At 47.1% G+C, this 922,746-nt stretch carries 776 protein-coding genes, 47 tRNA genes, 21 rRNA genes, 2 other RNA genes, 5 pseudogenes and 9 riboswitches (1 of these 860 running past the window's edge); of the genes and pseudogenes, 229 read left to right on the top strand and 622 right to left on the bottom strand.

The genetic code is table 11. From position 1 onward, the window contains the following. The first annotated feature begins 243 nt into the window (after positions 1–243). On the top strand, positions 244–1,299 hold the full coding sequence (locus tag NZ043_RS13340) for an ankyrin repeat domain-containing protein (protein WP_339312154.1): 1,056 nt from the start codon (positions 244–246) through the stop codon (positions 1,297–1,299). Positions 1,300–1,397: 98 nt separating this feature from the next. On the opposite strand, the gene NZ043_RS13335 is transcribed toward NZ043_RS13340, so the two are convergent. After that, positions 1,398–2,372 carry a tRNA-dihydrouridine synthase gene (locus NZ043_RS13335; RefSeq protein ID WP_076329554.1) on the bottom strand — a complete coding sequence of 325 codons (975 nt, stop codon included), beginning with the start codon at positions 2,370–2,372 and terminating at the stop codon, positions 1,398–1,400. A 380-nt stretch (positions 2,373–2,752) separates the two neighbouring features. Between NZ043_RS13335 and NZ043_RS13330 the strand changes: the two genes are divergently transcribed. From NZ043_RS13330 to NZ043_RS13320, 3 genes are all read left to right on the top strand, one after another. Next, a complete protein-coding gene (locus NZ043_RS13330; protein WP_076215046.1) occupies positions 2,753–2,959 on the top strand; it encodes a DUF2536 family protein in 207 nt (68 codons plus the stop codon). Positions 2,960–3,216: 257 nt separating this feature from the next. Beyond that, entirely contained in the window at positions 3,217–4,098 is an 882-nt protein-coding gene (locus NZ043_RS13325) for a GNAT family N-acetyltransferase (RefSeq protein ID WP_339312151.1), read from the top strand. A gap of 283 nt (positions 4,099–4,381) precedes the next feature. Then, the gene (locus NZ043_RS13320) at positions 4,382–6,148 is read left to right on the top strand and encodes a leucine-rich repeat domain-containing protein (RefSeq protein WP_339312148.1); all 1,767 of its coding nucleotides are present in this window, start codon (positions 4,382–4,384) and stop codon (positions 6,146–6,148) included. Between the two features lie 118 nt (positions 6,149–6,266). Here NZ043_RS13320 and NZ043_RS13315 read toward each other — a convergent pair whose 3' ends face one another. The 6 genes from NZ043_RS13315 to NZ043_RS13290 all read right to left on the bottom strand — a co-directional run bounded on the left by NZ043_RS13315 (position 6,267) and on the right by NZ043_RS13290 (position 13,630). Next, positions 6,267–6,830: an S-layer homology domain-containing protein gene (locus NZ043_RS13315; protein ID WP_240768326.1), complete on the bottom strand. Its 564-nt coding sequence runs from the start codon at positions 6,828–6,830 to the stop codon at positions 6,267–6,269. 101 nt (positions 6,831–6,931) lie between these two features. Continuing rightward, complete coding sequence (locus tag NZ043_RS13310) at positions 6,932–8,605, bottom strand: GTP-binding protein (RefSeq protein ID WP_091038831.1); 1,674 nt, start codon at positions 8,603–8,605, stop codon at positions 6,932–6,934. A gap of 1 nt (position 8,606) precedes the next feature. Then, on the bottom strand, positions 8,607–9,506 hold the full coding sequence (gene cysD / locus NZ043_RS13305; RefSeq protein ID WP_339312144.1) for a sulfate adenylyltransferase subunit CysD: 900 nt from the start codon (positions 9,504–9,506) through the stop codon (positions 8,607–8,609). Positions 9,507–9,796: 290 nt separating this feature from the next. Further along, positions 9,797–10,138 (bottom strand): S-layer homology domain-containing protein, encoded by a 342-nt coding sequence (locus tag NZ043_RS13300; RefSeq protein WP_240768327.1) that lies wholly within the window; start codon positions 10,136–10,138, stop codon positions 9,797–9,799. Positions 10,139–10,596: 458 nt separating this feature from the next. Continuing rightward, positions 10,597–12,354 (bottom strand): 23S rRNA (uracil(1939)-C(5))-methyltransferase RlmD, encoded by a 1,758-nt coding sequence (gene rlmD / locus NZ043_RS13295; RefSeq protein WP_339312141.1) that lies wholly within the window; start codon positions 12,352–12,354, stop codon positions 10,597–10,599. Positions 12,355–12,748: 394 nt separating this feature from the next. Then, positions 12,749–13,630, bottom strand: coding sequence for a diacylglycerol kinase (locus NZ043_RS13290; RefSeq protein ID WP_047840512.1), 882 nt, complete (start codon positions 13,628–13,630; stop codon positions 12,749–12,751). A gap of 525 nt (positions 13,631–14,155) precedes the next feature. Here NZ043_RS13290 and NZ043_RS13285 point away from each other — a divergent pair. Beyond that, entirely contained in the window at positions 14,156–14,872 is a 717-nt protein-coding gene (locus NZ043_RS13285) for an NPP1 family protein (RefSeq protein ID WP_133387371.1), read from the top strand. Positions 14,873–14,975: 103 nt separating this feature from the next. On the opposite strand, the gene NZ043_RS13280 is transcribed toward NZ043_RS13285, so the two are convergent. Further along, on the bottom strand, positions 14,976–15,392 hold the full coding sequence (locus NZ043_RS13280) for a DUF4395 domain-containing protein (protein ID WP_133387372.1): 417 nt from the start codon (positions 15,390–15,392) through the stop codon (positions 14,976–14,978). Between the two features lie 71 nt (positions 15,393–15,463). After that, positions 15,464–16,390, bottom strand: a complete 927-nt coding sequence (locus NZ043_RS13275) for a 2-dehydropantoate 2-reductase N-terminal domain-containing protein (protein WP_339312138.1) — start codon at positions 16,388–16,390, stop codon at positions 15,464–15,466. Between the two features lie 168 nt (positions 16,391–16,558). Here NZ043_RS13275 and NZ043_RS13270 point away from each other — a divergent pair, with 168 nt between their 5' ends. Continuing rightward, positions 16,559–17,128 (top strand): TetR/AcrR family transcriptional regulator C-terminal domain-containing protein, encoded by a 570-nt coding sequence (locus NZ043_RS13270; protein ID WP_091038820.1) that lies wholly within the window; start codon positions 16,559–16,561, stop codon positions 17,126–17,128. Positions 17,129–17,274: 146 nt separating this feature from the next. On the opposite strand, the gene NZ043_RS13265 is transcribed toward NZ043_RS13270, so the two are convergent. Continuing rightward, complete coding sequence (locus NZ043_RS13265; RefSeq protein WP_133387374.1) at positions 17,275–18,060, bottom strand: CbiX/SirB N-terminal domain-containing protein; 786 nt, start codon at positions 18,058–18,060, stop codon at positions 17,275–17,277. A 1-nt stretch (position 18,061) separates the two neighbouring features. Continuing rightward, a complete protein-coding gene (locus NZ043_RS13260; protein ID WP_017690665.1) occupies positions 18,062–18,352 on the bottom strand; it encodes a YerC/YecD family TrpR-related protein in 291 nt (96 codons plus the stop codon). A gap of 452 nt (positions 18,353–18,804) precedes the next feature. On the opposite strand from NZ043_RS13260, the gene NZ043_RS13255 reads away from it, so the two are divergent. Together NZ043_RS13255 and NZ043_RS13250 are read left to right on the top strand one after the other, a co-directional pair. Next, on the top strand, positions 18,805–19,443 hold the full coding sequence (locus tag NZ043_RS13255) for a tyrosine protein kinase (protein WP_133387375.1): 639 nt from the start codon (positions 18,805–18,807) through the stop codon (positions 19,441–19,443). A 132-nt stretch (positions 19,444–19,575) separates the two neighbouring features. After that, positions 19,576–20,664, top strand: coding sequence for a DNA alkylation repair protein (locus NZ043_RS13250; RefSeq protein ID WP_133387376.1), 1,089 nt, complete (start codon positions 19,576–19,578; stop codon positions 20,662–20,664). 281 nt (positions 20,665–20,945) lie between these two features. Here the strand turns inward: NZ043_RS13250 and corA are convergent, their stop codons facing one another. The 4 genes from corA to NZ043_RS13230 all read right to left on the bottom strand — a co-directional run bounded on the left by corA (position 20,946) and on the right by NZ043_RS13230 (position 25,228). Further along, positions 20,946–21,905 (bottom strand): magnesium/cobalt transporter CorA, encoded by a 960-nt coding sequence (gene corA, locus NZ043_RS13245; RefSeq protein ID WP_133387377.1) that lies wholly within the window; start codon positions 21,903–21,905, stop codon positions 20,946–20,948. Between the two features lie 307 nt (positions 21,906–22,212). Next, positions 22,213–23,202 carry an inorganic phosphate transporter gene (locus NZ043_RS13240; RefSeq protein ID WP_062836232.1) on the bottom strand — a complete coding sequence of 330 codons (990 nt, stop codon included), beginning with the start codon at positions 23,200–23,202 and terminating at the stop codon, positions 22,213–22,215. A 14-nt stretch (positions 23,203–23,216) separates the two neighbouring features. Beyond that, positions 23,217–23,834 (bottom strand): DUF47 family protein, encoded by a 618-nt coding sequence (locus NZ043_RS13235; protein ID WP_076215091.1) that lies wholly within the window; start codon positions 23,832–23,834, stop codon positions 23,217–23,219. A 317-nt stretch (positions 23,835–24,151) separates the two neighbouring features. After that, positions 24,152–25,228, bottom strand: a complete 1,077-nt coding sequence (locus NZ043_RS13230; RefSeq protein WP_133387378.1) for a DUF3048 domain-containing protein — start codon at positions 25,226–25,228, stop codon at positions 24,152–24,154. 338 nt (positions 25,229–25,566) lie between these two features. Here NZ043_RS13230 and NZ043_RS13225 point away from each other — a divergent pair, with 338 nt between their 5' ends. Beyond that, complete coding sequence (locus NZ043_RS13225) at positions 25,567–26,109, top strand: DoxX family protein (RefSeq protein WP_091038811.1); 543 nt, start codon at positions 25,567–25,569, stop codon at positions 26,107–26,109. A 156-nt stretch (positions 26,110–26,265) separates the two neighbouring features. Beyond that, positions 26,266–26,478, top strand: a complete 213-nt coding sequence (locus tag NZ043_RS13220; RefSeq protein ID WP_017690673.1) for a hypothetical protein — start codon at positions 26,266–26,268, stop codon at positions 26,476–26,478. Positions 26,479–26,645: 167 nt separating this feature from the next. Here NZ043_RS13220 and NZ043_RS13215 read toward each other — a convergent pair whose 3' ends face one another. The 3 genes from NZ043_RS13215 to NZ043_RS13205 form a co-directional block, all read right to left on the bottom strand. Further along, a complete protein-coding gene (locus NZ043_RS13215) occupies positions 26,646–27,431 on the bottom strand; it encodes a class III extradiol ring-cleavage dioxygenase (RefSeq protein ID WP_133387379.1) in 786 nt (261 codons plus the stop codon). A 103-nt stretch (positions 27,432–27,534) separates the two neighbouring features. Beyond that, positions 27,535–28,365 carry an alpha/beta fold hydrolase gene (locus tag NZ043_RS13210; protein WP_036606057.1) on the bottom strand — a complete coding sequence of 277 codons (831 nt, stop codon included), beginning with the start codon at positions 28,363–28,365 and terminating at the stop codon, positions 27,535–27,537. 253 nt (positions 28,366–28,618) lie between these two features. Continuing rightward, entirely contained in the window at positions 28,619–28,852 is a 234-nt protein-coding gene (locus tag NZ043_RS13205) for a hypothetical protein (RefSeq protein WP_133387380.1), read from the bottom strand. Between the two features lie 412 nt (positions 28,853–29,264). On the opposite strand from NZ043_RS13205, the gene NZ043_RS13200 reads away from it, so the two are divergent. Continuing rightward, positions 29,265–30,077 carry a DUF1129 family protein gene (locus NZ043_RS13200; RefSeq protein WP_133387381.1) on the top strand — a complete coding sequence of 271 codons (813 nt, stop codon included), beginning with the start codon at positions 29,265–29,267 and terminating at the stop codon, positions 30,075–30,077. A 26-nt stretch (positions 30,078–30,103) separates the two neighbouring features. On the opposite strand, the gene NZ043_RS13195 is transcribed toward NZ043_RS13200, so the two are convergent. Together NZ043_RS13195 and NZ043_RS13190 are read right to left on the bottom strand one after the other, a co-directional pair. After that, complete coding sequence (locus NZ043_RS13195) at positions 30,104–31,009, bottom strand: AraC family transcriptional regulator (protein WP_133387382.1); 906 nt, start codon at positions 31,007–31,009, stop codon at positions 30,104–30,106. A gap of 405 nt (positions 31,010–31,414) precedes the next feature. After that, positions 31,415–34,504 (bottom strand): copper amine oxidase N-terminal domain-containing protein, encoded by a 3,090-nt coding sequence (locus tag NZ043_RS13190; protein WP_339312131.1) that lies wholly within the window; start codon positions 34,502–34,504, stop codon positions 31,415–31,417. A gap of 316 nt (positions 34,505–34,820) precedes the next feature. Between NZ043_RS13190 and NZ043_RS13185 the strand changes: the two genes are divergently transcribed. Next, the gene (locus tag NZ043_RS13185; protein ID WP_339312129.1) at positions 34,821–35,789 is read left to right on the top strand and encodes a hypothetical protein; all 969 of its coding nucleotides are present in this window, start codon (positions 34,821–34,823) and stop codon (positions 35,787–35,789) included. A 150-nt stretch (positions 35,790–35,939) separates the two neighbouring features. Here the strand turns inward: NZ043_RS13185 and NZ043_RS13180 are convergent, their stop codons facing one another. From NZ043_RS13180 to NZ043_RS13065, 24 genes are all read right to left on the bottom strand, one after another. Next, positions 35,940–36,554, bottom strand: coding sequence for a GNAT family N-acetyltransferase (locus NZ043_RS13180; RefSeq protein ID WP_339312127.1), 615 nt, complete (start codon positions 36,552–36,554; stop codon positions 35,940–35,942). Then, a complete protein-coding gene (ilvA, locus tag NZ043_RS13175) occupies positions 36,554–37,846 on the bottom strand; it encodes a threonine ammonia-lyase IlvA (protein WP_339312124.1) in 1,293 nt (430 codons plus the stop codon). Before ilvA ends, NZ043_RS13180 begins: the two co-directional genes overlap by 1 nt. Before the next feature lie 63 nt (positions 37,847–37,909). Continuing rightward, entirely contained in the window at positions 37,910–38,800 is an 891-nt protein-coding gene (locus NZ043_RS13170; protein WP_339312122.1) for an alpha/beta hydrolase, read from the bottom strand. A 364-nt stretch (positions 38,801–39,164) separates the two neighbouring features. Beyond that, positions 39,165–41,456, bottom strand: coding sequence for a glycoside hydrolase family 3 C-terminal domain-containing protein (locus NZ043_RS13165; protein WP_339312120.1), 2,292 nt, complete (start codon positions 41,454–41,456; stop codon positions 39,165–39,167). Positions 41,457–41,672: 216 nt separating this feature from the next. After that, a complete protein-coding gene (locus NZ043_RS13160; RefSeq protein WP_133387405.1) occupies positions 41,673–42,278 on the bottom strand; it encodes an alpha/beta hydrolase in 606 nt (201 codons plus the stop codon). A 14-nt stretch (positions 42,279–42,292) separates the two neighbouring features. Next, the gene (locus NZ043_RS13155) at positions 42,293–43,246 is read right to left on the bottom strand and encodes a ring-cleaving dioxygenase (protein ID WP_133387406.1); all 954 of its coding nucleotides are present in this window, start codon (positions 43,244–43,246) and stop codon (positions 42,293–42,295) included. 252 nt (positions 43,247–43,498) lie between these two features. Next, on the bottom strand, positions 43,499–44,581 hold the full coding sequence (locus NZ043_RS13150) for a hemolysin family protein (RefSeq protein WP_133387388.1): 1,083 nt from the start codon (positions 44,579–44,581) through the stop codon (positions 43,499–43,501). Positions 44,582–44,844: 263 nt separating this feature from the next. Further along, entirely contained in the window at positions 44,845–46,182 is a 1,338-nt protein-coding gene (locus NZ043_RS13145; RefSeq protein WP_133387389.1) for a hemolysin family protein, read from the bottom strand. Between the two features lie 718 nt (positions 46,183–46,900). Further along, positions 46,901–48,166 carry a phosphoribosylamine--glycine ligase gene (gene purD, locus NZ043_RS13140; RefSeq protein ID WP_133387390.1) on the bottom strand — a complete coding sequence of 422 codons (1,266 nt, stop codon included), beginning with the start codon at positions 48,164–48,166 and terminating at the stop codon, positions 46,901–46,903. 129 nt (positions 48,167–48,295) lie between these two features. Further along, positions 48,296–49,843: a bifunctional phosphoribosylaminoimidazolecarboxamide formyltransferase/IMP cyclohydrolase gene (purH, locus tag NZ043_RS13135; RefSeq protein ID WP_133387391.1), complete on the bottom strand. Its 1,548-nt coding sequence runs from the start codon at positions 49,841–49,843 to the stop codon at positions 48,296–48,298. 295 nt (positions 49,844–50,138) lie between these two features. After that, complete coding sequence (gene purN / locus NZ043_RS13130) at positions 50,139–50,756, bottom strand: phosphoribosylglycinamide formyltransferase (RefSeq protein ID WP_133387392.1); 618 nt, start codon at positions 50,754–50,756, stop codon at positions 50,139–50,141. Beyond that, entirely contained in the window at positions 50,756–51,796 is a 1,041-nt protein-coding gene (purM, locus tag NZ043_RS13125) for a phosphoribosylformylglycinamidine cyclo-ligase (protein ID WP_133387393.1), read from the bottom strand. Before purM ends, purN begins: the two co-directional genes overlap by 1 nt. A gap of 417 nt (positions 51,797–52,213) precedes the next feature. Beyond that, a complete protein-coding gene (purF, locus tag NZ043_RS13120; RefSeq protein ID WP_091038782.1) occupies positions 52,214–53,692 on the bottom strand; it encodes an amidophosphoribosyltransferase in 1,479 nt (492 codons plus the stop codon). Then, entirely contained in the window at positions 53,677–55,920 is a 2,244-nt protein-coding gene (gene purL / locus NZ043_RS13115) for a phosphoribosylformylglycinamidine synthase subunit PurL (RefSeq protein WP_133387394.1), read from the bottom strand. Before purL ends, purF begins: the two co-directional genes overlap by 16 nt. Continuing rightward, positions 55,898–56,587 (bottom strand): phosphoribosylformylglycinamidine synthase subunit PurQ, encoded by a 690-nt coding sequence (gene purQ, locus NZ043_RS13110; protein WP_133387395.1) that lies wholly within the window; start codon positions 56,585–56,587, stop codon positions 55,898–55,900. Before purQ ends, purL begins: the two co-directional genes overlap by 23 nt. Positions 56,588–56,591: 4 nt before the next feature. Next, on the bottom strand, positions 56,592–56,837 hold the full coding sequence (gene purS, locus NZ043_RS13105; RefSeq protein ID WP_017690695.1) for a phosphoribosylformylglycinamidine synthase subunit PurS: 246 nt from the start codon (positions 56,835–56,837) through the stop codon (positions 56,592–56,594). Positions 56,838–57,398: 561 nt separating this feature from the next. Next, positions 57,399–58,271 carry a phosphoribosylaminoimidazolesuccinocarboxamide synthase gene (locus NZ043_RS13100; RefSeq protein ID WP_339312112.1) on the bottom strand — a complete coding sequence of 291 codons (873 nt, stop codon included), beginning with the start codon at positions 58,269–58,271 and terminating at the stop codon, positions 57,399–57,401. 236 nt (positions 58,272–58,507) lie between these two features. Continuing rightward, positions 58,508–59,806, bottom strand: coding sequence for an adenylosuccinate lyase (gene purB, locus NZ043_RS13095; RefSeq protein WP_339312110.1), 1,299 nt, complete (start codon positions 59,804–59,806; stop codon positions 58,508–58,510). Further along, a complete protein-coding gene (gene purK, locus NZ043_RS13090; protein WP_339312108.1) occupies positions 59,803–61,005 on the bottom strand; it encodes a 5-(carboxyamino)imidazole ribonucleotide synthase in 1,203 nt (400 codons plus the stop codon). Before purK ends, purB begins: the two co-directional genes overlap by 4 nt. Then, entirely contained in the window at positions 61,002–61,487 is a 486-nt protein-coding gene (gene purE, locus NZ043_RS13085) for a 5-(carboxyamino)imidazole ribonucleotide mutase (protein WP_105602018.1), read from the bottom strand. Before purE ends, purK begins: the two co-directional genes overlap by 4 nt. Positions 61,488–61,680: 193 nt before the next feature. Further along, a riboswitch (purine riboswitch) is annotated at positions 61,681–61,782 on the bottom strand. Between the two features lie 270 nt (positions 61,783–62,052). Next, complete coding sequence (locus NZ043_RS13080) at positions 62,053–62,487, bottom strand: universal stress protein (protein ID WP_047840488.1); 435 nt, start codon at positions 62,485–62,487, stop codon at positions 62,053–62,055. Between the two features lie 178 nt (positions 62,488–62,665). Next, the gene (locus NZ043_RS13075; RefSeq protein ID WP_017690702.1) at positions 62,666–62,929 is read right to left on the bottom strand and encodes a DUF1294 domain-containing protein; all 264 of its coding nucleotides are present in this window, start codon (positions 62,927–62,929) and stop codon (positions 62,666–62,668) included. A 125-nt stretch (positions 62,930–63,054) separates the two neighbouring features. Continuing rightward, complete coding sequence (locus tag NZ043_RS13070) at positions 63,055–63,192, bottom strand: hypothetical protein (protein WP_017690703.1); 138 nt, start codon at positions 63,190–63,192, stop codon at positions 63,055–63,057. 166 nt (positions 63,193–63,358) lie between these two features. After that, positions 63,359–65,488 (bottom strand): DNA topoisomerase III, encoded by a 2,130-nt coding sequence (locus tag NZ043_RS13065; RefSeq protein WP_339312106.1) that lies wholly within the window; start codon positions 65,486–65,488, stop codon positions 63,359–63,361. 371 nt (positions 65,489–65,859) lie between these two features. Between NZ043_RS13065 and NZ043_RS13060 the strand changes: the two genes are divergently transcribed. Further along, the gene (locus NZ043_RS13060) at positions 65,860–67,794 is read left to right on the top strand and encodes an amidase family protein (RefSeq protein ID WP_339312104.1); all 1,935 of its coding nucleotides are present in this window, start codon (positions 65,860–65,862) and stop codon (positions 67,792–67,794) included. 174 nt (positions 67,795–67,968) lie between these two features. On the opposite strand, the gene NZ043_RS13055 is transcribed toward NZ043_RS13060, so the two are convergent. The 12 genes from NZ043_RS13055 to NZ043_RS13000 form a co-directional block, all read right to left on the bottom strand. Beyond that, positions 67,969–68,976: a ketoacyl-ACP synthase III gene (locus tag NZ043_RS13055; RefSeq protein WP_339312102.1), complete on the bottom strand. Its 1,008-nt coding sequence runs from the start codon at positions 68,974–68,976 to the stop codon at positions 67,969–67,971. 337 nt (positions 68,977–69,313) lie between these two features. Beyond that, positions 69,314–70,819 carry a dienelactone hydrolase gene (locus NZ043_RS13050; RefSeq protein ID WP_339312100.1) on the bottom strand — a complete coding sequence of 502 codons (1,506 nt, stop codon included), beginning with the start codon at positions 70,817–70,819 and terminating at the stop codon, positions 69,314–69,316. A gap of 220 nt (positions 70,820–71,039) precedes the next feature. Further along, positions 71,040–71,156 (bottom strand): 5S ribosomal RNA (rrf, locus tag NZ043_RS13045). 75 nt (positions 71,157–71,231) lie between these two features. Next, positions 71,232–74,158 (bottom strand): 23S ribosomal RNA (locus NZ043_RS13040). Positions 74,159–74,466: 308 nt separating this feature from the next. Then, positions 74,467–76,019: ribosomal RNA gene (locus NZ043_RS13035) — 16S ribosomal RNA — on the bottom strand. Together the 16S, 23S and 5S rRNA genes form the textbook arrangement of a ribosomal RNA operon. A 775-nt stretch (positions 76,020–76,794) precedes the next feature. Beyond that, positions 76,795–78,171 (bottom strand): NCS2 family permease, encoded by a 1,377-nt coding sequence (locus NZ043_RS13030; protein ID WP_036614057.1) that lies wholly within the window; start codon positions 78,169–78,171, stop codon positions 76,795–76,797. A 171-nt stretch (positions 78,172–78,342) separates the two neighbouring features. Then, a riboswitch (purine riboswitch) is annotated at positions 78,343–78,442 on the bottom strand. A gap of 400 nt (positions 78,443–78,842) precedes the next feature. Continuing rightward, on the bottom strand, positions 78,843–79,094 hold the full coding sequence (locus NZ043_RS13025; RefSeq protein ID WP_133387496.1) for a hypothetical protein: 252 nt from the start codon (positions 79,092–79,094) through the stop codon (positions 78,843–78,845). A gap of 243 nt (positions 79,095–79,337) precedes the next feature. Beyond that, positions 79,338–80,876, bottom strand: a complete 1,539-nt coding sequence (guaA, locus tag NZ043_RS13020; RefSeq protein WP_091039079.1) for a glutamine-hydrolyzing GMP synthase — start codon at positions 80,874–80,876, stop codon at positions 79,338–79,340. 379 nt (positions 80,877–81,255) lie between these two features. Next, positions 81,256–83,619 (bottom strand): transglutaminase domain-containing protein, encoded by a 2,364-nt coding sequence (locus NZ043_RS13015; protein ID WP_339312097.1) that lies wholly within the window; start codon positions 83,617–83,619, stop codon positions 81,256–81,258. Then, entirely contained in the window at positions 83,606–84,871 is a 1,266-nt protein-coding gene (locus NZ043_RS13010; RefSeq protein WP_339312095.1) for a DUF58 domain-containing protein, read from the bottom strand. The genes NZ043_RS13015 and NZ043_RS13010 overlap by 14 nt, the downstream gene beginning before the upstream one ends. After that, positions 84,868–85,857, bottom strand: a complete 990-nt coding sequence (locus NZ043_RS13005; RefSeq protein WP_091039074.1) for a MoxR family ATPase — start codon at positions 85,855–85,857, stop codon at positions 84,868–84,870. Before NZ043_RS13005 ends, NZ043_RS13010 begins: the two co-directional genes overlap by 4 nt. Positions 85,858–85,960: 103 nt before the next feature. Continuing rightward, positions 85,961–87,262 (bottom strand): polysaccharide deacetylase, encoded by a 1,302-nt coding sequence (locus NZ043_RS13000; protein WP_091039072.1) that lies wholly within the window; start codon positions 87,260–87,262, stop codon positions 85,961–85,963. Between the two features lie 240 nt (positions 87,263–87,502). Here NZ043_RS13000 and NZ043_RS12995 point away from each other — a divergent pair, with 240 nt between their 5' ends. The 6 genes from NZ043_RS12995 (at position 87,503) to NZ043_RS12970 (ending at position 93,630) form a co-directional block, all read left to right on the top strand. Next, on the top strand, positions 87,503–88,150 hold the full coding sequence (locus NZ043_RS12995) for a DedA family protein (RefSeq protein WP_091039070.1): 648 nt from the start codon (positions 87,503–87,505) through the stop codon (positions 88,148–88,150). 133 nt (positions 88,151–88,283) lie between these two features. Further along, positions 88,284–89,798: a spore germination protein gene (locus NZ043_RS12990; protein ID WP_091039069.1), complete on the top strand. Its 1,515-nt coding sequence runs from the start codon at positions 88,284–88,286 to the stop codon at positions 89,796–89,798. Positions 89,799–89,818: 20 nt separating this feature from the next. Next, the gene (locus NZ043_RS12985; protein ID WP_091039068.1) at positions 89,819–91,021 is read left to right on the top strand and encodes a Ger(x)C family spore germination protein; all 1,203 of its coding nucleotides are present in this window, start codon (positions 89,819–89,821) and stop codon (positions 91,019–91,021) included. A gap of 6 nt (positions 91,022–91,027) precedes the next feature. After that, on the top strand, positions 91,028–91,264 hold the full coding sequence (locus NZ043_RS12980; RefSeq protein ID WP_091039066.1) for a hypothetical protein: 237 nt from the start codon (positions 91,028–91,030) through the stop codon (positions 91,262–91,264). 18 nt (positions 91,265–91,282) lie between these two features. After that, the gene (locus tag NZ043_RS12975; RefSeq protein ID WP_091039064.1) at positions 91,283–92,407 is read left to right on the top strand and encodes an endospore germination permease; all 1,125 of its coding nucleotides are present in this window, start codon (positions 91,283–91,285) and stop codon (positions 92,405–92,407) included. A 95-nt stretch (positions 92,408–92,502) separates the two neighbouring features. Continuing rightward, positions 92,503–93,630: an endospore germination permease gene (locus NZ043_RS12970; protein WP_091039062.1), complete on the top strand. Its 1,128-nt coding sequence runs from the start codon at positions 92,503–92,505 to the stop codon at positions 93,628–93,630. A 91-nt stretch (positions 93,631–93,721) separates the two neighbouring features. On the opposite strand, the gene bcp is transcribed toward NZ043_RS12970, so the two are convergent. The 4 genes from bcp to NZ043_RS12950 are packed head-to-tail and all read right to left on the bottom strand — an operon-like array spanning position 93,722 to position 96,865. Continuing rightward, positions 93,722–94,186, bottom strand: coding sequence for a thioredoxin-dependent thiol peroxidase (bcp, locus tag NZ043_RS12965; RefSeq protein ID WP_091039060.1), 465 nt, complete (start codon positions 94,184–94,186; stop codon positions 93,722–93,724). Positions 94,187–94,231: 45 nt separating this feature from the next. Next, entirely contained in the window at positions 94,232–95,017 is a 786-nt protein-coding gene (locus tag NZ043_RS12960; protein WP_076333833.1) for an ABC-2 family transporter protein, read from the bottom strand. Positions 95,018–95,022: 5 nt separating this feature from the next. Then, positions 95,023–95,817 (bottom strand): ABC-2 family transporter protein, encoded by a 795-nt coding sequence (locus tag NZ043_RS12955; RefSeq protein WP_062837592.1) that lies wholly within the window; start codon positions 95,815–95,817, stop codon positions 95,023–95,025. 1 nt (position 95,818) lies between these two features. Further along, the gene (locus NZ043_RS12950; RefSeq protein ID WP_036614079.1) at positions 95,819–96,865 is read right to left on the bottom strand and encodes an ABC transporter ATP-binding protein; all 1,047 of its coding nucleotides are present in this window, start codon (positions 96,863–96,865) and stop codon (positions 95,819–95,821) included. A 213-nt stretch (positions 96,866–97,078) separates the two neighbouring features. Here NZ043_RS12950 and NZ043_RS12945 point away from each other — a divergent pair, with 213 nt between their 5' ends. Both NZ043_RS12945 and NZ043_RS12940 read left to right on the top strand, forming a co-directional pair. After that, a complete protein-coding gene (locus tag NZ043_RS12945) occupies positions 97,079–98,122 on the top strand; it encodes an LCP family protein (protein ID WP_047841428.1) in 1,044 nt (347 codons plus the stop codon). A 130-nt stretch (positions 98,123–98,252) separates the two neighbouring features. Then, positions 98,253–99,572, top strand: coding sequence for a glutamate-1-semialdehyde 2,1-aminomutase (locus NZ043_RS12940; protein WP_091039057.1), 1,320 nt, complete (start codon positions 98,253–98,255; stop codon positions 99,570–99,572). Between the two features lie 211 nt (positions 99,573–99,783). Here the strand turns inward: NZ043_RS12940 and NZ043_RS12935 are convergent, their stop codons facing one another. Further along, on the bottom strand, positions 99,784–101,169 hold the full coding sequence (locus NZ043_RS12935; protein WP_133387487.1) for a PLP-dependent aminotransferase family protein: 1,386 nt from the start codon (positions 101,167–101,169) through the stop codon (positions 99,784–99,786). Between the two features lie 167 nt (positions 101,170–101,336). On the opposite strand from NZ043_RS12935, the gene NZ043_RS12930 reads away from it, so the two are divergent. The 4 genes from NZ043_RS12930 (at position 101,337) to NZ043_RS12915 (ending at position 106,202) form a co-directional block, all read left to right on the top strand. Further along, positions 101,337–102,284 (top strand): DMT family transporter, encoded by a 948-nt coding sequence (locus tag NZ043_RS12930; RefSeq protein ID WP_133387486.1) that lies wholly within the window; start codon positions 101,337–101,339, stop codon positions 102,282–102,284. Positions 102,285–102,491: 207 nt separating this feature from the next. After that, positions 102,492–103,598 carry an endospore germination permease gene (locus NZ043_RS12925; RefSeq protein ID WP_133387485.1) on the top strand — a complete coding sequence of 369 codons (1,107 nt, stop codon included), beginning with the start codon at positions 102,492–102,494 and terminating at the stop codon, positions 103,596–103,598. After that, a complete protein-coding gene (locus tag NZ043_RS12920) occupies positions 103,579–105,048 on the top strand; it encodes a spore germination protein (RefSeq protein WP_339312089.1) in 1,470 nt (489 codons plus the stop codon). Before NZ043_RS12925 ends, NZ043_RS12920 begins: the two co-directional genes overlap by 20 nt. Further along, the gene (locus tag NZ043_RS12915; RefSeq protein WP_339312087.1) at positions 105,045–106,202 is read left to right on the top strand and encodes a Ger(x)C family spore germination protein; all 1,158 of its coding nucleotides are present in this window, start codon (positions 105,045–105,047) and stop codon (positions 106,200–106,202) included. The genes NZ043_RS12920 and NZ043_RS12915 overlap by 4 nt, the downstream gene beginning before the upstream one ends. An 86-nt stretch (positions 106,203–106,288) precedes the next feature. On the opposite strand, the gene NZ043_RS12910 is transcribed toward NZ043_RS12915, so the two are convergent. From NZ043_RS12910 to NZ043_RS12845, 14 genes are all read right to left on the bottom strand, one after another. Next, positions 106,289–106,705 carry a sensory rhodopsin transducer gene (locus tag NZ043_RS12910; RefSeq protein ID WP_339312085.1) on the bottom strand — a complete coding sequence of 139 codons (417 nt, stop codon included), beginning with the start codon at positions 106,703–106,705 and terminating at the stop codon, positions 106,289–106,291. 807 nt (positions 106,706–107,512) lie between these two features. Beyond that, a complete protein-coding gene (locus NZ043_RS12905; RefSeq protein WP_339312083.1) occupies positions 107,513–108,754 on the bottom strand; it encodes a rhamnogalacturonan acetylesterase in 1,242 nt (413 codons plus the stop codon). A 72-nt stretch (positions 108,755–108,826) separates the two neighbouring features. Beyond that, entirely contained in the window at positions 108,827–109,666 is an 840-nt protein-coding gene (locus tag NZ043_RS12900) for a carbohydrate ABC transporter permease (RefSeq protein ID WP_091039044.1), read from the bottom strand. Positions 109,667–109,668: 2 nt separating this feature from the next. Further along, on the bottom strand, positions 109,669–110,571 hold the full coding sequence (locus tag NZ043_RS12895) for a sugar ABC transporter permease (protein WP_091039042.1): 903 nt from the start codon (positions 110,569–110,571) through the stop codon (positions 109,669–109,671). 139 nt (positions 110,572–110,710) lie between these two features. After that, complete coding sequence (locus NZ043_RS12890; RefSeq protein ID WP_091039041.1) at positions 110,711–111,994, bottom strand: sugar ABC transporter substrate-binding protein; 1,284 nt, start codon at positions 111,992–111,994, stop codon at positions 110,711–110,713. Positions 111,995–112,214: 220 nt separating this feature from the next. Next, complete coding sequence (locus NZ043_RS12885; protein WP_289391098.1) at positions 112,215–113,768, bottom strand: response regulator; 1,554 nt, start codon at positions 113,766–113,768, stop codon at positions 112,215–112,217. Further along, entirely contained in the window at positions 113,743–115,530 is a 1,788-nt protein-coding gene (locus NZ043_RS12880) for a histidine kinase (RefSeq protein ID WP_339312080.1), read from the bottom strand. Before NZ043_RS12880 ends, NZ043_RS12885 begins: the two co-directional genes overlap by 26 nt. A 250-nt stretch (positions 115,531–115,780) precedes the next feature. After that, positions 115,781–117,103 carry a stalk domain-containing protein gene (locus NZ043_RS12875; protein WP_339312078.1) on the bottom strand — a complete coding sequence of 441 codons (1,323 nt, stop codon included), beginning with the start codon at positions 117,101–117,103 and terminating at the stop codon, positions 115,781–115,783. Positions 117,104–117,493: 390 nt separating this feature from the next. Continuing rightward, positions 117,494–117,784, bottom strand: a complete 291-nt coding sequence (locus NZ043_RS12870) for a hypothetical protein (RefSeq protein ID WP_339312076.1) — start codon at positions 117,782–117,784, stop codon at positions 117,494–117,496. A gap of 137 nt (positions 117,785–117,921) precedes the next feature. After that, the gene (locus NZ043_RS12865; protein ID WP_339312074.1) at positions 117,922–118,794 is read right to left on the bottom strand and encodes an inositol monophosphatase family protein; all 873 of its coding nucleotides are present in this window, start codon (positions 118,792–118,794) and stop codon (positions 117,922–117,924) included. A 98-nt stretch (positions 118,795–118,892) separates the two neighbouring features. Continuing rightward, the gene (gene uvsE, locus NZ043_RS12860; protein ID WP_289391096.1) at positions 118,893–119,894 is read right to left on the bottom strand and encodes a UV DNA damage repair endonuclease UvsE; all 1,002 of its coding nucleotides are present in this window, start codon (positions 119,892–119,894) and stop codon (positions 118,893–118,895) included. A 155-nt stretch (positions 119,895–120,049) separates the two neighbouring features. Further along, positions 120,050–120,373 (bottom strand): hypothetical protein, encoded by a 324-nt coding sequence (locus tag NZ043_RS12855; protein ID WP_036614107.1) that lies wholly within the window; start codon positions 120,371–120,373, stop codon positions 120,050–120,052. 30 nt (positions 120,374–120,403) lie between these two features. Further along, positions 120,404–121,504 (bottom strand): D-alanine--D-alanine ligase, encoded by a 1,101-nt coding sequence (locus tag NZ043_RS12850; RefSeq protein ID WP_339312072.1) that lies wholly within the window; start codon positions 121,502–121,504, stop codon positions 120,404–120,406. Between the two features lie 137 nt (positions 121,505–121,641). Continuing rightward, positions 121,642–122,646: an amidase domain-containing protein gene (locus NZ043_RS12845; protein WP_339312742.1), complete on the bottom strand. Its 1,005-nt coding sequence runs from the start codon at positions 122,644–122,646 to the stop codon at positions 121,642–121,644. A 377-nt stretch (positions 122,647–123,023) separates the two neighbouring features. Between NZ043_RS12845 and acnA the strand changes: the two genes are divergently transcribed. Next, positions 123,024–125,738 carry an aconitate hydratase AcnA gene (gene acnA, locus NZ043_RS12840; RefSeq protein WP_091039027.1) on the top strand — a complete coding sequence of 905 codons (2,715 nt, stop codon included), beginning with the start codon at positions 123,024–123,026 and terminating at the stop codon, positions 125,736–125,738. A 140-nt stretch (positions 125,739–125,878) separates the two neighbouring features. Here acnA and NZ043_RS12835 read toward each other — a convergent pair whose 3' ends face one another. The 5 genes from NZ043_RS12835 to NZ043_RS12815 all read right to left on the bottom strand — a co-directional run bounded on the left by NZ043_RS12835 (position 125,879) and on the right by NZ043_RS12815 (position 129,429). Then, on the bottom strand, positions 125,879–126,088 hold the full coding sequence (locus NZ043_RS12835) for a hypothetical protein (protein WP_074093413.1): 210 nt from the start codon (positions 126,086–126,088) through the stop codon (positions 125,879–125,881). 13 nt (positions 126,089–126,101) lie between these two features. Then, a complete protein-coding gene (locus tag NZ043_RS12830; protein ID WP_339312069.1) occupies positions 126,102–126,662 on the bottom strand; it encodes a VanZ family protein in 561 nt (186 codons plus the stop codon). Between the two features lie 28 nt (positions 126,663–126,690). Continuing rightward, a complete protein-coding gene (locus tag NZ043_RS12825; RefSeq protein ID WP_339312067.1) occupies positions 126,691–127,554 on the bottom strand; it encodes a M15 family metallopeptidase in 864 nt (287 codons plus the stop codon). 98 nt (positions 127,555–127,652) lie between these two features. After that, positions 127,653–128,741 (bottom strand): HAMP domain-containing sensor histidine kinase, encoded by a 1,089-nt coding sequence (locus NZ043_RS12820; protein WP_091039020.1) that lies wholly within the window; start codon positions 128,739–128,741, stop codon positions 127,653–127,655. After that, positions 128,734–129,429, bottom strand: coding sequence for a response regulator transcription factor (locus NZ043_RS12815; RefSeq protein ID WP_091039018.1), 696 nt, complete (start codon positions 129,427–129,429; stop codon positions 128,734–128,736). Before NZ043_RS12815 ends, NZ043_RS12820 begins: the two co-directional genes overlap by 8 nt. Positions 129,430–129,513: 84 nt before the next feature. Between NZ043_RS12815 and NZ043_RS12810 the strand changes: the two genes are divergently transcribed. The 4 genes from NZ043_RS12810 to NZ043_RS12795 all read left to right on the top strand — a co-directional run bounded on the left by NZ043_RS12810 (position 129,514) and on the right by NZ043_RS12795 (position 132,857). Then, a complete protein-coding gene (locus tag NZ043_RS12810; RefSeq protein WP_091039017.1) occupies positions 129,514–130,464 on the top strand; it encodes a YafY family protein in 951 nt (316 codons plus the stop codon). Between the two features lie 73 nt (positions 130,465–130,537). After that, positions 130,538–131,356, top strand: a complete 819-nt coding sequence (locus NZ043_RS12805) for a zinc ribbon domain-containing protein (protein ID WP_091039015.1) — start codon at positions 130,538–130,540, stop codon at positions 131,354–131,356. 469 nt (positions 131,357–131,825) lie between these two features. Continuing rightward, positions 131,826–131,993 carry a hypothetical protein gene (locus tag NZ043_RS12800; RefSeq protein WP_017690769.1) on the top strand — a complete coding sequence of 56 codons (168 nt, stop codon included), beginning with the start codon at positions 131,826–131,828 and terminating at the stop codon, positions 131,991–131,993. Positions 131,994–132,170: 177 nt separating this feature from the next. Next, positions 132,171–132,857, top strand: a complete 687-nt coding sequence (locus tag NZ043_RS12795; protein WP_091039013.1) for a hypothetical protein — start codon at positions 132,171–132,173, stop codon at positions 132,855–132,857. A 534-nt stretch (positions 132,858–133,391) separates the two neighbouring features. Here NZ043_RS12795 and thiC read toward each other — a convergent pair. Further along, positions 133,392–135,176, bottom strand: a complete 1,785-nt coding sequence (gene thiC, locus NZ043_RS12790) for a phosphomethylpyrimidine synthase ThiC (protein WP_143023647.1) — start codon at positions 135,174–135,176, stop codon at positions 133,392–133,394. 420 nt (positions 135,177–135,596) lie between these two features. Beyond that, positions 135,597–135,710, bottom strand: a riboswitch (TPP riboswitch). 150 nt (positions 135,711–135,860) lie between these two features. After that, entirely contained in the window at positions 135,861–136,604 is a 744-nt protein-coding gene (locus tag NZ043_RS12785; RefSeq protein WP_017690772.1) for an IclR family transcriptional regulator, read from the bottom strand. Between the two features lie 359 nt (positions 136,605–136,963). On the opposite strand from NZ043_RS12785, the gene NZ043_RS12780 reads away from it, so the two are divergent. Both NZ043_RS12780 and NZ043_RS12775 read left to right on the top strand, forming a co-directional pair. Beyond that, complete coding sequence (locus NZ043_RS12780) at positions 136,964–137,989, top strand: alpha/beta fold hydrolase (RefSeq protein ID WP_133387469.1); 1,026 nt, start codon at positions 136,964–136,966, stop codon at positions 137,987–137,989. Between the two features lie 157 nt (positions 137,990–138,146). Continuing rightward, the gene (locus NZ043_RS12775; RefSeq protein WP_133387468.1) at positions 138,147–139,427 is read left to right on the top strand and encodes a Fe-Mn family superoxide dismutase; all 1,281 of its coding nucleotides are present in this window, start codon (positions 138,147–138,149) and stop codon (positions 139,425–139,427) included. Between the two features lie 154 nt (positions 139,428–139,581). Here NZ043_RS12775 and NZ043_RS12770 read toward each other — a convergent pair whose 3' ends face one another. From NZ043_RS12770 to NZ043_RS12735, 8 genes are all read right to left on the bottom strand, one after another. Then, entirely contained in the window at positions 139,582–139,806 is a 225-nt protein-coding gene (locus tag NZ043_RS12770) for a hypothetical protein (RefSeq protein ID WP_091039003.1), read from the bottom strand. A 71-nt stretch (positions 139,807–139,877) separates the two neighbouring features. Next, positions 139,878–140,732 carry a lipoate--protein ligase family protein gene (locus tag NZ043_RS12765; protein WP_133387467.1) on the bottom strand — a complete coding sequence of 285 codons (855 nt, stop codon included), beginning with the start codon at positions 140,730–140,732 and terminating at the stop codon, positions 139,878–139,880. Between the two features lie 189 nt (positions 140,733–140,921). Further along, complete coding sequence (gene folE, locus NZ043_RS12760; protein WP_036668229.1) at positions 140,922–141,515, bottom strand: GTP cyclohydrolase I FolE; 594 nt, start codon at positions 141,513–141,515, stop codon at positions 140,922–140,924. 52 nt (positions 141,516–141,567) lie between these two features. Continuing rightward, on the bottom strand, positions 141,568–141,831 hold the full coding sequence (locus NZ043_RS12755; protein ID WP_017690778.1) for a YneF family protein: 264 nt from the start codon (positions 141,829–141,831) through the stop codon (positions 141,568–141,570). Between the two features lie 165 nt (positions 141,832–141,996). Then, entirely contained in the window at positions 141,997–143,028 is a 1,032-nt protein-coding gene (locus NZ043_RS12750; protein WP_091039000.1) for an HD domain-containing phosphohydrolase, read from the bottom strand. 20 nt (positions 143,029–143,048) lie between these two features. Further along, complete coding sequence (queG, locus tag NZ043_RS12745; protein ID WP_339312061.1) at positions 143,049–144,929, bottom strand: tRNA epoxyqueuosine(34) reductase QueG; 1,881 nt, start codon at positions 144,927–144,929, stop codon at positions 143,049–143,051. A 171-nt stretch (positions 144,930–145,100) separates the two neighbouring features. Next, positions 145,101–145,706 carry a signal peptidase I gene (gene lepB / locus NZ043_RS12740; protein WP_240768333.1) on the bottom strand — a complete coding sequence of 202 codons (606 nt, stop codon included), beginning with the start codon at positions 145,704–145,706 and terminating at the stop codon, positions 145,101–145,103. 326 nt (positions 145,707–146,032) lie between these two features. Continuing rightward, entirely contained in the window at positions 146,033–146,458 is a 426-nt protein-coding gene (locus tag NZ043_RS12735; RefSeq protein WP_017690782.1) for a GNAT family N-acetyltransferase, read from the bottom strand. 419 nt (positions 146,459–146,877) lie between these two features. On the opposite strand from NZ043_RS12735, the gene NZ043_RS12730 reads away from it, so the two are divergent. After that, a complete protein-coding gene (locus NZ043_RS12730; RefSeq protein ID WP_036614138.1) occupies positions 146,878–147,489 on the top strand; it encodes a superoxide dismutase in 612 nt (203 codons plus the stop codon). Positions 147,490–147,755: 266 nt separating this feature from the next. On the opposite strand, the gene mutY is transcribed toward NZ043_RS12730, so the two are convergent. Further along, positions 147,756–149,123, bottom strand: a complete 1,368-nt coding sequence (gene mutY / locus NZ043_RS12725; RefSeq protein ID WP_339312739.1) for an A/G-specific adenine glycosylase — start codon at positions 149,121–149,123, stop codon at positions 147,756–147,758. Between the two features lie 29 nt (positions 149,124–149,152). Then, complete coding sequence (gene acpS, locus NZ043_RS12720; protein ID WP_091038994.1) at positions 149,153–149,551, bottom strand: holo-ACP synthase; 399 nt, start codon at positions 149,549–149,551, stop codon at positions 149,153–149,155. A gap of 249 nt (positions 149,552–149,800) precedes the next feature. Between acpS and NZ043_RS12715 the strand changes: the two genes are divergently transcribed. Further along, positions 149,801–150,616 carry an alpha/beta fold hydrolase gene (locus NZ043_RS12715; RefSeq protein ID WP_339312058.1) on the top strand — a complete coding sequence of 272 codons (816 nt, stop codon included), beginning with the start codon at positions 149,801–149,803 and terminating at the stop codon, positions 150,614–150,616. Between the two features lie 126 nt (positions 150,617–150,742). Here NZ043_RS12715 and nadE read toward each other — a convergent pair whose 3' ends face one another. The 3 genes from nadE to NZ043_RS12700 all read right to left on the bottom strand — a co-directional run bounded on the left by nadE (position 150,743) and on the right by NZ043_RS12700 (position 154,041). Continuing rightward, entirely contained in the window at positions 150,743–151,552 is an 810-nt protein-coding gene (gene nadE / locus NZ043_RS12710) for an ammonia-dependent NAD(+) synthetase (RefSeq protein ID WP_047841401.1), read from the bottom strand. Between the two features lie 138 nt (positions 151,553–151,690). Then, positions 151,691–152,125, bottom strand: coding sequence for a BrxA/BrxB family bacilliredoxin (locus NZ043_RS12705; protein ID WP_091038991.1), 435 nt, complete (start codon positions 152,123–152,125; stop codon positions 151,691–151,693). A 221-nt stretch (positions 152,126–152,346) separates the two neighbouring features. Further along, positions 152,347–154,041, bottom strand: a complete 1,695-nt coding sequence (locus NZ043_RS12700) for an ATP-binding protein (protein WP_339312055.1) — start codon at positions 154,039–154,041, stop codon at positions 152,347–152,349. Positions 154,042–154,237: 196 nt separating this feature from the next. Between NZ043_RS12700 and NZ043_RS12695 the strand changes: the two genes are divergently transcribed. Beyond that, positions 154,238–155,506, top strand: coding sequence for an NAD(P)/FAD-dependent oxidoreductase (locus NZ043_RS12695; RefSeq protein ID WP_339312053.1), 1,269 nt, complete (start codon positions 154,238–154,240; stop codon positions 155,504–155,506). 371 nt (positions 155,507–155,877) lie between these two features. Here NZ043_RS12695 and NZ043_RS12690 read toward each other — a convergent pair whose 3' ends face one another. The 3 genes from NZ043_RS12690 to NZ043_RS12680 form a co-directional block, all read right to left on the bottom strand. Next, positions 155,878–156,264, bottom strand: a complete 387-nt coding sequence (locus NZ043_RS12690) for a hypothetical protein (RefSeq protein WP_339312051.1) — start codon at positions 156,262–156,264, stop codon at positions 155,878–155,880. Between the two features lie 109 nt (positions 156,265–156,373). After that, a complete protein-coding gene (locus tag NZ043_RS12685) occupies positions 156,374–157,621 on the bottom strand; it encodes an ABC transporter permease (protein WP_339312049.1) in 1,248 nt (415 codons plus the stop codon). A gap of 21 nt (positions 157,622–157,642) precedes the next feature. Further along, positions 157,643–158,374 (bottom strand): ABC transporter ATP-binding protein, encoded by a 732-nt coding sequence (locus tag NZ043_RS12680; protein ID WP_339312047.1) that lies wholly within the window; start codon positions 158,372–158,374, stop codon positions 157,643–157,645. A gap of 198 nt (positions 158,375–158,572) precedes the next feature. On the opposite strand from NZ043_RS12680, the gene NZ043_RS12675 reads away from it, so the two are divergent. Next, a complete protein-coding gene (locus NZ043_RS12675; RefSeq protein ID WP_176873173.1) occupies positions 158,573–158,866 on the top strand; it encodes an AbrB/MazE/SpoVT family DNA-binding domain-containing protein in 294 nt (97 codons plus the stop codon). Position 158,867: 1 nt separating this feature from the next. Then, complete coding sequence (locus NZ043_RS12670) at positions 158,868–159,260, top strand: type II toxin-antitoxin system death-on-curing family toxin (protein ID WP_091038981.1); 393 nt, start codon at positions 158,868–158,870, stop codon at positions 159,258–159,260. Between the two features lie 79 nt (positions 159,261–159,339). Here NZ043_RS12670 and NZ043_RS12665 read toward each other — a convergent pair whose 3' ends face one another. The 3 genes from NZ043_RS12665 to NZ043_RS12655 form a co-directional block, all read right to left on the bottom strand. Beyond that, entirely contained in the window at positions 159,340–160,641 is a 1,302-nt protein-coding gene (locus NZ043_RS12665) for a hypothetical protein (protein ID WP_339312044.1), read from the bottom strand. Positions 160,642–160,686: 45 nt separating this feature from the next. Beyond that, positions 160,687–162,033, bottom strand: a complete 1,347-nt coding sequence (locus NZ043_RS12660; RefSeq protein ID WP_339312042.1) for a hypothetical protein — start codon at positions 162,031–162,033, stop codon at positions 160,687–160,689. 208 nt (positions 162,034–162,241) lie between these two features. Further along, positions 162,242–163,573 (bottom strand): MFS transporter, encoded by a 1,332-nt coding sequence (locus tag NZ043_RS12655; RefSeq protein WP_339312040.1) that lies wholly within the window; start codon positions 163,571–163,573, stop codon positions 162,242–162,244. A 509-nt stretch (positions 163,574–164,082) separates the two neighbouring features. On the opposite strand from NZ043_RS12655, the gene NZ043_RS12650 reads away from it, so the two are divergent. Beyond that, on the top strand, positions 164,083–164,544 hold the full coding sequence (locus NZ043_RS12650) for a MarR family transcriptional regulator (protein WP_076216696.1): 462 nt from the start codon (positions 164,083–164,085) through the stop codon (positions 164,542–164,544). A gap of 85 nt (positions 164,545–164,629) precedes the next feature. On the opposite strand, the gene NZ043_RS12645 is transcribed toward NZ043_RS12650, so the two are convergent. The 3 genes from NZ043_RS12645 to NZ043_RS12635 all read right to left on the bottom strand — a co-directional run bounded on the left by NZ043_RS12645 (position 164,630) and on the right by NZ043_RS12635 (position 167,476). Next, entirely contained in the window at positions 164,630–166,135 is a 1,506-nt protein-coding gene (locus NZ043_RS12645; RefSeq protein ID WP_339312737.1) for an MDR family MFS transporter, read from the bottom strand. Between the two features lie 272 nt (positions 166,136–166,407). Beyond that, positions 166,408–166,980, bottom strand: a complete 573-nt coding sequence (locus NZ043_RS12640; protein WP_339312038.1) for a GNAT family protein — start codon at positions 166,978–166,980, stop codon at positions 166,408–166,410. Between the two features lie 199 nt (positions 166,981–167,179). Further along, positions 167,180–167,476, bottom strand: coding sequence for a hypothetical protein (locus NZ043_RS12635; RefSeq protein ID WP_036614170.1), 297 nt, complete (start codon positions 167,474–167,476; stop codon positions 167,180–167,182). Positions 167,477–167,661: 185 nt separating this feature from the next. Here NZ043_RS12635 and NZ043_RS12630 point away from each other — a divergent pair, with 185 nt between their 5' ends. Beyond that, complete coding sequence (locus tag NZ043_RS12630; RefSeq protein ID WP_036614172.1) at positions 167,662–168,159, top strand: GAF domain-containing protein; 498 nt, start codon at positions 167,662–167,664, stop codon at positions 168,157–168,159. A gap of 151 nt (positions 168,160–168,310) precedes the next feature. On the opposite strand, the gene NZ043_RS12625 is transcribed toward NZ043_RS12630, so the two are convergent. The 7 genes from NZ043_RS12625 to NZ043_RS12595 all read right to left on the bottom strand — a co-directional run bounded on the left by NZ043_RS12625 (position 168,311) and on the right by NZ043_RS12595 (position 176,615). Beyond that, on the bottom strand, positions 168,311–169,123 hold the full coding sequence (locus tag NZ043_RS12625; protein WP_133387554.1) for a TipAS antibiotic-recognition domain-containing protein: 813 nt from the start codon (positions 169,121–169,123) through the stop codon (positions 168,311–168,313). Positions 169,124–169,491: 368 nt separating this feature from the next. Continuing rightward, on the bottom strand, positions 169,492–170,916 hold the full coding sequence (locus NZ043_RS12620; RefSeq protein WP_339312035.1) for an aldehyde dehydrogenase family protein: 1,425 nt from the start codon (positions 170,914–170,916) through the stop codon (positions 169,492–169,494). Positions 170,917–171,160: 244 nt separating this feature from the next. Next, the gene (locus tag NZ043_RS12615; RefSeq protein ID WP_339312033.1) at positions 171,161–171,583 is read right to left on the bottom strand and encodes a universal stress protein; all 423 of its coding nucleotides are present in this window, start codon (positions 171,581–171,583) and stop codon (positions 171,161–171,163) included. 18 nt (positions 171,584–171,601) lie between these two features. Further along, positions 171,602–172,822, bottom strand: coding sequence for an MFS transporter (locus NZ043_RS12610; RefSeq protein WP_062837652.1), 1,221 nt, complete (start codon positions 172,820–172,822; stop codon positions 171,602–171,604). A gap of 229 nt (positions 172,823–173,051) precedes the next feature. Continuing rightward, positions 173,052–173,504, bottom strand: a complete 453-nt coding sequence (locus NZ043_RS12605; RefSeq protein ID WP_339312031.1) for a MerR family transcriptional regulator — start codon at positions 173,502–173,504, stop codon at positions 173,052–173,054. 191 nt (positions 173,505–173,695) lie between these two features. After that, positions 173,696–174,082 (bottom strand): SdpI family protein, encoded by a 387-nt coding sequence (locus NZ043_RS12600; RefSeq protein ID WP_339312029.1) that lies wholly within the window; start codon positions 174,080–174,082, stop codon positions 173,696–173,698. A 205-nt stretch (positions 174,083–174,287) separates the two neighbouring features. Beyond that, positions 174,288–176,615 carry a heavy metal translocating P-type ATPase gene (locus NZ043_RS12595; protein WP_339312028.1) on the bottom strand — a complete coding sequence of 776 codons (2,328 nt, stop codon included), beginning with the start codon at positions 176,613–176,615 and terminating at the stop codon, positions 174,288–174,290. Positions 176,616–176,925: 310 nt separating this feature from the next. Here NZ043_RS12595 and NZ043_RS12590 point away from each other — a divergent pair, with 310 nt between their 5' ends. Continuing rightward, positions 176,926–177,297, top strand: a complete 372-nt coding sequence (locus tag NZ043_RS12590; RefSeq protein ID WP_100526808.1) for a metalloregulator ArsR/SmtB family transcription factor — start codon at positions 176,926–176,928, stop codon at positions 177,295–177,297. A gap of 153 nt (positions 177,298–177,450) precedes the next feature. On the opposite strand, the gene NZ043_RS12585 is transcribed toward NZ043_RS12590, so the two are convergent. The 10 genes from NZ043_RS12585 to NZ043_RS12540 all read right to left on the bottom strand — a co-directional run bounded on the left by NZ043_RS12585 (position 177,451) and on the right by NZ043_RS12540 (position 186,133). Beyond that, on the bottom strand, positions 177,451–178,611 hold the full coding sequence (locus tag NZ043_RS12585; RefSeq protein WP_036614215.1) for an AI-2E family transporter: 1,161 nt from the start codon (positions 178,609–178,611) through the stop codon (positions 177,451–177,453). 313 nt (positions 178,612–178,924) lie between these two features. Then, positions 178,925–179,959: an LLM class flavin-dependent oxidoreductase gene (locus NZ043_RS12580; protein ID WP_051449565.1), complete on the bottom strand. Its 1,035-nt coding sequence runs from the start codon at positions 179,957–179,959 to the stop codon at positions 178,925–178,927. Between the two features lie 159 nt (positions 179,960–180,118). Next, positions 180,119–180,430, bottom strand: coding sequence for a metalloregulator ArsR/SmtB family transcription factor (locus NZ043_RS12575; protein ID WP_036668255.1), 312 nt, complete (start codon positions 180,428–180,430; stop codon positions 180,119–180,121). Positions 180,431–180,543: 113 nt separating this feature from the next. After that, positions 180,544–181,125: an NAD(P)H-dependent oxidoreductase gene (locus NZ043_RS12570; protein ID WP_339312026.1), complete on the bottom strand. Its 582-nt coding sequence runs from the start codon at positions 181,123–181,125 to the stop codon at positions 180,544–180,546. Between the two features lie 166 nt (positions 181,126–181,291). After that, positions 181,292–181,714 (bottom strand): MarR family transcriptional regulator, encoded by a 423-nt coding sequence (locus NZ043_RS12565; protein WP_091018819.1) that lies wholly within the window; start codon positions 181,712–181,714, stop codon positions 181,292–181,294. 182 nt (positions 181,715–181,896) lie between these two features. Beyond that, positions 181,897–182,574 carry an NAD(P)H-dependent oxidoreductase gene (locus NZ043_RS12560; RefSeq protein ID WP_249913872.1) on the bottom strand — a complete coding sequence of 226 codons (678 nt, stop codon included), beginning with the start codon at positions 182,572–182,574 and terminating at the stop codon, positions 181,897–181,899. Between the two features lie 216 nt (positions 182,575–182,790). Further along, positions 182,791–183,249: a DUF523 domain-containing protein gene (locus NZ043_RS12555; protein WP_339312024.1), complete on the bottom strand. Its 459-nt coding sequence runs from the start codon at positions 183,247–183,249 to the stop codon at positions 182,791–182,793. Positions 183,250–183,307: 58 nt separating this feature from the next. Then, positions 183,308–184,594 carry a hypothetical protein gene (locus tag NZ043_RS12550; protein WP_339312023.1) on the bottom strand — a complete coding sequence of 429 codons (1,287 nt, stop codon included), beginning with the start codon at positions 184,592–184,594 and terminating at the stop codon, positions 183,308–183,310. Beyond that, positions 184,591–185,169 (bottom strand): RNA polymerase sigma factor, encoded by a 579-nt coding sequence (locus NZ043_RS12545; RefSeq protein ID WP_339312021.1) that lies wholly within the window; start codon positions 185,167–185,169, stop codon positions 184,591–184,593. The genes NZ043_RS12550 and NZ043_RS12545 overlap by 4 nt, the downstream gene beginning before the upstream one ends. A 229-nt stretch (positions 185,170–185,398) precedes the next feature. Beyond that, positions 185,399–186,133 (bottom strand): class I SAM-dependent methyltransferase, encoded by a 735-nt coding sequence (locus tag NZ043_RS12540; RefSeq protein WP_339312019.1) that lies wholly within the window; start codon positions 186,131–186,133, stop codon positions 185,399–185,401. A 162-nt stretch (positions 186,134–186,295) separates the two neighbouring features. On the opposite strand from NZ043_RS12540, the gene NZ043_RS12535 reads away from it, so the two are divergent. Continuing rightward, positions 186,296–187,651, top strand: a complete 1,356-nt coding sequence (locus tag NZ043_RS12535) for an MATE family efflux transporter (RefSeq protein WP_339312017.1) — start codon at positions 186,296–186,298, stop codon at positions 187,649–187,651. A gap of 162 nt (positions 187,652–187,813) precedes the next feature. Here NZ043_RS12535 and NZ043_RS12530 read toward each other — a convergent pair whose 3' ends face one another. From NZ043_RS12530 to NZ043_RS12485, 10 genes are all read right to left on the bottom strand, one after another. Further along, a complete protein-coding gene (locus NZ043_RS12530; protein WP_091038950.1) occupies positions 187,814–188,167 on the bottom strand; it encodes a FlxA-like family protein in 354 nt (117 codons plus the stop codon). Positions 188,168–188,451: 284 nt separating this feature from the next. After that, a 5S ribosomal RNA gene (gene rrf / locus NZ043_RS12525) occupies positions 188,452–188,568 on the bottom strand. 75 nt (positions 188,569–188,643) lie between these two features. Beyond that, positions 188,644–191,571: ribosomal RNA gene (locus NZ043_RS12520) — 23S ribosomal RNA — on the bottom strand. 309 nt (positions 191,572–191,880) lie between these two features. Beyond that, a 16S ribosomal RNA gene (locus NZ043_RS12515) occupies positions 191,881–193,433 on the bottom strand. A 538-nt stretch (positions 193,434–193,971) separates the two neighbouring features. Beyond that, complete coding sequence (locus NZ043_RS12510; RefSeq protein WP_339312014.1) at positions 193,972–195,192, bottom strand: TraB/GumN family protein; 1,221 nt, start codon at positions 195,190–195,192, stop codon at positions 193,972–193,974. A gap of 147 nt (positions 195,193–195,339) precedes the next feature. Beyond that, positions 195,340–196,635 carry an ABC transporter permease gene (locus NZ043_RS12505; RefSeq protein ID WP_339312011.1) on the bottom strand — a complete coding sequence of 432 codons (1,296 nt, stop codon included), beginning with the start codon at positions 196,633–196,635 and terminating at the stop codon, positions 195,340–195,342. After that, complete coding sequence (locus NZ043_RS12500; RefSeq protein ID WP_339312735.1) at positions 196,628–197,530, bottom strand: ATP-binding cassette domain-containing protein; 903 nt, start codon at positions 197,528–197,530, stop codon at positions 196,628–196,630. The genes NZ043_RS12505 and NZ043_RS12500 overlap by 8 nt, the downstream gene beginning before the upstream one ends. A gap of 20 nt (positions 197,531–197,550) precedes the next feature. Further along, entirely contained in the window at positions 197,551–198,447 is an 897-nt protein-coding gene (locus NZ043_RS12495; RefSeq protein WP_091038346.1) for an ABC transporter ATP-binding protein, read from the bottom strand. 15 nt (positions 198,448–198,462) lie between these two features. Further along, complete coding sequence (locus tag NZ043_RS12490) at positions 198,463–198,852, bottom strand: GntR family transcriptional regulator (RefSeq protein ID WP_091038380.1); 390 nt, start codon at positions 198,850–198,852, stop codon at positions 198,463–198,465. Between the two features lie 89 nt (positions 198,853–198,941). Further along, positions 198,942–199,655: a hypothetical protein gene (locus NZ043_RS12485; RefSeq protein ID WP_091038344.1), complete on the bottom strand. Its 714-nt coding sequence runs from the start codon at positions 199,653–199,655 to the stop codon at positions 198,942–198,944. A 213-nt stretch (positions 199,656–199,868) separates the two neighbouring features. On the opposite strand from NZ043_RS12485, the gene NZ043_RS12480 reads away from it, so the two are divergent. Continuing rightward, positions 199,869–200,198, top strand: coding sequence for a hypothetical protein (locus NZ043_RS12480; protein WP_339312009.1), 330 nt, complete (start codon positions 199,869–199,871; stop codon positions 200,196–200,198). 121 nt (positions 200,199–200,319) lie between these two features. On the opposite strand, the gene NZ043_RS12475 is transcribed toward NZ043_RS12480, so the two are convergent. The 9 genes from NZ043_RS12475 to NZ043_RS12435 all read right to left on the bottom strand — a co-directional run bounded on the left by NZ043_RS12475 (position 200,320) and on the right by NZ043_RS12435 (position 207,935). Then, on the bottom strand, positions 200,320–200,691 hold the full coding sequence (locus NZ043_RS12475) for a hypothetical protein (RefSeq protein ID WP_036613171.1): 372 nt from the start codon (positions 200,689–200,691) through the stop codon (positions 200,320–200,322). Between the two features lie 142 nt (positions 200,692–200,833). Next, entirely contained in the window at positions 200,834–201,298 is a 465-nt protein-coding gene (locus NZ043_RS12470) for a DUF420 domain-containing protein (protein ID WP_036613174.1), read from the bottom strand. Between the two features lie 35 nt (positions 201,299–201,333). After that, entirely contained in the window at positions 201,334–202,257 is a 924-nt protein-coding gene (gene ctaG / locus NZ043_RS12465; protein WP_339312007.1) for a cytochrome c oxidase assembly factor CtaG, read from the bottom strand. A gap of 108 nt (positions 202,258–202,365) precedes the next feature. Continuing rightward, positions 202,366–202,686 (bottom strand): cytochrome C oxidase subunit IV family protein, encoded by a 321-nt coding sequence (locus tag NZ043_RS12460; protein WP_036613178.1) that lies wholly within the window; start codon positions 202,684–202,686, stop codon positions 202,366–202,368. 3 nt (positions 202,687–202,689) lie between these two features. Next, on the bottom strand, positions 202,690–203,316 hold the full coding sequence (locus NZ043_RS12455) for a cytochrome c oxidase subunit 3 (protein WP_047840264.1): 627 nt from the start codon (positions 203,314–203,316) through the stop codon (positions 202,690–202,692). After that, positions 203,313–205,202 (bottom strand): cytochrome c oxidase subunit I, encoded by a 1,890-nt coding sequence (ctaD, locus tag NZ043_RS12450; RefSeq protein WP_091038336.1) that lies wholly within the window; start codon positions 205,200–205,202, stop codon positions 203,313–203,315. Before ctaD ends, NZ043_RS12455 begins: the two co-directional genes overlap by 4 nt. A gap of 32 nt (positions 205,203–205,234) precedes the next feature. After that, complete coding sequence (gene coxB / locus NZ043_RS12445; RefSeq protein WP_047840266.1) at positions 205,235–206,287, bottom strand: cytochrome c oxidase subunit II; 1,053 nt, start codon at positions 206,285–206,287, stop codon at positions 205,235–205,237. A 564-nt stretch (positions 206,288–206,851) separates the two neighbouring features. Continuing rightward, on the bottom strand, positions 206,852–207,613 hold the full coding sequence (gene map, locus NZ043_RS12440; protein WP_339312005.1) for a type I methionyl aminopeptidase: 762 nt from the start codon (positions 207,611–207,613) through the stop codon (positions 206,852–206,854). 133 nt (positions 207,614–207,746) lie between these two features. Then, positions 207,747–207,935 (bottom strand): hypothetical protein, encoded by a 189-nt coding sequence (locus NZ043_RS12435; RefSeq protein ID WP_017690840.1) that lies wholly within the window; start codon positions 207,933–207,935, stop codon positions 207,747–207,749. 399 nt (positions 207,936–208,334) lie between these two features. Between NZ043_RS12435 and NZ043_RS12430 the strand changes: the two genes are divergently transcribed. Together NZ043_RS12430 and NZ043_RS12425 are read left to right on the top strand one after the other, a co-directional pair. Then, positions 208,335–208,610, top strand: coding sequence for a transposase (locus tag NZ043_RS12430; RefSeq protein WP_091038332.1), 276 nt, complete (start codon positions 208,335–208,337; stop codon positions 208,608–208,610). A gap of 195 nt (positions 208,611–208,805) precedes the next feature. After that, the gene (locus NZ043_RS12425; protein ID WP_076332729.1) at positions 208,806–209,144 is read left to right on the top strand and encodes a hypothetical protein; all 339 of its coding nucleotides are present in this window, start codon (positions 208,806–208,808) and stop codon (positions 209,142–209,144) included. A 264-nt stretch (positions 209,145–209,408) separates the two neighbouring features. Here the strand turns inward: NZ043_RS12425 and NZ043_RS12420 are convergent, their stop codons facing one another. After that, a complete protein-coding gene (locus NZ043_RS12420; RefSeq protein ID WP_339312003.1) occupies positions 209,409–210,770 on the bottom strand; it encodes a nucleobase:cation symporter-2 family protein in 1,362 nt (453 codons plus the stop codon). 1 nt (position 210,771) lies between these two features. Next, positions 210,772–211,359, bottom strand: a complete 588-nt coding sequence (locus tag NZ043_RS12415; protein ID WP_036613196.1) for a xanthine phosphoribosyltransferase — start codon at positions 211,357–211,359, stop codon at positions 210,772–210,774. A gap of 300 nt (positions 211,360–211,659) precedes the next feature. Further along, a riboswitch (purine riboswitch) is annotated at positions 211,660–211,759 on the bottom strand. A 271-nt stretch (positions 211,760–212,030) separates the two neighbouring features. Here NZ043_RS12415 and mscL point away from each other — a divergent pair. Then, complete coding sequence (gene mscL / locus NZ043_RS12410) at positions 212,031–212,525, top strand: large conductance mechanosensitive channel protein MscL (protein WP_289391045.1); 495 nt, start codon at positions 212,031–212,033, stop codon at positions 212,523–212,525. A 241-nt stretch (positions 212,526–212,766) separates the two neighbouring features. Here the strand turns inward: mscL and NZ043_RS12405 are convergent, their stop codons facing one another. Then, positions 212,767–213,069, bottom strand: a complete 303-nt coding sequence (locus NZ043_RS12405; RefSeq protein WP_017690846.1) for a hypothetical protein — start codon at positions 213,067–213,069, stop codon at positions 212,767–212,769. A gap of 79 nt (positions 213,070–213,148) precedes the next feature. Between NZ043_RS12405 and NZ043_RS12400 the strand changes: the two genes are divergently transcribed. Continuing rightward, positions 213,149–213,802, top strand: coding sequence for an NUDIX domain-containing protein (locus NZ043_RS12400; protein ID WP_249913042.1), 654 nt, complete (start codon positions 213,149–213,151; stop codon positions 213,800–213,802). A gap of 254 nt (positions 213,803–214,056) precedes the next feature. On the opposite strand, the gene NZ043_RS12395 is transcribed toward NZ043_RS12400, so the two are convergent. Both NZ043_RS12395 and NZ043_RS12390 read right to left on the bottom strand, forming a co-directional pair. Then, a complete protein-coding gene (locus NZ043_RS12395) occupies positions 214,057–214,863 on the bottom strand; it encodes a TrmB family transcriptional regulator (protein ID WP_091038325.1) in 807 nt (268 codons plus the stop codon). Positions 214,864–214,931: 68 nt separating this feature from the next. Continuing rightward, the gene (locus NZ043_RS12390) at positions 214,932–215,747 is read right to left on the bottom strand and encodes a zinc ribbon domain-containing protein (RefSeq protein WP_133386869.1); all 816 of its coding nucleotides are present in this window, start codon (positions 215,745–215,747) and stop codon (positions 214,932–214,934) included. Positions 215,748–216,278: 531 nt separating this feature from the next. Between NZ043_RS12390 and NZ043_RS12385 the strand changes: the two genes are divergently transcribed. Both NZ043_RS12385 and NZ043_RS12380 read left to right on the top strand, forming a co-directional pair. Further along, on the top strand, positions 216,279–218,858 hold the full coding sequence (locus tag NZ043_RS12385) for a UvrD-helicase domain-containing protein (protein WP_339312000.1): 2,580 nt from the start codon (positions 216,279–216,281) through the stop codon (positions 218,856–218,858). Positions 218,859–218,955: 97 nt separating this feature from the next. Beyond that, positions 218,956–219,324, top strand: a complete 369-nt coding sequence (locus NZ043_RS12380) for a hypothetical protein (RefSeq protein WP_339311998.1) — start codon at positions 218,956–218,958, stop codon at positions 219,322–219,324. Between the two features lie 93 nt (positions 219,325–219,417). On the opposite strand, the gene NZ043_RS12375 is transcribed toward NZ043_RS12380, so the two are convergent. Further along, positions 219,418–220,488, bottom strand: a complete 1,071-nt coding sequence (locus NZ043_RS12375; protein ID WP_339312733.1) for a Gfo/Idh/MocA family oxidoreductase — start codon at positions 220,486–220,488, stop codon at positions 219,418–219,420. Between the two features lie 47 nt (positions 220,489–220,535). Next, the gene (locus NZ043_RS12370) at positions 220,536–221,012 is read right to left on the bottom strand and encodes a GNAT family N-acetyltransferase (RefSeq protein WP_017690853.1); all 477 of its coding nucleotides are present in this window, start codon (positions 221,010–221,012) and stop codon (positions 220,536–220,538) included. Positions 221,013–221,261: 249 nt separating this feature from the next. Here NZ043_RS12370 and NZ043_RS12365 point away from each other — a divergent pair, with 249 nt between their 5' ends. Next, positions 221,262–222,326: a copper amine oxidase N-terminal domain-containing protein gene (locus NZ043_RS12365; protein WP_339311996.1), complete on the top strand. Its 1,065-nt coding sequence runs from the start codon at positions 221,262–221,264 to the stop codon at positions 222,324–222,326. Between the two features lie 622 nt (positions 222,327–222,948). Here the strand turns inward: NZ043_RS12365 and NZ043_RS12360 are convergent. From NZ043_RS12360 to NZ043_RS12310, 11 genes are all read right to left on the bottom strand, one after another. Next, a complete protein-coding gene (locus tag NZ043_RS12360) occupies positions 222,949–223,350 on the bottom strand; it encodes a RidA family protein (protein ID WP_091038316.1) in 402 nt (133 codons plus the stop codon). Between the two features lie 233 nt (positions 223,351–223,583). After that, the gene (locus tag NZ043_RS12355) at positions 223,584–224,558 is read right to left on the bottom strand and encodes a M15 family metallopeptidase (protein ID WP_339311994.1); all 975 of its coding nucleotides are present in this window, start codon (positions 224,556–224,558) and stop codon (positions 223,584–223,586) included. Positions 224,559–224,960: 402 nt separating this feature from the next. After that, the gene (locus NZ043_RS12350) at positions 224,961–225,773 is read right to left on the bottom strand and encodes a hypothetical protein (RefSeq protein WP_339311992.1); all 813 of its coding nucleotides are present in this window, start codon (positions 225,771–225,773) and stop codon (positions 224,961–224,963) included. A 46-nt stretch (positions 225,774–225,819) separates the two neighbouring features. After that, on the bottom strand, positions 225,820–229,023 hold the full coding sequence (locus tag NZ043_RS12345) for a DEAD/DEAH box helicase (protein WP_249913037.1): 3,204 nt from the start codon (positions 229,021–229,023) through the stop codon (positions 225,820–225,822). Between the two features lie 227 nt (positions 229,024–229,250). Beyond that, on the bottom strand, positions 229,251–229,682 hold the full coding sequence (locus NZ043_RS12340; RefSeq protein WP_176873076.1) for a chemotaxis protein CheW: 432 nt from the start codon (positions 229,680–229,682) through the stop codon (positions 229,251–229,253). 705 nt (positions 229,683–230,387) lie between these two features. Beyond that, positions 230,388–231,335 carry an aminopeptidase gene (locus NZ043_RS12335; RefSeq protein ID WP_249913034.1) on the bottom strand — a complete coding sequence of 316 codons (948 nt, stop codon included), beginning with the start codon at positions 231,333–231,335 and terminating at the stop codon, positions 230,388–230,390. Positions 231,336–231,428: 93 nt separating this feature from the next. After that, positions 231,429–233,420, bottom strand: a complete 1,992-nt coding sequence (locus tag NZ043_RS12330; protein WP_339311989.1) for an alpha/beta fold hydrolase — start codon at positions 233,418–233,420, stop codon at positions 231,429–231,431. Positions 233,421–233,480: 60 nt separating this feature from the next. Continuing rightward, a complete protein-coding gene (locus tag NZ043_RS12325) occupies positions 233,481–234,047 on the bottom strand; it encodes a TetR/AcrR family transcriptional regulator (RefSeq protein WP_036607516.1) in 567 nt (188 codons plus the stop codon). A gap of 434 nt (positions 234,048–234,481) precedes the next feature. Then, positions 234,482–235,780: an ABC transporter substrate-binding protein gene (locus tag NZ043_RS12320; protein WP_036607334.1), complete on the bottom strand. Its 1,299-nt coding sequence runs from the start codon at positions 235,778–235,780 to the stop codon at positions 234,482–234,484. Between the two features lie 941 nt (positions 235,781–236,721). Beyond that, entirely contained in the window at positions 236,722–237,558 is an 837-nt protein-coding gene (locus NZ043_RS12315; RefSeq protein WP_036607337.1) for a carbohydrate ABC transporter permease, read from the bottom strand. After that, on the bottom strand, positions 237,558–238,439 hold the full coding sequence (locus tag NZ043_RS12310; protein ID WP_036607341.1) for a sugar ABC transporter permease: 882 nt from the start codon (positions 238,437–238,439) through the stop codon (positions 237,558–237,560). Before NZ043_RS12310 ends, NZ043_RS12315 begins: the two co-directional genes overlap by 1 nt. A gap of 143 nt (positions 238,440–238,582) precedes the next feature. On the opposite strand from NZ043_RS12310, the gene NZ043_RS12305 reads away from it, so the two are divergent. Then, positions 238,583–240,412 carry a sensor histidine kinase gene (locus NZ043_RS12305; RefSeq protein WP_339311987.1) on the top strand — a complete coding sequence of 610 codons (1,830 nt, stop codon included), beginning with the start codon at positions 238,583–238,585 and terminating at the stop codon, positions 240,410–240,412. A gap of 5 nt (positions 240,413–240,417) precedes the next feature. Further along, the gene (locus NZ043_RS12300; RefSeq protein WP_339311985.1) at positions 240,418–242,040 is read left to right on the top strand and encodes a response regulator; all 1,623 of its coding nucleotides are present in this window, start codon (positions 240,418–240,420) and stop codon (positions 242,038–242,040) included. 350 nt (positions 242,041–242,390) lie between these two features. Here NZ043_RS12300 and NZ043_RS12295 read toward each other — a convergent pair whose 3' ends face one another. Continuing rightward, positions 242,391–243,356: an arsenic resistance protein gene (locus NZ043_RS12295; protein WP_339311984.1), complete on the bottom strand. Its 966-nt coding sequence runs from the start codon at positions 243,354–243,356 to the stop codon at positions 242,391–242,393. Positions 243,357–243,580: 224 nt separating this feature from the next. On the opposite strand from NZ043_RS12295, the gene NZ043_RS12290 reads away from it, so the two are divergent. Beyond that, on the top strand, positions 243,581–244,339 hold the full coding sequence (locus NZ043_RS12290) for a tryptophan-rich sensory protein (RefSeq protein WP_289391033.1): 759 nt from the start codon (positions 243,581–243,583) through the stop codon (positions 244,337–244,339). 113 nt (positions 244,340–244,452) lie between these two features. Here the strand turns inward: NZ043_RS12290 and NZ043_RS12285 are convergent, their stop codons facing one another. From NZ043_RS12285 to NZ043_RS12270, 4 genes and pseudogenes are all read right to left on the bottom strand, one after another. Then, a complete protein-coding gene (locus NZ043_RS12285) occupies positions 244,453–244,827 on the bottom strand; it encodes a RidA family protein (RefSeq protein WP_017690870.1) in 375 nt (124 codons plus the stop codon). A gap of 148 nt (positions 244,828–244,975) precedes the next feature. Continuing rightward, positions 244,976–245,661: pseudogene (locus tag NZ043_RS12280) on the bottom strand (oxidoreductase). Between the two features lie 44 nt (positions 245,662–245,705). After that, a complete protein-coding gene (locus tag NZ043_RS12275) occupies positions 245,706–246,863 on the bottom strand; it encodes an MFS transporter (protein ID WP_197997917.1) in 1,158 nt (385 codons plus the stop codon). 208 nt (positions 246,864–247,071) lie between these two features. Next, entirely contained in the window at positions 247,072–248,487 is a 1,416-nt protein-coding gene (locus NZ043_RS12270; RefSeq protein ID WP_091038285.1) for an ATP-binding protein, read from the bottom strand. Between the two features lie 476 nt (positions 248,488–248,963). Between NZ043_RS12270 and NZ043_RS12265 the strand changes: the two genes are divergently transcribed. Then, positions 248,964–249,617 (top strand): phosphatase PAP2 family protein, encoded by a 654-nt coding sequence (locus tag NZ043_RS12265; protein WP_083657323.1) that lies wholly within the window; start codon positions 248,964–248,966, stop codon positions 249,615–249,617. A 4-nt stretch (positions 249,618–249,621) separates the two neighbouring features. Here the strand turns inward: NZ043_RS12265 and NZ043_RS12260 are convergent, their stop codons facing one another. From NZ043_RS12260 to NZ043_RS12235, 6 genes are all read right to left on the bottom strand, one after another. Then, positions 249,622–251,133 carry an HD domain-containing phosphohydrolase gene (locus NZ043_RS12260; RefSeq protein WP_091038281.1) on the bottom strand — a complete coding sequence of 504 codons (1,512 nt, stop codon included), beginning with the start codon at positions 251,131–251,133 and terminating at the stop codon, positions 249,622–249,624. Between the two features lie 191 nt (positions 251,134–251,324). Beyond that, positions 251,325–252,308: an anti-sigma factor gene (locus tag NZ043_RS12255; RefSeq protein ID WP_339311981.1), complete on the bottom strand. Its 984-nt coding sequence runs from the start codon at positions 252,306–252,308 to the stop codon at positions 251,325–251,327. Next, positions 252,305–252,901, bottom strand: a complete 597-nt coding sequence (locus NZ043_RS12250; RefSeq protein WP_133386883.1) for a sigma-70 family RNA polymerase sigma factor — start codon at positions 252,899–252,901, stop codon at positions 252,305–252,307. Before NZ043_RS12250 ends, NZ043_RS12255 begins: the two co-directional genes overlap by 4 nt. Positions 252,902–254,030: 1,129 nt before the next feature. Then, positions 254,031–254,342: a hypothetical protein gene (locus NZ043_RS12245; RefSeq protein WP_017690878.1), complete on the bottom strand. Its 312-nt coding sequence runs from the start codon at positions 254,340–254,342 to the stop codon at positions 254,031–254,033. A 215-nt stretch (positions 254,343–254,557) separates the two neighbouring features. Continuing rightward, on the bottom strand, positions 254,558–254,665 hold the full coding sequence (locus NZ043_RS12240; RefSeq protein WP_017690879.1) for a hypothetical protein: 108 nt from the start codon (positions 254,663–254,665) through the stop codon (positions 254,558–254,560). A gap of 43 nt (positions 254,666–254,708) precedes the next feature. After that, positions 254,709–254,813, bottom strand: coding sequence for a hypothetical protein (locus NZ043_RS12235; protein ID WP_017690880.1), 105 nt, complete (start codon positions 254,811–254,813; stop codon positions 254,709–254,711). Positions 254,814–255,256: 443 nt separating this feature from the next. Here NZ043_RS12235 and NZ043_RS12230 point away from each other — a divergent pair, with 443 nt between their 5' ends. Then, a complete protein-coding gene (locus tag NZ043_RS12230) occupies positions 255,257–256,372 on the top strand; it encodes a PsbP-related protein (protein ID WP_133386884.1) in 1,116 nt (371 codons plus the stop codon). Positions 256,373–256,467: 95 nt separating this feature from the next. Here NZ043_RS12230 and NZ043_RS12225 read toward each other — a convergent pair whose 3' ends face one another. Then, positions 256,468–256,794, bottom strand: a complete 327-nt coding sequence (locus NZ043_RS12225; RefSeq protein ID WP_133386885.1) for an MTH1187 family thiamine-binding protein — start codon at positions 256,792–256,794, stop codon at positions 256,468–256,470. Positions 256,795–257,568: 774 nt separating this feature from the next. On the opposite strand from NZ043_RS12225, the gene NZ043_RS12220 reads away from it, so the two are divergent. Both NZ043_RS12220 and NZ043_RS12215 read left to right on the top strand, forming a co-directional pair. Then, complete coding sequence (locus NZ043_RS12220; protein WP_133386886.1) at positions 257,569–259,902, top strand: ribonucleoside-diphosphate reductase subunit alpha; 2,334 nt, start codon at positions 257,569–257,571, stop codon at positions 259,900–259,902. Between the two features lie 192 nt (positions 259,903–260,094). Continuing rightward, positions 260,095–261,126: a ribonucleotide-diphosphate reductase subunit beta gene (locus NZ043_RS12215; RefSeq protein ID WP_062837278.1), complete on the top strand. Its 1,032-nt coding sequence runs from the start codon at positions 260,095–260,097 to the stop codon at positions 261,124–261,126. A gap of 387 nt (positions 261,127–261,513) precedes the next feature. On the opposite strand, the gene NZ043_RS12210 is transcribed toward NZ043_RS12215, so the two are convergent. Continuing rightward, positions 261,514–262,221: a helix-turn-helix domain-containing protein gene (locus tag NZ043_RS12210; protein WP_133386887.1), complete on the bottom strand. Its 708-nt coding sequence runs from the start codon at positions 262,219–262,221 to the stop codon at positions 261,514–261,516. A gap of 210 nt (positions 262,222–262,431) precedes the next feature. On the opposite strand from NZ043_RS12210, the gene NZ043_RS12205 reads away from it, so the two are divergent. Beyond that, positions 262,432–263,406 carry an SMI1/KNR4 family protein gene (locus NZ043_RS12205; protein ID WP_339311976.1) on the top strand — a complete coding sequence of 325 codons (975 nt, stop codon included), beginning with the start codon at positions 262,432–262,434 and terminating at the stop codon, positions 263,404–263,406. 21 nt (positions 263,407–263,427) lie between these two features. Next, on the top strand, positions 263,428–264,462 hold the full coding sequence (locus NZ043_RS12200) for an aminoglycoside phosphotransferase family protein (protein ID WP_249913025.1): 1,035 nt from the start codon (positions 263,428–263,430) through the stop codon (positions 264,460–264,462). A gap of 127 nt (positions 264,463–264,589) precedes the next feature. On the opposite strand, the gene NZ043_RS12195 is transcribed toward NZ043_RS12200, so the two are convergent. Both NZ043_RS12195 and fosB read right to left on the bottom strand, forming a co-directional pair. After that, positions 264,590–266,401 carry a S9 family peptidase gene (locus NZ043_RS12195; RefSeq protein WP_339311974.1) on the bottom strand — a complete coding sequence of 604 codons (1,812 nt, stop codon included), beginning with the start codon at positions 266,399–266,401 and terminating at the stop codon, positions 264,590–264,592. A 141-nt stretch (positions 266,402–266,542) separates the two neighbouring features. Beyond that, positions 266,543–266,962 carry a metallothiol transferase FosB gene (gene fosB, locus NZ043_RS12190; protein ID WP_091038258.1) on the bottom strand — a complete coding sequence of 140 codons (420 nt, stop codon included), beginning with the start codon at positions 266,960–266,962 and terminating at the stop codon, positions 266,543–266,545. 155 nt (positions 266,963–267,117) lie between these two features. On the opposite strand from fosB, the gene NZ043_RS12185 reads away from it, so the two are divergent. The 4 genes from NZ043_RS12185 to NZ043_RS12170 all read left to right on the top strand — a co-directional run bounded on the left by NZ043_RS12185 (position 267,118) and on the right by NZ043_RS12170 (position 272,812). After that, positions 267,118–268,017: a glucose 1-dehydrogenase gene (locus NZ043_RS12185; protein WP_036607429.1), complete on the top strand. Its 900-nt coding sequence runs from the start codon at positions 267,118–267,120 to the stop codon at positions 268,015–268,017. A gap of 124 nt (positions 268,018–268,141) precedes the next feature. Next, positions 268,142–269,752 carry a gamma-glutamyltransferase family protein gene (locus NZ043_RS12180; protein WP_339312731.1) on the top strand — a complete coding sequence of 537 codons (1,611 nt, stop codon included), beginning with the start codon at positions 268,142–268,144 and terminating at the stop codon, positions 269,750–269,752. A gap of 367 nt (positions 269,753–270,119) precedes the next feature. Then, positions 270,120–271,133 (top strand): BMP family ABC transporter substrate-binding protein, encoded by a 1,014-nt coding sequence (locus tag NZ043_RS12175; RefSeq protein WP_339311971.1) that lies wholly within the window; start codon positions 270,120–270,122, stop codon positions 271,131–271,133. A 26-nt stretch (positions 271,134–271,159) separates the two neighbouring features. Further along, on the top strand, positions 271,160–272,812 hold the full coding sequence (locus tag NZ043_RS12170) for a methyl-accepting chemotaxis protein (protein ID WP_339311969.1): 1,653 nt from the start codon (positions 271,160–271,162) through the stop codon (positions 272,810–272,812). Positions 272,813–273,683: 871 nt separating this feature from the next. Here the strand turns inward: NZ043_RS12170 and NZ043_RS12165 are convergent. The 10 genes from NZ043_RS12165 to NZ043_RS12120 all read right to left on the bottom strand — a co-directional run bounded on the left by NZ043_RS12165 (position 273,684) and on the right by NZ043_RS12120 (position 285,840). Continuing rightward, positions 273,684–275,363 carry an NAD(P)H-hydrate dehydratase gene (locus NZ043_RS12165; protein ID WP_339311968.1) on the bottom strand — a complete coding sequence of 560 codons (1,680 nt, stop codon included), beginning with the start codon at positions 275,361–275,363 and terminating at the stop codon, positions 273,684–273,686. 201 nt (positions 275,364–275,564) lie between these two features. Beyond that, a complete protein-coding gene (locus NZ043_RS12160) occupies positions 275,565–276,197 on the bottom strand; it encodes an NAD(P)H-binding protein (protein ID WP_249913020.1) in 633 nt (210 codons plus the stop codon). Positions 276,198–276,458: 261 nt separating this feature from the next. Continuing rightward, on the bottom strand, positions 276,459–278,210 hold the full coding sequence (locus NZ043_RS12155) for a prolyl oligopeptidase family serine peptidase (protein ID WP_339311965.1): 1,752 nt from the start codon (positions 278,208–278,210) through the stop codon (positions 276,459–276,461). Then, the gene (locus tag NZ043_RS12150) at positions 278,192–279,658 is read right to left on the bottom strand and encodes a hypothetical protein (protein WP_339311963.1); all 1,467 of its coding nucleotides are present in this window, start codon (positions 279,656–279,658) and stop codon (positions 278,192–278,194) included. Before NZ043_RS12150 ends, NZ043_RS12155 begins: the two co-directional genes overlap by 19 nt. Further along, complete coding sequence (locus NZ043_RS12145) at positions 279,655–280,455, bottom strand: hypothetical protein (RefSeq protein WP_339311961.1); 801 nt, start codon at positions 280,453–280,455, stop codon at positions 279,655–279,657. The genes NZ043_RS12150 and NZ043_RS12145 overlap by 4 nt, the downstream gene beginning before the upstream one ends. Further along, positions 280,433–283,177, bottom strand: coding sequence for a lanthionine synthetase LanC family protein (locus NZ043_RS12140; protein WP_339311960.1), 2,745 nt, complete (start codon positions 283,175–283,177; stop codon positions 280,433–280,435). The genes NZ043_RS12145 and NZ043_RS12140 overlap by 23 nt, the downstream gene beginning before the upstream one ends. Positions 283,178–283,295: 118 nt before the next feature. Continuing rightward, entirely contained in the window at positions 283,296–283,433 is a 138-nt protein-coding gene (locus NZ043_RS12135; RefSeq protein WP_161799395.1) for a hypothetical protein, read from the bottom strand. Positions 283,434–283,619: 186 nt separating this feature from the next. Further along, entirely contained in the window at positions 283,620–284,900 is a 1,281-nt protein-coding gene (locus NZ043_RS12130; RefSeq protein WP_256332437.1) for an MFS transporter, read from the bottom strand. Continuing rightward, positions 284,890–285,267 carry a hypothetical protein gene (locus NZ043_RS12125; RefSeq protein ID WP_339311959.1) on the bottom strand — a complete coding sequence of 126 codons (378 nt, stop codon included), beginning with the start codon at positions 285,265–285,267 and terminating at the stop codon, positions 284,890–284,892. The genes NZ043_RS12130 and NZ043_RS12125 overlap by 11 nt, the downstream gene beginning before the upstream one ends. A 159-nt stretch (positions 285,268–285,426) precedes the next feature. Next, positions 285,427–285,840 (bottom strand): GNAT family N-acetyltransferase, encoded by a 414-nt coding sequence (locus NZ043_RS12120; RefSeq protein WP_307415191.1) that lies wholly within the window; start codon positions 285,838–285,840, stop codon positions 285,427–285,429. Between the two features lie 365 nt (positions 285,841–286,205). Between NZ043_RS12120 and NZ043_RS12115 the strand changes: the two genes are divergently transcribed. The 4 genes from NZ043_RS12115 (at position 286,206) to NZ043_RS12100 (ending at position 289,623) form a co-directional block, all read left to right on the top strand. Next, positions 286,206–287,057, top strand: a complete 852-nt coding sequence (locus NZ043_RS12115) for a hypothetical protein (RefSeq protein ID WP_339311956.1) — start codon at positions 286,206–286,208, stop codon at positions 287,055–287,057. Next, positions 287,050–288,186, top strand: a complete 1,137-nt coding sequence (locus NZ043_RS12110) for a hypothetical protein (RefSeq protein WP_339311955.1) — start codon at positions 287,050–287,052, stop codon at positions 288,184–288,186. Before NZ043_RS12115 ends, NZ043_RS12110 begins: the two co-directional genes overlap by 8 nt. A gap of 1 nt (position 288,187) precedes the next feature. Further along, positions 288,188–288,595: a hypothetical protein gene (locus NZ043_RS12105; RefSeq protein WP_339311953.1), complete on the top strand. Its 408-nt coding sequence runs from the start codon at positions 288,188–288,190 to the stop codon at positions 288,593–288,595. Between the two features lie 140 nt (positions 288,596–288,735). Further along, a complete protein-coding gene (locus NZ043_RS12100) occupies positions 288,736–289,623 on the top strand; it encodes a hypothetical protein (RefSeq protein WP_339311952.1) in 888 nt (295 codons plus the stop codon). Between the two features lie 307 nt (positions 289,624–289,930). Here NZ043_RS12100 and NZ043_RS12095 read toward each other — a convergent pair whose 3' ends face one another. Beyond that, a complete protein-coding gene (locus NZ043_RS12095) occupies positions 289,931–292,642 on the bottom strand; it encodes an S-layer homology domain-containing protein (RefSeq protein WP_339311950.1) in 2,712 nt (903 codons plus the stop codon). Positions 292,643–293,001: 359 nt separating this feature from the next. On the opposite strand from NZ043_RS12095, the gene NZ043_RS12090 reads away from it, so the two are divergent. Both NZ043_RS12090 and NZ043_RS12085 read left to right on the top strand, forming a co-directional pair. After that, positions 293,002–295,323 (top strand): helix-turn-helix domain-containing protein, encoded by a 2,322-nt coding sequence (locus NZ043_RS12090; RefSeq protein ID WP_339311948.1) that lies wholly within the window; start codon positions 293,002–293,004, stop codon positions 295,321–295,323. Between the two features lie 313 nt (positions 295,324–295,636). Beyond that, the gene (locus tag NZ043_RS12085) at positions 295,637–297,175 is read left to right on the top strand and encodes an extracellular solute-binding protein (RefSeq protein ID WP_339311946.1); all 1,539 of its coding nucleotides are present in this window, start codon (positions 295,637–295,639) and stop codon (positions 297,173–297,175) included. Positions 297,176–297,268: 93 nt separating this feature from the next. Here NZ043_RS12085 and NZ043_RS12080 read toward each other — a convergent pair whose 3' ends face one another. The 7 genes from NZ043_RS12080 to NZ043_RS12050 all read right to left on the bottom strand — a co-directional run bounded on the left by NZ043_RS12080 (position 297,269) and on the right by NZ043_RS12050 (position 305,929). Next, positions 297,269–297,508 carry a YezD family protein gene (locus NZ043_RS12080; RefSeq protein WP_036607453.1) on the bottom strand — a complete coding sequence of 80 codons (240 nt, stop codon included), beginning with the start codon at positions 297,506–297,508 and terminating at the stop codon, positions 297,269–297,271. Positions 297,509–297,664: 156 nt separating this feature from the next. Continuing rightward, on the bottom strand, positions 297,665–298,540 hold the full coding sequence (gene cysW / locus NZ043_RS12075) for a sulfate ABC transporter permease subunit CysW (RefSeq protein ID WP_133386903.1): 876 nt from the start codon (positions 298,538–298,540) through the stop codon (positions 297,665–297,667). A gap of 67 nt (positions 298,541–298,607) precedes the next feature. After that, positions 298,608–299,444: a sulfate ABC transporter permease subunit CysT gene (gene cysT, locus NZ043_RS12070; RefSeq protein WP_017690928.1), complete on the bottom strand. Its 837-nt coding sequence runs from the start codon at positions 299,442–299,444 to the stop codon at positions 298,608–298,610. A gap of 87 nt (positions 299,445–299,531) precedes the next feature. Next, positions 299,532–300,611, bottom strand: a complete 1,080-nt coding sequence (locus tag NZ043_RS12065) for a sulfate ABC transporter substrate-binding protein (RefSeq protein ID WP_091038234.1) — start codon at positions 300,609–300,611, stop codon at positions 299,532–299,534. Between the two features lie 483 nt (positions 300,612–301,094). After that, entirely contained in the window at positions 301,095–302,972 is a 1,878-nt protein-coding gene (locus NZ043_RS12060; protein ID WP_339311943.1) for a rhamnogalacturonan lyase, read from the bottom strand. Between the two features lie 265 nt (positions 302,973–303,237). Further along, positions 303,238–304,635 (bottom strand): helix-turn-helix transcriptional regulator, encoded by a 1,398-nt coding sequence (locus tag NZ043_RS12055; protein WP_240768284.1) that lies wholly within the window; start codon positions 304,633–304,635, stop codon positions 303,238–303,240. A gap of 238 nt (positions 304,636–304,873) precedes the next feature. Continuing rightward, positions 304,874–305,929, bottom strand: coding sequence for a lactonase family protein (locus NZ043_RS12050; protein ID WP_339311940.1), 1,056 nt, complete (start codon positions 305,927–305,929; stop codon positions 304,874–304,876). 234 nt (positions 305,930–306,163) lie between these two features. On the opposite strand from NZ043_RS12050, the gene NZ043_RS12045 reads away from it, so the two are divergent. Both NZ043_RS12045 and NZ043_RS12040 read left to right on the top strand, forming a co-directional pair. Next, positions 306,164–307,024 (top strand): AraC family transcriptional regulator, encoded by an 861-nt coding sequence (locus NZ043_RS12045; RefSeq protein WP_249913010.1) that lies wholly within the window; start codon positions 306,164–306,166, stop codon positions 307,022–307,024. Between the two features lie 145 nt (positions 307,025–307,169). Further along, positions 307,170–307,853 carry an S-layer homology domain-containing protein gene (locus NZ043_RS12040; RefSeq protein ID WP_091038228.1) on the top strand — a complete coding sequence of 228 codons (684 nt, stop codon included), beginning with the start codon at positions 307,170–307,172 and terminating at the stop codon, positions 307,851–307,853. 186 nt (positions 307,854–308,039) lie between these two features. On the opposite strand, the gene NZ043_RS12035 is transcribed toward NZ043_RS12040, so the two are convergent. Together NZ043_RS12035 and NZ043_RS12030 are read right to left on the bottom strand one after the other, a co-directional pair. Beyond that, positions 308,040–308,666 (bottom strand): nitroreductase family protein, encoded by a 627-nt coding sequence (locus NZ043_RS12035; protein WP_076215923.1) that lies wholly within the window; start codon positions 308,664–308,666, stop codon positions 308,040–308,042. Positions 308,667–308,929: 263 nt separating this feature from the next. Then, positions 308,930–309,394 (bottom strand): Rrf2 family transcriptional regulator, encoded by a 465-nt coding sequence (locus NZ043_RS12030; protein ID WP_091038227.1) that lies wholly within the window; start codon positions 309,392–309,394, stop codon positions 308,930–308,932. Between the two features lie 430 nt (positions 309,395–309,824). Here NZ043_RS12030 and NZ043_RS12025 point away from each other — a divergent pair, with 430 nt between their 5' ends. Beyond that, positions 309,825–310,556, top strand: a complete 732-nt coding sequence (locus NZ043_RS12025; protein WP_339311937.1) for an MBL fold metallo-hydrolase — start codon at positions 309,825–309,827, stop codon at positions 310,554–310,556. Continuing rightward, complete coding sequence (locus tag NZ043_RS12020; RefSeq protein WP_339311935.1) at positions 310,553–311,125, top strand: TetR-like C-terminal domain-containing protein; 573 nt, start codon at positions 310,553–310,555, stop codon at positions 311,123–311,125. The genes NZ043_RS12025 and NZ043_RS12020 overlap by 4 nt, the downstream gene beginning before the upstream one ends. 494 nt (positions 311,126–311,619) lie before the next feature. Here the strand turns inward: NZ043_RS12020 and NZ043_RS12015 are convergent, their stop codons facing one another. The 3 genes from NZ043_RS12015 to NZ043_RS12005 are packed head-to-tail and all read right to left on the bottom strand — an operon-like array spanning position 311,620 to position 315,382. Next, positions 311,620–312,750, bottom strand: a complete 1,131-nt coding sequence (locus NZ043_RS12015; RefSeq protein WP_091038222.1) for a hypothetical protein — start codon at positions 312,748–312,750, stop codon at positions 311,620–311,622. A gap of 54 nt (positions 312,751–312,804) precedes the next feature. Further along, positions 312,805–314,247 carry a glycosyltransferase family 2 protein gene (locus NZ043_RS12010; protein ID WP_339311932.1) on the bottom strand — a complete coding sequence of 481 codons (1,443 nt, stop codon included), beginning with the start codon at positions 314,245–314,247 and terminating at the stop codon, positions 312,805–312,807. Next, complete coding sequence (locus NZ043_RS12005; protein ID WP_339311930.1) at positions 314,228–315,382, bottom strand: HEAT repeat domain-containing protein; 1,155 nt, start codon at positions 315,380–315,382, stop codon at positions 314,228–314,230. Before NZ043_RS12005 ends, NZ043_RS12010 begins: the two co-directional genes overlap by 20 nt. A gap of 217 nt (positions 315,383–315,599) precedes the next feature. Between NZ043_RS12005 and NZ043_RS12000 the strand changes: the two genes are divergently transcribed. Further along, the gene (locus tag NZ043_RS12000; RefSeq protein WP_176873064.1) at positions 315,600–316,085 is read left to right on the top strand and encodes a cytochrome c biogenesis protein CcdC; all 486 of its coding nucleotides are present in this window, start codon (positions 315,600–315,602) and stop codon (positions 316,083–316,085) included. A 120-nt stretch (positions 316,086–316,205) separates the two neighbouring features. Here NZ043_RS12000 and NZ043_RS11995 read toward each other — a convergent pair whose 3' ends face one another. Together NZ043_RS11995 and map (NZ043_RS11990) are read right to left on the bottom strand one after the other, a co-directional pair. Next, positions 316,206–317,219, bottom strand: a complete 1,014-nt coding sequence (locus tag NZ043_RS11995; protein ID WP_091038216.1) for an NADP-dependent oxidoreductase — start codon at positions 317,217–317,219, stop codon at positions 316,206–316,208. A 174-nt stretch (positions 317,220–317,393) separates the two neighbouring features. Continuing rightward, entirely contained in the window at positions 317,394–318,140 is a 747-nt protein-coding gene (map, locus tag NZ043_RS11990) for a type I methionyl aminopeptidase (RefSeq protein WP_339311928.1), read from the bottom strand. A gap of 207 nt (positions 318,141–318,347) precedes the next feature. Here map (NZ043_RS11990) and NZ043_RS11985 point away from each other — a divergent pair, with 207 nt between their 5' ends. After that, on the top strand, positions 318,348–318,557 hold the full coding sequence (locus tag NZ043_RS11985) for a hypothetical protein (protein WP_017690946.1): 210 nt from the start codon (positions 318,348–318,350) through the stop codon (positions 318,555–318,557). Positions 318,558–318,774: 217 nt separating this feature from the next. Here NZ043_RS11985 and NZ043_RS11980 read toward each other — a convergent pair whose 3' ends face one another. Both NZ043_RS11980 and NZ043_RS11975 read right to left on the bottom strand, forming a co-directional pair. Beyond that, positions 318,775–319,596 (bottom strand): protein kinase, encoded by an 822-nt coding sequence (locus NZ043_RS11980; RefSeq protein ID WP_143023636.1) that lies wholly within the window; start codon positions 319,594–319,596, stop codon positions 318,775–318,777. Positions 319,597–319,731: 135 nt separating this feature from the next. Continuing rightward, positions 319,732–320,418, bottom strand: coding sequence for a hypothetical protein (locus tag NZ043_RS11975; protein ID WP_339311925.1), 687 nt, complete (start codon positions 320,416–320,418; stop codon positions 319,732–319,734). Between the two features lie 549 nt (positions 320,419–320,967). Between NZ043_RS11975 and NZ043_RS11970 the strand changes: the two genes are divergently transcribed. Then, a complete protein-coding gene (locus tag NZ043_RS11970; protein ID WP_091038209.1) occupies positions 320,968–321,921 on the top strand; it encodes an L-lactate dehydrogenase in 954 nt (317 codons plus the stop codon). A 260-nt stretch (positions 321,922–322,181) separates the two neighbouring features. On the opposite strand, the gene NZ043_RS11965 is transcribed toward NZ043_RS11970, so the two are convergent. After that, positions 322,182–324,890 carry a PAS domain S-box protein gene (locus NZ043_RS11965; protein WP_091038207.1) on the bottom strand — a complete coding sequence of 903 codons (2,709 nt, stop codon included), beginning with the start codon at positions 324,888–324,890 and terminating at the stop codon, positions 322,182–322,184. 681 nt (positions 324,891–325,571) lie between these two features. Between NZ043_RS11965 and NZ043_RS11960 the strand changes: the two genes are divergently transcribed. Then, on the top strand, positions 325,572–326,132 hold the full coding sequence (locus tag NZ043_RS11960; protein ID WP_133386918.1) for a DapH/DapD/GlmU-related protein: 561 nt from the start codon (positions 325,572–325,574) through the stop codon (positions 326,130–326,132). A gap of 94 nt (positions 326,133–326,226) precedes the next feature. Here the strand turns inward: NZ043_RS11960 and NZ043_RS11955 are convergent, their stop codons facing one another. From NZ043_RS11955 to NZ043_RS11935, 5 genes are all read right to left on the bottom strand, one after another. After that, positions 326,227–326,961, bottom strand: a complete 735-nt coding sequence (locus NZ043_RS11955; RefSeq protein WP_133386919.1) for an ABC transporter permease — start codon at positions 326,959–326,961, stop codon at positions 326,227–326,229. A gap of 1 nt (position 326,962) precedes the next feature. Then, entirely contained in the window at positions 326,963–327,679 is a 717-nt protein-coding gene (locus NZ043_RS11950; RefSeq protein WP_091038202.1) for an ABC transporter permease, read from the bottom strand. Beyond that, positions 327,676–328,590 carry an ABC transporter ATP-binding protein gene (locus tag NZ043_RS11945; RefSeq protein ID WP_124117936.1) on the bottom strand — a complete coding sequence of 305 codons (915 nt, stop codon included), beginning with the start codon at positions 328,588–328,590 and terminating at the stop codon, positions 327,676–327,678. Before NZ043_RS11945 ends, NZ043_RS11950 begins: the two co-directional genes overlap by 4 nt. An 80-nt stretch (positions 328,591–328,670) precedes the next feature. Beyond that, positions 328,671–330,173, bottom strand: coding sequence for a HAMP domain-containing sensor histidine kinase (locus NZ043_RS11940; RefSeq protein WP_240768286.1), 1,503 nt, complete (start codon positions 330,171–330,173; stop codon positions 328,671–328,673). Between the two features lie 44 nt (positions 330,174–330,217). Further along, positions 330,218–330,901: a response regulator transcription factor gene (locus NZ043_RS11935; RefSeq protein ID WP_091038197.1), complete on the bottom strand. Its 684-nt coding sequence runs from the start codon at positions 330,899–330,901 to the stop codon at positions 330,218–330,220. Positions 330,902–331,129: 228 nt separating this feature from the next. Here NZ043_RS11935 and NZ043_RS11930 point away from each other — a divergent pair, with 228 nt between their 5' ends. Further along, positions 331,130–332,890, top strand: coding sequence for an alpha-glycosidase (locus NZ043_RS11930; protein WP_133386921.1), 1,761 nt, complete (start codon positions 331,130–331,132; stop codon positions 332,888–332,890). A 183-nt stretch (positions 332,891–333,073) separates the two neighbouring features. Here NZ043_RS11930 and sdaAA read toward each other — a convergent pair whose 3' ends face one another. The 24 genes from sdaAA to NZ043_RS11810 form a co-directional block, all read right to left on the bottom strand. Beyond that, positions 333,074–334,051 carry an L-serine ammonia-lyase, iron-sulfur-dependent, subunit alpha gene (sdaAA, locus tag NZ043_RS11925; protein WP_076215963.1) on the bottom strand — a complete coding sequence of 326 codons (978 nt, stop codon included), beginning with the start codon at positions 334,049–334,051 and terminating at the stop codon, positions 333,074–333,076. Further along, entirely contained in the window at positions 334,041–334,730 is a 690-nt protein-coding gene (sdaAB, locus tag NZ043_RS11920; RefSeq protein ID WP_133386922.1) for an L-serine ammonia-lyase, iron-sulfur-dependent subunit beta, read from the bottom strand. Before sdaAB ends, sdaAA begins: the two co-directional genes overlap by 11 nt. 252 nt (positions 334,731–334,982) lie before the next feature. Beyond that, positions 334,983–335,107, bottom strand: a riboswitch (glycine riboswitch). A 355-nt stretch (positions 335,108–335,462) separates the two neighbouring features. Continuing rightward, entirely contained in the window at positions 335,463–336,494 is a 1,032-nt protein-coding gene (locus NZ043_RS11915; protein WP_133386923.1) for a phosphotransferase, read from the bottom strand. Between the two features lie 184 nt (positions 336,495–336,678). Further along, positions 336,679–337,434, bottom strand: coding sequence for a phosphate ABC transporter ATP-binding protein PstB (pstB, locus tag NZ043_RS11910; RefSeq protein ID WP_091038190.1), 756 nt, complete (start codon positions 337,432–337,434; stop codon positions 336,679–336,681). 12 nt (positions 337,435–337,446) lie between these two features. Next, positions 337,447–338,334, bottom strand: coding sequence for a phosphate ABC transporter permease PstA (gene pstA, locus NZ043_RS11905; protein WP_091038374.1), 888 nt, complete (start codon positions 338,332–338,334; stop codon positions 337,447–337,449). A gap of 2 nt (positions 338,335–338,336) precedes the next feature. Then, the gene (gene pstC / locus NZ043_RS11900; protein ID WP_100528178.1) at positions 338,337–339,245 is read right to left on the bottom strand and encodes a phosphate ABC transporter permease subunit PstC; all 909 of its coding nucleotides are present in this window, start codon (positions 339,243–339,245) and stop codon (positions 338,337–338,339) included. A gap of 142 nt (positions 339,246–339,387) precedes the next feature. After that, the gene (locus NZ043_RS11895; protein ID WP_091038188.1) at positions 339,388–340,314 is read right to left on the bottom strand and encodes a phosphate ABC transporter substrate-binding protein; all 927 of its coding nucleotides are present in this window, start codon (positions 340,312–340,314) and stop codon (positions 339,388–339,390) included. 566 nt (positions 340,315–340,880) lie between these two features. Continuing rightward, complete coding sequence (locus NZ043_RS11890) at positions 340,881–342,173, bottom strand: arsenic transporter (protein WP_133386924.1); 1,293 nt, start codon at positions 342,171–342,173, stop codon at positions 340,881–340,883. 186 nt (positions 342,174–342,359) lie between these two features. Beyond that, positions 342,360–344,447 (bottom strand): methyl-accepting chemotaxis protein, encoded by a 2,088-nt coding sequence (locus NZ043_RS11885; RefSeq protein WP_091038187.1) that lies wholly within the window; start codon positions 344,445–344,447, stop codon positions 342,360–342,362. A gap of 173 nt (positions 344,448–344,620) precedes the next feature. After that, entirely contained in the window at positions 344,621–345,679 is a 1,059-nt protein-coding gene (locus NZ043_RS11880) for an EAL domain-containing protein (RefSeq protein ID WP_091038185.1), read from the bottom strand. Between the two features lie 213 nt (positions 345,680–345,892). Further along, positions 345,893–348,142 (bottom strand): bifunctional 2',3'-cyclic-nucleotide 2'-phosphodiesterase/3'-nucleotidase, encoded by a 2,250-nt coding sequence (locus NZ043_RS11875; RefSeq protein ID WP_339311917.1) that lies wholly within the window; start codon positions 348,140–348,142, stop codon positions 345,893–345,895. A 477-nt stretch (positions 348,143–348,619) separates the two neighbouring features. Continuing rightward, positions 348,620–349,036, bottom strand: coding sequence for a pyridoxamine 5'-phosphate oxidase family protein (locus tag NZ043_RS11870; RefSeq protein WP_036673192.1), 417 nt, complete (start codon positions 349,034–349,036; stop codon positions 348,620–348,622). Positions 349,037–349,718: 682 nt separating this feature from the next. Continuing rightward, positions 349,719–350,177 (bottom strand): NUDIX domain-containing protein, encoded by a 459-nt coding sequence (locus NZ043_RS11865; protein WP_091038181.1) that lies wholly within the window; start codon positions 350,175–350,177, stop codon positions 349,719–349,721. A gap of 86 nt (positions 350,178–350,263) precedes the next feature. Then, positions 350,264–351,037 carry a 5-oxoprolinase subunit PxpA gene (locus NZ043_RS11860; RefSeq protein ID WP_091038179.1) on the bottom strand — a complete coding sequence of 258 codons (774 nt, stop codon included), beginning with the start codon at positions 351,035–351,037 and terminating at the stop codon, positions 350,264–350,266. Then, the gene (locus NZ043_RS11855) at positions 351,034–352,068 is read right to left on the bottom strand and encodes a biotin-dependent carboxyltransferase family protein (RefSeq protein WP_339311914.1); all 1,035 of its coding nucleotides are present in this window, start codon (positions 352,066–352,068) and stop codon (positions 351,034–351,036) included. Before NZ043_RS11855 ends, NZ043_RS11860 begins: the two co-directional genes overlap by 4 nt. Then, positions 352,065–352,781, bottom strand: a complete 717-nt coding sequence (pxpB, locus tag NZ043_RS11850) for a 5-oxoprolinase subunit PxpB (protein ID WP_289390991.1) — start codon at positions 352,779–352,781, stop codon at positions 352,065–352,067. The genes NZ043_RS11855 and pxpB overlap by 4 nt, the downstream gene beginning before the upstream one ends. 38 nt (positions 352,782–352,819) lie before the next feature. Further along, a complete protein-coding gene (locus NZ043_RS11845; protein ID WP_339311911.1) occupies positions 352,820–353,653 on the bottom strand; it encodes a DUF2785 domain-containing protein in 834 nt (277 codons plus the stop codon). 3 nt (positions 353,654–353,656) lie between these two features. Next, a complete protein-coding gene (locus NZ043_RS11840; protein ID WP_091038172.1) occupies positions 353,657–354,247 on the bottom strand; it encodes a histidine phosphatase family protein in 591 nt (196 codons plus the stop codon). Beyond that, complete coding sequence (locus NZ043_RS11835; RefSeq protein ID WP_339311909.1) at positions 354,244–354,834, bottom strand: DUF1572 family protein; 591 nt, start codon at positions 354,832–354,834, stop codon at positions 354,244–354,246. The genes NZ043_RS11840 and NZ043_RS11835 overlap by 4 nt, the downstream gene beginning before the upstream one ends. Before the next feature lie 68 nt (positions 354,835–354,902). Then, positions 354,903–355,232 (bottom strand): DUF952 domain-containing protein, encoded by a 330-nt coding sequence (locus tag NZ043_RS11830; RefSeq protein WP_091038169.1) that lies wholly within the window; start codon positions 355,230–355,232, stop codon positions 354,903–354,905. A gap of 51 nt (positions 355,233–355,283) precedes the next feature. Continuing rightward, positions 355,284–355,841, bottom strand: a complete 558-nt coding sequence (locus NZ043_RS11825; RefSeq protein ID WP_289390989.1) for a GNAT family N-acetyltransferase — start codon at positions 355,839–355,841, stop codon at positions 355,284–355,286. Between the two features lie 28 nt (positions 355,842–355,869). Then, positions 355,870–356,277, bottom strand: a complete 408-nt coding sequence (locus NZ043_RS11820; protein ID WP_339311905.1) for a DUF2809 domain-containing protein — start codon at positions 356,275–356,277, stop codon at positions 355,870–355,872. Positions 356,278–356,281: 4 nt separating this feature from the next. Next, complete coding sequence (locus NZ043_RS11815) at positions 356,282–356,833, bottom strand: GrpB family protein (protein ID WP_339311903.1); 552 nt, start codon at positions 356,831–356,833, stop codon at positions 356,282–356,284. 375 nt (positions 356,834–357,208) lie between these two features. Continuing rightward, a complete protein-coding gene (locus NZ043_RS11810) occupies positions 357,209–358,315 on the bottom strand; it encodes an Ig-like domain-containing protein (protein WP_133386935.1) in 1,107 nt (368 codons plus the stop codon). Between the two features lie 181 nt (positions 358,316–358,496). Between NZ043_RS11810 and NZ043_RS11805 the strand changes: the two genes are divergently transcribed. Continuing rightward, the gene (locus NZ043_RS11805; protein ID WP_133386936.1) at positions 358,497–358,700 is read left to right on the top strand and encodes a hypothetical protein; all 204 of its coding nucleotides are present in this window, start codon (positions 358,497–358,499) and stop codon (positions 358,698–358,700) included. Between the two features lie 223 nt (positions 358,701–358,923). On the opposite strand, the gene serS (NZ043_RS11800) is transcribed toward NZ043_RS11805, so the two are convergent. Then, positions 358,924–360,222 (bottom strand): serine--tRNA ligase, encoded by a 1,299-nt coding sequence (serS, locus tag NZ043_RS11800; RefSeq protein WP_339311899.1) that lies wholly within the window; start codon positions 360,220–360,222, stop codon positions 358,924–358,926. Between the two features lie 387 nt (positions 360,223–360,609). On the opposite strand from serS (NZ043_RS11800), the gene NZ043_RS11795 reads away from it, so the two are divergent. Beyond that, complete coding sequence (locus tag NZ043_RS11795) at positions 360,610–361,845, top strand: MFS transporter (protein WP_339311897.1); 1,236 nt, start codon at positions 360,610–360,612, stop codon at positions 361,843–361,845. 443 nt (positions 361,846–362,288) lie between these two features. Here the strand turns inward: NZ043_RS11795 and NZ043_RS11790 are convergent, their stop codons facing one another. Further along, positions 362,289–362,789 (bottom strand): hypothetical protein, encoded by a 501-nt coding sequence (locus NZ043_RS11790; protein WP_339311895.1) that lies wholly within the window; start codon positions 362,787–362,789, stop codon positions 362,289–362,291. A 183-nt stretch (positions 362,790–362,972) separates the two neighbouring features. On the opposite strand from NZ043_RS11790, the gene NZ043_RS11785 reads away from it, so the two are divergent. The 7 genes from NZ043_RS11785 to NZ043_RS11755 all read left to right on the top strand — a co-directional run bounded on the left by NZ043_RS11785 (position 362,973) and on the right by NZ043_RS11755 (position 368,808). Further along, on the top strand, positions 362,973–363,359 hold the full coding sequence (locus NZ043_RS11785) for a VOC family protein (protein WP_047840371.1): 387 nt from the start codon (positions 362,973–362,975) through the stop codon (positions 363,357–363,359). Positions 363,360–363,376: 17 nt separating this feature from the next. Next, a complete protein-coding gene (locus NZ043_RS11780) occupies positions 363,377–364,132 on the top strand; it encodes an NAD(P)-dependent oxidoreductase (RefSeq protein WP_249912990.1) in 756 nt (251 codons plus the stop codon). A 145-nt stretch (positions 364,133–364,277) separates the two neighbouring features. Beyond that, a riboswitch (TPP riboswitch) is annotated at positions 364,278–364,390 on the top strand. 221 nt (positions 364,391–364,611) lie between these two features. Beyond that, positions 364,612–365,652, top strand: a complete 1,041-nt coding sequence (locus NZ043_RS11775; protein ID WP_339311892.1) for an ABC transporter substrate-binding protein — start codon at positions 364,612–364,614, stop codon at positions 365,650–365,652. Between the two features lie 254 nt (positions 365,653–365,906). Then, positions 365,907–366,197, top strand: a complete 291-nt coding sequence (locus NZ043_RS11770) for a thiamine-binding protein (RefSeq protein ID WP_017690996.1) — start codon at positions 365,907–365,909, stop codon at positions 366,195–366,197. Next, positions 366,197–366,955: an ABC transporter permease gene (locus NZ043_RS11765; protein ID WP_091038150.1), complete on the top strand. Its 759-nt coding sequence runs from the start codon at positions 366,197–366,199 to the stop codon at positions 366,953–366,955. The genes NZ043_RS11770 and NZ043_RS11765 overlap by 1 nt, the downstream gene beginning before the upstream one ends. Before the next feature lie 37 nt (positions 366,956–366,992). Beyond that, positions 366,993–367,892: an ABC transporter ATP-binding protein gene (locus NZ043_RS11760; RefSeq protein ID WP_339311890.1), complete on the top strand. Its 900-nt coding sequence runs from the start codon at positions 366,993–366,995 to the stop codon at positions 367,890–367,892. Between the two features lie 85 nt (positions 367,893–367,977). Continuing rightward, positions 367,978–368,808: a TatD family hydrolase gene (locus tag NZ043_RS11755; RefSeq protein ID WP_091038148.1), complete on the top strand. Its 831-nt coding sequence runs from the start codon at positions 367,978–367,980 to the stop codon at positions 368,806–368,808. A gap of 336 nt (positions 368,809–369,144) precedes the next feature. On the opposite strand, the gene nfsA is transcribed toward NZ043_RS11755, so the two are convergent. The 9 genes from nfsA to NZ043_RS11710 all read right to left on the bottom strand — a co-directional run bounded on the left by nfsA (position 369,145) and on the right by NZ043_RS11710 (position 376,830). Next, positions 369,145–369,888, bottom strand: coding sequence for an oxygen-insensitive NADPH nitroreductase (nfsA, locus tag NZ043_RS11750; protein ID WP_133386944.1), 744 nt, complete (start codon positions 369,886–369,888; stop codon positions 369,145–369,147). After that, complete coding sequence (locus NZ043_RS11745; protein WP_091038144.1) at positions 369,881–370,480, bottom strand: TetR family transcriptional regulator; 600 nt, start codon at positions 370,478–370,480, stop codon at positions 369,881–369,883. The genes nfsA and NZ043_RS11745 overlap by 8 nt, the downstream gene beginning before the upstream one ends. Before the next feature lie 155 nt (positions 370,481–370,635). Then, positions 370,636–371,796 carry an ABC transporter permease gene (locus NZ043_RS11740; RefSeq protein WP_091038143.1) on the bottom strand — a complete coding sequence of 387 codons (1,161 nt, stop codon included), beginning with the start codon at positions 371,794–371,796 and terminating at the stop codon, positions 370,636–370,638. A gap of 353 nt (positions 371,797–372,149) precedes the next feature. Then, a complete protein-coding gene (locus NZ043_RS11735) occupies positions 372,150–374,639 on the bottom strand; it encodes a heavy metal translocating P-type ATPase (RefSeq protein WP_339312727.1) in 2,490 nt (829 codons plus the stop codon). 219 nt (positions 374,640–374,858) lie between these two features. After that, positions 374,859–375,059: a copper ion binding protein gene (locus NZ043_RS11730; protein WP_253429412.1), complete on the bottom strand. Its 201-nt coding sequence runs from the start codon at positions 375,057–375,059 to the stop codon at positions 374,859–374,861. A 59-nt stretch (positions 375,060–375,118) separates the two neighbouring features. Beyond that, complete coding sequence (locus tag NZ043_RS11725; protein WP_253442342.1) at positions 375,119–375,475, bottom strand: metal-sensitive transcriptional regulator; 357 nt, start codon at positions 375,473–375,475, stop codon at positions 375,119–375,121. Between the two features lie 167 nt (positions 375,476–375,642). Then, positions 375,643–376,137, bottom strand: a complete 495-nt coding sequence (locus NZ043_RS11720; RefSeq protein WP_133386946.1) for a GNAT family N-acetyltransferase — start codon at positions 376,135–376,137, stop codon at positions 375,643–375,645. Positions 376,138–376,254: 117 nt separating this feature from the next. Next, positions 376,255–376,440 carry a hypothetical protein gene (locus NZ043_RS11715; protein WP_253429408.1) on the bottom strand — a complete coding sequence of 62 codons (186 nt, stop codon included), beginning with the start codon at positions 376,438–376,440 and terminating at the stop codon, positions 376,255–376,257. A 102-nt stretch (positions 376,441–376,542) separates the two neighbouring features. Beyond that, entirely contained in the window at positions 376,543–376,830 is a 288-nt protein-coding gene (locus NZ043_RS11710) for a hypothetical protein (RefSeq protein WP_101314873.1), read from the bottom strand. A 135-nt stretch (positions 376,831–376,965) separates the two neighbouring features. Between NZ043_RS11710 and NZ043_RS11705 the strand changes: the two genes are divergently transcribed. The 3 genes from NZ043_RS11705 to NZ043_RS11695 all read left to right on the top strand — a co-directional run bounded on the left by NZ043_RS11705 (position 376,966) and on the right by NZ043_RS11695 (position 378,744). Further along, positions 376,966–377,151 (top strand): Arc family DNA-binding protein, encoded by a 186-nt coding sequence (locus tag NZ043_RS11705; RefSeq protein ID WP_133386948.1) that lies wholly within the window; start codon positions 376,966–376,968, stop codon positions 377,149–377,151. 288 nt (positions 377,152–377,439) lie between these two features. Continuing rightward, a complete protein-coding gene (locus NZ043_RS11700) occupies positions 377,440–377,958 on the top strand; it encodes a hypothetical protein (RefSeq protein WP_105601542.1) in 519 nt (172 codons plus the stop codon). A gap of 108 nt (positions 377,959–378,066) precedes the next feature. Then, entirely contained in the window at positions 378,067–378,744 is a 678-nt protein-coding gene (locus NZ043_RS11695; RefSeq protein WP_133386949.1) for a hypothetical protein, read from the top strand. A 436-nt stretch (positions 378,745–379,180) separates the two neighbouring features. Here NZ043_RS11695 and NZ043_RS11690 read toward each other — a convergent pair whose 3' ends face one another. The 6 genes from NZ043_RS11690 to NZ043_RS11665 all read right to left on the bottom strand — a co-directional run bounded on the left by NZ043_RS11690 (position 379,181) and on the right by NZ043_RS11665 (position 385,454). After that, positions 379,181–379,939, bottom strand: a complete 759-nt coding sequence (locus tag NZ043_RS11690) for a nucleoside phosphorylase (RefSeq protein WP_253429406.1) — start codon at positions 379,937–379,939, stop codon at positions 379,181–379,183. A gap of 1 nt (position 379,940) precedes the next feature. Next, on the bottom strand, positions 379,941–380,612 hold the full coding sequence (locus NZ043_RS11685; RefSeq protein ID WP_253429404.1) for a sulfite oxidase-like oxidoreductase: 672 nt from the start codon (positions 380,610–380,612) through the stop codon (positions 379,941–379,943). A gap of 46 nt (positions 380,613–380,658) precedes the next feature. Beyond that, a complete protein-coding gene (locus tag NZ043_RS11680) occupies positions 380,659–381,582 on the bottom strand; it encodes an ABC transporter permease (protein ID WP_017691011.1) in 924 nt (307 codons plus the stop codon). After that, positions 381,566–382,633 (bottom strand): ABC transporter permease, encoded by a 1,068-nt coding sequence (locus NZ043_RS11675; RefSeq protein WP_062837193.1) that lies wholly within the window; start codon positions 382,631–382,633, stop codon positions 381,566–381,568. The genes NZ043_RS11680 and NZ043_RS11675 overlap by 17 nt, the downstream gene beginning before the upstream one ends. Beyond that, positions 382,630–384,129 carry an ABC transporter ATP-binding protein gene (locus NZ043_RS11670; protein WP_339311882.1) on the bottom strand — a complete coding sequence of 500 codons (1,500 nt, stop codon included), beginning with the start codon at positions 384,127–384,129 and terminating at the stop codon, positions 382,630–382,632. The genes NZ043_RS11675 and NZ043_RS11670 overlap by 4 nt, the downstream gene beginning before the upstream one ends. Positions 384,130–384,422: 293 nt before the next feature. Continuing rightward, entirely contained in the window at positions 384,423–385,454 is a 1,032-nt protein-coding gene (locus tag NZ043_RS11665) for a BMP family protein (RefSeq protein ID WP_017691014.1), read from the bottom strand. Between the two features lie 276 nt (positions 385,455–385,730). Between NZ043_RS11665 and NZ043_RS11660 the strand changes: the two genes are divergently transcribed. The 3 genes from NZ043_RS11660 (at position 385,731) to NZ043_RS11650 (ending at position 390,129) form a co-directional block, all read left to right on the top strand. Beyond that, the gene (locus tag NZ043_RS11660; protein ID WP_339311880.1) at positions 385,731–387,152 is read left to right on the top strand and encodes a hypothetical protein; all 1,422 of its coding nucleotides are present in this window, start codon (positions 385,731–385,733) and stop codon (positions 387,150–387,152) included. A gap of 242 nt (positions 387,153–387,394) precedes the next feature. Further along, a complete protein-coding gene (locus NZ043_RS11655; protein WP_133386952.1) occupies positions 387,395–387,985 on the top strand; it encodes a DUF5317 domain-containing protein in 591 nt (196 codons plus the stop codon). Between the two features lie 311 nt (positions 387,986–388,296). Next, the gene (locus NZ043_RS11650; protein WP_133386953.1) at positions 388,297–390,129 is read left to right on the top strand and encodes a diguanylate cyclase; all 1,833 of its coding nucleotides are present in this window, start codon (positions 388,297–388,299) and stop codon (positions 390,127–390,129) included. 133 nt (positions 390,130–390,262) lie between these two features. Here the strand turns inward: NZ043_RS11650 and NZ043_RS11645 are convergent, their stop codons facing one another. Next, entirely contained in the window at positions 390,263–390,430 is a 168-nt protein-coding gene (locus NZ043_RS11645; RefSeq protein ID WP_017691019.1) for a hypothetical protein, read from the bottom strand. Positions 390,431–390,735: 305 nt separating this feature from the next. On the opposite strand from NZ043_RS11645, the gene NZ043_RS11640 reads away from it, so the two are divergent. The 4 genes from NZ043_RS11640 (at position 390,736) to NZ043_RS11625 (ending at position 395,384) form a co-directional block, all read left to right on the top strand. After that, entirely contained in the window at positions 390,736–391,566 is an 831-nt protein-coding gene (locus tag NZ043_RS11640; RefSeq protein WP_339311877.1) for a histidine kinase, read from the top strand. Position 391,567: 1 nt separating this feature from the next. Continuing rightward, positions 391,568–392,224: a response regulator transcription factor gene (locus tag NZ043_RS11635; protein WP_017691021.1), complete on the top strand. Its 657-nt coding sequence runs from the start codon at positions 391,568–391,570 to the stop codon at positions 392,222–392,224. A gap of 208 nt (positions 392,225–392,432) precedes the next feature. Next, positions 392,433–394,148, top strand: a complete 1,716-nt coding sequence (locus tag NZ043_RS11630) for a copper resistance protein CopC (protein WP_339311875.1) — start codon at positions 392,433–392,435, stop codon at positions 394,146–394,148. Positions 394,149–394,607: 459 nt separating this feature from the next. Beyond that, positions 394,608–395,384 carry a YcnI family protein gene (locus NZ043_RS11625; protein ID WP_240768287.1) on the top strand — a complete coding sequence of 259 codons (777 nt, stop codon included), beginning with the start codon at positions 394,608–394,610 and terminating at the stop codon, positions 395,382–395,384. Positions 395,385–395,611: 227 nt separating this feature from the next. Here the strand turns inward: NZ043_RS11625 and NZ043_RS11620 are convergent, their stop codons facing one another. The 8 genes from NZ043_RS11620 to NZ043_RS11585 form a co-directional block, all read right to left on the bottom strand. After that, positions 395,612–395,884, bottom strand: a complete 273-nt coding sequence (locus NZ043_RS11620) for a hypothetical protein (RefSeq protein ID WP_091018402.1) — start codon at positions 395,882–395,884, stop codon at positions 395,612–395,614. Positions 395,885–395,936: 52 nt separating this feature from the next. Then, positions 395,937–397,271, bottom strand: a complete 1,335-nt coding sequence (locus NZ043_RS11615) for a hypothetical protein (protein WP_240768288.1) — start codon at positions 397,269–397,271, stop codon at positions 395,937–395,939. A gap of 15 nt (positions 397,272–397,286) precedes the next feature. After that, complete coding sequence (locus tag NZ043_RS11610) at positions 397,287–397,568, bottom strand: hypothetical protein (RefSeq protein ID WP_091038121.1); 282 nt, start codon at positions 397,566–397,568, stop codon at positions 397,287–397,289. 381 nt (positions 397,569–397,949) lie between these two features. Then, entirely contained in the window at positions 397,950–400,169 is a 2,220-nt protein-coding gene (locus tag NZ043_RS11605; RefSeq protein ID WP_249912978.1) for a peptidase domain-containing ABC transporter, read from the bottom strand. Beyond that, a complete protein-coding gene (locus tag NZ043_RS11600; protein WP_339311873.1) occupies positions 400,162–403,512 on the bottom strand; it encodes a type 2 lanthipeptide synthetase LanM family protein in 3,351 nt (1,116 codons plus the stop codon). Before NZ043_RS11600 ends, NZ043_RS11605 begins: the two co-directional genes overlap by 8 nt. A 105-nt stretch (positions 403,513–403,617) precedes the next feature. Continuing rightward, positions 403,618–403,800 (bottom strand): type A2 lanthipeptide, encoded by a 183-nt coding sequence (locus NZ043_RS11595; protein WP_074093209.1) that lies wholly within the window; start codon positions 403,798–403,800, stop codon positions 403,618–403,620. Between the two features lie 277 nt (positions 403,801–404,077). Next, complete coding sequence (locus NZ043_RS11590) at positions 404,078–405,460, bottom strand: HAMP domain-containing sensor histidine kinase (RefSeq protein WP_091038116.1); 1,383 nt, start codon at positions 405,458–405,460, stop codon at positions 404,078–404,080. Then, complete coding sequence (locus tag NZ043_RS11585) at positions 405,460–406,173, bottom strand: response regulator transcription factor (RefSeq protein WP_074093207.1); 714 nt, start codon at positions 406,171–406,173, stop codon at positions 405,460–405,462. Before NZ043_RS11585 ends, NZ043_RS11590 begins: the two co-directional genes overlap by 1 nt. 156 nt (positions 406,174–406,329) lie before the next feature. Between NZ043_RS11585 and NZ043_RS11580 the strand changes: the two genes are divergently transcribed. From NZ043_RS11580 to NZ043_RS11565, 4 genes are read left to right on the top strand one after another with little or no spacing between them, the layout of a single operon-like run. Further along, entirely contained in the window at positions 406,330–407,247 is a 918-nt protein-coding gene (locus tag NZ043_RS11580; RefSeq protein ID WP_091038361.1) for an ABC transporter ATP-binding protein, read from the top strand. After that, positions 407,247–407,996 carry an ABC transporter permease gene (locus NZ043_RS11575; protein WP_091038114.1) on the top strand — a complete coding sequence of 250 codons (750 nt, stop codon included), beginning with the start codon at positions 407,247–407,249 and terminating at the stop codon, positions 407,994–407,996. The genes NZ043_RS11580 and NZ043_RS11575 overlap by 1 nt, the downstream gene beginning before the upstream one ends. Before the next feature lie 12 nt (positions 407,997–408,008). Then, positions 408,009–408,740 (top strand): ABC transporter permease, encoded by a 732-nt coding sequence (locus tag NZ043_RS11570; RefSeq protein WP_339311869.1) that lies wholly within the window; start codon positions 408,009–408,011, stop codon positions 408,738–408,740. Positions 408,741–408,769: 29 nt separating this feature from the next. Continuing rightward, positions 408,770–409,123 (top strand): YxeA family protein, encoded by a 354-nt coding sequence (locus tag NZ043_RS11565; protein WP_091038110.1) that lies wholly within the window; start codon positions 408,770–408,772, stop codon positions 409,121–409,123. Between the two features lie 84 nt (positions 409,124–409,207). Here the strand turns inward: NZ043_RS11565 and NZ043_RS11560 are convergent, their stop codons facing one another. Continuing rightward, entirely contained in the window at positions 409,208–410,464 is a 1,257-nt protein-coding gene (locus NZ043_RS11560) for a DUF445 domain-containing protein (RefSeq protein ID WP_339311866.1), read from the bottom strand. Between the two features lie 332 nt (positions 410,465–410,796). Here NZ043_RS11560 and NZ043_RS11555 point away from each other — a divergent pair, with 332 nt between their 5' ends. The 3 genes from NZ043_RS11555 to NZ043_RS11545 all read left to right on the top strand — a co-directional run bounded on the left by NZ043_RS11555 (position 410,797) and on the right by NZ043_RS11545 (position 413,266). Continuing rightward, a complete protein-coding gene (locus NZ043_RS11555) occupies positions 410,797–411,624 on the top strand; it encodes an aldo/keto reductase (protein WP_249912974.1) in 828 nt (275 codons plus the stop codon). A 275-nt stretch (positions 411,625–411,899) separates the two neighbouring features. Continuing rightward, positions 411,900–412,418, top strand: a complete 519-nt coding sequence (locus NZ043_RS11550; protein ID WP_091038104.1) for a sigma-70 family RNA polymerase sigma factor — start codon at positions 411,900–411,902, stop codon at positions 412,416–412,418. Further along, positions 412,415–413,266, top strand: a complete 852-nt coding sequence (locus tag NZ043_RS11545) for a hypothetical protein (protein ID WP_339311863.1) — start codon at positions 412,415–412,417, stop codon at positions 413,264–413,266. Before NZ043_RS11550 ends, NZ043_RS11545 begins: the two co-directional genes overlap by 4 nt. Before the next feature lie 151 nt (positions 413,267–413,417). On the opposite strand, the gene NZ043_RS11540 is transcribed toward NZ043_RS11545, so the two are convergent. Next, positions 413,418–413,879 carry a cupin domain-containing protein gene (locus NZ043_RS11540; protein ID WP_017691032.1) on the bottom strand — a complete coding sequence of 154 codons (462 nt, stop codon included), beginning with the start codon at positions 413,877–413,879 and terminating at the stop codon, positions 413,418–413,420. Between the two features lie 257 nt (positions 413,880–414,136). Here NZ043_RS11540 and NZ043_RS11535 point away from each other — a divergent pair, with 257 nt between their 5' ends. Beyond that, positions 414,137–414,988 (top strand): AraC family transcriptional regulator, encoded by an 852-nt coding sequence (locus NZ043_RS11535; RefSeq protein WP_017691033.1) that lies wholly within the window; start codon positions 414,137–414,139, stop codon positions 414,986–414,988. Between the two features lie 152 nt (positions 414,989–415,140). Here NZ043_RS11535 and NZ043_RS11530 read toward each other — a convergent pair whose 3' ends face one another. Next, a complete protein-coding gene (locus NZ043_RS11530; RefSeq protein ID WP_339311861.1) occupies positions 415,141–416,754 on the bottom strand; it encodes a glycoside hydrolase family 28 protein in 1,614 nt (537 codons plus the stop codon). 480 nt (positions 416,755–417,234) lie between these two features. Between NZ043_RS11530 and NZ043_RS11525 the strand changes: the two genes are divergently transcribed. From NZ043_RS11525 to NZ043_RS11510, 4 genes are all read left to right on the top strand, one after another. Further along, positions 417,235–417,963: an amino acid ABC transporter ATP-binding protein gene (locus NZ043_RS11525; RefSeq protein ID WP_051449904.1), complete on the top strand. Its 729-nt coding sequence runs from the start codon at positions 417,235–417,237 to the stop codon at positions 417,961–417,963. Positions 417,964–418,002: 39 nt separating this feature from the next. Then, entirely contained in the window at positions 418,003–418,833 is an 831-nt protein-coding gene (locus NZ043_RS11520) for a transporter substrate-binding domain-containing protein (RefSeq protein WP_017691036.1), read from the top strand. A 101-nt stretch (positions 418,834–418,934) separates the two neighbouring features. Next, positions 418,935–419,657, top strand: a complete 723-nt coding sequence (locus NZ043_RS11515) for an amino acid ABC transporter permease (protein WP_215074643.1) — start codon at positions 418,935–418,937, stop codon at positions 419,655–419,657. A gap of 224 nt (positions 419,658–419,881) precedes the next feature. Further along, entirely contained in the window at positions 419,882–420,532 is a 651-nt protein-coding gene (locus tag NZ043_RS11510; RefSeq protein ID WP_036673117.1) for an amino acid ABC transporter permease, read from the top strand. A gap of 503 nt (positions 420,533–421,035) precedes the next feature. Here the strand turns inward: NZ043_RS11510 and NZ043_RS11505 are convergent. From NZ043_RS11505 to NZ043_RS11465, 9 genes are all read right to left on the bottom strand, one after another. Next, on the bottom strand, positions 421,036–422,373 hold the full coding sequence (locus NZ043_RS11505) for an FAD-dependent oxidoreductase (RefSeq protein WP_339312724.1): 1,338 nt from the start codon (positions 422,371–422,373) through the stop codon (positions 421,036–421,038). Between the two features lie 59 nt (positions 422,374–422,432). Continuing rightward, complete coding sequence (locus NZ043_RS11500) at positions 422,433–423,287, bottom strand: carbohydrate ABC transporter permease (protein WP_036616638.1); 855 nt, start codon at positions 423,285–423,287, stop codon at positions 422,433–422,435. Further along, entirely contained in the window at positions 423,271–424,185 is a 915-nt protein-coding gene (locus NZ043_RS11495; protein WP_133386961.1) for a sugar ABC transporter permease, read from the bottom strand. Before NZ043_RS11495 ends, NZ043_RS11500 begins: the two co-directional genes overlap by 17 nt. Positions 424,186–424,267: 82 nt before the next feature. Next, the gene (locus NZ043_RS11490; protein WP_133386962.1) at positions 424,268–424,978 is read right to left on the bottom strand and encodes a hypothetical protein; all 711 of its coding nucleotides are present in this window, start codon (positions 424,976–424,978) and stop codon (positions 424,268–424,270) included. Between the two features lie 30 nt (positions 424,979–425,008). Further along, positions 425,009–426,304 carry a sugar ABC transporter substrate-binding protein gene (locus NZ043_RS11485; RefSeq protein WP_339311858.1) on the bottom strand — a complete coding sequence of 432 codons (1,296 nt, stop codon included), beginning with the start codon at positions 426,302–426,304 and terminating at the stop codon, positions 425,009–425,011. Positions 426,305–426,407: 103 nt separating this feature from the next. Beyond that, positions 426,408–427,175 carry a response regulator gene (locus NZ043_RS11480; protein ID WP_289390949.1) on the bottom strand — a complete coding sequence of 256 codons (768 nt, stop codon included), beginning with the start codon at positions 427,173–427,175 and terminating at the stop codon, positions 426,408–426,410. A gap of 5 nt (positions 427,176–427,180) precedes the next feature. Continuing rightward, the gene (locus NZ043_RS11475) at positions 427,181–429,004 is read right to left on the bottom strand and encodes a sensor histidine kinase (protein ID WP_339311854.1); all 1,824 of its coding nucleotides are present in this window, start codon (positions 429,002–429,004) and stop codon (positions 427,181–427,183) included. Between the two features lie 241 nt (positions 429,005–429,245). Further along, the gene (locus NZ043_RS11470) at positions 429,246–429,434 is read right to left on the bottom strand and encodes an aspartyl-phosphate phosphatase Spo0E family protein (RefSeq protein ID WP_036616818.1); all 189 of its coding nucleotides are present in this window, start codon (positions 429,432–429,434) and stop codon (positions 429,246–429,248) included. Between the two features lie 190 nt (positions 429,435–429,624). Further along, positions 429,625–429,894 (bottom strand): hypothetical protein, encoded by a 270-nt coding sequence (locus NZ043_RS11465; protein WP_133386965.1) that lies wholly within the window; start codon positions 429,892–429,894, stop codon positions 429,625–429,627. A gap of 414 nt (positions 429,895–430,308) precedes the next feature. Here NZ043_RS11465 and NZ043_RS11460 point away from each other — a divergent pair, with 414 nt between their 5' ends. The 4 genes from NZ043_RS11460 (at position 430,309) to NZ043_RS11445 (ending at position 432,490) form a co-directional block, all read left to right on the top strand. Next, a complete protein-coding gene (locus NZ043_RS11460; RefSeq protein WP_339311852.1) occupies positions 430,309–430,500 on the top strand; it encodes a hypothetical protein in 192 nt (63 codons plus the stop codon). A gap of 63 nt (positions 430,501–430,563) precedes the next feature. Continuing rightward, positions 430,564–431,094: a hypothetical protein gene (locus tag NZ043_RS11455; protein WP_339311850.1), complete on the top strand. Its 531-nt coding sequence runs from the start codon at positions 430,564–430,566 to the stop codon at positions 431,092–431,094. Positions 431,095–431,268: 174 nt separating this feature from the next. Then, entirely contained in the window at positions 431,269–431,637 is a 369-nt protein-coding gene (locus tag NZ043_RS11450) for a PadR family transcriptional regulator (RefSeq protein WP_240768289.1), read from the top strand. Then, entirely contained in the window at positions 431,603–432,490 is an 888-nt protein-coding gene (locus NZ043_RS11445; RefSeq protein WP_133386968.1) for a permease prefix domain 1-containing protein, read from the top strand. The genes NZ043_RS11450 and NZ043_RS11445 overlap by 35 nt, the downstream gene beginning before the upstream one ends. An 18-nt stretch (positions 432,491–432,508) precedes the next feature. On the opposite strand, the gene NZ043_RS11440 is transcribed toward NZ043_RS11445, so the two are convergent. From NZ043_RS11440 to NZ043_RS11425, 4 genes are all read right to left on the bottom strand, one after another. After that, on the bottom strand, positions 432,509–432,682 hold the full coding sequence (locus NZ043_RS11440) for an aspartyl-phosphate phosphatase Spo0E family protein (protein WP_133386969.1): 174 nt from the start codon (positions 432,680–432,682) through the stop codon (positions 432,509–432,511). 478 nt (positions 432,683–433,160) lie between these two features. Beyond that, on the bottom strand, positions 433,161–434,516 hold the full coding sequence (locus tag NZ043_RS11435) for a helix-turn-helix transcriptional regulator (RefSeq protein WP_339311847.1): 1,356 nt from the start codon (positions 434,514–434,516) through the stop codon (positions 433,161–433,163). A gap of 30 nt (positions 434,517–434,546) precedes the next feature. Then, positions 434,547–435,917 carry a helix-turn-helix transcriptional regulator gene (locus NZ043_RS11430; RefSeq protein ID WP_133386971.1) on the bottom strand — a complete coding sequence of 457 codons (1,371 nt, stop codon included), beginning with the start codon at positions 435,915–435,917 and terminating at the stop codon, positions 434,547–434,549. A gap of 313 nt (positions 435,918–436,230) precedes the next feature. After that, positions 436,231–437,616 (bottom strand): helix-turn-helix transcriptional regulator, encoded by a 1,386-nt coding sequence (locus NZ043_RS11425; protein WP_133386972.1) that lies wholly within the window; start codon positions 437,614–437,616, stop codon positions 436,231–436,233. A 264-nt stretch (positions 437,617–437,880) separates the two neighbouring features. Between NZ043_RS11425 and NZ043_RS11420 the strand changes: the two genes are divergently transcribed. Then, on the top strand, positions 437,881–439,005 hold the full coding sequence (locus NZ043_RS11420) for an LLM class flavin-dependent oxidoreductase (protein ID WP_133386973.1): 1,125 nt from the start codon (positions 437,881–437,883) through the stop codon (positions 439,003–439,005). 98 nt (positions 439,006–439,103) lie between these two features. Here the strand turns inward: NZ043_RS11420 and NZ043_RS11415 are convergent, their stop codons facing one another. After that, positions 439,104–439,682, bottom strand: a complete 579-nt coding sequence (locus tag NZ043_RS11415; RefSeq protein ID WP_133386974.1) for a TetR/AcrR family transcriptional regulator — start codon at positions 439,680–439,682, stop codon at positions 439,104–439,106. Positions 439,683–439,950: 268 nt separating this feature from the next. Here NZ043_RS11415 and NZ043_RS11410 point away from each other — a divergent pair, with 268 nt between their 5' ends. Beyond that, entirely contained in the window at positions 439,951–441,159 is a 1,209-nt protein-coding gene (locus NZ043_RS11410) for an MFS transporter (protein ID WP_133386975.1), read from the top strand. A 142-nt stretch (positions 441,160–441,301) separates the two neighbouring features. On the opposite strand, the gene NZ043_RS11405 is transcribed toward NZ043_RS11410, so the two are convergent. Both NZ043_RS11405 and NZ043_RS11400 read right to left on the bottom strand, forming a co-directional pair. Next, on the bottom strand, positions 441,302–441,670 hold the full coding sequence (locus tag NZ043_RS11405; RefSeq protein WP_091038078.1) for a VOC family protein: 369 nt from the start codon (positions 441,668–441,670) through the stop codon (positions 441,302–441,304). A 132-nt stretch (positions 441,671–441,802) separates the two neighbouring features. Beyond that, positions 441,803–442,864, bottom strand: a complete 1,062-nt coding sequence (locus tag NZ043_RS11400; protein ID WP_339311841.1) for an alkene reductase — start codon at positions 442,862–442,864, stop codon at positions 441,803–441,805. A gap of 156 nt (positions 442,865–443,020) precedes the next feature. On the opposite strand from NZ043_RS11400, the gene NZ043_RS11395 reads away from it, so the two are divergent. Then, entirely contained in the window at positions 443,021–443,884 is an 864-nt protein-coding gene (locus NZ043_RS11395) for a LysR family transcriptional regulator (RefSeq protein ID WP_249912956.1), read from the top strand. A gap of 156 nt (positions 443,885–444,040) precedes the next feature. Here NZ043_RS11395 and NZ043_RS11390 read toward each other — a convergent pair whose 3' ends face one another. From NZ043_RS11390 to NZ043_RS11375, 4 genes and pseudogenes are all read right to left on the bottom strand, one after another. Next, positions 444,041–446,107, bottom strand: a complete 2,067-nt coding sequence (locus NZ043_RS11390; RefSeq protein ID WP_091038072.1) for a methyl-accepting chemotaxis protein — start codon at positions 446,105–446,107, stop codon at positions 444,041–444,043. Between the two features lie 227 nt (positions 446,108–446,334). After that, a pseudogene (locus tag NZ043_RS11385) lies at positions 446,335–447,440 on the bottom strand (Glu/Leu/Phe/Val dehydrogenase). 287 nt (positions 447,441–447,727) lie between these two features. After that, positions 447,728–448,357 carry a sporulation-specific diadenylate cyclase CdaS gene (gene cdaS / locus NZ043_RS11380; protein ID WP_091038069.1) on the bottom strand — a complete coding sequence of 210 codons (630 nt, stop codon included), beginning with the start codon at positions 448,355–448,357 and terminating at the stop codon, positions 447,728–447,730. 213 nt (positions 448,358–448,570) lie between these two features. Further along, positions 448,571–450,085 (bottom strand): DUF6359 domain-containing protein, encoded by a 1,515-nt coding sequence (locus NZ043_RS11375; protein WP_240768295.1) that lies wholly within the window; start codon positions 450,083–450,085, stop codon positions 448,571–448,573. Positions 450,086–450,573: 488 nt separating this feature from the next. Between NZ043_RS11375 and NZ043_RS11370 the strand changes: the two genes are divergently transcribed. Both NZ043_RS11370 and NZ043_RS11365 read left to right on the top strand, forming a co-directional pair. Further along, positions 450,574–450,729: a hypothetical protein gene (locus tag NZ043_RS11370; RefSeq protein ID WP_017691064.1), complete on the top strand. Its 156-nt coding sequence runs from the start codon at positions 450,574–450,576 to the stop codon at positions 450,727–450,729. A gap of 328 nt (positions 450,730–451,057) precedes the next feature. After that, complete coding sequence (locus NZ043_RS11365; protein WP_339311838.1) at positions 451,058–451,612, top strand: GNAT family protein; 555 nt, start codon at positions 451,058–451,060, stop codon at positions 451,610–451,612. A gap of 89 nt (positions 451,613–451,701) precedes the next feature. Here NZ043_RS11365 and NZ043_RS11360 read toward each other — a convergent pair whose 3' ends face one another. After that, on the bottom strand, positions 451,702–452,478 hold the full coding sequence (locus NZ043_RS11360) for a Crp/Fnr family transcriptional regulator (protein WP_339311836.1): 777 nt from the start codon (positions 452,476–452,478) through the stop codon (positions 451,702–451,704). Between the two features lie 378 nt (positions 452,479–452,856). Between NZ043_RS11360 and NZ043_RS11355 the strand changes: the two genes are divergently transcribed. From NZ043_RS11355 to NZ043_RS11320, 8 genes are all read left to right on the top strand, one after another. Next, positions 452,857–453,288: a GAF domain-containing protein gene (locus NZ043_RS11355; protein ID WP_339311834.1), complete on the top strand. Its 432-nt coding sequence runs from the start codon at positions 452,857–452,859 to the stop codon at positions 453,286–453,288. A gap of 214 nt (positions 453,289–453,502) precedes the next feature. Continuing rightward, positions 453,503–455,113 (top strand): AraC family transcriptional regulator, encoded by a 1,611-nt coding sequence (locus tag NZ043_RS11350; RefSeq protein ID WP_339311832.1) that lies wholly within the window; start codon positions 453,503–453,505, stop codon positions 455,111–455,113. A 117-nt stretch (positions 455,114–455,230) separates the two neighbouring features. Further along, positions 455,231–456,229 carry an ABC transporter substrate-binding protein gene (locus tag NZ043_RS11345; RefSeq protein WP_339311830.1) on the top strand — a complete coding sequence of 333 codons (999 nt, stop codon included), beginning with the start codon at positions 455,231–455,233 and terminating at the stop codon, positions 456,227–456,229. 121 nt (positions 456,230–456,350) lie between these two features. Next, a complete protein-coding gene (locus NZ043_RS11340; protein WP_017691068.1) occupies positions 456,351–457,001 on the top strand; it encodes a response regulator transcription factor in 651 nt (216 codons plus the stop codon). Next, positions 456,994–458,109 carry a PAS domain-containing protein gene (locus tag NZ043_RS11335; protein ID WP_249912951.1) on the top strand — a complete coding sequence of 372 codons (1,116 nt, stop codon included), beginning with the start codon at positions 456,994–456,996 and terminating at the stop codon, positions 458,107–458,109. Before NZ043_RS11340 ends, NZ043_RS11335 begins: the two co-directional genes overlap by 8 nt. Positions 458,110–458,379: 270 nt before the next feature. Continuing rightward, complete coding sequence (locus NZ043_RS11330) at positions 458,380–458,874, top strand: Lrp/AsnC family transcriptional regulator (protein WP_062837151.1); 495 nt, start codon at positions 458,380–458,382, stop codon at positions 458,872–458,874. Positions 458,875–458,886: 12 nt separating this feature from the next. Further along, positions 458,887–459,474: a chromate transporter gene (locus tag NZ043_RS11325; protein ID WP_074093159.1), complete on the top strand. Its 588-nt coding sequence runs from the start codon at positions 458,887–458,889 to the stop codon at positions 459,472–459,474. Between the two features lie 2 nt (positions 459,475–459,476). Further along, positions 459,477–460,022: a chromate transporter gene (locus tag NZ043_RS11320; RefSeq protein ID WP_017691072.1), complete on the top strand. Its 546-nt coding sequence runs from the start codon at positions 459,477–459,479 to the stop codon at positions 460,020–460,022. A 412-nt stretch (positions 460,023–460,434) separates the two neighbouring features. Here the strand turns inward: NZ043_RS11320 and NZ043_RS11315 are convergent, their stop codons facing one another. Continuing rightward, entirely contained in the window at positions 460,435–462,810 is a 2,376-nt protein-coding gene (locus NZ043_RS11315; RefSeq protein WP_289390923.1) for an Ig-like domain-containing protein, read from the bottom strand. Positions 462,811–463,018: 208 nt separating this feature from the next. Between NZ043_RS11315 and NZ043_RS11310 the strand changes: the two genes are divergently transcribed. Next, positions 463,019–463,624 carry a class I SAM-dependent methyltransferase gene (locus NZ043_RS11310; protein WP_091019980.1) on the top strand — a complete coding sequence of 202 codons (606 nt, stop codon included), beginning with the start codon at positions 463,019–463,021 and terminating at the stop codon, positions 463,622–463,624. 386 nt (positions 463,625–464,010) lie between these two features. Here NZ043_RS11310 and NZ043_RS11305 read toward each other — a convergent pair whose 3' ends face one another. From NZ043_RS11305 to NZ043_RS11275, 7 genes are all read right to left on the bottom strand, one after another. Next, positions 464,011–465,147 carry a glycoside hydrolase family 88 protein gene (locus NZ043_RS11305; RefSeq protein ID WP_017691075.1) on the bottom strand — a complete coding sequence of 379 codons (1,137 nt, stop codon included), beginning with the start codon at positions 465,145–465,147 and terminating at the stop codon, positions 464,011–464,013. Between the two features lie 182 nt (positions 465,148–465,329). Next, complete coding sequence (locus NZ043_RS11300; RefSeq protein ID WP_339311825.1) at positions 465,330–467,282, bottom strand: glycosyl hydrolase; 1,953 nt, start codon at positions 467,280–467,282, stop codon at positions 465,330–465,332. Continuing rightward, positions 467,279–469,273, bottom strand: a complete 1,995-nt coding sequence (locus NZ043_RS11295) for a heparinase II/III family protein (protein WP_339311823.1) — start codon at positions 469,271–469,273, stop codon at positions 467,279–467,281. The genes NZ043_RS11300 and NZ043_RS11295 overlap by 4 nt, the downstream gene beginning before the upstream one ends. A gap of 299 nt (positions 469,274–469,572) precedes the next feature. Beyond that, a complete protein-coding gene (locus tag NZ043_RS11290; protein ID WP_339311821.1) occupies positions 469,573–470,229 on the bottom strand; it encodes an SGNH/GDSL hydrolase family protein in 657 nt (218 codons plus the stop codon). A 207-nt stretch (positions 470,230–470,436) separates the two neighbouring features. Next, the gene (locus NZ043_RS11285; protein WP_339312721.1) at positions 470,437–471,234 is read right to left on the bottom strand and encodes an NAD(P)-dependent oxidoreductase; all 798 of its coding nucleotides are present in this window, start codon (positions 471,232–471,234) and stop codon (positions 470,437–470,439) included. Positions 471,235–471,601: 367 nt separating this feature from the next. Continuing rightward, positions 471,602–471,931: an AzlD domain-containing protein gene (locus NZ043_RS11280; protein ID WP_062837141.1), complete on the bottom strand. Its 330-nt coding sequence runs from the start codon at positions 471,929–471,931 to the stop codon at positions 471,602–471,604. Then, entirely contained in the window at positions 471,922–472,626 is a 705-nt protein-coding gene (locus NZ043_RS11275) for an AzlC family ABC transporter permease (protein WP_339312719.1), read from the bottom strand. Before NZ043_RS11275 ends, NZ043_RS11280 begins: the two co-directional genes overlap by 10 nt. Positions 472,627–473,066: 440 nt before the next feature. Here NZ043_RS11275 and NZ043_RS11270 point away from each other — a divergent pair, with 440 nt between their 5' ends. Beyond that, positions 473,067–475,067 (top strand): methyl-accepting chemotaxis protein, encoded by a 2,001-nt coding sequence (locus NZ043_RS11270; protein WP_339311819.1) that lies wholly within the window; start codon positions 473,067–473,069, stop codon positions 475,065–475,067. A gap of 475 nt (positions 475,068–475,542) precedes the next feature. On the opposite strand, the gene NZ043_RS11265 is transcribed toward NZ043_RS11270, so the two are convergent. Next, positions 475,543–476,022, bottom strand: coding sequence for a MarR family transcriptional regulator (locus NZ043_RS11265; RefSeq protein WP_235193904.1), 480 nt, complete (start codon positions 476,020–476,022; stop codon positions 475,543–475,545). A 287-nt stretch (positions 476,023–476,309) separates the two neighbouring features. Here NZ043_RS11265 and NZ043_RS11260 point away from each other — a divergent pair, with 287 nt between their 5' ends. Next, on the top strand, positions 476,310–476,711 hold the full coding sequence (locus NZ043_RS11260; protein WP_339311817.1) for a RidA family protein: 402 nt from the start codon (positions 476,310–476,312) through the stop codon (positions 476,709–476,711). 24 nt (positions 476,712–476,735) lie between these two features. Next, complete coding sequence (locus tag NZ043_RS11255) at positions 476,736–478,232, top strand: monooxygenase (protein ID WP_339311815.1); 1,497 nt, start codon at positions 476,736–476,738, stop codon at positions 478,230–478,232. Between the two features lie 188 nt (positions 478,233–478,420). Here the strand turns inward: NZ043_RS11255 and NZ043_RS11250 are convergent, their stop codons facing one another. From NZ043_RS11250 to NZ043_RS11240, 3 genes are all read right to left on the bottom strand, one after another. After that, a complete protein-coding gene (locus NZ043_RS11250; RefSeq protein WP_176873052.1) occupies positions 478,421–478,594 on the bottom strand; it encodes a hypothetical protein in 174 nt (57 codons plus the stop codon). 99 nt (positions 478,595–478,693) lie between these two features. Beyond that, the gene (locus NZ043_RS11245) at positions 478,694–479,887 is read right to left on the bottom strand and encodes a DUF2087 domain-containing protein (RefSeq protein WP_339311814.1); all 1,194 of its coding nucleotides are present in this window, start codon (positions 479,885–479,887) and stop codon (positions 478,694–478,696) included. A 216-nt stretch (positions 479,888–480,103) separates the two neighbouring features. After that, positions 480,104–482,077 (bottom strand): methyl-accepting chemotaxis protein, encoded by a 1,974-nt coding sequence (locus NZ043_RS11240; protein ID WP_091038039.1) that lies wholly within the window; start codon positions 482,075–482,077, stop codon positions 480,104–480,106. A 268-nt stretch (positions 482,078–482,345) separates the two neighbouring features. Between NZ043_RS11240 and NZ043_RS11235 the strand changes: the two genes are divergently transcribed. Beyond that, entirely contained in the window at positions 482,346–483,746 is a 1,401-nt protein-coding gene (locus NZ043_RS11235) for a serine hydrolase (RefSeq protein ID WP_339311811.1), read from the top strand. 169 nt (positions 483,747–483,915) lie between these two features. Here NZ043_RS11235 and nagZ read toward each other — a convergent pair whose 3' ends face one another. The 7 genes from nagZ to NZ043_RS11200 form a co-directional block, all read right to left on the bottom strand. Then, positions 483,916–485,634, bottom strand: a complete 1,719-nt coding sequence (nagZ, locus tag NZ043_RS11230) for a beta-N-acetylhexosaminidase (protein WP_339311809.1) — start codon at positions 485,632–485,634, stop codon at positions 483,916–483,918. 31 nt (positions 485,635–485,665) lie between these two features. Further along, positions 485,666–486,862 (bottom strand): DUF1343 domain-containing protein, encoded by a 1,197-nt coding sequence (locus NZ043_RS11225; protein ID WP_339311807.1) that lies wholly within the window; start codon positions 486,860–486,862, stop codon positions 485,666–485,668. Then, entirely contained in the window at positions 486,862–487,572 is a 711-nt protein-coding gene (locus NZ043_RS11220) for a hypothetical protein (RefSeq protein ID WP_339311805.1), read from the bottom strand. The genes NZ043_RS11225 and NZ043_RS11220 overlap by 1 nt, the downstream gene beginning before the upstream one ends. Before the next feature lie 48 nt (positions 487,573–487,620). Beyond that, positions 487,621–488,730, bottom strand: coding sequence for a sn-glycerol-3-phosphate ABC transporter ATP-binding protein UgpC (gene ugpC, locus NZ043_RS11215; RefSeq protein ID WP_091038031.1), 1,110 nt, complete (start codon positions 488,728–488,730; stop codon positions 487,621–487,623). A gap of 43 nt (positions 488,731–488,773) precedes the next feature. After that, entirely contained in the window at positions 488,774–489,607 is an 834-nt protein-coding gene (locus tag NZ043_RS11210; protein ID WP_017691096.1) for a carbohydrate ABC transporter permease, read from the bottom strand. Positions 489,608–489,671: 64 nt separating this feature from the next. Further along, positions 489,672–490,595, bottom strand: a complete 924-nt coding sequence (locus NZ043_RS11205) for a sugar ABC transporter permease (RefSeq protein WP_133386994.1) — start codon at positions 490,593–490,595, stop codon at positions 489,672–489,674. A gap of 55 nt (positions 490,596–490,650) precedes the next feature. After that, positions 490,651–492,003, bottom strand: coding sequence for an extracellular solute-binding protein (locus tag NZ043_RS11200; RefSeq protein ID WP_133386995.1), 1,353 nt, complete (start codon positions 492,001–492,003; stop codon positions 490,651–490,653). Positions 492,004–492,365: 362 nt separating this feature from the next. Between NZ043_RS11200 and NZ043_RS11195 the strand changes: the two genes are divergently transcribed. Together NZ043_RS11195 and murQ are read left to right on the top strand one after the other, a co-directional pair. Further along, on the top strand, positions 492,366–493,322 hold the full coding sequence (locus NZ043_RS11195) for a BadF/BadG/BcrA/BcrD ATPase family protein (RefSeq protein WP_339312717.1): 957 nt from the start codon (positions 492,366–492,368) through the stop codon (positions 493,320–493,322). Positions 493,323–493,344: 22 nt separating this feature from the next. Then, positions 493,345–494,250 carry an N-acetylmuramic acid 6-phosphate etherase gene (murQ, locus tag NZ043_RS11190; RefSeq protein WP_091038024.1) on the top strand — a complete coding sequence of 302 codons (906 nt, stop codon included), beginning with the start codon at positions 493,345–493,347 and terminating at the stop codon, positions 494,248–494,250. A 148-nt stretch (positions 494,251–494,398) separates the two neighbouring features. Here murQ and NZ043_RS11185 read toward each other — a convergent pair whose 3' ends face one another. Beyond that, positions 494,399–495,238, bottom strand: coding sequence for a MurR/RpiR family transcriptional regulator (locus NZ043_RS11185; protein WP_339312715.1), 840 nt, complete (start codon positions 495,236–495,238; stop codon positions 494,399–494,401). 125 nt (positions 495,239–495,363) lie between these two features. Beyond that, a complete protein-coding gene (locus NZ043_RS11180) occupies positions 495,364–496,593 on the bottom strand; it encodes an anhydro-N-acetylmuramic acid kinase (RefSeq protein ID WP_339311800.1) in 1,230 nt (409 codons plus the stop codon). Positions 496,594–496,875: 282 nt separating this feature from the next. Here NZ043_RS11180 and NZ043_RS11175 point away from each other — a divergent pair, with 282 nt between their 5' ends. Together NZ043_RS11175 and NZ043_RS11170 are read left to right on the top strand one after the other, a co-directional pair. After that, positions 496,876–498,288, top strand: coding sequence for an N-acetylmuramoyl-L-alanine amidase family protein (locus NZ043_RS11175; protein ID WP_133386998.1), 1,413 nt, complete (start codon positions 496,876–496,878; stop codon positions 498,286–498,288). A 34-nt stretch (positions 498,289–498,322) separates the two neighbouring features. Continuing rightward, positions 498,323–498,883, top strand: coding sequence for a GerMN domain-containing protein (locus NZ043_RS11170; protein ID WP_289390900.1), 561 nt, complete (start codon positions 498,323–498,325; stop codon positions 498,881–498,883). 74 nt (positions 498,884–498,957) lie between these two features. Here the strand turns inward: NZ043_RS11170 and NZ043_RS11165 are convergent, their stop codons facing one another. From NZ043_RS11165 to NZ043_RS11150, 4 genes are all read right to left on the bottom strand, one after another. Then, positions 498,958–500,547: an MBL fold metallo-hydrolase gene (locus NZ043_RS11165; RefSeq protein WP_339311797.1), complete on the bottom strand. Its 1,590-nt coding sequence runs from the start codon at positions 500,545–500,547 to the stop codon at positions 498,958–498,960. Continuing rightward, positions 500,544–502,214, bottom strand: a complete 1,671-nt coding sequence (locus tag NZ043_RS11160; protein WP_339312713.1) for an iron ABC transporter permease — start codon at positions 502,212–502,214, stop codon at positions 500,544–500,546. Before NZ043_RS11160 ends, NZ043_RS11165 begins: the two co-directional genes overlap by 4 nt. Positions 502,215–502,295: 81 nt before the next feature. Next, a complete protein-coding gene (locus NZ043_RS11155) occupies positions 502,296–503,369 on the bottom strand; it encodes an ABC transporter substrate-binding protein (RefSeq protein ID WP_339311795.1) in 1,074 nt (357 codons plus the stop codon). Positions 503,370–503,442: 73 nt separating this feature from the next. After that, the gene (locus NZ043_RS11150; RefSeq protein ID WP_047840482.1) at positions 503,443–504,459 is read right to left on the bottom strand and encodes an ABC transporter ATP-binding protein; all 1,017 of its coding nucleotides are present in this window, start codon (positions 504,457–504,459) and stop codon (positions 503,443–503,445) included. A gap of 409 nt (positions 504,460–504,868) precedes the next feature. Between NZ043_RS11150 and NZ043_RS11145 the strand changes: the two genes are divergently transcribed. The 4 genes from NZ043_RS11145 (at position 504,869) to NZ043_RS11130 (ending at position 509,986) form a co-directional block, all read left to right on the top strand. Next, positions 504,869–505,777: a LysR family transcriptional regulator gene (locus NZ043_RS11145; RefSeq protein ID WP_076253950.1), complete on the top strand. Its 909-nt coding sequence runs from the start codon at positions 504,869–504,871 to the stop codon at positions 505,775–505,777. Positions 505,778–505,924: 147 nt separating this feature from the next. Continuing rightward, positions 505,925–506,785 carry a hypothetical protein gene (locus NZ043_RS11140; RefSeq protein WP_091038015.1) on the top strand — a complete coding sequence of 287 codons (861 nt, stop codon included), beginning with the start codon at positions 505,925–505,927 and terminating at the stop codon, positions 506,783–506,785. A gap of 371 nt (positions 506,786–507,156) precedes the next feature. After that, the gene (locus tag NZ043_RS11135; protein WP_339311790.1) at positions 507,157–508,839 is read left to right on the top strand and encodes a helix-turn-helix domain-containing protein; all 1,683 of its coding nucleotides are present in this window, start codon (positions 507,157–507,159) and stop codon (positions 508,837–508,839) included. A gap of 94 nt (positions 508,840–508,933) precedes the next feature. Then, entirely contained in the window at positions 508,934–509,986 is a 1,053-nt protein-coding gene (locus tag NZ043_RS11130) for an ABC transporter substrate-binding protein (RefSeq protein ID WP_091038010.1), read from the top strand. A 138-nt stretch (positions 509,987–510,124) separates the two neighbouring features. Here the strand turns inward: NZ043_RS11130 and NZ043_RS11125 are convergent, their stop codons facing one another. The 25 genes from NZ043_RS11125 to NZ043_RS11005 all read right to left on the bottom strand — a co-directional run bounded on the left by NZ043_RS11125 (position 510,125) and on the right by NZ043_RS11005 (position 522,097). Further along, positions 510,125–510,730 carry a short chain dehydrogenase gene (locus NZ043_RS11125; protein WP_133387007.1) on the bottom strand — a complete coding sequence of 202 codons (606 nt, stop codon included), beginning with the start codon at positions 510,728–510,730 and terminating at the stop codon, positions 510,125–510,127. Positions 510,731–510,915: 185 nt separating this feature from the next. Next, positions 510,916–510,986: transfer RNA gene (locus tag NZ043_RS11120), tRNA-Gly, on the bottom strand. A 12-nt stretch (positions 510,987–510,998) separates the two neighbouring features. After that, a tRNA-Pro gene (locus NZ043_RS11115) sits at positions 510,999–511,072 on the bottom strand. 16 nt (positions 511,073–511,088) lie between these two features. Next, positions 511,089–511,165: transfer RNA gene (locus tag NZ043_RS11110), tRNA-Arg, on the bottom strand. Positions 511,166–511,171: 6 nt separating this feature from the next. Continuing rightward, positions 511,172–511,246, bottom strand: a tRNA-Gly gene (locus tag NZ043_RS11105). Positions 511,247–511,254: 8 nt separating this feature from the next. After that, positions 511,255–511,342 (bottom strand) — tRNA-Leu (locus NZ043_RS11100). Between the two features lie 9 nt (positions 511,343–511,351). Next, a tRNA-Lys gene (locus NZ043_RS11095) sits at positions 511,352–511,427 on the bottom strand. Between the two features lie 9 nt (positions 511,428–511,436). Then, positions 511,437–511,511, bottom strand: a tRNA-Gln gene (locus NZ043_RS11090). An 11-nt stretch (positions 511,512–511,522) separates the two neighbouring features. Further along, a tRNA-His gene (locus tag NZ043_RS11085) sits at positions 511,523–511,598 on the bottom strand. A gap of 97 nt (positions 511,599–511,695) precedes the next feature. Next, a tRNA-Thr gene (locus NZ043_RS11080) sits at positions 511,696–511,771 on the bottom strand. A 22-nt stretch (positions 511,772–511,793) separates the two neighbouring features. Further along, a tRNA-Asp gene (locus NZ043_RS11075) sits at positions 511,794–511,871 on the bottom strand. A 26-nt stretch (positions 511,872–511,897) separates the two neighbouring features. Beyond that, positions 511,898–511,971: transfer RNA gene (locus tag NZ043_RS11070), tRNA-Met, on the bottom strand. Positions 511,972–511,987: 16 nt separating this feature from the next. Beyond that, a tRNA-Val gene (locus tag NZ043_RS11065) sits at positions 511,988–512,063 on the bottom strand. A gap of 122 nt (positions 512,064–512,185) precedes the next feature. Beyond that, a tRNA-Glu gene (locus tag NZ043_RS11060) sits at positions 512,186–512,257 on the bottom strand. Positions 512,258–512,274: 17 nt separating this feature from the next. Then, positions 512,275–512,366: transfer RNA gene (locus NZ043_RS11055), tRNA-Ser, on the bottom strand. 3 nt (positions 512,367–512,369) lie between these two features. Further along, positions 512,370–512,445 (bottom strand) — tRNA-Asn (locus NZ043_RS11050). Between the two features lies 1 nt (position 512,446). Further along, positions 512,447–512,522, bottom strand: a tRNA-Ala gene (locus tag NZ043_RS11045). Positions 512,523–512,556: 34 nt separating this feature from the next. Beyond that, positions 512,557–512,630 (bottom strand) — tRNA-Ile (locus NZ043_RS11040). 57 nt (positions 512,631–512,687) lie between these two features. Then, positions 512,688–512,804, bottom strand: a 5S ribosomal RNA gene (gene rrf / locus NZ043_RS11035). A 74-nt stretch (positions 512,805–512,878) separates the two neighbouring features. Then, positions 512,879–515,800, bottom strand: a 23S ribosomal RNA gene (locus tag NZ043_RS11030). Positions 515,801–516,110: 310 nt separating this feature from the next. Next, positions 516,111–517,662, bottom strand: a 16S ribosomal RNA gene (locus NZ043_RS11025). A 616-nt stretch (positions 517,663–518,278) separates the two neighbouring features. Next, the gene (rocF, locus tag NZ043_RS11020; protein ID WP_339311788.1) at positions 518,279–519,244 is read right to left on the bottom strand and encodes an arginase; all 966 of its coding nucleotides are present in this window, start codon (positions 519,242–519,244) and stop codon (positions 518,279–518,281) included. Next, positions 519,234–520,454, bottom strand: a complete 1,221-nt coding sequence (locus tag NZ043_RS11015) for an ornithine--oxo-acid transaminase (RefSeq protein WP_339311787.1) — start codon at positions 520,452–520,454, stop codon at positions 519,234–519,236. The genes rocF and NZ043_RS11015 overlap by 11 nt, the downstream gene beginning before the upstream one ends. A gap of 141 nt (positions 520,455–520,595) precedes the next feature. Then, positions 520,596–521,252, bottom strand: a complete 657-nt coding sequence (locus NZ043_RS11010) for an amino acid ABC transporter permease (protein ID WP_091039262.1) — start codon at positions 521,250–521,252, stop codon at positions 520,596–520,598. Positions 521,253–521,275: 23 nt separating this feature from the next. Continuing rightward, positions 521,276–522,097 carry a transporter substrate-binding domain-containing protein gene (locus NZ043_RS11005; protein ID WP_091039264.1) on the bottom strand — a complete coding sequence of 274 codons (822 nt, stop codon included), beginning with the start codon at positions 522,095–522,097 and terminating at the stop codon, positions 521,276–521,278. Between the two features lie 322 nt (positions 522,098–522,419). On the opposite strand from NZ043_RS11005, the gene NZ043_RS11000 reads away from it, so the two are divergent. Continuing rightward, positions 522,420–523,064 carry a GntR family transcriptional regulator gene (locus tag NZ043_RS11000; protein ID WP_036671927.1) on the top strand — a complete coding sequence of 215 codons (645 nt, stop codon included), beginning with the start codon at positions 522,420–522,422 and terminating at the stop codon, positions 523,062–523,064. Positions 523,065–523,121: 57 nt separating this feature from the next. On the opposite strand, the gene NZ043_RS10995 is transcribed toward NZ043_RS11000, so the two are convergent. Next, positions 523,122–523,856, bottom strand: coding sequence for a class I SAM-dependent methyltransferase (locus tag NZ043_RS10995; RefSeq protein WP_339311783.1), 735 nt, complete (start codon positions 523,854–523,856; stop codon positions 523,122–523,124). 164 nt (positions 523,857–524,020) lie between these two features. Between NZ043_RS10995 and NZ043_RS10990 the strand changes: the two genes are divergently transcribed. Further along, positions 524,021–524,368 (top strand): hypothetical protein, encoded by a 348-nt coding sequence (locus NZ043_RS10990; RefSeq protein ID WP_249913859.1) that lies wholly within the window; start codon positions 524,021–524,023, stop codon positions 524,366–524,368. A gap of 246 nt (positions 524,369–524,614) precedes the next feature. Here NZ043_RS10990 and NZ043_RS10985 read toward each other — a convergent pair whose 3' ends face one another. The 4 genes from NZ043_RS10985 to NZ043_RS10970 form a co-directional block, all read right to left on the bottom strand. Next, positions 524,615–524,842, bottom strand: coding sequence for a cold-shock protein (locus NZ043_RS10985; protein ID WP_017691121.1), 228 nt, complete (start codon positions 524,840–524,842; stop codon positions 524,615–524,617). Positions 524,843–525,030: 188 nt separating this feature from the next. After that, positions 525,031–525,231 (bottom strand): cold-shock protein, encoded by a 201-nt coding sequence (locus NZ043_RS10980; RefSeq protein WP_024633772.1) that lies wholly within the window; start codon positions 525,229–525,231, stop codon positions 525,031–525,033. Positions 525,232–525,626: 395 nt separating this feature from the next. After that, complete coding sequence (locus tag NZ043_RS10975) at positions 525,627–525,863, bottom strand: hypothetical protein (protein ID WP_339311780.1); 237 nt, start codon at positions 525,861–525,863, stop codon at positions 525,627–525,629. A gap of 150 nt (positions 525,864–526,013) precedes the next feature. Next, entirely contained in the window at positions 526,014–526,802 is a 789-nt protein-coding gene (locus NZ043_RS10970; protein WP_339311778.1) for a CPBP family intramembrane glutamic endopeptidase, read from the bottom strand. Between the two features lie 306 nt (positions 526,803–527,108). Between NZ043_RS10970 and NZ043_RS10965 the strand changes: the two genes are divergently transcribed. Continuing rightward, complete coding sequence (locus NZ043_RS10965; protein WP_339311776.1) at positions 527,109–527,780, top strand: phosphatase PAP2 family protein; 672 nt, start codon at positions 527,109–527,111, stop codon at positions 527,778–527,780. 134 nt (positions 527,781–527,914) lie between these two features. On the opposite strand, the gene NZ043_RS10960 is transcribed toward NZ043_RS10965, so the two are convergent. After that, complete coding sequence (locus NZ043_RS10960; protein WP_133387565.1) at positions 527,915–528,694, bottom strand: AraC family transcriptional regulator; 780 nt, start codon at positions 528,692–528,694, stop codon at positions 527,915–527,917. Between the two features lie 112 nt (positions 528,695–528,806). On the opposite strand from NZ043_RS10960, the gene pyk reads away from it, so the two are divergent. Next, complete coding sequence (gene pyk / locus NZ043_RS10955; protein WP_062838171.1) at positions 528,807–530,222, top strand: pyruvate kinase; 1,416 nt, start codon at positions 528,807–528,809, stop codon at positions 530,220–530,222. A gap of 142 nt (positions 530,223–530,364) precedes the next feature. Here the strand turns inward: pyk and NZ043_RS10950 are convergent, their stop codons facing one another. After that, positions 530,365–531,894, bottom strand: coding sequence for a PAS domain-containing protein (locus NZ043_RS10950; RefSeq protein ID WP_339311774.1), 1,530 nt, complete (start codon positions 531,892–531,894; stop codon positions 530,365–530,367). 176 nt (positions 531,895–532,070) lie between these two features. Beyond that, a complete protein-coding gene (locus NZ043_RS10945; RefSeq protein WP_017691129.1) occupies positions 532,071–532,520 on the bottom strand; it encodes an SRPBCC family protein in 450 nt (149 codons plus the stop codon). Between the two features lie 257 nt (positions 532,521–532,777). Between NZ043_RS10945 and NZ043_RS10940 the strand changes: the two genes are divergently transcribed. Both NZ043_RS10940 and NZ043_RS10935 read left to right on the top strand, forming a co-directional pair. Further along, complete coding sequence (locus NZ043_RS10940; RefSeq protein ID WP_249913854.1) at positions 532,778–533,515, top strand: WecB/TagA/CpsF family glycosyltransferase; 738 nt, start codon at positions 532,778–532,780, stop codon at positions 533,513–533,515. 28 nt (positions 533,516–533,543) lie between these two features. After that, entirely contained in the window at positions 533,544–534,383 is an 840-nt protein-coding gene (locus NZ043_RS10935; RefSeq protein ID WP_133387568.1) for a helix-turn-helix transcriptional regulator, read from the top strand. Between the two features lie 16 nt (positions 534,384–534,399). Here NZ043_RS10935 and NZ043_RS10930 read toward each other — a convergent pair whose 3' ends face one another. Beyond that, positions 534,400–534,933: an MOSC domain-containing protein gene (locus NZ043_RS10930; protein WP_091039280.1), complete on the bottom strand. Its 534-nt coding sequence runs from the start codon at positions 534,931–534,933 to the stop codon at positions 534,400–534,402. A gap of 266 nt (positions 534,934–535,199) precedes the next feature. On the opposite strand from NZ043_RS10930, the gene NZ043_RS10925 reads away from it, so the two are divergent. The 3 genes from NZ043_RS10925 (at position 535,200) to NZ043_RS10915 (ending at position 537,096) form a co-directional block, all read left to right on the top strand. Further along, positions 535,200–535,556 (top strand): DUF1304 domain-containing protein, encoded by a 357-nt coding sequence (locus tag NZ043_RS10925; protein ID WP_036608019.1) that lies wholly within the window; start codon positions 535,200–535,202, stop codon positions 535,554–535,556. Positions 535,557–535,673: 117 nt separating this feature from the next. Then, positions 535,674–536,474: a DUF4261 domain-containing protein gene (locus NZ043_RS10920; protein ID WP_339311771.1), complete on the top strand. Its 801-nt coding sequence runs from the start codon at positions 535,674–535,676 to the stop codon at positions 536,472–536,474. A gap of 262 nt (positions 536,475–536,736) precedes the next feature. Beyond that, a complete protein-coding gene (locus tag NZ043_RS10915; RefSeq protein WP_091039283.1) occupies positions 536,737–537,096 on the top strand; it encodes a hypothetical protein in 360 nt (119 codons plus the stop codon). Between the two features lie 150 nt (positions 537,097–537,246). Here the strand turns inward: NZ043_RS10915 and NZ043_RS10910 are convergent, their stop codons facing one another. From NZ043_RS10910 to NZ043_RS10735, 36 genes and pseudogenes are all read right to left on the bottom strand, one after another. Then, positions 537,247–537,753 carry a GNAT family N-acetyltransferase gene (locus NZ043_RS10910; RefSeq protein WP_289390886.1) on the bottom strand — a complete coding sequence of 169 codons (507 nt, stop codon included), beginning with the start codon at positions 537,751–537,753 and terminating at the stop codon, positions 537,247–537,249. Beyond that, a complete protein-coding gene (locus tag NZ043_RS10905) occupies positions 537,750–538,277 on the bottom strand; it encodes a hypothetical protein (protein ID WP_091039286.1) in 528 nt (175 codons plus the stop codon). The genes NZ043_RS10910 and NZ043_RS10905 overlap by 4 nt, the downstream gene beginning before the upstream one ends. 332 nt (positions 538,278–538,609) lie before the next feature. Next, on the bottom strand, positions 538,610–539,617 hold the full coding sequence (locus NZ043_RS10900) for a LacI family DNA-binding transcriptional regulator (protein ID WP_339311768.1): 1,008 nt from the start codon (positions 539,615–539,617) through the stop codon (positions 538,610–538,612). A 122-nt stretch (positions 539,618–539,739) separates the two neighbouring features. Beyond that, complete coding sequence (gene iolB, locus NZ043_RS10895) at positions 539,740–540,546, bottom strand: 5-deoxy-glucuronate isomerase (protein ID WP_221824325.1); 807 nt, start codon at positions 540,544–540,546, stop codon at positions 539,740–539,742. Positions 540,547–540,658: 112 nt separating this feature from the next. Continuing rightward, positions 540,659–541,711: an inositol 2-dehydrogenase gene (iolG, locus tag NZ043_RS10890; protein WP_339311766.1), complete on the bottom strand. Its 1,053-nt coding sequence runs from the start codon at positions 541,709–541,711 to the stop codon at positions 540,659–540,661. Between the two features lie 68 nt (positions 541,712–541,779). Next, entirely contained in the window at positions 541,780–543,255 is a 1,476-nt protein-coding gene (locus NZ043_RS10885; RefSeq protein ID WP_339311765.1) for a CoA-acylating methylmalonate-semialdehyde dehydrogenase, read from the bottom strand. 99 nt (positions 543,256–543,354) lie between these two features. Continuing rightward, positions 543,355–544,365: a 5-dehydro-2-deoxygluconokinase gene (iolC, locus tag NZ043_RS10880; RefSeq protein ID WP_339311763.1), complete on the bottom strand. Its 1,011-nt coding sequence runs from the start codon at positions 544,363–544,365 to the stop codon at positions 543,355–543,357. Positions 544,366–544,563: 198 nt separating this feature from the next. Next, positions 544,564–545,466, bottom strand: coding sequence for a myo-inosose-2 dehydratase (gene iolE, locus NZ043_RS10875; protein ID WP_339311761.1), 903 nt, complete (start codon positions 545,464–545,466; stop codon positions 544,564–544,566). A gap of 153 nt (positions 545,467–545,619) precedes the next feature. Next, entirely contained in the window at positions 545,620–547,485 is a 1,866-nt protein-coding gene (gene iolD, locus NZ043_RS10870; RefSeq protein ID WP_289390882.1) for a 3D-(3,5/4)-trihydroxycyclohexane-1,2-dione acylhydrolase (decyclizing), read from the bottom strand. A 387-nt stretch (positions 547,486–547,872) separates the two neighbouring features. After that, positions 547,873–547,943: transfer RNA gene (locus NZ043_RS10865), tRNA-Gly, on the bottom strand. Between the two features lie 10 nt (positions 547,944–547,953). Beyond that, positions 547,954–548,027: transfer RNA gene (locus tag NZ043_RS10860), tRNA-Pro, on the bottom strand. 7 nt (positions 548,028–548,034) lie between these two features. After that, positions 548,035–548,113: transfer RNA gene (locus tag NZ043_RS10855), tRNA-Leu, on the bottom strand. 17 nt (positions 548,114–548,130) lie between these two features. Then, positions 548,131–548,207 (bottom strand) — tRNA-Arg (locus NZ043_RS10850). Between the two features lie 7 nt (positions 548,208–548,214). Then, positions 548,215–548,289 (bottom strand) — tRNA-Gly (locus NZ043_RS10845). A 10-nt stretch (positions 548,290–548,299) separates the two neighbouring features. Next, positions 548,300–548,380, bottom strand: a tRNA-Leu gene (locus NZ043_RS10840). A 6-nt stretch (positions 548,381–548,386) separates the two neighbouring features. Then, positions 548,387–548,462: transfer RNA gene (locus NZ043_RS10835), tRNA-Lys, on the bottom strand. Between the two features lie 10 nt (positions 548,463–548,472). Beyond that, positions 548,473–548,558, bottom strand: a tRNA-Tyr gene (locus NZ043_RS10830). A gap of 9 nt (positions 548,559–548,567) precedes the next feature. Beyond that, positions 548,568–548,643: transfer RNA gene (locus NZ043_RS10825), tRNA-Thr, on the bottom strand. 19 nt (positions 548,644–548,662) lie between these two features. After that, positions 548,663–548,738, bottom strand: a tRNA-Phe gene (locus tag NZ043_RS10820). Between the two features lie 16 nt (positions 548,739–548,754). Next, positions 548,755–548,832, bottom strand: a tRNA-Asp gene (locus tag NZ043_RS10815). A gap of 26 nt (positions 548,833–548,858) precedes the next feature. Beyond that, a tRNA-Met gene (locus NZ043_RS10810) sits at positions 548,859–548,932 on the bottom strand. Between the two features lie 16 nt (positions 548,933–548,948). Next, positions 548,949–549,024, bottom strand: a tRNA-Val gene (locus NZ043_RS10805). A gap of 6 nt (positions 549,025–549,030) precedes the next feature. After that, positions 549,031–549,102: transfer RNA gene (locus NZ043_RS10800), tRNA-Glu, on the bottom strand. A gap of 4 nt (positions 549,103–549,106) precedes the next feature. After that, positions 549,107–549,182: transfer RNA gene (locus NZ043_RS10795), tRNA-Asn, on the bottom strand. A 1-nt stretch (position 549,183) separates the two neighbouring features. Continuing rightward, positions 549,184–549,259: transfer RNA gene (locus NZ043_RS10790), tRNA-Ala, on the bottom strand. 35 nt (positions 549,260–549,294) lie between these two features. Continuing rightward, positions 549,295–549,368: transfer RNA gene (locus NZ043_RS10785), tRNA-Ile, on the bottom strand. A gap of 38 nt (positions 549,369–549,406) precedes the next feature. Continuing rightward, positions 549,407–549,523 (bottom strand): 5S ribosomal RNA (gene rrf, locus NZ043_RS10780). 75 nt (positions 549,524–549,598) lie between these two features. Next, positions 549,599–552,526: ribosomal RNA gene (locus NZ043_RS10775) — 23S ribosomal RNA — on the bottom strand. Positions 552,527–552,832: 306 nt separating this feature from the next. Beyond that, a 16S ribosomal RNA gene (locus NZ043_RS10770) occupies positions 552,833–554,385 on the bottom strand. A gap of 631 nt (positions 554,386–555,016) precedes the next feature. After that, a pseudogene (locus NZ043_RS10765) lies at positions 555,017–555,561 on the bottom strand (GNAT family N-acetyltransferase). Positions 555,562–555,613: 52 nt separating this feature from the next. Then, positions 555,614–557,218, bottom strand: a complete 1,605-nt coding sequence (locus tag NZ043_RS10760; protein WP_339311759.1) for a response regulator — start codon at positions 557,216–557,218, stop codon at positions 555,614–555,616. Further along, entirely contained in the window at positions 557,215–559,083 is a 1,869-nt protein-coding gene (locus tag NZ043_RS10755) for a histidine kinase (RefSeq protein ID WP_339311757.1), read from the bottom strand. The genes NZ043_RS10760 and NZ043_RS10755 overlap by 4 nt, the downstream gene beginning before the upstream one ends. A gap of 28 nt (positions 559,084–559,111) precedes the next feature. Continuing rightward, positions 559,112–559,960 (bottom strand): carbohydrate ABC transporter permease, encoded by an 849-nt coding sequence (locus NZ043_RS10750; protein WP_036616400.1) that lies wholly within the window; start codon positions 559,958–559,960, stop codon positions 559,112–559,114. Further along, positions 559,957–560,907 carry a sugar ABC transporter permease gene (locus NZ043_RS10745; RefSeq protein WP_339311755.1) on the bottom strand — a complete coding sequence of 317 codons (951 nt, stop codon included), beginning with the start codon at positions 560,905–560,907 and terminating at the stop codon, positions 559,957–559,959. The genes NZ043_RS10750 and NZ043_RS10745 overlap by 4 nt, the downstream gene beginning before the upstream one ends. A gap of 47 nt (positions 560,908–560,954) precedes the next feature. Then, entirely contained in the window at positions 560,955–562,295 is a 1,341-nt protein-coding gene (locus tag NZ043_RS10740) for an ABC transporter substrate-binding protein (protein WP_339311754.1), read from the bottom strand. Between the two features lie 351 nt (positions 562,296–562,646). Then, entirely contained in the window at positions 562,647–564,890 is a 2,244-nt protein-coding gene (locus NZ043_RS10735; protein ID WP_339312711.1) for a glycoside hydrolase family 88 protein, read from the bottom strand. A gap of 370 nt (positions 564,891–565,260) precedes the next feature. On the opposite strand from NZ043_RS10735, the gene NZ043_RS10730 reads away from it, so the two are divergent. Next, positions 565,261–566,088 (top strand): methyl-accepting chemotaxis protein, encoded by an 828-nt coding sequence (locus NZ043_RS10730; RefSeq protein ID WP_133387228.1) that lies wholly within the window; start codon positions 565,261–565,263, stop codon positions 566,086–566,088. Between the two features lie 162 nt (positions 566,089–566,250). Here the strand turns inward: NZ043_RS10730 and NZ043_RS10725 are convergent, their stop codons facing one another. Continuing rightward, positions 566,251–567,069 carry an endonuclease/exonuclease/phosphatase family protein gene (locus tag NZ043_RS10725; protein WP_133387229.1) on the bottom strand — a complete coding sequence of 273 codons (819 nt, stop codon included), beginning with the start codon at positions 567,067–567,069 and terminating at the stop codon, positions 566,251–566,253. A 280-nt stretch (positions 567,070–567,349) separates the two neighbouring features. On the opposite strand from NZ043_RS10725, the gene NZ043_RS10720 reads away from it, so the two are divergent. Both NZ043_RS10720 and NZ043_RS10715 read left to right on the top strand, forming a co-directional pair. After that, a complete protein-coding gene (locus NZ043_RS10720) occupies positions 567,350–569,128 on the top strand; it encodes a hypothetical protein (RefSeq protein WP_339311751.1) in 1,779 nt (592 codons plus the stop codon). Positions 569,129–569,133: 5 nt separating this feature from the next. After that, entirely contained in the window at positions 569,134–572,154 is a 3,021-nt protein-coding gene (locus NZ043_RS10715) for a DEAD/DEAH box helicase (RefSeq protein WP_091038765.1), read from the top strand. Between the two features lie 139 nt (positions 572,155–572,293). Here NZ043_RS10715 and NZ043_RS10710 read toward each other — a convergent pair whose 3' ends face one another. Further along, complete coding sequence (locus tag NZ043_RS10710; protein WP_133387230.1) at positions 572,294–572,758, bottom strand: hypothetical protein; 465 nt, start codon at positions 572,756–572,758, stop codon at positions 572,294–572,296. A 384-nt stretch (positions 572,759–573,142) separates the two neighbouring features. On the opposite strand from NZ043_RS10710, the gene NZ043_RS10705 reads away from it, so the two are divergent. Beyond that, the gene (locus tag NZ043_RS10705) at positions 573,143–573,826 is read left to right on the top strand and encodes a type 1 glutamine amidotransferase domain-containing protein (protein ID WP_133387231.1); all 684 of its coding nucleotides are present in this window, start codon (positions 573,143–573,145) and stop codon (positions 573,824–573,826) included. Positions 573,827–573,929: 103 nt separating this feature from the next. On the opposite strand, the gene NZ043_RS10700 is transcribed toward NZ043_RS10705, so the two are convergent. From NZ043_RS10700 to NZ043_RS10685, 4 genes are all read right to left on the bottom strand, one after another. Beyond that, positions 573,930–574,889, bottom strand: a complete 960-nt coding sequence (locus NZ043_RS10700) for a 2-keto-3-deoxygluconate permease (RefSeq protein WP_339311748.1) — start codon at positions 574,887–574,889, stop codon at positions 573,930–573,932. 6 nt (positions 574,890–574,895) lie between these two features. Further along, the gene (locus NZ043_RS10695) at positions 574,896–576,353 is read right to left on the bottom strand and encodes a family 1 glycosylhydrolase (protein ID WP_339311746.1); all 1,458 of its coding nucleotides are present in this window, start codon (positions 576,351–576,353) and stop codon (positions 574,896–574,898) included. A 78-nt stretch (positions 576,354–576,431) separates the two neighbouring features. Beyond that, the gene (locus NZ043_RS10690) at positions 576,432–578,360 is read right to left on the bottom strand and encodes a beta-glucoside-specific PTS transporter subunit IIABC (RefSeq protein WP_339311744.1); all 1,929 of its coding nucleotides are present in this window, start codon (positions 578,358–578,360) and stop codon (positions 576,432–576,434) included. Positions 578,361–578,498: 138 nt separating this feature from the next. After that, positions 578,499–579,344, bottom strand: a complete 846-nt coding sequence (locus NZ043_RS10685; RefSeq protein ID WP_235200849.1) for a PRD domain-containing protein — start codon at positions 579,342–579,344, stop codon at positions 578,499–578,501. A 329-nt stretch (positions 579,345–579,673) separates the two neighbouring features. On the opposite strand from NZ043_RS10685, the gene NZ043_RS10680 reads away from it, so the two are divergent. From NZ043_RS10680 to csaA, 5 genes are all read left to right on the top strand, one after another. Further along, positions 579,674–580,210, top strand: coding sequence for a sigma-70 family RNA polymerase sigma factor (locus tag NZ043_RS10680; protein ID WP_091038726.1), 537 nt, complete (start codon positions 579,674–579,676; stop codon positions 580,208–580,210). Beyond that, on the top strand, positions 580,194–581,318 hold the full coding sequence (locus NZ043_RS10675; protein ID WP_339311741.1) for a DUF4179 domain-containing protein: 1,125 nt from the start codon (positions 580,194–580,196) through the stop codon (positions 581,316–581,318). The genes NZ043_RS10680 and NZ043_RS10675 overlap by 17 nt, the downstream gene beginning before the upstream one ends. A 33-nt stretch (positions 581,319–581,351) precedes the next feature. Beyond that, complete coding sequence (locus NZ043_RS10670) at positions 581,352–581,933, top strand: VanZ family protein (protein ID WP_339311739.1); 582 nt, start codon at positions 581,352–581,354, stop codon at positions 581,931–581,933. A gap of 200 nt (positions 581,934–582,133) precedes the next feature. Beyond that, positions 582,134–582,766, top strand: a complete 633-nt coding sequence (udk, locus tag NZ043_RS10665) for a uridine kinase (protein WP_036616377.1) — start codon at positions 582,134–582,136, stop codon at positions 582,764–582,766. A gap of 112 nt (positions 582,767–582,878) precedes the next feature. After that, positions 582,879–583,208 carry a chaperone CsaA gene (csaA, locus tag NZ043_RS10660; RefSeq protein WP_047841512.1) on the top strand — a complete coding sequence of 110 codons (330 nt, stop codon included), beginning with the start codon at positions 582,879–582,881 and terminating at the stop codon, positions 583,206–583,208. A gap of 383 nt (positions 583,209–583,591) precedes the next feature. Next, positions 583,592–583,785, bottom strand: a riboswitch (cobalamin riboswitch). Positions 583,786–583,862: 77 nt separating this feature from the next. Here the strand turns inward: csaA and NZ043_RS10655 are convergent. After that, positions 583,863–584,690, bottom strand: coding sequence for an AraC family transcriptional regulator (locus NZ043_RS10655; RefSeq protein ID WP_339311737.1), 828 nt, complete (start codon positions 584,688–584,690; stop codon positions 583,863–583,865). 203 nt (positions 584,691–584,893) lie between these two features. Between NZ043_RS10655 and NZ043_RS10650 the strand changes: the two genes are divergently transcribed. Further along, entirely contained in the window at positions 584,894–586,195 is a 1,302-nt protein-coding gene (locus tag NZ043_RS10650; RefSeq protein WP_339311735.1) for an alpha-glucosidase/alpha-galactosidase, read from the top strand. A gap of 117 nt (positions 586,196–586,312) precedes the next feature. On the opposite strand, the gene NZ043_RS10645 is transcribed toward NZ043_RS10650, so the two are convergent. The 7 genes from NZ043_RS10645 to ytxJ all read right to left on the bottom strand — a co-directional run bounded on the left by NZ043_RS10645 (position 586,313) and on the right by ytxJ (position 596,520). Further along, complete coding sequence (locus NZ043_RS10645) at positions 586,313–587,014, bottom strand: response regulator (protein WP_339311733.1); 702 nt, start codon at positions 587,012–587,014, stop codon at positions 586,313–586,315. Position 587,015: 1 nt separating this feature from the next. Beyond that, a complete protein-coding gene (locus NZ043_RS10640; RefSeq protein WP_339311731.1) occupies positions 587,016–588,614 on the bottom strand; it encodes an ATP-binding protein in 1,599 nt (532 codons plus the stop codon). 7 nt (positions 588,615–588,621) lie between these two features. After that, positions 588,622–590,961 (bottom strand): histidine kinase, encoded by a 2,340-nt coding sequence (locus tag NZ043_RS10635; RefSeq protein WP_339311729.1) that lies wholly within the window; start codon positions 590,959–590,961, stop codon positions 588,622–588,624. 92 nt (positions 590,962–591,053) lie between these two features. Next, positions 591,054–591,614 (bottom strand): potassium-transporting ATPase subunit KdpC, encoded by a 561-nt coding sequence (gene kdpC / locus NZ043_RS10630; protein ID WP_091038712.1) that lies wholly within the window; start codon positions 591,612–591,614, stop codon positions 591,054–591,056. 61 nt (positions 591,615–591,675) lie between these two features. After that, complete coding sequence (gene kdpB / locus NZ043_RS10625; RefSeq protein WP_289392650.1) at positions 591,676–593,676, bottom strand: potassium-transporting ATPase subunit KdpB; 2,001 nt, start codon at positions 593,674–593,676, stop codon at positions 591,676–591,678. A 208-nt stretch (positions 593,677–593,884) separates the two neighbouring features. Further along, positions 593,885–595,558 carry a potassium-transporting ATPase subunit KdpA gene (gene kdpA / locus NZ043_RS10620; protein ID WP_091038762.1) on the bottom strand — a complete coding sequence of 558 codons (1,674 nt, stop codon included), beginning with the start codon at positions 595,556–595,558 and terminating at the stop codon, positions 593,885–593,887. A gap of 422 nt (positions 595,559–595,980) precedes the next feature. Continuing rightward, positions 595,981–596,520 (bottom strand): bacillithiol system redox-active protein YtxJ, encoded by a 540-nt coding sequence (ytxJ, locus tag NZ043_RS10615; protein ID WP_256332447.1) that lies wholly within the window; start codon positions 596,518–596,520, stop codon positions 595,981–595,983. A 416-nt stretch (positions 596,521–596,936) separates the two neighbouring features. On the opposite strand from ytxJ, the gene NZ043_RS10610 reads away from it, so the two are divergent. After that, positions 596,937–597,791 carry a hypothetical protein gene (locus tag NZ043_RS10610; RefSeq protein ID WP_339311725.1) on the top strand — a complete coding sequence of 285 codons (855 nt, stop codon included), beginning with the start codon at positions 596,937–596,939 and terminating at the stop codon, positions 597,789–597,791. Between the two features lie 117 nt (positions 597,792–597,908). On the opposite strand, the gene NZ043_RS10605 is transcribed toward NZ043_RS10610, so the two are convergent. The 3 genes from NZ043_RS10605 to NZ043_RS10595 all read right to left on the bottom strand — a co-directional run bounded on the left by NZ043_RS10605 (position 597,909) and on the right by NZ043_RS10595 (position 599,371). Next, the gene (locus NZ043_RS10605) at positions 597,909–598,337 is read right to left on the bottom strand and encodes a VOC family protein (RefSeq protein ID WP_091038708.1); all 429 of its coding nucleotides are present in this window, start codon (positions 598,335–598,337) and stop codon (positions 597,909–597,911) included. Between the two features lie 166 nt (positions 598,338–598,503). Continuing rightward, positions 598,504–599,064 (bottom strand): hypothetical protein, encoded by a 561-nt coding sequence (locus NZ043_RS10600; protein WP_339311723.1) that lies wholly within the window; start codon positions 599,062–599,064, stop codon positions 598,504–598,506. 79 nt (positions 599,065–599,143) lie between these two features. After that, positions 599,144–599,371: a hypothetical protein gene (locus tag NZ043_RS10595; RefSeq protein ID WP_062837704.1), complete on the bottom strand. Its 228-nt coding sequence runs from the start codon at positions 599,369–599,371 to the stop codon at positions 599,144–599,146. A 177-nt stretch (positions 599,372–599,548) separates the two neighbouring features. Between NZ043_RS10595 and NZ043_RS10590 the strand changes: the two genes are divergently transcribed. Both NZ043_RS10590 and NZ043_RS10585 read left to right on the top strand, forming a co-directional pair. Continuing rightward, positions 599,549–600,424 carry a CPBP family glutamic-type intramembrane protease gene (locus tag NZ043_RS10590; RefSeq protein ID WP_339311721.1) on the top strand — a complete coding sequence of 292 codons (876 nt, stop codon included), beginning with the start codon at positions 599,549–599,551 and terminating at the stop codon, positions 600,422–600,424. 16 nt (positions 600,425–600,440) lie between these two features. After that, complete coding sequence (locus tag NZ043_RS10585; protein ID WP_339311719.1) at positions 600,441–601,202, top strand: MerR family transcriptional regulator; 762 nt, start codon at positions 600,441–600,443, stop codon at positions 601,200–601,202. 48 nt (positions 601,203–601,250) lie between these two features. Here the strand turns inward: NZ043_RS10585 and NZ043_RS10580 are convergent, their stop codons facing one another. From NZ043_RS10580 to NZ043_RS10460, 25 genes are all read right to left on the bottom strand, one after another. Further along, entirely contained in the window at positions 601,251–602,123 is an 873-nt protein-coding gene (locus tag NZ043_RS10580) for a sugar phosphate isomerase/epimerase (RefSeq protein WP_091038701.1), read from the bottom strand. 12 nt (positions 602,124–602,135) lie between these two features. Beyond that, the gene (locus NZ043_RS10575) at positions 602,136–603,011 is read right to left on the bottom strand and encodes a sugar phosphate isomerase/epimerase family protein (protein ID WP_339311716.1); all 876 of its coding nucleotides are present in this window, start codon (positions 603,009–603,011) and stop codon (positions 602,136–602,138) included. Positions 603,012–603,028: 17 nt separating this feature from the next. Beyond that, positions 603,029–606,136: an alpha-mannosidase gene (locus NZ043_RS10570; RefSeq protein WP_339311714.1), complete on the bottom strand. Its 3,108-nt coding sequence runs from the start codon at positions 606,134–606,136 to the stop codon at positions 603,029–603,031. Next, positions 606,133–608,445 carry a glycoside hydrolase family 3 N-terminal domain-containing protein gene (locus NZ043_RS10565; protein WP_339311712.1) on the bottom strand — a complete coding sequence of 771 codons (2,313 nt, stop codon included), beginning with the start codon at positions 608,443–608,445 and terminating at the stop codon, positions 606,133–606,135. Before NZ043_RS10565 ends, NZ043_RS10570 begins: the two co-directional genes overlap by 4 nt. Before the next feature lie 45 nt (positions 608,446–608,490). Then, a complete protein-coding gene (locus tag NZ043_RS10560) occupies positions 608,491–610,710 on the bottom strand; it encodes a helix-turn-helix domain-containing protein (protein WP_339311710.1) in 2,220 nt (739 codons plus the stop codon). Between the two features lie 176 nt (positions 610,711–610,886). Then, complete coding sequence (locus NZ043_RS10555) at positions 610,887–612,524, bottom strand: extracellular solute-binding protein (RefSeq protein ID WP_083679689.1); 1,638 nt, start codon at positions 612,522–612,524, stop codon at positions 610,887–610,889. A 133-nt stretch (positions 612,525–612,657) separates the two neighbouring features. Then, entirely contained in the window at positions 612,658–613,566 is a 909-nt protein-coding gene (locus tag NZ043_RS10550; RefSeq protein ID WP_082763028.1) for a carbohydrate ABC transporter permease, read from the bottom strand. Positions 613,567–613,581: 15 nt separating this feature from the next. Further along, positions 613,582–614,526, bottom strand: a complete 945-nt coding sequence (locus NZ043_RS10545) for an ABC transporter permease subunit (RefSeq protein ID WP_223868815.1) — start codon at positions 614,524–614,526, stop codon at positions 613,582–613,584. A gap of 347 nt (positions 614,527–614,873) precedes the next feature. After that, complete coding sequence (locus NZ043_RS10540; protein ID WP_289390858.1) at positions 614,874–616,286, bottom strand: alpha-L-fucosidase; 1,413 nt, start codon at positions 616,284–616,286, stop codon at positions 614,874–614,876. A gap of 804 nt (positions 616,287–617,090) precedes the next feature. Further along, the gene (locus tag NZ043_RS10535) at positions 617,091–618,149 is read right to left on the bottom strand and encodes a Gfo/Idh/MocA family oxidoreductase (protein ID WP_339311706.1); all 1,059 of its coding nucleotides are present in this window, start codon (positions 618,147–618,149) and stop codon (positions 617,091–617,093) included. A 253-nt stretch (positions 618,150–618,402) separates the two neighbouring features. Continuing rightward, positions 618,403–619,269, bottom strand: a complete 867-nt coding sequence (locus NZ043_RS10530; protein ID WP_289390856.1) for a sugar phosphate isomerase/epimerase — start codon at positions 619,267–619,269, stop codon at positions 618,403–618,405. A 267-nt stretch (positions 619,270–619,536) separates the two neighbouring features. Continuing rightward, positions 619,537–621,318 (bottom strand): beta-galactosidase, encoded by a 1,782-nt coding sequence (locus NZ043_RS10525; protein WP_339311703.1) that lies wholly within the window; start codon positions 621,316–621,318, stop codon positions 619,537–619,539. Further along, on the bottom strand, positions 621,299–622,780 hold the full coding sequence (locus tag NZ043_RS10520) for an alpha-L-fucosidase (RefSeq protein ID WP_339311701.1): 1,482 nt from the start codon (positions 622,778–622,780) through the stop codon (positions 621,299–621,301). Before NZ043_RS10520 ends, NZ043_RS10525 begins: the two co-directional genes overlap by 20 nt. 30 nt (positions 622,781–622,810) lie before the next feature. Next, on the bottom strand, positions 622,811–623,575 hold the full coding sequence (locus NZ043_RS10515; protein WP_339311699.1) for a copper homeostasis protein CutC: 765 nt from the start codon (positions 623,573–623,575) through the stop codon (positions 622,811–622,813). 455 nt (positions 623,576–624,030) lie between these two features. Further along, positions 624,031–624,222: a hypothetical protein gene (locus NZ043_RS10510; RefSeq protein ID WP_339311697.1), complete on the bottom strand. Its 192-nt coding sequence runs from the start codon at positions 624,220–624,222 to the stop codon at positions 624,031–624,033. Between the two features lie 187 nt (positions 624,223–624,409). Then, positions 624,410–627,193: a glycoside hydrolase family 3 C-terminal domain-containing protein gene (locus NZ043_RS10505; RefSeq protein ID WP_339311695.1), complete on the bottom strand. Its 2,784-nt coding sequence runs from the start codon at positions 627,191–627,193 to the stop codon at positions 624,410–624,412. 494 nt (positions 627,194–627,687) lie between these two features. Further along, positions 627,688–628,776 carry a low temperature requirement protein A gene (locus NZ043_RS10500; RefSeq protein ID WP_339311693.1) on the bottom strand — a complete coding sequence of 363 codons (1,089 nt, stop codon included), beginning with the start codon at positions 628,774–628,776 and terminating at the stop codon, positions 627,688–627,690. 247 nt (positions 628,777–629,023) lie between these two features. Continuing rightward, positions 629,024–629,980: a ring-cleaving dioxygenase gene (locus tag NZ043_RS10495; protein WP_339311691.1), complete on the bottom strand. Its 957-nt coding sequence runs from the start codon at positions 629,978–629,980 to the stop codon at positions 629,024–629,026. Positions 629,981–630,107: 127 nt separating this feature from the next. Beyond that, on the bottom strand, positions 630,108–630,338 hold the full coding sequence (locus tag NZ043_RS10490; RefSeq protein ID WP_176873142.1) for a DUF896 domain-containing protein: 231 nt from the start codon (positions 630,336–630,338) through the stop codon (positions 630,108–630,110). Between the two features lie 245 nt (positions 630,339–630,583). Then, positions 630,584–631,627, bottom strand: coding sequence for an SPFH domain-containing protein (locus tag NZ043_RS10485; RefSeq protein ID WP_076210220.1), 1,044 nt, complete (start codon positions 631,625–631,627; stop codon positions 630,584–630,586). 48 nt (positions 631,628–631,675) lie between these two features. Further along, positions 631,676–632,476: a TPM domain-containing protein gene (locus tag NZ043_RS10480; RefSeq protein WP_133387258.1), complete on the bottom strand. Its 801-nt coding sequence runs from the start codon at positions 632,474–632,476 to the stop codon at positions 631,676–631,678. Next, positions 632,473–633,504, bottom strand: coding sequence for a hypothetical protein (locus NZ043_RS10475; RefSeq protein ID WP_047841485.1), 1,032 nt, complete (start codon positions 633,502–633,504; stop codon positions 632,473–632,475). Before NZ043_RS10475 ends, NZ043_RS10480 begins: the two co-directional genes overlap by 4 nt. 36 nt (positions 633,505–633,540) lie before the next feature. Continuing rightward, a complete protein-coding gene (locus NZ043_RS10470) occupies positions 633,541–634,245 on the bottom strand; it encodes a PspA/IM30 family protein (protein ID WP_289390849.1) in 705 nt (234 codons plus the stop codon). A gap of 204 nt (positions 634,246–634,449) precedes the next feature. After that, entirely contained in the window at positions 634,450–635,403 is a 954-nt protein-coding gene (locus NZ043_RS10465; RefSeq protein ID WP_289390848.1) for an alpha/beta hydrolase, read from the bottom strand. Positions 635,404–635,512: 109 nt separating this feature from the next. Beyond that, positions 635,513–635,731: a hypothetical protein gene (locus NZ043_RS10460; RefSeq protein ID WP_076329625.1), complete on the bottom strand. Its 219-nt coding sequence runs from the start codon at positions 635,729–635,731 to the stop codon at positions 635,513–635,515. 229 nt (positions 635,732–635,960) lie between these two features. Here NZ043_RS10460 and NZ043_RS10455 point away from each other — a divergent pair, with 229 nt between their 5' ends. The 4 genes from NZ043_RS10455 (at position 635,961) to pdxA (ending at position 641,185) form a co-directional block, all read left to right on the top strand. Further along, positions 635,961–637,643, top strand: coding sequence for a PrpR N-terminal domain-containing protein (locus tag NZ043_RS10455; RefSeq protein WP_339311685.1), 1,683 nt, complete (start codon positions 635,961–635,963; stop codon positions 637,641–637,643). Positions 637,644–637,809: 166 nt separating this feature from the next. Beyond that, a complete protein-coding gene (locus NZ043_RS10450) occupies positions 637,810–638,796 on the top strand; it encodes a 2-keto-3-deoxygluconate permease (RefSeq protein WP_339311683.1) in 987 nt (328 codons plus the stop codon). Between the two features lie 95 nt (positions 638,797–638,891). Beyond that, a complete protein-coding gene (locus tag NZ043_RS10445) occupies positions 638,892–640,187 on the top strand; it encodes a four-carbon acid sugar kinase family protein (protein WP_339311681.1) in 1,296 nt (431 codons plus the stop codon). Continuing rightward, entirely contained in the window at positions 640,184–641,185 is a 1,002-nt protein-coding gene (pdxA, locus tag NZ043_RS10440; protein WP_339311679.1) for a 4-hydroxythreonine-4-phosphate dehydrogenase PdxA, read from the top strand. Before NZ043_RS10445 ends, pdxA begins: the two co-directional genes overlap by 4 nt. Before the next feature lie 201 nt (positions 641,186–641,386). On the opposite strand, the gene NZ043_RS10435 is transcribed toward pdxA, so the two are convergent. After that, the gene (locus NZ043_RS10435) at positions 641,387–642,310 is read right to left on the bottom strand and encodes an AraC family transcriptional regulator (protein WP_339311677.1); all 924 of its coding nucleotides are present in this window, start codon (positions 642,308–642,310) and stop codon (positions 641,387–641,389) included. Between the two features lie 198 nt (positions 642,311–642,508). On the opposite strand from NZ043_RS10435, the gene NZ043_RS10430 reads away from it, so the two are divergent. After that, positions 642,509–645,682: an alpha-mannosidase gene (locus tag NZ043_RS10430; protein WP_339311675.1), complete on the top strand. Its 3,174-nt coding sequence runs from the start codon at positions 642,509–642,511 to the stop codon at positions 645,680–645,682. Positions 645,683–645,791: 109 nt separating this feature from the next. Here the strand turns inward: NZ043_RS10430 and NZ043_RS10425 are convergent, their stop codons facing one another. The 3 genes from NZ043_RS10425 to NZ043_RS10415 form a co-directional block, all read right to left on the bottom strand. Continuing rightward, complete coding sequence (locus NZ043_RS10425; protein WP_091038668.1) at positions 645,792–646,646, bottom strand: aldo/keto reductase; 855 nt, start codon at positions 646,644–646,646, stop codon at positions 645,792–645,794. 187 nt (positions 646,647–646,833) lie between these two features. After that, positions 646,834–648,081: a macrolide family glycosyltransferase gene (locus tag NZ043_RS10420; RefSeq protein ID WP_339311672.1), complete on the bottom strand. Its 1,248-nt coding sequence runs from the start codon at positions 648,079–648,081 to the stop codon at positions 646,834–646,836. Between the two features lie 191 nt (positions 648,082–648,272). Next, complete coding sequence (locus NZ043_RS10415; protein ID WP_339311670.1) at positions 648,273–649,526, bottom strand: mechanosensitive ion channel domain-containing protein; 1,254 nt, start codon at positions 649,524–649,526, stop codon at positions 648,273–648,275. A 902-nt stretch (positions 649,527–650,428) separates the two neighbouring features. Here NZ043_RS10415 and NZ043_RS10410 point away from each other — a divergent pair. Both NZ043_RS10410 and NZ043_RS10405 read left to right on the top strand, forming a co-directional pair. Next, positions 650,429–651,127, top strand: coding sequence for a phosphodiester glycosidase family protein (locus tag NZ043_RS10410; protein ID WP_133387268.1), 699 nt, complete (start codon positions 650,429–650,431; stop codon positions 651,125–651,127). Positions 651,128–651,257: 130 nt separating this feature from the next. Continuing rightward, positions 651,258–651,788 (top strand): hypothetical protein, encoded by a 531-nt coding sequence (locus tag NZ043_RS10405; protein WP_133387269.1) that lies wholly within the window; start codon positions 651,258–651,260, stop codon positions 651,786–651,788. A 222-nt stretch (positions 651,789–652,010) separates the two neighbouring features. On the opposite strand, the pseudogene NZ043_RS10400 reads toward NZ043_RS10405, so the two are convergent. From NZ043_RS10400 to NZ043_RS10380, 5 genes and pseudogenes are all read right to left on the bottom strand, one after another. Beyond that, a pseudogene (locus NZ043_RS10400) lies at positions 652,011–652,682 on the bottom strand (transposase); the annotation flags it as partial. 220 nt (positions 652,683–652,902) lie between these two features. After that, positions 652,903–653,625: a phosphodiester glycosidase family protein gene (locus NZ043_RS10395; RefSeq protein ID WP_165980429.1), complete on the bottom strand. Its 723-nt coding sequence runs from the start codon at positions 653,623–653,625 to the stop codon at positions 652,903–652,905. A 103-nt stretch (positions 653,626–653,728) separates the two neighbouring features. Further along, the gene (locus NZ043_RS10390; protein WP_133387271.1) at positions 653,729–654,037 is read right to left on the bottom strand and encodes a hypothetical protein; all 309 of its coding nucleotides are present in this window, start codon (positions 654,035–654,037) and stop codon (positions 653,729–653,731) included. A 606-nt stretch (positions 654,038–654,643) separates the two neighbouring features. Then, positions 654,644–655,177 carry an SOS response-associated peptidase gene (locus NZ043_RS10385; RefSeq protein WP_339311665.1) on the bottom strand — a complete coding sequence of 178 codons (534 nt, stop codon included), beginning with the start codon at positions 655,175–655,177 and terminating at the stop codon, positions 654,644–654,646. A gap of 198 nt (positions 655,178–655,375) precedes the next feature. Continuing rightward, positions 655,376–656,115: pseudogene (locus NZ043_RS10380) on the bottom strand (DNA ligase). A gap of 1,670 nt (positions 656,116–657,785) precedes the next feature. Here NZ043_RS10380 and NZ043_RS10375 point away from each other — a divergent pair. Then, positions 657,786–658,883 (top strand): hypothetical protein, encoded by a 1,098-nt coding sequence (locus NZ043_RS10375; RefSeq protein WP_133387274.1) that lies wholly within the window; start codon positions 657,786–657,788, stop codon positions 658,881–658,883. Between the two features lie 69 nt (positions 658,884–658,952). Here NZ043_RS10375 and NZ043_RS10370 read toward each other — a convergent pair whose 3' ends face one another. The 31 genes from NZ043_RS10370 to NZ043_RS10220 form a co-directional block, all read right to left on the bottom strand. Beyond that, positions 658,953–659,666 (bottom strand): copper amine oxidase N-terminal domain-containing protein, encoded by a 714-nt coding sequence (locus tag NZ043_RS10370; RefSeq protein WP_133387275.1) that lies wholly within the window; start codon positions 659,664–659,666, stop codon positions 658,953–658,955. Positions 659,667–660,251: 585 nt separating this feature from the next. Then, complete coding sequence (locus NZ043_RS10365) at positions 660,252–660,503, bottom strand: hypothetical protein (protein WP_133387276.1); 252 nt, start codon at positions 660,501–660,503, stop codon at positions 660,252–660,254. Between the two features lie 33 nt (positions 660,504–660,536). Next, positions 660,537–660,752: a helix-turn-helix domain-containing protein gene (locus NZ043_RS10360; protein WP_133387277.1), complete on the bottom strand. Its 216-nt coding sequence runs from the start codon at positions 660,750–660,752 to the stop codon at positions 660,537–660,539. Further along, positions 660,704–661,042: a sigma factor-like helix-turn-helix DNA-binding protein gene (locus NZ043_RS10355; protein WP_133387278.1), complete on the bottom strand. Its 339-nt coding sequence runs from the start codon at positions 661,040–661,042 to the stop codon at positions 660,704–660,706. The genes NZ043_RS10360 and NZ043_RS10355 overlap by 49 nt, the downstream gene beginning before the upstream one ends. Before the next feature lie 669 nt (positions 661,043–661,711). Then, the gene (locus NZ043_RS10350) at positions 661,712–661,945 is read right to left on the bottom strand and encodes a hypothetical protein (RefSeq protein ID WP_133387279.1); all 234 of its coding nucleotides are present in this window, start codon (positions 661,943–661,945) and stop codon (positions 661,712–661,714) included. A gap of 47 nt (positions 661,946–661,992) precedes the next feature. Next, complete coding sequence (locus NZ043_RS10345) at positions 661,993–662,244, bottom strand: hypothetical protein (protein WP_133387280.1); 252 nt, start codon at positions 662,242–662,244, stop codon at positions 661,993–661,995. Positions 662,245–662,278: 34 nt separating this feature from the next. Next, positions 662,279–662,839 (bottom strand): hypothetical protein, encoded by a 561-nt coding sequence (locus NZ043_RS10340; RefSeq protein ID WP_133387281.1) that lies wholly within the window; start codon positions 662,837–662,839, stop codon positions 662,279–662,281. Positions 662,840–663,049: 210 nt separating this feature from the next. Then, positions 663,050–663,391, bottom strand: coding sequence for a hypothetical protein (locus NZ043_RS10335; RefSeq protein ID WP_133387282.1), 342 nt, complete (start codon positions 663,389–663,391; stop codon positions 663,050–663,052). Between the two features lie 85 nt (positions 663,392–663,476). Then, a complete protein-coding gene (locus NZ043_RS10330) occupies positions 663,477–663,671 on the bottom strand; it encodes a hypothetical protein (RefSeq protein ID WP_206105825.1) in 195 nt (64 codons plus the stop codon). Then, entirely contained in the window at positions 663,668–664,279 is a 612-nt protein-coding gene (locus NZ043_RS10325) for a polysaccharide deacetylase family protein (RefSeq protein ID WP_339311659.1), read from the bottom strand. Before NZ043_RS10325 ends, NZ043_RS10330 begins: the two co-directional genes overlap by 4 nt. 187 nt (positions 664,280–664,466) lie before the next feature. After that, positions 664,467–665,342, bottom strand: a complete 876-nt coding sequence (locus NZ043_RS10320; protein WP_206105826.1) for a carbohydrate ABC transporter permease — start codon at positions 665,340–665,342, stop codon at positions 664,467–664,469. 15 nt (positions 665,343–665,357) lie between these two features. Further along, a complete protein-coding gene (locus NZ043_RS10315; protein WP_133387284.1) occupies positions 665,358–666,227 on the bottom strand; it encodes a sugar ABC transporter permease in 870 nt (289 codons plus the stop codon). A gap of 214 nt (positions 666,228–666,441) precedes the next feature. After that, positions 666,442–667,755, bottom strand: a complete 1,314-nt coding sequence (locus tag NZ043_RS10310; protein ID WP_339311655.1) for an extracellular solute-binding protein — start codon at positions 667,753–667,755, stop codon at positions 666,442–666,444. A 191-nt stretch (positions 667,756–667,946) separates the two neighbouring features. Next, positions 667,947–669,698: a response regulator gene (locus NZ043_RS10305; protein WP_339311653.1), complete on the bottom strand. Its 1,752-nt coding sequence runs from the start codon at positions 669,696–669,698 to the stop codon at positions 667,947–667,949. After that, positions 669,689–671,737, bottom strand: coding sequence for a sensor histidine kinase (locus tag NZ043_RS10300; RefSeq protein ID WP_339311651.1), 2,049 nt, complete (start codon positions 671,735–671,737; stop codon positions 669,689–669,691). The genes NZ043_RS10305 and NZ043_RS10300 overlap by 10 nt, the downstream gene beginning before the upstream one ends. Positions 671,738–672,372: 635 nt before the next feature. Then, positions 672,373–672,735, bottom strand: coding sequence for a hypothetical protein (locus tag NZ043_RS10295; RefSeq protein WP_133387288.1), 363 nt, complete (start codon positions 672,733–672,735; stop codon positions 672,373–672,375). A 107-nt stretch (positions 672,736–672,842) separates the two neighbouring features. After that, complete coding sequence (locus NZ043_RS10290; RefSeq protein ID WP_133387289.1) at positions 672,843–673,550, bottom strand: uracil-DNA glycosylase; 708 nt, start codon at positions 673,548–673,550, stop codon at positions 672,843–672,845. A gap of 62 nt (positions 673,551–673,612) precedes the next feature. Further along, a complete protein-coding gene (locus NZ043_RS10285; RefSeq protein WP_339311649.1) occupies positions 673,613–673,858 on the bottom strand; it encodes a hypothetical protein in 246 nt (81 codons plus the stop codon). Between the two features lie 146 nt (positions 673,859–674,004). Then, positions 674,005–674,184: a dephospho-CoA kinase gene (locus NZ043_RS10280; RefSeq protein WP_240768319.1), complete on the bottom strand. Its 180-nt coding sequence runs from the start codon at positions 674,182–674,184 to the stop codon at positions 674,005–674,007. Beyond that, positions 674,177–674,374, bottom strand: a complete 198-nt coding sequence (locus NZ043_RS10275) for a hypothetical protein (protein ID WP_133387290.1) — start codon at positions 674,372–674,374, stop codon at positions 674,177–674,179. The genes NZ043_RS10280 and NZ043_RS10275 overlap by 8 nt, the downstream gene beginning before the upstream one ends. A gap of 415 nt (positions 674,375–674,789) precedes the next feature. Further along, on the bottom strand, positions 674,790–675,092 hold the full coding sequence (locus NZ043_RS10270) for an RNHCP domain-containing protein (protein ID WP_082763030.1): 303 nt from the start codon (positions 675,090–675,092) through the stop codon (positions 674,790–674,792). Positions 675,093–675,897: 805 nt separating this feature from the next. Continuing rightward, positions 675,898–676,262, bottom strand: a transfer-messenger RNA (tmRNA) gene (gene ssrA, locus NZ043_RS10265). A 564-nt stretch (positions 676,263–676,826) separates the two neighbouring features. Beyond that, positions 676,827–677,309: an SsrA-binding protein SmpB gene (gene smpB / locus NZ043_RS10260; protein WP_036674736.1), complete on the bottom strand. Its 483-nt coding sequence runs from the start codon at positions 677,307–677,309 to the stop codon at positions 676,827–676,829. Positions 677,310–677,569: 260 nt separating this feature from the next. Continuing rightward, positions 677,570–680,359 carry a ribonuclease R gene (rnr, locus tag NZ043_RS10255; RefSeq protein ID WP_133387291.1) on the bottom strand — a complete coding sequence of 930 codons (2,790 nt, stop codon included), beginning with the start codon at positions 680,357–680,359 and terminating at the stop codon, positions 677,570–677,572. A 562-nt stretch (positions 680,360–680,921) separates the two neighbouring features. Next, complete coding sequence (secG, locus tag NZ043_RS10250; RefSeq protein ID WP_062837740.1) at positions 680,922–681,155, bottom strand: preprotein translocase subunit SecG; 234 nt, start codon at positions 681,153–681,155, stop codon at positions 680,922–680,924. Positions 681,156–681,365: 210 nt separating this feature from the next. Next, positions 681,366–682,652: a phosphopyruvate hydratase gene (eno, locus tag NZ043_RS10245; protein ID WP_076291983.1), complete on the bottom strand. Its 1,287-nt coding sequence runs from the start codon at positions 682,650–682,652 to the stop codon at positions 681,366–681,368. A 241-nt stretch (positions 682,653–682,893) separates the two neighbouring features. Further along, positions 682,894–684,438, bottom strand: a complete 1,545-nt coding sequence (gpmI, locus tag NZ043_RS10240) for a 2,3-bisphosphoglycerate-independent phosphoglycerate mutase (RefSeq protein ID WP_076333468.1) — start codon at positions 684,436–684,438, stop codon at positions 682,894–682,896. A 1-nt stretch (position 684,439) separates the two neighbouring features. After that, positions 684,440–685,192: a triose-phosphate isomerase gene (gene tpiA / locus NZ043_RS10235; protein WP_036616221.1), complete on the bottom strand. Its 753-nt coding sequence runs from the start codon at positions 685,190–685,192 to the stop codon at positions 684,440–684,442. Between the two features lie 36 nt (positions 685,193–685,228). Continuing rightward, a complete protein-coding gene (locus NZ043_RS10230; RefSeq protein WP_062837743.1) occupies positions 685,229–686,410 on the bottom strand; it encodes a phosphoglycerate kinase in 1,182 nt (393 codons plus the stop codon). Positions 686,411–686,561: 151 nt separating this feature from the next. Beyond that, the gene (gene gap, locus NZ043_RS10225) at positions 686,562–687,569 is read right to left on the bottom strand and encodes a type I glyceraldehyde-3-phosphate dehydrogenase (protein ID WP_056695277.1); all 1,008 of its coding nucleotides are present in this window, start codon (positions 687,567–687,569) and stop codon (positions 686,562–686,564) included. Positions 687,570–687,675: 106 nt separating this feature from the next. Next, the gene (locus tag NZ043_RS10220; RefSeq protein ID WP_091038648.1) at positions 687,676–688,701 is read right to left on the bottom strand and encodes a sugar-binding domain-containing protein; all 1,026 of its coding nucleotides are present in this window, start codon (positions 688,699–688,701) and stop codon (positions 687,676–687,678) included. A gap of 426 nt (positions 688,702–689,127) precedes the next feature. Here NZ043_RS10220 and NZ043_RS10215 point away from each other — a divergent pair. After that, positions 689,128–689,202: transfer RNA gene (locus NZ043_RS10215), tRNA-Arg, on the top strand. 176 nt (positions 689,203–689,378) lie between these two features. After that, complete coding sequence (gene clpP, locus NZ043_RS10210) at positions 689,379–689,975, top strand: ATP-dependent Clp endopeptidase proteolytic subunit ClpP (RefSeq protein ID WP_017691245.1); 597 nt, start codon at positions 689,379–689,381, stop codon at positions 689,973–689,975. Positions 689,976–690,142: 167 nt separating this feature from the next. Here clpP and NZ043_RS10205 read toward each other — a convergent pair whose 3' ends face one another. From NZ043_RS10205 to NZ043_RS10160, 10 genes are all read right to left on the bottom strand, one after another. Then, complete coding sequence (locus NZ043_RS10205; RefSeq protein ID WP_339311642.1) at positions 690,143–691,240, bottom strand: DUF4163 domain-containing protein; 1,098 nt, start codon at positions 691,238–691,240, stop codon at positions 690,143–690,145. Between the two features lie 387 nt (positions 691,241–691,627). Next, positions 691,628–692,380 carry an SIMPL domain-containing protein gene (locus NZ043_RS10200; protein ID WP_074092967.1) on the bottom strand — a complete coding sequence of 251 codons (753 nt, stop codon included), beginning with the start codon at positions 692,378–692,380 and terminating at the stop codon, positions 691,628–691,630. A 156-nt stretch (positions 692,381–692,536) separates the two neighbouring features. Continuing rightward, complete coding sequence (locus tag NZ043_RS10195) at positions 692,537–692,806, bottom strand: HPr family phosphocarrier protein (RefSeq protein WP_017691248.1); 270 nt, start codon at positions 692,804–692,806, stop codon at positions 692,537–692,539. Between the two features lie 256 nt (positions 692,807–693,062). Continuing rightward, positions 693,063–694,001 carry a DNA-binding protein WhiA gene (whiA, locus tag NZ043_RS10190; RefSeq protein WP_091038642.1) on the bottom strand — a complete coding sequence of 313 codons (939 nt, stop codon included), beginning with the start codon at positions 693,999–694,001 and terminating at the stop codon, positions 693,063–693,065. Between the two features lie 6 nt (positions 694,002–694,007). After that, positions 694,008–694,994: a YvcK family protein gene (locus tag NZ043_RS10185; protein ID WP_017691250.1), complete on the bottom strand. Its 987-nt coding sequence runs from the start codon at positions 694,992–694,994 to the stop codon at positions 694,008–694,010. Between the two features lie 13 nt (positions 694,995–695,007). Beyond that, positions 695,008–695,907, bottom strand: coding sequence for an RNase adapter RapZ (gene rapZ, locus NZ043_RS10180; protein WP_047841457.1), 900 nt, complete (start codon positions 695,905–695,907; stop codon positions 695,008–695,010). A gap of 51 nt (positions 695,908–695,958) precedes the next feature. Then, entirely contained in the window at positions 695,959–696,909 is a 951-nt protein-coding gene (locus tag NZ043_RS10175; protein WP_062837749.1) for an ROK family glucokinase, read from the bottom strand. Positions 696,910–697,363: 454 nt separating this feature from the next. Further along, entirely contained in the window at positions 697,364–698,395 is a 1,032-nt protein-coding gene (locus NZ043_RS10170) for an AI-2E family transporter (protein WP_091038752.1), read from the bottom strand. 162 nt (positions 698,396–698,557) lie between these two features. Beyond that, positions 698,558–699,517 carry a thioredoxin-disulfide reductase gene (gene trxB / locus NZ043_RS10165; protein ID WP_036674745.1) on the bottom strand — a complete coding sequence of 320 codons (960 nt, stop codon included), beginning with the start codon at positions 699,515–699,517 and terminating at the stop codon, positions 698,558–698,560. A 171-nt stretch (positions 699,518–699,688) separates the two neighbouring features. Then, positions 699,689–701,422, bottom strand: a complete 1,734-nt coding sequence (locus NZ043_RS10160) for a tetratricopeptide repeat protein (protein ID WP_091038638.1) — start codon at positions 701,420–701,422, stop codon at positions 699,689–699,691. 457 nt (positions 701,423–701,879) lie between these two features. On the opposite strand from NZ043_RS10160, the gene NZ043_RS10155 reads away from it, so the two are divergent. After that, positions 701,880–702,329: a hypothetical protein gene (locus NZ043_RS10155; RefSeq protein WP_133387293.1), complete on the top strand. Its 450-nt coding sequence runs from the start codon at positions 701,880–701,882 to the stop codon at positions 702,327–702,329. Positions 702,330–702,476: 147 nt separating this feature from the next. On the opposite strand, the gene NZ043_RS10150 is transcribed toward NZ043_RS10155, so the two are convergent. The 49 genes from NZ043_RS10150 to rpoE form a co-directional block, all read right to left on the bottom strand. After that, positions 702,477–704,228 (bottom strand): hypothetical protein, encoded by a 1,752-nt coding sequence (locus NZ043_RS10150; RefSeq protein WP_133387294.1) that lies wholly within the window; start codon positions 704,226–704,228, stop codon positions 702,477–702,479. A gap of 254 nt (positions 704,229–704,482) precedes the next feature. Next, positions 704,483–705,433 (bottom strand): TIM barrel protein, encoded by a 951-nt coding sequence (locus NZ043_RS10145; protein ID WP_133387295.1) that lies wholly within the window; start codon positions 705,431–705,433, stop codon positions 704,483–704,485. Between the two features lie 49 nt (positions 705,434–705,482). Continuing rightward, positions 705,483–706,355, bottom strand: coding sequence for a carbohydrate ABC transporter permease (locus tag NZ043_RS10140; RefSeq protein ID WP_091038632.1), 873 nt, complete (start codon positions 706,353–706,355; stop codon positions 705,483–705,485). Positions 706,356–706,425: 70 nt separating this feature from the next. Beyond that, on the bottom strand, positions 706,426–707,325 hold the full coding sequence (locus NZ043_RS10135) for an ABC transporter permease subunit (RefSeq protein ID WP_036616191.1): 900 nt from the start codon (positions 707,323–707,325) through the stop codon (positions 706,426–706,428). A gap of 116 nt (positions 707,326–707,441) precedes the next feature. After that, positions 707,442–709,043, bottom strand: a complete 1,602-nt coding sequence (locus tag NZ043_RS10130) for an extracellular solute-binding protein (protein ID WP_091038630.1) — start codon at positions 709,041–709,043, stop codon at positions 707,442–707,444. A 447-nt stretch (positions 709,044–709,490) separates the two neighbouring features. Continuing rightward, a complete protein-coding gene (locus NZ043_RS10125; RefSeq protein WP_339311636.1) occupies positions 709,491–711,752 on the bottom strand; it encodes a helix-turn-helix domain-containing protein in 2,262 nt (753 codons plus the stop codon). A 254-nt stretch (positions 711,753–712,006) separates the two neighbouring features. Continuing rightward, complete coding sequence (locus NZ043_RS10120) at positions 712,007–712,954, bottom strand: ribose-phosphate pyrophosphokinase (RefSeq protein ID WP_036616184.1); 948 nt, start codon at positions 712,952–712,954, stop codon at positions 712,007–712,009. Positions 712,955–713,034: 80 nt separating this feature from the next. Continuing rightward, complete coding sequence (gene hisJ, locus NZ043_RS10115; RefSeq protein ID WP_133387297.1) at positions 713,035–713,859, bottom strand: histidinol-phosphatase HisJ; 825 nt, start codon at positions 713,857–713,859, stop codon at positions 713,035–713,037. Positions 713,860–713,871: 12 nt separating this feature from the next. Beyond that, positions 713,872–714,597: a bifunctional phosphoribosyl-AMP cyclohydrolase/phosphoribosyl-ATP diphosphatase HisIE gene (gene hisIE, locus NZ043_RS10110; RefSeq protein WP_091038626.1), complete on the bottom strand. Its 726-nt coding sequence runs from the start codon at positions 714,595–714,597 to the stop codon at positions 713,872–713,874. Position 714,598: 1 nt separating this feature from the next. Beyond that, positions 714,599–715,360, bottom strand: coding sequence for an imidazole glycerol phosphate synthase subunit HisF (hisF, locus tag NZ043_RS10105; protein WP_017691268.1), 762 nt, complete (start codon positions 715,358–715,360; stop codon positions 714,599–714,601). A gap of 30 nt (positions 715,361–715,390) precedes the next feature. After that, positions 715,391–716,125, bottom strand: a complete 735-nt coding sequence (gene hisA, locus NZ043_RS10100) for a 1-(5-phosphoribosyl)-5-[(5-phosphoribosylamino)methylideneamino]imidazole-4-carboxamide isomerase (RefSeq protein WP_047841450.1) — start codon at positions 716,123–716,125, stop codon at positions 715,391–715,393. 62 nt (positions 716,126–716,187) lie between these two features. Beyond that, positions 716,188–716,814, bottom strand: a complete 627-nt coding sequence (hisH, locus tag NZ043_RS10095) for an imidazole glycerol phosphate synthase subunit HisH (protein ID WP_133387298.1) — start codon at positions 716,812–716,814, stop codon at positions 716,188–716,190. A 3-nt stretch (positions 716,815–716,817) separates the two neighbouring features. Further along, on the bottom strand, positions 716,818–717,447 hold the full coding sequence (hisB, locus tag NZ043_RS10090; RefSeq protein WP_133387299.1) for an imidazoleglycerol-phosphate dehydratase HisB: 630 nt from the start codon (positions 717,445–717,447) through the stop codon (positions 716,818–716,820). Further along, positions 717,440–718,744 carry a histidinol dehydrogenase gene (gene hisD, locus NZ043_RS10085; protein ID WP_339311632.1) on the bottom strand — a complete coding sequence of 435 codons (1,305 nt, stop codon included), beginning with the start codon at positions 718,742–718,744 and terminating at the stop codon, positions 717,440–717,442. Before hisD ends, hisB begins: the two co-directional genes overlap by 8 nt. Positions 718,745–718,871: 127 nt before the next feature. Continuing rightward, positions 718,872–719,531 (bottom strand): ATP phosphoribosyltransferase, encoded by a 660-nt coding sequence (gene hisG, locus NZ043_RS10080; RefSeq protein ID WP_133387301.1) that lies wholly within the window; start codon positions 719,529–719,531, stop codon positions 718,872–718,874. 1 nt (position 719,532) lies between these two features. Next, positions 719,533–720,732, bottom strand: a complete 1,200-nt coding sequence (locus NZ043_RS10075) for an ATP phosphoribosyltransferase regulatory subunit (protein ID WP_133387302.1) — start codon at positions 720,730–720,732, stop codon at positions 719,533–719,535. Positions 720,733–721,121: 389 nt separating this feature from the next. After that, the gene (locus tag NZ043_RS10070) at positions 721,122–721,664 is read right to left on the bottom strand and encodes a DapH/DapD/GlmU-related protein (protein WP_036616162.1); all 543 of its coding nucleotides are present in this window, start codon (positions 721,662–721,664) and stop codon (positions 721,122–721,124) included. Then, positions 721,661–722,317 (bottom strand): pyrophosphatase PpaX, encoded by a 657-nt coding sequence (gene ppaX, locus NZ043_RS10065; protein ID WP_091038612.1) that lies wholly within the window; start codon positions 722,315–722,317, stop codon positions 721,661–721,663. The genes NZ043_RS10070 and ppaX overlap by 4 nt, the downstream gene beginning before the upstream one ends. A 6-nt stretch (positions 722,318–722,323) precedes the next feature. Next, positions 722,324–723,349, bottom strand: a complete 1,026-nt coding sequence (gene lgt / locus NZ043_RS10060; protein WP_091038611.1) for a prolipoprotein diacylglyceryl transferase — start codon at positions 723,347–723,349, stop codon at positions 722,324–722,326. Between the two features lie 121 nt (positions 723,350–723,470). Beyond that, the gene (hprK, locus tag NZ043_RS10055) at positions 723,471–724,409 is read right to left on the bottom strand and encodes an HPr(Ser) kinase/phosphatase (protein WP_017691278.1); all 939 of its coding nucleotides are present in this window, start codon (positions 724,407–724,409) and stop codon (positions 723,471–723,473) included. Positions 724,410–724,830: 421 nt separating this feature from the next. Next, a complete protein-coding gene (gene ugpC, locus NZ043_RS10050; protein ID WP_062837775.1) occupies positions 724,831–725,955 on the bottom strand; it encodes a sn-glycerol-3-phosphate ABC transporter ATP-binding protein UgpC in 1,125 nt (374 codons plus the stop codon). A 103-nt stretch (positions 725,956–726,058) separates the two neighbouring features. Further along, entirely contained in the window at positions 726,059–727,252 is a 1,194-nt protein-coding gene (locus tag NZ043_RS10045; RefSeq protein WP_165980432.1) for a helix-turn-helix domain-containing protein, read from the bottom strand. A gap of 143 nt (positions 727,253–727,395) precedes the next feature. After that, positions 727,396–727,468: transfer RNA gene (locus tag NZ043_RS10040), tRNA-Lys, on the bottom strand. Positions 727,469–727,475: 7 nt separating this feature from the next. Continuing rightward, a tRNA-Tyr gene (locus tag NZ043_RS10035) sits at positions 727,476–727,561 on the bottom strand. A 12-nt stretch (positions 727,562–727,573) separates the two neighbouring features. Next, positions 727,574–727,646, bottom strand: a tRNA-Phe gene (locus NZ043_RS10030). A 21-nt stretch (positions 727,647–727,667) separates the two neighbouring features. After that, positions 727,668–727,745 (bottom strand) — tRNA-Asp (locus tag NZ043_RS10025). 9 nt (positions 727,746–727,754) lie between these two features. Next, a tRNA-Thr gene (locus tag NZ043_RS10020) sits at positions 727,755–727,830 on the bottom strand. Between the two features lie 5 nt (positions 727,831–727,835). Then, a tRNA-Val gene (locus NZ043_RS10015) sits at positions 727,836–727,911 on the bottom strand. A 9-nt stretch (positions 727,912–727,920) separates the two neighbouring features. Beyond that, positions 727,921–727,997 (bottom strand) — tRNA-Met (locus NZ043_RS10010). A gap of 43 nt (positions 727,998–728,040) precedes the next feature. Continuing rightward, positions 728,041–728,132: transfer RNA gene (locus tag NZ043_RS10005), tRNA-Ser, on the bottom strand. An 81-nt stretch (positions 728,133–728,213) separates the two neighbouring features. Continuing rightward, positions 728,214–731,142, bottom strand: a 23S ribosomal RNA gene (locus tag NZ043_RS10000). A 140-nt stretch (positions 731,143–731,282) separates the two neighbouring features. Then, positions 731,283–731,358, bottom strand: a tRNA-Ala gene (locus tag NZ043_RS09995). A 22-nt stretch (positions 731,359–731,380) separates the two neighbouring features. Then, a tRNA-Ile gene (locus NZ043_RS09990) sits at positions 731,381–731,457 on the bottom strand. 36 nt (positions 731,458–731,493) lie between these two features. Then, positions 731,494–731,610, bottom strand: a 5S ribosomal RNA gene (rrf, locus tag NZ043_RS09985). Between the two features lie 106 nt (positions 731,611–731,716). Further along, positions 731,717–733,269: ribosomal RNA gene (locus tag NZ043_RS09980) — 16S ribosomal RNA — on the bottom strand. 348 nt (positions 733,270–733,617) lie between these two features. Continuing rightward, complete coding sequence (locus tag NZ043_RS09975; RefSeq protein ID WP_074092952.1) at positions 733,618–733,887, bottom strand: pro-sigmaK processing inhibitor BofA family protein; 270 nt, start codon at positions 733,885–733,887, stop codon at positions 733,618–733,620. Between the two features lie 32 nt (positions 733,888–733,919). Beyond that, positions 733,920–734,195: a DUF2508 family protein gene (locus NZ043_RS09970; protein ID WP_240768338.1), complete on the bottom strand. Its 276-nt coding sequence runs from the start codon at positions 734,193–734,195 to the stop codon at positions 733,920–733,922. 183 nt (positions 734,196–734,378) lie between these two features. Continuing rightward, on the bottom strand, positions 734,379–734,978 hold the full coding sequence (recR, locus tag NZ043_RS09965) for a recombination mediator RecR (RefSeq protein WP_036607246.1): 600 nt from the start codon (positions 734,976–734,978) through the stop codon (positions 734,379–734,381). A gap of 35 nt (positions 734,979–735,013) precedes the next feature. Beyond that, on the bottom strand, positions 735,014–735,325 hold the full coding sequence (locus NZ043_RS09960; RefSeq protein ID WP_036607248.1) for a YbaB/EbfC family nucleoid-associated protein: 312 nt from the start codon (positions 735,323–735,325) through the stop codon (positions 735,014–735,016). 41 nt (positions 735,326–735,366) lie between these two features. Then, on the bottom strand, positions 735,367–737,112 hold the full coding sequence (dnaX, locus tag NZ043_RS09955) for a DNA polymerase III subunit gamma/tau (RefSeq protein WP_091039188.1): 1,746 nt from the start codon (positions 737,110–737,112) through the stop codon (positions 735,367–735,369). Positions 737,113–737,286: 174 nt separating this feature from the next. Continuing rightward, an RNA gene (ffs, locus tag NZ043_RS09950) (signal recognition particle sRNA large type) lies at positions 737,287–737,554 on the bottom strand. A 159-nt stretch (positions 737,555–737,713) separates the two neighbouring features. Further along, complete coding sequence (gene rpmE, locus NZ043_RS09945) at positions 737,714–737,911, bottom strand: 50S ribosomal protein L31 (RefSeq protein WP_036607255.1); 198 nt, start codon at positions 737,909–737,911, stop codon at positions 737,714–737,716. Between the two features lie 102 nt (positions 737,912–738,013). Beyond that, positions 738,014–739,288, bottom strand: coding sequence for a radical SAM protein (locus NZ043_RS09940; RefSeq protein ID WP_091039190.1), 1,275 nt, complete (start codon positions 739,286–739,288; stop codon positions 738,014–738,016). Between the two features lie 97 nt (positions 739,289–739,385). Further along, the gene (gene rho, locus NZ043_RS09935; RefSeq protein WP_036607258.1) at positions 739,386–740,711 is read right to left on the bottom strand and encodes a transcription termination factor Rho; all 1,326 of its coding nucleotides are present in this window, start codon (positions 740,709–740,711) and stop codon (positions 739,386–739,388) included. Positions 740,712–741,176: 465 nt separating this feature from the next. Next, positions 741,177–742,430, bottom strand: a complete 1,254-nt coding sequence (locus NZ043_RS09930) for a UDP-N-acetylglucosamine 1-carboxyvinyltransferase (RefSeq protein ID WP_017691290.1) — start codon at positions 742,428–742,430, stop codon at positions 741,177–741,179. A 147-nt stretch (positions 742,431–742,577) separates the two neighbouring features. After that, positions 742,578–743,432, bottom strand: a complete 855-nt coding sequence (gene fba / locus NZ043_RS09925) for a class II fructose-1,6-bisphosphate aldolase (protein ID WP_133387525.1) — start codon at positions 743,430–743,432, stop codon at positions 742,578–742,580. A 260-nt stretch (positions 743,433–743,692) separates the two neighbouring features. Then, on the bottom strand, positions 743,693–744,079 hold the full coding sequence (locus NZ043_RS09920) for a response regulator (protein ID WP_017691292.1): 387 nt from the start codon (positions 744,077–744,079) through the stop codon (positions 743,693–743,695). A 229-nt stretch (positions 744,080–744,308) separates the two neighbouring features. Further along, a complete protein-coding gene (locus NZ043_RS09915) occupies positions 744,309–745,913 on the bottom strand; it encodes a CTP synthase (protein WP_076217010.1) in 1,605 nt (534 codons plus the stop codon). 453 nt (positions 745,914–746,366) lie between these two features. After that, positions 746,367–746,936, bottom strand: coding sequence for a DNA-directed RNA polymerase subunit delta (gene rpoE, locus NZ043_RS09910; protein ID WP_091039194.1), 570 nt, complete (start codon positions 746,934–746,936; stop codon positions 746,367–746,369). Between the two features lie 461 nt (positions 746,937–747,397). On the opposite strand from rpoE, the gene NZ043_RS09905 reads away from it, so the two are divergent. Further along, positions 747,398–748,552, top strand: a complete 1,155-nt coding sequence (locus tag NZ043_RS09905; RefSeq protein ID WP_017691297.1) for a S8 family peptidase — start codon at positions 747,398–747,400, stop codon at positions 748,550–748,552. 285 nt (positions 748,553–748,837) lie between these two features. Here NZ043_RS09905 and argS read toward each other — a convergent pair whose 3' ends face one another. From argS to NZ043_RS09880, 5 genes are all read right to left on the bottom strand, one after another. Continuing rightward, on the bottom strand, positions 748,838–750,517 hold the full coding sequence (gene argS / locus NZ043_RS09900) for an arginine--tRNA ligase (protein WP_133387526.1): 1,680 nt from the start codon (positions 750,515–750,517) through the stop codon (positions 748,838–748,840). Then, on the bottom strand, positions 750,514–750,939 hold the full coding sequence (locus tag NZ043_RS09895) for a DUF1934 domain-containing protein (protein ID WP_017691299.1): 426 nt from the start codon (positions 750,937–750,939) through the stop codon (positions 750,514–750,516). The genes argS and NZ043_RS09895 overlap by 4 nt, the downstream gene beginning before the upstream one ends. Before the next feature lie 265 nt (positions 750,940–751,204). Next, positions 751,205–751,474 (bottom strand): DUF6171 family protein, encoded by a 270-nt coding sequence (locus tag NZ043_RS09890; protein WP_339311624.1) that lies wholly within the window; start codon positions 751,472–751,474, stop codon positions 751,205–751,207. Continuing rightward, positions 751,474–752,955, bottom strand: a complete 1,482-nt coding sequence (locus NZ043_RS09885; RefSeq protein ID WP_133387528.1) for an alpha-N-arabinofuranosidase — start codon at positions 752,953–752,955, stop codon at positions 751,474–751,476. Before NZ043_RS09885 ends, NZ043_RS09890 begins: the two co-directional genes overlap by 1 nt. A gap of 218 nt (positions 752,956–753,173) precedes the next feature. Beyond that, the gene (locus NZ043_RS09880; protein WP_133387529.1) at positions 753,174–754,358 is read right to left on the bottom strand and encodes a hypothetical protein; all 1,185 of its coding nucleotides are present in this window, start codon (positions 754,356–754,358) and stop codon (positions 753,174–753,176) included. 621 nt (positions 754,359–754,979) lie between these two features. On the opposite strand from NZ043_RS09880, the gene NZ043_RS09875 reads away from it, so the two are divergent. Then, on the top strand, positions 754,980–755,111 hold the full coding sequence (locus tag NZ043_RS09875) for a hypothetical protein (protein ID WP_256332466.1): 132 nt from the start codon (positions 754,980–754,982) through the stop codon (positions 755,109–755,111). Positions 755,112–755,540: 429 nt separating this feature from the next. Here NZ043_RS09875 and speB read toward each other — a convergent pair whose 3' ends face one another. Both speB and speE read right to left on the bottom strand, forming a co-directional pair. Then, the gene (speB, locus tag NZ043_RS09870; RefSeq protein ID WP_017691305.1) at positions 755,541–756,410 is read right to left on the bottom strand and encodes an agmatinase; all 870 of its coding nucleotides are present in this window, start codon (positions 756,408–756,410) and stop codon (positions 755,541–755,543) included. Positions 756,411–756,425: 15 nt separating this feature from the next. Continuing rightward, on the bottom strand, positions 756,426–757,253 hold the full coding sequence (speE, locus tag NZ043_RS09865) for a polyamine aminopropyltransferase (RefSeq protein ID WP_017691306.1): 828 nt from the start codon (positions 757,251–757,253) through the stop codon (positions 756,426–756,428). A 412-nt stretch (positions 757,254–757,665) separates the two neighbouring features. Here speE and NZ043_RS09860 point away from each other — a divergent pair, with 412 nt between their 5' ends. Further along, entirely contained in the window at positions 757,666–759,744 is a 2,079-nt protein-coding gene (locus NZ043_RS09860) for a PBP1A family penicillin-binding protein (protein WP_133387530.1), read from the top strand. 201 nt (positions 759,745–759,945) lie between these two features. Here NZ043_RS09860 and NZ043_RS09855 read toward each other — a convergent pair whose 3' ends face one another. Beyond that, positions 759,946–760,449 (bottom strand): YwhD family protein, encoded by a 504-nt coding sequence (locus tag NZ043_RS09855; RefSeq protein WP_091039209.1) that lies wholly within the window; start codon positions 760,447–760,449, stop codon positions 759,946–759,948. Between the two features lie 101 nt (positions 760,450–760,550). On the opposite strand from NZ043_RS09855, the gene NZ043_RS09850 reads away from it, so the two are divergent. The 5 genes from NZ043_RS09850 (at position 760,551) to NZ043_RS09830 (ending at position 765,618) form a co-directional block, all read left to right on the top strand. Then, complete coding sequence (locus NZ043_RS09850; protein ID WP_249913821.1) at positions 760,551–762,542, top strand: M1 family metallopeptidase; 1,992 nt, start codon at positions 760,551–760,553, stop codon at positions 762,540–762,542. A 10-nt stretch (positions 762,543–762,552) separates the two neighbouring features. Beyond that, positions 762,553–763,404, top strand: a complete 852-nt coding sequence (locus NZ043_RS09845) for a hypothetical protein (RefSeq protein WP_133387532.1) — start codon at positions 762,553–762,555, stop codon at positions 763,402–763,404. Between the two features lie 245 nt (positions 763,405–763,649). Further along, positions 763,650–763,787, top strand: a riboswitch (cyclic di-AMP (ydaO/yuaA leader). A 39-nt stretch (positions 763,788–763,826) separates the two neighbouring features. Next, the gene (locus tag NZ043_RS09840; RefSeq protein WP_240768339.1) at positions 763,827–764,261 is read left to right on the top strand and encodes a C40 family peptidase; all 435 of its coding nucleotides are present in this window, start codon (positions 763,827–763,829) and stop codon (positions 764,259–764,261) included. A 355-nt stretch (positions 764,262–764,616) separates the two neighbouring features. After that, positions 764,617–765,111 carry a GNAT family protein gene (locus tag NZ043_RS09835; protein WP_091039216.1) on the top strand — a complete coding sequence of 165 codons (495 nt, stop codon included), beginning with the start codon at positions 764,617–764,619 and terminating at the stop codon, positions 765,109–765,111. A 150-nt stretch (positions 765,112–765,261) separates the two neighbouring features. Next, a complete protein-coding gene (locus NZ043_RS09830) occupies positions 765,262–765,618 on the top strand; it encodes a cytochrome c (protein WP_036607288.1) in 357 nt (118 codons plus the stop codon). A 74-nt stretch (positions 765,619–765,692) separates the two neighbouring features. Here NZ043_RS09830 and rbsK read toward each other — a convergent pair whose 3' ends face one another. From rbsK to NZ043_RS09815, 3 genes are all read right to left on the bottom strand, one after another. Continuing rightward, positions 765,693–766,676, bottom strand: a complete 984-nt coding sequence (rbsK, locus tag NZ043_RS09825; RefSeq protein ID WP_339311617.1) for a ribokinase — start codon at positions 766,674–766,676, stop codon at positions 765,693–765,695. Between the two features lie 43 nt (positions 766,677–766,719). Continuing rightward, positions 766,720–767,016: a 4a-hydroxytetrahydrobiopterin dehydratase gene (locus tag NZ043_RS09820; protein ID WP_062838136.1), complete on the bottom strand. Its 297-nt coding sequence runs from the start codon at positions 767,014–767,016 to the stop codon at positions 766,720–766,722. Positions 767,017–767,266: 250 nt separating this feature from the next. Further along, a complete protein-coding gene (locus NZ043_RS09815; RefSeq protein WP_074092938.1) occupies positions 767,267–767,560 on the bottom strand; it encodes a hypothetical protein in 294 nt (97 codons plus the stop codon). Positions 767,561–767,793: 233 nt separating this feature from the next. Between NZ043_RS09815 and motA the strand changes: the two genes are divergently transcribed. After that, a complete protein-coding gene (gene motA, locus NZ043_RS09810) occupies positions 767,794–768,594 on the top strand; it encodes a flagellar motor stator protein MotA (RefSeq protein ID WP_017691317.1) in 801 nt (266 codons plus the stop codon). Further along, positions 768,581–769,399: a flagellar motor protein MotB gene (motB, locus tag NZ043_RS09805; protein WP_249913818.1), complete on the top strand. Its 819-nt coding sequence runs from the start codon at positions 768,581–768,583 to the stop codon at positions 769,397–769,399. The genes motA and motB overlap by 14 nt, the downstream gene beginning before the upstream one ends. 213 nt (positions 769,400–769,612) lie before the next feature. On the opposite strand, the gene rluF is transcribed toward motB, so the two are convergent. After that, positions 769,613–770,314, bottom strand: coding sequence for a 23S rRNA pseudouridine(2604) synthase RluF (gene rluF, locus NZ043_RS09800; RefSeq protein ID WP_091039225.1), 702 nt, complete (start codon positions 770,312–770,314; stop codon positions 769,613–769,615). 18 nt (positions 770,315–770,332) lie between these two features. Then, complete coding sequence (locus tag NZ043_RS09795; protein WP_091039255.1) at positions 770,333–772,672, bottom strand: ATP-binding protein; 2,340 nt, start codon at positions 772,670–772,672, stop codon at positions 770,333–770,335. 332 nt (positions 772,673–773,004) lie between these two features. Between NZ043_RS09795 and tadA the strand changes: the two genes are divergently transcribed. Beyond that, on the top strand, positions 773,005–773,511 hold the full coding sequence (gene tadA / locus NZ043_RS09790; RefSeq protein WP_339311614.1) for a tRNA adenosine(34) deaminase TadA: 507 nt from the start codon (positions 773,005–773,007) through the stop codon (positions 773,509–773,511). 43 nt (positions 773,512–773,554) lie between these two features. Continuing rightward, positions 773,555–774,124 (top strand): GNAT family protein, encoded by a 570-nt coding sequence (locus tag NZ043_RS09785; RefSeq protein ID WP_133387536.1) that lies wholly within the window; start codon positions 773,555–773,557, stop codon positions 774,122–774,124. Between the two features lie 264 nt (positions 774,125–774,388). On the opposite strand, the gene NZ043_RS09780 is transcribed toward NZ043_RS09785, so the two are convergent. The 13 genes from NZ043_RS09780 to NZ043_RS09720 all read right to left on the bottom strand — a co-directional run bounded on the left by NZ043_RS09780 (position 774,389) and on the right by NZ043_RS09720 (position 788,886). Continuing rightward, positions 774,389–775,483 (bottom strand): hypothetical protein, encoded by a 1,095-nt coding sequence (locus NZ043_RS09780; RefSeq protein ID WP_133387537.1) that lies wholly within the window; start codon positions 775,481–775,483, stop codon positions 774,389–774,391. A gap of 234 nt (positions 775,484–775,717) precedes the next feature. Continuing rightward, entirely contained in the window at positions 775,718–775,870 is a 153-nt protein-coding gene (locus NZ043_RS09775; protein ID WP_036607296.1) for a small acid-soluble spore protein P, read from the bottom strand. 21 nt (positions 775,871–775,891) lie between these two features. Next, a complete protein-coding gene (locus NZ043_RS09770; protein WP_017691325.1) occupies positions 775,892–776,068 on the bottom strand; it encodes a hypothetical protein in 177 nt (58 codons plus the stop codon). 29 nt (positions 776,069–776,097) lie between these two features. Further along, positions 776,098–776,436, bottom strand: coding sequence for a hypothetical protein (locus NZ043_RS09765; RefSeq protein WP_036607297.1), 339 nt, complete (start codon positions 776,434–776,436; stop codon positions 776,098–776,100). 194 nt (positions 776,437–776,630) lie between these two features. Continuing rightward, positions 776,631–776,719, bottom strand: a tRNA-Ser gene (locus NZ043_RS09760). A 194-nt stretch (positions 776,720–776,913) separates the two neighbouring features. After that, on the bottom strand, positions 776,914–778,197 hold the full coding sequence (gene serS / locus NZ043_RS09755) for a serine--tRNA ligase (protein ID WP_133387538.1): 1,284 nt from the start codon (positions 778,195–778,197) through the stop codon (positions 776,914–776,916). Between the two features lie 274 nt (positions 778,198–778,471). Further along, positions 778,472–779,062, bottom strand: a complete 591-nt coding sequence (pdxT, locus tag NZ043_RS09750; RefSeq protein ID WP_133387539.1) for a pyridoxal 5'-phosphate synthase glutaminase subunit PdxT — start codon at positions 779,060–779,062, stop codon at positions 778,472–778,474. A 218-nt stretch (positions 779,063–779,280) separates the two neighbouring features. Further along, entirely contained in the window at positions 779,281–780,669 is a 1,389-nt protein-coding gene (locus tag NZ043_RS09745) for a D-alanyl-D-alanine carboxypeptidase family protein (RefSeq protein ID WP_133387540.1), read from the bottom strand. 417 nt (positions 780,670–781,086) lie between these two features. Further along, positions 781,087–782,544 (bottom strand): IMP dehydrogenase, encoded by a 1,458-nt coding sequence (gene guaB / locus NZ043_RS09740; protein WP_062838151.1) that lies wholly within the window; start codon positions 782,542–782,544, stop codon positions 781,087–781,089. A 367-nt stretch (positions 782,545–782,911) separates the two neighbouring features. Next, positions 782,912–783,028: ribosomal RNA gene (gene rrf / locus NZ043_RS09735) — 5S ribosomal RNA — on the bottom strand. 75 nt (positions 783,029–783,103) lie between these two features. Further along, a 23S ribosomal RNA gene (locus NZ043_RS09730) occupies positions 783,104–786,032 on the bottom strand. Positions 786,033–786,342: 310 nt separating this feature from the next. Further along, positions 786,343–787,895, bottom strand: a 16S ribosomal RNA gene (locus tag NZ043_RS09725). 439 nt (positions 787,896–788,334) lie between these two features. After that, positions 788,335–788,886 carry a hypothetical protein gene (locus tag NZ043_RS09720; protein WP_133387500.1) on the bottom strand — a complete coding sequence of 184 codons (552 nt, stop codon included), beginning with the start codon at positions 788,884–788,886 and terminating at the stop codon, positions 788,335–788,337. A gap of 87 nt (positions 788,887–788,973) precedes the next feature. Between NZ043_RS09720 and NZ043_RS09715 the strand changes: the two genes are divergently transcribed. After that, the gene (locus NZ043_RS09715; protein WP_091039141.1) at positions 788,974–789,564 is read left to right on the top strand and encodes a TetR/AcrR family transcriptional regulator; all 591 of its coding nucleotides are present in this window, start codon (positions 788,974–788,976) and stop codon (positions 789,562–789,564) included. Between the two features lie 85 nt (positions 789,565–789,649). Here NZ043_RS09715 and NZ043_RS09710 read toward each other — a convergent pair whose 3' ends face one another. From NZ043_RS09710 to pth, 37 genes are all read right to left on the bottom strand, one after another. After that, positions 789,650–790,987 carry a TrkH family potassium uptake protein gene (locus NZ043_RS09710; protein ID WP_091039139.1) on the bottom strand — a complete coding sequence of 446 codons (1,338 nt, stop codon included), beginning with the start codon at positions 790,985–790,987 and terminating at the stop codon, positions 789,650–789,652. 204 nt (positions 790,988–791,191) lie between these two features. Then, on the bottom strand, positions 791,192–792,703 hold the full coding sequence (gene lysS / locus NZ043_RS09705; protein WP_047844500.1) for a lysine--tRNA ligase: 1,512 nt from the start codon (positions 792,701–792,703) through the stop codon (positions 791,192–791,194). Positions 792,704–792,819: 116 nt separating this feature from the next. Continuing rightward, on the bottom strand, positions 792,820–793,299 hold the full coding sequence (gene greA / locus NZ043_RS09700; RefSeq protein ID WP_076216743.1) for a transcription elongation factor GreA: 480 nt from the start codon (positions 793,297–793,299) through the stop codon (positions 792,820–792,822). Between the two features lie 246 nt (positions 793,300–793,545). Continuing rightward, positions 793,546–794,565 carry a tRNA dihydrouridine synthase DusB gene (gene dusB / locus NZ043_RS09695; RefSeq protein ID WP_091039137.1) on the bottom strand — a complete coding sequence of 340 codons (1,020 nt, stop codon included), beginning with the start codon at positions 794,563–794,565 and terminating at the stop codon, positions 793,546–793,548. 97 nt (positions 794,566–794,662) lie between these two features. After that, the gene (locus NZ043_RS09690; RefSeq protein ID WP_026081371.1) at positions 794,663–794,866 is read right to left on the bottom strand and encodes a helix-turn-helix transcriptional regulator; all 204 of its coding nucleotides are present in this window, start codon (positions 794,864–794,866) and stop codon (positions 794,663–794,665) included. Next, a complete protein-coding gene (gene folK / locus NZ043_RS09685; RefSeq protein WP_091039135.1) occupies positions 794,818–795,366 on the bottom strand; it encodes a 2-amino-4-hydroxy-6-hydroxymethyldihydropteridine diphosphokinase in 549 nt (182 codons plus the stop codon). The genes NZ043_RS09690 and folK overlap by 49 nt, the downstream gene beginning before the upstream one ends. Positions 795,367–795,375: 9 nt before the next feature. Then, entirely contained in the window at positions 795,376–795,738 is a 363-nt protein-coding gene (gene folB / locus NZ043_RS09680; RefSeq protein ID WP_062838071.1) for a dihydroneopterin aldolase, read from the bottom strand. Positions 795,739–795,855: 117 nt separating this feature from the next. Further along, positions 795,856–796,719, bottom strand: coding sequence for a dihydropteroate synthase (folP, locus tag NZ043_RS09675; protein ID WP_133387501.1), 864 nt, complete (start codon positions 796,717–796,719; stop codon positions 795,856–795,858). Further along, on the bottom strand, positions 796,716–797,600 hold the full coding sequence (locus NZ043_RS09670; protein WP_133387502.1) for an aminotransferase class IV: 885 nt from the start codon (positions 797,598–797,600) through the stop codon (positions 796,716–796,718). The genes folP and NZ043_RS09670 overlap by 4 nt, the downstream gene beginning before the upstream one ends. A gap of 1 nt (position 797,601) precedes the next feature. Further along, positions 797,602–798,177, bottom strand: a complete 576-nt coding sequence (gene pabA, locus NZ043_RS09665; protein WP_133387503.1) for an aminodeoxychorismate/anthranilate synthase component II — start codon at positions 798,175–798,177, stop codon at positions 797,602–797,604. Positions 798,178–798,237: 60 nt separating this feature from the next. Continuing rightward, positions 798,238–799,851 carry an anthranilate synthase component I family protein gene (locus tag NZ043_RS09660; protein ID WP_133387504.1) on the bottom strand — a complete coding sequence of 538 codons (1,614 nt, stop codon included), beginning with the start codon at positions 799,849–799,851 and terminating at the stop codon, positions 798,238–798,240. A 140-nt stretch (positions 799,852–799,991) separates the two neighbouring features. Then, the gene (gene cysK / locus NZ043_RS09655) at positions 799,992–800,930 is read right to left on the bottom strand and encodes a cysteine synthase A (protein WP_036668448.1); all 939 of its coding nucleotides are present in this window, start codon (positions 800,928–800,930) and stop codon (positions 799,992–799,994) included. A gap of 345 nt (positions 800,931–801,275) precedes the next feature. After that, positions 801,276–802,226, bottom strand: a complete 951-nt coding sequence (locus NZ043_RS09650) for a peptidyl-prolyl cis-trans isomerase (protein WP_091039127.1) — start codon at positions 802,224–802,226, stop codon at positions 801,276–801,278. A 23-nt stretch (positions 802,227–802,249) separates the two neighbouring features. Next, the gene (hslO, locus tag NZ043_RS09645; RefSeq protein WP_091039125.1) at positions 802,250–803,170 is read right to left on the bottom strand and encodes an Hsp33 family molecular chaperone HslO; all 921 of its coding nucleotides are present in this window, start codon (positions 803,168–803,170) and stop codon (positions 802,250–802,252) included. Positions 803,171–803,243: 73 nt separating this feature from the next. Further along, the gene (locus NZ043_RS09640; RefSeq protein ID WP_026081372.1) at positions 803,244–804,014 is read right to left on the bottom strand and encodes a type III pantothenate kinase; all 771 of its coding nucleotides are present in this window, start codon (positions 804,012–804,014) and stop codon (positions 803,244–803,246) included. 6 nt (positions 804,015–804,020) lie between these two features. Further along, positions 804,021–804,887, bottom strand: coding sequence for a carboxylating nicotinate-nucleotide diphosphorylase (gene nadC / locus NZ043_RS09635; RefSeq protein ID WP_091039124.1), 867 nt, complete (start codon positions 804,885–804,887; stop codon positions 804,021–804,023). Beyond that, positions 804,884–806,518 (bottom strand): L-aspartate oxidase, encoded by a 1,635-nt coding sequence (gene nadB, locus NZ043_RS09630; RefSeq protein ID WP_091039122.1) that lies wholly within the window; start codon positions 806,516–806,518, stop codon positions 804,884–804,886. The genes nadC and nadB overlap by 4 nt, the downstream gene beginning before the upstream one ends. A gap of 35 nt (positions 806,519–806,553) precedes the next feature. Continuing rightward, a complete protein-coding gene (gene nadA / locus NZ043_RS09625) occupies positions 806,554–807,492 on the bottom strand; it encodes a quinolinate synthase NadA (protein WP_289390811.1) in 939 nt (312 codons plus the stop codon). Between the two features lie 299 nt (positions 807,493–807,791). Then, positions 807,792–809,837 (bottom strand): ATP-dependent zinc metalloprotease FtsH, encoded by a 2,046-nt coding sequence (gene ftsH / locus NZ043_RS09620; protein WP_091039119.1) that lies wholly within the window; start codon positions 809,835–809,837, stop codon positions 807,792–807,794. 100 nt (positions 809,838–809,937) lie between these two features. Then, positions 809,938–810,477 (bottom strand): hypoxanthine phosphoribosyltransferase, encoded by a 540-nt coding sequence (gene hpt, locus NZ043_RS09615; protein WP_017691352.1) that lies wholly within the window; start codon positions 810,475–810,477, stop codon positions 809,938–809,940. Positions 810,478–810,529: 52 nt separating this feature from the next. Further along, positions 810,530–811,969, bottom strand: coding sequence for a tRNA lysidine(34) synthetase TilS (gene tilS, locus NZ043_RS09610; protein WP_133387507.1), 1,440 nt, complete (start codon positions 811,967–811,969; stop codon positions 810,530–810,532). 44 nt (positions 811,970–812,013) lie between these two features. After that, on the bottom strand, positions 812,014–812,961 hold the full coding sequence (locus tag NZ043_RS09605) for a protein kinase (RefSeq protein WP_036668459.1): 948 nt from the start codon (positions 812,959–812,961) through the stop codon (positions 812,014–812,016). After that, entirely contained in the window at positions 812,945–813,697 is a 753-nt protein-coding gene (locus NZ043_RS09600; protein WP_091018321.1) for a VWA domain-containing protein, read from the bottom strand. The genes NZ043_RS09605 and NZ043_RS09600 overlap by 17 nt, the downstream gene beginning before the upstream one ends. An 85-nt stretch (positions 813,698–813,782) precedes the next feature. Beyond that, positions 813,783–816,290: a stage II sporulation protein E gene (gene spoIIE, locus NZ043_RS09595; RefSeq protein ID WP_289390810.1), complete on the bottom strand. Its 2,508-nt coding sequence runs from the start codon at positions 816,288–816,290 to the stop codon at positions 813,783–813,785. Positions 816,291–816,763: 473 nt separating this feature from the next. After that, positions 816,764–817,294: a S1 domain-containing RNA-binding protein gene (locus tag NZ043_RS09590; RefSeq protein ID WP_017691357.1), complete on the bottom strand. Its 531-nt coding sequence runs from the start codon at positions 817,292–817,294 to the stop codon at positions 816,764–816,766. Positions 817,295–817,492: 198 nt separating this feature from the next. Then, positions 817,493–817,828: a septum formation initiator family protein gene (locus NZ043_RS09585; protein ID WP_017691358.1), complete on the bottom strand. Its 336-nt coding sequence runs from the start codon at positions 817,826–817,828 to the stop codon at positions 817,493–817,495. An 11-nt stretch (positions 817,829–817,839) separates the two neighbouring features. After that, entirely contained in the window at positions 817,840–818,409 is a 570-nt protein-coding gene (gene yabQ, locus NZ043_RS09580; RefSeq protein ID WP_091039114.1) for a spore cortex biosynthesis protein YabQ, read from the bottom strand. Further along, a complete protein-coding gene (gene yabP, locus NZ043_RS09575; RefSeq protein ID WP_036606119.1) occupies positions 818,406–818,690 on the bottom strand; it encodes a sporulation protein YabP in 285 nt (94 codons plus the stop codon). Before yabP ends, yabQ begins: the two co-directional genes overlap by 4 nt. A gap of 173 nt (positions 818,691–818,863) precedes the next feature. Next, positions 818,864–819,142 (bottom strand): RNA-binding S4 domain-containing protein, encoded by a 279-nt coding sequence (locus tag NZ043_RS09570; protein WP_017691361.1) that lies wholly within the window; start codon positions 819,140–819,142, stop codon positions 818,864–818,866. Continuing rightward, positions 819,142–819,414 carry an HU family DNA-binding protein gene (locus NZ043_RS09565; protein ID WP_017691362.1) on the bottom strand — a complete coding sequence of 91 codons (273 nt, stop codon included), beginning with the start codon at positions 819,412–819,414 and terminating at the stop codon, positions 819,142–819,144. Before NZ043_RS09565 ends, NZ043_RS09570 begins: the two co-directional genes overlap by 1 nt. Before the next feature lie 309 nt (positions 819,415–819,723). Further along, positions 819,724–821,217: a nucleoside triphosphate pyrophosphohydrolase gene (gene mazG / locus NZ043_RS09560; protein WP_339311602.1), complete on the bottom strand. Its 1,494-nt coding sequence runs from the start codon at positions 821,215–821,217 to the stop codon at positions 819,724–819,726. Between the two features lie 150 nt (positions 821,218–821,367). Continuing rightward, complete coding sequence (locus NZ043_RS09555; RefSeq protein ID WP_339311600.1) at positions 821,368–823,125, bottom strand: polysaccharide biosynthesis protein; 1,758 nt, start codon at positions 823,123–823,125, stop codon at positions 821,368–821,370. Positions 823,126–823,285: 160 nt separating this feature from the next. Continuing rightward, a complete protein-coding gene (gene spoVT / locus NZ043_RS09550; RefSeq protein WP_036606123.1) occupies positions 823,286–823,828 on the bottom strand; it encodes a stage V sporulation protein T in 543 nt (180 codons plus the stop codon). A gap of 330 nt (positions 823,829–824,158) precedes the next feature. Beyond that, a complete protein-coding gene (locus NZ043_RS09545) occupies positions 824,159–825,307 on the bottom strand; it encodes a peptidylprolyl isomerase (RefSeq protein WP_091039108.1) in 1,149 nt (382 codons plus the stop codon). Continuing rightward, on the bottom strand, positions 825,291–828,818 hold the full coding sequence (mfd, locus tag NZ043_RS09540) for a transcription-repair coupling factor (protein ID WP_339311598.1): 3,528 nt from the start codon (positions 828,816–828,818) through the stop codon (positions 825,291–825,293). The genes NZ043_RS09545 and mfd overlap by 17 nt, the downstream gene beginning before the upstream one ends. 272 nt (positions 828,819–829,090) lie before the next feature. After that, a complete protein-coding gene (locus tag NZ043_RS09535) occupies positions 829,091–829,321 on the bottom strand; it encodes an anti-sigma-F factor Fin family protein (RefSeq protein WP_017691368.1) in 231 nt (76 codons plus the stop codon). 98 nt (positions 829,322–829,419) lie between these two features. After that, entirely contained in the window at positions 829,420–829,980 is a 561-nt protein-coding gene (gene pth / locus NZ043_RS09530; RefSeq protein ID WP_091039104.1) for an aminoacyl-tRNA hydrolase, read from the bottom strand. Positions 829,981–830,119: 139 nt separating this feature from the next. Here pth and NZ043_RS09525 point away from each other — a divergent pair, with 139 nt between their 5' ends. Beyond that, the gene (locus NZ043_RS09525) at positions 830,120–830,320 is read left to right on the top strand and encodes a hypothetical protein (RefSeq protein WP_024633712.1); all 201 of its coding nucleotides are present in this window, start codon (positions 830,120–830,122) and stop codon (positions 830,318–830,320) included. Between the two features lie 300 nt (positions 830,321–830,620). Here the strand turns inward: NZ043_RS09525 and NZ043_RS09520 are convergent, their stop codons facing one another. The 14 genes from NZ043_RS09520 to NZ043_RS09455 form a co-directional block, all read right to left on the bottom strand. Next, complete coding sequence (locus NZ043_RS09520; protein ID WP_017691370.1) at positions 830,621–831,574, bottom strand: ribose-phosphate diphosphokinase; 954 nt, start codon at positions 831,572–831,574, stop codon at positions 830,621–830,623. 101 nt (positions 831,575–831,675) lie between these two features. Beyond that, positions 831,676–833,076, bottom strand: a complete 1,401-nt coding sequence (gene glmU / locus NZ043_RS09515; protein ID WP_091039102.1) for a bifunctional UDP-N-acetylglucosamine diphosphorylase/glucosamine-1-phosphate N-acetyltransferase GlmU — start codon at positions 833,074–833,076, stop codon at positions 831,676–831,678. Between the two features lie 68 nt (positions 833,077–833,144). Next, on the bottom strand, positions 833,145–833,339 hold the full coding sequence (locus tag NZ043_RS09510) for a hypothetical protein (RefSeq protein WP_133387509.1): 195 nt from the start codon (positions 833,337–833,339) through the stop codon (positions 833,145–833,147). Between the two features lie 83 nt (positions 833,340–833,422). Beyond that, entirely contained in the window at positions 833,423–833,707 is a 285-nt protein-coding gene (spoVG, locus tag NZ043_RS09505; RefSeq protein WP_017691372.1) for a septation regulator SpoVG, read from the bottom strand. A gap of 188 nt (positions 833,708–833,895) precedes the next feature. Then, positions 833,896–834,723: a pur operon repressor gene (purR, locus tag NZ043_RS09500; protein ID WP_017691373.1), complete on the bottom strand. Its 828-nt coding sequence runs from the start codon at positions 834,721–834,723 to the stop codon at positions 833,896–833,898. A 97-nt stretch (positions 834,724–834,820) separates the two neighbouring features. Next, complete coding sequence (ispE, locus tag NZ043_RS09495) at positions 834,821–835,675, bottom strand: 4-(cytidine 5'-diphospho)-2-C-methyl-D-erythritol kinase (protein ID WP_133387510.1); 855 nt, start codon at positions 835,673–835,675, stop codon at positions 834,821–834,823. A gap of 149 nt (positions 835,676–835,824) precedes the next feature. Then, on the bottom strand, positions 835,825–836,001 hold the full coding sequence (locus NZ043_RS09490; RefSeq protein WP_017691375.1) for a small, acid-soluble spore protein, alpha/beta type: 177 nt from the start codon (positions 835,999–836,001) through the stop codon (positions 835,825–835,827). Between the two features lie 260 nt (positions 836,002–836,261). After that, positions 836,262–836,537, bottom strand: a complete 276-nt coding sequence (locus NZ043_RS09485; RefSeq protein WP_017691376.1) for a Veg family protein — start codon at positions 836,535–836,537, stop codon at positions 836,262–836,264. 153 nt (positions 836,538–836,690) lie between these two features. Continuing rightward, positions 836,691–837,587, bottom strand: a complete 897-nt coding sequence (gene yabG, locus NZ043_RS09480; RefSeq protein ID WP_017691377.1) for a sporulation peptidase YabG — start codon at positions 837,585–837,587, stop codon at positions 836,691–836,693. A gap of 59 nt (positions 837,588–837,646) precedes the next feature. After that, complete coding sequence (gene rsmA, locus NZ043_RS09475; RefSeq protein WP_276324014.1) at positions 837,647–838,549, bottom strand: 16S rRNA (adenine(1518)-N(6)/adenine(1519)-N(6))-dimethyltransferase RsmA; 903 nt, start codon at positions 838,547–838,549, stop codon at positions 837,647–837,649. A gap of 4 nt (positions 838,550–838,553) precedes the next feature. Then, the gene (gene rnmV, locus NZ043_RS09470) at positions 838,554–839,099 is read right to left on the bottom strand and encodes a ribonuclease M5 (RefSeq protein WP_017691379.1); all 546 of its coding nucleotides are present in this window, start codon (positions 839,097–839,099) and stop codon (positions 838,554–838,556) included. A 155-nt stretch (positions 839,100–839,254) separates the two neighbouring features. After that, positions 839,255–840,439 (bottom strand): 3D domain-containing protein, encoded by a 1,185-nt coding sequence (locus tag NZ043_RS09465; protein WP_091039099.1) that lies wholly within the window; start codon positions 840,437–840,439, stop codon positions 839,255–839,257. 273 nt (positions 840,440–840,712) lie between these two features. Further along, positions 840,713–840,966: riboswitch (cyclic di-AMP (ydaO/yuaA leader) on the bottom strand. A 241-nt stretch (positions 840,967–841,207) separates the two neighbouring features. Next, complete coding sequence (locus tag NZ043_RS09460; protein WP_174806491.1) at positions 841,208–841,978, bottom strand: TatD family hydrolase; 771 nt, start codon at positions 841,976–841,978, stop codon at positions 841,208–841,210. Between the two features lie 332 nt (positions 841,979–842,310). Beyond that, positions 842,311–843,588, bottom strand: coding sequence for an HD domain-containing protein (locus NZ043_RS09455; protein ID WP_091039097.1), 1,278 nt, complete (start codon positions 843,586–843,588; stop codon positions 842,311–842,313). Positions 843,589–843,905: 317 nt separating this feature from the next. Between NZ043_RS09455 and NZ043_RS09450 the strand changes: the two genes are divergently transcribed. Beyond that, positions 843,906–844,160 carry an AbrB/MazE/SpoVT family DNA-binding domain-containing protein gene (locus NZ043_RS09450; RefSeq protein WP_024633700.1) on the top strand — a complete coding sequence of 85 codons (255 nt, stop codon included), beginning with the start codon at positions 843,906–843,908 and terminating at the stop codon, positions 844,158–844,160. Positions 844,161–844,439: 279 nt separating this feature from the next. Here the strand turns inward: NZ043_RS09450 and rsmI are convergent, their stop codons facing one another. From rsmI to NZ043_RS09390, 12 genes are all read right to left on the bottom strand, one after another. Further along, entirely contained in the window at positions 844,440–845,327 is an 888-nt protein-coding gene (rsmI, locus tag NZ043_RS09445; RefSeq protein WP_133387511.1) for a 16S rRNA (cytidine(1402)-2'-O)-methyltransferase, read from the bottom strand. After that, entirely contained in the window at positions 845,328–846,107 is a 780-nt protein-coding gene (locus NZ043_RS09440) for a tRNA1(Val) (adenine(37)-N6)-methyltransferase (RefSeq protein WP_091039093.1), read from the bottom strand. A 95-nt stretch (positions 846,108–846,202) separates the two neighbouring features. Beyond that, positions 846,203–846,571, bottom strand: a complete 369-nt coding sequence (yabA, locus tag NZ043_RS09435) for a DNA replication initiation control protein YabA (protein WP_017691386.1) — start codon at positions 846,569–846,571, stop codon at positions 846,203–846,205. Positions 846,572–846,599: 28 nt separating this feature from the next. Next, positions 846,600–847,400, bottom strand: a complete 801-nt coding sequence (locus NZ043_RS09430) for a stage 0 sporulation family protein (protein ID WP_053778939.1) — start codon at positions 847,398–847,400, stop codon at positions 846,600–846,602. 117 nt (positions 847,401–847,517) lie between these two features. Beyond that, positions 847,518–848,489 carry a DNA polymerase III subunit delta' gene (holB, locus tag NZ043_RS09425; RefSeq protein WP_076216771.1) on the bottom strand — a complete coding sequence of 324 codons (972 nt, stop codon included), beginning with the start codon at positions 848,487–848,489 and terminating at the stop codon, positions 847,518–847,520. Positions 848,490–848,498: 9 nt separating this feature from the next. Further along, entirely contained in the window at positions 848,499–848,942 is a 444-nt protein-coding gene (locus tag NZ043_RS09420) for a YaaR family protein (RefSeq protein ID WP_017691389.1), read from the bottom strand. Between the two features lie 341 nt (positions 848,943–849,283). Beyond that, a complete protein-coding gene (locus tag NZ043_RS09415) occupies positions 849,284–849,613 on the bottom strand; it encodes a cyclic-di-AMP receptor (RefSeq protein WP_017691391.1) in 330 nt (109 codons plus the stop codon). A gap of 61 nt (positions 849,614–849,674) precedes the next feature. Next, positions 849,675–850,322 (bottom strand): dTMP kinase, encoded by a 648-nt coding sequence (tmk, locus tag NZ043_RS09410; protein ID WP_133387512.1) that lies wholly within the window; start codon positions 850,320–850,322, stop codon positions 849,675–849,677. Between the two features lie 216 nt (positions 850,323–850,538). Next, positions 850,539–851,231, bottom strand: coding sequence for an LrgB family protein (locus NZ043_RS09405; RefSeq protein WP_051449580.1), 693 nt, complete (start codon positions 851,229–851,231; stop codon positions 850,539–850,541). Continuing rightward, complete coding sequence (locus NZ043_RS09400; RefSeq protein WP_249913807.1) at positions 851,201–851,551, bottom strand: CidA/LrgA family protein; 351 nt, start codon at positions 851,549–851,551, stop codon at positions 851,201–851,203. The genes NZ043_RS09405 and NZ043_RS09400 overlap by 31 nt, the downstream gene beginning before the upstream one ends. Before the next feature lie 609 nt (positions 851,552–852,160). Then, positions 852,161–853,987, bottom strand: a complete 1,827-nt coding sequence (locus tag NZ043_RS09395) for an aminotransferase class I/II-fold pyridoxal phosphate-dependent enzyme (RefSeq protein WP_133387514.1) — start codon at positions 853,985–853,987, stop codon at positions 852,161–852,163. Between the two features lie 257 nt (positions 853,988–854,244). Next, complete coding sequence (locus NZ043_RS09390) at positions 854,245–854,430, bottom strand: sigma factor G inhibitor Gin (protein ID WP_017691396.1); 186 nt, start codon at positions 854,428–854,430, stop codon at positions 854,245–854,247. A gap of 500 nt (positions 854,431–854,930) precedes the next feature. Between NZ043_RS09390 and NZ043_RS09385 the strand changes: the two genes are divergently transcribed. Further along, positions 854,931–855,455 carry a hypothetical protein gene (locus NZ043_RS09385; protein ID WP_036606136.1) on the top strand — a complete coding sequence of 175 codons (525 nt, stop codon included), beginning with the start codon at positions 854,931–854,933 and terminating at the stop codon, positions 855,453–855,455. Between the two features lie 655 nt (positions 855,456–856,110). Here NZ043_RS09385 and NZ043_RS09380 read toward each other — a convergent pair. The 6 genes from NZ043_RS09380 to gyrA all read right to left on the bottom strand — a co-directional run bounded on the left by NZ043_RS09380 (position 856,111) and on the right by gyrA (position 866,117). Next, positions 856,111–856,551 carry a hypothetical protein gene (locus NZ043_RS09380; protein ID WP_017691399.1) on the bottom strand — a complete coding sequence of 147 codons (441 nt, stop codon included), beginning with the start codon at positions 856,549–856,551 and terminating at the stop codon, positions 856,111–856,113. A gap of 212 nt (positions 856,552–856,763) precedes the next feature. Next, a 5S ribosomal RNA gene (rrf, locus tag NZ043_RS09375) occupies positions 856,764–856,880 on the bottom strand. A 74-nt stretch (positions 856,881–856,954) separates the two neighbouring features. Then, a 23S ribosomal RNA gene (locus tag NZ043_RS09370) occupies positions 856,955–859,881 on the bottom strand. A gap of 308 nt (positions 859,882–860,189) precedes the next feature. Continuing rightward, a 16S ribosomal RNA gene (locus NZ043_RS09365) occupies positions 860,190–861,742 on the bottom strand. 465 nt (positions 861,743–862,207) lie between these two features. Further along, complete coding sequence (locus NZ043_RS09360; protein ID WP_339311590.1) at positions 862,208–863,329, bottom strand: HD-GYP domain-containing protein; 1,122 nt, start codon at positions 863,327–863,329, stop codon at positions 862,208–862,210. A 223-nt stretch (positions 863,330–863,552) separates the two neighbouring features. After that, a complete protein-coding gene (gene gyrA / locus NZ043_RS09355; protein WP_091035207.1) occupies positions 863,553–866,117 on the bottom strand; it encodes a DNA gyrase subunit A in 2,565 nt (854 codons plus the stop codon). Positions 866,118–866,542: 425 nt separating this feature from the next. On the opposite strand from gyrA, the gene NZ043_RS09350 reads away from it, so the two are divergent. Next, positions 866,543–867,493, top strand: coding sequence for a YheC/YheD family protein (locus tag NZ043_RS09350; protein WP_133386410.1), 951 nt, complete (start codon positions 866,543–866,545; stop codon positions 867,491–867,493). 92 nt (positions 867,494–867,585) lie between these two features. On the opposite strand, the gene gyrB is transcribed toward NZ043_RS09350, so the two are convergent. From gyrB to NZ043_RS09305, 9 genes are all read right to left on the bottom strand, one after another. After that, complete coding sequence (gyrB, locus tag NZ043_RS09345; protein WP_091035212.1) at positions 867,586–869,496, bottom strand: DNA topoisomerase (ATP-hydrolyzing) subunit B; 1,911 nt, start codon at positions 869,494–869,496, stop codon at positions 867,586–867,588. Positions 869,497–869,641: 145 nt separating this feature from the next. Continuing rightward, positions 869,642–869,890, bottom strand: coding sequence for an extracellular matrix/biofilm biosynthesis regulator RemA family protein (locus NZ043_RS09340; protein WP_017691405.1), 249 nt, complete (start codon positions 869,888–869,890; stop codon positions 869,642–869,644). Between the two features lie 13 nt (positions 869,891–869,903). Continuing rightward, positions 869,904–871,016, bottom strand: coding sequence for a DNA replication/repair protein RecF (recF, locus tag NZ043_RS09335; protein WP_076216624.1), 1,113 nt, complete (start codon positions 871,014–871,016; stop codon positions 869,904–869,906). Positions 871,017–871,073: 57 nt separating this feature from the next. Continuing rightward, positions 871,074–871,289: a S4 domain-containing protein YaaA gene (gene yaaA / locus NZ043_RS09330; protein ID WP_036611994.1), complete on the bottom strand. Its 216-nt coding sequence runs from the start codon at positions 871,287–871,289 to the stop codon at positions 871,074–871,076. 16 nt (positions 871,290–871,305) lie between these two features. After that, the gene (gene dnaN, locus NZ043_RS09325; RefSeq protein WP_017691408.1) at positions 871,306–872,448 is read right to left on the bottom strand and encodes a DNA polymerase III subunit beta; all 1,143 of its coding nucleotides are present in this window, start codon (positions 872,446–872,448) and stop codon (positions 871,306–871,308) included. Positions 872,449–872,668: 220 nt separating this feature from the next. After that, positions 872,669–874,015, bottom strand: a complete 1,347-nt coding sequence (dnaA, locus tag NZ043_RS09320) for a chromosomal replication initiator protein DnaA (RefSeq protein ID WP_036611990.1) — start codon at positions 874,013–874,015, stop codon at positions 872,669–872,671. 870 nt (positions 874,016–874,885) lie between these two features. After that, positions 874,886–876,433 (bottom strand): gluconokinase, encoded by a 1,548-nt coding sequence (gntK, locus tag NZ043_RS09315; protein ID WP_091035217.1) that lies wholly within the window; start codon positions 876,431–876,433, stop codon positions 874,886–874,888. Positions 876,434–876,499: 66 nt separating this feature from the next. Further along, the gene (locus NZ043_RS09310; protein ID WP_091035219.1) at positions 876,500–877,861 is read right to left on the bottom strand and encodes a gluconate:H+ symporter; all 1,362 of its coding nucleotides are present in this window, start codon (positions 877,859–877,861) and stop codon (positions 876,500–876,502) included. A 210-nt stretch (positions 877,862–878,071) separates the two neighbouring features. Beyond that, on the bottom strand, positions 878,072–878,746 hold the full coding sequence (locus tag NZ043_RS09305) for a GntR family transcriptional regulator (protein ID WP_133386409.1): 675 nt from the start codon (positions 878,744–878,746) through the stop codon (positions 878,072–878,074). A gap of 612 nt (positions 878,747–879,358) precedes the next feature. Between NZ043_RS09305 and rpmH the strand changes: the two genes are divergently transcribed. From rpmH to NZ043_RS09245, 12 genes are all read left to right on the top strand, one after another. Beyond that, positions 879,359–879,493, top strand: coding sequence for a 50S ribosomal protein L34 (gene rpmH, locus NZ043_RS09300; protein WP_017691413.1), 135 nt, complete (start codon positions 879,359–879,361; stop codon positions 879,491–879,493). A 357-nt stretch (positions 879,494–879,850) separates the two neighbouring features. Beyond that, positions 879,851–880,201, top strand: coding sequence for a ribonuclease P protein component (rnpA, locus tag NZ043_RS09295; RefSeq protein ID WP_036611981.1), 351 nt, complete (start codon positions 879,851–879,853; stop codon positions 880,199–880,201). A 74-nt stretch (positions 880,202–880,275) separates the two neighbouring features. Beyond that, positions 880,276–881,154, top strand: coding sequence for a YidC/Oxa1 family membrane protein insertase (locus NZ043_RS09290; protein ID WP_062836519.1), 879 nt, complete (start codon positions 880,276–880,278; stop codon positions 881,152–881,154). Next, on the top strand, positions 881,151–881,852 hold the full coding sequence (jag, locus tag NZ043_RS09285; protein WP_017691417.1) for an RNA-binding cell elongation regulator Jag/EloR: 702 nt from the start codon (positions 881,151–881,153) through the stop codon (positions 881,850–881,852). Before NZ043_RS09290 ends, jag begins: the two co-directional genes overlap by 4 nt. Before the next feature lie 212 nt (positions 881,853–882,064). Then, positions 882,065–883,441: a tRNA uridine-5-carboxymethylaminomethyl(34) synthesis GTPase MnmE gene (gene mnmE, locus NZ043_RS09280; RefSeq protein ID WP_124118699.1), complete on the top strand. Its 1,377-nt coding sequence runs from the start codon at positions 882,065–882,067 to the stop codon at positions 883,439–883,441. A 222-nt stretch (positions 883,442–883,663) separates the two neighbouring features. Continuing rightward, positions 883,664–885,553, top strand: a complete 1,890-nt coding sequence (gene mnmG, locus NZ043_RS09275) for a tRNA uridine-5-carboxymethylaminomethyl(34) synthesis enzyme MnmG (RefSeq protein ID WP_076332217.1) — start codon at positions 883,664–883,666, stop codon at positions 885,551–885,553. Beyond that, on the top strand, positions 885,553–886,275 hold the full coding sequence (gene rsmG / locus NZ043_RS09270; protein WP_036611970.1) for a 16S rRNA (guanine(527)-N(7))-methyltransferase RsmG: 723 nt from the start codon (positions 885,553–885,555) through the stop codon (positions 886,273–886,275). Before mnmG ends, rsmG begins: the two co-directional genes overlap by 1 nt. A 515-nt stretch (positions 886,276–886,790) precedes the next feature. Beyond that, positions 886,791–887,609: a nucleoid occlusion protein gene (gene noc / locus NZ043_RS09265; RefSeq protein ID WP_062836524.1), complete on the top strand. Its 819-nt coding sequence runs from the start codon at positions 886,791–886,793 to the stop codon at positions 887,607–887,609. Between the two features lie 190 nt (positions 887,610–887,799). Beyond that, the gene (locus tag NZ043_RS09260) at positions 887,800–888,561 is read left to right on the top strand and encodes an AAA family ATPase (protein WP_024629525.1); all 762 of its coding nucleotides are present in this window, start codon (positions 887,800–887,802) and stop codon (positions 888,559–888,561) included. Beyond that, positions 888,554–889,399: a ParB/RepB/Spo0J family partition protein gene (locus NZ043_RS09255; RefSeq protein WP_091035230.1), complete on the top strand. Its 846-nt coding sequence runs from the start codon at positions 888,554–888,556 to the stop codon at positions 889,397–889,399. The genes NZ043_RS09260 and NZ043_RS09255 overlap by 8 nt, the downstream gene beginning before the upstream one ends. Positions 889,400–889,560: 161 nt before the next feature. Continuing rightward, complete coding sequence (locus NZ043_RS09250; RefSeq protein ID WP_133386408.1) at positions 889,561–890,715, top strand: aminotransferase class V-fold PLP-dependent enzyme; 1,155 nt, start codon at positions 889,561–889,563, stop codon at positions 890,713–890,715. Positions 890,716–890,855: 140 nt separating this feature from the next. Further along, entirely contained in the window at positions 890,856–891,356 is a 501-nt protein-coding gene (locus NZ043_RS09245; protein WP_036671879.1) for a DUF4446 family protein, read from the top strand. On the opposite strand, the gene yyaC is transcribed toward NZ043_RS09245, so the two are convergent. Then, a complete protein-coding gene (gene yyaC, locus NZ043_RS09240; protein WP_036611957.1) occupies positions 891,331–891,936 on the bottom strand; it encodes a spore protease YyaC in 606 nt (201 codons plus the stop codon). The two genes, NZ043_RS09245 and yyaC, sit on opposite strands and share 26 nt — an antisense overlap. Positions 891,937–892,053: 117 nt before the next feature. Between yyaC and NZ043_RS09235 the strand changes: the two genes are divergently transcribed. From NZ043_RS09235 to NZ043_RS09220, 4 genes are all read left to right on the top strand, one after another. After that, complete coding sequence (locus NZ043_RS09235; protein ID WP_017691427.1) at positions 892,054–892,317, top strand: DUF3343 domain-containing protein; 264 nt, start codon at positions 892,054–892,056, stop codon at positions 892,315–892,317. 14 nt (positions 892,318–892,331) lie between these two features. Then, positions 892,332–893,270: a mechanosensitive ion channel family protein gene (locus NZ043_RS09230; protein ID WP_133386407.1), complete on the top strand. Its 939-nt coding sequence runs from the start codon at positions 892,332–892,334 to the stop codon at positions 893,268–893,270. After that, positions 893,260–893,469, top strand: coding sequence for a DUF951 domain-containing protein (locus NZ043_RS09225; protein WP_036611950.1), 210 nt, complete (start codon positions 893,260–893,262; stop codon positions 893,467–893,469). Before NZ043_RS09230 ends, NZ043_RS09225 begins: the two co-directional genes overlap by 11 nt. A 103-nt stretch (positions 893,470–893,572) precedes the next feature. Then, a tRNA-Ser gene (locus NZ043_RS09220) sits at positions 893,573–893,663 on the top strand. A 437-nt stretch (positions 893,664–894,100) separates the two neighbouring features. On the opposite strand, the gene NZ043_RS09215 is transcribed toward NZ043_RS09220, so the two are convergent. Then, positions 894,101–894,295, bottom strand: a complete 195-nt coding sequence (locus NZ043_RS09215) for a YjzC family protein (RefSeq protein ID WP_036671877.1) — start codon at positions 894,293–894,295, stop codon at positions 894,101–894,103. A gap of 202 nt (positions 894,296–894,497) precedes the next feature. Here NZ043_RS09215 and rpsF point away from each other — a divergent pair, with 202 nt between their 5' ends. The 25 genes from rpsF to yycH all read left to right on the top strand — a co-directional run. After that, a complete protein-coding gene (rpsF, locus tag NZ043_RS09210) occupies positions 894,498–894,791 on the top strand; it encodes a 30S ribosomal protein S6 (protein WP_036611944.1) in 294 nt (97 codons plus the stop codon). A gap of 48 nt (positions 894,792–894,839) precedes the next feature. Beyond that, positions 894,840–895,325 carry a single-stranded DNA-binding protein gene (gene ssb, locus NZ043_RS09205; protein WP_017691432.1) on the top strand — a complete coding sequence of 162 codons (486 nt, stop codon included), beginning with the start codon at positions 894,840–894,842 and terminating at the stop codon, positions 895,323–895,325. A gap of 56 nt (positions 895,326–895,381) precedes the next feature. Then, entirely contained in the window at positions 895,382–895,654 is a 273-nt protein-coding gene (gene rpsR, locus NZ043_RS09200; protein WP_017691433.1) for a 30S ribosomal protein S18, read from the top strand. Positions 895,655–895,882: 228 nt separating this feature from the next. After that, on the top strand, positions 895,883–896,476 hold the full coding sequence (locus tag NZ043_RS09195) for a M15 family metallopeptidase (RefSeq protein ID WP_133386406.1): 594 nt from the start codon (positions 895,883–895,885) through the stop codon (positions 896,474–896,476). Between the two features lie 728 nt (positions 896,477–897,204). Beyond that, on the top strand, positions 897,205–898,194 hold the full coding sequence (locus NZ043_RS09190; protein WP_091036480.1) for an ABC transporter ATP-binding protein: 990 nt from the start codon (positions 897,205–897,207) through the stop codon (positions 898,192–898,194). 14 nt (positions 898,195–898,208) lie between these two features. Then, positions 898,209–899,141 (top strand): ATP-binding cassette domain-containing protein, encoded by a 933-nt coding sequence (locus NZ043_RS09185; protein ID WP_091035246.1) that lies wholly within the window; start codon positions 898,209–898,211, stop codon positions 899,139–899,141. 7 nt (positions 899,142–899,148) lie between these two features. After that, positions 899,149–900,111: an oligopeptide ABC transporter permease gene (opp4B, locus tag NZ043_RS09180; protein WP_091035248.1), complete on the top strand. Its 963-nt coding sequence runs from the start codon at positions 899,149–899,151 to the stop codon at positions 900,109–900,111. A gap of 29 nt (positions 900,112–900,140) precedes the next feature. Then, positions 900,141–901,046 (top strand): ABC transporter permease, encoded by a 906-nt coding sequence (locus NZ043_RS09175; protein WP_091035253.1) that lies wholly within the window; start codon positions 900,141–900,143, stop codon positions 901,044–901,046. A 19-nt stretch (positions 901,047–901,065) separates the two neighbouring features. Continuing rightward, positions 901,066–902,892: an oligopeptide ABC transporter substrate-binding protein gene (locus NZ043_RS09170; protein ID WP_091035255.1), complete on the top strand. Its 1,827-nt coding sequence runs from the start codon at positions 901,066–901,068 to the stop codon at positions 902,890–902,892. A gap of 252 nt (positions 902,893–903,144) precedes the next feature. After that, positions 903,145–904,035 carry a D-alanyl-D-alanine carboxypeptidase family protein gene (locus NZ043_RS09165; protein ID WP_133386404.1) on the top strand — a complete coding sequence of 297 codons (891 nt, stop codon included), beginning with the start codon at positions 903,145–903,147 and terminating at the stop codon, positions 904,033–904,035. A gap of 337 nt (positions 904,036–904,372) precedes the next feature. Continuing rightward, on the top strand, positions 904,373–905,962 hold the full coding sequence (locus tag NZ043_RS09160) for an MFS transporter (RefSeq protein ID WP_339311577.1): 1,590 nt from the start codon (positions 904,373–904,375) through the stop codon (positions 905,960–905,962). Between the two features lie 431 nt (positions 905,963–906,393). Then, entirely contained in the window at positions 906,394–907,428 is a 1,035-nt protein-coding gene (locus NZ043_RS09155) for an LCP family protein (protein WP_036671869.1), read from the top strand. Positions 907,429–907,612: 184 nt separating this feature from the next. Beyond that, on the top strand, positions 907,613–908,038 hold the full coding sequence (locus NZ043_RS09150) for a CBS domain-containing protein (protein WP_062836539.1): 426 nt from the start codon (positions 907,613–907,615) through the stop codon (positions 908,036–908,038). 264 nt (positions 908,039–908,302) lie between these two features. Further along, on the top strand, positions 908,303–908,605 hold the full coding sequence (locus NZ043_RS09145) for a MazG-like family protein (RefSeq protein ID WP_036611930.1): 303 nt from the start codon (positions 908,303–908,305) through the stop codon (positions 908,603–908,605). Between the two features lie 5 nt (positions 908,606–908,610). Continuing rightward, complete coding sequence (locus tag NZ043_RS09140) at positions 908,611–909,522, top strand: DUF2232 domain-containing protein (protein ID WP_036612044.1); 912 nt, start codon at positions 908,611–908,613, stop codon at positions 909,520–909,522. A gap of 11 nt (positions 909,523–909,533) precedes the next feature. Next, a complete protein-coding gene (locus NZ043_RS09135) occupies positions 909,534–911,525 on the top strand; it encodes a DHH family phosphoesterase (RefSeq protein ID WP_076252179.1) in 1,992 nt (663 codons plus the stop codon). After that, entirely contained in the window at positions 911,522–911,965 is a 444-nt protein-coding gene (gene rplI, locus NZ043_RS09130) for a 50S ribosomal protein L9 (protein ID WP_133386402.1), read from the top strand. The genes NZ043_RS09135 and rplI overlap by 4 nt, the downstream gene beginning before the upstream one ends. A gap of 1 nt (position 911,966) precedes the next feature. Next, positions 911,967–913,328, top strand: coding sequence for a replicative DNA helicase (gene dnaB, locus NZ043_RS09125; protein ID WP_036611922.1), 1,362 nt, complete (start codon positions 911,967–911,969; stop codon positions 913,326–913,328). Between the two features lie 444 nt (positions 913,329–913,772). Continuing rightward, complete coding sequence (locus tag NZ043_RS09120; protein WP_036671866.1) at positions 913,773–915,059, top strand: adenylosuccinate synthase; 1,287 nt, start codon at positions 913,773–913,775, stop codon at positions 915,057–915,059. Between the two features lie 222 nt (positions 915,060–915,281). Next, on the top strand, positions 915,282–916,049 hold the full coding sequence (locus NZ043_RS09115) for a hypothetical protein (RefSeq protein ID WP_339311575.1): 768 nt from the start codon (positions 915,282–915,284) through the stop codon (positions 916,047–916,049). Between the two features lie 284 nt (positions 916,050–916,333). Further along, a complete protein-coding gene (locus NZ043_RS09110) occupies positions 916,334–917,143 on the top strand; it encodes an SAM-dependent methyltransferase (protein ID WP_339311573.1) in 810 nt (269 codons plus the stop codon). 485 nt (positions 917,144–917,628) lie between these two features. Next, positions 917,629–919,161 (top strand): peptidoglycan DD-metalloendopeptidase family protein, encoded by a 1,533-nt coding sequence (locus tag NZ043_RS09105; RefSeq protein ID WP_091035266.1) that lies wholly within the window; start codon positions 917,629–917,631, stop codon positions 919,159–919,161. 438 nt (positions 919,162–919,599) lie between these two features. Beyond that, positions 919,600–920,322: a response regulator YycF gene (gene yycF, locus NZ043_RS09100; protein WP_074092884.1), complete on the top strand. Its 723-nt coding sequence runs from the start codon at positions 919,600–919,602 to the stop codon at positions 920,320–920,322. Next, positions 920,322–922,172: a cell wall metabolism sensor histidine kinase WalK gene (gene walK, locus NZ043_RS09095; protein ID WP_133386401.1), complete on the top strand. Its 1,851-nt coding sequence runs from the start codon at positions 920,322–920,324 to the stop codon at positions 922,170–922,172. Before yycF ends, walK begins: the two co-directional genes overlap by 1 nt. Further along, on the top strand, positions 922,156–922,746 hold the start of the coding sequence (gene yycH / locus NZ043_RS09090; RefSeq protein WP_091035267.1) for a two-component system activity regulator YycH. The gene runs 690 nt beyond the window's last position; 591 of the gene's 1,281 nt are visible here — the first part of the coding sequence; its start codon is at positions 922,156–922,158; the stop codon falls past the right edge of the window. The genes walK and yycH overlap by 17 nt, the downstream gene beginning before the upstream one ends.

Raw genomic sequence — 922,746 nt, 5'->3', positions numbered from 1 at the left:
TATTATCAAAAGCCTACCGCATGAATTGCGGCGATCATTTCAAATATTTTTCAATCCGTCTCCAGTATCAACATTCATTTAAATTATAACATAGCAAACCAAATTGATGATGGAAGAAACCCAGTTATTGGTTTTGAGTTCCCCTATGTGATAAAATTGCAGAAAATTATCTACTTACTATTAAATCATCATAGCCTACCATTGGAACTTACGTTGTTATTCACAAAGGAGAGGAAGAGTGTAATGGCTACGAAGAAAGCAACCTTACCTGCTCATATGGAAAAACTCGTTAAAGATAATGATATCGCAACCGTAAAAGAAGTCTTTGAGCAATGCGAATGGGATGCCCGCGGGGGCTACAGCAAAGGTACGGCCCTCAGCTTTCGGCATATTTCGGATGAATTGGTCCGCTGGCTGATAGAGCAAGGGGCAGATATTAATGCACGTGACAAATATCAACGCACGCCTTTACATGCCCATGCCTCACACTGGTCAGGAAATGTACCCCTGTTCCTTGAATTAGGTGCGTATCTGGACGCTGTGGATTACCAAAATGAAACACCGTTACATGCAGCGGTCAGTGGGTATCGAACCAAAGTGGTTCAAGAGTTGGTAAACCAGGGCGCTACGATTAACGTAGAAAATAAACAGGGTAATACGCCATTAGCTAAGGGCTTAGTCAATTGTAGGAATAGCGATATAGTTAATCTGGCAGAGATTGCCGCAATTCTTCTGGATGCCGGAGCATCGGTCACCCCGGATATGAAAGAATCGGTGAAGCGGATCGGGAAGGATTTTGAATTCGTCCGTGAGAAGTTCAATAAGGACAAGATCGATGAAGTTTCAGACGCGCTGATTAAACTGTACCAGTTATTTGATGTCGAGCCGGTAGCGAATCGGATCATGCACGATGGGACTACCCCCATTCAGGTAAAAGCAACCACTTGGACCAAACAGCACCAAGAGCTGTGGGAATATCTCATTCCGGCCCAAGGCCACGCTCAAACGGTGCAGGGAGAGGTCATTCGCATCACAGGACGTGTGTCTCATGAAGTATTGGATAATGGCGGTGGAAACTGGGATGCGGAGTATCGTAAGATGCTGGATTCTCTGATTCGTTACCTAGGCACTGGTGCGCCACTCGCCCCCGCACTTCTCCAAGAGGCAGCAGACTTGGTCAGCAGGCTTCGCAATGGATACGATTTTGATGCGCCTGCCAGATTATCCGAGTTGGCTGTGTTATGGGTGCTTGCCAATCCTCAACCGGTCGCGATGGAGAAGCCTGAGTATACGCGTTAAACAGCAAAGCAAAAAAAAGAAGCGGTAAATCCTCCGCTTCTTTTTTTTGCTTTTAAATCTATCTGAATCATACTCCGTATCCATGATTACGTCTTACTCTACTCCACCTGTTCATTACTTTCAAACTCATTGAGCAATTCGCGTACTTTAGAAGTGGTTTTGGCGTTCATCAAGCTGTTTCTCAGCTCACTAGCACCGCGGAAGCCACGAACATAGATTTTGAAAAAACGGGCCAGCGGGCTGAACGAACGTGGTTCAAGCTCGGAATATTGATCATGGAGATCCAAATGCAGCCGTAGCAAATCAAGCAATTCCTTACTGCTGTGTTCCTTCGGCTCCTTCTCAAAAGCAAACGGATTCTGGAAGATACCGCGTCCAATCATAATACCATCCACACCATATTGCTCCGCGAGTCTCAGGCCTGTCTCACGGTCAGGAATATCCCCATTAATCGTCAGAAGAGTATTAGGCGCTATCTCGTCACGCAGTTTCTTAATCTCCGGAATAAGTTCCCAGTGAGCGTCTACTTTGCTCATTTCCTCTCTCGTACGCAGGTGAATAGACAGATTCACGATGTCCTGTTGCAAAATATGAGTCAACCAGTCGCGCCATTCATCGACCTCAGTAAATCCGAGACGCGTTTTCACACTGACCGGCAGCCCTCCGGCTTTCGCCGCCTGAATAATCTCCGCCGCAAGGGCTGGCCGGCAGATCAAGCCACTTCCTTTTCCATTCTCCGCAACATTCGCTACAGGACAGCCCATATTAATATCGATGCCTTTAAATCCTTCTTTCGCCATACCGATACTCATCTCACGAAAGAATTCCGGTTTATCTCCCCAGATATGAGCCACAATCGGCTGTTCATCCGCTGTAAACGTCAACCGTCCACGCACACTATGGTGCCCCTCCGGGTGACAATAACTCTCTGTGTTCGCAAACTCCGTAAAAAACACATCCGGTCTGCCCGCTTCACTTACGACATGCCGGAACACAACATCTGTCACATCTTCCATAGGTGCCAGTATAAAAAATGGTCGTGGCAATTCACGCCAAAAGTTTTCCTTTGTCATCTCAAAAGCTCCTCTATACATTCCAGGACAGTCTTTGTCCTCATTAATAATAATAAAACGTAACTCTTTGCATCTGCTTGCCTATCATTTACATGATCATTCGCAGTTTCGTTGCGATTCACATTATGGTGTCCTAGCTTCTTCTTCACTTATACCATGCAAATGTAACTTTGTTCAAACAGCAGTATCTGTTATAACTTCCATTAGATCTTCAGATTAATGAAAGTTCGATGATCTTAAAATTGCCCTTTCCCGATTTTATCACGTCTTTATTAGATTTTCAGCCCGATTGCTCTTGCCGAACTGGAAAAGCTCCTCTAAAATGAAGCTCGACAGGCTTTTAACCTGCAAATCGAGATTTAAGGAGGCCTGAATTATATATGGAAATTTCACTGGATATGATCAAAGACAAAGTCGAATGCTTGCAGGCTTATGACTTCCGTGAACTGGAACGAGCGATCGAAGAACGAATCGGAATGAACAAAGCATTAATGCTACGCGTGAAGCAAGTTCAACATCAAGTAACATTTGACCCTTTTCGCAACAAGATGTTATATAGTGCAATCGTGCATTTTAATGTAGATTGATGGACCAAGATTTGAATAGTGAAAAACAGTTCACTGACGCAATTGCATTTAAGCATATCCTATAAAGCATGCAAAAAAGAAGACGCGAATTCGCTCGCGTCTCTTTCCATATCAAACTCCACTTTCTCTTGTTACAAATCTTGCTTAAACAACAACTTATAAGCAGAATTGTCACCTGTAATCATATTTTACATAGTTAAATGCAGGATCGTACCACTATACAAACAGTCACTTTTGAGGATTAAGGGGAGAATACCATGCAAGAATTAATATTTATGAAGAATTATAAAAACAATGAAGTACTGCGCAAAAGTTTTTTCGAGCTTGCTGTCAACACGTTTGAGATCAATTTTGAAGATTGGTATCAACAAGGGTACTGGGGCGAGCGTTACATCCCTTATTCATATGTCGATGGAGACCAGGTTATTGCCAACGTTTCTGTTAACATCCTTGAGCTCATCATTCACGGTGAGAAGAAAAAAGCGATTCAAATCGGCACGGTGATGACACATCCTGATTATCGGGGGAAAGGACTCTCTACACGTTTAATGAACAAAGTTTTAGCGGAATACGAGAACAAGTACGATTACATGTACCTTTTTGCCAATGAATCAGTCCTTGATTTTTACCCCAAGTTTGGGTTTAAACCTGTGGAAGAACATCTTTTTTCAATAAATTATACGGCAAAGAAATCACCTGAGCCTGCGAACATCCGAAAACTAAATGTAACTAACGCGGAGGATTTACGTCTTATCCATAGATTTGCATCCGAAAGATTACCTGTTTCGCAGCATTTTGCTACCGATCATGCTCAAGGAATACTCATGTTTTATTGCCTGAATGTCTTTAGTGATGATATTTATTACTTGGAAAACGAAAACGTCATTGTTATTTATCAGAAAGAAGACAATCATATTGAGCTCTTCGACGTTGTTAGCTTAAACGAAATGAATATGAAAGATATCTTGGATAAGATTGCAGATGAAGATACAGAGAAAGTAACCTTTCATTTCACGCCAGATGCAACAGATGATATCGTTCTAAAAAGTACAATCAGCAATGACGGCTTATTTGTAAGAACCCATGGTGAACATCTCTACCCTGTGCAAGTTAAACATCCAATAACATCTATTGCTTGATGATTTATTTAACAATTCCTACCACCTGCCATACTTAAAAAAGATCAAAAAGGAGCAGGATTTTCCTGCTCCTTCGTTATGTGAAACTCCTTACTCTCATCAAACGTAAATTTACAAGGTATAATGAAATCAGATGACCGTTCAGCATGATCTTATGACCATCATAATGAAGGAGGGGACATTCGTGGCGTTTATCCCGCTAAACTGCCCCAATTGCAACGGAAGAATTGAATACAAGAAGGATGAGGTTTTAAAGTGTCCCTATTGTGAAACAGAACTTTTATTGAAGCAAAATCATGTCTATTACGTAGACCAGACCATTAATCATTACCACGGAACGCCCCCTAAAGCACCGCTGAAGCAGACTGCCTTCGTAAAGGTAATGCTGATACTGATGTTAGTCCTAGCTGGCGCCATCGGTACATATTTTTATTATAGCAACAGCTCCACCTATCCAAAAACAGAAGCCAATCTGCCTGTGCGAAAGATGCCTGAAAGCGAGGTTTTGCTCTCATTTTTGCGAGATATCTTCGATAAAGGGTCCGCCTTGCCAACAGAGGAGGAATTAGCTCGTATTCGCTATTTAACCGTAGAGCATTCGGAGAATGATCAGTGGAAGTTTACATATAGTCTCTCCGATCCATTCAGCGATGAACAGGCCGAGAAGATCACTTATATTACTCAGGACAAAAAACTGAATAGCCAACGGATTGATCAGCGAGATTTTGAAGCTTTTAAGGGACTGACCGCATTGGACCTGACAAATACCTATGAAATATCCCAGACGGACCAAACCACTTTGGCCCATATGCCGGGATTAAAAAGTTATGGAGGCGCTTTTAACGAATCCTTCAGTACATTTTCGGGCTACTTTGGCGACAAGTCTAAAATTACGGAGCTTTCCACTCAGCTTCGCAGCAATCAGGAGTTGGCCCTACTACTGGAATTCCCCAATCTGAACTCTTTATCCATTACCTATGTGGATGAGTCCGTAACAGATTTTCACTTGTTAAACCAATTGCCAATCAAGTCCCTGTCGCTCACCTTTGTCGATGAACTCGGATGGGTGTCGTCCATGACCGGGCTATCATCCTTATCTATACAGTACAGTGAAACCACAGACCTGCAGCCGCTGTATGCCTTGACCCAGCTTCAGGAGCTTCAGTTGTCCTATTTAACGAACGTAAAGTCCATCGACTTTGTGCAAAATATGCCTGCTTTACAAACGTTAGATATCGAAAATGTAAACTTCTCCAGTCTGGAGCGCTTGGCTGGTAAAAACTCCATTACTACACTGCGCCTGGCTTCTCTAAGTCAGCTTGGTTCGGTAAAAGCAATCAATAGCCTGTCCTCTTTGCGGGAATTAACGTTGTCCGGCTACTACGAGAATGCAGAAGCGCTGACACTGCCTAAAGTAGAGCGAGTGGAAATACCAACCTCCTTTCTCTCGGGCCTGAAGGCGCCCGCTGCAACCAGCCTGACGCTCCGTGGCGGAAGCGGAGAGTTAAATTTGGCGACGCTGGGGAAATTCCCGAAGCTGAAGCAGCTTTCCCTCTGGGAGATCAGTGAAATAACCCGTCTGGCCGCCCTGGACGGCTTGTCCCGCCTGGAGACCTTAAACATTTACGACTCGTCACTGTTCAAGGAAAGCGATGCCTTATTTCGTTTGAAGCAGATCAAATCTCTGATGTGCTCCGAATGCAGGCTGAACTTTGAACAAAAGGTGGCCGCGGAGAACAGCGTGCTTGAACATTTGACCTTAGAGCAGCCATATTTCAGCATCAACAATACCTCTGTTACTGAAGTTGACCAAATGATGCCTTACTTTGCCAACATGTCCGCTCTACGTTCCTTCACTCTGCAAGACAGCAATTTGGCTTCTCTCCAATTCATGAGCAACTGGCAGGCCATAGAAGAGCTTCATCTCGAGAACAATGCCATTTCCAATATAGAGACCCTAAGCCAGCTGCCTAATCTGCAAAAGGTATATCTATCCGGTAATTCCGTGCAAAACAAATCCGTGCTTGGTACGGGTGTGCATGTATATTAATTACCAATTGGGATGATGGGAGTTTTAGACTACTGTAGTTAATGGATGGTATTGAATCAAAGACAAAAAGGGGCTCCCCTTATGCAGTTCTTCCTGCATGGGGAACCCTTTTGGTGCTTTAAATCAAGTCAGAAGCCTTCAATATTCTTTGGACGATAGCTGCAACCTCAGCACGGGTGATGTTGGCTTTCGAAGCCAGTTCATGTGCTCCTCTGCCGCTGATCACACCTGCCTCAATACTTGCAGCAACAGCGGCTTTTGCCCATTCCGACACAGCAATTGCAACTGTATACGGCTTCAGCATCTCATCGCTGTCCTTCGTCGCCAGCTTCTCCTGAAGACCTGTAATTGCCATAGCTTTGGACAAGATCACCATGGCTTGCTCACGAGTAATCTTCTCTTGCGGGCGGAAGTTTCCATCCTCAAAGCCCTCAATCAGCTTGTACTCATAGGCCGTCAGAACAGCGGAATTATACCAATCGGGAGCATCCACATCTGCAAAAGGCGCCTTTCCATCAACTGGATTCAGTCCCAACCCTTTCATCATAATCGCTGCGAATTCAGCACGTGTCATATCCGTATTTGGATTGTATAGATCGTTACCAATGCCATTCACAATGAGGCGAGAGCCCATATCATTGACAGCATCCTTAGCCCAATGATTTTCTACATCTTTGAACATCAACGGGTGCCATACCACTGAATACAGACTGTTCGTTAAGATGTTAGACGAAACAAACAAGCGGCTGCCTGATCGGCAACCGCTTTTATCGGACATGCTTATTATATGTCGTAGTTATTCGAAGGACTGTGATCGATAACGGATTGCACGACTCGTTTAACCACGGATTTCGCGGCATCCTGGGTGGACATTCCGCCGATCTCGTCCGCGTTAACTTCGATAAATCCTTTACCCCCGATGATCTCTCGAGCTGTCTCAAGTTCGCCCGCACTGATAGAATCATGGGATACCAGTGAGATCAGGCCGGCGTCGTTCAACACCTTTGCCATCTCCGCCGTGCCGCGAAGCGTTTCTCCACTGATGCTCTCAAGCAGCATCGTATGGTAACCGGATGACATTAGTCGCTTCTCCACTTCCTTGGCGAGAGCTACCGTATCCGAGCCAGCAAACCAGAGCGTAAGCGGAGATTGTCCTTTCTGCTGGGCGCGAACATCTCTCGTGATCCCCGTATCCAGCGTGGCAAATCGGCTTTCTCCCTTCAGAGCTTGATCGATGACTCCGCAAGCAGACGTCATGTTAGTGACACGATCAATGAGGATAAAACCTCCGATGCTCTTATTGTGCTCAAAGGAATCGAAGACGATCTGATCCGACAGCGTGAATTCACACTTGGCCAATTCGTTCTTAACAATTTGATCGGCCGGAACGGTATGGCCCGTGTTAATGTCAATTTTATGGGTAATCGCCGTTACAGTGCCTGGAAGAGTCTTCGTTCCGACTTTTACCCAATAATGCTTGCCCGGAGTCAGGACGGAATCGTCCATCCACAGGATCGTAGAAGCGAAGCTGTCAGCTTCTTGGACTTGATTGTCTATCGTGAGCACGCAGCCCCGCGAGACATCAACTTCGCGGTCCAGTTGTATCGTAACCGGTTGGCCAGCATAAGCCGAATCCTGAGCTTGGTCCGTCACCAAAATCCGCTTAACCTTGGCTTTCTCCCGACTTGGCAGAGTCATGAGTTCGTCTCCGACCGAAATCTTTCCAGCCTCGATCTGGCCCTGGAACCCACGGAACGTATGGTCCGGTCTGCTTACACGCTGAACCGGCATCATGAAAGGCTTCGTATCATCGGTAGTATGAACATCTATACTTTCCAAATACGGCAATAATGCTAACCCCTCGTACCAGGGAGCATTCGGCGACTGGGTTGTAATGTTGTCCCCTTCCGTAGCGGACACGGGAATGACCTGGATGCTCTTGATTTGGAATTCGGCCGTCGTTTGGATGAACTCTTCCTTGATTGCCTCGAACGTCCTCTGATCGAAGCCGACCAGATCCATCTTGTTCACAGCCAGTACGAGATGCTTGATCCCCATCAGGGCGCAGATCCGGGCATGGCGTTTGGTCTGGGTAATGATGCCTTTGGTAGCGTCCACCAGAATGATGGCTAGATCGGCAAAGGAAGCGCCTACAGCCATGTTGCGCGTATACTCTTCGTGTCCCGGTGTGTCCGCCACGATGAAGGAACGATGAGACGTCGTAAAATAACGATATGCCACATCAATGGTAATCCCTTGTTCGCGTTCGGCCAGCAAACCATCGAGGAGCAGCGAGTAGTCGATTTTGCCGCCTCGGCTTCCCAATCGACTATCGAGCTCAAGCGCGCGTTCTTGATCGGCAAACAGCAGCTTAGCCTCATAGAGCATATGTCCGATCAGCGTGGACTTGCCATCATCCACACTTCCGCAGGTAATGAATTTAAGTAGACTCTTCATGTTAGAAATAGCCCTCCCGTTTGCGTCGTTCCATGCTTCCCGCCGCTTCTTGATCGATAACCCGACTGGTCCGTTCGGAAGATAACGCACCCAATGTCTCCTCAATGATCTCATCCAGCGTAACGGCATCGGACTCGACTCCGCCCGTGAGCGGGTAACAACCCAACGTGCGGAAGCGAATCTTCTTCATCTCTACCTTCTCGCCAGGCTCAAGCTTTATCCGCTCGTCATCCACCATGATGATATGCCCGTCACGATTAATGATCGGTCTTACGTCCGCGGAGTAAAGCGGAACGATATCGATGTTCTCCCGACGAATGTATTGCCAGATATCCTTCTCAGTCCAGTTGGACAGCGGAAAGACTCGAATGCTCTCTCCCTTGTTGATTCGCGTGTTGAACAGCTTCCACATCTCCGGACGTTGGTTTTTCGGGTCCCACGAGTGATTCTTGTTCCGGAACGAGAAAATCCGCTCCTTCGCACGCGACTTCTCCTCATCACGTCTTCCGCCACCGAACGCAACCGTGAATCCGTATTTATCCAATCCCTGCTTCAGGGCTGTGGTTTTCATAATGTCGGTATATGCGGAACCATGGTCGAAGGGGTTAATTCCTTGTTGAATAGCCTCTTCATTAGAGTGCACGATCATTTCGATACCAAATTCCTTCGCCTTTCGGTCGCGGAACTCAATCATTTCCTTGAATTTCCAGGTTGTATCGATATGCATGAATGGGAACGGCGGCTTCTCGGGGTAGAAAGCCTTTAGGGCCAAGTGCAGCATGACCGAGCTGTCCTTGCCGATGGAATACAACATGACCGGTTTCTCGCACTCCGCTGCTACTTCTCTGATAATGTATATCGCTTCAGCCTCAAGTTGATCCAGATGTGTTAATTCTTGCATGGCAAGGCGGCCTCCTTTTTAATCCTCACTAAAACCATCGTATTTATAAACTTATCCTATCAGATTCCATCTTTATTGCAAAGTGGAAAAAAGTAAAATTTATGATGTCTATGTATTGGATCGACAATATTCAGCATTGAGTAGCGGTTCCTCCTGTAATAAAATTGCCTGAACGAATGATTTGTGCTGAGCTGCAAATGGAATCGGTTGGTTAACGATCTCTATTACAATCATGATTGAGGGCCATGGAATTTGAAAAAGCTGCCTCCTGTAAAGTACAGACAGCAGCTTCAATGAGTTGCCCAGATCCGGGACAGAATCACCGCTGCTTCAGCGCGGGTCAATGATTCAGTTGGTGCGATTTTGCCACCTTTTCCGTTGACGATTCCGCTTCCTACAAGGGAAGTTACACTATCCACAGCGTAAGTGGAAATGGTTGCAGCATCGGAATAAGGAGCCAGATTCCCGCTGCCGGCAGATGGCTTACCTGCTGCTTTCAGGGCTTTCGCCGTTAGAACCATCATGTCTTGACGGGAAATGCTGCTGCTGGGTTTGAACGTGTTGTCTTCGAATCCAGCACCACCTGATTGAGTTACCTTGCCTTGGCTATTCTGGAATGTTTCCTGATACACAATTTGTGAATTAGATGCCGATAGGCTATCAAGCCGCCCGGAAGAAGCAGAGCCGCTGCGAGTAACCCGGAAACGACCTGCTTAAATGATTTCCTCATTCGAAGCATTCCCCCCACACCAAATTTTTTATGGAAGAGAATTCTTACTCCAAATTAAAGGGGAATCTTAGTTTTTTACAGCACTATACCAAGTCTGATGCTAGTATGGACATGCTCTTCATCCCGCTGATCAGGCCTCGGCAGATAAATTCAAGAATCGATTTAGAATAGATTAAAAGACAAACTGACAAAAAAGACGCTGGGTAAATTTCTTCCCAGCGTCTTTCATTTCTTTATCATCTGTTAGTCTTCTTCGGTTTAGAGCCTTAAGCATATTTGCGGTAATTCTGCTTCGAGTACTCTGTTATATAAACCAAGGATATTTGCATCAGACGATAATCTCTTAGATATCAATTGTTCTTAGTATCTGTAATTATCCCTCACCAACATCGCTACACTCTCCACATGCACCGTATGCGGGAACATATCCACTGGCGTTACCTCAACCGTGCGATATCCACCATCCTCCAGCACACGTAGATCACGTGCCAAGGTGCTTGGATTACAGCTCACATACACCACTCGCTCCGGCTTCATCTCCAGGATCGTTTCCAGCAAACGTGGATCGCAGCCTTTACGTGGCGGATCGACAACGATCACGTCGGCCTCGATGCCTTGTTCTTTCCAGCGTGGAATAACGTCCTCTGAGGCACCAACTTCGAACTTCACGTTTCGCATCTCGTTCAACAACGCATTGCTACGCGCATCTTCGATGGCCTCAGGCACGATCTCCACTCCGTACACCTGATCCGCATGTTGCGCGAGGAAAAGAGAAATCGTTCCGATGCCGCAATAGGCATCAATTACAGTTTCTTTGCCGCTCAGTCCAGCGTACTCTACCGTTTTGCCATACAGTACTTCCGTTTGCACCGGATTCACCTGATAGAACGAACGCGCTGAGATCGCAAACTGCACATCACCAATATAATCATAGATTACATCCCGGCCCCAGAGGACGCGGGTCTCATCGCCAAAGATGACATTGGTCTGCTTCTTGTTCACGTTCTGGCAGATACTCGCCACATGCGGAATCACTTCACGAATACTGCCAATCCATTCGTCTTTGTACGGAATGTCTCGACCATTCGTAACCAGAACAAGCATCATCTCGCCTGTACGGAATGCCTTCTTCACGACCACGTGACGCAACAAGCCACGACCTGTCTCTTCGTTATAAGCACTGATTCCAAAATGGTTGCCGATCTCCTTCACCTTAGCGACCACTTCGTCATTGTGCTCATGCTGAATGAGGCAACTTTCCATATCGATGATCCGATGGCTTCCTTTGGCGTAAAATCCTCCTACCAGGCCACCCTCGGTCACACCAATTGGCACCTGTGCCTTATTCCGATAGCGCCATGGGTCGTCCATACCCATTGTAGGCAGTACGCGGATGGCGTGTTCCGTATCTTCTTCGTTCATGACACCTTCAAGACGAAGTCGAATACGATTACTTCCAATCATCTGTGCTTCATTCGCCTCACCAACTGAATCGTCATTCTGCACACGTTGTTTTGCACTTTCTTCATTTTCCTGCACGTTGGATGCCACCGTTTCCGCATCCTCCACCATCACGTTCAACTTGCCGATCCGTTGCAAATTATCGACCACCAACTGGCGTTTCCACGCAAGCTGTCCGGCATAGCTCATATGCTGGATCTGGCAGCCGCCGCACTGATCGTAGATCGGGCAAGGCGCGGACACTCGATCCGGGCTTGCTTTCACGATTTCCAGCAGTTTGGCGTAGCCATACTGCTTCTTGGTTTTCATCACGCGCACACGCACGGTTTCACCTGGAAGCGCACCCTGCACAAAGAGCGTGTATCCATTCGCACGACCTACACCCTCACCGTCATGGTTCATTCCAATGATGTCGATGACGGTCTCTTCATTTTTGCTAACGGGCAGTCCTTCGACTGGTGCAGATTCACGCGTTCTTCCCTTTGGACGAACGGCAGAAAGAGATGCGCCTTGTGGCCGCACCTCTTTTCCCTGCTGACGTGTAGATGGACGAGATGATTGACTTGGCTGACGGGACGCTGAAGCGTTCCCTTGCCCCTGAGAGGCAGCCGAATTCCGGCGGTTTTTTCCACGACCGCTGCGGTTCGTATTAGACAACGTACATTCACTTCTTTCTTCTTATATGGTATCACATCAAAAATAACGTTCCGAATTTCTAATGAACTTCAGAAACGTTATATCATCTTCGGATGGTGTTTTCCGATCTTTTTCGGTCATTTTCTCCAAAATAACGACGCTGAGATTCGTTAGATTCGCAGATTCGGCGATTTCGCCACATTAAGGCTTTCTGAGTTCGTTAAGCTCAACGCATGGTGACCACATGAGATTATACGCGATCCCACCGTACACAGCAACTGGAAAATCTACTTCCATCTCCCCTTACCGCAGAGCTGAATCCAACACTCCTCACCACTTGTGCGATGCTCTGCAATCACTACTTAGGCATCGTTGCTTTTCAGCAAGCGACCACATTCTCCGCCAAGTGCCAAGTTTAACGATACAGCATCAAATGATGACGCAAATTTGTAAACGTTGCTGGCAGCGTGCCGCCCAACTCTCCATCGAGGTTCAATTGTACATATCCCGGGGACGTAACTTCCATATGACTCGTCTGGAAATGAACCACTTTCTTGTCGTTCAGATGTTCCCCACGCAGTGCAAGCGTTACGAGGCGGATCATATCAGCCAAATTACATTTCCTCACGCAAATGACATCGAACAGACCATCATCAATGGTTGCACCCGGAGCCAGCTTCTCGAAGCCACCGACCGAATTGGTATTGGCGATGAGGAATAACATGAATTCATCATGAATCTCTTCCTGACCGTCGGCGCGAATAATCAGCTCCTGAGGAGACAGACTCGCCATTTTCTCAATACCCTTCATATAATAGGCCAGTTGCCCAATCATCGTTTTCAGACGACTTGGTACTTCATAGGTCAGTTCAGTCAATGAGCCACCACCAGCGATGTTGATAAAATATTTATCATTTGCTTTGCCCAGATCGAGCGGACGAAGCTGCTGGTTAATGACCAGATCCACGTAATCTTCCCACTGTCTCGGAATGCCGAGTGCACGCGCAAAATCATTCGTCGTTCCCAAAGGAAACACACCCAGCGGAGGACGGTTCTCCCGCTCGGCCATACCGTTAATCACTTCGTACAACGTGCCATCGCCACCAGCAGCAATAATCATGTCATATCCGCGTTCAATCGCAAGTTCAGCTTCCCGGGTTGCGTCACCTTCACCCGTTGTTGCGTGACATGAAGCTTCAATACCACCTTGATCCAAACGCTGCAAAATATCAGCCAGACGTTTCTTCATTTCTTCCCGGCCTGAGGTCGGATTATATATTAAGCGAGCTTTTTTCATCTCATACGCCACCTATTCCACATTATCCATGAGTCTAAACGACCTCATATTCTTACGTTGCATCAGTCCACAAAAGGGCATATTTTTTACACAATAATGAATCTGTGTTCATTCTGCTCTAATCTTTCGTCTTACCTATATCTATGCATCAGGAATTCCGTCTCATTCCAAAGCCTTTAACTCCTATCATATCATCAAATGTAAAGATGTCCTAGCCTGTAATCCATAAGTATATTTTTTCATATAGGTACCTACTAATCCATCCATTACCCAATAAACCTCACGCACCGATCCTGAATCTTCCCCACTACCTTTTATGTAAAATAGTCTCATTAATCAACCATTCTGCCCGCTTGGACAGGAATTAGTCTTCGATTTCGATGATCTTCATATGATTATGACATAGATATGCTACAAATTTACAAATCTTAAGATAAAAAGATAAATAATATAAATCTTTTTCCAATATAGTTTTAGTGCACCCTCTACTTAGCACCACATCATACCCTTGAAGGAGAAGTGTAAATGAAAAAAATCGTGTTAATGCTCATGGTTTCGCTTATGGCCTGTATTCCTTGGGTTACCACTGTTGAAGCGGCAGAAATTAATCATGATCAGGTTGTCGGATTTCAGGAAGTCTCACCAGTCACCGTGACACAACAAGCGGCCAAGCGTTTTCAGCCATTTCTAAAAGTCTATCATGGATGCGTGCCTTTTCCCGCAGTGGATCAACAGGGCAATACCAGCGCTGGCTTGAATACGTCCGGGTCATCGAATGGAAACTGTAGCTCAAGTACAGGCCAGATCTACTCCCGCTCCGCATGGCACAATGGGGTGTGGGCAATCATGTATTCGTGGTATTTCCCAAAAGACTCCCCTTCCTCTGGACTCGGCCATCGTCATGATTGGGAAGGTATCGTCGTGTGGGTAGACAATCCGGCAGCGGCCAATCCCCAAATCCTCTCCATTGCCTATTCCGGTCACGGACAGTTCACCAACGTCACACCGAGCAATACCAATACACAAGGTAACCATCCGTTGATTTCCTATAATAGTACCTGGCCGCTGAACCATGAGCTTGGCGTTACCAACACTGTTGGGGGAACACAACCTTTAATCGGATGGGACGACCTGACTTCTGCCGCACGAAATGCGCTCAATACGACGAACTTTGGCAGTGCCAACGTGCCTTTCAACGATAACAATTTCACCAACAATTTAAATAAAGCCTGGTTCAGATAAGAAAAAAAAGAAAATCCCCTTCAAGTGAACAGCTCATTTGAGGGGGATTTCGTTATGAAGTTATCGTAGTATCCCGGAACCTGTTTCACTTCTTCAGCCAATCTCAAAATCCGATTTTTCTGCCTGCACGCAGCTGTTTGTACCAGAAATACACCGTGCAACCCACACAATAACCCAGCAGAGCCGCGCTTGCAGCCGCGAGAAGCATAATGGAGAATACATAACCTGCGGCTACCCAGCCAAGCGAGAACGAGATGAGTGCCAGAGACAGGAAGAGCACAGCCAGAATATTGTTGAATCGCTGCAGCTCCACCGCCTGCGTCTCTGTCCCTTTACCAGTTAACACAGCTTTCCCAATCTGCACAAACAGATTAAGCTTTCCACCAGAAGCCAGACCAACCACCTGAATGACCCACAACACGCCCAGAACTACAATTGGATTGAACACAAACGAGAGTAAAACAAACAATACAATACCGACCTGATTTGCTTTCACATAGCGCATGGGCACTTCCCGCATCTGTATATCTCCTTATCCCCATTTTATTAGTTGGTTTTATTGTAGTCGGTATGCAGGGAATGAGCAACACTTCATTTAAGGGGAGTAAAATCTCTTTTCAGCACATCCCAATGGGGAGTCGGGGTGCCTGTTGTCTTTTTCCAATCGTTAAATGCATTATTTAACGCCTCAATCTCTCCAAAAGAACCCGCAATCAGCTTATGAATTGGAAGAACACTGTATATCTTCAACAGAAGGTACAACATCCGTTGATGCTTGCGAATCATTTTAGCCTGAATCTCCGGTATAATCGTTATGCCCATAGCCTCAAGAACACTAAAACCTTCATCCATCGCCCCAATCATATGTTGGATTTTCTTTCTGTTCCCGTCCAACTTGATCAACTCACGCTCCTCATTAAAGCTCACCGCATTAAGCATCAGAATGGGGATGATATGGCTTTTCAGCCAGGCATCAATATCACTCAGAACATTCAACTTGTATTTTACATGTTGGAAAGCTTGATCCAGCAAAGGTTTAAATCCTATCTCTCCGTCCAGACTGCCGATTACCATTTGTCCGCTGCCTCCACCGACCGATAACATGCGGTCCTTTTCCCGCTTACCTCCACTCACCTGGAATCCAAATGCGACCTGTTTTGCCACCTTACTGTTTTCCACCAAATAGTTTTGCATGCTTCGTGCATCTGCGTTGTTTCCCACAATCACAATATTGCTGCTCTGATTCTCTGCCAGAATAGGTAACACAGAAGGAAAATCGTTATATTTCATGACAACAAAAATCAGATCATATTGGTCATCCACTTCCAACGTTCTGGCTACCCGAACCTGATCAACTGTCGTTTTGAATTGAAACATATGCCGGATGACGATTCCATCCTTCTCCAGCTCCTCTGCCCGCTTCCCTCTAGCCAGAATAGTAACATCATTGCCGCCGCGTACCAGAATGTGCGCCAGTTGACTGCCCAAAACACCTGCCCCATACACTAATATCTTCATTGTTTATCCCTCTATTTCATATTTTATCAATATTCGTTGCTTTATGAACATTTGTTGATAAAATAAGAGTAACAAAGCACCTACTGTGCTTCAATCGTTAAAATATCCGTTTTTGTTGAATAATCAACGAATGATTCCTTATTGTTGAAAACCATCATAGGAGGGGCCATGGACAGACGAGTACTCAAGACACGAAAGGCGATAATTGAAGCTTTTGTGGGGTTACTGGAGGAACAGGATTTTGAGCAAATTACGATAAACGATATTGCTGATCGGGCTAATGTAAATCGAGGAACCATCTATTTGCATTACGCTGACAAGTTCGACCTGTTGGATCAATGCATTGAGACCTATTTGCAGCAGTTGTTGGATGCCTGTATGATCGAAAGCTCTACTACAACACCCGTTACAGCCAAGGATGCGCTGCTCAGAACTTTCCGTTATCTGGAACAGCATGCCTCTACCTATACTACACTTCTAACCAAAAAAGGTATTCCGGCATTCCGTAGTAAGTTGATGGGATTGTTGGTCCAAGGAGTGGAGGAACAGATGGATGCCTGTGGCATTCAGGAGGGTATGAAAAAAGAGATTACCATACAGTTTCTTGCTTCCGCTGCAGTCGGTCTTCTGGAGTGGTGGATAATGAATTCCATGCCTTATCCGGCCGAGGAGATCGTTGACCAATTAATAAGTTTACTGGAGCTACATCTGCAATTGCACGCACCCATTAATGGATAAACTAATCCTCGCTCAAGTGATCTACAACAAACAAAAACCACGTCCTTCGACGTGGTTTGATTGTTTATGAAGCTATGGAGTTCAAATCAATTGGTGCGACATTACTGCGAGCGATGTGATCACACACCTATGCCAAAGCGATCATTTCAAGAAGAAGCTTTAACCTCATTACATCTCTCCAGCAAAATCTGGATCTGGCGCTCCAGCCACTGCACAAGCAATGGATGTGGCAACAGTGTCTCACCGCTGTACACATAGTTCAGTTCCTGTAGCCGATCCGGAATAACGTTCCTCGTGAAATAACCGGCACTCAAAAACAGCGGCGCCACAATGACTCGGTTCCCCCGCTCTTCGCTCCAGTACTTCACTTTGTTGTACACACTCTCCGGATTCAGCAATGCATAATCCGTATGGGCTACACCACTAACTTCCTGCACACGCTCTGCAAGGGAAGAAATTCCGGCTTCCCAACGCTCGCGAAAACCATCATGAATACTCCCATGGCCTACCAGCAAAATCGTTTCCTTCTCCGGTTGCTGCGACAACAATCGGACTTTGTCCCACACCATCACGGCAATATCCGGATCGTTATCCACTGGATAACCAAAGTGAACCCGAGCCTTCACATCGAACGATTCCAGATCCGTTTCGCGATCAGGTGTTTCCTTTGCACCAATGGCATATTCAATTTCATCCACATGTGTACTCCCGGACGAAACAAATAGAGGTACGACCAGAATATCGGTTACGCCTTGTGCTTCCAGTCGGTCGATACCGTCCTGGATCAGGCGTCCTTCCACAAGTTCAAGAAAACCGGCTTCAACCGGTAATGGAACAGGCAGATTCAACCGGGAGATCGCGTCATCGACGGATTCCACCCAGGTCTGCTCCTGTGAACCGTGACTGATGATGAGTACACCCGGCTTCTTCATGTTAGCGTCCCAGGCGTTCCAGCGTCATTTTATAACCATCATTGCCGTAATTCAGGCAGCGTTTCACACGTGAAATTGTAGCTGTACTCGCACCTGTCTCTGCTTCAATCTGGTTATACGTATTGCCTTTACCCAACATACGAGCCACTTCCAGCCGCTGGGACATGGATTGGATCTCGTTAACTGTGCAGAGGTCATCAAAGAAAACATAACACTCTTCAATATCTTTTAGCGTCAAAATAGCCTCGAATAGTTGTTCAATGCTTTTATCATTTAGCTTTTTCAGCTGCATTTCATCATCATCCCCTAGCGGTTACTGTGTACCTACATTGTACTCACCCTGAGTTGGTATTTCAAGCGTTACCGATTTCACGCACTACAGAATAAAAATACATGTTACCGCTTACAAAAGGTACTATTGTCCTCCCCTCGCGTACATCGGGCGAATTTAACGCGCTATTTCCCAGTTTTCACCTGTATATATCCGATTACTTATGTAGGATTTCAATCCTCCTAAATGTTACAATTTTGTGTCTAAACTTCATTTTACTCTTCGTGAACCTGCCATCATAGATGCGCCCAAATCCGCAAATATCCCGTTTTCCGGGATACCCGCCTACGCCGTCTCTCCGCGAATGACATACAGTATAACAAAAGGGAGTTCCACAAGGGTCTATGATGTACATCTGTCATGCAACTCATGGAACGCAATTCCGAAATCCAATAGAAGGAACGTGATCGTTCATGCCACAGCATTATTATCACCGCCAGCCAGCACCAGGGCAGCGTCCGTCTTCTCATGCTCATCGGCAGGCACATACTTCTGCCTATATGCCGCCCGGTGTGGTTCCGCGGTCTTTAAATGAAACTCAGATTCAACCGATGTATCCTGGCGTAGAACCCCATTACCCGGGCTTCGGTGAAGTCGAAGCTTCTGCAGTCGTACCCTATGGGCAAGGTGTGGCTGGCGGGAACTTTTATGGAGGTGGAGCTCAGGTGGTTCCCCCTGCTCCGGTACAGGCGCCTGCTGCTACAGGCAGTTCCGGGTTTTCGTTAGCCAACATCGGTGAGTTAAAAGGAATGATTGACCGCTTCGGCGGAATTGACGGGATTATGAGTGGAATAGGCAAAATGCAGAAGGTCGTTGGTGGTATCCAGCAGATGGCTCCGATGATGAAACTCGTTATGGGCATTCTGCCTTTTGGAAAAGGAAAATCGAATAACAGCGCAGCTGATGCAGACTATGAAGAATATACGCCGCCCCGGAAACGTAAAAGCAAACGTCGGAACAAAACAACGAATGCTACACGTCGCCGCAATACAACTCCAGTCCGCCGCAAATCCAATACCACCAAGCGCCGTCCCAAAAGTCGCAAAGGTTAAATTCATCCAGGCACCCCCTTACAGAAGGTGGGTGCCTTAACACCGTTCATTAATATATCAAAAATTTCAGGAACTTATGTTCTTATTTCTGCAATTTGAGGTATACTTGATAATAACTAAAGGAGGCGGACCATGGAACTTATCAAAGACAAATACACTCCCGCATTAATCGATCGGACCGGCGAACAGTTGCGTCAATTCTACCCTAAGCTGGATACACAGCAATTTCATGAATTGGTTTTTGCTGAAGGCTGGGAACAGTTGGAATTCAAAGCGCGCATTCGCCGAATCACACTGGCCCTGACTGCAGTACTGCCCGACAATTATGAGGAAGCATTACATATTATTGAACAAGCCGCTCCGAATATGAGAGGCGTTGAATATCTGTTTGTACCGGATTTTATCGAAGTGAACGGACTTGACCCAGAGGATTACGAGTTATCCATGAAGTATCTGACCCTCTTCACACCTTATTCCAGCTCCGAGTTCGCGGTACGCCCGTTTATTAAACATTATCCAATCCAAACGATGAAACATATGATGGCGTGGGCAGAGAGCAACAACGAGCATATCCGCAGACTTGCCAGTGAAGGCAGCCGGCCACGTTTGCCATGGGGTGCCAAACTCCAGAACTTTATCACTGATCCAACACCTGTACTTCCGATTCTGCATGCATTGAAACAGGACGAGTCCCTCTATGTTCGCAAAAGTGTCGCCAATCATCTGAATGACATCTCCAAGGACCACCCTGAACTGGTTATGGATCTGGCCACGACCTGGTACGGACAACATGTACACACCGACTGGATTGTCCGGCATGCCAGCAGGTCATTACTGAAGAAAGGACATAGCAAAGCACTAAGTCTTTTTGGTTATAACGAGCAGGATTCGATTCACATTGAGCAGCTTCAGCTTGTCCAGGATACGATTAGCATTGGCGAGGATCTTCATTTCTCGTTTGATGTCGTTAATGAGAGCGGTGAGTCACAGATGCTGCGAATTGAATATGAGATGGGTTATATGAAAGCAAACGGCAAGCAGGCTCCCAAACGATTCAAATGCTCTGATAAAATGTACCCGACAGGAAGAACCAAGGTAGCCACCAAACAATCTTTCAAAGTCATCACAACGAGAAAATATTATGCCGGTCTGCATACGCTAACAATTGTTGTGAATGGTAAAGCGGCAGCAACGACTTCTTTTGTCCTTGAAATGGAGTAACAGGAAGACATCGTAAGTTATACACAGCTTATTGCTGCGGAATAGTTATTCACATGTGGATACATTTATTTTCAAAACTTCTATAGAAGAATCAGAAAGGCCACCTGGCAAGCATCATCTCCCGACAGTTAATCCTGCTCGAGATCCTTGTCCAGTGGCCTTTTTATATGTAACAAACGTTGCTTCAGCTATGCAATCTTCTTCTGATGATCTGCTCGCAATAGCTTGCGCTTATCACCGAAAGGGTGGAACTGTATACGGAGCAGTAAGGTATAACATTTCTACTTAAACCATCCCCGCTTCACAAACCAAGCCACCATACTCCCGCCAAGCACAAACATTAACAGAAGCACCGCACCATACCCAAACTTCCATTGAAGCTCAGGCATATAGGCAAAGTTCATGCCATATATACCCGCAATCAGTGTGAGCGGCATAAATACGGTCGTAATCACCGTGAGTGTCTTCATGATCTGATTCATCCGGTTCGAGTTCAGGGAAATATAACTGTCGCGCAGGTCAGCGGTCATCTCCCGATCGGCTTCGATCATGTCTGTCAGCTTCAATAAATGGTCATAGATATCGGTAAAATAAGCCGTATGTTCACCTGTTCGCTGCACATGCTGGGAGTTCACCACCCGATAGAGCAGATCCCGCATCGGTACTACGGTTCTTCTAAGCTTCAGCAATCGAGTCCGCAGATCAAACACCTGGTTCATCAAGTCTTCAACCGACTCTTGTCCACCCCGGTTCTCCAGTTCAGCCAGTTCATCCTCAATCGCAAATAAAGACGGAAAATAATGATCCACCAACTTGTCCATCACGGTATAGGCCGCCGCCACTGGACCTCGCGCCCAGATGGTTCGTTCATGTGCATGGTGCAACAAGCGTTCCCACGCTTCATCCACTTCCTCCAATACACCATGATGAAAAGACACTAGGAAGTTAGATCCGAGAAACAAGTCAACCTCCTCGGCTTCCAGTGTGGACGGATTCAGTGCATGCAGCACAAGAAACTGCAGATTATCATAATAATCGAGCTTGGGCCGCTGCAACACATGCAGACAGTCCTCTATGGCTAATGGATGAAAATGAAAATATGTATCCAGCAAACAGCTTTCCTCTTCCGTTGGCTGGTTAAAATCGGCCCATACCCAGGCGTAATCGTTCAGATCCAGCTGTGTAAGTGGTACGTTAACGGAGACTTGATGTTCTCGTGTAATGGCGAGTGTACGAATCATAAATCAGATCACATCCTTGTCCTGTATCTATACGTTATTGTACACAGGTACCTTCAAACTCGACAACAAAAAAAGCCAACCCTGTTGGCTTCTCTCATTTCCCTATCCACAGTTCCCTGTATCCACAGGAATATCTTCTTTTGGTTTATCATTCCACGGATGGCTATCCACATATCCAGCCTGTCCACACGTTCATGCACAGGCGTCTCTTGATTTTGGTTGTATAATTATCCACATATCCCGATATTCACACAGTTATGAACAGATTGTCTGGTAACCCCAAATTCGTTCGGGATAACTTCTCTTTTTAGAAAATAATCCAGTAGAGCAATCCTGCCAGTCCCGCAGTAATCGGAATCGTAATGAACCACGTAATAATGATACGTCCAGCTAGTCCCCATTTCACAGCAGAGAAACGTTTCGCGGAACCTACACCCAGAATAGCTGATGTGATCGCGTGCGTCGTACTAACTGGAAGGTGAAGCAACGTTGCTGTGAAAATAACGGAAGCAGCTGACAGATCGGCGGCGAATCCGTTGATCGGTTCAATTTTAAAGATTTTGGTACCCATCGTTTTGATGATTTTCCAACCACCAATGGATGTACCCAGAGCCATCGCGGTTGCTGCTGAGATTTTAACCCACAGCGGCACTTCCAGATGATCTTGCACACCTGCTGCAACCAAAGCAAACGTAATAATACCCATCGCTTTCTGTGCATCATTCGTACCATGTGTGAATGCTTGCAGTGCAGCCGTGAAAATCTGTACCGTACGGAAACCTTTATTCACGTTATGCGGACTGCGTTTGGCGAAAATATATTTGAGAATCGTCATGACCACATAACCGATGGCAAACGCGATCAGAGGTGATAATAGCAAACCTCCGACGATATCAATGAATCCGCTCCATTTCACTTTATCAGATCCTGCGCCAACAAGCACGGCACCTGCAAGGGCTCCGATAAGTGCATGTGATGAGGAAGACGGAATACCAAACCACCATGTAACCAGGTTCCAGATAATCGCTGCGATCAAGGTGACTATGACGACCTCGATCCCGTTATCCAGCGTGGTGGGGTCGGTCACACTCCCCCCAATCGTCTTCGCAACGCCTGTAAACATCATCGCACCGACAAAGTTCATCACCGCTGCCAAAAGGATCGCGCGACGTGGCGTTAGTGCCCGTGTTGATACCGAAGTGGCAATGGCATTCGCCGTGTCGTGAAAACCGTTGATGAAGTCAAACGCCAGTGCAAGGAAGACGACTATACCTAATACCCAAATCGTTGTTTCCATTATTCTCTGGCTCCTTAAGAATTACGCATAATGATGGATTCGAGCACATTCGCCACGTCTTCACAAGCATCCGTTGTTGTCTCAAGACGTTCGTAAATTTCCTTACGCTTGATCAGTTCAATCGGATCAGACACGGTAGCGAAGAGATGTTTGATACACATGCGCAGCACTTCGTCGCCCTGGTTTTCCAGATCATTCAAACGAATGGTGTATTCACGGATGGCCAGCAATTTTTTCTGTGACAGCAGATGGATTGCCTTCTGAATTTCGTAAGCCGATTGGCGCAAAATTTCAGAGAACTGAACGATAAATTCGTCCGGATCCGTCAGTTGGTACATATAGAAACGGGAAGCCGTTGCTTCAAGTCCGTCCAATACGTCATCAAGTGTTGTTGTCAGCTCCATAATATCATCGCGTTCGATCGGCGTGATAAATGTTTTGTTGAGTTCTGTAATGATCGTATGCACGTAATCATCACATTTCGACTCGTACTTCTTCATTTCATTGGCAAAAAGAGTCACATCCTGAAGGTTGGAAACATGCTGGGAGAAATAATCTGCCGCTTGAACAACCGTATCTGCCATATTCTCCAGTGTCTCAAAAAATATATCCTTCTTCTTCTTAAGCTTCATAGCTCTATCCCCTTTACGAGAAAAATTGCCGATAACCGATGAAACATGAAATGACAACCTTTGATATCTTATCATATTTGTTTCATGGTTTGTACAAAAGGTGTGATCCTTTTTTATATTCTTATCACATTAATCTGAAATGAATCTTAATTATTTGGAATAATGGTAAATTCAAGTCAAGATTTTACACTGCGTTTACAATTCGACATCAAAATTCAAAATCGACACGCTTCTACTTTTCACGCGAAGGTAAAATATACTGCCTTCTCGACGATAAAATGGACACATGTTTCATTGTTTTCTTTCATTACATCCTTTTATTGCTGCACAGCCAGCTTCACATGACTAGAAAATTCCGGTTGATTGGGAACAATGCTGATAAAGGTTTTACCAGGCACAAGAGCAACTTCACTGCCACCCTGAACAAACCGTATAATATCCCCCTGCTTCTTCACCCACTGCCCACGAATCATCTTGCCCTTCTGAAACAACATGGCTTCCCCGCCCTGTTCCAAATTAACGGACAACCGCCCTACACTATCGAGCACCTTGTGATCTGCACCTGCCACAATGATGTTCGCTGCGCCAAGTTGAGTCCCATTATCCAGATCCTGATCTGCCTTGCCATTCACCATTCTCATATATCGTCCGCTAACTTCATCATAATCATACGTCACCCGGTAACTATCCAATAAATAATGGATATCGAAATGCTTCACTGCCTCTCCTGCAGATGTCGCGCCTTCTTCGTTATAGATGTATACGGGAGACTTGAAATCATGGCTATAACCCTTGATATCTGACCCTTCTCTCAGCTTGTCCGCTGAAGTATACAGATTATGTGGGGCTTTACGATCCGAGGAACGCCAGAAGTAAGGTCCACCATTCGAGATTTCATCCATATGCTGTTTCTGCTGCCTTTGCAAAATGGAATACGCCTCCGGACTGCCTCCGGCGTGAACAAGTACCCCATCATAACTCTCGCCGAGCTCAATTAGATATGGACGTATACTGCGAACGGGTCCAACCGTTTCCCCACCGCCTTCACTCTGGAAGATGGCTATGAAACGGGTAATACCTCCCTCAGCGAGAACTTCAAGAATGATATCGGCTGAACTTAGACCCGATTGGGGCCGAGCTGCAGGTGCATTATTAATCATTACGGCGAGTGGTCGTCGCGTAATTGCTTCATCTACAGGCAGACCCGTCAGAGGTGCTGTATAGAGAGACGTGTTGGACTCCTCCACGTTCTGTTCTTCTTGTACAGGTGCAGGTGTCGGTTCTGGCTGAAGTGGCATCTGCGCCACTTCCTGGTTTTGGCAGGCAACAAGACTTAATGAGAGAATAAACAGAGATGCAGCCGATGCTGCTTTGTTCCATTTAAAAAGCTTCAATATAGGACCTCCTGAACGATATGGCCTGGTTCTAAGTTGTGATATATGTCTCATGTAGGCAACCATTTCACGTATTTCTTTCCATTTAATCACACCCCATCCGATTTGTCTGCGCCCAGAAGGCCTTGATACAGCGTGAAATTCACATTTGAAACAGCGAATCGCGAGAAAAATATGTCCTAAATGTGAACTTCTCAAACCTTACTTAAAATTTGAACTAGATTGTGATTTTAATCACAAACAAAACAACTTTTGAACTATACAATAAAGACATCAAAGGTGATCACTTAGAAAAAACAAAAACAACACACACTAAATTCCATGAAGGAGTGGTTCATATGTTCAGCTTCAACCAATGGCTTAGAGAAAACAAAGTAGCAATGTGGATTTTGACAGTACTTCGGGTGTATATCGGTTATGATTGGATGACTCACGGATGGAGCAAATTGACTGGCGGATTCGAAGCCGGCGGGTTCCTTGCAGGGGCATTGGAAAAAACAACAGGTGATCATCCAGCAGTTCAAGCATGGTGGGGAACGTTCCTTGAGAAATTCGCAGTACCAAACGCAGGACTGTTCGACTTCGTTATCCCATTGGGTGAATTCCTTGTAGGTTTGGGTCTCATCCTCGGCTGCTTCACTACACTGGCAGCACTGATGGCTATGGTCATGAACTTCGCGTTCCTCTTCTCGGGAACAGTAAGCACAAATGCTCAACTGGTTGTAATGGAAATCTTCCTTGTCGTTGCTGGTGCAAATGCAGGTAAAATCGGTCTGGATCACTGGGTACTGCCTTACCTTCGCGGATTGTTCACTCGTAACAACAAAGGCAATCAGCCTAAAGACACACCAACGATTAGCCCAACTCACAAAACAGCTTAAGCAATCATTCATAGAATTCTCGGCCCTGCTCCCAATCCCCCTGGAGAGCAGGGCTTTTTACTTTTCAAAAATGGCCTGGATGCTCTGCCTGACTTGCTCAGCCACAGAAAATCGTATTATGATGAAATAAAGTTGAACTTCAAAGGAGTACACGATATGCCGACCCAGCGACGTCTTGAGACCGATGCGGATTTTCAGGAAGCCATGAATATGAAGTATAAGGTTCGAGTTTTTAAAGATAATCACCAGATTGACTCGGGTGGCATCATTATCCGTTTTGACAGCAACACCGTAGTGGTACAATCCAGTGTCAGTGAGCTCGCTTATCATTCGCGTACAGACTGTGAATTGTTCGAAATCCGCAAATAAAGATCTATTGCATGAATAAGTCCTCGTATTGAAAAAAGGTTACTGTATCCCACCAAGGGTGTACAGGAACCTTCTTTTGTTTATATATTGTAATTGTATGCATTAATACACGTTATCCGTACGAAACTGGCTTCAAACACCATAATCAGGCTGTTGTCTGTTCCAAGTTACACGCTGTCTCCAAACTGCCAGCAGTTCAAACTGAGCGTTCCATAAGGATAAGACTGGAATAAACGCTTCGCTGATCGGGACATATCCGCTGTACCCATGGCGTAGAACAAAGGCGCAAGGTGTTCTGTGCCATACGACGGAACTGCCGTGCGTGCGTGAGGGGCTTTTTTCTCATATTGAAACAGCTCTCTCGTGTTCCACTGCTCCAAGCGCTCCCCGATCCAGTTATCAAATTCCACCGCCCACTCTTGCGGTTCATCCGTATTGCCAAGCAATCGTAAATTGTGAACCGTTCCACCACTGCCAATGATCAGCACATCATCATGACGCAGCTGTTCCAGCATTCGGCCAATATCATACTGTTCCTGCGGCGTACGCAGCGAGTCTACCGATACAGCGATCACAGGGATATTAGCCTCAGGATACATATGGAGCAACGGTACCCATACGCCATGATCCAGCCCTCGGCCACGAATCGGCTGATGTGCCAGATTGCTGCGGGTGAACAAAGCACATATCTCGTTGGCTAAATCTGGCTGCCCAGATGCAGGGTATTCCATCGTATACATCGTAGAAGGAAATCCGTAAAAATCATGCAAGGTCTGATGTGTATCATCCATCGTCACGGACGGTTCAGGACAATCCCAATGCGCCGTAAATACAACAATGGCTTTCGGAGCCGGCAGCCTGTCTCCAAGCTGGTTCAAGAAGTGAGTGTAGTCATTGCTCTCCACCGCCAGAGCGGGAGAACCATGCGCAATGAAAAGTGCGGGTAATGTCATTGCTGCCAACCTCCAGACACGGATAGAATGCTTACTCCTCTATTTTACCCTTAAGAAGGCGCTTTTCCAAGCTGACATCCCCAAACAGTTGTAATCCTGCCACTTATATCATCCAGTGCTGCCAATCCTGCTCGATCTTCTGACGTTCGCCCAGCCACTCTCTCGTACGCGTAATGAGCTGTTCCCGCTCTTTACCTGAAGAGAAGGTGTGATCGCCTTGGAAGATGATCTCCTTGTCGCAACGACCTTCCTGACGCATCCAGAATACCTTTTGATACAGGAATGCGTAGTCTACAGGAATAATCTCATCTGATGTACCATGCACGACGAGAACATCACCGCTAAACTTAACTGCTTCCTGGAATGGCTGTTGTTCAGCAAGAGACTCGAAGAATGTCGGTGTGAATTTGTATCCAAGATAATCAGCCGCACCCAGTTTCACGCCTTCATCGTATACTTCCCGTCCCGTAATCTTCACGATATCATTGAATGGATAACCTACGGAGGACCACATAACCAGGTTTTTAACACGTTTGTCGCGCACAGCAGTTAGTAACGCAACGGCCCCACCCAGACTATGACCAATTAGCGTAACACGCGTAGGATCTACATCACTGCAATTCACCGCGTAGTCCAGCACCGAACGGGTCTGCAGCACCATGGACTCCAGTCCCTCCGCTCCGTACTCCCCGCTGCTCTCTCCGCAACCGATATAATCGAAACGCAGGACCAGATAACCGTCTTCAGCCAGCTCCCGTGCAGTCTTTACAAACAAACGATCCACGCCGATCCGACTACCAACGAAGCCGTGGCAGATAACTGCCAGAGGTACTCGCTGCTGACTCTTCTCCTCCTTGATATCTTTCACAACCGGATAATGAATCGTGGCTGTTAATTCTTCTTGCCCATGACGGATACTGATCTGACGTTCCATACCGATTTCCCCTTTCCACGCTTAGCCTGTTGAGTTCCATTTATTAAATATATATAATCCGATAAGTTTAGTGTGTATTAAGATGTTATTCATATATTATCATCCCGTAACCTTCAAGTCAACGTAAGTAAGAACCCTTTCTACGTCGACTGCTATTCTACATTTTATCGGTTAATAAGCAAAAAAAAATGAGCCACGCTGATGACAGCTGGCCCGGATATCATTTGGAATTCAAACAAGTGTTGCAGGATCGTTATTCGTAGCTTCTACGGAACATCTCGTGGGTCTCCACCCGTCCATTCCACTCATGCTCATGACCCGAATCACTATTGTCCCAGAAACTTCTTCCCCTCAAATTGCCATCTGTCAGTTCTTCTGCATACTCCGTGTCCTCCAGATTCTCCTCAAAGGATACAACCTCGTCTACGACTCCACGGGAGTTGCTGTTCAGTAGCAGCTTCCGCGTCAAATCTGTTTGTTTATCCATAACAAGCACACTCCAATCTTGGATTTCTGTTGGAAATGCTACTATTGTGATGGAATCGGCTGCTCTTTATGCATACTTCACACAATCGTTAGATCTGGGAGGCGTGAGGGATTTTTTTCACATGAACGGGGGAAAATAAACGAACAATCATTGGCAGCATATGCCTCGGAGTCCTTCTACCGAAAGGAATGAATTCATGGAACATCTACTGGAATGGATTCAACATCACGGTAAACTGGTGCTGTTATGCACCTGTGTCATACTAGCCTGTGTATGGATATGGGTCCACCATGAGCAGCTTTTTTATAAGGAATGACTTTGCGAAACGAGAGCCCTTCCCGTATACTAAAATACCGTCAGGGTCTTCAGTCAATTGGAAGATCAGAACGTGTGTAGACAGGGGGAGCAATCATTGGGGATTTCCTATAAGAAGCTTAAAGAAATACAGAATCGGCAAATAACTGAGATGAGTCGAATGACACCTGAACATGTGAAACTGTATGACGAGATCAGCACAATTGCACGTCATGCGCCAGCGGACGAGAGAACACAGGAAGAGTGGATACTCTCCGCAGGAAAAGCGATCGTGCAGGCTCAGCGGGATAACAAATCCGCTCGCGATCTATACGGACCTGATCTGGAACAAGACATCCATGCACAACTCAGGATAACAAATACAGCACCGGAGAAGACGGCTGCCATTGAGGTGGGTAAATCCAGCCCAACCCGTGGTAATAGTCCATCAGATCCATCGAAAAAGAAAGCCAACGCTGTAGAACCACAGTCAACGGAGAATCCAGAGCCTGTGAAACGGACTCCAAAGTGGTATGCCATGATCGCTTGGGCGGCTTTGTCTTTTGTCATGTTGATTCAAGGATGTGTGGGATTGTTCGTGGGTTGGACTGGCGGAGATACGGAACCGTTCCAACACATTAGTCTGTTCTCTCTGATCGTTGCGGCAGTTGGCGGTATTGCATTGGTGGAGATGCTTCGCCGTCTTGCTGAGCGACCGGACGATGAAGGAGCGGACAAGAACACCGTACCTAAGGTTAACCTTAAGGGAATCATCATCTACATCGTCATCGTGGTCCTTGTGCTGTTTGTAGGGTATCCACTGCGTGATAAACTTCCAGTATTTGCACTGGCTCCGTGGGTGAGTGCGGTGATCGGCATTGTAGGGCTTGTAACGTTAAGGCCTTTATTTGGACAAAAGAAAACAGCATAACACGTTATATAATCGATTAAGGGACTTCACGAACTCGTGAGGTCTTTTTCCATTGGGAGCTGGTTCCGATGTTTGATTCCTTTGCCCGGTGTCTCTCCAAACTCCCGCTTGAACATCCGGATAAAATAGTTCACTTCCATGCCTACCGTCTCTGCCGCCTCTCGTACACTTGCTCGTGGGTGCTTGTCCAGCCATTCCGAAGCCTTCTGCAAACGCAATCGCTGCATATATTGATGTCCTGTCACGTCATAATGCTGGTGAAATAATCGGTTGAGATGCTGCACCGAATAACCAACTGCGTCAGCGATGTGCTTCAATAACAGGTCATCCTGGTAGTGCGTATGAATCAATGCTACTGCTCGGACGAGTGCATCCTTGCTCGGATCGGGCTCCCGATTAGAGTGTTTTACAGTGCCATCCTGTGCCCTAGATGATACAATACCTCCTATGCCGACATCAGATGGTATTTTCGATTGTGCTATATCCAAAATGAGCTGGTAGATCAGGGTTGATGTGTTCCACATCTCCGTTGCTCCTTGATCCAGCGCGTGCCAGAGATTGGTCATGCGTGACCAGATGACTTCAAAACCGGAGATATGGCACGGTTCGTTCTGAAGCAAACCCGCGCATTGAAGTACCGATCCAGCCGATGCACCGCCAATACCGATATAACCAAGTTCTCCTTTGGATTTGGAATGAGGCACATACTCGTGCGCAATCCCAGGTTCCACGATGAATACCTGCCCTGCTCCCATCGTCCATGTCCCTTTTCCCGGAAGCCTGAACTGCCCTTCACCACCGCGTGACAAAAACAACTGATACACCGGAAATCCATCCGGTCTATGCAGAACTTTCTCTTCCTGCGTGCCCACACAATACAGGTACAGCGGCAACCGGGAATCGGGCAGGCCCGTCAAACGAAATGCAAGCATTCCATCATTCCTTTCGGCTCATAGGCTTTTACATAAGGTGAACTAAAGAAATTTACACTGGCCACTCCGTTTCATGTAAATGTAAGTTCAATCTATATACCCAGCTTCCCTTTATTATCCAATAATTGGTTCAAATGCAACATTGGTCTAAGGGACCGTTCTGGCGACAAATTTTTTATCAAGTGAATTGCCGCGAGGATGTTAAGCGGTGTCTACGTGGGAATATTAAAAACTCCCTTTCCGGTTGGAAAGGGAGTTAATGGCTTTAAATTCCTAAAAATTAATTACCCAGTATGCGTTTCAACCGCATTTGTCTATCTGGATTCATGAACCTGGCGTAGAGGGGTCTGCAGCAGATGATTGAGTGCCATTACCACCTGAAGTTCCCGCGCCCGTATTGTCAGTTCACTGACCATTTCCAGAAGAAGCTGGCGGAATATCAAATGTTCTTTCTGCACTGACAGATGTATATTTCGTCGGCTCACTCACCACTGAGACTACCAAAACTTTGTATTTACCCTCTCCAAAAGCCATATTATTTGAATCATTGGCGGAATTTCCAATATCCACTATTGCTGTTCCTGAAGAAGTACCACCCGTATCAACAGTTTGTAAAGCTTTCCCAGCAGTTCCTGAATTGCTTCCTTCTTTAACAATGTACACATCGTAACGAGTAATCCCTAATTCATTTGGCTTATCGAAACTTACATTGATTAAATTATCAGTTACTTTTGCTTCTAAAGCAGTTACCGTTTGCACTGGTGTTACTGTCTGTTTCTTCGCATTAATAGTGAATGTAGATGAAGCCAAACTTGATTCACGATTATTGTCGTTTGATTCAGATAAAATATACACCGTGTATGATTTGCCTGCTTCAATTTTTTGACCATTGATATCAGACAGTACACCCGGAAGTATGGCATTTCCACCAGATGTTTCCACGTATTTTATTGTAGTGGAATTGTTTTCTTTCGCTATATTCTTCGCTACATTGAGCCCAAATGCGCTTCCTGTCGGAGCAACCATAACAACATAACGTCCAATGCCTGCTTTGGAAGCTGGTTCCGTATATCTCAAAGTCACATCCGTTACATCACCAGCTGCTTGCTCTTCTTTCTTAACTTCAACGTTAGTAATTGTAACTACTCCTACTGCACTAGTTACGGACAATTTAACATCTGCATAGGCCGTTGACAGCACATTGGATGAATTACCTGTATTACTTACCGCAAGTACAAATATGCGATAGTTCTCATCATTGCGAATAGTTGTACTATCTGTTGCCTTGGTATCGTCTAAAGTCACCGTGTAATCTCCGCTTCCTCCAGCTTTATTTACCACCTTAAAGTTGGAGTTCCGATTAGCTTCCGACAAATCAAATCCACTCAAGTTGGAAGTTTTGACTACAAATACACGGTAATGGTACACGTTCGTCTCATTCGACGATCGATTAAATGTCACACGCAAATCACGTCCATCTCCGTTATCCGCGATGTCCTTCGCAGTCACACTGGTCGGAGCGGTAACAGCCGTGTTTGCAGTCAGTGTGATCTGAGAAGAATATGAAGACAACGCATTTTGACTTGAGTTTCCGCTATTGCTTACTGACATAACGAATACACGATAGGAAACGTTATTAGAAATAAGGGAACCGCTTGTGTCGTATGCACTATTCGAAAGAGTTACTGACAAGTTACCACCCGTTTTGTTCACCTGCGTATAGTAGTTCGACGCATTAGCTGCACTTAGTGTGAAGTTGCCCGCATTACCGGAGCGAACAACGTATACTCGATATCCAGAGATTCTGGACTCATCCGCAGCTTTGTTGAACGAAACCCGCAGATCGCGCCCATCACCGTTGTCACCAATATCCGCAACAGCCAGGTTGCTGATGACTCCCGCGTTACCGGTCGTTGTCAGTCTCAGCACAGTGGAGGAAGCTGACAGTGCATTGGTGTATCCATTTTGCTGATTGCCCACCGCCATCACAAAGACGCGATAATCTTGCAGATTCGTTACGTTATAGCCACTTGTGTCCTTCATGGATGAAGGTAATGTCGTTGTAATGTTGTTGCCTGTTTTATTCACCGTATAGTACAGACTGGAGGACAGGTTACTCGCCGTTGTCAGATTAAAGCTGCTGGCAACCGAGTTACGCACCACAAAGACGCGATAATTCGCCACCTTGGACTCATCTGATGAACGGTTGAAACTCACCTGAATGTCACGACCATCTCCATAATCCGAGTTATCCTTCACCTGCGTAATTACTGGAGACGTTGCTGTGTTCACGGACAACGTAAGTGAAGATGATGCTGCGGACAGCTTGCTGTCTGTTGTTGTATTAGTGCTTACCGACAAGATGTAGACCACATACGCTGTGCCACTTTTGATCAATTCGCCGGACGTATCCCGTGTTGAAGAAGTCAGCTGGCTTTTCACTGCGGTACTATTTCCTTTGTATATGATCGTGGAGTTAGCACTGGATACTTTGTTCGCCGCAGCCAGATTGAACGCAGAAGACTCCTTTGCTTTAACAACAAAAGCACGATAATACGTAATGTTGGATGTTGTGCTCGGCTGCGTGAAGTTAATCTCCAGATCGCGGCCATCTCCATAGTCACTAATATCTGCAGCACGCAGACTTGTAACCGCCTGTACTGTGGATTTCACATTATTGAGCTTCAATGCTTGGGAAGACCAGTTCAATGCATTTTTATAATTATTGCTGCTGTTACCAACAGTCAGTACATACAGACGATACGTTTCATTACTATTGAGCAAATCCCCGTTCACGTCACGCGTCTGTGCATTAAGAGTCAGTTTCGGGTTGCTGCCATTCGGTGTAACAGATGTATAGTTCGCAGAAGGTACGGCAGTTGCTGAGGACTCCGTGAAGCTATTCACATCGCGAGTTTTTACCAGCATAATCCGGTAGGCAGATACCGCCTTCTCTGAAGTTGGACGTGTAAAGCTCACGGTCAGGTCACGACCATCTCCGTTGCTTCCGGATACCGAACCATAGATGTTCCATGCAGCATATTGTGTCTCATCCACTGGAGGTGTTACCGTTGTCTTGATATCTACACGTTGATTGCGCGAGTTCCAGAATACTTTCTCTCCAAAAGCTTCACTGACAAAACGAATGGGAACCATTGTGTTGCCCTTAATCGTGTTCGCAGGTACATCCAACGATATCGCTTCCCCGTTGATGTATGCCGTTTTGGAACCAAGTGTCAATTTAACTTCCTGATCGTCGCGAGTTGCAACAATCGTTTTGGTTCTGTTCGTGTACTGTACCTTCGCATCCAATCCTTCAAAAATCGACCGTAGCGGAACCAGTACGCGTCCACCTTTCATGACAGGTGCCTGAGCAGATGATAACTCTGCATCATTAATATATATGCTGATTCTCGCAGCTGCATCCATAACCGATGTTGGAAGTGCGGACATCAGCATGGCCGATACAGCCAGCGCTGACATTACCTTCTTCACTTGTTTTCCTCCCGCTTTCCTCATATCCCATATCCCCATTCTCACATTTAGTTAACATCGAAATAGATTCGCTGTTCTTTTCATTAATTCCTGTATTTTCCTATGCACAACTAAGACGTTCCGATCGGCTCAAAAGTTTCCAGTTGTACAAAAAATATTTTCGCAGAAATCTTCCTCTATCTTCCACCCTCCAAAAGTTAAAAATAACAGAAGAATTTGTCACCATTCCGCAACCACATCCTGCACCAATTGGGTTAATGTATAGTGACTAGTGAACAACACCTATCAATTTCATAACTACGGGAGGTTCATATCTATGCCATCATCGTTCCAATCTGCCAAACGTAAAGGCATGCGCACCTTCATTACAGCCACCGCCATCCTCATGCTGCTCCAAACGGCTGTCGCTCCATTATCCGGAGTCGCTGCTGCCGCATCTTCCAGTACAGATACCAAAGTCACGACTGCCAGTTCAACAACGATATATAAAACATTTCAGTCCATGCTCTACAAAAAGAACGGCTTGCCTGCCGCGGATACTTATCTCGAATCTCATATCGATCAAGTTACGACTCATCATGCAACCCTGATGGTCTTACAGCTGGAGAATGCCCGCAACAAGGCGTTAACAGCCATGACGGACCGCCTGCTTGTTCCTAATGTTCAGGACAAGATGATCAAGGCATACAAGTTGAATAATAGCTTCACTCAACTCATGTCCCGCACCAACGACACCAGTCTGCGTGCACTACTTCAACAGGCACGGGATAGCGGCTATCGTCTGGTTATGCTGGAAGGTTCCCTCTATCCGATCATGAATTATATGGCTTTTCAGAAATATATCTCGTACGTGAAACCAGACATCAAACAATACATTAATATCATGGCAGTTGAAACCAGCAACCTTGCCGCCGATGATGGTGCACTGGTCATTGGCTATCAGGAGATACTCAATCGCGCTTTGAATCAGGAACGATTCCTGAACGAATATCCGAAGTCCAATCGATTACAACAGGTGAAGAACCTGATGAATAACTATACCTTGTATACGTTTTATGGCCTGAATAATACGCCTTTATTTGACTATGAAACGAACAAAATGACTGCCAATGCCCAGAAAGGTTACAAAGCTGTCTTACAACGTAACTCATCCGAAGACGGTGCCTTCCTGACCAAACTCGAAAAGTTCATGGACATCGTAACCGAAGCCAAATTTGAGAAAACGGCCACTGTTGAGAAATGGTTGGAACAGAATGTGCCGGTCAGCGACTATGCGAATTATTGAGTTAATCCGTTTCCTAAGTTAATATCCGGGCCAAAATTCAGGCTAAATCCCAACAGATAACCACAACAAAAACCGCCACAGGATTCACTCCTGTGGCGGTTTTCTTCATGCTTCTATAGTCAAAACTGACTAAACCGTCAGCGCTCTGTACTATTGAATCGGTTTGACCATATGATTATACTCATGTCCTGCGATGACAATCACGTCATCTTTGACATATCCCTGCCGTTCGTACAGCATTAGCGCACGGCCGTTGTCCCGTTCTACAATCAGGGATACCTGCGAGTGACCCAGATCTCTGCCCTGCTGCTCAAAAGCAGCCATCAGTGCCCGGCCGATGCCCTGCCCCTGATATGCTTCACTTACCGAGAGAGTATCCAGATAATACTCCCCCGGACGGGTTTCTTTGACCAATGCATACTTCTCTTCCTGGCTTCGTCCAGGGCGGTTCAAAATCGGCTGGTCCAGACGATCCGCGTCTCCGCCATCATAGGCAACCAGAATCCCCGCAATCAGCCCATCCTGCTCCATCACTGTCACATGACGGTAGCTAATCCGATTGTCTTCCTGTACATAGAACTCCTGCAAAATCTGCATCGCCTTCTCATGATCCGCCTCACCCGCTAGCGCATATGCAATGTCTCCTATCGCCTGGTACAGCAAAGGAATGACCTGATCTGCATCTTCTATGCGCGCAGGTCTTAACCGAGGAGTTGTCTCCATTTTGTCTGACGGCATACCTGACTGCCCTGTCGAATGATTCATCAGATTAACATGTTGAACAGATTCAGATTTTTGTTAAGCTCGGTATAGGCGATACCTTTGCGGTTCATACGTTCAATGAGTGGTTGGTAATCTTCCTTGTACATCAGCTCTATGCCCACCAAGGCAGGACCATTTTCCTTATCATGCTTTTTCGTATATTCAAATCGGGTGATATCATCATTCTTCCCTAGAACTTCCTCCAGGAATTCACGTAAAGCTCCTGCACGCTGCGGGAAATTAACCATGAAATAATACTTCAGACCTTCATAGATGAGGGAACGTTCCTTGATCTCCTGCATCCGATCAATATCATTGTTCCCGCCACTAATGACGCAGACCACCGTCTTGCCCACAATTTGCTCACGATACTGCTCCAGCGCCGCAACAGCCAAGGAACCGGCAGGCTCAACCACGATCGCATTTTCATTATAGAGCTCCAGAATAGTTGTGCAGGCTTTGCCTTCTGGCACTTTCACAATGTCATCAAGTATACTGCTGCAGATATCATAGGTAAGATCACCAACCCGTTTCACCGCTGCGCCATCCACGAATTTATCTATATCATCCAGCGTCACAACCTGTTTGCGGAACATCGCCTCACTCATGGAGGCTGCCCCAAGTGGCTCGACACCGATGATGCGTGTCTCCGGACTCACGGTCTTCATGTAGGTTCCCACGCCGGCTGCCAGCCCTCCGCCACCAATCGTCACGAATACATAGTCGGCATTCTCATCGAGACTTTCCATGATTTCCATCGCTACCGTACCATTACCTGCAATAATTTTCGGTTGATCAAAAGGATGGATGAACGTCATGCCCTGCTCGTCACATGCACGCATCGCTTCTGCGTATGCATCGTCATACGTATCTCCGATCAGCACCACTTCAACGTTGCTGCCGCCAAAACGTCTCACTTGCTTCACCTTCTGGTTCGGCGTTGTACTCGGCATGAAGATTTTGCCGTTAATTCCGAGCGCATTACAGCTAAAAGCAACACCCTGAGCATGGTTGCCCGCACTAGCACAGACAATACCCTTCTCCATCTCGGCTGGTGTCAGACTGCGAATCATATTATAGGCGCCTCGAATTTTGAACGAACGCACCACTTGAAGGTCTTCCCTTTTCAGATACACATTACAGTTATATTTGGCCGACAATACAGCATCCCGCTGCAACGGCGTTCTTACAATGACCTCACGCAGCACATGATGTGCGCGCACGATATCTTCCATGCCAACACTGGCACGACCGGGACTTGTGGTTCCCGTTGGTTCTTGTTCAACTGGTTTCATGTTGTCTCCACACTCCGCTTTTATGGTCTAGCAATGTCGCGCACTGCTTTTCTTTGTATTGTATCACTTTTGATCTGTTCTTGCGCCTGAGCTCACATCATTTATCATTCGTACAATTTCATTGATAATGACCTGAGGGTCTGTATACATAACCATATGTCCCGATTGATCCGCCCCAATCCATCTCGCATTGGATAGCTGGCTCACCGTCTGGCGATGCGCCGTGATGAGGGCAGGTCTGATTTTCCCCTCTCCCTTGCCCGGGTTCGTACCCGAGATCACGCTAACTTCCAGATTACCCAGAGCCGGAGGATGTTCCAGCAGTGCTGCCATGTCATCCAGAAATGTTTTACCTTCCGCAAGCATCGTGCTGGCTGCCCGTACAGTGAAATCCTCCTTGAGGTGATCCGCCGCCACATCAGCAGGCTGAATGCTTCCAGCTTTGCTGCCAAGCAACTTATATAAGCCAGTCCGCGCCATGATTGGAATAATGAAACCATTGATGGCAAAGCTCTTTCTAGTAATCTTGGAAAAATACATTTCGCAATGCTCGTCTGATGGATCTACCAGGATAATGCCACGTAATCGAGATAGATGTGCAGCTGCCGCAGCCCGTACAATCGGACCTCCCCAGCTATGTCCAACCAGAATGAATGGGCCCTGGCCCAGAGCGGTCAGCAGTTCTCCAAGATCCCCTGCAATGCGTTCAAGGCTGCGGGGAGCCGAGTCGACATCACTTCGTCCTGCCCCTGCCCTGTCATACACGACAGCACGTGCATGCTCAACAATGGCTGGTGCAACCAGTCCCCAGTTCGATCTGGAGGCGCCCATACCGGACTCAAATACAACCGTCAACTCTCCTGTTCCCCTGGACATATAATGTAGTTTGCGACCATCGCGGGTCTGAACAAACGCACTTGAACCAAATGTATGTGAGCTAGGGTTAGGATTCATATTCCCCTCCTGATTACAAGCATAGTCATCTTTCACCGAATCTAATTGAAAATGATTATCAATTACTTCATTATAGAATAATCCATGCTTTACGACAACCATGTTGCTTCAGCAAGTTAGAGCAGTCCTGTCACCTCTGTCACGTTACTAGGATCATCCCCCATCCCACCGTTCCTTTCACCCCTTTTTCCTTATGCAAAAAGAAAACCCGATCCATAATCGGATCGGGTAACTGTACCAGCCAATATGCGGCTGGCTATCACATACACCTTCTTGTTGCTTCGTGCGCAGTTCCTGCACGATTGCATAATCGTAATCGCTTAATCCAAGGATGGGCGCATACTCGGGTTAAGGCCGCAGCCCCTTATCCCCGAATACCATGATCCTTGCTGTTCAACTGCTCCAGAAGTTCATTCATCGCTTCTTCCGTCATGGCCCCACCGCTAAAAGCAACAAGTGCACGCAGCGGCATATACTTCATCATCGCATCCATCATATCTGCATGATCCCCGGCATCATCACCGCCGAACCCACTGGCTTCCTGGAATTGTTGCAAAGCCTGGTCCAGCAGCTTTTTATGGGCCGGATCACGCTGGATATCACCCAATGTACTATTACGCGTATAGGTTGGAAGGAATGTCGCTGTAGACTCTACATTCACACGTGTGTGCACATGAATGTCCCGTGAGGAACTACCTACCTGAATATCGAACTCTCCGGTCTCCACATGCCAGTCTTTCATATTTACGTTGTAATAGGCGAATGAACGCTTGTTTAGTGTAAAGCTCACTACTTTTGATTCTCCAGGTTCAAGAGCCACCTTGGCAAAAGCTTTCAATTCTCTCACCGGACGAATAACTGTGCTCTCTACATCGCTGACATACAGCTGTATAATCTCCTTGCCCGCTCTGTCTCCGGTATTGGTGACCCTAACTTGCACGTTCACCTCATCCTGATCTGTCAGTTCTGTGCGATCTACCTTCAGATCAGCATATTCAAATGTCGTATAACTCAGTCCATAGCCAAACGGGAACAGTGGCTCCAGCTCTTTTTTGTCATAATAGCGGTAACCAACAAAGATGCCTTCACGGTAATCGACATGATCCCCTTCACCCGGGAAATTCAGATAAGATGGATTATGACTGAGTTTGGCAGGGAATGTCTCTGCCAGTTTACCGGACGGATTCACCTCTCCGTACAACAGATCAGCTATCGCTCCACCAACAGCCTGTCCACCAAGATAAGCTTCGAGCACGGCTTGCACCTGCGGTAGCCAAGGCATCTCTACTGGAGATCCGTTGCTCAGCACAACGACGACACGTGATTGAACCTTCGCAATCTCTTCGATCAGCCGAATATGATTGTCAGGCAGACGCAGATGGGCACGATCATACCCTTCGGATTCATAACGATCTGGCAATCCAACAAACACAACAGCGGTATCCGCCGACTGCGCTGCCTGAACAGCCTCATGCATTAATGTCTCATCCACATCATCCGCTTCAATCCGATAACCTGGGGCATACGAGAAGGTTACACCTTCGCCAGCCACCTGGGTCATCTCTTCCACAATATCATCCACTTTGGTCGGATTAATATGGGAACTGCCGCCGCCCTGGAAGCGAGGTTTGCGAGCATATGCCCCGATTAACGCCACTTCGCCTTCACGTCCCAGCGGCAGGATACCTTCTTCATTTTTCAGCAAAACCATACTCTCGGCTGCCACCTTGCGCGCAAGTTGGTGATGCTCATCCTTGTTATATGTAGCCCCGTCTTGCTTTTGATCAACAGCATTGAAGATCAGCGTAAGCAGACGCTCCACCGCCCGATCCAGCTTGTCCAGCGACAGTTGTCCGCTCTCTACGGCATCAATCACTTTACGCTCACCAATTCCACCGCTTGTTGGCATCTCCAATTCCAATCCCGCTGCAAGGGCGTCTGCACGTTCATTGACCGCACCCCAGTCTGATACCACAAGGCCTTCGTGACCCCATTCGTCCTTCAGAATATCCGTAAGCAACCATTCATTCTCACCTGCATACGTACCGTTCACCTTGTTGTAGGAACACATTACTGTCCATGGTTGTCCATCCTTCACTGCACCTTCGAAGCTCGCCAGATAGATCTCACGCAGTGTCCGTTCATCTACTACCGCATCAATCGACATGCGCCGTTCTTCCTGATTATTGACTGCAAAGTGTTTGAGAGATGTACCCACACCCTGGCTCTGCACACCCTGAATATGACCGGTAGCCATCTGCGTAGATAACAAAGGATCTTCGGAAAAGTATTCAAAGTTACGTCCGCCCAATGGGGAACGTTTAATATTTACACCCGGACCAAGCAGTACCGCTACATCCTCGGCCTGACATTCCTCACCCAAGGCTACCCCGACCTGACGCGCCAGCTCCTTGTCCCATGAACTAGCCAGTCCTGCCGCAGACGGGAAACAGGTTGCAGGTACGCTCGACGTAAGTCCTAGATGATCTGCACTCCCATCCTGCTTCCGCAGCCCATGAGGTCCGTCCGTCACCATGATGGACGGAATGCCAAGACGCTCCACCCCTTTCAGATGCCAAAAGTCCAGTCCCGAGCACATACCCGCTTTTTCTTCCAGTGTCATCCGCTGTACCAGTTCCTTGATGTTACGTTCCACATTAACCCCTCCAGTTCATGATGTTGATACATAGCTATATCACTAAGCATACAAGGTTATCTACCACACATTCAAATGTTTACCCGGTTAGTAACGGTTACATAACACCAGTCCATCATTTCCTCTTTCTGACGATGACTAAATAAAAAGAAAAAACAGCCCGATCTTCACGATCAGGCTGTCTCTATACGTTTCATAACCGTCTATCCACCCAATTTACGCCTGTGTCTTAAACCAAGCTGCCGCGGCTTCTGCCTCGGTACGAGTCAACTGATGACCTTGACGCTCCCAATGTGTGTTTACATCGGCACCTGCACCGCTCAGCAGCGAAGCGAGTTCCTCCGTTTCACGTCTTGGTACAATCGGATCGTTCTCGCCCGCACCAATGAACACAGGCAGACCTTTCAGATCCGGCAGTTCGAGTCCGCGCAGCGGTACCATTGGGTGATGCAGAATTGCACCTTTGAATACATCTGCTTGATGGAAGATCAAGCTTGCCGCAATGTTGGCACCGTTAGAGTAACCCAGTGCATACACGTTGGACCGATCAAAACCGTATTCCACCGCAGCTGCATCGACAAAAGATCCCAGCTCAGCCGTACGAGCAATCAGATCTTCTTCATCAAAAACACCTTCGGCCAAGCGGCGGAAGAAACGGGGCATCCCGTTCTCCGATACGTTACCCCGCACCCCAAGTATGCCAGCTCCTGGCGCGATCATCTCCGCCAGACCGATCAGATCATTCTCGGTTCCCCCTGTGCCATGAAGCAACAGAATTGTTGGAGCATCCGGCTGAGCACCTGCTTTATAGATATGTTTCATTGTATTGGTTGTGGTCATGATTTGGACTCCCCTTTCCATTCACGTACTTCAATTCGTGGCAACAATTGTTCAATCTGTTCGCGCTGTGGCTCATACCATTCAGGCAACATCAGTTTCTCGCCCATGCTCTCTGCTGGTTCATCCCGTGCAAATCCTGGAGGATCCGTAGCCAATTCGAACAGTATACCTCCCGGCTCCCGGAAATACACAGCGTTGAAGTATTGACGGTCAATGACTGGCGTTGGATGATACCCGGATTGTTCAAGATCCTGCTGAATTTGTTCATGCTCCGCGTAGTCTTTGGCACGCCATGCAATATGGTGAACCGTTCCGGCTCCGCCAATTCCGCGTTGGATGCCTGTAGACTGAATATCGATGACCTGACCGATATCGCCGCTTGCCTGAAGACGAAGAAGTCCGTTCTCTTCACCGACCTGCTCGAGACCCAATTTGCTCACCAATACGTCCATGGTTTTCTCAGGAACATGACTGAACAATACGGCACCGCCGAATCCTTTGATGGCATGCTCTGGTGTCACACCGTTGAACGTCCAGTTGCTTGGCTGACCGCCTTCACGCTCAACCAGTTCAAGCAGCAGACCGCCTTTGTCGAAGAAACGAATGTACTGCTCACCGAATCTCGTTTTATTTTCATATGGAATATCGAAGGAAGCAAGACGTTCTTTCCAGAAAGGCAGGCTGCCTACAGGAACCGCATATACGGTAACTCCAGTCTGACCTGAACCAATGACACCTCTTCTTGAATTCTGCTGTGGGAAAAAGGTGATGATTGTGCCCGGTGCACCCTGCTCATTCCCATAATACAAGTGATACACGTCTGGTGCATCAAAGTTAATTGTTTTTTTCACCAGTCTGAGCGCCAACACACCTGCGTAAAAATCAACATTTTTCTGTGCATCGTCTACAAAAGCTGTAATATGGTGAATTCCTGAAGTTCTGAACATAATCTCCACTCCCTTGGTTTTAGTAGTATCATAGGTTAGTTTTGCTTCTTTTATTTATTGTATTGATTTTTGTTATTTATCTTTAAATTAAGATTCTTTAAATTTATATTAATCCATTGGACCACAATATGCAAGCTTTTATTTTAAAATTAAGATTTAATACAAAAAACAGGCCCCGAGCACATCGGGAACCTGCTTATTGTTAGAAAATTTCGTTGCATCGCTAATCCTGTAATATCTTTGTATCACTGCTTCTTAAACCAATTTCATTCTTTTTGGTGGATTCACCAAATCTTTGTGCTCGTATTCATCCTTGATATCTCCGACAATCTCTTCAAGGATATCCTCCATTGTAACCATACCTACCGTAGCACCTGCCTCGTTTTTCACGGTTGCAATGTGTACGCGGCTTTGCTGCATCTGAATCAGCACATCCTTGATTGGAGAGCGCTCGGAGAAACTCGGCGTATTATGAACAAATGTCTCCATATTGAAGTCTCTGCCTGCAGCCACACTCGTCAGCATTTCTTTTGTGTTAATAAAGCCCACAAAATGCGTCTGATCCCCATTCGCAATAACAGGGTATCTTGTGTATTCGTGTCGATTCAGCGTTTCAATGATCTGATCAAGCGGCATTTCCTTATTCAGAGTAACAATTTTATCTCGTGGAATCATAATCTCCTGAAGCAAACGCTCATCAAAAGCAAAAATGTTTTTGAGATAGTCCAGCTCCGTCTGGTTGATCTCGCCACTCTCGTAGCTCTGTGCCATAATCAGCTTCAGCTCTTCTTCGGAGTGAACGGTATCATGCCCGGCAGGTTTTACACCAAAGATACCAAGCAACAGACGAGCAGCTCCATTCAGCGCATAGATGAACGGATTCATGATTTTACCGAACCAGTACAGTGGTGGTGCCAACAACAGCGTCATTCTCTCTGCAAACTGAATCGCCAGTGTTTTCGGTGCCAATTCACCAATAACCACGTGCAGGAAGGTAATGATCGCCAGAGCAATACCATAGGAAAGCACGGTAGACAATGCCGCCGGCACTTCCATGCGCTCAAAGAGCGGATGAAGCATTTTCTCAACGGTAGGTTCACCCAAGGCTCCCAATACCAGCGCCGTGATGGTAATCCCCAATTGACATGCTGACAGATAATAATCCAGGTTGTGCGCCACTTTTTTGGCCAGTACTGCCTTTTTGTTACCTTCCGAGATCAATTGATCGATTCGGGACATCCGTACTTTAAGAATTGCAAATTCGGCTCCAACGAAAAAGGCTGTCAGACCTATAAATACGGCTACTAAAAATAAATTCAAGGCTATTATTCCGTCCAATGATTTCCCTCAACCTGAGGGATTCACCTCCATTAAAATTTAAAATAAGGTTGCACGAGTGACGTTCAGGTGACGGCTCGTTCTTCCGATCGCCATTGCCTCCAAATTTCCCTGATTGTTGTTTTCAAAGGTATAGAATTGGTTTGCAAACGCGAACGCTACGCTTCTTTAGAATCGATTCCGTCCCCTACACTGTTACGTTGCCAAAACATTTAAATTCTGAGGGCCGTCGACCCTAGATTACAGTTATGATCGAACCAACATTACGCCAGATCGCTAGCAGCTTCCTCAACCTGCGCGCCGTTTACCCGCTCCAGAAGAACTTGCTTGATGTGATAATTTTCGGTATCAACAACGGTCCAGACATAATCGCCGTGTTCTACTGTGTCGCCTTTTTCCACACCTACACCCTTCTGGTACTGAATCCATCCGGCTACGGTATCCATCTCTTCATTTCCTTCAAAGCTAAGCCCGAACTGCCGCTCCACTTCATCCAAAAGTACCCGACCATTAATGAGATATTGATTCTCTCCGGTCTCCTGAATATCAGCCACCTCATCGGCATCGAATTCATCACGAATCTCACCGACCAGCTCCTCCAGAATATCCTCCATCGTAATAATTCCCGAAGTACCGCCGTATTCATCCACGACCACGGCCATGTGTACACGTTCCTGCTGCATTTTAATCATCGCATCCTGGATACGTGTAACTTCGGAAACAAATGGGATCTCACGAACGAACTCGCTTAGTTGATATGATCTTGCGGCTACCATGTCAGGCAAAATCTTCTTCACATTCACAACACCGATAATGCGGTCCTTGTCCCCATCCTCGATGACAGGGTAACGTGAATAGTTATGTTCATCCAATATAGGAATAATATCGTCATAGGTCATATCCTGATCTAATGTCACCAGTTCCGTACGTGGTACCATGATGTCTTTGGCATCACGTTCGTCGAACACAAATACATTTTCCAGATATGAAAGCTTGGTCTTGTTGTTCTCGTCACCTTCATAACTCTGGTTCATGATGATCTTGATCTCGTCCTCCGAGTAGGCTTGATCATGTTTGGCAGGCTTCACACCGAATCCTCGCAGAAGAACACGAGAGGTTCCATTAAGCGCCCATATGAACGGATACATGATTTTACCGAACCAGTATAGTGATGGGGCAAGCATTAATGTCAGTTTTTCTGAAAATTGAATCGCCAGCGTTTTCGGTGCCATCTCACCAACAACCACATGCAAAAACGTGACGAGGATAAAGGCAATCGCATAGGAAGCAATTGATGAGATCGAAGCAGGTACATCTAAATAATTGAATACCGGGTATAACAATCTCTCAACCGTCGGTTTGCCGAGCGCTCCCAGTCCTAGAGCAGTAACCGTAATACCGAGCTGACAGGCTGACAGATAATAATCCAGGTCAGAGACAACTTTTTTGGCAAGTACTGCCTTTTTATTGCCTTCGGCAACCAGTTGATCTACTCTTGATGTACGAATTTTGACTACAGCGAACTCCGATGCTACGAAAAATGCAGTCAATGCAATCAAGATAATAAGTAAAGCGATATTCAATATGGTAATTATGTCCAATGATTTCCCCGGTTCTCAGGGATTCACCTCCAGAGATAGTTACAGCGTGATCCGTTAACTAGGTTAACCATTCATGCGCTGTTTGTCGTTCATCATGGCGTATGCCTTATATGAAATCGAATAATGATCATATTTGTATATGTCGTACGTGTTTGACCTTGTAAAACCAAAACAGGAATTCAAGATGAAGTCAATGACTTGCAGAAACTTCTTCATTCAAATCGGGTTACCCCTCATGCTGTCAATTGTTCCTCGCTTAACTCCACCTAGATTCGCCATTTGGACAATTTACAATATCGCCTACCCAATAGATATCCACCTCCCCTCGTACTCATTCCTGTTTCCGAAAAGTATACCATGTTTCCCGCTCAACCATCCAGTTGCACGTTATGGTTTGCCACAAGCTTACAGTATAATGTTCACAAATTAGTCTCTATGTATGTTACGTACTTTATATAATATGATTGATATTATCTCATAATGTGAACATGTTCACATGTTTAGTATAGTCCCATTTATAAAAATACTACCCTGTACTTTAGGGCATTAAACAACATGCCTAAACACCCAGATTATATCCTGTTTCGTATCTTTCCCATGTCTTTCCCGTATGGACAAGTTCGGCCGTTTGCACAAGGTACATCTATATACGCAGCAAAGAGCCCGCAGGATGCAAATACCTTTCCGGTACACATCTATACGGGCTCTTGTATTCATTCTATACCAGTGCTTTAGCAGCGATATCCGTCCGCTGATGTTTGCCATCAAATCGGATACGCTCCGCCTCTGCATAGGCTTTGTTTCTAGCTTCGGCAATATCTGCACCAAGGCCAACTACGCCCAGGATTCGTCCGCCGTTCGTGACCCAGTCTCCTGCTTCATTACGAGCTGTACCTGCGTGGAATACCACGGCATCGTCTACTTGATCGAGTCCTTCGATGACTACTCCTTTGGCATAAGGACCCGGATAACCTCCTGAAGCAAGCACCACACATACTGCGGCTTCATCGCTCCATTCAATCTCAATGTCAGCCAGTTTGCCATGAACGGATGCCCAGAAGATATCGAACAAGTCACTTTTCAGACGTGGCAAAACAACCTGTGTTTCGGGATCACCGAAACGTGCGTTAAACTCAATCGTTTTGGGTTTGCCATCCGGCGATATCATCAGACCGGCAAACAATACACCTTGGAATGGACGTCCCTCGGACACCATCGCTTTAGCCGTTGGTTTAATGATCGTCTCCACGGCTTCCTCAATAATAGAAGCAGGGATATGTGGCAATGGTGAATATGTACCCATACCGCCTGTGTTTGGCCCCTGGTCATTATCGAATACAGGTTTGTGATCCTGTGCTGCGGCCATCGGACGAACCGTCTCCCCATCGACAAAAGCCAGAATGGACATTTCCTGCCCTGCGAGGAATTCCTCGATGATCACTTTGGCTCCTGCTTCACCAAATACCTTCTCCACCATGATGCTGCGAAGTGCCTGATCAGCCTCTTCACGGGAATAAGCTACCGTCACACCTTTGCCCGCTGCCAGTCCATCTGCCTTGATGACAACCGGAATTGCTTGCTCATTCAGATATGTTTGAGCCTGTTCGTAGTTGTCGAATTTTTCATAGGCTGCGGTTGGAATGTTATATTTGTGCAGCAGGTCCTTCATGAACGTTTTACTTCCTTCGATCTCTGCTGCATTACGACGGGGTCCGAATACCGGAATACCTGTCGAATCAAATGCATCCACGATCCCATCCGCCAGCGGATCATCCGGACCAATAACCACTAATCCCACTTTAAGCTCTACAGAAAGAGCCGTTAGTTTATCAAATTCATTTACCGCAATGGCATGACACTCAGCGAGCTGAGCAATACCTGCATTTCCCGGTGCACAGTGAATCTTGTCTACCTTTGGACTCTTCGCCAGAGCCCAAATGATTGCATGCTCCCGGCCACCGCCGCCTACTACCAGAATATCCATTCGTTCTGTTCCCCCTCCGTGCATAACTGGATTTGTTACGCTATCGCGTGTTGAAAAACCTAAAAAAGAGGGGGTGTACCATAAGTCATAAGTATGACTGGCGACACCCCTTATTAAACCTTTTTCGTTCTAGTGTTTGAAGTGACGAACGCCTGTGAAGACCATGGCAATTCCGTATTCATTGGCTACTTTGATGGATTCTTCGTCTTTGATCGAACCACCAGGTTGAATCACTGCTGTAATTCCGGCTTTTGCTGCCAGTTCCAGCGTATCACCCATTGGGAAGAACGCATCGGATGCCAGAATAGCACCTTTTGCTTGCTCGCCAGCTTGCTCAATCGCAATTTTGGCCGCACCCACACGATTCATTTGTCCAGCGCCCACACCTACCGTCATATCATTTGCAGCAAGTACAATCGCGTTGGATTTCACATGTTTAACTACTTTCCAGCCAAACAACAGCTGTTTCAGTTCTTCTTCCGATGGCGCACGATCCGTTACCACGTTCAGCTCGCTTGCTTCAATGGAATGCACATCCGACTGTTGCACGATCATGCCGCCGTCGATGGACGTTACCACGAATTGGCTTTCCCGTTTACGAGCAGCATTCAGTTCACCCGTTTTGAGCAAACGAATGTTTTTCTTCTTCGTCAGGATATCGAGTGCCTCTTGTGTAAAGTCAGGGGCAAGTATGATTTCCAGGAAAATCTCGCTCAATTTGCCTGCTGTATCACTATCGATAATGCGGTTCGCAGCCACGATGCCACCAAAGATAGACGTTGGATCTGCAGCATATGCCTTGCTGTAAGCTTCATAGATACTTGCACCAATACCTACGCCGCATGGGTTCATATGTTTAACCGCAACAACCGCCGGTTCTTCAAATTCTTTGACAATCTGCAATGCTGCGTTCGCATCGTTGATGTTATTGTAAGACAACTCTTTGCCATGCAATTGCTCGGCTGTTGTCAACGTATCTTGTGCAGCCAGCGGTTTGCGGTAGAATGCCGCCTGCTGGTGTGGATTTTCGCCGTAACGCAAATCCTGGAGTTTTTCGTAAGTAACCGTCAGACGCTCTGGCAACGGATCACCGTTCAGGTTAGAGAGATAGTCAGAAATAACTGCATCGTAAGCCGCTGTATGGCGGAACACTTTTGCCGCAAGCCGTTTGCGTGTTTCGAGTGTGGTATCTCCATTGCTGCGCACTTCTTCAAGCACCTTGCCGTAATCTGCTGTGTCAACAACGACACTGACAAAGGCATGGTTTTTGGCAGCCGAACGAAGCATGGTTGGACCACCGATATCGATGTTCTCGATCGCGTCTTCGTACGTCACATCCGGTTTGGCGATAGTATCTTGGAAGGGATAGAGGTTTACGACAACGAGGTCAATATAACCCAATCCGTTCTCTTCCATCTGGCGCTTATGCTCTTCGCTGTCACGAACAGCCAGCAACCCACCATGAACTGCTGGATGCAATGTTTTAACACGTCCGTCCATGATTTCCGGGAACCCGGTCACATCCGAAATTCCGATGACAGGTACGCCTTCCTTCGACAATAGGCTGCTTGTACCTCCTGTCGAAATAATCTCCACACCCATTTGCGACAGCTCGCGGCAAAAGTCCACGATGCCTGTTTTATCCCATACGCTGACCAGCGCTCTTTTGATACTCACAATATGCTCCTCCTTTAAATGTCCCATGGCTTCGCGTTTCCTGACGAAACACAGCCGATTTATTTCCCGAGAAATATCACAAAATGCGTACCAATATTCGACTTCTGTTATATAAGTGGAACTAAGATGTTTACACGGGACACTCCGATGACAGAACAACCTTCTAATCGCTGTTATCCCCAGATTTTTTGATTCCCTTTTCTTAAAGGGAAAATCCGGTGATAAAGGCGACCGCTTTGCTTTTTCAGGTTTTTTCTGTCCTCTCCGTTAATGTGCAAAAAAATTTCAACTTATATCAAACCGGTTTGTTAACAGTAACGTGACGTCCGTCTAATTGAACCAGACCTTGAGCGAACCAGGATACCACTTCAGGGTAAAGTTGCTGTTCGGCTGCATGGATGGAGCGGCTGATTGACTCAGGCGTATCCTCTGGCAAAATGGGAACGGGATGCTGGGCAATAATCGGCCCTGTATCCATGCCACCGTCCACAAAGTGCACCGTTACGCCTGTAACTTTTACGCCATATTCGAGAGCCTGTCCAATCGCGTCCTTGCCTGCAAATGCCGGTAGCAAGGACGGATGAATGTTAATCAACCGTCCTGCGTAACGATCTACCACAACCGAAGTCAGCAATCTCATATATCCCGCAAGAACGACCAAGTCGATTTTTTTGGATTCAAGCACTTCCAAGATCTCTGCCTCATAGGCTTCACGGGAAGCATAATTTTTTGGAGTAAACAGATGACAATCCACGCCTGCATCCTGTGCCCGCTGCACAACGCGTGCAGCCGGTTTATCACACACGAGCAGATCTACAGATGCATCCAACCCACCGTTCCGTACTGCATCGACCAATGACTGAAAGTTGGTCCCTTCACCCGAGGCAAATACAGCTATGCGGTAGTTCGCCATTAAACATCCGCTCCCGTGAAGGTTACTCGCGCATCTCCTTCAGTAACACGGCCAATGATGTACGCTTCTTCACCAGATGCTTTCAGTTGTTCCAGCGCTTCCGTTGCATCTGCTTCATTAACCACCAGTACAAGCCCAACACCCATGTTAAATGTGGTGAACATGTCACGGTTCGAGACAGCACCTTTTTCCTGTAACAGGTTGAAGATCGGCAGGATCGGCCAAGAGCCGTAGTCAATATCCACATTCACGTTGCTCGGCAACATACGTGGGATATTCTCGATGAAGCCACCACCTGTAATGTGTGCCATGCCTTTTACTTTTACCTTTTCCAGCAGGGACAACAGAGGTTTAACGTAGATCTTCGTAGGTTCCAGCAGGGAATCACCCAGCTTACCGCCCAGTTCCGCTACTTCATCATGCAGATCAAGTCCCGCATCTTCCAACAAAAGTCTGCGTACCAGCGAGAATCCGTTACTATGCACACCGCTGGAGGCCAGTCCAATCACTGTGTCGCCAGGGGCGATGGTTGTACCGTTGATGATCTTAGCTTTGTCTACGATACCCACCGTGAATCCGGCAATATCGTATTCGCCTTCACTGTACATGCCCGGCATCTCCGCCGTCTCGCCACCGATCAGCGCACAACCAGATTGATAACAGCCTTCAGCGATACCCGCAACAATAGCTTCGATCTTCTCAGGAATGACTTTGTCACATGCCAGATAGTCAAGGAAGAAGAGTGGTTCTGCACCCTGTACCACAATGTCGTTCACACACATCGCTACCGCGTCAATTCCGATGGTATCGTGACGGTCCATGGCAAATGCAATTTTCAGCTTGGTGCCTACGCCATCCGTACCGGATACAAGCACAGGCTCATCGTATTTATCTTTGTTCAAACCGAACAGGGCACCGAATCCACCCAGATCTGTCATCACTTCCGGACGGAAGGTACGCTTCACGTGTTTTTTCATCCGTTCAACCGCTTCATTACCTGCCGCGATATCGACGCCGGCATTTTTATATGCTTCAGACAAGTGGAATCAGCTCCTTTTTTTTCGCCCCACCTAAATCCTCCCGCCCGGGAGGACCCCATAGGACCTTGGCAGGCCCTCTGGACACCCGCCAAAAAAGCGGTGCAGAGGTGGCTGGTGTGATCTTGCTATGGTTGATTCGTGCGTGATCCCGCGGGATTGTTCGCCGATTCCGTTGGCTGCAAGCCATCGGTCGGCGAACCCCGCTCAGCTACGCTGCGGGGCAAGCCCGCTGGGCAGCTCCTTCGCTTGGCTGCCCTGGCCCCTGTTGCTCCGCAAAGCGGGGCTTGAGGGCGCGGGCTGCGTCCGGGGGCAGCTGCTTCGCTTGGCTGCCCTGACCCCTGTTGCTCCGCAAGGCGGGGCTTGAGGGCGCGGGCTATGCCTGGGGCGGCGAGATACGTTTGTCTCGCCACATAACAGCTAGCAACTGCAGCCGAATTTTTCTTCCCCGCCAAAGTCGAGGCGGGTTGGGTAATCATTATCAAAACATGCGAGGCAAAGCCCGCCTTTGGGATCATCCTGATTATCTCCCTGAATCGATGCTATCAGTCCATCCGGACTGAGGAACGACAGGGAATCCGCATTAATCTCACGGCAAATTTCTTCCACCGACAGTTGTGAGGCGATCAATTCACGGCTGTCCGGTGTATCGATGCCATAGAAACATGGGTTTTTGAAAGGTGGTGATGTAATGCGTACATGGACTTCGGTAGCTCCTGCATCACGCAGCATGTTAACGATCCGACGGGAGGTTGTTCCCCGTACAATGGAGTCGTCAATCATAACCACACGTTTTCCTTCCACAACGCGACGCACAGCGCTCAGCTTCATCTTCACGCCCTGCTCCCGCAATTCCTGGCTTGGCTGGATAAACGTACGTCCAGTGTATTTATTTTTAATCATACCCATCTCATACGGAATGCCTGTCTGTTCAGCGTATCCAATCGCCGCCGAGATGCTGGAATCTGGTACCCCCGTAACCAAGTCCGCATCCACAAACGACTCAATCGCCATCCGGCTTCCCATCCGTTTACGGGCAGCATGCTGATTCGCACCATTCATATCACTATCCGGACGAGCAAAATAAATATATTCCATCGCACATAATGCCTTGCGGTGTTTGTGATGATCAAAACGATCCTCGTGCAGACCATCTGCATCCAGCACAAGCAATTCACCCGGTTCAATATCACGAATTAACTCTGCGCCAATGGTTTCCAGGGCACACGTCTCAGATGCAAACAGATATGCATCCCCGAGCTTACCCATCGTCAGCGGACGAAGTCCATGCGGATCGGAAGCCACGAGCAGCTTGTCATTGGTCATGATCAGAAATGCATAACCGCCCACAATGCGCTGGAATGCCTCTTTTGCCGCTTCCACAAGCCCTTTGGAAGATCGTGCAATCAGATGCGCAATGACCTCGGTATCACTTGTTGTTTGAAAAATGGACCCACTCTGCTCCAGCTCACGCCGGATCGTTGGTGCATTCACAATGTTTCCGTTGGTTGCTACTGCCAAATCGCCATCACGGTATTTGAATACCAATGGCTGTGCGTTCGTCAGTTTACTGTCACCACTTGTTGAATACCGGACATGTCCAATGGAAATATCCCCGGTTAACGTCTGCATCAGGTCTTTGGTGAACACTTCTTTCACCAGACCCATGCCGCGATGATAGTTAAACTGGCTTCCATCACTCACACACATGCCTGCACTTTCTTCGCCCCGATGTTGCAACGCATGCAGTCCATAATAGGAGAGCGAAGCCGCGTCAGGGTGTCTGAACACCCCGAACACACCGCATTCTTCCTTCAATTTGTCGAGTCCTTCCTTGCCGGACCCTTCATTATAATAATCGCCTGTCCACAACGGTCCTGTCGTCAGTTCATGAGACATGGAATCGCATCCTCCCAGACCTGAGCCAAACCTCCTACAGGTTCGCTCACGGCTGATGTTCCGTTCAATTCAATCGTCAGGTTACTTCCTTCTACACGTCCAATCACAGCTACAGGTACACCGCGCTCACGTACAAATGCTTCAAGTTTACCCGCTTGCTCTGGCGTAGCCGACAACAAGATACGGGATTGACTCTCACTGAACAGGGCGTGATCTGCACGCAGTGCAGTCTCCACATTCACCTGTGCTCCTACGTTACCGCTGATACAAGACTCTGCGAGTGCAACAGCCAAGCCGCCTTCAGACAAGTCATGTGCAGAGCGAACGAGACCGGATTGAATAGCTCCCAGCACCGTGCTGAGCAACGCTTTTTCCGTTTGCAAATTCAGTTCTGGCGGACGACCTTCCGTCTGACCATGAACCGCATATTGCAGCTCGCTGCCACCCAGTTCAGCTTTTGTTTCACCGAGGAGGATGATAACATCACCTTCGGATTTGAATGCTTGTGTCGTGATATGATCCGTATCATGAACGAGACCTACCATACCGACAACTGGCGTTGGATAGATGGAGCCTTTGGCGTTTTCATTATACAGACTTACGTTACCACCGATGACCGGCGTATCCAGCACACGGCAAGCTTCTGCCATACCGTCTACCGCTTTCTCCATTTGCCAGAAAATATCCGGCTTCTCCGGGTTACCAAAGTTCAGGTTGTCCGTGATCGCCAGCGGCTCAGCACCAGAACATACAATGTTACGCGCTGCTTCACTTACGGCAATCCGTCCACCAACTTCAGGATCAAGGTACACATAACGTCCATTACAGTCTGTTGTCATTGCGAGACCTTTGCGTGTGCCACGAATCGTAACTACGGCTGCATCCGAACCTGGACGAACGGCAGTGCTTGTACGCACCATGTAGTCGTATTGGTCATACACCCATTTTTTACTTGCTACTGTTGGTGAAGCCAATACTTGTTTCAACGCTCCGCCGAGATCCGACACTTCGTCGTAACGAAGCGTGTCGATGGAAGCACTTTGCTCGTAGTAGGCAGGTACAGAAGAAGGTTTGTCATACACTGGACATTCGTCAACCAATGCCGTTACTGGCATATCTCCAACCACTTCGCCGTGGTGGATCAATTTCAGACGTCCATCATCCGTTACTTTACCAACTTTGGCACAGATGACGCCCCAACGTTCAAAGATTTCCATCGCCTGCGCCTCATCCTTCGGCTCAACGACGAACAACATCCGTTCTTGGGACTCAGACAACATCATCTCGTAAGGCGTCATGCCTTCTTCACGTTGTGGTACCTGATCCAGATACAATTCAAGACCGTTACCCGCTTTACTTGCCATCTCTGCACTCGAACATGTCAGACCCGCAGCACCCATATCTTGAATTCCGAGCACGATGCCCGTGTCGATCAATTCCAGACAAGATTCCATTACCAGTTTCTCCATAAACGGGTCACCGACCTGAACCGCTGTCCGTTGGGACTCGGATTCTTCCGTCAGTTCAACCGATGCAAAGGTTGCTCCATGAATACCATCTCGGCCTGTTGGTGGCCCTACATAATAAACCGGGTTCCCTACACCTTTAGCTACGCCGCGCTGAATCTTGTCATGATCAATCAGACCCACACACATCGCGTTAACCAGCGGATTGCCTTCATAGCTCTCATCAAACATCACTTCGCCTGCAACGGTAGGAATACCGATACAGTTACCGTATCCAGCAATACCCGCTACAACATGTTCGAACAAATATTTAACGCGATCGCTCTCCAGCTTGCCAAAACGAAGGGAGTTCAGTAATGCAACCGGTCTTGCACCCATGGAGAAAATATCACGGATAATGCCGCCCACGCCTGTTGCCGCACCTTGATAAGGCTCAACCGCGGAAGGATGGTTATGGCTTTCAATTTTGAATACAACGGCCTGGTTATCACCGATATCCACGATACCGGCACCTTCACCAGGTCCCATCAGGACACGTGGTCCAGTGGTTGGGAAACGGCGCAGCAATGGCTTGGAGTTTTTATAAGCACAGTGCTCGGACCACATTACACTGAACACACCAATTTCTGTGTAGTTTGGCTTGCGCCCCATGAACTCACAGATCAGCTCATACTCGCTGTCAGATACGCCCATTTGTGCGTAAAGTTTATGTTCTGCGACCTGTTCTGCTGTCGGTTCCTTAGCGGATAGCTGCTGCGTCATGCCGATCCCTCCATGCTTTCAAAATAGATGTAAACATACGTTTGCCGTCTTCCGAACCAAACAGTGAATCCACTGCACGCTCTGGATGCGGCATCATGCCGACCACGTTTCCAGCCTCGTTACAGACTCCTGCAATATCACCCAGGGAACCGTTCGGGTTGGTACCATACGTAAATACGATCTGGTTGTTCGCTTGCAGACTCGCGAGCGTCTCCTCGTCGCAATAATAGTTGCCTTCACCGTGAGCAATCGGGATGATAATCTCTTCGCCCGGTGCATAGTCACGTGTAAATGGTGTATCTGCATTCGCCACTTTTAATACCGTATCGTGACAACGGAATTTCAGGGAAGTGTTACGGATCAATGCACCTGGAAGCAATCCTGCTTCCGTCAGGATCTGGAATCCGTTGCAAATACCCAAAATAAATTTACCTTGTTCAGCAGCTTTCGCTACCTCATTCATTACCGGTGCAAAGCGGGAAATCGCTCCGCAACGCAAGTAGTCACCATAAGAGAAACCACCTGGAACTAAAATACAATCATAAGCCGAAAGATCTGTAGCCGTGTGCCATACATAATCAACCTCTTGTCCAATCGCATCTTCCACTGCCTTGTAACAGTCGATGTCGCAGTTGGAGCCAGGGAACACAAGAACTGCAAATTTCATGAGATTAACCCTCCAATTCGTAGCGGTAATCTTCAACAACGGTGTTGGCCAGCAGCTTTTCACACATGACTTTCAATCGTTTCTCCGCTTCCGCACGATCTGTTGTATCCAGGTTCAGTTCCATGACTTTACCGATCCGTACACTTTCCACTTCGTTGAATCCCATTGAATGCAGGGCTCCTTGAACAGCTACGCCTTGCGGGTCGAGTACGCTTTGCTTAATAGTGACATATACGGTTGCTTTGATCATGATCCTTATGTTCCTCCTCAGTAATGAACGGGATAAATGCTTTACGCTGTTAAAAAAGTTACTTTTGGTGCTTGCTCCGGGGCGGATTGTTCTTCCGGTCGCTTGTTGTCCCCAGGTTTTTTGATTGTTTTGAACCGCTATGCGGTCAAAACCCGGGGACAAAGGCGAACGCTATCGCTCCTTTAAGAACAATTCCGCCCCTCCGCTAGTCCATGCGACGTTTTTTAAAGGCCTAAACCTTTTACGTTGCACGGGGTGCAATAGTCGAGACTGACCATTACGTAATACAGTGAATGGTCTTTAAGTTACTTTAGTAATCAATGAATTTAATTCTCGTAATCTTTTCAAGCTTTCCTACCTATGGGAAGCCACCGCTCTTAATTGCCTCACCCACCAGTTTGAACACTATCGGAGGGAAAGATTTGAGCTGGAGAAGCGTAGTGTTCGCCTTTGCAACCGGAATGTTTCCTTTTGAAAAAAGGATTCCCATCAAAACATTCCGGGGGCAACAGCGATCGAAAGCCAAACTTTCCCGCAGCCCACCTCAAACGTTAAACTTTATTATTTCGTTAAACGGTTATAAATATCGACGTATCTTGCGGTTGTTGCTTCAACTACCTCTTGTGGGAGTGGATCGGGTTTGCTGTTCTTGTCCCAATCGGTTCCGGCGAGATAGGTGCGCACTGGCTCTTTATCCATGCTGTCGATCTCGATGTCTAGTTCATAATTCTCTTTGGCCCAGAAACGTGAAGCATCTGGAGTGAAGATTTCGTCAATCAGGATGACCTTGCCATCCACGATGCCGAACTCGAATTTGCAGTCTGCCAGAATGATGCCACGTTGATCACAGTAATCACGGGCGAATTCGTACAGGCGTAAGCTTTTTTCTTGAAGCTCCACTGCAAGTGCGTCTCCTACCAGTTCTTTCATGCGATCCATTGGGATGTCTTCATCATGACCAACATCGTTTTTGGCTGCCGGGGTGAAAATGGGAACTTCGAGCTTGGCGTTTTTGCGAAGTCCGTCAGGCAGTTTAATGCCATTCACTTCACCACTCGTCTCGTATTGTCTCCATCCCCCACCAGTGATGTATCCACGCACGACACATTCAATATCAATGCGTTCTGCTTTGCGGGTTACCATGATGCGGTCTTTGAGCAATTCAGGGTCTGTGATCAGGTCACCCAGTTGATTCACATCGGTATGAACCACGTGATTGTCCATCATGCTACCTGTCAGTTCAAACCAGAAGCTGCTGAGTTTGTTCAGTACGTTTCCTTTCTCGGGAACTGCCGGGTCCAGCACATAATCAAATGCCGAGATTCGGTCGGTAACCACGATTAGAAAATGTTCACCCAGATCGTACAATTCACGTACTTTTCCTTTATATAACAGAGGTGCTTTAACGAGATCTGCCGCAGTGGACAGTGCCATGGGCTCACCTTCTTTCAGGAGATGTAAGGCTAAGATCAGAATCCTGATGGTGCGGACTCCACTCCGATGACAGAACAATCTTCCGATCGCTGTTATCCCCAGATTTTTTGATACCACTTTTTCAAAGTGAAAATCCGGGGATAAAGGCGAACGCTTTGCTTCTTCAGCTTATTTCTGTCCTCTGCGTTCAAGCGCTGAACCATCATTCTGTGCTATAGCCTTATGGAAGTTATATATTAGTCGTTCAGACCGAGCTTTTTGAAGATGGTGTCTACGTGCTTCAGATGCCATGACGGGTTGAACGCATCTGCGATTTCCTCTTCGTTCAGTACTTCCGTGATTTCCGGTGTGGATTTCACGATATCCTGGAACTGACGTTGTTCTTCCCATGCTTGCATCGCACGTGGTTGAACCGTATCGTATGCTTGCTCGCGGCTGAAACCTTTGTCGATCAGCTTTGTCATGATGCGACCGGAGAATGGTACCCCGTAGGTACGCTCCATGTTGCGTTTCATGTTCTCAGGGAATACCGTCAGGTTCTTCACGATGTTGCCAAAACGGTTCAGCATGTAGTTCAGCAGCATCGTTGCATCTGGCAGAATGATACGTTCTACAGAAGAATGAGAGATGTCGCGCTCATGCCAGAGCGTTACGTTCTCGTATGCCGATACCATATGTCCGCGAATGACGCGGGACAGACCAGAGATGTTTTCACTACCAATTGGATTACGCTTGTGCGGCATTGCTGAAGATCCTTTTTGACCTTTAGCAAAAGCTTCTTCCACTTCACGGAACTCACTCTTCTGCAGTGCACGTACCTCTGTAGCGAACTTGTCCAGGGATGTTGCGATTAACGCCAGTGTAGCCATATATTCCGCGTGACGGTCACGTTGCAATGTTTGAGTCGAGATTGGCGCAGGTTTCGTGCCCAACTTCTCGCATATAAACTCTTCGACAAACGGATCGATGTTCGCGTACGTTCCTACTGCGCCTGAGATTTTTCCGTATTGTACATTGTCTGCTGCATGACGGAAACGCTCCAGGTTCCGTTTCATCTCTTCATGCCACAATGCCATTTTCAGTCCAAATGTCGTTGGCTCTGCATGCACGCCGTGCGTACGTCCCATCATTGGTGTGTGCTGATAAGCCAGTGCTTTTTCACGAAGAATTTCGATGAAATTTACAATATCCTTTTCCAAAATCTCATTCGCTTGACGCAGTACATAACCCAGAGCCGTATCCACGACATCTGTGGAAGTCAGTCCGTAGTGCACCCATTTCCGCTCCGCACCCAGACTTTCAGATACTGTACGTGTAAATGCGATAACGTCATGACGCGTTTCCTTTTCAATCTCATAGATGCGGTCGATGTCAAAAGATGCGTTCTGACGAAGCAATGCTGCTTCTTCCTTAGGGATAACACCCAGTTCAGCCCACGCCTCACATGCACAAATTTCAACTTCCAGCCACGATTGGAATTTGTTCTCTTCGGTCCAGATGGCTCTCATTTCGGGTCTGCTATAACGTTCAATCATGAATTTGTATTCCTCCAGAGGTTAGTTTGTTCAATCCATTGCAATCCTTCTTCAACATCCTGACAGAGCAGATTCACATGCCCCATCTTACGTCCTGTTTTCGCTTCGGTTTTACCATATATGTGAAGCTTGGGAATCACACCGAGCTCTATCGCTTCTGCATCAGGTTGCCCTGTTCTGGCGATAATGCCTTCCAGATGTTCTCCAAGCACATTGACCATAACAACCGGACTCAATAACGAAGTGTCCCCAAGTGGTAATCCGCAGATCGCACGGATATGTTGTTCGAACTGGGAAGTCGCACAAGCTTCCATCGTATAGTGACCGGAATTATGTGGTCTTGGCGCCAGTTCGTTGACGTACAGTCTTCCATCCGCCGCTACAAACAGTTCCACAGCAAGTAATCCAACAGCCTTCATTGATTCTGCCACCGCTGCTGCCAGCTTTTGCGCTTCAATCTGGATGTCTGCGGCAACTCTAGCCGGTACAATTGAAGCATGCAAAATGTTATTTACATGAATGTTCTCCGCTGGCGGGAACGTTTTGATCTCCCCATTTGTACTACGCGCTACAACGACCGATATCTCGCATGCAAACTTGATGAATTGTTCCAGCACCAGTTCCGCACCTGTAGCTGCAAGCTCTTCATATGCGGCAACCGCCTCACTCGCTTCCCGAATTACACACTGACCTTTGCCATCGTAGCCTCCAGTCACCGTCTTCAGTACACATGGCACTCCAAGTTCGCTTACAGCAACAAGCATCGTATCCGCACTCGTGATCTCACGATAAGGCGCAACTCTTACTCCAGCAGCTTCAATTGCTCGTTTTTCACGCAACCGATGTTGTGTGGTGTACAGTAACACACTTCCTTGCGGAACGTAAGACTCACGCTCGAGCAGCCCAGCGACTTCTGCATCTACATTTTCGAACTCATACGTAATGACATCGCATTGCCGAGCCAGTTCAAGTGCAGCTTTGGCATCGTCATAACCAGCTTCAATCTGACGAGCAACTTGACCACAAGGTGCATCCGCAGCGGGATCAAGAGTAACGAATCGATACCCCATTGCCGTTCCTGCGAGCGTCATCATACGTCCGAGCTGTCCGCCTCCAAGAATGCCGATGGTTGTTTTCCCGGGCAGCAGGACATTTTTCAACTCACCTGCTATACCGGATTGGTTCCCTGTACTACTCATAGTTCTTCACTGCTTTCGAGTACTTCTTGTTTGATGCGCTCTCGGCGAGCTTCAGAGCGACGTTGGACATCCGGGTCAAAAGCACCGATCATTTGAGCTGCCAGCAATCCTGCATTGGTTGCCCCTGCCTTGCCAATCGCCACAGTTGCGACGGGAATTCCGCCAGGCATCTGAACAATGGACAACAAGGAATCAAGGCCATTCAATGCTTTGGATTGAACCGGAACACCAATGACCGGAAGCATCGTTTTGGAAGCGACCATACCTGGTAGATGTGCTGCCCCGCCTGCGCCTGCAATGATCACTTTGAATCCCCGATCAATTGCTTGCTCTGCGTATTCGAACATCAAATCCGGTGTACGATGGGCTGAGACAACTTTTTTCTCATATCCGATTTCCAGTTCATCCAGTACCTCGCACGCATGCTTCATCGTTTCCCAATCCGACTTGCTGCCCATAATTACAGCGACTTGCAGTGACATGAATACATCCAACTCCCGTCTGAGCTTTTTTGATTACATCTGATATTAAGGAACTCTTATTACGTGTGAAATGAAAAAATCCGCTACCCGCGAAAACATCACATTTTCTTCGGACACCGGACTCCAAGAAATACGTATCCCTCATTTGGGCATGCCAAAGGGGGGCTTGCTGTCCGCATCTGGTTGCATGCGACTCTCAGCCGTATCTCCTCGTAGTCCGGAAATTTACGGTTCCCGGGTAGATACTTCCGGGCCCTATTCCCGGCGTTATACGAGCAAATATCTATCAAACTATCTTCGTTCATTTTGGTAATCTCTTATTACACATTTCGTTCCTACTCGACCTTATTCTTACCTGATCGACACATCTAACATTCTAACAATCCCCTACAGCTAATGTCAACTTAAAGACGAACATTTAACATATTGACAAATATAATGTTCGGAAATTGCTTCATTAAATTCGGTTAACCATCCATTTCATCCCATAAAAGAAAGCCGGCTCCTCTTCAATCTCTCGAAGACAACCGGCTTCCTGCTTTTCAGTGAGTACACACTTCATCCATTATTTTACGATCAGTACTGGAACCTGAGCATGCTGCACCACATTGTGACTGACACTACCCAGGACAAATTCCCGAATTCCACCGAGTCCGCGGCTACCAATAATAATGATATCAGAATCATTTTCTTTGGCAAAATCAAGCAACACTTCCGCAGCCGCTCCTTGAATCAGATCCACATTGGCCGTTACACCAGCAGCCTGAATTCGCTCTTTCGCTTCATCTGTTGTCTGCACCGCCAGATTGTAGTAGTCATTATTAAGTGAAGGTGGCAGTGGAGCCAACCCCTCACCGATGAATACACGCGGGAAATCAAAAGCATGAATGACATCCAGTACTGCATTTGGGGACACTTTAGCTAGCTCAATCGCACGATCAAGTGCTTTATTTGAAGCTTTGGAACCATCATAAGCCACTAATATTTTGGAAAATAACATGTGAATCCCGTCCCTTCCTTTATATGTAGAGCACGCGAAGCAAGCTTCGGTCTGACATGTAATTAACTAACAGAACCATATAACTCCTTAAACGTTCCGCAGCCACAATGAACCATTTATACGAATGAATTTACATATGAAACCCTACTATGAACGGTTACGCATGTGTTCCATGTATTCATTGAATAAAGTAACCATAGATTACAGCATTCAGGAACAACAACAACGGAATACCAATGGTGAAGCTGGGATGTTTGGTCTTATGCCTTTTCCGATACATCGCGATCCAGACTCCCAAAGCACCGCCAATAAACGCAAGCAAGAATAACGTCCGTTCGGGTGTACGGTCACGACGCTGTTGTGCACGCCTCTTATCATCCGACATCACCAGATAACCAACTACATTAATAAATAAAAACCACAATATAAGTCCGGTTTGCATATAATTCTAGCGATCCCCCTGTCCCGGGACATCTCCCTGTCTCCATTATAGTCCTCATTAGAGACATGTTCAACGCACCGGGTAGGGAACCGGAAATTGGTGCATAAACGCTACCTCACTCTGACTTAGGACTCCTGTTTTGGAATTCCGTTCAGGCTTGGTGCTCTTTTGGCTGCTTTGTCCGGGCGCACAGCGATACTCTCTTCCCGAATACTGTCTTTGTTTTGCTGGTTATGGATTTTCTCTGGTTTGTTATGCGGCATATAGGTATCACCTCCTTGGCTTACGTTGCCTGAAAACGGAGGATCTTATACGACTTCACATAGATGAGTAGAGAAAAGTTATAATCAGTCCCTTTGGAGTAAATGAGTACATCATTCGCCATAGCTCGTACCGCACGAAGTATTACCTCAACTACCCTCAAGTGTGTTACTCTCCCTTTTTCTCCATAGCCGCCTTCAGCAGTTCACCCAGATTGGAACCGATGGACTCCTGCTTAGCATACTGTTTCACCAGCTTTTGCTGATCGCGTTTGTTCACATGCTGTTTGTCCTTATCCAATGTTTCTGTAATACCACAAGGAAGACATTGTACATATAACCCCGCCTTACCTTCTTTGATTTCCATCTTTTTGTGGCACTGGGCACAACGTCGGTTGGACAGTCTCTTCTCTGCCGAACGACGATATCCACAGTCCTCGGTAGGACATACAAGGAATTTACCGCGCTTGCCCTTCTTCTCCAGTAATCGTGCGTTACAGTCCGGGCAATGGCTATTGGAGACATTATGTGGCTTGTACTCTGCTTTGCTGCCTTTGACCGTAGACACCAGCTCTTTGGCCATTGAACGAATACCGTCCAGGAACGGTCCCGGTTTCCCTTGCCCACGGGCAATTCGCTCCAACTCAGCCTCCCAGCGAGCAGTCAGATCCGGTGTACGAAGCTGCGGGGCAGCCAGTTCAATCAACTGTTTCCCTTTGCCGGTTGGATGCATGCTGTTGCCTTGACGATCTATTGTGTCGGAACTGACCAGCTTCTCGATAATATCCGCCCGTGTAGCCGGAGTGCCAAGACCATGCTTTTCCATCTGGGAAAGCAAAGCGGCTTCGGTATACCGTTTGGGAGGCATCGTCCGTCCACTTTTAATATGGCAACGCTGAACCGTCACGGACTGTCCTTGCTGCACATCTGGCAAAAGCGCACGCTCATGGTCTGCTGCATCATCCACACGGTCATCGTCATCATCGCTGTAATCGCCGCCGTATACTTCACGCCATCCACTTTCTTTTACTGTTGTACCTTTGACATGGAAGGAATCGTCCCCCACTTGAACCGTGATCGCAACCGAATCGTACTTCGCTGCCGGATAAAATAGGCTGATAAAACGACGTACGATCAGATCGTACAATTTGCGTTCCTCCGGGTTCAATTGATTCAGAAGCACCGTTTGCTCCGTAGGGATAATTGCATGGTGATCCGTAACTTTGCTGTCATCCACAATACGTTTGGTGATATTCAGATTTTTGCGCAGCAAAGGACGTGCCAAAGACGCATAAGGTCCAATGGCTACACTGTCCAGACGTTCTTTCAATGTAGCTGTCATATCCGAAGTCAGGTACCTGCTGTCCGTACGTGGGTACGTTACGAGCTTGTGCTGTTCATACAGACGTTGCAGGACATTTGATGTTTGCTTTGCAGAGAAACCATATTTCCGGTTGGCATCCCGTTGCAGTTCCGTCAGGTCATATGCCAGTGGATGTGGCTCCACCTTCTCGCTTTTCTTCACTTGGGCAATCGTGCCCTTGCGCCCGTCTACCCGTTTCTTTAATTCCTGAGTTTCTTGAGGGTTGAAAATTCGCGAATCTCCTCCAGCCGCCCGCCACACAGCCTGAAAACCTCCCAAATCTGCCGTTAACGTCTCATACTCCTGCGAGCGGAAACCATTAATTTCATTTTCTCTATCCATAATCATGCCCAAGGTCGGCGTTTGGACCCGTCCAGCAGACAACTGCGCATTGAAACGAACGGTTAACGCACGGGTCACGTTAAGTCCAATCATCCAGTCGGCCTCCGCCCGGCAACGTGCAGATTCATAGAGACGGTCGAACTGACTGCCTGGCTTCAGCGAAGCAAATCCGTCTTTGATCGCCTTATCTGTTTGGGATGAGATCCACAGGCGTTTAAAAGGTTTTTTCCACCCCGCCATCTGCATGATCCAACGGGCTAGCAATTCTCCCTCACGTGCGGCATCCGTAGCAATGACAAGCTCACCCACATCCTGACGCTTCATCAACTGCTGCACGGCTTTATATTGATGGTTGGTTTCTTTAAGTACCTTCAGTTTCGTACGATCTGGCAGAATGGGCAGGTCCTCCAGATTCCATGTTGCATACTTCTTGTCGTAATCCTCCGGTTCAGCTAATCCAACCAGATGTCCAAGCGCCCAGGTAACGATATATTTCGGGCCTTCCATGTAACTTTTATGTTTATCACGCGCCCCCATGACTCTAGCTATTTCGCGTGCTACAGATGGTTTTTCTGCGAGTACCAATGTCTTCACTTCATATCTCTTCCTCTCTGGTAGAACGTTATGTCTCTTTCATTCCTATCTTTTCATTATATCATTTCACACTAAAGGTATGCTCTGTCATCTCTACTTCTTACTCCACTCGCATCCTGTAACCTCATGTTTAATCAACATATCGAATTCATGTTATATTTCTTCACATTAAAATATGTAATAGTTTTTCTGAGTACATGTAAACAGAAGCATGAATAAGTATTAACACTGTAAAGTATTGATGTATACGTTTTTTTGGATAAATATAAACCTTGTAAGATTACCTAACATAACTATACAATGTGTCAAAAGCATAGAAACAGAATCGCTGCTACACACATCAATGAGACACAGGAAGGGAGCGTGGATGCATGACTTATCATGGATCTGTATTGAAAAAAAGTGGGGCTTTGTTACTGGCGGGAGCTGTTGTTGCCACAACATGGGGAGGAACGGTGCCTTCGGTATCAGCCGCAACTGCAGCGCCTGCGAGTAAAGCAACAGTAGCATCTGTATCCAAAGGAAAAGCGCCAGCTACTCCGGCAGCATTTGTTCAGGCCATGGAAGAAGCGGCTACACTTGCAGGTGTTCCTTTTACCATGGACAAGCTCTCCGGCACAACCGTACAACGTAAAGATGCTGCAGTCGCCCTGCAACAATGGCTCAAGCTGGATTCGACTACCGAATCATTCAAGGATGTCCCGGATGAAGCCACTTTCGCAGGTGCTGTTGGTGCATTGAACACTGCCGGATTGATGAAAGGCTATACGGAATCACTCTTCCTTCCAAACGCTGTACTTACCGAGAATGACCTCTCCATACTGAAAGACCGCATTTATAACTACATAAAACCGTTTGTCCTGGAGGAAGCAACCATTATGGATCTCCAGGCCGCAATGACGCAAGGAAAACTGACATCAAAAGAACTGGTTCAGAAATATCTGGACCGCATTGAAAAATACGATGATCAAGGTGTAAGCATCAACGCGGTATTAACCCTGAACCCGGATGCACTCCAAATTGCGGAGCAATTGGATGAAGAACGTGCAGCTCAAGGTGCTCGTGGACCTCTGCATGGCGTTCCGATTCTGGTGAAAGACAATTTCGATACCAACGATATGCCGACAACCGCAGGCTGTATCTGTCTGAAAGATTCAGTCCCTGCTCACGATGCTGAACAAGTGAAGAAACTCAAAGCAGCTGGCGCTATTATTTTGGGCAAAACAAACCTGCATGAATTCGCATTTGGCATCACAACATCCAGCTCATTGGGCGGACAAACATTGAACCCATACGCTCTGGACCACTATCCAGGTGGCTCAAGCGGCGGAACAGGTGCTGCCATTGCATCTAACTTTGCCGCAGCCGGCATGGGTACAGACACTGGCGGTTCGATCCGAATCCCTTCCAGCTTCAACAGCCTTGTGGGTATCCGCCCAACCATCGGACTGTCCAGCCGTGAAGGCATTATCCCATTGGCTTTGACACAGGATGTCGGTGGACCTATGGCTCGTACCGTAAGTGATGCCGCAATCATGCTCGATGCTACAGCCGGCTATGACAAGAAAGATGTCGCTACAGCTTACGCGGTTGGAAAAATCCCTTCCAGCTACACAGACTTCTTGGATGTAAACGGACTGAAAGGTGCACGCATCGGTGTGGCCACAGAACTCATCCCAAGTACCAAAGCTGAAGAAAAAGCCGTTGCTGATGTCATCAACACCGCTGTGGAAGAACTGAAGTCATTGGGCGCTACCGCAGTTCCAATTTCCATCCCGAACTTGACTGAGATCAACAAATACCCAAGTCTCAGCGGATATGAATTCAAGTTCCAGCTGAATGACTATCTGGACTCATTGGGCGCAGATGCTCCATATCACAGTCTGTCCGAGATCATCGCTTCCGGAGAGTTCGACAAGTCTCAGGAGCAATCCATGAAAACTCGGGATGCACGCCAGACATTGGAGACTACCGAATACAAGGACATCGTTCTGAAACGCACCCAAGTTACACGTGAGTCCCTGCTGAAAGTAATGGCAGATAATAATCTGGATGCCATCATCTATCCTACGTCCACACAAGCCGCTGGTGTTATTGGCGAAGGGCAAAACTCCGGTGGTAACAACCGATTGAGTCCTTTCTCCGGCTTCCCGGCAATTACGGTCCCTGCTGGTTTCACAACTAATGGTTTGCCTGTAGGTATGGAATTCCTGGGTCGTGCCTTTGATGAAGGAACCTTGATCAAGCTGGCTTACAGCTACGAACAAGGAACTCATCACCGCCAAGCGCCTAAGCTTACGCCGTAAAATATTTATGGGATTAAGTAATTCCAGTTAACACAAAAAATAGATGCAATCATATCACTTTTTTTGAAACGAGTTAACCTACTAAAGAGACCACCCTCTTCATGACTGCATGAAGTTTGGGTGGTCTCTTTTTTTTCTCTATTTATTTTTGTGTTGCATACCGTCGTTTGTTACTCATTCCTGAACCTTGTCAGGCACGCCCCATTTCAGCACCAGACCTGCGTACGTCAGACCACCACCAAAGCCAAAGAGAGCTACGCTCTGTCCTTCTTTCAATTTCCCTTCATCCACTGCAAGCTGTAAAGCAAGCGGAATGGAAGCAGCAGATGTGTTCCCACGATACTCCACACTGGTTAAGGTTCGTTCCAAAGGAACCGGACCACGTTCGCAAACAGCCTCAATCATTCTCATATTGGCACTATGCGGGACAAACCAGTCAATCTGGTCAGGGCTTAATTCAGCTTTCGTTATCAGCTTATCCAATTGCTCTGGGATCGTCCGTACAGCCCACTTATAAATCTCTCGCCCATTCTGAACAAGGCATCCCTCACCCTGTAAAGGCACACCATTCATCTCAGAAGACAAGCCACTCTTATAGAGATGTACACCGCCTTCTCCATGTGTACCTGATATGGCTGCCATAAAGTCACCTTCAGCACCCGATGATTTCTCCACCAAGAAGGCCCCCGCTCCATCACCAAACAGGACACAAGTCGTGCGGTCTGTGTAATCTGTAATTTTGGATAATGTCTCTGCTCCAATAACCAGTACTTTGCGGTACATTCCACTGGTCACCAGACTGTCGGCTAGCTGTAGTCCGTAGGTAAAACCTGCGCATGCAGCATTTAAATCCAGTACGCCCGTGTGTGGGATCTTAAGATTAGCCTGTACTCTGGATGCCGTACTTGGGAAAGCATATTCAGGTGTACTTGTAGCCACAAGGATCATATCCACATCTTCTACACTTACATCATAACGACGTATCATATCTTCTACAGCCTTCGTAGCCAGGTCAGATACAAATTGATCTTCAGCTGCAATTCGCCGTTCTCTCATGCCTGTACGTTGCACAATCCATTCGTCACTTGTCTCGACTAATTTCTCCAGATCAGCATTCGTTAATATTCGATCCGGTACATACGTCCCCATTGCCGTGATGGTTGCCTTTGATTGATGCTTCATACCGGTAGTCACCTCACTTGTTTTTTACCATTATAGCACTAAGTCTTAGTACTTGGTACTAATTTTTTTTATAATCTTTACTCGATTTATACTTGGAATCAGCATTACTTTTATCTGCGTGAAGAGATGTTTCTGAACCATTACCCTATTTACGAGCTTTCTATAGACACTTAGTCCTTATATAAGGGTTACATCAGTCGAATTAAGAATTTCAAGTTAAGGTGAACCTCAATAACGGGGACGGCGGATTGACATTTCTGCTAGCTACGTTTGAAGAAACGGATACAAAATCACATAAAAAAACAGGTTGTCGCAATATTGACAACCTGTTCCATAATTATAATAGTGGGGTTATGAACTTCACTTCCGGGAACCGACTATCGGGTCCGTTCATTAAGTTTCCGCTCTTTTCTTTCAGATACATATCAAAGAAATCCAGCATATAGGAATTAATAATGAAATTCGCTCTTTCGGGCGCAATCTTCCCTGTAATACCCAGAATTTTGAAAATTGGAGAAATGAACTGCACGTCTGTAAAATTTAAATGCTCCGCATTATCGATATATAGAACTTGTCCCCCTGCGGCAACTGTTTTACGCATCCGATCAAGCTCCAACTTTTTGTCTTTCCTTTCTTGATCCACCCACTCTCTTGTATTACCCATACGTTCAAGTTCAGCATCCGTGTAGACTCGGTGATCGATCAACATTTTTAATTTTTCGTATACACTTTCCGAGTTCATGAACAAAATCGGCTTCCGCAAGCCCTCTTTGTCATGCAGACCATAAAGTCCTCCATCAAGGTCTATCCCAGCTGTTATTCGTGGATCGTAAGAAGCATCATAGGCCGTCGCTCCTCCAATGGAATGACCGAACACTCCGATATGCCCCAGATCCACCCTCCCTTTTAGCTGACTTGGAATTTTCCCCGATTGGATCAGTTCGAATTGGTCCAGCGCAAACACCACATCATCGGTTAACACTTTTCCCAACTCGTCACGTTGTTCTCTTTCTGTTCTATAATCATGTTCGGGTGAAAACAAATCGCTGGTTGTATTGGTCGTGATTTGACCATCCGGAAACTCGGTTGCAAATGTATTATAGGTGTGGTCGATCACTGCCACGATATATCCATGACTCGCAAGATTTTCGGCTTGTGACGTGTGAAGAAACCTGGAGGAACCAAAGCCGGGATTTGCAAGAATCAATGGGTACGAGGCCTGAGCCGATGAGACTTCAGTCGCCAAGTAAGCATGACTGGATACATACTTCAGGTGTTGAAACGTAAACCCGGGAAGGCCATAACTCTCCGCCATATAAGATAAGATTCGGGGAGTAGGGATAAACGGAGTATACTTTCCAGTACCAGCTTCAGCCGGATACCATACCTGAACCATCAATTCTCTCTTGCCTGTCTCTGATTTCCCGAATGTCTCCTCCCGGTTTGGATCGACGAAATGAAAGACTTGCGTGCCTACTTTTAACTTGCCAGTTGGTGCTGGAAGGTCAAAAACCGGAAACACATAGTGGAAACAGACTGTGGCAATCAGCCCAATTGCAATAAAAAGGGGAGCAAGTACTCTAGGAATTCGGGAGACTGGCCGCACGCCTTTCTGCGTTCGAACAACTTTTATAAGAGAAAACATAAACATCAGGGTCGCAAATCCGTATAAAAATACAAGCTGAATCCTGTATCCTTCAACAAGCAAATGTATCACTAAAAAAATGAATCCGACTCCGCTTGTCAGGAGCAAAGCTGTTCTTCGTATACGTTGATTGGGAATGAACAAAAATGCCAATAAACAAACACTTGAGAAGAATAATAAAATTTCAATAAACCTCACGCCAACTCCCCCTGAAAATCAACCCCATCGATGGATAGGGTTAGTATACAGGAGCCACTAGATTGATTGTATTGATCTAACTTACAATTGCCTTACAACTGTGTAAGTTAAGTGATAAAAAGAAAAAGCCCAACAAATGTGAGCTGTTCCTCTTTCATAGTTCAGATTAGATAAAAATAAAAAAAACACACTCGATATCATTCAAGTGTGTCTTCCTATTGCTTGGCGGCGTCCTACTCTCCCAGGACCCTGCGGTCCAAGTACCATCGGCGCTAGAGGGCTTAACGGTCGTGTTCGGGATGGGTACGTGTGGAACCCCTCCGCCATCGCCACCAAACGCGTAGCTTACATTTCAGAGTGTTGTTCTCTGAAAACTAGATTCGAAACGAAACACGCGAATTACAACTTGCTATTGGATAAGCCCTCGACCGATTAGTACTGGTCAGCTCCATGCATTGCTGCACTTCCACCCCCAGCCTATCTACCTCGTCGTCTTCAAGGGGTCTTACATACTGGGAAATCTCATCTTGAGGGGGCTTCACGCTTAGATGCTTTCAGCGTTTATCCCGTCCGTACATAGCTACCCAGCGGTGCTCCTGGCGGAACAACTGGTACACCAGCGGTACGTCCATCCCGGTCCTCTCGTACTAAGGACAGCTCCTCTCAAATTTCCTACGCCCACGACAGATAGGGACCGAACTGTCTCACGACGTTCTGAACCCAGCTCGCGTACCGCTTTAATGGGCGAACAGCCCAACCCTTGGGACCTACTTCAGCCCCAGGATGCGATGAGCCGACATCGAGGTGCCAAACCTCCCCGTCGATGTGGACTCTTGGGGGAGATAAGCCTGTTATCCCCAGGGTAGCTTTTATCCGTTGAGCGATGGCCCTTCCATGCGGTACCACCGGATCACTAAGCCCGACTTTCGTCCCTGCTCGACTTGTAGGTCTCGCAGTCAAGCTCCCTTATGCCTTTGCACTCTTCGAATGATTTCCAACCATTCTGAGGGAACCTTTGGGCGCCTCCGTTACTCTTTAGGAGGCGACCGCCCCAGTCAAACTGCCCACCTGACACTGTCCCCGCACCGGATTACGGTACCAGGTTAGAACCTAGATACGATCAGGGTGGTATCCCAACGTTGCCTCCATGGAAGCTTGCGCTCCCACTTCAAAGGCTCCCACCTATCCTGTACAGATCGTACCCAAATTCAATATCAAGCTGCAGTAAAGCTCCATGGGGTCTTTCCGTCTTGTCGCGGGTAACCTGCATCTTCACAGGTATTAAAATTTCACCGGATCTCTCGTTGAGACAGCGCCCAAGTCGTTACGCCATTCGTGCGGGTCAGAATTTACCTGACAAGGAATTTCGCTACCTTAGGACCGTTATAGTTACGGCCGCCGTTTACTGGGGCTTCGGTTCACAGCTTCGGGATTACTCCCTAACCACTCCCCTTAACCTTCCAGCACCGGGCAGGCGTCAGCCCGTATACTTCGCCTTACGGCTTCGCACAGACCTGTGTTTTTGCTAAACAGTCGCTTGGGCCTTTTCACTGCGGCCCCCTCGTGCTATTCACACTACCGGGGCACCCCTTCTCCCGAAGTTACGGGGTCATTTTGCCGAGTTCCTTAACGAGAGTTCTTCCGCGCGCCTTAGAATACTCTTCTCGCCTACCTGTGTCGGTTTGCGGTACGGGCACCATCACCTGGCTAGAGGCTTTTCTTGGCAGTGTGAGATCATGACCTTCGCTACTATAATTTTCGCTCCCCATCACAGCTCAGCCTTACAATGTGCGGATTTGCCTACACATCAGCCTTACTGCTTAGACGGACATCCATCAGTCCGCGTCACTACCCTACTGCGTCCCCCCATTGCTCATAACGGCTTACGGTGGTACAGGAATTTCGACCTGTTGTCCTTCGACTACGCCTTTCGGCCTCGCCTTAGGTCCCGACTTACCCTGAGCGGACGAGCCTTCCTCAGGAACCCTTAGGCTTTCGGCGGATCAGATTCTCACTGATCTTTTCGTTACTCATACCGGCATTCTCACTTGTATAATGTCCAGCGCTCCTTACGGTACACCTTCAACCCTTATACAACGCTCCCCTACCCCTGATGCAAAGCATCAAGCCATAGCTTCGGTGGTGTGTTTAGCCCCGTTACATTTTCGGCGCAGAGTCACTCGACCAGTGAGCTATTACGCACTCTTTCAATGGTGGCTGCTTCTAAGCCAACATCCTGGTTGTCTGTGCAACTCCACATCCTTTCCCACTTAACACACACTTGGGGACCTTAGCTGATGGTCTGGGCTGTTTCCCTTTTGACAATGGATCTTAGCACTCACTGTCTGACTCCCGGAAGTAAGTCTATGGCATTCGGAGTTTGACTGAGCTTGGTAACCCTTGCGGGCCCCGCACCCAATCAGTGCTCTACCTCCACGACTCTGTTTTCCGAGGCTAGCCCTAAAGCTATTTCGGGGAGAACCAGCTATCTCCGAGTTCGATTGGAATTTCTCCGCTACCCCCACCTCATCCCCGCATTTTTCAACATGCGTGGGTTCGGGCCTCCAGTGCGTGTTACCGCACCTTCACCCTGGACAGGGGTAGATCACCCGGTTTCGGGTCTACGTCCACGTACTAAGTCGCCCTATTCAGACTCGCTTTCGCTGCGGCTCCGGCTCTTCACCTTAACCTTGCACGGGAACGTAACTCGCCGGTTCATTCTACAAAAGGCACGCCATCACCCCTAAAACGGGCTCTGACTTTTTGTAAGCACACGGTTTCAGGTTCTATTTCACTCCCCTTCCGGGGTGCTTTTCACCTTTCCCTCACGGTACTGCTTCACTATCGGTCGCTAGGAAGTATTTAGCCTTGGCAGATGGTCCTGCCGGATTCATACGGGGTTTCACGTGCCCCGCACTACTCGGGATCCGTCTCGGAGGGAACCAACTTTCAACTACAGGGCTTTTACCTTCTTTGGCGGGCCTTTCCAGACCTCTTCGCTTAACCGGTTCCTTTGTAACTCCATGTGAGACGTCCCACAACCCCAAAGAGCAAGCTCTCTGGTTTGGGCTTCTCCGCGTTCGCTCGCCGCTACTGACGGAATCACTATTGTTTTCTCTTCCTCAGGGTACTTAGATGTTTCAGTTCCCCTGGTATGCCTCTACACAACCTATGTATTCAGTTGTGAGTAACTGGAAATTACCCCAGCTGGGTTTCCCCATTCGGACACCCCCGGATCAAAGCTTGCTTACAGCTCCCCGAGGCAGTTTCGTTGTTCGCCACGTCCTTCATCGGCTCCTAGCGCCTAGGCATCCTCCGTGTGCTCTTAGTAGCTTAACCTCGTGCTCCGGTTTCGACTGCTCGCTTCCCTTGTTTTGCTTGCGCAAAGCCAAAATTCGCTCCCATTCGATACCATCGTACGTGCAATCTACCTTATAAAAACACTTCACTTGTTTACACAAGATCAGCTTAAAGGAATGTTCTAATTCGCGTTTGTTTCGTTTCGATATCTAGTTTTCAAAGAACAAGCTCCATGCAAAAGCAAGCTGTTTGAGAGTTTGAGCTCTCAAAACTGAGCAACGAGTGAGTGTTTTTGCAGCTAAGCTGCGTATTTGAATGTTTCCGTTGCAGGAAACGATTCTCCATAGAAAGGAGGTGATCCAGCCGCACCTTCCGATACGGCTACCTTGTTACGACTTCACCCCAATCATCTATCCCACCTTCGGCGGCTGGCTCCTTGCGGTTACCCCACCGACTTCGGGTGTTATAAACTCTCGTGGTGTGACGGGCGGTGTGTACAAGACCCGGGAACGTATTCACCGCGGCATGCTGATCCGCGATTACTAGCAATTCCGACTTCATGCAGGCGAGTTGCAGCCTGCAATCCGAACTGAGACCGGCTTTGTTGGGATTGGCTCCATCTCGCGATTTCGCAGCCCGTTGTACCGGCCATTGTAGTACGTGTGTAGCCCAGGTCATAAGGGGCATGATGATTTGACGTCATCCCCACCTTCCTCCGGTTTGTCACCGGCAGTCTATCTAGAGTGCCCACCCGAAGTGCTGGCAACTAAATATAAGGGTTGCGCTCGTTGCGGGACTTAACCCAACATCTCACGACACGAGCTGACGACAACCATGCACCACCTGTCTTGAATGTTCCGAAGAAAAGGTACATCTCTGTACCGGTCATTCAGATGTCAAGACCTGGTAAGGTTCTTCGCGTTGCTTCGAATTAAACCACATACTCCACTGCTTGTGCGGGTCCCCGTCAATTCCTTTGAGTTTCAGTCTTGCGACCGTACTCCCCAGGCGGAGTGCTTAATGTGTTAACTTCGGCACCAAGGGTATCGAAACCCCTAACACCTAGCACTCATCGTTTACGGCGTGGACTACCAGGGTATCTAATCCTGTTTGCTCCCCACGCTTTCGCGCCTCAGCGTCAGTTACAGCCCAGAGAGTCGCCTTCGCCACTGGTGTTCCTCCACATATCTACGCATTTCACCGCTACACGTGGAATTCCACTCTCCTCTTCTGCACTCAAGTCACCCAGTTTCCAGTGCGATCCGGGGTTGAGCCCCGGGATTAAACACCAGACTTAAATGACCGCCTGCGCGCGCTTTACGCCCAATAATTCCGGACAACGCTTGCCCCCTACGTATTACCGCGGCTGCTGGCACGTAGTTAGCCGGGGCTTTCTTCTCAGGTACCGTCACCTTGAGAGCAGTTACTCTCCCAAGCGTTCTTCCCTGGCAACAGAGCTTTACGATCCGAAAACCTTCATCACTCACGCGGCATTGCTCCGTCAGGCTTTCGCCCATTGCGGAAGATTCCCTACTGCTGCCTCCCGTAGGAGTCTGGGCCGTGTCTCAGTCCCAGTGTGGCCGATCACCCTCTCAGGTCGGCTACGCATCGTCGCCTTGGTGAGCCGTTACCCCACCAACTAGCTAATGCGCCGCAGGCCCATCCCCAAGTGACAGATTGCTCCGTCTTTCCAGTCTCCTTCAGGCGAAGAAAACAACTATTCGGTATTAGCTACCGTTTCCGGTAGTTGTCCCAAACTTGAGGGCAGGTTGCCTACGTGTTACTCACCCGTCCGCCGCTAACTATCAGAGAAGCAAGCTTCTCATCAAGTCCGCTCGACTTGCATGTATTAGGCATGCCGCCAGCGTTCGTCCTGAGCCAGGATCAAACTCTCCAATAAAGTATTGAAAAGAGCGATAAGCTCATTTTGAATCTGACGAGATTAAAAATCTCATTTGTGCTCCAGTCGATTCAAGCCAAGGCTTGTTTCCAACTTTCGCGTTCATTCTGCAAGCAGAATGTTTACTCACTCGTTGTTCAGTTTTCAAAGATCAAACTTGTTTTGTTACCGAATGTCGTTTTCTTCAGCAACTCTTGTATAATATCATGTCCGAACCAACTTTGCAAGCTCTTTTTTCAAGTTTCTTTCGAAGCTTATTTCATTTGCTTGCCGCACCGTGTATCTTGTGTTTTTTTTGGCCGGAAATAGAATATACCATGTACAGTTATAGAACGCAAGTCTTTTTTCGGTAAACATTAAATTCTTATAAAATGAGTACCCTGTAGACCCTTTAACAAGTATCTCCTTATAGCCGGCTAAATGATACATCTGCGCACTAACTTTAATGATCGGAGTAATGAACTCACAAACGCAATAAGTTTTTTTATATGATCCTTAATCCAATTATAGAGAAACTCATCTTGTATACAGTACAGACTCATCACTTTATAGAAACTTATTAACCGATGACTTCATTGGATAAACAACCAACAGATCATAGAACATTATACTCATTCCTTCTATATAGAAGGAAAACATTTTTGAAATTCATTTTGCTCAAGAAAAGAATACAAAAAAAAAGCGAAAGCTCCGGGTTTGAATCCCGTGGCTTCCGCTCTTTCATATATAAGGTTACATACTTAACGCAGTATTGTTCATCACAACTATTGTACGCTTACTCCCCGCCAATAAATACGTATCGGCAGACTACAATGATCGCCAAGATCCACATGAGCCAGTGAATTTTCACTTTACGCTCTGTAACCAAGTTACTGAACACCGCCAGAATCACATAGGAAACGATACCTGCGGAGATCCCGTTTGCGATTCCACCTGTGAAAGGCATCAATACAATGGTAAGGAACGCAGGGAAAGCTTGCAGGAAATCATCCCACTCAATGCTGCGCACTTGACTCATCATAAGCACACCCACGATGATCAATGCCGGAGCCGTCGCAGCGGATGGAACAACAAGCGCAAGCGGTGCGATAAACAAGGCCAAAATGAACAACAAACCTGTCGTTACCGAAGTCAGTCCTGTACGTCCACCCGCCTCAACGCCTGAAGCACTTTCAACGTATGCCGTAATGGTACTAGTACCCAGTGCAGCACCTGCGCTGACACCAACTGCATCGACGAGCATCGCTTTACCAATCGTTTTCTCGCCTTTTTTCTTATCCTTCATAATCCCCATACGTGTTGCAGTACCTACCATCGTACCAAACGTGTCGAACAATTCAACGAAGGTAAAGATGAAGATGATCTCGAACAATCCCAGACTGATGGCACCTTTCAAATCCAGTTGTCCAACTGCCAGATCACTGAAATTAGGCAACCAGCTTGCGCCTGAAAGACCACTCAGATTCGTAACTCCCATTGGAATACCAATAAGCGTTGTTGCTATGATCCCGATCAGCAGAGCGCCTTTGACGCGCATAACCATCAGTATAGCAATAAGGAGCAAACCAATCAGAGCCAGCAATGCATCGTGATGTGTTACAAAGTTGCCCAATGACAGGTTAAAACTGCTACCTGGAATCGGCTGACTCAGATCTGCGTCTGGTGCAACATTTACTGTTACAGCCACGAGATTAGCAAGTTTGAAACCGATAATGGTAATAAAGAGACCGATACCCACCGTAATGGCCATTTTGATCGACTGCGGAACTGCAACAAGCAGCATTTGCCGAATCTTTGTGACGGTCAAAATAATGAACACGATACCGGAAAGGAACACTGCTCCGAGAGCAGCCTGCCATGTAATCGCCCCATTTGAACTTAGAACGACAGTCATGAAGTACGCATTCAATCCCATACCTGGTGCAAGCGCGATCGGAATATTCACGAACAATCCCATAATAATAGTCATTAATCCGGCGCCGACGGCTGTTGCAAAAAATACTGCATTATCCGACATACCCGCTCCGGCTTGACCCAAGAACAACGTATTTACAAAAAGAATGTAAGCCATTGTCATAAAGGTAGTAAGACCCGCAACAATCTCCGTTCTAACGTTTGTTCCGTTTTCTTTTAATTTAAAGAAACGATCCATAATTACTAACTCCCCCTTAGAGATGTTGAAGCCATATTGAAAAACGACAAATGACCCTGATGAAGATTCTTCACCCAGGGTTCAGCTGACAAGGAGTGGCATGATGCCTTTACTAAGAACAAAAAAAATTCTAATGTGCGTGATGTCCCCGCAATCATGTAGAATTCATGTGCTTAGCCTTCTCCTCTTCGTAGCCAGATCATTAGGGTGATCTCGTAGAGACTCCCGGGCCAATCCCCAGGATTATACGAATAAGTATGCGCTATTTGTTTGTTTCCCATCACTATTTTAGGAGGGCAGTATGTTTTTGTCAATGAGAAAAACGAATATTAATATCACCCTTTTATAATATCGTTCGTATTATTTAACAGATTGAACCAGTTCAGCGGTTTACAACCCAATTGAATACGCTTTTTTCGATGAGATCTCAATGGAATATGTCCATTCTTTCAGGCTGAAAGTTCCGCGGGAAACATAAAAAGCTAGCCTGATCAAAGAGCAGAAGCGCTCTAATCAGGCTAGCCTATGTTTCTCATGCGTTTTAGCAATCAGGTGAATGATGATCTAGGAATAACGATGTCTCGTATTCCGAAGACTTATACTCATTAGGTATATGGAGCAATTTGCGACATGTTCCGGAGCTACTTTTTACCGGATCAGTCCTATGTTAATTATATCTCTGTCTGCGGAGTATCCTGTATATCTTGTTGTTCCTGATTTGTGTTTGTTGTTGTGTCAGAGGATAACTCCTGGTTTCTGGTCTGATCGGAAGAAGCATCCGCTGCCTCTAAGTTCACAAATGGAAAGTCCCCCGAACCGGAAGCCAGGTCTTGCATACCTGAACCGCATCCTGCCAGCATCACCATCAGAAACGCACTTCCAATGCCCATCTTCCATTTGCTCATATAGTCGGTTTTACGCATACATTCAATTCTCCCTTCAGTAGACATATTGCCTTTAGTATGTACTTATTGTACAGGCCGGACCTGAAAGGATCATGAAGTCAACTTTAAAATGGGATTAATTTTGAGAGTGTACTATTTGTAAAAAAGTACCCAAATGAAAATTTTATCACAATATTCACTTTATAAAAAAATGCCCTTTTATTTGCGAAATACCGCAGATAAAAGAGCATTTTTTATAATCTATCGTTAAGAGTCTATACCCTATTCCCACTCGATCGTTGCAGGTGGTTTGGATGTTACGTCATAGACGATACGGTTTACGTTATCAACTTCGTTAACAATCCGTACGGAGATTTTCTCCAGCACATCCCAAGGGATACGTGCCCAGTCCGCAGTCATACCGTCGATGGATGTTACAGCACGGATACCTACAGTGTAGGAATACGTACGCGCATCACCCATAACGCCGACACTCTTCATGTTAGGCAGGGCTGTGAAGTACTGCCAGATTTCACGGTCGAGACCGGCTTTGGCAATCTCTTCACGCAGGATGTAGTCTGAATCACGAACAATTTTAAGTTTCTCTTCAGTAACCTCACCAAGAACACGGATCGCAAGACCCGGACCAGGGAACGGCTGACGATGAACAATTTCGTCCGGCAGGCCACACTCGGTACCCACTTTACGTACTTCATCCTTGAACAGCGTGCTCAGCGGTTCGATCAGTTTGAAGTTCATGTCTTCAGGCAGACCGCCCACGTTGTGGTGAGATTTGATGGTCTGTGCAGTCGCTGTACCACTTTCCACGATGTCCGTGTACAGTGTACCTTGCGCCAGGAATGCAAAATCATCGAACTGCTTGGACTCTTCGTCAAATACGTAAATAAACTCGTTACCGATGATTTTACGTTTTTGTTCTGGATCATCCACGCCAGCCAGTTTGGACATAAAGCGCTCCTGTGCATCAATTTTGACCACTTTCATGTCGAATTTGCCGACAAATGTCTCCATTACACTTTCAGCTTCGCCTTTGCGCAGTAGACCGTGGTCGATAAACATACAAGTCAGTTGATCACCAATGGCTTTGTGAAGCAATGCAGCTACAACGGAAGAATCTACACCGCCGCTAAGCGCACATAGTACTTTACTGTCGCCAACTTTTTCACGAATGTCTTTGATGGTGTCATCGATGAATGTCTCCATCGTCCAGTTGCCTTCGCAACCACAGATTTCGAACAGGAAGTTACGAATCATGTCGTTACCACGAACAGAGTGACGTACCTCCGGATGGAACTGGACAGCATACAATTTACGCTCATCGTTGCTCATGGCAGCGATTGGCGCACTTTCCGTGCCTGCATCCAGTTTGAATCCTGGAGGAAGTGTAACCACGTGGTCACCGTGACTCATCCATACCGTATGTTCGCCTTCAATACCTTTTGCCAGTGTAGATCCAGCAGCAAACTCAAGGTCTGCTTTACCGTACTCTCGCTTCTCGGAACGTTCTACTTTACCTTCGAGCTGTTGGGCCATAAGCTGCATTCCGTAGCAGATACCGAAGATTGGCAAGCCCAGGTCATAAACACCTGGGTCCACGTGTGGAGCATTCTCAGCGTATACGCTGGACGGCCCACCTGAAAATACGATTCCTTTTGGTGCCATTTCTGCGATCTTCTCCGCCGGTGTGTTATACGGCAAAAGCTCGCTGTATACGCCAAGATCCCGGATTCTTCTGGCGATTAACTGGTTGTATTGGCCCCCAAAGTCAAGGACAACCACAATCTCATTCTGCTTATTCATAACCGTGCCTCCCTCAATTCAATGAAACTAATTATACGCAACGACAAAACATACCGTCAAGGAAAGGCGAAACTCCTTTTTTCGACATATCAAAACAGGATTACCAATTGCCTCTAAATATGAAATTTCGAATAGAAAAGCTTGGCAGCAAGATGCTGGTTCAAGTGTATGATCGTGGAAAGACGCCTCGTTCGCAGCACAGCGCGAAAGGCGTCTTATGTATGGCATGCAGCGATAAACCAAATGCTGCATTAAAGAACAATGCGCCAGCCAATGGTGATCTTCATCTGCCTACAAGTGGCCAAGCTCTATTGGAAAGCGATAGCGATTGTATGGCAGCTGCTTCGCATCTTTGGTGTAACGTTGTAACATCCTTGTGTTACAACGTCTGCAACCGCCGGGCCAAACGAAGTGCCCGGCGCAGGAAGTCCAGACTGTCCGCGCGCAGCGGACGGTCTGGCCCGTACAGCAGCCGTTCCCAGTCGGCTGCAAACCGCGCGATGTCCGCGCTGTCCGCGCCTGCGGCCAAAGCCGGTGACGCTGCATATTCACGCAGCGTCATACCCGGCGGCCGCGGGCCGTACTTGCGCGCGAGCGCGGCCCAGACCGGAGCAGCGGCACCCAGCAGCCGCTCGCGGTCCGGAAAGCTGCTGCGTGGCCACGCCAGCAGCAGCCTGATCCGCAGTGCGGGGCGTAGCCGCCGCATGCGGAGGAGAGCAGCGGCGCCCAGAAGGGCCGCTGCCACAAGGGCTGCCGCGAGCCATGGCTCCGCGGCAATGGCCCGTGCGCGGGCGAGCAGCCATGCGCCCGCGTTAGCCAATCCGCCGCTCATATTCGGCGGATTCTCCGCAACAGGCTGCGGCCCGGCGAGTGCTGCGGCATCTTCGCCCGCGCCTTGCGCCATGGTGAAGCCTGGCGTGGCCTCAAACGGCATCCAGCCTGCACCCGGAAAATACACCTCTACCCAGGAATGTGCATCTCCCTGTGAAATCACATACTGACTGGGCACATCCGGGTCAGCCATTCCAGACCCAAAACCTTTAACCCAGCGTGCGGGGATGCCTTCCGAACGAAGTAACACAATCATAGCTGTGGAGAAATGATTGCAATACCCCTGCCGGGTGACGAATAGAAAATCGTCCACAAAATCTGTTCCTCGCGGTGGCATACGGGTATCCAACGTATACTCGGCATGAGCAGCCAGATAAGTCTTTACGGCTTGCACAGCGTCATAACGTGTCTCACTGCCTTGAATGATTTCCTTGGCGAGAGTCTGCACTCGACCAGGGAGTGATGCAGGCAATTGCAGATAGTTCCTCCGAATGGCTGCCGGATCTTTCCCTTTATTCGTTTCCTCAAGCAGACGTAACTGTTCAGCTGTTGCGACAGGAACCATGACGTCTGCCGAATAATTTTTAACTATCTTATCGTCCCCTGAGCTCGCGAGCCACAATGTTGCCGAATCGCGATTAGACAGCAAAGAAAACATGTTTTCCTGATTATCCTTGTTCTTATCCTGGAACGATACGTTGACCGGTATGCCCCCGGTAAAGAGTGGATTTGGTCCTTTCCACTCTCGCTGCATCGTAATGGTTTGGCGAATGCGACTCCAATAGGTTGGATTCTCCCAACCATCAGCACGCAGCATTCCGGATGGACTTGCCGTTTCGAAGCTTTGACCCGGGTCACTCCAAGTACTACCGTTATAATATGAACGGGTCTCCCCTCGCCAATACGTCACTTTTGGACTCTTCGCTATAAAAAAGATGGAATTCCCCTGCACCAACGGTGCTCCCATAGGCGCGTCCGCTGTGCTATATCCCGTGACTGCCGTTGCAGCAGGGATACTACTGTGCTGTGTATAACCTGCCCATCGAGCTATGCGTTCACCCATCTGTTCCAGAGATATGCGTTCCGGTTGAGGAATGGAAGCAAACTGGCCAGGTAACGCGGAGAGAAGCACCATACCTGCGGAAGCAACGATAGTTACTGCACTCCAACGGCCATAGGGGCTGCCGCGATAACTCGGAGTCGTGACTCCTGCATTGAGACGTAATAGCTGGAGCAGAGCCTGAATAAGAAAAGTCCATAGGACAGACCGTATTACAGAAGCATACACATCCAGCCCCGCAAAGGATTCAAGCAAAAGCAAATAGAGCAGTGTTGCACTGCCAAACAGCATAACGCTTCGACGTAACAATACGAGGGATTGCACAGAAGCCATGAGCATGCTCCAGCCGCACATCATGAACAAACCTCTCGTTTCTGTACTAATCGAGTGAAATCGCCAGTTATTTATAAAAGTGTCCATATCCGCTGAAAATATTCCCGGATAAGCGACCGCCCAACGGACAGGTTCACTTCCTCCGTACATCAGACATAGCGCAGCGAGTGCAATGAATAATCGGATTAGTACTCCGGTGATCCATCCTGTACGAATTAACCCCGCGAGCAACAATGCTCCCGTTAATCCCGCCATTACGGACAAGAACCGTTCACTGCCCTGCTGATCTGATGATGTAACAGGATATATCCACTCCAGAGACAGTATAAGTAAAATGGCCGAAATAACAATTTTGTACAGGATAGGTACGCTCACATAACCCTCATCCTTTATATCCGTCACAGAATTCTGGTTCACAGCTTTATATATGGAATGAGCCGATTCTATTCTCGTACGGTCCGTTGACTCTAAGTCGGCCACAGTGGAATTGGGTTGCTGGTTACCATTACGCTCCCACATCCGTTACCTCCACCTTTCCCAATGAAGATAACGCAACGTCTGTAACCGCATGGATCGGCACCCCGCTGTGACGAAGCCGCTCCAAACTTAAGCTGTCATATCTCAATCCATTCATCCATCTATCCGTTGATCCTAATTGGTTCTGGTTCGCTTCAGTCAGTTGCACCTCGACACGATAACCCGACCCGATTGCAGTTATGATCCATTCGGCCAGAACCGGGTCCATCTTGCCTGTGAGAACTACAATTCGCGACCCGCTCGCCAGTCCATCCAGCATCTCCGTTCGAAGCGAAACAGAGCCTGATTGTGTTTTGGATATTCGTGCCCCCGCTAACTTGTCTAGTCCATGATTCTCATCATCTGCATGGAACGGCCCATGTTGCCATTGATCTTGTGCATCATAGCTCTTATCGCCGCCTTCCATCCACAGATGATAAGGAATGTCATCCCGCTCAGCGGTATGAATCCAGCGGGCAGCTGCACGAACCACTCGTTCAAAAGCAGGTACATCCATGTTCTCCCGCTGAATTACGTCATAACCCGACGCGCCTTCATACACAAGGATGCCGAGCGAGGCAAGATCCGTGGTATCAGGCAGAAAGGTCTGAAGTTTACCCGTTTTGGCTGTACTTTTCCAATGAACTCGTCCCAGTGGGTCACCCTGTTGATATTCACGGAACTCAGGGCTACGGTTTCCCTGGCTATTTCTTCGCTCCGACAGAGTCCCTTCGATCATCGCTGCGAATTCTACCGAATCAGCCTTCCCCCAAGCCGTTGCTTGAGGAACAACAATCAGGGGTGTACCTCCTTCGGTCTCTGCGGAGAGGGTATTCCAGCCAAACATATCCCCCCAGTACAATCTGCCCGTATCCCATCTGTAGACTCCTCTGCGTAACCCAGAACATTCATATTGATAGGAAAATTGTCGCCGTGTTCCCGGGAAAATCAATTTGCGATGAACACCTGCAGGTGTGTTCTCACACAGAACGATCCATAACAATGGAATACGGCAATTGAATTCCAGTTCCACCAGAACCCGTACCTGCTCGCCCGCCTCAATCCGGTTCGTGTGTATTTTCCGACGGATGTGAATACGCCGTGGTCTGAACCAATGGAGAAGCAGGCCTCCTGTGAACATCAAGAAAGCCATAACGGATAGAAACAACGCCGCTTTCCCTCCATGCCACTGATACAAGGAAGCAAAAGCCACCACCAAGACAGCACTCACAATCCGTTGTCCCAGCGCAGTCATTGCCTCCGTCCCCTTCCCTGTGATGCCATCTGTACAGGTACCGGGACCGATGATAAGGCTTCTTCAATGACTTGAACTTGCCCCCAAACCTCCGCTCTGTTCTGGGCCTTCAATTGAATACGGTGGGAAAGGACAGGCACAGCCACCTCTTTCACATCATCCGGAATGACATAACTGCGTCCTTGAAGATAGGCAAATGACTGTGCCGCAGCCATCCAGGCCAGTGTTCCACGCGGACTGATGCCCAATCTGACCGCCGGAAGGCTGCGAGAGGCTACAGCAACAGCCACCAGATACTGTTTGACGACCGGATCAACATGTACCTGTTTGACTTCACGCTGCATGGCTACGACTTCTTCAGCAAGCAGGACAGGGCGAAGTTCATCAAGCGCTTCTCTACCTTGCATGCGGGTTAACAATTCCAATTCCTGTTCCGGATCGGGATACCCCAGTCCAATTCTCATCATAAATCGATCCAGCTGCGCTTCAGGCAGACGGTACGTACCCTCGAACTGTAACGGATTCTGTGTCGCCAGCAGAAAGAACGGGCGTGGCAAGGCATAGGTTGTGCCATCAACCGTAATACGTCGTTCCTCCATTGCCTCCAGCAGGGCAGACTGAGTGCGTGGTGAAGCGCGATTTATTTCATCAGCCAGGACAATGTTGGACATGACAGGTCCGGGCCGAAACTTGAATTCAGCTGTATGTGGATGATAGATTGAAGTGCCCGTAACATCTGCCGGCATGACATCGGACGTGAATTGAATCCGACCCATGGAGCAGTCCAGTGCAGAAGCCACGGTACGAACCAGCATCGTTTTCCCGGTACCCGGCACATCTTCCAGAAGTACATGACCTCCACTGAGCATTGCAGTGAGGACATAACGAATCTCTGTTTTTTTGCCAATAATCACACTCTCAACACGCTTCATGACCCTGTTTAACAATTCAACAGCATGTTCATGTTCCATTCGAATATAAGACATTTCTTCTGATCTCCTTCCGTTCATCAGCATTCCTGAACCATAGTAATCTATGATTCAGTGTTGCCCGGAAGTAGAGAGAATAGTCCTGCAAGAATGACTTTCTTCAGATCATTTTATACTTAAATATACTGTTCATTGCCGAAATGGATCTGGAAGTGCCCGCCTTTACCGTCCACTCTGCTTCATTACTGGTTAAGGAATTCACCCTCAACCCCATCTGCTCCAGTAACTCACGTAACGGAACCCAGATGGTTCCACCTTGACTCTGTACTGCTCCCGTTTCAATTGCCCCGGTTGTTGTCAGTGTTCCGCTCACACTGTCTGCATGAATCGTTCTTTCCTTCCATACTGCTATGGCTGTCCTTGTTTCAGAGTCCCAACGAGTGCTACCCCCGAATTTTTTCATGAAAGTACGCAAAGGTACCATGATTCGCTGCCCCTCCAAGCGGAACTCACCCGGTTGCAAGGTAGCTGCAGCCAATCCCACCTCTACCTTCAGCTTCTTGCTTGCAAGCCATAACGTCGCGTTCGCTTCTACATGCTCTGCGATCCAGGCCTTTCCTGGCGCCTTGCGGGCCTTATACTTACCATCTGGATGAACACGGAATTGAACTGGTTGATCCGTACTCTTTATGGTGTCAAAACGATATCCATGATCACGATAATATTTGATAATACCCGGAAGTGCTTTTACCGTTTCAGCATGTGCACCACCGTCATGCATCAGGACAATGACCGAACGTGCTCCCGCAGGTACTTTGGTCGAATTGCTGAGGATCTCTTTGGCTGGAACACCTTTACGCTTGGAGTCCCCACTGTCGACGTTCCAGTCCATAACCGTGTAGCCACCCAATTGCAGCAAATCAAAATAACTTTGATCAAAATGCCCGTATGTACCGCCTGGTGCTCGCACCAGATTCGGACGGAAACCGGTTATACGCTCCAGCACTTCCTCTGTCTGCTTGATCTGTTTCCAGAACACTTTAAAATCACTGTATAGCTGTTCGTATTGATGATTAAACGTATGATTGCCCAATGCATGTCCATCCTCCACAAGCCCCCGGATTAACTCGGGATAACGCTCTGCCTGCTCACCCAGCACAAAAAATGTAGCCAAAACCTTCTCCTTGCGCAAAATATCCAATACTTCACGGGTATGGTTACCCGGTCCATCGTCAAAACTCAGATAGACTACCTTGTCTTGAGTATTCTGATCTTCCGAAATTGGGTCACCTGAGCCGGAAGCAGAAGATGCATAAGCCGTGCCTGCATATACAGCGAATGCACATAGCAATATCGCAATTCGCACGAGAATGACAGACCATTGTCCAGATATAAACATATGTAGAGTTGTTGCAGAGTTTCCCCCATTTTCCTTGCTTCTCAATTCCGGTCTCTGTACCATTTACGAATCGACCTCCACCGTCTCTAGTAATTTGCTGATAGACTTCAGCAGATTTGTTAGAATTATATGGAGGCTTCATTGAAAAAAGACGTGATTTTGTTTAATATATTTTCACAATTTGCTATGTAGCCTGATTGATTCTTCGCTTCAGATTAGGTAGCATAATGGACAGGCAGAACACATTAAAACACCTTGGAGAGTATTCATGCTCCCACCCCGTATTCAGGAGAGTGAAATCTATTGGAATTGCTTGAGAAGATCCAACATCTGTTTGGGTCCTACGGATACAGCGTATTGTTTTTTGGCTTGTTGCTTGAATTCATCGCACTTCCCTTTCCTGGTGAAACAACGATGGCTTACGCAGGGTTTCTCTCCTACAAGGGGCATCTCGACTTCGGAATCCTCACCATACTGGCTTTTCTGGGAACAACGATTGGCATGACAATCACTTATTTTATTGGAGCCAAAGCAGGACTGCCCTTTATAACACGATACGGAAAATGGTTTCTGCTGAAGCAGGACAAGCTCGATAAAACGCAAAAGTGGTTCGCCAAGTATGGTAATGCCTTAATCTTCATCGGTTATTTCATTCCGGGTGTAAGGCATTTCACCGGATATTTTGCGGGCATAGCCGCTGTTCCCTTTCGCAAATTCGCTCTCTACGCCTATTCAGGCGCACTGTTCTGGGTTGTACTGTTTCTGGGCATTGGCAAAATATTTGGTCCTCAGTGGAACGCCGTATTCCATCTGGCTCATCAATATGCAGCATATATCGTGGGAGGAATCGGCCTATTGCTCATCGTAGCCGTGCTCTATCGTTACCGCAAAGCATGGGCAGCAAGATCCACCGTATCCAAGCCAGCCCCTGTTCGACAAAGACAAAAGTAAATTCGGACAAAAGTCCATCTATAATAAGCAGGCAAGGAGTCGCGAATAATCGCGGCTCCTTTTTTTTGTGATAATCCGAATTCATCCAGGTCATACTAACTTGAAAATATAGGGTGTATAGGGAGGTGAAGGCATGAGTGAATCGTCGCTGGAACGCCAAGATCAGAGGCAAATCTCTCCGGATCTAAGCGAAAATATGGAATACTGCAAGCAAGTGATGGGGAACAGCAACGACTTGATGATGCGCCCTCTCCAGTGTTTACATAAATGGCCTGCAGTCATGTTGTACATTGATGGATTAGTGGATGTGCAGATTCTGAATCACTCCATCATGGAATCATTATTGCAAAAGCGTGATCTCCCTGAATTCTCTGCAGACGATGAACATCTCAGCTACCTCCAGAATGATATCCTGATCGCCAGTGATGTATTGCTGGTCGATAATATGGATGAAGTAATGAATGCACTTCTTTCGGGATCAGCTATCTTACTGCTTGAAGGATCTGAACGAGGAATGAAGATTGGCGCAGCAGGCTGGGAAGATCGATCCGTTGGAGAACCTGTCTCCCAAACCGTCGTTCGGGGACCTATGGAAGGCTTCAACGAAAACCTGCGTACCAACACATCATTGATCCGCAAACGAATCCGTAATCCTCATCTTTGGATCGAAGAAAGAGAAATAGGTCGGGTTACCAAAACCCGAGTTGCTGTGCTCTATCTGGAACATATCGTGGATCAGGAGACTGTAAAAGAACTGCGTCGAAGACTCGATGAGATCGATATCGACAGTATCCTTGAGAGTGGATATATCGAGGAACTTGTACAAGACGAAACCAGAACGTTATTCCCCACGGTTTACAATAGTGAACGTCCAGATACGGTTTGTGCTGCTTTGCTTGAGGGCAGAGTAGCCATCATCGTGGACGGTACGCCTTTTGTGCTGCTGGTTCCAGCTTTGTTCGTGCATTTCTTCCAATCGCCGGAGGATTACTATCAACGGGCCGATATCAGCACATTGATTCGCTTGATTCGTTATCTGTCCTTTTTTATCGCTTTACTAGCTCCATCCTTCTATATTGCCATTACCACCTTTCACCAGGAAATGTTGCCCACCAATATGCTCATTAGTCTGGCAGCTCAACGTGAAGGCGTTCCTTTTCCCGCATTCATTGAAGCCATACTGATGGAACTGACCTATGAAATTTTGCGAGAAGCAGGTATACGTATTCCGAAAACGGTCGGTCAGGCCGTTTCCATTGTCGGAACACTGGTGATTGGCCAAGCAGCCGTAGATGCAGGAGTTGTCTCCGCCGCAATGGTTATTATCGTTTCCATAACGGCCATATCCAGTTATGTCATTCCAGAGAATGGACTTTCTATCTCTGTCCGAATTTTGCGATTTGTATTGATGATACTCGCGGCAGCTTTTGGTTTCTACGGTATTCTAATTGTTCTGCTCATTACGGTTACACACCTGTGCAGCTTGCGTTCTTTTGGCGTACCGTATATGTCCCCCTTTGCACCTCTAATTCAGAAAGATCTGAAAGATACGCTGTTTCGTGTACCCTGGTCCCATATGAAAACACGTCCATTCTCTACGGGTACCCCGAACAAAATCCGACAAGCCAGCAAAAAAATGAAGCGTTAATTCGGTAAGGAGAACAACGTATGAACAAGTGCTTCCGATTAATTGTATGCATTGTATTCCTGTTCCCTCTCCTTACCGGATGCTGGGACCGCCAGGAATTGAATGAACTTGGCATTATGCTGGGTCTTGGTGTAGACAAGGATGGCGATTTGATTAAAGTGAGTGCTCAGGTCGTCGTGCCGAATGAAGTATCCTCCAAATCAGGGGGAGGCAATGGTACTCCTGTCACGCTGTACGAAGCGTCCGCGTCCACGCTGTTTGAAGCGATTCAAAAGCTGACCGAGACAAGCCCACGCCGCATATTCATGGCACATATCCGTGTACTGGTGTTCGGAGAAGAATATGCACGCAAAGAGGGCATCTATGATGTTATGGAAGCGTTAATGCGAGAACCTACTGTCCGTCCCGATTATTACGTCATGGTTGCACGAAATACAACGGCTTCCAAAGTACTGAACGTGCTTACCCCACTTGAGAATATCCCTGCGGAGAAGATGTTTAATTCTCTGGACGTATCTGCCAAAACCTGGTCTCCCACTACTACGGTAACTGGTGATCAGTTAATGGAATACATGCTAACTCCCGGAATACAGCCTGTCATCACCGGAGTAGAGGTTGTTGGCAGTTCAGCGATAAGCGGAAGCAAAGATAATATAGCGACAATCAAATCTCCGGCCAATCTGAATTCTACGGGATTAAGCATCTTCAAAAAGGACAAACTGATCGGCTGGTTAACGGAAGATGAATCGAAAGGATACAACTACATCCGTGACAATGTGGTGTCTACTATCAGTCACCTGCCTTGCCGAAAGGGAGGAAAAGTGACTTTCAAAGCTCTCCGCACCAAGACCCAACGAAAAGCAAAGGTCATTAACGACCAGCCTGTGATTCACATCAAACTCAAAAATGTGTCTTCCATTGGTGCAGTAGAGTGCGGAATCAGAATTGGTTCGATGAAAACGCTCAAAGAGTTGGAAAAGGACAGTGAGGAGCGACTGATAGAACTGATGGAAAAATCGGTGAATTCAGTGCGGCGAAAGTTCCATATTGACATTTTTGGATTCGGTCAGGAAGTGTATCATGCCGATCCTAAATTTTTCAAAAAGATTGAAAAGGATTGGGATCAATATTTTGAGAATCTGGATGTTAAGTATGAAGCCAATGTACAGATCAAACGTGTAGGTACACTGGATGATTCATTCAAGGAGGATTTGAAGGAGTGAGACCGGATGTTGATTACAATTACTGTCATTGTCATAGGGGGCCTCGTAGGCTTGGTTGATCTTCCAGGTCTCATCCGCCGCAAGGAATGGAGGGAAACAGCTGTGTGCAGCGGAATGCTCGTCATAGCCACAGGGTTCAGTGTGATTGCAGCCAACCTGTGGGACTTCCCCAGTCCGCTCTATATCATCATGTGGATCTATGAACCTGTTAATCAATTCTTGGCACATCTGACGGGAACCTAGAAAAAGGAGAGGACCATTATGCTGGAACAGGGGCGCCTTGGAACAAGACAATTGACCACTCTCATCTTTATGATGGTGGTCGGGGATATGATGCTGATCTACCCCTCGGTCATCACGTCCTATGCCAAACAAGACTCCTGGATTTGTGCTTTTATAGGCGTTCCTCTGGGGATGGCACTGATGGCCATGATCCTGAAGCTATGTAGCATGCACCCAGAAAAAAATCTGGTGCAGATGACACGAAGCATTCTAGGGTTCTGGCCAGGTACTTTCTTTTCCTGCCTCTACCTGTTCTTTTTCATTATCGGTGCTTCCACGCATACGAGAGAAGTCGGCGATTTCATGACCACTCAAATCTTCCCGTACACTCCCATTCGCATCATCATTCTGATGTTCGTCATCGTGATCGCCTGGGGAGTGTCTCACGGATTAGAGGCGATGGGGCGAAGTAGTGAACTACTGATGCCCGTCGTTATTGTGTTTATTGTCGTCCTTGCAGTCTGCCTGCTTCCTCAGATTGATACTAGAAATTTGAAGCCAGTAAGTGATACGGGTGTTGTCTCTATCTCGCAAGGCATTCTGGTAAGCATTATATATCCGATCGGTGAAGTCGTTCCCATCATGATGATACTGCCCTATGTTGCCAAGCAGGCTCATCGAACACGGGACGTAATTATTGCAGCTGGTTTAGGCAGCTTGGTATTGGCAACGCTCGTTACCATATCGCTGCTGGTCTTGGGTGCCTTTCTTACGCAACATAACATATATGCTTCTTTTGTTTTGTCCCAGAAAATCAGTATTGGGAGCTTTTTTGAACGTATTGAAGCTATTATGGCTTCTTCTTGGCTGATCTCGACGTACTTCAAAGCGATGATATACTTATACGCTTTTATTGTTGGTTGTGCAGAACTGTTCAAGCTTAAGCAGTATCAGATACTGGTACTCCCTGCGTCCATACTTGTGTTCGGATTAGCGAATCTGATCTCACCAAACATTACTTTTATCGTGATCACCATTGTTCCATATTGGGTAGACTGGGATACCACACTGGGGATCATTCTGCCAGGCTGTCTTCTGCTGATACAATTGCTCAAGTCTTACAGAAAATCATCGGTTACTCCAAACAATGCCTCTCAGGAATGAGTGCTTTTTTTGGGGGAAGGAGCCTGGTGTGGATGGAAAAATGGTTCATTCATGAATATCATCCATGCCTAATATAGAGAAGGAGAACGGTGTCTATGTTAATTAAGGAGAAAATCACCATTAGGCAATTTACAGTCCTTACCTTTCTCGTCATGATTGGGGACATGATTCTACTCTATCCCTCCGTGGTTACTGCTTCGGGTCAACAGGATGCGTGGATCTGTTCTCTTATCGGTCAACCGATCGGCATACTCATCATGTGGGTGCTATATAAACTTCATCAGACGTATCCTGATCTTTCCCTTATTGAAATCTGCCAAAAAATACTTGGCCGGTGGGCAGGGTCTGTTTTGGCAGCTGCATATCTATTTTATTTCGCCATAGGCGCTGTCATATGTATCCGTGAAGTCGGTGACTTTATGACCACACAGATCTACCTTCAGACCCCCATCCGGGTCATCCTAATTATCCTTATGTGCGCTCTGGTCTGGGGGCTTATGCATGGCTTGCATACAATAGGAAGTAGCAGTGAACTGCTGACCCCCATCGTTATTGCCTTTATGATTTTGTTGTTTCTGGGGCTGATGCCCAAAGTAAACAGTTCACATCTGCAACCTTACTTGAACATCCCTTGGCTCCATCTGGTTCATTCCATCATTCGGGGAGCATTTACTTCCTTTGGTGAACTCATCGTAATCACCATGGTTCTTCCTTATGTGATGTCCGGGCCTCATATCAAACGTGACATGTTACTCGCCACCTTATGTGGAGGGTTACTGCTAACTACACTTTTGCTCATTTCGCTCATGGTTTTTGGACCCTTTCTTACCCAACATGAGATCTATATCTCCTATACCCTGTCCCAGAAAATTAATATCGGCAACTTTTTCGAACGAATTGAGGCGTTCATGGCGACTGCTTGGTTAATTGCTACCTATTTCAAAAGCCTGCTGTATATGTTCTCGTTTGTCGTTGGAACAGCTCAGCTATTTCGGTTAAAGACATACAAACCGCTCATCCTGCCATCAGCGATGTTATTATTCGCGTTAGCTGTACTGATTTCTCCCAATGTCATTTTCTACACCAATACGATCATGCCCGCTTGGGTGGATTGGGATATCACGGTAAGTTTTATTATTCCGCTATTCCTTCTGCTCGTGCATCGGCTTCGTTCTGGCAAGAGCAAGAACAATTCATCCAATCAAAAACGATTGCCCACCTAAAAAGGCTGTGTTCACGGTTAATTCCGCGAAACACAGCCTTTAATGATGAAACGGTTAAGATGTATTTATTCACACATGTCTAAATCATTAATTACAATGTGTTCAAAGCCTCAAGCGCAGACTCGATATGTCCTTTGACCCGAACTTTGGACCAGTCCTTGATCAATTTCCCCTCTTCATCAATCAGAAAAGTGGAGCGAACCATACCCATGTACTCCTTGCCATACATTTTCTTCAGCTGCCATACCCCGTATTGCTCAGCTACGACATGCTCTTCATCCGATAACAATGTGAACGGCAGACCATACTTGGCAATAAACTTGTCATGTTGTTTCATCGGATCGGTGCTGATTCCGAGAATGACTGTGTTCAGCCCTTCAAATTCAGCATGTCGATCCCGGAAATCACAAGCCTGTTGCGTACAGGACGAAGTCATATCCTTGGGGTAAAAATAAAGCAGTACCCGCTGTCCGCGGTAATCCGAAAGCTTTACCGATTCTCCCGTACTGGACGGAAGTTCAAAATCCGGTGCCAATTCGCCTACATTTAACGTCATGTCAGTTCCTCCCTAATCTCCCCCATGAATTGCTATAGGGCGTTATTATGAACCTGCTCCGCGATACCGCTTCACACCATAATTCCAAAGAAGCAAGCCCATGGAACCAAACACCAGTCCCATCACAGGTGTGAGGAGCGCCATACGATGCATCTCGGACCTTTCCAGGAACAATGCTGCGGGATAGATCCCCACGAAGGCAAACGGAATGATCCAGGTTAACAGCACCTGAATGGCACGGTTATAGATCGTTACCGGGTAGCGTCCATATCCTTGAATGTTATACATCAACGGCAGGATACCTGTTGGCGCGTCCGAATAAAAGGATAGTGAAGTCAATGTGGTATAGATGCCTGCATAGATCATGACTGAGCTGAGTGCCAATATAATTAAGGCAGGGATATGCCACCACTCCAGCATCAGACCCATCTCTGCTCCGCTGAAGATCATGATGATCAAGCCGATAAACGAGCCCACGAGTGCAGGCGGGTCCACATTTTCAAGCAATATCTGGAACAGGTTATGTGCAGGGCGTGTCAGGATCCGATCCATCTCACCTTTGACGATGTACCGCTCGCTGAATCCCCACAGATTGATAAAACAACTGAAGATGCCATAGGGCACCATAAAATATCCATAAACAAAGAGCACTTCACTCTCACTCCAACCGCCCAGGTTATCCGTGTGGCGGAAGACCACAAAGATAAAGATCAGGTTGGTTGCCTGGAACAGCAGATCCGATAGGATCTCCACCCAGAAATCGGCACGGTACGTGAGTCGTGTTTTCATGTAATTCTTCAAATATTCCCAGATCAGACCCATATAGTACATATCTGTTATCCCCCTTGCACGAACAGACGCTTGCGCGCCTTACGCCAGATCAATACCATCGGAAGCAGCAGTACGGCAAACCAGAACACCTGAATACCGAGTACATTCCAGATGGCGGTACCTTCCACTCTTCCAGTGAACACGGAACCAGGCAGATACGTAATGGCCTGAAAAGGCAATACCTTCATCACCGCGGACATCCAGCCTGGATACAGGCTGATCGGGATGATTAGACCGGAGAACAAATCAACTACGACACGTTTCATACGCATCATGCCTTCGTTGTTTTCCACAAAGAATGCCGCCAGTCCCGTTATCACATTAATCTGGGAATTAATGAGGAAACTGAAGAACAGCATGACAAGAAAGCCAATCCAAGCGGATGGCGCCGTAGGCAGTTCAACCGGGAACAGCAGAATGGCAATGAGCATCCCCGGAATCATGAGCAGCAGGAAGCGGAAAATGCCTTCGCCAAGCCCTTGCATCATTTTGACCATAACGTAATTGATCGGCCTGATGAATTGAATCGCAATGGAGCCATCCCGTATGTCTGCGGCAATCTCCCGGTCCAGGTTGTTAAAGTAAAAGGCACGTGCCATCCAGGATACAGCGATGTAAGTGGTCATCTGCGCTGCAGTGAAGCCGCCGAGTTCACCACTGCTACCGTAAATGGCTTGCCAGGTAAAGTAATACACGCCGATATTCAGCGTATATATCAAAATGCCGGAGTAATAATTCACCCGGTATGCCAGCATCGTTAAAAAACGGATGCGCATAAAATCAATAAATGCACTATTCATCTCAGGATACACCCACCGCTTCTTTCCCTGCTCCCACAATCTCGGGACGCTCGGCGGAACCGGATTGGTAAATACTGCGCACAATCTCATCCGTGTTGATCTCAATAATCTGAATATCGGTAATATCGGCTTGTCCAACGACACGTCCGAGTACATCCGAAACGTTCAGTTCCAGCGGAATCCATACGGATGCGGACAATTCATTCTCAACCGTCCAACGTACAGGCAAAGCAGCAGTCCATTCCTGCATCTGACTAATATTGTGAGCTGAACCAAACTTGAAGCGGATCTCCCGCTCCTTACCCCACTGGGACTTGAGATGATCCAGACCTCCATCATAAATGATGTTGCCTGCATCAAGCATGATGACCCGGGAACACAGTGCCTCAATGTCCTGCAAATCGTGGGTTGTGAGCAGAATGGTCGTTCCATGCTCCTTGTTCATGTCTTTCAAGAAATCCCGAATTTCCGACTTCACCACAATATCCAAACCAATAGTTGGCTCGTCCAGGAAAACAATACTCGGGTTGTGCAACAATGCTGCCACTAACTCGCAGCGCATACGCTGACCAAGACTGAGCTTCCGCACCGGACGGCTTAACAGGTCCTGCAGCTGCAATCGCTCAACCAGTTCATCCAGCCGTTTACGGAAATCGACCTCTCCTACACGATATACTTTACGCAATAAATGGAAGGATTCGATAACGCCAATGTCCCACCACAATTGACTGCGCTGACCAAAAACAACACCAATATTCTGTACAAACTTCTCACGTTCCTGATACGGAACATATCCACCAACCGATATTTGCCCTGAAGTAGGCACCAAAATGCCGGTCAACATCTTGATCGTTGTTGATTTACCGGCACCGTTCTCCCCAATATATCCGCATATTTCGCCCTGCGGAATCTGAAATGAAATATCATTTACAGCCAATACCTCCTGGTATTGACGTGCAAACAGGTCCTGGAACGCGCCCTTCAGCCCACCTCGGCTTTTCTGGACGCTAAACGACTTGCGCAAATCTTTGACATCAATCGCCAGCATGATTATACCTCACTTGGATTTTGTTGAAATTGCTTGTAGCCCAAAAAGAAATTATAATGGTATCAGTCAAAATTCAGCAAGCTTTAAAATAGTCTGGAGCTGCGTCCTGCCCTGTATGTTGGGAAAAGACGTGTACGGAAAGCTTCGACTACATCTTACTTGAATACTCGAACTCGTTTTTTTATTTCATCTCAAATACAAAGGAGAGCTAGCATGACCAGAAAGACGAAGAGAACCATATGGATATCTCTTGCCGCCTTCGTGTTAATTATTGGAGGAGCAGCGGCATATTATTTCGGTTCTATTCTCAATCAGTTGGACGGTTTGGCAAAGGACGGCGACGATTCACCATTTGCAGGCATCGAAAATGTGGAGAAAGTAAATACTCCTGACCCACCCAAATGGGAAGGCACAGAAACGGTAAATATTCTCGTTATGGGTGTCGATGCACGTGGATTGAAAAAAGGTGAAGTTCCTCGCTCCGACAGCATGATGGTTGTATCGCTCGACCCACTTACCAAAAAAATCAATCTGTTCTCCATTCTGCGCGACACTTACGTCAATATTGACGGATATGGCAAGGAGCGGATCAACACCGCTATCACCCATGGTCCTAATGCAGCGATGCAAGCTGCCGGCGACCTGCTCGGCATTCCTGTACAGTATTATGTGTATACGGATTTCCAGGGATTCATCAAATTGGTGGATGCCGTTGGCGGTGTTGATTTTGATGTGGAGAAAGACATGCACTATACAAGTAAAGCAGACAATAACGAATACGATATTGATCTCAAAAAAGGATATCAGCATTTGGATGGCGAGACAGCGCTCATGTACGTTCGTTTCCGTCATGATGCGATGTCGGATTTCGCTCGGTCCGAGCGTCAGCGTGAGTTGCTGAAAGCTGTAACAGCGAAAATGCAGTCAACCACTACCATTGCCAAACTGCCTGCCATTCTGGAACAGGTTAATCCTTACGTAGATACAAATCTGACACTCTCCGACATGTGGAAGCTGGGTGGACTTGGATACCAGAGCAGCATGAACGGCAGTGAGCAAATTCCGCCAATGAACCTGCTGAAAGAAGAACGTACAGCAGGCGGTGCGCAAGTATTGACGGTTACCAACGAAGAGAAATTGAAGCAGCATATTCAGGATATTATTCACCCGCCTGCTACAACGGATGATAGTACGACCAGCACCGAAGATAAAACAGCCAGTGGTGACGATCAGAAGTCAGAGCAACCGGCTCAGTAATCTAAACATGCAGAGGGCAGCCATTCGCTGCCCTCTCGTTGTGCCCGGCTATACTATTATGAGAAAATCATCATATCTTTCTGTGGCTTGTACCTTTATCATATTATGCATTACGAAAGGAAGTTATCTTATGAATACATCACGTTCCCGATCCGAACTTTTATACGCAGAAGCACTTGAACATATTGTAGGAGGTGTTAACAGCCCTTCACGGTCGTTTAAAGCCGTTGGTGGCGGTGCACCTGTATTTATGAAAAAAGCCCAAGGGGCCCACTTCTGGGATGTCGATGACAACCGTTATATTGATTATCTGGCCGCTTACGGTCCGATTGTTACAGGACATGCCCACCCTCATATTACGCAGGCCATTACAGAAGCGGCAGCAAATGGTGTACTTTACGGTACCCCAACAGAGCTTGAGATCAAGCTTGCCAAAATGCTGAAGGAAGCCATTCCTTCCATGGATAAAGTGCGCTTTGTAAACTCCGGTACGGAGGCGGTCATGACTACGATTCGGGTCGCTCGTGCCTACACCAAACGCAATAAGATTGTAAAATTCGCCGGATGTTACCACGGTCACTCGGATCTGGTGCTTGTGGCTGCCGGTTCTGGCCCTTCTACGCTCGGAATTCCTGACAGTGCGGGAGTTCCAGCCAGTATTGCACAAGAAGTCATTACTGTGCCTTACAATGATCTGGAAGCCCTGAAGGATGCTTTGGAGCGCTGGGGTGATGATGTTGCCGCAGTCATGGTTGAGCCGATCGTTGGGAACTTCGGTATGGTTATGCCGGAGCCTGGCTTCCTGGAAGGCCTCTGTGCCATGACACGGGCTAACGGCTCATTGGTGATCTATGACGAAGTCATTACGGCTTTCCGTTTCCATTACGGTTCTACTCAGACGTATGTCGGACTCGATAATCATGCGGAGATTGAACCGGATCTGACGGCTCTTGGTAAAATTATTGGTGGGGGCCTGCCAATCGGTGCTTACGGTGGACGCAAACACGTTATGGAGCAGGTTGCCCCACTCGGACCGGCTTATCAGGCGGGAACGATGGCTGGTAACCCTGCATCCATCTCAGCTGGTATCGCATGTCTGGAGGTCCTGCAAGGCGAGGGTGTATACGAAGAGATGGAACGTCTTGCTATCGACCTGACGGCAGGTCTGCAAGCTTCTGCTGACCGTCATGGAATTGCACTGACGATCAACCGGATCCGCGGTGCGTTCTCCACCCATTTCTGTGACCATCCGGTTACGAATTATGATCATGCTCAAGACACGGATGGAGAGCTGTTTGCTTCCTTCTTCCGTCACATGCTGAACCGTGGCATTAACCTGGCTCCATCCAAATATGAGGCTTGGTTCCTGACCACGGCCCATACAGACGAGGATGTTCAGGCTACATTGGAAGCCGCAGAAGCTTCCTTCAAGGCGATGGCTCAGGAATAAATCGGATTATTCCCATTCACAATATAGCGTACAAGCTGTATGGTCGATGGATTAACAACTCATGGAAAAGGCGTCCAACAAGTGATCAACTTGTGTGGACGCCTTTTGTTATATACGGACAGTGGTGAGTGGTCACATACGGCTAGATAGATGCTATGTGCAACATCTATATGCATTTTATTGTAATGGCCTAGCTGTTATAGGTTTGTCTTTATCTCTGACTAATCTGAAGTTTCAAAATTTCCTCCCGGATCTTCTGTATCCCTTCCTCGATTCGCTGCTTCGGCACATTGGAGATGTTCAAGCGCAGCATCTGATCCTGATGCGCCTGATATGTTCCCTCCGGATAATACCGTTCTGTCGTATCAACGATGACTCCGTGCTTTTGAAGCCGGGACAGCAGAACACGAAGCGGCATATCACCCGCCAAAGGCAATACGGTATGCTCCCCACCTGTTCGAGGAGCGTCCATAAACGGAGCAAAGTCTGGATATGTGTCCAGTTGCTCATGCACCGTGTGCATCCGGGCAGCATAGCGGTTACGAATCACTTTCCTGTGATGAGCAAACATTCCGCTGTGGACATAGATCTCCAGCGCAGCTTGAGACAGAACGGAAGTGTCGATATCGAGCATTTTTTTGTAAGCCCCAAAAGATTGAATTAGTGGTGAGGGCAGAACAGCTACACCAATGCGCAGACCTGGAAACAAAATTTTGGAGTAACTCTTCAGATAGATGACCCGGCCTTCGGTATCATAGGACCATAACGGGTCCTGTTTCGTATTGTCCTCCAGATCAGCCAGATAATCGTCCTCCACCAGATAGACATCGTACCGCTGTGCAAGCCGGATCAGTTTCTTTTTCTCAGCAACAGTCAACGATGTGCCAATCGGATTGTGAAAGCGCGGCATGACATAGAAAAACTTGATATCTTCCTCAGCGAACTGACGTTCAAGCGATGCCCAGTCCAGCCCATCCAGGGCACGTCTCACACCGGCAATCGGCACATTTAATCCACTCAGTAGCGAGGGCATATTGTGATAGGTCGGTAGTTCAAGCAGTACTTTTCTCTTTCCATTAGGAAAAGGCATCAATGCAAGAACAGCCAGTGCCTGTTGCACACCTGATGTGATAAAGAACTGCTCCGTTCTCGCAAACACCTGATAATCCGCAAACTGCTTCTGCAACAGCATGATAAGCGAAGGTAATCCCTGATCCGTGCCATACATAAATAACTCTGCCTGTTTCTTCTCCATCGCCTGATCCACACAATGACGAAAGTCTGCATAAGGGAACACCCTTGGATCGGGAGCAGCTGAAGCAAAGTCCAACGCTCCCTGCCAGTCCATGTCCTGAGCACCTGTCCCGTTCTGAACGGCATAATAGCCAGATTGAGGTATGGCGTACACCAAATGCCGTTGCTCCAGCCACTCATATGCACGAATCGCTGTACTTATACTGCATTGATATTGTTCTGCTACAACTCGAACGGCTGGAAGACGGATGCCCTTATCTGCCCACTGGCGACGATCCTGCTGCTGCATCTGTTCCTGAATCCATTGCTTTAATGCTTCGGCAATCACTTCGTATTTTTTCACGCACCCATCCCTCTCCCACAATTGTACCGATACAGTTAAACCTTTTATCTATTGTAGCACGATGCACCCGGCAGTATATTGAATAAGTCCAGCACATGCCTCAAACCTGACATAATTCAGGATAATGAAAGATAAAGCGCTATGACTACTGTATTGGAGGAGCATTTATGAACACAACACACACTCGGGGATACGCTTATATCGCAGCTGTATTGTACGCAGCTATTATCGGTCTATCTTTTTTATTTGTTAAAATGACCGTCACTGTTGCACATCCAATTGATGTCCTTGCCCACCGATTCGCCCTGTCGCTGATCGTTGTTAGCATTCCTGTCATTTTTGGCTGGATCAAAATCCGACTGAGCCTTCGTGATCTGTGGCGAATCATTCCACTGGGGCTGTTATCTCCCGTCTTATTTTTTGCCTTTCAAGCCTTTGGGCTTGTATCTTCCAACTCATCGGAAGCCGGTATTATTCAGGCCATGGCCCCTGTATTCACACTCGTTCTCGCTTCAGTCTTCCTGAAGGAACGCACATCCACGATGCAGAAGCTGTTCCTGCTTCTGTCTGTTGCTGGAGTGGTCTTTATTTTCATAATGCAAGGAAGCGGCATGTCTATAGGTAACCTGAAGGGCATTGCATTATTGCTGTTATCCACGGTCTGTTTTGCAGGGTATGGTGTGCTTGCAAGACCATTAACCCAGAAGTACAAACCAATGGAATTAACATGGGTCACACTGATGGTTGGCTGTATTGTATTCAACGCCGCTTCCCTGATCCGACATGCGTCCAGCGGTTCCATGATGGACTACATCAAACCGCTTGGAGATACATCCTATCTGGGTGCGCTCGCTTATCTGGCGATCCTCTCCACCATGATCTCTACCCTGCTTGCGAGCTATGCCCTGACCCATCTGGAGGCTTCGCAAATGAGTGTATTCAGCAATCTGTCCACGCTCATCTCCATCGTAGGAGGTGCATGGATACTGCATGAACCAGTGGGTAGCTACCACTATATTGGTGCATTGTTGATTATTGCTGGTGTGCTTGGCACCAATATGAGCGGTCGCAAACATAGGCTGGTCACTGGGATCAAGTCAGATTCCCCATATTGAGACAGCGATGAAGTTGGTTCGCCGGTTCAACGAGTTATACGCTGCCATCCTCCCCGAACCCCGCATTTTGACTGGAGAGCGGCCCTGGAAACGATGTTAGAGGTAAGAGAAGCCATGGGTATTCGTTATTTTGACTGACAGTATGAAGCGCTCCAATCCCGTTAACACTGCTGAGGACAGTCTATCGGGAAAAGGAGACCCCTCAGCATGAAACGAACACAACCTTCTTTTTTACAAGCTATGATGTTGATCATGTTGTCCGTTGGCTTGATCAGCCATGTTCTGATTATTCCTGCCCTTTTGGCTGCGGCCAAAAGGGATTCTTGGATTTCCGTCCTGCTATCAGCCGGACCATTTCTGATATTTGCGCTAATGCTCGCTTATGTCTCTCGTTTCCTCCAGCATCAAACCCTGCATGAATGGTTAACATCCCGTCTCGGCAAGCCCATTGGCATGTTATTTCGAGTTGGGAACAGTCTCTTTTTTCTGAGCGTAATCTATTTCACCCTGCACGATACCACGACTTGGGCCAAAACAAATTACCTGACAGAAACGCCAATTCTGGTAACCAGTATTGCCCTCATGTCTCTCTGTGCCTATGGGGCATATAAAGGCATCCGCTCACTGGCATTTACGGCAGGATTGATCCTTCCACTGGTGGTACTGCTGGGCTTCTATGTTGCAATTGTGAACACTCAATACAAGGATTACAGTCGTCTCCTGCCTGTGTTAGAACATGGCTGGCATCCGGTGCTGAATGGCATGATTTACAGTCTTGCAGGCATGTTTGAACTGCTGTTCATCTGGTATATCCAGCCTCATCTCACTAAACGTATACGTGTATGGCAGTATCTGATGCTCGCACTCATTCTTGTGGGACTAACAGTCGGCCCACTCATCGGGGCGATTGTGGAATTCGATCCTTTTGAGGCTGCCAAAATGCGATATCCCGCCTTTGAAGAATGGCGAATTGCCTCCTTGGGCAAGTACATCGCCCAGACCGACTTCTTTTCCATCTACCAGTGGCTCGCAGGCTCGTTCACCCGGATTAGTCTCGCCATGTATATTGTAGTAGAAATATGGAATATTAAGAGCTCTACCAGAAGGCTTATCAGTTGTATCTCGTTAGGTGTCTTCTTTATTCTAACCATGTTGTATCCTCTGGATGATATGACCTTCGAAAAGCTTCTGGTCGAATACATATTTCCGTTCAATCTCGTGTATCTGAGCGGACTTGCGATTATCGCGACGACGGTTGCCTTTATCCATTCACGCCATCAGAGGAGGAAACATCATGGAGCATCAAGCGATTGACACCACGTCCCATGAAACACTGCTTGCCTCTTTGAAAGAGCAGTTCAATCCATGTGCAGATGTCGTTATTCAGACCTTTCCTGTTAAAGACGAATCTGATCAACCCGTAATTCTGCTTTATTGCGACGGTCTCGTCGACGGTAAACAAATTAACCAATTTATTATTCCCCGTCTGGAACAGCACTCCCTGATCATAGAGGAATCACATCCTAAAGAACTGGGATTAACATTGAATCCGTTGGATGACCTCACAGATACTAACAAGCTTAATATGTTGATTTTTAGTGGACAACTACTGATCATTTTTGGTAATGGTGTGCAGGCCTGCAGTCTGGATATCGCTGATATCCCGGGACGCAGTCCAGAAGAATCAGCCATTGAAACATCAGTTAAAGGCCCGCGCGATGGATTCACCGAAGAACTCACTACCAACGTGGCCCTTATTCGCAAACGAATGAAAACATCTTCGATGTGTTATGAGAAATATGTCAAAGGTGGTCGTACCCAAACTGCCATTGGACTTCTATATGTAAAAGATATTATTAATCCAGACATTCTGAAAGAAGCACAACACAATCTGGATCAGATTGAGATTGACGGCATTCTGGGTACCTCAATCATGGAGCGAGCTGTCATGGGAGGGATTCGGAGTATTTTTCCACTCACAGATAATACTGAACGTCCTGATTTTGTCGTCGATTCCCTGTTAAATGGACGTTTTGCCGTTCTCATTGAAGGTTCTCCTGTGGCGGTCATCGCACCAACTACACTTTTCAATCAGTTGAAGTCCCCGGAAGACAAAAGCACACCTTTTTTCATAGTTACCTTCGAACGGATTTTGCGTATTTCCGGTCTGCTGATTGCCTGTTTCTTCCCAGCCTTCTACATCGGCCTGACCAGTTTCAATGTGGAACAGATTCCGCTACCTCTCTTGGCTACAATTGCTGGTACTAGAATGGGCCTGCCCATGCCGGTGACGCTGGAAGCCTTTTTAATGATTTTTATGTTCGAGCTATTTAACGAAGCCGGTCGGCGGTTACCACGTGCGTTAGGGCAGACGGTCAGCGTGGTCGGCGGACTTATCATCGGGGATGCAGCCATTCGTGCCGGGATTACATCGCCCACCATCATAGTTACGGTAGCGATCTCAGTCATCTCCAGCTATATTCTCGTGAATACCGTGCTCAGCGGGGCTACTGCACAAATTCGTATCGGAATGCTCATTATTTCTTCGATCCTTGGATTATTTGGATTTATGATCGGACTGTTCGCTCTGTTGGTACACCTCGTATCGTTGGAGTGTTATGGCGTATCCTATCTGTCACCCGTATCTCCCTACATTCCAGGAGACTTCACTCAGGCCGTATCCATGCCCCCTTCCATGAAAAAAAACAAGCGTCCAGAAGCACTTCACACCCAAGATTCCACTCGCTGGAGAAAACGGTCATGACCAGATGGATGTCCATGAGTGGCCTACTTGCGGGGTGCTTGATCCTGCTAACGGGATGCTGGGATTCCAAAGAGGTGCAAAGTATTAACTTCATCACGGCCATTGGAATAGACTATGTGGACAACCAATATATTGCGTATGCCCAGTTGATTGACTTCTCCAGTATTGCAAAACAGGAAACGCCAACTTCCCGGGAAACAAGGGATATCTGGATTGGACGGGGCGAAGGTTCAACACTGAGCATGGCTATTAACGACTTGTATGAAACGTCACAGCAGCAAACGCTCTGGACTCATGTTAAAGCCATTGTTTTATCGAAAAATGCTCTGGAAGGGAAGCTGGAGGATATATTTAATACGTTGCTGCATTCAGGTCAACTGAGATATACACCCTGGATTTACGCGACAGAGCAGAACATTCCGGATGTGCTCTCCCCATCTGCGCTGCTGAACCAATCTGCCCAGACGATTGAGTTATTCGAGCCCATGAGGCTATACAAACAGCATTCCGGTTTCGAACCTATCCGGCTCCATCAGCTTCTCGATGGACTACGGGAGCCGGCTTCCGTCGTTCTTTTACCCTCGGTATCAACGAGAAACGAGACCTGGTTCAACGGCGATAAAACACCCCCCCTTGTTAGAATGGATGGGTTTTATGTCATTTCCAATGGCAAAAGTCAGGGTAGAGTTGCAGGAGCAGACACAGATGGTACAAGATACGTAAAATATGAGCGTGTTCATCAATATCCATTGTACGTGTATGGAAATGGTGGGAAGACTCCTGATCTAACCCTGATGCTTCGTCATCCCAAGACTAGAATCAAGGCAAGGAAACAAGGAGACGGCGTCACATTCGATCTGGTTACCTCGGTCAAAAGCTCCATCACCGAAGATCATGGGGCTCCTCGGTCTCCACATGCCATGGAACAGGAAGCGGAGAAACAAATCGAATCCCAAATCCGAGATACGTTCGAAAAAACCAAGTCACGCAAGATTGATTCCTATGGTCTTGTGGAACACTTATATCGCCACAACCTTCCCTTATGGAAACAGGAAGTCTACAACCGGGCGGATCCACTCAAACGTTTTAAGCTTGGAAAAGTGGAGGTTCACGTCGATATCCTAAATGCGAGTACGTATAAATACAGCGAATAAATGAAGCAAAAGAAGCCCCGTACCAGCATTGGATGAAAGGTTACGGGGCTTCTTACCATCTCCAACTATGCTGTCGATTGGGGAAGTTATCCTAATGGATACGCCATGACACTCATCAAAGCCAATTCAGGCTGGGTCGTGTCCAAACGACTGTACTGGACGATAACGGGGATGTTGCTTGAAACCGTAATCGCATAAGGTACGCCCGGTAGAATAGACTGCTCCCCGGATCGTAGCGATGCAGTGCGAATATGCTTTGTCCTTCTCGCTGGCACTTCAGCGACCATACCTTCGAGTGGTTCTCTGTCTTCAAAATAAATCGTGATGTGCAGCTCCGCATCCGTGGCACTGGTGTTCAGTACACAGATGCTCTCATGACTCTCCAATGTGCCCCGGCTCTCCGGGGGAATGTAACCATCTGGAATGACCCAGTAGGTGTGACCTGTAGCTGCTGAAACATTCTTACGGGCAGATGTGCCTGATTCTGTCTGGTCAGGTGTCATTGAAATACATCCTCCTTTTTTGCGATTGCAATTTAGGTTAAAAATCCGTGGGCTCGCGCGGCAGTCGCTTCGAAGGGCGGATCGGGCTACAGGCCGCTGTTGAATCGGGATTTCTATTCATTCCCCCTCAGCAGGGGAAATCCCGCTCCAAAGGCGGACGCTTCGCTCCCTCTACCCGATTCCGCCCTCCTCCGCTGCTACGCTCGCCTGTTTTTTAAAAGATTATTGCCTTCGCTATTCGCTGGGCAACTTTTGCTGGCTCGTTACTTTGTTTAACTCGCTACAGCTTTTAAACCCTGAATAGCTCGCAGGGCAGTCGCTTCGGCGGGCGGATCGGGCTGTGGGCCGCTGTTGGCTCGGGATTTCTATTCATTTCCCCTCAGCAGGGGAAATCCCGCTCCAAAGGCGGACGCTTCGCTCCCTCTACCCGATTCCGCCCTCCTCCGCTGCTACGCTCGCCTGTTTTTTAAAAGATTATTGCCTTCGCTCTTTCGCTGGGCAACTTTTGCTGGCTCGTTACTTTGTTTAACTCGCTACAGCTTTTAAACCCTGAATAGCTCGCGGGGCAGCCGCTTTGGCGGGCGGATCGGGCTACAGGCCGCTGTTGGCTCGGGATTTCTATTCATTCCCCCTCAGCAGGGGAAATCCCGCTCCAAAGGCGGACGCTTCGCTCCCTCTACCCGATTCCGCCCTCCTCCGCTGCTACGCTCGCCTGTTTTTTAAAAGATTATTGCCTTCGCTCTTTCGCTGGGCAACTTTTGCTGGCTCGTTATTTAATTAACTCGCTTAATTATTAAGGGCATGAACCTACCGCAGATACATCTGCAGCGGCTGCAATTGCAACTCGCGGATGGCTTCTGCCACCTGCTGGGCAAGGCGGCGGGCGCCGCGTTCCTGAAAATGCGTGTTATCCTCCACGCCTGAGGGGAAGTTCACATACTCGCCTGGCAGCACCCACATAAAGTCGTCCTTGGTGCCTTCTACGCCTGCCTGCTCAAACAGAAGACGGCTGCGCTCAGCCAGATCGATCAGCGGAACATCTTCCTCTTCCGCCAACTCACGCACGGCGATGATATAATCGCCATGTGTATCGGTCAATGTGCCATCTTCCGCAAAATAGCGACGATGCACCGGGGTGATGAGCACCGGACGAGCCTTGGCTTCGCGTGCAACGTCGATATACTTTTTCAAATATTCCTTATATGTTGTGAATGGGTCCGTCCCTCGTTCAGGGTCCGGCTTCTCATCGTTATGTCCAAATTGAATAAACAGAAAATCTTCAGGCTTGATTCGCTCCAGAATGGAGCTGAGTCTGCCTTCATTAATAAAACTGCGGGAACTTCGGCCTGACTTGGCGTGATTATCCACTGCCACATCATGTTTGAACTGTGCTGGAAATAATTGACCCCAACCACAATACGGATATCCACTTTCCGGCTGATCCGTTACGGTAGAATCCCCAGCAAGAAATACAGTCATGGTCTGATTCGCAAGAGTAATCTCCAAAGCATTAATTCTTGGTGCAGGACCGGAGAATGACAGACGAAGTCTGCCGCCGCGAACAACAACAGAGAATCTAACCTCTGCGTATTGTCCGGGAAGTGTGCGAATGGTTGGCAGTACAAGTCTACCCTCACCAGCTTTCACGCGGGTCACTGTCTCAGCCAATTCATCACCTGCAACGAGTAATACTTGGTAGGTTCCGTCGGGAACATCCACGATGAACGATGCTTTGAGCGGAATACAGAAGCCTGAACGCAATCGGGCAGACATGGTTGTCTGCCCCGGATTGATATGATGTTGTTTCGTGGGATCCGACACATCGTCATCACGAATGCGTTGTTTCTCATACACCAGAGATCCTGCCTCGAATCCGTATCCTCCGCGTTCCTCATATGCGGTTGTTGCAGTTACTTTCAGATAATCCCCTGTCTCATCTACTCTTCCCGAGTCCGGTCCAAAGTTAAACTTCCAGCTGGTCACGGACACTGCCTGGCCCTCTGCCGCTGCCTCCATGGCAACGGCCTGACTACCCTGAGCTTTATTCAAAAGCGATAACCTCCTTGGTTAACTTTCGTAAACGTTCATTCGGGCGAAGATACGAAGATACAGTAATCTGGCTTATCCTTTCAATCCGCTGGTGCTCATCCCTTGAACAATTTGTTTCTGGAAGATGAAGAACACAGCTACAACCGGAACCAGACTGACGATGGACATGGCAAACATTGCGCCCCAGTTGGAAGCAGATTCACTATCGAGGAACATTTTCAGTGCCATCGACACGGTGTATTTATCAGGCGAGTTCAGGTACAATACCGGACCGAGCAGATCCTCCCATCTCCAGTAGAAGGAGAAGATGGCTGCAGTCGCCAGAGAAGACTTGATCAGCGGCATAATAATCTGGATATACAATCTAAACTTGTTACATCCATCGATGGTTGCAGCCTCATCCAGTTCCTTCGGAATCGTTCGAATGAACTGTACCATCAGGAAGATGAAGAATGGCATTCCGAAGAATGTAGGTACAACGATTGGCAAGATAGTATTCAGCCAGCCGAGCTTCGTGAAAATGATGTACTGAGGAACCAATACCACGTCATGTGGCAACATCAGTGTTAACATCATCAAGGAGAACCAGAACGTGCGTCCCTTGAAATTCAGTCTGGCAAAACCAAAAGCGATCAGCGATGACGATATTACGGCACCGATCGTGGAAATAACCACGATTACAAGTGAGTTGGTGATGTAATCCATAAACGGTCTTCCAGCTGTGCCTTTCCAGCCATCCACATAGTTGCTCCAGATCCACTCCGCAGGAAACAGGGTATCCGCAGTGACGAATATCGTACGGCTTTCCTTGAATGAACTGAATAGCATCCATAGGACGGGATAGAGCATCAGGAGGGCAAGAGCTGCAACGAACAGGTGATAAACGGGCCATTTTACATTTCTCCAAACCATCGTTACTTCCCTCCTTCAGATTCGTAGAACACCCAATACTTGGATGTCAGGAAGACAGCTACCGTGAGTATACCAATCATGATGAGCATGACCCAAGCCATTGCCGAAGCATAACCCATGTTGTTAAACATAAACGCCTGACGGAACAGATACAGGGAATACAACATCGTACCGTCCATTGGACCACCTTCGCCTTTGGAGATAATATAGGCAGGTACAAACGTCATGAATGCTCCAATCGTCTGCATAATCATATTGAACAGGACGATCGGGCTAAGCAGTGGCAAGGTGATGCTGAAAAATTTCCGTATAGGATTCGCCCCATCCACACCTGCTGCCTCGTACATCTCAGTAGGGATATTTTTGAGACCAGCCAGGAAGATCAGCATGGACGAACCAAACTGCCACACAGACAGTGAGATGAGCATAACCAGAGACGCATTTGGGTCACCAAACCAGCTTATAGGCCCGATCCCAATTGCCGTTAGAGCACTGTTGATAACACCCTCATTACTGAAGAGGTTACGCCACATAATGGATACGGCCACACTACCACCGATAATGGATGGCAGGTAATACAGCGTCCGGTACGTTCCAATCATACGAGAGCCAGTGTTTAGGACCATCGCTACGAAGAGGGCAAAGATCAACCTTAACGGTACCCCAATGAATACATACAGAAACGTCACTTTGACCGAGTTCCAATATTTCGGGTCATCAAAAAACATTTTGGTGTAGTTATCAAGCCCAATCCACCGCGGAGAAGTGAACAAGTTATAACTCGTGAACGACATATATAAGGACACAAACATGGGGATGAGTGTGAAGCCCAGGAATCCAATAATAAACGGGCTTATGAACGCATATCCAGTTAAGTTTCTACGTAACGACGAATACTGCCTCAATGGAACGAACCTCCTTCATGGATCAGCTTGCTCCCTCATCCTGGCTTCGGTCATCTGGACGGGGAAAGGCCCTCGCATTTGCGAGTAGCCGCATTCCCGACCATCCCTGAAGTGGGACGAGCAAGCCATCATTCAACTGTTATTTATTGTTCGCAAGTACAGATTCGGCGTTCTTGCGGAATGTTTCTGCTGCCTGTTCAGGTGTAATTTTGCCAAAGTTCAACTCTTCAACCACATCTGCCAGAGCAGAGATTACTTCAGGTGAACCAACCGGTGGCGGAGAACTCATCGGTGAAGCTTTTGGCTCCATGGCTGCTACGAATTCAAAGACTTGTTTCGTTGCGTCACTCAGCTCAGGTGCGATAGCTTCTTTGATTGCTCCTGAGATTGGCACACCACGCTCACCTTTGATCAGTTTGTTGGCTTCCACGTCATTCACCCAGAAATCAATGAATTTAGCCGCTTCTTCCTTCACTTTGGAGTTGGACGTTACACCCCAATACATACTTGGTTGCATATATAGCCCTTTTTCCATATCCGGTCCTGGCATTGGAGCGATTTCGAGTGGACGGTTCGCTACCTGTTGCAAGGCTACGAACTGGTTGGACCATTGCCATACGCCGATTCCTTTTTCCTTCACGAGATCTGATTCCTCAATAATGCCTTTGGTTTGGTTGGCTACATCCGGCGTAGGTGCTGCACCTTGCTCGATCATGCGGCGCATAAGTCCGAAGAACTCCACAAACAATTGGTCATCATCATAACCAAGGCCAGTTCCTTCTGCATTGTAAAGCGAATGTCCTTTGGTACGCAGGAAGTAATGGAAGAAGATATCCGGAGCTACCCCTCCATCCAAATACAGGCCTTTCTCTGCGGCTTGTTTACCCAGTGCTTCGTATGATTCCCATGTCATATTTTCAGGCATAGCTTCCGCTCCCGCTTTTTTAAGCAAAGCAGGGTCATATTGGAAGCCCAGAACGTTAACACCGGCAGGTACACCGTATTGTTTACCGTTAATTACACCTGTGCTAATAACGTTCTCGGACACATCGTCCACTTTGATCTGATTGCCCAGATAAGGCGCTAGATCCTCAAGCTGACCATTCTGTGCATATTGGCTGATGTAGGAAATATCCATCTGAACGATGTCAGGCAACTGATTTGCAGCTGCTTGTGGCGCGAGCTTTTTCCAGTAGTCATCAAATGAAGCATATTCCACGTCGATTTTGACATTCGGGTTTTTCGATTTGTACAGGTCGATGACCTTCTGTGTATATTCATGCCGTGCATCCGAACCCCACCAAGCGATCCGCAGGGTAACCGATCCATCCGATGATCCCTGTTCGCTACCTCCACCTGAACTACACGCCGCTGTAAAAACGAGCAATGCAGCCATCATCAGGAATATTGCCTTTTTCACCATGCCAATCTCCCCTTTTATGTTGATATGGTTGTGTGAACGAGTTATCTTTTTATTTCTGATAACGCTTTCACAAACTTGTTAATGTCATTTTCGCAAATGTACGACCAGAGTTGAATACACAAAACCGTCTTGTTGGTTCAAAAAACAGAGGAGGACAACAGCCTCCTCTCGGCGCTGTTCGTCCTCCCCAGACATGAATTACACGATTGATAGTCCATTGTTATATGCCGATCCTGCGGAATTCCGTAGGTGTCATACCGGTCCACTTTTTGAACACCTGACTGAAATATTGTGAATTCCCGCCGAATCCGAACAATTCAGCAAGCTCGAACACTTTCACATCCCCGCCTCTGCGAATATGGTCACATGCGCGTTCAATGCGCAGACGATTTACGTAGTTGGAGAAATTCTCGCCTGTGACTTTTTTGAAAATCTTGCCCAGATAATCCGGGTTCATATACAACATCTGATGGGCGACTCCATTGAGCGAGAGATCTGCCTCTCCATAATGACGATCCACGATATCCATCATCTTCTCCACGGCAGAAGACTGTCGACTGATATGGTTTTTGTAATAACCGGAAGTTAATCGGGCGGCACTGCTTGCAACAAAAGACTTCAAACCAGATAACGTATCGATATGCGGCAGTTCTGCCATACGCTGGGTGAATTCCGTTGCCTCCTCAGGCGGACAGACATGGACCATCGCCGAGTACAGCTGCACTACGTAAGAGCGAGTCACTTCAATTTCCAGCTGCTGGCGTGATAATAGATCAAACAGACGATCCACCTCTACCGCTGTTTCTTCGGTATTGCCCGATTTGATCAACTGACACAGTTGCTCGGCATCCTGTTCTACATGCAATCCGTCGCATTCTCCGGCCAGTACCAGATCATTCTTCGTAATCAGCTTGCCTTCACCGATGAAAAAACGATGGTTCAGATACTGCAACGCCTCACGAAACAACCGCCGGGACTGAATCATTCGATCTGCTTCACTCAGCGCAGCGGTCACTTCCAATTTATATAGTCTGGTGAATGCAGCACGAACCTCTTCAATACTTTCTTTCAGTCCGGCCGAATCGGCTGAATCCGCAAGCAGGATGAGGAGTTTGCCTTCAATGGTTGTGCTTAACAGGACATGCGGGAGCAGGTCACTGGCTATGTTTTTGATCGCAAATAAGTGACTGTAATCATGTTCATCTACAATTCGGAACAGCAGTAACCGAACTGCGTTCTCTTCAAGCTCCAGATCAAACAGCTCCTGATAATACTCCAGATCAACCGGCCCATAGGTGCGGTTGGTCATGAACTCCAGCAGAAATTGCTCCTTCACATGTGGAAGGACACGCTGCAATCGCTGTTTCATCTCACCGGCAACATGCTCCCTCACCTGAGCATCCTGATGTTCCTGCAACAGTTCAGTTAACGCATCATGGATCTGATTCTCGTTGCAGGGTTTGAGCAAATAATGCTTCACGCCATATTGCATCGCTCTGCGAGCATATTCGAACTCCTTGTAGCCGGATAACATAATGAAACGTACTCCCGGGTATGCTTCAGATGCCTTCTCTATGAGTCCGAGACCATCCAGACCTGGCATGGAAATATCCGTAATGATAATATCGGGTCTCGACTGCCCAATTTTGTCCAATGCTTCGATCCCGTTCCTCGCCGTACCCACTAATTCCGTACCTGCCGCGGCCCAATCGACCACTTGGGAAATCCCCTCCAGAATGACACGTTCATCATCTACGAGCATCACTTTGTACATCGTCATCGTCCTCTCTGATCCAAGGTATGCTGATCGATACTACAGTTCCTGATCCGGGCTTGCTGCTCATCACCATTCCACCTTCATCGCCGAAGGTCAGTCTGATTCGTTCCTGGATGTTAGATAACCCAATGCCCTGTCCTCTTGTCTGAATACGTCCTTCGTGTAGTTCTTCCAGGAATTCCGGTGTCATCCCCGGACCGTCGTCCTCGACTTCAATAATCACCTTATCTCCATCTGCTCTCGCCCGAATACGAATCCGGCAAGGGTCAATGCTTGGTTCGAGTGCATAATGTATGGCGTTCTCCACCAAAGGCTGTAATGTTAACTTCGGTATCCGCGCCGTTCCTACCTCCGGTGCAATTTCCATGTCGAAATCCAGTCTTTCCTCAAAACGCGTGCGCTGAATCGTCACGTAACTGCGGACAATGTCCAGCTCTCTTTCCAGCGTGATCCACTTCTCGGACATATTCACAGAGCTACGCAGCAGAAATCCGAGAGCCTCAACCATTTCCGAGATCTGTCGTTGCTTCTGTACTTTAGCCAGCCAGTTAATGGATTCCAGCGTGTTGTATAGAAAATGTGGATTAATCTGCGCCTGAAGCGCTTTCAACTCAGTCTCACGAATCACCAGTTGCTTGGCATAATTCTCATCAATCAATTCACGTATTCTTTGAAGCATCATCTTGAATGTGCGATGTAGCAGCCCAACCTCGTTCTGTGGAGATATCGGAATATTGCCGAGGGCAGCCTCCTCCAGTTTATCCAGATCGCCTTTTTCGATATTACGCATCTTTTTGATCAACTGCGCAATCGGATGGGTAATACTGCGAGAGAATCTCGCTCCAATAATAAGCGCCGCCAGAAAAATCATAATGAAGATCACCGTGACCAACTGTTTGACAAACTGGATCTTTTTAAACATCTGGTCAAACGGGGTTGTGTACAAATAGGTCCAATCCGTATAGGAAGAATGAGCACGAGCTACAAAGTGCCTCCCCTGCTCCAACATGGTAATTCCATAGGGCTGGGTGCGCTTCAGCTCAGACTCAATCTCGGCTTCACTGACCGACGATTCTGTTGGATAGATCACTTCTTTTCCATCGGTAATGAGTAATTGGGAGTCCTCAGCCGGTTCTTGCATCTGATCCTGTACAATTCGGTCCAGCCGTACCCGGATGATCAGTGTGCCGAGGTCCTCCAATGTAAATGCTCCGCCAATAAAGGATTTCACCTGTCGGACCGACAAGAGTCGGGACTGTTTATCCCCACTGGTATGCCAGGCATTGGAGCCGGAATATTGCTGTCCCAGTGCAACCAGTTCCTTTTGCTTCGACTCCGAAATTCCCTCCCGATTGCCTGCGGCCATAACGTTATTATCATTATCGATAAATAGCATGGAATAGACGTATTTTTCGGAACCGGCATAAGCGACTAACCTGTTGGTAATTTTTTTGCGTAATCCATTTTTCTCATAACCCGTTTCTACCTTTTTCAGTTGGAGCAGATATTGCTGTAGCGGCTCGTCCGACATCACCTTGAAGGAGAGATTGGAAATTTCACGAAGTTGATTTTCAATACCTACCGAAGACATATTGAGGACCTGCGAGGATTTCTCATAGATCTGACGGTCATAGATACTGAACACATATCGGAGTACGGACGCATAAAACGTAAAGCTGATTAACATCAAAAGTCCGATGAGAAGAATCGTTTTGTGATGAATCGGCAGTGTTGTGAAAGCGTTCTTAATTTTGTTCATCCTAAGCGCTCCTTTGGCTTGCGAGGGGTGCCTGTCATGCTATAGGTTAGTGGTTTTATTGTAAGTTATTTTCATATTTACACATCCATTGGTCATCTGACAAGATATATTTATGCAACATTTTAAGTCATCAGAGAAGGTATACATCTGTGTCAGTAACTCAAAAAGCACACAAAACAGCCAGAATACCTTGAACAGATCAAGGCATTCTGGCTGTTGAATAACACCATGCTAAAGCATGAGATGCAATTTACGGATTAACAAAAACCGTTTTCAGCTTCGCTACATATTGCACATCAAAGCCAAGACCTTCAGCTACCATGGCAAGGGGTACATATGTTTTGGACTCTTTGCCTACCTTATTCAGGAATGCAGGTGTATCCACGGTAACCGATGCTCCATTGACCTTCACAGCATTGGCACCAATCTTCACAGCAACCTTCCGCTCTCCATATGTAATGGTTGCAGTTGAAGTTTTGTTATCCCATACCGTAGTAGCACCGACCGCATTCACGATGTCTTGAATCGCCACAAAGTTTTTGCCGTTACGGATAATCGGTTTGTACGGTGTATTTAATGTTTTGCCACTCACGATAATATTCATTGGTTCACCTGTGGCAGGTGCAGTCAACTTGGTGTAATCTCCCCAGATCGTTTTGGCAAATACTTCGGCAATGGCCGCATATCCAAATTGGTTCGGGTGGAAATCACGATCTTTGATCATATGTGTCATCGTGCCTTCACCACCAACAAACTCCTTGGCCACGTGTGCGACTTTGACATCGGTACCCTGAGCAGTGAATTGTGCTGCAATGCCATCAATGGTCTGTGTGAAACCTTGGGATGCCTCCATCAGTTTGGCATACAGTGCCTTGCCTGCTACTTCTGGCATCGGTTGATACTGGTCGGCGATGACAATTGTAGCTGTCGGATTAATTTCATGGATATCATTAATCGTTGCACTAACATTAGCTGTGTATGTTGCGAGTAATTCTTTTACCTTGGCTTGCAGTTCCTGATCACTCAGTTTGTCTGCTGTACCGAGAAGCTCAGATACATCATTTCCCCCAATGGTAATTGCAACCAGATTGGCCTGTGCTACACTCTCACGGATTGCAGCAGTATTGGCTCCGATCTGTCCCGCTCTTGGATCAGGAAGACTTGGTTGAATGGCTTCAGAAGTCAGCGTTTTGCCATCCTTAATTGCAGTTGTGAAGTTTTTCAAGCCACTGGTTTTCAATCCGGCAATCCCGTAGTTGTCCACCTGTGTGCGTCCATGCAGCAACCCCTGCTCATGCAAACGTTCTACATAACCATAAGGCAATTCTTTTGTGTTGGGCTCATAACCTACCGTTATGGAATCTCCCAATGTGACGATGCGGAACTCCTTGGTTACGGCTACTGCATCTTTCTTCGCAGTCAGCGAAGCCTCGTTGGTACCGACAGGCAATACAGCGGTCTTGGTGTCAGCAGCATGTGCAGGCAGTGCAGAAGATGTGAAGAGCAGCATTCCTGCCAACATGCTTACCGTTAAACCGGCAGCAGTATTTTCCCATATACGTTTACGCTTCATTCGGGGTAACACTCCTTTTCGTGAATCTATAATTACACTTAATGTACGTGTTCAAAAAGGACGGTTTTCAGTACCGAGAAGATGGGATGAAGCTAGAAATGGAGTAGCGGAGCGTAGGGAAAACTACGTGAGCAACGGACATTTCGGCTGAATTCCATATTCGATGCTGATGATGCCTATTAGGCATCCTTGGTAATCAAAAGCGGACTTTTTGAACTACCTCACTAATGTATAGTACATTGGTCATTCCAATGACATTGAGTCGTGTTACTCTATTCTATCATTTTAAAGTAGTCGCTGTCCTCTCTGCTGGAAGCGCGCATGAAATAACAGACTCCCTGATGGGGAGTCTGTTATTGGTGAAGCACAGCTATAACGTTCAGTGAATAGTTAAGATTGCGGCTTATTCGAGTCCTCAGCATTCGAATCACCCGTGTCGCTCTCCGGTTTATTCCCGGTAGCTCGCTCCAGATATCGATCATAACGATCATCCAATTCGCGTGCCATCTTCCGGTACTTTAACGTTTCCTCGACAATTGGATCACGTTCCGTCTGGATTCGCACTTCATACTTGGGAGGAATCAGCTGGCGTTCACGCTGATCGGTGTCGCCGGACTCTTCCATGTCCCCTTCCGTCAGCATATCACTGAGCCGTCGTTCCAGTTCTTTGGATTCATCCATTGTTTTCGCTCCTTTAATTAAAGTCATACATGCGTTAACCATACTATTGGACGTCCACTTCGTTTCTTCTGATGCTTTCTATCCCCTCCGTTAATGTACAATTAAAAGTAATTAAAGCATCGATAAGTTGAATAGACTCACTCCAGACCAGTAGCTTTCGCTTCCTTCAGCACATCCGTCAGTGCATCATGGATTTTGCCATTGCTGGCAACGACATGATTCACAGACAGTTGATAAGGTGTTCCGATGGTATCCGTCACCTTGCCGCCTGATTCTTCAACCAGCAGCGCACCTGCGGCAATATCCCACGGTTTCAATCCAACTTCGGTGTAGGCGCTGAGACGTCCTGCTGCAACATACGCCAGATGAAGGGCGGCAGATCCGCCTGCACGCAAGTTACGAACTTGCGGAGCAAGAGCCTGCACAGCTGCCATATTCAGTGGCAACGCAAACGTTGTGTCTGCCGGGAATCCAACCGCAATCAGGCTTTGAGCCAATTCCTGTTCACCAGATACAAGCATCCGGTTTCCGTGAACGTAAGCCCCTTTCCCCTTTTCCGCAACAAACATTTCATCACGGGAAGGGTCGTAGATCACGCCGACAATGACTTCACCATTGTGAGCCAATGCAATGGACACCGAATAAAACGGGAATCCGTGTACAAAGTTCGTCGTTCCATCCACAGGATCAACAATCCACAAGAACTCTTCTTCCTCGGCCTCTTTCAGTGCTTTTGCCGAAGCTTCCGGTCCCGGTTCGACGCCTTCTTCACCCAGAATGGCATGGTGGGGAAAATGCGTGAGAATCAGGCGGCGGATCATCTGCTCCGCTCCTTTATCCACTTCGGTCACCAGATCCTGGGGTGAATATTTCGTTCCAGGTTCGGTTACCGTCCCAAGACGGCTTTTGATCCATTCGCCAGCTTTGGAAGCGGCATTAATGGCAACGGCAGTATAGCTTTTGCTTGTCACGACATAAGGTATCTTTTCCTTCTCATTCAAAGCGTTCACTCTACTTTCTATATCAATCTACGAAAAGTTGAAATACTTGTTAAAAGTATACGCCCCACAGGTCGTAAAGTTTCTCGTTGCCCAGGCCCCTTTTGGCACTACGGATGAATGATGACGGTAGACTCGTCCACCCATTCCACACCTTCTTCGTGATAGAATGCTAGCTTCTGCATCAGTTGCACAAGTGCCTCATCTTTGCGTTTGGCTTCAATCATCACGTCAAGCCTCGGGGTGTCTGCCGCGATGTGACGCAAGAAGTCGAGCACAGGCTCTACCTCCACACCATCGGCATGACCTCGCAGATCCTTCTCACTCTTTGGACTGGAGACATGGATTTTGGGTGGCAATGGCTGATCAGCCGGTGAATCTGCCTGCGCGAGCGGTGAATCCCAGGTTTTCAGGATATCAGGCCACAGATCCCATGGCTGTTCTCCTTCGTTGTTCACCCACTGGTGATGAATATCCAGCACCATGGGCAATCCCAAGCGCTGGCACACGGCTAGTGTCTCAGGCGCATTGAACGTTTTGTCATCATTTTCGAGTGTGAGCCGCTCCTGAATGTCCCGATCCAGCTTCAAAAAGTTTTCTTCAAAACGAAGCGCCGCCGAAGGCTTGTCCCCGTATGCACCACCAATATGTATATTGTTCTTGGCAGTGGCATTCAGTCCCATGGCATCCAGCATCCGAACATGATGACGAAGGTCGCGAATCGAGTTGTGCAGAACTTGCTCGCGGGGGGTACTAAGTACGGTAAAATGATCCGGATGAAAGGACACACGCATATGATTTTCCTTCACAAAATCACCAATGGCCGCAAAGTCCTGCTTCAGTGCCGGGAACGGGTCCCAGTCATTCAGGTCCTCGTGTGTTGCCAGTGGAATCAATTTGGAAGAGAAGCGATATACATGAATATGGCTACCCTTGTTGTGCCTGAGCAAACGTAATGTATTGTGCAGGTTCTCGGCTGCAATCCGTTCAAGCTTGCGGATCGCTGCTTCCCTGTCATCGATTTTGTTAAAACTCGACATGGTCATGGTCCGGGAAGGCGAGGCGTTCTCTATAAGCACGGACATTGCCACGTAACCAAAGCGTACGAGCATGAATCTCTTCCTCTCTATTAGGGCGGAGAACCCGCACGGCATCTTCAGCCGTCAGGATGTACCGTCACTGTATATAACCAAGTTTTACCCTAAAAGAGTGACCATAATCGTATTCTGGCAAATCCGTCCTTCCGACCCGCACTTACAGTCAACAACTACTCCTGTGCTTGCTCCCCAAAGAACATCTCATCCGCAAGGGCAGTCTGAATGCGTGATTCTTCCTCAGTCAACTTGCGGATGAGTTGCATCTCCACCTCAGTTACCTCTTGCCCCTGGAAGTTGATCTCTGCAATGGAAACCACGATCTTGACGATGGCTACAGCCACGTTATCCGGTGTGTATGCAATCACTTTCTGGCCGGTAGGAAATACCCGGAAGCCCTGTTTGACCATTTTGCCGCGTCCGTATTCAAGCAATTCGAACAGCTCCTGCTCATTCTTGAACTTGCATACGGAATTGAATTCAGTCTGAAATCCCATGCATACCCCTCCTGATCTTGTCGTCTCAGGCTACGCCTGTACGCCGTTCTCGTAATTCAGTGCCTGCTTGCGGTTGTAACGCTCCAGTGCCAGCTCAATCATGCGATCCAGTAGCTCAGCATACGAAACACCGGTCTCACGCCACAAAAGTGGATACATGCTGTACGGTGTGAACCCAGGCATGGTGTTGACTTCATTAATAAGTAATGCGCCGTCCGTTTTTCGAATGAAGAAGTCCGCACGGGAAATGCCGTTACCTTCAATCGCACGGAACGCCTGCAATGCGGCTTCGCGAATGCGATCTGCTGCTTCGGGATCCAGTGGTGCCGGAATCAGCATCTGTGATTGACCATCAATATACTTGGCTGCATAGTCATAATACTCACCGGAGGATACGATCTCGCCTGGAACGGAAGCCATTGGCTCGTCATTGCCGAGGACGCTGACTTCAACTTCGCGTGCTTCAACGAACTCCTCAATGACAACCTTCGTATCATACCGAAGTGCGAACTCGACAGCTGTCTTCAGCTCATCGCGGTTACGCGCTTTGGAGATGCCTACACTGGAGCCCAGATTTGCCGGTTTGATAAAACAAGGATACCCCAGCTGATCTTCGACCTGTACGATCATTTCGTGCTCTGTCTGCTTCCATTGTGTAGCGTTAAAATACGTAAAGGCACATTGGTCGATGCCAGCCTGTGCAAACAGCTTTTTCATGACCACTTTGTCCATGCCGCCAGCCGAAGCCAGTACTCCTGCACCTACATATGGCATATCCGCCATCTCGAACATGCCCTGAATGGTGCCATCCTCTCCAAACGTACCGTGCAGCAGAGGGAACATCACGTCCAGCGCTTCTGCTCCGCCATACAAACGGCCAAACAGGGCGTTCAGCGCATCCTGCGTTCCACACGCCGATTGCTCCAGCTTCAGATCTTCAATCTGCGCGAACGGCGCATGCATGACAGGTCCTTTTTTCCACGTCCCCTGCTTGGAGATATAAAAAGGAACCAGTTCATACTTTTCATAATCAAATGCGTTTGTTACAGCAAACGCCGTTTGCAGCGACACCTCATGCTCGCCTGATTTTCCGCCGTACACGACGCCTACTTTTAATTTATCCATACTCATGTGTACCCTCCGATTATCTGTGCCTGATGCTGTCATGTTTGCATGCTCAACACCCTTGTTATTCTGCTTGCGTTATCTGATCTTATTTTACACGGAACTGAATGTCTGCGTCACCGCATCCCGAAAATCTTTCGTCATCAAAACTCATCTGCAATATGAAAAAGCCGGTATACCGTTCGCTCCGTCCAAGCGTAAGAATCCCGGTAATCCCAAAATCGGTGACGGCTACTAACCGTATGTGCGTTAACAAGCGGCATACCGCCCGCATCAAACGCGGTCACAACCGTGCTGTGCTGAAATCGTCCATCTCCATCCCAATCGTAGAGAATAACATCGCCGAGCATCAGCTGCTCAGGACGCTCCACTTCTGTCGCGGTCAGACCCCAGCTGCTGCCTGACAAATAACGCTCCAGACTGTTGGAAACTGCCCAACTGTAACTCCACATTTCGGAGCCGTTCACATACCCTTTATACCACCAGCCGGCTTCTCTTCTACCAGTATAGTGGATGGGTGCGCCCCCTGCAAAGAGACATTGGGACACGTAATTGGTACAATCCACATCAAATTCCTCAAATGCCGGATTCCCCGCATTCCACCACCGATCTGCATAGGCAACCGCCAGATCTCTGCGATATGACTGTTGCCGTGAGCTTCTTCCTTGACCCAACACTTCCCGATTCAGCAACGGCCGATTCATCGCCTGTACAAAATCAGCTTGTTGAAACGGACGTCCTTCCCCAGCAGGGCGACGCTCCGGCACTTCTCGCTCGACCCGTCCAATGATCCATCCACCACTCTGCCGCAGAAAGGTTAACCGCTCCCGCTCAATCCGGTCCTCCCGGTGGGTGATCCCGCTCTTCTCGTAGAACAGTCTGCTGTACAATTGTACATCCACCACCGCTTCTTCCTGGCCATCCATAAGCGTGCGCACAAGCTTGGCGCTGGTCTCGCTGCGTAGAGGCACGGCGCGCCGCTTACGATACCATCCGTCCAGCCTTGCCATACGCTCTCCCCGTTCCACCACGAAGTCAGGATCGGTAACGATCCGTTCGCTGGTCTGTGGACGGTAGTCGATCTCACAGCGATTGTACTGGTTCACGTAAGTATATAAGGCACTCTTCCATTCCCGTTCCAAGCCTATGTCCCCCTTTGGCATGAGTTCTGTCTGGAATATTTCATTGCGTATATAAACTCCTACTATTCATATGAAAGGGTCCTCGGTTGTATGTACACGGCTCAAGAGGGAGGTCCGAAATTCGGCAAATACAGGTACATGATATATCTTATTCCTGCCCGCTTCACGAAAACGCCTTCATTGGTTCAAAAGCTTGCTTGATCAGGCAAAAAGACCTTTACGTACGGAGGTGAAAACGGTATACTTAAAACTAAAGTCATGATTATGAAATTACGTTTCATCTGATGAAACTAACGAACAAGAACACGGAACGATGAAGGCCTGTTCTTCACCTAAATGAACGTTTTCTTCATCTCACCGACACATCCCAAGGAGGTACATGTATGTCAGCAAAGAATCATTTCTCCGCCGCTCGCAGTCTTGAGGTTGGAGGCAAGTCTTACCGCTACTACAGTCTCGATGCTCTTCAGGAAAACGGCCACGGCGATCTTTCCAGGCTTCCTTTCTCCATTAAAGTGTTGCTTGAAGCAGCAATTCGTCAATTCGACGGACGTGCCATTACCGAAGAACACGTAAAACAACTGACCGGCTGGGCAGATGGCCGTGACAATAACAAGGAAATTCCATTCATCCCTGCACGTATCGTTCTGCAGGATTTCACCGGTGTACCGGTTGTCGTTGACCTCGCTGCAATGCGTGATACTGTGAAAAAAGCAGGCGGCGATCCAAAACAGATCAACCCGCTCGTACCGGTCGATCTCGTTATCGACCACTCCGTTATGGTTGATGCTTTTGGTACCAACGATGCACTTGATTACAATATCAAAGTTGAGTTCGAGCGTAATGAAGAGCGTTACCGCTTCTTGCGTTGGGCGCAAACGGCATTCAACAACTTCCGTGCAGTTCCACCATCCACAGGGATCGTTCACCAGGTTAACCTGGAGTATCTGGCTTCCGTGGCAGCAACAAAAACTGTTGACGGCGAGACCGTTGTATTCCCGGATTCCCTCGTAGGCACAGACTCCCACACCACCATGATCAACGGACTTGGCGTTGTTGGTTGGGGTGTTGGTGGAATCGAGGCCGAAGCAGGTATGCTGGGCCAACCGCTTTATTTTGTTACACCGGACGTTATCGGTTTCAAACTGACAGGCAGCCTGAGTGAAGGCGCAACAGCAACGGATCTGGCACTGACCGTTACCCAATTGCTTCGTAAAAAAGGCGTTGTTGGTAAATTCGTAGAGTTCTACGGACCAGGTCTTGCCAACATCGGTCTGGCTGACCGTGCAACAGTAGCCAACATGGCACCAGAATATGGCGCTACCATCGGTTTCTTCCCTGTTGATAGTGAAACGTTGAACTATCTGCGTAACACTGGCCGTCCTGACGAGCAAGTAGAGTTGGTTGAAGCTTATTACAAAGCTCAAGGCATGTTCCGTACTTCCAGCACCGTTGACCCTGAATTCACAGATGTGATTGAACTGGATCTCGGCTCTGTTGTACCAAGTCTTGCCGGACCAAAACGTCCACAGGATCGCATCGAGCTGACACAAATGAAAGAAAGCTTCAACAGCATCATTCGCACACCTGTAGATAAAGGCGGCTACGGTCTGAGCGATGAGAAAATTGAACAATCCGTACCTGTGAAGCACCCGAACGGTTCCACCAGTGAACTGAAAGCAGGCGCTGTTGTGATCGCGGCGATCACAAGTTGTACGAACACTTCGAATCCAAGTGTTATGGTTGGAGCGGGACTACTGGCGAAAAAAGCAGTTGAACGCGGCCTGACCAAACCAGGATATGTGAAAAGCAGTCTGACACCAGGTTCCCTTGTTGTTACCGAGTACCTGGAAAAAGCAGGCCTGATCACGTACCTCGACCAACTCGGATTCAACGTTGCCGGCTACGGTTGTGCAACATGCATCGGTAACTCCGGCCCACTGCCGGACGAAGTGAGCGAAGCTATTGCTGAGAACGATATGACCGTAGCGGCTGTATTGTCCGGTAACCGTAACTTCGAAGGCCGTGTACACGCACAGGTTAAAGCCAACTACCTGGCATCGCCACCACTCGTTGTGGCATATGCACTTGCAGGTACTGTGAATATTGACTTTGAAACCGATCCAATCGGTTATGATACGAACAATGAGCCTGTATTCCTGAAAGACCTCTGGCCTAGCTCCGAGGAAATCAAGGATACCATCGCTAGTTCCCTGAACGCTCAGATGTTCCGCAACAAGTATGAGAACGTATTTACAGCCAACGAGCGTTGGAATGCGATCTCTGTACCGGAAGGCGAATTGTACGAGTGGGACCCGAACTCCACGTACATTCAGAATCCTCCGTTCTTCCAGGAGCTTGGCGACAAGTTGAACGATATCGCAGATATCCGTTCTGCACGCGTTATGGCATTGCTTGCGGATTCCGTAACAACGGATCACATCTCGCCAGCAGGTAATATTGCACCATCCAGCCCGGCTGGACTGTACTTGAAAGAGCATGGCGTAGAGCGCAAAGACTTCAACTCCTACGGTTCACGTCGTGGTAACCATGAAGTCATGATGCGTGGTACGTTTGCCAACATTCGTATTCGTAACCAGGTAGCTCCGGGTACTGAGGGCGGTATCACGAAGTACCTGCCAACGGACGAAGAAATGTCCATCTACGATGCTTCCATGAAGTATCAGGATGAAGGACAGAACCTGATCGTTATCGCTGGTAAAGAGTATGGTACAGGAAGCTCCCGTGACTGGGCGGCAAAAGGAACATTCTTGCTCGGCGTCAAAGCCGTTATCGCAGAAAGCTTCGAGCGTATCCACCGCAGTAACCTGGTGGGCATGGGCGTAATGCCACTGCAATTCCAGGAAGGTCATGGCTGGTCCAGCCTTGGTCTGAACGGACGTGAAACGTATGACATTACTGGCCTCAGCAATGACGTGAAGCCAGGACAAGAGTTGAAAGTTACCGTAACTCGTGAAGACGGTACACAGTTCGACTTCCCTGTTATCGCTCGTCTGGACAGCATGGTTGACGTGGATTACTACCATAACGGCGGTATCCTGCAAACTGTATTGCGTCAAATGATGAAAAAAGCTTAATGATATAAATCATTAATGTGATGAAGTTATACCAAAAAGCTCCCCATCACGTGCGATCTGCACGTGGTGGGGAGCTTTTTTGGCTTTGCTTTTTATAATCGGTATACTTTTAAAAATCAATTTTCAAGGCCAACTGCCTTCTAATGCCCAATGTGATGTGAGGCTTGATCTAACAGTTGAATCGTGCCCATGATCAGAAACAAACACGACAGAGCAATTAACGAGCCTCCGACCCATCTAGACATGATCACTCGCTCCGTAATCTGTTTTTCCGAAGCATCCGTTACCTTGTGTGGATACACGAGAAACATTAGCCCTGCGCTAATGAACAGTACAGCCATTATAATCAAGTTCTTCTCCTCCTTACACGTGACTTTCCTTAGAATTTAACTTTTTCGTCGTCACGCGTGATTCTCCTCCCACCAACACCTTTTTCAGACCCATAGCCATGGTATAAATGATATATCCAATCAAGCCGCCGAGTGTATTAAGCATCAGATCATCCACATCAAATATGCCCATGCCAGTCACTAACTGTGTCACTTCATAACCCAGACTGAGCAGCAGTGACAGCAGGAGCACCTTTATTCCAGAGAATAACTTGTTGCCCGTCAACACAGGAATGAAGATGCCCAGCGGGATAAAGGCCAGTATATTACCTGCCAGATGGATTGCGGTACCCGGACGATGTAACGACAGACTGTTCCAGTCTCGTGAGATTTCCTGAAATGGTGTCAGGTTGACGGTTCGCGTATGGACCAGATCCGGTTGTTGTAAGAACGCCATCAGTCGATCCTTCACGATGCCAAAATCGACCGGGCTTCCTTTGAACAGGATCAGCTTAGTCAGCAGATATAAATAGATAATGAAAACGGCAATCCAAAGGATGTAATGTTTGCTTTTCTTCTGGTTGTTGTGCTTCATGTTGTTTCGCCTCCCTTGTGTTGCCCTGTTATTTCTTCACGGTGACAATGACGCCATCCTTGTTATCACCCGATATTTCAGTTTGGCCTTGCTCAGGTATGTAAACGGTTGTGTCTCGGGCGGCTCGATAATAGCGGATATGGTACTCCTTACCCTCTACTTCCACAGTAATGTTCTCTTTCTCTTTAAGCATATCGAGATACTCTTCCAGCACCAGATTATTCTTATACATGACAGCACTGTGCGGTAGCCCTACATATCGAAAGTGCCATGGTTCATACTGAATACCGGTGATGCGCACTTTATCCTTTGGGTAACGTAAAATAAATCCGTATTTCCATGCATTCTTCTCCAGCCATGCACCCTCTGGTGCTTCATTCATGGCACCCAGGCTGGAGCCAATATCCAGGGATAACCCGAGATTGTGCTCACTGTGACCCGCAGGAAGTGCATAGTCTGAACCCTTTTCCCGATATAACTCGTCCTGCTTCGTAAAATCCCTGTACCCGCTGCTGACGAGAAAATATCTGACTCCCTCTTCGCCTGCTGCTTCAACCATCCTCTGAAATTCCTGCGCTACCTGTCGTGATAACATGATTTTCTGATCCAGTATTCCATATCCACGAAGCAGATCATCCTCATGTGCCACATATACAATATCGGATTTAACTCCTTCCGGGTGAACGGGGTATTGCTTATCAACTAGTAACAAGTTGCCCTTATGTACCTGGTCCTGAATGTTTCCGGTGACGGATACGGTATAACCTGCGGGATTTTCACGCGTATTCTGGATCTCGATGGGCAATTCATCCTTCTGCTGAATCCATCCCGGTGATTGCGTAACGATATATCCGATCAAAATGATACATATCAAAAAGCCCCACTTTTTCATGCTTGTTCCTCCTTTTACCTCATACATCAAGGATAGACAACACAAGTTAAAGAAAAAGCAGGGCAATTTTAAAGTTTTTCTTAAATTTGACGTCAACCTTATTGGAATACGGGCAAACGAACTTCGAATAACGTCCGTACCACGTCGCTCTGGGCCGAGATCGTACCATCATGCTGCTCCACAATATTGCGAGCGATAAACAGTCCGAGGCCTGTCCCACCCTCCTGAGGTGTCCTGGCACGATCTCCGGTGTAATACATATCGAAGATATGTGGCAACTCCTCCGGACGGATATGTCCACCATAGTTAATCACCTGAATGATGACCTGTTCTGCATCCCGATATCCATTAATATCTACGTACATGCCATCCTTGCCATGCCGTGCAGCGTTAATCAGCAGATTCTCGAACACACGAGCCAGCAGCTCGCCATCACCGGAGACCGTAAGATCAGTGTCTATTTTTAGTCGGACGACTAGTTGGTTCTTTTCAAATACAGGATAGAGCTCTTCGTTCATCTGTTTTAGCAGTTCGCTAAGATCCAGCTGTGTCTTGTTTATAGGCAACATGCCATAGTTCATACGAGTAATTTCGAACAAATCATCAATCAGCTTCTCCAGACGCTGTGATTTGGTGAATGCAATCGACGTAAAGTGCCGCACCTGCTCCTCCGTCAACTGATCATCCTTCATGAGCAGATCCAAATATCCAAGCACAGACGTCAGCGGTGTTCGCAGATCATGCGCCAGATTGACGACAAGCTGGTCCTTACTATTTTCAGCAAAATCCCCTCGTTCTACCGCTTCCTTTAACTTCTCACTTGCCAGGTTCACATCCTCCGCAATCGTACCTAACTCGTCCTTCGAGGAGATCTGCACACGATGCTGAAAGTCTCCATTGGCCAAATGTCTGATCCCTGTAGAAATGTCCTTGAAATACGTCGCGTAGGGCTTGGTAAACCAGAAGAAAAATAGAATGGCCAATGGGATAAATAAGATCATGAAGAAATAGATATCCCCGATACTTCTCATAAAATGACGATATTCAGCAAGCTGATCTTCTGCACGAACACCCGAATAATAGGCTTGTAAAAGCTTATAAATCCCATAGGTAATTGCGCCAGAGGCAAGCATGCTTAACCCCAACAACATAATCATGGTTGTGCGAAAACTTCTTCTTTTAGTCATTAAACGTGTACCCCACACCCCAGATCGTTTTGATAAACTTGTTCTTGTTCACATCTTCTCCCAGCTTTTTGCGCAGGGTTCGAATGTGGACCATCACGGTATTCCCACTCTCATAATAGGCTTCTCCCCATACCTGTTCAAAAATGTTTTCTGCACTGAACACCTGCTTGGGGTGGCTCGCGAGCAGATACAAGATGTCGAATTCCTTCGGTGTTAGTTCCACTGATTTGCCGTAGAGTGTAACGCGATGTTGATCTGGCGTGATGATGAGCCCACCCTTCTCCAGAATGGACCTCTGAACAGGCGCAGACTGGCTGAATTGCAGCGAACGACGCAACTGGGAGTTGACCCTGGCAACAAGCTCCATCGGATTGAATGGTTTGGTCATATAATCGTCCGCACCCATCACGAGTCCCGTAATTTTGTCCATATCTGACGTTTTGGCACTCAGGAAAATGATTGGTAAATGATGCTGCTCCCGAATTTTACGGGTCACCTCATACCCATCCATACCAGGCATCATAATGTCCAGAATCGCCAAATCTATCGCTTGGGTCTGAACAGCTTGAACCGCCGCCTTCCCGTCAAAGGCCTTGATGGTGTGATATCCTTCTTTTTGTAAATGTAAAGCAACCAGATCAGCGATCTCAACTTCATCGTCTGCGATCAGAATCGTAATTCGCTTCATTGCTTATTCCACTCCTATGTGTGATGCTGGGCATTATAACATATTTGAATCCAACAGATAAACCAATGAAAGGAATACATACATATGAAACTGGAGCGTTTATTAGCCATCGTGGTGCTGTTAATCAATCGTGGACGGGTACAAGCCAAAGACTTGGCAGATATGTTCGAAGTATCGATTCGGACCATCTATCGGGATATCGATACATTGGGTCAAGCAGGCATCCCGGTGGTGACGTATCAGGGGGCAAGCGGCGGGATTGGTCTGGCAGAAGGCTACCGGCTGGATCGAAACGTGTTAACAGATAAGGACCTTGCTTCCATCGTCACTGCACTGCGCAGTGTATCCACTTCCCATGCCAATGCGGCGCGTGAGCTTCTGGTGGAAAAACTCAGCAGTATCGTACCTGAATCCAAAAATGACGATTTTCAGGCCAATACCAATCGATTCATCGTGGATTATTCAACCTGGACGCATCCCGAAGCGCTGAAAATCAAGCTTGAACTTATCGAACAGGGTATGGATCAATTACGACCCGTAACCTTTACCTACTGCAGTGCGGAAGGTATCCAGACTCACCGCACTGCCGATCCTCATACCATCGTACTTAAGAAACATTCCTGGTACCTGTATGCTTTTTGCCACGAGCGGAATCAATTTCGCATGTTCAAGCTTGTGCGCATGCAGGATGTCACGCTTGCTAATGAGCACTTCGAGCGTAAAGTCATTAACCCCCAGGACAGACCCTGGCAGCAGGAATGGACCCGCCCGGACAATCAAGCTAGGTTAACCTTGAAATTCCATCCTCGCGTCCGTCATATTGCGGAAGAATGGTTCGGGATCGAGAACGTCATCCCTGATGGGACTGGGTATTACATCAGCCAGGTTGCTTTTCCCGAGGATGGCTGGTTATATGGATTCATTCTGGGCTTCGGCGCGGACGTTGAAGTATTGGAACCTCAGCATATTCGGGATGAAATCTGCCGTATCGCGGAGCAAATTGTACAAAATTATATACCTCCGCCTCAAACCTGACAGACAGCTGTCCAGTTCCTCCTCGTATACTTCAGATATATTCAATCTGTACATATATGAGGAGGAACTGATCATGAACGTCACTGTATGTCAAAGCTGCGGCATGCCGCTCACAACCCCTGCCCAATTCGGAACGGAAGCAGATGGAAGCACAACCCGTGAGTACTGTATCTATTGTTACAAAGAGGGCAAGTTTGAGCAGCCCGGTATGTCACTTGAAGGCATGACGGAGATGTGCACTGCCATTCTGAAGGACGAAGGCATGGATGAGGAATCCGCTCGTTCGATGCTGCGTAACCAGCTTCCTTTTTTGAAACGTTGGCGCACAAATACAACGGATCAACATACAGAATCTCTCGCTGAAAACCCTACTGCTTCCGCTAATCTTGGTCAGGTAACAACAGATCATTCGTTCTCTGCCCAGCCCGTTCGTTATGTCACGCTCCCCGGCAAACGTCTTGCCGGCGTATCCGCCCGCACAACCAATGCCATTGAGATCAGTGGCAAAGGCTGTATTCAGGGACTCTGGAACAATTATTTTTCCTCAGAGCACCTTCCTGCACCTGAAGCCGTCCGCTATGGCTCTTACACGGATTACACCGATGGCATAACCGGTGAATACACCATACTGGTAGGGCATGAGGTCAGTCCGAACGAATCATTGCCTGAAGGATTGGACGACATTTTACTCCCTCCTGCAACTTACGCCGTATTCACTTCCAGAAAAGGACCGATGGCAGAGGTTGTTGGCGAAGCTTGGGGAGCCGTGTGGGCATGGGAGAAGCAAAGTGATCGTACGTTCACCGGGGATTTTGAGTTGTATGATGAACGCAGCCTGAATCCCGAAAGTGTACAAGTGGATATATACATCGCTGTTCACCAAAGTAGATAAAACCAACACGATACCACCTCAGACCGGATCAAAGTTTCCTCGCATCCTTCTTCATATCACGCAAGCTGCCGAGTACACTCGGCAGTTTTTTTTGTTATATCCGGAACTACATTACCACCTAAACAACCCGACCATGGTACCAAGTTAGTTAGCATGCTTTGCATCATTTAACCAGACAATATGCCTCATATGCGGGTACCATTGACTTCCTTAAAATTGGGACTATTCACATAACAACCGATTCGATCCTCCCATATCAAACCTTTCATATCAGGTCCTTTACTCCTGAATTTCCCTAAAAACGTTTACATCTCCTTAAAACCGGGTAAAATCACTACAATCCAATTGGAATTACGTCTTAAAATCTTCTATTTCGTCTAACAAGTCACATGTACCTATATGCGAACCTGGCATGGTAACCAGTCGAAATACATAATTCACAAAAAAACGCATCAAAGGAGGAACCAAGATGATCCGCATGCCTATTCAGCAAATGATCCCGTACCATCACCAATATCCGCGCAACACGGCGACCACTGCTCCTAAAAAGGAGAATGAGAACACTCAAGGTCTATCCTTTCATGAAATTTTACAGCAAAAAATGGCGAAGAAAAATGCTTCTCCTTCTCTTAGATAAAATGAAAGCCGGACGATTGCCTGTCCGATTATGAACCGTCTTTCCGCTACTTGGCGGAAGGGCGGTTATTGGCGTTGAGCCATAAATGACTGTACAGTTCTTAGGCATGTTTCCTATAATGATTTAAATATCTAAGAGATCCATGACATATACGAACTGTAAAAGGGGACTTAGCACATGATCACCATTGGTTGTTTTCACGCTCATTATTCCAACATCGCCTTAATTGAAGAGACGCTTGCTCCTTATGAAGTTGAATTGGTCCATTACGTCGATCCAGGTCTGGATCGTCTTAAACATGACGCTGACTTTTCCGATGTCGTCATTCGCGAGAAGGTAGCCCAGACGCTCCAATGGATCGCTGAGTGTCATGCCGATGCCATTCTGGTCACGTGTACCCTGTTTGCGACAGTACTGGAGCAGGAAGCCACACAGGTCCCTGTGCCTGTGATCGGCATAGATGATCCGTTATTGCAGGAGATGCGGCGAATACCGGGAGATTACATAATAGCATTCACCAACCCGGCAACCATTGAAGGAACGATGGCACGGGTGAATCAGGCATTACAGCAAGAGGATGAGAATGGGCAACTACACGTTGCCAAGACATCTCAGACGGAAGCGGTGTGCATCCCGGGGACATTTGAGTTGATTATGCGTGGAGATCAGCAAGGGTATCTCGAAGCGGTACGTGAAGGATTACAGCAGATTGCTGAGCAGTATCCGGGTAAAACGGTAGTGGCAGCCCAACTATCTATGGCTCCCGCTGCTGCACAGGTTACAGTAGATCGAAGTATTCCGATCCATAGCCCGCTGGCATTGCTTGCGGCGTATTTGGAGAATAATTTGGGTGTGGCTCGATAGTAGTAGCGGGTTTGGAGTGAAATATTACAATCGCTAAAATCATGTGAAAACTACTATATTGCTTCCTTTTGCAAAATAAAAATGCTCTCGAACAAGAGCATTTCAAATGGTATAATCACTTTGTACAGCCAATTTGTGGTGGGAAATAGGCTTGCCTCCAGTGGGAGGTGATCCTATGAACTTCTCTTTTAACGACGTAATCGTGTTCGCGATGTTAATTATTGCGCTCCTGACATACATCGATCGTAAAAAGAAGTGACCCGCCACAGGTTGACGGCCTGACGGGTCACTTCATCTGAACTTGCTGCACTCGGAGGAATACCCACCGCAAATGCTGTGCAGGAGTAGCCATTGGCCTGGCTACTCTTATTGGTGTTTACTTACATTCATTTTATTAAACATCTGCTAGACAATCAACCATAATGCTGATAAAAAGTATCAGGAAGCTGATCAGTAAGATGAAGCAGACGACATAATAGCAGTATTCTCACCTACAAACGATGTCAGACTGCCCAGCTTGCGCTGTACCGGCGCTTAGGAACGTGTCCGATATTCCTCGGCCTTTTCCTGCATGCCCGCTGCTACAGCCTCATTCTCGGACAATCCTTTATCCGCGGCAAAGGCACGAATGTCCTGCGTGATGCGCATGCTACAGAACTTCGGTCCGCACATGGAGCAGAAATGAGCTTCTTTGGCCCCTTCTGCTGGCAGCGTCTCATCATGGTAGGACAGCGCACGTTCAGGGTCCAGTGACAGGTTAAACTGGTCACGCCAGCGGAATTCGAAGCGCGCCTTGGACAATGCATCATCCCGGCGTTGAGCACGTGGATGGCCTTTTGCCAGATCGGCGGCGTGGGCTGCAATCTTGTAGGCGATGACCCCTTCCCGCACATCATCCTTGTTGGGCAGGCCCAAATGTTCTTTTGGTGTAACATAACAGAGCATGGACGTGCCGAACCAGCCAATCATGGCCGCACCAATGGCGGATGTGATGTGGTCGTATCCCGGAGCAATGTCGGTCGTCAGCGGCCCCAGCGTATAGAACGGTGCCTCTTTACATATCTCCATCTGCAAGTCCACATTCTCTTTGATCTTATGCATCGGCACGTGACCCGGCCCTTCGATCATCACCTGCACATCATGCTTCCATGCGATCTGCGTCAGTTCCCCGAGCGTAGCCAGTTCCGCCATCTGAGCTTCGTCATTGGCATCGTAGATACTGCCTGGACGAAGTCCATCTCCCAACGAAAACGCCACATCATACCTTTTCATAATCTCGCAGATTTCTTCAAAATGGGTGTACAAAAAATTCTCCTGATGATGCGCAAGGCACCATGCTGCCATAATGGACCCACCGCGAGACACAATGCCTGTCATCCGCTTGGCGGTCATGGGGATATAACGCAGCAGTACACCTGCGTGGATCGTAAAGTAGTCCACTCCCTGCTCTGCCTGCTCAATGAGCGTATCACGGTACAACTCCCAGGTCAGAGCTTCCGCTTCGCCATTCACCTTCTCCAGCGCTTGATACAGCGGCACCGTACCAATCGGCACAGGTGAATTACGGATGATCCATTCCCGGGTGGTATGAATGTTTTTGCCTGTGGACAGATCCATCACCGTATCCGATCCCCAACGTACCGCCCAGGTCATCTTCTCCACCTCTTCCTCGATGGAGGAAGATACGGCAGAGTTACCTATGTTGGCATTGATCTTCACGTGAAAATGACGACCGATTAACATCGGTTCACTCTCCGGGTGATTGATGTTGGATGGCAGAATCGCACGTCCACTCGCCAGCTCCTGCCTTACAAATTCCGGTTCTACGCCCTCACGAATGGCGGCAAACTCCATCTCTGCCGTAATGACTCCCTGCCTCGCATAATGCATCTGAGTCACACAGCGTCCTGTCTGTGCTCGCAGCGGTTTGCCACGCAATCCAGGGTACTCTTCGGCTCCAGCTCTCTTCCCTCCGGGCTTTAGTCCGTTATCCTCCGGTTTAACCGTACGACCCTGATAAGCTTCAACATCGCCACGCTCTGTGATCCAGCGGGTACGCAGGGCTGGTAGACCTGCACGGATATCGGCATGAAATCCGGGATCGGTCATCGGCCCGCTCGTATCGTAGACACGTAGCGGTTCGTTATGCTCCACCCCTTGGGGAGTATTCGTGTCATGAAGGGCTATCTCACGCTCAGGTACAGCAATGTCCGGCCGTGAGCCCTGAATGTAGACTTTGCGGCTGCCCGGAAAGGGCTGAATCCGTCCGGCCGCTCCTGTTTCTTTTTCCACCTGCTGACCGTTATGTTCCTGCTCCATCGCTTGTTGTCCCGTTTGATTTCCTGTACTCATGTTCGCTTGTCTCCTCCTCAGTGTTCGTCGCTTGTTTGGTTGGTATCGTCATTAGCTTACTTACGTACCTGTCCCAAATCATGCGCAATGCAGAGAAGAAAGAGCGATCCTACGCCAGACCAGGGGAGACACTTTTCATGTACAGTTAACAACAGACGGAGGCTGCCACAGATCATGAATCTATGGTGACTTCTCTCTCATCATACAAGCCCACTTTCGCAGGTTATTGAAAAAAGAAGTCAATGGAGTACGCGCTATATCGCCCGTTCACTGTATATAAAAAAGCCGGTCCCCGAAGGAACCGACTTTTATGTCCATCACCAATAATGCACCTTCAATCAGCTCCTTAACGGAGACTACAAGGGTCACATCATGAGGTGGTTGAGGTCATATCGCCGATTACTTCCCTACGCTGGTATGATCCAGATCAGGTGCAAAGGGTCCGGAATCTCATGCGATTCCGTCTCAGTCCGGACAATTCGGACTCCCCCAGTAACGTTAGTAAGTTGCGGCTTACATAAGCCGCCGTTCATATTCAATGAAGCTGGCCCCGTAGGGCCGTCCATTACAGAGTAGCGCAACCGGAACATAAAAACAACCTTTATATTCCAAATGATCAAACTCCATTGGAGAAAAAAACTTACATAAACATCAGGATAACATGAGCCCCATCTGCGTAGCAGCATCCTTCAATACAGGTGCGTATTCATGCAATGTCTCCTGCGAGAGTCGACTGACAGGCCCTGAGACCGAGAGCGCAGCTGCAATATTGCCTCTGCGATCCATAATCGGTACAGATACCGCGGCAGCTCCCGGCTCACGTTCCTCATAACTCGTCGCATATCCGTTATCCCGGATATCTCCCATTTGCGCCAAATACACCGCGGGATCAATAAACACCGGCCATTCCGGGCCGTTCATCAGTTCTTCACGATCCTCGTCCGTGGCAAACGCCATCAAAACTTTGCTGGAAGCGCCCACAGACAGCGGGAGTCTAACACCAACGGGGGCGACTCGGCGAATCGCCTGATCACTTTGCACAGCCTGAATCCGTATCCGTTCACTCCCATCACGCAGGTACAGACTCACGGTCTCCCCCAATCGATCTCTCAGTCGCTCCATCGCAGGCAACAGCAGAATAGCAGGATCGTCACTGCGGGACATATGAGCTGACAGCTCCCAGATTCGGATGCCAAGTCGGTACTTCTCTGTTGCTGCATCACGGATCACGAACCCTCGATCCTCCAGCGTAGCCATCAAACGGTGCACTGTACTTTTGTGCAGGCCGATCTGGCTGGCAATTTCGGTGAGTCCTAGATCACTGCGTGTGGTAAAACATAATAATATATCCAGCGCCCGTTCCACAGCCCGGACGGTTAACTTGCGATCTTCCATGGCATAATGCCCTCCTCATGTTTCATCACATGAAACTTGGTTACATAAATTATATGAGAAACGGTCTCATCTGTAAACCAAAAAGAGCCAAAATCGAAATAGGCCAACCTGTAAATTTTTCCTTTTTATAAGACTTAATCCCCTGTAATTTACACACTAAGGTAATGTTACCCATATATCTTAAGAACTATATAACAATTGCGTAACAAATGCCCTCAATCAATTGACTTTGACTATACTGGAACATACGATAAAGATATATTACATTAAGATATCGCTCTGAAGCAGGCTCTGAAATCGACGCAATTCTCTTTTCATGTCGTTGTTATCTTCAACTGAACTTCAAAGGAGGGGCATTCATGTATCCAACATCCCAGAGCGAAGCCCCGCTGCAAACAAAAGTGTCCGATCTGCCCTCTTCCCTATCACCGAGGCTGATTCGGTTCAAACATATTATCGTAGCGTTGCTGCTCTCCGTTGTATTTTTTCTACTGTTTTGTTTTATTGCACTGCATGGTTACATCGCATGGGTATTATCCAATCCAACGGTAGCGCCGGTCTTCTCCAATCCGATGCAGGCCAAGAACATGAAGTACGAAGACATCACGTTCCCGGCAGCAGATGGCAGCCGGACGATGCAGGGATGGTATATACCTGCTGACAATGCTGCAAGCAAAACGATTATTTTCAGTCACGGCTATGGTGCCAATCGTGAAGAAACATGGGTACCCATGTATGACCTGGCACATTATGCCCATCAACTTGGGTTCAACGTGGTCATGTTCGATTATGGCTTCGCCTCACAGGTGAACAAAGCTGTAGCCACAGGTGGCAAAGCTGAGTCACAGCAATTGTTGGGTGCCATCCAGTTCGCCAAGCAGCGCGGTGCGCAGGAACTGGTTGTGTGGGGTTTCTCCATGGGTGCCGGTACGGCGCTTCAGACTGGGCTGATTACACAGGAAGTGGATGCGATGATTCTGGACAGTACGTTCCTGCTTGAGCCGGATACACTGTACCACAACATTCATAACCAGATCGATCTGCCGCGTCAGCCTACACTGGAGATCATGAAGCTGTTGTTCCCTGTTCTGAACGGTACCGGATTGCAACAGATTCCATACCAGGAAGTGAAAAAGGAAGATTATCCGTTCCCGATTTTCTTCATTCATGGTACGGAAGACGAGAAAGCGCCTTACCCGATTGCAGAGCAGCTCGCCGCCAACCAGACCAATCCGTACTCGGATGTATGGATTGTCCAGGATGCGCACCATGAGTTGATCTTCCGGGAGCATCCAAAGGAATATCTGCGCCGTGTCTCAACGTTCCTGAGTCATGTAACGAAGACAAGCAGTGACGATGTGCAGAACACGAATAATGGAGAATAATTAAATTTCAATCATCGAATTTTCCGTTGATTTTTGAGCCCCTCAGGGGCTCTTTTTTTTGCACTCATAGGACAACAGGCTCGCGGAATATACTCTTGGGACGCATGAATAGACAGTCTGCATGTAATGAATTTCATCTGAAGGAGGTTCAATATAGATGAATTGGTATGGATATGGTCACCTGCTGCCTCTGCGGACATTGGAGGAAATCCGTTTCTGGAAAGAGCAGGAGAAAGAACATACACTCGTCATTCGTGCCCTGGTTCCTGATCTGGAGCCCCCATACGTCAAGCTACTGGAGGAATGGGAGGCTACCTTTGCAAACAGCGAGCGAGTAGCCAATCAGCTTTTAAAACAACTATTGCCCGCAACCCATCCGCCTGCTCCCTACATCGTTCGTTGTATCGATCAACTTGTGTTGGCAGCTCGGCAGCAATCGAGAGAGTTCATCAAACAGCTGTATGTTCTTCTGGAACAAAGTGCTGCTGTGCAAGCTGTTCCGCTTGCCAAAGTACTTATTCTACATTTTATCCGCGAATCGGAGTATTTTCTGGGCGTATTGGATACGCTTGGCCAACCTGGCATCTTGCGCGAAACGGATTCGGAGCCGTCACTTTTTCTGGAAAATGCGCTGCATACGTCAGAGTCAGGAAGCATCCATCGCCAAGCTTCAGAAGCTCCAACTTCTCCAGAGGGAAATGTAAATGCACCTGCCGCTTCAGCTCAGATCCAATCCGCAACCATTCAACCGCCTTCTACCGGAACAACACAAGCCACACCCAGCTCTACAGCACCTCCCGTAAAAGAGAAGCCGGTTCCCATCGGAGGACACACACTGCCGCCTCTCCCCTATGCGTACAATGCGCTGGAGCCACATATTGATGAGCTGACGATGCGTATCCATCATGACAAACACCATCAATCTTATGTGGACGGACTAAATGTAGCAGAGAAAAAGCTGGCGGAATCGCGAAAAAAGAACAACTTTGAACTCATCAAACATTGGGAACGCGAACTCGCCTTTAACGGGGCAGGCCACTACCTGCATACGATCTTCTGGACCATTATGAATCCTGCTGGAGGCGGCAAACCTTCCGGTATGCTGGCGGAGCAGATCAAGCGGGATTTCGGAAGTTATGAGGCGTTTAAAAATCAATTCACAGAAGCTGCGAACAAAGTGGAAGGCAGTGGTTGGGCGATGCTTGTCTGGAGCCCGAGAGCACACCGTTTGGAGATTTTGCAGGCGGAAAAACACCAGAACCTGTCCCAGTCCGATATCGTACCGCTCCTGCCACTGGATGTGTGGGAACATGCCTACTATCTGAAACATCAAAACGAACGCAAAAAGTATATCGAGGATTGGTGGAATGTCGTCTACTGGCCGGCTGTAGCTGAACGGTACGAAACAGCACGCAAGTTGTTGTGGCCGCCTTATTAAGCTTGAGCTTAGATGGATGAGAGAAAAAAAGAGATATCTCCAGCCGAATGACTGAAAGATATCTCTTATGGTGTAGACAAAAAAGCAAGCCTCTTTTAAAAAGAGACTTGCTTATATTTTGAGAGACTTCCTATTTCAAAATGCTCATGCTCCCTTAAGAAGCACAGCCCTCGCACGCTACATAGTTGTCGCCAACCTGTTTGCTAATTGCGATCAGGTCGCCCAGCTTGATATCTGCCTCATCTGTAAACTCCAGATCTGCAATACGAGCAACGATCAGTGCAGCAGCCTCTTCCTTGCTTGTTGCCATTTGGCTGAACTCAGACTTTTCGCCTGTAGATACAACCTCATATAAGTACGTATATCTCAACGTTTCCATCCTAACACTCTCCTTCCGAAATCACATCATATCATCTCTATTACCCAATTCCAAGTCCGATTATCAAGAACTCAATCATAGCGCAGTTTCATCTGCTCAGCTGTGAGACGTACTTCTTCAGAGCCAACACTAAGCACCCTGCTGGCTTCCGCCTGCGGATAGCGATCACGCAGAGTTCGAACCAAAGCCGCAGTATATGCCGCAGCTGAAGGTACACCTGCCAATTCTTTCAGACTTGCCATCGTGCCAGGCTGAACATCAGGATATCCTTCACTCGCCCCGCCTGCTGCATGCTGATAAAATTGACGCACGTCCGCTGCCAGTTGATCTCCCTGACCTTCCACGATGATAAAAGCAGTAATAATATACGCCTTAGCCTGCCTGCGCTGGGCAATCCCACAGAATTTCAGCCCACCTACACTGACATCATAGTCTCCCGGGCAAAAAGCACCCTGAACCTCACCAGTTTGCGCCTGATTCGACCACGGCGTTAGCGACTCGGCAATAATCGAAGCCATCTCCCGGAAATCATCATGAATATTGATGGCATGTCCGGGATTAGGCAGAATCAGTGACACATTAACTACCCCTGGATTCAAGGGCACTGCCGCTCCACCGGAAGGCCGAACACAGACCGCTGTCCCTTGGCTTCTTATCCGTTCCATCGCTTCTACAGCCTGTGGCAACCTGCGGTCACGCAAACCCGCTACAAAGGCATCTGGGTGTCTCCATATATGTGCAACAGGCAGATGCCCTGCCCCAACCCGCCTGCACATGACTTCTTCCCAAGCAAAAGCTTCGAGTACACTACTACCTTGTCGCATGAGTGGTGTCTCCCAGATTTGTAGACGCAATGTAGCCTGTTTATCTGCCTGTAGTCCCTTTTCCGGCTGAACCGGTTGATCTGAATGGGAAGGTACACTCATCGTTCCATTACCTCCGGCTTAACGAATTCATATGTATCCAGTATATAGGAATGACAACGCATATATAAATAAGCCGGTTCCCAAGGAACACGGCTTATTTATATCGCATCCTATGGCTTAGAAACTGCTACTTCCAAAACCAAAGAAACTTACTCATCCGGCTTGTCCAGCAAGTGGACATACCTGATTTTAATCTTTCACCAAAGACAAGAACTCCGCACGTTGTGCCGGATTCTCACGGAAAGAACCACGTACAGCAGACGTCACCGTCTTGCTTCCCGGTTTCTTCACGCCGCGGGAACACATGCACAAGTGCTCGCCTTCCACAACGACCATAACTCCATGAGGCTCAACGGCCTCTGTCAGAATGTCAGCGATCTGTGAAGTAATACGTTCCTGAACTTGCAGGCGACGTGTTACCGCTTCGACCAGACGAGCCATTTTGCTCAGACCAACGATCTTGCCGCTTGGTACATACCCAATGTGTACCTTGCCAAAAAACGGCGCCATATGGTGCTCGCATTGACTGTAGTAGACAATATCCTTGACGATAACCAGTTCTTCGTGATTCTCGTCAAACGTGACACCGAGCACATCGCGCGGGTCTACTTCATATCCACCAAAAATTTCTTCATACATTCGGGTCACACGTGCAGGCGTTTCAAGCAGCCCTTCACGTGTACTATCTTCTCCGATCAATTTCAGGATCTGCTCTACATGATACTCGATCTTCTCCCGATTGTCGGATACTTTTGAATTCAAATAATCTTTAACGCCAGCCACTGCCGAACGCCTCCTTTCGAACCACAATAAGGTAAGCAGTTATTCCCTGCTATTATTTTCGGCGGCCCGAACTTTTACGCGCAGGATGCTGTTGCGGCTGAGGCATTTTCGCTCCTGGCTGCTGATTCTTCATCATCTGCTGGGCACGCTGCATTTGCTTGCCATTCAGGTTGTAGCCCATTTGCTTCGCCATTTTCTGAAGCATGTCCGGATTGCTTTGCATTTTCTCAAGTTGTTTACGCAAGTAGAACACCCCGATGAAAAATCCCCCGACCAGACCAACAATCAATGTGATAATCGGTATAACAATATCCATCTCTTAGACACCTCTGTATGCATTCTAAAAAGCCTGATAATCCGTGTCACTTCATGATGTTCAACACACATGTTGCAAACCTGACACAGACCGGATTTCCTGAAAGTATCATAGCATTTCCGCACGCCTTGAGCAAACGGATTTTCCAGTTGAACCGCACACAAGCTACGTCATGACAGCTTCAATGAAAACGGTTGTATGCTGAGCCAGATCGATTTCAACCACATCCAGAGAATAACGCGTACTTCCGCGCGCCACCCTGATTACAGGTCTGCCGGGCAATCCCCGATGTTGACGCACAATGACTCCAGTCTCTTTGGTGGACAGTCGTACCGCTGTACCATTGGGATACACGGATACACTCTTGTTGAACTCAATCAGAATGTCCCGATCCAGCTTTGTACCAGACAACGCCATCATCTCTTCACAGGCCTCATGTGGCATCAAACTGTCCTTGGATAAACCATTAATGAGATTATCATAGATATTAGCCACACTAACGATTCTCGCAAACAGATGAATGTCACTCCCCTTGATCCCTCTCGGCATGCCTGTACCATCTACATGCTCATGATGTTGCAGGGCTGTATGGGCGACCAACAGACTGAACTCCCGTTTGTTCTTAATCACTTCGAATCCACGCCATGTATGGTGCAGCGAAGAATTCGCAGCAGAGCCACTGCCCGGAGGTTCCCCCACTTTGCCTATATCATGCAATAATGCCCCCACAGCAAGGTCCTTCAGTTGATTATAATTGAGTCCCATATTCAGTCCGATGACCGAAGACAACAAACATACATTCATCGCATGAACATATTGTGCATTGTCTTTGGTACGAATATCGGTGAGCTGCACTAACAGTTCACGCCCGTTCAGTACATCATTCAGCAACTTCTCTATACTGAGGGCAACCTTTCTCGGACTCCAGTCTTTCCCCGAGCGAATGGATTCGAGTGTGACACTCATTTCGTTAATTATTGCCCGTTTCGTGGTTTCATCCAGAATGTCCTCTGGTTCCACATCTTTATACGCTTCATCCTGGATGTATAACATGGTCACGCCAATACGCTTCAACGTATTGACCATGTATACGGTGAGCTGGACTCCGGCAGACAGCAGTACCGTACCGTTACTGGAATATACCGTCTTGCCCAGAAGCTCCCCCGCTTCCACGCTCTCCACGTTTACATATTTCATGAACGTCCCCCGCTCTTACGTTACGATCGCTGCTCCAATGTGAGCAATTGCTCCTTGGTTTGCAGACCGCCTACATAACCCACCAGGGTACCGTCTCTACCGCTGATACGGTGACAGGGAATAATAATCGGAATCGGATTTTTGCTAATGGCGTCCAGAACTGCACGAACAGCCTTGGGTCTGCCGATGATTTCCGCAACCTGTTGGTGTGATGAGGCCTCTCCATAAGATATATCGGACAGAACTTGCCATACTTGTAGCTGGAATGGTGTTCCAAGCCGATCAAGCTGCAAGTCGAACGTTTTTCTCTCCCCTGCAAAATACTGCTTTAACTGCTTAGCAGCTTCGCTAAGCTTCTCTTCATTCTTCTCATATCGATACTCGCCAATCCAGGTGCGGGCCCATTGTTGCAGATGAGCTTCGCGTACGTGAAAGGCGCCAAAATCAATGTGACACAGTCCTTCATCCGTCGCGCATAACGTAAGAGTACCAATCGGTGTCAGTATCTCATCGTAGTATACGGGCTTGCCATGAAGACCCGTAACGGCTGAAGGTTTCCACGCTGCGGCTTCCGGTTTGGCAGGCTGTGCAGACTGCTCACTACCCGGTTCAATCCCCGCTTCCATTTTCAAATCCTGTTGTAACGCACGCAAGGCATTGTTCTCGTTGTTCCGTTCCTCTTGCTGCTTCTCACTCACTTGCCCAGCCTGTGGCTGTTTGGGTAAGGTCTCGGACGAACTCAGTCGCTCCTCGGCCTTCTGCAGCATGCTTAGTACGTTCCCATCTTGTTCGTTAGCGGCAGCTTCCCCAATTGCTCTCATGGCGTCTTCTCCTCCAATTCTGCTTAACGCCCAAGCTGCGGTTCCCCGCAACTCGGGGCGCGGATCACGTTTTAGTACTTCTGTAAGTTTGGGTACAGCACTTTTGTCTTTGAAATTGCCCAGGGCAATAACGGCGTTGCGTTGAATCGGCTTCTTGCCCCGCCAAGCGGCGGAACTCTGACCGAAACGTTCCTTGAATTCCCGGTTACCGATGTCCAGCAGCGGCAGCAGGAGTGGCTTCACAATCTCCGGATCGGGGTGAAACTCGGGATGGTGATCCCAATTCTTGCCCCGATTCTTCGGACAGACAATCTGACACGTGTCACAACCGTACAGACGGTTGCCTATTTTCAGCATAAATTCTTCATCCACGAACCCTTTTGTCTGGGTTACAAAAGAAATACAACGCTGTGAATTCAACTGCCCCGGGCCCACCAATGCTCCTGTAGGACAGGCATCAATACATTTTGTACATTCACCGCAGTCTTCGGTCACAGGTGTGTCTGGTTGAAAAGGAATATTCGTTACCAGTTCTCCGAGAAAAATCCATGAACCGAATTTGGGTGATATAATCGCACAGTTTTTGGCGCTAAAACCAATCCCCGCACGCTGGGACACCGCACGATCCACCAATGCTCCGGTGTCTACCATACTTTCGATCATGGCCTCAGGTACACGTTCACGTATAAAGTTTACCAGCTTGTCCATCGCTGCACGCAGGACCTGATGATAATCCTGGCCCCAAGCCGAACGGGCAAAAATGCCTCGATACGCACCAGGCTCCGATTTCGGCGGATTCACCATTTTGGATGGGTATGCCACGGCTATTGCGATCAGTGAAGCGGGCTCGCCATCTTTTAAGGCGGGGTGCACCCTTTTTTCAATATCCGGCTCTTCAAATCCTGAAGCATACCCCTTATCCCGCGACTGCTCCAGCAGCAACTTCAGGGAAACAAAGGGATCAGCCGAAGCAAATCCGATATCATCAATGCCCAGTCCGGGGCCAGCTGCCTTGATCTCCTGTTTTAACTTCTCCCATACGGAGGCATCCTGTGCTGCCCCGGTCTGTACGCTCGTCATTTCTCTTCCCTCTCTTCTTCCGACACTTATTCCGTAAATAGTGAACGCCCGCCTCACGGTAAGAGGACAGGCGTTCATTTCTATATATGCCTTGCATACTTGAATTCAAACGGAACGAGTCTATATGGTTTAACGCAAAATGCAGTCTGAAGTTGTTGTCCTGTCAGCATTTTACAATTTCTTCAATTCAGAAAACGGCCAGAAAATAAATTCAGCCTTGCCTACAATCTGGTCGGATGTAATACTGCCAAACACTCGGCTATCCTTACTTTTGCCTTCATGACGATTATCCCCCATCACGAAGAAATGATCCGGCTCCAATGTGATTGGGCCAAAATCAGGGTCTTGCACCTCAATATCAGTGTACGTTTCCGCTTGTTGCTCGCCGTTCACATATAGATGGTGATCCCTGACCTCAATTGTATCTCCCGGAAGTCCAACGATCCGTTTCACCAGAAAATCCTTCTTCTCCACGCCTTCGCTTGGATCACGAAGTACGATCACATCTGATCGGGAAGGAGTACCCAGATGGTATACGATTTTGTTGACGAAAAGGCGATCTCGCTCAACCAGTGTCGGCTGCATGGACTGTCCCTTGACCATTGACAGATTAAACACAAACAGGTTCAGCAGCATCATGATTACAAAAGCAACAACAATCGTTTTGACCCAGTCCCACAGCTCGACAACCCAGGATTTCCCCGGTTGTTCAGGCTTTGACGGTTCATTACGTTGCTCGGAAGTCACATGTTCCATTGAATGATTATTGGAATTCAAAGGGACACCTCATTTATTAAATAGTTGAATTAAACTTGTAACATGGTGACCATACTCCCTTTCAGTCTACTTCATTTGGGAGAGTGAAACAATTGGTTATGAGCACCAATACCTTCGTTATCGTGAATACAGCCGGGATAGTCACGTTAATTTAAATAGAATTCGGAGACTCCGAAGCATGTTCATAAAATGAGGGAACCAGAGGAATATGACGTGAAGAACACTCATATAAATAGAAAGGCACATCTCTCACGTTCTTACACGTTAAAGAGATATGCCTAATATGAAATGAAAATCTTTTTTTATTTCTTTTTTAAACATGCAAACTAAGCTTTGGACAAAATACTAAGAGTCTGGAAAGCGCTCATAATCTGATTGGCACCGTAACCCATTGCTTCATATAGAGGCATGGCTACTTTGTTGTGCTCATCACCCGCCACCCATACCTGGCTGACTTTACGCTGCTGGAACCGCTGTTCCATAGCCTCGACAAGTGTTTTGCCGACTCCACGGCGACGATAGTCTGGATGTACCGCAATACGGTAGATACAACCCTGGTTGTGATCAATCGTACCGATCAAAGCGCCTACGAGGTCTCCCTCTTCTTCCGCAACCATGATCAGGTCAGAATCCCATGACAATTGACGGGCAAACGGGCCCATCGTGTTCTCATAACACTCTTCCGATAGTGCAACCTGGAGAAGCTCCGTCATCTGGCTTGCATCACTCAACTGAAAGGAACGAACGTGCATGTCTTAAATCTCCCTTTTCGTTAGCTTAGATGAGGTTTTTTACAAAAAGGGAATCCCTTTTTACCAAAAACCCAATGTTCATATAATGACAAAAAACGAGAAAATACCGCTTCTTCGTCAATTAAACCATACTTTTCTCCATAAAACACGCATTTTCTTTTGAAAGCGCTTAATTGTAACCGTTTACATACGAATATTAAACTTTTCATCCATTTAAACGCCTGAAAACACATAAATAGTTGCATAATGGGTAAAATATGTTTGTTATCTCTGGCCCATCATTAGATCAACGCTTCGGGGGACTTAATAAACAAAAATGTTGCTTAATTAGCTCGAATGCGGTTTAATATTAGTGGCAAGGGTATTATTACATATGTACCTGTTCTCAAAAAAACTAAAATCTCAGGAGGTATTTCATTATGACTTTTCAATTACCAGCACTTCCTTACGCTAACGACGCACTGGAACCACATATCGATGCAAAAACGATGGAAATCCACCACGATCGCCATCACAATACTTATGTAACTAACTTGAACGCAGCTCTGGAAAGCGCTCCTGAACTGCAAGAAAAAAGCTTGGAAGATCTGATTGCTAACCTTGACAGCGTACCTGAAGGCATCCGCACAGCGGTTCGCAACAATGGTGGTGGACATGCTAACCACAGCTTGTTCTGGGAAATCATTGGACCTAACGGCGGCGGCGCTCCTACAGGTGATATCGCAGCAGCTATCGATAGCGAACTGGGTGGTTTTGATAAATTCAAAGAAGATTTCGCTAAAGCAGCTACAACTCGTTTCGGTTCCGGCTGGGCTTGGCTAGTAGTTGGCAAAGATGGCAAGTTGTCCATCACTAGCACACCTAACCAAGACAGCCCTCTCTTCGAAGGTCTGACTCCGGTTCTGGGTCTGGATGTATGGGAGCACGCTTACTACCTGAACTACCAAAACAAACGTCCTGACTACATCGCCGCTTTCTGGAATGTAATCAACTGGGATGAAGTGAACAAACGTTACGCTTCTGCAAAATAAGACTGTTATCATGCAACAGTTAACATAAAAGAGAGCCTGATTCGGTCGTTGTGACCGTGATCAGGCTCTCTTTTTGCTATCGCTATAGTTATAGTTAATGGGTGTTTTGTTTCTAACGAACTCAGGACACGCTATTGCTCCATATTTCATCGTATCGCGAACCTAACGAATCTCAGAGTAGCTATTTCCCCAAATACGAGCTTTAATGCGCACTTTTGGGTTGATTTGGCTATGATAACGTCACTCAGGTTCGTTAGCTCCCCCATTTAATCATTCACTTGATCATACGCACCGGCAAAATAACTGCTGATTAGCTTCAGAAATATGTTGGGGAATGCCATCTTGTCCATATCTTCCGGACCGATCCAGCGGTAGGTCAAGCCATCACCTTTACCTGTCAGTGTCAGCGTGCTCAGGGCAGGATCACTAACGTCAGATGATGACATCAACATCTCTCCATCGTTAAGCGATGTTGAGATGTTCTGCGCATTAGGCGTGCTTGGCTCCGATGAATGCGTTGTGTCTGACTCAGGTGACACAGCTGATGATGAGGCTGTGCCCTCCCTTGTTGCCGCCTGTGCATCGTAGGCGGCTCTGGCTTCCGCTGCGATCAGCGGAAGCTCACTGCTCTGGTCCTGCTCGGTACACTTGTACACCTGCAGGCTCCAGACAATGTGGCTGAACACATGCTCCGCATGGGTAGCCAGCCCTTCCGGGCGGGCAGCGAAGCCTTCCGCCCATAGACTGCCGGCCAGCAATGCCATGGCCGGCTCATCCGCCAGCGGCGCTGCCTTCTTGCTCGCTGCGGCGGGCGCCGCGAGCACATGCGGCAGCTCCCACATGCGGGCCAATAGGCCCGTGTCTGGGCGCTGGCGCACAAGCACTTGGCCGCGATGAGCACCGCGGCCCTCCACAATCGCGACCAGCCGCTGCTCAGGGCGCGGCGGCTTCGCCTTGGTCTTGACCGGCAGTGTAAGCTCTCTTCCGGCGATGCGGCCGGAACATTGCTCCATGACCGGGCAAGTCAGGCAGTGCGGCGCTTTGGGTGTACACACCAGCGCACCAAGCTCCATCAGCGCCTGATTGAAATCACTCGCCCGCCCTTCCGGAATGAGCTCTCCTGCGAGCTCTTCCATCAAAACCCGGGTGCTGCCCTTCATAATGTCCTCATCAATGAGGAAGTATCGGGACAGTACCCGCATGACATTGCCATCTACCGCAGGCTGCGGCTGGTTGAAGGCAATGCTGAGAATGGCCCCGGCAGTATACGGGCCCACCCCTTTTAATGCAAAGACAGCCTGTTTCTCCTGAGGCATCTCTCCTCCGTGCAGCTCCATGACTTGTCTCGCGGCTGCCTGAAGATTACGTGCACGGGAGTAATACCCGAGTCCCTCCCAATTTTTCAACACATCCTCTTCGGGTGCTTCCGCCAACGCCTGCACGGTCGGGAAATTCCCGATAAAACGATTGAAATACGGAATTACCGTATCGACCCGAGTCTGCTGAAGCATAATCTCCGATACCCATGTGAAATACGGATTGTTGTGGCGACGCCACGGCAAATCCCGTCGGTTGACCATATACCAGTCCAGCAAATTCACGCTGAAATGTTGTTTCTGTTCCTGTAAACCCATAGTTCCGTCCTCTCCTATTGCCAAGCTAGCTACTTTTCCATCTGTTCTACGATCGCAAAGGCCGCTGCCAATTCCGTCTGATGCGTAATGCTCAAATGAATATCATATTGCTTATCGTATGGCAGCTGCAGACGTTCCCAGGCTTGACTGGACAGCGAGGCCACTGGACGTCCTGTCCCATCAGGCAACACCTCAATGTCAGTAAAACCCATGACACCACCAATACCGCAGCCAAATGCCTTAGACACCGCTTCTTTCGCTGCAAATCGACCGGATACAAACTCCGTCATCCGCTTCCCTCGACGAACCGCGATCTCCCACTCTGCTGGCGTTAAAATTCGTTTCAGAAATGCTTCCGCATGGCGACCGGACAGCAGCTTCCGCATACGTCCAATCTCCAGCACATCATTACCAATGCCATATATCATCAACGCTTCACCCGCTTAATCTTTTATACTGTAAGAGGTTGTTCAAAAGTTCCATCTTCTTGGTACTGAAAACCGCTCTTTTTGAACATGCATTGTAAAAGATCTCCATTCAATCACATGATCCGTAACTCTCCGAACACGTATTCTATTGTAGCAGGAGGGGCGATCAGAAGCGAGTACCTATCCGCATTCCCATATATGCTAAAATATGAATCAGGAATCGTCTGAAATTCTTAGGAGGTCTGAATAATGCCCATAACTTTTGAATTGCCCACTGACGTAGATGCGATCATTCGCGGAGACTTTTTCCCTGCACAACAATCCGCTCAAGGCGTCATCATTCTGGCTCACGGATACAAAGGCTTCAAAGACTGGGGCATGTTCCCCTACGTAGCTTCACAGCTAAGCCAGACACATCATGTGCTGACCTTTAATTTCTCTCACAACGGTATCGGCGAATATCTGGAGCAATTCTCTGAACTTGAAAAGTTCGCAGTGAATACCTACAGCCGGGAGCTTGCCGATCTGGCCCTGGTACTGGAACATGTGGCTACACAACCTGAACTCACTCGACTTCCTGTATACCTGGTTGGCCACAGCCGCGGTGCGGGCGTAAGTCTCGTCTATGCACTGGATCATCCCGAGCAGGTGGCAGGTGTCATCTCCTGGAATGGCGTAACCAATCTGGATCTCTTCACAGCAGAGCAAAAAGAAGAAATGCGTACGCATGGCCGCAGCCATGTCGTTAACGGACGAACAGGCCAGCAGATGCCACTGGACGTGGCTATTCTGGAAGACCTGGATAAGCATAGCGAACGTTACGCTATCATTGATCGCTTGGCTTCTTCACCTGTGCGAGTCGCACTCATTCAGGGAACAGAAGATCCCCAACGTCTGCGTGACGGTTCTGCCGCACTTGTGCAAGCACGCCCTGATATCCCATGGCACCAGATACCCGAAGGGAACCACACCTTTAATACAGTACATCCATTTAAAGAAACCACTCCGCAACTGGAGCAAGCCATCACCCAAACCCTGCAACAGATCAAAGAATGGAATAGCTAACTCATCTTTAATATAGTAGTCACCTGGATTTTTGCGATTTCTCGTTCCACATAACAAAAAGAGTCACTGCGTGAGCAGTGACTCTTTTTGCATTCCTTATATAACGATCATGCTCATCCATCCGTATTAGATCCCAGGAATGGCATTGCGTTTGTGATGTGTGCGCGTATAGAACGCTTCGAGGCGCTCTTGTGCAGCCGGATCGATCTGTTTGCCTTCGAGATAGTCGCTGTTCGCTTCATACGAAATTCCCAGCTCATCTTCGTCCGTCTGACCTTCCCACAGTCCTGCCGATGGTGCTTTGTCCAAAATAGCCTGTGGCACGTTCAGATATGCTGCCAGCTGGCGTACCTGACGTTTGTTCAGGGTGCTCAGTGGTGTAATATCCACAGCACCGTCGCCCCATTTGGTATAGAAGCCTGTAATGGCTTCGGACGCATGATCCGTACCTACAACGAGCAGGTTTTCTTCAAACGAAAGCGCATATTGCATAACCATACGAGTTCTCGCCTTAACATTACCTTTGCCTTGGTGAGTCATATGGCGTGGGCTGCCCAAAGATTTGAAACCTTGCTCCACTTCCAGCGCAATCTCGTTAACTGCATCTTCGATATTGGTTTCCACGACATGCTTCAGATCGTATGCTTTGGCTACCGCGTAGCTGTGATCGATATCGGATTGTTCACCATAAGGTTGGAACACACCAAGCGTTTTGTACTCTTGGTTGTTCTCTTGCGTGAGCTCGTCCGTCGCTTTTTTGCAAAGCGCCGTAGCCACTGCACTGTCAATACCGCCACTGATCGCAATCAGCAAACCCTTGGCACCCGCATTTTTCACATACGTCTTCAGAAAATCAACACGCTTGCGTACTTCCTCTTCCTCATTAATGCTTGGTTTAACCTTCAATTCAGCGATGATCTGTTGTTGCAAACTCATCGTTCACACACCCCGTTTCTAAATGAATGAAATTTGATGTCCAGCTTGAAAGGTCCGAATGGTTCAATAACCTTATCTATCCAAAATGAAACGCCCCGGCATCGGTGATCCGAAGGGCGGGGCGTTCTATGGAGCGAATTAACGGCAGTAACGGTCAAATGCACTTTTGAGATCAGCCGCAATATCCTCTGCAGAACGGTCTTCCACTTGATGACGCTCGATAAAGTGAACGAGTTCTCCGTCTTTCATCAGAGCGATGGACGGTGAAGATGGAGGATACGGTGCAAAGAATTCACGTGCTTTTGCAGTTGCTTCTTTGTCCTGACCAGCAAATACAGTGTACAGGTGATCCGGTGTAATATCGTGCTGAAGTGCTTGGGACACACCTGGGCGACATTGACCTGCGGCACATCCGCAGACAGAGTTAATGACAACCAGCGCTGTTCCTTTTGCATCCGGAAGACTTGCTTCCACTTCTTCAGGAGTACGCAACTCCTGGATTCCTAGACGAGTTAACTCATCCCGCATGGGTTGAACCATATCTTTCATGTATTGATCAAATGACATCGACATTCGGTTTCACTCCTTATAAATGGTTGTTCTATGATCTCGATAGAATTAAAGGCGAATAACTCTCCAAAACAACGTTACATTCATATCGAACATTATGGATGTAATGATGTGCTATTCCTATTATACATCCATAAGCAATGAAAGCAAGATTCAGAAACCGCCTGCGGAAAGGCCTCTTCCATAATATTATGTCTCAATGTCTGGCAAAATATGCTGAATGACTAACGTTCAAATGCCACCTTGAAGGTCGTGCCCTGGCCTTCCTCCGATTCCACAGTAATGGTTCCGTTATGTCGTTCCACAATACTTAGGCACATGGACAATCCAAGTCCGGTTCCTTTGGCCTTTGTCGTATAGAAAGGTTCAAACAGCTTTTCCTTCTTCACTCTGGGTAGACCAGGTCCTGTGTCACGTACACACAGTTCCACTTTATCATCCACTATCCGTGTCTCCAGCGTAAGCACACCCTTCTCATTCATGGCTTCCATCCCGTTACGGGCCAGGTTCAACACCACCTGTTTGATTTCCTTAGAATTGAGATGCAGCTTCGGCACATTATGGGCCAACATGAGTTCAATACTCTGACCACGCAGGTTCGCATCCGCCCATAACAATGGACTCAGTTCATGTATGATATCGTGCAACTGGGATTCTTCTTTCTCGGCAATACGATTCTGAGCCAAAGACAAGAAATCATTAATGATACTGTTGGCCCGGTCCAGCTCTTCCAGAACGATCCGGTAATAGTGATCGAGGGAGTCAGGACTCTTTTCCTGCATAAGTTGAAGAAAACCCCGCACAACCGCCATTGGATTACGCACCTCATGCGTAATGCTTGCAGCCATCTGCCCCACCAGACTGAGACGATCCACATTATCCAGTTCACTTCGCAACATCTCAAGCTCCGTGATATCCTGAATGATCAGCATGGCTCCTGTAACTTCTCTCGCAGACTCTGTTGAAAAGGCATAGATCGGTACGGTTCGGGACTGAAATACGTATGCACCGTAACGAACGGTCAACCCACTAATCTCACCATGAACGATGGCTCTGCGAATGCTTTTATCCATCTTATCCGCCTGACCTTGTTCAACAAATTGACTGGCAGGCTGTCCAATGAGATCAGGCGTGGAGGTACAAGGTAGCTGCTCCCTTGCGGTTTGCTCCATCATCTCATTGACAAACATGACTGTGCCTTGTTTATCTACGGTAGCAATAGAGAGAGGCACTGCATTCAGAATCTGATGAAGTTTCTCCGTTTCGGCTATGTATCGGTGGTGGACTTCCGAGAGATGCTGCTCCAGCCCGCGATAGTGCTTCATCCGTTCCAGCCATAGCAGACTCAGACTGCCCGCAACAATGGCTCCAGCGGTATATCCAAGTGCTGTAAGTATCATGTAGGTCGCAGAGTATGTGGATTCATTCTGGAGGGATGCGATCCATAACAGACTCGTTACAATCAGTTCCATTGTAATCAGGATGATGAGGATCGCCATTTTGCGTGAAGGTGTATTATGCTTGAATCGTTTGGCAGACAACCATACAATAGGATAGAGAAGAATGCCCGTATGAAGGAGAAATCCGTACAGATCATAGGAATGCGCAAAAAGAAAATAGAAGAGAATATGTAGAATGGACAGCGTTGCGCCTATAGCGGACTTACAATACAAAATAACAAGTATCACAGGTACGATGCTTAATGAGATGGGCACAGCCACCGGGCTTGCATCGAGCGCAAACAGCAGACACAATAACATGCTAGCGACACTTGTCACAGCAAAACTGGTATGAACGATTCCGGCATGTTCCATTCTGGCAATAGCCCGCTTGGAAAGTAACAGACGGAATAAGGGAATCAGATATACCGCCGACCCTGCCAGCAGTACTTGTAAAAGCATGTCCTTTAACGCAACCACAATGCCATCTCCTCCTCTGCCTGCACATTCCCTCATGTATTTCTGATTAAAACATAGGCGACAGTATATTACAATATATCCCTTAAGACTGCACAATAGAACTGCTCATAACTCCATTATATTTCAGAAAAAGCCAGGAGTAGACACATTTTTACGTAAAACAGACAAAATCAATGAAAAAAGAGGGTAATAACATATGTATGATGTCATTGTAATTGGTGGTGGATCTGCGGGCCTGATGGCTTGCGTTGCTGCTGCCGAGCATGGAGCCTCCGTGCTTCTGCTGGATAAAGGAGATCAACTGGGTCGTAAACTCGGCATCTCTGGCGGAGGTCGATGCAATGTAACCAATGCCAAGGAAACGGATGAACTCATCCGACATATTCCGGGTAATGGACGCTTTTTATATAGTTCGTTTCAAAATCTGGACAACCAGGGAATCATGCGTTTCTTCGAGAATCTCGGAATTGCCCTGAAAGAAGAAGACAACGGCAGAATGTTCCCTGTAACCGATAAAGCAAAAACCGTTGTGGATGCGCTGGTAGGCAAAATTGTCTCCCTCGGCGTTGAGATTCGTACCAAAGAACCGGTTAAGGAACTCATTCAGAACGGTCAGCACGTACAGGGTGTTAAATTGCTCTCAGGTAAAACGATCCTTGGACGCTCTGTCATTATCGCTACTGGTGGCAAATCCGTACCCCAAACCGGATCAACCGGAGATGGTTACCCCTGGGCTGAGGCTGCGGGGCACACGATTACGGAGTTATATCCAACCGAAGTGCCTATTGTGTCTGGGGAGAGTTGGATTCAATCCAAAGAACTGCAAGGTTTGTCTTTGAGGGATATCGGCTTATCTGTATTGGACGCCAAAGGAAAAACCGTCATCTCCCATCGGGGGGATATGATCTTCACGCATTTTGGAGTGTCTGGACCGGTTGCACTGCGTTGTAGCCAATTTATCCGCAAGGTTCAGATGAAGTCTGGAAACCCACAGGTCATCATGAGCATTGATCTGTTCCCGGAGCTGTCCCCAGGTGCATTGGAAGCAAAGGTTCAGCAGGTATTGGAACAAGAGTCCCGCAAGGCTGTCAAAAACATACTGAAAACATGGGTTCCAGAGCGCATGATTCCATTAATGATGAAACGGGCAGAGATCAGCGATGACCTCACGTTCCACCATTTTCCTAAAGGTATGTTAAGCAACTTGTGCGGGCTAATGAAAGCTTTTACCTTCCGTGCAGACGGAACAAGATCGCTCAAAGAAGCCTTTGTCACTGGGGGAGGAATCCACTTAAAGGAGATATACCCAAAAACGATGGAATCCAAGCTGCTGCCTGGACTATTCTTTTGCGGTGAAGTTCTGGATATTCACGGCTACACCGGAGGGTATAATATCACCGCTGCATTCTCAACGGGATATACGGCTGGCATGCATGCAGCTGAATATAAACACGCTAAACTATAAATAGAGGTTGTTCAAAAAGTCCGCTTTTGATTACGAATCATGCCTAATGGCATCATCAGCATCGAATATGAAATTCAGCCGAAATAGGTTGATGCCTACGAAGTATGTTTCCTTCAGAAACATTGTAGTTGCTCACGTAGTTTTCCCTACACTCCGCTACTCCATTTCTAGCTTCATTCCATCTTCTCGGTCCTGAAAACCGAACTTTTTGAACTCTCAATACTAGGTATTACACACTTTAAGCGCATGATGAATTGCTTCAGATGTCAAAAACCCCGAGATCCACTATCTGTGGAGTATCGGGGTTTTTGGGCATTATGCCATTTTAGAAAGACGGAACGAACCACTCTTAACTTGTGATCTTTTCCCTTCTATGCTTTGACACTGCCTGAGAATCCATCAGCCGAATCATCGTATGTCGGGTCCTCGCTATAGTTATGTCTGCCTTGCTCCGTCTGGCTTCGCTGGTTTCCGTTCGCATAACCCTCATTCCAGTCTTCATTCACGAGATGAGCCGGAATCGATATATTCTGAAACTGATCCAACTCTTCCGTTTGCGAGGCAAATACGGCACTTCCTCCATGAGATTGTACAATCTCTACGGCAGACTGAGGATCTTGGCGATCTGTAGGGATGTACAATTCCAGCGGGCCGGACTGATACGGCTTATATCCCAACTCCTCCAAGGTTGCCCTGGCGGCATTCAATGCTGAATCGTCTGAAAAATGCACCTGTAGTTCGCTATTATCCATCATCATCTCTTCCTCCTTGCTACAGCTAATCTCTCATCATCCATAGATGAGATTCTTCTTCTATAGCATGGGCAGATATAGCGTGTGATATGCTCCGAATTAAAAAGGAATTCCTTTAGGCCCGGGTCAGCCGAACCCATCCGGCAATAGATAAGACACAGAGTCCAAAAGCCACCGCACCTGCCGCTGTTAGAATACCCACGATCCAGCCGAGCCAGGCCAATCCCAGCGTGAATCCCATAAGAATACCAATCGGGACAAACAACATCCGAACCATTATTGAACCTGCAAGATGCAGCGCCTCCGAGTCATACGTTATAAGCTGAACATAGTCGGACGTGGCAAAAACATCCCAGGAACGATAAAACATCACCGTCAACATGATGATTAATAACGCACACACAATGACATTGACCGGAAAAGGTGGCAATGCCACCGCTGCGATGGATAGTCCTCCAAGCTGCAGATACAATTTCATCGTGGCCGAGTTCCGGAAAAATGCCTTGAATGCAATCTCCGCTGTCCGATTCGCGATGGAACGATTGCGTAACAGTTTACGCGGTTTGCGGAAGATGATGGACCGTGTTCGTGGGGCTTTCGGCTTGCTCACCGCCCGACTTAACATTAGAGCTGTAAGCTGTAGCCTGCTCCGCAGATCCTCCCGCACATCCCCTTCAAACGTTCCCTTCATCAACAGCCTCATCTGTCCAACTGTAATCAGAAGAAGCATGATAATTACGATTCCAAATATGATTTTCCACGTCTGTCCATACATCCATGATGTCGCATGAATGGTCATATAACCTATGCCAATGACGAGAGGGATCATCTGAATCCAGCGTCGCCATCCTGTATGTCGAACCTTCGTCATATGTAGTGTTATGGCTTGAAATGACGCTACTGCACCAAACCAGACAGCCATAAGTGCAATCTGGAGATTCGACATCTCATAGACACGGGACCACAGGGGAGCAGTCAGCGCTGTAATCAACAACATTTTGCCCAGATGTTGCAGACAGGACCGGTAGAGCCCTTGCCTCATTAACGTGCGCATCCACAACGGCCTTGACTTCAGAAACAATACATCCGCTTCCTCCACAAATATCAACACACCACCGGTAAGCATAACGACGTCGATCAACCCGGTCAGTACGGGTAGTGGTAATCCTGTCGCCCATGCAGGCAGCGGTTTGGTCCACAGACTCGTGTACCACCCAATCAGATAGAGTAGGCCCGGAACAAGCAGATATACCCACACCGTCCAATCCACGACGAGTCTGAGATTTTTCATCTGTTCCCTGAAATGCTCTTTGCGTCTTCGCCTGTATAAACGAAGTGGTGTATAACGCTGGGAAGTTTCCATTCTCTCTCACCCTCTCTCTATCTATGACGTCAGTACATCGAAACAGTCAAACAAAGATGCTTCCGGCAATCCTGCCGCTTCACGGATCTCATCCAATGTTCCCTCGGCAGCAGATCTGCCCGAAGCAATCAGAATAAACCGGTCGCAGATTCGTTCAGCGGTATCCAGCACATGCGTAGACATGAGCACACCCGCACCACGGCGACGTTCATCATCTAGTAATTTTAGAAAATCCTTGGTTGCACGAGGGTCCAGTCCAATGAACGGCTCGTCCACAATATAGATATCCGGTGAAGACAGAAATCCGATCATCAGCATCATTTTCTGCCGCATGCCCTTCGAAAAACTGGCTGGAAGATCATTCCGAACATGGTCCATACCGAAACGAACCAACAGCTCCTCCGCTCTGGCAACAAAACCTTCTTCCTCCATTTCATACGCCGCTGCAGCCAGATCAAGATGTTCCCATAGCGTCATATATTCATAAAAAACCGGTTGCTCCGGGATATAGGCATAACGACCATCTCCTCCAATCGTCACTTCATAGTTCGCATGTTCCAGCAGACCAAGAAGTGTTTTGATTGTGGTACTTTTGCCCGCACCATTTGGTCCGATAATACCCACCAGTTCTCCTCGCGCCACATTCATTCGAATATTGCGTATGGTCGATTGTCCCGGCTCGTATCCTGCCTCTGTAATATGTACGTCCAATATGGACTCCTGTACTTCCGTACTGTTATATTCCGTTCCCATATCATTCACTCCCTGTTCTGATCAGGCGTTTATTTCATTCTTTATGTTTTATTGTAATCGAGTTGCGGGTTGTATGTTTGATCATTATTTTGAGCATTTTGAAGTACAAACCATGTTATAATGTTATTACATACTAACATTATTACATACAAATGTATTACTTTCATAAGTTAGATCATACTATAGGAGGAATATATCATGAATGGTGGGGCTCAGATGAAAGAGGAGCATTCCAAAAGAAAAATTCTTTCTCGCAAAATAGGCAAGATGGGAAACAGCTTGGGCATTAGCTTGCCTAAGGTTTTGATTGATAAGCTCCATGTTTCTCAGGGCGATGAGATTGAATTTATTGAAAACAGTCAGGGAGAAATTGTACTAAAAAAGGTTAAACAAATGAAAATACCCGAACATGTAAGACCCGAAGTACTGGAAGCTTTCTTCGACGTTTTCGAAGAAGATGAGGATATCCTAAATGATTTAAGGGATCGTTAAGATGACCATATTCCTTTCCATTGAAGAAGTAGTAGCCGCTCACCATTTTATGATGAAGAAGATGAATGATACAGCACAAGCTGGGGTTAAGGATTCTGCTTTGTTGGATTCTGCGATAAATAGACCTCTCCAAAGTTTGTTTGGAGAGGATGCCTACCCTTCCATATTTGATAAAGCTACTGCCTTATTAGAGTCATTGGTTAAAAACCACTGTTTCTATAACGGAAATAAACGTACAGCTTATCTTGTAACCAAGTCCTTTCTGCGAGTGAATGGCTACCATTTGCAGATGGAACGTAAATATGCCGTAGAATTTATGGTCAACATTGCCGAAGGCGAGTATACATTTGAAAAGATAGTACACTTATTAGAAGAACATTCAGAAGAACGCTAACTCATATGTCTTATAAATGCAAAAAAGAAGCAGGGGTTCCGGAGCCCCTGCTTCTTCATATTACAGTGAAAATCTCATATTACCGATTTGTCTCCACCACAGATGTAGTTTCACTCTCTGCATCCGCATCCACGTTCAGACCCAGATCCAGTGCGCCGCGGCTTTCGCTCGCGTAGTTGCTGTTTACGTTACGCTCGGTGTCTTTCACGCTGTTGCTGCGTTCAAATTGAGCCGTCGTTGCACTCTCTCCTTCTGCTTTCGCGTTCAGACCCAGATCCAGTGCGCCGCGGCTTTCGCTCGCATAGCTGCTGCTGTCGGTACGCTCACGGTCATTCACGCTGTTATTGCGCTCGGATTGAGCCATCGTTACACTCTCTCCTTCGGCTTTTGCGTTCAGACCCAGATCCAGTGCTCCGCGGCTTTCGTTTGCATAGTTACTGCTCACGGTACGCTCGGTGTCTTTCACGCTGTTGTTGCGTTCAGTTTGAGCTACTGTAGCACTCTCACCTTCTGCTTTCGCGTTCAGACCCAGATCCAGTGCTCCGCGGCTTTCGCTTGCATAGCTGCTGTTCACGGTACGCTCATTGTCTTTCACGCTACTGTTGCGTTCAGATTGAGTCCATGTTGCACTCTCTCCTTCGGCATTCACGTTCAGACCCAGATCCAGTGCGCCACGGCTTTCGTTTGCGTAGTTGCTGTTCACGTTACGCTCGCTGTCTTTCACGCTGTTGTTGCGTTCAGATTGAGTCCATGTCGCACTCTCTCCTTCCGCATTCACGTTCAGACCCAGATCCAGTGCGCCACGGCTTTCGCTTGCAGTGCTACTGTTTACGTTACGCTCACGGTCATTCACGCTATTGTTGCGTTCAGATTGAGTCCATGTCGCACTCTCACTTTCGGCATTCACGTTCAGACCCAGATCTAGCGCTCCACGACTTTCGCTCGTAGTGCTACTGTTTACGTTCCGATCATCGCCGCCTCGTGAATAGTCGCTCATCGTTGTACCTTCTCCCGACACATTGGCATTCAGGCCAAGGCCCAGCTTGCCAGAACTGCTACGTTCAGCTGTGTGGTCGGAAGAACGATCATTGTATCGGTTTGTGCTCTCTGAGGATAAGCCGGCATTAAGGCCAAGATCCAGATTCAATGCTCCGCTTGCACTGGATGAACCTCCGTAGCTACCAAGGTTTCCGTAACCCGTGTCACGGTGTCCAGACAGAAGAGATCCCAGTTCCAGGCGCAAACCTGCATTTAGATCCAGATTTCCACTGCTGTTATTGCTATAGCTATCTGCGTAAGTTGCCTGCGAAGCTCCCAGCAATCCAGCCACCAACGTACCCGACAATACCGACAATTTTACCCAACGATTCACTTTTTTCATGATTATATACACTCCTTCTCAATTTTGGTTGAATTAACGCCATTGTTATTGAGAGAAAGAGGTATATTGCGGCGGCCGCCCAGGCGGTGCCTGTGACCATTGACTGAATCCATCGAGCCGTTCCATTCGGAAAGCAAAATCGTAATCTGGCGTAACCAGACCCGTTGTTGCTCCCGGAAGTGCAGCGGCTGGAGCGGTTGCTCCACCTCCAGTTACACCGGACGAACCGGAGCTTGTCCCGGCGGAAGCATTAGCTGCTCCGGGAGAAGTTGCCGCAACAGACCAACTTGTTGGTCGTTCTGTACGAGGCTGCAATGGAGATGCTGCATCAGCATCATCTTGTTTCAGATTGGCTTTCTGGTTACTCCACACTTGTTCAGTGACAGAAGGTTTAGCAGATGTCTGATCTACGAGGAATAACTCGTTATCGGGCAAACCTGCATTGACATCGGAATCCTGCGTCAGATCGGTTCCTTTCACAGGCAATGCCTGCGGGACAGAAGATTGTTCTGGACGTACTCCTGGTTCCGGGGTGACCTTAATCACTTTGCCCGTAACCTGTACTGGGTCCTGTCCTTCCTCGTTGTTCTGTGATGAAACAGGATCTGCGAGTGCACTCGTATTGGAAGTTTCAACATTTGGTGTTTTGACGACCGCCTGTTGTTCCGGAGTGACTACAGGCGGTTCCGGCTTCACACTTGGAATCTCCACCTTTTCCTGGTCAGGATTGAGTTCAGCGGATACGTCTGCAACTGGAACTTCTGCTCTCACAGAAGGGAGCTGGACATTTCCCTTACTCAGATCCACTCGGGATGAAGAAATATTGACCGAAGTAACCTCGGGTACATCCACCTTAACGGAAGGTAATTCAACCTTACCCTGCCGAAGGTCCGTTTTCACAGCAGACGTCTCTGCCTTGATCACCTCGGGTACCTCGGCGGTAACCCCCGGCAAGGAAGCCGTACCTTCGTTCAGGTTCACCTGACTGCTTGATACATCGGCTTTGATCACCGGTGTATTCGCCTGTACAGACGGCAGTTCGACGGTTCCCTTCTTCGCATCAATACCCATCTCTGATGTTCCGGCCGATCCAAGCGGTGTATCTACTTTCAGCTCAGATACACTCAGCTTACCTGTGGATTCATTCGCTTTGATCGACGGAACTTCAACATCCAGTAGTGGTGTAGATACCGATACCGACGGAGTCAGGTTCAACTCTCCATCCGAATCGCGTGAAAACAAAGACAATCCGCTGGATGGTTTTGCAGAAGATACCTGAGCATCATCCGCGTATACATGTGACGATCCAATCCCCAGAAGCAAAGTCCCAGCGAGTATAGCCAGTGGTATGCTTCCAAGACGCACAATCGATTTTGGTAACTTTACATTCAAGTCGCTTCACCCCCTTTCCGCGAATGCGTTGGTGGGACAAGGCATATGAGTTTTCCCCTAGGATTAATTAGAATACAGGGATTTCTGCCTGTTCCTCATTAAACGTGAAGGCGTTTACTCAAACGCTTTTTTATCAAAAAACTTAAAATTTGAAGTACATTCAAACCTTCATTTCAACTGTTCTAACCTGAGCAGGTCCGGCATGTTTTCAGTCGCCTGCAATCATGGTCTTGGCTGCAATGGAGCCATTCAGATCGGCTTTTTCCCCGTTGCGTTTCATCAAATAAATCAAACCAAGCAGGGTCAGCAGAATGCCTGAACAGACAAAAGCCGGCACTACACCAAATGAGGTGACCATGAATCCACCTACCACCGGGCCCATAATATTACTGGCTGTCATCACGCTGCCTACCGTTCCAAATACCCTGCCTGTCATTGCCTCAGGTGTCTGTTCCTGCAACAGGATCTGAAAAGGTACAATCGCAAACCCAATTCCGACACCTGCCAGGGCAAAGAGGGATACTAGCAACAGATTGGCACCTAACCCAGCGTGCGGCCAAATCCCAACAATAACTCCGGCTCCACCTATAACCAGACCCATGAGTATGGTACCCAGACCCATTTTCAAAACATGCCCTGCATGCTTCCACTTCCGCACACTCATCGCTGCAATTAATGTACCTACACCACTGGCCGCCACACACCATCCCAGCAGATCACTTGAAATTCCGGGAAGCTGTCTGAATAACACCACCGTCTGTGAATCGGCAAATTGTAGAAAAAGTATGGCTGAAGCAAGCAAGATCAGAGACGTTCCTACATGAGGGAGAGATGCGAGCATGCGGATGCCCTCCTGTGTTTCCTTCCAAAAAGAGTCTTTTGGGCGGTTGCGAACACCACCAGCTATCTCATCCTCTACTTCTGTTACGTTATGAATTGCAGATTGGATCACCCGAGCTCCAGGAATCCACAATAAAATGATGCCCGAGATCAGAAAAGAAGCTGAATCGAGAACAAAACACCAGGTGATGCCAAAAGCGGCTACCAGCAGTCCACCAAGCGCTGGACCGATAATTTTGGACATCTGTTCAATGATCGAGCTGATGGATACAGCTTGGGCAAGCTGCTCATGAGGTACAATTTCTTTCAGCTTTCCGTTTTTGGCAGGAGAAAAAATTACATCGAACAGGGATTTGAGGACAAGCAGTATGTAGACGTGCCAGATCTGGTCAGCAAAAATCAACGCACCCACGATGATGATCCGTGCACCATCGGCTACAATCATCAGCCATTTTCGGTTCAGGCGATCTGCAAGCGTGCCTGCGAATGGCCCTGTCAACAGAATGGGTAGTGCTGCAGATAGTGTGACAAATGTTATCTCCCATGGCGTTGCATTCCAGCGGATACCTACGAGGGTCAGGATTGCGAGCAGATGCAGCCAATCACCCAGATTGGAAATGGCCTGTGCCACCATCAATGTTACAAAAGATCGGTTATTTTTCAGCGGTCGTTGTCCTGCAAACGTTAAATCACTTCTCATCCTTCTTCTCCTCCATTACCTTCCGAATTCATGATATGAACTCATTATAAGAGAGTAGAGCTTGACTCAACCTCCTGCCAGAGGCGGAGAAGAAGCGACATCTGAAGGATGATTTTTTTAGCATGATGAATGATCAAATTTTAAATGCTAAAAATGCAAATCTTGTGACATATCGCATGTTTTTCGTAGAAATAGAAGTTTACAATTAAACCATGGCGACAACCTAAATTGTCAAACATATCTAACCAACTCATATAAGTTGAAATAATTTTTTACATGAACAGCATAACGAAGAGGACAGAAAAAACCTGAAAAAGCGAAGCGTTCACCTAAAAGCTTTCTGAAAGAAAGCTCCATCGGAAGCATACGCTATCACCGGATTTTACCTTTGAAGAATATTCAAAAAATCTGGGGGTAACAGTGATTGGAAGGTTGTTCTGTCCTCGTAGTGGTAGGTTGTAACTTTATGATTTCAACTTATAAAACTAATCTGAAAAGGCGGGATCAGCATGCTGGAATTACAAGAAATCGGAACCGAACGTTCACTTCATCTGTACCGCACCTTGGCCCAGACATTCAAGAGCGTGAATGAACACGCTGTATCCGGAAGCAAAGTGCATGGCTTCAACCCCACCGCATACGGGGTGCTCGAAGTGTTATATATGAAAGGAGCACAGCCGATTCAACAGGTGGGCGCACAACTTCTGCTGCAAAGTGGAAATGTGACCTATGTGATTGATAAGCTGGAGCAAAAAGGATTGTTGCACCGCAAACATTGTCCGCAAGACAGACGTATTATCTTTGTGGAACTGACGGAAGAAGGCCAGCGCACCATGGATGACATCTATCCAGGCTATGCGTTGAAGATTGATCGGGCGGTAAGTGGACTAAGTGAGGAAGACAAGGAATTGCTGTCCGAACTTTTGGGAAGGCTTGCACATTCTGCAGACCGTTTATCAGCGAACAGCTAGACCATTCATTGCATGTGTGCCATCAACAAAAATAACCGGATTTGCCTGACATCGGCGAATCCGGTTTTTCGTATACATCCACTTTTTACTTCGAGCCTTGAGGTTGCTGTGGAGCATCTGCATCTTCGGGTACAATTAAACGTTTGCGTAGAGCAAGCGTCGTTACCCACGAGACCAGTGCAATGACAAACATAATGACAAACAGGGAATGCAAGCTTCCTTCCAGCACGTTACGCAGCAGCGCCCATTTATCATCCGATAGCGCTGCATCCGTATGTGGTGCGAGCAGTTCGTTCAGATCACTCTCCGATATTCCGGCCTCAGCCAGATTCTGCTCACTCGATAACGTGGAGATCCGATAATTCAACCATGTACCAAAAGCCGCTGCACCAATCGTCTGGCCCAATGTACGCATGAACGTATGCAGTGCCGTAGAGGAACCACGTTCCTTATACCCTACGGAAGACTGCGAAATAATCGTAAAGATTGTAAACGCAAATCCGAAGCCGAGACCATAAATAAAGGTCAATATGAATAGCACAGCCTGCGGGGATGTCCCGCCCACCAGAAAGAGTCCACCCGATCCGATCGCAATTCCCGTTAATCCAATCAATGCGGTCAACCGTGATCCAATTTTCATCAACAGGCGGCCTGCCAACACACTACCAATGAGCCAACCTACCGACATCGGCGCGAGCAGCAACCCGGATTCCGTAGCATTACCTCCCCGAACACCCTGCACCCAAAGCGGCAAATAACTGGTCAGGCCGATCATCAAAGTACTGGTCAACAGTCCGGCGATATTCGCCACACGGATGTCCCGAATTCGGAACAGATGTAGTGGAACCATTGGGGCCTGAGCTCTTTTTTCCACCACGAAAAATAAAATAATAAACAGAGCGGCGACCACACTCAGTCCTACAATCAACGGAGAACTCCAGGCATAATACTGCCCACCCGCTGACAGGACGAACAACAACGCGGTAATACCCACCGTGAAGGTCAGTGCACCGACATAGTCAATTTTGGCTGTACGCGGAGAGATATCTTCCTTCAAATAACGAAATACAAACCACATCGCGAGCAGACCAAACGGCACATTAAAACCAAAGATCCACTGCCAGCCCAGATTATCTACAAAATAACCGCCAAGCAGCGGTCCCGCGAGAGAGGAAATGCCCCATACGGAGCTAATCCAGCCCTGGATTTTGCCACGTTCTTCAATGGCGTAGATGTCCCCGATAATCGTAAATGTAACAGGAACTACCGCACCCGCACCAATCCCCTGAATAGCACGGAAAATAATCAATTGTTCCATATTCTGCGACAGACAGCACAAGAGTGAACCCAGTAAAAATAAGGCACAGCCAATCAGAAATACAGGCTTTCGTCCATACAAGTCACTGATTTTACCGAAAATGGGCGTACTCACAGCCATCGTCAACAGGTATGCGGTGAAAATCCAGCTCAGCAGCTGTACACTCCCCAGCTCACTGACAATGGTCGGCCCTGCTGGACCAATTACGGTGCCTTCAATCGCTGACAGAAATGTCGCGAGCAACAGCCCGGTTAAGATGAAACTGCGCTTCAAACCTCCAGTTGCATTCACACAAACCCTTCTCTCTTTGTTCTCTATATAATTGGTACGTTAAATTACACATCTACTACGAACCAGAACAAGCTTCCGATCGCTGTTATCCCCAGATTTTTTCTTCTCCTCTCTAAAGGAGAAATCCGGTGATAGCGTATGCTTCCGATGTAGCTTTCTTTCAGAAAGCTTTAAAGGCGACCGCTTCGCTTCTCCAGCTTTGTTCTGTTTCTCCGTTTACCTGTAAATTAAAAAACAATTATATATTTTTTCTTTTATTTACTTTTCTTACGAAGAAACTCATCATACAGCATCGAATACATCACCATATCCTTGTATCCGGTGGACGTATGCTGCACCTGTCGCAGCAACCCTTCTCGTGTGAAGCCGCGGTTAGTCAGGAACTCGCCGGAAGCCAGATTGCGTGGGTCAACCAGCGCTTCAATTCGATTAAGACCCATGGTCTCATACCCAAAAGGCAGCAATGCCGAGAAAGCCTCCGTCATATAACCGTGGCGCCAATAATCACGTCCCAGCTCATAACCGATCTCACCCCGGAATGCGCCTTCAAGCTGCCATGTATTGAAGCCACAGCTGCCGATGAGTTTACCTGTTTCTTTGAGTTCGATCCCCCAGCGGATCGCATCCTCTTCCCCTGCCATTTGGTTGAGCAGTGCGATCATGTCCGCCGCTTCGCTTGTCCCAATCATGGGTGCAAGATTCATGTAACGGGTCACCTCGCGATCTGACCAGCATGCGAACATCTGGGCCGCATCCCGGCGACGCATTTTACGCAGACGAAGCCGCACAGTCTCCATTTCGGGAATTCTTCCTTTGCATTTATACATATAAAGACACTCCGATCCGATCTATCTCCGCAGACCATAATATTCAATAGTCATCTAATCATAACCTGCGCCGAATGGCAACTATTCAGTCATGCACACATGTCAAAAAACCGGGCCAATTTCGCTCCCGGTCTTGTTGTACGTATGGATCCATTCAAGTTTGAGTGAATTACGGAATCATGGCTTGTCCAAATGAATTTTAAGCTTTGGACGTTTTCTTGCCCTTCCCCAGTAATTCATCGCTAACCCGGCCAAACACAGCCGTGATTTCCTTGAATTCTTCGATGCCAGTCCCGGTTAGGCTCCATTGGTCCCCGTGGGCAGTCAGGAAGTTCTCCTGTGTCAGGTGTTCAAGCTCCTGCTTGATCTCCCGCTCTCCAACGCGATATCCCCGTTCTTCCAATAGGGGCAGTGCCTCGCTAACGTTCAAATCCTGATTTTGCGCGAAATATAGTAGATGAATCCGTACAAAAAGATTCTGTACCTCTGCATGCATAAGCCAAGCTCCTTCCCGGGTTGTAGCCCTCCGTGGTTGCTAAGTAATTACCCCACGTAAGAAGCTGAGAAACAGGAGGATTCTTCTGGTATTCCCTTCCCTTTCCGAAATCCTCCGCTTGACTAACCGCATCCTCTGCACTATCTTGAAAATAAGTACCATTTTGCTCGGGAGGGTGATTTACCATGTTTCAAGCTGTTTCCTATGAAGGAACACGAAGTGAGCAGCACACCGCCGTCCTGGGACAGTTAAGTGCTCTGATCCGCGATGAACCTAGTGCGATTGCCAATCTGGCGAACGCTGCTGCGCTGCTCAATGTATTTATGACCGACACCAATTGGGTCGGCTTCTATCTGTATGATGGAAAAGAACTGGTCCTCGGGCCATTCCAAGGACTGCCTGCCTGTATCCGAATTCCATTGGGACGTGGTGTATGCGGCACATCTGCTGCGGAAAAACGTACCTTGGTCGTTGATGATGTTCATGCCTTCCCAGGCCACATTGCCTGTGATGCAGCATCAAACAGTGAGATTGTCGTACCTATTATCAAAAACGGCGAACTGTACGGGGTGCTGGATATCGACAGCCCGATCAAAAACCGTTTTGACGACGAAGACCGCGTCTTCCTGGAGAAAGCCGTAAGCCTGCTCACAGAGCAGTTGGAGGCAACCATCCCCCTCTAGGAAATGATGAATAAGGTGATCGGAGTCTCATCACACACGATGATGAAGAACCCGTAATAACAAAGAGCGCAGTCCTCTCAAAGGTCTGCGCTCTTTGTTATCCATTATGATTTACACCCATGTTCTTGCTCGCCCATGTTACTTTATGCATCTAGGATAAATCATGTTCCGCTTTAATCATCATCCCATCCCGCAGGAATTCAGCCAGCCTCGGGTGGTAACCATCGTACATCTGACGGAAATTTTTATGCTCTACATACAGATTGGCCAAATCCCGATAGATCTCAGCGGTGGGTGTATAATAACCTTTGATCCATTCAAGATGCCTGCCAATAATCCGTTGTACTTTCGCACTACCGGGTTCCAATCCATCCTCAATGGCCTGTTGTAAGTCGAGATGGACCTGATCAATTTTCGCCTGGGAATCCAGATAGTCTTCTTTTGACTTCAACTCCTGATTTTCAGGCAATGTGGATGAATTGGAAGATTGGATGTCGGACCTCTGAACACCCTCTGTCTGCACATGGTTCATATCTTTATTGATTACAGGGTCAAAACCCGATTCATTCAGCAACTGGTGACGCCCCTTATTTACAAAACCGTTATACAGTTCATGTTCATCAAGTTCCTGTTCACCTTGCAAATGAGAGATCGTTTTGTCCAGTGTCTGAATCAATCCATGCAGACGGAGTGCCTTCTCCAGAATATCAATGCGATGCTGCTTCATGATGCGTATGACATCCTGAGGATTATCCCGGAGCATCGGGGCAATCTCATTCTCCTTCATACCTACTTCCTTACAGAAAAGAATTTGCTGGAGTCTCAGCAATTCCTGCTTTTCATAATAGATGTCCTCATCTACATCCCCAAAGGCCGGATTCAGAAGACCTGTCTCTGCATACTGGCTCAGTTCGTTCAGACTTACGCCTGACATTCCCGATACGTCAACCATGGAATACGCCATTTGAATACACCTCCTGCCTGTCCTGCAACTCCAGAGTTCAGGCTTAATTCATACTGCATTTTATTTGAATAATGAGAGAATATAAGACTTTCGGCAGTGCTGTACCGCTTCATTCCGCTCGTTCTCTGGATGGGTACATCAATGCTTCGGTAATATGAGGGCGTTTGGTCAGTTATGTTGCGGTATGTTAACTATGTTATACCCGTCTCATCAGATGTGAACCCGCAGTCAGCGAAGAATCCATATGTATTTTTGAAACTTTTTCCATGATCTTCATATAAAAAAACCTGTGCCATTATTCTGGCACAGGAGTGTGTGGTTATGTTTTCATTGGCATACGGTATATTGAGTAAAAGAATGGAAGAGAATCACCCTTTGTTAAACATAACAAACTTCAATTCCGTCATTTCCTCTACAGCATATTTTACACCTTCACGCCCAATCCCACTTTGTTTCACCCCACCATAGGGCATGTGATCCACTCGGAACGTCGGAATATCATTAATCATAACTCCACCTGCTTCGATCTGATCGACAGCACGGAGGGCGGTATGAATATCATTTGTAAATACGCCTGCCTGAAGCCCGTATATCGAGTCGTTAACATGTTCAATACCCTCTTCAACGGAATCTACCGTATTGATCACAACGATGGGTGCAAACACTTCCTGACAGGATACCTTGGCATCACGCGGAACGTTAATCAGTACCGTTGGACGCAGAACGCCTCCTTCAGCTTGACCGCCTGCTGCCACTTCAGCCCCTGCCTGTTTAGCTTCTTCAATCCAGTCGAGTGTACGCTGTACATCCTTGGAGGTAATCAACGCAGAGACCACCGTATCCGGGCTCAGCGGGTCTCCGACCACCACTTGTTTGGCCACTTCAGCAAAACGCCGGATGAATTCTTCCGAGATGTCACGATGTACGTAGATTCGCTGTAGTGAGATACATACCTGTCCCTGATACGTGAAAGCACCAGTCACACATCGAGGAACCACTTTGTCCAGGTCTGCGTCCTTATCCACAATCACCGCTGCATTCGACCCAAGCTCCAGTGTCACGCGTTTGAGTCCTGCTTTGCTACGAATGCTCGTGCCTACCGCTGGACTGCCTGTAAACGTAATGTGAGCAACATGGGGGTGCTCCACAAGCACATCACCAATGGTTTTGCCATCACCGCTCACCACATTCAGTGCACCATCCGGCAGTCCGGCTTCCTGCAGCAAATTAGCGATGTAATAGGAAGACAGCGGCGTCTGCTCCGCAGGTTTGAGTACGATCGTATTGCCTGCTGCGAGCGCTGGACCTACCTTGTGAGCTACCAGGTTCATTGGAAAATTAAACGGTGTAATCGCACCGATGACACCTAGAGGTTGCCGCATCGTATAGCCGATACGCCCTTCTCCACCTTTGGCTGCATCCATCGGAACCGTCTCTCCGGTCAGTCGCTTGGCTTCTTCAGCGGCAAAACGATACGTTTCCACCGTCCGGTCAACCTCGGCCAGTGCTGCCGTAATTGGCTTCGCCGCTTCAAGCGCTATGATTCGCGCTGCTTCTTCTTTGCGTTCTTCAAGCATGGAGGACAACTTGTACAGAATATCTGCACGCTGATGTGCAGGCATCTGGCGCATTGCCTTCCCGGCTTGAACCGCAGCTACAACAGCAGCCTCCGCTTCCTCGGCTGAAGCCGAAGAGACTTCTGCCAGCGTTTCCCCGGAGTATGGTGCTTGAAGTTCTTTATAATCTACGGATTCGGTCAGTTTGCCACCGATAAACAGATGTTGTTTTTTCATATGCTGCATCCTCCATCCTTTTAGAACCTATCGAACTAAAGAATGTTACACTGCCACTTCGATGACAGAACAACAACCATACAATCGCTGTCTCATGTAAAAGTTCAGTTCAATTTATATAATCTATTTATACACTATTTCCGTGCCATCAACCCACTACGGTATTTGGCAATCATAGCTTGTAACGTACCTGATGAGCCATTGTGGCGATCTTGAGCTATTGCATTATAAAGGATTTCACAACCTATTTAACCGTCAGGACGGGGCAATCTGCATGTTTTAACACACCATGGCTGACACTGCCCACGATCATCTCTGCGAGCATGCCTTTTCCACCTGTTCCCATCACGATCATTCGACAATCTCGTTCTCGCGCTACACGGCAGATCTCATTAACGGGATCACCCGCAATCAGCAGTGTCTCATATGCTACGTCTCGTCCGGACAACTGTCTGGTCACCGGTTCTATAATATGCTGCCCTTCTTCGGCAATCCGAGCTTCCAGATCAACACCCAATGCAGGTTCATTAATGGAGATGGCAGGATTAACATGCACAATCAACAGACTTGCAGGTTGTTTCATATCTTCAGCCAGGATCAGAGCTTGTTCCAAAGCCTTATGCGCATGTTCCGAACCATCAACAGCAACCAATATATGTTTCAGCATTGCAATCCCTCCTGTGAATTAATGAGATGTAATAGCGGAATCGATATCCCGCAGATGATGACGGCGTACCAGCAGTACCACGACACCAATCAGAACCATTAATGCGCCAAAATAAAACGGCGTTTCCGGCAGGAACCACTCGGACAATTTACCTGCAAGCCACGGAGCAAGTGCACCACCCAGGAAACGAACGAAGCTGTATGCAGCAGAAGCAACAGAACGCTCCACAGGTGCAGCTTCCATAACAGCCGTTGTAATCAACGTGTTGTTAATTCCAAGGAAAATCCCGGCTACAATGACTGCAACAATAACGGTAGTTGGTGAACCCATCACCGTACCTACTGCCATAACAACCAGATCAATCGCGAACAATGTAAGCATGACACTCATTGACGGAACCGATCCGAATCGGCGTTGTAATCTTGGTGCAACAAATACCGACGTAATCGCCAGCATCAAGCCCCAGCCAAAGAATACGTAACCCAGGCCGTGCTCATCCAGATTCATGACATATGGTGAATAAGCCATCAAGGTAAAGAAACCAAAGTTATACAGGAAGGCGGTAATCGCCAATGTTTTCAATGAAGGATAACTTAATGCTTTGAATGGATCGGACAAAGAACTTCGTGTTTTCGGTTTAGCCATTTTGGGCAGCATAAATGTAATGCTTATAAAGGCAATCGCCATCAGAACAGCCACCCCATAGAACGGGCCGCGCCAAGAGATGGAACCCAGCTCACCACCAAGCAGCGGACCAACCGCAATCCCGAGACCAAGCGCTGCTTCGTACAAAATAATTGCCTTGGCTGTCCCCGACGTGGACAGTCCAACAATGGCAGATAACGCCGTTGCGATGAACAAGGCATTACCCAGTCCCCAACCGCCACGGTAACCAACCAGTGCACCTACGGTGTCTGAGGTACCGCCGAGGAACGAGAAGATAATAATCAGCAATATACCGCTGAGCAACGTCCACTTCACACCAATCCGGCTGGATACGACACCTGTAATCAGCATCGCTACCCCGGTTACAGCGTTATAACTGGTAAATAGCAGCGACACCTGGCTTTTCGAAGCATGCAGCTGATCTGCAATCGCGGGCAGGATCGGGTCAACCAGCCCCAGACCCATAAAGGATATGATACATGCAAAGGCAACCGCCCATACCGCTCGCGGTTGGGATAACAAGCCCCCACGTGATGACGGCAATTCGTCCGGTAATGATGGCTCTCTTTTCATACGTAATTCCTCCTGTGAATAATTTATGTGATGAAACTTTTATTTGAAAATGACTATGAAAATAATGAAAACATTCTATACATTTTCAGAATTAGAGGTAACAAAACGGCACAAATGACACCGAAACATCCAGTGTTTGTACAGGATCGCCACAGGTACTATGGTGCTCACTCCATGTAGCGATTATGTGTATACAGTTTTGTTTATTAAATATTAGATGCTAATTGGGTTAGCCGTCTTCATCACCCTGCGGATCATGTGCCTGTAACTTCTGAATACCGCTCCGAACGCGTTCACGCAGCTCTTCCAGTTCAGTCTGTACGGCATGTATGCTCTGAAGTTTCTGCTCAATCAGTTGCAGCTGACCATCCAGCGTTGTTTCCATCGTGGTGAGCTTCTCGATCCGTTCTCTCACTTCAATCGTCTGTTGGTAGTCAAAACGTTGTTCGTTCAAGGCATCTGCTGTTGCCACATAGGTATGTAGCTCCTGAAGGGAGAATCCAAGTACCTCTTTGGCGCGAACCACCTTTTTCAGATAATCGATATCCTCCCGAGTGTACAACCGCGTACCGCCATCTGTCCGCTGAGGTGAAGGCATGACACCAATCTCTTCATAATACCGAATGGTTCGCTTGGTCAAACCACATTCCTTGGCTACGTCGTCGATTTTATATAAACTCATTTCCCTCACCTCTTCCATATGTCTGTAATGTTATGTACATAATTATATATAATTTTAACGTTAACGTCAACGTTAGATTTCAAACATAAAGCCTTAGCGAGTTCAACATCGCCTTCCATTCTCTATCTTCAACAAAAAAAGACCCGCTTCACACGCGAGTCTTCCTCTGTAAACTATTCATTCACTTTACCTTAAACGTTCTGCTCATTCTGTTGCTGTTGCTGTTGCTGTTGCTGTTGCTGTTGCTGTTGAGCACGTTGCATTTGCTTCAACCGGCCTTCAACTCTGGTAAATAGTCTGATCGTATAAAATCCTGTAGCAACCAGACTCAGCACCAAAGCTCGTACATCTGTAAGCCAGAAACCGATAATGCCAAATATCGTGATAATTACACCAAATTGCATCATCAGATTGGCACTATAACTTTGCGCTTCGTCCCACAACTCGGGATTACTCATTGCACGCGGGGTCCGATATCCATATATTCCGTTAATCATTTTCGGTGGTTTTTTGAACACCATTAACCCCAGAATGAAATAACACACTCCGATAATTATCCCTACTACTGCTCCTGTCAAAACGTTCTCCCCTTCACTGTTGTCTTCCATAGACCTGCTTACACTGACACTCCGGTGACAGAATAACCTGCTGATGCAGCTTCGCTTCTTCAGGTTATTTCTATCCTCTCCGTTCTCGTATAAATGTCTAGTTAGACTTTTCTACATAAAAATATAAAAACGGCTCTACGTATATACGAAGAGCCGCCTGGATCGTTTCGTAAACTTAGATATTCTTCACTCGGAGTACACGCATGGCGTTCAGAACAGCCAGCACCGTGACACCGACATCCGAGAATACCGCTTCCCACATGGTAGCTATGCCGAACACACCCAGTAGCAGGAAGATCGCTTTAACCCCCAGAGCAAACGCGATATTTTGCCATACAATCATTCGTGTACGCTTAGCAATGCGGATTGCACTCGCTAGTTTCGAAGGTTCATCTGTCATGATGACCACATCTGCCGCTTCAATGGCAGCATCTGAACCGAGTCCACCCATCGCCACGCCCACATCGGCGCGCGCTAGGACAGGTGTATCGTTGATGCCATCACCGACAAACACCATTTTTTCCTTCGGAGATTTGGCAGCTTCCAGTTGCTCCAGTCGTTCGACTTTATCCTGTGGCAACAATTCAGCATAGACCTCATCCACACCCAGTTCACGTCCTACTGCTTCACCTACGGCTTTGGCATCACCTGTCAGCATGACCGTTTTGCGAATGCCAAGCTTCTTCAGTGCCTGAATAGCAGCGGCTGCATCATCCTTCACTTCATCAGCAATAATTAGATGACCAACATACGTGCCAGCTTCAGCCACGTGGACTATCGTTCCTGACGTCCCTGGTGTGCTATACGATATACCCGCCTGCTCCATTAATTTGACGTTGCCTGCCAGCACTTCCCGACCATCCACACTCACCTTGATCCCATGTCCGGCAACTTCATCATAACCTTCCACACCTTGCGTGGGAATGGCCTTGGCCCAAGCTGCGCGAATGGATTCGGCAATCGGATGATTGGAATTCGCTTCAGCAATGGCTGCCAGCTTCATCAGTTCATCTTCCGTACGTCCACCTTCGGGACGAATGGCTGTTACTTTGAATACACCTTTGGTTAGTGTGCCCGTTTTATCAAAAACAACAACTTTCACATCGTTCAACGCTTCAAGGTAGTTACTGCCTTTGACAAGAATCCCGTTACGTGAAGCCGCTCCGATACCACCAAAGAATCCAAGTGGAATAGAGACCACCAACGCACAAGGGCAAGAGATAACCAGGAAGACCAATGCACGATAGATCCAGTCAGCAAATGTTGCACCACTAAGTATCAACGGTGGAACAAATGCAATCACGGCTGCAAGGATAACAACAACCGGTGTGTAATAACGAGCAAATTTACTGATAAAATGTTCTGTTTTCGCTTTCCGGCTGCTCGCGTTCTGTACCAGGTCCAAAATTTTGGATACCGTTGATTCACCAAACGTTTTGGTCACTTCAATCGTCAACATACCATTTTTGTTCACAAATCCACTCAGTACGTCACTTCCGGACTCCAGCTCACGAGGTACGGATTCACCTGTCAGAGCAGAAGTGTCCACCATGGAACGCCCAGCTCTAACGATACCATCCAGCGGTACTCGCTCTCCTGCTTTCACGACAATACGATCACCAATCCGTACGTCTTCCGGAGATACACGACGGGTCTCGTCACCCGAACCTGTCAGGATATTCGCGTAGTCCGGGCGAATGTCCATCAGTGACTGAATCGACTTGCGTGACCGATTAACCGCCATGCCCTGAAACAGCTCCCCGAGCTGATAAAAGAGCATGACGGCTACCCCTTCCGGATACTCTCCAATAGCAAAGGCACCCAAGGTAGCGACGGACATCAGGAAGTATTCATCGAACACCTGACCGCGGATGATGTTTTTGGACGCCTGGAGCACGATGTCTCCCCCGGCAATCAGATAAGCGAGCGCATATAGAGTAAACTGTGCCCAGCCCTCCAGCGGCGACCAGATTGCAGTTGCGAGCAACACAGAACCTGCAGCAAGACGAGCAAGCAACACTTTTGTCTGTCCTGCACCATGTTCATGCGAGTGGCCTGCATGGGCATCATCATGGGTATGGCTGTGATCATGTCCAGCATGACTTCCGTGCTCATGCACATGACCATGTGCGTGGCCCTGCGAATGTCCATGATCATGAGTATGCGAGTGTTTGCCATGTGAATGTGAATGGTCATGACTGTGGTTATTTGCACTACCTGCACTCCCTGTATGGGTGTGCACATGACCGTTCACCTGTTTTCCTTTTTCCGAAATGCGAATATGCGGCTCCAGCCGAAGCACTTTGCGCTTTGCTTCTTCCACTACCTGTTCATCCATATCAGAAGTGGTGTGCAGCGATAATGTTTTGGTAACAAAATTGACAGAGCATTCGTTAATGCCCTTAATTTTTTTGACCCCATTCTCGATCTTCAATGCGCAGTTCGCACAATCCAGTCCATCAAGCAGCAGTTCCCTTTTCACCTGTTCCTGTCCGGTTCCCATGTGAATTCTCCCCTTTGCAGTACAAAAACGATGTTATATTTCAATTGCATTCAATATATGAGCACTCATTCATATGTTTGGTTACCCCTATTATATGCACGCCTAAACATGAGTGTCAACAATCGTTGTTGATTTTTCATACAGATTATGCTAATAGTAATCATTTCGCTTTAGGCGGGTTTTGGATATAATAGAGCTATAGTTAAACTTTTGCATAAATCAGAACCAGTGAATTCCAATCAACAATGTACTTACACATGGTTAAATCGAATTATGCAAAATGTTGAGTTAACATAGGCGGTGATAGGAAATGGAACAACCGGTTAAAGCACCAAGCGAATGTGATGCAGCCTGCTCAGGTACTGAAGCCGACGTGCAGACGATTCGCACTTCACTCATAGATCGGGAGACGTCTTCCGAGATGGCAGATTGGTTCAAGGCATTCAGCGACCCCACACGTCTACGTATTATTGATGCACTGTTACAGAAGGAATTATGTGTTCATGACCTGACGGTTCTGCTCGACATGGGGCAGTCGGCCATTTCACATCAGCTGCGTTCTCTCCGCAACATGCGGATCGTCAAGCGGCGCAAGGAAGGCAAGACGGTGTACTACTCTCTGGATGATACTCATATTGAGCAGATTTTCCTGCAAACGCTCCAACATATTAAACACAGCTAGGCAGCAGCCAAGCTTGTTCATGCAGAAGAACCCCCGCCTCTCGGCTATTTGCCGATGGACGGGGGTTCTTCTTGGTAAGGGTACCGTTTTGTACAAAAAATAAAAAGTGACTAAATCTTCTGATTAACTATCCATTGGAACTTGCCACTTTGGTTATAAAAGATTGTTCTTGTTTGGATCGTACAGGCCGGATCTGTCCTTGAACCAGTTGAAGATATGCGATACACATACTTTCAGCACCGCGTATCCTGGAACAGCGAGCAGAATGCCCACGACTCCAAACAGATTACCCGAAGTCAAAATGACAAAGATAATCGTGATGGGATGAATCTTCAGCGTTTTGCCCATGATCTGTGGTGAGATGAATTTACCTTCGATTAACTGTACGATCGTCCATACGGCGACCATCTTCAGCAGCATCACCGGCGAAGTGACAAGTGCCACGATTAATGCTGGTGTAATCGCAATTGCAGGTCCCAGATACGGAACAACACTTGTGAACGATGCAATAATTGCAAGAATCAATGCATAATCCAGACCAATGACCATATAACCGATGTAGAGCAGAATACCGATGCAGAAGCTGACGATAATCTGTCCACGAATGAATGAACTGATCTGGTGATTGATGTCTTCCAGTACATGCATTGCACCCGTACGACTCTTGATTGGCAGGAAAGACAGAATCTTCGCTGGTAGCTTTTTGCCGTCTTTCAGCAGATAGAACAGAATGAACGGAACCGTTACGATGGACAGCACGGTCTCCGTGAAAGCTCCGAGGAATCCGCCCAATTTGGTCCAGGTCGAGTTCAGAATTTCAGTAGCCTTTTGGGAGATTGTTCCCCACCAGTCCTGCGAATTCAGATTCACCGTTTCCTGGAACTGACCGAACAATTTACTGCCCGTAAGCTCCTCAAACTGCTGTTTTACCGTCTCACTGTACGTTGGGAAATTTTCAATCAGCCCCACAATCTGGTTACGCACAACTGGAATGACCGCCAATACTACGACTGTCAGAATGCCTCCAATCGCAAGATACAGGATCAGAATGGACCAGCCACGCTTGATTTTCCACCTTTCCATCACATCCACAATCGGATTCAGCAGATAATAGAGTATTCCTGACAGAATAATAGGAAGTACAATGGTTTTGATGAGTACTGCTAGCGGATGAAGAACAAAGGATACTTTGGTCAGAACCATCACGTTCAGTCCCACCAACAGCAGAATTAGCAGAAATAGCACAAACTTGTTGTTAAGAAAAAATCGCTTGAACCGCTCCGGCCAAACGCGGGGTTGCTCAGGTTGCTCCATAGGCGTGTCGTCCTCTCTTATGACCCTTAATCAAAACTTAACTATTAAGCTAGATAAATGCCCTACACACGAATAAAAAAGTACCTTGTACAAGCCAACATATGTATAACACTCTGGATTTATACGTATGGTGCTGATTAACCGTTTCAAATTAAACCGGTAAAGTCATTTTACCCCAAAATGAGTCTTCTGCCCCACACGAAACATTTGCAAATTCTCCCTATTCAAAAACGGCTCGCCTCACTGGGAGACGAACCGTAAATTTATATCTATACCCTACCATTAAGCCAGCTTTTACGCTAAAAAATGAAGATTAAGCTTTTCCCGCCAATTGTGCGATTAACTCATAGGAATGCAGACGTGCCTTATGATCATAGATCATCGACGTAATAATCAGCTCATCTGCCTGCGTCTGCCGAATGAAGGATTCCAACTGTCCACGTACGGTTTCTGGCGAACCATTAACAGCTGCCTTCAGCGTCTGCTCAACACCAGCTTTCTCACGATCCGTCCATTTGCCTTCCATCTCTGCCGGAGGCTGTACCAATCCCGTTGTGCCGCGAATAATGTTCAGGAACTGCTGTTGCATCGTTGTACCCAGCCATGCTGCTTCCTCGTCTGTATCCGCAACAACAGCGTTAACACCAACAATCACATGTGGCTCCTTCAAGCTATCAGATGGTTGGAAATTGTTTCGATACGTCTCCAGTGCAATACGGGTGTAATCGGGCGAGAAGTGGCTGGCAAAAGCAAACGGCAATCCCAGCTGACCTGCCAGACGTGCACTGAAATCACTGGACCCCAAGAGATAAATTGGAATATTCAATCCTTCTCCAGGAACTGCGCGAACAGGTGCATGATAAGATGTCGCCGAAGCATCAAAGTATGCTCTAAGTTCTGCCAAAAGCTCAGGGAAATCTTCCCCACTGTTCAGATCTTTGCGTAGTGCAAGCGATGTACGGCGGTCACTCCCTGGTGCGCGACCCAGTCCCAGGTCAATTCTGCCAGGATACAAGGATTCCAGTGTGCCGAACTGCTCAGCGATGACAAGCGGTGCATGGTTAGGCAACATGATGCCTCCTGAACCCAGACGAATCGTTTTGGTTCCACCAGCCAGATATCCAATAACGACCGAAGTTGCGGAAGAAGCAATACCCGGCATGTTGTGATGTTCAGCTACCCAGTAACGGTGATATCCCCAACGCTCAGCATGCTGTGCCAGATCCAGGCTGTTGCGCAAAGCATCAGCAGGTGTTGCGCCCACTACAACAGGAGCCAAATCCAGGATGGAAAGCTTAACGTCATTAATATGTTCTTTATGGGATGAAGCTGTATTTTCTGTAGTCATTATCGTTTAATCTCCTCGATGATTATATTTTTGTATATCCAGATATATAGATTAATTAAATCACAACTGGATATGGTGATGTGATGATAAACTAGCCGTTTACATCCGGACGGAATCCCTGCCTACATGTGCATCCTAGCTTCCGTTCCGGCATCCGGCTTATAACTCGTTCTGCACGTATTCAGCAAACTGACGGATTGTCTCCTCGTTGCGCCGATAATACGTCCATTGTCCTCTTCGCTCGGAGAGCAGCAACCCTGCCTTGAGCATGGTCAGCAGATAACTGGAGATAACCGACTGAGCCAGTCCAGCCTTCACTTGAATCGTGCCAACACAGATTCCGTTCTTGCCACCATCCGGATGCTGAGATAGTTCCAGCGGTGGAAAGTGTTGCTCCGGGTTTTTGAGCCACAACAGGATTTGTCTACGTGTCTCGTTCGATAACGCTTTGAATATAAGTATAGGTTCCATGGGTACGATTATACCCCCTTTCATCCATTTTGCAAACACATGAACAAACAAACCGACTCATGATCGAGTCGGTCTGGTATCATATGGAATCCTATAGGGAAACAACATCTATATTAGAATTTGGTTGTAACCGTTTGTTTAACCTGATCCAACATGGCTTGATATGCGGGTGCATCCAGGTATCCAATACTTCCAAAGAGCAGATGATCTACGGCTTCAATGCCTACAAAATCGAAGATACCTACGTCTGAAGTTAATTTCAGTCCAGCAGTCATGCCAATTTGATCATAAATTTCACTTGGTGTACCATGTGTGTTGATGATGAGGCCTTTTTTGCCTGTCAGCAATTTCTCGATTCCCGCTTCACCTGCTGCATACGCAAAACCATAGGCGAATACACGGTCAACATATCCTTTGATAATGGCAGGAAGACCTGTCCACCAGATCGGATAGATGAATGTAATGGCTTCTGCATCTGTAACAAACTGTTGCTCTGTAGCGATATCCTGTGGTGTCTGTCCTGCACGCATAGAAGCTGTGTCAGCTTCAGTCAGTACGGGTTGGAATCCAAGCTTGTACAAGTCACGAACGACTACTTCATGGCCTTGAGCTTCGAGAGCTTCTACAGCAGTATTGAGGATTGCGTTATTCAAGCTGTCTGTGTGTGGGTGAGCATATACGATAAGATGTTTCATAGTGTGAATCCCTCCAGGTTTGGTTTGAGTTAGGTTGCGAAAATGGGTTACATTGATACGTTCCCGCATACATAGATATCTATGTATATGGGCAAAAAAATATTTTGGCTCCTCTGCCTCCACCCCAGTCAAATCTGGAAGGGTTGCAGACAGAAGAGTTCATTCATTATAACTTTCGGACAATAATGGACAGCAAGCTCTCCAATTGCTCCGACTGTTCATCGGACAGGCCACTATAGATGATGTCATTAATCTGCTCTGATACCTGATGGAAGATCGGTTCGAGTCGCTTCCCCTGTTCGGTTAGGCGAATCATCGTCACTCGGCTATCTTCGGCACTCTTGCTACGTTCAACATAGCCAAGCTTCTCAAGCTTGTTGACCAGTACCGTTACCGTTGGTTGCGTGCGTTGAACACGTTCAGCCAACATCTTGATCGACAGCGTCTCTTCCCGGTACAAGAACATTAATACATCCCCATGAGAAGGAACAATCCCTGTTACCTCATGCTGTTCCAATTCGTGTACAATCCGTTTGTTGACATGGTCCCTGATTCTTGCAATCAGTGCAATTGCGTTATATTTTGGCATGACCTCATTATACATAGACATCTATGTAATTTCAAGTTCTTTTTTATAAAAAAGAAAAACAGCCCTTTCCATCCTTCTAACATATGGAAAATATCGGGCTGTTCCGATACTACTTTGATCCTGATCTATAATGTTAGATCTTAGCTAATTGTTTTTGAATTCAAGTTGAATCCATGCTGAATTCAGTTAATCCATTGCGTGATTTTCTCAACGGATTGTCGGGACTTCTCACGTTGGGGCTCCTCTACCCGATAACCGAAGGCTGCCATCATAGAGACGCCCCATGCGCCATTTTCCAGCAAGCCCTCTTCTTCCATAATACGGTGGACGTCCTCACGGCTGAAACCTTCGATTGGACAAGAATCAATCTCGATCTGAGCTGCCGCCGTCATCATGTTGCCGAGTGCAATATACGTCTGTTTGGATGCCCAGTCAAATAATGATCGTGGATTATCCAGAATTTTCTGGTTATTTTGGAACTTTCCATAAGCCTCACTTGTTAGCTCAAATACGTTATTTGGCATTCCCTTTGTTTCCTTCAACATGTACTCCGCATAAGGAGAATTATAACTGGCATCTGATCGGGCCAAAATAACAACAAAATGGCTTGCTGTAGCCAATTGCTTTTGAGCGCCGGAAGAGACTTCGGACAGACGCTTACGCAGGTTTGGATTTTGTACAATCAGAAACTTCCACGGTTCAAGACCAATGGAACTTGGAGATAATCTGCCTGTTTCCAATATAAATTGGAAATCCTCATCCGAGATTTTGCGGGTATCATCAAATATCTTTGTTGCATGCCGGAAATGATAAGCTTTTAAGATGTCTTCCTTTGTCTTTGACTTTGCTGTAACTTCCATGAAACTCCACGTCCTTTTTATAGATTTTTTATGTTGAATCGTCAGTCTCTAGTTTTTGATTTACTTAAGTATTAGTTTAGAATCTATATCCGAAAATGAAAAGTACGCACATTATTGTTTCTCAGTTTCTAAAAGTAAGTATTGTATCCTAACAAGAAAAATAGCCGCTGCAGGACATAAATCTTCTCCTAGACGGCATAATCTCACACATGAAGTTTACAATTGATTCATCCATTCATTTTCAGAAATGACGGTATATCCTTCTTCTCTCAGCAATGCTGAGGTGACACCTTCTCCAGTTACCTTGTGATTGGCAAAATTCCCATCATAGATCATCTTTGTACCACAGGACGGACTAAACTCCTTCAGTACCACACACGATACATTCAATTTTTTGGCCCATTCGAGCGTCTGAAAGGCTCCCTTGATATACAGCTCTGTGACGTCCTTGCCACTTTTCTCGATCACTTTTGCTGTACCTGCCAGTACGTCCTTGCCCGTGCCACCGATAATTTCAGCCGGTTCCCGTGGAGTGGAGAATCCGCCAAGCAGCTCCGGACATACCATCTTAGCCTGCCCCTGCTCCACAAGCTCCTGAATCTTCTCATCCAGGCTCGCTGTTCCATTGTAACGGCAAGCTACCCCTGCCAGACATGAACTCACCAAATATTTCATCGTTATCTCCTTATACCCATTCCATCTATGAAGTAAATTGTAACATATAAGATCAGCCCTATAACTCGCCTCTGGTGATCATCTTGATCCGTCCATCTTCCCTGTATTCAACCTGAAAAACATCGGTGCTCGACTCCAGTTCAAATGTGACGACTCCCAATTGCTCAGCATTTCTGTGTAGTTTATAGGCGTCAAAATCAATGTTAAATATCTTCTTAACTATTGGCCCCACTTTTTCTCTAAGAAGAGACTCATCAATATTATATAATTTTTCATGATAAGCCTCCATCTCTTCGATGTTGCCTATTTCTTGTTGCTCATAATAATTAGCATCCCCTACGGTATAGCCCAAGCCCTCTTTTCCTTCGGTCATCTGCACAAAGTAGTTATCTTTAAAGGAAAAAAAGACTGTATCCTTGCCAAGTTCATCATCTTTACTTCGGCTTACTCTTACCAGATCAAGATTGGCTTTACCAGACAGAGCCTCAATCGCGTTTCTGGCATCCGTCAGCGCTGCCTGGGATACTTGATCAGGTCTAAGGTCGCCTGTGATCGAGACAGCCTTGTCCTGCTGCCATACAATCTCCCCATAACCATCGCCAGTCTCATTTTCTAACCATAATGTCGTATGTGATATCGGCTCCAATTCCCCTTGCTTCATACTCACAAAACGTTGGACTGATGCAGGTTTAAGCGTTGGAGTACTACCTATACTTTGCAAAAGCGATGGAACTTGACGCAAATAACGGTGCTCCAACTCGCTTGGCTGCATCTCACGTCTCATCTGTACTTCACGCAGATTTCCTGTTGTCGCATCGAGCCATATCTGCGCATACTCCTTCTCGCTTTCATTTCCAGCCTCTACATATATTCTGCCGGACACAGGCAAGTCTTCCACTTTCATAATCTTCAGCTGTTTACCCAGATCATCTCGCATCGTAGTCGCAACATTTCTTTTCATTTTGTCGGTTAGCAGATTCATGCTCAAACCATCGGATAACTGTAACGCTGCTGTCGGATAGACCTGCTCGATTACGGGTTTCACCAGCTGTCCATCATCCCAGATCCATAGGAACAATCCAGCAACAATAACTAACGCACCCGTGCCGGCAACAAGAGGTCCTCTTCTAGGGCGACGCTTGTGTGACACGTTGCCTACTTGCGGTCTAAACGGTCTGGATGACCTGGAACTGTCCTCTGGCCTATCTCCCTTGCTCCCCTCTTCCGACTTCTTCATCCACTCCACCTGTTGAAGCACCTTTCGCTTGTGATCCTCTGTAAAAGGAGACGACGCAAACGGTCCCTTCTGGATTTCCTTTTCCCATTGCTCATCCTTGTGTCTCATTTGCTTCGCTCCTCCCATTGTTTCCGTACCTTATCCTTACCTCGGGATAGTCTCGACTTTACTGTGCCTGAGCTGATTTTCAACATCTCAGCAATCTCACTCGTCGTAAGCTCATACTTCAGATTTAGCAAAAGAATCTCCCGGAACTTCTTCGGCAACGCCAGAACAATATCCCAGATTTCATGGATATGCTCCTTACGCATCACTTCCATCTCCGCCGAAGGATGTGAAGTTTTCTCATGGATCATTACTCGTTGTCCTGAATACTCCCGCTCTGTCTCTATAGGAAGTGTCTCTCCCCACAGACTGCTACGAAAAAATCTGGATTTCCGATATGTAAAAGTGGTGTTCCTAGTAATCGTCAACAGCCATGTTTTCAGTGAGCAATCTCCACGATAATGAGCAATCCCTGAGTACGCCCGAATAAATACCTCCTGTGACAATTCATCAGCCTGTTCGGCACTTTTGGTCAGAAAATAAGCGTAATTCCATACGTCATTTCCGTAGTCATTCATCATACTGCTAAGTGTGTAATTGTCTATGGTCTGAGCCTGTGCCAGTAATTGATCATCCAACTGTTGTTCACCTCACTTAATATGACTGAGTCTAGTGTGATTTGGTTCCCTGTTTTGGACATTACTTCTTATTATTGTAGCAAAATAAAAAAACAGCATGTTCAACATCGCTGAACACGCTGTTCCCTTCAAGATTGCTTAGTTAGAAATCTCTATCAGAAAGCTTTTAAACGAACGCTCCACTCCTCAGTTTCTTTCTGCCCTCTAGTCTAACGTATCATTTTCATCGTTATACTTTCACCGCAGCAATCATCAGAAACATCGGTCTCCGATTCTCGTCTCGCATGCCTGGAACCTGTTCAATCATCTCTGGTGATGGTTTGGATTCAGCCACCTTTTGAATAGCAAACCCTGCCTTAATCAGTTCATTGAGATGCGTTGCCAGTGTGCGATGGATTTTGACTACATCCTGATTCAGAAAGTTCGCCACACGTTTCCCTTCATCGTGGTAATCATCCACGGGCCAGTGTAGGATCTCACCTTCGGGTCCGTAATGCCAATCCTGCGCAGCGCGAGCGGTGAAGATGGGATGTTCCGAGGATAGTACAAATGTGCCCCCTTCAATGAGACAATCATTGATCTTAGCGTACACCGTGTCTAACCATTCAATATAATGCAAAGCCAGTGAACTGATCACAACGTCGAATTGTCCCGGTGCAAAATCAATATCTTCAATCGCCAGCTGCTTGTACTGGATCTGTGGATCGTCCGTCATTTCACGAGCACGCTGAAGCATATTTTCAGACAGATCTACACCAATCACTGAACTCGCTTTTTGTTCACGCGCATACCGGCAATGCCACCCAAAACCACATCCCAAATCCAGCACACGCTTGTCCTTCAAATCAGGCAAAAGAGTCTGCAGTTCATGCCACTCCCCCGCTGCATCCAGCCCTTGAACGGAACGAGCCATCTTACTGTAGTTATTGAAAAATTCAGCTTCATCGTATTTATTTTGTTTCATCAAGAGATTCCTCCCGCCTTATAAATATCCACCTACTCTACCACATAAACGATATTTAAACGCAAAAGTTGCCAAGAGAATTCAAGCCGTGTTATCATACAGAACGAACGTTCAGTATTATTTAATACAGAATGAACATTCAGTTTACTAACGGAGGTTAATATGAATACGAAATGGACGCATCCACTGGAAGGGCAATCTGTAGGTAAAGCTTTTATAAGTTACCTTGTGCCTTCCGTATTGGGGATGCTGGTAGTTGCTTTTAATTTTATTATCGACGGCATTATGGTTGGACACAAACTGGGCTCTACCGCGATGGCCGGGATCGGCATTGCCTCTCCTGTCTACACGCTTTTTGTTGCCATGTCACTGTGGATTGGTATGGGCGGGGCAACCTTGTACTCCAACGCGATGGGTAGAAAAGATATCACATCAGCCAAACAAATTTTCACCAAATCTATTATGCTCATTATGTTAGTTACGATAGCCATTGGATATACTGCATTTACGTTCAAAGACAAGCTGGTATACTCCCTCGGTGCTAACGCCGAGACCTTCCCGTTTGCTTCGGACTATATGAATATCATGTTATTGTTCGGGTTTGTTTTCACCATTGAGAATGCACTCTCTGTCTTTGTACGAAACGATGGGAACCCCAACACGTCCATGTACGCTCAAATTACGTTTGCTGTAGCCAATATCATCATCAATTATATAACATTGTATGTACTCGAATGGGCTGTACGCGGTGTGGCCCTCGGTACAATTGTATCGGCGTCTCTTGCGCTACTTGTCCTGTTCACTCATTTTTTCAAAAAAACAAATAATCTCACGTTCACCCGGTTCAAATGGAACAACAAACTGCTGGCTTCCCTTCTACTCATTGGTTTCCCCAGCTTTCTGGCTGAACTTGGCATGTCGGTCTTCTCTGTCTCCCATAACATCTCGATGGACCGCATTGCGGGCACGGATGGTGTAGCATCCTTTACCGTGTTGAACTATATTCATGGTGTTGTATTGTTGGCTTTCCTGGGTTTGGCATCCGCTGCCCAACCTCTGATTAGCTATTATCACGGTGGGAAAAAGATTAAACGGGTACAACAAACGATACGTTTAGCCACCAAAACGGCTCTGGCATGCGGTCTACTATTATTACTTGTTGTTCAAATCGGTGCACCTTATTTCGTGCAAATCTTTGGAAACTTCAGCAGCGACGTAACGGATAATGCCGTATACGGATTACGCACATTTACATTTGCCTATGTATTCATGGGTGTTAACTTTGTCATGAGCACCTACTTCCAATCTGTAGGTAATGCCAAAATGGCCATCTGGATTACAGCTGCGCGTGAAATGATTATCATGATAGCATTGATTGCGATTCTGCCTTCATTCTTTGGTGTCACGGGTGTATGGCTTGCCGTACCGCTGTCCGAAATGCTGGTTCTTGCAACCATAGCCCTGTACTATAGAAAACGATCCCTTACGGATCGAATAAACGCGTTGCGTCCTGAGTAACGGTAGTAACCAGATAATTACGGCAACAGATAGCAGATAAATGGAACGTAGATAGAATGTAGGTAGACCTCATAAATAATCTAATAAACAAATTAATAAAGCCCTGCACGATCAATATAGATCGGTCAGGGCTTTGTTTTATCCTACATTAGATGTAAGCAACTAGATACGTATATCAAATCGGCCATTACTATCTGTTGTTGCATTAGCAATTTCCTTTGGGGTAGCTACACCCTTTCCATTGGATGGAGGTTGGGCAGGTGGCGCCTCCTTAGCAACTGTTGTACCGGCTCCTTGAGAGCTTTGCTGTGCAATCTGTGCCTCAATCTGTTTGATCTGTTGTTCAAGCTGTTTGGTCTTTGTATCCTTCGTCTTCTCATCGTCCTTGCTGGATTGTACTTTCTCCAGTTGAGCCTCAAGCTTCGACTTTTGTTTCTCCAAGCTACTTGAATTGTCGGAGCTCGAAGATGTCGATATGTATGATGTTGTGGAGCTGGCTGTAGAAGATATATTCATTATGGTTCTCCTCCTCTTTACTTGGCTTCACTATACCCTATTCCATTGAAACGTACGTTAAATTAAACTGAAAGGTTGCTGAAGGAGCTAAGAAACAGAAGTTGATTATTTTTATTGGAAGTATGTATATCAGCATTAATCCGTAGTCCAATTATTAATACTGAGAGTCTTCATATAAATGATTATATTGATGCTGTCTTATCTATATAGTTAGTTTGTTTCTCGGCAGAAAAATAGTAACAAAAAAAGACACACTCGATATCATCAAGTGTGTCTTCCTTATTGCTTGGCGGCGTCCTACTCTCCCAGGACCCTGCGGTCCAAGTACCATCGGCGCTAGAGGGCTTAACGGTCGTGTTCGGGATGGGTACGTGTGGAACCCCTCCGCCATCGCCACCAAACGCGTAGCTTACATTTCAGAGTGTTGTTCTCTGAAAACTAGATTCGAAACGAAACACGCGAATTACAACTTGCTATTGGATAAGCCCTCGACCGATTAGTACTGGTCAGCTCCATGCATTGCTGCACTTCCACCCCCAGCCTATCTACCTCGTCGTCTTCAAGGGGTCTTACATACTGGGAAATCTCATCTTGAGGGGGGCTTCACGCTTAGATGCTTTCAGCGTTTATCCCGTCCGTACATAGCTACCCAGCGGTGCTCCTGGCGGAACAACTGGTACACCAGCGGTACGTCCATCCCGGTCCTCTCGTACTAAGGACAGCTCCTCTCAAATTTCCTACGCCCACGACAGATAGGGACCGAACTGTCTCACGACGTTCTGAACCCAGCTCGCGTACCGCTTTAATGGGCGAACAGCCCAACCCTTGGGACCTACTTCAGCCCCAGGATGCGATGAGCCGACATCGAGGTGCCAAACCTCCCCGTCGATGTGGACTCTTGGGGGAGATAAGCCTGTTATCCCCAGGGTAGCTTTTATCCGTTGAGCGATGGCCCTTCCATGCGGTACCACCGGATCACTAAGCCCGACTTTCGTCCCTGCTCGACTTGTAGGTCTCGCAGTCAAGCTCCCTTATGCCTTTGCACTCTTCGAATGATTTCCAACCATTCTGAGGGAACCTTTGGGCGCCTCCGTTACTCTTTAGGAGGCGACCGCCCCAGTCAAACTGCCCACCTGACACTGTCCCCGCACCGGATTACGGTACCAGGTTAGAACCTAGATACGATCAGGGTGGTATCCCAACGTTGCCTCCACAGAAGCTTGCGCTCCTGCTTCAAAGGCTCCCACCTATCCTGTACAGATCGTACCCAAATTCAATATCAAGCTGCAGTAAAGCTCCATGGGGTCTTTCCGTCTTGTCGCGGGTAACCTGCATCTTCACAGGTATTAAAATTTCACCGGATCTCTCGTTGAGACAGCGCCCAAGTCGTTACGCCATTCGTGCGGGTCAGAATTTACCTGACAAGGAATTTCGCTACCTTAGGACCGTTATAGTTACGGCCGCCGTTTACTGGGGCTTCGGTTCACAGCTTCGGGATTACTCCCTAACCACTCCCCTTAACCTTCCAGCACCGGGCAGGCGTCAGCCCGTATACTTCGCCTTACGGCTTCGCACAGACCTGTGTTTTTGCTAAACAGTCGCTTGGGCCTTTTCACTGCGGCCCCCTCGTGCTATTCACACTACCGGGGCACCCCTTCTCCCGAAGTTACGGGGTCATTTTGCCGAGTTCCTTAACGAGAGTTCTTCCGCGCGCCTTAGAATACTCTTCTCGCCTACCTGTGTCGGTTTGCGGTACGGGCACCTTCACCTGGCTAGAGGCTTTTCTTGGCAGTGTGAGATCATGACCTTCGCTACTATAATTTTCGCTCCCCATCACAGCTCAGCCTTACAATGTGCGGATTTGCCTACACATCAGCCTTACTGCTTAGACGGACATCCATCAGTCCGCGTCACTACCCTACTGCGTCCCCCCATTGCTCATAACGGCTTACGGTGGTACAGGAATTTCGACCTGTTGTCCTTCGACTACGCCTTTCGGCCTCGCCTTAGGTCCCGACTTACCCTGAGCGGACGAGCCTTCCTCAGGAACCCTTAGGCTTTCGGCGGATCAGATTCTCACTGATCTTTTCGTTACTCATACCGGCATTCTCACTTGTATAATGTCCAGCGCTCCTTACGGTACACCTTCAACCCTTATACAACGCTCCCCTACCCCTGATGCAAAGCATCAAGCCATAGCTTCGGTGGTGTGTTTAGCCCCGTTACATTTTCGGCGCAGAGTCACTCGACCAGTGAGCTATTACGCACTCTTTCAATGGTGGCTGCTTCTAAGCCAACATCCTGGTTGTCTGTGCAACTCCACATCCTTTCCCACTTAACACACACTTGGGGACCTTAGCTGATGGTCTGGGCTGTTTCCCTTTTGACAATGGATCTTAGCACTCACTGTCTGACTCCCGGAAGTAAGTCTATGGCATTCGGAGTTTGACTGAGCTTGGTAACCCTTGCGGGCCCCGCACCCAATCAGTGCTCTACCTCCACGACTCTGTTTTCCGAGGCTAGCCCTAAAGCTATTTCGGGGAGAACCAGCTATCTCCGAGTTCGATTGGAATTTCTCCGCTACCCCCACCTCATCCCCGCATTTTTCAACATGCGTGGGTTCGGGCCTCCAGTGCGTGTTACCGCACCTTCACCCTGGACAGGGGTAGATCACCCGGTTTCGGGTCTACGTCCACGTACTAATTCGCCCTATTCAGACTCGCTTTCGCTGCGGCTCCGGCTCTTCACCTTAACCTTGCACGGGAACGTAACTCGCCGGTTCATTCTACAAAAGGCACGCCATCACCCCTAAAACGGGCTCTGACTTTTTGTAAGCACACGGTTTCAGGTTCTATTTCACTCCCCTTCCGGGGTGCTTTTCACCTTTCCCTCACGGTACTGCTTCACTATCGGTCGCTAGGAAGTATTTAGCCTTGGCAGATGGTCCTGCCGGATTCATACGGGGTTTCACGTGCCCCGCACTACTCGGGATCCGTCTCGGAGGGAACAGACTTTCAACTACAGGGCTTTTACCTTCTTTGGCGGGCCTTTCCAGACCTCTTCGCTTAACCGGTTCCTTTGTAACTCCATGTGAGACGTCCCACAACCCCAAAGAGCAAGCTCTCTGGTTTGGGCTTCTCCGCGTTCGCTCGCCGCTACTGACGGAATCACTATTGTTTTCTCTTCCTCAGGGTACTTAGATGTTTCAGTTCCCCTGGTATGCCTCTACATAACCTATGTATTCAGTTATGAGTAACTGGAAATTACCCCAGCTGGGTTTCCCCATTCGGACACCCCCGGATCAAAGCTTGCTTACAGCTCCCCGAGGCAGTTTCGTTGTTCGCCACGTCCTTCATCGGCTCCTAGCGCCTAGGCATCCTCCGTGTGCTCTTAGTAGCTTAACCTCGTGCTCCGGTTTCGACTGCTCGCTTCCCTTGTTTTGCTTGCGCAAAGCCAAAAGTCGCTCCCATTCGATACCATCGTACGTGCAATCTACCTTATAAAAACACTTCACTTGTTTACACAAGATCAGCTTAAAGGAATGTTCTAATTCGCGTTTGTTTCGTTTCGATATCTAGTTTTCAAAGAACAAGCTCCATGCAAAAGCAAGCTGTTTGAGAGTTTGAGCTCTCAAAACTGAGCAACGAGTGAGTAGTTTGTGCAGCTAAGCTGCGTATTTGAATGTTTCCGTTGCAGGAAACGATTCTCCATAGAAAGGAGGTGATCCAGCCGCACCTTCCGATACGGCTACCTTGTTACGACTTCACCCCAATCATCTATCCCACCTTCGGCGGCTGGCTCCTTGCGGTTACCCCACCGACTTCGGGTGTTATAAACTCTCGTGGTGTGACGGGCGGTGTGTACAAGACCCGGGAACGTATTCACCGCGGCATGCTGATCCGCGATTACTAGCAATTCCGACTTCATGCAGGCGAGTTGCAGCCTGCAATCCGAACTGAGACCGGCTTTGTTGGGATTGGCTCCATCTCGCGATTTCGCAGCCCGTTGTACCGGCCATTGTAGTACGTGTGTAGCCCAGGTCATAAGGGGCATGATGATTTGACGTCATCCCCACCTTCCTCCGGTTTGTCACCGGCAGTCTATCTAGAGTGCCCACCCGAAGTGCTGGCAACTAAATATAAGGGTTGCGCTCGTTGCGGGACTTAACCCAACATCTCACGACACGAGCTGACGACAACCATGCACCACCTGTCTTGAATGTTCCGAAGAAAAGGTACATCTCTGTACCGGTCATTCAGATGTCAAGACCTGGTAAGGTTCTTCGCGTTGCTTCGAATTAAACCACATACTCCACTGCTTGTGCGGGTCCCCGTCAATTCCTTTGAGTTTCAGTCTTGCGACCGTACTCCCCAGGCGGAGTGCTTAATGTGTTAACTTCGGCACCAAGGGTATCGAAACCCCTAACACCTAGCACTCATCGTTTACGGCGTGGACTACCAGGGTATCTAATCCTGTTTGCTCCCCACGCTTTCGCGCCTCAGCGTCAGTTACAGCCCAGAGAGTCGCCTTCGCCACTGGTGTTCCTCCACATATCTACGCATTTCACCGCTACACGTGGAATTCCACTCTCCTCTTCTGCACTCAAGTCACCCAGTTTCCAGTGCGATCCGGGGTTGAGCCCCGGGATTAAACACCAGACTTAAATGACCGCCTGCGCGCGCTTTACGCCCAATAATTCCGGACAACGCTTGCCCCCTACGTATTACCGCGGCTGCTGGCACGTAGTTAGCCGGGGCTTTCTTCTCAGGTACCGTCACCTTGAGAGCAGTTACTCTCCCAAGCGTTCTTCCCTGGCAACAGAGCTTTACGATCCGAAAACCTTCATCACTCACGCGGCATTGCTCCGTCAGGCTTTCGCCCATTGCGGAAGATTCCCTACTGCTGCCTCCCGTAGGAGTCTGGGCCGTGTCTCAGTCCCAGTGTGGCCGATCACCCTCTCAGGTCGGCTACGCATCGTCGCCTTGGTGAGCCGTTACCCCACCAACTAGCTAATGCGCCGCAGGCCCATCCCCAAGTGACAGATTGCTCCGTCTTTCCAGTTTCCTTCAGGCGAAGAAAACAACTATTCGGTATTAGCTACCGTTTCCGGTAGTTGTCCCAAACTTGAGGGCAGGTTGCCTACGTGTTACTCACCCGTCCGCCGCTAACCATCAGAGAAGCAAGCTTCTCTTCAAGTCCGCTCGACTTGCATGTATTAGGCATGCCGCCAGCGTTCGTCCTGAGCCAGGATCAAACTCTCCAATAAAGTATTGAAAAGAGCGATAAGCTCATTTTGAATCTGACGAGATTAAAAATCTCATTTGTGCTTCAGCCGATTCAAGCCAAGGCTTGTCTCAAACTTTCGCGTTCATTCTGCAAGCAGAATGTTTACTCACTCGTTGTTCAGTTTTCAAAGATCAAACTTATTTCGTTGCCGAATGTCGTTCTCTTCAGCAACTCTTATATAATATCATGTCCGAACCGACTTTGCAAGCTCTTTTTTTAAGTTTCTTTCGAAGCTTATTTCATTCGCTTGCCGCACCGTGTATCTTGTGTTTTTTTGGGCCGGAAATAGAATATACCATGCGACACACACACTTGTAAAGAGTTAATTTCAAAACATATCAAATCCACAATCTAACCATATTAAGGGCCATGAATCTACATTGAACTCCTAGGTTCAATTCTATTATCCTACAGCTTGATCTTCTTTATTTAATCTGTCTTTCTTCTATATATAAGAAGGTAGCCCTCTCAACTCTTATATTCGAGACGAAAGGGTTACCTTCTATAGTAATCTATATTTATTTACGTTCTACTTTATATCCTTTATCCTCAAGCAGTTTCACGATGCCGTGATCGCCCAAGTAGTGTGCCGCACCAACAACAATGAAATATTCCTCACCTTTGCCGTTTTTCAAGTAACCATCGATTTTGTCCGCCATACCAATGTTACGATCAACTAACATTGCTTTGTTATATTCCTCGTTAGTGGAGAAGCTGTTTGTCAGTTCAAGCAGTTGCTCGTCATTACCCGTTTTCCACATCTCTGCCATTTCTTTCACACTGTTATCCAACACGTCGAAGTTTTCGATTGTCGCTTTCAGTGTTTCCTCTTGTGTTTCTTTGGAAAAGTCGTTAAACATGCCAAGTTGAGATTGATAACTCTCCAATTCAATAACTGGAAGTTTGCGCTCGATCGCTTTCTGGATGAAATACAGATCCACTCCTGCTGACGCTTCGTATCCTGCCGTTGTGGACTTCAAACTTGCAAGTGTGCTCTCTACTACCCAAGGCTTAAATGCATCCAAAGCGTTAGACTCCAGACCATTTTTCTTCAATACATCGCCCAGCTTAGTATACGTTTCACTGGAGATGTGATCTTTCAGTGTTGTGCCATCCTGATACGAACCCAGACTTAGAACCAGCTTTTGCTGCTCTTCATCAGCGGCTTTGCTAATATCAATCTCTACCCCGAGATAGTCGGCTTCCGCAAAGGCTTCTTCGAACTCCGGACGTAATGGATAGAAGCTCTCATCAGCAATATGCATTGACCCTACTAGATAGACCGTATTGCCATTGCTTTCAACTTCCCACATGAAGCCGCGTCCACCGGTTTGAGCAGTTTCCGTTGCTCCACCTTTGGATACCAACAACACGGTGCGCGTTGCAGCATCCCAGCGTACTTCATAACCCGCAGCATCACCGACGATGCGGATTGGCGCATACGTTACACCGTTGATACGTGTAAGCTTGCTTTTGAGTGTAATCGTTTTGCCATTTACCACAGCCGTGATCGTATCATCTGTCGCAGTTGTTAACTTCACATCCATAGCATCCAGCGTAGTCCGCAGTGGAACCAATGTTGTACCTTTATCCAGGATTGGTGCTCCTGTAGCATATTTCACAGCTTGGTCATTAACCTTGACGGAAGTTCCTTGTGGAGCAGCCATAGCTGGTACTGCAGATACGAGCAAACCTACCGAGATGGTAAGAGATAAGAGCATGCGTTTCCAATTTTTCATATTATGTAATCTCCTTTATTGAATATAGTTGCCAATCCAATTTTTAATAGAATAGACACACTTAGATACTACGGATCAAAGTGGGAATTGGTGCCACTCCACAAACGGAGCAGCACTTATCCAATCCCTCCCCTTCAAACACTCAATTTAGATCTTATATGCCTTCATGGCCTTAAATAATTCCTTGAAAGTTGGACGTTTACCGTACATCAACACACCTGTGCGATAGATTTTCGCTGCAAGCCATCCGAAGATGATAATGGATACGATCAGAATCGCTAATGAAGTTAGAATCTCCCAGGTTGGCGCAACCCCTGCACCAATCCGTACCAGAATCGCGGTCGGCGATGTGAATGGAATGAAGCTTGCGATTTTCAACAACAGAATGTTCGGCGTAGAAATACTGAAGATCGCAATATAGAAGGATACAAGTGACAACATCGTAATCGGCAGAACAGCCTGACCGAGTTCCTCAGTACGGCTTACCATTGAACCAATGGCAGCGAACAACACGGCATACAGGAAGTAACCCAGAATGTAGAATATAAGTCCGTACACAATAACTGCACTATTCACATCACTCAGACTCATATTGAAGTCACCTAATACTGCACGGTTATGCGGCAGCAAGATATTTCCGGCAACCACCGCTCCGAAGATCCCGATTTGCAGCATCCCCACCATGAAGATCCCGATGATTTTACCAAACATCTGACTGAGCGGTGATACACTCGTAATCAAAATCTCCATAATACGTGAGCTCTTCTCCGCCGTGATCTCGGAGGCAATCATGTTACCTGTCATCATGGTCGAGGTGAACAACAGGATGATCAACAAGTACACCACAATATAGTTAATTGGACTCATCGCACCTTCTGACTCTGCACCCGCCCCATTTTCATCTGTGCTCAGGCTTTGCTCGGTGAGCTTCACAGGTGTTGTAATCAGTTCCTTCTGCTCCGCTGTGAGTACATCCTTCACAACCACATCCAGCTTCACACTCTGTAATGCCGCTTCAATGGATGCAATGATCTGAGGTGATACGTCTTCTGCTGAATATAGAATGGGCTGCGGGAACTCTTGCCCGGAAACAGCCTCAAACTTCAGATAACCATCGGTAAGCCCTGTTTCCACATCCGCCGCAAGAGCAGCCTCATCTTTGTCACCACTGGCAATGAATCGATAGGCCTGATCTCCTTGAGCCGCAGAGAAGCTCTCCAGTTTCTCCGAAACTTCAGGCTGCCCTGTACTCAGAAGACCGATATTTACAGGATTGCTGCTAGAAGCTCCACCAATGGAACCCCCATTAAATAAGGTAATGAAATACGGGACATTGAGTCCGATTGAAATTAAAAGTGCAAGTACAATGGTCGTCACCATGAATGATTTCGTTTTAACTTTGTTTTTAAATGTAAAACCCGTAATCGTTCCCATTTTATTCATTCGACTCACCTACCTCACGAATAAAGATTTGGTTAAGCGTTGGTTCCTTCAGTTCAAAGTGTTCCACTGTCGTCTGGGTCATGGCTGTTCTCAGAATCTCTTGAGCCGCTTCCACCTGACTAATATGTATCAGGTAACCACGCTCATTCCGCTCGACTTTCTTCACACCAGGCAACTGTTCAAGTCCTTCCACACTACCAATCGTACCCAGGAATACCTGTTCACGCGGATACCGGCTCTTGATCTCCTTGATCTCTCCTTGTACCACCGTGTTGGAACGATGCAGAATAGTGATCTGACGACACAACTCTTCAACATGCTCCATGCGGTGTGTCGAGAACAGAATAGCTGTGCCTTCATCACGCAACTCCTTGACGGTGGACTTGAGTAATTCTACATTCACAGGATCCAGTCCACTGAACGCTTCATCCAGGATGAGAATCTGCGGTCTATGCACTACGGCTGCGATAAAGCCCATTTTCTGCTGATTACCTTTGGATAACTCCTCGATCTTTTTCTCGTAATACTCAGGTACCTCAAACCGATTCAGCCAGTACTTGAGGCTCTGATCTGCGTCCTTACCATTCATGCCACGAAGTCGTGCCAGGTAATTAATCTGTTCGCTGACTTTCACCTTCGGGTACAATCCGCGCTCTTCCGGAAGATAACCCATAATCTGTTGCAGCTCCGTATTATAGGGCTTGCCGTTGTAAAGGATGTTCCCTCCGTCAGGATGAATCAGTCCAAGCACCATGCGCATTGTTGTCGTTTTACCTGCACCATTGGCTCCGAGCAGTCCGTAAATCTCTCCCTCTTTTACATTGAGCGTGACTCCATTAACGGCTGTTTTGTCTGCATATTGCTTGACGACTTGCTTCAATTCCAATCGGTTCATCATTTATCGTCTCCCTTCGGTTATTTCCACTGTACGGGTGCATACCCGGCAATCCAGAATGCCAGCACTTCATCCAATTCCAAGTTACGGATTTTCAATACCCGGTTATTGGACAGCTCCAGCCTCTCCTGCGCCTCGCTGACCCGGGTTGTAATTACGCGAACCAGACCTCCCTCTTCCAAAGAAGATTCCACAACACCAGGAATACTTTCTGGCCTTAAATCTCCTTCATACCAGACTTCTTTCCACTGATCGAGCACCATATCTTTCTCGGCCATCCCCAGCGACTGACCACGGTGCATCAATACGATGTAATCCGCAAGCCTTTTGACTTCGTCCGCAATATGTGTGGCAATCAGAATCGTGGTGTCTCCCCCCGCCATGAAGGTACGGAACTGCTCAACCATCACTTTCCAGGCAAAGGGGTCCAGTCCTGATGAAGGCTCATCCAAAAGCAATAGTCTTGGGCGAGCTGCAATTGCAGCTGCAATCTCAAATTTTCGCCGTTCTCCCTTGGACATCTTGTTCAGCTTCACATCAACAGGTACTTCCATATCATGAATCAGTTGGTCGAACAACTTCATATCCCAACGTGGGTACCAGTACGCCCGGAAATGGGCTGCTTCCTGTGCTGTTATCCGGTTCTCTTCTGAACCAGCGTTATCTGCCACAAAACCAATCTGTTGTCTCAGTTCAATGGGAAGTGGCCCATCATGTTCCTGACCAAACCATATAATCTGCCCAGCATCTGGCAGCACCACTTGCTGCAGCATGTTAAGAAGGGTGCTTTTGCCTGAACCGTTGTGACCGAGAATAGCGACTATATACCCTTCCGGGATGGTCAGATCAATTGGGCCAATAACTCTGCGTTTTCGCATTTTGGATACGCCGTTCAACTGGATTGCTATCGGTTCCACGTATGAATCACTCCCTTACTTCGCGTAAATAGCCTTCAGGACTTCCCGGAACAGGCTCTCCATCTCTTCTTCCGTACAGCCTACCGATTTCCCGGACTGCACCGCTGCTTGCATCGCTTCCTGTGCGGCCTTTAATCTATAATTCTCTCTGTCGCCGGCTTCTACCTGGGCCACAAATGTACCTGTCCCCTGCTTCGTACGAAGCAAGCCTTCATTCTCCAGATCCTGATAGACCCGTCTAACCGTAATAACACTGCAATTCAGTGCTCCGGCGAACTCACGAATGGACGGCAAATGTGTTCCCTCCCCCAACTGACCCGTAATAATTAACGATCTTAACTGATTTTCAATTTGGTGGTATAAAGGTTCAGCGCTATTTTCATTAATTTGAATGGGTATTTTCACATCTTGCACCTCGCCCTCCGGTACACTCCAGTCTGTTACCTGACCGTGCCGGTTTCATCCTGTATTCGTACATAAGCTCAATTCTCATTTTAATTCAAATCCCGTTGAACCAGCTTCTTCAGCGTCAAGCGACTAAACAGCCATAGTCCCGCTACGCCAGCCACCAGAGCAATCCACATGATCGGGGAAAGTAGCCCCCATGATTTACTTTCATCCAGTACAAGCCGTAATCCGTAACTGCCTGACATTCGAATCAGTAAGGACATGCCAATGGCGATTGGTACAAAAAGCGTACTGAGAAGCAAATATTTCTTGCCACTGTTCAGAAACTCTCCGTAAATATACAATCCTGTTACCACAAGTCCATAACCTGTACAGGTAAGGCTAAAGGCCAGATATTGATCCCATCGGAATCCTTCGGAATGAAGGTTAACCACATATAACGATCCGTAGAAAAAGATACCGTTGTAAGCAAACGCCATTAGAGACTGCTGTAACCTGGACCACATCACCGCTTGTTCAGGGATAGGAATTCTGCGATAGTAGGCCAGCATCTGCGTATAGGAATCCTCATGTATGTAACGGAAGGAGCGCCTGCAGAACATAAACCCTTGAAATGGCAACATAAGTAAAAAGAAGGCATCCACCACCGGATTAATGAAATCTGTCTGTTGTTGTCCTACTAACATCACACCGCTCATGCTGCCAGTGTATATCATGAATATTGCAGACCATAGCCATTGGAGCTTATCCTTACTCATCTGGCTGCGGGTCAGCCACCACGCCTGCTTCCATTCGTTCATATGCCTGCCTGCCTTTCACCTGTCATTCACTCACTCATCTTGCTTACTGTGTTCACTGTGTTTACTGTATATATCAATATACACAGTATACAGACCGAATTCTCATCCCGTCAACCCTTAAATTTCCTGAATCAGGAAGACGGGATGGGACACAGTACGAATTTACGTTAAAATAAATTAAAGTCACGATTCAAAGAAAGGAAGGTTACAGCTATGGATTGGCTGGTAGAGATCGGATTTGTCCTCCTTTTCCTCATTGTCGTTATCTGGTTGGTCCTCCGGGATGAGCCTCATCGTCATTCTGCCAAAAAAGGGAGACATCGCATCCGTCGTAACAACGGTTATACCGACTCTGCTTCGGGATATCCGGTCATTACAGGAGATGACTCCTACGATCGACATTCCAGACACACACCGGATCACAAACATCATGAGTCGGATTATTCATCAGACACACATTCTCATCACAACAGCGATAGTGGTAGCAGCAGCGACAGTGGTGGGGATAGTGGCGGCGGCGACAGTGGGGGCGGCGGGGATTAGGGGAATATACGAAATTCCCCAAGCACAAAAGAAGGGCTGTACCCGTTATTGTGTACACACACAATAACGGATACAGCCCTTTGCCGTTCTCTAGCACCTGTTTACAGAAGAGGTCTTACGATTAAACGAGGTTGTAGCCACTAGGCAGACTGCGATCCCTGCGGATTGCGCGAATCTGAGCCAGCGTTAACCGTTGATTGGTGGAGATCAGGGATTCCACATCATTGCCACGGATCAGATCATCCAAATCTCTCAAGTTGGTGTTGCCACGGAAGACACGGAATCCACCTTGAAAGTTAGGACGCGTAAACACAACCAGCGTTGCATTCGAACTTGTTGAGAAAAAGCGTAGGCTCTCCACCCCATCCAAAATATTGTCCAGGTTGCGGAGCCCCGTATTGCCACGATAAATGCGGCTTCTCCCTCTGTAGTTCTCTTCAGAATACACCGTGAGACGTGGATACGTTTGACTGACATTGACTGTTTTTTTCATTTACTTTCCCCCTCTCAAACTCATTCTATGAATGAATGAGAGAGGGAGCGTGGACGAATCGTCTACTAGATTCGTCTATTTTCATAGTTTCAGAAGGTCATAGTGACACACGCCCAAGTAGCCGGAGGTTATATCTATACTTTTATACGCCGAGGATAACTTCCCATACGGGACGTGTATGACCACCAGGATATAAGAGATATAGAAGAACATACACGACAACACCTGTTAGCGCTGATCCGAACCAGATCATGGACGTGAACTTGCCCCAGCGGCGATGTGTTCCGAACTTCTTTTTGAACCCCAGGACCAGTGTGGAGATGCCGAATATCGCTGCCACGGTAGCGAGGATAATATGAAAGATCAGAAATATCCGATAAAAGATCTCCAGATCCGGGTCCCCGCCCCAAGCCGTATTACCCACGAACACCGTTCGCGACATATAGATCACAAAGAAAATTAGAGCTGCAATCGCACCTGCTACCATGGCGGACTGATGAGCCTCACGTTTACCTCGAATAATCAGTACCCATCCAATCCCCACCAGTACTGCACTAATCACAATGAAAGAAGTACTGATCGTGGGTAGCCAAAAATACATATCCATCGTGTGTTCCCCCTCTTGTCAGAACATTGACTTAATTATTTGGCAGCCGGATTGAGTGGCCCCCCTGCGCCCCCTGCAGGATACGAATCATCGTCGTCTTCCTGCTTCTCTTTTCGATACCATTGGAAAAAGACATAAGCCAGCATGGAGGCGAAGATCCCTTCCTGAATAAACTTCATTACAATGCCACCAACCTGCTGATCTTCCTTCGCGGAAGACAGAAAGTTGAAGAAGGCTGGCCCACCGAATGAGCGAAGTAAAGCCGTAGAATCTCCAGACACACAATACCGCATGGCTTCAGCCCATACTGCCGGGTTGCTGTACGTCTGATACAACGGCTCGGCCGCAAAAATAATCAATCCACACGCAGGCGTGAGCAGTACCATATTCAGAAAAATAAAACCGATCTTGGATAACCCCGACGCTTGTCTACCCTCTGGCAACGGATTCAGCATTGTCCACCACATGAGCATCGAGGTGATGAACAGTGCAATATAATACAACCGGTGAACGGTAAAATTCAGCATGACATAATCATGTACAATCGGTAGGTGATACAGCGAGAAAAGCCCGTTAAAGATCACAGCTGCAACGATCGGATGAGCCAGGAACGATAGCTGGCGCGTTGGCAACCAGCGTACGATTCTGCGCCATACCCAGATCGGCAAACCTTTCATCATCAGCGGCGGCGCTACCAGATAGGATAACGCCATACTCACCATGTGGAAGCTAAACATTACGTGGCCAAGCAGATTAAATGGGCCAGCTTGAGCCAGATACAGGACAAACAGTCCTGTAATAAACATGATTTTCTGTGCAGCAGTCGCAGGTTCTGCATCCTTTATTTGCTCGCTTAACGGTCCCACAAGCACCAGATAAGCGGCAGCAATGATCAGAAATAAAGCCAATATAAGCGGACTCCATAAGTCGTTGAAGCTAAAATATTGCAACCCGAGCATACGGGAAACCTCCCCGTGACCTGATTTGGTTGTTGCCTTCATTACTTTGTGAAGATTCATTCGCCAAAAAGGGGAAAAGACGGCGGCAATGCGCCGCCGCCATCTCTTTTACCACCAGACCCAATAGAGTGCCATAATGATGCACGTAAAGGCTACGAAAAAGCCAAAGGCCATGAACAGAATCGGCATCAAGTGCCCTTTGTCCTTCAAGTGCATCCAATAACCCAATTGAACGAATACTTGAAGAATAGCCATGACGAGCAAAATAATAATGATAAAGGTTGTGTTGACCCCTCCGGCAGAAGCAGCCGCAAACGCAATCAGCGTGAGAATAATGGAGAAGATAAACACCACGACGTGTTTCTGTGGCCCTTCCGTCCGGTGACGGTGTTTCACAGGCTGTTGATCTGTCTTATCCTGTGCCGACATGTGCTACCCCACCTTTCCGAGCAGGTACACGACCGTAAAGATGAACACCCAGACCACGTCAATAAAGTGCCAGTACATTGCGGAGACGTATACCTTAGGTGCAGTTACGACCGTCAATCCTTTTTTGAACAGCTGACCGATAATGATTCCGATCCACACAATACCAAAAGCAACGTGGGCTCCGTGGAACCCGACCAGTGTATAGAATGCTGAACTGAATGCACTCGTGGTCATGCCAAATTCTTTATGTTTCACATACTCGTAGAACTCGTAAATTTCCAGTGCGAGAAATCCCATACCCAGTACTACCGTGATGCCAAGCCACAACGCCAGTGCATCTCGCTTGCCCTTATGCATGGCCTGAATCGCAAATACACTCGTCAAACTACTGACCAGGAGAATGAACGTTGCAGCGGCCACAAGTGGCAGGTGGAACAGTTCATTCGCCGTAGGTCCATCATTGGTTTGGCCACGAAGAGCCAGGAAGGTAGCAAAGAGTGTACCGAACAGTACCGTCTCGCCGCCAAGGAACAACCAGAAGGCGATAAGCTTGTTACGGCCTTCCAGCGTTGCTTTCTCCGGTTCATGCGGCAATTTGTCGTTCACCGGTTCGGCATGTGAGGTTGTCATGTTCTAGCCCCCTTCTCATCCTGATCCTCCGGTTCAATATGCCAGCCATGATCATCATAAAGTGAACGAAGTGCCATTGCGCCAAATGTGATTACGAGACCAATAATAACTACAATATAATTGTTGAAAATGACATTCATAAATGCATTACCAAATTCATCCTTGCTGAACATCAAGCCAAGTCCGGCGATAAAGATACCTACTGACATTACAAACGGCAACGGCGTTGCTGAAGGCATATGAATCGAACCTACAGGTTCTGCCGGTGTCATCTCCGTATGTCCTGCCATTTTTTCCTTCCAGTATGCATCAATTCCGCGTACCAGCGGCGTCTGCTTGAAATTATATTCCGGCGGCGGAGATGGAATAGACCATTCCAGTGTACGGCCGTCTTCCCACGGATCGTTTGGCGCGCCAGCCGGTTTTCTCATTGTGATTACGATGTTCACGAGGAACATGATAACCCCAACACCCATTAGAAACGCACCGACGGAGCTGACCAGATTAAGCAGGTCAAAGTCCTGATTCGGCAAGTATGTAACGATCCGGCGCTGCATCCCCATCAGACCGAGGAAATGCTGTACAAAGAACGTTAATTGGAAACCGATCATAAACGTCCAGAACGTCCATTTGCCCAGTGTTTCACTCAGAATACGTCCGAACATCTTCGGCCACCAGTAATGCAGTCCCGAGAACAAGCCGAGCACCAGTCCCCCTACAATAACGTAGTGAAAGTGGGCTACAACAAAATACGTATCATGGAACTGGAAATCCGCTGGAGCAGATGCCAGCATGACGCCTGTAACGCCACCCATAACGAAGGTTGGAACGAATCCAACAGCAAACAGATTTGCCGCTGTAAAGCGGATCTGTCCACCCCACATCGTAAAGAGCCAGTTAAAGATTTTGATCCCGGTAGGTACGGCAATCAACATCGTGGAGATGGAGAAAAGCGCGTTGGCTACATTACCCAGACCTGTTGTAAACATGTGATGCGCCCATACCATGAAGCCCAGGAAGGCAATCAGGATGGTGGCAAATACCATGGAGCTGTATCCAAACAACCGTTTACGCGAGAAGGTCGGAATAACCTCCGAGATAATCCCAAATGCGGGCAAAATCAGAATGTATACTTCCGGGTGCCCGAAGATCCAGAAGATGTGCTGCCAGAGTACGGGGTTACCGCCACCTGCGACATCGAAGAAATTGGCTCCCAGTATACGGTCAAACGTCAAAAGTACAAGCCCTACCGTGATGGCAGGAAAAGCAAAAAGGATAATGGCAGATGTAATAAATGTCGTCCATGTAAACATCGGCATCCGCATGTAGGACATGCCTGGAGCACGCATTGTAATAATCGTTGCGAGAAAGTTAATGCCCCCGATGAGCGTTCCCAGACCCGCGATCTGAAGGCCGATGGTGTAGAAATCCACACCATGCGTTCCACTGTACTCACTGCCCGAAAGCGGCGTATATGAGGTCCAGCCCGCATCCGGTGCTCCGCCCATAACCCAGCTCAGGTTCAGCAACAATCCACCAAACAGGAATGTCCAGAAACCCAGCGCGTTAAGAAACGGGAAAGCAACGTCCCGTGCCCCGATCTGCAAAGGCACGACAGCATTCATAATGGCAAAAATAAGCGGCATGACACCAAGGAAAATCATCGTTGTTCCATGCATTGTAATCAATTCGTTGAAGACCTGTGCCGATACAAAATCATTCATAGGCTTCATCAGTTGAATCCGAATCAAAATGGCTTCAATGCCGCCGATTCCAAAGAAAAATCCACCCGCAACCAAATAGAGAATGGCGATTTTTTTGTGATCGACGGTGGTGATCCAATCCATCAAGCCCCTGTACCTCTTGACGCTATGCGCATGAGCCAAGGTTGTGTACCCCCTTCTTCGTCCTTGCTGTTCTATTCATAGTCCAATTTGTAGTTGGCCAGATATTCGGCAATTCCGTCGATTTCTTCATCCGTCAACCCAAGATCTTTGGGATTCGGCATGGTATTGCCCGGCTTCACGGATTGTGGATCATGGAGCCATTCTTTCATGTTATCCAGTACCGGACTACCTTCTTCCTGTCCCTCGCGAGAATTCAGCAAAATGCCTGCGACAGATTCCTTGCCGCCGATTCCCGTCAGGTTAGGTGCAACCGGTCCACCTTGATCACCAACAGCGTGGCAAGAAAGGCAGTTTGTTTTGAACTTTTCGGCCAATTGAGTGTCTTCAGGAAGGACTGCGGGTGCTTTCATCTGGTTCACCCATCTGTCAAACGATTCCTGACTCACTGCTTTTACCTTAAACTCCATGAAAGCATGCGATCTGCCACATAATTCGGCACATTTACCGCGGTAAACGCCTTCATTCGGTGCAGAGAAACTGAACTTGTTAAGTGTTCCATCCGGGTTTGTGTCCATTTTGCCCGCAAGTGACGGCACCCAGAAGGAGTGAAGCACGTCAGCGGTTTTTAATTCGAATGCGATTTTTGTTCCGGTCGGGATGATGAGATCTTGAGCGGTGGTTACGTCATATTGAGGATAAGTGAATTCCCACCAGTACTGATGTGAGGTGACTTGGACCTTAAGTGCGTTTTTGTCATTGGACAGATCTTCGCCTTGGGCAAAAATCGTTTGGACCGTCGGTACTGCCAAAACAATAACCAGCAATAACGGAATGGCTGTCCATATTACTTCCAGCTTGAAATTACCTTCAACCTGTTCGGGCATCTCAGTCTGCCCGGCTCGTCTACGAAACCGGATCAGAACATAGGCCGCTATGGCAAATACAATGATGAGCACCACGATCATAATCGCGATGGATAACTTCATCAGATCATATTGGCCTTGCGCTACAGGACCCTGAGGTTTCATTACCGACAAGTCTTCCCGCCCGCATGCGGATAGCAGCAAAGAGAACACCGCCAGCAAGGGGAGAATTCGCTTTGCAACCTGCCACTGTTTCATCATTGATCTACCCCACTTTTTTACGTTTTCGTAGATTACCGTTGTCGTTCGGTAGAAAGGCAACAAAAGGTACGTTTCAGCACGATACGCATAATCCTCTTCATCATACAGAACGCTTACAAAAATAACGCTTCCAGTACTCCCGTGATTTCCTGCTCAGGGCATGTCTGCGCATTCTTCCAATTCATTCTATATGCTTCAATCACTTATTAAATATAAGTTGAGGGTATGATTTTGTCAATCTTTGGACACATGTTCACAAATTGTTCACTTTATGTAAAAAACCGCTCTACAACTTGATTTGCAAACGATTTCAGTTAAAAGTATTACACTCTACATTTGAAAATTTTTGCCAAATTTCGGTGGTAAAACTCGATTTATTGGTGATTTTTCTCACATTGAAAACATGTGCTATTATGCAAAAGAAAGATCAGAATTTATGGAAAAGATCTCCATATCCATTCAGAAGACATGCCTATCGCTCCATACCGCTATCTTCAAGCTCAAAACAGCATGGAGCATTTCGGAGAAAGTTCAACTCAAGTCCTCTTCTTCACTGACTTCATCTCACGTGCCATCGGTCAGAATCAAGGGGCCATTCCCAGTAATCGCAACCGTATGCTCATACTGGACCCCCCAGCTGCCATCTACCGTCCTTACCGTCCATCCATCTTCATCCCACACAACGGCCCCGGAACTGCCCTTTGTAAAGATTGGTTCAATCGTAATAACCATGCCCTCGGTGAGCATCGTGCCCGTTCTGCGTTTGCCATAAGGCAGAACATTTGGGGGTTCATGAATATATTGACCAATCCCATGACCAATGAGAGGCTTCACAATTCCGTACCGATACAACCTGGCTGTTCGTTCAATGGCACTTCCAATATCTCCGAGTGTATTCCCTGGAACTGCCTGGGCAATCGCCCGCTCAAGTGCCTTCTCCGTTCGTCTCATCAGCTTGCGAATGGATCTGCTTGTTTCACCAATTCCATACGTCCAGGCCGAGTCAGCAAGCCAGCCGTCTTTGTTCACCACCATATCGATGGTCACTACATCCCCGCTCGCCAGCTCCTCTTCCCCCGGAAATCCGTGGCAGACCACTTCATTAACAGAGGCACACGTCGCGTACGGATATCCTTTGTACCCTTTTTGCTCCGGTGTGGCTCCTCGTGCTGCCAGAAACTCTTCCACCCGCTCATTAATCTCTGCTGTCGTGATACCGGGGACCATCCACTGCTCAATATGCTGGTGACAACTTCGCAAAATTCGTCCAGCTTCCCGCATGTAGCCAATCTCTTCTTTGGTTTTCAAAATAGGGTCCACATGCATTCATCCTTCCCGCTGTAGGTGTACTCCCATATATATGCAGCAGGAACGCAAAAAAAACCGCCTGCCGGAGCTTATCGCCCGGGAGACGGTTCTATTCATTATCGGAACAGTATAATCAGAGTTGTGTGTTGTTTCAGGACACGGAAGAATCCATCTTGACAAGCTCATGCTCAACCACAGAAGTCAATTCTTCCTCGTATCCACCCGTAATCCGGTATTTTCTCACGTACTCCTTCACGAATTTTTTTGGATCTTTAGGACGGAAAATCCGAGTCATTTCCCTCAAACTTTCTTTGACCTCATTGTGACCTTTCGTTGCCATTGTAATTCCCTCCCAAAACGTTGAAAGTGAATGCTCCGTTTAGAGAATGCCGAATAAGTCTTAAATGCCATCCATGAAGTTGTGTGCGCGGCTTAAAGCAAGCTTTAGGTCGGGAACCTCGCTAGAAAGCAAGTACCTGACACTATAAATACCCGATATGATTCGGAATGAATCATAATCTTATTGTAGCATATTCGGAAGTATCTTACGACTTGACGATTTCCTCTAATAAATATAACGGTTTTCATGCCCAAAAAGTTTAATTCCGAATCATATGTTATGAATGCCACCATTCTATACGGAATTAATATATCCAGCATAACACTGAACTATTCGGGGGATATTATCACGGACAACCCATACAGTTAAATTACTGGTATCCAAAGGAGGCGTCGTCTCATGGACCGCAAAGAACAAGATATGCTGCCCCTTTCGCATGAAAAGGTGGAAGTAGACGGAGTTTACATCAATGAAGCCGGACGTGAGGAACATCTGCACCGGGGGCAACATTTCCCGGCCGATCCCGTTCTTGGCAAGTCGGAATGGAAACTGACCGAATATGCATATGATAATCACCACGAAGGACGAACCGATGAGCGGTTGGTTCCCAAAGAAAACGACACCGATAAAATTGGCAAGATTACAAACCCTCGCAGACAGATCGAGGGCGGATAACGATTTCGTTCGTGTAACGTATTAATCGTAAACGACAATAGGGGCAGAGCAAGCTGTACAATGGCTTGCTCTGCCCCTGTTTGCTTTTTCCCATGTGTTGCATCCCCATCCGTTCACAGGCAAATAAATTCATCGGTTCAGTTCTGTCCACCTCCCTCATAACCTAATTAAAAAGGTCAAAGGAGGCTGGACCGGATGTCCCCCATGAAATCATCTAGCGGTCTGGATGAAAATATTGCTGGCATGCTCTGTTATCTGTTTACCTTTGTAGGGGGAATTGTCTTTCTCGCTGTGGAGAAGCGGAGTCGGTTTGTGCTATTCCATGCGCTGCAATCTGTAACGGTCTTTGGCATCATTATGGTCGGGCATGTCTTATCGACTTTTCTTCCATTGTTTGGACCACTGGTGGCATCGCTGTTATCCTTGCTTGGTGTAGTGGTCTGGCTTATTATGGTCGTTACCAGCCTGCAGGGGAAATGGCTAAAACTGCCGTGGGTTGGCGATTTTGCAGAGAAACAGATGCGTCATCTGTAATCCCCGCTCATCATAGTTAAATAAAACAAAAAACACCGAAAACGCGACTCTGTTGAGCCTGTTTTCGGTGTTTCGCATCTAAAGGTGTCTCTTTCATTCGTTCATGTGGTTGAACATTCACAGCATAAATGATGTATGTCATAAACCATTCATACTGTATATCATCATGATTAACCTGATTCATTATTCATCTTGTGAATCGTCTATTCATAACAGTTAACATAACAATACTGCTGGATAATAATCCTAGCCTATTTCGGCTAATTAAGCTGACTTGCCCGTCTCTCCAAGGATGGCATCTGCCTGTTGTTCAGCCATCTTGGCGGCTGTTTCCTTGGTACCCAGACCATTAAACAGCAGGTTCATGAAGATCGCCGTGAAACTGCCTGCAATGATACCATTACCGAGCATAATCTGAGCCCAGGCCGGTGCACCTGCGAACAACTCAGGCACAACGGTAACACCCAGGCCCATACCTACAGAACAAGCGATGACAAACAGATTCTCATGTCGGTTCAGATCAACCTGACTGCCGATAATCCGAATGCCTGATGATACCACCATGCCAAACAAGGCCACCATGGCTCCGCCAAGTACTGCCCCTGGAACGAGCTGTGCGAGGGCTGCAATTTTTGGTACAAATCCAATGACCACCAGGATTCCACCAGCCACAACAATGACATCACGTGTCTTCACACGTGTCATCTGTACCAGTCCTACATTTTGCGAATACGTTGTATACGGGAACGAGTTGAAAATACCACCCAACACAATGGCCAGACCCTCTGCGCGATAACCGCGCGCCAGATCCTTGGACGACAGGTCCTTGTCCAGGATTTTGCCCAGAGCCATAAATACACCTGTGGACTCGGCCACGCTGACAATCGCCACCAGAATCATCGTCAGAATCGGTACAATCTCAAATGTCGGTGTACCGAAGTAAAACGGCTGAACAACGTGGAACCAACTTGCATCACGAATAGGAGCAAAATTAACCTCACCCATGAACCCTGCTGCCACCGTACCTACCAGCAGACCAATCAGTACCGAGATGGAACGGATAAATCCAGTTGTGAAACGAGTCATCAGAATGATAAACAGAAGCACGCCGAAACCGAGTAACAAGTTCACTCCGCTGCCAAAATCTTCTGACCCCTGACCGCCGCCCAGATCGTGGAAAGCAACCGGAATCAAGGTCAAACCGATGATCGTAACCACCGAACCCGTAACCACGGGTGGAAAGAGCCGAATAAGCTTCCCAAAGATTCCGGAGAAGATCAATACGAACAGCCCTGAGGCAATAATTGCTCCGTAAATGGCAGATACCCCACTGTTCATCCCGATTAGGATCATCGGAGACACGGCCTGGAATGCACAACCGAGCATGACAGGCAGCCCTACGCCGAAATATTTATTTCCCCATACCTGAAGCAGTGTAGCCACACCACATGCGAGCAAGTCAATGGCAATGAGATAGGTTAGTTGTTCCTGTGTAAAGCCCAATGCGTTACTGACGATCAATGGGACAACGACGGCTCCTGCATACATAGCAAGCACGTGCTGTAGTCCGAGGGAGAACGTTTTGATTGGATGCCGATGCCGTTGAAAGATACGTTCGCGTGCCATATTAGTTCGTGCCCTCCTCGTCCGCAAATGTAACCTGTCCATCCGACAGTGCCCCGATGCGAACCAGCGATTCCACACGGTATCCTGCTTCTTTCAGCAAGCGACCTCCCGGCTGGAATGCTTTTTCAATAACAATACCGATACCCACCACTTCGGCTCCAACCTGCTCCACTATGCGAGCCAGACCAAATGCTGCTTCACCATTCGCCAGAAAATCATCAATAATCAGCACGCGATCACCAGGCTTCATGAACTTCTTGGCAACAGTAATTTCATTGGTCTCCTGCTTCGTGAAGGAGTAGACCTTCTCTACCAGAATGTCTTCCGTCAGTGTGAGCGACTTCTGCTTCCGTGCAAAGATCAGCGGCACGTTCAGCTCCAAAGCGGTCATGATGCCTGGTGCAATCCCTGACGACTCAATTGTCAGCACACGTGTGATATTCTCACCTTCAAAGCGGCGAATGAATTCCTTGCCCACTTCCTTCATCAGAACCGGGTCCATCTGGTGGTTCAGGAATGAATCCACTTTGAGTACTTGCTCGGACAGGACGATACCTTCCTGTCTTACCTTGTCTTTTAACAATTGCATTGTAATTCTTCCCCCTGAATGCCCTCCGCACAGAAGCTCACACGCTCTTCCAATTGCATGGTAAAAAAGCAAAAAGCCCGCCTTTTCACACGCTGCGGAATAACCGGAGACGGGAAAGACGGACTTGTACGTATATGGACAAGCCGTATGGATGCTGCAAGTGTACTGGATGGACAGAATGACAGGATATAACTCCTGACGTGAGAAACTCCAAACAGTGTGATCAGAAACAGATAGAAATTACTTGAACCTGCTCTTCAGTCAAACTGCCTGAGAATAATCTCATGCCAACCATACAAAACATTGCAACATCTTTCCCGTAGTCCGATCATTCCGGTGATCGGGTAGAGACATGCAGGCCTATTCCTGCACATATACGAGTAACGGCATATTTAATTTTTTGGCTCCATGATTCGTTACAATGTATGATCGCGAACCTGAATGTAAAAGGTTAAACATAACTGACAATGTTAGAAGTATACCGAATCGGCGGCGTGAAATAAAGAAGTATTTTCATGGAAGTTGCGGAAACTTGTCTTAATTTGCAAACAGGGGGTGATTGGAATCTATTTTTTATGTACAATATGAGAACGGAAGCGCGGATCTGAACGGAGAATGGATGGAAACGCGACCTATATTTTGAATTGAATGATCAAAGGAGATATGCAAACATGAAAGGCGTACTTAAAGAATTCAAAGAATTTGCCGTCCGCGGCAACGTCATCGATCTGGCGGTCGGTGTCATTATTGGGGCTGCTTTTGGTAAAATCGTCACGTCCCTTGTGAATGATATCATCATGCCTCCAGTTGGAAAACTGCTGGGTGGAATTGACTTCAGTCAGAAAATCATCAACCTGGATAGAGACATGAAAACAGCAAACGGACAGGACATCACCACCCTCGCTCAAGCCAACGAAGCTGGGGCTACCGTGATTGCTTATGGTCAGTTCATCAACGTCATGATTGATTTTCTTATCGTTGCGTTCTGTATCTTCATGCTTGTGAAGGGCATCAACTATCTCAAAAGCAAAGAACACAAAAAGCCCGAGCCGCAAAAAACGACCAAGGCTTGCAAGTATTGCCTATCGGAAATTCCAGCCGCGGCTACCCGCTGCTCGCACTGTACTTCAGAACTGGAAGCAGAAGGAACCGGCGCTCTAGCATAATCACAATGAACGTATAAAGACGCACCGAGTTGAATTACGGATATAAATCCTGATGCGGGGGACAACCTCTTACTTGCTAGGGTGTATGTATGAAAAGCTAGCCATATGGGCTTCATTAAAAATGGTTGCGTAGCTTAAAGGTTTGAAGGTTCCACCGTAAAGGTGGGGCCTTTTTTTGTGCCTAACATACATGTGTTACACGTGCTCCCCCATGAATGTCATTTGCGGCCATGCTCATGAATTAGAAGCGGCGTGGCAGCAAATGCTCCAGGATCGACTTCAGATCCTTATCTTCTTTGTAAACTTCTTCTCCAGTATCAAGCTCTGTCACACGAATATATTCAAAGTTTGCCGAAGCATCCACTGGCTTGAACAACAACTGGGCCTCATCTTCCAAACGTACATTAAATCCCATATCCTTAAACATGCTGCTTAACTGACTGTTAGCCGGTTCCTGACCTTGCCCTACAAATATAAGTCCTCTAAGACTTTTACGTTCCTGAGGTTGCGGATAAATCACCTGAAAGTGTACAATGCATTCCATACGATCGTTCCCCTTTCGTTTAAAACATACTTTGTGAAATTTTGAACTTTAAAATCTGCTATATAAGGAGATACGTTTCATGACCCCAGAACGTTTCGACATTTATGACGATCAGCAAAATTGGATCGGCACTTCACTACGCAGCGAGGTCCATGCCAAAGGATATTGGCACCGTTCATTCCACTGCTGGATCGTGCGTGACAAAGACGAGCAGCGACAGGTCCTTTTTCAGCGGCGGCGTGATATTAAGGATACCTTTCCCGGATGTTACGACATTACAGCAGCAGGCCATCTTACCGCAGGTGAACAACTGCAAGACGCCAGTCGTGAGCTGGAGGAAGAACTGGGTGTGAATACTCCATTCGAGGCATTAACCTATCTACTCACGGCTACACAGCAGCTCCAAGGAGAGGTGCGTGGTGTCCCATTCATAGATCGGGAATTCAGCGCCGTCTATGGATTATGTCTGAACCAGCCGCTCGAAGCCTACGTTCTGCAGCCCAGCGAGGTGGATAGCCTGTATGAAGTACCGCTGGATGATCTACTCGCTATGTTCCGTGGCGAGATCGACGTCATCCAAGCTACTGGAGTTCAGACCCACCCGTCTAGTGATCATGCAGCTGATGAGCCGGGACGTATCGTTCGCGAGATTCGGGCAACGGAATTTGTACCCCATGGTACAGCTTATTATACGGATGTGCTCGAAGCTCTATATCACGTGCCAAAAGAATGATCATGTAGTATCCTGTTCAATCGAATGTTCATAGCTTCATTTTCTCAAAAATAGCATAACTTCATACCTTTACTATCGACTTGACTGGAAACAGATGCTGTGACGAACATCACTGTCATCTCTCAAAGCAGCACAAACAGGCGTCTGCCTTCGGGCAGCGCCTGCTTTATGTACACACGTATTCGTTTCGTCAAGATAGATACCTTTGTGCTGGCATGTTCACTCCATCAGAGGTGAATTAGTCGCCGATCTGTCTAGCTCTGGTCACCTTCTCCTGAAGGAGAAGACCAATAACGCGCAGAGAGTTCTTCGTACCGGTGCCCATAGCGGGACTCCAGTTCCTCCCCCATATCCTGTTCCAGTTCGTACAACACCAGCTCTTGAGCAAAATGATTCAGCAGCAGTCCAGTCATCACCGGATGCTCCGTCACCACTGCCTGTGTGGCGCATGATTCACCGCGCATGCCTAACATGCACCAGCGGCGATCCACCACCAGGGAAAATTTCCGACCATTACCTGTGCCATACAAAGGTAGTCCCGGCCAAGGGACAGGCTGATCAAGCATACCTTCGCCACCATCACACGACCATAACAGCCGCACACCCCGAGCTTCAGCCTGCTGTAAGTCATTACGTAGCAACTCTGCCTCTTCACGCCAAACGTCTACAACAATCTCATGCTGAGCCTCGGCCAATTCACGGCTCAGATTCTCAAACACATTTTTGTCCCCTTCGACGTTATAGAAGACCGGCTTCTCCGGTTCACTCTTGGGCATGCTGCTCTGGACATAATCCAGCGAGGTACGCATTTGATCGGAGATCATACGTGTCATCTCCTCTGGCTTCAGCACACTATACTTCGCCGGCTCCCCCGGACTACACCGCAAGAACCCACGCTGTTCCAGCCGTTGCAGGGTCGCATATACATTGGAACGGGACACGCCCAGCCGCTTCGCAACCTCATATCCTGAGGCTGATCCCTGACGGGCGAGTTCCACCATAATTTTAGATTCCATCTCGGTAAACCCGAGATGACGCAAATGATGCAGCAGTTGGTCCATATTCCCGTCCCCCCATGCTGTCAGCAACCCGCACTGCCTCACAATGATGCAGCAGTGCTTCTACTGCATCAGATCTGTTCGGCACCACAACGCGGGCACCACTTCGAACCTTTGGGCAGCTCGGCTGCACAAATCTGACAATTCACCATTTCACGTGATACTTCGGTCTGTACGTCCACCGTGTTCACGATCGGGTTGTTTTCTTTCCAGTAGCGGATGCGTTCGTCCAGTTCTTGCTGACGCTCACGTTCCCGTTGCATCTCTTCATCTCTGCGACGTTCCCACTCTGCATCGAACGCTTCCTTTTCTTCCTGGGTAAATTCCGTACTGTTATATTCCGATTCTGTCTCCAGATCCGCTATGGACGGAATGACCGTGTGATACGGCTCATCTTCCTCCAGTTCCAATTCAGGTGGCGCATCGTAGAAGTCCGGCTCTGGAGTTTGGGTCTGAGCTACAGCTGCCTCCTGTCTCGCGGCTGTGGTGGCTCCTGCGACTCCTACTGCTCCTACTTTAGGCGCTGCTGTCTTGAGTTCACCCAACTTGCGTCCGCATTTAGGACAGAAGTTGGCATCCAGGGAAGCGACGTGTCCACATTCGCACAACCGTTCGTTCTTAAGCTGAGCAATCTTGTTGCGCAGACCATCGATCTCGTCCTGCAATTCGTCGCAGAGCTGCGACAGATCCACCATTTCTTTTTCTGCACGCGTCATATCCTGTGCCCGATAACCCTCATAGAAGATGCGACCCATATCTGTAAAATGGACTTCCTGTTCCTGTTGCAAGCCCACAATCTGGTTGTTCAGTTTCCCAATCTCAACGGCGTGCTGGGCACGCTCTGTTGCTTTGTTCGCTCCGTCTTTGATGCGCTGAAGCAGTTTCATGACCATTCCTCCTCTGTCCCGTCAAAACCAATATTATCATTTCAAATTTTAGAGGTTATTCTAAAAGTCCGCTTTTGATTACGAAGGATGCCAGTGGCATCCTCAGCATCGAATATGGGATTCAGCCGAAATGTCCGTTGCTCACGTAGTTCTCCCTACGCTCCGCTACTCCATTTCTAGCTTCATTCCATCTTCTCGGTACTGAAAACCAGACTTTTTGAACACATACTTGTAGTAAATTAGCATATTACATCTTTCATGCAAAATGCTCAGGCATATAACTTATACGATATCATGCCAAAAAGTTGCGTAATCTCGTGCAGGTGCCCGTTTTATACCGATACTGGATGAAATCGGGGGCTTTCGTCAAGACCATATGTTCGGGTATAATGAAGCTTTGACCATACTTAACCGCCTGATTAGGCAACTAACTCTATCATACCAATTTACAATGCGATTGTGAAAAGGGCAAATGGTTTACTTTTAACCGGGATATTCCTATCCCTGAATGCATACAGAGGTGGATGAAACATGTTAAGTCCGAACTCAACGTTCTACCCCCGTCCGCTCGGGGTTACCCCGGCGGCGTCCCTGCCCCAGTCCCCGTCTGCTCCGCTGGAGACCAGTCGGCAACTCGTGGGTAATGAGCAACAGGATGCCTTTTATTTTCGTTCTCTGGAAGAGGCAGGCATCAAGTTAAACGCACCACAAATCTCGGCAGTCCGTCACGGCAGAGGACCGATTCTGACGCTCGCCGGAGCCGGTTGTGGCAAAACAACTGTACTGGCTGCAAGAGCTGGCTACCTCATAGAGGTCAGCGGCGTACATGCGGGCAGTATCCTGCTGGTGACGTTCACGAACAAGGCCGCCACCGAGATGAAAGACCGGATCGCCGCATTGCCAGGTATACGTCCGGCAGCTGCGAGAGCCGTACAGGCTCGCACCTTCCACTCTTTTGCGCTGACATTGCTGCGTCATTACGGTGTGCAGGAAGAGATCTTTGGCGAGTCGCGGGCTCAGCACACGGTGCTGAAGATGCTTCTTCGCCAAAATGGCATGAGTGAAGCCTTCCAGCCTGAAAGTCTGCTGGCCATGCTGTCTGCATGGAAGATGCAAGGATCGGAAACAACCGACCTGCCTGAAAAGTCACAGGAAGAACGCGACGCCAAGCGTGTTCTGCTAGGTTACGAAGCCTGGAAACAGGATCGGGGCAAAATGGATTTTGATGATATTTTACTGCGGGCAGCCGCCCTGCTTCGTGACCCTGCTGTTCTGGGGCCGCTTCAGAAGCGTTTTCAGTACATTATGGTCGATGAGTTTCAGGATACCAACCACCTACAGTATGAAATTGTGCAAAAACTGGCTTCCGCTCACCGCAACCTGATGGTTGTGGGAGACGATGACCAGACGATCTATACCTTTAATGGCGCACGCCAGGAATCGATTTTGGAATTCGATAAAGTATACCCCGGTGCACGCATTGTGACGCTGGATATCAATTATCGTAGTGATGCACGCATTCTGGGACTCGGAAGTGAACTGGTCGCCCGCAATAAACGCAGACGTGACAAACGGCTGCGTGCCGCCGGAAACCGCGGCGATGCGCCCCGTTTCGCCACACCATCCAATGCGGAGGAAGAAGCGGCATGGGTCGTAAACCAGCTGTGCCAACAGGTTGAAGAAGGACAGCATACCTATCGTGATATTGCAATTCTTCACCGGACAGCAAGCAGCAGCCGGGCTGTATTCGAGCAGCTTGTTTTGAAAGATGTACCTTTTGTACAGCATGGTGCTTCCCCGGTGTTCTATGACCAGTCTCTCATCAGACCCCTGATGGATCATCTGCGTCTGTCCCTTGATCCACGTGCCATGGATGCTCTCCCCAGTGCATTGGGACCGCTCTATGTGTCACGGGATGCTGGCCTGGAGTGGATTCAGCGCTGTGAACAACAACAGGCGAAGAAATATCCGCTCATTCATCTGGTGAAATGGGACAAGCTGAAACCGTTCCAGCAGGAACAGGTCAAAGAACGCATCAAGCTGATCAAATCACTGCACAAACTAAAACCCATCATCGCCATTCAGGAGATGCGCAGGCAGTTCTACGACAAGTATATGGAAAGTGGTGATCCCAGCATCTTCACCCATTATAAGGAAACGATGCTGGAAACCCTGGATGAATTTGAAGCTGCCGTCAAAAAATTCGAAACCGTGGAAGAGTTCATCCAATTCGCGGATGAGCTCTCCCGCAGACACCGTGAGATGGAATCTCTGCGCCGTGCACAGGACAGTGACGCAGTGCAGCTGATGACCATTCACCGGGCCAAAGGACTGGAGTTCCCTTGTGTATACTGGATCGGAGCCAGTGAAGGTATTGTGCCCCACAGTACCGCACTACGCCAGGATATCCCCGAGGATCAGAAAGCTGCGCTTGCTGTGCAACAGACAGACGCCGAACTGGACATGGCACTGGAGGAAGAACGCAGGCTCGCCTATGTTGCCATCACACGGGCCAAGCAGTACTTGTACGTTACCTCACCGGCGAGCCATCACGGAAAGCCAGCGGATGTGTCCCGCTTCCTGCTTGAAGCCTTCGGCATGGAAGTTCCGGACAAACGTAAACCTCGTGAGGAGAGCCGGACGAGCAGTCAGGCTTCATATGGTAAAGGTAATGGACAGTATGCCCGCTCGGGCTCAGGTGCCCGTTCCGAAGGTCGGGATGTGGCACAGCGTCGTGCCATCAGTCACAGTGACCGTCGTGACTACGAGGTCCACAACGAACGTGATGAGGATCGCTTCGGTGAACGGCGTGGCAGTGGTGAAATTCGCAACCATAAGGCGTTCAGCACCACTGGTGTGAGACCGACAGCTGCGAGTTCCTCCAGTTCTAAGTCGCACACTTCAGGTTCAGGAAATGCTGTGCGTACGGAGACCGTTGCGGTCTGGAAGTGCAGTTCATCCACCTGTAAAGCGTGGCTAAGACAGAAGCCAGCTGTGCCTTCAAAAGCAACCAAGAAGGCATCATCAGGCCCTCCCGCCTGTCCCCTGTGTTCAGGATCGATGGAGGCCGGTACCCGCCAGGTGCCCGTAACGGGGAGATTTGGGAAATAAACGAAACGGGATACCGTTATAGCTCGTTTCAGGGCGCTTTTTGCTGTTTATTAACAGTAGAAGCGTCTTTTTTCCATTTCAGAATGGGGGTTGGATTATGAAGGACGGCAAACAACAGCTGTATGTATCGGTAACACATAATCTTATTGAGCAAACAAAGAACGAATCTACACCCTTTGAGGTGTTGGTGGATGACGAACAGTTGGGCCGATTAAAAGATCTGATGAAGGTGCTGGAGGATGACGATGCCTATACCTTGCAACGGGCGCCGGTACCCTACAAATCAGCAGACCACGATGAGGCAACAGAGCAATTTTCAGATGGTATGACCTTGCTGTATACCTTTCTGTATGACCATGGCACGCCGGATACCCGGCAGGCAATTGAGAGCATGAACGTTCTTCCAAGGCTGCAGGATACGGATTATGATGACCCTGGGTACGAGAATTCACCACTGAATAAATGACCTGATGCCAAAAAGCATGCGTAACCGCAGATCACGCGGAAGACGCATGCTTTTTAAATATGATGAAGGACAACTGCCATGTGTAAAATGAACTCAATCCAGACGAATCTCCTGCCCTTTCTCAGCGGATTCGTAGATTCCGCACAACATGCGCGTGGAGGCCACACCATCCGCAATTGGGCTGATCGGCTCTGTACCGTTCAGACAACAATCCACAAAGTGGTCAATCTGGTTCTGGAATGCACTATGAATATGGAGACCCGTATTGTCCGTCTGGGGTTCAATATTCAGGATGGTATTATTTTTCTCCGTGACGATCAGTGTCTCTGGCTCCAGTTCGAACCCACCACGCTCGCCGTATAATTTCACAGAAGATTCATCTCCGCGTGCATGCAGGGTAAAGCTCACATCCACCGCCAGCGAAGCCCCGTTTTCAAACCGAATAAGTGCATTCGCCATATCTTCCACGTCATTCACAGCTGCGCTGTAGTCGGCTGCTTTGTAAAAAGAAAGATGTTCGATATGGGCACGATTGCCCAACTTCCGATACGTATTACCACTGACCGAAACAGGTTTCGGCCTGCCCATGAGGTACCAACATTGGTCGATAATATGTACGCCGAGATCAATCAGGGGACCGCCGCCGGAACGGCTTTTGTCAGCAAACCAACCGCCTGGATTGCCATGACGCCGCAGAATGGAAGCTTTGGCATAATACAGTTCACCAAACTCCCCGGCATCAATGAATCTGCGCATCATCTGCATATTGTTATCATATCGACGCACAAATCCAACGATAAAGGTACGTCCACTCTTCTTAACCGCTTCTTCAATCCGTAGCGCATCTTCCACATTGGTTGCCACCGGTTTCTCAAGCAATACATGCTTGCCTGCCTCCAGTGCAGCAATGGCAAATTCCGCATGTGTATTATTCCAGGTACAGATACTGACAGCATCCACATGCGGGTCCTCCAGCATCTCCCGATAATCAGTGTATACGGAATGAGCATCATACTTCTGCGCAGCAGCTTTAGCCCGCTCTTCGTTCAGATCACAGATGGCATAGATGACGGCATCCTCGTTTTTGGCATAACACCTCATATGAAGATCCGAAATTGATCCTGTACCGATCATTCCGATGTGTAACATTTGTTTCGTGCTCATCATCGTCCTCCCTTCCTTTTCCACAACTTCCACAACATCATTATCGTCTAGTCTGCCCGCAGCATGCCTTCGTAAATACCCGGCGTTGAATTTTCAATCTTCACGGCACCCAGCGTCCGGGCATAGAAATCCACAGGTCCCGCTGATCCGATAATCGCATACCCGTAACCGTCCGCCTTCATCGCATGCATACAGGCCAGTAACAGGGCTGTGCCTACACCTTTGCCCCGTGCATCCTGGCTCACACCTGTCGGTCCGAAGAAGTTGCGACACGTCGCTTCGTAACAGGCAAATCCAATCATTTTCCCATGTTCAACCGCAATATAACAGGACACCGGCTGACGCGCAAAAGCGACCTCACATTCATCCACCCAAGCCTGACTAAAATGTGACCTCACCCAATCCAGTACAAGCTGTTTCTCTGGGGCAATGGCTCTTCGAATCACAATGGAGGATTCCTCCAACGCTCTCAGTCCACTCTCTTGCTCCGGTAAACGATAGAGCGCTACCAACATATCACTCATCTAATCCGTTCCTCCTCGTACTTGAATGTGAAATAGGACAAAGGTTTGGCCACTTACCTGAAATTAACCTGATCCTGCTGCGGATAACCTGCAATACAAGCGATATTTCTAATTTAAAATAATCTACCGCTTACATTCATTGCATTTCAACTGCAACACTTAGACGATTTGTCCCGTCTATTAACTTGAAGCGCGGCCCTAAGGAAGATTTTACCGCGTCAGTACACAGATTAGAAGGGATGAATATTGATGAACAACAACATGAAAAAAGTAAGTGCACTGATGGCCCTATCCATGGCATTGGGTGGTGGAGCCGCTTATGCAGCAACACTGGACAACACACAACCAGTCCATCAAACATCCGTTTCAGCAGATAGTAACGCAGTGAGTGTAGTAAACGTATCCGTGAATGGTGCAACCATTTCTGATGGTTATTGGAACAAAGATGGCAAAGTAGCCATGATCCCGCTGCGTGATCTTACCGACGCACTGGGTATTGAACTGGAATGGAATAAAGAAACTAAAACTGCAGAGCTGACTCGTGGTGCTCTCTGGACACAGGTAATCACAGGCAAGGATCAATATTCCGTGAATAAAATGCTGCTCACGCTGGGTACAGCGCCCGAAATCACAGGCGGCAAATTGTATGTACCGGTTTCTTTTGCAGAAAAAGCACTGCATGGAGAAGTGAACACAACAGGAAATCAGGTGACGATCACCAGTGAAGAGGACGTGAAGACGGTTACTGAACGTGGTGTAATTACCAGAATCTCGAACCAAGATAAATATAAGTCCATCCAGATTGGCGGTGCAGGTACGGATGGTATTGTGCTCAATCTGAGCGATGAGACGAAATTCATCTCAGTTGAAGGGAAAGAGATTGCACTGACTGATCTGGCCATTGGCATGAACGTGGAAGCTGAACATTCCCTGATCACCACCCGCAGTCTGCCACCACAAACGCCGACTTACAAAGTCACTGTACTGGATGACGCTGCGGAATCACAATTGAAAGACGTTCTGGGGACAGCGGGTACGATTGAAAATGTAACAACAGCTGAAGGCAGCATCTCACAGATTGAGATTACAGGTACACGCTTAACAGAAACAGCTCCTGACCATGTCGTGCTGAACTTTGCTAAAGACACAATGATCGTGAACCACGAAGGTGAAACAGTGAAAGCTGAAGAACTGACCAAAGGAACTAAAGTCATTGGGTTCTACAGCCCTGTGTTGACACGCAGCCTGCCTCCGATCGGAACAGCTTGGAAAGTGGTTGTTGAAACACCTGCAGCAGAGCTGGAAGCGAAATAATACAATTGGAAAAACGTCTGGCTGAAACACATGTTACATGTTGTTGCAGACGACCGTGTGCATCGCTTAGCACGGGGTTATGAGTGTGGAGCATCATAAAGACCAGCCATCCGCATGTAGCTCCTGGCGCGCGGTGTAATGAGTTTGGCGCATCAAGAACTCAGCCGTGCGGCCAGGCGGCGAAGTCAATTCATAATAACCTTACCCGCTTGTCTTCTGACAAGCACGGGTAAGGTTATTTTTTTTGGGTTTGTTGGTTTTTAGTTTTTAGTTTTTAGTTTTTGAAGACACGATCTAAAAAACTAAAAACTAGAGCAGACATGCGCGACATGAGTTGCATACGACATGAGTTGCATACGACATGTGGTTGCATACTGAATGTAAGAGCAAGCGGAGTTAACGCTAACGAATCTGAGTCGTCTTATTCAAGGATTTGAAGCACCCGCAGGAATCTAAGGAATCTCAGGCACGCTATGTTTGAATAAACAGCTGTTTATAGCATTTTTATCAGAGGAATTTGGGAAATAACGTGTCTGATGTTCCTTACATTTTAGAAAGAGGGACCTGATGGCCAAATAAGACGTCCTCTGTTCCTTAGATATCTTCCGGATAACGGTCAGAATCAATCGGCTTGGACTTCATCTTCAACAATCGCTTCCACTTCAATCTCAACCATCAACAAGGGATCAATGAGTGCACTAACTTCAACCATGGTGGCTACAGGCTGGATCTGTCCAAAAAATTCACCGTGCGCCTTGCCAACTTCCTCCCATCTGGAGATATCGGTCACAAACATCCGGGTTCTCACCACATGCGACATGTCAGCCCCCAGTTCTTTCAGTGCATTCTCGATCGTCTGCAAAACGAACCTTGTCTGTGCATACGGATCACCCGCCCCAACAACTACACCATCTTGCATCGCGGTTGTACCCGCCACTTCAATTCGGTTCCCTACACGGATGGCACGGCAATATCCCACCAATGGTTCCCATGGGGAGCCCGTAAATACCTGCTGTCTGCTCATTCTCTCGTCCCTCGCTTTGGTTGTATTTGTCTCTTCGGATTAAACATGAATTATATCAGTCTATCATCATCCAAAACAATGGAATGAGGTCTAATTCTATCTTAACTCCATTAACATTTTTGCACAGAAAAAATCCCCTGAATGACTACCCATTGGTTAGATCAAGGACGGTTCATTCGGGGATTTATGAGAATTAGTATTAGTATCTTTTCTTTAAGGATGCAACATCCAAATTACAACTTGATATTAGCCTCATCGAAGTATTCTTCCAGAGTTAACCCACTCTTCGCCACATCCGGTGCCAAATCTGTACCGATGTACCGGATATGCCAAGGCTCATAGACGTAACCTGTGGTATCTTCTTCACCTTGCAGATAACGGATGACATATCCGTATTCTGCAGCGTGTTCAGCCAACCACTGGCCTTCCTTCGATGTGCCAAATACCTCTTCCAACACATTGTCCACACTCGGGCTGGATACATCAATGGCAAGACCCGTCTGATGTTCGCTTCGGCCCGGCACAGAGCTCACGCGATCTGTGTATTCTTGACCTTTGGTTTTGACATTATTGTTATAGATGGATACCTGACGCTGATATGAACGATAACCGGACACCGCACGAAGCTCAATGCCATCCGCTTTTGCACCTGCAAACAACTTCTCCAGTGCCTCCGCAGCTTCCTTGCGCATATGCCGCTTCTCGTGAGGTTCGTCGAAGGAGAACGGTACATTCGGCTCTACCAGATCGTCCGGCTCGTACCCGTCAGGCAGACTCCGTTGCTTGTTCACAATGACAGTCATAGACTCCGCATTGGTTACCACGGATTGTGCATCAATCGTCGTTTGCAGTGCGCTGATACTGCGTTTCTCCAGCAATGGATCTTCCGCTGTCGCGCCATTCCCATTGTCCGAAGAGCCCTGCCCTTCGTCCGCTGAAGCATTCCCAGACTCGCTATCCGTGCCTTCACCGCTGTTGCCAGAAGATGATGTGTCATCCCCGCCAGCATTGTCGCCATCCGTTCCTTTATCCTCCGTAAAATGAACCGTTGTGCCGTCCGTCTCCTGTTGTGTGTTACCTGTTCCATTTGGATTCTGGCTCTCCTCTGTGCCTGAACCGTTCTGGCACGCGGCAAGCAATGCTCCGCATATCATCAATGAGGACAGCATAACCACCATACGGCGCTGTCTTCCTGTAGTTGATTTCATGTAAAAACTCCTATCGCAATAATATAAATGTTATATAGTCCTCTGCGTGCAGTGTTCCCTGCGACAGTATACCTTAATTGGGAGCGAAGCTCCACCGGTAAAGACGTCCTTTAGAAGAGATCCGAATGAACATATACAGGCTGTACAGCCTGTATGATCGTTTTTTGGACTTTTAGAGCAACATCCCCGTGCTGTACACAAATAGAAGTGAAGTGGGAATATGCCTTCATATATCCAATATGCAAAAAAGCGATTATACCGAGATGCAATTTACTAATGAGCATTGTTGGATAAAGACAAAAATCATCTTGTACCTGGAAATGAATTAAATCGAATAATGCAACATGCTGCAATAAAAACAAGCAGGGGTGATCTGAGATCTCCCCCGCTCTGATGGGTGCATCATTTGGTTGCCGGGCTGTCCGTCTTCTTCTGGACAGCCTGCCACATCCGCGCGGCTACACGCTCGCGGATCAAATCCAGCCCTGCGGTGGCCGGCACGCCCGGCAGCAGCGCCGTCAGCTCCGGCAACGCCGGCGGCTTGCCTGGCTGCGCGAGGCGCACCTCAACGGCGCCAAAACCCGGCCCTGGCTGGTGCATGGCGCCGTCCGCGGCTGCCTCGGCGATCCACTCGCCGACGGCCGCGCCGCCTTCGCCGCCCCGCACTTGCGGGCGGCCCGCCGTTTCCGCTGCGCGGCCGGTGCCGCTGGGATCATGGGCGAGTTCCTCCGCCCATGCCCCCAGCACGCCGGCGAGCAGCGCTTCGCGCGGCAGGCCGGCGTGCGCCAGCTGCAGCAGCGGCTCGGCCGCGAGGCGCGTAGCTACGGCGCGCTCAGCGGCCGCGGCATGAGCGCAGCTCGGGCGGCCGCAGGTGCACGCCACGGCCGCGCTGGCCGTTGCTGCGCCTGGCGAGCCCTCGGGCGCTTGCGCAGCCGGCAGCAGCCCGGCAAGCTCCTCGGACGCCGGGCCGCCGCGCAGCAGGGCGTACAGCGTCAGCGGGCGCTTGCGCAGCTGAGCCAGTACAGCCTCGCGCTGGGCTTCGCTCAGTCGCAGCGGCGTTCCCGTGACCGTGAACATGCCTGCAGCTGATCCGGTCTTGCCCTCAGCAGTGGAAGCGGAAACGGAAACTTCCTGGTCCGCTTCCGCTGCTGTATTTACTTCTGCTGTCCATCCACCGGGGGACATATGCAGCTCGATCTTCCATTTTTCGCTCACAATAATCCCCCTTTCTCAACATCTATATTCCTCTGAATGTTCAAGGTCACAGCCACGTCTCACCCTGAAGTGAGATTAGACCACGCAGCTCATCATCCGACATCTCTGTCAGCCAGTTCTCACCTGAACCGACGACCTGCTCGGAGAGTGCCTTCTTGCTTTCGATCAGCTCATCAATCCGTTCTTCCAGTGTTCCCTGACAGATCAACTTATGCACCTGCACGTTGCGATTCTGTCCAATTCGGAATACACGGTCCGTCGCCTGATTCTCAACCGCAGGATTCCACCACCGATCATAGTGAACGACATGACTCGCCCGTGTCAGATTCAGACCCACACCTCCGGCACGAAGAGATAGAACAAACATGGACGGCCCCTCTCCTTTTTGGAAAGTCTCCACCATATCATCTCTTTGCGCCTTCGACACACCACCATGCAGGAAATAAGGTTCTTCCTCATATCGTTGTTTCAACCTCGATACCAGCAGATCTCCCATAGCGACATACTGCGTGAAGATCAGGGCCGATTCCCCGTTATCACGGATGGCGTCCAGCAGCTCAAGCAATCGTTCCATCTTACCGGATGCCTCTGCCTTACCGTGGTCTTTCCGATTACTGTCCGCCAGCACCGGATGATCACAGATCTGCTTGAGCTTGGTCAGGGAGGACAGAACAATCCCCTTCCGGGCAATGCCATTTCTGCCGTCCAGACCACCCATCAGATCATCCACCACACGCTGGTACAACACCGTCTGCTCCGGTGTTAGGGAACAATAGGATTTCAGTTCAAGCTTCTCTGGCAGATCCTTGCGAATATCCGGATCACTTTTCAGCCTGCGCAGCATGAATGGAGATACCAGTCGATGAAGCTCACGCAAGGATGCTGCATTTTCTTCGGATGGACCCAGTCCCGTATACCGCTGGCGGAACGATGAAGCTGTGCCCAGGTACCCCGGATTGAGAAACTGGAAAATCGACCAAAGTTCGCTCAGCCGGTTCTCTACAGGCGTTCCCGTCATCGCAATACGATGAAGTGTAGACAAGCGCATGACGCTTTGCGCTTGTTTGGTACGGTAATTCTTAATATATTGTGCCTCATCCAGCACAATGGTGGACCAGTGCAATGAAGCCAGATCCGGGCCATCTCTGCCTGCCAGATGATAGGTCGTCAGTACAATGTCATGCGTCTGCGCTTCTGCCTGAAAATCATTCCCGTGCAACCGTTGTCCGCCATGATGAATATATAGCGACAGATCCGGGGCAAACCGCTTCAGCTCTCGCTGCCAGTTTCCAAGCAGCGAGGTAGGACACACAATAAGTGCAGGCAGATGAACAGGCTGTTCATTCGTGTGCTGATCCGCCGGGAAAGAATCATCTGATCCATTCAGCAGCTCATTCTCGCGGGCTTCCTCTTCAGCCGCCTGGCGTTCCTCGTGTTTGCGGTCCAGCAGACAGGTAATTACCTGAATCGTCTTCCCAAGTCCCATATCGTCCGCGAGACATACGCCAAAGCCCAACTCGCGCATGGCGGATAACCATTGGTAGCCTCGTTCCTGATAAGGTCTTAGTTCACCATGCAATTCTGCCGGAACCTGACGAGGCTCAATGCTGCGAAGCACCTGTCCATCGAGCAGGAAAGCAAGCATCCCATCAGATTCGGCACCAAAGACGGAAAGACCCTTCCATGCGGAATCCTCCCCTTCATCCGCTGCCAGATGCAGCCATTCGGAGAGAGGCATGTATTGTTCTTCTTCTTTTTTCATATAACGCAGGACTTGGCGAATCTCTTTTGTATCCACTTCAATCCATTCACCACGGAACATGACATACGGAACTGTGGATTCAGCCAATGCTGCCAGTTCCTCCGCCGTGACCGGTTTACCATCCAGCATAGGCTCCGCTTTGAAAGCAACCAATTGTTCCATGCCCAGTGCCGATGTGGCTCCAGGCAACCGTTCTGTTCCCCTATTCAACATCTGCAGACGCAGTCCCGCACGACGTTTCCCGGCACGACTCCACCTTGAAGGCATGAGGACGGTTATCCCAGCCTTCTGCAAACGTGGAACTGCATGCGTGAGAAATTCGAAGAAACCCTGCTGCTCCAGCTTAATTTCCTCTGGGCGAGCAGTAAGCAGCGCCGTCTCCAATTCAGGTGCCAGTTCTGCTGCTTGCCCGAGTGCCATCAATAATTGCTCTGCCGCCGAGGTATATAACACCTTACCTCGGTCCAGATCTCGCTCCGGATGTGCCCAGATGGTCCGTGCAGGCAACCTCAGGCTTGGTTCCTGCTCACTGTCCACCCAAAAGCTTATTCCCCATATCGTTTCATGTTCGCCCAGTGGAGGCTCCAAGCGGAGCACCAGCTTCAATTGGCCTTCAGCAGGCGCCATCTCTTCTGCTCCCACGATTGGCATTGACGTTCCACCAACTTCTTGCAGCGTATGAATAAACGCTGTCATATCGTCCGTCGGCCCTTGCACCGTCACAGGACGGAACATTGAGATCAGACTGTTCCACCAGAGTTCGGCTACTGGCGAAGATCCGCGTCGATATGGGGTGCGATAACGGGACAGTTCACTGTCCATGCCCTCCAGTTCACTTGTCACTACAGCATGAATCATGCCACTCATGAATGAAAATAATACCGCAGCCCCTGCTTCTTCACGCGTTTCCGGTTCCAATGAAGCATAAGCTCCAGGAGCAGCCAATCCAATTGGAGGCATCGCTTCTGCAAGATCGCGGAAGCGTTCGATGTCCTCCTCCTGCTGCAAGCGTGGCCGCCATACACCTGTTAATGTCTCTTGCCCGGTCCGTCGCCGTGCTCCGGTCTTTGCTGCGAATTCAGCCGATGGAGCAATTGCTCCCCGCAACAGCAGCTCCTGTGTGAACTGCGCTGCTTTGATCCAGTAACGCATCTCTTCTCCAACCTGAATTCCGGCTGCATTTAACAAACGGTCATCCCATTGCAGCAGCAACCTGAAGGCATCCTTAGGCGAGACTGCCAATCCTTCCAATGTGCGCCCCAGCAGCTGACGCCGCTTCGTGTTCTTGGCTTCAGCCGTGTTCCTCAGCGGATTCGGCCAGCGCAGCTCCGCAAGACGCAGAGCGGCAGGCTGAAACAGACGACCCCCGTCGCCAAAATTCAACCTTCTTACCACGTGGCTCCATGCATCCACACGTGGTTCCGATGTTTCACCGGAAAAACAAAAAAATACGTCACCAAGCCATACTCCATACAGCGATTGCATCATTAAAGTCTCCCGTCATCCCTTCGCATTGTTACTCTCCATCATATACGAAAATGACCGGATTTAAAAACCTTTGCCCATAAAAAGTGGTTATTTCGATGGTTAGGGCGTGTCTGAAAACGCCCTAGCGGCACAAAAAAATGTCCCTTCTCCCGAAAAGCGGATGAGGAACATTTGGGTAAACCGAAGGATAATACTGAATATTGAAAGAATTACGGATCGTTATACTACTATGATCTGATCAAGCTGCCCAGTAATACATCCAGGTTCAAAATGCCTGCACGGTGATCTGCACAGAACCCGATTTTGTCAAAAACGCCAAGCATGAAACGGCGGTGTTCCTCAGCTGGTTCCTCGAAACGATCGTAACTTACGACAGAATCGACCATATCGACGATCAGCGGTACAAATCCACCTTTGTAAGGCACCACAATAATACGTGTAGAAGAAGTATCCTCCTGGTCTGGCATGCCTAACAATACACGAAGACTCACCACTGAAACGACCTTACCATACAACGAAGCAAAACCTCGGATCTCCGGGCTTCCAAATGGGACTGTTGTTACCTGCACCATTCTGATGATCTCATGAACTTCATCAATTCGTAGTGCAAAGATCTGGTCTCCTACCGAAAAATTAATATATTGCATTCCCTCGTCCATAGTTATCCCCATATCCTCTCATTCCGTATAATCAGATCATTATAAAATATAAAAACAAAACCATAAGAAGAGCACTTTATTTTGGCTAAGTGACCTGCTTGTGGTTCGCATTCACCAAGTCACCACAGGTTACTTTCGTCCCATTAGATGTTACTTTGGTGTATCGGTTATTTTTGATCAAATGTTTAGGCTTCAGAGCAATTTTGCCAACTTCAACAGACGTTGCATTACGGTTGCTGTCTCCGCTCTGCTCATTTGCCCTATTATGGAGGGTGGTGGAAGTCAGTCGTTTTAGTATTGAGCGTAAGTAACCTGACATTGGATTGAAAAATTATATTCAAAAAAAGACCAAAGATCAGCTTTATGCCGATTTTTGGTCTTTTTTATCCCCATATATTATGGATCTGTTTCTATGTTTTCAAATACTTGGAACAAAAAAGCGATATTCCTGTGGATAACTTGTTTTATTACTCCAAAACAACTGTTTTATCGGATGAAAACACGAGTTATACCTGATTTGTGGATAAGTTGTGCACATATTGCACACATGTTGTGGATATCTTTAGCGTTTCATGTGGATATTCATTAATTTAATGTGGACATGTTGTGTATTTGTTTGTAAATCTGACGTAAAATCTGAATTTTCGCTTCAGTTATCCATTACTGTGGACACGTTGTGGACATGCCCAATTTCCTTCGCTGTAGTTATTCGACCAATTCACCCTGACGCATGATCAGCCTGTCATCGATGTACACGTCCGGCTTTTGTACAACTGCATCAATATGAACACCCGCGGCAATCGTTCCACCAAATGTGTTATTGCTGCCAAAGGCCACATGAATTGTGCCGTACACCTTCTCATCTTCCAGCACCACACCCGTGATTCGTGCCTTATTATTGGTACCGATTCCGAATTCGCCGAGAAAACGACCATCGCCCTCACCAAGCGTTTCCAGTAACTGAGCCCCATCTGGTCCTTCAGCTGACACCAACCGTCCTTCACTAACGGTTAATAACATCGGTTCACGGAGTGCCCCAATTCCAGCAACGGAACCATCTACAACAATACTGCCCTCGCCCTTGCCCTCAACGGGAGCAATATAGGCTTCTCCTGACGGCAAGTTGCCCGATTCACCAGGGTTCAAATACATACCTGTGCTTGGTACACCGTTACGATCTTCAATGGAAAAGGAAAGACTATGGCCCTGCTTCTCTATTCGCACATGGCGACCTGCGGTTAATAGAGCCGTTACCTTCTCAGTCAACGCCTTTACTTGCGAATATTCAGCTGTAATGGCTCCGTTCACAAACATATCCTCTGTAATGCCAGGCATTGTTGCCACTCGGGTCCCTGAAGCAGCGGCTTTTTTGCGTGCCTGGGTATGTGTTAATGAATATCGCGTTACACACACGGCTACATCTGCTCGAATCATGGCCTCTGCAATTGGCGCAGGTGGCTCTTCGCCGGATCTGCTGCGTTCCTCCATGATTAACAGGACTGATTCTGCACCAAGTGCTTTGCCTGCCTCATAGATGGATTCAGCCAGATCCCGTTTCATATCGTCTGCGACAACTACCAGATTCTCTCCGCTGCGCAGTCCGAGACATTCCGTTAGCACATTTTTACTGATTTCCACACGTTGCTTGCTCATACATTCATCTCTCCTGTCTTTGGTTCAGCTCTCAAGAGTCGACTTGACCCTTTCGACAATTGGCACGGGATTCCTGCATGTCCAAACCTGAACTCACCTCAAGGTATCGGCCCATTCGGCGAGGATTGCAGCTGTTTCCTTATACTGAAACGTCGGAAAGTAATGTCCATAGGGTACATCTATTCGTTTGACCTGTGAGTTCATATCCTGGGGATAGTGATATTCCCGATCTTGATTGGCCCATACAACTAATGAATTCTTGGCATAATGCTGACTTTCCATTTTCGCCCACAACGTTGATCTGGCGCCTTTCCTCTGACCCGAGTGGATCCACCGCAACAATTCCGCATTCGCTCCCGCAATTCGAGGGGATTGGAGACTGGAACGTATTCTCTTGCCCATGGTATGGGCCATAACACTGCTGTCGCCTACACCGCTATGTGAACTGAACATTTGATTCCAACTTTTCTCCGATCGTCCACGCAGCAGGGAGCGCATCACCCCTCTTGGCAAATGGGAAACCCATCTTAGCACATTCGGATTCGAATTGTTGGCAACTGGCTGAAGCAAACCTAACCGAATGTCTGTCCGCCCGCTACGCATCTGTGCCGCAGCTGCAATAGCAGCCCCTATTGAATGGCCCACCAGCTTCACCGGACCTTCAAACTCACCAAGAACCGTAAGCAGTGCATCCAACTGACCTTCAAATGCTTCATCCCCCTGATGCACCGGGGACCGTCCGAATCCAGCGAGATCGATTAACCATACCGGGTTCCCGGTCCGGTCCCTAAGCTGTTTTCCTAACGGTAACATCTCATCCGCAGATTGAAGCAGACCATGTACAATAATCCAAGGCTCTCCCTCACCCTCCCAACCAAGCATAGCCATATTTCCGCTCCGTGACCGAATATAATCTGTCGGAAAACCCTCAGGTAACGGCGTATACTGCAGACGATAGTCCAGATCAGCTGTAACCAGCGGAAGCTGTTCCCGGATGTCCGGCCAGGATTGCCCCATACGTGTGAACAGAGCCTCCGTCTCTTCAACCGGGAATGACCTGTTGGTAATAAAAGCAACCGACTCCGCTGGAACACCACTGATGCGTGAACCACCTGATTTCATGATCCATTGAATCCATGGTAGTGGCACAGCCCCTTTGGGCTTGGGTACGTCCAATTGCTGCGCCAAGAGTTGCAGCAGTTCCTTCATATTGGGACTGTCTTCCCTCCGCGCCAATAGTGGATAAGTTCCTCCGACTGGAGCAGCTTCCCTGGATAGAAAAACAAGCGTCTGTGCAACAATGTCATTCTCCACAAGCGGTAACCAATAGGATGAACCTCCCGGCACTACCGGCATAAGCCCTTTCTGAATCGCCTGAATGAGCAGCCCAATCCCACCCGTTTGCTCAGTTTCACCTGTGGGACGTGGCCCAACCACTGTACTCGGATTTACAACGGATAAGGGATAGTGATGCTGTTCTGCATGCTCGCGAATAAGCAGATCGGCATGAAACTTCATCTCTTCATATGCACTTTCATTGTTATCCACATGCTCAACCTGTAGATAATTTCCCTGTTCATTCCGCTCTCCATAAGGACTCATATAACCAACAACGTGGATAAAGTGTCTCAATCCATGAGTACGGTGGATTTCCTGTGCAAGCTGCGCCACTTCTCTGGCCCCGTTCATAAATATCTGCTCGGCTACTGTTCGTCCCAAAGTGACGTCCATCGTTCCACCCGCATGAATGATTACATTCGCTTCAACAACATGCTCCCGGTCCACTGCGGTAAGTCCAAGACCCGACATGGACAAATCACCTGTAATAAAGGTAATTCGGTCGAAATCCTTCACTCCATAAGCCTTCAGCACAGTTCTGGCTCGCTGTTCCGAACGAACCAGCAAGAGCAATTGTGCGTCTCCCTGTGTGAGTTGTTTGACCGTTTCTTTGCCGATAAAACCTGTGCTTCCTGTCATAAAAATGGTCGTACTTGCAATATCAGACTTGCTCATTACCTGATTCATGTTTGTTGAATTTGCTGCTCTGTTTTCTTCATTAGATACACGGTCAGTATGTACAATCATTCTGTTACGGCTCCTTTTAGTACTATATAGTACTAGTTATATTCAAAAAAAGAGCTTCGATTAACGAAGCATCTGACAAAACGTACGTGCCGATTGTTCTATAATCCCAACATCACGGGCAGTTCCCGCTAGGATTAGTGAACCTTCCAGTGCTGCAATAAACAACAACGCAGCTGGTCCTGGTTCAATTTCTTTGCGAAATTCACCACGATCCAAACCTTGCTGAAACAACTTCTCCACCATCGGTCTAAGCTCACGAAAAAATCTCGATATGCTTTCCTTCACTTGGGGTGCACTGTCTGGTGTCTGCATATATAACGTAACAAAAGGACAGCTCCCTTCGTAATTTCGGCCCTCAATACCTGCCGAAAGCAATGCCATAAATGAGTAGATACGCTCCTCCACTCCTCGCTCACGCTGACTGAGCAGCAGATACAGCTCCGACTCATACTGGGCAATCCAGTATTGTACCACGGCCTGGAGCAGTTCCTCCTTGTTTTTAAAATGATAATAAATATTTGACTTGGATACCCCACTCACTCGCACGACTTCATCCATGCTGACGTAGCTGTACCCCTGACGCAGAAATAATTGTGCCGCCACTTCAACTGCCTTGGTCCGGTTCACCGGATTGGAACTCTTGGATTTGGCAGGTCCCGTGTTCATTTTTGGATTTGTCATATTTAGAACTATATAGTACTAGTTAAATAAAAACAAGTTTTTCTGTTAACAAAAGATGATCTCTTACTCCAACTACTCCATACTTGTCCACATTTAGAGTGTTATACACACAGGATATCCACATATAGTATTAACTCTGTGTTAAATACGTCATGAGATCGTTAAACTGCTTTCGGGTTATCCACATTTCAGGGATATTCCCATCTATCATTTTTCCAGCGAGTACTTTTTGACTCCTTGGAAAAACAAAAACAGGCCAACCAGAATAAAATTTCTGGTTGGCCTGTTTCAATTAACTTCTATATCCGATAGACTAACTTTTCTATCCAAAAATTTCTGAACAGTTTTCGGTAACCTGTGGATATCGTCCATGATCCGGATTATTTTTTCAGACTATCCCAGTTCTGTTGCAATGCGTCGAGCAATCCGGCTTTATCCGATTTGCCTGCAACGTAAGCCTGAATGGTGCTGCCATACTCTTGTGGAACCCCTTCAGGGAAACGGTTGAAGTTCCAGCTGAGTGTTTTATTTTCCTGGCTATACTTCATAATCTCTGTTGCTAGGTCACCCAGATCCTCTTCCGATGCCGTGATGGAACTGAACGCCGGGATGAATTTGAATTCTTTTGTCATGTATTGTTTCCCGATATCCGAAGTTACGAGCCACTCCAAAAACTCTTTTGCTTCCGGTTTCACTTGAGAGTTCTTGTTCACAACCCAATAGTTTGGCACACCGACAAACAATTTGTCATTTGGTTCATTGTTAATTGGCATTGGCAGGATACCCAGATTCAGATCTGGATCGATTCCATCGATCTGTACTTGAGTCCAGTTCCCTTGCTGCATCATCGCCGCTTCTCCACTCGCAAACAACGTAACTTGCGTATTGTAGTCGGTTGTCAGCGGGTTTTTGTTGCTGTATTTCAGCGTTAAGTCGAGCAAGTTGATCCAGTCGGCGAACACTTGGTTGCCAGGAATCTTCTCCGTACTTTCGTTGAGTCCCTGGATGAATTTCACCGGATCTGCCTGATTTGCAAATGCGACGTTTACGTTATGATTGCCCAGCACCCACCACTCCTGATATCCGTTCGAGAAAGGCGTAATCCCTGCGGCTTGAAGTTTCTGTGCAGCTTGATCCAATTGTTCCAATGTCGTTGGAATTTCGGTAATACCTGCTTTTTGGAAGAGGTCTTTGTTATAAATGAAACCATAACCCTCCAGCGCGAGCGGCTGTCCGTAGAGCTTGCCGTCTTTGGTCATTGGCTCTTTGGCTACTTCGAGTGCATCCTTGGCCCATGATTCTCCAGACAGATCTTCCAGATATTCAAGCCATGTATCCAATTCACGATAACCACCAACGTTGAAAATGTCTGGTTGTTCGCCAGCGGCAAACTTGGCTTTTAATGCAGCACCGTAGTCACTGCCGCCGCCTACAGTTTGAATGTCCAGTTTGACGCCTGGATGGGAGGATTCATATTCCGCTTTAAGACGATTGAGCGCTTCCGCAATCTCGACTTTGAATTGGAAGATTTTAATGGTTTTATCCCCGGCAGCAGCCTCGCCGCCACCTTGAGCATCCGTGTTGACCGGACTGCCACTCTTGTCCCCATTGCCACAACCCGCGAGCATTACCGAAAAAGCAATCAGCATAAGCAACGTCAACTTCGTCATTCTTTTCATACATACACTCTCCCTATAGTAGTTTCAGTATAACAGTTCCACTAAAGCATATTTACACTGGCACTCCGATGACAGAATAACCTTCCCTTGAAACGTGTTTTCATTCTAACGAACCGAGCGCACGTTATCCGCTCCTATTTGCGCAAATCTTCAGCCTAACAAATCATAGCGACGCTATTTCGTTGTTTTGGTCGAATTTCAAGGCTCTGACGCCGTTTTGTACCCGAATAATAACGTTGCTGAGATTCGTTACAATTTGTATTCCTTGATTATCCACCTATTAAGATGTGGTGGATTCGTTAGCGCTTTGAACAGGGAGCATACCATCACTCTGTAGAAGAAGTTCCTGGCTATACAAGCTTCTTTCTTGGTCTTTTCTCTTTATCGGTCTTTTCTCTTCCCTAGGAGTCATGCCCAAGCCATGCGGGCATGACCCCCTTTACATACCTCCATGCGAGGTGGGAGCAAAGGGATCAGGATGCGATGTAGGAGCGGAGCGTTCGCCTTTGATACTCGGTGGCTTCCTTGCCCTAATACATTCAGGCCACCGAGGAGCAACAGCGACCGAAAGCGCAACTTGAGCCCGGTAGCGACCTGCCCTCACACTCCCCGCTTGAGCCCTCCAGCGCCCCTTCCCTCGCACACTCCCTTCTACCTCACCGATCTGATCTTTAAATCTTTTACTTGGTCTTTTCTCTTTATTGCTCTTTTCTCATTATCGATGCTTTCTCTTCCCTAGGAGTCATGCCCAAGCTATGCGGGCATGACTCCCTTTGCACACCTCCATGCGAGGTGGGAGCAAAGGGATCAAGGATGCGTTGCAGGAGCGGAGCGTTCGCCTTTGATACTCGGTGGCTTCCTTGCCCTAATACATCCAGGCCACCGAGGAGCAACAGCGACCGAAAGCGCAACTTGAGCCCGGTAGCGACCTGCACTCGCACTCACCCTTTAACTGATCCAGCGGTAATCCCTTGAATGATATACTTCTGCATCAGCAGGAAGAAGATAATGATCGGCATAATGCCCAGTACAAGTGCCGGCAAGGCTAGATCCCATTGCTTCGTATATTGACCGAAGAGCGCAAAGGTCGCAATCGGGATCGTACGCAGGTTGGAGCTTTGCAGGATCAGGGATGGGAGCAGATAATCATTCCAGATCCAGAGTGTGTTCAAAATGATGACGGTTACATACATCGGTTTCATGAGTGGAAATACGATCCGGAAGAACACCCCGTAGACCGAGCTTCCATCCACACGAGCCGCCTCCTCAATCTCCAGTGGGACGGATTTTACAAACCCGTGGAACAGGAAGACAGACATCGGTGCCCCGAAACCGAGATAACAGATGATGAGTCCGCCAAGGCTATCGATCAGCCCGAGATTACTAGTTACAGTAACGAGTGGAATCATGATAGACTGGAACGGAATCACCATAGCGGCAATGAACATGCCGAACAAAATCCGGTTGAACCGGGTATCACTGCGGACCATTCGATACGCGGCCATGGAACTGATCAGCACAAGCAACAGATTGCTGACTACCGTAACGATAAGCGAGTTCATCAGCGCCGACGGGAAGTTAATTTTCTCCCAAGCGTTCGCATAGTTGCCCCACTGAAATACTTCCGGCCATGCAGCCGAATTGGTAAGTAGATCACCGAATGTTTTGACCGAATTCACAAACAGGAAGTAAAACGGAACCAGGAATAAAAGTCCAAGGAGTACCATGACAATCTCGGTTACAATGGTACTGAAGCGGTAATTTTTCGTCGTCTCCATTAGGCTTCTACCTCCTTGCTCTTCGTCAGACGTACCTGAATCATGGTGATGATGGCAACGATTACGAAGAACACGAGCGCCTTGGCGGTTCCGATGCCATATCTGTTATTCACAAAGGCTTCATTGTAAATATTGAGTGCAACCGACTCTGTTGATCCGAATGGTCCACCTTTGGTCAGTGACAGATTGAGATCGAACATTTTGAACGACCAAGAGATCGCCAAGAACAGACAGATCGTTACACCCGGCATAATGAGCGGAAGAATGATGCTCCGCAGTACCTGCCAGCGACTTGCGCCATCAATCTCGGCAGCTTCCAGCAGATCAGGGGATACATTCGTCAGAGATGAGATGTAGATGACCATCAGATATCCTGCGGTCTGCCATACAAACACAATCACGATTCCCCAGAAGGCGGTCGGTTCATCTCCCAGCCAAGGAAGGTTGAAGAAGGACCATCCTGTTACATCGCCTACTGCTGAAAACCCTTTCACAAATATGAACTGCCAGATAAAGCCGAGCAACAACCCACCGATCACGTTCGGCATAAAAAAGATCGTACGCAGAATGTTTCTCGTCTTGAGCGGTTTGGTCAGGAAATACGCCAGGAAAAAGCCAATCACATTGGTCAGTACCACACCAACCACGGTGAAGCGCACCGTAAACCAAAACGCCGTTTGGAACTTGGGATCATTCGCAAAAACATGCACGAAGTTGTCAAACCCTACCCAATTAATGTTCTCGGATACCCCGTTCCAATCCGTGAAGGAATACACCATGCCAAGCAGGAAAGGGACCACGATGATGAGAATAAAAAACACGATGGAGGGACCCACGAACACAAGCTGCTGTAACAGCTGTGAAGATTTGCGATGCTTCATATCGTTCTCCCCTTCTATAGATGGATGAAATTGGTCTCTTTTTCTATTAAACCCCATTATCGCCGAGGGAAACACCGACCCTTGTGAACAGTTGGGGGTAAAATATTGTCCTCTCTTAACCTGCAACCAGAAGGGGTGTTCCGATGTCCAAATACTACAGTATACGCACCAAATTGATTGCCTTTATGCTCATTGCTACCACCCTTCCGCTGCTCGCATCGATCAGCATGACGTTTATCCAGACCAAAACGGCCCTACGGGAACAGGCCGTGGAAGAGAACAAACGCCTGATCTATCAAGCTTCCACCAATCTCAATAACTATGTGGATAACGTGGCCAGAGCGTCGCTCGCTGTGTATAACGACCCGAACTTTTTGCGTAACTTGGCAAAAATTCCTGGGGATTATCGTGCGGTTGCCGAGGTGTACACCACTTTGCAGACCATCCGCGCGGCTGTGCCGGATGTATTCCAGCTGTATTTGCACTCTTTTGCCGCCAATCAATCCACCTTGATTACAAATCCCTTTCCGAAGCGGGAGGAACGCAAACAGGCCTATTCCGGCTCGCTCCATGGAAAAACAGGCGGTGATATCCCGGATATCTGGGTGGAATCGGCCCATATGAGTCACACTTACGGATTCAAGGCAGCCTCCCCCGATGACCCTGAAAGAACGGTCATTACCCTGCATCGGGTGATCAAGGATATTCCGTCCACCGAGCGCCTGGGTGTACTCGCCATTGATCTGAATATGAATACCATTGCAGCAATCTGTGGCAGGCTGTATGATCCGGCTAAGGAACAAATCTATGTTGTGGATGGTCAGAATCAGATCATTTACCAAGGACGTTCCGAGGTCAATCATACGGATGCACTACGAGAGGAAACGGCTAGTGAACTGAATATCGCGCGATCTAGCGCAGGTACAGCCCAGAATGTCGCAGGACATTTTGAACAGGATCGTTCCATGTATGTATACCAGCAACTTGGCAGCACGTACGCTGACTGGACCATCGTCAAACAGATTCCGAATGAGACGTTATATGCCAGAGCCACCACACTTACGCGGAATAACGCGATGATTGCCATCGCAGCACTTGTATTAGTCATTATTGCAACCTTGTTTATCTCCATCCGAATCACCGGTCCGCTCAAGCAACTCATGCGGTATATGAACCAGATTCAAGCCGGGCGTCTGCATGTGGATATCCATCTATCCAGTCGCGATGAATTCGGGGTGCTCGCTCGTCATTTCCGGGATATGATGGATACGGTAAATAATCTTATTTTGCGGGAATATCGACTCGAAATCGCCAATAAGACAAATCAGCTCAAAGCGTTGCAAGCGCAGATTCATCCGCATTTTCTATATAACACACTGCAATCGATCGGTACACTTGCCCTTCAACAGCAGGGACAACGGGCGTATATACTACTCTCTAGCCTGTCCAAAATGCTGCGCTACAGCATGCGGGATCAGACCCGCGTGACCTTACGCGAAGAGGCCGAGCATGCCCGATTATATCTGGAACTGCAGCAGGAGCGGTTCGGTGACCGCCTTGAGGTGGATTTGGATTTTGCCGAAGATACCCTGTCTGTCGAAATGCCAAGAATGACGTTACAACCTTTAATTGAAAACTATTTCAAACATGGAGCAGATATTCAGCCAGGCAAAGGTCACATATCCCTATCCAGCCGCCGGATCAACGATCATTGGATTGAAATAGAACTGATTAATAACGGCCCCTCCATACCTGAAGATAAATTACTGGAGATCCGCGGATGGCTGCATCAAAGTCATACAACAACCGGGTTATCCACACAAGAATCCGACGAGTCTGAATCCATCGGTCTACGAAATGTAATACGCCGACTTCAATTGAACTCACATCCCGGTCACTCAGCCAGGCTTGAGATCAGTAATCGGGAACCCAATGGTGTGAAGATCACGGTTAAACTATACGCGGGAGAGTGAACAACATGAAGGCACTGCTTGTAGATGATGAAAAACATGTCCGCGATGCCATAAGGTTGCTTGGTCATTGGGAAGAGTTTGGCATTGATACATTACTTGAAGCAGCAGACGGGGATGAAGCCATCGCCGCCATCACGGTACATCAACCTCAAATCATACTCAGTGACATGCGTATGCCAGGCAAGGACGGTATGGCATTGCTTGAATGGATATCGACTCATGCCCCACACAGCAAGGTGCTGGTTATCAGCGGATATGATGATTTTGAACTCGTGAGGCATGCAATCAGGCATGGTGGCATGGACTACCTCCTGAAACCTGTGGAAGCAGATGAGCTGAATGCATCTCTATTAAAGGCCGTTACAGCTTGGGAAGAGGAAGACGCCATTCGGATACAATCCACCAGGCAATCCATTGTCGTTAATCGAATGCGCCCCCACTACCAGGATCGTCTGCTCACCGAACTTGCCGTCGGCAGAGGCAGCAGCCCATCACACATGCAGCGATTGCAGGATGAGTTAAATCTCCCCTGTCTAATCCCTGTCTGTAGTGTCGCTGTCACCAGCCTGTCCCATCTGGATGCAGATTGTCTGGCAAAATACCGCAGTCAACCAGATCTGCTTGTGTTCTCGGTGCTCAATATCTGTGCCGAGATGTTATCCACACCAGACGAAGGCGTAATGTTTCGTCAGTTGGATCAACCGGACGAGATTGTTCTGCTACATTGGGGTTCATCCACTTCATTGGAACATATTCTGGACAAGGTCAATCATGGATTGGAGCAGACAATTCAGCGCAGGCTTCATTTTGGCATCTCCACCTGTGAGTCCTACCCTGGCGGAATCTCAGCGGCCTATCTGGAAGCAAGTTCAAGGTTGTGGCGACGTAATGCTGTGCAGATTAAACAGCGAATCCATGCCTCAGTGGAATCATCAAATGGGAATAAAATCAGGCGTTTAACCGCCCATGAAGAACCCCTGCGTATGGCAGCCATGAGCTGCCGGGCTTCCAGTGTATCTGCTGCGGTCGCCGAGTGGCTTGACCCGATTACTGATCTTGGGGTTGTCAGTGCTGAGCAGATCCAGCAATGGATCGATGAGCTGGAATGGATGCTGAGCCGCTGGCTTGATGATACGGCAGGTTCGTCATTCAAAGAGGAAGAAGTGACGGAGGAACAGTCTATTCCCTTTGCCGAGTTACCTTTGGACGCTGAAGGACTGTTATCCTTCCCCCTGCTTCGTTCATTATTGGAACAACGACTGCTTGCCGCAGGAAAGGCGCTCACCGCTCATCACCACGCCAATCCTGATCCCATGAGTGAGATTGCACGTTATATGGACGCCCATTATCAGGAGGACCTGTCCTTGCAGCAGATTGCCGCGCGTTTCTACCTGAGCCGGGAGTATATCTCCCGCAAATTCAAACAGCAATTTGGTCTGAACTGGTCGGAATATCTGGGCAAACTGCGAATCAATAACGCCAAGCTGTTATTGCAAAACCCTTCCCTGCGAGTTGCCAAAATCTCGGAGATGGTTGGATTCCAGGATGAAAAGTATTTCAGCAAAGTGTTCAAAAAAATGGAGGGCATCACGCCAGCGGAATATCGTAAAACATTATTGGAGGCTTGAATGTAATACCTTGAACTAAACTAAAAGGACTCCTCACGGGAGTCCTTATTTCTACTTACTAAACCTGAATAACAGCATCGCTCAAGATGATTTTTTAGCTCTTTCTTTTCTAAGATAAGATACAATCCGAAAGATTATTACAAGTAAGAATATAGCCATAATTACGTAAGGGAAGTTGCTCTCCGTCTTCTGAGCTTGTATAGGGAAAATAATGAGGATGAACAGTAATAAAGCAATATCCAAGTAGAACATCACTTTCCTATAAATAGCGATATCCACACCACCTTTTATTTACCAAAAATGGTTTTATTAATTGTAATATATCATAACATAGATACGTCCTAGTCCGCTCACCGATCCCGCAAAATCACCGCAGGTACAAGTCGAATGTAGATTAGCTCCCCTGCAAGCTCCACCATCGTCTGTGTAACGATGACTGCCGCAGCTATGGTTGCCCATTCTGGTGGGAGTGCCAGTGCTAGCGGCAGAACAACCAGCGAATTCCGTGTGGCTGAACTGAAAATTAACGCCCGCCCTGCACCCGGATTCAATCGAAATCCAGTAGCAATGATCCGAGATATCCAAGGCATAATGATCAGAAAAGCAATGTAGATCGGGATCACGTTTACGATGATCACCATATCATTGTAGACTTTGCCAATCTGAGATGCGACAACCACGATCAGCGCAAGTGCCATCATAGGAACCGGGAGCCATGCCGTCGCATTTATGACCCGCTCCCCGCTCGCTTTACCTCTTGAGAGAACTTGTGTAACAACAGCGAGCAGCAGTGGAATAACGATCAGGAACAGAAAAGCCTCTACAAACGGCCCTACCTGCATGAACTGCGCTACCTCAGTACCCATCAATAGCCATAAATAAAACGGCAACAGGATCATTTGTATGACAAATAAAAGAGGTGTAGCGGCGAGCATCAGTTTTTCATTGCCCCTGCCGAGTTGTGTGAACACAATGACGTAATCAATACAGGGTGTTAACAGTACCAGATAGACTCCGATCAGAACGCCTGGTGATTGCGGAAAGACCAGTGTAAGCAACCAAACAACTACAGGTACAACGATAAAATTAGCCACCAGTAGCGCCCCCATAAATCGAAGATTCGACCAGGACTCTTTTAACTGTAAAAAGGGAATCTGTACGAACATGCTATATAACAGCATGGCCAGTATCGGAGACACGGTGTAGCCCAAAATATCCCCCCATGCCGGATTACTCAGCCCTATCGCTGCTCCTACGAACAGTGCAACTACATAGAACCAAGTCTGCTGTTTCTCCATCGTTTCTCTTGTGAGCATTCTCTGCCTCCTCTTCCAGTGGGACATCGTGGGCATGGACATATTTCTGTTTGGTTTCGCGTACATTGGGACAGAGTACTGTTCCAACGTAGCGGCAGAGCACAAAATCTGCAAGATCAACTTGTGAATTTTTTGCGGCTGTTATTAGAATGTGCAAGAACTGGGTATATTCATTGTAGACTGACCCGTGGTTCATTCATTCGTTAAACCAAGGAGGAAACACAATGTCACGTAACAATCCGTACAAGTGGTTAAACGCCATTGGTTTTATCGCTGTAATTATCGTGAACTACCTCTCCAACGCTCTGCCGATCGGGGGCAAGACCAATAAAGAAGTATCGGATATGTATCCTGTGCTACTCACACCTTCCGGCTATGCCTTCTCTATATGGGGTTTGATTTACTTGCTGTTAGCAGGGTTCGTGATCTATCAGTTCGTGCCCGCTTCCTGGAAAAGGGACTCGATTACCCGTCTCGGGTATTGGTTCCTGGCAAGCTGCGCTTTCAACGTAGCCTGGATTTTTGCTTTTCAAAACTTGCAGACCGGTCTCGCTTTACTGATTATTGTACTGCTTCTGTTGTCTCTGATCATGCTGTATGTAAAAACACGTACCATTACTGTGCCAACCACTGCTGAGATCTGGCTTGTGAAGCTGCCATTCAGCATTTATCTTGGATGGATTAGCGTGGCAACCATTGTCAATGCAGCGGTGCTGTTATATAAAATAGGCTGGGATGGTTTTGGTATCAGCGAACCAACCTGGACGATCATTATGCTGATTGTGGGTATGGTGCTGGCTGTACTCGTTAGCTTCCGTTATCGCGATAGCATATACCCACTTGTATTCACATGGGCGTATATCGCCATTGCACTTAAACAAAAGGATGTCACTTCCGTATATTATACGGCAATCATCATTGCGATCGTACTGGCCATCTATGCGGTATGGCTGTTCTTCGCCCGGAATCAGGATCGCGATTGAGCAAATCCCATCATATATATCGCTTAAATATAACGCAAAAATGCAAAAAGCCGATCCTGGTCATTCGACCTGAAATCGGCTTTTTATGTATACCTTAGCGAATGAAGGTTGTCCTATTTCAGGGCAATAACTTCAATCTCCACCAGTGCATCTTTTGGCAAACGAGCAACTTCCACTGCACTGCGTGCAGGATACGGCTGTTCGAAGAACGTGCTATACACTTCATTCACAGGAACGAAGTCGTTCATGTCTTTCAGGAACACCGTCGTTTTCACGATTTTATCCATACTTGTGCCTGCTGCTTCAAGGATAGCCTTTACATTGCTCAAGGACAGACGTGTCTGCTCCTGTACATCTGCGCCGAACTCTCCCGTTTGAGGATTCAGGCCAAGTTGCCCGGAAGTGTAGATGAAATCGCCTGCATCAACGGCTTGACTGTATGGACCAATGGCGCCTGGCGCCTGATCGGTAGAGATTGGTTTTTTCATGGACGAGTTCTCCTTCATGTTCGTTATCCTGCTGCCGCATGGAGTCAGGGTTCGAACTCATTTTTGTTGCCTATTATACCACGATCTACCTCAAGCGAGAAACGCTCCTCACCAGCCACATGAAGTAAACAGCTAGTTCAAAGGTTTCTTAGCCCCCGTCCACACCAAGGACATGAATGACATCATTCGGATACACATGGTTTCCCTTGGCTTGCACCATCGCAATATTGGTCATGGCCTGTGCAATGGTTGCGGCGTGGACCGCCCGGTATTTGTCCGCTCTGCCTTTCATCCAGCGATCCAGAAACTTCATGGCATAGGTAGCCATCTGCTCACCAAACCGCTTCTCGTTTCGATCTCCCAGGATTAAGGACGGGCGGAAGATATGCAATGACTGAAAACCGATATTGGACAATGCATCCTCCATTTCCCCCTTGGTCCGACTGTAAAAGACCCGGGAATCTGCACTCGCTCCCATGGAGGAGATCACCATCATCTGTGATACACCTGTTGCTTCGCAATAGTAGCTGCACGAACCGGGTAATGATAATCCACCTGACGAAAATTGTCCTGACTGCCTGCTTTTTTGATCGTTGTACCCAAACAACAATACAGGTCATCGATTCCATCGAATAAGTGGTCTTGGCTCTCCAGCTGTTCCCAGTCCACCACATGCTGTTCCAGTTTGGGATGTTGCAGCTCAAGCGGACGTCTAACCAGAACCCGAACCAGGCTGTATGCCGAGTGCTCCAGCAGATTATGAACCAGTAATTCGCCTACAAGCCCCGTGGCTCCAATCACCATGGCTTTCCGTTCGAGACGATTCAAATACATCCCTCCACTTCGCCATCTTTATATTAAGTTATGCGATATCATTACTATTTTAACAGTACACGACGTCCAAGGGTAAATGTCAGAATCAGCATCACGACACCAACCCCCACCTGAAATCCATAGGCTGAGATCCAGGCCAGCGCATCCGACCAAGTCTCCATCTTTTCATACAACCAACCGCCCAACAGCGGCCCAAGAAATGAAGTTACTCCGGTCAGAGCCGAATACACCGCGACAAACATCGGTCTTTCACTTTTGGGTGTGTCTCCGATGGTAAAGTTAAATGCCAGCTGATTGAATCCACCTACACCAATCCCAAGGAAGATATGCGATAGAAATAGCGCGATCAATACAGGCATGAACGACATTAAACCCCACGACAGACAGGAGAGTGCAATGACTGGCAATGTCCAGAAAAGGAGGGTTTTGTTGCTGAATCTGGCATTCAGATTGCCCCAGACATAGAAACCGGCCATCATAACCAGCGTCTGGACTACCGTGATCAGGGATACCGTCTGATAATTAATATTCAATAGATCCAACATAACATAGGAATAGAGCGGAACAATCAAGGTCTGGATCAATAACCAGACAGCCAGGAACAGCGTTGCTTTCAGGAAAGAACGATCCTGGAACGGCTTGATGAACATGCGCCAGAAAACCTTTTCGGTAGAACGTTCAAAGGGAACGTCCGGATAGAAAAAATAGATGACTGTATTGGCAATGGCACAGATCCACACCGGAATAAACAGGATTAGAAAACCCATTTCTCCGGGGTAACGGTCCAAAACAATACCGCCTGCAAATAAGCATACGCTTCCAAGAGCATTCAGAATCGTATTTCGAATTCCAAAATAACGCCCTCTCACCTTGGCAGGTACGATGTCGCCAATCAGTGAAGTCCAGATCATACCGCCGATGGTATTTGATATAAAAGCAACCGTATACACGCCAATATATACACTTACCCACCACTCTTTGGGGAATATAAACGGAATCAGTCCCGTTGCACTCCACAAAATACGATGTGTGCCCACGAACAGCAGCAGCATGCGTTTACGGCTGCGAATACGCTGCATCCAGTAAGCTGCTCCGATCTGGGCAATGTTCACAAATGTTGTAATCGCGAGCACAAAGCCGATATGTCTCGACCCGGCCCCAAGGTACAGCAGAAATCCGGTTAAAAACGGGCCGCCCAGCAAGGTCTGTAAAATAATTGCCGGTACACCCTCCCATGTTGCAATCGATAAATTCGTGCGTTGTGTCGAACCCTTGCGCCGTGGTTTGCTTGCTAACGGGGGAGGGTTAACGTTGACCGTCTTCTGTATGGGGATACACTCCTTAGACCGGGTCTCAAAAGCCGGTCGATGCTAGTTGTCATCCCAAATTCTACTCACGGCGCGAAGGTTGTCAACTCATTTTTTCACGGTCCAACGGAAGATAGAGATGGAAGGTGCTTCCTTTACCTTCAGTGCTCTCCAGTTCAATCGATCCCCCCAGTAATCTCGCTAAATCCCGACTGATCGACAGGCCTAGTCCGGTACCGCCAAATTTTCGACTAATCGACCCGTCAGCCTGCTGAAATGCTTCAAATATGGAATGATGCTTGTCCTCAGCAATGCCAATGCCTGTGTCCTGAACAGAGAAAATAAGCCATCGATTCTGAATACCTGCATTCTTAATCTGCTTGGTGCTTACGGTCAGTGTGACCTTCCCCCGGTGCGTGAACTTGACGGCATTGGACATCAGATTCCGCAAAATCTGTTGAACCCGCTGGGGATCAGACCAGAGCGTCTCGGGCAGTCCCTGTTTTTTGTCCAGAACCAACTGAATACCTTTTTTCTCGGCAACGAGCTGAAAGTGGCTCATGGCATCTTCTGTAAGTTGTGCGACACTGATATCCTCCAGTACAATATCCAGCCGCCCCGCTTCTACTTTGGAGAGATCCAGAATATCGTTAATGAGCGTGAGCAGTTCCTGCCCGGAGTGGTCGATCATATTGGCAAAACGTACAATATCCTCCTGATCCATCGTGTCCGCATTCTCGCTGATCATCTGGGCAAAGTTAATGACACTGTTCAGTGGTGTACGCAGTTCATGGGACATATTGGCGAGAAATTCGGATTTGTACTGTGAGGCAATCATCAATTGTTTCGCTCGATCCTCCAGTACAATCTGGGCTTTCTGTAACTCTTCCTTTTGCACAGATAAAAGCCGGTTTGTACTCTGGATCAGCAAAATTCGATTCTGTTCATTCTGAAAATCACGTAAAATAAATGCAAAAATAAGGCTCAGCAAAATGCCTGTAGGGAGTGTATAAGGCATAATATGTGAAAAGAAGTATGTAGCCGGGATTACACCAACGATAGCAATGTTTACACTATTGACCACATTGACGATAACTGTAACAAGGATTCCTTTAATAATCAGCCTGTAGTTGCTGCGTCTCATCCATATATTCAGACCTGCACATATCACGCCCAAAATAGACATGTTAAGTACTGCCGCCAATGTAGCATCCGTGATGCCAAAAGTCAGCCGCGACAGCCCAATTCCAATACCCACGATGATTACGCTATAGGGTTGTCTATACGTTAGAACGGCAACAATTAAAGGAACATATCGAAGGTCAAAGACCACTTCATCGGTGAGTTGAAACCCAAAAACCGTACTGATCCAACCTGCAAAAATAAGGACAAGTACGGAACTGATCTGCTTCACTCGGGAAGAAGTACGTATTACGACATATTTATAGAACACACTAGCAAGATATGCAATGGTAATAAGCATCCCCATATTCAATACGAACATTTTTGAAAATTGCATTCACTCACTCCTGTTGTACCGACTTTACTGGCCAAATTGCCTTCGTCCGTATCTGTCTCTATCATATCATGCCCATTGAAACTTCCGCATTCCTTCTTCGTCAAAAAAATAAACAAAAATACACAAATCAGGATTCAATTTGTGCGCTGGTCGTAGTAGAATATATTGTTGTTTAAATTTAAACTACTATATAGATTAAACTAAAGAATAATTACACTTGCTACTCCGATGACAGAACAACATTCTGATCGCTGTTATCCCCAGATTTTTTCGATTCCCTTTTCTGAAAGGGAAAATCCGTGGATAAAGGCGAAGCGTATGCTTCCGATGCAGCTTTCTTTCAGAAAGCTTTAGCTCCGCTTCTTCAGGTTATTTCTGTCCTCTCCGTTCTCGTGTAAATGAAAGTATAGTGCAACTTATATAGTTATTTGCTGGGGTCATGTTCGTCGGAACATGAATGAAAGGAGAAAGATGTTGTGCAATTGTTAAAAAGCAAATCCTATTGGCTGTCATTGAGTTTAATGCTGTCTTTGGCCGTCATGGGGCTGTTCTATGATATTCTTAATAGTCCGGAACGCGGGTTCGTAGTTCTTGATTCACCGCTCGACCGGATCATTCCCTACGTGCCTGGCATGTCCATTCCATATTTGGGCTGGTACCCGTTTGTATTCGGTGTGCTCGCTTACCTATGTGCCAAGGATCGCCTGACGTATTACCGTGTCTTGTTATCCATGAATATCTGTGTCTGGATCTGTTATCTGATCTACTTCAACTTTCAGACCATGGTACCGCGCCCGGAACTGACGGGTACAGGCCTGGGAGCATCTGTTCTCGGATGGCTCTATAGCCAGGATCGTCCTTATAATTGTTTTCCAAGTATTCATTCTCTTCACTCTTATCTGGTTATGCGCGCTGTTCTCTCGGTTCCAAGCATCCGCAAACCCATCAAGATTTTGGTGGCCGCCGGGGCAGCAACCATTATCGTATCCACGCTAATGATCAAACAACATGTGATCTATGACGCCTTGGGTGCAGTCATACTCGGCGAATGCGTTCTCACCATCATAACAGGCCTCGCTCTACACCGGAGACGCAGAAAAGAATCGAAGTGGACAGAGGGGATCAACTGATCCCTCACTTCGACGGTTTCTGAAGATGCTGTTGTCGTCTCCATTCATCAATAAACAAACCTGCAAAATAGGGGTCCCATTGGGTCCCTTTTCCTTCTTCCAAAATCGTTAGCGCTTTCTCGTGACTCATCCCATTCCGATATGGTCGATCAGACGTCATGGCATCAAAGGCATCCGCTACCGCAATGATGCGGCCAAAAAGGGGAATATCATCACCAGCCATCCCATCCGGGTATCCTTTGCCATCATATCTCTCATGGTGAGATCGTACACCTGGCAGAAAGTCGGCCATGGCATCAATAGGCTCTATCTGCAACAAAATACTCTCTCCCTGCACGGGATGTGTGCGAATAATCGCGAATTCCTCATCGCTTAGTTTTCCATCCTTCAGCAGTACCTCATCAGGTATGCCGATTTTCCCGATATCATGAAGCAGGGCTGATTTGTACAATAAATCCGCCTGTTCCTCATTCATTCCGCTCAGCTTGCCAATCATCAGCGAATACTCTGCCACACGCATGGAATGTCCTGCCGTGTACTTATCTCGGGCGTCTAAAGCAGCAGCCAGTGTAGAAAAATAACTTTGCAACAGCTGTCGATTGCGTTCCTGTCTCATCTCCAGCCGATTAATCATCATATTAAAGCCGGAGATCAGTGCCGAAAACTCATCCGCATATAGATCCGGAGCTCGTCTGCCAAGATCTCCCCCCTGAATTCGGTTCATCTCATGCGTCAGTTCAGCAACTGGATCACGAACATCACGAATCAACAGCCAGCTTCCCACCAGCGCAAACCCCGCGCCCAGAACAACGATGAGAATTCCCCACAGTATGTACTCTTTCGCAAATTCACTGTCCATATACTGAAGTCTGATATATGTAGCCAGGAAAAATAGAAAAAGAGGAAATAAGCCAATCAGTGCCGTACTTAGCTGAAATTTACGCTGGATCGATACCAGGATGCGCCCTCCCAGTGAAGGTTCCATCCCGTATTGGACTTTGCCTCGATGACGAATCTCAAGTAACAGGGGTCTAATCGCCCGCACCGTTAGGTAATATTCAATCAGCGCATGCATGATGGCAATCAGAAAGGCACACGCAGCGGCCACGACAATATACAAGTAAGGGAATTCAAGCCACCCTGTGGATATCATCCATATTGTTAATCCGGCTGCCGGAAGTGAAAAACCAAGCATGTGCGGACCCATGATCCGATATATGGTCTGTCCCGGGAAACGATGAATTTTCTCATACATGTGGTTCAGTTCGTCTCTCTCATGATGCTCGGAAGTGAAAAATTGTCTTATGGGGCCAAGCTGCACCCACAGCGTAATTAATTCAGCAACCAGCATGAACAAGAGTGAAATCAGTACAATGAAGATGAGCCGAACAAATTGAATATTGGGTATTTGCAGAGTAGATACCATAACTACTGTACCGACAACAAAAACAGCTGCCAGTGAACCGATCAGATAATTGCGTATCAGGCGAAAGATAAATGAACGGTATGCTTCCAACTGAACCCCTCACTCTCTATGTGCAACCAGTTCTCCCTTGAGACACAGGGAGATTAAGGGTATTGCCTTCTATTTGTTTATCGGTTGCTCCGACTAAAAAAATTAATAAAATCCAATGGGTGGGCACCAGAACTGGAAAACACAAAAAGGCTGCTCCACGACGGAGCAGCCTTTGCTGATATATCCTATATTTATCCTTTAATCTTGGCAGCCAGAATCATTGTACCGCGCGGCTCATCTCCCATTGCATCCGGTTCAAGCGTGATGGCAACCGTATCATAGTCGTTGGCCGAATCCAATGTGTAATATACCGCTCCCGTTCCGTCACGACTAAGGAAAGTACCCGCATTCTGAGGGGTATCTCCTTTGATCAACCAGACCTGAAAAGCCTCGTTGCCTTCCAGGTTCGGCAGGTTCTCAGCCTGCACAACCAGGTGAGTGCCTTTGCTGTCAATAACGATGGTTGCGAGACCCTGAGCTACAATGTCCTGCGTTGCAGGATTCAGCTTCACTGCCTCGCCAGTCTGCATGCCCTGTGCGGGCTTCAGAGCTGATGCCAGCTGCTCTTGCAGCTGTGCATTCTGCGCCTGTGCCTGCACCAGTTGCTCTTGTGTAGCCGACGAGCCCGCCGCTTGCTGCGTCAGCGAGTCGATCTTGCTCTGCAGCTGCGCCGTGTACACGCCCAGCAACAGTGCCGCGGCCGCAAGGCCGGCACTGGCTATGCGCCAGGCGCTGCTGCTGCGCGCACGCGCGCGCGCTTGTGGCTGCCATGGCTGTGCCTGGGCAGCCTCTTCCACCCGGGCCGCAGGCACAGCCGTTGCCGGCGGCAGGCCTGGCCCGGGCTGCGCCGCACGTTCGTGCTGCGGCGCAAGATCCTCCTGAAGCACCACAGGTGCTTCAGGCTCCGCAGGAGCAGCCGCTGGCTTCGCCTCGGCGCTCTCCTGCGCATGTCCGAGCACGTTGCCCAGCACACGTGCTCGCATGCCTTGCGGCGGTGCTACAGGTTCCGCCGCAAGTGGCAGGAAGCCAGTCACTTCCTGCAATTCCCTTACCTCCTGGCGGCAAGGTTCGCAAGTTGCCATATGCGCTTCAAACGCCGCCACTTCCTCTGCTTCCAGTCCGCCCAGCACATACATCGGTGCCAGATCAGACCACTCCTCATGTCGTTCTATCATGGATGTATGCCCTCCCTTCCCGCGTCCGGATGCAATTCAGCATCGGCCAGCAACTTTTGGAGCTGTCGCATGGCAAGCCTGACACGGCTCTTTACTGTACCCAGCGGAATCCCGAATCGGCTGGATACTTCCTGCTGGGTTAATCCCGCATAATATATCGATTCAATAACTTGTTGCTGATCACCGTTCAATTGGGACAACGCCTCTTTAATCCGGGTACCTTCCCATTTACGCTGCACTTCTTCTTCCGTGTTTGTATCTTCATCGGCATAGGCCGCCAGTGTCTCGTGTTCAACTGAAGTAGCCGCTGCCCCTTTTGATCTCCGCCTCAGCATGTCCACTGCAATGTTACGCGTAATCGCAAACATCCATGTGGTCAGCTTCCCCTGTGAGGCATCGTAACGTTCAGCATTATTCCAGACCCGCATAAAAAGTTCCTGAACGGTCTCTTCTGCCGTCATGGGATCACCAACGATCCGGTAAGCAAAAGAATACACCGCTCGCTCATAACGGTCATATAAAAGCTCCAGTGCGGAGGCATCACGTTCCGCGATCTGCCGCATTAACCTGCTGTCCTCCATCGATTCAGTCATGCGAGGGCCCCTTTCTGTTTCTTCCCTCTTATTATAACCTACGCAGAATCTTTTGAAGAGGATTACCCCTATGAAGAAATAGTTTGAAAAATTTTCTGTATCTTTTCAAAACAATCTTTCACTTTCTAACCTAAAAACAGTCCGAAAACATAGTTGCTCTGGTCGCGCTTTCCTTTTTATTGCAGAAAATTACAACCTGTGGTATACTATAAAAGTTGTATTAAACAACCTCATATGATTTCTGTCTTCTTTAAACCCCGGAATATTTTCTTCATGCTGCGACCGCAGCGAATTTTAAGCACAACTAACCTATGAAGATTGAAGAACCTGAATCACAATAACCCGGTAGTACAGAGTTTCACAAGATGTTCCCATTCACACTGGCGCGGTCATCGGAGCCGCAAGGACAAAAGAGAGGTAGGGCTTTTGTTGTTTTGGATATCACTTATTCTTGAGAAGATTGAAAACATACACAAAGCACCCGGAATTGGGTTCCGGGTGTTTATCCATGTCTACATATTCAATTTAGCAACATCTACAGACAATCGCCCCCACCATTGAGAAAAGTCTTCCTTTCACTTATCAGACTAACCAGATATATTCGGCTCTGCTTTTAAAACTTTTCCATTCTCCCACTGACTGCACTCCTGGATACTTCCTTCCTTACTTACTTCCTTACTTCCTTACTTCTCCATTTATGCAAATAAACTCGGCTTCTAAAGCAAATGTTTACGCTCACCAGACGCTAACGAATCCTGCACACCTTATATTGAGGATTTCTGTGCTATGTAAAATCTAACGAATCTCAGCCACGTTAATCCATGTCACTTCATGAATATAGGCTCCAAACATGGCCAGATTGAGGAAATAAGGTGTCTGCGATTCGTTAGACTTGTGAAATGGAAAAAATGCATGGAATAGAGGCTGTGGAGTTCGTTAAAGAAAGTACTCCCAACGCTCCTTCACTTAATTTTAATAAAAAAGGGACACCGCAGGATGAAATCCTACGCTGTCCCGCTCTGAATCATAGGTACGTTATGCCCCAACATGGAGCTCAAACTCGGAGTTTATTTAGAGCACCTATCGTAACGATCCACGATCAGCAAAGTCTCCTTGCACCCACAAATTCTTAGATAAACATCGTTTTGGAGATAATGACCAGCAAGATGAACAGTACGAGGATCGTACCCATCGAACCCCAGCTTCCGCCGCCATGACCATAGGATACTCCACAACCCTGTTGATAACCGTGCATCATTGGAGCCTGATTGGCATGGTGTCCGTATCCATAGCCATATCCCATTGGCATTGTTCCACAACCATATCCATACCCATGCATTTCATGACCTGTGTATTGGTATCCTTGCATATGCTCATAACCTCCCATATGTCCGTATACGTGTCCCTGTCCGTTCGGTGAATTCGGTTTTACTTCGCTCATTGTTCATTCCTCCTTAACATTTGCCTACACCCCTAAGCTATGTATTCAGCCTACCTCTGGACCGGGCTATCGCCCTCATTTTGACAAAATGGGCGTTTAGCCATTAGGTACCTTCCCCATTTTCCAAGCATACGCCGTCATTCCATTACTTGAACTCCACCATGCTTGTCCTCTAGAAAAAAAACCCCACCGGTTGCCCGGCAGAGCTCGTCATATTATACCCAGAATGATTTAGTGATGATTACGAGAAGAATGAACAGAACCAGGATTGCTCCAGTCGATGTCCAGCCGCCGTATCCTACGCCTTCAACTACGTTGCTCATGCAGAACCCTCCTTTACAAATATATTAGGGTCCAAGCGGTTTATTAGATCAAGAATGCTTTAGAGATGATGACCAACAAGATAAAGAGAACCAAGATCGCGCCAGTCGATGTCCATGCGCCGCCGTATCCACCTACTACTCCACTCATGTAAACCCCTCCTTTGATTTGAGGTACAGTTCACTATATGCACCAATCACACATGGGACCGGGCTCAGGTCGAAAATGGGCTGTTTTTTCCACCGACTATTCTCTAATTGCACCTACATAAAGGGTCAGTTCTTAAGTCTGAAAGTTATATTCAAATACATTTAAGTCATACTTAAATCTTACGGTTATATCCATCAAATGTATGTACTATCGTTCAAAATGGATACCAATACGGTATATTATTAGCTTCTAACTTGTTAAATACAGATAAATTACCTTTTTAGTAATTATGAATACTGAAATTTTTATTTATGTTATTATTTTACTAATAAAGTAGAAAGGAGTTTCTATGCTCACGACCTAAACTAGATTATCCAAAACGAAATGATGACCTTAGAAAAAATCCCAACCGATGGGAAGCACATTAGGAGAAATTAGACATAATGAAGAAACTTATTACGATTTTGGCATTAGCCACATTGCTTAGTGCTTGTGGTAATTCAGAAACAAACACAACAACCAATAGCCAAACGACCGAAGCATCCAAGGCAACTGAAACTGTCTCAACAGAAGCAAAAGCTACGAAATACACTACATATAGTGGAGAAGGATTTTCTTTTGCATATCCTGAATCCTGGAAAAGCGTAGATACAAGTCAAATGAATGTTCCATCCATTAAAGCTGCTTTTTCAGACCAATCTTCATCAGCCACATTTGCAGATAATATGAATCTGACGATTGAGGCCAGCTCAACCGGTTCAATCAATCCTGAAGAATACGCCAATAATATAGTGGATTATTACACACAAAACGGTTCAAGCATCGGCATTTCCGATTATAAAAAAACCAGCTACACAAACAAGCCTTATAAAGAATATAGCGCGGGTGTCTTGGAAGGAGCCTATAAACACACCTCGGGTACAGATGTTGTCCTTGTCCAATATCTGATTCCGACCAATACAGAACTCTATACCATGACGTTAACCTACGCCAAGGATACTTATAATCAGGATGAGATCAAAGATATCTTGGATTCCCTAAGCATTACTGTTCCTCTGGAGCAAACTGCAACGACTGGAAATACATCTGCCACAGCATCAGCTGCGGATTTCTTTAATGAGTTAACTCCCTACATTACAGAAGACACAGCCTTTATGGAGCAGGCATCTTATGATTTCTTTGGTAAACATAACGATGTATTCCCGGCCATTACGGCAGAACTAAGCAAAAAGGTACAGGGACTCGTTGACTCCAATGTAACGACCCGTCATCTGAATAAAAATGTAGCCAACTATTACAATACTTTCGTACAAGTTAACGGGGAAGTCATTTCCGTTGAAGAAGATAGCTCTCTCGGAGCAACTTTCTCTATCGTTCATGTCATGGATGAGAACGGAAACGATATTATAGCGTTATATCCTGCAACGACCGGAGATTTGCTTGATGGTGATTATGCCACTGTTATCGGTGCTCCAATTACCAACTTCTCTTTTGAAAATGTTGGCGGTGGTTACACCAACGCCACGTTAATTGGAGCCTCATTGGTAGTTGCAGATTAATTAAAATGTTAAATGAGTATACAAAAAGGCCAGCTCTTTAAAAGACTGGTCTTTTTGACATTCGCTTTAGGGATATAAAGTATTTACATTAGGAACTAATTGGGTCTTGCCTGCTGTGACGACAGTTTATCCTGAACCGATTGTAACTTCTGTATACTTGAGGCATCCGGTTTATCACGACGGTCGTCAATCTTGACGGATGTGGAAACACGCTGAGCTCCTGACAAAAACGGTGCTTCATGCAGAGCCGCAATTGCTGTAAAGATCTCGTTAAGCGGTCCCTCAATAATGGTGCTCATGGAAGTTAGCTGATATGTAATGCCCCGTTGATGTTCCAATACCTTTTGCATGTCCGCCACATAACTGCTTAGACTGGTTGTACCCGTTCCGATTGGAATTACAGTCACTTCTGCTATTGCCATTTTGCTCCGCCTCCTCTGGGCCCCGTGAACAACCGCTGCCGCTGATTTTAGTCGATTTTTGACTACTTTTATTCTACCAGTTGAATGCGTTACAATTCAAACTGACGTGAAGACGTCATTCAAATTGTTCAAAAATTTTTTTTGATAAATCTTCAAATCTTCCAGTCCTTTTCCTTTGCGGATTCCTGGCTTAAATGGTATACTCGGAATTACGTTTTACTGGTTCTGCCCACTTTACAAACACAATATGTTGGGTTACAGTATGTTGACAGCTACAAAATGTAGTAACACTAGATTTCTCCGCTTCTAATAGTCACCTTCTGCAATCTCGCGAAAAACAGGATGAAATCACCTCCAAAGGCACGTCCCTGTAGGTGTAAATCGCTTTCTCGAAACAGAGTTGACACGGAGGTTAACGGGGCTGTTTGGACTGCATCCGGTATCCTCAAACTACAGGCACATCTGCATATAGACAAAAGCTTACATAAGCACGCTTTTCTGTCGATATCCTGAACCTCTAAGACAGTAAGGAAGCCAGAGCATCCATGGGCATTTTCAGCCGCGAGGCGGGAGAATGCTTTTTATATGAGCATGTTCTGCATTGTGCTGTTTTGTGCACCTCAAGTTGAGCGATTTAAGACATGAACTTGTCACCGCCGTTTCAGTCCGCAAAACGTAACCTATTTCTTTTTCTCACCGTAAGAAGACACTCAATTCTTTATATAAAGAATTTCTCCAATTTATCTCTTAAACATGCGAAAGCGAGGAATATTCATGCCACAAGTTGTGACCAAGCCGAACAACCGCCAGCTTGCCTTTGATGATATGCGCATCTCGGTATATGCCGACCGTATTCTGGAAGGACTGGACATGCTCGACAAGGAACGTCTGGTACGCGGGGTAAACAGCAAGCTCCGTCGTGATGAAGTTACCGGAGACGAAATCAGCAACGCTTTTATGATGAGCGCACTGGAACTGGTAACCAAAGAGGAGCCTAACTGGAAATTTGCAGCGGCACGCTCCCTGCTCACTTCCCTGTACAAAAAAGCGGCTACCAACCGCAGATACAAGTCTTATCCGGACGAGCCTTATGGCGCATTCCACCCTCTTCTTGTAGATCTCGTGAAAAAAGGCATCTACCGTGAAGAATTGCTGGAATGTTACACCAAAGAACAGATCGACGAACTTGCTGAATGCATTGACTACCGCAACGATCTGCTCTTCGATTACATCGGCTTGCTCACACTGGCAGAACGTTACCTCGCTCACGATTTTGACGGAAAAGTGATGGAGTTGCCTCAAGAGCGTTACATGGTTATCGCGATGTACCTGATGCATCAGGAGCCTGCTGAGAAACGTATGGATCTCGTTAAGGAAGCTTACTGGGCGATGAGCAACATGTATATGACAGCAGCTACACCTACGATGTCCAATGCCGGTAAAAAAGTAGCTGGACAGCTCTCAAGCTGCTTCATTGATACCGTAGACGACTCACTTGAAGGTATCTTCGATTCCAATACAGATGTAGCACGTCTGAGCAAAATGGGCGGCGGCATCGGCGTGTACCTCGGTAAAGTAAGAGCACGTGGATCGGATATCCGTGGGCACAAAAACACAAGTTCTGGTGTAATTCCTTGGATTCGCCAACTGAACAATACAGCGGTCAGCGTAGACCAGCTTGGTACACGTAAAGGTGCCATTGCCGTATATCTGGATGTCTTCCACAAAGACATTCTGGCGTTCCTCGATCTGAAGCTGAACAACGGTGACGAGCGGATGCGTGCACATGACGTATTCCACGGGATCTGTCTGCCTGACTTGTTCATGGAGCGCGTATCTAGCCGCGGCGAATGGAGCTTGTTCTGCCCGCACGAAACAAAGAAAGTGATGGGTTGGAAAGACGAGAACGGTCGTCCACTCGGACTGGAAGATTTCTACGATGAGTCATTTGGTGCAGGTGCGTTCCGTGATAAATACGAAGAAGCAGTTAACCACCCGCTGTTGTCCCGTATCACCGTTCAGGCGATTGATATTATGAAACGTGTGATGAAATCCCAGCTCGAAACAGGTACACCGTACATGTTCTACCGGGATACCGTTAACCGTGCAAACCCGAACCGTGCACATGGTATGGTCTACTCTTCCAACCTTTGTACCGAGATCATGCAGAACCAATCTGCCACTGTGGTAGAAAAAGAAGAACTCGTAACCAAAGATGGACAAACTCGCATCGTGATTTCCAAAGTGCCTGGCGACTTTGTTGTCTGCAACCTGAACTCCATTCACTTGGCACGTGCCGTGCCTCACAATGTATTGGAGCGTCTGGTACCGATTCAGGTACGTATGCTGGACAACGTTATCGACATTAACAACATCGAAGTGCTGCAAGCCCAATACACCAACAGCCAATATCGCGCAGTCGGTCTGGGAACATTCGGACTTCACCATTTGCTTGCCCTCGAAGGCATTCGCTGGGAATCTGATGAAGCGGTAACGTATAACGATAATCTGTACGAAAAAATTAACTACCTGCTTGTGAAAGCCAGCATGGAGCTGTCCAAAGAAAAAGGACATTATCCGAAATTCAAAGGTTCCGATTGGGAAAGTGGTCACTACTTCGACCAACGCGAGTACACGTCAGGTGAGCGCGTAGGCGAGTTCGTAACAACCGAACAGTGGAAAGAACTGCAAACCCAAGTACAGCAAAACGGTGTTCGTAATGCTTGGATGTTCGCCATTGCACCAAACGGTTCCACGTCCATCATTGCCGGCTCTACGGCCAGCATTGACCCGCTCTATGAGCTGTTGTCTTATGAAGAGAAAACAACATACAAGATTGCCAATCCGGCACCTGATCTGTCCGAAAAAACGATCTGGTATTACAAAACGGCATTCATGGTCGATCAACATGCTTCCATCAATATGGCTGCTGCCCGTCAGCGTCACGTCGATCAGGGACAGAGCTTCAACCTGTATGTTCGTCCGGATATCAAAGCAACGGAATTCCTGGAACTGCACTTGCACGCTTGGAGAGCCGGCATGAAATCGACGTATTACGTTCGTAGCCGGGCATTAACCATTGAAGAATGCGATTCTTGCGCAAGCTAAGTTTTATCCGTGATAGAGAAGATTGACTAGATTCACGATGACCACCAGGGCATCCTGTTTTGATTGCAAAATGGCGTTGCCCTGGTTCTTTTTTGCCTAAAACACGATCACAGCATCGCAAGATGTTGATATAGATGATTCCCCAAAGTTCTGTCGGCAGAACATTATGAAATTTCAAGGAGTGAACGGACTATGCAAGTACAGAAAATTTTCAACACCGAAGCCCCTAACCAATCGACCCGTATTATTGAAGGTGAATGCTCGGGTATCCTGAACTGGAACGACATTCGCATGCCTCATATGTACAAATTGTATAAAGTACTGCTGCTCAACCACTGGATCGCAGACGAGATTCCAATGTCCAAAGATGCTTCCCAATTTGCTCAACTGGACGAGGAAGAGCAACGCACATTCAAAATCAACATCTCCCTGCTCGCGGTACTTGATTCCATGCAGACGATGTTTGTTGGTGATGTAAAACGTTACTTTACCGATTCTTCACTCGAAGCGATCTCGGCCATTATCGGACAACAGGAAGTCGTTCATAACCAATCCTACTCCTACGTCCTGTCTTCCATCGTATCTGATCGGGAGCAAAAGGAAATTTTTGAATACTGGAAACATGATCCAGTCCTGCTTGACCGCAACCGTTTCATCGCTGATATCTATCAGAACTTCCGGGACGAGCCGTCTCCACAGACGTTCTTCCAGGCTATGGTAGCCGATCTGGTACTCGAAGGAATTTTCTTCTATAGTACGTTTGCCTTCTTCTACAACCTGGCCCGTGACCAGAAAATGATGGCAACCAGCCAGATGATCTCGTATATCCAGCGGGATGAAAACCAACACTGTTACTTCTTCGCTGAAGTGTACAAACAGTTGCTGGTAGACTTCCCTGAACTGAACACACCTGAGAACATGGACTATGTATACAAAACAATCCATCGTGCTGTTGAGCTTGAAACCAACTGGGCACATTACACACTCAGCAACGTGCGTGGTATTGACCTGAACGAGTTGGAAGATTACATCAAGTACATCGCCAACAAACGTCTGCGTCTGATGGGTATGGAAAAAGCATATGAAGGTGTAGATGTAAACTGCATGCCTTGGATCAAACCATTCTCCGATGAAGCATTGAATGCAACCAAAACCGACTTCTTTGAAGCTAAATCCCGTAACTACGGTAAAGTTGGCGACGATAACGGATTTGACGATTTGTAATAAAGATTCCCCATATCGAATTAAACTGAAAATTATTTACACTGATACTACGATGACAGAACAACTTTCCAATCGCTGTTATCCCCAGATTTTTTTTGATTCCCTTTCTCAAGGGAAAATCCGGTGATAAAGGCGAACGCTTCGCTTTTTCAAGTTCTTTCTGTCCTCTCCGTTGTTGTGTAAATGATTAGTTCGATTCATATCGTTTTAATCACATACACTATAAATAAAAACAACACTCCCTGAACTGTGGCTACTACGCCTAAGTTCAGGGAGTGTTGTTTAATTCGTATGTACAATCTCATATCAGTATTGAACTATTATAATTTAATAGAGATATTTCTTTTCAAGATAATATCTGAAAAATCATTCTCAATAAAACGAAAATTACTTTTCGGTATTTTTAAAGCCAAGACGCTGCCTCCCCAAATGGTGTTTCCAAACTTGTGCATCGGTTTCTTCTTCAGGTGTTAAGTTCAATTTAGTTCCGAGTGTCCGTTCGAATTCCCCTTTGTATTTATCTTCATATAAGGCAATTTGCCCCGTGTGGTAATCCAGGTCACTGACTTCTATTGTGGATTGGTGTTCTTCCTCTTCTTTTTTCCACATAGTCACAATGTCTTTAATCGTCGTTCTCTTACCTGATCCATACACATATGTAGTATCGTCTGGGATGAGATTATGTTTGTTGGACCCGGCTCTTTGAATCCCCATAAAACGGCCTTGATCAATCCAGTTGAAAATCGTCGTAATACTCACTCCAAAAAACACAGATAATTCTTTAGGAGTATAAGAACGTACAACCTCAGTAGAAGGAACACCACTGTCTGTAATTCCTGTCGGTACATCCACTGCTTGACTTAACGCGTGTTTGAGAAGAGTAACATACTTTTCTCTAAAAATATCAGCATCTTCAAAGATAGATTCATCCAGGCTACGAACAAATTCAGCATTATTTTTGACTGCAAGTGCCAGCACTTTGAAAAGTAAAATACTATTATCCGAATTACTCAAGCTCTGAACTAACTCAGAAGCGATCTCATCCGTGTTCTGACTAAATATATTCTTCTCAACTCTTGTGATTCCCATATCCATCTCACCTCACACTCCTAGTATAGGATAGTAAAGTTTAACTTTCAACATATACTTAAATAAAGTTAAACATAACTTAAACTATATAGATTAAACTTAAAGTATACTTAAACAGTATGCTACGAAGAGCTTGATTTATACATTCTCCAACCAACACACACTTATTATATAATGAAAGAGATTCATACCCCTCTACGGAAGTGAGGCCTATTCATGGAAAGAGAACTGCTGGAACAAATCAACTTGTGGCATGAGCAGGACCAATTCAGTCTGATTATTGAACGTATTGAACGTATCCCCGTCTCAGAGCGGGATTATGATCTGATTGGTCAACTCGCCAGAGCCTATAATAATGACGCACGTTACCGCGAAGCCATTAAACAACTGTTGTCTATCGAGGAGCAAGGGGTAAACGACCCGCTCTGGCAATATCGCTTAGGGTACGCGTACTGTTATATCGCCAACTATGAACAAGCACTATTGGCGTTTGAGAGAGCTAACGAACTTCAGCCACATGATGAATCAACCCTTGAATTTCTAAGTCAGATTCGACCTTTCGCCGAGAAGATGCGGCTGGATCGTCAACGCCATGAGGAGAATATCGCAGCTTTAGAGCAGAGCGGTACACAGAATCATCTAAGAGCCGCTTCAGGGACCTATGATCCGGCAAAGTTCTGGGTACAGAGCGATTATGCACTGGACAACCATGTATCAAAACCTTTTGACGAAGAAGAAATTGTATCTATTGAGCAAGAACTAGGTTACAAGCTGCCCGCATCCTATATTCAACTAATGAATACGCAGAACGGCGGTATCCCTGCGCTCACTGTATTTCCCACCAAAGAAGCAACTTCCTGGGCTGAGGATCACATAGCCATTTCAAGCATTATGGGAATCGGACACGATAAAATATACGCACTCTCTGGTGAGATGGGAAGTCGGTTCATGATCGAAGATTGGGGATACCCCGATCTGGGGATTGTGATCTGTGATTGTCCATCCGCTGGTCATGATGTCGTTATGCTGGATTATCGTTTCTGTGGTCCTGAAGGCGAACCCTGTGTAGTCCATGTGGATCAGGAAAATGATTATGAGATTACATATCTTGCGCCGAATTTTGAAGCTTTCATCCGTGGATTGGTCGATGAGGACACGTATGACCTGTCTGACGAAGAGAATGAGGACTAAAATCCAGGAGGGTCCGGCCATATGACAACCCGTATATATTTTGGTTCCAATCAACTGGGCGAAGTGGCCGCAGTTTCATTGCAGGATGCGCTGAATGAGCTTGACCTGGGAACCCTTGAAGATTATCGACGAACGGATAAAGGTGTTATGGGTCAGACACTGCTCATTCGCTCTTCCCGTGGAGAGTATATTCTGAAAGGCAATCCTTTATATGCAGGACAGTTACAGGAAGAAAAGTTCTTTGTAGAACAACTGGCGAAACATACGTCCATTCCTGTCCCTGATCCATATCTATTACATGAAGATACCCATCTGCTAGGCTGGAGTTATGCCATAATGCCACGCCTGCCCGGAAATCACCTGTATGATCCAGCATTCCAGGCTTCACTGTCACAGCAAGATCAGGAAGAGATCGCCTGTATGTTTGCCCATACTTTGGCAGAACTGCACCGCTGGAAGGTTCCTGATGCAGGGGAATATGATCCTGTAGCGCAGCAGATTGTTTCCTTTGCAGGCGATTATCTGGACTGGTTGTACGGAACCATTCGTCACTGGTTACATGATGCTGAACAGTACTCGGTAATTACGGATGAAGATGTTCAGTGGGTGGACGAGCAATTCCAGAATGCTGAACCGGCATTTCGTTCCAAAGCTGTTCCGGGTTTTGTCATGGGAGACTTCAAGGTCGAGAATGTTCTGATTCAAAATCTGGACGACCGTACTTCAGGGTGGCAAATTAGTGGTCTGTTCGATTTTACAACTGCCTATTTCGGAGACGGCACAGCTGACCTAACCAAAATATCCACCAGGTATGTTCGTGAGGGTCAACCAGAACTGGCCGCACAGTTCCTTCGCTGCTACCGGGATCTGGTCTGTGCAGCAGATGAGGAGAAATGCCAACACTTCCGCACACGTCTCAGCATGCATCTGCTCTATCAACGTATCTTGTGGTGGGGGGAAGCCAAAGCGACAGGACAAGTGACGTGGGCAGCCGACCTGCCTTTTGCACAGTGGGCGCAGCAGTCCATTAATTCGATTGTCACATTGCTAGATTAGTAGAATGTATCATTCCATATATGTCGCCCAACATCCTGGCGCACGCATAAAACCGCCAAAGATCATCCTTGATCTTTGGCGGTTTTCCTCATCTCACTATATTTAAGTCAACGATGGAATCTCTCAACTAAGCTTGTGCGACGGGTGACTCCTGATGTTTCTGCAAAAACTCCAGCATCCGGCGGTACACGAGAATCTCGTTTGTTTTTCTGGAGAAGCCATGACCCTCATCATCCAGAACGATGTATTCCACATCAACTCCCTTGGACTGGAGCGCAGCCACAATCTGATCAGATTCGGCCTTCACGACCCTTGGATCATTGGCACCCTGAATGACCAGCATGGGGTTAACCATCTGATCGAGATACGTAATGGGTGAATCCTTCGTTAAACGTTCGCGGTCACGGACCGGGTCACCCAGCCAGTTATCCATCATCGGCTTCCAGTCTTCCGGTACGGATTCCAGGAATGTGAACAGGTTACTTGGCCCAAAAATATCGACCGCAGCCCGGAACAGCTCCGGATGGCGACCTGCCAATAACAGGGTCATATATCCTCCATAACTTCCACCTACCACAAACAACCGCTCTGGCGATGTAATTCCCTGATCAAACAGCCAGTTGATCCCGGAAACACAGTCCAGCCTTGGACCCTCACCCCAATCACGCTCAACCATCTTGACGAATTCCGCACCATATCCGGTACTGCCCCGGAAATTCGGTGCAAAGACATGATAGCCCTGAGCGAGCATCATCTGGAACATCGGCCGAAAAAACTTCGCTTCGGATGCTTGCGGCCCACCATGAGGCCAAAATACGGTGTAGCCATTGGCCTGCTCTGGCTTTGCTTTGAACAAGAGAGCTTCGATCTCCAGTCCGTCGTAGGAGTTATACCGAATAACGTCAGGGTACACGAGATCACTTGGGTCCAGTCCGGTTACCCGATTGGCAGTCAGCGGCTCCCAGGACTCAGAACCTGCGATTTTGCGATAAATGTTATGCGGTTGGATCGCTCCACGTCCGAGGATATATACATTGCCAGCCTTCGTAACGTTCACCTGTTCTATCGTATCCAGCGGCATATCTATGCGCCGAGGCTCATCGGCATTTTTACCCAATACGTACATACGATTCTCCGGCCCTGTAAGTGTCCAGAAATATAAGGTCTCGGAAGCCTGATGCCAGCGGATAAACTCCACATCTTCCCCTTCGATTCTGCACAATATACGGAATTCGCGGGTATCGATACGGTACTCAGCCACATAGGCGTATGCGGAGTCATCATTGGTAATGAACAGAAGACGATTGTCATCTGCAAAAATCAGATCAGATACCTGACTATGACGTTCTGAAGCTGGCAGAATCTCCATTTCTTCATTATTACGATACAGATGCGCCGTCTGATACGTATTGGAGTACATCTTTAAAATAACAAAACTTTTCTCGTCAGGGCTTACAGCAAACAGGCTGCTCGTAACCTCTTCTCCACTGTATAACAGTTCATCTTCCCCTGTCTCCAGATCGATGCGGCGTGAATTCAGATAATTTGGATTACCCGCGCTGGTGACATAATAGAGACGCTGTCCATCCTCGGACAACTCAGAGAAATAACAGCGATCATTTGGTTCTGCCGAAACCACAGGCAGTGGAACGCCACCCTCGGGTGGAAGTGCATACAGATGATAGTTCTCATCTCCATCTCGATCAAATGCGGTAAGAAGATGACGTCCTTGCGGGTCTGCTTTGATAAATTGACTGCTCTGATTCAAGTACGTTAAAGGATACGGGTATCCTCCAGGCAAATCCATCGCCCAAATATTCGGCTGACCGTTCAGATTGCTGTCCATGAACAAACGTTTCTCGTCTGCCGATACGGCAAAATGCGAAATACGGTACGTCTGAAAATATTGCTCAACATCCGGTTTAGGGAACTGAATCATGACAAACCTCCTTGGAATGGAACCAACGAATTTAACATTGGTAAATTAAGGTACCATTTGTCCATATTATAGGTAATGCCAATGTTTAGACAATAGATATGTGAGTTATAATTCCAGATTTTCTCGATTTGTACATGAAACTCACGTATAAAAGGTCATATGAGCTTTGTCTTCGCGATAATAATCCAGCCTTTGCTTCATCGTACCTGTATGCAGTTCGAACAGATGACCATCCGGATCGGTAAAATATACAGATAATGCATCCCGCGGATCTCTTGGCCTTCCGGGAAGAATGTCAGCACCTGCTGCTCGCAGCTGCTGCACAGACGCGTCGAACTCCTCTTCTGTAACGGTAAATGCAATATGGGTATAGGTTCGTTCCGTATAGTTGCGAATAACATCCTCCTGATTCAGGGCAATCCACAGACCGGCAAGCTCAAAATAAGCCAGTTTGCGTCCTTTCACCTGAATTCGGGCACCGAGAGCCTGCTCATAAAAGGTAATGGCCCGCTCCAGATTGGATACGGAAAAGCACAAATGATTAATTCCTTGAATATTCATGTGGCTCCTGACACCTCCATCAATTTAAGGATCTATCCTTATTATGGTATATTCTGTGCAAAAAACAACCGCTCTGCTGCTTCCTCCCGCACCTTCTTCTGGGCGAATGCATAGGTTATCCGTATCAATGAACGTTCGAGGAGGATGTAAAGCGAATGAATCCTGTCTATCCTTTTTATGGTGAGAAAACGGTATGCAAGGAGCAAAAGCTGGCATTTCCACCCCAGCATCAGGACCAGCAACCTGGTCTGGAAACCCTGATGGTGCCTGAACCGATCAGTGAAGATCCTGCCTATATTGGCAGCTGCAAACTCCAAGGTAAAGTTGCCATTATTACGGGTGGGGACAGTGGAATCGGCCGGGCGGCCGCCATCGCTTTTGCCAAGGAAGGTGCGGATATCGTCATTGCTTATCTATATGAACGGACAGATGCCGAAAGGACTCGTGAACGGATCGAAGAGCTGGGACAGCGCTGCCTCTTAATCGAGATTGATCTCCGCCTAAAGAAAAACTGTGAAGCCGTCATTCGCACAACCATGGAAACCTACGGGAAGATCGATATTCTGGTCAACAATCATGGCGTACAGTATGTGCAGCCAAGCATCGTTGATATTACAGAAGAACAGCTGTATCACACCTTTCAGACCAATGTGTTCGCTTATTTCTTTCTGATTCAGGCCGCTCTCCCCCATCTGTGCAGAGGTGCCTCCATTATCAATACGGCTTCCATTACAGCATATAAAGGCAATACCCAACTGATCGACTACTCTTCTACCAAAGGAGCCGTCGTATCGCTGACTCGTGTACTCGCCCAATCACTCGCTGCACAGGGAATCCGTGTGAATTCCGTCGCCCCGGGACCCATCTGGACACCGCTCATCCCTGCCAGTTTCTCCGCTGAGGATGTACAGGTATTTGGAACAGATACACCCATGGGTCGAGCTGGTCAGCCTTACGAACTGGCGGCAGCCTACGTTTATCTCGCTTCCCGCGATTCATCCTACGTCACAGGTGAATGCATTCATGTAAATGGCGGCGATATGGTAACGACTTAGGCTGATGTCAGGTTGGATTTGGCAGGTGTGGCAGGATATCGGGTGTCCAGTTGCGAAGAGGGTTAGGAGTATGATCCGGTTATGCCGGAGCCTGACATCTAGCGACAAGGAGCTGAACAACCTGATGAACTTCGACCCACTCTACCAACCGTACCCCTCTTACCGCGTGCCTGTGTATGCCAAGCAAGGCATGGTCGCCACGTCTCAGCCACTGGCTGCACAAGCCGGTCTGGATGTTTTGAAAAAAGGCGGCAACGCCATTGATGCCGCCATTGCAACTGCGGCAGCACTCACCGTGCTGGAGCCTACGTCTAATGGCATTGGAGGCGATGCTTTTGCCCTCGTCTGGACCGAGGGCAAACTGCATGGCCTGAATGCCAGCGGCCCTGCGCCTCAGGGCATATCCATTGAGGCGCTTCAAGCGGCAGGCTATACGGAGATGCCGAAGCTTGGGGTTGTTCCGGTGACGGTGCCTGGCGCACCGGCGGGTTGGGCTGAGCTGAGCCGCCGTTTTGGGCGGCTCACGCTGGCGGAAGCGCTGAAACCGGCCATCCGCTACGCGGTGGAAGGTTATCCGCTTGCGCCTGGGCTGGCCCGCCACTGGGCAAGGGCAGCCGAGATCTACGCACGCCAGGGTGATGCGGAGGCAGGGCGTGCGTGGTTTGAGACATTTGCTCCAGGCGGGCGTGTTCCCGCAGCTGGAGAGTTGTGGCGCTCGCCGGATCATGCGGCGACTTTGCGGCAGATTGGCGAGAGCGAAGCGCGAGACTTTTACGAAGGAGAACTGGCAGAGCGCATTCATTCCTTTATGGCAGAACACGGTGGTTATCTGACCAAAGATGATCTGGCGGCATTCCAGCCCGAGTGGGTTGATCCCATCTCCGTCTCCTATCGCGGATACGATGTGTGGGAGATTCCGCCGAATGGACAAGGACTGATTGCTCTGGCGGCGCTTAATCTGCTGAAAGGTTACGCATTCGACGAGAAAGAATCCGTTCTGGCGTATCATCAGCAGCTCGAAGCCATGAAACTGGCATTTGCCGACGGGGAAAAATATATTACCGAAGAGCGCAAAATGGGCGTGACGGTGGCAGAATTGCTATCCGAGGCATACGCAGAAGAACGGCGCAAACTCATTGGTGATACCGCACGCGCACCTGAGGCAGGTGATCCACGAGCAAGTGGAACGGTCTATCTGGCTACGGCGGACGGTGAAGGTAACATGGTTTCCTTTATCCAAAGCAATTACATGGGCTTCGGGTCTGGATTAGTTGTTCCAGGGACAGGCATTGCATTGCAGAATCGTGGACACAACTTCTCACTGGACCCGAATCATGCAAATGCCCTGGAGCCGGGCAAACGGACGTATCACACGATCATTCCGGGGTTCCTCACCCGCGGCAGCGAAGCGGTTGGGCCATTCGGTGTCATGGGTGGTTTCATGCAGCCGCAAGGTCATGTACAGGTGGTCATGAATACGATCGATTATCACCTGAACCCACAGGCCGCCTTGGATTCTCCACGCTGGCAGTGGACGAAGGGCAAAACAATTCTCGTGGAACCGGGGTTTCCACAGCACATTGCACAGGCACTCGCCCGCAAAGGACATGATATTCAAGTGGCACTCGATCCATCCCAGTTTGGACGTGGTCAGATCATCTGGCGCAACCCGGACAATGGCGTATTATGCGGGGGTACGGAAACTCGAGCCGACGGCTCGATTGCGGCTTGGTAAAACTCGCTTCATTTTTATAATAGGATGATCACCTTATCATCCGTATAGGGTGCTATTCTATGGCACAAGAGAGATGATTCATGTCACCTCTCTTGTGCCTTTTTGGGACTTTTAACGTCAGTAAACAACTTACTGTAGATATTTATGTACCCTTTTAACCAGAGAAATGTAAAAATAATGTGTAATTCATGAAAAATATTTATTTTTTCGTAATTTTTCACTACATACCATAATTCACAGTGCCTTTCTTACCGATATAGATAAAGGGAAATCCTCACCATACGTGTCATCATGTACACGTCATTCCCTGGAGCTACGGAACCATGCAAAACAGAAAAATGCGACTACAGAAATGAGGGTAACACACATGAAAACAAACAAGAACAGACGCGCAGGTCTAGGTCTCACCCTAATGATGATCCTGACGGTACTGATCCTGGGGGCATGTTCAGCCAATAATACAACAACGGCAACAGACACAAGAACAAAGGTTGGGATCGTGCTTACGGAAGTGGGTCTGGGTGACCGTTCTTTTAATGATGCTGCTTTTGATGGGCTGGTTCAAGCCAGAAATGAGAAAAGCATTGTCTTTGACTATCGTGAACCGGGCGACAATTTAACTGCCGAAGCTGCATTTGAGGAGTTTTCAGAAGCCAAATTCGATCTGATTATCGGCCTAAGTGATACAGTTCAAGCGGATATGGAGAAAGTTGCAGCCAAATATCCTGACCAACAGTTCCTCATGATTGACAGTCAGTCCGAACTGCCTAACATCGCCTCCATTTCATTCCGGGCGGAAGAAGGAAGTTATCTGGCAGGTGTTATTGCCGCTATGGCTTCAAAGGAAGATCATGTCGGCTTCCTTGGTGGAATGGAGATACCGGTCCTTCGTAATTTCGAGCAGGGTTTTAAGCAAGGTGTTCTGGCTGTCAAGCCGGATGCAACCGTTGATGCGGTCTACGCAGGGGACTTCGGTAATGCCGAGCTCGGTGAACAACTGGCTGCACAGATGATTCAGGAAAAGGGCGCTGACGTGATCTATGTGGCTGCCGGTCTCACAGGTGTGGGCGCACTGACGGAGATTCAGAAATTAGGGAAATACGCCATCGGTGTAGATACTGATCAATTCTTTTTGGCGGAAAAAGCCATTCTTACGTCCATGCTGAAAAATGTGGATGTCTCTATCTATAATGCCGTTAACACGTTTATTAAAAACAATCATACTTTCCCTCAAAAGGAAATCGTGGAGGGGCTGGCGGAGAACGCCGTGGGCCTGACCGCACTACATAATATCACGCTCAGTGATGAACAACAGAAAACCTTCGAAGATCTGAAAACACAGATCTCTTCCGGTCAAATTAAAATAACGCTTGATCAATAAACCATCGGATTCGAGGAGGTACGCACATGAAACTACAGGGAAAACTGATACTTAATGCTCTGATCTCGCTACTTCTATGCCTTGCGCTGGTAGCTTATATCATTATGGAATTGCTCGGCATGAATGCTAAAAATCAAAATCTGGTACCTGCCATGCTCAAGGTAAGCGAACTAAATGCCAATCAGATTCAGACCCAGCAGGCGCTGGATGTCTATTCGTTCTCCATGACAGCAGGAAATCAGGACACAGTGCTCCGCTTGCTGGATGAAGGTCAAACGATGATTCAGGAACTTACGGACGGATTACTTGAAACGGATCAGCAGTTGCAGCTTATTCAGTCTATCCAGATGAAACTCACTGCTCTGAGTCAGGGAGCAACCGCGGCCATGACAGAGATGGACGGGGCGGAAGCGAAACGGTATAGCACCCGGGTTCGGGGTATACAGAATGATATCTATTCGTTGGATGAAATAACTCGGGATCGATATGATCAATATACCGTTGATTTGGAGCGTGATATCCAGCAAACGTGGCAAATCGCTCTCGGTGGAGCCATCATATTGCTCGTCGCGGTGATGCTGTTCAATATGTATACTTCACGTCAGATCGCCAAGCGTATTCGTACGCTCAAAGACGCAGCAGGACAAATTGCGGATGGTGACCTTACCGGACAATTACCGGAAGCTCGGGGCAAAGATGAACTCGATGACCTGAGTCGCTCCTTCGGTATCATGACTCATAATATCCGCGGCATTATTCAATCCATTGGTGAAGCAGGTCATCGTGTCGATCGGATGGCGCAAGATATTGACCGCGGTAATGATACAGCCCAAGCGATCGTGCAGCAAGTATCCCGCACCACGGAGGAACTCTCGATTGGCAGTCAAAAGATTGCCGAGGATCTAAGTGAAACGGTGATGGTTGTGGACAAAATGCAGTCTACTTTCAATAACAATTTGGAGGCCACTTCCCAATCGGTGATCGATGGTCGTGAAGTATTAACTACCGTTGAGGAAGGTAATAAGGCTGTAGCGGAGCAACTCCGCCTGGCCGAGGTGAATCGCATGGCGATGTCCGAGGTGGAACAAACGGTGCGGGAACTGGAAGAAAGCGCGGTTCGAATCACTACGATGACGGCATATGTATCGGAGATTGCCAAACAAACGACCATGCTCTCGTTAAATGCCTCTATTGAAGCTGCTCGCGCTGGAGAAGCCGGACGTGGCTTCGCTGTTGTTGCAGGCGAGGTGAACAAACTCGCCGAACAATCTGCACAATCGGTGAAACATATCTACGCGGCTGTGGGCGAGATCACGGCTTCCATGGACAAGGTGAAGAACTCGGTAGCACAGAGCATGCAGTTATTCGGCGAACAGGAACAAGCTACCAGCCAGACTCGTGAATCCTTCTCTGCCATTCGTGAAAGTGTGGAGCGCATTAGTACGGGGATCCACCAGCTTGCGGAGGACATGCAACACTCCAATGAACTCAGTACACAGGTGCAACAGGCCATCGAAAATATCAGTGCCATCACCGAGCAGTCGGCTGCCAGCAGTGAAGAGATTACCGCCTCCACGTCGGAACAACAACGTTCCTTCGCTGATGCAAGTATCAAGGTGAAGTCATTGCGTGATATCAGTGCAGAGATGCATCAGGAACTACTTCGATTCCGACTGTAAGGAGGATGCCGGGAGAATTCGGGACGGACGTAGGCCGGATGTAGTTTAGATGCAGATTAGATGCAGGTTAGATGCAAATTTCAGGCAGATTATAGGCAGGTTAGATCCGAGCCAGGATCAGGCAGCGTGAGCATACAAACAAATAAAGGGGAGCCTCCGTCATGAATCATGACAGGGCTCCCCTTTTCAGTAACTGATCGTTGTCGTTTCATCTAAAAAATTAATTCGTTTCAAAGATATGAAAGTATATAAATTGAACTAAACATATACAAAAAACGGAGAGGGCAGAAAGAACCTGAAGAAGCGGAGCTACAAGCTTTCTGAAAGAAAGCCGCTTCGGAAGCATACGCTATCCCCGGATTTCCCACTTTATAGAAGAAAAAAACTGGGGATATCAGCGATCGGAAGGTTGTTCTGTCACCGGAGTGTCCCAGTGTAAATATTCTTTAGTTCAACTTATATAGATAACAGGGCATCAGCGTTTCATATCCAAACGTTTAACGAACCGTGCAAACCTTATTGGGCCATTAATTGTAGATTATAAAATCTAACAAATCTCAGGCACTCTATTTCCTAAATTAGTCCGGTTTTTCAGGTGTTTTCTCTGAAATACGCAGAAATAACGTGGATGAGATTCGTTAGCTTTTGACCCTCGATGTAAACCGCGGTATAAGGTGAATCAGGTTCGTTAGGGCATTGGGCATTAGGCATTGAGTACTGATCATTGAATAATGGACAATGATCAACGTGCACTCATCTACTTTTGATGCGCTGGTGCGCTGGTTCTTTGGTTCGTTGGATCACTTGAATATTGAAAATGAATCGTCATAGGCGTAGCTCAAAACCGTGAGCTTCTCCCACTGCCCCATCCTCACAGTGCGTCGATGATGTCTCCGGCCAGCAGGGACGACGGGTCACCGCGCAGCAGGGCTGCTCGTTCGGCAGCCTGTCCGTGGAGATATACGCCGAACGTGGCGGCTTGCTCCGCGCTGAGCCCTTGGGCGAGCAGACCGGCGATGATGCCGGTCAATACGTCCCCGGCACCGCCAGTCGCCATGCCGGCGTGCCCGGTGGTGTTGATGTACGCCTCGCCGGATGGCGTTGCGATGACCGTTCGTGCTCCTTTGAGCACAAGGGTCACGCCCTGCTCGCGGGCGTATTTTGCAGCGTGTCCAATGCGGTCACGCTGCACCTCTTGGGTCGACATGCCCAGCAGTCGACCCATTTCGCCAGGGTGCGGCGTCAGGATTGTCGCCGCACTTCGCTGGCCCCAGTCGCGAGGCCCATGTGGGCCAGCGTCTGCCAGCATGTTGAGGGCGTCCGCGTCGATGACGAGCGGACGATCCGTTTGTTGCCACAGACAGCGCAGCCAGTCTGTGTCGCCTTTGAAGCGGCCGAGGCCCGGGCCGGTCGCGAGCACGTCGCGGCTCTCCGCGAGACGCAGCACGACGCCCGCGGAAGCCGCGTTCCATTCGCCGCTGTCGCCATCGGCGGCGGCAGCGAGCATGAGTTCGGGCACGGTGCCGATGACATGCGGCAGCAGTGCCGCGGGCAGCGCCCATGTGGCAAGCCCGCAACCTGCGCGCAGCGCGGCTTTGGCCGAGAGCAGGCCAGCGCCGCTCATCGGCAGACTTCCTGCGGCCAGCAGTACGTGGCCGTAGGTGCCCTTGTGACCGTCCGGTGCCCGGCGGCGGCCTGTATCCACGCGCAGCGCACCGCGCAGCACCTCGTCCGTCAGCAGACGGACCGAGGGGCCATGCTCTGGCGCAAGCCGCGCGGGAATACCGATGGCGCGCACCACAATGCGCCCCGCGGCAGAAGCGCCCGGGTACTGCACCAGCCCGCGCTTAAGCAGCGCGAGACATACGGTCACCCGGGCTTGAATGCAGGGCTTGTGCACCTCTCCGGTGTCGGCGTCCAGCCCGCTTGGCACATCGGCAGACACGACCGGCTTGCCGCTGTCGTTCGCCGCCTCAATCAGCGCCGCGTAAGCCCCCCGCGGCGCTCCCCGCGACCCGGTGCCCAGCAGCGCATCCACGATGCCTGTGCACCGGCTGAAGTCCACGGCTTCGCGCCCGTGGACAAGAGCAGGGATGCCAAGCTGAGCAGCGGCATCCCGTTGCACTGCAGCTTCGCCACGCAGTGCCTCAGGGGCATCGGCGTAGACCAATGTCACGCCAAGCCCTGCTTCAACCAAATGGCGCGCGGCCACCAGCCCATCGCCGCCATTATTGCCCTTGCCGATCAGCATGTACCATTGCTGATCTCCCGGGCGCTCCATCACCAGCGCCGGATCGGCGATGATGTCGCCACCATAACCTTGCCGATCACCGGGCCCGGTGTGTGTCCGCCTCACACCTGTCTTGCTGCTATAGCCAAGCTGCCCTGAATCCACAAGCCGGCCTTCTGCCTGCCCTTCCCGGCACAGCTTGATGACTTCCTCGGCTATGGCGCGGCCTGCATTCTCCATTAGACTAGCTGCCGGAATACCGAGCTGATGAATGGTATGCTCGTCCACAGCTCTCATTTGTTCAGCGGTTACGATAAACAACGTTCATCCCTCCCCGTGACAAGCTCATCTCTTACCTAAAAGCAACAACTTCGCACCTAAACGCTGTGTTCTGTAAGTGTATCACTATATTCCCTTACCTCATCCAGTTACCACAATCCAATCGATACATCATCGGAAACTCTATCGATTCCGTGTACGAGACCTTCAGATTAAATTATCCATTCCAAAGCCTGTCTACGCTTAGTAACCTACTGTAAATCGTGCCTGAATAAACTGCGGATCGTCCAGTTCGTCCACCAAAGCCGCTGCAAAATCGCCAACGGAAATGGAGCTTTCCCCGATATCATCTGTAATCACACGGGTCATACCAACTCGGAACTGGCCAGTCCGACGTCCTGTTGTGATTGTTGCAGCAGGGCTCATGTAGGTCCAGTGAATACCTGACGCTTCAATCAGGTCATATGCTTCTGCATGGGCTTTCGCAAGTGGCTTAACTTCTTCCGGGAATCCCGGCGTATCCATCAGCATCTCTCCGGAATCGGTCAGCAAACTTCCCGCTCCACCAACTACAACCAGACGTCCTGCTTTTGCCCGGCGCACACCCTCGATTAACGAACGTGTCACTTCCAGCATCTCTTCTTCTCCACCAAACTTCGGTCCATATGCACTCACAACCGCTTCCTGACCCGCTGCAAAATCTGCCACCTGATCCGGGTTAAGCAGATCTCCCTGTTGTACACGCAAACGCTCATGCACCATCTCAATTTTGGACGGGTCACGCACCACCGCTGTCACTTCATGCCCACGATCCATCAGCTCCCACAGTATTGTCTTACCAATCGCTCCGGTTGCTCCAAAAATGGCTACTTTCATATAAATTCCCTCTTTTCTGTAGATATCTTCTCATCAACTTACCGTTATTTTAATACTTAATCCTATTGTTATATACCTTAAACGGCTCACGCCATCTTAAACCGGATGAGACATCTTGTAAACGTTAATGTTCATCCGCTTAACCTCTCAAACTATGCACCAGACCACGAACAATACTTCCCCAACTGCTTTCCTTTCCATATCATTACCTTAAACATCGCCAAAAAAGCCGTATTTGCGGCTTCAACATCACGTATTTTTCTACGTGGATACTCTACTATAGGTTAGAAAATCAACAGCCTTCTGCGCCCAGATTCGCTCCGAATAAGCTTCATGCGCCATATCCTCGATATGAAGCTCAATCCTGCCTACAGCACCAGACATTTGTTTGTTTTTCACGATGTCCAGATATAACCTCTCCGTCTGTTCTACGGGACACAGTTGATCAGCCTGACCGTGAATGAGTTGAATATTCACCTCACTGAGTCCGGATATATAAGCCGTTGGGCTTCTATCCCGCAGGGCAGAATGATCATGCAAAAGCTCACCGATTTCAGTTTCCAAGAATGATCTCAGCTTCGCTCCTCCGCCTGCGTACAGTCCTTCCAGATCCGTAAACGGTGCACAGGCAACCACAGTACTCCATAACGCCGGACCTTTACCTGCTACCAGCAATGCCAGATAAGCCCCATAGCTTACTCCATAGAGAGATACGTGTGAATAGGAAGATAACATCTGCTTCCGCATGAACTGGATGACATCTGCATCCACGCCGCCCCAATCGTTCTGAATGCGCATCCTGTAATCCGTGCCGAACCCTGAACTACCGGGATAGTTCAGCCCGATAACCCGCACTCCTGCCTGATATAATCCGCTAATGACCGGACTAAAGCTGTCAAACAGGCAATTATGAGGTCCGCCATGAAGATAGATGACCACGTGTTCTGCGCCCTCCGGGTGTATGTCCATGTACGGAATCATCTCATGTCCATAACGAACCCATCCATAGATTACATCGGGTTCCTCGTCAGGATGCTTGCCAATTCTCTCATCTCGCTCAACCGGGAAACGGGTAATCGTACGCGTTTGTTCCGAAAACCGGTATATCCCCGGCACCGGAGGACTTACGATAGATTCATATTTTCCAATCAAGCCCTGCCTGTCCCTGCTGAGCACAGCCTGTGTCAAGATTCCCGGATAATCATACAGCTCATACCTCTTCTCTCTGTCCAATGTATATTGAACATATTGCCACCTGCCGCAGGTTATCCCTTCGCAGAGGACTAGCTGTTGATGTAGATCGAGTTGCATTCTGATCATTTCAGAGAAGGGTTGGCTATCCGTTGAACATTCATGCACCCGATCCTCTCCCTGCCTGATCCATCCCGGCTGGAAGCCATCTTCCACAGGAATAGAAACGGCTATCAGATCCCCCTGCTTATCCATCACAGGGTAGGCATACTCCGTGTAGGGTATTTCGGATGAAGGAAGGATATCTTTGGAATATGAGTACACTCTTCCGAATCCACCAACGTTTACACCAACCTCTCGTGTTGATGCAGACCAGAATACAAATTGCGGGTTGTCCAGATCAGGAGTAACCCATCGCGCCTCATCCTTCTCGGGATCGTAAAGACCTATACGGACAGCTCCTGAACGTCTAATGGAAAATAGCAGAATTAACTGCCCCTCTTGCCAAGCGGCCTGCATCACAGGAAATGGAAACTTCACAAATAGGCTCTGAACCAGAATTGCTTGCTTCTCATTCTCGTATATATGAAGCCATTTCCCCGACTTGTCCTGTGTGATCACCAGAACACGGTTCCTGCCCATAAACTGAATATGATGCGTGTGCTGATCTGACTCTGTCCCATGTTCAGAAAGGCTCTGACGGCTATCCATGCGGCCTGTATCATCAAGACTGCACCATTCGCATGTATTGTCATCATAGCCTAAGAGCATACTCGTTCGTTCCTTGTTCACACTCATTCGTGTCAGGAATGGATAGCCCAACCGGATTTCCTCCTCTCATTCCAGCACTTTAACTGCTCCCATCCCTCCAATTGCGATTCCAGTTTATCAATATACTGGTCCTGCGTGTATGCATCTAGGGGAGTAACGGTCCCCAGTCTGCCTAATGTTTCCCGAATCAATCTGATCTGTGGCAGACTGGCAACCGGCAGCCCCATCATCAATAGACGGTACACTCGGGATGCCCGTTCCTCTAACCCTTGAGTAATCAGCGCACCAGCGATTTCCACCGCACGGCCAAGCAGTTTGGAATGGATAGTGTTTGTCTTCATACGTAACAACTGAATCAACAGTTCATATTCCTGCTCCTGCTCACCCAGCTGTTGATGTAATACCATTTTTAATTGCAGTACATGCCCCAGCCAATCTACATACGCATCAACACATAACTTCTCCGCAGCCAGCAACGTCTTACCTGCCTCTGCATAGAGACCCGCCCGGAGCTGCAAGCCCGCAATGTTTAGTAACGTCTGAATCTGAAAAACTCGCTTATCGGGTCCATCAGAAAGCTGGCGTATACGCTGGCCAGCCTGTTGCTCCAGCATAATTGCGCGTTCTACATTGCCCTCCTGCATCTCAATTAATGCCTCACCATTATCAAGCGCAGCCCATTTCCCAGTACGATACGTTTCAGTTAGTTCTTCATGGGCAATGATTTCCCGAGCTTTCGAATAACAGTGTCGTGCTTCGGTATACTGCTTCCCGTTTTTGGTCAACAGCTGACCCAACTCAAACCAGAGTACTGCCTGCTGTGTCGCCGACAACCGTTGAAATAAAGAATTATGGTCGAAAAAATGAAAACAGGACCTGTAGCGGGCCGGATCAGCCGATTTGGACAACAAAACCCAGGCCAGCCTATTGTAGAGCGCCAACGCTGCCTCTTTTTCCTTTCCATTATCCTTGCTTACCATTTGTAGCTGTTCTTCCAACAAACGTCGGGTCTGATCGGGCGTATCCCTGACAATAGATACCGGAAGTTTGGGTATATCCTCAGGAATATTCGCCATGGTTGGATATCGATGAAAAAAAAGCACTACACTTACTCCCCTTAGTTTCTGTCGATACAGGATATAGTGGATGGCTCCCAGATCCGCAGGGTGAAGGTAGGAAGATACTTCAACCAGAACCCATTTCCTATTACCAGGCGTCCACCCTGATCTTTGGAATCTCAATAACGCATTTTTACATGCCACAAGATCATCTATTGGCTGAAATGGATTTAGTTGATAGATCAGCGGGAGAGTAGCATACGGATCACCAACCGCAATTTGTATAACCTTATCCTGCCAATGCGTTCTCAGTTTGTGAATTTCATGCTTCACCACATCTGATGTCCCTTCAACAACAAACAATCCAGGTTCATGACTCACACGAAACCATTTACTTCTCAGATCATGATAATCCGTACTTTCCAGTGAGACAGGCATCATGAAAGTTCACTCTCTTTCGTGATTCGGCATACGTGTATAAGTTCAGGCACCTGTTGTAAATTCAGCGCCGTCATCAATTGATAACTGCCCCGGTTGTTTGCATCAAGTGAAGCTTTAATTCGCTGATCCGGATCTGAACTGCACCGATGGAGACCATATGCAGCAAGCCATCGGGCCCATCCTTGACGTTTCGCTTCTGGTATTGTGAATATATGAGCAAGGAGTACACTCCCAAACTCATCGCTTAACAGGCAGCCCCCAATCTTACTTCCCTCCAGTTCCACAAGCCCGGAACCTTTCAGCAACTTGCCATATACCCCTTGATAAATATCTCCGATAGCTTGACGAGCAGCTTCCCAACCTGGACAGGTAGGATCACTGGCCTGGAGCAAGTGTGCAAGGGAATCCGCCTGCCCCTCCGCAGACATCCAAACCGCGTCTTCATTAGGCATAGCCGGCACGGGAACGTCTTTCAACTTGCTGAAAAATCGATACCGATGGGCAAGAACATCCGCCCGGTATCCAAGCTTCTCCCACGGAAATGAGGCAGGAGCAGTTGCATATAGAGAGGACCATGTGATTTTATCCAAAACGGATGACATCCGATCTCCCCAATAAGGATTGGAATGTGCTTCACTCCATAAATCCAATGTGTACTGCCCCTCACCCTGATCAATCATCATGAACGAAGATAGGGTATCCTCATTTCCAGGTTCAACTGCATAATAGCGATCACCCGTCTTCCCCGATTCTTGCTGGCATTGCGGCAAGATGTCAGATATGGATGTTAGCATCATACGCTTTCCCCTCCCTCTTATAGTCGAAACCTGAATAAACCAGTGGTTCGGATGCAACAGACGGATAAAACCGGCGTAGCAGGAATGTATAGATCCCCATATAACCGGTCATATAATCCGGGGAGAAGGACTCCATGTCCTCCAGAGGCCACATCCATATGTCTTCCTGTGGATCACTTCGCAATACATACAAGCTCTGTGTATACTCAGCTAGTTTGGTTTCATATCTGCCTGGGAACTTGCGGTTAGCCAAGAGCAGAAAATCTCCATTGCCTGCAATTCCGTGACACTGCCCAAAAGAAGCAAATACCGTTGCCTGTGCCACTGCATCCGCTGCTTGAAGTCCAAGTCTGGTACAGAGGGGATCTTGCAAAATATCAGCCGCTGCCATCAAAAATCGCCCAATACCCGCCGATCCATTACACCAATGTACCCAGAGTGTATCCGGTTTTTCGGGGGATGCAGGCCACAGACTCACGCCATTCTGTCCTCCATGACTCGTACGATCAAGTGTATCTACAATTCGCTTCACAGCAGAATAGTACGCTTCCTTTCCTGTACGCTCCGCCAAGGCAAGCAGATAATATCCGATACCTGCGATGCCATGAGAAAATCCAAGGGAATAATGGCCTTTTTTGTCCGATTTATCTTTCACTTTCCACAAACTCAATGATTCATCTGTCTGCTCTTCTTGTTCCAAAATATAAACACCCAGTGCCTCTGCTCTTGCCAGAAGTTCAGGACGGCCACCAATACGGTATATCTCAAGCAGCATCAATCCCAACCCCGCTGCTCCATGACTAATATTGGTCTGTACCGGCTCATGCCGGGTGATTTCCAATGCCAGATCCTCTGCACGTCGAAGCAACGATGGATCATTTATTCGTTCAGCCGTCTCTGCCATTGCCCAGGGAACAGCGCCATATCCAAAGTATAATGCTACAGGTGTCTCATCTGGAACGTAAGGGTAATTCGTCAAAATCCATTCCAATACTTCACGTGCATATTGATGGTATTGTCTGTTTTGTGTAATCTGACCAAGCTGATTAAAACCAAAGATCATCCCTGTCCAGCCAAAGTTGAAATTCGCCGGATGAAACATCTTGCTCATGCTGTTTTCCGGGAACAGTTGCAAGGGGCTATTAAAATCAAGAGAAGTATACAATGTGTTTACCATACGCTCGGCCTGACGGAGTACTTCTTCTGGCTCCATATTGCATTCATTTTTCTCTATTACATCCATGCTTCCTCCTGAATTGACCTCTTGCTGCTCCAGCAATGCAACCAGTATTTCACGAATTTCTGATAACTCCACATATCCGCCAGACATGATCTCGATGCCCAGACTTCCCAAGCCACGAAGCTGTGTAATACTCTGATGATTCAGATAAGCCTGTGCAGCTTCCAGATGGGATTGCCGATATTTCAGATAGGGGTCGATGGATGAAGCCATGTAATAGAAGACACCTCCCAGTGCATACAGATCATCCGCATAACTGGATCGCCTGCTGTGCTCACGTCCCCGTGGTACATAGCCTGGAGTATGACCAGTCAATGGATCAGCCTGACTCTCATCACTTCTGACATAAGCCAGTTCAAGATCAATCAGGCGTACACTTCCGTCCGTCAGTACAACAATATTGTTGGGCGTCAGATCATTGATCACAATTCCTTTATCGTGACATTGCTGCACCATATTGAGAATATTTATACCCATCCGATGCATATCCGCCCGGTTGTAATCTGCGGCTACATGTCTGCGATGGATATATTCACGCAAGCTGATGCTTTCAAAATACTCCAGGATCAGATAGCGGTTATTTTCAGTACTAAACAGATCAAGCGGCCTTGGGGTAACCCCCGTATCCTTCATCAGATCAAGCACGCGATATTCATTGTCCAAATAGTTATGAGCAGAGCGACCACCACCGTCTACACGCATGCGGTAAACCGCTTCTTTCATGACAGCCTGTTCATAGGATGTACCAGAGATGAGAAATACTCCTCCCTTGCCGGACTTCTTGAGAACACGTCTCACACGAATATTTCGTATACCAAACTCATTGTTATTGGAATCGGAGTGACGAGAAGCAGCCTGGTTCTTCTCCATGGCTTGAATCCGCAGTAACTCCTCAGGTTCATTCACCCACTCCGGTTTATACCTGCCAGGTGTTCTTCGATCCTCCTCCAGCATGCCTTCTGGATTCTGGATGGCATACACTTTTGCACCCGAGTACCGGTCATGGTAGAAACGATCAGTGAATGCACCATAACGATAAAATACACACTGGCTACCTAGGTATGCCCGATCTGTCGGAATAGCCGGTCCTTTCAGATCGCTTGTACATGAATGCATTAGCTCAAGTAACTTCAAGAATTGCTCTTCGTCTCGTGCATAGATGGTGACACACTTCCCAGTCTGAGGGAGAGGTATGGAACCGTTAGATGTTTCAATCAGTTTCAGACCGCTGCTCACTACTTTCCATTGCACATCATTTTCTGTGAGAACAGGTGCAATGCGTCGCAGCAATTCAGCTCCTTCCACAGGGATAACAGACAGATGAATTTTCCAGCCCTGTGCGGGAAGCCTTAATTCTTCCGGTCTAAAACAAATCCAATGGCCGTCATTCGACCATTGGATGGATTGGGGAAGTTCCCGGATTATATGTTCCAAAGCGTTCTCAAAGGCGTCCTTCTTGGGGGTTACGCTTGCGAATTTCAATGAGAATCACTCCTTTTTGAATAAAGTAAGAGGGGGAGGTACAATTATTTTAGTAATGCGCGAAAATCAAAGACTTATCTTTCAAATGATTCAGTGAATAGAGCGTGTAAAGAAGTTCCTAGCTCTCAACAACAATTGTTTGTGAGCTAGTCCAGCTGCACACTGTACACAAGCTTGTTTCCTCAAACATGTTGTTATCCTCTTCAACCTCTAGTGCCATCAAATCCTGTACAGATAAAATTTCCTTGTTTTCCATGATATATTACCTCCCATTTGTCTCCCCCTCTTATAAACCAAATTCTACATAAAATTTGATATTCCTTCTTTTTAATTGAATTATTTTACATAAATTATTCACTCAATCCATTTATTTCGCCTGATCATGTCAAATTACTTGTTTCCTCAGACTAAAAAGAGGTGCAATATGACATCAGATTCCAGACTACATCGAGGTCGTTTGTTGCCGGGTACGCTGGGTACGCTTGCTACGTTCTTCACGGAAAGGTCGGACAAATAGGCTTGCCATGCCCATACAAATAACAAATGTACCAATCCCCATGTACACCCATGAAGGGTTGTACGTTTCAATGAACCACCCTCCCAGCAACAGCCCAAGCGGATTACTAATGCCACTCATCAAAACACCCATACTGTTCATGACACGTCCTCTCTTTTCTTCCGGGGTGGATAAAAGAATGGAAGTAACCAATGGTACATTCACAAGAGCTAGTCCCATCATCAACAAAAATGAACATGCAATCGCGATATACAGGTTAGGAAACATCGGCATGAACAGCAGACTTGTACCTGAGATGAGATAACTGATCAAAAACCAGTGAGCGAGCGAGAGTCGTTTGGCATATTTACCACTGAGCAGAGAACCTGCAATACTGCCAGCGGCAAAGGCTGACTGAAGCAGACCGTAGCCTTGTGGTCCGGCTTGCAGCACCATATTGGCAAAAATCGGCGTGAAAATGTGCAGTGGCGCCCCCGCAAAATTGATAATAGCTCCAAAGATAATGCAACAGGCCAAAATTTTACGGGAAAACAGGAATGTAATTCCCTGCATGCTATCTTTAACAAAACCAGAGACTCCTTTTTGTTTCACTACTTTGGTTACAGGGATGCGGATAAAGAAAATGGATATGGCGGATAGCAGAAATGTAACGGCATAGATGAACAGGATGGACTGAACGGAGATGAGCGCGATCAATATTCCCCCCAAGGCGTATCCAAGCAATTCAATCGTTTTGGAGGAAGAGTTCAGTAGTGCATTGGCTGGAGCTAATTGTTTTGTAGGTTCTGGCAAAATAGCGGGGATGACTGTCTGGGTTGCCGGATTGAACAAAAAACCAAGGATTGCAATGAGCAGATTGGCTGCGTAAATATGCCACGGAAGCATGGATCCTGTCATGAACAAAAGTGCCAATATGCAGGCTATGCCTGCACGCAATATATCTGTCCAGATCAAAAGTTGCTTTTTGGGCAGGCGATCACTGATCGTAGCCAGGGGAATGCCCAAAAATGCATAGATCAAGTACGGCAGCATCGGAATCAGTGCGGCAGCGAGTGCCGACTCTGTTAATTGGAGGATATACCACATCGTCGCCATAGAAAATAAAATCTGACCTGCGCCAGAAACCAATCTACCAACAAGAAGCACAACAAAAGAAGGAAGGCGCAAAACCGCTCGATAGCTGTCGCCGCGAATTTCATTTTTCATCTTTTTCACGCACCTCTCCCTCGTACGTAACAGATTCATCATCACTAATACGATGCAGACGCGTAACCAAACTTGAATCTCGAATGGTCTGTTGTATCTTGGCTTTTACCCGTTCCAGTTCAGCCGTATACTCGCGTATCTCGTTCAATAAGGTCTGATGGGTTCGTATGCCTTCCCTAATTAACATTGCAGTCGCATCAGAACGGTTTTTCGCTAATTCAAGAAATACAAGCTGATCTATGATATCAATCTCTTCCTGACTTAATCGAACGGAAACAACTCCCTTGGCTCCCGAAAGATTTTTGTTCGCCTGCTCCACAGATCGTTCCACCATCTGGTTAAACTGAGCTTTCTGGTCATTGTACATATTTAATTCCTCCATTCTTCACGAGTACACGCGTATATCGTAATTTGTAAATCGTAAATTGGATTTAATTTACATTATACCTGTAAATAAATGGTTGTAAAGCAAAAAAACCTTTGGATTTATCCAAAGGTTCGCCGAATATGTTATTTAACTAGTTCACTAGTCTCCCTGCCTCCACCACATACCCTCCGATTTTGGGCTGGTGTATTCAAATCCAAATTGAGCATAAAGTTGATCAGCCGGAACATCCGCCAGCAGACTGACCAAACCACGGGCAGGTACTGCTTTACGCAGATAATTCATAATTTCGCTCATGATCAGTTTTCCATACCCCATGCCCTGAACATCCGGGTGTACAGCAATATCGACGACCTGAAAGAAACAACCTCCATCTCCAATCACTCGCCCCATGCCTATCAGCATATCCTCTTCTCGCAGACATACGGCAAACAGGCTATTCGGTAATCCAATCTCCGCCCCCTCCCTACTCATCGGGCTAAGGCCGGCAATCTGCCGCAAGGCAAGATACTCCACTGCTGCGGGTGGTGTGTGTTCAATATTCACATGATCCATGAATTGTGCCCCTCTCCAATAACTAATTTCTCCCCTTGGTTCATTAAAACTCGGACACGGTAATGCTATGCCCCGAATGCTTAATACCAAATTGATAATACATGTTAATGTGGTACTAACTTGGCCTCTTGCAGCTTAATATATCTTAAAATTCGAGTGAAACATCACTAAAAGATAGTAGTAGTCTCCTATACACTTCCCAAAGGTATTTTATTTAAATTCTCCCAATGCTTCAAAGCACTATTAGTGTATACTAGTCTTTATATATATAAGATTAAGGGGCGCTATTTATAAAGACTGTATTGGTTATAACAAGTACTGTAGATCAAACTGTAGATTACTTAATTAGTAAGTTCAAACACAAAGTGAATTTTTATAGAATTAATACAGATAAGCTACAAAATTATCAAATTAAAGTAACAACATCGGGTGTAATCATTAATGGCCCCATTGGAGAAATAACAGCCGATTACATAGATGCAGTATATTACAGAAAACCAATGTTACCCGATATGACCTTGTATGATTATAAGTTCCACTCATTAATGCAGAGAGATATTCTAACTCTTATTGAAGGGATTGCAGAAATTTCAGGAAAGGTAATTCTAACGAAGCCCTCTATTTTAAAGCGAGCTGAGAACAAAGTTATCCAATTACATTTTGCCTCCAGACTTGGATTTGTTATTCCAGCTTCTCTTATTACAAATGACTGTACTGATGCCTCTTCTTTCTGTAACAATCAGACTTCAATTGTAAAACCGTTATCCGTAGGACGTATACTTGAATTACAAAAAATCAATTACATACAAACAAATATAGTTGACCAAGCAATCCCAATTCAAAACTTGGAGATTGCCCCTTCATATTTTCAAAAATACGTTGATAAAGATGAAGAATACAGGGTAACAATTGTTGGAAGAAGTGTTTTCACCGTAAAAATCCAATCAAGTGATAAAGTTGACTGGAGAAGGACGACCGCCAAAGTACATTATACTAAGGCTTCTATACCTAATACATTAGTTAATCAATGCCTTGATTTAATGAAATTACTAGATATCAACTACGGAGCATTTGACTTCATTCTAAAAGATGGTGTTTATTATTTTCTAGAAGTGAATCCTAACGGACAATGGTTATGGCTTGAGCAAGCACTATCACTAAATATATCTTCTGCAATAATTGATCATCTGTTAGGAGGAAACACAATTTATGAATAATCCTATTTATTATATCCTTAAATTTTTTTCCTTTATGCCTTTTTTTCGTATAATTGACGAAAGTAACTTTGGAGAAATAAAAAAAGATTCCAAAGTTATTCAAGTTAATTTATTCAGTGTAAGTTTAGGCACAAAAATATATTGTCTATTTTATTTAGAAGCTGATTTGTATTTGTTTTCATTATGGGTTAATAGAACTCCACGACCAGGAAATATTTTTAAATTCGGCTGGGGAAAGATTATAAATTTACATAAATTACAACCTAAACTAACTGACCAAGAACTATCACAAAAGAGAGATGATTTTGAGAATGTTTTAATACTGAAAGAAGCTTTTCAAAAAGAAATATTAACTAACACTATTCTGCATAAAATAAATGATCTTCAATTAATACGAGGAAAAAGTTTCAATAAATTTTTGGCATATCTCGCAATAATTGCGTTACTTATTCCGATATATCTTCCTTACATATTACGTATTGATAGTATTTTCAACAAACCATTTTTACCAACTTTTATTTATGTCCTTTCAAGCATAATAATATTATTTTCTCTGGTCAACGTGTTGTTTTTCTCATATAATTTTCTCAAGGTTCAAACGTATCGTCAGTTTCTTTTCAATAAAATTAAAAATGCTAGCAGTAATGACGAAACATCTATTAAGTATATATCGGGTCTTTACTTTGATTGGCAAGAAATCAGGAATAGCACTACTAAAGAAGTAACCTTGATCAAGAACATGGAGAAATATTTAACCCACATAGTGATTTGGAGCATAATAGTCTTAGTCGTGGCAACAGCTCTCAATATTAATAATGGTTTTGAGAAGAAACCTCATACTATTTCACAAACCAAAAACGAAATTCATATTTTAGATAGCTCTCTAGACACAAAATCTTTTTTCTCAAAGTCCGAGGACTTGTTAAACAATATTCAAACTGGATTATTGGAAAATGATTATAAGGAAATTATTATTATAAGCAACAAGGAAGAATCGACTGATAATTACTCGCGCATTTTTGAAATTCTAAAAGCTTATAATGCTAATTCTACCCAAATCACTGAGATAATTGATGCAAATAATATAATCCATAAAAACCAAATTCAAATAATTATAATTAGGAGATAACATGAAAACACCTTATATCGCAAAATATATTAAGTCAATTCCTCTTATTGAAACAACAAGACACTATGACGAGTTAATGCAAATGTCCTTTAATGTAAAAATAACAACAACAATTGAAGATACTGAACCGGATGAAATTAAATTCTCAGGATTCACCAAAATTACTGAAACTTTAGAAAATTCTGACGAAGACGATGTGATTGTGAACTTCAGTAGCGGAGCAGAAACCCGTTCTCTAGAAAATTCCGAGCCAGACGAAACAGTTTTCATGATTGATAACAATTCAACTAGACAAACCTATACTATTGAAAATAATGATGAAGACGACCAGGTGTCATTTGTTACATATAATTTATCAATAGAAACTGCCACAGTAGAAGACTCAACTCCAGATGAAACATCTATTTAAAATCTTAATTATTTTAATAAGCCGAATTCTCCTATCAATGGGTGGGGAAATTCGGCTTTCTTAAATTGCTTGAATTCATCTACTTCCTGTGTAATAGTGAGAGAAAGCTTACGTGAAGTTGCTGCAAAGGAGGAACAAGTGTGTTTCAACGTTGGATTGAAGATCTAACATCGCGCCCAGGTGCTGTGGCTGTGCTGCTTGGCGTCATGGCTTTGCTTCTGGGGGTATACATATGGTCTGCCACTGAAGTTCGCCGCAGCCACGAAAGGCGAATGCGAAGGATACGAGATACATTATACATAAGTACAGCCCTCTTGGGACAACTTACCATCCAGGAAAATCGGAATTATGAACCGTCGGAACCCGAACATAACGATCTGATCACAGCAATGTTAGCCTGCAAAGCCGCATCTTACCTATCCCCCCAACTACAGGATCAGATTCGTGACTGTATCAAGGAACATGACCCTGCCAAACTCGGACTGATGCACAGAGCATTGGAACGAGAATGCACCGTATTATCAGATGAACTCAGCCGGGATACACATGCAGATCATTGGGGCACAGCAGTTTGGACCATCCTTCGGCCCGTAGCCGAACCAGCTGCACTGGCGGCCACTGGATTTCTGGTTACAGATCTGGTATTGGGTCAACGGATGTTGGATGTGTCTGTAGACTCATGGGAGAGTATCTTGCCATGGATTCGCGCGGTCTCCCTAATGATCACCATCATATATGGTTACCTGCTCTGGGCCAGCCCACGTCGGGATAAGCCACGTACAGTATTCAAAATACTCTCCTTGGTGATCGCGCTATGCTCCTTACTCCACCTGATTGGAATTGTTGCTGCGCCCTACGCTCTTGGATTACAGTTAATCTTGTTCACTTCAGGCTTCAGTCTGACCGGAACACGCTCTCGCAGTGATCGCCCTTATGCAGGGCATACGGAGCTGGAACCAACGAAGCAAACCTCTACGGAGATGGAAGTGAATACACGTCGTAAATCAGTTCCCAATACCGACGAATAACTAACGCATCCAGCCGATTTTCTAAGGAACTCAGGACGTCTTACTTGACCCTCTGCGTCCTCTTTCAACATTGTAAGGAACATCATACACGTTATTTCCCAAAATCTATCGACAAAAACGATATAACAAGCTGATCATGTACGCCTTAGCTTTCAGTAGGTTTGAAGACACGATCTTAATTCTGCAAGTCTGTACACAAAAAGGGCTGAAACTACATTGTAGTTTCAGCCCTTTTCTATGATCTTTTCTTGCGAAGAATTATCCGAAGCTTATTCTGTCATCGAAGTGTAATGCATAATTACTTCACTTATTTGGCTACAACATGTGCAATGATACTACCTTTTTCGTACGTGACCGTAACATCATAACCATCTGCTGTTACACTGTCGAATTCACCTGTAATTCCATTCGCCGTGATTAACGTAATATCTTTGGAACCTTCGATCTTATAGTTGGACAAGTCCAGATTCAGGCTTCCTCCATCAATATAGAGCTTTCTGCCGACATTCAGTTGACTGTTGTCATCAGCGACAACCAATTCCAGCGTCCCCTTATCCATGGTGAAGTTTCTATTCAAGGTTAATGCTCCATCGACATTTACAACAACTGTTCCATTTTCTACATACAGATCACCTGTACCAAAAGCAGTTGCAGATTCGGCTACCAGCGTTCCTGCTTGCAGCAATGTTCCACCAGTATAGCTATTTTTCCCTGTCAATGTAAGGGTTCCTGTTCCCTTTTTCGTGAGCATTCCACTACCGGTGATATCATTTCTCCACCAGTCTTGTGCATTAAACCGTCCTTTGGAAGCATCCATATCCACAGTTACATTGTTCAAGAATGCACCGTATCCATCCGAAGCCGTGACCAGATCAATTCTACCCCAGCCCTTGGATTCATCCAGTACAGGATATCCAGAGTCAATGGACGTTGTATACAATACTTGTCTGCGTTGCTCATCTGTTAAATACGGTTGACGTGTTTCCAACAGAGCTTCTGCTCCTAGCGGTACAACGGGAGCCAACCCTTTGGTTCCTGTTTGTGGTAGACCATAAGTCATCTTCTCTCTATAGAAGGCTTTATTGGCATCATGATCTTCCCATTTGTGTTCATCGTAAGCACTCTTGAACGTGTAATCTTCGGTTACGGTGTGTGCATACTCATACAGACTCATATTGTTTTCCTTGGCTGCAGCTCCAAATACTTCTCCTGCATTCTCATAACCTTTCTCTAACACATCTTTGTTCTCAGCCTGATTAAGTGCATAGGCAGCCATGGCCGTCGACTGTATTCTTCCTCCTATAACATCAAGCGGTGAGTGCATCCCTGTAACGACTCGATTCTCGCCCAACTGAGCTGCTCTCGTTAACAATTCAGAGAATCGTTCTGGTGTAGCGTATGCCAAAGGAAATACGGATAAGTAAGCTGCACTGGTATGTCCGCTCGGAAATGCGCCATCTTTTCCTCTTCCATCCTCAGCGATTCGTTTGACATACGTTAACGCAGGAATAAGCTTAACATTGGTTTCGTATTGCTGGTAATGTTTTTCTCCTGTTGATTTGGTGCCGCCTGAAGCCAAAGGTACTTCTTTTTTCTCACCTTCGCCCAAGGTTTCCCATACAGGCAGTCCCTTGCTGTCAACAACTTCTTTCACTTCTCCATTGGAATTCATTCTCCACGGTCTAGGGGAAGAGTAGAAATATTTAGAGGGATTAGATGAGGCAGGAATTTTGAATCGAACCAGATCAACTAAATGGACCAAGTCTGAAAGTTCCGTCTTTGCTTCCCAATCTCCAATGCCTTGGCTTTCATCTTCCACTGTTTCTTCGGTCAATACCACATTCATCTCGTCCACCGTTCGTTCAACGTTTGTCTTTGGCTTGATGATATCTACATACGTGTTAGCCAACGGACCAAAGCCCTCCATCACGCTATAGATCTTATCTCTTTGGTCATCATAATAGGCTGCCAATGTCTCTTCACCTGTGCGATTTTGCGTGACCTTTTCTACATATTTGATATTGGCTTCCCAAGTTGCTTTGTTTCGGATCTCTTCATTTGCATATGTTTTCTGATCAGCGACAGCTACGGTTGGATCGTTTTTAAAGCCGTCATAATATGGGGACGGTCCATCTCCATACTTTGCATTTTTTCCGTCAGCTCCAATTTTAGTTGCCGCTGTTCCATCTCTCCAATCCGCTTGATTCATGGACCATACTTGATCAAAACCGTCCAAAATATCAATAAACGGATTGGTTTCCGCAATATTTTTCAAGGTGTCGTCTCCGGCATTGGCTCCGTGCTTCACGGCGGACAACCGAGCTTCATCTGCTGGAGGATTAACATTCAATACGGTTGCCGTTCCTTTTGGCTTAGCTGGTTTGGCAGCTGTAGTAGCATCTGTTTCCACAGCCTTAACGAGCGCAGACACTGCTTCGGCACGAGTAATGGAATTAAGCGGTTTGAAGCTTCCGTCTGCATAACCAGAGATAATTTTCGCTGCTGCCGCTCCACCTACAGCTCCCTTACTCCACGCCGCAATAGACGATGAATCGCTAAATACATTTGCTGCTGTTTCATTTAACTCCAGATTCAAAATGCCAGCGATCACTTTAGCTGCTTCTTGACGGGTGATCGGATCTTGCGGCTTCATTGTGCCATCGGTGTATCCATCTATATATCCATTCGCATTTGCAATAGAAATGGCTTCGTAATACCATGCACTCTCAGACACATCGTTAAAGGTAATTTTAGCTTGTCCGGAATATCCAAAAGCACCGTTTACCAAATTCATAAATTCTGCTCTGGTAATATACGTGTTCGGTTTGAATGAACGATCCAGGTAACCTCGAATTAATCCTTCATCACCCCATGCTTGAATATTTGCTTCCGCCCAGTGTCCCTTAATATCAGAGAACTGAATCTTCTGATCGGCTGCAAAACTCTTCTCTGCAAACGTCGGACCTACCATAGATAACATTAGAAGTAATGCCAGTGATTTTTTTAGTGGTTTTCTCATAGCCTGCAAGACACGCTCCCCATTTTCGCATTTTTTTCATTTCGTATCAGCAAATGATAAAAAAGTCTCTATCCAGATGTCTGATCTGCCGTTACTGTAGCATTAGGGGGAGTTTAGTATCTATAGAACATATTCCGTTTTATATCAAAATCGTACGTTCCAGCGCTGATATGCCAACAAAAATAGAGGAGGACACTACATTTATCAATTAGAATGTCTTTTTATGTAAACGCTTTATTAACTGAAAGTAAATTATTCAGTGGGAGTTTGTTAAATTTCGATCAACATGATTTCTAGTCCTCGGCCTGCTATATAATGATGAAGTTGTTTAGAAACGAGAAATGAAGGGGGAAAAAAGAATGCGTAAGCTATTTCAGTCTGTGAGATCCAAGATGGTTCTTTCCTACCTCGCTGTTGTTCTTGTCATTGCGCTTCTTTTCGGCTCCATTTTATATTTCTTCTTCTCCCATCAATACAGCAAAGAGATCCGAATCAATAATCAATTGTCGCTGAAAAGCACTGTTAATTATATTGAGAGCTCCGTTATCCAGAAGGTGAATCAGGTCTATCTGTCCCTGGCACTCGGTAACGCTGCAAGTATCGACTTAGATAGCTTAAAAGGAAACCATAGCAAAATCCTGGACATCGAACAGTCCCTCAAAAATATGGTGCAAAATTATTCCGATCTCATTGAAGCTATTCATGTGTACGATACGAAGAACCACTTCATCGTCTCATCTGTATATGGGCTATTGCTCTATGAGGACACGCCTTCGAGTGTGGATCATACGTCGGATTGGATTGCTGCAATGAAAGAGACTCCAGAAAGCTCCTTATGGATGAAGACTCGTATGGTGCCTCAGGATGTTTATATCGAATCACGGGAACAGGGCAAGATGAGCCCTCTAATTTCCTATGTCCACAGTTACCCGTTTCAATCTTCTGGACAGGACAGCAAGGCCATGATTGCGATTGATATCAAAGAATCAGCGATCAGTCAGATCATTAAAAATATGCTCCCTGCTGACTATGCGAATACATTAATCATCGATCAGGATGGAACCGTCATTTCTGCAGCGGACAAAACGTTGCTAGGCACCTCCACGGAGGAGAATCTAACGCAGTCGCTCCTTTCCTATCATTCTTCAGATGAGAGCTTCACACCTGTATTTAACTATGACTCTCATGTCGTTACCCAAGATCAATTTAAAGGAAATACATGGAGAATTTACACAACCACACCTAATGAAAGCTTCTATTATAAATTGGATAGCTTGAAGGAGATTTCGGTTCTTCTCGGTTTATTGGCTGTTGCGGTTGGAATAGCGATGTCGTCCATCTTTACCAGGGCCAACTATAGTCCTCTTAAGCGAATCCTGAATAACATCAAGAGCCGGATGGATAGCCCAACCAGCTTAAAACAGGACGAATATCGGTTCATCGATACAACGTTTAACAGTCTGTCCAATAAAGTTGATAGTCTTGAAGAAACCTTACAGGCCAATCACAGAATGATTAAGCATAGTATTATGCTCAATATGTTAAATAATCGATTTACACCCGAGGAACTTACGGAACAGCTCCAGTCTGTTCACATTTCAATGGCCTACTCTCGCTTCCGTTGCATCGTCATTGACCCCGTTAATGAGAAGTGGAAGGATCTTCAGCCACGACAGTTGCAGCATACGTTGTATACGATGATCCAGCAACTGGAGATCACAGAAATGGATGGAACTCAACTGCTGGCAGAGGAATTGCAGGATCACAAAATAGCCGTAATCATCTGTACCAACCAACCCGAAGAACCTCTCTCTGATCACATTGTAGACTTTATTCACACTGAGGCGAGCAGCAGATTTGGTCTGGAATTTGTACTATCGTTAGGCGGATGGGTAGAACACTTCACGAAGATTCACACAAGCTATCATCAGGCGAATACCCTGATTCGATACAGCTACTTCTTCCCCGAGCAGTCTGCCATTCAGGATCTTAATCTTCTGAACAGGGAAGCCAGCAGTCTGGAGATTCCGGAGTCATACCTCGTAAACTTTGAAAAGAAATTGCAGACTCGGGATGTGCAAGGTACAGTTCAGGCCATTCAGGAATTGGTCGCGACATTAAAGGAAGGCTCCTATTCAGCCGAATACAGTCGGATCATCTTATTAAAAACGGTATCTATTTACGCTGAGTGTATTAATCAGGTGCGTTGGCACCCCCCCGAGGCGAGTTCATTAAGTATGTACAAGCAATTTTCATTGTTCTACAATATCAACCGCTATTCAGAGTGGATGATTCATCTCGTGACCGAATTTGTGATGCATATGGAGAAGCGCAGCGAGGTACGAAGTGTGGATACCATCTCGGCTGTCAAAGCCTATGTTCGTGAACACTTATCGGGCGATCTCACGCTGGATCATGTCTCAGAGCAAGTATTCATCAGCCCTAAATATCTCAGTAAACTTTTCAAGGAAGAAACCGGAATTGTTTATTCCGAATATGTTACGAATCAGAGAATGGAACGCGCACGGGAACTCATGACACAGCGTGAAATTACGGTTGAGCAGGTCGCAAGTACGGTCGGTTACCGTACCCCCGCTTATTTCATTAAGAAGTTCAAAGAAATTCACGGCTGTACGCCAAAAAACTTTATGCGCAGTCTAATGGAACAGGGATCTATATAGGGTCAATTAGGAATATTTACACGGACACTCCGATGACAGAACAACCTTCCGATCGCTGTTATTCCCAGATTTCTTTGATCCCTTTTCTAAAAGGGGAAATCCGGGAATAAAGGCGAACGCTTCGCTTCTTCAGGTTCTTTCTGTCCTCACCGTTATTGTGTAATTGTTAAATTGAACCTATTTAGAATTTAGAATTAGGAAAGGAGCTGCTATGAACATCAACCTTTCAAGACAGCTATGTCTATTGATTGCTACATCTATTCTTATAGGATTGATGAGCGGTTGTACCGTTCTAAACAGGGAAGAATCACAAGTGCAACAGCAGGACCATCTAGCAAGCGCTGAGAAGGAGACAGCACCGCAGTATACGATATCCTGGACCATGCATCAAAATATCCCTGTTCCTGAAGACGCGGAGATGATTGCATATATTGAGGATCAGTTTGATGTCGATCTGGAGGTGTGGAATCTTGAGAACAAGCGGTACGAGGAACTGCTGGACCTGGAGCTTGCTCAAGGGAAAATACCTGATCTGTTCCGGATCAGACAACCGCATGATCTGCTTAAGTATCAAATGCAAGGGGTCTTAGCGGAAATCTCCCCGGAAGTCCTTGAACAATATGCGCCAAATATCGTACAGCGGATTCGCGATTATGATTCACGTTACCTAGAGTATGGAAAAATAAACGGCTCCTTATATGGAATTCCGGCCATCAATGAGACCAACATCTATCGAACGCCTGTCGTATACCGAGAGGATTGGCTTAAAAAGCTTGGTCTGGACGTTCCGAAGACTTTAGATGAATTTGAAACGGTTATGTATGCTTTTGCCAAAGATGATCCGGACGGGAATGGTAAACAGGATACGTATGGCCTATCCAGAGAGGGCTTAAATGTCGTGTTTGGCGCATTTGGACAGTCCGTTTTCACCGAGCAGCTGTATTTTAATGAAAAAAACAACCAACTTGTGATCGGTGCTTTGGAGCCGGAGATGAGAAAAGCCCTAACTTATATGCAAAAATGGTATCAGGACGGGATTATCGACCCTGAGTTCATAACCGGTGAAAACAAAGGCGGTTATAAACATCTATCCCATGCTTTTATTAATGGAAAAATAGGGATGACCTCAATGGGCAACTACTATCATTGGAATCAAGAGGGAGATTACAGTGTCCTGAATGAAAATGGCCAAGAAACTCCCGTGGGAGCCTCGTTCAATGTGAATGAGCTGCTACAGAAGAACGCAACTGCAGAGGTTGTATTTGGTTCTCCCGTTATTGGTCCAGATGGACGTAGCGGTTCAAAAGGGAACAATCTGCTGATGAATTTTATTGCTATAGGTGCTGAGGCTGCAAAGGAGCCGGGAAAACTGGAGAAAATTCTGGAGATCCTCGATTATGTAAGTGCCAACCCCGATCCGGTGGAGCAGATCAAAATGGAGTATGGCCTTCCAGGAAAACACTGGAATTGGAGCGCCGATGCTTCAAGCTCGTTCCATTTACTTTACCCATACAACAGAATGGAGAATTATACGAATATGATCGGCTCAAGTATTGGCATGACGGTTCCAGGTGTACCCTCGGACAAACGTGAACAGTGGGCTGCATCTTCAGGGTTGACGGAGAATGGTATCTATAATCGCCTGGAGGTTGCAACCCCTGCCCTGATTGAATATTCATCTGAGCTGATTCGCATGAGAGACAGAGCGTATATCTCCATCATCACAGGCGATCAGCCGGTGGGGTATTTCGATACTTTTGTGGAAGAATTTAAGGATGCAGGTGGGCAACAGGTGCTGCTTGAAGCAAATCATTGGTATAAGGAGCATAAGGAAACAAGTCGTGCGCAATAGGTAGGACAGTGTGAAACATACATTTCCCATGAATTTCTGGATTATACATGTGTATTCCTATACACCAATCCTTCCCTGACACAACAGAACTCTCTATCCCTTTGCACTCGCATTTGATCCGCGCAGTGAACGGGCTGAACTGCTTCGTGCCGTGCTTCCGGATTTGGAGGCGCTGCCTGAGGGCGTGTTCTCAAAACGCTTGCGTTCGGTCCGCTCCATCTGCACAATCTGACCTTCGTGCACCACGATATGCAAAGAACCAAACTCCATGTCATTCAGCTGTCCGGCAATTCGGTCCAACCATACCTCATCCACTTTTAACGGCTTAGCCATAGAGCCGCCTCCTCTTCTCGGGCTACTGCCCGCCATATTCCTAAGTACGCTGTCATCCAACGGATTTATAATTCATTCTTATCCAACCCATATACTTGGTTTATACATTATCAGGGCTTCCAGTAGCTGTCAATCTGTATTTTCTTCTTCTCATCATCACTTTTCTGAAACGGCTTTGTGTCCAAGCCAGCTCTTGAGCAGCAACGTGGCAAGAGCCAGAATCAGGAGCAGCGAAGCTACGGCAAACGAAGCCGAGAATTGATATTCGTTATACAAAATCTCCACATGTAGCGGCAGCGTATTGGTCTCTCCGCGGATATGTCCGGACACCACAGATACCGCTCCGAACTCACCCATAGCACGGGCATTACACAGAATAATGCCGTACAGCAGCCCCCATTTGATGTTGGGCAAGGTTACACTCCAGAAGATTCGCCACCCGGAAGCACCCAGCGTAACCGCGGCTTCCTCTTCCCGGGTTCCCTGGTCCTCCATTAGTGGAATTAACTCCCTGGCTACAAAGGGGAAGGTAATAAACAGTGTTGCAATGACAATACCTGGCAGCGCAAAAATGATTTTGATATCATGCTCGGACAGCCACGGCCCAAACCACCCATTCGAACCAAAGACCAGTACAAAAATCAACCCGCCAACCACAGGCGAGATCGAAAAGGGAAGATCAATTAGGGTGATCATGAGTCCCTTGCCCTTGAACTGGAACTTGGTAATGACCCACGCAGCAGCCACACCAAATATCGTATTCAGCGGCACTGTAATCGCTGCAACCAATAACGTGAGTTTCAGTGCAGACATGGCATCCGGCTCGGTAAGAGCCGCGATGTACACACCCCAGCCCTGCTTCAACGCCTCCATGAGCACAATGGCCAGTGGCAAAATCAGCAGCCATATGAGCACCAGGCTTGCCAGTCCAATCAACAACCATTTGACCCATGGAGCTTCCGTTGTTGCACGGTTCGTTCCACGCCCGGACTTTACGGGTGGAACAGGGCTCAGTGGGACAGAACCTGCCATATGCTGCACCTCCTTTGGTTTGGGTGAGTGACGTCTTCTAATATTCTTATTGCATCATGTTTCATTCTCATGCCCTGCCCGCCTTCCGGCTCCAACGTTGCAAGGAATTAATAATCAGCAGCAGGATGAAAGAAACCAGTAGCAACAGCAGAGCTACAGCTGTAGCGCCTGCATAATCGAACTGCTCCAGCTTGGCCATGATCAGCAAGGGGGCAATTTCCGTTTTCATCGGCATATTACCTGAGATAAATACAACGGAGCCATATTCACCAATGCCCCGGGCAAAAGCCAGAGCAAACCCGGTCAGCAGTGGCGGAATCAGATCCGGCAGCAGAATGGTACGGAATATCCGCCATCTTCCTGCTCCCAGTGTGGCAGCCGCCTCTTCCACCTCAGCCTCCAGCTCCTCCAACACCGGTTGCACCGTCCGAACTACAAACGGAATTCCGATAAACATCAGCGCCAGTGTAATCCCGGCCTGTGAATAGGCCAGTTTAATGCCCAAAGGCTCTACAAACTGCCCAATCCAGCCATTGCCGGCATAAATCGCCGTAAGGGCAACCCCTGCTACCGCTGTTGGCAAGGCAAAAGGCAGATCAATGACCGCATCAAACAGCCTTTTGCCAGGAAACTCATACCGAACAAGCACCCATGCCAGGAGTAACCCCAGCACGAGATCAATCAGGGCCGCTGCACCTGCGGTCAGAAAGCTGACCTGGAAGGAGGCCAGCACCCTGGGATTGGTCGCAACCTCAATCATGGTTGCCCACGTCAGCCCTGTTGAGTTAAACAACAGCGCAGCCAGTGGAATAAGTACAACCAGGCTCAGGTAGAACACACTGTAACCCATCGTTAATCCAAATCCCGGCAATGTGCGTCTCCGCGCCACCATCACCTTGCTCATGCACGTTCATCCTCTCTGCCTTCAGCCGGTAGGGCTGGTTGGCCGCTCACAGCGCGATTGATCGGGTGTTCATTGAACAGAGCAACCTTAGCTGCCTGGAACATAAATCTGGTCGAAGATACCACCGTCATTGAAATGTTTGGCCTGAGTATCCCGCCATGTACCGAATACATCTTTTAACGTGAACAGTTCAAGCGCCGGGAACTGATCCTTGAATTTTTCCTCCACGCTGTCCAGCGTTGGGCGGTAATAATTCTCAGCGGCAATTGTCTGCCCCTCTTCACTGTACAGATATTTCAGATAGGCATCCGCCACATCGCGGCTTCCTTTTTTGTCTGCATTTTTGTCCACAATTGCAACCGGTGGTTCAGCCAAGATACTAACCGATGGCACGACAATGTCGAATTTGTCCGGACCCAGCTCTTTTACCGATAGGAAAGCTTCATTCTCCCAGGCAAGCAGCACATCCCCGATGCCACGTTCAACAAACGTTGTCGTAGACCCGCGAGCACCCGAATCCAGCACAGGCGCATGTTTGAACAATTCACCAACAAATTCCTTCGCTTTCTCTTCATCATTGTTATTATGCTTAAGGGCATATCCCCATGCCGCCAGATAGTTCCAGCGCGCCCCGCCGGACGTTTTGGGATTCGGTGTGATGACTTGCGTATCCCCTTTGATCAGATCATCCCAGTCCTTGATGCCTTTTGGATTACCCTTACGCACAAGGAATACAATCGTAGAGGTATACGGAGAGCTGTTATGCTCGTATTTATCCTGCCAACCTTCGTTAATCAGACCTTTATCTTCAATCGCATCAATATCGTATCCCAATGCCAGCGTCACCACGTCTGCATCCAGTCCGTCAATAACAGAACGACTCTGTTTGCCCGATCCCCCATGGGATTGCTTGATGGTCACTTCCTGGCCTTTCTCTTTCAACCAATGCGCCGCAAACGCTTTGTTATATTGTTCATAGAGTTCCCGCGTTGGATCATAGGAAACATTCAGCAGTTCGATGGCCTTGGGCCCTTCTGTGCCGCCTTCCGCTCCCCCCGATGTTCCTGCCGCACTGGACCCGCCGCTATCCGATCCGCATGCTGCCAGAACTCCTGTTAATACCAGTGCCAGACCAACCAAAATACCCTTATGAATTCTCTTTTTCATGAATAATACTCCCCCCGATATAGATCTGCATGACTACCTCAGGCCGGCTGAACAGGATCGAACGCCCCGTAAAAAAACAAGAAGACGGAGGAACCCCCGCGCACTTCTCTCCATAAAGTCATGCCGGCTTAAGGCCGTGTATGCTTTCATCCGGAAAGGATGCGCTACGGTGTTCCTCCGTCTATACGGTGAGAACGTTATTCTGTTCAGGTTGCATGGTTGCATCTGTCTGTAAAATGACCGTTTTCACAATGAAAACAGATTCATTTTTATTATTCCTACCTGTTTAGTAAGTTATATACGTATAATAAAGGCAGTCTATATACCTGTCAAACGTTTTTTCCGATTTTTACCGTATTTCTGGGCTATTGGCAAAAAAAGAGGAACAACGAACCAGCGTCCGTTGTTCCCTTCAGCTAATCCTTTGCTTCGCTGGCTATTGTAAACATACACAGAATTGGACGGTCACATCTTGTCCATTCCTCATCTGCCCGCATACCGGATATTGGGTACCGGTGGTGTGTTCATGCCTTCCCCCAGATAAAAGCCGGTGTGTGGCGGTTGATTGTAGGCTACATTTTGCCAAGCGACGCCAAGACGGTACACCGGATCATGCATCAGCGTATAGATACGTTTGTCCGTAACTGCTGTTGTGGTATAGATCCGCAGCGCTGAGCTGTCATTGGTCCGCCATACCACTTCTTCTCTCCAGTCCCCGAACAGGTCGGCCTGCAGATTCGGCGTAGACTTGGTTCCGTTGTTCGAAGAAACGCCGGATGCGGTGAGCAGGTTCATCGTTGTGCTGTTGGCATAATTCCACTTGTCGATTCGGTTGCTGTCCAGCAGTTCACGAAGCAAATCACCATCCCACCAGATCCCAAAATTCGTGGAGGAAGGTAGGGTTGTTCCTAGTTTCTGCCCTTTGGCTGTGTACAGACTGCCGTCTGCCCATACTTCGGCACCTTTATATCTTGGATCGATATCTGCCGCCATGCCACGTCCAATATCCTTTGTTGTTTTGACTCCCCAGATTAACTGGCCTGTACCTGCATCCCGGAACTCCACTCCGGCATTGGATGGCGTCTCATGAACCTGAAATACCTCAAGTCCAGGGCGGTCCGGGTCGAGGTCACTCAGATGCATGGCATCGCCATGATGAAGTCCTGTTGTGTACAATCCTTTGCCGTTATCGTCCACCGCCATGGCACCATAGACGATCTCGTCTTTCCCATCTCCGTCTACGTCCGCCACACTCAGATTGTGATTACCCTGCCCGGCATAACCTGAGTTACCGGACGTATTGGAATCAAATGTCCATTGTTTGGTCAGCTGTCCATTCCGCCAGTTATAAGCTACCAGTACGGTACGGGTGTAGTATCCACGCGCCATGACCAGACTTGGACGCTCTCCATCCAGATACGCAATGGCGGCAAGGAATCGGTCCACCCGGTTGCCGTAGTTGTCTCCCCAGTCAGACACATTGCCACGCGCCGGTTCGTAGTTCACCGTGGAGAGTGCTTTGCCGGTCTGCCCATTGAAAACCGTCAGGAATTCGGGGCCAGATAATACATAACCGCTGGAATTGCGGTAATCCTTGCTTGCATCACCGATGACCACACCAGTGCCATCCTTGGTGCCATCGGCTGTTTTCATCGCAACCTCGGCTTTGCCGTCACCGTCGAGATCATAGACCATGAACTGAGTGTAGTGAGCGCCGGCACGGATATTTTTGCCCAAACTAATTCGCCAGAGGCGTGTACCGTTTAATTTGTAGGCATCGATAAACACTTCCCCGGTATAACCGCTCTGGGAGTTATCCTTAGAGTTGGAGGGGTCCCACTTCACAATCAATTCATACTCACCATCACCATCCAGGTCACCTGCACTGGCATCGTTGGCACTGTAGGTGTAGGCTACTCCATCAGGCGTTGTCCCACCAGCGGGTACACTAAGAGGAACAGACAAATAGTTGTTGCCCCACACGCTCGCTGCCGCTGAAGCAGCCTGCTCCGCTCCACTCACTACAGCGCGAACCGTGTATTTGGAACTGCTTGTCCCGCTTGCATCCTGAAGGTTGGTGCTGTTTGTTATGGGCGTAGCGTTCACTTTGGTTCCATCCCGATAAACGTTAAATGATACATTCGAACCTTCCGTACCCAGAAGCCGCCAACTGACAAACACACCTGTGCCGGTCTTCACAGCCACTACACCGCGATCCAGATATTCCATCTGCCTAGCACCCGCTGCATGTGTAACCGGCGTGTTACCAAGGCCAAGCGAAGTCACCAGTAGCGCGGAGCTCAGCAGGGACACTCCCGCTGTACGTAATGTGCGCTTCCACAATGATGAACGATTTCCCATAAACAATTGCCTCCCCAATTGTATTGGTAAGCCCGATGCCCTTGTAGCGCCATCTTTTCATGTAAGCGCTTTAATATATTCATTTTAAATTAAACATATAATTCCATCTATAGGTCTAATTTAGTAATTGAATGGTTGGTACATAAAAAAGCCGAAGGATTTCTCCTTCGGCTTCGTAATTTTTTGAATGAATTCATAAATTTACACTCCGCCTGCTCCGTGGCCCATTAAGGCATGAATGATTGGACAGATTGTAACTGTAACACTAAAAATGGTTAGCAAGAAAGACGTTTTTTTTCGCATTGAGCCGTTGCACCTCACTTGATAAGGATTTGAACTTCTGTTTTGCTTCTGGATCAGCTTGATCTCTGTACTGCTCAAACAATGTCATACATGTAATAATATTTCGATCACTATTTATTTTAACTGACATTTGCAATCCTTCAAGAATAAGATTCATTGCATCATTACGATTTCTCTTAAGTTGGTACATCCCTAGATCACTTAAAAACCGCGCATAACTTTCATTAATAATACGTTTATTATAATCTCCAAACTCAGTCTTGTAGGTACGTAAAGGCGTATGTTCGGAGAAGCGATCCAAAATGTCATCAATGTTCCAGTCAAACCGATTGGCTGCCTGTATCATGTAACGTAAAGCTAAAAAAATCTCATCAGGATACTTCGAGATGTAGTCCGCGTATTCGTGAACAATCTCCCTTTCTCCAGATAACATTCGGTAGAGATAGGTATTAGCTGTTGCCCATTCCCCAAATTGTTGCTGTATGCGCTCTGATTCTTCATCCTGTTCCTGTAACCAGCCCTGTCCGTATGCATACAACGATACAAACTCCAAAGCTTTTTTATAATCTCCATACTCCTCATAAACTGTGGATCGAATCAACCAAGCATATAAAATATAAGTATAGAGTGGGCGTTCGGTGTGATTCTCATGGTGGTGTTCCCTTCGTTTAGAAAGGTGTTTAGACTCATAGAAAATCTTCGCTAATTTGTACATCTCTTGCGCTAAACCATCTACTTTATCCCATTTATGAACTGCCATAAACACATGAATTAAATGTTTCAGCGCGTCCAGTTGGTATCCCTCATCCAACCGGTCAACATAAGGCTCGAACAAGATAGCTGTCCTTAGATTTTCTTCCAGGTTCTCTCCTTGTCCAATTAAAAACAACCGATACTGACACATCGCAAGCCGTTCAGAATGCTGATATTTCTCAACTTCACTCACACTCTTATATAACAATGCCGCGGCAGACCGCTGATTTTGTTCAAATAATTGTTCAGCCATCTCAAATAGTTCTGTCGCATAATCCAGGTCGTCCAGTAGCCGATAAAGAATCTGCTCAATGCAATCCAGCCGATTCAACTCCGCACTTCGGAGAATAAACGGTCTGATTCGCCGCATGGAGACAGAATAAGCAAAACATTCTTCCACATAGTCGGAAAAAAAATGATCCGCTGCCACGTCCATTCCTGATGAGATCGCAATCAACTGACTCACGGATATGGGACGATTCCCATGTAAAATACGACTAATTGTGCCTGTATTAATGCCAGAGACTTCCGAGAATCGGGAGAGCGTCATGCTGTTCTTATCGATAAACTGGGTTAATTGCTCCCGAATTGAATTTGCAGGTTCCAAGGAAAGCACCACCCTTCGTGCAACATCCAGATTTTAGGTTTTACCCCTATATATCCTGATCATAATGAACATTAGAACGATGGTCAATAAAAAAATGTGATAATTTCCACTATTTTCAAGTTAATCGCATAAAAAGCCTAAAAAAGCTGTAAAACCATGTGTTTCTCCATGATTTCACAGCTTATTTGACCACTTTTTAGATGTAGTATTTCACGTTCTCTTCACCGTATTACAACTTTTATACCACAGGCGCAATACATACCGGACGAGGCAGTTCCAGCTTGAATCCATTATGCGTCAGACGTCCGTCTTCTTCGCTGATCTGGAAACCTACGAGGTTATTACTGTCCTGATTTGCCACGACCAGAATCCCACCAGGCAAAATATTAAAGTTACGTGCTGTCTGCCCAATCGTGGATGTCCACTCTACGGCTTCCAACTCGCCGCTCTTCTGATCAATATGATAGAGTACGATGCTGTCATCTCCCCGATTGGATGCATACAGGAAACGTCCACATGGAGATACACGAATATCTGCAGCCGTACCCTCTCCTTTGTGCCCTTCTGGAAGTGTGGAAATGTGCTGCACCGTAGTGAACTCCCCTCTGCGCTCATCGTACAGGAATGCCGTAACCGTGTTGTCCAATTCGTTGATCACATAAGCCCACTTCGAGTTGGGATGGAACACAAGATGTCTTGGCCCTGCGCCCGGTGGCTGATCCATCTCACGATGGGTAACCAGACGTCCCTCTTCCAACCGATACACAATGATCTGATCCAGACCGAGGTCACATACGACAGCATACTGCCCGGAAGGATCTGGTTGAATGGAGTGTGCATGCGGCCCTTCCTGGCGTTCTTCGTTGATTCCACTTCCCGTGTGCTCCACCCATGCACTCATCTCACCAAGCGTCCCCTGATCGCCAACAGGAAATACATTGACACTGCCGCTGCTATAGTTGGATGAGAACACCCACTGACCATCCGTGGAGACAGACACATAACATGGAGAAGCCCCTCTGGTCTGTTTTCGATCCATCAGGTGCAGCTCACTCGTTGCCGCATCTCTGCAATAAACCAACACCTCTCCCTCGTCCGTCTCACTCGCCACATACAGACAGTTTCCATCCGGGCATAGCGCCAGATAAGACGGATTATCCACGCCATCCATGTGATTGACGATTCGCATCTCTCCTGTATCCGCATTCAACGCACATAGGAATATTCCTGGTTCATCCGCTGACGCATACGTACCTGTATAGAAAAGTGTTTCCTGAGTTGTGACTGGTTCCATATCTAATCTCTCCCTTATCCTGTATATTCACTGTTCTGATTCTTCCCACTGATATGTACTTACCCAATTCACAGGCAACTGCTTCACTTCCTGTAACGCGGCTTTCTAAATCGATAACAACCCCGGTGAGCGCTCTCATATCCGTCATTGACTCCCTTATCCCCTCTCACCATAATACAAAGTATGAGACCTAACAACAGACCACCCCTACAGCGTAAATCTGACGGATTTCGTATGCAAAAACTCATTGTGCTTCCAGACTCACTGCTGCAAGAAACCGCAGCTTATCCAGTCACGTCCGGACTATATGTTACCGATATCGGTTATTTTCACGAAGCGGAGCATCATTACCGAGACCGTCCCGGTGGTTGTGAGTCACACATTCTGATGTACTGTGCCCAAGGTACAGGCTGGTATACGATGGATGGCAGCAAGACATATGATGTCCGCCCGGGAAACCTTGTCATATTGCCTGCACATGTTCCTCATGTGTATGGTGCCAACACAGCTGAACCATGGAGCATCTTCTGGATTCATCTGCGCGGGGAACACGTTTTATCCTACATAGAACCATTGTTAACTCATCATATTACTACCATGCCACCGGCCAAGGCTCAAAAATGGCTTGAGCTTTTTCATGAATGTTACGGCGCGCTAGAGACAGGTTACTCCATGCAGACGATGACGTATGCCTCCCAGATTATCGGTTATATGCTTGGTATGCTCGCTTATGGACCGGAGACGACAGGAACAGATGGTGGGATCGTGAGCAGCAAACGTGCGGCTGAACAATCCGTTCAATATATGCTGGAGCACCTGGAGAATGGAATCACCCTCAAGGAACTGGCGTCTCACGCGCGACTGTCTGTCCCTCATTACTCTCAGTTATTCAAGCAAGCTACGGGGCATTCGCCCATCGATTATTTCCTACGGCTTAAGATTCAGCATTCCTGCCGCTATCTGGATTTTACCGATTGGACCGTGAAGCAGATCAGTTCCGAGCTTGGATTCAAAGACCCGTACTACTTCTCCCGTCTGTTCAGCAAAATGATGGGACGTTCACCCACAGATTATCGAAATAAATCCAAAGGTTAGAGGCAGTGCCTTCACTTAGCCCTTTCTAAATGATTATGAATTCAGTTGGAAAATTGCAGCAACCTTTTGAACAGAAGGGTCGTCTATAGGGGCAAATAACTTTTATATAAAGGGATCTTCCCTGGAAAAGTGAGGCGAACCTATCATGAAAAAAAATATACTAGCTACATTAACTGCGGGAGCTCTGCTCACGCTGTCTCTAAGTGCAGGCCCGATCAACGCTGCGCAGGCCCAATTCACGGATATTCAAGGTATCGCAGGAGCAGACAAAATCGAATCTCTCCATCAGGATGGATTCATCAAAGGTGTGAGTGACAGCTTGTTCAAACCTGAACTGGAGTTAAATACCGCTCAGGGTATTCAACTGATTGCGGACGGACTGAATCTGAATCTGGACACGATCCGTTTTATCAAACAGCCGCTACCAAGTGACCACTTCTCTCATGTAAAAGATGGCGTTTGGTACAGTGATGCATTTATCCGCGCACAATATAATGGCATTCAGATGTCACAGGATATCGATCCGTCCAAACCGCTTACTCGTGAACAATTCACACTGTTCCTGATGCAAGGCATCGAGGCCAAAGGCGGTCTGCCGATGATTAATATCAAACCTGTGGACATTACCGACGAACAGGAACTTACGCCAGAGTATCAAGGTGCCATTCAGCGTTCACTCGTTCTCAAAATCAATGAACTGGATGCCGACGGAAACTTCAATCCCAAACAAACGATTACTCGCGCTGAAGCAGCAGTGATGATGTTTAACGCAATCGAGTACATGGAATCGTTCCATGCACCACAAATCCCGGAAACACCTGAGAAGTAATCATTTCATGGTAGGAGCTAAGAACTCACTTGAGTGGTGAATCCGCTCGATTGGAGTCACCGTTAGTGGACTTTTCCATACAACCTCAATATGCCAAACAGCCGCACCTTCCCTCAACAGGAAAGTGCGGCTGTTTGTATTATACTTATATCACTGATGCAAAATCATCAGATTTAACTTTCTAACTTAGAAAGAACCTTTAACAACAACCTCAGACAACGGTAAACGTCCTGACGGGCGAGCTGGCTGTGCAGCTTTACCTACAGTAATCAACAACGTAGGCACAAATCGTGCAGGAATGTTGAATGTTTCGATCAGTTTTTGTGGATTATATCCACCGATTGGACATGTATCGTAACCCAGGGAGCGTGCAGCAAGCATAATATTTTGGGAAGCAAAAGATGCATTGCGGATCGCTTCATCGCGAGCGATCTGCGGGCTTTGGTAAGCACCGTTGATCTGTCCAACCAATGCGTCACGAACCTCAGCAGTCAGTGCGCCTGCTTCAACAGCTTGATCGTAGATTACGGTGTTACGGTTTGCTTCCAAATCTCCAAGAACAGCAATCGTAACTGAACTTTCCACGATCTGACTTTGACCGTAAGCAACTGGCAGCAATTTCGCTTTGTCTGCTTCGGATTCAATCACGAGGAATCTCCAGTGTTGCAGGTTCCATGAAGATGGTGCTTCCGCAGCTGCTGTCAGAATCGCATTGAGATCAGCTTCAGGCAATTCAAATCCTTTTTCGTACTTTTTGACAGCATGGCGTTCGCTAATAACGCGAAGTGTTTCATTTTTTTCAATGCCTGACATGTGTTCCACTCCCCAGAATCTAATTTGTTTATACTTCTTTTACTTTCGCAAGGTGATCTTGAAGTATACTCTACCAAGGATTTGCCTTCCGAAAATAACATCAGCGCAGACGATCTCTCCCCATCTGTGTTCACGTTATGCCCGGAATCGCCTGAGAACATCAATGGATCTTTCACCGGAGCACACGCCAATGCCATAACTTGTCCAACCATGCCTGACTAAACCAAGGCCATGTCATGAAGGACCATTCGTTGTGGACTCCGTCAGGACTTCTCCTTTGCAGGCAATCCATTTAGCGACAAGGTTATCGCTTCCCCATGACCTATGCGCTCTTTCACATCTTGAATGGATATACGGTCAAAATAAGCGCTGAGCGCCTCTTCGCCTCCGTTATATATGTTCCCCATCACATCCTGCATATTGGAAGATACCACGCACGATGAACCGGACTCCCCTGAGCACCAGTTGGGACCGAGTGAACCACCAGCTACCAGTCTATACAATTCTCCCAGCTTGATCTCTTCACTTGGACGGCTAAGCAAGTACCCACCATGAGCACCTTCCTTGGTCGTCAGGTAACCATGCTTGCGCAGAACACTAAGTACCTTACGGACTCTGGCCGGGTGTGTACCCACACTCTGGGACAAATCTTCACTATTGGCCATACACTCATCTCTCATCGACAGAAAAACAAGACAATGCACCGCTATGGTAAATTCGCTGTTCATAACTTACTCCTTCCCGGCTTACAACACCGATGAACTCCAACTCAAGGTAAGTATAACTGTCATTATATGAATAACAGTTATGTTTGTCAACTTTCACCCCGGATGGAGATCAAACGTGATTTTTCCTGTTATACCAATACTTACAGCTCATCAACACAATTAAGCTAGGATTAACATCACGTCTTCAATTTAATCCAAAAAGAACAAAAAAGTGAGCCTTTCGCTACGCGAAGGGCTCCAATAAGATAGACATATGAAAGGGCTTACGTGATTATTATAATCGGTAATCTTCAATTTGAAAACGCTTTTTTTGTAAAGTGCATCATTATTTTAAATTTTTTTTATTTGAATAAAATGAACAACATGTATTGCTAAAACTAATGACATTAGTTATTATACTAATACCATTAGTTTTAAGGAGGGTTCAACGATGCGCATTACCCGAGAATATGATGTCGTTCAAGTTACGTTTTTTCCAAGACTCTTCCCTGTGAACGTATACCTGGTCGAAGAGGAAGATGGATTAACCCTGATTGATGCCGGAATACCGTTCAGTTTTAAGGGGATTTTGGCAACTGCCCAGTCCCTTGGAAAGCCCATTACCAAGATCATTCTGACTCACGCGCATAGCGACCATATTGGTGCATTGGATCGTCTCAAAGGGGCAATGCACCAAGCCGAGGTTTTCATCTCCAGACGGGATGCCCGGCTATTGGCGGGTGATACTTCCCTTCTTCCCGGTGAGCCACAAACTCCGGTACGCGGCGGAGTGCCTAAGCCCAAAGCGGTACACACCCAGCCAAACCACTTGCTGGATGACGGTGACCAGATTGGATCACTGGTCGCCATTGCCTCACCAGGACATACGCCGGGGCATATGGCCTTCATGGATACGCGCAGCCGCGTGCTCATCGCTGGCGACGCGTACCAGCTGCAAGGCGGCCTTGCCGTATCCGGCCGCGTGCGCCCGCTCTTCCCGTTCCCCGCGCTGGCGACGTGGAACCGCGAAGCGGCTCTGGCCAGCGCGAAGCGTCTGGCGGAGCTGGAACCGTCCGTGCTGGCTGTAGGCCACGGACGGATGCTGCGCCAGCCCGCTGCCGCCATGCGCGCGGCAACCGCTGATGCACAGCAGCGGTTTGATCTTGCCGGAGGGCAACTATGAGCCCCCGGCAAGGGCTGGATCGCGGCGCTCTGCTCAGCGCCGCGATCCAGCTTGCTGACAGCGACGGCTTTCAGGCGCTGACACTCGCCGCGTTGGCACAGCGGCTGGATGTGCGCTCGCCGTCGCTCTACAACCACATCAGCGGACTTCCCGGGCTTCGCCAGGAAATGGCGCTGATGTCCGTACAACAGCTCAGCCGCGCATTAACCGAGGCTATCGCTGACCGCACAGGCGACGATGCCATCCAGGCCATCGCTGCGGCATACATTGGCTTCGTCCGCGAGCACCCCGGGCTCTACGAAGCCTCATTTCATGCCCCGGACCGCGAGGAGCCACAGCTCGCCGCGGCCAGCACAGCCACGCTGGAGTTGCTGCTGAACAGCTTGCAGCCCTACCCGCTCACCGAAGCGGAAGCATTGCACGCCGTTCGTGGTTTGCGAAGCCTCTGCCATGGATTTGCCTCCATTGAGGCACAGGGCGGCTTCGGCATGAACTTTGATCCGGACGAAAGTCTGCGTCTGACCGTATCCGCATTTCTGCACGGACTCCGGCATCTTCACCAGGACTAGTAAGGCACGTATTGCATCATGAAAAAGGACTGCAGATCCTCTGCAGTCCTTTTTACGTTGCTGTTCCACCTTCTTGCCAAAATCTAACGAACCCAGGACACGCTATAACGCCAATTAGAGCGGATAGAAAAATCTAACGAACTCCACACATCCTATTTCGCAGAAAACTGGCAGTAGGACAGACAAAATGAGCATATTCCGTCATTTAACGTGTCTGTGATTCGTTAGATCTACCAACGTAGCAAATTAGGCCGATTAAGACGTGCTAAGTTCGTTAGAGTCTGCTACATATGTTACTTCAGTTCATGATGCCATAGCGGCATCGCATTACACATTGCAATTCAATTTCCGCCTGATACATATCGTGCTCCGCTCAAAACTCCTGCCCCTCACATGTACGCGCTTCTCTAATATGTACATCTCCCGGTCCTCACTCCAGAAGAACGGCCTTTCACTACCTGCTCTCCATCCGAACGTTTTTCTTTACACCCACCCTATGGCCATTGCTGCCGTCCATCCTGCACTTCATTCAAAATATGCTTCATCACGGGCACGTACACCTTCCAGTAGAACATGTCAGGGATATCTTTCTGATCTGGCGTAAGCTTGGACCGGACGACCTCCCATCCCCGGATTCGGCGCCAGAAGGAATAATGCTTCATCTCACCAAATGACCCTGCCATGTAATACGACCGATTATAGTCATCGTAGCGGACAAGTGCAGCAAATTCCGCGGGTATTCCTGCATTCCCCAGTTTCTGCTCGCCTGCCTTCGTCAAATCCGTCTTATACCAGGCCAGTATGGAATTCTTCTGTTGCGGCACAATGATATCGAACCAGCCATTGTAATGTATATCCTGGGTTATACCGCTCCAATCGCTGCCTTCCGGTGTAAATGCAATCTGTATATTGCCTGTCTTCACATCCGGACCTTTCTCCAGTACCATGACCTGTCCATCCATATGTATCAGCAGCATACCCGCTCCGGAATATGACCATTTCTTCTTCTCCCGCTGCTCATAATTCGCCCGAACCCACCGGGGGACTTCTTCTATACTTTGCAGATTAGATACCGATTTCCCTTGCCATCCACTGCTGTTCACTCCCAAACTGGGATAAAGTTGCTCCCTGGTCATCTTCGAAGCCGTATTTGCCAAGGCACTGTATTCGGCGACAATCGTTACCCCTTTATACGCAGCCTCGCGGATCTTCTGCACATCATATATCGTTAATCCTTCATAGATTCCGCCTTGTTTCCCTGCACTCTTCTGTGCAGACAGACTACTGCGATTCGCCGTCAAATAGATCAGATCCGTGTCTGTCACCTCATCAGGCAGCATTTGTTTCATTCGTGGAAGCCCGTCCTGAAGATCATAGCCGTAATAATCCTCTTCATACGAGTAGTATTCCCCTGTGTGCTGTACAATCTTCTGTTGATTCAAAAGCCAGACCAATCCCTTGTGCCCCTGATAGGACAAGTCCGGTCTGCTCTTGTCAATAATCATAATGTTCAGTGGAACAGGGGCCTGAGATTGCCACATAATCCAGGGGACAACCAGCACCACCGATACCACTGTAAAACAAGCCAGCGTCCACATCGTGGCTGGCCTGTAACTTTTTTTCATAAAGCGTATTCCTCCTTGCTCTGTTCCAAGGTATTGTCAGGATCGGTCGTTAGATTACCCTAATCCATGTCTGCTGTCCTTTTCCTCTGCCTTCCGCAATCCCATAGCCTGCAAAATGCCAAACATACGGAATATATTGTTCAGCGGTCCGAACCAGAACGTCTCCGAACAAGCATACAATAACAGACGCGTCACTGCTCTGGACGTGTACGCTTTGCGTGAACACCATACTTCGAACATTACCATACCAGCGGACAACAGTGAACCATAGAGCGTGAGCAGCAAAGCGAGAATGATGCATAGGTTGATATCCACCAACTGTAGCCCTATGCCTGCAATGAACAGCAAAATCGCTCCCAGTTCCATCACAGGTCCCAACAATTCGATCAGAATAAAATAAGGGATGGATACCATCCCCATCCAGCCATAGGCCGGATTAAAGATCATGCTCCGCTGAGTCCATAGACTGCTTGCAAGCTGCATGTGCCAACCGATACGCTGTCTGCACAGCTGACGCCATGTACCGGGTACTTCTACCCTGCAGATCGGATCGGGAATATATATAATACGGCCATGTTCCCGGATCTGCTTCATATGTTTCTGTAACCGCATCACCAGTTCCATGTGAGCGACCTGGTCGTCGCGCTTGTAACCCCCAACTTCCAACACCCGGTTCTTTTTGAATACACCGAATACTTGGGCCGTAAATAAAAGCACATTAATGTTGTAACGAACAAGTCCCACACCACTAATCAAAAAAGCACGCACGTATTCAATGGTCTGCATTACATACAACGTACTGCCCGTAAGTCTTGTGCTGTTATCCGTTAAATCTGCATGATCCGTATTTCTGGGGGCCATGAGATCTAATCGTCCACTACAAGCAACGACCTCTTCTCCTGGGAGAGCATCCATAACGGGTTTCATAATCTTCACCAATGCATCCCGTTCCAGAACTGTCCAGGGTCCAACAGAGGCGATATAAGGATATTGCGAGATATTCAGGCCTGCATTCAGGGAGTCCATTCGTCCTCCATATTCCTTGTCGATCACAATCAGACGATGATGCAACCTGGATTGGTAGACACATTTAATCTGAGCCGTCTCCTGGCCGAGTCCCGAATAATGAACTTTACTCCGAATGGGCACTAGATCATAGGTTTCTATTAACCGTGGCATTGTTCCATCCTCTGATCCATCATTAATGATAATAACCTCATAGCGTGCATACTGAATATCCAGCAGACAATTAATTCGCTGTATGATCGTATTCTCTCTATTACGCATCGGGACAAGCAGGGATACCGCAGGAGCCAGTTCTTCATCCAACATCTCATGATATTGCAGCGGGTCCAGATCCCTCTGGCGAATCAATGTGCGAGCGGCAGCGACTACCAGAACACTGCACATCACAATCGCTAACACCAGATAGATAAATACCCCCTCGTAACATGCCAAAACAAAACTCTGCAACATCTCAATCCATCTTTCGTCCATACTGCATCCTTTCCAGCGTTTCCTCCGCTATCTGCCTTGCATATTTATCCGGATGGTTTACAGCCGTTTCCCGGAGTTCTTCAAGTCCCTGCTCGTACCGGGCAAGAGAATTCGCCGCTTCCTGTCGGATCTGAAAAGAAGGATCACCCATCATTATCTTCAGTCTAGGAATAAAAGCATCCGCATGAACAGTACCCATAAGCCGGGTCACTGTTAGTCTTTCCGAGCGTTGCCTTTCCTCACCAGATTCGTTCCATACCAGCAATAGCCCCTTCAGCAACTCTTCACGCCCTCTGCCCACTTGAGCCAATGCCTGATAAGCGAGGGTACGCAGCAGCGCATCCTCTCCAAGAATGAGCTTCTCCAGTAGAACAACAGCACCCTCCGTCTGGTCATCCCGAATACGAATGGCATGGACGATATTACACTGGACCTGATAAGGTACATCCTTGAAATGATCCTTCAGACGAGTCCAGGATGAATCGGTAAGCAACAACAGAATCTGCAGATACTGCGAATCGGACCATACATATTGCTCACGCAACAATTCCTTCACGATTCTGAAATAACCGGTTCGGGCATATATGCGCAAAATGATGAAGCGTTCAAGCGGCGTACAGGAAGTAACCCGCAGCATATCCTCTAACCTGGGCAGAAGCTCTATCATATGAAACTGTTCAATATATAACAACGTGTTAACCCGTTCACTCCACTTTCTCGTCTTCAGAACCGACCGGTATGAACTTCCAAAGACTTGCCAGGATAACAGACGAATTCGCAGAGTCTCGTGCTCTACCGGACCTTGAGCAAGCCGTTGCAATAACAGCTGCTGCAAAACGCTCTGTTGATCTCCACTCATATTCAATAAGTCTACTTTTACTTCTCCTTGGCCCAAATACCGCTGTAACACCGAATCTTCGGAAAGTAATTCCTGCATCAGCGCTGTCTTAACCTTTTCCCTGCGCCTACTGCTATATTTCATCCATAAGATGTAACCGTAGATAACCAGCAAAAAAGCTAGTACACTTGCACACACAAGGCTGACCAGATGTACTAACCAATCTGTATTACCCATAAGCCACCCTCTATGATGTGAGCCGATAAGCTTGATATACATCCATTGTTGTCCAATCATTGCATGATTTCCCCTTAATCGAATAAACGGCCTTACAACGGGCACAATAATACAAAATTTTCAAATACACCCTGTGAATACATATCGGGTATATGATACACTAAGCTTTCTATCGGCTTTCTACGTTTGTGATATAATAGGAACTGAAAATTCCGGCAATTCGTACTGGGTTCCGGATCTCCGGATAACATATTATTCCAGAAAGAGGGAGTTCTACGTGGCTCAAATCAGTCCGTACTACCTGCAAATCGGAGCAACCGTGGGCATGCTTGTCATGGCACTGCTTGCCATCTTCATCCGCATGAAAGCCAGTCACAGACCGGTGACCATTCGTAAAATCCTTATTCCTCCGCTCGGCATGAGCACAGGATTTCTCATGTTTGTTGTACCTGAGACTCATGTTCCTCTACTCTGGGCATTCATTGCGTTTCTGGTGGGCTGGTTCCTCTTTTCCTATCCCCTCATTCGCAGTACACGGTTTGAACGAGTAGGTGAAGAAATTTTTGCCACACGTTCTCGCAGCTTTGCTTTTATCTTGCTTGGATTGTTGGCCGTACGCCTGATCCTGCATGAAGTCATCCAGCGATATGTAAGTATTCCGCAAACGGGCGGATTGTTTTTCCTGCTGGCTTTTGGCATGATTGTACGCTGGCGTGTATATATGTACAAACACTACAAAGAAGTGCTGGTCGCCGAACACTAGTCACCCTACATAGACCACGCACAGATTTACAGATAAAAAGACACGTTCTGCTGCACCCTCGGTGTGCAGAACGTGTCTTTTCGTTTTCAACCTAATTTGTACATGTAAACCATTCAATATCTATTCAGGATCTGCAACCTTAACCAGCTGCTTGCCCAGATTATCTCCCGAGAAGAGGCCCATGAATGCTTCCGGCGTCTGTTCGAAGCCGTCCACAATGTTTTCTTCATACTGGATATGACCTTCCTTGATCCATTTCGCCAACTTGGCGCGGCCTTCTTTGAAGGATTTCGTATAGTCACCCAGCAGGAAACCTTTCATTAATGCTGTATTTGTTAACAGCAACGTCTGTGGACGCATGCCTATATCCGGTTTCTCCAGATTATAGGATGAGATCTGACCGCATAACGGAATACGTGCATTCCGATTGATGTGGCGCAAGACTGCATCCGAGATGTCACCGCCCACATTGTCAAAGTAGACATCTACACCATCCGGGCAAGCCCGTTCAATGGCCGCTGACATATCCTGCTCCTTCTTGTAGTTCAACACCACGTCGAAGCCCAGCTTTTCTTTCAAATAAGCGCATTTCTCATCAGAGCCTGCAATACCAACCACGCGTGCTCCCACAATTTTACCAATCTGACCTGCAATCATGCCTACCGCTCCGGCTGCTCCCGATACAACGACCGTTTCGCCGTCCTTCGGTTTGCCGATGTCCTCCATACCAAAATAAGCCGTCAGACCCGTCAGGCCTAGCGCACCCAGGTAAGCGGTGATTGGTGCTTCTTCCGTATCGATCAGCGACAGATCCCCCGTATTCACTGCGGCATATTGCTGCCAGCCCCACATACCGGATACGAGATCTCCTTTGCGCAGATTGGGTTCCGAAGATTCTACAACCTGCCCAATGGCTCCACCCATGATCACTTCATTTAACGCGTACGGTGCAGCATAGGACTTTGTATCTTTCATGCGGCCCCGCATGTACGGATCGACCGACAAATATAATGTACGTACCAGAACTTGCCCAGCTTCCGGTTCAGGAAGAGGTGCATCAATGAAGTTGAAATTCTCTTTGGAAGGGGCACCTTCGGGACGAGACGCAAGTACGATCTGTTTATTTAAAGACACCAAAATTACCTCCTTGTTGCCAAGTGGACGCAAGGTTAACCCTTGTCAGCTGAGATCACTTACCACTGGCTCTGTGTTATCACTTCTTAATAGTTTAAACCGAAACAGGCGGATCACAAACGTGGGCCGCCTTGAAATATGCAAATATCGTCACATTGTAGCTGCTTTTGGCTATTATTGTGCTGTCAAAATCAGTGGACCATCCGCCGTAATCGCAATCGTATGTTCATACTGGGCAGACAGACTTCCATCCATAGTACGAGCAGTCCATCCATCTGAATCCAGCTTACTTCGGAACGTACCAATATTCAGCATTGGTTCGATCGTAATAACCATGCCTTCCTTGAGACGCGGACCCCGATGAGGCGGACCGTAGTGAGGGACTTGTGGTTCCTCATGCATCTTCTCACCAATGCCGTGTCCAATAAACTCACGCACAACCGATAGGCCTTCACCTTCTGCATAGACTTGAATCGCATTGGAGATATCTCCGATCCGGTTGCCCACCACGGCAAGTTCAATGCCTTTGTACAGAGAGTTTTTGGTTACATCCAGCAGATGTTGTGCTTCCGGAGTCACTTCACCTACAGCATATGACCAAGCCGAATCCGCCAGCCAGCCATTTAGATTAACCACCATGTCGATTGTAACGATATCGCCGTCTTTCAGTGCATATTTTCCCGGAAACCCGTGACAGATCACATCATTAACCGACGCACATGTCGCATATTGGTATCCGTTATATCCCTTTTGTTCCGGCGTAGCGCCATTTTTCTTCATAAAAGCTTCTGCAAACTGGTCGATCTCCTGTGTCGTAATGCCTGGACGAATCATCTTTGCAATTTCTCTATGGCATGCGGCGAGAATTTCTCCGGCTTTTTTCATATATTCAATCTGTTCTTTGGTCTTCAATGTAATCATAATAACTACTCCTGTCCGTTAAAATCTTATCCTGTCCTCTATTGTAACGCTAAACACTCAAAATAAAAAATTCCGCGCAATCAGCAACATCCTATTATACGCCAAGCGCCTGTCCAATGAATACAATTATCCATGAAAAAATCGAAACCCCTTCTGATCTAGCCACGTATATGCTTAAAACAGTTGAAGTCGAAAGGGTGAAAGCTCATGTTCAAAAAGATTATCGGCAAACTTATCGATTCCAAATCTTCATCTCACCGCAAACGTTACAGCTCCTCGGACAGGCGCTCCTATAAACGTCACAGCAGTTCTTCAGGCAAGCGTTCCTACAAGCGCTATTCTTCTTCAGATGTGAAATACCGGGACAGCCGCAGTGGCTCCGGTTATTACAAAAGCAGAAAATACAGCTCCAGCTAAGCTGCTCTCACGACTGCTTTTAAAGAGCAATGATCGTGCCAGCTTATTAGACGCTACAATAAATGAATATGTAATAAAGGGGTGTTCGCTAGCCGTACTTACGGCCAGCAGAACACCCCTTTATTTGTTTCTATATAGCAAAAAGGAAAAAGACCCCTATAGATATCATACGAAGAGGTCACGGATAACAAATATAGGTCCACCTACAGAGCTTATTTCATTGTAATTTCAGCAACACATTCGCAATCTCCGCCTGTAACTCTGTCGCCCCACCCTCATAACCTGGACGGAGTCCAAGGAGTCGCTCCAGCATCTGGTGCAATTCCGGCGTAAGCTTAAGTTCCTCCTGCCAGCTGGCGGGTTCACGGCCCTTCTCTGGCTCATAAGCCGAATACAGCATGAAGAGAAGAAAGTGGCCGATATCCTGCAAATCATGATCCGGTGTAGCCCGCTCATCTTCAGGCTCAGGGACTTCACGCATACGTCGCTTCAGCTCCGGCAACAACGGCTCCCCCAAGCGTCTCGCCAGGCCAAAGTCAATTAGATGTACCGCCCCTTCACGTAAAATAACATTGGGAATCCGCACATCTCCATGAATATATCCCTGCTCATGCACATGAGCCACCGGAACCAGCAGTTGTCCTGCCAATTCCAGACATTCCCGCTCCGTATATCGAAGACCTTGCTCAAATATGCAATCTTCCAGCGTCTGTCCACGAATATACTCGGTAACGATATAACTTCGTCTCCCGGATGTGAACACATCCAATAGATCAGGGATCGCCGGATGATGCAGACGCCTCATCACGTCCGCCTCCCGCTCCAACAGGTGCGCAGAGAGTCTGCCCTTGCTAGGTTTGGACTCCTTCAACGCCACTTCCCTGCCATTCTGGTCATCTGTACACAGGTATGTCAGCCCATAGCTCCCCATACCCAGCAATTCCTTTATTGTATAACGCTCAGCAATGGTCGTGCCTTCCCGCCGAGGACGATCCGTCCATAGTCCGAGCAATCTTTGCCAACTTCGTCGCAGCTCCACAGATCCTCCCACGCCAGCTTCCTGATCCACTCAGTCTTTATCTATACTGAGTAGTCCGCTGCCAGTCTTCATGTTGTATGGAGCTTATTATATCAGGCCCATAATGCAAAATCACGATGAGCAAGAGCCTGTCATTCAAGCTTCCTTATGCTTCTTGGGTAGGAACCCGAACAACATACGCAGGGATACTCCTTTTGGTTTGCGTTTTCTTCCCTGGAAGCTGCGCAAGTTGGTCACGAGTTCGCGATCTCGCTCTTCCTCCAGCTTCTCGTTCATCCACAGGCGCTGTTTCTCCATCTGTTCCTGGAGCGCCATATGTGTCTCCGCCAGATGCTGAAGGGTCAGCTCCAGTTCATCGACCCGCTGTTGCAGCAACTGTACCCGATCATCCTGCTGTTGTTCTACAGCACCATAAGTCACCTCACTTACCAGTTGCTCCAGACCTTCATAGGATCTCAGATTACCCATTATTTCAGGTTCTTCAGGGAATACGGATGACATTGATGTTGCTGCACATTCCGACTCTGACAGACCTTCGATCCCTACCTCAGGTACATCTACTTCTACTACAGCTACAGGTACTTCTGGAGCTAATACAGTCACCACAGCATCAGCCAGGGGTAGATTATGCTCTCTGAGTTCAGTCATCAGGCGTTCAATGCATTCGATGTCGTCGGACTTGAATAGTCTGGATTTGTTGGCGGAACGTTCGAACCGGTATCCCTGCTCTTCCAGTGCCGCCGCATATTTACGAAGAGTACTGGCACCTATGCCCAGGCTCTTGGCCGTTTCCGTCGTTGCTCCTGCTTCTTCAATCATCATTAATTCCCTCCCGGAATGAAGTCTTTTGGGAATCAATTTCATAATACCTTTAGTGAGTTATGAAATTGATTCTTGGATAAAAACATTATGGCTTCAGCGTTCCTTTTTTTTGGAACCGTCATCGGATCGGGGCAACCTGTCTCATGGATCAAGTATGGCTTATCTTTTGCTTGTCCGTATGTATTCGTCAGCTTCTCGGCAGATCCCTTTGGCGGTTTTGTTCTGTTTCTGCGGATTCCTAAGAAGTTTTGTCAGGTATATGATCCGCACAAATAACCCCCATTCCGACAATGAGCATGAATGCTGTCATGTCGAATGACACAGTTGCAAACGCCGTCAAATCATATGATTAGGAATTATTCATGTCAATTTTGTTAACTCCGTTACTCCAATACGCTCCCGCGATAGCGGATATCATTGCTGCACAGCTTTTCCATGTGTTATCTTATGTAACGTAGAAGTACATTCCAGCATAAAATAAAGGACTATACTTAACATAGGACGCATTAGTAACGGATAAATATCAATCTAAATGGGGGCTGAACGGCAGTGTTAGGCAAATCAGGCAAAGTAGCGGTGATCGGGGCGGGTCTTGTCGGTTCGAGTTGTGCGTATTCCATGATTAATCAATCGATATGCAGGGAAATTATGATGGTGGACCGGACGTACGACCGTGCTGTAGCACAGGCATTGGATTTTTCCCATTGTATGGACTTCACACATAACCGCACCAAGGTATATGCAGGCACGTACGCGGATTGTGGCAATATGGATGTTATTGTCTTAACTGCCGGAGCGAATCCCAAGCCAGGACAGACACGGCTGGATATTCTGGAGGAAGCGGAATCGATTGCTAAAGACATCGTGGTCCCGATCATGAAAAGTGGATTTAACGGGATTTTTGTCGTCGCTGCCAATCCGGTTGACATAGTAACTTATATGGTATGGAAATTATCTGGTCTGCCGCGTGAGCATGTCATCGGCACAGGAACGTCCATTGACTCTTCAAGGCTTAAAACGCTGCTGTCTGAAGTCTTCTCCATCGATCCACGCAGTGTGCACGGTTATGCCCTCGGGGAGCATGGAGAATCCCAGTTCGTAGCCTGGTCTCATGTGACCATCGGTGGCAAACCGATTATGCACATCATGGATCAGCACAAGGAGCGCTTCAAACATCTGGATCTGGACGATATTGCACGCAAAACGAAGGATGCCGGTTGGGAAATCTTTACCCGTAAAGGTTCTACCCAATTCGGAATCGGCAATGCCCTCGCGCACATCACTCGTTCCATCCTCAATGACGAACACAAGATCATCGCCGTATCGGCTATTCTGGACGGAGAGTACGAGCAACACAACGTCTGCGTCGGTGTTCCTGCAATCATCGGTGGCAATGGCATTCAGGAGATTATCGAATTGAATCTGGATGCAACGGAACGTGAGAAATTCAACAATTCCTGTGAAATCCTATCTGGTAACATCAATCGTCTGACACTGGTATAAGCCATTTGTATACTACTCCACTTTTGTATGCTTCGGCTCAACTTCAAAAGCCTGCCAACGCAAACACGCCAATAACACTCCATCAGTGGAGGATTATTGGCGTGTTTGCGTTTATTATTTTTCACAGCCAGATGAATCAATTTCATAATACCTTCAGCTGCTTCAATCAAGGCTAGATATAGATCAAAACGGTTCATTTTGTCTATATTTAGTTACAGAAATCTATTTTAGTGAGTTATGAAATTGATTTGAGTAGTTGTTCAATTTGGCGCAAGTTGAGGTTCGTCCCTTGGCCCCCATTGCTGTAACACCCGCTTCAACTCACTCAGCATAACCGGTTTGCTAATGAAGTCACGCATACCAATCTCCAGACAAGCTTCCTTATCTTCACGTTTGGCATTGCCTGTAACTGCGATGATTGGAGGTATGCGATCCTGTGGAATTAGGCGGTGTAACAGGTCTGTCGCCTTCAGTCCATCCATCACAGGCATATGAATATCCATCAGGACAATATCATAAGCATTCTGAGAGATGGCATCAATTGCCTCCACGCCATTAGTACACACATCTGCCTGGTATCCGAGCTTCTCCAGATATTCTCGCAAAATCTTCCGGTTCACCGGATGATCCTCCGCCACCAGAATACGCATGGCGACCTTATCACTCTGACGTGTACGATCATGATGGAATTGACTTGCTGTCTGTTCTGCTGAAGCATCTACACTCGCCGCAGGAACAGCAAACCGGAAGGTTGAGCCCTCCCCTTCTATACTCTCGACACTGATGCTGCCTCCCATGATCTCCACGAGTCGCTTGGAGATGACCAGTCCCAGTCCGGTACCACCATACTTCCGGTTAATCACCGGGTGTAGTTGAGAGAAGGACTGAAACAACTGATCCAGCTTGTCAGCCGGGATGCCAATTCCCGTATCTTGCACCGCAAAATCAAGAACGCTGTCTTCAGGCTTTCTGCCCTTGATAATATCCACGTTAACATCAATGCTTCCCTGATCTGTGAACTTGAGCGCATTGCCAACCAAGTTCACCAGAATCTGCCGGATACGTATAGCGTCACCGACCATGAACTCAGGGATGCTTGGATTGAGGCGATATCTGATCTCCAGATGTTTCTCATCTGCACGCGGTTTAAACAGCTCGGCAACCTGTTCCAGCATCTTGCGTAATGCAAATGGTTCATAAGCCAGTGCCATTTTCCCGGATTCCAGCTTACTGAAGTCCAAAATATCATTAAGGATGTTCAGCAGAGCATCACCGCTGTCTCGAATAATCTCGGCATATTCACGCTGTTCTTCCGATAAATCTGTACCGATCAACAATTCTGTCATCCCCACGATCCCGTTCATCGGTGTCCGGATCTCATGGCTAACCATCGACAGAAATTCTGACTTGGCCTGAGCTGCCAGCTCAGCTGTTTCTTTGGCACGTACAATTTCACGTTCGCCAGTCACATCATTAAACACAACCACAGCACCCTGAATCTGTCCCTGTTCAATAATCGGCGTCACCTGATACTGCACCAGAAAGCTGCTGCCATCTTTACGCCAGAACACATCTTCCTTGATCGAACGTCTCTGTCCATCCAACACGGTCATGTGGATCGGGCACTCTTCTTGAGGCAAATGACTTCCGTCTGCACGGGTGTGATGGATGATGGGATGTGAGTTTTTGCCAATGAATTCTTTCGCCTCATAACCGAACATCGAAGCTGCTGCTGGATTCATAAACATGGTGATTCCATCCGCATCCAAACCAAATATTCCTTCCGTAACCGTGTTGAGAATCAGCTCATGTTGCTTGCTAAGCTCCTGAATCCGTTCCGTATATTCCTTGCGCTCGGTAATATCGGACACGATCCCATAGACGCCTACCATTTCCTTATCCACAATAATGGGCACATTCGTAACAGATACTTCAATCTTCCGACCACTTGAATTGACGATTCGGGTCTCATAATATTGCGGTTCGCCTTGCTTCACCATTTCAAAATAATGTTTGCCGTATTGCACTTCGCATTTATCCAGATTGGATAAAAAAGATTGGCCAATAAGCTTATTACGCGGAATATCCAGCATTTGCACCAGTTTGCTGTTCACTGCGCTGTATTTACCTTCCAGATTCAATGAATACACAGCTGCCGGGTTATGTTCGAACAACGATCTGTATCGCTGACGGCTTTCCCGAAGACGTCTGTCCGCATCCTTATGCTGGGTAATATCCCTGCTGATGCTTACAATCTGGACACTCTTGCCACGCTCTCCAGCCACAGGTTTCGCCAATGTCTCCATCCAGATATAGTGTCCCTTCTTGTGCAACACACGCATCTTGCAGCCATTGCCGATCTTGGAAAGATCCATAGGGTCCGGATAGTCTCCCGGATAACAATAATCCTTGAAGGACTTGCCCGTGACTTCCTCCGGCTTATAACCGAGCAAGGCGTACACGGAAGGGGAGACATATAACAACTCTCCATCCGCAGAACAAGTCGTAATCAGATCTTGCGCATGGTCAGCCAGCACCTGATATTTCTCCTGTGCCTCCTTAAGCTCACGTTGCACTTCCAGGATATCGGTAACATCTTTGGCAATACCATAGATTCCTACAACTTCGTTTCCCTCCGTTATAGGCACATACGTGATCTCTGCCTGTTTCAGGGAACCATCTTTATGATAAAAAGTAATGGAATTACTGACTGAACGTCCAGCCAGCACTTCTTTAATATATTCTTTCCGTGAATTTTCACTGTCTGGAGGACAGATCTCACTCTGATTCATACGAATCAAGTCATCCAGTGTATACCCTGATATCCGCTCTACCGAGGGATTAGCATCAATATAGTTTCCATGGATGTCCATCACATAAATGGCATCCGGATGGTTAAAAAACAGTGATTGGTAAGAACTTCCCTCAGAAATAATGCGCTTCAGGGTTTCCGTTTTATTAATATCCAAGGCTTACCCCTCTTTTCTCAGCCAATATCTTCATCTAACAACAGGGATGGATTATCCCTTACAGAAATGGGCCTACCCTCGAATAACCACGTAAGCCAGCCTAGAAACAGCTTTTTTTATTTTACCAGATTCTCGTCTCATTTTGCTTACAATCTATGATCCAATTCACATGATGTGTGATGTAATACTTGGAAATTTTGATTTTACGCAGGAGACGTCTTCAAGGAAAGACAAGTTATACAAGAATCAATGTAAGCCTCTAACAAGCTTGAAGTTCAATTCCAAGTCAGCTGATTCTGGCGAATGGCTAAACGATTTTCTAAAGAACTCAGGACATCTTATTTGGTGTCCATGTGGCCTTTTTAAATTTTAAAGAACATCAGACACGTTAATCCCCATAATCTCCTGTCATAAACGCTGCAAACGGTCGTTTCATTGGATATAACATGTCTCAGGTTTCTTAGATTTCTGAGATCACTTCAAATCCTTGAATAAGACTCCTCAGATTCGTTAGGGAGTTGAGAGGATAAACCCGCCCCCCGCCTAAAGCAAATCTTCTCAAGGAAAGAGAGATCATCTGCTCTTGCGATGCCTGGATATAAAATTAACGATACAATTTGTATCGAAAAGGCTATAATCGTTAAAAAAACGATTTTCAACTACGGAGAGGACGGATGAATCATGCTGCCCAACAGAGTTAAAATTGCTTACGATAAACTAAGAGGCTTGGCCATCTTTGGTAAAATCCAGCCCTCTATGGGCCTGCTGCCACGAATCAGGGGTAAGGTTTATCTGAATAGATTGGGTGACTTGCAGGTGGGAAAACGGCTTAACATTATAGGCAAACCATGGGGAACCCAGTTAACCGTAGTCAAAGGCGCGCGATTAACGATTGGCGATGACGTCATGATTAATGCAGGAGTCGGGATTGCCGCTAACGTTGAAGTGACCATCGGCAATAACGTCATGATTGGTCCTCGAACTAGCATATTCGACAGTGCCTATCACCGGATTGACTCTCTGGATGACGGGAGCCAGACTGCCAAGCGGATTGTGATTCAAGATAATGCCTGGATTGGTACAGGCGCGCTTATTTTGCCCGGAGTGACCATTGGCAGAAATGCAGTTGTGGCAGCAGGAAGCACGGTGACCAAAGATGTACCCGAAAATACACTTGTAGCCGGGGCACCAGCCAAAATCATTCGGGAGTTGACCATTCATGATGGGTGGGTCAGACATTAGAAAAAATCCTCCTGAAGCATACATACAATAGAGCTTTGCATGTTTTGCTTAAAGAGGATTTTGATCTACGATAACCAAATGTGTAACGGATTATTCATATTTCTTTTTTCGCAAAATACATCATGCCGATTCCAATAAAAATAACAGCACTGCCTCCAACAACCGCCAGCATCGTCATCAGTGGCACGTTGTAGGCTCCGAAACCTGCGCCGTCCACGGGTGTCATCAGAATCATCGGTTGTGCCCATGGATAATACGGCCCATATGTCGCCGAGTTTACAATGAGAATATTCGGTATGGTTAGTGCAAAATTCAGTGCGAGCGGTGCGGCAAAGCTGCTCCACACCAATGAAACGAACATCTGCAGGGCAGCCAAGGGTACACAAGCTAGCAACCCAAGCAGCAGTTTGCTCGCCAAGAATCCCCAAGGTACAAGCATCGTAATGCCGTGAATCATGCCTGCCAGCAGAATGGACATCAGCAATAATACTTGTGTACCCGCCAGAAGCATGAGCACAATCGTCAGTTTACCTGCATATACGCCTGAACGTGTGAGCGGTAAAACCAGCATCTGCTTCCACCCTCCACCTGCATGTTCAAAACGGCAGACAAAGGACGTAAACACGCCAGTCAGCATCGGTAATAATAACAATCCGTGCAGGAAAACCATCGTGTTCATCAATACCTGCCAATTTCCCGATGGAGTAGACAACAGTCCGATGAGCAGCGCAATGAGTGGACTCAGCAGAATCAGAAGCCATATGGGGGACTTGCCCATTTTCAATCGTTCAGCGGACAAAATTCGGAAGTAAGTTGTCGCAAAGCTCATGTCAGGCCACATCCTTCCGGCTAAAGTGCACCATACCCAGCAACAGAATCAATAACCCTAGACCTGCCCCCATGCCTGCATACAGATATGGATTGGGTCCATTCCAGGCCATCTGCGCCCAAGCGAGTGGAAAGTTCGGTGAGATACTGAGTGCGAACATGCCCGTTATCGCGAGAACGATGCCCAGGGTGACGGGAAGTGCCTGATTCTTGTTAACCATCGTGAGCCACAACTCCAGTGACAACACGGGAAGTGCACCAGCCAAAGGCAATAGCCCCAGCTTGATCGCATGTGTCCAAGGTATTTCGCTGGCATGGAATCCGAGGATCAGACCCAGACCCACAATTCCTGCGGTTAACAGCAGGCAGGAGATCACCAGCAGAACACAAGCAAGCAGGAACTTGGCTAAATACACGGCTGGTCTGGGAATCGGCATCGCGAGCAGCTGTTTCCATGATCCCTGTTCATGCTCAACATTAGCGATCATGGAGCTGAGAATGGTTGCTCCCAGCATCAGAGACAAGGGCACAAAGACCACCACATTGCCCAGCAATCCGCCCCACAGGTTATCTGCATACTGCTCTTTCAGATAGTCCAGCCGTAAGCCAAAATTAAGCGCCTGCATCGCTGTTAATCCAAGAGGGGCCAGAAAGACAAGAAACCAGATCCCTTTCCCCCGAATCTTGAGCCAGTCTGATGATAATGCACGCCCGGTCATATGGAAGCCCCCTCGCCAATGACCCGCATGAACAGATCTTCCAGCGACTGACGCTGTTCCTCTACACGATACACATCATGATCCTGCTCAATTAATCGGCGCACAAGCAGTGCCACTGAACTGTTATCCATATAAGGGAACGTTAACGCAGAACCTTGTTGCTGACCAAATTGTCCCTGTTCTCTCGCCAGCTTCATAGCCTCTTCCGGCTCGGAAACCGTTAACCGGATAGAGCTACCCGTCTGACTATGCAGACTTGCGATGGTATCCTGAAGCACCATCTTGCCTTCACGGATAATACCAACGCGACTTGCCATCTGTTCGACTTCACTCAGCAAGTGGCTGGAAACCAGAACGGTAATGCCATGTTCCAGAGGCATGCGTTTGATCAGTTCCCGAATCTCCTGAATACCGGCAGGATCAAGACCATTCGTTGGTTCGTCCAGAATCAGCAATTCCGGTTCACCCAGCAAAGCGCTGGCAATACCCAGACGTTGCTTCATCCCAAGGGAATATCCCTTCACTGAACGTTTGGCATCCTTGGTCAGATCTACAATGGACAGCACTTCAGCAATTCTTGATTTTGGTACATTGATGATGCGGCGCAAAGTTTCCAGATTCTCTACTGCGTTCAGATGTCCGTAATAGGACGGGTATTCGACCAAGGAACCCACACGGCGCAAAATATCCATGCGATCCTTGCGGATATCCTTGTCGAAGATACGGATCACGCCTTTGGTTGGTTTAATCAAGCCGAGAAGCATGCGAATCGTTGTTGTTTTGCCGGCACCGTTGGGACCGAGGAAGCCGTAGATATCTCCCTTTTTAATATGCAGATCAAGTTCACGGACCGCTGCACGGTCCCGGTATGTTTTCCATAAATTCGCCGTTTGAATAATATTTTCACTCACTGTATGATCACCTCGGAACTATCGTAACCTTCCAAGGTTAAAGCCAAGGTAGTCTCCAGTTTAAGTTTAGTTTAAAAAAGTTATTTCAGCGGTTTGTTGCTTCCCTTACCACTGTAGATATATGTCTGGACACCCGTATCGGAACTGTCTACCCGCTTGCGCAGGCCCATCTCACGAATCAACAGGTCTACAATGGATAAGCCTAGACCTGTGCCTTTTGTGTCGGAATTCGGTTGCATTCCCGGACCCCGATCCTGAATAACGACGGCCGTCTCACCCTGAATCTCCTGAGTTGATATACCAATATATTTCCCGCTGGCGGCATGACGGATCACGTTTTGGAACAAATTATCAAGAATACGGCGCATGCCCTGTTCATCCATATGCCAGATCAATGGTTCCTCTGGCAGGTCAATATCAATCTCAAATTGCTCTTTCTCCCAGACCGGGTACCAGGCGGCCGCCGTTTCCCTGACGATCCGCAGTATATCTTTCTCTTCCAGCTTCAGTGTATACTTCCCACTCGTGAGCAAATTGTAGGATAACATGTTGTCAATGAGCCCACCGAGGTCCTCCATCTTTGCTTCCATGCGATGTAATGAACGGTCACCTTGCTCGCTCAGCTCTTCCTTGTGCAAAGCATGCATATGTCCACGAATCACCGTTAGCGGGGTACGCAGATCGTGAGAAAGCCCCGCAATGAGACGTTTGCGCAATTGTTCTTCCTCTCGTTCACGGTGGCGGCTGTCGGACAGTTGATGCACCATCTGATTGAAGGATTCTTCCAGTTGACCAATCTCGTCTGACCGGCGGATATCTACCGGAAGCGGGAGGCCTTCCTTGCCGGTGGTCATCATGGCCGTCTGCAAACGAATAAGTCGTTTGCGAATGCGTGCGAAGAAGAGAATCGACATAATGATGAAGATCAGAAAGATGAGGGTCATTACGATACCAAGATACAAGAGTTCCATCGGCCAGTTACTCTGATTCATTTGCAGAAGTGACCGCGGCACTTCAATGATCATGAATCCCTGTCCTTTGTCCTGCTCAGCTCCGCCAATATATGCAACTACGGTCAGTGGATCGCGAAAGGAGGCTTCTTTCATGAATTGCACCGTATTGTTTACATTCCATAAGGATGGAATATGAGTCTCTGTCGTTTGCCCGGAATCCAGTGACCATCTCAATGTCGTGTCTGTTCTGCCATCCGGCGACGTGGATTTCAGAAGCGTTACATCTTCACCACCGAGAATAAAGAGGGTCTCACCGCTCACATTCACACGATACATGGAAGATTTGGGATACGAGCCATGTAATTGCTCCAACCGGGCCTTAATCTCTTCATCCGAAGCACCATCCAGGTTCTTCGCTTCACGTGACCAGAGGTTACTGATCCGGGTAACATCACCGTAAGGCGCGTCGCGGTTCGTATTCGTGTTATTCACTACGACAATATATATAACGGATATGATCGGAAGGACAACGGGCACAAATAATACAGCCGCCAAGATCAGTAGGATGTATCTGGACATCAAGGACCGCCCAAAGCGAAGCTTGCGCCGCCCGGATTGCTTTTGATCCATACTTCGTTCTCCCTTCATGATCTTCCGTTCTCTGAACCACCGAATCATGGCTTCTTCACACGATATCCCACACCACGGACCGTCTGAATAACTACAGGATTGGCCGGATCAAGCTCCAGCTTTTCGCGTAGATGCCGAATATGTACCATTAAAGTCTTGTCCCCATCCAGATAGGGCTCGTTCCAGACGGCTTCATAGATCTGCTCTTTGGTTCGAATCATGCCCATATGTCGTAGCAGGTAGGCGAAGATGTGGAACTGTTTTCCCGATAAAATAATCTCATCTCCCGTCTCCTCATTGACGATCCGGTTGTCCTTCTCATAGATGGAGAGATGATCCAGCTTCAGGGCAGCATCCGTGGATACCGCCGTTCCTGCCTTACGCAGTTGTACTTCAATCCGGGCAGCCAGTTCATCGGGGTGAAATGGTTTGGTCACATAGTCATCGGCAAAATCAAGACCGTGCAACTTGTCGTCAATGGACGTTCTGGCCGAGAGCATGACAATGGGCACGGCGGGATGTTCTTTTTTCAGTCGCTGTCCCACCGTAAATCCATCCAGCCCAGGCAGCATGACATCCAGAATAATGAGTGAGCAACCGACAGCAGCCTCCGCTGCACCTTCACCACTGCCGAGCCATACCACCTCATAACCGCGCTCCTCCAGATCGGCTCTGACCCAAGTCGCAATTTCCGTATCATCTTCAATATATAACAGTTTGGTTTTCATCCGAATATTCGTTTCCTTTCTGCCCCCATTGGGTTAATGATATATCTGAGCATCATCATGGTAAAAGATGTCTATAACATATGGATTCATGTCTTGTTGAAACAATGTTAAAGTCCTTTACGTTACCACACATTCTAATTATAGCGTATTCATTAACGTGGGGAATGTCATATTAATCAAGTCTACCAAGTACATACTATATCCACACCTGACGGGAGGAAATTCATTATGCTGCTGGAAGCCATCTATCATCAACCGAAACGAAACTGGGCCTATGCCTATGACCAAGATACAATCCATCTGCGTTTGCGTGCCAAAAAGAATGATCTGACCGAGGTACATGCCCTGACCGGGGATAAATATGCGTGGGATGCAACCAAAGCGCTGGTTCCCCTAACCAAGTTCACCTCTGACTCCATGTTCGATTACTACGAGGGTGAAGTGAAACCTCCCTACCACCGACTCAAATACTCTTTTCTGCTCAAAAGCGGCGAAGAACAGATCTGGATGACCGAGACGGACTTCCAGGAAGAAGAGCCGGACGATCCGGGTCGTATGTTCCAGTTCCCTTATATTCATGCCGGAGCTGTATTCACACCCCCTGCATGGGTTAAGGATGCGGTGTTCTATCAGATTTTTCCCGAACGATTCGCCAACGGCAACCCGGATATTAGTCCGGAAAAGGTAGAGCCGTGGGGTGGCGAGCCAACACCTTTCAATTTCTTCGGCGGTGACCTTCAGGGCGTGATCGACCATCTGGATTACATCAGCGATCTTGGCATTAATGCGATCTACTTCACACCCATCTTCGAAGCCACCACCAATCACAAATACGATACTGAGGACTACCTGCGGGTAGACCGGCACTTTGGTGACGCAGATACCGTGAAACGACTGGTCGAGCTATGCCATGCACGTGGAATTCGTGTACTTCTGGATGCTGTGTTTAACCATTCCGGGAAGACATTTGCGCCGTTTGTGGATGTGCAGAAGAACGGAGAACAATCCAAATATAAGGACTGGTTCCATGTACATGAATACCCGCTGGACGTGAAGGACGGCATTCCTACGTATGAGACCTTCGGATTCGAAGCGCATATGCCAAAGCTGAATACGGAGAATGCCGAGGTTAAGGCCTATCTGCTGGAGGTTGCCGAGTACTGGATCAAGGAAGTGGGTGCGGACGGATGGCGGCTGGATGTGGCAGACGAAGTGGATGATGCATTCTGGCGTGATTTCCGCCGTGTAGTCAAAGCGGCTAATCCGGATGCCTATATTCTGGGCGAAGTATGGAATGAGTCCTCTGCCTGGCTGCAAGGCGACCAGTTCGATGCGTCCATGAACTATCCGTTTACCGATGCCGTAAATGCTTTCTTTGTGAAAAATACAATGCACGCAGAACAGTTCGCGAACTCCATCGGACGACAGTTATCCCGTTATCCGCTTCAGGCCAGCGAAGTGGCGTTCAACTTGCTGGACAGCCACGATACCCCACGGCTGCTCACGTTGTGTGAAGGCGACCAACGCAAGATGAAGCTGGCTGCGTTATTCCAGTTCAGTTACATGGGTGCTCCGTGCATCTATTACGGAGACGAGATTGGCATGGACGGCGAACATGATCCGGGCTGCCGTAAATGCATGGAATGGGACGAAGCGAAGCAGGACCGGGAGCTGCTCGACTTTTATCAGAAACTAATCTCCCTGCGTCATGCTCATCCTGCCCTGCGTGCAGAAGGCACCGTTCGTTTCCTGCAGGCTCGTCCCGATGGCAGCCAACTGGTATTTGAGCGGCAAAATGAGGAGGAACGCATTCTGGTTCTGTTCAATCGATCAGAAGAGACGGCTATTGTCGAGCTGGAGGCCGGTGACGAAGAATGGACCGAGTTATTCGGCGGAAACCATCGTACCGCCAAGGAAGATGGCGTACTCGCCATTGAACTGCCTGCGTATGGATATGCCGTACTGAGTACGGCTGTGAGCCAGAACTAGAGTCATAATACACATTCATCTGAAGTCACATATAAGTATCCTAACTTCGCTTCATCTTGCAGCATAAAACAAGCGTCCTGCATAACCCGGATTCGGGTTCGCGGACGCTTGTTTTTGTATTTTTGTATTCGCCGTTATACATAATAATGTCACTGATTTATATATCGGTGGTCCCGGTTCAGCTTAAACCTGAGTATCCTTGTCCACTTGAGCATTGTCCGCCCCACTTGTAGTTGTGTCAGAATCCGCTGGCTTCGACTCCTGCTCAGGCTCGGCACGCTTTGCCTTTGGTTTAGCCAACTTCTGCATCATTTTGCGGCCGGTTGGTGTCTGGGCCAGTCCGCCCTGGGCTGTCTCCCGATGGCGGCTCGGCATCGCACTGCCTACTTCCAGCATGACGTCGATGACTTCGTCTGACGGAATGGCACTACGCACTCCGGCCAAGGCCATGTCAGCCGCAGCCAGCGCCGTAACTGCACCCAGTCCATTACGGACGATGCACGGGATTTCAACAAGGCCTGCGACCGGATCGCAGATAAGGCCCAGTGTATTTTTTAACGCCAAACCAACGGCATGAACGACCTGTTCCGGTGTACCTCCACGCAGTTCAACCATGGCACCCGCAGCCATGCCGATCGCGGAACCCACTTCCGCCTGACAGCCACCCTCGGCCCCGGAGATAAATGAATTGTTGGCAATAACATAACCAATCGCTCCCGCACAGAACAACCCGTTCACCAAATGTTCGTCCGTCCAGCCAAAACGCTCCTGTGAGCTAATAAAAACACCGGGGATGATGCCGCAGGAACCGGCTGTTGGTGTTGCCACGATCCGACCCATGGAGGCATTCACTTCAGATACACACAGGGCATACGCCATGGCAAGTGCGGAAGCATCTCCTGAGCAAGTCTCACCCTTGCGAATGTACTCCGCCATTTTTTTACCGTCTCCACCCGTTAACCCACTGCGTGATGTCGTATCTTCCGTTAACCCTTTGCGTACCGCTTCCTTCATCACCTGATAATATTCAGACATCTGTTTCACAACATCCGCTTCCGGTGTATTGGTCTCCTGAACCTGCTCCTCGATCATCAGCTGAGCAATGGTTTTGGATTCTGCTGTACAGATCGTATTCAGTTCGTGCAAATGTTTAAACCGCATCCGAATCAACTCCTCTCTTCAAATCGATAACACGAATGTCCAGCACATGGTCCAGCTCCCTTAGACGCTTGAGCATATCGGGATTAGGCACACCATCCATTTCCATCGCGGTAAGCGCTTCGCCATCACGGGCTTTCCGGTCCACCTGCATATACCCGATGTTAACCCCGGATGAACTGATCGTGGACGTTACAGATGCAAGCACCCCTGCTTTGTCCGCATGTCGCAGAACAAGTGTTGGAAACTCACCACTAATCTGAACACGAAAATCATTCATCGCATGCACCGATACACTGCCACCACCAATGGATGCACCGATTAAGGAGCAGGCACGTTCTCCATGCCATAACTCAATTTTGACCGTATTTGGATGAGGAGCAGGCAGGCCACTTGTATAAAACTCAACCTCCATGCCTGCTTCCTCTGCGTATTGCTCTGCATCCGGGATACGTGGATCGTCTGTGACATAGTCCAAAAGACCGCCGATCAGTGCCAGATCTGTTCCGTGCCCCTGATACGTGTCAGCGAATGAACCATATAACGTCAGCCGGGCACGTTCTGGCGTACATCCAAGCCACTGACGAGCAATTCTCCCTAACCTTGCCGCTCCAGCTGTATGTGAACTTGAAGGCCCTGTCATGGACGGACCAATAATTGAGAAAACATCTTTAAATCGCACTTTATAACCCTCCAATTGTATTCGTCATTTCCATCCAGAATCTAATCCATATTGTTCCTTATTTACTGAATGATGACATCAAAAAAGGACAGAAGAAGGCCTCAGGCCCTCTCTCTGTCCTCGATACCTGAGAGTTTCACGATCAGCAGTGTCTCACGACAAGGTGCATTGCCTGCGATTACAGACAAGTTCACCGGTCCCACTGATCATATACCCCTTGGGTGGCGCAGTTCGCGCACTCTCCAGAGTTGCGTCCAACGATGGTACATTTACCTGAGAGATTAACCACTGCGCCGGGTGCGCAGCAGCTTGCTCCTTCGGTGCCTGAATACTAGCCATTGTGCTCGGCTAACCCAGGTCTCTCCCGCTCGTTATCATCCGCTATATGGAACCATTCTGAGCTTATGTCAGAACAGTCATGGAAGTCATTAATTTCTTCTTCATTAAGATTAATCGACCGGAAGATCAGTGTCAACAAACTTAACGATTTCTTTGGGTGTATTTCCTTCATTTCCTATTGAAGCGATGATAACCAGAATATTTTGTCAGCTTTCATTACATTAATACGTTAAAAAGATCTTTTAAACAGCTCATTTCGTTCTACTTCAATCAATGATGTGCTTACTATTATTTATGATATTGTCCATGAAACCGTTCGGGTATTCAGGCAACCATAATCTTTGATCCACACTGCTCACTAACCCATCCGAGTCTGCACATCTGGATTATAAATCACAGTTCATAAAATATGCTCTCGTTCTGTACATAAGGTCTGCAATACTTGCTGCATAGCTTCGGCATGCGATCTTTCATCCATTCGTGCCTCGACTCATTCGCCATCTGAAAGGCATAATAACCCAGTGTAAAAATCAACATGAATCCTTCCATTAATCGGATATCACGATCCGTCAGTGGTGCGATCTGTTTGGTATAACCGGATAAGAATATATCTCGTTCCTCCCGGTTGAACATAAGTGCTGCTCCTCCAGCATCAAAAAGATAGTACCCATACCCGTATAGACAAAAATCAATCATAGATATGCCCTGATCCGTTATCAGCAGATTGTTGCGAGTAATATCCCCATGAATGATCCCCCATGTTCCTGCGTGCTGCGGGTATGTTTCTAACTGTTCATTAATGTTCTCAAACGTCTCACGAAGCAGGTCGAAGTCTTCCGTTGTAAAAATCCCCAGTCGGACGCCTTCCTCTAGCTGCCCTAGCATGACCAAGTTCTCATGGATGTTGCCATATGCCGGCCGCACCTTTGTTCGATCTGTCTGATTCTGCTCACGCCCATATTGATGAAGCATCTGCAGTTGTGCCCCAAGATCATAGATCTGCTCTGTTGTCAGGCGTTCTCCCTGCTGGATGTCCCTTCCCTCAATCCACTCCAGTACTGTACAGCAGATTTCTTTACCCGCTTCACTTTTCCATACCGTGACCCAGTCTCCCGATACATTCCGTACCGGATGCTGCACGCGCAATTCCGTCGTTGCATTTAACTCATGAAGCAGGTTCATCTCTGCCTCCAGCGCAGGAAGCGTATGCTGAATGCCTGTCATACTTGTATATGCGGCTTGATGGATACGTAACAGATACTTCTTCCCGCTTGCTTCATCGACGACATGATATGTCAGATTCTCATTGTGGCGAATATATGAAACGACAGGTTTCTCAATAGTGTAGTTCTGTATAATCTGAGCTGCCATATGGTCGTAAGACATCTGATTCGTAGTGATTATCAACATCTCCTTCGAAGTCATGTAAACGTTCTCTTCACACTAAATATCGTAGCATAATGTTTATCCCGCATACAGAAAATCCCACTAAAATTATAAATTAAAAAAGCACAACCCCCGAACAACCGTCCAGGCATTGTGCTTTCTTTTGTCTCTATTATTTCTTAATCTCTCTGTCTATTGCTCTATGTTACACTCCATGATCCAATTAACCGAAACGACCCATAATGTATTCTTGCGTCAGACGATTGTCCGGGTTCGTGAAAATATGCTCTGTATCCCCGTGCTCAACCATGCTTCCCAGATAGAAATAAGCTGTATAATCCGAGATGCGCGCCGCCTGCTGCATGTTATGGGTAACAATAACGATCCGCAGCTCCTTCTTGAGCTCGGTAATCAACTCTTCAACTTTACCCGTAGATACCGGGTCAAGTGCAGATGCAGGCTCGTCGAGCAGCAGAATCTGCGGATCAACAGACAGGGCGCGGGCGATACACAGACGCTGCTGTTGTCCACCCGAGAGAGACAGAGCTGACTCGTTCAGCCTGTCTTTCACTTCGTCCCAGAGCGCAGCACGACGCAAGCTTTTTTCCACAATTTCATCCAGTGCCTTCTTACTCTTCGTACCGCGGTAGCGGGGGCCAAACGCGATATTGTTGTAGATGGACTTATGAAAAGGGTTCGGCTTCTGCCACACCATGCCAATCTTCTGACGAAGCTTGATTACATCGGTTCCAGGCTCATTCAGATCGTTACCGTCCATCCAGATATGTCCCTCTGTACGGGAACCGGCAATCTCGTCGTTCATCCGGTTCAGCGACCGGAGGAACGTGGATTTACCACACCCAGACGGCCCAATAAGAGCCGTTACGCTTGCTTCAGGAAACGTCAGGCTAATCTGCTTGACTGCCTGGAAATGTCCATAATATATGCTTAACTGTTCCGTACCAAAAGGTATGGCCATGTTGGTTCCTCCTTATTTCGAAGCTGTCATGCGGCGGAATACAACCCGACCGATCCAGCGTGCACTTAGATTGAACGCCAGCACGAGAATGACAAGCACGGCGGACGCCCCTGCTGCCACTTCTTTGGAATCTGGCCCAATACCTTCACTATTCACTTTCCAGATATGGACAGCAAGTGTCTCTGCCGGACGGAAAGGATTAAGCGGTGATCTTGGACTCGTTGGATTCCAATCTGTAAAGTCCAATGGCGGACTACTCATACCTGCGGTGAACATCAGCGCGGCTGCTTCACCGAAGATCCGGCCGGAAGCCAGGATCGTACCCGTAATCAAGCTCGGCAATGCCACAGGTAGCAGAATCGAAGTAATAATCTTCCACTTGGACAGTCCAAGCGCCAGACCTGCTTCCTTCTGTTCCTTCGGAACGGCCCGGAAGGCCTGTTCCGTTGTCCGTACCATCAGTGGCAAGTTAAAGATCGCCAGAGCCAAGGCACCCGAGATCAGGGAGAAACCAAGACCAAATGTATTTACAAGCAATAAAAGACCAAACAAACCGATAACGATGGATGGGAATGATGACAATACTTCAACGACCAGACGAATGAAGCTGGTAATCTTGCCTGGTTTGGCGTATTCCGCCATGTAAATCCCTCCGCCCCATCCGAGTGGAATGGTAACAATCAAGGTCAAGACAAGCAAGAATATGGAGTTAAAGAGCTGTGGACCAATCCCGCCGCCACCCTTAAGCAACTGTGGTGCGCTTGTCAGGAAGTTCCAGCTAATATGCCCAATACCTCTATACATGATGAAGCCAAGCAGACCGAGCAATAGAATAACAATGAACAGGGCCAGTACAACGATAACGGATGTTGCAATTTTATCTACCGTCTTTGCCTTCATTTTCATACCCGGTTTCTCCTTTCAAGCAGGCGAACCAGAATGACGAAGACAAATGTCATCACCAACAGGACAAGCGCCATACTCCACAGTGCATTGTTATGAACAGAACCCATCGTGGTGTTACCCATGCTGAGTGTAATTACACTTGTTAATGTTGAAGCGGATTCGAGCAAGGATGTTGGAACATGCGGTGCATTACCGATAACCATCTGCACAGCAAGAGCCTCACCAAAAGCACGGGCCATCCCCAATACGACACCTGTCAACAAAGCTGGCAAAGTCGTTGGAATAATGACACGGTAGATGGTTTGCCAGCGAGTGGCACCCAGTGCGTAGGAGGATTCTCGCAATCCTTTTGGCAACGCGGACAAGGCATCTGCCATAATACTTGTCACCGTAGGAAGTATCATTACCGCGAGAACAAGACATCCGGCTGCAATCCCGACGCCTGTTCCACCGAAGATACTGCGAAGCAAGGGTACGATGACACTCAGTCCGATAAATCCGTACACAACGGATGGAATTCCGGACAAGAGCTCAATCGCAGGCTGCAAGATTTTTTTCCCTTTACCTGGTACAATCTCTGTCATGAAGAGTGCTGCACACAGGCCAAGCGGACTTGCGATCAATGCTGCAAGCAAGGTTGTAATGAAAGAACCTGTGATGAACGGCAATGCCCCGTAGAACGCAGGCTCTCCAGTTGGATTCCACGTTTTCCCACCAAGAAATTCACTTATGCTTATTCCATTTTGGAAAAATGTCGATAGTCCCTTGGACGCTACAAAATAAACAATGGAAAACATGACAACGATCAGGAAAACGACACAAATCGACGTATAGATCCGTCCCGTCCACTCTTCCCAATAATGTTTCTCTTTTAAGGGCCGGCGCGGTTTCAACTTGTTATTCATTACCGTTCCCCCTTCGGTCTGTTCCATAACAACCATCCTTCTATAGTAGAATTAATGCAAAATATGGGATTATTTTAGAGCAAACCGCGTAAAGAGGCGGGACCTAAGTCCGCCTCTTTCGCTGTATGCGCAAGTTCAAAGATTACTCAACCACATTACCTGCTGCATCGCGTTTTACTTTCATACCTGACATTGGAATGTATCCAAGTTCTGTCACGTCGTTTTGTTGAATTTCGTCACTCAAGATGTAGTCCAAGAATGCTTTTGTTGCTGCATCAGGCTCACCTTTTGTGTACATGTGCTCGTAAGCCCATACTGGATAAGTTCCTGCTTCTACGTTCTCAACTGTTGCTTCTACACCTTCGTATTTCAACACTTGCAAGCTGTCATCCAAGTAAGACAGGGCGAGGTAACCAATAGCACCTGGCGTTTCAGATACCAATTTTTTTACGTTACCAGAAGAATCTTCTTGAATCGAACCTTGGATATCATCCATTTTTGCACCCAATGCATACTTCTCGAAAGTTGCACGAGTACCTGAACTACTTGGACGGTTTACAATAACGATTGCTTGATCCGCACCACCAACGTCTTTCCAGTTCGTTACTTTACCGGAGAAGATGTCGATCAGTTGTTGCTTCGTCAAATCTTCTACCCCTGCATCTTTGTTGCTAACTGGCGCCATAGCTACTACTGCTACTTGATGGTCAACCAATTCTTTTACTTTGGCTTCGTCCTCCAGTTTCTCTTCTGCAAATACATCAGAGTTACCGATTGTAGCTTGTCCGTCAGATACTTGTGTCAAACCAGTACCACTACCGCCACCTTGAACTTGAACCGTTACGTTCTTATATTCATCAACTGCCATAAATTTCTGTCCAGCTTGTTCTACCAGAGGTAGCAATGCTGTCGATCCGACTGCCAGAATGTTACCGCTAAGCTCAGTAGCAGCTTCTCCTGATCCATTGCTTGCGGCACCCTCTGTACCAGCGTCATTTTTCGATCCGCATGCTGCGAGAACCAGTACGAACGTTAAGGTCATCAAAATAAACGGCAACTTTTTAAACATGTTTTGTTTTCCTCCCCCAATGTAGTGATGGCGTTTTGTGAATTTGTTTGTTCACCATCAACTCTTTACTCATTGTAGTTTCGGTATGTCATCTTAAAATCAGTGTTTTGTAAACGCAATGTTAAAAATATCGGCTGTATATTGAAATATCTGGGATTTAATCAAGCCCTGAAGAGGTCGCTTCGGGAACGGACGTTGTTTCAATCGCTGTTATCCCCGGATTTATATGATTTACTTTTTCCAAGGAATACATCCGGGGATAAAGGCGAACGCTTCGCTTTTCCACAATCGTTCCGTTCCCTTCGCTGTGTCAGCGCTCGTTGGATCTCAGGCATTTCAATCTCCTGCCTGGGAGATGGCAAAAAAGAAGGCCAGCCCTATAAAAGGCTGGCCTTGTGTAAATTCTTTGTTGATTCTTTAATAGAGAAAGAAAATCTGTTTCTTCTATAGAAGGTACAAAAGCAGAAAAATCTGCCTCGCTGCCAGTGCTTAGCACCAGCTGTGAGAGCAGCCTTTTACATTACAATAGACTATCTTATTAATGCTTAATGTAAAATCTAATTTTACTAACCCAGAATCCATAACCACAATGCCAACCCGGCTAGGGTAATTAACAATGTCGGAATGGTCAGGATGATGCCTGCCTTGAAATAATACCCCCATGTAATCTTCACACCTTTGCGGGATAACACATGCAGCCACAGCAATGTGGCAAGAGATCCAATCGGGGTCATTTTGGGACCCAGGTCGGAACCAATGACATTGGCATAGATCAATGCTTCTTGAATGATGCCTTCGGTATGTGCGCCCTGGATGGCTAGCAGGTTAATCAACACGGTCGGCAGGTTGTTCATCACCGATGATAATACAGCAGCGATGATGCCCATCCCGAGCGAAGCAGCCAGCAGACCATGCTCTGCTATGGCATCCAGCCAGCGGCTCAGATGATCCGTTAACCCTGCATTACGCAGTCCATATACGACGATATACATGCCCACCGAGAACACCACAATCGACCAAGGTGCTTCCTTGATTACCCGTTTCAGATCAACAGCCTCGCTCTTGCGTGCCAATAAAGCGAACAGCAGCGCAACAGAGCCAACGATAACCGACACGGGAATCGGCAGAAACTCACTGGAAGCATAGGCCACGAGTAACAGCCCAAGCATGAACCAAGCGATTCGGAACATCCGTGGATCACGTATTGCTTCCTTCGGATCACGCGCTGCTGAAATATCATAGCGAAGAGGTATGCTTTTGCGATAGAACAAAAACAACATCCCCGTACTCGCTACGATTGAGAACAGATTGGGCACGACCATGCGTACTACATACTCCACAAATGTAATACCAAAGAAATCGGCCGATACAATGTTAACCAGATTGCTGACGACCAGCGGTAATGATGTGGTATCCGCGATAAACCCACTCGCCATCACAAAAGCCAGCACCATACGCTCATCAAACTTCAATGCACGCACCATTGCCAGCACAATTGGCGTCAGAATTAGCGCGGCACCGTCATTTGCGAACAAGGCAGACACCGCCGCTCCCAACAGAATGGAGTAGAAGAATAGTCTGCGACCGTCTCCTCCAGCCAGCCTTGCCATATGAAGGGCAGCCCATTCGAAGAAACCCGTCTCATCGAGAATGAGAGAAATCATAATAATGCCGACAAAGGCCAGCGTTGCATTCCATACAATGGATGCCACATCCGAGGCATCGTTCAAGCTGACGACTCCGCACAACAGGGCAAGTAATGCCCCACCTGAGGCTGTCCAACCGATGCCCAACCCACGAGGTTGCCAGATTACCAAGGTGATTGTCACTACAAAAATCAGTATTGCTACGTATACCATAAAGCCTCCTGCTGTACCCTGTATCAATATATTATTCGTTAATTCAATCTTATATTGTTAGATTACACCGCTATATGCGCGGAATAACCAGACGATATATTTATACAGGGCTACAGGAACATTGTCTATCTTTATTTTCTTCTATTATAAAATGTGTGGTAAATTGTGGTGTTAAAATACTAGGATTTACTCTTTGCCCTTATCTTTCGGTGTATCCTCTACCATCTTGAACATGCCAAGCAGTCCTTGTAATTGTTCCGCCATGCTATTCAGATGTGCCGAGGATGATGCAATCTCTTCTACCGATGCCAGTTGTTCTTGCGAAGATGCAGACACGGATTCTGTATTTGCAGCCGATTCCTGGGTCACATTCGAAATATCACTCATCGCCTTGGCAACGTGGGATGCACCACTCTCCAGTTGCTTCGTTGTTGCGGACAAGTCATCCAATGTATGAACAGCATCTTCCACCGCCTCCCGAATCTGAGCAAAGGATTGTCCTGACGTATTCACGGCCTGAATTCCTTCTCCTACCCGAGTCTGAGCCGCATTCATGGCGATTAGAGCGGCATCCATGTCCTGACGGATATTATGAACCACCTCACCAATCTGCGCTGCCGAACTTCCGGATTCTTCTGCCAGTTTGCGTACCTCACCGGCTACAACTGCAAACCCACGACCCGCATCCCCCGCTCTTGCTGCTTCAATAGAAGCATTTAATGCGAGCAAGTTCGTTTGTTTGGAGATGGATGCAATGACATCAACCATGCTACCAATCTCAACGGAACGGGCATTCAGAGATTGAACCACCGTTCCCAGCTGCTCCACCGTTTCCTGGATACTGTTCATCTGCTCCACAGCCTGTCCTGCTGCCTCATTCCCAGAAGAAGCCGCTCCGGACGTATGCCGCATATTGGCCGTAATCGATTGCACACGCTCCGACATCATTCGAACATCTTCTGCCATTCGGCTCATCTGTCCTGATCCGTCTTTCACGCTGTTTACCTGCTGCTCTGCACCTTCAGCCAGTTCCTGAATGGCCTGTGTTGAATGTTCAATCGCTTTGGTGGTTTGTTCTGCACTGGCAGACAACTCTTGAGAAGAAGCAGATACCTGCTCTGTCGTTTCCTGTACGCCCAGAATCATCATACGCAGGTTATCAACCATACGCTCAAAATACTTCGCAAGTTCTCCGACTTCATCTTTACGTCCTGTTTCCATTTTCACGGTCAAGTCACCTTTACTTACAGCTCTGGCTGATTCCTGCAGTCGTTTAATTGGACGCAGCATGGAGCGTGTAAACCAGATAATAAAGAGGAGTGTAAGGAACGTAGCCGCCAGAATAACAATAAATGTGACCATGCGGATATCCTTACTTGCATTAGTTATTTCACTCTTGAACATCGTGCCGGCAATTTTCCAGCCTGTTGCTTCATTTGTTGAAAAAATCATCATCTTCGGTTGATCGTTGAACACATAATCGAATTGACCTTCTGGACCTTCATACATCTCATCCAGCAAGCCACTCGTTTCCGGCGTACCTGCATCTGCTACAGGGGATACGACATAGTTTTTGTTTGCATCCATAATAATAACGTAGCCTTCTTTACCTACCTTAATGGATGCCTGCTCTTGCAGGTCTGTCAGGTCCAGAGATAAACCGATAACACCGGATTGATCCTTTAATGTTTTGGAGATAAATACAACTGCAACACCATCGGTATTAACAGACACAGCTGATACAACAGCTGTACCTGGCTTGTCCATCGCTAGTTTGTACCACTCCCGCTCCCTAGGATCATATGCATCTCCCCGTGTGCTGCTCGCTGTTGGTTTACCTCGAACCATGACTCCATCTGTTGTTCCTACAAAAATATTCATGGCATCAGGATGCAAGCCCAGGTATTGCTCCAGCTTCACCTGAAGCTCAGGACTATCGTTCTCCCCTTTGATCAGGCTCGGATCAAGGGCATCCGCGAAATAGTTAATGTCATGAATCTTGTAATTCACTTGGCTTTCTACAATGGTATTGGCAGTGCTCACACTTTGCATGGCACTATCCACTAATTGTTCTTGTATGCCATCTTCAGCCATCGTTAGTGTGATCAAGCCGATTGCCAAACTTGGCAGGAGTAGAACGGCCAGGAAGGAGACCAATAGTTTGTTCCTTATATTCCAGACAAAACCTTTCTTTTTCTTCTTTTTATTTTGATTATGTTTTGGTTTGGCAGGTTTCGCTGCTTTCATTGGTTTATTATCCTGAGTTTCACTCATGTCTTTCTCCCCCTCAAAATGTAAAAATGCCCTCTTTCTTTGTATGTATGGATCAATCTAAAAGGCTTATCTTATATATCGGCTAAATGAGGGTTTTTATTTGAGAGAAAAATGTGCAGGCACGCCAAACAAGCCACCTCTGATCAGAAGCGACTTGTACAAGGTACAGGTTACTAATTATTCCATGAATTAGATGAAGTATTGGAGTACGGACCGCCTGGCGGTTGTGCCGAGGGTTTACCAAAATAGTAGCCCTGGGCAAGCTCAATACCTATGGAACGACAGAATTCAAACTCTTCCATCCGTTCAATCCCCTCGGCAAGGACTTGCCCTCCAAATCGACTCGACATCTCAACAATATGAAGAATTTGCTGTTGTTTGGTCGAATCCTGATCACAACGGTCAATAAGACTTCGATCTATTTTGACAAAATCCGGTTCTAACCGATTCATCAACTCTATTGTCGAATATCCGGCACCCACATCATCCAGTGCAACCGACATTCCACGGGAACGATATACCTCAAATATTTGCTGTAAGATGGGCATATGCTGAATCTGCTCTGTTTCCACGACTTCAAACACAAAATCTTTAGGGTCCAGCGAAAGGCGTTCAATCGCTTCAAATGTATGTGTCAGACAATATTCGGGATTATATATGGAGGAAGGCAGGAAATTTACGAAGCGTTTGACACCATGCGGCAGAAAAAGGGCACTGGTCTCAATAGCAGTAATACGCGCCAATCGATCCAGAAAAGAATGTAGTCCGGTCTCACGCGCAACTTCAAATAATTCATAGGAACTGAAGGATTTTCCATTCTCAGCAGGACGAAGCAAAAACTCATATCCGATAATCTGCTCCGATGCATCAACGATGGGTTGCATATGACTGCTGAATTGATGCTCCAGAATAATGGAAACAAGCTCCGCATGTTTGAAACGGGACTCCTGCATGGTTAGACTAATCCAGCTTTCTTCATTAGCCTGTTCGTATATAGGCATAATCTGAACAGTTAGGGAATCACGTAATGTCGGATCAATTTCGCCGATCTTTTCTATTAAGCTCTGAACCGTCTCCAGATTCGAAAAATGCATCCACATCATGTCATCCGACGTCTCGATAAGTCTTCCCGGCGTTTGTAGCGCTTCCAGCAAAGCGGGGGAAATGGGACGCAAGTACAAGGTACCTTGGCCCTCTATAGGATAGATTGGACTGCAGCCACTGCAATTCATGTAGGACCCCCCTTGCCAATTTAGATTCCATGTCCATTAATGTTCACTTGTATATACCCAAAGTTTGTAAATATTATATCATGGGTCTTAAAATTAATCTCTACTGTTTTGATGACTTCCTGTATGACGGTTCTTGGAACAAATATATTCAAATTTGCAGAAAAAAAGACCGACAGTCTGATGACTGTCGGTCTCCTCACCACTTATTAAACTTTAAGAAGCGGGAATCACGATTTTCTGTCCAACTTTCAGGTTATGCACATTTGAGATTTTGTTAGCTGTCGCAAGTTTGCGCCAGTCCACACCATATTTCAAACCAATGCGGTACAGGTTATCCCCTTTTTTCACTACATATACAACCTTGTTGTTGGTTGCCGGTTTCTCAGGTTGTGGCTTAGGCGTCGGTGTTGGCGTTGGTTTAGGCGTTGGAGCTGGCTCCGTACCTGTTTCAGGTGTTGTCGTTGCTTCACCTGTCAGTTTCAAGCCATACTCTGCAAAACCTTCATTGTTTGTACCGATGAATGACATCGCCGGGTTCGCTTCAACCAGACCTTTCGCATCCGGGGAAGAAGCAAACACAACTTCAAGATCATTCAGTGCTGCTGCGGTTACACCAGCAGATGGTTTAATTGGTGCCAGGGACCAGTTGCCGTCCGCTGCCGGATTAATCGTTTTATTCTCACGGATGTAGTCGATGATCACTTGACGGTTCTCATCCGGTGCAGCCAGAACGATCCGTTTGCCGTCCGGGTTAGCCAGTTTGGATGAAGAAGCACGGTAGTTATTTGTCGCTACAATGAATTTTTGAGCTGGGTCAACCGGTTTTCCGTTAAAGCTCAGGTCCTTGATCCGGCTTGCGGATGCATTAACGATCGTAGCTTTGCTATCGTATTTGGCTGGTTGCGTCACATCAATCTGATATGTTACACCATCAATAACATCGAAGTTGTACGTTGGGAAGTCATTGTTGATCAGTTGTTGTTGTCCACCTTTAGCCGGGTCGATCTGGTTGAACTGGCCTGCAGACCATTCCAGCCATTCTTTCAGTTCTGCGCCGTTAACCATTACAGCATGTACCGTATTTGGATATACGTACAGGTCAGCAACGTTTTTGATCGCAATGGTGCCTTTAGGAATATTCGTGTAATACGAAGCGCCTGAACGTCCACCGGCTTTGAATGGTGCACCTGCGGACAATACAGGGATTTTCTCGTATTCCGTACCTTGCATATGTTTTTCGACATACCATTTCTGTGCATTCGTTACGATCTGAATGGATGGATCATCCTGAACCAGAGCGAAGAAGCTGTTAATAGGTGCAGTCGTTTCGCCCACCGGACCACGAACATACTCCAATGTACCTTCATGCTCTTCATGAACCGCATCAATGATGTCCTGATCAGCCTCTACTAATGGTTTTTTGTTGGCTGTGTCATAGATTGGGCGTGCTTCCGTTTTGGAATCCACCACTTTCCATTTGCCATCAACCAGCTCCAGATCCAGGTCGATGATACCAAGATGATCACCCCAGAACCCTGGCTCTACAGCAGGAACGCCATTAATTGTACCTTTCTCAAGGTCTACCCCTTTTTTGCCGGCAAAATCAGCACTTGGGAACACTTTGTGGGCATGTCCAAATAGAATGGCATTAATGCCTTCAACTTGGCTCAGATACAGTACGGAGTTCTCCATCAGATCCGTTTGAGGAATTTCCTCAAATCCGGAGTGAGGAATAGCTACAATAATGTCGGCACCTTCAGCCTTCATTTTTGGAATGAATTTTTTCGCGGTAGCAATAATATCCTTGGCGATTACTTTGCCTTCAAGGTTAGCGCTGTCCCACTGCATGATTTGTGGCGGTACAAATCCGATCACACCTACTTTGATCGTATGTTCTTTGCCAGTCTCATCCGTTACCTTTTTATCCAAAATCTCATACGGTGTGAAGTAATTCTTGTCATTTGTCTCATCATCATCACCATCGTCTACATAGACATTGGCATTAATGTAAGGGAAGTTTGCTCCCTCCAGCGTCATGTCCAAGAAATCCAGACCATAGTTGAATTCATGGTTACCGATGTTACCTGCATCATAATCGAGCAGATTCATCGCTTTATATACAGGGTGAGTCTCACCCTTTTTCAGTGGATCAATTTTCGCAGAGTAGTCTCCCAGCGGATTCCCCTGAATCAGATCTCCATTATCAAACAGCAGGCTGTTCTTCGCCTCGTCACGGGCTTTCTTAATCAGTGTAGCTGTTTTGGCAAGTCCATACTGGTCTGTCTCTTTGTCGGAATAGTAGTCATAGTTAACCAGATTTGTATGAATGTCTGTGGTTTCCATGATCCGCAGTTTAACTTTGGCAGCATCCGCAGCCGATACAGGTACCGGAAACACCGCAAGCACGTTTAATGCAACCAAAGCGGCAGTCAGGCTTGATAATACTTTTTTACTCGTTTTCAAAATAACCCCTCCCGGTTATGTACATTGAATCATGCATTAATGGGCAAACGAAGAGCGCAGAAAAAAGATAGATTTCATGGGTTGTGCGTACTGACGCTCTGATGACACGCATCGGAATTTCAGGTAAGTTTATCTCACATGAACATCTATTTATGTCTGTGCTTGTCGTTTACATTCCAAATCATAACGCAATGCTCAGCCATTGAAAAGCATTATTTTTTACATTACACGCACATACCTAGGCGAGTTTACATTATCATGCGTGATTTCGACAATTTTTTCAACATTTTAGTAGGTATATAGTGCTTATTATCTTTAAAATACGTATATTACATGTGTCTTACATGTATATCCAATTCAGCTTTATTCATCCATGCCAAAAACCGTGAAACCTTAATGGCTTTCACGGTTGGATTAAACTCTGCGCGTATTTTCGCATAAGGACGCTACTTTGCAGAGGTTATTTTCATATTCGGATTATTGTTCCCACACATGATGCTCATGATCTTTCCCTGTGTATTCAATACGAGTCGGGGTGATGTCCAGAATGACATAGTTTGGATCATTAGGTCCATCGAACCACGCCTTCAGTTCGTCGTTCCACACTTGCTCACGCAAGCCTTCGTTCTTTGTCACTTCACAGGTTCCTTCAATCTCAACTACTTCCTTGGAACCACCAGCCTCATAACCAAGTAGCAGGCTAACATTCGGATTATTCTCCAGTTCCTCTACTTTGTGTGTACGGCGGTTCGTTGCCAGATGAATGTTCAGTCCATCGTTGAAAAGCGCCATATAGCGAGATTTCGGTTTACCATTCTCCACAGTGGAGAAGCTGCAAAAAGGGTTGTTTTCCAATGCTTTTACAATGTTTTGTTCCAATTCATTCTGGTTCATGGGAAGTGCTCCTTTCGGTTTTGGAGGTATATTGGAAGGACTCTTGTAGGCGGCCGTTTCGGGTACGGATCGTTCTTTGGATCGCTGTTATCTCTCAATGATCCTGATCTCTTCCTCATATGCATTGGATTAAAACCGATTCACACTGGCACTACGATGACAGAACAACCTTCCAATCGCTGTTATCCCCAGATTTTTTTGATTCCCTTTTTCTAAAGGGAAAATCCGGTGATAGCGTATGCTTCCGATGTAGCTTTCTTTCAGAAAGCTTTTAGGCGATCGCTTCGCTTTTTCAGGTTTCTTCTGTCCTCTCCGTTATCGTGTGAATGCTTAATTCCAAAGGATATATGATTGAAAATCCAAGATACATGCGAACACTTCGCTTCCTCAGAATCGATTCTATCCCCTCCACTACGTCTACCGTTCTCCCAATTAAGGTTGATTAATAAAAGTACAAAGAGAAGTGTAATTGTTACTATCTCTTTTTGTTTAATGACAGTTCATTAATCGCTTATAACTAGAGACAGCTTAATGCAACTCTATAATAAGCCTGTACTTATAGTGTACCCACCTCACCTATGGTGAATCCCTTAAACCTGTACGCAAACGTGACAAAATCGGCAAAGCTGATTATTAAAATGTTTACATAAAGGGATTATCCCGTATTGTTCCTAGGATCTTTTTAATTCAGATCTCCAAGATAGATTGATGAAGAATCCGATTTAAGAAGCAATTCGCCAATTGTTTTTGGATATAAACGAATCTGGGACAGCTCTTCAAGTGCAATCCATTCCACAGCGACTTGGTGGTCGTCTGGATTGGAGCCTTCAAAAACGGTTGCCTCCGGATCTATCAGGCTGCACGCAAAATAAAATTCAACCTGGTGGATGTCTGCATCCCACTCGGCGAATTCATGATTTTTTCCGATATACTCCCGGATATGTAACAGCTCTCCCACGTTCACGGCCTGACCAATCTCCTCCAGGCATTCGCGCGCGACCGCATCCTTGAGTTCTTCACCTTTCTCCTGTCCTCCACCTGGGAACACATAAGCAGTACCATATTGATCTTCCAGCCGGATGACCAACAATTGTCCATTCTGCACAATGACAGCTTTCGCCGAGTTGCGTATGGGTTTCATTCTGTTCATTCACTCCTTGTCATTCCAAGATTTCAAAGTTCAATCCGAACAACCTGATACTACTAATGTTCTGCTGAACAGGCGTATCATTCTGTTGTATGCACGGATAACTTAATGCCTTCCGATTCCAGCACACGACGAACCTCTTGAGCAAATGCGAGAGCATTCGCTCCGTCACCGTGGATACAGACCGTCTCTGCCTTAATGGGAACCAGCGTACCGTCCGTGGATACAACCACGCCGTCTTTTACCATCTGGAGTACTTGAGCAATCGCTTGTCCCGACTCTTCAATGACAGCTCCTGCTTGGCTTCGAGAGGTTAGCTTACCATCCGCCCCATAGGTTCGATCTGCAAACACCTCGCTCACACTGCGAATACCGATGCGATCCGCAGCGTGAATCAACTCACTACCCGCCAGACCATACAAATACAGGTCAGGCTTTACTTGATAGATCGCCTCGGCGATGGCTTCAGCAAGCTTCGCATCTTCTGCGGCCATATTGTATAAGGCACCATGTGGTTTTACGTGATGCATGTGCCCTCCGCTTGCACGGACAAAGGCATCCAGCGCACCCATCTGATATACCACCATGTCATATGCTTCCCGTGGGGTAATGTCCATACGTCTTCTGCCAAACCCTTGCAAATCCGGCAACCCGGGGTGGGCTCCAATCGCAACGCGATGCTCCAATGCCCTCTCCACCGTCAGCCGCATTGTAGCCGGGTCTCCTGCATGAAACCCGCAGGCAATATTGGCTGATGTAATCAAGGGTAGAATGGCTTCGTCAGACAGAGTGCGATATATACCATAACTTTCGCCCAGATCACAATTGATATCCAAGGTTTTGGGGGTATTCATTGAGTGCCCTCCATTCCAGCCATTCTTCTGCGTATCAGCTTATCCATGAGCTGCATATTGATTTCCTGTTCCATATACAACTGTCCGGCTTGATCATGCGTAATCTGTTTAAAAGAAATTCGGGTTCCTGGCCTAGCCTGAGCCAGGATAGGCATATCCACCCGAGCTACCTGTGCAATGACAGGATAACCTCCAATCGTCTGATGGTCCGCCATCAAGATGATGGGCTGGCCATCAGGTGGCACCTGCACTGTGCCATAGGTAACGGCTTCTGACAGCCGATCCAGGGCCTGATCCAGCTCCAGTCTGGAGCCTTGCAAGCGATAGCCCATCCGATCGGATTGTGAAGTGATCACGTATTTTTCGGCATAGAATTGTCCCAGACTTTCTTGGCTGAACAGCGAACTATCCTTGCTCTCCATCACACGAATAACAGGTTGCCCATAATAGTCAGGTCTTTCCCGTTCAGATAAAAGCCACGCAGGCGCCAATATTCGGTGGTCCCGCTCACTCTCCTTTACCTGCTGCTCCATACGCTGCATCCAACCTTGCGCTTCACCAGAAGGTTCACCTATGGATAACAGATCCCCCACGCGTAAGGCTCGCCCATCCATACCGCCAAGACCTGTCTTGAGGTCTGTACTTCGACTGCCCATCACTTCAGGCACAGCTATTCCACCCGCAATCGCCAGATATCCACGCAAACCATGACGACATTGACCAAACTTCAGTACACTTCCAGCCCGCACCAGCACCGGACGCCACAAAGGTACAGGCAGATGATCCACCGTTGCCGTCAGATCGGCCCCACATAATGAGATAAGCTGGCTCTCCTGAAATCGAAGCTCTGGCCCTGTCATCGTCATCTCCAGCACTGCCGCATGTCGGGAGTTGGCCACAAGCATATTGGCTGCTCTGGCTGCAAAGGTGTCCATGACCCCGCCAGGATGAATACCATACCGGCGATAGCCGGTTCTGCCTTCATCCTGAACGGCAGATAACAGACCAGGGCGAATCACTTCGATACTCATCGTTCGCCCTCCTTCCGCTTCAACGCCAGATAGTCCTGCATCGTAATCTGTTCAAATCGAACCCGATCACCTGCTGCCAGCAAACTCGGTACGTTCTCATCCGGCCGAAACAACCGGAGTGGCGTTTGTCCAATACATTGCCATCCTCCGGGTGTGTCCACTGGATAGATTCCCGTCTGTTTGCCACCAATACCTACTGTACCCGCCTCAACCCGAAGCCTTGGCGTTGCCCGTCTGGGCGTAGCAATCTGTTCAGACAACCCGCCGAGATACGGAAAACCCGGTGCAAATCCAATCATATGTACGAGATACTCCCCGGATGTATGAATCGCAATAACGTCTTCTGGGGTCAGTCCATGTTCACTGGCAACGTAGTCCAGATCAGGCCCCCACTCGCCACCATAACATACGGGAATCGTGACCGTTCTGGGTTTGTCTTGGACGGATTCCTTCATTTGATTCAACTGCTGAAGCAGAATACGGCATAACTCGGGGTACGGGGAGATGAACGGATCATAAAATACTGTAACGGACGTATATGAAGGCACCCATTCGATCATGGCTGACAGAGTGCATTTTTCCAGCAAAGCACATACAGACATCACTCTGCGTTGCACCGCGTCAGACAATTGATCTCCGCACTGAATGATAACTGCTGTCTCACCCAGCGGTGATAAGATCTCTTCCGTCCATGCATACGTCAATTTGGTCATGCGCCATCTCCCCTTTTGTCCACACGTTTAGCGTATCGTTATTTATCTCTCTCCAATGCCTGCAATACCAGTGAACGAACCAACGAAAAAGGCTCGTCTTCTTCTGTACGTATCGCGAGATACAGTGTCTGCAAAAACAGACGCACATTCAGGCTCCTATGACTGGTTTCCAGAAGTGATCTGTTCACCGCCTGATCTCCTTGATGAAGGGAATCGATCCATACCGTAATATCCTTTGGCTCCAACAGATTGCGACGCAGAATGGTAATTACAGCATGCACTATTCGCTGATCTTCATCATGGATGTAAACCACACTTGATTCCGTTATTTTCACAGTGAGTGCATGCAGAAGTTCCAGCAGATCCGTTCGCTCCAGATATGGCGATTGCGCCAAGTCTTCAACCGCATCCGCCGCGTGTGCAGGGGCATGCGCCCAGCCCTTATTATCGACGTAGCCGCGAACATCTTTTTCACGTTCCAGATATGTAGTCAACCGATGATGAATCCCTGCGATATCCTCTTTGTCCAGGAAAAGTCGCTGACGATCCACATTCAGAATTGGAGGCAGTAACAATACAGAGAACGTCCGCGTAAACACACTATCCGTTCCCAGCTCTCCGATCCCATAGAACAGGTGCTGATCGTCCAGCGCCAACTGCAACACATGCCTTAGCTGATCTACCGAAAATACACCCTGTCCAATCCATGTTGCAAACGTAACATAGATCAATTCATCCCGCAGGACAGGGTCAGTACTACCAATATGCTGCATCATATGCAGTGCCAATTCGTAAGGCTGTTCTTCATGATCAATGGAATGATTAGACGACTGAATATGCTGTAATTTTTGTTTTAACGTCAGAGCATCCATCTATTAAGACTCCCTGGGCGAATTCAAATGCACGCTGCAATTGTACAGTTCGCATTGCCACGTATCATCTTTCTTGGCAATCCGGGTAATGGATGTGTTGGACAGCTTCACGCTGATATCAAGCTCAGGCACCAGACCTCGCAGTGTATTCCGCAGAACGGCTCCGTGACTGACAACGATCACTCTTCCATCGGGGTGCTGCTGTACAATATCTTCAAGCACCGCACTGCCTCGAACAGTCCCTGCATCTGCAAGCTCACGTCCCAGATCCAGAGTACTCCAGTCTACTCCCCACTTGGCTAACCGTTCCTCTTCCGTCGTTCCTTCGACCTGTCCTCCGCCCATCTCGCGAAGTCTAGGGTCCAGATGAATCTCTTGAATACCCAAGCGATCACCAATGATGCGAGCCGTCTCACTTGCACGCTCCAAGTCACTTGCATAGATGGCATCCCAGGATTCTTCGGCTAGTCTCGCAGCAAGTAAAACGGCCTGTTCCCTGCCATCCTGATCCAGCGGGTTATCCGTCTGTCCCTGCGAACGTTTTTCCTTATTCCACGCTGTGCTTCCATGGCGAATCAATGCAATTTGAGTCATTGTTGTTCCTCACCTTTTTCTATATAAAGTTCATCTTCTGTAAAATGTTTGCGTGCCTTCGGCTTGGCAAATTTGCCGCCATTATATTGAGAAGACCCGTTTCTCGGAATGGAGAGACTGTCCCAAGCTGTTTCTTTAAGCATTTTCGCGGCAAATACAATCTGCCCGACATGATACGGATAATGCGCCAATTGCCGAATAATAGCCTCCATGACGGTATGCCCTTCATTTCGAATGTATATGATATGAGACAATTGTTCCGGGGTAAACGAACGAATGGCTTCGAATAGGCATGTCCAGCCTTCTTCCCATTTAGCGAGCAACTCTTCCCGGGATGTAAGTTCATTCACGAATTCGGCATCTCGTTCACGCCACGGTTTCTCACCATCTGTTGTCAGTACATCCGTCCAACGGGACAGCATATTGCCCCATAAATGTTTTACGATTACCGCAATGCTGTTCGCGTCTTCATTCCAGGATTGAAACAATTGCTCGGACTCCAGTTGTGCCATGGCTTTTTCCCCGAGCTGCTTGTAATACAGGAATTGTTTCTCGGCTGTCTCCAGAAAAACCTGATTCATATCCATCCGTTAACCACCCTTCGGAAAAGTATGTTGTCCCCTGATCACGTCCAAACAGAAGCGTCACATGTTATTTATTCAGGAAATGAGAATGTGCCGTCTGCATTCGGTTCAAATGGAATGACTTTGCGAACCGCATCCAGATTGAGTTCTCCATAGATATGTGGAAATAGCTCATTCAATTCGTAGAGATCCTCATATACCAGTTCCGGCTTCAACGCCTTCTCATCAATACTAAGTAATAATAAATCCGTGCGGCCTGCATAATATTGCCCTGCTACCCATGGGATCTGTTCCTTGGTGGAACAATGAATGAATCCGTCCGTCTCCAGGCTATCTGGTGCATACTCACTTCCCTTTGACACTTGCTCCCACAACGAACGGGAAATAATACTATAGATCATGGTTCCGCCTCCTTCAATTTCTGCGATGTACCCTATGTGTCATTGGAAGTATTATAGATCATCCCGGATACGGGAGTACACTTTTTGATCCGTAAATACACCTTTGATCTTCAACTGTTTGCGTAACAAACCTTCGTACGACATGCCCAGCTTCTCCATTACGCGTGCAGAGCCTATGTTGCCTGCATTACATTTCCCCTCCAACCGATTGCAGTCCAGTTCCCGAAAGCAATAATCCACGATAGGTTGCATCGCTTCTGCTGCAAGCCCCTTACCCCATTGACTGCTGGCTATCGCGTATCCCAGTTCAGCACTCTGCATGGGTTCGTTGAGATGAAAGACGCCACCCCTCCCGATCAAGGTCCCTGTTTCCTTCAGGACAAAAGCCCAGATATGTACATTTTTCCGTTCATAATTATCCAGTACCCGCTGAATATATTGAATTGAATCCTCCACCGTCTCATGACAGTTCCACAAGCTTTGCTGACTCACTCGCGGATCAGAGGCAAATGCATAATATTCATCGAGATCATCCATCGCAAGGCGTCTCAGCTTTAACCGCTGTGTTTCGAATTCCGGCGATTCGGCAAAAAGTTTTTCTACATTCATTCAGCACACCTCCATGATTCACTTGATTTCATGATCCAGCCATCTTATTTCTCAGGAAATAACGATCTATCATCACCATGCACAGAATTCCGACCGTATATCGAATCAGATCAATCACCAGAAACCCATGTCCCAGAACAAGAGCACCCCATACGGTTGAGCGTATCTCAATCAGCCAAGGCGTCTGAATCAACTGTGAGAACTCAATCATCCAGCAGAATACACAGCTCAAACTCATCGCCCATACCAAGCTGCGACGAGGCCACACCATGCGCACTCCGAAATAAATCATGCCCGCCCATAATGCATCTCCGGAATGTTCATGCACCCAATCCGGCAATCGATCACCAAAGTGTCTGGATGCGAGTCCTGCCGCCATGGTCATCATGACTGCGAGGAAATAGATCAGCCTTTCTCTGATATGTACGCTTTTCAATTGATCACAAGCCTTCATCAAGCACTTGTAAAATAAATTGCGTTTTGGCAGCGGTATACGATTCCCTGTCTTCCTTATTCTCATCAGCAAGCTTCGTCTTTAGGACGGCGTAAGCTTCCACCAGATCTGGGCGTTTTCTCAGCACATCCCGAAACCGAATTTGACGATCCCAACGGTCCTCTCCCGGGCGCATTAGATGAAGGTGTACAGCTCTCTTGCCATCCTTAACTCTCACCCAGAATCGTCGATAATCCCGGCCATCCAGTTCAGGCGGAACATAGTTCCAGCCCAACGGATTCAGCTGATCGGCAATCAGATCCATGTCATCCCAGGACTGTACCTCTGCCATCAGATCAATAATGGGTTTGGCGAGCAACCCTGGAATGGATGTGCTTCCGATATGTTCGAATTGATGGATATTCAACTGCTGTAAAAGGTGTTTAAGTTGCCGGATTTCTTCCTGAGCCTGTGCATCCCAATTGAGGTTGGCCGGAGCAATCTCTACCGACTCTGTCGCCCAGGCAGGCCAGTTTTCCGGTTGCAATGGATCTGTCATTCAGGTACCTCCTCTTGACCATGACATTTTAAATGGTAACCTTCTCTGTATTTTTCATAGGTGCGTTGCTTCATGCACTCAATCGTAGTACTCCGTTGAAATGTAAGTATGGAACTTAGGGATAAAAGAAGATATTTCAGGTAAGCCAGATCGCTAGAGTTAGGGTCTGCGCTTATTATCGAAGCTTTCATATTCATCCCATCCAATCCCGTTATATTGTTGTTCAAGCAGAAGGCATTCCAGATACATATTTCTATATATCCAAAAAGGAGCGTATGTCTACGCCCCTGGTTGTCTGTTACATTGATGATATTAACGATGTCATGTATTGATTTTATCTTTGAATTGATGCAAAGCACTTCATTATATGAAGATTTATTTTACCGTAACAGGGATCGTCACTTTTTTGTTGCCCCACTTGGCCGTGATAGACGTTTTACCTTTGCCTACAGCCACGATCTTGCCATTTGTTACTGTCGCTACGCCCGGCTTTGTGCTGCTCCACACCGCGCTGTTCGTCACAACAGTGGTTTTACCCGTATCATACTGTGCCATCACACTCAGCGTTGTACTTCCCTGTGGGGACAAAACCAGTTTTTTCTGGCCTGTAATCAACTTTTTGAGCAAAGGTACAACGGTAACCTCTGCCTTTATTGTCTGATTTTGATAAGTTCCTGTCAAGGTGGCTTGTCCTTCTGTCAGCGTTTTGACTGCTCCATTTTTCACGATAGCTACATTTGTATTGGAAGAGGTCCATATCACTTGTTTCGAAAGGTTAATGGTTTTGCCATTCGCATAGGTGCCGATGACCTTCAACGCCTTGGACTTCTTGATGTTCAACTGCATTGTGGCAGGAGTGACCTCAACTTTGGTAATCTCGTCCGTCACGGCAACGGGAACTTTCACTGTCTCTGAGCCGTATTTGCCTTGCAGCATTACTCGGCCGGGTGTAACGCCTTTGATTTTACCGTTTTCCAGCACAGCCGAAGAAGTGGATACGGACCACACAATCTCGGACGTTACGTCTTCTTCCTTCCCATTCGCACGGGTAATGCTTACTTTCGGAAGGTTGCTTTCACTGCCTTTTACAAAACTGTAGGATTTCGGTGAAGCTTTGATGCTTTTGATCTTCTCCTGCACCTGGACAACCAACTGGGCTTTAGCCCCGTCTACCTCTGCAAAAATGGTTGCTTCGCCTGCGGCTACAGCCTTGACTTTGCCTTTCACCATCGTCGCAACCGCTGCATTACTGGTGGACCAAGTCACGCCCTCGGTAACATCCTGCTTGTTATCAAAACCTTCTACCGTTGCCATCACCTGAAGCGCAGCTGTTTCGGAAACACTCATCTTCTGCGGGCTGCTATTGGTTATTTCAATCGATTTCACGTCACCAGTAGCCGCCAAGGCCAACGAAGGGACCAGTATTGTTAATGTCATAATTAGAGCAAGCGTGCCTCGAAGCGCCAGTTTGATTCTACTCATTTTTAATTTCCAACTCCCATAATCCAATATTTTACTTCTATTATATTATATCGGATACGAATTGCATAAAGTTGAATAACATAAGTGGGAGTCTTGGAACAATTCATGATTTTCATTGTATAATATGGGAAGGCCGCGTAATACTGTTTTAATAAACCTAAAAGATGGGGGTGGGGTATGTATGATCGAAAAGAATTTGCTTGATATGGTTTCACCTAAAAATAACCGTAAACGTATGAAAGCTATCGTCACTTCGACATCCACCAAGATTCGTCCTGAAGACGAAGTGGTTCTATTGATGAAAACAGCCCGCAATCGTTTCAAAAAAGCCCTTGAATCTGGACAAATTGAAATCATTAACGAGCGTGAATGGAAGCTGCGTTGACATTAAAGAAATAATTTTATTTACTTACATAAACGAAGAAAATTCTGATTAAGAAAGCTATATCTTAGGTCCGAGCACTAACCATCAGTTATATTTGGCACAACATAGTAGGAGATCGGTTCGTTAAATAGTGTTATCGTTGAAAAGGGGATGTCCATCGTCACATGCAACATGACGTTTGGAACATCCCCTTTTTGAATTACTAGAGCGTTACCTAACCTCTCTACTTCACTTCATCCTGCTCTGGCAAAATCAAGCTCTCGGCCCCGCCCATATAGGGCCGCAGGGCTGCCGGAATGCGAATGCTTCCATCCTCCTGCTGATGATTCTCAAGCAAAGGTATCAGGATACGCGGCGACGCTACCGCCGTATTATTGAGCGTGTGACAGTAGGCCAACTTGCCTTCGGCATCGAGGCAACGAATATTTGAACGGCGAGCCTGGAAATCATGCAGATTCGACGACGAATGCGTTTCTCCATATGCACCGCGGCTTGGCATCCAGGTCTCGATGTCATACTGTTTGTACGTTTTCTGCGACATATCCCCGGTACATACAGCGACAACACGATACGGCAGTTCAAGTAATTGCAGCAATTCCTCGGCGTGTCCCGTAATCTCTTGCAGCATGCGCTCCGATTCTGCCGCATCAGGGGCACAGAGGATGACCTGCTCGACTTTGGCAAACTGATGCACACGGTACAAACCGCGTACATCACGTCCGCCGGAGCCAACCTCACTGCGGAAACACGTCGATACCGCAGCCAGCTTCACCGGATCCTTAACATCAACAATCTCATCGGCATAATACGAGACCAGCGGCACTTCAGAAGTTCCCACAAGCCACTTGTTCTCCCCTTCGAGTTCGTAGACCTGATCTCGACCGGTTGGGAAGAACCCGGTGTTCACCAGGGCGTCCTCCCTGACCATCAGCGGTACCTCCATCGGTGTAAACCCGTGCTTTAGCAGCAGATCAAGCGCAAGTTGCTGTACTGCCCGATGCAATAACAGGCCCGCACCTTTCAATACATAGCTTCGCGTACCGCCAATCTTAACTCCACGAGGAATATCGATCAGATCATGCAACTCCCCAAGCTCCACGTGATCTTTGGTGTTATACTCGAACGTTGGCACCTCTCCCACACGTCGCAGCTCCACATTATCCGCATCCGACGTGCCTTTCGGGGTATCCGGAGATACGATATTGGGTACCAGCCATTGCAGCTTGGTTACTTCCTCCTGCACAGGGGCAAGCTTCGCTTCCACGTATTCCAACTGTTCATTGATCTGTTTCACCTGGGCCCGCAAACCCTCTGCCTGTTCCCGATTCCCAGCTTGCATGAGTCTGCCAATGTCTGCAGATAACGTATTGCGCAATCTGCGACCTTCTTCCATTTCCTGCAAAAGTGTTCTACGTTCTTCATCACGCTCTAACAATGTGCGAATGTTGATCTTGATTTTTTTCCCGTCTGCTGCTGCCTGAACCTCTTCTGCATGTGCCCGAATCCATTTCATTTCTAACATGGTCACCGTCTCCTTTGGCTGTAAAAATACAAAGAGCGCCCTCATCCCTTGGGACGAGGAGCGCTCTGCTCGCGGTGCCACCCAACTTGCTGAATCAGGATATCCTGCTTCCAGCCTCTTGGTCCGCGATAACGGGCGGTTCCGGTTAACTTGGGGAAATATCGCTCCCCTGGCGAAAACGCCTCCGAGTTGGATGCTCTTCAACGGCATGGTCCGATCTGTAATTGTTGGTCTCAGTATATACGAACGCCGGACCAAATTGCAACCTTCTGTATCGATCAGGAATTCATGGCACATCGTAACATGTCCTGTTATGATAGACTTTGTCTTCAAGATTGCGCTTTATTGTGATCCTCAATTTATGTATATAAGTAGAAGGAGTTCTTTATGAAAAAATTACTTTGGATCGGATGTCTGTCCTATTTCCTGATTGGACTTGCCCACGTTGTGCTCGGTTCCATTTTACCGGTTGCACTTGAACATTACGGCAAAGATTATAGCCAAGGCGGAACGCTGATCTTTGCTCAATTTGCCGGATTCCTCGGTGGTGTATTGTTATCTCCATGGCTGAACAGACGCTTTGGTAAACGGGGAGGCCTGTTAATCGCCACAGCGTTGCTCTGCATTGCAGAATTATCCTACATGCTGTTGCCACCGTGGGGCTGGATGTTCGTCATCGCACCCGCAGCCGGCTTCGGATTCGGAATGGTTGAGGCTGTCATTGGCACCATTATCATCGCTGCAATCAAAGACAATACGGCCGTTGCCATGAGTCGACTGGAAGTGTTATTCGGGATCGGAGCGATGGTCATGCCGCTCATTGCCAGCGGTCTGATTGCTGCCGGATACTGGCGCCTTTCTTTTCTCGTTGTTGCGATCTGCGCCGCGCTGACCTTTGTTTTCTGGGCAAAAGGATCATTCGGTGAACTCGATAAGTTTCTGGAGCGACGTAGTTCTAATAACGGTTCAGTACATGCCCACACTGCTGGGACATCGGGTGAGATGCATCCCGCATCTGCAAGTACATCCAGTCCAACCTATCGTGGCCGTAACAGAACTCTTCTGGGATTATTCGTCCTCTTCTTCTTCCTATATGTTGGCACAGAGATGAGTCTTGCGAACTTCATGCCAGCGATTCTGATTGAGAAAATGAACATGAAGGAAGCCGGAGCAGCGCTTAGTGTCACCTGTTTCTGGATTGCCATGTCCGTGGGACGACTCTTCGCCGGGTATATCGCAGAGAAATTCCAATACCGCGTCTATGTCCTGTACAGTTGTCTTGCATCTGTTCTTTTGTTAATGGTATTTCCATTTACAAACCAAATCTGGTCTGCATTTCTCATCATCTTGCTGCTTGGACTTGCGATGTCAGGTATTTTCTCCATTGCCCTTGTCTTCGCCAGTAAACTGCTGCCCGGAACAGAAGAATCCACACCCAGCATTTTGATTGCCTCAGGTGGAGTTGGCGGTGCCATTCTGCCTTTGACTACGGGATGGAGTCTTGATCATCTGGCAGTTAATCAGTCTGCATGGATGCTTGCGATCTTTGCAGTTGGCCTGCTTGTCATTAGCGTGATCACGTATCAATGGCAGAACAAACATGTGGTCGATCCAGCGACTTAACAGTTATGTGTCGTTGCAGTCCTGAGAATTAGAATTACCTATTATTGAGATTGAGATTGAGATTGAGATTGAGATTGAAATGTCTACTGTCATGACCTGACGGTGGACATTTTTTTGTAGCGTTACTCTGTTGTAACGAACCTAGCACACGCTATTCCCCTCCATTTCTGCATGTTTGAAATCTAACGAATCCTAGAGACGTTATTATAGATAATTATCTAAAATTCAAGGTCTCGTTGCAGTTTTTCTGCATAATAACACCCCTGAGATTCGTTAGATTTTTCATTCCCTAAAAACTGGCCTAATAAGGCGTTCTTGATTCGTTAGCGCTGTAATGGTGGCAAGTGTCCTATCTTTGCCTCTCTCTCACCTTTCATTAAAGGTGAGAATAATATCTATTCTTTTGCACAAGATTGCCCAGGAAATACTTATGGCCAACCGAATCACACACTTTTGTTAACGACAGGCATTACGGGCCCGTTATCCTTGATGAATTTACCGAATACATATCGTACGAGTGGTCCCAAAATGATCAATTGATATGGAAACGCCAGGCTGAAGTTACGAGCGATTGTATGAAGGTACGTACGGAGTAAGGAAGCCCCACTTAACTGATTCGCAAGATATGCCGAGATCATTCCATACATGGACATGATCAGAACCATGCCAATCACCATGAAAAATGACATGACGAGCACACCCAAAATCATGTTGGACTTGTCAAAGGGCAAGGAGAATGCAATCTTTCTCGCCACAGGGCCAACAATGAAAGACTCCACCAGAAACGCGATGACAAAACATAGTATGAATTGAAGCAGTATCTCAAGCGGGGACATCTTGCCGAGTAACCCACTGTGCCATAGATTGAAGAACATCATGACCAAGACCATTCCTGTACACATCATTAATCCGAAAATAATCTGTTCCTTTTTGCTGGTTGGCAATTCTCTCATCCTCTCTGTTTACCTTCGTAATTATAGAGATGACCAAACCCTCCACATAAGTGAACATTCTGTGAACAATTATGATTTTTCCAATTTAAAATTGGATTTGACAACCATGTAGTACAGCCCTATGATATCCCTTAAAATGGTAGAAACATTCACTACATATGGAGGAATTTAATTATGAGTTTTCAAAAGCGCATTGACCATGTCGGTATTGCCGTTCGTGATCTGGAGACCACGCTGCGTTTCTATACGGAGATTGTTGGTCTTGAATTGAAAGACCGGGTAACCCATACCAACGGCGTCATTCAGCTCGCCTTCCTTGGCTTCAATGGAAGTAATGAGACTGAGATTGAGTTAATTCAAGGTTACAGCGACAAGCTGCCTTCCGAAGGTACGGTACACCATTTTGCGATCCATGTAGATGACCTTGATTCTGAGTACAAACGCATCCAAGCCACCAAAGCCGTATTTATTGATGGAGAGATTATTACACTGCCTAACGGTTACCGCTATTTCTTCATCTATGGACCTGAAAAGGAATGGATTGAGTTCTTCCAGCGCTAAGAATTGGAGTTGATTTCATGAACATTTTAATTACCGGCGCAGCCGGGAAAATTGGCCGGGACTTGTCCCAACACTTGTCAGAAGCATATCACCTGCGACTAACGGATTTGAATATCGACAGACTGCATACGTATCAAGAAACCGACCATGAGATCATGACACTGGATGTGACAGACCCTGAAGCCTGTCAGCATGCTTGCGAAGGCATGGATGTGGTAGTACATCTGGCGGGAGACCCTTCCCCGAATGCCGGATTCTATGAATCGTTGTTGGACATCAATATCAAAGGTACATTTAATGTATTCCGTGCAGCTAAGGAGCAAGGTGTGCAAAGAGTCATTCTGGCGAGCAGTGCACAGACGATTGAGGGGTATCCCATTGATGCTCAAGTCTATCCGGACATGCCAACACGCCCACGGAATTTGTACGGGGTTAGCAAATGTTTCGGAGAATCGCTCGCTTCCTATTTTGCGTATACCGAAGGTTTACAAAGTGTAGCAATACGTATAGGTGCATATGATGATTTTCAACCGGACGGACCAGCGCTGGAAGCAAGGGATATGAGCGCGTATATTAGTCCGGCTGACTTGTGTGATTTGATGTTCAAAGCAATTACAGCTACCAATCTGGAGCCCTTCACCATACTGCATGGGATCTCGAATAATCGGTTTAAACGATTGAATCTGGAAACCACTCAGAAACAGGTAGGCTATGACCCAAAATCCGATGCTTTTGCACTCAGCCAGATTGCCTTATATGATTCGCCACGATAATTATTGAAAATAACACATCTAAACAGGCTGTTATACATATGTATAACGGCCTGTTTGATAAGTTCATACGTGTCCCCATCCAGTTCCTGACTGGACACGTTCCACCCGCTGGCCTATAATTACACCTAGTAATGCCCGTAACTTCATAGTTTCCCAGGGGAGTCGGAATTGGCCGGCTGAGAGTGTATCCCACCAAGATACTAACCCTTAGACCTGATCTGGATCATGCCAGCGTAGGAATCGGAGTATATCGAAATGGCACAGCCCTATGGCTGAACGCCACCTCTCTAACGCCTGCACGCGTCCCGGAATACGGGACGCTTTTTTAATGTTCTTTTATATAGCCAGAGAGCTAAAAAAAGTGACGTTATTCAGATCTCAACTGGTATAAATCTGTTGATTTATGCAAGATGATTGGATATGAAGCCAAGGAGTACCCCGTGCCACTCGGCCGGACATATCGAAGGAGAGAATTACAGATGAAATGGCGTAAAACGATGGGATTGATGCTCTTATGCGTGCTTATGGTGACTGTAGCCGCATGTGGCGGCAAAGAAGCTGCCCCGGCAGAACAGAACAGCAACACAAATGCGGAAAGCAGTAACAAAGGTGACACTGCCGCCCTGAAAGATATTAAAGTGGTGCTCGACTGGACACCGAATACGAATCATACCGGCCTATATGCGGCTGTAGATCAAGGTTTTTACAAGGCCGAAGGCTTGAACGTGGAGATTGTACAACCAGGTGCCGGTGGCGCAGATACGATGGTTGCCTCCAATGAAGTACCGTTTGGCGTAAGTTATCAGGAGAGTGTAACTCAAGCCCGCACACAGGGTGTTCCTCTCGTCTCCATCGCAGCAGTTATTCAGCATAATACATCCGGGTTCGCTGCTCCGGCGGATCGGAATATCAAATCACCGAAAGATTTTGAAGGTAAAACCTATGGCGGTTGGGGTTCCCCAGTCGAAGAAGCCGTGATGCAATCCATTATGGAGGGCGAAGGCGCCGATGTATCCAAAGTGAAAAACATTAATATGGGTGACGCTGACTTTTTCACCGCAGTGAAACGGGACATTGATTTCGCGTGGATTTTCTACGCCTGGACAGGTATTGAAGCCGAACTGCGCGGAGAACCGATCGACATGTTATATGTGAAGGATTATTCAGATGCATTGGATTACTACACACCTGTCCTTGTAACAAACGAGCAGACGATCCAAAACGACCCTGAGTTGGTGAAAGCATTCCTGAAAGCCACTTCAGAAGGGTATCAATATGCGATTGATCATCCCGAAGACGCAGCGAACATTCTGATCAAGGCCGTACCGGATCTAGATAAAGACTTGGTACTGGCAAGCCAGAAATGGCTTAGTCCAAAGTACACGGATGACGCCCGGCGCTGGGGTGAGCAAAAGCAGGAAGTGTGGCAGAACTACACCGACTGGATGTTTAGCAAAAAACTGCTGGATGAACAGATCGATGTAAGCAAGGCATATACAAACGAGTTTTTACCCCAATAAAATTTGCTTAAGTTTAACTTTTTTACACAAGAACGAAGAGTGCAGAACCCATCTGAAGAAGCGAAGCGCTCACCTAAAAGCTTTCTGAAAGAAAGCTCCTTCGGAAGCATATGCTATCCCCGGATTTCCTCCATTGAAATTCATTAAAGAAATCCGGGGATAACAGTGATCGTAAGAGGGTACTGCAATCGGAGTGATAAGTGTAAACCTGGTTCAATTCATGCAATTTATCACGAAAGGAAAAGTGATCTCTCATGGCAAGCACATTACTTAGCATTCAGGTTATTCCCAAAACGCCAAATGGCGAGAATTCTTACCCTTATGTAGATCGCGCAATTGAAGTTATTCAGCAATCCGGCCTGAAATATCAGGTGAACGCGCTCGACACCACGATGGAGGGGGAACTGGAGGAACTGCTGGAGGTTGTCCGTAAAATGCACGAGGTACTCGTGGAGGCTGGTAGCCCAAGCATCATCTCCCAGATCAAAATCGCCCATAGCCCTACCGGCTTCAGCATGGACACCCTGACGGAGAAGTATCGCTAATGCCTGCCTATTTCAAAAGTGTATGGCCGCCCATTGTGGCGGTTATTCTCTTTATAGCGATATGGCAGGGAGCCGTCTCCCTCTTCCATATTGAGAAATGGATGCTGCCTGCACCGTCCGACATCGCCCGCGAAGCGGCAACCCAGGCCGAACGGCTTGGCATGCACGCTTCCGCAACCATTCAGTTAACACTGATTGGATTCGCGGCTGGCACAGCGGTCGGATTACTGATAGCGATGGTGCTGCATTTGGTCCCTTTTCTCAAGTCGGCCCTGTACCCTTTACTTATTCTTAGTCAAAATATCCCGACCATCGCGCTCGCGCCACTCCTGTTAATCTGGTTCGGATTCGGGCTGTTGCCCAAGCTGATTACGATCATCCTCGTCTGCTTCTTCCCTGTTGCAGTGGCGGCGATGGATGGCTTGACCCGTACTGACGCGGCGATGATGAACTATATGCGCATGGCTGGTGCGAAACGTCATCAGATTTTCTGGAAGCTGGAGCTTCCCCATGCGCTGCCATCCGTGTTCTCCGGTGTCAAAATCGCCGCTACCTATAGCGTGATGGGTGCCATCATTGCCGAATGGATTGGTGCAGACAAGGGTATTGGTTATTATATGATGCTGCAAAAGTCGGCTTATCGCACCGATCGTTTATTCGTGGCAATCATGATTATTGTCGCTCTCAGCTTACTGCTCTTCCTGCTCATTGCACTATTGGAGAAGCTGCTCGTGCGCTGGCGGCCACAGAAGCGGTAGTAAAGATGTAATCTGTATATTAGGAAGTGATGACCATATGAATCGGCAACAGGACAAACAAGTCCAGCCTGGACGAGGAGCAAGTGTAATGGAGCCAAAGTACGATGAAAAACTCCACCCAGCTACGCCTGATCGACCTGCCACTCCTGCTCCGGTTCCACCTGCACTGGACGTTGTTGATGTTCATGCATCATTCCGTGAACGGCGGAGCAGGTTACCGGTTCTGAACGGCCTGTCACTGACCGTGAAGCAAGGCGAGTTTGTTGCTATCGTTGGACCTTCTGGCTGTGGCAAAAGCACCCTGTTCCATATCATCGGTGGTCTGCTGAAGCCACAGGAAGGCCAAGTGCTTATGAACGGTCAGAATGTAACGGGACAGCGTGGCAAGATTAGTTATATGCCGCAACAACCCGCTCTTTTCCCTTGGCGTACCATTGAAGACAATGTACTGCTTGCTGGTGAAGTAGCTTCAAGTGCCCCCCCTCGGGCCGAAGCACTTGCGGAAGCTCGTAAGTGGTTAAGCAGCGTGGGTCTTGCCGGGTTTGAGCAGGCCTATCCTCATATGCTGTCGGGCGGAATGCAGCAGCGTGCTGCTTTTCTGCGCGCCCTGCTCAGTCCGCAGGAGCTGATGCTACTGGACGAACCCTTCAGCGCACTGGATGCACTGACACGTAGCGACATGCAGCGCTGGCTGCTCGATATCTGGGAACAGAACCGCCGCTCGGTGCTGTTCATCACCCATAATATCGAAGAAGCATTACTGCTAGCGGATCGGGTCTATGTTTTATCCAACCGACCTGCAACAGTGTTGCACGAGGTACATGTTCCTTTTGATCGCCCAAGACGAGAAGAAATTACGGAGGAATCCGCTTTTCTGGAGCGTAAACGGCAGATTGCTCAGTGGATGAGAGAAGAACAGCAGAAAGCCCGCCTATAATAATAGCGCGGGTTTTTAAAGTTATTATTTTCCTTTATTGGGTGATCCACCATAAGAAATTCTGCGTAACATAGTTAGAATATAAATGACCACAAGGAGGAATTCCCGCGTGCATTCTCAAGCTTTTGCACCATTAATTGATGCTCATATTCACTTCGATCAGTATACCCCTGACGAACAACGCGAGATGCTGCTATCTTTCCCGTCTCAACAAGTCGAGGCAGTCATCGCCGTGTCCATGAATCTCGCTTCTGCCCAGGCCAACCTGGAGCTTGCAAAGCAACATCCACGCAACATCTATCCGGCCTTCGGTTTCCATCCGGAACAGGAACTACCGTCCGTTGCAGAAATGGACCTGTTCTTCCAATGGATCGAGAAGCATATGGGACAAGCCACAGCCATAGGAGAAGTCGGCCTTCCCTATTACAATCGTCAGGAAGCGGAGCAGGCAGGGCAGCACTTCGATCAGAGCGGGTATATCAAGCTGCTTGAACGTTTCATCCAACTTGCCAAAAAGCACAACAAACCACTTGTCCTTCATGCGGTATACGATGATGCCGATATCGTCTGTGATCTGCTGGAGCAATATCAGTTCCGACGTGCTCATTTCCACTGGTTCAAAGGTTCTCGCCAAACCGTAAGGCGCATGGCGGACAACGGTTATTTCATTTCCTTCACGCCGGATATTCTGTATGAAGAAGAGATTCGCGAACTCGCCCGGCAATATCCATCGGAACAAGTGATGGCCGAGACCGACGGACCTTGGCCCTTCGAAGGACCATTTCAGGGACGAATGACACACCCTGCCATGACCAGACAGGTCATCCAGGCATGGAGTGAGATCACTGGCATGGGAACCGAGCGGGCCGCCCGTCTTTTTTATCAGAACACAAAGCGTTTCTATGGCTTAACTTGATTACAATCTGATAGCCGCAAGCACTCTCGCTTGCCCGTGCCAACACAGCACTTTACAACAAAGCACAAAGAAGCCAGTCGGTTTCGATCCGACTGACTTCTAATTTACTATATATATCAGTTGAACTGAATTTTTACACAGGAACGTAGAGGACAGAAATAACCTGAGGAAGCAGAGCGTTCGCCTAAAAGCTTTCTGAAAGAAAGCTACTTCGGAAGCATACGCTATCGCTAGATTTTCACCTTCACAAAAATTGGATCAAAAAATCTGGGGATAACAGCGATCGGAAGGTTGTTCTGTCATCGGAGTGGCAAGTGTAACTACCTTCAGTTCAACTTAACGCTTCAAAAATCCTTTGCCTTCCAGGAACGGTCTCACTTGCAACCTTGTCGGCTCAGTCAGACGCTTCGCCATCAGTTCGGACCATGGAGTTGTTCTTTCACCGTTAGTCCGTTCTTTCATGTAGGCCGTCGTTGTCTCATCATACTGCTCAACACCCTTGATGCTCTGCTCGGCATTATAGCGATTATGATGCAGAACTGCATTCAGTGGCAGACGTGGACGAATCCCCGTTTCCTGATCTGCAACACCAATACACATGCCATACACCGGATATACCCCTTCCGGCAATCCCAACAACTCGGCTACTTCCTCAATCCGGGTCCGAAGCCCGCCGATATATACGATTCCAAAACCAAGCGACTCTGCTGCAAGAGCAGCATTCTGGGAAGCCAATGCAGCATCAATCGTGGCTACCATGAAATTCTCGGTTGAATCGGCGTACGATTCCTTTTCAGGAAGATGACGTTTCGCAGCATCACTCAGTCGATACAGATCAGCACACCATACGAGAAACACCGGGCATTCATTGACGTAGGCCTGATTGCCTGCCAATTCAGCCAGCTTGGCTTTTTGCTCTAAGTCAGTCACAGCAATTACAGTATATGCTTGCACACTACTTGAAGAGGAAGCCATCTGCCCAGCCGCTACGATGGCTGCAAGCTGCTCTTCACTTACCGGGTCTGGCTTGAATTTGCGTACAGAACGGTGTTTCATCATCAACTCAATGGTTTCATTCATGGTGGTTCACTCCCAATCCTCGAAGTACGAACTCAATCGTCTGCTCAGCGAGCTCGTCTGTATTCATATCCTGATAATCAAAGCCAAATCGTGAATTCTTGGCCCGTTTGTGCGCCAAAGCCACGCCCATAACCTGAAGCATCGCATAAGATACGGACTCGACCTGGAACAATCCCTGATCCTTACCCTCTTGCAGCAGTTCCCTCACTCGGGTCCATACAGGGTCTAGAAAACGAAATACGGTAGCTGTACGATGTGTACGAAGTGTAATTTCAAGCTGCACAATATCGCTCATCTCCCGATCCGTCATCGTGAACTTCACAACTTCACCAATAATTCGGCGGATACCTTCCACAGGCGAGGACATCGACTCTTCCGCCAGCGAGTTCATCATATGCCCAGGGAAAAAATGCTCAAATAATGCTTCGAACACCTTTTCTTTGCCGCCAAAATGATAAGACACCAACGACACATTGGCACCTGCCTCATCACATATTTGACGAACACTCGTCCCGTCATACCCTTGCTGTGCAAAAAGCTTTTTGGCTGCAAGCAATATCCTCGTTTTGATATCCAACTCCGGTTCCGTCATTCCGTCCCGCTCCCTCTTGTCCGTTCATCTTATTCGCTCCAGCTCAAGGACTGCAGCCAGCGATTCATCTGTCTATTATATTACACCAAGCACCCCGATGAAAATCATCGGGGTGCTTGTCCTATCCTATGATGCAGTGGTATGCATCTGCTGTATTAGTTGTTTGCTTGAGCAGGGCTTGGAGCCATAGCTGGCATGCGTTGTTTTTTCAACAACGTCACAACCAGTGACAACGCAACGGCAACCAACAGTACAATCACGATAGAGCCCGCAGCAGACTGAACTCCTGGTCCTCCCAACTGCACGCTCAGAATACCCTGAACGGCGTATGTTGCAGGCAGGTACTGCCCAATGCCGCTATAGAAACTGTTCAGCAATTCACGCGGTACCATTGCGCCGGAAGATACCAGTTGCAAGGACAGTGAGATGATGTTGAACAGACTTCCTGCTGGTCCAAAGCAGATCAGGAAGAACTGGGAGAAGAACATGAACGTGCACAGGAAGAGCGCCTGGAACAACCAGAATGCAACGAATCCTTGTGCAATCTGTCCTCCCAGTGCCACAATCAGTGAAGATCCCAGCAAGGAAACGACCAATGCAGAACCCACGTTAATGACTACTCTCGCGCCAAACAAAGTCAATCGGGAATAGGTAGATGACAGCATACCCATGGCTGTCTGGAGGTTCATCCCCATGATCATGGCACCTACATAGGAAGCCAGTACCATCATCATTGGCACCATCTGATTATTCATCCCGTTAACCGGGTTGATGGACGTTGTCGTTCCTTCCACTCGGGTAGTCAGGTTTGTAGCGGCTTCAGCAGCCTGTTCGGCAGGCGCGCCTGAAGCGGTCAACACTGTCTGTACCCCTTGTGCTGTAGCTTGTTTGTTAATTGTGTTTGTCACACTTTGTGATACACCTTGCATCATGCTTTTGATCGTAACCGGGTTCGCTTCATTAATGGTGTATTTAATCTCGGCGGTTGAGCCAGCCGTCTGAAGCAATTCGTTAAATCCAGCCGGGATATCGAGCACCATGTGTACTTGGTGATGATTCAGCTGGTCCAACGCTTCAGCCGCACTCAGATTAGATACGGTGTGGAAAGGCAGTGTTCCTGCGAGGGAATCTGCGATGCCTTTGGACATTTCGCCGTCCTCATTCACAATCGCAACCGTCAATTCCTTCGTGCGGTCGTTTACTCCCGAATATGCGGTCATCCAGATCACGCTAAAGATCACTTGGAACATAAGTGCTGTTACGATCCCTACAATCACTGGCGGTTTTTTAAACAATGTACGTAAAGCCTGTAACATAAAAGGTGTCCTCCATTACTCAAATAGTTCTAATTTGATTTAAACAGTTGTTTGAATCAAACGATCGTTTAAATTTTATGTGAATATGTCCATATTGTCAACTCATTTTTGAAAAATTCAGAAAATATAAGCTTTATTCATGAATGCAATTGATCCATTTTCACAAAAGAGCATTACACTGCCCTTTTCCCGAAGAAAAGCACATATAGACTAGCAATTCAGGATGTAACTTTCTGATGACTAGACTGTATTTTTCTCAACAAAAAACACGGTCCGCTGCAGCGAACCGCGCATTTATTCATCCTCACTTCATTTGCAATAAGGCGTTGAATATATCTCCAAGCAAAGGTCGGTCAGTCATTTCTCTTCAGCTTCATGCGTTGCAGACGTAGGGAATTCAGGACAACCGATACGGAGCTGAACGCCATCGCCGCCCCTGCCAGCCATGGAGCCAAGAAGCCAACTGCCGCAATGGGAATACCAATAACGTTGTATCCGAGTGCCCAGAACAGGTTTTGTTTGATGTTACCCATCGTGCGCCGGCTCATCTCAATCGCATCTGCAATGCTGTTCAGATCACCACGCATCAAGGTAATATCCGCCGCTTCCATCGCTACATCCGTTCCTGTTCCGATGGCCATCCCAATATCAGCAGTAGCAAGTGCCGGAGCATCATTAATGCCGTCACCTACCATCGCAACTTTCAGGCCACTCTCCTGAAGTTTCTTCACTTCCGCAGCTTTACCTTCCGGCAGAACCTCAGCCAAAACTTTACCGATGCCTGCCTGTTCTGCTACAGCGCGAGCTGTGCGCTCATTGTCTCCCGTGATCATAATGACATCGATCCCCATTGCCTGAAGACGGCTGATGGCTTCACGAGAAGTATCCTTGATGGTATCAGCCACAGCCACGATCCCTGCCCACTGACCATCCACCGCTACCAGCATCGCTGTACGTCCCTGCTCTTCCAGACGGTTCATCTGCTGAACGGTTTCCTCAGAGACATTCACCTGTTCATCCGCAAGCAACCGCCGTGTGCCGACCAGAATTTCCTGCCCTTTTAATGATGCTCGCACGCCGTATCCCGGTATGTTCTCGAACTTCTCTGTTGCGGTTAGCTCCAGACCCTTGGCACGGATACCCGCAACAATTGCCTCTGCCAGCGGATGCTCGGAACTCTGTTCGGCCGCTCCCACTCGCTCAAGCAGATCGGATTCCGTCCAATTCGGAGCCGTAACAACATCGGTAAGGACCGGTTTACCTTGGGTTACTGTACCTGTTTTGTCGAGCACCACGGTCTGAATCTGTTGTGCCGACTCCAGATGTTCGCCACCCTTGAACAGAATGCCATATTCAGCCGCACGTCCTGATCCAGCCATAACGGAGGTCGGCGTTGCCAGGCCCAGTGCACATGGACAGGCAATAACGAGCACGGCAATGGCTTTCTCCAGGGAACCAGCGAAGTCACCCGGACTTGCAAACAGATACCAGATCAGGAATGTCAGCGCGGCAATACCCACGACAATCGGAACAAATATGCCTGAAATAACATCTGCAATCCGCTGGATCGGTGCTTTGGAGCCCTGAGCTTGCTCGACTACTTTAATAATCTGGGACAAAGCCGTGTCCGATCCCACTCGGGTCGCACGAAGTCGTAATACCCCATTTTTGTTCAGCGTAGCACCTGTAACGGCATCTCCCGGTTTTTTATCCACGGGAAGGCTCTCTCCACTAAGCATGGATTCATCGACTGAGGATTGGCCTTCTTCAACAATACCATCCACCGGGATGCTATCACCCGGCTTCACCAGAACCAAGTCACCCACCGCAACATATGCGGCAGGAACCATCACTTCCTGTCCGTCCCGGATGACACGGGCTTCACGTGGAGCCAGTTCAATCAGGCTTTTAATCGCCTGTGATGAGCGGCCTTTCGCCACAGCTTCGAACCATTTTCCCAGTAAAATTAACGTAATCAGAATTGCACTTGTCTCATAATAGAGTTCTACCGAAGGCATGGCGGCTGTGCTCGTTCCCATTGCGCCGTGATCCATCGTCGTCGTAGAAGGTAAGTACCCACTGGATAACGTCAGATACAGACTGTAGAAAAACGCTGCACTGGTACCCAGTGCCACGAGAACGTCCATATTGGCACTGCGGTTACGTAAGGCTTTGTACGCCCCCACATAGAACTGCCACCCAATCACGAACTGTACTGGCGTTGCCAGAATCAGCTGGAACCAAGGGTTCATGAACAGATCTGGGACATAGATTCCGGATGTGAACGAGAAATGCCCCACCATTGCCCACAGCAAAGGAATCGATAACAACGCAGATATCATCCATTTCCACTTTTTGCGTTGCAGCTCACGTTCACGAACCGATGTGGTCTCTTCTTGCGTCAATTGCAGTTCAGCACCGTAGCCCATCTGCTTGATCTTGGCGGTAATATCCGAAGGTTTCAATGTGCCTGCGGCATATTCAATATGCCCTGTCTCCAGTGCCAGATTCACGTTCGCCTGAGATACCCCCGGTAGTCGGGAAAGTCCTTTTTCAATCCGGGCAGAACAAGCAGCACACGTCATACCCGTAATGTTCAGATCAACCGATTCGGACACCGTACCGTAACCAAGCGCCTCAACTTTATCACGCAACGCGTTCACGTTAGTTGTCTTCGGATCATAAGATACGGTTGCCTGTTCGATGGCAAGATTCACATTGGCCTGATGCACCCCTTCCATACGGGACAAGCCCTTCTCCACTCGCGTCGAACATGCAGCACAAGTCATTCCCGTGATGTGCAGTGTTGCCTTTAGTCCTGGTGCTTCTGCCATAGGTGGCATTGGTGTGGGTTCGGATGATCCATCCATTGGTTTATTCGTTAAGTTATCCATCATGTCAGCTCCTTTCATGTCGATTCAATTTATTGTATAGTTTTAATTAATTATACCCCCAAGGGGTATGTATCAGACAGAAAATTAGGCTTAAACCTGACTCGTAGGAAAAAAGACCACTGACCTCTTTTTACCCATGAGCATGTTCGGTTTAAGCCTGTAATGCCGTTAGACTACATCGTATCCCTGATCTTCAATCGCAGCTTTGATCTGATCCACGTTCACTGTCTGCTCATCATATTCCACAGCTACCGTTCCCGCTGCCAGATCCACGTGACCACTCGCCCCAGCATTCTTCACAGCCTCTTCAACCGACTTCACACAGTGATTGCAAGACATTCCCGTAACGTTCAACGTAACATTAGACATTCCAAATTCCTCCTTGGGGTATATTAAAATGATAACTTCATTAGGTAAATCAATGTAGCTTACTTCATTAACTTCCGCATCGTAACCAGCAGTTCATCCACAACCTCATGTTCACCAGCCTGAATGCGCTCAACGATACAGCTCTTCATATGGCCTTCAAGCAGAAGTTTGCCTACCGAATTAAGAGCAGACTGAGCCGCCGCAATCTGCGTCAGCACATCATCACAGTACGTATCCTTCTCGATCAATCCCTTAATCCCGCGAATCTGACCTTCCACACGGTTCAAACGAGAAACCAGGTTACTCTTCATCTCCTGCGAATGGTGACTCTTGCGCACATGCTTCCCATCACTGCCTTCGGCATGACAGGATACTGCTTCTTGAACTGTAGCCGAAGCATCCGTTGAATCGGACATGGAGGATTGCAAAGATTCCTCGGGATGGCTCTGATGATCCATCATGAACACCCCTTTTCTTTCGTTCTTTTCTAAGAGTAACATACCCCATGGGGGTATTCAAGTTCATTTTGATATTTTGTTAAAAATAGATGATTGCTTGTTCGAATTATAAAGAGCAGTGCATCTTACAAGGTATACTCCATCCTGCTGCTGCGGACGACCAGACCCATCTGTTCATAGAAAGTCTGTGCGCCAGAGTTAAACGTTGACACTGATAATTCCACACTGTCTGCCTGAAGCTCTCTCCCTAGCTCGATGAATGCTTGTAGTAACTGTTTGCCTGTTCCTTGGCCCCGATGTTTGGTATCCACTACAAGTTCATGGATGTACAACATCTTGCGATCCACCATCAACGGGTTATCCTGAATTACACTTAACTGCGCACTCCCGTAACCCAGAATCAAACCCGTTTCCGAAGACTCGGCAACATACAGGTAACGCTTGTCCGTTTCCAGCAGTTCGGTGAACTCCTTTTCCTCCATTCTCGTCTCTAACGCTCTGTATAGATCGGGCCGCCCCTCGACATGCATCTGGTGCAACTCATCCATCAACAATGACACACCAGAGTAGTCCCTCATTTCTGCCTTTCTGATGTTAATCGTACCCGCACTCATCCCCATCACTCTTTCATCCGCTGAATTTTACATTATTATACAACCAAAAAGCAGATACCATAAGGGTACCTGCTTCGCTAAATTTATCTTCATTCCATCAAGCCCATAGAATGCTCATGTTGTTTATTTTTTCGTAGAAGCATTTCCTTCATTAAAAGCAACAGGTGATGGCTTCGCCGCCCATTCGTCCGCCTGCGGCTCAATGTCTACTCCGCTTAGAATCTTCTTTTTCTCCATCAAGGAATCCCCATCTTCATCCAACTTGTTGCGAATTTCCGCCTCGTCCTGAGGTTGATTGTTCTGTGTCATCGTAGAGTCCTCCCTTTTTCGTATTCATGGTTGATGTTCCTTTATATAACGTGCCCACTTTCTGCATTATCATTCTCTTTGAGGATCAGGCCGTCCCCCAAGTTATGTGTTATTTGAATTAAACATTAACTTTATTAGGCTAAATCCATCTCTAAACCCTTGCTCGTACATTACTGACTCTGCTGTACCCTGAAGAAGGGTTATTACATTACAATAGTCCAAAAATAAAGCCATCCCCTCTGGCTTAACATATTCACATAGCTCCATAAACAAACGATCACTTTCTTGACTCAATCTTTTATATTCTTTTGAATTATAAATCACAAGATTTCCGATACTCTCCATACGAAGAGCTTTGAACTGGTTAAATATTTCTTCGAAGTCCTCCATGTTCCCCTCCAAAAAAGTGACGTCACTATGAATATAAATATTAGAGTGACATCACTTAGATGTCAATATGATTGTATATTGAAGTATTTTGTAATGATACAATATGAACATTACTTTTTGAGGAGATTTTATTTCATGGCTACAGATAAAAGAGTCTTTACACTTAGGCTGCGAGAAAAGAATTTTGAGAAAATTAAAGTGATTGCGGACAAAAACAAACGATCTATTGCAATGCAAATTGAGTATCTTATTGAACAACATATTGAAGAATTTGAGAAAGAACAAGGTGTTATTTACCCAGATACAGATAATGACGTATAGATTTTGCGCCCTTAGTACACGCGCATCATCCATACGTCATTTTTCATGATATATCCTGTTCTCTGTTAATCGAAATCAACCTGTTTATCCAAAATGATTTCCTCTACTTTGTATTCCAACTCTGGTATGGAGGGATTCAAGGAAAATCGAACGTTTTCCAGAGAAGTTAAAAGTGATTCGACAAAAAACTCCATTATTTGTCGATACTATATGACTTTTGCATCATATGAATTCCTTGTTTTTCAATGTTATCCTTATTAATGAAATTAATAATAGGGAGATGTAAAAGTGAAGAATCTCAAGAAATTATTTTTAGTTGTTATGACCATGGTAGTGTTGTTAGTTGGTCCATCAAGTATTTATGCCTCTGAATTGGTAAATAATACTGCAGATCAGTCAGAGTCTAATATTGTCTCAATTAGAATCCCATTGACATTTATACCTAGTGAACAAGCCCAGGCTAATGATGGATCTATAACGACTATGGCTGTGAAGCCACTTGATGGTTACGCTGATGTAGTAGCTGAAGTAGAGAACGGTAATCATGTGTTTGTGGACTGGAGCGTATATATAACAACTCCACAGGCTAAAATTACTAGAGTAGATTTAGAGTTAGCGTATTCTGATTTAGTGAGAACACCATTTAAGTATTCAACTTTCCAAACTAAGAATTTTGAACAAAATCAAGATGATCGCATTTTTACTAAACCAGGTCAACATGCAGTAACTTTAACTGGTTCTGTCACTACTACCAAGGGAGTTTTAAAAGTTATTACTACAGGAAACGCATATTTTACAACAAAATAAGTTTCTGAGTGTAACAAAATGTCGAGAATACCTTCCGGTGTCTCGACATTTTGTTTTCCGAATAGTAATGATATAAAATGCATAAATAAAGATCTGGGAGGAAACACCTTGAATTTATTTGAAAAACTTGAGATTAAAGATGATGATGTCGCGAACTATCCTGACACCCTAGCTAGGAAAAGGAATAGGTATATCAAAGTAGATACGTCTTCTGATGGATCTGATATTCAAGATTTACATTTCAATTTATTTGAACAATTATTTATTTCCCCATTTGTATTTGTAGATCCACAAGGACTCTTAAATATTCCTACAGATAAAAGTTCAGAAGGAAATCAAATAATGCAACTGGTTCAATATTTTGAAAATGTAAAAAAATTGGAGAATAGTTCCCAGGTATCATATTATTTTCAAAATATAAAAAAAGTTTATTTGGATCGTTTTTTAGAACTTTATAAAGCAAAAAAGTGTAGTGAAATAATATATGATTTATTTCCTAATGGCAATGTAGGAGATGATTTTCATAATGTAGAGGTTGAAGAATATCTAATCAATTTAGATTTGATCGATAAATTACAAGCCAAGGAACTGAATGAATTTTGGAACAATATTAAAGAAACTTTCATTCTAGCAGGACAGGAATTCGTATTATGGGTCGATAATTGGGAATTCAACGATTTCATAAAAGATAAAGTTAGTATCCGATTGTTTGCTAATGTGTGCAATCAAATTAAGCTCTCAGTTGATAAGAATACAAATGTAATTCGATACATTTCTTTTTCTTAATGTAACGATGGTAACTGTAATTAACATGGCTACGATCAAGAATTCATATATTAAATGTTGAAGTGTTCAATCATTCCTGCTAATGACACTAGGGAGTGTCTTTAAGCACAAAAAAGATCTCATTTTTCACATTCAGCTGGAAAATGAGGTCCTTTTTTTGTTGCAAATTCTGGCACAATTGGACATCAGGTAGTTAATTTTTAACAATACAAAATTTACTGCGGCTGTGTAATATCGCATTTTATTTAAGCTCAACTAAACAATCTTACTGAGAGCTTACATCATAGATCAGTCACCTTACATTATTCATGCTTCGATTGCTAGCGAAAAAATCCAGAATCCTTTTGAAGGAAATCTGGATTTTTTGTTAATCCATTCGTCTTACAAATTCCATATCTCTTTGAATCCACAAATACACCAAAGTCGAGGTTTAACCTTACTGCATATCCTGGCGCGCAAGCGTGACTAGCGCACGTAGCGCTGCATTAATCTCACGCTCTACCGCTTGTCCAACCGCGTCCGTATGCGGATCATACTCGGCTGCCAGATCACTGTCCGCGAATCCATCGATCGCGACAATGGCTCCGGCGCGAGCCCCACGCAAGGTGCTGACGATGTAGAGTGCCGCAATTTCCATCTCAGCCGCAAGTGCTCCAGCCTGCTTATACTTGCGGTGTGGAATCTCTTCCACGCCTGCAAAGAACGCATCCAGCGTTACGGTGATACCAACGCCCACTTTGCCTGCAAATGTTGCAGCATCCGCGCTTTCTTGCTCACGAGCAGCTTCGATCAACGCTTGTGTCACCCCAAGGTCCGCTACCGCAGGGAAACCATCCGGCACCAGTTGGCGAGTTAACCCATCCGTACGAACAGCGGCTGTACTCACAATCACGCTGCCTGCTGGATAATCGGCTGTATACGATCCCGCTGTACCTACACGAATCAGAGTTGTTACACCCGCGCGAATCAATTCCTCGAAGCAGACAGCTGCTCCAGGTGAACCCACACCATGGCTGACCACAGCGATCTGTACCCCTTCGTACAAACCAACAAACGTGCGATACTCCCGACTGAACGCCAGTTCTCTCGCCTGCTCCAGCTTCCGGGAAATCTTCTCCGCACGTGCCGGATCACCACAGACGATGGCGTATGCCGGCATGTCTTCCGAATGAATCTGCAAAATAGGCATCAACATATCAATCAAACTCCTTCTTCGTCCACTCGTCTTCCGGAATCGGCAGATCTTCACCCGAGAAGCGTTGTTCCTTGAACGGATCGGCAAAATGGTGGAAACCATTCACTTCCCAGAATCCGTTCCGGTCTTCTGTCATAAACTCCAGACCACGTATCCACTTGGCACTCTTCCAGAAGTAAAGTTGTGGCACAACCATACGCAGGGGAAAACCATGCTTGGGAGTAAGTGGCTCACCGTTATATTTGAATGCAAGCAATACGTCATCATGCATCAATTCTTCGAGCGGTACATTTGTTTCATAATCATGATCGGCATGGATCATGACGTATTTTGCCTCTGGCTTAACCCCCAGAAGTTTCACAAAATCGGAAAAGCGTATACCTTCCCACGGCGTATCGAATTTCGACCAACGGGTAACACAGTGAATATCACTCACCGTGTTCACCTGAGGCATCGCCTGCAACTCAGCCAGGGAGAACACCTTCTCTTCCTCCACTTCGCCGAATACCTTCAAGTCCCAGGTGGACAGGTCATATTCCGGCACTTCCCCTTCATGCAGAATCGGGAATTTCTCCGTCAGCATCTGTCCTGGCGGCAGCCGATCTCCGTGATCGTTACCTGTTTTGGGTGCCGGAGTTTTTCCTTTTTTCAAACGTTCAGCCTTGTTATGCATGTGGAATTCCTCCTTCTTTTACTGTCTCTAACATAGACATTCAGAATTAACGCGAGCTTCCGCCCGCTTTCAGTGCATCCTGTGCATAGGTACGGTCTTTGAAAAAGAACATCGCGACCAGCGTCACAATATACGGCAGCATCAACGTGAAATGCGTTGGCAGGGAGAATCCTTGCAGACGAATACTCAATGCTTCCATGAAGCCAAACAGAACACTGGAGCCCATGACGCCAAGCGGATTCGCTTGCCCTAACATCGTTGCCACCAGCGCTATAAAACCACGACCAGCAGTCATGCCTTCGGTAAACATCGTTACCTGACCGAGCGACAACTGTGCTCCAGCCAGAGCGCACAACACACCGCACATCAGAACGGCACCATACTGGATGCCACGTACCTTGATCCCGATGCTCTGTGCTGCAATCGGGTTCTCACCGACGGAGCGCAGGCGGAAGCCAGATACACTTTTGAACAGATAAAATTGTAGTGCAATCACGAGCACAATACCGAGGTAAACCAGCGGACTATGTCCCGATATTACATCGCCCACCCACGGGATGTCCTTAATCAGCGGAATATCCCACTTGGGAAGTCCCACCATGTCTTTGTCGTAGTATGCACCTTTTACATCAAAAATCGCACGCAGTGCAAAGGTCGTCACCCCCGCAGCCAGGAAGTTAAGCGAGATCCCGACCACGATGGCGTTGGCTTTCAGATTAATGCTTATAAAGGCAAAGAGCGCCGAGAATAACATCACAATTATAATGGAAAAGAGTACCGCCAGCAGCACATTGCCAAACAGATAATTACCAACAATAGCGGAGAACGCACCGATCAGAACCAGTCCTTCAAGACCCACGTTAAACAGACCGACACGAGAACATAAAGCCCCACCGAGCGCTGCAAGCAGGATTGGAGTCATAATCCGCAAGGTTGAGCCAAACATGGCTGCATCAAACAGTTGTTGCATTGGACTTTTTCTCCTTTCTCCGCTTCAGGAATGAATAACCGATCTGAGCTGATACAAATAACGTCAATACAGCTTGGATGACACTGCCAACTTCCAGCGGTACATCCGTGTTCCGTTCCATCCCCATGGCACCCGTCTGTAGCGCAGCCAGCAAAATAGCTGCTACAGCTGTACCGAGTGGATGCGAGCGGGCAAGCAACGTGGCCATAATGCCACTCCATGCGTAACTTGCCGATGACAATGAGCCATCAAGGAAACGGTACTGTGTACCGAGCACTTCCCCCGCACCCGCGAGTCCAGCAAGTCCACCACTGATGACCATGGACAGCATCATCATGCGAATGCGGCGAACACCACCGTAGGTTGCAAAGGACGGATTGCTGCCGAGCATGCGGATCTCGTAACCGGTCACCGTTTTATGCGTAAACCAGTAGATCAGAATGGCCGCTACAATGGCAATAATGAAGCCTGCATGCAGCCCCATGCCCTGGAACAACTTCGGCAACCAGATACTCTGGTCAATCATGGGTGTCTGAGCCATTGCTGCAGATCCTGTGCGGTCCTTAAATGGATAGGAGACCATGTAGCCCCCGAAATAAATGGCAATATAGTTAAGTAGTAAGGTTGTGATCAACAAGTTCATGCCGAAGCGTGCATCCAGCCAGCCTGCAAACAGGGACCAGATTCCCCCGGCAACAATACCTGCCACAATCGCAGCAATACACACGAACCAGCCCGGACCTGGCAGATAAAGCGCCGTGAGCGCGGCACTGAGTCCGCCAAGAATCATCTGGCCTTCGGCTCCCATATTGAAAAATCCGGCACGGAATGCCAAGGCTACGCCAAGTCCCGCCAAGATGATTGGTGTGGAACGAGCCAACGTATTGGTGAAGAAGTAGAAGTTGCCGAAGGCTCCTTTCCACATCTCCGCATACGTATCCACCACATTACCGCCAACGATCAGAATCGCCACAGCCCCTGCAAGCAGACCGATGAATACGGCAAGCAGCGGCTGTACGAGTCCGCGAAGTGTTTCTTTTACCCGATTCATATCCGCTCTTTCCCTCCTGCCATTAACAAGCTGATCTGTTCCTCAGTTGCTTCCTCTGCTCTCAATTCTCCGGCAATTTCTCCTTCATACATGACAATAATGCGATCAGATAATTGCAAAATTTCGGACAACTCTGATGAAACGAGCAGAATACCCGCACCCTCACTGCGTTTGCGCAGCAATTCGGCATGGATCGTCTCCATCGCTCCGATATCCACACCACGGGTCGGTTCGGCTGCAATCAGAAACGGTGTATCCTGTGCAAATTCACGGGCAGCAATCAGCTTCTGCAAGTTTCCTCCGGACAGGAATTGTGCCTTGGTCTCCGCAGAACCCGTCTTGATGCTGAACTGTTTGATCCAACTCTCTACCATCGTTTTTGCTGCTTTAGCTTTGATAATGCCGCGTGACTGTAAGCGATGATGGTGTCCCATTAGCCCGTTCTCGCGAACGCTCGCATCCTTGGCCGCTCCCCACATGTAACGATCTTCCGGAATATGAGCAAGTCCATGCTCCCGGATGCGCCGTACAGGCCAGTTGATTGTATCCTGCCCGGAGAGCACAACGCGACCACTATCCGCCTTACGCAGTCCGGCAATGACCTGAATCAATTCAGACTGGCCGTTACCAGAGATACCGGCTATGCCAACAACCTCACCTTTTCGAACCTCCATATGGATCTCCTTGAGCGCCGAACGATCCTTGGCCCCGGACAGATTGACCCCTTCCACCTGAAGAACAGCTTCCGCTGGAACCGATGGCTGCTTGTCCATACGCACAAGTTCACGACCAACCATCAGACGGGACAATTCCTCCACATGTGTATCTTTGGCTTCCAACGTACCCGTTACCTGACCATCCCGAAGTACCGTAATCCGGTCGGCTACATCCATGACTTCTTGCAGCTTGTGCGTGATTAGTACAAAGGTTTTGCCCAGCTTTGCGAGTGATTTCATGTTCGCGAGCAGTTCTTTTACTTCCAGCGGCGTCAGTACTGCCGAAGGTTCATCCAATATAATGATGTCTGCGCCCTGATGCAGCACCTTGAGAATTTCAACACGCTGCTGCATGCCAAGCGGGCACTCGGATACTTTTTTCCACGGGTCAACCGGCATGCCATATTGTCTGCCAAGCTCATTCACCTGGGCCGCTGCTTTTTTACGGTCAAATGCACCTGCCTTCGCCGGTTCGCGTCCGATCACGATGTTCTCCGCCACCGTAAAGGAAGGGAACAGCATGAAATGCTGGTGCACCATGCCGATGCCACTTGCCATCGCGTGGGACGGCGTAGCGAAGCTCACTTCGCGTCCACGGACTTTGATTGTTCCTGTCGTAGGCTGTTCCATACCGTACAGCATACGCATCAAGGTTGTTTTACCGGCCCCGTTCTCACCTACAAGGGCATGAATCTCTCCCTCACGCAAATTAAAACGGATGTCACGGTTAGCGGTGAAGCCGCCGTATTTCTTCGTAATGTGCTCCATCTCCAACAGCATATCTCGCGTTCGCTCCCCTCAGTTCAACTTAAAAGGTTACACTCGCCACTACGATGACAGAACAACCTTCCGATCGCTGTTATCCCCAGATTTTTTGATTCCCTTTTATAAAGGGGAAAATCCGGTGATAAAGGCGAACGCTTTGCTTCATCAGGTTATTTCTGTCCTCTTCGTTACCGTGTAAACGATAAGTTGAACATATACTGGTCATTTAATAGCAGCAAAACCGGCTGCCTGATCGGGCAGCCGGCTGATCAATTCCATCACTCATTCATTGAAAAGAACATTCAAAACTATTGTTGCAATGGATCTTTGACTACAATTTTGCCGGATACGATATCATCCTTGATTGCTTTAACCTTGTCGATCACTTCTTGTCCAACAAAAGCATTCAGCGGAGATTCGCTATCACGTGTAACGTACGTCAGGCCTACACCGTCTTCTTTCAAACCATAGTTTACTGCACCTGCTTTGAAGTTGCCTTCTACAAAATCTTTCACAGTCTCATAAGCAACCGTATCGGTTGATTTCAATTGAGACAATACGATATGTTCCGGGTCTTCAACGGTACGGTCCGTATCCTGACCTGAAGTATAGAAGCCTTTTTCTTTTGCTGCTTCGAACACACCAAGGTCACCTACAGCGGATGCGCCAGCGATAAAGTCAGCGCCTTTGCCGAATTGTACCAGTGCCAATTCTTTTGCTTTGGCCGGGTCATTAAATCCACCTACATAGTTCACGAGGAATTCTGCGTCTGGATTCACGGATTCCAACCCAGCTTTGAAACCTTCCGTATATTTCTTGATCAATGGTACATCCATTGCTGCGATCATGCCGACTTTATCTGTTTTGGTGGACAATCCAGCAGCTGCACCAAGCAGATACGCCCCTTCATATTCACGGAAACCAACGCTACGTACGTTAGGCAGATCCACTGTTGTATCTACAATTGCAAAGGACTTGTCCGGATTTTCTGCAGCGACTTTCTTCAATGCATCTTCCGCCTGGAAAGTGGCTGTAATAATCAGATCATAATTCTCGGCAACCGCAGCACGCAGATTTTGTTCAAATGCTGCCGGGTCTGTCGATTCAATTGTCTTGGTGTCTACTTTAAATTCTTCGCCTGCTTTTTTGAAGCCTTCATCCATCTGTACAAAGAAAGGGTTAACCCCTATTTTTTCGGGAAGTACAAGGGCCATCCGAAGAGATTTCTCCGAATCACTGCCTTGGGCGGATTGTTCGTCTTTGGAAGCCGAATTCCCACAAGCTGCCAACAAAATAGCCAACATGATGATCGATAAGACGAACGATAAACCTCTTTTCATTTTGAAAATACCCCTTTTCAACATTCTTTTTTCTTATCCTAGCGGATACTGTCGATCCTTGTCAATAAATCTTTGAGCGTATACACTCAAATAGAATATAATTGACAACTCGCTTTCTACCAAGCTTTGGAAACCGCTCTGTATCAAGCTTTTTTTCGTTGACATCCAGCGCGTCTCCGTGCTAAAGTCAATCCAATTATTCTATTCTGATAGGAATTGTCAGAATTATAACCCAAAGCTGATCATTTTCCAACCCATCTTAAGGAGGCTATTCATTTGAAAAAAATCACCCAGATCACGTTGGCGGCCCTACTCGCCGCTCCGGTAACACTAGGCAGTCTTAGCTTGCCCGCTTCCGCTTCTGCAGCATCTGCAACTCCGGCTAAACCCACCACCTCACAAAGTGTCAAAGGACCGGTAGCTCAGGCGCCAGTTGCTTACACGGAAAGCGCAGCGGATTTTGCTCAATTCTTGCAAGCAAAATACAACATTCAATTGCCGCAACAGATTACCAAAGGTGATTTCATTCAAGCCATTGCAGCCATCACGGAAGCAACTCAAGCAAGTGACAGTGAAGCCAAAGCTCCTGTCTTTACCGATCTGTCTTCTGGTGATTCTTCCTATGATGCTGCCGTATCCTTATACAATAATGGGGTTCTTACGGGTACAGAAGTACGTGCCAAGGATCAACTGAGCACTTATGCGGCGGTCTTCATCGCGGTGAAAGCAGCCGGATTCAAGGAACTGGCTTATACATATCCTGCAGAGAAAACAGCCAAAGCGCTTGCCAAAGTTGGCATTAACCCGAACCGTGTTCAGGGACAAGCCGCACAGGAACTGGCTGCGGCGATTGATACAGGCCTCATTCCCGAAAGCCTGTACCCCGCTCTCCTTAAGGGTGGCGTAGCAAGTAAAGATTTCGCTAATACTTTGCTTGGACGCGTACTGGTCAGTCAAGGGAAATACAAACATGAGATTGGGCGTTCCGGCGATGCGGACATCTATTCCAAATTGTATGCTGCATATCGCACAGCGGATCTGATCGAATCACCTGAGCTGAGAAAAATTGTGGATCAGGCCCTGCGAGATGATCTCGTAACAGGTTACAATCTGAAGGATAGCCGCTTTGATTCCAACTTTATCGATGAACTGACACTTACCTACGGCCACGATAATATTCAACATGCTGTACAGTTGGTTGGTTTGCTGCGTAGCGAAGGTATTGATGCTGATGTGCAATTCCAGCCGAAGACATCTGCCTTCATTTATTTGAAGGAATGGGGCGAGCCAAAGGAAACGCCTGATTATAAAGTGACACAGATCGAGAACGGCAACTATATCGCTTCTGCGAAGGAATATGATATTCAGTTCGAGTTCAACAATGTGGCAGACAAAGTTCGCTTCAATGACATTGTGCTGAAATATGCTAAAAAGAACAGTGACAGTACCTCTCCACTGATTCTCAGCTCCTGGTGGCAACCGTTGTATTATTCACCAACCGCATTGGCGAACTATCCGGTCATTTCCAATAATAAGATCGCGCTTGGCAATTACTATGCTCAGTCCTTCTCTCTGAAAGAGAATGCCAAAGCCATTCGGGAAGGTTTCCTGAAGCTGGCACCCGATGCAGACATTACGACGTATGACTTCTGGGTGGACCAGCCTTTCTTCAACTATCTGAACGGTGGATCCGAATAAAATAAATTCCGTCTCCAAACGAATTAAAGCTCGTATTTTGGCACCATAAGCAGCCGTCCTTTACCGAATTTTACAGGGATTTCGACCCCTGGATTCGTAAAGGCGGTTTTTTGTTCAGCATTTTGCAAATTTCTTCTAAAAAATCATTTTTCTCATGCAGGAATTACCAATATAAGGTCGAATCCTTTATGTACACAAACACGCAATCACATTGCATATCTCCGCACGAACAGGAGTTAATCATGGTATATGACGGTATTCTTCTCGGCTTGATCGTTGGATTTTTTCGGGGCGGGTTGCGGCATGGGATCAACCAGTTTGCAGCACTCAAGTTACGAAGCGGCTGGATTTTCCCTGTATTGCTGTTAATCCAGTTCTTCATTTTCTATCTGCAGGAACGATTCGAATGGGTGGCATCCATTAATGGTTATCTCTTTGCTGCTGTCTACATTACAGGCCTCGCATTTTTGTGGCTCAACAGGCACCACACCGGTTTCATGCTCATCTGGATTGGTGTGTTTCTCAATTTTGCCGTTATGGCTGTAAATGGTGGGCGCATGCCAGTTTCTGTAGAAGCTTCTGCTGTACTGGGACCCTACTATGTAGACATGCTCCGGGAAGGCGGCGCCGTATCAAAACATTTTATGATGGATGCATCTACAAATCTGCCTTTTCTCGGTGATATCATCCCACTCTCCAGCCCTTATCCACGGACTCAAGTCATCAGCATCGGTGATGTGGTTATGAACGTAGGCATCTTCCTTTTTATCCAGTACATGATGGTGAATCGGGACAAAAAGGCTGTGCAACCTGCTAAAACTCATCAGGCTTAATGAGAATCAGGTAGACTCCAAGGAAGGGAGGTCTTCTCCATGAAAAAATTTGAAGGTGTGAAATATTCCCGCATTGTCATCAACGCAATCATCGTGGCTTCTGTCGTTGTAGCATTAACTTCGGGATACAAGCTGGGCGGCTAGTATCCATACCGCCAAACAAGACAAACAGGCTGCCAGCGGCCTGTTTTTTCTTTCTGGATTTTTGCCAGGCAACTTGGTATGTTATACATCTATATAGTATACACCGATACAAGAACACCAATTATATACACATCAAGAGTAGACTAAACCCAAGCAGGAGATTTTTTATGAACTTTATTCGTAACCTTATCCATAAGGCAGATCGAAGCAGTCTGTATGTTATTTTGCTTAGTTGTACCGGGATCGGTGTTTTTCTGTACATGAACAAGTGGTCTTACCTTCATCTAACCACGGCGGATTGGGTCATGGTCTACACCATGCTGGGTGCGGCGTTAATTCTGGATTATTTCACGTTCCAGATTCCACCCAAAGGCAATCAGCAATCCATGGATTCATCGGTATACCTTGCCTGTATATTCATGTTTGGCGGAGCTTTCAGTTTATCTGTACTGCTTCCTGTCTCCATCATCCTGTTAATCAAAGAGCGCAAGCTCACCTGGTGGAAACACATTGTCAATTTCAGCATCTACAGTCTCATGATTACAGGAGCAGCTGCCGTTTTTGAGTGGACTGGCGGGCAATCGGGAACTCTGGATGGCTATAATCTGATTCCTTATTTTGCAGCGCTCGCAGCCTACTTCATCATCAACACGATCACACTTGGCTTATTCTTTCATTTCTCAACAAAGGATGCATTACAGCAGATGAAGCGGGCATTCGTTACCGAATCCCTGCTGGTTTATTTATGTACGCTGATTCTGGCACTTGTCCTGACGATTCTGGTTGTACACAATGGCGTGCTCGGTCTGTTGTTGTATCTGAGTCTCAGTATTCTGCTCTCCCATGCATTCAAGCAGTTGTTTGTCATGTATCAGACCATTGAGGAGAAGGCTAACACGGATCAACGCACAGGTCTGTTCAACCATAGTTATTTTGAAAGTATGTTGGAAAATGAACTGACTACCGCTCGTACGCAGGGAACACCGCTCTGTCTGGGGCTTATTGATATTGATGATTTCAAAAAGTATAACGATCGGTTTGGCCACCTTCAAGGTGACAGTCTGCTAGCCCTGCTGGGGGATTTTCTGATGCGAAAGACGGAAGGCACACCTGTTACCGCCTTTCGTTATGGAGGGGAAGAGTTTACTTTGCTCATGCCAGGCATGGAGTTGGACGAATCCTACAGGTTCATGAACAAACTGCGTAAACAACTGAACGACACGCCGTTTGAAGGCGTTGAAGTGTTTCCACACGGTTGTCTCTCCTTCTCTGCTGGCGTCGCGCCCTATCAGGTGGATATGTATAACAAATCCCAGCTGGTGGATCAGGCGGATAAAGCACTGTATTATGCGAAGAAACAAGGCAAGAACAACGTGCACCGCCACGGCAGCAATGATGGCATGGAACATGAGATTGATCTGGTACAGGACGTTCGTGACATCGAGCAGCAGCTCAATCTGTTCAGATACAAGGATATGGATACGTTTAAACATTCCAAAAGGGTCTACAAATATGCACTGGATATCAGTGAATTGCTCGCACTGGACAATGCGGAAAAACGTCGTTTCGTGCTGGGAGCACTGATTCATGACATCGGCAAACTGGAGATTCCTTGGTCCATTCTGAACAAAAAAGACAAACTCACCGCAGAAGAATGGGAAACAATCAAAGGACATGTCACCTGGGGCAAAAAAATGGTGATCACAAACGATCGCTTCGCCGATCTGATTCCGTATATTGAACTTCACCACGAGCGTTATGATGGCAAAGGCTATCCTTACGGCCTGAAGGGTAACGAGATTCCCCGGCTCTGCCGGATGCTGACCGTGATTGACTCCTTTGATGCCATGACGACAGAGCGGCCGTATCAGGAAACCAAGAACGTGGAAGAAGCGATTCGGGAGCTACGCTCATGTTCGGGTTCACAGTTCGATCCGGAGCTAGCCGAGTTGTTCATTCAATATATTGAGAAAAGAACCGCTCAGCAACAGTTGCAGTAAAATAAACGGAGCTTCTTCTATACCCCCTGAAAAAGTCAAAGCGCTATCCCCGGTCTGATCGGAGATAGCGCCATTTTCATTTTCATGGAATGAATCGTACACCAGACAACTTCATTCTCGTGCAGATTCTACATTAAGATTTGGTATTCAGCTCATGTGAGGTCTGATGCAGCTCTTTAATCATCTGCTGCAAAAACATGTTGTCTTGGCGACTGATACCGTGCTGATTGTCTTGAACAAGCATCTGATGAATGTTCTTTTTGAGCAATTCACTGCGACGTTCCAATACTTCTTGACTCATGTTGTTGCGTCACTCCTTAACATGTTTTGTAATGAATTCACGTTCTATATTAAGTATAGAGGACCTTCTCCGATAGGGAAAACGGACTCAGCCTTCCTCAGCTGGTCACACCAACCCTCACCTAGCGTGACAACATTTCACCCCTTATCGTTCTTAGATATCCTTCTAAATACTCCCTGATCCTCCCCAGCATTCCCCAAAGACACAGACTAGGGTCTTGGACAAGCTTGCGTTATAATGGTCCCATCCCTGTATAAATAAATTACCTTATTAAGCTAATCCTAGATCAAAGGAGTTCTGCATTCATGTCCTATAAACAAATCAAATGGATGATTCTGCTGATCCCCACATTCACGGTTGGCATTTGGGAATACATTCGCCATCAGTTTCTGATGCCATACCTATCGATGGATGCCGGGAACTGGTTAACACCCGTCATCGTTTACCTCGTCAGCGTGACACTGCTCAGCCGATTGTTCCACATGCTCGAAGGTGCCAGGGCTGCTCTGGAGCAGGAACGTGCGGCGAAAGCAGCGCTGGAGGCTCGTGACCAATTGGCACGGGAACTTCACGACGGCATATCTCAGTCTCTTTTCCTGCTGTCAGTGAAGACCGATAAAGCAGGCCGTAGTCTGGCAGGGAGCGGACATGAGCATGAGATCCAGGAGATTCAAAAAACCGTGCATGAAGTCAATACATATGTAAGGCAAGCTATTGCCCAGTTGCGTTTTGTTCCCTCCTCTACGGTGGCACCCGAGATTATTTCACTGCATGCGCAGGTCGAAGTGCTCGTCAAGGAAACGGTACCTGGTGCACAGATTCATTGGGACCTCAGGGGTGTAACGTTCTCTGCCAAGGAACAAGTGGAACTGCTCGCCTGTATTCGGGAGGGACTACTGAATGTACGCAAACATGCGCAGGCTACCCGCGTTCAGGTTCATGCGGAAGGTAACCCAATTGCTTGGTTCATTTATATTCAGGATAATGGGAATGGACTAAGTGGAGATCCTATTCATCTGAAGGATCGGTACGGACTGCGAATTACAAAGGAGCGTGCTGCCGAGATGGGATGGTCTTTTACCCTCGATTCAAGACCGGGGCATACACGAATGACGATAGGAAAGGAGCATGCTTAATATGGAACATGTACGTGTACTGGTGGTTGATGATCATGCGCATGCGCGTGAAGCGATCTGTAGCATTTTATCCGAGGACAGCCTGTTTGAAGTGATTGGTACAGCTTCGAATGGACAGGAAGCGCTGGAGCTCACCGGGCAATGGATGCCTGACCTAATCCTGATGGACGTGCAGATGCCGGACATGGATGGGCTGGAAGCCACCCGTCAGATCAAGCTGCGATTCCCTTATGTTATTGTTGTTATGGTCACGGTATCGGATGATGTGACCTTCCTGTTCGAAGCACTGAAACAAGGTGCTCAAGGCTATTTGCTCAAAAATCTAACGCCTTCCACCTGGCTTGAATACCTGCGCGCCATCGTCAGTGACGATGCACCGCTCAGTAAGGAACTGGCCTACCGGATTTTGCAGGAGTTTCCCGCACCACGCAGTGAAGATGTGCAAGATAACCCGCTAACAGCGCGGGAACTTGAGATTCTGCAATGGGTATCCGCGGGATATACCAATCGAGAGATCGCCGATCAACTCGGTATTTCAGACCAGACGGTGAAGAATCATCTCAAAAACATTTTGCAGAAGCTCCAGCTTGAAAACCGGGTACAACTCACCCGCTATGCGCTAGAGAGCGGGCTTGCAGGACGTAAACTTCGCAAATAAACATTGTTGCTTCGGATTCACAGATGCCTCAGACATAGGTGAGAAATGACATAGCATTCATGCTTTTGTCACAATTATGTAGACCAAATCGTTTTTTTATAGCCCAATGTAGTCATACGCAGTCATTTTGGACAAAGTTATAATGGGTTAGATTGTGTTTAAATGACCATGAATGACTACAAATCTATAACCTGAGGGTGATGATTTTTTGATTTTTACACGCTTTACCCTGAATTGGGGCAAACGGCACTGGGCATTGGTCACCTGTCTGTTGCTCGTGTGCTGCCTTGTTATGCCACAGTGGGCATCTGCCCATGCTTATATTGTTAAGGCTTCGCCAGGAGAAAATGAGATCCTCGTAGCTGCTCCGGAACGGCTGACGCTGGAGTTCAACGAATCCTTGCAGACGGCCTTTTATGATATCAAAATTACCGGTCCTGACGGTACTCAAGCAGACGATGGAAAAGTTCAAATTGATGTGGATCGCCCTCATATTCTGGAGACTGGCCTGCGGGCTGGACTCGGGAACGGGACTTATGCCGTTAACTGGAAAGCTGTGTCTGCCGATGGGCACCCAATTCAAGGGGCATATGTTTTTCATATCGGTGAACCTTCCGGATCGCCTGCTGGGCTAAGTGATCTAACATCCGGTTCCGGTTCAACAGGCGGGCCGCTGAAATGGATCGTATCCCTGACAGACTGGATTCAGTATCTCGGGCTGTCTGTTATTCTGGGGACACTGGCATTCTTGCTGCTACGAATTGCACCGACATCCATGACAAGAGAACCTATGGACGTTCCGGGCAGCTACAGATTGTTATGGATCAGCTATGCTGCTGCTTCCTTTGCCGCTCTGGTCAGCCTGCCACTGAATACGTTATATGAATCTGGTGTGGCTCTGAGCGAACTAAGCTGGGCACTTATTGGAAGTGCGCTCAAACTAACGTCTTTTGGCCAGATCTGGATGTTACAGATACTCCTTGTAATGCTGCTGGCCGTCACGATTCTCTCCGGATATGATCGCGATCGATCCATCCGTGCTCGCATCTGGTCTTCTTACGGGTCACTCGTGCTCGTGCTTGGATGGCTGTTCACGCATGCCATGACGGGACATCCGGCTGCGGCGGATCAACGTGCGCTGGCGATTGCCATGGATTTCATACATCTAATTGGTGCTGCTTTCTGGATTGGCGCACTAACCGCCATGGCGATATGTCTGCCTCCACTGGCGGATAAGCTGCCATCGAAGGTGCGAGGAGAGGTCTACTGGGTTGCTATTCGCAGGTTTACCGCCTGGGGAATTGGCGCCGTAGCCGCTCTGATTGCTACAGGAATATACAGCAGTCTGATTATTCTACCAGCACCTCTGCTGACTTCCTTGTTCACTACAGCTTATGGCCTTGTCCTGATCGGCAAGATCGTCCTGCTGATTGTGATGGTTCTCTTTGCATGGCGTCATGCCAGATTAGCAAGAGCAGCAACGGGGAGCAGATTATCCGGCAGCCTGAAAGCCGAGCTTGCTACTGGTGCTGTGATTCTCGCCCTTGCTGCCGTACTAACACACCTGTCTCCGGGACAACCAGCAGCAGTCGGTCCGTATCAGGAGACAAAGACTACGGAAGATGGCTCAGCGATCACACTTCAGGTGAGTCCCAATGTGACGGGAGAGAACCAATTTGAAGTCGATGTGAAACGTGCAGATGGCAGTATCGTTAATGATCTGGAACAGATCACACTGTCACTCACACATCTGGACATGGATATGGGGATCTATGAGATTACCATTCCGAAAAACGACACTGGTGTGTACAAGGCTGAAGATTACATCTCCATGCCTGGACGTTGGAATATCAAGGTACATCTTCTGACCAAAACGCTGGATGCACTGGATGCCGAATTTGAGATCGACACCGCCAAGCCATAGTTACACAACGTTTATATTGAAAAGTGACCCAATCTAAAATTAGTGTTTCTACAAACTGCAAATGTAGTGAAGGAAACGAAGTTGATTCTGGAGAAGCGAAGCACTCGCCTTTATTCCCGGATTTCATCTTACTAAATATAAATTGAACTAATGTTTGCACTGAAACGGAGAGGACAGAAAAAACCTGAAAAAGCGAAGCGTTCGCCTTTATCACCGGATTTTCCCTTTGAGAAAAGGGAATCAAAAAAATCTGGGGATAACAGCGATTGGAGGGTTATTCTGTCATCGGAATGTATGTGTAAACCATCTTTTGTTCAATTTGTTGAATCAAAAAAATCCGGGAATAACGGTGATCGAAAGAACCATTCGTAACCGAACGGTGCCTTTGCAGAACGTAGACACTCATTTAAGAAAATGGGCCGCATCATATATGATAAGAACTGAGAGGGGTTATTTATTTTGAAGAAAACATCATGGATTTCCAAACTGACATCCACTATCGCAACAGGTACCGCAGCATTCATGTTATTCGCCGGATTCGCGAGCGCTCACGTTACCGTTAGCCCATCCGTTGCACAGACAAGCGCATGGCAGACGTACACGATTAAGATTCCATCCGAGAAAGAACTGCCTACAACCAAGATCACCATGAAAGTTCCGGAAGGTGTTGCATTCAAGCAATATCAACCACTGGCAGGCTGGAAAATCACTACAGAGAAAAACGATTCCAATGAAGTAACATCGATTACGTGGGAAATTGACGGCGATAATGAAGGCATTCTGGCAGGACAATTCCAGCAGTTCAACTTCGTTGCACAGAACCCTAAGGCGGAAGCTGAAGTAGCTTGGGATGCCTTCCAATACTACAGTGATGGCAGCATCGTAGAATGGACAGGCCAACCAAGTGACGCCAACCCGCACAGTATCACGACGATTAGTGAAGATCCGGCTGCTGCTGGTAATGCTGCGGCAGGTGGAGGTCATGCCAATGAAGGGCATGATAGTGCAGGTACAGAAGCAGGCACTGGTGATAACGCGGCTAACGACGATAGCAAAGCAAACGATGACACCACGCTGGGCGATGCACTCAATGACACCGTTACAGGTGAGCCAAACAACACGGATACAGACCCGGGTACACTGAAACTTCAACAAGCAACATTGATCGTATCCATTCTGGCTCTGATTCTGTCCTTCCTGGGGATCGCGTTGGCTACACGTCGCAAAAAACGTTAAGAACTAACTTACATTTTTACGAAAACCTGAGACAAGTTGAGATTAGAAAAAAGCCTATGGTGTCGGGATCAAACCCGATATGCCATAGGCTTTTTTAGCTATCATCATCTTGATTGGCTATCCATGTTCTTTACAATCGTGGTTTAGGCACTAATCATGCCGCTCCACGGTCACATTAATATCCACGCTGATTACCATCCGCAATATGGCATCAGCCTTACCACTCTTTAGCGTTCCTGATCCGTCTGGATCATGATCTCGATATATTGCAGCAAGCTTTTCTTCTGCATTTCGATGGATTGAATACGTTTGGACAGGCCCGCAAAAAACTCTTCAATCTGCTGCCTTGTATAGTCAGCAGACTGCCCTTTCCAATCGTTCAGGCGACTGTATAGCGCCCTCGCTTCCTGTTCATCGGCTTGCAGACGGGCAAGCAGCTGTGTCAGTTCTTTTTCCGCAATTCGAAGATCATTCAATTCCACCAGCAATTGTCCACCCACTTGCGTTCCCCTCCCCCATGTACGTGATAGCGACATTTAACCAACCTGATTCCTAATTAAAATGAACCGGACTCTCGTCCGCCTGCCGGAAGGCATCTGCTTTCTCATCAATAAAGTTCAGGAACTGGCTGGTATGTTTCATATGCCATGTGCTAAGTTCTTGAATCGACGCGTCCAGTTGGGTGACAATTGGCTCCAGCCTGCGACTACGGCTTGTATGCAGGTATTGAGCCATGCGGCTCCTTACCTGATTCAGCTCAGCATTGCATTGCTGTGCATTTTGTTTCCACCGGGAAGCGACACTTTTCAGTTCTTCGGGCGTTACCTGAATCAAACCGGAAGCGCCTCCCACTGCAGCCATACCGCCGCCAGACTTGGAACGTAACGGACCGAAGTTCTTGCCGAATGGTCCCATATGATCCATAAGACGCGGTGAATAGCGGATTCTCTCTCCAGTAATCGGATCGTACAGGTCATTGGATATGTAACCATTTTTGAAATCATATTGATCCAGACTGTGATAGTTTTCCCCGCCAAATGAGTTCTTGGCCTTATCGATAATGCCCACTCCATCATTGGCATCCTCATAATTGGAATTAATGTAGAAGGTCGATCCTACATGCCGGTCATATCCTCCCAATGTTCCGCTGGCTACCAGATCACTGGGATTGGCATAGTTCACAACCTGCCCGTCAAACTCACCCGATTCAGCCCGGCGCCGCATTTCTGGCGTCAAATTCCCCATTACCGATGGTGCACTGAACGTCACGGCTGGAATTCCTGTATAAGCAGACGCATATTGTGCATTTCCCCCGCCCAAGGAATGTCCGGTCATCGAGAAATTCAGGTCCTTATGCTTGTTCTGCATGTGATTTGCGTAGTCTTCGGATTGATACATCTGATTGGCCCAGCCTGTAGGGGAAACGGTCTTTTCAATATCCTTTACGCGATCACCCGTCCAGTTCTCCACGTCTCTTACCCTGTCACCAGCCCAATTCTCCACTTTGGATATGCCTGTGAAGTCCTTGACGCCTTGGACCCCTTTGTCGAGCCAATCCGGCGTAAGATTATTAACAAAATTCCCAGCCTCCTGCTGACCCTTACGAATCAACTCTCCGCCCCCAATACGGCCATCCATGACAAAGTCAGGTACAGACCGATCCAAGGACGCACTTCCTTCTGTACCACGATAAGCAATGACCGCTTCCTTGGTCTCGGGATTATAAAAGGTTACGGCATCAAAACCGGAAAGTTTGTTGCTTTCCGTCCCCTCAAGGACCTCCCATCCGGGGAGTTCCGTTAATTTGTCTCCAGCCTTTTGATCCTGGTAGGCTAGATCAGACATCGTTTTATACGTTTCATCATCAATATTGGACCCGTTACTCAATAACTACACCTCCCTTTATTTGGCGTATGGATCGTGTCCCTTGGCCATCATCACTTTCTCAATCTCAGGGCTAATGACCAGGTTCTTGGTTACCTTCTTTTTGTAGTCGTACGAAATGCCAAAGCTCTGATCTTCATGATCTTTCACATGGCCTTTCAGACCAATCTGGGACACTGCCATTTCCGGCAACAACTCTTTGCTTGTAATCACAACATCCAGTTCAAACTTCTGCTTGAAGTGCTGAATTACGGTTGCTTCAGCTTCTTGGTATAAAGCTTCCTTCTCACTTGCATTCATGTTCTGACAACCTCCCAGAAATATAGTAAACACTATCATTAGTGTGAATAAACCCTTCAACCATCCTGCACGTTTAATACGAATCCCCCCTCTTGGTAGAATCGAGGCATTCACTATATGTGAAGTACACCCTATTCATCTGTTACCTGCATCATAGTACAAAATCAACATGAGCCATATCGGCTAACAGGATCGTTTTCATGTAACTTTCTTCCTATATGATTCATATAGGACACTTTGGTGTACATTACCCACTTTCCTAATTCTTGCATCAGTTTAGCTTCTCGGCTTTCCATATATAACAAAAAAGGCTTTCTTTTCAACACATATTGTGTAGAAAAGAAAGCCTTTTGTCTTCCGCGAACATCATCCTCACTAGCCTCATCCATACTGTCTGGCCCCGGTTTCGTCCAGTTGTTCACACACGAGATCATTGTAGGATTTACACCGCCCAATCAATTCATCATGTGTTCCAGCATCAACGAGTTCACCTTGGTCCAGCACATATATGGTGTCCGCGCTTCGGATCGTACTTAGCCTGTGGGCAATGATAATCTGGGTACATTTCAACATGTTCAGATTATGGGCAATGGTCGCCTCTGTAACGGTATCCAAAGCACTGGTTGCCTCATCCAACAGAAGAACTTTGGGTCTGCTCACCAATGCTCGTGCGAGAGCTACCCGTTGCTTCTGCCCTCCAGACAGGTTCGATCCCGCCTCAGAGATCAGTGTATTATACTTCATTGGCATCTTCTCAATATCGGCATGAATATCAGCCAGCTTCGCTGCGATCATCACATCCTCCAGCGTTGAATCCGCTGCGTGCAGCCTAATGTTGTCATGAACAGTATTGTTAAAAACAAAGTTATCCTGAAGCACGATACTGATCTGGCTGCGAATATCCTGCTGTTCCAGTTCTTCTACATTCATCCCGTCAAAATAGATATTGCCCTGGGTCGGCGTGTACAGCCCTACCAGCAATTTTGCCAAGGTGCTCTTTCCTGATCCTGATTTGCCAACCAGAGCGATCCTTTGCCCCGCTTTGATTGCAATATTGATATTTTTAAGCACATCTTCACCATAGTCCGTATACCTGAAGCTGATCTGATCAATTGTAATATCCCCATTTAGCTTCACGCCATGAAGGGGTGGCGTTGATTTTTTCTTGAATTTATTACTTTCCTCGGCTTGAATGACATCATAGATTCGATCCAGTAGCGCATCCGCCATCACGAACTCATTGAGCATCAAAGCAAGCGAGTTCAACGGCCCCAGAAACAGCGCGGCAAGAGACTGGAATGAAACGAGCATACCGAGGGTCATATTCCCCTGCATAATCTGATATAATCCCACCAGTAGAATGAGCATCGGAGTCATAAAGTTCAGCGTATTGGTCACGGTATTCACTCTCGTCTGAAAAATCGCTTTTTCCTTGACTGTTGCGAGTTGACGCTTGAACAACGCTCTCCATTTCTCCGCGGTACGCTCTTCAATCCCTAGTGATTTGATGGTCGAGATGCCTTCCAACACTTCCGTCATGAATGATCCAGCCAGACTTTGGGCGACAATCTGAGTTTGTGTCAGCTTCTTGAATCTGCTGCGTGTGTATACAAAAACAAGAATTTGTATCAGCCCTACACCAAGCAGTGTGACAGCGATCAAACGGGACTGGATTATAATATATGTGAATGTAACAACAATTAAAAATAGATTGATCAGCGTAGAGATCATCTTCTGGGACAAAATTTCCCGAATGGTTGTGTTGCTATTAATTCGCAGCATCAGATCCCCACGTGAACGAATTTCAAAATATTGATAAGGCAGTCTGAGCATATGTGAGACAAAGTTTGTCGTCAGTTGGGAATCCAGCAATTCCTGAAGCCGTACAATGCACATATCCTTCATATAACTGAAGCCGATCTGAAACAGGGTTAACAGCACAATGCTGGTGATTAGGACAGGAAATAACGAGTAACCCTCACCGCTAGTAGCCGCATCAATTGAAACTTGCATCAGGAACGGAAAGGCCACCGAAACCAACTGCAACCCCAGAGCAAGTAGAATGGTCCAACCAAAATATTTTTTGTTACTGCGAATCAAATCCTTGAAGTACGCCACTTTACTAATCTTTTTCTCGGACAAAGGTACAAAGCCATCATCCGGATATACGAGCAAAAAAATACCTGAATATTTCTCCGCAAACTCCTGCGTACTGATAACCAGCCTGCCCAAAGCCGGATCGACAATAATGAACTGACCACCCGTCTTGATCCGCTCAAGCACGACAAAATGGCTGTCTTCCCAGAAACAAATGATTGGCAGAAAGTCATTGTTGAGTGATTCAACAGGCGCTTTTTTAGCTATCCCTTTCAAATGATAGGTCTGGGCAACCTCTTTCATTTTGAGCATGGAACTGCCATCCCGACCGTTCCCCAGCATTGCAAAACGTTCCTTCAGATCCGTGAAATCCGCTTCGTAGCCGTGATATGCGAGTAACATATGTAGGCAACTAGGGCCACAATCATATTGATTCATTTGCAGTTTGACAGGGACTTTGCGTTGTCTCTTTCCGCGCAGACGGAATACAGGCCGTTCAGGCATAATGCTGCCCCATATGGGGTGACTGTTCCATTGTGTCCATCTGCTGCTGAGCGGATGCCGTTTCCATAGCGTATGTCTGCGCCATATCCCTTATTTTCTTGCCTTTTGGTCCCTCCATCATGAGTACCGAAGGCAGGTCACGATTGTAAAGTCGGAGCAATTGATATCCAATGCCGGCAAGCCCTAGCATCAGTCCTGGGATTTGCTGACGACCCGGAATGCCGCATCTCCAATGATGGTTATCATGTCTCACCTGTGTCACAATGTAATTTGCCATCTGAACTGAGTACTCCTTCAACTCTTCATCCTGCAAATATTCGGCTGCGAGTAGGAACAACTCCAGATTGCCCATATCCCCATGGCAGAGCGAATAGCTAACTTCTGTAAACCCTTCTTCCATCGTCTTGGCTAACGCTCTGCGAATATCCTTCTCAACTGTATCCATAGCTCCTAATGACCTCAATTGCTGCGCTAACCCTATACGGGCGATCCCTAGACCAGGTGCGCCATTACACCAGTACATGACATAATGTTCTTCCGGCATGCTGCCATCGGTGAACCGCAGATCTTTCCAATTGTTCACTTCAGGACTGTAGAGGGCTTCCTCATACTTCAGTCCTTCCATACAGGTTTCAAGATAGGCTTTGTTGCCTGTAGCACTGTATAGACGGGCCAGACTCAGACAGATGCCTGCGTTCCCGTGTGCAATGCCGCTAAGTGGCGTTTTATTAATCGCTGACGTCACCCAAGCCATACCTTGATCCATCGGCTGCGCAAGCTTCAGCAAACGATCTCCGCATCGAACAGCCACGTCCAGCGCTTTTTGCGATTGAAAGTTCATATACATGTCCACACAAGCCATCAATGTACCTGCACAACCTGAGATCACATCCAATTGCTGATCATTATCGACCATATCGTCCAGGATATCGAGCAATTCCAGCGTATCCGGGTTAATCCCCGGTTCGGAACATACGTTGGCTTTATGAACCAGTAAATAGAGAAGTGATCCATAGCCAGTGAACAATGAGATGTTTTTATCGATTTTTTTGCGGATCATCTCCCAGGCTGTCTGAATACACAGATGAACCATCTGCATATATTTGTGGTCACCTGTCTCCTGACTCAGATACAGATAGAAATAGGCAATGCCCGTTACCCCGTTATATAACCCCAATTCCGAAGATTTGTAGATTAACTTCTCGTCTGCATCCATACCCATGCTGATCCATGACACCGAAAGACCTTCATCTCCCATAATGGCAATATCCTTTATGTAATCCCCGATCCTTACGGCTTCATGCAAATATCCTTCCTTTGTCATGGGTATTCGAAGTTCATTCAACTGTGCCGGTTGCACACTTGCGGTACTCTTCTCCATAGCGAATGAACGTTCCAGCACATACTTGGTCTGAAGTGTCCTTTCGGTAAATTCCCACTGCATGTCCATGTCTTTTGGGTTCATTGCCCGCACTTTATCCGCAGTCTGCGTTAAAATATCAGAGGAAAATACGCCGGCAATGGCTTGGTTGTCGTGGTGGTGAAACAACATGTCCTGGCCGATACAGGTCTGGAACATAGGTACGTCTCCGTGCAATAGATCGTAGCATTCATATTTCACGAGCTTTTCACGCATACGATCCTGTCGTACAATCATCCACATCATGTCGAACAACAAGCTCTTATCCAGCCCGTTTCTGAGATATTTGGGATGGGAGCTGGCTTCAATCAGCGTAAAATATGTAACAGTCGGACGAACGATCGTTCGTACAGCACAACCATAAAAATAATTGCAAACGATGGAGATAAACGACTCCTTTTGCTCCATGATGGCGTTGTATATACGATAGAAACCCTTCTTCAAACTTTGGATATATCGTTCAGGTTTGATGGGGGTCTGTTCATATGAAGGCAAATGACTGAACCGACTCACACTTACTTTGCTTCTTTGTATTCTCATGGTATCTGTATTCTTATCGTGAATCTCATACGTGTTGAGTACCTGATCTACGTCCCCCGCAAGCCCGCTTAGATCACTGTGATACAAGGCATTGGAGTCCAGCGTGGGCAGCATGCTCGTTTTTAACACGGAGTCATTCAATATCGAAAGGGTCTTCTCCAGCGCCGTATAGTATTCCTTGTCCTCCACATATTTGAAGGGCTGATTGTGCAGCAGTGATTCCAGATCGACAAAGAATGGATGCTCACCTTGGGCAACGATGTTCTCCATATGCATGTCCGTTGCGTTAACGGCATATAGAATAGCGAGATACTGCCCCTGCCGTTCAAAAAAACGTTCCGCTGCCTCCAGACTGGTGACTTCCTCATAGGGTATAAATTGCTGCCAGCCATATTCGGAGCGATCCAGCGATTTGGCAATACGGAACGGCAACCCCGTTTGCTGATCGTTAAACCATTGCAACAGTCTGGCAAAAGCGGTGTCGATGGCCATGTTCCTTGGTTTGTACATGACATTGCCCCCTCCCGCAAACGCTAACCGCAATACACTGGCTCCACCATTATGTGAATCCCCGAGAAATACGATATCCTCCAGCTTATCCAGCTCGAAACCAAAAAAAGACTCCAGTTCACGACGATCTCTCGTCAGGCGCTCCAGAACACGCATCATATTAAGACTGATCCGAAGAGTGTGCTCAACAAGTCCTCGGGCAAGAACAGGATATTCCAGCAGTAAGGCGAGAATCTGTTCTCTGGACTGGATGTTCTGGCTCACAAAGTACTGATACCGCTGCCGGGAATCCTCACCTCTCAATTCCTCTTGTAATCTCGCTTTGTTTAACTCATAGATTAGTGTCTTGGCAGACATGTGGAAAACTTTATCCGAGACCGTCTTCAGAACAAGCCCTGTAACACGCCGTTTGTCCAACCAGTCATATCCTTCATTCAGGCCATCGGTCATGATCTGAATGGATCGTTGCAGAAAGGGTTTGGAAAACTCAAAGAACGGAATTTCATCCGTATCGCCCTCAATAAAGTATTCGATCTCCAGATGCTCATTCTCAAGAAATGTTCTGCGGAGTTCCTGATGCCAAGTCATTTCAGCAAAGTCGTACATAAAACCTGCATCATTAAACATTGCCTGCACCGTATCCACATTCATGGATTCAGCCTGGAAGCGATTCGACAATTGCTCCTGGTCCTGAAAAAACTTGTCAAGCCATTGCTGCATTCTTCCTGAATCCGTTTGCTCTACAGGCTTGTCCACATTCGGAACGTTGGGAACTTGTGCAGTATATCGCTGCACAAACTGTTTGTATTTCTCTGTTAAGTAGAGTGCATCACTCCAGCGGGAGTCATGTAATCGCTCCTGTATGCTCATCATTTCATTCCCCTTCTATTGGATGGTTTGGTGTCCAAAATCTCACATAAAAAAATCAAGCACATAACTGAAATCAGCTATGTGCTTGAAGATGAGAGTAAAATTAATTTAACAACAAGTAAGCCAGGAAGAAGGTGAAACCGAATTATAATGACATTCATGACTTACCGTACAAAATACACCGCCACTAGCTTGAGCATCAATTACAGATACCGCCCCTGTAATGACCATAAGCTCGTCATCACTGATGTCCTCGATTGCTCGCAATGCTTCGAGATTGAATTGTTTCATTGAAAAAACCTCCATTCGAATTTTTTTATATGTATAGCTTATAAAAAGCTAAACACCAATGTTGAACTCAACTGCAGGATATTGTAAAATATTTAAATTATGTAATTATTTTCTATATATTCATTCTAGCATAATTTGCTAGTTTTTGTAAATCCATTTTCGGGATTTTACCACCATTTGACAAAATAAATCGCTTTTACTAGAATCACAACAAAATTGTGTTATTTCGTTGTTAAATGCACAAAATTTTAAACACCTGTCCAAGACAGGTGTTTTTCTAAGTAGCAGGCAACTGCAAAGCAGCTCTAAGCCCTTCCCCACTATCACTCTCAAGAATAAGCTTTCCCCGATGAGCCTGCGCAATCCTTGATACCATTGGAAGCCCTAAGCCATGTCCCTGACGGGAAGGCCGTACGCGCCCTGCCGCATAGGGGAGAACCACCACATCGTCCAGATACTCTTTTGGAATTCCTTTTCCATCATCTGACACCACAAATTCACAACATACATCCTCTGCTGCACGCATCGTTTCCAACACAATTGCACACCCCTCCGGGTTATGCGTGATACTGTTTTGTACCAAATTCGTTACTGCACGATACAATAATCGTTCATCCCCCATAACATGAAGACTCTCGTCCTGAACATGAAGCGAGATTGGATAACGCTCATCCAGTCCATTATTCAAAAAATCCGACACAGCCTGCCTTGCTAGTACCGAGAGTCGAATCGACTTCAACTGTAGAGGCTGCATCTCATACTCCAGCATGGATACCAGGTTTAGATCGCTGACCAGTGACCGCAGGCGTTCACCCTGGCGACGAATAATGGAGGCCTGCTGTTTGTGCTCGGCTGACAAATCCGATTGCTCCTCCAACTCACTCGCGTAGCCCAGAATCATGGACAAAGGTGTCCGTATATCATGAGAAATGCCTGCGATCCAGTTGGATCGCGCTTCATCTCTCGCTTTTAGAGCATCATCCTTGTCCTGAAGCATACGGGATGTTGAATTGATGCTTTGTGACAGGTCATTAAATATACCTTTGGTTTCGACGTGAACAGGCTCTTCCTTTGCCAATGCGTGAATGCCATGGATTAACGGTCGAATACTACGGATCACCCGCGTTCCAATGAGTATGGATACTAGTAGAGCAAGAGCCACATTACACACCAACAATAGTATGATCCGAATAGGCAATGACTTGAGCCACTCTGCCAGAAAGTCGAACTGGTATTTTCCGTACGTATTCTTAGGGTAGCCTACGACCAATAATCCATCTTCACGTTCCCATACGTACACCGGGTATTCCTTAAGATAGTATCGCGAGAACTTCGCAACATCCGTCACGTCATAAGAGCGCGGGACTTCAGCCGGAAGCCGTTCGCTCCACTGTACCTTGCCCTGGGGATCGAGCAGCATCGCCCAAGCCTGATATGTATCCAGCAGTTGCATTCCATCGCTGTTTAGCGCATAGTCCCCCTGCTCGCCCTTACTCAGACCACTGGCCATCTGTTTCACAACCGCACCGGGGGAAGGACCCTCATGAATTTCCTTGAAGATCAGCGAACCTAGCAGAATTAGATTGAACAATAACAGCACCACAGATACCAGAATGGTAGATCCTACAAACTTTCTTAGAATTCGAACAACGCCATCCATCACCTAGACTCCTGAGCCATCAGTTTGTAACCAAGGCCCCGAACGGTTAGCAAAAATACCGGTTTGGATGGGTCTTCCTCAATCTTCTCCCGGATTCGCCGAACATGCACCATCAGTGTATTTTCATAACCATAACTCTCGTCTCCCCATACGGCTTGACACAGGGCATCGCTGGTTACAATCCGGCCTTGATTCTCATACAACTTGATCAGTATGGCGTGCTCCTTAGCTGTCAATGGAAGCTCCCTGTCTGTCCCCTGCACAACAGCACTCTCCAGATCAATGGTTTGTTCACCTAAACGGAATACAGGCAATCTCTCCACCGTATTGGAGGCATATACCCGCTTCAGAATAGCCATCAGCCTGAGAATCAACTCTCTTGGCAGAAAGGGCTTGACCATATAATCATCCGCTCCCAGCCCCAGACCGAGCAATCGATCCTCATCTTCACCACGTGCCGACAGAAACAGAACAGGCATGTCCGAGAATGACCGGATCGAAGAGAGCAGAGAGAACCCATCCCCATCTGGAAGCATCACGTCCAGGATTGCTGCATCCGGCTTTTCAAGCCTGCATACTGCCAACGCATTCACGAAGTTATCGGCCGTATAGACCCGAAAAAAACCTTCTTTACGTAAAAAACGTTCAATCATTTCCCGTATCTCAGGTTCATCATCTACGATCAATATTTTCTTATTCTTCAATAATTCCATTGATATCACCCTTTTTATTATACATCACAAAGGCATTCATCCGATATTTTCCATTTCCATTTAAGGTAATTGTAAGGTTATCTTCAGCCACGAGCAAGAAGCCTGATCTATATTTAGAGCAACTGAGATATTAGTGAAATGGAGTTGAGATCAATGATAAATTCTTCCCCCATCGTGGAAACGCATAACCTGTCCAAATCTTATGGCGGTACTAACCGCGTACACCAGGTTAATCTGGCAGTTGAGACGGGACAGATTTTTGGCTTCCTGGGTCCAAACGGAGCAGGCAAAACAACCACATTAAAAATGCTGTTGGGTTTGATCAAACCCACCGAAGGCACTGTGAAGGTGTTCGGCAAAGATCTGAATAAACATCGCCCTTCCATTCTGAATCAGACAGGTTCACTGATCGAATCCCCATCTTATTACGGCCACTTGACTGGACTTGAGAATATGAAAGTCATGCAGCGACTGCGGAACGTACCGAACAAAAATATTGATGAAGCTCTCAAAATTGTCCGGCTCGAAAATCAAAAACATAAGCAGGCCGATCAGTATTCCCTAGGGATGAAGCAACGACTCGGTATTGCCATGGCCCTGCTTGCCTTCCCAAGACTGCTTATTCTGGATGAGCCTACAAACGGACTTGATCCGGCCGGAATCGGTGAGATCCGGGAATTAATCAAGTCCCTTCCGGGTCAATATGGCATAACAGTCCTGTTATCCAGCCACCTGTTGTCCGAGATCGAACAGATTGCTACCTCGGTCGGGATTATCAGTGATGGCAAGCTGCTGTTTCAGGGAACCATGCAGAGCCTTCAAGCCAATAACAAGACCACCATTCGTTTTCAGACAACAGACACGACAAGGGCAGAGAAAATCCTTTTGACTCAAGGCTACATGCCCACAGTTCATGGAAAACAGTTGGTGTTCAACTATCTTCGTGACGAGGAAGTCTCTCAGATGAACAAGGTGCTGGTAGAACACGATATCCCCGTGATCCGGATCGAGGAACACAAGAAAAGTCTGGAAGACATATTCTTGGATTTGACCGGAAAGGAGCGGAGCCTGTAATGAAAGCTCTATCCCTGGAGTATTATAAAATCCGCCGCAAAAGGATCTGGGTCATGCTATCCCTTTTTCTGGCCGCAGAAATGATCTGGGCCTCCATGTCTATGAGCATCTCCATCTCCCGAAGTGCAGCCAATGCGAGTTGGGAAGCCTTGATCTTCAGCATCGCTTCCATGAACGGACTGTTCCTGCCCATTATATCGGCTATCGTTGTGTCCCGCATCTGTGACATGGAGCATAAGGGGAACACATGGAAGATGCTGATGACGACCAACATCGGACGTAATCATGTCTACACAGCCAAGTACATATGTGCGAACAGCCTGATTCTGTATGGTATTCTTGCGCAAGCTGTGTTCATTGTCGGTTTCGGTCTATCCAAAAACATTTCCGGCCCGCTACCATTCTCTCTGCTGGTGCAGTTCGTTATAGGCACACTGCTAACTACACTCGCGATAACCGCTCTTCAGCAATGGCTGTCTCTTACGGTACGCAATCAGGCTTTTGCGTTATGTCTGGGTATGCTGGGCGGATTCATTGGAACAACATCGGGGTTGTTTCCAGCAGGTGTACGTCACCTTTTCATCTGGTCTTACTACATGGATCTGAATCCAGTCACTTACATTTACAGCGCAACTTCGGGTACCTATGTATCGGGTATGCTGCCTGTCGGTCTTTTCTTAGCCGCCTTGTTGATGGCTGCCATCTTCTATTTTGCAGGGAATATTCATGCTTCAAGAAAAGAGATTTGAGGAGGGAAACACATGCTGAGGAGCATTTCCGCCGAATGGCTTAAACTTCGGCATTCCCGGATCAGTCTGGTATTGGCCATTCTGCCTATTATCAGCCTGCTTATCGGATGCTTTAACTTTTATTTCAATCAAGCGGCTTTACAAAACGGGTGGTACAGCCTGTGGACACAGGTCAGTTTATTTTACGGGGAATTCTTTCTACCTATCCTGATCGCTATCTGTTGTGCCTTTGTATGCCGCCTGGAACACAGCAATCGCAACTGGAATATGATTCTGGCTTCTCCAGTGTCAGTCACCAGCCTATTTGTTGCCAAGTTGGTCATTGTTGGCATATTGATCTTCTCGGCCCAAACCTTCTTCATGCTCATGTACTGGGTAGCAGGCCAACTGTTCGTCATTCCAGGTCCGTTCCCGATGGAGACCGTCGTATGGAGCATGCGAGGATGGTTTGCTTCTATCTCTATTGCTGCACTGCAACTAGGGTTGTCGATCCGGATAAGAAGCTTTGCCACGCCAATTGGCATCAGCCTTTGTGCAGTCTTTCTGGGACTAGGCATGTATGTGCTGAAAATCGGCATGTTATTCCCCTACTCCTTGTTAACTATAGGCATGGGCGTTCTGAGTCAAAAGGGACTGACATCCTCAGAGAATATCGTCTTTCTGTTCATGAACAGTCTCTTTATCCTTCTGTTTGCTACCTGGTCGATCCGCCGCCTGAAATATAAAGACATCGCATCGTCCTAAATTTACCGAGATCAAAGGAGGACAAGAACATGAAAAAAGCATTCACCATTCTCGCATTGGTACTTGTTATTCTAACTTGCCTGTGGCTCTTCTTCATGGACCCTGCTAAATTGACTCCCGATAACCCTGCCGGCAAAACAACCTACTATACCATTGTGAATCAGACTACAGTCAACAAGGATGACAATGGCAGATATGCTTATGAACTGATCGGCTATACAGACGAAGGAAAATCCAAAACACTCAGCTTCTCTACCAGTAAGCTACTCAAAAATGGGGCCTATCTGAAACTATATGTATCCACGCTGCGTGGTGTTACACACTGGGAAGAGGTCACAGCGGACGATCTGCCAGGGCAAGCCAAGCAGTTAACCTCTAAATAGAAAAAAGATGCGTCTCTATATCTCCATTGATATTTGCATAACAAAAAGAGCCTTGCCCATTACTTCAAGGGTGGCTCTTTTAGGTTATGCCAATGCCATCTGCAGCGCAGTCAGCGCAATCCCGATAACAAATCCGGTAACCGCTCCGTTGATCCGAATCCATTGCAGATCCTGTCCAACCTTATCCTCAATCATCGAAACCAAAGTGGCATTGTCCATTTTGTCCACATTTTCGCGTACCAGTTTACCGATTTTGGAATGGTTTTTCTCCAGCAGTGTTGTGACGCCATTTACGATCTTGGCATTCATGCCTGTCATCAACTCTTCATCTGTCCGCAGATCAACCAATACCCGCTCAATGGCAGGCAGTGCATACGTATCTACATACTGTCCATCTTCCATCGCGGCGAGCGCCTTGTCTCTCAGTTCGGTGAGTTTGTTCAGCACCGTTTCCTCTGCGTTCCAGCCCTCCAGCATATTGTTCTTCCAGCTGTTGATTCCATCTTGCATAGCCTCGCTCATTGCCAGACGCACCGTCTGGGTACGTACCATATCAAGCACCTTGTACCTTAGAGCGCTGCCTTCACGTTTCATATCCTCTACCCGATCGAAGAGATATCCTTGTAAAATGCCACCCAGACGCTCCTCGTTCATATAACCAAGGAATGCATTCATCGCAAACTGCATCAATCCGTTCATCTGAATGCCACTGATGGCTTTCATGCCGCTTTCACCTAAAAACATAATCGTCTCGGGCTTAACTAGCCACTCCTCGGCTTGCTTCAGTCCGTAGTCCAGCGCTTTGGCGTCGTAACCCCGCTCTGTCATCTGGTGGGCAGCTCGTTCCAGAATCGGACCCAGATCAAAGGCGCCCGCTTGTGACTTGATCTCACGTGCTACGAGCGGAGCAATCTGCTCTAAAGGCAGACCAGCCAGAATTCGTTTGCAGAGCGTATCAATCATGATCTTGATCCCGTCACTGTGAAGCTCACGTGTCAACGTATCGAGCACCGTCTCTGCTGCTTTGAAATCTGCAATTTTCTCGGTAATGCTGTCTTTGTTGAGTAAGTTATTCTCTACTGCGGAGACCAGACCTTCCGTCATTTTATCACGATTTTTCGGCAGCAATGCCGTATGAGGAATTGGAATGCCGAGCGGGTGACGGAATAGTGCGGTAACTGCGAACCAGTCCGCAAGTCCACCCACGAGTCCCGCTTCAAATGATCCTACCAGCAACTTGCCCACAGGAACGCCCTGGAACGGCAAGGATGCAGCAAATCCCGCTCCCATTACTACGAGAGACCAGGCAGCTGCTTTTTTTGTTTGTTTAGGTTTAGCCATTGTATTCTTGCTCCTTTATCGTTAATCGTACGGTCTGGACTGTACCCGATCCCGCACTTCTTCGTTTCTTATGTAAACTCTCCACTAGCGAAGTCTTAACTTCCATATTTCGTATACTTCATCTTATCACCCACAAGCGTCAAAACCAAACCTCTGGTTGAAGAAAAAGGATAATAGCAGCGTCTATTCCGCAAGATGGGTCGTGCTTTTTTTAATATAAGGAAATTTTTAGTATAATCATTCAAGACGGCCCTTCGATATCGATTGGCTGCTGAACAGCAGGGTAATTACATAGTGGAACAATGAATCAATAAGAGGAGGAATTTCGGACCATGAAACACGTGCAGGACACAACCACGCTCTATAACGGAGTCAAAATGCCATGGCTGGGTTTTGGGGTATTCAAAGTTAAAGACGGAGACGAAGTCGTTCATGCTGTCAAAACAGCCATTCAAGCCGGTTATCGCAGCATCGACACTGCCAAAGCGTATAACAACGAAACAGGTGTCGCTCAGGGTATTCGTGAATCTGGAGTAGCTCGTGAGGATCTGTTCATTACCACTAAAGTATGGAATAGCGATCAGGGATATGAATCCACGCTAGCTGCCTTTGAAGCCAGTATGGAACGACTCGAACTGGAGTATCTGGATCTCTATCTCATCCACTGGCCGGTTAAGGGCAAGTACAAAGATACATGGCGAGCGCTGGAGAAACTCCATAAAGAAGGACGAATCCGGGCGATCGGTGTGAGCAACTTCCAGATTCACCATCTGGAAGACTTGATGATCGATGCCACGATCAAACCAGCAGTTAATCAGGTGGAACTTCACCCACTACTGATTCAGTCAGAGCTTCGTGAGTACTGCAACAAACATCAGATTCAGATCGAAGCCTGGTCTCCACTCGGACAAGGTCATCTGATGGATCATCCGTTGCTGAAGGATATTGCCGCCAAATACAGCAAGTCCCCCGCACAAGTGATTCTGCGCTGGGATCTGCAGAACGGCATCGTGACCATACCGAAATCCGTCACGCCTGAGCGTATTCGCGCGAATGCCGATCTCTACGATTTTGAGTTAACTTCGGAAGAATTAGAGCAGATTAACGGCCTGAACGAGAACAAACGCTTTGGTTCTGATCCAGACAACTTTAACTTCTAATATAAGCAGATTAATTCGATTACACCCGCCTTCGATCTTAGAAGAGCGGGTGTTTTGGTATGTGATGTTATAGGCCAACTATTCGTTGTTAAGAATGAAGGCGAGGTTCGTTATCCTATTCAGGGCCGAAAGAAAAAAAGTTTTTTTGACCGTTTAGAACTATTTCGTCTCCTCATCAGTCTAACGAGTGTCAAGCGAACTCAAGCACTTATATAGAATCCAGGCCTGGAACGAGCGGTGACTTGAATATTTAGGTTTATCAGGGGGGATCAGGAGTGGTTAGACTGAACCATAGAAAAACAAAAGAAGAACAGTTCAGCGAAAAAATAACAGTGATTCAAAATAAATTGTATCGACTGGCATACTGCTATGTTAAAAATGAACAAGAAGCGCTGGATATCGTATCCGAAGCGGTCTATAAAGGGTACGTCGCTTATGGAAAGATGGAGTCCATGACTTATTTTGATTCCTGGATGTCACGAATTGTGATTAACACAGCGATAGATCATATACGACGCAACCAGCGAGTGACCTATATGGAGGATCATGTGCAGGAGTTTGTGGCTCCAGAGCGAGGGGCATCCGTGGAAGAGAAAATGGATCTGTATGATGCACTGGATCGGCTTATCCCCGAGGAAAGAGCCTATATTATATTAAAATTCTTTGGGAATCTGCCTTTTCGAGAGATGGCTGAAGTGCTCTCCCTGTCGGAGAATACCGTTAAGTCAAAATTCTATCGGATTATCAACAAATTAAAAATGGATTTAATCGAAGGAGAGGTTGGAGATCTATGACAGGTAAAGAACGTTATGAAAACATTGAAATTCCAGCTCAACTTACAGATGTTATTCGTCAAGCCCAGCAAAAGGCTGCCGCTCGCAAAAGCTCCTCCCGTATCATTCGCTCTGCTTCCATTCTGGCAGCATGTGCCGCTTTTCTGTTCGTAGTCAACATTCCTACTGTCGCAAACGCCATGGTCAAAATACCTGTGGTCGGAACGATTGTTCAGGTACTTCAATTCGGCGATGGCGGCAAGATTACCGATGGAGTAACTGTGGGATCGGAAGCAACCGAAAATACGCTTAAAATCAATTTTAGCACCGACGAGCAAGATCAGACTAATGATGCACCCCATTATAATGTAGTACACAAAGAAGCACCGAATCGTATCCTCTTTACTTTTAGCGGTGCACGTTACATGGATATAGAGAAAGTCAAAGCCGACTTCATGACCCAGCCTTTAGTGAAAGATGTTTATGGTTCCATGATTTTAGACGACTCTTCCGTCGGATTCGTAGTTGTTTTAAAAGAAGGGGTACAGTATGCCGTAACGGAATTCAAGAACCCTGGATACCTGGAAGTGAAACTGACTTCCGACGGCAAACCGGTCACACCTCGGAAGGTATACTCTCTCCGCACAGAATCAATGCCTTTTGGAGAATCGATGGGTATAATTGAAGAATCCTATCCGGATGAGGACATCTCTTTCCTCAAAACGTCCACTGGTGAGTTTACAGCAGTTATTGGAGAATATCTTACCGCTGAAGAAGCTGAACAGAAGCTCAAAGAACTCGCTCAGCAACCGGATTATCATGAGGAGTTTTATGTGGACAGCTGGATGAGTAACGAGAATCCGAAGTGATTAGTCATTGCCAAAAGTGATGCTTATTCAAAAGGGAATGATCTATCCCTGAACTAGGCATAGACCTCAGCATACTTAATACGCTCAATCCAAAAAAATCCCGATTCGGATGCCCTGAGCATCTCGGATCGGGATTTTTACATATCAAAACCTATTCGCTTTTGGATACAAGCTTGAAATCATCAAAGTGGAAACCTGGCGCTACTACGCATGTAACCAGTACAGGCTCATCGCCCAGCGGGCGCGCTGTCTGCCATACGCCGGCAGGAACGAGCACCTGTGGTGATTGCCCCGCAGCAATATCCATCCCCAGAACAAGAACTTCCTCGTTCTCCGGGTTCTCCCCGTTGCCACCCAGCTTCAGTTCAACCGGACTGCCGCTGTGCCACAGCCAAAGTTCATCGGACAGAACCGTATGCCACTCGGAGATTTCATGTGCGTGCAGCAGGAAATACGTGGAACTTGCCGAGAATCGTGGGCCGGAGTATGTATCCGGCAGAACGGACTGTGGAATCTGATAAGATGCCTTCCATTCTTCCTTATACCAACCGCCTTCAACGTGAGGTTGCATATTGAGCGCAGCAACCAATGGCGATAATTCATGTGTCGTCATAACCTGTTTCCTTCCTTCCAAATCATATTGGAGACACTCCTTAACCAGAGTTTCGCCTCTCTCCCCCTACTCTAAAACATCATTCAAGTTTTGTCACCTTGACAGCACATATGGATCATGCCAGATTCGTTCTCTCGGTATTTAACGATAGGATTAAAGAAATATTTCATTCCCAATGATAGCGTTTACAAAAAGATGGATTTTCCGTTATGATATGGATATCGTTGTTAATCCGTGAAGCAGAGGGGAGCTGTACCATGAGTCTCATAGAGGATCGGATTGGACCCAAATATCGAATCGGTGAACATTCATTTACCATTGAACATATGCGAAGACATGATGGGAACGGTATGCCACAACCTCACGCTCATCCATTCTACGAACTGTATTACTTACTTGAAGGCGAACGAGTGTATTCCATGAATGGTCAGATTCTGTCCGCCCGCAAGGGTGATTTCATTCTGATTAATCCACACGATGTACATACCACCTCCAAAGGAAGCATTCCCGGCTTCGAACGAATTCTAATCGGTTTTTCGCCTGCTTTTGCAACGGGGATGGAACTCGGCATATGTGGTCTGCTGCCTTTTAATTGTTCAAGACTCCTTCGCTTGCCTGAAGCGGAACAGCCCGAGATGGAGCGTATATTGTGGCAGATGTTGCAAGAATGCAAAGAGCGACGCCCTCACTATGAGATCGCCGTAAGAAGTCTGCTTGCCCAACTTTTGATCCGTATTCATCGGGTAGAGGAGAACATCCGGCAGTCATGCCCAGGTCCCTTGCATCCAATGCAGGACAAAATCAGTGAAATCGTCACTTATGTGAATAAAAACTATACCGAACCACTTACGCTGGAGGGTGCAGCCAATCGTTTTTATATCAGTCCATCTTATCTGAGCCGAATGTTCAGCCGGTTTACCGGGTTTCGATTTAGCGAATATTTGCGAGTTGTTCGTGTCCGGGAAGCACAACGAAGATTGCTGTCCACACAAGAGCGTGTCCAGATGATCGCAGAGAAGGTAGGATTTGAGCATACGGCTCATTTTAACAAAACATTCAAACAGGTTACCGGTACAACACCGCTGCGCTATCGCAAGGAACACCGGTAGATCATCAGATCACTTCATATAAAAGCCGAGTGGGTAGCCTAGCTCCAGAGATTACGTACTCCTTATATCAAAAGGCATCGCGATTACTGGATCTATGGCTGCACCACTACGGCTGAATTGGACCAACTTGTCTAAACCCTACTACATACTTTTTACCTGCGAATGATCACGCCACTTCGTACTTCAGGACCCACAGAGATCTGACGACCATCTGTGTCAGCATCGCCTTCACGACATACAATGCCTGCGGACTCGTGTCCGGTCACCATCAGAAGTCGGCCATCTGCGCCTTTGCCCTGAATGCTCTCTAATTCTGCCCCTTTGCACTGGTGCAAATGAACCAGCGGACCTTCAGTGATCTGCGCCTGCAATTCAGCGATATGCAGATGTTTTGCATGAGCACATTGGATACCACTGCGAGCTTGCACGTTGTAACGCTGGATGATCACCCCATCCAAAGGCAGTTCCGGCAATCCACTCACAAGCAACGCAGTGTCGGCACCGGCACAGACCACATCCGATATTCGAATATCCCGGAACACTGGCGTCTCTTCGCTAATGTCCTGAGATAGATCACTGCCCCGGGCAGACCCTTCCTGATTTGCATAGAAAAAGGAAAACGAGATCGCTTCCATAATGATATCTTTCATATATATGCGCTCAATCTGAATGTCCTCAACCACTCCGCCGCGCCCACGTGCGCTTTTGAAGCGAAGTCCAATGTCCGTGCCGATAAACGTACAATCCGACACACGCACATGCCGCACACCACCGGACATTTCACTGCCAATTACAAACCCGCCATGACCGTGATACACCGTGCAATCCCGAATGGTGATGTACTCCGATGGAAGACCCAGTTCACGGCCTTCGGCATCCTTGCCTGATTTCAGACAGATCGCATCATCACCGACATCGAATACACTCTTCTCCACCACTACATGACGACAGGATTCAATGTCCAGCCCATCTCCATTCTGAGAAAACCACGGATTTCGCACACTCACGTTACGAATGGTGACATGCTCAGATGCCCAGGGGTGCAGATTCCATGCAGGCGAGTTCTGGAACGTTGGACCGTCCAGCAATACCCGTTTGCATCTGCGCAAGCTGACCATGTTGGGACGCAAAAAGTCTCTGACTTCTTCATAGGCAGAGACATCACGTACCTGCTCCTGATGCAACCGATTCGCGATAGTACCGCCCTCAAGTGCAGCTGTGGTAGGCCACCAGATTTCTTCATCTCCACCGGATTGCTCTACAACACCACCAGAAGCGACTAATCGGTTCCATTGTGAAGTGGTCATTTTGGAGCGTTTTACCGGACGCCATGCCTCACCGCCCCCATCCCATATCCCCTCACCAGTAATCGCAATATCCTCCAGTTGATCACCATCGATCGGGGATTGGCAACGTACCACCTGCCAGCCTTCGAAGCTTGATGCAATTAATGGGTATTGATCAAAATCTCGGCTAAACGTAACCAGTGCCCCTGCTTCCACATGTAGTTCGATACGGCTGCGCATTACAATCGGACCTGTGAGCCATACCCCGGCAGGGATTACGATTCTTCCACCTCCTGCTTCAGCACATGAAGAGATGGCAAGTCGGAACATCTCCGTATTATCTGTTACGCCGTCTCCAACAGCTCCATAGTCTGTAAGCTGAAAATCCTGAGCAGGAATGACAGGCAAATCGGCTTCATAAGCTCGAACATCGGACTGGGCACTTGCTCCTGTCGATATTGGGGAGTGATATGTATTCATCGTGCAGAATCATCCTCTCTACATGTAATGGAATGGTTATGGGATCAATACATCGCTTTTACTTTCCTTACTTACGTTCAAACGGACGCTCTCTCACTCCATCATATCAATGGCATGACGTGTAGGGTTGAGCTTTCTTGCCATGTACACGTGGAACTTGATGCTATTTGTTTTGTTAATCAGAGTCATAAATCAAACATCACTTTCAGTATACTCTATACAACTATTCCAAAGGTTGGTAAACAACTAGGAGAATAGATTCATTTTTCTGTCAGGATTCGTCACAAGACATTTAATAACATGACAGATATGTAACACATTTACTGGCTATAGCCCTAGAAAACCCATTACTTATGTCATGTTTTATCACAAACCAATTGCCATAAGCAGGATGACTATGTATGATTAAATAACTAGTTTCAATTTATTCCTTATTATTCCTTTTACACACAGACGTTGCAGAAAGGATGGGGTGTACTCTTGATTGAATTTAGGGGTGTCCAGAAACATTTCGGTCATTTTCATGTCCTCAAGGATATCCATCTTCACATTGAAGAAGGAGAGGTCGTCGTCATTATCGGACCTTCCGGCTCCGGCAAAAGCACGTTACTCCGCTGTATTAACCGCCTGGAGACCATTACCGAAGGTGAACTTGTCGTCAGTGGGATTCCTCTACATCAGAAAAAGGTGGACATTAACCTCTTCCGCCGTGACATCGGCATGGTATTTCAACACTTCAATCTTTATCCTCACAAAAAAGTCATCGATAACATTACCCTTGCACCCATGAAGGTGCGCAAACAACCCAAAGAACAAGCAGCCGCAACAGCAATGAAGTATCTGACCCGAGTGGGCATTGCCGACAAAGCAGACAGTTATCCCTCCCAGTTGTCCGGTGGACAGCAACAACGGGTAGCCATCGCCAGAGGACTCGCCATGGAGCCCAAAATCATGCTTTTTGACGAACCTACCTCTGCTCTCGATCCCGAGATGATCGGGGAAGTCCTCGATGTTATGCGTTCCCTTGCCCATAATGGCATGACTATGGTCGTTGTTACCCATGAGATGGGATTCGCCCGCGAAGTTGCGGACCGGGTCATCTTCATGGACGAAGGCCGAATTGTAGAAGAGGCCAACGCTGCCGAATTTTTTGACAACCCCAGAGAAGAACGAGCACAGCAATTCCTGAGCCGTCTGATTCATCATTGAGAATAATCCACTATTCCATTTTGAAAGGGGTCTTTATTCATGAAGAAATTATTGAAATGGCCATCATTTATGCTTGTCCTCATTCTCTCCCTTGTATTGTCAGGTTGTAGTACAGGTACAGATACACCTTCAGCGAGCGGTGGTGGCGATGCCGAGGCAAAAGGCACGATTGAGCGGATTAAGGAACGCGGTAAGCTAATCGCCGGTGTGAAATACGATACGAAGCTGTTTGGCTTGAAAGATCCCGCAAGTGGCAACGTTGAAGGATTCGATATTGATATCGCCAAGGCACTCGCCAAACAGATCCTTGGAGATGAGACAAAGGTTGAACTGAAAGAGGTCACTTCCAAGACACGTATTCCCATGCTGCAAAATGGAGACATCGACATCATCATCGCCACAATGACAATTACGGATGAGCGTAAGGAACAGGTAGATTTCAGTGATGTTTATTTTGAAGCAGGCCAATCCCTGCTGGTGAAAAACGACAGTGCGATTACCGGCCTGGAAAGCCTCAGCGGGGTGAAAGTACTCGCGGTGAAAGGCTCCACATCCGCTCAGAATATTCGCGAGAAAGCCCCGGATGCTGAGGTGCTTGAATTCGATAACTATCAGGATGCATTCACTGCTCTCAAAGCAGGTAAAGGCGAAGCGCTGACCACAGATAACATCATCCTCATCGGCATGCAACAGACGGATAACAGCTTCCAATTGGTTGGTGGCAATTTCACAAGCGAACCTTATGGTATGGCCATTCGCAAAGGCGACACTGCCTTCGTGGAGGAAGTCAACACGCTGCTCAAAAGCATGAAAGACAGCGGGGAATATGACACTTTACATGAGAAATGGCTGGGCTCCAAGCCCGAGTAACCCGAATTAAGATAGGTAAGCGGCGAATTCGTCTGCTGGATGCGAAGCATGAGCAGACGTAATCGCCGTTTCTACATCTGGAGAACGGAGGCTTCGCCTATATGGGCACATTGGATTTCAGCGTACTAATGCGACACTCGGATCGTTTTCTGGAAGGGTTCCTGAATACGATTCAAGTGAGCATTATGGCTCTCATTGGCAGCTTTATCCTTGGCGCGATCCTGGCTATCTTTCGGATATCCCCTGTGAAACCGCTGAACTGGATCGGCACGGCTTTTGTGGAATTTATCCGAAACATCCCATTGCTGTTGGTTGTGTTTTTCTTCTATCTTGGACTGCCTGCACTAGGTATCTCGCTGGATGGATTTGTCTCCGGTACTCTGGGTCTGACCATCTACACCGCCGCTTTCATTGCCGAAGCGATCCGAGCGGGTATTCAGACGGTGCCGCGTGGACAACTGGAAGCAGCAAGGTCTTCCGGCTTGTCCTATGTACAGGCCATGAACCTGATCATTCTGCCCCAGGCCATCAAAATTGTACTGCCGTCCATCGGCAACCAGTTCATCAATTTGGTCAAAAACTCATCTATTCTTGCTGTTGTCGCCGGTATGGATCTTATGTATTTTGCCGACCTGGTTAACTCGGATACGTTCCAACCGCTAAGTGTGTACACCATTGTTGCGCTGTTCTATCTGGTAATGACACTACCACTTAGCTTCCTGGTGCATTATATGGAGCGCAGGTTTGGACAGAGCGATGCAGAGGCGCGCAGCACCAAAGGCAAACCGAAAAAGAACAAACCGGCAGGTCAGGTTACCATGTAACAGATCGACTTGTACCTGGCGTAGATTTTTAGGGAGATATATTGGCTTGTCCATGTGGTTTAAATGAGTACTGGATCGTCTGTGTTTTGCTGGCATTGGTGATCATGTCACAGTGCATATTGTAATTCACTGCTACAGTGCTTAAGTTGCTTTATACACAGTCCATGCCCCATCTATTGATCTTCAATATTCTATTCCTGCATACAGAAGGAGGCTAATAAAATATGGACTTTAGCGGGGCCTATGCGTGGCCCAACCTTCGTTTCCTGCTTCATGGATTCCTGATTACCCTGCAGGTAGCAGGGCTATCCATTATATTCAGCTTTGTGCTTGGCACTGTGCTGGGTACGATCCGGTTTACCCGTATCCCTGTTCTGTCACAGATCGTCGCAGTGATCGTGGATACGATCCGGAATCTGCCGCTGTTGCTCATCATTTTCTTCATTCACATGGTACTTCCACAGCTCGGGATTAAAATGTCCGTCTTCTGGTCCACAGTTGTTGGACTGAGTCTGTTTGAAGGCGCGATGATCGCCGAGATCGTCCGTAGCGGTCTGAAGTCCGTTGAGCGCGGTCAGGTGGAAGCTGCCCGCTCCTCGGGCCTCAGCTACATGCAGACACTCGGTGGCATCATCATGCCACAGGCGCTACGTCGCATGTCCCCACCGATGGTCAGCCAGTTCATCTCACTCCTGAAGGATACTTCACTGGCGATCATCATCTCTCTGCCGGAGCTGATGCACAACGTGCAGATCCTTGGCGGTCAAAGTTTCGATTACATTATCCCGGCCCTGCTGCTCGCAGCCGTATTGTATTTTGTCATCAACTACGCGCTGTCCATTGTCGCAAGGCGACTTGAGGCACGGATGAATTGATAATCGGAGAGAATAAGGCATGAAAGAATACGACACATAAAGGAACATGAACGAACCGAGACCCCGTGATTGATCAGATATGATTAGGCATGGAGGAAAGAACCTAATAGATGAAAAGAATGAGAGCGCCCCAAAGACTCTAAACCCACCTAGCAGTGGAATTGGATTCTTTGGGGCTAAAATTTTGCTCATCAATTCACAAGCTTCCCACCAATTTCTAACGAACTGAGGGAAGCCTATTTAGCTATTTTTGGGATAGTTTCTAATCTAACGAATCGTAGACGCTCTATTCTTCCGATTCCCCCCACTTTTACCCCCTATTTCAGAGTTTTGAGTAAAATAACTTCACTGAGATTCGTTACATTTTTCATTTCAGCTTATAGCCCCACATTAGTCGTCTCAGGTTCGTTAAAACTTAAGCCACCGCGAATTAAATAAACACCCACTCCCACTATTAATGATTCGCCCGATTCGCCCATTTTAGCCCAGACTCAGCTCATCCGCTAGATCGTCGCTCCGTTGTGACGTAATTTCGCCTGTAACAGCTCGATCGGCAGTTTCACCGGGTCCAGCTTCATCTTCACTGTTAGTGCAGCCGCTGTCCCCGCGGCCTCCCCGGTAGCCATGCAGCTTGGAGTCAGCCTTGTCGTTGCATGCGCCTCATGTGTGGTAGAGATGCAGCGTCCTGCCGCCAGCAGATTGCGGATATTGCTAGAGATCAGACAGCGATACGGAATATCATACGCCCCATCCCCCTCTATAAAGGCAGCCACAACACCTTGACCCGAAGGGTCATGGATATCAATCGGATAACCACTTCTGGCAATCACATCGTCAAATTTCCGTCCTGCAACCACGTCCGCCTGAGTTAAGGCATAATGCCCAATGATTCGTCTGGATTCACGGATACCAATCTGCGGCGCTACTGCCGAGATCGAAGCCCGTTCAAATCCAGGCACATCACGCTGCAAAAACTCAGCGATCATCAGCACCTGCTTCCGGCCTTCCTGTTCCGCAGAGGTCAGATCCTCGGCATCCGTCGCATCGAGCCCCTGCACTCGGGTACAATTAATCAGCACTTCATCTTCTGCCGGTCCGGTAAAAAACAATACCTGGTCGCGATTAATCGGCACACCTGCTTTTTTCCACTGGGAGTAGAAACCACTCACCCCGGTTAACGGAATGCTGTCCAGTTCAGCAAAGGGGGTTTTCACATAGAAATCCTCCGGGTGCTCCAGCATGTATTGTTTCACTCGTCCAAGATCGACACCACGCATGCGGAATTTCATGGTCATCGGCTGTGACTGATGGTCGCCGTCTCGTCCCTTTGCCACAGAAGCACCCGCAAGATAAGCCAGATCCGCATCGCCGCTTGCATCCACAAATACATTCGCCTGGAACTCCTTTCTTCCAGACTTGTTGGTCACTCGCACGGCTTCCACCCGATTATCTACAACGACCACCTCGTCCACAAAGCTGTGCAACAGAAGCCGGACACCAGCCTCCTGCAACATCTCTGCTGCAACCACCTGAAAGATGGCTGGATGGTACGGCGTGACACTGTGTACAAATCCAACCGTATCACGCAAATGCCCCGGAGAGCCGCCACGTGCCTGCAAACGATTCACGATCTCCTGCGCAATGCCTTTAATGACCTGCTCCCCACGCTCCGTATGGAAAGTCATCCAGGGATAAACCATAGCGGCAGTTGACATCCCGCCCACGAATCCATATCGTTCCACCAGCACTGTTCGTATACCCTGCCTTCCAGCCGCAATGGCTGCCGCTATACCCGCAGGGCCCCCTCCCACAATAACGACATCTGCTTCTTCCTTTTTCATACTCTTCTGTTCACGCAAATGTTGCCCCTCCTTCCGTTCTATTGCACGTATTGCACGGTTTACTCTTTCAGTCCCGTCATGGCAACTCCCTCAATGAAGCGCCGTTGTGCCAGGAAAAAGACAATTAACAGTGGCAAGGTTGCCATGACGGTGGCGCTCATCAGATATTGCCAGGCTGTACCCACTTCATCTGTAAACAAAGACAAACCCAATGGCAGCGTCATTAGATCACGCGAGTTAATGAAGATTAACGGATCAAAAAACTCATTCCAGATCGTCACAAACGTAAAGATCGTCAGCGTAGCCATACCCGGCTTGGCAATGGGCAGCATAATTCGCGCATATATCCGGAATCGGTTACAACCGTCGATCATCGCCGCTTCTTCCAGTTCCGTTGGCACCGTAATGAAGAACTGCCGCATCACAAAGATGCCAAACACACCACCCGCGCCAAAGATCGGCAATAATATCAGCGGAAGATGGGTATCAATCCACCCCAGCTGCCGCATGAACAGAAACATCGGTATCGCCGTCACCTCATGGGGAATCATCATCGCACTCAGCAGGATGAGAAATACCACATTACGTCCTTTAAACGGAATTTTGGCGAATGCGTAACCGGCGAGGGAAGCAAAAAATACTGTTCCTAGCACAACCAACGCAGAAATGTAGATACTGTTCCAATAAAAACGGTGAAACGGAATCAATCGAAAGACATCGATATAGTTCTGAAATCGGAAAGTATCCGGTATCCACTGCGGTGGATAGGTGAATATGCTCTGGGGTTCCTTGAATGATGTCGATATCATCCAGATAAATGGCACAATCATAATGAGGGAAATCAGAGTCAGCAACAAATACGTCCCCAGGGTACTTCCTATCTTCCGCCCCGAAGGACTAGGCATCGCCTTCATTGAATACCCACCTCTTTCGGAGCTGCCATTGCAGCAGCGTCAGAATTAGCACGATAAAGAACAGCACATATGCGAGAGCAGAAGCATAGCCAAACTGAAATAATTTGAATGCTTTTTCCCAGATATAATAAACCAATACCTTCGTGCTGTTGCTCGGCCCGCCTTGGGTCATCACATAGATCTGCCCAAATACTTTGAGTGAACCAATCACGGTCATGACCACTGTCAAAAACACGGTTGGCGTGATCATAGGCAGCGTGACGTGAAAGAAGGTTCCCCTTTTGCCCGCCCCGTCCAATGTTGCTGCTTCGTACAGTGAACGCGGTACCTGCTGAATGGCTGCAATGAACAGCACCATATTCAGACCTACATTTTTCAGCACACTTGTCACAATCACCGCCGGCATTGCCAAATCTTCATTGTATAGCCAGGCCGGACCCTTGATGCCCGCCATCAACAGAAGCTGATTAATCAATCCTGACTCTGTTGCATACATCAGCTTCCACACGATGGCCCACACGATCAACGAGGTCATGACCGGAACAAAGATTGCTGTCCGGAAAATTCCGATGCCCCGCAGATTTCTAGATAGCAGCAACGCGAGCAGCAGGGCGAGCACAATATTAAGCGGTACCAGCCCCACTGTGAAATAAACCGTATTGGCGAGCACTTTCCAGAACATGGCGTCTGTCATAATATTCCGGTAATTATCCATTCCAATAAAATGATGATCCCCCAGCAGCGGCCAATCGGTCAGGCTCATGTATAACGCGAGACCCATGGGAAATAACAGCAGCAGGGTAAACCCAAGCACCATTGGCGATACAAACAGCCAACCCGCGATCTGGGCCTCTCTGGCGAGCGGCCCCCCTCTTTTGCGCTTGCGTGAATGGGTCACAATCAGCCCTCCTTTATTAGACTTTTCCTCTGAAGCTGGGGTTGTTCTGGCATCGGAGTGGCAAGTGTAAATATTCTTTAGTTCAACTTATATAGTCTGGACGGTTCAGACAGTCCACCGCATTGCGGAACTCATTCACAGCCCTTCGCAGCTGTTCCTCCGTGTTGCCAGTCACGACCGCTCCAAGCATAATCGCCTTTACCCCGGTATCGCGCAGCACCCGAACATCCTCCGGCACCAGCTTTCGCTGGGAAGGAACCAATACCGGTACCTGGGCTTGCAAGACCAGACGGCGATACTTAAGCACATCCGCGAAGCTGAGCGGTGTACCGTATTCTTTTCCAGGTACAATGGATGCCTCCAGAGCGGTGAAGCCGAAGTGAGCTGCCGATGTTACGAGGGAAGCATCATATTCCTCATTGATCGCAAACGTTGGGTCCAGCCCCAAGTCATTGAGCATGAAGGAAGGCAAGTGATGTGCATAGATGGAATAGAAATCAAAGCCCAGCCCGGAAAGCCCCTCCACATCCTCTCGCCTTGCTCCATCAATACTGCCAGAAGGTACGACCCCAAGCGGACCACCAAACTCACTTCGGATCGCCCGAAACACCTCGGCATACATGTCTAATGGACCAAAATGATTCCCGCTGGCGCGATGACCGACATTATAATGCACCTTCAGTGCATCAGCGCCCTCTTCCATGGCTGCCCGAGCCAAACCAATATCATTCTCAGGCAGACTGACCACCAGCGACAGCGGTTTCCGTTCAAGTAATTCTTTGAATTTGCCCATCGTTCTCACCTCCGGTTTCGATCGAATGATTTAGGGTTGCAACACACTTTGGATCTCTTCCTGCATTTGTTTCAGGTTATCCTCAGCTGTCGCTGTTTTTGCAAATAGTCGGTCAAATCCCTGCAATACCGCATTGTCGATATCCTGCCAACGGATATGACCGGGAATTAATCGCGCTTTTGGCATTTCATCAATAACGGCCTGCACGATATGCTCTTTGCTCGGATTATTCGGCTGAAGAATGAATGCATCTGAGTTCAGAACAGAGGTACGCGGAGGCACAAAGTAGGTGGCTGTCGCCTGAATCCCCTGCTCACTGGCAAAATACTTCAACAGTTTCTTCGTTTCCTCTGGATGTTTGCTGTCGTTGAACATGGCATATCCGGCCTGCCCTAGCATCGGCACACTGCCTTGAGAACCGGAGGGCATAGGAGCGATGCTCCATTCAAAATCCGTAATTTCTCTTGCTTTGGAAACATAGCTGTAATTATCAAAGAACATGCCCACATTACCCGCATCGAAGCTGACCTGTTCCCCCGCCTTTGGGTGTGATTCATCGGTGAACATCATGCGTTCCAGCAATTCAAAGGTCTGTACGCCATAGGCATCGTTCCAAGTGAACGTTGTCATGCCTTCGTCGAATGGACCGCTTCCATTGGACCAGGAGTAGGAGGAAAGCACCGCCCAGGTCTTCCAGTCGCGAAAAAAGTTGGCACCATAGACTCGGTTGGTCGCATTTTTACTGGTAATGGCTTTGGCGGACTCTTCGAACTGTTCCCATGTCCATTGTCCTTGGGTGGCAAGTGTGTTTGGATCAGTCAGACCGGCCTTGTCGAACAGCGTTTTATTGTAAAACATGACTACCGGAGGTGTAGAAAAAGGTAGCCCCAGCAGTTGGTCGCCATCACGGAACAAATCCAATGTACTTGGAATATAATCATCCAGCTTAAACTGTGCATCATCCTTGAACTCGGATACATCGGCCAGAATGTGATTGGACTTGAATTGTGGTACCATTCGCTCCGATACCCAGGCGAGATCGGGAAGGGAGCCTCCGGCGGCAAGCACCGAAATTTTTTGCTGGTATTCTGCGAAAGGTACGGATTCCATCGTTACTTTGATGCCTGGATTTTCCTTTGTGAAGTCATCGATCAACTTGTTGTACACATCCATATGCGCCTGATTGCCCCACATCATGAACTTCAGCTCGACCTCACCATTCTCCCCGCCTGCACTCCCAGATTCACTGCCGGAATTGGAGCTTGCGCACGCGATTGAAGCCATCATCATGAGTACAAACACCAGTATCAGTCCTGCTTTTTTCATGGAAATCCCCCTTATGGACGTCGTGGTATACATGTGCAACCAAAGTATAACGAAAGCATCGTTCCCTCATAAATCACGTCAACTACAGAAATGGTATGGTTTTTCAAGAGATACTGAATCGGTCTCGATATTCTCCTGCGGTCCATCCCACCTGCTGCTTGAACACCAGCATGAAGTGTTTGGGGCTCTGATGCCCGGATAACCGTGCCACATCATAGATTTTAAGACCCGTGTTGATCAGCAACCACTTGGCCCGCTCCATACGTGCCTCAGTGATGTATTCGGAATAATTGATGCCTATTTCGTTCTTGAACAGCTGGCTTAAATAAGTAGGGTTCAAGTTAACGAGATCTGCTATCGTCTGAAGTCGCAGATCTCCATCGGGATGTTGCTTGATGTGCTCCTTCACATCTCGGATAATCTTCCGCGTATCTCCACCAGCGTGTTCTGCTTTGCCAGATGGCTCAGGGGTAGAAAGGGTTGAAATACCGTATCTGCGATCCAGCAGCAATTGAATCTTTTGTATGCATAATGCCAGTTCATAACGATCGATTGGCTTCAACAGGTAGTTCAACACCCCGAACTCCATCGCTCTGCGTGCATATTCAAACTCGCCGTAGCCGCTAATGATGAGCATTAGCAATTCAGGGTACATGTCTCTTGCTTTGCTTACCAAAGTTAATCCGTCCATTTCACGCATGCGGATATCCGTGATTAACACGTCCGGCACCTCACATCTCAGAAAATCCAGTGCCTCGGTACCGCTCGACGCTTCGCCTGTTACCTGAAACTGAGAAGACACTTGTACGATCAGTTCCCTCAGTCCCTGACGGATGACCGTCTCATCCTCTACAAGCAATACTTTATACATGCGCTTCAATCCCCTTTCGGTAGAAGTTGAATGGATATCGTGACCACCAGTCCCTGCCCGGGGCTTCCATCAATGCTTAGGCTGCCGCCTTCTCCATACATGAGACGAAGCCTCTGAGCGATATTGTTAAGCCCCAGACTGTCCCCGGCATGGCAACGTAATGCCTCATTGGAAGGCTGTTTTGATATGGACTCATTTAACTCGTCAATCTTTGCCTGAGTCATACCCTTACCGTTGTCTCGCACACTAATCAGCAGCTCCTGGTCGAATGTCAAGGCAGATACCCAGATTACTCCTCCATTTTCCTGCCCTTCAATGCCATGGTAGACGGCATTCTCCACCAGCGGTTGCAGTACCAGCTTGGGAATCAAATACTCGGTTATCCCTTCTTCGATGTCATAGATAATCTCTAACTTGCCGTCATAACGTACCTGCTGAATGCGTACATAGGATTGTACAAAAGCCAGTTCTTCCCCAAGTGGAACCATCCGGTCCACCTTATCAATCGTATAACGCAGCAGCTTGCCAAGCGCCGTCACCATGTCCGACACCTCTGCGTGCTTCTGGCGAATGGCCATCATGTTAATGGACTCCAGCGTGTTGTATATAAAATGGGGGTTCATCTGGCTTTGCAACGCTGACAACTCTGCCTCCCGCTCTTGAATGCCCAGCAGAAACACCTCATTGAACAGTCGATGAATCTCTTCCATCATTCGGTTAAAGCCCCGGCTTATCTGTCCGAATTCATCACTGCTGAAGTGTGCTACCCGCTGGCTAAAATCTCCCTGCTCCACCCGAATCATGTGGTGCTTCAGTCGAATCAGCGGCCGGGTGATACGATAGGATAACAGAATTGCCAGAATCGCTATCCCCGCCATACACAACACTGCGAACCATATCGTGAAGGTGAGCATCTCACCTGACTCCTTTTGAATCACAGCAATAGGTGTAAGACTAATCACTGAAAGCCCAGAATAGCTGGAATGATTTTGTACATAGAGATAGGACTGCCCATCCAGAACAACTTTTTGGTTTCCTGCATAGCTTGGAAGCTGTCCATGCATTAGCAACTGGTCGTACGCAGACATTCCTCCGGTCGAGGTCCGTTCGAACAGAAGACGCTGCTTGCTGTCTACAATCATCAGGCTTGCATCTTGCTCATAATTCAGATTGGATAACAGTTGGCCGAAGGCCTCCAGACGGATGTCAATCAGAATGTACCCCAATCGCTGGAGCGTACCCGGATCTCGAAGCACTCTACCCACCGATATATACGATTCTTGCTGACCGCCCGTGTAATAGCCGGGTTCATGCGGAGGAAGCAGGCGCCATGTTCCTTCTGATTCTTCAAGCTCTGCAAACCAGTCATCCTGCCTGCTGTCCCATACCGGCTTAACCGCCAGTGAATCGAGATTGGAGAATAAAATACCGCTATTGCTGATCAGATGAATTCCACGAATTTCGGGTCGGTCATAAGCTTGACCAGATGTATAGAGCTTCATTTTCAGATAATCCTCAGACCTCGCCCATGCACCCGACCCCATTGACGCGTTGTATTTATCCAGAATGCCAAGCACCATCTGATCGTATAGCGGCAAGAGCGACAACCGCTCAAAGTCCTTCAGCAGCCGATTCAGATTGGCGTTAATCTGGCGAACCAGTTCAATGGTGAACTGCTCGGTCTTGCGATCCATCGTCTGCGAGAAATGCTTGTAGTTCATCACTCCCTGCAAACTTAGCGGCAGCAACGTAAGCGCCAGGAACAACAGGAGCAACTTGGTGCGCAGGTTTACGTTTTTTCCGAAAAGCATGCGTACCTTGTCCATCATTTCCGTTCATCCCTCCCTCTCCCGATCATTGTATGAGCCCCCTTCACAGATCAACCTGGATATAACTGGGGGCATCATATCCAGTTTTAAGGATCATTCGCTATCCTGCCAACCCTGGAATTGGTACGGAATTTCAAGTTATCCGCATTAGTTTCAGATGAACGCAAAAAAGCCGACTGTATCGCTACAGTCGACTAAGCTATTTCTATAGAACACTAATTAGACCAAAAAACCATCTGCATTATGCAATCGGTTGTCTGTTCCTGAGATGGCTTTTATATTTGAATCGATTATATTCATTAATAAGCTCGTCCAGTACCATGGACTGTCGGAGGACTTTGTTGTCCTGCATGCCATGATTCTCCGCCAAACGACTCAACTCTTGCCTGTTCCGTTCGATTTTATCTGTGATCTGTACCGGTTCACTCACAGCATGCACCCCCTCTTTGTATAACATTTTAGGATACATTGCCAAAAAATTCATATTATATTCCTTTGCAGAATAAAATGTTTATTTACATAAGTTTTCAAAGAAATTCAACCTTTTTCATACTTATATGTTGAACTAAAGATTAAATTGTAAATAAGAAAAAAAGTATTCGGAACCCGAATACTTTTACTTATTTACTTCGTAATGAATTTGCTAAATACATCATTAACATTCCTATAAATATCAATAATATCCCTTCAATTTTATATGACCAAATCTCTGAGTTTATAAAACTACCAAAGATATCTGAGGTATCAGACTTTACATTTTGGTATTCTGCAAGAACCAACATAGCTTTGTCCATACCCCAATCAGTACTTTGAGCAATAAACTGAAATCCAATAACAAATAATACAAATGAACAGATAAGGGCTACTAAGGAAATCATTTTACTTTTCAAATTTAAATTCTCCTTTGATAATACAATATTGGAAATGGGAACTTCAAAACTCAATTAAAGTTAAATATCATCTCAGTCTATTTCATGTTACGTATAATCTCAACAGATTCTATTTTCCACGTGATATTATTGCCAGTCATCCTAAAAATTAGAGCGCCCGATTTGATAGCAAATATGCCAAAATCACCTCTCTAATTATTTTTTTACATTATTATCACTATTTTCATCAAAATAACAAAAATAATATTATGCAAATAAACTTATCATCAAAACAGGAGGTGTTATTATCTAAAATTATTCTTCAAACAAGGCAAAATCATCATATAAGACTTAATTAAGTCTATCTAGTTCTAGCCTAAATTAACTTGAGGAATATTTAATCTGACTAAAAAACTAAAGGAGATGCTAATCAAAATGATAAGAAAACTGTTAATCCCTTTATTGTCTTTAACCGTTACTCTTGGAGGCGTTTTTTATTCTACCCCTACCGTTAAGGCATCCGATAATCCGGAAGTAGCTGCTAAATTAGTTGTACAAAAATTTTTCGATACTATGTCTGAAGGGAATTTCGCTGAAGCTACAGAGTTAGTTGTAGACTTGAGATAACCAAGTAAAGAGAAACAAATCGCAAAATACAAACACTACAATTCTGTAAGTGACTTTGAATCGATGAAAATCATTGATGCACATACAGAGAATGAATCGACAGTTGTTGTAACATTTCAGGGTAACGTTTCGGGAGTTGAATCCAAAAACGAACTATATGTTAAAGAGTCTGAAGATGAATGGAAATTGATTTTAGGTGATGATGATCCCGCTACTGTAGCGGCCTTAAATGTACCAGAATTCAGTACACATGCTATGGTTGATTACTATTCTTTTACTGGTTTTAATTATGGAAGAGCTCACTATACCATTAACTCTTTTTCTACACAGGGTAATGCTGTAAGTCTCATAGGTTGGCAATATGCTAGCAGTGATTACCATGCAGATGTTTCTTATCAAGTCGCCCAAGATTCTTTTATCGGATGGAAAACATTCGGAAATGCTTCTTCTGTTTACGGTAACTATACATCCGCTGCAGGTGATCGTTTCACAATTTCTTTAACAGGTGTTCCCAAAGGAAATGATTATCACATTCGCATTGTGAATTGGGCACCAGTATCCGTTGATGGTGCAGGGAATGTTTATACTAATTAGAATTCATTAATCTAAATTGCCCACTCGGCACCTTTATTTCTAGCAAAGGTTACGAGCAGGGCTTTTTTATGCTTTCGTTAAGAATAGATACTACTTTATAAAAGATATAATTCTTGACCTTGAATTATTTTCAAATATATGTTAATTTAACTACATAGAATTACATAGTAGGTGGTGTATGAGTTGAAGAATGAGATGATTAAAGGATATATTGATGGCATTGTGCTCTCCATCCTGAGTCAAAAAGATGCATACGGTTATGAGATATCTCAATATATAAATCAAGTAACCAACGGGGCATTTCTACTCAAGGAAGGTACACTTTATCCCGCTTTAAAACGACTGGAAGCTAATACTTACATTGAAGGCTACTGGGGTGAACAAGAAGGCGGGCCTAGACGAAAATATTACAGGATAACAGATGATGGCCAACTTCGACTTGAAGCAATCAAAACCTCATGGGAACAAAATACACATATCATTAATATTTTCTTAGGAGGAACGGCGAATGGACATTCAATCCTATTTAGATCAAGTTTTTAAGAGATCATTCTTATCTAGACGAGAGCGTAGCGATTTAGCCGAAGAAATGTCTACTCATTTACACTCGTCCAAAGAGCATCATATGAACGAGGGATGTACTGAAGAACAAGCCACCACAAAAGCTATAGCATCTTTTGGCGATCCGATCACCTTAAGAACTAAATTGACTCAAGAGACTTATGGTCTATCAAGTAAACTGATCCTACAGTTTATAATCATGAGCTTAATCCTGTATTTAAGCTCTCTGTTCATAGGAATAGTTCTTCATTATTATGATGTTCATAACAGTGTGGTCGAACTTTTCCCTATAGCCTTCATTACACTATGTGCCTTGATCAGTGCTTTGCTGCTGACTCGCAAAAACACTGATCGTTGGTGTCTATTGTCCGTTCCCATTTTATTTGGATTAGGATATTTGCAGGCATATCTGGGTCTTTTCAAAAATATGTTTGGTAGCCTCGATTCATTTACGCTTTTTGAGAATTTATTTTTCAGCGGCGCTTATGATTTTTCAGGGCGTAATAGCTTCATACTTATTGGTGGTCTGATCCTAGCTGTTCAAACACTCATTTTGTTTGTTATCAGCAAAAATATCTACATCTCTTTGATGCCCTTCGCCTTCTCTATTTTGTATACAGTTTCTCATATGGTCATTTTCGGATCATATTATCTGTTCTTTGGGGATCATTTTAGTTCGTCTGTCACCAATGGATACAATGTTTTTGCCGCCGGTAACATTCAACGCCTCTCAGATATCGGTGTGAAATTAGGTATGTGTCTTGTATTGTTTTTCACTTTAAGCTCAGTAAAAAAGCTAATCTTTAAATCTAAATCTAAGCTCCAGGCTGGATGAGTTAGAATGACATATTATTTACTTTTTCAGGTTCATTCCAAAGGAATATCGATTATATTCATTAATTAGCTTATCCAACGCCATAGACTGCTCAAGCACTTTCACATTCGGGATTCCATATTGATCTACCAAGCGACTCAACTCTTGCCGACCTTGCTCGATTTGGTCTTTCAAGATACTTAGTTCTCTCATGGCATGTACCCCTCTAAGACATTCTAGAAAAACATTTAATATGAGTAAGCTATTAGTTTCGCTCATGACTACAAGTGCTTTTAAGAACATAATGTATTTTGCATAATTTTGTAAAAACAAATCTTTAGAAAAGGCATTGCGCTCTGTCTAATCCCTTTTCAAAACACAAAACAGCCTACCTCAAAAGCAGATAGGCTGTTTGTTTTATTTAATATTTATCGTCTTAAATAATTGTGAATACGTCTCTTGCTGAGACAAACTAGCTTGCTGTCTATAAGTTCCGTATAGATCTACACACTTTACTAGCATGTGATCGTCTTGGTTCAAAGTTGAAAGAGATAAATTATAAAGTATTATATCTATACCGGTTTGATAAACTTTTAGTCTGGATTTATACTTTGCGAGTTCATAATTAAACAACATATACGGAACGAATATTGTGCATCTTCTTCATCGTCCCTTCCCAGATATTTCATTATCAAAAAGTCGGTAAACTTAACTTTTCTATTACTTTTTTGTACTTTCTGATCTGTGTTTCGGTGGCTTCACTCCTATACTCCCCATACAAATCTAAACATTTAATGCACATGAGTTCATCTTTACTTGAAGAAGAGAGATCTAAGCAAATAAGTAAGGCATCAATTCCAAGTGAATAATTATATTGATTTATTTGATATTTTGCCAATTCATAATAAAAAACTCTATATCCATGGTCTATCATTTGATCGGTATAACCACCTTTATTATGAAAGTCCGTATTAAACAAATTAATCGGATATTCAAACTTTTTCAAAGCATGACCAATATTAAATCCATACTGATTAGCTGCTTCCAATATATTTAGCAAACCAGTTAATATCTCTTCTGGATTGTTCTCTAAGTATCCTAAATAAGGAAAGATTACTTCCTCCTGACCTAGCAATATTCGGAATGCATATTGATTCCCCTCTCCCCATTTCTTGAATAGATCTATTATTTTTTGATCCTCTTCTGTAGGATTCTCAATTTCAATTATCTCCATGTATTTTTGCAGATAATTTATGGCCTCATCGTATTCCTTGCGGGTATCATAAACGCTTGATATTAATAAGTTTGCATAGGCTGCATATGTAAAAAGAGGATAGGCTGTTAGCCTTCTTTTATTTTTTCGCCTACGAGATTGAATTTTTAATTGAAATTCTGCTTTCCGTTCCAGTTCCCGTGCCCATGCATCGACCTTGTCCCACAAATGTATCGTATTATATACGTTTGCCAAGTCTTTAATTGCATCCAATTGCACTTCTTCATTTAATTTATCAATATACGGTTCGAACTTTACTGCTGCATTGAGATTATCATATTTACTCAGTGTTTTATGAAGTAGGAAAATACGGTACTGGCAAAGGGCCAACCGCTCCGAGTGTTGATACTTCTCACTGTCGGCTACACATTCATATAAAATTAGTGCCGCTTCATTCATGCTTTCACTATAGAGACTCTCTGCCACATCAAATAACTTATCAATATAGGATTGATCATCTGTCACATGAGTAATGACTTGTTGAATAATATCCAGCTTGCCAATCTCAGCACAACGATATATAAACGGTTCTAAGCGTCTCCAATGGGGTGCAGATTCAATAAAACACTCCACACCATACATATCATAAAAGTACCCCTGTTCTAAATCCATTGCTGATGTGATTTGGCCTAGTTGGTTCATTGAAATAAGTCTGGTTCCCTTGATGATCGCACTTAATGTACCAACATTAATGTCAGCCATTTCTGAAAATTGCTGTAGCTTATATCCCTTATTTTTCAAGTGACTTTCAATATAGGAACGTATATTGGACATTGTCTTCATCGTCCTTCCCCAGATGTTTTACTATCGAAAAGTCGGTACACTTAACTTATCTATTAGTTTTGTATACTGCTCTTCCTGAGTCTTACTGGCGCGATCTCTATATTTTCCATATAAATCAATACATTTGATACACATTAGATCTTCATTACATGAAGAAGAACGTTCCAAACTAGTAATTAGATGTTCTATTCCCTGTTCAATTTGGTTCTGATTCAATCTGTATTTTGCTAGTTCGTAGAATAAGCGTATAAATCTAAAATTTGATGCCTGTTCGTTATATACTCCTTTTACATGTCTTGCTGCTTTAATTTGATCAATGTGATTTTGGAATCTATTTAATGCATGGTCAATATTAAAAGAGTACTGATTTGCCGCCTGTATAATATAAGCGAGTGCTGTTAAAATTTCGGCATGATTAACATCTAGGTAATTCAAATAACGGTTTAACCCTTCGAAGTCACCTGATAGTATTTTATACAAATATCGATTGCCCTCAGCCCAGCCCTTGAATCGATCTATCAATTCTTGCTCTTCCTCTGTTGGATTTTTAATCCCATCCATAATATCCTCATAAACATCTGTGTACTCCAAAGCTTTCATATATTGCTTACGTTCTTCAGATACATTTGCCATGAGCAGATTAGCATAAGCTTTATAAGTAAATAGAGGATAAGAGGCTATTCTTGGTTTTCTGTTCCGTCTCATAGATTGAAGTTGAACTTGGAATTCAGTTCTTTGAATCAATTCATTAGCCAGTTCAAAAACCTTATCCCATAGATTTATCGCGCCATACAAATTAGCTAAATCTTTAATCGCATCCAGTTGTACTTCCTCATTCAATTTTTCGATAAAAGGTTCAAATTTTACTGCGGCATTTAAGTTATTGAATTTATTCAGTGTTTTATGAAGCAGGAAAATACGGTACTGGCATAAGGCCAACCGCTCGGAGTGTTGATATTTTTCACTGTCTGCCACACATTCATACAAAATAAGAGCTACTTCTTTTAATCCTCTAGCAAAAAAGCTTTCAGCTACATCAAATAATTCTTCTATATATGATCGATCGTCCGTTACATGAGTGATGACTTGTTGTATACAATCCAGCTTACAAAGCTCAGCACACTCATATAGATATGGCTCCAAACGTCTCCAGTGGGGCGAAGATTCTATGAAGGATTCAACCCCATAACTCTCATAAAAATACCCTTTCTCTAATCCCATAACAGAAGTAATCTGATTCAGTTGGTTCATAGACATTGGCCTGTTGCCTTTAAGAATGGCACTTAAAGTTCCAACATTAATTCCAGTAATATCGGAAAAATGCTGCAACTTGAGATTCTGCTCTCTCATATATTTCTCAATATGTACTCTTATTTTAGGTACCAATTCCACTGTCTCACCTCCGTCATTAGAATCACTTATAATTCAATTTCATATAGTAAATGTTATTTTAATCCTGTATTTTACATTGGTCAATCTATGAAAATACAAAAAAAGCTTACTTCCGTATTCGGAAATAAACCTCTCATGTAATGCAAAATATCAATGTCATTTAAACTAAGCAACCTATTATATGCTTATTACATACGTAATGGTACAAGAAACATAGAATTATAGGTCTCCTAACCCATGTGAGGACAACAATGAATAAATAACAGTGGTGTCATAAGACGAGCTTAATTGTACAACATTAACAACAAGCATACTAAGCAAGATCATATAAAGTATTTTCTGCTTTTTCATAATAACTGCGCACCTCCGCTACTAAAAGTTTATATTTATTATGAATTTCTTTACTGGCAAAATTCCTGTATTCCTCGAATAGTGTCATGCAATGAATAGTATCCATCTGATTATTAGTTCTTACTGCAGATGAGAAACACTCCATAAGTCTCTTCAAACCTTTTTCATATCTGCCCCGAGTAAGGTAGTAGATTGATACTTCTAGCAGAAGGGTAGTAAATAAATCTTGTTTAATCTGCCTGCTATAACCATGAATAAGGTTTTCCTCAGAACTAATTTGAGGTTCGAATTTATGAAGGATATCATCTACGTTCATGTTATTTTTGTTAGCCGCTTCCATAATATTCACCAACGCTGGCAATAACTCTGATTGATTATTTTCTATATATTGAACGTATGTTGACAACATACTATCGTCGCCCATGAATAAATAATATAGATATGTGTTTATTTCTCCCCAACCTTTAAACTTGTTAATAAACAAAAATTCTTCGTCATCCGGATCTATTATATTAACTATACTTTTATACTGTGTAGTGTATCTTAAAGCATCTTCGTATTTCCCCATTCTTTCGCATGCATTGGCCTTAAGCAAGTTTGAATATGCCTGGTATACGAATAACGGGTAGGCTGTGACCCTATCTTCTTTATTCACTTTTTTCTTAGTGTACGATTGGATAATTTCAGCTTTCCGTCCTAAATCATCAGCAAGAGAAAATGACTTATCCCAATACCGGAGCGAAGCATACGTATTCGCCAAATCCTTAATCGCATCCAGTTGCCGTTCCTCATCCAGCCGATTAATATATGGCTCAAAGTGCACAGCGGCCCGCAGGTTATCATGTTGATTCTGACCAAGCGAGAGGGTGAAGATGCGATACTGGCACAGAGCCAGACGTTCCGAATGTTGATATTTCTCACACTCTGCCACACATTCGTACAACATCCGTGCAGCCTTCGTCTGTCCACGTTCAAGCATGCCTTCCGCCATCTCAAACAACTCCGAGATATACGAGCGATCATCCGTCACTTCCTGGATAACCTTATGAATACATTCCAGCTTGTCCAATTCAGCACAGCGTTGCAGGAATGGTTCCAGTCTCCTCCAATGAGGTGCCGATTCCACGAAACATTCAGCCCCATAAATCTCGTAGAAATACCCCTCTTCCAGCTTCATGCCTTGGGTAATCAGATCCAGTTGCGCCATAGCGATGGGCCGAGTCCCCTTAATAATTGCGCTAAGCGTTCCAGCGTTAACTCCCGATATATCGGCAAAATACTGCAGGGTGTACCCCTGTTTCCTGATGTAGTCCTCAATATATGAGCGTATCGTAGTTGTAGGTTCCATGTATCCCACCTCCACAATGAAAATCCATAATTTTGAATTTATATGATAAGCACAATTTTAATCCTAAATTTTACAGCGGTCAATAAAAATCGTGGCAATTCCCTTCATATTTGTGCAAGGAGGCCTCGCCGTTCCTGCTTATAGAAAAAATCCATTAGAAGAATCCATGAGAACGTGATACATTTAATCCAACTTACATATCCTACTATTTCAATAGGATTATACGACACAGAAGTTATCAATTCAGTTCGAGGAGAAGGTCAGATGAAATTTGCCTTGTTTAGTCTCATGATGAATCTGCCTAATGCCGTAACCGGGGAAGCTCTGACAACTCAGCAGAAATTCCACAATATATTAGAGCAAGCAAAGCTGGCTGAACGACTGGGTTTCGATGCCTATGGAATCGGTGAACGACACGGTGCGCCTTTTCTATCTTCCTCGCCACCTGTCGTATTAACCGCAATAGCCGCAGCAACCACACGCATTCGGTTACTAACCACCGTCACTGTTCTTAGTATACTTGATCCAGTCCGGGTTGCCGAGGATTATGCCACGTTGGATCAATTATCGGGCGGACGGCTGGAGATGATCATCGGGAAAGGCAATGACCCTCGGCACTATCCGCTGTTCGGCATAAGCGAAGAGGAACAATGGGATTCACTAGATGAACGCTATCATTTGCTAAGACGGCTGTGGTCTGAAGAGAATGTAACCTGGCAGGGAACGTATCGCCCTCCTCTTGAGGGAGTGACCACGTGGCCCAGGCCGCTTCAGCAATCCATCCCGATCTGGCATGGTAGCGCGTCCAGTACGGTCTCAACCGAACTCGCTGCCAAATATGGCGAGCCGCTCTTCACGTCGAACTCTTTTCACCCTCAGGCCAAATACAAAGCGTTAATTGATCATTATCGGGAACGCCTCGATTATTATGGTCATGATCCGCAGCAAGCCGTGATTGGCTCTGGTGCCGGCAGTCTCTATCTTGCGGATACGGGCGAAGAAGCCATTCGTCGTTATAAGCCATATTATGAAGCGTTCCATGCCACTGCCGCCGCACAGCATAATCAGTCTCCCTTCACCGATCTGGAGGATAACATTGCACGAGGCCCTGCGTTAATCGGCAGTCCGGAGCAGATCATTGAGAAAATTCTGGACTATCATGCCGCTTACGGACATCAGGTGCTGAGTATCAGCGTAGATGGACTGACGCATAGCGAGCAGTTGGAGCAAGTGGAGCGTTTTGCCAAGGAAGTTGCCCCTGTATTACGCCGCGAACTGCCCAGTTCGGTATGGAATGAACCCCCGGTGTTAACCCAGCACTCATCCTTCCTTTCCTCTAATGCTACAGATTCATGGCCCACAGCCATCTCACCTATATTCCAGGTCTAACAATCTCCCACGTACAATACACGTGCTCCTTCCAGGGTGATTCCTACGAATCGCCCTCTTCCCTCTTCCTCCCACTTGTATCGCCGCTCTCTCTGTACCTATTTGGCCTGAATGCCTTGAAACAAGGAACGGAGCAACACATCTACAAACGCATCCTCCATCGCTTCACCCGTCACTAACATGCGATAGAACACCGGCCCGTAGATCAGATCAATGTACAGTCCAATGTCTATCCCACTTTTCAATTCGCCACGCTCCACACCCTTCTCCAGAATTCCCCGAGCTTCACGCCGACGTGGTTGGATATATCTTGTGCGGTATTCTTCGGCAAGCCCTTCATCCGACTGCCCTTCCCCAATAATCTGCGTAATCACTTTTCCTTCCCGACTGGTCAAAAAACGAACCAGATTACTCGCATGTATGCGTATATCCTCCAATACCGAGCCTGTATCTGGCACTGGCAATCTTGCCGTTGCCGCGGACATATATCCGTCCATGATGACTGCGCCTTTATTCGGCCACCATTTGTAGATAGTGGCTTTGCTCACCTGTGCACGTTCAGCAATCTTCTCGATTGTAACCGCCCCGAATCCGTGCTCCAACAACAACTCATACGATGCTGTAAGAATGGCATTCTGGGTTTCCATGTTACGTGGACGTCCTCTTTTGGCAGTCATCTTGAGCCCTCCTGGATGTATAAAGTATATTTAATCATCAGTAATTTTCATAAAAACGATACGTTCATTATACTAAATTGCGATGAGTACACACAATTCTATCCTCCGCATATGTATTTTTTCCACAAATATATTCCGCCTATTTACAATACTGTACGTTTAGTTTATTATATATTTGTAATTAGTGAACACAACGTTTAGTAATTAACGATTTTAATATTAACTGTTTATTGCGAATACAAATGTAGAATTGTGGAGGATGATTATCATGGATATGAGACAACAAGTGAAGAAGGCACCTGTACCCACCTGGATTATTTTTTTGCTGGCATCCGCTTGTGGATTGATCGTGGCAAACCTGTATTATGCTCAGACCGTTATCGGACCGATCAGCATAACCACGGGCCTTTCTTCTGCCGCTGCCGGATTGATCGTAACGTTGACTCAGATTGGTTATGTTATTGGTTTGTTATTCATCGTGCCGCTCAGTGACATTACCGAGAATCGACGCCTGGTCGTTCTTTTCCTCATCGTACTGGTTGTTGCCCTGATTGCTGCGGCTTTCTCACCCACCGCTGTTGTATTTCTGACTGCCTCTCTATTCATTGGTATAGGTTCTGTGGTCGCTCAAATTCTGGTGCCCTATGCGACATATCTTACTTCCGAGGAACAGCGCGGACGGGTTGTTGGCAATGTAATGAGTGGTCTGTTGCTGGGCATCATGCTGGCTCGTCCTGTCGCAAGCTTTATCACCAGCCTCTTCGGATGGCAGACCGTCTTTGTATTCTCCGCCATTGTCATAACACTTCTAATGCTGCTTCTGTCACGTGCTCTTCCTGCTCGCCAGCCTGAACCCACCTTGAAATACGGGCAATTAATCGTGTCCTTGGGCACACTGTTCAGAACGATGCCGCTGCTGCGCCGCCGGGCGTTTTATCAGGCCAGTCTGTTTGGTGCTTTCAGCTTGTTCTGGACCACGGTTCCGCTGAGACTGGCTAACGATTTTGGCATGTCACAGCAAGGCATTGCCTGGTTCGCTCTGGCTGGTGTCGGAGGTGCTATTGCCGCTCCCATTGCCGGAAGACTGGCTGATCGCGGACTAACGCGTATTCTGACGGGTGCTGCCATGGTGATCGCTGCTGCTTCATTCGGTCTTGCTTATGTGTTCCAGAGCCACTCCACGTTTGCATTGATCCTGCTTGTGATCGTGGCAATCACACTGGATATGGCTGTCTCAGGAAATCTGGTGCTGGGTCAACGCATCATCTACTCCTTAGGAAGTGAGGCGAGAGGACGTGTGAATGGCATATTCATGTCGATCTTTTTTGTCGGCGGTGCGATTGGTTCATCTCTTGGAAGCTGGTCTTATGCTCACGGAGGCTGGAGTCTCACAACGCTGATTGGCCTGATCATGCCGCTGCTCGCTTTGGTGTATTACTTTACGGAAAAGAAAGCGGTAGTTGTCAGCAATGAATAGAATGAATATATCGCTGAATCCGAATAACGGAATAAGGGCAGAGCTAATCATTAAGATTAGCTCTGCCCTTATTGTTGTAATACTCACTTGGCTCCCTGTGACAGGAAGGTATCACTGTTATTAAGATGGATTCATCTACGTATTAGGCTTTACTGTGAAGGGTAACTTGGTACCCGTCTGGGTCGGCAAATGTAAAGGTTCGTCCGAATGGTCCATCTATTGGTGCAGATGTAATTTGTACGCCTGCCGCAACAAGCTTGTCGTGGATTTCTTGCGTATCAGGAGCATGAAGCCACAGAGCGACACCAAGTCCTGGCTGAGCACCTGAACCGAGTTCTGTTCCTGGCAATAGGTCACGTAGAGCAAATGCAATAGGCTTGGTTTCAAAGACCACCGCATGAGGTGGTCCCGCCTGTGAGCGTACCAGGCCAAGATAGTTTTGATAAAATTCGGCAGAGCCTTCAAGATTGCTCACTTGAAGTGAAATGAAATCCGGTCCGATTACTGACATAATGTAATGATCTCCTTTATATATGGGGTTGGTTGTTTAGGTTATCTTGATCATACAAGACCGCTCTTGCCAACAGTATGTCAGTAGTGTTCTTTCCTTTTTTCGATTTTTTCTTTTACTCGGTTTTCTCTCTTACACCAACACAGGCAGATGCGTAGCTGCATCATACTCCACCAACGGCTCACCGGCATGCAATTTACGCACCAAATCGGGGTTTGCAATAAATGGTCTGCCGAATGCAGCCAGATCTATGCTTCCCTTACCAATCGCGTGCTCTGCGGTCTGAATATCCAGATCCCCCACACCAATGATGATTCCATCCCACTGACTTCGAATCCGCTCGTGAAAGGACTGCTCACCATCCCACGCTTTTGCATAATGATCTGTTGAGGGATGCAAGATCGTAATTCCCGTCTCACGGAACAAGTTTAGATATGCATCGATCATTCCAGCTTTGTCTGCCCAAGCATAGGATGCATCATCATCCTTTTTCTCTGAAAATCGTACCGATATGCGATCCACAGGGATCTCTTTTTTTACAGCCACAATAATATCCCGCAGGAACCGCAATCTACCCTCAGTGTCTCCTCCATATTCATCTGTTCTGTGGTTGGTCTTCTCATTAATAAACTGGTCGATCAGATACCCATGCGCAGCATGCAGCTCGATCCCGTCGAACCCTGCCAGAACCGCATTGCGGGCCGCCGTCTGAAAATGCTGAATCGTATCCGCTATATCCTGTGTACTCATCGCTTGGGGCACCTGATACGGCTTATGCAGCTTATGCACTCTTCCCTCTGCCGCAAGGCTGGAAGGTGCCACTGGAGTGGTTCCGATCAGATCGGAATGGGACAACCTGCCGACATGCCACAGTTGAGCAATAATGGTGCCGCCATGTCTGTGAACAGCATCCGTTACCCTTTTCCAAGAAGTCGTCTGTTCATCTGTATATAAACCGGGGATGCCGTAAGTGCCTTTGCCTGCCAGATTCGGGTTAATACCCTCGGTAATGATCAGTCCCACGCCATCTCGGGCACGCTGCTCATAATACGCCACCATCTCATCCGTCACGGTCCCCTCCTGATCATCAGCAAATCCCCGGGTCAACGGTGCCATCACCATTCGGTTCCTTAATTGCCACTGATGAATCGTTACCGGGCTTAATAGTGTTGAACGTGTATTCATGTTATCCATGTCATATCCCTACTCTCTTTGTCATTAGGGATATTGTACGGCGGCTCCGATATATCGTAAAATGATTGAAATATATAGTTGTATCTCTCAGAGAGATACCTGACATCAATATCTGCGGAAGCAATGTAAGTTAATCCACGTTCAGGAGGATACAGCATGGAACTTTCCGATATCGATATTGTTCTCGCGGTGGCACGTTCAGGGAAAATCTCACAGGCTGCCAAAGAACTGAATTACGCGCAATCCAATGTCACTACGCGCATCAAAAAACTGGAGCAGGAATATCGAATCCAGTTGTTCAACCGTTTTCCCAAAGGTGTTGTACTGACCTCCAAAGGAGAACAGTTCGTCCAGTACGCCACACGCATTCACAACCTTTTGCACGATCTGAAGCAGGATATGACCGATCCCGGTGAACCTTCAGGCACGCTGAAAATCGGCATTGTAGAAACGGCGGCATCCAGCCGCTTTATGGAAATTCTGAATGAATATCAAATAACCTACCCGAAGGTGTCCATTTCACTCGTCAACTCCACTTCACCCAAAGTACTGCGCAAGAAAATACAGGACTATGAGATTGATGGTGCTTTTATCAGCGGGGCTTGTGTGAAAGAAGGTTTGAAGGTGGAATACGAGATGCAGGACACCGTTCATATCATCTCCAAGAAGACAGACATACCACCCGAAAGCCTGTGCCAAGTATCGTGGGTTGTTTTCCCCGAGGGCTGCCCGTACCGTGAAATGACCGAAGAATTTTTGCAGGAAGAGGGGTTGTCCGCACGTAATATCATCGAAGTGAGTACGATGGAAAACCTGCTCAGCTGTGTGGAGTCAGGAATTGCTTTTACCATTATGCCGTGCAACGTTATTCACAAGAAACCGGATGATTTCTCCGTATTTGATCTGGCAGATCGCTTTACTCATACCACGACAACCTTTGTCCGCGGTGAGGATCGGTATGTCAGCAGTGCGCTGGATCAATTCATGAAGCTGCTGAATCAGAAGTGCATTACGTTTTGATATAGATAACTTAGTCCCCCACTTTCAACCGCTGAACTTCTTGATCACTAAATGGACTAGAGCACATTGATCGAGACCATAAAAAAAGAAGGCACAAGGTACTCATTAAGAGTACTTTGTGCCTTCTTACCCTCTATACCATAATCAGCTTAACCCTTACTCCACCTTGAATCGCGCAGCCGATTCGGCCAGCTTTTGCGTCAATTGATCGATCGTATCGACCATGTTTGCCAACTGCTGCACCGTGGAAGACTGCTCCATCATGGTTGCTGTTACCTCTTCAACCGAAGCAGATACCTGCTCTCCTGAAGCGGACAAACTATGGGCTGACTCCAGTACAACATCCTTGTTCTGCAACATCTCTTGCATCTGTCCTGCCATTGTAGCGATCTGTTGATTAATGACCGATACCTTCTCCAAAATCACATCAAACGCCTGACGAGTCTGCAAGACAAGCTCATCCTGTCTGGACGAGATGGTGTGAATCTCTGCAACACTTTGGTTGTTCTCGGCGACATCGGCCAGATTCTGCTCGATAATGCTGGAGATTTCCTTGGACTGGCGGGAACTCTGCTCTGCCAGATTGCGAATCTCCTCGGCCACAACCGCAAATCCTCTGCCATGCTCCCCCGCCCGTGATGCTTCAATTGAAGCATTCAATGCAAGCAGATTGGTCTGCTTCGCAATCTGGCTGATGGCTTCCGTGATCTGACTAATACTGCCCGAACTCGTTTGAAGTTTGACGGTAATCTCAGAGATTTTCTCCACTTCCCGTTCGTTCACTTCATTAATACGCATCAGTTCATTCACGACTTCATTCCCATTGTGGAATACCGTTTCGATCTCATCCGCTCTTGCCTTCACATCCTGTGCACTACTGTTCATGGCAGCCACTTTATCACCAAAGGTGTTGAATTTACTTGCAATCTGCTCGGTATCTTCCGATTGAGCCTCCATCGCTTTTGCAATCCCCATGGACGTCGCCGAGGTCTCATCAATGGATCTTGCCGTCTGTCTGGATGTCTCCTCCAATTCCTGAGTACTGGCCTGAAGGACATGGATTGAATTATTCATATCGGTAATGAGGTTCCTGTTCTGCTCCACCATACCATTAAAGCTTTCCGCCAGATCCTTGAATTCACTGTTATATCTGCCATTGGCCTTAACGGTCAGATTGCCTTGAGCAAGTTGTTGGAACAGCCCGATCAGACGAATGATAGGTCTTGTAATACTACGAGAAATCAGCAATCCCACACCGATAGCCAGAGCAACTCCGATCAAGGTCACGATAAGCATTTGACGTTGGATATCCTCTATTGGGCGCTTGATATCATCATAATCGTCAATAATCACCACGGAGAGATCTGCACCAGGAATCTGATTAATACGATAGTAGATGTCATCTCGATCCATTGAAGTGATTTTCACTTTGTCGGTAGCTCTGGCCTCCATAAGTTCCATGGCTTCCTTGTCCTCTTCCAGCGTTTGTCCCACAATGGAAGGGTCCAGTGAATCATACATGATGATGCCGCTCCGGCTCAGCACTTCAACTCTGCCTTGGGCATTGATTTTAATGTCTCCCAGTTGCCCCAGGAAAAAGCTGCTGTCCACCGACATAGCAAGCACACCCAGGATATTCCCCTGTTCATCGATGATAGGCTCCGAGAATACAATAATGAGCTTCTTGCCAGTCTTAGAGACGACCGCGTCACTGATGAAGGATTTCCCCTGTATAGACTCCTGGAAATATTCCCGATCTCCCCGTGACTGCCCAATGACTTCTGGCATGGTTCCCGCCACCATGGTTCCTTCCTTATCAAACACGAACAGATCTGGCTTGCTTCCTTCCGTTTCCGATATACTGTCGGTCAAGATCGTATTGGCCTTATTAAAATACGGGTTCTCATCCGAGAAAAATTCTTCATCCGTCATGTCAGTTGTATTACGCAGCTCCAAGAGTTCCTTGAAGGTATTATGTACGGATATCGCATGACTCAATTGTTGCTGAAGTTGCATCGCTGTCCAAAGCCCTTCCCCAAGGCGGTCAGCCATCACATTAATCTCATCCTTGCTTTTCCTGACCACAACATCAGATGAAATCATATAACTTGTGGTCGTTGCACCAAGCAGAACCAAAACAACCAATACACTGATCATGAAAGGCAGTTTGATTTTAAGCGACATATTTTTGATCCTATGCCCTAACCCTTTTCTTTTCCCCATTTCCCACTTCTCCCCACTTCCCTGAACCATATGCATCTGAACGATGTACATACATTATCGGAAAAATCCATAGTAGAATTGATCATTTAGGGAGATATTGCCACTGTTTTCTTTTTTTCTGATAGCAACATAAAAAAATGGCCTGTCAGATCGACTATCCATCTTTGGAATGGATGTTGCCGTTACCTAACAGACCGTTTTAAATTTGGTAATGATTCAATTTACGTTTACTTACGCAATCTCCGAGAACTTAGCGCGTGGTGGCCATTCTGCAGGAATGTACTGCGCGTATTCTTCATCTGTTCAATCCGTCGTTCAGCCAGACGATCTGCGGCAACATAGGTTGCGATGCCTTCGGTACGTGAGCTTTCGAATATTTTCTCCAGATTGGAATAGATCTCTCCGATCTTGCTCCATGCTCGATCCGCATTATAACCGTTTAGCTCATCCGCAATGTTAATTACACCACCTGCATTGATAACATAGTCAGGCGCATAAACGATACCCATATCATACAGCTGATCCCCATGACGGGTCTCCAGCAGCTGATTATTGGCACAGCCCGCTACAACCTTCGCCTTAAGTGTCTTGAGCGTATCGTCATTAATCGTGCCGCCCAGTGCACATGGTGCATAGATATCACACTCCACACTAGTGATGTCTGCGGGATCAACTGCTGTCGCGCCAAAGCGGTCCACAGCCTGTTTCACAGAGTCCTTATGGATATCCGTAACGATCAGATGTGCACCTTCCTCATACAGATATTTGCACAGATGCATCGCCACATTGCCGACACCTTGGACCGCTATCGTTTTACCCTCCAGCAGGTCGGTACCAAATGCTTCTTTGGCTGCTGCCTTGATCCCCCGATATACACCCCAAGCCGTTGCAGGTGATGGGTTACCGGATGAACCATAGCTCGGTGAGATGCCTGTCACATAGTCCGTTTCCTGATAGATCAGGTTCATGTCCTCTTCCGTTGTTCCCACATCTTCGGCCGTGATATAACGTCCGTTCAACCCTTGAATATATCGTCCAAACGCTCGAAACATGGCTTCGTTTTTGTCGCGCCTTGGATCTCCGATAATAACGGTTTTGCCGCCGCCCAGATTCAGTCCGGATACCGCATTCTTATATGTCATACCACGGGCAAGGCGCAGGGCATCTTCAATGGCGGCTTCTTCTGAAGCGTAAGTCCACATCCGTGTGCCTCCCAGCGCAGGGCCGAGTGTTGTGTCGTGTATGGCGTAATTGCTTTTAACCCTGAATTTCGATCCTGGCACAGAACCAGTTCCTCATAATCGTGATGCTCCATTGCTTCAAACCAACTCATGTGCTAACCGTCTCCTCCAACCATTTTTGCGATCCAATCGCATTGTTCTCTATTCATTGACCATCCTCTATTGTACCCATGAATACCCAGTTTGTGCAAAATCACATCGCAATGTCAGAGAAACATCGATCGATGTTTCTCATATGGCGAGAGCAAAGCTGTCGAATTTCAGATTATAATTCTATCGTCTATCAATAGAAAAACCTCTCTCCCTTACAGGAGAAAGGTACACTTCCCTCAACAGCCTCATCTTAATCGCCCCAAGTAGGCCACTTGATCGTTCACATTTAAGGGAGAGTCTCAACCACATTGATTGGATGCAAATCGCCATCTACAGCGAATGAGGCCTGCCCCGTCTCTTCGGAGACAACCAGCACAACCGCATCCGTCAATTCACTGAGTCCCAGTGCTGCCCGATGACGAGTCCCTATTTTTCGTTCATGCACTTCCGCTTGCGACAACGGCAGCACATTACCAGCGGATACAATCTGATTGCCACGAATCAACACAGCCCCGTCATGAAGTGGCGCACCGGGAATAAACAGCGATTCCAGCAACGCATGTGTCACTCTTGCATCCACAGTCACGCCTGAGTGAATGATCGACTCCAACGGAATCTCCCGTTCAATCACAATCAACGCACCATATCTCCGGTCAGATAGATGCTGTACGCTCGATGTTAATTCGGCAAACTTCTCGGTAAAGGGTGACAGATAACAATCCAGATAAAACGAAGAGGCGAGCACCTCAATCTGCTTGATCTCCGCTCGAATCTCTGCAAATTGCCCCAACAGACAGACACTGTCATTTTCAAAACGGGATAACGTCATGTTCATTCGATCCGCTACACGATGGAGGTCTGCCTTGAGCTTCTGCCTCATCGAGGAACTGTCACAGTCTGCTTGCTGAGTCATCATTCGCCGCCTCCTCTGGTTGGCTTGGGCTTCACGCCACATCATTAGTACCCATACCTTCCCCTCTGGAGCAGATATTTATGCAATGGCAGGGCGGTATGAACTAATCATGTTCATGAATGTAACTGATATAACAAGCAGAAAAAGAGCCTGCCCGCGAAACGAACTTTCCACGGGCAGGCCCTATTCTCGCATTGATTTTGATGTCTACTTCACTTATTGCGCTTTTCCGTATGAACCTGCCTTAAATGTAGTCGGATCATACCATTTGTACCCTGCCGCAGGTGCAGCCCATGGCTCAAGTTGCGGCTCGGTTGATGCAGCCGGAGCTTCCATCGAAAGCAGGCTTGTGGCCGTATCCAATGTCAGTCCTGGCACTTGTGCCAGACTGGTGTAGCTCTCTTTGACCGCAAGCCATTTCACGGTATTCACAAGGAACGTTGCATCATCCACTTCTTTGAATCCATCATAGGTCTTTTTGGTAGCACCGGTCTCTTCACGCAAATATTTCGGAGTAGCGTCTTCCACAGGTGAAGAGTCACCGATAAATGCGGCTTTGCCCGCACCAACCTTTGCAATGGCTGCATAGGCTCCTTCAGCTCGTCCACCACCGTTATATACGCCCTGATCCACGGCATTGCCCCACTTGGACACACCACTTGGTACATACACCAAGCCTTTGGCTTTGTTCGGGTCTATAATCGCAATGGTCGATCCCGCATGCATGGCTACAGAATTAACACCAGCCGTAATGCCGAAGGATTGTGCAGATGGAACGATATCCGATGCATTTACATCTCCAAGGGCATTGTAGCGGAAACGGACACCAAAGTTCGTCGCGAGCCAGTCTGAACTAGTCACACTCTGCATCGCTGGTGATTCGGCTTCAGCCGAAGACATGCCTTTGGCCGGATTCAGGAAGGCACCGCGGCGATAACCGTTGAATACTTCGGAAGAATCCCAGCGGTTTTTGTTGCGGTCTGCATTATAGTGGTCGGAGATGAAGAACACACTTCCTCCGTTCTGCACGTACTGCACCAGCGCAGCCTGCTCTGTCGCTTTGAACGGCACATTGGCTTCGCCAATGACAAAGACGTCGTAATCTTTCAATTTATTATAGGTGATCGCTTGCTCACCGAATGTATACGGGATGCTGCGTTCCAGCTGATCCACGGCAAAGCCTGCGTTTCGCAAACCATTGGCAAAATCCGAAAATGCCCCGTCAATAATCCAGTCGGCAGCACCTGCTGTCTGGGCGTGGGTATTATCAAACAATACTTTTTTGCCGGTACCGTCCGGTAATGTTGTACCTGGGTTCGGTTCTGGATCAGGGTTGGTTGTTCCGGAGGAAAATGTAATGGACGTTGGGTTTTTGACTCCTGCATAGCTGTTGTAGGCACCGAGGGTTCCGGTTACGATGATTTTTTTGCCTACAAGACTGGGGTTGGACGCCAATCCATATTGCGAACGGAAAGATGAGGGAATCTGTACATCCAATAATCTGGCGTTAGTTCGCTCTGACGCTGAATCTGCAATCAGAACATTAAAATCATTGGCATACGGAGATGTAAACTTCGCGGTAAGCGACCCGGTAGCATGTCCAACAATGATTCCTTCAACCGTTGCTGTTCCTCCACCGCTCTGGGCAGCGATGGCCTGAGATACCGTAAGTGGTGCTGCAGCTTGTACCGGACTTTGCGAACCCGGCCCCAGCAGTGCGGTTGCCATCATGATAAAGACCAGGAATGCCCCGATCCAGTGCTGCCATAACGCCTTCTTCATATTCCCTTTCTCCTCCTCCAAATTACCTGATAATGGGTTATCCTCCTTTAATTTAATTGTTCATATGCTGAATTCCTCTTTCTTTTTGTAAAGTTTATGAAAAAGTTTAGAAGTTGAGTCTATTGGCCCATACTGATTAACAAAAGTATCCCAAAGGAGACCTATATGAAGTTTCTATATTTCTTCTGCTCCTGCTGAATGGCTGGTTCTTGTATCCGTCTGCATATCTCGGTGTATACATTCCCTATGTGCTGTGGATGAGCCTATTTTCAGAAAAAAGTTAAATTCGTTGCGGACTTGGGATTGCATTTTGCCAGCGTTCATTGCATAATGAATATATAAACGTGATAATGATTATCATTCTTGAACTTGTCTCTTTGTAACTTTCTACTGCATATGATTTTACGATTTTATAGATAAAGGGGAACGAACATCGAATGAATACAACTCTGCAAAAGGCTGATCTGCAGCTTGACGATTATTTGGATCTTCTGAACCTGGCAACCAACCTGGGTGATACGAGATGGCAAAAGGAAATTATCCGTAAGCTGGCTTATACTTATCCCGCAGTTCAATGTAAACAACCACAATAGCATTCCACATACATCATAGATCTACATTATGGCTCATGACCGATTCATTCGTTGAATCTGTTATGGGCTATTTTTGTTGTACAATGTAATTGAACTAAACATTTACACGAGAAACGGAGAGGACAGAAATAACCTGAAGAAGCGGAGCTAAAAGCTTTCTGAAAGAAAGCTGCTTCGGAAGCATACATCTCGCCTTTATCCCCGGATTTTCCCCTTTGAAAAAGGGTATCCAAAAAATCTGGGGATAACAGCGATCGGAAGGTTGTTCTGTCATCGGAGTGGCAAGTGTAATATTCTTAAGTTCAATTTATATAGGAGGGGAACAACGATGCAACTGGAGACCGAACGACTCATCATCAGGGATATTCTGGAGACGGACTGGGAGAGTATACATAACTACACATCCATGACAGAAGTTACTCAGCACACGGCATGGGGACCAAATACCGAAGAGGATACTCGAGCATACGTGCAGTTTGTGTTGGACATGCAGCAAACACAACCACGAGAGGGCTTTGAACTGGCCATATGCTTGAAAAAGGAGGGCATACTGATCGGTGGTGTTGGCCTTCACATCGAAAACACGAACGCTGAGATCGGTTACGTCCTTAATCCCGTTTATCAGGGAAAAGGGTATGCTGCCGAAGCAGCCCGAGCCATACTTGGCTTTGGCTTCAATACAATTGGTGTACACCGAATTTATGCGAAATGCCGCCCGAACAACAAGGCTTCAGAGAACGTTATGCAGAAGATCGGTATGCAGCGTGAAGGTCTGATGCGAGAGCATTGGTTTTACAAAGGGGAATATCATGATTCGTGTCTATATTCGATTCTTGCAAAGGAATATGCACATGAACAATTTCACGGAAACTCAAAAAGCTGACTCCCATATATGGGATGCCAGCTTTTCTTTTCTTTTTCTCCGTAACGACCCCAATCGCCAATGGAGGTGAAGCCTCTGAACAAACTAATTTACAGTCGGCACAGCTCTACCGGGCAGCTTGGGAATGTCGGACATCCACACATACAACGCAAGGCTGCCAGATCCCGAATCATCAGTTTGCCGTCCATCATATCCAGCGTACCTTGTTCTTTCCATGCCCCCAGCATCCGCGTTACGCTCTCCCGGGTAGCTCCAATCATCTCGGCAAGATCGGTATGGTTCAGCTTCATGTCCAGCACAATACCATCGGGTGTAACCCTGCCATACGAATTGCTGGCACGGATCAGTGTCGAAGCGAGGGCACCCGCCTTGCCATAGAGCAGCAAATCACGGAATCTCGACTGGGTAATCCGCTGCGACAGTGCCATCCATTGCAAGAATTTCAAGGCAAGGTCGCCATGTTTGCTGAGTATACTTTCCAGATCGCTAAGCGAGATAATGGCCAGTTCCCCTTTTTCCGCCATCTCTGCACTGTAGCTATGATTCAATCCGCCGATGCCTCCGAATTCACCGATGAGATCGCCGCTTTGCTGAATGGATAAAATAATTTCCTTGCCATCCTCCGTCGACTTGGTCATTTTCACTCGTCCCGAACGAATGTAGTACAGATATCCGGCTTCATCGCCTTCGAGAAAGAGACTATATCCCGACTTCACCCGTTTGGGTTGCATTTTTGCTTCAATCAGGTCCCATTGCTCAGATGTAACGAACGAAAGGATTCCGCCTGTTTCTCGTGTCATTTTGCCCGCCTCCGTTTGTTTCTGCTCTGCTCTTTGGGTTGTTCTTTCTACAAATACTGTACCCATAACCTTCGTCCCCCTCGGTGATTCCTTATGTATCCATCATACCGCGAAAGTAGCGCGAGGGTTATCGGGGGATTACCTGATCCTTAACGAGAAATTCCCTGAATTTGCTGTGAGAAAAGTCACATTTCACCGATATGTCTCATCCTTCGCATTTCTTCAATCCCTTGGTGCACCTGACTCAGGAGTCCTCCACTGCCCAAGTTCAGTAAATTACGGAACGGAAATAGGGGTTTTCCCTGAATTACAATGTACGAGAAAGGGTCTACAATAGAACTAACATCCTAATACCCTTACTTGGAAGATGATCCTTGAACCAAGGTTACCGATATTAATTACACAGGAATGATCGATATAATCCGAAAAAGGAAGTGTCCTCTCATGCATGATGAACTGCCATCTGGCATTCAGGAGATGATCGACGGCCTGCGCCTGAACACATCCAGCGACTTCTGTGGACTTGCCTGTCTGAACGGGACGATGCTACGCTGGAAGTATACCTCCGGGGCTAGTAATGAACGGGTGAAACGCATGGAAATGCGCCCCGGACAAGATCTGGTGGGCACAGCCCTTCGGACTGGACGCACAGCCCGATCTGATGCACAATCCACCGGGGAGCATACACCCGGTCGTTGCCCGTTAATGCTTGCTGAGCGGTTGGTAAGTGCCATAGCGGTACCTGTGTTCCAGGAAGGAAGCGTGCCTGGCGCCGTGCTGCTCGTTGGCAGCAGACTGCCTTGCACCTTCTCATCGGACATGGTCCGGCAGACGGAGCAAGTCGCTCTACATCTTCAGCCGCACGTATATGGATAACGACATCTGTCTTTAATATGGAAGAAGTCTTGTTATTTCCTTAGGGGAGTACCAAGGCTTTTTTATTATCGTTATTCACAGCGGAGCAAGCCTTAGTCTGTTCACCTGTCTTCGCTCATCTGTATACATCGACGTCACTCACACAGATTGATATAATCGAGTCCATACATTCATATATTCATAGATAGTATATACAGCTAAGGAGGCTACAGATATGTTTGTACTGACAAATGCCAGTGTTATTCCATGGGAATCCACACAGCACAACAGTACCATTTCCATAAAAACGCCTTCATTGGTTACCTGCACAGCGACGGTGGACTATAGATATGGTAATGAGCACGGTGTTTTACATAAAGGGCAGTTACTTTTTCTACATTCCCAGTGCTCCCTGGAGCTTATCCATATCCCGCCTTCTGCCTTCACCTTGTATCATATCGGTTTTCAGGATTACGCATTAACGGAAGAGAGTCCTGACAAGCGTGTTTATCAGCTTACATCAGTGAACTTGCCCTCACATGGTTCGAAGACCGGAGCAAGTCCACAGGTTCTGCGAATGCTCGCAATCATCCAGGAGCTTTCCGAAACGAGGACAGGAAGTGCCCAGACCGAAGAAGCCAGATCCCATTATCTGCTGAGTGAATTGCTTGAATTATTCAAGCTGGCGATTAAACCTTCTACAGAGATGGTAGACAGTATAATTCGTGAAGCACTTCGCTATATTAACCATCACTATGACAGCCATCTCACCCGTGAAGAACTCGCCAGATTAACCGGGTTTAATGCGAGCTACTTCTCCAGGTTCTTTCAAAAACAGGTTGGACGCAGCTTCCAGGCTCACTTGACCCGAGTTCGTATGGACAAGACGAAGCAATATCTGTTGTCTACGCAGGCCACCTTGAATGAAATTGCTCTGCTTGTGGGGTACTCCGATGGTTTATATTTAAGTCGAAAATTTAAGCAGTTTACTGGGATTAGCCCAAGTGAATACCGACTACAGCCCCGTGCGAGACGAATTGCTACCGTACAGTACACAGGAGATCTGTTAGCCTTAGGCGTTCAACCCATTGCCGCCTCATTCCTACCCTGGGCGATGTCACCGCTGATCCAAGACGAGTTGCATGATGTGCTGGATTTGGATGAACATGGTGTGGAAGAAGTCCTCCGAACTGAACCACCTGATCTGATCATTGCGCCAGATTATCTATACTATTTGCCCCATAAGCTCGAACAACTGGAACAGATTGCTCCGGTTATGGTCCTGCCATGGGACCAGTTAAATCGACTGGAGACTGTTCAACTCATCGGACGAATTATAGGTCGAGAGCAGGCTGCCGAAGACTGGATAGAGCATTACACCGCACTGGTCAGCAGTGAAGCTGAACGACTTGGGGCTGCAATCGAGCCTGATGAAACCGTTGGGTTATATGAACTCTGGGAAGACGGCACGATCTGTATCTGGAATGTAACGGCCAGAGCAGCATACAACGTATATTACGGACTCAATCTTACACCTGCCCCCAATATCCTGCGTGACGTTCTGGAATCCCACAATCATCAGTTTATCCAGGAAGATCAATTGACGGATTATGCGGCAAACCATATGTTTCTCGTGCTTCCCTCACATGAAGGCGGTCTGTATCATGATGCACAAGTCAAACTCAGGGAACGACCATACTGGAACAAGATTATGAATAACGGAAATAGCCGGATATATCCGCTCAAGCTGGAACAATTCTGGTGTAATGATGCGCTGGCTCTGGAAAAGCAGCTTCAGCTTATGGTAGATATCCTGATTCGGGAGAATGGTGAAAAGAACAGGTAACCATTGTCCATGCTCAAGAGGTCACATTTTGAGATGGACGATACTTGTATCCAAAAGCTACGATACTAAGGAGGTTTTATTGAGAAAGATAATCATTATTGATTGGGGAGAGGCAGAATGACAGGGGTTAAATCAAAATGGTGGACTGGGCTTATGTTCCTGGTACTGGTGATTGGAATTATTGGCTGCTCAAGCCAAGCGGATGAAACAAGAGAAAATAAACCTTCCTCACCTGTTTCTACAGAAGAACAAACGACAGACAGCGCCGCAGAAACGCAGATCATATCCTTCGTCAATGGAGACGTTGAAATACCCACGAACCCGCAGCGGATTGTGACGCAGGGTTACCTCGCTGATTTTCTCGCACTTGGGGTCAAGCCAGTAGGCGCACCGGATTATGAGCTGGAAAGCCCTTATGTGCTTGATCTGATTGAAGGCGTAGCAGACATTGGTCGTATCGACGGCGGTTCAGTCGAAAAAATTCTTTCGCTTGAGCCCGACCTGATCGTCACTGTAGGTGGGGATGAGAAGCTGAATGAGCAATATCGCAAAATCGCACCAACCCTCATCATCCCTTATGGTACATACGACAATGTGCATGAGGAAATCACTGCCTTTGGGGAAATCCTAAACAAACAAAAGGAAGCTGCAGACTGGTTATCCCAATTCGAAGTAAAAGTGAAGTCAGCCAAGGACTCCATTCAAGGGCTGGTCAAGGAAGGTACGACCTTCTCCAACTTCAGTCTCTTTGGTGAGGATTGGTACATCAACGGAGATGGTGTCAACCGCGGTGGACAAGCCATCTACCAACAGCTCGGACTGAAAGCACCAGACATTGTGCAAAAGGAACTGATTGATCAGGATAAAGATACTGTAACTGTATCCGAGGAGAAACTGGCGGATTATGCAGGTGATTATATTTTCCTCGATTTATCCAATGGAGGTTCGCTGGATGAAACATCACCCGTCTGGTCATCCCTGGACGCTGTGAAGAACAATCGAGTGTTTAAGCTGGATGGGGAACGGTTCTGGCCTTATGATCCTCTTGCCGTGGAGGCACAGGTCCAGGAGATTGCCAATATGATTCAGGAACGTTTCGGCCAAACAGAACATTAAGGTTCAATGTTTCTATCCCACAAGCTGAGAGAAAGAAGCTATTCGGAGATTAAAGCTCTGAATGGCTTCTTTTTTTGTTATGATATAGATAGAACTAAGGAAGCGGACAGGGGGAAATCATGTGATTCAACTATTAGTTGTAGACGACCATGTTGTCGTGCGTTCCGGGCTGATCGCCTTACTTGAAGGAAAGAATGATATACATATCGTTGGAGATGCCGCAGATGGCGATGAAGCCATTGCCAAGGCTCAAGAGTTGAAACCAGATGTGGTCTTGATGGATTTCAGCATGCCACCAGGCAAAGACGGTCTGACCGCTACTGCTGAATTGAAGAAATTGATGCCAGATGTCTCCATTCTGATACTAACCATGCATGACGATGAAGAATATCTGTTCCGTGCCATCCATGCAGGAGCATCCGGATATATACTCAAAAGTGCGCCGCATGAAGAATTGCTTGCTGCGATTCGTTCCGTAGCAGAGGGTAGCGCCTATCTGTACCCCAGTGCGACCAAACGGCTGATGAGTGAATACCTGGACAAAGCCAAACAGGAAAACGCCGGACCGTATGACACGTTATCCGAGCGGGAGAAAGAGATTTTGTCCTGGATTGCCAAAGGTTACGCCAACAAGGAAATCGCCGAACATCTGATCATCAGTGTCAAAACGGTCGAATCCCACAAAAGCAATCTGATGGAGAAACTTGGCCTGCGTACACGCCCGGAACTGGTGAAGTTCGCCATGAAAAAGGGGTTGCTGAACTTTGAGTAGTGCACGCAAGAACAGACTAAGTGGACTCGCAGACCAGCCCGTACGCCTCTTGCTGAACGAAATCGATAATCACATTACGGATAATGAATTTCGCAGCAGGTTAAAGGGTTCCCTGCATCAATTGAGTGATTTGAAATTTGCTCTGGATGAGTCCTCCATTGTTGCTCTCACGGACCGCAAAGGGAAAATCCAATATGTGAATGATAAATTCTGTGAGATCTCGCAGTATGAGCGCGAGGAACTAATTGGTAAGGATCATCGAATCATTAATTCCGGATACCATGGCAAAAGCTTTATGAAAAACCTGTGGGACACGATATCCTCAGGTAAGGTATGGAACGGGGAAATTCGCAATCGTGCCAGAGATGGCAGTCATTATTGGGTCAACACCACCATCGTGCCTTTCCTCGATAACGACGGCGAGCCATATCAATACCTGGCTGTACGCAGCGAGGTCACCAAGCTGAAATCCGTCGAAGCCGAATTGCAAAAGATGATGTCCCAGGTCATGAATATTCAGGAAGAGGAACGACGCCGGATCTCGCGTGAACTGCATGACGGGATTGGACAGAGTCTCTTCTCTCTGGTGATTCAGATGGACCGACTGCTGGCAGACCAGCCTCAACCCGGGGTTGAAGCACTTCGTAAGCAGGTCACGGGTATTATGGAAGATGTACGCGGTATGGCATGGGAGCTGAGACCGTCCGTTCTGGATGACCTGGGTGTTGTTCCGGCGATTCGTACGTATATCGAGAATTACACCCGTCACTACGGAATCGAAGTTGATCTGGAATGTAATTTGCGCAAACGTCTGGAGATGAACCGGGAGATAGCCATCTACCGGATTATTCAGGAAGCCTTAACCAATGTCGCGAAGTATGCCGATGTTGCCGAGGCACGTGTTACTATAGAAGACGCTGAGGACATGACGATGGTTATTATTGAAGACCAGGGTGCCGGATTCAGCGAAGCAACTGCCGGCAATGGCGTTGGATTGTTCAGTATGGAAGAGCGTGCCCGTGGTGCAGGAGGAACGTTGAGAGTTTCTTCCGAGCCTGGCGAAGGGACTACCGTTACCCTTTTACTGCCCAAGACAGCCCGAGCATAACCGGACATGCTTCGTATCACACTTAGCGCTTCACTCCAGCTTATCTATTATTTAACGGCTGCTCGCTATTGGACTGTGCGAGTGGTCTTTTTATTTCCGATTGGTCGAAATGACAAAATGAAGGCTCAAAATCGGTTAAATTCAATAATCATGATAAATAGATTGACTCCTGTTACGATTCGTCATTAAACTATGAATGCCACATACACATTGTATGTTTAGTAAAATTCCATTGTTCATTTCATATAGCGAAAGAAAAGGATGGTCAACATGTCAGAGAAACGCTCCTCCAAAGGAGGAGAAATTCCACAAATGTACAATCTCGACGAGATGGATCGCAAAATCATCGCCGCGCTTCACAAGAACAGCCGGATATCCTACACGGACCTGGGTACACAGATTGGATTGTCGCGTGTAGCTGTTCAGGCGCGCATTAATGCGTTATCCGAAAAAGGAATCATCGAACGTTTCACCGTGGTGATCAACCCTGGCAAGGTTGGGCTTCAGGTCTCGGCCTTTTTTAATGTCGATGTCGAACCGCCCTTCCTGGATGAAGTCGCTGAGAAACTGGACGAAGAGCCCGCCGTCACCAGCCTTTATCATATGACAGGTCCGAGTACCCTGCACATGCACGGTATTTTTGCGGATATGGAAGAGATGGAGCAGTTCTTGCTGGAGAAGCTCTATAAGATGCCGGGTATCGTCAAAGTGGAATCACAGCTATTGTTGAAACGTTATAAAAGCCGGATGGGCATGAGACTCTAGGAGGAAATCAGCATGGGTTGGAAAGATTACAACGGTCTCGTCATCGGAATGGTACGGACCGGAATTCTCGGATATGGTGGTGGCCCTTCGGTTATTCCCTTAATCCGTTATGAAGCCGTTACGCGTTATAAATGGGTCAGTGATGAGGAGTTCGGCGAGATTTTGGCTATCGCCAACGCCTTGCCGGGTCCCATCGCAACCAAGATGGCCGCATATCTCGGTTATAAAACCAAAGGTGTGCTGGGCGCGATTGTGTCCGTACTCGCTCATATTTTGCCAACAAGTATTGCCATTATTGCTCTGCTCGGTTCCATGTACGCGCTGCGCGAGTCGAAAGTGGTAGCAGGCATGGTAGCCGCCGTGCGGCCGGTCATTTTTGTCATGCTGGGCATGATGGCTTATGAATTTGCCATGAAAGCCTGGAAGGGACTCGGCAAAGTTTTTGCCGCCCTTTTCGGCGTAATTGCCTTTGTACTGTTACAGCTGCTCGATATCCATCCGGGGATTGTAATCGCTGTTTTCCTTGGATATGGTGTCTTCCATCTGGAACTGGTCCAGCGTTTCAAATCCAAGGGCAAGTCCGATAAGGGGGTGTCCTAAGGATGCTCCAGACATGGTGGGAATTATTTTGGGGATTTTTCGTAGCCAACATATTGGGATATGGGGGCGGTCCAGCTTCCATTCCGCTTATGCAGGAAGAGATTGTGAACCATTATCAATGGATGACCACAGAGCAATTCGGGGATGTACTAGCGATTGGTAACGCTCTTCCCGGCCCGATTGCAACCAAAATTGCTGCATTTGTCGGGTATCACGTGGCAGGCTGGTTTGGGGCATTTATTGCAAGTTTTGCTACAATCGTACCTTCCGCAACCGCACTAATTATATTACTTCGTCTGTTGAACAAACATCGCACGTCACCGAAAGTCAAAGGCATGACCCTACTCGTGCAGCCTGTCATCGCTGTACTCATGATTCTGCTTACATGGGAATTCGGGCAGCTATCCACTGATTCCATCGGCATCTGGCAGACGTTGATCATTGCAGGTATCTCGCTCTGGGTCATGACCAAGACCAAGCTACATCCAGCCATTCTAATCGTTATCGCTTTTGCCTATGGTGCACTGGTACTGTCTCACACGATGTAGTTTTAGAAACTACAAGTTACGCCACAGAATCTCTTGGATATACATCTGTAATAGGGTGGTGTATGCAGGGGTTCTGGACGTTGGCGAATGGCTAGACTATTTTCATTTTCTAAGGAACTGAGGACGTCTTATTCGGTCTTAAGGTCCTCAGTTTATATTGTAAGGAACATCAGACACGTTATTTACCAAAATCACCTTACACAAGTACTATAAAAGACTGTAATTTCCGATATAACGTGTTACCAATTCATTAGATTTCTGCAAACGCTCCAGACCCCTGAATAAGACGTTTCAGATTCGTTAGCGCTTGAAGACATGCTCTAGTTTATAGACCAAAAACGGTGATACCAGCTATTAGCTGGCATCACCGTTTTTCTTTGCGCGTTTTACACTCACAGTTGAAAAATATCGTTTACTTTGCTTCAACCACTACCGTTACTTTGGTTTTCACACCTGCAAATGTCACCGTAATTGTTGCTTTACCTTTGCCGTTCGCCTGAATGATTCCATCTTTCACCGATGCTGTTGCAATACGGGAAGATTTCCAGAGAGCCGGTTTGGATACATTAGCTTCACTGCCATCAGCATACGTTGCAGTAGCCGCTACAGTTACCTTTTCACCAGGTTTCATGGTCAACGTTACTTTATCCGTCTGCAAATATTTCAGTGTATCCACATCTACAGCAATCGTGACAGACTTGCTGCCGTATTTGGCTGTGATTTTGGCTTTACCTGAACCTGTCGCTTTGACTTTACCTTTGGTCACTTGAGCTACTTTGTAGCTGTTCGTTTTCCATTCAGCTTTGTCCGTAACATCACGCTCGCTACCGTCGCTCAAGAAGGCAGTTACCGTCAGATCAGCTGTATCGCCTGATTTCAGGGAAAGAACCGGCTCGGAAGCTTCAATACGTGTGATGACATCCACTTCAACTTGGATCGTCACTTTTTTGGAACCGTATTCTGCTGTGATGTTGGCTTTACCACTGCTGTTACCTGTGATCACGCCTTTTTTCACATCCGCTACACGTGCATTGCTGGATTTCCAGGTTGCTTCGGATGTAACATCCAACGTGTTGCCGTCCTCATCCGTACCTGTTAGAAGGATCGTCTGAGTTTCTTTGGCAGACAGAACAACGAAGTTCACATCTGCTTCCAGTCCACTAGCCATACCTACTTCAACAGGCAGAGTCAGTGTTTTGCCTTCAATCTTCGCGGTAATGGTTACTTTACCTGTAGCAACACCTGTGATAACCCCTTTGCTATCTACCTCAGCGATTTTGTCGCTGCTGCTGCTCCAAGTTGCATCTTCAGATACATCTTTGGATGTTTCACCATACAACGCCAGTACTTTGGCAGAAGTCGTTCCACCAACGGCTACCGATGCTTTTTTCTTGTCCATCTCATACTTGTCTGCTACGTCTACATTCACTGTAAACTTAACTGTTTTACCGCCATAAGCTACAGTGATCGTAGCCGTACCGGATTTGTATGCAATCAGATCGCCGTTTGATACATATACAACGTCTGGATTGCTTGAAGTCCATGTTGCTTTGGAAGTTACATTTTCTGTACTGGCATCAATATATTCGGCATTGGCTACCAATGTCTTAGACTTGTTATCACCGGTAACACTCATGGCGAGCTTGTCATTCACATCTTTGATATCCAGATATCTTGCCGTATCTACATCCACAGCAATTTCTACTGTTTTGCCACTATAGGTTGCTTTGATCGTTGTTGAACCTGCGCTAATGGCTGTAATCTGCCCCTTGAATACCGTTGCAACTTTCTCGTTGCTGGATGTCCATGTTGCCTGATCGGTTACATTCACATCGCTGCTGTTTGGATAAGAAGCCGTTACAACGACATTAGCCGTTTTGGTTGTCTCGCTCAAACGGAAGAAAATACTTTGTTTCTCCACACTCAGTTTGCTGGTCAGATCTACATCCACGTCAACGGATACGGATTTCGTACCGTATTTAGCTGTGATCTTGGCAGAACCTGCCGAGTATCCTGTAATTTCGCCTTTAAGAACGTCTGCAACTTTCTCGTTGCTGGATGTCCACTCCGCCAGATCGGTTACATCTTTGGTTGTGCCATCTGGATACGTAGCCGTCACTTTCACACTTTCACTTTTGTTTAACAACAGGTTAACCTGCTGTTTATCTACATCTACACGTTTAACCACTTCAACGTTAACATCCACCGTCACGCTCTGGCTGCCAACTTTCGCAGTAATAACTGCCGTACCTGCGCTTTGTCCAGTTACTTTACCATTCACAACGGTAGCAACCTTCTCATCACTGGTAGACCATTCAGCGGTACTTGCTGCTGCATTATTTGTTTCATTGTCACTATACGTTGCTGTCAAAATAATTTCTTTTGTATCTCCCGTGCGCAAATCCAGACTTTGCACGTTTTTCGAAAGGGCTTTGACCTTCTTCGTTACTTTTACTTGAACGGTTTGACTTTGACCCTGGTAAGCTGCGGTAATCGTCGCTGTACCTTCCTTTTTGGCTGTAATTGCGCCATTATATACAGTTGCTATCGAAGTATCACTGGTACTCCAGGATGAACTGATCGTTACGTTTGCCGATGTATTATCAGAATATACACCTGTCACTGTAACGGAACTGGAATCACCAACTTCGAGCGACATTTCATTCTTGGAAACCACAATTTTGGACAGTTCTTTGTCTGCCGCAGCGGCCAAGCCTACGTTGGAAATACTCAGCATCAACACCAGCATCATCACCATGTACTTGGTCAATCTTGGCTTTAACATCATTTCCCCCCGATTATCATCATTTTTTTCCTTATGTTTTATGTCGGCAAGTCCTTTCCAGATGTTTAGACTTTCAGGAAATTTTCAGGGAATTCTATGGAAATTAATTTATCTTCTATTCCTGTTTCAACCGATCATACCTGCAAATATTGCGCATACCTATGTATATTGACTGTCTTGAACTTCTTTTAACAGGATTGGAGGAAACATAATGCGTCAGCCTTTTGATTACATCGGGTATTGGGAGGAAACATATCGTTCGGGTGAAACTTCTGGGAGGGGTTCATACGGGGTTTTGGCTGAATTTAAGGCCGAGGTCGTGAATGGACTGATTCAACGTGAAGGTATTCATCGTGTCATTGAGTTTGGATGTGGGGATGGCAACCAGTTGCAATACATGAATTATGAGGACTACCTGGGCGTGGATGTAGCGGCTTCTTCAGTAAAGCGTTGTGCTTCCCAATTTGCCAAGGATTCTTCCAAGAGCTTCATGCTGTATACACCAGGCCTATGGATTAACCGAGGTTTCCTGCAAGCCGATCTGACGGTCTGTCTGGATGTGTTATATCACATCACGGATGAAACAGATTTTCGCAATACCCTCTATGATATTCTGCACTCCTCAACAGCATGGGTGGTGCTTTACACCCGTTTGAAAGAAAACGGCAATCCGGGGATTGATACAATCCAGGACCGTAATCTGTTCGAATATCTCTTCGACTACCCTGATTTCAAAGTTCATGAGATTATTCCGCAGCGTTATCCAGATCAATCTTCTGCCGACTTTGTCATCCTGAGACGTACGCCTTCGAAGTGAAAATCGATTCTTTCAGTAGAGCATAGCTATGGCTGCACCCAACTGGACCCATAAGATTGAGATAACCATATGCCAGATATTCTTTTGTCTTCCTTCGAATATGTACACCATCCGCCTGTCCGCTCACCTTGATTTGTCTATTCAAAGCTCAAGCTTAGGTATACTCCGTCTCCAATAGAAGGGATATCGTTCCTGATACTGGAGACAGCCTTATGCGGACAGGTGATGATGGTTTGCTAATGATGCTACTGACAATTAAATACTGAATATATAACTGATTATTGGTTGAATCCAATGAAATAACTCGAAGGCTCATAACACGAATACGACCCTACTGATCAGTTCTCACCTTCAGTTCCTCTTGTGCATAGTTCTCAATTCTTTTTTTAAAATAACCCCGCATGTCCACGCAGCTTCGCCAGCGCTTCCATATAGAAATAATCGCCGTATATAATCGGCACATTCAACCCTCGCCCTTCCGGGTAATGCACCGTTCCCTGCATGATCAGACCTTCTTCCGCTGCCGAGTCGCCGGAGCTATAGTGCTCATGCAACCCACGGACGATACGTTCTCCCGCGGCAGCATAGGTTTCCCCGCGTGGCGATAGCTTCGCCAGCTCAAGCAACCCGCTCGCTGCAATCGCCGCAGCGGACGAGTCCCACGCCACCTGATGCTCCGCAGGTGCGCGGAAATCCCACACCGGCACGATCTCTTCGCCAAGCATGGCGAGGAAGAAATCGGCCGCACGCTCCGCTGTCTCCAGATATCGGGCTTCGCCCGTATACCGGAAAGACAGCGCAAACCCATGCAACGCCCAGGCGGTGCCCCGCGCCCAAGCGGAACCTGGAGCATGGCCCTGTCCGCCATGCTCTCGCAACTTCTGCCCCGTGTGTGGATCAAACTCCACCACGTGGCAGATGGACCCGTCAGCGCGGATGAATTCGCGCGCCACGGTGTCCGCATGTGCTTCCGCCAGCCAGCGGAAGCGAGGGTCGCCGCTCTGCTCGGATGCCCAGTAGAGCAGCGGCAGGTTCATCATGCTGTCAATGATGGCTACGCCGCGCGTATCCATTGCTGACGAGCTGAAGTTCCAGGCGCGGATGAACTCACCGCGCACGTGGAAGCGGGCAGCGAGCAGGTTGGCGGCAAGCATGCCACGCCGCCGTCCATCCATGCTGCCCGTCTGGCGGTAGTTGGCTACGCCACTAAGCAGCCAGATGAACCCCAGATCGTGATCCACCGATTCGGGATCACGCAGACAACCTTCCAGTTGCCGCTCGCAGCTTTCGGCAATGCGATGTAACGGAGCGACCGCTTCACTTTCCGGCGCATCCTCATAGACCAACCATAACAATCCAGGCCAGAAACCTGCTGTCCACCATTCCGGATCATTCCGGTCATACGTCCCCTGCGGGGCAATGTGTGGAAATGTATCCTTGATCCGCTTTGCATTCCGAATTGTCTTGGCAGCTCCTTGTTGCCACGCTTCCTCGAGCCATTTTACCGACGTTGATGTGTTCATGAACATATCCCTCCTCGATTCAATACCAGACATCTAGCTCCAGCTCATCCTCAACTTATCTATATCGTCGTATGCCATAACTGCAATATCTATCCGTTAAATATCACTAATCATCCACGAATAACACTTTTAACTATAATTCGAGATGTTTCGAGATCTAATGATCCTCAACCTGAACACCTTCAGTTAAACTCGCCCAAGCGGATCGTAAATGACAGACTTTGTGCTCCGCCCAATTCAATCCGTGCTTCCTTCAGCAACCCATTACGTGAAGCCACGGCCTGCTCCTCCAGATGTATAATGGCTCCCTGATCCAGCGCTGTGGATTCTACATATGCCCCGCGATACTCCGTTCGCACACTATAATCCGTGTGGGTAATCACCGCCTGTTCACGACCATCATGGAACATCAACGGAATGAGTGCACCTGCCGCCGCGATCTCACCTTCGAATTCATACGTTATGGTCAGCAAGTCTGCCTGTTGCACATAATGAGTACGCAATGTTCCAATTCCGGGTAATGGACCAACCCATGTCACGGCAAAAGAATTTTCCGAGGCGTTTACCACATCTTCCGCCGCTCTTTCCGCCAGATGCTGCTCCACTTGATTCCGCGTATCATAGTCCACCTTCTCATACACTATAGACCCTCCTCCCTGAGCCGGGTCTAATCCAACGTCACGATCATATGCACCACCGGATGGAATCCCCTCTGCAAGACTGTGCCATACCCCATCTGGTGTCTTCCAGGCAGGACAGTAACTGAGCGGACGGACCATCCCTTCGGCAAATTCCGTGAATCCGGCCTGCACATGGCTGGCAGCGGACGGACCAATCAGACCAGGTAACCCCGTCTGCTGAATCCGTACCAAACCAGGGATCGTATACGGATCATTCATCGCCGTGTGTAATACCAGTTGCTGACCAGGTATGGAAGCAATCACAGTTTCAAACCACCCATCGGTCTGCAAAACCCGGCTGCCCACCTCGGAAGGAAGGTACACTTCGCCCACATCGTCTCCCGGATCACTGAGACAAGCGTGGGCCAGCGCTGCTGCCGTCCACAGGTTGTAACAGGTATGGTTGGTATAGATTTCATACCCGTGCCGATCTTCTGGAGCGTATTCATTGCGCACGATTTTCAAACGTCCATCATCCATCTTCCAGCGCTCAACAGCAGCAAAACACCGATTGGCCGCACGTGCAAAAGCACCCGCCATCACCGAATCTCCCGCCTCCAGAGCCTGCGTTGCATGTGTGGAGCATACATAAGCTGCGGCTGCTTCATTCCACTGGTGCTGGGAGCTGCGACCACGCGGCGGAATCTCACCTAGCGGCGAGAGCGTCAGTAACGAGCTGAAGGCACCATGGCGCAGCTGCTCACGCAACCTATCGGCAGTGGCACCTTCGTAACTAGCTTCAAGCATCACCCCAAGGTGATAACGGGTAGCAATATCATAGGAAAATGGACAATTCGGACGATCCAGCGGTCCATCCTGATACAATCCGAGTGCTGTAAATCGGGGCACATGATAGGCTTCCAGATAACGATCCATCCACGCAGTACCCTGATTCGCCAGCTGTTCACGCCACCGCAGATACTCGCCAGAGATCATAATAGCGTTCCAGTTAATCATGCGGTTGGGATTGTTCATCTTGCTCATCGTAAATACATAATCTTGTTCAGGGTGGATCGTCTTGAGTGCCTCAGCCCAGATCTGTGCTTGTTCAGGCAGATGTGACTTCAACAACTTATAGGCTCTCATCATGAGCACCGGAAAAAAATCAGGGTGATTGTCAGGTGCGCTACCATTGACTACGGCATCAATGCTCTGTGACAGGGCTACCGCTGCGGAATCCAGCAGATCTGTACGTCCCGCATCAACCAGAACTGCCGCAGCCATCGCATAGGCCGGTGTAGAATAATATCTCTCCACACCCGAGAACGGGTCGATAATTGCACCCTGGCTGTCCTGATATGGCGTGTAAGCGCGAACAACACTCTCAACAAGTGCCAACTTGCGCTCCCTATTCCAGCCGTCTGCCGGAGGAGGGCCCGCTTGCTCTGCCAATGAACGGTAACGTTCGAGTTCGTCTTTCCATGGATATGTGGACGCAGATGTATATTTACTCACGTATGCTCACCTCGGTTTCTCCCATTTTTCGGTTCAATGCTGAAGTGTACCTCACATACCGTTTCAATCAGATCAGAACTTTCTATCCGAACATCAGTCTCATTAATCACACCTGTCCATGATAGTGACGTTCGATAGAATTTGACTGGTACATTATCATGATCAACTGTGTCTATTGCCTCCGTAAGGACTTGCCACTGGTTCGCATCATACGTCATATGGACCGTTCCATGTACACCTTGCCAGCGAAGATTACCGCTCTTCACCACTTCAGGCTGTACTCTACTCATCCATCGTTCAACAACACTTGAAAACTCTGCATGTGAATCTGAATTATCCACCGAAGATGATCGATCAGCCGAAGACACCATCCTGTTCTTCCATTGAAAACGGTCAATGAGACGCAATTCCGCTCCATTCCTGCTACCCCCAGAAGCCATCTTCCAATGAAATTGGCGCGTATAACGAGCCAGTGAAACAGCTCCAGAATATGCGGATGTCAGATCCAATGTTGTATTCAGCTCACCGCCATCCTCTGCCAGCTTTGCCTCTAACACATGGGCTTGCGCTTGCCGACCGGAGCTTTGCTCTTGGCCTTCAATGAGCGGAACGTTATGCCCGGATGATGAGATGTGGAACAGTTGCTCTCTGCCTGGCGCAAAATACGCTTGGGTATACAAGCCTGCTCCTGGATCACACAGAATATTCTCACCACCGCAATGGATAATGAACTGCCCCAGATCATTATGGTTGTGAGGTTCATCGTTATGCCCACCTTTAATGGAAATAGCCACATGAAGGGGTGTGCTGTTTGTACGTTTTGTATCTGGAGAATCAAGCGAGCCTTTTGCAATCATCCAGCCCAGATTCTGAAAAATAAATCCCCGTTCAGCCTGCGCAGAGGCACCTTCATCACCGTATACTGCCGGATCGCTCCACATCACGTTACGCAATAGATGAGCCCAGCGATGACAGGGATCATAAGTAAGCAGTGGAATATGAAGCGGCAAATCCACCTGCAACCCAACTCGGGATGCGAGCAGGGAAAGCAATCCGGAAGGGATCTCTTCCTGTTCGGAACTGTCCGAATAATTCACATATGTGCCACCCGACAGATGAACTCGCAGCGGGAAGGCTGCAATAGCTGTTATTTTGGAACCCGTCAGCAGATTTAGTTCGCCCTCACTATATTCACGAAGCATCTCGGCATAATAGGTGAAATAACCAAAGCCATATACCCAATATCCAATGCCTTCGGCACAGCCGCCATCCTCGCCATATCCGCTCAAGAATGCGTTCATACAGCTGACCGTATGGGAGATCGATTCCTGTAGTGTGAACTCATCCTCGAGCAGTAACAATGCAGCCATGCCACAGCAGCCACCACAGACCGCCGACCAGTTGTGATCCGCTGTCTGCCAGTGGAACTTCCGTTGCTCCCGGTAAAGCGGGATGAAGATTCGCCGCTCTGCCTCAGACCTAACCCGCTCTATGACAAGGCGATCCAGCCGCTCGGTGTGAATGTTCACAATCTCGGCCAGCATATGTACCGTCTCTGCGGCGAACAGATCGATGTTCCCATTCACCTGGTTGATCTCCCCCGTACCCAGATGCGCGGGCAAACACCACGTATACTCACCACACACGTCCCACAACATTTCTTCCAGCGCTTGCAGTGCATCCGGCCTAGCCGTGTCCAAGGCGAGCATCGCCACAGCAGCCAGCCTGCCCCTTCGATCGAAATAAGCCTCTTCATAGGCTTTTCGCTCACCCATATCGCTGAACTGTCGATATAAACGGAACGACAAGGAAGGCATCGGTTCTTTCAAGGCACGTTCACCGTAAGCCTTCAAGTCTGTGTATAACGTAGCCAATTCAGGCCGGGATAACTTCTCTAAGAGTCTGTCGGCACTTAAGGATCTCAATGCTCTGCTCTCAGTTCCTCGTTGGTTTATATTTTCATTTTCGACTTCGTGAATGGAATCTTCCACTGGATTCACCACTCTTCGTTAATGGATTGTCATATCAACATTATAATGTAATCGATTTCATTTTACCGGATATGATAGCACTTTTGAAGAATTATCCATTAGAACCCTTTCCACGATGTTACGTCCTTCTCCTTCCCAACACAAAAAAAACGAAGAACCTTCGTCAGGTTCTCCGTTACATTCTGCCTGTCACCACAGGCTTTTTATGGGTATCTGATATTCTTAACTATCTTATATCCTCAACTAATCCGGAATACCTTTAATGCTGCTGCCCATATCGTAACTGTCCGCTGTTGTTGTTACACAATTGCAAGCGGAGAATTCTGTACAACAGACAACCATTGGCGTGCAATCAGCTCATGACCTGCTGCGGTTGGATGTACGCCATCCCATAACCAGTACGCTGCATCCGCCTGTTTCAAAGCGTCATTAAACGTCTGCTGCAATGGCACCCACACCGCGCCAAATTCTTCAGCAAGACCTTGGGCCAGTTTCTGATATTGACCGATATACTCTTCCCAGGCTTCCCATTTCTCCGCGGTCGCTCCGGTTCTCAGAATAAACGGCTCCATCAAAATCAGCCCCGTTTCCGGCATCACTTCCCGAGTTTCTTCGAGCAAATGGCGATACGCCCGTCCGAAACGATCCGTTACCCCGCTAGGTTCACCATTCATCGTGCGCCATGCATCATTAACCCCAATCAGGATGCTGATCAGGTCCGGTTTTAGACTAATTGTATCCTCATTCCAGCGTGCGTACAGATCGGATGCCCGATCCCCGCTGATGCCCCTGTTATAGAACGTTTTATGCTTGCCCGCCAGTTCCATACCCAGTTTGCTGGAGATCAGATACGCATATCCGTGTCCGAGAAAATGATTCGGATCATCATTGCGTGATCTTCCCCCATCTGTAATCGAGTCTCCCTGAAACAATATAACGGATGGACTTGTACTCATGATTGAAATCGTTCCTTCCTCTTGTGCAAAATGGAAACACTGAACACCTCAGACTCCATTTTATCCCCTTCGGCTAAAATAGAAAATAGCGTTTTCATCACTATATAAGTTGAACTACATATATTTACACTGACACTACGATGACAGAACAACCTTCCAATCGCTGTTATCGTATAAATGATTAATTCATCTTATATAGATGCCCATCTATGAATCCTTTGGTTCTTTCTCCACATGGCCTCCGCCCTGATAGGCTGTCTCATCCTGTTTGTCGGGAACGCCTCTAAGCTTTGCCTCTTCCCACAACTCGGCTGCATCATCCTGTGGATGGTATCCAATCTTCTGGGCCAGATAGCCAATATCATAGTAATTATCTGTATTTGCTGAAGTCCCGTACAGATTCAGATACTTCATATCCGAATCCGCTTCAATACAGCACTCAGCGAGCTGGACCATGTCTCTTGGTGAGATCCAGATATGAGCCGAGCGCTCCGAGTGCGGGTATGTATCACCTGAGAAGTTTCCAATCCGAATGTTGAATGAGGACAGGTCATATTTGTCGACGTAATAACGTCCCAGCAGTTCGATATAACATTTGCTAAGTCCATAGAAGCTGTCCGGCCGGTATGGGTCATCCACTTCAATATCTTCACCTGTAGGATAGAAGCCTGTCGCATGGTTGGAACTTGCAAAGATCACCCGATGAACACCGTTTAACCGTGCAGCTTCATACACATGGTAAGCTCCGGTTAGGTTGATCGGCAGAACTTTGCCCAGAAAATCTTCCTCATCCTTGGCCCATGCAATGTGCAGAACGGTGTGAACCCCCTGCATTAGTTCCTTCAGGCGTTCCCCATCGGTCACATCCATGGCTACAATGCCAGCTTCCTCGTCTTCACGCAGATCAGCTGCAACGATGTCATACGCACCCTTGGCTCTCAGCCCCTCCAGCAGACTGCGACCAATGACTCCGGCAGCTCCCGTAATTAACAACTTGCGCCTCAGTTCACTCATGAATCCAGCTCCCTTCGCTCAGATAGGCTATCTGTCCTCTATAGAACAGTATTAACCGATCCTGCGAAAGAGTTACCGGATATTACAATACAACCTATATAAGTTGGACTAGCCATTTACACGAGAACGCAGAGGACAGAAAGAACCTGAAGAAGCGAAGCTACAAGCTTTCTGCAAGAAAGCTACTTCGAAAGCATAAACCTCGACTAAAAGCTTTCTGAAAGAAAGCTTCATCGGAAGCATACGCTTATCACAAGATTTTCACCTTTATAAAAGTGAATTAAAAAATCTGGGGATAACAGTGATCGGAAGGTTGTTCTGTCATCGAAGTGGTTAGTGTAAATATTCTTTAGTTCAACTATCCGATCCAATATCGCAGTATCATCATAGCCACAATACCGACCAATACGGTTCCAAGCAGACTGCGTGTCCAGATAGCGACTGCAATCGTAGGCAGGGATGCCCACAGAGCTGCATTGTGCGTAATCGGCACCAACTGGTTGTCTGACATGAACAGTTCCTGACCAATCAGCGCTGCCATGACCGCTACGGGTACATATTCCAGCCAGCGTAACAACCACATTGGAATCTGTATCTTGCTGAACAGCATCAGTGGCAGTACACGCGGGATAAATGTTAACAGTGCCGAGCCCATAATAATCCAAAATACATCCCATCTTACTTCCATCGTTCCATGAACACTCCCATCGTTGCCGCAATGACTGCAGCCACAATGACACTCATGCTGCCAAGTGAAGCCATGCTGGCGAAGATTACACAGACAACGGCGATAATCGCCACATTAATGTGTATTTTTTTGTTTTTGCGATGCACCAACTGGAGTACAACCAGTCCAATAAACATCGCTGGCAGGGCATAATCGAGACCCAGCCGTTCCGGATTGGTGATCCAGCGTCCAAAGTACGCTCCCGCCATATTAGCCACGAACCAGTTCAGGTATGCGGTAATATTCAGACCGTGCATCCAGCGTTCACTGAGCCTTTCTCTGCCAATCGCACGTGTCATTGCCACGCCGAAAGACTCATCGGTAAGCAATGAACCAATCCACATATTTTTAAACGGAGTCAGATGCCGAAAATACGGCGATACAGCTGCACTGAGTAGCAAATGACGAAGATTCACAAAAAATATGGTGAACATGATGGCTACTGCTGACCCATTCGATGCGAGCATGCCTGCTGCAATGAACTGAGCCGATCCTGCATATAAAATCAGGCTGAGCAGTGCTGTTTCCGCCAGACTCAGACCTGCGGTCATTTCAATGACACCCGCCGCAAACCCAATACTCAAATAACCAAGCAGGGTTGGGATACAATCTTTGACCCCCTGCATGAATGTAGCCTGATCCTGGACCTCTTCCATGTCCTCCTGTCCAGATATCTGTAGTGTACTTTGGTCCAACTTCCGTACAACCCCTCTCCAATTTCTGTCCCCATAAACCGATATATATGGATGTAGATCCATCCAGGTCCATTCTTCATGAAAACAACTTCTTTGTGTATTCAACATGACCAGGTACATGCCTTATGGATTTCACATTTTGCAAAATTCACTTCACATTAATTCAGAAATATACCACAAGATTTGCACTAAGGGAGAGACAGATTAATTTTTATAGAACAGATGTAATCCTAAATACCTACAAAATCGAAAAAATATTTTCGCAAAACGCATAAATAATGTTGAATAAACTCGAATTTTGTCATACGATAGCACCAGAAACTTCTGGAAATGTTGGAAACTTTACCAGATTGGATATATCCACCAGGGAAATGGTTGGATGACACAGAGGGGGAATGTGTATGAAGAAGATTCGTAAACAAGGGGCTAAAAGAACGCTGCAGATGAGAGAGAAATTGATTTTGTCATTTGCCATCGTACTACTCATTCCCACAATCAGTCTGGGCATTATCTCGTTTCAAACAGCCGATGCCAAGGTTGAAGAGAAAATGTATGAAAACGCAATTAGCAATGTTACTGTGCTCAACCAGACCATTGACCAGATCATTGGTGCAACACGCAAAAATGTTGATTTCCTGGCAAGTCAGCTGGATGCAGGCAATGTCGGACCCAATCAGGGTGACGAGACAGATACCATCCGTACCTTGCTCGACGCGTATAAGGAAACCCATGATGATGTGGAACTTGCCTCCATCGGTACCGATCAGGGCGTGTATATTAACTCCCCTGTAACTGCGGTGAACAAAGAAGGATATGACCCTCGCGAACGCCCGTGGTATCAGGCTGCTACGCAGAACAAAGATGTCCCTACCGTAATCACCCCCTATTTATCAAGTAATACCGGCAATGTTGTTGCATCGGTAGCTCAGACCTCAGCGGATGGCCATGGTGTCGTCTCTGTCAGCCTGTCGCTTGAAGCCCTCTCGAAGACGGTTAATTCCACTAAGATTGGCGAGAAGGGTTATATCTATATCATTGATAATGCCAATAAAATCATTGTACATCCTACCGAAAAACCAGGGACCGAAGGAACCATGGCACCCTATAAAGATATTTTTGCACAGAAAAACGGAAGTCTGACCTACACACTAAATGGAAACCAGGAACACGCCTTTTTCTCCACCAATGAAACGACGGGTTGGACCGTGGTTGGTGTCATCGACAGTGGGGAAGTGACGGCTTCTGTCCGTCCGATTCTATACACCACACTTATTGTTGTAGCGATTGCAATTGCGGTAAGCTCCATCATTATTTTCTGGATTGTGCAATCAATCACCAAACCACTGAACCGCTTGGTGAAGGCATCTGACGAAATTAGTAATGGTAATCTGACCATCGAGGTTGCTGTATTAGGACAGGATGAATTCGGCAAGCTGAGCACCAGCTTCAATAAAATGAGTGAATCCTTGCGAACCGTTATTCAGGACGTGCGACACACGGCTGACGAGTTAACCGCCTCTTCCACACAATTGGCAGTCAACTCATCGGAGACAACCAAAGCAACAGAGCAAGTCGCCCTGATCACGGAAGAATCCGCAGCCGGACTTGAGAAACAAGCAAGCAGCCTGAAACATACGGCACTGCAAATGAATGAGCTTGCTGGAGGTGTGGGACAGGTAACGAATAGCACACAGCAAGTATCCGAAGCTGCCATGCAAGCAAGTGAGCTCGCGGATAAAGGGAATGCTACCATGCAGACGGCCGTATCGGAGATGAGTTCTGTCAGTCGCTTTGTGCAAGGTATGGCAGATACTGCTGGACGACTTGAACAGCATTCCACATCCATTGGTGAGATGGTATCTGTCATTACAGATATCGCTGCACAGACCAATTTGCTTGCTCTCAATGCTTCTATAGAAGCAGCACGTGCAGGAGAGCATGGACGTGGCTTCTCCGTAGTTGCCAGCGAAGTCCGCAAGCTCGCGGAACAATCCAGCCTGTCCGGCCAGAAGATTGTAGAGATGGTCGGAGCGATTCAAGAGGAGATTTCAATGGCCAACCACAGTGTACAGATCGGGCAACAGGATGTAAGCAACGGCATTCGTGCCGTTCAGTTTGCAGATGAAGCTTTTGCCCAGATTAGTGAGGCCGTCGGGGTCGTTAATCATCAGCTTGAGAACATTGCAGCCGCCTCACAACAGATGTCTGCAAGTACAGCCGAAGTGGTGCAATCCATTGATCAGATCCACGCCATATCGGAAACCAATGCCGATGGAACGGAGAACATCTCTGCTGCTACGGAGGAGCAAGTTGCTTCCATGCAGGAGATATCATCCTCTGCTGATTCCCTTGCCCATCTGGCTCACAAGCTGCAGAAGCTGGTGGAACAATTCAAGCTGTAATCGTTGAACTAAAGATTGTTTACACTAACACTACGATGACAGAATAACCTTCCAATCGCTGCTTTCGTACAGAAGATTAGTCCAACTTATTTAATAAATAGTCTGTAACATCAAAATCCCCTTTGCCATCACGTTGGCAGAGGGGATTTTGGTAATGATAGGACGTGAAATATGGCTGGATCGAAGGCGAAGGACGCTTCTTCTTCCTGATGAGCATCATCGATGTGTTCACCAACGTGTTTCAACTTGAGATCAATACTTCGCTAAAATATTGCATTTTGCGGACGAGGTTAAGCGTGTAATATTCTTGCCCTCGGTTCCTTTGTTTTCTGCATACTTTGTGCATGTCTTGTTTTCTGTCAGTTCTTCACTTTAATAGACCGCCCGATGAATTAATTATAAGCAGCCTCCCACTTGAACTGTATCCCCAATTGTTATTGATGTCTAACCTATGTACAACAATTTATTGGGTACGTTACCGATAGAAGTCCACCATATCTCCAAACAGCCGTTTAATAAATTCGAGCTCGCTTTCGTTATATCTTTCCAAAAATTCGTACATTCTTTGCTTTTCCTTCGTATGAAGCTCATCATGAGCAGCAAATAGCTTTTTGCCGATAGGCGTTAGCCGAAAATACACTTCCTTTTTGTTGTCGTTGAACTGGGATTTTCGCACCCAACCTGCCTTTAGTAATTTATTTGCGATCTTGGAGGTATTTCCTTTACTTAAATTGATTCTCTCCGCGATGGAAGTGAGATTGATCGGCTCCTGCTCTCCGATGCATGCAATGGTGTGCAGTTCCGTCATATTCAAGCTGAATTCTGATTCAATATGCTTCCGGATATCCTCCAGGTATGAGGCAGTTATTCGGGTTTCATATTGCTCTTTTTGCTCAAGAAACTGAACGAAAAATTCATGAATGGCCGTTTTGTTTTTACTGGCAGTATCCATCATTATGCTGGCTCCTCGACTTATTTGTTTTATTATATCATAGATTGTTCTCTGAGAAACATATGGGCATACCCATATTGGGATTGGGGTTGACATGGTAAATAGAAACTAAGTAAAATTATATTGTTTCGTATGAAACTAAAATTATATATAATTTTCATCACACTTGTTTTAACAGGCAATAAAAAAAGTTCTAACGAAACAATAATTGATGAAGGAGGTTTGACGGAAATACTTGTCCACTTTTCAAGAGGAAATTTAAAAAATATGGAAATGGAGCATACCTGCCTATGGAAGTCGTAAATCCGAAGACCTTGACGGATAAGGTTACATCTGTAATTTCTCATGTCGTGGTGACTACTGCCTCCAAATTGGCTTTCATCTCAGGTCAGGTTTCTGTAGATGAAACAGGAATATTGGTCGGTTCAGGGGACTATTACGCGCAAGCGATTCAAGTGTTCACCAACCTTAAGTATGCATTGGAAGCCGTGCGAGCGGATCCCTTGTACATTGTAAAAATGAATATTTTTGTTGTAAACCACAACCCGGAATTGATTTCGATTATTTTTGAGGCAGGATTTCATGTGTTTGGCCCTAACTGGCCGAAGACAGCAAGTACGTATATAGGCGTTCAAGCACTAGCCGATCCTGAATGGCTTATCGAAATAGACGCTATCGTGATTTTCCCATAATGTATAAGAAAAGAGGGTTTTGATATGAAATATGAAGTCATCCTGATTGGTGGCGGACCTGTCGGCATGATGCTGGCTGGGGAATTGGCATTAGCCGGTGTAAAGGTCTGCGTCATTGAGCGATTAAAAGAGACAACCCCTTATTCACGCGCGCTTACCGTACATCCTCGAACTCTTGAAATATTAGATATGCGTGGAGTGAAATCACAATTAATCAGTCAAGGCCGCTTACTTTCGAGAGGACATTTCGCCGGATTAGAAACTCCTTTGGATTTCACCGTTTTGGATTCTTCTTCCAATCACACTCTATTTTTACCGCAGAGTGAGACGGAGAAGGTGCTGGAGGAATGGGCGCTTAGCCTTGGTGCAGAGGTCTGGAGAGAGGTTGAGGCTCTATCTGTACACCAGGATGAGGATGGGGTTGACGTTAAGATCGCAGGACCTCATGGAGAAACAACGTTAAGATCAGCTTATGTGGTAGGTACAGACGGAGCCAGAAGTTTGGTTCGCAAGCATGCAAATATATCATTTGAAGGTACAGATGCGACCTTCACGGCAATTCTGGGGGATGCCATTCTATCTGATTTGGCTCCTATGAGTGTCATATCCCGGATTACAGAAAAAGGATTGGTCAGCATCATGCCGATCAATGATCATATGTATCGGGTCTTGATGATCGATATGGAGAGAAGTAACATCTCTAAGGATGAGCCCGTTACATTGGAAGAGTTTCGTTCATCGCTCATCCGTACGACCGGAAGCGACCTGGGATTGAACGATGTGAAATGGATGTCCCGTTTCGGAAATGCGACGCGGCAAGCGGGACGATATCGGAATGGTCGATTGTTCTTGGCGGGAGATTCGGCGCACATTCATTTTCCCGCTGGTGGACAGGGAATGAACGTTGGCTTACAAGAAGCGATGAACTTAGGCTGGAAGCTTGCAGGAGCAATCAAAGGCTGGGCTCCGGACTGGCTATTGAACAGTTATCATGCCGAACGCTTTCCATGGAATACGGCCTTGCTCCGGAATACCGAGGTCCAAACCTTGCTTCTGGACGTGACTCCCCCTATCACGGAACTTCGAAGCATGTTAGCTAAACTGATTCAAATACCGGAGGCAAATTATCAAATCGCCGCACAAGTTTCCGCAATGGATGTACATTATGCTCCAGACGCCGAAGCGCCTCCCCATCCTTTAAATGGGAAACGTTTTAAGGATCTAAGCTTAAAGCTGAAAGACGGGCAATTGATCAACGCCTATCCGTTACTACACAAAGGTACTTTTCTTCTGCTGCATTTCCATTCTAATGAACAGAATAGCGATGAATGGGAATCGTATAACAACCTTCAAGTTGTACATGCCTCTTTGGCTGAGGCTGACGCGGATTGGAACGACGTCCACACGGCGCTTATTCGGCCGGATGGGCATATTGCCTGGGCGATTCCTCTATCCGATCCAAATCCAATGCAAACCATAAATGAAGGAATCACTCGCTGGTGCGGAGACATTACCGTGTAGTCATTCGTTCGAGGTGCACAACTGACTTCCCATAGGGTGAACTTGTATTTGGGGCGTCTGAATGAACTATCACGGTATGCTGCACTTAAAAAAACGCAATGCAATGTTCTCCATGAGTATGAAAATACCGCCTGAGCGTTATTCAACAACGCTCAGGCGGTATTTTCATTTCTGAGAAAGAAGGTACTTTACGCTCCATTTCGTTCCGCAGCTGCAGATCGGCGACGCAGGGACAATGAAATAATAGCCGGGATCAGTCCAATGGCAACCAAAGCTCCACCAAGCAAACCAACGGATGCTAGCGAGATGCTTTCTACAACAATACCTCCGATTACAGCCTCTACAGCTGCCCAACTGCACAATAGAATTATTCGAACTCATGATGATCCCTGAAGCCTGAGAAAATTAAGCAATTCTATGCATTCGCTTGAATAAGAGGGGTTTGGTCCGGAATAACGGAGTTAAACCGATTGCTTTTTATCTCCGTGATATCCTTGATCTCCATAGGGCTCTAACTGTTCAAACCAGCGGTTCAGACATTTGGCGAGTGCATCTTTGGAATCGTAATACGGGTTATCGTCTTGTTTCAATGTCTCCAGCACCTCGATCACAAACGCAGTCTCTCCATATTCATTCCATTCAGCCTGCAATCTTCGATTCAGATGGCTACCCATCTGTAACATAAAACGTTGTCCGTTAATGGTTTTCAGGTTCAGTGTGCTGTCGATATAAACTTTGCCGTTACGTTCATTCCGAATCTGGTAGACGCCCGCTTCCGTTTTAACTTCTTTAGCCTGTTCCTGCAATTCTTTGCGACGATTCATCTTCTCCTGCTCCCCCTTTTCTTTGCGCTCCTGTTTTCCAACTTCGGCGCTCTGTTGATCTGCGTGGCTTCCCAGCCAATACTGACTGCCGTCTGGCTCACGTTCCAGCAAACCATAGTCGACGAGATACCTCCGTATTTCCACGTAATCATCATTAACTTCCTTCAACAGCTCATTGACCTGTTTCTCGGAATATTTGCGCTCTGTCTCGAATCGTTTGGCAATTTCGGTGAGCACGATATATTTATGCTTTTGCTGCATATGAAACGTCGTCAGCGGACCTCCGTTACCCTCTGGAAAATACTTGTTTAGCACCTTTTCCCGATCCTGTTCTGTAATATCAAATGAGTTCGGATGGATCGTATGTCCATGTCTTGTCACCGGTGACACCCATTCGGCTGGAGCCTGGGTATCCTTGCTTTTGAGCAGTTCCATTAATGCCAAGAATATCTTGGCCTGTCGTTCCTTCTCCTTTAATACAAACCGATGATTACGGATCGTGGAGGCACTCCCGATACCAAGGGCCTTCTGTACTTCAGCATCCTTCTTTCCTTCATAAAACTGGGCCAGCAATCCACGCTGGACATCAGACAATCCGGTTACGCTTTTATCCAGCTCCAGCAAATACTCAAATACCGATCCATGAACCTTCTCAATATGCACTCGCATATAACGGGCTGCCTCATAGAGCACTCCTTCTTCAGGGTAGATAATCCCCGCTTCCGTCCTGTAACCGCAGCAGACACATATATAGGCGAGACCCTCCTCCATATAACCACGCTTGATCTCTTCCAATGAAGCTGTTTGCAACCAGGATTCCGATGATTTCATGTAAAAGCTCCTTTTTATCATTGTATGGTCATCCAACTGTATACTAATTAATTATTTTATAATTTTGTTTGTTTATATATAGACATAATATAATTTTGTTTATTATATGTCAATATAACGGAAAAGGATGCTGTGTTTGAAGACATAATGGATACCCCTTGTTCAACAGAAAAAAGACCGCAAGGTCGCAACCCTGCAGTCTCATATCAATCCCTGTTACAACTTAAACCGTTCAATCATGCTTTGCAGATCTTCAGCCATACGTGACAACGCTGCCGAAGAAGCTGCAACCTCTTCCATTGTAGCCAACTGCTCTTGAGCCGCCGCTGATCCATCTTCCGTTCCAGAGGCAATTCTGTCCGACAGAACCATGGTATCACTTACTGCCTTGTTGACATGACTCATGCCACCATCAATTTGACGGGAAGCCGCAGATACTTCTCCAGCTTGTGCAGCCACCAACTGAACCGCAGTACGGATGTTATGGAACGCTTCGCCCGCTTCTGTAACCATCTGCGAACTCTTCACCATACCTTCTCCCGTACGGGCAAAAGTCGATTGCACCGCATTGGTTTTCTCCTGCATCTCATGCATAAGCTCATTAATCCGCTCGGCTGAAGCGCCTGAACTGTGAGCCAGTGTCTTCACTTCGTTGGCTACAACCGCGAATCCACGCCCTTGTTCGCCAGCTCTTGAAGCTTCAATGGACGCATTCAAAGCAAGAATGTTGGTCTGCTTGGCAATGGCTGTAATCTCGGCCACAATCACAAGAATCTCTTCATTTTTGGCGCGCAGATCCTCAATGACCACAGACATGGCTTTGCTCTCGTCATTCACTTGCTGAATATGGGTAACCGCTTCTTCCACTGTAACCATACCCGCTTCCGACTTGGTGGAAGCATCCAGAGCGATACGAGCGGTGTCTTCAGCACTTGATGAGATCTCTTTGACTCCAATGGACATTTCGCCCACGAGTTGACCTGTAGCAGCAAGACTATTGTTCTGCAAAGTCGTTCCTGCAGCTGCATCCTGCATCAGTTCGGCCACCTGTTCTGTGGCTTTGGATGTCTGCTCAGAACTTGCCATCAGCTCTTCAGAAGATGCGGCCAGCTGGCTGGACGTATCATGTACCTCTCCAAGAACATTGCGCAGTGATGTCGTCATCGTATCGAAGCTTTCCCCAAGTTGTCCGAACTCATCCCGGCGCTGCAAACCTACCCGAACGGTGAGATCTCCTGCGCTTACTTTGGATGCTGCCTGAGTTAGTTGCAGCAATGGCCGGTGTATGCTGCGGATAATGAAAATAAGCAGAATCAACCCAATAACCAATGCAGATGCCACAATTGTAATTGAACGGATCAAAATAGGTCTTACGGCTTCACTTGCTTCAGAAGGAACCATCTCACCAACAATTTTCCAACCTGTCACCGGATTCGTGAAATACACAGCTTCCACTTCGTGACCATCATATGTATACTTCACCGTTCCGCTTTCCTTCGTATACATCTCATTAATGTAGCTTTCATCCGACTGTGTACCGGATTCAATATTGTAGTGGAACAGGAATTTACCCCCGTTATCCAGCATGTACAGTTTTCCTTCTTTACCAATACGTATCTGATCAACGGATTCTTTCAGATGATTGAGACTGACATTGGCTCCGAATACCCCTTTGCCGTCAGCCAGCTTGACCGCTGCGGTCACAACCCATTCGCCCGTCGAAGCCGACTGGAACGTATCCGAGATTACCGGTTCATCCTGGGACATACCCATCGTATACCATGAACGTTCTCGAGGATCATAATTCTGTTCCTCGGATTCAGGGGACTTCATCCAGCTACCATCTTCGGCACCTGCGGTAAGTACACCCAGTTCCTTATGATTCTGAGACATCCGATCCATCTGCCTTTGCAGCGCAGGGGATTTATTAATAATATCGTTTGAAGTAATACCCGCAGCCATCTGCGCTGCGTTATCCTTCTCCATATCGAGCATTTGATTTATCTGCAGACTAAGCATTTCTGTTTTGGCCTGTGCGGAACGAATAATCTCCATTTTAACCTGGTCAGCAGCTTTTTGATAAGACAACCATCCCACGGTAATGCTCGGTACTATCAGGAACAGGAGCAATGCAGCAATCAGGCGTTTTTTTACGGTTAAAGTAAACCAATTTCGAATCCTTTTCTTCATTTTAACTATCCCCCATCATAATCTTCACCCATCCTTTTATCGGACAATCGCTGTAAAAATATTATGTATAGATACTAAATTAGTACAAATTTAATTTAAATGATCTGATCAGATGATATGGATTATATCCGCTTAATCATTTTGACCCTCTACGCGAGATCGTTTACAATGCTCATAAGCTGGCTATTCATGAAACGATTGGAAGGAGAGGATTCAAATCTTACGCAAGTTAAATGAAAGACAACGTATTTCCACGGTATATTCATCCATGTTCCGCATTCTGTTAGCGCTCATCCTGTGCGCAGGCCCGATTCTGGGACAAGCTGGTATTACGGCATCCGCAGCGCAGGCGACGCAAGCAGTTCACATTGAAGTGAATGGTGAGCAACAATCCTGGAAGAACGCACCACTTATATTCAAAGGCTCAACGTTTGTCCCACTGCGGGATGTGGTCACATCGGTTAAAGGCACGTTGAAATGGGATAATCGCACCAAGACGGCTACCATTACCGTTGGCAGAGACAAGCTGATCCATCAGGCTGGTAGTAATTCCATTAAGGTAAACAAGGTCGATCTGGCTACAGGTGTGAATTCACGTACCGTTAACGGTACGTTGATGGTACCTGTCCGGGCTATGGCTAATGCAATCAAGGCAGACATCAAGGTCCAACGCACAGCCACGGGGCAGATGAGTGTAAATATGGTCACTGATCAAGTCAGCCTACTGAACAGCGAGGTTGCCAGCGTTGATACGTATCTGCGCGAGATCAACTATCCAGGTATGGCTCTGATCGCGCGTGATGGTGAAGTTCTGCTAAGACAAGGCTACGGACTTGCCGATGAACAGACGCTGAATCGCCCGGATCAGAAGACCCGAATCGCATCGCTGAGCAAATCCTTCACGGCCGCGTCCATTCTGAGTCTGGTTGAGGATGGTAAGATTAATGTGCAAGATCCAATCTCCAAGTATATCTCTGGTATACCAAAGGGAGATCAGATCACGCTGCATATGCTGTTATCCCAGACTTCAGGTCTGCCATCCGCATTTGGTCGGGGTGAAGGAACTTCTATGGAAGAGACTGTAGAAGAGATTCGTCACAAAACGCTGAAATTCGAACCGGGGAGTGCCTATCTGTACAGCAACAGCGGTTATGTTTTGCTCGCATACGTCGTTGAACAGGTATCTGGCATGAGTTATGCCGACTACGTGCAACAGACGATACTGAAACCACTTGGTATGAAAAATTCGGGAGAGGCCTCCCGTAAAGTGCATACGATTAGTGGTTTTGTTCAAGAAAATAACGCATGGGTAACTGCGCCTTACTATGTGTCTCAATCCGGTTCAGGAACCATCTATTCCACGGTGGACGATATGCTGAAATGGGATCGTGCGCTCTATACAGACAAGATTCTAAGCCAGGATACGATTGAACAGATGTATGAGCCTTATTCTGATAAAAACTATGGCTACGCCTGGATTCTCAAAGAGAATGGCGCAAACCGTACCGTCTTCCATAACGGTAGTGGTGGCGGGTTTGCCACAGCCTTTTCACGTAATCTGTCCGATGATATCACGATTATCCTGCTCGGCAACCATGCAGGTATGGACATGACTTCACTTTTGGATGAAGTTGAGGCCAAAACAGCAGCAGCACTGCAATTGCAATAATCCATAATTAATCGTTTATACAGAGCAAAGAGACGGTCCTTTAAAGGATCGTCTCTTTGCTCTGTATATGTTTTCATTTTAACGACTCACACTTCCGTATAAGCTCAGCCCACAATCCAGCTCTTCTTCATCCTGCAAAAGGCAGATTAACTCATATTCTTATCACTGCCTAGGAGACATCCGCTCTTTCATCATCTGTCTGCTTTAATGTTACAGGAAGTTTCCCCGCAAAAGGAATGCGCCCCATCAGCGCCTGAGCGACGCTATCCATGACAAGTGGCCGGCTCTCGTAAGCCGCTACATAGACCTGGGCATCCGGAAGCGCCAGCAGATCATAGGGGCTTCGCAGTGCCACAATAGCCAGTGGTTTGCCCAATTGCTGTATCCAACCAATCAGCCTGCACTGTGGATCGCCGGAGGGGCTTCCCGCATTGTAAGTTCCCACCACAATCTGCCGAATGTCATCTGCTTCCGCTGCCTGAAGCAGACGTGCGGAACGAATGGCGACTTCCTCGGGTGTGACCGTCAGATCGACAACATCAAGACCATACATGGATAAGGCTGAGCCCAAGGTGAATGTCTGAGTCAGCTGTTCGTCTGCAATTGTCGTCATGGACGTGGCAACCGTTATGACCAGCGTGCGTTCCGGCTTCAAAGGCAGCATATTCAGCTGATCGCGCACCAGTGTGATACTATTCTCGCTAATACGGCGGGCAACCTCTTGGTGTAAAGAATTGTTGCGCTCCGACCAACTGGATAGAGCAGGAGTGTTTGATGCCTTTGACAATGATGCATTCGATACTACAATATTCACTTCATCATCACCTGCACCGCCCATTCCACTCTCCAGCAAACCACGCTTCGCCTTGTACATCAACAAGCGATTCACCGACTCATCAATACGTCTCTCGCTAATCCGCCCGCTCCTCACAGCTGCTAACAACGCTTCAAATGCCTCTGCCTGAAGCTTAGCCGTATGGCTAATTAACACCAGATCTGCCCCGGCCTCTACCGCCATTACGGCTGCATCGACAGTGCCATAGTTCACGGCAATAGCATCCATCTCCATGCAATCTGTCACGATCATGCCCTCATAACCCAGTTCCTGGCGAAGCAGACCACTTAATACGGTTTGTGATAGCGTTACGGGCAGACGCTCTGGTTCCAGTGCAGGGAAATAAATATGCGCCGACATCATGGCATCGACACCTTCGGCGATGGCGGCTCGGAATGGAATCAATTCCAGGCGCTCTACCCGATCACGATCATGAGTGATGATCGGCAGGTCCAGATGAGAATCGGTATCCGTATCCCCATGCCCCGGGAAATGCTTGGCTGTCGCTGCAATCCCAGCGTCCTGTATTCCCGCAATGGTTCTGGCCCCATATTCTGCAACAGATTGTGGTGATTCGCCGAATGATCGTACACCGATGACCGGATTGGCCGCGTTATTGTTCACATCCAATACCGGAGCAAAGTTCATGTTAATGCCCATGGATTTCAGCTCCAACCCACTGATATATGCCGCCTGATATGCATCGTCAATGGAACCGGCAGCAGCAATGGCCATTTGTCCAGGCATCAGAGCGATTCCTTCGGTAATTCGGGCAACCATGCCGCCCTCCTGATCAATGGATATCCAGAGCGGCACATTACCGCTGCTTTTGGCAATCTGTTGTAGCCCTAACGATAACCGCTCTACCTGCTCTGGCGACTCAACGTTGCGCGCAAAATAGATTACGCCACCGATGGGATACTTTCGGAGAAAGGGTTCCACATCGCCAGCAGCTTCGGTTCCATGAAAGCCACAAAGCAGCATTTGCCCGACTTTCTCACGCAAGGTCATCTGTTTCAGCCTCGAATGGTATAAATCTTTTGGCCCACTCATTTCATGCCTCCCCCCGATAACAAACATCCATTCATTCATATAACAAAAACGGCTTTCGCCGCTCCTTCCATTCCGCTGCTTGTACATTCCACTCTTCGATTAAACGAACGAAGCCCGCCCGGTCATAGATCGTTTCCCTGACTTCCTTCCCCCCTGCCAGCAGGTCGATAAAGTATCTTGAACCCGGCTCTGGTGGCTCCAGCCAGCAGAATTGCTCCGGATAGAGTGACACCAGTTCATGCAAAAGCACCAACCCTGTCTCTACCGCTCGGAATTTCCTGCTGTCCGTTACAAAAATCCTTACACCACCACACAGCTCACCTGCATGTTTGGAGAATGTTGGGGACATGTACACTGGATGCACATGCACACCTTCCAGCTTGTATTCCCGAAATCGTTCCGCCAAACGTTCACCCTCAACCCAGGGTGCCCCAATCCACTCGAATGGGCGGGTCGTGCCCCTGCCCTCCGATACATTAGTGCCTTCGAGCAGGCATGTACCCGCATATACCCGCACACTTTCCAGCGTGGGCATATTAGGAGAGGGTAGCATCCAGGGAAGCCCACAATCCGCAAACTCCATGGAGCGCTGCCATCCTTCCATGGCAACCACGTCCAATTCGCAAGGTACGTCCATCTCGCTGTTGACCATCAGGGCGAGTTCACCTACCGTCAATCCGGTACGTACAGGTACACGCCAAGCGCCAACGAGTGATTCATACCCCGCGTTCAGCACACCGCCTTCCACAACGTTTCCTCCCAGCGGATTGGGACGGTCTAGAATCAGCATACGTTTGCCTGCTCCAGCACAAGCATCCATCATATGGAACAAGGTTGAGGCATACGTGTAATAACGGATACCCACATCCTGAATGTCGAATAGCACCGTATCGACTCCAACCAGCATTGCAGGCGTAGGTCTCTTGTAATCTCCATACAGGCTGAACACCGGAATGTCCAGACGTGGATGGAGCATGTCTCCGAATCTGACACCCGCCTGAAGCTCTCCATCCAGTCCGTGCTCACAGGCATAGAGCGCTGTAAGCTCGGTATTAGCCAGTCCGGCACACACATCTATTGTCGATACAAAATCCGCTGTAATACCAGTCGGGTTTGTAATTAGACCGATTCGATTACCCGTTATCCATGGATGCGATAATCCTCTGGACAGAAGATCAACTCCCGTTTTTACAGCCGGGATCTGCTCGGTCTCATTCAACTGACCCATCACACATTCCCCTGGCTTATCCAGCCTGTATGCTGGTGATCATTACCGCCTGTTACGACAGGCTCTTCTTCAGGCTCCAGCACATTAAGAGCAACCTTATGCTGATAGATGGCAAACATACCTCCAAACAGCGCTCCGAAACCAACGACAGTCAGCATCAGCAGCGCACTCAGGCACATGGCCTGAAAACAAGCGCCCATCGTGTACCCCGGGTGACGGAAGAACAGCTTTACACTTTCCCCCATCGCTTGAACGATGCCCATGTTTTTTTGTAAAACAAGCTGCCAGGTATAGAACTGTGACATCAGCGCCATGAGAACAAAGAACGTCTGGAATACACCCACTGCTGTACCTGTAATTCCACCCTGTCCACCGTAATACCACCAGGTTGACCATAGAATGAAGCCAAGCACCGCGAAAAGCACACCCAACGATCCTCCCGGGATTATTCCCTTCAATGTTCCGACACAGATATCCTTAAGTCCATTGCGCCGTTCCTTACGTTCCAATCTGTGATGCACGGCATAACAAACACCGAACAGGATGGGCATATATATCAAGGCCAGAAGCAGCACCGCGATCGGCAACGGAGCAAACATCAGAATGGGAACCAATACGATGGAGCTAACGACACTGTACAAGGCCACCGGAATAATATCCCGATAGATTTCTGCACCCGACTTGATCAACACTTCACTCAACTTACGCATCTTCACCCTCCCCTTTCTCACCGTTCCTTCTTCACCAGGCCTCGTCTTTTACTCCCGTCCAATCGCAAGCTCCGTTTCTGGATCGAAAAAGTGTGCCTTACGTAAGTCCAGCACAAACTTTTTATCCATTCCTACATAAGCATGTGTTTCCGGGTGAACCTTGGCCGTAACAGTACGGGCACCGGAATGGAAATACACCAAATTCTCGGAGCCCAGATGCTCTACAACCTGAACTCGCGCCTGCAGCATATGGTCTGTCGGGATGTTCGGAGCGACATCATCACCAAAAATATGTTCTGGACGCAGACCCATAATCACCGGCTTGCCTTGATGACTCTGAAGACGAGCAAGTACATCTGCTGGCAAGGTGAATGATGCTCCCTCGATGACAACCTGCGTGCCTTCAATCCGTGCATCAATGAAGTTCATCGCCGGGGAACCAATAAATCCGGCAACAAACATATTTCGCGGACTCGCATACAGCTCTTTTGGTGAAGCCACCTGCTGGATATCTCCATGATTCATGACCACGATACGTTCCCCAAGTGTCATGGCTTCTACCTGGTCATGCGTCACGTACACAATCGTGGCACCGAGACGTTTATGCAGCTCTCCCAACTCCACCCGCATCTGCACCCGCAACTTGGCATCCAGATTGGACAGTGGTTCGTCGAATAAAAACACCTGCGGGTCGCGGACGATCGCCCGGCCCACCGCAACACGCTGGCGCTGACCACCAGACAGCTCGCGTGGTTTGCGCTCCAGCATCGCTTCCAGTCCAAGAATGGAGGCCGCATTCTGCACCTGTTCATCAATATAGGACTTTGGCTTTTTCAGATTTTTCAGGCCAAAGGAAAGATTCTCACGGATGGTCATATGCGGATAAAGTGCATAATCCTGAAACACCATCGCGATATCCCGATCCTTCGGATGCAGATCGTTAACAAGCCGGTCACCGATCACAATATCACCGCTCGTTTGTTTTTCAAGTCCGGCAATCATCCGCAGTGACGTTGTCTTGCCACAGCCCGAAGGACCCACAAACACTACGAATTCCTTATCCTCTATAACAAAGTCCGAGCCGGCCACAGCCGTGAACGTTCCTTTATGATCGTCTTTGAATTCTTTGCGCACTTGGCGAAACTCCACGCGTGCCATAGGTAGATCCCCCTTTACATTGTCGCTTGTCCTGAACTAACAGTTAACCTTTAACCGCACCGATCGTAATGCCCTGCAGGAAGTAACGTTGCAGTGAGAAAAACAGAATAATCATTGGCAGCGCACCTATTGTTGCCCCTGCCATCATTGCGCCGAAGTCCGTTGATTCGGCAAATACAAACGAGGCCAACCCCACCTGAATGGTACGCATCTCGTTGGAATTGGTAATGAGGAACGGCCAGAAGAATTCGTTCCACGAAGCCACAAACGTGAATATCGCCAGCACCGCGATTCCCGGCTTTGCCATCGGCAGAATGACTTTCCAGAAGATACCGAACTCACTGCATGCATCGATACGTGCCGCATGGATCAGCGATGTGGGCAGCGTGGACATAAACTGTTTCATCAAGAATATGTTCCCTACGCTAACGGCAGCAGGCAGAATAATGGCCGTATACGTATCCCCCAGGTCAAACACGTTGACCATCAGAATGTACAAAGGAATCAGCGTCACCTGTGCCGGGATCATCATTGTCCCAAGCAACGTCCAGAATACCGCCTGACTACCCGGAAACTTCAGTTTGGCGAACGCATATCCCGCCAGGGAGGCGAAGAATACATTTGTAACGGTCAGAATGATCGAGATGAGCAGCGAGTTGTATAACCAGCGCCAGGCATCGGTTTTGGCAAAAAAGCGCTCATATGGTGATAACGACAGCTGCTCTGGAATCATCTGTGGTTTAAACGAAGCCGACATCGCGCTATCCTGCACCGAACCAACGAGCATCCAATACATCGGAATGACCGTCACCAGTGCCCAGACCACCAGCAGAATGGATGCAACAACGAGCAGGATCTTTTTCTGTGTTGATTTCATGGATTTCATTCACCCCCGGATGCTTAATGCAATGTGCTCTAATAGCACGTGTTTTGAACTACCTCTAATACTCAATATCGCTGGAGAAATATTTGAACTGAATGACGGAGATGACAATGATGATAATTGCCAATACGAACGACTGTGCCGAAGCCAATCCGAATTCATAGAACTTAAATGCTGTCTCGTAGATCAGATAAGCGATTGTAGTTGTCGCAAAGTTTGGTCCACCTTGTGTCATCAGATATACCGAGATAAACACTTGGAAGGATGTAATAACACCCGTGACGAGCAGATACAGCGTCGTTGGTTTGAGCAGCGGCCATGTAATCTTGCTGAACTGGGTCCAGCCGCTGGCATGATCAATATCCGCCGCTTCATACAGCGATTTCGGAATACCGCCCATGGCTGCCAGATACAGAATAATGCCCGCTCCGTGTGATCCAAGCCAGTTCATCAGAATGAGGGAAAAAAGTGCCGTTCCCGACTGGCCCAACCAGATCACCGGATCAAGGCCAAACAAGCCGAGAAAACGGTTGAGCAGCCCCGAATCGGTAGGATCAAAGATTGCCAGCCATACAATGGAGATGGTTACCCCGGAGGCTACCGCAGGCAGATACATGGTAGCTTTGAAAAAAGTCTGCCATTTAGTTTTCATTTGATAGATGAAATAAGACAGTACAAATGTAATGAGAATATTGACCGGGACTGTGCCCAAGGTGAAGATCACTGTATTTTTAATCGACTTCCAGAACGTCTCATCCTTCACTAAACGCTCGTAGTTATCCAATCCAACCCACGTTGAGTTCATAATGTTGTATTTCTGGAAGCTCATCACAAGAGCCGTCAGAACAGGATACAGTGTGAAAATGAGAAACAGCAGGACAGGCGCCAAAATAAACAAATACGCCCACCCGTAGTCTCGCCAAAACCGGGCAACCCGGGAAGTCCGAGGCACGGACGGTTTTGGCGCAAGGGCGGTCTGCATGGCGAATCCTCCTCTCCTAATCAGTGTGGTTTTACGTTATGTTTGATTGTCTGAGTTACTGTCCAAACATCTGCTGGCCTTTGCTCTTGAAGTCTTCTGCGATCTGCTCTGGTGATTTTTCTCCCGAGAACAGCGCCTGGATGTTTGGCTTCACAACCTGTTCCTTGAATTGTTTTTGCTGGGATGCTTTGTCGATATCCAGTTCCAGTACAACCGGCATCGCGATATTCTCTGCCATGACTTTTGCAGCAGCCAGATTATCCGGTTGACCAAGTTCTTTTCCTTTAAACAGTTCCACTTGGGACTGTCTTACGAATGGAAGTGCCAGTTCATTGGCCGAGTTCCCTGCTTTGGCACCACTAAGCGCCTCCATCACAAGGAACGTATTTTTGGCATGCTGTTCGCCTTTGTCCTTCTTCTGTTTGAAGGCTACATACCCTTCGCCGCCCATCGTTGTGGCCGCAGGTTGATCATCATTATGTGGTACAGGCAACAGGACAAAATCAATCTTCTCTCCTTGCACCTTGCCATCATCGATGTCCTTGTTGCGGTTCTGAATCATCACATCATAATAAGGAATCGCTTTGGAGATAATCGCCGTTTCCCCCGCGTAGAACATATCCGTCCGTTTCGCTGGAGCGAGAGCCGCCGTTTCCTTCGGCATATACCCTTGATCCATCAGGTTTTTGATAAAAGAGAGAGTATCCAGAATGCGACCATCATTCCATTGGAACGTGCCGTCTTTATCAAGAACATCGATCATCCCGTTGTTACGAGACAGCATTTCAATGAAGTCAAGCGAGGTTCCGTCGGTAACCAGTGCATATTGCTTGGCCCCGCCATCCAACGTTTTGGTCAGCTTGGCAGCAGCATCGTTGAATTCGGACCAGGTCCAGCCATTTTGCTGAATGGACTTCCAATCAATGCCCGCTTCCTCCAGAATACGTTTGTTACCACCCCAAGCCCATTGGAATTGATACAACGGCAGTCCGTACTGTTTCCCCTGAATCTGGCCTAAATCCAGCGTACCTGGCAGGTAGTCGTCCTTGATCTCAGGTGTCAGGTAGCTGTCCAGCTCAAGTGCCAATCCCGTATTCACATATGTGCCGTCTACGCTATGAAAATAAAGATCCGGCGGGTTACCTGCGTTCAGAGCGACATCGAATTTTTTGGGCCCTTCCGCCCAGGAGAGCATTTCCGTCTTCACGGTAATGTTCGGGTGTTCTTTATTGAAATCAGAGATTAGATCCTTCAGTTCATCTTCATATGTGCCATGTACAGGATAGGTCCATACCGTTACCGTATCATCGGCATTCGGGTCATCCGAAGCAGCACCTCCGCTATTCCCACAAGCTGTAACCCAGACCATCATCAACAACATTGCCCATACCAGACCCTTCTTTTTCATCCCTTCATCTCCTTAGCATGTCATCATCCGATTCTTTCATTGCCTAACCATGCTACCCCTTTGTGATCGTTCGGCCTTCAAACGCCATCCACCTATACACGTGGCAGTAAGGAAAAGCACCTCCCCTGTAGATTGGGCCTGCCAATCGCAGGCTAAATCTCTTAAATGCAATATTAACGTCAACTTAATTGACATCAACAGTATTGATTCCTTCCAAAATTGTAGATTGAATTCATTATATGAGTTGTAAAATAAAAATTCAACATTATTTTTTGTTATAAAATTTAATTTTACTTTTTCTTTTCATCCAACTATACTATGTAAAAAGAAAACCAAAGCAAGCGAGGTGAGCCACTTTGCGAGTGTATGTAGGCGTAGATGGAGGCGGTACCAATACTGATGCAGCAATCATTTCTGAATCTGGTGAAATTCTCGCCCGACTCAGCGGCGGTCCCACGAATCCTCACAGCGTATCAACTGAACAGGCCATTTCCGAACTGCAACGAGTGCTGGAACAGCTATTTAATCTAATAAGTGATTTATCGACAAATTGTGAGGGTATATGCCTTGGTATGTCAGGTGTAGATACGATCCAAGAGCGGCAACTTATAGCCAAAGCAGTAAATAACTATATGAAGAGTCGTAATCGACAGGCATCAGAAGGTTGTCCAGTCTGGGTTGTATCCGAAGGAGAGATTGCTCTGATGGCCTCTCTCGGACATACGCACGGTGTATTATGCATCTCTGGAACAGGGTCCATCGTGTACGGATTTACGCGGGAAGGCGAGCGATACCGTGCAGGAGGCTGGGGTCACCTGCTCGGAGATGAGGGGAGCGGCTATCGTATTGGGCAGCGTGCACTCCAAGTGGTTATGCAGAGTTATGACGGTGTTCTTCCTCCAACCCGTTTAACCCCGCTTCTTCTAAAGAAACTGAACCTTCGGGATATATCGGAGCTAAAGACACGGGTGTATCAGACGGATTGGGGCAAAACCGAGACCGCATCCATCGCCCGCTTAGCTATAGAAGCAGCTGAACTCGGAGATGAGGCCGCCCGGGCACTGATCATCGACGAAGCCTCCCAATTGGCGGATACCGCCAAGGCGCTGATTGCCCGTCATCGGGAATTTGCATCCACTCAGGTTGTCCTGTCCGGATCACTTTTTCGATACGCTGCACTTTTCCGAAATACATTTATTCAGAAGTTATCGGGATATTATGGAGAGTTGGACTTTGTATATCGTGAAGATGCCCCCGCTCCAGCGGTTGGCGCAGCACAACTGGCAAGAAAACGCTGTTCCCTGAATGAATCATTTTAAAAGAGAGAAGGAGGCCATACAGATGAATCACATGCTGAATTCACTAATAACAGAACAACCCAATCCACTAACGGATCATATAGATGAATTGCCTTCGGCAGAAATTATGGAGCTAATTAATAAGGAAGATCAACGGATTGCGGAGCTCATTCAGCCCCTAATTCCGGTCATTGCTCAGGCTGCGGATCGGATCTTGAAGGCGTTTCAGTCTGGCGGCAGGCTTTTTTATGTAGGCGCAGGAACCAGTGGACGATTAGGAATACTTGACGCTTCGGAATGCCCGCCTACCTACGGAACCCCGCCCTCCATGGTGCAGGGTATTATTGCAGGGGGATTCCGGGCAGTGAAGGACCCGGTTGAAGGTGCTGAAGATAATGAGGAGTTGGGAGCTGCGGACCTTGATGAACATGGCTTAGACAAAAACGATGTCGTGGTTGGCATTGCAGCCAGTGGACGAACTCCGTATGTGCTGGGTGCGATGAGACACGCCAAGGAGATCGGGGCTACGGTGATCAGCCTGAGTAATAATGCAGGCACGCCGATGACCCTGTTGGCTGATGTGAGCATTGAGGCTGTTGTCGGCCCAGAGGTTGTCATGGGTTCAACACGTATGAAGGCAGGCAGCGCCCAGAAAATGATTCTGAACATGCTCACCACTACCGCCATGATTCGTCTGGGCAAGGTTTACCGTAATTTCATGGTTGATCTGAACCCTTCGAACGAGAAGCTTGTCCATCGGGCCAAACGCATGATCCATCTGGCAACCGGAGCGAATGAAGCCGATATTGAAGAGGCTTTTACCGGTGCAGACGGTCATGTAAAAACGGCAATCGTCATGCTGATGGCAGGCGTGGACGCAACGGAAGCCCAGCACAGACTTGATCTGGCTGACGGATTTGTCCGTAGCGCCATTGCGGGGCCTTCCTGAGCCGTACAGTGGGATATTTCTAGAGGTTGAAAGAGAGGAGCCCGATATTAGTCTGGGCTCTTTTTTTGATTTTTTTATACTAAAAGCGGATATAATCGTCAAAAAATCCCCTCCTGCATAATCAGAAAGGGATTCATATGGTTCTACTTCACTTGTGCTCCAGAATAGCCTGTCGACTCTTTTCCAAATATTCCACCGACTGGTTGTAATCCCGACTGGCAATCGCTAGATACAAAATATCGATCACGTTCAACTGTGCAATCCGTGACGAAGTTGCTCCGCTCCGAATATCACTTTCGGTGGAAGTAATCATCAGGGGTACATCCGCCATACTACTGAGTGTATTACTGCCCCACTTGGTAATGCTGATTGTCGCTGCACCGCCATCTTGAGCATGCTTAAGACAGGAGATTACGTTCGACGTCTCCCCTGAATACGAGATACATACAACCGCATCATCCTCACGAAGCGTCGTTGCGGACGAAATCTGCATATGCGGATCGGCGAACGAAAAGCTTGTGCGATTGATTCGCATGAACTTGTAATGTGCATCCAGCGCAATCAGGTTGGAGGCCCCTACTCCATAGAAAAAGATCCGGTTCGCCTGATGAAGCACGTCCACAGCTTTTTCCACCAGACGTGGGTCCAGAATATGAACCGTATCCTTCACCGACTGAATATTGTTTGCGGACACATGCTGAATAATGCTCTCCATGGAGTCCTGGGGACGAATCTCCGTATATTGATATGGCTCACTCGTCTGCAAATCTCCGGCAATCTTCAGCTTCAGCTCCTGAAAACCCGTTACACCCAGTGATTTGCAGAGACGGATAATGGCAGCTGGGCTGCCTCCACTCCGTTCAGACAACTGGGCCACCGAGGATTGAACAGTTTCTTGCGGGTGATCGAGAATATAAGCTCCGATCTTCCGTTCGGACGGAGTCAAGTCATCCATTAATGCGCGTAAACGCACAAGTCCACCTTTCATGCCTTCCATTCGCTCCTCCTTTCCGTACTGCATTCATGTACAAGCATTTTATCTTATAATTCCACTCGCGTCTAATCGAATTCCTCGCCCTTCCATAACTGAACTCCAATTAAAGTCAGGCCTCACTAGAGTGTGAGATTGCCTGAGATTACGGCGTGTTTCGCGCCGGTTACGGCCGGGAGTGTATTGGTTCTGCCCATAAGTGCCTCATGGCCAAGTAGAGCAAATCCAATGGCTTCCCGAGCATCATCAGGTACGCCATAATCTGCTGTTCGTTCCAAACGGATATCCTTCGGTAGTCTCTGACGGATCATCTCCATTAACGTGGCATTGGAAGTGCCACCACCGCACGCGAGCATGGCCGATATTTGCACCTTGGGCAGAATAAAATCCTTCACTGCACGCACGATGGTTTCCGCGGTCAGACAGGTGGCAGTAGCCAGCGTATCTTCAAGGGATAAGGAACGCGCTGCGGCCATCTCCATCAGTCTCACTGCATACGCGGCTCCATATACTTCTCGCCCGGTACTTTTCGGCGGAAGTCTTTTGAAATACTCCTCCTCCAAACACAGTTCTACCAGACGCTGATCCACCTTCCCCTGTGCGGCAATACTTCCATTCGGATCATAATGCTGCCGTCCATCCGTTGCCTGCCGCACAATGGCGTCCATCACCATATTGCCCGGTCCCGTATCAAATGCCGAAATACCTTCGGTAGATGACTCGGAGGGAAGCACCGTCACATTGCCAATGCCGCCGATATTCTGCACCAGCCGTCCTTCCGTCGGGATACGGAACATCAGAGCATCCGCATAAGGCGTAAGCGGGGCACCTTCCCCACCAGCGGCCATATCCCTTGCACGCAGGTTACCAATCACTGGCAGTCCTGTCCGTTCTCGAACGACAGCACATTCACCGATCTGCAATGTCGATACCACATCAATACTGGCTCCCGTTGGCCCTGGAAATGCAGAGGCTACAGGAGCATGCCATACCGTCTGTCCATGCATGCTAATCACATCCACCTGCTGCGTTGAGATACCGGCAGACCGCATCAGTTCCGTAACGCTATGCGCATACCACTCCGATACACCAAAATGCGCGGCTGTCAGCTCGTCGACACGCGCCGTCCCCGGTGAACATAACCGGATCAGTACGTCTCTCAATCCATTCGAATACGGCACACAGACGAAATCAACCAGCTCGATCTGCTGTATTGCCCTGCTCATATCGGTTTGAATACGCACCAGTGCCGCATCTGTTCCATCAAGTGACGTTCCTGACATTAGTCCGATGACCAGATGCTCCTGCTTCAAACGATACTTCTCCCACATCGGATAGCTGCCTGTATCCATCCACTTCCAACCTCCTGCAAGACCCGATGAACACGTCATCCTGCCATAATTTCACCCAGTATATGATATTAAATTTCACAAGTCAAACATTATATGAAATTTAATTACATTATTGAAAATAAAAAGAGAGATATTCATCCCATTTACGATCACACATCACGTTTTCCTCCATCAATTGATAATTAGATATCAGAAGAGAAACATTTTTACATTTTTACCGTTTATAATATGTAGGTATATTTTGGTAGTCATATATAGATCTAATACTAGTCGAGGTGCATAATGAAGAAAACCATTTTACTATTGTTTCTGAGCCTGTTCTTACTCTTTTTGCTCCCTAATCAGGGAAATGCCGCTGCAAGCACGTCAAAAATCTTTATGGATGGAGAGGAATTAGTCCTCCCAAGTGATGTACAGGTGACGATTATCAATAAAAACGTGATGATCCCGATTCGTGTCGTTGCCGAAAATTTGAAATTCAAAGTCGATTGGAACCAACAAGCACGCACTGTAAAAATTCAGCAAGATCAACAGACGATTTCCCTAACCGTGGATCAAAAGCAAGCCATGGTTGCTGACAAACAAGTCACTTTGAACACAGCACCGCAAATTTTGAACAAAACGCTGGTGGTGCCCATTCGATTTGTCAGTGAACAAATGGGGCTTAAGGTAAGATGGAACAATCAAGACAAGATCGTATACTTAACAAACACCAGTAAGGGACCTGCTATCGACCCAGGCAACAGTTCTGGAAAAGGGGATTCAACGTCTACCGCTAAGGTTACCGATATCCAATTTGCCAACAATCAGCTCGTTTTATCCACGGATGGGGCCGTTCAGCCGGTAGTAACGACCCTCAAGTACCCTGATCGTTTGGTTGTGGACTTGCCTGGAGCAACCTTTGGTGATATCTCCCAACCGCTGGATCAAGGACTCAATGGCAAGTTGGATGTGAGCGGTTATCCCAATGTGACAGAAGTGAGATATTCGCTGTTCAAACGAGATCCGGCGCAAGTTCGCATTGTCGTAGAATTGAATAATGTGAAGGATGTCCAGTACAGCCAGAACATCATTGCCGATAAACTGATTATTGATCTGAATGTTGCGGGAGACAATGTCACACCTGCTCCAGTCACTCCAGTAGGCGATTCAGGACGCAAGGTCGTGGTCATCGATCCAGGACACGGTGGCAGTGACCCGGGGACGATCAGCATCACGAACAAACCCGAAAAAGAATACAACCTGGCATTGGCTCACAAAGTACAAGCCCTGTTGCTCAATGAACCTAATATCGAATTGGTGATGACTCGTGAAGGTGATACCTATCCGACCCGTCCTGAGCGTGTTCAGCTCGCCAATCAATTAAATGCAGATGTATTTGTATCTATCCATGGCAATAGTGTGAAGTCCGCCCCCCAAGCCACAGGTACAGAGACATATTATTATCAACGCAGTAACAGCAAGGAATTAGCTACTATCATTCATCAACGTTTGGTGAAAGCCATGGGTCTCAGAGATCGTGGTGTGAAAAATGGCAACTTGGAAGTAATCCGAGACACGACCATGCCTGCAGTGCTTTTGGAAGTGGGATTCTTGAGTAATGTACTCGATGAAGAACTGATGTCGTCCGAAGTTGTTCAGATGAAAGCCGCTCAAGCGATAGCCGATGGAATCAAGGAGTATTTGGGCCTATAAATCATCAAATAAATCAGATGAAGGAAGTGATTCTTTGAATAAGAAGTTAGGTTGTGCACTTATATTATCATGCTTGATCCTTATCGGAGTTGGATGTGCCCAGAAGCCAGTGAGCCAATCCGGTTCAAATGAACCTGCTGTTCAGGGAGGACAGGTGCAGGCACCAAACCCATCCGAAACGGAGGTGGATCTGGGCACAATGAATACACAAGTCGTCGATGTATATTTGGCAGACTCTCAGGTACTTGAGCTTGAGAAAACAGAGCAGGAAATTGAATACAAGGATGATTCCGAAAAATATGAAAAAACATTTGCAGCGTTGCAAACGAACACCGATTCGGAGCTTGTTTCCCTCTGGGAGCAGGTGGAATTGCTCTCTATCCAATATGTTGAGGGTACAGTGACTTTGGATGTTCATATCCCCGCTGAAGCCAATCTCGGTACCAGTGGAGAATTGCTCGCATTGGAAGCTTTAACTACAACGATGTTTCAATTTGATGAAGTGAACAGCCTGGATATACTGGTGGATGGTGAAGCCGTTGATAGTTTGATGGGCCATGCCGAACTGGAACACCCTATTCATCGCGAACCCTAAAGATCACACAACAATGGAAAAAGAACGTCCCAGGGACGTTCCAATCTGGCGCATCAATTCGATTCATGCACAATTCACACATATAGCTCGTCACCAGCAGACAGTGAATGTATAACTGTTCCCGGTGACGGGCTATTTCTGAGCAAACCTTCTTTTAAACGGTCCGTCTCTGCCCGGTCAGTATGCACAAGGACCGTATGCCTTGCTGGAACCTGATGCAGCATCCGTTCAACATCCTTCCAGCCCTGATGCACTTTATAACGTATTTTCCGCACCACACACACTCCATAATTGTCAGGAACCCGTAGCAGCTTATCAGCAAATGTACCATGAGCAACATGCCCGGTGAGCAGAATCAGATTCTCCTCCCTGTCCGATAATTGACTATAATACCAACGGGCAAGCGAGGACTGCATCATGCCGTCCGGAATGAACCATAGCGAAGCAGCATGATGTTCCAACAGTTGTTCCCGCTCTTGGGTGGTCGTAGGCAGATCCCATCCTCGTCCAGTCAGAAAGCCATCAATTTTGTCTTTCAACGAACTTCCGATGACATGCTCTCCCTTCTCCCTCAACCAATACGGAACATGCATAAGCTGCTTCATGCCGTCTACCAGCCCGTGTTCCACTACGATTGGGATAGCCGGGAATTGTTGCTGTGCCCACAGTATGATCTCCTGTCCACGACCTACGACAGGCATGGGTAAGAGCACCTTTCCGCCTTGAGCAATCGTCTGGCGAATGGCTCGTTTAAGCTGTTCCAGTTTGTCGGCCTGTGTATCCTCGTCCGTACCGTAGGCAGCATCAACGATCGCCAGATCCACTAGCCCGAGAGAAGATATTGGCGCAGCGTCTGCTACGTTTGCTCTGTCTGCTCTGACTGCTCCATCTGCTCCGTTCGATGTGAAATTTCCCTGCTTCATGGGTATCTCCATGGATACAAGTGTTCTTGACGATGCCTCTGATGCAACAGATGTCTGATCTTGTGACGTTATGAATTCTCCAGTCTTTTTCCCACTATTTATGGCGATTAGTTCCTCCGTACCCCACCGTTCGCTGCTCGGAGCATCGAACACAGGATTCTCACGAAGCATGTTTGTCTGCCAGAACGCCTTCGCTGGACAATCCGCCTGTAAAAGCAGCGATTCGGACGTGTAGTCCCCGGAATAAAAAATCCGCTTACCTTCCATTTCAACCCCAAACCACACCGATCCAGCCAGATGTCCACTCCGGCCCCACATCACTTTTACTTCGGGAAAAGGTTCAAACCAGGTTTGGGATACGACCTCATCTTCCAGATACCGATAACGAATAGCCTGCTCATCTACTTCATCATAAGGAAGTTCTTCGCCTATACGCTCTACAAACCTACGCCAGTTGGCAAAATACGTACGCAGCTGCGCCCTCGTCTCTCTAGTCGTCCACACTTCACCCTGGTAGCCCATCTTATACAGCAAAGGGATGGCGACCGAATGATCCTCATGGGCGTGGGACAAAAACACCGCGTCCAGTTGTGGGACAATCTCCGGATCGATCAGCGGATACTGGCCTTTGCCTTCTTTTTTGACACCACAATCCAGCAAAAGGCGGAACCGGCTCCCGCTCAGGAGATAGGCGGAACGTCCATGTTCCCCTGCACCGCCCCATACGTTCAGTTTGATCATGATGCATTCCACTTTCTCTTTGAATTCAGCAGTTCGATTCCCAGCAGCATCAGCACCGTCATGCCTACAGTTACAACGGCCATCGCCATTCCGAGTGATACCTGACCTTGTTCGAACTGGGCAAAAATATACGTAGCCGACGTCTGCATCGACGGCGGAAGAATCAACAACGAACCTACCAGCTCCCGGGTAGCAATCGTAAAGGTCATCATCCAGCCGGCCAGCATGCCGGGCAGGATTAGCGGGATCAGGATTCGCCGCAGAATATACAGCGGTTTCCCGCCAAACACTTGCCCAGCCTGGAACAATGTTCCGTCAATCTGGATAAAGCTCGATTTTACATACTGCACGGTGTAAGGCAAGAAGAGAACAACGTACGTGAGCACTACCATGCCGTAGGTGTTATACAACGTGACTGGCATCCAGGGTGAGTTCCAGAAAAGAATCAGACCCACGACCATCACGATGCCCGGCACCGTATTAGGCAACAGACTGAACAGGTCAATCACACGCTGCATGAATGAAGATGATCTGCCAATCGCGAGAGCAAAACCCGTACCGATAATAACAGCAACGGTTGAAGCCGCGAGGGATAATCCCAGACTGTTCCCGATGGCCTTCATACTCACCGATCCCCAAGATAACAGCTCCTTGTAATGATCCAAGGTGAGATTATCAAAAGCAATTCCCGATCCCCGTAACTTCATGGTCGAAGCGGCGATGATGGAGAAATACGGAATACCTACCGACAGGATCAACAGGATTGCAAGATACGCCCCGCATAACCATCCAGCCCCGCCACGAAGAGAATATCGCTTCGAACGTTGCCCTTTGCCACCAACCAGACGATACGTGAACTTCCGGCTCATGGCAGACTGCATATACCACATCACCAGACAGACGGACAGCAGCACCGATGCCAGCGAAGTCGCCTTGCCGAAGTCAATCGGCCAACTGGAGATGTACTTATGAATTTCGGAGGTCATAACATAGTAGCCAATCTTGCGCCCGAAGGTTGCCGGTGTTCCGAATTCCGCAATCGTTTTGACAAAGACCAGCATGATCCCCATGCCGTAAGACGACAACAATAAGGGTAAAATAATACGTCTGAAACGGTAACCTGCACGTGCACCGTGCACAGCTCCCGCTTCTTCCAGATTGCCACCGATGCGGATCAACGCATCTCGAAGCAGCAGATACAGGAACGGGAACAGGTGCAAGCTCATGATGAGCACCATGCCCCAGAAGCTGAAGAACAGCTCACTCCAGCCCGCAGATGAGGGCACCCATTGCTGGAGATATCCCCCTTTTTGCATAAACAGAATCCAGCCCATCGATCCGATATACGGCGGGGTCATGAACGGAATCATCAGGATTACATCCACCCAGCGATGTTCGCCCATCCGAGTCTTCGCCATCATCCAAGCCAGCGGTAGCGCCAGCAGCGTGGTTACTGCTACAACGCAGATACCAAGCCAGACGGAATTCAGCAATACACCCGATAGATGATGACCGGTAATCGTGCGAATCGGAGCCATCCAGTCCCATTGTCCATCCGGATACACACTTTGCCAGAAGATCAGCAAGAGCGGTACACCAATGCTTATGGTCAGCAGAAAGAGGGCCAGAATCACGCCCACTCTCCGAAAAATTCGGTTGTTGTCCATTCCAACAGGTTTCACTACGTTCACCTCACATGACTTTCCACAGACAGCAGGTATTCCTTTTGCCTAGTTGTCTCTATCCTATTATTTAAAAGTCTCGGAAAAACGCGCCGCTGTCTCTTCGCCATGTTCGCTCATCCAGTTCCAGTCCACTTTAAGCTGTGGAATATCCTTCACATTGGCACGGTTAGTCGCTTCAATGTCTTCGCGGCCCGGAATCAGATAGGCATCTGCAACGAGCTTCTGAGCTTCATCGGACAACAGGTAGTCAATGAACGCTTTGGCATTCTCTACATTTGGACTGGATTTCAGAATCGCTGCCGGTCTTGGGCTGATTACCGTGCCTTCCTCAGGATATACGATATCCAGTGGTTCACCTTTTGCTTTGGAGGAATACGCCATGTAGTCCACACCTGCCGCTACGATGCTTTTGGCACCCGTAATGACTGGATCAAGTGCTTCCTGATTGGCACCTGCCATCGCTACACCATTGGCTTTATAGGCACTCAGCAGATCCCATCCTTTTTCACCATTTGCACTCAGGTACCCTGTGATGAAGTCGAGTGCTGAACCTGATAATGTAGGGTCGGGAATGTTCACTGCATCTTTCCACGCAGGCGTAGCCAGCTCTGCCCAACTTGTTGGTGGTGTAGATACCAGTTTAGTGTTATACACAATCCCTAGTGCGGAAGCACTGCTGCTGAAATAGTTGCCCTCTGCATCCGACCAATCCTTGTTCAGCTTGTCTGCATTGGCTGCTTCAGGGTAAGACATGGTCAGTCCGTCTGCTTTCAAAGCCTGTGCTGAAGGTAAAGAGGCTAGAATTACAACGTCTGCAACCGGATTGGACTTCTCTGCTTCCATACGAGCCAGAATTTTGCCTGTCGTTCCCTGGAACATCTCAACTTCAATCCCCGTTTTGTCCGTAAATCCACTCACGATGTTATCCGCCAGCTTCTGTGGGCCAGCACTGTACAAGACCAACTTGCCACCAGCCGGTTTCGTTGTTTCCGCCGCTGCTGCTGTGTTTCCCTCACCCGCGGGTTGTGCCGCATTGCCTGTGGTTGTGTTCCCTGTACTACATCCGAACAAACTGATACTCATTACCGCTGTTAATAACAGCATTGCGCTCTTTTTCCGTGTCTTCATACCCAACATATTCGTCCATCTCCCCTGGTTTCTTATAAAAAAATGTGTACTTCTGCTTCCAACTGCGTGCTTGTTCAACAATTTAATATGCCACTGCGATCGCTTCGTTCTGCTTCATACTCGGGTGGTCATAACCGTCCATTCGGCATATCCGCTCAGGGGTTACATAGAGCTGCACCCGCTCCCCTACGCGCACTCTTTGGTTCATATAGGCTGTCCATACGCCCAGCCCTTCCATCTGCACTCGTACTTCATAGCGCTCACCTACATAGCTGACACTAAGTACCGTCCCCGGATAACACAGATCATCATGGCCTGTTTTGTTCCAAGTGACATGCTCTGGTCGCACCATCGATTGATTAGGCGTGAGCCAGTTGGACTTTCCGATAAACGAAGCGACATATGGATCACTCGGCGCCGAATATATCGTTTCCGGACTTCCCTTTTGCAATATCCGACCCTTCTGCATCACCACAATCTCATCCGACATCGACATCGCTTCAATCTGATCATGTGTGACGTACAGCGCAGTCAGCCCCATGTCCCGAACCAGCGACATCATCTCAATCCGCATCTCTTCCCGGAGTACAGCATCCAGTGCACTCAGTGGCTCATCAAACAGGATCACACCAGGTCTGACCGCTACGGCTCTGGCAAAAGCAACCCGTTGCTGCTGTCCACCAGATAGCTGATGAGGATATCGATCTTCCATGCCTTGCAGGCGAACCATACCAAGTGCTTCATTCACCTTTTGCCGGAGATCAGATTTCTGTTTTCCGGCCTTCAGGCCAAACGCTACATTTTCGTATACGGTCATATGCGGCCATAATGCAAAATCCTGAAACACCATGCCCAGATTACGCTTGTGTGTTGGTATATCAATCCGCTTCGCCGCAGAGTAGATACACTGACCATCTGCACGAATCTCTCCCGCGTCCGGCTGTTCCAGCCCGGCCAACATGCGGAGCAGTGTTGTTTTGCCACAGCCCGATGGGCCGAGCAGGGTCGTGAACTTTCCATGTTCAAGCGTTAGATCTGTCGGCAGCAGCGCGGGTGTTTGATTGAATGATTTTTGAATTCCTGTCATCTCTAATTTCATAAGCATATCCCTGCCTGTCTTCTGTTACTTGATCTCTTGCACTGTTCTCAGTCTAACGTCCGCTTTCGCGAGTTGTATGTCTTGTATGTAAAATTGGAATTAACTTTTTAGATGAATTCTGTTGATGTTCATAGATTAAATCTATAGTAGGTGAATTAAATTAATTTTCATTTTGTCGCTCCGATTACAGCACCATCTTCCGATCGCTGTTATCCCCAGATTTCTTATATTCCCTTTATGAAGGGAGAAATCCGGGGATAAAGGCGAAGCATATGCTTCCGAAGCAGCTTTCTTCCAGAAAGCTTTTGGCTCCGCTTCTTCAGATTGGTTCTGTACTCTCCGTCTTTATGAAAAACATTAGATCATCTTATATATTGGGGCTAGTAGAAGTGAAAGGAGTGTTGGAACATTGAATCTGATCAAATTGCAAATTGTTGAGCTGATCGACAAGCATCATCACATGACAAGCGTGGCCGAGTTACTGGGGATCAAGCAACCTACCGTTACATTTCATATGAAGTCATTGGAGGAAGAGATGGGTGTGCGATTATTTGAATCGCGCAGTGGAAAGACCTTTCTAACCGAGGCTGGACAAGCTCTGCTCCATTATTCCGTCAAAATCAATGCTCTGACCCAAGAGGCACGACGGGTCGTAAAGGAATATGACAGTCTCTATCGGGGCACCCTGCACATTGGAGCAAGCTATGTACCGGCTACATATTTGCTGCCCACCATACTCAATACCTTTTCGCAGGAATTCCCGGGCATTCGTATCGTCTTATCCGTCAAACCATCACCTGTTATTCGCGAAATGTTAATTAGGCATCAGATTGATCTGGGGGTGATCTCTTCCGAGCCATTTGTTGGACCCGCACTGCAAGCTGAGACGTTGTGTGAAGACGACCTGGTATTGATCTGTTCTCCGCAACATGGGTTGGCCCAGAAGGATGCATTAACACCTGATCATATCGCACAGATTCCTTTTGCTTTACATGGCAATGAATCCAGTACTCGTCGGTTAACCAATCAATGGCTTGCGCAACATGACATTCGTTTGCGGAGTACGGTGGAGATGGATTCCCTGGAAGCGATCAAACAGCTCGTGTTAATCGGGGGGCATGTCTCATTCATGTCTCGGATGGCGGTACAGTGGGAGGAACAGCACGGGCTCATTCAAGTTCTTCCCATTCCCGGAGAGCAGGCACCACGCCATATATACACCGTACATAACAAGGACCGCCACCCTTCAGTTCAGGTAAACCGCTTCAAAGAAGTGCTGCGAGAGGTGAGTCACGGCTTCCCCATTTTCCATGGCTGATTGCCTTGATCCGCTATAAACTATCGTTTGCCATTCATCAAATCTATGCAGGGTTAACGCAATGTGCGCTCCCCGTTAATCGCTTTCATATATTCGGGCGATAAAGTGGGATCTGTACGTTAATCCAGATTAGGAGAGTGATTGGTTTTGAAAAAGTGGAAAAAGGTAACCGCCTCATTGATGCTGAGCATCGTAACATTGGGAAGTGGAATGACATTTCTGGGAGCACCCCAGGCTTCAGCTGCTGCCAATGCCGTTCCTGCTTATGAAGTAAAGTTTCTGGCCAAGCCGGAACTTGTATTGAATACAGATGGGACACCACGCAGTGAAGTGATTCAGACACTCGGCCTGAGTTCCACGCCAAGAAACATTAACGTAGAGTACTTCGACACCAATGCTCTCGGATTGGATCAACAAGGATGGAACGTTCGTTTTCGCAAAAAGGATGACAAGAATAACTACGAATTGACTTATAAAAAACGCTACCCTGTGATCAATGGCGATATCAACGCAGCGCTGACTCTGGCTAACCAAGAGGGTTTTGATAAATCAGATGATAACTACGAGGCTGAAATTGATTGGGGATACGGCAAACAGACGCTGAGCTTCTCCAACACCAAAAAAGTCGATACCAAAGCGACAGGAGTCCAACTTCCTTCGCAACAAGAAGCCTTGAACATGTTACTGGACAAGCTTCCGGGCAAATTGAAAAACTGGACTTCCTCCAACTGGGGCAAGCAGCAACTGACTCAATCCCGTGCATATGGTCCGATAACGTTCCAACGATATGAAGGTACATGGAATGGTCAAGAGCTTACACTCGAAGTATGGCCGATCCGTGACGCAGCAGGTACAGGTATTGAGAATATCGTAGAGGTCTCTTTCAAAACCGATGATGCTGTAGCCGTATCCGGACTCCGTACCCAACTGCTGCAATTGCTGGAGAACAACAACTGGCTGATTCCGGCTGATGGCTTGAAAACACAGACGATTCTGGAAAGATACTAATTGCTAGCTCTAACAAAAAAGACAAGTTCCTCTTCCTGCGGACATCGTAGGAGAGGCCTTGTCTTTTTTTGCGTAGTGAATTAAATGATCTGTTATTTAAGTAATTCTACAATTAACATCGGTTGAGATTTTACTGGTTATTCGCTCAACAGTTTGGATGATGGGCACTATGTATTGGCTATTCTACAACTCGGTAACCTATATCAATTCAATTTATAGTAGAGAATTACGTGGTTCAATGATCAGAATTCGCTATATCATCTCATATTATCATATGGACTTCTTATTTGTATGACAATATGCGATAATTGATAATGATTCTCAAATACATCATATGTAATGTTACTACTGCAAGTTAAGGAGGGATTCTGGTGACTTTGCAAGTCTTTCCACTGATATCTAACGGTGACCATACCCGTGACCTATATGCAAGATTCAAGACATCCGAAGTTCTCAATCAAGCGTCTTTTCTTCCCCCATTCGTATTAGCGGACTCACATCTTCTGCTCATCTGTACTGGTGGTGAGGCCGATATCCGTATTGGGCACAGGCTGAATCATGCCACACTCGGCAAAATGTATCTGATCCTGCCAGGAACAGCGATAGAATATACACCGGATGAGGTTCATCCTTTACAGGGCATCGCAATATATTTTGATATGTTGAAGCCTCTCTCCGAAATCAATAAAGCTACTTCCGGCTCTACTGTAATGGAGATTTACCAAAAAGGGTTACTTCGTTCGTCTTATGCCGATGAATTACCGCATGAACTTTTTCAGGAATGTACCAGAATTGCCTCACAGCTCCATGAATGCATCTCTGTACCTCAAGAAAATCGTCCATTTCGTATTCAGACTTTGATGCATGAATTGTTGACCCATGTGTATGCTCCTCCCAAAGAAAGCACAGTAGGAGATTCCGAACACACCTCTGCTTTGGATCAAACGCTTGAACTTATTGAGCTTGGATATGCTGAGCATCTTTCTCGTGAAGTTCTTGCCGGTGTGGCAGGTATGAGTGTATGGCACTATTCGCGGGTATTCAAAAACCGTACTGGCATCAGTCCCATGGAGTACGTGAATAACATCCGCATGGACAGGGCCAAAGAGATGCTGCTCGTCCCCGGCCAAACCATCAAACATATCGCCTCACAGGTTGGTTTTCAGGACGAGTTTTACTTTAGTCGCAAATTCAAAAAATATGTTGGCGTGTCTCCCTCTACCTATCAACGGCAGAAACGCAGTAAAATTGCTGCTCTCTCCTTCGGAACCACTGGCCATCTGCTAGCATTACAGATCATCCCCCATGCGGCATTGATCGATAACCGACGGGATCAACACAGGAATCTGTTTTTCTCCAATATCCCTTATCATCTGGGACGTAGCAAACGCATGAATCCTCATATCTGGCAAACCAACGTTGAGTTGTTGATACAAGCGCGCCCGGATCTCATAATCTGTAATGAGTACGAAGCCCATACGTTAAAAAGAACGCTGCAGCGAATTGCTCCTACCATCGTTATCCCATGGAAAGGATTGAGCTGGCGGGAACACTTCGTACAAGTTGCCTCCATTGTGGGACAGCAACAGAATGCTCAGCAGTGGTTGGAGCAGTATGATGACAAGGTAATCCATGCTAAAGAGCAGCTTACTTATTTCATCGGAAAGGATACGGTCTCCATCATTCATATCATGATGGGTCATCTGTTAATCTACGGGCGACGCAATGGGGGCGCTGTTCTATATAACGACCTGGGCGTGTCCCCTTCACACGATCTGCTTCCAGGGCAAGTCTATCGTGCATTGGATGAACAGGAGTTGCCTCAAATGGTTGGAGATCGCATGTTACTGATTGTGGACCAGGACTCAGAATCCCAGCAACGTTGGCATAAACTACAACATACTCAGCTATGGCAACAATTGATGCCCGTGCAGAACCAGCATGTATATCTGCTAGATGAAATGCCTTGGTTGGATTATTCACCATATGCCCATGATCAAATTATTGATGAAACCCTGAAACTTTTTGGTGGTACTCAGCACATTAATCCATGACCGGATAGCACAGAAGGCTATGTCTCCCCCAACATGAGACCGCTACAATATAAAGTGTACTGAGAATCAATATCATTAGAAACACAGGGGGATTATGATGTACAAACAGCATTATGTCAAAATAACGGGGATCCTGTTCATACTCGCCATGTTACTTGTTGCGTGTGGACAGACACCTGCAAGCACTTCGCAGCCATCTGCAGATGGCGTAAAATCAGCTGCGGGGACAGATGGGGACTCATCCACTGAATCAACTACTAAAACCGTGGAGAGCGCCAGTGGCAGCAAAGAAATCCCAGCACATCCCGAACGGATTGTGTCCATTAATATGGAGGACATTCTCCTCTCCTTGGAGGTACCACTGGTACTTGCTACACCTATTGGCCGCCAAGATTACCTGAATGAGCAACTTGAAGCCCAAGGCGTGGCTGTCGAACCCATTAATGAAAGTGTCAATTTTGAAGCTGTAGTCAGCGCCAATCCGGACCTCATTATTGCCAATGCCAGTTTGGATGCCAAAATTCTCGAACAACTTGAGAAAATCGCGCCTACGATCACTTATGATCGCCGTAATTGGCAGGAATCTATCGTACAGGTAGCTACTGCATTGGATATTGAAGAGCGGGCTGAACAGCTTTTACAAAAAAATAAAGATCAGGTAACTGAAGCTCAGAAACTCGCAGCCGATATCACCAAGACCAAACCAACAGCTGCATTCCTGCGCCTGGAAGAGAAAGATATGCGTTTGTTCTTCTCGTCCATTCCATCTACGCCATTCCCAGCTTCTAGTTATGTAGGAGCGGGCTATGAAATTGGATTCACTCCCGATGCTCTCGTTACCAAACTCGAGGCTGAGAATCCAGATCGGATGAATGCCAGTATCTCGGTTGAGCTTTTGCCTGAAATCAAAGCAGACTATCTGTTCATTGTGTCCATTAGCTCAGATGGATCAGCTGAAGCTTTGCAAAAAACAAAAGATGAACTCAACGAAATCCAGCAACTCCAAGTATGGAAAAGCCTACCCGCTGTTCAAAATGGTCATGTCTATGTCCTCAATGCTAAGAAATGGCTTATTGACGGCCCCATTGCCGAATCGCTCAAACGTAATGAAATGCTCGAAGTTCTTGGACTACCTGCTTCACAATAGTAAACATACCTCTGTTTCATCCACAACAAACAAAAGGAGATTCACCGGATTTTCGGTGGATCTCCTTTATATTTAATATTCCAAATGGTCTCATTCAGCAGTTCTTCATTCCAGTAATTCTTCATTCACATCAGGCTTTTAATATATTTTAAAGTTTTGGGCTGTTTCGATCCCAAGTGCACTCTGGATAAACGTATTAGCCACTTTCTCTACAGGTACAGGATTAAATCCAATAAAGAAATCCTTATATTTCTCCGCCGACTCTACAAACAAGTTGGGACTAACTGAGTTCAAACGAATGCCTCTTGGCAACTCAAACGCTGCCGCTTTGGCAAACGCATCAATGGCCCCATTGACCATAGCACTTGATGCGCCTTTCTCAATAGGGTGGTCTTGTATTATGCCACTGACCAACGTGAAACTCCCTTTGTCATTAATATAGTGCTGACCAATCAACACGATATTAACCTGTCCAAGCAGTTTACCCTGCACACTAATCATATTGTTCTCAGGTGTAAGTTCTTCGAGTTTCGCATAATGGGTCTGACCTGCCGCCACAATGACGTAATCAATATTTCTCACCGTTTCAAAGAGGGTAGTAATACTCTCTGTCGAAGTCATATCTACCTGAACATCCCCGGATTGTCTACCTGCTGTAATAACCTCAACGGAATAATCTCTCAGTTTCGCAACAACAGCTTTACCTAGCGTTCCGTTTCCACCAATGACCAGTGCTCTTTTCATTACTGTTTGTCCTCCTTTATAAATAAACACGGTAAATCAGATACGAATTGTTCTATTTACTAAAACAAAGATTCTATCCTTAATCAAATGACAATTGACTCTATTTTAAAAGGAATCCACTTATTCTTTTTAACGCAAAAAAAAACCCTTGCTATAAGCAAAGGCTTTTCTGTATGTTACTCGGAAGCGGGTGATGGGAATCGAACCCACGCTATTAGCTTGGAAGGCTAAAGTTCTACCATTGAACTACACCCGCAAAATAAAAAAATCGGGATGACACGATTTGAACATGCGACCCCCTGGTCCCAAACCAGGTGCTCTACCAAGCTGAGCTACATCCCGATACTTATGAGAATAATGGCGCGCCCTGAGAGATTCGAACTCCCGGCCTTTTGATTCGTAGTCAAACGCTCTATCCAGCTGAGCTAAGGGCGCAAATATTGGAGCGGAAGACGGGAATCGAACCCGCGACCCTCGCCTTGGCAAGGCGATGCTCTACCGCTGAGCCACTTCCGCAAAACATATGGTGCGGTCGAGAGGACTCGAACCTCCACGGGGGGTTAGCCCACACGGACCTGAACCGTGCGCGTCTGCCAATTCCGCCACGACCGCAAAATATAATGGTGAGTCATGAAGGGCTCGAACCTTCGACACCCTGATTAAAAGTCAGGTGCTCTACCAACTGAGCTAATGACTCGTAATGAAATGGCTGGGGATATAGGATTTGAACCTATGCATGACGGAGTCAAAGTCCGTTGCCTTACCGCTTGGCTAATCCCCATTAAAAAATCATGGGGCGATCGAGGGGAATTGAACCCCCGAATGCCGGATCCACAAACCGGTGCGTTAACCACTTCGCCACGATCGCCATAGAGTAAGCCATTCATCCACTAAGAGTATCTTAGTATTAGCAACTGCATCTATAATATACATTCTATCACAAATTCAGATGTAAATACTAAAAATGGTGCCGGCGAGAGGACTTGAACCCCCAACCTACTGATTACAAGTCAGTTGCTCTACCAGTTGAGCTACACCGGCACGGTGTATATTTAATTAAAAATGGCGGAACCGACGGGATTCGAACCCGCGATCTCCTGCGTGACAGGCAGGCATGTTAGGCCAACTACACCACGGTTCCAGATCACTTTCTCAGGGAAAGTATAATTGCGGGGGCAGGATTTGAACCTGCGGCCTTCGGGTTATGAGCCCGACGAGCTACCGGGCTGCTCCACCCCGCGTCGTTATAAAGTTATATGGTGGAGGCTGAGGGGATCGAACCCCCGACCCTCTGCTTGTAAGGCAGATGCTCTCCCAGCTGAGCTAAGCCTCCATAATATGACCCGTAGGGGATACTCTCACTTCGTTCGAGACTGCGAAGCTGTTGCTAACGAAGTACATCCTCCGACGAACCTTTGGGATTCTCATCTCTTGTTGAAGCAATAGGTATTGCTATGACCCGTAGGGGATTCGAACCCCTGTTACCTCCGTGAAAGGGAGGTGTCTTAACCCCTTGACCAACGGGCCTTGCTAAAAAAATTATCTGGCGGAGAGAGAGGGATTCGAACCCTCGAGACGCTTGTGACGCCTACACGATTTCCAATCGTGCTCCTTCGGCCAGCTCGGACACCTCTCCATATGGCTCCCCGAACAGGGCTCGAACCTGTGACAACTCGATTAACAGTCGAGTGCTCTACCAACTGAGCTATCAGGGAATGGTGGAGCCAAGCGGGATCGAACCGCTGACCTCCTGCTTGCAAGGCAGGCGCTCTCCCAGCTGAGCTATGGCCCCATACACTGTGTATTTCTTTGTTGTGGTCTTGCTATGGGCCCTGGTGGACTCGAACCACCGGCCTCACCCTTATCAGAGGTGCGCTCTAACCAACTGAGCTAAGGGCCCTTATATATCCCTAATTCCTTGGCAAGGGGGGCAAAAAAAATACCCCAAAGGGAAATCGCTTGGCGGCGTCCTACTCTCCCAGGACCCTGCGGTCCAAGTACCATCGGCGCTAGAGGGCTTAACGGTCGTGTTCGGGATGGGTACGTGTGGAACCCCTCCGCCATCGCCACCAAACGCATAGCTTACATTTCAGAGATCGTTCTCTGAAAACTAGATTCGAAACGAAACATGCGAATTATCACTTGCTATTGGATAAGCCCTCGACCGATTAGTACTGGTCAGCTCCATGCATTGCTGCACTTCCACCCCCAGCCTATCTACCTCGTCGTCTTCAAGGGGTCTTACATACTGGGAAATCTCATCTTGAGGGGGCTTCACGCTTAGATGCTTTCAGCGTTTATCCCGTCCGTACATAGCTACCCAGCGGTGCTCCTGGCGGAACAACTGGTACACCAGCGGTACGTCCATCCCGGTCCTCTCGTACTAAGGACAGCTCCTCTCAAATTTCCTACGCCCACGACAGATAGGGACCGAACTGTCTCACGACGTTCTGAACCCAGCTCGCGTACCGCTTTAATGGGCGAACAGCCCAACCCTTGGGACCTACTTCAGCCCCAGGATGCGATGAGCCGACATCGAGGTGCCAAACCTCCCCGTCGATGTGGACTCTTGGGGGAGATAAGCCTGTTATCCCCAGGGTAGCTTTTATCCGTTGAGCGATGGCCTTCCATGCGGTACCACCGGATCACTAAGCCCGACTTTCGTCCCTGCTCGACTTGTAGGTCTCGCAGTCAAGCTCCCTTATGCCTTTGCACTCTTCGAATGATTTCCAACCATTCTGAGGGAACCTTTGGGCGCCTCCGTTACTCTTTAGGAGGCGACCGCCCCAGTCAAACTGCCCACCTGACACTGTCCCCGCACCGGATTACGGTACCAGGTTAGAACCTAGATACGATCAGGGTGGTATCCCAACGTTGCCTCCACGCAAGCTGGCGCTCACGTTTCAAAGGCTCCCACCTATCCTGTACAGATCGTACCCAAATTCAATATCAAGCTGCAGTAAAGCTCCATGGGGTCTTTCCGTCTTGTCGCGGGTAACCTGCATCTTCACAGGTATTAAAATTTCACCGGATCTCTCGTTGAGACAGCGCCCAAGTCGTTACGCCATTCGTGCGGGTCAGAATTTACCTGACAAGGAATTTCGCTACCTTAGGACCGTTATAGTTACGGCCGCCGTTTACTGGGGCTTCGGTTCACAGCTTCGGGATTGCTCCCTAACCACTCCCCTTAACCTTCCAGCACCGGGCAGGCGTCAGCCCGTATACTTCGCCTTACGGCTTCGCACAGACCTGTGTTTTTGCTAAACAGTCGCTTGGGCCTTTTCACTGCGGCCCCCTCGTGCTATTCACACTACCGGGGCACCCCTTCTCCCGAAGTTACGGGGTCATTTTGCCGAGTTCCTTAACGAGAGTTCTTCCGCGCGCCTTAGAATACTCTTCTCGCCTACCTGTGTCGGTTTGCGGTACGGGCACCTTCACCTGGCTAGAGGCTTTTCTTGGCAGTGTGAGATCATGACCTTCGCTACTACAATTTTCGCTCCCCATCACAGCTCAGCCTTACAATGTGCGGATTTGCCTACACATCAGCCTCACTGCTTAGACGGACATCCATCAGTCCGCGTCACTACCCTACTGCGTCCCCCCATTGCTCATAACGGCTTACGGTGGTACAGGAATTTCGACCTGTTGTCCTTCGACTACGCCTTTCGGCCTCGCCTTAGGTCCCGACTTACCCTGAGCGGACGAGCCTTCCTCAGGAACCCTTAGGCTTTCGGCGGATCAGATTCTCACTGATCTTTTCGTTACTCATACCGGCATTCTCACTTGTATAATGTCCAGCGCTCCTTACGGTACACCTTCAACCCTTATACAACGCTCCCCTACCCCTGATGCAAGCATCAAGCCATAGCTTCGGTGGTGTGTTTAGCCCCGTTACATTTTCGGCGCAGAGTCACTCGACCAGTGAGCTATTACGCACTCTTTCAATGGTGGCTGCTTCTAAGCCAACATCCTGGTTGTCTGTGCAACTCCACATCCTTTCCCACTTAACACACACTTGGGGACCTTAGCTGATGGTCTGGGCTGTTTCCCTTTTGACAATGGATCTTAGCACTCACTGTCTGACTCCCGGAAGTAAGTCTATGGCATTCGGAGTTTGACTGAGCTTGGTAACCCTTGCGGGCCCCGCACCCAATCAGTGCTCTACCTCCACGACTCTGTTTTCCGAGGCTAGCCCTAAAGCTATTTCGGGGAGAACCAGCTATCTCCGAGTTCGATTGGAATTTCTCCGCTACCCCCACCTCATCCCCGCATTTTTCAACATGCGTGGGTTCGGGCCTCCAGTGCGTGTTACCGCACCTTCACCCTGGACAGGGGTAGATCACCCGGTTTCGGGTCTACGTCCACGTACTATGTCGCCCTATTCAGACTCGCTTTCGCTGCGGCTCCGGCTCTTCACCTTAACCTTGCACGGGAACGTAACTCGCCGGTTCATTCTACAAAAGGCACGCCATCACCCCTAAAACGGGCTCTGACTTTTTGTAAGCACACGGTTTCAGGTTCTATTTCACTCCCCTTCCGGGGTGCTTTTCACCTTTCCCTCACGGTACTGCTTCACTATCGGTCGCTAGGAAGTATTTAGCCTTGGCAGATGGTCCTGCCGGATTCATACGGGGTTTCACGTGCCCCGCACTACTCGGGATCCGTCTCGGAGACAGACTTTCAACTACAGGGCTTTTACCTTCTTTGGCGGGCCTTTCCAGACCTCTTCGCTTAACCGGTTCCTTTGTAACTCCATGTGAGACGTCCCACAACCCCAAAGAGCAAGCTCTCTGGTTTGGGCTTCTCCGCGTTCGCTCGCCGCTACTGACGGAATCACTATTGTTTTCTCTTCCTCAGGGTACTTAGATGTTTCAGTTCCCCTGGTATGCCTCTACACAACCTATGTATTCAGTTGTGAGTAACTGGAAATTACCCCAGCTGGGTTTCCCCATTCGGACACCCCCGGATCAAAGCTTGCTTACAGCTCCCCGAGGCAGTTTCGTTGTTCGCCACGTCCTTCATCGGCTCCTAGCGCCTAGGCATCCTCCGTGTGCTCTTAGTAGCTTAACCATATCGCTCGTGTTCGAGCTGTCACTCCGCTTGGTTTGCTTGCGCAAATCCAAAAGTCGTTCCATTTCGATCACTCGCTCATGCAATCTACCTTATAACACTTCACTTGTTTACACAAGATCAGCTTAAAGGAATGTTCTAATTCGCGTTTGTTTCGTTTCGATATCTAGTTTTCAAAGAACAAGCTCCATGCAAAAGCAAGCTGTTTTGAGAGTTTGAGCTCTCAAAACTGAGCAACGAGTGAGTAACTAGCCGACCTGGCTAGATTTTGTATTTGAATGTTTCCGTTGCAGGAAACGATTCTCCATAGAAAGGAGGTGATCCAGCCGCACCTTCCGATACGGCTACCTTGTTACGACTTCACCCCAATCATCTATCCCACCTTCGGCGGCTGGCTCCTTGCGGTTACCCCACCGACTTCGGGTGTTATAAACTCTCGTGGTGTGACGGGCGGTGTGTACAAGACCCGGGAACGTATTCACCGCGGCATGCTGATCCGCGATTACTAGCAATTCCGACTTCATGCAGGCGAGTTGCAGCCTGCAATCCGAACTGAGACCGGCTTTGTTGGGATTGGCTCCATCTCGCGATTCGCAGCCCGTTGTACCGGCCATTGTAGTACGTGTGTAGCCCAGGTCATAAGGGGCATGATGATTTGACGTCATCCCCACCTTCCTCCGGTTTGTCACCGGCAGTCTATCTAGAGTGCCCACCCGAAGTGCTGGCAACTAAATATAAGGGTTGCGCTCGTTGCGGGACTTAACCCAACATCTCACGACACGAGCTGACGACAACCATGCACCACCTGTCTCCTCTGTCCCGAAGGAAAGGTACATCTCTGTACCGGTCAGAGGGATGTCAAGACCTGGTAAGGTTCTTCGCGTTGCTTCGAATTAAACCACATACTCCACTGCTTGTGCGGGTCCCCGTCAATTCCTTTGAGTTTCAGTCTTGCGACCGTACTCCCCAGGCGGAGTGCTTAATGTGTTAACTTCGGCACCAAGGGTATCGAAACCCCTAACACCTAGCACTCATCGTTTACGGCGTGGACTACCAGGGTATCTAATCCTGTTTGCTCCCCACGCTTTCGCGCCTCAGCGTCAGTTACAGCCCAGAGAGTCGCCTTCGCCACTGGTGTTCCTCCACATATCTACGCATTTCACCGCTACACGTGGAATTCCACTCTCCTCTTCTGCACTCAAGTCACCCAGTTTCCAGTGCGATCCGGGGTTGAGCCCCGGGATTAAACACCAGACTTAAATGACCGCCTGCGCGCGCTTTACGCCCAATAATTCCGGACAACGCTTGCCCCCTACGTATTACCGCGGCTGCTGGCACGTAGTTAGCCGGGGCTTTCTTCTCAGGTACCGTCACCTTGAGAGCAGTTACTCTCCCAAGCGTTCTTCCCTGGCAACAGAGCTTTACGATCCGAAAACCTTCATCACTCACGCGGCATTGCTCCGTCAGGCTTTCGCCCATTGCGGAAGATTCCCTACTGCTGCCTCCCGTAGGAGTCTGGGCCGTGTCTCAGTCCCAGTGTGGCCGATCACCCTCTCAGGTCGGCTACGCATCGTCGCCTTGGTGAGCCGTTACCCCACCAACTAGCTAATGCGCCGCAGGCCCATCCCCAAGTGACAGATTGCTCCGTCTTTCCAGTCTCCTTCAGGCGAAGAAAACAACTATTCGGTATTAGCTACCGTTTCCGGTAGTTGTCCCAAACTTGAGGGCAGGTTGCCTACGTGTTACTCACCCGTCCGCCGCTAACTATCAGAGAAGCAAGCTTCTCATCAAGTCCGCTCGACTTGCATGTATTAGGCATGCCGCCAGCGTTCGTCCTGAGCCAGGATCAAACTCTCCAATAAAGTATTGAAAAGAGCGATAAGCTCATTTTGAATCTGACGAGATTAAAAATCTCATTTGTGCTCCAGCCGATCCAAGCCAAGGCTTGTTTCCAACTTTCGCGTTCATTCTGCAAGCAGAATGTTTACTCACTCGTTGTTCAGTTTTCAAAGATCAAACTTGTTCCGTTACCGAATGTCGTTCTCTTCAGCAACTCTTATATAATATCATGTCCGAACCAACTTTGCAAGCTCTTTTTTTAAGTTTCTTTCGAAGCTTATTTCATTTGCTTGCCGCACCGTGTAAACCGTGTTTTCTTGGCCGGAATTAGAATATATCATGTACAGATTTCAATTGCAAGTCTTTTTTCAAAAATGATAATCAACCCACATCATCAGCACAATATGTAATCTGACGCTCCTGTACTTTAGAAATAACTCTCCGCATCCTCATTACGACGCTTCTAATATACTTATCCATTAAACATAACCAGGGAAGCCACTTCCACTGCGATTGCAGTGAACAATTGATTGTGACTAGCCCTGGTTTTCGAAGATCTCAGTTTTCTTTCCTTCTATAATAGATAAGAAATTATATTCCTTAGGCAAAGCTTGCACACTCCGCATCACTTCTCAGTGCTTACAATATGCGCTTACCAAGTAACGAAGCGATCAGTTCCACACCAAGCCTTGCCGTATGTCTATTGTGGTCAAACAACGGATTCACCTCAACCAGTTCCATCGACGTAACTTGATTTGTGGAAGCAAGTATCTCCAATGCATAATGTGCCTCTCGATAATTCAAACCACCCGGTACTGGGGTGCCCACACCCGGAGCTTCCCGCGGATCCAGACAATCCATGTCAAAGCTGACATGAATACCATCTGTCCCTTTTCCCGCAGTAGCTACTGCTTGCTCAATAACTTGCTGTATTCCCATCCGGTCAATATCATGCATCGTAAATGCTCGGATTCCCAGTCCCTTAATCTGCTCTTTCTCATACTCATCCAAATCACGCAGACCAATATAGACCAAGTTGGACGGATCAATAAACGCGCCTGCTCCAGCAATGTGTGACAGATTGAATGCAGTATGCCCCAAGGATGCAGCCACGCTCATCCCATGCATATTACCGGACAAGCTACGTTCTTCCGTATTCAAGTCTGCATGCGCATCAAACCAGATCACACCCAAATTCGAATAATGCGCTGTTAGCCCGGCAAAAGTACCAATCGCTACACTATGATCTCCCCCAAGCACAAGTGGAAAAGCCCCCTCCTCTACTGCGCCTGATACTTCACTACACACCTTCTGACTGACCTGACGTACCTCATTTAAATGTTTTACACGATTTCGCTCAATAGGGGCAGCCGGTTCAGAAGGACAATCTACCCGCACTTCTTTGGAAAGTACTAGCCCAAGACTCGCAATCTCCCGCTTCAGTCCAGCTGTAATCAATTCATCAGGCCCCAACTCTGCTCCACCTCTTGCTCCACCGAGTCCAAAAGGAACCTTAATGATAGCAATATTACGTCGCACAGATGTTTGACTTGTATCAATAGAAGTATCTTTTATTCCACCATGTACATCATCATCATTTTTCATCTAGGTCAGCTCCCTCATTGTTGATCAACACCTGCTCAATTCTCTCCAGTGCCCAGTCAATCTCGGACTCTTTAATCGTCAGTGGTGGAGCAAATCGGATGGTCGTCTCATGGGTTTCTTTACATAGCAAACCAGCAGACATCAATCGCTCACAATAGGGACGTGCTGATTCATGCAGCTCAACACCAATAAATAACCCTCTACCCCGAATATCCCGTATGGCTGAACTGCGAATATCTCGAAGTCTTTTCATAAAATAGTTCCCCAGACGCTCCGATCGCTCGGCAAGCTTCTCATCTTCAAGAACTTTCAGAGCTGCTATAGCCACGGCGCAGGCGAGTGGGTTACCCCCAAACGTAGAACCATGAGACCCCGGCTCAAACAAATCAAGTATCTCCGCATCAGCAGCAATAGCCGAGATGGGCATGACCCCTCCCCCCAGCGCTTTACCCATAATCCAGATATCTGGTTCAACCCCTTCCCAGTCGGAGGCAAAACGGCGACCCGTTCTTCCAAATCCGGTCTGGATCTCATCAGCTACAGTCAACACCTGCTGGCTCTTACACAGAGCAAAGGCTTCAGCCAAATATCCATCAGGCGGGATAACAATTCCAGCTTCGCCCTGAATAGGCTCTACAAGAAAACCAGCCGTATTTGGCGTAATGGCCTTTTTCAGCGCTTCTATATCTCCATAGGGAATAATCCGGAATCCAGGTGTGAACGGTCCAAAATCTTTTTTATACTCCGCTGAAGAGGAAAAGGAAGTAACCGTCAGAGTTCTTCCATGAAAGTTACCAGAACATACGATAATTTCGGCTTGATTCTCCGGTACACCTTTGCAACGATAAGCCCATCTACGTACTGCCTTTACCGCAGTCTCCACCGCTTCAGCTCCTGTATTCATGGCAAGAATCTTGGATTTGCCCGTGAATTGTGAGAGTTTCTGATAAAAAAGAGAAGCGGAGCTGCTGTGGAATGCCCGTGATGTCAGCGTAACCTGATCTGCCTGATCCTTGAGCGCCTGTATGATCACAGGATGTCTATGACCATGATTCAATGCAGAGTATGCACTTAACATATCCATATAACGGCGGCCTTCAGGGTCTTGCACCCATACCCCTTCCGCCTGTTCAATAACAATAGGGAGCGGATGATAATTAGGTGCAGCATAACGCTCCGACCAATCCATTAACATTTTGGAATCTGACATACACACCCAACACCTTTCCAAAATATTGTATACAAAATACAATAACAATGTATGCGATACCATCGCCATTTACGACTACATCCCGCCATTTCCACTCCAGCCTACTCCAAACCTTTCTCGAATCGAATCCTTTATCAATAGTTAGCGAGAAGTAGACAGTTTCCGTTCCAGCCAAGAGAGTAAATTAGCCAGTGTAAATGTGATTATAAAATAGAGGCCGGCGGCAACAAGCAGCGGAGCAAGCGGCTGGAACGTAACACCCTGAATTGTTCTGGCCGTGTATATAATCTCGGCTATGCCGATCATGGAGACAAGAGAAGAATCTTTAATGATAATAATGAATTCATTACCGATGGCTGGAAGCATGTTACGAAAAGCCTGCGGCAGTATAATATAGCGAAGTGTCATACCATGTGTCATACCAAGGGAGCGCGAAGCCTCTGTCTGTCCTTTATCAATCGCTTGAATCCCGGCCCTGAACACCTCCGCCATATAAGCCGAGCTATTCATCGTCAGAGCTACCACCCCCGACATAAATGCCGGCAAGTTCACACCTACAACCGTCAGACCATAATGAATAATAAGAATCTGTACCAGCATCGGTGTTCCTCGAATGAGTTCAATATACGCCGAAGCCACAAATTTAATTGGCCATATTCGGGATATTCGCATTAATGCCATGATCACACCAAGTAACGTACCAAACAATACACCGAAGAAGGAAAGTTCCAGCGTGACCCACGCACTTCGTGCATAATCCTGCCAATGTTCTAATAGAAAGGAAAAATCTAAATTCACGGCATATCCCTCACTCGTCCGGTTTATTCGCCGAGCATCTCATTCGCTTCAACGACGAACCGTTCAATATCTCCGTTCGTTTTGAGCTTTTCCAATGTAGTGTTGATCTGATCCAGCAGCTTCTGATTACCTTTCTTCACCGCGATGGCCGAACCACCCTCATCTTCAGCCTGTTCAATCTCTACATTCGCAACAACAAGCCCCTCTTGGTTCTTCACATACTGTTCAGCCACCGGCTTCTCCAGAATGAGTGCGTCTACACGCCCCGTCTGCAATTCCAGAATCAGCTCAGGTATTTTGGCCAGAGAAGTGAGCTTTGCTCCCTCTATTTCCTGAGCAATCCCTTCCTGGATGGAACTCTTTTGTACGCCAACCTGCTTGCCTGATAGATCATCTATGGACTTTAATGCCGTATCTTCCCCTTCTCTAACAAGTACAGCCTGCTCTGCATAATAGTAGATATGCGTAAAATCAACGTTCTTCTTTCGTTCCTCGGTAGGGGTTAAGCCTGATATTACAAAATCAACCTTATCTGTACCGAGGGCCATAAGAAGGCCATCAAAGTCCATGTCCTCAATCTTCAGCTCGGCTCCCAGATCAGCCGCAATTGCTTTCGCAATCTCGATGTCAAAACCTACAATGGTATCTTTACCATCGATTTTCTTATGAAATTCATAGGGTGCATAGTCCGCACTGGTTCCAAGTACAATTACTTCCTTTTCCGCAGAGCTACTGCCCGAAGACGAAGTAGCGTCTGATCCGGTCTCTGTCGTTTTTTCCTGCCCACATGCGGACATGAATACAACCACTAACAACAGCATCATTGGCAACAGTACTTTTTTCACACATCATACCCCTATTCTTTTTTTGAATGAGTAGCACAATAATTTGTATACAATATACATAAGACAATATATGGACTTATATGTAAGTAATACTAACAAACATTCTGGTTTATCACAATCATTATTTAAACATTTATACGCTTTAATTCCATAAAATGTGCTATATATAACGCAGCATTTACATCGGCTGAAACATGAAGTTTGCTTGCCCAACTCCCCCCTCGGTGTTAAGATGATAAAAACTTGAAACTCCTGAACGGCGCGTACAGTACGGCCTTAAACCCATCTATTTATTCACTATACATAGAAAGGAGGATTCGGTATGGAGGTACCCAAATACCGGTCCTTGAAAGATCACGTATACGATTACATTGCCCAGAAGATTCAGGACGGGACGTTACTTCCCAACCAGAAGATCAACGAGGCCGAAATATGCAAAAAGCTGGACATCAGTCGCACGCCTACTCGGGAGGCCCTTTTCCAGCTGGCTTCAGACAATCTGCTGCAATACATCCCACGCAGGGGATTTATAGTCACTCCTTTTGATGCAGGCAAAAAACTGGAGTTCTCCCAAGCGATCGGTGTGCTGGAGGCACTTGCCGCTACACTTGCAGCAGACCATCTCAGACCATCTGAACTTTTGGAGATGGAAACTCTCGTTGTTCGAATGGACGAAGATATTAGCCAGCTTGATCTTGCTGCCTACAACAAGAACCAATATCAGTTCCATAATCTATACATTCAGCGATGTGGTAACGCCACAGTCATTGAGATGTTAAACACATTGAAGAACAGTTTCATCCGGCAGTCGTATGTTAGTGATAATAAACCAAAGCTATCTGAGGTACTGCTCGAAGTTAATGAAGAGCACCGGCAAATTTTAAGTGCTTTTCGAGCCAAAGATAAGAACCAACTGGAAGCCCTGCTCAAACACCACTGGCGGATTATCGACAACGATATGCTGTAGTACCTTCTGTCGAAACAAAACAAGGACAACCCACACTAATGTGTGAGTTGTCTTTTCCTATTTTTCTTTTTTGACCTCCAACGGTGCCCTTGCTTCAAAAACAGCATACCCCAACTTTTTGCCGTATTTCGCGAGCAACCGATCATTGGTTTGACTCATTCGCTGCATACGTTCATCTTCAAACCAATTCAAATCGATCTCACGATGCGGATCATGGTCAACGCCCCATTTTCCCATGGATCGCGAATGTTCCTTGACCTCTACCTTGGTGAAACCACACTGCTTGAGGCGTTTTCTCCATGCTGTGGCCGTTACCAGAGTTCGTATACCGTAAAATTGCTTTAACCTGCGACACATCAATTCGGTCTTCTGGCCTGATAGAACCATCTCCCGATCCACCAAAAGTCCAGCAGGCTTCAACACTCTTCTATACTCAGTTAGTGCACTCCGCCATGGGGTGAAGATCGTAACCGACTCCACGAATACCATATCAAAATGATTTTCCGGGAAAGGCAACGATGCTACATCAGCCTGAACAAATCGAACATCCACCCGTTCTCGTCTTGCTCGCCGAACGGCCTTATCCAGCATCTGGCGATTAAGATCAATGGCCGTTACTTGATAACCCCTTTTAGCCAGGTAACACGCAGTCCTCCCAGTGCCACACCCTATCTCAAGGATATGACTATCCACAGGCAGAGATAAACTCTCTAGCAACTTCAGCGTTGCCAAAAATCCTCCGGGATGGGCACTCCCCTCCCCTAACCGAGCCAGCATGTCATGATAATCCACGCGACATCCCCTCCTCACTCCTCCCAGTGTATGGAATAAACTCAAAAACGGCTCCTCCCTATTCGATTTCCCGGGTACTCGTCCATACCAATTGGTCTTCTTTTTACTATGATATACAAACCGTTGAATTCAAGCGGCAACCGCATCTAATGAGGAGGATTTGCATGTACAGAATTAATCGGGTATGTGAAGAAACGGTTTCTCCGCACGTTGGACGTTCCGTTTGTCTCGTTATGAAAGACGGTAAGCATATGTATGGTACACTTAGTCAATGTCGTGATGGCAAAGTTTATTTGAACGGGTGTTTCGAGGGACCACGGTTGTGTTCAGTCAAGTCCAAACAGCAGCTGGTAAACAGCGGCAAGAAAAAAGCTGTTGCATCAAAGAAAGTTAAATCTTCAGCCTACGGTCGATATGGATATGGAGGATACGGTGGGGGTTACGGTTATGGAGCAGGAATTGATCTGGCTCTGGTAGCAACTCTGTTTTTGCTGCCATTCCTGTTCATTTAAAACTCAAATCTGATAGCGGTAAAATTGTAGTCATAATAAAGACCCTTTTGGCTTATAGCGAAAAGGGTCTTTATTTTTTTCATGTGATTCCCTTCATTTACATTATATTTTCTGTTAAAAAATGATACAAAAAAAGGCATTCGCTAAAACGAATGCCGGGAACTTCATATTTAATACCCTTACCTTCGCACAGGGTGTCAATTTGATCTTAAAAAAAAACACCTCGTTAGAGGCGGGTAAGCTATGTTAAATCCGATTTCCTTTAGGCATCGTTTTCAGATTACTATTCGAATTCTCAAGCAATGGTAGCATCCTAGTCGTGCTGACCATCTCAGAAGCACATATCGGACAAGTAGGTACGTTATCAAACGCAAAATTGTCCCGCATCCATCCTTTGCACGTATCACTCGTACATTCCCAGATTGCCGCATCAGCTTGTGGAATCTCTTCCAACGGTTTTTTGCGATTATACATGACTTCTACCCCCTTTGTTATGGAAAAACATCTAACCGACGTTATTTCACAGAAGCCTACACTTAGCGGAAGTTTCACGTCCCACCAGACCCCTGCCTCGACAACTAATGGGTCGACTTTTATATAACTGATCAAAAAAAAGAAGCTGCCTTTACCATTATAACATGTTAAAGGCAGCTATGCTTTAATTACAGTTTTACAACTTCTTCTGCTTGAGGACCACGGTTTCCTTGTACAATTTTAAATTGCACGCGTTGACCTTCGTCCAGCGTTTTGAAGCCTTCGCCTGTAATAGCGCTGAAGTGTACGAATACATCTTCTCCGCCTTCAACTTCGATGAAACCGAAGCCTTTATCAGCGTTGAACCATTTTACTGTTCCGTTTTGCATGTGAATTACACCTCCAAATAAAGATTAACATGTTCCTTTGTTCTTTGCAGCAAGCAAATAAAAATTCACACATTGAAAAAGGTACCAGTCATAAACCTATAAGTGATCGCCCTTTACAATATATGAATTAGGTTTTCCACTCTCTACAACTTGTTTTTATTATAACTCCAATTCAGCCAAAAAGCAAATCTTTGTATTTTCTTTTCAAACAGCTTTGGAAATACATGTTATTAACACGCGTGGGGCCAGGGTTTATCACACTTATGTGCCTGGTCGCTTGTGTACGGTCTTATGAAAGGATATGCAGATCTAATCCATCTTATACATTTTTTATATAATATTCTGACATGCATATCCAACACAACCAATGAATCATCTTACTCCAGTTTAACACACTATGTCCATGCCCACATAAATGCATCCCGATCCCAGGCGATCTGCCCACGATGAAGCTTTCGGAAAGCTTTCTTCACTTCTTTGGACAATGACGTATTGCCGTTCTCGTTCACAAAAACAAACTCTTCCCCAAATTGGGTCTTCACATATTCTATGGCAGCTTCCTGATGAAGTGTTCCTGTGAATTTAATCTCCTGTACCATCCATTCTGCTACACCTTGTGCTGTCTTCTCCACTATATCACCTACTGTCTAAACTTAATGTACGGATAGGCAGACCTCGTATCATGAACATATCTGTCTTCCCGCCAGACTGAAGTATACCATGATCAAACAGCTGACGGGAAACTGTATGATAACTACTTTCAAGCAATACCCGCAATACCCTTAATGAACAACCGTATTCGCTTGCTCACTCCCTTTGGATGGAATAGACGAATTTGTTCGAATGCTCCACACTAACCATGCACAGTTAGCAATCAGTACTGCCAGTATAAACAGATCGTAAGGAAGTGTACCTGTATCCTCCAGATCATTCCCTAAAAATTGAATCAGATTATGTATGAAATGAAACAATATAAGCGGTACGATATTTCCGTTCTTCAGCATCAATAACGCCAGTACAGCTCCCAGGAGCAGCGCATAGATCAATTGCATGATCGTATCCGTCATATCCTGACCAGACAATGCGTTCAACAGATGTGTAATCGAAAACAATATGCTTGAGGTCACAACTGCGGCCACTGCACTTTTTTGAAGCAAGGTCTTGAAAATAAGCCCACGATAGATCGTTTCCTCAACAAAAGCTACGAGCAAGGTAAAAAAGATGAAAAAGGCTAGCCGTGACAAGCTCAGCTCCTCAAATCCTTTCAGGGAAAGTGTACCCAGTACAAGGAGTAGTGGAATATAATACTTTGCGTGGCCAGCCGGGATACTTCGCAAAGATCGGAAGCCAGTCTCTCCCCACTTGCGTCTTAACGTCAGATAGATCATCAGAACAATTGCGATGGGTGTAAAGGAAATGAGTACAGGGGAAGTGTAGTCCAGTTGTTTTATCGTCGCAATGGCTCCTGCAGCAAATACGGCTAACAAGAGAAGTAGCTCAATAATCACAACGGTGAGCACAGGTTTGCGCTCGGAAAAGGAATGTTTTGGCTTGGATTGCGGATTAATCATACATTTCCCTACCTCGTTTCATTTACTTTTTTTCGTTGTCATATGAATTTATATGCCAATATAGTTGTATCACATCATCCGAATATTGAATATCCCTATTATGGATAAAACTATAAAAGTAACAAAAAAGAGACTTATCCTGACTTATTTTCCCCTAAAATCAGGTATGGCTTATACCTTTATCTGTCCATTATAGTATTACAAGAGTTCAATGCTGCAGGGGTGTCGCGACTCTCCAACGTCATATATCTATGAAGTACCCATTAACAATAGTTTTACAATGCATAATGAAATCAGGGGGATACTATGAAAGCATTCTTTCAGCGCTGGGGGCATTTACTGGCTATTCTGTGCATACCGCTCCAAGGCTCCATTTACGTATTTCTAGGTAGTAACACCGGAAGTGATGTCTTCTACAATTATGCCTGGATTGATACACAGATTCCTTTTCTCAAAGAATTTATTTATCCGTACATTAGCTGGATGCCCATTCTGTATCTTGGATTTCTCTATTTGGGTCTGACGAACAAGTCGCTATTCTGGCGTACGTTGATTACCTATAATGTTGGTGTCATGGCTGCCAATGTCTGTTTTGCGTTGTTCCCTACCCATGTCCCGCGTCCGGAAGTCGGCGGAACTGATCTGAGCAGCGTGTTAGTGCAGTTTATCTATACCAATGATGCGCCCTTCAACTGTTTCCCAAGTGTTCATGTTCTGACCAGCTATTTGCTGTTTATTGTGATTAACAGACACTTGAACTTTAGGCCTTTGGCACGGATTTCTTGGTCGGTATGGCTGTGGTTGATTATTGCTTCGACGGTGCTTGTAAAACAGCATTCCTTGCTGGACATCGCCGGCGGCATTTTGTTTGCTGAGGCCGCGTATTGGACTGTACATGTCTTTGCTCTTCGTCTTGGGCAGGCACGAAAAAAAAGCAAGCAGCCACTCACAGCTTCTAATCCAAGCAGTCATGTATAAAGACATTTATATATGTAACAGGTGGGATGATGATCCTGTTATACAGCAAAAGAGGGCATAGGCCCTCTTTTTTTGTACTCATTTAATTAAACCTACTTATATAGAAGAACTTTATTTGGGTTGGACTACGCGTTTCATGCTATAGGTGGCCGTTCATGAAGAAGGTCAGACGGTGGACTTCCGGTTATACGTTTGAATATGCGGTAAAAATAAGACAGATCCCGGTAGCCGAGAAATTCGGCAATTTCCTGGATGGAGAGTTGTGACTCAGTGAGCAAATATATGGCTCGTTTCATCCGTTGATCATGGACATATTGACTGATGGTCTGATTTGTCATGCTTTTGAATAATGCAGCAGCATAATTGGGAGTTTTATTGATCTCATCCCCGAGTTCTTCCTTCGTTACTTTCTCCCGATAATGCCGCTCAATATACCGCTTCATCCGTTCAACATGATTATGCCTCTCCGGCGGGATAACTCCACGATCAAGCTCCCTGTTCATATAAATCAACACTTCCATCAATAAGGCTTGGCTCATCATGACATAATAAGACGGACGCTCCTGCCATTGTTGATAAATAGCGCTCATGCGTTGATGGATCAGCTCGTAACATCCAGGTTTATGCCGCAAAGCCTCATACCGTTCCAGTGCAGGCAGAGTTTCCGTATGGTCGCGTTGCAGTTGAATTACAATCTGTGTGTGCGTTACTGTAGGAATACTCTTGCCGTAATATGGGGTACCACCTGGAATGAGGAGCAATTCACCCTTTTCCATGATCTGTTTATCCCCGTTCACCCAATATACACATTTTCCATAAGTAACCAAGCTAAGCCGCCAAGTTTCTTGAGATTGTACAGCTTTTTCGTACCAACCGACACCATTAATATGTCGTACTTCAAGTGGAGTGACCATAACACACCTCATTATCGGACTATACTCTAATCATTGTACTATAGTTCATACCCTGATTCGACAGAAAACGCTACAATACACATATAAGCTTAAATATGAGGAGGAAATTAGCATGTTAAAAACAAAAATTATTTGTACCATGGGACCTGCTTGTGACTCAATCGAATTGTTAAAAGTAATGATTCAGGAAGGTATGACCGTTGCCCGTCTGAACATGGCTCATGGCGAACTGGAAGATCACGTGACACGGATTAACAATATCCGTAAAGCAGCTTCCGAACTGAACACCTATGTACCGATCATGATGGACATCAAAGGGCCGGAAGTACGTATCGGTAAACTGAAAGAAGCATCCTGCCATCTGCAAGCCGGTAAAGAGCTGATCCTGACTACCGAAGAAATTCTTGGTGACGCTGAGCGTATCTCGGTAAACTATCCAGAACTGAACCTCGTTGTGAAACCTGGCGATCGTATCCTCATCGATGATGGCCTTGTGGATCTGACTGTACTGTCTGTGGAAGGATCCGATATCCATTGTAAAATCATCAGTGGCGGCATTCTGAAACCACGCAAAGGGGTTAACTTGCCAGGAATCAAAACGACATTGCCAGGTGTAACCGAGCGTGACGTTATGCACATCGGATTTGGGATCGAAAACGATATCGAAATTATCGCAGCATCCTTTGTTCGTAAAGGCGATGACATCCGTGAAATCCGCAGCATTTTGAAAGAACGCGGTGTAGACCACGTACAGATCATCTCCAAAATTGAAAACCAGGAAGGTATGACTAACCTGGACGATATTATTGAAGCATCTGACGGTATCATGGTAGCTCGTGGAGATCTCGGGGTTGAAGTACCCATCGAAGACGTGCCGATGATGCAAAAAGAAATGATCGATAAATGTAACCGCGCTGGTAAACCGGTTATCGTAGCTACACACATGCTGGAGTCCATGCAAGTGAACCCACGCCCTACTCGTTCCGAAGTTAGTGACGTGGCAAACGCTGTACTTCAAGGTGCTGACGTTGTGATGTTGTCCGGTGAATCAGCTGCTGGTAAATATCCGGTACAATCCGTGCGTACGATGGCTGCTGTTGCTCGCCGTGCTGAAACAATGATCGATTACAAAGAGCAATTCGCACAAAAATCGGCTCAACAAATCGCTGATATTACTGAAGTTATCAGTCAGGGCGCTGTAAGTTCTTCCCTCGTACTGAATGCAAAAGCAATCATCACTTCGACTGAGAGTGGATTCACAGCACGCATGATCTCCAAATATCGTCCAAAAGCGCCAATCATCGCAGTTACACAACATGAAGAAGTATTGGCGAAAATCTGCCTGCTCTCCGGTGTTATTCCGGTTATGGGCGACAAAGTAACGACAACGGATGAAATGTTCGAATCTGCTACGCGTAACGCAATCAAAACAGGTTACATTGAAAAAGGTGACATCATTGTATTGTCCGCTGGTGTTCCAATCGGTCAATCCGGTAATACAAACCTGATCAAAGTTCAACAAGTTTAATTCAATAGCTGAAACTGAAGCTATACATCTTAGTTATATATCGAAATACAAAAATCCACCGAGAGCAGAAATGCATCCCGGTGGATTTTTTGTTAGATGATGTGTGGCAATGATCGTGATGTTACAACAATCGGCTTCGAAATTATAGATTCCGCGAGTAATCAACCAGATCCTGTGACATGGTGTTGATCTCATCCATTGAAGCATTCACCTGCTGTGTCAGGGCAGCCTGATTTTGCGTTAACGTGGACATATTACCGATATGTTCAAGAATCTGATCAATCAGTGTTTTCATCTTCTGCATGCTATCTTCGATATTTACTGTGGCCTCCGAACTGTGATCAGCCAGTTTCCGCACTTCACCTGCAACGACGCCAAATCCCAGTCCCAGCTCTCCCGCTCGTGCAGCTTCAATTGCTGCATTCAACCCCAGCAGATTGGTCTGACTGGCAATCTCTCGAATAAACACCGTGATATTCTTCGTATCATCTGCACTGCTTTTCACTTGAATAGCTGCATCGGCAGATAACTCCTGAGCAGTAACCAGATCCTGTGCCTGATCAGTAATTGAGTTGATTCCACGTACCATCTCGCCAATGGACTCCGACAATTGTTTTGTTTTCAGATTCATGGCTTCCACGATCTGTTCCTTATTCTTCTCATGGGTGACATCCCGAATGGTTCCAGCTACACGGAGCGGTACTCCATCCTGATCCCTAATGGTCTCCCCACCCGCGTGATACCAACGGTACTCCCCATCTTTGCGCTGCAAACGATAATCCAGATCGTACGGTGTACGACCACTGTAATCGTTCATATGTCTGGCAAATTCGTTGATCGTCCGATCATGGTCTTCCGGATGAAGTCGGCTGCTCCAGCTGCTGAACACATTCGGGAAATCCTGCTCGTCTTTAAACCCTAATTCTCTACGGAACTGGGGTGACCACCAAAATTCGTTATTTGGATTAACCACATCTCCAGCCACAACGGTCATATCCCACGGTGCCTCCACCAAGGCGCGGTTAACCAGATCATATCGGGTGACGAGTGCTTCCAGCTCATCAGACTTGCTCTTCTCCTCATGAATATCAAACATGATGCCCAAAAGTTTGACCGGAACTCCAGCCTGATTTCGGATGACTTGTCCAAGGCATCGGAACCAGCGAATCTCTCCACTTTTTGTAATCATACGGCTGATGACGTTATAGGCAGTTGTTGCTCTTGTGTCATTCACATGTTTCATAATCTCCTGCACCAGTTGGGGTCTATCATCCGGATATATCGATTTGGCCCAGCTTGCAAATGAATCGGGATAATCCTTGGCATTATGGAATCCTAACATTTGGCGGAATTCATTCGAAAATGTGACGATATTATTGTTATCCAGTGGATCACCAGCAACAATTTCAGATTCCCATAATCCCACATTCATTGCCTGATTCAGCATTCTAAGGCGCATTTCCACGGCTTCGTTTTGTGCTTTCATCATATGTACTGCTTTTTTGATATTACTAGCTATTTCATCGGTATCCTGAAACTCAATGCCATCTTCGATCCATGCGTCATAGTCGCCCTTTTCTGTATTTGCTACCAGTTTACGACTATACTCCAGTAAATTCTGATGCGCATCTGTACGAAGGTGTTTGGTCGATTCAGTACGTTTACGAAACATGCTCATTTCTCCTCTTAGCTCATATGATATATATTTCGACATTATCAGACATTAAATGTAGAGCAATGGTTTTAATTTTGCATAAAAACAAGAACCAGCGCTGAATCAGCACTGGTTCTTATATTAAATGCCTTTATTTTTTATGAAAATAAATCTAAATGACTGCCTCTTACCAGCTACCATCCAAAATTCAGTGTTTTCCCAGTCTCCACCCAAGTTTTGATGCTGCTTAAAATCATCCACCAGCTACTCTGTGCATTCGCAATGGAAGGATGGTTATCTGTAAATTGATCATTAATCAGTGTCAGCTTCGTACACTCCCCCACAGTCTCCAACTGGAAGACCACTCTGGATTGAAGCTCGGCATGATTGGCATGGTATGACGGTCCGGGATGCTCCTGGTAACTAAGTCTGGACAACGGTTCAAATTCCAATATATCTCCATACACATGGACAGTCTCTGCACCATCATTGCCCGGCCCTACATAAGCAAACGGCTGACCTGGTTGGAAATTGGTACGAAGTTCGCTGCCGAAAAAGCTGTTCCGTGTGCCGTCTGGTGATATTAAAGCATTCCACACCTCTTCCAGTCCTGCGTTGATATAGAATTCATATTTCAGTTCCATGGACTCACTCCCTTTATGTATTGGATAAGCGATCTGCCAACCTCGCACTCCTATCCTATCGTTATACCCCAAAGGCCGTATTGTAAAAACGCGACATCAGGTAAAATATAAGCTCTTTATATTTTCGGGAATGTTATACCATGATCCAAACGGGTTGCGCCCATATAGTGCTTTCCTAGAAGATCAGATATACTAAACTGGAATGAAATAACAGGACTGTTCAAGGTGATAGGACGAAATTTGAAAGGAATTGAGATATGAGCCAATCAACGAATATTATGGGCATCCCTTTTCCCAATGTAACGATGAATCAAACTGTTGCAATCCTTGGTGAAGTCGTAGGTCAGGAAAGCAATGAACTATTCCATGTCATCACAGGTAACCCCGAGATTGTTATGTCCTGTCAAAAGAATGCCTCTCTTCGCAAAGTCGTCGATCAAGCCGGGTTGGTCACGGCTGACGGTGCCGGCATTGTGATGGTATCCCGTTTTCGGGGCGGACAATTAACTGAACGGGTAACGGGTTGTGATCTGCTGTTTCGTTTATTAGAGGAAGGCGATCAAAAACACTGGTCATTCTACATGCTGGGAGCAGAGGAAAGCGTAAGTGAACAGGCCGTGAAAGTTATTGCGCAACGTTATCCGGGAGTTGTTGTAAAAGGCAGACACCATGGTTATTTCCAGGTAGATGAGGAACAACAGATTGTGGAAGAGATTTGTACTGCTCAACCAGACTTTCTTATCGTGGCTCTTGGCGCACCCCATGCGGAACACTGGATTAACAAGTATCGCCACCAGTTGAACGCTCGTGTAGCCATAGGTGTTGGAGGCAGTCTCGATATCGTGGCAGGCAAAACCAAACGTGCCCCTGCGATATGGCAGAAGCTTAATCTGGAATGGCTCTATCGCCTCTTCAGTCAACCTTCGAGATGGCGCAGGCAACTCATTTTACCCCGTTTTGCTGTGCGGGCATTGTTGTTCAGAGAACCTAAATAATGTGAGATGAGCAGGAGGGATGACTCGAATGAAACAGGTAGAACAAGGAGACAGACCAAGTATGGGCCTGCTGGATCTTAATAAAGGTGATCATAAATATCAACTGACACGCCATGCTCCATCCGAAGCACTTCGCCCTTTTGTTAAACATTACTGGATCGTATCGTGGGATCTGACTGGACTTGAACCGTATCCCCAACATGTCGTGCCTAACCCCTGTGTCAATCTGGTTGTGGAACGGAATAATACGTTTTTCTTCGGACCATCGGGACGTAAATTCTCCTATCTTGTGAGCGGAAAAGGTCGTGTATTTGGCGTGAAGTTCAGACCAGGAGGGTTTTATCCTTTCCTCCGGGTTCCTGTCTCTTCATTGTACGGACAGCCGATGAATGTATCCAATATTCTTGACGTCACAGGGGAATCCTTGGAAGACCGGCTTCTTGGGGCGGGAGATGATGCGGATAAAACCAGTTACATTGACCAGCTATTATGTGCACACCTTCCTGCTGAAGATGATCAAGCGAGAATGGTAAACGATATTGTGCAACAGATTGAACAGAACCGGGAGATGCTGAGAGTAGATGATCTATCTTCCTATTGGAATATGCATACCCGAAAGCTTCAACGCCTGTTCAATCAGTATGTGGGCATCGGACCCAAAACCGTAATCAAGTTGTATCGTCTGCAAAATGCTGCAGAATGGATGGACCACGGTCTTCACTGTGACCTGATTAAGTTATCTCAGGATCTTGGATATCATGATCAATCCCATTTCATCCGAGATTTCAAGTCCATTATTGGCAGTACACCAGAGGAGTACTTACACTCTAAACATCCGAATGGTGAGCGCCGAGGGCTGATCAATTAGAAACCTGTCCTGAAAATCAGGACAGGCGAATGACTTCTATGGTATCCCCCGTATGGATTACACCCTCCCGTTCAACCGAGCATACAATCCCACGTTTTTTGCGAGCCGCAGGCACGAATTTTTTACGCAAACCGTCCTGTTCGTAGAATTGTTCAATCATTTTCCCCGGATGTACACAGGGAAGGTTCTCCCCTTCGCATATTAACCCTGTCCCGTTCGGAAATAGGAGCCGCGTTCCAGCAGGCAGTTCCGTCAATCGATCAATGCCACGGACCAGTATATTGGCACCAAGCCACTCTGGACGCACTTCAGGAATGTTCATTTTCTCAGCAATAAGAGCACATTCTTCCTCGGAAACAATACTGATCTGGCGGCGATTCGCAATCGGTGTACCACGCTTGTAGATTTTCTGACGCGAGTCCGCCGGACGAAGCAGACCATAATGACGGTCACCCGGAATTCCTGCAAGCTCAATGTCGATAAAAGGTACAACTCGGGTCACAAATGTGGATGGATCATCAGCCAACAAGACGAATTGAACCGTTCCCATAGTAATCTCCTCCCTTTCCTGAGCAATATCACTTCTTTATTGTTCATTATTACCCAATGAATGGATTGTCGACAATCGGCGTATGCTTACCTTTGTAACTATTTTTTAATTTCAACATCATAACTCAACTGGAAAACGATAAATAATTTTAATAATACACAATTAAATTGTTACAAATTAAATTTGCTCTTTCCGTTCTTGTTGCAAACATTTATACTAGGATGGACAAGTAAATAAATTACATATCAGAAAGCAAGGTGTTTCCTTTGATTAGTATCATTTTTGTAGCTCTTGTAGCTGTCGAACACTTCTATATTATGGTGATGGAGATGTTTATGTGGACTCGTCCACGCACAATGAAAACCTTTAATCTTACGCCGGAATTCGCCAAATCCACCAAATCTCTCGCGGCCAATCAAGGTCTTTACAATGGATTTCTTGCGGCAGGTCTGATCTGGGGACTCGTATATCCGGATGCTGCCGTTGGACAGCATATTCAGATTTTCTTCTTGGCGTGTGTGATTATCGCGGCTCTCTATGGAGGAGCGACTTCTTCACGGTCGATCATTATCAAACAAGGATTGCCTGCAATCATTGCATTGTTGCTGGTCCTGTTCCTCTAATTTCCTGTCGATAGGTGCATTGCTGCGATTCATGTTTAACTCCTTTATGGTAAGGTAGTGAATAGATAGCAGTGTACAATGACCAGAATCAATCTGGGATCGGGAGGAGAACATGTCATGGGATTGTTTGACAAGCTTCGGCGGCGCAAAAAGGAGAAGGTACCTGCAGGTGGTGCTGTCGAATCGACGAATTACAGTGAAACCATCGTGGGTTTTGTCCTGCTGGAGCATGACGATTGTGATTTTGACCTCTTCATCAGGAACATGAAGAACGAATGGGATATCGAGATTGAAGAACGCCCGGAGGAGGGCAATCTCTTTTTCGAAGTGAATGGGATGCAGGTGGTATGTGCTCACATTGCGGCGCCTGTACCCGACCGTGAAGTTGAGGAGAATGCCAAGTTAAACATCCTTTGGCGAGAAGCGGAGCAAGTTACCTCACGGCACCAGTCTCAGATTATTGTCTCTGTTCTGAACGCAACAAATGCTATTGAGGGACATGTTCTGTTCACTCAAACAGCGAGTGCCTTATTACAGTTGGATCACGCGCTGGCCATATACATGGCCCCACTTGTTGTTGAAGCCAGTCAATATGTCGAAACCAGCCGTGGGATCAAATATGATGAGTTGCCAGTCTCGCTCTGGATTTTCATCGGATTATTCCAAAATGCCGAAGGTGCCTCAGCTTACACTTACGGACTACGTAACTTTGGTAAAGAAGAGATGGAGATTATGCAATCGTCGGAATCCTTAAGCGATGTATTTGAGATGATGTTTATGACCACAACGTATGTGGTTGAAAACGACGTCACACTGCATGATGGGGAAACACTTGGTTTCTCGGCAGAACAAAAGCTGAGCATTTCCCTTTCCAAAGGTGTAGCAACGGAAGGTAACAGTTTGAAGATTGGATTCTAACTTAAGTAGTTATCTTAACTTTATCGTGTCACAGTTGTAGAAGCCGTCTGGAGTTCATACTCTGGGCGGCTTTTTAGCCATTCAACTTCCTTCCAATTGACGATATGATAACAATCCCTGAATTTAACTTCACTAGGAAAAAGTAGTCCATAAGAACCACTATATTGTGAATTCAGTTTTCATTCTCGCTATAAAAAGGTATAATTAATAGGCTTATAGTCTCATATATTACATATTATTTTATTATCGAGGAGTTGCCTACATGTCTGTTAGACGTTTGGATTCAACTAAACCTATTATTGAAATTATCTGGGAAGGTATTGTTTCTCCTGAACATGTCGAACAAGCGAATACAGAAATCCAGAGAATAGCGGAACAATTGGGAAATTCGTTTGATGTGCTCGTGGACATGAGAAATATGAAGGCATTCCCCCAGGATACAAAAGAAAAAATTGTGGAGCATCAGAAATTACTGACACAGTGGGGTATGAAGCGAGCCAGTGTAGCCGTAGGTGGTGCGATCGCCAAAATGCAATTGAATCGGATTTCCAAAGAATCGGCGCACCAGACTGAATTCCAATGGGAAACGTATGACGAGGCTTTGGCATTTTTGTTGAAATAATATTGAAGTGATACGGCGTAAGTATAAAAGAGAGCTACCGATGCTGTTCCTGGCAAAAAGAAAGAGGCGTTCCCCATGAGGAAGCGCCTTTTTCTTTTTGCAGTTTCACGTGGCTTACTCCGTTTTGCCAGTGATCCGACCGCTCATCATTTAAGATTCAAGTTTACTTACACGTACCATCGTTACCGATGTACCATTTAGGCACTCCTCCACGAACCCTAACCGCTTATATAAGCGAATCGCTTGGTTATCCGGGTCAACACTGAGCGAGACTGCTGCAATTTCCCGCCGTTCGACCTCATCTAATGCGGTCTGAAGCAGTAAGGTACCTACTCCTTTTCCACGCGCATCTTCCGTTACAGCCATCCCCATCTCTGGCGTAGCTGCATTCACATAACCGTATCCCGCATTTTGGTCCGTATAGAATCTTAACGTTATTGAACCTAGTCTCTTGCCTTGCTGGTCAACTGCAACATACCCGAAGTCCCCTTCTCTTCCCCATTCTTCAACGTATTTGGACAGTCCGGGAGTATGAATACTTTCGATTGGAAGAGGTGCATCACCTTCTCTTCTATGCAGGGATGCGTATAACATCTCCCATAGAAAGGGGATATCCTGTTCTTCAATAGGGCGTACAAGGTAGTCAGTCTTGGTCATGTTTTCTCCTCCTTCAGCTTTTCAAAAAGGCGGTCCATTTCATTCAGATTAAACCCATCGGTAATCTCGTAGTCCTCAAGTTGGTCTCTCGTTTTTGCCTCATTGTAGATGGAGATGGAATCTTCATTATAAAACGTTAGTCCGAATCCATCGGTAAAGCGACCTTCTTTATTAATGGTAAGTCGCCACTCATAGTACTGCGGATTCCTTTCGGAAACGTCGAATTCCCGTACTCTTTTAAGTTCAACATCCTTTAATAGCTTCAGCATGTCTCTAATCTCTTTGGGATCTGTAATCGTTATTTCATCATCTTCATTATACGGTTCATTGTCGGAAATTTTCCTAATCGTCAGTCGATCCAATGTATCCAGCATCGTCATATGATCTGTGACCTCTGCTCGAAACGTCGTATGTTTGCTGGGGATATACATAGCATATTGACCTGAGGTATACATACGCACTGCAATAGCTACAACAACAATAATCGTGACGATACCCATAATCATCTTGATTCGTCTACTCATCCCAATCCCCTCTCTATACCTACACAAAACATATAAATTGGTAATTATTGATATATTCCAGTATAACATCTCACTCCTTTTGTTCCAATGTCATTTCCTATCCCTGGTCCCTCAATTACGATGACGTTTTGGGCTACACTAAAAATTAAAGATTTAAATGAACAAGCCGCGTTCTCCCATAGAGTGAACGCGGCTTGTTTGTTAACTTTGTTATATTGTTTTATTACCTAATCAGAACCATGTATGATGATAACCCTTATCCCAAGCCATGAATATGACACACGTAGACTTGGCCTCACGTCTGTTCAGCGTACGCCGAAACCTAATTGTTTTCAGCCCAATACACGGCCTGCTGATTCTCGGATAACCAGCTCAGGCTTCAGCACAATCTTCTGTGGCTCTTTTTGTTCATCCTTTAACTCTTCAATTAACAGGTCTACAGCGCGATGTCCCAGTTCTTCAATTGGCTGGGCAACGGTCGTAAGTGGTGGACTGGTTACCGAAGCAAGAATGGTATTATCAAACCCGATAATCGACACATCCTCTGGCACGCGTAGCCCCAGCTCTTTGGCTGCCTGAAGAGCACCGATGGCCTGAATGTCATTACAACAGAACAAACCTGTCGGGTGATCGTTCTCACCGAGCAGCAGTAGCGCCTCTTTTTTGGCTGAGCTCAGATCAGCTGCCGATTCTCGGATCTGATTCGGTTCCAGCGTATGACCTGCCTTAATCAGTGTTTCACGGAATCCACGTACACGTTCCTGACTGCTGCTGACTTTGGACGGTTCCGACAATACCGCTACACTGGTGTGCCCAAGTTCAAGCAGATGCCCCGCTGCGAGTGCTCCGCCGAGTATGTCGTCAATGGTGACCGTATGTACCGACAGCGATGGCATATGACGGGCAATCAGAGCAACAGGTATTGACTGTTGCAAGAGGGGTGACAAAATTTCGGCATTATCGATCCCGGTTCCGATCATCATGCCATCGACCCTTTTTTGCTGAAGCAGATTCAGGTAACGCTCTACCCGCTCGTCCTTATTATCCGTACTGCAGATGACCACGCTGTAACCCAATTGACGACTTCGATCCTCGACCGCTCTCGCCAGTTCTGCGAAATACGGGTTCGAGATGTCCGGTACGAGCAGCCCCAATGTATACGTCTGCTTACCTGTAAGTGCAGCTGCGATCGCGCTGGGTTGATAGTGAAGGCGTTCCATGATCTCCATAATCTCGGCGCGCCGCTTCTCACTGATCTTGCCTTTGCCATTAATGACCTGCGAGACGGTTGCAATGGATACACCCGCCTCGCGTGCTATATCGTATATGGTTGCTTTCATTGTTTTTCCCCATTTTTGCTATATATAATATACATAGATAATTGTTCTCTTCTTCTCATTATGCAGGGGGAAGTCTGCATACGCAACTTGAAGCGAGCAAAATGTGCGTAGCATGAACTGTTTTACTTTTTCATCAACCACTCATGGTCAGGGTCGTTATGGAATTTCCAGGTCCGGGTTGGTCCAGCCATCACGTTCAGATAGTAGACCTCATACCCCGGAGGAGCACCTACCGGATGATATCCGTCCGGAACAAGCACCACTTCTCCGTTCTTCACTGCTAGCGTCTCATCCACAGAGCGATCATCCGTGTATATGCGCTGAATGGCAAACCCCTGCTCAGGCTGCACACGGAAATAATACGTTTCTTCCAGCAAAGATTCGTCAGGGAGTGCGTCCCGATCATGCTTATGTGGCGGGTAACTGGACCAATGCCCATCTGGTGTGAATACCTCAACAACGAGCAAACTGTCCGCTTCCTTCTGTTCCGGCAAAATGTTGTGAATCTGGCGTTCCAGATTGCCATATCCTCTCGCCTCTACCCCTACATCTTCGGGTGCAATGAGACGAGCCGGATACGTGCCTTTACCGGGTGCAACACATATAGCGACTTCCAGTTCGGTACGTGCTGTAATCTGCACTTGATCGGAAGTTGAGACGTAAACTGAATACGGCGGAATTTTCTCGAAAACACTCATTCTTTTCCCGATATTATCCCATGTGTGCTCCCGGGTACTTACATTGGCGAAACCACTGAGAAGCACCACACAGAGTTCCTGATCACCGCTCTCACGGGTTAACGTCTCCCCTTCTGCCAACTTCGCTACCTGAAATCCAACATATTCCCACCCGGCCGACTCCGGTGTTACGTTGATAAGTGTACCGTCCCCCTCCGGGTTGACCACGGGTTTTACAATACGTTCTGACATCTTGCCATCCACTCCTTTCTGTATTCGTTCACAACAACCTGATACTTATAAAAAAACAAAAACCTGGACCATTCTTGCGCTCTATTAGAAAAAAATGACTTTAATCATCCACCTATGGCGTTGCCGTTTGCGATTCCAGTGACACCCCAGGGACTTCACTCAGCTTCACAGGTCTTCCCCGCTCCATGGACAGTTTTGCTGCCAGCGCAATTCGTTCTGCCTGTACTGCATCGTGGCCATCTACGATAACTGGTGTATCATGGATGATCGCATCGATAAAGAGAGCTGTCTCCTGCACATACGCTTCATTGTAGCGTTCTAGGAAAAAGTGTAACGGTTTGTCGCGCATGAGCCCGGCCGCTGTACTGATCTCAGCCGTATTCGGATGATCATTCGCCGCTGCGGCGCTGCCCATCGAGCCAAATACTTCAACACGCTGGTCATACCCGTATACAGCCTGACGACTGTTATCAATAACACCAATTGCTCCATTGGCAAAAGTCATCGTTACAATCGCTGTATCCACGTCACCATGTTCCGCAAAAACCGGATTGATCAGGACGTTGCCCTGAGCGTACACTTCTTCCACTTCACTCCCGGACAGATACCGTGCCATGTCAAAATCGTGGATCATCATGTCCATGAAAATCCCGCCAGACACCCGGATATACTCCGCAGGCGGTGGACTCGGGTCACGAGAAGTAATTTTGATAATATGCGGATCACCGATCGTACCATCCTGCACATGTGCACGTATCCGTCTGAAGTTGTGATCGAATCGGCGGTTAAAACCAATTTGCAGCTTCACACCAGCCTTCTGAACTGCTGCTACCGCCGCTTGGGTCTGTGCCAGATCCATGCTGACCGGCTTCTCGCAAAAGATATGTTTGCCCGCCTGAGCGGCCTGTTCAATCAGCGGCACATGTGTATCAGTTGAAGAACAGATCAGCACCGCGTCTACATTAGGCATCGAGATCAACTGGCTGCTATCCGTTGTTATCACAGGGATGCCACGGTCGGAGGCCCAAGCCTCCAATTCAGGACCTGCAAACAAGTCACTGATTCCCACAATCTCGGCATGCGGGTTGCGCAGGAGATTGTCTGCATGAATTTTGCCGATCCGTCCAGCACCAATGATGCCAATTCTCACTTTGTCCTTGCCCATTCCGTTATCCTCCCTATGTGCGTCCATATGGGCTAGGCGTTCCCTTAGCCCGAGTGATGCTCTGGTTGTTACCAGCGCGCCGTTACCATCTTCTTGCGAGTGTAGAATTCAACACCATCCGTACCATTGGCATGAAGATCACCATAGAAGGACTTCTTCCAGCCCGAAAACGGGAAAAATGCCATTGGCGCAGGTACGCCCAGGTTAATACCCAACATGCCCGCATCAATCGTTTCACGGAATTGACGCATACTCGCTCCGCTGCGGGTGAACAGACACGCCCCGTTGGCGAAGTCGGAACGGTTCGCCAGTTCAACGGCTTCCTCCAGCGTAGACACTCTTGCCACCGAGAGTACTGGAGCAAAGATCTCATCCTGCCAGATTTTCATATTGCTATCAACTTGGTCGAATACCGTTGGCCCTACAAAATAACCGGGTTCACCTATCGCCTGATCCTTACGTCCATCCCGGATCAATGCCGCGCCTTCCTGCTCTCCGGATTCAATGTAACTGAGTGTGCGTTCTTTATGTGGTCCACGGATGACAGGACCGAGGAACACGCCCTCATCCATACCGTTACCAATGGTAATGCGGTCTGCTGCTTCCACCAGCTTTTGTACCAGTTCGTCAGCCACATCGCCCACAGCCACAACAACCGAACATGCCATGCAACGTTCCCCTGCTGAGCCAAAGGCTGCACTGGTAATCTCTTTCACGGTTAAATCCAGATCGGCGTCCGGCATAACGATGGAGTGGTTTTTGGCGCCAGCCAGTGCCTGTACCCGTTTGCCATGCTTGGATGCAGTGGTGTAGACGTATTCAGCCACAGGTTGTGATCCGACAAAGGAGATCGCTTGAACATCCTTATGTTCCAGCAACCCGTTCACGACATCATGTGCACCGTGTACGATATTGAGCACGCCATCCGGAAGCCCTGCTTCCTTGAACAGCTCTGCCAGGCGGCCTGCCAGAAGCGGTGTACGCTCGGACGGCTTCAGAACAAACGTGTTACCACACGCAATAGCCAGTGGGAACATCCAGCACGGCACCATCATCGGGAAGTTGAATGGGGTAATCCCCCCAATTACGCCGATTGGGTAGCGGTACATGCCCGACTCCAGTCCTGTCGCGATGTCAGGCAGTTGTTTGCCCATCATCAGGTTCGGGGCACCTGCCGCGAATTCGACGCACTCAATACCACGCAATACCTCGCCATACGCTTCGGCGTAACTTTTACCGTTCTCCAGCGTTACCAGGCGGGCGAGCTCTTCCCAATGTTCAACCAGCAGCTGCTGGTAGCGGAACAGAATACGTGCACGGCGTGGAACCGGTGTGCTGCTCCATGATTTGAACGCTTCTCGTGCTGTCTGAACCGCCAGATCCACGTCCGCTTGTTCGGAGAGTGGCACATGTGCAATAACCTCTTCTGTAGCCGGATTCACAACCGGCTCCGTACGAGTTGCCACTGGGGTTACCCAGGCACCTCCGATCCAGTTTTGTACCATTGTCGCTGTTGCAGACGCTTCAGAAATTCCTTTTCCCATAGCCCTGTCTCCCTTCACTTATGTGTGATCCCGTATGTTCAACTTATATCATTGATGTTGATCTGTATGAGTGTGTTATTCAAAGTATTGCAACGAGCTTTAAGACACGGTGATTTCGCCCCGATTGCAACGTTCAATGTAGTCATTCACCTGTTCCACCGTTGGCATCGCATCCGAACAACTGTGGCTCGAAATGACGATACTTGCTGCGCCACTGCCATACGCCATGCTGCGCTCAATCGTCCAGCCCTGCATCAATCCATACAGGAACCCGGCCGCATAGGAGTCGCCTGCACCAAACGTTTTGACCACTTTTGCCGGATAGCTGTCCGCACGGTGAGAAAGCCCTTCGCGTGTATAAGCAATGGAGCCTTCCTTGCCGTGTTTTATTACAACAATATTCGCTGAGAAATCAAACCATTTCTGTGCAGTTACCTGATCGCTATGATCCGGATTGTGGTCGAATGTCTCCATCATGTCGAACTCTTCACGTGTACCCAGGATGATATCGCATTTCTCGGCTGCGAGGTTATAATAGACCGCTGTCTCTTCGTCCGATGTCCAAGTGTATGGGCGATAGTCCAGATCAAACACAATAACCGTGCCATGTTTTTTCGCATACGTTAGTGCCTGTAATACGGCTTCACGGGATGGGCTCTGCGCGAGGGCCGTGCCTGAGATTAGCAGCACTTTGGAGTCAGCAATCAACTGCTCTTGCACCTCTTGCGCCTGTAATAACAGATCAGCTACATTGTCCCGGTACATCAGGATACTGCAATCCGTTGGGCTTTTGATTTCGGTAAAAGCAAGCCCCGTCACCGCTCCGGTGTCATCTGTAACTACATTTGATGTGTCGATGCCGTTCTTCTCCAAATAACTCTGGATGAATCTGCCCATCTGGTCATTGGCGATCTTACCGATAAAAGCCGTCTCCATACCCAGTCTGGACATGCCAATCGTAATATTGGCCGGAGAGCCGCCAACATACTTCGTGAACGTCATCGTCTCTTCCATCGGGCGATTGATCTCATTAGCGTTCAAGTCGATGCACAAGCGGCCAATCGCGGTGAAATCCTTCTTCCTGGATACCGGAAAGGATACATAAGTCATTGCATGTGAGCCCCTTTCTGTGGCGGGATTTTCCATGTTGTATATGGATATCTAGACTAGCTACTCATTCCATCGTAAGAACTTGTAAACGGCTAGAGTAGGTCAGTTTTATTTTCCAATCGTAACATTATACTCTTGCTGGCCTTCTTCCTTTTTCACTTCATAGGTGTGCCTCTGACCGCTGCAATGCTGAACGAATCAGCTGTGTTGGTATAACGATTCCATATAGTTCAAAGATCGCTTCGCATACTCATACGGGTTATGAATCGCAGGGTCCTGTTCTCCTTCAAGCATCGCCCAGCCATCGTATCCTCGTGTGATCAGTTCTTGCAGAATTGGTGCAAAATCAATGCATCCATCTCCTGGTACGGTGAACACACCTCTACGAATACAGCCGACAAAGTCAGATTGCTCCGCGCGTGCTTCATCCAGCACATGCGGGCGGATATCTTTCAGATGGATATAAGCGATCCGATCATAATGTTTGCGCAGCAGTTCAAGTGGATCGGCTCCGCCATAGTAGGCATGACCTGTGTCATAGAGTAGATACACGAGAGAAGGGTCCGTCAACTCCATCAGTCGATCAATCTCATCCGGTTGCTCTACCACTGTGCCTCCATGATGATGGTACGTAAGCTTCAACCCATGTTCACGTGCAATAGCTCCTGCTTCGTTCAACCCTTCAGCAAGGATATGCCATTCAGATTCATTGAGTCTGAGTACTTCTTTTTCATTCGGTGTCCGTCTTGGATCAAAATGAAGTGACCCGCCTACTTCGGCCGTACTGATCACCTTACTGCCCATGGATTGCAAAAATTCCGCATGTCTGCGATAACTGTCCAGCTCTGACTGACGATACGCCGGATCGGAGAAAAGTACTGATTTCCACTGAGAGACCAGCTTGATATTCCTTTTACTCAATTCCTCACGCAAAATAGTAGGATCGGTTGGATATTTGCGTCCCATCTCTGTACCCGTCAGCCCAAGACGCTGAATGTCATCCAGAATCTGTGCACACGTTGTCGCATCACCATGCTCCTTCACATCTTCACCGACCCAATTGATCGGATGAATCCCAAGCTGGAATGGCAGCTTGCTCATTGCTCCACGTCTCCTTTGTCGTTCAACATTGTGGTTCACTTGGAATGCCGTGCTTTTAGTTTCAATATATAGATAAATACGTCCCACCGAACTTATACCGTGAGGAGTCCAATATAGCTACATTTTTTAGAAGGAATGCTCTATTAAATCGGATTAAATCGGTCTTGCTTTGGCACGGTTGGCTTGCATCGTGTGATGAGCATGAACTACCTTCTCTTCAGCAGATACCTCAGGTACACCCACATTCCACCACGACTCGTATCCACCTGCGTTGGTTCCAGGCACGACCGGAATCTCAATCAATGTACTCACCGTTTCATTCTTCGCATCTCGGAGTGCCTGTTCCAGCTGTTCTGCCGTCTCCGCTCTATAAGATTTGGCTCCCATGCTTCGGGCGTGTGCAGCAAAGTCCATTGGCATGTAATCCCCGGTCAGTCGTCCACTCTCAGATTCCCGATAACGGAACTCATTGCCGAACCCGTCACTACCATGTTCCCGCTGTAAATTATGAATGCACTGGAATCCATTGTTGTTGAATAAGAGAACGGTCATCTTCTTCTGTTCCTGCAAACTGGTCACAAACTCCGAATGCAGCATCAGATAACTGCCATCACCGACCATGGCGTACACTTCACGATCCGGCTCGGCAAGTGCTGCTCCGAACGCTCCACTTACCTCGTACCCCATACAGGAGAATCCATACTCCATGTGATACGTCTTTGGTTCAGCCGCACGCCACAGACGATGCAGGTCTCCTGGCAGACTGCCTGCCGCACACACAATAACGGAGGAAGGATCAATCGTCCGATTAACTATGCCGACTGCTGTAGTCTGTGCCAGCCCTGCTTCATGTTGAGCTGCATACAGCCGATCCACTTCTGCATTCCACTCAGCGCGGAGATCAGCGATTTCAGATGAACCATATGCACTGCGGTATTGTCTTTGCTGCAATTCCTTCTGCAAAGCCTGCAATCCTTCGCGAGCATCTGCCAGAATGGCTTCCCCGCCTAACTTGGCGGCATCCATGCCGTTCAGGTTAATGTTGATGAATGAAGCTTCCGGATGTTGAAAAGCAGAGCGGGACGCCGTCGTAAAATCGGAGAAACGAGTACCGACGCCGATAACCACATCCGCTTCTCTCGCCAGCCTGTTGGCTGCTAGAGAACCTGTAACCCCGATGGCCCCCACATTCAGTGGGTGGTCCCAAGAAACTGCGCTCTTGCCCGCCTGCGTCTCGGCGATCGGAATACCAAATGCCTCGGCGAACTCCACGAGTTGGGCGGACGCCTCAGAGTACAACACACCGCCGCCTGCAACGAGCAGCGGCTTGCTACCACGAGCAATCTGCTCCGTGGCCCGTTCAATGGCTGCCTGTACCGGAGGGCGACGGTCCAGATAATGTACTTTGCGGGCAAAGAACGATTCAGGGTAATCGTACGCTTCTGCCTGCACATCCTGCGGCAATGCGAGCGTTACTGCTCCCGTCTCTGCCGGGTCGGTAAGCACACGCATGGCCTGTGTAGCAGCAATCATCAACTGTTCAGGACGAACGATACGATCCCAGTATTTACTGACGGCTTTGAATGGATCAGTGGCTGAGATTGTATAATCACTGCTCACTTCCAACTGCTGCAGTACCGGGTCTGGTTCCCGTGTAGCAAAGTTATCTCCTGGAAGCAATAAAACCGGAATCCGGTTCACCGTTGCAGTAGCCGCTGCTGTAATCATATTCAAAGCACCAGGTCCAATGGATGTAGTGCATGCATAGATCTGTCTACGGTTCTTCTGCTTGGCATAGGCCGCTGCCGTATGCACCATACCTTGTTCGTTCTTCCCTTGCATATACGTTAGGCTTCCCGGACTGCGCTCCAGCGCTTCTCCAATGCCTGTTACGTTGCCATGTCCAAAAATACCGATGATTCCCTTCACAAACTTGGTTTCCACCCCGTCAACCGAGATATATTGCTGATCCAGGTATCGAAGCAGTGCCTGGGCCATCGTTAGTCGAATTGTATTCATGAATTGATCGCCTTCCTTTCCTTTACGGGTTAAGCGCTTAATCTACGTTAAGTTTAAGCGCCTTACCCCTAAAGGTTAAGCGCTTAATTGATATGGTATTACAGGTTAATGATTTACGCAAGCTATTTTTGTAAGCGTTTTTATAAAATGTGATGAAGAAGCTTATATCCAGGCCTTATAAGATGCGTTAGACCTGTTTCACTTGAACAGCGTCCACAATTATCAAGGACAAAAGGTGGGGAAATTTATGCAAACGTGGGATACATTCTGATACATGATAAAGAGCCATATACTCTCTGAGAGCACCACGCGGTAAATTGCCAATAAACCTGTGAACGCAAAAAAAGAAAGAGACGGTTAGTACCATCTCTTTCTTTTCAATATTTAAGCGGGTGATGGGAATCGAACCCACGCTATTAGCTTGGAAGGCTAAAGTTCTACCATTGAACTACACCCGCATAACAACAATCGGGATGACACGATTTGAACATGCGACCCCCTGGTCCCAAACCAGGTGCTCTACCAAGCTGAGCTACATCCCGTTATCTATACCGGCGAGAGGACTCGAACCTCCACGGTTTCCCACTCGATTTTGAGTCGAGCGCGTCTGCCATTCCGCCACGCCGGCAAAATATGAAGTTATAATGGCGCGCCCTGAGAGATTCGAACTCCCGGCCTTTTGATTCGTAGTCAAACGCTCTATCCAGCTGAGCTAAGGGCGCAAAATATTGGAGCGGAAGACGGGAATCGAACCCGCGACCCTCGCCTTGGCAAGGCGATGCTCTACCGCTGAGCCACTTCCGCAAATAAGGGATGCGCGTGGAGGGACTTGAACCCCCACGTCAAAGACGCTAGATCCTAAGTCTAGTGCGTCTGCCAATTCCGCCACACGCGCATATAATGGTGAGTCATGAAGGGCTCGAACCTTCGACACCCTGATTAAAAGTCAGGTGCTCTACCAACTGAGCTAATGACTCATAGAAAAACTGGTGGAGGATGATGGATTCGAACCACCGAACCCGTACGGGAGCAGATTTACAGTCTGATGCGTTTGGCCGCTTCGCTAATCCTCCAGGATTACATGGTGCCGGCGAGAGGACTTGAACCCCCAACCTACTGATTACAAGTCAGTTGCTCTACCAGTTGAGCTACACCGGCGTATTAAAGGTGTTATATATGGTGGCTCGGGACGGAATCGAACCGCCGACACGAGGATTTTCAGTCCTCTGCTCTACCGACTGAGCTACCGAGCCTTACTAAAATAAAAAATGGCGGAACCGACGGGATTCGAACCCGCGATCTCCTGCGTGACAGGCAGGCATGTTAGGCCAACTACACCACGGTTCCAGATCACTTTCTCAAGGAAAGTATAATTGCGGGGGCAGGATTTGAACCTGCGGCCTTCGGGTTATGAGCCCGACGAGCTACCGGGCTGCTCCACCCCGCGTCGTTATAAAGTTATATGGTGGAGGCTGAGGGGATCGAACCCCCGACCCTCTGCTTGTAAGGCAGATGCTCTCCCAGCTGAGCTAAGCCTCCATTTTATGACCCGTAGGGGATTCGAACCCCTGTTACCTCCGTGAAAGGGAGGTGTCTTAACCCCTTGACCAACGGGCCTTACTGGCTCCCCGAACAGGGCTCGAACCTGTGACAACTCGATTAACAGTCGAGTGCTCTACCAACTGAGCTATCAGGGAATGGTGGAGCCAAGCGGGATCGAACCGCTGACCTCCTGCTTGCAAGGCAGGCGCTCTCCCAGCTGAGCTATGGCCCCATACTCTGGTGTATTTCTTTGTTGTGGTCTTGCTATGGGCCCTGGTGGACTCGAACCACCGGCCTCACCCTTATCAGAGGTGCGCTCTAACCAACTGAGCTAAGGGCCCTTATCAATTTTCGAAAAAAAATACCCCAATGGGGTTTCGCTTGGCGGCGTCCTACTCTCCCAGGACCCTGCGGTCCAAGTACCATCGGCGCTAGAGGGCTTAACGGTCGTGTTCGGGATGGGTACGTGTGGAACCCCTCCGCCATCGCCACCAAACGCGTAGCTTACATTTCAGAGTGTTGTTCTCTGAAAACTAGATTCGAAACGAAACATGCGAATTACAACTTGCTATTGGATAAGCCCTCGACCGATTAGTACTGGTCAGCTCCATGCATTGCTGCACTTCCACCCCCAGCCTATCTACCTCGTCGTCTTCAAGGGGTCTTACATACTGGGAAATCTCATCTTGAGGGGGGCTTCACGCTTAGATGCTTTCAGCGTTTATCCCGTCCGTACATAGCTACCCAGCGGTGCTCCTGGCGGAACAACTGGTACACCAGCGGTACGTCCATCCCGGTCCTCTCGTACTAAGGACAGCTCCTCTCAAATTTCCTACGCCCACGACAGATAGGGACCGAACTGTCTCACGACGTTCTGAACCCAGCTCGCGTACCGCTTTAATGGGCGAACAGCCCAACCCTTGGGACCTACTTCAGCCCCAGGATGCGATGAGCCGACATCGAGGTGCCAAACCTCCCCGTCGATGTGGACTCTTGGGGGAGATAAGCCTGTTATCCCCAGGGTAGCTTTTATCCGTTGAGCGATGGCCCTTCCATGCGGTACCACCGGATCACTAAGCCCGACTTTCGTCCCTGCTCGACTTGTAGGTCTCGCAGTCAAGCTCCCTTATGCCTTTGCACTCTTCGAATGATTTCCAACCATTCTGAGGGAACCTTTGGGCGCCTCCGTTACTCTTTAGGAGGCGACCGCCCCAGTCAAACTGCCCACCTGACACTGTCCCCGCACCGGATTACGGTACCAGGTTAGAACCTAGATACGATCAGGGTGGTATCCCAACGTTGCCTCCATGGAAGCTTGCGCTCCCACTTCAAAGGCTCCCACCTATCCTGTACAGATCGTACCCAAATTCAATATCAAGCTGCAGTAAAGCTCCATGGGGTCTTTCCGTCTTGTCGCGGGTAACCTGCATCTTCACAGGTATTAAAATTTCACCGGATCTCTCGTTGAGACAGCGCCCAAGTCGTTACGCCATTCGTGCGGGTCAGAATTTACCTGACAAGGAATTTCGCTACCTTAGGACCGTTATAGTTACGGCCGCCGTTTACTGGGGCTTCGGTTCACAGCTTCGGGATTACTCCCTAACCACTCCCCTTAACCTTCCAGCACCGGGCAGGCGTCAGCCCGTATACTTCGCCTTACGGCTTCGCACAGACCTGTGTTTTTGCTAAACAGTCGCTTGGGCCTTTTCACTGCGGCCCCCTCGTGCTATTCACACTACCGGGGCACCCCTTCTCCCGAAGTTACGGGGTCATTTTGCCGAGTTCCTTAACGAGAGTTCTTCCGCGCGCCTTAGAATACTCTTCTCGCCTACCTGTGTCGGTTTGCGGTACGGGCACCTTCACCTGGCTAGAGGCTTTTCTTGGCAGTGTGAGATCATGACCTTCGCTACTATAATTTTCGCTCCCCATCACAGCTCAGCCTTACAATGTGCGGATTTGCCTACACATCAGCCTTACTGCTTAGACGGACATCCATCAGTCCGCGTCACTACCCTACTGCGTCCCCCCATTGCTCATAACGGCTTACGGTGGTACAGGAATTTCGACCTGTTGTCCTTCGACTACGCCTTTCGGCCTCGCCTTAGGTCCCGACTTACCCTGAGCGGACGAGCCTTCCTCAGGAACCCTTAGGCTTTCGGCGGATCAGATTCTCACTGATCTTTTCGTTACTCATACCGGCATTCTCACTTGTATAATGTCCAGCGCTCCTTACGGTACACCTTCAACCCTTATACAACGCTCCCCTACCCCTGATGCAAAGCATCAAGCCATAGCTTCGGTGGTGTGTTTAGCCCCGTTACATTTTCGGCGCAGAGTCACTCGACCAGTGAGCTATTACGCACTCTTTCAATGGTGGCTGCTTCTAAGCCAACATCCTGGTTGTCTGTGCAACTCCACATCCTTTCCCACTTAACACACACTTGGGGACCTTAGCTGATGGTCTGGGCTGTTTCCCTTTTGACAATGGATCTTAGCACTCACTGTCTGACTCCCGGAAGTAAGTCTATGGCATTCGGAGTTTGACTGAGCTTGGTAACCCTTGCGGGCCCCGCACCCAATCAGTGCTCTACCTCCACGACTCTGTTTTCCGAGGCTAGCCCTAAAGCTATTTCGGGGAGAACCAGCTATCTCCGAGTTCGATTGGAATTTCTCCGCTACCCCCACCTCATCCCCGCATTTTTCAACATGCGTGGGTTCGGGCCTCCAGTGCGTGTTACCGCACCTTCACCCTGGACAGGGGTAGATCACCCGGTTTCGGGTCTACGTCCACGTACTAAGTCGCCCTATTCAGACTCGCTTTCGCTGCGGCTCCGGCTCTTCACCTTAACCTTGCACGGGAACGTAACTCGCCGGTTCATTCTACAAAAGGCACGCCATCACCCCTAAAACGGGCTCTGACTTTTTGTAAGCACACGGTTTCAGGTTCTATTTCACTCCCCTTCCGGGGTGCTTTTCACCTTTCCCTCACGGTACTGCTTCACTATCGGTCGCTAGGAAGTATTTAGCCTTGGCAGATGGTCCTGCCGGATTCATACGGGGTTTCACGTGCCCCGCACTACTCGGGATCCGTCTCGGAGGGAACAGACTTTCAACTACAGGGCTTTTACCTTCTTTGGCGGGCCTTTCCAGACCTCTTCGCTTAACCGGTTCCTTTGTAACTCCATGTGAGACGTCCCACAACCCCAAAGAGCAAGCTCTCTGGTTTGGGCTTCTCCGCGTTCGCTCGCCGCTACTGACGGAATCACTATTGTTTTCTCTTCCTCAGGGTACTTAGATGTTTCAGTTCCCCTGGTATGCCTCTACACAACCTATGTATTCAGTTGTGAGTAACTGGAAATTACCCCAGCTGGGTTTCCCCATTCGGACACCCCCGGATCAAAGCTTGCTTACAGCTCCCCGAGGCAGTTTCGTTGTTCGCCACGTCCTTCATCGGCTCCTAGCGCCTAGGCATCCTCCGTGTGCTCTTAGTAGCTTAACCATATCGCTCGTGTTCGAGCTGTCACTCCGCTTGGTTTGCTTACGCAAATCCAAAAGTCGTTCCATTTCGATCACTCGCTCATGCAATCTACCTTATAAAAACACTTCACTTGTTTACACAAGATCAGCTTAAAGGAATGTTCTAATTCGCGTTTGTTTCGTTTCGATATCTAGTTTTCAAAGAACAAGCTCCATGCAAAAGCAAGCTGTTTGAGAGTTTGAGCTCTCAAAACTGAGCAACGAGTGAGTATTTTGTAGCTTAGCTACATATTTGAATGTTTCCGTTGCAGGAAACGATTCTCCATAGAAAGGAGGTGATCCAGCCGCACCTTCCGATACGGCTACCTTGTTACGACTTCACCCCAATCATCTATCCCACCTTCGGCGGCTGGCTCCTTGCGGTTACCCCACCGACTTCGGGTGTTATAAACTCTCGTGGTGTGACGGGCGGTGTGTACAAGACCCGGGAACGTATTCACCGCGGCATGCTGATCCGCGATTACTAGCAATTCCGACTTCATGCAGGCGAGTTGCAGCCTGCAATCCGAACTGAGACCGGCTTTGTTGGGATTGGCTCCATCTCGCGATTTCGCAGCCCGTTGTACCGGCCATTGTAGTACGTGTGTAGCCCAGGTCATAAGGGGCATGATGATTTGACGTCATCCCCACCTTCCTCCGGTTTGTCACCGGCAGTCTATCTAGAGTGCCCACCCGAAGTGCTGGCAACTAAATATAAGGGTTGCGCTCGTTGCGGGACTTAACCCAACATCTCACGACACGAGCTGACGACAACCATGCACCACCTGTCTCCTCTGTCCCGAAGGAAAGGTACATCTCTGTACCGGTCAGAGGGATGTCAAGACCTGGTAAGGTTCTTCGCGTTGCTTCGAATTAAACCACATACTCCACTGCTTGTGCGGGTCCCCGTCAATTCCTTTGAGTTTCAGTCTTGCGACCGTACTCCCCAGGCGGAGTGCTTAATGTGTTAACTTCGGCACCAAGGGTATCGAAACCCCTAACACCTAGCACTCATCGTTTACGGCGTGGACTACCAGGGTATCTAATCCTGTTTGCTCCCCACGCTTTCGCGCCTCAGCGTCAGTTACAGCCCAGAGAGTCGCCTTCGCCACTGGTGTTCCTCCACATATCTACGCATTTCACCGCTACACGTGGAATTCCACTCTCCTCTTCTGCACTCAAGTCACCCAGTTTCCAGTGCGATCCGGGGTTGAGCCCCGGGATTAAACACCAGACTTAAATGACCGCCTGCGCGCGCTTTACGCCCAATAATTCCGGACAACGCTTGCCCCCTACGTATTACCGCGGCTGCTGGCACGTAGTTAGCCGGGGCTTTCTTCTCAGGTACCGTCACCTTGAGAGCAGTTACTCTCCCAAGCGTTCTTCCCTGGCAACAGAGCTTTACGATCCGAAAACCTTCATCACTCACGCGGCATTGCTCCGTCAGGCTTTCGCCCATTGCGGAAGATTCCCTACTGCTGCCTCCCGTAGGAGTCTGGGCCGTGTCTCAGTCCCAGTGTGGCCGATCACCCTCTCAGGTCGGCTACGCATCGTCGCCTTGGTGAGCCGTTACCCCACCAACTAGCTAATGCGCCGCAGGCCCATCCCCAAGTGACAGATTGCTCCGTCTTTCCAGTTTCCTTCAGGCGAAGGAAACAACTATTCGGTATTAGCTACCGTTTCCGGTAGTTGTCCCAAACTTGAGGGCAGGTTGCCTACGTGTTACTCACCCGTCCGCCGCTAACCATCAGAGAAGCAAGCTTCTCTTCAAGTCCGCTCGACTTGCATGTATTAGGCATGCCGCCAGCGTTCGTCCTGAGCCAGGATCAAACTCTCCAATAAAGTATTGAAAAGAGCGATAAGCTCATTTTGAATCTGACGAGATTAAAAATCTCATTTGTGCTCCAGCCGATCCAAGCCAAGGCTTGTTTCAAACTTTCGCGTTCATTCTGCAAGCAGAATGTTTACTCACTCGTTGTTCAGTTTTCAAAGATCAAACTTGTTTTGTTACCGAGCATTGTTCTCCTCAGCAACTTTTATATCATAACACTTCCGATCCAACTTAGCAAGCTCTTTTTTTAAGTTTCTTTCGAAGCTTATTTGTTTTGCCTGCGGCACTTTGTTTCTCGTGTTTTTTTGGCCGGAAATAGAATATATCATATACACAATACAATTACTACTTGTAAAATATCCCATCAGCAAACTAACTATATATTTGATTCAATCTCTTCATAATCTCTTTTTCCAATGGCAATATCCTCTTACTATATCCTATATACACTCACCAGTCTAACCTGTCTCAATATAGGTTGTGAACAGACCTATTCAACATCATTACATTCGTTCTATAAAATAAGAAACATAATACCTCTACTCGATAACGCTGCTATCTATTCTGTCGGTATCAAATCTAATAAATGAACTCCATAGCCTGTGGGCTTTATATAGATTGTGCTTTTCACTTTTTATACTATTAGTCTTTGAACCTGCCCATCACTATCGTGTCATGATACTGTCCATCCGCGTGTCGCCGATCCTTTTTCAAAATGCCTTCGATCTCGAAGCCACTCTTTTGATATAACTCGATTGCCTTTTCATTGGATGCCAGCACGTTCAACGTCATCTTCTCTACACCAGTCTGGTTTGCCCATTCTATCGACTGTACTAACAAGTTCTTGCCAATCCCATATCCCCAGAACTCTCTGGTTACACACACGCCGAACTCAACTTTATGGCAAAAGCGCTTCAACTCTCTGCCTTCACATCGGGAGTACCCCACAATCTCTCCCGCCACTACAGCAACAAGGAACAGATTCCGTGATTTCTCAGTGTCCGAATGGATGATCCGCCTAAACCCGGCTGCGTCGATATACGCCTCGCCCTCTTCACGATCCATGTTCTCGGTTTCCCCGTCCATTTGTACACGAATTGAAGACAGGGCCTCAGCATTTTTTCCTCTGCCGATCTAATGGAGTAAGATAAGCCTTTAATGTTATATTCCTGCTGATTGATAATCAAAAGAACCATTCCGCCTCTTCCACTTTATTTAGAATCCTGTACCTGTATGACTCTACCCCACCTCAGACGGACTCTTGCCCGTAAGCATTTTGAACACCTGGCTAAAATACGTTGCATTACGGAACCCCGTCATCTCGCTCACCTCATATACCATGTAATGTCCCGACTGCAACAGTTCCAACGCCCTCTGAATCCGGTACCCGTTCAAATAACTCACGAAATTCTCACCGGTCACCCTTTTGAACAGTTGACTCAAATACTTCGGATGTACAAATAATCCCTTGGCTATCGCTTCAAAACTAATCTCTTCGGCGTAATGAAGCTCCACATACTGTTTCACCTGCTCGATAAGTTTATTGCTTTTCTTCTCGCCCATCTCCTTGCGGATCTGTTCCAGCCAGTTGCAGATAATACGATCCATCCAGCTTACCAGATCATGCAAAGCATATTTCGATTGAATTTCACGCAAAAAATCACTCATTGCCAGCGGCGGCGTTAACATAGGATGAAGTCGGTTCCAGCTATGCATCAACGTGTCGAACAGACTGACGGCCACAACCTGTACATCCTGTATCCCAACACATTTCCCCTCTTTCAGCAAAAGGCAAATATGATGCCATACCTCTTCCGCCAGGTCAGGTCGAATATCCGCCCAAGCCTCGTTCCATTGACGAAGCAATAATGAATAATCGGTCACACTTGGTTCTGTTTCCTCTGATGTTTCATAGTGGTAGATACGACTCCCACCTTGAAACTCTGCTTTTTCCACCGCTTCCCTGCTCTCGAGATAGGAATCTATCACCTCACAGGGTTGACTCTTGGATCTCCCGATTCCGGCACTCACTTCAATTTTCAGATACGTAAAGATCTGATCGATCATCCGCTCCACAAGTGGCAGACATTCCTCCAGATGATCTTTATCTCCTAATAGAAGCAACACAAATACCTGATCCGAATAATCAACGATCTCTACCTGACCATTCATGTGCGCCGCTTGCTCCTTCACCGTCTCCTGAATAATATCGGCCGCCCCATAGCGGAGAAGCTGCCAATCCCGTTCTTTCATCCGTGTCAAAAATACGGGGCGATTCAGTTGCAGACTGATGGCGCGTGTCTGTGAGGACATATGAATGCCTATATAGTCCATGCGTTCTTTAGGCAGTTCCTCTGCCCGATATCGCGTAGTCAGCAATTCGTGAAGGAATTGTTTGCGCAAATAAGGAAGCACCCGTCCAACCTCCTGCTTGTACGTCCGCTCCAGCCGCTCATGCCGCTCCCGCACATCTTGTTCCAGTAGCACCTCCCGCAGCACAGACTCAATCTCCTCAACCTCTGCCGGCTTCAGCAAAAAGTGATTCACCCCCCAGCGCATGGCTGCCCGGGCGTTCTCGAATTCGTCATATCCACTAAGAATGATGATCGGCAGGTGGGGATGGTCACGTCGCAACGTCTGTGTGATCTCAAGCCCGGTCATCCCCGGTAGATAGACGTCAGTCATAACGACATCTGGATGCATGCTGTGAAACAGCTCCAGTGCATCCAAGCCATTGGAAGCAGTGCCTGCAATGCTGAGGCCCAGAGAAGGCCAATCGATATGATCTGTTAATGCCTTTACAATATGAGGATCGTCATCAACAAGCATAATGGTCTTCATCATTTTTCACCGTCCAGCCATAGATTTAATTGCTCGTCGGTCTCAATACGCGGCAGCGTAATGGTCACTTCCACGCCACCTGACTCTCTATCGCCCAGTTGAACGCCATACCTCTTCCCGCAATATAACTGAATGCGCTGATGTACATTCCGTACACCGATGCCACACGTCTCTTCGAGTTTCCACCCCTCCGGCAAACCCCGCCCATTATCCGTGATACGAATGACGATATCCTCATGCGGGCCAACCTCTTCGTGCATATGCACCTGAATTCGAAGTGTACCTTCTTCAGGGTGCCCGTGCATAACTGCATTTTCGATAAAGGGCTGCAAAATGATTTTGGGAATATAACAACCGCGAATACGCGGATCGATCTGCTCCTGATATTGAATGGAGAACGGCAGCCGCTCTGCCTGTATGTTCACGTAGCAACGGGCATGCTCCAACTCATCTCGAACCCGAATAAACAATCTCCCTCCACTCAGTCCGATCCGTAACAGCTTACTGAGCTGCACAATCATGCGACTGATATCCTTGGCTTCGTAATCGAGTGCACGCCAGTGGATCATGTCGAGGGTGTTGTATAGAAAATGGGGTTTGATCTGGGCCTCAAGCAAGCCCGTCTGGGCTTCACGCTTGGCCCGGCTCTCCTCCTTCACCTGTTCCATCAGCGTTGTGAGCTGTGAAGCCATGTGATTAAAGCCATAAGCCAAGTGAGCATATTCCTCCGTAAACGAAAGTTGCACCCGGGTATCGAAGTCCCCTTTCTCCAGTTGTCTCATTCGCTTGATCAATTGTCGCAGTGGGCGGATGATCTGCCTTACAAACAGGTACGCAAGCACAGCTGAGCATAATAGTCCCAGCACCGCGATGCCGAGGATCTGCCAGCCCGCTTGTCTGAGCGGAGATAACAGTGTATATACCGGAATAGTCTGAACGAGGCGCCACTGAAGCATGGCTGGCCTGGAGTACAGCACCAATTGAGCACCTCCAGGTTGGCCGGAAACCACTTCGTATCCGTCTTCACCAGGTTGGACATGTTCCTGAATCCATGCGCTATCTATAATAGAAGAAGATGAACTTACAGCTTCACCTGTTTCCTGTACTGTACTCGCTTCATTTCTTCTATCCGCTCGTCCATTCTGCCCTGCTGGATCAACTCTCCCCATCTGCATTACGACATTACCAGCCGTATCGACCAACAGCACTTTTCCATCAAGCACCATGGGTACATCGGCAAACCTGCGTACGATGTCCGCTCTGCTCAGTCGAATGAGCACATAGGCAACCGTTCCGCCACGACTATCAAAAATCCGCTGAGCGTATCCGACCAGGGATTGGCCCGATTCGTTCTCACGCAACGGAACCCAAGCTGCATCAGCCTTTTCCAGCGTAGCAAACCAAGAGTCGTGTGTGATGGTATCCACCGGAAATATGCGATCAGCCATAGTGACTGTCACTTCATTAAAAACATCCGTATACAGTTCAATGGAGGTGATGCCTTCACTCACAACCATGGTATGATCCAGGATTCGAGAGACCTCTCTCCGCTGGTGAATCTGTGCAAGCCTGCCCGTATCGGCCTTTTCGAGCAGATTGGACAGTTCCCGATTGCTTGCCAAACCGTAGGCGGTTCCTGTTACCCCTGTGATGAAATCAAATCCCCGACGTGTACTTTCGTTCAGAAGAGCCAGACGTGCTTTGCTAATCTCGGCAAATGTGACCGCAGAGAAAGACTGATATGCCAGCCAGACAACAACCGAGACAAGCAACAGGTTAAACGCAATAAAGCAAGTCACCATCAACGTGGAGAGCTTGCTTTTTTGCAGCTTTTGATTAATGAATGAAGACCATCTTCCTTTCCCCATGGAAAAATCAACTCGTTTCGTCTTGGAATTACCCTTTGAGCCCAGAGGTCGCGATTCCTTCCACGAAGTACTTTTGACACACGATAAATACGATAAAACATGGCACCAGCGATAACACCGACATGGCAAACATCGGACCCCAATCAGATTGAGAACTGGAATCAAGGAACAAACGCAGACCCAGCGGCACGGTGTATTTGCTCACGTCACTCAAGTAGATCAACTGACTGAAGAAGTCATCCCATGTCCACAAGAACGTAAAGATCATCGTGGTCACCAATGCTGGGAAAGCCAGTGGGATGATGATTTTGGTGTATATTTTCACAGGACCGCATCCATCAATAGTTGCCGCCTCATCCAGCTCTTTGGGCAATCCCCGGAAGAACTGTACCATGAGGAAAATGAAGAAGGCGTCGGTCGCCAACCATTTTGGCACGACAAGTGGCAGATACGTATTCACCCACTCCAGGTGGTTAAAAAGGATATACTGCGGGATCAGCGTCACATGATGGGGCAGCATGATCGTCATGAGCATCAGGCCAAAGCAGATGGCTTTGAAACGAAAATTCAGTCGGGCGAAGGCATATGCCGCCATTGAGCAGGAAATGACATTGCCCAGCACGGCACCAAGCGACAGGATGACAGAGTTGGTCAGGAAGCGGGAGAACGGATTGCCCTGAATACCCGACCAGCCATTCATATAATTTTGCCAATTCCATTCTTGTGGCCAAAACCAGGTCTCCGTAAAGATCATATGTCCCGGTTTGAATGAACTGCCCAGCATCCAGAGGATCGGGTAGAGCATGACAAAGGCGATGCCTGAGATTAACACATGTTTGCTGACGACCCATGCTGTAGAGTTCCGTTGTCCAATCATGATTTCCCACCATCCTCATAGTGCACCCACAGCTTGCTACTGCGGAATACGAGCAATGTAAATACGCCAATCAGGATAACCAGCACCCAGGCCATCGCGGAAGCATAACCCATCTGAAAGAATGAGAATCCTTTTTTGTACAGATACAGAGAGTACATTAAGGTTGAGTTCACTGGTCCTCCGCTACCATTACTGATAACAAAAGCCTGTGTGAATGATTGAAAAGACGTAATCAGTTGCATGACGAGATTGAAGAAGATAACGGGTGACAGAATCGGCAACGTTATATAGAAGAATCTCCGCAGAGGACCTGCACCATCTACCGCTGAGGCTTCATCATATTCAGGTGGAATCTGCTTCAAACCTGCCAGGAAAATAATCATGGATGATCCAAACTGCCATACGGATAACAGGACGATGGAGTACAGGGCATACTTCGGATTAGCCACCCAATCGGGCGCCTTAATGCCCACCATGGCAAGCACACTATTGAGTAGCCCGTCCCCACCCAGCATTTTACGCCACAACATTGCAATCGCCACGCTACCTCCAAGCAATGTTGGGATGTAATACACTGTCCGATAAATACCTAATCCTCGAATCCCTTTGTTGAGCAACATGGCTACCAGCAACGCAAAGATCAACTTGACCGGTACCGATACAGCGACATACGTGAAGGTGACTTTGAGCGACTGGATAAACAGTTTATCGGATGTAAACATTGTGGTGTAGTTATCCAGACCGACCCAGGAAGGGGCGGCCAGGATACTGTAATCGGTGAATGAGATGTATAACGATACCAACATCGGACCCAAGGTGAGAAATAACAATCCGACAAGCCATGGGGCGAGGAACAGAAGCGCGGCTCCATTATGCGCATATCTCCGTTTGACCCGCCGGGTAGCTATACGCTCGATTCGGGCTTGACTGACTTGTGATGTGTTCATCTTCGCAACCTCCCCGCAGAATTAGAAGTCTGAGACAGTTTCAATCGTTATTGACTCGATCCAAGCGTAGCCTTAGCTCCTTCAATAAACTGAGCAATGACATCTGGCGTATTGCCTTGACCGAAGGCGATCTGCTCGCTTGCGCTCTTGAAACTTGTGTCCACTTCAGCAAATCCTTGGGGGTATGGCGGGTCAATCTCGCTGGAGTTCTTCGATACAGTATCGATAAATTGGAAAATGGTTTGCTCCGCTTCTGGCAGCGTAGGCTGCATCTGTTCACGAATGCTTGAGTTAACCGGCACACCACGTTCAGAACCAAGAATAGCGGTTGCTTCTGGATCATTGACCATGAAATCAATGAACATGGCAACTTCCTTTGGATGTTTGGTTTTGCCATAACCGGAGAGGAACTGGCCTGGTTTCAGATATTCACCGATTTGCTTTTCACCTACACCATGCGGAAGCACTTGTATGCCAAGCTTATGATCCTGGTTTTTGTTCACCTGCTGGAATGTCAGCAATTGATTGGACCAGGCAAAATCCATGGCAGCTGTACCCAGCGAGATTGGGCGTGTCTCCAGCGCATTGGTTGTGGATGCCGTTATCTCCGCTGTGGTCACTCCACCATTCTCGCGTAGTGCGCCCCACATATCGAACCATTGCTGAAGCTCCTCGCTGGTCGCGGTCATTGTACCACCATCGAACAACCCTTTCCCGGATTGGCGAATAAACACTTCAAACATGTTCGTTGTACCGGAAATGTCTGCCGATCCATAGAACCCCTCACCTTTGGCTGCGGCAATCTTGGTTGCAATATCTCCAAAGTCCTTCCATGTCCAGCTCTCTTGCGGTTCTTCAATACCTAATTCCTGAAATACGGTGGCGTCATATATGACACCAGGTGCGTTTACTCCGAGGGTAATGGCATATAATTTATCGTCAATCGAACCGGCTGTAATCATGCTCTGATCATGATCCTCTGTCCGCAGCTCTTTGCTCTCTGCAAACGGGGTCAGGTCAAGCAAGGCGCCACGCCGGGCAAAGTCAGTCAGAAATGCGTAATCCATCTGGATGATATCTGGTGCGTTCGAACCGGCTACCTGTGTAGTCAATTTGTCAAAATAACCATCCCAACCGGAGTATTCAGGTTTAATGGTGATTCCCGGATGTTTCTCTTCAAATAATTGAATGACTTTGGTCGTCAGATCATGTCTGGTCTGTGATCCCCACCAGGTCATACGCAGTTCAATCTTGCCTGAAGAGTCTCCTTCACTTTCACTTGCTTCACCAGAAGAAGCCGGCTTATCAGAGGCACCTCCCGAACAGGCTGTAGCGAACAATAACAGGGACAGGCAGAACAGGGTTACCCACTTTTTGGTGATCATCATAAATGAATTTCCTCCCCTTTTTACTTCTATGGAATCGCTTACAAAACCTATTGTATCGGTCCATTGCTGTACATGACATAAACAAAAGTAAGCTTTCCTGTCAAAAAAGTAAGGAGTTGAAGGAATCAAAAACCACCGGGAATACCATTCCCGGCGGTGATGTTCCCGTCTCAGATATGATTACGGGTATACAACCGTATTACGTGAAGCAGAAGACAACTTGTTGTATTGGAACGATAGTCTGAAAATCAGACCACGGGTATCTCTTTTACATCAATCAGACTCATTGGAAGAGCGTGGCGATGAGCTGTTACCACCCACCACCTTTGTATTCCGTATAGATATGGTCTGTCAGGAGTGTGAGACGGCAGGTGAAGACACCCTGTGCTCAGCCAGATGTTCCTTCATTTTGGCTACCTCAGTTCCTGCCAGCATCATAATGCCTATTCCGTGATTGTCATTGGTGACGGTACGCAAGTCCTGATCATAATACTCTGCCGTAAACGCATATCGTGATCCACTGCACACGCCATGGACATTCCCTTGACGATCAATCGCTTTGCAGATGAGTCCCTTCCAAGCCCGCTCGGCAGCCGTGACATAAACTTCAGGGTCTTTGAACCAGCCAAAGCGTACACCTCTCGCAAAACCATAGGCAAACATCGCCGTGCAGGAGGCTTCTTCATACGTCTGCGGAACATTCAAGACCTGATGCCACAACCCACTTTCCCCTTGAAGCGCTGCGTACCCTTCACACAGCTCGTTGAAGAAATTAATTAGAGCCGGGCGCTCGGGATGCTCTGCCGGCAAAGCTTCCAGTACCTCCGTCAAGGAAAACAGTGTCCAGCCATTCCCCCGTCCCCATGGAATCTGCGTTGCCTGTCCGTATTTGAAATCATACACATGGGACATGATCTTGAACTCAGGCATAAACAGATACTTCCGATACAGTGAAAATTGTCTGGCGGCTTCATCCAATGCGGCTGAGTTGCCTGTCACCCGTGCATAACGAACGAGAAACGGCGTGCTCATATAGAGGTCATCTGCCCACATGGTATTCTCGGCATACTCCCCTACACATGTGCGATAAAATGCCCCATCCTCCTGCCGTTCCAGACGGGAAAGCATGAAATCTGCAATCCGTTCAGCAATCGGAAGAAACGTTGGTTCATGACACTCTGAATACGCTTCCAGCATGGCTGAACCAAAAGAACCGCAGTTATCCAACATTTTCAGCATGACCAATTGTTGATTGACTGCAGGGAAACCGTACTGCTCCCGATCCCATAATGAGTACTCATACATCTGGGTACATGCCTGCACATGCTCAGCCGCATAACGTGTAATGTCCGGTCTCTGCAAATAACGCCCAGTCCGTAATAGACCATATACAGTGACACCTAATGGATAATCCCAGCGACCATAATTGGTCACACTGCCGACTGTCCATTTGTTGCTTAACATGGCATTTTCATAATAAGGTCTGATCCAAGCATCCGGGCGATCTAAGCGCCAATACGTCTGTTCTAACCCCGTTTGGTACACTCGGTCTGTTCGGGTCAGATCCTGCAAATCCGGTTCAACCTCCGATTCAAAAGGTCCGACATATAACCAAGACTCTCCGGAAGCACCGTGTACACGCTGAGGAAGCTCCAGTGAAAGTGGCTTACCCGAAACGGTTGCGTTCAAATTAAAATGCCAAGGTCCCTCGGTAGCGTTGCATTCACTTCGGATAAGCAGGTCGCTCCGTCCAAAAGAGGCTGGTACATCCACCTCGAACGGTCCTGCCTCTTTCACTTGCGCCACAGGCTTGCCGCTAATCCAAATACTTAGAGAACCGGAGGATTGACCTGACAATCGTACCTGACTTCCGGTTGAATCGTTATTGTTCAGATGGGTCCAAGCATAAGCATGTTTTCCAGGAAGATTTCCGTATATTCGTTCGAAAGCTGGCTTGGTTTTATCTTCATCAGACCAGCCTGTCTCAGGCAGCCAGTTCAAGCTGTAGTCTGATTCTTTTCCAAGCAGGTCTAGTTGCTTACTCGCGACTGGGTTCGGTTGGGAGAATACCCACCCCGCTTGCCCCTGTCTCTCCTGAAATGGAGCAAATACATTCAAAATTCGCACTTTACCTTCATCTGATCCGAACTGGCAGCCAAATCCGGCAGGAGTATTTTTCATTTCCAGCCAAATGGTGTTCCAACCGGGCTTGATGTCAATGCTGAGCTTCACCGTTGCATCAGGACTAATCTCATCCATTACGGTAGACCGATAGACCAACTGCTCATTGAAATAGAAACGAACAGGGCCATAACAACGGACCAGCACATCCAGGTTTCGGTCCTCGTCACCCCAAACCAGTGCAGCTGCGTAGGATATATGGTCTTTAGGTGCATCAGGAAAGCGTTTACCTAAATTCAGATCATAAAGCCCTTTTTCATTTTGCAAAATACCAGACTTCTGGAATACCCGATATACAAAATCAGCCTGCGCATTGGCTCCAATATACCTCTCGGCCAGTACCTTCAACACCTGATCCTGATCTTCTCCAAATCGGTAATACATGCTCTGCGGTTCACTGAAATAGGTCGTCATCGATGGCACACATCCTTCTCCCGTTGAAATAAAGTCTTATATCATTGCATTCATACCATCCACACTGGAGCACCAAACTAATATGCAGTAATAAAGTATAGCGCTTAACCTAGGTGGGTAATCCCCTTACCGGGAAGTAGGTATGTCCCTTGGTTATCTTCTGAATAGCCGAATAATAATCCCAGTATAACTGACATGTTCGGTGGTGGCTACAGATTTTTGATTACGCTTACAATTATATTGGATTTAGTCGCCTTTTCTCTCTAGGTTAACTTAAATTTAAACAATGGTTTAAAAACGAGAAAACGTTACCGATATAAATACTAGATTGAAAAATTCCACTTTTTGTATCGGGAAGGAAAGATGCACATTGAATACTCTTGAATCTCTGGTAAATGCTATGCCTTTTGTTAGCCAAATGTTCCGTGACGACATATCCATATCCATTAATGATCATGAGAAAGTATTGTATTTTTCCGAAGCAAAAAGTCTGGAGATTGGCGTGAAGGTTGGAGATGAGCTGCATGACGATTATAAAAATTTCAAAATGCTCACCAACAAGGATACGCGTACCGTGGCACGTATGCCTGGTGATCTGCAAGGCAGACCCTTCGACTCCATCCTTATTCCCATTAAGGAAAACGATCAGGTCGTGGGTATATTGGGTGTGAACTACGCACTGGACAGTCACATGACACTGGAAACGCTGATCCGTGAAAATGAAACGACCATTAATGCGCTCGTCGGCGGCATTCAGCAGATTGCGGCACATTCCGAAGAACTCTCCGCGACATCGGAAGAGATTCTACGCAACTCCAAAAAAGCTTCAGAGAACTCCGTCAGTGTGTCTAAAGTAACAAACGTCATTCGTGAAGTATCGGAACAAACCAATCTGCTTGGACTCAACGCCATGATAGAGGCAGCTCGTGTGGGCGATCAGGGAGCCGGCTTCGGTGTAGTTGCCAGTGAAGTACGCAAGCTGTCGGATCATACGAAACAAGCAGCAGCTGATATCGAAACATCCCTCGGTAGTGTACAAGATTCCATGAAACATATGGAGCAGGAGATCGGTCAGATTACAACTGCAACAGTGGATCAGGCCAAACTTGTTACCGAGTTCATGGAAAGTATCGAACAGCTTAGTGAGACAAGCGCGAATCTGAAAAAGTTTGTACATCAGATGCTGGCGCTCGAATAATAATACAGTTCCACAACAGAAAGAACAAACGATATGAAATGTACATAGAAAATGATTTAGAATGTGAAAAGCCTCCGCTGACTTCCCTTTGCAGGAAGTCAGCGGAGGCTTTGTTTCGTATTTGCGGTGATATCACCTTTATGGTTTATGGTCAAATGGCTGTTATATCTCTACAGCTACGCCAAAATGGTCAGACACGACCGGTCCGTTTTTACCGTTCAAGACCACGGTAGAAGATTTAGCCTGAATCGGACGATTGGAGAAAATATAGTCGATCCGCAGATCGCGTTTGTTATCTGCCCAGCCGGCAATGGCCTTCACCACGGTTGCTCCTTCATCCTTTTGCAATGCTGTGGTGTACAGGTCATTCCATCCTTTGCTCATCATATAATCGTAACCTTCATCACGCACTTCCGCGACATTATTAAAATCACCCATTATATATAACGGCTGATCCATGTAGGGGGCAAGCTTGCTCTCCGTCAACTCCCACTGTCCCTTGAAAGGTTCCTGCGCATCATCCCACCAGTTATAATGTCCGTTCACAAACCAGGTTGCTTCACCTTGGACGACCGTCTGGATTCCCACAATCTTGCGTGTACGGTAATTGTTATAATCCCGCATGTGGGACACGTATTCCCCAAAAGCCTGTGTAATCGGCGTCCGGCTAAGGATCGCCAGTCCTTCATCGTATTTTTGGAACCCGACATGCGCGGGAATCCACGTCCAGTGATATTGCTCTGTCAGCTGCTGAAGCAGAACGTAGGCATAGTTGTCTTTTTTAATCACAGCATCGGATTCAGTAGCATAATACATCTTCAGTTCTTCTTCAGAAAGCGCCGCTTCCTGCATGGATTGGTTGACCTCCTGCATGGAGATCACATCAAATTGATGTGTATTAATAAAATCAGCCAGTTGACTGATCTTGTTCAGTTGATCCTCTTCCGCCCAAGCGTGTGTGTTTAACGTAAGTATTTTCATATGCTCTCTCCTGTTGTGTGTAATATGGCCGTTTCCCCGGCCTGCATCGTTCCTGATAGGAATACATACCATAAGCATACACAATATGGTGCATTCTTGCATGTCGGCCTCCAGCAGAACCGACGTGTTCATCCTGATTCCAGTTGGTCTAAAATAACTTCAAATTCTTCATAACCCATGCACGGATTGGCTCATAACTGATATGATGGATACAACAAATTTACAACATCACGTCATAGACGTGGTGATTACTGAACCTATGTTTACCCCAGGAGATGGAATGATGAACATACCCAATAACATGAGGATGGATGATGCGCAGTGGCAACAATTAATTCGGGAAGTTGCAGAGCATTTTAACAACCTGACGATCATGCGCGGATTCCAATATTATAAACAAAAACGTGTCGGACCATTAACCTATTCAGAACAACAAGGGATTTCGGCCGTTGTACAAGGATCGGAAGAGTACGAAGTAACATTGAGCATGCAATCCCTTACTACAAGTCATTGTACCTGCCCGGTGAGTTCCGTATGCAAACATATGACGGCTGTCTTGATGAGTTATGCCGAGCAACTGGAGCGACCTGTGCATGCGATTGTGAATGCGCACTCCAGTACTGCGCTCAAACAAACGACCAAACCTGTCGGGGCCATGTCCGCAGGACTATCCAGCTATACAGATGCCGATGAACAACAGGATATGGACTTTCCCGACAACCAATACAGCCAGATCAAGGAGCGTGCAACAGAGCTTGCCGATCTCGAAATCTCGGAATGGCATGAGTTATTCCACTCCTGTCTGAGACGGCTGGGTACCGGCACAGCAAGCACATCCTACGTACAGGAAGCAACGGACGAGCTGTATGCCATTAAGCCAAGGCTGAACGCTGCGATGGACCAGCTTTTTGAACTACATGTGCAGCTGCACCTCATCCGATTCTGCGTGCCTCCGGCCCGTAACTCCATCACGCATACCCCCGTGTACTTGAGCTACCCTGCCCAGCTCGCGGTGGATGCACTTCAGAAAGACATTGAACGGATCTTTAACCATCCACTAGACCTGTCGGGTCTAAAGGGAAACAAGCTTGAACAACTTTGGAACAGACTGTCTGAAACCTCGGCTTATTTACGCAAACAGATGATGCCTGAGACAGCCAGCATGATGTTCTTCACTCCGATCTATCGACAACTGTGGTTGAACTGGATTGTGCCTGAACTTCAGGGGTCGCGGGACATGTTAGCGTCGGAACAGGTTATCTTAAATGATATAGAGCACAATATAACCCTATCTTCGCCACCTTCCCAGTCAGGTGGAAGTGTCTTGAGTATTGCTCAGAGTAATGGAAGTAGTAGTGAAAGATCAAGCAAAGCAGTGACACTGCCTTTACCACTCGTACTCGCGCAGAGCTGGATGCACTTCCATCTGGGGCAGGATGATCAGGCATGGCAGCGACTCATCCATGGAAGTTCGGCCTACGGTTTCCCGCCAGAACAACTGTTGCATTTTCTCCATGTACTCGCAGATTCGGCTGAATGGAAAAGGCTTGGGGATTGGTTGGTACAACTTGGCCCCCTTCTGGCGAATCGGCGTAATACACCTCTGAATGATTACATGCATCTGTGGGATACGGCCATTCAACATCTGCCCGATGCAGAGAACCGCATGTGGGACACGCTTGTCAGTATGCTTCCCCACTCCCGTCCCGCCTACGAGGATGCCATGCATTCGCGTGGACAGTGGCGCAGATGGATTGATTTTCAGCTGAGTACGGGAACAGAACCTCTCGAATTCCGCGTAGCGATGCTGCAACCGATCGAAAAAGATGCACCTGAGCTGCTGCTTCCCTTCTATCATCAGGCAGTAAAGCGTTATATCGGACACAAAAACAGGGACGGATACAAAGCAGCGGTGAAACTGCTGAAACGTCTGTCCAAAATCTATAAAAAGTTGAAGCAAGAAGCGCACTGGGAGCAATTCATCACTACACTCGCCGTTCGTAACAGTCGGCTGCGCGCCCTGCAGGAAGAGCTTCGGAAAGGTAAACTGATCTCATGAGCTTAATTCATCCTTACACTGAAACGATTGAGGTTCACGTCGCTTTAACCGGATATGGCGATGCATTGTTTTACGGAGCACTCAACACACACCACTTTGTATCAGGACAGTCACTTAAGCAGCGATTGTTCGCTTGGCATGCGCCTTCCTTCTACGGTACCGAACTGGAAGTTCGGCAGATTGAGGAGATTGAGCTGGTTGTTCTGCCTGCGGAAGAAGTGATCCCCTTCTTTGCCGAGATGCATACCCTGCTTCATATTGAATGGAAGTGGGACGAGCAAGCGGAACATCTGATTCGACTGGCTCCGGCATTCGCAGCATCTATCGAGAAGCGCAAATACGTACCCAGCTTCGAGGCCTACCGTGCAGGACAGCTTCAGTGGACGTGGGACCCGGACAGCTTGAAAAAGCAGGATCGGGCATCGCTTACCAAAGCGATTCAACAGACAGACGAGAGTTATGCCGAAGGACTTGGGGCAGCCTACTCCGCCTTTGTGTTCCAGCGCTGGTACAGTTCGGAGGAAGCGGCAACCGATCTGCGGCGTGAATTCCCGCAGTTGTTCCCAGAGCGCGGCACTCTACCCAAGACAGCAGGGATGGACGCTCAGTCCTGGCTCGTATCCATTGGCTGGAAAGCAGATGCCGCACCATTCAGACCCATGCTGCAATTGCAGGAGCCAGACGAGGATGAGCCATCTTGGCGGCTGCGACTGGTATTGCAGAACAAGCTGGATGCCGCCGTATTGGTGCCCGTTATGCTGGATTCACGGGGCAGACTTGAAGGCGAATGGCCAGAGGTATGGACACCGTTCATTCTGGATCGCTCCGCCGGATGGTTGGATCAGCTTCGCGCACATCTACCGCGTCTCGGAAGCTCCATTAGCGGCAGGCGGGATGTGCTGAGTGATCCTTTGGGAGATCAGGAAGCCTGGCAGTTCCTGACGCAGGATAGCGGGCGGTTGCTCGCAGCGGGCTGGCAAGTTCTGCTGCCTGGTTGGTGGGAAGCAGCCCGTAAGAAGAAACCAAAGCTGCGTGCTAAGGTGCAGCCGGAGGAAGGCAGTGAGCGGGGACAGTCGTTCTTCGGACTGGACTCGATTATTCATTTTGACTGGCGAATTGCGATTGGTGACACGGATCTTAGCGAAGATGAATTCGCCGACCTTGTTGCCCGTAATGAACGACTGGTTCGCTTCCGCGGAGAATGGGTTCCTCTCGACCCCGACCTGCTGGAACAGATACGTCGTGCCATGGGCGGTGTAGACCGGGAACAGGGACTCTCATTTCAGGATATTCTGCACCTGCATCTGCTGCATAATGAGCAACGGGAATACCGCAACCAGAAATGGAAGGAAGGACAACAAGCCGAAGAGGAAGAGCAACCACAGGCTAATGAGAACATTCGGCTGGAAGTTGAACTTAACGAACACCTGAACCGGGTCATTGCACAACTGGGGGGCGGACAAGGCGGTGCGCCTTCCCTGCCCATTCCTACAGGGCTTCATGCCGAGCTGCGATCGTATCAGAAGGAAGGTTTTGCATGGCTTGGTTTCCTGCGCAGATTCGGACTTGGGGCATGTCTTGCCGATGATATGGGTCTCGGGAAAACCATTCAGTTCATCACGTATCTGTTACACATCAAGGATCATGAACCACGTAAGCCGGGACAAGCCCCGGTACTTCTGATCTGCCCAACTTCCGTACTGGGCAATTGGCAAAAGGAAATTAGCCGCTTCGCACCCTCCATTAATGTCAGTCTGCATTATGGCGCACGCCGATTAAGTGGAGAAGAATTCCGGGAGCAGACCGAGCAGGTGGATATTATTATCACGTCCTTTGCTACGGCTACACTGGATCAGGAGATGTTACAAACCTATACCTGGGCATGTATCTGTCTCGATGAAGCGCAGAATATCAAAAACGCCCAGACCAAACAGTCCTTGGCTGTCCGCAGTTTCCCGGCGAAACACCGTATTGCCATGACAGGCACGCCGATCGAGAATCGGTTGTCCGAGCTGTGGTCGATCTATGACTTTATCAATCCAGGATATCTGGGCAACGCTCGGGCATTCCAGACTCGCTTCATCAGTGCCATAGAGAAAGACAAAGATGAGCAGCGGATGCAGGATCTGCAGCAATTGGTGAAACCATTCATGCTGCGCCGCAAGAAAAAAGATCCCAATATCCAGCTTGATCTGCCGGACAAAAACGAGATGAAAACTTACATTCACCTTACGGGCGAACAAAGTGCATTGTATGACCAATCCGTGCAGGCCCTGATGGATAAAATGAAAGAGTTGGAAGGTATCAAGCGCAAAGGTGCAATTCTATCGGCGTTAACCCAGCTTAAACAGTTGTGTGATCACCCTCTGCTGTTAACGAAAGAAGCTTTGCCGGAGGAACTTCCCGAAGACGGTGCACTGACATCTGCTTATGACGTGTACAGCCCGCAGGATATGGCGATGCTGATCAGCCGCTCCGCAAAGCTGGAACGACTGATGGAGCTTGTCCGGGAATTACGAGACGAGGGCGAGCGATGCCTGATTTTCACCCAATATATCGGTATGGGACAGATGCTGCAACAGGTACTGCGTCAGGAGTTGCAAGAGCCTGTGCTTTACCTGCACGGGGGAACATCCAAGACAGCAAGGGATCGTATGATTGAGGAATTCCAATCCCGTACATTGCCTGAGGATAAGCAACCATCGGTCTTTATTCTGTCCATCAAGGCTGGCGGTGTCGGGTTGAATCTGACCGCAGCCAATCATGTCTTCCATTTTGACCGCTGGTGGAACCCGGCTGTTGAGAATCAAGCCACCGACCGGGCTTATCGGATGGGTCAGACCAAGGATGTTCAGGTGCATAAGTTCATCTCTCTTGGCACATTGGAGGAGCGGATCGACGAGATGTTGGAGAGCAAACAGCAGCTCAGCGATAACATCATCACAAGCTCCGAGAACTGGATTACCGAATTGTCGACGGATGAGCTGAAAGACCTGTTCACTCGGCGTCGTGACTGGTCGGGCTAACTTGATAGAAGATTTACAGTACAGGCCAAAAATCAGATTTCAGAGAAATCAAATAAATAAGAAACACAAAAAGAGCGAAGTTTCGGAAAGTAAATCCCGGCTTCGCTCTTTTTGTATTGTTGCAGTTAATCATCCGTTCTTAGCGCATGTTACCGATGATGGATGATCTTGAATCCTGCATTTTTTTGATAAAGTTCGTCATAACATCAAACGCTTCATTGCGCTTGTTGGACATGGATTGCAGACGAAGCATGTCCATCTGTTGGGAGTTGCTCGCTGCATCAATTTGGCCTTTAAGCTTTTGAACAGCTGCTTCATCCCCATTTTGCTGGGCTATCTGCAATTGTGCGTTCAAATCCGCGATCTGTTGATTACGGTTCTGCACCTCCTGGATTTGCGTTTGCAATTGTGCATCCAGTAATTTGGTACGTTCTTGTTGGACCATCATCAAAGCTGTTTCGATATCCATATTGCTAAAGTTGATAGGTGTTACGCCAGAGATGTTGGAGACGGAAACTGTGCTCGCTGAAGCTGAAGAGACGATAGATACTGCAGCGACAGCAGCAACTACGGATGAAGCGAAAAATTTACCTGAACGTTTCATGACTGTTCCTCCGAGTCCATATGTAATATGTACCAGTTTTTTGTTGGTATCTTCCGTCATTCTAAATCAAAAGTACTAGTTGTTCAATCAAATTAACTTCAAATTTGAATTAATTTCGAGATCCCTTACACACGCCTACCTCCGCTTACAATATGAGTAAAATAAACAGGGCATTATAAGTAAAAGTGCATTCTTACGGGCATATTTACTACGACTAGATTGTTCTTTACTCCTACGCTTGAAAGTCACATTGGAGATCGATGATACGTTCATGATTTTACTTTGAAAAATGGTTATGTTATATTTAATAATATATTTTACACAATTTAATTTTGTATTATTTAATATAAATTGATGTTATATATTTTACGGGAGGTTTTTTATATGAAAAAGATACTGGTTGTTCTAACAAATGTAGATCAATACGCAACGAAGGACGAGCCTACTGGCTTGTGGCTGAGCGAAGCGACTCACTTTATTGAAGAGTTTGACCATAATGACAATGTTCAGATCGATCTGGTTAGCCCTAAAGGTGGGAACGTACCTCTTGATCCGAAAAGTCTGGGCGACTCTCTGGATGAGAGCACCAAAGCCTATTTCGAAAACGAAACGTTCATGAACCAATTGAAAAATACGTTGAAACCTAGCGAAGTAAACGCGAGTGACTACGATGCAATCTACTTCACAGGGGGGCACGGTACGATGTGGGATTTCCCGGACAATGCCGAACTTCAAGAGCTTTCTCGTGAAATCTATGAAAAAGGCGGCGTTGTATCCGGCGTGTGCCACGGGGTTACAGCCCTGTTGAATGTGAAGCTGTCCAATGGCCTGCTTTTGATCAACGACAAAACCGTTTCCGGCTTCACGAATGAAGAAGAAGCATTGGCTCAACAAACCGAGTATGTTCCTTTCCTGTTGGAAGATGCTTTGAGAGAACGCGCTGCACAATACGATAAAGCGGCTGCCTTCAGCTCTTATGTCACAACAGATGGCCGTGTGGTCACAGGACAGAATCCGCAATCCAGCAAAGCTGTGGCTGAAAGTGTTAAACAATTGCTTGGTCTGTAAAATAAACCGATCGATCCCTCTCCTCCCCCCAGGAGATCATATAGATGTACAAATCAAACAGCACGTGATCCGTCATGACCTGACAGAACACGTGCTGTTTTTTCTAGTGATTTGTTGATGCAGAAGCTTCCGTCGTTGTTCCTCCAGCCAAGCGCTTCACGATATAAGGCACGGTCACCGACGTCAGGATCACAGCAAAGGCAATCTGAGCGATAGCTGTGTCCACATAAGGCGCATACGCCGGATTGAACCCGGCAGCCATCGAAGGCACCACCATGGACAATCCAGCAACTGAACATGTCGCAGCCGCTGCGTAACCGGGCCGTCTTAGTATCGCACGATCGATCCCAATGAGCGGTAGCATGCAGATCAGCAAAAATAATACCGTGACCAGCAAGCCGGATAGACTGGATTGAAATGCAATACGCAAATCAATATTGGACCCAAAGCTTGTACCTAGAAAAGGCAGCAGAATCAGTGTTCCCGGAGCGAACATCTTCTGTATATTGCTATCCAGATTACCAAGCAGTATGCCGATGAGAAAAGGTATTAGCGTAGCAAGTACACTGAGGTAATCGATACCGACGCCGCTTGCCGAATTCAATATCATAATTGGAATAACCGGTACGGCAATCAGATTCAGAATGCCAAACGCAGCACGGTCCACATCATCTCCATATGTGTTCATCAACGCCAGATATAATCCCGGATTACAGCTGGTCAGAACGGCAATGAAGGCTACCGCAGAAACTCCCCCGACCCCACTTATGCCAAAAAAGTGTACAAACGCCCAGCCGAACAGGCAGCTGATGAGGATGCGTGAAATACAGAGCACGCCTGCTCTCTTCAATGTCACCAGAAGCTGTGACAAGTTAAGCTGTGTTCCGGATATCAGTAAAATCATGCCGATCAGCACCATGGTACCTTTCGATGTGAATAGTGCTGTCGTTGGATCTCCGATCTGAAAAAACGATGGAAACACCGTGTTGATGACCGCAGCGGCCAGCATGGGAACGATCAGTAAGCCGCCGGGTATTTTTTTGATACGACCCAAAATATTCATGCTCTGTTACAGTTCTGCTCCGTTAGTACGGATCACATTCTGATACCAGAAGAACGAATCTTTACGATATCTTTTTAGCGTACCGTTGCCATAATCGTCCTGATCCACGTAGATAAATCCATAACGTTTGCTCATCTCGGAAGTCCCTGAACTGATCATGTCGATGGGTCCCCACATCGTGTAACCAAGAACTTCGACCCCATCGGCAATGGCGAGTCCCATCTGTTCGATATGTCTACTCAGGAAATCAATCCGGTATGGATCGTTGATCGTTCCATCTTCATTCAGCTTATCATAGAAGCCTGAGCTATTCTCCAGAATGAAGACTGGTTTTTGATAACGATCATAGACGAGATTAAGCGTATAACGCAGGCCAATTGGATCAATCTGCCAACCCCACTCGTTAGCGGGCAGATGCGGATTTTTATATACGCTGTGTACATTACCTGCCGTTAGTTCGAGTTGCTCTGTATCACTGCTGGAAATCATCGAGTTGTAATACGACATCCCCACGAAATCAGCCGTATGTGCGCGAATGCTATCCAGATCGCCGTCCTCAATGTTCAACTGGATTTCCTTGTTTTTGAAATACGTTTTACTATAGTAAGGGTATTCGCCTTTATTAAGCACATCCAGATAGAACTGATTTTTCATCTGATCATCCTGCTGCATCTGAAGTGCGTCCTCTGGCTTGCAAGTGTAAGGATATGTTGTAAAATAAGCCACCATACTTCCGATCTGGTTATTCGGATCAATCTCATGAGCCATCTTGGTTGCTCTGGACGCAGCTACAAATTGATGATGCAGCCCTTGGAACAACATTTCTTCATAATTCGGAGCGTCATAATCAATGATTCCCAGCGTCTTCGCCGATGCTTTCACGCTCATGTTGATCTCGTTGAACGTCACCCAATATTTCACTTTGCCCTTGTAGCGATTAAACAGTACATCACAATAGTTCACATACAGATCGATCAACTTGCGGTTATACCATCCTCCGAACTTGTCCATCAGTACAATTGGCGTATCAAAGTGACTGATGGTGATTAAGAGCTCCATACCCTGTTTTAGACATTCATCAATAACCTGATCATAGAACTCTAGAGCCTTTTCGTTCGGAGCGGCATCGTCGCCACCTGGAAATACTCTCGCCCATGAAATGGAATAACGGAAGACTTTGAAACCCATCTCGGCAAACAAGGCGATATCCTCACGGAAGTTATGATAAAAATCGATCCCCCGGCGCTTCGGATATTTCACGGTATCCGGGTCATTCCTGGCCTCTTCAATCATCTCCCAATTCACTCTGATCTGCTTGGTCACTTTGCGATCGTTCTTCTCGTTAAATTTCATCACTTCCGGAATGGTCAGGCTCTTGCCGTCCACATTATAAGCTCCTTCTGCCTGACAGGCAGACAGTGCACCGCCCCACAAAAAATCTTTTGGAAAATTGGAATTTGTCATTTTAGTTCCTCCTGTTATTAAGTCTTATTAAGACCATCTAGCTTGTAACTTGTAGCTTAATGAAAAGATGAGCAGTTCTTACGGAATCAGCTTGATCAAAGGTTCACTCTCCCGGATCGGGCCACTGGTCGCTGTAGTCAACACGTCTCCGTACTGTTGCATGTTGGTAACGACAATGGACGTAATGGTGTTGTAGCCCGCTGAAGTAATGCCCTCCGGATCAAAATCCACCAATAAATCCCCGGCCTTGATTGTCTGTCCCTGCTCGATATGGGCGTTAAAATATTTGCCTTTCAAACTGACGGTATCCACACCGATATGAATCAGGATCTCGACACCATTCGCAGCTTTCAATCCGATAGCATGTTTGGTGCGATAGAGCGCCTCGACTACTCCGTCAAAAGGAGCATACACTTTGCCCTCTGTCGGAACGATTGCAATGCCTTTACCCATCAACTCTTGGGCAAATGCCTGATCTTCTACCTCAGAGATGGGTTTGATCTCCCCTGTCATTGGACTAACGATAAGCATGTCAGAAGATGTGGATGTCTGTGATGGCACTGACTCCGGAGTAGTGTCCGTTGCAACTGCCGCCTGATTGCTATTTACTTTATTCGTAGCTTGCTGCTTCGATTTACTTCCATCTGTATCTTCCTTGATGCCAGCCAACAGCGTGAACACAAACCCGAGTACAACTGCGGCAATACAACCAATAACAACATACATGTAACGATCAGATGTATACGTGCCAATTGCCAATACACCTGGAAGTGAAATTGCATTCGCTGTTGTATGCACCAAGCTGTAGAATCCACCGACTAATCCACCTGCCAGGCAACCTGCGAAAAACGGACGTTTGTATTTTAGCGTTACACCATAGATCGCCGGCTCGGTAATCCCGAACAACGCGGTGAATCCACTCGAAGCAGCCGCTGATTTCATCGTTTTACTCTTCGTTAGGACAAACACACCGAAGGCTGCTCCAGCCTGAGCCAAATTCGCCGCCAGTGCTGTTGGTAACAGCACGGTTGCACCCAATGTAGCCACTTGTTGAACCTGAATTGGCATGATGGCATAGTGCATACCAAACATGACCATGATCGGTTTGAAAAATCCAAGAATCGCACCAGCAAGAACACCTGCGGTTGAGAACAATGAGTTGATACCATTGGTCAACCAGTCACCGATATATGATCCTACTGGGCCAAGCACGATTAGTTCCACTGGAATCATAATAAACAAAACAATCATTGGGGTAAGCAGGACCTGCAGAAACTTGGGAATCACTCGATTGACGATCGGATACACATAACTCATAATCCATACCGCCAAAATGATTGGAATGACGGAAGAGGAATATTTCATCAACAGAATCGGCATGCCGAGAAAATCAATACTGTTTACACCCGTCTCAGCAATCTGAGCCGCTGCGTTCAAAATAGTTGGATGCATTAATCCCGCAGCAAGAGCTACCGCCAAGTAGGGATTGGTTTTGAAACGATTTGCTGCACTAACAGCCAGGAAGAATGGCATAAAGTAGAAAATGCAGTCCCCAATCATGTTAATGATCGTCAGGAAACCGGAGCCTTCCAGGTAACCCATGGCAGTTATAACGGTAGCCAAACACTTGATCATCCCGCAACCAACAAGTGCTGGCAGAACAGGTGTGAATATACCTGCGATGGTTTCAAGCACTACATTGATGGGGTTACGTCTCTTTTTCGGTCCACTGTCTGTAGACTCCGTAAGCTCGCCAATCTTGTCAGAAGTTAGATTCTTCACTTCACTATATACCGCGTCTACTTTGGCACCGATAACAACCTGAACCTGTCCACCGGAATTTTGTGCCTTGAGCACGCCTTCGAGCTGATCCAACGCCTTGAGGTCTGCTTTGTTATCATCCTTTAATACGAATCTCAAACGGGTTGCACAGTGTGTCAGACCCGATATATTTTGCTCGCCGCCAACGAGATCAAGTACGTTTTTAGCCAAGTCTTTGTTGTTCATGACCCTTCTCCTCTACATGAATAAATTGGATATATAAAAAATGACCAAGCCGGGGAATCGTCATTCCCTACGCTTGGTCATGCCTGATCGAATCAGTAACAGTCCAATATGGATTATTCGGTTAGTTCCTTCACTAGTTCATTCCGTTGGTTCATTCGAAATCAATCGTTGGATATGCAGAATCAAGTATAATTTTTCATCATCGGAACAGGTCCAGCCATAATTATTTTTGAGGAAATCAGCAATCTTCTCCACACAAGCGAGTTCTTTCGGAAACTTCTCCTTCACCATCAGGAACAGAGATTCATTCTCGTCTTTGAGCGATTTACCGCTCATCTGCCTCAGAATGAAATATCGGATATGTGTGGCAAATCGCATAAAGTGAATGGAGTCTTCTTGAAAATCAATTTTGAGCGCATATTTGATCACAGACAGGATCTCGCCCGTAACTGTGGTTACCTTGGTGGTATCCGTCATCTCTCCAGAGCCCACCTGTGCATTAACAAAATGCAGAGCAATCAGTGTTGTTTCGGCTGTTGGCAGAGCGATATCCGTTTTTTCCTGAATCAGCTTCAGCGCAGCCTCCCCCACCCGGGTCTCGTCCGGATAGAGTGTCCGCACTTCCCATTCCAGCGGATTTTTGATACGGATGCCTTCTCTGGTTCGGGTTAATGCAAAACTGATATGGTCGGACAGGGTGAGAAGCAGATTCGGGTTAAATGTTTTATTCAGGATCTGACTGCCCAGCTTGATGACTTCCTCCGCGAGATAAATATCCTCAATTGGAATACTGTTCAGCAGATCATACATCCGGATGTTCTTTGGTGCTACGAATATTTTCTCCACCAAGTCCGTCTCCGTCAGCTCATAGGGCGTTTTCAGAAATCCTACACCCTTACCTACGACAAAAACCTCTTCGTTATGTTCATTAATAGCGATGGCCACGTTATTGTTTACTTTCTTGATAACCTTCAATGTTCTCACCCCCCAACAAAAATAAAAAAAGACCGAAAGCGATTACAGTAAAGCAATCGAATTCGGTCATGCCTGGTTTCCCCAGTAACAGTCCGTGTTATGAATATAAGTTTATTATAGTGCTGTTTTTGAAAAAGTCAATCATCCAATCTTAGGGAAAAATCAGCCACTCTTGTCATTGAAGGGAACGTAGAGACCCGATACGTCATATATAACAACGCCCTTTTTTAAAACTATAAAAAGAAAATGTGACCATATGCCCTACTCGCCAGTCTAATTCATATAAAAACCAGCCAAGAGCTGACTTCATCCCTACAATACGAAAGGAGCTGTTATCCATGGGTTCAACCGATCTCGTTAACCAGGCCATCCAAGGAGATCGTGAAGCTTTTATCCGGCTTATTCGAGACATTGAAAACTCTTTGTACAATACGGCAAAATCCATGCTGCGAAAAGAGGAGGACGTGGCCGATGCCATTCAGGAGACAATCCTGAACGCATACAAATCGGTGCATACACTCCGGGAACCCCGGTATTTCAAAACCTGGCTGTTTCGCATCCTCATCAATGAATGCAACACGATGCTGTCCCGCCGCTCTCTCTCCACCACTTATGCGGAAGTACCTTCAGAAAAGCGGGAGCATTCCAGTCCCTACGATGAGGTCGATATGCGAGAAGCGGTAGACCGTCTGGAGGAATCGAAACGAATTGTTGTCGTTTTGCATTATTTTGAAGACCTGTCCCTCCGTCAAGTCGCCGATGCCCTGAATATTTCCGAAAGTGCAGTGAAAATGAGACTTAATCGGGCAAGGCAGGAGTTATATCAGAAATTCAAAAATTTTCGGGAGGTAAACTTACATGTCAAACCCGTTTAATATCGATCAGGAATTAAAGAACCAAGCGAAGGAGCGTCCTCTGATGTCTGAACTCGTTCGTAACCGGATTGATGCCACACTGGAATCTCTGCCGGCGTCATCAGACACATTGAAAACCAAACAGACTTCGGGCTCCAGTCGCCAGAACAAGCGATGGCACAAGGCTGCAGCTGCGACGATTGCAGCCGGAGTATTGGGCGTGACCGTATTTGCATCCGGCTTTGTATCACCGGCCATGGCTGCCTCCTTGCGCAATATCCCACTCGTGGGTAGCCTCTTCAGCTCGATAGAAGCCGATATGGGTCTGCGAACGGCGGGCAACGAAGGCTTGACTACCCCTGTTAACAGCAAGGTCGCTTACCAGGATGTGAAACTGGAAGTGCTTGAAGCGGTATATGATGGTACCCGTGCTGCGTTTCTGGTTCATTTCACTGCGCCTAATCTGAATCAAGGCGAATATGACAATGGAAAGGACATCGTGAAACTGAGTAGCGGAATTGAGAATGTCTTTTTCAAAGTCGACGGGTCTCTTCCGAATAGCGGACTGTTCTATAGTTCGGTAGGAGAAACGCAGCCAGATACACTGCTCTTTGAGCAGGTCATTTCCTCCGATCAGGGAACGGCACATTGGCCAGATCAGTTTGATGCTCAAGTTCAATTGACGTTGCAGGGCATTGATCATGAGTTCGCGCTGACTGTTCCATTTGCCAAATCAACAGATAACATTCATCAGGTTCTGCCTAACACAGCCATGACTAACGATTTGTTTACTGCCTCTGTTACGGAAGCTGAGGTTACCCCTGTCACTACTCGTCTAACTACTGTTATCAGTTTGAACGATAAGAGTACTCTTACGGCAAAAGAGCAGGAAAAGCTGAGTCACATCGGATTTGCAGTCTATGATGATCAAGGGCGGCAACTGACCTCACTTAGCGGCGAGGGCATATACGAGGGTAACCAACTGAAATCGGAACGCATATATGCCACAACAGCCAAGGATGTAAAATATCTGATAGCGAAACCTTTCGAGATCAAGGATGACTTCGCTGAAGAGGTTAAAGACACACAATTCATTAAGGGAATGGAAATGAAGATTCAGCTTCAATAGCCTGATCTCATTTCCTTATGAAGGAGCCATTCCATGTTCATCCAATATTCAATCTCATCTCCCATCGTACTTGGCCCATTATTCGTTCTGGTCCTGCTCGCCCTGATGCTCCACGCCAGGGTGAGTAAAACTAGGTATACGGTCAGAGAGTATGTGTCGATGCTCGCATTTGCCATATATATGTTGGGCGTTATGCATTTTGTATTCTTCCCTATCGACGTGAACATCGGAATCTATGCCAATCAGACTCCATGGTATCAAAGCATTCAATGGATTCCGCTCCTGACCGCGGATGCACCTAGCTTTCTCCTAAACATCGTGCTGTTTATGCCACTGGGGTTCATGCTTCCTTTCATAAAGCCTTGGATTCATTCGAAGCGAACAGCAGCATTAGCGGGATTGGCTGTAAGTATCCTCATTGAAATAACACAGTTACTGCTCCGAGTAACCTTGGGCAACGGTCGCAGTACTGATCTGAACGATATAATAGCCAATACAACGGGAAGTGTACTTGGTTTTGTCATCCTAAATCTGTTCACAAAAAGTTCCATCGGACAGCGCCTCATGACGCTGCGGGAGTCACCACGGGGAGTATCATCCAAAGATATACAGTAAAATGAATATTAGCATGCATAACCCCCTTGAAGGCAAAACATGGTCCATACACCAAGATGAAAAAAGTCGTGTGCTATGGTACAATGAAAGAATTGTGTATTCAGAGACAGACATGTGGATAAAGGCCATGAACGAAGGATTTCTGATGGGCTTTTATCCATTCATCATGCTGCCATTTTAGGGAGGCTTATGGAACAACCATGCTCATTATTGGTATCGCCGGAGGAACCGGCTCCGGTAAAACGACGGTAGCTCGCTCCGTCATAGACCGTCTGGGATCAGCTAAAGTTACTTTTATATCCCAAGACAATTATTACAAAGACCAGTCGCAGCTCACACCTGAGCAACGCCGACTCACCAATTACGATCACCCGTTTGCATTCGATAATGATCTGTTGATTGAGCATCTCACCCTGTTGAAAAAAGGCCAAGCGGCGTATGCTCCCGTATATGACTTCACCATAGATAACCGTGCTGCCAATGAGACGGTTGAACTGGCACCGAACCATATTGTCATTGTAGAAGGATTGCATGTGCTGATTGATGAACATCTTCGCAGTCTGATGGACATCAAAGTATTTGTTGATACTGATTCTGATGTTCGGATTCTAAGGAGAGTCCTGCGGGATATTGAAGAGCGCGGACGCACGATCCAATCCGTATACAAACAATATCTCGAAACGGTAAAACCGATGCACGATGCTTTTATCGAGCCATCCAAAAAGTATGCCGATATCATTATTCCAGAAGGCGGACATAATGAAGTAGGTATTCAGATGTTATCCATCCTCACCGAGAAATACCTCACCGGGGAAAATTGGAACGGCGCTTAGTTTGTTTCAAAGCAACACAACAGAAATCCAGGTTACGATACAGCGTAATCTGGATTTTTTGTTGATTTTTCATTTATAATAGTCCCCAATAGTTGAAAGGAGATCTACCCCTATGGCTACTTTTGAAGAGTTCATGCAGCATGACATCCGGGTTGGTACCGTGGTGGAAGCCGAACCCTTCCCCAAGGCTCGCATACCCGCTATTAAAATGACGATCGACTTCGGACCACTTGGTCTTAAGCGCTCTAGTGCTCAGATTACTCAGCGATACACGCCTGACATGATCATTGGCAAACAGGTCGTTGCTGTAGTTAATTTTCCACCCCGGCGGATTGCCGGTTTTGTCTCTGAAGTACTTGTGCTGGGCGGCGTGCCTGGTGAAGGCGATGTTGTCTTGCTCTCACCGGATAGCCCATTACCTAATGGAACACCGATAGCCTGACTTTATTTGGAGTAAGAAGAATATGTGCTTTTCAAATGTTTGGAAATCGAGTATTCTTGATTTATTGATTATTGATGGAACTACGTATGTTGGAGACCTTAAAGCATAAGGCTATGAATCTGCGGATTCGTGGCCTTTTTTGTTTTTTTTCGAGGGCCTGAAAAGTACATATCAAGGAGAGAAATTCACAATTGAGAGGAGTAAAATTCATGAGAAAAATGATGATTTCCATGATGTTCTTCGTCCACAGCTCCGCTGAAAACTTATAAATTCTATCAAAAAAGGCGTCTCTCTCCGTGTTACTGGATGAAGACGCCTTAAATAAACAGATTTTCAGAAAAAATCATGCTCTCTAAACACCTTCCTATCTCCCGTAGGGTACTACTGTGTTTGTTAAACCTGGCAGGTCTCCTGGCTCCAGAATCATCGTCACTTGCAGCTCCTTCCCGGCTTAAAGCAGTGGATTATCGCTACTTGACTCCTCTGTTACAGTGGCGGGACCGCGCCGGTATCACACCGGACTTCCCTATTAAGCTTCCACCCTCACGGGCAAAGCACCAAGTTCCACATATTCAATTACACTTCTGTATCAGAATAGCGGGATGACGATAATGATCAGAACTTTTCTTTCAAATTTGAAACTCTGAAATACGTCTAATCTCGATTTCTCGAACCCTTCGGAGACACACCCGTCACTCGCTTGAACATCTTGGAAAACAGTAATGGGTCTGTATAGCCAACCGAATGTGCCACTTCACTTACCGACAGCCCTGGATTCTGAAGAAGTTCGGCAGCCCGATTCATACGGTACTCCAGGAAAAAGGACTGTAGCGACATGCCATATCGCTCTTTGAACAATCCCGATAGATACGTGCGATCCAGCCCCACAGCTTGGGCAATATCCAGAATGGAAGTTCGCTGGCTGTACCTGTTCTCCATAAACTGCACCGCCTGCCGGATGTACGTCTCTTTGTTCGAAAGGAGTTGCCCTATTTCTTCCTTCACAGGCGAAGAAGAGATTAATTCTGCCACCAAGCGATACAAGAGACTCTGATTCATCACATCGCCTCCTGGACGCGTAGAAGCCTGGACCAACTCCGTATACAACTGTTCCATCGTATTTGTATCCTGGGCATCATATATCGGACGCTCCGGGCTTAATTGGGCACGTTGCATGAATGCTTTGGCTTGTACGCCTTTAAAACCAAACCACGAATACGTCCAGGGCTCCTGCGGATCTGCCTCATATTGAATAAGTGTGTCCGGGAGAATGACAAAACCCTGTCCCTCGCTAAGTTTGTATTCCTGATCCCCCATGTACACGGTGCCCCGTCCTTCATGGATGTAGTGCACAATGTAAGAATCACGTACACCCGGTCCCCAATAATGCGCAGGGTCACATGCCTCCCACCCAAAAAACAACAACATCAGCTCCATCTGTGTCCAGCCTGCGGGAACCACATTCATCTCAATGCGACTCATTTTTCGCCCTCCATCCTGACTTCGTTCCGCTTACCTCTTCATTTAGTCCATTTATATTATAACAGCTAAAGTGCTTCCATATTAGTTGAAAGCGGGAACAAAAATGGGATTATGACATGTTTGAAAGGGGTTGAGCCATAGTTATATGTGCCGAATCGGCCTATAGTTGGGGTACAACATTTTTCAGGGAGGCTGAACTTAAGATGAACAAAATTACGTTTCTCGGTGCAGGCAGCACCGTCTTTGTTAAAAATGTATTGGGTGATGTCATGATGACCGAAGCACTGCAGGATTTTGAATTGGCATTGTTTGATATCGATGCTGAACGTTTGAGCGATTCAGAGCGTTTGCTGACCAGTCTGGCCCGTTCACTCGGAAGTCGTTGCGTCGTGAACGTATATCATGACCGCAAAGAAGCGCTGCGCGGGGCCAAATATGTCATCAACGCCATCCAGGTCGGTGGATATGATCCATGTACCATTACGGACTTCGAAATTCCGAAGAAATACGGATTGCGTCAAACAATTGCAGATACACTCGGTATTGGCGGAATTTTCCGTAATCTGCGTACGATTCCGGTTATGCTGGATTTCGCCCGAGATATGCAGGAAGTATGTCCGGATGCGTGGTTCCTGAACTACACCAACCCGATGGCTGTGCTTACCAACGTCATGAACGTACATGGTGGGATCAAAACCGTAGGATTGTGTCATAGTGTACAGGTATGTGTACCACATCTGTTTGATGCACTGGGGATCGATCAGACAGGTGTTGTGGCTAAGATTGCAGGGATCAACCACATGGCGTGGCTACTCGAAGTTACCAAAGACGGGCAGGATCTGTACCCTGAGATTAAACGTCTGGCGAAGGAAAAACAGAAGGAACAGCATGACGACATGGTTCGTTTTGAGCTGATGCAGCGTTTTGGCTATTATGTAACGGAATCCTCTGAGCATAATGCCGAGTACCACCCTTACTTCATCAAGCGGAATTACCCGGAGCTGATTGAACGCTTCAACATTCCACTGGATGAGTATCCACGCCGCTGTGTAAACCAGATTGAGGGCTGGAAAGAAATGCGTACCAAGCTGTTTGCCAGCGAAAATATTGAACATACCCGTAGCCGTGAATACGCATCGCATATTATCGAAGCGATGGAGACGAATAACCCGTACAAGATTGGCGGCAACGTCATGAACAACGGACTGATTACGAACCTGCCGCGTGAAGCATGTGTCGAGGTACCTTGTATGGTGGATGGATCAGGAATCAGCCCTACGTATATTGGGGATCTGCCTCCACAACTCGCGGCATTGAACCGGACAAACATCAACACGCAACTGCTGACGATTGAAGCAGCAATCACTGGCAAAAAAGAACATATTTATCACGCCGCCATGCTTGATCCACATACGGCTGCCGAGCTGTCTATCGATGACATCGTAGCGATGTGTGATGAGTTGATTGAAGCTCACGGCGACTGGTTGCCAAAATACACGTCATAATATAAAAGCACCGTTTCCTTTGCAGCTAAAGGGGACGGTGTTTTGTTCGTTCCATAGTGCTCACCCGCTGAAGCGTGCATCACATTATTGTTAAGAAATGTCCCTCTGCGTTGAACCTTACTCGGTAGGGAGCAAAAAGCGATAACCAATGCCAGGCTCCGTCTGAATATATCGCGGATTCGTTGGATCTTCATTTAATTTTTTACGCAGATGTCCCACATATACCCGAAGATAATGGCTGTCGGACTCATGATGATGCCCCCCCCATACTTGCTGCAAAAGCTGGCGCTGAGTGATGATTTTCCCTGCATTGGAGGCAAGCACCTTCAGCATCTCATATTCCGTTGGGGTTAATTTGACCAAAGCCCCCTCCAGTTCGACCTGCCTTTGGGCCAGATCAATCGTGAGTGATCCAAATCGCAGTATCGGCTCATCCGTCGTTTTGGCTACATGACGCAGCGCCACCCGAATACGGGCGACCAACTCACCCATTCCAAATGGTTTGGTCACATAATCATCTGCACCTCCATCCAACGCGGCAATTTTGTCTCCCTCCTGATCCTTCGCTGTCAGCACTATAATCGGCACTTGCGACCATTCGCGAATCCGGCGAAGGACCTCCATGCCAGACATGCCCGGCAAACCAAGATCGAGGATGATCAAATCCGGATGTACAATACTGGCCTGAATAACGCCCTCTTCGCCATCTCCACACTCGTGAAGTTCGAATTGGTGTGCCTGAAGGGTGACCTTGAGCAATTTGCGAATCTGCGGCTCATCATCGATCACCAGTATGCGAGCCCCTAGTGTTGCGTTCATGTTATTCTTCAACCTTTCCTTGTTCTGAATAGGAAAACGGCGATCCGTGAGCCTCCATGGGGATATCTATACGCATTCTCGTTCCCCCACCCGGATTCGGCTCTGCCACAATGGTACCTCCGTGGACTTCCACAACGCCTTTGCAGATTGCCAGACCAAGTCCCGTTCCTGTGACATGCTGAGTCGACTCTGAGCGATAGAACTTATCAAATATACGCAATCTTTCCGCTTCCGTTATACCGATGCCTTGATCAGCTACCCAGATCGTCAATTGATCTGTACTCTTATCGCTTGCCACAGTGATGACAATCGGGCTCTCATCAGGCGAATATTTGATGGCGTTGCTGACGATATTGACCAGCACCTGCTCCAGCAATACTTCATCTCCGTAGATAAAGGCAGGGTCATCAGGCAGGTCAACTTGAATGTTGCGATGCGGACTGAATCCCCGAACTTGTGTCAGTACAACGCTAATGATGTCTCCCACGTCACACCATTTCCGGTTCAGTTGCAACATGCCGCTCTCCAGCCGAACCATACCCAGCAGATTCGTGACGAGACGATTCATGCGCAAAGCTCCATCCCGAATGTTGCCTGTTAATTCTCTCCGATCCTCGGGTGTAAAAAGAGTATCATTCTCCAACAATCCCGTAGCCGAGCCGATAATGGCGGTTAGGGGCGTACGCAATTCATGAGAGACAGAGTCCAGCAACGCTGTGCGTATGCGCTCTGATTCAGCAGTGATCTGCGCCAACCGGGCCTCTTCCGCCAACTTCACTCGGGCAATGGCACCTGCGGCCAGCCCACCGCATGCCTCCAACAGCCGAAGCTGTTCTTGCTGCTCATGAATCTCGCCAGCGTCCATGCTCACGGCGAGTACGCCATGAATCTGCTCCTCTGTGCGTAGCGGTACGTAAAGTCCGGGAGATTCCCGTAAAGCGGATGATCCCTTACCTGCGATCTGTCCGTGATGATACACCCATTTGGCAATGGCAATTTCCGACTCTCCATCTCCCCAGCCATCCTTTTCCCCTTCTGATGCGGGTGTGGATGCGGAAGAGCTTGTAACCAGCAAATCCCCCTGTCCATCCGGAAGATACACAGCTGCTGGCTTACCCAGGGTAAGCGATACTTGGGTTGCAATGTTAACCAGCAACGTATTCAGATCCGTAATGGCTGTCATCTGACGACTCAATGCGTACAGGGAGTTAGTCGTGGCCTCGCGTGCTTTTACCATCTCCAGTTGTTGTCGCAATCGACCTGCAAGACTCGCTGTCAGGATCGCCACCGCAAGATACACGACAAAGGAAATGAGATACCTCAAGTCTTCAACCGTAAAGCTCAAATACGGCGGTACAAAAAAGAAGTCAAACATAATGACGCTAAAACTGGCGGCATATACAGCTGGCCCCATTCCCCAATACACGGCACTCACCAGTACGGGAAACAGGTATACAAGCGCTACGTTAACCAGATCACCGCTCATGCCGATGGCATGAAGCAGCAAAGTTAGCAGCGTCACCCCAAGGGTCACCCATACATATGCCGGAATCCGTTTCCCATGGGATGGCAGTGTTTCTTTTTTTATTCGTTCAGACAATATCCATTCACATCCCGCTCAGTTCATAATCGTAATCTGCAACGATCAATACATCCAGATGCCGCGACAAGCGTACAAGTCGGTTGACCACCGATCCTGAGCCGCGGTAGCCATTCAGCCACCACACCCGTCTTGCCTGCCCGACTACCAACTGGGTTGCTCTCGCCTCCGATGCCTTTCTTGCCAAAATCTCAGGTACATCGCGCAGCCTTGGACTGTGGTGAATATGAAATTGACCACCAAGCCGAATCGTCAGCTGCTCCAACGCTTCCAGATGGCACTTCACTTCGTCACTCATGGACTCACCGATGTGGATATGGTGTACATGCCAGATGGCTTTTAGACGATAAGCCATACGGAATCCACGCCGGATCAGCCGCTCGGCATGACGATCACTGCTTACACATACAAAGACCGCTTCCTGTCTGCGCCAAGGTCCTCGAAGTGCAATTTTGGCCTGCTGTGCTTCAAGCCGTTCATCGACATCGTCCGCCAGCTCGCGCAGAGCAAGTTCTCGCAAGGCAATCAGATTGCCAATTTTGAAGAAATTCGCAAGGGCTTGCTCGACCTTGGCAGTTGCATAGATTTTACCCTCCCTCATGCGCTGCCGCAAGGCTTGGGGTGCCACATCAATCAGCTGCACCTCATCCGCCATCTGAATGATCCGATCCGGTACGGTCTCGCGGACACGAACACCGGTAATATGTTCAACGGCATCATTCAGACTTTCGAGATGCTGTACGTTCATTGTGGTAATCACCGAGATGCCTGCATTCAGCAGGAGCAGGACATCTTCATAACGCTTTTGCCGGACACTCCCGGGTACATTCGTATGCGCCAGTTCATCCACAAGCACCACTTCTGGGCAAAGATGCAGAATGGCCTCCGTGTCCATCTCTTCCAGACGAGTTCCCTGATAATCGCGCTTCGCGCGAGGGATCACAGACAGGTGACCCATCTGCTCCACGGTTTCTGCCCGCCCATGTGTCTCCAGCAAGCCGATTTGCACATCGATGCCCTTACGGAGCAAATCATTGCCTTCTCGCAGCATCATGTAGGTTTTGCCTACACCTGGTGCGGCTCCGATATATATTTTGAATGTGCCGCGCTGAATCTGGCCAATCTGATCCTTCATTTCCTGTTCGCTTAGTCTGCGGTATGTCAGTGACTCCACCTCGTTTACCTTGGCCGGAACCACACGTTCACCCTCCCTGGCCGCTCGATCAGCAACCAGAAAGAGATCCACACCACGTAATCTGCGTAGCAGCGAGTTAACAACGGACCCTTGCCACAATTCCTGCCAGCGCGTACGCCGGGAGTGCCCCATCACAATCCGGGTAATCTGGTGCTCCATGGCGTAACGTGCCAGCGTAGACGGGATGTTGCGACGGTGTAATATAGACAGCTCCTCCATATGGCCGCCAAACTTCTCCACCAGTTTGATCATATTCCGTCGAAATACGGTTGCCTCCTTGGTTAATGGCTGCTTCATATTCCGAAAAACCACGGCGCACAAATCCCCATTCAGCCGTTTGGCAATCTGTTGTCCGCGCCGGATATAGATCGAGCCGTTCCAATGATATTGCGTGGACACCAGAATCCGTTCCATGATGCCTGTTGTGACGGTAATTCCCATCTCTTCCCGATGCTCACGCAGGGATTCATTCACCCCTTCTGCCACCAATCTCAGTGCCAGTTCGCGCAGAATACCCAGATTGCCTTGACGAAATACAGCTTCTCCCTCATGCCCCTGCAAATGACCTTCTGCAAGACGGCTCAGTATCGTTTCCGGCGTGACGTCAATCAGCTTGACTTCATCCGCAAGTTCCAGTGTATCCGCAGGTACCGTATGTTCTACTGTGATACCGGTGAGCTGCCGGGCCAGCTCGGTATACCCTTCAAGCTCATACACATTCACCGTTGTCATGACACTGATGTTGTTTCGGAGCAAAAACTGAATGTCCTCCAGCCGGGTAGCATACCGAGCATCTTCTCTGTTGCGATGTGCCAAACCATCCACCAGCACAACCTCCGGATTACGCGCCAACAGTGCATCCAGGTTCAGATCCTTCATCTCTACATCATCACTCTCGCGTAACCAGTGAATGCTTGGAATCCGTTCGAGTGCGCCAAGCTGCTCCACCGTTTCCGGTCTGCGCATTGTGGAGACGGCGCAGATGACCACATCAATGCCCTGCTCACGCAACGTATTCCCTTCTCGTAACATGTGATACGTTTTGCCCGATCCGCTGACTGGGCCGATGTAGATTTTGAGCGTACCCTGCTGCAGCTTCGTAATCATCTTCAACATCTCTTCCGGTGACTTGCGCTTGAAGCTTTCTTCCATCCGTCCCTCTCCCCCTTTCCTTTAAAAATAGGATGAAAAAAATGGAGAAAGCCCCTCCCGATATATCGCGAGCAGGCTAATATGTTCGTTCATTAGTTCATTTCTGCTATCAGCGCCAGATTCAGAGCCGTTACATTCACACGCGGTTCCCCGAATATACCCATCTGACGACCTTCCATATGCTCATCTACAAGTTGCACAAGCTGCTGTTCACTAAGCCCCGTAGCTTCGCTAATACGTGGGATCTGTGCCTCAGCGGCTTCGGGAGAGAGATCCGGATCAAGTCCAGAGCCTGAACCCGTCACGAGATCAGCGGGGATCTGCTTCAATCCCGGGTTTTCCTGCTGGAGCTGAGCCATTTTTTCCTTCATCTCGCCAATATATTCCTCCGAAGCTACAGCGCGATTTGAACCGGCTGAAGCCGTTGGGTCATAACCGGCATTTGATGCCCGGGGCTGGAACAGCCCCGGCGATTGGATTTCCTGCGCAAGCAGTGACGAGCCGATGATTTTCTCATCTTGCGTAATCAGACTGCCATTCGCCTGCGCAGGAAAGAGAAGTTGGGCTACACCAGTTGTTACAAGCGGGTAGATTAAGCCGCATATCAGCATAAGCACAACAGATAGCCTTATGGCGGGTAAGAACATGTTCATACAGATCACTTCCTGAATTCATTAGGATAAAAGAACAATTTTGATAAGCGTTGTTATCTCGTTAAAGAATTCCCGACAGAACCATGTCAATCAGCTTAATTCCGATAAAAGGTACAATCACACCACCTACGCCATAGATGAACACATTGCGGCCAAGCAGCCTCTCGGCTGACATCGCCCGGTACTTAACCCCTTTCATCGCAATGGGAATAAGCAGCGGAATAATAATGGCGTTGAAGATCAGCGCCGACAGAATTGCAGACTGCGGTGAAGCCAGATTCATAATATTCAGCGCCTGAAGCTGCGGCATGGCGAGAATGAACATGGCTGGAATGATGGCAAAATATTTCGCGATATCATTGGATATCGAAAAGGTGGTAAGTGCGCCGCGTGTAATCAGCAGCTGCTTGCCAATGGAGACCACCGACAATAACTTGGTCGGGTCCGAATCCAAGTCAATCATGTTGGCCGCTTCTTTGGCCGCCATGGTGCCCGAATTCATCGCCAGGCCCACATCAGCCTGCGCCAGAGCAGGAGCATCGTTGGTACCGTCGCCTGTCATGGCGACGAGCTTGCCCTCCTGCTGCTCTTTTTTGATTGCAGCAATCTTGTCCTCGGGCTTCGCTTCAGCAATAAAATCATCCACGCCCGCTTCCAGCGCTATGGTCGCTGCGGTTAACGGATTGTCACCTGTACACATAATGGTCTTGATACCCATGGCGCGCATCTCGGCGAACTTCTCTTTTAGCCCTGGCTTCACAGTGTCTTTCAGATAGATCACACCGTAGATTCGTTCATCGATGGCCACAGCAAGCGGCGTGCCTCCAGCCTTCGCAATTCGATTTGCAATCTCATCCAGATCACCAGGTATACGGCCTCCTTCGGAAGCAATATATCTTTTGATCGCATCCACCGCACCTTTGCGGATTTTCATTCCGCTGCTCAGATTCAGACCGGACATCCGTGTCTCTGCCGTGAATTCCACATTTTCCGCATTAGCATACTCTGTCTCAGCCCAGCTCTGACCTTGTTTGCCTGCCAGTTCCACCACAGAACGTCCTTCCGGGGTCTCATCTCGCACAGAAGCTTGTAAAGCAGCTTGCGTCATCTCTGACGAAGTAATGCCCAGAACGGGAATAAACTCAGATGCCATGCGATTTCCGTATGTGATCGTTCCTGTTTTGTCCAGAATCAATGTATCAATATCCCCGGCCGCTTCCACCGCTTTACCTGACATGGCGAGCACATTGAACTGCGTAACCCGGTCCATCCCGGCAATACCAATAGCGGACAGCAATCCACCAATTGTGGTGGGGATCAAGCAGACGAGAAGTGCGATCAATGTCGCCAGATCTAGTCGAATACCAAGGTAATTTGCCATTGGAACCATCGTGAGTATGACAATCAGAAAGATCAGAGTTAATACGGCGAGCAGGGTTGTCAGCGCGATTTCATTAGGTGTTTTCTGGCGCTGAGCACCCTCAACCAGAGAGATCATCCGGTCAAGGAATGACTCACCCGGATCCGTCTGAACACGCATGACGATGTAATCGGACACGACACGTGTCCCCCCGGTAACGGAAGAGAAATCGCCTCCTGCCTCCTTGATAACCGGGGCGGATTCTCCCGTAATGGCCGATTCATCAATGGAGGCCAAGCCTTCCACAATCTCACCGTCCGTCGGGATCAGTTCACCGACTTCCACACGGACCATATCGCCTTTTTTCAACTGGGTCGAAGACACTTGCCGGATTGTTCCATCCTTCTGCACCAGATTGGCCATGGTGTCCGACTTCGTCTTGCGTAACGTATCCGCCTGGGCCTTGCCTCTCCCTTCTGCAAGTGCCTCCGCGAAGTTAGCGAACAGCAGCGTGAACAGCAAAATGAAAAATACGGCAATGTTGTACCCGCGTCCAGCCTCGGATGCGGTGAAGAGATCGGGATTAATGCATAATAAGAGCGTAATGAATGTGCCAATCTCAACAATAAACATAACCGGATTTTTGATCATGACCACCGGATTTAGCTTCTTGAACGCATCCAGCGAAGCCTGAAGTATCATATCCTTGCTTAAAGACCGTTTTGATCCGGGATCACGTTGAATATTACCTCGGTTGTTATCCGGCTCATTGCCCTTCGTACTAAACATTTCTGTATCCATATGTTGCATCGTCTGCTCCTTCTTTCGTTCGACTGCATTCATCATGCACCGCCACCTCCGTACGTTACGTCCTTATACCAATTCCTCTGTTGCTCCCCTGTCATTTCCCTCATTGAATCATTGCCAAGTGTTCTGCGATCGGTCCAAGGGCAAGCGACGGGAAGAATGTGAGTGCGCCGACAACAACGATCATCATGACCAGAATCCCAGCAAAGAGAGGTGTGTGTGTCCGCAAGGTGCCCGTGGTTACCGGTACAACCCGTTTCGTAGCGAGTGAACCCGCAATAGCCAGCATGGCGATCATCGAAACGTACCTTCCCAGCAGCATAACGATACCAATCGCGATGTTGTAAAAGTCTGTATTGGCATTCAGTCCGGCAAAGGCCGATCCATTATTGGCTGCACCCGAGGCAAAAGCATAGAGAACTTCGGTCAGGCCATGCATGCCCCCGTTCGAGATGGACGCAATAGCTTCGGGCCGCATAAGCGCGATTGCCGTTGGCGCCAGAATAATCAAAGGATGAATGAGCAAGGCGATGGATGCGAGCTTCACTTCTTTGCCCTCAATTTTTTTGCCCAGGAACTCAGGTGTTCGTCCCACCATCAATCCACAGATAAACACAGCCAGAATCACATACAACAGTCCGTTGATCAGTCCTACCCCTTTGCCACCAAACACGTTATTAAGCATCATCTGAGCCAGTGATACCATGCCTCCAAGTGGAGTAAGCGACTCATGCATATTGTTGACAGAACCTGTAGTGGCCGCTGTCGTGACTGCCGTGAATAAAGCCGATTCGGGTATGCCAAACCTGACCTCTTTCCCCTCCATATTGCCCTGCAGACCTGCTGCATCCAACGCGGGTACACCGCGATATTCGGAGACAAATACGGTGGTCAACATCACAAGGAAAAGAAAACTCATCGCTGCGAACAATGCCCAACCCTGCTTCCGGTTATTGACCATCAAGCCGAAGGCGTATACCAGTGCAGTCGGTAACAGCATCATACAGACGATATGCACCAGATTGCTCAGGGCCGTCGGATTCTCAAATGGATGTGCAGCATTGGTTCCAAACCAGCCACCACCGTTGGTGCCAATGTGTTTGATCGATTCCAGTGAGGCGACCAGTCCACGTGAGATGGTCTGCTGCGCACCTTCCAGCGTGGTTGCGTTCACCGCTCCCGCGAGCGTCTGGGGCACACCCTGGAACACGAGGAACAGGGCCACGATGAAACTCAGCGGTAAAAAAATTCTCGTAATCGACCGTACAAGGTCGACGTAAAAGTTCCCCAGTTCATCCCGGCGGCCTACCAGCCCGCGAATAAACGCAATGGCCACTGCAAATCCCGTCGCTGCCGACGTAAACATCGGGAACGTCACTGCCAGCATCTGTGACAGGTACGACAGGGCGTTCTCGCCCGTATACGACTGCCAGTTCGTGTTGGTCATGAACGAAACGGCCGTATTAAATGCCTGCGCCACTGGCATATTGCCGATGCCATCCGGATTGAGTGGTAAATATTTTTGCAGTCGCAGCACCAGAAACATCAATACCAACATTACAAAGTTGGAGAGGAGAACGGCCGTGAGGTACTTTTTCCACCCCATGGATTCGTTCTCGCGTACTCCCATCAATCGAAAGAGCAGTCGCTCCGGCCCACCAAAAATCCGATCCAGCCCCGTTCGCTGTCCATCGAACACGTTCACTATATATTTTCCCACCGGTTTCACCAGCAGCAGGATGATTAGTAGCGTCACCGCTACTTGCACTACACCGATACCCATATCCGCATTTCCTCCCTATTCGACGTTCCCTTGTTCCGCATTACGTACATCGTCAGCATCAGAATTTTTCTGGCTTCACCAGCACATAACCGAGATAAATCACCAGTGCGAGTACAATCATGCCGATGACAATCATTCCGCTCCCCCTCTCTGCCCTCAAGCCTTTTCGCAGAATTTCAAGAATCCCCAAAACACCGCAAACAGCAGCACAACCAATCCAATCATCGTGGCATCATTCACCATGCGCCCTTCCTCCCTCTCTCTACCGTTCTCTGCACCTGCTACATGTAAAATCGTAATATGAAACGCTGTAAAAAAGGGGTAAAGAAATGCCTCCACAGGTGTAAAAAAAGCGTAAAAAAGACCCGTTCTCCTCAGCTCTGGGCTGAAAAGAACGGGTCTATAAGGTGTACTATTTATCCAAATGGATTCTGTGCCCACTGCAATAATCTTTTCTTCGTGATTTTGCCATGGGAGGTATGTTTGACAACTTGCCCCTGATCGAGCAGAAGCACCTGTGGTGACTCATGATGAACCTCTGTCTCTTCCGCAATGTAGCGGGACAACGAGCGATTTTCAATCACTTTGACGATGCGGTAGTCCATAGGTTGTTTGGGATCTGATGCATTGGTGCCTACAAACGCCATAAACTCTCTGTACGCTCTCGCACTGGTCGGACAAGTTGTGCTGTGTTTCAGGATAAGCACCGGATGATCCTGCGAGCGATGAAGCGCTTCTTCCCAGTCATCTGGTTTATGCAATTCACGGACATGTTCGCTGAGCATATGTTCTGAGTCTGACCCTGCACGTTTGCTAACCACCGAACCAATCACAATGCCAAGCGCCAAACCAAAAGCAATGCCAAGTCCAAGTTGTTGTGTAGCCGTACCAATGCTGACTCCCATGGCAACACCTATAGCAAGCCATACGGCTTGATGATTTACTTTTTTACCCATACGAATCTTCCCTTCCTGATATATGTATATCAAGGCTATATAAATTGAACTAACCATTTAAACGATAACGGAGAGGACAGAAAAAACCTGAGAAAGCGAAGCGTTCGCGTTTATCACCGGATTTTTCTTTAGAAAAAGGGAATCGAAAAAATCTTGGGATAACAGCGGTTGGAAGGTTGTTCTGTCATCGTAGTGTCTGTGTAAATAATCTTTAGTTCAACATATATAGTAGCAACTTCTCACCTTACATTCTGATCAAATTATAGCATAGGCCTCTGTGAGCAGGCGTTGAGAATCTTCATCTCCGAATACAGATTTTAGCGTTTGGATTTATGCAAAATGCTCATTTGTGATACACTGGTTGTAATTTGGAAACGATGAACATGAAGAATGGATTGGAAGGGCGGAAATTCCATATGACATACGCGTTTATGATTGAACCGCAGGATTTTATTGCGCTGGATAACGAAGATGAACTGATTGAGAAATGTCAGGAGTGGGGCTTGCTTTCGGGTAAAGCAACCAAACTCAAAACGTTCTATTATAAAGGAAACGGATTAAACATGCCGTGCACCATCATTGGATATGTGGATCACATGGCAGCCGTTATTCAACTGGATAATGGACAAAAGCATTGTATTCACCCGTCGTATCTGAAAGAAATGCAAGCGTCCAGCTACAATGCCAGAAGTATAATCACAGCCGGATCAGATCAAAGCACAGAATCGACAACTTCGGATACAGTCGCACCAGTCGCTGCTGATGTTACGCCAACTCCCGGTGCCCTGGTTAACCCGGATGAAATTCCGGCGGATCAGGATGATTCGTACGACACGGACACAGATGAATTCTCCTCTGGGTTGAAGGGTGATCCGGATGGGCTCGTAGAAGAGTATGTTGGACCTCAAACCGGGGCAGCCAGTGAAGCCAAACCTAAAGCCAAAACAGCAAGCAAAGCCAAGACCGTTAAGATTGATCTGCCCGAAGGTAAAGTGAAGATGAGTGCCGTTGTCAAAGAGTTCACCACTGTACCAAATCACTTCTCGGACAATGACGATGAGGTCATTATCTATGAAGCAGTTACCATTACAGAGCCAGACGTCATCGATGTTGGGGAAGCCTGGTCGAGCCACAGTGCCACCGTTAAGAAACAAGAACTGGAAGTGGGAGATGTCATTACGTTTGAAGCAAAAATTATCAAGAAGAAGCTGACACGTAACCCGGTTCCTTATAAAATCAACAACCCTTCCAAGATTCAAAAGGAAGGCTAATCAAGGAAAATTAATCACGAGTCATTACAAAAAAAAGCAAAAAAACCTCCACAACTGCTCAAAGCAGACCGCGGAGGTTTTTTCCATTTGAAGGTTATATTAACGCACAGTACGCTCTTAAGCTTGTCCTGGCGTAGCGCTAATTTGAAACTGTACACCAAATTTGTCGACAACCGAGCCGTAGGCTGGACTCCAGAACGTCTCTTGTATCGGCATTTTCACTTCGCCGCCATCTTGCAGTTGGTTGAAAATTGCTTTGGCCTCATCCGCCGTATCCGTATTCACCGTAACCGTAACATGATTACCTACAGTGTACGGCATGCCTGGAAATGTATCGGACAACATTAATACCGAGCTGCCAATCTGCAAAGAAGCATGCATAATACGGTCTTTCGCTTCGGGCGGGATGGGGTGATTCGGGTCAGATGGACCGTCGCCAAATGTTTGAAGCGCGAGCACTTCGGCTCCAAATGCCTTTTGATAGAATTCTACCGCTTCACGTCCATTACCGTCTGTTACCAGATACACATTCAAGCTGATCGACATGCGTTCTTCATCTCCTTGGGCTCTTGTAATTACACGATTCACGCCACTTGCGACATGAGTATATATGAACAGGTTGTCCTTTGACAAGCGTATATTTCTCCACTTATCTCTGCGGACCTTTACACGATTAGGGTTACCAACATATTCTTAATCCATCCCTCTCCCACTACTTCTTGCGCCTGCGTATATAGTAGAGAACCGTGATCAGAACACCCGGAACCAGTGCTGCAAAACTGGCATAGATCAGACACCATTTCAACAGGGTAAATATCGGAGTGAGTTCAGCAAGCACAGGCGTACGTTCAGGATAACGATACATGATCAGGGACGCACCTATATTTTCAAGCATGTCCATAGCCCAACCTAAGACCGGAATCAGATTCACCCAACGCCAGCAACTCTTTACCGGAAGCACGCGATAGAGTATCGATAACAGAACAACCAAGAGGAACAGATAGGCCAAGGGCCATATGAGGTCAAATGTGAATCGTGCCTGAATATAGGCGCTCCGCCCTGCTTCACCATACTGCTCAGCCATCTGATAAAGATCATTTGCAGTGTACAGAAAAGAGGAATCCGGGGACTGCCCACCACCTGTGGCCTCCTCCGACTTTGCCGCCTGCCAGGGCAGAATGAATGCAATAAAACAAGCAAATACAACAACCGCAGCTGCAACCCATTTCCAATTCACCCGCTGATAGAACCAATTTGACACTTTTTTCAGCACGTTCTGTCCCCTTTCCGATAAAAAAAAGACCACTCTCCCGAATCCTGTCGGTAAAATGGTTGTGTTCAATCCTATGAAGTTATCGAGCTTGAACGATGTTATCTATTTCACTTTTCAATAAGAGGTATCGGTGAACACTTCTCATGATCGGGACCTTCGTTAGTTTGTTCTTGTCCACGTACAGTTTCATCTGGTCTTTGGTCAAACCAAGCAAACTTCCAGCTTCCGATACCGTCAACACTACCTCTGGGTTCGTAGCATTAAACGTCTTCTTTACTTTCTGATTCCAGTCCTCGAATACCTGCATAGATCAGTGACATCTCCTATCCATAGCCAGTTATTATCAGGCTGAATATATCCAGTATACCACACTTGTGCTACTCGTAACTTAATCCTTGCGCAGAACCATATTCTGATAGGCATATTTCCTGCTTGACCCTGACGTTAACTCGAGGGTTTATACTGGCTTCAGGAGGGGATTAGCATGAGTATGTCACCTGAACATGTAACCAAGAAACGACGTAGCAGTGGAATAGCTATTATTGGAATGAGTTGGTTAACGATGACATTGGGTCTGTTTTTTGCTACACTCGCAGGGAAGTTTGTCAGCACTATTGGTGCTGATGATTGGATGGTTCATCTCACCCAAGCTGTTGTCATTATTAGTATCGTCTTACCCGTACTATTCGTCATTCGAAGACACTTCCATATGAAGTCCGTTCTTCTTCCTCTGACAGGAAAAAGCATAATTCACTTGCTCTCTGGCGCATTATTTGCCACTTCTCTGGCCTTCATCGGGTTAGCGATAGCCAGTATGAACAACTGGATTACGATTACGGAGTGGCACTTCTCAGCCGAGCTCTTCCTTGCTGTCGTACTTAATAGTTGTATTGCTTTCTTGTATGAAGCTTTGCCAGAGGAACTATCCATGCGAGGCATGGTCTATGATGGATTACGCTACAGACTGCGACTTCCTGTGTTTTTCGCTTATGTAACTCAAGTCATACTCTTCCTGCTGGTTCCGATTAGTGTGAGCCTATTGCAAGAGCTCGTCGGAATGGATGCGGGAAACCGGATAACCTTGGATTATATGATCCTGATTTTGACCTATGGTATTACGTTACAGCTTCTGCGGAGTTTGACCGGATCTTTATGGGCCTCCATCGGATTTCATATCGCTTACCTAGAAGTAGCCCGATTCGTTGTTATGCCAGGTGATAGACCGGCATTGTTAAACTATACTGCGCAAGATAATGGGTTGGCCGAAATATTTATTTTGTATATGATGATAATCTTCGTCGGTGCGATCATTCTGGCGGTACTCAATGCATGGCGCTGGTGGAGAATACATAAATCATGAGGGAGGGATCTGCCTGTTGTATACCGTTGGACAACTATCCAAACATACCGGAGTATCCATCCGAACACTGCATTATTATGAGAAGCTGGGTTTACTGCGACCGGCCCGTAATGAGAACAATCAGTATCGCTTATATGGTGAAAAGGATATTTTACGGCTTCAGCAGATTACCATTCTGAAGAAAATGCATTTTAAATTGAATGAGATTGGAGAATTCCTCGATCAGGATGCTGTTCGTTCCGAACCAGAGAGCACACTCACTTTATGGAATAATACGTTGGAACAACAACTGGCCGTTGTCAAGGAACAGCAGGAGAGATTAAGCAAGGTCGAGCATCTTCTTTTTTCAACCCTATATGCCATCAGAGCCTCCGGTACAATCAGTCTGGATGAGATGTTGGGTTTCATCCGTGAACTGGATCAACCTCCGGGCAGGTTCCGTCAGGATGTTTTTACACCTGAAGAAATGGAATCGTTACCTCTGAATAATCAGAACAATTCATTATCCATGGAATGGGCTGATATTCTTAAAGATATTCATACATGCAAGATGGAACCTCCGGATTCCGAAGCCTCACGGTTACTGGCCATCCGAATCTCTGATTATGCTGAAAGGACTTTTCACGGGAATGCAGAATTGGCAGAAAAATATTGGGATTATATCACCCCAGAGGATGATCAGTCAGCTCGTGTATATGGTATGACAACGGATACCATGCGTTACATCGAAATGATCCTGGATCGATGGGCAGTCCAGAATCCTGATGATCAACAATAAGAGCCACTTCGAAAAGTGGCCCTTGATCCATTCCCTCTTTATGCTTCGTTACGCCTCTTCCCAGAAGCGGCGCAGGTTGTCCATGGCGATCTTGGATGCGGATTTGCATTCCTCCATGCCTTCGAACTCCACCGTAATGTTGCCATCATAGCCGGAGTCTTTGATCAACTTTACAATTTTACGAATTGGAATGTCACCTTGTCCAACGATGGCCCCTCGCAGGAAGTTACCGTAGGCTGTCGTGAACCATTCACCCTCACCCGGATGCTCATCATAAGGACGGAAGTAGAAATCTTTGAAGTGAACCAGAGAAGCGTACGGCAGATTTTTCATGACACCGATGATCGGATTCTCATCCACGCACATGAAGTTGCCAATATCGAGTGTTGTTTTGAAGTTCGGACGATCTACAGCATGCAGAACACGCTGCACCCGATCACTCGCCTGCACGCTGAAGCCGTGATTTTCAATGGTTGTGGTGATGCCAAACTGCGCGGCATAGTCCGCAATGATCTGGCTTCCCTTCACCATCAGCGGCAGATGTTCCTCGAACCAGGTGATGGTCATCTTCTCCTTTGGCAGGGTAAACGCCGTGACGTCATGCCGCATATGTTTTACACCCATTCGGTGTACGACATCCACATGCCTTTTGACCCGAGCCATCTCTTCTGCAAAAGCCTCTTCCGTCTCCTGCACAAAATTCGCTGGCATCGAGTAGTTGGACAGTTCAATACCCGCAGTCGCCGCCCGCTCCCGAATCGCATCCGCCAGATCGTGATTATCCTCCACGGTATAACCGTAAGGTACCATCTCCATATGCTCGCCGCCGTTCGCCGCAATCCAGTCGATCACATCCAGCACCGTCATCTCACCCGAATTCAAATCGTTCAACAAACTATACGTGCTCAGGCCCACTTTCATCTGCTCAGCTCCCTATCGATATTGTTGGATAAATTGAACAGCCTTGCGAATATCCTGCTCCGGCTGATGGCCTACTTCACGTTCAATCGTCAGATAACCGGTGTAGCCAATCTCCTGAAGCGCTGCAAAGTATCCGTCAAAATCAACGCCACCTTCGCCCAGTGGCACCTCACGGAAGAACGTTCCGGACGAGACCATCTCGGCAATCTTTTCGTGATCCATAGGCGCATAACCGACCGCTCCGTATACGTCTCGTGGGTCAACTTCCTTCAGTCGCACACCATCCTTCACATGGGTATGTACGATGTAATCCTTGAGCAGATGAACGCCCCGCGCCGGATCATCTCCGGTCACCATCACCATATTCGCCGGGTCAAAATTCACCGATACTCCGTTGGTGGACAACGTATCCAAGAATCCTTTTAAGTCAGCAGCCGTTTCCGGTCCTGTCTCAATGGCAAAGTATGCGCCAACGCTTTTGGCGTATTGGCCCAGTTCCTCACAAGCAGCATGCAGCGTAGCATAAACTTCCGATGAAGGATCATGTGGAACAATACCGATATGTGTTGTGACAATGTGGGTGCCCAGATCGAGGGCCAGATCCACGATCCGCTTCGACTTTTCTACTTTCCACGGATTATCTTCCTTGACCTGAAACCCGTGTCCGCCCAGATCGCCAACCAGGGCTGAAATGTCGAGACCCAACGAATTGATGTAACTCTTCAGCTCTTTGCGCGCCGCAGGCGACAAATTTTCAGGGTCCATCTCTCCCTTGACGGCATAGATTTGCACACCTTCTGCACCTACGTCTTTGGCCTTGTTCAACCCTTCCCGTACACCTACGCCAAAGCTATCCACGATGACACCGATCTTATTCGTTAATTTCATGTCATACCTCCTGAAGATTACGTATTTGGATTCATTGGAACAAGTTTCACCGACTTAATTTCATAGGGTTTAAATGTCAGCTCGAATGTGCCGTTTGGACAAGCCAACGGATGGATCTCATCCTCCAGCAGATTAATGATGGACGCCTTAATTTCCTTTTCAGCCCACTCAACTTGTACTGTTTCCCGACCTCCTGATGATTCGTAGAAACGCAGCACCGTTCCCGAGCCGTCTTCTGCGGGCTTGATTGCATCCAGAATGACATGCTCACTGCGAAACTCCATCCAAGCGTGTTCAGATGGCAAGTGACCCGAAGATGGACTCGCTGTCACAACCTCCACCGGATGATTCAGCTCCATCGCCCGGCGAACGACGGCAGCTTGTCGCCAATCGCCCTGGTGGGGCAGGATCGAATACGTGAATTCATGATGGCCTTGATCGGCATGTTCATCCGGCCATTTCGGGGCACGAAGCAGGGACAGGCGGATCGTCCGATCCTTGATGTCGTATCCGTACTTGCAATCATTCAGCAAACTCACACCGCTGTTGCCCTCCGAGATATCCGCCCAGCGATGTCCACAGACCTCAAACTGCGCCTGCTCCCAACTGGTGTTGTTATGGGTTGGACGCTCCAACGCTCCAAACGGGATTTCATAGGCTGCTTTGGCTGCCACCAGATCCACCGGAAATGCTACCTTGAGCAGCTTATGACTTTCATTCCACTTCACTTTTGTATGGAAATCAACACGCCGCTGGTAACGATGCAAAATGATATCCTGGCTGATCTCGGATTGATTCAGCTTCCAGACCAAACGCAGTACATCTCGCGTAGCCCCGTGCTGTACAATCTCTCTGGAGATCAACTGCACCGCACCTGCGCGCTGGGATTCAAACCGCGGATCGATATCCCAAGCATCCCAGTACGTCGGTTTGTCATGGAAAAACTGCCACTCATTCGCCCGATCACCGGGCTTCAGCCAGTCGCGTCTTGCCGTTTTGTCATACCACCTCGTGATCTCTCCCAAGTCATTGAACTCAAGAGTGTAAAATTCGGTTTCCCATGTGGAAGGGAAAGATTCTTCTTCCCTTACTGGAAGGATAACATCCGATGCCTCGCGCAGCCATATGGTTGTATACCCAAAAGCAGGAATCGATGGAACATACACGAGCAGCGTGTACTTGTCTTCCTTTTGCTCAAGATCACAGGCCAGACGGTTCCCTTGACGATCGAATGCAGCCACCCCGGCGAGGTGGGCATCGCCTGTAATGGTGATATTCTCTCCGCGTTCCCAGCCAAGGCTGTTGAATATAATGTAGGGAAGACCATCCACCTCATCTGTTGTAATGTTCTCCGCAAGGGTATCCAGCGTTTCCCGCAGTGCGGATGTACCTAATGCAAATACCTTCGTGTATTCCTCGGTGGACGTTACGTAAACTTCTGGAATCGACGTTCCCGGAATAATGTCATGGAATTGGTTGAGCATGATCAGCTTCCAGCCTTCATCCAGATCATTCTTCGTGTGTGCGGCGCAAGCTCCGGCAAATTGCCCCCAGATCTCCGCTTCCCGGTACAATACCTCTGCCTTACGGTTGCTACGTTTGTTCCTTGCATGGGTCGTATAGGTTCCTCGATGCAGCTCCAGGTACAAGTCCCCGTGCCACTTTGGCAACGTCGGATTATTTAATGATATGTCTTCAAAAAAAGCCCCTGCTGTGCTGAATTTGCTGATTGGCTGTCCCACCATCAAGTGGGATCGCTCTGCAAACTCCACCATCTCATTCGTCACACCGCCACCGCCATCACCATGTCCGTAGAGCAACATCTGCTCAGGATGCACATCCCTCTGTTTATACGATTGCCAGTGTTCATCCACATCTTTGGGCCGCGTATGCTCATTCACTCCATGGTTCAGATACGCCAGCACCGAAGTACCATCTATGCCTACCCAATTGAAGAGGTCATACGGAAACGCATTGGTGTCATTCCAATTCAGCTTGGTGGTCATAAAATAAGGAATATCCGCAAGCTTCAGCATCTGCGGTAAGGAAGCGCAGTAGCCAAAGGTGTCGGGCAACCACTCGATGTTGGAGCGTTTGCCAAACTCCGCCTGGTAGAAGTTCTGTCCATACAGAATTTGCCGAACCAACGACTCACCACTCGGAATATTCAGATCCGGCTCCACCCACATGCCTCCGACCAGCTCCCAGCGTCCTTCAGCAATGCGTGCTTTTACTCGCTCATACAACTCCGGGTAATGGTCCTTCACGAAGGCATACAACTGCGGCTGGCTCTGGGAATACACAAAATCCGGGTACGTGTCCATCAAGGTACACATGGTCGAAAACGTGCGACTGGACTTGCGAACCGTCTCACGTACAGGCCACAGCCAGGCAATATCAATGTGGGATTGTCCAACCAGATGCATGAAGCCACTTCGATATTCCTCCGGGTCTTCCTGCTGTACCGACTGTGCTAATGCATATTCGAAGTTCTGTATCCAAGCTGCATCACTCCAGCGTTCCGGGTCATTGTACATGTCATCCATCACCTGATGAATGGCCTGGATAAGAGCCATCCGCTTGGGCTCCTTCTCGTTATATGCCCGGAGCGACTCAGCGAGTACCGTCACGCTGTACATCAGGCTCTGCAGTGGCTGATTAACATGAACCAATGCTGCCCGAATGCCCTGAATAGGCGGCTGAATAACAGCTTGTCGGTTGAGTGGGTCATGCGGCTCTGGAATCGGATCATAGAGTTCAATCTCCAACTGCGGCGTATTACCAACACGACTCCTCGGAAGGGGTACGAACCAGTGATTCCGATCCAATCCATGATAAGGCATGCCATTCACCTTCAACAGCCCTTCTCCTCCGGCCTCGAAGATCAGACCAATAGCCTGATCTTGCCATTCCTCCGGAATCTCCATACGTTTGCTCAGAAAATACGTCGTTCCGTGTACGCTGTTCAGCGGATTCAAGCTTTGCATTGCCTTGTCTGCCTGCTCGTACTCGTATTCCCCTGGTCGAATGTATCTGGCCTTCTGCATCTCCCACGCCGTAAGCTCGATCGTATCCAGCCACTGCGATCGGTTCATATCTTCAATGAATCGCTGAATTCGAATCATACCTCTACCCCCACCTTCTGGATATGCAGACTACAAGCGGTCCAGTCAGCCGAATTGCGGCCAACCATGAGCCTGAATTCACCCGGTTCCACGACAGACTGGAGACGAGAGTCGATGAGTGCGAGGTGTTCTTTTTGCACAGGGAACGTAACGGTATGAGTCTGTCCTGGCTCCAGATGGATTTTACGAAAACCCTTAAGTGACATTTCAGCCCGCGTAACCGAAGCCGACACATCCGCGATGTACAACTGCACAACCTCACTTCCCGCAACCGCTCCGGTATTTGTGACTTCAACCATCACCTGTGCCTCATCTTCTGGCCCAATCACATCCGGTATAACCCTTACGTTCTCGTATTTGAATTCGGTATAACTCAGTCCATATCCGAACGGATACTGCGGCGCAAGATCCATCTCCAGATACCGCTTGCCACGAGTGCGTTTGGCATGATAATAGACCGGAAGTTGCCCAACATGCTTGGGAATGGAGACGGTAAGACGGCCAGATGGATTCACATCACCGAACAGAATATCCGCAATCGCGTTACCACCTTCCTGCCCGGGGTACCACGCTTCCACAATCGCATGGACATGCTCATCAATCCAAGGTTCAGCAATGGGACGGCCGTTGATATAGACCACGATAACGGGTTTTCCCAGCTTATATAGCTCCTGCACCAGCTCCAATTGAACACCCATGAGATTCAGGGAAGCCCGGTCAATGCCCTCGCCACACTCCATGTCGTTCCATGGATCATCCGTTACCACAGACGCTCCTGTCCGCAAGTCTATGGTACCTTCACCAAAATCGCGGGCGCTGGACCCGCCCATCACCATCACGATGACATCGGCCTGTTCCGCACAGGCGAGCGCTTGTGCAAAACCTTCTTTGGAATCGCCTTTAATCCGGCAACCAGGTGCGTACAGCACCTGACCCGAATCCGCGCCAAGATTGCGCGTAATGCCATCCAGTACGGTAACGATCTGTTCTCTCGGCTGTGGCGAGGTATAGTCTCCAAGTTGGTTATAGATATGGTTCGCGTTCGGACCAATGACAGCTAGCTTTGTACCTGTTTTGCCGAGTGGGAGGGTAGCCCCTTCATTTTTCAGTAAAATAATTCCCTCTTGTGCGACTTCCCTTGCCAACTGAATATGGTCTTCACATCCGATGACTTGTTCGGCAAACTCTGGATCTACGAAAGGCTGTTCAAATAGCCCAAGTCTGAATTTCATCTCCAGCACCCGCCACACAGCCAAGTCCAGATCCTTCTCTACGATTAATCCCTGCTCAAGCGCCTGACCAAGATGTTTGCGGTACATGTACCCGGACATTTCCATGTCTACACCTGCCTGAAGGGACTGTGCTACGGCCTGCTCCCCGTTCTCAGCGGTGTTATGTCCATGGACCAGCATCTGAATGGCGCCAAAATCAGTAATCACGAATCCATCAAACCCCCACTGCTCACGCAGAAGGTCATTCAACAGATACGTACTGGACGTACAAGGTACACCATCAATCTCGTTATAAGCGGTCATGACGGAGCAAGCTCCGGCTTCCACTGCTTTTTTGAACGGCAACAGATCTATTTCATGCAATTCACGTAAGCCCATATGCACAGGTGCTGCATTACGCCCACCCTCTGAACTGCCATAAGCCGCAAAATGCTTAAGTGTCGCCACAATCGTCCGGTTGGAATCGAGACGCTCACCTTGTAGTCCCTTCATGGCTTCCACTGCAAATTCACCGATTAGGTATGGATCTTCGGCAAAACATTCCTCGGTCCGTCCCCATCTCGGGTCACGTACGACATCCAGCACCGGGGAATACGTTGCCGCTCCCCCCTGACTCCGGGTCTCCACAGCGATGGCTTCACACATCTTGCGGTATAACTCCATATTCCACGTGCTGCCCACGGTTAACGGTACCGGAAATACTGTCGCCCCAATCGCCATATGCCCGTGGGAACATTCTTCTCCGAACAAGATGGGAATGCCTAGCCGAGAATGCTCCATGGCATACTGCTGAATGACATTTGTGGCAACGGCTCCCTGCCGTGGAGTAAGCCCCGTTTCCAGCGTCACTTCAGTCCATGGATCGGCCCGAAGCACACCATACAGAGAACCGACACCGCCCTGTTCCATGTCCGCTTTGAACTCTTCCGTCACCCGTACTGTACCATCAGCTGCTTTATCATACGTCTTCCAGCCCATCGGCTGGATGAGTTGTCCAATCTTCTCTGCCGTTGTCATCCGTCCGATTAGATCCTGAACCCGTTCCTGAATGGGAAGCGAAGCATCTTTATAGTCCATATGCACATTCTCCTTATGCGTTCGGAATTAGTTAGGCGCATGCACTCACATGGCTTTGCGGTAGTCACTTGGTGCCACACCCACCACGTTCTTGAAAGCCCGGTTGAAGGAATTATAGTTTGTATATCCCACTTCTTCACTGATCTCCTGAATGGCCTTATCGGTCTCCTGCATGAGCAGCTTGGCTTTTTCGATGCGATGACTAATGAGCAGATCCACAAACTTCTCCCCAATCTCATCCTTGAAAAGTTTACTCAGATACTTCGGATTAATATCGAATAGATCACTAAGGTAGTTCAGCGACAGATCAGGATTGTTGTAATGCTCTTCGATGTATTTGCGAATCTCCAGAATATGTGATCTGTGTTTTCGGGAACAATGCAGCGTCTGCATCTGCAGCGCCAGTTCTCTGAACCCTTCCCAGCACAGCTCACGCAGGTCATCTAACGTCTCCCAGCCCTCAAGCCTTGGGAGAAGCGGGGTGAATATAACGGCCCACGAATCCTGATACTCCCGTGGAAGTTCGGCAAATTCCCGATTGTAATGTTGAAATAACAATTGGATCGTATTCATAATCTCCTGACGGGACAGAACAGACTCACTGATTTGTTCAAACAGTCTTTCAAAATGCTTTTCCCACACATCGTCCGATAAACGCATCGCCTGTACCAGCAGTGAGATGGTCTTCAGGAACTCATACACATCATTGGTCGAATTTGGCACATCGCTACACGGAATGATACGATTTATCCCCAGTACAGCCTTGTACTCCAGCGCGTGCACAGCTTCTTTCAATGAAGCTTTCAGCCCCCGAATATCGACAGCAACCCGACCAACACCAATGGTCACGGTGAAGTTCAGATACTGATCGATTCTGTCCAGATAACCAGCGAGCAATCGATGCTCCGTCTCCTCAGCCTGTTCCATGTCCGGAATCCAGAGGATGGCGTACAGACGCTGATCGGAGATCCATTCAGCCCATACTTCCGTTCCTTCATGGCGCGCACTCTCCTGCAGAATACTGGATAACACAAATTTCAGGAGGGATTGGTCCTGATGATGATACTCCGTCACAAATGCATCATACCGGTCCATCTCAACTACCATGACGGCCCAGCGATGCTCCAGCTCAGGCAGTTTGAACTTTTTCATCTCCGCTGTCAGCTCCATGCTCGTAAAGTCTCGTGTGCCCTCCAGCAACTCCTGAAAGAACATTCTTTTCTGTAAAATCAGATTCTCTTCATGTTCCTCCTGATATTGTCTCGTCTGATCAATCATGCGTTCCAGCGTTGTATGGATGAAGCGGAACTCATTCTCTTTGCCATAGTTCAGTCCGGATTGCTTCTGCGAAGAGACGGTCTGAATTAACGTGACAATCTGCTGAATCGGCTTGTAGTTTCTGCGGGTCACATAGATCACCCACACCACGCCAATCAACACAACCACTACAGCAAAGGCAAACCAGATATTATAAAATTGCAGAGCCCATTTGACGATTTTTCCATTATTGAGACCTGTCTGCACCTTCCAACCGCTATAACTCGACGTAAATTCGGAGAAAACTTCTCCCGACGTGGTTTTAGTAGAAGCTGCAACCCCTCCTGGCATGCTGCTATCCCACAGATTGCCACCCGAACGGTTGAAGATGTTCACAAACGTAAATTCCGGATCATACATCTGCATAATGGATTTTCTCAGGGTACTTAGGTCCACGTTTGTCACCACAAGTCCTTTGCCGTTTCCTACACTTCGCACAATCGTAATCACCTGCTCAGTCGCTTGCGAAGGAAAAGCTCGGAACGCTCGTGCCCCTGCCCACTTCTGTTCATCCCTTGACCGGCTATCTGCAATAAAGTCTGCATCCGGGAACTCTTCAATCGGAACTGCCTTCCCGTTACTGAAGACCGTGCCATCACCATAACGAACGAGATAAATTGAATCGATCAGCGGATACTCTATTTTCAATTCATCAACCACCTGGACCGCCTGAATGCCGGCATACACATCATCGCTGCCAGATACCGAGAAATAATTCTTCAAGTTAGGGTTGGTCAAAATCTCACGCAGTACCTTGAAGTCGATGGAACGCAGGGAGTTGTCCAGATATTGCGTAACCTGTGAGGCCAAAAATTCATTGGCCTTGAGCGCTTCTCTACGGTTCTGTTCATTGAATACTTGAAAGAAAATAAAGAATAGAATGGTCGTCACAATAAAGAAAACAGGCAGATACGATAACAGCAAACGCCTAAACCAATTGTTGTTCATCTCCGAAGATCCCCCCACCATTACTGTTCATGCTGAATGACGACAAACATCTGTGCTGATCGCTAATTTTCCATAAATATTCAGTACATTATATCGGATGACGTGGGGTTGTCATAGGAGAAGACCGTCCCGGTCACGGGTGACAGACGGGACAGCCTCTATATTGAATCCTTCAATTATTGATTCTTCTCAATGGCACGCTGGTAGATCTCAAGGTAATTACTCAGTCCGAGACCATCGAAGCCTTTGACATACGAATCCCATTCCTTATCAATGCTCTTGCTGCCAATAATGAACTGTGCCATATTTGTCTGCACATAATCCTTGATGGCCGTAGTCAGTTGTGCAGCTGATTCCGTATCCTCTGGACGAATAAATACGTTCGCAGGGTATACTTCTTTGGGTGCATAAGGTTCATACACATTGGTAGCTTGAGCCAGACGTGTACCATAACCCTCTGCTTCTAGAGGATTCTGTCCTTCCGCAAACAGATTACGGAACGTGTTGGATAAGTCATGCGCTCCGATCTGTGACCAGCTCTCGTTCACAACAACGTTCGGATCACGCTCAGGCAGGTTGTAGTAGCTGTATTTGGCCGGCTCGCCATTGATGTTTTTCTCATCGGCATCTGCCTTCTTCCAGCCTTTGCCTTCAGTTGGACCATACTCCGCGTACAGCGCACCTTCTTCACTGAACATGTAGTCTACAATTTTGATAGCGGCAATCTGCTGTGCTTCTGTCGCTTTGTTGGTGATGGCAAACTCAAACTCACCTACGCTCTGCGTGGCGCCTGTCGTCTGCACTCCATCGGGTCCTTTCAATGGAGGAACGATCTCCCAGTGCTGGTGACGGGTGATGTCTTTGTCATAGGTATTCACGAGATAACTGACCAGCGCCGTCGTAATGGAACCGACCACTTCATCGCCTTCCTTGTTCCCCAGCTGTCCAATCGCCTGATCGTTTTGCGTGAAGGAAGCCGGATCAATCAGGCCATCTGCATACAGCTTGTTCATGTACTCCAGCCCTTTCTTCCAGCCTTCCTGATTGGCGGCAAAACTCACCTTGCCATCGTTCACGATCAGGTATTTGTCGTTATCATTGTATATAAAGCTATTCATCAGGTAGGCATCAATGTTGCCATTCCATACATACTTGTTCGGTGCGCCCGTGAGTGGAATCTCGTCCGCTTTCCCGTTACCATTCGGATCTTGTGTCTTAAACGCCTTTAGAACGGTATACAGTTCATCAGTTGTGGTTGGCATTTTCAGACCCAGATTATCGAGCCACTCCGTGTTGATCCAGTATTTCTGTGCATACGTGCAGTGGTAACATTCATTGAAGATTGGCAAAGCATAGATATTGCCATCCGGTGCCGTGATGGCTTCTTTGAAGTATGGCTTCTCTTCCATAATCTTGGTCAGGTTCGGACCATACTCCTTAATCAGATCCTGTAGCGGAAGGAACACGCCCTGTTTTCCATAGGTTTGAAGATCTGAGGTGGTGAACTTGCCGTGAAGAAACACTTCCGGATAATCACCACTGGCCAGCAGCAATTGTCTGCGATCCTGCAAAGCGTCCGTTGGGGCCAGATCCCATTTTAGGGTAACGTCGAACTTGTCTTCGATAAATTGGGTAAATTCATTCTCTTCCATGGAAGCTTTGCCTTGCGGAGCAAAGAGGGTCATGGTTACAGGACCGCCGCTCTCCCCGCTACCGTCGCTACTTCCACCCGATTCCTCGGATGAACTGCATGCGGACAACAAAGCCATCGAAGCAAAGACCAGAAACAACATCGAAATCCAAGATTTTCTCAATCTGACTCCTCCTTTTTGTTTATAACGGCAAATTATTGACTTGTACTGCATGCACGTATATAAAATCGACCCCGGAAGCCGGCGTGTTCCTTCCACCTCCTTTCAAGAGGCAACCGGGCTTAACTCACAAGGATTAACCTTTGAGGGAACCAACCATGACCCCTTTAACAAAATGCTTCTGTACAAATGGATACATGATCAGAATTGGAATACTCGCGACAACGATCAGTGCATATTTCAACACCTGCTCGAACCCTTGGTCCCGCATCTGTTGGCTGGTATTGGCAAGCATCGCCGGATCAGCCGCGTTCAGGATGAGCAGATTGCGAAGCACGTATTGCAGAGGGAACAACTTCTCGGAACGCAGATAGATCAGTGCATCAAAGTACGCATTCCAGTGACCTACGGCATACATGAGTGTCATGACCGCCAGAATGGGCTTTGATAAGGGAAGAACCACGCTGATCAGATACCGGATATCCCGGCAACCATCCATTTCTGCGGCCTCTCCAAGCTCTTCCGGGATGGAAGATTGGAAGAACGTCCTTGCCACGATGACCTGGAACACCGCGAGCGCCCCGGGCAACCACATTGCCCAACGTGTATCCAGCAGGTGTAAGTCCTTCATCAGGAGGTAGGTGGGAATCAGACCACCATCAAAGAACATCGTGATCATCATGAAAATAATGATGGCCCCTCGTCCATAAAACGATTTTCGTGACAAAGGATACGCCAGCATGACGGTCAGCACCACGTTAATGAACGTACCCACCACGGTGTAGATGATCGTGTTATAGAAACCGAGCATAAGCTGTTGGCTTTTGAAAATGGAGATGTACGCCTTGATGTTAAAGTCTACCGGGAACAGCCACACCTGGCCGGATGTCACGGCTCGTGAAGAGCTGAACGAAGAACTGATGATATACAAGAGCGGGTAAAACACCGTTAGCAGTATGGCAAACAGAAAGATGTAGTTAAGTGTCATGAAAATGCGGTCACCGAGCGGGTCCTTGATCCGGTTACGATTAATCAGGTTGAACATGGATAAGCTCCTCCTTTACCACAAGCTGTTCTGGGATACTTTGCGAGATATGCCGTTGACGATAACCAGCAGGATCAGGTTGATAATGGAGTTGAAGAACCCTACTGCCGAGGAGAAGCTGAAATTCGCTCCGATCAGACCCACCTTGTACACATACGTGGAGATGACCTCCGAAGCGCTTGTGTTGAGTGGATTCTGCATCAGGTATATTTTCTCAAAGCCCACGCCCATAATGCTGCCCAGACTCAGAATCAGCATGATAACGGTGACTGGAACGAGCGATGGCAGGTCGATGTGCCATATTTTCCGAAGCCTTGATGCGCCGTCCATCTTTGCTGCTTCATAGAGAGATGGATCAACACCAGCAAGAGCTGCGATATATATTATTGATGAATATCCCATGCCCTGCCACACACCTGACCAGACATAGATCGATTTGAAGTATTCCGGGATGCCCATGAAATTGGTCATCGGGAAGCCGAGCAGTGTGAACAGCTTGTCTACCACGCCCACATGTGGGGAGAGCATCAGAATGATAATGGATACCATGACAACGGTGGAGATAAAATGCGGAGCGTAGGTAACCATCTGTACGGTCTTCTTGAAGTAACCCGTTCGAATCTCATTCAGCGCCAGGGCCAGCAGGATCGGAATAGGGAAACCGGCAATTAAGGAATAGAAGCTAATGCCTATCGTGTTTTTGATTAACAGCCAGAAGTTTGGAGATTGGAAGAAGGCCTCAAAGTGTTTGAATCCGACCCACGGGCTTCCCCAGATTCCTTTGACCACACTGAAGTCCTTGAAGGCGATCTGGACACCCACCATAGGGATGTACTTGAAGATCAACAGATACAACACCGGGGGCAGCACGAGCAGGTAGAGCTCCCAGTGTTTCTTGAGGCTTTTGATGAATGGATGCTGCCGCTTGGGCTCCACATGTTTCCTCTGCTGGAGTTCCATCTTGGCGGGTATGCTTTCCGTAGCTCGACTCATTTGCGTCACTCCTTCTACACCTCAAGTGTAATAATACATTACATTTACATCCCTTAAACATCCTTTTTTCTGTTCCTAGTTCCTTGTTCAACAAAGATGATGTAAACATTCATATCAGGTAGCGCTTTCTTGATTTGATAGTACATCGCACGGTAAACTTTTATCAATTTGCAATTTTCTCCGACTTCTCTTTATTCCACAAACCCTTGTGTGACAAGCAATTGCGAGCCATTTCTATTGGGAACTGTGTCCCTTATGTATGAATAAAAAAATCCCGGAGGTGGTTATATCTCCCCCGGAATTGACATGGCATTCTATGCGCTTGTGACCAGCCTGAACGTATGTGTAATCGGCGCTTCAATGGTTGTAGCGGATTGTGGCAGTTCCACGAGAAGTCCGTCTTCCGTATGCTGATACGAAAGTACGTCATCGCTACCGATGAGTTCGATACGCTCTACCTTTTCCAGATAAGGAATGACCAACTGTGGTTGTACGGTCTCATTCTCATTTCGGTATATACGGAAGGCATATACGGTGTTGATCTCTTCTTTCTGTGTGAAAGCCCAATCTTTCGTAAAATATGGCCCGCAGATCCGGGTTCCATAGACGCCTTCTCCATGAGTACCCAACCATTCACCGAGGCCCTTGATGCCTCGAATTGCCCCTTTTGGCAGACGCCCATCGGGTTGCGGTCCTACATTCAGCGCCAGGTTACCACCCTTGGACACGACTTCGAGCAGAATATGTGCCAGCTGTCTTCCCGTTTTATACTGATCATCGAAACCAAAAGCAAAGGAGTTGCCCACGGTAATACAGCTTTCCCATGGAATGTTCATCGGATGTTCCGGTATGGTCTGCTCGGGGGTAACGATATTCTCATACGGCCCACCCACGGTGCGATCTGCGGACAGAAGCCAAGGTTGTGTGGTCTGACGCGCCCGTTCCACGACTTCTCCCAGCCTGATATCCTGACCATGGCGACCTTCGCGCACCCATCCAGCATCCAGCCACAGACATTCGATTCGCCCGTAATTCGTCAGCAGTTCCATGATCTGCTCATGCGTGAACTCCACGAATTTCTCCCACAGCCACGGATATTTATGGGGATCATACGAAGGCCCGCGCCACATATGACGTCCACGCTCCATGCCCGGTGCCCAGTAATACGGAGTATGCCAGTCCGCTTTGGAGAAATACGCTGAGATGCCGAGTCCTTTCGCCCGGAAAGCGTCAAATAATGCTCGACAGATGTCCGCATACTTATGAGTATGAAAAGGCGTGTCCTTACCCGTAATCCGGTAATCCGTCGTCTTGGTATCCCACATGCAGAAACCGTCATGGTGTTTGGTGGTGAACAGGAAGTATTTGAACCCGTTATCTGCCGCCATCTGTGCCCATTCCTCGGGCTGGAAGCGAATCGGATTGAAAGTTTTGTTCAGATCGAAATATTCCCGCTTGAAGTCTTCCATGTCATCCGTCCAGTCGATGTCATCGCGCGACCAATCGCCATCCTCGTCGCTCAGCGCCCAGGACTCTACGAGGCCAAGCTGGGAATACGGCCCCCAGTGCATCATCAGCCCCAGCTTCTGGTCCTTGAACCACTCCAGCCGCTCATTCAGCAGCGGGTCCTCCGGTTTGATCCACTCTTCCTCTTTGCTAAAATTGTGCACCCCGGCTTCGACAATCTGCTCTTCCTGCTCCAGTACGGTTTCTTTGGTTTCGCTCATCCTGTTTCATCTCCTTTGGATTAGATGTCATACGCTGAACACATTGCTTTACACTCGGCCACTGCGCGGTCAGAATAATCTTCCGATCGCTGTTATCCCCAGATTTTTTGATTATTTCCCTAAAGGGAAAATCCGGGGATAAAGGCGAGCGCTTTGCTTCTTCAGATTTCTCTGCCCTCTCCGTTATCGTGTAACGTTTAGTTCAACTAAGAAGGACATAGTAAGCCCTGTCACTGTTAGCGTGGTAGGATCTTCCGAAGCTTTAGCTTCGCTGCTTCGGATTGATTTTGCACCCTCCGTTTTGGCGTGAACGGTAGGTTTAACTATTAAGGGGCGTAGTAACTTTGTATTTTGAGTGCGGTGCCATCTTCAATTAATATGAATCCCTTATTTCCCTCGTTTCTATAGGGAAATCCAGCTGCTGATCCTAGCGAATGGGTAGAGAATTCTCTAAGGAACACAGGGCATCTTATTTAGCCTTTTGGTCCTCTTTTTAAATTGTAAGGAACATCAGACACGCTATTTCCCGAAATTAGGTGGTAAAAACGCTGTAAACTGCTGTTTATTCTCATGTAACGTGTCTCAGGTTTCTTAGATTTCTACTGGTGCTTCAGAGCCTTAAATAAGACGCCTCAGATTCGTTAGTTCGCTCCCTACTCTGCTCCAACCGCGGGCCAAGAAGACGACCCCAAATCCCGGCCGGAGTGGAGCTTTTCATTGAAAAGGAGCGAATTGCTCATAACGTTCAATGCCACGGGAGTAGTAAATTATCAACTTGGAGCATCTCCGTATTGCAAAGCCCCTTTACAGCGTGATTTCGCGACCCTGACGGGCTGATTCGTAGATGGCACAGAGCATTTTCATCACTTCGACGCCGTCCTCGACGGGACTAAGTGTTTCTTTGCGGCCCTGTGTACTATCGATAAAATGGTTGATTTCATTGCGGAATGAACCCATAAAGTCGAATGATTTGAAATCTACCTGTGGGGTCATGTTCAAAATGGTGTTGAATTTCTCGCCGATGATCGAAATTTCCGGCTCCAGCTCGGCACCGCCTTTGTCGCCATATAGTTTGACCGAAGTCTCATCCGCTTTGGCATGGAGCGTGAAACTGACATCCACGAGCAGGCTCGCGCCGTTCTCGAAACGAATCAGGGCATTTGCCATATCCTCTACGGTGTTTTGCTCCGCGTCATAGTCCGCTGCTTTGTAGAACGACAGATTGTTAATGTTCGAGCGGTTCCCCAATCGGTTGGATACGTTAGCGGAGACGGATTTCACCTTCGGTCTGCCCATCAGATACCAGCAAATGTCGATCACATGCACCCCGATATCAATCAGCGGGCCGCCGCCGGAACGTTTGATATCCGAGAACCAGCCACCCGGATTGCCCAGACGACGCAGACTGGAGGCTTTGGCATAATAGATCTCGCCCAGCTCACCCTCGTCGATGAACTTCTTCAGAATTTGTGCATTGTCGCTATAGCGGCGAACAAAACCAACTTGTAGCAACTTTCCGCTGCGATGGACCGCCTTTTCTACTTCGAGGGCATCCTCCACCGTTTGGCAGAGTGGTTTCTCACACAGCACGTTTTTGCCCGCGTCCAGGGCAGCAATACTAATCTCCGCATGGGAGTCGTTCCATGTGCAGATGCTGACGGAATGAATCTCGGGCAGTGCGAGCAATTCTTTGTAATCGGTAAACACATGAGGTGCATTATATTGCTTCGCAACTTCTGCGGCACGTTCTGCATTCAGGTCGCAGATGGCGTATATTTCAACGTCAGGGTTACTGGCATAGGCTTGCAAATGGCAATCGGATATTGATCCGGCACCGATGACGGCGACTTTCAATTTGGACATAGTGCTGATTCCTCCATCGTTTTCATATGAACTGACTCAAGAAATTATAATATTCGGCTTAACGTAACGACGGTGAATGCTTGGACTTTCGGCCGCTGTTGTCTGCAAATTTCTTTTATTGACCGCTCTAGCGGTTGAAATCCGCAGACAAAGGCGGTCGCTAACGCTCCTACAGTTCCAAGCTTCCCCTCTGTTACTAACGCCTTCTTTAGAATTTGATTCAATTTTATTCATTTAAAACAAGTACTCAGCCCTATGCCTCTTCCCATAGGCGGCGGACGTTATCCATGGCAATGCGTGAGGCGGTTTTACAATCTTCCATGCCTTCAAATTCTACCGAGATATATCCGTCATACCCGGATTGTTTCAACACACGGAACACCTCAGGCATGTCGATATCGCCATGGCCCACGATGGAACCCCGCAGGTAATTGCCATGCGAGGTTTGGAACCAGCCTTCACCGGGATTTCGGTACGAAGGTCTCCAGTAGAAGTCTTTGGCGTGCACAATCGACGCGTACGGAATATTATTTTTTACGGCACTCACCGGATCTTCATCCACGCAGAGGAAATTGCCCACATCCAGTGTGGTCTTGAAATTGCTCCGCGCTGTTTCGTGTAACAAACGCTGAATTCGCTCACTCGACTGCACATAGTACCCATGGTTCTCGACGCTTGTTGTGATTCCAAAACCTGCTGCATAATCGGCTATCCGCTGACAGGCTTTCACCAGTTCCGGTAGGTCGATCTCGAACTGTGCTACGGTTCCTTCTGGTGCAGGGCGAAAAGCCACGTCATGACGCATCAACTTCACGCCGAGCGCTGCAGCCACATCCACATGTCGCATCACATTCTGGATCTCTTGCTCCAACGCTTCGGCGTCCTCCTGCACAGCAAAGTTAGCACCGATGGCATAATTGGAAATATCGATTCCTACCTCTTTTGCCACAGCTTTAATCTCATCAATCAACTCCGGATTATCGATCAGACTGAATCCCATCGGGACAATCTCCACATGTTCCCCGCCCTGATCGGCAATCCAGCGAATGGCATCGGGCACGGTTAATTCTTTACGATCCAATGCTTGTTGCAGACTGTAGGTGCTGAGTCCAACTTTCATTTTTCCTCATCCTCTCCTGTAGGACGTGTCTCAAAACTCACTGAAGTGCATCTTTTACCGCCTTTTCGCCCCCTGCTGCGTCACTTTCCCTTGACGTGCCCCGGCACGCCTGCGGAAAATCTCCTTGCTTGGAACGAAAATTCGGCAAAATCTGCGTCCTTCGGAGTTTTCAGACACGCCCTAGTCAATGTCCATACCCAACGTATACCTTTTTCTGGCGGACACGACAATTATCAATAATCGTTTGGCTCTACTATTTTCCTTTTCCTAGCCCAAATCCGGTGTATCCACAAACGTTACGGCCAGTTCAGCCGTCTGATGAAGCTCGAATACCATGATTTCATTCTCACCTTCACGAAGAAGCGGGGCAGGCACATACAACGTTTTTTGCGGCCCTTTATTCCAGTAGCGTCCCAGATTGAATCCGTTTACAAATACAACTCCCTTGGTCCAGTTATCCAGTCGCAGAAAAGTATCTCTTACATCCGTGATCTGAAGATTTCCCCTATAAAAGGCTGGTCCCGGTACTTCATTAATTGTTTCGTTAATTGCTTCGCTAATCACATCGCTGAATTGTAAACCGGACAGATCAGTTAATGGCAGACAATGAATCGTCCAATCATATAAAAATTGAAAGCCATGTCGCACCCCCTCCGTAATCCCCTTCGGATCTCTCAGATACGGGCCATAGTTGATTCGTCCCATATTTTCGACAAGGATCAATAGATCTACGCCCTCTGGCGGCACTGCAAAGGATACCGATAATTCGGTATTCCCCCGTTCGAGCACGCCCTGAAATTGCCCATCAACAAACACAAGCGCACGGTCACGCACCTCCTGAATCACCAGTTCCTGTCGCTCTCTAGGCCCGGAAATTCGGGTTTGATAACAAATAAATCCATAATCTTGACCCAGCTTCTCCATCGGTTCTGGATTCGTACGATGCAACGGGACTGATATCCGGTCCAACTGCGCCAGTAATGGCGCCTGCTGATTTAACTCCAATCGCCCATAGCCGATAGTCCCCTTCGATTCTGGCAGCACAAGCTCACCCAGACCGCTGTCGCTATACCGAGCAATAAGGTCCCTCACCGCATGGAACTTCGCTGTCGGCTTCCCGGATTCGCTGAGCAGTGAATCGTAGTCGTAACTTGTAATTGTGGGTTCGTATTGATCCTTCTGCTGACAGTTCGCCCCATTGTAAAATCCAAAGTTTGTTCCACCGTGGAACATATAAAAGTTAACCGAAGCTCCTGCTCGAAGCATCTCCTCAAACACAACAGCCACATCTGCGGCTTCTCGGGTATGATGCGACTCACCCCAGTGGTCGAACCAGCCGTTCCAATACTCCATGCACATCAAAGGTTCTTCTGCCTGATATTCACGCAGCTTGGCAAACGCTCCCTGCGTCCCTGATCCAAAATTGACTGTAGCCAGATGCCCCTGCACTGATCCCGCTTGCAGCATGTGGTCTGTCGGTCCATCCGAGGTAAATAACAACACATCCATACCGCGCTCCACCATGCCATCCCGTAAATATTGCAGGTAACTCGCGTCGTTCCCGAAGCTGCCGTACTCATTTTCAATCTGCATCGCGATGATCGGTCCGCCTTGGGTACTAAGAAGAGGTTTCAATCTGGGCAAAAGCACATCATAATAACGATCCACATTCGCCAGAAATTTTGCATCATTACACCGCAGACGAATATCATCATCAGCGAGCAGCCAGGAAGGTAGCCCACCAAACTCCCACTCGGCACATATATAAGGACTTGGACGAACAATCACATGCAGACCAACATCTCCCGCAATGCGAATAAAACGTTCGAGATCAGCCATGCCCTCAAAACGATATTGCCCCGGCTTCGGCTCATGGACATTCCACGGCACATATGTTTCCACTGTATTGAAACCGCAGGCTTTCAGCTTGAGTAGCCGGTCCTCCCAATATTCGGGGACCACTCTGAAATAATGGATGGCACCCGACAAAATCCGAATGGGCTCGCCATCATACATGAATTGTGAACCTTTATACGTTAGCAACGCCATTTGGCCCCCCTCCCCGCTCGCTCAGATATATGCCTAATCCGGACAACGTAGGATACCATCTGGATTCATGAATGGTTAATCGCATCTTTCTCGATGTGACCTGTGGGAAACAGCAAATTCGCTTATACCCCACCACCGTCCCCTTGTAAAACTCTTCCCAACCACCATCTGCTCTCTGCGACTCCAGTGTAAAACGCTCAATCCGTTGGCCTGTCTGGATATGTTCCATCAGTACCACCCGGTCAAACGATCGTTCCTCCTGCAAATCCAGCTCGATCCAAGCCTGCTCCGTTCCTTCGTGAGGACACCAATACGTTTCCCGGCGTTCCGTCAGCACTTCCGATACGGCATGTTGTTCATCCATCGTCTCCGATGCTTTTACCAGCGCCTGCAAGGCGAAATTTTCCTGAAAAATGGTGCGCAGCGAATCTCCCAATTCCTGTAGTCGCTCAACATCCGTTTCGTGAATGAGACCACGCGTATCAGGTGGCAGATTGAGTAAAAAGGTGGCATTGCCCCCCACTGCGCCGTAATAGACGGCGAGCAGTTCTTCCAGTGTTTTGACCTGATCATCTTCACTGGCATGATAGAACCATCCCGGGCGAATTGAGGTATTCACCTCGGCAGGGTACCAGATCAGTTGGTCACCTTGGGAACGAATGACCTCTCGGCTTCCCAAATCACTGTCCTGCGTATTGATCCTTGTGGCAAACTCACCATCATCCACCTGTTGCGATTGCTCCTGAATCTTCTCATTATCCTGCATATGCGCTGGCACAACGCTCCATTCCGAATCACGCGTATGTCCCGCTTCATTGCCACACCAACGTACATCCGGGCCACATACCGAGATGACAGCTTCGGGCTGAAGTTCACGAATAAGCGCATAATAGGTGTCCCAGTCATAGACCTGCCTTTTGCCATTCGGACCCTCACCACATGCACCATCGAACCATACACAGAAGATGTCGCCATAATTCGTGAGTAGCTCGCGCAACTGATGGAGGAAAAACTCGTTATACCTCTCGGAATCTCCATAAGTGGCTTCATGCCGATCCCAAGGAGACAGGTACACGCCAAACTTCAATCCACCCTCACGGCAGGCATCGGCGACTTCCCGAACCAAATCCCCCGCACCGTTCCTCCACGGACTGGCTGCAACCGTATGCTCTGTAAACTGGCTTGGCCACAAACAAAATCCATCATGATGCTTACACGTCAAAATCAGTCCCTTCATCCCGGCAGCCTTGCACGCCTGCACCCATTGCGCTGCGCTCAGTTCAGAAGGATTGAAGATCGACGGGTCTTCCTCCCCAGTGCCCCATTCGCGATCCGTAAATGTATTTACCGTAAAATGAATAAACGCGTAGAACTCCATCTCCTGCCACCTCAACTGGCGTTCGGATGGGCTGACCTGTGCTGCGAACTTAACCCATTCGGATGCTTGCAGTTCATGATTCATGGCGTATCACTCCCTTTATTTCGTGCGTTCCTATATCACTGGACCACGATTGATTGGACCGCTACTCAGTACACTACTGTCCATGAATGGCTGTGATGCAAGCAATAACTGCTGCTTAGCTTCTTCAACCAAATGTGGATCAATGGGATAATTAAAGCTGCCTTTGTACCTCACGCCTGATCCCATATGTATCTCTGTGATACCCGTCTGACTCACTAGCGTTTGAATTCCCTCTATGGTGACCCCCGACCCTGCCATGACAGCGATGTTCAAGGTTTGCCCCAGGTCCTGGAGCTGTTTCAGTTCCAGTATGGCTTCAGGCGCTGTCTGTTTCCCTCCCGATGTAAGCACACGCTCCACGTTTCCCAATGTGTTAATGGCCTTGAGCGCCTCAGTCAGGCTTGTGCTCACATCAATTGCCCGATGAAACGTAACGCCCAAACCCTGTGCTTCGGCCATACATGATTGCAAGGATATGAGGTCGACTTCACCAGCTCCTGTAAGAGCGCCGATCACGATGCCAGCGGCTCCAAGTTCCCTCGCCACGCGTACATCCCTGGTCATAGCGTGGATGTCATCTGCGCTATAGCGGAACGAGCGGCTATGTGGACGGATCATGACATACACTGGGATGGAGACTTGAGACAGCACTTGCTTCATGACACCATAACTGGGGGTAAGCCCTCCTTCAGACATCGCAGACACCAGTTCAATCCGATCAGCCCCTCCCTCCTCAGCTGCCTTGGCATCTTCCACATCCACAGCAATGACTTCCAATACAGGCTGTCTCTTCATAAGGATCACTCCCTTCACTTCATCGTAGATTATTCCAGAACCGTTAACCCTTATCGATAGACATCACTCGAACTGCACACAGCCTGATCCATGACATAAAGGACCGACTGAACGCTTCATCAGCGCTCCTGCGGTCCTTCTTCATCATTATGGGCGACGGTCAGCTTCTCGGAACGCAATCCGAATAGGCTGACCTTCCTGAAAGATATATTGTTTGTAGGCAATGATCTTCATGATTGGATTCTCCTTTGAGGACCGGAATGGGGGAGGCTGGCAAATAGAGAGCGCAACGGATTTCATCACTTCATTTAATGAATTTTGTTATTTTTGTTATTTATAATGTTATTATTTATTAGCAATAGTCTAAAACGTTAGGATCAGAACGTCAATACAAAAAAAGACACCCGGAGGGTGTCTTCGTGTCTTGGATAACCTTCTGGTTATCCGAGCTTTTTCTATTTTTTACGCCGAGCCTTCGTCATTCGATTAAACATAATCAGAGCAGCAATAATCATGGCTATCATGGCAATATTACTCGCCACTTCTTGTGATAATCCGAAAAGCACTCCCAGGTTAATCACCAGGCCTCTCACAATCAGCGCCACCACAACCAGCAGGATTGGACTCAAAAAATTATAATTTCTCATTCCTCGCAACACCCCTGACCCCATTGTTCAGAACTACGAATCTCATAACACTATCATAACAGTAGCTATTCTGTGTTACAACAAAGGACACCCGCGTACAGTGTCCTTTGTGATATACCAACGTATTCTGCTTTGGAACAGAACAACCTTTCGATTGCTCTTATCACCTGATATTTCCGATTAACTTCTACACCTGTTTGAATTCGATCCAGTCAATCTCGAGGCCTGGTTTGGTGAAGTCCAGTTTCAATTCATACAGTCCTGCTTCAAGATCTACTTTGACAAGTTTCTGTCTGATCCATTTACCTTCCGTACCATTCGTTTGAATGGTGGTTACCAACTGGTCATTCAGGAGCAGGTTACATGCACTTTGAGCGAGTTCCGGCTCAGGGGACATGATCTGTACGATAATCCGGTAATGGCCTGCCTCATCCACTTTCATGTAGACGGGTTCAGCTACCGCAGGTTTCACCTGTGCGTTTTCAACCAGCGCCTGAGCTTGTGCAGCAGATATAGATGCATTCGCTTGGAACGAAGCAACGTTCTCCACAATTTCGTGTTTTCGACCGGACACCGGTGCATTCATGATGAACTTGCAGATATTAATCGCTGAGCGTTGCAGCTCTCCGCGAGTCAATGTTCCATTTTCCAAGGATTCAATCGTGTTGTCGTCCCAGCCATTGATCTCTGCGCCGTAGTTCGGTACAACCATGTAGAGATCATTCTGCGCACGAATCATCCAGTTGGTGTATTTGCGATCAGCTTCTCCACCTTCGGTCACATCGTTCATAATTGCCCACCAGTCGGTCATTACGATCCCCTCGAAATTCCATTCGCCGCGCAGAATTGTGGTGTTCAGGTCGTAGTTGGATGCCGCCCAGTGTCCGTTAACCGGGTTGTAGGAAGTCATGATGGAGTTCGCTCCGCCTTCTTTTATAGCGATTTCGAACCCTTTCAGGTAAATTTCACGCAGTGCACGTTCGGAGACAACAGCATCTACTTTACTGCGGTGTTTCTCCTGGTTGTTGCAGGCAAAGTGTTTCAGTGTGGCATTGGAACCACCCTTCATAATACCTTTTGTACATGCTGCGGCAAATACGCCCGAGATCAGTGGATCTTCGGAGAAATACTCAAAGTTCCGGCCATTGAGCGGGCTCCGGCGGATATTAAGTCCAGGTCCGAGCAGGGTATCCACCTGATTTCTCAGCAATTCCTGTCCTTCCATCACATACAACTCTTCAACGAGATCCTTGTTCCATGTCGCCGCAAGCAACGTACCAATGGATACCTGTGTTGCCTTCTCGCCACTATCCATACGAATACCGGACGGGCCATCTGCCGTACATGCTACCGGAATACCGTAGTTAAACAGGCTGTCGCTGACACCACCAAATGCAGATGCCGTCCCCGAAGTAACGAGCGGACTGCTCATACCTTCGCCACGGACAATCGCCGCCAGATCCTGATCACTCAGTTGAGCGATGAAGGTTTCCAGACTCACTTTGCCAGCCTTAACATCACTCAGCTTGTGGCCCTGGTTGCCCGTCTGCTCCAGCGTTTGCGGGAGATTCTGCTCAATCCGGTTCGACATGGAAATCTTACGTTTCGGTACTTCTGCATAAGTCAGTTCATAAGATCCATCTTCCTTGCGCGAACCTGGTTTCATCCGTGTAAAATCTTCAGTTGGGGCCATCGCTTCTTGCAGTTGCTCCACCAATTGAAGAGATTCAATACTATAGCCATCCTGGCCATCAATGCTGATATGCTGCACTTGTTTCACACTGGTTCCTACGTGCAGTCGGTATGTGCCTTCTTCCAGAACGTATGCGGAAGCATGACCTGTAACACCTGCATCATCGTAAGATGCCATGGCATGGATCGGGAAACTGATCGTCAGAAGTTCTAACTCGCCCGGCTGCAACAATCCTGTTTTTCCAAAAGCCACCAAAGCCTTCACCGGTTGTCCCAGTTTGCCTTGTGGTGCTTCATAGTAGACCTGCACAACCTCTTTGCCCGCATATGTTGTACCTGAGTTGGTCACATTTACACGAACTTCAATGTAGGTATCACCGTCTTTGGACACGGATTTTGCTTCTTCGTGCTGGGCCAAAAACGTCGTATAAGACAGGCCGTAACCGAATTCAAACTGAACGCGCTCAGGTCGAAACGTTTCGAAATATCGATAACCTACATAGATATCTTCCTGATACAGGTTCTTGAACTCATTGCCATAGTTGCTTGTCGAAGGGTAATCTTCAATGGAATATGCAATCGTATCTGTCAGTTTACCGCTTGGTGTAACGTCCCCCGCCAGCACATCGGCAATCGCGTTGCCGCCCTCCATACCGCCATGCCAGGAGTAAATTACACCTTGGATTGGATGTAGATACGTTTCGTTTAACCAGCTCATATCGATGATATTCGAGACATTCAACACAACGATTGTGTGTTCAAACTGCGAAGTAACTTGCTTCAACATCGCTTTCTCATCTTCTGTCAGTTGGTAACTTCCTGGCGCATCCGCATTATCCTGGTCTTCTCCTGCTGTACGTCCAATCACGATAATGGCTTTGCTGGATTGGCTTCTAGCCTGTGCAACAAGTTCATCCGTCAAAGGCATTTCTTTCTGATTCCATGGCTCGGCCGCCCATACTTTTCCGCCATCATCAAATGGATTTTCCTCGATCCACTTCTCATAGACAGCTGCCAGTTCTTCATTCACCGTAATATTCTTTTTGCTGCGAAGACCATCCAACAGATTTGTTGTATAGGCCACATGAACGCTACCGCCTGAACCCGTGCCGCTGCGATAATAATTGACTTGAATCCGACCAAAAACTGAAACGTTTTCGTTTTCACGAAGTGGAAGCACTTGGCCTTCATTTCTGAGTAAAACGGCTCCTTCTGCGGCAACCGTACGACTAAACTCTGCAAACCCTTCCAATGGAACTCCGATTTGATGTGTGCTCAATGATTTCCCTCCTGATTGTCATCCCCATACCTACGAATCGCTATATATAAAATGAACTATATAAATTGAACTAAAGAATATTTACACTGGACACTCCGATGACAGAATAACCTTCCGATCGCTGTTATCCCCAGATTTTATGAATCCCCCTTATATGGGGAAAATCCGGGGATAGCGTATGCTTCCGATGCAGCTTTCTTTCAGAAAGCTTTTAGGCGAACACTTTCGCTTCTTCAGGTTTTTTCTGTCCTCTCCGTTTCGTGTAAATGTTTAGTTCAATTTATATAACAAAACGTACACTCATTTTATAAAAAGATATTCTATGATCTGGTAGATTCACTTGTACCTAGTCTCATATTAACAGATTCTATAGAAGAAATTAAATTAGATTTGTGCTTTATTTATTTAATTAAAACATGTCTAGGATTAGCGGCATAATAAAAAGCCATGGACACCTGTTGTCCGTGACTTTTCTTGATTTTATATTACTCATATTAAGTCGTAAGTTTCGCATACACCAGGAAGAATAACATTTCTTCGCCCATGATGACATAACCCGGAACCTGGTAGACCAGATCCACAAGGACAAATGCCACAAGCAACCCTACCATGACTGCCAGATGACGCGGGCCCAACCGCAGATGTGCGTGTCTGTAGCGATGGAACACAAGGGAAGTCGACAAGAAATACAACAGCGTTGATCCAAATACAAACCCTAGCATGAACACATAGTTTAACTGATTCTGATATAACAGCTGAATTGAAGCAGCGATCATACTCATGGAGATGTAGATGAACAGATGACCGTATATGATCGCTTGCCCGGCAGTCTGGATCTCTTTGCTGACCTTTTTCTCCACGTTGTCAAAGTACTGCCACCACATCGCAATGACAAAGATGGACGTAAAGGCGGCAAACAAAATCGATTTCATATCCCAATGATCGGCTTGCAACACAGCGATAATGCTCACCACCGATTCACCCAGCAGGATGAGTGTAAATAACGCGAAACGTTCCAACAAGTGATGGGTCTGAACTGGCACTTTCACCAAGTTTTTGCGTCCGATCAGCGGAAGCACAATATCCACTGCAATCCCCACATACAAAATCAAGTAGCGCAGCCAGGAATCGAAGAATAATGAACCCGATGAGATCAATATACCAATGAGGAAACATGTACCCAAGTAACGAGCGGCTTGCTGCTGATGCTCGCCTTTTGACTTGTGAGCTGTCAGATACTGAATCGCCGTAAATGCCCTTGAGCCGATATATCCAATGAAGAAGGACAGGTAGTATTGGTCAAAATGGGTAGAGAGGCTCGCCGTCATGACCATAACGGACAGAAGCTGAAGGATGAGGAATATTCGATGGATCAGGATATCTTGACCATAGCGGTTAATAAACAAGGTCTGACCGACCCATGCCCACCAAACAGGGATAAAAATAAGCACAAACTTCATTAAATATTCAAACGTAATTACTCCATGTTCGGCATGTAACAAGACATGACCCGCTTTGGAGACCGCTGCTACGAAGAGCAGATCGTAAAACAGCTCCAGCCAGGTAACCTTTTTCTCCATCATCCTTCAATGCTCCTTTAGGTTTTAATTCACACATACACTCCGATGACAGAATAACCCTCCAAGCGCTGTTATCCCCAGATTTTTTTGATTCCCTTTTCCTAAGGGAAAATCCGGGGATAGCATATGCTTCCGATGTAGCTTTCTTTCAGAAAGCTTTTAGGCGAACGCTTCGCTTTTTCAGGCTTTTTCTGTCCTCTCCGTTATTGTGCAAATGGATAGTTCAACCTATATAGTAATAGAACTCTTATTAATTCGCAGCTGTAGCAGGTCCGAGCGTTCTTACCACAATTGGTTGCAGATTGTCCTCAATTTGAGGGCGGTATTTCTCAAACCACTCTGGCAGCATCAATTTTTGTCCAAGCGAATCAGCAGGTTCATCTTTGGCAAAGCCCGGAGGATCTGTAGCAATTTCAAACAGAATGCCGCCAGCTTCTCTGAAGTAGATTGCGTTAAAGTACTGACGATCCCGCACTGGAGTCGGTTGGTACCCGTAATCACGTACAGCTTCACTCCACTGTGCATGCTCTTCATCGTCTTTGGCGCGCCATGCAATATGGTGCACGGTTCCTGCGCCACCCATCCCCAGAGCCATGCGGGTCACTGGAACATCTACGACATTACCGATATCCCCGCTGGACCGGAAACGAGCATACTCTTCATTTTCACTCACTCTGACAAATCCCATGATTTTCTCAAGAGCATCCATCGTTCTTTGTGGGTTAACACTGAACAGGACAGCACCACCAAAGCCTTTGATTGCTTTATCTGTTGGAATTCCTTCGTGCGCCCAAGTACTGGTTGCTCCCTCTTCCCGTTCAACAAGCTCAAGCCGCAGGCCTTCGCCATCTTCGAATTGAAGCAGGTCTTCATTGAAGCGACTTGTTTTGGTTACCTCAATGTTATACTGTTCCAGCCGATTCTGCCAGAAGCCAATCGACCCAGGAGGAATGACATAGGAAGTGATGCCGACCTGACCCCCGCCAATTTTGCCCCGTGGTGATCCAGCCGATGGGAAGAAGGTAATAATGGTACCTGGGCTTCCGTGTTCATCGCCAAAATACAGATGATATACATCAGGTGCATCGAAATTGATTGTTTTTTTCACCAGACGAAGTCCCAGAACTCCGGCATAAAAATCAACGTTGGCCTGTGGATCTCCTGCGAAAGCTGTAATATGGTGAATACCTGCTGTTTGAATAGTCATGATTAATTCCTCCTTGGTTTGGTAAGCATGTTTTAAATTTAGTAGGTGTTAAAGATAGTTGAGATAGTTGATTTATAGTAATTTGTATTATCTTTAAATTAAGATATATGATCTAGCGAATTGTATTCTAGTTGTTATTTTGATTGGCCTGTTCTTGTTTCAATTTATCAGGAGTCACGTCATCGCCGTTTGGATCATAGATGGTTGCATTCAGCAGAATGTCGTTGACCGAACCGCGAAAAGTTTGCAGATATTCCTGGCGAAGACGAACCTGTTCATCTTTCTCCATCTCCGTCAATCCGCCCTCTTTGGCTTTTCTTGAAAGTTCATTTATTCTGGTCAATGTTGGGATAATCATCTTGATCTCTCCTTGTGTAATGGATTAAAGATATTTGTTTGGTTGTTATTTATGTTTAAATTAAATATCTTAAGTTAAAGATATATGATTTATGATCGGTTGTCAACTCTTTTATAAAAATTAAATGACTGCACCCGTTCCTCTGCTCTACTCCATGTTGCTTTAAGTATGACTCCAAACAAAAAAGGGCTAGCTCCGCAGTAATTTCACTTACTACGAACCTAGCCCTTCATGTATTTAATTCATTAGCCCAGCTTTTGACCACAGTTCGGACAGAAGTTGGCACCTTCATTTTTGGCTCCACAGTTTGGGCAGAAGTTTGGCTTCTTGTTGCCTTCTGTAGATGAAGATGTATTCGAATCACCGTTGCTATTTCCCGCTGGTTTCTGGTCGTTATTTTGATTCTGAGATGAATTGGAATTATTGTTCTGGTTTTGGCCTTGGTTCTGGTTCATGTTTTTCATCATTTCATTGGCCATGTTCATACCCATCATCATGCCCGCCATATCCGAAGCTGCGCCGCCGCCCTGTACTTTACCGGATGAGATGCCGTCTGTCATGCTGACCTGTTGATACTTTTGCAGATTACCAATCATCTCATGCGAAGCGGTCTTTGTAATCATATCCTGAATCTCTTTTGGATAGTTGAAGCTCATCACTTGGAAACCAGTAATCCCAATGCCGATGTCCATCATCTGCATATCCAGATCTTCCTGAATCCCCTTGGCAATATCCGATGCATTGGCCTGCAGGTTGAACATATCCTTCCCTTCACGGCTAATCCACTTCATTAGAAGCTGATCCAGCACTGAAGTGATTCGGATTTTGACATCCTCGACCAGATAACTCTGTTTGATGCCTGCAATCTTATCAATCAGGGTCACATAGTCACTTACTTTGAAATTAAATGTTCCGTTGGCCCGAATCGGCATCCCGCCCGGGAGTTGTGGTGTTGGAATCAACACCGGACTTTGTGTGCCCCAGCGCACGGTGAACTCTTTGGTATTTACAAACAAGACTTCGACCCGCATGCCGCTGTTAAATCCGAATTTGAACCCTTTTAAGGTAGAAAGAAACGGAATGATCTCGGAATCGATATTAAATGATCCTTCGTCCTCGAAAATCCCTTCCACTTTACCGTTATTCAGGAAAATGGCGTCCTGACCCGAACGGATAATGAGTTTACTCCCCTTCTTAATCTCCCGGTTGCTCCACTTCCAAAATATCATGTCATCTCTGAACTCTTCCCATTCCACCACATTCGAAAATTGATTTCTGAAAAATCCCATACTCGTTCCCATCCCTTCTAATTAAAAAATCCGCATACTCCGTAGTGACTAGAACGAACCTCTACTTCCACTGTGTGAATGACCGCCTCGGGAGGTACCCCCGCCTCCTCCTCCGCCACCGTTGTTATTGTTCTTCTCGATTTTGCGCTTGGTTACGGTCGTACGGATATAACGATCCTGACGATCAATTACACTGGAATTGCTTGAATCCTCATAAGTCGCACGATTGACCGTGACACGCCCCCCGGAACGATAGGTCATCATACCAACAACAATACCGCCAAGAACTACAGATACTCCCAACTGAAACCAGCCGTTGAACAAAATGTTGTTCGGATTCACACCGGGTTCATACCCCATATATTTGTAAGAGAGCTCAATGTATTTCTCAAATGCGAGTTTATAATCCCCACTGGACAATTCAGAGGTAATTCGGTTACGGATAGAATCTAGTCGCTGATCACTCAAATATTCTTTTGCCTTATAAAATCCAGCCAGATACACTTCGCGATTATTCATATCCATCGTTAATATGACAGCATTGCCAAATTTTTTGTCGTACCCTAGCTCCTGCTTATCATAAAAATCTTCAGTTAAGAGTATAACATCCTGATTCTCAACATTATTTGTTGTCAAAATAACAAAGTCCGTCTGCCGTTCAGCGCCATACTGATTCGCAAGTAGATTCAGTTCACTGATCTCCTGCTCACTCAGCAGGTTGGCCTCATCGTAGATGAGATTTTTGCTCTCCGCTGCGGATGCCGATGACATGGGAATCAACGGAGCGACAAGGGTTATCATAAGTAAAATGAGCGTAGCCATCACGGCCAGAGGGGTTCTTTTTCTCATAAGAATCCACCTCCCATCATCCAGGAAACCAGCTTCAGTGACAACAACGACACCGCAGATACCCCTGCGAACCATCCAGCTACTTTGGCTTTGCTGATCGGCGGTTTACCGACCACTTTACCTGTCTGACCATTCATGGCAAAGGTATACTGTGCCCGATTGTAGTCATAGTTGACCATCCACACCGGGAGCAGCACATAGTCTGCATTTTTGAGCGTGGTATCAATCTGTTTGTCCGTGTAGCTCACGCTGCTATAACCGGATACGGTTGAAGCAATATAAGAATCAATGTAAGATCTCGTTTTATCCTTGGCCCGTGGAAAAAGTTCCTCGTCTGTATAACTGTATTTTTCCGCAATGTACCCCGCCAGATACGGGGTTTTGAACAATTTCAGCTGATTATATGGAAAAGGCTCAAGCTTATCCATCAGTTCATCCTTCATTTTCTCCGATGCATCGATGGGCAGGTTCACGTAATTCAGCCGAATCCTGCGGTATATATCAAAATGCTGTGTTTCGGTGTAATGGTAGTCGCCCTGGGTGTAGGATCTGACCTTGGTGCCACGACCATGCACTTCGATTTTGTTATGTAACTCGTACAACCAGAACGGCACGTACATGCCGGTAATGCTCTGAATCCGATCGGCGGACATGAAGCCACTTGGCGTTAACAGGCCGTTTTTGCACCACTTTTTGAAAGCCTGCTTGGCTTGATCCTTGTTGATCGAAAAGGGAATCACCATCGCAGGGGCCAGATTGCCCGTCAGCCGATCACTGAGTACAACCGCTGCACCGCAGAAACTACATGTCGTCGCACTGGTCTCCGGTTCTGTCACAATGTCAGCTCCGCAGCTGTTACAGTGGTATTCTTTGACCTCATTTTCGGTGAATACTTGTCTCTTCAAGGGATCGGGGATCTGCTCTATGTTGTCCTGGCGGCCGCAGCTGGGACAGGATAGTGCACCTGACACACTGTCAAAGATCATACCACTGCCGCAGTTTGGACATTTATATTCAATAACCGGCATCTGCTCACCTCAATGTCAACGAAATGGTGTAACGTATTATTTATTCTTCAGCTTTTCCTGAATCGCTGCGAGTTCTTCCTCTGCACTTGGCGACGCATTCTCATTATTACCCGCATCTGCGTTCATGTCCCTCTCCAACTGGGCTATTAATTCGTCCAAATCATCTTCCTGTGCCCCAGCACGAAGTTCTGCCAAAGCCTCTGCTTCGTTCAGCGCCTGATTCGCCTTGTCTTCCATGGCCTTCAATGCAGCATCAGCTCTGCCCGCAGATGCGTTCCGTTCATTGGCCTGTTGCTGTGCCTTCGCATCTGCCATACGACCTTTCAGTTCTGCATGCCGAGCTTCCAATTGCCCCAGATCTGCAACCAGTTTATCGTTCATATGCTTCATCATCTTGGCTTTAGCAGAAGCACGTTCATATGCAGCCTGTAATTCGTTCAATTTGTCAGCCAGCTTCACTTTCTTCTCCAGAAAACCACGTGCCTTGTCTTCATCTCCCGACTCCGCTGATTTCTCCGCATACCGCTGTAACTTCTTGACATCGGCGCTACACTCATCCAATGCTCGCTTCGCCCGGCTCTCATCCGACAATACCGCCGTCGTCTCCGCTTTTACCTGACCCAGATCACTACTCAGGCTGCGCATATACTCATTCACGCTCTTCTCCGGGTCTTCCGCCCGAGACAGCATATGGTTCACATTCGCCTTCATCACGTCTCTAAACCTCGATAAGATTCCCATTACTTGTTCCTCCTCCGAAAAGTTCATATGTATACTATAATACATGAATACGCCCACATACGTTTCACATTTCACGATGGCAAGTGGAGTCTCTCCTTTCCAAAGTAAGTTAATGTTGGAGTAATAAAAGAAAAGACGAACACCTATAGTGTCGCCTTATAATCCAAAAATCCTCTCCTAATTCTCAGTATCTTTCTTCCTAGTTCACAATCCTTTAATGAACAGCACACTTTCCTCTGCAATCCGATCTGGATCCGTATTATGTATGTAATGACCGCCATCTAAAATCTGATATTGTCCCATCTTCACAGACTCGATATAAGTTATTAGGTACGTTTTCCAATTCTCAACGGGTAACTCTTCTCCATTAGATATGAAAAAATACATCGGCACATCCGGAATTCCCTGTGTAGCAACTTTTGCTGCATTCTGTTTAATCATGTTGACTTCATCATTCATATTCGATGTCTGCGTATTCTTGTAGAATAACGCCCGGTAAAGTTCCTCTTCCTGAGGAGACAGGTGATTCTCCTTAATCGCAGCGGATGAATCCACAATCCCGGGGAAAAAGCGTGTAATCCCCATTCGTGCTCCCAAAGCTGTCAGACTCATCAGGCCTCCCGAGGGCAAAGGATATGCTTCATATACCTCTGGAATAGCAGGGTCCAATCCAATAATCGCCTTAACTTCGGTTGGATACCGTTGTGCCCAATATATTGCTTCGATGCCTGACATGGAATGCGGAAACAACACATACGGTGGATTCTGGCCAGCTAAAGTCAGCGCTGTTCTGGTTTCTTCCAATATCGTATCGATATCGCGGGATACCTCGGCCGTTTCACTGAAGCCATACCCTGCCTTCTCAACTACAGCAATTTTGTATTGTTCAGACAATCTGGAGTAAAGTGCCTTGAAATCCAATACAGGAGCGGATGTGCCCCCACCTGACAGAAAGACCAGTGTCTGTGACCCAGAACCTTCTGTATAGATATGCATTTGGTGATTATTCACGTTAACCATTGCACCTGTCGGCGACAGAATACTCAACTCACTCTTGAGCTTAATCGTATGATTCGTGAAACTAATTACAATGAACAATAGCATGACACCCAATATTGCCAAGGCACCATACCCCAATCTCTTCAACACAATTCTCATTGGTTCCCCTCCAACATGATGTACACTCTTATTTATTTTATCATGTACATTGGAAGTTATATGAGATTTAATCCTTTTCTCATCGCGCTCTAATAAATCCCTACCTAATCTATGGCTCAACCGGAAGGCTCTCCACCGCTGTAAAAAACACATCCAATAGTTCAACGTTATACGTTTTATGGACGTATTCGGTTATTAACGCCACATCCTCTTCCCTTTGATACTCCAGACATGGACGGCCCTCACTCCACAGCACCCTGCACGGGAACTTCCCGACAACATCCTTAATGATGTGATCCGGCTCAGCTACTTTATGAATGTCTCCCATATGAAATCTCCTCATTTCTCTATACTTATCGTGTGCAATTATGCATTAATTTTGAAATACGTAACGATTCGATTCAGTGTACTTCATCACATTCCACTCGGGAGAGTTATGAAGGCATATCACACAGGCATTTTGCAGACACAACCGTGTTGGTTCCCCCATAGGTGCCATTCCTTCGCAAGTTGGCTATAATAAGGGGATCAAAGTTTTCTATAAAGGCAGGAAAAATATGCGTACACGAGTTCACTTTATTGCTCCCTACGAATCGATGATTCCTATCATACAAGAGTGCATTCCTCGTTTTCCCCAGTTAGCCATTCAGACGGACGTGGGCGATTTGGCGAACGGTGTGGAATTAGCAACTCTAGCAGAGAAAAACGGTGCAGAGATTATCATCAGCCGCGGTGGAACCGCCCAATTGATTAAAAAAGCAGTGACTATTCCCGTCATTGATGTGCAGTTATCGGGCTATGATATGATTCGTTCACTTACCCTGGCAAGCCAGTTTAACGGCCAAACAGCCATTGTTGGCTTCTCCAACATCACCTCTGGTGCACAATCGATTATTGATCTGATGGATCTGCCCCTCAAGGTCTATACCATACATAGCTCGGAAGATGTGGCACGATTGCTCCTGGAGTTGAAGGCTTCCGGGTACCGACAGATTGTTGGAGATGTGATCACCGTCAACACCGCGAAGACCTATGGTCTGGAGGGATTATTAATCCAATCTGGCCAGGAATCCATCCTTAGAGCGATGGAGGATGCACAGCTGGTCTACCGTTATTTGAGCAAAAATCATGCGATATCGATCATCCTGAATGACCTGGTTACACGGGAACATCCCAATTTACTTATTTTAAATGAACGGAATGAAGTTGTATTCGAGAACCTGACTGATTTTGAGAAAAATCCGCTGACCGATAATCACATATATCTGACAAATACCAGTCTGGAATTCCATCAATCCCACATCCAAAATGTGTTCATGGTGGACGATTACCAGCTCACGGTTAACGCCTATGAAACGACCCTGGACAATAAGAACTACAAGGTATATATGCTGGAAAAAGGACAACCCTATGCCTTTGCACAATTCGGCATAACAACGTTTACGGACGCATCGATGGAGCCTATCGTTGCCGAATCCCCTGCCATGCAGGCGGTATTACAGAACATTCGAGCACTTTACGAGAATCATGAACCGATCTATCTGCTAGGTGAAGCGGATTCCGGTAAATCTTTTCTGGTCAAACATATTCATCAGATGTACTCCGGTGGTGGACTGTTATTACAGATGGATCTCACGCAAGTTCCGCCCGGTCATTTGCACAAGATACCACTCGCCAAGGTTAGAAATGTAGAGATTAACCACATGGAAACACGTATGGAAGATCCGGAGTTGCTCGCCTTTATCCAGAGTTGCCTTCAAAATCAGATTGGGGTGTTTATACTCGGGGAACAGATATTGAACCCGCAGTGGTCACTCGATCTGGAGCTTAATACAATCATGATGCCAAATCTTGCGGATAGACCAGAGGATCTGGCTCCATTGATGCAGCATTTCCTTACAGGTTACTACCACAAATACGGAACTACTGCGGTCAGAATAAAAGAAGATGCTCTACAGCTGATCCAAGATCAGATCACACATATGAATGTCAACCAGCTGAAACATCTGATCAAGCAGGCTGCACTCAATGAACAGGAGTATGTAATAACCACCGCTACCTTATCCCGCTTGCTGGATCAGCAACCATCTTCAAGCCCAATGAAGTTGAACGGTACGCTGAAGGAGATTGAGAAGGAAGTTATTCTGTTTGTGCTTCAGGAGGAAAATAACAATCAATCGAAGGCCGCAGAGCGTCTGGGGATTAACCGGGCCACATTATGGCGTAAACTTAAAGATTAACTTTAAGTTTGCGTCTTTTTTATTGCTTTTATGTGTTGCATTTTTAAACAGTTAACCAAGTATTTAAAATTTACAATAATTTATTGTTGCTATATTAAACGATATGGGATAATATAATCCCTGCAAGCGCTTCATAAAAACGATTACTTCATAAGGAGCTACTACTATGAACATTAAAGCAACTTTAGATCGCATCCCTGGCGGTATGATGGTCGTTCCCCTGTTACTTGGTGCAACCATCAATACATTCTTCCCAAATGCCCTGCGCATTGGCGGATTCACGGAAGCCCTTTTTGTCAACAGTGCCAGTACTTTGATTGCCCTGTTCCTGTTTATTGCGGGTACACAGATTACGTTTAAAACAGCAGGTTCCTCTGTCGGCAAAGGTTTGACCTTGCTTACGTTCAAATGGGTGATTGGTGCAGCCCTTGGTTTTATCGCTATTTTGTTCGCGGATTCAAACGGGTTATTTCTCGGTCTTGCCCCGCTTGCCATTATTGCTGCAATGACTAACTCCAACGGAGGTTTGTACATTGCTCTCGCCGGCCAATACGGGAAAGAAGACGACAAAGCAGCCTACCCTTTCCTGGCACTCAGTGATGGTCCTTTCCTGACCATGGTAGCGCTCTCCGTCTTTGGTGCGATGGGTTTTGCGAACGGTATGTTTTCCCCTATGGCCTTTGTCGCAGTATTGCTTCCGCTCATCGTTGGTGTCATTATTGGTAATCTGGACCGCAAGCTGGCGGAATGGCTGCATAAAGGCAGCGACAAACTTGTTCCGTTCTTTGCATTTGCTCTGGGTATGAACATTAGCTTCTCCTCCATCATTCAAGGTGGTCTTAGCGGAATTTTACTGGGTGTGTTAACCGTGTTATTAACGGGCGGAATCGGTTTCCTGCTCTTTAAAGCCATCGGCTGGAACCCCATCGTGGGTGCTTCCGAAGGATCAACTGCCGGGAATGCCGTAGGTACACCTGCTGCCATCGTGGCTGCTAATGCTTCATTTGGCCCGATTGCCGAGATTGCTACGGTGCAAATTGCAGCGAGTGTTGTAACAACAGCCATCCTGTTGCCGATCTTCATCGGGTTCCTCTCCAAACGACTGGAGAAATCAGGTGGAGTCGAGAAATACAATCAACGACCAACCACATAAATGGGTATCACATGATTTAATTTGCTTAAGCTGTGCTTAATGGATGATCTGAACGGACTTTTTATTAAATTGTGCTTACAAGGAGGGATGACTGCATGAAATTAGCCATTATTGCAGATGATTTGACCGGTGCCAATGACAGCGGGGTGCAGCTTGCCCGTCATGGCTTGAAGACCAGTGTTCTTTTTAATATGGATGAAGGCCCTCTTACACGTTACGATGCCGTCGTCTTTGATACAGATAGTCGTTCCATATCCCCGCAGGAAGCGTATGACCGTGTATATCGGGCTGCTGAATTGCTGACGAACAACGGATTTAAGACGATTTTCAAAAAAATGGACTCCACCATGCGCGGTAATATCGGCATCGAGATTGATGCTGTATATGATGTCGTAAAGCCGGACTTTATGATGATTGCCCCGGGTTATCCAAAAAATAACCGGACGATATTGGAAGGAATTCATTACCTGAACGGCGTTCCGCTGGCAGATACTGAAATTGCCCATGATCCGAAGACACCTGTAACGATTTCCTACCTTCCCGACTTGTTGAAACAACAGACCAAGTATGAAGTTGGCGAGATCACCGTCGCCGATCTGGAAGCCGGACAGAATCATATTCGCACCAAGCTAGAACAGTTGAAAACAAATAACATCCCTTATGTAATGGTGGACTCCACCGAAGAAAGACATCTGGAACTGATTCTGCAGATGACTCGCGAGTTGGAGTATACCTTTACTTGGGCAGGTTCGGCGGGTATTGCCAATTACCTCCCCGCACATTACGAGTTGGAATCCAGGGCTGCGTCACTTGATATCCCGGAGAATTCCGGTCCAATCCTAACAGTGGTAGGCAGCGTGAACAAAAACTCACGTGAGCAGCTGCATCGCTTGATGCGCAACTCCCGCGTAGCTTCAGTCTCCTTCCATTCTTTCAAAGCGGTATCCGCAACCGCAGACCGCGCGGAAGAGATGGAACGTGTCTATAAGGAGGTCCGAGACAAAGCGCTGGAAGGACAAGATGTTGTTCTCTACTCCACCGCTGAACAGGTGGATATCGAACTCGCACGGGCAACGGGCGAAGTTCGTGGTCTCAATCACACGGAAGTCAGCAACGAGATTGTACTTGCGATGGGTGAGATCTGTGCCAGACTGCTGGAAGAGGGACTTTTCAAAGGGGTATCCATGACCGGCGGTGATACAGCTAAACAAATCTGTCTGAAATGGAATATTAGCGGCTTCGAGTTGCTGGATGAGCTTGAAATCGGCGTGCCGATCTCCAAGTTTATCGGGATTGATGATCTGCATGTGATTACCAAAGCAGGCGGATTCGGCAAACCGGATGTCTTTATTCATGCGATTCAAAAATTAAAAGGGGGTATTCTCGTATGAAACCTACAGTTGGAATTACAATGGGCGACGCAGCAGGTATTGGACCGGAGATTATTATGAAAGCACTGGGTCATCAAGAGATGTACGATCAGTGCAATCCACTCGTTATCGGTGATGCAAAGATTCTGGAGCGTGTATTGCCAGTCATCGGCTCAATTCTGAACGTCAACGCGATTCAAGAGCCTTCCGAAGCCAAGTATGAATTCGGTACTGTGGATGTGATTGATCTGAACCTCGTTCCTGCGGATCTGGAATACGGTAAAGTATCTGCCGTGGCTGGGGATGCAGCATTCCAGTTTCTCGCCAAAGCCATTGATCTTGCCAAAAAACAGCAGATTCACTCCATCTGCACCGCGCCTTTGAACAAAGAAGCTCTGCATCAGGGCGGGCACCTATATCCGGGGCACACCGAGATTCTGGCAGACCTGACGGATACACAAGACTTCTCGATGATGCTGACCACGCCGAATCTGCGCGTTATTCACCTGACAACACACATGGGTCTGATCGATGCCATTGCGAGTATTAACCCGGAAAGAACCTACACCGTCGTGAAGCTTGCTCATGATACGTTGAAAAAAGCAGGCTTTGAGAATCCGCGCGTTGCCGTATGCGGAATCAATCCTCATGCCGGAGAGAACGGCTTGTTCGGTAATGGTGAAGAAGAAGAGAAACTTCAGCCCGGCATCGAACGTGCACAGCAGGAAGGCATTAACGTTGTTGGTCCACTCCCGGCGGACACACTCTTCTTCCGCGCTGGTCGCGGTGACTTCGATATCGTTGTTGCCTGCTACCACGACCAAGGCCATGCACCGATCAAGGTAATGGGTATCGAGGAAGGCGTGAACATCACCGTTGGTCTGAAAGGTGGCATCATCCGTACGTCTGTCGACCACGGTACAGCCTTTGATATTGCCGGAAAAAATATCGCCGATGATAAAAGTATGCTGGCTGCCATCCGCTCTGCCATTGAGCTGGCGCCAAAGGATCAAGTTTAAGAGTAGCCGTTATACGGGGCACAAGAGTAGTTCTGGTTGTGCCACCATCACTAGGTAGACGTAATCTATATAATAGAAGGAAAAAGGCAATCCCTTTGTAACTTAGAGGGTTTGCCTTTTTGTATATCTCCATATATCTGTGGCTGTTGCCATTCATGCAGCACCGCTCCACTGACATCCCCAGATCATCTCTGTCTTCTGTCAGCGCTCAGGCCTACCCAAAGATATCACTTCACGTTCGCTCTGCGAATGTCTGCTTCGGCGATATGCACTCGGTGACATGCCGTTCTGTTTGTTGAAGATGCGATTGAACTGGGAAAAGCTTGTGAACCCACACTGTGCAGCAATATCTGTGATTTTCTCACTCGAATTCAGCAGCAATTGCTGGGCATTCCGAATACGGGTCATCTGCACATACTCCGTGAAGGTGAAGCCGGTAACCTTATTGAATTGGCGAGACAAGTGATGGGCACTTACATAAAAGCGCTTGGATACCTCATCCAGAGATAAATCCTGCTGATAATGACTATGAATATAAGAGGCAATGGCATACATGCGTCGGGACATCGATGATCCTGTCTCTTCACGCACATACCCGTTCTCTGCCGAATAACGATGAAGGGCACAGAGAAACTCCACGAACTTGCTATGAATCATAACCGATTGAAGTGCAGAAGGCTGCTGTGATATAGCAAAAATATCATTGATCGGCGCGAGGACTACCTTGCGTCTTTCTTCTGTAAATCGGAATATCGGGATCGGTTTATCAAAAATCGAAAACAGCTCATTGTAACCGCTCTCAAGACCAGGTGTATTACGTGGCATGGCAAAGGTGATCATCAATCGTTTCGGTGGGGCGCCCTTCGGATATTGCGTCTTGTGTAGTAAGGAAGGCCGCAACAGAACGATATCATAAGGTTGAATCTCGTACAAACTGCCTTCAATGATGTGGGCAGCCGTGCGATCCAGAAGAATACAGATTTCATAGAAATCATGGAAATGCTGAAACTCCATATTTAGATCATGAGAACGCTCGTCATAATCCAGATGATAAAAAAGCGAATCTCCATGCTGGTTCACATGGACCGCATATCCCTGCTCGTATGCCAAAACCGATTGTGTCATGAACATGCCCCCATCCTGGTTCTAATGAGTTTATTTTAGCATGAAATGCAATAAAAAGACGTTATTTTCAGCATACAATACGTAGTTTCGGCCATTTCTCTTTTGTTATGATAAAGTTGATATGTTAGCGCTTGCAGTATTCTCGCTCCAACAACGACCACAGCCTGTACTTACTACAAACCAAGGTGGGAAACCAACATGAAAATGAATTCCTTGTATACTCGAATCCATACCATTGTTAAACACTTGGAACGTGCACGACTAACCTCAAAGACATATATCCCTGAGCTTTATCATAAAGAAAGTGGTTACCACTCCTGGGAACTGGTGCACGAGGACCCTTCCTCCTGGAACGTATTCCGTAAAGGTGATGGCTGGGGCGGCAAAGACGTACACAGCTGCTTCAAAACCCGCATTCAAATCCCGGATCATCTGGAAGGAAAAAAGGTCGTTTGTGCCATCGTCACTGGTGCTGATGACATCTGGAATTACGATAATCCGCAATTTCTGGCATTCCTCAATGGGGAATTGATCTGCGGTCTGGATGTGAACCATACGGAGATCGACCTGACATCCGCTGCGGCAAAAGGTGATGAGTTCGAACTGGCATTATATGCATATTGCAGTACCTCTGCCGCGGATGTTTTTCTGAATGTATATATTGCCGAGCATCATCAGCAAGTCTCCGATTTGTATTACGATCTCAAGGCTGCGCTGGATGCTGCGGATCTGCTGCGTGAGGATGATCTGGAGCGGCTGAAGTTGGTCGAACATCTGAATAAAGCCGTGAATCTGCTGGATTTGCGTCAGGAGAACAGCGCAGAATTCCATGCGTCGGTGCTGGAAGCGCGCCGATATCTGCAAGATCATGTCTATGGTGATATCCGCCCTGCCGGTGATCACATCCCTACCGTGCACTGTATCGGACACACGCATATCGATGTAGCATGGCTGTGGACATTGGATCAGACTCGGGAGAAGGTCATTCGCAGCTTTGCGAGTGTACTCTACTTGATGGACAAGTTCCCAGAGTATACCTTCATGTCCTCTCAGCCCCAGCTGTATGAATACCTGAAAGCAGACTACCCATCCCTATATGAGAAAATCAAAGAAAAGGTGACCGAAGGCCGCTGGGAAGCGGAAGGTTCCATGTGGCTGGAGGCCGATTGTAACCTGATTTCGGGTGAATCCATGATCCGTCAGATTATCTACGGCAAACGTTTCTTCAAGGAAGAGTTCGGTGTGGAGAACCGTGTGCTCTGGTTGCCGGATGTATTTGGTTATAGTGCAGCGATGCCGCAGATTATGCGCAAGAGCGGCATTGATTATTTTATGACAACCAAAATTGCCTGGAATGATACAAACCAGATTCCGAACGATACGATGTACTGGAGAGGAATCGACGGATCAGAGGTCCTGACCCATTTCATCACAGCCACAGACTATGACAAACATCCCGATTTTAGGCAGCGCCGATTTGAAACGACCTATAATGGACGGTTTAATGCTTCGCAAGTAAAAGGTACGTGGCAGCGATACCAGAACAAAAACATCAATGCAGATGTCCTGCAATGTTTCGGATTCGGGGATGGCGGCGGCGGACCAACCGAGGAGATGCTGGAGCATGGCAGACGACTTGATGTCGGATTGCCGGGTGTACCTGCGGTGAAACGTACCTTTGTACGCGAGTTTTTCGAGAAGCTGGAGCAAAATCTGGCGGATGTTCCTTCCGTTCCCCGCTGGTCAGGTGAGCTGTATCTGGAGTATCACCGGGGTACCTACACTTCCATGGCCCGCAACAAACGGTACAACCGTCACAGCGAATTTGCGCTGGCCGATGCCGAGCTGTATGCCATGATTCATCGTCAGGCGAATGCACAGGCGGCCTATCCAACCGACGCACTGGAGCATGCATGGAAGCTGACAATGCTGAACCAGTTCCATGATATTCTCCCGGGCAGCTCCATTGAGCAGGTATATGTGGATTCCAAAGAGCAATATGAAGAAGTTCTGCGTGTCACCGATGAGCTGAAAGACAGCGCACTGAACGGCATTGCCAGCCGAATTACATCTGATGGCGAAGCCATTGTGGTATTTAACACCACCGGATTTGTACGGACGGATGTGGTTGAACTGCCTGCTTTTGCGAGAAAAGTAACCGTCTATGATGGAGATCGCCCTGTACCAAGCCAGCGGACTCCCGAAGGCGGACTTGTGTTCCTTGCAGAGAACGTACCTGCATCCGGGTATAAATCCTTCCGAATCATACCAGATCTGACAGACGAACTTGTCGCGGGTGTATCGGTTGCACAGTGGGAAGCAGATCAGCGCTACATCCATACACCTTGGTACGATATTCACCTGAATGAAAGTGCCGAATTCACATCCGTATGGGACAAGCTGGAGGGTCGTGAGCTGCTTCAGTCTGGCAAGCGCGGTAACGTGCTGCAAGTGTTCGAGGATCGACCTGCGGAATACGAGGCATGGAACATTGACGATTATTATGAACAGCATATGTGGGAGATTAATGACCTTCAGTCGTTGGAGTGGGTTGAAAGCGGGCCGGTACGTTCCGTGCTTCAAGTGAAGCGACAGTTCCTGGACTCGATCATTGAGCAGACGATCATCTTCTACGCGCATACGCGCCGGATTGATTTCCGTACGTTTGTGGACTGGAAGCAGGAGCATTTGCTGCTGAAAGCCGCTTTCCCGCTTGATATCTGGAGTGAGAAAGCAGTCTACGAAATCCAGTACGGCAACGTTGAGCGTGCTACCCACCGTAATACGAGCTGGGATCAAGCCCGGTTTGAAGTATGCGGGCAGAAGTGGGCCGATCTGGCGGAGAACGGGTACGGTGCTGCTCTGCTGAACGACTGCAAATACGGATATGATATTCATAACTCGGTGATGCGACTGTCACTGATCAAGAGCGCAACGTACCCGAATGAAAATTCGGACAAAGAGCAGCACGTATTCACCTACGCACTTTATCCGCATCAGGGCGACTTCCGTGAAGGACGTGTCATCCAAGCCGCTTATGATCTCAACCGTCCTCTGGTTGCTCGTGAGATTGCGTCGCAAACCGGTAAGTTGCCGGAAACATGGTCACTCGCATCGGTCGATCAGGATAATGTCGTGCTGGAGGTTATCAAAAAAGCCGAGAACAATGATGACATGATCATCCGTCTCTATGAAGCACACGGCCGCCGCAGCCGTGCTTCCCTGCAATTGCCCGAGGGAGCAGGTGCTACGGCATACGCATGTGATTTACTCGAAAACAACGAAGTGGAATGCACCGTGGAAAATGGTCGAATTTCTTTTGATATCAAACCGTACGAAATTTGTACCTTCCGTATCCCTGCGGGACAGTAAACAGAAATTACGCAACATGGAATACTGCAACATTGCTTAATATGCTTCAACAACAAAGGGCTGCCTCCTGTCATATCTGACATGGGAGCAGCCCTTCATTTGTCGTTCTTTAAAATTCTTCGTACTCGCTTGGGTCCTGATCCCACAACCGTCCATCCGGACGATTAAATGCAGAGATGACCTGCATCTCTTCTGTGCTCAACTCAAAATCGAATATATCGATATTTTCCTGCTGATGCTGCAAGGAGCCGGCTTTCGGAATGGGAATGGAACCCAGCTGAACATGCCAGCGCAGAATGATCTGGGTTGGCGTTTTACCATGCGTTTCCGCAATCCGAAGAATGTTCTCATCCTTCAGAATATCCTGTACGGCATCATTGCCACGTCCAATCGGACTCCAGGATTCGTTCACGATGCCATGCTTCGTATCCTGTTCCCGCTGATCGGCTTGGTCAAAGAACGGATGCAGCTCAATCTGATTCAGACTCGGCGCTATCCCCGTTTCCTTGATCAGGCGTTCATTGTGCTCAGGCAGGAAGTTGCTCACTCCAATGGATCGGATATATCCACGCTTTTTGGCTTCGATTAGCGCTTGCCATGCCTCGACATACATGTCCTTCTTCGGATTGGGCCAGTGAATCAGATACAGGTCGTAATAATCCAGATCCGCTCTATACAGGGATTCCTGGATCGCCACAAGTGCTTTATCATGAGCATGATAACGCCCCGGCAGCTTAGAGGAAATGAGCAGATCTTCTCTGGCGATGGAGCTTTGCTTGATTGCTCTGCCCACGGTTGCCTCATTCTCATAGTTATACGCCGTATCAATTAATCGATAACCCGCATCCATTGCGGACGCGATCGATTTAACGCCTTCTTCACCTTTTAAACTATAGGTACCAAATCCAATTGCCGGTACTTTCAAGCCATCGTTCAATGTGTATCCAGGGATTGTATGATTCATGTGGGAACTCTCCTTTGTAAAAGGTCTGCTTCCTATTTTAATGCGACAAAATGACATGTGCTCTCGGTTATCTCTAACCTTTCCTCAAGCGCTTGAATCAATTGTACACCATCATCGAGAATCCCTTCGACCTCTCGCTCTGTTCACACGGTAAGTCAACCTCTCTAATAAGAGGAAAGTCGCCTCTTCATTCAAGGGAAGAGATAGTCGTGGCTGATAAAGGTCGATTGCCCAAAAATTCTTTGATGGCAGCAGCCGCCCGCTTATACCCGCCAGCATCACGCAGTGTGTTCCCAATCACTCCTGCATGTTCCCTGTAGGAATCATTGCTGAGCACCTCTAACACCGCGGTTCTCAGTATGTCAGGCGTCAGGTTATTTTTATCCAAGATTACTCCCGCGCCCAACTCCTGTATCCGGCCTGCTACACGAGGCTGATCCGAGGTTAACGGGAGCATGATCAACGGTACATTGTAATACAAAGCCTCACTTGCACTGTTCATGCCTGCATGTGTCAGGAAAGCATCTACACACTGCAACACTTCCAGTTGGGGGACATAGGGCCTGATGATAAAATTATCAGGAATGAGCTCAGCAATGGGCTCCAAATCGGTATTCTTCCCAGAAGACAAAATAAACTGCACAGGCAAATCACGAAAGGCCGTAAAGCAAAGCTTATAAAACTCGAGATCTTTATTTAAAATGGTTCCCATCGAAATATAAACGACCTGCTTATAAAGAGCATGCAGAGATTCATTTGCAAAAGCTGGCGCATCCTTACGAGGAATAATGGACGGGCCAGTGAACACAAAGCTGTCGTCCAGCTTGTCCCCCATGGGTTGAAAATAGCGGCTTGTATAGACAATCTTCAGTTGTCCTAGATGCCCTGAAAGTTCCGCCAGAGAAGGCGCAGCCACATTGAACCGGGAAGCTAATTGTTGAGACATTTCCATAATGCCGTTATATAGCTCCTGGACCTCCTCATTGTCATCCTTCAGATTATGACTACCTGACCCGAGAGGCTCTACAAAAACAAAGGTACTGGTCGAGCAGATCGTGGGTATCCCCAGCTTTTCGCCCAAAATTTGTCCGCCCCAGCCGATTAAGGAGTCAAAAATAATATAATCGTAGGTTTCATTTTCGATCAGATTCAGAACATCCGGAATAAACCGTTGAATTATTTTTTTCAAAATCATATATAAGAATTGGTACGGATGCTTGATTTCAAATGGCTTCATATTGGGGTTGTTGAGCAGGGTTGCCTCGTTGAAGGAGTAAGCTTTAAATTGAGCACCTAACGCTTCAATCTTCGTCCGGTATTTTTCAGTACAACAATAGACGACCTCATCTCCGCTCTCTATCAACTCCTTGATTAACCCGAGCGACGGATTGATATGCCCTTCTGCAGGCATCATCACAACTAACACACGTGCCACGAAGCTCACCTCCATCAAATTTTCCAATAATCAAAGCGGTACATTGTATATCCATATGATTGAGAAGATAAAGAAAAAATAGAATATGGAAATCAAACCCATATAAACATACTATAAATAATTTCCATTTTTGTAAATATTAAATATGTCACTTTTTAAATAAAAAAAGCACCTTTACGGTGCTTCGGATCTCAATATCCGCTCGAATATTGTTTGTTTTCTTTCAGTTGCACAATGTCATGTCCGGTTGGATTCTGGAAGGCCCGCAGTCCAAATGTTGGCGCCACCGCGAAGATATGGTCAAAGATATCCGCCTGAACGTTCTCGTATACCCCCCAGTTGATATCATTGCTGAATGCATAGATTTCCAGAGGCAGCCCGCGATCTTCCGGTGCTAATTGGCGCACAATCATCGTCATATCTTTATTGATTTTTGGATGATTCCTCAAATATTGATGGATATACTCCCGGAATACACCGACGTTTGTCAGTTGTCTGCCGTTCACGTTGCTTTCGGTATTCACCTCGTGCTCCATGTTGTATGCTTGAATTTCCCTTAATTTTGCCGTGACATAATCAGTCAGGTAGTGGATTTTCTCAAATTCAGCCACCATCTCTTCCGTACAAAAACGGATACTGCTGATATCAATATAGATACTCCGCTTAATCCTTCTGCCGCCGGATACCTGCATGCCTCTCCAGTTACGGAACGAGTCCGAAATGAGGGCGTAGCTTGGAATCATCGTAATCGTTTTATCAAAATTCATAACTTTTACCGTATTTAAAGTAATGTCGATGACGTCACCGTCCGCATTATACTTTGGCATCTCGATCCAGTCACCGACACGCACCATATCGTTCGACGATAGCTGTACCCCGGCCACGAGACCCAGAATCGAGTCTTTGAATACGAGCATTAATACGGCCGATAACGCCCCAAGTCCACTGAGGATAATGAGCGGGTTCTGTCCGATCAGGCTGGAGATGACGATAATGCCCCCGATAATGAACAGGACAATCTTGGCTACCTGAATGTAACTCTTGATTGGGCGAATCTTCGACACCTCATAGGTACGATAGATATCATCGAACACATTCAGCAGAGCATTCAGAACCGTAATCATGATGACAATCATGTACGTCATAGCTGATTTTTCAATCAAAGCCTGATAGGGCGAGAAAATATAAGCAGAATAATAGATAATAATGGCCGGTACGAGATGTGACAGCTTCTGAAATAAATTTTTCTGCACCACGATGTGGCCCCACTTGAAACGATTGTTACTCACGATACGATGCACCGTCTTCAGTACCACTCGCTTGGCAATAACATTCGCCATTACCGAGATTAGCGCGATAAAAATAATCATAATCACATTCGAAAGGTATCCAATGGAGGGTTCACTCATGCCGAGTTCTTCTAGTTGATTTCTGATAAAGTCCATTGTTTCCTCCTGACATCGTCTAGTTTAGCCTATTATTATAAAGTAGATTAGGATGGTAAGCAAAATACGCAGTAGAACTCTTAGTTTTCTCGATCCCCGTCATAGATAGAAAACTTACTCAAAATCGATCATATCGCTTACTAAATATATGATTTTCTCTTCTGTAATATTTCCTTTTACCAAATTCGATATTTGCAGGATGACTAGGATAATGTTCTCGTAATATTATGCTTGGGAGGATATCTGCTTACTGAGCCACTACACTTCTCCCAAACGAAAAAGGACCTTGTCATTCCACAGAATGATAGGCCCGTTCTATTTAATCTCGTTTGATTTTATTGCTTGCATTACTATCCATAACTGCAGCATTATTTACCTTAGCGGATTATTACAGCGATGTGTCCTTGATTATAGTTAACCAAGGGATCCCTAGTATATTTGAATAGTCTTTAGAAAGGACATAAATACCTTGTTATAATAACAGCCTACCTCAGCTATAGCAAAGGGGAATCGTTTATTTTAATTGAATATATAATTAAGACTCATTGTAATTGTACTCCTTTCTAGCTAAAACTTATCCTCTTTATTTCATTACTCAAATTCATCTACTGGGGCCTGTCCTAAGTATTAAAATACGTGTCAGTAAAATTGAAAACAAAAAAAGCCGCTACGCGGCGACTTTGTATGAATATAGTAATAAAGTTTGTCTCATGTAGGATCCTTTTTCGCTAGATCAATTATCTTTTCAGTTGAATTTATTGTTTTAACGGTTGTATGATGTCTTTCCATTTTACCTATTAAGTGAGAAGGAAATCGGCAACAGAGATTGTCGGGGAATGGCAATCTTCAAGTTGATTCCCGCGATTTCACCTCATCAAAATATAGGAAAAAGGATGATATAAATGGCTGATGCAAAGTACAGACAAACGACATGGAATGGAATTACGGTGGATTACATTGAAGCGGACATGTCTACGATTCAAATTGAGGATTTGGGCGGTAAAAACCTGACCGCTTCCACTAAGTATGGCATTAATGGCACTTTCTTTGATGACAGTACTGGTTATGTCCACGGCATTGCAGTTTCTAAAGGAGGTAGCCCGGTAAGGAACTATGCTTCTACAAATGCATCGTATAAACGGGGCACGCTGGTTTGTGCGAGGCCAAATGCCGGTACTTCCCGAGTAGCAAATGTATTCGTGATTAACAAATTATCTGACATGTCCACCCCTGCTAGTTGGATTGAATGGGCTATTGGAGGCATTAGTCTCAAACTTCAAGAAACTGTTTCAAGCGAAACTGCATTCAATAACCTGGTAAAAGATGAAAAAGGCGGGGTTGATTTCGGCAACAACAAACGTGCTGCCATCGGATATAAAGGTGGTAAAATTGTTTTGGCTGTAATGAGTAAGGCTAATGATTGTACGCCATTAGAAGCAAGAGGTATCATGAAGTCTCTCGGGTGTACAGATGCTATTATGCTGGATGGCAGTACGGCGGCACAAATTCGTGCTAAAAAACCAGATGGTACAAACTACACTTCTGGTGGACCTCGTCTTGTGTACAGTATCATCACTGTCAACGGGGCAACTTGGTCTTAATCACTTCGGTTTTTCAAAGGGAAATCGCTTTATGATTTCCCTTTTTCCTATTCCTTTTGAATAATAAATTGTAACTTTTTCCATCAATGTAGCGTCTTTATCTATATAAATTACTTAAAGGCGGGATATCATGCTAAAATCATTTGCGTTAACAGCGCTGTTAACTTCATTTATTCTTCTTACGGCCTGTGTTGATACAAACTCACCAACCGAAGAACCAACGAATACAACTCAGAATTCATTACCTGATACTTCTAAAACTCCTGAGGCTGAAACGGAGTCTTCAGCAAATTTTAAACCAGCTATTGATATTGATTTTAAAGAGGCTGAATCCTCCCTGACGGAAGACCAATCCCCTCTTCTCGATGTACTTAAATTGAACTTAAAAGGACTTGTTGAGCATGACCACAATTTGTACCGATCCGGATTTGTCACCGAAAAATTGGCTGATGCTTTGGATGGGTATTATAGTGAAGAATTCCAATATCATTTTTCAACAATTGAAAGCATTGAAAAAAGTGAATCAATCAAAAACCAAGTGCATGTTACAGTCCTTGGGGAACGTTTAGAATCGAATACAGAAACGATTGAAGAAGTTAAAATGATGTACGCAATCCGGATGAATAATGAAGGTATGTGGTCCATCTACACCATTGATTAATCATATTTGCGGATTTCCGCTAAATCGCTACATTTGAACATGTGGTGATTAATGCTATTCCCATGAGGCAAACTTAAAAGGAGCCAACGTTAGAGGAGGCCACTGAAGAACTTGGCTTTTCAAGTAGTGGATAACATTTAGCCAAAAAAGAAGACATTCACACCCAAGTATTGGGATGAATGTCTTCTTTTTTGGCATTATTCGCTGCGTTCTCTGTTCTCCTTACTCTGCTAACTTCAATATTCGTTTTAAATTTACAGCAAATATGGTCATTGCACCTTGTAATTGCATGCCAAGCAAACCCGAGGATGTGGCTGTATCATACCCGTGTCCATGCTTAAGTTCACTGTTCTTCGCTTCAATTTTGTAACGCTCTTTGGATTTCTTTTTGAAATATTCTGTCTCTTGAAATGCCATTTGTTCGGAGTGTTCTTCGGATTTAATCGAAACGGAATACGTCTTGCTTTTGGCACCTTCTTTGTAGCAACCTTCCTTTAGTGGACAACGCTTGCATCGCTCTACATCAAAATAATAGGTGTCTGTTTGGTTTGCGCTCACACCTTTCTTGCCTTGCCGTGCCTTACGGAGGGCCGTATGCCCAGCTGGACACACGTACAACCTTGCGTCCTTATTAAACAGGAACTCCTCTTCCTTCTTACGTTTGCCTTGCGTAATGAGTGGATTGAGTTTCGCTATAAGCTCAATATCATTTTTATTAGCATATACAATATTATCCTTTTCGGAATAAGCTGCGTCTCCAATGACGGTCTTCACCTGCATGCCAGCTGCTTTGCTTTTTTGGATTAATTCCTGCAGTTGTTTACCATCATTTTTCTCTCCTGTTGTAATGACGGCCGCTGTAATAATCCGTTCCTCGGTCATCGCCAGATGTGTATTCCTACTAATCAAAGTGGATCTATAGTTTACTGAACTAGCGAATGTAATTTGATTATCACTCTCGATAAACAGCTCTGGAAACTTCGAGCTTACTGAAATATGAAGAATGTGACTTTCATTAAACTGTCTCCAGTCTGAATTTGGTCTGCTCTTGCCTTCGACAGAAAATAAGCTGCCATGTTGGCAGCTTATTTAATGAGCAAGGGTATTGTAGCTATTAGGTTGTTTTCACCCGAATCATGTTATAGACATAACGGTTACTGTCAACTGGATTACTTTTCGGATTACCAATTTGCATTTGGGTTGATCCCGATCCGTCCAACATAATCGAGTTTACAGCATTCAAACCGAGATCATCCATGATATCCCGCATGAATGGTACGCTCCCCTGACCTGCGATTAGGTATGCATCGTTGTTTTTCCAAGCCAAGATAGTTCTTGGAATTGACAGATAATATCCAAGCTCTCCTTTGATTGAGGACCCTCCCCAACTCTCGAGATTGTAATCATTACCTCCAATCACCATCTCTACTACTGATTTCGGATAGTATTGATAAACCTCATTTACGTTTTTAACATACAGATGTGTGGCTTTAAGTGAGCCATTCATATCTCGATAAAACACAGCTGACTTTCTGGAGATTTCGTTACCATTTACCCCTGTATTAGACAAATAGTTCTTTTTAAGAGTTCTACCTTCATAGGTAACAGTCTGGTTTTCTTCACCACTGACGTAAATAATCGAGGAGCCTCCCGTTGGTGGGACGCTATAACCTTGGGTTGCTTCGAAAAATCCGCCATTAATGCCCACATATGTGGTCTTATTCAATGGCCGAAGAACCGTTTCCGATTTAATGTTGCTTAACGGAGTTTTAATGATGTGTTGTGTCACAATCGCAGCAGGAATGTGTTTCCAAGAATAGTATTCATAGTTTGCCATTTTGTTTCTCTCCCTCATTTTTTAATTTTACCCTTGCATATATAGGGTGAAAATTAAGAGAGAGTTACAACCACATTATTATTAAAAAGTTTGGTATCTATCATCAGTCTTTCGCCATACTTGTTCTTGACCAGGTGAAGTCGATCAAAGCAAAGATTAGGGCGATCACTATATAGAAATAATCATATTTCTCAATAGGAGTAGGTGTAATCATACAAATCACGCCTGTAACCAAGTAAACCAGAGCGCGAATCATTATGTTCACTTCATAATACTTAAGAATTAAAAATGGTACTGCAAAAGCTAAAATAAGAATTGGATACAACATAAACAAAGAACCTAGTAAAAATACAATCATCGATTCTCCTAATGATAGAGCTAACGGAAGCTCAGCTCCTTGCTTATCATCCATGTAGAATATAATCAACATTGCAATAATTGAAAGGAATAATAAGCTTACGAATGAGATCAGTAGACGCTGAAAAGTTTTTTTAGTAATAATATATCTCACCTCTCCCATAAAATGTAATACAATTGTTATTGTATCATTTTTCAACCGAAAAAAACTATTTAATCTCTGATTTTCGCTTTAAATTTCCTATTTGGCAAAGATATTGATTTTGAGGAATATTTAATCCGATGAATTAAAATTATGCACTGAAAAACATTCTCTCAGGGATATCATTCTAAAATTCCAGCAAAGATTCTGAATAGATATTAAGTTTATCGTCAAGACCAATCTTTCAGATCGGATGAAAACAGCGTGACATGAGTCTCTCCCCTTACTTACTCGGCCACGATCCGCGGTACGTGCCAAGGGGGCTCATACTTCCGGAGACAGACAAATAGGGACGACTATCGCCGTCCTAACGTTTTACTATTTCTTTATGAAACTTCTCGGATTAACTCTTTATCATTGTTCTTAACATTACCTACTGAAGAGTCAACCTTGTATGCACGCATTTCTTCGGATGCAAACGGTCTAAGAAGTCCTAAAACGCTTTTTTTGTCCGTTTCCCTATTTAACCCACTCTGCTTCATCTTGCGGTCTAATAATGGCCGGCATACGGTTGTGGATTTCAGCCATAAGAATATTAGGCTCGGTGGTGATAATACACGTTGATAATTTGTTTCCGTCCGGATCCAACCAAGTGTCATACAGACCGGCAAGGGAGAATATGGAGCCATCTCTCATTAAGATTCGTATTGGCTGCTTTCCGGAGTCATCCTTTTTCCACTCATAAAAACCTGAACAGGGAATGATGCACCTCTTGGTACTGACCAGCCGCCTAAATGCAGGTTTCTCGGTTAGCGTTTCAGCTCGTGCATTTATCATCTTAGATCCGATTTTGTCATCTTTAGCCCATGATGGTACCAAGCCCCACCGGAGTGAACCTAAGCGATTACCATTACTGGTTGCAATGATTGACGCGATAAACTGCATAGGGGCAACATTATAATTTGGACGATAATCAAAGCCTTTAACGTCTGAAGCCAAGTATCGTTCCATTATGCTTTCAATGGGATCTATAATTGTAAATCTGCCGCACATACGAATACACCTCACTATAGAATTCGTTATAGGTACAGGTGGGAATTTGTTAGTCTCACAGGCTCCGCACCTCGTTATGCTACAGTTAAATCAACTAGTTCCTCTATTATTGGTGATCTGAGTTTACCATCTTGGGTAAAGCACTGAAATCGAACTTTGCAACTTAAAACTGGTTCAAGATAAATCCAATTCTTATTCTCATTTCTTACAAAGTTTCTTTGATACATGATGAAACTTAGATAGTATATCTCTATGTGGTGGAAATTCAAGTACCCCCACGTATTTACCATTCAATTGTAGTCCCCAGCCAAATGCTCCTTTTCGAGTTGCTGAGACCTGGCAAGTTACATATTGATATGCCTTTATTTTTGTAATTACATTCTTGGGTCTTGAATTTAAAAAATATGGCGCATCACTGTTGTACTGAACTATGCCCTCTAAGCCTTGTTGTTTTACTCCTAAGAAGAGCTGGAGACCATCATCATACAAAGGTGTTATGGATATTGTCTCAGATGGGGTTAACAACGTCTGAAGAAGTTCACGCCTCTTATCAAATGTCATCGTTGTTACCGACTGGCCATCGACCCACAAGACGTCCCATATCGGAAAATGAGCTTTTAAGGTTTTACAGATTGATTTGACGGCGGTAGACTTTTTCGTGTGAAAACGGGTCATTGCATCGTCCCACCAGATCTTCGGTGGCTGATCTTTTGGTTGAGTAACATCAAAAGCGATGCATTCTCCATCCAGGATGGCCGTTTTAACTGATAACTTTTTTCTTGAAGCTCCGGAAAGCGTTCAGTTACTTCAGTTCCATGTCTTGTATATGCACGTACCCTACCATTATCGTAGTGAATTAATATTCTAAATCCGTCCCACTTAATGCTGGACTTCCAATCTTTTTTAATCTCACCAGGTACTAATGGCTGTAATAACATTGGTTTTAACAGGCCCACCAGATCGTTTAGGGCGTGGCCACAACTTAAAACATGATACCTCCCAGCGACATCCTGAACCCAATTACCAAACTGAACCCCTCTAACACCAAAGATATCGATTAGGTCATCCGGTTTATTAACTCCAGATGCTTCATTGGATTTTCGGACTACCTCTTCAGGAACGAGCCGTTCCCACTTTTCTTTATTCTCTTTAATGGTTGTCTTTTTCACTCTACTTGTGTTCAGCCAATTCCAGTCCTTACCCTGTTCAGAATAAAATGCTTTCTGAATCAAGTTGTACAAGCCAGGACGGCCGCGCCGAGTACTATAGAACAGTGATTGAAATCGATCTCCCAATGCGAGCCAAAATTGAGAACGAACCAATTCAGGTTGCTCATCAATTCTATGGGAATAGGTTGAAAGTCGAGCTTGATACAAAGCTTCTTTAAGCATCTGAAAAGCTTTCTTCATGCGATCCTCATCCTTGGCTCCGGACAAGATGGACTGTAGTGCTCTTATGCCCTTAATATAGTCCGCCCGCTTTTGTGGTGTATCCTCCGGATGCTGGCACACTCGTGCCCATATCAATTTAATCGCGAAGGCTGCTTCAGAAGTAAATCCATCAGCCTGTAGACTTCTTAGATCAAAATCCTTTAGTAATTCATTCTTGCAGACCATTTGGTATGCCACCGAAGGATTCTTTATTGGCAACCAACATATTGCGATCCGATGCTGTATCAATAAACAGCATTTTAGGTAGAATAGCCCATGTTCAATCTTGGACCAATCAACTCTGGATTGTTGACTCAAGTGTTTTTTTGCACCAAGTAATTCTTCCCCGACATCATAAACATAGGAATTCTTCGAGTTCCTATGAGCCCAACCCTTTGTTTCTGCAGGTACTAGAGCATTTGCAGATAAGACTGCATTAAAGATTAAGAACCTAATCGTTCTTAATCTTTTTGTGTCGTGTCTAGATTTTTCAACTTAAGGCTGCACAGCTTTCCTTTATTTCTTCTATATATACGTTTCCGCATCCATGCTGATGTACTGTCTCCTTCAAAACCATTTGTCGCTGGATATATGCTGGCCGCTTGGTTCTAGGCATTTTACACGCTATAACTACCTCAAAACTATTTTATAGCATTAAGAATACTACAAAAATTCTCTTGTTTCTCTTGTACAGTTTACAGATCGAACTATTTAGGTCCCTTCATACCCTTGATTGGGATGTTATTATCTTGAAGCAATTAAAACGGTTGCCAACCATACTAAAGGTCCGCACAAACTCAAATTTAAATCCCTTCTCACCAGATCCATCTCATTTCTTTATACCGCAAGTTGGAACTACTGTGCTGGTTGTTTGAATAAATTCAGCCATCAAGTAGGTCGGCTTCTTCTTTAATTTCTGTTATATCTTTACACTCAATTCCTCATTTCACTTGTGCTTCTTACCAAGGTGATGGCATACACTAAAAATACTTTACGAAAGAATATCAATTAGGTTGTATATCTTCTTAGATAATTTCCTACATAGTGAAGAGTGAATAACTCTTCTCACAGAATGATTAACTTCTACTCATAGCTGCACTAGTGAGGGATACACTAGACAGTTTTATCCCATGAAGTTAAACAATTGTGGAAAACATCTATATAAAGGGGATATCTCTATGTCATGTAATCAAATTCCGAAAACCAAAGTCTCATTTGTTGTTCCAGAGTCTGCACCAAACCAACTGGTAGGAACTAAAGCGAAAACAGATACTCGGTTTGTTATTTCGGATAACCATGAAACCATCAATGCAAATACGCCATTTAAGGATGGATACTGTACGTTATGGCATGATACTGCTTCCGGCAAAACCTCTGTAAAATACCGCATGTTTGTATGGCACCTTAATAATAGAGGCTCCAGCATGAAGTATGGGATCACAATCGGTAACAATAATGCTTCCGCATACTCCATTCATAACGTAAAAAGTACCATTGCGCCGATTACTTCGTTCGTTGAACAGGGTAGATGTACTGCAGCTGCTTTGGTGGGTGACACCATGGATGCAATCACGCCAACCGATACCTCTGTACCAGCGGGTAAACTGGGGGTTATTAAAGAGTGGATCGTGCCTAATAACCAGTTGATTGGTGGCCTCATCGAATTTACGGTCACCAATACGACGTCTACTGCTATGTCATATCGATTGCGTTCGGTTGCTGCAACAAGTACCACAGCAGATCTGAGACTGAACCAAACCCCGATTATTTCCTACTTCACAGGTGGTAATGATTCAGTCCATCCTCGTGGTTCCTGGGATTTCGCTGAAATTGCAAGTAGTGTAAGCTACACTGCAGGTAGTGGATGGAGATACTACAATATGAGTAATGGACAGAGCGATAACTTGATGACCCAAGCGGCTTCGTACGACAGTACGAACGCAGCAGCCAGTAACAAAGGTCATTATGGTGTGAAATATACGCTCACTGTCAATCTTTCAAATCCAACAACCGCCGAAAAAACAATTAGCATCTACATGGGATCTCGCGTAAAACCTTACGGTGGAGCCGTGAAATGGAGCGGAGACAATGTAACATACAAAGTACCCAATCTAGCTAGTCCTCCGGATAAAGTCGCGGGTAAAATTCAATATCAGGAAGGTGTCCTTATTGCTGAGGTCAAATTATCGGCAGGGCAAAGTCTTACTCGGACCATTACTGCAGCATCAGCAGGAGGATTATCAACCCCAGCTTTGATTGCGTTCCAAACCAAATAGGAACTCTGGAACTCTAGAAAAGAAGCCGAAACGACTCATAATTAGTCGCCTCGGCTTCTTTTGCCTTCACTATTTAGATGTTCCTAGCGTGTATCCAGGAAATACGCGTTGAACATCCACTGCAGTTGATTTTACAACTTCGCGTTTGCTGACTACGTATTCCATTTTTCCTCCAGTAGAAATGGTCGTTCCATTATCGACGGTTGGAGCCAACGTTACGGTCAGATCCCAATGACTTACTTTAAGTTCATCTCCCCCCGTTTGGATGCCTACTCTGACCAAATACTCTGGTCTTTGGCCATTTAGATTTTTTTTAAGGGTTTTCATATCCAGAATTTTAGTAGACAACATGGTTGGTCCCATAGAAGAATGTTCTTGTTTCAAGCGATCCAAATCTAGTGTGGTTGTTGATTTCTTTAAGAGATCTTCATCTCCAATATCAACTCCAGTAAGGAAAACCTGTACCGTGTTATTTATACTTGCTAATTGATAAGGTCCAACATCTTTCATGTTCTCATCCCACACATTTTCGTAAGGGATACCGGTTGTATTGATGGAAACGGTCTGTGTTTTATTGTTCCAAGAGACAGATGCACCTAAGGCTTTGGAGACAAAACTAATGGGTACCATGACACGGTTTTTGTCCATTTTTGGAGCCACATCAGTTTGTAAGTTGCTTCCATTGACGTTCAATTTGATCACACCGGCTGAATACGCTGATCCGAGTACTCCTGACATAATTGTAACTGTAGTTAAGATTGAGAAAATAATCTTTTTTTTCATATGCTTGAAATCCCTCCCATTTATCAATATAAACGATTTATACCCAAATAAGTTACAAAAAAATCAAAATTATTTTGTACATTAGAAAGAGGTGAGGTGAATACCCGGATTTTATCATACTTTCCAATACAATTATTGAGGTCCGTGTATCCGCCATCCTACTGCTTCTGGATCTTTACCACCACTCAATCTGACTTTTAAAATAATTTCTGCTATGGAAACTAAGGACTACGCGTAATATTGATCCTTATCTTCCTCAGACGTTGAAGTATCACAACAAAACAATTCCATACTTTTCAAGAACGCAGAATCTACCTCAGAAGTTGCTTTCTTAACGAAATAAGTTTGGAAGAACTTGAATTTAGAGGATACAACCAAAAAGATAAAAATCACTTTATGCTAGCGTTAGCTAAAGTTATCACCACTAAAGGTTCTGAAGGTAACATTGAGTTAAACTTCGACTTTGTTCGCTCAGATAATGATGGTTGGCTCTTTAATGGTTTTACAACAAATTAAATCACATAACTAAGAAGAAGATCATAAACGGAAACTCTCGTTTATGATCTTCTTCTTTTTATTAAATATTCATTTTTTTTGAGTATCCGAAGAATTTGTCTCAAATTCTCTCACCACCGATAGATCATTTTTAGATAGTTTATTTAAAGTTTTATCTACCAGTAAAATTGACTTATTAAGTTGTATTAATCTTTTATCTAAATCATCTAATCTTTGATTAAAATTCCCAAGGACACTTCTTAGTAGAATAATAGCAATTAAACTTGGAAATCCAACCGTCCCAATCAAAGCACCTAAATTCTCAAGAGAAATTGTTTCCACAAGATCTTCCCTCCTCTCCTAATCACAAATAAGCTACCTTTCATTTTTAATAAACTCAAGGAACTCAGTAATAATTTCTGAAGCAGCATCTTCTGGTGGTAGATAAATATATCGACTTAATTTTTGTATATCAGGATTAAATAAATTCAATAATTCCAAAATCGCTGCGGGCTCGTTGTTTTTTGCAGCAGTCAACAATTCTATGAACTGATTTTCTGAGATAATAGGTTCAACATTTTTCTCTTCCATTTATTCACCGCCTGCTGACTAATGTTTAGTTTAAGAGCAACTTCAGATTCTGTGTAACCCTCTAAATAAATCTTACTTAGTACATCATTCCCTATATCTGGTAGAGAGCTAATGAGTTGTTCTGCCATAATTTTGTTTTCAGAGAATGACGTAAAATCCCCCTTTATTGACTCATCTTCAAAAATTGGTAACTCACGATATTTTATTTTTTTTGCTCTATACTGCACTCTCCAACCAATTCGATAAATCTCTTTCCTATATCGCTCGTATACTGTTTGCTGATTTTCCAACTCGAAAACCACTCCTTTCTAAATATACTTTCTACATATGTAGGGAAAACAAAGAAATATTTTACAAACTAAACAGGAACATTTGTTCTATTTTATTATAACATTTTTATCGTTTTTTGGCTTCTATTTATAATCAAGCTATTTAAATCTAGCTCTGTATTTTAAACTGATCCGTTTCTTCGAAATTGAACAGAAATGAAGGTAAGTATCAATAAGAACCGAAAGCCTAGGATTGCTCCTGCGCGCTATTATCCATGCAATCGGTTGGTTGAATATACCCTTAAAATTTGTGAAATTTAGTTATAAATAACTCACCATCAGGCGCCAACCTATTTATATGGAGATTGGGTTCGGCCATATAGAAAAAAGAGCCTTACCGCGTCAACGGTAACGACTCTTAGGACCCAAAAGGCTGTGGACTGCCACGGCGTGCATGAACTGAATAATGCTATTCAAGCGAAACCTACCGTCATATGAAGCCTTGCTTCGGTACGTTCTTACTTTCCCGCTGCCTTTGCACATAAAACAAACACCATTCTGAATATGCTTATAGCGAGTTTTTCCGGTACCATTGCATCGGAGCAACGCTTCATTTGTTTGGATGAGGTTTGTTTTAATAGCTTGGTTTTATGAGAAGAAGAGTTGGACCAGAAAGAAGGTCTCTTTTTTCTATAAGTCTTGGGTACAGGCTTCATCTCCTGTGCAGCTTTCTGTTGCTCCAGCGCCTCCAACTATCATAGTGTTCTCATGAACCGTCACAGGTACTTCTTGTCCGGATTCTTGTAAAACAAAAATCCTGTCGGATCCAGCCGTAGCAACGACTCTACCCTTGGCAAGTTCAACCCCGTTTAATCCAGAAATGGCCACAATCAATTGTCCTTTATATTCAGCTACATTTTTCATCTGTAACCCTCCAATAATGATTTTTATATGTTCACCAGATTGAGCGTCTAGACTGCTTGGCCTAAATGCATTTTTAAGATCTGTAAATCCAGACACTGCTGATCTGTTAGAATCGGCTGGCGGCTGTGCATGGCTTGAACATTACTACATACCTGCACCGGGTGGGGGTACCCGAAAGCCTGCTCTCCGTTCACCCATTTTTCAACGCACAACAAGATATTTTGGCCAATATCTCCAGGCAATGCCGCTACATAAGTTAGGATATTGCCATGTTGTGCGTCAGATAGTTCGGTTGTCATTACAGATTCCTCCTCGCAACTTTTGTTTAAATAACTATCCAACCAGTTCGAATCCTATTTGATCGTCTGGCTGCTCTTTCCCCGTTAAGTTATATGTAATTTCATCGATCCATACGGCGTATTGTTGATGTTTAATTGTTTTCCGGATATCCAGGTTTTTGACTTCAAATAGATAGTAATCCTGAATGGGATACACGGTAAAACCGAGTTGCTTATCAACAGTTTTAGTCCATATGTTTGATGTTTTTTCTGTATAACCTAAAACGGAGCGTATCTTATCCCTATCAAAGGCTACTTGCAGCCAATTTACATATGTTTTGAAATGACCATTCATTGCGAAAAAACATTCTGACAGCGCGCGGGTTAGTGCCGTCTTATCTGTATTGCCAGAAGGATGGGAAAACCGTATCCAAAAATAGGACCTTTCCTGATCGCTCATCCGAACGCGATGTTCAATTTCCAACGTATGTTCGTTAATCTTCCTAACCCAGTTATTCTGTCCTTTTGGGCGGAAGGTGAGCTGCTCAATGATAGGTTTAACTGCATCAATCCTGGCATCCACATGCCATTTGAAGGCGATGTAACGAATATTCATGTGGCTCACGCTCCAATCCGAAAGCCTTGACCGATGGTAGTGCCAACGGGGAGTATTCCGCGATAGCTTCGGCCGGCAGCGAATAAAACCATATCCTCACGATGAAAGCCACGGTCCTGTAACTGTTCGTTGATCAATGAAGACCAAATGAACAATTCCGCGGTTGATAGCTCCATCACGTTGACTGGTACAAGCGGAACAACATCAATATCAACAAGTCCATCTCCAGTTAAGGCATAAACGATATAACCAATTGGAATCCATATCTATAGAACCTCCCCTGTTTGACTTTTTAAGCGGAAATGAGATAGTCGCCGATTCGTTGCAGCACGTTATGTTTGTTAAGAGCTCTAGGAGCTCTTCTTCAAAGTGAGCGGCAACAGACTCTTCAACTTTATTTGCTTTTCCACGTCCACCCACAAGCACAATCAATTCAGGACCACCTGTGGCTACATCAAAGTCAATACAGATCTCTTCGCCAGCAACATCAACAATGGCTAACCCGCCAAAAATAAAGCTTTGGCAAAGGCGAATCGAAACTTTTTTGATCATATCTATTTCCTCCCTGTTTTTAGGAACAAAAAAAGGGATGCTGCATATAGCAGCATCCCTATTTCATCCTATAAAAATTGACTAATTACAAAGTGGCGCTTTTGGGAAAGAAATCCTGCATAGAGAAGTTCTTTTCCAAATCCATTAATGAGACGGTGACGTTGCCAACAATCTTGTGTGAAGCCAGCAATCGTGCATAGCCTGCCATTAACGCGCCATCCGCGAGGTGAATTTCTTCCTCGCATCCACATTTCTGTACGGGGATATCCGTAACAATCAAAGTCCCCCCGTCAAAACGCCGTCAGCTATTTCCAACAACTCACTCACCGTCACCAAACGGTACCCTTCCGCGACCAGCTCATCCACCAGCACACGAACTGCCTCCACCGTCTGGGAACGATCCCCGTACCCGTCATGGAATATGAGCACGCTGCCAGGTTTCACCGCAGACCGGGTATGCTCCAGAATGTGTTCAACACCGGGATTGTCCCAATCCTTCGCATCACCGTTCACCGCACCAATCGTACGATATCCACGCTCCGCTGCCAGAGACAGTATATCATCGTTTACGCCAAACCCCGTAACTTCTTGAACAAGACGTTCTGCGCGTTGCAGCTCCTCCCCGGCTTCCTCCAGCGTCAGCTTGGTCAGGTCCGGATGCGTGTACGTATGGTTGGCGATCTCATGCCCTTCACGGTGCACCTCCGCCGCAATCTCCGGGTGAGTCTCCATCTCTTGGCCAATCATGAAAAACGTTGCCTGCCCACCCGCACGGCGGAATATCTCAAGCACTTGAGGTGTGTACACCGGATGCGGCCCATCATCAAACGTGAACGCCACAACCTTTTCCCGAACAGACTCCTGCACTACCATCTCGATATTGACCATACTATAATGACCCCTCTCTGCAACTGACTGGCTACATCACCCTTATTATTCCATGTCCATAGGCCGCGGTCCAGTCCAGAGATCACACCTTGCGAAATCCCGAATCAAGAAGATATCTACCAGAAAGAGAGCACAGCGAGCAAGCAGCAATCCCTTCTACCGCCACGCCCTCCAGTCCAGCCTCCAGCTAACCTTTGATCGCACCTGCGATCATGCTCTTCTGCACCTGTTTGTTCAACAGCAGATAGATGACTACCGTTGGCACCGTCGTAATCATCAGTCCCGCACCAATGATGCCCCATTGCGTAATGTACGTTCCCACCATCGACATCATGCCCACCGTCAATGTCTGGTAAGCCGTGTTATTGATAAACGTGACCGCAAACATCAGCTCGTTCCAGCAAGACAGAAATGTGAAGATCGCTACAGTTGATATGGCCGGACGCACAAGCGGCAGGATAATGGAGAAAAACGTCCGGTATATGCCGCAGCCGTCGATAACCGCCGACTCCTCCATCTCTCTCGGGATACCTTTGAAAAAGCTGCCTAGAATGAATACCGCCATCGGAATGCCAAATGCCACATAGGGAATGATCAGAGACCAGTAGCTGTTGAGCAGGCTCAGATTCTTCAAAATAATAAACAATGGCAGCAGCGCCGCATGAATCGGCACCATCATGCCCAGCAAAATAAGTGTCATCGTGAACCCGCTGAGCTTCCAGTTCATTCTCGTGATTGCGTATCCCGTCATGGAGGACAAGATCAGTACCAAGACAATGGAGGCCGCAGTAACCAACACACTATTCATAAAATAGGTCAGCACATGGCCGTCGGACATTGCTTTGGTGTAGTTGCTCCACAAAAACGCTTTGGGTAACCCGGCCACATCACCGCTGAAGATTTCACTGTTATCCTTCAGGGAAAACAGCGCCAGCCAGATGAGCGGGTAGATCTGCACAATCGCAACGAGGATCAGAAACGCTTGCAGGAACACTTTCCCGATCGGTCCGGAGATGGACCTCGGCTTGGGCTTTTTTTGCAACATGACTTCTACGGTACTCATGCCTTATGCCTCCCTCTACTCCGTTTTGAACAATGAATTAATGAGGATCGTACACACCAGACACTCCACAATGATAAAGACCGAGATCGCACTGCCATATCCGTACCGGAACGTATCAAAAATGGTAGCGTACATCAGTGTGCTCGGCACTTCAGTGGTGTAGAACGGTCCGCCTCCCGTCAGCACATAGATCAGGTCAAACACCTTGAACGCACCGATGACGGAAAAAACAAGGCTTACCTTCAGAATCGGCTTCATCAGCGGGATCATGATGGACCACGCCGTGCGAATACGGGAAGCACCATCCATTCGAGCAGCTTCGAGCACATCCTGAGACACGGACTTCGCTCCTGCATACATCAGCAGCATATGATACCCCACGTACTGCCAGAGGGTGGGGATAAAAGAAGCCGCAAGTGCCGTATGCTTCTGACCGAGCCAATCTTGCGCCCAATGGGATAAGCCGATATTCTGCAGCAGCACGTTCAGCAGACCGTAATCGGCATTGTAGATTTTCGACCACAACTGCGCAATAACCACCGTGGAGATCAACACCGGGATGAAATACACGGTCCGGTAGAAGCCCTCCCCCTTGACGTTGGACGCCAGAATCAGTGCGAGCACCAGCGAGATCGGCAATTGAATGAACACCGAAGCTCCCGCGAATAACAGGGAGTTTTTGATCGAATTCAGCACCCGGGTGTCCTTAAACATCTCTACATAGTTGTCCAGGCCGATAAATGTCCCCCTGCCTACGCCGTTCCAGTCCAGCAGACTGTAATAACTGGAGACAAAGATGGGAACAAGCACAATGCCGCAGAACAGAAGCAGTGTGGGCAGTACAAAGACGGCTATCGTGCCTTTATTGGAAAATACAGAGTTCATTGTTGTTCTCCTCTCAAAGGCGTGACCGGGATATTCCGGACCACGCCTTGTTTGGGTTCATCTTCATGGTTAGAAGCGGTAGCATTGCAAGCTCACAAGGTCTATGCGTAAGATATTCACAGGTAATTTGCAAAGACTTGTAGTGTAAGGACCTAGGGCCTGTAAGCATTTAAGCTTGTAAGCTTGCACGCACGTATACCTGCCTACCTGTTTTCTATAGACTTAGCTCTGTTGGTTTGAGCTGTGCCATCTGTTTGCAGAACTCTTCCGGTGTTACATCGCCGGCAAGCAGCTGGGCAATCAGGTTTTTGTGCGCTTCGGCAGACTCCGCAGGCAGAATGTTATCCCACCAGGCGATGAATGAGGTAGCCGTTTTCATAATATCTGCCGCAGACAGATCAAGGGAGGACAGGCTGGACGTGTCGAGTGAATCGGTTTTCCAGCTTGGCAGACCTGCTCCAGCCAGGAAACCTTGCGTACCAAGCTGCTCACTCAGATACATGAGGAATTCCACGGCTTCCTTCGGATGCTTGGTATTCTGGTTGATGTAGAAACCATCGACGGCTCCGCCAAAGATTTCGGTATTTGTGCCTTTGCCATCCTCAAATACCGGGAACGGAATCACTTTCACTTTGCCTTTGACTGCGGAGGACGGGTCCTCAATTCCTGCATTCACCCAGTTGGCCTGGAACATCATCGCCCCGTTGCCTGCATTAAATGCCCCGAGCATCTCGTCATAGCTCATGCTGAACATGCTGCTGTTGAACGCTCCTGCTTGCGCAAGCTGCTGCATTTTGGTCGCGGCGGCAACAAAGTCGGGCGAATTCCACTTTGACGGATCTTTAAAGGCTTCCATCACCGCAGCATTACCTGCCTGACGCATCGCAATAATGTCGTACCAGTACATGCCCGGCCAGCGATCCTTTTCCCCAATCACAGCCGGGGTGATTCCTGCCGCTTTCAGCTTGGTGACTGCATCCAACAGTTCGTTATAGGTGGTCGGAATCTTGGCACCCGCCTGCTCGAACAATTCCGTATTCACGTAAAGGTTGGCGATATGGGTATACACGGGCAATGTGTAGATTTTGCCGTCCATATTGATGGCCTCCGCCATACCCGGCCCCATTCGTTCTTTGATATCGTCCGTCAGGTAACTTGAGATTTCCAGCACATTGCCGGATTTGATGTACGGCTGCATGAAGCTGCCGCCACCCATGCCATAGAACAGGTCTGGCGCTTCACCAGCTGCAATCGATGTTTTGACTTTGGTTTTGTACTGTTCTCCTGTCGTGCCCGTACGTTCAACCTGAATGTCCGGATGCTCGCTGTTCCATTTCTCAACAATCTCGGGCAGTAACTTGGCCGAAGGATCGGTATTGCCGACCGATTGATCCCACAGCGTCAGCTTGATCTTGCCGTTACTTTCCCCCTGTGCTCCGCCGGACGAACCGGATGAACATGCCGCCAGACTGCTTACAATGCCCAGAGTCAGAATTAGACTTGCTGATTTTTTTAATAGCGCTTTCATCTCTATGGACCTCCCTATGCGTTTTAGTTGGTTCTAGCCCATATTTTAGGCAAACTGTGCTTTGTTCTCCATTTAGAAAACAGGCATCGATTTGTAATATTCGAACATATGTGGAACTGGAAGTGGAAGTGAGTTTACGCTCAAACCTTCTCTGCACTCCCCCACACTCCCCATTTTTGCATTCTCGTTTTTCAGGTTTTTACATTCCGATACTCATTCATGGATCGGCCGATATGTTTTTTGAACAAGACGCTGAAATAGTGTGGGTCCGGGATGCCTACCTGCTCCCCAATCTCATATCCTTTCATATCCGTCTGTCTCAGCAGCATTTCAGCCTTCTTCATGCGGAGTTGGGTCAGATATTCCACAAATGTCTGCCCGGTTTCTTTTTTCATCAGCCGCCCCAGATGGCCCGAACTTACGTAAAAAGCAGCCGCGGTGCTGGAAAGCCCCACTTCCGCATTGCCCATATTCTCTTCAAGATAAGCCTTCACCCGGTCGATCAGATTGCCTTCCTTGGCCTGTCGCTTGGCTTGTATGACATCCGATACGGTGCGGACATGCTGCTCCAGCATGCTTTTTAGTTCGGGCAGATGATCTGCTGTAAAAATGGCCGCAACGGCCTCTTTGTTCAATGCGTGCTCTCCCTCAATCTGCTGCTCTATGGCAGCACGCTGGCACTCCGTAACCACATCCATGGCTGCCATCCGAAACTGTGAAACGTCCGAGAACGGCACAGACAACATACGCTCCAGCAACAATACGGCTTCTTCCCCCGCACCAACACTGACGTAAAATTGCAGTTGTTGGAGCAGCTGAGCATCCGAGTGGTAGGGCCTTTTCCCGCCTTCGATGACCAGATCCTCGAAGCAAATGACCTGATTTTTTCCCACAAACGCCTGATAATCGAGTGCACGACACGCCTTCCGGTATCCCACACAGGCCCTTCCCCATCCTGATTGCCATTGCCCAATCCCTACGGTCACATCAACTTCACACCCTTCGAGCTTAAGCGTATGTTGAAGTTCTTCCTGAAGCTGCTGTACCTGAACGGCAAATTCCGTATCTGCACCAAGAGAGAGCAAAACTATCCGGTTATGTGGGTCCATGACGATAATCGTTTGCGAATCCTCCGGATAAAAAGCCTGCACCTGCTTCATGCCTACCATTCGCAGCAGAATATGTATTTCCTCAGCGGGTTGTTGATGGGCTTCTGTCTGATGCTGGCTTAAATGGGGTTGATCGTGTTGTTGTTGTTGAAGCCCTCGTTGGGCTTTGTGTGTTTGGTAATATGGTTCGGATAGATGTGGATATACCTCTGGTGCAGCTATCTTCGCTTGCGGTACAGCAACCTCCACCTCCATGACTGCGATGCGCAAACCTGGTTTACCTGAAGAGATGGGAATGCCAAAGAATCGCGCCTTCTCTTGTAGTTCATCCTCAGGCATCACTTCACTTAACCATTGATTCACAAATCGCTCCCTGAGATAAGGCAAGCTCTGCTTCATTTCCTCCCGCAGCTTCTTCAGCTCGTACTCGCGCCCGATCTCCTGCTCGATTGCCGCTCGCAGCTTCACCGTAACCTGTAATAACTCAGAAGCACGAATGGGTTTCAAAATAAAATCGGATATACCCAGCTTCACACTCTGACGAGCATATTCAAATTCATCATGTCCCGTCACAACCACGATTTTTATGTTTGGGTAACGCTCCATGAGAATGCCGCTCAGTTCAATGCCGTCCATCTTTGGCATGTATATGTCCGTGAACACGATGTCCGGACGCAACAGCTCAACCTGATCCAAAGCCTCTTCAGCATCGGAGGCCTCGCCAATGATGGTCATGCCTTGCTGCTCCCAATCGATACGCATGCGCAGCAGATTTCGGATGAGGTACTCGTCATCCACAATCAATACCTTTAATGGTTCCACAGTTAATTCCATGATTCATCGGCTCCCTTCGGGATCGTTATGATAATGGTTGTTCCTTTTCCAACCTCGCTCTGCAGCTTGAGTCCATCTTCTCTGTCATAAAAAATGCGAAGCCGCTCCATCGTCCCCCATAAGCCAAAGCTTGGATTGTGTTTAGAGTTAAAGGTAGGATTAGAAGGATTAGATGAGTTAGATGGGTTAGATGGGTTAGATGGGTTAGATGGGTTCGAGCGGTTAAACCTGTTCATTTCTGTGCGTTTAACCTGTTGCACGTCTTCCTCGGACATGCCGACTCCGTCGTCAGTGATCGTTAGAAGTACTCCCTCCTTGGATCGCCGAGCTTGAATGTGTATCATGCCTGGGCTGCCTTTTGGACGAATACCATGATACAGCGAATTTTCCACCAGCGGCTGGAGCACCAGCTTGGGAATCATCACCCGTTCACAGCCTGACTCGATATCGTACTGCACCTCAAATACACCGGGGTATCGCACCTGCTGGATCGTCAGATAATTGCGTACAATCTCAACCTCCTCGTGCAGCGTAATCAGTTCACGGCCTTTGCTGACACTCAGCCGATAGTAACTTCCAAGCGCTTCTAACAGCTCACATACCTTATCGTTCATACCCGACATCGCCAGGGAGGTAATGGAATCAAGGGTGTTGTATAGAAAATGCGGCTTGATCTGCGCCTGAAGTGTATTCAGCTCTGCTCGGCGGATCGTCTGCTGCTCCTGAATGATGCGTTTTAGCATCTGGTCAATCTGCTCAATCATCTGGTTGTATCCTCCATATAGCTGTGCGAACTCATAGCTGTTTAGCTCAACCGTCACTTTGCGGAAGTTGCCGCTTGGCGCTTTCTGCATGGAACGAAGCAACTTGTGAATCGGCTTAATGACGCTGCGCGAGATGATGAACGAACTGATGAAAAAGACAGTCCCGTTCACTGCGAGTAATATTAGTGCAAGCAGCACCATGGATTTATTACGGGTATCTGTAGCCTGGTATGGGCTCATGCTGATGAATTTCCACTGATCATCACCAGCCGAACGATAGGTCACCGCATATTCCTGACCACCCGATTGCAAGGTGATGAAGCCGGAGGATTGCTCTTGAAATGTTTGTGCTAACTTGGCCCGATTGGCCTCTAACATCTCGTGCATCCCTTCCTGTCCAGAAGCCGCTGACATGGGTTCGTCGGATACAGCAGGCACAGCCTTCTTTCCATCGGTAGCGTTGGTTGCGATCACCCGCTGATGCTCATCCAGGATGGCCACCTGAAATGTATCCGGTGCAGACAGGTTGGCATAGGCCTGAGCGATGGATTTGCCCTTGATGTTCATGACCAAAAATCCAAGCGGAGACGTATCATCCAGATCCCGAATGAGGCGAATAAACGAGACCACCTCTTGTCCATCATTCTCCCCCGTCGCCGATACTCCGCTATCGTTGTTCCCACCATTCAGCCTGAGCAGATATCGTCCGTTGTGCTTCAGTGCCTGTTCGTACCACGGCGCTTCCTTCACATTCGCTTCCATAAACGTGGGCCATTCCTGTGTACCGACCGAGAATCGGTGTCCCGAATTATCGTAAATATAGACTGAATCGATAATTGGAACCGCTTGCATAAGATTGGTCAAATAAGCGCTGACCTTGGACTGTGTCTGTAAATTGGAGTACACATTGCCCTGCCGCAGCAGGTTCTGCAAGTTCGGATCGGAGAAAATCATTTTCGAATAATTGTTCACGTTCTCGATCATCAGATTAACGTTGGTCTCAATGGATGTAATCGTCTGCAATGATGCTTCATTGATCTTTCGCTGCGCATCACTTTCCGAGATTCGATTCAACACCAATGCACTGAACGCCACCGTTAGCAGAATAATGACAAAGTAGGCAAACGGGATTTTAAAGGCGAGTGTCTTGGGCTTGCGTTGAATGAACTCTCTGAAACGGGGAGTCCAATTCTTCTTCATTGCACTGGTGTTCGCTTTTGCATTTGCGTTTACTTCTGCATCGGTCTCAATATCTGATTGGGCTGTTGCTTTCACCTCTATTTTCATCTCCTTCTGTCACTACTCCTGCATCTGTTGTTGCATCTTTTGCTCTTTGATTCAATGTGACCCTCCTTTGGTTCCGATGTGTGATGGGTTTATCGGTTGGGATCGGATGACCTGTTGTGATATCCACCACTCTCTCGGATTTTATACAATTGTATATTATAGGACGGTGTATGGAGGAGGCTCAACTCTTTTTATCGCTTACGGATGGCTTGACTGAGTGAAGTAGAATGAGGCTTTGGGAAGACGATTGCTGTAAATGCTGCAGGTAGGGGCCCCCGTAATTGGAGCCGCTAGGAGTACTGCTTTATAAAATTTTGGAGGTACAGATAATAAGTTGTGGTTTGTGCCGGATGGAGAGTGATGCGGGGGAGAGGCGGAGGATCTGAATAAACAAAAGACGATGATAAACGTCTACCTTGATATGTCATACTTTTGAGCAGGATTACAGTATCTACGGGCATAATTCTTACTACTCACAGAGTGTTGATCGAGTGATTAAGGTTGGGAAGTCCATTCATGGTCTTCTCGTATGATGAATTTAAGTGTGGGGAAAATGTCGGGGCATCCTGCCCTCGGGCAGGACAAGCACAGAGTTAGTTATGGTAGGATACAGCGAATCGTGATCAAAGCGAGAATTCGGTAACTCCTTTTTTGGAGGTATATTTTAGCGTGTAGCTTCCTTCTGTGCCATATGGCATCGTAGCGATTTGGATGCGGGTGTAATCCAGCCGACTCTCTCTGAGCACTTTTTTAATTAGCGCTATGCTCCGATCCTCGTCCGTTACCACACAGAAAATGTTCATTACATATTCCTTTGGATCAGCCACACGGCTACCCAGATCACATCCATCGACCTCCCCCAAATCCGCCTGGGTCAGAACGGTTTCCAGATATTCCATCACCTTTTCCTTCAACCAATGATCTCGTTTGCTGCCCTGCGCGCTCTTCAGTGGATATTGCACCACAAGCCAGTATTTTTCACTCATTTAGCTTCACCAACCAATCTTTATATGATAGGGCATTACGTTATGTGCGGACACTTAGACGATAAGAGTTCATATCTCAGCCTTACACTCCTCCAGTTCAAAATGGGCTAGATCATTGACCTTACTGCTTTTTGGAATTGTACTGCCCTTCCATTTGCAGGATGAGGAACATGGTGATGTTTAATGAGATGGGAGCTTAACGTGTCTGCTGACTTTCTGCCAATAGCCACGATCTGAGCATCAGGATTCAGTTGCATAAGCTGTCTGGCAAATGGCAAACCATCCTCCAACTCTGCCAAAGTCGGTGTTCGATTCGTCATCCTGTTTTCAGAAGAGTGATAAGGATGAAAGGGATAGATGTTCCAAAATATAAAGTCCGTTGGTTTCCACCTTGAACTGGATAACACTTCACCCCATATAATAGATGCTGTCGGTTCTGCGAAACCATACAGTGCCTGACTTCGGTTAGATTTGACGATATTGGGCAGGCTTGTTCGAACACCCGGCTCACCTGCAAAAATCATCTGGTGATTCACCAGCGAGTGATTCCCGGTAACCATTCGCTCGGACGTCAAAGGTACGCCGGAGAACCTCGCCCCTTGATAGCCCACGGCTTCAGCAATAAAAATGTACCGAGCCTTGGATATTCTTGGTTCCAAATACCTGACCAAATGTTCAGAACGAATCTCCACCGCTTCGGGGCCGATATCATAGCCCGTCACATAATCTCTCCAAGGATTAATCACATTTACTGGCGAGACATATGCTTGCACCCCTGCAACAAACTCGCGGATCTGTTGCTGCGTTTGGCTCATGCTTTTTTGCCTCCTTTGGAAGATTACAGAGTATATTGGGCTTGCATCAGCACAGCCGAGTATCAGTAACCCACAAGAACAGGATTAGCCCAAGCAGGTATGGACTCAACACAATAGATCAATTTACTCTGTATGATTTCTGCAACAATTAAAGGCTCGTATGTATTATCAATGATGATAACCTGATCTGCGATGGCTAGAGCCGGTTTAAGGTTCTTCAATGACTGGCCATATCGATAACGAATGTCTTCTTCTGCAATCCAATGTCCACCTTGTTCAACACGAGAGGCTACACGATCTATATGCATCTGAACATCCTCAAGACCGATATAATAAACGACAATTTCATAATTGTTTTCTTTTGCTATTTCCATATGTTTTAAAACAAATGATCCGGACAATGTCGTTTCAATAGCGAAGTTTACACCACTTTTAATGAGTGATCGGATTCTTTTTACAGCTTCCTGCCAGCAGACAGGTCAGCACTGCGTGGATTCTCTGGCTTCAACTCTCTTGCAATTTGATCTGGATCAACAAGTTCACCAAGCCACTCTCTCATTTGCATGCTGAGTGTACTTTTCCCTGCTCCATTTGTACCCGCAAACACAGTCATGACTGGTCTGATTTCACTCATGATATTTAAACTCCTGCCGTTTTCCAGTAGCATCAAATGTAATTTCGAATTTATTACCGGCAGCATCCTCACGAACGCGTTTGTTGTTCTTTATATAATAAATAGAGGCACCTGATTCTTTAGCTTGTTTCCGTGCATGTTGATTTGCTTTTTTTAAAATTTCTTGGAGCTGTTCTCGATTTTCAAACATCTTGAGTCCCCCAATCTAAATTTCTGTTTATTATATCATAAACAGAAAAACCACCAACCAGAACACTGGTTAGTGGTGGATTGAAGCTGTAGCAAACTATTGCGGTATAACTTCCTCCCACTGACCATTGGTGGTTTCTTTGTAGATATGAAGGTTTCCATCATATTTTCCCTCAATAAAGTTAGAACCCGCTTCTTTCAAGTACGGATCCAAAATAACTACTCCTTCACTCAGTTAAAATTCTCACTGCGTGGATCAGCTGTCGTTGTATCACCCCGTTGCGATTTACCGTTGATACTTACACTTGCCTGTCTCACTATCCAGGTCAACAGATTTCCAGTAGAAATACCCCTTTCAGTTCTGAATCTAAAAGGGGTGGGACTAACCATCATCTAATACTCTAATATGGAAGATTTTATGCCATGAAGCTTAAAATATCGTCTTCTTGTTTCGTATCAACAGCGATTTTATTACGCTGCATTTTTTTGCAAGATGTACATTCATGTACAATTTGATATCCTTTTTTACTAGAATATTCGAGTTGAATGGGCTTCATTAATCCTTTACAACTACTTAAACGATCGCCTGGTCTATTGTCTAGGTGCTTAGAAAATAAGCAAATTGGACAATGATTTCTAAAGCTTCCGTTTGTTAATGGTTCAACATATGCATGACAGTTTTCACAACGGAAACTTGTATTTTCAGTTTTTCTACTCAACGTATCTTCCTCCAAGATGAATTATTTCATCTGAAGAAAGGGTTCCGTTTAGTTTTCCTATCACAAGATAGTTTCAGGCTTTTAAAGGGAAGTGACAAATTCACCGTCTTGTTTTGCAAAACGATTACTTCTAGTTCCTACTTCACAAAAGCATCTTTCATCTTTTGATCCGGACCACGATTGATTTTCAAGTTTTGTATCAACCACTGTAAGACGGACTTACTCCACCTTCCACTAGTAAGTGTTCACCTCTAATCACTGACAAAGGCATTCGTCCCCTAAAAGAACACGTTGGCTTTTATCCAGTAAGTGCATATAATTAGACTCCATTTCTTTGAGATAATAGTTAGTCCCATATTTAATTATAACAAAATATATTCTTAGTGAATATTTAAACAGACTATAAGCCATCACATCAACCGCACCATTCTTGTCCAAATCCACGACCGTTTCAACATTAATTAGCCTACTTTATCTCCTACAATCACAGCGGTATACTTAACAGGATACTATGAAACTTCAAAAATCGTTTTTTTCTGCTAGCTAGGTGATACGCTATCTCCTCTATGCCTGAGGTGAACAGAAGAAAATAATAAGCTGAACTAAGTAGAAGCCAGTTGCGGGGGCAACCTAAGGTGACATCAAAACTGATACTTACAGAGGGTACCGCCATGTACATCATCAGAGATATATCGTAATTGACGTCAGAGAACCCCGAAGCCCTAGAGCCAAAGCGCTTTACCCTACCACCACATATCCAAACATGCAAAAACAGCCACCGAATGGTGGCTGTCACTGATACTACTAATGGAGGCGAGGGGAGTCGAACCCCTGTCCGAAGATAACGGCACATAAGCTTCTACGGGTGTAGTCACAGTTTTGATGTCACCCGAGTATCGCCCCGTAACCGGCTATACGTTGGGTCAGCCTGATTGTCTTCTTCAGCACATCCCAGGCGGAGATGTGACAGCGTATCCCACTACTAGTTAGCCCCTATCCCTGTCACATGGGCGATGCAGGGTAGAAGCACGCACACAGTTTCTTAGGCTGCGAAAGCGTAGTTTGTTTGTTGTTTGCCGTTTAATAGGCTTTAGCGTTGATAAAGCGGACGCGTCCCCACTACCCGCTACCCATGCTCGAACTATCCCCGTCGAATCCATAAACGCCCCCTCAATGAAGAAGGGCTCCAGGATTAATCCGTGAATACGGAGCAAAGGTGCTGCACATCTTTTTCCTCCAAGGTAAAAAGATGCTTCTTTCAAACTCGGCATTCCTGTCTGCTACATGAGTAATCATAACACAGGACACGTCACCGAAATAGTATAGATTGCTGGAAGACATTCCAGCAGGCTGAGCATGTGTACAAGGTTATCCAATACAACAGGCTCAATCGTCTACATATTATACCGCGTCACCAATCGGAAGTAAAGTTTACCCAGATTGGATCACGAACAACTGCACCTAAGTATCTTACCCACGATTTAGTCAACTTACGCAACAGCTGATAATTTAGATTCACCACTTCACTTAGAACCAGGCTCCTAGCTGTTTTCTTAGTCACACATCAACAAAAATCAGCTCACTGCTCACTTCAGCAACTCACATCACATCCCCTTTCCACTAAAAATAAAAAAGCCTCAATCTTGCCCATTGCAGGACAAACCTTGAGACTCCTTAACTCGTACATCAATCTTTTATACACCTAAAGTAAAGCCTTTACGCCTAGCGCTCCACTTAACGCGCAACCTTCTGCTTCTCGCGCAGTACCCGTTGGATATCACGTTGAGCATCGCGCTTCGCGGCAGTTTCACGTTTGTCGTATTGCTTCTTACCTTTACCCAGTCCAAGCAACAGCTTAGCGTAACCGTTCCGGATATAGATTTTCAGTGGCACAATGCTGTACCCATCCTGTTTCGATAACCCGAGCAGCTTGTGAATCTGCACTTTATGCATCAACAACTTGCGCGTACGTGTCGGATCGAGCGGATTATTTCGGTTCCCTTGTTCAAAAGGACTAATATGCATATTGTGAATATGAATCTCACCGTTTCGAATCGTGGCAAATGCATCACCAATATTCGCACGGCCGTTACGAAGAGATTTGATCTCCGTTCCGGTAAGCACCATGCCCGCTTCATACGTATCTTCAATGAAGTAGTCATGGGAAGCCTTTTTATTCTGTGCGAGCACTTTACTCTGTCCATCATTCTTGCCCATGTCCTCACTCCTTCTCCGTAAAATAAGCCGGTACCATGCTCTATAGCAGCGCACCCGATGTTGCACCAAGGTACCACGTGCCAGACCCTAATTGTAGCAAGTACGGCTGTTAAAATCAAGAAAGAGGCGACCTCTGCCGCCCCTCCTCATTACACCACTTTCAGACTGTGCGAAACAACACACCGGCTGAAGTGACTATTTTCTCCAACGCTTAACCTGGAGGAACGAATTATAATCCATCTCTTCAAGTTACGTTAGCTTTATTTTTTCTTTTTCCGTACAAAAGCTGCCGTGCCGTTACCAGCTGCACCTTTGCTCTTCTTCCGCTTGCGTCGTGGTGCTCCGCCTTCCTGAGCGCCACCAGGAGTTGCATTCTCTCCAATAAATACGCCGCTCGGCGAAGTGTTTTTGCGTCCACTTCCGCCTTTGCCACCTTTACCGCCACCCTTGCCGGACTTAAAGCTTCCTTCACCGCGACCGCTGCCGCTGTTCAGGCCACTTCCTTGTCCACCGGTTGAACTAGTATCCGATCCACCCGATGTAGAGCTATAACCGCCTTTACCTGAGCCAAAACCAAAGCTCACCGCGCCTTTGCCCCGGCCAGTTGATCCGCCAGCATCACCAGCACGACGCTCACCTTTAGGCTTGCCGCCGCCTTTACCTGCGTAGCCACCGGATGAGCCTGCGCCTGCACTCGCTGCTCCACTGCGACCGCCACGTCCACCTTTGCTGCTTTCTTCCGTTGATCTGCCACCACGGCTGGCTCCAGCACCTGTCGAACTGCCTTTGCCGCCACGTGAACCGCTGAATCCACCGGGTCCACCCTTGGCACCGCCGCGTCCGCCGCCGCTACTAGGACGTCCACCTTTACCGCCACGTCCGCCACCAAATCCGCCAGGACGTTCAGCGCGAGGTTTCATATCCACCATTTCAAAATCAATCGTATACTCTTCCATGCTTACACGTGCTACACGGATCTTCACTTCATCACCGATGCGGAAGACTTTTGAGGTGCGTTCACCAATCAGAGCCATATGCTGATCGTCAAAATGGTAATAGTCGTCCGTCAGCGCGCTCAGGCGAATCAGACCTTCAACGGTGTTCTCCAGTTCAATGAACATACCAAAGCTGGTCACACTGCTGATCATACCTTCGAACTCTTCGCCTACCTTATCGAGCATGTACTCAGCTTTCTTCATTTTCTCCGTATCCCGCTCAGCTTCTACCGCCACACGTTCACGTTCCGAAGACTGCTGCGCAATATCAGCCATACGTGCTGCCAAATACTCCTGACGATTCTCCGGCAAAGCACCATTATTTTCAATAACTTCGCGAATCACCCGGTGAATGACGAGGTCGGGATAACGACGAATTGGAGACGTAAAGTGACTATAGAATTCTGCCGCGAGGCCAAAGTGACCTGACATTTCAGAATCATACTTCGCCTGTTTCATGGAACGGAGCATCATCGTACTAATAACGGTTTGTTCTTTTGTTTCTTTGATATCCTCAAGCAACGATTGAAGCGCCCGTGGATGAATCGCATTGCCACGTCCTTTGACCTGGTGTCCAAAATTCGCCGCAAAGGCGAGGAAATTTTGCAGTTTTTCCTGGTCCGGGTCTTCGTGCACACGATAAATGAAAGGAACCTTCAACCAGTGGAAATGCTCTGCCACTGTTTCGTTCGCTGCCAACATGAATTCCTCAATGATTTGCTCTGCAATCGAACGCTCCCGTTTTACGATATCTACCGGTTTGCATTCTGCGTCCACAATGATTTTGGATTCTTCAAAATCAAAGTCAACCGCACCACGGCGCATACGCATAGCACGTAGCTTCAAGGCGATCTCTTTCATCAGATGGAAATCATCAACCAGATCCTTATATCGCTCGAGCAATTCCGGCTCTTCACCTTCAAGGATTTTACGGACGTTGGAATATGTCATCCGCTCTTTGGTTTTGATCACACTCGTGAAAATGTCATGTTTTACAACCTTCATCTGGTCGTTAAACTCCATCTCACAAGACAGGGTCAGGCGATCTACCTGCGGGTTCAAACTACAGATCCCATTGGACAGACGTTGTGGCAACATCGGAATAACCCGATCCACCAGATACACACTGCATCCACGGTTGTAGGCTTCCTGATCAAGCTTGGAATTCTCCTGTACATAATAGCCAACGTCGGCAATATGAACACCCAGGCGATAGTTACCGTTAGGCAGCTTCTCTACGTTAACAGCATCATCCAGATCCTTGGCATCTTCGCCATCAATCGTGACAATGTTAAGTCCGCGCAGATCACGGCGACCCTGCTGTACAATCTCTTCATCCGTGATGGAGTCTGGTGCTTTCTCCGCCTCTTCTACCACTTCATCGGGGAAAGCTTCAGGCAGCTGATGCTTGCGAATGACGGACAAAATATCAATACCCGGCTCATCCTTATGACCGAGAATCTCGATCACTTCACCTTCGGCTGCCGCACGGCCCTCCGGATAGCTGACGATTTTTGCTACGACCTTCTGTCCATCAACCGCCCCAGCAAAATTGGTACGCGGGATGAAAATATCGCGATTAATCCGTTTGTCATCCGGAATGACAAATCCGTACACCTCATGGCTTTGGAATACACCCACGACTTGTGTCACAGCACGAGTAACAATACGAACGATCTCACCCTCCAGGCGACCGCCAGAAGGTCCTTGAGATGTGACTTTAACCAGTACCGTGTCACCATTCATCGCACTCTTCATGTCATTGGCGTGAATGTACACATCCGGGTGCTCCCGATCCTCAGGGATAAGGAAAGCGAAACCTTTGGCGTGAGCCTGTAAACGTCCACGTACCAAATCCATTCGCTCTGGCATGCCATAACGATTGTTACGGGTCAGCAAAACTTTACCGGATTCCTCCAGCGTATTAAGCATAATCAAAAAGGCTTTGAAATCAGCTGCATCTTCAATAGCGAAGTGCTGTTCCAACTCCTGATAAGTCATAGGTTTATAAGCGGTTTCCCGCATGAAGTCGAGCAGTTGTTGTTCTGTTATCATTAGTATATTCACCTCGGGAAACATAAAAGTGTAAGCAAGTCTCATCTCTTTATGTATCGGAATTATTACCATTTTCATGCAATGCAATTTCACTGTTGTGAAGAGCGTAGTAGTGCAACCATACTATCTCATACCCTAGTATACACGAATTCAATCCGGCCCATCCGTACCTCGCAAAAAAACCACAGTTGCCGGACGCTCCTTTAAAATCACGCTTTCACGTATCTCTACAGACATTTTATGCGATACACGTGCTGTACGCATCTGGCAAAGGACTACATCCGAAAATTTTCTGTACACATGACATTCATTATAGGGAGTGAGTTCGCGTAACGAATAAGCGAGGGACATACCATACATGATAGGGGTGTGTTGCATGTTAAGGAAGGAAAACCGACCAGAAGTGAGAAGAAGACCGAAAATCATGGAGTCTATAGATTAGATTGTTGGAAAAGTTTGGACGCGTAAGAATTTATTAAAAAACCCCCGTTTCTACACGAAACGAAGGTTTATCAATTAAGCCATTAGCTTAGAGCTATTCATTGAACAGCAGTTCCAATTCTTACTTGGAAACCACCGTAACAATAATAGACAAAATCATAAATCCTGCACCCAGTACCACCGTTGCACGTTGCAGGAAGAGATCCAATCCGCGCGCTTTCGTTTTACCGAAAAGATGTTCCGCACCACCGGAGATGGCACCCGCCAAACCAGCGCTTTTCCCGTGCTGCAGCAATACTACAGTGATTAGACCGATCGAGAAAACAACGAGCAGCAATTTCAAAGCAATATCCATTCTTTCCACCTCCTACCCATGTGGGCATACATCTCACCATAAAAACAGTTACTTTAATTGTAACATAGCTATGGTTGTACTACAAGTAGTACAGTTTATACAATGCCCTAAATTTCACCATCTGCGTGATCATTACGTATCCCATTACTTCGTTGCAATAAAAAAGACAAGCCGGTTACCCGGCTTGCCTGTAAAAGCTGGATATCCAGCTTATTTTTTAAGGTTGTAGAATCCTTTAAGACCATTGTATTGAGCCAATTCACCCAGTTGATCCTCAATGCGGAGCAATTGGTTGTACTTCGCGATACGGTCTGTACGGGAAGGAGCACCCGTTTTGATTTGGCCAGCGTTTGTTGCAACAGCGATATCAGCGATTGTGCTGTCTTCGGACTCACCCGAACGGTGAGAGATTACAGCTGTGTATCCTGCACGTTTAGCCATTTCGATTGCATCAAATGTTTCAGTCAATGTACCGATTTGGTTAACTTTGATCAGGATGGAGTTACCGATACCTTCTTCGATACCTCTGCCCAGACGCTCAGTGTTTGTTACGAACAGGTCATCACCAACGAGTTGAACTTTGTCTCCCAATTTCTCAGTGAGCAATTTCCAACCATCCCAGTCATCTTCGGACATACCGTCTTCGATTGTGATGATTGGGTATTTCTCAACCCATGAAGCCAGAAGGTCAACATACTCAGCGGAAGTGTAAGATTTACCTTCGCCAGCAAGTGTGTACTTACCATCTTTGTAGAACTCAGTGGAAGCAACGTCCATACCCAAGAATACGTCAACACCTGGTTTGTAACCAGCTTTTTCAATAGCTTCGATGATTGTAGTGATTGCTTCTTCGTTCGAACCAAGGTTTGGTGCGAAACCACCTTCGTCACCTACAGCTGTGTTCAAGCCTTTGGAGCTCAATACAGATTTCAGGTTGTGGAAGATTTCTGCCCCTACGCGAAGAGCTTCTTTGAAGCTTGGTGCTCCAACTGGAAGAACCATGAACTCTTGAACGTCGATGTTGTTGTCAGCATGCTCACCACCGTTGATGATGTTCATCATTGGAACTGGCAATGCTTTAGCGTTGAATCCGCCCAGGTAAACGTACAATGGCAGGTCCAGAGCGTCAGCAGCTGCGCGAGCTACTGCCATGGATACAGCCAGAATTGCGTTAGCACCCAGTTTACCTTTGTTTGGCGTACCATCCAAAGTGATCATCAATTTGTCGATACCCAGTTGATCCAATGCATCCATACCGATAACTTCTGGAGCGATTGTTTCGTTTACGTTTTTAACAGCTTGCAGAACGCCTTTACCGAGGTAACGGGATTTGTCACCATCGCGAAGCTCAACTGCTTCGTGGGCACCAGTGGATGCACCAGATGGAACGATTGCGCGTCCGATTGCGCCGGACTCCAGGTATACTTCAACTTCTACTGTAGGGTTACCGCGGGAGTCGAGGACTTCGCGAGCGTACACGTCAGAAATAATAGTCATTTGTGATAATCTCCTTTAAATTTAAATTTATTATAAATTAGGACCACTTGTGTTTTCCCTTTTCCACTACGTCAGCAGAATCGTCCTCTGATCGCTGTTATCCCCTGATTCCTTTGAACTTATTTTCATAAGTTGGAATCATGTGATAAAGGCGAACGCTTTGCTTCTTCGGACAATTTCTGCTTCCTTCGTTCGGGGGTAAACTCCAAACTTCCCAATTTCATATATGTTGTTGCGTAACTTATTTACGGGTAGCGATGACGGATGTACCTGTCATTTCTTCCGGTTTAGGCAATTGCATCAGGTCAAGGATCGTTGGCGCGATATCTGCCAGGATTCCGCCTTCACGCAGGGTTACATTGGCATCCGTAACGATGAATGGAACTGGATTCGTTGTATGAGCTGTGAACGGACGTCCTTGCTCATCGAACACCATATCCGCGTTACCATGATCCGCAGTAATCAGTACAACGCCGCCTTTGGCAAGTACTGCATCCACAACACGGCCCATGCACTCATCTGTTACCTCAACCGCTTTGATGGTAGGCTCCAGCATACCGGAGTGTCCAACCATGTCAGGGTTAGCAAAGTTCAGAATGATGGCGTCATGTTTGTCTGCTTCGATCTCGCGAACACATGCGTCAGCCACTTCATACGCGCTCATCTCTGGTTGCAGATCATACGTTGCAACTTTTGGTGAGTTGATCAGTACGCGAGTTTCGCCCGGAAGCTCCACATCACGACCGCCGCTGAAGAAGAAGGTAACGTGCGGGTATTTCTCAGTTTCTGCAATACGCAGTTGTTTTTTATTGTTTTGTACCAGAACTTCACCCAGAGTGTTGTCGAGGTTCTTCGGCGAATAAGCCACATAACCTTCAACAGTCTCACTGAACAAAGTCAAGCATACAAAGTGCAAGCCTACAGGGAACTTCGGACCACGATCGAAACCGCGGAAATCCTGGTTGGTGAATACTTGCGACAACTGGATCGCACGGTCAGGACGGAAGTTGAGGAAGATAACGGAATCGCCGCTCTCTACCAAACCTACCGGCTCACCATCCGCTTTGACGATAACCGTTGGTTCAACGAATTCATCAAATACGGACTTCTCATACGATTCTTCAACCGCTTTGAGTGGGTCAGTGTATTTTGGTCCATCTCCATAAACGATGGCGCGGTATGATTTCTCAACCCGTTCCCAACGTTTGTCACGGTCCATCGCGTAATAGCGACCTTGAACCGTTGCGATTTTACCTACACCGACTTCTTCAATCTTAGCGATCAGTTTCTGCATGAAGTCTTTACCACTGTCTGGCATAACATCACGGCCATCCATGAAGGCATGAATATATACATCATTCATTCCTTCTTTTTTGGCCAGATCCAGCATAGCAAACAGGTGGTCGATGTGACTATGTACGCCGCCATCGGACAACAAACCGTAGAGATGAAGCTTTTTGCCGCTTTGTTTCGCTTCGCGAACAGCTTTGACAAGTGTTTCATTGTCATAGAACTCGCCGTCACGAATGGATTTGGAGATACGGGTCAAATCCTGGTATACGATCCGGCCGGCACCAATGTTCAGGTGACCCACCTCGGAATTTCCCATTTGCCCTTCTGGCAAACCTACAGCTTCACCGCAAGCAGTGAGCGTTGTATGTGGGAATTGGCTCATGAAACGGTCGTAGTTCGGTTTCTTGGCTTGCGCTACCGCATTGCCTTCCACCGTGTTACGCAGACCAAAGCCATCCATGATGATCAGTGCTACAGGTTTTGGAGCTGTCATCTTACTTCGCCCCCTCAACAAGCGCGATGAACGAAGCCGGCTGCAAGCTGGCACCGCCAACAAGTGCGCCGTCGATGTCGCTTTGTCCGAGGTATTCTGTTACGTTTTCCGGTTTAACACTGCCGCCGTATTGAATACGAACTGCATTCGCAACCGTCTCGTTGTACAGATCCTTCACCAGCGTACGGATGTAAGCAATAACTTCATTCGCATCTTGGGAAGTCGAGGATTTGCCTGTACCAATCGCCCAGATTGGCTCATAAGCGATAACAACTTGTGCCGCTTGCTCTGCAGACAGACCTGCAAAAGCAGCTACTGTTTGCACTTTGCATACGTCTTTTGTTTGGTTCGCTTCACGCTCTTCAAGCGTCTCACCAAGGCAAAAGATTGGAGTCAATCCGTGACGGAATGCTGCATGCAACTTTTTATTGACAGTCTCATCGGTTTCCGCAAAATATTGACGGCGCTCCGAGTGACCAATAATGACATAATCCACACCCAGGTCTTTCAGCATTACACCGCTGATTTCACCTGTGAATGCACCGTTATCTTCAAAATGAAGATTTTGTGCACCAATTTTGATGTTTGTGCCTTTAACGGCTTCTACCAGGGATGGCAGATTTGTAAACGGTGCGCAGATTACAGTCTCCACGCCTTCAACTTCCGCTTTTCCTTTAACTTCCTGAATGAAGTCATTGGATTCGGAAACCGTTTTGAACATTTTCCAGTTACCTGCGATAATCGGTGTTCTCATGGGTTTCAACTCCTTCATGCTATAGACTACTAAAACTTACTTGTCGTTCAATGCCACTACGCCTGGAAGTACTTTACCTTCCATGAACTCGAGCGATGCACCGCCACCTGTAGAGATGTGGTTCATCTTGTCAGCCAATTTGAACTTCTCAGCTGCTGCTGCGGAGTCACCGCCACCAATTACAGTGTAAGCTTCTGTCTCAGCGCAAGCTTCCGCTACTGCACGAGTACCGTGGGAGAATGGCTCGATTTCAAATACGCCCATTGGTCCGTTCCACACAACCAATTTGGAGTTTTTGATAACGTCAGCATAGATCTCACGTGTTTTAGGACCGATGTCGATGCCTTCCCAATCTGCTGGGATGCCGTCGATGTCAACGATTTGTGTGTTTGCTTTCGCACTGAAATCGTCAGACACTACGATATCTACCGGCAGGTAGAAGTTTTTGCCCAGTTTTTTCGCTTTTTCGATGAAACCGAGAGCAACATCAAGTTTGGAATCATCCAACAAGGATTGTCCAATTTCATGTCCTTGTGCTTTCAAGAACGTGTAAGTCAGACCGCCACCGATGATCACGTTGTCTGCAATGTTCAGCAGGTTGTCGATTACATCGATTTTGTCCTTAACTTTGGATCCACCAATGATGGCTGTGAAAGGACGCTCAGGGTTGGAAATTGCTTTACCCAACACTTCAAGTTCTTTCTCCATCAACAAACCGGACACTGCTGGAAGCAAGTGAGCGATTCCTTCAGTCGAAGCGTGTGCTCTGTGTGCCGCGCCAAACGCATCGTTAACGAAAACGTCAGCCAGTTCAGCAAATTGTTTTGCGAGTTCTGCATCGTTTTTCTCTTCGCCTGCGTGGAAACGAACGTTTTCAAGCAACAATACGTCGCCGTTGTTCAGTTCAGCGATTTGAGCTTTAACAGCGTCACCAACAGAATCGTCAGCTTTAACAACTGTTTTACCAAGCAATTCTGACAAACGCTCAGCTGCTGGAGTCAAACGCAAGGATTCAACCACTTCGCCGTTAGGACGACCCATGTGGCTTGCCAAAATGACTTTAGCGCCTTTTTCAATCAAGAAGTTGATTGTAGGAAGCGTTGCACGAATACGTTTGTCATCTGTAATTTTACCATCTTCGAGCGGCACATTGAAATCTACACGGACAAAAGCCCGTTTTCCTGTCAATTCGATATCGCGTACACTTTTTTTGTTCATCTGTATTTCCTCCGCACCCATGTATTTGGTGGACCCATCAAGGGCTGAAATCCCTTGTCAATCCTGGTGTTTTTGAGAAATTTGCAAAATATTGATATATAAAGAGCGGAAACAATATAGCATCTGTTTCCGCTCTATGTTATTGCAGATATTACTTAATCATTTTTGCAAAGTGCTCCAAAGTGCGAACCAATTGTGCAGTGTAGGACATTTCATTGTCATACCAAGCTACAGTTTTAACCAATTGTTGGTCGCCAACAGTCAGAACTTTAGTTTGAGTTGCATCAAACAGGGAACCGAAAGTGATACCTTGGATGTCGGAAGATACGATTTCGTCTTCAGTGTATCCGAAAGTTTGTGGATCGGAAGCTTCTTTCATTACTGCGTTAACTTCTTCAGCAGTAACTTTTTTACCCAGAACTGTTACGAGTTCAGTCAGGGAACCAGTAGCTACTGGTACACGTTGAGCTGCACCATCCAATTTACCTTGCAGTTCTGGAATTACCAGACCGATTGCTTTAGCAGCACCAGTTGTGTTAGGGATGATGTTTTCAGCTGCTGCGCGAGCACGACGGAAGTCACCTTTAGGGTGTGGAGCATCCAACGTGTTTTGGTCGCCAGTGTAAGCATGAATTGTAGTCATCAAACCTTGAACGATTCCGAATTTGTCTTGCAGTGTTTTTGCCATAGGTGCCAGGCAGTTTGTTGTGCAAGATGCGCCGGAGATTACAGTTTCAGTACCGTCGAGGATTTCATGGTTTACGTTGTAAACGATGGTTTTCATGTCGCCAGTAGCTGGTGCGGAGATAACAACTTTCTTAGCTCCACCTTTCAAGTGTTTCTCAGCTGCTTCTTTAGTTGTGAAGAAACCAGTACATTCCAGAACGATATCTACGCCCAGGTCGCCCCAAGGAAGTTCTTCTGGGTTACGGTTAGCCAATACTTTAACTTCTTTGCCGTTCACTTTGAAGAAGCCATCGTGTACTTCAACATCGCCATCGAAGCGACCTTGAGTTGTATCATATTTGAGCAAATGAGCGAGCATTTTAGCGTCAGTCAAGTCGTTGATTGCTACTACCTCGATGCCCTCTACATTTTGAATACGGCGGAATGCCAAGCGTCCAATACGTCCAAAACCGTTAATACCTACTTTAATCATGAGTAAGTTCCTCCCAAGTTTTGATTAATTTTTTATGAAACTTATATATTCAAGACAGACGGTGAAGTCCGTCAAGACAACAATTGTTGTGTTGCAAAGTAAACCCTTATTCCATTTCAGCAACGATGACTTCGGCAGCAGCCTCATCAATAATCAGAATATCTTCCTGACCAAATCGCAACACGGAATGTATAGCAGCAGCTTTGCTTTTGCCACCTGCAATTCCAATCACAACATCGGTTCGTTCAATATCCTGAAGTCGCATACCCAGTGTAAGCATGGTATGTACCACCTTACCCTGATCGTTAAAGTAATAACCGAAAGATTCAGATACGGCTCCTTGCTCCTGAAGTTCATCTATAATCTCCGTCGCAAGTTTACGTCTTGTCGCCATCTCCACGGCATCACCAATTCCATGAATAACAATGCGCGATTGCCGAATCAGCTGCAGAATCTCCTGAACACTGGGGTCCTGGATTAATGATTCATAGGCATGATCACTTAGCAAATCCGGTACATGCAGGAGTTTGTATTGCGCTCCTACCCGTTTTGCCATTGTGGATGCAATCGTATTTGCCTGAATTTCAAGGCTTTCTCCAAGTCCACCGCGTGCCGGTACGAACCAGACACCTTTGAGCGATGTTGGCGGAGTCAGTTGCTCTGCGACTTCGGCCGTTGTTGATCCGCCAGTAACGGCGACAACGTCGTTGTCACTCATGATATTGCCGAGAGCCTTCGCTCCGGCTCTGCCCAGTTCCCTTTTGGCAAATGGAGAAACGTCCGAATCACCAGGAACCACAACTACCTTTTGCAGACCGTAGGCTTGCTTGATGCGCTCTTCCAGCTCGGATAATCCGAACAACTCTTTGGCTACGGGCTCTAACTGCTGCAGCAAATCATACCCTGCCTCGCTGATCTTCATCCCTGCACTGTCAATTTCAATAAGTCCCTGAGCCTTTAACAGATCGGTCTCAGCCCTCAGAACCCGCTCGGTCATCTGCATGGAATTAGCTAACGTTCTCCGTCCGATCACATCCGATAACATGATCTGTTGCAGAATCGTATACCTCTTTTTTAAGATATCCATGAGATCAGGCAGAAGCTGCTTTTGTACTTCTAAAATCGTTCGCATGCTTTCCACTCCCGCAAGTTCTCGTTCTAGGCTCTCTTTCGTGGCCCTAAAACGTCCCGGGTTAACTTTTTAAGTCCCACGTCTATTCTACCTAAAACTGACGTGACATGCAAGTGTTTCAACGTGTTATTTCGACACGTATTCAGCGTTTGTACGCGCCTATTTTCACAATCCTAGACTTCCATGATCAAGGACTAGCTCATACATACCATATATAGAAGAAACGGAAGAATTCCATCTACATATCGCTCAGAAACACATTTCATACGGCATGTCCAAAACCTCTAATAGCATTTACTTAAATGCACTCTTTATCCTCTCTTCTTCATCATGATCATTTTTGGGTTAATCCAAACCAATACCACAACGAACTGCTTGCAATTAAATATTTCATGAGCTATAATCAATATTGCTGTCACATAATGTGCGCCCGTGGTCCAATGGATATGACGTAGGCCTCCGAAGCCTGAGATCCAAGTTCGATTCTTGGCGGGCGCGCCATTTTTATTTAACAGCTCATAACCCATTTAACCAATGAAACCGGAAAGGTTTCTTTTTTTTGTAAGTTAGTTTGACTTTCTTTGACTTTTTGTTTGGAATTGTTTATTATGTGGGTAATACGGTAACAGTTTAATTATAAACACCAATAACATTTACATTCCAAGGAGGTTTTTCACGTGAGTTTTATTCCAATGGTCGTTGAACAGAGCAACCGGGGTGAGCGCGCCTACGACATCTACTCCAGATTGCTGAAGGATCGTATTATTTTCCTTGGTAGCGATGTTAATGACGTAGTGGCTAATGCCATTATGGCACAGATGTTGTTCCTGGCTGCGGAAGATCCGGAGAAAGACATTCACTTATACATTAACAGCCCAGGCGGATCGATTACAGCCGGTATGGCCATTTACGATACAATGCAATTCATCAAACCGGATGTATCTACCATCTGTGTAGGTATGGCGGCTTCCATGGGCGCATTCTTGCTGAATGCCGGTGCAAAAGGTAAACGTTTTGCGTTGCCTAACAGTGAGATCATGATTCACCAACCACTTGGTGGTGCTCAAGGTCAAGCTTCTGATATCGAAATTCGTGCTCGCCGCATCCTGAAAATGCGTGATACCTTGAACCGCATCATCTCTGAGCGTTCAGGTCAACCGCTGGAGCGGATTGAGAAAGATACAGATCGTGACTACTTCATGAGTGCCGCTGAAGCTGCCGATTACGGTATCATTGATAAAGTTATTGAAAACGTAGGTTCCCAAGGTATCTAAGTGTGATGTAGACCCCGGTCTACGCGTTGACATAATAACACCTAACGTAATCAGCAACATCTCATTATGTTGTTTATACGAGAAGAAGCCCTCATCATAATTATGATGAGGGCTTCTTCTTTTCATTTTATAAGAAAGATAACTGATGAGTGCACAATAATGATTCGTTATTTGGTTCCCGTTACATCGCTAAATGGTTCTGTGCCTTTAGGGAGAATTTCTTTATACGTAAATGGCATTTCAGGGAATCCCTCTGCGTACGCCGTATACTCATACAGCTGGAAGAACACAACCACACCCGTTGGTGTCACATAGAAATCCTGATCTTTATTTAACCCTTTATACCCATCGAGGTATCCACCGCGGGCTTTCAGTTGCTCGCCCACTTTTTTACTCAATGTCTCGCGCATGGTTTTATTATTTTGCAGCACATCATCTAACGTGAGCTCCTTGCCTGTGTCCAGTGCAAAGGTGTGGCCCGTACGGTATGTCATACCATGAGCGCCAGCATAATCTTCGTATCGTTGTGTAATAAGTCCCAACACGCCTTTTTCATTGTACGTCACTACATAAGAGCTCTCAAATGCATATGGACGGTTGGCTGTTGCACCGCCGAATTCAGATGTCTGTTTCTTGAAGTCAGCTACATAAGCATCTACTTCGTCTTTGAGCACTTTGTTGATCGCTGCTTCAGCTTCTTTGCTGGCAAGTCCACTCACCTGTGGATATTGAACATCTACTTCAGCGTTTTTCACAGTGACATTAACTGTTGCCGCTTTAATTTTCACGTTATTTTGTTTCACCTTACTAAGTGTCAACGTTTTGGTTTTGCCATCCCAATTCCCCTGTACACCCAGATAATCTCTCATTGCCGAGAATGGAATATACAATCGACCCTGAATCAATTTCGCTTCCACCTGAGGATAATAACCGTTAATATAAACGTTTGGCTGTCCATCCATCAGGCTAACGGTCATCGCATTGTTGGCTGCTGTTACCGTATATGACTTGGTTTTTGCATCATATTTCAGGGATCCACCTGCCACATCTTTAACTGCCGTAAGAGAGACCCAAGTTGAGCCACCTTGAAGAAGTCCTTTTTGAGTCAGTGTTTTTCCACCCGATTTCAGAGTTACCTCAGCCGGGGTTGTCACTTTCGAGGATACCGATGCTGCCTGAACCGAACTATCCTGCCATACCGAACCGCTACCTACAATAATTCCTGCTGCAAGCAATGCACTTGTCCATTTTTTCCATGATGTCATATATAAAACTCCTCTCAAAATTCACAATTAGGGATCATTGCGTATGTAATCCTGATCTGATCGCATATCTCATACGCTCACCTCTCTATTATAATTAACCCGATTTCGGAAAGGTTTACAGCTCGAGTTACAATGTTGATGAATATCAGACCGAAAATATAAGGGGATATGACCTTTTTGTCACGAACAACTATACAAAAAAGATACCAATAACCAGCATTTCATGTAGCTTCAAAAGGTACCCTCTTCTCCAACTTCATCAAAGTTTGCTTTTCCAACAAAAAAAGACTCTGTCCACAGGACAAAGTCTTTGTCATTATTTCGTTGTACCCCTTCAAATGACTCATGAAAAGGTTACTTGAGTTTACAATCCTAGTTCACTCTTGTTTATTTCATTTCATACGTGATATTCAGGATTGTGCTTACTTTAACCTGGCCTGTTTCAATCTCAGTGCCACCTGCTGTATCTTGTGCTTTGGACATCAACGCCTCGCTTGCATAGAATACAGGCACATTGGCATCACCTTGGCTCACGGAAAGAACAGCACCGAGTTGACGTTTAACTGCTTTTGCAATGGCGCCAGCTTTCACATCTGCATTGGCAACAGCTTTCTCAATCACTTGGGACTCATAACTTTCCGGATTTTCTACAGTAAAGCGCACGTTTTCAATATTGTTGGCACCTGCCCCCGAAGCAGCATCGAGCAACTCGCCAATCTTGTCCATCTCACGATATGTGACAGTCAACGTATGATGCGCTGTATATCCTTTAATTTGCTGTCCGTCTTTTTCGCTATACGTATAGTTGGGTTGTACAGAGAACTGACTCGTTTGAATGTCGTCTGCACTGATCTTCCACGTGTTCTTCAGCAAATTGGATACTTTTTGAACTTTCGCAGCATTCGCTTTTTGAGCAGATGCAGCTGTCTCTGCAGTACTGTTCACACCAATGGACAGATACGCGATATCAGGTTTCACCTGAATCTCACCTTTACCCACAACATTAATCACGTTCTGTTGTACTCCCTGAACCTCTGCAGCGTAAGCATAGTTACCTGGTGCAACCCATGCCGTTCCTCCAACAAGCAACGTACTTGCCACCAGCACCGCACCAAACGGTTTCATCCATTGTTTACCCATCACGATAGCCTCCTTATGTGTTAACATCTCAAACTTTAATCGATTTGATACCTTAACAGACGGGACAAATTCCATAATGTTGCACTTGACGATAGCAAATACGTTAATAACGCAAAAAAGCCCCTTTCGGGACTTCTTCATTGGATTGAACATATCTTATTGGTTTTCGAGCTCTTCCTTGCTTACCAGACTAACTAAAGCGTTTACAGCCTGTTCGGCATCCGCGCCTTCTGCACTAATCTGGATTTCCGTACCTGTGCTAATCGCAAGGCTCATGATCCCCATGATACTTTTTGCATTAACTTTTTTGTCGTCCTTCTCGACGAACACTTCAGACGAGTACTTATTCGCTTCTTGAACGAACAGTGCCGCAGGTCTGGCATGGAGACCCGTTTTCAAACGGACAACTACCGGGTGCTTTGTCATGGAAACTTACCCCCTATTATGAAATCTGGACATTAAATACACAATTATATTTATACAACATTATACCATTAACCCGTGCAGGACACTAGAAGAAAAAACTCAGGGTGCTTTGAAGGACATTATCTTGCCCTAATTTCATCTTTTGCAAAGCACATCCACTGACATAAGTAAGTCCCCTAGATCCTTAAAGGTTGATTTTCCCGACTGTTTCTGTTCAGCAGAAACAGCTGGCCTTGTTACTTTACCCTACGCCGACTTAACCATAACGTTCTGTGCGCACTTTCTCAGCTAGTTCATCAATTTTACGAAGCCGATGGTTCACTCCCGACTTGCTAACTGTACCTTTAAGGAGCTCGCCTACTTCTTTCAAATTGATATCTGGATGAGCGAGTCGAACCTCCGCCACCTCGCGAAGTTTCTCAGGCAACGATTCCAGACCAACTTCCTTTTGTAACAACCGAATATTATCGATTTGTCTTACCGCCGCTCCAATCGTTTTATTCAGGTTGGCGGTCTCACAATTGACAATCCGGTTAACGGAGTTACGCATATCACGCATAATTCGTACATCTTCAAACTTGAACAAGGCCTGATGAGCACCAATGATGCTTAGCAGCTCAATGATTTTCTCGCCTTCCTTAATGTATAGGATGAATCCTTTTTTCCGTTCTATACACCGGGCATTCAGATGAAATTCATTGGCCAGGTCAACCAGTGCCTGACAGTGCTCTTCATACATCGACGCAATCTCCAGATGGTACGAGGAACCTTCCGGATTATTAACCGATCCACCGGCCAGAAATGCACCGCGAAGATAGGCCCGTTTACAACAGTTCTGCTGAAATAACTCCGTATTAATTCCTGGCGTAAACAGAAAACCTTCCGATACAATATGAAGACTGTTGAGAATCTCTTGTACCATGGTTGGAATTCGAACAATATATACATTGTTCTTTTTCAGCCGCATTTTTTTGCGGACCAGTAATTCCGTATGCACTTGAAAATGCTTTTTAAGCAGAGAGTATGCCCGTCTTGCAATGGCGGCATTCTCCGTCGAAATATCCAAGATCACTTTTTTATTCGATAACTGCACTGCACCAAGCATACGGATGAGGGCTGAAAGTTCCGCCTTTTCGCAGCACGGTTCGCTCTCGATCATGGTTAACTCTTTTTTGGTCTGTGCTGCAAACGACATGGGACTTCACCTCTTCCGTAACATCCAATTTTGTACCAGTTGGTAGATGTGATGACTTAACTTGTCGGCATCATGACGCAGATAGGTCTTGAACAGAACTAGGGTATCTGCAACCACCTGATAGCCGGCACTTTCCAGTACATTCATATCCAGGACAACCGGTTTTGCTCCTTTTTCCGCATACTTATTCTGCACTTGCAGCGGAATATCACCATTATTTACGATAACATAGTCGAAGAGCTGATGACCTATATGCTCGTGTACCGCCTTAAGGTGGTCACTTACCGTATAGTTATCCGTTTCTCCCGGCTGTGTCATAACATTACAGATAAACATCTTCACTGCATCAGCCTCTACCACAGCTTCTGCAAGCTTAGGTACGAGCAGATTGGGAAGGATGCTTGTATAGAGGCTGCCTGGCCCGATCAGAATGGCGTCAGCTTGACGAATGGCCTCTACTGCCTCTGGCAACGGCTCCACGTGATCCGGTTCAAGGAAAACACGTTTGATGCGTCCACCTGCCTCAGGGATCTTGGACTCGCCTGTAATAATTGTCCCATCTTCCATCTCGGCATGCAACACAACGGCCTGGCCTGCGGCTGGTAATACCTCACCTCGAACGGCAAACACGCGGCTAAGCTCCCGCACTGCGGTCACAAAGTCGCCCGAAATATCCGTCATTGCAGCCAAAATCAAATTTCCCAAGCTGTGGCCTGCAAGCCCCGCGCCTGTATTGAAACGGTACTTCAACATATCTGAAAGCAATGGTTCTACATCAGCCAGTGCCGTAAGCACGTTGCGAATGTCGCCCGGAGGCGGCATTTGTAGCTCATTGCGCAGGATGCCTGAACTTCCACCGTCATCTGCAACCGTGACGATGGCCGTGATATCCAGCGGCTTTTCTTTCAAACCGCGTAACATCACGGATAATCCGGTTCCGCCGCCCATTACAACTATTCTCGGACGTTCTCTTCGTGGTCCGGCCTCTTTCATCCCTTCACCCTCTTCAATGACGGTCCCGGTCAGCGTCGCGATGGCTTACGGTGACAGCTTCTGTCTCGCTGCTTCCCAACATCTTGCCCAAATATTCCGATATTGCTACCGAACGATGCTTGCCTCCGGTACAGCCGATTCCAATAATAACCTGGCTTTTGCCTTCCTTCCGGTATTGCGGAATCAGGAAATGCAGCATATCCAGCAGCTTGGTCAGAAACGCCTGTGTCTCTGGCCACTTCATAACATATTCGTACACATCACTATTCTGTCCCGTATTCGGTCGCAAATGCTCAATATAATGTGGATTCGGTAAAAAACGTACATCAAACACCAGATCAGCATCAATCGGAATGCCATACTTAAAGCCGAAAGACGTAATATTCACCGACAACATTTGGCTTTCCAGATGAGAAAAGCGGGATATGATACGTTCTTTCAGTTGGGCAGGCTTCATTGTACTTGTATTCAGTACCTGAGTAGCGGAGTTTTTGAGTTCCTCCAACATCTTGCGTTCCAGTCGGATGCCGTCCAGCGGCATGCCCTCAGGAGCCAGCGGATGTCTGCGCCTGCTTTCTTTGTAACGCTGAACAAGTACAGAATCTGTGGCATCCAGGAATAAAATTTCGCAATGAATGGTAAAATGATCTTTAATATAGTTCAAAGACTCGGACAGAGCCGTAAAGAATTCACGCCCGCGCAGATCGATAACCAATGCAACCTTACCAATCTTGCCGTTTGACTGTTCAATTAGTTCCGCAAATTTTGGAATCAATACCGGTGGCAGATTATCCACACAGAAGAAACCCAGATCCTCCAGGCTTTGTACTGCAATGGTTTTCCCTGCCCCGGACATGCCCGTAATGATAATGAGCGTGGCGCCTGTGCCTGGTGAGCCTTCACCTTCAAGCATAAATGTCCCCTCCTTATCATATTGCTGTCTTCATATATTGTTACGAGGTTACTAGGAACGCAAGAGAAGACCTGCTGCACCCACAATACCTGCATTATTACCAAGTGTAGCTTCCAGAATCTGAACCCCTTCTTGCAGTGGTTCAGGTGTCAATTTAGCAAATACAGTACGGATTTCATCAAACAAGAAGTTGCCCGCTTTGGATACGCCACCACCAATGATGAACATCTCCGGGTTAATGACAGCAGCTACAGTAGCCATGGACTTGCCCAGGTAGAAGGCAGCACGGTTTACAATGCGCTGTGCCACTTCATCGCCTGCCTTGGCAGCATCAAATACTTCTTTGGCTGCAATCTTGTCAACGAGTGCCAGTGACGTATGATCACCGCGTTCTACTGCATCCTTCGCCATACGGATAATGCCCGTTGCAGACGATACTGTTTCTACACATCCCATTTTACCACAGCCGCACTTGATGGCCTCCAAATCAGGTACAACACTGATATGACCCAGCTCACCAGCCATACCTGAGAAGCCTTGATAGATGTTTCCATTCAAGATCAAGCCTCCGCCAACGCCTGTACCGAGTGTATAACATACGCAATTGTCTACGCCTTTGCCGGCACCTGCCCATACTTCACCCAGTGCAGCTACGTTCGCATCGTTATCTATTTTGATTGGCTTGCCCAGACGTTCTTCCAGAATCGAACGAATGGCTACATTCCGAAATCCGATGTTAGGGGCATGAACGATAATTCCCTCGCGTACATTCGTGAAACCGGCCACTCCAGCACCTACACCCTCAAGCTGTTCCCAACTGTAAGGTGATTCGGCTACGATATGTCGGACATACTTCTCGATGTTGGCGATGACCGTGTCTACGCCCTTATCCACTTCAGTCGGTCCTTCATACGTATGCATTAGCTGACCTTGTTCATCGCATATACCGACCTTGATTGCTGTTCCGCCGAGATCGACCCCAACGTAGATTTTCTCAGACATGCTGCAAGCCACCTTTATCTATCTAAAATAGTTTAAGTCCTACGTACCAACTATAATTGAAGGATACGCCTGGGTCAAGACGATAAGACCTTGCATGCATCATGCTTTGCCAGGGTTGTGAACCACATCACATAGCATTTTTGAATACGTATACAATCTTATTACCTTCATTTATAAACGCACGCTTCATACCTTCCTCCATAACAGAGGAAGCCTCAACTCATGATATTGCATCTTCACTCGTTCCATTCATAAAAGATCAACATCGTCCCCCTCATATAGGTGACTCGTCTTATGCACACCGCCACCTGTCATTGTCATGCAGAAAGCTATCTAATAACGGTATTGCCAACAAAAAGTGCCTTCCATAGTTGGAAGGCACCCTTACTTTTTCAAAAAATCTGATGTTATTTAACTTGGTTGAGCTTAATTAAACTCGGTCGATTTTCTTACGTTATAACTTCGATTCCACACGAACCGGCTCTTCTGTCTTCTCCATCTTGTTCACATCCAGAATATCGAGCAGGAAGACAAAGATCGGAATACCAATGATCAGTCCCCAGATCCCCAGGAAGTGTTGCGACAGAATTAGTACGATAAAGGTGTAGAACATTGGCAATTTGGTCTTGTGTGCCATCAGTTTTGGATTCAGGAAGTACGTCTCCAAAGCATGAATAACAATAATCATGATGATCACAATAATGCTTAATTTCAGTCCACCCATCTGATACCCAATCAGACAGAGCGGTACAAGTGAGATGATAACCCCCGCAACGGGAACCAGACTGAGCATGAACACCAGAATGGTCAGAGCGAACAGATACGGGAAACCCAGAATCCATAAGCCCAAGATCGTCAGCACCGTATTAAACACCGCAATAAGAAGCTGTGCCTCAATGACTTTACCGAAAGAAGACACGAATTTGTCTCCCAGATAAGCCACTTCATTGTAGAACCATCCAATTTTACTTGTTTTGAACTTGGACGTGAACTTCGATATCTCCTGCTTCTGCAACAAGAAAAACAGACTCAGAATGATAACGAGCAGAATAAACTCCAGCCACTTGCTCAAAGCGAAAATATATTTCAATGCATCATTGGTGTAATTTTTAATATCGAAGGATTGAAGATAACCCGCAATTTTGGATGCAAAATTATCACCATCTGCACTATCCAGAAATTTCATAATCTCATTAGTCAACTGAACGACCTGATCCACGATCCGTGGTGAATACCTGGAAATGCCAAGCACAATGACTGCGATTACAATCATATAGAGCAGGATGACTACAACTTTATAATTGATCGGAAACAACCGATTCAAACCACCTGTAATGAAATGCTGTAACCTGTTCATGACATACGTCACCAGGAACAACAGCAGAATCATGTGCAGCATACTCCCCATACTGAACAAAATTAAACAGAACAAGAGCAGGATCAAAAATCGTCTCACTGTCGCATTCTGTAACCAATCTTTTATCATTTCCCCCAAAATCTTCACCTCACAGCTAATATGCCCTATATGTATACGAACTCATGCCCACTGTAGTTTCAAAAAAAGAGAAGCCTTCCGGCTTCTCTCATTTCATGAGACTTCCCGTTGTCTCTTATTCCCAGCATATGCCTAACCTCACACATGTAATGCTTATTTATCCAACGTTTCGCTCCAATCATGGACAATGCTTCCTTCAAGGAACTTCTCACAATCCATCGCGGCCATACATCCTGATCCTGCAGCCGTAATAGCTTGACGATACTTCGTATCCTGAACATCACCACAGGCGAATACACCCGGAATATTGGTCTCCGTTGTTCCCGGTTTAACGACAACATAGCCATGTTCGTCCAGTGCAATCGCATTACCCAGGAATCCGGTATTCGGTGTGTGACCAATGGCAACGAATACGCCATCTGCTTCAAGCAACTCTTCCTGCCCCGTCTCGTTGTTGCGCACCTTCAGTCCTTTGACACCCAAAGCTTCTGGTACGACCTCGAGTGGAGTACGGTTCAGCGCCCACTTCACTTTCTCATTGCTGCGAGCCCGATCCTGCATAATCTTGGATGCACGTAATTCATCCCGGCGGTGAACCAATGTCACGTCTGTTGCAAAACGAGTCAGGAAACTCGCTTCCTCCATCGCGGAGTCTCCACCGCCCACGACCACGATTTTTTTGCCTCGGAAGAAGAAGCCGTCACATGTCGCGCATGTACTTACACCACGTCCCACATTTTCCTGCTCGCCCGGAATACCGAGATAACGAGCGGAAGCACCTGTGGAGATAATGATCGATTCAGCTTCCAGTTCACCGATTCCTCCAACTTTGACCTTGAAGGGCGGTTTGCTGAAATCAACCTCTTCCACCCAACCGTTTTTGAATTCCGCTCCAAAACGTTCAGCTTGCTTACGCATGTTGTCCATCAGTTCCGGACCCATGATACCTTGCGGGAAACCGGGGAAATTCTCAACTTCCGTTGTCGTCGTCAATTGACCACCCGGCTGAAGACCTTCGATAACCAGTGGTTTCAGATTAGCACGAGCCAGATATATCGCTGCTGTCAGACCCGCAGGTCCCGTTCCGATCACAATCGTTCTGTATTTAGACATATAGATACAGCCTCCTTAATTAAGGTGAGAATGTGTTGTACTAGCGATGAACTTGCCAAGATGATATCCTACAGGCGTTTACGAGGCCCATTCGTTAAGTTTACCCGTTTTCCCGGTTGTTGTATCCTTCACCTGATGATGTCTTTCTGAAAACGAGTTGAAGCGAACTTTCTATACAAGTGGTGGCTTGCTGTTACAAACCGAATGAATCTGTTTAGCATACTTGCTAACCGTTGATGCCGATATCCCATACCGCTCAGCAATGCTTTGATAGGTAACGGGCCGACTGTGATTCTTCGCTGCCAAATATTCAAGTCCTGCAGCCCAACCCTCAATCTGCTTCGTACCTGGAACCTCCGGATGTACCCGGGATACATAATCCGTCCAGAGCCGTTCCATCTCTTGCTGCAACTCAGCCTTTGCTTCAGACATCTGTAACGCACGATCAACAACAGCCTGCCAATGGGAGGTTGATCCAGTGTCCGATTGCTCTGATGTGGATGGAACCTTCCCAATAGACTTCAAGGCTACAGGAGAAAAGGGTCGAACCACCTGAGAATTCCGATCCTCATGTTCAGCCGATTTCAACCCGTTCAGTACAGCTTGTGCTGCCTCAAGCAGATCCTTTTCTTCTCCAGGCTCTTCAATAAAGGATTGCAGAGCCTGCTGCACCTCATAGTCACCGATCATCCCAAGCGCATGAATAACCTGTAGCTTGGTTGCCCGATCACCATGACGCAATGCCCAGAAGAAGGATGAGCGAATCAGTGGATCATTTTTCATTTCTTCAGGTATACCACTACCATAGTTCTCCCACTGTCTGAACTGCTCATCAAATGGCAGATGATAGTGATAGCTCAGCTTCTCTGGATCTTGCTCGCCTTGTCTTACAGCCTCAAGACCTGACAGATAATACCGGGATACTTCGGAACCCGGATCAAGCTTGGACACGTGATGCCATAAACGCTCAGCAGCATCATATCGTTCTGTATTATAAGCCGCCACGGCTGCATAGTGAGCAAGTGCCGGATCAGCAGCTGTCTCTTCGTCCTTGAGCAAACGCCGGAAGTGAACATAAGCCGTATCGTGTTGGCCCAGAATTCCCATCGTTGTCGCCAGTTTGTAGACTTGTTCGTGCTGGAATGGCACGATGACCCGCAATTTTTTGATCAGAAGCAGCACTTGATCAGCCCGGTTCTCATTTTGATGGAAAATGGCCAGATTACAGAGTGCATGCAGATTACCTGGTTCCTGTTCAAGCACTTCGGCAATGGTCTCTTTTGCTTTGGGAAACAGACCCATATAATAATAGGCGAGTGCCAGATTGTTACGGGCAGCCAAGTAATCAGGATAATCAGAAGACATGCCTTCGAGCAATTCAGCAGCCTGTGCAAATTTTCCTTCTTCCAGCAGTTCCCGTGCCTGATCGTGCTCCACTACACCTTTGCGTGATTTGATTCGATTCAGTTTGGTCGGACGATCCAGCTCATAGTACAGAAGCTCCATCATCTCTTCGGCTTCCGTCATGAACTGACCTTGGGTGTCCTCCTCCAGATAGGTAACAAGTGCTTGCTCGGCTTCCTCAAACCGATCCATATTTGCATAATTGTTCGCCATATAGAAATAACATTCCGTCATCGACGGATCTACCACTTCCAGCACGTTAGCCAGAATGGCATTGGAGGCTTCGTAATCCCCCTTCTCCGATAATATACCCGCCATATTGCAATGATTTACCGGATTTTCCGGTTCGTATTCAACAGCTTTGCGAAAATATTTTAATGCCTTGTCGACATGATTTCGGTCCAGCGAGCGGACAGCTCTTTCAAAGAAGAAAGAAGCATCCAAGTGAATCGGTATAATATTGGCAAGGTGTCCCTCAGCCCGCACTAGCTTGCCCTTCATCTTCCAAGGCACCTCCTCTTTGCATTTCATTCATACTCTTCAGTATACCACATCTTAAGGCCCACTTCTCAATATGTAGTTTCATGTCGTTTATGAAAAAAATGCAAAAGAAGGTGATATTCCATTTTGCGGAAACCTATCACCTTGGAGCGTTGTTTATTCAGTTGTTTATTCAAAGGAAACCCATCTTTTCCTAGAGACTCCTGCACTCGCTTGCCAAGGATCTATTTGCAGTATTGCATTAATCCATTCTTGTCGGTTATGCGTCGTCTAACTGGATTTGGTCCAGTTATGATGAGATGAGTGTAGTCTATGGTATTATTATCCTTATTGTCCTTTTTAGTGGTTTATCTCCATTAAAAATCAAACGTACATTAGCTCTGTCCGTCAGCCTTTTTTTGCGTATGTAATTAAAAATAAAGACACATCATTATTATTTTAAGGAGATGTTATATTGATGATCTCGAAGATAAAACTACTTATATTTATCTTAATCTGCTTGTTTGCTTTGAATGGATGTTCAAAAGATATAGAAAACATAGAAAATAAGTTCACATTAGATGATGTACTGAGAGCGCTCGAGTCTCAAGAACTGGATTTAGTGTCCTTTGGTATAACCGGGTATCCTTTGAAATTAAATGATGTTGTACCTGAGGTGTATTCTGTTGAAGTGCCCGTGGAAGAAGAACCCTATAGCCCTGAGTTTATACATTTTTATATTTTCAATTCTGAAAAGGATCGCATCAACGGGACAAAAGAATTCAATAGACACATGGAAGGCGCCCAATTCACAACATTCCCTTTTCTATATGAGAAAGGAAATGTTCTTGGCGTTTACTGGAGCAAAACCAAAGATAATCCTCTGTTCACTAAACCAATCGAAACTGCGTTCAAGCAACTGAAATGATAATAGTTCATACATTACTGGACTGAGCTCGACAGTGGGAATATCATTTTAGGACGTTAATTGCAGTCATTCGTCATTCGTAAAAAAAAGAAGACCGATTCCATAGGCTCGGTCTTCTAATGTTATAGCTTTAAAGATCCAACAGATTTAAAGCTTTAACCCCATCGAAGGAGAAAGTGAAATTTGAATGGTTTTATCAAACGGCGTCATGAAATTGACCAGCACAACCTTACACTTGTCCGGCAGTTTTGCCTCACGTACCGTTGCCGCCAGATGCCCAAGCTCGCCCCCGGTGATTTCTAGCCAGTCTTCTCCGCAGGTATAGCGTAATGTACCGCCTTTCCACAAATAATGACCCTCACTCGTTTCAATTGCGTCCTCACAGGTCAGTTCACCTTCGCTTCCGAATACAAAGGACAACTGCATCATAATGTCTTCCGGTTCCTGTCCAGATAGATGCATGTTCCATCCATTTTCCGTTGGCTGTAATTCTGCTCCTACACGGAAGGTCTGCTCATGAGTAAGCTGACGACTCTGATGAGGCAACAAGTACCATGGACTGATGGCTGATGCAGCCGATTCTGGCAGCAGGTTCGCAGGGATTGGGCCGTAGTAACCTTTTTTCTGCTCACCAGTTAGTCGATACCCTTCGGACAGCCTCGTCATTTGCTGCATAGGTACATACCCTGGATTAAAGTAAGAGGCCAGTTGCACAGCCAGCAGGCGCACCTTGCCATGACGAAGAGCGAAGAAAGAAGGAACTTCTGTCATCACAGTCACACTTGTAGCTCCATCCCGAATTCGGGCTACCGGAGCACCAAAGTCCGTATGCATCCGACTGTGCGAGATACGTCCGTGATGCCCCACCGATTCCATCTGCTTCAAATATTCACCCCGTACAAAATGTTCATTCAGCATGACCTCATACTGTTCCGGTAATGAATCACGTGCGTCATTTGTCTGCTGAAGCTCCGGCTCAAGCATTAATCGAATGAGCGTATTCACCGAACATACTCCCGGATCGGTCAATGTATCTCCAGCCCAGGCTGCCATACCTGCAAAGAGTGGATCACCGTCCAGCCGAGCCAAAATGGCATAAGGCAGATAGTAAGGTGACAGATCATGAACACTGCCCAGATCCTGTCGCCCTGAATAATCCGTAACAATTTCACCCGTTGGATGGACCAGATACACCATCATGCGGAGATTAAGCCTCACTGGTTCCAGCAGTTCAGGACGATTGAGCAGGCGCGCAGCATGAATTAACATGATGTCGCTAACTGCGCTGTATATCCCGTTGCTCCGTTCTGTCCACTCCCCATCGGGTGTAATATCCATGCCTTCATCCATCCACTGCTCTGCGCGCTGCACAGCTTCCTCCAGATCAAATATTTCATGCAGGAAACCAAGCGCCGCGCATAGCACCCAGCGATGATTAGGCGTATGACAACCTCCCGTAAGCATGGTTGGGATTGTACGTTCCAAGAATATCCTCATATTGTTCAATACGGGTTGAAGCGGCTCCCATTCTTGCTGCTGAAGAAGCTGATACAACTGTGAATACCCTACAACGACAAATGCAGTATCCGGAGGGGAATGGTAATTGGTCCAGCCAGGCGATATTGAACCGTCTTCATGCTGGAAGCGGAGTACAAATTCCGTAGCTAACAGCAGTCGATTTAACAACGATTCATCCCGGTAATAGATAGAGTCCGGATTGGAGAGTGCAGCTCCCCAGTAACACATATCCGTGGGCGTTCCAGTCGTATGGTTGACCCAGGCAACACCTGTGAAGGGATCAATTGTCCCTCCATAGTAACGGCTTTCCGGGTCAAGCATCTGCCGGGATATGCCTCTTTCTACCGCTCTGTCATTACTGTCCACCAGTTGTTTGTACATGTGCAGTCCCCTCCATACCAATGCATTCTCCCGATGTGCGGAGTATGTTGCTTCAGCGCCTTCAATTCAGACCGGAAGCTTACTCATACCGCCCGTAGGTGAGTTCATTTTTCTCGTCAGTATATATCATATTTCTACAAAAGTCGCTAGAAAATCTGTGCTTGTTTTACTACATATTTATGGGTCTCCGTCACTGAGGAAACAGTCATGAAACACATGCTGTGAACATGCAAACTGTTTCCACATCACCGCGCCTACTCTGTCACTCCAAGCTTCTTCATAAGCAAGTCATGACTCTCATGGATCTCTTCTGCCTTACAGGCAGACTTCAACTCGTACACCTTCACCTGTGCGCGGCGAATCATCGGCAGATAGGCATCATAGAAGTTCATATCCTTACTGTGTACATACGGGCACCAGTGATCAGAGAGACCGAGTGTCTCATGGATATGGACCCCAACGATATCATCCATCAGGCCTTGCATTTCTCCCACACTGTCATAAAGGCCCATTCGGTCCATCATGATGGCATGACCGGTATCGTACCAGATACCAACCGGAGCCCCTTTGAGGGCCGTGATGATGGTCTTGGCTTCGGCAAGGGTAGGAATCTGTTGTGGTCGGGATCTCGTCTCGATACCAAAACGAACATCCAGACCTTTAGCTGCCGCCCGATTGCATACCTCATCCAGACTGGCGATAATTTTCTCCACATACCCTGAACTGAGGGCTTCCCGCCGCTCCATCAATTCAGCCCATTTGCTGCGATACTTCGGTGAATCCGGACCTTCCTCGTTATAGATCTTTCCAAGGTCTTTGCTGATATCCTCAGGAAAAGGTACCTCTCCCGGGTGTACAACAACAGCTTCTCCCCCATAACGCTGGGCATATTCAGCCGACTCTACCAGCAATTCGATCGCCCGCTTACGTTTCACTTCATCTTCGAAGCCGAGCAAGATGGAATCCGTACCGTAGTCCGGATCAGGGTCATGTGGAAAAGTGTTGTGGACACTAGAAATTCCGATCTCTCCACGCTCAATCATGGGCTCAATCGTCGTGAGCATCTCCTTCGTCACATTATAATTGAGCTCCACCCGACGAAAGCCGAGATCCGCAATCTCCCGAATCATATCTTCCCCGACATCATGTTTTCGGATATTCCAACATGTGGAGAACGAATATATACCCTTATCTATGTGCTGCATCTGTTTTCCTTCTCCTCCCTCTGGCTAAACTTTTTACATCAGCCTTAACTCAACCTTTTACCGCGCCAAGCATCGCACCGCTGACAAAATACTTTTGCAGCCACGGATAAACGAGCAGAATTGGAACGGTTGCAAAAATAACGGTCGCGGCCTTGAGACTCTCGGGAGTCAATGGCGTACGGTTAGCACCCTCCATCTGGGTAAGCTCGCTGACCATATTGTTCTGTACCATTTGGAATAACTTCAGTTGAAGCGGGTACAGCTTCGGATCATTAATATACATTAGGGAATCCTGGAACCCATTCCAGCGTCCAACCGCATAGAAAAGAGCTAATGTAGCCAGTACTGGCATGGATAGTGGCAATATAATTTTGAAGAGCGTGTGTACATGGGAACTGCCATCAATCTCAGCGGATTCTTCCAGACTTTCAGGAATACCTCTGAAGAATGAGATCAGGATAATCAGGTTAAACGGACTGACCAGTCCTGGCAGAATCAGTGCCCACACTGAATTAAGCAAGTTCAGGTCACGAATGAGCAAGTACTCGGGAATGATCCCGCCACTGAAGAACATCGTAATGATGATGACATACATGAAGAGCTTGCGCCCTTTCAATTTTTTCTTGGTTAACGGGTATGCAGCTGCCAGTGTGAACATCATACACAGGACAGTAGTGGCAATTGTCAGAACTGTCGTGTACCCCAGTGAATAGATCATCGACTGATCAGAGAACACCTGGATATACGCATCCCAATTGAATTCTTTCGGGAATATGGTCACTTCACCTGACGTAATCGCACGGTTAGAACTGAATGAGATCGCGATCGTGTGCAAAAATGGAGCCAGGCAGAATATAACAAACAAGGTGATAAAGGAGATATTAACGATATCAAAAATCCGGTTTGAGGTGCGTTCACTCATATGCGCACAGCTCCTTTACTGATGGTCTATACAAACAAGCCGATTGGCGTCTCTTCCGTTCATCCACAACCTACAAAATACCTTCACCGGTTGCTTTCTTCGAAATATAGTTAGATCCTAGCACAAATATGAGTCCCACCACTGCCTGGAACAGTCCGACGACAGTTGCCAGCGTGTATTGTCCTGATTCAAGACCAACTCTGTATACAAAGGTACTGAGTACATCGGAATATTCACGCACGGCCGTATTACCAATGATATAAGGCCGATCAAAACCGATGCTGACCATATGTCCAAGATTAAGAATGAGCAGGGTCACAATGGTTGGTTTAATACTTGGCAATGTAATATGCCAGATTCTCTTCAGCCGCGATGCTCCATCAATCTCAGCTGCTTCAAACAATTCCTTGTTGACGCCGGTTAATGCGGCCAGATATAGAATGGTTCCCCATCCTGCACTTTGCCAGACACCTGTGAAGAGATACGTCACAAGCCATGGATTTTTTTCTGTCAAAAATGGTATTGAATTTAAGCCCATGCTTTCCAGTACACCGTTAACCATACCGGATTGATTACCGAACAATTGGTACACAATTCCCCCGATGATTACCCATGAGATAAAGTGAGGAATGTACAATATCGTTTGTGAGATTTTTTTGAACCACTTGAATCGAACTTCATAGAGCATGATCGCCAGAATAATAGGAGCTGGAAATGAAACGACCAGATCAAGAAAATTCAGCATAAAGGTGTTGCGCAATGTCGTGTAGAAGTCCCGCATTCCAAATACTTCGCGAAAAGCATCAAAACCGATCCACTCACTGCCGCTGATTCCCTGAAACAGGTTAAAGTCCTTAAAGGCGATCTGTACACCGTACATCGGTCCATAACGAAAGATTAAAAAGTAGATAATGGGCAGCGAAATCAGAGCGTATAATTGCCAATACCTCTTCAAGTATGTGGTGGTCAAGTCGGTTTCCTCCTATCAACAAGGAAACGGCTGTGCCGCCAGTCCGGCGGCACACGTTCCTTTCTAGTTAAGCCGTAGTATGGGTATCTGTCATTGATCTTGAAGTGTAGAGTTACTTATTTTGCAGGGAGTGCCTGAACCGCTTCTTCAAGTTCTTTTTTCAGTTCAGTACCACCCAGAGACATGAAATCAGCCATTTCTTTTTCATATACCGCATCGAATTCCGCTGGCTTAGCCATCGCTGTTTTTACGATAATGACATTTAATTTGTCTTTGAGAGCTGTGCTGTACTTCATCTCTGCTTCAATCGGTTTGTCGAAAATGATCGGTCCTACCGTATCGGTGTTAGCAATATCAATGGATTGTTTCAGCATCTCCTGATTATTTTGCGGGAAGCCCATAATCCATGCTTTTTCATTCGTCGCTTGATCACCAATGTTTTTACCGTTCGAGATAATGGCTGTATCCCCTGCGTTAAACAGACGATCCTGCGCTTCCTGGGATGCATCCTCTTTCACAACCGGAATGCCGTCTACCAGATCATAGTTCTCGCCTTCCACACCACTGTAGATATCAATCAGATTGTTGTCAGATGCCATCCAGTCGAGATATTTGATCGCTTCGACAGAACGTTTGCTGCTCTTCGGAATCATAATGTACATACCATTTGTTCCGTAGCGTGACTTGATGTGTTTGTTGTCTGCATTTGGATTGGTGTATACATCAACCGGCAACACTTCACTACCACTCACATTTTTACGCAAATTATCCAGTGTGCCATCTCCGTAGAACATGGCATCCACATCTTCAGACCAGTAACCTACGTTACCGTTTTGAATGTCTTTCCCTAACTGCGTTTTGTCTTCATCCAAACTGAAGTCTTTGCTGATCAAACCTTCGTTGTACAGTTTGTTCAGGAACTGCATCGATTCTTTGAATCCTTCATGCAACGGCAATTCATACCTTTGACCATAGGTCAGGTCGCCACTAACTGGCTTAATGAATGAGTAGATGAGCGTTTCGAATTGAGCTGGTGCAAGAGCCATACCCATTGGGATGTTTTTGCTTCCGAGACCACCAGGATCTTTATCCTTGAACGCTTTCAAAGTTGTATATAATTCATCTGTGGTCTTCGGCGCTGGCAATCCCAGCTTATCGAGCCAATCCTGACGAATGTAAGAGCTGTATCGGCCTGTGATCGCACGTTTACCCGGAACAGCAAACTGTTGTCCTTCCACTTGCCCGAACTTCAAAGTATCTTCACCCAGGAACTTCTTCAGGTTCGGACCGTGCTGATCAATCAACTCTCCAACATCAGTCAAACCACCCTGCTGGGCATACCGATAAAACACGCTTGAGTCATAAACAAAGACAATATCAGGGACATCCGTATTGCTAGCCATCAGGACGTTCAGCTTGGTAACTTCCTCAGAACGCTGAACGGGTACAAACTGTACATCAATATTGTTGGGATCACCGAACTTCTCCTGAATCATTTTAGATAGATAGTTGTTCGTAATTGTGTACGGTGAAGGACTGTTACCACGGTCGAAAATCTCCACCTTTAAGGTAACGCGCTCGCCATTGCCTGATGTTCCGCCTTCAGCTGATTCTTCTGATGCTGATGAGCATCCCGCAAGTAAAGAAACGCCCATTACCATCGTCAGCGCCAAACCCATCCATTTTTTCAGACTCCCTTTGGTTGCTTTGCTTCTCATTTTGTCATCCCCTTTGGCTTTGCGTGAATGTTTAAAGCTTGCCCAGAGTATTTCACATTTTTCCGTTATCCTGCAATAAACCACTTTCGGAAGCGCTTACAAACGGATTATGGTTTATATGCTAAGCCTATTTTCGCAGACTGATTCTTTTCCCAAAGCTGCGCTGCTCTAGGCTTTGACGGCACTCTTCGCCTCAAGGATCGGAACTGCCTGTCCCAAGTCGGATAAACCATTTTCACACACTGCCTATATTCGTAAACGGTGAAAAAACAGGAATATTAGCTTGCTATCCTGCGAAAACAGTTACATCGATCTCGGGCAGCAGAGAACTGTTCAACGAAAACAGGGCGAACCTCTGCAAGCCTCTCTCCTAAGTGGAAAGTGACTGCATGAAATTCACCCTGTGTTATCCTGATGTACAGATCTCAGAATATGTTCACTTTTGCGTTACTTTTCGGGTTCTCGATGTTCACGTTTCAAACGACGATAATCTCCTGGTGTAATACCCGTTACCCGCTTAAATACACGTCCCAACGTAATTCCATTTGCATACCCAACCTTCAGGGCAATATCCTGCAAAGAGTAATCGGTATTGAGCAGAAGCTGCTCCGTCTCCTTCATGCGAAGCTCTGTAACAAAATCAACAAACTTCATGTTGAATTCTGTCTTGAACAAATAACTCGCATGTTTGCCCGTAATCTGGAATCGGTCGCTCAGATGTTTCAATGAAAGATCCGGATTCGCAAACTGTTCTTCGATATAATTTTTCATTTCGTTGACCATTGCTTTGTAACTCTTGGTTTCTGTTACCGCCACATACGTTCTGAACAAGTCCGTCAGACCATCGAACAAAAGACCTTTCACATCCGCAAGCGTCTCTGCCTCTTCCACAGCACTCAACCATCTGTTGATGTTTTCCTCGGACAGCTCTTCCTGGAGTCCTTCCGACATCATCGCCACCTCTCGGCTGAGCATCTGTAACATGGCCTGAATCAGAGAACGAATCTCATCATCCGGCAGTTTGTTCTGTTCAAATGCTGTAAAGATCTCCTCCAACTGTTCCCGCCACTGTCCACTCGACATCCGGAACCGCTTAACAAAGTCCGCAATCATTTGCAGATAGGTATAGGTATCCAGCAAAGGATGCTGTGGTTCACCGCAGTCGGCTTGGCCGACATCTCCATTCATCAACAGTTTGCGTTGCATTACCGCTTCTGCGGCCGCATAGGAATCTCGTATTGCACCGATTCCCTGAGCCATAGGTCCAATGCCAAAGCTTAAGGAAATGCGTAGATTTTGTTCTACCCAAGATTTGCATTCCTCAGCTACAACACGAATCTGCCCAGACATATCCAAGTTGTTATCATTCTGTTCTTTGAACACAAAAAGGATTGCAATTCGATCCACACTAATCCATTCCGTCCAGCATTGGACTCCCGTATTACGTGACAGCTCTTGCAAAACGTTCATCAAGGCAAACTTCAGAGTATTTTGTTCACCTCTCGTGTATCTCTCCTGAAATCCCTTCTCATATCGGTTAATCTCTCCAACAACAACGACAAAACGCGACGAGTCATGCACGTCATTCAGTGGAGAGAGCTCTTTTAATTGCTCTGCTGCATTATCCATGTGTTCACCATGCAACAGGGCATTGAACAACTTGCTGCGCTGCATGAGTACATTTTCCCTGCTTTTCTTGTCATAATCCATCATATGATTAATCAGATTCTCAAGCACACCGTCAATCATCTTCATCTCATCCGTGCGAGCACCTGAGTGTTCGAATGCCCGAATCTGATGAGACTCAATCCGGTTCATGATGATCTGAATGGGTTTATAGTTACGGCGAGTAATGTACACGATATATACAATCGCACAGATGACAGTCACAATAGCAATGATTACCCATACATAAGATATGACAGATACCCAGCCAAATAAGTTGCCGGCCTTAATTCCACTGGATATTGTCCAGCCCAATCTTTCTAGCGGTAGCCTATTCAGTTCCTGACCATCTATCGAGCCCTCTTGGTCCGAGTGTGCATTATACACAACCTTACCGTCCCGATCCGTAATCGTCAGGAATGAGAGCTGACCATTAACCATACTATCTACACTCTGTTCAATGCTGCTCATCTTGATATTAATGACCAATGTGCCCTGAGAGCCAAAAGGCAAAGGCATGTCCTTGTTCACGGTTAATACGCGAATAGGGGTACGTTGAACAGAGTCCGCATCGAATTCCCGGACCGGCTGCCAGCCTGAACCGATAGAACCGTTACCCATCTGATCAATCCATGCCTTATCCGAGAAACCTTCCACTTCTCTGGAACCACTTACGGTCAGAACATGTTTATTTCGCTTGTCATATAGATAGATGGATTGAATCCATGAGGACGAATTGGATAGCTCACGTAAATTCTGCGCAATTGAATACACCGTGTCCGAGCTGGTCAGGGTTGTGTTATTAAAATAGAGTTTGTATGCCTGCTGACTCTGTACCGTTTCCAGGATGGATAGTTCAATATCCCTGATTGTACGATCCACTGTGTCTATCATATAACTGGAAGAAATTCGGTCTGCTTTTTTGGTTTCCTCTTTAGAGATGTCATTGATGAAAACAAACGCGATGAAAATGAGTATGGTCACCGTAAGAAAAAAAATTGGGAAGTACGAGAACAATAACCGGTAGTACCAATTACGAGACAATAGACCCCACTCCTCACTCCACGATGCCAATGTTCTCAGCCGTGGTTCTACTGTTCAGCATCCATCTCACCTTAGGGGCTGAATACTATATGATAACGCTATCATAACTGATTTTATGTTATTATAGCACAAGCCTCTGAGCAGCAAAGCAAGAATTGAATTCAAAGAGCCAAAACAAAAAAACCGTGCTGAGCAGACAACAACTCAGACACGGAACAGTTCATCTGGCAGCACACCGTTATATCCTCGATGCTCTAAATGCCAGAATCTTTAAACAATGTGGCCATAGAGCCACCATCCACAATAATGCGTACGGCGCGGGCCAGCATTGGTGCAACAGGTAACACTTTGAAGCATTCAGGGTGGTCATCTGGCAGTGCGATCGAGTCCGTAACTACCACCTCTTCAATTGACGGGTGATTCAATTTACTTACTGCCCCATCCGAGAACAATCCGTGTGTTGCACATACATATACATTTTTGGAGCCACGCTCCTTCAACCCTTCCACAACATTCAGAATGGTTGTTCCGGTGTCGATCAGATCCTCAATAATAATAGGTGTCCGTCCTTCTACATCACCAATGACATGGGTAATCACCGATTCATTATGGCTTGGACGTTTCTTGATCATAATGGCAAATGGAGAATCCAGACGGTTCGCCAGCTTCTCTGCCATCGATGCTCGTCCCGCATCCGGGGAGACTACAACAGGGTTCTCGATTCCTTTGCTTAACAAATAATCACTAATCAGATCCAGTGATGTCATATGGTCAACCGGAATGTTGAAGAATCCCTGAATGGCCGCTGCGTGCAGGTCGATCGTTACCACTCGATTGGCACCAGCCGTAGTTAATACATCTGCTACCATCTTGGCCGAGATCGGTTCCCGTGGAGCGGATTTGCGCTCTTGACGAGCATAGCCGTAATACGGAACAATGATGTTCACAGTGCGCGCGGAAGCCCTCTTGGCAGCATCAATCATCACCAACAGCTCGACAAACAGCTCATTGATCGGATGAGACAACGACTGTACCAGAAACACATCACAATTACGGATCGTTTCTTCATAATGAACGTATATTTCTCCGCTCTTGAACCTGGACAGCTTGATCTTGCCCAGTTGTACACCCAGCTTGTCACATACCTGTTCTGCCAGCTTAGGGTTCGATGAACCGGAAAAAATACGTAACGAATGCTGCATAATGCCCTCCCGAGGGTTGAAGTCCCTATATAATCCCTTATCTAAAAGGTTATTTCCTACCCTCATTATACTCTAATGGCTTATACATTTAAAGGAATGAACGAGCGATGACGGCCTTCAAAAACAGCGACTTCCGTACAGCCCAACTCATGTAAAAGTGCTTCAGCTTCAGGCAAATAATCCCCCAGCTTCATTGGGTCATGTGCATCAGAGCCCATGGTTAATGGAATACCCAAGCGAATGGCTTCTGTCAGCATTCTGCGACTAGGGAACATCTCGGCACAAGGTTTCGATAACCCGGAAGCATTCAGTTCCATGGCGCAGCCACTTTTGGCAATAGCCTGCAACGCTGCGTTCTCCAGTGAGATACGTTCATTTGTCTGCTCCGCTGAAGGAGCAAAACCGAAGCGTTTAATGACATCCGTATGGCCCATAATATCGTACATGCCCGTGGCGGCTGCCTTGCTTACGGCATCGTAGTACAGACGATATACTTCAAGGATGTCTTTGCCCTCCCAGTGATGGGTCTGGCGGAAATCCGTAATGTCCCATTCCCCGAGGAAATGAACGGAGCCAATCACATAGTCCCATGGATAACGCTCAATGATCGCACGGATCTCTGTTTCCCAGCCTTCAATATAGTCACCTTCCAGACCAACACGTACGTCAATCTGCCCACGGTAACGTTCTTTCAGGGAGAAACACTCCTCTACGTAACGCGGCAGTTCATCCATAGGCATCGCCATTTCCGGATAATATTGAGCCGGATCGACATGCAACAAGGGCATGTGATCGGACAATCCAATCTGGGATAGTCCGATCTCCACACCACGTTGCACGTACTCTTCCAGTTTGCCAACGGCATGTCCACACCGCTCATGGTGTGTATGATAGTCTATACGCACGAAACTCGCCTCCTAATCGCGGCGAGGCCGTTCATGACGGCGGCTCAGCTCTGACATAATGTCGTCCAGCGGCAGCTTGCGCTCTTGTAACAGGACGAGCAGGTGATACATCAGGTCACTGACTTCCAGACGAAGCTCGTCATTATCTTTATTTTTGGCGGCAATGATCGTCTCGGACGCTTCTTCACCGATTTTTTTCAGTATTTTGTCTACACCTTTATCAAACAGATATGTTGTATATGCACCCTCAGGGCGTTCACGTTCACGTTCTGCAATAACGGATTCCAGTTCAGCCAATACCTCGAAGCGACTTTCGGAACCGGAATTTGCCGAAGCAGATGCCGCACCCGCTTCATCCGAAACCTTATCTGCCGATTTCTCTGGCAAACCAATAATCTCATTATGGAAACAAGTTACCGCCCCTGTATGGCAAGCTGGACCGTTCGGTTTCACCTCAACCAACAAGGTATCGCCGTCACAATCATATTTTAGGGAAGTAATCGTCTGCACGTTGCCAGATGTTGCCCCTTTATGCCACAACTCCTGACGCGAGCGTGACCAGAACCACGTCTCACCGGATTCAAGCGACAACTTCAGAGATTCGCGATTCATATAAGCCATCATTAAGACTTCCCGAGTATTCACATCCTGCACAATGGCAGGAACCAAACCATCACTCCAACGAATGTGTTCCACAACCTGTTCCAAGGACAACTGTTCCTTGATTTCATCGCTCACTTTAGTCACGGATCTCCACCCCTTGTTCTCTCAAATGTTGTTTTAACGCCGGTACGGCGATTTCTTTGTAATGGAAAATCGTTGCGGCCAACCCTGCGTCCGCTTTGCCTGTGGTGAATACATCATAGAAATGAGACTCCTTACCCGCACCGCCCGATGCGATGACTGGAATACGCACAGATTCGGATACTGCTGCCGTCAGCTTCAGATCGAAGCCGTCTTTTGTTCCGTCCGCGTCCATACTTGTGAGAAGAATCTCTCCCGCGCCCAAGCTCTCAGCCTGTTTAACCCATTCCAGCGCCTTGATCCCGGAGGGTTTCCGTCCACCATGGGTATAGACTTCCCACTCGCCCCAAGCTTCGTTATACTTGGCATCAATCGCTACCACGATGCACTGCGAGCCAAAGCGACGTGCACCATCTGCGATCAACTGCGGATTAAGTACCGCGGCTGTATTCACTGCAATTTTATCCGCTCCTGCACGGAGAATCCGCTTCATGTCCTCCACCTTGGAGATGCCACCACCTACCGTAAAGGGGATAGCGATCTCGCCAGCCGTCTGCCGCACGACTTCTTCCATCGTTTCACGACCTTCTACCGAAGCGGAGATATCGAGAAATACCAATTCGTCCGCGCCCTCGCGGTCATATAGCGCCGCCAGCTCTACCGGATCACCCGCATCGCGGAGATTAACGAAGTTGACGCCTTTGACGACCCGGCCGTCCTTCACGTCCAGACAGGGGATGATTCTTTTTGCCAGCATGCTACCTCTTCCTCTCTATCCGAATATCCCTTACTTATTTACTGCACGTACCGCTTCAGACAGATCGATGCTTCCCGTATACAATGCTTTACCCACGATTGCTCCACCAACACCATCATCCGCGTGGCGACTCAGACGAAGCAGATCATCCATTACACTCACACCGCCGGAAGCAATAACCGTCCGTCCGCTTGCCTTGGCTAGAGACACAATCGCTTCCACATTAGGACCCTGCATCATGCCATCACGGGAAATATCCGTAAAGATAAACGTTTCTGCCCCATACGCCGCCAATTCCTTCGCGAGAACCTCTGCCTGTACTTCCGATGTTTCAAGCCAACCGCGAGTTGCCACGTAACCGTTACGTGCATCGATACCAATTGCCACTTTGTCGCCGTAACGTCCCAGTACTTCCTCTGTAAAAGCACGATCCTCAATCGCTGCTGTTCCAATGATCAGCCGGCTAACACCCAGACCCAGCAAACGTTCTACATCCGCTACCGTACGAAGTCCGCCGCCCACCTGAACAGGTACGTTCACAGCCGAGGCAATCCGCCCGATCAGCTCATCGTTAACAGGATGTCCTGCTTTCGCACCATCCAGATCCACCAGATGAACGTATGTACCGCCTTGCTTCTCCCAGGATAGAGCCACTTGAACCGGGTCATCGTTATACACGGTCTCCTGATTATAATCTCCCTGCACCAGTCTTACACATTTGCCGTCCCGGATATCAATCGCCGGATATAGGATAAAAGATGACATACAAGGCCTCCTGAATATGAATTAGATTTGTACGCTTTCTATAGTTAAGAAGAGATGATGCTTTACCTTTGTACAGGCGCTCCTGTCAGAGCCAGAAAGTTGCCGAGCAGCTTCATGCCAAGCTCTCCACTTTTTTCCGGGTGGAATTGCATGCCGAAGTTGGATCCTCTGCCTACAATGGCTGTCACCGGATGTCCGTAATCCGTTACCGCCAGCAGATCGTCCCTGTTTTCGGTAAGTGCATGATAGGAGTGGACAAAATAGACGTGACCTGCCTCAAGCCCCGCAAATAGCGGGTTTTCCGCGTGCAGAAATTCCAAACGGTTCCATCCCATATGAGGAACCTTCAGCTCTCCTGGTGCGAATCGCACCACTTTACCTGGCAAAATATCCAGTCCCTCATGCTCGCCATGCTCTTCGCTTGAGCTGAACAACAACTGCATCCCCAGACAGATCCCGAGCAGTGGCTTGGACCCGGCAGCGGCTTCTTTCACCACCGTATCCAGTCCACTCTCCCGCAGATGAACCATCGCATCACCAAAAGCACCTACGCCTGGCAGAATAACACCATCTGCACCAAGAATCTCTTCCCGGTCACCCGTGACCAGCGCTTCGTAGCCAAGACGTTCGACCGCTTTGCCGACGCTGTGCAGGTTACCCATACCGTAATCGACAATTGCAATCGCCATCGTCTACAGCACTCCCTTCGTGGAAGGCACACCCGTTACACGTGGATCAATCATCGTAGCTTCATCCAGTGCACGTCCCAATGCCTTAAAGATCGCTTCAATCATGTGGTGGGTGTTCTGACCATAGTGTACAATGACATGTAACGTAATCCGAGCTTCCAGCGCCAATTTCCACAGGAATTCATGTACCAGCTCCGTGGAGAAACTGCCTACCTGTTGGGAAGGGTATTCTGCACGATATTCAAAGTGAGGCCGATTGCTCACATCAATAATAACCTGAGCGAGTGCCTCGTCCATCGGTACAAAAACACTGGCGTAACGCTTAATTCCGCGTTTGTCACCCAACGCTTCTCGCAATGTCTGTCCCAGACAGATTCCGATGTCTTCAACCGTGTGATGATCGTCGATATCAATATCTCCACGGGCATGCACGTTCAGGTCGAATTGTCCGTGCTTCGTGAACAGATCCAGCATATGGTTCAGGAAAGGTACATCCGTTTCAATCGTGGATTGTCCTGTGCCATCTACTTTAAAGTCCAATTGGATATTGGTCTCGTTTGTTTTGCGGTCAACCTCTGCTTGGCGCACTGCACCTTTGTTTTCAAGTTCCACACCATTATTTTGCTTATCCATTGTCCGATTCCGCCTTTCCTTCCTGTTCTAACCGTACAGCGATTGCACGGGCATGCCCTTCAAGACCCTCATGGCGGGCCAACTCTATAATAGCCGCTCCGTTCTGCAGCAGCGCTTCTTTACTATAATAGATCAGACTCGATTTTTTGATAAAATCATCCACGTCCACTGGCGAACTGAATCGCGCAGTGCCATTGGTCGGAATAATGTGATTGGGTCCTGCAAAATAATCCCCTACCGGCTCCGAGCTGTACGGGCCGAGGAAGATCGCACCGGCATTTTCGATCCGGCCAGCGTAAGCCATCGGCTCCTGCACCATGATCTCCAGATGCTCCGGTGCAAGCCGGTTCACCACATCGATTCCCTCATCGATAGAATCAACCACAATAATGGCGCCATACTGCTCTACCGAAGCAGCAGCGATATCCCGCCGCGGCAGCACTTCAAGCTGCCGCTGCACTTCGCCCTGCACGGCTTCCGCCAGCGTGGCCGAATTCGTGACGAGAATGGCCGATGCCATCTCGTCATGTTCCGCCTGCGACAACAGGTCGGCGGCGACATACACCGGATTCGCCGTATCATCGGCGAGCACCACAATCTCACTCGGTCCGGCGATACTATCGATATCGACCGCACCGTACACCTCGCGCTTCGCGAGCGCCACGTAAATATTGCCCGGTCCACAGATCTTGTCGACCGGTGCAATACTCTCCGTGCCGTAAGCCAGGGCGGTGATAGCCTGAGCGCCGCCAACCCGGTACATCTCGCTCACGCCTGCTTCCGCAGCAGCAACGAGGATGTACGGGTTAATACCTTCGCCACCGTTCGTAGACGGCGGTGTCACAAGAACAATCTCCGGCACGCCTGCCACCTGTGCCGGAATCACATTCATCAGCACAGACGATGGATACGCTGCTTTGCCGCCAGGTACATAGACCCCGACCCGCTTCAGCGGTCGGATGACCTGGCCCAGCAGGCTGCCGTCCGGCTGCCAATCCATCCACGAGTTGCGTTTCTGTTTCTCGTGAAACGCACGAATGTTGGCGGCGGCTTGCCGAATCGCCGTCACAAAGGATGGCTCCACGGTTGCATAAGCCGCCTGCAGCTCTTCCTGCGGCACGCGCAATTCCGCGGCCGTCAGCTTTGTGCGGTCCAGCTGCTCCGTGTAACGCAGCAGTGCCGCATCACCCTCACGGCGAATGTCGCTGACAATGCGCCGTACCGTTTCATTTTGCTCCGGCGTGCCATACTCCACTTCCCGCTTCAGATCAAACTCTCGTGCAGGTACAATTTTCATGCGTACAACCTCCTTATCCCCTGTAATGCCTGCCTACTCATGGCCGATTCGCTTCTTTATTTTGTCTCTTACTCTTACTTTTGCTTCTGCTTTGTATGTTTCTCATCTATGTTTCCAAAACATTAATTTATCCCCGAAAGCCTCCCGCCGATATCTCATTCGATGCCGGTATGACCTGCTGAAGTGCATCACACAAAGCCTGGATTCGTGCATTTTTCATTCGGTAACTTACCCGATTGGCGATAAGACGGCTGGTGATGTCCAGAATGCCTGTCATCTCCACCAATCCGTTCTCGCGCAGTGTCTGACCTGTTTCCACCAGATCGACGATCCGGTCTGCCAGACCAATCAAAGGCGCAAGCTCAATAGAACCATTCAGCTTGATCACCTCGACCTGCTGCCCCTGCTCCCGGAAATACTGTGAAGCAATCCTTGGATACTTCGTCGCAACACGTTGCTGTATGCCTGGCTTCCAGTCTGGAAGTCCGATCACAGACATACGGCACTGGGCAATTCCCAGGTTCAACAGTTCGTACACGTCCCGATTTTCCTCTAGCAGCACGTCTTTACCAACAATTCCGATATCGGCAACACCGTACTCCACATATGTTGGAACATCTACTGGCTTCGCCATAATGAATTCCATTCCCGCTTCCGGTACTTCGATGACCAATCTGCGTGTATCATCCACGTCTTCTGGAATATCCAGCCCCGCTTCACGAAACAGTTTGGAGGCTTTTTTATAGATTCGGCCCTTCGGCATTGCCACCTTCAGAATATCCGACATCTCAGCGTCCTCCTTCTTCAGATCCGTAAGTAATAACATGCTCAGCCTGAGCGGTTCTTGCTTCAACCGATACGGCACTTGCCCCAGCCCCGTCTTCAGGAAGAAGGAGTGTCACTACATTTTGTCCCATACTGCGTAATCTTGCCGCTTCTGTTAATGCCTCAGCCCGACGTTTCGGGGTATATTGGATAAGTACCGGTTTTTTCTCTTCAATGGTAATGCCATGAACACCATCAATAATACGGTTCGTTTTCAGTGCAAATCCTGTAGCTGGCAATGAACGACCAAACTGTTGTAACAGATTATCATACCGTCCACCGCTACATACCGGAGATCCTAGTTCGGCTGCATACCCTTCAAAGGTCATGCCAGTATAATAGGAGAAATCACCGATCATCGTCAGATCAATCAGCACATGTTCGGATACACCGTACGCTTCCAACACTTCGAATACCGCACACAGATGTGCAATCGACTGTGCTGCTTCAGCACTTGAACTTAGCTCTACCGCATGTGTGCATACTTCCTTACCACCGCGCAGACGAAGGATCGCTTCAAGCTGTTCTTTCAGCTTAGGCTCCAGACTCAATGCTTCAATCGACTGACGATAGCCGACATAATCACGTCCGAGCAACCCTTCCTTCAATTGCTCCTGCTCCGCTGTCTGGCCTGGAATCACTTCCTCCAGTAATCCGTTCAGGAATCCCATATGACCCATCGCTATTTTAAAAGAAGACACGCCCGCTGCCTGCAAAGAGGCAATCGCAAGCGCAACAACTTCTGCATCCGCCTCAGGTGAGTCGTCTCCAACCAGCTCCACGCCCGTCTGGAAAAATTCAGCCTCACGCCCAGCTTCCTCTTCAATGGAACGAAATACGTTCGCATGATAGGACAGACGCAGCGGCAACTGCTCATCTTTAAGCATCGATGAAACTACGCGTGCAATTGGAGCCGTTAGATCCGATCTGAGTACCAGCGTGGTTCCCCGGCTGTTTAGCAATTTAAATAATTTGCGATCTGATGTAGAGCTTGCTACACCGACCGTGTCGTAGTATTCAATCGTTGGTGTGATGATCTGACGGTAACCCCAGCGTTCCATACATTCCAGTACATTGCGTTCAATCGTCCGCAGCTTGGATACTACATGTGGTGTATAGTCGCGGAATCCGGTCGGTTTTTCAAAACCTTTTGGTTTGGACATTGGTAATATTCACCCCGAGTCAGTAGTTTAAGAGTCGCACTCGTTCTATTTCAACAGGATTTATGTAGTGTAAATCCCCATTCTATCTTATAAACTTGAATCAAAGTATTATCGCATAAGCCTTCAAACTATTGTTTTAGTTCAATCTTTATCATGCTTCATTTCTCCAAGAATGCTTTCACATGGTAAAGTGCTAACAAACTAAAGGATATGGGATATGATAACATGAAATCCGCACTACCGTCAACAATACCCAAGCTTGATTGCCCTTGGATCGACATATCGTTTTATATACACACCGTTACGCTCACCAATCGGTATTTATATACGAAAAAAGCTGCCATAAGCAGCTTTTTACTTCAACCATCTTCATTCATTACTTTATTGCCTTAATGCACACTACCCTGAGAAGAATCATCCGTGTTAAAGACAGTCTCTTCCGTAGAAGCTGCCGCACGGGATAAATCACGCAGTGGATTACCTCCAACAAAAGCTCCTGGGGCAACATCCTTATGTACGACAGCTCCAGCAGCCACAACGGCTCCATCTCCTATGGTTACCCCGGGCAGAATCGTTGTGTTGGCACCAATCAGCACATTTTCCCCGATAATCACCTCACCGAGCCTGTACTCCTTAATGAGATACTCATGAGCGAGAATCGTTGTGTTGTAACCGATGACCGAGTTTTCGCCGACAGTTATTTTCTCCGGAAAAAACACATCCACCATCACCATCAGGCCAAAAGCCGTGTGTTTTCCCACCTTCATGCCGAGCATTCGGCGGTAAATCCAGTTCTTCACCGATAGAATCGGACAGTAGCGTGACAACTGGATCCAGATAAAATTACGAACGCCCTTCCACGGACTCACTGTCTTGTAGATATGCCAAAGTGCATTCTGGTCCTCTACCGGATAGCGGGTTACTTTTCTCATGAACGTCCCGTTTCAATACGGATGAGTTTCAACAAGTCTCTCATGTCATGCAACATATGGTCGGGTCCATATCCGTTCAGGATCGTTTCTCCTTTAAGAGACCATGCAACCCCCGCCGATAGAGCGCCCGCATTCTGTGCCGATTGGATATCCACCGGACTATCACCCACCATTAACGTTTTGGCAGGATCTGCACCCAGTTCCGTCATGGCTTTCAGTACCGGTTCAGCATGTGGCTTCGGATTCGTTACATCGGTCACTGTTACAATCGTCTTCATATATTTCAGTAGGTCAAAACGTTCTAGTACCTTTAGTGTAGATGGACGAATTTTGGTTGTGACTACACCCATCACAATGCCAGCCTGATGCAGCGCCTCTACTACCTCAATAACATGCGGAAAAGGTCTAACCATTGCTTCATGATGGATATCATTATAAGCACGGTAACCTTTCACGTACTCGGAGACTTCCTCCTGGCCAGAGAAGGTGCGCATCTGCTGCTCCAGTGTTCCACCCATATGTGGAATAATCTGTTCACGTGTCCATGGCGCTGAATGATCCCATCCCCCCATGACATGCTGGAATGAGCTGATAATCAACTCATTGGTATCAATAATCGTTCCGTCCAGATCAAACAATACCGTGTCAATCATGTTGCATTACTCCTTTTTATCATCAACTTGCTTTGGATCATCTTTGGCTGGAGGTGTTACCTTATTCTCTTTGCCAGCAACTGTTCCCGTATGCTCCATATCATCTGAGGTAACTTTGGACGATACAATCGGATCACTATAACGAACATCTGCTTTACCTGTCACTCTTCTCACCACAATGAATACAACAGCAACAATAATGATACCAATCGCGAGCAGTTGCGAGATTCTTACATTACCATAAGCAGGATCCAGATATCCTTGTTCAAAGCCCATTGCAGTCATTGGAGACCACAGCCCGTTCACTAATGAAGCAACCCATTGCGGAGCCTGGAAGCCAAGACTGTCCGTACGTAGAGCTTCAATGAAGAAGCGACCGATAGAGTACCAGATGAAATAAGACATGAACAGTTCACCTGAACGCAGAAACTTCTGACGACGCAGAACCAAGAGCAAGACCAGACCAACGAGACTCCACATCGATTCATACAAAAATGCAGGATGGTGGAATACGCCTTCTACGTTCATTTGATTCACAATAAAGTCCGGCAGATGAAGCTTGTCTCTCAAAAATGATTCTTCTACAGGACCGCCGTAGGCTTCCTGATTCACAAAGTTCCCCCAGCGTCCGATCAGCTGCCCTACGAGCAGTCCAGGCGCACAGATATCGGCCATACGCCAGAAGTTATACCCTTTACGACGGAAGAAAATAACTGCACAGATGATTGCACCAATAAGGGCACCATAGATGGCAATACCACCATTCCATATTTTAAAGACATCCCAGAAATTATCCTTATAATCTTCCCACTTAAATGCGACGTAGTAGATGCGGGCACCAATGATGGCAGAAGGCACACCCAGCAGGACCATGTCCATGAACACTTCCTGTGGAATATTGTATCGTTTGCCCTCCCGGATTACGAGCAGGAGTCCTATAAGTGCCGCGGCACCAAGAATAAGCCCGTACCAGTGAACCTTTAACGCTCCAATAGAGAACGCAATCGGGTTCAACAGTAATAATGTATCCATTCATTCACACTCCTATTTATTCAATCAATCGCACGCATGACGAATGGTTGGCATACACTGCGCCTTAAGAGAAGCAGTACATGTCAACCATTTATCTTCATTTCCTTGTATAAAATATTTCTTAATCCATGTCTTCCATATCTTCCGAGATGGTTGCTGTCAGCTTGTTTGTGAATTGCAGTGCAGCATTCAGACCCATCTGTTTCAGACGATAGTTCATACCTGCCACTTCAATAATAACCGCCAAGTTCCGTCCCGGACGAACAGGAATCGTAACAAGAGGTACATCCGTATCAATGATACGTGTAGTCTCTTCATCCAGACCCAGACGATCATATTGTTTATCCTGCTGCCATGCTTCAAGACGCACAACCAAAGTAATTCGTTTGTTATTCCGAACCGCACCAGCTCCGAACAATGTCATGACGTTGATAATACCGACACCTCGAATTTCGAGCAAGTGGCGGATCAATTCAGGTGCAGTACCGTGCAGCTGAAAATCTGACGTTTGGCGGATCTCTACCGCATCATCGGCAATCAGTCGGTGTCCACGTTTCACCAGTTCAAGTGCTGTTTCACTCTTACCAATACCGCTACTACCTGTGATCAGCATACCTACGCCATAGACATCACAAAGTACACCGTGAATGGTTGCTGTTGGTGCCAATTTCTTTTCCAGGAATCCCGTAATCCGGCTCGATAAAATCGTTGTAGCCATGTTGCTGCGAAGTACAGCCAGATTCTGTTCTTCACTAATATCAATCAGCTCTTGCGGAACTTCCAGTCCACGCGTGACAACGATACAAGGCGTCTCTTCCGTACAAAGACGTTGCATACGATCGCGCCGCTCTTGCTCAGGTAACATTGCAAAGAAAGCTAACTCCGTTCTTCCAAGTAGCTGGACCCGTTCTTGTGGATGGTATTCAAAATAACCGGCCATTTCCAGACCAGGACGGTTCAGGTCATCTACCGTAATGACTCTTTTCAATCCGTGAGATCCAGAAACAACCTCCAACTGAAATTGCTGCACGAGTTCAGATACTTTCACTTTTTTCGCCATTTGTCTCTTCCTTTCAGCATTAGCTGTCCCTCTATGTACATCAGATCGTGTATCAGTTATTTCCATTATTAGCGCATTCACAACATGGGGTACAGCCTGCATCCCCTTCCAACAGTCGATTCTCTCAAATATATGAAGACAGACCTTCAAATAATCTTAAATGAATTCCGGGATGAATGCAATCGCAGCCTCCGACAACCATTAGTAAGAAAAGTCCTCTGATCGAAGCACCTTCTAGGATATTACATTCGTAGTTTAGCGGCTGTTTTTCTTACGGTTATTAATCCTTCAACTCCGCCGAAACTTATAGTTCCAATAATCTTAAAAAAGCCCCTTCCAGCATTAACGGAAGGGGCTCTCATTACAATGTATAATTGCATTAACTGTCAGGTTCCATCGTTACCGAGGAATCCCAGTATTATTAGTCTTGAAGAAGTACGTTTACTTCAGTCTCTTTGTCAAAGATATGAACTTTGTTCATGTCGATGGCCATTTTAACTGTGGAACCATCACGAGTGTTAGAACGTCCGTCTACACGTGCGATTGTAGTATCGTTACCTACGCCGCTCAAGTAGAGGAGCATTTCGTGACCCAAGTTTTCTGTTACGTCTACGTGAGTAGAGAATACAGAGTTCGGTGATGCTTCCAGGAATACTGGCTCTTCGTGAATGTCTTCTGGACGAACACCCAGAATCACTTCTTTGCCAATGTATCCTCTAGATTTCAACACTTGTGCTTTACCTTGCGGGATTTCAACGTCCACGCCTGGAGCTACGAAGTGAAGGTTTGCACCTTGCTCAGCCAATTTACCCGAGATAAAGTTCATTGTCGGGGAACCGATGAAACCAGCCACGAACAGGTTAGCCGGCAGGTTATACAACTCTTCCGGAGAAGCTGCTTGTTGGATGATACCATCCTTCATAACTACGATCCGGTCACCCATCGTCATTGCTTCGATCTGGTCATGCGTTACGTAGATAACTGTTGTTTCCAAACGTTTAGCCAGCTTAGTGATTTCCGCACGCATCTGACCACGAAGTTTCGCATCCAAGTTGGAGAGAGGCTCATCCATCAAGAAGACTTGTGGATCACGGACAATCGCACGTCCTAGAGCGACACGCTGACGTTGACCACCGGACAATGCCTTAGGTTTACGCTCAAGCAAATGCTCGATATCCAGGATTTTAGCTGCTTCACGTACACGTTTGTCGATCTCATCTTTTTTAACCTTACGCAATTTCAAACCAAACGCCATGTTTTGATATACGCTCATATGCGGATACAAGGCATAGGATTGGAATACCATCGCGATATCGCGGTCTTTAGGTGCAACATCATTAACGACACGGTCACCGATATAGAGTTTACCTTCAGAAATTTCCTCAAGGCCTGCGATCATACGCAGTGTTGTTGATTTACCACAACCGGACGGGCCTACCAATACCAGAAATTCTTTATCTTTAATGTCCAGGTTAATGTCAACTACAGTTGCTTTATCAGAACCCGGGTATTTTTTGAAAATATGCTCTAAACGTACTCCAGCCATGATTGTTGCCTCCTCAGAGATCATTTTGTAATCGAATACAATTTGTATTTTTATATTACCCTATCTGCATGAGGTTTGACTATTCGCAAACTGCACAAAAATATCAATGCTTTTTCGTCACTTTGTACATAAGTAGCAAAAACTGCACTAGAACAGCACTTTCGAAGTGCCTTACATCGTAACCAATCTCTTGTTTGATCTTGTCCAGACGATAAACCAACGTATTACGATGAATAAAAAGTCGTTTAGCTGTCTCGCTCACATTACAGTCCAGGCTAAAGAAAGTCTCCAGCGTAGCGAGGGTCTCGCTGTCATTGAAGATTAACGTGTCTTTGCCTGTTTCCTGTATGAACCGCATTCGTTGTGCATCTGGAATACTCGCTACCAACCGTTCCAAATGCAGATCCCATGGGAGATGAATATGCTGCGTAACATGGAATGATCTCCCCAAATGAACACTTTCTTTAAGAAGAGCTGTCACCGATACGAGTTGTTGTGCAGGAATACATGGCAGGGAAGCAGACAGATGGAACACCCCAGCCCACTCACTGGCAACTAATTCATGCAACCCCAGACAAAAAGCGTTCAGTGAATCTTTTTTAGCTTCCGTTGTGTCTTCCTCAGCTTCTTCTGTAACAATTTCTTTATCGCCCATGAAGATCCACTCTTGCTCCCCTAAAGGAATCAAGACAATCTCCTCGCCAAAATAACTCTCAAGCAACTTGTTGAGTTCCTTGGACCGTAAACGATGTGCATCCGGTGTATCCCCTTGCAGCAAGAACAGAATCTTCTCATCATTCAATCCTGCAGGCGCCACAAAGCGATCAGGGACCGTTTCAGATTCCTTCTTGGTTGGTTCTTCGAGCTGCTCTCTAAGCCAGAGACCCAATTCAGTCAAATATTGCTCCCTATCATTCTCATATACAACAGGCTGTGCCTCATCGGGTAGTCCCATGTTAGTACGGATCAAAAGCTCAATAAATCTCCGTCTCTCGACAGTGATAGATCTGGCAGCACATCCCCAACACACAACGGTCTCTTCTTTTTCATTCATCCGAACCTTAAAAAATATACGCTCTCCCGTATTCAAACTGATCACATCGGATGAACTTGGAGAGGTAGATTGCTCAGATAACCCCTGACTCTCCCCTTCATCACCAAAGGTATCTGAATTCTCATGAGGACCAGTCAGATTGGCAACGGACTGCGTCCATTCTTCTATGGTAATTTCATATTCGTCCAAAGTTGTGCCTATAATGACTTCAATTTGCTGTTTTAGATCAGGTATGAGCTTCATATAATGAACGTCACCACTCTGCATGTTTTCTATTAGTTTATCATATCTTGCACAGCATTAATAAATATCCATATTCCGTTAAAATAACATAACAAAAAAGAGCGACTAATCAAATTAATGATTAATCACTCTTTTCTTAAAGATGAGTCATGAAGGGCTCGAACCTTCGACACCCTGATTAAAAGTCAGGTGCTCTACCAACTGAGCTAATGACTCATAAAACTGGTGGAGGATGATGGATTCGAACCACCGAACCCGTACGGGAGCAGATTTACAGTCTGATGCGTTTGGCCACTTCGCTAATCCTCCAGGGATTAAAGGTGGCTCGGGACGGAATCGAACCGCCGACACGAGGATTTTCAGTCCTCTGCTCTACCGACTGAGCTACCGAGCCATATTTAATTTTTAGGATTAATGGCGGAACCGACGGGATTCGAACCCGCGATCTCCTGCGTGACAGGCAGGCATGTTAGGCCAACTACACCACGGTTCCAGGCATTAATGGTGCCGGCGAGAGGACTTGAACCCCCAACCTACTGATTACAAGTCAGTTGCTCTACCAGTTGAGCTACACCGGCGTATATGGTGGAGGCTGAGGGGATCGAACCCCCGACCCTCTGCTTGTAAGGCAGATGCTCTCCCAGCTGAGCTAAGCCTCCTGGGTAATATGGTAGCGGCGGAGGGGATCGAACCCCCGACCTTACGGGTATGAACCGTACGCTCTAGCCAGCTGAGCTACACCGCCATATTAATTGTGTCTTGATTGCTTGTCCATCTTTAGGTAAAGATGGCGGAGAGAGAGGGATTCGAACCCTCGCACCGCTTACGCAGTCTAACCCCTTAGCAGAGGGTCCCCTTATAGCCACTTGGGTATCTCTCCAAATAACAATCTTCAACATCATTCAAGGATTGCTCCCTGAAAACTAGATTCGAAACGAAAGTGTGCGAATTATACTTGCTATTGGATAAGCCCTCGACCGATTAGTACTGGTCAGCTCCATGCATTGCTGCACTTCCACCCCCAGCCTATCTACCTCGTCGTCTTCAAGGGGTCTTACATACTGGGAAATCTCATCTTGAGGGGGGCTTCACGCTTAGATGCTTTCAGCGTTTATCCCGTCCGTACATAGCTACCCAGCGGTGCTCCTGGCGGAACAACTGGTACACCAGCGGTACGTCCATCCCGGTCCTCTCGTACTAAGGACAGCTCCTCTCAAATTTCCTACGCCCACGACAGATAGGGACCGAACTGTCTCACGACGTTCTGAACCCAGCTCGCGTACCGCTTTAATGGGCGAACAGCCCAACCCTTGGGACCTACTTCAGCCCCAGGATGCGATGAGCCGACATCGAGGTGCCAAACCTCCCCGTCGATGTGGACTCTTGGGGGAGATAAGCCTGTTATCCCCAGGGTAGCTTTTATCCGTTGAGCGATGGCCCTTCCATGCGGTACCACCGGATCACTAAGCCCGACTTTCGTCCCTGCTCGACTTGTAGGTCTCGCAGTCAAGCTCCCTTATGCCTTTGCACTCTTCGAATGATTTCCAACCATTCTGAGGGAACCTTTGGGCGCCTCCGTTACTCTTTAGGAGGCGACCGCCCCAGTCAAACTGCCCACCTGACACTGTCCCCGCACCGGATTACGGTACCAGGTTAGAACCTAGATACGATCAGGGTGGTATCCCAACGTTGCCTCCATGGAAGCTTGCGCTCCCACTTCAAAGGCTCCCACCTATCCTGTACAGATCGTACCCAAATTCAATATCAAGCTGCAGTAAAGCTCCATGGGGTCTTTCCGTCTTGTCGCGGGTAACCTGCATCTTCACAGGTATTAAAATTTCACCGGATCTCTCGTTGAGACAGCGCCCAAGTCGTTACGCCATTCGTGCGGGTCAGAATTTACCTGACAAGGAATTTCGCTACCTTAGGACCGTTATAGTTACGGCCGCCGTTTACTGGGGCTTCGGTTCACAGCTTCGGGATTACTCCCTAACCACTCCCCTTAACCTTCCAGCACCGGGCAGGCGTCAGCCCGTATACTTCGCCTTACGGCTTCGCACAGACCTGTGTTTTTGCTAAACAGTCGCTTGGGCCTTTTCACTGCGGCCCCCTCGTGCTATTCACACTACCGGGGCACCCCTTCTCCCGAAGTTACGGGGTCATTTTGCCGAGTTCCTTAACGAGAGTTCTTCCGCGCGCCTTAGAATACTCTTCTCGCCTACCTGTGTCGGTTTGCGGTACGGGCACCTTCACCTGGCTAGAGGCTTTTCTTGGCAGTGTGAGATCATGACCTTCGCTACTATAATTTTCGCTCCCCATCACAGCTCAGCCTTAATGATGTGCGGATTTGCCTACACATCAGCCTCACTGCTTAGACGGACATCCATCAGTCCGCGTCACTACCCTACTGCGTCCCCCCATTGCTCATAACGGCTTACGGTGGTACAGGAATTTCGACCTGTTGTCCTTCGACTACGCCTTTCGGCCTCGCCTTAGGTCCCGACTTACCCTGAGCGGACGAGCCTTCCTCAGGAACCCTTAGGCTTTCGGCGGATCAGATTCTCACTGATCTTTTCGTTACTCATACCGGCATTCTCACTTGTATAATGTCCAGCGCTCCTTACGGTACACCTTCAACCCTTATACAACGCTCCCCTACCCCTGATGCAAAGCATCAAGCCATAGCTTCGGTGGTGTGTTTAGCCCCGTTACATTTTCGGCGCAGAGTCACTCGACCAGTGAGCTATTACGCACTCTTTCAATGGTGGCTGCTTCTAAGCCAACATCCTGGTTGTCTGTGCAACTCCACATCCTTTCCCACTTAACACACACTTGGGGACCTTAGCTGATGGTCTGGGCTGTTTCCCTTTTGACAATGGATCTTAGCACTCACTGTCTGACTCCCGGAAGTAAGTCTATGGCATTCGGAGTTTGACTGAGCTTGGTAACCCTTGCGGGCCCCGCACCCAATCAGTGCTCTACCTCCACGACTCTGTTTTCCGAGGCTAGCCCTAAAGCTATTTCGGGGAGAACCAGCTATCTCCGAGTTCGATTGGAATTTCTCCGCTACCCCCACCTCATCCCCGCATTTTTCAACATGCGTGGGTTCGGGCCTCCAGTGCGTGTTACCGCACCTTCACCCTGGACAGGGGTAGATCACCCGGTTTCGGGTCTACGTCCACGTACTAATTCGCCCTATTCAGACTCGCTTTCGCTGCGGCTCCGGCTCTTCACCTTAACCTTGCACGGGAACGTAACTCGCCGGTTCATTCTACAAAAGGCACGCCATCACCCCTAAAACGGGCTCTGACTTTTTGTAAGCACACGGTTTCAGGTTCTATTTCACTCCCCTTCCGGGGTGCTTTTCACCTTTCCCTCACGGTACTGCTTCACTATCGGTCGCTAGGAAGTATTTAGCCTTGGCAGATGGTCCTGCCGGATTCATACGGGGTTTCACGTGCCCCGCACTACTCGGGATCCGTCTCGGAGGGAACAGACTTTCAATTACAGGGCTTTTACCTTCTTTGGCGGGCCTTTCCAGACCTCTTCGCTTAACCGGTTCCTTTGTAACTCCATGTGAGACGTCCCACAACCCCAAAGAGCAAGCTCTCTGGTTTGGGCTTCTCCGCGTTCGCTCGCCGCTACTGACGGAATCACTATTGTTTTCTCTTCCTCAGGGTACTTAGATGTTTCAGTTCCCCTGGTATGCCTCTACACAACCTATGTATTCAGTTGTGAGTAACTGGAAATTACCCCAGCTGGGTTTCCCCATTCGGACACCCCCGGATCAAAGCTTGCTTACAGCTCCCCGAGGCAGTTTCGTTGTTCGCCACGTCCTTCATCGGCTCCTAGCGCCTAGGCATCCTCCGTGTGCTCTTAGTAGCTTAACCAATTGCTCAATATGAGCAATAGCAATCTACCGTTTTTATTGAAACTTGTTTGCACAAGTTCAGCTAAAAAGGAATGTTCTAATTCGCGTTTGTTTCGTTTCGATATCTAGTTTTCAAAGAACAAACTTGTAAAACATTTTTGGTGGAGCCAAGCGGGATCGAACCGCTGACCTCCTGCTTGCAAGGCAGGCGCTCTCCCAGCTGAGCTATGGCCCCATATAAAGTTTAAAGGTATAGATGGTGGGCCCTGGTGGACTCGAACCACCGGCCTCACCCTTATCAGAGGTGCGCTCTAACCAACTGAGCTAAGGGCCCACAATATATATACTATTTGAACCCAAAATGGGTTACGCTTGGCGGCGTTCTACTCTCCCAGGACCCTGCGGTCCAAGTACCATTGACGCTGAAGGGCTTAACGGTCGTGTTCGGGATGGGAACGTGTGGAACCCCTTCGCTATCGCCACCAAACGTTTGAGAGTTTGAGCTCTCAAAACTGAGCAACGAGTGAGTAACTAGCCGACCTGGCTAGATTTTATATTTGAATGTTTCCGTTGCAGGAAACGATTCTCCATAGAAAGGAGGTGATCCAGCCGCACCTTCCGATACGGCTACCTTGTTACGACTTCACCCCAATCATCTATCCCACCTTCGGCGGCTGGCTCCTTGCGGTTACCCCACCGACTTCGGGTGTTATAAACTCTCGTGGTGTGACGGGCGGTGTGTACAAGACCCGGGAACGTATTCACCGCGGCATGCTGATCCGCGATTACTAGCAATTCCGACTTCATGCAGGCGAGTTGCAGCCTGCAATCCGAACTGAGACCGGCTTTGTTGGGATTGGCTCCATCTCGCGATTTCGCAGCCCGTTGTACCGGCCATTGTAGTACGTGTGTAGCCCAGGTCATAAGGGGCATGATGATTTGACGTCATCCCCACCTTCCTCCGGTTTGTCACCGGCAGTCTATCTAGAGTGCCCATCCGAAATGCTGGCAACTAAATATAAGGGTTGCGCTCGTTGCGGGACTTAACCCAACATCTCACGACACGAGCTGACGACAACCATGCACCACCTGTCTCCTCTGTCCCGAAGGAAAGGTACATCTCTGTACCGGTCAGAGGGATGTCAAGACCTGGTAAGGTTCTTCGCGTTGCTTCGAATTAAACCACATACTCCACTGCTTGTGCGGGTCCCCGTCAATTCCTTTGAGTTTCAGTCTTGCGACCGTACTCCCCAGGCGGAGTGCTTAATGTGTTAACTTCGGCACCAAGGGTATCGAAACCCCTAACACCTAGCACTCATCGTTTACGGCGTGGACTACCAGGGTATCTAATCCTGTTTGCTCCCCACGCTTTCGCGCCTCAGCGTCAGTTACAGCCCAGAGAGTCGCCTTCGCCACTGGTGTTCCTCCACATATCTACGCATTTCACCGCTACACGTGGAATTCCACTCTCCTCTTCTGCACTCAAGTCACCCAGTTTCCAGTGCGATCCGGGGTTGAGCCCCGGGATTAAACACCAGACTTAAATGACCGCCTGCGCGCGCTTTACGCCCAATAATTCCGGACAACGCTTGCCCCCTACGTATTACCGCGGCTGCTGGCACGTAGTTAGCCGGGGCTTTCTTCTCAGGTACCGTCACCTTGAGAGCAGTTACTCTCCCAAGCGTTCTTCCCTGGCAACAGAGCTTTACGATCCGAAAACCTTCATCACTCACGCGGCATTGCTCCGTCAGGCTTTCGCCCATTGCGGAAGATTCCCTACTGCTGCCTCCCGTAGGAGTCTGGGCCGTGTCTCAGTCCCAGTGTGGCCGATCACCCTCTCAGGTCGGCTACGCATCGTCGCCTTGGTGAGCCGTTACCCCACCAACTAGCTAATGCGCCGCAGGCCCATCCCCAAGTGACAGATTGCTCCGTCTTTCCAGTTTCCTTCAGGCGAAGAAAACAACTATTCGGTATTAGCTACCGTTTCCGGTAGTTGTCCCAAACTTGAGGGCAGGTTGCCTACGTGTTACTCACCCGTCCGCCGCTAACTATCAGAGAAGCAAGCTTCTCATCAAGTCCGCTCGACTTGCATGTATTAGGCATGCCGCCAGCGTTCGTCCTGAGCCAGGATCAAACTCTCCAATAAAGTATTGAAAAGAGCGATAAGCTCATTTTGAATCTGACGAGATTAAAAATCTCATTTGTGCTCCAGCCGATCCAAGCCAAGGCTTGTTTCCAACTTTCGCGTTCATTCTGCAAGCAGAATGTTTACTCACTCGTTGTTCAGTTTTCAAAGATCAAACTCGTTTTTTCGTCACCATTTTCTCTCAGCGGCGACTTTTATAATATATCATACTTCGTTTGTTTTGGTCAAGTGTTTTTTTGAAATTCTTTTTCGAAGTTCGTAATGAACTCCTTCATTTCATCTAAAGCATCCAACCAAGCAAGCAAAGCAACGAGATATAATGTACCATATAAATATCCTGCGAGTCAACTATCCGAACAAAGAAATTTTTAACCCTAATAATAACCCCACACCTGGCAATCCCAAAACAGTTACAGTCCCTATCGTTGCAGGGTTCAGCGGGATGTAGGTTCCTGTAATCCAGCCGGAATAATTCACGATATATATCCCTACTGCAGCCAGCACCAGATGAATTCCGAATGACGTAAAAAACGATAAGCCTATCCGCTTTCTGAATAAAACAACGATAAGCCCCAGTAATGATATAACCAATACACTTCCCAGTATGATACTCTTCATATGTTACACCTCCGTATTTAATGTAAACGCGACTACATACTAATCCCTCGCTGTGATGTAACATCATCATTCGCTCTGGCTCGCTTTGCTCTTCTCAAGTGGATCTGGTACTTCCGCTCAGCTGCCTCCAATACATAAATGGCATAATCAATCTCATCCTGTCCCTGTGCATCTTCAAACTGTCTCATAGCCCGTTCCCATTCCTGCTTAGCCAACTGAATATCTGCATAGATCTGATCCGCCTCAAGTTCCTTCAACATTCTGTTGTGTTTCTCTACCGAGTTCCGTGTATTTCGCCACAAAAACATAAACTCTCCCCCTCCTGATCAACACAGCTATTCTCATACTTATCAGGGAAAGGACAAACTTAGAACTTGGGCATTCATTTTCTTCACAAAAAAAGAGAGCCCTAAGGCTCTCTTTACACATCGAAACTTATTTAGCATCCGAAGTTTCCAAGGAAGTCCGCTACGTAATACAAATTGATCACACTAACGCATCTCCCTGCGCCCTTCCAATGCTTTGGAAAGGGTCACTTCATCCGCATACTCAAGATCGCCACCTACAGGCAATCCATGCGCAATCCGGGTCACACTGATCTCAAACGGACGCACCAACCGGGAGATGTACATCGCTGTAGCCTCACCCTCAATATTGGGGTTTGTCGCTAAGATGATCTCTTTTATACGTTCATCACTTAGTCGAACCAGGAGTTCCTTCAACCGAATATCGTCTGGGCCAATTCCCTCCATAGGTGAAATCGCGCCCTGTAACACATGATAGTATCCATCAAATTCCTTGGTGCGCTCCATGGCCACCAGATCTTTCGAATCCTGAACTACACAGATTACAGAGACATCCCTGGACTTATCCTGACAGATGCGACACGGGTCCGTATCAGTGATATTACAACATACAGAACAGTAATGAAGATTACGCTTCACACTTACGAGCGCTTTGGCAAAATCGATAACGTCATCTTCCTTCATGTTAAGCACATGAAAAGCTAAACGCGCTGCCGTCTTGGGACCCACACCCGGCAACCGGGTGAAGGCATCAATCAGCTTGGCTATTGGTTCGGGATAATACAATCGATTGTGTCTCCTTTGACAGGATCAATTTTTAATTAAAATAATCCCGGAATATTCATGCCGCCTGTGAACTTGCCCATATCCTTGTTGGCAATCTCATCGGCTTTGGCCATTGCATCATTAACAGCTGTCATAACGAGATCCTGCAACATTTCAACATCTTCCGGATCTACCGCTTCAGGTTTGATCGTGATAGCAAGCAATTTCTTGTGTCCGTTAACTTCAGCCGTCACTACACCGCCACCAGAAGTACCTTGGACTGTTTTGTCCGCCAGTTCCTCTTGTGCTTTCAGCATTTGCTCCTGCATTTTCTTCACTTGTTTCATCATTTGGTTCATGTTGTTCATAATTGTTCATCTCCTTTGTTATGGTTATCGCGCTATGCGCATTATTCTTTGATCACTACAAGGTCCTCACCAAAGAGCTGGATGGCTTCATCAATCCAAGGCTGTTTGTTGCCTGAACCGCCGTCTTCATGCTCAGGTTCAAGCTTAAAGTCCTCCTTTGGCGCTTCAGAAGCTCCCTCCATTGCTCCGGTCCAATCTTTGAGCATCATCGTCACCAATCGTGCAGGACGCCCAAGCTGTTCGGACAACACCCGCTCAATGACTTCACGGTTGGCCTGCTTTTCCGTTGTTTCACGGTGAATGTTGTTTTTAAAAGCAACCAACACATTGTCCTCAAGCAATGATACCGGCTCACCATCCACAAACCAGGCGTGAACGGTAACCCGCTCTTCCTTCACTCGTTGCAGGATCTGACTCCATTTTTTGCTGATCTCCGCGAACTCAGGGGCTCCCTTGCGCGCAACATACTGATCCAACTGTGCAGGAAGCTTCGCAGGCGAGTTGCCTCTCGATACAGGGGCCCTTGTTGCCGGACGAGATGGAGCACTCGATGCACCTTCTCCACCAGACAAACCACTTTTCAGTGCACGATCCAACTTCTTCTCCAACTCAGCAAGCTGCTGCTTCAAGCGGTTGATCTCTCCCCCATCGGCAGGTGCTGCATGAGCTGAAGCTCCCACTTGAACAGAAGCCTCACCTTGAGCTGGAATACTACACAGTTTAAGCAATGCAACTTCGAATAATGTCTGTGGTTGTACTGCATATTTCATTTCACTCTGGTACCGATTAAGGGTGTCAATCATGTGGAACAGTTGTTCCCTGGTGAATGACTCCGCCATATCACGGAAAGACTCCGGATTAAGTACCCGGTCCGTCAGTTTATCTGCATCAGGTACCATCTTAATCATAAGCAAATCACGGAAATAATACAGTAAATTCTCCATGCACTTGTCTGCACTCTTTCCTTCATGCATGAAACCTTCAATCATCTGCAAAATATGACCAACATCACCCTTAAGCAGCGAAGCAGCGAGTTTGGCAAATTGCTCTGAAGCAATTCCACCCGTCATGTCCATAACCTGCTGGTACGTTACTCGTCCATCCGTAAATGAAGAGATCTGATCCAGCACACTAAGTGCATCCCTCATTCCACCGTCCGATAAACGGGCAATGTATTGGAGCGCATCCTGGTCAGCTTCCATGCCTTCCTGTTCACAGATCAGTGTAAGTCTTGCTGTCTGCTCTTCCAGGGATACCCGGCGAAAATCAAATCGCTGACAACGCGATATAATGGTAGCCGGAAGGCGGTGTGGTTCTGTTGTTGCCAAAATAAACATCACATGTGGCGGTGGCTCTTCCAATGTTTTGAGCAAAGCATTGAATGCCTCCGTTGTCAGCATGTGCACTTCATCAATAATATAGACTTTCTGCCGGACTTCGGTTGGTGCATATTTAACCTTTTCCCGAAGATCACGAATTTCTTCAACGCCCCGATTGGATGCAGCATCAATCTCCTGCACATCCATCACAGCGCCAGTCGTAATTCTGCGGCAAGCTTCACACTCGTTACAAGGTTCAGGCGCAGGCCCACGTTCGCAGTTCACAGCTTTGGCCAAAATCTTGGCGGCACTTGTCTTTCCCGTTCCTCTGGGCCCGCTAAATAAGTAGGCATGGGAAGTCCGCTGTTCACGAATCGCGTTCTGCAAGGTCTGAATAATATGCTGTTGCCCCACCATATCTTGAAACGACTGGGGACGCCAAGCCCGGTATAACGCGATATGCTCCATGATGCGTTACCTTCCTTCCACTTCGCATTCGAGTCCTTTGTCGTTCCCCTATTATACTATATTCTAGGGTGAATCCAAACTTTATCTGACTCATTCATGCGTGGTTTATTAAGACATATCAAAAAGACCTCTGCATACATACAACTGCAAAGGTCTCTACATTTAAATGGTAAGCCGTGCACCTGCTATCGATATTTGCGATCCAAGTGGCACCCCTGAACAATAGCTCGGGCTAGGCAACCCTCCGGCACAAGAGTGATCTCACTTATGGCTGCTTCCTTCCGGACCTGACCAGGTTCATGAGTACTCATTGCGGAGGACCCAACCGTCAACACCACGTTTAGGGACCAAACCTCACATCGGCAAAACCTCTAGCAGGAATTCAACCTCGCTATAGCGGATTGCGAGTTACAGGGCACCGCTACCTCCCCATCTAGCACGGTAAGAAATAGTATAACGTAAGGTTATCTAAATTGCAACCAGAGGAACGTGAATGCGATTATGCTTACATATAACATATAAAAATAACATATAAAAACCCCTGCCAGATCAGCAGGGGTGTGTTGGATGCAATTAGCAGACAACTCCAAGAATTGTCCAATTAGATTCCGTATTTCTTTTTGAAACGATCAACACGGCCGCCAGCATCGATAAACTTCTGTTTACCTGTGAAGAACGGGTGGCACGCGGAGCAAATCTCTACACGAAGTCCGTCTTTAACCGAACCTGTCTCAAAAGTATTCCCGCAAGCGCAAGATACTTGACCAATCGTGTAATTAGGATGAATTGCTTCTTTCATTACCTTTCACCTCTTTCCGCCCTGAGCCTCAAGCGGACCCAGAGTAAATGGCACAACCCTGAGATTATAACACGGCCTTGTGCCTGTTGCAATCCATTATTGTTAAGAGGTAATCAACCGTTTTGGACGTGCCATTCCAGCGGGTGGAACATGGGTGTACGATCCGATCACAACATCAGGCAATTCGTCTTCAAAAATCTCAATCATCTGCTTCATGCCCAGGATATCACCTTGAGCAGGAGGAATTAATTCCAGATAGCTCTCTGGATCAATATTGAGATTACGCATCTGAATCAAGCGTAGATCGGTTCTTCTCGCAAACTCAATCATCGCCTCAATCTCTTCTTCACGATCTGTTACGCCTGGGAAGATCAGATAGTTAATGGACGTGTATACACCCTGCTGCGCTGCGTATTTCATTGATTTCTCAACATTGGCTAAGGTATAACCACGCGGTTTATAGTAGGCGTTATAGTGGTCATCCAGTGCGCTAATTGTACTTACGCGCATCAGATCCAATCCAGCATCTACAATACCTCTAATGTGATCGTTCAGACCGGCATTGGTATTAATGTTGATATACCCCATGTCGGTTACGGAACGCACTTCGCGAATCGCTTCAATAATCAGCTTGGCCTGCGTGGAAGGCTCCCCTTCACAACCTTGTCCAAAGCTAATAATGGACTCTGGCGTCTTCAGGTGTTCCAGCATAACCTCAACAATCTCATCCACACGTGGTCGGAAGTTCATACGTGTCTGCGGGGAAACAAAGCCGCTATCATCCGGTTGCTCGGAGATACACCCGAAGCAGCCCGCATTGCAAGAATAGGATACCGGCACTCCACCTTCCCAACGATTCAGGAACGTGTTCGACGAAGTTAGACATTCATATCCGAGCGCACAATTGGACAGATGGGTATAAAGACGGTTCTCGGGATATTGCTCTGTCAACCGTTTAACCCCGGAACGCACATCATCCCGATCACAGTTCAGCGGGTTCCATTGGTCAGGACTATCCGACTTCGCAGCCGTGACATAGAAACCGCCATCTTTCCAAACTACTGCGGAATAGCCGAATAACGGCAATTTATACTCTTTATCCGTCTTCACATAACCAGGGAGACACAAACGAGTGAATCCCTGTGGAAGCAACGCACCTACAGCCTGTGTGTCCGTTGGCATTGGCAACATCTCGCCGGTATCCGGGTCCATACCAATGGGCCGGGTGCTCGGGAGTCCAACCAACGTTGCACCCTCTGGCAAAGGGATGAGTTCGTCTTCCATAATCTCAACGATCATATCTCCACTGCGGGCAAGCCCGTACAGGGAAGGATGATCAAATACATTACCTTTTTCATCTGCGTATACTAAATACATGATGTTCTCCTCACATCTAATGGGTTAAACCTAACGACGAGTGTATTGTAACATTTACAGCAATGCTGCAAAAAGAAATTGATTAGTCCAACGACACTTACGTCGATGTACCTGACGTAGCTGTCTGTCTAGGTGAACGACGGGTTGTTGTTGTCCCGGAATTGCTTGTCGGGCTATTACCAGCCGAATCAAATGCCGCCAAAAACTCTGCATTTGTCTTGCTGTTACGAAGTTTTTTCAGGAATCCTTCAACAAAGTCATGGGAATCATTCATGTTTTTACGAATCGCCCAGATTGTATCCAACTCTTCCTTGCTGAGCAACACTTCTTCACGACGTGTACCGGAACGACGAATGTCGATTGCCGGGAATATGCGGCGCTCTGCCAGACGACGGTCCAGATGAAGCTCCATATTACCTGTACCCTTAAATTCTTCATAAATGACGTCATCCATACGTGATCCGGTATCAATTAATGCCGTTGCCAGGATGGTCAAGCTTCCGCCTTCTTCCACATTCCGGGCAGAACCGAAGAAACGTTTCGGACGATGGAACGCAGCTGGATCAATACCACCACTAAGTGTACGACCGGATGGTGGAATAACCAGGTTATATGCACGGGCAAGACGTGTAATGCTATCCAGCAGGATAACGACATCCTTTTTAGCCTCAACCAAACGAAGCGCACGTTCAAGCACCAATTCCGCCACCTTGATATGATTCTCAGGCAGTTCATCAAATGTTGAAGCCACAACTTCCCCTTTTACCGAACGCGACATATCCGTTACTTCCTCTGGACGTTCGTCAATCAACAGGACAAACAGTTCAATTTCAGGATTGTTAGTTGAGATGCTGTTGGCAATTTCTTTGAGGAGAAGCGTTTTACCCGCTTTGGGAGGTGCTACGATCAATCCGCGCTGTCCCAATCCTACCGGGGCGAGCACATCCATAATTCGTGTGGACAAATGGTTGGGGGATGTTTCGAGAACCAGTTTTTTCTGCGGATACAGTGGGGTTAGTGCCGGGAAGTGAAGTCGCTCTGCAGCCGCCGATGGATTCTCACCATTTACAGCGTTGACTTGCAACAAACCGAAGTATCTCTCGTTTTCCTTAGGCGTTCTACATTTACCTGATACGAGGTCACCTGTTCTTAGGTCAAACTTGCGAATCTGAGAAGCTGAGATGTAAATGTCCTCCGTACTTGGCAAGTAGTTAATCGGCCGAAGAAATCCGTAACCTTCAGGTAAGATCTCGAGTACGCCTTGCATGAACATCAGGCCGCTTTGTTCAGCTTGTGCACGTAGTATAGCAAAGATTAATTCTTTCTTTTTTAACGTACCATAGTAAGGTATCTGATATTTTTTGGCCAGTTTGTAGAGGTCCGTTAGTTTCATTTCTTCCAAATCGGAAATTTGTAGATCCATATAATAACCACCTATTCAATTAATAAGTCCGTGTGAAATGGATAGTTTCGCTAGATGTTCCGGCTATAGAGAGCGGCGTCTGCCACAATCCCTTCTGTCCATTGTACGGAATGTAACCGTTATAATGCAAATACTTGTCTTTGAGTGTAAGTTTCCGGGTGGGATGGCCAACATTCGGCCAGATCCGCTATTGAGTGAACGATGCATGGAGGCGATCAGTCCGGATAGACCGGCTATGGAGCGCAGTTCAAACAAAACCGGGGGTTGGGGATGAGAAATGATGTTCTTACAGCCATATGAAGTTTAATTCAAAAAAAGACCCTCCGGTAAAGGAAACAGAAACATTTCGTCTTATGCCGGAGAGACTGAGAACTCTATTAAAACAGGTTTACCTAATTATCAAAAAGATATGCAGTTCAGTTAAAATAAACATGTGTATGACTGAATCATGCATAATGCTTCCTATTAATCAGTTTCCCGCCATACATCGGCACCGAGCAGACGCAGATTAGTCACCAGATGATCATAACCGCGGTCAATATATTCGACCCCCGTCACTTCAGTCACACCTTCACTGACGGTGAGACCTGCAATCACCAGCGCTGCTCCAGCGCGAAGATCGGATGCTTTTACTTTGGCCGCGTTTAATGCACTGCCTTCAATAATCGCTGACCGTCCTTCTACTCGAATCTTTGCGCCCATCCGCACCAACTCAGGCACATGCTTGAATCGATTACTGTATACAAAGTCGCTCAGGACACTCACACCGGTTGCCTGTGTTAAAACACTGGTCATTGGTGACTGTAGATCCGTTGGGAAACCAGGATATACAAGTGCCTTCACATCCACGTGGTTATAACTTGGTTTACCAATGACACGTATACTTTCATCTAACTCTTCAATGCCAACACCCATCTCCAGCAGCTTTGCCGTTAAAGCCTCCAGATGTTTGGGAATCACATTGTCAATCAGAACATCTCCGCGCGTCGCCGCTGCAGCGATCATATACGTACCTGCTTGGATACGGTCCGGAATAATGGAATGACGGCAGCCTTTAAGCTCCGAGACCCCTTCAATACGGATCGTTTCGGTACCTGCACCCTTAATGCTGGCACCCATGGAATTCAGAAGTGTTGCTACATCTATAATCTCAGGCTCTTTAGCCGCGTTTTCGATAATTGTAGAGCCTTTGGCACGAGTAGCCGCCAGCATGATATTAATGGTTGCGCCGACACTGCTTACATCAAGATAGATCTTTGCTCCGCGTAGCTCTTTGGCATGCAAATGAATGGAGCCATGTTCGTTTGTTACGGTTGCGCCAAGCGCTTCAAAACCTTTGATATGTTGATCAATTGGACGAGGCTCAAAATTACAGCCCCCTGGTAAACCTATGGTCGCTTCTTTGAAACGCCCTAGCAATGCACCCATCATATAATACGAAGCGCGAAGCTTCTTCACGGGACCATTCGGCATAGGAATGGATTTGATGTCAGAAGGGTCAATCTTCATCTGACTGCCTTCCCAAGTCACACGTGCTCCGAGTTCCTCCAAAATTTCTGCATAAACCGCCACGTCACTCAAAAGCGGCAGGTTGTCCAACACGACTTCTGACTCGGCAAGCAATGCTGCAGGAATAAGCGCAATGGCGCTGTTCTTGGCGCCGCTTATAGTTACAGTTCCCTGTAACGGACGTCCGCCACTAATCATCAATTTTTCCATAAAGCTTAATGTCCCCCTACGTGTTTTGCAGCCGATGAACGGCAATACGTGCTGTTGGCTTCCGATGTAGAAATAAGGTGTGAAAATGGAAAGACACCGGCTAGGCGGTGTTTTTCCATTTCACAGTATGGAACTGGTAAAGTTAAATTACGCTTTGTTGTTAGAACCAAACTCGCGGATTTTACCTTTAACGGTTTCTTTGATTGCTTCACGGCCTGGTACGATGAATGTACGTGGATCGTAAGCATCTGGTTTAGCTGCAAGCACTTCACGAACCACTTTGGAGAAAGCAATTTGGTTCTCTGTGTTTACGTTGATTTTGGATGTACCCAGGGAAATGGCTTTGTCGATGTCGTGTTTAGGAATACCTGTACCACCGTGCAATACGAGTGGAACTTGTACCGCGTCACGAACTTCTTCCATTTCTTTGAAGCCCAGATTAGGCTCGCCATGGTAAGGACCGTGTACAGAACCAAGAGCAGGTGCCAATGTGTCGATACCTGTTTCTTTAACGATACGGATACACTCGTTCAGGTCAGCGTACATGATTCCGCCGATAACGTCGTCTTCTTGTCCGCCTACAGTACCTACTTCAGCTTCTACAGAAACGCCTTTAGCGTGTGCATATTCTACAACTTTTTTAGTCATTTCGATGTTTTCATCGATAGAGTGGTGGGAACCGTCGATCATAACGGATGTAAATCCAGCATCGATCGCTTCTTTACATTTGTCGAAGCTTGAACCGTGGTCCAGGTGAATAGCAACTGGTACGGAGATTTTCATGTCGTGAATGAGTCCTTCTACCATTTTAACTACAGTGTAGAAGCCGCCCATGTGACGCGCTGCGCCTTCGGATACGCCCAGGATTACTGGGGATTTTTCTTCTTCAGCAGCACCAAGAATCGCTTGAGTCCACTCAAGGTTATTGATGTTGTATTGACCAACTGCATATTTTCCTTCAAGTGCTTTGTTCAACATGTCTGTCATAGATACTAATGGCATGGTTTCAATCCTCCTAGGGGTTTGGGTTGTGTCTATGGTTTTTAGCCGAAATCACATACGGGCTTATTATACCACATCCCATGTCAAATACTAAACAAGCATTTGCAAAAATGCTGTGCTTTGCAGCACAGTTTTCATAGACACCGCTTTATAACTTGCCCATTTCCAATATTCCCCGGATGAAGGAGTGAAATACCCCATTTTCCCACCAAGTACTATCTATGTTCTCTACACGCAAAAAAATCCTGTATCAACAGGATTCAGCTGCATTTATTGGCAGTACCATTACGAAGTTGCATATTCACAGCCACTCGCATCTCGTCGATATCAAACGGTTTCGTAAAATGCATGAGCGCTCCGAGATCCGTGGCTTCCTTAATCATGTCCAGTTCACCATAAGCGGTCATCATGATCACCTTGATACCCGGATCAATTTCTTTAATATGCTTCAGGATTTCCAGACCGTCCATCCCAGGAATCTTCATATCGAGCAATACCAGGTCAGGCTTGTCATTATTCACAATCTCCAGAGCAACCTTGCCGTTGGGTGCTTGAAACGTGTTATACCCCTCACTGCTGAACACTTCCATTAACAGGATTCGAATACCATTCTGGTCATCAACAATCAAAACTTTTTTATCTTCCACTCTGTAACCTCCTAGAATTAGGAAAGCATGCACATCATCGAATCTGGATAACTATCCCATAGTCGTCATGATAAGTATTCTACCTCTTCCATTAAAATCCTGCTACCTTCACAAAATGACAAAAAGCATTTCCATCTGCTTTTTACACAAAAAAAAGGGATGTTCTGGCATCCGCTATGGTTGCCAGGAACATCCCCAATATCTATTACGTTAACACTAAAACCATGTATTACTTCTGCGCATTCTCCAGAGAAGCTTTTACAAACTCACGGAACAATGGTTGCGGACGGTTCGGACGGGAAGTGAATTCCGGATGGAATTGTACCGCCAGGAACCATGGGTGTCCTGGAAGTTCCACGATCTCAACCAGACGTCCATCCGGGGATGTACCCGAGATAACCAGTCCTGCTTTTTCGATCGTTTCACGGTATTCATTGTTGAACTCATACCGGTGACGGTGTCTCTCATACACCAGCTCGTCATCATAACAAGCCATCGCCAAAGAACCTTCCTGAAGCTTACAAGGATACAGACCCAGACGCATCGTGCCACCCAGATTCTCGATATCTTTTTGCTCAGGCAACAGATCGATCACAGGGAATTCGGTAGCCGGATTAATCTCGGAGCTGTTCGCACCATTCAAACCAACGATGGAACGTGCATATTCAATAACGGAAACCTGCATACCCAGGCAAATACCGAAGAACGGAATTTGTTTCTCACGAGCATAACGAATTGCCGATACTTTACCTTCAATACCACGATCTCCGAATCCACCAGGAACAAGGATACCGCCAATACCATGTAACAGGTCGCCTACATTCTCATCCGTAATATCTTCAGAAGGAACCCAGCGGATTTTCACATCAGCATTGGATGCAAATCCTGCATGAGACAACGACTCCACAACACTCAGGTATGCATCATGCAACGCTACATATTTACCAACAATAGCGATCTCAACTGTATGCTCCAACTTGTTGATCCGGTCAACCAGCCCTTCCCACTCGCTCATATCCGGTGCAGGAGTAGTCAGTTTCAGGTGATTTACCACGATCTCATCCAAGCCTTCTTCACGCAGGTTCAGAGGTACTTGATACAAGGTGTCTGCATCACGACATTCAACCACGGCATTCTCATCAATGTCGCAGAAGAGGGCGATCTTGGCTTTCATATCTTTAGACAATTCATACTCCGTACGGCATACAATCACATTCGGTTGAATACCAATGCTGCGTAATTCCTTAACACTATGTTGCGTTGGTTTTGTTTTCACTTCACCAGCTGCTTTGATATAAGGAATAAGTGTTACGTGGATGTACATCACATTGTCGCGACCTACATCACTCTTGATCTGACGGATAGCTTCCAGGAAAGGCAAACTCTCAATGTCGCCCACTGTTCCACCAATTTCCGTAATAACCACATCCGAACCCGCTTCACGTCCAGCGCGGAATACACGCTCTTTGATCTCGTTCGTAATGTGTGGAATAACTTGTACCGTTCCGCCCAGATATTCCCCGCGCCGCTCTTTGCTGATGACGGAAGAGTATACTTTACCAGTCGTGACGTTGCTGTTTTTGGAGAGATTGATATCAATAAAACGTTCATAGTGGCCAAGGTCCAGATCCGTTTCCGCGCCATCATCCGTTACAAAAACCTCGCCGTGCTGATAAGGACTCATTGTTCCCGGGTCGATGTTAATATATGGATCAAATTTCTGGATCGTTACCTTAAGCCCTCTGTTTTTCAGCAATCTGCCCAGAGAAGCAGCCGTAATCCCTTTGCCCAGGGAGGACACAACTCCGCCCGTCACGAAAATATACTTTGTCACTGTTATTACCCTCCTAATATAAGTACAGAAATTCAGGCGATATATGGTGTTATCGTAACCTGTTTCCCAGGTAATCATCGTTAAAAAGAGCAATGGCAGAAATTCCCTGCATCTGCGAACTGCTCTTTCTGCGAAGACGGTTTAAATACACGTTGTTCTACAGCAAAAAATGGTGCAAATATTCCGGTAGCCTTCATTCCATTTGGTGTTTTTGATATACAAAAACGGGCCACGAAATGTTGGCCGGGAGCATACGGAAAAGAAATCATTTTGCAAAATTATGCCTCTAAAAATACAAAAAAAAGTACTCCCGCAGGACGGGGCACCTTCTATAAAAAACATAAATATATTGTCGCTCATTCATAAGCCCATGCAATAGTTTACCCGTTACCCCGTCTGCTGTCAAGGCTGACTATTCCGGGGAAACGGGTAAATTATAGACGTCAAAAATGACTACCGATTATCAGAATCGTCGTCAAATTCATCCTCGTTTTCGGACTCTTCTTCGTCTTCTTCGAGGTCTTCATCTTCCAGATCGTCATCTTCAACCAGCACTTCTTCTTCGCTGTCTTCTTCGTCAAAGATGTCGTCTTCGTCTTCATCTTCTTCGTCTTCATCTTCGTCTTTATCCGGGCTGTCGAAGTCTTCATCGCTGTTATAGCTGTCTTCTTCTTCACCGAAGTCTTCATCTTCCAGATCATCGTCTTCATCGTTGATGATACGCGGACGCTTCGCACCCGTCATGGAATCTTCTGTTCCAGCTACCGGATACCAGCGCTTCAAGCCCCACAGACTTGTACCGACGCAAGCAAAACGGCCATCGATATTAATCTCGGTATATAGCTGGGCGATAAACTCGTTGATTTCTTCATCAGTCATTCCGCGCTGCTTCGCTACCTCATTCATCAAGTCACGATAGTAATACGGCGTATTAGCCGCTTTCAGCACCATAAAGGCAAGGTCCACCAAAGGGATCTCTTTTACCTTTTCTTTATCAATTTTCAAATTGAGCGAGGTACTCACTGCAGACACTTCCTCTCACACAAAATTCACTTTTTAACCCCTACGAACTGGACTGTTACGTATAACATATCCATTAACAAACCTAAGTAAAACCTATTTAGCGTTAAAAAGCAAGTTTTTATGTACGGATGTGACGCAAATGCGGAGAGCAGCAACAATATGTCCATATATTAAACGTGAAGTGACATCGAACCCACAAGAATATCCTCTTTGCCAAAGAGACAACTCCATAATAAAAAAGACGGAGTCCCCTCCGCCTTCTGACTGTATACCCTTGGAGGATTACTCCTCACCAGGTTCCCCGCAAGAGCCCTCTAGCTCTCCATCCATCATATGTCCCTGCGCCCGTTTTGACACGAAGAGAATGTGTTTTTGTAAAAAAAGGGCAAGTTCCCCATGCGGCGGGATGAGCGCATTCATAGAATACCTCAGCATGTTCATCCCGAAGGGGGCTGCCCATTATGGACTATACTGGTTTATTGCATCAATTGATTGACGGAATGCGACGCCCTGAACCAGAACAGGGAGGGCGATACTTGATCCGATTTGCCAAACCGCAGCAGTACGAGGCCTGTCTCGTAGAATTGTCTCGAATGCGGAATGAATTCACCGACCTTGGGGCTGTCCGTTCCTCGCGACTGGCTCGTTCCATTATCGCTCCAGTCCAACGCCCGGAGGACCTATACCGCTATGGGGATGAAATTACGATTGAAGCAGACGTACCTATCTCCCTTCATGCCACCGCACTCCACAGCAAACCGAGCAATGCTCAAGGCATACCTTGGGGAGTGAAGCAGATTCGGGCGCCCAAAGTATGGTCTGTGTCTACCGGACACCGGATTAAAATCGGTGTGATTGATACAGGTGCTGATTATCACCATCCTGATCTTCGTTATTCCCTGGCACGCGGAATCAATCTGTTAAACCGTAGCCTGCTTCCTCATGATGATAACGGACACGGTACCCACATTGCAGGGACTATCGCCGCAGCCAACAGCACCGCAGGCATGATTGGTGTAGCTCCACGCTCCCTGATCTATCCGGTGAAAGCATTTGACCACAACGGATCGGCATATGTGTCCGACATTGTACTTGGCATCGACTGGTGTGTACGTAACAAGGTCGATATCATCAATATGAGCTTTGGCATGAAAACACGCAGCAAGGCGCTTCTTGACGTTGTCAATCGTGCATACCATGCTGGAATCGTTATCGTTGCTTCGTCAGGGAATGACGGCAAACGCCGCAGCATTGATTATCCTGCACGGTATCCCCAGACCATATCTGTTGGGGCAACCGACAAAAACAGACGTATTGCGTCCTTCAGCAATCGAGGCGCATATGTGGATGTCTATGCACCCGGTGATAAAATCGTCTCCTCTTGGGTACAAGGCAAGCATCACGAGATGAGCGGCACATCCATGGCGACGTCCCATGTGAGTGGCGCTATCGCCTTGCTGCTCTCAAAACATCCGGGGTTGTCCCCGAGTGAAATCAAGACACTCGTCAAACGTGCTACGATCCCGCTGCGCGCCCGCAAGACCACCACCGCAAAAAGCAAGGTCCGCGGTGGTGAGATTGATGCCCTAAAGCTAATGCAGGAGGGCGGGGAGTGAGCCAGCTCTGCAAGCGGACAGCAGAACATGATTGAGGCTCGTGGCGAAACGCAGTAGCCCGACCCAGGCAGTACGCATGAGGGAGTATTACGTAGCGGCTGAGACACTAGGTTACGCCCGCTGTGATGTAAGGGCAGGCTGGTGTACCTTGGACCAGGCATTTCGTTTTCTTCAGCTCCGGGTACACAACAAAAAAAGTCTCCATGTACCACGTTGAAGATACTCAACGTGGACATGGAGACTTTTTGCCTTAGGCAGAGCTGCGGTAGGCCGCGAGCCTGGAATTTACATTTTGTCAGGAGCTGTTACGCCTACCAGACGAAGTGCCGTTGCGATAACGGTACGCACAGCACCGATCAGTGCCAGACGTGCTTGAGTTTGCTGCGCGTCTTCCGTAATAACACGTTCTGCACGGTAGTAGCTGTGGAACAGGGATGCCAGCTCGTATACATAACGGATGATACGATGTGGCGCATATCCTGTTGCTGCTGCCGAGATTTCCTCAGGCAGCTCTCCCATTTTGCGGAGAAGGTCATACTCGTGCTCTGTTGTCAGCTTGGACAGGTCAATCTGTGCCAGTGGCAGCAGTTCAATACCTTGTTCTTCAGCCTGACGGTATACGCTGCATACACGTGCATGCGCGTATTGCACGTAGAATACCGGATTCTCATTGGATGTCGAAATCGCAAGGTCCATGTCAAAGTCCAGATGGGAGTCCATGCTGCGCATTGTGAAGAAGTAACGGATGGCATCAATGCCGACTTCATCCATTAGGTCTTCCATTGTTACAGCTTTACCTGTACGCTTGGACATCTTCACTTTTTCACCGTTCTGGAACAAGCTCACCATCTGTGCAATCAAGACCACCAGTTTCTCAGGGTCATTACCCAGTGCTTGCATCGCGGCTTTCATCCGTGGAATATATCCATGGTGATCGGCACCCCAGATGTTAATCATCGTGTCGTATCCACGAGCATATTTGTCGCGGTGATAAGCAATATCTGGCGTCAGGTAAGTATAGGTGCCATCGTTCTTGATCAATACACGTTCTTTGTCGTCACCATACTGCATCGTTTTCAACCAAGTTGCCCCATCTTGCTCATAGATTTCATTGCGGTCACGCAATTCATCAAGTACTCGCAGAACTTCTCCATTGTCATACAGGGAAGTTTCGCTGAACCAGATATCAAAGTTAACACGGAAGCGATTCAAGTCACGTTTGATCTTGTCCAGTTCCTTCTCCAGGCCGAAGTCACGGAAATAAGCCGCACGGTCACCCGGATGCATGGACAGCAATTCGTCACCCTTTTCAGCAACAAGCTGCTTGGCGAATCCTTTAATATCTTCACCGTGATAACCATCTTCAGGCATCTCAGCATCCTGACCCAGCTCTTGCAGATAACGAGCTTCAATGGAACGAGCCAGATTAAACACCTGATTACCTGCATCATTAATGTAGTATTCACGGGTTACATCATATCCTGCGTAATCAAGGATGTTACATAGCGCATCACCTACAGCTGCTCCACGGGCATGGCCCAGATGCAGGCTGCCTGTCGGGTTGGCACTGACAAACTCCATCTCGACTTTGCGTCCTTCTCCGATGTTAATTCTTCCGTAATCTTTACCCTGCTCCTGCACAAGCGCAAGTACTGGATAAAGGTAACTCTTGTCCAATTTGAAGTTAATGAATCCTGGGCCCGCAATCTCAGCCTTCTCGATTCCGGCTTCAGCGAGATTCAGATTGGCAATGATCTCTTCAGCAATCTGACGCGGATTGCGCTTGGCAATCTTGGTCAGCTGCATGGCAGCATTGGTCGCCAAGTCCCCGTGTGACTTCTCACGCGGCACTTCCAATGTGATGGCTGGCAATTCGTCCTGCGTAACAATTCCGGCCGCCACAATGGCGTTGCCGATGGCCGTACTTACCCGTTCGTTAATCGTATCTAGTGGATTACGTGTCATGAAATTGGTTCCTCCTGTATATGCAAACTAATCGCGAAATGTCCGGATTCTTCATCAAAGCGGTAAAAGTCGTAGCTCCACGCTGCGCGTGCGCTCAATCCCTGAATGGAAAGTTCCAGCTTCTGTGTATGCGTGGACAGGGCAAACGACATGTATGGTGATCGGTAGAAACCAGGAAGCTTCCGATTCAACTCAAAAGTCTGCTCCGATTCCACCTCACCATGACGTATAATCTTGATGGATTGTCCGCCCAGCTTCAATGTTGTACGGGTTGTACCTCCCTCAGGTCCAACCTGCGGTTCTTCATAACGAACATAAAGAACAGACCCTTTTAACACGGCTTCACCCTGCATTTCCTGCAGCACATCTTCACCTTCATAACGGCTGTGCAGCCGGATGTGTACCGGTCGCATGTTCGACATGAATGTTAACCTCCATTATATTCGAGGCGACGCAAAATCAGGCACGGCTGGTGAGAACAGCCCTTCCCGTATTGTTGTGTCGCTATACGCGCTCATATTCCCGGATAGCTCGCTATCCTACACTCTACTGTATAACTATATCCAGTTCCCTCGCTCAATTCAAATCCAAATTCAGAGTTTTTTCCTCATCAAGCCAAAAAAGAAGAGCCGCACCTGTAAAGTGCAACTCCCTTTTGCTTCATTATAATAAGATTCGTTCATCCGATCAGGCCCATTGCGATTCATAAGGAAAAGGACATGTCGACTCACTCAGCTTCGCTCGCACCTGTACGAGACAACCACAATGCCGACAAGTTGTGCCATATTGCAACCCCGGACAAGCAGAGCAGATGGATAGCCGACGTTCATATTCCTCATCCTGTACCGTCTCACGCGAGCGTGAGGCAATCTCCACAAGTCTGGCCATTTTGGCATCGCTAATCTTCACATCGTACTGATCATTACAGCCCTTGCAAGGTTCCTGCCTTTTCATCATTAACCCTCGACAGCGATGACCCCAACCGATGCTGGAGGAAGAACAAAACGCAAAGTGTTATTCTCCAGTGTGAGTCCCTCCCACGCCGCAGGCTGAACATGATTCGGCTGTTCAAAGGTATTGAATGCACCAAAATTAGTATGGTGCAGAATCTGCCCGGTTACTTTAGCCGCTTGAGCTGCGTCCAGCTGACACACAACTTCCAACTCATCGGTGTGACTCAGATTACAAGCTGTCACATGAATGACCCCATCCTTGTTACGGGAGGCTGACAAGCTGAGCTGAGGAATGGTGTCTTCTCCGAAGGTGTATCCAGGGCTTTCATAATTCAAATCCAGTCGCTGCGCATCCATATGAACCTGATACATATCAAATACATGATACGTAGGTGTCAGGAGCATTTTATCCCCTTCCGTGAGAACAAGTGATTGAAGCACGTTGACGATCTGTGCAAGATTCGCCATGTGTACCCGTTTATTATGTTGGTTGAAAATATTCAGGTTAACGCCTGCAAGCACAGCGTCCCGCATCGTATTTTGTTGATACAGGAATCCTGGATTGGTTCCCGGCTCAACGTTATACCACGTACCCCATTCATCCACAATAATGCCGACTCTGCCCTCTGGATCATATTTGTCCATGATTTCAGAGTGTTTCACCAGCAACTCTTCCATATGTAGCGTCTTTTTCAAGGTAGTGAACCATTCAGCCTCACCAAATCCTGTGGCTGCGCCTTTATCATTCCACTCTCCTGTAGGGATGGTGTAATAATGAAGACTAATCCCATCCATAAAGCGAGCAGCCTCCCGCATCAGGACTTCCATCCATTCATAGTTGCCTTCGTTGGGTCCACAAGCGATTTTATAAATCTCGTTCCCGGAATAGTTACGTACATATGTAGCATACCGGCGATATTCATCCGCATAATATTCAGGACGCATATTGCCGCCGCATCCCCAGTTCTCATTTCCCACGCCAAAATACTTCATTTTCCACGGTTCTTCCCTACCGTTACTCTTACGCCAGTTCGCCATCGGGGATTCGCCGTCAAACGTGATGTACTCCACCCATTCCTGCATCTCCTGCACTGTACCGCTACCCAGGTTGCCACTAATATATGGCTCCGTGCCGAGCAACTCACATAATCTCAAGAATTCATGCGTGCCAAAGTGATTGTTCTCTTCCACTCCGCCCCAATGTGTATTGATCATACGAGCACGCTCACTCTTCGGACCTACACCATCTTTCCAGTGATATTCATCGGCAAAACAACCGCCTGGCCAGCGAAGTACTGGAATATTAAGCTTCTGCAAGGCCGTTAATACATCATTTCGAATCCCATCCGTATTCGGAATAGGTGAATCTTCCCCTACCCACAGCCCCTCATAAATACAACGTCCCAAGTGTTCGGAAAAGTGACCATATATATTGCGATTTATTAATCCTTGATCTGAATCCGCCTTTAAAATAACATCAACCATGATTTCAACCCCCATAAATTATATTGTTATCGCTTACAATAACTCGTTTTAGAGTAGGTTTCAACCGTTTTTATTTCTAGACAAACAAGCCTCTTCCTGTGTAATTGATTAGGAAAAGGCCTGTTTGTTATAGAAATTCATGCAGAGACTTACCAAATTGATTTTTATTCATTTCTAATTTGGATTTGCCGGGTTATTATTTCAGAATAACAGGCTACTTAATCCTGATCTGAAGGCAACAACATTTTTTGTGTCCACGTCGTTCCACCATCTATAGTCTGATAGATCGCAGGAGAGTTATCACTTGTTACTACGAGCCAACCCGTCTTGGCCGATGGGAACGAGATACGGGAACTGTACCCCGGATCTTTCAGGTCAATATTTTTCCACGTGGAACCTGTATCATAAGAACGTCCAATACCCACTTTGCCAGCTGCGGGTGAACCTGCAGACAGATAAGCCGTCTGATTGCCAATCAACGCCATGTTGCCGGGATGACCGCCCGGGTTGGCTGGTCCGTTTCCTTTGCCTGTACTATTTGTACCTGGTGCAGGACCTCCCCCTGCTGTGGATTGCGCAAATACTTGGGTCCAGTTCTTGCCTTGATTACCGCTCGCATAGAGGGAGTAGGATTGTTGGGCCATGCCTGCATCACCATACAGAAGGGCCCATACTTGCTGGCCATGTGCATACAGATCTGCTCCGCTCCATGTGTCTGAGACAACTCGAAGAGAGGTGGTCCAGTTTTTGCCGCCATCACTCGTTTGCTTCAGATGGTATCCCGATCCAGGTACAACCACGACGGCATACCCTTGTTTCTCTGTTGCAAAGGCAGCTGCACGCGTGTTGGCAGGTGTATTCATTTTACTCCAGGTTACCCCGCCATCCTTCGTCTGATATGCACCATTATAGGTGTAACCATAACCTACATCTTTATTGCGAAAATCGATTCGCTTGAATTGAATGCCCGGCGTATCAAGCCGCGTCCAGTGCGATCCCCCATCTTTGGTACGGATCAGATAGGTAGCAGGTGAATCCTTGACTCGCGCCAGCGCATATCCGTTCACATTATTCGGAAAATCAAGCTGTGTGAATTGCCACTGCCCGGTATATATGGACTGCCACGTACATCCTGCATTCGAGGTGCCGATCAGGAAGCCCTCACCCCCAGCTCGTCCAGTCGTATCATTAAGAAAATCAATGTCAGTAAATTGCAGGTGTTGTTCTTCCACACCGCTGCCCTTTTTCAATGTAGCAGATAGTCCATAATCTCCCTTTCCACATGCCTGTGAGGCGGCGTTAGCACCTGATAGCGTATGTACCGGACCCATCCCCCAAGCCAGCGTTAACGATAATGCGAGTGCACCAATCCGTTTCCATGTCATTGTACTCTTGGTTGTCATCGTAACACCTCCTTCTATGGTTTTACCCAAATATGATGGTTCTAACGTAACAATCTGATTAACCCCGATGACAATTCCGCAAGATAAAAACCACCTTTACCCATGATTGGATCATGTAGGCAAGGGTGGTTCATCACCAAACATTGTGTACTCTAAGTTAAATGGGATACGTCACAACAGCAAGGATAACAAAACTGATACTTAATAAAAGGCATAAACTAAAATATATTTTGTTGTATTTATATTCTCGAATACTATATGCAGCAAAAAGCATGGCCAGATCAGCCACCATCAAAGTGAAGTTGAGAAATATCGTCACTGCTAATACAAAATTGATGACAAACAATATAAAAACTGCAGTTAGCCATCTGGGATACATACTCAATTGAGTCCGAATCACACGCATTCACATTCACCTTCCTCTATTTCCATATTATACACAAATATTAAGATAGAGTCATACCAAGGCACGATATCTGCGTAAGAGGAGAGTCCATACAAACACATGAAATAAATGGTAGAGAAAGGGGAACATACGTGCTATAATTCATGTTATGGACTTTTGAATATCGGTGGATGTTTTCCAGACCACGGCGCAGCTTCCCGAAGGGGGTGACGTCGATGGTCAAACTTGTGGCGTTGCTTGATGTAATCCGATGGATTGCTGCGACCCTCAGTATTGTACTGAGTGGGCGAAAGCTTTACCGTTGGTTGCGCAAAAAGTTTCGTAGCAAGCGAAAACCCACCTCATAAGGTTGGACGCCTGACGGTGGGTTTCGCTTGAATAGCATTATTTAGTTCATGCGCGCCGTGGCAATCCACAGCCTTTCGGGTCCTAAGAGTCTTTACCGTTGACGCGGTGAAGACTCTTTTTTAGTATATGACCGAACCCGATCACCATATACTTCACGAATGTAATATATCAATTAATATACTACTGAATACTTATGTAGTCAGTATAGCACAGCTCTGCATAAAAGTTAAATTAAGTTAATTTAGCTCAACTAAATTTAACTTCGTTATTTGTTTGGCAGCATAATTTTGGCTCTATCATCCAGTCCGTTCCTTAAGCTGGAATAGTTGAGGACACAGGGATAAACGTTAGTAATAAAAAACGCCCTCCCCTGCGCAAAGTTGAACCCGCGCAGACAGAGAGCGTTATACTTATCGATTATTCTGTGATTATTTCACGAATCCAAGCAGCATTTCACGGATCAGCTTCGCAGCTACAATCTGTGTCTGTTGTGTTGGATCATAGATTGGTGCAACTTCAACCAAGTCACAACCAACTACATTTACATCAGATCCTGCAATCATATGAATGGCTTCCAGCAGTTCCTTGGACGTAATGCCGCCCGCTTCTGCTGTACCTGTTCCTGGTGCTGCTGACGGATCAAGCACATCGATGTCGATGGTCACATACACCGGACGGTTTCCCATCTTGGGAAGAGCTTCCTTCATCGGAGCCGCCACTTCAAATGGATAGAAGTTGATGTTCTCGCGACCGTACTGGAACTCCTCACGGGAACCGGAACGGATACCGAACTGATAGATGTTTTGGCCACCCATCAACTCAGCTGCTTTACGCACTGGTGTGGAGTGGGACAATGGCTCGCCTTCATAGTTTTCACGAAGGTCAGCGTGTGCATCAATATGAATCAGGATAAGATCCGGGTATTTCTTGTACATCTGTTGGATGACTGGCCAAGTAACCAGATGCTCTCCACCGAGACCAACTGGGAATTTGTCGTCAGCGAGCAGACTGCCGATGTATTCATGGATTACCTCAAGGCTGCGTCCCGCGTTACCGAAAGGCAAGAGCAGGTCTCCAGCGTCAAAGTATGTCATGTCTACAATACTTTTGTCGAGATATGGGCTGTACTCTTCAAGTCCAACCGATGCCTGACGGATATGAGATGGGCCGAAACGGGAACCCGGACGGAAGCTGACGGTGTAATCCATCGGCATGCCATAGATAACCGCTTTGGAGTTCTCATAATCCTCAGAGCTGCAAATAAATACGTTTCCTGAATAAGCTTGATCCAGTTTCATTAATGATTTCCCCTTTTATTTCGTTAAATCTTCCACGAATTTAGGAAGTACAAATGCTGCTTTGTGCAGACGCGGAGAGTAATACTTGGTATCCATCTCCGGGATTTGAGTCTCATCCACTTCGAGCGGGTCATGTTTCTTGCTACCCATGGTGAATGTCCACAAACCACTTGGATAGGTTGGAATATTACAGCCGTACACATGTACGATCGGGAAGATTTCTTTGACGTCTTTGTTCACCTTCTGGATCAGATCTGCCTTGAACCAAGGGTTGTCCGTTTGGGCAACGAAGATTCCGTCTTCTTTGAGCGCTTCGTAGATGCCTTGGTAGAAACCACGCTCAAACAATGGAGCAGCCGGGCCTACAGGCTCCGTGGAGTCTACGATAATCACATCGTATTCATTTTTATGTTCAATAATATGCATGTAGCCGTCGTTTACAAGCACTTCAACATTAGGCTCGTCCAACTTGCCGGCGATTTCAGGCAAATATTTTTTAGAGTATTCAATGACTTTACCGTCAATTTCGACGAGAACTGCTTTTTCTACAGCAGCATGTTTAATGACTTCACGAATGACTCCGCCATCGCCGCCACCGACAACCAGAACTTTTTTCGGATTCGGGTGAGTGTTCAGCGCAGGGTGTGCCGCCATTTCGTGATATACGAATTCGTCTTTTACAGTCGTCATCACCATGCCATCAAGAAGCAACATGTTACCGAATTCTTCGGTCTCTACCATGGCCAAATCTTGAAAATCCGTTTTCTCTGTAACATAGGTCTGCTTAATCTTCGCGGTGATCCCGAATACCGGGGTCTGTTTCTCCGTAAACCACAATTCCATAATCTCTACCTTCTTTCCGTAAAGTTAATGATCAGCCATACCCGAACAAGTGCTGTGCACTATAATCGGTTCGCCCAAGCACGTCCAGCGTTCGGCGCCATATCGCGTTATAATTGCTGGCCTGCGGGAAAGGTCCGTGGTTCACTTCATTATATAGATTAAATTGACCAGAGCGTGCAGAGCGTCTGACTAATCAATGAATCAATTACCATTCGTCTGTTCGTCCTTACGCGCTTTAGTATCTTGTGCCGAATCTTACCTTTTCATTACCCTTTTGCATTATACGCGATTGACGTTTATACTGCAAAACGGTTTTCAAGGCGAAAATGCTACATTTTGTTTGCTTATGCACCCGATTGAATATCCCTGCCAATCAAGTCCCATACTGGAAGAAAAGAGAGGAGCCCGTTCCATGACCAAGCCAAATCAAAAGACCCGCAAACGCGGGTTCCGTGTACGAAAATTGTTTAAAAACCTGTCTCTGCTCGCCGTGCTCGCCATACTTGCTACCGCTGCAGGATTGGTCTATCTATACGCAACCAGCCTGCCCCTAGCAGACTCTGATCGGAATTCCAGATTACTGGACAGTCAAGGTGAAGTCATCGCTACCTTCTCCGCAGGTGGCAAAGACTCTGTACCCGTTCAACTGGAAGATATCGCTCCAGATCTGGTCAATGCCACTCTGGCTGTAGAGGACCGCAAATTCTATAATCACTACGGTTTTGACGTTCAAGGGATGGGACGAGCTGTGCTCGTTAACCTGGAACATATGCAGATGTCGCAGGGCGCGAGTACATTGACTCAACAGCTGGCGCGTAACCTGTATCTATCTCATGAGAAAACATGGACTCGCAAAGCCAAGGAAGCCATGTACACGGCGCAATTGGAGATGAAATATAGCAAAGATGAAATTTTGCAGATGTATCTGAATGAAATCTATTATGGGCATGGTGCGTACGGAATCGAAGCAGCTTCGCGAATGTATTTTGGCAAATCAGCCAAACAGCTGGATCTCGCAGAGAGCGCCATGCTGGCAGGAATTCCAAAAGGACCGACCTACTACTCACCCTATAATCATATGAAGAATGCCAAAGACCGACAGAAGATTGTGCTGAATGCCATGGCTGATATCGGCAAGATCACCCAGGCCGAAGCAGATAAAGCTTATGAGAAAATGCTTACGTTCAAACCGGAAAGTGAGCGTAAAACGGTGGAAAGTGCACCGTATTTCCGCGATTATATCCGTAATCTGGCCATCAAAGAACTGGGAATCAGTGAAGCGATGCTGGATCATGGGGGATTGAATATCTACACCACCCTGGATCTGCGTGTGCAAAAAGCAGCTGAAGACGCCATAGCCAAGGGTATGGATGCCAAAAGCGAGCTGGAGACGGCCCTCGTGTCCATCGACCCTCGTACAGGCTACATCAAAGCCATGGTAGGCGGCAAGAATTATCGCACCAATCAGATTAACCATGTACTGGCGACAACGCGCCAGCCAGGTTCGGCGTTTAAACCCATTATGTATCTGGCAGCCCTGGAATCCAAGCAGCTCACCAGTGCATCCATATTTAACAGTGAACCTACCCTGTTTCACTATGACAATGACCGCAAAACCTATAAACCCGGCAACTTTGGAGACAAGTATCTGGGTGAGATTGATCTAAGACAGGCGATCGCCGCTTCAGACAATATCTATGCGGTGAACACCATTATGCAGATCGGTCCTGAGCAGGTTGTGAGTATGGCAAAAAACCTTGGCATTACAAGCAACCTGAGTGCCGTACCTTCTCTTGCACTGGGAACGTCACCTGTCAGCCCGCTGGAGATGGCGTCGGCCTTTTCCGTCATTGCTGCTGGTGGACAACGGACGCCACCTGTCGCCATTCTGCAAGTAACAGATGCCGCAGGACGTGTACTCTATGAATCGCCACAGACGAAGGCTGAGACCGTGGTGGAACCTGCAGCAGCTTATGTCCTGACTCGTTTGATGGAAAGCGTCTTCGAAAATGGGGGAACGGGTAACCGGGTATCTGCCGCGATCAAACGTCCGGTTGCCGGAAAGACGGGAACGACCAATACGGATGCCTGGCTCGTTGGATTCACACCGGAGCTCTCCACCGCGGTATGGGTTGGGTACGACCAAGGCAAAGCCATCTCAACTTCGGATGGCCGCCGGGCGGCTCCGATCTTTGCCCAGTTCACAGAGCAGGCACTTGCGAGCGTACCACCCAAAATTTTCACCGTGCCTGATCATGTCGTAAGTGTCTATATCGACCCGGAATCCGGCAAGCTGGCAGGCAACGGTTGTGAAGAGAAACGGCTGGAAGTTTTTATTGATGGTACTGAACCGACTGAGGTATGTCATGGTACGACGGATGATTCGGATTCTGGAGAAGATGATAAGACTCGTCAGGTACAGAATCAACAAGGCATACAGGAAGAGAAACATTCCTGGTGGGGAGATTTCAAACGTTGGTGGGTAGAATGACGCAAATGCGCGATGACTTAGTTGCGTCACCTTTAACCGCTGGTTATATTGGACATTTGAAATATTCACTTCGGATGAAAACTCATATTTATTCAGATCAATGAATACTGTTGATACACAAGCAAAAGACCCCCAGCCGAACTTTCCGGTCAAGGGGCCTTTTGCTTTTTTTCTTTTATACTTTGTTGAAAATGATCTGCCTTAGGCGAGTGCTTCCTTCAATACATCTGGAGAAGCATTCCACCAGTCTTCGTTGTGTGAGATCAGCAGTGTCTTAAGTGCAGCTCGAGCTTCAGGTCCAAGCTCATCCAGCATGAAGCGACGCTTCAAGGCATAATCCATGCGATTCACATGTTCCGCCAGCAGTTTCCATCCACGTCTTGCTTCCGTATCAATCCACATCTCACATGCCGTTGCTCCACCATACAGTTGGCCTTCCTCCGTGCGATCGACAGCTACCCACACCAGCCATACCTGGCGTCCGTTGGGCACATCTTCACGATTGGTAGAGAACTTGATATTGCGTTCCACTTTGCTTTTCGCATGCATCGCACCGATATCGATTTTGGCTTCGCCATTATCAATAATGACCGGGGAAAGGTTATTCAGATCAATGGAGCCTGCACCGAAGCCTTTATGCTTGCTTTTTGCACTAACGATATTCAAGGCAATCTGTTTTTTGCCGTTTTGCTCGTTTTGGTCCATGTTTATAGCCTCCAAGGGTTGATACAAATATTTTAACTAATAATTGTCCCATTGCAAACATATACATGCTGTAGATGCTTGTCAACGGGAGGTATTTAACGATGATTCCACGACGCGCCAAGAGCTGGCTCACTGCATCCCTGGCCCTGTGTGTACTTGCCGGAGGGATATGGATCACTCTGGGTTATAATCGCTCAACTCATTCAGAATTGCCAGTACTCGCCCCCGAATCGGGCAAGCCCAAGGCAATAGCTCCAACCCCAGCACCTCCAGAAAGTGTACAGACCCCTACAGCCGAAGTGTACAGCAACCGTGTTGTGGAATATCACATGGATGTGAAGCTGGTCGAAGGAAACGTATTGGAAGGGACTCAGACGATCACCTGGACTCATCCAGGCAAAAAAACCGTCAGCGAGCTTTACTTTCATATGTACCCCAACGCCTTCTCTTCTGCTGACACCACCTTTATGAAGGAATCCGGTGGAAAGCTTCGGGGTGATGTCATGCCTACCAATGGTTATGGCTCCATGAACATTACCGAAATGAAAACGGAGGACGGGCTCTCTCTGCTGCACCGGATGCAGTATGTGCAACCAGATGACGGAAATATCAAGGACACCACCCTCATTAAAGTACGTTTACCCAAACCGGTCAAAGGCGGGGAAAGTATTACACTCCACACCCGATTCGAAGTGAATCTGCCAAAGATTTTTGCCCGGATGGGAACTGCTGATGATTTTGTCATGGCTGGTCAATGGTTTCCCAAATTAAGTGCCTATGAACCTGTGGGCAGGCGTGGACGAACAACGGAAGGCTGGAATCTGCACCAATACCATGGCAATTCAGAGTTTTACGCCGACTTCGGTATATATAGTGTGCGTATTCGGGTGCCTGAAACATACAAAGTTGCTGCTACCGGATTTCCGACGCAACAAGCCGTGGTGAAGAACGGAGAAAAGGTCTATCAATTCTATGCCGATGATGTGCATGATTTCGCCTGGGCAGCTTCACCGGATTTTGTCTACGCCGAGGAACCCTTCTCTGCACCCAATGTGCCTGGTGTACGAATCAAGTTATATTTGGACCCTGCTCATCAGGATCTGAAAGAACGTTATTTCTACGCCGCGAAGGCCGCACTAGCCAATTATAGCAAATGGTTTGGCCCATATCCTTACGCAACCTTATCCATCGTAGTTCCACCCAAAGCGGGGAACGGTGCTGGAGGTATGGAATACCCTACGCTAGTTACGGCCTTTGGAGCCGATGATACTACCCCAGGTTATGACCTGGAACGTACCGTAGTCCACGAGATCGGACACCAGTACTTCTACGGCATGGTTGCCAGCAACGAATTCGAGGAAGCCTGGCTGGATGAGGGGTTCACCTCTTATGCAGAAGACAAACTGATGGAGCAGGAATACGGATTGATTCCGAATCTGCCGGTACAATCGGGACTGGTTACGTCTCCGTCATCCTTAACACAAGAATCTTGGAAGTTTGATTCACAGAATGAGTATGCAGCCAATGTCTATACACGTGGCAAGCTTGTATTGCTTGGGATCGAACATCAAGTCGGGGCGAAAACGATGGAACGCATTCTCTCTACCTATGTGAAGAAGTACCGCTTCAAACATCCCACTTCGGCTGATTTTCAGAACGTTGTGGAACAAGTGACCCGCACTTCCTGGTCTGATTATTTTGATCAATATGTCTATGGTAACGGGATGGCTGACTTTGCTGTAGAGAAGATTCGTGTTACGCCCGTACAGAAAGACGGTCAAACATTGTACGAGTCATCCGTGACGATCGCAAAAAAAGGGAGTGATTACAACGCCGTTCCTGTTCGCATTGCTTTTGAAGACGGACATATCCTCACCAAGCAATGGAATGGCAAAGAAGATCGCATCACCTATAAATTAACTCACACATCCCCCGTATCCTGGGCCATGACCGATCCCCTGTACTCGATCGTGCTGGAGAACCGCCATATGAACAATTTCCTGAAATCCGGACTGGATGAGCGGACGAAGTCCCGCTGGAGCATGAGTGTAACCAAACTAATAGAAGCCATATTCGGAGGTCTGTCATGGTGAGGTGGAAACGGTGAAAGCAAAAATACGTGAAGGCTGGTTTCTCGTCCGTCAGCATATGTTCATTGCCGCACTCTTATTTCTATATCAGCTCATTTGGGGATATTTCTTCTATCGAATGGTACAATCGGCGGTCATCCCCCTACTCCTGCGCTATCCAGATTCTGATGCCGGGGAGCTGAGTACACTTTTGTTTAAAATGGAAAGTCAACTTAACCTGTCTACTCATCCGGAGGTTCATCGTTATCTGTGGATTCTAGGGGGCATGCTGCTGGTTCGCATGTTGATCAGCCCCCTCATTCAGGCAGGACTGCTCTACTCACTTCAGCACTTTAATTCTACAGAAGAGCGCATCCCCTTTGTCCGCGGAATCAAAAATCTGTGGAAACCGATGCTGCTGCTCCACACCATACGTACTTTATTGATACTTCTGCCCGCCTACTGGCTCTTACCGAAGCTCTACTCGATTCTCATGGACGGATTTCATTCCCTTCAATTACTTTTGCCTAGTATACCTTATGTTGCTGCCTGGATTGTATATGGTTGGATCATCCACCATGCCATACTCTACATGCAGTTCGGTGTGTCGGCACCAGAAGGAGAAGGCGGGGCTCACGGTATTCTCAAAGCACTCTGGATTGCACTGCGTCATCTCATCGCTGTAATCGGCATTGCACTCCTGCTGGGCGGAGTACACCTGCTCGTCTTTGGGTCATTCACTTCAGCCTCATGGTTATTAACGGGACTTACCGGACTTATACTACAACAGACGTATCCACTTGCTAGATGTCTATTAAGTCTGTGGAAAATATGCAGCCATTTCCGATTATGGCAGTCCAAAATATCCAAAGGTGAGAGCAGATAGTTTAAAAATTGTTACCATCGTATGTTAAACTCACGGCCTAATATGTACTTATAAATAGGCAAACCTCAACCTTTCCCCGTCAAAGGTCGAGGTTTTTTTTGCTAAATTTGTTGCTAAACGTTGCCAAAGCCGTACTCCTCTGTTACAATAATCGCAGTGAGTTTTTAGTAACAACTTTGTAATCTTTACATTCATATTTGTAACTACTTAAAATTAAATCGTCATTTCTTGATTTCGCAGGTGCATAACTAGCATAGCCAAATTCCTGGCACCTGGGAAGCGGGGGAACCAGTTATGGGTGAATTGATCTTGCTACAGAGGGATCATAGGGGACCTTCAACCGAATCCTTAAGCTAACCTCGCAGGCGTTGGAAGGGGAATATCTCTTGTTCAAGAAGAAATTAACCGCAGCTGTACTTAGCATCACATTCGCTTTATCGCTTGGTGCAGGTAGCGCATTCGCAGATTCAAAGATGGACACAGTAATTGATTCAGCAATGGGAACTACATACAAAAGTGGGGGAACAACGCTTAACGGCTTTGACTGCTCCGGATTTACACGGTATGTATTCGACAAGTTGGGTATTGATTTGGCACGCCAATCCAGTTCCCAATTCGACATGGGCGATTCCGTATCACGCATGGAAATGAGAGCTGGCGATCTGGTGTTCTTTAATACAACAGGTAAAGGCGTATCACATGTAGGAATCTTTGTAGGGGATGGAAAGTTCGCACACTCCTCTTCTTCCAAAGGCGTTACGATCAGTGCATTGAGTGAAAGCTATTGGGCCAATCGTTATGTTGGCGCGAAACGGATTATGAGCACGGACGCATATGAATCACTGGCCCTTGACTAGGGACAAGCTGAGCAAAATGATGCTGTAACCATTAACCATACTGGAACGAAGCAAGAAGCATAACAGAACCGCCCGGTACATTCTCCGCAGGAATGTATCCGGCGGTTTTTTTGTGCTTCAATCCTTATTCATGTTGCAAGTTATACTCAGGGCATATCCTGCGACATCAACAGGTTCGTTTTGCGTTCGTTCGTCCGTGCCCTTATGATGTTTTTACCCATCCCGTTATAATATAAACGGAATTACCGGAACTTTTGTTTCATTTTTTTTCTTGAGAAGGAAGACTTGCTAAATGAACATCTCTTTTGTAGAGTGGACAAAGAGTTCTGTTTCAAGGAAAGGAGCATGCAGGTGTATGAAGGAAACCCCTGTGACGTTTCACGTTGTACCCATGCGAGAAGAACATGCGGAGCTTATCTGCAGTTGGCAGTATGACCCGCCTTACAATATCTACAGCTGGCTCCCCTGGGACCAGATGAAAGCTCTGGAAGTGGAATTCGGAGATGCACAGCTGCGGCAGGAGCAATATGCGATCGTCCTGGATCAGAACGATCGTATATGTGGGTTTGCTCAATACTTCCCACTTGAAGGGGTAACCCGGATTGGCCTTGGCATGCATCCAGAGCTGTGTGGTCAGGGTCAAGGGACAGCTTTTGTCACTGCCATTGTACAGGAAGCCATTCGCCGAAATCCCACGAACGAGATTGATCTGGAAGTACTCACTTGGAATGCTCGTGCCATTCAAGTCTATCTGAAGAGTGGATTTGTCACCCAAGATACATACGAACGACAGACCCCAAGCGGCTTGAAGCCCTTTCACTGTATGGTTTATGAAGGGCCTCGCGGTTAGAATCCATTGCAAAACAACTAAATTTGCCCCTTGTTATGTGATTAGTTCAAAAAATTCCCACAAAATGCTATGATGTCAGTACAGGTTCCGTTATAATGATATGGATAGTTTCAGGTTAGATGATCTTTCATTCTGGAGGGGACATAAGGGATGCACAAATGGATCATGAGCGGAGTATTTTTTGCAGCATGCGCTTTAGCTATTGTTTTAATGTTTACGCTTCCAGGGAAAGAAGAAGTGGCTGAAGAAGCCAAGCCAACCATGCCGGAAGTAACATTGGATGCCGGACAGGCTGAAGCACTGGTCAAAGCCAATTGTATCTCCTGTCACGGGGATCAGCTTCAAGGTGGCGTAGGACCTGCTCTGGCCAATATCGGCAGCCAGGATGATCTGGAGAAGATCTATTCTACGATTGTCAAAGGTAAAGGTGGTATGCCTTCCTTCAAGGGCAAACTGCAGGATGAAGAGATTGCAAATATCGCCATGTGGCTGTCAGAGAAGAAATAATCTCTGCACGCACATAATGAAGAGGCCCTTAATCCCCTTTTGGGAGAATAAGAGCCTCTTTGTTATACCAATTATTAGGCCTCTGCCGCATGCTCAGCCAGAAAGGCCTCAACTTCACGTGCGTACGGCATCCCGGACTGGGCGCCGAGCTTTGTCACGGATAACGCGGCCGCACCCATGGCAAAGCCTACGGCCGCGTCCAAAGTCTCACCGCGCGCGAGGGCTACTGCCAGCGCGCCGTTGAAGCAATCGCCAGCGCCGGTCGTATCGACGGCGCTTACGGCGTAGCCGGGCGCACGGCAAGCGCCGGCACGCCCTGCTTGTACGCGGCCGCCAGGCGCCGCCGCGTACACAGCCCCCTCGGGGCCGAGCGTCGTGACGACAGCGGCCCCGAGGGATGCGGCGAGCTCTGCGACCGCCGCATCCAGGTCTTCCGGCCGGAGATGATCCCGGCCGGTAAGCACGGCAAGCTCACTGCGGTTCGGCGTGACAACGTCGACGCACCGCAGGAGCTCCTGGGGCAGACCCGGCACCGCGGGAGCCGGGTTGAGCACCACCAGTGCGCTGCCTTCAGCCGCCAGTTGGGCGGCGCGGGTAACCGCTGGCAGCGGGATCTCCAGCTGCAGCAGCACCGCTGCGGCTGCAGTCAGGCTTTTTACCGTATCCGCCTCTTCCAGCATCTCAGGCACCACTTGCCCATTCGCACCAGGAATAACGATAATCCGGTTGTCTCCCCGAGAGAGCCAGATGGAAGCCGTCCCTGTAACCGTGTCTTCCAATATGCGAACCTGCGAGGCATCTGCACCACTTTCCGTCAGACTGTGCAGCAGACGTTCGCCAAAACCGTCCGATCCCACCGCACCAATCATCGTAGTCTGTCCACCCAGACGCGCAGCGGCAACAGCCTGGTTCGCCCCTTTGCCACCAGCGAGATAATGCAGCTCCTCACCGCTCACCGTCTCTCCCTCTTCCGGAATCGTGTCTGTCTTCACCACGAGATCCATATTGAGACTGCCTACGACAGCAATAAGAGGTTGTTTCTGATTATAGTCTGACATGTATGGTTCACTCACTTCTGGCCGCGCGATAATAACTGACCCGTTATTCCGACCTCATTTTGTCATAAGCTTCGTTATATTGCCCTGCTTCCTTGATATCTACAGATGTGATACCACCCGCATCCCATGACGTGAGACGCAGCGTAACCGTTGTATAATCAATCGTAATAAAAGGATGATGATTGAATGCTTCCGAGATCGCAGCGACCTCATCCACAAATGCAATCCCTTTCATGTAGTTGGAGAACACGAATTTACGTACAATCCACCGTCCCTCTTCCAGTTCCCAGCCTTCCAGCCTTCCCAGATGAGCTTCGACTTCCTCTTGCGAAAAAACCATGCGTTATCTTCCTCCCCATAGGATGGTACATTACAGACGTGAGTCCGTATAACCACCGACACCTTCGGCGCTATCAACAGCAACCTCAAAGGCCAGGCTCACCGCCATGCGGTTGGCCCATTTCACGACTAACATCTTACCACGGACAAGCTTCAAAATCCAATCAACTACATGGCATAGAACCCCTAACCATAAGGCTTTGAGGGCAATTCCAGTTCCATTCACACCCCTGAAAATGCATGTAAACACACTAAATTAAAGGTACAAATGTCAACTCTTCTTCCCCGATCAAAATATGAATGCGGTGCTGTTCCTTATCATGGATGACCACGCCACTTCCAACCGGAATAACAGACTCCTCGCCCAGCGCATAGAACAAATCCTCCGCCAACGCCTCATCCACTTCAAGTTGGTCAGATGCAGCCAGTCTCTCCCACTCTTCCGCGTCCATTTCAAAGAAAACATACCGATCCGGTATGCGTCCGATTGCCGTTGTCAGATCTGTCAAAATTCCTTCATAATCCCGTCCATGCTTTACGCCCATTGGCTTTTCACTCCTATTCGGCCCCTAAGGAGCGGATTTGATCTTATTATACCTGAAAATAGCCCTTAAAAAAAAAGGCCTTCTGGTCGATAAATACATATATGACCGTTTTAACTGTTTTAGCAACCGTAAGGAATGCCTAACATTGAACGGATTGCGGCCAAAAATTCGTCCGGAAGCCCGAATACAGCCGCTTGAAAGGATTCAATTTTATCTCATGGATGAGGTGTATGATGAACATTTCAACGATTATTGGACTAGTTTTTGGACTGGTCTCCCTTGTACTCGGTATGTTCCTGAAGGGTGCGCCCTTAATCAACCTGGTTAACAATCCGGCAGCTTACGTTATTATCTTTGTTGGTACAGCAGGAACTATCTTTATCGCATTTCCAATGTCTGAAGTTAAGAAAATCCCTAAGCTTTTCGGAATTATTTTCAAAAATCAAGTACTTATTGATCGAGTGTCTCTGATCGGCACGTTTATGGATTGGGCTTCCACTACCCGTCGTGAAGGTTTGCTTGCACTGGAATCAAAAGTAGAAGAGATTGACGATCAGTTCCTTCGTGGCGGTATGCGTATGATTATCGACGGCAACGATCAGGAATTTGTAAGTGATGTACTAATGGAAGATATTCATGCTACAGAGGAGCGCCACCGCGGCGGTGCCTTGATCTTCGCCCAGGCGGGGATGTACGCACCAACGCTCGGGGTTCTCGGGGCCGTTGTAGGTCTCATCGCAGCACTTGCCGATCTCAGTGACATGGAGAAACTCTCCCATGCGATTGCGGCAGCATTTATCGCAACACTCCTTGGTATATTTAGTGGTTACGTGTTATGGCACCCGATGTCTAACAAGCTGAAGCGGATGTCCAAGCAAGAAATGGAGATCAAGCTGATGATGGTTGAAGGATTGTTATCCATACAGTCTGGTGTATCCACCATTGCCATCAACCAAAAGTTATCCGTATTCCTGACACCTTCCGAACGTAAACAACTGGAAGAGAAGGAGGGATCATCAGGTGAAAAAGGCTAAAAAGCACGAACCACATGAAGAACATATAGACGAGAGCTGGTTGCTTCCATATTCTGACTTGATGACCTTGTTGCTTGCCCTGTTTATCACGTTGTTCTCCATGAGTTCACTCGATGCAGCCAAGTTCGAGCAGATGGCTTCCGCACTAAGCAGTGCATTGAATGGAGGCTCCGGTGTTCTGGATCATACGTCCATGAATCCGGATACGCCAGGTGCCGATCTGGGTAAGAACAAACAGGAACCTACAGAAATCACCAAGAAAACACCAGCTCAGATAACGGATGCACAGATGGCTCAAAAAGAGCAGGAAGATCTGGAGAAGCTCAAGAAACGACTTGACCAGTATATCTCGAAGAACGGACTTTCGGACCAACTGAACACCAAGCTGAATCAGTCTGAATTGAAGATCACCATCAGTGATAACGCCCTGTTCTCCTCAGGCCGAGCAGATGTAAAGCCTGAATCACGATCCTTGGCCAAAGCAATCTCAAGCATGCTGCAGGAGTTCCCTGAATATGAAGTGGTTGTATCCGGTCATACCGATAATATTCCCATTTCGAACAACCAATATAAGGATAACTGGGATTTGAGTGCAGATCGTGCGCTCAACTTCCTGAAAATCCTGTTGCTGAACTCGCAATTGGACCCTTCCAAATTCACACCAAGTGGTTATGGAGAGTATCACCCGATTGCCAGTAATGACACCAATACCGGACGGGCACAGAATCGCCGTGTAGAGGTATCTATCATTCGGAAGTATCAAAGTAACAATACAAATGTAAAAGCCGTTGGCGGAGGAAACTAGAGGCCTGCAGCGATTCATTAATCAAAGACCGTTCTCCAGGTACAAGGAGAACGGTCTTTTGGGTTTATATAAAGCTTATGCTTGGTTTATCTCTACATTTTTTCACACTATTTGCGAAGACTCACCTGTCGTCATTGACCTTATACCAAAAAGCCCTGCTCTCCTTTTCGGAAAGCAGGGCTTCAATCAGTTAATTAGTCAAAGTCGAATCAACTATTCCAGTGAATAGTCCAACAGACCGCCCAGCTCCGCTTTTTCAGCAGCAGTAAGCTCTCTCCAAGAACCTGTCGCCATTTCTCCAAGATGAATGTTCATGATCCGAATACGCTTCAACTTACGAACCTCGTAGCCAAAAGCACTACACATCCGCCGAATCTGACGGTTCTTTCCTTCAGTCAGGATGATACGGAATACTCGATCCGTCATCCGGGTCACGGTACAAGGCAGGGTCATTTCACCCAATATCTTCACCCCAGTGCTCATACCTCTAAGGAAACTCGGGGTTACAGATCGATCAACAGTAACGATATACTCTTTCTCATGCCGTCCTTCTGCTCTAAGAATCCGGTTAACGATATCACCATCATTGGTCATCAGGATCAAACCTTCCGAGTCCTTATCCAGACGTCCAATAGGGAAAATACGTTCATCGTGCCCGACAAAATCAACGATATTGCCCTGAATATGCTGCTCGGTTGTGCTTGTGATCCCGATTGGTTTATTCAGCGCGATATATACGTGTTTTCTCTTTTCCTTGATCGGTTTGCCATTAATTCGTACATCGTCGCCTTCTTCTGCCTGACTGCCCAGCTCAGCCTTAACTCCATTAATGGTTACCTGACCACTATCCACCAACTTGTCGGCTTCACGCCGGGAGCAATAACCTGTTTCACTAATAAATTTATTAATACGCAAAAGGTAATCTCACCTCATCTAGTTCTCTTCATCTGTAATTGGTTCATCCGTTACCTGATCTGCCTCAATAACCTCCGGTTGTTGCTCGGATGCAGGCAGTTCAATGATAACCGTTGTTCCCTTGTTCATGACGCTTTTAATATCCATCATGCCCTTATGTGATTGAATAATTCGCTGACTGACCATCAGACCAAGCCCTGTCCCAGACTCTTTATTCGTAAAGAAAGGCTCCCCAAGCTTGGGCATCATCTCTTCCGGGATACCAATGCCTTCATCCCTGATCTCAATTCTGACGCGTTTCGACTGCTCGTCATGCTTGAGCTTGATATGAATGCTTCCTCCATTTGGCATGGCCTCCATACCATTTTTCAGCAAATTGATGAATACCTGCTTCAACTGGTTCTCTTCACAGTGTACCATAGCCGAATCGGATGAGGCACGCAGTACAAATTCTACACCATGCAGATGTGCCTGACTATCCAGTAACGAGATGACATCGCCGAGAATAAAACGAATATCCCGATTCTGAAAATGAACCGCCTGCGGTTTGGCCAAAATCAGAAATTCACCAACAATAAGGTTGATGCGATCCAGCTCCGATAACATCAGATCCAGATGACGATGATTCAGCTTGTTGCTCTCTTGCTGTAACTGTAGGAACCCGCGCAACGTAGTCAGTGGATTACGAATCTCATGTGCCACACCTGCTGCAAGCTGGCCTACAGTTGTTAGCTTCTCAGAACGTCTGAGCAGCTCTTCCATCCGATTACGGCTTGTAATGTCCCTGGAGACACTAATGAGCGCGGTAATCTCTCCAGCCTCGTCTCGTACCGGAGCCGTACTGACACTGACCTCTACTCGGGTCCCGTCTTTCTTCATCCAGGTGGTTTCGTTGGACGTAATGGACATCCCCTCAACGAGTTGGGCATGCTGACGTTTCATTTCTTCTTCTGCCTCTGGCGGGATGATCTTCAGATTACGACCTTCCACCTCACGACTTCGAAAGCCATATAATTGTTCAAATGCGCGATTAACCCGCAGCACTTTTCCTTCAAGATCTGTAATGTGAATGGCATCCGCTGTCTGATTGATAATGGACTCCAGATGTTCTTTCACGGCCCGATTCTCTTCATACATTTGTTTCAGACGGCTCGTATAATGTCCCAGATTACGAATCATGGCATTAATACGATTGGCCAGTTGGCCTAGTTCATCCTTCCTCCGGACCTTCAGACGGAAATCAAAGTGCCCATCCGCTACATCATTCACTTTTCCCAATATGGATTGGATCGGACGTGTAATATACCCTGCGAGCAGATAACTGCCAAAGATTACGATCTCCAGCAAAACCAACGATATGGAGGCATGGCTCACCAACTGCTCAGATACCATGGAGGATATTTGCTTATAGTCCATGACAATACTGATCACATAGGAAGACTGGTTAGGTGTGAAAATGGGAATAAAACTCTTCAGTACCTTCTGTTCGTGGGTTTCACTGACAAAAGATACATTTTGCCCTGTTCGAATGGCGCGCACCACAGCACGATGATCCTCATCCGTAGAACCATACTGGTATGTACCAAAACGAATCGGTCTGTTATTCAATTTGCTAAAGTTCGAATCTCTTCCGTCATCACCCATGTTCGGGCTGCCAAAAGTCAACGGATTGATGCCTGTAATCTCCAGAATGGAGGGATTGACCTCACGAATTTTATTTAAAATCTCATCCGGACTAGAGATTTTCACATAGTCATCAACTTCCGTATTATTATAGAAAGGATTGATTATGTAGTTTCTCTTTCCATCATGGTAGTAACCCCAGATATCAATATCCGAAGGACTGGATGTAGAATATTCGAATCCATCTGACCAGAAATGTTCCAACTTCTGCCCTTGGGGAATCGTCACCTGTTGTTTTTCAAACAACTGCTTAAAGGCCTGATACCAATAGGTCATGGATTTGGTGGACAGCCCAATTTCTCTCGGATCCGAAGAGCGGCTAACAACGATGTCATCATCCGTCTGCTCCATTAACGAAATATGCGAAACGCCGACCTTTTGGCTCAAGCGTACAAGTTCTTCATTTGTGATATTATTAATATCCGGGTCCAATTCTTCCGCTGCCATGACAGCAGCAAGCCACAGATTGTTTCCAATCTGCCGTTTTACATAATCCGAACTGTATTGATTCTGTTCGACAGCAATTGCAATCTGCTTTGCAGTGAGCACCATCTTGGTTTCACTGTCCTGCCTCAGATTCTCTTCTGTAGTATAATAACTCAGTGCGATATTCAACACTAAAATAACGAGCACTGAGCACGACATAATCATGGATAATTTCGTTTTAATAGACAAGTTTTTTTGTTCACCTCTCGGCTTGTACCCTCTGGCGATATATGGCAAAACCTATCTCCATCATAACGCTTGTATGTCTTTTTGAAAAGGATAATTGACCTGTGTCCAAAAGTTACCGAATGACTGAAAAGCTCGAAATTCGTTGTTTTTTGCATTTTCGAACTCTACAATGAAATTAATCACTACTTTTATCCACATACCCACAGGCTTGTGGATAGTTTGTTTATAACTATGTGAGCAACTATACGGTTATCCACATTTCTATACACAACATGTTAACAACCCGAATACTTGTTCGCTGAATAAACGATTTTGGAAGGAGTTATATAGTAATGACTGACCATTTTCTTCAGACCGATCTTGCGCATTTCTCTGAGGAAGCTCAGCATGAGCACTGGATGCGGGAGGCCATTGCCGAGGCCTACAAAGCTGAGGCTCTTGGGGAAGTGCCGATTGGAGCTGTAATCGTACAAAATAACCAAATTATTGGTCGGGGATACAATCTGCGTGAAACTACGCTGGATTCCACCGCTCATGCAGAGATGGTGGCTATTCGTCAGGCCAGCGAGACCATCGGAGCTTGGCGTTTGTTGGATTGTTCTCTGTACGTCACGTTGGAACCTTGTCCGATGTGTGCAGGTGCAATTGTACAATCCAGGGTCCCCCGCGTAATCTATGGTACTGCTGATCCCAAGGCAGGCTGTGCAGGTACACTGATGAACCTGCTACAGGAGCCTCGTTTTAACCATCGCACCGAGGTGATTCCGGATATCCTTCAGCCTGAATGCTCCACGATGCTAACTCAATTTTTCAGAAGTCTGCGCCAAAAGTTAAAGTAGTCACCGACTACAAACATCCCAATTAGAAAGGAAGTGTGCTGTAATGGCACTAACACTCTATGATACAGCCAATGGCATAAGCCTTCGGTTGCTCACACCCCAGGATACACAGTCCTATCTGGACCTGATTCAGGTCACACGCGTCCCCTACCAGTCTGTAGAACCCGTGCGAGACGATGAATTCTATACACTGGATGCTCAGACTCGGCGGATTGAGGATCGGGTCAAGGCAGCAGAAGAAGGTACAGGATATCAATTTGGAATCTATACCATTAAAGACAGCCTGTTGATTGGACAAGTAAGTATCAACAATGTCGTATTAGGCGTTGCCAATTATGCAGATATGGGTTACTTTATCCATCCAGATTATCAGGGCGGCGGACGAATGACAGCAGCGGTTAAACTGGCCGTAGCTTATGGCTTCCGTGCGCTGAAGTTAAATCGGGTTCAGGCTGCAGTATTGCCCTCCAACAAAGGTTCACAGCGCGTACTAGAGAAGAACGGATTCCAGTTTGAAGGTACTGCTCGCAAATACCTCAAGATCAACGGCAAATATCAGGATCATCAGATCTATGCTGTACTTGCTGAAGACTTGGGCGAACTTGCGAATTAATTAATTTAGAAGTTCCCACACAAAACTGTCTGTATTTCCAATTTAACAATATACAAATTTAATATTCCAAACCGCACTACCCTAGTTATGTAGGAGAGAGTGCGGTTTTATTTGTATGTATCACCAGCCACGATTTAAAATCAAAGATCAATTATTTTGCGAATCCCCCTCATACGCTGTGTAACAAAAAAACCGCCTGTATCCAAGCGGAAGGAAATTATCCCTCACTTGAATAACAAACGGTTTGATTTGAACTCGACGAGCTTAGTATCCGTATGAAGCGTTCATCAGTTCTTCGAACTCTTGCATAGTAATTACGTCATCGCCAGTAGGGATGTTGATTTTGAATGCTGCTTTTTCGTTAATCTTGGTGTACGTATTGGAACCGGTAAATGCCAATTTCACTTCGTCTTTTGTACCTTCTGGCTTGATCAGCACATCAGCGACCATCTTTTGATATACAGGGAAGTCGTTTTTGTCCAATGCGAAATCAATGTTGAATTGGTTGATTGTCAGAACATCTTTCAATTTATCCAAGTCTTTAGCCATTTCAGCCTGATCTGCTTCAGTGATCTTCAGATCTTCTTTAGCTTTGTCGATATCAGCCTGATCCATTTGCAGCATTTCACGATATTCCTCTTTGGACAGAATATCCAATACTTTAGGCATAGCTTTTGTTACCAGTACAGTAACTGCTTCTTTAACATTGTCATTATTCACCGAGAATTGTACAACCTGCTTCGCATCTACGCCTTCAGGAAGTTGTGCATCTTTGGTGTCTAGATTTTTGAAGAATTTAGCTTGATCGTACTCGCTCAGCACTGCGTCCATGACTTCGTTGCTCAGCTTTTGCGTTTTGGCTGCGTCCATAGCATCCGGGTTCCATTCCGTACCCTCTTGCTCAGCCAGTTCTTTCAGATCAAGTTCCAGGAATTTGCCAACAACGTTCTCCGGAATTGGGAAGAACGGAATATTCGGCACTTTCACATAGAGTTTCTCAGCTGTCATCACCATTGGAATGGTAAAGGTCATACCCATATCGCCTTTAAGCTCGATGCCTAGAGTCATCTCTGTCTGCATTGGCTCACTTTGGTATACACCTGTTACATTCAACTGAGCATCCTTCAGCATGCTCATAAACTGAGTCATAGTAGGATCAGTTTGTGACGCATCCCCAGGTTTATAGCTCAATTCATTAATTGTAAAGTTAGAACTCATCTCATACGAAGTTAATTTGGAAGCATTGGCCGCAGCCGTCTTCAATGCCTCTTTTGGCTCCTGCTTGCTGCTACATGCTGTCAATGCCATAGATACGGTCAACAGCAACGTAAGAAGAAGCGCCCCCATACGTTTAGTCATTTGTTTCTCTCCTCTCGTGATAACCCCAAAAAAAGTAATTCAATATCAATGATATACCATATCGCCAGATACCGAAACCTAATTTGGGAAAAATGTGATCTTTCCTCTTTAAAATGGCTACAAAGACCTATGTCAGCTTTGGGAATATGCGTGTGCCTGTCTTTATATATGTATGAATACGCAAAAGCCCCCTGTTAGGTAACAAGGGACTTTTGCGTGAATCTGTTTCTTCTATTAACCTTGGGGGTTCAAATGATCCACATGATTTTGATTTTTTACTTTTTTGGAACCGGATAATGGCTCCTGCATGGAAGAGCGTTTGGATGAATGACGATGCTGTTCGGATGCTTGCGCTTCCGGTACGGGAATTGTTTTTGGTTTGCTCATATTATTGCCCCCTCATCATTGTTAGGAATGGGATGGGTCCCTGTCTTCCGTTTTGTCATGATTCAGTGCATCCTGATGACGGCGATCATTAATATCTTGCTGAATTTGCTGGGCATGATGACTGTTTACGGCAGGCTGCTCCAGATCATCGACTACATTTTGCAGGTTTTTGTCTACTCCCGCTTTGGCTTTAGTCAATTGAGTTCACTCCTTCAGATTTCAGGCTATTATCTCGTCTGGGATTGTAACGACTGGGCGCATTCATGAATGTGCCGTGTATAATCGTGAGCCAGTTCCTGAATCGGTTCTGTACGCTCATCCGTCGTTCGTCCATCACGTTCCACATCAATCAGCTGTACGCTGACTTCACGGGAATCGACATATGCACATTTGAAATCAAAAGAGTACATCTCGTGCCCTGCTGTAGCAATGTGTATCCGAATTGCCTGCTGATCGGCTTCATCGGCCATTACCTGAGCCTGGTCTCCAACATTCAGGACTTGAGGCAAACGTTCTTGCCAAGCCCCTACAAGCTCTGTCTGATCGATGTTTAACTCGCGGTTCATCTTACCACCTCCACTCCTATATAAAGTGCGGCGATGAAGATGTTTTTATACATATTAACCTTAATCAAAATATAACGTTGTACTGTGCAACGTATACATCGGTCACCAACCTGTATGCTCATTACGTTTAACAAACTCACAATGCAAAAAAGGACCCGAGCGAGATCGCTCGAGTCCTTGTTATAAGTGTAGTATGGCGGAGAGGGTGGGATTCGAACCCACGTGGAGTTGCCCCCTAACGGTTTTCAAGACCGCCCCGTTATGACCGCTTCGGTACCTCTCCAGGGAATTAAGTTTTATAAACTTGCCACGAAAAGTATCATACCACATCTCGACATTATAATGCAACCTTTTTTATATCAAAATTGATAATCCCGTGTCAGACAACTGCCTCGGCTTTACAAAACACTCCAATCCGCCATTCCAAAATGACGGATTGAATTTGTATTCCTCTTGATGAGGATGGTTAACTAACTCTTAAGAGCGATGTGCAATCACACTGGCGCCGCCCATATAAGGACGCAATGCTTCAGGAATAACAACCGTACCATCTTCCTGTTGATAGTTCTCCAGGATAGCGGCTACCGTCCGTCCAACGGCCAATCCTGACCCGTTCAATGTGTGCACAAATTCCGGTTTAGCTTTTGGCTCTCTGCGGAAACGGATATTGGCACGACGTGCCTGGAAGTCCTCACAGTTGGAGCAAGAAGAAATCTCACGATAGGTATTACTCTCAGGCAACCATACTTCAATATCATACGTTTTAGCTGAAGTGAAGCCCATATCTGCCGTGCACAATGTCAGAACGCGATACGGTAAGCCCAACAATTGAAGCACACGCTCCGCATTTTGAGTCATTTGCTCCAACTCTTCATACGAAGTCTCTGGAGTAGAGAGCTTGAGCAGCTCTACTTTGTTGAATTGATGCTGACGAATCAAGCCGCGTGTATCCCGTCCAGCCGAACCGGCTTCAGAGCGGAAACAAGAGCTGTATGCCACAAAGTGCTTAGGCAATTGATCTACATTCAGAATCTCTTCGCGATGGTAGTTCGTTACCGGAACTTCAGCAGTAGGGATTAGATAATATTCAGTATCTTTCAACTTAAACAGATCTTCTTCGAACTTAGGCAGTTGACCTGTTCCAAACAAGCTGTCCCGATTCACGATGTATGGAGGCAGAATCTCTTCATATCCATGTTGATCGCTGTGCAGATCCATCATGAAGTTGATCAATGCACGTTCCAGACGCGCACCCAGACCTTTATAAAAGGTAAAACGGGAACCTGTTACTTTGGCAGCCGCTTCAAAATCAAGAATATCGAGATCCTGCGCAATTTCCCAGTGTGCTTTTGGTGCAAAATTAAATGACTTCGGCTCTTCCCAACGACGAATCTCAACATTGTCGTCTTCAGAAGCTCCAATCGGTACACTTTCGTTAGGAATGTTCGGAATCGCCATTGTGAGATCATTGATCTTCACTTCCAGTTCCCGAACTTCTTCGTCCATGGCTTTGATTCGATCAGAGACTTCGCGCATCTCCACAATCAGATCATCAGCATTCTCACGATTCTTCTTCAGTCTAGCAACTTCCGCAGAGACCGTATTCCGACGGCTCTTCAGTGTTTCACTCTCTTGAAGCAATTCCCGACGCTTGGCATCCATCTCGGTAAATCCAGCGATAAGATCCAGCGATTTGCCACGTTTATTCAATGCTTCTTCTACACGCGCATACTCATTCCGCAATATTTTCACATCAAGCACGATATACCCCTCCTAAATAACCTCACAACGTGAAGCCTTATGTTAAAATCCATTCTCAAAACTCTACTGTATATACCTTACTATATACTTATCGGAACCTGTAACCCAAAAAACAACCTATATCCCCGGTGTTACCCTCCGCTGCGATTCCCGCTATGAAGCAGATACAGGCAACATCAGGCATCCGTTCAGATGCAACTGCCATCCAGCGGCCTTACACGGCTTCTGGGGAAGTGATCCGATGACCGGGAGATCATAGGTTGTACATCATGCATTATTTAGAGTCTACCGTGTGTTTGTAGGATCTGGCCATGTCTACAAAATAAGTATGCAGACGATAGTCATCCGTCAACTCCGGATGGTAGGAGCAAGCCAGCAAATGCCCCTGACGAGCGGTAACAATCTCATCCTTGTATGTGGAGAGAACTTCGACCTGGTCTCCGACACTCTCGATCAAGGGCGCCCGTATAAACACAGCCCTTACCGTTTCCTCAATGTCTTTGACTGGCAAATCCGTCTCAAAACTTTCTCTCTGCCGTCCAAATGCATTTCGGGATACAGTCATATCCATTAGCTCCAAATGAGCTTCTTCCTGTCCTGTAATATGCTTAGCCATAACGATTAATCCAGCACAGGTACCAAATACCGGTTTGCCCTCAGCAGCAAACGCGCGAATGGCATCCATAAACCCATACTTACGCATCAGCTTGCCAATCGTTGTACTTTCCCCGCCAGGAAGGATAAGACCATCCAGATCGTCCAATTGCTGAACCTGTTTGATAGCCACACCTTCTGCTCCAGCACGTTCAATACTTCGAATATGCTCTGTGACAGCTCCTTGAAGTGCTAAAACGCCGATCTTCATACGCTCATTCCCCTTCTCTTACCAGCCACGATCTTGCATATTGGTAAACGAACATTGTACTTTTTTACTTCATCATACGTGAATTCTAACTTGATATTTTACCGGAAAAATTGTAAATATACAATCCATCCGGTCGGAATAACTTGTATTTTGTCAATGATATGATCACATATACATCAAAATCATGATCATACTCTTTTCATGAAGTTTGCTAAGGGTTAGAACAGATTTTTGATCCCGTCAAAGAGATCCACGAAGAAATCCTTCACGGCACGGAAGAACAAACGGAACCATCCGCCTTTTTCCGCCTCTTCCGCAGTGATCAAGTTCACTGTTTTTTCCTGTGGCTCAATTCCATCTGCTTTATACGTGTACGTTACTGTACCAACCTTTGTACCTGCCTTGATTGGTGCTACCAGCTTGTCAGCCTCAGTTACGTTGGCTTTGAACGTCACATCCAGGTTCTGAGTACCTTTAGGAACAACAAAACTTACGGCATTATCTGTTACGACAGGAACAGTTGTTTCTTTACCTTTTTTCAAAGGTACCGCTTCCCAGCCCGTCACTTTGGTCTTGCCTGCGACAGCCTGTTTTACTTCAAAGTTGTTAAATCCAAAGTCCAGTACCTTTTTGGTTTCTCTGAAACGTGCAGATTCCGAATCTGTGCCCATAACAACACTGATGAGACGCATACCGTTACGTTCAGCTGTACCTGTAAAGTTATTACCTGCGTTCGTGGTATGGCCTGTTTTCATTCCGTCCAGACCTTCATAGGCATAGCTTTTGAAGTTGGTTATATTTTTATTCGCTTCCAGCATCCAGTTGTAGTTGATAATTGGAGCTTTATCATTTGGACGGAACTTATAGGATTGAATGGTTGTAAAATCTTTGTAGTCTGGGTGATCCATGATGATATATCTGCAAAGAATCGCAGCATCCATTGCGGACATTACTGTTTCCTTGTCTTCTGCTGGACGGAAGTCGGCAGGCATATCTGCTCGATCGAGACCGGAAGAGTTGATGAAGAACGTATCCTTCATGCCCATACGCTTCGCTTCATCATTCATCATTTTCACGAAAGCTTCTTCCGAACCGGCAACATGTTCAGCCAAAGCAACCGTAGCATCATTGGCAGAGCCAACAGCCATAGCAATATAGAGATCCTTAACTGTGTGCTGGTCACCTTCCGCGAGGAAAATTCGCGACCCGATACTTTGTGCAGCATTCTTTTTAACAGTTACAATATCGTCCCAACCGAATTTACCTTGTTTGACTTGTTCGGCGACAATGTACTCTGTCATCATTTTGGTCATACTTGCAGGTGGCATCGCTTTATCCGCATCAACATTTAGTAGAATCTGTCCCGTTGAGGCTTCCATAAGCACTGCAGATCTAACTTCAAGCCCAAGTGAGTCTACCCCAGGCACCTGTACGGCTTTCTCCGTCTTCGTTGTTGTTGCCGCAGCAGTCAGAACCTGACCAGAGTTATCCGCAGCAGCCATGACCGGCATTACTGCAGACATACAAAGCATGTTAATTAGCATTACCGAGGCTACGCTCTTTTTGAGCATTTGGCGTTTCTTTTTATTCATGTGTTTGGCTTTCAATTGATGAATACTCCCTTCGATCCAAAGCATTGTAAATTGCTTCAGTGCAGCTTATACTGCGATTTTCTTGTTCCCTAACCTGCGTGGTTGATGTATGAGATGTGTGCTATATGCGCTGTATCGAACGAGCAATATTATTGCTCCCAAAGTTCGTTATCGATTGTCACTTAGTCCGCATTATCCAAATGCTTATGTAAAAGGACGTCCGCGCTTCTGTTTAACTGGCAGCCTTTTCTGGCACTGCATTTGCTTTTCAAAACCATATTCATAGATTCACGTCAAATAGCCGCCGCAACGCCTTAATCCACCCATGGATCGTCACCGCTTGTTCTATTCTATCACAGGGGTATCTGCAAAAAAAGACAGACCCGGTGAAAATCACCGAGCCTGTCCTGGAAATGATTAACTCTCTTCAGATTACAACGAGTAGTTAGGTGCTTCTTTGGTAATCTGTACATCATGGGGATGACTTTCGCGCAGTCCCGCACCTGTAATTCGGATAAAGCCTGTATCGTTACGAAGTTGCTCCAAGTTACTTGTACCACAGTATCCCATACCCGAACGCAGACCACCAATCAGTTGATGGATCGTATCAGACAATGGTCCTTTGTAAGCGACACGACCTTCGATTCCTTCCGGAACCAGTTTCTTGTCATCATCTTGGAAGTAACGATCTTTACTACCTTGTTTCATTGCAGCCATTGAGCCCATACCGCGGTATACTTTGTAGCTACGTCCTTGGAAGATTTCAGTTTCCCCCGGGCTTTCCGCTGTGCCGGCAAACAAACTTCCCAGCATCACCGCGTGTGCGCCTGCAGCCAGTGCCTTCGTAATTTCACCGGAATATTTGATTCCGCCGTCCGCGATAATCGGAACTCCATATTCGCGTGCCACTGTTGCACAATCGTAGACTGCAGTTACTTGAGGTACACCAATACCAGCGATAACACGTGTTGTACAAATCGAACCTGGACCAATACCCACTTTGACTACCGAAGCCCCTGCTTCGATCAGGTCACGAGTGGCTGCGCCAGTAGCGACGTTACCTGCAACGATGGTCAGGCTAGGGAAACGTTCACGAAGCTGACGTACAGCTTCAATGATATTGATGTGGTGCCCGTGAGCCGAGTCTACCGTAATCAGGTCAACACCAGCTTGTACCAAAGCATCTGCACGTTCAAATGTATCTTTGGAAATACCAATCGCTGCACCAACCAACAAACGGCCTTGAGCGTCTTTGGCTGCATGAGGGAATTGAATGGCTTTTTCAATATCTTTAATCGTGATAAGACCTTTCAAAGTGTTTGTCTCATCAACTAATGGAAGTTTCTCAATCTTGTGCTTCTGAAGAATACCTTCAGCTTCTTGCAGTGTAGTACCTACAGGAGCGGTAACCAGATTCTCACGAGTCATGACTTCGCTAATTTTGATGCCGTAATCATGGATAAAACGCAAATCGCGGTTGGTCAAAATACCAACCAACTTCTGATCTCCTTCAATAATAGGTACACCGGAGATCCGATATTTCGCCATTACTGCTTCTGCATCAGATACCAGATGATCTGCCGTCAGTGAGAATGGATTCGTAATAACACCACTCTCCGAACGCTTAACACGATCTACTTCTTCTGCCTGTTGTTCAACGGACATATTTTTATGGATAATACCGATACCGCCTTCACGTGCAATGGCAATAGCCAATGTCGCTTCAGTTACCGTATCCATACCCGCACTAATCAAAGGAATATTTAGCTTTACACTATCGCTCAAACGAATAGATACATCTACTTCTTTAGGCAGTGTCTCGGATTTCCGTGGCACTAGCAATACATCATCAAAGGTGAGGCCTTCCTTACCAAATTTATCTTCCCACACGCAAGTGTTCCTCCTTATGTTTGCTCAGCTTTACGGTCCAAAACCCGAAGATTCCAGGCTGTATTTTACGCCGAAAATACGTTTTCTGAAAAATTTATTATTGCCATCTTAGCAAAGCGATATTTAGACTGTCAAGGAAAAGTACTTGGTTATATCAGGTGTATTGCCTGATGAACACAACTGTTTTTCCAGAGCGGACAAGTCTAGTTATTACACAAAAAAACGTCAATTCGTATCGAATAACGTTACATGTATACAACCTATTGTGCTGATAAATTACCAAATTCAATCTGTATTTTAATCCCATACTGCATAATAAAACTATATAATAAAAACCACCACCGAATAACATCGGCAGTGGTTCTTTGCTTGGCGGCGTCCTACTCTCCCAGGACCCTGCGGTCCAAGTACCATCGGCGCTAGAGGGCTTAACGGTCGTGTTCGGGATGGGTACGTGTGGAACCCCTCCGCCATCGCCACCAAACGCGTAGCTTACATTTCAGAGTGTTGTTCTCTGAAAACTAGATTCGAAACGAAACACGCGAATTACAACTTGCTATTGGATAAGCCCTCGACCGATTAGTACTGGTCAGCTCCATGCATTGCTGCACTTCCACCCCCAGCCTATCTACCTCGTCGTCTTCAAGGGGTCTTACATACTGGGAAATCTCATCTTGAGGGGGGCTTCACGCTTAGATGCTTTCAGCGTTTATCCCGTCCGTACATAGCTACCCAGCGGTGCTCCTGGCGGAACAACTGGTACACCAGCGGTACGTCCATCCCGGTCCTCTCGTACTAAGGACAGCTCCTCTCAAATTTCCTACGCCCACGACAGATAGGGACCGAACTGTCTCACGACGTTCTGAACCCAGCTCGCGTACCGCTTTAATGGGCGAACAGCCCAACCCTTGGGACCTACTTCAGCCCCAGGATGCGATGAGCCGACATCGAGGTGCCAAACCTCCCCGTCGATGTGGACTCTTGGGGGAGATAAGCCTGTTATCCCCAGGGTAGCTTTTATCCGTTGAGCGATGGCCCTTCCATGCGGTACCACCGGATCACTAAGCCCGACTTTCGTCCCTGCTCGACTTGTAGGTCTCGCAGTCAAGCTCCCTTATGCCTTTGCACTCTTCGAATGATTTCCAACCATTCTGAGGGAACCTTTGGGCGCCTCCGTTACTCTTTAGGAGGCGACCGCCCCAGTCAAACTGCCCACCTGACACTGTCCCCGCACCGGATTACGGTACCAGGTTAGAACCTAGATACGATCAGGGTGGTATCCCAACGTTGCCTCCATGGAAGCTTGCGCTCCCACTTCAAAGGCTCCCACCTATCCTGTACAGATCGTACCCAAATTCAATATCAAGCTGCAGTAAAGCTCCATGGGGTCTTTCCGTCTTGTCGCGGGTAACCTGCATCTTCACAGGTATTAAAATTTCACCGGATCTCTCGTTGAGACAGCGCCCAAGTCGTTACGCCATTCGTGCGGGTCAGAATTTACCTGACAAGGAATTTCGCTACCTTAGGACCGTTATAGTTACGGCCGCCGTTTACTGGGGCTTCGGTTCACAGCTTCGGGATTACTCCCTAACCACTCCCCTTAACCTTCCAGCACCGGGCAGGCGTCAGCCCGTATACTTCGCCTTACGGCTTCGCACAGACCTGTGTTTTTGCTAAACAGTCGCTTGGGCCTTTTCACTGCGGCCCCCTCGTGCTATTCACACTACCGGGGCACCCCTTCTCCCGAAGTTACGGGGTCATTTTGCCGAGTTCCTTAACGAGAGTTCTTCCGCGCGCCTTAGAATACTCTTCTCGCCTACCTGTGTCGGTTTGCGGTACGGGCACCTTCACCTGGCTAGAGGCTTTTCTTGGCAGTGTGAGATCATGACCTTCGCTACTATAATTTTCGCTCCCCATCACAGCTCAGCCTTAATGATGTGCGGATTTGCCTACACATCAGCCTCACTGCTTAGACGGACATCCATCAGTCCGCGTCACTACCCTACTGCGTCCCCCCATTGCTCATAACGGCTTACGGTGGTACAGGAATTTCGACCTGTTGTCCTTCGACTACGCCTTTCGGCCTCGCCTTAGGTCCCGACTTACCCTGAGCGGACGAGCCTTCCTCAGGAACCCTTAGGCTTTCGGCGGATCAGATTCTCACTGATCTTTTCGTTACTCATACCGGCATTCTCACTTGTATAATGTCCAGCGCTCCTTACGGTACACCTTCAACCCTTATACAACGCTCCCCTACCCCTGATGCAAAGCATCAAGCCATAGCTTCGGTGGTGTGTTTAGCCCCGTTACATTTTCGGCGCAGAGTCACTCGACCAGTGAGCTATTACGCACTCTTTCAATGGTGGCTGCTTCTAAGCCAACATCCTGGTTGTCTGTGCAACTCCACATCCTTTCCCACTTAACACACACTTGGGGACCTTAGCTGATGGTCTGGGCTGTTTCCCTTTTGACAATGGATCTTAGCACTCACTGTCTGACTCCCGGAAGTAAGTCTATGGCATTCGGAGTTTGACTGAGCTTGGTAACCCTTGCGGGCCCCGCACCCAATCAGTGCTCTACCTCCACGACTCTGTTTTCCGAGGCTAGCCCTAAAGCTATTTCGGGGAGAACCAGCTATCTCCGAGTTCGATTGGAATTTCTCCGCTACCCCCACCTCATCCCCGCATTTTTCAACATGCGTGGGTTCGGGCCTCCAGTGCGTGTTACCGCACCTTCACCCTGGACAGGGGTAGATCACCCGGTTTCGGGTCTACGTCCACGTACTAATTCGCCCTATTCAGACTCGCTTTCGCTGCGGCTCCGGCTCTTCACCTTAACCTTGCACGGGAACGTAACTCGCCGGTTCATTCTACAAAAGGCACGCCATCACCCCTAAAACGGGCTCTGACTTTTTGTAAGCACACGGTTTCAGGTTCTATTTCACTCCCCTTCCGGGGTGCTTTTCACCTTTCCCTCACGGTACTGCTTCACTATCGGTCGCTAGGAAGTATTTAGCCTTGGCAGATGGTCCTGCCGGATTCATACGGGGTTTCACGTGCCCCGCACTACTCGGGATCCGTCTCGGAGGGAACAGACTTTCAACTACAGGGCTTTTACCTTCTTTGGCGGGCCTTTCCAGACCTCTTCGCTTAACCGGTTCCTTTGTAACTCCATGTGAGACGTCCCACAACCCCAAAGAGCAAGCTCTCTGGTTTGGGCTTCTCCGCGTTCGCTCGCCGCTACTGACGGAATCACTATTGTTTTCTCTTCCTCAGGGTACTTAGATGTTTCAGTTCCCCTGGTATGCCTCTACATAACCTATGTATTCAGTTATGAGTAACTGGAAATTACCCCAGCTGGGTTTCCCCATTCGGACACCCCCGGATCAAAGCTTGCTTACAGCTCCCCGAGGCAGTTTCGTTGTTCGCCACGTCCTTCATCGGCTCCTAGCGCCTAGGCATCCTCCGTGTGCTCTTAGTAGCTTAACCTCGTGCTCCGGTTTCGACTGCTCGCTTCCCTTGTTTTGCTTGCGCAAAGCCAAAAGTCGCTCCCATTCGATACCATCGTACGTGCAATCTACCGTTTTTATTGAAACTTGTTTAACACAAGTTCAGCTAAAAAGGAATGTTCTAATTCGCGTTTGTTTCGTTTCGATATCTAGTTTTCAAAGAACAAGCTCCATGCAAAAGCAAGCTGTTTTGAGAGTTTGAGCTCTCAAAACCGAACAACGAGTGAGTAGTTTGTGCAGATCTAGTCTGCTATTTGAATGTTTCCGTTGCAGGAAACGATTCTCCATAGAAAGGAGGTGATCCAGCCGCACCTTCCGATACGGCTACCTTGTTACGACTTCACCCCAATCATCTATCCCACCTTCGGCGGCTGGCTCCTTGCGGTTACCCCACCGACTTCGGGTGTTATAAACTCTCGTGGTGTGACGGGCGGTGTGTACAAGACCCGGGAACGTATTCACCGCGGCATGCTGATCCGCGATTACTAGCAATTCCGACTTCATGCAGGCGAGTTGCAGCCTGCAATCCGAACTGAGACCGGCTTTGTTGGGATTGGCTCCATCTCGCGATTTCGCAGCCCGTTGTACCGGCCATTGTAGTACGTGTGTAGCCCAGGTCATAAGGGGCATGATGATTTGACGTCATCCCCACCTTCCTCCGGTTTGTCACCGGCAGTCTATCTAGAGTGCCCACCCGAAGTGCTGGCAACTAAATATAAGGGTTGCGCTCGTTGCGGGACTTAACCCAACATCTCACGACACGAGCTGACGACAACCATGCACCACCTGTCTTGAATGTTCCGAAGAAAAGGTACATCTCTGTACCGGTCATTCAGATGTCAAGACCTGGTAAGGTTCTTCGCGTTGCTTCGAATTAAACCACATACTCCACTGCTTGTGCGGGTCCCCGTCAATTCCTTTGAGTTTCAGTCTTGCGACCGTACTCCCCAGGCGGAGTGCTTAATGTGTTAACTTCGGCACCAAGGGTATCGAAACCCCTAACACCTAGCACTCATCGTTTACGGCGTGGACTACCAGGGTATCTAATCCTGTTTGCTCCCCACGCTTTCGCGCCTCAGCGTCAGTTACAGCCCAGAGAGTCGCCTTCGCCACTGGTGTTCCTCCACATATCTACGCATTTCACCGCTACACGTGGAATTCCACTCTCCTCTTCTGCACTCAAGTCACCCAGTTTCCAGTGCGATCCGGGGTTGAGCCCCGGGATTAAACACCAGACTTAAATGACCGCCTGCGCGCGCTTTACGCCCAATAATTCCGGACAACGCTTGCCCCCTACGTATTACCGCGGCTGCTGGCACGTAGTTAGCCGGGGCTTTCTTCTCAGGTACCGTCACCTTGAGAGCAGTTACTCTCCCAAGCGTTCTTCCCTGGCAACAGAGCTTTACGATCCGAAAACCTTCATCACTCACGCGGCATTGCTCCGTCAGGCTTTCGCCCATTGCGGAAGATTCCCTACTGCTGCCTCCCGTAGGAGTCTGGGCCGTGTCTCAGTCCCAGTGTGGCCGATCACCCTCTCAGGTCGGCTACGCATCGTCGCCTTGGTGAGCCGTTACCCCACCAACTAGCTAATGCGCCGCAGGCCCATCCCCAAGTGACAGATTGCTCCGTCTTTCCAGTTTCCTTCAGGCGAAGAAAACAACTATTCGGTATTAGCTACCGTTTCCGGTAGTTGTCCCAAACTTGAGGGCAGGTTGCCTACGTGTTACTCACCCGTCCGCCGCTAAGTATCAAGGAAGCAAGCTTCCTATCAACTCCGCTCGACTTGCATGTATTAGGCATGCCGCCAGCGTTCGTCCTGAGCCAGGATCAAACTCTCCAATAAAGTATTGAAAAGAGCGATAAGCTCATTTTGAATCTGACGAGATTAAAAATCTCATTTGTGCTCCGGTCGATCCAAGCCAAGGCTTGTCTCCAACTTTCGCATTCATTCTGCAAGCAGAATGTTTACTCACTCGTTGTTCAGTTTTCAAAGATCAAACTTGTCTTGTTACCGAATGTCGTTCTCTTCAGCAACTTTTATATCTTATCACATCCGAACCAACTTTGCAAGCTCTTTTTTTCAAGTTTCTTTCGAAGCTTATTTCGTTTGCTTGCCGCACCGTGTAAACCGTGTTTTCTTGGCCGGAATTAGAATATACCATGTACAGATTTTGAATGCAAGTCTTTTTTTGAAACTATATTAACAATTGGTTTGATCTAATACAGACGTACATATGTTACTCTCCCAACTTAGCAAGTTCATACGCACGTCCATTTTCACTTTAATGTTTAACATTCCTAGCAGGAACCTTTCTTGGCCATAAACTGTAACTAAAGCTTATCAAAAAATCGATTCCGAGTATCATTCCCCACACTTTGATCAGATTATTGAAGACAGCTGTACGTTCAGCATCTCCAACCCACCATATCATGGCTAATAGAAAAGCACTGCCTATTGCCCAAGCCAATAGATGTCTAAACCATCCACTACGCTCACGACTCGCATGTTCTCTACCATATAACTTGTTGCTGCGAGGGTTCTCCCCACTCTTGAACCAATATAGGAAATATCGATCCGCCCAAGCGATCATCTGGTGACCATAAGCAATGCTTACTCCTATATACACCGCAGCTATACCATGAATTATACTTGCTGTAGCTCCTCGCTGTAGATCCATAACTGTAGCAACAAGCAATAACAGATCGATAATCGGCGTCGCCATTAACAAACCGATGCCTAACCGCTTCATGCCAAGGAGATACCTGACACTCAGACCCGTGAACACAAACACCCAAAAGGCAATCTCACAACCTATAATGAAATAACCAATCATTTCAGCCTCTCCTTTTTTTGATACAAATGTATTAAATATAATTTAGCACGTATGTATTATAATAATCAATAGTGATATAATACACCTATGCCTAAAATTGTTGATCATGATAAACAGCGCGTGCTCGTAGCAGAGGCGGCTTGGCGTATTATACGAAAAGATGGCATGGAACAGGCCTCTGTTCGAAATATCGCTGAAGAAGCTGGAGTTTCGGTTGGCTCAATGCGTCACTACTTTTCTACTCAATCCGAACTACTACTATATGCCATGAATTTGGTATCTGAACGGGTGTCCCATCGAGTCCAAAAAATGTCCTTTACCGGCTCTCCCATGGACAATATGAAATGCCTATTGCTCGAATTCTTACCAAACACAGAAGAAAAACTGGCCGAAATGGAGGTGTGGTACGCTTTTACAGCCAGATCCAAAACCGATCCTACACTCAAAGAACTTGCTAATACCGTATATGATGAACTCAGACAAGCTGTAGGTTCTGTTATCAACTACCTGATAAAGCTCGACCTCTCCAGACCCGATCTGGACAAAGAACTGGAGATCGAGAGATTGTATGCACTGGTGGATGGCTTAGGCATACATACCGTGCTTAGACCGGATCAGATGAATGCCCAGCTCATGGACGATGTTCTCACTTTGCATCTTGCCGCCTTGTGCCGTTAAACCAAAAAAACCGCAGCACATTCGTTGTGACTAAGGCCCGTTACGATAACAGGAGTTAGTTCTGAATGTCTGACGGTTTTTCTTTTTATCCGATAATGATCCGGCCTTCCGGATGACGATACAGTTTCTTCTCTTTGCGCGGACGAAGGGCATACGCGATGGTTAATGGCCCAATCCGACCTACAAACATGGTAAAGGTAATAATGATTTTTCCCCAATTAGTCAACTCATCAGTCACTCCCACGGAAAGACCCACGGTACCAATTGCGGATGCAGCTTCAAACATCAGTGAAAGGAATGGCGCATCCTCTGTCGTCAGCAGAAGCATCACCACGATCATGAATATGATCAGAGAAACCATAATAATGGTCAGCGCCCTCATCAGCAATTCTTTCGGAACACGTTGGCGGAAAAACACGATATCCTTATTTCCCCGAATCATGGCATACACTGCACCAATCATGATCAGGAATGTAGTTGTCTTGATCCCGCCCCCGGTCGATCCCGGGGATGCCCCGATAAACATCAGCAAGATAAAGAAAAACTGGGTAGCCTGCCTCATCTCCGTAATATCGATGGTGCTTGTCCCAGACGAACGTGTAGAGACAGACTGGAAGAAAGACGCATAGATTTTCTCGCTCCAGGTGAGTGAAGCCAGCGTATGTCCGTTGGTAAATTCGAAAACAAATAACACAATCGCCCCTATACCAATCAGCGCTCCCGACACAGACAGCACCAGTTTCGACTGTAGGGATAGACGACGGCGTTTGCGATACTCAAACAGATCATTTAATACAACAAAACCTAGTCCACCAGAGATAACGAGCACGGAAGCAGTCAGGTTGAATATCCAGTCTCCGGTGTAGTATTGAAAGCTATTGCCGAACAGATCAAATCCGCCATTATTAAATAATGAAACAGAGTGGAATATTCCATAGTATACGGCCTGACCCAATGGCATCTCCGTTGCCCAGCGCAGCGCTAGTATGACAGCAGCCACCCCTTCAATGGTAAAGGAGAAAATCAACACCTTGCGGATAATGCGTACTATCCCTTCCATACTGTCTGCATTAATGGCTTCTTTGAGTAACAATCTGTCCTTGAGTGAGATTCGCTTGCCCAATACAAGCGCAAAGAGGGTAGCCATGGTCATGAAGCCGAGTCCACCAAGCTGCATTAATACCATAATGACGATCTGACCAAACAAATTAAAGGTCGTCCCTACATCCACAACGACAAGTCCAGTCACACATGCGGCAGAGGTTGATGTAAAAAGCGCGTCAATAAACGCCAAATGCTTACCGCTTTGGTTGGAGATTGGCAACATGAGAAGCACCGTTCCAATCGCAATAATAAGCAGAAAACCACCGACCAGAATTAACGGAGGAGATAAGAATTTGGCAAAGTGAAGCCTGAACTTCATGAAGGGCACCTCTTTTAACAAAAATACGAACAGGTTAATCTAACAAATTCAAGACGCGGTATTACCCTAATGGTGTGCTGTGAGCAAGGGCCTTCTGACAAACTTTATTTTTCGCGTCTATGTAAACCTAAAGAGGAACTTGCCCCAGCATCATACTGAACGGCAGGTTCCTCTTCTATTATGAACGTATCCTACGTTCCTTATTTAATCTTGCGTACGAGGACGCATGTGCGGGAAGAGCAGTACGTCACGAATCGACGGGGAGTTGGTAAGCAGCATGATCAGACGATCAACCCCGATTCCCAATCCGCCTGTTGGTGGCATACCATATTCGAGCGCACGGATGAAGTCGTCATCCATCTCATGAGCTTCGTCGTTCCCATGTTCTTTCTCCAGCATCTGTGCTTCAAAGCGCTGACGCTGATCGATTGGATCATTCAGCTCTGTGAAGGCATTGGCATGTTCGCGTCCAACGATGAACAATTCGAAGCGATCCGTGAAGCGCGGATCTACATCATTTTTCTTCGCCAGTGGTGAGATTTCAAGAGGATGTCCCATAATGAATGTCGGCTGAATCAACGTCTCTTCCACAAACTCTTCAAAGAACGCGTTCAGAATATGACCAAATGTCATATGTTTTTCAACCGGAACCTTATGTTCCTTCGCCAAGTTGTGTGCTTCCTCATCCGTCATGTGTACGGAGAAGTCTACGCCCACAACTTCCTTAACTGCATCCACCATCGTAACACGGCGCCACTGCGGTGTAAGATCTACTTCATAATCTCCATACTGGATCACTTGCGTACCCAGTACTTCCTGTGCAATATGAGCAACCAGGTTCTCTGTCAATTGCATAATATCTTTGTAGTCGGCATATGCCTCATACAATTCAATCATTGTGAACTCCGGATTGTGACGTGTGGACATACCTTCATTCCGATATACACGGCCGATCTCATATACCTTCTCCAGTCCGCCAACAATCAGACGTTTCAGGTGAAGTTCAATCGCGATTCGCATGTACAGTTCCATATCCAGCGCATTGTGATGCGTAATAAACGGACGTGCTGCAGCTCCTCCTGCGATCGTATGCAACGTAGGTGTTTCCACTTCCAGATATCCAAGGGAATCCAGGTAACGGCGCATCGATTGAATGATTTTGGAACGTGCGATAAAGGTTTGTTGTACATCCGGGCTCATAATCAGGTCAACATAACGCTGGCGGTAACGCAGCTCTACGTCGGTGAGACCATGGAATTTATCCGGAAGCGGATAGAGCGATTTGGACAGCACTTCAAGATCTTTCACTTTGACAGAAGTTTCACCTGTTTTGGTCTTAAAGATCACGCCTGTTACCCCAACGATATCGCCAAGGTCCAGCAGGCTAAATGCCGCATACTTGTCTTCAGGCACGCTATCCTGACGAACATAGATCTGGATTCTGCCGCTCAGGTCCTGAATATGTGCGAAGCTTGCTTTACCCATTCCCCGCTTCGCCATAATCCGTCCGGCAATACTGACTTCGATGTGCTTCTCTTCCAGCTCTTCCTTGGTCAGTTCTTCATACTTCTTCAGAATGGAGCCGGCTTCTTCGGTACGTACGTATTTTTGGCCAAAAGGGTCGATTCCCAATTTGCGGAGCTCGTCCAATTTGTCACGGCGAATTTGTAAAAGCTCGCTAAGTTCGGTTTCCTGATTCAAGACTTCATCCGTCATGATCTGTATTCATCTCCTTATTTACATTGCAGGCATCCCGTGAGGACACTCTTCCTCAAATGTTGAAAAAGCTTCCCTAGGGAAGCTTTTGTTTACCGTGCCCAACTGCTTCGTTACTATAGCTTTTTAATATCTACAATTTTATATTGAATTACGCCAGCAGGCACACTTACATCAACAACTGTACCATTTTTCTTGCCCAGGATCGCTTTACCAACAGGGCTTTCGTTTGAAATCTTGTTCTGAAGCGGGTTAGATTCAGCAGAACCTACAATTGTATATTCTGTGATATCACCGAATTCCAAATCTTCCACAGTAACTGTTGCACCTACACTCACGACATCGGTGTCAATCTCATCACTGTTAATAATGCGTGCGTTCCGAAGCATTTTCTCCAAAGTAATAATACGACCTTCAATGAAAGCCTGTTCGTTCTTGGCATCTTCGTATTCAGAGTTCTCACTGATATCTCCATACCCGATGGCTACCTTAATCCGTTCAGCCACTTCGCGGCGCTTCACTGATTTCAATGTTTCCAGTTCTTCTTCCAGCTTCTTAAGTCCCTCTGGTGTAAGGATAACTTCCTTGTCGCTCATCTCAACCGATTCTCCTGTCATGGGAATAATTTGGATTGTACGGCAACGGAATCAGTGCCAATTACATAGCTCCGCCCGCATACATCTTCAAAACTATATGAAGTTCTCCAGAGAAATAGAATATTCCTCCTGATGACTAGCCTTTAATTAACGCACATGGCGAATTTATACTGTGAAAGTATAGGGGAACGATCTCGAAAAGTCAATGTTACGTCCTCTATAGCTGTAAACGTTTTACAGTCTTAATTACGATGCACTTCCGGCGATTACCGGTTCTGACTCCAAATTGCCTTCGCTTTTCAGCTGACTCACAAAGTTCTCCAGAATCTGTACCATCTCATCACGCTTGGTACCTTCCATAATAACGTCCTTGATGCGAGCAGATCCTTTCAAGCCTTTCAGATACCAAGCCAGGTGTTTACGCATCTCGCGTACAGCAACCGTCTCATTCTTCAGTGCGATCAGGCGATCCATGTGCAGGATGGCAACACGGATCTTCTCTTCGCCATTCGGGTCAGGAAGCAATTCCCCCGTGCTTAAGTATTGAATGGTACGATACAGCATCCAGGGGTTACCCAGGGCAGCACGACCAATCATCACTCCGTCACAACCCGTTTCATCCAGCATACGGCGTGCATCCTCTGGTGTATGGACATCACCATTGCCGATCACCGGAATAGAGACAGCCTCTTTTACATCTTTGATGTGCGACCAGTCAGCCGTGCCTGTATAGAGTTGCTCACGCGTACGGCCGTGCACGCTTACCGCCTGTCCGCCCGCACGTTCAACCGCGAGCGCATTCTCAACCGCGAAGATATGCTCGTTATCCCAGCCAATACGCATCTTAACCGTCACCGGCTTCTCAACCGCATCTACTACAGCGGATACCATCTCATAGATCTTGTTCGGATCAAGCAACCAACGTGCACCTGCATCACATTTCGTTACCTTTGGCACAGGGCATCCCATGTTAATGTCGATGATGTCTGCATTGGTTTCTTGGTCCACGATTTTGGCTGCTTCTACAAGGGAATCACGATCTCCCCCAAAAATCTGAAGGCTCAGCGGTTTCTCACGCTCATCTACAAACAACATCTCACGTGTACGCTGGTTGCCATGGACAATGGCTTTGCCACTCACCATCTCCGCGCATACGAGGCCTGTTCCGAATTCTTTTGCGATCAAACGAAAAGCCGGATTACATACGCCAGCCATCGGCGCAAGTACGACCTGGTTTTTCATTTCAATGCCACCAATGTTAAGCACGGTAGTCGTTCCACTCCTTTTTTAATTCTGTATAAATCAACGATATAAATTTCGATCGGTGTCTTGGTTGTTGTAACATGACGAAACCTAAACGGTTCTAGTTGCCCTGCAACTCCTCGATACTGATTGCCAGCACACCAGCAATTCGATCGAGCTCTTGCTGTGATACCTTACGGTTTCCCCGTTCAATGGTTCCCAGAATGGCCAGCGAGATGCCGGTCTCGGCCGCAAGTTCATGTTGTGTTAAACCTTTCAGCTTCCGGAATGCCCGGATTCGATTGGCCAATTGCATGTTTTCCAAAGCTGTATTCCATCCTTTCCATCCAGTACAGACAACGATGAGTGTACAAAGGTATACAAACCTGAAATCTCGCCCTCTGGTACGATATCCGACAGTGGCACCAGTACAAAAGCCCGTTCTCCCATACGGGGATGAGGCAATTGAAGCAATTCGGTATCTCGCGTCTCACCGTGCATCCAGAGCAGATCCAGATCAACGGTGCGCGGTCCCCAGCGAATATCACGAACACGTCCAAGTCGGTTCTCGATATCCAGTAATTCCGTGAGCAACTGCTCCGGTGTCAGCATCACCTGTACAGCGACTGCCATATTCAGAAACGCAGGCTGATCTACATATCCTACAGGCTCCGTCTCATATAGTGCAGAACAACGCAGAACGGATATATGAGGGTGTTCATCCAGCAAAGACAATGCTTCAAACAGCGTCTGTTCCCGGTCACCCAAATTGGCCCCTAAAGCAATATAAGCCTCTGAAGATTCAGAGGTCGAATGTGCAATCATGATCGGTTCTCACTTTCTTGTGCGGCGAAGCTCTACCGTTACGCCCTCAAAATGAATATCGAATGGCGGATGTGGCTTCGTCACCTTGACTGTCAATGCATTGATAATAGTATAAGTGTCTAGTAAAGAAGATGCAATATGTTCGCCCAAGGCTTCAATTAACTGGAATGATTTATTTTCAACAATCTGCTTTACCAACTCATGGATCTCTGCATAATTGATTGTTTTGGTTAGATCATCGTTACGTCCAGCTTCACTCAGATCCATATCAATCTCCAGATCAATATAGTACCGCTGCCCAAGCTTCCGTTCTTCTGCAAAAACGCCATGATATCCGTAATACTCCATACGATGCAATACCATTCTATCCATACGATCCGCCTGCCCTCTATATATATTGAAATAGTTCTCTATTTTAAAGATATCTTTTTGCTTTGCCTTTGAAAAACGCTGCGCTTCCACTGGACGGTCACCAGGGACCCGCCAATATTATTTCCTCCGTAGACCCGGAGAAGCATATAACATGGCATCACACATGTCTGCCGTCCGCCGAATCGGCTTCACATCATGAACCCGAACCATCTGGCAGCCTTGGGCAATGCCAAATGCAACGGTCGCAGCCGTTCCTTCCAGCGCATCATCCGCACCAACATCCAGGGTGTTCTGGATGAATCTTTTACGTGAGGTGGCTAGCAGAACGGGATATCCCATTTCATTGAGCAAACCGAGCGATGACATGAGCTTCAGATTTTCTCCGATATCCTTCACAAAACCAATACCCGGGTCCAGGATAATTTGCTCTGCTTTCACGCCGGCTCCCAGCGTAATTTGTATACTCTCCTGCAAATCGCTCATGACATCACTCAGATAATCAATGTAATTCCGATCCTGCCGATTATGCATCAAAATGATGGGACACCCTAGCTCTGCTACCGTGCGGGCCATATCTGGATCTGCCTTGGCACCCCACACATCATTAATGATATGGGCACCTGCCAGAATAGCCTGACGTGCAACATCGGCCTTATACGTGTCTACCGATATTGGAATATGCGGGGCTTGCTGATGCAATGCTTCAATAACGGGAATGATCCGGCTCAGCTCTTCATCGGCGTCCACGGCATCTGAACCTGGACGTGTGGACTCTCCGCCGATATCAATCAGGTCCGCCCCGTCCTCCATCATCTGTTTGGCATGGGCAACTGCCCGCTCCACGTTGGTGTAACGCCCACCATCCGAGAACGAGTCAGGTGTGACGTTAAGAATGCCCATAATCTGTGTTCTTGCCCCCAGCTTCAACTCAGCTGGCCCCCATGCATAGTTCCGTTCATAGATGACAGGTGTAAGTGTCATGAAGTATACCCCGCTTTCTGCCGGTACATACCCAGAAGGACTGCTGTAACTGGGCCTATATGTCCGTTGCTGATTATCGTTTCGGCTCCCTCCTGATCCCGCAGAGTCGTAACCGGAACCAGTTCGGCAACCGAGCCTGTTAGAAATATTTCATCGGCTTGCAGGAGATCCTCCCAAGCCGCTAACGTTTCTATGCAGGGAATTCCTTGCTGCGTGGCGATCTCAAGTACCACAGCTCTCGTGATACCCGGCAGAATGCCGGTTGAGAGTGCTGGCGTGTAGAGTACATTTTCCCGTACCCAAAATATATTGCTGACGATCCCTTCCGCTATATGACCATCACGGGTTAATTGTAGCCCTTCTGCACCCTGCACATACTGCCCGTACCCGTTCAGCTCACGTTTCGCCAGAATGCTGTTCATGTAATGCAGTGACTTGAACCGCACTTCTCCTTCGGGTGTGTTGCGTGGCGTAGACAACCGTTGAAGCATTTTGCCGCACTCATATAAAGAGGGAGAAGGTTCAGGTAATGCTTTTGCCAGTATAATATGATTTGGCTTCGAATAGTCACCAGAAGGTAAGCCTAGCGGTGCTTCACCGGCTGATACCGTATAACGTACATACGCATCCTGAAGTCCGTTCGCATGCATCAGACGTTCAATCCAATCTGTCACCTCTGCCACGGTCGTTGTAAAAGGAATGCCAAGTTCCTTACACCCCGAAGACATTCGCTCCAAATGCCGTTCCAAAAGATATGGGACACCTTGATACGTCCGGAACGTCTCAAACAGTCCCAGTCCGTACAAAAAGCCGTGATCCGTTACAGGAACCACGGCCGCCGCCATATTGACCAACTCTCCGTTTATCGCGGCATATTGCATGTTAAACCTTCACCTGTTGGGACAAAAAGTTACGAAGCATCTGATGTCCGTGGTCTGTAATAATGGATTCCGGGTGGAACTGCACCCCTTCAATTGCATATTCTTTGTGGCGCAGACCCATAATCTCACCTTCAGCTGTCTCCGCTGTAATCTCCAGGCAGTCAGGCAAGCTGCTGCGCTCGACAATCAGGGAGTGATAACGGGTAGCTGTAAATGGGGATGGCAATCCGGCAAATACCGATGTCCCATTGTGGTGCATCTCGGATGTTTTGCCGTGCATCATGCGCTCCGCACGAATGACATTGCCACCAAACGCTTGTCCAATGGACTGATGCCCCAGACAAACACCAAAGATCGGAATGCTTCCCTTGAAATGATCGATGACTGCCAGGCTAATGCCCGCTTCAGTTGGTGTACAAGGACCCGGAGAGATCAGAATATGATCAGGTGCCAGTGCCTCTATGCCTGCCAGATCAATCTCATCGTTGCGGCGAACTTCCACCGTCTCACCCAGTTCACCCAGATATTGAACCAGGTTATACGTGAAGGAATCGTAATTATCGATAACCAGTATCATATGCCTGCTCCTCCTCATCTTCCGTCAATGCAAGTGACGGTTGCTTCGTTTTATTTTAGTTTAGTTTAATTTAATAGCTTCAGTTCGCTCCGCTTGTTCTTGTTCAACAGCTCTGCTTGCTTCCGCCTCTTCGCTGTAATTCACAGCTCTCATCATCGCTCTTGCTTTGTTGCGACATTCCTTATATTCCCGATATGGATCGGAATCAATGACAATCCCTGCCCCGGCCTGTACATAACCAATACCGTCCTTAATGGCAAGTGTACGAATGACGATGTTCAATTCCATGTTCCCACTGTAATCCATCCACCCGATGGAACCCGTATAAGGCCCACGCCGCACAGGCTCAAGTTCCTCGATAATCTCCATGGTGCGGACTTTCGGCGCTCCGGTAATCGTTCCACCCGGGAATGTCGCAGCAATCACATCAAATACGGATAACCCTTCTGCCAGTCTGCCTTCCACCTGAGAGACGAGATGCATGACATGTGAATACTTCTCGATGGTCATCAATTCAGGTACATGAACCGAACCGTAGGCTGCAATCCGTCCGATATCATTACGCTCCAGATCAACGAGCATAATATGCTCCGCACGTTCCTTCTCACTGCCCAGCAGTTCATCCGCCATAGCCTTATCCTCTGCCTCATCACGGCCCCTTCTTCGGGTTCCTGCGATGGGACGTGCACTGACTTTGCCATTCTCCACTTTGATCAGAAGCTCGGGAGATCCGCTTACCAATTGGAACTCCGGACTACGCAGCATACCCATATATGGTGATGGATTCACAAGCCGCAGCCATTCATAAATATGCTCAGCGCTCGAATGAAGCCGCTTCTCCTGTCTCAAGGACAGATTCACCTGGAACACATCGCCCTGCCTGATATATTCCTGTACCGTACGCACAGCTTGTTCAAAGTCCTCCTGGGGAAAGGAGGTCTCCCATCCTTCGGATTCCCTTTCCGCATCTTCAGGCTGCGGTGTACGATTGACCTGCTTGTTGCGGCGTTCCAGTGCCTGCTGTTGTTCCTCGGCCTGTGCAGCCCCCATAATATGAAGCCAACGTTTCTGCATCGCTGTCGCTCGTGCTTCTGCCGCTGAATATAGGCTACGGATATCAGTTTCGTTCCGGTTAGGCTCTATAGCCAGATGAACCATGCAGAAAAGCGCCTGCTGCTCATGGTCATACGCCCATATTTCTTCAAAGCGCATCCACCAATAATCCGGCAGGGACGGATTATCTTCAGCCAAGACTGGAAGCTTCTCCAATGATCTTGCTATATCGTAGCTGAGATAACCTGCGTATCCACCCCCAAAGTCTGGAGCCCCATTAACCTTGGGTGCACTATACGGGGCAGTCCATCTCTTCAATACATCAAGCGGCTTGCCGCTGTCTGTCGAGGTGGTTCCTTGCGTCACATCATGAATAACGGCTTCTTGACCCTTGCCGGAAATAACAGATACGGGGTCTATCCCCAGAAATGTATATCTCCCGCCTTTGCCATTCTCCAGCACAATTGCGTATGGTGAAGCCTGCTGCCAGGCTGCCTCCCACGATAACGGTAAACCGCCATGATACGGCCCCTCATCCGACTTGGTGATATAGGGCATCATGGTCCAGCCTTGTTTAGCCCACTCCATCCAGTCGGCGCATGTTGTCATCAGGTGTGTCATTGCGGTGTGCCGCCCTCCATCTGTCGCTAGTTCTATTGTCTGATAGTATACTAAAGCGCCGCCCCTTTTAAAAGCATTACGCCAAAAATCCTCCATACCCGTCATACGGGCAAGGAGGATTGGTTTTGTCATTTGTAGACTTAGCCTTCGAAGTTGTAGAGAGGTGTGCTGAGGTAACGTTCGCCGTTACTTGGCACAATTACGACAACGCGCTTGCCTTCACCCAACTGTTTCGCAACCTGAAGACCTGCACGGATCGCCGCACCGGAAGAAATACCGGACAGAATGCCCTCTTCCTTCGCTACCTGACGAGCCGTCTCGAATGCATCATCATTCTCAATGTGAATGATCTCATCATAGATTTCCTGATCCAGAATCTCAGGGATAAAGTTGGCACCAATCCCCTGGATCTTATGTGGTCCTGGTTTGCCGCCCGCCAGAATTGGCGAAGCTGCTGGCTCAACCGCAACAATTTTAATACCAGCAAAAGCTTCTTTCAGCACTTCGCCTGTACCTGTAATTGTTCCACCTGTACCGATTCCTGCAACGAAAGCATCCAACGTACCGCCTACAGATTGAATTGCTTCAACAATCTCAGGGCCAGTCGTTTCACGGTGGATCTTCACGTTGGCTTTATTTTTAAATTGCTCAGCCATGAAATAGGAAGGGTTTTCTTTCAGCAGCTCTTCCGCTTTTTTAACAGCACCATTCATACCTTCAGCTCCAGGTGTAAGCACAAGCTCGGCACCATACGCACGAAGCAAGTTACGACGCTCCAAGCTCATCGTCTCAGGCATTACAATAACGGACTTGTAGCCTTTGGCTGCAGCCACCATCGCGAGTCCAATTCCCGTGTTACCACTTGTTGCTTCGATAATGGTATCACCCGGTTTCAGCTTGCCTTCTTTTTCCGCTTCTTCCACAATGCTAATTGCGATACGGTCTTTCACGCTTGAACCTGGATTCTGGTACTCCAGCTTCACGAATACTTCAGCACTGCCTTCTGGTACGATACGGTTCAGACGAACAAGCGGAGTACCTCCGATGAGTTCTGTTACGTTATTAACTACTTTAGCCATATGAATGCCCTCCTTAGTGGATGAATAAAACTTGAGTCCTGTTAACCTATACTGTGCGGCCGGTAGCCTCTAGCTGTTATAGAAGAACTGCGGAAATCCTGTTGATCCTATCCCTTACTGCTAAGATTTCTAGACAGGGCGGAGGTTTCCGAAAGTTTCTTTGTTCATAAGTTAATCATTTATATCCGAGTAAACGAGTAGGTATTTATTATTTTCATCTTATCAACGTTAACCCTTATTGTCAATATGAGTACTCAAAAAAAATACTCTGCCTTTGGCCCTAAGACCGCAGACAGAGTATTTTTATCAAGATGCAGCAGTACGAGACAATCTTCTCCATTGAATTCAGGAGGCAGGAATCTCGGACAGGATTACGGCTTCATACTTGTTACGCAGCATTTGCTCTACCTGCGGCAACGGATCAGCCTGACTCAGAGCCAGTTGCATTCGAATCTCCTCACGGACCTCTTCGGCCGACTGCACCTGGCGTTCTTCTTTATCATTAAGTCTGATAATAACATAGCCTTCTTCCACTCGAACCGGTCCGGCAATATCGCCTACATCCAGCCCGGCAGCAAGTTGAAGGACTTCTTCTGACTGGAATGGATCATTCCGCTCAATCCATCCCAGCCTCCCACCAGCATCACGAGAGAAGCTGTCTGTTGATTGTTTGCGAGCAGCTTCTTCAAAGTCTTCCCCCTTCTCCAACGCATCCAGTAAGGAATCGGCTTCCTCTTCTTCCTCCACTACGATGATGGACAAGTCATATTTCTCGGGGGAGACGTAATCCTCACGGTGTTCAGTCCAGTAATGCTCAATATCTGCATCCTTGATCTGTATGCCAATCGTTGCGATTTTCTCAAGCAGCAGCCTGTAGCCGGCTTCCAATTCAAGTTCCTGTTTGGACAGACCCAACTGGGACTTCATTTCGTCAAAATATGATTTCTCTGAATCGTACCCATCCATCGCGGCCGCTAGTTCTCTTGCAATCTCTTGGGGAGTGACGATCAGCTTGCGTTCAATTGCTTCGGCATATACCGCTTTGCGGTTTAACATCTGGAGTAATAACTCACTGCCATAACGTCTTTTCAGCGCATCGGTCCACTCTTTGTCCGTGATAACTTCTCCGTTGATCGTGGCTACGGTGCTTCCTTCTTCCGTATTGGCATCATGGGATGCATCTGCCTCGTCTTTGCCCTGTCTGAGACCATGCATAGCCATCACTGTACCCATGACCAGCATGCCTAGCGTCAAGACAATTACAGCCGTCCACAACCCTTTTTCCTGTCTTGTCATTCCGCATCCCGTCCCCGCATAGATCAGTTCTTGGCTTGCTCTAGGATGGTCTCAAGTTGTTCTTTGTTAAAGTCATAGGCTTCATTACAGAATTGGCAGACCACTTCAGCTCGGCCCTCTTCTTCAATTAATTGCTCCATCTCCGTTTGGCCCAGGCTGATTAGTGTCTTCTCTACCCGCTCACGTGAACACTCACAGCTAAAATGAATATCCAATCCTTCCATCACTTGTACATCTGGCAACAATCGGCGAAGCAACTCTTCCAATTCAAGCCCCTGCTCCAGCAACGTGGTCACTGGCGGCAACGTACTAATGGCGTTTTCGATCGCCGTGATCTCTGGATCTGTCAATCCCGGCAACAGCTGCATAATGAATCCGCCTGCGACAATAACGGAATTATCCGTATCAACGAGCACACCAACGCCTACAGCAGAAGGTGTTTGCTCCGATTGAGCAAAGTAGTACGTAAAGTCTTCGCCCAGTTCTCCTGAAATAATAGGCACACTGCCACGATATGGTTCTTTCAGTCCCAGATCCTTCGTTATATTGATGAAACCTTCCGTTCCAACCGCGCCTGCAACGTCCAGTTTTCCCACACTATTGCTTGGCAAATGTACATGCGGATTAGAAACATATCCTCGTACTTCGCCTTTGGCATTGGCATCAGCTACAATCTGTCCAATAGGGCCATCACCGTTGACTTGTACCGTTAACTTCTCTTCACCTTTGAGCATTGCACCCATAATGGCTGCTGTTGTAACCGTACGCCCCATGGCAGCTGTAGCCGTGGGAAACGTATCGTGTCTTCTGCGTAGTTCCTCAACCAGTTCCGTAGTCTGGATAGCAAAGGCTCTTACCTTTCCATTCATTGCTGTACCACGAATTAACCGGTCATGCTTGTTGTTGTTTTCCAAGTCATTCAGCCTCCTTTGGCGTATCGCCATAATAGTAGTAACACAGAAAAAACGGCACAACACTTAAGCTGTAATCTCAGCCCGCTGTATGCCGTCTCTATGCTCACCTTTCCCGGTTCCGCTCATATATAATACGCAGCCCTTCAAGCGTAAGCAGCGGATCAACTTCCTCTATACTACGGGTTTCTTCTGCGATAAGTGTAGCGAGACCACCCGTCGCGATAACTCGGGGCTTCGCTCCCATCTCCTCGCGAATACGTTCTACAATACCATCAACCTGGCCTGCATAGCCAAATATAATACCCGCTTGCATGGCATGAATAGTATTACGGCCAATGACCTTTTTAGGTTTCTCCAACTCTATACGAGGCAACTTGGATGCCCGCTCATAGAGCGCTTCAGTGGCGATCTGAATGCCAGGTACAATAGCGCCCCCCAGGTAGTGGCCTTTCTCGTCAATACAGTCAAAGGTCGTTGCGGTACCAAAATCGACCACGACGAGAGGGCCGCCATACTTCTCAACGGCTGCCACTGCATTAACAATACGATCTGCACCCACTTCACGAGGGTTCTCATATCGCAGGTTCAAGCCAGTTTTGATACCAGGCCCGACAAGCAAAGCTTTTTTGCCTACATACTTCTCACACATCGCTTCGATTACATTCACCAGTGGCGGAACCACAGATGAGATGATGACACCTTCGATGTCACTTGCCCTGATGCCGGACATATGAAATAAATTATAAATCAATACGCCGTATTCATCCACTGTTGACTGACGTGATGTACTCAGACGAAAGTGGTGCAGCAATTCCCGGCCTTGATATACGCCGAGCACCATATTGCTGTTCCCCACGTCTACAACTAGAATCAAAGAGGTTCACCCCTCTTTCTTTTCATTTAAATCCAGACTAATATCCAGGCTCTCAAAGGAATAGGTTAACCTGCCAACCGAAATTACATCCACACCACTCTCTGCAATACCACGAATGGTCTGGAGGGACACGTTACCGGATGCTTCAACCTTCACATGAGGAGCCTGTTCACGAATAAGCTCAACTGCTTCACGCATCCGCTCTGGATGCATGTTATCCAGCATAATGATATCTGCCCCGGCTTGCAAGGCTTCTCTCACCTGCTCCAGATTTTCAGTCTCCACTTCAATCGTCATCGTATGTGGGATAACGGTTCGCGCACGCTGTACCGCCTCGGTGATTCCGCCTGCACCCTTGATGTGGTTATCCTTAATCATAACGGCATCGTACAGTCCAAATCGATGATTCGCTCCGCCACCCACGCGCACTGCATATTTCTCAAGTAATCGGTGGCCAGGCGTTGTCTTACGTGTATCCACAAGCCTGGTCTCAAGACCATCCAGCACATCCACGTAGGCACGCGTACGCGTAGCTATTCCGGACATACGTTGCAGCAAGTTAAGTGCCAGTCGTTCCCCCGTAAGCAGAGAATGTGTACTTCCCTCTACCTCGGCCAAAATCGTGCCATGGGTAACCTTGTCTCCGTCTGTTACCTTCGGTGTAAATACAAGATCAGGATCAACGACCTGAAATACAAGTTCAGCTACGGTCATGCCTGCAATAACACCATTGTCTTTGGCGTGTATAATGGCCTTAGATTGGTTGCCTGCTGGGATCGTCACACTTGTTGTAACGTCACCTGCACCAACATCTTCACGAAGCCAGTTTTTGATTGATTCGATAAGCCCTTCATTATATCCATTCAGTATCATGACATCAATTCCTCCACAATCGCTTGTTCTCGCTGCTGCAGACTATGCTTCTGCCACACGATATCATCACGCGCCGGGAAATCCTCACGATAGTGAGCCCCCCGACTCTCCTCGCGGTGTAATGCTCCGCTGGTAACTAACCAGGCACAGGTCAGAAGGTTGGCATACTCCAGCTCTTCCTTATGGGTGAGAGTCTGATCAAAAAATTGCAATTCCTGTTGCAGCTTGTCCATGGCCTTCTGCAGATCCTCACCATTCCGGCGCAAGCCTACCTGACGAACCATCATTTTCTGTAGTCGTAAACGTCTTTCGGATACCGGCTTTTGCTCTTCCGTGATCTTATTGATCTTGTTATTCATCTCTACAGATGAAGGCGCAGCCCCTCTTACTTGTAATAAACCAAGCGGAGGAAGAGATTGAATACGATCAACAATTCTCCGCCCAAATACAATCGCTTCTGATAAAGAGTTACTTGCCAGGCGATTAGCTCCGTGCACTCCTGTAGAAGACACCTCACCACAAGCAAATAACCGGGAGATGCTGCTCTCTCCACTAAGATCCGTTTTCACTCCACCCATCATGTAATGGGCAGCAGGTGCAACGGGAATCCAGTCCGTTGTCATGTCCAATCCATAACGCATACAAGTCTCATATATGGTAGGGAACCGATGCTTGATCATCTCTGGTTGTTCATGCGTAATGTCCAAGTACACAAAGGTACTGTTGGTGGACTCCATCTCACTAACAATCGCTCGTGCCACGATATCGCGTGGGGCCAGTTCAAGCTGGGCATGATAACGATCCATAAAGCGCTCGCCCTTCACATTGCGCAAATATGCCCCTTCGCCGCGTACGGCTTCTGACACAAGGAAACGCGGGGCCCCCGGGTAACAAAGAGAGGTGGGGTGGAATTGGATAAATTCCATGTCACGAACAATAGCCCCAGCCCGATAGGCCATGGCTACACCATCGGCAGTAGCTACATCCGGATTCGTCGTGTATCGGTACAGTTGTCCTGCCCCACCAGAGCAGAGCACAGTGGCCTGTGCCTTCACGAACACTTGCGATCCGTCATCCTTCTGAACCAGAGCGCCAATGCATTCCCCTCGATCTGTAATCAGGTCAATAACAAAATGCTCATCCCATACTTCAATTCCGGGATGTTCATTCACTTCGACCGCAAGCGCACGTACAATCTCATATCCTGTTGCATCTCCGTTGGCATGCAAAATACGGCGGTGGCTATGCGCACCTTCCTGCGTCAACGCCAACTCGCCGTTCTCCAGATCAAATAAAGTACCCAAACGAATCAGTTCCTTCACTCCGTCCGGACCCTCATTCACCAATGCCTCTACCGCTTCGGAGCGGCATAAGCCCGCTCCTGCTACAAGTGTATCCTGCAAGTGGTAAGCAGGTGAATCATCCTCAGCAATAACCGCAGCGATGCCCCCCTGCGCATATCTGGTGTTACTTTCAAGTAATGACTTCTTCGTGATCATTAACACACGTTGTTGTTCACTTGCCTTAATGGCAGTAAACAAACCAGCAATCCCTGAGCCTATAACCAGTACATCCGTCTCTACCATGGGTAGCGCAGACAGATCAAAATCAACTAAATATTGCGGTATCATGTTATTCACCTGTCTTGGAGCAAGAGTAGCGCATCCTACTTTACCAACAACATGCGCTCTAGTGATTCTCTGGCTTTGTCGGCAACGGCCGGTGGCACGTAGATTTGCGGCTTCATCGTTTCCAGGCATTTCACCAGTTTCTTCAAGTTGTTCACCTTCATGTTGGGACATACGAGGAACTTGGTAGCAAAGTGGAACTGTTTATCCGGACTATCCAGACGAAGCTGATATCCTGTACCATCTTCGGTACCTACGATAAATTCCTTCGCTGCTGAATTTTTGCAATACTCCAGAATAGCTGTTGTGCTGCCTACAAAATCACCCATTTCTACAACCTCAGGGCGACACTCTGGATGGACAACAAACTCTGCATTTGGATGCTTGGCTCTCATCTCCACCACATCTTTGACTGTAAGCATATCGTGAGTGTTGCAATAACCTTCCCAGATAATCATTTTCTTGTCTGTATGCTGCTGCACATAATGTCCCAGGTTTTTATCCGGTACCCAGATAATTTCGTCGGAATCCACCGATTGAATAACCCGGACTGCGTTCGCCGATGTACAACAGATGTCAGTCTCTGCTTTGATCTCAGCCGAGGAATTGATATACGTAACCACCTTGGCATTAGGATGTTGTGCTTTCAATTTGCGTAGTCCATCCACATTCACCATATCTGCCATTGGGCAGCCCGCACGTTCGTCCGGGATAATAACTGTTTTATTTGGCGCAAGAATTTTAGCGCTTTCACCCATAAAATGAACACCACAGAAAACGATCACATCCGCATCTGTTTGTGCTGCCTTCTGGGCTAACAGAAACGAATCTCCACGGAAGTCGGCAACCTCCTGTACTTCGTCACGTTGATAATAATGGGCAAGAATAATGGCATTACGTTCCTTCTTCAACTCCATAAGCCGCGCACGCAGCTCGCGGTTCATCTCAGCCTTGCGCTCTAAAGCCAGAGCTTCCACCTGTGATCCTCTCCTTTATCGGGACAGCGTCATGCGCTGTTTCGTGGGCTAACCTAAGTCGTTATCTTCGCTTGAGAAACGAATCACAAGCGGTTTAACAACTAATTTACACAACGTTCACGACTCTGTCAATAAATGAAAAAGGCCCGGAACAGCGCTGTAACCACCTGTTTGCTAACTGGTTCGCCATCTAACTCCCGTTTATCTTTATCTATCCTCTTTTAAAATAATGGATAAAAAAAGAGAGCCCCAGGGGCTCTCTTGATTTCACCTGCTATCCTAGCCAGATGTATTATACATTAAGACGTTGGCTTTGTTCCGCCATCATCCGGGTTATTGTTATTACCCTTTTCCAGATTCGGAGCTTCGTTTGGAATATCTCCGGCTGGTGGCTCAGGCGTTTCATCTTTACCTTGAATACGGACACGCACATCACCGATGTTGTCGATGATTGGCTCTCCGCCTTCAGTTGGTGTGCCTTCACCATCATTGTCATTCTCTGCTTTTGGAGTCAAAGAACCTGTTTCGATCAATTGCTTGATCTGATCCATTTCCAAAGTCTCTACCTCAAGCAAAGTTTGAGCGATCAGGTGCATCTCTTTTGAATGTTTAACAAGCAAGTCTTTACACTTCTCATAACAGTCATTGATAAAGCGTTGCATTTCCTGATCAATCTCATAAGCAATGGAATCCGAGTAATTCTGTTCATGACCGATATCCCGACCAAGGAATACCTGTCCTTGTGAACTTCCGAATTGCATAGGTCCCAATTTCTCACTCATACCGTATTCCATAACCATGCTGCGAACAATACCTGTCGCTTGCTGGAAGTCACTGTATGCACCAGTACCAATTTCTCCGATGAACAATTCTTCAGCTACACGACCCCCGAGAAGTCCGGTTACTTTATCCAACAGTTCCTGCTTGGTAACCAGCATACGGTCTTCTTTTGGCAACATGATTACATATCCACCCGCACGTCCGCGCGGAATAATGGTCACTTTATGTACCATATCAGCATGTTCGAGGAAATATCCTACAATGGTATGACCTGCTTCGTGATAAGCAACGATTCGTTTCTCGCGATCACTGATGACACGGCTTTTCTTCTCCGTACCAACGATGACACGGTCAATCGCTTCGTCAACTTCCTTCATGGAAATATCTTTACGGTTACGACGCGCTGCAAGCAATGCCGCTTCGTTCAAGAGATTCTCTAAATCCGCACCAGAGAAACCTGTTGTACGCTTCGCGATAATATCCATTTTCACATCTTTGGTCAGTGGTTTATTACGGGAATGTACTTTCAGGACAGCTTCACGACCTCTTACATCAGGGCGGTCAACCGTAATTTGACGGTCAAAACGTCCTGGACGCAGCAAGGCAGGGTCCAAAATATCTGCACGGTTCGTTGCAGCTACGATGATAATACCTTCGTTAGCTCCGAAACCGTCCATTTCAACGAGCAACTGGTTGAGTGTTTGCTCACGCTCATCGTGACCACCACCAAGACCAGCACCACGCTGACGTCCTACAGCATCAATCTCATCGATAAAGATGATACATGGCGCATTTTTCTTCGCATTTTCAAACAAATCACGTACACGTGATGCACCGACACCGACAAACATCTCAACGAAGTCGGAACCTGAAATACTGAAGAATGGTACACCCGCTTCACCGGCTACGGCACGAGCGAGCAACGTTTTACCGGTACCTGGAGGACCTACGAGCAATACGCCCTTAGGAATCCGTGCACCTACTGCTGCGAATTTACGAGGGTCCTTGAGGAAGTCTACAACCTCAACAAGTTCCTGTTTCTCTTCGTCAGCACCCGCAACATCTTCAAATGTAACCCGCTTCTTCTCTTCATTGTAGAGACGAGCACGGCTTTTACCAAAGTTCATTACTTTACCGCCGCCGCCTTGAGCCTGATTAAACAGGAAGAAGAACAGCAGGAACATAATGATCAAAGGAATAAAGGAAGTCAGCAACGTCAGCCAGATGCTGTCACCTTTCATTGGCTCCTGATGATATTGGAAATTGTTAGTTTCACTTGCAGCTACAAGCTCACTAATTGCCTCATCCGTAGGAGGAATATACGTTGAGAAATTTTCTGATTTGGCGCCGTCAGGTGCCTTCTTGTATTGACCGGTCACGAGATACGTTTGACCGTTGAATTGAACCGTCAATTCAGAGACATTGTTGGCTTTGATCGCTGCACGCAACTGATCATATCTAGGATTATCGGTGGCTTCGCCGCCATTGCTGACGAACTGGACTATCCCCACCACAACTAAAAAAAGAATCAAATAAAAACCAGAATTCCGGATGAACCGATTCATCCCCTACCTCCTCTCGAGACACTTTAATTATTTTAACATAGCCCGACATGGCTTCTCAACAGAAGCCAAGAACAGCTCAAGGCTTGGGTCGGGCAGGATATTAGCTACTATAGACTTCCGGCTTCAAAATCCCGATATAGGGCAGGTTCCGGTACTTCTCCGCAAAATCCAAACCGTAACCAACGATGAACGCGTCAGGAATGTCAAAGCCTGTGTAATGAGCTTCCAACTCAACTTTACGGCCTGAAGGCTTGTCGAACAGCGTAACCACTCGCACCGACTCGGCACCGCGGTTTTCTAGCAGTTCAATCAGATAGCTGAGTGTAAGTCCGCTGTCGATAATATCTTCGACAATCAGAACTTCCCGTCCTTCAACGGATACATCCAGATCCTTAATGATTTTGACAACACCTGATGACTTGGTGGAAGCGCCGTAACTGGATACCGCCATAAAATCCATTTCAACAGGTACCGTTATGTTTTTAACCAAATCAGCCATAAATATAAACGCACCCTTGAGCACACAAATGACCAAAGGATTGCGATTTGCATATTCGGCACTTAGTGTTGCGCCTAATTCCTTGACTTTACTCTGAATTTCTTCTTCACTGATCAATACTTCCTGAATGTCGTTCTGCAACTGTGCGAACCTCCTAAGTTATACTATGAAAGCCTTACCTGAACCATAACCACTACCCCTGAATCGCTGAATCGCCTACAGTCATGTACAGGATTGCGGAAGTGCCCTCCCTGACAGGAGCCACATTGGACCGTCGAACACCCGGTAACCAGATGATATGACCTGCTCCATCACATACCACAGGAATACGTGGACGGACAGATGGGGGGATTTTCTCATCGATGAAAATATTTTTCACCTTTTTGCTTCCGTTTAATCCCATCACTTTCATGGTATCTCCAGGTAACCGTGAACGCACAACCAGCGGCATAAGCAGTTGATCCGCATCAAACGCGGCTTGATCCGCCGATTCCGGTACATGATAGTCCTCGGGACTCACCGTCATCAACCGAATATACCGGTTAATTGGGGTGAGTGAAAGCTCATAAGTTCCACTCCATTGCGCAAGACGATACTCGTAAGATTGATCCTGTACGTCCGTCCGTATGCCAAAAGAAATCAGATTATACTCCCGAGTGCAGGCGAGTGTCTGTCCTATATCCAGGCTCCAGGTCGTCACATGGGTCTCCATGACCTTGCGTCGAATGGTTTCTATACGGGTAAAGTCGACAAAATCACTGTCCAAAGGCAGATAATTCAATATTAGTTTAATCAACCTTCGTTGTAAAGCGACATGTAACTTCAAGAAGGAAGGCACCTCAAAGGTTTGCCTTCCGCCGTTCACCTGCACTAGACACCTGTATGTGTCATATGCACTCTGCTCCATGAAATCGTCTTCATCACCCACAATTTCGGCAAGCCGATTCAATGACGGCGTGAGTTGTCCATTATACTGCCCCAAAAAAGGAAGCACATCCAAGCGAATGGCATTACGCCGATATTTACGCAGGGCGTTGCTCTCATCATTGAAATACATAAAACCTTGGGTATTACAAGCTTCTACAAGGTCTGTCTTGTTTATACGAAGGCATGGACGAATAAGTTCCACATTTTTTTCTCGTCTTTTAAACTTCATTCCTGAGAGTCCCGACAAGCCGGTTCCACGAAGCAAATGAAGCATGACCGTCTCCGCCTGATCATCCGCATGATGTGCCAGAGCGATGCTTGCCGCATTATATTTGGAAGCCACTTCGTGCAAAAAGGCATATCGCTTGTTGCGAGCTGCTTCCTGCGGTCCTTGACCCGTCAGCTCCATATATGAAGGTACATCGGCCTTGGTCCATTCAAATGTAATACCAAGCTGCTGTGCCAGTTCCATCATTTTCTCCGCTTCGTCATCAGATTCGGTCCGGAAACCATGATGTACATGGGCACAGATTAATTCAAGCGGGACATGCCGCATGCTGATCTCGTGCATGATATGCAAAAAAGCTACCGAGTCCGGCCCGCCCGATACTGCGACGACAATCCGATCCCCGGGAACCCATAACTGATGCTCTTCCGCTGCATCCAGCACGTTCTTCACCAGCATGTTCCAGCGTAAAGCCTCCATACCTGTTCCTCATTCCTTGCGTTATGTATATGCACTCTCACAGATCAGAAAAGTAGTGCATAGATGAGCACTCCAATAAGTAATATCACAGATACAGCAAATGCGTTTTTAAGCCAGCGCGGTGTGGTACTTTTGGAACGACGGCGGAGAGGCGTGGGGCGTGCCATCATTTCCTTCCACCCTTGTGCCGCATGACCTGCATCACGAAACTGACCTCGTAAAGCCTGAGTCGTCCAATTGCGAAAAGGACCCAGTCGTTCACTGCGCTCCACCAGCGCTACGAGCTGATTCACACTTCGCAGTTGCGGTAATCCTTCGGCTGCCAGTGCCTTGAGCGCGTCTGCTTCAAGTACATGAATCAACAATAATGCAAATGCAAATACATCATAGGTACCATCTGCCGTACGGCTGCCTGCATTCCAGAAGCCCCGATCATACCATTCAGTGAACTGTTTGACGCTTCGACCAATAGACGTAACTCCGCCGTAGTCGATCAATTCCACCTGCCCATAGTCGGATACCAACACATTCTGAGGTTTGAGATCACCAAACACCCATCCCGCCTGATGCAATTGTGCCAGCTTCTGCAAGAGTCTAAGTCCCACCAGAAGTGTCCAGTCTGTCCCCTGACGCCGAATGAAGTGATGAAGTGCCTCACCTCTAACGTAACGCATCACATAAAAGGGAATATCCCGGCCACGAACGGCATAATCATCCACATCTTTAAGATAGGAAGGAATGCCGCTCTGCCGAAGGGCCTCATGATTACGCTGTAGTTGAAAAGATTTGAGCACATTGACTTCCGATTGCAGATCAACCGGATCAAATCCCATTTTTAGCGCGTAGTGTTTGCCATTTTCACCCCGTTGGACAAGAAAAACGATGCCATTAGCTCCTTTGCCCAGTAGCTTCCGAATCGTGTAACGACTGCGATTCCATTTCCCTGTAACCACTGTTCCTGGCGGGAAAGAGGCGTCAGACAACGTTGTCACCGAGCATCCCTTCTCTTTCAATGCGATAGTTCCCTTCTATTTCCTGCTGTTTCTCCAGTGTACCATAACGGTAAAAATCAATCACCTTCTGAATTGCAGGACCTGTCGGCGTTGCACCCTTCATCTGCAACCTTCCAAACAAGGACCGAACACGGCCTGGATCCGTTGTCCAGTCAATATCCATTACCGCATCTTCTCCACTGTGTCGTCCCGGAAAATGAAATACGGAAAGCTTGCTCTGACCTATACGCGCCTGCAAACTCAACATTAAATCGCGAATGCCTTCTTCTACCGCAGCCAGTTTAGGCTTCATGCTGGCACTGACGTCTATTAGCAATATCACCTGTAACGCTGTAGTTTCAGCCATATCATCCATAACTTCCACGACCCGGGCGCGTTGTGCAGGCTCCAGATCGGTTACCGTTTTGGGCTCCTTCTCTCCCAGAATTTGTGTTAACTCTCTATTAACCGCCTGCTGAATGGTCTGAACCACCGTTTTCCTTGTCATCATCTGCATGGTATGGGCAAGCTGCCGTGTACCTACAATTTGGCTGATTCCACCTCCGGCTCTGGCAATATCCTCAATCTCCCGGCTGCCCAGCTCACCAATGGTTCCATAATCAATCACGCCAACCACATTAACCGTAATCCCCTCTTCCTGTGCTTCGGCCGCTGCCAGCACCGGACTTGGTCCTACATTGGAACAACCGTCGGTGATCAATAAGATTTGCTTCATCCGATATCCCTCCGTTATTCGTTACTCTCCAACTCTATGACTAGCATTGCCAGAATGAAGAGACTTCAAACAGAAGAATATGCAATTAGCTGACGGTCCGTGGACGCTCCATCCGGTTGATGCCAGGCACACGCAGTGTGGCCCATTCAGGGCGGAAATGCTCTACTTTTCCAACAACGACGGTCATATCATCCAAAATTTCATGCTGCTGATATCTTATGACACTTTCAAGCAGGCAATCGGCCAAATCTTGCGGGTCATCTGTATCAATCTCTTGAATGAGCCGTTTCATCCATAACTCTTTGTTCACAGCATACCCCGGTGCATCATAGATGCCATCTGTCATCATAATGAGGATATCACCCGGCTGAAGCTGTACCGTCACCAGATCCACTTCAATATCCTTAATAATACCGATTGGCAAATTGCTGGCTGAAACCTGAATAACCTCCTGTCCTCTTTTGATAAAACTTGGCGTTGAGCCAATTTTCATAAACGTTGTCTCTGCCGTATATTCATCAATCAGCGCCATATCTACTGTGGCATACATCTCTTCAGGGGAGCGCAGCATCAGAACGGAGTTCACAGATTTGATCGCCAGTTTCTCGTCCATGCCGGACTGTAGCAACTGTTCCAATATGTTCAGCGCCGCGCTGCTCTCCATCCGTGCCCGTTCTCCATTGCCCATTCCATCACTGAGCGCCACCGCGAATGTGCCGTTGCCTAACTCAACCGTACTGAAGCTGTCGCCTGACATCACATCTCCCCCTTTTGCGGCGGCAGCAACACCCGTGGTCACCTCGAAAGTTTTGGCCGAACCAAACGTGACGGTTGCCAGTCCCTGACGAGGATCGGTCATGGTCTCATGCAAGACGGCAATATGCTCGTCCAGTACATCCGAGATCAGCGGAGCTATCATTTTTCGGCACTCATCGAATCCACGTGTATATGCATGTACAATCTCAATCTCTACGTTGCCCGCTTCCAGATTGATGATCTCAATGGAGTGAATGGACAAGCCCAGTGACTCCAATGCGTCCCGAATCTGCTCCTCCTGCTGTACCATCTCCTCACTTTCCCGCTGAATTTCTTTGGCCAGGTCCTCCATGACCTGAGATACACCGGACAATTGCTCTGCAACCAGCTGCCGGCTATCGATAATTTGGCGCTTCCATTGCATGTTATGTTGATGCAGTCCATACTGGGCACGCATGACTTCAAGGACCTCTTCCGGTTTCGCACACACCCTGTTCCAGTCCACTGGAATCTGCTTGCCTGAGATCTCCGGGTTTCCCTCAATCGTACTCATCACGTCCGTCATATATTTGTAGGTTTGAATAAACTTCGCATCCCAGCATTGTGTACGCTTGAAGCAGCTGGCACATGTGCCCTCGGCAACCGCATTCATGAAATGGTCCATTCCACCTTCTTTCTGTACCTGCTCCCCTGCACCGGACATCTGATCAAAGCTGCGTGACAATTGACGGAATACCTGCGAGAACCGGGTTACCCGTTCTGCCGTGATATCCCGTATTCGTTTGGCATACTCATGCTGGGATTTCGTATGATCCTGCGTACCCGGTACATATTTGGATATGGCCGTCATCAGGCTTTTAGGTGTCAACATGAACAGTACGATAGCTGCACACGTCTCCCATAATGAGTTCATAACATCGCCCGGTCCGCCCAGATATATGGATAGAATGGACGAACCCAGCAGCATGCCCAGTGCAACCGCCGCACGTTTGCCCTCTCGAAGCATACCCGCCAGCATCCCGGCAAAAGCAAGCAGGCTCATCTGATACACCGCTGACATGTCAGCCAGACTCAGAATCAAGCCGGTAATGACCCCAACTGAGGCTCCGAGGGGGGCTCCGCCCACCAGCGCAAAGATTAATATGAGATAACGGGAGAGCATATGCTCGACGGATAAGGACTGAATGGTCCACCCTACGGCTCCCGTCATAACGGAAGCGAGCAATATGATCAGGCAGAGGATCTCCTCGTTCTTTAGGCTGAACTTTTTTTTGCGGTAAGTGAAGATTGGTATGGCTTGTATAAAAACAAGGGTGAGCACGAAACTTAATACGGAATCCATCGTGAGCATCAGCATGGCGTACCAGCTGAAGGATGGCCCGATCACAACCGCGAATAATTTCACCATAAATGTAGTGGTAAACACCATCGTTGGCGCATAAGATAATTCAGCACGATCATATGACTCCAGTCCACGGAAGAGCAGATAAAAGATGGCGATTTCCGATGCAACAATAAGGGGTACCGGAAACGGTGCAAAGAGACTACCTGCGAGTAGAGCAGCACCTACCGGAATGATGTAATCCCTGCGCATGAAAGCAATTACGGCGAAGTAAGCAATGGCAAAGGGAGATAACTCATTCAGGATCATTGCCTTTCCGAGCAAAAACCCCATAAACGTGAGCAGCAGTACCCATTTGCGGGAAGCAACCATTTGGACAGCCTTGCGGGAGCCAAGCCATTGTTTCAGACGTACCGACAGCTCCTCCCGAGCTTCCGTACCTCCTTTACCTGCTTTCATTCCCGGAAATTGAATGACATTCCACTTTTCCATCATCCTCAAGGCACCCCATTCGATTAATTTGAATTTTCGTGTTTCGTTCTCGATGGTTCTGATTATAGATAGATTAGAAGACGTAGTTTGTCAGAATAGGTGGGCAGGATCCAAAAAGTTTACGACAAAAGAAACAAGCCTGGCGCGGTGGAGCGAAACCCCCGGCCTTATTGTGGTTTCATTCATTCTCCTACTTGATTCCGACAATCGGAATGTCTGATTTTGAACCGGAGATGGTTTGGTCTCGCCATCATTTGAGCAGGATAACTGTGGAATGCCACGGAAACCTGTCGGTAAAAAATGGTAGACGACAAATGTTCTTATGGTTCCATTTTGCCGTGCAGAAAAACTGGGGATATGGAGCTTCACCTTACAAAAAAAGCTATTCACCTACTTATCTGTGAAAGAAACGCAAAAAAACCGTTAGCCCATAGGCTAACGGTTTTACTTATATGTTTAGATCAGGTTGTGACAGATTACACACGCTTGGCTCCACGGCCTCCGCGTTTGCCTTCTGTGTTCTTCTTAAGCGAAGAGATCCGCTCTTCACTATCTTTCAGGAAGCGTGACATTTTATCCTCAAATGAAGGTTTGCCTGCTGCGGGCTTGAAAGAACGGCCTCCGCGGTCACCACGGTTAAATCCACCGCCGCCACCACCACGACCTTGGCCACCACTTGGGCCTCCGCCGCTGAATCGTTCGCGATCTCCTCCACTGCGTTCCGGTCTAGGAGCTCTCGGGGGTCTAGATTGGGTTTGTTGCTCAACCGGTTTGTCAACAGCTTGCTTAATGGAAAGTCCGATCTTGCCATCCTTGTCAACGTTGATAACCTTCACTGTAACGAGGTCATTCAGCTTCAGGTGGTCGTTGACATCTTTGACGTAATTGTCGGCGATTTCCGAGATGTGAACGAGACCCGTGACACCTCCTGACAGATCCACAAATGCTCCAAAATGCGTGATTCCTGTCACCTTGCCCTCTAACTTGGTGCCCACTTCAATTGCCATAGAATAAAATGATCCTCCCTTAAAAATATACAACCCGATTTTTTGAATGCCAAAATCAATGCTGCGCTAATGTAATTATACCTTATGCCGTAAACCAAGGTCAACTGAACACTACCCCATCAGAGAGCCTATTTTTTCCGGTTTAACGGCTTCAGACACACGGATAACAGACCTAGCTCGGTAATAGACCGAATTCCATCAGTTCCCTGACTCTTCAACCTGGATCGGCGTTTCCTCAGGAAGATAATATCCTTTTTTCCGTGCCAGCTGTCCTATGTATTCAGGGTCATTCAACCGGCTGACTTCGTACTTCAACTGTTCCAGCTTCTTCAACGTATCTTCCTTTGAAGCTTGCTGAGTGGCCAGATGAGAACTCTTGTCCGAAATTTGTGCAGTCTGCACAAGGAATGTATATCCTGCCCATATTACAAATACAATCATAAACGTCATCCAAAGCATGAGGCGCCTTTTTGCACCGGCAGATTTTCCTTGGTTAGTTGGAGCCTTTGATCTGCCCACAGGTGTTTTACCCATTACGGACCTCCTTAAAACCAGCGTTTCCACATCGCTGCAATTCTTGTACCCACACGGATCATGAAGCGTGGCGTTACCCAATGTTTCAGGAGCGGCCTAAACATCCAGCGGAACAACTTGCCGAAAGGTACCAAACACTGCAGCACCAGCCTGCCCAGGAATAATAGTATCGCAATTACAAAACCGAATAATACGCGAATTAACTTATAAATTCCTTTAACCGGCATAACGATCAGGATGTTAAGGATATGTCCACACCAATGAATCAGCGTTCTTGCGAGTTTAATTAACATTACCACAAAACGCTGGGTTGTAACACTTAAAAGCCAAAAATAGAAGCAAACCCCTATAATCAGCCCCAAAAAGACATAAAACCGCAACTGTCCGTGGTTTCCGGCGTATAGCATCCGAAAAACGAACAGCGCGGAAGCAACCCAGTACAACAGATCGAGCGTGTGTATACTCCATCTCGGAAACCGCAGCTGTCCGGACAGTACCCGGTAACTGTCGTAGGCCATTCCCATTACGACCCCCGAGGTAAGCATCCACATCAATGTGATCCATTGAGTATCCGGACTCATCGGAACATCTTGCCAAACAGGCCTTTACCATTTTTGGACTGGGAACCGGGGTCCAGATATTGGAGCGAACTGACTGTGCCTTCAATGGATAACAGACCTTCCTCCAGGCTCAGGTTTTTGATATGTAAATTGTGCCCCCGGATGGTCAGATGCCCAAGTTCAGTCTGCAGCAAAAATTCCTCACTGTCGAAGCTCTCCACGTTGGAGACACCCGTCAGATCCAGCAGTTTCCGATTCTGCATGCTCAGATGATGCTGTTTGGCCTTACCGTGCTCAACCATGGCATGTACCCCTCCTTCTTACACCTAGCTTATGGATGTGGAGGTTGGAATAGAACCAGCGTTGTTGAACAAATAACCCGGCATCCAGTAAAAAACAAAAACGCCCTTCCCTGTTACAGGAGGACGTTTCGATTCAACTTGCATTGAATGAATATTTAATACCAGATGTACTGTTACCAGTTCATCCCGTTATCCTTGGCGATCGGCTCTTCCTTCACCAAGGTGTAGAGGCTGCTCGCCTCATCCTTCTTGGTACTCTCAGCAATTCGTTCCACCCTCACGGTGACCAGTTTCTGACCGAACTGAACCGTCAGCTCATCGCCCACTTTGACAGCGGCGCTGGGCTTTGCTTCACGTCCGTTCACCAGAACACGTCCCTGTTCAGAGACGTCCTTGGCCACAGTGCGGCGTTTGATTAGCCGGGAGACCTTCAGGAATTTATCAAGACGCATTATTTTACGGCTTCTTTAAGTTTGTTGCCTGCTTTGAATGCAGGAACAGTGGACTCAGGAATCACGATCTCATTCCCTGTTTGTGGGTTACGTCCGGTACGACCGGAACGTTTGCGGGTCTCAAAAGTGCCAAAGCCGATCAATTGTACTTTGTCTCCGCTGGCAAGTGCATCTGTAATTTCTCCCAAAAAGCCGTTCAATACGGACTCAACGTCTTTTTTAGTCAAACCACTTTTGGTTGAAATGTTGTTAATCAGATCTGTTTTGTTCATTTTTAAAAGCCTCCCAAATTGAAAAAAAAGTATCTGCGATTCCTGACAATACATCGATTGCCGCTGATTCGCGTTAGGTCACTACACATGTATTCTGGCTTGGTATCTGAAATCCTGCCTTGGTCCGCGACTTTTTTTAGCTTTTTGTCGATGGTCCGCAGGCAACAGTCTAAGACCAGTACCCGAAACCATTCGTCGCTAAACACCAACTCCAGTTTACACAGATGAACACATGTTCGTATTATCATAACACACTGCATAGCATGAATGGAATAAAGTTATCTGGCTTTTCCCAGAAAATTGAACCCTTTATAATCCTGCCTTCTTCGCATCCTGCCAGAATTGCTCCATCTCTCCTACATTGCTATCTGCTGGTGTTCTTCCCAGTTCACGCAAACGCTCCTCGATATACTGGAACCGCCCAACGAACTTCCGGTTGGTCGCAGCAAGCGCCTCTTCCGGGTCCGTATCGATGAATCTTGCAACGTTCGCGGCTGCGAATAATAAATCCCCCAGTTCAAGCTTCCGTTCTTCCGCAGACTGGCCTTGTTGCACCGCTTCTTTCAACTCCGCCAATTCTTCCTCGATCTTGGCAAACACACCTTCAACATCATCCCAGTCAAAGCCCACCTTGGCTGCTTTCTTCTGTAGCTTGTATCCCTTCATCAATGCAGGCAAGTCACGCGGTATACCATCCAGCACAGAAACTTTCTCCTGATCCTGGCCTTTGCGCTTCTTCTCCTCTGCTTTCATCTGTTCCCAGTTCTGAAGAGCTTCATTCGCATCTTCTGCTTGATTATCGCCAAACACATGTGGATGGCGGAAGATCAGCTTATCATTCAAACCCTCGATGACATCATACACGTTAAATGTGCCCACTTCTTCTTCCATCTGGGAGTGCAATAAAATCTGCAGCAGCAGATCACCCAGCTCTTCTTTCATATGGTCGGGGTCATCCTCATCGATCGTCTCAATGACCTCATAGGTCTCTTCAATCAGGTTTTTGCGAATGGATTGATGCGTCTGCTCCTGATCCCATGGACAGCCACCCGGACTGCGAAGAATATTGACGATCTCATGCAAACGCGCAAAGGATCGACGACGCAAGGCATCATCGGTGTTCTTCGGTACATAGATTAGTGACAGATTGCCATACCCTTCGATCCGGTCCAGTTCGTGCAATGGAATCTTGTGAATGACCTCCTGGCCCTGTACACCCAACGCGTGACCAACAAATACCGGATAATCATCCGGGTAAACCTCCATCAGGCATAGCTTCACATCCGAAGCAGTGAACACATCGTATACTTGTCCGATCAACGTATGTAACTGTGGTTGTACCAGTTCTGTGTTCAGGCTGCTGGCATCCAGAAGTTGAAACCCTTCGATTGGATCGAATCCAAGTCGTATAAAAGCTTCGTCCAGGAAGCTCTCCCCGCCCATGACACGCAATGAGATACCCATCTGCGGACAACGTTCTTTGAGCAGGCGTACACTTGCTTCTGCTACCATCGGATGACCGGGTACGGCATACACAATCTCCGTTCCGGCCTCACCCTTGCGAGCGGCTTCTATCAGTTGATTCGCGATCTCATCATATACTTCGGGGAAGGAGGACTTCGCCTCATAGATAGCATCAAATGATGTCATCTTCAGCCCCTCTTGCTTCAGATCATTCAATACGGGATGATCCAGGGTACGTACATACAGCGTAGCTGCATGTTTCATTTTTTTGATAATACCTACGGTCAGTTGGTCTGCATCTCCAGATCCAAGACCCACTACGGTTAAAGCTGCACTCATTACGTAAACCTCCATCCGGACTATCCTGTTGCAAGCTCACTGATTCATCGTGCCTGAACAGGACTAATTACACGTATTATACCAGAATCATTCGATATCCTATAATTGCATATTAGCTGTGCTGGGTATAGAAGCACCGTAAGCATGGAGCTAGCGCAGCACACGCAGTCTGCGCAGCAGCTTGGCAAGGCGAGGCCCCAACTTGGGCACAGCCGCCAGCTCCGCGGCGGTCAGTAGCCCTGTCCGGGCCGCCGCCAGCAAGAACACGGCAGAGCCTGCGGCAATGCCCAGCAGGCTCACGCCCATCGCGGCCAGCCTGCGATCGGCCGCGATACCCATGCCGCCGAGTACCGCTTCGGCGGCACAGGCCGTGCCTACAGCCGCCAGACTCATGGCGGCAATCACCAGCGCCGGCTTCGCCAGGACGGCGCCAGGGGCAGGGCGCAGGGCGACAAGTCGCGCCAGCAGCGCCACATTCAGGCCAGCCGCCAGCATGTAGGCGACTGCGCCTGCCAGGGCCGCGCCGCTGATGCCCAGCGCCGGCACAAGCATAACGTTCAGCAGCACCTTGACGCCTGCGGCGGCCAGCATGCTGAACGCAGGTGCGCGCACGGCGCCGAGGCCTTGCAGCAGCGCCGCCCCAATTATGCTGACGGTGCTGCCCGCAGCCGTCAGCGCCATGTACCGCAGTGCTTCGGTGCCTGCGGCATCTCCGTACAGCATGCGGTTAATCGGCTCCGCCAGCACCGCGAGACCCGCGGATGCCGCCAGGCCGATCAACCAGAACCAGCGCAGCGCGAGGCCTGCTTGCTGCCGGACGGCTTCTGGCCCGCCCTTTAACCGGGCTTCCGCCATCGCCGGAATAAACAGCACAGATAGTGACGTGGCCAGCATCGTCACCAGTTGAACCAGCGGCAATCCACGGTTGTAGATGCCGAAGGAAACCATCGACTGAAGCTCATCCAGTCCTTCTCCCCGCAGCAATCGGGGCACGGTGAAGGTATCCACCAGATTCATCAGTGGTACGGCCAGTGACCCGAGACAAACGGGAATGGCATACATGAGCAGCATCTTGATCCATTCACCATTGGATCGTGATCGTTCTGCCATAGCGGGGTTAACAGCACTCACCGTTTTCTTCTGTGGCGTAACCGGCCTATGCTCCCGATGCTCTTGACGCTCCTGACGTTCTGATCCAACCTCCCCGCCTTTACTGCTCCATTCCGAATCCAATTGCCCGGTTCGCTCTTCCTTGCCTTTCCGCCGATGACGGACCATGTACCCTAACATGGTAAGCAGCCCAACCATTCCGCCGGCAACGGAGCCCATCATGGCACCAGCGGCAATAGTCTCAAGCGAAGCGTCCCGTCTCATCAACCACAGAAGCAGAACAATCATGACGGTGACACGTATCGTCTGCTCCACCACTTGTGATACCGCTGTTGGAACCATCTGCTGTAATCCCTGAAAATATCCACGCAGCCCTGTCATCACCGGAACGAACAACAAAGCCCATGAAGCTGCACGAATCGATGGAGCCACATGGCGGTTGCCAATCATGTCAGCGATCAGCGGCGCACCTGCATACATCAAGAGCGCCATTATAATTCCAATTCCCCCGAGCAGTAGGGAAGATAGTCGAATAATTCTTCTGCTCTCGTCTGGTCTTCCGAGTGCGTTCTGTTCTGCTACGAATTTGGATACGGCCAGAGGCAGTCCTGCAGCAGCAAGCGTGATAATGAGCATATATAACGGATACACCGTATTGTAAATGCCAAATACACCGTCTCCCCCCAGATTCTGCAGCGGAATCTTCTGAAAAGCACCAATAATTTTAGAGATAATGGCAGCAAGCCCAAGTACAAATGCACCCTGTAGCAGCCTTGAGCCTGTAGACGGCTGTTTCATAAGTCCCTCCCGCGTAATCCTTTTAAGCATACCTTGCTATTATAACTGCCTGAAGGCACACAGACTAACCCTCCCCCATCACAATCTTTAACTTCGTTGTCCTTTAAAATGCAAAAACTCCCGTATGCCCAAGACAGGGCACCAGGAGTTGATCTGCTAACTATTGTTCCATTTGCTTGCCAAGGAAACCAGCAGCTGTCTCGGACATTTTCACTTCCATCTGAGACATCTTCACGGATTCATCCTTATTGAACAGAATAACCGTTCCGATGGGGTCACCACCTGAAATAATCGGCGCAATAACAAAAGAGGATAACGTCTCGTCATGATCTTTGCTAAGCTCATAAGAACCATTGTTTGTTTCCAAAATGGTCTTTCTGTTTTCCATACATCCCTCTAACAGTTGACCAACCTGCTTGTCCAAATACTCTTTTTTCGAACCACCTGCCACCGTGATAATGGTATCCCGGTCAGAAATCATCGTTACATGTCCTGTACTCTCATACAGGGATTCTGCATATTCTTTGGCAAAATCACCAAGTTCGCCAATTGGCGAATATTTTTTAAGGATAACTTCTCCATCACGATCCACGAAAATTTCCAGTGGATCACCTTCACGAATACGTAACGTACGGCGGATTTCTTTTGGAATGACCACACGACCAAGGTCATCTATACGGCGGACAATACCAGTAGCTTTCATTTCACATGTTGCCCCACTTTCTCGAGAAGATTTTTCAACTACTGTTCCTTAATGGGTAGAGGAAAGTCCCAGAACGTTTAGTGTGATATCTTGACCATAGTATTCATCTGTTCCCATTTCCTTATACATGCTTCGGAGAATATAGTTGTGTAACTTTCGAAGAAGGCGACCATGTACCCATACGACTTGAATATATAAAAGAAGAAGCAAGAAGGAGGTCCTAAGTCCTCCCCTTGCTTCTCTGTATGGTTGTCCATATTTACGTAGTACAAGGCATTCATTCGGGCGAATTTAACCCTAAACGTATGCTAACACAGCAATTTTACCAACTTACTTGCTGCTTGTACCTTCATCTGTAGTTGCATCTTTGTCTGTTCCAGTCGTACCTTGGTCAGTCTTGGTATCCGTACCTGTGGAGTCATCCGTTTTTGGTTCGGTTGTTTTCTCTCCTTCAGTTCCTGTACCCGTAGTACCTTCAGTTGTACCTTCTTCAGCTTTTTCTGTTTTTGGCAGTTTAACTTCTTTTACGATTTTATCCAATTCATTTTGCATGAACGTATCGATTTCAGCTGCAGCCAATTGGCTCTTCAGACTTTCTTTTTGTTCAGCCGTCAATTTGGCAAAGTCAGCTTCTGTACGAGCTTCCACTTTCATGACGTGGTAACCGTACTCTGTCTCTACTGGATCACTGATTTTGTTCAGTGGCAACGTTTTTGCAGCTTCCTTAAATGCCTCTACCCAGCTACCTACAGGTGTATTTTCATACAATCCACCCTTTTCAGCAGAACCTGGATCTTCGGAATATTTTTTTGCAATTTCAGCAAAATCAGCTCCGCCATCCAACTTGGTTTTTACTTCTTTTGCAATTTTAAGTGCATCTTCTTTTTTACGCTCTTTTTGCGTTTTTGGATCTGTGAAGTTAATCAGCACGTGACGAACGGAAGCCGTTGTGAACTGATCTTTGTTTTTCTCAAACTCTGCCTTGATTGCATCGTCCGTAACGCCTGTTTCTTTATCTTTGATTACTGTCATGATCCGAGTCATGTAGTTTTTAATGTTATCGTCTGTCAGGTTCTGAGCTTTGAGCATTTCTGTCCATTGATCTGCCTGAACAGAAGCTTTCATTTTATCGAATTGCTCAGTTGCCGCTTTTGTACCGGCTGTTTTGGCATCTTCGCTTGCTTTGCCACTCAGATATTCATAAGCAACTTCCTGTTTCACCAGATACTCTTTGAAATCGTCCATATCCATCATTTGTGCATACTCCGGATAGAGGAATTTCATGACACGTTGCTCCATGTCGAATTCATTGGCTGTAATAGTACCACCATCATACGTAGCGACTACAGCACTTGTATCCGTCGATTCCGGTGTTTTTGCTTCTTCCTTCTTGCCACATGCAGCAAGCAGTGATAAGGATAGTACTGCGACCATGCTCACAGACAGTACTTTTCCTACTTTTTTATACTTTGGTAACATCCTTTAGTTCCCCCTTTGATTTAAAAGCAGTTTTCATGGACTCCAGAATTTTCTCTACCAGCTCCATCAGTTGCTTATCCCCAAGCCCCTTGCCTTTAGCGTGAATCAGCATATGGGGTCCTTGTTCAAATTGTACACGTCTTTCGAACTGATTTCCAATGTGCGCGATTTTCGAGAGTTCAAAGGCATGTTCACGCCCTTCATAGAACTTCACGGTAATGTCTTCACCACGTTGGGAAATGGACTCAATACCGTAGATTTTGCCGTATACTTTCATCCGCGCAACAGCCAGCAAGTTAATGACGGCTTCCGGAAGATCACCGAACCGGTCAACCAATTCGTCTTCCAACTCCATCGCATCGTCGAAGGATGCAATGACCGCCACTTTTTTGTAGATCTCAATCTTCTGAATACTGTCATAGATATAATCGGACGGCAAGTAGGCATCGATACTGAGATCCAGCGTTGTGTTCCACTGGTCGGAAGGTACCGGCTCCTCGCCAAGCATCGTAACTTTGCGTTTGTTGATCTCCTCCGCGAGCATCTGGGAATACAGATCAAACCCGACGGAAGCGATGAAACCATGCTGCTCCGCTCCTAGCAGATTTCCCGCACCACGAATCGACAAGTCACGCATGGCGATTTTGAATCCTGAACCCAGTTCGGTGAATTCTTTAATTGATTGCAGACGTTTCTCAGCAACTTCAGTAAGGACTTTATCCCGTTGGTACGTAAAATAGGCATACGCAATACGGTTGGAACGACCCACACGTCCGCGCAGCTGATACAGCTGGGAGAGTCCCATTTTATCCGCATCATGTACGATCAATGTATTTACGTTCGGAATATCTACCCCGGTCTCGATGATACTTGTGCTCACAAGCACGTCATATTCACCATCCAGGAAGTCCAGAATCGTTTTCTCCAGCTCTGTTTCCGACATCTGACCATGTCCCACACCAACCTTGGCTTCAGGCACAAGCTCAGAAATTTCGGCAGCCATCTCCTGAATTCCCTGAACACGGTTGTAGAGGTAATACACTTGCCCACCACGGGCAAGCTCACGCTCAATCGCTTCACGAACAAGCGCTTGGCTGTGTTCAACCACATAGGTCTGCACCGGGAAACGATTCTCTGGTGGAGTCTCGATAACGGACAGATCACGCACACCCAGCATGGACATATGAAGCGTACGTGGAATCGGCGTTGCCGTCAGTGTCAGCACGTCCACATTGGTTTTCAGCTTCTTCAGTTTTTCCTTATGGGTTACACCGAAGCGCTGTTCTTCATCAACAATGAGCAGTCCCAGGTCCTTGAACACCAGATCCTGCGACAGCAATCGATGCGTCCCGATGACAATATCCACTGTGCCTGCCTTGATGCCTTTGGCTGTTTCATTCTGCTCTTTACGGGAGCGGAACCGGCTAAGCACATGAATGTTGAACGGATAACCGGAGAAGCGCTCACGGAACGTCTCAAAATGCTGCTGTGCCAAAATGGTTGTTGGCACGAGTACAGCCACCTGTTTGCCTTCAATAGCTGCTTTAAATGCAGCCCGAATAGCCACCTCGGTTTTGCCGTAACCAACATCCCCACACAATAAACGATCCATTGGACGGTTTTGTTCCATGTCCTTCTTGATTTCTTCGATCGCACGCACCTGATCACGTGTCTCATCATAAGGGAACATGTCCTCAAACTCTTGCTGCTCCGCAGAATCCTTGTCGAATCCAAACCCTTTGGAGGTCTGACGCTCTGCATACAGCTTAATCAGATCATCAGCAATATCCTGTACGGATGTGCGGACTTTATTTTTAACCCGTGTCCACTCATTGCCGCCCAGCTTGTATATTTTCGGTTCTTTTTCTTCGGAACCAACATATTTCTGAATCAGATCGATCTGCTCAATAGGTACAGACAGTTTGTCTCCACCCGCATAGAGAATATGCATGTAGTCCTTATGAATACCGCCAACCTCGAGGGTGCCAATTCCCAGGTACTTACCAATCCCGTGGTTCTGGTGAACGACATAATCGCCCACTTTTAGCTCGCTATAGGATTTGATCCGTTCAGCATTGTCTACATTCCGAATCGGTTTGCGTACTTTACGCTGTTTTTGCGAGAACATCTCGCCCTCGGTCACGACAGCCAAATGAATGGACGGCATTTCAAATCCCGTTTGCAAGTTACCAATCATCATCTCTGGCTCTGGAATATCATAGTCCATCAGTACCCGGCGCATCCGCTCGAGTCGCTCCTCACCGTTCGCCAGCATGAGCACTTGAACTCCGGCCTTCTGCCAGCGCTCCATCTCTGCCTTCAGAACATTCATCTGTCCATGGAAATCCTGCATGCCACGACTGATGAAGTTCAGAATGTTCTGTGGTTGGGTATGTGGAACCTGACGCAAAAAGATCGACATAAACAGCGTCTGGAATGGACGCTCATACAACAGTTCATCACCGTCTGCGGATAATGGAAGATCCGGAAGTGTTTTTCCGTTTTGCATCAGATGCAGATTCCACTCCGATTCATCACGGTCCAGCTGTTTGGATGTCTCCGATAGTCTGGCAGGTTCATCAAGGACCAGCAGGGTATCTTCTGGCATATAGTCGTAAATCGTTTTATTCTCCGGATAGAGCGGAGAGATATATTTATACATTTCAGAGAAATACACGTGCTCCCGCAAAAGCTCAATCTCCCGGTGAATTTCTTCACGAAGACGCAGCTTCGCCTGCCGGTCCGACATTTTCTCCAGCTGTTGTTCGAGCAAAAGAGCAGCCGCATCGGCAGCCTTTTCCATCCGCTCACGATCTGCAATTAATTCCTTGCATGGCAAAACCGTAATCTCTTCAATCCGTTCAATTGAACGCTGATCGGCCGGGTCAAATGTCCGAATGGAATCGATTTCGTCATCAAATAACTCCACTCGATATGCGATCGATGAAGTAACCGGATAGAAATCGATGATACCTCCGCGTACACTCATCTCACCACGAGATTCCACGCGCTCCACACGCTCATATCCGAGCTTTACCATCTCCAGCAGGAAGGAGTCCAGTTGAAGTGTGTTGCCCTGTTTAATCAAAATTCGAGCATTGGCCATCACTTCCGGAAGCGGAACATAACGTCTTACCCCGGAAAAAGGAATAACAACAACGCCCCTGAATCCCTGGGCGCAGCGGACCAACACATCAATACGCTGACCCAATGTTTCCGGGCTGGAAACAGCAGCTTCCGCAGCGACAAGTTCGTTGGCAGGATAGATTAACACCTGATCAGGTGAAAGCGCTTCCTGTAAATCTTCTGCAATTTTTTGAGCTGAAAACATATTATGTGTTACTACGAGCAATGGTCGGTTCATTTCCTGATGCAGAGCAGCCAGCATAATCTGACGCGCGGAGCCGGATAGACCCGAAACCAATTGTTCCTTCATGCCGGACTTGATTCCGGCTGTAATGGACCCGAAGTCCGGATCTTTGGAAAAAGCCTGTATAAGTGCTTGTAACAAAAGGGGCACCTCTCTTATAACTTACTTGATTATCTCACGCATACGCGTAGCATCACTATTAAAATGGATACAAATTCCTTTTTGTCCTGTTTCATCATATCGGATTACTCGCAACATTGCCACATCTGTTGATGCGGCTGAGCCTGATTTCGAGCTAGTCATGGCTTTCATGCCAACTGAAAAGAAGCCTCAGCAGGCTGCCAAGGCTATAAAAGGTGGAGCGTTATTACGCAACCGCCCTCAACTGTCATTCGATCCTGTACGGGCGATGTCTACTGAAGCGGACTCGCGAGCAGGCTAAGCTCCGGATTGTGCTCCAGGGCTTCCTTACAGTAATCACATGTAATCCGAACGGTAATGTCACCACCGGAATTATACGCTATTATATCCCTCCGCTCGTCGGGGGTCAAGAAATGAAAGCCAAGCTCTACTTCCGTTATCCGGGCAGAATCGATTCGTCCAATAAAGGTACGGCAATGCCTACATACGTAATTCACTGACATGTTTATGCCTCCTGAACATGGTTTATACATCCAGTATGTCCAGTATGGCTGAATCGAACCCGTCTTTTATGATCATTTTACCAGTATGTCTTACAAAATTAACCGTTAAACTTCGCCATTGTTTGTTCAAACGTATGAGTCAAGCTATGCTCCAGAGCATCACATGTTTGCTCAATGGTCTGATCCAGGGCTTCCTTTTCTTTCTTCATGAATGTCGACAGTACATAATCAACAATGGCATGTCCTGGTTCAGGCCGGGATATTCCCATGCGTACCCGGTTAAACTGCTGTGTACCGGTATGCTGAATAATGGACTTGATCCCATTATGTCCGCCTGCACTACCTTGGTAACGCAATCTGACTTTGCCAATCTCTGTATCCATGTCGTCGTACACAACAATCAGATCTTCAAGACTAACTTTATAAAAATCCATATATGCTCGAACCGATTCACCAGACAAGTTCATATAGGTCATTGGTTTGATCAGTACGGTTTTCACACCGCCAATATTACCTTCTCCAATCAGCGCCTTACATTTACTCTGTGTGATGGAGATATTATGACGATCAGCCAACCGATCCAGTGCCATAAAACCGATATTATGACGGGTTTTGGCATAGTTCGAGCCTGGATTTCCAAGTCCGACAATCCACTTCATCTTGTTCCCTCCTTCGGATTAGCCTGAGGTGAGGCATAGACTTCGAATCTTATATTTCATATAATATCAGGAAAGTAAAGATCGATTTACTGTAGTATTTACAGTTCATATTTTATCGACCCAGGAAGGTGAGCGGGTTTTGCGCGAAGACAATGGACAACTGACTCAACATAGCGATTTTATCTATCATCTCGAATATCACGTACCTGTACAGGTATACGACCGCGACACCCATATTGAGATTGGTCTAATCACACGTTTCGATAATCAATTCGTCGAAATTGCCGACACGCTTTTTCATCGGCGTCGTTTCCGATTTATCTCCCGCCCCGGGTATTAACCATATAAGATGAACGAACCATTTTACACTGGATCACTGCGCGTGCAGAAACATCTTCCGATCGCTGTTATCCCCAGATTTTTTTGATTCACTTTTCAAAGGGAAAATCCGGTGATAAAGGCGAACGCTTCACTTCTTCAGATCTTTTCTGCCCTCTCCGTTATTGTGTAAAGTAGTAGTTCAAATTATATGGACTGACCAGCGTCTGTTTCACTATTAATAAAAACGGCACGCCGACAGGGGTTACATTTTCCATTGAACCGGAAAACGTAACCCCTCTACTACTTTATGCAGACATCCTTATTCAATTTCAAACAGCTTGCTGATTGACAATTCCTCATGAACCCGGATAATCGCTTCTCCGAGCAAAGGCGCTACAGACAACACTTTGAGTTTGCTTGTCGGATTAGCATGCGTAATTGGAATGGTATCCGTTACGATAACTTCCTTCAATGGTGCATTCTCCAAACGTTCCATCGCAGGTCCGGACAATACCGGGTGAGTACAGCACGCGTATACTTCTTTTACGCCGCCTTCCATCAGAGCATTCGCTCCCAGTACAATCGTTCCCGCCGTGTCAATAATGTCATCGATCAGGATGGCTGTTTTACCCTCGATGTTACCGATAATGTTCATCACTTCGCTCACATTTGGCTCAGGACGACGTTTATCGATAATCGCCAGGGGTGCATTCAGGAAATCAGCCAATTTACGTGCACGCACTACGCCACCGTGGTCAGGCGACACGACAACTGGATTTTCGATCTGTTTCGACCGGAAATATTGAGCCAGAATTGGCACGCCAAGCAAATGGTCGACCGGAATGTCGAAGAATCCCTGGATCTGCATTGCATGCAAGTCCATCGCGATGACACGGGTTGCACCCGCTTTTTCAATCAGGTTAGCAACCAGTTTCGCTGTAATAGGGTCACGCGAACGTGCCTTGCGATCCTGTCTTGCATAGCCATAGTAAGGAATAACGACGTTAATCGTCTTGGCAGATGCCCGTTTGAGTGCATCAATCATAACGAGCATTTCCATCAGGTTATCATTAACCGGCAAGCAAGTGGACTGCACGATATAAACGTGACAACCCCGAACACTCTCGGAGAGTTTCACTTGAATCTCGCCATCACTAAAGCTGGTTGTGTGAGATTCACCCATAGGGATCCCGATATAATCAGCAATTTGATGGGCAAGCTTGGGGTTAGAATTGCAAGTAAATATTTTTAATTTCGAATCAAAATAAGTCATAAAATAAAAACCCTCCGTGCTGGTTCATTGGAATCAATAAGCGTCTGCGACATGTCGGCACCTCCCCGATCTTCGGGAGGCAATCTTGTTATCAAAACCCCTTATTGGGGTTTGGCATTTTGTTTCTTGGCTTTGGCACGTCCGCGAATCTTCTCCGCATAACCAGGTTTATTCTCCTGACGTGGACGAGCAATAGCCAGATCATTCTCGGGAACGGAATGGGTAACGGTGGAGCCAGCAACCACATAAGCGCCTTTTCCTACCGTAATCGGTGCAATCAGATTGACGTTGCTGCCTACAAAAGCATCATCTTCAATCGTTGTCACAGCTTTATTATAACCATCATAATTGACAGTTATTGCCCCGCATCCAACATTTACGTTTTTCCCTACTTTGGCATCTCCGATATAGCTGAGATGAGATACTTTGGAACCTTCATCAATTGTAGCATTTTTCACTTCAACAAAGTCACCAATTTTTACGTTGCGACCCAGTTTAGTCCCTGGACGCAAATTAGCAAATGGACCTACCGTTGCATCAGAACCAACCTCGGCATTGGATACTACCGAATGTTTAATCGTAACTCCGTCCTGAATAATGCTGTCTTCCACATCTGCCTGAGGACCAATATGACATGCTTCACCGATGGAAGTTGTGCCTTTGAGAATCGTCCCCGGATACAAAACTGTATCTGATCCAATCGTAACATCCGCTCCGATATATGTCGATGACGGATCAATGATTGTAACACCGTTCAACATATGGCGTACGGCAAGACGTTCACGCATGAAGGCTTCGGCTTGCGAAAGTGCAAGTCGGTCATTAACCCCGATGGATTCTGCGATGTCATCCGACATGTAAGCTTCAACCACTTCTCCATCATTGCGGAAAATGCCAACTACGTCTGTGAGATAATACTCTCCCTGAGCGTTCTGGTTTGTCACTTTTTCCAAGGCAGCGAACAATTTTGCATTATCAAAACAGTATGTGCCTGTGTTAATCTCATTCACAGCATCTTCCTGCTCTGTGCAATCCTTTTGTTCCACAATCCGTTGTACAGATCCATCTTCTCCGCGAATGACGCGGCCATAACCTTTGGGATTGTCCAACTGAGCCGTAAGAACTGTGGCTGCTGCTCCGCTGCTCTCATGCAGCTTCATCAGACCTTCCAACGTCTCACTGGTCACAAGCGGTGTATCTCCACAGACCACAATTGTAGAACCTGTCTCGCCGCCAAGCAAAGATTTAACCTGCTTCACTGCATGACCTGTACCCAGTTGTTCTGCCTGGAGTGCATACTCTGCTCTGGAACCCAAAAATGACTGCACCGCTTCGGCACCATGACCGACTACAACTACACTGCGTTCAACGCCTGCGCTGAGTGCTGCATCCAGCACATGTCCAACCATAGGTTTACCGCATACGGGATGCAGTACTTTGTACAATTTTGATTTCATTCGTTTTCCTTGCCCTGCGGCAAGAACGATTGCCATTCGTTTCAAAATTAACGACCTCCTGTTCTGAAAATCCCATTGAAATGCATTGCTGATCTATATCCAATGAGTATCGTTCAGCCGGCTTCAAGCCGGTCCTGTTCATCGCCTGCTGTCTCTGTAATCACACGTAACAACGCGGACACCAACGAATCGTGACCTATATGTATACGCCGTGTACCTGCGAGCTTAACCGAATCCCGATGATTCCTAAGATGCCGCCCTGCCACCAAGCGCACGATGCGCTTTTTGTTCTCTGCTAATAAACTCAATACTGAATATATCTTATTCCGGTCAAAAAGAAAAGAGAGCCATAAGACATGGCTCTCTTTTCCTTCGAACCCCAATAATGTTCTCAGGCACCTTCTTCAATGACTTCTTCCTCAGTTGCCGCACGATCGTATTCAGTCAAAACTGCTGCCTGAATCTTCTCACGCGTACCGGAAGAGATCGGGTGGGCGATATCACGGAACTCTCCATCAGGAGTACGCTTGCTCGGCATAGCAACAAACATTCCGTTGTTACCATCAATGACACGAATGTCATGAACGACGAATTCGTTATCGATGGTAATGGATGCGATAGCCTTCATTCTCCCCTCCGAGTTAACACGGCGGAGTCTGACATCCGTAATTTGCATGTGTGTGTTCACCACCTTTTTCCATCAGAACTTGGTGTATAATTCCACACAGCATATACGAACTCCTTCTTTTTATAACCACAAAAATTTCCTAATTTCAGGAATTTTTTTATTTAATACACAATTCGACAACGTTCATGCCAGGTCGATGGAAAAGACCTTTTAACGACATAACATTCGTCATCTTTCTACAGGTCAAAATAGTTGCCAGGCTTGACGGAAATCTGTCTGCTCTTGGCATCAACCGCTGTCAGTTTCGCCAGAGATACGTAATCTGTTAACAGACGTTCTTCTGAATCTACAGAACCAGATTCCACCAGTACCCCTACCCCGGCAACTGTAGCATTAAACTCGGCCAAAAGATCGATCATTCCTTGCACCGTACCCCCGGCCTTCATGAAGTCATCCACAATAAGTACTCTGGAATGCTCACGCATCGCCCTACGAGAGAGGGACATGGTATGCAGACTTTTATGGGACCCGGATACATAATTGATACTTACGGCCGATCCTTCTGTAGCCTGATGGTCCCTGCGTACGAGCACGACAGGCAGGTTGAGCTGGGCTCCGGTCGCATAAGCCAGTGGAATTCCTTTGGTTTCTACCGTCATAACCACATCAATATTCATATTGCCAAAGGCCGTTGCAAAAATCTTGCCGGCTTCATTCATCAATGCGGGCTGACCAAGCAAGTCGGACATGTACAGGTATTCTCCAGGCAAGATCCGATCAGGTTGCGCGAGCTGGGTCGAGAGCCGCTCCGCAAATGCCAGTGCCAATTCTCGGGATACCTTCGGAATCCATCTTACTCCCCCGGCTGCTCCAGCCAGTGTATGCAGTTCTCCTGACCCACCTTCTTCGAACACTTCTTTGATAATCGCCAAATCTTCACTAATTGAAGACTTTGCGGCACCATAACGTTCGGCAAATGTGGTCAACGGAATAACCGTATGCGGTCTGGACAATAAGTATTGCGTCATTTCAACCAGCCTTGCGCTTCGTTTTAACTTCTTCACAGAGATCCATCCTCACGATCACGGAAACATCCAAATCCGAATAATTATTTAAAAATATACCACCTTTATACGTGTTTGTACATTATAAAAGCGAATTTTACGTCAACATACGTACAGCGTACACTTCTTTACAGAAACCACGCAGACCATTATATACCCGGGCAACCTTCGATTCTTTGGAGACCAGCCCAAATACCGTTGGACCGCTACCGGACATTAACACGCCGTCTGCACCCAATCGAATCATGGCATCCTTCAGATGCTGAACTTCCGGATACAGTTTCAACGTTACATCTTCAAGTACATTGCCCATCTGGTTACATACTTCCGTAAATGATTGGCTGCGAATAGCCTGCTCCATTTTAGCCGCACTCGGATGACGAACAATCTTGTCACTGCGGAAACGTCCGTAGACATCGGCTGTAGACACATTGATCGGAGGCTTGGCCAGAATCACCCAGCATTGCGGCGGATTAGGAATGGGAGTTAACTTCTCACCACGGCCCGTAGCGAGTGCAGTCCCTCCTGTGATACAGAATGGAACATCCGACCCGAGTTCAGCTCCAAGCTCCTGCAGTTCGTGATCCGGTATATTCAACCGCCATAGACGGTTCAATCCACGCAGCGCTGCTGCTGCATCACTGCTGCCCCCGGCAAGTCCGGCTGCAACTGGAATCTTTTTATCCAGATGAATATGGACGCCCGTACGCACGTTATAGCGCTCCTTAATGAGTCTGGCTGCCTGGAAAGCCAGATTCTTCTCGTCCAGCGGAATATAACCCGCCTGACTGGAGATGAAAATAGTATCTCGCGGCAGCTCCGACATTTCCAGTCGATCAGCCAGATCGACCATGGTCATGATCATTTCAACTTCATGGAATCCATCGCTTCTTTTATGTAAAACGTCCAGCATCAAATTAATTTTAGCAGGCGCTTTTTCGTAAATTTTCAAGGCGTTCACCCGTCCTCACCTTTTCCCTAAGACAACTTAACATATTATATCAAAATGGGGCTGTCAAGTCATTTCTATTCCGCATCTAAGGGGAAAAAGCGGGGTTGTTCCTGACGGATTTCCCCGCTTTTCAGTCTGCTTGAACCGGATTAAGATTTGCGGGCAGCCTGCTCAGCAAGTTGAATGGCTCTTTTCACCATGTTTCCTGCATCCTTGGCTTTGATTCCACCCCAACCTTCCTGTTGGACCGTATCATAGAAGCCCAGGTCTTTCGCAAGCTCATTCTTCAGATCCTCTGACATGACACTTCTTCTTCTGCGACTCATGAACCATCCTCCTCCAATGTATCTTTCATAATGTGATGAGTTCGTTCACGTTTTGGACATCTTGCCATCAGGCCAAATTCAGTTTCCTGCATTGCTTAAGAAACTGTCCCTTCACCTGTCCATGTAGTATGCCGCGACCGTTCCTCGCTCATTCCTGAGTATGTATGGGTTAGTTTAGAAGATGGACGGGTGATTTTATAGAAAAAGAAAATATAAAAAAGCGATCCGCCTTGTGGGGCGAATCGCCTGTAAATCGATACTTACGTCTCCATATAGGAGCTATGCGTCTGGCTGCCCGGGTCATAAACCATGACTTCCACCGACTCCGTAAGTATATCCGCATAACTATAAGATACTCGCTTGAAGGTTTCTTGCTCCTCATCAAGCTTAACAATAAAAACAGAAGGGTACGTTTCTTCCAATACACCCGTACGCTCAATGGTCTTACGGCGGCCACCATTAGCCCGCAACATAATTTTCTGACCAATATGTGCATCGAGATTGCGTTTGATATCCAACAGCGTGTTTTTAGCCATTGTCGACGACCACCTCTTTTCTTGTCCATTATACCGGATTTTACAGTCATTGTCAAATCAAAACTAATTATTATATCAGCATCAAAAAGTTGTTGTCAATGAATTTTTTTGCAAACAAAAAAAGCCCCAAATTGGGACTTTAAATGGCCTACATCAGACTGCCGACGGGTTCACTTTTAGCGTAGATAAATCATTCAGCCCAGGCAGACCTACCCGGTAACTCCCCCGTGTCTCGACACCACCCACACCCTGGCTACCACTGATGGTATTGTGCAGAACATCACTCATATTGACCGTATCCCGCACAGAGGTGAAGGAGGCCTTGGCTGCCACATAGACCGGGTCAAGTGCATGAATGAGAATTCTGCCTGGAGAACTGGCAAAGTTCGCTCCAGCGCGCAGCAGTGCCTCAAAATGGGACTGACAGGCCCCTGCCACAATAGTGAGGGCGTCCAGATGACGTTCATATTGTCTGGCCACCTGAATGGCCGACACAAAATTTTGCGAGTTCTTATAGCTACCAAGACTATATAAGTCATAGGGCTGACGTGTCTTTAGCACCCCATCATGACCCGTAATGACCACGATATCCGGACGTACTTTGGGTAATAAACGGTATAAGGTATCTGCCATTGCCGATTCATGGACATATTGTCCCTCTGCGGGCACACGAAGTTGCTCATAGAGATCCATACTTTTTTTCAAATAGTTCGGATCTCCATCCAGATGAAGCACCTTTCCAGGCATTTCAAAATAAGCCGGTTCCTGCTGAGCAGACCAATCCTGTACCAGACCTTCCCGATTCCGCTCAGCCTGTTCCATACGATTCTGCTGCAGACGGGACAGGGTCTGATGTGCTTTAATATGCGCCTGTCTGGTCTTGGCGCTTTGTGGTTCGTAGGGAACCTGTATCAAATCGTCCACCGGGGAATCGGCAATCAGCCGGAACTCAGTCCCTTTAATGACCGCAGCATCCAACTGGAGGCCTTCCACCCGAAAAGTCACATCGCCGCCGTATGACTTCCGAACGACCAAGTCTCCGATATTCATCAACGTAATCACCTCTACCCCATCGTATGGGCAAAGACCCGGTTTGGTTCATTCAAATTTTACAGCGCTGCACGTACCCCTGCTTCCCACATTACGGTGCTGAGTGTAGCATACTCTTGCAGACTCAACGTCTCTCCACGTCGGGACGGTTGAATACCTGCCCGCTCCAGCAGAATATCTGCCTGTTCCCGGTTCTCTTTTGTGAAGAAGCGTGCCTTCAGGTTGTTTGAGATTGTTTTTCTCCGCTGGGCAAAAGAAGCCTGTACCACTTCGAAGTAGTGTGCTTCATCCGGAATCTCCACTGGTGGTTGCTCACGCACTTTTAGCTTAATGACAGCTGATTCCACATTAGGTTGCGGAATGAAGACCGTAGGAGGCACAATGCACACAAGCTCCGGCATACTGTAGTACTGAACTGCGATGCTCAGACTGCCGTAGTCTTTTGATCCCGGTGCAGCAGCCATCCGTTCAGCCACTTCTTTTTGGATCATGACAACAATGCTGTCTACCGGCAGCTTCTCTTCCAGCAGTTTCATCATGATTGGAGTCGTTACATAATAAGGCAGGTTAGCCACAACACTGACTTTGTCCACGGATGCAAAATCCGTATTAAACAGCTCAGCCAGATCAAGCTTCAGCACATCCCCATGATGAACACGTACATTCGAATAAGGCTGCATCACTTCTCCTAGGATTGGGATCAAGCGCTGATCAATCTCTACGGCTGTGACAGGACCGGCTACCCGAGCCAGTCGCTCCGTAAGGGCTCCAATACCCGGCCCGATCTCTAACGCGCCCTTGGACTCGTCCAAATCGGCTGCATTAACAATTTTGTTCAGTATATTTTGATCGATCAGAAAGTTCTGACCCAGACTTTTCTTAAATGAGAATCCGTGTCTTTGAATAATCTCTTTCGTTCGCTTGGGCGTTGCAATTTCTATCGTCTCTTCCATATCCTTCATATGCTCACAATCCTTCACGTTCAATTTGCGCTAATGCTGTAGAGAACTCTTCCCGTGTAATCTGAAATACACTGAGACGTTTGTGGAACTGCTTCCCGTTACAATAACCGATGCCCAGCAGATTGCCCATCTCCATGCGACGTGCAGCAGCCTGCGGATGCACAATAAGTCCTGCCGCGATCAGGTCCTCCCAATCGATCAGGCTCGGAGCACCTTCGTATGAAGTATGTACACGCGCCAGAGCATGACGGATCGCCTCCGGTGAGGCATTCTCCACCCCAATGTCACCTTTGCGTGTTGCATCGGCCTCCGGAATGAAGGCATGTTTACAGCCAGGGACCTTATTCGCAATAATTTTACGAATGCGTTCGCCAGCATGATCCGGATCTGTCAGTACAATGACTCCCCGTCTCTCCTGAGCAAGCGCAATCCGCTTCAGAATGCGTTGGTTGATGGCTGATCCACCTGTTTCTATTGTATCGGCTTCAACGGCCCGACGGATAGCTACCGTATCGTCACGGCCTTCCACCACAATGACTTCTTTTATCATGTTCCATTTCTTCCTTTCTAACGCAAAAAGAAGAGGAATATCCTCTTCTCTGCCAAACGGCGGGGGAGACTGAATTCAGACTCCTCCGCCGCATATTCCGCATGAATCATTCATGCAACTATTTTATAGCATTCCCATTTCAAAGTAAAACGATTTTAGTTCGCTTCCGGCTTCACCGGACCGATCACGTAGACCGTCTTGCCTTTTTTACGTCCAAAATTCAGGGCATGCTTCACACTGTCATAATATACATCAATTTTATTGCCTTTGATGGCACCGCCTGTATCTTCCGCACGACGGAATCCCAGACCTTCGATATATACCCACCAGCCAATTGGAATGACTTTGGGATCAACCGCAATGGTGCGCCCTTCCGTTACACGAGTACCGGAAGCTGTTTTAGTACCAATGCCCGGCTCTTCGGAAGAGTAGGCAGTCATGGATACATTTTTAAGTACTTTAGAGTATTTAAAAGAAGTCCCGGATACGGTAATCACTTTGCTGCCCGAGGCAGATGTTTTCTTCGAGTTCGTTGTTGTAGCCTTTTTGGTTGTTGAAGTTTGAGCCGATACGGTCTGAATCTCAGGTTCTTTCACGACCGGTTTTGCTTTGGTGCCGACAGCGATCACTTTATCTACACGATTATTCGCGACAGATTTGCCGACCATTTTTTTGGAGACCAATTCTCCATCCTGAAATACCTTTTCGATATGCTGCACAATTGTGCCTTCTTTGCCGTTCACAACGACACGGTTATCCCCTTTGTACAAGCTAGGGTCAGCCGTTTTAATGACTTTGTAAGCGATCGGTTGCTCTACATCCACTGTACGCTTTGTTACGCGCACTACACGGATCTTCATCTCCGCTTTGATCGCAGTGCCAAGCGCCGGATACACTTTATCATTACTCTCAACTTGAATACCTGATTTTTGAATTGCATCTTCTACCGATGAATCGGTTGTATACAGAGTCTTGGTGTCTCCGTCTGCCGTAATGTTAACTGGAACGGCCCGCTCAATAACGATTCGGTCTCCATCTGTAATCGCCCCATTCATGGACATGGATACCTTATCGTGAGGGCTGACTGTGATCGACTGCTCCTCCAGCATTTCCTGAAGCATTCCTGTACGAGTCTCTACCACCTGAGCCTTGCCATCAATAACCAGTGAAATTTGTTTCCCGGCCTGACCGTAAACGACTAACAAGATCATGATTGTAAGCGCAATTGAGAAAATCGCGATCAATGCCATTTGACGCATGTTCTCATGCTTCCACCGCAACGCGAAAGACTTACTGGATGATCGTGACTCATGGGTCTCTTCTGGTTGGAATGTGCCCACTTCTCCGTCCTCCTTCATAGCCTCGCCGTCTAAAGTAATGCATGATGTCTTTGACGTGACTATACCAAATTTTCTACAGAACACAGATCGGACCAACATAATCCGGTTCTGCACCATGAATCAATCTTCGCAACATGATGTCATCCTCCTGAATACCTACCGTATGATGACAATATTTCTTTTATTCAAAAACAAAAAAGCCAAAGAAAGAGTGTAAGAGGAACTCTTTCGTGGCTTCCGAATGATTTTGAATATCGGAAATTCATGCACGAGGTTGCCTCTCTTTTTCCGCTTGCGAGGTTAGCTGTCGGGTTCGGGCGAAAGAGAGCCGCCCTATCTTGGGTCACCCGCTCATGGCGGACGCCCTTGAATTCACCCCGAGACCCAAAGAAGAAATCAAATACGGCTTCGCAGTTCCCTTCGCTGCTTTTGGGTCAGCGAACGTTGCGCATCGGCCAAATACACCGATGTTTAAGCCCTATTGGTTCCCCCGCTCTCCGTTAACGGAGACTCAGCGAGACTGATTCATGAAAGTAATGTTGTTTCATCGGAAAGTGTCCCTTTGTTCATCCCCCGAACATCTGTCCAATTTTCCGCACAACAATTCACTGAAAAGATGATATCCTGTTTTGATGCATGTTGTAAAGCGTTGATCAAGTACGTTTTTCTGAATATTTGGTTAAAATATTGTAATATTCTTGATTTATTTGAATCAAAGGGCAAATTAACTCCGCTTACCTGCCTTTTTCACCTCATTTGCTCGTTTTTTTAACGAATTCCAAATCGTTCCATGGCATTTTTGGTTGTTATTGCAGCAATTTCCTCCACCGAAATGCCTTTAATTTCCGCAGCTGCCTCTGCAACCAGACGTACATGCGCTGTCTCATTTCGTTTCCCACGATAAGGGTGAGGTGTCAAATATGGAGCATCTGTTTCAATGAAAAACCGGTCCATAGGAACCTTCTCCAGTACCTCTTTGGGCTGCTTTGCATTTTTGAATGTGATCGGTCCTCCGAAGGAGAGATGGAAGCCCATATCGAGACAACTTTTCGCTGTTTCCCAGCTGCCCGAGAACGAGTGCATCACACCACCAACTTCACTCGCTTTCTCTTCACGCAAAATTCTTATGATATCCTCATGTGCATCCCGATTATGAATGACAATTGGCATGTTCACTTCACGAGCCAAAGCAATTTGTTGTCGTAATACGCGATGCTGTATTTCCTTCGGTGAAGTATCCCAATGATAATCCAATCCAATCTCACCGATCGCAACCACTTTTTCATGCTTGCATAAAGATGCAATCCACTCCAAATCACCCTCCTGCATAGTGATCGCATCTACTGGATGCCACCCTACAGCTGCATAGATAAAGTCATATGTTTCAGCGAGTTTCATCGTAGTTGGAATCGTCTCCCGGTTAAAGCCAATGTTGATCATGCGACCAACTCCTGCATCCACAGCACGCTGAATCATGTCCTCGCGGTCCTCGTCGAATTGTGGTGCATCCAGATGTGTATGTGTGTCGAACAGCATCATGTTTGTATCTCCCTTCATGTCGAAATAACGACTATCTTCTTTTTCAAAATTCAATTTGTAAAATTCAATAATTCAATGACTCATACATAAAACATTTTGGGTATCTGTGTATTACATCATTACGTTTGTTTCTTCACAACTACAATATATAGAAGATATACGGATATTCTGATCTATATATTGCTGATTGTACCCATTCTACCTGCTTGCATTTACAAAATTATGTCGATCTACATATACTCCCCATTAAAGCAGATTACTGTATCATGAAAAATAGCTCTTTTAGAAAGTGTTTTGATATCGAAATTCTTCATCGGATTATACCCACACGATTACAAGAAATAGGGGCGTATATGTGACGGTAATTCGTGAATAATCGCATCCACCTTGTTTTGCGGGTAATACAAATGATGTTTCCCTCGGTGAAGCCCACTGATGGAACGGACAATGTCAGATACTTCTGACAACTCACGTAAATTGTCCTGTCGATCCAGAAGAAGAATCTGCTTATCTGTGGATTCATCCGGACGAAACACATCATACGGATTATCCGAAGGAAAATCAATTTCAAGATCATATTCGGGATCGAGACCAGCCTGTACAAAAGCTTCCCGAATCTCTTCCATCATTGTCAAGTCGACCTGTTCAAGCTCTACATACTTATATAACTTGCGATCCATAAAACGTTCGCATAACTCACTCAGAACAGTATCGTCCTCCTTGCGCCACTGCGTAAATGCCGTCTGAATTAATGCTTCATCCAACTGCAAATATTCATCTACGGATAATTCTCCTTCAAATAGTTGAGGGAGTGGATCAATCATGAAGCGGAATTGAAAACCATGCTGTATGAGTGTTTTCGCTCGCTTGAATATTTGCCGCAATATAATTTCAGAACTACGAGTCACCGGATGGAAGTAAATCTGCCAATACATCTGATACCGAGACATTAGGTAATCCTCCACAGCATGCATGCCTGACTCCTTGACTACAATCCGCCCATGATAAGGACGCAGCATCCGAAGGATACGATCAAGGTCAATCGTGCCGTAATTTACACCTGTAAAATAGGCATCCCTGAGCAAATAATCCATTCGGTCTGCATCAAGCGGACTGGTCACCAAGTTCACCACAATCGGCTTTTCATACGTTTTTTGAATGACAGACGCTACTTTGTCAGGAAAATCAGGAGCATACCGTCTTAAGATCGCCCCTACTTCGGTATCACCTGTAATAATGCGACAAGTCCAATCTTCGTGATTCATGTCAAAAGCTTCCTCAATGGAATGAGAGAATGGCCCATGCCCGAGATCATGAAGTAGAGCTGCACAAAGAGCTACAATCTTTTCTTCCTTCGGCCAATCCGAATAATGACTTCTTTCAAATTGAGAGATGATCTTGCGTGTGATCTCATAAACACCTAGTGAATGTGAGAACCGACTATGCTCTGCTCCGTGAAATGTAAGGTAAGAAGTACCCAGCTGACGAATCCGGCGTAAACGCTGAAATTCCGGGGTGTTAATTAACTGCCATATAACCGGATCTTGCACGTGGATATAATTATGTACCGGATCTTTGAATACTTTCTCTTCCGTTAAACGTTGTTCCATGTCGACTCACTCCTTTAATTTCTTTTATATTAACGCTTTGAACTCTACGATTCACCTAAGATTCGACACGTTATGACGAACTTTGTCGAATGAAGTAGTTTTGTCGTTTTCCAAATCGACAAAGCTGACATTGAGGTTTAAATGCGAAAAACAGCTTCCAATCCCTTACCACCAGTAACCTTGTGAAAAACAGCCTTAATTTTAAGCTAATTTTAAGGTTGACTGATTTGGGAATCGTTGGTATGATGAGTATCATAAAACATAAAATAATGTCGAATAATGACAATGATAGTTAGCTGAGAGGAGCACTGATTATAATGATGAAATCAACAGGTATTGTAAGAAAAGTGGACGAACTGGGACGGGTAGTTATTCCAATTGAATTGCGCCGTACACTCGGTATTGGTGAAAAAGATGCTCTGGAAATCTATGTTGACGGCGAGCGCATCATGTTGAAAAAATATGAGCCTGCTTGTATCTTCTGTGGTAATGCAGAGAACGTTACTTACTTCAAAGGTAAAATTGTTTGTAACGAATGTATTTCCGAAATCCCTGCACCTGTGACAAAATAAGAAAAACCAGGTATACTGGACTTATCTAAATTGTTATTTCTAACCTTTTTAATATTCCTTAATGACCTTCCCGGTGTGAACCCCACCGCGGAAGGTATTTTTTTGCCTTGTTATGGGTTCCATTACCCAAAAAGATTCTGTCACACGCGAACCGGAAGAGAACGATAAATTTTGTTTGGAATTTTTCTGAGCCACTCTGCTCTTTTTAATATTCCACTAAGGTTGGATATAAGCTTCTTTTCAAGTTATGTTCCCCACAACAGAAGATATTTGGTTAGATCACTGCTCGATTAATGCATTATATACATCACGCTTTGTCAGGCCGCGATCGGTAGCCGTTTTTTTCATTGCATCTTTACGGTTATATCCTTCACCCTCATAATGGCTGACATGATCCGCTAGTGACATGAGCTGCCACCATGCTTCGCGTTCAGCCTTACGCTCCTCTTCCTTAATGCCTTCTACCAGCAAACAGTACTCGCCAAGAGGCGGATGTTCTTCAAGCCAATCTATACATTCCTTCACAGTGCCCCTTGCGAATTCCTCATGACGCTTGGTTAGTTCACGAGCCAGGACAATCGAGCGATCACCCAGAATTTCTTCGAGGTGGACTAATGTTTTCCGAATACGGTGAGGCGATTCATAAAATAACAAAGTCCCGTTGGATTCGTCAAAAGCCTCCAGCACTTTTCGCATGTCCTTTTTCTCCCGCGGCAAAAAACCGCCGAATGTAAAACGCTCCGTCGGTAATCCGGACACGATCAGAGCAGACAACGCAGCGTTTGGTCCAGGGATGGGAATGACCGTTATTCCTGCCTCCAGTGCAAGCTGTACAAGGTCAGAACCAGGGTCCGAAATGGCTGGCAAACCGGCATCGCTGACAAGTGCCAAATTTTTTCCTTCTATTATATAGCGTATCAGTTCAGGTCCACTCGCCCCCTTATTATGCTCATGATAACTAAACAGCATTGAAGGTGTAATTTCAAAATGGGTAAGCAGCTTTCGGGTCTGGCGTGTATCTTCTGCTGCAATGATGTCACAACTCTGCAAGGTCTTGATGGCCCGGAAGGTCATATCCTCCAGATTACCAATGGGTGTTCCAACCAGATATAGCTTGCCTGACCCTTCAGGTTGCTCCGCATAGCTTTTCTGAATATGCAAAGTCATCTAAAGCCCTCCTTTCGTAGTACGTTCAGCATGTTGCTGACCATAGTAAATATCCATAATCTCTTCGCAGTATTTCCCCTCTTCATTGTAGACAATGAGTGGAGGAAGCATCCTTACTTCTGGTTTACCATCTTTCATTCCTTCAATTAATACCATGTTGGCTTCCAGATGAGCACGGGGATGTACCATCCGAATCCGCTTTGGCTCCAGCTTATACTCGCGCATGAGCGAGATAATCTCTGCAAGTCGCTGCGGACGATGAACCATCGATACTTTGCCGCCATTACGTACAAGTCGACTGCAAGCCTGGATCACTTCTTCCAGGGTACATCCGATCTCATGACGTGCCATTGCCTGATGTGTGTTCATCTTGAGATCACTGCCGTTCAGGGGCATGTATGGAGGATTAACCGTTATTGCATCGTATACAGCATGTCCTGTTTCTTTTACCAGTTCTCGCAAATCACCTTCACGAACCATAATCGACTCATTCAATGCATTTAATTGCACACTGCGACGTGCCATATCAGCCAAACGTGGCTGAATCTCGATCCCTTCCAGACTAGCCTGCGTACGCGTTGTAAGCAGAATGGGAACCACCCCGTTACCCGTACACAAATCAAGTACACGACCCCGTTTAGGTACGGAAGCAAACCGGGCTAATAATACGGCATCCATCGAAAAACTAAACACTTCATCACTTTGAATGATTCTCAGATCATGAGAGAGCAGATCATCAATCCGCTCTGACTCATGTAACACAACTTCATTTGCTTTCATATGTTACGCTCATCCTCCGGTACTCTATATCTCATGTTCGTTTAGTTTAGGTTTATAACCTTGAAAAAAAACCGTAGGGGATCCCTACGGTCACTTCATTTATTCAAAAAAGACAGGCAGAACAGACAATCGCCTTCCGTCCGCAGATGTCCATAATAGACGTTGCAGATATGGAAGCCTTCGTGATACAACCGGGCCAGATTATCATACCCTTCACCCACAACATCTTCACCTGTAGCCGGACCTGCTGGTCTTGCTACGGGAGCGAGTGCTGAGGAGATCGGCAGATCTGCCGGAGCCTCACGTTTGAGCAGTTTGCGTAACTGCTCATTCTCGATGGTAAGCCGCTGATTATCCTCAAGCAGCTCCTTCACAATCATTTTTAACTCTCCTAAATCACCGTGCAACTGACCCAGTTGGGTTTCCATTTCATGAATGTGCGTAAACAGATTTTTCTTTTCCAAGTTTCCACCCCGAAGCAACCTTTATGGTTTACTTGATAACGACGTCATCCAGCGGAAGTTCTTTGACTTTACTGATGTCGAACAGTTGAACATGGACTGTGCGGCTACCGGCATTAATTCCGACAACTTTTCCTTCACCCAATGAGGTGACGACCAATTTGCCTACAGCTGGCAGTTCTTCTCTCACACTTTCATAGTTATCATGCTCAAATTTCAGACAGCACATGAGTCTTCCGCACAACCCTGAAATTTTCGTCGGATTCAGTGACAGGCTCTGATCTTTAGCCATCTTGATTGATACCGGCTCAAAGTCTCCCAGCCAGGAAGAACAACACAACACACGGCCGCAAGGTCCGATTCCGCCAAGCATCTTCGCTTCATCACGTACACCAATCTGTCTCAGCTCGATTCGTGTCCGGAATATGCTTGCCAGATCCTTGACCAGCTCCCGGAAATCAACTCTTCCTTCAGCTGTAAAATAAAATATAATTTTATTGCGATCAAACGTAAATTCCACATCGACCAGCTTCATTTTGAGGCCATGGTCTTTAATTTTATTTAAACAAGTACCGAATGCTTCCTTCGCTGCACGCTTGTTCTCATCAACCACACGGGCATCTGTCTCGCCCGCAACGCGGATGACTTTCTTCAGCGGCAACACCACATCGGACTCGCCCACTTCCTTCTTACCAACAACAACCTTACCGTACTCTACCCCCCGCGCTGTCTCCACGATAACGCAGTTTTCTTTCTCAATGGGAAGGTCCAGGGGATCGAAGTAATAAATTTTGCCCGCTTTTTTGAAACGGACACCCACTACACTGTACAAAAAATTAACCCCCTTGTAAGCCAACCCCACTTCGTCTGAAGCCCCGTCTTCTTAGGGAACCGGCCGAAGTTATAACCGTTTGCATATGATTGGAGCTAACTCTGCCCTCTCCCAGTCTTATGCCAAACCGATCAAAAATTGCTCCAGACAAAGCTGGCCATTGACGTTGAAACGCAATTTTTTTCTGCATGCTGCGGCCATATCCATATAGGAGACCCACTGCTCTGTGCTGCGGGTATGTGCCAACTGAGATAACATGTCTAACTGATCTATAAAAACGATATGTTCATGCCTATCGTACTGAACATAAAGCATGTCCCTAAACCATAGATGGAACAAACTAAGCAACATGTCCAGATGTTCAGAGAGTCCGGTTTTAAAAAGCTTCTGCTGTGCAGAGATCAATGATGTACTTCCTCTACCCAGGGACTCCTTCCCTAATTGTAACATTACGTTTCTAATTTCTGCAAACCAATTCTGCTGGAGAATTTCTCTACATGCTTCCAATCCTGACGCTAAATGGACGGCAGAGCGAGCCAGATTGGCAGGGTGCCCTTCCTCGATCAGAGATTGCAGCATCTCTTCCGGATTCAGTGCGCTGAACGGCACCAATTGGGAGCGTGAGCGGATCGTTGGCAACATGGCCTGTCCATTATCTGTAATCAGGATGCCGACTGCTGGTACCTGCGGTTCCTCCAGAAATTTGAGCAAACTATTTGCTGCCTGAACCGTCATTTTCTCGGCTTGTTCTATAATATATACTTTGGGATGACCTGCCTCTGATCGATATGAAAAGATACGCTGCAGATCCCGGATTTGATCTATTTTAATGTTGTTTCCATCTGGTGCAAGCATGGTTAGATCCGGATGGTTACCATGATCCACCTTACGGCATTCAAGACACTGCCCACAAGCGTCATCTTCAAGCTCTGTACAGAATATTGCCTTGGCAAAGGTAATTGCCGTCTTCCGTTGCCCACTACCAGCTGGACCGCTAAACAAATACGCATGGCTTATTGCATGACGTCTCAAACTGCTTTGTAACATTTGCTTGGCCGCTTGTTGACCCATAATCTGTTGAAAGGACATACTTCCTCCTCAGAAGCTTAAATTAATAAGCATCCCCCGAATTTCGCCTACTTGTTGTAATAGAGAGATTTTTCCTTCTTCTGTATCCAGCAGTTCATCAGCCATGGATAACAGAGCGGAGTCGATTTCATCAATCAGCTTATAACGCTTGCCTCTGCCACGACGATCCCAACCCCTTGTCTCTTTCATGGATACACCGCGACGAACGGTCTCTTCCAGGAACCTTTTAACAAGTTGCTTATACGCCTTCAGTTCACGAATCGTCATGGAACGTGCCAGGCGATCGCCCTGAAGCTGGATTTCACTAAACCGGCGATTCAGTTCAGCTTGTGAGGCCCGTTCCCCCTGGTGATTCATCATATCAGAGAAATTTTTGGATTGGACCGGTTTGGAACCTGAATCAGTAGAACTGATCCCGCTCTGAATCGGTCTGAATCCAGGATTGATTTTCATGGATACGCCCGCTTTCTATCATAGATAGCCAATCGCCCATCAGCACAGTGCGCGTTGCGCCTGTGCGTGAGAATGAGGCTTTTATATATGCTGATCACACTATATATAATGGTAGATACACATCACCATCAAGGATTTTTTCTTTGTAGTCAACCTCTTTCCGAAATGAACCATTCCCCAGCTGGGAAATGCTCATCCGGAAAGAGTATGCTGATTCTTCTCGTCAAGAAAGGCGTTCCGTAAGTGGCACGCACGAACTCTGTTAACTCTTCTTGCATCCATCGTTTCCAACATGCTATCGATCATGAAGGACCCTCATGGGATCCATGCAATAGGTTTAATTAGAAATGTTCGAAGCGATCTACCGGTAGAACAAATACAGTAGCTCCACCTACTTGAACTTCAACAGGTAGCGGCAGGTAAGAGTCGGTTGTTCCACTCATCGGTGTGACCGGAGTCACGAGCTGTTCACGAACCTTACAGCTGCTGCGAATGACGTTCATTACGGATTCGACTTGACCATCATCGACACCGATCATAAACGTCGTGTTGCCTGCCTTCAAAAATCCGCCCGTACTGGCAAGCTTCGTTGCCCGAAAGTTTGCTTTGACCAATGCGCTGGATAATCGGTTGCTGTCTTTATCCTGTATAATCGCAACAATCAGTTTCATCCTGCATAACCTCCTTTAGAATAAGCACCTTTATCAAATGCCCTGTCTATATATTAGACAATTACTCGTCAAAATCCTTCAAAATCCCTGTCTCCAGCGACAAAATCATTGCTGCCAAGACATCCTCCTGCTTCATGGAAGCATCGATAACTCTGATCCGTTCCGTGAACTGCTCTTTTAATAGGAAGTAACCCTCTCGCACTTTACGGTGAAACTCCAGATTTTCCAGATCCAGACGGTTCACTTCCCGGCCATCATGAGCATCAATCCGGGCAAGCCCCACTTCAGGCTCAATGTCCAGATATAAGGTCACATCCGGCATGAGATCACCAATCGCAAAACGATTAATGGCCCATACATTCTCTATCCCGAGTCCACGGGCGTATCCTTGATAGACCAGACTGCTATCGACAAATCGGTCACAGATGACTGCTTTTCCAGCTCTCAGAGCAGGCTCTACTTTCTCCGCCAGATGCTGGCTGCGTGCAGCTGCATACAATAGCGCTTCGGTTCGAGCATCCATTGCCGTATGAAGAGGGTCCAGAATAATTGAACGTATTTTCTCCGCAATCTCAATTCCGCCAGGCTCTCGCGTAACTACGTAAGGTATACCCCGTTCTTCAAAATAAGAACCTATTCTACCGATCATCGTTGTTTTACCGGAACCCTCTCCCCCTTCCAGCGTAATGAATTTACCTCTGCCCTGCATATGCTTCCCTGCTTTCTATGTCGATAATTGCATCTATTGCTGCTGTAATGAATATGCTTAGACCCTCTTGCTACAGGATATGATATCCCCCGCCCAGAGGTGTATAGCTACAGCTATATCGGTACGTAATAATAAAACCAAGATCATACAAGCTTGTTTCTTTCTATAATACTATAGGTCAGCGGTTACTCCAACATGAACAACAAAGTAAAGCGTTCAACCGTAGATGATCCATACCCATAATGGAAGCATAATTGATCCGGCAATGGCACTGACAATCATGGATACTGAACTAAGGGCTACTGCATTCTCTCCATATTCAAAAGACCTTGCCATGCCGAGGGCATGAGATGCTGAACCCAGTCCAATTCCATAGGCATGTTTACTGCGGACTTTGGCCCATTTCAAGAGCATCGGCCCCAATAATATCCCTGAGAATCCTGCAATCATCACAAACAGCGATGTGAATGAGGCATTCCCTCCAACCTGATTAGCAAGTTGGATAGCCACAGGAGTGGTCACGGATTTTGGCAATAAAGCGATGACCATCTCTTGAGGATAGCCAAGCAGAATGGCGATTAAAGCACCTGTGGAGACACCTGTAATACTGCCTCCGATTGTTCCACCCACAATTGGAATGATATTTTGCTTCAGCACATGCAGATGTCTGGACAAGGGAAAAGCGAGAGATACAACTGCTGGACCCAAGAGCTCCTGTATCCATTTGCCACCCAGCATGTACGTATCCAGCTTTATACCGGAAATCACCAAAATCAGGATCAGTATGGCAGTCGTTGTGAGTACTGGCATAAGTATCGGCCATTTCAGCCTTTTATATAGACGAGTGGCTGGAATATATACAGCGATGGTTAGCGCGATCATTCCAATTCCGAGGATGAATGCTGACAAGTGATCGCCTCCTTTTTGCCTGAATGAGACGATCTCCATGTCATAAGCCACTCACTTAATTTGGCAGATATCAGACATGTGATTAATGTGCTAATGATCAAACCAAGAACCAATAATAATGTGTTGGCTCTAAAAAAATCAAAATGATTAATAATGCCCACAGTTGGGGGGATAAACAACAATTGAAGATGAGATTGAAGCCACGTCGACCCTTCTTCTCCCCAACTCATTTTGATCCATCCCAGTTGAATGGTGATAAACAATACCAGCATGCCCACAATACTGCCTGTTAACGGCAGATGTAATATAGCTTGAATCAAGTTTCCAATCCAATAAAAACCGTACATCAACAAAACTTGCAGGACTATTCCTGTATATTTTTTTAGCGGAATACCCAAAGTGTTCCCTTCTTTCTTATGTCTATCTTTGTAAGTTGAACTAGAGCGCGTCTTCGAACATGCCGAAAGCCGGAACGTAACTGAACCGTGTCTGGATCAGAGCACGGAGCGGGAGCGCTAACGACCCTGTGACGTCTTATTCAGCGATTTGAAGCGCCCGCAGCAATCTAAGGAATCTGAAACACGCTATATTGGAATAACCAGCCGTTTACAGCGTGTTTGTTGGGTGATTTTGGTTAATAACGTGTCTCAGATTCCTTACAAAATAAAAGGAGGACTCGAAGGCTAAATAAGACGTCCTCGGTTCCTTAGAAAATCGTCTGGACAATTCGCCAGGTTCAGCAATCCTTGACTTCCAGATGTTGGACCCTGACATCCTTCAACGTATTGCATGCCTGAGTTTGAAGACACACCCTAGCAACTAAATTAATGACCAAGAGACCCTCACATATGTAGGGTCCAGTATCGCTATCCGTATTGGTCATATAGACTACCTATTGGTGAATGCAATTCAGTTTTTCATGTGTATCGTCAATTCTTCATGACCTTCAATACCTGTAGAGATGCATCGGATACCCCGTGAAACTTTGCTCCTTCATCGCGCAGGAGTTGTATACGTGCCACCATCGATGGACTTAGTCGTTCACCCGGATATACAAGCGGAATCCCTGGAGGATACGGGACTACCATCTCAGCTGATCGACAACCCACGCTTTCTTCTATCGGAACATTGACCGTATCCGTATCCACAATCGGTTGCAGCGTGAAGGAGATCGGTTCCGAGTAGCGAGTGTTTTCTTGTAAATTGTTCCACGTGGAAATATAATGCGCCGAACCTTTCGCAAGCTGATGAGATGACTCTGTATTAGATTGGACCTGCTCATGCCCATCGGCAGAGCTGATATGGTGTAAAGCCTGCAACAAGTGCTGAGCATCTTGCACCGTTGAGCCCAGGCTGAAGAGCAAGACGACGTACCGTTCGTCGCTCATCTCGGGCACACAGCCGCATGCTTCCAGCTGCTGCTGTAGCCCATAACCGCTCAGCACCCCTGCGCCGTCATAAATGACGGCCTTGAATGGGTCCTGAGCGGTATACCCCGCGGCAGATGGCTTCGCCGCCGCGGTCAGGCCCTCCCGTGTCTGCTGCGCAGCGGACACGGACATGCCAGCCGGCTTCGCTATTCCGGCTGGCGTTTCTGGCTGCAGCTGCTGTGCAGGCTGCAGCAACTGAAAGCGCGGCAGCTCTGCGAGGCCGCGCTTAAAGGCATCCACGGCGGCGAGTCCCGCCGTGAATGTGTTCGCGCCCTGCACGTGCAGCAGTCGGCGCGCCAGATCGAGCGAAGCCATCACCGGGTATGATGGGCTTGAGCTTTGCACCATAGCCAGGCGCTGCCTTAACAGGGACCGGTTTAAACGTGGTCCCTGAATGTGCAGCATGGCACCCATGGTTAAAGCCGTCAGCATCTTATGCGTTGACTGCACGACACCGTCTGCTCCGCATGACAGTGCAGAGACAGGCAGCTCCGGATGCTGCCCATAATGCGCGCCATGCGCTTCATCCACGAGCAGTGGCATGCCAGCGGCGTGGCATACCTCGGCTATGGGCGTTAGATCAGCGCCCATGCCGTAATAATTGGGCAAAGTGACTAATACACCCTTTGCCTCAGGGTAGGACTGGACAGCAGCCTGCACCGTCTCCACCGACGGCATGACCGCAAGTCCAGACACAGGATCGACCCACGGCTCCAGAAATACAGCCCTTGCGCCTGCCAGCATCAACCCGTGAATAACGGATTTGTGCACATTCCGTTGCACCAGCACAATACTGTTTGGCTCATCACACACGGTCAGCAATAAGGACAGATTACCTGCCGTACTGCCTCCCACAAGGAAGAAACTCTCCTCTGCCCCAAAACAATCTGCCGCAAACTCCTGTGCTTCCTGAATCACACTTTCCGGATGATGCAAATCATCGGTGCCCGTAATCTCCGTAACATCCATCTCCATCATCTCCAGGAATGAACGATCCGGTACCAGTTCTAATTCCGAGTGAGCCCCTTCAACGCTGAGTCGTTCCACACTCTCCAGATCAGCCCCATGTTCATCCACCGAACTGAAACGCTCTAACTTCTGGTTAACATTCTTTCCTCCATCATTCTGAATCTCACCGTTGTGCTGGTGTTCCTCATTAACGATATCCTTAACTGGAGGTTGCCCTGCTTCTGCTTGTTCTACCAAATGTCGATAAGCTTGTCCATTCTTATGCCCAGGCACATGAAAAGAACGCTGCTTCGAATCACGATACGCAAGCAACGCTTCATATAGAGGGGCACTACTTGATTTATTTTTATGATCCATGAAATAACCATCCTGTACATATATAATGTGCGCCCTATGCGCTTCAAAATGCTTCCTAATCCAAGGAACGCACTTCTTCCCCATCTCCACACGCTCTACTGCAAATGATCTATACCATTATATCAGCATACGCCTTCCCAAGATGGCAAACAAGACAATCTCTCCTCTTAAAAACAGAAAAAGGCCCATTGGGCCTCTATGCACATCAGCATCGTTACAATGTGATGTTTCGCTTCTACTTCTATGAGCAACATTCATTATGCGTTTTTTTGTACCCAAATTTGCTTCATTTGATGAATAAAATAATTGTACTTGGCATCCTGCGCGTCGGTATGAACCATTTCTGCTTCACAAGTGTCACATATGAATTCAGATACAATAAAAATGCCTTCTCTTTTTCTTTGCTCGCAGATAATACATGTGTGTTCGGCATGTTCTTCCATGAACCATCCCACCTTGTTTTACGTTTACTATCAGTATTGCACAGTTTCTATTATTTTAAACATTTTCATAGTGCTTTCTTTCTATAAAATATATATATTCGCCCACCCCCTCTTGGGTGTCTGTACCGAAAAATACATTCATTCTCCCTACAAGAACATTCACTTGCTTATGTAATACAGTTATCCTACATTCCACCGCATTTACCTCTACATCACGCATCCCTTGGCCTGACTCAAACTTATATTCAATTTCCTTAAAAAAACTTGGAATATCAGCCGATATATAATACATGATAACGATATCAAAGCCTGACAGTCCGTGTATTCGGGAGTATACTGAGATAAGCTCCGTCGAATCTCAATATCTTGTACAATCGTCATGGCGTGAGATACAAGGTTCATATATACATACATGCATGGTTCATTCCCTTTTACTCGTGTAAGAAAAATGAATACCCACTCCCACACAAACGTGAATCCGAAGGAGGATATATAATCGTATGATCGCCGAACCGGAGAATAAAGCAACATTTTATCAATACCGGCTTCTGAAAAAAAAGGCTATCGCCCGCAGTGTCATTTACAGCTATCTGTGTCTGCCGGTCATCATGCTCTTATTCAATCTACTTGCATTCTCCTGGACTGGCCTCTTCTTTTTTGTACTGGCAGGTCCAATCACCATTTGGATTCATTATGTCATCGCCAGAACGATATTACTGCTGGTCCGTACCTCTTACGCCAAACGCTGGCGCTGGAATATGCGTATGCCCTGGTTAGGTTATATCCCTGATCAGCATTTCAGCTTCCGTATGTTTGTCCGGGTACACCTTAACATGAGCTGGATTGGATTATGTATCATTACAGTATGTTTGATATGGTCGCCGTTATCCTTCACCCTCTCGCTGATCTTCTGGCATTTGTGGTTGCTGGGTCCTCGCTTGTATGTTGTAATGGTACTCTCCCGTGAGCGCAAAGATGGACTCATCAAATTGAATGAACAAGATGTTTCATACTATCTGCAATAACACTCCCTCGTTTATGCAATACTGAATGTACCTCACTTACCTGTAATACATAATCGCTGAGCCCTTCGAATAATCTGGTGCAAAATCATGATCGTGTATCGTTCAGTTGACTCAGCCTCACATGCTCAAATAAAGGTTTATCCACAGTGGATAACCTTTATTTATCGTCCACTTCTTATCCCTTATCCACAGTATGGGTATAGTAAAATGAGTTATCCCCACTCGAGACTCCGTTCTTCTCCTCTTTGCCTGCGGCTGCTCGATATCCTCATAGCCCCAGATATCTCGTAGATCGTACATCTTTGAGCAATCTCTTGCTCAGTCTCAGCTCTATCTGCCTTCTAGCTGATTTCCATCAGCCGTTCATTACTTCAATACCTTTATACAACTTATATCACTCTCCTTCTATTTTTAACGCTCTACACTCCCCTATGCTTCAAGCACACACACCACCTATACATGTACGAAAGAAACTGCTCATTCCTTCTGAATCTGTATGACCTCTGATCCACCATACATGATAGCTTCTCCCATCATTACTAAAGCCTAATTCGCTAAATAACAAAAAGCCCCCGATCAAGTACACGGGAGCTTTACTATATTATAAGGAACATCACAACGTTAATTAATCATATACAACCTTACCCGCAACAGCTCAATCGTCTTCAGCCAATGATTTAACTGTCGTTTGAGTAGCATCATTTCTAGGAACCATTAGTGTAAAGGAACCATCATGTACTGCTAAATGCACAGTATGTCCTTCCTTTGCAAATACACGCAAGGTACTGGATTCATTGGATGTACCCTTGGCTTGCCTCTCTGTCCAACCCCAGCTTTTAATCTCGTCTAGATATACCTCAGGCAAGCTAGTACTCTCACTAATACCAGACAGCGTATATCGAACATAATCCATATCCGAATTATTTTCAGACTGGTCAGATTTATTCGCTACTTTAGGCACCGGAAAACTCTTCTCGTTCACCGCACCTTCATATGAAGTCCATACAGATCCTGATGCTTCACCGCATCCTGCCAGAACAACGGTCAAACAAAGCAACAGAAATGATTGTAGTCCAAGTCTCCGCCAACTTAACACACACACCCTCCTTTTCACAGCTGCACATTCCAGCTCTGTGGTCAGGTACTTTTAGCATATTTAACATAGTCCTATTATACTGGTTTTGCAACTGTTATCCGTAACAAAAATGTTACCTTCCAATATCGATCATGTCAGAGCTTCCGCTCATCGTATCTAATCCTTATAAACAAATAAAAACCACCACCGAATAACATCGGCAGTGGTTCTTTGCTTGGCGGCGTCCTACTCTCCCAGGACCCTGCGGTCCAAGTACCATCGGCGCTAGAGGGCTTAACGGTCGTGTTCGGGATGGGTACGTGTGGAACCCCTCCGCCATCGCCACCAAACGCGTAGCTTACATTTCAGAGATCGTTCTCTGAAAACTAGATTCGAAACGAAACACGCGATTTAGAACTTGCAATTGGATAAGCCCTCGACCGATTAGTACTGGTCAGCTCCATGCATTGCTGCACTTCCACCCCCAGCCTATCTACCTCGTCGTCTTCAAGGGGTCTTACATACTGGGAAATCTCATCTTGAGGGGGGCTTCACGCTTAGATGCTTTCAGCGTTTATCCCGTCCGTACATAGCTACCCAGCGGTGCTCCTGGCGGAACAACTGGTACACCAGCGGTACGTCCATCCCGGTCCTCTCGTACTAAGGACAGCTCCTCTCAAATTTCCTACGCCCACGACAGATAGGGACCGAACTGTCTCACGACGTTCTGAACCCAGCTCGCGTACCGCTTTAATGGGCGAACAGCCCAACCCTTGGGACCTACTTCAGCCCCAGGATGCGATGAGCCGACATCGAGGTGCCAAACCTCCCCGTCGATGTGGACTCTTGGGGGAGATAAGCCTGTTATCCCCAGGGTAGCTTTTATCCGTTGAGCGATGGCCCTTCCATGCGGTACCACCGGATCACTAAGCCCGACTTTCGTCCCTGCTCGACTTGTAGGTCTCGCAGTCAAGCTCCCTTATGCCTTTGCACTCTTCGAATGATTTCCAACCATTCTGAGGGAACCTTTGGGCGCCTCCGTTACTCTTTAGGAGGCGACCGCCCCAGTCAAACTGCCCACCTGACACTGTCCCCGCACCGGATTACGGTACCAGGTTAGAACCTAGATACGATCAGGGTGGTATCCCAACGTTGCCTCCACGCAAGCTGGCGCTCACGCTTCAAAGGCTCCCACCTATCCTGTACAGATCGTACCCAAATTCAATATCAAGCTGCAGTAAAGCTCCATGGGGTCTTTCCGTCTTGTCGCGGGTAACCTGCATCTTCACAGGTATTAAAATTTCACCGGATCTCTCGTTGAGACAGCGCCCAAGTCGTTACGCCATTCGTGCGGGTCAGAATTTACCTGACAAGGAATTTCGCTACCTTAGGACCGTTATAGTTACGGCCGCCGTTTACTGGGGCTTCGGTTCACAGCTTCGGGATTACTCCCTAACCACTCCCCTTAACCTTCCAGCACCGGGCAGGCGTCAGCCCGTATACTTCGCCTTACGGCTTCGCACAGACCTGTGTTTTTGCTAAACAGTCGCTTGGGCCTTTTCACTGCGGCCCCTCGTGCTATTCACACTACCGGGGCACCCCTTCTCCCGAAGTTACGGGGTCATTTTGCCGAGTTCCTTAACGAGAGTTCTTCCGCGCGCCTTAGAATACTCTTCTCGCCTACCTGTGTCGGTTTGCGGTACGGGCACCTTCACCTGGCTAGAGGCTTTTCTTGGCAGTGTGAGATCATGACCTTCGCTACTATAATTTTCGCTCCCCATCACAGCTCAGCCTTACAATGTGCGGATTTGCCTACACATCAGCCTTACTGCTTAGACGGACATCCATCAGTCCGCGTCACTACCCTACTGCGTCCCCCCATTGCTCATAACGGCTTACGGTGGTACAGGAATTTCGACCTGTTGTCCTTCGACTACGCCTTTCGGCCTCGCCTTAGGTCCCGACTTACCCTGAGCGGACGAGCCTTCCTCAGGAACCCTTAGGCTTTCGGCGGATCAGATTCTCACTGATCTTTTCGTTACTCATACCGGCATTCTCACTTGTATAATGTCCAGCGCTCCTTACGGTACACCTTCAACCCTTATACAACGCTCCCCTACCCCTGATGCAAAGCATCAAGCCATAGCTTCGGTGGTGTGTTTAGCCCCGTTACATTTTCGGCGCAGAGTCACTCGACCAGTGAGCTATTACGCACTCTTTCAATGGTGGCTGCTTCTAAGCCAACATCCTGGTTGTCTGTGCAACTCCACATCCTTTCCCACTTAACACACACTTGGGGACCTTAGCTGATGGTCTGGGCTGTTTCCCTTTTGACAATGGATCTTAGCACTCACTGTCTGACTCCCGGAAGTAAGTCTATGGCATTCGGAGTTTGACTGAGCTTGGTAACCCTTGCGGGCCCCGCACCCAATCAGTGCTCTACCTCCACGACTCTGTTTTCCGAGGCTAGCCCTAAAGCTATTTCGGGGAGAACCAGCTATCTCCGAGTTCGATTGGAATTTCTCCGCTACCCCCACCTCATCCCCGCATTTTTCAACATGCGTGGGTTCGGGCCTCCAGTGCGTGTTACCGCACCTTCACCCTGGACAGGGGTAGATCACCCGGTTTCGGGTCTACGTCCACGTACTAAGTCGCCCTATTCAGACTCGCTTTCGCTGCGGCTCCGGCTCTTCACCTTAACCTTGCACGGGAACGTAACTCGCCGGTTCATTCTACAAAAGGCACGCCATCACCCCTAAAACGGGCTCTGACTTTTTGTAAGCACACGGTTTCAGGTTCTATTTCACTCCCCTTCCGGGGTGCTTTTCACCTTTCCCTCACGGTACTGCTTCACTATCGGTCGCTAGGAAGTATTTAGCCTTGGCAGATGGTCCTGCCGGATTCATACGGGGTTTCACGTGCCCCGCACTACTCGGGATCCGTCTCGGAGGGAACAGACTTTCAACTACAGGGCTTTTACCTTCTTTGGCGGGCCTTTCCAGACCTCTTCGCTTAACCGGTTCCTTTGTAACTCCATGTGAGACGTCCCACAACCCCAAAGAGCAAGCTCTCTGGTTTGGGCTTCTCCGCGTTCGCTCGCCGCTACTGACGGAATCACTATTGTTTTCTCTTCCTCAGGGTACTTAGATGTTTCAGTTCCCCTGGTATGCCTCTACACAACCTATGTATTCAGTTGTGAGTAACTGGAAATTACCCCAGCTGGGTTTCCCCATTCGGACACCCCCGGATCAAAGCTTGCTTACAGCTCCCCGAGGCAGTTTCGTTGTTCGCCACGTCCTTCATCGGCTCCTAGCGCCTAGGCATCCTCCGTGTGCTCTTAGTAGCTTAACCTCGTGCTCCGGTTTCGACTGCTCGCTTCCCTTGTTTTGCTTACGCAAAGCCAAAAGTCGCTCCCATTCGATACCATCGTACGTGCAATCTACCTTATAAAAACACTTCACTTGTTTACACAAGATCAGCTTAAAGGAATGTTCTAATTCGCGTTTGTTTCGTTTCGATATCTAGTTTTCAAAGAACAAGCTCCATGCAAAAGCAAGCTGTTTGAGAGTTTGAGCTCTCAAAACTGAGCAACGAGTGAGTGTTTTTGCAGCTAAGCTGCATATTTGAATGTTTCCGTTGCAGGAAACGATTCTCCATAGAAAGGAGGTGATCCAGCCGCACCTTCCGATACGGCTACCTTGTTACGACTTCACCCCAATCATCTATCCCACCTTCGGCGGCTGGCTCCTTGCGGTTACCCCACCGACTTCGGGTGTTATAAACTCTCGTGGTGTGACGGGCGGTGTGTACAAGACCCGGGAACGTATTCACCGCGGCATGCTGATCCGCGATTACTAGCAATTCCGACTTCATGCAGGCGAGTTGCAGCCTGCAATCCGAACTGAGACCGGCTTTGTTGGGATTGGCTCCATCTCGCGATTTCGCAGCCCGTTGTACCGGCCATTGTAGTACGTGTGTAGCCCAGGTCATAAGGGGCATGATGATTTGACGTCATCCCCACCTTCCTCCGGTTTGTCACCGGCAGTCTATCTAGAGTGCCCACCCGAAGTGCTGGCAACTAAATATAAGGGTTGCGCTCGTTGCGGGACTTAACCCAACATCTCACGACACGAGCTGACGACAACCATGCACCACCTGTCTTGAATGTTCCGAAGAAAAGGTACATCTCTGTACCGGTCATTCAGATGTCAAGACCTGGTAAGGTTCTTCGCGTTGCTTCGAATTAAACCACATACTCCACTGCTTGTGCGGGTCCCCGTCAATTCCTTTGAGTTTCAGTCTTGCGACCGTACTCCCCAGGCGGAGTGCTTAATGTGTTAACTTCGGCACCAAGGGTATCGAAACCCCTAACACCTAGCACTCATCGTTTACGGCGTGGACTACCAGGGTATCTAATCCTGTTTGCTCCCCACGCTTTCGCGCCTCAGCGTCAGTTACAGCCCAGAGAGTCGCCTTCGCCACTGGTGTTCCTCCACATATCTACGCATTTCACCGCTACACGTGGAATTCCACTCTCCTCTTCTGCACTCAAGTCACCCAGTTTCCAGTGCGATCCGGGGTTGAGCCCCGGGATTAAACACCAGACTTAAATGACCGCCTGCGCGCGCTTTACGCCCAATAATTCCGGACAACGCTTGCCCCCTACGTATTACCGCGGCTGCTGGCACGTAGTTAGCCGGGGCTTTCTTCTCAGGTACCGTCACCTTGAGAGCAGTTACTCTCCCAAGCGTTCTTCCCTGGCAACAGAGCTTTACGATCCGAAAACCTTCATCACTCACGCGGCATTGCTCCGTCAGGCTTTCGCCCATTGCGGAAGATTCCCTACTGCTGCCTCCCGTAGGAGTCTGGGCCGTGTCTCAGTCCCAGTGTGGCCGATCACCCTCTCAGGTCGGCTACGCATCGTCGCCTTGGTGAGCCGTTACCCCACCAACTAGCTAATGCGCCGCAGGCCCATCCCCAAGTGACAGATTGCTCCGTCTTTCCAGTTTCCTTCAGGCGAAGAAAACAACTATTCGGTATTAGCTACCGTTTCCGGTAGTTGTCCCAAACTTGAGGGCAGGTTGCCTACGTGTTACTCACCCGTCCGCCGCTAACCATCAGAGAAGCAAGCTTCTCTTCAAGTCCGCTCGACTTGCATGTATTAGGCATGCCGCCAGCGTTCGTCCTGAGCCAGGATCAAACTCTCCAATAAAGTATTGAAAAGAGCGATAAGCTCATTTTGAATCTGACGAGATTAAAAATCTCATTTGTGCTCCAGTTGATTCAAGCCAAGGCTTGTCTCTAACTTTCGCGTTCATTCTGCAAGCAGAATGTTTACTCACTCGTTGTTCAGTTTTCAAAGATCAAACTTGTTCTGTTACCGAATGTCGTTCTCTTCAGCAACTTTTATATCTTATCACATCCGAACCAACTTTGCAAGCTCTTTTTTTAAGTTTCTTTCGAATCTTATTTTGTTTGCTTGCCGCACCGTGTAAACCGTGTTTTCTTGGCCGGAATTAGAATATACCATGTACAGATTTACATTGCAAGTCTTTTTTTGAGTAATGATATATATATCTATATTATTTCTGTTTTTCTACATTCCCACACTTATCTCACTTAAAAGGCCCCTCTATAAAAGAAAGGCCCTCTCTTCAATTTACTTTAATATCTATTGTTATCCGATAACCTCTTGGATGTGAAGCTGCCGTTGCTGCATCAGGTTAATGATGGTTCCTTCTACTGACACCATAGGCCGTGTAGGAGGATGATCTCGATCAGAGAATACGATCTCTCCAATTTGGTTATTGCTGAGTTTTACTCGGATGCCATTATGGATCTGGGTCGAACGTTGGACAAATACTCTTACAATTGCAGGATCCAATTTCCCAAATGCCTCACTTTGGATCTGTTCTAGAACTAGGTATGGTGATTGTGCCTTGCGGTAGATCTTCTCCAGCGTCATGGCGTGGAAAATATCAGCGATAGCTACAATCTTGGCATAAATATGAATCTGCGTACCACTAAGCTGCAACGGGTAGCCTGATCCATCAACCTTTTCATGATGCTGCAAAGCTGCAAGTCTGGCTCCCTCATTAATGGCCTTTGCCTGTTTAAGGATCTGATAACCATATTTCGTATGCTGGCGAATCTCTTCCTGCTCTGTAGCCGTCAACGTGGATGGTTTATGGAGAATCTGCGGATCTACCTTGTTGTTACCAATATCATGGAACAAACCTGCAAAAGCAACTTGCATCCAATCCTTGGAGGGCAGATCGATCCATTGAGCCAGTTGATACGATGTGATCGCACTCAGTACGGCATGGTGATATACATAATCATGTTCTTGCATTACTCGTGGACTGAAGGTAAGCACATTATATTGTTTGAGATGTGCAAACACAGCCTCCAACTGTGTACGTAACTCATAGACCGGCAATTCAGCCGCCAGAGAGGACAGGAAAGCATTTTTCGTTAGTCCGACCATCTTTTCATACTCATCCTGCAAAGACGTTACTACAGGAGCTGTGGTGACGTTCCCTGTCTTCCCTGCCCGTTCACCACTCTTGTCATTGGCAGAACTTCCTGCGGACACAGAGGCACCTTTGGTTGCTGTACTACTCGACGCCATTCTTTCTTGTTCAATATCTACCTGTTGAATCATAAAGGCTCTGAGCACTTCCATATCCTTGGGTAAAATAACTTTTCCCTTCTGAAGCAGAACGTTGCCGCGAAGTGTTTGCACATCACTCCCAAGTTTGAGTCCTGGTTTGACTTCTGACAGGGTGATTAATCCCATGTGTATTCCCCTCACTCATCGTTCTTCTATGTTAATAACAAACAAGACCATAGTCCCGGTTTTTCATGATATTTCCCATTATATTACTCAGGAATCAGGCTGTACATCCCAGATTCGGAAGAATAAAAGGAGAGTTTCCTTTATACAAACAAAAGGGCTCCCTGTGGGAGCCCTCGCAATCTTCTTCCAATCTCCAAGAGATCAGTCTTTATAGAATTCTATTTTATGCTTCCGAACCGGAATCGTCGTCGCCCTCAACTTCATTAACGTCAGCATCAGAAACGGTGCCTTCTTCCAAGCTTACTACCGGAGCTTGGGACTCCTCGCCTTCCAAGCCTTCAAGCGACTCATCGTCTGGTTCCTCTTCATTTTTGTCAATTCGGCTGACTGTAGCTACTGAATCCTCGTCACGAATATGAATCAGCTTCACACCCTGCGTGTATCGACCCATAGTGGATATGCCTTCCATGCTCATCCGGATCAACGTACCGCTAGACGTGATAATCATCAGATCCTCTTCGGTTTTAACCATTTTGAGGCTGACTACTGCGCCGTTCTTCTCTGTGACATTAATAGTCTTGATCCCTTTACCGCCACGAGTCTGCATCCGATAATCACTGACAGGTGTACGTTTACCGTAACCTTTTGCTGTAACGATCAGAACATCAAGCTCTTTATCAACTACATCCATGCCGATAACAGCATCCTGTTCATCCAATGTAATCCCTTTGACCCCGGTTGCGCTACGTCCCATGGAACGTACGTTACCTTCGGAGAAGCGAATAGACATTCCGTGAGCTGTACCCATGATGATCTCTTGCTGTCCATCGGTCAGCTTAACATCGATCAGAACGTCATCATCACGTAAGGAAATACCGATCAAGCCGCCTTTGCGAATATTGGTGTAATCCTCAAGTGGCGTCTTCTTCACAACCCCTTGGCGGGTAGCAAAGAACAAGTATCTGTCACTTTCGAATTCCTGAACCGGAATTACGGCATTGACCGATTCGCCCTGCTCGATCTGGATCAGGTTGATAATCGGCGTTCCCCGTGCGGTACGTCCAAGCTCTGGAATCTCGTATGCTTTGAGACGATACACTTTACCTTTGTCAGTGAAGAACATGAGGTAATTGTGAGAGTTGGTCACGAACAGATGCTCAACAAAGTCGGTATCTTTCGTATCCATACCCACGACCCCACGTCCGCCACGTTTCTGGCTGCGGTATGTGGATACCGGCAGACGTTTCACGTATCCTGTATGGGTAATCGTAATGATAACCTCTTCACGTGGAATCAGGTCCTCATCCAGAATACTCTCTTCACCTACAGTGATCTCTGTACGACGATCATCGCTGAAGCGGTCACGGATCTCTTGCAACTCCGTACTGATAATCTCAAGCACCAGATGCTCATTGGCCAGAATCTCGCGATACTCTCTGATTTTGACCATCAGTTCGTTATATTCATTTTCAATACGTTCGCGTTCCAGACCTGTGAGGCGTTGCAAACGCATATCGAGAATAGCTTGAGCCTGATCATGACTGAGTGAGAAGCGCTCAATCAAACCTTCTCTTGCTGCATCCGCATTACTGGATGAACGAATCAACGTAATAATCTCGTCGATATGATCCAGCGCAATACGCAAGCCCTCTAAAATGTGTGCACGAGCTTCAGCCTTTTTCAGTTCAAACTGCGTACGTCTGCGAATAACCTCAATCTGATGCTGCAGGTAGTGATACAACACTTCACGCAAGTTCAGAATTTTAGGTTCTTTATTAACAATCGCGAGCATGTTAATCCCAAAAGTGGATTGCATCGATGTATGTTTGTAAAGGTTGTTCAGGACAACCCCCGGATTCACGTCTCTGCGAAGCTCAATTACAACCCGCATACCATTACGGTCAGACTCATCACGAAGGTCAGTAATACCATCAATCTTTTTATCACGTACCAACTCGGCGATTTTCTCAACGAGTCTCGCCTTGTTCACCTGATAAGGCAGCTCTGTAACGATAATACGCGCCTTGTTGTTGTTCTCTTCGATGTTGGTTTTGGCCCGCATCGTTACTGAACCACGTCCGGTCTGATACGCTTGGCGAATGCCTGAGCGGCCCAAAATGTAGCCGGACGTAGGGAAGTCTGGTCCTTGAATGTAATCCATGAGTTCCATGGATGTAATATCCGGATTTTGAATCATGGCCTGTACACCATCAATGACCTCGCCCAGATTATGAGGAGGAATATTGGTGGCCATACCTACCGCGATCCCGCCGACCCCATTGACAAGCAAGTTAGGAAAACGAGCAGGTAGAACGATTGGCTCATGTTCCTCGCCGTCATAGTTCGGTTGGAAATCAATCGTATCCTTGTTGATATCTCTAAGCATTTCCATAGCAATCTTGGACAAACGTGCTTCGGTGTAACGCATGGCTGCTGCCATATCGCCATCGACCGATCCAAAGTTACCATGTCCATCTACATGCATATAACGCAGGGAGAAATCCTGTGCCATCCGGACCATCGTCTCGTAAACAGCAGAGTCACCGTGTGGGTGATACTTACCGATAACTTCACCGACGATTCTGGCTGATTTTTTATGTGGTTTATCAGGTGTCATGCCGAGCTCTGACATCGCGTACAGAATACGCCGGTGAACCGGCTTCAATCCATCACGCACGTCAGGTAAGGCACGGCTAACGATGATGCTCATCGCATAATCCATAAACGATTCACGCATCTCGACGCCTATATCCCGATCTGTAATCTGAGAGTTCATTTCTTCCGCCATGCTGGACCTCCTTCTTGTCCTTCAACAAACGTTCCATTCCGTCATACAAAAAATTGATTATATGTGAAAAGCCTAACAAGGCTAAAACCGCGCAAGAACGCTACTCTTTATTATATTACTTTCACAAAAGTTACACAATTAAACGTCCGCTGGGCAATAGCCTTTCTTCCGGGAACTTCTGCGTGTCTGGGGATACGCCCTGCCTTCCTCCCCAATTGCACATACAATGCTAGAAAAACGGCATATGTACTGTGCCTACCGAGGCTAAAGCCATTCCCGTCCTACGATCAAACTGCAAATTGTACAGCTCATCGCACAAAACGCCATATTTCTCTATTATACCACTGAAATCGTCTCTTGTCCTTTGATTTCTCCGTGTCTGTCCCTCTTTAGAACTGAGCAAAACATGAAAGGACTGATGAATATTGGGTATCCAACGCGTCTCCAGCAAATGGGCCAAAACAGCTGTGTTACAACGCAGTCGCATTGTGAATGAATATATCCCAGTGACCCGAAAATATAGCCGTCAAACTCTCGAACGAATGACTGAATTATTTGAGTCAAACTATATCAAACCAGACCGTGGTACTTACGGTAATGGCGTTATGCGAGTAAAAACAACCCGTTTATACGAACCTGTCGTTAATTCCGAAGATTCCACCACAGATGCGGAGGTTCCGGAAGAAACCAATGAGCCGAACGTACCCGATGATGAACCCGAAGCAAGTGCTGTTATCTTCAGAGATACCTATCTCACTACAACATATCAACTCCAATACGGTACAGAGGAGAGATCATTTCATTCCCTGGACGAACTCGAACGAGCACTGAATGATCGCATTCAGGAACGTGATTATATCATTCAACAAGGAATTTCGCTGATGAAGCATGAAGATTTGCCTTTTGACTTGCGTGTGTTAACTCAGAAAAATCTGCAACACAACTGGGAAACAACAGGTATTTTGGGACGTGTTGCTGCCCCGGGCAAAATCATCACCAACATTCATGGTGGCGGACGATTGGCCACGTTTGAAGAACTCGTACTCCCCCATCTTCACCAGGATGGCTTCAAAAAACTTCGCACTGAACTGTACCGCTTAGGTATTCATACCGCTGTGCAATTGCAAACATCATTTCCAAGGCTCAAAGAGATTGGTATTGATATTGCGCTAGACGAAGCAGGGCGTCCCTGGATTCTTGAAGTCAACACACTGCCAGGCATTTATGCCTTTGGTTTATTACCGGACAAGGAGGCATACCGGAAGATCAAACGTTATGCGATTGCATACGGTCGTTTGCCCTCCAAAAAGGGTAAAAGCTCTCGTACATCCCCTAAAGCACAAGCCTCGTCTGCCAAAAAACGTGTACGCAGATAACAAAGGGATAAGGAAGTCTAAGTATTCGCCTTCCCTGTTCATACTTTCCCTAATATAAAAAAGGCGCCCTCTCAGGCGCCTCTTCGAATGTGTTAAATGTCGAGGTTTTTCACGTATTTTGCATTTTCCTGGATAAAGTCACGACGCGGTTCAACGTTATCCCCCATCAGGGTGTCAAACATTGCATCAGCAAGGATGGCATCATTAATCGATACTTGCATCATGGTCCGACTCTCCGGATCCATCGTTGTTTCCCACAATTGTCCGGCATTCATCTCGCCAAGACCTTTGTAACGCTGAACGTTGAATTTTGCATTTTCGCCGAGCGTTGCAATAATTTCATCACGCTCTTTCTCGGAACCGGCATAACGAATCACTTTGTTACGCTCAATCTTGAACAATGGCGGTTGTGCAATATATACATAACCTGCCTCAATGATTTTGCGCATGTACCGATACAGGAATGTCAGCAATAGTGTTCGGATATGAGCACCATCGACGTCGGCATCGGTCATCAAAATGATTTTGTGATAGCGGGCTTTGGCAATATCGAAGTCATCACCAATACCTGTACCCATTGCCGTAATAATTGCTCTAATCTCCGCATTACCCAAGATCCGGTCGAGACGAGCTTTTTCCACGTTCAGAATCTTACCACGCAACGGCAAAATCGCTTGGAAATGACGATCCCGGCCTTGCTTTGCTGAACCGCCTGCAGAGTCACCTTCGACGATGTACAATTCACTGATTGAAGCATCCTTGGATGAACAGTCTGCCAGTTTACCTGGAAGTGAGCTTACTTCGAGTGCACCTTTACGACGTGTCAGTTCACGGGCTTTACGGGCAGCTTCACGCGCACGTGCTGCTTGCAGACCTTTTTCCAAAATGCGACGGGATACGGAAGGATTCTCTTCCAGGAACTCCTGCAGCTTCTCGGCAAACAAGGATTCGACAATCCCACGCACTTCGCTGTTGCCCAGCTTGGTCTTTGTCTGTCCTTCAAATTGCGGCTCCGGAATCTTGACCGAAATAATAGCTGTCAAGCCTTCACGCACGTCATCCCCGGAAAGGTTACCCGTGCTGTCCTTGATTACCCCCGCCTTACGGGCGTAGTCATTGATAATCCGCGTAAGGGCACTCTTGAAACCTGATTCATGCGTTCCGCCCTCATGCGTGTTGATATTGTTCGCGAAGGAATAGATATTCTCGGTGTAGTTGTCATTGTATTGCAGGGCAACTTCCACCTGGATGTTATCTCTGGAACCTTCAACGTAAATTGGATTCTCATGTAGTACTTCACGCTTCTGGTTGAGGAAGGAGACGTATTCGATAATGCCGCCTTCATACAGGAATGAGTTGGTTGCACCTGTACGCTCATCCGTCAGTGTAAGACCAATACCCTTGTTCAAGAACGCCAGCTCACGAATACGGGCCAGCAAGATGTCATATTCATAAACTCTTGTTTCCGTGAAAATTTCAGGGTCCGGATGGAATCTAACCGTTGTTCCTGTTTCGTCGGTTGTACCGATTACTTTCAGGTCATACTGTGGAGCTCCACGGCGATATTCCTGTTGATAGATATGTCCCTCACGTTTAACCGTTACAACCACTTTTTCAGAGAGTGCATTCACAACGGACACACCAACACCATGCAAACCACCGGATACTTTATATCCGCCGCCACCAAATTTTCCCCCTGCATGGAGGACAGTCATAACTACCTCAAGTGCAGGACGTTTCATTTTGGTATGTTCGCCGACAGGAATACCCCGTCCGTTATCGACTACAGTCACGCTATTGTCTTCATGGATACTGACCTCAATGTGGTCGCAGTAACCTGCAAGCGCTTCGTCAATACTGTTGTCCACTACTTCCCAGACCAGATGATGCAGACCCTTGGAACTGGTGGAACCGATATACATCCCCGGACGCTTCCGTACGGCTTCCAATCCTTCAAGGACCTGAATTTCATTCGCATCATATGACGGTTGATTCATAGACATGCCTTTCACCTACTTCTATAGATTCAATATCGTAAATATGCGTTAACTAATAATGTTTGCTGAAATAGGCAACGTCCTTCATTTCAGCTAGCTATCCAAATTTAAAGACAAGCAGCAAAAGATACATCTTTTATGCCACACAACGCTAAAGATCCGGAAAAATGTGAGCCCGCTTCTTCAGCGTGGCTGAGGAAATAGGCGAGTAGTACACAATGTTTTTGGTCACCACAATGGACTTGGCTTCCTCTTCGCCGATGTGTTCCACTGTTTTTTCCTGCTCGGCATGCGTGACATACTGCTTGGAGATCTTTGAGGATTTTTCAATCGATATATCAAAAATAGCGACCAATTCGGAAGAACGGATGATCTTCTCACCGCCCAGATGAATGTACATAAGCCCTCACTCCTTAGCGTTCAACCTGTCCGGCATGAACGTGATAAATACTGGCATCTTTGAGCTTGTCAACGTTCAGGCTCTCAATCCCCGTAGCCGTAATAAAGGTTTGCACCTTGCTCTGGAACGTTTCGATCAGCTGCGTCTGGCGAAAAGGGTCCAGCTCGGACAGAACATCATCCAGCAACAGAACTGGATATTCTCCGATTTCTTCATGAATCAGTTCAATTTCCGCAAGTTTAAGGGACAACGCCGTTGTGCGCTGCTGCCCCTGCGAGCCATATGTTTGTACTTCCCGATCGTTAATGAAAAAGGACAGGTCATCCCGATGCGGCCCACTAAGGGTTGTGCCTCGGCGAATCTCCTGCTCTTTCATTTGTGATAATTTTATCATAAATTGGTCCATTAAGACAGCTTCATCTTCCTCAGCGGCTTCGCTGAAGGAAGGAAGGTAGGCCAGCCGCAAGACTTCTCCGCCTCCGGTGATCCCCTGATGAATCGTTTCTGCCCACTTTTGCAGTTTCTTTATGAATTGTTTCCTTTTTTTGACGATTTTAACACCATGCTCAACCAGTTGTTCGTTCCACACCTCAAGCATGGTCTGGGCTGATGCCCCTTGTCCCCATAACTGCTTAAGCAAATTGTTTCGTTGGACGAGCACTTTCTGGTATTGCTGCAGGTGATACAGGTAACCTGGTGCAACCTGTCCGATCTCCATGTCAAGAAACCGGCGGCGGACCCCCGGTGTGCCTTTTACAATCTCCAGATCCTCCGGTGCAAACATCACAACATTGAGCGCTCCGACAAAATCACTTAACTTGCGCTGCTCCAGGCCGTTAATCTTTGCTTTTTTGCCTTGTTGCGACAAAGATAGTTCAAGCTTGACCGATCCGTACTTTTTGTCGACCTCTGCTGCAAGTCTGGCACGTTCCTCACCGAAACGGATTAACTCCTTGTCACGGGATGTACGGTGGCTCTTGGTGAGTGCAAGTACAAAAATCGCCTCTGCAAGATTGGTCTTGCCTTGGGCATTTTGCCCGATCAACAAGTTTACGGGACCAAAAGAATCCAGTCTCAGATGTTCATAATTGCGGAAATTCTGCAGATCAATGCTGTTCACAAACACGCGGTAACCTCCCTTTTATCCCGTCCGTCAGGAGGCAGCAGGATCGAACTGGTCTTGTTATTCTGCAGCAACTTCGAATGTGCCTTCTCCGTCCACTTCAACGATATCCCCAGGGTATAACTTACGTCCCCGGCGTTCCTCAGGCTCTTTATTCACACGTACAAGACCTTCCTGAAGCAAAGCTTTGGCCATACCTCCGGTTGGGATGCAATCAGCCAGTTTCAAAAATTGATCAAGCTTAATATATTCCGTACGAATCGTAACTTGGTTCACTGTGATCTTCCTTTCGTTAGTTGGTCGTCCGATATGGCAATATCACGTAAAGGCTGTGACTGTCATCCAGCGGTTTCAAGATGATTGGACTCATGACTCCTGTAAAAGCGATCATCAGCTGTTCACTTTCAACAACTTTCAGCACATCCAGCATGTATTTGGAGTTGAACGAGATTTTTAACGGATCTCCTGTAAACTCGGCAGGTTCGATTTCTTCTCTTACTTTACCTAGCTCGGAAGAGCTTGAAGAAATTTCAACGGATCCCGAATCCATCGTTTGCATACGCACGATGTTTGTTTTCTCTTCACGCGACAGCAAATAAGCCCGGTCAATGGATTCACTTAATTTTTTTGTATCTAAAACAAGTTCTGTTTTGTATGACGTTGGAATAATTCTAGAAGTATCCGGGTATGTTCCGTCCAAAATACGGGAGTAGAACAATACACGGTCGATTTTGAACAGGACTTGGTTATCTGCAACAACGATATCCACAAGGGTATTTTGATCCGGAACAATTTTGCTGAGCTCGTTCAGCGTTTTACCGGAAATAACTACGTTGTTGAAGCGGATACCTTCTGCATTATCCAGCATTGCTGATCGAGTAGCAAGACGGTGACGGTCTGTTGCCACAAATTTCAATTCGTTGTCACCTAAACTCCAGAGTACACCTGTCAGGATTGGAGTAGTCTCATGTGTGGAAATGGAGAAGACCGTTTGTTTGATCATATTTTTCAGCAAATCTCCTGGAATGGAGACGGTTTGGTTTTCTTCGATGCTTGGCAGTACCGGGAATTCTTCCGGATCAAGACCTACCAGTTGAATTTCGGTAGCACCTGCGGAGATAAAGGTGTTGAAATTCTCTTTGACTTCCATGTGCACTTCCTGTGAAGGCAGCTTCTTGATGATCTCCACAAAAAACTTGGCTGGCAAAACTACACTGCCAGGTTGATCTACCTGAACTACGCTTTTATCTCCATCTTCAAGCGGGATGAAGGATTGAATGGATATATCGGTGTCACTTGCTGTCAATGTTACACCTTGATGATTCACGTCGAATTTGATACCGCTCAGAATCGGAATTGTTGTACGGCTCGAGATCGCTTTGGATACTTGCTGTATGGAATCGTTCAAGTAGTTTTTCATTATGCTGATTTTCATGGTTTCACTCCTAGCTGATTTTTTGGGTGTTGGGGTGTTAAAAGGTGTTTTTCAAAGGCCGAAGGCTAAGCTCCGAAATGGCTATTTTGGAGATGATATCTTTAAGATCTTTTTAGTAATAATAGTAATAGGGGCACTGAATATGTGGATAAGTGGGTATAAACCCGTACACCCAAGCCTATCCACATGTGTATACGTTGTGCATAGGCTTGGGACTTGTTCAGGTTGGATTCTTAATTTTTTCGGTTAAGTTGTTGATAACTTTATAGAGATCCTGATCGTTTTTAATCGCTTGGGAGATTTTTTCGTGAGCATGTATGACAGTGGTGTGATCTCGTCCTCCGAATGCTTCCCCGATTTTGGGCAGAGAAAAGTCTGTCAGTTCACGAGAGAGATACATGGCAATCTGTCTTGGGAAAGCAACTGCCTTGGTCCGTTTCCGTGCTTTGAAATCTTCAAGCTTAAGGCTATAATACTCGCCGACCTTTTGTTGGATGTCATGAATAGTGATCATTTTGGGACGACTGGAAGGAATAATATCCTTGAGTGCTTCAGCTGCCAGATGAGTGGTTACATCTTGATTAGTCAGTGAAGAATAAGCAACAACCCGAATCAGGGCGCCTTCCAGTTCACGGATGTTGGTGTCAATCTGGTTGGCAATGTACATCATCGCTTCATTCGGAATATCCAAGTTTTCCGCACGTGCCTTTTTCCGCAAAATTGCGATCCTTGTCTCCAAATCTGGAGGCTGGATATCCGTGATTAACCCCCATTCAAAGCGAGAACGAAGTCGTTCTTCCAGTGTCGGAATTTCCTTCGGTGGTCTGTCGCTGGAGATGATGATCTGCTTCCGTTCCTCATGCAGCGCATTAAACGTATGGAAAAATTCCTCTTGTGTTGATTCTTTTCCCGCCAAGAACTGAATATCATCAATGAGCAAGATGTCGACGCTCCGGTATTTGTTACGGAAGCTCTCCCCGCGGTTGTCACGGATCGAGTTAATGAATTCGTTCGTGAATTTCTCAGACGACAAATAAACGACTTTGCTGCCCGGATCATGCTCCAGAACGTAATGTCCGATCGCATGCATCAAGTGAGTTTTACCGAGTCCTACTCCTCCATACAGGAAGAGAGGATTGTAAGCTTTGGCGGGCGCTTCAGCGACCGCCAGCGATGCGGCATGGGCAAAACGGTTGCCCGGCCCGATGACAAATGTATCGAACGTATATTTCGGATTCAGCATGCTGAGTACCGCTTCTTCTTGTACAACTGTAGGCGTTGGTGCCGGCAGTTGTGGGTCCGGTTCAGCAGGCTTGTTCTCTTCAATGACAAATTTCACATCGACTTGCTTGCCAAGCAGCTCGTATACCGTCGAGCCAACCAATTTGGTGTAACGGCTCTCCAGCCATTCGACGGCAAACGTGGTTGGTGCGGAAATGACGATTGAACGGTCATTTAGCTTGGTGGCTTTGGTTGCTTTGAACCAGGTGTCAAAGCTGGGTTTGCTGAGTTTGTTTTGTATGATTGATAAAATTTGCTGCCATAAATCAGAAGTATGGCTGTCCACAGACTGTCACTCCTTTTACATGTTCCAAGTGTGGCTTAAGCCATGATGCAGTGTCGAAATACGAGATATATTGTTGAATTTATCCCCAAACCCCCGCAGGTCGAAAACAAAAAAAGTATGAACAACGGAAAATTGTTCACAACTTTATCCACAGGCTGTTGATAATATTATGGGTCAGATCACATATTCACATCCAAAAGTAATACAATCATAGCAAAAGAAACCCCGCATTTCAACGTATCGCGTGATTTTATCCACAAATTCAATAACTTGTGTATAATTTTTAGTCACAACACAATATATTGTTTATAAACTGTTTAATTTTCGACAGAAAGACCCAAAAAGCAAAAATGTTTTATACACAGGTTATCCGTCAAATGATGCCAAATTGTGTGTAAAAGTATTCTTCGTTTGTGAATAACCTGTCTGTGGATAACCGTGAAGTGAAAATGAAGCATTCTCGAGATCGGAAAAAGAGTGACCTCTCACCCTCGTGTTTTTCTTACCAATGGGGCGATGATGAAAGCGACAAATTCAGTGTCAGGATGAGAGACGGAGAGGGGAGTAAACTCATGCCTTTAATTGAACAAGATCAGTGGTGTATTTTCTAAGCAGATGGTAATTCTGTGATGGCAATGTATAAGAATAATGGACCAAGAGGACTTCATTTTAAGACATATGTAATGTGAATTATCCGGAATTAAGAGGTAAGGTGATAATCAAATATGGAGGTTGAAGTATATGATTTTATAATATGAATTCAAAGGATAGATTATGCGTGTATAGCAAAAGAGGGTGTCGCCCAAAACCGATTTCTGGTTTTGGGCGACACCCTTTTTTTGGTGCAGACACGAACTATGGATTGATGATTTAGAGACGGGGAAGGGACATCTTACGCTGGAATTCAGCGATATCTGCGTATTCCTCTTCCAGTTTGCGAGAGATCCGAATAAAGATGGGCAGCAACTCCTGGTAGAGAACAGCATTCTCTTTGACAGGGGTATGCCGATGCGTTGTACCGACCATGGAAGAAACGGCATGAAGCGATTGGATTCGCCCTGTAGCGTACAAACCAAGCACGACGGCACCCAGACAGGAACTTTCGAAGCTCTCGGGTACAACCACTTCCTGATTGAAGATATCGGACATCATCTGGCGCCAGAGAGGAGATCGCGCAAACCCACCTGTGGCTTGAATGGAGGTAGGTTGCCCAATCTGTTCTTCCATGGCGAGCAGTACCGTATATAGGTTGAAAATAACCCCTTCCAGAACAGCACGGATCATATGCTCTTTCTGGTGATGGAGTGTTAAGCCAAAAAAGGAACCACGGGCATCCGGATTCCACAATGGGGCACGTTCGCCCGAAAGGTACGGATGAAACAGAAGTCCTTCCGATCCCGGGCGGACACGTTCCGCAATTTTGGTTAGAACATCATAGGAATTGATGCCAAGTCGCTTCGCTGTCTCCACTTCAGACGCGGCGAATTCATCCCGCACCCAGCGAAACAGCATGCCACCGTTATTCACAGGCCCACCAATAACCCAAAGATTCTCTGTAAGGGCGTAACAGAACGTACGACCTTTGGGGTCGGTAACCGGACGGTCCACGACTGTACGAATGGCCCCGCTGGTTCCGATGGTTGCTGCGACAACACCAGGTTCAATGGCGTTTACGCCGAGATTGGATAAAACCCCGTCACTTGCGCCAATAACAAAGGGCGTAGAGGGGGAGAGAGCCATTTTTTCAGCCGATTCGTGATTCATTCCTTCTAATATATGTGTTGTAGGTACGAGCTTCGAGAGATGGTCGGGTGTAATGCCTGCAATCTCAAGGGCTTCTGCGTCCCAGTCCAGTTGTTCCAGATTGAGCAAGCCCGTGCAGGAAGCGATGGAATGGTCGACGACATATTGTCCGAATAGACGGAAGAACAGATATTCTTTAATCGAAATAAATTTGGCGGTACGCTCAAAAAGTTTAGGTTCATCGTGGCGCAGCCACATTAATTTGGTCAGTGGTGACATGGGATGGATCGGTGTACCTGTGCGCAGATAGATGCGATGGCCCAATCCATTCTCTTGCAACTGGGCAGAAAATGCCGCACTACGATTATCCGCCCAGGTGATGCAACGGGTTAAGGGTGTGTTATCCTGTCCCATGGCAATGACACTATGCATAGCTGAGCTGCAGGATACAAACAGGATCTGCTCGGTAGCAACGCCGCTCTGATCCATGACTCCTCGGACAGAGCGGAGGGCTGCTTGCACAATCTCTTCAGGGTCCTGCTCGGCAACATCGGGTGCAGGGGTATACAAAGGGTATTCCTGCGTTGAGGTACTGACGACGGAGCCTTGCTCGGTAAATAATACGGATTTGGTACTGGTGGTACCAATATCGATCCCAATCATGTAGTTGTTCATATATTTAATCCTTCTTTCTCCAGAAAGCGATGAGATTTTAATTTCTTTCTACTATATAGAGTCCATTTATACCACTGTGCTCAGGAGCAAAATAAAGATCAGTCCCACCACGGATAATAGTGTTTCCATAACGGTCCACGTTTTCAATGTCTGGGAAACGCTCATATTAAAGAATTCTTTGATCATCCAGAATCCTGCATCGTTCACATGGGACAAGATGAGTGACCCTGCACCTGTGGCGAGTACAACCAGCTCAATATTGACACCTGGTGTGAGTGCAAGCACTGGAGCGACAATGCCGGCAGCAGTTGTCATAGCTACGGTTGCTGAACCGGTAGCTACACGAATGAGCGCAGCGACAAGCCAGGCAAACAGGATCACGTTGATGTTAGCATGGGTAGCGACATCAGCAATGGCGTTGCCCACACCACTATTGATCAATACCTGTTTGAAGGCACCGCCTCCGCCAATAATGAGAATGATGGTCGCCGTAGGCGCCAGACATTCACTGGTGAAGCGAGAAATATCGTGTTTGGTGAATCCACGTGCAAAGCCGAGTGAAAAGAGGGCAAATACAACTGAAATCAGCAGAGCAATGATCTCATGACCGATAAATTCACTGAAAACGGTGAAGCCGCTTGTTGCATTTGGGTCAATGATGCTGGCTATGGAACCAATCAGCATCAGAATTACCGGCAGCAATATGGTAAACAGGGTGATACCAAACCCAGGCATGTTGCTGTTTGTTTTGGTTGCGAATTGTTCAGCCAGTTCAGCTGGCGGTTCGGTGTGTATTCTTTTGCCAATAAATTTACCAAACAAAGGACCTGCAATAATCGCTGTAGGAATACCAACAATAAGGGAGTACAAAATGGTTTTACCCAGATCCGCACTGTAGGCTTCAATCGCTATCATTGGCGCTGGGTGGGGTGGGACCAAACCGTGTACAGTCGACAGACCTGCCAAAATGGGAATACCAATCTGCAGCAGAGACATATTGGTTTTACGTGCAACGGTGAAAATGATGGGAATCATCAAAATCACGCCGACTTCGAAGAAAACGGGAATACCGACGATAAATCCAACAATCATCATGGCCCAGTGCACACGTTTCACACCGAACCGATCAACCAATGTAGTTGCAATGCGCTCGGCACCGCCAGATTCGGCCATCATCTTACCAAGCATCGTACCGAGAGCAATAACAATTGCAATGGTTCCAAGTGTGCCGCCAAGTCCCCCGGTAATGGAAGAGATCACATCGGCAGGTTTCATGCCTGTAAGCAAACCGAGCATTAATGCGGACAACAGCAGGGTGATGAAGGGATTCCATTTATACTTGGAAATCAAGACGATCAGAAAAACGATCGCAATTAACGTCCAAACCAATAATGTTGCGTTGTGGGATAGTCCAAAAAGAGTGCTCATGATGTTGTGTGCTCCTTTATTTCTGATATAGAACGCTTACAAGTGAAATTATCGTCAACAATTAAATTTGTGCAGGTACTGAAAAAGAGGTGTTGGCGAGAAATGTAGTTTTATCATGCCCAAATTTGAAACAAAATGTATTTTGTATACTTGTCGACAAGTTAAGCCGCAATCATTCACGATGGATATGATTGCAAACGCCTTGCTCCTTTAGGAATCAAAGCTTTCGTGCAGGGTTTTACCAGAATCTTGAAAATACGTGCGGACTCCAGCCTGAATGAGCATTTTGTCACCAGACTCCAGTGCTTCAACAAGCAAACGGTGTTTCTCAATTACAGCGCTTACTTTCTGCTCGCCTTGAACGAATACTCTGCGCGTTGTGAGCAGCATAACGGTCATCACAACATATCGAATACTCTTCCATAGATGTGAAATACGGGAATGCTGAGCAGCTTCAATAATGGTCTCGTGGAAAATGAGATCCTGATAGGCGAATTCGACGGCGTCCTGATGCCGTCCAGCAAGTTGCATTTTGTCGATCACGTTACGCAGCTGGGTGATTAATGATTCTGGGACATCACCAGCGAGTCGTTGCTGCACAAAACTTTCAATCAGGAAACGGACATCATACAATTCTTCGACATCCTTAATTCGTAGTCCAATGACAACGACACCCATACGTTCAAGTCGAATAAGTCCTTCATTGGACAAAGTTCGTAACGCTTCACGGACAGGTGAACGACTGCTGTCAAAATCAGCCGCAATTCGATTTTCCGACAAAATCTCTCCAGGTCGAAGGGTACCGCTGATGATCCGCAGCCTTAATTCGCAGGCAATGGCTTCACCACGAGAAGCCCCTTGAAGCCAGGAAGAAGGAAATAACATATGGCTAACGCTCCTATTAATAAGTAATCAGTTCATTACTGATCATAGCATAACTATTTTGCGGACTGGACATTCAGTTCAATCCATAGTCTGTAGCTACAAGCTAACGGCTAATGTTTTTTTCAAAGGACTACTAAAGGCGGGTAAGTAAATCAGCTTCATCCATATACTTGTATACAAGATGTGATTTTTATCCTACACCTTTCTCAAAAGCTTGTAAACCTTAATTGAAGCGGATACAACCTGATTAGAATTCGACGATATTTATAGCCTATAATCATTATCCACATGTGAATAACTTTAAACAGGATGTAATGAAGGAGATAACAGGCATTGGAGGTTGTGGATAACTATAAATGCTGAAATATGGCGATCTGATCAGGGTCTGGGGATAACTTTCAGAACTCTCTTCGGGGCTTGGTAATGGTATTCTAGTGAACGGACTGTGGTCATTACTTTGAGTGGGATGGAGAGTGTATATAAAAGAGGGAGAAGCCTTGCGCCTTGCAGTTGACTTTTCCAGGTGATCATGGTTAAATATATAAAGGTGTTTTCTGTGAAGATGAAAGTGATTCATCACATAAGTATTTCCTTGTGAGGAGGTGCAATACATTGAGACCTACATTCAAACCGAACGTTAGCAAACGTAAAAAAGTTCATGGTTTCCGGAAAAGAATGAGCACGAGCAACGGCCGTAAAATTTTGGCCGCACGTCGCCTTAAAGGCCGTAAAAACCTGAGTGCTTAATGCATTGAAGACCACCGAGGTGGTCTTTTTTTTCTTAATTAGCTCAAATCAGACTGGATGCTGCTACAGATCAGGTCTGAATGGTCTGCGAAAAAGTGCTGAACACATATGATGTATGTTGAGTGAGTTTTCCATTTTTCGAAAACTTACCTTATATAATGATGAATCGTTGATAGGTTTAAATGGCCAATCAACATTCATCCCGGATGAATGCGGATCAGTTCAAGTAGCTGATTAACAATCATCCCAAATGAAGTTGTCGCCAAGACGGTTTACCGTCATTCAAGAAAGCCTATACTAAATCAGTAATGAGGCCTCCGTCAATAACATTGGTGGAGAACAGCAAGGAGAAGCGCCGTGTATAAAAGACTGCGTCTACGAAACCGGGCGGACTTTAGCCGCGTATACCGGTATGGGAAATCGTTTGCCAATCATCAATTCGTGGTGTATGGCTGTCGCCGTAAAGATACGGAACAATTTCGGGTCGGCGTATCATGCAGCAAGAAAATCGGAAACGCTGTCGTACGCAACCGGATGAGACGCATGATCAAGGAAATTGTTCGTCATCATGAGCATGAGATCGTCACGCAGATGGATCTGATTTTTATCGTCAGAAAAGGTGCACTGGACATGCCCTATAAGGAAATGGAAAAAAGCCTGCTACATGCGATGCGAAAGGGCTCTCTTTTGAAGTCGAGCAAGCGGTAAGCTTCGGTTTATTTGTCCTCCTAATTATGGTATGATTTACGGTGGAATGGAATGGTTAAGAGAGGGGTTATGAAGTGTCGCGATTGAAGACATCAAAGGGGAAGTGGATTCTCCTCATTGCAGTCATTGCAATGGTCACTGTACTCGCCGGATGTACTCCACAAGGAGCCGGGGTTACTACGGAAGATCTAAAGAATAGTGATTCTTTTTGGCAAGCCAATGTTGTGTACTGGTTCTCACTGGCGCTGGATACATTCGCCAACTGGTTCAAAGGTGAATATGGACTGGCCGTCCTCGTGATGGTGCTTATTGTACGGACATTGATTTTACCATTAACAATGAAACAAGTCCGTAGCTCCAAAGCTATGCAGGCCATTCAGCCGCAGCTGAAGGAGATTCAAGCCAAGTTTAAAGATACACCTGAGAAAGTTCAGCAAGAAACAATGAAGTTGTTTCAGGAGAACAAAGTTAATCCGATGGCGGGTTGTCTGCCACTTCTGATTCAGATGCCGATTTACATCGCACTTTATAACTCAATTTACGGAAACTCCAGTCTGAGAACACATGATTTCTTGTGGCTTCAGCTCGGGGAACCGGATCACCTGTTTATTTTGCCAGTGCTGGCTGCCATCACAACATTCATTCAAACATGGATGATGATGCGTATGAATCCTGCACAGCAAGTTGGTCCGATGCAGTTTATGCTGTGGGTATACCCAATTTTGATCTTCGTGATGTCTTACCAGTTCCCGTCAGCACTTCCGCTGTACTGGTTCTACAGTAACATCTACACGATCGTGCAAAACTATTTCCTTTACCGGAATAATGATAAAATCGTGGCTGAGGTCAACGTGAAGCAGAATAGCTCTTCCAAAAATGGAGCTAAACGCAAAAACGGTGGCAAAGCGACCGTCTCTGGAAAAGGGTCGAAAGGGGCCAAAAAATCGAAATGACCAAAGTCATTACGTCAGGAAAAACCGTTGAAGATGCTGTAAACCAAGGATTGACCGAGCTTGGCGTAAGTCGGGACAAGGTCGAGATACAAGTGTTAGAGCAGCCGTCAAAAGGATTCCTGGGTTTGTTCGGGGTGAGGGCGGCCAAAGTTGAAGTGAAATTATTGCCTGTGCCGGAAGTTGTTCCACAGCCGATCAAGCCAGCTGCATACAAACCTGAAGTAGATGCATTACTTGAGGATGTTGCAGCTAAAAATCCCTATGAAGAAGCGGCTGCTTTCTTGAAAGAGGTCGCAGCAGGTATGGGACTGGATGTTGAAGTGCATATCAAAAAACAGCGGGATGGACATATCTTCAATATTGCCGGTGAAGATCTGGGCATGATTATTGGCAGACGTGGACAGACGCTGGATGCGCTTCAGTATCTAACGAACATTGTAGCGAACCGATACTCGGAAAGCTTCGTTCGAATTGTGCTCGACGCGGAGAATTTCCGTCAACGTCGGCGGAAGACGCTGGAGGACTTGGCTGAAAGGTTGGCTGGACAAGCAATCCGTACCGGCAAGGAAGTTGTACTGGAACCAATGCCTCCGCTCGAACGAAAAGTCATTCATGCAAAACTGCAAAACCACCCGCAGATTAAGACGTTAAGTAAGGGTGAAGAGCCTAATCGGCGTGTGGTTATTACGACGAAATAACACGAAATTGAAGACGCAATGGCTTCCTGCCCGGTGCAGAAGCCATTGCTTTTTTCGTACAGAAGCAATTTGATAAGGTGCGTAGAACAAATAAAGAGTGAACTTAATACGATAAGTGGCATGTCATATGTTATATCATTAATAGATTTGAAAATGGATATGGCGTCCCCCTGAGGGGCGGCAATTTTAAAATAGAGCAAGGAGAGATAACCATGATCAGTGATACGATCACAGCGATATCAACGGCTGTCGGGGAGGCGGGTATCGCCGTGATCCGGGTCAGCGGCCCGGATGCAGTGTCGGAGACGGAAAAGATTTTTCGCAGTAAAACCCCTTTAACTCAGGCAGCATCTCACACGGTTCATTATGGTCATATCATAGATCCCGTTAATGGGGAAAAGATTGAGGAAGTACTGGTTACGGTAATGCGAGCACCACGCTCGTTCACAACAGAAGATGTCGTGGAGATCAGTGCGCATGGCGGTGTAGTGTCTGTAAAACGGGTCATGGACCTGCTGTTACAGCTTGATATTCGTCTAGCTGAACCCGGTGAATTCACGAAGCGTGCTTTCCTTAATGGGCGGATTGACCTGTCTCAGGCTGAAGGTGTCATGGATCTTATTCGTTCCAAATCGGACAGAGCTTTCTCGGTTGCATTGAAACAGGTTGAAGGCAAACTATCCTCCAAATTGCGTGATCTACGATATACACTGGTGGAAACACTGGCTCATATTGAAGTAAATATCGATTACCCGGAGCATGATGTGGAGTCGTTAACGTCTGATTTTATTAAAGAAAAGTCCAGTCAGGTTATGACTGAAATTGATAAATTGCTGACTACAGCAGAGCAAGGTAAGATCCTGCGAGAAGGTATCACGACGGCTATTGTTGGACGACCTAACGTAGGCAAATCCTCATTGATGAATACACTTGCGCAAGACAACCGGGCCATCGTCACGGACATTCCAGGAACAACTCGTGATGTGATTGAGGAGTTCATTACGATCAATAATATCCCGCTGAAATTGCTGGATACGGCAGGAATCCGGGAAACAATGGACGTTGTAGAGAAGATCGGGGTAGAACGCTCTCGCTCTGCGGTAAGTGAAGCCGATCTGATCTTAATGGTTGTGAATGCTGCGGAGCCACTTCATCCCGATGAGATTGAATTATTGGAACAAATCCGCGGTAGACAATCAATAATCATTATGAATAAAATGGACTTAACGCCACAGGTAGAACGTGACGTGCTGCTTCGTTACATTCCGGAAGAACGACTTGTACCGATGTCGGTGAAAGATGATCTGGGTGTGGATCGACTGGAAGATGCCATCTCTACGCTATTCTTCAGTGGTAAACTGGAGTCCGCAGATCTGACCTATGTCAGCAATGTGCGTCATATTGCTTTGCTCAAAAAAGCGAAGCAGTCCCTCGTGGATGCCTATGAAGCAGCAGAGCAGTTCATTCCGATCGACATGATTCAGATTGATGTTCGTTTGGCGTGGGAGCATTTGGGCGAAATTGTTGGAGATACAGCGCATGATGCATTAATTGATCAGATTTTCTCCCAGTTCTGTCTAGGAAAGTAAAAAAAATATACTGCGGATTGACTTGAATCGTAGTGTATGATGGAAAGGTACAATTTCTGCCTGTTGTCAAAGGATGGAATGATGTTGTAGCCATTACGTGTTGGTTTCATATAGATAGGAATGCAAGTTCCGATGAACGGTTAGAAGTAGTTTCATTATTGTAGAACATGATCCGTCTGTGTGAGTTACACCAAATGCAGCGGAATAAGGAGGTAAACGGGAATGGCTTTTGATGGCGGCAGTTATGATGTAATCGTCGTTGGTGCAGGACATGCTGGTGTGGAATCCGCGCTGGCCGCAGCTCGTATGGGGTCCAAAACACTAATGATTACGATCAATCTGGATATGGTGGCCTTTATGCCTTGTAACCCATCTATTGGGGGACCGGCCAAAGGACATGTTGTTCGTGAGATTGATGCTCTTGGTGGAGAAATGGGACGGAATATCGATAAAACCTTTATTCAGATGCGGATGCTCAACACAGGTAAAGGCCCTGCTGTTCACGCGCTTCGTGCTCAGGCAGATAAATTCTCCTACCAGCACAAAATGAAGGAAACGATGGAGAATGAACGTAATCTGACGATGCGTCAGGGTATGGTTGATCGCCTGATCGTTGAAGACGGAAAATGTGTAGGCGTTGTGACTCAGACCGGAACAGAGTATCGGGCCAAAGCGGTTGTTCTGACAACAGGCACATACTTGCGCGGTAAAGTGATCATGGGTGAGTTGATGTATGAGAGTGGACCAAACAATCAACAACCATCTCTTAAATTGTCAGAGCATCTGCGTGAACTTGGCTTTGATCTGGTTCGTTTCAAAACAGGTACACCACCACGTGTGCACAAGGATACGATTGATTTTAGCAAAACTGAAATTCAGCCTGGCGATGATGAGCCGAAGTTCTTTTCCTATGAAACAGAATCTTCTGATAATGAGCAGCTGCCTTGCTGGTTGACGTATACATCCGTGGAAACACATCAGATTATTAATGATAATCTGCATCGTGCACCGATGTTTTCCGGTGTAATTGAAGGGACTGGACCGCGTTATTGTCCATCCATTGAGGATAAAATTGTCCGGTTTAGCGACAAACCGAAACATCAGATCTTCCTGGAGCCGGAAGGCAAAAATACATCCGAGTATTATGTGCAGGGACTATCTACAAGTCTGCCAGAAGATGTTCAACTTGCGGTTCTGCGCTCCATTCCGGGTATGGAAAAAGTGGAAATGATGCGTAACGGTTATGCGATTGAATACGATGCGATGGTACCTACACAATTGTGGCCATCACTTGAAACCAAACGTCTGCCAGGTCTGTTCACAGCAGGTCAGATTAATGGTACTTCCGGTTACGAAGAAGCGGCTGGACAAGGCGTTATGGCCGGCATTAATGCAGCACGGAAAGTACAAGATAAAGAGCCGATTGTGCTTGATCGTTCCCAAGGTTATATTGGTGTGCTGATTGATGATCTGGTAACGAAGGGTACTAATGAGCCATATCGTCTGTTGACTTCACGCGCTGAATATCGTCTGTTGCTTCGCCATGATAATGCAGATATGCGTTTGACGGAAATCGGACATGACATTGGCCTGATCCCTGAAGATCGTTATGCGAAATTCCTGGATAAAAAGGCAAAAGTCGAGCAGGAAGTCGCGCGTCTGAAAGTGGCTAAAGCTCGCCCGGTTGAAGTGAACGCCAAGCTGGAAGAGTACGGATCTACACCTATTCAGGATGGAAGTACGTTGCTTACCTTGCTGCGTCGCCCGGAGCTGGGGTATGAACTGATTGAACAGCTCTCACCATCTGAGGTAGAACTGACAGCAGATATGAAAGAACAAGTTGAAATACAAATTAAATATGCGGGTTATATTGAGAAACAATTGATCCACGTGGAACGTTTGCAAAAGATGGAGAAAAAGAAAATTCCGGACACTATCGTATATGATGAGATTCATGGTCTTGCTATGGAAGCCAAGCAGAAGCTCGCTACGATTCGTCCAATCTCGATTGGTCAGGCTTCTCGTATTGCTGGAGTTACTCCTGCCGACATCTCCATTCTGCTGGTCTACTTGGAGCATTATAACCGTGTAACCGCAGCAAGGGGACAATAATGGACGATATTCAACAGCAACTGCAGCGGCGCTTAAAGAAACATGGATTAGAGCTGGGAGAACTCCAATTGGAGCAATTCGAACTGTATTATCAGGAGTTGGTATCCTGGAATGAAAAGATGAATCTGACGGGCATAACGGATCGGGAGCAAGTGTATACCAAGCATTTCTATGATTCGGTATCACTGGCTTTTTATACTGACATGACCAAAGTGAATAAGCTTGCTGACATTGGATCAGGAGCGGGTTTTCCGGGATTGCCACTGAAGATCTGTTTCCCGCATATTAAGCTTACGATCATTGATTCATTAAATAAACGGATTGGCTTTCTACAGCATGTGGTAGATATCCTTGGCCTGACTGATGTGGAATTGGTCCATGGACGTGCTGAAGAGATTGGACGCAAAGAAGGGTATCGTGACAGCTACGATCTCGTTACGGCGCGTGCAGTAGCCAAGCTGGCTGTGCTGAATGAATTCTGTCTTCCTTTTGTTCGTAAAAGTGGAATATTCGCTGCCATGAAGGGCGGAGACCCGCGTGAAGAAATGAAGGAAGCGGAGTTCAGCTTCAATCAGCTGAAAGGACGGGTTAAGGCCGTTCATCCTTTCCAGCTGCCGGTTGAAGAATCAGAGCGTCATATCATCCTGATTCAGAAATTTGATAAGACACCATATAAGTATCCACGCAAACCAGGCACTCCGATGAAAACTCCACTGATATAGTTGCATGATGGTTTTGAAGTCAGTCAAAACAAAATAGTATTTTAGACATAGATAAAGAGGATGTTTCACGTGAAACATTCTCTTTTTTTTGTTTTCTGAAATGGAGGACTGGATCAACATTACAGATACTCCGTATTACATATTTCTTAAAGAACCTGTAATGATGAATTTCACGCACAGTAGCTCATGGACAATTTCATTAATTGAATGTGTGCAAGTCGTCATATTTCCAATATTCACAAAGAAAAAGCAGGAAAATTAGCAGAGTTTAAAGAATAGGTAAGCATAGGATTATGATAGAAAAGATGATAGAATAGAAGTATCCGATCCTGGGTCACAGCGATCATAGATTATATGTACAGATAGATGGATATGCATTCGATGTTGCATGACAGAAAGCGTTATGAAAGGCAAAACTTATTCCAAGAACGATGCATGTGAAAGGTCGCTTATTGAATAAGAAGCACCTGCAAAGACTGTGGGAGCTATTACGAAACTAGGTGGTAATCTGCGGAATGAAAGAACAATTTTCGAAGTTGTTTGGTTTGGCGGAGCGCAATAACGGAGATGAGATCAAACAGATTCCGGTCAATGAAATTGTGAGCAGCCCATATCAACCCCGTACTATTTTTGATGATGATAAAATTGATGAGTTGTTGCAGACGATCAAAACACATGGCGTAATTCAGCCTATTGTCGTTCGCGTGCGAAATGGATCATATGAGATTATTGCCGGGGAACGTCGCTGGCGTGCAGTTCGAAAACTGGGTTTGGATACGATTCCGGCTATTGTGCGTGAATTCAACGATTCTCAGGCCGCATCCATTGCACTGATTGAGAACTTGCAGCGTGAAGGATTGACTTCAATTGAAGAAGCTGTCGCTTATCAGAAGCTGATCGACTTGCATCAATTGACACAGGAAAGTCTGGCACAACGACTCGGCAAAAGCCAGTCAACCATCGCGAACAAAATTCGATTGTTACAGCTTCCAGAAGGTATTAAGGCCGCATTGATGGAACGAAAAATTTCTGAACGGCATGCAAGAGCATTACTTTCTCTCGATACGGAAGAACTGCAGATGAAGTTGCTCGGTGAGATTATCGAAAAAGAATTGAACGTCAAACAGACAGAGGCGCGTGTTGCCTTTTACAAGGAATCTTCCAAAATCAAAAAATCCAAACGTGTTTCCTTTACCAAGGATGTAAGACTTGCACTTAATACGATTCGCCAATCCATTGATATGGTAACTGGCTCAGGTCTGGACATCAAAACAAAAGAAGCAGACCATGAGGATCATTATGAGATCGTTATCCATATTCCAAAACGCAAATAATTGAAGCTTATGGCGGCAATGGGCCGCTTTTTATGTCTATAAAGCAAGTTAGGTCTGACATTTTTAAAGAACAGTCGGTATATTGATGGAACGGTAGTTGTTGTTTGTGTGGACGATAGCCGCCTGCTTTTTGTTAACAATATCTCACAACCTACAAGAAAAGACTCCTATTTTATTTGAGGTGAAGTAATTGTCTAAGATTATGGCCGTAGCAAATCAAAAGGGCGGTGTGGGGAAAACGACGACATCTGTTAACTTGGGTGCAGGACTGGCTTCACTCGGGAAAAGAGTATTGCTTGTCGATATTGACCCTCAGGGGAATACAACCAGCGGAGTCGGAATCAATAAAGCAGATGTGGCTAATTGTATATATGATGTCATTATTAATGAGGTTCCTCCTCAAGAAGCGATTGTGGAGACTCAGATTGAAGGCCTTCATATCATACCTGCAACGATTCAGCTTGCCGGAGCCGAGATCGAATTGGTGTCCACGATATCACGGGAAGTTCGCCTGAAAAAATCACTCGCCATGGTGAAAAAAAACTATGATTACATACTGATCGATTGTCCACCATCCCTTGGTATGTTAACGATTAATTCGTTGACTGCTTCCGATTCGGTGATCATTCCGATTCAGTGTGAGTATTATGCACTTGAAGGATTAAGTCAGTTGCTTAATACGGTTCGGCTGGTACAGAAACATCTGAATACATCCCTGCAGATTGAAGGGGTATTGCTGACGATGTTTGATGCGCGGACCAATCTGGGAATTCAGGTTATTGAAGAAGTGAAAAAGTATTTTCAACAAAAAGTATATCAAACAATTATTCCGCGTAACGTACGGCTTAGTGAAGCACCATCTCATGGTCAATCCATTATCACGTATGACCCTCGTTCAAGAGGGGCGGAAGTGTATTTAGAGCTCGCAAAGGAAGTGATTTCTTATGAGTAAGCGGCTTGGAAAAGGTCTTGATGCCCTCATTCCTTCGCTTTCAATTAATGACGATGATAAAGTCGTAGAAATCCCGATTAGTCAACTGCGGGCTAACCCCTATCAACCACGTAAAGTATTTGATGAGGGCGCAATACATGAACTGGCTGAGTCTATTCGTCAGCATGGTGTCATACAACCCATTATTGTTCGTCCGGTGTTACGAGGTTATGAGATTATTGCCGGAGAACGACGGTTTAGAGCTTCGCAATATTGTGGTAATGCCACCGTACCGGCTGTAGTCCGTAACTTCAGTGATCAGCAGGTAATGGAGATTGCGTTGATTGAGAACCTGCAGCGGGAGAATCTGAACGCCATGGAAGTTGCAGTTGCTTATCAGGGGTTAATGGATCAATTCGCGTTGACTCAGGAAGAGTTGTCTGTAAAAGTAGGTAAATCACGTTCTCACATTGCTAACTTCTTGCGTCTGTTATCATTGCCAGATGAAGTTAAAGACCATGTTTCACGTGGAACATTATCTATGGGACATGCACGTGCCATCGTGGGTGTGAAGGACGAGGTTATGGTGAAGCAACTTGCAAAACAAACCATTGATCAGCAATGGAGTGTACGTGAGTTGGAGGAAGCTGTTCAACAATTGGATCGATCCAAAACAGGTGAGGCTAAAGCCAAATCGAAGTTAAAAAAGAAAGATCCATTCATTGATACATTGGAAGAATCTCTTCGTGAACGTTTCAAAACAACAGTGAAAATCAAGCACAATAAAGATAAAGGTAAAATTGAGCTCAACTACTACAGTCAACAGGATCTGGAACGGCTATTGGAATTGTTACAATAACAGTCGGGTCTATGATTCATTAACAACATGCGGGGCTTACTCATGTCATGACATATCGCCTCTGTACCATGGAGAAACGATATGTCATTCTTTGTTTATAGGGTTATATGTGCGATATGTGCAGGCGAATTATTAATTTATGGGACAGAGGTGGTTGTGAGGTGGAGGGAGTTATCTATCTAGATCATGCAGCAACATCTTGGCCCAAACCACCTGCTGTCGGTGATGCGATGTTGAGTGCATTGGAGATTGCCGGAGCCAATCCTGGCAGAGGAAGTCACCGCATGGCTGTTCAGGCAAGTCGTGTATTGTTCGAGGCGAGAAAATCCTTATCCGATATTTTTGGAATCAAAAATGCGAATGATATTGCATTCGGATCAAATACGACAGAAGCGCTAAATCTAGCTATTCAAGGCTCGCTTAGAGAGGGCGACCATGTGATTGCCACCATGGCTGAACATAACTCAGTCAGACGACCACTGGAGTACATGCGAAGACTCCGAAATGTAGAGATTGATTATGTACCTGTTAATGCTGCGGGAGCCATTGATCTGATGCAAATGGAACGTATGTTTCGTTCGAATACCAGATTGGTGGTATGTACACATAGTTCGAATCTGCTTGGCAGTATTCTTCCTATTGGAGAAATTTCGCTCCTATGTCGTAAACATCAGGCGATCTTATTGGTAGATGCAGCCCAGAGTGCTGGGGTTATGCCTGTGAATGTACAACAATTGGGCATAGATATGTTGGCTTTTCCAGGGCATAAGGGGCTGCTTGGTCCTCAGGGTACAGGGGGCTTGTACATTGCGCCAGAGCTCGATATAGAGCCTTTACTTCATGGAGGAACAGGAAGTCAGTCAGAAGCTCTGGAGCAGCCAAAGGTGCGTCCTGATCGGTATGAAGCGGGGACGCCGAATACAGTCGGGATCGCAGGGCTGAATGCGGGTGTGAAGCATGTACTTGAGATGACACCAGCGGTCATCTACCAACATGAGTGGGAACTGACCCAACTTATGTTGGATGGGTTGTCATCTGTTAAGGGTATTCGGATGCTTGGTCCAGAGATTGGACAGCCACGCACCGGATTAGTATCTTTTACTGTGGATGGGTATGATTCGGCACAACTCGCCTTCAGATTGGATCGGAATTATGGGATTGCGGTTCGCTCCGGTTTTCATTGCACACCGCTTGCACACGAATCTGCTGGTACAACTGCTACCGGAGCAGTAAGGGCCAGTGTGGGATACAATTCAACTAGAGAACATGTGGAAGCACTCGTTAAGGCAGTGTTGGAATTGACTGGGGCAGACTAGATTAGAGTTGAAATGATGAACTCATTTGATACAGGATTGCTTGATTAAGCTTATGGATATCGGGTTGATTTATAATGAATGATAATATTACAGGACAGACGTTAATCTGATCAAAAATATAGAGGGGTAGTTGCAATTACATGGCTGAATTAAACGAGCTGATTCTGGAGCAGCTGTTATGGATTATTGGCGGAATGGCATTACTTACGGTGATCTTGCTGATTGTGAGTATTGTTCAAGGGGCAAAGTTACGAAAGTTTAAACGTAAATATGAAGCCATGATGGCTGGCAGTGGAGTAGAGGACCTGGAATCGTTGCTGATTAATCTGAAAATTCAGATGGACAGCATTGAGGATGAACACAAACTGCAAACGAATCAGCTGCAAGTTGTCATGCAAAAGCTGACCCGCATTCAAGGTAAAGTTGGCGTGAAAAGATACAATGCTTATGGAGAGCGTGGCAGTGATCTGAGCTTCTCAATGGCCATGATTAATGATAGCCAGGATGGCATGATCCTTACGGGGATATATAACCGTGACGGTTCTTACGTATATGCCAAACCTCTTAAAGGGGGAGAGTCCACGTATACTCTGTCCCCAGAGGAAAAGGAAGCTATTACTCTGGCACAGCAAGCAGAGTAGAACGTGTATGCCATTCCCGAATGGCCGAGTACAGACTACTGGATATAATCTCGGACATGCGCATAACAAGACTGAGCCGTGTGTTCTGTAGAACAAAGTATTCCATAAAGCCGCCGACGTTAACGATACCTGTCAGATGGATATCGCCGACCGGCGGTAATTCTTTATTTACTCCCGCACCCGGCTTGAGTGGACCATTCACAACTTGAATGCATCCCACACTGGATGATTGACCGAGACAGGCGTCAATGCCTATCACATAAGGGTTATGGTGTGTTTTCTGTATGTTGTGGAGTGTATCTTGCAGGTTCATCGCATGAACTGGTTCATCCAAGGTACCATATAGATGGAATAAAGGGCTGTCCCACTTGGAAAGGGCTGATCCGACCAGAGGACCAAGGCAGTCGCCTGTTGAGCGATCTGTGCCTATGCAGACAATCACTACATTTTGCAGAGAATGGGCTTTATAGAGATGGAACATTAAACGATGGGTAATGGCCGAGTGAATACCTGGATCGGTATGGGGGATTTTCAAACTGGTCATGTCTTGTGATGAAAAGGAACGCGAAGTAGGATTCATAGGATCTATCCTTTCCCTTGGAATAGTAGTAACAGTATATGGAAAGGTAGAGCGTTTTATACTTCACGAGGACAAGCTTTTTCTCCAGGGTTGGACGTATGGCGAAAGGAGCCGAACATGGACGAATGGATTAACGATTGGATGCTGATTGCATTTGATTCAACCCAGCAGGCACTTCGTGCTGAAATGCTGCTGGAGTTTGCCGAGATAGAGATTGATTTGTTCCCAACGCCAAAAGAAATTACAGCAGGGTGTGCGCTATGTATCCAGTTTCCAAAAGAGGATCTGGAGCGAGTGCAAAAGATCATTCGTAACGAGTTCGTAGAGATCCGAGGCCTCTATTTCAAAACAGAAGACAGCTATGATAACATACCGATGTAGAGGAGGCATGATGAATGTTGTCATTTCAGTTTGCTCAAGGGGAAGAGACCAGTGCTGCCGGTGCTGTAAATGAAGCCCTTCGTTGGACGGATAAAGTCTGGAACAAAATTGCAGATCCTGATATGTGGCTTAACATTATGTTCAGCTCAATCCGGATCATCATTATTTTTATCATCACCCGTATTGTCATTAAGGTAGTATATCGAATTATAGATCGTTCCATGGAACGCAAGCAGGAAGGCAAGATTCGCGTGAATCCGCGCAGATTCGTAACCGTAGGGGAACTGTTGAAAAATGCGACCTCCATAACATGTAATTTCATTATGATTCTGCTACTGTTATCTGAGATCAATATCCAAGTTGGACCGCTACTCGCGAGTGCAGGTGTGCTTGGTCTTGCCATTGGTTTTGGTGCACAGGGTCTGGTCAAGGATGTTATTACCGGTTTCTTCATTATATTGGAGGACCAGTTCGCTGTGGGGGATGTTATTCAGACGGGAACCTACAAGGGAACGGTTGAAGTGATCGGACTTAGAACTACCAAACTGGTCAGCTGGCAGGGTGAGGTGCACATTATCCCAAACGGGGCGATTGCAAGTGTAACGAACTACTCCATGTCGAATTCGCTGGCTGTAGTGGATATTCCGATGAAGGCGGACTTAAGTCTCGATGAGTCGGTACATCTAGTGAAGAAGTCTTTGGTTGGGATTGAAGAGCGTGACCTAAATATTGTGAAGGTGCCGGATGTGCTCGGTATTCAGTCGATGTCTACATCAGAGTATGTGGTGCGAATTGTGGCAGAATGTATGCCTAACTCTCGGGCTTCTGTGGAACGTCAGATTCAGGGCGATGTGAAAAAAACGCTGGAGTATCATGAGATGAGCAATCAAGCCGTATTGGAACAGGCAGTAGCTTTGGAGAAAGATGAGGGGGATGGCACAGGTGGAGCGTAAAAGTTTCCAGCTTGGGGATATCGTGCAGATGAAGAAGCAGCATCCCTGTGGCAGCAATGAGATGGAGATCATTCGTATGGGTATGGATATTCGGATCAAGTGTGTCGGATGTAAACACAGCGTGTTGATTCCAAGAGCGAAATTCGAGAAAAATATGAAGAAGGTACTGCGTTCAGCCGAAGATTCCACTGAATCCTGAGCTTGCAATAATTCGGTATGCAGTATGCGTAATAACGTTTACATGTAGGCTCCGTAGGAGTGTTGCGTTCTGCAAATGATCATGCTATAATCAATATTGCTGCGGAAAGGTACCCAAGAGGCCCAAGGGGGCTGACTCGAAATCAGTTAGGCGTGTCACAGCGTGCGTGGGTTCGAATCCCACCCTTTCCGCCACTTCAATTGTAATTTACTCAATACACATTGAGTTTAATAAAAAGATCGATAAGAAGACTTTCCATTAGGAAAGTCTTTTTTTTGTGTAACGTTTTATTGAAAATGTTGACCACGTATCCATATCAGATGCATCATTAATGACTAAAACGAAAAATAAAGAGCCCCGAAGGGCTCTTTATCCGGCGGTGCATTTGTTTGTTAGGAAACAATCGGTCGTAACAATCAGACACTTGGTGTACTGCACATAGCAATACGCGTGCTTCAGACGAAGGGCCTTACTACACATAACCACTTGCTTCTTAAATTACGTGATGAATCTCCAACAGCGAATGATCGGCTTCGTTGTCCAACGGAACCACACCTCTCTCGTGCACCGCCTAATTGTATTATGTGCTTTAATCCGTTTTATATACATGGATCGTAAAAAAGAATTGCGATTAATGGACACGGGCTTTGGTCAGCTTCTTCCACTTGCGATTATGATTGCTTGTTTCGGGAAAAGCTTCACCTTTTTGCAGCGTTACCCGCTTCGGGTTTTGAATTTCCGTGACAAAGCTTTTTTCCCCAACTTCCGTGTACTCTCCATCGTTTGGTGCTTTATCTCCTGGTTCAAACTCGGTTTTTTCACCCATGACAAAACCTCCTCTGCAGATTATGTTACTTTGTTGCTTCTGTAGTGTGCTCCATACCCGGGCTGATCATGTGCCAATATGTACAGGGAACGTTTGCTTGCACTTTGACTCGGTATTTGTTATATTAATATAGTTCGAGTTTGTGCTCGTTCCTTGCTCTCAACCTAGATTGAGGGCCAGAGTCCATAAGGAGGTGAAAATTATGCGCAAATATGAAGTGATGTACATTATTCGTCCTGACATTGAGCAAGAAGTTGTTCAAGCTACAGTCGATAAATTCCAAGGCATCATCTCCAACGGCGGTGGTGAAGTTACAGCTCACGACGTTATGGGTAAACGCCGTCTTGCGTATGAGATCAAGAAATTCCGTGATGGTTTTTATGTTCTGGTACATTTCACTGCTGAACCAGCAGTTGTAACTGAACTTGAGCGTCTCATGAAGATTTCTGACGAAGTAATTCGTTATCTCATTACCAACGACGTTAAGTCTGCTTAAGACAACTCGTGATTAACGCACCAATACGCTCTGAAGGAGGGGATTACATTGTTGAACCGTGTCATTCTGATCGGACGGTTAACCCGGGATCCTGAGTTGCGTTACACTCCAGCAGGAGTAGCAGTTACGCAATTTACTTTGGCAGTGGACAGACCGTTTACAAGCCAAGGGGGAGAAAAGGAAGCCGATTTCATTCCGGTCGTAACCTGGAGACAGCTTGCCGAGACCTGTGCAAACTACTTGCGCAAAGGACGCCTGGCTGCAGTCGAAGGACGCATTCAAGTACGGAACTACGAGAATAACGAAGGAAAACGTGTATACGTGACCGAAGTTATTGCCGATAATGTCCGTTTCTTGGAGTCAGCTAACCGTGATAATAGCGGTGGCGGCGGTGGGCAACCAATGCGTGAAGAGCCTTCTTATGGAGGCGGCGGACGCGCGAACAATAACAATAATTCGCGTAGCAACAATCAGGATCCTTTTTCCGATGACGGAAAACCGATTGATATATCGGATGATGATTTGCCATTTTAACATGAGCTGATACTCTTAGGAGATATGGGTTACATGATAGGAAAGGACTGAAAAGCATGGGCTTCAAGCAAAGAGAAGGCGGAGACAACGATAAAAGACCGGCACGTCGTGGCGGCCGTAATAAACGTCGTAAAGTGTGCTTCTTCACAGCTAACAAAATTACTCACATCGATTATAAAGATACGGACTTGCTTCGTAAATTTATCAGCGAACGTGGAAAAATTTTGCCACGCCGTGTAACAGGTACTAGCGCTAAATATCAACGCATGCTGACGATTGCAATTAAACGCTCCCGTCAAATCGCATTATTGCCATACACAACTGAGTAGTTTTTACTCAGCTTGCATACGAAGCAGTCGGCTTATAGCCGGCTGCTTTTTTGTATATATCAATAGAAGTAATAGAAATAACAGATCCACTCTAACAAATGGAAGAATTCAATACTATGGTGATAGAAGCATTCAAGGCTCAAATGAATTATAATAGAGTCTAACCTACTGAGAAGGTTCATGCAGCAGGAATAGCTGTTTATTTCAGAATAAACACCAGGAGTGGATATGAATACATCAAAACGTAAAGGCAAACAGAGAAAAAAGAGCAGTCTGAAAACCTGGATTATAGCTACTCTTTTACTTTCCATTATATATGTATGGTTACAGCAAAAAGGTGATATAGATAATATGTGGCCCGGGACAACAATCCAAGAAGCTCTGCCAATCACCGGCCTACATCCTGTGGTAGCAGAGAATGAGAAATTATTGGTACGTAAGGCAGCGAGACGTGGAATAGAGATTGTTATCACCCACGGCTACCGAAGTTCCGAGGAGCAAGATGCACTATTTAACCAAGGACGCTCAAGTGCAGGCAATATCGTTACTAATGCGCGTGGTGGTGAGTCATATCATAACTACGGATTAGCAATTGATTTTGCACTGAGGACGCCTGAGGGTGATGTGGTGTGGGATATGGAACGTGATGATAACGGCAATGGCAAGGCAGACTGGATGGAAGTTGTGGATCTCGCCAAAGAGTTAGGTTTCACTTGGGGTGGAGACTGGGCAAACTTCCCGGACTATCCTCACTTGCAGATGGATTTTGGCTTGAGTATCAATGAGTTAAAACGTGGTAAAAGACCTCCTGATTCTCATTAAAGAGTATTTTATATACATTTAAATGAATAAATATTAGATAAGCTCTGCATTTTGCAGGGCTTTTTTCTTTCTTTTGTAAAATAAATGATAAAAGATGACAATTTGGTCTTTACATTAGCAAATAAATAAAACTATACTAGATTAACTAGATTTTTTACTCTGATCGCACATATTATTTCAATTGTTAAGCATAACTGCTCCGGTTCAATAAAATTCAGCTATGGATCGAGATATAATCACCACTCATATATGTAACATTTACCTCACGCAAAATTAAGAATGTCTACTTAAATTAAAGCATACACATACATTAGATGTAACTACTATGTTATGTATATGTTATTTTGACTAATTGCCTATGTACACCTCACAGCTAAAAACAAGATAACATCTCTCAAAATCCCTGCTATATGCCTTTATAGTATTACTAATATCCAAATCTGTAGTATAAAAAACATTTATACCAAAAATCTCAAAATAAGCATTGACGTTAGCTAAAATTACACGTATGATTACATTAATTATTTTGATGTATAATTCCGCTAGGAATTATCAACATTAATTGACCAATGGTCTAAATATAAGTCTCTTAAACTTGTTTCTCCTAACAATTTGGTATTTTGTATAAGCTATTGTTCGTTATCTTCAAGAACTTGGAAATATACAGTGGATGCATTCCTCTACACACGAATACAATCTACGGAAATTATGGGGTTAGGGTGATTGATTTGAATACAGAGCTATTGGAAGTCAGAAATCTAACAACATCATTCAGAATTGAAGATGACTATTATGCAGCAGTGGATCACGTTAACCTTAAGGTGAAGAAAAATGAAGTGTTGGCGATTGTAGGTGAATCCGGGTCAGGTAAAAGTGCTTTTGCATTCTCTCTTATGGGTTTGCATAACAAAGCAAAAATCGAAGGCCAGATTCTCTATAAAGGACAAGATATTGCCAACATCTCCCCAAACAAGTTAAACAAGCTACGCGGTAAAGAAATGGGCATGATTTTTCAGGACCCATTGTCCGCACTAAATCCTCTAATGATTATTGGTGAACAGATTGAAGAGATTCTCACACTTCATCAGTCCAAACTGTCTTCCAGAGAGAAGAGAGAAAAGGTCATTCACTTATTGAATCAGGTAGGGATTCCACGTCCCGAACAAATATACAAGCAGTATCCCCACGAACTATCTGGTGGTATGAGACAGAGAATTGTCATCGCCATTGCGATTGCCAACAAACCGGAACTACTCATAGCCGATGAACCAACGACGGCGCTTGACGTTACGATTCAACTACAGATTCTGGAGCTGATCCGTGATCTGAAGAATGAAATTAACGCAGGCATTATTCTGATTACACATGATCTGGGTGTCGTAGCTGAAATGGCTGATCGAGTTGCAGTTATGTATGCAGGCGAAATTGTTGAAATCGCAGATATCTTCACATTGATGAACGATGCGAAGCATCCATATACCCGCTCACTGTTGAACTCTATTCCCACCCTGTCTGAAGAAAGATCCAAATTACATGTCATACAAGGTATCGTACCATCACTCAAAAATCTTCCTCGCAAAGGGTGCAGATTCAAAGCCCGAATTCCATGGATTAGTGAATCGGCTCATGAAGAGAACCCACAGATGCATGAAATTGCACCAGGTCACTTTGTACGGTGTACCTGTTACCAGCACTTTCATTTCCCTGACCAAAGCTGAGGAGGAATAACATAATGGCATTACTCGAAGTAGAAGGGCTTAAGATACACTTTCCGATTCGCGGTGGATTGCTTAAACGGGAAATTGGCAGTGTAAAGGCTGTTGATGATGTTAGCTTCTCCATTGAACAAGGACAGACCTATGGTCTGGTTGGCGAATCAGGTTCAGGTAAGACAACAACAGGCAGAGCCATTATTGGGCTAAACCATGTCACTGACGGAAAGATTCTGTTTAACGGCAAAAATCTGGCTACGGAGCGACGTAAGAACAGGCAGCTCCAGCGGGATGTACAAATGATTTTTCAAGACCCATATTCATCACTGAATCCAAAGAAGCGGGTTATCGATATTATCGCTGAGCCGTTTCGTAACTATGAGCGTCTGACAGCCACCGAGGAGAAAAGACAAGTAAGAGAATTACTTGAAAAGGTTGGCCTGAGTCCGGAATCAATCTACAAATATCCGCATGAATTCTCAGGCGGGCAGCGTCAACGGATTGGCATTGCACGGGCTATTGCACTGAAGCCGAAGCTAATTATCGCTGATGAACCTGTATCTGCACTCGATGTATCGGTACAGGCTCAGGTACTCAACTTCATGCAGGAAATACAAAAAGAATTAAATCTGACGTATCTGTTCATCAGTCACGATCTGGGCATCATCCGCCATATGTGTGATGAGATTGGAATTATGTATAAAGGTCGATATGTGGAACAGGGCACTACGAATGATATTTTTGAAAATCCACAACACATCTATACCAAACGTCTTATTGCAGCCATACCGGATATGGACCCAACCAAGCGTGAGGAAATGATAGCTTTCCGTCAGCAGATTAAGTCCGAGTATGAACATTCATACCGTAATTTCTTTGATGAGGAAGGACTTGCTTACTCGCTCCAATCCATTTCCAATACTCACCGAGTAGCTCTACCTCAGAAAGGTTGAAGGTCATATGTGGAAAACAATAGTACGCAGAATTATCATAATGATTCCTCAGGTTTTTTTGCTCAGTCTCTTGGTCTTTCTGATGGCCAAGGCTATGCCGGGGGATGCACTTACCGGACTGCTTGATCCAAGTATCGATCCGAAAGCACTGGATGAACAACGTGAGCGACTCGGACTAAACAATCCATGGTATGTGCAATATTGGGACTGGATTAGGAATGCAGCTGTCGGAGATTTTGGACAATCCTTCCGCTTCAAAATGCCGGTTACGGATCTGATTGGCCAGCGGATTGCCAATACATTCTGGCTCGCTTTGGCCACACTCGTCTTAACGTATCTCATTGCTATCCCACTCGGAATTATCAGTGGTCGTTACAACGACACTTGGTCTGACCGACTGATTACAGGATACACGTACTTGGGATTTGCAGCACCGCTGTTCATATTCGCACTGGTGATGGTTTGGGTCTTCGGATTCCATTTTGGATGGTTCCCAACAGGAGGAAGCGTGGCACCGGGTCTTACTCCTGGAACATTCGATTATGTCGTAAGCAAGATACACCATTTGCTACTGCCAGCACTATCAATGGCGTTGATTTCCACCGTTTCGACGGTACAGTACCTGCGTAGCGAGATTATCGACATCAAGCATAAAGAATTCGTTCTTACCGCGAGAGCCAAAGGCGCTTCGGAGTCCCGCATATACAACAGACATATCCTTAGGAACTCCTTGTTGCCAATTGCTGCATTTTTCGGATATGAGATTACCGGATTGATCGGCGGTACTATATTTATTGAGAGTATATTCAGCTATCCGGGTATGGGACAGTTGTTCCTGAATTCCATCTCTTTAAGGGATTTCAGTGTGGTTACCGCACTTGTACTCTTATACGGGATAGCTACCATTCTGGGATCATTGCTGTCTGATATCATTCTAGGATTAGTCGATCCGCGTATTCGCATTAAGTAAGAACTTGAAGATTTCGGGGTGAAAACAAGATGAGCAAGACCAATGATGTTGTTGTAACTTCACAGAAGGTTGATAAAAGCCCCTCTAGCTTGAATATATTGTGGAGAGAGCTGGTTAGAGATAAGGTTGCCTTGGTTTCCCTCATATTCTTGGGGCTTGTTATCCTCCTTGTATATGGGACTTCCATAATCTTAGATCAGGATGAAATCGTTAAGGTAGACTTGTTTGCCTTATATGAACCACCTTCTGCACAATACTGGCTAGGCACGGATTACGGAGGCCGGGATGTATTTGGCCAACTAGTCATTGGGACACGTAACTCGTTAAGCATTGGTATCCTAGTAACTGTTATGACGGGAATTATCGGTATCCTTGTTGGGGTTCTGTCTGGTTATTTCGGTGGAATGATTGATAACCTGTTTATGCGGATCGTAGACTTTTTCATGATTCTTCCGTTCCTGATGATGGTTATCGCATTTGTCACAGCCGTACCTAAGTACAACATTGTTTCATTTTCATTGATCATGACAGCCTTCTTATGGATGGGAATAGCCAGATTGATTCGCTCAAAGGCATTGCAAGAGAGTGAACTCGAGTATGTCAAAGCGTCCAAAACACTCGGTTCTTCCCACTTTAAAATTGTTGTCTCGCAGGTTCTTCCGAACTTGAGTTCAATCATTATCGTAACGATGACATTGAATCTCGCTTCCAATATCGGCCTTGAATCCGGGTTGTCTTTTCTGGGATTTGGTTTTCCGGAAAGTACACCCAGTCTTGGAACACTCGTAAGTTATGCACGTAATCCGCAAACCCTGGAGTCCAGATGGTGGATATGGCTACCCGCATCGGTACTGATTCTGGTATTGATGTTGAGTATAAATAATGTCGGTCAAGCCCTAAAGCGTGCGACTGATGCAAGACAAAGAAGAGGTTAAAAAAAGGGAGGAAAGGTTCATGAAAAAGGGATTATTTTCACGGGGACTATTTTTCACGATGATGTTGGTCTTTGTATTGGTGCTCGCAGCGTGCTCTGAGAAAGAAGCAGCTACTCCAGCTCCAGCTTCCAACACAGAAGAGGGAAAAACGGAGGAAAAACCTGCTAATGAAGAGGGCGTTTACTCCATTGAAGACTTCAACAATGTCAAAACGAATGAGGGTACTGCGATCGAGGGTGGATCGATTACATTCGGACTTGTATCGGATACTGCTTTTGAAGGTACACTGAACTTTAACTTCTATTCCGGTAACCCGGATGCTCAGGTTCTTCAATGGTTCGATGAAGGCTTGCTGACTTGGGATAAAGACTATGTATACACCAATGATGGTGCTGCAACATATGAGACTTCCGAAGATGGCAAAACGTTCACACTGACCATTCGTGACAATGTAAACTGGCATGATGGCAAGCCGGTAACGGCTGAAGATCTGCAGTTTGCTTATGAAGTTATTGGTAACAAAGCGTATGATGGTCCACGTTACGACTCCAACTTCACTAGTGTAGTAGGTATGGACGAGTATCATGCTGGAAAAGCAAAAACAATCTCTGGTATTAAAGTGCTGAGCGACAAACAAATCAGCATTACGTATAAAGAATCTACTCCGTCCCTGCTGACAGGTGGCGTATGGACGTATCCACTGGCTAAACATATCTTCGGAGATATGGATGTAGCAAAAATGTCTTCTTCCAAAGAAGTACGTGAAAAACCAATTGGTTTTGGTCCATTTAAAGTGGATGTTATCACTCCAGGTGAGTCTGTAACTTTTGTTAAAAACGATGACTACTGGCGTGGGGCTCCAAAACTGGATGGTGTAACTCTGAAAGTTATCAACCCGACAACGGTTGTTCAAGAACTGAAATCTGGCGGGGTAGATCTCGTGGATGCATTCCCGACAGATCAATATAAAGACAATGCTAACCTGTCTAACGTAGAATTCCTGGGTGCAATCGATCGTGCTTATACGTACATCGGTTTCAAACTGGGTACGTGGGATGAAGAGAACGGAAAAGTTAAAAGCAATGCTGAAGCAAAAATGGGAGATAAAAACTTGCGTAAAGCAATGTGGATGGCTGTAGATAACGATCAAGTGGGTAAACGTTTCTATAATGGTCTGCGTTGGAACGCAACAACCTTGATTCCACCGTCTCATCCAGAATTCCATGATGCCAGCAATCCGGGTGTAACGTATGATCCAGAAGCAGCGAAAGCATTGCTCGACGAAGCTGGTTACAAACTGGATGGTGAATTCCGTACCAATCCGGATGGAACACCACTCGAAATCAACTTTGTATCCATGACTGGTGGCGACACAGCTGAACCATTGGCACGTTATTACGTTCAATCATGGGCAGCTATTGGTTTGAAAGTAAACCTGGAAATGGTTGAATTCAACAACTTCTATGACCGTGTAGGTAACACAGGTAAAGATGATCCGAACATTGATGTGTATCAAGCCGCATGGGGCGTTGGTATTGACGTAGATCCATCTGGTCTGTATGGCCGCGATGCACTCTACAACTTCTCCAGATTCTCCAGCGAAGAGAATGACAAATTGCTGGCACAAGGTATCTCTGCTGAGGCATTTGATGTAGACAAGCGTAAAGAAATCTACAATCAATGGCAGCAATACATGGTAGATGAAGTTCCTGTATTCCCTACACTGTATCGTGCAGTTGTAGCACCAGTTAACAAACGTGTAATGAACTATGCGATTGGTGATGGAACAGGCGTTTACCTGAGCGACCTGCAAGTTAATGCAGACAAAGCGGTTGTAGCTGAGTAACACATTCTTAAATTAGCAGCTGTAAGGATTGGGGTCCTTTAAGAAGTCGGTTGCTAGATTATAATGAAGATTTCTCCTGGGAGATTGAACTAAAGTGTCTTTCAAAACATGGATTCTGTACACTCTGGCATGGGTGTACGGAGTTCATGTTTTTTTTGTAACCAAAAAATAAAAAAAATTTAACTTTTTTTCAAAAAAGTGCAGACAAAATGCCTCTTCACTTCGTCTATATAGGTAAGAGGTGATCATTTTATGAAAAGATGGTGGAAACGGGCAGGTATGCTGCTGGCTCTGCTGCTCATTATATATTTGGGTGTGAAACCGGACATGCTGGTAGGCAAACCGGGAATTAAAGCTGAATCTGCAGTATTAATGGATATGAACTCTGAACAGATCTTAATGGATTTTAACGGCTCCGAAGAAATTGCTCCGGCAGGCGTCAGTAAGTTGATGACAGAACTGTTAGTGATGGAGGCCGTGATCAATGGTGATATAAGCTGGAATGATCTTGTGAATGTGAGTCTATATGCTAGCTCCGTTGGGGGCAGTCAATTGACCCTGAAACAGGGAGAGCAATTCACAGTTCAGGAGTTGTTCGAGATCGTAGCTGTCTATTCAGCCAATGATGCAACAGTTGCTCTGGCTGAACATATCAGTGGTACAGAGCAGAAGTTTGTGCAACAGATGAATCAGAAAGCAACTCAGATTGGGCTGTCTGAGGATACACAATTCACGAATTCAACGGGCCTCAGTGAAAAGCTGCTTGGTCCTAACCGTCCGATGGATATACAAGGGCAGACCTTAATGACGGCTATAGATGCATGCAAGCTTGCGCGATATCTGCTGAATAACCATCCCGAGATTTTAAGAATTTCCAGTCAAATGCAAGTATCAATGCACCAAAAAGGGATGTACATGAGCAACACGAACTGGATGTTGTCCTCCATTGGTGGGCCATATGCTTACGATGGGAATGACGGATTGAAGACCGGGTATGATGAAGATTCCGGATATCATTTTGTGGGGACAGCTGAACGTGATGGCAAAAGACTGATATCAGTTGTATTTGGAACAGATACTCGTGAAGGGCGTTTTGTGGAGACTCGGAAGTTGTTCAACTATGGGTTTTCGGGCTCAAAATGAGAGGGCGTACATAGGCATCATCAAAGAGACCTTCAGGACGCCAATGATCCACCTGTCAAACAAACCGAGTCAGACCAGATTATTGAAGCATTACGCAAGCGTTAGTACGTTAGATAAGATATGAGGGCTGTCCGCAGGTTCGACTGAACATGTGGCAGCTCTATTTTATCGAATCAGAGGTAAATTGATCCATATGACCATATTATTAAATTGACATATGGTTTTCTTTTGTTTTAAAATGACCAGTGAGTCATTATTATTCAACTCGGTTTAATATATATGTACCAAACCAACTGTACGATACTGAATTTACGATCTGATCGGGAGGTAATATGTGATGCAAAAACAAATGAAATGGCCGCTAATCCTGTTTGCCATAGGGGTATTTATGGCTGCGCTGGATAACGGGATCATCACCTCTTCACTGACCACCTTAAATGCATCATTTGGTGTGTCGCCAACATGGGGAGCTTGGACGATTACGCTTTACACGCTTGGGCTTGCGGTGAGTGTACCTATTGCGGGCAAACTGTCGGACCGTTATGGTCGCAAGAAACTATTTTTAATTGAAGTGGCGTTGTTTGGGATCGGGTCCCTGCTCGTTGCGCTGAGCACATCGTTTACCTTTTTCCTGATTGCTCGTGTCATTCAAGCTTTGGGCGGCGGGGGGATATTTATCATTGCCAGCTCATACGTATTAAGCAAGTTCCCGGCGGAGCGACAAGGTACAGCCTTGGGTCTGCTCGGAGGGATGAATGGTGTTGCCGCTATTTTGGGTCCCAATGTTGGTGCTTTTATACTGGATCTGACTGGAAACTGGCATTGGTTATTCCTGATCAACGTGCCTATCGCCATACTGCTGTTCATTGCAGGTATTCGATTTATTCAGGAAGAGCAGGAACTGAATCGTGCAGCAGTGGACTGGAGCGGTATTGCTGTCCTGACGTTGGGTGTACTCAGTTTAATGTATAGCTTCAGCAATCTGGACGGTGTGAACATGCTTCAAAGCCTGGGATCACCGATGTTCTACGGCTTTTTCTTGGCAGGTGTAATCATTCTGGTGCTCTTTTACTTCATGGAAAAAAGGCTGGAAGGATCTGAACGTGAACCTGTTGTATCGACACAGCTTCTGGGCATTGCGTCCTTTCGCTGGACGCTGTTAATTGCCTTTTTCTCCGGAGCCATTCTGGCCTCGGTGATCTTTATTCCCGGATTTGTTGAGCAATATCTCGGCGTATCCAATACAGCTTCCGGGTACTGGTTTACTCCACTCGCGCTGGCATCCGGCATCGGGGCAGGTGGAGGTGGATACCTGGTTGACCGCAAAGGGCCGATCTGGACGTTATCGGTTGCGGGACTGCTATCTGCCATTGGATTCCTGCTGTTCCCGCTATGGGTGGAGCATATCTGGCAATTTGTCATCGCGAGTACGCTCGTAGGTATCGGCTTCGGCATGATGCTTGGTGCGCCAGTTAACGTACTTGTCACAGAACAGGCAGGGGAGAACAACAAAGGCATCGCGGTAGCGACCAGCTCGTTATTCCGCCAGATGGCGATGGCTATTGCACCTACCATTTTTGCCGGATTCCTGGCACGTTCTTTCATTAATCTGGGGTCCAACATTCAGGCAGGATTCGCTGACAAAGGAATTCAGGTGCCGCCCGAGATGCTGGATCAATATGCGTCAGGTGGAGCTTCAGGGAGTGATGTATCCAGTCTGACAGAGGGCCTGTCCCAGATTCCTGATGAAGGTATCCGTGATGTGTTGCTCCAGGCAGTGCATCAAACGACAGGGCAGGGTTACAATGGCCTTTTCTGGTCTGCGGTGGTATTCAGTGTGCTTACGCTGGTAGCTGCGCTTATAACGGGACGTCTGCGTCAAAAAGAGAAGAGCCATCATGTGGAAAGTGTGTCCACGAACGGATAGGATCGCATGTGAAAATGAAGAGAACAGTGTACCTTTTGAAACTAAAAAGGAGTCGCTGTTCTTTTCAATTTAACCGGATTGTAACTTTTCTTGCTCCTGCAATGATTACAATAGAACGAGCGTAAGCGGTGTCTTGATTCCAGAGAGAGAAAACTTCAGTGAACACCGAGTCACAAGGCATCCCAGACGTTTAATTGGTATTATATAAGTTGAACGAATCGTTACACTTCATCACTGCGAGTTCAGAATAACCTTCCGATCGCTGTTATCCCCAGATTTTTTGATTTCCTTTCCAAAGGTAAAAATCCGGTGATAAAGGCGAGCGCTACGCTTCTTCAGGTTTTTTCTGACCTCTCCGTTATTAGTGTAAATATTAGATGAAACTTATATAGTAGGCAGTATCATTTTGACAGTGAAGAAGGAATCAATGGATGAAAAGCAGAACTAAAGATAAGAAGAAGAAAAGAAGAAAAGGCCTATATATAACACTCGTTTCACTTGTTGTTTTGTTAATCGGAGGTTATTTGTTCCGTCAGCAACTGGCTGTAGCGGCATTTGATCTGTTTCTCGCCGGTTCGGTAGAAGATCAGTTATCCCGTTCTTATGTACCGCAAGAAGGCAACAACACGCCTGATCCAACGGTATACCGTAAGGAACCATTCTCCGTGTTACTGCTCGGTTCGGACAAACGCGCCTATGAGAAAACGCGTGGACGTTCCGATACCGTCATCTATGCTGTAGTTCGTCCCAAGGAATCCCGTGTGCTGTTGGTATCCATTCCACGTGATACGTATGTGCAGATTGTGGGACGGGATGCCAACAAGGACGGCGAAGATGATTATGATAAGCTGGCGCATGCCTATGCTTTTGGTGGGGAGAATATGTCCATCAATACCGTGGAGAAATTTCTTGATGCTGATGTGGGTTACTATGCAACGATCAACTTCGACGGAATCAAAAAAGTGGTTGATGCGCTTGGTGGTGTAAAACTGCCAATTGATGAGGACATTGTAAACAAGAACCCGGATCATGTGCAATTCACGATTGAAGGCGGTAAGCCGATCTATGACGGGCAGGAAGCACTGTATTATGTAAGATATCGTGAGGATAGCGATTTTAATCGTACCAAGCGGCAGCAGATTTTCCTGAACGCGATGGCGAATGAGATGCTGAATTTGAATCAAATCGCCAAAATTCCGGAATTGATTCAGATCATGGGAGACAGCTTCCAGACGGATATGCGAGCTTCTTTCATTATTGATCTGGCCAAACAAGTGCTTACTCAGGAGAAACCGCAGATTTCAAGCTTCACCATTCTGGGTGAGGGGATGAAAAAAGACGGTATCTATTATGGTCAGGCTGACGAGAAAGATGTCCAATATGCCAAAGAGCTGATTAACAACTGGATGGATCAATCGACCCCAGCCGGTGAAGTAATGATCCCTGACCGGCAAAAGATTGAATAACCAATTCCATACCAATGATGTGTTGTAGACCACAATCAGCAGTACGTTTATTCGCGGGCTGCTGTTTTTTTTCTTTGTAGTGAGAACTATTATCCTTTTGGAACATCCTGCGTTCTGATCCGTATAATATAAGTTGAGCGAGATAAGTTGAACGAAGAAATTCACAAGGAGGATACACAAGGGTATGAACATCGCATTTTTTTTGCTACCCAAACAAGAGGTTACGTGCGTGACGTCGGATTCTACGCTGCGGCAAACGTTGGAACGGATGGAATATCATCGTTTTACGGCGGTACCCATTTTGAATAAAGAGGGCAAATATATTGGTACGGTTACCGAAGGCGACTTACTGTGGTATATGAAGAATGCCGAGGGAAAGATTTCATTTGAAAACGCTTCAAAGTTCTTGCTCAAGGACGTTCCCCTTCGCTTGGATATTAAACCCGTATCCATTGATGCCAACATGGAGGACCTGATTAATCTGGCTAAAGTTCAGAACTTTGTTCCTGTGGTCGATGATATGGAACGGTTCATTGGTATTGTCAGACGGAGTCAGATTATTGAGTACTGCGAGGGCATTGTAGCCAAAGAATCGATCAAGGCTAAGTAAGGCTGTTACGAATTTAAACATTATTGTGTCATTAGGGATAATCACAGCCGTCCGGTATCATGTTAAACTTAAGAAGTCCTGAACCAAGGGCACATTCGAAGTTTTTTACAAATATATAGGTCGATAGGATGTACGGAGGACTCCGCATAAGTACCTGACATCAGTTTCGGAGAACTTCTCCGCTTTTTGGGGTAATTTTGCGGGCCCTCTTTTTATGCTATAATCGAGAATAAAGCTTTTTCGGGGGAGAGTGACTTTCGCCAAATGCCTAAAGAACTGGATGTAGCCAAACGCGCTAAAGTGATTGAATGGCTGAAAACCGAAGTGCTTGATCAGGTATCCCGATTATTCAAGGCGTTATGGGAAGGCAGTACAACTCGAATCGGGGACAGTCTTGCCAGTTTGATTATGAGTAGTTACATATTGGGCCGCAGGCTCGGTATTCCTTTCAAGGATCTGGATGCACTGCTAGTTGAGAAGTTGAAAAAGCATAAACAGGAAGGTCACCAGCTTGAAGACTGGTACCAGGATATTTCCTCGCTAGAAGATCATATGCGTAAGAGGTGAATTTGTTGAAATTTAGCTTTAAATCAGCTGTTTGGAGCGCAGTTTATCTGCTCTTGCTACTTTCGCTGTTAACTCCTTTATCGGTACTTGCCATATTTTTTATGATGATTCCGGGAGTTATTTTGTATGCTTCATTATCTTTAAAATCATTTATATGGCATCTCGTGCCCGTAGCCGTTATTTTGGTCGTATTCCACCCCATCTATCTGCTACTACTGCTCATCTTTACCCTGCCTGCGATCGTTATGGGTCACGCGTATAAAACACGCAAATCGGCCCTGTTTGCCCTGATGGCGGGAAGTGGCATGATGTTGGCAGAATACTTGTTGTTGCTCTTGGTCGGCAGTGTCATTTTCCAATTCGACCTGTCCAGTTATATTGAAGATGTGGTCAAATTGACCATTGAACCGTTAACCAATACATCGAATCAGATGATCAACGGGTTTGCATGGACACCTGAGATGACCGAGGATGTTGCCAAACAAACACAGCTTATGATTCCGTTTGCTCTCGTTGTTACATCGATGGTAATGGCCTTTATTACACACGCCATTGCTCGTCCGATTCTGAACGTGATGGGTGTGGTGGTATCGAAACTTCCACCAGCGAGAGAATGGCGTATGCCGCGTGCGTTGATCTGGTATTATTTCCTCGCACTGTTGATTGAAGTGATCTCCAGACAAAGTGATGGAACATACTGGACTATGATTGCTATGAATCTGTCCCCGTTAATTAATCTGGGCTTCATGATTCAAGCGATCGGTTTCTTCTTCTTTCTCTCACATACAAAGAAATGGAATCCGGTTATACCATATTTCCTGGCGGCTGCGGTCTTCTTCATTGGTCCGCTTCGGATTATCGGAATTATCGATCTGGCGTTCCCGCTTCGTGAGGCAATATCGAAATCAAAACGATAGGGTGATGAGTCATGCCTAAATTTCTGAAGAAACGCTGGCACGGCTACTATACCGTATGGGCGTTCATACTGCTGCTGTTGCTCGTTATGTTCGTTACCATTTATAACTGGACGCTTGGTTTGATTAGTCTGATACTGGCTTCGGCGCTGGGAATCGTCATGATTAAGGCGGAGCTCGCGTTCCGCCGTGAGCTTAACGACTACATTAATGGCCTATCTATTCGGATCAAACGGATGGAGGGGGAAGCGGTCAGCATGCTTCCATTCGGAATTGTGCTGTACAGCGAAGATCGTACGGTAGAGTGGCATAACCGCTTTGTCGCGGAGATGTTCCAGGAGAAGACAATGGTGGGTAATCCGCTACTTAATTTGTTTCCCAAACTTCCTCAGCCTAAAGAGAAGAAGGATGGGACGAAGGAACATTCATCCAAGGAGTTGCATGACGAATTCCAGTTGGATGATCGGCATTATGGAGTTATTCATAACCCGCAGGAGCGGTATGTATATGTATACGAGATTACAGAGCTAGCCATTCTTCGTGATAAATATGAAAATGAACGCCTTGCATTGGGAATTCTCGTTCTTGATAATCTGGACGAGGCTGCCCAAGGCATGGACGATCAACAGCGTACAGCGCTGATTGCTCGAGTGACTAGCGAGATTACGTCATGGGCCAAGCGGTACGAAGTGTACCTGCGCCGTCTGTCTTCTGATCGTTATCTGTTGATGCTGAATCATAAGTCTTTGCAGGAACTGGAACAGAGCCGATTTGTCATTTTGGATGAAGTTCGGGAGATGACTGCTGACCTCAAAGTGCCAATGACACTCAGTGTTGGACTGGCGTTTGGATCGGATAGCATCAGCGAGATGGGAGAACTGGCACAGTCCAGTCTGGACATGGCGCTTGGACGTGGTGGTGATCAGGCTGCCGTGAAGTCCGGACAACGCCTGTCTTTCTATGGCGGTAAGTCTAACGCAGTGGAGAAACGGACACGGGTAAGAGCCCGCGTTATTGCGCACGCGCTGCGTGATCTCATGCAGGAGAGCGATCGGGTGCTCATCATGGGGCACAAAATTCCGGATATGGACGCGATCGGCGCATCCATCGGAGTGTGGAAAGCGGCCAGTCTGTACAATGTGGAAGCACGGATTGTTTTGGATGGAATTAATCCATCTATTGAACGCATGATGGAGCAAGTGAACAAGGACGAGAAGTTATCCAAAGCATTTGTATCACCGGAACAGGCAACCCAGATGATGACCGAGCACACGTTGTTGGTGGTGGTGGATACTCATAAGGCCTCCATGACCATGGAACCGAAACTGGTACAGTCTGCTACCCGTGTCGTAGTTGTGGATCACCATCGCCGTGGCGAAGAGTTCATCAATGACGCAGTGTTGATCTATCTGGAACCTTATGCGTCTTCTGCTGCCGAATTGGTAACCGAACTCTTGCAATACATTCATGATAAGGTACAATTCACTCCGCTAGAAGCTACGGCTCTACTTGCCGGGATTACGGTGGATACGAAGCATTTTGCACTGCACACGGGGTCCAGAACGTTCGAAGCGGCAGGCTTCTTGCGCCGTAGCGGTGCGGACACCATTATGATCCAGCGGTTGATGAAAGAGGATCTGTCAGAATATATTGCTAAGGCAGAAATCATAAAGCATGCTAAAATGGTATATGGAAACATTGCGCTGGCGGTCACAGACCCTGGCAGCAAGATTTCACAGATGATGATCGCCCAGGTGGCGGACACATTGCTGAACATGACTGACGTGGTCGCTTCATTTGTGATTAGTGAGCGTCCGGATGGACTGATTGGCATCAGCGCGAGATCGCTGGGGCGCATGAATGTTCAGGTTGTCATGGAACGACTGGGCGGTGGCGGACATTTGACGAATGCTGCCGTGCAGCTTGAAGGAACGCTTGGAGAGGCAGAAAAACGGCTGACGAACGTACTGGCTGAAATCGAAAAGGAAGAGGGGCTGTTCGAATGAAAGTCATTTTTATAAAAGATATGAAGGGTCAAGGCAAGAAAGGGCAAGTGAAAGAAGTATCTGAGGGTTACGCACAGAACTTCCTATTGCCACGGGGAATCGCACGTCTGGCAACGGACGGCAACATGAAGACACTGGATAACCAGAAGGCAGCTGAAGAAAGAATCAAGCAGGAAGAGAAAACGGAAGCGGAAGCACTTGCGAAAAAGCTGGAAGCAGAAGTGACTGAACTGAAAGCCAAGTCCGGCGAAGGTGGTCGTCTGTTCGGCGCCATTACCAGCAAACAGATCGCAGAAGCTTTGTCTAAAAAGGGTCTGAAAGTAGACAAACGCAAAATTGAGCTGGACGAGCCTATTCGTACACTCGGCGTAACACAAGTAACTGTCAAGGTTCACCCTGAAGTGAAGGCAACCTTGAAGGTACAGGTAACGGAAGAGTAAGATGGGCGGAGAAATGTTATTCGACCGGATTCCCCCGCAGAACCTGGAAGCCGAACAGGCCGTGCTGGGTGCAATCCTGTTGCAGGGCGAGGCCCTGATTACAGCGATGGAACGGGTGCAAACCGAGGATTTCTATGATAAGCCCCATCAATTAATCTTTGAAGCGATGATCCAGCTTGGTGAGGGAAATCAACCGATTGACCTCGTGACACTGACTTCGCTTCTGAAGGATAAAGGTGAGCTGGAGGACATCGGGGGCGTTAGTTATCTGGCTAAGCTAGCCCATGGTGTACCTACAGCCGCGAACGTAGACTATTACGCTCAGATTATCGAAGAGAAATCGATGCTGCGTCGCCTGATTCGTACGGCAACACAGATCGTGAGTGAAGGATATACAGGCGGCGAAGATGTTGCAGCGATGCTTGGAGAAGCTGAACGTCGCATTCTGGAGATCTCCAACCGTCGCTCCAGTAGTGGTTTTATAGCCATTCAGGATGTACTGATGGAAGTATTCGATCGTGTGGAAACACTTCATCAGAATAAGGGGACAACGACAGGTATTCCGTCCGGGTTCATCGATCTGGACAAAATGACTGCCGGATTCCAGCGCAGTGACTTGATCATTGTAGCGGCCCGTCCTTCCGTAGGTAAGACGGCCTTTGCCCTGAATATCGCTCAGAACGTTGCCATTCGGGCACAGGAGACGGTAGCCATCTTCAGTCTGGAGATGTCAGCTGCCCAGCTGGTGCAACGTATGATCTGTGCGGAAGCCAACCTGGATGCCAGCGTGATGCGTATGGGTGACTTTAAGGGTGATGAAGACTGGCAGAAGCTGACGATGGGTATTGCAGCTTTGTCAGAAGCCAACATCTTTATAGATGATACGCCAGGGATTACCGTAGCGGATATTCGTGCCAAATGCCGTCGTCTGAAGAAAGAGAAAGGCCTTGGCATGATCCTGATCGACTATCTTCAACTGATTAGTGGACGTGGTAAAGCAGGGGAGAACCGTCAACAAGAGGTATCCGAGATTTCACGTACACTGAAACAGATTGGCCGGGAACTGGAAGTTCCGGTTATTGCCTTGTCCCAGCTGAGCCGGGGTGTAGAGCAACGTCAGGACAAACGTCCGATGATGAGTGACTTGCGGGAATCGGGTTCGATCGAGCAAGATGCCGACATCGTAGCGTTCCTGTACCGGGATGACTACTACAACCAAGAGACCGAGAAGAAAAATATTATCGAGATCATTATCGCTAAACAGCGTAACGGTCCGGTAGGTACGGTGGAACTGGTCTTCCTGAAAAACTTTAATAAATTCGTCAATTACGAGAGGGCGCACAATGACGCCTTCGCGATGTAACGGGCAGGTGCTGACGGCTTTGGTCATGAAGCAAAATCGTCTGTCCCGAAGATCAACCATTAGAGCCACTAAACTCAAACATGTCTTATAAATACCAGATATAGATTCACATTGAAATGGGTATCCTTGAACCGGTGATAGCAGTCAAGCAAGCTTGGACTGTAGTCTCCGGTTTTTTATGTTGAAATAGTGGGTAAATCCCGAACATTACAGTTGTACTATATCTAATTGTTCGCCATTTGATTTGACTTTGAAAAAGGGTACTGGTACACTAATACTGCTGCGTTAAAGCAGCGCAAACCTTCCCTTGAATGTAACGGAAGGACATTTTTACTGTCCGTTAGCACGCTTCTCAGTCGGTTTATTGCGTAACATGCCTGCCGGGATAGAGGACGGACAGACCAATACAAAGGTGCGCAAGGCACCCACGGAGGAATGTTAACTATGTCAACGGTAGTTGTAGTGGGAACGCAATGGGGAGACGAAGGAAAAGGTAAAATCACGGATTATTTGGCGGAGAGCGCTGATGTGGTGGCTCGTTATCAAGGTGGTAACAATGCGGGTCATACAATTCTGATTGATAACAAAAAATATAAACTGACGATGATTCCATCAGGGATTTTCTACACGGATAAAGCGTGTGTTATTGGTAACGGAATGGTTATCAACCCGAAGGCACTCATCGAAGAAATTAACTATATTCATGACAATGATTTCACAACGAAGAACCTGTCCATCAGTGAGCGTGCACATATCATCCTGCCATATCACATGGTATTGGATGCACTGGAAGAAGAGAGCAAAGGTCCGAACAAAATTGGTACTACTGGCAAAGGGATTGGCCCATGTTACATGGACAAATCAGCTCGTATTGGTATTCGGATGGTTGACCTGCTGGATGCTGAAGATTTCGAACTGAAACTGCGTCATCTGGTCAAAGAAAAGAACCGTGTCATCGAGCAAGTCTACGGCGGTCAGCCTGTTGATGTTGAAGAGATTCTGCAAGATTACCTCGGATATGCTGAAATTCTGCGTCCTTACGTACGTGATACATCTGTTGTTCTTAATGAATATATTGATGAGGACAAAAAGGTATTGTTTGAAGGCGCACAAGGCGTTATGTTGGACCTTGATCAAGGAACTTATCCATTTGTTACTTCATCCAATCCGTCCGCAGGTGGCGTATGTATCGGTTCTGGCGTAGGCCCGGCTCGTATTCAGCAAGTCATTGGGGTAGCGAAAGCATACACAACCCGTGTAGGAGATGGCCCATTCCCTACGGAATTGCATGATGCAATCGGTGACCAAATCCGTGAGACAGGACATGAGTACGGTACGGTAACTGGACGTCCACGTCGTGTAGGTTGGTTCGATAGTGTTGTTGTTCGCCACGCGCGTCGTGTCAGTGGAATCACAGGTCTGTCCCTGAACTCTCTGGACGTAATGACAGGTCTGGAAACCGTAAAAATCTGCACAGGATACAAATTCCGCGGCGAGGTCATCACACACTATCCGGCAAGCCTCAAAATGCTGGCAGAATGTGAAGCGGTATACGAAGAGATGCCAGGCTGGAGCGAAGATATCACTGGAGCGAAGAAACTCGAAGACCTGCCAGTGAACACACAGAATTATGTAAAACGTGTTTCTGAACTGACAGGTATTCCAATTGCCATCTTCTCCGTTGGTCGTAACCGTGAGCAAACGAATCAAGTTCTTCCAATCTACGAGTAATCGAAGAAATAGAGAGATTGTTTCTTGAATTATAAAATAGAATTGTCTGCAGACTTAGGCATGTTAAGCCTCCAGTTGTTGCTTGTATAGCGATGACTGGAGGTTTTTTGTATTTTTTTCGGATATAATCCCGAGATTTCCGTCAATACTGGTTAACAGTAGAGTCAAAGACCCGGACATGTGCATGTTAGACGGGTGGGATAATCGGAGGGAGAGAACGGAATGAAGTTGCTTGTGTGGTTTGTCAAAATCGTGCTAATCGTGTTGCTGGTCAGTTCACTGACACTGCTCACGACCGGATTAATTGTACAGTCATATGCGAAGTCGCTACTCGCGAGTTTCAATATTCAGTGGGAAGGTCAACCCATGGGGTTAACTGCCATGTTCCAAGGTGCCTTGGGCGGTAAAACCAGCGAGGGGAACAAATCAGGAAATGGGACGACAGATCAGCCGACAGGAGCGGACGAAGAGCAGGTTCCGGAAGATGCTGTTTCAGTTATGGGGAATGGAACGGAGGGCGGTCAATCTGGCGTAGATGCAGGCAAGAATGCGTCTCAAGGGAGCGGCTCAAACGAGGGCACAGAGGAAGGTTCAGGTACAGATACGACCGTAGGATCAAACTCAGGCACAAGTGCAGGCAATGGGGTGGATACGGGCACGGGTAATGACTCAGGAACAGATCAGGGTAGTGGTTCAGCTTCAGGCAATGGAACCGGAGCGGCCAGCGGCGGTGCTTCTTCAGGCAATGATGCCATTGTTGTATCACCGGATGACATTACAGGAGCGAAGGACAAGCTGCCAGCAGAGGAGAAAGAAAAAATCTTCAGCCTGCTCATGAACAAGCTGCCACAGAAAGAAATGCAGCAGATCTCAGGTGCCATGGAAGGTGGCCTAACGGAACAGGAATTACGTGAGATTGAACAGGTGATCTCGAAGTACCTGACCAGTGAAGAGTACGACAACCTGATGGAAGTACTGCAAACAGAATAAGATAGGCAGAGAAAGCGGGCGTGCTCCTAGACGAGTATCGCCTGATTCATAATGTAATGGACTTGTCGAGGGTGATTGAATATAATTTATTTAAATAAATACTGGAAATGCCTGTAGGAGGGAACAGTGTATGAAATATAAAGGTAAAGAGCACAACATATAAAAACGTTCAGGCAACATTGCAGAAACCTCCAGTCCAATTCGCGGACCTCCGTTCATGTGTGCATTCAAGAGATCCGATGGACTTGTGTTTATGAATACACTAATTGGAGGTTTTATTGAACATGAACTTATATCATTCTAATTCAGAACCATCAGTAAAAAAGTTTACCGAAGCGGCTAAAGAGCGATACGAGCAAGGACTGCAAGAGGCGGAGCAGCCGTTTAGTGGCTGGGATTTTAGCTATGTAACAGGGAGTGAGCGACTTCAGAGCGGAATGTTGCCTTGGTCCTATGGAACGATGGCGCGCCGATTGATGAATCAGACAGAGCGAATGCTCGACATGGGGACGGGTGGAGGAGAAATGCTGTCCAGACTCTTTCCGCTTCCTCCATACACATGTGCGACCGAAGGTTATCTCCCCAATATACCGATTGCAGAGGAACGTTTACAGCCGCTCGGTGTGAAGGTGCTTCCAGTGACTGATGATTCGCAACTTCCTTTTGTAGACGGGGAATTCGATCTGATTCTTAATCGGCATGAGTCGTATGATGAGCAGGAAGTTAGGCGGATTCTATCGGTAGGGGGACTGTTTCTAACTCAACAGGTAGGTTGGTCAGATTGCAGGGAGATCAATGATCGGCTCGGCATTCCTATGCCAGCGGATTACGCTGGATGGGAGCTGGATCGTGCTGTTCTTCAGCTGGAACAGTGTGGATTCCGTATTCTGGAGCAACGGGAAGCAACTCCCGCGCAGCGTTTCTATGATATAGGGGCACTGGTATATTATCTAAAGACCATCCCGTGGCAAGTACCTGATTTCAAGGTAGAACAGTTCCGTGAGCCATTAATGTATATTCATACGGAGATGGAGCAAAATGGATTCTGGGAAGTACAGCAGAAGCGATTTGTAATTCTTGCAGTCAAAGAATAGAGACTAAAAGTTAATTTCTATTGTGGCATGGGATGAAATCCAGTTTAAGATAAACCACAATCAGGTTGTTTACGTAATCCCTTATCAGAGTTGATCTGGTGAGGGATTTTATATGTATTTTTATGAAAAATAAAGCATATTTCACTGGGTCTTAGAACCTAGTCTTAATTTGCGAACAAAAGTACATAGTACAGCGGATGTTGAGGCATAATGGGTGATGGATCAGCCATACTATCTTATGGATAATTCAGGGAAACCAAGCGGGGCGTGGCTTTGCGGTGTGACGTATAGAGTTGAAATGAGTGTAAAACCTGTGTTAAAGTATACGGGTGTGATAAAAGGTTAAAATTTTGACACTTTTACGAGCGCAGCTAAAGTCCTGATTTTGCGGACACCCAATACAAGTATCAACGAGCATGGGACAGACACGATGGGTGATGTCTTGACAGAAATGCGAACTGAGAAGTGCTGAAAAGGAGAGAATCATGAAAGGTTTCAGAGGCATACGCCAACCGGGCAAAGACCGGGTACACGAACAATCCGGCGAACACCGGACGGCCGAAGACAAAAACAACATGAGCATGTCCACCTTCAGTGTGAATAAGAAGCGCGTTCTGGCCTCGCGCAAATGGATCATTACAGCAGCATGTGGTGTATTCATCGCAGCATCGCTCGGGTTCGCAGGCAAACAGTATGTTACTGCAAACACCGTACCGTACTATAAAGTAATGGTTAAAGGTAGCGAGATTGGTACCATTGCAGATGAGGCACAATTACAACAACTATTTACAGACAAAACTGAGGAATATCAACATAAATATCCGGATGCAGAGATGGTGCTGAACACGGATGGCATCACAACCGAAACGGTAAGAGCGTACAAACCTGAAGTAAACAGTGACGAGACGCTGGACAAACTGGGTGACATGCTGACAGCCTACGCCAAAGGTGTGGAGCTCAAGGTAGACGGTGAAGTCATTGGTATTGTGAAGGATCAGGCAACAGCTGATGCAATCCTGGAACAAGTGCAGAGCAAATACATATCGGCATCGGCTGTGCGAAGTTCGCTTAAGACGAAGTCGGTATCGGCTAACTCCTCGAAGAAAGACGAGGGACCAAGCACAACCCTGAAGTCGGTAGGTATCAAGGAAGATGTTGCGACGGATGTGGTGAAGGCTGATCCAAACAAAATATGGGATGTGTCCGAGGCGGTTAAAGCTTTAACCGTTGGTAAAGACGCGCCTGTAACTTATGTGGTTCGTGAAGGAGATACGATCTCTTCAATCGCCGCCAAGTATGAAATTACACAAAGCGAGATTCGCCAGCATAATCCGGGCATCAAGGAAACGTCGCTTCAAATCGGAGACGAACTGACCTTGACCGTTCCAAAACCGGCGGTAACCGTTAAATCGGTTGAGCAGGTTGTTGAACAGATTGAGATCAAACCACAAGTGGAAGTGCGCAAAAGTGCCGAGTTGAAAGCTGGTACAACTAAAGTCGTGCGCCCAGGACAAAGTGGCTTAAAAAGCATGCAGTACCGTATAACCAAAGAAAATGGTGAAGTGGTTCAGGAAGAGTGGCTTGGTCAGGAAGTGATTAAAGCAGCTGTAACTGAAGTGGTCCTTAGCGGAACAAAAGTTGTTGGTGAGGGCACAGGTGAATTTGCTTGGCCGGTATCAAATGCAACGATGAGCAGCAGCTTTGGACAACGTTGGGGTCGCCAGCACAAAGGTGTCGATCTGGTAGGTAACCGCGATGTGAAAGCGTCTGATGAGGGTGTAATTACTTTTGCAGGACAGAAAAGTGGTTATGGTAATGTCATCATTATTAACCACCGTAACGGATACGAAACATTGTATGGACATTTGAACAGCATTGGCGTTAAGGTTGGACAAGTGGTTGAAAAAGGCGAGAGTATCGGCGTTATGGGCAACACGGGTCGTTCGACTGGAACACATCTGCATTTTGAGATTATTAAGAATGGAACGGTAGAAAATCCGTTAACGTATCTGAACTAATATAGAGCTTAAGTAGAGCAAGGTTGGCTATAATGCTGGCCTTGTTTTTTGCTGCTGTAAAAAATTTTCAGATGAAAGACCTTCCAACCCTCGGATCGGGATGTGACGGTGCTTCAGGTATGTTAAACTAGATAATATAAACAACAAGCTATATAAGTTGAACTAATTATTTTTACGATAACGGAGAGGACAGAAAAAACCTGAAAAAGCGAAGCGTTCGCCTTTATCCCCGGATTTTCCCTTGAGAAAAGGGAATCGAAAAAATCTGGGGATAACAGCGATTGGAAGGTTGTTCTGTCATCGTAGTATGAGAGTAAATATTCTTTAGTTCAACTTATATTAGAGAAACCAATCAAGCAGGCTTGGTACAAGCTAAACATAGAAGAGAGATATAAACGCTAACGCGGATTAAGCAGGATATAGGGGTGAACTTAGCCGATGCAGGGGAAGATTTTGGTGGTGGACGATGAACAGCCCATCGCGGACATTCTGAAGTTTAATTTGGAAAAAGAGGGGTACGAGGTCATCTGTGCATTTGATGGCATTCGTGCGGTTGAACTGGCGTTATCCGAGAAACCGGATCTGATGCTGCTGGATCTGATGCTCCCGGGCAAGGACGGTATGGATGTCTGTCGTGAGGTGCGCGCTCATCTGGAGATGCCGATCATCATGCTTACCGCCAAAGATGGCGAGATTGACAAGGTGCTTGGACTGGAACTGGGTGCGGATGATTACGTGACGAAGCCATTCAGTACGCGTGAGCTGCTTGCACGGGTGAAGGCACAGATGCGCAGACGGCAAAAGCTTGCGATAACGGCCGAAGCGCCGGAAGATGAGGAAAAGCAGGTCATGCGGCTATTTGATCTGGCGTTTGATATGGACATGTATACGGCTTACAAAGGCGGGGAACCGCTCGATCTGACCCACCGTGAGTACGAACTTCTCTATTATATGGCGAAGCATTCCGGCAAGGTTATGACACGGGAGCATCTGCTGCAAGCGGTGTGGGGATATGAATATTTCGGCGATGTACGTACCGTGGATGTTACGATTCGTCGTCTGCGTGAGAAGATTGAGGAGAATCCGAGCAAACCGGAAACGATTCTGACACGCCGCGGGCTCGGTTATCTCGTGCGCAGTGCCAAAAGCGTGGGGATATAATGGGCCGATTCGCGCGATTCTCGTTCTTTCGAACGATTCAGGCGAAATTAATCATTATCTATGTACTGCTGATTCTGATTGCGATGCAATTGATCGGTGTTTATTTTGTTAGCGCGATGAAGAACTCGCTGACAAGTAACTTTACGGAAGACTTGCAGGCGCGTGCGGAGATGCTATCGGTTCTCGTGGGGGAGACGATGGCGGGTGGAGAAGCAGAGGCCGGCGAGGACAAAACGGAAAATCTGCGTGTGCTGGTGAACAACCTGTTCAACATTAACGGTGCCGAGATTCAGGTGTTGGATGCCAGCGGCAAGGTACTCACGACCTCGCTAAGTTCACATTCGGATTATGTAGGGCGCAAAAACACCCAGACCGTGGTCAGCCGTGCGCTGCAAGGCATTCGGGATAATGAGGAATACATCGTGGACGAGGATAATGTTCGCAAAAAGGTCGTCGCCAAGCCGGTGCTGTCCGGCGGCAAGATCATTGGCGCGGTCTACATCGCGGCGTCCATGAACGAGCTGTATTCCACGATGGAGGGAATCAACAAAATCTTTATCTCCGGCATTTTGATTGCCTTGGTGTTAACGGCGGTGCTTGGCGTGATCCTGTCCCATACGATTACGCAGCCGATTAAGGAAGTGACTCGGAGAGCGACAGCGGTCGCAGAAGGTAACTTTGATCAGCAGACACCTGTATTTGGCACGGATGAGATTGGTCAGCTCAGTCGGGCTTTTAACTATATGACCAGCAGGCTTCGGGATGCACTTTCACTGAATGAAGAGGAGAAGGAGAAGTTGACCTCCATTCTGACGAATATGAGTGATGGTGTGGTGGCTACGGATGAGTATGGTAAAGTCATTCTCGTAAACCGTCGTGCCAGCAGCATTCTGGGTATGCATCCTGCGGATATTGAAGGAAGACACTTTGCCATATTACTCGGCATTGATCCGGAAGATGCGGAAGCTCTCGCGAGTGGTTTCACAGGTTCAACGTTGCTGCAGATTGCACCCGCAGGACAAGAAGAGCCTGTGGTCATTCGAATGACGTTCACACCTGTTCATCGGCGTGAACGGGGAATCACAGGAACGATTGCCGTACTTCAGGATGTTACCGAGCAGGAAGAGCTTGAGGCATCCCGGCGTGAATTCGTAGCCAATGTATCCCATGAACTGCGCACACCACTGACCACGATCAAGAGTTACGCGGAAGCACTGGATGACGGTGCACTGGAAGATCCGCAGCTTGCCGGTCGTTTCGTGGGTGTTATTCAGAACGAGACGGAGCGAATGATACGACTGGTTACGGATCTGCTGCATTTATCGCGGCTTGATTCCAAAGAGGCTTTGCTACGTAAACAGCCAACAGACATCCTGGAAATGCTGGAGGAAGTGACGGATCGATTCTCGTTCCAGATGCATCAGAAGGATATTCAGCCTGTGCTGTCTGTAGAGAATGATATTCCGGCTGTTCCGCTGGATCGCGATCAGATTGATCAGGTGCTGGATAATGTCGTGTCTAATGCGCTGAAATATACATTGGAAGGCGGCACCATTACGATTGCAGCTAGACGCAGTGATGAACATGCACTTGCCATCTCGGTATCGGATACCGGAATGGGTATCCCACAGCGCGATCTGGATCGCATTTTTGAGCGATTTTATCGGGTGGACAAGGCTCGTTCCCGCAGTATGGGAGGCACAGGATTAGGACTGTCCATTGCCCGGGAAATTGTGAAGGCGCATGATGGCAGCATCTCTTTGGATTCTGAGGTAGACGTGGGAACGACAGTAACGTTCACACTGCCGATGCGTGAGAAAGGGGGTGAGCACCGTGAAGGAACGGATTAAATCCTTGGTGCTTGCTGCCCTTGTTGTAGCCAGTCTGGTTCAGAGTTATTTCCTGATCTACCGTTTGCCCGGAGGCGGGGATTCCATCGTGACGTCAGAGACGAATTATGTGAAGACGGAAAATATGGGTCAGGAACGCAATATTGAAGAATTGATCTTCCCCGATCAGATGATTATTCATCTGGGTGAGGATAAACATACGGTGTTTTACCCTGGCAATACGTTCTATCAGTTGATCTATTCACGGTTACAGGGGCGTGCTTTCGATGATTTTCAGCGCCGCAGTGTGCAATCGGTGAACTGGGATCAGATTCGCAAGGAGAACCCTGGGTTTGAGCTATCGTTCAAAGAAGGCATTCCCGTAGCATTGTTACAGCGGGTGATGAGGCTTGGGACGGATTCCTTGTTCCAAGGGGAGACCATTAACCGCATTTCGATCTATACGTCCAAAAATGAAACGAAGGCCCATGCGCTGTTCTTCAGCGCCAAGGGAGACGTGGTGTACGAAGCAACGCAGGCGGACCTGACAGTACAAGACGTGCAACAGCATGTTGACTTCGGTACGAACTGGACG

This window comes from Paenibacillus sp. FSL k6-2145 (assembly GCF_037976585.1).
Classification (GTDB): Bacteria; Bacillota; Bacilli; order Paenibacillales; family Paenibacillaceae; genus Paenibacillus.
This window is presented reverse-complemented; position numbering and strand designations above follow the sequence as displayed.

What these genes read in the sequence shown, in the direction of transcription:
- NZ043_RS13340 (WP_339312154.1), top strand. Translation starts at nt 244, where the DNA reads ATGGCTACGAAGAAAGCAACCTTACCTGCTCATATGGAAAAACTCGTT.
- NZ043_RS13335 (WP_076329554.1), bottom strand. Translation starts at nt 2,372, where the DNA reads ATGACAAAGGAAAACTTTTGGCGTGAATTGCCACGACCATTTTTTATA.
- NZ043_RS13330 (WP_076215046.1), top strand. Translation starts at nt 2,753, where the DNA reads ATGGAAATTTCACTGGATATGATCAAAGACAAAGTCGAATGCTTGCAG.
- NZ043_RS13325 (WP_339312151.1), top strand. Translation starts at nt 3,217, where the DNA reads ATGCAAGAATTAATATTTATGAAGAATTATAAAAACAATGAAGTACTG.
- NZ043_RS13315 (WP_240768326.1), bottom strand. Translation starts at nt 6,830, where the DNA reads ATGTTCAAAGATGTAGAAAATCATTGGGCTAAGGATGCTGTCAATGAT.
- NZ043_RS13310 (WP_091038831.1), bottom strand. Translation starts at nt 8,605, where the DNA reads ATGAAGAGTCTACTTAAATTCATTACCTGCGGAAGTGTGGATGATGGC.
- cysD (WP_339312144.1), bottom strand. Translation starts at nt 9,506, where the DNA reads ATGCAAGAATTAACACATCTGGATCAACTTGAGGCTGAAGCGATATAC.
- NZ043_RS13290 (WP_047840512.1), bottom strand. Translation starts at nt 13,630, where the DNA reads ATGAAAAAAGCTCGCTTAATATATAATCCGACCTCAGGCCGGGAAGAA.
- NZ043_RS13285 (WP_133387371.1), top strand. Translation starts at nt 14,156, where the DNA reads ATGAAAAAAATCGTGTTAATGCTCATGGTTTCGCTTATGGCCTGTATT.
- NZ043_RS13280 (WP_133387372.1), bottom strand. Translation starts at nt 15,392, where the DNA reads ATGCGGGAAGTGCCCATGCGCTATGTGAAAGCAAATCAGGTCGGTATT.
- NZ043_RS13275 (WP_339312138.1), bottom strand. Translation starts at nt 16,390, where the DNA reads ATGAAGATATTAGTGTATGGGGCAGGTGTTTTGGGCAGTCAACTGGCG.
- NZ043_RS13270 (WP_091038820.1), top strand. Translation starts at nt 16,559, where the DNA reads ATGGACAGACGAGTACTCAAGACACGAAAGGCGATAATTGAAGCTTTT.
- NZ043_RS13265 (WP_133387374.1), bottom strand. Translation starts at nt 18,060, where the DNA reads ATGAAGAAGCCGGGTGTACTCATCATCAGTCACGGTTCACAGGAGCAG.
- NZ043_RS13260 (WP_017690665.1), bottom strand. Translation starts at nt 18,352, where the DNA reads ATGCAGCTGAAAAAGCTAAATGATAAAAGCATTGAACAACTATTCGAG.
- NZ043_RS13255 (WP_133387375.1), top strand. Translation starts at nt 18,805, where the DNA reads ATGCCACAGCATTATTATCACCGCCAGCCAGCACCAGGGCAGCGTCCG.
- NZ043_RS13250 (WP_133387376.1), top strand. Translation starts at nt 19,576, where the DNA reads ATGGAACTTATCAAAGACAAATACACTCCCGCATTAATCGATCGGACC.
- corA (WP_133387377.1), bottom strand. Translation starts at nt 21,905, where the DNA reads ATGATTCGTACACTCGCCATTACACGAGAACATCAAGTCTCCGTTAAC.
- NZ043_RS13240 (WP_062836232.1), bottom strand. Translation starts at nt 23,202, where the DNA reads ATGGAAACAACGATTTGGGTATTAGGTATAGTCGTCTTCCTTGCACTG.
- NZ043_RS13235 (WP_076215091.1), bottom strand. Translation starts at nt 23,834, where the DNA reads ATGAAGCTTAAGAAGAAGAAGGATATATTTTTTGAGACACTGGAGAAT.
- NZ043_RS13225 (WP_091038811.1), top strand. Translation starts at nt 25,567, where the DNA reads ATGTTCAGCTTCAACCAATGGCTTAGAGAAAACAAAGTAGCAATGTGG.
- NZ043_RS13220 (WP_017690673.1), top strand. Translation starts at nt 26,266, where the DNA reads ATGCCGACCCAGCGACGTCTTGAGACCGATGCGGATTTTCAGGAAGCC.
- NZ043_RS13215 (WP_133387379.1), bottom strand. Translation starts at nt 27,431, where the DNA reads ATGACATTACCCGCACTTTTCATTGCGCATGGTTCTCCCGCTCTGGCG.
- NZ043_RS13210 (WP_036606057.1), bottom strand. Translation starts at nt 28,365, where the DNA reads ATGGAACGTCAGATCAGTATCCGTCATGGGCAAGAAGAATTAACAGCC.
- NZ043_RS13205 (WP_133387380.1), bottom strand. Translation starts at nt 28,852, where the DNA reads ATGGATAAACAAACAGATTTGACGCGGAAGCTGCTACTGAACAGCAAC.
- NZ043_RS13195 (WP_133387382.1), bottom strand. Translation starts at nt 31,009, where the DNA reads ATGCTTGCATTTCGTTTGACGGGCCTGCCCGATTCCCGGTTGCCGCTG.
- NZ043_RS13185 (WP_339312129.1), top strand. Translation starts at nt 34,821, where the DNA reads ATGCCATCATCGTTCCAATCTGCCAAACGTAAAGGCATGCGCACCTTC.
- NZ043_RS13180 (WP_339312127.1), bottom strand. Translation starts at nt 36,554, where the DNA reads ATGAATCATTCGACAGGGCAGTCAGGTATGCCGTCAGACAAAATGGAG.
- ilvA (WP_339312124.1), bottom strand. Translation starts at nt 37,846, where the DNA reads ATGAAACCAGTTGAACAAGAACCAACGGGAACCACAAGTCCCGGTCGT.
- NZ043_RS13170 (WP_339312122.1), bottom strand. Translation starts at nt 38,800, where the DNA reads ATGAATCCTAACCCTAGCTCACATACATTTGGTTCAAGTGCGTTTGTT.
- NZ043_RS13160 (WP_133387405.1), bottom strand. Translation starts at nt 42,278, where the DNA reads ATGAAACATATCTATAAAGCAGGTGCTCAGCCGGATGCTCCAACAATT.
- purD (WP_133387390.1), bottom strand. Translation starts at nt 48,166, where the DNA reads ATGGATATTCTGGTAGTAGGCGGCGGTGGCCGGGAGCATGCAATCATT.
- purN (WP_133387392.1), bottom strand. Translation starts at nt 50,756, where the DNA reads ATGGCGAACTACCGCATAGCTGTATTTGCCTCGGGTGAAGGGACCAAC.
- purF (WP_091038782.1), bottom strand. Translation starts at nt 53,692, where the DNA reads ATGTCTCATGAACTGACGACAGGACCGTTGTGGACAGGCGATTATTAT.
- purL (WP_133387394.1), bottom strand. Translation starts at nt 55,920, where the DNA reads ATGACGCAGCAGCTATCCGCTAAGGAACCGACAGCAGAACAGGTCGCA.
- purQ (WP_133387395.1), bottom strand. Translation starts at nt 56,587, where the DNA reads ATGAAATTTGCAGTTCTTGTGTTCCCTGGCTCCAACTGCGACATCGAC.
- purS (WP_017690695.1), bottom strand. Translation starts at nt 56,837, where the DNA reads ATGATCAAAGCAACCGTATATGTCACTATTAAGCAAAGCGTACTCGAC.
- NZ043_RS13100 (WP_339312112.1), bottom strand. Translation starts at nt 58,271, where the DNA reads ATGGCACTGTCCACTGCGGCAGATCTCGTTAAAGCACCTCTGTTATAT.
- purB (WP_339312110.1), bottom strand. Translation starts at nt 59,806, where the DNA reads ATGATTGAACGTTATAGCAGACCCGAAATGAGAGCCATCTGGACCGAA.
- purK (WP_339312108.1), bottom strand. Translation starts at nt 61,005, where the DNA reads ATGAGTAGTACAGGGAACCAATCCGGTATAGCAGGTGAGTTGAAAAAT.
- purE (WP_105602018.1), bottom strand. Translation starts at nt 61,487, where the DNA reads ATGTCACTGCAAGTCGCTGTAATTATGGGCAGCAAGTCGGATTGGGAA.
- NZ043_RS13080 (WP_047840488.1), bottom strand. Translation starts at nt 62,487, where the DNA reads ATGTTATTTTCCAAAATATTAGTGGCTTATGATGGTTCCAAAGCTTCA.
- NZ043_RS13075 (WP_017690702.1), bottom strand. Translation starts at nt 62,929, where the DNA reads ATGCAAACCGGACTTATATTGTGGTTTTTATTTATTAATGTAGTTGGT.
- NZ043_RS13070 (WP_017690703.1), bottom strand. Translation starts at nt 63,192, where the DNA reads ATGCCGCATAACAAACCAGAGAAAATCCATAACCAGCAAAACAAAGAC.
- NZ043_RS13060 (WP_339312104.1), top strand. Translation starts at nt 65,860, where the DNA reads ATGACTTATCATGGATCTGTATTGAAAAAAAGTGGGGCTTTGTTACTG.
- NZ043_RS13055 (WP_339312102.1), bottom strand. Translation starts at nt 68,976, where the DNA reads ATGAAGCATCAATCAAAGGCAACCATCACGGCAATGGGGACGTATGTA.
- NZ043_RS13030 (WP_036614057.1), bottom strand. Translation starts at nt 78,171, where the DNA reads ATGGATCGTTTCTTTAAATTAAAAGAAAACGGAACAAACGTTAGAACG.
- NZ043_RS13025 (WP_133387496.1), bottom strand. Translation starts at nt 79,094, where the DNA reads ATGCGTAAAACCGACTATATGAGCAAATGGAAGATGGGCATTGGAAGT.
- guaA (WP_091039079.1), bottom strand. Translation starts at nt 80,876, where the DNA reads ATGAATAAGCAGAATGAGATTGTGGTTGTCCTTGACTTTGGGGGCCAA.
- NZ043_RS13015 (WP_339312097.1), bottom strand. Translation starts at nt 83,619, where the DNA reads ATGTGGGAGCGTAATGGTAACCAGCAACCCAATTCCACTGTGGCCGAC.
- NZ043_RS13010 (WP_339312095.1), bottom strand. Translation starts at nt 84,871, where the DNA reads ATGACTGCGCTGGGACAACGGATTGTGAGTGCTGTCTTGGTGGTGGCT.
- NZ043_RS13005 (WP_091039074.1), bottom strand. Translation starts at nt 85,857, where the DNA reads ATGTCTTATATTCGAATGGAACATGAACATGCTGTTGAATTGTTAAAC.
- NZ043_RS13000 (WP_091039072.1), bottom strand. Translation starts at nt 87,262, where the DNA reads ATGGTACAGAGACCGGAATTGAGAAGCAAGGAAAATGGGGGAAACTCT.
- NZ043_RS12990 (WP_091039069.1), top strand. Translation starts at nt 88,284, where the DNA reads ATGAGTGAATCGTCGCTGGAACGCCAAGATCAGAGGCAAATCTCTCCG.
- NZ043_RS12985 (WP_091039068.1), top strand. Translation starts at nt 89,819, where the DNA reads ATGAACAAGTGCTTCCGATTAATTGTATGCATTGTATTCCTGTTCCCT.
- NZ043_RS12980 (WP_091039066.1), top strand. Translation starts at nt 91,028, where the DNA reads ATGTTGATTACAATTACTGTCATTGTCATAGGGGGCCTCGTAGGCTTG.
- NZ043_RS12975 (WP_091039064.1), top strand. Translation starts at nt 91,283, where the DNA reads ATGCTGGAACAGGGGCGCCTTGGAACAAGACAATTGACCACTCTCATC.
- NZ043_RS12970 (WP_091039062.1), top strand. Translation starts at nt 92,503, where the DNA reads ATGTTAATTAAGGAGAAAATCACCATTAGGCAATTTACAGTCCTTACC.
- bcp (WP_091039060.1), bottom strand. Translation starts at nt 94,186, where the DNA reads ATGACGTTAAATGTAGGCGAATTGGCACCGGATTTTGAACTTCCGTCC.
- NZ043_RS12960 (WP_076333833.1), bottom strand. Translation starts at nt 95,017, where the DNA reads ATGTACTATATGGGTCTGATCTGGGAATATTTGAAGAATTACATGAAA.
- NZ043_RS12955 (WP_062837592.1), bottom strand. Translation starts at nt 95,817, where the DNA reads ATGAATAGTGCATTTATTGATTTTATGCGCATCCGTTTTTTAACGATG.
- NZ043_RS12950 (WP_036614079.1), bottom strand. Translation starts at nt 96,865, where the DNA reads ATGCTGGCGATTGATGTCAAAGATTTGCGCAAGTCGTTTAGCGTCCAG.
- NZ043_RS12945 (WP_047841428.1), top strand. Translation starts at nt 97,079, where the DNA reads ATGACCAGAAAGACGAAGAGAACCATATGGATATCTCTTGCCGCCTTC.
- NZ043_RS12940 (WP_091039057.1), top strand. Translation starts at nt 98,253, where the DNA reads ATGAATACATCACGTTCCCGATCCGAACTTTTATACGCAGAAGCACTT.
- NZ043_RS12930 (WP_133387486.1), top strand. Translation starts at nt 101,337, where the DNA reads ATGAACACAACACACACTCGGGGATACGCTTATATCGCAGCTGTATTG.
- NZ043_RS12925 (WP_133387485.1), top strand. Translation starts at nt 102,492, where the DNA reads ATGAAACGAACACAACCTTCTTTTTTACAAGCTATGATGTTGATCATG.
- NZ043_RS12920 (WP_339312089.1), top strand. Translation starts at nt 103,579, where the DNA reads ATGGAGCATCAAGCGATTGACACCACGTCCCATGAAACACTGCTTGCC.
- NZ043_RS12915 (WP_339312087.1), top strand. Translation starts at nt 105,045, where the DNA reads ATGACCAGATGGATGTCCATGAGTGGCCTACTTGCGGGGTGCTTGATC.
- NZ043_RS12910 (WP_339312085.1), bottom strand. Translation starts at nt 106,705, where the DNA reads ATGACACCTGACCAGACAGAATCAGGCACATCTGCCCGTAAGAATGTT.
- NZ043_RS12900 (WP_091039044.1), bottom strand. Translation starts at nt 109,666, where the DNA reads ATGGTTTGGAGAAATGTAAAATGGCCCGTTTATCACCTGTTCGTTGCA.
- NZ043_RS12890 (WP_091039041.1), bottom strand. Translation starts at nt 111,994, where the DNA reads ATGGTGAAAAAGGCAATATTCCTGATGATGGCTGCATTGCTCGTTTTT.
- NZ043_RS12885 (WP_289391098.1), bottom strand. Translation starts at nt 113,768, where the DNA reads ATGTACAAAGTGATGCTCGTAGATGATGAACGTGTCATTCTGGAGGGG.
- NZ043_RS12880 (WP_339312080.1), bottom strand. Translation starts at nt 115,530, where the DNA reads ATGAACAAAATTAAGAACGCTTTCACAACACTGCCGATTCATCACAAA.
- NZ043_RS12875 (WP_339312078.1), bottom strand. Translation starts at nt 117,103, where the DNA reads ATGAAGCGTAAACGTATATGGGAAAATACTGCTGCCGGTTTAACGGTA.
- NZ043_RS12870 (WP_339312076.1), bottom strand. Translation starts at nt 117,784, where the DNA reads ATGGATGAATCCAAAGAACTGGAACGACGGCTCAGTGATATGCTGACG.
- uvsE (WP_289391096.1), bottom strand. Translation starts at nt 119,894, where the DNA reads ATGCTCGTACGCTTTGGTTACGTGGCAATGTCCGTGCTTATAGAGAAC.
- NZ043_RS12855 (WP_036614107.1), bottom strand. Translation starts at nt 120,373, where the DNA reads ATGGGATTTCAGACTGAATTCAATTCCGTATGCAAGTTCAAGAATGAG.
- NZ043_RS12850 (WP_339312072.1), bottom strand. Translation starts at nt 121,504, where the DNA reads ATGAGTATGGATAAATTAAAAGTAGGCGTCGTGTACGGCGGAAAATCA.
- acnA (WP_091039027.1), top strand. Translation starts at nt 123,024, where the DNA reads ATGTCAGCAAAGAATCATTTCTCCGCCGCTCGCAGTCTTGAGGTTGGA.
- NZ043_RS12830 (WP_339312069.1), bottom strand. Translation starts at nt 126,662, where the DNA reads ATGAAGCACAACAACCAGAAGAAAAGCAAACATTACATCCTTTGGATT.
- NZ043_RS12825 (WP_339312067.1), bottom strand. Translation starts at nt 127,554, where the DNA reads ATGAAAAAGTGGGGCTTTTTGATATGTATCATTTTGATCGGATATATC.
- NZ043_RS12820 (WP_091039020.1), bottom strand. Translation starts at nt 128,741, where the DNA reads ATGACTAAAAGAAGAAGTTTTCGCACAACCATGATTATGTTGTTGGGG.
- NZ043_RS12815 (WP_091039018.1), bottom strand. Translation starts at nt 129,429, where the DNA reads ATGAAGCGAATTACGATTCTGATCGCAGACGATGAAGTTGAGATCGCT.
- NZ043_RS12810 (WP_091039017.1), top strand. Translation starts at nt 129,514, where the DNA reads ATGAAACTGGAGCGTTTATTAGCCATCGTGGTGCTGTTAATCAATCGT.
- NZ043_RS12805 (WP_091039015.1), top strand. Translation starts at nt 130,538, where the DNA reads ATGAACGTCACTGTATGTCAAAGCTGCGGCATGCCGCTCACAACCCCT.
- NZ043_RS12800 (WP_017690769.1), top strand. Translation starts at nt 131,826, where the DNA reads ATGATCCGCATGCCTATTCAGCAAATGATCCCGTACCATCACCAATAT.
- NZ043_RS12795 (WP_091039013.1), top strand. Translation starts at nt 132,171, where the DNA reads ATGATCACCATTGGTTGTTTTCACGCTCATTATTCCAACATCGCCTTA.
- thiC (WP_143023647.1), bottom strand. Translation starts at nt 135,176, where the DNA reads ATGGAGCAGGAACATAACGGTCAGCAGGTGGAAAAAGAAACAGGAGCG.
- NZ043_RS12785 (WP_017690772.1), bottom strand. Translation starts at nt 136,604, where the DNA reads ATGGAAGATCGCAAGTTAACCGTCCGGGCTGTGGAACGGGCGCTGGAT.
- NZ043_RS12780 (WP_133387469.1), top strand. Translation starts at nt 136,964, where the DNA reads ATGTATCCAACATCCCAGAGCGAAGCCCCGCTGCAAACAAAAGTGTCC.
- NZ043_RS12775 (WP_133387468.1), top strand. Translation starts at nt 138,147, where the DNA reads ATGAATTGGTATGGATATGGTCACCTGCTGCCTCTGCGGACATTGGAG.
- NZ043_RS12770 (WP_091039003.1), bottom strand. Translation starts at nt 139,806, where the DNA reads ATGGAAACGTTGAGATATACGTACTTATATGAGGTTGTATCTACAGGC.
- NZ043_RS12765 (WP_133387467.1), bottom strand. Translation starts at nt 140,732, where the DNA reads ATGAGTGTACCTTCCCATTCAGATCAACCGGTTCAGCCGGAAAAGGGA.
- NZ043_RS12755 (WP_017690778.1), bottom strand. Translation starts at nt 141,831, where the DNA reads ATGGATATTGTTATACCGATTATCACATTGATTGTTGGTCTGGTCGGG.
- NZ043_RS12750 (WP_091039000.1), bottom strand. Translation starts at nt 143,028, where the DNA reads ATGAAATATGTAAACGTGGAGAGCGTGGAAGCGGGGGAGCTTCTGGGC.
- queG (WP_339312061.1), bottom strand. Translation starts at nt 144,929, where the DNA reads ATGACGAGCGTACAGACCGGGGCAGCACAGGATGCCTCCGTATGGGAG.
- NZ043_RS12735 (WP_017690782.1), bottom strand. Translation starts at nt 146,458, where the DNA reads ATGCACGTTCGTTCCTTTCAGTTGAGTGATGCAAGCCAGATGACGGAG.
- NZ043_RS12730 (WP_036614138.1), top strand. Translation starts at nt 146,878, where the DNA reads ATGACTTTTCAATTACCAGCACTTCCTTACGCTAACGACGCACTGGAA.
- mutY (WP_339312739.1), bottom strand. Translation starts at nt 149,123, where the DNA reads ATGGGTTTACAGGAACAGAAACAACATTTCAGCGTGAATTTGCTGGAC.
- acpS (WP_091038994.1), bottom strand. Translation starts at nt 149,551, where the DNA reads ATGATATATGGCATTGGTAATGATGTGCTGGAGATTGGACGTATGCGG.
- NZ043_RS12715 (WP_339312058.1), top strand. Translation starts at nt 149,801, where the DNA reads ATGCCCATAACTTTTGAATTGCCCACTGACGTAGATGCGATCATTCGC.
- nadE (WP_047841401.1), bottom strand. Translation starts at nt 151,552, where the DNA reads ATGAGTTTGCAACAACAGATCATCGCTGAATTGAAGGTTAAACCAAGC.
- NZ043_RS12705 (WP_091038991.1), bottom strand. Translation starts at nt 152,125, where the DNA reads ATGTCGATGTCATTTGATCAATACATGAAAGATATGGTTCAACCCATG.
- NZ043_RS12695 (WP_339312053.1), top strand. Translation starts at nt 154,238, where the DNA reads ATGTATGATGTCATTGTAATTGGTGGTGGATCTGCGGGCCTGATGGCT.
- NZ043_RS12690 (WP_339312051.1), bottom strand. Translation starts at nt 156,264, where the DNA reads ATGATGATGGATAATAGCGAACTACAGGTGCATTTTTCAGACGATTCA.
- NZ043_RS12685 (WP_339312049.1), bottom strand. Translation starts at nt 157,621, where the DNA reads ATGGAAACTTCCCAGCGTTATACACCACTTCGTTTATACAGGCGAAGA.
- NZ043_RS12680 (WP_339312047.1), bottom strand. Translation starts at nt 158,374, where the DNA reads ATGGGAACGGAATATAACAGTACGGAAGTACAGGAGTCCATATTGGAC.
- NZ043_RS12675 (WP_176873173.1), top strand. Translation starts at nt 158,573, where the DNA reads ATGAATGGTGGGGCTCAGATGAAAGAGGAGCATTCCAAAAGAAAAATT.
- NZ043_RS12670 (WP_091038981.1), top strand. Translation starts at nt 158,868, where the DNA reads ATGACCATATTCCTTTCCATTGAAGAAGTAGTAGCCGCTCACCATTTT.
- NZ043_RS12665 (WP_339312044.1), bottom strand. Translation starts at nt 160,641, where the DNA reads ATGAAAAAAGTGAATCGTTGGGTAAAATTGTCGGTATTGTCGGGTACG.
- NZ043_RS12655 (WP_339312040.1), bottom strand. Translation starts at nt 163,573, where the DNA reads ATGAGAAGTGATTTAACGTTTGCAGGACAACGACCGCTGAAAAATAAC.
- NZ043_RS12650 (WP_076216696.1), top strand. Translation starts at nt 164,083, where the DNA reads ATGCTGGAATTACAAGAAATCGGAACCGAACGTTCACTTCATCTGTAC.
- NZ043_RS12640 (WP_339312038.1), bottom strand. Translation starts at nt 166,980, where the DNA reads ATGTATAAATGCAAAGGAAGAATTCCCGAAATGGAGACTGTGCGGCTT.
- NZ043_RS12635 (WP_036614170.1), bottom strand. Translation starts at nt 167,476, where the DNA reads ATGCATGCAGAGGTACAGAATCTTTTTGTACGGATTCATCTACTATAT.
- NZ043_RS12630 (WP_036614172.1), top strand. Translation starts at nt 167,662, where the DNA reads ATGTTTCAAGCTGTTTCCTATGAAGGAACACGAAGTGAGCAGCACACC.
- NZ043_RS12625 (WP_133387554.1), bottom strand. Translation starts at nt 169,123, where the DNA reads ATGGCGTATTCCATGGTTGACGTATCGGGAATGTCAGGCGTAAGTCTG.
- NZ043_RS12620 (WP_339312035.1), bottom strand. Translation starts at nt 170,916, where the DNA reads ATGAAAAAACAACATCTGTTTATCGGTGGCAAACTGACCGAATCCGTA.
- NZ043_RS12615 (WP_339312033.1), bottom strand. Translation starts at nt 171,583, where the DNA reads ATGCTGAAACATATATTGGTTGCTGTTGATGGTTCGGAACATGCGCAT.
- NZ043_RS12610 (WP_062837652.1), bottom strand. Translation starts at nt 172,822, where the DNA reads ATGAAAAGAGAGCCATCATTACCGGACGAATTGCCGTCATCACGTGGG.
- NZ043_RS12605 (WP_339312031.1), bottom strand. Translation starts at nt 173,504, where the DNA reads ATGAGTTTATATAAAATCGACGACGTAGCCAAGGAATGTGGTTTGACC.
- NZ043_RS12595 (WP_339312028.1), bottom strand. Translation starts at nt 176,615, where the DNA reads ATGGGAACCGGACAGGAACAGGTGAAAAGGGAACTGCTGCTTGATGGA.
- NZ043_RS12590 (WP_100526808.1), top strand. Translation starts at nt 176,926, where the DNA reads ATGGAACAACCGGTTAAAGCACCAAGCGAATGTGATGCAGCCTGCTCA.
- NZ043_RS12585 (WP_036614215.1), bottom strand. Translation starts at nt 178,611, where the DNA reads ATGGAGCAACCTGAGCAACCCCGCGTTTGGCCGGAGCGGTTCAAGCGA.
- NZ043_RS12580 (WP_051449565.1), bottom strand. Translation starts at nt 179,959, where the DNA reads ATGACTACAGAAAATACAGCTTCATCCCATAAAGAACATATTAATGAC.
- NZ043_RS12575 (WP_036668255.1), bottom strand. Translation starts at nt 180,430, where the DNA reads ATGGAACCTATACTTATATTCAAAGCGTTATCGAACGAGACACGTAGA.
- NZ043_RS12570 (WP_339312026.1), bottom strand. Translation starts at nt 181,125, where the DNA reads ATGAAACATCTTATCGTATATGCTCACCCACACACAGACAGCTTGAAT.
- NZ043_RS12565 (WP_091018819.1), bottom strand. Translation starts at nt 181,714, where the DNA reads ATGCCAAAATATAACGCAATTGCACTGATTGCAAGAATCAGGGACCAT.
- NZ043_RS12560 (WP_249913872.1), bottom strand. Translation starts at nt 182,574, where the DNA reads ATGGAAGTTACAGCAAAGTCAAAGACAAAGGAAGACATCTTAAAAGCT.
- NZ043_RS12555 (WP_339312024.1), bottom strand. Translation starts at nt 183,249, where the DNA reads ATGAAATATTTGGTGAGTTCATGTCTGGCAGGGGTAGCTTGCCGTTAC.
- NZ043_RS12550 (WP_339312023.1), bottom strand. Translation starts at nt 184,594, where the DNA reads ATGAGACACAAGGATGAGCAATGGGAAAAGGAAATCCAGAAGGGACCG.
- NZ043_RS12540 (WP_339312019.1), bottom strand. Translation starts at nt 186,133, where the DNA reads ATGAAACAAAATAAATACGATGAAGCTGAATTTTTCAATAACTACAGT.
- NZ043_RS12535 (WP_339312017.1), top strand. Translation starts at nt 186,296, where the DNA reads ATGAATACGAAATGGACGCATCCACTGGAAGGGCAATCTGTAGGTAAA.
- NZ043_RS12530 (WP_091038950.1), bottom strand. Translation starts at nt 188,167, where the DNA reads ATGAATATATCTTCTACAGCCAGCTCCACAACATCATACATATCGACA.
- NZ043_RS12510 (WP_339312014.1), bottom strand. Translation starts at nt 195,192, where the DNA reads ATGAAAAATTGGAAACGCATGCTCTTATCTCTTACCATCTCGGTAGGT.
- NZ043_RS12505 (WP_339312011.1), bottom strand. Translation starts at nt 196,635, where the DNA reads ATGAATAAAATGGGAACGATTACGGGTTTTACATTTAAAAACAAAGTT.
- NZ043_RS12500 (WP_339312735.1), bottom strand. Translation starts at nt 197,530, where the DNA reads ATGAACCGATTGGAATTGAAGCAAGTCGTCAAGCAATATGCAGACAAA.
- NZ043_RS12485 (WP_091038344.1), bottom strand. Translation starts at nt 199,655, where the DNA reads ATGAACGAATGGAAGCAGGCGTGGTGGCTGACCCGCAGCCAGATGAGT.
- NZ043_RS12480 (WP_339312009.1), top strand. Translation starts at nt 199,869, where the DNA reads ATGGATTGGCTGGTAGAGATCGGATTTGTCCTCCTTTTCCTCATTGTC.
- NZ043_RS12475 (WP_036613171.1), bottom strand. Translation starts at nt 200,691, where the DNA reads ATGAAAAAAACAGTCAATGTCAGTCAAACGTATCCACGTCTCACGGTG.
- NZ043_RS12470 (WP_036613174.1), bottom strand. Translation starts at nt 201,298, where the DNA reads ATGGATATGTATTTTTGGCTACCCACGATCAGTACTTCTTTCATTGTG.
- ctaG (WP_339312007.1), bottom strand. Translation starts at nt 202,257, where the DNA reads ATGCTCGGGTTGCAATATTTTAGCTTCAACGACTTATGGAGTCCGCTT.
- NZ043_RS12460 (WP_036613178.1), bottom strand. Translation starts at nt 202,686, where the DNA reads ATGTCGGCACAGGATAAGACAGATCAACAGCCTGTGAAACACCGTCAC.
- NZ043_RS12455 (WP_047840264.1), bottom strand. Translation starts at nt 203,316, where the DNA reads ATGACAACCTCACATGCCGAACCGGTGAACGACAAATTGCCGCATGAA.
- coxB (WP_047840266.1), bottom strand. Translation starts at nt 206,287, where the DNA reads ATGATGAAACAGTGGCAGGTTGCAAAGCGAATTCTCCCCTTGCTGGCG.
- map (WP_339312005.1), bottom strand. Translation starts at nt 207,613, where the DNA reads ATGCATGTGGACCCTATTTTGAAAACCAAAGAAGAGATTGGCTACATG.
- NZ043_RS12435 (WP_017690840.1), bottom strand. Translation starts at nt 207,935, where the DNA reads ATGGCAACGAAAGGTCACAATGAGGTCAAAGAAAGTTTGAGGGAAATG.
- NZ043_RS12430 (WP_091038332.1), top strand. Translation starts at nt 208,335, where the DNA reads ATGGACCGCAAAGAACAAGATATGCTGCCCCTTTCGCATGAAAAGGTG.
- NZ043_RS12425 (WP_076332729.1), top strand. Translation starts at nt 208,806, where the DNA reads ATGTCCCCCATGAAATCATCTAGCGGTCTGGATGAAAATATTGCTGGC.
- NZ043_RS12420 (WP_339312003.1), bottom strand. Translation starts at nt 210,770, where the DNA reads ATGGCACGCGAACGTATCTTTCAACGGCATCGGCATCCAATCAAAACG.
- NZ043_RS12415 (WP_036613196.1), bottom strand. Translation starts at nt 211,359, where the DNA reads ATGCAATTGTTAAAAGACAAGGTAAGACAGGAAGGTATCGTCCTGTCC.
- mscL (WP_289391045.1), top strand. Translation starts at nt 212,031, where the DNA reads ATGAAAGGCGTACTTAAAGAATTCAAAGAATTTGCCGTCCGCGGCAAC.
- NZ043_RS12405 (WP_017690846.1), bottom strand. Translation starts at nt 213,069, where the DNA reads ATGGAATGCATTGTACACTTTCAGGTGATTTATCCGCAACCTCAGGAA.
- NZ043_RS12400 (WP_249913042.1), top strand. Translation starts at nt 213,149, where the DNA reads ATGACCCCAGAACGTTTCGACATTTATGACGATCAGCAAAATTGGATC.
- NZ043_RS12395 (WP_091038325.1), bottom strand. Translation starts at nt 214,863, where the DNA reads ATGGACCAACTGCTGCATCATTTGCGTCATCTCGGGTTTACCGAGATG.
- NZ043_RS12390 (WP_133386869.1), bottom strand. Translation starts at nt 215,747, where the DNA reads ATGAAACTGCTTCAGCGCATCAAAGACGGAGCGAACAAAGCAACAGAG.
- NZ043_RS12385 (WP_339312000.1), top strand. Translation starts at nt 216,279, where the DNA reads ATGTTAAGTCCGAACTCAACGTTCTACCCCCGTCCGCTCGGGGTTACC.
- NZ043_RS12380 (WP_339311998.1), top strand. Translation starts at nt 218,956, where the DNA reads ATGAAGGACGGCAAACAACAGCTGTATGTATCGGTAACACATAATCTT.
- NZ043_RS12375 (WP_339312733.1), bottom strand. Translation starts at nt 220,488, where the DNA reads ATGAGCACGAAACAAATGTTACACATCGGAATGATCGGTACAGGATCA.
- NZ043_RS12370 (WP_017690853.1), bottom strand. Translation starts at nt 221,012, where the DNA reads ATGAGTGATATGTTGGTAGCGCTCTATCGTTTACCGGAGCAAGAGAGT.
- NZ043_RS12365 (WP_339311996.1), top strand. Translation starts at nt 221,262, where the DNA reads ATGAACAACAACATGAAAAAAGTAAGTGCACTGATGGCCCTATCCATG.
- NZ043_RS12360 (WP_091038316.1), bottom strand. Translation starts at nt 223,350, where the DNA reads ATGAGCAGACAGCAGGTATTTACGGGCTCCCCATGGGAACCATTGGTG.
- NZ043_RS12355 (WP_339311994.1), bottom strand. Translation starts at nt 224,558, where the DNA reads ATGAAATCAACTACAGGAAGACAGCGCCGTATGGTGGTTATGCTGTCC.
- NZ043_RS12345 (WP_249913037.1), bottom strand. Translation starts at nt 229,023, where the DNA reads ATGATGCAATCGCTGTATGGAGTATGGCTTGGTGACGTATTTTTTTGT.
- NZ043_RS12340 (WP_176873076.1), bottom strand. Translation starts at nt 229,682, where the DNA reads ATGGACGAGGGAATGCAATATATTAATTTTTCGGTAGGAGACCAGATC.
- NZ043_RS12335 (WP_249913034.1), bottom strand. Translation starts at nt 231,335, where the DNA reads ATGAGCAAGCAACGTGTGGAAATCAGTAAAAATGTGCTAACGGAATGT.
- NZ043_RS12330 (WP_339311989.1), bottom strand. Translation starts at nt 233,420, where the DNA reads ATGATTGTACATACTGACCGTGTATCTAATGAAGAAAACAGAGCAGCA.
- NZ043_RS12320 (WP_036607334.1), bottom strand. Translation starts at nt 235,780, where the DNA reads ATGAAAAGAATGACGAAGTTGACGTTGCTTATGCTGATTGCTTTTTCG.
- NZ043_RS12315 (WP_036607337.1), bottom strand. Translation starts at nt 237,558, where the DNA reads ATGGAGACGACGAAAAATTACCGCTTCAGTACCATTGTAACCGAGATT.
- NZ043_RS12310 (WP_036607341.1), bottom strand. Translation starts at nt 238,439, where the DNA reads ATGAAGCATCGCAAATCTTCACAGCTGTTACAGCAGCTTGTGTTCGTG.
- NZ043_RS12305 (WP_339311987.1), top strand. Translation starts at nt 238,583, where the DNA reads ATGTCCAAATACTACAGTATACGCACCAAATTGATTGCCTTTATGCTC.
- NZ043_RS12300 (WP_339311985.1), top strand. Translation starts at nt 240,418, where the DNA reads ATGAAGGCACTGCTTGTAGATGATGAAAAACATGTCCGCGATGCCATA.
- NZ043_RS12295 (WP_339311984.1), bottom strand. Translation starts at nt 243,356, where the DNA reads ATGCTCACAAGAGAAACGATGGAGAAACAGCAGACTTGGTTCTATGTA.
- NZ043_RS12290 (WP_289391033.1), top strand. Translation starts at nt 243,581, where the DNA reads ATGTCACGTAACAATCCGTACAAGTGGTTAAACGCCATTGGTTTTATC.
- NZ043_RS12285 (WP_017690870.1), bottom strand. Translation starts at nt 244,827, where the DNA reads ATGAAAAAACCAATCTCTACCGATCAGGCGCCAGGCGCCATTGGTCCA.
- NZ043_RS12270 (WP_091038285.1), bottom strand. Translation starts at nt 248,487, where the DNA reads ATGCAATTTTCAAAAATGTTCGTATTGAATATGGGGATGCTTATTACC.
- NZ043_RS12255 (WP_339311981.1), bottom strand. Translation starts at nt 252,308, where the DNA reads ATGATAGAACGACATGAGGAGTGGTCTGATCTGGCACCGATGTATGTG.
- NZ043_RS12250 (WP_133386883.1), bottom strand. Translation starts at nt 252,901, where the DNA reads ATGACTGAATCGATGGAGGACAGCAGGTTAATGCGGCAGATCGCGGAA.
- NZ043_RS12245 (WP_017690878.1), bottom strand. Translation starts at nt 254,342, where the DNA reads ATGAGCGAAGTAAAACCGAATTCACCGAACGGACAGGGACACGTATAC.
- NZ043_RS12240 (WP_017690879.1), bottom strand. Translation starts at nt 254,665, where the DNA reads ATGAGCAACGTAGTTGAAGGCGTAGGATACGGCGGCTGGACATCGACT.
- NZ043_RS12235 (WP_017690880.1), bottom strand. Translation starts at nt 254,813, where the DNA reads ATGAGTGGAGTAGTAGGTGGATACGGCGGCGCATGGACATCGACTGGC.
- NZ043_RS12230 (WP_133386884.1), top strand. Translation starts at nt 255,257, where the DNA reads ATGAAGAAACTTATTACGATTTTGGCATTAGCCACATTGCTTAGTGCT.
- NZ043_RS12225 (WP_133386885.1), bottom strand. Translation starts at nt 256,794, where the DNA reads ATGGCAATAGCAGAAGTGACTGTAATTCCAATCGGAACGGGTACAACC.
- NZ043_RS12220 (WP_133386886.1), top strand. Translation starts at nt 257,569, where the DNA reads ATGCCACAAGTTGTGACCAAGCCGAACAACCGCCAGCTTGCCTTTGAT.
- NZ043_RS12215 (WP_062837278.1), top strand. Translation starts at nt 260,095, where the DNA reads ATGCAAGTACAGAAAATTTTCAACACCGAAGCCCCTAACCAATCGACC.
- NZ043_RS12210 (WP_133386887.1), bottom strand. Translation starts at nt 262,221, where the DNA reads ATGGATATGGGAATCACAAGAGTTGAGAAGAATATATTTAGTCAGAAC.
- NZ043_RS12205 (WP_339311976.1), top strand. Translation starts at nt 262,432, where the DNA reads ATGGAAAGAGAACTGCTGGAACAAATCAACTTGTGGCATGAGCAGGAC.
- NZ043_RS12200 (WP_249913025.1), top strand. Translation starts at nt 263,428, where the DNA reads ATGACAACCCGTATATATTTTGGTTCCAATCAACTGGGCGAAGTGGCC.
- NZ043_RS12195 (WP_339311974.1), bottom strand. Translation starts at nt 266,401, where the DNA reads ATGATTCAGTTCCCTAAACCGGATGTTGAGCAATATTTTCAGACGTAC.
- fosB (WP_091038258.1), bottom strand. Translation starts at nt 266,962, where the DNA reads ATGAATATTCAAGGAATTAATCATTTGTGCTTTTCCGTATCCAATCTG.
- NZ043_RS12185 (WP_036607429.1), top strand. Translation starts at nt 267,118, where the DNA reads ATGAATCCTGTCTATCCTTTTTATGGTGAGAAAACGGTATGCAAGGAG.
- NZ043_RS12180 (WP_339312731.1), top strand. Translation starts at nt 268,142, where the DNA reads ATGAACTTCGACCCACTCTACCAACCGTACCCCTCTTACCGCGTGCCT.
- NZ043_RS12175 (WP_339311971.1), top strand. Translation starts at nt 270,120, where the DNA reads ATGAAAACAAACAAGAACAGACGCGCAGGTCTAGGTCTCACCCTAATG.
- NZ043_RS12170 (WP_339311969.1), top strand. Translation starts at nt 271,160, where the DNA reads ATGAAACTACAGGGAAAACTGATACTTAATGCTCTGATCTCGCTACTT.
- NZ043_RS12160 (WP_249913020.1), bottom strand. Translation starts at nt 276,197, where the DNA reads ATGAAAGTAGCCATTTTTGGAGCAACCGGAGCGATTGGTAAGACAATA.
- NZ043_RS12150 (WP_339311963.1), bottom strand. Translation starts at nt 279,658, where the DNA reads ATGATGCCTGTCTCACTGGAAAGTACGGATTATCATGATCTGAGAAGT.
- NZ043_RS12145 (WP_339311961.1), bottom strand. Translation starts at nt 280,455, where the DNA reads ATGATGCTAACATCCATATCTGACATCTTGCCGCAATGCCAGCAAGAA.
- NZ043_RS12135 (WP_161799395.1), bottom strand. Translation starts at nt 283,433, where the DNA reads ATGGAAAACAAGGAAATTTTATCTGTACAGGATTTGATGGCACTAGAG.
- NZ043_RS12130 (WP_256332437.1), bottom strand. Translation starts at nt 284,900, where the DNA reads ATGAAAAATGAAATTCGCGGCGACAGCTATCGAGCGGTTTTGCGCCTT.
- NZ043_RS12125 (WP_339311959.1), bottom strand. Translation starts at nt 285,267, where the DNA reads ATGTACAATGACCAGAAAGCTCAGTTTAACCAGATGGTGGAACGATCT.
- NZ043_RS12120 (WP_307415191.1), bottom strand. Translation starts at nt 285,840, where the DNA reads ATGGATCATGTGAATATTGAACACACACCACCCGCAGCAGTGGAGTAT.
- NZ043_RS12110 (WP_339311955.1), top strand. Translation starts at nt 287,050, where the DNA reads ATGAATAATCCTATTTATTATATCCTTAAATTTTTTTCCTTTATGCCT.
- NZ043_RS12105 (WP_339311953.1), top strand. Translation starts at nt 288,188, where the DNA reads ATGAAAACACCTTATATCGCAAAATATATTAAGTCAATTCCTCTTATT.
- NZ043_RS12095 (WP_339311950.1), bottom strand. Translation starts at nt 292,642, where the DNA reads ATGAGAAAACCACTAAAAAAATCACTGGCATTACTTCTAATGTTATCT.
- NZ043_RS12090 (WP_339311948.1), top strand. Translation starts at nt 293,002, where the DNA reads ATGCGTAAGCTATTTCAGTCTGTGAGATCCAAGATGGTTCTTTCCTAC.
- NZ043_RS12080 (WP_036607453.1), bottom strand. Translation starts at nt 297,508, where the DNA reads ATGGCTAAGCCGTTAAAAGTGGATGAGGTATGGTTGGACCGAATTGCC.
- cysW (WP_133386903.1), bottom strand. Translation starts at nt 298,540, where the DNA reads ATGGCAGGTTCTGTCCCACTGAGCCCTGTTCCACCCGTAAAGTCCGGG.
- cysT (WP_017690928.1), bottom strand. Translation starts at nt 299,444, where the DNA reads ATGAGCAAGGTGATGGTGGCGCGGAGACGCACATTGCCGGGATTTGGA.
- NZ043_RS12065 (WP_091038234.1), bottom strand. Translation starts at nt 300,611, where the DNA reads ATGAAAAAGAGAATTCATAAGGGTATTTTGGTTGGTCTGGCACTGGTA.
- NZ043_RS12060 (WP_339311943.1), bottom strand. Translation starts at nt 302,972, where the DNA reads ATGGGAAATCGTTCATCATTGTGGAAGCGCACATTACGTACAGCGGGA.
- NZ043_RS12050 (WP_339311940.1), bottom strand. Translation starts at nt 305,929, where the DNA reads ATGGAACCAGTCACAACTCAGGAAACACTTTTCTATACAGGTACGTAT.
- NZ043_RS12045 (WP_249913010.1), top strand. Translation starts at nt 306,164, where the DNA reads ATGCAAAAACTCATTGTGCTTCCAGACTCACTGCTGCAAGAAACCGCA.
- NZ043_RS12040 (WP_091038228.1), top strand. Translation starts at nt 307,170, where the DNA reads ATGAAAAAAAATATACTAGCTACATTAACTGCGGGAGCTCTGCTCACG.
- NZ043_RS12035 (WP_076215923.1), bottom strand. Translation starts at nt 308,666, where the DNA reads ATGTCAGGCATTGAAAAAAATGAAACACTTCGCGTTATTAGCGAACGC.
- NZ043_RS12030 (WP_091038227.1), bottom strand. Translation starts at nt 309,394, where the DNA reads ATGAACAGCGAATTTACCATAGCGGTGCATTGTCTTGTTTTTCTGTCG.
- NZ043_RS12025 (WP_339311937.1), top strand. Translation starts at nt 309,825, where the DNA reads ATGCGCATTACCCGAGAATATGATGTCGTTCAAGTTACGTTTTTTCCA.
- NZ043_RS12020 (WP_339311935.1), top strand. Translation starts at nt 310,553, where the DNA reads ATGAGCCCCCGGCAAGGGCTGGATCGCGGCGCTCTGCTCAGCGCCGCG.
- NZ043_RS12015 (WP_091038222.1), bottom strand. Translation starts at nt 312,750, where the DNA reads ATGAAAAAAAGTTACAGGCCAGCCACGATGTGGACGCTGGCTTGTTTT.
- NZ043_RS12010 (WP_339311932.1), bottom strand. Translation starts at nt 314,247, where the DNA reads ATGGACGAAAGATGGATTGAGATGTTGCAGAGTTTTGTTTTGGCATGT.
- NZ043_RS12005 (WP_339311930.1), bottom strand. Translation starts at nt 315,382, where the DNA reads ATGATTGGACAACAATGGATGTATATCAAGCTTATCGGCTCACATCAT.
- map (WP_339311928.1), bottom strand. Translation starts at nt 318,140, where the DNA reads ATGATTACATTGAAGACCAAAGAACAGATTGAATATATGAAAAAAGCC.
- NZ043_RS11985 (WP_017690946.1), top strand. Translation starts at nt 318,348, where the DNA reads ATGTTCAAAAAGATTATCGGCAAACTTATCGATTCCAAATCTTCATCT.
- NZ043_RS11975 (WP_339311925.1), bottom strand. Translation starts at nt 320,418, where the DNA reads ATGATGATTGAAGAAGCAGGAGCAACGACGGAAACGGCCAAGAGCCTG.
- NZ043_RS11960 (WP_133386918.1), top strand. Translation starts at nt 325,572, where the DNA reads ATGCTGCCCAACAGAGTTAAAATTGCTTACGATAAACTAAGAGGCTTG.
- NZ043_RS11955 (WP_133386919.1), bottom strand. Translation starts at nt 326,961, where the DNA reads ATGAGCTTTGCGACAACTTACTTCCGAATTTTGTCCGCTGAACGATTG.
- NZ043_RS11950 (WP_091038202.1), bottom strand. Translation starts at nt 327,679, where the DNA reads ATGACCGGGCGTGCATTATCATCAGACTGGCTCAAGATTCGGGGGAAA.
- NZ043_RS11940 (WP_240768286.1), bottom strand. Translation starts at nt 330,173, where the DNA reads ATGGATCAAAAGCAATCCGGGCGGCGCAAGCTTCGCTTTGGGCGGTCC.
- NZ043_RS11935 (WP_091038197.1), bottom strand. Translation starts at nt 330,901, where the DNA reads ATGAAAACCAAACTGTTATATATTGAAGATGATACGGAAATTGCGACT.
- NZ043_RS11930 (WP_133386921.1), top strand. Translation starts at nt 331,130, where the DNA reads ATGCTGCTGGAAGCCATCTATCATCAACCGAAACGAAACTGGGCCTAT.
- sdaAA (WP_076215963.1), bottom strand. Translation starts at nt 334,051, where the DNA reads ATGCGGTTTAAACATTTGCACGAACTGAATACGATCTGTACAGCAGAA.
- NZ043_RS11915 (WP_133386923.1), bottom strand. Translation starts at nt 336,494, where the DNA reads ATGACTTCGAAGGAGATGTTGATAATCACTACGAATCAGATGTCTTAC.
- pstB (WP_091038190.1), bottom strand. Translation starts at nt 337,434, where the DNA reads ATGGCCATACCTTTTGGTACGGAACAGTTAAGCATATATTATGGACAT.
- pstA (WP_091038374.1), bottom strand. Translation starts at nt 338,334, where the DNA reads ATGAAGGCAAAGACGGTAGATAAAATTGCAACATCCGTTATCGTTGTA.
- pstC (WP_100528178.1), bottom strand. Translation starts at nt 339,245, where the DNA reads ATGAATAACAAGTTGAAACCGCGCCGGCCCTTAAAAGAGAAACATTAT.
- NZ043_RS11895 (WP_091038188.1), bottom strand. Translation starts at nt 340,314, where the DNA reads ATGTTTAAAAAGTTGCCGTTTATTTTGATGACCTTAACGTTCGTACTG.
- NZ043_RS11890 (WP_133386924.1), bottom strand. Translation starts at nt 342,173, where the DNA reads ATGGTATACGTAGCAATACTGATTTTTGTAGTGACAATCACCTTGGTA.
- NZ043_RS11885 (WP_091038187.1), bottom strand. Translation starts at nt 344,447, where the DNA reads ATGAGTGAAACTCAGGATAATAAACCAATGAAAGCAGCGAAACCTGCC.
- NZ043_RS11880 (WP_091038185.1), bottom strand. Translation starts at nt 345,679, where the DNA reads ATGAATTGCAGTGGCTGCAGTCCAATCTATCCTATAGAGGGCCAAGGT.
- NZ043_RS11870 (WP_036673192.1), bottom strand. Translation starts at nt 349,036, where the DNA reads ATGAACCAGAATGAATTGGAACAAAACATTGTAAAAGCATTGGAAAAC.
- NZ043_RS11865 (WP_091038181.1), bottom strand. Translation starts at nt 350,177, where the DNA reads ATGAAACCCATACGCAACTCGGCGAAAGCTGTCATTGTGCAGAATGGA.
- NZ043_RS11860 (WP_091038179.1), bottom strand. Translation starts at nt 351,037, where the DNA reads ATGAATACCCCCAAAACCTTGGATATCAATTGTGATCTGGGCGAAAGT.
- NZ043_RS11855 (WP_339311914.1), bottom strand. Translation starts at nt 352,068, where the DNA reads ATGAGTATCGAAGTGATTCGCCCTGGTCTGTTATCTGCCGTTCAGGAT.
- pxpB (WP_289390991.1), bottom strand. Translation starts at nt 352,781, where the DNA reads ATGACCAAATTGACGTATGCATGGACGGAAGAGATCTTATCACCGCTG.
- NZ043_RS11845 (WP_339311911.1), bottom strand. Translation starts at nt 353,653, where the DNA reads ATGGATGCTCTGACGTTAAAACAAAAATTACAGCATATTCAGTCGTCT.
- NZ043_RS11840 (WP_091038172.1), bottom strand. Translation starts at nt 354,247, where the DNA reads ATGACTCAAATTGCATTGATTCGCCATGGAAGCACAGCGTGGAATAAG.
- NZ043_RS11835 (WP_339311909.1), bottom strand. Translation starts at nt 354,834, where the DNA reads ATGGATATGAATCAGGTTTTTCTGGAGACAGCCGAGAAACAATTCCTG.
- NZ043_RS11830 (WP_091038169.1), bottom strand. Translation starts at nt 355,232, where the DNA reads ATGATCTATAGTATTATTTCCCGTTCGTTGTGGGAGCAAGTGTCAAAG.
- NZ043_RS11825 (WP_289390989.1), bottom strand. Translation starts at nt 355,841, where the DNA reads ATGAATGTAGAAAAACTTTTTGCCGAATCGCCGGAATTCGAAACACAG.
- NZ043_RS11815 (WP_339311903.1), bottom strand. Translation starts at nt 356,833, where the DNA reads ATGACAGATCCATTGCAACCGGAAAACTGGCCTGCCTGGGCGACAGAG.
- NZ043_RS11810 (WP_133386935.1), bottom strand. Translation starts at nt 358,315, where the DNA reads ATGAGTAGAATCAAACTGGCGCTTCGAGGCACGCTTGCTCTAATTATG.
- NZ043_RS11805 (WP_133386936.1), top strand. Translation starts at nt 358,497, where the DNA reads ATGATCGAAAAGAATTTGCTTGATATGGTTTCACCTAAAAATAACCGT.
- serS (WP_339311899.1), bottom strand. Translation starts at nt 360,222, where the DNA reads ATGTTAGAAATGAAATGGATTCGGGCACATGCAGAAGAGGTTCAGGCA.
- NZ043_RS11795 (WP_339311897.1), top strand. Translation starts at nt 360,610, where the DNA reads ATGAAAAAATTACTTTGGATCGGATGTCTGTCCTATTTCCTGATTGGA.
- NZ043_RS11785 (WP_047840371.1), top strand. Translation starts at nt 362,973, where the DNA reads ATGAGTTTTCAAAAGCGCATTGACCATGTCGGTATTGCCGTTCGTGAT.
- NZ043_RS11780 (WP_249912990.1), top strand. Translation starts at nt 363,377, where the DNA reads ATGAACATTTTAATTACCGGCGCAGCCGGGAAAATTGGCCGGGACTTG.
- NZ043_RS11775 (WP_339311892.1), top strand. Translation starts at nt 364,612, where the DNA reads ATGAAATGGCGTAAAACGATGGGATTGATGCTCTTATGCGTGCTTATG.
- NZ043_RS11770 (WP_017690996.1), top strand. Translation starts at nt 365,907, where the DNA reads ATGGCAAGCACATTACTTAGCATTCAGGTTATTCCCAAAACGCCAAAT.
- NZ043_RS11765 (WP_091038150.1), top strand. Translation starts at nt 366,197, where the DNA reads ATGCCTGCCTATTTCAAAAGTGTATGGCCGCCCATTGTGGCGGTTATT.
- NZ043_RS11760 (WP_339311890.1), top strand. Translation starts at nt 366,993, where the DNA reads ATGAATCGGCAACAGGACAAACAAGTCCAGCCTGGACGAGGAGCAAGT.
- NZ043_RS11755 (WP_091038148.1), top strand. Translation starts at nt 367,978, where the DNA reads ATGACCACAAGGAGGAATTCCCGCGTGCATTCTCAAGCTTTTGCACCA.
- nfsA (WP_133386944.1), bottom strand. Translation starts at nt 369,888, where the DNA reads ATGAATGAAACCATTGAGTTGATGATGAAACACCGTTCTGTACGCAAA.
- NZ043_RS11745 (WP_091038144.1), bottom strand. Translation starts at nt 370,480, where the DNA reads ATGACGGAACCGGAGTTGGATATCAAAACGAGGATATTGCTTGCAGCC.
- NZ043_RS11740 (WP_091038143.1), bottom strand. Translation starts at nt 371,796, where the DNA reads ATGTTACAGGCTTTACGTACATTGTTTAAAAAACCGCCAGTGATTGTA.
- NZ043_RS11735 (WP_339312727.1), bottom strand. Translation starts at nt 374,639, where the DNA reads ATGCCACCTATGGCAGAAGCACCAGGACTAAAGGCAACACTGCACATC.
- NZ043_RS11730 (WP_253429412.1), bottom strand. Translation starts at nt 375,059, where the DNA reads ATGTCTAATGTTACGTTGAACGTTACGGGAATGTCTTGCAATCACTGT.
- NZ043_RS11725 (WP_253442342.1), bottom strand. Translation starts at nt 375,475, where the DNA reads ATGTCCGATTCAACGGATGCTTCGGCTACAGTTCAAGAAGCAGTATCC.
- NZ043_RS11720 (WP_133386946.1), bottom strand. Translation starts at nt 376,137, where the DNA reads ATGGGGATGAGTGCGGGTACGATTAACATCAGAAAGGCAGAAATGAGG.
- NZ043_RS11715 (WP_253429408.1), bottom strand. Translation starts at nt 376,440, where the DNA reads ATGACACAGAACAATCAACCTCAGGACGAGGCGGAAATTCGCAACAAG.
- NZ043_RS11710 (WP_101314873.1), bottom strand. Translation starts at nt 376,830, where the DNA reads ATGGAGGACTTCGAAGAAATATTTAACCAGTTCAAAGCTCTTCGTATG.
- NZ043_RS11705 (WP_133386948.1), top strand. Translation starts at nt 376,966, where the DNA reads ATGGCTACAGATAAAAGAGTCTTTACACTTAGGCTGCGAGAAAAGAAT.
- NZ043_RS11690 (WP_253429406.1), bottom strand. Translation starts at nt 379,939, where the DNA reads ATGTTGATGCCTATTTTGCAGATTCATTCGGAAGACATGCCGGCATAC.
- NZ043_RS11685 (WP_253429404.1), bottom strand. Translation starts at nt 380,612, where the DNA reads ATGCATAACAAGGCTGAACGTTTGAAAAAAGGAAAAACTCCGGCACCC.
- NZ043_RS11680 (WP_017691011.1), bottom strand. Translation starts at nt 381,582, where the DNA reads ATGCAACAACTGTTTGATGCAGCCATGTTTGGCTCAACCTTGCGGATT.
- NZ043_RS11675 (WP_062837193.1), bottom strand. Translation starts at nt 382,633, where the DNA reads ATGAATCGGGTAAAAGAAACACTTCGCGGACTCGTACAGCCGCTGCTT.
- NZ043_RS11670 (WP_339311882.1), bottom strand. Translation starts at nt 384,129, where the DNA reads ATGCTGTTGGAGATGGAGCACATTACGAAGAAATACGGCGGCTTCACC.
- NZ043_RS11665 (WP_017691014.1), bottom strand. Translation starts at nt 385,454, where the DNA reads ATGAAAAGAGGTTTATCGTTCGTCTTATCGATCATCATGTTGGCTATT.
- NZ043_RS11655 (WP_133386952.1), top strand. Translation starts at nt 387,395, where the DNA reads ATGGTATATGACGGTATTCTTCTCGGCTTGATCGTTGGATTTTTTCGG.
- NZ043_RS11650 (WP_133386953.1), top strand. Translation starts at nt 388,297, where the DNA reads ATGAACTTTATTCGTAACCTTATCCATAAGGCAGATCGAAGCAGTCTG.
- NZ043_RS11645 (WP_017691019.1), bottom strand. Translation starts at nt 390,430, where the DNA reads ATGAGTCAAGAAGTATTGGAACGTCGCAGTGAATTGCTCAAAAAGAAC.
- NZ043_RS11640 (WP_339311877.1), top strand. Translation starts at nt 390,736, where the DNA reads ATGTCCTATAAACAAATCAAATGGATGATTCTGCTGATCCCCACATTC.
- NZ043_RS11635 (WP_017691021.1), top strand. Translation starts at nt 391,568, where the DNA reads ATGGAACATGTACGTGTACTGGTGGTTGATGATCATGCGCATGCGCGT.
- NZ043_RS11610 (WP_091038121.1), bottom strand. Translation starts at nt 397,568, where the DNA reads ATGAATGCAAGTGAGAAGGAAGCTTTATACCAAGAAGCTGAAGCAACC.
- NZ043_RS11605 (WP_249912978.1), bottom strand. Translation starts at nt 400,169, where the DNA reads ATGCCTGAACGGCCTGTATTCCGTCTGCGCGGAAAGAGACAACGCAAA.
- NZ043_RS11600 (WP_339311873.1), bottom strand. Translation starts at nt 403,512, where the DNA reads ATGATGAGCATACAGGAGCGATTACATGACTCCCGCTGGAGTGATGCA.
- NZ043_RS11595 (WP_074093209.1), bottom strand. Translation starts at nt 403,800, where the DNA reads ATGAAACAATTCAATCTCGAAGCATTGCGAGCAATCGAGGACATCAGT.
- NZ043_RS11590 (WP_091038116.1), bottom strand. Translation starts at nt 405,460, where the DNA reads ATGGATGGCGTTGTTCGAATTCTAAGAAAGTTTGTAGGATCTACCATT.
- NZ043_RS11585 (WP_074093207.1), bottom strand. Translation starts at nt 406,173, where the DNA reads ATGGAATTATTGAAGAATAAGAAAATATTGATCGTAGATGATGAACCT.
- NZ043_RS11575 (WP_091038114.1), top strand. Translation starts at nt 407,247, where the DNA reads ATGAAAGCTCTATCCCTGGAGTATTATAAAATCCGCCGCAAAAGGATC.
- NZ043_RS11570 (WP_339311869.1), top strand. Translation starts at nt 408,009, where the DNA reads ATGCTGAGGAGCATTTCCGCCGAATGGCTTAAACTTCGGCATTCCCGG.
- NZ043_RS11565 (WP_091038110.1), top strand. Translation starts at nt 408,770, where the DNA reads ATGAAAAAAGCATTCACCATTCTCGCATTGGTACTTGTTATTCTAACT.
- NZ043_RS11560 (WP_339311866.1), bottom strand. Translation starts at nt 410,464, where the DNA reads ATGGCTAAACCTAAACAAACAAAAAAAGCAGCTGCCTGGTCTCTCGTA.
- NZ043_RS11555 (WP_249912974.1), top strand. Translation starts at nt 410,797, where the DNA reads ATGAAACACGTGCAGGACACAACCACGCTCTATAACGGAGTCAAAATG.
- NZ043_RS11545 (WP_339311863.1), top strand. Translation starts at nt 412,415, where the DNA reads ATGACAGGTAAAGAACGTTATGAAAACATTGAAATTCCAGCTCAACTT.
- NZ043_RS11540 (WP_017691032.1), bottom strand. Translation starts at nt 413,879, where the DNA reads ATGACGACACATGAATTATCGCCATTGGTTGCTGCGCTCAATATGCAA.
- NZ043_RS11535 (WP_017691033.1), top strand. Translation starts at nt 414,137, where the DNA reads ATGAGTCTCATAGAGGATCGGATTGGACCCAAATATCGAATCGGTGAA.
- NZ043_RS11530 (WP_339311861.1), bottom strand. Translation starts at nt 416,754, where the DNA reads ATGAATACATATCACTCCCCAATATCGACAGGAGCAAGTGCCCAGTCC.
- NZ043_RS11520 (WP_017691036.1), top strand. Translation starts at nt 418,003, where the DNA reads ATGAAGAAATTATTGAAATGGCCATCATTTATGCTTGTCCTCATTCTC.
- NZ043_RS11515 (WP_215074643.1), top strand. Translation starts at nt 418,935, where the DNA reads ATGGGCACATTGGATTTCAGCGTACTAATGCGACACTCGGATCGTTTT.
- NZ043_RS11510 (WP_036673117.1), top strand. Translation starts at nt 419,882, where the DNA reads ATGGACTTTAGCGGGGCCTATGCGTGGCCCAACCTTCGTTTCCTGCTT.
- NZ043_RS11505 (WP_339312724.1), bottom strand. Translation starts at nt 422,373, where the DNA reads ATGAAAAAGGAAGAAGCAGATGTCGTTATTGTGGGAGGGGGCCCTGCG.
- NZ043_RS11500 (WP_036616638.1), bottom strand. Translation starts at nt 423,287, where the DNA reads ATGAAGGCGATGCCTAGTCCTTCGGGGCGGAAGATAGGAAGTACCCTG.
- NZ043_RS11490 (WP_133386962.1), bottom strand. Translation starts at nt 424,978, where the DNA reads ATGGGCAAATTCAAAGAATTACTTGAACGGAAACCGCTGTCGCTGGTG.
- NZ043_RS11485 (WP_339311858.1), bottom strand. Translation starts at nt 426,304, where the DNA reads ATGAAAAAAGCAGGACTGATACTGGTGTTTGTACTCATGATGATGGCT.
- NZ043_RS11480 (WP_289390949.1), bottom strand. Translation starts at nt 427,175, where the DNA reads ATGTATAAAGTATTGCTTGTAGAGGATGAGACGGTCATCCGTCAGGGA.
- NZ043_RS11475 (WP_339311854.1), bottom strand. Translation starts at nt 429,004, where the DNA reads ATGATGGACAAGGTACGCATGCTTTTCGGAAAAAACGTAAACCTGCGC.
- NZ043_RS11460 (WP_339311852.1), top strand. Translation starts at nt 430,309, where the DNA reads ATGATAAGAAAACTGTTAATCCCTTTATTGTCTTTAACCGTTACTCTT.
- NZ043_RS11455 (WP_339311850.1), top strand. Translation starts at nt 430,564, where the DNA reads ATGAAAATCATTGATGCACATACAGAGAATGAATCGACAGTTGTTGTA.
- NZ043_RS11445 (WP_133386968.1), top strand. Translation starts at nt 431,603, where the DNA reads ATGGACATTCAATCCTATTTAGATCAAGTTTTTAAGAGATCATTCTTA.
- NZ043_RS11440 (WP_133386969.1), bottom strand. Translation starts at nt 432,682, where the DNA reads ATGAGAGAACTAAGTATCTTGAAAGACCAAATCGAGCAAGGTCGGCAA.
- NZ043_RS11435 (WP_339311847.1), bottom strand. Translation starts at nt 434,516, where the DNA reads ATGTCCAATATACGTTCCTATATTGAAAGTCACTTGAAAAATAAGGGA.
- NZ043_RS11425 (WP_133386972.1), bottom strand. Translation starts at nt 437,616, where the DNA reads ATGGAACCTACAACTACGATACGCTCATATATTGAGGACTACATCAGG.
- NZ043_RS11420 (WP_133386973.1), top strand. Translation starts at nt 437,881, where the DNA reads ATGAAATTTGCCTTGTTTAGTCTCATGATGAATCTGCCTAATGCCGTA.
- NZ043_RS11415 (WP_133386974.1), bottom strand. Translation starts at nt 439,682, where the DNA reads ATGACTGCCAAAAGAGGACGTCCACGTAACATGGAAACCCAGAATGCC.
- NZ043_RS11410 (WP_133386975.1), top strand. Translation starts at nt 439,951, where the DNA reads ATGGATATGAGACAACAAGTGAAGAAGGCACCTGTACCCACCTGGATT.
- NZ043_RS11405 (WP_091038078.1), bottom strand. Translation starts at nt 441,670, where the DNA reads ATGTCAGTAATCGGACCGGATTTCATTTCACTTCAAGTGAGCAATCTT.
- NZ043_RS11400 (WP_339311841.1), bottom strand. Translation starts at nt 442,864, where the DNA reads ATGGATAACATGAATACACGTTCAACACTATTAAGCCCGGTAACGATT.
- NZ043_RS11395 (WP_249912956.1), top strand. Translation starts at nt 443,021, where the DNA reads ATGGAACTTTCCGATATCGATATTGTTCTCGCGGTGGCACGTTCAGGG.
- NZ043_RS11390 (WP_091038072.1), bottom strand. Translation starts at nt 446,107, where the DNA reads ATGGGGAAAAGAAAAGGGTTAGGGCATAGGATCAAAAATATGTCGCTT.
- cdaS (WP_091038069.1), bottom strand. Translation starts at nt 448,357, where the DNA reads ATGATGACTCAGCAAGCAGACTGTGACAGTTCCTCGATGAGGCAGAAG.
- NZ043_RS11375 (WP_240768295.1), bottom strand. Translation starts at nt 450,085, where the DNA reads ATGATGGCAACCGCACTGCTGGGGCCGGGTTCGCAAAGTCCGGTACAA.
- NZ043_RS11370 (WP_017691064.1), top strand. Translation starts at nt 450,574, where the DNA reads ATGAATACAACTCTGCAAAAGGCTGATCTGCAGCTTGACGATTATTTG.
- NZ043_RS11365 (WP_339311838.1), top strand. Translation starts at nt 451,058, where the DNA reads ATGCAACTGGAGACCGAACGACTCATCATCAGGGATATTCTGGAGACG.
- NZ043_RS11360 (WP_339311836.1), bottom strand. Translation starts at nt 452,478, where the DNA reads ATGGGTACAGTATTTGTAGAAAGAACAACCCAAAGAGCAGAGCAGAAA.
- NZ043_RS11355 (WP_339311834.1), top strand. Translation starts at nt 452,857, where the DNA reads ATGCATGATGAACTGCCATCTGGCATTCAGGAGATGATCGACGGCCTG.
- NZ043_RS11350 (WP_339311832.1), top strand. Translation starts at nt 453,503, where the DNA reads ATGTTTGTACTGACAAATGCCAGTGTTATTCCATGGGAATCCACACAG.
- NZ043_RS11345 (WP_339311830.1), top strand. Translation starts at nt 455,231, where the DNA reads ATGACAGGGGTTAAATCAAAATGGTGGACTGGGCTTATGTTCCTGGTA.
- NZ043_RS11330 (WP_062837151.1), top strand. Translation starts at nt 458,380, where the DNA reads ATGTCAGAGAAACGCTCCTCCAAAGGAGGAGAAATTCCACAAATGTAC.
- NZ043_RS11325 (WP_074093159.1), top strand. Translation starts at nt 458,887, where the DNA reads ATGGGTTGGAAAGATTACAACGGTCTCGTCATCGGAATGGTACGGACC.
- NZ043_RS11320 (WP_017691072.1), top strand. Translation starts at nt 459,477, where the DNA reads ATGCTCCAGACATGGTGGGAATTATTTTGGGGATTTTTCGTAGCCAAC.
- NZ043_RS11315 (WP_289390923.1), bottom strand. Translation starts at nt 462,810, where the DNA reads ATGATGTTAAAGCCAAGATTGACCAAGTACATGGTGATGATGCTGGTG.
- NZ043_RS11310 (WP_091019980.1), top strand. Translation starts at nt 463,019, where the DNA reads ATGCGTCAGCCTTTTGATTACATCGGGTATTGGGAGGAAACATATCGT.
- NZ043_RS11305 (WP_017691075.1), bottom strand. Translation starts at nt 465,147, where the DNA reads ATGAACACATCAACGTCGGTAAAATGGCTCGAGGAAGCGTGGCAACAA.
- NZ043_RS11290 (WP_339311821.1), bottom strand. Translation starts at nt 470,229, where the DNA reads ATGAGTACAAGTCCATCCGTTATATTGTTTCAGGGAGACTCGATTACA.
- NZ043_RS11280 (WP_062837141.1), bottom strand. Translation starts at nt 471,931, where the DNA reads ATGGAAGTAAGATGGGATGTATTTTGGATTATTATGGGCTCGGCACTG.
- NZ043_RS11275 (WP_339312719.1), bottom strand. Translation starts at nt 472,626, where the DNA reads ATGGAAGAGGTCCAGGATCAGGCTACATTCATGCAGGGGGTCAAAGAT.
- NZ043_RS11270 (WP_339311819.1), top strand. Translation starts at nt 473,067, where the DNA reads ATGAAGAAGATTCGTAAACAAGGGGCTAAAAGAACGCTGCAGATGAGA.
- NZ043_RS11265 (WP_235193904.1), bottom strand. Translation starts at nt 476,022, where the DNA reads ATGATGGATACTGCCAGTAAAAACAAAACGGCCATTCATGAATTTTTC.
- NZ043_RS11260 (WP_339311817.1), top strand. Translation starts at nt 476,310, where the DNA reads ATGGAAGTCGTAAATCCGAAGACCTTGACGGATAAGGTTACATCTGTA.
- NZ043_RS11255 (WP_339311815.1), top strand. Translation starts at nt 476,736, where the DNA reads ATGAAATATGAAGTCATCCTGATTGGTGGCGGACCTGTCGGCATGATG.
- NZ043_RS11245 (WP_339311814.1), bottom strand. Translation starts at nt 479,887, where the DNA reads ATGAAATCATCGGAATCCTGGTTGCAAACAGCTTCATTGGAAGAGATC.
- NZ043_RS11240 (WP_091038039.1), bottom strand. Translation starts at nt 482,077, where the DNA reads ATGAAGAAAAGGATTCGAAATTGGTTTACTTTAACCGTAAAAAAACGC.
- NZ043_RS11235 (WP_339311811.1), top strand. Translation starts at nt 482,346, where the DNA reads ATGTTCCGCATTCTGTTAGCGCTCATCCTGTGCGCAGGCCCGATTCTG.
- nagZ (WP_339311809.1), bottom strand. Translation starts at nt 485,634, where the DNA reads ATGAGTGGGCCAAAAGATTTATACCATTCGAGGCTGAAACAGATGACC.
- NZ043_RS11225 (WP_339311807.1), bottom strand. Translation starts at nt 486,862, where the DNA reads ATGGGTCAGTTGAATGAGACCGAGCAGATCCCGGCTGTAAAAACGGGA.
- NZ043_RS11220 (WP_339311805.1), bottom strand. Translation starts at nt 487,572, where the DNA reads ATGCGTAAGTTGAGTGAAGTGTTGATCAAGTCGGGTGCAGAAATCTAT.
- ugpC (WP_091038031.1), bottom strand. Translation starts at nt 488,730, where the DNA reads ATGGCACGCGTGGAGTTTCGCCAAGTGCGCAAAGAATTCAAAGACGAT.
- NZ043_RS11210 (WP_017691096.1), bottom strand. Translation starts at nt 489,607, where the DNA reads ATGAAATCAACACAGAAAAAGATCCTGCTCGTTGTTGCATCCATTCTG.
- NZ043_RS11205 (WP_133386994.1), bottom strand. Translation starts at nt 490,595, where the DNA reads ATGCAGACCGCCCTTGCGCCAAAACCGTCCGTGCCTCGGACTTCCCGG.
- NZ043_RS11200 (WP_133386995.1), bottom strand. Translation starts at nt 492,003, where the DNA reads ATGAAAAAGAAGGGTCTGGTATGGGCAATGTTGTTGATGATGGTCTGG.
- murQ (WP_091038024.1), top strand. Translation starts at nt 493,345, where the DNA reads ATGAATCACATGCTGAATTCACTAATAACAGAACAACCCAATCCACTA.
- NZ043_RS11185 (WP_339312715.1), bottom strand. Translation starts at nt 495,238, where the DNA reads ATGAAAGGTGGACTTGTGCGTTTACGCGCATTAATGGATGACTTGACT.
- NZ043_RS11180 (WP_339311800.1), bottom strand. Translation starts at nt 496,593, where the DNA reads ATGGATACAGGCAGCTATCCGATGTGGGAGAAGTATCGTTTGAAGCAG.
- NZ043_RS11175 (WP_133386998.1), top strand. Translation starts at nt 496,876, where the DNA reads ATGAAGAAAACCATTTTACTATTGTTTCTGAGCCTGTTCTTACTCTTT.
- NZ043_RS11165 (WP_339311797.1), bottom strand. Translation starts at nt 500,547, where the DNA reads ATGATCAAACTGAACGTATGGGGCGGTGCAGGGGAACATGGACGTTCC.
- NZ043_RS11160 (WP_339312713.1), bottom strand. Translation starts at nt 502,214, where the DNA reads ATGGACAACAACCGAATTTTTCGGAGAGTGGGCGTGATTCTGGCCCTC.
- NZ043_RS11155 (WP_339311795.1), bottom strand. Translation starts at nt 503,369, where the DNA reads ATGTTGGGTATGAAGACACGGAAAAAGAGCGCAATGCTGTTATTAACA.
- NZ043_RS11150 (WP_047840482.1), bottom strand. Translation starts at nt 504,459, where the DNA reads ATGAAATTAGAGATGACAGGAATTCAAAAATCATTCAATCAAACACCC.
- NZ043_RS11130 (WP_091038010.1), top strand. Translation starts at nt 508,934, where the DNA reads ATGATGTACAAACAGCATTATGTCAAAATAACGGGGATCCTGTTCATA.
- NZ043_RS11125 (WP_133387007.1), bottom strand. Translation starts at nt 510,730, where the DNA reads ATGAAAAGAGCACTGGTCATTGGTGGAAACGGAACGCTAGGTAAAGCT.
- rocF (WP_339311788.1), bottom strand. Translation starts at nt 519,244, where the DNA reads ATGAAAAATGATGATGATGTACATGGTGGAATAAAAGATACTTCTATT.
- NZ043_RS11015 (WP_339311787.1), bottom strand. Translation starts at nt 520,454, where the DNA reads ATGTCAGATTCCAAAATGTTAATGGATTGGTCGGAGCGTTATGCTGCA.
- NZ043_RS11000 (WP_036671927.1), top strand. Translation starts at nt 522,420, where the DNA reads ATGGAGGTACCCAAATACCGGTCCTTGAAAGATCACGTATACGATTAC.
- NZ043_RS10990 (WP_249913859.1), top strand. Translation starts at nt 524,021, where the DNA reads ATGTACAGAATTAATCGGGTATGTGAAGAAACGGTTTCTCCGCACGTT.
- NZ043_RS10985 (WP_017691121.1), bottom strand. Translation starts at nt 524,842, where the DNA reads ATGTATAATCGCAAAAAACCGTTGGAAGAGATTCCACAAGCTGATGCG.
- NZ043_RS10980 (WP_024633772.1), bottom strand. Translation starts at nt 525,231, where the DNA reads ATGCAAAACGGAACAGTAAAATGGTTCAACGCTGATAAAGGCTTCGGT.
- NZ043_RS10970 (WP_339311778.1), bottom strand. Translation starts at nt 526,802, where the DNA reads ATGATTAATCCGCAATCCAAGCCAAAACATTCCTTTTCCGAGCGCAAA.
- NZ043_RS10965 (WP_339311776.1), top strand. Translation starts at nt 527,109, where the DNA reads ATGAAAGCATTCTTTCAGCGCTGGGGGCATTTACTGGCTATTCTGTGC.
- NZ043_RS10960 (WP_133387565.1), bottom strand. Translation starts at nt 528,694, where the DNA reads ATGGTCACTCCACTTGAAGTACGACATATTAATGGTGTCGGTTGGTAC.
- pyk (WP_062838171.1), top strand. Translation starts at nt 528,807, where the DNA reads ATGTTAAAAACAAAAATTATTTGTACCATGGGACCTGCTTGTGACTCA.
- NZ043_RS10950 (WP_339311774.1), bottom strand. Translation starts at nt 531,894, where the DNA reads ATGTTTCGTAAACGTACTGAATCGACCAAACACCTTCGTACAGATGCG.
- NZ043_RS10945 (WP_017691129.1), bottom strand. Translation starts at nt 532,520, where the DNA reads ATGGAACTGAAATATGAATTCTATATCAACGCAGGACTGGAAGAGGTG.
- NZ043_RS10940 (WP_249913854.1), top strand. Translation starts at nt 532,778, where the DNA reads ATGAGCCAATCAACGAATATTATGGGCATCCCTTTTCCCAATGTAACG.
- NZ043_RS10935 (WP_133387568.1), top strand. Translation starts at nt 533,544, where the DNA reads ATGAAACAGGTAGAACAAGGAGACAGACCAAGTATGGGCCTGCTGGAT.
- NZ043_RS10930 (WP_091039280.1), bottom strand. Translation starts at nt 534,933, where the DNA reads ATGGGAACGGTTCAATTCGTCTTGTTGGCTGATGATCCATCCACATTT.
- NZ043_RS10920 (WP_339311771.1), top strand. Translation starts at nt 535,674, where the DNA reads ATGGGATTGTTTGACAAGCTTCGGCGGCGCAAAAAGGAGAAGGTACCT.
- NZ043_RS10915 (WP_091039283.1), top strand. Translation starts at nt 536,737, where the DNA reads ATGTCTGTTAGACGTTTGGATTCAACTAAACCTATTATTGAAATTATC.
- NZ043_RS10910 (WP_289390886.1), bottom strand. Translation starts at nt 537,753, where the DNA reads ATGACCAAGACTGACTACCTTGTACGCCCTATTGAAGAACAGGATATC.
- NZ043_RS10905 (WP_091039286.1), bottom strand. Translation starts at nt 538,277, where the DNA reads ATGAGTAGACGAATCAAGATGATTATGGGTATCGTCACGATTATTGTT.
- NZ043_RS10900 (WP_339311768.1), bottom strand. Translation starts at nt 539,617, where the DNA reads ATGAAAGCAACCATATACGATATAGCACGCGAGGCGGGTGTATCCATT.
- iolB (WP_221824325.1), bottom strand. Translation starts at nt 540,546, where the DNA reads ATGTCAGAACGTATTGTAAAACCCGTGGTCAACCCGGAGGGGGACGGT.
- iolG (WP_339311766.1), bottom strand. Translation starts at nt 541,711, where the DNA reads ATGGGCAAGGACAAAGTGAGAATTGGCATCATTGGTGCTGGACGGATC.
- NZ043_RS10885 (WP_339311765.1), bottom strand. Translation starts at nt 543,255, where the DNA reads ATGGGAAAAGGAATTTCTGAAGCGTCTGCAACAGCGACAATGGTACAA.
- iolC (WP_339311763.1), bottom strand. Translation starts at nt 544,365, where the DNA reads ATGACTTATGTATCCTTTCCGGTATCCAGGAAGAAGGATTTCACCGCG.
- iolE (WP_339311761.1), bottom strand. Translation starts at nt 545,466, where the DNA reads ATGAGCAAGCTGCCATTCCAGCTTGGGATTCATCCGATCAATTGGGTC.
- iolD (WP_289390882.1), bottom strand. Translation starts at nt 547,485, where the DNA reads ATGAATACAATTCGACTAACGATGGCCCAGGCACTGCTTCGATACCTG.
- NZ043_RS10760 (WP_339311759.1), bottom strand. Translation starts at nt 557,218, where the DNA reads ATGATGAAGACCATTATGCTTGTTGATGACGATCCTCATATTGTAAAG.
- NZ043_RS10755 (WP_339311757.1), bottom strand. Translation starts at nt 559,083, where the DNA reads ATGGGGAAAGGAAGATGGTCTTCATTCATTAATCAAAAGCTGCAAAAA.
- NZ043_RS10750 (WP_036616400.1), bottom strand. Translation starts at nt 559,960, where the DNA reads ATGATTGGACAACGGAACTCTACAGCATGGGTCGTCAGCAAACATGTG.
- NZ043_RS10745 (WP_339311755.1), bottom strand. Translation starts at nt 560,907, where the DNA reads ATGAACACATCACAAGTCAGTCAAGCCCGAATCGAGCGTATAGCTACC.
- NZ043_RS10740 (WP_339311754.1), bottom strand. Translation starts at nt 562,295, where the DNA reads ATGATGATCACCAAAAAGTGGGTAACCCTGTTCTGCCTGTCCCTGTTA.
- NZ043_RS10735 (WP_339312711.1), bottom strand. Translation starts at nt 564,890, where the DNA reads ATGACGACCTATTTCAGTGAACCGCAGAGCATGTATTACCGATTTGGA.
- NZ043_RS10725 (WP_133387229.1), bottom strand. Translation starts at nt 567,069, where the DNA reads ATGAAAATACTTACGTTAAACACACACGCTTGGGCGGAAGAGGATCAA.
- NZ043_RS10720 (WP_339311751.1), top strand. Translation starts at nt 567,350, where the DNA reads ATGATGAACATACCCAATAACATGAGGATGGATGATGCGCAGTGGCAA.
- NZ043_RS10710 (WP_133387230.1), bottom strand. Translation starts at nt 572,758, where the DNA reads ATGAAACGTTCAGGTAAATTTTTCGCTTCATCCGTAGTTGCTGCTGTC.
- NZ043_RS10705 (WP_133387231.1), top strand. Translation starts at nt 573,143, where the DNA reads ATGAAAAAGATACTGGTTGTTCTAACAAATGTAGATCAATACGCAACG.
- NZ043_RS10700 (WP_339311748.1), bottom strand. Translation starts at nt 574,889, where the DNA reads ATGAATATTTTGGGTCGTATCAAAAAAATACCCGGCGGCTTACTGATC.
- NZ043_RS10695 (WP_339311746.1), bottom strand. Translation starts at nt 576,353, where the DNA reads ATGACAAATTCCAATTTTCCAAAAGATTTTTTGTGGGGCGGTGCACTG.
- NZ043_RS10690 (WP_339311744.1), bottom strand. Translation starts at nt 578,360, where the DNA reads ATGAACAACAAAGACTTGGCTAAAAACGTACTTGATCTCGTTGGCGGC.
- NZ043_RS10680 (WP_091038726.1), top strand. Translation starts at nt 579,674, where the DNA reads ATGGGTTCAACCGATCTCGTTAACCAGGCCATCCAAGGAGATCGTGAA.
- NZ043_RS10675 (WP_339311741.1), top strand. Translation starts at nt 580,194, where the DNA reads ATGTCAAACCCGTTTAATATCGATCAGGAATTAAAGAACCAAGCGAAG.
- NZ043_RS10670 (WP_339311739.1), top strand. Translation starts at nt 581,352, where the DNA reads ATGTTCATCCAATATTCAATCTCATCTCCCATCGTACTTGGCCCATTA.
- udk (WP_036616377.1), top strand. Translation starts at nt 582,134, where the DNA reads ATGCTCATTATTGGTATCGCCGGAGGAACCGGCTCCGGTAAAACGACG.
- csaA (WP_047841512.1), top strand. Translation starts at nt 582,879, where the DNA reads ATGGCTACTTTTGAAGAGTTCATGCAGCATGACATCCGGGTTGGTACC.
- NZ043_RS10655 (WP_339311737.1), bottom strand. Translation starts at nt 584,690, where the DNA reads ATGAGTCGCATTGAGATGAATGTGGTTCCCGCAGGCTGGACACAGATG.
- NZ043_RS10650 (WP_339311735.1), top strand. Translation starts at nt 584,894, where the DNA reads ATGAACAAAATTACGTTTCTCGGTGCAGGCAGCACCGTCTTTGTTAAA.
- NZ043_RS10645 (WP_339311733.1), bottom strand. Translation starts at nt 587,014, where the DNA reads ATGAACGCAACACTAGGGGCTCGCATACTGGTGATCGATGATGAGCCG.
- NZ043_RS10635 (WP_339311729.1), bottom strand. Translation starts at nt 590,961, where the DNA reads ATGGAAGAAAGCTTCAAGCGCAAGTCACCGGAAGAGATGTTGAAGATG.
- kdpC (WP_091038712.1), bottom strand. Translation starts at nt 591,614, where the DNA reads ATGAACATGTTCTTACCCGCCATAAGGCTATCTGTTGTGCTTATGCTG.
- kdpB (WP_289392650.1), bottom strand. Translation starts at nt 593,676, where the DNA reads ATGATACTTCAGGCTTCGCTGGATGCGTTCAAGAAGCTAAATCCGGTG.
- ytxJ (WP_256332447.1), bottom strand. Translation starts at nt 596,520, where the DNA reads ATGGGTAAAAAAGTAAATCATCAAGCCGTATGGCTTGCTATAGGTGTT.
- NZ043_RS10610 (WP_339311725.1), top strand. Translation starts at nt 596,937, where the DNA reads ATGACATACGCGTTTATGATTGAACCGCAGGATTTTATTGCGCTGGAT.
- NZ043_RS10605 (WP_091038708.1), bottom strand. Translation starts at nt 598,337, where the DNA reads ATGTCGATCAGCTTGAATGTGTATCTGGTAACAGACGGTAATGGACGT.
- NZ043_RS10595 (WP_062837704.1), bottom strand. Translation starts at nt 599,371, where the DNA reads ATGCAGGTATTCGAGGACTGGAATCAGAAAGTAAAGAAGACGTTTAAT.
- NZ043_RS10590 (WP_339311721.1), top strand. Translation starts at nt 599,549, where the DNA reads ATGAGTATGTCACCTGAACATGTAACCAAGAAACGACGTAGCAGTGGA.
- NZ043_RS10580 (WP_091038701.1), bottom strand. Translation starts at nt 602,123, where the DNA reads ATGAAAGTGGGCCTGAGCACGTATAGTTTGTTGAACGATTTGAATTCG.
- NZ043_RS10575 (WP_339311716.1), bottom strand. Translation starts at nt 603,011, where the DNA reads ATGAAATTAACGAATAAGATCGGTGTCATCGTGGATAGCTTTGGCGTA.
- NZ043_RS10570 (WP_339311714.1), bottom strand. Translation starts at nt 606,136, where the DNA reads ATGATTCGAATTCAGCGATTCATTGAAGATATGAACCGATCGCAGTGG.
- NZ043_RS10565 (WP_339311712.1), bottom strand. Translation starts at nt 608,445, where the DNA reads ATGGACTATAAAGATGCTTCGCTTCCCATTCAGGAACGGGTTCAGGAT.
- NZ043_RS10560 (WP_339311710.1), bottom strand. Translation starts at nt 610,710, where the DNA reads ATGAACAACAATTGGTTTAGGCGTTTGCTGTTATCGTATCTGCCTGTT.
- NZ043_RS10550 (WP_082763028.1), bottom strand. Translation starts at nt 613,566, where the DNA reads ATGTTCAACCTGATTAATCGTAACCGGATCAAGGACCCGCTCGGTGAC.
- NZ043_RS10545 (WP_223868815.1), bottom strand. Translation starts at nt 614,526, where the DNA reads ATGGAACTCCAGCAGAGGAAACATGTGGAGCCCAAGCGGCAGCATCCA.
- NZ043_RS10540 (WP_289390858.1), bottom strand. Translation starts at nt 616,286, where the DNA reads ATGAGCGAAACCAAAGAAACCGTACTGGAGCAGGAAGAGCAGATTGTC.
- NZ043_RS10535 (WP_339311706.1), bottom strand. Translation starts at nt 618,149, where the DNA reads ATGTCCAAATTGAAAGTCGCCGTCATCGGTGCCGGATCAATATCCGAT.
- NZ043_RS10530 (WP_289390856.1), bottom strand. Translation starts at nt 619,269, where the DNA reads ATGAAAGTTGGACTCAGCACCTACAGTCTGCAACAAGCATTGGATCGT.
- NZ043_RS10525 (WP_339311703.1), bottom strand. Translation starts at nt 621,318, where the DNA reads ATGGCGTTGCTAACGTATAAAGGTTCACAATTCATGTATGATGGCGAG.
- NZ043_RS10520 (WP_339311701.1), bottom strand. Translation starts at nt 622,780, where the DNA reads ATGAATCATGAACTGCAAGCATCCGAATGGGTTAAGTTCGCAGCACAG.
- NZ043_RS10515 (WP_339311699.1), bottom strand. Translation starts at nt 623,575, where the DNA reads ATGAAGAGACAGCCTGTATTGGAAGTCATTGCTGTGGATGTGGAAGAT.
- NZ043_RS10510 (WP_339311697.1), bottom strand. Translation starts at nt 624,222, where the DNA reads ATGAGAAATTATAATTTTTTGAGTCCAATCCTGCTGGTTGTGGTGGCG.
- NZ043_RS10500 (WP_339311693.1), bottom strand. Translation starts at nt 628,776, where the DNA reads ATGATGGAGAAAAAGGTTACCTGGCTGGAGCTGTTTTACGATCTGCTC.
- NZ043_RS10495 (WP_339311691.1), bottom strand. Translation starts at nt 629,980, where the DNA reads ATGACTATTCAAACAGCAGGTATTCACCATATTACAGCTTTCGCAGGA.
- NZ043_RS10490 (WP_176873142.1), bottom strand. Translation starts at nt 630,338, where the DNA reads ATGATTATCCCAACATTGACCAGAATAAATGAACTTTCAAGAAAAGCC.
- NZ043_RS10485 (WP_076210220.1), bottom strand. Translation starts at nt 631,627, where the DNA reads ATGGGATTTTTCAGAAATCAATTTTCGAATGTGGTGGAATGGGAAGAG.
- NZ043_RS10480 (WP_133387258.1), bottom strand. Translation starts at nt 632,476, where the DNA reads ATGAGAAAAAGAACCCCTCTGGCCGTGATGGCTACGCTCATTTTACTT.
- NZ043_RS10475 (WP_047841485.1), bottom strand. Translation starts at nt 633,504, where the DNA reads ATGCCGGTTATTGAATATAAATGTCCAAACTGCGGCAGTGGTATGATC.
- NZ043_RS10470 (WP_289390849.1), bottom strand. Translation starts at nt 634,245, where the DNA reads ATGGGAATCTTATCGAGGTTTAGAGACGTGATGAAGGCGAATGTGAAC.
- NZ043_RS10465 (WP_289390848.1), bottom strand. Translation starts at nt 635,403, where the DNA reads ATGAGAATTGTGTTGAAGAGATTGGGGTATGGTGCCTTGGCAATATTG.
- NZ043_RS10460 (WP_076329625.1), bottom strand. Translation starts at nt 635,731, where the DNA reads ATGGGAGACATTCATAAAGTAGCTGAGCCGGATCACATCATTAAGGAT.
- NZ043_RS10455 (WP_339311685.1), top strand. Translation starts at nt 635,961, where the DNA reads ATGCGTACACGAGTTCACTTTATTGCTCCCTACGAATCGATGATTCCT.
- NZ043_RS10450 (WP_339311683.1), top strand. Translation starts at nt 637,810, where the DNA reads ATGAACATTAAAGCAACTTTAGATCGCATCCCTGGCGGTATGATGGTC.
- NZ043_RS10445 (WP_339311681.1), top strand. Translation starts at nt 638,892, where the DNA reads ATGAAATTAGCCATTATTGCAGATGATTTGACCGGTGCCAATGACAGC.
- pdxA (WP_339311679.1), top strand. Translation starts at nt 640,184, where the DNA reads ATGAAACCTACAGTTGGAATTACAATGGGCGACGCAGCAGGTATTGGA.
- NZ043_RS10435 (WP_339311677.1), bottom strand. Translation starts at nt 642,310, where the DNA reads ATGACACAATCGGTTTTGGCATACGAGCAGGGATATGCGGTCCATGTG.
- NZ043_RS10430 (WP_339311675.1), top strand. Translation starts at nt 642,509, where the DNA reads ATGAAAATGAATTCCTTGTATACTCGAATCCATACCATTGTTAAACAC.
- NZ043_RS10425 (WP_091038668.1), bottom strand. Translation starts at nt 646,646, where the DNA reads ATGAATCATACAATCCCTGGATACACATTGAACGATGGCTTGAAAGTA.
- NZ043_RS10415 (WP_339311670.1), bottom strand. Translation starts at nt 649,526, where the DNA reads ATGGACTTTATCAGAAATCAACTAGAAGAACTCGGCATGAGTGAACCC.
- NZ043_RS10410 (WP_133387268.1), top strand. Translation starts at nt 650,429, where the DNA reads ATGGCTGATGCAAAGTACAGACAAACGACATGGAATGGAATTACGGTG.
- NZ043_RS10405 (WP_133387269.1), top strand. Translation starts at nt 651,258, where the DNA reads ATGCTAAAATCATTTGCGTTAACAGCGCTGTTAACTTCATTTATTCTT.
- NZ043_RS10395 (WP_165980429.1), bottom strand. Translation starts at nt 653,625, where the DNA reads ATGGCAAACTATGAATACTATTCTTGGAAACACATTCCTGCTGCGATT.
- NZ043_RS10390 (WP_133387271.1), bottom strand. Translation starts at nt 654,037, where the DNA reads ATGGATGATAAGCAAGGAGCTGAGCTTCCGTTAGCTCTATCATTAGGA.
- NZ043_RS10385 (WP_339311665.1), bottom strand. Translation starts at nt 655,177, where the DNA reads ATGTGCGGCAGATTTACAATTATAGATCCCATTGAAAGCATAATGGAA.
- NZ043_RS10375 (WP_133387274.1), top strand. Translation starts at nt 657,786, where the DNA reads ATGTCATGTAATCAAATTCCGAAAACCAAAGTCTCATTTGTTGTTCCA.
- NZ043_RS10370 (WP_133387275.1), bottom strand. Translation starts at nt 659,666, where the DNA reads ATGAAAAAAAAGATTATTTTCTCAATCTTAACTACAGTTACAATTATG.
- NZ043_RS10360 (WP_133387277.1), bottom strand. Translation starts at nt 660,752, where the DNA reads ATGGAAGAGAAAAATGTTGAACCTATTATCTCAGAAAATCAGTTCATA.
- NZ043_RS10350 (WP_133387279.1), bottom strand. Translation starts at nt 661,945, where the DNA reads ATGAAAAATGTAGCTGAATATAAAGGACAATTGATTGTGGCCATTTCT.
- NZ043_RS10345 (WP_133387280.1), bottom strand. Translation starts at nt 662,244, where the DNA reads ATGACAACCGAACTATCTGACGCACAACATGGCAATATCCTAACTTAT.
- NZ043_RS10340 (WP_133387281.1), bottom strand. Translation starts at nt 662,839, where the DNA reads ATGAATATTCGTTACATCGCCTTCAAATGGCATGTGGATGCCAGGATT.
- NZ043_RS10335 (WP_133387282.1), bottom strand. Translation starts at nt 663,391, where the DNA reads ATGATCAAAAAAGTTTCGATTCGCCTTTGCCAAAGCTTTATTTTTGGC.
- NZ043_RS10325 (WP_339311659.1), bottom strand. Translation starts at nt 664,279, where the DNA reads ATGGTCAATATCGAGATGGTAGTGCAGGAGTCTGTTCGGGAAAAGGTT.
- NZ043_RS10320 (WP_206105826.1), bottom strand. Translation starts at nt 665,342, where the DNA reads ATGAGTACCGTAGAAGTCATGTTGCAAAAAAAGCCCAAGCCGAGGTCC.
- NZ043_RS10315 (WP_133387284.1), bottom strand. Translation starts at nt 666,227, where the DNA reads ATGAACTCTGTATTTTCCAATAAAGGCACGATAGCCGTCTTTGTACTG.
- NZ043_RS10310 (WP_339311655.1), bottom strand. Translation starts at nt 667,755, where the DNA reads ATGAAAGCGCTATTAAAAAAATCAGCAAGTCTAATTCTGACTCTGGGC.
- NZ043_RS10305 (WP_339311653.1), bottom strand. Translation starts at nt 669,698, where the DNA reads ATGGAATTAACTGTGGAACCATTAAAGGTATTGATTGTGGATGACGAG.
- NZ043_RS10295 (WP_133387288.1), bottom strand. Translation starts at nt 672,735, where the DNA reads ATGAGTGAAAAATACTGGCTTGTGGTGCAATATCCACTGAAGAGCGCG.
- NZ043_RS10290 (WP_133387289.1), bottom strand. Translation starts at nt 673,550, where the DNA reads ATGAGCCAAACGCAGCAACAGATCCGCGAGTTTGTTGCAGGGGTGCAA.
- NZ043_RS10285 (WP_339311649.1), bottom strand. Translation starts at nt 673,858, where the DNA reads ATGCATATAGATCGTGTAGCCTCTCGTGTTGAACAAGGTGGACATTGG.
- NZ043_RS10280 (WP_240768319.1), bottom strand. Translation starts at nt 674,184, where the DNA reads ATGAGTGAAATCAGACCAGTCATGACTGTGTTTGCGGGTACAAATGGA.
- NZ043_RS10275 (WP_133387290.1), bottom strand. Translation starts at nt 674,374, where the DNA reads ATGTTTGAAAATCGAGAACAGCTCCAAGAAATTTTAAAAAAAGCAAAT.
- smpB (WP_036674736.1), bottom strand. Translation starts at nt 677,309, where the DNA reads ATGGGCAAGAATGATGGACAGAGTAAAGTGCTCGCACAGAATAAAAAG.
- rnr (WP_133387291.1), bottom strand. Translation starts at nt 680,359, where the DNA reads ATGATAACAGAACAACAACTGCTCGACTTCATGCGGGAAACCGCTTAT.
- secG (WP_062837740.1), bottom strand. Translation starts at nt 681,155, where the DNA reads ATGGATATTGCTTTGAAATTGCTGCTCGTTGTTTTCTCGATCGGTCTA.
- eno (WP_076291983.1), bottom strand. Translation starts at nt 682,652, where the DNA reads ATGACTATTATTTCTGACGTGTACGCTCGCGAAGTCCTCGACTCCCGC.
- gpmI (WP_076333468.1), bottom strand. Translation starts at nt 684,438, where the DNA reads ATGACAGCTCCAAAACCTGTAGCACTGATCATCATGGATGGCTTTGGT.
- tpiA (WP_036616221.1), bottom strand. Translation starts at nt 685,192, where the DNA reads ATGAGAACACCGATTATCGCAGGTAACTGGAAAATGTTCAAAACGGTT.
- NZ043_RS10230 (WP_062837743.1), bottom strand. Translation starts at nt 686,410, where the DNA reads ATGAACAAAAAAAGTGTACGCGATATCGAATTGACAGGAAAACGGGCT.
- gap (WP_056695277.1), bottom strand. Translation starts at nt 687,569, where the DNA reads ATGATTAAAGTAGGTATTAACGGTTTTGGACGTATTGGACGCTTGGCA.
- NZ043_RS10220 (WP_091038648.1), bottom strand. Translation starts at nt 688,701, where the DNA reads ATGCGAACGATTTTAGAAGTACAAAAGCAGCTTCTGCCTGATCTCATG.
- NZ043_RS10205 (WP_339311642.1), bottom strand. Translation starts at nt 691,240, where the DNA reads ATGACATCATGGAAAAAATGGACAAGTGCATTGCTTGCAGCAGGAATT.
- NZ043_RS10200 (WP_074092967.1), bottom strand. Translation starts at nt 692,380, where the DNA reads ATGGGTAAACAATGGATGAAACCGTTTGGTGCGGTGCTGGTGGCAAGT.
- NZ043_RS10195 (WP_017691248.1), bottom strand. Translation starts at nt 692,806, where the DNA reads ATGACAAAGCACCCGGTAGTTGTCCGTTTGAAAACGGGTCTCCATGCC.
- whiA (WP_091038642.1), bottom strand. Translation starts at nt 694,001, where the DNA reads ATGTCGTTTGCAGCACAGACCAAAAAAGAGTTAACCATGATCGAGAGC.
- NZ043_RS10185 (WP_017691250.1), bottom strand. Translation starts at nt 694,994, where the DNA reads ATGAAAGAGGCCGGACCACGAAGAGAACGTCCGAGAATAGTTGTAATG.
- rapZ (WP_047841457.1), bottom strand. Translation starts at nt 695,907, where the DNA reads ATGCTTGAAGGTGAAGGCTCACCAGGCACAGGCGCCACGCTCATTATC.
- NZ043_RS10175 (WP_062837749.1), bottom strand. Translation starts at nt 696,909, where the DNA reads ATGTCTGAGAAAATCTACGTTGGGGTCGATCTCGGCGGAACAGCAATC.
- NZ043_RS10170 (WP_091038752.1), bottom strand. Translation starts at nt 698,395, where the DNA reads ATGATAAAAGATTGGTTACAGAATGCGACAGTGAGACGATTTTTGATC.
- trxB (WP_036674745.1), bottom strand. Translation starts at nt 699,517, where the DNA reads ATGTCTAAATACAGAACGATTGTGATCGGAACGGGACCTGCGGGTCTG.
- NZ043_RS10160 (WP_091038638.1), bottom strand. Translation starts at nt 701,422, where the DNA reads ATGAAGGGCAAGCTAGTGCGGGCTGAGGGACACCTTGCCAATATTATA.
- NZ043_RS10155 (WP_133387293.1), top strand. Translation starts at nt 701,880, where the DNA reads ATGATCTCGAAGATAAAACTACTTATATTTATCTTAATCTGCTTGTTT.
- NZ043_RS10150 (WP_133387294.1), bottom strand. Translation starts at nt 704,228, where the DNA reads ATGTACAAACAACTGGTGGACAGTAATGACAGAGCGGTAGAAAGAGGC.
- NZ043_RS10145 (WP_133387295.1), bottom strand. Translation starts at nt 705,433, where the DNA reads ATGCAGCACATAGATAAGGGTATATATTCGTTCTCCACATGTTGGAAT.
- NZ043_RS10140 (WP_091038632.1), bottom strand. Translation starts at nt 706,355, where the DNA reads ATGAGTGAACGCACCTCAAACCGGATTTTTGATATCGTTAATATCTCC.
- NZ043_RS10130 (WP_091038630.1), bottom strand. Translation starts at nt 709,043, where the DNA reads ATGAGAAGCAAAGCAACCAAAGGGAGTCTGAAAAAATGGATGGGTTTG.
- NZ043_RS10120 (WP_036616184.1), bottom strand. Translation starts at nt 712,954, where the DNA reads ATGCAGCATTCGTTACGTATTTTTTCCGGTTCATCGAACCCTAAGCTG.
- hisF (WP_017691268.1), bottom strand. Translation starts at nt 715,360, where the DNA reads ATGCTGGCAAAAAGAATCATCCCCTGTCTGGACGTGAAGGACGGCCGG.
- hisA (WP_047841450.1), bottom strand. Translation starts at nt 716,125, where the DNA reads ATGTCATCTTTTATCCTATATCCGGCGATTGATATCCGGGACGGCAAA.
- hisH (WP_133387298.1), bottom strand. Translation starts at nt 716,814, where the DNA reads ATGGCGATTGCAATTGTCGATTACGGTATGGGTAACCTGCACAGCGTC.
- hisB (WP_133387299.1), bottom strand. Translation starts at nt 717,447, where the DNA reads ATGGATAAGCAAAATAATGGTGTGGAACTTGAAAACAAAGGTGCAGTG.
- hisD (WP_339311632.1), bottom strand. Translation starts at nt 718,744, where the DNA reads ATGAAAATTGTACCTGCACGAGAGTTTGATCTGAAGCGGGAAGTGGAG.
- hisG (WP_133387301.1), bottom strand. Translation starts at nt 719,531, where the DNA reads ATGTCGGATATTCTGAAGGTGGCAATGCCGAAGGGCCGAATCTATAAA.
- NZ043_RS10075 (WP_133387302.1), bottom strand. Translation starts at nt 720,732, where the DNA reads ATGTCCAAACCAAAAGGTTTTGAAAAACCGACCGGATTCCGCGACTAT.
- NZ043_RS10070 (WP_036616162.1), bottom strand. Translation starts at nt 721,664, where the DNA reads ATGAGAAAAGTAACCCGCTATCCGGTAGAGGACCAGAATGCACTTTGG.
- ppaX (WP_091038612.1), bottom strand. Translation starts at nt 722,317, where the DNA reads ATGATTGACACGGTATTGTTTGATCTGGACGGAACGATTATTGATACC.
- lgt (WP_091038611.1), bottom strand. Translation starts at nt 723,349, where the DNA reads ATGGATACATTATTACTGTTGAACCCGATTGCGTTCTCTATTGGAGCG.
- hprK (WP_017691278.1), bottom strand. Translation starts at nt 724,409, where the DNA reads ATGGCGAAAAAAGTGAAAGTATCTGAACTCGTGCAGCAATTTCAGTTG.
- ugpC (WP_062837775.1), bottom strand. Translation starts at nt 725,955, where the DNA reads ATGGCTGGAGTACGTTTAGAGCATATTTTCAAAAAATACCCGGGTTCT.
- NZ043_RS10045 (WP_165980432.1), bottom strand. Translation starts at nt 727,252, where the DNA reads ATGAAGCTCATACCTGATCTAAAACAGCAAATTGAAGTCATTATAGGC.
- NZ043_RS09975 (WP_074092952.1), bottom strand. Translation starts at nt 733,887, where the DNA reads ATGAAGAGTATCATACTGGGAAGTGTATTGGTTATATCATTACTGGGG.
- NZ043_RS09970 (WP_240768338.1), bottom strand. Translation starts at nt 734,195, where the DNA reads ATGTTTTTGTGGCGAAATACACGGAACTCGGTAGAGAAACACAACAGA.
- NZ043_RS09960 (WP_036607248.1), bottom strand. Translation starts at nt 735,325, where the DNA reads ATGAACAACATGAACCAAATGATGAAACAAGTGAAGAAAATGCAGGAG.
- dnaX (WP_091039188.1), bottom strand. Translation starts at nt 737,112, where the DNA reads ATGGAGCATATCGCGTTATACCGGGCTTGGCGTCCCCAGTCGTTTCAA.
- rpmE (WP_036607255.1), bottom strand. Translation starts at nt 737,911, where the DNA reads ATGAAAGAAGCAATTCATCCTAATTACACGATTGGTCAAGTATCTTGC.
- NZ043_RS09940 (WP_091039190.1), bottom strand. Translation starts at nt 739,288, where the DNA reads ATGTATTTAGTATACGCAGATGAAAAAGGTAATGTATTTGATCATCCT.
- rho (WP_036607258.1), bottom strand. Translation starts at nt 740,711, where the DNA reads ATGGATCTACAAATTTCCGATTTGGAAGAAATGAAACTAACGGACCTC.
- NZ043_RS09930 (WP_017691290.1), bottom strand. Translation starts at nt 742,430, where the DNA reads ATGGAAAAATTGATGATTAGTGGCGGACGTCCGTTACAGGGAACTGTA.
- fba (WP_133387525.1), bottom strand. Translation starts at nt 743,432, where the DNA reads ATGCCATTAGTATCTATGACAGACATGTTGAACAAAGCACTTGAAGGA.
- NZ043_RS09905 (WP_017691297.1), top strand. Translation starts at nt 747,398, where the DNA reads ATGGACTATACTGGTTTATTGCATCAATTGATTGACGGAATGCGACGC.
- argS (WP_133387526.1), bottom strand. Translation starts at nt 750,517, where the DNA reads ATGACACGTAATCCACTAGATACGATTAACGAACGGGTAAGTACGGCC.
- NZ043_RS09895 (WP_017691299.1), bottom strand. Translation starts at nt 750,939, where the DNA reads ATGTCGAACATGCGACCGGTACACATCCGGCTGCACAGCCGTTATGAA.
- NZ043_RS09890 (WP_339311624.1), bottom strand. Translation starts at nt 751,474, where the DNA reads ATGATGAAAAGGCAGGAACCTTGCAAGGGCTGTAATGATCAGTACGAT.
- NZ043_RS09885 (WP_133387528.1), bottom strand. Translation starts at nt 752,955, where the DNA reads ATGGTTGATGTTATTTTAAAGGCGGATTCAGATCAAGGATTAATAAAT.
- NZ043_RS09880 (WP_133387529.1), bottom strand. Translation starts at nt 754,358, where the DNA reads ATGACAACCAAGAGTACAATGACATGGAAACGGATTGGTGCACTCGCA.
- NZ043_RS09875 (WP_256332466.1), top strand. Translation starts at nt 754,980, where the DNA reads ATGGTCAAACTTGTGGCGTTGCTTGATGTAATCCGATGGATTGCTGCG.
- speB (WP_017691305.1), bottom strand. Translation starts at nt 756,410, where the DNA reads ATGAAACTGGATCAAGCTTATTCAGGAAACGTATTTATTTGCAGCTCT.
- speE (WP_017691306.1), bottom strand. Translation starts at nt 757,253, where the DNA reads ATGGAATTGTGGTTTACGGAGAAACAGACCCCGGTATTCGGGATCACC.
- NZ043_RS09860 (WP_133387530.1), top strand. Translation starts at nt 757,666, where the DNA reads ATGACCAAGCCAAATCAAAAGACCCGCAAACGCGGGTTCCGTGTACGA.
- NZ043_RS09855 (WP_091039209.1), bottom strand. Translation starts at nt 760,449, where the DNA reads ATGGACCAAAACGAGCAAAACGGCAAAAAACAGATTGCCTTGAATATC.
- NZ043_RS09850 (WP_249913821.1), top strand. Translation starts at nt 760,551, where the DNA reads ATGATTCCACGACGCGCCAAGAGCTGGCTCACTGCATCCCTGGCCCTG.
- NZ043_RS09835 (WP_091039216.1), top strand. Translation starts at nt 764,617, where the DNA reads ATGAAGGAAACCCCTGTGACGTTTCACGTTGTACCCATGCGAGAAGAA.
- NZ043_RS09830 (WP_036607288.1), top strand. Translation starts at nt 765,262, where the DNA reads ATGCACAAATGGATCATGAGCGGAGTATTTTTTGCAGCATGCGCTTTA.
- rbsK (WP_339311617.1), bottom strand. Translation starts at nt 766,676, where the DNA reads ATGTCAGACTATAATCAGAAACAACCTCTTATTGCTGTCGTAGGCAGT.
- NZ043_RS09820 (WP_062838136.1), bottom strand. Translation starts at nt 767,016, where the DNA reads ATGGTTTTTTCGCAAGAGGAAGTCGAAGCTCATCTGGGAAGGCTGGAA.
- NZ043_RS09815 (WP_074092938.1), bottom strand. Translation starts at nt 767,560, where the DNA reads ATGGGCGTAAAGCATGGACGGGATTATGAAGGAATTTTGACAGATCTG.
- motA (WP_017691317.1), top strand. Translation starts at nt 767,794, where the DNA reads ATGAACATTTCAACGATTATTGGACTAGTTTTTGGACTGGTCTCCCTT.
- tadA (WP_339311614.1), top strand. Translation starts at nt 773,005, where the DNA reads ATGACTGACCATTTTCTTCAGACCGATCTTGCGCATTTCTCTGAGGAA.
- NZ043_RS09785 (WP_133387536.1), top strand. Translation starts at nt 773,555, where the DNA reads ATGGCACTAACACTCTATGATACAGCCAATGGCATAAGCCTTCGGTTG.
- NZ043_RS09780 (WP_133387537.1), bottom strand. Translation starts at nt 775,483, where the DNA reads ATGACTAAACGTATGGGGGCGCTTCTTCTTACGTTGCTGTTGACCGTA.
- NZ043_RS09775 (WP_036607296.1), bottom strand. Translation starts at nt 775,870, where the DNA reads ATGAGCAAACCAAAAACAATTCCCGTACCGGAAGCGCAAGCATCCGAA.
- NZ043_RS09765 (WP_036607297.1), bottom strand. Translation starts at nt 776,436, where the DNA reads ATGAACCGCGAGTTAAACATCGATCAGACAGAGCTTGTAGGGGCTTGG.
- pdxT (WP_133387539.1), bottom strand. Translation starts at nt 779,062, where the DNA reads ATGAAGATCGGCGTTTTAGCACTTCAAGGAGCTGTCACAGAGCATATT.
- NZ043_RS09720 (WP_133387500.1), bottom strand. Translation starts at nt 788,886, where the DNA reads ATGATTGGTTATTTCATTATAGGTTGTGAGATTGCCTTTTGGGTGTTT.
- NZ043_RS09715 (WP_091039141.1), top strand. Translation starts at nt 788,974, where the DNA reads ATGCCTAAAATTGTTGATCATGATAAACAGCGCGTGCTCGTAGCAGAG.
- NZ043_RS09710 (WP_091039139.1), bottom strand. Translation starts at nt 790,987, where the DNA reads ATGAAGTTCAGGCTTCACTTTGCCAAATTCTTATCTCCTCCGTTAATT.
- lysS (WP_047844500.1), bottom strand. Translation starts at nt 792,703, where the DNA reads ATGACGGATGAAGTCTTGAATCAGGAAACCGAACTTAGCGAGCTTTTA.
- greA (WP_076216743.1), bottom strand. Translation starts at nt 793,299, where the DNA reads ATGAGCGACAAGGAAGTTATCCTTACACCAGAGGGACTTAAGAAGCTG.
- folK (WP_091039135.1), bottom strand. Translation starts at nt 795,366, where the DNA reads ATGATTGCACATTCGACCTCTGAATCTTCAGAGGCTTATATTGCTTTA.
- folB (WP_062838071.1), bottom strand. Translation starts at nt 795,738, where the DNA reads ATGGATAGAATGGTATTGCATCGTATGGAGTATTACGGATATCATGGC.
- folP (WP_133387501.1), bottom strand. Translation starts at nt 796,719, where the DNA reads ATGACACTTACACCTGTCATCTATGAACGGAACTATGCATGGGGGCCA.
- NZ043_RS09670 (WP_133387502.1), bottom strand. Translation starts at nt 797,600, where the DNA reads ATGCAATATGCCGCGATAAACGGAGAGTTGGTCAATATGGCGGCGGCC.
- pabA (WP_133387503.1), bottom strand. Translation starts at nt 798,177, where the DNA reads ATGATACTGGTTATCGATAATTACGATTCCTTCACGTATAACCTGGTT.
- NZ043_RS09660 (WP_133387504.1), bottom strand. Translation starts at nt 799,851, where the DNA reads ATGACACACCTGATGACAACATGCGCCGACTGGATGGAGTGGGCTAAA.
- cysK (WP_036668448.1), bottom strand. Translation starts at nt 800,930, where the DNA reads ATGGCTAAAGTAGTTAATAACGTAACAGAACTCATCGGAGGTACTCCG.
- NZ043_RS09650 (WP_091039127.1), bottom strand. Translation starts at nt 802,226, where the DNA reads ATGACAAGACAGGAAAAAGGGTTGTGGACGGCTGTAATTGTCTTGACG.
- hslO (WP_091039125.1), bottom strand. Translation starts at nt 803,170, where the DNA reads ATGGCGATACGCCAAAGGAGGCTGAATGACTTGGAAAACAACAACAAG.
- nadC (WP_091039124.1), bottom strand. Translation starts at nt 804,887, where the DNA reads ATGATACTGAATGGATATAATGAAGGGCTTATCGAATCAATCAAAAAC.
- nadB (WP_091039122.1), bottom strand. Translation starts at nt 806,518, where the DNA reads ATGATACCGCAATATTTAGTTGATTTTGATCTGTCTGCGCTACCCATG.
- ftsH (WP_091039119.1), bottom strand. Translation starts at nt 809,837, where the DNA reads ATGAATCGGTTCATCCGGAATTCTGGTTTTTATTTGATTCTTTTTTTA.
- tilS (WP_133387507.1), bottom strand. Translation starts at nt 811,969, where the DNA reads ATGGAGGCTTTACGCTGGAACATGCTGGTGAAGAACGTGCTGGATGCA.
- NZ043_RS09600 (WP_091018321.1), bottom strand. Translation starts at nt 813,697, where the DNA reads ATGAAGCAAATCTTATTGATCACCGACGGTTGTTCCAATGTAGGACCA.
- spoIIE (WP_289390810.1), bottom strand. Translation starts at nt 816,290, where the DNA reads ATGATGGAAAAGTGGAATGTCATTCAATTTCCGGGAATGAAAGCAGGT.
- NZ043_RS09590 (WP_017691357.1), bottom strand. Translation starts at nt 817,294, where the DNA reads ATGGCAATTGAAGTGGGCACCAAGTTAGAGGGCAAGGTGACAGGAATC.
- NZ043_RS09585 (WP_017691358.1), bottom strand. Translation starts at nt 817,828, where the DNA reads ATGGGTAAAACACCTGTGGGCAGATCAAAGGCTCCAACTAACCAAGGA.
- yabQ (WP_091039114.1), bottom strand. Translation starts at nt 818,409, where the DNA reads ATGAGTCCGGATACTCAATGGATCACATTGATGTGGATGCTTACCTCG.
- yabP (WP_036606119.1), bottom strand. Translation starts at nt 818,690, where the DNA reads ATGGTTGAGCACGGTAAGGCCAAACAGCATCATCTGAGCATGCAGAAT.
- NZ043_RS09570 (WP_017691361.1), bottom strand. Translation starts at nt 819,142, where the DNA reads ATGCGTCTTGATAAATTCCTGAAGGTCTCCCGGCTAATCAAACGCCGC.
- NZ043_RS09565 (WP_017691362.1), bottom strand. Translation starts at nt 819,414, where the DNA reads ATGAACAAAACAGATCTGATTAACAACATTTCAACCAAAAGTGGTTTG.
- mazG (WP_339311602.1), bottom strand. Translation starts at nt 821,217, where the DNA reads ATGAGTGCAGCTTTAACCGTAGTGGGTCTTGGATCTGGAGATGCAGAC.
- NZ043_RS09555 (WP_339311600.1), bottom strand. Translation starts at nt 823,125, where the DNA reads ATGAAACAGCCGTCTACAGGCTCAAGGCTGCTACAGGGTGCATTTGTA.
- spoVT (WP_036606123.1), bottom strand. Translation starts at nt 823,828, where the DNA reads ATGAAAGCTACTGGTATTGTCCGCCGTATAGATGACCTTGGTCGTGTG.
- NZ043_RS09545 (WP_091039108.1), bottom strand. Translation starts at nt 825,307, where the DNA reads ATGTTACCAAAGTATAAAAAAGTAGGAAAAGTACTGTCTGTGAGCATG.
- NZ043_RS09535 (WP_017691368.1), bottom strand. Translation starts at nt 829,321, where the DNA reads ATGTCAGTGAATTACGTATGTAGGCATTGCCGTACCTTTATTGGACGA.
- pth (WP_091039104.1), bottom strand. Translation starts at nt 829,980, where the DNA reads ATGAAGTGGATTGTCGGACTTGGAAATCCAGGCTCGAACTATGCCAAA.
- NZ043_RS09520 (WP_017691370.1), bottom strand. Translation starts at nt 831,574, where the DNA reads ATGACTTATTTTGATTCGAAATTAAAAATATTTACTTGCAATTCTAAC.
- spoVG (WP_017691372.1), bottom strand. Translation starts at nt 833,707, where the DNA reads ATGCAAATTACGGATGTCAGACTCCGCCGTGTTAACTCGGAGGGGAGA.
- NZ043_RS09490 (WP_017691375.1), bottom strand. Translation starts at nt 836,001, where the DNA reads ATGAGTCGCAGAAGAAGAAGTGTCATGTCAGAGGATCTGAAGAATGAG.
- NZ043_RS09485 (WP_017691376.1), bottom strand. Translation starts at nt 836,537, where the DNA reads ATGGCTAAAAACACGCTGTTGGATATCAAACGCAATCTCGATGCACAT.
- yabG (WP_017691377.1), bottom strand. Translation starts at nt 837,587, where the DNA reads ATGAATATCGGAGACTTGGTCGTTCGGAAGTCATACGGCGGCGATGTG.
- rsmA (WP_276324014.1), bottom strand. Translation starts at nt 838,549, where the DNA reads ATGAAGGATATGGAAGAGACGATAGAAATTGCAACGCCCAAGCGAACG.
- rnmV (WP_017691379.1), bottom strand. Translation starts at nt 839,099, where the DNA reads ATGATAAAAGAAGTCATTGTGGTGGAAGGCCGTGACGATACGGTAGCT.
- NZ043_RS09460 (WP_174806491.1), bottom strand. Translation starts at nt 841,978, where the DNA reads ATGATGCTGTTCGACACACATACACATCTGGATGCACCACAATTCGAC.
- NZ043_RS09455 (WP_091039097.1), bottom strand. Translation starts at nt 843,588, where the DNA reads ATGGAACAACGTTTAACGGAAGAGAAAGTATTCAAAGATCCGGTACAT.
- NZ043_RS09450 (WP_024633700.1), top strand. Translation starts at nt 843,906, where the DNA reads ATGATGAAATCAACAGGTATTGTAAGAAAAGTGGACGAACTGGGACGG.
- rsmI (WP_133387511.1), bottom strand. Translation starts at nt 845,327, where the DNA reads ATGACTTTGCATATTCAGAAAAGCTATGCGGAGCAACCTGAAGGGTCA.
- NZ043_RS09440 (WP_091039093.1), bottom strand. Translation starts at nt 846,107, where the DNA reads ATGAAAGCAAATGAAGTTGTGTTACATGAGTCAGAGCGGATTGATGAT.
- holB (WP_076216771.1), bottom strand. Translation starts at nt 848,489, where the DNA reads ATGTCCTTTCAACAGATTATGGGTCAACAAGCGGCCAAGCAAATGTTA.
- NZ043_RS09420 (WP_017691389.1), bottom strand. Translation starts at nt 848,942, where the DNA reads ATGAAAATCAATCCTGGATTCAGACCGATTCAGAGCGGGATCAGTTCT.
- NZ043_RS09415 (WP_017691391.1), bottom strand. Translation starts at nt 849,613, where the DNA reads ATGAAACTGATTGTTGCGATTATACAGGATAAAGACAGCAACCGATTA.
- tmk (WP_133387512.1), bottom strand. Translation starts at nt 850,322, where the DNA reads ATGCAGGGCAGAGGTAAATTCATTACGCTGGAAGGGGGAGAGGGTTCC.
- NZ043_RS09395 (WP_133387514.1), bottom strand. Translation starts at nt 853,987, where the DNA reads ATGGATCATAAAAATAAATCAAGTAGTGCCCCTCTATATGAAGCGTTG.
- NZ043_RS09390 (WP_017691396.1), bottom strand. Translation starts at nt 854,430, where the DNA reads ATGGAAGAACATGCCGAACACACATGTATTATCTGCGAGCAAAGAAAA.
- NZ043_RS09385 (WP_036606136.1), top strand. Translation starts at nt 854,931, where the DNA reads ATGATCGCCGAACCGGAGAATAAAGCAACATTTTATCAATACCGGCTT.
- NZ043_RS09360 (WP_339311590.1), bottom strand. Translation starts at nt 863,329, where the DNA reads ATGGGATTAATCACCCTGTCAGAAGTCAAACCAGGACTCAAACTTGGG.
- gyrA (WP_091035207.1), bottom strand. Translation starts at nt 866,117, where the DNA reads ATGGCGGAAGAAATGAACTCTCAGATTACAGATCGGGATATAGGCGTC.
- gyrB (WP_091035212.1), bottom strand. Translation starts at nt 869,496, where the DNA reads ATGTCTATGAATCAACCGTCATATGATGCGAATGAAATTCAGGTCCTT.
- NZ043_RS09340 (WP_017691405.1), bottom strand. Translation starts at nt 869,890, where the DNA reads ATGTACATTCATCTGGGCGGTGAGAAGATCATCCGTTCTTCCGAATTG.
- dnaN (WP_017691408.1), bottom strand. Translation starts at nt 872,448, where the DNA reads ATGAAAATCAGCATAATGAAAAACTACTTGAACGATTCCATACAGCAA.
- gntK (WP_091035217.1), bottom strand. Translation starts at nt 876,433, where the DNA reads ATGAACAACTACATGATTGGGATCGATATTGGTACCACCAGTACCAAA.
- NZ043_RS09310 (WP_091035219.1), bottom strand. Translation starts at nt 877,861, where the DNA reads ATGAGCACTCTTTTTGGACTATCCCACAACGCAACATTATTGGTTTGG.
- NZ043_RS09305 (WP_133386409.1), bottom strand. Translation starts at nt 878,746, where the DNA reads ATGTTATTTCCTTCTTCCTGGCTTCAAGGGGCTTCTCGTGGTGAAGCC.
- jag (WP_017691417.1), top strand. Translation starts at nt 881,151, where the DNA reads ATGACCAAAGTCATTACGTCAGGAAAAACCGTTGAAGATGCTGTAAAC.
- mnmE (WP_124118699.1), top strand. Translation starts at nt 882,065, where the DNA reads ATGATCAGTGATACGATCACAGCGATATCAACGGCTGTCGGGGAGGCG.
- mnmG (WP_076332217.1), top strand. Translation starts at nt 883,664, where the DNA reads ATGGCTTTTGATGGCGGCAGTTATGATGTAATCGTCGTTGGTGCAGGA.
- rsmG (WP_036611970.1), top strand. Translation starts at nt 885,553, where the DNA reads ATGGACGATATTCAACAGCAACTGCAGCGGCGCTTAAAGAAACATGGA.
- noc (WP_062836524.1), top strand. Translation starts at nt 886,791, where the DNA reads ATGAAAGAACAATTTTCGAAGTTGTTTGGTTTGGCGGAGCGCAATAAC.
- NZ043_RS09255 (WP_091035230.1), top strand. Translation starts at nt 888,554, where the DNA reads ATGAGTAAGCGGCTTGGAAAAGGTCTTGATGCCCTCATTCCTTCGCTT.
- NZ043_RS09245 (WP_036671879.1), top strand. Translation starts at nt 890,856, where the DNA reads ATGGCTGAATTAAACGAGCTGATTCTGGAGCAGCTGTTATGGATTATT.
- yyaC (WP_036611957.1), bottom strand. Translation starts at nt 891,936, where the DNA reads ATGAATCCTACTTCGCGTTCCTTTTCATCACAAGACATGACCAGTTTG.
- NZ043_RS09235 (WP_017691427.1), top strand. Translation starts at nt 892,054, where the DNA reads ATGGACGAATGGATTAACGATTGGATGCTGATTGCATTTGATTCAACC.
- NZ043_RS09230 (WP_133386407.1), top strand. Translation starts at nt 892,332, where the DNA reads ATGTTGTCATTTCAGTTTGCTCAAGGGGAAGAGACCAGTGCTGCCGGT.
- NZ043_RS09215 (WP_036671877.1), bottom strand. Translation starts at nt 894,295, where the DNA reads ATGGGTGAAAAAACCGAGTTTGAACCAGGAGATAAAGCACCAAACGAT.
- rpsF (WP_036611944.1), top strand. Translation starts at nt 894,498, where the DNA reads ATGCGCAAATATGAAGTGATGTACATTATTCGTCCTGACATTGAGCAA.
- rpsR (WP_017691433.1), top strand. Translation starts at nt 895,382, where the DNA reads ATGGGCTTCAAGCAAAGAGAAGGCGGAGACAACGATAAAAGACCGGCA.
- NZ043_RS09195 (WP_133386406.1), top strand. Translation starts at nt 895,883, where the DNA reads ATGAATACATCAAAACGTAAAGGCAAACAGAGAAAAAAGAGCAGTCTG.
- NZ043_RS09185 (WP_091035246.1), top strand. Translation starts at nt 898,209, where the DNA reads ATGGCATTACTCGAAGTAGAAGGGCTTAAGATACACTTTCCGATTCGC.
- opp4B (WP_091035248.1), top strand. Translation starts at nt 899,149, where the DNA reads ATGTGGAAAACAATAGTACGCAGAATTATCATAATGATTCCTCAGGTT.
- NZ043_RS09175 (WP_091035253.1), top strand. Translation starts at nt 900,141, where the DNA reads ATGAGCAAGACCAATGATGTTGTTGTAACTTCACAGAAGGTTGATAAA.
- NZ043_RS09170 (WP_091035255.1), top strand. Translation starts at nt 901,066, where the DNA reads ATGAAAAAGGGATTATTTTCACGGGGACTATTTTTCACGATGATGTTG.
- NZ043_RS09165 (WP_133386404.1), top strand. Translation starts at nt 903,145, where the DNA reads ATGAAAAGATGGTGGAAACGGGCAGGTATGCTGCTGGCTCTGCTGCTC.
- NZ043_RS09160 (WP_339311577.1), top strand. Translation starts at nt 904,373, where the DNA reads ATGCAAAAACAAATGAAATGGCCGCTAATCCTGTTTGCCATAGGGGTA.
- NZ043_RS09155 (WP_036671869.1), top strand. Translation starts at nt 906,394, where the DNA reads ATGAAAAGCAGAACTAAAGATAAGAAGAAGAAAAGAAGAAAAGGCCTA.
- NZ043_RS09150 (WP_062836539.1), top strand. Translation starts at nt 907,613, where the DNA reads ATGAACATCGCATTTTTTTTGCTACCCAAACAAGAGGTTACGTGCGTG.
- NZ043_RS09145 (WP_036611930.1), top strand. Translation starts at nt 908,303, where the DNA reads ATGCCTAAAGAACTGGATGTAGCCAAACGCGCTAAAGTGATTGAATGG.
- NZ043_RS09135 (WP_076252179.1), top strand. Translation starts at nt 909,534, where the DNA reads ATGCCTAAATTTCTGAAGAAACGCTGGCACGGCTACTATACCGTATGG.
- rplI (WP_133386402.1), top strand. Translation starts at nt 911,522, where the DNA reads ATGAAAGTCATTTTTATAAAAGATATGAAGGGTCAAGGCAAGAAAGGG.
- dnaB (WP_036611922.1), top strand. Translation starts at nt 911,967, where the DNA reads ATGGGCGGAGAAATGTTATTCGACCGGATTCCCCCGCAGAACCTGGAA.
- NZ043_RS09120 (WP_036671866.1), top strand. Translation starts at nt 913,773, where the DNA reads ATGTCAACGGTAGTTGTAGTGGGAACGCAATGGGGAGACGAAGGAAAA.
- NZ043_RS09115 (WP_339311575.1), top strand. Translation starts at nt 915,282, where the DNA reads ATGAAGTTGCTTGTGTGGTTTGTCAAAATCGTGCTAATCGTGTTGCTG.
- NZ043_RS09110 (WP_339311573.1), top strand. Translation starts at nt 916,334, where the DNA reads ATGAACTTATATCATTCTAATTCAGAACCATCAGTAAAAAAGTTTACC.
- NZ043_RS09105 (WP_091035266.1), top strand. Translation starts at nt 917,629, where the DNA reads ATGAAAGGTTTCAGAGGCATACGCCAACCGGGCAAAGACCGGGTACAC.
- yycF (WP_074092884.1), top strand. Translation starts at nt 919,600, where the DNA reads ATGCAGGGGAAGATTTTGGTGGTGGACGATGAACAGCCCATCGCGGAC.
- walK (WP_133386401.1), top strand. Translation starts at nt 920,322, where the DNA reads ATGGGCCGATTCGCGCGATTCTCGTTCTTTCGAACGATTCAGGCGAAA.